The organism is Georhizobium profundi (assembly GCF_003952725.1).
Classification (GTDB): Bacteria; Pseudomonadota; Alphaproteobacteria; order Rhizobiales; family Rhizobiaceae; genus Georhizobium; species Georhizobium profundi.
The window spans coordinates 2640610-3547288 of record NZ_CP032509.1; the positions used below are offsets into that span (position 1 = coordinate 2640610).

890 protein-coding genes, 15 tRNA genes, 7 pseudogenes and 1 riboswitch (2 of these 913 running past the window's edge) are annotated in these 906679 nt (G+C 62.5%); of the genes and pseudogenes, 415 read left to right on the forward strand and 497 right to left on the reverse strand.

Translation table 11 applies throughout. The annotated features are described in order from the left end of the window. Window positions 1-246 carry the start of an acetyltransferase domain-containing protein gene (locus D5400_RS12655; protein ID WP_126010345.1) on the reverse strand. Its footprint begins 738 nt before the window's first position, so 246 of the gene's 984 nt are visible here — the first part of the coding sequence; the start codon lies at window positions 244-246; the stop codon falls past the left edge of the window. A 113-nt stretch (window positions 247-359) separates the two neighbouring features. On the opposite strand from D5400_RS12655, the gene D5400_RS12660 reads away from it, so the two are divergent. Next, window positions 360-1196 (forward strand): aldo/keto reductase, encoded by an 837-nt coding sequence (locus D5400_RS12660; protein ID WP_126010346.1) that lies wholly within the window; start codon window positions 360-362, stop codon window positions 1194-1196. Here the strand turns inward: D5400_RS12660 and D5400_RS12665 are convergent. Continuing rightward, the gene (locus D5400_RS12665; RefSeq protein ID WP_126010347.1) at window positions 1157-1876 is read right to left on the reverse strand and encodes a DUF599 domain-containing protein; all 720 of its coding nucleotides are present in this window, start codon (window positions 1874-1876) and stop codon (window positions 1157-1159) included. The genes D5400_RS12660 and D5400_RS12665 overlap by 40 nt on opposite strands. A 624-nt stretch (window positions 1877-2500) precedes the next feature. On the opposite strand from D5400_RS12665, the gene D5400_RS12670 reads away from it, so the two are divergent. The 4 genes from D5400_RS12670 to D5400_RS12685 all read left to right on the forward strand — a co-directional run bounded on the left by D5400_RS12670 (window position 2501) and on the right by D5400_RS12685 (window position 5935). Next, window positions 2501-3901, forward strand: a complete 1401-nt coding sequence (locus D5400_RS12670) for an L-serine ammonia-lyase (RefSeq protein ID WP_126013211.1) — start codon at window positions 2501-2503, stop codon at window positions 3899-3901. 74 nt (window positions 3902-3975) lie between these two features. After that, complete coding sequence (locus tag D5400_RS12675) at window positions 3976-4413, forward strand: DUF1489 family protein (RefSeq protein ID WP_126010348.1); 438 nt, start codon at window positions 3976-3978, stop codon at window positions 4411-4413. A gap of 78 nt (window positions 4414-4491) precedes the next feature. Further along, window positions 4492-5238, forward strand: a complete 747-nt coding sequence (locus D5400_RS12680) for a VWA domain-containing protein (protein ID WP_164527883.1) — start codon at window positions 4492-4494, stop codon at window positions 5236-5238. Window position 5239: 1 nt separating this feature from the next. Further along, the gene (locus D5400_RS12685) at window positions 5240-5935 is read left to right on the forward strand and encodes a DnaJ domain-containing protein (RefSeq protein ID WP_126010349.1); all 696 of its coding nucleotides are present in this window, start codon (window positions 5240-5242) and stop codon (window positions 5933-5935) included. Window positions 5936-6029: 94 nt separating this feature from the next. Here the strand turns inward: D5400_RS12685 and D5400_RS12690 are convergent, their stop codons facing one another. Further along, a complete protein-coding gene (locus D5400_RS12690; RefSeq protein WP_245451288.1) occupies window positions 6030-7496 on the reverse strand; it encodes a D-alanyl-D-alanine carboxypeptidase in 1467 nt (488 codons plus the stop codon). 295 nt (window positions 7497-7791) lie between these two features. On the opposite strand from D5400_RS12690, the gene D5400_RS12695 reads away from it, so the two are divergent. The 5 genes from D5400_RS12695 (at window position 7792) to D5400_RS21175 (ending at window position 12534) form a co-directional block, all read left to right on the forward strand. Then, the gene (locus D5400_RS12695) at window positions 7792-8121 is read left to right on the forward strand and encodes a phasin family protein (protein WP_126010350.1); all 330 of its coding nucleotides are present in this window, start codon (window positions 7792-7794) and stop codon (window positions 8119-8121) included. 256 nt (window positions 8122-8377) lie between these two features. Then, window positions 8378-8731 carry an ATP-dependent Clp protease adapter ClpS gene (gene clpS, locus D5400_RS12700; RefSeq protein WP_126010351.1) on the forward strand — a complete coding sequence of 118 codons (354 nt, stop codon included), beginning with the start codon at window positions 8378-8380 and terminating at the stop codon, window positions 8729-8731. Window positions 8732-8743: 12 nt separating this feature from the next. After that, complete coding sequence (clpA, locus tag D5400_RS12705; protein WP_126010352.1) at window positions 8744-11278, forward strand: ATP-dependent Clp protease ATP-binding subunit ClpA; 2535 nt, start codon at window positions 8744-8746, stop codon at window positions 11276-11278. Between the two features lie 258 nt (window positions 11279-11536). After that, window positions 11537-12187: an AzlC family ABC transporter permease gene (locus D5400_RS12710; RefSeq protein WP_126010353.1), complete on the forward strand. Its 651-nt coding sequence runs from the start codon at window positions 11537-11539 to the stop codon at window positions 12185-12187. Beyond that, the gene (locus D5400_RS21175; RefSeq protein WP_164527884.1) at window positions 12184-12534 is read left to right on the forward strand and encodes an AzlD domain-containing protein; all 351 of its coding nucleotides are present in this window, start codon (window positions 12184-12186) and stop codon (window positions 12532-12534) included. Before D5400_RS12710 ends, D5400_RS21175 begins: the two co-directional genes overlap by 4 nt. Window positions 12535-12556: 22 nt before the next feature. On the opposite strand, the pseudogene D5400_RS21180 reads toward D5400_RS21175, so the two are convergent. Both D5400_RS21180 and D5400_RS12720 read right to left on the reverse strand, forming a co-directional pair. After that, window positions 12557-13027, reverse strand: a pseudogene (locus D5400_RS21180) (CinA family protein); the annotation flags it as partial. After that, window positions 13008-14222, reverse strand: a complete 1215-nt coding sequence (locus D5400_RS12720; protein WP_126013217.1) for a bifunctional 2-C-methyl-D-erythritol 4-phosphate cytidylyltransferase/2-C-methyl-D-erythritol 2,4-cyclodiphosphate synthase — start codon at window positions 14220-14222, stop codon at window positions 13008-13010. The pseudogene D5400_RS21180 and the gene D5400_RS12720, both read right to left, overlap by 20 nt. A 180-nt stretch (window positions 14223-14402) precedes the next feature. On the opposite strand from D5400_RS12720, the gene dusB reads away from it, so the two are divergent. From dusB to D5400_RS12785, 13 genes are all read left to right on the forward strand, one after another. Next, window positions 14403-15428 carry a tRNA dihydrouridine synthase DusB gene (gene dusB, locus D5400_RS12725; RefSeq protein WP_126010354.1) on the forward strand — a complete coding sequence of 342 codons (1026 nt, stop codon included), beginning with the start codon at window positions 14403-14405 and terminating at the stop codon, window positions 15426-15428. A 14-nt stretch (window positions 15429-15442) separates the two neighbouring features. Further along, window positions 15443-16600, forward strand: a complete 1158-nt coding sequence (locus D5400_RS12730; RefSeq protein ID WP_126010355.1) for a two-component system sensor histidine kinase NtrB — start codon at window positions 15443-15445, stop codon at window positions 16598-16600. Then, the gene (ntrC, locus tag D5400_RS12735; protein WP_126010356.1) at window positions 16597-18048 is read left to right on the forward strand and encodes a nitrogen regulation protein NR(I); all 1452 of its coding nucleotides are present in this window, start codon (window positions 16597-16599) and stop codon (window positions 18046-18048) included. The genes D5400_RS12730 and ntrC overlap by 4 nt, the downstream gene beginning before the upstream one ends. Before the next feature lie 96 nt (window positions 18049-18144). Then, window positions 18145-20430, forward strand: coding sequence for a sensor histidine kinase NtrY-like (locus D5400_RS12740; RefSeq protein WP_126010357.1), 2286 nt, complete (start codon window positions 18145-18147; stop codon window positions 20428-20430). Then, complete coding sequence (gene ntrX / locus D5400_RS12745) at window positions 20420-21784, forward strand: nitrogen assimilation response regulator NtrX (protein ID WP_126010358.1); 1365 nt, start codon at window positions 20420-20422, stop codon at window positions 21782-21784. Before D5400_RS12740 ends, ntrX begins: the two co-directional genes overlap by 11 nt. 128 nt (window positions 21785-21912) lie before the next feature. After that, window positions 21913-22248: a hypothetical protein gene (locus tag D5400_RS12750; protein ID WP_126010359.1), complete on the forward strand. Its 336-nt coding sequence runs from the start codon at window positions 21913-21915 to the stop codon at window positions 22246-22248. A 151-nt stretch (window positions 22249-22399) separates the two neighbouring features. Further along, window positions 22400-22514: riboswitch (guanidine-I (ykkC/yxkD leader) on the forward strand. A 98-nt stretch (window positions 22515-22612) separates the two neighbouring features. Then, window positions 22613-23686 (forward strand): putative urea ABC transporter substrate-binding protein, encoded by a 1074-nt coding sequence (locus D5400_RS12755; RefSeq protein ID WP_205665583.1) that lies wholly within the window; start codon window positions 22613-22615, stop codon window positions 23684-23686. 12 nt (window positions 23687-23698) lie between these two features. Continuing rightward, a complete protein-coding gene (locus D5400_RS12760) occupies window positions 23699-24763 on the forward strand; it encodes an isopenicillin N synthase family dioxygenase (protein WP_126010361.1) in 1065 nt (354 codons plus the stop codon). Continuing rightward, window positions 24756-25448 carry a hypothetical protein gene (locus D5400_RS12765; protein ID WP_126010362.1) on the forward strand — a complete coding sequence of 231 codons (693 nt, stop codon included), beginning with the start codon at window positions 24756-24758 and terminating at the stop codon, window positions 25446-25448. The genes D5400_RS12760 and D5400_RS12765 overlap by 8 nt, the downstream gene beginning before the upstream one ends. Further along, the gene (locus D5400_RS12770) at window positions 25439-26260 is read left to right on the forward strand and encodes an ABC transporter permease (protein WP_126010363.1); all 822 of its coding nucleotides are present in this window, start codon (window positions 25439-25441) and stop codon (window positions 26258-26260) included. Before D5400_RS12765 ends, D5400_RS12770 begins: the two co-directional genes overlap by 10 nt. Then, window positions 26257-27066 (forward strand): ABC transporter ATP-binding protein, encoded by an 810-nt coding sequence (locus tag D5400_RS12775; protein WP_126010364.1) that lies wholly within the window; start codon window positions 26257-26259, stop codon window positions 27064-27066. The genes D5400_RS12770 and D5400_RS12775 overlap by 4 nt, the downstream gene beginning before the upstream one ends. A gap of 37 nt (window positions 27067-27103) precedes the next feature. Then, a complete protein-coding gene (locus D5400_RS12780; RefSeq protein ID WP_205665584.1) occupies window positions 27104-28303 on the forward strand; it encodes an agmatinase family protein in 1200 nt (399 codons plus the stop codon). Between the two features lie 13 nt (window positions 28304-28316). After that, window positions 28317-28847 carry a hypothetical protein gene (locus D5400_RS12785; protein ID WP_126010365.1) on the forward strand — a complete coding sequence of 177 codons (531 nt, stop codon included), beginning with the start codon at window positions 28317-28319 and terminating at the stop codon, window positions 28845-28847. Window position 28848: 1 nt separating this feature from the next. Here D5400_RS12785 and D5400_RS12790 read toward each other — a convergent pair whose 3' ends face one another. The 4 genes from D5400_RS12790 to D5400_RS12805 all read right to left on the reverse strand — a co-directional run bounded on the left by D5400_RS12790 (window position 28849) and on the right by D5400_RS12805 (window position 31229). Next, window positions 28849-30129, reverse strand: coding sequence for an RNA polymerase sigma factor (locus D5400_RS12790; protein WP_126010366.1), 1281 nt, complete (start codon window positions 30127-30129; stop codon window positions 28849-28851). Continuing rightward, a complete protein-coding gene (locus D5400_RS12795) occupies window positions 30129-30494 on the reverse strand; it encodes a YciI family protein (protein WP_126010367.1) in 366 nt (121 codons plus the stop codon). Before D5400_RS12795 ends, D5400_RS12790 begins: the two co-directional genes overlap by 1 nt. A 47-nt stretch (window positions 30495-30541) precedes the next feature. Continuing rightward, a complete protein-coding gene (locus D5400_RS12800) occupies window positions 30542-31006 on the reverse strand; it encodes a hypothetical protein (RefSeq protein WP_126010368.1) in 465 nt (154 codons plus the stop codon). Window positions 31007-31139: 133 nt separating this feature from the next. Beyond that, window positions 31140-31229 (reverse strand) — tRNA-Ser (locus D5400_RS12805). A 173-nt stretch (window positions 31230-31402) separates the two neighbouring features. On the opposite strand from D5400_RS12805, the gene D5400_RS12810 reads away from it, so the two are divergent. The 10 genes from D5400_RS12810 (at window position 31403) to mazG (ending at window position 41190) form a co-directional block, all read left to right on the forward strand. Then, window positions 31403-31897, forward strand: coding sequence for a hypothetical protein (locus D5400_RS12810; protein ID WP_245451289.1), 495 nt, complete (start codon window positions 31403-31405; stop codon window positions 31895-31897). 173 nt (window positions 31898-32070) lie between these two features. After that, window positions 32071-33276, forward strand: a complete 1206-nt coding sequence (locus D5400_RS21720) for a septal ring lytic transglycosylase RlpA family protein (protein ID WP_280987450.1) — start codon at window positions 32071-32073, stop codon at window positions 33274-33276. A gap of 120 nt (window positions 33277-33396) precedes the next feature. Beyond that, on the forward strand, window positions 33397-34563 hold the full coding sequence (locus D5400_RS12820) for a D-alanyl-D-alanine carboxypeptidase family protein (RefSeq protein WP_126010370.1): 1167 nt from the start codon (window positions 33397-33399) through the stop codon (window positions 34561-34563). A 123-nt stretch (window positions 34564-34686) separates the two neighbouring features. Beyond that, window positions 34687-35361, forward strand: a complete 675-nt coding sequence (gene tmk / locus D5400_RS12825) for a dTMP kinase (RefSeq protein WP_126010371.1) — start codon at window positions 34687-34689, stop codon at window positions 35359-35361. Next, window positions 35358-36404 carry a DNA polymerase III subunit delta' gene (locus tag D5400_RS12830; RefSeq protein WP_126010372.1) on the forward strand — a complete coding sequence of 349 codons (1047 nt, stop codon included), beginning with the start codon at window positions 35358-35360 and terminating at the stop codon, window positions 36402-36404. Before tmk ends, D5400_RS12830 begins: the two co-directional genes overlap by 4 nt. A 56-nt stretch (window positions 36405-36460) precedes the next feature. Next, complete coding sequence (metG, locus tag D5400_RS12835; RefSeq protein WP_126013227.1) at window positions 36461-38011, forward strand: methionine--tRNA ligase; 1551 nt, start codon at window positions 36461-36463, stop codon at window positions 38009-38011. 36 nt (window positions 38012-38047) lie between these two features. After that, window positions 38048-38842, forward strand: coding sequence for a TatD family hydrolase (locus tag D5400_RS12840; RefSeq protein WP_126010373.1), 795 nt, complete (start codon window positions 38048-38050; stop codon window positions 38840-38842). Between the two features lie 8 nt (window positions 38843-38850). Further along, window positions 38851-39681 (forward strand): MBL fold metallo-hydrolase, encoded by an 831-nt coding sequence (locus tag D5400_RS12845; RefSeq protein WP_245451290.1) that lies wholly within the window; start codon window positions 38851-38853, stop codon window positions 39679-39681. Further along, entirely contained in the window at window positions 39678-40190 is a 513-nt protein-coding gene (locus D5400_RS12850; RefSeq protein WP_245451291.1) for a YbaK/EbsC family protein, read from the forward strand. Before D5400_RS12845 ends, D5400_RS12850 begins: the two co-directional genes overlap by 4 nt. Before the next feature lie 172 nt (window positions 40191-40362). Further along, window positions 40363-41190 (forward strand): nucleoside triphosphate pyrophosphohydrolase, encoded by an 828-nt coding sequence (mazG, locus tag D5400_RS12855; protein WP_126010375.1) that lies wholly within the window; start codon window positions 40363-40365, stop codon window positions 41188-41190. 41 nt (window positions 41191-41231) lie between these two features. Here mazG and hflX read toward each other — a convergent pair whose 3' ends face one another. The 7 genes from hflX to D5400_RS12890 all read right to left on the reverse strand — a co-directional run bounded on the left by hflX (window position 41232) and on the right by D5400_RS12890 (window position 47933). Continuing rightward, window positions 41232-42605, reverse strand: coding sequence for a GTPase HflX (gene hflX, locus D5400_RS12860; RefSeq protein ID WP_425364926.1), 1374 nt, complete (start codon window positions 42603-42605; stop codon window positions 41232-41234). A 13-nt stretch (window positions 42606-42618) separates the two neighbouring features. Continuing rightward, the gene (gene hfq, locus D5400_RS12865; RefSeq protein WP_126010377.1) at window positions 42619-42870 is read right to left on the reverse strand and encodes an RNA chaperone Hfq; all 252 of its coding nucleotides are present in this window, start codon (window positions 42868-42870) and stop codon (window positions 42619-42621) included. Window positions 42871-42987: 117 nt separating this feature from the next. Next, complete coding sequence (locus D5400_RS12870; RefSeq protein ID WP_126010378.1) at window positions 42988-43851, reverse strand: D-amino-acid transaminase; 864 nt, start codon at window positions 43849-43851, stop codon at window positions 42988-42990. 34 nt (window positions 43852-43885) lie between these two features. Continuing rightward, on the reverse strand, window positions 43886-45370 hold the full coding sequence (locus tag D5400_RS12875; protein WP_126010379.1) for a potassium transporter TrkG: 1485 nt from the start codon (window positions 45368-45370) through the stop codon (window positions 43886-43888). A 6-nt stretch (window positions 45371-45376) separates the two neighbouring features. After that, window positions 45377-46753, reverse strand: a complete 1377-nt coding sequence (trkA, locus tag D5400_RS12880; RefSeq protein ID WP_126010380.1) for a Trk system potassium transporter TrkA — start codon at window positions 46751-46753, stop codon at window positions 45377-45379. A gap of 126 nt (window positions 46754-46879) precedes the next feature. After that, window positions 46880-47644: an outer membrane protein gene (locus tag D5400_RS12885; protein WP_164527886.1), complete on the reverse strand. Its 765-nt coding sequence runs from the start codon at window positions 47642-47644 to the stop codon at window positions 46880-46882. Between the two features lie 213 nt (window positions 47645-47857). Further along, window positions 47858-47933 (reverse strand) — tRNA-Thr (locus D5400_RS12890). 153 nt (window positions 47934-48086) lie between these two features. Between D5400_RS12890 and D5400_RS12895 the strand changes: the two genes are divergently transcribed. Beyond that, entirely contained in the window at window positions 48087-48860 is a 774-nt protein-coding gene (locus D5400_RS12895) for an NAD kinase (protein ID WP_126010382.1), read from the forward strand. Between the two features lie 57 nt (window positions 48861-48917). Here the strand turns inward: D5400_RS12895 and D5400_RS12900 are convergent, their stop codons facing one another. Continuing rightward, the gene (locus D5400_RS12900; protein WP_126010383.1) at window positions 48918-49427 is read right to left on the reverse strand and encodes a single-stranded DNA-binding protein; all 510 of its coding nucleotides are present in this window, start codon (window positions 49425-49427) and stop codon (window positions 48918-48920) included. Window positions 49428-49784: 357 nt separating this feature from the next. On the opposite strand from D5400_RS12900, the gene uvrA reads away from it, so the two are divergent. The 6 genes from uvrA to D5400_RS12930 all read left to right on the forward strand — a co-directional run bounded on the left by uvrA (window position 49785) and on the right by D5400_RS12930 (window position 56823). Beyond that, window positions 49785-52706 carry an excinuclease ABC subunit UvrA gene (uvrA, locus tag D5400_RS12905; protein ID WP_126010384.1) on the forward strand — a complete coding sequence of 974 codons (2922 nt, stop codon included), beginning with the start codon at window positions 49785-49787 and terminating at the stop codon, window positions 52704-52706. A 42-nt stretch (window positions 52707-52748) separates the two neighbouring features. After that, window positions 52749-53375, forward strand: a complete 627-nt coding sequence (locus D5400_RS12910) for a glutathione S-transferase family protein (protein ID WP_126010385.1) — start codon at window positions 52749-52751, stop codon at window positions 53373-53375. A 9-nt stretch (window positions 53376-53384) separates the two neighbouring features. Next, window positions 53385-54197 carry a DUF72 domain-containing protein gene (locus D5400_RS12915; protein WP_126010386.1) on the forward strand — a complete coding sequence of 271 codons (813 nt, stop codon included), beginning with the start codon at window positions 53385-53387 and terminating at the stop codon, window positions 54195-54197. A 295-nt stretch (window positions 54198-54492) separates the two neighbouring features. After that, the gene (locus D5400_RS12920) at window positions 54493-54831 is read left to right on the forward strand and encodes a P-II family nitrogen regulator (protein ID WP_126010387.1); all 339 of its coding nucleotides are present in this window, start codon (window positions 54493-54495) and stop codon (window positions 54829-54831) included. A gap of 69 nt (window positions 54832-54900) precedes the next feature. After that, the gene (gene glnA / locus D5400_RS12925; protein ID WP_404861909.1) at window positions 54901-56307 is read left to right on the forward strand and encodes a type I glutamate--ammonia ligase; all 1407 of its coding nucleotides are present in this window, start codon (window positions 54901-54903) and stop codon (window positions 56305-56307) included. 270 nt (window positions 56308-56577) lie between these two features. Further along, a complete protein-coding gene (locus D5400_RS12930) occupies window positions 56578-56823 on the forward strand; it encodes a hypothetical protein (protein WP_126010388.1) in 246 nt (81 codons plus the stop codon). Between the two features lie 24 nt (window positions 56824-56847). On the opposite strand, the gene recQ is transcribed toward D5400_RS12930, so the two are convergent. From recQ to D5400_RS12945, 3 genes are all read right to left on the reverse strand, one after another. Next, window positions 56848-58635 carry a DNA helicase RecQ gene (recQ, locus tag D5400_RS12935; RefSeq protein ID WP_164527887.1) on the reverse strand — a complete coding sequence of 596 codons (1788 nt, stop codon included), beginning with the start codon at window positions 58633-58635 and terminating at the stop codon, window positions 56848-56850. Window positions 58636-58734: 99 nt separating this feature from the next. Further along, window positions 58735-60684: a DUF2207 domain-containing protein gene (locus D5400_RS12940; RefSeq protein ID WP_245451292.1), complete on the reverse strand. Its 1950-nt coding sequence runs from the start codon at window positions 60682-60684 to the stop codon at window positions 58735-58737. Between the two features lie 24 nt (window positions 60685-60708). Next, a complete protein-coding gene (locus D5400_RS12945; RefSeq protein ID WP_126013242.1) occupies window positions 60709-61269 on the reverse strand; it encodes a LemA family protein in 561 nt (186 codons plus the stop codon). Window positions 61270-61421: 152 nt separating this feature from the next. On the opposite strand from D5400_RS12945, the gene D5400_RS12950 reads away from it, so the two are divergent. Continuing rightward, window positions 61422-61658 carry an Lrp/AsnC ligand binding domain-containing protein gene (locus tag D5400_RS12950; protein ID WP_126010389.1) on the forward strand — a complete coding sequence of 79 codons (237 nt, stop codon included), beginning with the start codon at window positions 61422-61424 and terminating at the stop codon, window positions 61656-61658. A 30-nt stretch (window positions 61659-61688) separates the two neighbouring features. On the opposite strand, the gene D5400_RS12955 is transcribed toward D5400_RS12950, so the two are convergent. Continuing rightward, window positions 61689-64097 (reverse strand): mechanosensitive ion channel domain-containing protein, encoded by a 2409-nt coding sequence (locus D5400_RS12955; protein ID WP_126010390.1) that lies wholly within the window; start codon window positions 64095-64097, stop codon window positions 61689-61691. Window positions 64098-64229: 132 nt separating this feature from the next. Beyond that, window positions 64230-65156, reverse strand: a complete 927-nt coding sequence (locus tag D5400_RS12960) for a LysR family transcriptional regulator (RefSeq protein WP_126010391.1) — start codon at window positions 65154-65156, stop codon at window positions 64230-64232. Between the two features lie 119 nt (window positions 65157-65275). Between D5400_RS12960 and D5400_RS12965 the strand changes: the two genes are divergently transcribed. Next, entirely contained in the window at window positions 65276-66775 is a 1500-nt protein-coding gene (locus D5400_RS12965) for a CoA-acylating methylmalonate-semialdehyde dehydrogenase (protein ID WP_126010392.1), read from the forward strand. 48 nt (window positions 66776-66823) lie between these two features. On the opposite strand, the gene purU is transcribed toward D5400_RS12965, so the two are convergent. Then, window positions 66824-67675 carry a formyltetrahydrofolate deformylase gene (purU, locus tag D5400_RS12970; protein ID WP_126010393.1) on the reverse strand — a complete coding sequence of 284 codons (852 nt, stop codon included), beginning with the start codon at window positions 67673-67675 and terminating at the stop codon, window positions 66824-66826. 257 nt (window positions 67676-67932) lie between these two features. Here purU and D5400_RS21185 point away from each other — a divergent pair, with 257 nt between their 5' ends. After that, window positions 67933-68106: a hypothetical protein gene (locus D5400_RS21185; RefSeq protein WP_164527888.1), complete on the forward strand. Its 174-nt coding sequence runs from the start codon at window positions 67933-67935 to the stop codon at window positions 68104-68106. 39 nt (window positions 68107-68145) lie between these two features. Here D5400_RS21185 and mmsB read toward each other — a convergent pair whose 3' ends face one another. The 8 genes from mmsB to cysG form a co-directional block, all read right to left on the reverse strand. Further along, window positions 68146-69015: a 3-hydroxyisobutyrate dehydrogenase gene (gene mmsB, locus D5400_RS12975; RefSeq protein ID WP_126010394.1), complete on the reverse strand. Its 870-nt coding sequence runs from the start codon at window positions 69013-69015 to the stop codon at window positions 68146-68148. A gap of 26 nt (window positions 69016-69041) precedes the next feature. Beyond that, on the reverse strand, window positions 69042-70085 hold the full coding sequence (locus tag D5400_RS12980; RefSeq protein WP_126010395.1) for an enoyl-CoA hydratase/isomerase family protein: 1044 nt from the start codon (window positions 70083-70085) through the stop codon (window positions 69042-69044). Continuing rightward, complete coding sequence (locus D5400_RS12985; protein ID WP_126010396.1) at window positions 70082-71230, reverse strand: acyl-CoA dehydrogenase family protein; 1149 nt, start codon at window positions 71228-71230, stop codon at window positions 70082-70084. Before D5400_RS12985 ends, D5400_RS12980 begins: the two co-directional genes overlap by 4 nt. Window positions 71231-71323: 93 nt before the next feature. Further along, entirely contained in the window at window positions 71324-71656 is a 333-nt protein-coding gene (locus tag D5400_RS12990; RefSeq protein WP_126010397.1) for a 2Fe-2S iron-sulfur cluster-binding protein, read from the reverse strand. 29 nt (window positions 71657-71685) lie between these two features. After that, entirely contained in the window at window positions 71686-72222 is a 537-nt protein-coding gene (locus tag D5400_RS12995; RefSeq protein ID WP_126010398.1) for a DUF934 domain-containing protein, read from the reverse strand. A gap of 9 nt (window positions 72223-72231) precedes the next feature. Further along, window positions 72232-73902 carry a nitrite/sulfite reductase gene (locus D5400_RS13000; RefSeq protein ID WP_126010399.1) on the reverse strand — a complete coding sequence of 557 codons (1671 nt, stop codon included), beginning with the start codon at window positions 73900-73902 and terminating at the stop codon, window positions 72232-72234. Window positions 73903-73914: 12 nt separating this feature from the next. Continuing rightward, on the reverse strand, window positions 73915-74241 hold the full coding sequence (locus D5400_RS13005) for a DUF2849 domain-containing protein (RefSeq protein WP_126010400.1): 327 nt from the start codon (window positions 74239-74241) through the stop codon (window positions 73915-73917). A gap of 22 nt (window positions 74242-74263) precedes the next feature. Further along, window positions 74264-75694, reverse strand: a complete 1431-nt coding sequence (gene cysG, locus D5400_RS13010) for a siroheme synthase CysG (protein WP_425364927.1) — start codon at window positions 75692-75694, stop codon at window positions 74264-74266. Between the two features lie 26 nt (window positions 75695-75720). Here cysG and D5400_RS21570 point away from each other — a divergent pair, with 26 nt between their 5' ends. Further along, window positions 75721-76401, forward strand: a complete 681-nt coding sequence (locus tag D5400_RS21570; protein WP_245451293.1) for a DUF4864 domain-containing protein — start codon at window positions 75721-75723, stop codon at window positions 76399-76401. Window positions 76402-76408: 7 nt separating this feature from the next. Here the strand turns inward: D5400_RS21570 and tgt are convergent, their stop codons facing one another. From tgt to coaD, 6 genes are read right to left on the reverse strand one after another with little or no spacing between them, the layout of a single operon-like run. Beyond that, entirely contained in the window at window positions 76409-77539 is a 1131-nt protein-coding gene (gene tgt / locus D5400_RS13020; protein ID WP_126010403.1) for a tRNA guanosine(34) transglycosylase Tgt, read from the reverse strand. Continuing rightward, window positions 77532-78632, reverse strand: a complete 1101-nt coding sequence (queA, locus tag D5400_RS13025; RefSeq protein ID WP_126010404.1) for a tRNA preQ1(34) S-adenosylmethionine ribosyltransferase-isomerase QueA — start codon at window positions 78630-78632, stop codon at window positions 77532-77534. The genes tgt and queA overlap by 8 nt, the downstream gene beginning before the upstream one ends. A 3-nt stretch (window positions 78633-78635) precedes the next feature. Further along, the gene (locus D5400_RS13030; protein WP_126010405.1) at window positions 78636-79031 is read right to left on the reverse strand and encodes a hypothetical protein; all 396 of its coding nucleotides are present in this window, start codon (window positions 79029-79031) and stop codon (window positions 78636-78638) included. Then, window positions 79028-79537, reverse strand: coding sequence for a peptidylprolyl isomerase (locus tag D5400_RS13035; RefSeq protein ID WP_126010406.1), 510 nt, complete (start codon window positions 79535-79537; stop codon window positions 79028-79030). Before D5400_RS13035 ends, D5400_RS13030 begins: the two co-directional genes overlap by 4 nt. Before the next feature lie 32 nt (window positions 79538-79569). Then, window positions 79570-80130 (reverse strand): peptidylprolyl isomerase, encoded by a 561-nt coding sequence (locus D5400_RS13040; protein WP_126010407.1) that lies wholly within the window; start codon window positions 80128-80130, stop codon window positions 79570-79572. A 19-nt stretch (window positions 80131-80149) separates the two neighbouring features. Further along, window positions 80150-80656 carry a pantetheine-phosphate adenylyltransferase gene (gene coaD, locus D5400_RS13045; protein WP_126010408.1) on the reverse strand — a complete coding sequence of 169 codons (507 nt, stop codon included), beginning with the start codon at window positions 80654-80656 and terminating at the stop codon, window positions 80150-80152. A 351-nt stretch (window positions 80657-81007) separates the two neighbouring features. Here coaD and D5400_RS21725 point away from each other — a divergent pair, with 351 nt between their 5' ends. Beyond that, a complete protein-coding gene (locus tag D5400_RS21725) occupies window positions 81008-81142 on the forward strand; it encodes a hypothetical protein (protein ID WP_280987464.1) in 135 nt (44 codons plus the stop codon). Window positions 81143-81279: 137 nt separating this feature from the next. Here the strand turns inward: D5400_RS21725 and gyrA are convergent, their stop codons facing one another. From gyrA to rpsB, 14 genes are all read right to left on the reverse strand, one after another. Next, the gene (gyrA, locus tag D5400_RS13050) at window positions 81280-84111 is read right to left on the reverse strand and encodes a DNA gyrase subunit A (protein ID WP_126010409.1); all 2832 of its coding nucleotides are present in this window, start codon (window positions 84109-84111) and stop codon (window positions 81280-81282) included. A 122-nt stretch (window positions 84112-84233) separates the two neighbouring features. Continuing rightward, the gene (lpxB, locus tag D5400_RS13055) at window positions 84234-85433 is read right to left on the reverse strand and encodes a lipid-A-disaccharide synthase (RefSeq protein ID WP_126013245.1); all 1200 of its coding nucleotides are present in this window, start codon (window positions 85431-85433) and stop codon (window positions 84234-84236) included. Window positions 85434-85447: 14 nt separating this feature from the next. Continuing rightward, complete coding sequence (locus tag D5400_RS13060) at window positions 85448-86314, reverse strand: LpxI family protein (protein WP_126010410.1); 867 nt, start codon at window positions 86312-86314, stop codon at window positions 85448-85450. Between the two features lie 7 nt (window positions 86315-86321). Further along, window positions 86322-87131, reverse strand: coding sequence for an acyl-ACP--UDP-N-acetylglucosamine O-acyltransferase (gene lpxA / locus D5400_RS13065; RefSeq protein WP_126010411.1), 810 nt, complete (start codon window positions 87129-87131; stop codon window positions 86322-86324). Beyond that, window positions 87128-87595, reverse strand: coding sequence for a 3-hydroxyacyl-ACP dehydratase FabZ (fabZ, locus tag D5400_RS13070; RefSeq protein WP_245451555.1), 468 nt, complete (start codon window positions 87593-87595; stop codon window positions 87128-87130). The genes lpxA and fabZ overlap by 4 nt, the downstream gene beginning before the upstream one ends. A 1-nt stretch (window position 87596) precedes the next feature. Continuing rightward, on the reverse strand, window positions 87597-88664 hold the full coding sequence (lpxD, locus tag D5400_RS13075; protein WP_126010413.1) for a UDP-3-O-(3-hydroxymyristoyl)glucosamine N-acyltransferase: 1068 nt from the start codon (window positions 88662-88664) through the stop codon (window positions 87597-87599). A 71-nt stretch (window positions 88665-88735) separates the two neighbouring features. Then, on the reverse strand, window positions 88736-91078 hold the full coding sequence (bamA, locus tag D5400_RS13080) for an outer membrane protein assembly factor BamA (RefSeq protein ID WP_126010414.1): 2343 nt from the start codon (window positions 91076-91078) through the stop codon (window positions 88736-88738). 212 nt (window positions 91079-91290) lie between these two features. Then, window positions 91291-92424 carry an RIP metalloprotease RseP gene (gene rseP / locus D5400_RS13085; protein WP_126010415.1) on the reverse strand — a complete coding sequence of 378 codons (1134 nt, stop codon included), beginning with the start codon at window positions 92422-92424 and terminating at the stop codon, window positions 91291-91293. A 74-nt stretch (window positions 92425-92498) separates the two neighbouring features. Beyond that, window positions 92499-93338 (reverse strand): phosphatidate cytidylyltransferase, encoded by an 840-nt coding sequence (locus D5400_RS13090; RefSeq protein ID WP_126013248.1) that lies wholly within the window; start codon window positions 93336-93338, stop codon window positions 92499-92501. Next, window positions 93338-94033, reverse strand: coding sequence for an isoprenyl transferase (locus tag D5400_RS13095; protein WP_126013251.1), 696 nt, complete (start codon window positions 94031-94033; stop codon window positions 93338-93340). The genes D5400_RS13090 and D5400_RS13095 overlap by 1 nt, the downstream gene beginning before the upstream one ends. A 95-nt stretch (window positions 94034-94128) precedes the next feature. Next, on the reverse strand, window positions 94129-94689 hold the full coding sequence (gene frr, locus D5400_RS13100; protein ID WP_126010416.1) for a ribosome recycling factor: 561 nt from the start codon (window positions 94687-94689) through the stop codon (window positions 94129-94131). Window positions 94690-94749: 60 nt separating this feature from the next. Beyond that, the gene (gene pyrH, locus D5400_RS13105; RefSeq protein WP_126010417.1) at window positions 94750-95475 is read right to left on the reverse strand and encodes a UMP kinase; all 726 of its coding nucleotides are present in this window, start codon (window positions 95473-95475) and stop codon (window positions 94750-94752) included. A gap of 109 nt (window positions 95476-95584) precedes the next feature. Then, window positions 95585-96508, reverse strand: coding sequence for a translation elongation factor Ts (tsf, locus tag D5400_RS13110; RefSeq protein WP_126010418.1), 924 nt, complete (start codon window positions 96506-96508; stop codon window positions 95585-95587). A 233-nt stretch (window positions 96509-96741) separates the two neighbouring features. Continuing rightward, window positions 96742-97530, reverse strand: a complete 789-nt coding sequence (gene rpsB, locus D5400_RS13115) for a 30S ribosomal protein S2 (RefSeq protein WP_126010419.1) — start codon at window positions 97528-97530, stop codon at window positions 96742-96744. Between the two features lie 318 nt (window positions 97531-97848). Between rpsB and D5400_RS13120 the strand changes: the two genes are divergently transcribed. The 6 genes from D5400_RS13120 (at window position 97849) to D5400_RS13145 (ending at window position 103056) form a co-directional block, all read left to right on the forward strand. Continuing rightward, window positions 97849-99342: a sensor histidine kinase gene (locus D5400_RS13120; protein WP_126010420.1), complete on the forward strand. Its 1494-nt coding sequence runs from the start codon at window positions 97849-97851 to the stop codon at window positions 99340-99342. After that, the gene (locus tag D5400_RS13125) at window positions 99339-99785 is read left to right on the forward strand and encodes a response regulator (protein WP_126010421.1); all 447 of its coding nucleotides are present in this window, start codon (window positions 99339-99341) and stop codon (window positions 99783-99785) included. The genes D5400_RS13120 and D5400_RS13125 overlap by 4 nt, the downstream gene beginning before the upstream one ends. A 2-nt stretch (window positions 99786-99787) precedes the next feature. Further along, window positions 99788-100816 carry a sensor histidine kinase gene (locus D5400_RS13130; RefSeq protein WP_126013253.1) on the forward strand — a complete coding sequence of 343 codons (1029 nt, stop codon included), beginning with the start codon at window positions 99788-99790 and terminating at the stop codon, window positions 100814-100816. Window positions 100817-100989: 173 nt separating this feature from the next. Further along, window positions 100990-101385 (forward strand): hypothetical protein, encoded by a 396-nt coding sequence (locus D5400_RS13135; RefSeq protein WP_126010422.1) that lies wholly within the window; start codon window positions 100990-100992, stop codon window positions 101383-101385. 73 nt (window positions 101386-101458) lie between these two features. Then, window positions 101459-102298, forward strand: a complete 840-nt coding sequence (locus D5400_RS13140; RefSeq protein WP_126010423.1) for a cytochrome b/b6 domain-containing protein — start codon at window positions 101459-101461, stop codon at window positions 102296-102298. Next, window positions 102295-103056 carry a molybdopterin-dependent oxidoreductase gene (locus D5400_RS13145; RefSeq protein ID WP_126010424.1) on the forward strand — a complete coding sequence of 254 codons (762 nt, stop codon included), beginning with the start codon at window positions 102295-102297 and terminating at the stop codon, window positions 103054-103056. Before D5400_RS13140 ends, D5400_RS13145 begins: the two co-directional genes overlap by 4 nt. Before the next feature lie 3 nt (window positions 103057-103059). Here the strand turns inward: D5400_RS13145 and D5400_RS13150 are convergent, their stop codons facing one another. Continuing rightward, the gene (locus D5400_RS13150; protein ID WP_126013256.1) at window positions 103060-103887 is read right to left on the reverse strand and encodes a cell envelope integrity EipB family protein; all 828 of its coding nucleotides are present in this window, start codon (window positions 103885-103887) and stop codon (window positions 103060-103062) included. A 136-nt stretch (window positions 103888-104023) separates the two neighbouring features. On the opposite strand from D5400_RS13150, the gene D5400_RS13155 reads away from it, so the two are divergent. The 5 genes from D5400_RS13155 to D5400_RS13175 all read left to right on the forward strand — a co-directional run bounded on the left by D5400_RS13155 (window position 104024) and on the right by D5400_RS13175 (window position 107446). Next, window positions 104024-104491, forward strand: coding sequence for a RidA family protein (locus D5400_RS13155; protein WP_126010425.1), 468 nt, complete (start codon window positions 104024-104026; stop codon window positions 104489-104491). A 30-nt stretch (window positions 104492-104521) separates the two neighbouring features. Beyond that, the gene (locus tag D5400_RS13160) at window positions 104522-105253 is read left to right on the forward strand and encodes a glycerophosphodiester phosphodiesterase (RefSeq protein ID WP_126010426.1); all 732 of its coding nucleotides are present in this window, start codon (window positions 104522-104524) and stop codon (window positions 105251-105253) included. A 63-nt stretch (window positions 105254-105316) separates the two neighbouring features. Further along, window positions 105317-106525, forward strand: coding sequence for a GNAT family N-acetyltransferase (locus D5400_RS13165; RefSeq protein WP_425364880.1), 1209 nt, complete (start codon window positions 105317-105319; stop codon window positions 106523-106525). A gap of 68 nt (window positions 106526-106593) precedes the next feature. Continuing rightward, window positions 106594-106923, forward strand: a complete 330-nt coding sequence (locus D5400_RS13170; protein WP_126010427.1) for an SMR family transporter — start codon at window positions 106594-106596, stop codon at window positions 106921-106923. 94 nt (window positions 106924-107017) lie between these two features. Further along, the gene (locus D5400_RS13175) at window positions 107018-107446 is read left to right on the forward strand and encodes an HIT family protein (RefSeq protein ID WP_126010428.1); all 429 of its coding nucleotides are present in this window, start codon (window positions 107018-107020) and stop codon (window positions 107444-107446) included. 12 nt (window positions 107447-107458) lie between these two features. Here D5400_RS13175 and D5400_RS13180 read toward each other — a convergent pair whose 3' ends face one another. From D5400_RS13180 to pdhA, 8 genes are all read right to left on the reverse strand, one after another. Beyond that, window positions 107459-107926 carry a type II toxin-antitoxin system RatA family toxin gene (locus tag D5400_RS13180; RefSeq protein ID WP_126010429.1) on the reverse strand — a complete coding sequence of 156 codons (468 nt, stop codon included), beginning with the start codon at window positions 107924-107926 and terminating at the stop codon, window positions 107459-107461. Window positions 107927-108036: 110 nt separating this feature from the next. Next, entirely contained in the window at window positions 108037-109005 is a 969-nt protein-coding gene (lipA, locus tag D5400_RS13185) for a lipoyl synthase (RefSeq protein WP_126010430.1), read from the reverse strand. 123 nt (window positions 109006-109128) lie between these two features. Then, window positions 109129-109383, reverse strand: a complete 255-nt coding sequence (locus tag D5400_RS13190; RefSeq protein WP_126010431.1) for a GlsB/YeaQ/YmgE family stress response membrane protein — start codon at window positions 109381-109383, stop codon at window positions 109129-109131. 105 nt (window positions 109384-109488) lie between these two features. Beyond that, window positions 109489-110934 carry a dihydrolipoyl dehydrogenase gene (gene lpdA, locus D5400_RS13195; protein WP_126010432.1) on the reverse strand — a complete coding sequence of 482 codons (1446 nt, stop codon included), beginning with the start codon at window positions 110932-110934 and terminating at the stop codon, window positions 109489-109491. 33 nt (window positions 110935-110967) lie between these two features. Further along, window positions 110968-111606, reverse strand: a complete 639-nt coding sequence (locus tag D5400_RS13200) for an SGNH/GDSL hydrolase family protein (RefSeq protein WP_126010433.1) — start codon at window positions 111604-111606, stop codon at window positions 110968-110970. Window positions 111607-112327: 721 nt separating this feature from the next. Next, window positions 112328-113701, reverse strand: coding sequence for a pyruvate dehydrogenase complex dihydrolipoamide acetyltransferase (locus D5400_RS13205; protein ID WP_126010434.1), 1374 nt, complete (start codon window positions 113699-113701; stop codon window positions 112328-112330). Between the two features lie 13 nt (window positions 113702-113714). Continuing rightward, window positions 113715-115124 (reverse strand): pyruvate dehydrogenase complex E1 component subunit beta, encoded by a 1410-nt coding sequence (locus tag D5400_RS13210; protein WP_126010435.1) that lies wholly within the window; start codon window positions 115122-115124, stop codon window positions 113715-113717. 15 nt (window positions 115125-115139) lie between these two features. Further along, complete coding sequence (pdhA, locus tag D5400_RS13215; RefSeq protein ID WP_425364928.1) at window positions 115140-116060, reverse strand: pyruvate dehydrogenase (acetyl-transferring) E1 component subunit alpha; 921 nt, start codon at window positions 116058-116060, stop codon at window positions 115140-115142. Window positions 116061-116594: 534 nt separating this feature from the next. Here pdhA and D5400_RS13220 point away from each other — a divergent pair. Continuing rightward, window positions 116595-116816, forward strand: coding sequence for a hypothetical protein (locus D5400_RS13220; RefSeq protein WP_126010437.1), 222 nt, complete (start codon window positions 116595-116597; stop codon window positions 116814-116816). Here D5400_RS13220 and D5400_RS13225 read toward each other — a convergent pair. The 4 genes from D5400_RS13225 to D5400_RS13240 form a co-directional block, all read right to left on the reverse strand. Further along, window positions 116795-117187, reverse strand: coding sequence for a DUF1850 domain-containing protein (locus D5400_RS13225; protein WP_164527889.1), 393 nt, complete (start codon window positions 117185-117187; stop codon window positions 116795-116797). The two genes, D5400_RS13220 and D5400_RS13225, sit on opposite strands and share 22 nt — an antisense overlap. Continuing rightward, the gene (locus tag D5400_RS13230) at window positions 117184-119316 is read right to left on the reverse strand and encodes a TRAP transporter permease (RefSeq protein ID WP_126010439.1); all 2133 of its coding nucleotides are present in this window, start codon (window positions 119314-119316) and stop codon (window positions 117184-117186) included. Before D5400_RS13230 ends, D5400_RS13225 begins: the two co-directional genes overlap by 4 nt. A gap of 136 nt (window positions 119317-119452) precedes the next feature. Further along, window positions 119453-120397 carry a TAXI family TRAP transporter solute-binding subunit gene (locus D5400_RS13235; protein WP_425364929.1) on the reverse strand — a complete coding sequence of 315 codons (945 nt, stop codon included), beginning with the start codon at window positions 120395-120397 and terminating at the stop codon, window positions 119453-119455. Window positions 120398-120742: 345 nt separating this feature from the next. Continuing rightward, window positions 120743-121951, reverse strand: coding sequence for a hypothetical protein (locus tag D5400_RS13240; RefSeq protein WP_126010441.1), 1209 nt, complete (start codon window positions 121949-121951; stop codon window positions 120743-120745). Between D5400_RS13240 and D5400_RS13245 the strand changes: the two genes are divergently transcribed. Genes D5400_RS13245 through D5400_RS13255 form a run of 3 tightly spaced genes read left to right on the forward strand, consistent with a single transcriptional unit; the run spans window position 121950 to window position 124253 of the window. Further along, window positions 121950-122243 carry a PepSY domain-containing protein gene (locus tag D5400_RS13245; protein ID WP_126010442.1) on the forward strand — a complete coding sequence of 98 codons (294 nt, stop codon included), beginning with the start codon at window positions 121950-121952 and terminating at the stop codon, window positions 122241-122243. The genes D5400_RS13240 and D5400_RS13245 overlap by 2 nt on opposite strands. Continuing rightward, window positions 122240-122908, forward strand: coding sequence for a response regulator (locus D5400_RS13250; protein WP_126010443.1), 669 nt, complete (start codon window positions 122240-122242; stop codon window positions 122906-122908). The genes D5400_RS13245 and D5400_RS13250 overlap by 4 nt, the downstream gene beginning before the upstream one ends. A 16-nt stretch (window positions 122909-122924) precedes the next feature. Continuing rightward, the gene (locus D5400_RS13255) at window positions 122925-124253 is read left to right on the forward strand and encodes a sensor histidine kinase (protein WP_164527890.1); all 1329 of its coding nucleotides are present in this window, start codon (window positions 122925-122927) and stop codon (window positions 124251-124253) included. A gap of 4 nt (window positions 124254-124257) precedes the next feature. Here D5400_RS13255 and D5400_RS13260 read toward each other — a convergent pair whose 3' ends face one another. Further along, the gene (locus D5400_RS13260; RefSeq protein WP_126010445.1) at window positions 124258-124686 is read right to left on the reverse strand and encodes a CBS domain-containing protein; all 429 of its coding nucleotides are present in this window, start codon (window positions 124684-124686) and stop codon (window positions 124258-124260) included. A 115-nt stretch (window positions 124687-124801) separates the two neighbouring features. After that, the gene (locus D5400_RS13265; protein ID WP_126010446.1) at window positions 124802-125548 is read right to left on the reverse strand and encodes a rhomboid family intramembrane serine protease; all 747 of its coding nucleotides are present in this window, start codon (window positions 125546-125548) and stop codon (window positions 124802-124804) included. A 251-nt stretch (window positions 125549-125799) separates the two neighbouring features. Between D5400_RS13265 and D5400_RS13270 the strand changes: the two genes are divergently transcribed. Further along, window positions 125800-126411: a PilZ domain-containing protein gene (locus D5400_RS13270; RefSeq protein ID WP_245451295.1), complete on the forward strand. Its 612-nt coding sequence runs from the start codon at window positions 125800-125802 to the stop codon at window positions 126409-126411. 290 nt (window positions 126412-126701) lie between these two features. Further along, window positions 126702-127313: a transglutaminase-like cysteine peptidase gene (locus D5400_RS13275; protein ID WP_126010447.1), complete on the forward strand. Its 612-nt coding sequence runs from the start codon at window positions 126702-126704 to the stop codon at window positions 127311-127313. A gap of 85 nt (window positions 127314-127398) precedes the next feature. Here the strand turns inward: D5400_RS13275 and D5400_RS13280 are convergent, their stop codons facing one another. Beyond that, window positions 127399-127926, reverse strand: coding sequence for a gamma carbonic anhydrase family protein (locus D5400_RS13280; RefSeq protein ID WP_126010448.1), 528 nt, complete (start codon window positions 127924-127926; stop codon window positions 127399-127401). A gap of 127 nt (window positions 127927-128053) precedes the next feature. Here D5400_RS13280 and D5400_RS13285 point away from each other — a divergent pair, with 127 nt between their 5' ends. Next, complete coding sequence (locus D5400_RS13285; RefSeq protein WP_126010449.1) at window positions 128054-128794, forward strand: hypothetical protein; 741 nt, start codon at window positions 128054-128056, stop codon at window positions 128792-128794. Window positions 128795-128850: 56 nt separating this feature from the next. Here the strand turns inward: D5400_RS13285 and D5400_RS13290 are convergent, their stop codons facing one another. The 4 genes from D5400_RS13290 to D5400_RS13305 form a co-directional block, all read right to left on the reverse strand. Then, the gene (locus D5400_RS13290; RefSeq protein WP_126010450.1) at window positions 128851-129054 is read right to left on the reverse strand and encodes a DUF3126 family protein; all 204 of its coding nucleotides are present in this window, start codon (window positions 129052-129054) and stop codon (window positions 128851-128853) included. 186 nt (window positions 129055-129240) lie between these two features. Continuing rightward, window positions 129241-130062, reverse strand: a complete 822-nt coding sequence (gene cysE, locus D5400_RS13295; protein ID WP_126010451.1) for a serine O-acetyltransferase — start codon at window positions 130060-130062, stop codon at window positions 129241-129243. A gap of 169 nt (window positions 130063-130231) precedes the next feature. After that, entirely contained in the window at window positions 130232-131113 is an 882-nt protein-coding gene (locus tag D5400_RS13300; RefSeq protein ID WP_126010452.1) for an alpha/beta fold hydrolase, read from the reverse strand. Then, window positions 131110-131892, reverse strand: a complete 783-nt coding sequence (locus D5400_RS13305; RefSeq protein ID WP_126010453.1) for an alpha/beta fold hydrolase — start codon at window positions 131890-131892, stop codon at window positions 131110-131112. Before D5400_RS13305 ends, D5400_RS13300 begins: the two co-directional genes overlap by 4 nt. A gap of 159 nt (window positions 131893-132051) precedes the next feature. Here D5400_RS13305 and D5400_RS13310 point away from each other — a divergent pair, with 159 nt between their 5' ends. Both D5400_RS13310 and D5400_RS13315 read left to right on the forward strand, forming a co-directional pair. Continuing rightward, a complete protein-coding gene (locus D5400_RS13310) occupies window positions 132052-132297 on the forward strand; it encodes a zinc-finger domain-containing protein (protein WP_126010454.1) in 246 nt (81 codons plus the stop codon). Window positions 132298-132312: 15 nt separating this feature from the next. Continuing rightward, window positions 132313-133479, forward strand: a complete 1167-nt coding sequence (locus D5400_RS13315; protein WP_126010455.1) for an FAD-dependent monooxygenase — start codon at window positions 132313-132315, stop codon at window positions 133477-133479. A gap of 64 nt (window positions 133480-133543) precedes the next feature. Here D5400_RS13315 and D5400_RS13320 read toward each other — a convergent pair whose 3' ends face one another. The 4 genes from D5400_RS13320 to D5400_RS13335 all read right to left on the reverse strand — a co-directional run bounded on the left by D5400_RS13320 (window position 133544) and on the right by D5400_RS13335 (window position 137966). After that, window positions 133544-134332, reverse strand: coding sequence for an amino acid ABC transporter ATP-binding protein (locus D5400_RS13320; RefSeq protein WP_126010456.1), 789 nt, complete (start codon window positions 134330-134332; stop codon window positions 133544-133546). 18 nt (window positions 134333-134350) lie between these two features. Continuing rightward, window positions 134351-135502 carry an amino acid ABC transporter permease gene (locus D5400_RS13325; RefSeq protein ID WP_126010457.1) on the reverse strand — a complete coding sequence of 384 codons (1152 nt, stop codon included), beginning with the start codon at window positions 135500-135502 and terminating at the stop codon, window positions 134351-134353. Between the two features lie 19 nt (window positions 135503-135521). Further along, complete coding sequence (locus tag D5400_RS13330; RefSeq protein ID WP_126010458.1) at window positions 135522-136721, reverse strand: amino acid ABC transporter permease; 1200 nt, start codon at window positions 136719-136721, stop codon at window positions 135522-135524. Window positions 136722-136946: 225 nt separating this feature from the next. Further along, entirely contained in the window at window positions 136947-137966 is a 1020-nt protein-coding gene (locus tag D5400_RS13335; RefSeq protein WP_126010459.1) for an amino acid ABC transporter substrate-binding protein, read from the reverse strand. Between the two features lie 347 nt (window positions 137967-138313). Here D5400_RS13335 and D5400_RS13340 point away from each other — a divergent pair, with 347 nt between their 5' ends. Then, entirely contained in the window at window positions 138314-139447 is a 1134-nt protein-coding gene (locus D5400_RS13340; protein ID WP_245451557.1) for a cystathionine beta-lyase, read from the forward strand. A gap of 274 nt (window positions 139448-139721) precedes the next feature. Continuing rightward, window positions 139722-140300 (forward strand): transglycosylase SLT domain-containing protein, encoded by a 579-nt coding sequence (locus D5400_RS13345; RefSeq protein ID WP_126010461.1) that lies wholly within the window; start codon window positions 139722-139724, stop codon window positions 140298-140300. A 77-nt stretch (window positions 140301-140377) separates the two neighbouring features. Here the strand turns inward: D5400_RS13345 and D5400_RS13350 are convergent, their stop codons facing one another. The 8 genes from D5400_RS13350 to tpiA form a co-directional block, all read right to left on the reverse strand. Beyond that, the gene (locus D5400_RS13350) at window positions 140378-140686 is read right to left on the reverse strand and encodes an FtsB family cell division protein (RefSeq protein WP_126010462.1); all 309 of its coding nucleotides are present in this window, start codon (window positions 140684-140686) and stop codon (window positions 140378-140380) included. A gap of 107 nt (window positions 140687-140793) precedes the next feature. After that, the gene (eno, locus tag D5400_RS13355; protein ID WP_126010463.1) at window positions 140794-142068 is read right to left on the reverse strand and encodes a phosphopyruvate hydratase; all 1275 of its coding nucleotides are present in this window, start codon (window positions 142066-142068) and stop codon (window positions 140794-140796) included. Between the two features lie 126 nt (window positions 142069-142194). Continuing rightward, window positions 142195-142731, reverse strand: coding sequence for a DUF992 domain-containing protein (locus tag D5400_RS13360; RefSeq protein ID WP_126010464.1), 537 nt, complete (start codon window positions 142729-142731; stop codon window positions 142195-142197). 210 nt (window positions 142732-142941) lie between these two features. Beyond that, entirely contained in the window at window positions 142942-143781 is an 840-nt protein-coding gene (gene kdsA / locus D5400_RS13365) for a 3-deoxy-8-phosphooctulonate synthase (RefSeq protein WP_126010465.1), read from the reverse strand. Window positions 143782-143784: 3 nt separating this feature from the next. Beyond that, on the reverse strand, window positions 143785-144678 hold the full coding sequence (locus D5400_RS13370) for a VOC family protein (protein ID WP_126010466.1): 894 nt from the start codon (window positions 144676-144678) through the stop codon (window positions 143785-143787). Between the two features lie 74 nt (window positions 144679-144752). Next, window positions 144753-146381, reverse strand: coding sequence for a CTP synthase (locus D5400_RS13375; RefSeq protein WP_126010467.1), 1629 nt, complete (start codon window positions 146379-146381; stop codon window positions 144753-144755). Between the two features lie 155 nt (window positions 146382-146536). Then, window positions 146537-147109: a preprotein translocase subunit SecG gene (secG, locus tag D5400_RS13380; RefSeq protein WP_126010468.1), complete on the reverse strand. Its 573-nt coding sequence runs from the start codon at window positions 147107-147109 to the stop codon at window positions 146537-146539. A 117-nt stretch (window positions 147110-147226) separates the two neighbouring features. Then, window positions 147227-147991 (reverse strand): triose-phosphate isomerase, encoded by a 765-nt coding sequence (gene tpiA / locus D5400_RS13385; RefSeq protein WP_126010469.1) that lies wholly within the window; start codon window positions 147989-147991, stop codon window positions 147227-147229. Between the two features lie 181 nt (window positions 147992-148172). Here tpiA and D5400_RS13390 point away from each other — a divergent pair, with 181 nt between their 5' ends. The 6 genes from D5400_RS13390 (at window position 148173) to lexA (ending at window position 154485) form a co-directional block, all read left to right on the forward strand. Continuing rightward, a complete protein-coding gene (locus D5400_RS13390) occupies window positions 148173-150044 on the forward strand; it encodes a peptidylprolyl isomerase (RefSeq protein WP_245451296.1) in 1872 nt (623 codons plus the stop codon). A gap of 24 nt (window positions 150045-150068) precedes the next feature. After that, complete coding sequence (gene trpD, locus D5400_RS13395; RefSeq protein WP_126010471.1) at window positions 150069-151094, forward strand: anthranilate phosphoribosyltransferase; 1026 nt, start codon at window positions 150069-150071, stop codon at window positions 151092-151094. A 34-nt stretch (window positions 151095-151128) separates the two neighbouring features. Further along, a complete protein-coding gene (gene trpC / locus D5400_RS13400) occupies window positions 151129-151938 on the forward strand; it encodes an indole-3-glycerol phosphate synthase TrpC (protein ID WP_126010472.1) in 810 nt (269 codons plus the stop codon). After that, window positions 151935-152438: a cyclic pyranopterin monophosphate synthase MoaC gene (moaC, locus tag D5400_RS13405; protein ID WP_126010473.1), complete on the forward strand. Its 504-nt coding sequence runs from the start codon at window positions 151935-151937 to the stop codon at window positions 152436-152438. Before trpC ends, moaC begins: the two co-directional genes overlap by 4 nt. A 2-nt stretch (window positions 152439-152440) precedes the next feature. Then, on the forward strand, window positions 152441-153658 hold the full coding sequence (locus tag D5400_RS13410) for a molybdopterin molybdotransferase MoeA (protein WP_126010474.1): 1218 nt from the start codon (window positions 152441-152443) through the stop codon (window positions 153656-153658). Window positions 153659-153753: 95 nt separating this feature from the next. Beyond that, the gene (gene lexA, locus D5400_RS13415; RefSeq protein WP_126010475.1) at window positions 153754-154485 is read left to right on the forward strand and encodes a transcriptional repressor LexA; all 732 of its coding nucleotides are present in this window, start codon (window positions 153754-153756) and stop codon (window positions 154483-154485) included. On the opposite strand, the gene D5400_RS13420 is transcribed toward lexA, so the two are convergent. Further along, window positions 154479-156866 (reverse strand): ComEC/Rec2 family competence protein, encoded by a 2388-nt coding sequence (locus D5400_RS13420; protein WP_164527891.1) that lies wholly within the window; start codon window positions 156864-156866, stop codon window positions 154479-154481. The genes lexA and D5400_RS13420 overlap by 7 nt on opposite strands. A 308-nt stretch (window positions 156867-157174) precedes the next feature. Between D5400_RS13420 and gltX the strand changes: the two genes are divergently transcribed. The 3 genes from gltX to D5400_RS13435 all read left to right on the forward strand — a co-directional run bounded on the left by gltX (window position 157175) and on the right by D5400_RS13435 (window position 160790). Next, a complete protein-coding gene (gene gltX, locus D5400_RS13425; RefSeq protein ID WP_126010477.1) occupies window positions 157175-158593 on the forward strand; it encodes a glutamate--tRNA ligase in 1419 nt (472 codons plus the stop codon). Between the two features lie 193 nt (window positions 158594-158786). Then, on the forward strand, window positions 158787-160076 hold the full coding sequence (gene gltA, locus D5400_RS13430) for a citrate synthase (protein ID WP_126010478.1): 1290 nt from the start codon (window positions 158787-158789) through the stop codon (window positions 160074-160076). 78 nt (window positions 160077-160154) lie between these two features. Further along, complete coding sequence (locus D5400_RS13435; RefSeq protein ID WP_126010479.1) at window positions 160155-160790, forward strand: MarC family protein; 636 nt, start codon at window positions 160155-160157, stop codon at window positions 160788-160790. A gap of 92 nt (window positions 160791-160882) precedes the next feature. Here D5400_RS13435 and D5400_RS13440 read toward each other — a convergent pair whose 3' ends face one another. Beyond that, window positions 160883-161380 carry a DUF4168 domain-containing protein gene (locus D5400_RS13440; protein WP_126010480.1) on the reverse strand — a complete coding sequence of 166 codons (498 nt, stop codon included), beginning with the start codon at window positions 161378-161380 and terminating at the stop codon, window positions 160883-160885. Window positions 161381-161534: 154 nt separating this feature from the next. On the opposite strand from D5400_RS13440, the gene D5400_RS13445 reads away from it, so the two are divergent. Beyond that, complete coding sequence (locus D5400_RS13445) at window positions 161535-162140, forward strand: hypothetical protein (protein WP_126010481.1); 606 nt, start codon at window positions 161535-161537, stop codon at window positions 162138-162140. A gap of 21 nt (window positions 162141-162161) precedes the next feature. Here D5400_RS13445 and prfB read toward each other — a convergent pair. The 3 genes from prfB to D5400_RS13460 form a co-directional block, all read right to left on the reverse strand. Further along, window positions 162162-163290 (reverse strand): peptide chain release factor 2 gene (gene prfB / locus D5400_RS13450; protein WP_126010482.1). Its coding sequence is split into 2 segments (ribosomal slippage): window positions 162162-163220 and window positions 163222-163290, totalling 1128 coding nucleotides; the frame shifts between segments, so codons are not numbered across the junction. A 121-nt stretch (window positions 163291-163411) separates the two neighbouring features. Beyond that, complete coding sequence (locus D5400_RS13455) at window positions 163412-165871, reverse strand: penicillin-binding protein 1A (protein WP_126010483.1); 2460 nt, start codon at window positions 165869-165871, stop codon at window positions 163412-163414. A 186-nt stretch (window positions 165872-166057) separates the two neighbouring features. Next, window positions 166058-167296, reverse strand: a complete 1239-nt coding sequence (locus D5400_RS13460) for an N-acetylmuramoyl-L-alanine amidase (protein WP_126010484.1) — start codon at window positions 167294-167296, stop codon at window positions 166058-166060. 755 nt (window positions 167297-168051) lie between these two features. Here D5400_RS13460 and D5400_RS13465 point away from each other — a divergent pair. Further along, window positions 168052-171225 carry an Rne/Rng family ribonuclease gene (locus D5400_RS13465; RefSeq protein ID WP_126010485.1) on the forward strand — a complete coding sequence of 1058 codons (3174 nt, stop codon included), beginning with the start codon at window positions 168052-168054 and terminating at the stop codon, window positions 171223-171225. Between the two features lie 73 nt (window positions 171226-171298). Here the strand turns inward: D5400_RS13465 and D5400_RS13470 are convergent, their stop codons facing one another. Further along, window positions 171299-172450, reverse strand: coding sequence for a pyridoxal phosphate-dependent aminotransferase (locus D5400_RS13470; protein WP_164527892.1), 1152 nt, complete (start codon window positions 172448-172450; stop codon window positions 171299-171301). Window positions 172451-172608: 158 nt separating this feature from the next. Here D5400_RS13470 and D5400_RS13475 point away from each other — a divergent pair, with 158 nt between their 5' ends. The 7 genes from D5400_RS13475 to D5400_RS21730 all read left to right on the forward strand — a co-directional run bounded on the left by D5400_RS13475 (window position 172609) and on the right by D5400_RS21730 (window position 180299). Beyond that, window positions 172609-173976 carry a M48 family metalloprotease gene (locus D5400_RS13475; RefSeq protein WP_126010486.1) on the forward strand — a complete coding sequence of 456 codons (1368 nt, stop codon included), beginning with the start codon at window positions 172609-172611 and terminating at the stop codon, window positions 173974-173976. A 43-nt stretch (window positions 173977-174019) separates the two neighbouring features. Further along, window positions 174020-174787, forward strand: coding sequence for a DsbA family protein (locus D5400_RS13480; RefSeq protein WP_126010487.1), 768 nt, complete (start codon window positions 174020-174022; stop codon window positions 174785-174787). Window positions 174788-174992: 205 nt separating this feature from the next. Then, entirely contained in the window at window positions 174993-175442 is a 450-nt protein-coding gene (gene aroQ, locus D5400_RS13485; protein WP_126010488.1) for a type II 3-dehydroquinate dehydratase, read from the forward strand. A 28-nt stretch (window positions 175443-175470) separates the two neighbouring features. Next, on the forward strand, window positions 175471-175944 hold the full coding sequence (accB, locus tag D5400_RS13490) for an acetyl-CoA carboxylase biotin carboxyl carrier protein (protein ID WP_126013268.1): 474 nt from the start codon (window positions 175471-175473) through the stop codon (window positions 175942-175944). Window positions 175945-175954: 10 nt separating this feature from the next. Beyond that, window positions 175955-177298, forward strand: coding sequence for an acetyl-CoA carboxylase biotin carboxylase subunit (gene accC / locus D5400_RS13495; protein WP_126010489.1), 1344 nt, complete (start codon window positions 175955-175957; stop codon window positions 177296-177298). A gap of 83 nt (window positions 177299-177381) precedes the next feature. Beyond that, window positions 177382-177996 carry a leucyl/phenylalanyl-tRNA--protein transferase gene (gene aat, locus D5400_RS13500; protein WP_126010490.1) on the forward strand — a complete coding sequence of 205 codons (615 nt, stop codon included), beginning with the start codon at window positions 177382-177384 and terminating at the stop codon, window positions 177994-177996. A 149-nt stretch (window positions 177997-178145) separates the two neighbouring features. Beyond that, on the forward strand, window positions 178146-180299 hold the full coding sequence (locus tag D5400_RS21730) for an OmpA family protein (protein ID WP_164527893.1): 2154 nt from the start codon (window positions 178146-178148) through the stop codon (window positions 180297-180299). A gap of 83 nt (window positions 180300-180382) precedes the next feature. On the opposite strand, the gene D5400_RS13510 is transcribed toward D5400_RS21730, so the two are convergent. From D5400_RS13510 to D5400_RS13520, 3 genes are all read right to left on the reverse strand, one after another. Then, window positions 180383-180817 carry a DUF2155 domain-containing protein gene (locus tag D5400_RS13510; protein WP_126010491.1) on the reverse strand — a complete coding sequence of 145 codons (435 nt, stop codon included), beginning with the start codon at window positions 180815-180817 and terminating at the stop codon, window positions 180383-180385. Window positions 180818-180931: 114 nt separating this feature from the next. Beyond that, window positions 180932-181330 (reverse strand): NADH:ubiquinone oxidoreductase subunit NDUFA12, encoded by a 399-nt coding sequence (locus tag D5400_RS13515; RefSeq protein WP_126010492.1) that lies wholly within the window; start codon window positions 181328-181330, stop codon window positions 180932-180934. A 142-nt stretch (window positions 181331-181472) separates the two neighbouring features. Beyond that, window positions 181473-181862, reverse strand: coding sequence for a hypothetical protein (locus tag D5400_RS13520; RefSeq protein ID WP_126010493.1), 390 nt, complete (start codon window positions 181860-181862; stop codon window positions 181473-181475). A 171-nt stretch (window positions 181863-182033) separates the two neighbouring features. Here D5400_RS13520 and D5400_RS13525 point away from each other — a divergent pair, with 171 nt between their 5' ends. Genes D5400_RS13525 through radC form a run of 4 tightly spaced genes read left to right on the forward strand, consistent with a single transcriptional unit; the run spans window position 182034 to window position 186267 of the window. Next, window positions 182034-183887, forward strand: coding sequence for a PHA/PHB synthase family protein (locus D5400_RS13525; RefSeq protein WP_126010494.1), 1854 nt, complete (start codon window positions 182034-182036; stop codon window positions 183885-183887). 7 nt (window positions 183888-183894) lie between these two features. Beyond that, the gene (sfsA, locus tag D5400_RS13530) at window positions 183895-184644 is read left to right on the forward strand and encodes a DNA/RNA nuclease SfsA (RefSeq protein ID WP_126010495.1); all 750 of its coding nucleotides are present in this window, start codon (window positions 183895-183897) and stop codon (window positions 184642-184644) included. Further along, the gene (gene map, locus D5400_RS13535) at window positions 184645-185472 is read left to right on the forward strand and encodes a type I methionyl aminopeptidase (RefSeq protein WP_126010496.1); all 828 of its coding nucleotides are present in this window, start codon (window positions 184645-184647) and stop codon (window positions 185470-185472) included. 24 nt (window positions 185473-185496) lie between these two features. Next, window positions 185497-186267 carry a RadC family protein gene (gene radC, locus D5400_RS13540; protein WP_126010497.1) on the forward strand — a complete coding sequence of 257 codons (771 nt, stop codon included), beginning with the start codon at window positions 185497-185499 and terminating at the stop codon, window positions 186265-186267. A gap of 16 nt (window positions 186268-186283) precedes the next feature. On the opposite strand, the gene D5400_RS13545 is transcribed toward radC, so the two are convergent. From D5400_RS13545 to D5400_RS13555, 3 genes are all read right to left on the reverse strand, one after another. Continuing rightward, complete coding sequence (locus D5400_RS13545) at window positions 186284-187828, reverse strand: cryptochrome/photolyase family protein (protein WP_126010498.1); 1545 nt, start codon at window positions 187826-187828, stop codon at window positions 186284-186286. Window positions 187829-187946: 118 nt separating this feature from the next. Then, complete coding sequence (gene tig, locus D5400_RS13550) at window positions 187947-189431, reverse strand: trigger factor (protein WP_126010499.1); 1485 nt, start codon at window positions 189429-189431, stop codon at window positions 187947-187949. A 98-nt stretch (window positions 189432-189529) separates the two neighbouring features. Then, window positions 189530-189614: transfer RNA gene (locus tag D5400_RS13555), tRNA-Leu, on the reverse strand. A gap of 800 nt (window positions 189615-190414) precedes the next feature. Between D5400_RS13555 and D5400_RS13560 the strand changes: the two genes are divergently transcribed. The 4 genes from D5400_RS13560 (at window position 190415) to trmFO (ending at window position 192687) form a co-directional block, all read left to right on the forward strand. Continuing rightward, window positions 190415-190555 (forward strand): DUF1127 domain-containing protein, encoded by a 141-nt coding sequence (locus tag D5400_RS13560; protein ID WP_126010500.1) that lies wholly within the window; start codon window positions 190415-190417, stop codon window positions 190553-190555. 179 nt (window positions 190556-190734) lie between these two features. Further along, entirely contained in the window at window positions 190735-190878 is a 144-nt protein-coding gene (locus tag D5400_RS13565; RefSeq protein WP_126010501.1) for a DUF1127 domain-containing protein, read from the forward strand. Window positions 190879-191065: 187 nt separating this feature from the next. Next, the gene (locus D5400_RS13570; RefSeq protein ID WP_126010502.1) at window positions 191066-191206 is read left to right on the forward strand and encodes a YjiS-like domain-containing protein; all 141 of its coding nucleotides are present in this window, start codon (window positions 191066-191068) and stop codon (window positions 191204-191206) included. A gap of 44 nt (window positions 191207-191250) precedes the next feature. Then, the gene (gene trmFO / locus D5400_RS13575) at window positions 191251-192687 is read left to right on the forward strand and encodes a methylenetetrahydrofolate--tRNA-(uracil(54)-C(5))-methyltransferase (FADH(2)-oxidizing) TrmFO (RefSeq protein WP_126010503.1); all 1437 of its coding nucleotides are present in this window, start codon (window positions 191251-191253) and stop codon (window positions 192685-192687) included. 21 nt (window positions 192688-192708) lie between these two features. Here trmFO and D5400_RS13580 read toward each other — a convergent pair whose 3' ends face one another. From D5400_RS13580 to yajC, 7 genes are all read right to left on the reverse strand, one after another. Then, window positions 192709-194484 carry a DUF4153 domain-containing protein gene (locus D5400_RS13580; RefSeq protein WP_126010504.1) on the reverse strand — a complete coding sequence of 592 codons (1776 nt, stop codon included), beginning with the start codon at window positions 194482-194484 and terminating at the stop codon, window positions 192709-192711. After that, window positions 194481-195425 carry a sterol desaturase family protein gene (locus tag D5400_RS13585; RefSeq protein ID WP_126010505.1) on the reverse strand — a complete coding sequence of 315 codons (945 nt, stop codon included), beginning with the start codon at window positions 195423-195425 and terminating at the stop codon, window positions 194481-194483. The genes D5400_RS13580 and D5400_RS13585 overlap by 4 nt, the downstream gene beginning before the upstream one ends. Next, window positions 195412-195873, reverse strand: coding sequence for a hypothetical protein (locus D5400_RS13590; protein WP_126010506.1), 462 nt, complete (start codon window positions 195871-195873; stop codon window positions 195412-195414). Before D5400_RS13590 ends, D5400_RS13585 begins: the two co-directional genes overlap by 14 nt. 120 nt (window positions 195874-195993) lie before the next feature. Then, window positions 195994-196860, reverse strand: coding sequence for a phytoene/squalene synthase family protein (locus tag D5400_RS13595; protein ID WP_126010507.1), 867 nt, complete (start codon window positions 196858-196860; stop codon window positions 195994-195996). Window positions 196861-196866: 6 nt separating this feature from the next. Then, window positions 196867-197253: an Mth938-like domain-containing protein gene (locus tag D5400_RS13600; RefSeq protein WP_126010508.1), complete on the reverse strand. Its 387-nt coding sequence runs from the start codon at window positions 197251-197253 to the stop codon at window positions 196867-196869. A 4-nt stretch (window positions 197254-197257) separates the two neighbouring features. Then, window positions 197258-199825: a protein translocase subunit SecDF gene (gene secDF, locus D5400_RS13605; protein WP_126010509.1), complete on the reverse strand. Its 2568-nt coding sequence runs from the start codon at window positions 199823-199825 to the stop codon at window positions 197258-197260. A gap of 100 nt (window positions 199826-199925) precedes the next feature. Next, entirely contained in the window at window positions 199926-200249 is a 324-nt protein-coding gene (gene yajC, locus D5400_RS13610) for a preprotein translocase subunit YajC (RefSeq protein ID WP_126010510.1), read from the reverse strand. Window positions 200250-200431: 182 nt separating this feature from the next. Between yajC and D5400_RS13615 the strand changes: the two genes are divergently transcribed. Then, entirely contained in the window at window positions 200432-201319 is an 888-nt protein-coding gene (locus D5400_RS13615) for an ATP-binding protein (protein ID WP_126010511.1), read from the forward strand. A 60-nt stretch (window positions 201320-201379) separates the two neighbouring features. On the opposite strand, the gene D5400_RS13620 is transcribed toward D5400_RS13615, so the two are convergent. The 13 genes from D5400_RS13620 to D5400_RS13680 all read right to left on the reverse strand — a co-directional run bounded on the left by D5400_RS13620 (window position 201380) and on the right by D5400_RS13680 (window position 217573). Then, window positions 201380-202885: a LysM peptidoglycan-binding domain-containing M23 family metallopeptidase gene (locus D5400_RS13620; protein WP_126010512.1), complete on the reverse strand. Its 1506-nt coding sequence runs from the start codon at window positions 202883-202885 to the stop codon at window positions 201380-201382. Window positions 202886-203026: 141 nt separating this feature from the next. Next, window positions 203027-203689 (reverse strand): protein-L-isoaspartate(D-aspartate) O-methyltransferase, encoded by a 663-nt coding sequence (locus D5400_RS13625; RefSeq protein ID WP_245451297.1) that lies wholly within the window; start codon window positions 203687-203689, stop codon window positions 203027-203029. A gap of 9 nt (window positions 203690-203698) precedes the next feature. Then, window positions 203699-204469 (reverse strand): 5'/3'-nucleotidase SurE, encoded by a 771-nt coding sequence (gene surE / locus D5400_RS13630; RefSeq protein ID WP_126010513.1) that lies wholly within the window; start codon window positions 204467-204469, stop codon window positions 203699-203701. Between the two features lie 30 nt (window positions 204470-204499). Beyond that, window positions 204500-205783 carry a serine--tRNA ligase gene (serS, locus tag D5400_RS13635; protein WP_126010514.1) on the reverse strand — a complete coding sequence of 428 codons (1284 nt, stop codon included), beginning with the start codon at window positions 205781-205783 and terminating at the stop codon, window positions 204500-204502. Window positions 205784-205904: 121 nt separating this feature from the next. Next, window positions 205905-206729, reverse strand: coding sequence for a twin-arginine translocase subunit TatC (gene tatC, locus D5400_RS13640; protein WP_126010515.1), 825 nt, complete (start codon window positions 206727-206729; stop codon window positions 205905-205907). Continuing rightward, the gene (gene tatB / locus D5400_RS13645) at window positions 206726-207526 is read right to left on the reverse strand and encodes a Sec-independent protein translocase protein TatB (RefSeq protein ID WP_126010516.1); all 801 of its coding nucleotides are present in this window, start codon (window positions 207524-207526) and stop codon (window positions 206726-206728) included. Before tatB ends, tatC begins: the two co-directional genes overlap by 4 nt. A gap of 47 nt (window positions 207527-207573) precedes the next feature. Next, window positions 207574-207786: a twin-arginine translocase TatA/TatE family subunit gene (locus D5400_RS13650; protein ID WP_126010517.1), complete on the reverse strand. Its 213-nt coding sequence runs from the start codon at window positions 207784-207786 to the stop codon at window positions 207574-207576. Between the two features lie 168 nt (window positions 207787-207954). Next, on the reverse strand, window positions 207955-208662 hold the full coding sequence (gene scpB / locus D5400_RS13655) for an SMC-Scp complex subunit ScpB (protein WP_126010518.1): 708 nt from the start codon (window positions 208660-208662) through the stop codon (window positions 207955-207957). Then, the gene (locus tag D5400_RS13660; RefSeq protein ID WP_126010519.1) at window positions 208655-209491 is read right to left on the reverse strand and encodes a segregation and condensation protein A; all 837 of its coding nucleotides are present in this window, start codon (window positions 209489-209491) and stop codon (window positions 208655-208657) included. Before D5400_RS13660 ends, scpB begins: the two co-directional genes overlap by 8 nt. Before the next feature lie 13 nt (window positions 209492-209504). Continuing rightward, window positions 209505-210524 carry a beta-N-acetylhexosaminidase gene (nagZ, locus tag D5400_RS13665; RefSeq protein WP_126010520.1) on the reverse strand — a complete coding sequence of 340 codons (1020 nt, stop codon included), beginning with the start codon at window positions 210522-210524 and terminating at the stop codon, window positions 209505-209507. 102 nt (window positions 210525-210626) lie between these two features. After that, entirely contained in the window at window positions 210627-214460 is a 3834-nt protein-coding gene (locus D5400_RS13670; RefSeq protein ID WP_126010521.1) for an SPOR domain-containing protein, read from the reverse strand. Between the two features lie 65 nt (window positions 214461-214525). Next, entirely contained in the window at window positions 214526-216280 is a 1755-nt protein-coding gene (gene argS, locus D5400_RS13675) for an arginine--tRNA ligase (RefSeq protein ID WP_126010522.1), read from the reverse strand. Between the two features lie 84 nt (window positions 216281-216364). Further along, window positions 216365-217573: a deoxyguanosinetriphosphate triphosphohydrolase gene (locus D5400_RS13680; RefSeq protein WP_126013277.1), complete on the reverse strand. Its 1209-nt coding sequence runs from the start codon at window positions 217571-217573 to the stop codon at window positions 216365-216367. A gap of 142 nt (window positions 217574-217715) precedes the next feature. Here D5400_RS13680 and erpA point away from each other — a divergent pair, with 142 nt between their 5' ends. The 3 genes from erpA (at window position 217716) to D5400_RS13695 (ending at window position 219462) form a co-directional block, all read left to right on the forward strand. After that, window positions 217716-218057, forward strand: coding sequence for an iron-sulfur cluster insertion protein ErpA (erpA, locus tag D5400_RS13685; protein WP_126010523.1), 342 nt, complete (start codon window positions 217716-217718; stop codon window positions 218055-218057). 264 nt (window positions 218058-218321) lie between these two features. Beyond that, window positions 218322-219104 carry an exodeoxyribonuclease III gene (gene xth, locus D5400_RS13690; protein WP_126010524.1) on the forward strand — a complete coding sequence of 261 codons (783 nt, stop codon included), beginning with the start codon at window positions 218322-218324 and terminating at the stop codon, window positions 219102-219104. Between the two features lie 76 nt (window positions 219105-219180). Then, a complete protein-coding gene (locus D5400_RS13695) occupies window positions 219181-219462 on the forward strand; it encodes a hypothetical protein (protein ID WP_126010525.1) in 282 nt (93 codons plus the stop codon). 18 nt (window positions 219463-219480) lie between these two features. On the opposite strand, the gene D5400_RS13700 is transcribed toward D5400_RS13695, so the two are convergent. From D5400_RS13700 to D5400_RS13735, 8 genes are all read right to left on the reverse strand, one after another. Further along, window positions 219481-220275: a tetratricopeptide repeat protein gene (locus tag D5400_RS13700; RefSeq protein WP_126010526.1), complete on the reverse strand. Its 795-nt coding sequence runs from the start codon at window positions 220273-220275 to the stop codon at window positions 219481-219483. Window positions 220276-220279: 4 nt separating this feature from the next. Beyond that, entirely contained in the window at window positions 220280-222004 is a 1725-nt protein-coding gene (gene ilvD, locus D5400_RS13705; protein ID WP_126010527.1) for a dihydroxy-acid dehydratase, read from the reverse strand. 266 nt (window positions 222005-222270) lie between these two features. Then, window positions 222271-223515 (reverse strand): OmpP1/FadL family transporter, encoded by a 1245-nt coding sequence (locus D5400_RS13710; protein WP_126010528.1) that lies wholly within the window; start codon window positions 223513-223515, stop codon window positions 222271-222273. 453 nt (window positions 223516-223968) lie between these two features. Then, window positions 223969-226875 (reverse strand): valine--tRNA ligase, encoded by a 2907-nt coding sequence (locus D5400_RS13715; protein WP_126010529.1) that lies wholly within the window; start codon window positions 226873-226875, stop codon window positions 223969-223971. Window positions 226876-227027: 152 nt separating this feature from the next. After that, window positions 227028-227804, reverse strand: a complete 777-nt coding sequence (locus D5400_RS13720; RefSeq protein WP_126010530.1) for a PopZ family protein — start codon at window positions 227802-227804, stop codon at window positions 227028-227030. A 155-nt stretch (window positions 227805-227959) separates the two neighbouring features. Continuing rightward, complete coding sequence (locus D5400_RS13725) at window positions 227960-229306, reverse strand: TolC family outer membrane protein (protein WP_126010531.1); 1347 nt, start codon at window positions 229304-229306, stop codon at window positions 227960-227962. Between the two features lie 157 nt (window positions 229307-229463). Continuing rightward, on the reverse strand, window positions 229464-230138 hold the full coding sequence (locus tag D5400_RS13730; protein ID WP_425364881.1) for a protein-L-isoaspartate O-methyltransferase family protein: 675 nt from the start codon (window positions 230136-230138) through the stop codon (window positions 229464-229466). A 163-nt stretch (window positions 230139-230301) separates the two neighbouring features. Further along, window positions 230302-230375 (reverse strand) — tRNA-Cys (locus D5400_RS13735). Window positions 230376-230795: 420 nt separating this feature from the next. Here D5400_RS13735 and minC point away from each other — a divergent pair. The 4 genes from minC to D5400_RS21190 all read left to right on the forward strand — a co-directional run bounded on the left by minC (window position 230796) and on the right by D5400_RS21190 (window position 232907). Beyond that, window positions 230796-231539, forward strand: a complete 744-nt coding sequence (gene minC, locus D5400_RS13740; RefSeq protein WP_126010532.1) for a septum site-determining protein MinC — start codon at window positions 230796-230798, stop codon at window positions 231537-231539. A 29-nt stretch (window positions 231540-231568) separates the two neighbouring features. Further along, the gene (gene minD / locus D5400_RS13745) at window positions 231569-232384 is read left to right on the forward strand and encodes a septum site-determining protein MinD (RefSeq protein WP_126010533.1); all 816 of its coding nucleotides are present in this window, start codon (window positions 231569-231571) and stop codon (window positions 232382-232384) included. Next, window positions 232381-232647, forward strand: coding sequence for a cell division topological specificity factor MinE (minE, locus tag D5400_RS13750; RefSeq protein ID WP_126010534.1), 267 nt, complete (start codon window positions 232381-232383; stop codon window positions 232645-232647). The genes minD and minE overlap by 4 nt, the downstream gene beginning before the upstream one ends. Window positions 232648-232730: 83 nt before the next feature. After that, on the forward strand, window positions 232731-232907 hold the full coding sequence (locus D5400_RS21190; RefSeq protein ID WP_164527894.1) for a hypothetical protein: 177 nt from the start codon (window positions 232731-232733) through the stop codon (window positions 232905-232907). A 57-nt stretch (window positions 232908-232964) separates the two neighbouring features. Here D5400_RS21190 and D5400_RS13755 read toward each other — a convergent pair whose 3' ends face one another. Both D5400_RS13755 and D5400_RS13760 read right to left on the reverse strand, forming a co-directional pair. Further along, the gene (locus tag D5400_RS13755) at window positions 232965-233885 is read right to left on the reverse strand and encodes an alpha/beta hydrolase (RefSeq protein WP_126010535.1); all 921 of its coding nucleotides are present in this window, start codon (window positions 233883-233885) and stop codon (window positions 232965-232967) included. Between the two features lie 130 nt (window positions 233886-234015). After that, entirely contained in the window at window positions 234016-234318 is a 303-nt protein-coding gene (locus D5400_RS13760; protein WP_126010536.1) for a hypothetical protein, read from the reverse strand. Between the two features lie 193 nt (window positions 234319-234511). Here D5400_RS13760 and D5400_RS13765 point away from each other — a divergent pair. The 6 genes from D5400_RS13765 (at window position 234512) to D5400_RS13790 (ending at window position 241308) form a co-directional block, all read left to right on the forward strand. Then, window positions 234512-234586, forward strand: a tRNA-Asn gene (locus D5400_RS13765). 175 nt (window positions 234587-234761) lie between these two features. After that, entirely contained in the window at window positions 234762-236252 is a 1491-nt protein-coding gene (locus D5400_RS13770) for a cryptochrome/photolyase family protein (RefSeq protein ID WP_126010537.1), read from the forward strand. Further along, on the forward strand, window positions 236249-237619 hold the full coding sequence (locus tag D5400_RS13775; RefSeq protein ID WP_126010538.1) for an NAD(P)/FAD-dependent oxidoreductase: 1371 nt from the start codon (window positions 236249-236251) through the stop codon (window positions 237617-237619). Before D5400_RS13770 ends, D5400_RS13775 begins: the two co-directional genes overlap by 4 nt. A 9-nt stretch (window positions 237620-237628) precedes the next feature. Further along, window positions 237629-238474, forward strand: coding sequence for a DUF1365 domain-containing protein (locus D5400_RS13780; protein ID WP_126010539.1), 846 nt, complete (start codon window positions 237629-237631; stop codon window positions 238472-238474). A gap of 147 nt (window positions 238475-238621) precedes the next feature. Continuing rightward, complete coding sequence (locus tag D5400_RS13785; RefSeq protein WP_245451560.1) at window positions 238622-239875, forward strand: SAM-dependent methyltransferase; 1254 nt, start codon at window positions 238622-238624, stop codon at window positions 239873-239875. Window positions 239876-239928: 53 nt separating this feature from the next. Next, window positions 239929-241308, forward strand: coding sequence for an MFS transporter (locus D5400_RS13790; RefSeq protein WP_126010541.1), 1380 nt, complete (start codon window positions 239929-239931; stop codon window positions 241306-241308). A gap of 9 nt (window positions 241309-241317) precedes the next feature. On the opposite strand, the gene D5400_RS13795 is transcribed toward D5400_RS13790, so the two are convergent. After that, on the reverse strand, window positions 241318-242130 hold the full coding sequence (locus D5400_RS13795) for an SDR family NAD(P)-dependent oxidoreductase (RefSeq protein WP_126010542.1): 813 nt from the start codon (window positions 242128-242130) through the stop codon (window positions 241318-241320). Window positions 242131-242229: 99 nt separating this feature from the next. Continuing rightward, a complete protein-coding gene (locus D5400_RS13800; RefSeq protein WP_126010543.1) occupies window positions 242230-242898 on the reverse strand; it encodes a ChrR family anti-sigma-E factor in 669 nt (222 codons plus the stop codon). Between the two features lie 268 nt (window positions 242899-243166). On the opposite strand from D5400_RS13800, the gene D5400_RS13805 reads away from it, so the two are divergent. From D5400_RS13805 to D5400_RS13820, 4 genes are read left to right on the forward strand one after another with little or no spacing between them, the layout of a single operon-like run. Continuing rightward, window positions 243167-244210 carry a cysteine synthase A gene (locus D5400_RS13805; RefSeq protein ID WP_126010544.1) on the forward strand — a complete coding sequence of 348 codons (1044 nt, stop codon included), beginning with the start codon at window positions 243167-243169 and terminating at the stop codon, window positions 244208-244210. After that, window positions 244207-244944, forward strand: a complete 738-nt coding sequence (locus D5400_RS13810) for an alanyl-tRNA editing protein (RefSeq protein WP_126010545.1) — start codon at window positions 244207-244209, stop codon at window positions 244942-244944. The genes D5400_RS13805 and D5400_RS13810 overlap by 4 nt, the downstream gene beginning before the upstream one ends. 31 nt (window positions 244945-244975) lie before the next feature. Then, on the forward strand, window positions 244976-245857 hold the full coding sequence (gene sseA, locus D5400_RS13815) for a 3-mercaptopyruvate sulfurtransferase (protein WP_126010546.1): 882 nt from the start codon (window positions 244976-244978) through the stop codon (window positions 245855-245857). A 58-nt stretch (window positions 245858-245915) separates the two neighbouring features. Then, entirely contained in the window at window positions 245916-246428 is a 513-nt protein-coding gene (locus D5400_RS13820) for a GNAT family N-acetyltransferase (protein WP_126013283.1), read from the forward strand. 45 nt (window positions 246429-246473) lie between these two features. On the opposite strand, the gene ald is transcribed toward D5400_RS13820, so the two are convergent. Further along, entirely contained in the window at window positions 246474-247592 is a 1119-nt protein-coding gene (ald, locus tag D5400_RS13825; protein ID WP_126010547.1) for an alanine dehydrogenase, read from the reverse strand. A 157-nt stretch (window positions 247593-247749) separates the two neighbouring features. Between ald and D5400_RS13830 the strand changes: the two genes are divergently transcribed. Together D5400_RS13830 and D5400_RS13835 are read left to right on the forward strand one after the other, a co-directional pair. After that, the gene (locus tag D5400_RS13830; RefSeq protein WP_126010548.1) at window positions 247750-248223 is read left to right on the forward strand and encodes an Lrp/AsnC family transcriptional regulator; all 474 of its coding nucleotides are present in this window, start codon (window positions 247750-247752) and stop codon (window positions 248221-248223) included. A gap of 109 nt (window positions 248224-248332) precedes the next feature. Next, the gene (locus D5400_RS13835) at window positions 248333-249982 is read left to right on the forward strand and encodes an MFS transporter (protein WP_126010549.1); all 1650 of its coding nucleotides are present in this window, start codon (window positions 248333-248335) and stop codon (window positions 249980-249982) included. A 25-nt stretch (window positions 249983-250007) separates the two neighbouring features. Here the strand turns inward: D5400_RS13835 and D5400_RS13840 are convergent, their stop codons facing one another. After that, a complete protein-coding gene (locus tag D5400_RS13840) occupies window positions 250008-250316 on the reverse strand; it encodes an HlyU family transcriptional regulator (protein ID WP_126010550.1) in 309 nt (102 codons plus the stop codon). 183 nt (window positions 250317-250499) lie between these two features. On the opposite strand from D5400_RS13840, the gene D5400_RS13845 reads away from it, so the two are divergent. Continuing rightward, on the forward strand, window positions 250500-252479 hold the full coding sequence (locus D5400_RS13845) for a bifunctional 2',3'-cyclic-nucleotide 2'-phosphodiesterase/3'-nucleotidase (protein WP_126013286.1): 1980 nt from the start codon (window positions 250500-250502) through the stop codon (window positions 252477-252479). 44 nt (window positions 252480-252523) lie between these two features. On the opposite strand, the gene mfd is transcribed toward D5400_RS13845, so the two are convergent. Together mfd and D5400_RS13855 are read right to left on the reverse strand one after the other, a co-directional pair. Next, a complete protein-coding gene (gene mfd, locus D5400_RS13850) occupies window positions 252524-256039 on the reverse strand; it encodes a transcription-repair coupling factor (RefSeq protein ID WP_126010551.1) in 3516 nt (1171 codons plus the stop codon). 2 nt (window positions 256040-256041) lie between these two features. Next, window positions 256042-256341, reverse strand: a complete 300-nt coding sequence (locus tag D5400_RS13855) for an FAD assembly factor SdhE (RefSeq protein WP_126010552.1) — start codon at window positions 256339-256341, stop codon at window positions 256042-256044. 96 nt (window positions 256342-256437) lie between these two features. On the opposite strand from D5400_RS13855, the gene recG reads away from it, so the two are divergent. Then, window positions 256438-258543, forward strand: a complete 2106-nt coding sequence (gene recG / locus D5400_RS13860) for an ATP-dependent DNA helicase RecG (RefSeq protein ID WP_126010553.1) — start codon at window positions 256438-256440, stop codon at window positions 258541-258543. Here recG and D5400_RS13865 read toward each other — a convergent pair whose 3' ends face one another. The 3 genes from D5400_RS13865 to D5400_RS13875 all read right to left on the reverse strand — a co-directional run bounded on the left by D5400_RS13865 (window position 258544) and on the right by D5400_RS13875 (window position 261512). Continuing rightward, complete coding sequence (locus tag D5400_RS13865; protein WP_126010554.1) at window positions 258544-259245, reverse strand: DUF502 domain-containing protein; 702 nt, start codon at window positions 259243-259245, stop codon at window positions 258544-258546. It lies immediately after the preceding gene. Between the two features lie 97 nt (window positions 259246-259342). Further along, window positions 259343-260104: a cytochrome c biogenesis CcdA family protein gene (locus tag D5400_RS13870; RefSeq protein WP_126010555.1), complete on the reverse strand. Its 762-nt coding sequence runs from the start codon at window positions 260102-260104 to the stop codon at window positions 259343-259345. A gap of 568 nt (window positions 260105-260672) precedes the next feature. After that, window positions 260673-261512 carry a DNA adenine methylase gene (locus D5400_RS13875; RefSeq protein ID WP_126010556.1) on the reverse strand — a complete coding sequence of 280 codons (840 nt, stop codon included), beginning with the start codon at window positions 261510-261512 and terminating at the stop codon, window positions 260673-260675. A gap of 344 nt (window positions 261513-261856) precedes the next feature. Here D5400_RS13875 and D5400_RS21195 point away from each other — a divergent pair, with 344 nt between their 5' ends. From D5400_RS21195 to D5400_RS13890, 4 genes are all read left to right on the forward strand, one after another. Further along, window positions 261857-262030 (forward strand): hypothetical protein, encoded by a 174-nt coding sequence (locus D5400_RS21195; protein WP_164527895.1) that lies wholly within the window; start codon window positions 261857-261859, stop codon window positions 262028-262030. A 125-nt stretch (window positions 262031-262155) separates the two neighbouring features. Next, window positions 262156-262359, forward strand: a complete 204-nt coding sequence (locus tag D5400_RS13880) for a hypothetical protein (protein WP_126010557.1) — start codon at window positions 262156-262158, stop codon at window positions 262357-262359. Beyond that, window positions 262352-262603: a hypothetical protein gene (locus D5400_RS13885; protein ID WP_126010558.1), complete on the forward strand. Its 252-nt coding sequence runs from the start codon at window positions 262352-262354 to the stop codon at window positions 262601-262603. The genes D5400_RS13880 and D5400_RS13885 overlap by 8 nt, the downstream gene beginning before the upstream one ends. 111 nt (window positions 262604-262714) lie before the next feature. After that, window positions 262715-263374: an SOS response-associated peptidase gene (locus D5400_RS13890; RefSeq protein WP_126013289.1), complete on the forward strand. Its 660-nt coding sequence runs from the start codon at window positions 262715-262717 to the stop codon at window positions 263372-263374. Window positions 263375-263597: 223 nt separating this feature from the next. On the opposite strand, the gene D5400_RS13895 is transcribed toward D5400_RS13890, so the two are convergent. Then, window positions 263598-263858, reverse strand: coding sequence for a hypothetical protein (locus tag D5400_RS13895; RefSeq protein WP_126010559.1), 261 nt, complete (start codon window positions 263856-263858; stop codon window positions 263598-263600). 575 nt (window positions 263859-264433) lie between these two features. Here D5400_RS13895 and D5400_RS13900 point away from each other — a divergent pair. After that, the gene (locus D5400_RS13900; RefSeq protein ID WP_245451298.1) at window positions 264434-264820 is read left to right on the forward strand and encodes a thermonuclease family protein; all 387 of its coding nucleotides are present in this window, start codon (window positions 264434-264436) and stop codon (window positions 264818-264820) included. A gap of 361 nt (window positions 264821-265181) precedes the next feature. On the opposite strand, the gene D5400_RS13905 is transcribed toward D5400_RS13900, so the two are convergent. The 3 genes from D5400_RS13905 to D5400_RS13915 are packed head-to-tail and all read right to left on the reverse strand — an operon-like array spanning window position 265182 to window position 267108. After that, window positions 265182-265487, reverse strand: a complete 306-nt coding sequence (locus tag D5400_RS13905; RefSeq protein WP_126010560.1) for a hypothetical protein — start codon at window positions 265485-265487, stop codon at window positions 265182-265184. After that, window positions 265472-265942 (reverse strand): hypothetical protein, encoded by a 471-nt coding sequence (locus tag D5400_RS13910; protein ID WP_126010561.1) that lies wholly within the window; start codon window positions 265940-265942, stop codon window positions 265472-265474. Before D5400_RS13910 ends, D5400_RS13905 begins: the two co-directional genes overlap by 16 nt. Further along, complete coding sequence (locus D5400_RS13915) at window positions 265942-267108, reverse strand: N-acetylmuramidase domain-containing protein (protein ID WP_126010562.1); 1167 nt, start codon at window positions 267106-267108, stop codon at window positions 265942-265944. The genes D5400_RS13910 and D5400_RS13915 overlap by 1 nt, the downstream gene beginning before the upstream one ends. A 99-nt stretch (window positions 267109-267207) precedes the next feature. Between D5400_RS13915 and D5400_RS13920 the strand changes: the two genes are divergently transcribed. Then, window positions 267208-267651: a hypothetical protein gene (locus D5400_RS13920; RefSeq protein ID WP_126010563.1), complete on the forward strand. Its 444-nt coding sequence runs from the start codon at window positions 267208-267210 to the stop codon at window positions 267649-267651. Window positions 267652-267677: 26 nt separating this feature from the next. Beyond that, on the forward strand, window positions 267678-268019 hold the full coding sequence (locus tag D5400_RS13925; protein ID WP_126010564.1) for a hypothetical protein: 342 nt from the start codon (window positions 267678-267680) through the stop codon (window positions 268017-268019). Here D5400_RS13925 and D5400_RS13930 read toward each other — a convergent pair. The 23 genes from D5400_RS13930 to D5400_RS14040 form a co-directional block, all read right to left on the reverse strand. Further along, entirely contained in the window at window positions 268010-268243 is a 234-nt protein-coding gene (locus D5400_RS13930) for a hypothetical protein (RefSeq protein WP_126010565.1), read from the reverse strand. The genes D5400_RS13925 and D5400_RS13930 overlap by 10 nt on opposite strands. 30 nt (window positions 268244-268273) lie before the next feature. After that, window positions 268274-268516 carry a hypothetical protein gene (locus tag D5400_RS13935; protein WP_126010566.1) on the reverse strand — a complete coding sequence of 81 codons (243 nt, stop codon included), beginning with the start codon at window positions 268514-268516 and terminating at the stop codon, window positions 268274-268276. Window positions 268517-268564: 48 nt separating this feature from the next. After that, the gene (locus tag D5400_RS21370) at window positions 268565-273334 is read right to left on the reverse strand and encodes a phage tail protein (RefSeq protein WP_205665464.1); all 4770 of its coding nucleotides are present in this window, start codon (window positions 273332-273334) and stop codon (window positions 268565-268567) included. Window positions 273335-273355: 21 nt separating this feature from the next. Continuing rightward, on the reverse strand, window positions 273356-273790 hold the full coding sequence (locus tag D5400_RS13945) for a GNAT family N-acetyltransferase (protein ID WP_126010567.1): 435 nt from the start codon (window positions 273788-273790) through the stop codon (window positions 273356-273358). Beyond that, a complete protein-coding gene (locus D5400_RS13950; protein WP_126010568.1) occupies window positions 273790-274455 on the reverse strand; it encodes a hypothetical protein in 666 nt (221 codons plus the stop codon). Before D5400_RS13950 ends, D5400_RS13945 begins: the two co-directional genes overlap by 1 nt. After that, window positions 274455-275093 carry a hypothetical protein gene (locus D5400_RS13955; protein WP_205665465.1) on the reverse strand — a complete coding sequence of 213 codons (639 nt, stop codon included), beginning with the start codon at window positions 275091-275093 and terminating at the stop codon, window positions 274455-274457. The genes D5400_RS13950 and D5400_RS13955 overlap by 1 nt, the downstream gene beginning before the upstream one ends. Window positions 275094-275095: 2 nt before the next feature. Beyond that, window positions 275096-276976 (reverse strand): tail tape measure protein, encoded by a 1881-nt coding sequence (locus D5400_RS13960; RefSeq protein WP_126010569.1) that lies wholly within the window; start codon window positions 276974-276976, stop codon window positions 275096-275098. A gap of 12 nt (window positions 276977-276988) precedes the next feature. Further along, window positions 276989-277198: a phage tail assembly chaperone gene (locus D5400_RS13965; RefSeq protein WP_126010570.1), complete on the reverse strand. Its 210-nt coding sequence runs from the start codon at window positions 277196-277198 to the stop codon at window positions 276989-276991. Window positions 277199-277227: 29 nt separating this feature from the next. Then, entirely contained in the window at window positions 277228-277656 is a 429-nt protein-coding gene (locus tag D5400_RS13970) for a hypothetical protein (RefSeq protein WP_126010571.1), read from the reverse strand. Further along, the gene (locus tag D5400_RS13975) at window positions 277656-278072 is read right to left on the reverse strand and encodes a phage tail tube protein (protein ID WP_126010572.1); all 417 of its coding nucleotides are present in this window, start codon (window positions 278070-278072) and stop codon (window positions 277656-277658) included. The genes D5400_RS13970 and D5400_RS13975 overlap by 1 nt, the downstream gene beginning before the upstream one ends. A 60-nt stretch (window positions 278073-278132) precedes the next feature. After that, window positions 278133-278594, reverse strand: a complete 462-nt coding sequence (locus tag D5400_RS13980; RefSeq protein WP_245451299.1) for a hypothetical protein — start codon at window positions 278592-278594, stop codon at window positions 278133-278135. Continuing rightward, a complete protein-coding gene (locus tag D5400_RS13985) occupies window positions 278594-278917 on the reverse strand; it encodes a hypothetical protein (protein ID WP_126010574.1) in 324 nt (107 codons plus the stop codon). Before D5400_RS13985 ends, D5400_RS13980 begins: the two co-directional genes overlap by 1 nt. 14 nt (window positions 278918-278931) lie before the next feature. Then, complete coding sequence (locus tag D5400_RS13990; protein WP_245451300.1) at window positions 278932-279264, reverse strand: head-tail joining protein; 333 nt, start codon at window positions 279262-279264, stop codon at window positions 278932-278934. Beyond that, a complete protein-coding gene (locus tag D5400_RS13995) occupies window positions 279261-279629 on the reverse strand; it encodes a hypothetical protein (protein WP_126010575.1) in 369 nt (122 codons plus the stop codon). Before D5400_RS13995 ends, D5400_RS13990 begins: the two co-directional genes overlap by 4 nt. Before the next feature lie 101 nt (window positions 279630-279730). Beyond that, window positions 279731-280762, reverse strand: a complete 1032-nt coding sequence (locus D5400_RS14000; protein ID WP_126010576.1) for a major capsid protein — start codon at window positions 280760-280762, stop codon at window positions 279731-279733. 53 nt (window positions 280763-280815) lie between these two features. Then, entirely contained in the window at window positions 280816-281172 is a 357-nt protein-coding gene (locus tag D5400_RS14005) for a head decoration protein (RefSeq protein ID WP_126010577.1), read from the reverse strand. 4 nt (window positions 281173-281176) lie between these two features. Then, a complete protein-coding gene (locus D5400_RS14010; RefSeq protein ID WP_126010578.1) occupies window positions 281177-281743 on the reverse strand; it encodes a hypothetical protein in 567 nt (188 codons plus the stop codon). Window positions 281744-281799: 56 nt separating this feature from the next. Next, complete coding sequence (locus D5400_RS14015; protein WP_126010579.1) at window positions 281800-282696, reverse strand: S49 family peptidase; 897 nt, start codon at window positions 282694-282696, stop codon at window positions 281800-281802. After that, the gene (locus D5400_RS14020) at window positions 282693-284399 is read right to left on the reverse strand and encodes a phage portal protein (protein ID WP_126010580.1); all 1707 of its coding nucleotides are present in this window, start codon (window positions 284397-284399) and stop codon (window positions 282693-282695) included. Before D5400_RS14020 ends, D5400_RS14015 begins: the two co-directional genes overlap by 4 nt. Further along, window positions 284399-284644, reverse strand: coding sequence for a gpW family head-tail joining protein (gene gpW / locus D5400_RS14025; protein WP_126010581.1), 246 nt, complete (start codon window positions 284642-284644; stop codon window positions 284399-284401). Before gpW ends, D5400_RS14020 begins: the two co-directional genes overlap by 1 nt. Window positions 284645-284646: 2 nt before the next feature. Next, entirely contained in the window at window positions 284647-286686 is a 2040-nt protein-coding gene (locus tag D5400_RS14030) for a phage terminase large subunit family protein (protein WP_126010582.1), read from the reverse strand. Next, window positions 286683-287372, reverse strand: coding sequence for a hypothetical protein (locus D5400_RS14035; protein ID WP_126010583.1), 690 nt, complete (start codon window positions 287370-287372; stop codon window positions 286683-286685). Before D5400_RS14035 ends, D5400_RS14030 begins: the two co-directional genes overlap by 4 nt. Window positions 287373-287569: 197 nt before the next feature. Further along, the gene (locus D5400_RS14040; RefSeq protein ID WP_126013300.1) at window positions 287570-288319 is read right to left on the reverse strand and encodes a hypothetical protein; all 750 of its coding nucleotides are present in this window, start codon (window positions 288317-288319) and stop codon (window positions 287570-287572) included. A gap of 111 nt (window positions 288320-288430) precedes the next feature. On the opposite strand from D5400_RS14040, the gene D5400_RS14045 reads away from it, so the two are divergent. After that, window positions 288431-289234 (forward strand): DUF7946 domain-containing protein, encoded by an 804-nt coding sequence (locus D5400_RS14045; RefSeq protein ID WP_126010584.1) that lies wholly within the window; start codon window positions 288431-288433, stop codon window positions 289232-289234. A 192-nt stretch (window positions 289235-289426) separates the two neighbouring features. Here the strand turns inward: D5400_RS14045 and nusG (D5400_RS14050) are convergent, their stop codons facing one another. From nusG (D5400_RS14050) to D5400_RS14060, 3 genes are read right to left on the reverse strand one after another with little or no spacing between them, the layout of a single operon-like run. Continuing rightward, entirely contained in the window at window positions 289427-290083 is a 657-nt protein-coding gene (gene nusG / locus D5400_RS14050; protein ID WP_164527896.1) for a transcription termination/antitermination protein NusG, read from the reverse strand. Continuing rightward, entirely contained in the window at window positions 290064-291404 is a 1341-nt protein-coding gene (locus D5400_RS14055) for a helix-turn-helix domain-containing protein (protein ID WP_126010586.1), read from the reverse strand. Before D5400_RS14055 ends, nusG (D5400_RS14050) begins: the two co-directional genes overlap by 20 nt. Beyond that, window positions 291401-292321 (reverse strand): hypothetical protein, encoded by a 921-nt coding sequence (locus D5400_RS14060; RefSeq protein ID WP_126010587.1) that lies wholly within the window; start codon window positions 292319-292321, stop codon window positions 291401-291403. Before D5400_RS14060 ends, D5400_RS14055 begins: the two co-directional genes overlap by 4 nt. Before the next feature lie 110 nt (window positions 292322-292431). Between D5400_RS14060 and D5400_RS14065 the strand changes: the two genes are divergently transcribed. After that, entirely contained in the window at window positions 292432-293235 is an 804-nt protein-coding gene (locus D5400_RS14065) for an HNH endonuclease (RefSeq protein ID WP_126010588.1), read from the forward strand. Window positions 293236-293279: 44 nt separating this feature from the next. Here D5400_RS14065 and D5400_RS14070 read toward each other — a convergent pair whose 3' ends face one another. The 10 genes and pseudogenes from D5400_RS14070 to D5400_RS21870 form a co-directional block, all read right to left on the reverse strand. Then, window positions 293280-293609: a hypothetical protein gene (locus D5400_RS14070; protein ID WP_126010589.1), complete on the reverse strand. Its 330-nt coding sequence runs from the start codon at window positions 293607-293609 to the stop codon at window positions 293280-293282. Continuing rightward, window positions 293602-294768: an MT-A70 family methyltransferase gene (locus tag D5400_RS14075; RefSeq protein WP_126010590.1), complete on the reverse strand. Its 1167-nt coding sequence runs from the start codon at window positions 294766-294768 to the stop codon at window positions 293602-293604. The genes D5400_RS14070 and D5400_RS14075 overlap by 8 nt, the downstream gene beginning before the upstream one ends. Next, on the reverse strand, window positions 294768-295043 hold the full coding sequence (locus D5400_RS21580) for a DUF2312 domain-containing protein (RefSeq protein ID WP_245451561.1): 276 nt from the start codon (window positions 295041-295043) through the stop codon (window positions 294768-294770). Before D5400_RS21580 ends, D5400_RS14075 begins: the two co-directional genes overlap by 1 nt. Before the next feature lie 194 nt (window positions 295044-295237). Beyond that, window positions 295238-295900, reverse strand: a complete 663-nt coding sequence (locus D5400_RS14085) for a hypothetical protein (protein ID WP_126010591.1) — start codon at window positions 295898-295900, stop codon at window positions 295238-295240. Continuing rightward, window positions 295900-296232 carry a helix-turn-helix domain-containing protein gene (locus D5400_RS14090; protein ID WP_126010592.1) on the reverse strand — a complete coding sequence of 111 codons (333 nt, stop codon included), beginning with the start codon at window positions 296230-296232 and terminating at the stop codon, window positions 295900-295902. Before D5400_RS14090 ends, D5400_RS14085 begins: the two co-directional genes overlap by 1 nt. Window positions 296233-296234: 2 nt before the next feature. After that, the gene (locus D5400_RS14095) at window positions 296235-296735 is read right to left on the reverse strand and encodes a GcrA family cell cycle regulator (protein ID WP_164527898.1); all 501 of its coding nucleotides are present in this window, start codon (window positions 296733-296735) and stop codon (window positions 296235-296237) included. Further along, window positions 296728-296961, reverse strand: coding sequence for a hypothetical protein (locus D5400_RS21200; RefSeq protein WP_164527899.1), 234 nt, complete (start codon window positions 296959-296961; stop codon window positions 296728-296730). Before D5400_RS21200 ends, D5400_RS14095 begins: the two co-directional genes overlap by 8 nt. Then, a complete protein-coding gene (locus D5400_RS14100) occupies window positions 296958-297461 on the reverse strand; it encodes a hypothetical protein (protein WP_126010594.1) in 504 nt (167 codons plus the stop codon). The genes D5400_RS21200 and D5400_RS14100 overlap by 4 nt, the downstream gene beginning before the upstream one ends. A 151-nt stretch (window positions 297462-297612) precedes the next feature. Then, a tRNA-Met gene (locus D5400_RS14105) sits at window positions 297613-297688 on the reverse strand. A gap of 32 nt (window positions 297689-297720) precedes the next feature. Further along, window positions 297721-297903: pseudogene (locus D5400_RS21870) on the reverse strand (hypothetical protein); the annotation flags it as partial. Window positions 297904-298048: 145 nt separating this feature from the next. On the opposite strand from D5400_RS21870, the gene D5400_RS14110 reads away from it, so the two are divergent. The 3 genes from D5400_RS14110 (at window position 298049) to D5400_RS14120 (ending at window position 299415) form a co-directional block, all read left to right on the forward strand. After that, window positions 298049-298654 carry a S24 family peptidase gene (locus tag D5400_RS14110; RefSeq protein WP_425364930.1) on the forward strand — a complete coding sequence of 202 codons (606 nt, stop codon included), beginning with the start codon at window positions 298049-298051 and terminating at the stop codon, window positions 298652-298654. A gap of 288 nt (window positions 298655-298942) precedes the next feature. Then, on the forward strand, window positions 298943-299134 hold the full coding sequence (locus D5400_RS14115; protein ID WP_126010596.1) for a hypothetical protein: 192 nt from the start codon (window positions 298943-298945) through the stop codon (window positions 299132-299134). Then, on the forward strand, window positions 299131-299415 hold the full coding sequence (locus D5400_RS14120) for a hypothetical protein (RefSeq protein ID WP_126010597.1): 285 nt from the start codon (window positions 299131-299133) through the stop codon (window positions 299413-299415). The genes D5400_RS14115 and D5400_RS14120 overlap by 4 nt, the downstream gene beginning before the upstream one ends. On the opposite strand, the gene D5400_RS14125 is transcribed toward D5400_RS14120, so the two are convergent. Beyond that, entirely contained in the window at window positions 299412-299975 is a 564-nt protein-coding gene (locus D5400_RS14125) for a hypothetical protein (protein WP_126010598.1), read from the reverse strand. The two genes, D5400_RS14120 and D5400_RS14125, sit on opposite strands and share 4 nt — an antisense overlap. A gap of 341 nt (window positions 299976-300316) precedes the next feature. Here D5400_RS14125 and D5400_RS14130 point away from each other — a divergent pair, with 341 nt between their 5' ends. The 6 genes from D5400_RS14130 to D5400_RS14155 all read left to right on the forward strand — a co-directional run bounded on the left by D5400_RS14130 (window position 300317) and on the right by D5400_RS14155 (window position 305279). Next, entirely contained in the window at window positions 300317-300895 is a 579-nt protein-coding gene (locus tag D5400_RS14130) for a hypothetical protein (RefSeq protein ID WP_126010599.1), read from the forward strand. Further along, the gene (locus D5400_RS14135) at window positions 300892-301179 is read left to right on the forward strand and encodes a hypothetical protein (protein ID WP_126010600.1); all 288 of its coding nucleotides are present in this window, start codon (window positions 300892-300894) and stop codon (window positions 301177-301179) included. The genes D5400_RS14130 and D5400_RS14135 overlap by 4 nt, the downstream gene beginning before the upstream one ends. A gap of 9 nt (window positions 301180-301188) precedes the next feature. Continuing rightward, window positions 301189-301458 carry a hypothetical protein gene (locus D5400_RS14140; RefSeq protein WP_126010601.1) on the forward strand — a complete coding sequence of 90 codons (270 nt, stop codon included), beginning with the start codon at window positions 301189-301191 and terminating at the stop codon, window positions 301456-301458. After that, window positions 301451-302557 carry a hypothetical protein gene (locus D5400_RS14145; RefSeq protein ID WP_126010602.1) on the forward strand — a complete coding sequence of 369 codons (1107 nt, stop codon included), beginning with the start codon at window positions 301451-301453 and terminating at the stop codon, window positions 302555-302557. The genes D5400_RS14140 and D5400_RS14145 overlap by 8 nt, the downstream gene beginning before the upstream one ends. A 141-nt stretch (window positions 302558-302698) precedes the next feature. Further along, window positions 302699-303859 (forward strand): hypothetical protein, encoded by a 1161-nt coding sequence (locus D5400_RS14150; RefSeq protein ID WP_126010603.1) that lies wholly within the window; start codon window positions 302699-302701, stop codon window positions 303857-303859. A 46-nt stretch (window positions 303860-303905) separates the two neighbouring features. After that, window positions 303906-305279, forward strand: a complete 1374-nt coding sequence (locus D5400_RS14155) for a hypothetical protein (protein ID WP_126010604.1) — start codon at window positions 303906-303908, stop codon at window positions 305277-305279. A 40-nt stretch (window positions 305280-305319) separates the two neighbouring features. Here the strand turns inward: D5400_RS14155 and D5400_RS14160 are convergent, their stop codons facing one another. The 6 genes from D5400_RS14160 to D5400_RS14185 form a co-directional block, all read right to left on the reverse strand. Further along, a complete protein-coding gene (locus tag D5400_RS14160) occupies window positions 305320-307050 on the reverse strand; it encodes a DUF2326 domain-containing protein (RefSeq protein WP_126010605.1) in 1731 nt (576 codons plus the stop codon). Beyond that, window positions 307051-307293, reverse strand: coding sequence for an ABC-three component system middle component 6 (locus tag D5400_RS14165; protein ID WP_126010606.1), 243 nt, complete (start codon window positions 307291-307293; stop codon window positions 307051-307053). Next, complete coding sequence (locus D5400_RS14170) at window positions 307290-308213, reverse strand: ABC-three component system protein (protein ID WP_126010607.1); 924 nt, start codon at window positions 308211-308213, stop codon at window positions 307290-307292. Before D5400_RS14170 ends, D5400_RS14165 begins: the two co-directional genes overlap by 4 nt. Before the next feature lie 190 nt (window positions 308214-308403). Further along, window positions 308404-308480, reverse strand: a tRNA-Arg gene (locus D5400_RS14175). Between the two features lie 21 nt (window positions 308481-308501). Then, window positions 308502-308807 (reverse strand): ETC complex I subunit, encoded by a 306-nt coding sequence (locus D5400_RS14180; protein ID WP_126010608.1) that lies wholly within the window; start codon window positions 308805-308807, stop codon window positions 308502-308504. A 47-nt stretch (window positions 308808-308854) separates the two neighbouring features. Then, window positions 308855-308931 (reverse strand) — tRNA-Pro (locus D5400_RS14185). A gap of 185 nt (window positions 308932-309116) precedes the next feature. Here D5400_RS14185 and D5400_RS14190 point away from each other — a divergent pair. Next, a complete protein-coding gene (locus D5400_RS14190; protein WP_164527900.1) occupies window positions 309117-309884 on the forward strand; it encodes an EAL domain-containing protein in 768 nt (255 codons plus the stop codon). Between the two features lie 56 nt (window positions 309885-309940). Here D5400_RS14190 and D5400_RS14195 read toward each other — a convergent pair whose 3' ends face one another. Next, the gene (locus tag D5400_RS14195; protein WP_126010610.1) at window positions 309941-310447 is read right to left on the reverse strand and encodes a DUF192 domain-containing protein; all 507 of its coding nucleotides are present in this window, start codon (window positions 310445-310447) and stop codon (window positions 309941-309943) included. A gap of 15 nt (window positions 310448-310462) precedes the next feature. Beyond that, window positions 310463-311041: a cold-shock protein gene (locus tag D5400_RS14200; protein WP_126010611.1), complete on the reverse strand. Its 579-nt coding sequence runs from the start codon at window positions 311039-311041 to the stop codon at window positions 310463-310465. Between the two features lie 187 nt (window positions 311042-311228). On the opposite strand from D5400_RS14200, the gene gloA reads away from it, so the two are divergent. From gloA to D5400_RS14215, 3 genes are all read left to right on the forward strand, one after another. Beyond that, window positions 311229-311669, forward strand: coding sequence for a lactoylglutathione lyase (gene gloA / locus D5400_RS14205; protein ID WP_126010612.1), 441 nt, complete (start codon window positions 311229-311231; stop codon window positions 311667-311669). A 190-nt stretch (window positions 311670-311859) separates the two neighbouring features. Continuing rightward, the gene (locus D5400_RS14210) at window positions 311860-313101 is read left to right on the forward strand and encodes a D-Ala-D-Ala carboxypeptidase family metallohydrolase (RefSeq protein WP_126010613.1); all 1242 of its coding nucleotides are present in this window, start codon (window positions 311860-311862) and stop codon (window positions 313099-313101) included. A gap of 151 nt (window positions 313102-313252) precedes the next feature. Next, a tRNA-Glu gene (locus D5400_RS14215) sits at window positions 313253-313327 on the forward strand. Between the two features lie 95 nt (window positions 313328-313422). Here D5400_RS14215 and recJ read toward each other — a convergent pair. The 9 genes from recJ to gatC form a co-directional block, all read right to left on the reverse strand. Beyond that, the gene (gene recJ, locus D5400_RS14220) at window positions 313423-315225 is read right to left on the reverse strand and encodes a single-stranded-DNA-specific exonuclease RecJ (protein ID WP_126010614.1); all 1803 of its coding nucleotides are present in this window, start codon (window positions 315223-315225) and stop codon (window positions 313423-313425) included. Between the two features lie 73 nt (window positions 315226-315298). Continuing rightward, entirely contained in the window at window positions 315299-316624 is a 1326-nt protein-coding gene (locus D5400_RS14225; protein ID WP_126010615.1) for a homoserine dehydrogenase, read from the reverse strand. 58 nt (window positions 316625-316682) lie between these two features. Then, window positions 316683-317903, reverse strand: coding sequence for an LL-diaminopimelate aminotransferase (locus D5400_RS14230; protein WP_126010616.1), 1221 nt, complete (start codon window positions 317901-317903; stop codon window positions 316683-316685). 119 nt (window positions 317904-318022) lie between these two features. Further along, window positions 318023-318514, reverse strand: coding sequence for a GNAT family N-acetyltransferase (locus D5400_RS14235; RefSeq protein WP_126010617.1), 492 nt, complete (start codon window positions 318512-318514; stop codon window positions 318023-318025). 4 nt (window positions 318515-318518) lie between these two features. Then, the gene (gene gatB / locus D5400_RS14240; protein ID WP_126010618.1) at window positions 318519-320021 is read right to left on the reverse strand and encodes an Asp-tRNA(Asn)/Glu-tRNA(Gln) amidotransferase subunit GatB; all 1503 of its coding nucleotides are present in this window, start codon (window positions 320019-320021) and stop codon (window positions 318519-318521) included. Window positions 320022-320135: 114 nt separating this feature from the next. Continuing rightward, window positions 320136-320675: a GNAT family N-acetyltransferase gene (locus tag D5400_RS14245; protein ID WP_245451302.1), complete on the reverse strand. Its 540-nt coding sequence runs from the start codon at window positions 320673-320675 to the stop codon at window positions 320136-320138. After that, window positions 320669-322150 (reverse strand): Asp-tRNA(Asn)/Glu-tRNA(Gln) amidotransferase subunit GatA, encoded by a 1482-nt coding sequence (gatA, locus tag D5400_RS14250; RefSeq protein WP_126010620.1) that lies wholly within the window; start codon window positions 322148-322150, stop codon window positions 320669-320671. The genes D5400_RS14245 and gatA overlap by 7 nt, the downstream gene beginning before the upstream one ends. Then, window positions 322150-322566 carry a GNAT family N-acetyltransferase gene (locus tag D5400_RS14255; RefSeq protein ID WP_425364931.1) on the reverse strand — a complete coding sequence of 139 codons (417 nt, stop codon included), beginning with the start codon at window positions 322564-322566 and terminating at the stop codon, window positions 322150-322152. Before D5400_RS14255 ends, gatA begins: the two co-directional genes overlap by 1 nt. A 54-nt stretch (window positions 322567-322620) precedes the next feature. After that, window positions 322621-322908, reverse strand: coding sequence for an Asp-tRNA(Asn)/Glu-tRNA(Gln) amidotransferase subunit GatC (gene gatC, locus D5400_RS14260; RefSeq protein ID WP_126010622.1), 288 nt, complete (start codon window positions 322906-322908; stop codon window positions 322621-322623). Window positions 322909-323071: 163 nt separating this feature from the next. Between gatC and D5400_RS14265 the strand changes: the two genes are divergently transcribed. After that, window positions 323072-325033 carry a putative bifunctional diguanylate cyclase/phosphodiesterase gene (locus D5400_RS14265; protein WP_245451303.1) on the forward strand — a complete coding sequence of 654 codons (1962 nt, stop codon included), beginning with the start codon at window positions 323072-323074 and terminating at the stop codon, window positions 325031-325033. A 29-nt stretch (window positions 325034-325062) separates the two neighbouring features. Here the strand turns inward: D5400_RS14265 and D5400_RS14270 are convergent, their stop codons facing one another. After that, a complete protein-coding gene (locus tag D5400_RS14270) occupies window positions 325063-325770 on the reverse strand; it encodes a metal-dependent hydrolase (RefSeq protein ID WP_126010623.1) in 708 nt (235 codons plus the stop codon). Window positions 325771-325901: 131 nt separating this feature from the next. Here D5400_RS14270 and ruvX point away from each other — a divergent pair, with 131 nt between their 5' ends. Then, window positions 325902-326330 (forward strand): Holliday junction resolvase RuvX, encoded by a 429-nt coding sequence (ruvX, locus tag D5400_RS14275; protein ID WP_404864539.1) that lies wholly within the window; start codon window positions 325902-325904, stop codon window positions 326328-326330. Here ruvX and D5400_RS14280 read toward each other — a convergent pair. Both D5400_RS14280 and D5400_RS14285 read right to left on the reverse strand, forming a co-directional pair. Next, on the reverse strand, window positions 326297-326620 hold the full coding sequence (locus D5400_RS14280; protein ID WP_126010625.1) for a DUF6105 family protein: 324 nt from the start codon (window positions 326618-326620) through the stop codon (window positions 326297-326299). The two genes, ruvX and D5400_RS14280, sit on opposite strands and share 34 nt — an antisense overlap. Continuing rightward, window positions 326617-327114: a hypothetical protein gene (locus D5400_RS14285; RefSeq protein ID WP_126010626.1), complete on the reverse strand. Its 498-nt coding sequence runs from the start codon at window positions 327112-327114 to the stop codon at window positions 326617-326619. The genes D5400_RS14280 and D5400_RS14285 overlap by 4 nt, the downstream gene beginning before the upstream one ends. Before the next feature lie 237 nt (window positions 327115-327351). Here D5400_RS14285 and D5400_RS14290 point away from each other — a divergent pair, with 237 nt between their 5' ends. Continuing rightward, window positions 327352-328284: an AEC family transporter gene (locus D5400_RS14290; RefSeq protein ID WP_126010627.1), complete on the forward strand. Its 933-nt coding sequence runs from the start codon at window positions 327352-327354 to the stop codon at window positions 328282-328284. Here the strand turns inward: D5400_RS14290 and D5400_RS14295 are convergent. Then, the gene (locus D5400_RS14295; RefSeq protein ID WP_126010628.1) at window positions 328269-329915 is read right to left on the reverse strand and encodes an acyl-CoA dehydrogenase family protein; all 1647 of its coding nucleotides are present in this window, start codon (window positions 329913-329915) and stop codon (window positions 328269-328271) included. The genes D5400_RS14290 and D5400_RS14295 overlap by 16 nt on opposite strands. A 151-nt stretch (window positions 329916-330066) precedes the next feature. Between D5400_RS14295 and D5400_RS14300 the strand changes: the two genes are divergently transcribed. Genes D5400_RS14300 through dprA form a run of 4 tightly spaced genes read left to right on the forward strand, consistent with a single transcriptional unit; the run spans window position 330067 to window position 334068 of the window. Next, the gene (locus D5400_RS14300; RefSeq protein ID WP_126010629.1) at window positions 330067-330999 is read left to right on the forward strand and encodes an aspartate carbamoyltransferase catalytic subunit; all 933 of its coding nucleotides are present in this window, start codon (window positions 330067-330069) and stop codon (window positions 330997-330999) included. Continuing rightward, entirely contained in the window at window positions 330996-332285 is a 1290-nt protein-coding gene (locus D5400_RS14305) for a dihydroorotase (protein WP_126010630.1), read from the forward strand. The genes D5400_RS14300 and D5400_RS14305 overlap by 4 nt, the downstream gene beginning before the upstream one ends. A gap of 14 nt (window positions 332286-332299) precedes the next feature. Next, window positions 332300-332914, forward strand: a complete 615-nt coding sequence (gene plsY / locus D5400_RS14310) for a glycerol-3-phosphate 1-O-acyltransferase PlsY (protein ID WP_126010631.1) — start codon at window positions 332300-332302, stop codon at window positions 332912-332914. Further along, complete coding sequence (gene dprA, locus D5400_RS14315; protein WP_126010632.1) at window positions 332914-334068, forward strand: DNA-processing protein DprA; 1155 nt, start codon at window positions 332914-332916, stop codon at window positions 334066-334068. The genes plsY and dprA overlap by 1 nt, the downstream gene beginning before the upstream one ends. On the opposite strand, the gene D5400_RS14320 is transcribed toward dprA, so the two are convergent. Then, complete coding sequence (locus D5400_RS14320; protein ID WP_404862128.1) at window positions 334018-334281, reverse strand: hypothetical protein; 264 nt, start codon at window positions 334279-334281, stop codon at window positions 334018-334020. The two genes, dprA and D5400_RS14320, sit on opposite strands and share 51 nt — an antisense overlap. A gap of 232 nt (window positions 334282-334513) precedes the next feature. Here D5400_RS14320 and topA point away from each other — a divergent pair, with 232 nt between their 5' ends. The 6 genes from topA (at window position 334514) to rpmG (ending at window position 342289) form a co-directional block, all read left to right on the forward strand. Continuing rightward, window positions 334514-337189: a type I DNA topoisomerase gene (topA, locus tag D5400_RS14325; RefSeq protein ID WP_126010633.1), complete on the forward strand. Its 2676-nt coding sequence runs from the start codon at window positions 334514-334516 to the stop codon at window positions 337187-337189. Further along, the gene (gene rnr / locus D5400_RS14330) at window positions 337174-339489 is read left to right on the forward strand and encodes a ribonuclease R (protein WP_245451562.1); all 2316 of its coding nucleotides are present in this window, start codon (window positions 337174-337176) and stop codon (window positions 339487-339489) included. Before topA ends, rnr begins: the two co-directional genes overlap by 16 nt. Before the next feature lie 98 nt (window positions 339490-339587). Then, window positions 339588-340037 (forward strand): DUF983 domain-containing protein, encoded by a 450-nt coding sequence (locus D5400_RS14335; RefSeq protein ID WP_126010635.1) that lies wholly within the window; start codon window positions 339588-339590, stop codon window positions 340035-340037. 6 nt (window positions 340038-340043) lie between these two features. Further along, window positions 340044-340787 carry an NUDIX hydrolase gene (locus D5400_RS14340; RefSeq protein ID WP_245451304.1) on the forward strand — a complete coding sequence of 248 codons (744 nt, stop codon included), beginning with the start codon at window positions 340044-340046 and terminating at the stop codon, window positions 340785-340787. Window positions 340788-340807: 20 nt separating this feature from the next. Beyond that, window positions 340808-341974 (forward strand): MFS transporter, encoded by a 1167-nt coding sequence (locus tag D5400_RS14345; protein WP_126010636.1) that lies wholly within the window; start codon window positions 340808-340810, stop codon window positions 341972-341974. A 147-nt stretch (window positions 341975-342121) separates the two neighbouring features. Then, window positions 342122-342289 (forward strand): 50S ribosomal protein L33, encoded by a 168-nt coding sequence (gene rpmG / locus D5400_RS14350; RefSeq protein ID WP_126010637.1) that lies wholly within the window; start codon window positions 342122-342124, stop codon window positions 342287-342289. 543 nt (window positions 342290-342832) lie between these two features. Here rpmG and D5400_RS14355 read toward each other — a convergent pair. Both D5400_RS14355 and D5400_RS14360 read right to left on the reverse strand, forming a co-directional pair. Continuing rightward, window positions 342833-344200: a PleD family two-component system response regulator gene (locus D5400_RS14355; RefSeq protein WP_126010638.1), complete on the reverse strand. Its 1368-nt coding sequence runs from the start codon at window positions 344198-344200 to the stop codon at window positions 342833-342835. Beyond that, window positions 344197-344568: a response regulator gene (locus D5400_RS14360; protein ID WP_126010639.1), complete on the reverse strand. Its 372-nt coding sequence runs from the start codon at window positions 344566-344568 to the stop codon at window positions 344197-344199. The genes D5400_RS14355 and D5400_RS14360 overlap by 4 nt, the downstream gene beginning before the upstream one ends. 108 nt (window positions 344569-344676) lie before the next feature. Between D5400_RS14360 and D5400_RS14365 the strand changes: the two genes are divergently transcribed. The 4 genes from D5400_RS14365 (at window position 344677) to D5400_RS14380 (ending at window position 348384) form a co-directional block, all read left to right on the forward strand. Further along, on the forward strand, window positions 344677-344988 hold the full coding sequence (locus D5400_RS14365) for a DUF3572 domain-containing protein (protein ID WP_126010640.1): 312 nt from the start codon (window positions 344677-344679) through the stop codon (window positions 344986-344988). A gap of 3 nt (window positions 344989-344991) precedes the next feature. Further along, window positions 344992-345648 (forward strand): hypothetical protein, encoded by a 657-nt coding sequence (locus D5400_RS14370; protein ID WP_126010641.1) that lies wholly within the window; start codon window positions 344992-344994, stop codon window positions 345646-345648. A gap of 97 nt (window positions 345649-345745) precedes the next feature. Further along, on the forward strand, window positions 345746-347047 hold the full coding sequence (locus D5400_RS14375) for a DNA polymerase IV (RefSeq protein ID WP_483466337.1): 1302 nt from the start codon (window positions 345746-345748) through the stop codon (window positions 347045-347047). 98 nt (window positions 347048-347145) lie between these two features. Then, window positions 347146-348384 carry a L,D-transpeptidase family protein gene (locus D5400_RS14380; RefSeq protein WP_126010642.1) on the forward strand — a complete coding sequence of 413 codons (1239 nt, stop codon included), beginning with the start codon at window positions 347146-347148 and terminating at the stop codon, window positions 348382-348384. A gap of 21 nt (window positions 348385-348405) precedes the next feature. On the opposite strand, the gene D5400_RS14385 is transcribed toward D5400_RS14380, so the two are convergent. From D5400_RS14385 to D5400_RS14505, 25 genes are all read right to left on the reverse strand, one after another. Then, the gene (locus D5400_RS14385) at window positions 348406-348912 is read right to left on the reverse strand and encodes a hypothetical protein (protein WP_126010643.1); all 507 of its coding nucleotides are present in this window, start codon (window positions 348910-348912) and stop codon (window positions 348406-348408) included. 183 nt (window positions 348913-349095) lie between these two features. Next, window positions 349096-349788, reverse strand: coding sequence for an ABC transporter ATP-binding protein (locus tag D5400_RS14390; protein ID WP_126010644.1), 693 nt, complete (start codon window positions 349786-349788; stop codon window positions 349096-349098). A 26-nt stretch (window positions 349789-349814) separates the two neighbouring features. Further along, window positions 349815-351134 carry a lipoprotein-releasing ABC transporter permease subunit gene (locus D5400_RS14395; protein ID WP_126010645.1) on the reverse strand — a complete coding sequence of 440 codons (1320 nt, stop codon included), beginning with the start codon at window positions 351132-351134 and terminating at the stop codon, window positions 349815-349817. A gap of 30 nt (window positions 351135-351164) precedes the next feature. After that, entirely contained in the window at window positions 351165-352496 is a 1332-nt protein-coding gene (gene proS, locus D5400_RS14400; RefSeq protein ID WP_126010646.1) for a proline--tRNA ligase, read from the reverse strand. Window positions 352497-352913: 417 nt separating this feature from the next. Next, window positions 352914-353183, reverse strand: coding sequence for a DUF1467 family protein (locus D5400_RS14405; RefSeq protein WP_126010647.1), 270 nt, complete (start codon window positions 353181-353183; stop codon window positions 352914-352916). Window positions 353184-353210: 27 nt separating this feature from the next. Continuing rightward, on the reverse strand, window positions 353211-353621 hold the full coding sequence (gene mce, locus D5400_RS14410) for a methylmalonyl-CoA epimerase (protein ID WP_126010648.1): 411 nt from the start codon (window positions 353619-353621) through the stop codon (window positions 353211-353213). A gap of 13 nt (window positions 353622-353634) precedes the next feature. Then, window positions 353635-355302 (reverse strand): ribonuclease J, encoded by a 1668-nt coding sequence (locus D5400_RS14415; RefSeq protein WP_126010649.1) that lies wholly within the window; start codon window positions 355300-355302, stop codon window positions 353635-353637. Window positions 355303-355370: 68 nt separating this feature from the next. Continuing rightward, the gene (locus D5400_RS14420) at window positions 355371-356204 is read right to left on the reverse strand and encodes a biotin--[acetyl-CoA-carboxylase] ligase (protein ID WP_126010650.1); all 834 of its coding nucleotides are present in this window, start codon (window positions 356202-356204) and stop codon (window positions 355371-355373) included. An 8-nt stretch (window positions 356205-356212) separates the two neighbouring features. Then, on the reverse strand, window positions 356213-357655 hold the full coding sequence (nuoN, locus tag D5400_RS14425; protein WP_126010651.1) for an NADH-quinone oxidoreductase subunit NuoN: 1443 nt from the start codon (window positions 357653-357655) through the stop codon (window positions 356213-356215). Between the two features lie 16 nt (window positions 357656-357671). Beyond that, window positions 357672-359177: an NADH-quinone oxidoreductase subunit M gene (locus D5400_RS14430; RefSeq protein ID WP_126010652.1), complete on the reverse strand. Its 1506-nt coding sequence runs from the start codon at window positions 359175-359177 to the stop codon at window positions 357672-357674. After that, complete coding sequence (gene nuoL / locus D5400_RS14435) at window positions 359177-361165, reverse strand: NADH-quinone oxidoreductase subunit L (protein ID WP_126010653.1); 1989 nt, start codon at window positions 361163-361165, stop codon at window positions 359177-359179. Before nuoL ends, D5400_RS14430 begins: the two co-directional genes overlap by 1 nt. Window positions 361166-361173: 8 nt before the next feature. After that, complete coding sequence (nuoK, locus tag D5400_RS14440; protein ID WP_126010654.1) at window positions 361174-361482, reverse strand: NADH-quinone oxidoreductase subunit NuoK; 309 nt, start codon at window positions 361480-361482, stop codon at window positions 361174-361176. A gap of 48 nt (window positions 361483-361530) precedes the next feature. Further along, window positions 361531-362145, reverse strand: coding sequence for an NADH-quinone oxidoreductase subunit J (locus D5400_RS14445; protein WP_126010655.1), 615 nt, complete (start codon window positions 362143-362145; stop codon window positions 361531-361533). A 137-nt stretch (window positions 362146-362282) separates the two neighbouring features. Then, a complete protein-coding gene (nuoI, locus tag D5400_RS14450) occupies window positions 362283-362771 on the reverse strand; it encodes an NADH-quinone oxidoreductase subunit NuoI (protein ID WP_126010656.1) in 489 nt (162 codons plus the stop codon). Window positions 362772-362795: 24 nt separating this feature from the next. Further along, the gene (gene nuoH / locus D5400_RS14455; protein ID WP_126013319.1) at window positions 362796-363842 is read right to left on the reverse strand and encodes an NADH-quinone oxidoreductase subunit NuoH; all 1047 of its coding nucleotides are present in this window, start codon (window positions 363840-363842) and stop codon (window positions 362796-362798) included. An 18-nt stretch (window positions 363843-363860) separates the two neighbouring features. Beyond that, entirely contained in the window at window positions 363861-365939 is a 2079-nt protein-coding gene (gene nuoG, locus D5400_RS14460; RefSeq protein WP_126010657.1) for an NADH-quinone oxidoreductase subunit NuoG, read from the reverse strand. Window positions 365940-366028: 89 nt separating this feature from the next. Continuing rightward, window positions 366029-366907 carry an NADH-quinone oxidoreductase subunit E gene (locus D5400_RS21375; RefSeq protein WP_205665467.1) on the reverse strand — a complete coding sequence of 293 codons (879 nt, stop codon included), beginning with the start codon at window positions 366905-366907 and terminating at the stop codon, window positions 366029-366031. Between the two features lie 78 nt (window positions 366908-366985). Beyond that, window positions 366986-368293 (reverse strand): NADH-quinone oxidoreductase subunit NuoF, encoded by a 1308-nt coding sequence (nuoF, locus tag D5400_RS14470; protein WP_126010658.1) that lies wholly within the window; start codon window positions 368291-368293, stop codon window positions 366986-366988. Window positions 368294-368307: 14 nt separating this feature from the next. After that, window positions 368308-369528: an NADH-quinone oxidoreductase subunit E gene (locus D5400_RS14475; RefSeq protein ID WP_126010659.1), complete on the reverse strand. Its 1221-nt coding sequence runs from the start codon at window positions 369526-369528 to the stop codon at window positions 368308-368310. Between the two features lie 15 nt (window positions 369529-369543). Further along, a complete protein-coding gene (locus D5400_RS14480) occupies window positions 369544-369813 on the reverse strand; it encodes a hypothetical protein (protein ID WP_126010660.1) in 270 nt (89 codons plus the stop codon). Next, on the reverse strand, window positions 369813-371003 hold the full coding sequence (locus tag D5400_RS14485) for an NADH-quinone oxidoreductase subunit D (protein ID WP_126010661.1): 1191 nt from the start codon (window positions 371001-371003) through the stop codon (window positions 369813-369815). Before D5400_RS14485 ends, D5400_RS14480 begins: the two co-directional genes overlap by 1 nt. Before the next feature lie 3 nt (window positions 371004-371006). Continuing rightward, complete coding sequence (locus D5400_RS14490) at window positions 371007-371618, reverse strand: NADH-quinone oxidoreductase subunit C (RefSeq protein WP_164528006.1); 612 nt, start codon at window positions 371616-371618, stop codon at window positions 371007-371009. A gap of 65 nt (window positions 371619-371683) precedes the next feature. Further along, window positions 371684-372238 (reverse strand): NuoB/complex I 20 kDa subunit family protein, encoded by a 555-nt coding sequence (locus D5400_RS14495; protein WP_164528007.1) that lies wholly within the window; start codon window positions 372236-372238, stop codon window positions 371684-371686. A gap of 38 nt (window positions 372239-372276) precedes the next feature. Further along, window positions 372277-372642, reverse strand: a complete 366-nt coding sequence (locus D5400_RS14500) for an NADH-quinone oxidoreductase subunit A (RefSeq protein WP_126010663.1) — start codon at window positions 372640-372642, stop codon at window positions 372277-372279. A gap of 342 nt (window positions 372643-372984) precedes the next feature. Continuing rightward, window positions 372985-373061 (reverse strand) — tRNA-Asp (locus D5400_RS14505). A gap of 242 nt (window positions 373062-373303) precedes the next feature. Here D5400_RS14505 and D5400_RS14510 point away from each other — a divergent pair. Further along, window positions 373304-373379 (forward strand) — tRNA-Val (locus D5400_RS14510). Between the two features lie 82 nt (window positions 373380-373461). Here the strand turns inward: D5400_RS14510 and D5400_RS21205 are convergent. The 6 genes from D5400_RS21205 to D5400_RS14535 form a co-directional block, all read right to left on the reverse strand. Then, window positions 373462-373635 carry a hypothetical protein gene (locus tag D5400_RS21205; RefSeq protein WP_164527901.1) on the reverse strand — a complete coding sequence of 58 codons (174 nt, stop codon included), beginning with the start codon at window positions 373633-373635 and terminating at the stop codon, window positions 373462-373464. Window positions 373636-373921: 286 nt separating this feature from the next. Further along, window positions 373922-375277, reverse strand: a complete 1356-nt coding sequence (locus D5400_RS14515) for an NAD(P)H-dependent oxidoreductase (RefSeq protein ID WP_126010664.1) — start codon at window positions 375275-375277, stop codon at window positions 373922-373924. A 27-nt stretch (window positions 375278-375304) separates the two neighbouring features. After that, complete coding sequence (gene glcF, locus D5400_RS14520; RefSeq protein ID WP_126010665.1) at window positions 375305-376630, reverse strand: glycolate oxidase subunit GlcF; 1326 nt, start codon at window positions 376628-376630, stop codon at window positions 375305-375307. Between the two features lie 11 nt (window positions 376631-376641). Beyond that, window positions 376642-377040, reverse strand: a complete 399-nt coding sequence (locus D5400_RS14525) for a magnetosome magnetite crystal formation protein family (RefSeq protein ID WP_205665468.1) — start codon at window positions 377038-377040, stop codon at window positions 376642-376644. Between the two features lie 27 nt (window positions 377041-377067). Beyond that, complete coding sequence (glcE, locus tag D5400_RS14530; RefSeq protein WP_126010666.1) at window positions 377068-378303, reverse strand: glycolate oxidase subunit GlcE; 1236 nt, start codon at window positions 378301-378303, stop codon at window positions 377068-377070. 23 nt (window positions 378304-378326) lie between these two features. After that, the gene (locus tag D5400_RS14535; protein ID WP_126010667.1) at window positions 378327-379817 is read right to left on the reverse strand and encodes an FAD-linked oxidase C-terminal domain-containing protein; all 1491 of its coding nucleotides are present in this window, start codon (window positions 379815-379817) and stop codon (window positions 378327-378329) included. Between the two features lie 194 nt (window positions 379818-380011). Between D5400_RS14535 and D5400_RS14540 the strand changes: the two are divergent. Then, window positions 380012-380902 (forward strand): annotated as a pseudogene (locus D5400_RS14540) (LysR family transcriptional regulator); the annotation flags it as partial. A 159-nt stretch (window positions 380903-381061) separates the two neighbouring features. Here D5400_RS14540 and D5400_RS14545 read toward each other — a convergent pair. Further along, window positions 381062-382381: a DUF3422 family protein gene (locus tag D5400_RS14545; RefSeq protein WP_126010669.1), complete on the reverse strand. Its 1320-nt coding sequence runs from the start codon at window positions 382379-382381 to the stop codon at window positions 381062-381064. 169 nt (window positions 382382-382550) lie between these two features. Between D5400_RS14545 and D5400_RS14550 the strand changes: the two genes are divergently transcribed. The 9 genes from D5400_RS14550 (at window position 382551) to D5400_RS14590 (ending at window position 390835) form a co-directional block, all read left to right on the forward strand. Continuing rightward, entirely contained in the window at window positions 382551-383375 is an 825-nt protein-coding gene (locus tag D5400_RS14550) for an FCD domain-containing protein (RefSeq protein ID WP_126010670.1), read from the forward strand. Then, window positions 383372-384151, forward strand: coding sequence for a (Fe-S)-binding protein (locus D5400_RS14555; protein WP_425364882.1), 780 nt, complete (start codon window positions 383372-383374; stop codon window positions 384149-384151). The genes D5400_RS14550 and D5400_RS14555 overlap by 4 nt, the downstream gene beginning before the upstream one ends. A 2-nt stretch (window positions 384152-384153) precedes the next feature. Beyond that, window positions 384154-385584, forward strand: a complete 1431-nt coding sequence (locus tag D5400_RS14560) for a LutB/LldF family L-lactate oxidation iron-sulfur protein (protein WP_126010671.1) — start codon at window positions 384154-384156, stop codon at window positions 385582-385584. Beyond that, window positions 385577-386269 carry a LutC/YkgG family protein gene (locus tag D5400_RS14565; RefSeq protein ID WP_126010672.1) on the forward strand — a complete coding sequence of 231 codons (693 nt, stop codon included), beginning with the start codon at window positions 385577-385579 and terminating at the stop codon, window positions 386267-386269. Before D5400_RS14560 ends, D5400_RS14565 begins: the two co-directional genes overlap by 8 nt. Before the next feature lie 2 nt (window positions 386270-386271). Beyond that, window positions 386272-387027, forward strand: coding sequence for a metallophosphoesterase family protein (locus tag D5400_RS14570; protein ID WP_126010673.1), 756 nt, complete (start codon window positions 386272-386274; stop codon window positions 387025-387027). Window position 387028: 1 nt separating this feature from the next. Next, complete coding sequence (locus D5400_RS14575; protein ID WP_126010674.1) at window positions 387029-387655, forward strand: hypothetical protein; 627 nt, start codon at window positions 387029-387031, stop codon at window positions 387653-387655. 31 nt (window positions 387656-387686) lie between these two features. After that, a complete protein-coding gene (locus tag D5400_RS14580; protein ID WP_126010675.1) occupies window positions 387687-388424 on the forward strand; it encodes a 16S rRNA (uracil(1498)-N(3))-methyltransferase in 738 nt (245 codons plus the stop codon). Between the two features lie 155 nt (window positions 388425-388579). After that, complete coding sequence (locus D5400_RS14585) at window positions 388580-389953, forward strand: glutamate--cysteine ligase (protein WP_126010676.1); 1374 nt, start codon at window positions 388580-388582, stop codon at window positions 389951-389953. Between the two features lie 75 nt (window positions 389954-390028). Then, complete coding sequence (locus tag D5400_RS14590; RefSeq protein WP_126010677.1) at window positions 390029-390835, forward strand: DUF937 domain-containing protein; 807 nt, start codon at window positions 390029-390031, stop codon at window positions 390833-390835. A gap of 114 nt (window positions 390836-390949) precedes the next feature. Here D5400_RS14590 and D5400_RS21210 read toward each other — a convergent pair whose 3' ends face one another. Then, entirely contained in the window at window positions 390950-391237 is a 288-nt protein-coding gene (locus D5400_RS21210; RefSeq protein WP_164527902.1) for a YjiS-like domain-containing protein, read from the reverse strand. Between the two features lie 275 nt (window positions 391238-391512). On the opposite strand from D5400_RS21210, the gene D5400_RS14600 reads away from it, so the two are divergent. Then, window positions 391513-392463, forward strand: coding sequence for a LysR substrate-binding domain-containing protein (locus tag D5400_RS14600; RefSeq protein ID WP_126010679.1), 951 nt, complete (start codon window positions 391513-391515; stop codon window positions 392461-392463). Between the two features lie 45 nt (window positions 392464-392508). After that, window positions 392509-394107: an exodeoxyribonuclease VII large subunit gene (gene xseA / locus D5400_RS14605; protein WP_126010680.1), complete on the forward strand. Its 1599-nt coding sequence runs from the start codon at window positions 392509-392511 to the stop codon at window positions 394105-394107. Window positions 394108-394134: 27 nt separating this feature from the next. Here xseA and D5400_RS14610 read toward each other — a convergent pair whose 3' ends face one another. Then, complete coding sequence (locus D5400_RS14610; protein ID WP_126010681.1) at window positions 394135-395151, reverse strand: DUF808 domain-containing protein; 1017 nt, start codon at window positions 395149-395151, stop codon at window positions 394135-394137. A gap of 183 nt (window positions 395152-395334) precedes the next feature. Between D5400_RS14610 and dgcN the strand changes: the two genes are divergently transcribed. The 9 genes from dgcN (at window position 395335) to D5400_RS14655 (ending at window position 405889) form a co-directional block, all read left to right on the forward strand. After that, a complete protein-coding gene (gene dgcN, locus D5400_RS14615) occupies window positions 395335-396330 on the forward strand; it encodes an N-acetyltransferase DgcN (RefSeq protein ID WP_126013331.1) in 996 nt (331 codons plus the stop codon). 3 nt (window positions 396331-396333) lie between these two features. After that, window positions 396334-397317 carry an N-acetyl-D-Glu racemase DgcA gene (gene dgcA, locus D5400_RS14620; protein WP_205665469.1) on the forward strand — a complete coding sequence of 328 codons (984 nt, stop codon included), beginning with the start codon at window positions 396334-396336 and terminating at the stop codon, window positions 397315-397317. Window positions 397318-397597: 280 nt separating this feature from the next. Further along, window positions 397598-399193, forward strand: a complete 1596-nt coding sequence (locus D5400_RS14625; RefSeq protein WP_126010682.1) for an ABC transporter substrate-binding protein — start codon at window positions 397598-397600, stop codon at window positions 399191-399193. Between the two features lie 56 nt (window positions 399194-399249). Beyond that, window positions 399250-400254: an ABC transporter permease subunit gene (locus tag D5400_RS14630; RefSeq protein ID WP_126010683.1), complete on the forward strand. Its 1005-nt coding sequence runs from the start codon at window positions 399250-399252 to the stop codon at window positions 400252-400254. Between the two features lie 9 nt (window positions 400255-400263). Then, complete coding sequence (locus tag D5400_RS14635; RefSeq protein ID WP_126010684.1) at window positions 400264-401202, forward strand: ABC transporter permease subunit; 939 nt, start codon at window positions 400264-400266, stop codon at window positions 401200-401202. After that, window positions 401202-402224, forward strand: coding sequence for an ABC transporter ATP-binding protein (locus D5400_RS14640; protein ID WP_126010685.1), 1023 nt, complete (start codon window positions 401202-401204; stop codon window positions 402222-402224). Before D5400_RS14635 ends, D5400_RS14640 begins: the two co-directional genes overlap by 1 nt. Next, window positions 402221-403195 (forward strand): peptide ABC transporter ATP-binding protein, encoded by a 975-nt coding sequence (locus tag D5400_RS14645; protein WP_126010686.1) that lies wholly within the window; start codon window positions 402221-402223, stop codon window positions 403193-403195. The genes D5400_RS14640 and D5400_RS14645 overlap by 4 nt, the downstream gene beginning before the upstream one ends. 32 nt (window positions 403196-403227) lie before the next feature. Then, window positions 403228-404262 carry a class 1 fructose-bisphosphatase gene (locus tag D5400_RS14650; RefSeq protein ID WP_126010687.1) on the forward strand — a complete coding sequence of 345 codons (1035 nt, stop codon included), beginning with the start codon at window positions 403228-403230 and terminating at the stop codon, window positions 404260-404262. Beyond that, window positions 404255-405889 (forward strand): M20/M25/M40 family metallo-hydrolase, encoded by a 1635-nt coding sequence (locus D5400_RS14655; protein ID WP_164527903.1) that lies wholly within the window; start codon window positions 404255-404257, stop codon window positions 405887-405889. Before D5400_RS14650 ends, D5400_RS14655 begins: the two co-directional genes overlap by 8 nt. 88 nt (window positions 405890-405977) lie before the next feature. Here the strand turns inward: D5400_RS14655 and hupB are convergent, their stop codons facing one another. From hupB to D5400_RS14680, 5 genes are all read right to left on the reverse strand, one after another. After that, window positions 405978-406250: a DNA-binding protein HupB gene (gene hupB / locus D5400_RS14660; RefSeq protein WP_126010689.1), complete on the reverse strand. Its 273-nt coding sequence runs from the start codon at window positions 406248-406250 to the stop codon at window positions 405978-405980. A 215-nt stretch (window positions 406251-406465) separates the two neighbouring features. Further along, window positions 406466-408883 (reverse strand): endopeptidase La, encoded by a 2418-nt coding sequence (lon, locus tag D5400_RS14665; RefSeq protein WP_126010690.1) that lies wholly within the window; start codon window positions 408881-408883, stop codon window positions 406466-406468. Between the two features lie 318 nt (window positions 408884-409201). Beyond that, on the reverse strand, window positions 409202-410479 hold the full coding sequence (gene clpX, locus D5400_RS14670; RefSeq protein WP_126010691.1) for an ATP-dependent Clp protease ATP-binding subunit ClpX: 1278 nt from the start codon (window positions 410477-410479) through the stop codon (window positions 409202-409204). 341 nt (window positions 410480-410820) lie between these two features. Next, entirely contained in the window at window positions 410821-411453 is a 633-nt protein-coding gene (locus tag D5400_RS14675; RefSeq protein WP_126010692.1) for an ATP-dependent Clp protease proteolytic subunit, read from the reverse strand. A 138-nt stretch (window positions 411454-411591) separates the two neighbouring features. Further along, entirely contained in the window at window positions 411592-412692 is a 1101-nt protein-coding gene (locus D5400_RS14680) for an NAD(P)/FAD-dependent oxidoreductase (RefSeq protein WP_126010693.1), read from the reverse strand. A gap of 105 nt (window positions 412693-412797) precedes the next feature. Between D5400_RS14680 and D5400_RS14685 the strand changes: the two genes are divergently transcribed. After that, complete coding sequence (locus tag D5400_RS14685; RefSeq protein WP_245451305.1) at window positions 412798-414042, forward strand: cytochrome P450; 1245 nt, start codon at window positions 412798-412800, stop codon at window positions 414040-414042. A gap of 9 nt (window positions 414043-414051) precedes the next feature. Here the strand turns inward: D5400_RS14685 and D5400_RS14690 are convergent, their stop codons facing one another. The 8 genes and pseudogenes from D5400_RS14690 to D5400_RS14720 all read right to left on the reverse strand — a co-directional run bounded on the left by D5400_RS14690 (window position 414052) and on the right by D5400_RS14720 (window position 420341). Next, window positions 414052-414396 carry a cupin domain-containing protein gene (locus tag D5400_RS14690; protein ID WP_126013337.1) on the reverse strand — a complete coding sequence of 115 codons (345 nt, stop codon included), beginning with the start codon at window positions 414394-414396 and terminating at the stop codon, window positions 414052-414054. Continuing rightward, complete coding sequence (locus D5400_RS14695) at window positions 414396-415679, reverse strand: O-acetylhomoserine aminocarboxypropyltransferase (protein ID WP_126010695.1); 1284 nt, start codon at window positions 415677-415679, stop codon at window positions 414396-414398. Before D5400_RS14695 ends, D5400_RS14690 begins: the two co-directional genes overlap by 1 nt. Window positions 415680-415745: 66 nt before the next feature. Continuing rightward, window positions 415746-416318 carry a CoA-binding protein gene (locus tag D5400_RS21380; RefSeq protein WP_126013340.1) on the reverse strand — a complete coding sequence of 191 codons (573 nt, stop codon included), beginning with the start codon at window positions 416316-416318 and terminating at the stop codon, window positions 415746-415748. Window positions 416319-416399: 81 nt separating this feature from the next. After that, window positions 416400-416717 (reverse strand): annotated as a pseudogene (locus D5400_RS21385) (VOC family protein); the annotation flags it as partial. A 153-nt stretch (window positions 416718-416870) separates the two neighbouring features. Then, complete coding sequence (locus D5400_RS14705; protein WP_126010696.1) at window positions 416871-417599, reverse strand: GntR family transcriptional regulator; 729 nt, start codon at window positions 417597-417599, stop codon at window positions 416871-416873. Window positions 417600-417634: 35 nt separating this feature from the next. Continuing rightward, the gene (locus D5400_RS14710) at window positions 417635-418510 is read right to left on the reverse strand and encodes an ABC transporter permease (RefSeq protein ID WP_126010697.1); all 876 of its coding nucleotides are present in this window, start codon (window positions 418508-418510) and stop codon (window positions 417635-417637) included. Next, window positions 418507-419322 carry an ABC transporter ATP-binding protein gene (locus tag D5400_RS14715; protein ID WP_126010698.1) on the reverse strand — a complete coding sequence of 272 codons (816 nt, stop codon included), beginning with the start codon at window positions 419320-419322 and terminating at the stop codon, window positions 418507-418509. The genes D5400_RS14710 and D5400_RS14715 overlap by 4 nt, the downstream gene beginning before the upstream one ends. Beyond that, window positions 419319-420341: an ABC transporter substrate-binding protein gene (locus tag D5400_RS14720; RefSeq protein WP_126010699.1), complete on the reverse strand. Its 1023-nt coding sequence runs from the start codon at window positions 420339-420341 to the stop codon at window positions 419319-419321. Before D5400_RS14720 ends, D5400_RS14715 begins: the two co-directional genes overlap by 4 nt. 182 nt (window positions 420342-420523) lie before the next feature. On the opposite strand from D5400_RS14720, the gene D5400_RS14725 reads away from it, so the two are divergent. Both D5400_RS14725 and D5400_RS14730 read left to right on the forward strand, forming a co-directional pair. Then, entirely contained in the window at window positions 420524-421219 is a 696-nt protein-coding gene (locus tag D5400_RS14725) for a fumarylacetoacetate hydrolase family protein (protein WP_126010700.1), read from the forward strand. Beyond that, entirely contained in the window at window positions 421216-421863 is a 648-nt protein-coding gene (locus D5400_RS14730) for a 4-carboxy-4-hydroxy-2-oxoadipate aldolase/oxaloacetate decarboxylase (protein WP_205665470.1), read from the forward strand. The genes D5400_RS14725 and D5400_RS14730 overlap by 4 nt, the downstream gene beginning before the upstream one ends. Before the next feature lie 12 nt (window positions 421864-421875). Here D5400_RS14730 and D5400_RS14735 read toward each other — a convergent pair whose 3' ends face one another. Further along, window positions 421876-422700, reverse strand: coding sequence for an enoyl-CoA hydratase (locus D5400_RS14735; RefSeq protein WP_126010701.1), 825 nt, complete (start codon window positions 422698-422700; stop codon window positions 421876-421878). A 108-nt stretch (window positions 422701-422808) separates the two neighbouring features. Here D5400_RS14735 and D5400_RS14740 point away from each other — a divergent pair, with 108 nt between their 5' ends. From D5400_RS14740 to argC, 5 genes are all read left to right on the forward strand, one after another. Next, on the forward strand, window positions 422809-423258 hold the full coding sequence (locus tag D5400_RS14740; RefSeq protein WP_126010702.1) for a PaaI family thioesterase: 450 nt from the start codon (window positions 422809-422811) through the stop codon (window positions 423256-423258). 208 nt (window positions 423259-423466) lie between these two features. Then, window positions 423467-423931 (forward strand): 50S ribosomal protein L13, encoded by a 465-nt coding sequence (rplM, locus tag D5400_RS14745; protein WP_126010703.1) that lies wholly within the window; start codon window positions 423467-423469, stop codon window positions 423929-423931. 2 nt (window positions 423932-423933) lie between these two features. After that, a complete protein-coding gene (rpsI, locus tag D5400_RS14750; protein ID WP_126010704.1) occupies window positions 423934-424422 on the forward strand; it encodes a 30S ribosomal protein S9 in 489 nt (162 codons plus the stop codon). A gap of 178 nt (window positions 424423-424600) precedes the next feature. Then, a complete protein-coding gene (gene speB, locus D5400_RS14755; protein ID WP_126010705.1) occupies window positions 424601-425557 on the forward strand; it encodes an agmatinase in 957 nt (318 codons plus the stop codon). 78 nt (window positions 425558-425635) lie between these two features. Next, the gene (argC, locus tag D5400_RS14760) at window positions 425636-426577 is read left to right on the forward strand and encodes an N-acetyl-gamma-glutamyl-phosphate reductase (RefSeq protein WP_126010706.1); all 942 of its coding nucleotides are present in this window, start codon (window positions 425636-425638) and stop codon (window positions 426575-426577) included. Between the two features lie 30 nt (window positions 426578-426607). Here argC and D5400_RS14765 read toward each other — a convergent pair whose 3' ends face one another. Next, on the reverse strand, window positions 426608-427729 hold the full coding sequence (locus D5400_RS14765; RefSeq protein WP_126010707.1) for a COX15/CtaA family protein: 1122 nt from the start codon (window positions 427727-427729) through the stop codon (window positions 426608-426610). A 136-nt stretch (window positions 427730-427865) separates the two neighbouring features. On the opposite strand from D5400_RS14765, the gene D5400_RS14770 reads away from it, so the two are divergent. Both D5400_RS14770 and D5400_RS14775 read left to right on the forward strand, forming a co-directional pair. Then, the gene (locus D5400_RS14770; protein ID WP_126010708.1) at window positions 427866-428093 is read left to right on the forward strand and encodes a DUF2842 domain-containing protein; all 228 of its coding nucleotides are present in this window, start codon (window positions 427866-427868) and stop codon (window positions 428091-428093) included. Window positions 428094-428220: 127 nt separating this feature from the next. Then, complete coding sequence (locus D5400_RS14775; protein ID WP_126010709.1) at window positions 428221-429441, forward strand: GNAT family N-acetyltransferase; 1221 nt, start codon at window positions 428221-428223, stop codon at window positions 429439-429441. Between the two features lie 28 nt (window positions 429442-429469). Here the strand turns inward: D5400_RS14775 and D5400_RS14780 are convergent, their stop codons facing one another. After that, the gene (locus D5400_RS14780) at window positions 429470-431671 is read right to left on the reverse strand and encodes a GumC family protein (RefSeq protein WP_126010710.1); all 2202 of its coding nucleotides are present in this window, start codon (window positions 431669-431671) and stop codon (window positions 429470-429472) included. A gap of 231 nt (window positions 431672-431902) precedes the next feature. On the opposite strand from D5400_RS14780, the gene D5400_RS14785 reads away from it, so the two are divergent. The 4 genes from D5400_RS14785 (at window position 431903) to D5400_RS14800 (ending at window position 436558) form a co-directional block, all read left to right on the forward strand. Next, on the forward strand, window positions 431903-432475 hold the full coding sequence (locus D5400_RS14785) for a polysaccharide biosynthesis/export family protein (protein WP_126010711.1): 573 nt from the start codon (window positions 431903-431905) through the stop codon (window positions 432473-432475). Window positions 432476-432480: 5 nt separating this feature from the next. Further along, window positions 432481-433662, forward strand: coding sequence for a glycosyltransferase family 4 protein (locus tag D5400_RS14790; protein WP_126010712.1), 1182 nt, complete (start codon window positions 432481-432483; stop codon window positions 433660-433662). 47 nt (window positions 433663-433709) lie between these two features. Next, entirely contained in the window at window positions 433710-435269 is a 1560-nt protein-coding gene (locus D5400_RS14795; protein WP_126010713.1) for an undecaprenyl-phosphate glucose phosphotransferase, read from the forward strand. A gap of 80 nt (window positions 435270-435349) precedes the next feature. Beyond that, window positions 435350-436558 carry an O-antigen ligase family protein gene (locus D5400_RS14800; RefSeq protein ID WP_126013346.1) on the forward strand — a complete coding sequence of 403 codons (1209 nt, stop codon included), beginning with the start codon at window positions 435350-435352 and terminating at the stop codon, window positions 436556-436558. On the opposite strand, the gene D5400_RS14805 is transcribed toward D5400_RS14800, so the two are convergent. Both D5400_RS14805 and D5400_RS14810 read right to left on the reverse strand, forming a co-directional pair. Continuing rightward, complete coding sequence (locus D5400_RS14805; protein ID WP_245451563.1) at window positions 436500-437528, reverse strand: AbrB family transcriptional regulator; 1029 nt, start codon at window positions 437526-437528, stop codon at window positions 436500-436502. The genes D5400_RS14800 and D5400_RS14805 overlap by 59 nt on opposite strands. Before the next feature lie 16 nt (window positions 437529-437544). Further along, a complete protein-coding gene (locus tag D5400_RS14810; RefSeq protein WP_126010715.1) occupies window positions 437545-438588 on the reverse strand; it encodes an aldo/keto reductase in 1044 nt (347 codons plus the stop codon). 200 nt (window positions 438589-438788) lie between these two features. Here D5400_RS14810 and hmuQ point away from each other — a divergent pair, with 200 nt between their 5' ends. Continuing rightward, window positions 438789-439103: a heme-degrading protein HmuQ gene (gene hmuQ / locus D5400_RS14815; RefSeq protein ID WP_126010716.1), complete on the forward strand. Its 315-nt coding sequence runs from the start codon at window positions 438789-438791 to the stop codon at window positions 439101-439103. A gap of 17 nt (window positions 439104-439120) precedes the next feature. On the opposite strand, the gene D5400_RS14820 is transcribed toward hmuQ, so the two are convergent. The 7 genes from D5400_RS14820 to D5400_RS14850 form a co-directional block, all read right to left on the reverse strand. After that, window positions 439121-439197 (reverse strand) — tRNA-Pro (locus D5400_RS14820). A 114-nt stretch (window positions 439198-439311) separates the two neighbouring features. Further along, window positions 439312-439833: a MerR family transcriptional regulator gene (locus D5400_RS14825; RefSeq protein ID WP_126010717.1), complete on the reverse strand. Its 522-nt coding sequence runs from the start codon at window positions 439831-439833 to the stop codon at window positions 439312-439314. Between the two features lie 131 nt (window positions 439834-439964). Beyond that, window positions 439965-440300, reverse strand: a complete 336-nt coding sequence (locus D5400_RS14830) for an integration host factor subunit alpha (RefSeq protein ID WP_126010718.1) — start codon at window positions 440298-440300, stop codon at window positions 439965-439967. A gap of 117 nt (window positions 440301-440417) precedes the next feature. After that, window positions 440418-441389, reverse strand: coding sequence for a beta-ketoacyl-ACP synthase III (locus D5400_RS14835; protein WP_126010719.1), 972 nt, complete (start codon window positions 441387-441389; stop codon window positions 440418-440420). 34 nt (window positions 441390-441423) lie between these two features. Continuing rightward, entirely contained in the window at window positions 441424-442476 is a 1053-nt protein-coding gene (plsX, locus tag D5400_RS14840) for a phosphate acyltransferase PlsX (protein WP_126010720.1), read from the reverse strand. A gap of 156 nt (window positions 442477-442632) precedes the next feature. Further along, on the reverse strand, window positions 442633-443187 hold the full coding sequence (locus D5400_RS14845) for a YceD family protein (protein WP_126010721.1): 555 nt from the start codon (window positions 443185-443187) through the stop codon (window positions 442633-442635). After that, window positions 443184-443750, reverse strand: a complete 567-nt coding sequence (locus D5400_RS14850) for a ubiquinol-cytochrome C chaperone family protein (protein ID WP_126010722.1) — start codon at window positions 443748-443750, stop codon at window positions 443184-443186. Before D5400_RS14850 ends, D5400_RS14845 begins: the two co-directional genes overlap by 4 nt. Before the next feature lie 178 nt (window positions 443751-443928). Between D5400_RS14850 and D5400_RS14855 the strand changes: the two genes are divergently transcribed. Then, a complete protein-coding gene (locus D5400_RS14855) occupies window positions 443929-444444 on the forward strand; it encodes an outer membrane protein assembly factor BamE (protein WP_404862194.1) in 516 nt (171 codons plus the stop codon). Between the two features lie 75 nt (window positions 444445-444519). Here the strand turns inward: D5400_RS14855 and D5400_RS14860 are convergent, their stop codons facing one another. From D5400_RS14860 to D5400_RS14900, 9 genes are all read right to left on the reverse strand, one after another. Next, entirely contained in the window at window positions 444520-446658 is a 2139-nt protein-coding gene (locus D5400_RS14860; RefSeq protein WP_126010724.1) for a sodium-translocating pyrophosphatase, read from the reverse strand. Window positions 446659-446869: 211 nt separating this feature from the next. Next, the gene (locus D5400_RS14865) at window positions 446870-448120 is read right to left on the reverse strand and encodes an MFS transporter (protein WP_425364883.1); all 1251 of its coding nucleotides are present in this window, start codon (window positions 448118-448120) and stop codon (window positions 446870-446872) included. Next, window positions 448117-448668, reverse strand: coding sequence for a transcription antitermination factor NusB (gene nusB, locus D5400_RS14870; RefSeq protein WP_126010725.1), 552 nt, complete (start codon window positions 448666-448668; stop codon window positions 448117-448119). The genes D5400_RS14865 and nusB overlap by 4 nt, the downstream gene beginning before the upstream one ends. After that, window positions 448665-449123, reverse strand: coding sequence for a 6,7-dimethyl-8-ribityllumazine synthase (locus D5400_RS14875; protein WP_126010726.1), 459 nt, complete (start codon window positions 449121-449123; stop codon window positions 448665-448667). The genes nusB and D5400_RS14875 overlap by 4 nt, the downstream gene beginning before the upstream one ends. Window positions 449124-449236: 113 nt before the next feature. After that, window positions 449237-449842: a riboflavin synthase gene (locus D5400_RS14880; RefSeq protein WP_126010727.1), complete on the reverse strand. Its 606-nt coding sequence runs from the start codon at window positions 449840-449842 to the stop codon at window positions 449237-449239. Next, a complete protein-coding gene (gene ribD, locus D5400_RS14885; RefSeq protein ID WP_126010728.1) occupies window positions 449842-450966 on the reverse strand; it encodes a bifunctional diaminohydroxyphosphoribosylaminopyrimidine deaminase/5-amino-6-(5-phosphoribosylamino)uracil reductase RibD in 1125 nt (374 codons plus the stop codon). Before ribD ends, D5400_RS14880 begins: the two co-directional genes overlap by 1 nt. Next, window positions 450959-451441, reverse strand: a complete 483-nt coding sequence (gene nrdR, locus D5400_RS14890; RefSeq protein ID WP_126010729.1) for a transcriptional regulator NrdR — start codon at window positions 451439-451441, stop codon at window positions 450959-450961. The genes ribD and nrdR overlap by 8 nt, the downstream gene beginning before the upstream one ends. Window positions 451442-451449: 8 nt before the next feature. After that, window positions 451450-452769 (reverse strand): serine hydroxymethyltransferase, encoded by a 1320-nt coding sequence (gene glyA / locus D5400_RS14895; protein WP_126010730.1) that lies wholly within the window; start codon window positions 452767-452769, stop codon window positions 451450-451452. A gap of 109 nt (window positions 452770-452878) precedes the next feature. Next, on the reverse strand, window positions 452879-453766 hold the full coding sequence (locus D5400_RS14900) for a helix-turn-helix domain-containing protein (protein WP_126010731.1): 888 nt from the start codon (window positions 453764-453766) through the stop codon (window positions 452879-452881). A gap of 126 nt (window positions 453767-453892) precedes the next feature. On the opposite strand from D5400_RS14900, the gene D5400_RS14905 reads away from it, so the two are divergent. Continuing rightward, a complete protein-coding gene (locus tag D5400_RS14905; RefSeq protein WP_126010732.1) occupies window positions 453893-454864 on the forward strand; it encodes a phytanoyl-CoA dioxygenase family protein in 972 nt (323 codons plus the stop codon). A gap of 509 nt (window positions 454865-455373) precedes the next feature. On the opposite strand, the gene D5400_RS14910 is transcribed toward D5400_RS14905, so the two are convergent. The 3 genes from D5400_RS14910 to D5400_RS14920 all read right to left on the reverse strand — a co-directional run bounded on the left by D5400_RS14910 (window position 455374) and on the right by D5400_RS14920 (window position 458182). After that, window positions 455374-456645 carry a L,D-transpeptidase family protein gene (locus tag D5400_RS14910; protein ID WP_126010733.1) on the reverse strand — a complete coding sequence of 424 codons (1272 nt, stop codon included), beginning with the start codon at window positions 456643-456645 and terminating at the stop codon, window positions 455374-455376. Between the two features lie 386 nt (window positions 456646-457031). After that, window positions 457032-457538, reverse strand: a complete 507-nt coding sequence (gene ldtR, locus D5400_RS14915) for a transcriptional regulator LdtR (RefSeq protein WP_126010734.1) — start codon at window positions 457536-457538, stop codon at window positions 457032-457034. Between the two features lie 134 nt (window positions 457539-457672). Next, on the reverse strand, window positions 457673-458182 hold the full coding sequence (locus D5400_RS14920; protein WP_342635443.1) for a DUF6163 family protein: 510 nt from the start codon (window positions 458180-458182) through the stop codon (window positions 457673-457675). Between the two features lie 90 nt (window positions 458183-458272). On the opposite strand from D5400_RS14920, the gene hemB reads away from it, so the two are divergent. The 3 genes from hemB (at window position 458273) to D5400_RS14935 (ending at window position 460827) form a co-directional block, all read left to right on the forward strand. Further along, the gene (hemB, locus tag D5400_RS14925) at window positions 458273-459319 is read left to right on the forward strand and encodes a porphobilinogen synthase (RefSeq protein ID WP_126010735.1); all 1047 of its coding nucleotides are present in this window, start codon (window positions 458273-458275) and stop codon (window positions 459317-459319) included. An 88-nt stretch (window positions 459320-459407) separates the two neighbouring features. Then, complete coding sequence (locus D5400_RS14930) at window positions 459408-459893, forward strand: RDD family protein (RefSeq protein ID WP_126010736.1); 486 nt, start codon at window positions 459408-459410, stop codon at window positions 459891-459893. Between the two features lie 178 nt (window positions 459894-460071). Next, window positions 460072-460827, forward strand: a complete 756-nt coding sequence (locus D5400_RS14935; RefSeq protein WP_126010737.1) for an arginyltransferase — start codon at window positions 460072-460074, stop codon at window positions 460825-460827. A gap of 27 nt (window positions 460828-460854) precedes the next feature. Here the strand turns inward: D5400_RS14935 and D5400_RS14940 are convergent, their stop codons facing one another. Together D5400_RS14940 and parC are read right to left on the reverse strand one after the other, a co-directional pair. Further along, window positions 460855-461214, reverse strand: coding sequence for an MliC family protein (locus D5400_RS14940; RefSeq protein ID WP_126010738.1), 360 nt, complete (start codon window positions 461212-461214; stop codon window positions 460855-460857). Window positions 461215-461242: 28 nt separating this feature from the next. Beyond that, entirely contained in the window at window positions 461243-463492 is a 2250-nt protein-coding gene (gene parC, locus D5400_RS14945) for a DNA topoisomerase IV subunit A (RefSeq protein WP_126010739.1), read from the reverse strand. Window positions 463493-463671: 179 nt separating this feature from the next. On the opposite strand from parC, the gene D5400_RS14950 reads away from it, so the two are divergent. Beyond that, on the forward strand, window positions 463672-464853 hold the full coding sequence (locus D5400_RS14950) for a hypothetical protein (RefSeq protein WP_126010740.1): 1182 nt from the start codon (window positions 463672-463674) through the stop codon (window positions 464851-464853). Here D5400_RS14950 and D5400_RS14955 read toward each other — a convergent pair. Both D5400_RS14955 and aspS read right to left on the reverse strand, forming a co-directional pair. Beyond that, window positions 464807-465478: a pyroglutamyl-peptidase I gene (locus D5400_RS14955; RefSeq protein WP_126010741.1), complete on the reverse strand. Its 672-nt coding sequence runs from the start codon at window positions 465476-465478 to the stop codon at window positions 464807-464809. The genes D5400_RS14950 and D5400_RS14955 overlap by 47 nt on opposite strands. Before the next feature lie 5 nt (window positions 465479-465483). After that, window positions 465484-467274: an aspartate--tRNA ligase gene (gene aspS / locus D5400_RS14960; protein ID WP_126010742.1), complete on the reverse strand. Its 1791-nt coding sequence runs from the start codon at window positions 467272-467274 to the stop codon at window positions 465484-465486. A gap of 195 nt (window positions 467275-467469) precedes the next feature. Here aspS and rnd point away from each other — a divergent pair, with 195 nt between their 5' ends. Continuing rightward, entirely contained in the window at window positions 467470-468624 is a 1155-nt protein-coding gene (gene rnd, locus D5400_RS14965) for a ribonuclease D (RefSeq protein ID WP_425364884.1), read from the forward strand. Between the two features lie 12 nt (window positions 468625-468636). Beyond that, a complete protein-coding gene (locus D5400_RS14970) occupies window positions 468637-468876 on the forward strand; it encodes an amino acid transporter (protein WP_126010743.1) in 240 nt (79 codons plus the stop codon). Window positions 468877-468999: 123 nt separating this feature from the next. On the opposite strand, the gene ppx is transcribed toward D5400_RS14970, so the two are convergent. The 5 genes from ppx to D5400_RS14995 form a co-directional block, all read right to left on the reverse strand. After that, the gene (gene ppx, locus D5400_RS14975; protein ID WP_126010744.1) at window positions 469000-470520 is read right to left on the reverse strand and encodes an exopolyphosphatase; all 1521 of its coding nucleotides are present in this window, start codon (window positions 470518-470520) and stop codon (window positions 469000-469002) included. Window positions 470521-470528: 8 nt separating this feature from the next. Beyond that, window positions 470529-472676 (reverse strand): RNA degradosome polyphosphate kinase, encoded by a 2148-nt coding sequence (locus D5400_RS14980; protein WP_342635472.1) that lies wholly within the window; start codon window positions 472674-472676, stop codon window positions 470529-470531. A gap of 178 nt (window positions 472677-472854) precedes the next feature. Then, the gene (gene hdaA / locus D5400_RS14985) at window positions 472855-473562 is read right to left on the reverse strand and encodes a DnaA regulatory inactivator HdaA (protein WP_126010746.1); all 708 of its coding nucleotides are present in this window, start codon (window positions 473560-473562) and stop codon (window positions 472855-472857) included. 3 nt (window positions 473563-473565) lie between these two features. After that, window positions 473566-474699, reverse strand: a complete 1134-nt coding sequence (locus tag D5400_RS14990; RefSeq protein ID WP_126010747.1) for an AI-2E family transporter — start codon at window positions 474697-474699, stop codon at window positions 473566-473568. Window positions 474700-474808: 109 nt separating this feature from the next. After that, a complete protein-coding gene (locus D5400_RS14995; RefSeq protein WP_126010748.1) occupies window positions 474809-475342 on the reverse strand; it encodes a CDP-alcohol phosphatidyltransferase family protein in 534 nt (177 codons plus the stop codon). 197 nt (window positions 475343-475539) lie between these two features. On the opposite strand from D5400_RS14995, the gene purM reads away from it, so the two are divergent. Next, window positions 475540-476616, forward strand: a complete 1077-nt coding sequence (gene purM, locus D5400_RS15000) for a phosphoribosylformylglycinamidine cyclo-ligase (RefSeq protein WP_126013358.1) — start codon at window positions 475540-475542, stop codon at window positions 476614-476616. Beyond that, window positions 476613-477293: a phosphoribosylglycinamide formyltransferase gene (gene purN, locus D5400_RS15005; RefSeq protein ID WP_126010749.1), complete on the forward strand. Its 681-nt coding sequence runs from the start codon at window positions 476613-476615 to the stop codon at window positions 477291-477293. Before purM ends, purN begins: the two co-directional genes overlap by 4 nt. Window positions 477294-477305: 12 nt before the next feature. Here the strand turns inward: purN and D5400_RS15010 are convergent, their stop codons facing one another. Further along, window positions 477306-479438 carry a molybdopterin-containing oxidoreductase family protein gene (locus D5400_RS15010; RefSeq protein WP_126010750.1) on the reverse strand — a complete coding sequence of 711 codons (2133 nt, stop codon included), beginning with the start codon at window positions 479436-479438 and terminating at the stop codon, window positions 477306-477308. Window positions 479439-479519: 81 nt separating this feature from the next. Between D5400_RS15010 and D5400_RS15015 the strand changes: the two genes are divergently transcribed. The 4 genes from D5400_RS15015 to D5400_RS15030 all read left to right on the forward strand — a co-directional run bounded on the left by D5400_RS15015 (window position 479520) and on the right by D5400_RS15030 (window position 482197). Continuing rightward, window positions 479520-480386 (forward strand): 23S rRNA (adenine(2030)-N(6))-methyltransferase RlmJ, encoded by an 867-nt coding sequence (locus D5400_RS15015; protein WP_126010751.1) that lies wholly within the window; start codon window positions 479520-479522, stop codon window positions 480384-480386. A 97-nt stretch (window positions 480387-480483) separates the two neighbouring features. Next, on the forward strand, window positions 480484-480921 hold the full coding sequence (locus D5400_RS15020; RefSeq protein ID WP_126010752.1) for a hypothetical protein: 438 nt from the start codon (window positions 480484-480486) through the stop codon (window positions 480919-480921). A 71-nt stretch (window positions 480922-480992) separates the two neighbouring features. Then, complete coding sequence (locus D5400_RS15025) at window positions 480993-481571, forward strand: ribonuclease T2 family protein (protein WP_342635444.1); 579 nt, start codon at window positions 480993-480995, stop codon at window positions 481569-481571. 80 nt (window positions 481572-481651) lie between these two features. After that, on the forward strand, window positions 481652-482197 hold the full coding sequence (locus tag D5400_RS15030; protein ID WP_245451567.1) for a glutathione S-transferase family protein: 546 nt from the start codon (window positions 481652-481654) through the stop codon (window positions 482195-482197). Window positions 482198-482302: 105 nt separating this feature from the next. Here D5400_RS15030 and D5400_RS15035 read toward each other — a convergent pair whose 3' ends face one another. Then, complete coding sequence (locus D5400_RS15035) at window positions 482303-482893, reverse strand: outer membrane protein (protein WP_126010755.1); 591 nt, start codon at window positions 482891-482893, stop codon at window positions 482303-482305. Window positions 482894-483281: 388 nt separating this feature from the next. Here D5400_RS15035 and D5400_RS15040 point away from each other — a divergent pair. Continuing rightward, window positions 483282-484085: pseudogene (locus tag D5400_RS15040) on the forward strand (SDR family oxidoreductase). Window positions 484086-484229: 144 nt separating this feature from the next. Beyond that, complete coding sequence (uvrC, locus tag D5400_RS15045) at window positions 484230-486263, forward strand: excinuclease ABC subunit UvrC (protein ID WP_126013361.1); 2034 nt, start codon at window positions 484230-484232, stop codon at window positions 486261-486263. Window positions 486264-486283: 20 nt separating this feature from the next. On the opposite strand, the gene D5400_RS21220 is transcribed toward uvrC, so the two are convergent. Then, window positions 486284-486454: a hypothetical protein gene (locus D5400_RS21220; protein ID WP_164527906.1), complete on the reverse strand. Its 171-nt coding sequence runs from the start codon at window positions 486452-486454 to the stop codon at window positions 486284-486286. A gap of 31 nt (window positions 486455-486485) precedes the next feature. On the opposite strand from D5400_RS21220, the gene D5400_RS15050 reads away from it, so the two are divergent. From D5400_RS15050 to D5400_RS15070, 5 genes are all read left to right on the forward strand, one after another. Continuing rightward, entirely contained in the window at window positions 486486-486794 is a 309-nt protein-coding gene (locus tag D5400_RS15050) for a hypothetical protein (RefSeq protein ID WP_126010756.1), read from the forward strand. 246 nt (window positions 486795-487040) lie between these two features. Next, window positions 487041-487625: a CDP-diacylglycerol--glycerol-3-phosphate 3-phosphatidyltransferase gene (gene pgsA / locus D5400_RS15055; protein WP_126013364.1), complete on the forward strand. Its 585-nt coding sequence runs from the start codon at window positions 487041-487043 to the stop codon at window positions 487623-487625. Then, window positions 487622-487879, forward strand: a complete 258-nt coding sequence (gene moaD, locus D5400_RS15060; RefSeq protein WP_126010757.1) for a molybdopterin converting factor subunit 1 — start codon at window positions 487622-487624, stop codon at window positions 487877-487879. The genes pgsA and moaD overlap by 4 nt, the downstream gene beginning before the upstream one ends. 6 nt (window positions 487880-487885) lie before the next feature. After that, complete coding sequence (locus D5400_RS15065) at window positions 487886-488365, forward strand: molybdenum cofactor biosynthesis protein MoaE (protein WP_126010758.1); 480 nt, start codon at window positions 487886-487888, stop codon at window positions 488363-488365. A gap of 129 nt (window positions 488366-488494) precedes the next feature. Further along, window positions 488495-489235 (forward strand): phosphoadenylyl-sulfate reductase, encoded by a 741-nt coding sequence (locus D5400_RS15070; protein ID WP_126010759.1) that lies wholly within the window; start codon window positions 488495-488497, stop codon window positions 489233-489235. A 101-nt stretch (window positions 489236-489336) separates the two neighbouring features. On the opposite strand, the gene ndk is transcribed toward D5400_RS15070, so the two are convergent. Next, window positions 489337-489759 carry a nucleoside-diphosphate kinase gene (gene ndk, locus D5400_RS15075; protein ID WP_126010760.1) on the reverse strand — a complete coding sequence of 141 codons (423 nt, stop codon included), beginning with the start codon at window positions 489757-489759 and terminating at the stop codon, window positions 489337-489339. A 108-nt stretch (window positions 489760-489867) separates the two neighbouring features. Further along, window positions 489868-490557 carry a glutathione S-transferase family protein gene (locus tag D5400_RS15080; RefSeq protein WP_126010761.1) on the reverse strand — a complete coding sequence of 230 codons (690 nt, stop codon included), beginning with the start codon at window positions 490555-490557 and terminating at the stop codon, window positions 489868-489870. Between the two features lie 174 nt (window positions 490558-490731). Between D5400_RS15080 and D5400_RS15085 the strand changes: the two genes are divergently transcribed. Then, entirely contained in the window at window positions 490732-492609 is a 1878-nt protein-coding gene (locus tag D5400_RS15085; RefSeq protein ID WP_126013367.1) for an ABC-F family ATP-binding cassette domain-containing protein, read from the forward strand. Window positions 492610-492675: 66 nt separating this feature from the next. Here the strand turns inward: D5400_RS15085 and D5400_RS15090 are convergent, their stop codons facing one another. From D5400_RS15090 to D5400_RS15105, 4 genes are all read right to left on the reverse strand, one after another. After that, window positions 492676-492897 carry a hypothetical protein gene (locus tag D5400_RS15090; RefSeq protein WP_126010762.1) on the reverse strand — a complete coding sequence of 74 codons (222 nt, stop codon included), beginning with the start codon at window positions 492895-492897 and terminating at the stop codon, window positions 492676-492678. Between the two features lie 103 nt (window positions 492898-493000). Continuing rightward, on the reverse strand, window positions 493001-493990 hold the full coding sequence (gene corA, locus D5400_RS15095; RefSeq protein ID WP_126010763.1) for a magnesium/cobalt transporter CorA: 990 nt from the start codon (window positions 493988-493990) through the stop codon (window positions 493001-493003). 31 nt (window positions 493991-494021) lie between these two features. Continuing rightward, window positions 494022-494474, reverse strand: a complete 453-nt coding sequence (locus tag D5400_RS15100) for a DNA polymerase III subunit chi (RefSeq protein ID WP_126010764.1) — start codon at window positions 494472-494474, stop codon at window positions 494022-494024. A gap of 7 nt (window positions 494475-494481) precedes the next feature. After that, window positions 494482-495972 carry a leucyl aminopeptidase gene (locus D5400_RS15105; protein ID WP_126010765.1) on the reverse strand — a complete coding sequence of 497 codons (1491 nt, stop codon included), beginning with the start codon at window positions 495970-495972 and terminating at the stop codon, window positions 494482-494484. Window positions 495973-496315: 343 nt separating this feature from the next. On the opposite strand from D5400_RS15105, the gene lptF reads away from it, so the two are divergent. The 6 genes from lptF to rsmA all read left to right on the forward strand — a co-directional run bounded on the left by lptF (window position 496316) and on the right by rsmA (window position 503903). Continuing rightward, on the forward strand, window positions 496316-497512 hold the full coding sequence (gene lptF / locus D5400_RS15110) for an LPS export ABC transporter permease LptF (RefSeq protein ID WP_126010766.1): 1197 nt from the start codon (window positions 496316-496318) through the stop codon (window positions 497510-497512). A gap of 1 nt (window position 497513) precedes the next feature. After that, window positions 497514-498599, forward strand: coding sequence for an LPS export ABC transporter permease LptG (gene lptG / locus D5400_RS15115; RefSeq protein WP_126010767.1), 1086 nt, complete (start codon window positions 497514-497516; stop codon window positions 498597-498599). Window positions 498600-498622: 23 nt separating this feature from the next. Next, window positions 498623-500956 (forward strand): LPS-assembly protein LptD, encoded by a 2334-nt coding sequence (locus tag D5400_RS15120; protein WP_425364932.1) that lies wholly within the window; start codon window positions 498623-498625, stop codon window positions 500954-500956. Between the two features lie 130 nt (window positions 500957-501086). Further along, window positions 501087-502046 (forward strand): SurA N-terminal domain-containing protein, encoded by a 960-nt coding sequence (locus D5400_RS15125; protein ID WP_126010769.1) that lies wholly within the window; start codon window positions 501087-501089, stop codon window positions 502044-502046. 46 nt (window positions 502047-502092) lie between these two features. Continuing rightward, complete coding sequence (gene pdxA / locus D5400_RS15130; RefSeq protein ID WP_126013370.1) at window positions 502093-503073, forward strand: 4-hydroxythreonine-4-phosphate dehydrogenase PdxA; 981 nt, start codon at window positions 502093-502095, stop codon at window positions 503071-503073. After that, window positions 503070-503903, forward strand: coding sequence for a 16S rRNA (adenine(1518)-N(6)/adenine(1519)-N(6))-dimethyltransferase RsmA (gene rsmA / locus D5400_RS15135; protein WP_126010770.1), 834 nt, complete (start codon window positions 503070-503072; stop codon window positions 503901-503903). The genes pdxA and rsmA overlap by 4 nt, the downstream gene beginning before the upstream one ends. Window positions 503904-503985: 82 nt before the next feature. Here the strand turns inward: rsmA and gmk are convergent, their stop codons facing one another. From gmk to fabD, 7 genes are all read right to left on the reverse strand, one after another. Further along, on the reverse strand, window positions 503986-504645 hold the full coding sequence (gene gmk / locus D5400_RS15140; RefSeq protein ID WP_126010771.1) for a guanylate kinase: 660 nt from the start codon (window positions 504643-504645) through the stop codon (window positions 503986-503988). A gap of 13 nt (window positions 504646-504658) precedes the next feature. After that, a complete protein-coding gene (locus tag D5400_RS15145) occupies window positions 504659-505543 on the reverse strand; it encodes a YicC/YloC family endoribonuclease (protein ID WP_126010772.1) in 885 nt (294 codons plus the stop codon). A gap of 58 nt (window positions 505544-505601) precedes the next feature. After that, entirely contained in the window at window positions 505602-506834 is a 1233-nt protein-coding gene (mltG, locus tag D5400_RS15150; protein ID WP_126010773.1) for an endolytic transglycosylase MltG, read from the reverse strand. Between the two features lie 182 nt (window positions 506835-507016). Continuing rightward, complete coding sequence (fabF, locus tag D5400_RS15155; protein WP_126010774.1) at window positions 507017-508279, reverse strand: beta-ketoacyl-ACP synthase II; 1263 nt, start codon at window positions 508277-508279, stop codon at window positions 507017-507019. Window positions 508280-508394: 115 nt separating this feature from the next. Continuing rightward, window positions 508395-508631, reverse strand: coding sequence for an acyl carrier protein (locus tag D5400_RS15160; RefSeq protein WP_126010775.1), 237 nt, complete (start codon window positions 508629-508631; stop codon window positions 508395-508397). A gap of 272 nt (window positions 508632-508903) precedes the next feature. Further along, complete coding sequence (fabG, locus tag D5400_RS15165) at window positions 508904-509641, reverse strand: 3-oxoacyl-[acyl-carrier-protein] reductase (RefSeq protein WP_126010776.1); 738 nt, start codon at window positions 509639-509641, stop codon at window positions 508904-508906. A 44-nt stretch (window positions 509642-509685) separates the two neighbouring features. Then, a complete protein-coding gene (fabD, locus tag D5400_RS15170) occupies window positions 509686-510675 on the reverse strand; it encodes an ACP S-malonyltransferase (RefSeq protein WP_126010777.1) in 990 nt (329 codons plus the stop codon). A 373-nt stretch (window positions 510676-511048) separates the two neighbouring features. Here fabD and rpsF point away from each other — a divergent pair, with 373 nt between their 5' ends. From rpsF to D5400_RS15225, 11 genes are all read left to right on the forward strand, one after another. Beyond that, window positions 511049-511507 carry a 30S ribosomal protein S6 gene (gene rpsF / locus D5400_RS15175; protein ID WP_126013373.1) on the forward strand — a complete coding sequence of 153 codons (459 nt, stop codon included), beginning with the start codon at window positions 511049-511051 and terminating at the stop codon, window positions 511505-511507. 12 nt (window positions 511508-511519) lie between these two features. After that, window positions 511520-511768, forward strand: a complete 249-nt coding sequence (gene rpsR, locus D5400_RS15180; protein ID WP_007196805.1) for a 30S ribosomal protein S18 — start codon at window positions 511520-511522, stop codon at window positions 511766-511768. 156 nt (window positions 511769-511924) lie between these two features. Continuing rightward, entirely contained in the window at window positions 511925-512905 is a 981-nt protein-coding gene (locus tag D5400_RS15185; protein WP_126010778.1) for a DUF2232 domain-containing protein, read from the forward strand. Window positions 512906-512934: 29 nt separating this feature from the next. Then, a complete protein-coding gene (gene rplI / locus D5400_RS15190) occupies window positions 512935-513558 on the forward strand; it encodes a 50S ribosomal protein L9 (RefSeq protein ID WP_126010779.1) in 624 nt (207 codons plus the stop codon). A 132-nt stretch (window positions 513559-513690) separates the two neighbouring features. Beyond that, on the forward strand, window positions 513691-514935 hold the full coding sequence (locus tag D5400_RS15195; RefSeq protein WP_126010780.1) for a cyclopropane fatty acid synthase: 1245 nt from the start codon (window positions 513691-513693) through the stop codon (window positions 514933-514935). A 208-nt stretch (window positions 514936-515143) separates the two neighbouring features. Beyond that, window positions 515144-516676, forward strand: a complete 1533-nt coding sequence (locus tag D5400_RS15200; RefSeq protein WP_126010781.1) for a replicative DNA helicase — start codon at window positions 515144-515146, stop codon at window positions 516674-516676. After that, window positions 516673-517809, forward strand: a complete 1137-nt coding sequence (gene alr / locus D5400_RS15205) for an alanine racemase (protein ID WP_245451309.1) — start codon at window positions 516673-516675, stop codon at window positions 517807-517809. Before D5400_RS15200 ends, alr begins: the two co-directional genes overlap by 4 nt. A 130-nt stretch (window positions 517810-517939) precedes the next feature. After that, entirely contained in the window at window positions 517940-519118 is a 1179-nt protein-coding gene (locus tag D5400_RS15210; RefSeq protein WP_126010782.1) for a GNAT family N-acetyltransferase, read from the forward strand. Next, entirely contained in the window at window positions 519118-520077 is a 960-nt protein-coding gene (locus tag D5400_RS15215; protein WP_126010783.1) for a cupin-like domain-containing protein, read from the forward strand. The genes D5400_RS15210 and D5400_RS15215 overlap by 1 nt, the downstream gene beginning before the upstream one ends. Before the next feature lie 90 nt (window positions 520078-520167). Next, window positions 520168-520434, forward strand: coding sequence for a type II toxin-antitoxin system ParD family antitoxin (locus D5400_RS15220; RefSeq protein ID WP_126010784.1), 267 nt, complete (start codon window positions 520168-520170; stop codon window positions 520432-520434). Beyond that, the gene (locus D5400_RS15225; protein WP_126010785.1) at window positions 520431-520748 is read left to right on the forward strand and encodes a type II toxin-antitoxin system RelE/ParE family toxin; all 318 of its coding nucleotides are present in this window, start codon (window positions 520431-520433) and stop codon (window positions 520746-520748) included. The genes D5400_RS15220 and D5400_RS15225 overlap by 4 nt, the downstream gene beginning before the upstream one ends. On the opposite strand, the gene D5400_RS15230 is transcribed toward D5400_RS15225, so the two are convergent. Then, window positions 520745-521332: a dioxygenase family protein gene (locus D5400_RS15230; protein WP_245451310.1), complete on the reverse strand. Its 588-nt coding sequence runs from the start codon at window positions 521330-521332 to the stop codon at window positions 520745-520747. The two genes, D5400_RS15225 and D5400_RS15230, sit on opposite strands and share 4 nt — an antisense overlap. 106 nt (window positions 521333-521438) lie before the next feature. Here D5400_RS15230 and radA point away from each other — a divergent pair, with 106 nt between their 5' ends. From radA to D5400_RS15250, 4 genes are all read left to right on the forward strand, one after another. Continuing rightward, a complete protein-coding gene (radA, locus tag D5400_RS15235) occupies window positions 521439-522848 on the forward strand; it encodes a DNA repair protein RadA (protein WP_126010786.1) in 1410 nt (469 codons plus the stop codon). Window positions 522849-522924: 76 nt separating this feature from the next. Beyond that, window positions 522925-523497, forward strand: a complete 573-nt coding sequence (locus tag D5400_RS15240) for a CvpA family protein (protein WP_126010787.1) — start codon at window positions 522925-522927, stop codon at window positions 523495-523497. Window positions 523498-523597: 100 nt separating this feature from the next. Next, window positions 523598-525073 (forward strand): amidophosphoribosyltransferase, encoded by a 1476-nt coding sequence (gene purF / locus D5400_RS15245; protein ID WP_126010788.1) that lies wholly within the window; start codon window positions 523598-523600, stop codon window positions 525071-525073. A 9-nt stretch (window positions 525074-525082) separates the two neighbouring features. Continuing rightward, window positions 525083-525820, forward strand: coding sequence for an SDR family NAD(P)-dependent oxidoreductase (locus tag D5400_RS15250; RefSeq protein WP_126010789.1), 738 nt, complete (start codon window positions 525083-525085; stop codon window positions 525818-525820). A gap of 6 nt (window positions 525821-525826) precedes the next feature. On the opposite strand, the gene pssA is transcribed toward D5400_RS15250, so the two are convergent. From pssA to D5400_RS15275, 5 genes are all read right to left on the reverse strand, one after another. Further along, a complete protein-coding gene (gene pssA, locus D5400_RS15255; RefSeq protein WP_126010790.1) occupies window positions 525827-526711 on the reverse strand; it encodes a CDP-diacylglycerol--serine O-phosphatidyltransferase in 885 nt (294 codons plus the stop codon). A gap of 43 nt (window positions 526712-526754) precedes the next feature. After that, window positions 526755-527453: a phosphatidylserine decarboxylase gene (locus D5400_RS15260; RefSeq protein ID WP_126010791.1), complete on the reverse strand. Its 699-nt coding sequence runs from the start codon at window positions 527451-527453 to the stop codon at window positions 526755-526757. Window positions 527454-527583: 130 nt separating this feature from the next. Continuing rightward, window positions 527584-529479 carry an ABCB family ABC transporter ATP-binding protein/permease gene (locus D5400_RS15265; RefSeq protein WP_126010792.1) on the reverse strand — a complete coding sequence of 632 codons (1896 nt, stop codon included), beginning with the start codon at window positions 529477-529479 and terminating at the stop codon, window positions 527584-527586. 3 nt (window positions 529480-529482) lie between these two features. After that, window positions 529483-529800: an ArsR/SmtB family transcription factor gene (locus tag D5400_RS15270; protein ID WP_126010793.1), complete on the reverse strand. Its 318-nt coding sequence runs from the start codon at window positions 529798-529800 to the stop codon at window positions 529483-529485. Between the two features lie 159 nt (window positions 529801-529959). Beyond that, window positions 529960-531870, reverse strand: coding sequence for a LysM peptidoglycan-binding domain-containing protein (locus D5400_RS15275; RefSeq protein WP_126010794.1), 1911 nt, complete (start codon window positions 531868-531870; stop codon window positions 529960-529962). Between the two features lie 168 nt (window positions 531871-532038). Between D5400_RS15275 and D5400_RS15280 the strand changes: the two genes are divergently transcribed. The 3 genes from D5400_RS15280 to D5400_RS15290 all read left to right on the forward strand — a co-directional run bounded on the left by D5400_RS15280 (window position 532039) and on the right by D5400_RS15290 (window position 535615). After that, a complete protein-coding gene (locus D5400_RS15280; protein WP_126010795.1) occupies window positions 532039-532659 on the forward strand; it encodes an LOG family protein in 621 nt (206 codons plus the stop codon). 96 nt (window positions 532660-532755) lie between these two features. Continuing rightward, the gene (locus D5400_RS15285; protein ID WP_126010796.1) at window positions 532756-534303 is read left to right on the forward strand and encodes a carbon-nitrogen hydrolase family protein; all 1548 of its coding nucleotides are present in this window, start codon (window positions 532756-532758) and stop codon (window positions 534301-534303) included. Window positions 534304-534373: 70 nt separating this feature from the next. Next, entirely contained in the window at window positions 534374-535615 is a 1242-nt protein-coding gene (locus tag D5400_RS15290; RefSeq protein ID WP_126010797.1) for a glycerophosphodiester phosphodiesterase family protein, read from the forward strand. A 15-nt stretch (window positions 535616-535630) separates the two neighbouring features. Here the strand turns inward: D5400_RS15290 and rarD are convergent, their stop codons facing one another. The 5 genes from rarD to cysS all read right to left on the reverse strand — a co-directional run bounded on the left by rarD (window position 535631) and on the right by cysS (window position 541200). Next, window positions 535631-536578: an EamA family transporter RarD gene (rarD, locus tag D5400_RS15295; protein WP_126010798.1), complete on the reverse strand. Its 948-nt coding sequence runs from the start codon at window positions 536576-536578 to the stop codon at window positions 535631-535633. 12 nt (window positions 536579-536590) lie between these two features. Beyond that, the gene (gene cimA, locus D5400_RS15300; protein ID WP_126010799.1) at window positions 536591-538207 is read right to left on the reverse strand and encodes a citramalate synthase; all 1617 of its coding nucleotides are present in this window, start codon (window positions 538205-538207) and stop codon (window positions 536591-536593) included. Between the two features lie 133 nt (window positions 538208-538340). Beyond that, complete coding sequence (gene pip, locus D5400_RS15310; RefSeq protein WP_126010801.1) at window positions 538341-539300, reverse strand: prolyl aminopeptidase; 960 nt, start codon at window positions 539298-539300, stop codon at window positions 538341-538343. After that, the gene (locus D5400_RS15315; RefSeq protein ID WP_126010802.1) at window positions 539297-539791 is read right to left on the reverse strand and encodes a GFA family protein; all 495 of its coding nucleotides are present in this window, start codon (window positions 539789-539791) and stop codon (window positions 539297-539299) included. The genes pip and D5400_RS15315 overlap by 4 nt, the downstream gene beginning before the upstream one ends. Continuing rightward, the gene (gene cysS, locus D5400_RS15320) at window positions 539788-541200 is read right to left on the reverse strand and encodes a cysteine--tRNA ligase (protein ID WP_126010803.1); all 1413 of its coding nucleotides are present in this window, start codon (window positions 541198-541200) and stop codon (window positions 539788-539790) included. The genes D5400_RS15315 and cysS overlap by 4 nt, the downstream gene beginning before the upstream one ends. A 439-nt stretch (window positions 541201-541639) precedes the next feature. Here cysS and D5400_RS15325 point away from each other — a divergent pair, with 439 nt between their 5' ends. Next, complete coding sequence (locus D5400_RS15325; protein ID WP_126010804.1) at window positions 541640-541825, forward strand: hypothetical protein; 186 nt, start codon at window positions 541640-541642, stop codon at window positions 541823-541825. A 27-nt stretch (window positions 541826-541852) separates the two neighbouring features. On the opposite strand, the gene D5400_RS15330 is transcribed toward D5400_RS15325, so the two are convergent. The 3 genes from D5400_RS15330 to D5400_RS15340 are packed head-to-tail and all read right to left on the reverse strand — an operon-like array spanning window position 541853 to window position 543991. After that, a complete protein-coding gene (locus tag D5400_RS15330) occupies window positions 541853-542467 on the reverse strand; it encodes a LysE/ArgO family amino acid transporter (RefSeq protein WP_126010805.1) in 615 nt (204 codons plus the stop codon). Between the two features lie 11 nt (window positions 542468-542478). Next, window positions 542479-543255: an SOS response-associated peptidase gene (locus D5400_RS15335; RefSeq protein WP_126010806.1), complete on the reverse strand. Its 777-nt coding sequence runs from the start codon at window positions 543253-543255 to the stop codon at window positions 542479-542481. A 52-nt stretch (window positions 543256-543307) separates the two neighbouring features. Then, window positions 543308-543991 carry a DUF2799 domain-containing protein gene (locus tag D5400_RS15340; protein WP_126010807.1) on the reverse strand — a complete coding sequence of 228 codons (684 nt, stop codon included), beginning with the start codon at window positions 543989-543991 and terminating at the stop codon, window positions 543308-543310. 64 nt (window positions 543992-544055) lie between these two features. Between D5400_RS15340 and D5400_RS15345 the strand changes: the two genes are divergently transcribed. The 7 genes from D5400_RS15345 to D5400_RS15375 all read left to right on the forward strand — a co-directional run bounded on the left by D5400_RS15345 (window position 544056) and on the right by D5400_RS15375 (window position 548504). Then, on the forward strand, window positions 544056-544514 hold the full coding sequence (locus D5400_RS15345) for an NUDIX hydrolase (RefSeq protein WP_126010808.1): 459 nt from the start codon (window positions 544056-544058) through the stop codon (window positions 544512-544514). A 46-nt stretch (window positions 544515-544560) separates the two neighbouring features. Then, window positions 544561-545064 carry a TIGR02301 family protein gene (locus D5400_RS15350; protein WP_425364885.1) on the forward strand — a complete coding sequence of 168 codons (504 nt, stop codon included), beginning with the start codon at window positions 544561-544563 and terminating at the stop codon, window positions 545062-545064. Window positions 545065-545154: 90 nt separating this feature from the next. Beyond that, on the forward strand, window positions 545155-545424 hold the full coding sequence (locus D5400_RS15355; protein ID WP_126010810.1) for a hypothetical protein: 270 nt from the start codon (window positions 545155-545157) through the stop codon (window positions 545422-545424). 102 nt (window positions 545425-545526) lie between these two features. Further along, entirely contained in the window at window positions 545527-546378 is an 852-nt protein-coding gene (gene ygfZ, locus D5400_RS15360) for a CAF17-like 4Fe-4S cluster assembly/insertion protein YgfZ (RefSeq protein ID WP_126010811.1), read from the forward strand. Between the two features lie 41 nt (window positions 546379-546419). Next, window positions 546420-546998, forward strand: coding sequence for a YfbR-like 5'-deoxynucleotidase (locus D5400_RS15365; protein ID WP_126013382.1), 579 nt, complete (start codon window positions 546420-546422; stop codon window positions 546996-546998). A gap of 1 nt (window position 546999) precedes the next feature. Then, window positions 547000-547533 carry a tyrosine phosphatase family protein gene (locus D5400_RS15370; protein ID WP_126010812.1) on the forward strand — a complete coding sequence of 178 codons (534 nt, stop codon included), beginning with the start codon at window positions 547000-547002 and terminating at the stop codon, window positions 547531-547533. Continuing rightward, window positions 547530-548504: an NUDIX hydrolase gene (locus D5400_RS15375; protein WP_126010813.1), complete on the forward strand. Its 975-nt coding sequence runs from the start codon at window positions 547530-547532 to the stop codon at window positions 548502-548504. Before D5400_RS15370 ends, D5400_RS15375 begins: the two co-directional genes overlap by 4 nt. Before the next feature lie 19 nt (window positions 548505-548523). On the opposite strand, the gene D5400_RS15380 is transcribed toward D5400_RS15375, so the two are convergent. Together D5400_RS15380 and D5400_RS15385 are read right to left on the reverse strand one after the other, a co-directional pair. Next, complete coding sequence (locus tag D5400_RS15380) at window positions 548524-549246, reverse strand: anti-sigma factor (RefSeq protein ID WP_126010814.1); 723 nt, start codon at window positions 549244-549246, stop codon at window positions 548524-548526. Beyond that, window positions 549243-549785, reverse strand: coding sequence for a sigma-70 family RNA polymerase sigma factor (locus D5400_RS15385; protein WP_245451312.1), 543 nt, complete (start codon window positions 549783-549785; stop codon window positions 549243-549245). Before D5400_RS15385 ends, D5400_RS15380 begins: the two co-directional genes overlap by 4 nt. 238 nt (window positions 549786-550023) lie before the next feature. Between D5400_RS15385 and D5400_RS15390 the strand changes: the two genes are divergently transcribed. After that, window positions 550024-550815 (forward strand): DUF4394 domain-containing protein, encoded by a 792-nt coding sequence (locus D5400_RS15390; RefSeq protein WP_126010815.1) that lies wholly within the window; start codon window positions 550024-550026, stop codon window positions 550813-550815. Between the two features lie 107 nt (window positions 550816-550922). Here D5400_RS15390 and nadC read toward each other — a convergent pair whose 3' ends face one another. Beyond that, window positions 550923-551801, reverse strand: a complete 879-nt coding sequence (gene nadC, locus D5400_RS15395) for a carboxylating nicotinate-nucleotide diphosphorylase (RefSeq protein WP_126010816.1) — start codon at window positions 551799-551801, stop codon at window positions 550923-550925. A gap of 12 nt (window positions 551802-551813) precedes the next feature. Further along, on the reverse strand, window positions 551814-553364 hold the full coding sequence (locus D5400_RS15400; RefSeq protein WP_126010817.1) for an L-aspartate oxidase: 1551 nt from the start codon (window positions 553362-553364) through the stop codon (window positions 551814-551816). 56 nt (window positions 553365-553420) lie between these two features. Between D5400_RS15400 and D5400_RS15405 the strand changes: the two genes are divergently transcribed. After that, window positions 553421-554011, forward strand: coding sequence for a LysM peptidoglycan-binding domain-containing protein (locus D5400_RS15405; RefSeq protein ID WP_126010818.1), 591 nt, complete (start codon window positions 553421-553423; stop codon window positions 554009-554011). 67 nt (window positions 554012-554078) lie between these two features. Here D5400_RS15405 and nadA read toward each other — a convergent pair whose 3' ends face one another. Next, window positions 554079-555152, reverse strand: coding sequence for a quinolinate synthase NadA (nadA, locus tag D5400_RS15410; RefSeq protein ID WP_126010819.1), 1074 nt, complete (start codon window positions 555150-555152; stop codon window positions 554079-554081). Window positions 555153-555436: 284 nt separating this feature from the next. Here nadA and D5400_RS15415 point away from each other — a divergent pair, with 284 nt between their 5' ends. Further along, entirely contained in the window at window positions 555437-556678 is a 1242-nt protein-coding gene (locus D5400_RS15415) for an MFS transporter (protein ID WP_126010820.1), read from the forward strand. A 6-nt stretch (window positions 556679-556684) separates the two neighbouring features. Here the strand turns inward: D5400_RS15415 and D5400_RS15420 are convergent, their stop codons facing one another. From D5400_RS15420 to rpoZ, 10 genes are all read right to left on the reverse strand, one after another. Further along, entirely contained in the window at window positions 556685-557914 is a 1230-nt protein-coding gene (locus tag D5400_RS15420) for a PqqD family peptide modification chaperone (protein ID WP_126010821.1), read from the reverse strand. Between the two features lie 83 nt (window positions 557915-557997). After that, window positions 557998-558372 (reverse strand): hypothetical protein, encoded by a 375-nt coding sequence (locus D5400_RS15425; protein WP_126010822.1) that lies wholly within the window; start codon window positions 558370-558372, stop codon window positions 557998-558000. A 189-nt stretch (window positions 558373-558561) separates the two neighbouring features. After that, complete coding sequence (recO, locus tag D5400_RS15430; protein ID WP_126010823.1) at window positions 558562-559308, reverse strand: DNA repair protein RecO; 747 nt, start codon at window positions 559306-559308, stop codon at window positions 558562-558564. Between the two features lie 67 nt (window positions 559309-559375). Then, complete coding sequence (gene era / locus D5400_RS15435) at window positions 559376-560317, reverse strand: GTPase Era (protein ID WP_126010824.1); 942 nt, start codon at window positions 560315-560317, stop codon at window positions 559376-559378. Window positions 560318-560330: 13 nt separating this feature from the next. Next, window positions 560331-561047, reverse strand: coding sequence for a ribonuclease III (gene rnc / locus D5400_RS15440; RefSeq protein WP_126010825.1), 717 nt, complete (start codon window positions 561045-561047; stop codon window positions 560331-560333). A gap of 16 nt (window positions 561048-561063) precedes the next feature. Beyond that, complete coding sequence (lepB, locus tag D5400_RS15445; protein ID WP_126010826.1) at window positions 561064-561819, reverse strand: signal peptidase I; 756 nt, start codon at window positions 561817-561819, stop codon at window positions 561064-561066. 200 nt (window positions 561820-562019) lie between these two features. Next, on the reverse strand, window positions 562020-562424 hold the full coding sequence (gene acpS / locus D5400_RS15450; RefSeq protein WP_126010827.1) for a holo-ACP synthase: 405 nt from the start codon (window positions 562422-562424) through the stop codon (window positions 562020-562022). After that, on the reverse strand, window positions 562421-563011 hold the full coding sequence (locus D5400_RS15455; protein WP_126010828.1) for a DUF2062 domain-containing protein: 591 nt from the start codon (window positions 563009-563011) through the stop codon (window positions 562421-562423). The genes acpS and D5400_RS15455 overlap by 4 nt, the downstream gene beginning before the upstream one ends. Before the next feature lie 96 nt (window positions 563012-563107). Next, window positions 563108-565357, reverse strand: coding sequence for a RelA/SpoT family protein (locus D5400_RS15460; RefSeq protein WP_126010829.1), 2250 nt, complete (start codon window positions 565355-565357; stop codon window positions 563108-563110). A 113-nt stretch (window positions 565358-565470) separates the two neighbouring features. Continuing rightward, window positions 565471-565887 (reverse strand): DNA-directed RNA polymerase subunit omega, encoded by a 417-nt coding sequence (rpoZ, locus tag D5400_RS15465; protein WP_126010830.1) that lies wholly within the window; start codon window positions 565885-565887, stop codon window positions 565471-565473. A gap of 185 nt (window positions 565888-566072) precedes the next feature. On the opposite strand from rpoZ, the gene D5400_RS15470 reads away from it, so the two are divergent. The 4 genes from D5400_RS15470 (at window position 566073) to D5400_RS15485 (ending at window position 569365) form a co-directional block, all read left to right on the forward strand. Next, window positions 566073-566654 (forward strand): LabA-like NYN domain-containing protein, encoded by a 582-nt coding sequence (locus D5400_RS15470; protein WP_126013388.1) that lies wholly within the window; start codon window positions 566073-566075, stop codon window positions 566652-566654. Further along, window positions 566651-567319: a uracil-DNA glycosylase gene (locus D5400_RS15475; RefSeq protein WP_126010831.1), complete on the forward strand. Its 669-nt coding sequence runs from the start codon at window positions 566651-566653 to the stop codon at window positions 567317-567319. The genes D5400_RS15470 and D5400_RS15475 overlap by 4 nt, the downstream gene beginning before the upstream one ends. A 211-nt stretch (window positions 567320-567530) precedes the next feature. Beyond that, the gene (locus D5400_RS21585) at window positions 567531-568355 is read left to right on the forward strand and encodes a hypothetical protein (protein WP_126010832.1); all 825 of its coding nucleotides are present in this window, start codon (window positions 567531-567533) and stop codon (window positions 568353-568355) included. A gap of 119 nt (window positions 568356-568474) precedes the next feature. Further along, window positions 568475-569365: a GNAT family N-acetyltransferase gene (locus tag D5400_RS15485; protein WP_164527910.1), complete on the forward strand. Its 891-nt coding sequence runs from the start codon at window positions 568475-568477 to the stop codon at window positions 569363-569365. An 8-nt stretch (window positions 569366-569373) separates the two neighbouring features. On the opposite strand, the gene smpB is transcribed toward D5400_RS15485, so the two are convergent. Together smpB and dapA are read right to left on the reverse strand one after the other, a co-directional pair. After that, window positions 569374-569847 (reverse strand): SsrA-binding protein SmpB, encoded by a 474-nt coding sequence (gene smpB, locus D5400_RS15490; protein ID WP_126010834.1) that lies wholly within the window; start codon window positions 569845-569847, stop codon window positions 569374-569376. Window positions 569848-569859: 12 nt separating this feature from the next. Then, on the reverse strand, window positions 569860-570741 hold the full coding sequence (gene dapA, locus D5400_RS15495) for a 4-hydroxy-tetrahydrodipicolinate synthase (protein ID WP_126010835.1): 882 nt from the start codon (window positions 570739-570741) through the stop codon (window positions 569860-569862). 328 nt (window positions 570742-571069) lie between these two features. Between dapA and D5400_RS15500 the strand changes: the two genes are divergently transcribed. Together D5400_RS15500 and D5400_RS15505 are read left to right on the forward strand one after the other, a co-directional pair. Then, a complete protein-coding gene (locus tag D5400_RS15500; RefSeq protein WP_425364886.1) occupies window positions 571070-573169 on the forward strand; it encodes a lytic transglycosylase domain-containing protein in 2100 nt (699 codons plus the stop codon). Then, a complete protein-coding gene (locus tag D5400_RS15505) occupies window positions 573166-574098 on the forward strand; it encodes an alpha/beta fold hydrolase (RefSeq protein ID WP_425364887.1) in 933 nt (310 codons plus the stop codon). The genes D5400_RS15500 and D5400_RS15505 overlap by 4 nt, the downstream gene beginning before the upstream one ends. A 211-nt stretch (window positions 574099-574309) precedes the next feature. Here the strand turns inward: D5400_RS15505 and D5400_RS15510 are convergent, their stop codons facing one another. The 4 genes from D5400_RS15510 to D5400_RS15525 all read right to left on the reverse strand — a co-directional run bounded on the left by D5400_RS15510 (window position 574310) and on the right by D5400_RS15525 (window position 580245). After that, window positions 574310-575362, reverse strand: coding sequence for a porin (locus D5400_RS15510; RefSeq protein ID WP_126010836.1), 1053 nt, complete (start codon window positions 575360-575362; stop codon window positions 574310-574312). Window positions 575363-575720: 358 nt separating this feature from the next. Next, window positions 575721-577547 (reverse strand): glutamine--fructose-6-phosphate transaminase (isomerizing), encoded by a 1827-nt coding sequence (glmS, locus tag D5400_RS15515; protein WP_126010837.1) that lies wholly within the window; start codon window positions 577545-577547, stop codon window positions 575721-575723. Window positions 577548-577598: 51 nt separating this feature from the next. After that, a complete protein-coding gene (gene glmU / locus D5400_RS15520) occupies window positions 577599-578957 on the reverse strand; it encodes a bifunctional UDP-N-acetylglucosamine diphosphorylase/glucosamine-1-phosphate N-acetyltransferase GlmU (RefSeq protein ID WP_126010838.1) in 1359 nt (452 codons plus the stop codon). A 127-nt stretch (window positions 578958-579084) separates the two neighbouring features. Beyond that, window positions 579085-580245, reverse strand: a complete 1161-nt coding sequence (locus D5400_RS15525; RefSeq protein ID WP_126010839.1) for a DegT/DnrJ/EryC1/StrS family aminotransferase — start codon at window positions 580243-580245, stop codon at window positions 579085-579087. A 311-nt stretch (window positions 580246-580556) separates the two neighbouring features. Here D5400_RS15525 and D5400_RS15530 point away from each other — a divergent pair, with 311 nt between their 5' ends. Further along, complete coding sequence (locus D5400_RS15530; RefSeq protein WP_126010840.1) at window positions 580557-582080, forward strand: helicase HerA domain-containing protein; 1524 nt, start codon at window positions 580557-580559, stop codon at window positions 582078-582080. A 109-nt stretch (window positions 582081-582189) separates the two neighbouring features. Here the strand turns inward: D5400_RS15530 and D5400_RS15535 are convergent, their stop codons facing one another. Continuing rightward, window positions 582190-582543 carry a PRC-barrel domain-containing protein gene (locus D5400_RS15535; protein ID WP_126013397.1) on the reverse strand — a complete coding sequence of 118 codons (354 nt, stop codon included), beginning with the start codon at window positions 582541-582543 and terminating at the stop codon, window positions 582190-582192. Between the two features lie 193 nt (window positions 582544-582736). Here D5400_RS15535 and D5400_RS15540 point away from each other — a divergent pair, with 193 nt between their 5' ends. From D5400_RS15540 to D5400_RS15595, 12 genes are all read left to right on the forward strand, one after another. After that, the gene (locus D5400_RS15540) at window positions 582737-583168 is read left to right on the forward strand and encodes a hypothetical protein (protein WP_126010841.1); all 432 of its coding nucleotides are present in this window, start codon (window positions 582737-582739) and stop codon (window positions 583166-583168) included. 16 nt (window positions 583169-583184) lie between these two features. Then, window positions 583185-583895 (forward strand): MotA/TolQ/ExbB proton channel family protein, encoded by a 711-nt coding sequence (locus D5400_RS15545; RefSeq protein WP_126010842.1) that lies wholly within the window; start codon window positions 583185-583187, stop codon window positions 583893-583895. After that, window positions 583895-584278 (forward strand): biopolymer transporter ExbD, encoded by a 384-nt coding sequence (locus tag D5400_RS15550; RefSeq protein WP_126010843.1) that lies wholly within the window; start codon window positions 583895-583897, stop codon window positions 584276-584278. Before D5400_RS15545 ends, D5400_RS15550 begins: the two co-directional genes overlap by 1 nt. A 22-nt stretch (window positions 584279-584300) precedes the next feature. Next, the gene (locus D5400_RS15555; RefSeq protein ID WP_126010844.1) at window positions 584301-584696 is read left to right on the forward strand and encodes an ExbD/TolR family protein; all 396 of its coding nucleotides are present in this window, start codon (window positions 584301-584303) and stop codon (window positions 584694-584696) included. After that, complete coding sequence (locus D5400_RS15560) at window positions 584693-585901, forward strand: energy transducer TonB family protein (protein WP_245451313.1); 1209 nt, start codon at window positions 584693-584695, stop codon at window positions 585899-585901. The genes D5400_RS15555 and D5400_RS15560 overlap by 4 nt, the downstream gene beginning before the upstream one ends. A gap of 71 nt (window positions 585902-585972) precedes the next feature. Then, on the forward strand, window positions 585973-587820 hold the full coding sequence (locus D5400_RS15565; RefSeq protein ID WP_126010845.1) for an ABC transporter ATP-binding protein: 1848 nt from the start codon (window positions 585973-585975) through the stop codon (window positions 587818-587820). A gap of 115 nt (window positions 587821-587935) precedes the next feature. Then, window positions 587936-589780 carry an ATP-binding protein gene (locus D5400_RS15570; protein ID WP_425364888.1) on the forward strand — a complete coding sequence of 615 codons (1845 nt, stop codon included), beginning with the start codon at window positions 587936-587938 and terminating at the stop codon, window positions 589778-589780. Next, complete coding sequence (locus D5400_RS15575) at window positions 589777-591114, forward strand: sigma-54-dependent transcriptional regulator (RefSeq protein ID WP_126010846.1); 1338 nt, start codon at window positions 589777-589779, stop codon at window positions 591112-591114. Before D5400_RS15570 ends, D5400_RS15575 begins: the two co-directional genes overlap by 4 nt. A 188-nt stretch (window positions 591115-591302) precedes the next feature. Continuing rightward, complete coding sequence (locus D5400_RS15580; RefSeq protein WP_126010847.1) at window positions 591303-592286, forward strand: tripartite tricarboxylate transporter substrate-binding protein; 984 nt, start codon at window positions 591303-591305, stop codon at window positions 592284-592286. 102 nt (window positions 592287-592388) lie between these two features. Then, window positions 592389-592889, forward strand: coding sequence for a tripartite tricarboxylate transporter TctB family protein (locus D5400_RS15585; protein WP_245451314.1), 501 nt, complete (start codon window positions 592389-592391; stop codon window positions 592887-592889). 10 nt (window positions 592890-592899) lie between these two features. Then, on the forward strand, window positions 592900-594405 hold the full coding sequence (locus D5400_RS15590) for a tripartite tricarboxylate transporter permease (RefSeq protein WP_126010848.1): 1506 nt from the start codon (window positions 592900-592902) through the stop codon (window positions 594403-594405). Between the two features lie 57 nt (window positions 594406-594462). Then, window positions 594463-595578, forward strand: coding sequence for a DUF475 domain-containing protein (locus D5400_RS15595; protein WP_245451315.1), 1116 nt, complete (start codon window positions 594463-594465; stop codon window positions 595576-595578). Window positions 595579-595618: 40 nt separating this feature from the next. Here D5400_RS15595 and D5400_RS15600 read toward each other — a convergent pair whose 3' ends face one another. Further along, window positions 595619-597034 (reverse strand): aminotransferase class I/II-fold pyridoxal phosphate-dependent enzyme, encoded by a 1416-nt coding sequence (locus D5400_RS15600; protein WP_126010849.1) that lies wholly within the window; start codon window positions 597032-597034, stop codon window positions 595619-595621. Between the two features lie 2 nt (window positions 597035-597036). Further along, complete coding sequence (locus D5400_RS15605; protein WP_126010850.1) at window positions 597037-604530, reverse strand: type I polyketide synthase; 7494 nt, start codon at window positions 604528-604530, stop codon at window positions 597037-597039. Between the two features lie 578 nt (window positions 604531-605108). Between D5400_RS15605 and rfbA the strand changes: the two genes are divergently transcribed. The 12 genes from rfbA (at window position 605109) to D5400_RS15665 (ending at window position 618265) form a co-directional block, all read left to right on the forward strand. Then, entirely contained in the window at window positions 605109-605987 is an 879-nt protein-coding gene (rfbA, locus tag D5400_RS15610) for a glucose-1-phosphate thymidylyltransferase RfbA (RefSeq protein WP_126013411.1), read from the forward strand. Beyond that, entirely contained in the window at window positions 605984-606535 is a 552-nt protein-coding gene (gene rfbC / locus D5400_RS15615; RefSeq protein ID WP_126010851.1) for a dTDP-4-dehydrorhamnose 3,5-epimerase, read from the forward strand. The genes rfbA and rfbC overlap by 4 nt, the downstream gene beginning before the upstream one ends. 60 nt (window positions 606536-606595) lie before the next feature. Beyond that, a complete protein-coding gene (gene rfbB / locus D5400_RS15620; protein ID WP_126010852.1) occupies window positions 606596-607648 on the forward strand; it encodes a dTDP-glucose 4,6-dehydratase in 1053 nt (350 codons plus the stop codon). Then, window positions 607645-608547, forward strand: coding sequence for a dTDP-4-dehydrorhamnose reductase (gene rfbD / locus D5400_RS15625; RefSeq protein ID WP_126010853.1), 903 nt, complete (start codon window positions 607645-607647; stop codon window positions 608545-608547). The genes rfbB and rfbD overlap by 4 nt, the downstream gene beginning before the upstream one ends. 59 nt (window positions 608548-608606) lie before the next feature. Beyond that, complete coding sequence (locus D5400_RS15630) at window positions 608607-609506, forward strand: sulfotransferase family protein (RefSeq protein WP_126010854.1); 900 nt, start codon at window positions 608607-608609, stop codon at window positions 609504-609506. Between the two features lie 190 nt (window positions 609507-609696). Beyond that, complete coding sequence (locus D5400_RS15635) at window positions 609697-610521, forward strand: class I SAM-dependent methyltransferase (protein WP_245451316.1); 825 nt, start codon at window positions 609697-609699, stop codon at window positions 610519-610521. Between the two features lie 25 nt (window positions 610522-610546). Continuing rightward, window positions 610547-611602 (forward strand): hypothetical protein, encoded by a 1056-nt coding sequence (locus D5400_RS15640; RefSeq protein WP_126010855.1) that lies wholly within the window; start codon window positions 610547-610549, stop codon window positions 611600-611602. A gap of 33 nt (window positions 611603-611635) precedes the next feature. Beyond that, the gene (locus tag D5400_RS15645) at window positions 611636-612913 is read left to right on the forward strand and encodes a KpsE/RkpR family capsule polysaccharide export protein (protein WP_126010856.1); all 1278 of its coding nucleotides are present in this window, start codon (window positions 611636-611638) and stop codon (window positions 612911-612913) included. Window positions 612914-612923: 10 nt separating this feature from the next. After that, a complete protein-coding gene (locus tag D5400_RS15650; protein ID WP_126010857.1) occupies window positions 612924-613586 on the forward strand; it encodes an ABC transporter ATP-binding protein in 663 nt (220 codons plus the stop codon). Between the two features lie 16 nt (window positions 613587-613602). Next, entirely contained in the window at window positions 613603-614871 is a 1269-nt protein-coding gene (locus tag D5400_RS15655) for a KpsE/RkpR family capsule polysaccharide export protein (protein WP_126010858.1), read from the forward strand. After that, window positions 614864-615991: a glycosyltransferase family protein gene (locus tag D5400_RS15660; RefSeq protein ID WP_126010859.1), complete on the forward strand. Its 1128-nt coding sequence runs from the start codon at window positions 614864-614866 to the stop codon at window positions 615989-615991. The genes D5400_RS15655 and D5400_RS15660 overlap by 8 nt, the downstream gene beginning before the upstream one ends. Before the next feature lie 93 nt (window positions 615992-616084). Next, the gene (locus tag D5400_RS15665; RefSeq protein ID WP_245451317.1) at window positions 616085-618265 is read left to right on the forward strand and encodes a glycosyltransferase family 2 protein; all 2181 of its coding nucleotides are present in this window, start codon (window positions 616085-616087) and stop codon (window positions 618263-618265) included. A gap of 2 nt (window positions 618266-618267) precedes the next feature. On the opposite strand, the gene D5400_RS15670 is transcribed toward D5400_RS15665, so the two are convergent. The 3 genes from D5400_RS15670 to D5400_RS15680 form a co-directional block, all read right to left on the reverse strand. Further along, entirely contained in the window at window positions 618268-619008 is a 741-nt protein-coding gene (locus tag D5400_RS15670; protein ID WP_126010860.1) for a DUF6030 family protein, read from the reverse strand. Window positions 619009-619093: 85 nt separating this feature from the next. Then, on the reverse strand, window positions 619094-619882 hold the full coding sequence (locus D5400_RS15675; RefSeq protein WP_126010861.1) for an SDR family oxidoreductase: 789 nt from the start codon (window positions 619880-619882) through the stop codon (window positions 619094-619096). Between the two features lie 80 nt (window positions 619883-619962). After that, window positions 619963-621222 (reverse strand): capsule biosynthesis protein, encoded by a 1260-nt coding sequence (locus tag D5400_RS15680; protein WP_126010862.1) that lies wholly within the window; start codon window positions 621220-621222, stop codon window positions 619963-619965. Window positions 621223-621429: 207 nt separating this feature from the next. Here D5400_RS15680 and D5400_RS15685 point away from each other — a divergent pair, with 207 nt between their 5' ends. The 3 genes from D5400_RS15685 (at window position 621430) to D5400_RS15695 (ending at window position 624183) form a co-directional block, all read left to right on the forward strand. Next, window positions 621430-622542, forward strand: a complete 1113-nt coding sequence (locus D5400_RS15685) for a capsular biosynthesis protein (RefSeq protein WP_164527911.1) — start codon at window positions 621430-621432, stop codon at window positions 622540-622542. Between the two features lie 262 nt (window positions 622543-622804). Beyond that, window positions 622805-624004, forward strand: coding sequence for a polysaccharide biosynthesis/export family protein (locus D5400_RS15690; protein ID WP_404862324.1), 1200 nt, complete (start codon window positions 622805-622807; stop codon window positions 624002-624004). Window positions 624005-624093: 89 nt separating this feature from the next. After that, window positions 624094-624183: transfer RNA gene (locus D5400_RS15695), tRNA-Ser, on the forward strand. 334 nt (window positions 624184-624517) lie between these two features. On the opposite strand, the gene D5400_RS15700 is transcribed toward D5400_RS15695, so the two are convergent. The 6 genes from D5400_RS15700 to D5400_RS15720 all read right to left on the reverse strand — a co-directional run bounded on the left by D5400_RS15700 (window position 624518) and on the right by D5400_RS15720 (window position 632842). After that, a complete protein-coding gene (locus D5400_RS15700; RefSeq protein ID WP_126010864.1) occupies window positions 624518-627658 on the reverse strand; it encodes a BPTD_3080 family restriction endonuclease in 3141 nt (1046 codons plus the stop codon). Further along, window positions 627658-630348: a site-specific DNA-methyltransferase gene (locus tag D5400_RS15705; RefSeq protein ID WP_126013423.1), complete on the reverse strand. Its 2691-nt coding sequence runs from the start codon at window positions 630346-630348 to the stop codon at window positions 627658-627660. The genes D5400_RS15700 and D5400_RS15705 overlap by 1 nt, the downstream gene beginning before the upstream one ends. Window positions 630349-630682: 334 nt before the next feature. Next, window positions 630683-631069: a hypothetical protein gene (locus D5400_RS15710; protein WP_126010865.1), complete on the reverse strand. Its 387-nt coding sequence runs from the start codon at window positions 631067-631069 to the stop codon at window positions 630683-630685. Continuing rightward, entirely contained in the window at window positions 631066-631596 is a 531-nt protein-coding gene (locus tag D5400_RS21795) for a recombinase zinc ribbon domain-containing protein (RefSeq protein ID WP_342635445.1), read from the reverse strand. Before D5400_RS21795 ends, D5400_RS15710 begins: the two co-directional genes overlap by 4 nt. Further along, window positions 631515-632390, reverse strand: coding sequence for a recombinase family protein (locus D5400_RS15715; protein WP_342635446.1), 876 nt, complete (start codon window positions 632388-632390; stop codon window positions 631515-631517). The genes D5400_RS21795 and D5400_RS15715 overlap by 82 nt, the downstream gene beginning before the upstream one ends. Further along, complete coding sequence (locus tag D5400_RS15720; protein ID WP_126010866.1) at window positions 632387-632842, reverse strand: DUF2924 domain-containing protein; 456 nt, start codon at window positions 632840-632842, stop codon at window positions 632387-632389. The genes D5400_RS15715 and D5400_RS15720 overlap by 4 nt, the downstream gene beginning before the upstream one ends. Before the next feature lie 634 nt (window positions 632843-633476). Here D5400_RS15720 and D5400_RS15730 point away from each other — a divergent pair. From D5400_RS15730 to D5400_RS15810, 17 genes are all read left to right on the forward strand, one after another. Beyond that, a complete protein-coding gene (locus D5400_RS15730) occupies window positions 633477-635429 on the forward strand; it encodes a hypothetical protein (protein ID WP_126010867.1) in 1953 nt (650 codons plus the stop codon). 84 nt (window positions 635430-635513) lie between these two features. Beyond that, entirely contained in the window at window positions 635514-635759 is a 246-nt protein-coding gene (locus D5400_RS15735) for a hypothetical protein (RefSeq protein ID WP_126010868.1), read from the forward strand. A gap of 99 nt (window positions 635760-635858) precedes the next feature. Next, on the forward strand, window positions 635859-636581 hold the full coding sequence (locus D5400_RS15740) for an RNA polymerase sigma factor (protein WP_126010869.1): 723 nt from the start codon (window positions 635859-635861) through the stop codon (window positions 636579-636581). An 84-nt stretch (window positions 636582-636665) separates the two neighbouring features. Beyond that, a complete protein-coding gene (locus D5400_RS15745) occupies window positions 636666-636860 on the forward strand; it encodes a hypothetical protein (RefSeq protein ID WP_126010870.1) in 195 nt (64 codons plus the stop codon). Then, a complete protein-coding gene (locus D5400_RS15750; protein WP_126010871.1) occupies window positions 636860-637195 on the forward strand; it encodes a hypothetical protein in 336 nt (111 codons plus the stop codon). The genes D5400_RS15745 and D5400_RS15750 overlap by 1 nt, the downstream gene beginning before the upstream one ends. Next, window positions 637195-638070: an ATP-binding protein gene (locus tag D5400_RS15755; RefSeq protein ID WP_126010872.1), complete on the forward strand. Its 876-nt coding sequence runs from the start codon at window positions 637195-637197 to the stop codon at window positions 638068-638070. The genes D5400_RS15750 and D5400_RS15755 overlap by 1 nt, the downstream gene beginning before the upstream one ends. A gap of 101 nt (window positions 638071-638171) precedes the next feature. Beyond that, on the forward strand, window positions 638172-638795 hold the full coding sequence (locus D5400_RS15760; protein ID WP_126010873.1) for a hypothetical protein: 624 nt from the start codon (window positions 638172-638174) through the stop codon (window positions 638793-638795). Window positions 638796-638809: 14 nt separating this feature from the next. Next, the gene (locus tag D5400_RS15765) at window positions 638810-640498 is read left to right on the forward strand and encodes a DEAD/DEAH box helicase (protein WP_126010874.1); all 1689 of its coding nucleotides are present in this window, start codon (window positions 638810-638812) and stop codon (window positions 640496-640498) included. Between the two features lie 3 nt (window positions 640499-640501). Further along, window positions 640502-640912 carry a DUF6511 domain-containing protein gene (locus tag D5400_RS21390; RefSeq protein WP_205665472.1) on the forward strand — a complete coding sequence of 137 codons (411 nt, stop codon included), beginning with the start codon at window positions 640502-640504 and terminating at the stop codon, window positions 640910-640912. Next, window positions 640912-641679 (forward strand): PD-(D/E)XK nuclease family protein, encoded by a 768-nt coding sequence (locus tag D5400_RS15775; RefSeq protein ID WP_126010875.1) that lies wholly within the window; start codon window positions 640912-640914, stop codon window positions 641677-641679. Before D5400_RS21390 ends, D5400_RS15775 begins: the two co-directional genes overlap by 1 nt. Then, a complete protein-coding gene (locus tag D5400_RS15780; protein ID WP_205665473.1) occupies window positions 641676-643997 on the forward strand; it encodes an AAA family ATPase in 2322 nt (773 codons plus the stop codon). Before D5400_RS15775 ends, D5400_RS15780 begins: the two co-directional genes overlap by 4 nt. A gap of 340 nt (window positions 643998-644337) precedes the next feature. Next, the gene (locus tag D5400_RS15785; RefSeq protein ID WP_245451319.1) at window positions 644338-644877 is read left to right on the forward strand and encodes a hypothetical protein; all 540 of its coding nucleotides are present in this window, start codon (window positions 644338-644340) and stop codon (window positions 644875-644877) included. After that, window positions 644874-645074 (forward strand): hypothetical protein, encoded by a 201-nt coding sequence (locus tag D5400_RS15790; RefSeq protein WP_126010877.1) that lies wholly within the window; start codon window positions 644874-644876, stop codon window positions 645072-645074. Before D5400_RS15785 ends, D5400_RS15790 begins: the two co-directional genes overlap by 4 nt. Next, entirely contained in the window at window positions 645067-645447 is a 381-nt protein-coding gene (locus D5400_RS15795; protein ID WP_126010878.1) for a DUF6362 family protein, read from the forward strand. The genes D5400_RS15790 and D5400_RS15795 overlap by 8 nt, the downstream gene beginning before the upstream one ends. 416 nt (window positions 645448-645863) lie before the next feature. Further along, entirely contained in the window at window positions 645864-647240 is a 1377-nt protein-coding gene (locus D5400_RS15800; RefSeq protein WP_126010879.1) for a site-specific DNA-methyltransferase, read from the forward strand. 14 nt (window positions 647241-647254) lie between these two features. Beyond that, window positions 647255-647473, forward strand: a complete 219-nt coding sequence (locus tag D5400_RS15805) for a DUF7220 family protein (RefSeq protein WP_245451320.1) — start codon at window positions 647255-647257, stop codon at window positions 647471-647473. Window positions 647474-647586: 113 nt separating this feature from the next. Next, window positions 647587-648357, forward strand: coding sequence for a hypothetical protein (locus D5400_RS15810; protein WP_245451321.1), 771 nt, complete (start codon window positions 647587-647589; stop codon window positions 648355-648357). 60 nt (window positions 648358-648417) lie between these two features. On the opposite strand, the gene D5400_RS15815 is transcribed toward D5400_RS15810, so the two are convergent. Both D5400_RS15815 and D5400_RS21590 read right to left on the reverse strand, forming a co-directional pair. Continuing rightward, window positions 648418-649005, reverse strand: coding sequence for a DUF3489 domain-containing protein (locus tag D5400_RS15815; protein ID WP_126010881.1), 588 nt, complete (start codon window positions 649003-649005; stop codon window positions 648418-648420). A gap of 95 nt (window positions 649006-649100) precedes the next feature. Continuing rightward, a complete protein-coding gene (locus tag D5400_RS21590) occupies window positions 649101-649409 on the reverse strand; it encodes a hypothetical protein (protein WP_126010882.1) in 309 nt (102 codons plus the stop codon). Between the two features lie 120 nt (window positions 649410-649529). Between D5400_RS21590 and D5400_RS15825 the strand changes: the two genes are divergently transcribed. The 9 genes from D5400_RS15825 (at window position 649530) to D5400_RS15860 (ending at window position 657221) form a co-directional block, all read left to right on the forward strand. Further along, the gene (locus tag D5400_RS15825; protein WP_245451322.1) at window positions 649530-649973 is read left to right on the forward strand and encodes a hypothetical protein; all 444 of its coding nucleotides are present in this window, start codon (window positions 649530-649532) and stop codon (window positions 649971-649973) included. Further along, window positions 649940-650116 carry a hypothetical protein gene (locus D5400_RS21595; protein WP_245451323.1) on the forward strand — a complete coding sequence of 59 codons (177 nt, stop codon included), beginning with the start codon at window positions 649940-649942 and terminating at the stop codon, window positions 650114-650116. The genes D5400_RS15825 and D5400_RS21595 overlap by 34 nt, the downstream gene beginning before the upstream one ends. Next, on the forward strand, window positions 650064-652070 hold the full coding sequence (locus D5400_RS15830) for a phage terminase large subunit family protein (RefSeq protein ID WP_205665474.1): 2007 nt from the start codon (window positions 650064-650066) through the stop codon (window positions 652068-652070). The genes D5400_RS21595 and D5400_RS15830 overlap by 53 nt, the downstream gene beginning before the upstream one ends. Before the next feature lie 2 nt (window positions 652071-652072). Beyond that, window positions 652073-652282 (forward strand): phage head-tail joining protein, encoded by a 210-nt coding sequence (locus D5400_RS15835; protein ID WP_126010883.1) that lies wholly within the window; start codon window positions 652073-652075, stop codon window positions 652280-652282. Next, window positions 652282-653811, forward strand: a complete 1530-nt coding sequence (locus D5400_RS15840) for a phage portal protein (protein ID WP_126010884.1) — start codon at window positions 652282-652284, stop codon at window positions 653809-653811. The genes D5400_RS15835 and D5400_RS15840 overlap by 1 nt, the downstream gene beginning before the upstream one ends. A gap of 5 nt (window positions 653812-653816) precedes the next feature. Further along, window positions 653817-655871, forward strand: a complete 2055-nt coding sequence (locus D5400_RS15845; protein WP_126010885.1) for a prohead protease/major capsid protein fusion protein — start codon at window positions 653817-653819, stop codon at window positions 655869-655871. Window positions 655872-655948: 77 nt separating this feature from the next. Then, entirely contained in the window at window positions 655949-656284 is a 336-nt protein-coding gene (locus tag D5400_RS15850) for a DUF2190 family protein (RefSeq protein ID WP_126010886.1), read from the forward strand. Further along, a complete protein-coding gene (locus D5400_RS15855; RefSeq protein ID WP_126010887.1) occupies window positions 656284-656595 on the forward strand; it encodes a head-tail joining protein in 312 nt (103 codons plus the stop codon). The genes D5400_RS15850 and D5400_RS15855 overlap by 1 nt, the downstream gene beginning before the upstream one ends. Next, entirely contained in the window at window positions 656592-657221 is a 630-nt protein-coding gene (locus D5400_RS15860) for a DUF6441 family protein (protein ID WP_126010888.1), read from the forward strand. Before D5400_RS15855 ends, D5400_RS15860 begins: the two co-directional genes overlap by 4 nt. Here the strand turns inward: D5400_RS15860 and D5400_RS15865 are convergent. Further along, a complete protein-coding gene (locus D5400_RS15865; RefSeq protein ID WP_126010889.1) occupies window positions 657218-657820 on the reverse strand; it encodes a hypothetical protein in 603 nt (200 codons plus the stop codon). The genes D5400_RS15860 and D5400_RS15865 overlap by 4 nt on opposite strands. A gap of 47 nt (window positions 657821-657867) precedes the next feature. Here D5400_RS15865 and D5400_RS15870 point away from each other — a divergent pair, with 47 nt between their 5' ends. The 13 genes from D5400_RS15870 (at window position 657868) to D5400_RS15925 (ending at window position 671020) form a co-directional block, all read left to right on the forward strand. Further along, window positions 657868-658287 carry an acyl-CoA transferase gene (locus tag D5400_RS15870; RefSeq protein ID WP_126010890.1) on the forward strand — a complete coding sequence of 140 codons (420 nt, stop codon included), beginning with the start codon at window positions 657868-657870 and terminating at the stop codon, window positions 658285-658287. A 24-nt stretch (window positions 658288-658311) separates the two neighbouring features. Further along, the gene (locus D5400_RS15875; protein ID WP_126010891.1) at window positions 658312-659253 is read left to right on the forward strand and encodes a phage tail tube protein; all 942 of its coding nucleotides are present in this window, start codon (window positions 658312-658314) and stop codon (window positions 659251-659253) included. Between the two features lie 2 nt (window positions 659254-659255). After that, the gene (locus D5400_RS15880) at window positions 659256-659693 is read left to right on the forward strand and encodes a hypothetical protein (RefSeq protein ID WP_126010892.1); all 438 of its coding nucleotides are present in this window, start codon (window positions 659256-659258) and stop codon (window positions 659691-659693) included. 98 nt (window positions 659694-659791) lie between these two features. Continuing rightward, window positions 659792-659932 carry a DUF7697 family protein gene (locus D5400_RS21425; protein ID WP_023851451.1) on the forward strand — a complete coding sequence of 47 codons (141 nt, stop codon included), beginning with the start codon at window positions 659792-659794 and terminating at the stop codon, window positions 659930-659932. Continuing rightward, a complete protein-coding gene (locus D5400_RS15885; RefSeq protein ID WP_126010893.1) occupies window positions 659913-662330 on the forward strand; it encodes a phage tail tape measure C-terminal domain-containing protein in 2418 nt (805 codons plus the stop codon). The genes D5400_RS21425 and D5400_RS15885 overlap by 20 nt, the downstream gene beginning before the upstream one ends. Window positions 662331-662391: 61 nt before the next feature. Beyond that, a complete protein-coding gene (locus D5400_RS15890; protein WP_126010894.1) occupies window positions 662392-663018 on the forward strand; it encodes a DUF2460 domain-containing protein in 627 nt (208 codons plus the stop codon). After that, on the forward strand, window positions 663015-663899 hold the full coding sequence (locus D5400_RS15895; protein ID WP_126010895.1) for a DUF2163 domain-containing protein: 885 nt from the start codon (window positions 663015-663017) through the stop codon (window positions 663897-663899). The genes D5400_RS15890 and D5400_RS15895 overlap by 4 nt, the downstream gene beginning before the upstream one ends. Continuing rightward, window positions 663896-664330 carry an NlpC/P60 family protein gene (locus D5400_RS15900; RefSeq protein WP_126010896.1) on the forward strand — a complete coding sequence of 145 codons (435 nt, stop codon included), beginning with the start codon at window positions 663896-663898 and terminating at the stop codon, window positions 664328-664330. The genes D5400_RS15895 and D5400_RS15900 overlap by 4 nt, the downstream gene beginning before the upstream one ends. A 10-nt stretch (window positions 664331-664340) precedes the next feature. After that, window positions 664341-668306 carry a baseplate multidomain protein megatron gene (locus D5400_RS15905; RefSeq protein WP_126010897.1) on the forward strand — a complete coding sequence of 1322 codons (3966 nt, stop codon included), beginning with the start codon at window positions 664341-664343 and terminating at the stop codon, window positions 668304-668306. A gap of 10 nt (window positions 668307-668316) precedes the next feature. Then, entirely contained in the window at window positions 668317-669393 is a 1077-nt protein-coding gene (locus D5400_RS15910; RefSeq protein WP_126010898.1) for a DUF2793 domain-containing protein, read from the forward strand. A gap of 20 nt (window positions 669394-669413) precedes the next feature. Continuing rightward, window positions 669414-669701: a DUF6127 family protein gene (locus D5400_RS15915; RefSeq protein ID WP_062563562.1), complete on the forward strand. Its 288-nt coding sequence runs from the start codon at window positions 669414-669416 to the stop codon at window positions 669699-669701. 85 nt (window positions 669702-669786) lie between these two features. After that, window positions 669787-670521, forward strand: coding sequence for a glycoside hydrolase family 108 protein (locus D5400_RS15920; RefSeq protein WP_126010899.1), 735 nt, complete (start codon window positions 669787-669789; stop codon window positions 670519-670521). Continuing rightward, on the forward strand, window positions 670514-671020 hold the full coding sequence (locus D5400_RS15925) for a 3TM-type holin (protein WP_126010900.1): 507 nt from the start codon (window positions 670514-670516) through the stop codon (window positions 671018-671020). Before D5400_RS15920 ends, D5400_RS15925 begins: the two co-directional genes overlap by 8 nt. 68 nt (window positions 671021-671088) lie before the next feature. On the opposite strand, the gene D5400_RS15930 is transcribed toward D5400_RS15925, so the two are convergent. From D5400_RS15930 to D5400_RS15975, 10 genes are all read right to left on the reverse strand, one after another. After that, window positions 671089-672804 (reverse strand): SulP family inorganic anion transporter, encoded by a 1716-nt coding sequence (locus D5400_RS15930; RefSeq protein ID WP_126010901.1) that lies wholly within the window; start codon window positions 672802-672804, stop codon window positions 671089-671091. A gap of 18 nt (window positions 672805-672822) precedes the next feature. After that, window positions 672823-673254 (reverse strand): YeeE/YedE family protein, encoded by a 432-nt coding sequence (locus tag D5400_RS15935; RefSeq protein WP_126010902.1) that lies wholly within the window; start codon window positions 673252-673254, stop codon window positions 672823-672825. Window positions 673255-673258: 4 nt separating this feature from the next. Further along, the gene (locus tag D5400_RS15940) at window positions 673259-673687 is read right to left on the reverse strand and encodes a YeeE/YedE family protein (RefSeq protein ID WP_126010903.1); all 429 of its coding nucleotides are present in this window, start codon (window positions 673685-673687) and stop codon (window positions 673259-673261) included. Beyond that, on the reverse strand, window positions 673684-674028 hold the full coding sequence (locus D5400_RS15945) for an ArsR/SmtB family transcription factor (protein ID WP_126010904.1): 345 nt from the start codon (window positions 674026-674028) through the stop codon (window positions 673684-673686). Before D5400_RS15945 ends, D5400_RS15940 begins: the two co-directional genes overlap by 4 nt. Beyond that, window positions 674025-674915 carry an MBL fold metallo-hydrolase gene (locus D5400_RS15950; protein WP_126010905.1) on the reverse strand — a complete coding sequence of 297 codons (891 nt, stop codon included), beginning with the start codon at window positions 674913-674915 and terminating at the stop codon, window positions 674025-674027. The genes D5400_RS15945 and D5400_RS15950 overlap by 4 nt, the downstream gene beginning before the upstream one ends. 31 nt (window positions 674916-674946) lie before the next feature. Then, window positions 674947-675369 (reverse strand): protein tyrosine phosphatase family protein, encoded by a 423-nt coding sequence (locus tag D5400_RS15955; protein ID WP_126010906.1) that lies wholly within the window; start codon window positions 675367-675369, stop codon window positions 674947-674949. A 106-nt stretch (window positions 675370-675475) separates the two neighbouring features. After that, window positions 675476-676078, reverse strand: coding sequence for a DsbA family protein (locus tag D5400_RS15960; RefSeq protein WP_126010907.1), 603 nt, complete (start codon window positions 676076-676078; stop codon window positions 675476-675478). Beyond that, entirely contained in the window at window positions 676075-677418 is a 1344-nt protein-coding gene (locus tag D5400_RS15965) for an ATP-binding protein (protein WP_126010908.1), read from the reverse strand. The genes D5400_RS15960 and D5400_RS15965 overlap by 4 nt, the downstream gene beginning before the upstream one ends. Then, on the reverse strand, window positions 677415-678080 hold the full coding sequence (locus D5400_RS15970; protein WP_126010909.1) for a response regulator: 666 nt from the start codon (window positions 678078-678080) through the stop codon (window positions 677415-677417). The genes D5400_RS15965 and D5400_RS15970 overlap by 4 nt, the downstream gene beginning before the upstream one ends. 47 nt (window positions 678081-678127) lie before the next feature. Then, window positions 678128-678889 carry a L,D-transpeptidase gene (locus D5400_RS15975; protein ID WP_126010910.1) on the reverse strand — a complete coding sequence of 254 codons (762 nt, stop codon included), beginning with the start codon at window positions 678887-678889 and terminating at the stop codon, window positions 678128-678130. A 125-nt stretch (window positions 678890-679014) separates the two neighbouring features. Here D5400_RS15975 and dsbD point away from each other — a divergent pair, with 125 nt between their 5' ends. The 14 genes from dsbD to D5400_RS16045 all read left to right on the forward strand — a co-directional run bounded on the left by dsbD (window position 679015) and on the right by D5400_RS16045 (window position 691897). Then, window positions 679015-680835, forward strand: a complete 1821-nt coding sequence (gene dsbD / locus D5400_RS15980; protein ID WP_126010911.1) for a protein-disulfide reductase DsbD — start codon at window positions 679015-679017, stop codon at window positions 680833-680835. A 1-nt stretch (window position 680836) separates the two neighbouring features. Continuing rightward, window positions 680837-681655, forward strand: coding sequence for a TlpA family protein disulfide reductase (locus tag D5400_RS15985; RefSeq protein ID WP_126010912.1), 819 nt, complete (start codon window positions 680837-680839; stop codon window positions 681653-681655). Beyond that, window positions 681656-682261 (forward strand): DsbA family protein, encoded by a 606-nt coding sequence (locus tag D5400_RS15990; protein ID WP_126010913.1) that lies wholly within the window; start codon window positions 681656-681658, stop codon window positions 682259-682261. It begins immediately after the preceding gene. A 96-nt stretch (window positions 682262-682357) separates the two neighbouring features. Continuing rightward, window positions 682358-682744 (forward strand): DUF302 domain-containing protein, encoded by a 387-nt coding sequence (locus D5400_RS15995; protein ID WP_126010914.1) that lies wholly within the window; start codon window positions 682358-682360, stop codon window positions 682742-682744. A gap of 136 nt (window positions 682745-682880) precedes the next feature. Further along, window positions 682881-683369, forward strand: a complete 489-nt coding sequence (locus D5400_RS16000) for a DUF2892 domain-containing protein (RefSeq protein WP_126010915.1) — start codon at window positions 682881-682883, stop codon at window positions 683367-683369. Further along, entirely contained in the window at window positions 683341-683856 is a 516-nt protein-coding gene (locus tag D5400_RS16005; RefSeq protein ID WP_126010916.1) for a DUF2243 domain-containing protein, read from the forward strand. The genes D5400_RS16000 and D5400_RS16005 overlap by 29 nt, the downstream gene beginning before the upstream one ends. A gap of 473 nt (window positions 683857-684329) precedes the next feature. Beyond that, window positions 684330-685673 (forward strand): LLM class flavin-dependent oxidoreductase, encoded by a 1344-nt coding sequence (locus tag D5400_RS16010; RefSeq protein WP_126010917.1) that lies wholly within the window; start codon window positions 684330-684332, stop codon window positions 685671-685673. A gap of 43 nt (window positions 685674-685716) precedes the next feature. After that, complete coding sequence (locus D5400_RS16015; protein ID WP_126010918.1) at window positions 685717-686565, forward strand: ABC transporter permease; 849 nt, start codon at window positions 685717-685719, stop codon at window positions 686563-686565. Beyond that, window positions 686541-687263, forward strand: a complete 723-nt coding sequence (locus tag D5400_RS16020; protein ID WP_126010919.1) for an ABC transporter ATP-binding protein — start codon at window positions 686541-686543, stop codon at window positions 687261-687263. The genes D5400_RS16015 and D5400_RS16020 overlap by 25 nt, the downstream gene beginning before the upstream one ends. Window positions 687264-687307: 44 nt before the next feature. Further along, the gene (locus D5400_RS16025) at window positions 687308-688351 is read left to right on the forward strand and encodes an ABC transporter substrate-binding protein (RefSeq protein WP_126010920.1); all 1044 of its coding nucleotides are present in this window, start codon (window positions 687308-687310) and stop codon (window positions 688349-688351) included. 290 nt (window positions 688352-688641) lie between these two features. Further along, window positions 688642-689679: a methionine ABC transporter ATP-binding protein gene (locus tag D5400_RS16030; RefSeq protein ID WP_126013438.1), complete on the forward strand. Its 1038-nt coding sequence runs from the start codon at window positions 688642-688644 to the stop codon at window positions 689677-689679. Beyond that, a complete protein-coding gene (locus D5400_RS16035; protein WP_126010921.1) occupies window positions 689669-690346 on the forward strand; it encodes a methionine ABC transporter permease in 678 nt (225 codons plus the stop codon). The genes D5400_RS16030 and D5400_RS16035 overlap by 11 nt, the downstream gene beginning before the upstream one ends. 40 nt (window positions 690347-690386) lie before the next feature. Continuing rightward, window positions 690387-691172, forward strand: a complete 786-nt coding sequence (locus D5400_RS16040) for a MetQ/NlpA family ABC transporter substrate-binding protein (RefSeq protein WP_126010922.1) — start codon at window positions 690387-690389, stop codon at window positions 691170-691172. 149 nt (window positions 691173-691321) lie between these two features. Next, a complete protein-coding gene (locus D5400_RS16045) occupies window positions 691322-691897 on the forward strand; it encodes an NADPH-dependent FMN reductase (protein ID WP_126010923.1) in 576 nt (191 codons plus the stop codon). A 6-nt stretch (window positions 691898-691903) separates the two neighbouring features. Here D5400_RS16045 and D5400_RS16050 read toward each other — a convergent pair whose 3' ends face one another. Further along, entirely contained in the window at window positions 691904-692491 is a 588-nt protein-coding gene (locus D5400_RS16050) for an RBBP9/YdeN family alpha/beta hydrolase (RefSeq protein WP_126010924.1), read from the reverse strand. 279 nt (window positions 692492-692770) lie between these two features. Between D5400_RS16050 and D5400_RS16055 the strand changes: the two genes are divergently transcribed. The 7 genes from D5400_RS16055 (at window position 692771) to D5400_RS16085 (ending at window position 699467) form a co-directional block, all read left to right on the forward strand. Further along, window positions 692771-694135: an LLM class flavin-dependent oxidoreductase gene (locus tag D5400_RS16055; protein WP_126010925.1), complete on the forward strand. Its 1365-nt coding sequence runs from the start codon at window positions 692771-692773 to the stop codon at window positions 694133-694135. 33 nt (window positions 694136-694168) lie between these two features. After that, window positions 694169-695188 carry an ABC transporter substrate-binding protein gene (locus D5400_RS16060; RefSeq protein WP_126010926.1) on the forward strand — a complete coding sequence of 340 codons (1020 nt, stop codon included), beginning with the start codon at window positions 694169-694171 and terminating at the stop codon, window positions 695186-695188. Between the two features lies 1 nt (window position 695189). Next, a complete protein-coding gene (locus D5400_RS16065) occupies window positions 695190-696017 on the forward strand; it encodes an ABC transporter ATP-binding protein (RefSeq protein WP_126010927.1) in 828 nt (275 codons plus the stop codon). Then, the gene (locus D5400_RS16070) at window positions 696010-696837 is read left to right on the forward strand and encodes an ABC transporter permease (RefSeq protein ID WP_126010928.1); all 828 of its coding nucleotides are present in this window, start codon (window positions 696010-696012) and stop codon (window positions 696835-696837) included. Before D5400_RS16065 ends, D5400_RS16070 begins: the two co-directional genes overlap by 8 nt. After that, a complete protein-coding gene (locus D5400_RS16075) occupies window positions 696834-697466 on the forward strand; it encodes an NAD(P)H-dependent oxidoreductase (protein WP_126010929.1) in 633 nt (210 codons plus the stop codon). The genes D5400_RS16070 and D5400_RS16075 overlap by 4 nt, the downstream gene beginning before the upstream one ends. Before the next feature lie 161 nt (window positions 697467-697627). Next, window positions 697628-698074 carry an RrF2 family transcriptional regulator gene (locus tag D5400_RS16080; RefSeq protein ID WP_126010930.1) on the forward strand — a complete coding sequence of 149 codons (447 nt, stop codon included), beginning with the start codon at window positions 697628-697630 and terminating at the stop codon, window positions 698072-698074. Window positions 698075-698084: 10 nt separating this feature from the next. Next, window positions 698085-699467, forward strand: a complete 1383-nt coding sequence (locus D5400_RS16085) for an FAD/NAD(P)-binding protein (protein WP_164527912.1) — start codon at window positions 698085-698087, stop codon at window positions 699465-699467. A gap of 50 nt (window positions 699468-699517) precedes the next feature. Here the strand turns inward: D5400_RS16085 and D5400_RS16090 are convergent, their stop codons facing one another. Next, complete coding sequence (locus tag D5400_RS16090; protein WP_126010932.1) at window positions 699518-700630, reverse strand: acyltransferase family protein; 1113 nt, start codon at window positions 700628-700630, stop codon at window positions 699518-699520. A gap of 150 nt (window positions 700631-700780) precedes the next feature. On the opposite strand from D5400_RS16090, the gene D5400_RS16095 reads away from it, so the two are divergent. Next, on the forward strand, window positions 700781-701515 hold the full coding sequence (locus D5400_RS16095; protein WP_245451324.1) for a metallophosphoesterase family protein: 735 nt from the start codon (window positions 700781-700783) through the stop codon (window positions 701513-701515). Window positions 701516-701534: 19 nt separating this feature from the next. Here D5400_RS16095 and D5400_RS16100 read toward each other — a convergent pair whose 3' ends face one another. The 8 genes from D5400_RS16100 to D5400_RS16135 form a co-directional block, all read right to left on the reverse strand. After that, the gene (locus D5400_RS16100) at window positions 701535-703847 is read right to left on the reverse strand and encodes a Wzz/FepE/Etk N-terminal domain-containing protein (RefSeq protein ID WP_126010933.1); all 2313 of its coding nucleotides are present in this window, start codon (window positions 703845-703847) and stop codon (window positions 701535-701537) included. Between the two features lie 87 nt (window positions 703848-703934). Next, a complete protein-coding gene (locus D5400_RS16105; protein ID WP_126010934.1) occupies window positions 703935-704840 on the reverse strand; it encodes a UTP--glucose-1-phosphate uridylyltransferase in 906 nt (301 codons plus the stop codon). Between the two features lie 58 nt (window positions 704841-704898). Next, window positions 704899-705849 (reverse strand): glycosyltransferase family 2 protein, encoded by a 951-nt coding sequence (locus tag D5400_RS16110; protein ID WP_126010935.1) that lies wholly within the window; start codon window positions 705847-705849, stop codon window positions 704899-704901. Further along, window positions 705839-706756, reverse strand: coding sequence for a glycosyltransferase family 2 protein (locus D5400_RS16115; RefSeq protein WP_126010936.1), 918 nt, complete (start codon window positions 706754-706756; stop codon window positions 705839-705841). The genes D5400_RS16110 and D5400_RS16115 overlap by 11 nt, the downstream gene beginning before the upstream one ends. Continuing rightward, window positions 706753-707781 (reverse strand): glycosyltransferase family 2 protein, encoded by a 1029-nt coding sequence (locus tag D5400_RS16120; protein WP_126010937.1) that lies wholly within the window; start codon window positions 707779-707781, stop codon window positions 706753-706755. Before D5400_RS16120 ends, D5400_RS16115 begins: the two co-directional genes overlap by 4 nt. Further along, window positions 707778-708935 (reverse strand): glycosyltransferase, encoded by a 1158-nt coding sequence (locus D5400_RS16125; RefSeq protein ID WP_126010938.1) that lies wholly within the window; start codon window positions 708933-708935, stop codon window positions 707778-707780. Before D5400_RS16125 ends, D5400_RS16120 begins: the two co-directional genes overlap by 4 nt. An 8-nt stretch (window positions 708936-708943) precedes the next feature. Beyond that, complete coding sequence (exoK, locus tag D5400_RS16130; RefSeq protein WP_126010939.1) at window positions 708944-709744, reverse strand: endo-1,3-1,4-beta-glycanase ExoK; 801 nt, start codon at window positions 709742-709744, stop codon at window positions 708944-708946. A gap of 166 nt (window positions 709745-709910) precedes the next feature. Then, a complete protein-coding gene (locus D5400_RS16135) occupies window positions 709911-711377 on the reverse strand; it encodes a lipopolysaccharide biosynthesis protein (protein WP_126010940.1) in 1467 nt (488 codons plus the stop codon). 107 nt (window positions 711378-711484) lie between these two features. On the opposite strand from D5400_RS16135, the gene D5400_RS16140 reads away from it, so the two are divergent. Both D5400_RS16140 and D5400_RS16145 read left to right on the forward strand, forming a co-directional pair. After that, on the forward strand, window positions 711485-712459 hold the full coding sequence (locus D5400_RS16140; protein ID WP_126010941.1) for a glycosyltransferase family 2 protein: 975 nt from the start codon (window positions 711485-711487) through the stop codon (window positions 712457-712459). Then, window positions 712456-713409 (forward strand): polysaccharide pyruvyl transferase family protein, encoded by a 954-nt coding sequence (locus tag D5400_RS16145; RefSeq protein WP_126010942.1) that lies wholly within the window; start codon window positions 712456-712458, stop codon window positions 713407-713409. The genes D5400_RS16140 and D5400_RS16145 overlap by 4 nt, the downstream gene beginning before the upstream one ends. Before the next feature lie 18 nt (window positions 713410-713427). Here the strand turns inward: D5400_RS16145 and D5400_RS16150 are convergent, their stop codons facing one another. Beyond that, window positions 713428-714450, reverse strand: a complete 1023-nt coding sequence (locus D5400_RS16150; RefSeq protein WP_126010943.1) for a glycosyltransferase family 2 protein — start codon at window positions 714448-714450, stop codon at window positions 713428-713430. A gap of 107 nt (window positions 714451-714557) precedes the next feature. Next, complete coding sequence (locus D5400_RS21735) at window positions 714558-714857, reverse strand: exopolysaccharide production repressor protein (RefSeq protein ID WP_126010944.1); 300 nt, start codon at window positions 714855-714857, stop codon at window positions 714558-714560. A gap of 540 nt (window positions 714858-715397) precedes the next feature. Here D5400_RS21735 and D5400_RS16160 point away from each other — a divergent pair. From D5400_RS16160 to D5400_RS16175, 4 genes are all read left to right on the forward strand, one after another. Then, window positions 715398-716078: a sugar transferase gene (locus D5400_RS16160; protein WP_126010945.1), complete on the forward strand. Its 681-nt coding sequence runs from the start codon at window positions 715398-715400 to the stop codon at window positions 716076-716078. Window positions 716079-716122: 44 nt separating this feature from the next. Further along, window positions 716123-717376: a polysaccharide biosynthesis/export family protein gene (locus tag D5400_RS16165; protein ID WP_245451325.1), complete on the forward strand. Its 1254-nt coding sequence runs from the start codon at window positions 716123-716125 to the stop codon at window positions 717374-717376. Window positions 717377-717388: 12 nt separating this feature from the next. Further along, the gene (locus D5400_RS16170; RefSeq protein WP_126010946.1) at window positions 717389-718678 is read left to right on the forward strand and encodes an O-antigen ligase family protein; all 1290 of its coding nucleotides are present in this window, start codon (window positions 717389-717391) and stop codon (window positions 718676-718678) included. A gap of 82 nt (window positions 718679-718760) precedes the next feature. After that, on the forward strand, window positions 718761-719105 hold the full coding sequence (locus D5400_RS16175) for a hypothetical protein (protein ID WP_126010947.1): 345 nt from the start codon (window positions 718761-718763) through the stop codon (window positions 719103-719105). Here the strand turns inward: D5400_RS16175 and D5400_RS16180 are convergent. After that, entirely contained in the window at window positions 719081-719764 is a 684-nt protein-coding gene (locus D5400_RS16180; protein WP_126010948.1) for a hypothetical protein, read from the reverse strand. The genes D5400_RS16175 and D5400_RS16180 overlap by 25 nt on opposite strands. Before the next feature lie 162 nt (window positions 719765-719926). Between D5400_RS16180 and D5400_RS16185 the strand changes: the two genes are divergently transcribed. After that, complete coding sequence (locus tag D5400_RS16185; protein WP_126010949.1) at window positions 719927-720214, forward strand: hypothetical protein; 288 nt, start codon at window positions 719927-719929, stop codon at window positions 720212-720214. A gap of 88 nt (window positions 720215-720302) precedes the next feature. Here the strand turns inward: D5400_RS16185 and D5400_RS16190 are convergent, their stop codons facing one another. The 3 genes from D5400_RS16190 to D5400_RS16200 form a co-directional block, all read right to left on the reverse strand. Then, the gene (locus D5400_RS16190; protein ID WP_126010950.1) at window positions 720303-720620 is read right to left on the reverse strand and encodes a hypothetical protein; all 318 of its coding nucleotides are present in this window, start codon (window positions 720618-720620) and stop codon (window positions 720303-720305) included. Between the two features lie 186 nt (window positions 720621-720806). Further along, the gene (locus D5400_RS16195) at window positions 720807-721589 is read right to left on the reverse strand and encodes an SDR family oxidoreductase (RefSeq protein ID WP_126010951.1); all 783 of its coding nucleotides are present in this window, start codon (window positions 721587-721589) and stop codon (window positions 720807-720809) included. Further along, window positions 721586-721915 carry a nuclear transport factor 2 family protein gene (locus D5400_RS16200; RefSeq protein WP_205665475.1) on the reverse strand — a complete coding sequence of 110 codons (330 nt, stop codon included), beginning with the start codon at window positions 721913-721915 and terminating at the stop codon, window positions 721586-721588. The genes D5400_RS16195 and D5400_RS16200 overlap by 4 nt, the downstream gene beginning before the upstream one ends. A 102-nt stretch (window positions 721916-722017) precedes the next feature. Between D5400_RS16200 and D5400_RS16205 the strand changes: the two genes are divergently transcribed. The 7 genes from D5400_RS16205 (at window position 722018) to D5400_RS16235 (ending at window position 732731) form a co-directional block, all read left to right on the forward strand. Beyond that, window positions 722018-722920 carry a LysR family transcriptional regulator gene (locus D5400_RS16205; RefSeq protein ID WP_205665476.1) on the forward strand — a complete coding sequence of 301 codons (903 nt, stop codon included), beginning with the start codon at window positions 722018-722020 and terminating at the stop codon, window positions 722918-722920. Between the two features lie 161 nt (window positions 722921-723081). Then, on the forward strand, window positions 723082-724032 hold the full coding sequence (gene bcsN, locus D5400_RS16210; RefSeq protein WP_126010953.1) for a cellulose biosynthesis protein BcsN: 951 nt from the start codon (window positions 723082-723084) through the stop codon (window positions 724030-724032). A 181-nt stretch (window positions 724033-724213) separates the two neighbouring features. Beyond that, on the forward strand, window positions 724214-726403 hold the full coding sequence (gene bcsA / locus D5400_RS16215; protein WP_126010954.1) for a UDP-forming cellulose synthase catalytic subunit: 2190 nt from the start codon (window positions 724214-724216) through the stop codon (window positions 726401-726403). Then, entirely contained in the window at window positions 726400-728850 is a 2451-nt protein-coding gene (locus tag D5400_RS16220) for a cellulose biosynthesis cyclic di-GMP-binding regulatory protein BcsB (protein WP_126010955.1), read from the forward strand. The genes bcsA and D5400_RS16220 overlap by 4 nt, the downstream gene beginning before the upstream one ends. A 50-nt stretch (window positions 728851-728900) precedes the next feature. Further along, window positions 728901-729890, forward strand: coding sequence for a family 8 glycosyl hydrolase (locus D5400_RS16225; RefSeq protein ID WP_126013450.1), 990 nt, complete (start codon window positions 728901-728903; stop codon window positions 729888-729890). Beyond that, window positions 729887-732121 (forward strand): tetratricopeptide repeat protein, encoded by a 2235-nt coding sequence (locus D5400_RS16230; protein ID WP_126010956.1) that lies wholly within the window; start codon window positions 729887-729889, stop codon window positions 732119-732121. The genes D5400_RS16225 and D5400_RS16230 overlap by 4 nt, the downstream gene beginning before the upstream one ends. A gap of 217 nt (window positions 732122-732338) precedes the next feature. Next, entirely contained in the window at window positions 732339-732731 is a 393-nt protein-coding gene (locus D5400_RS16235; protein ID WP_126010957.1) for a DUF983 domain-containing protein, read from the forward strand. 36 nt (window positions 732732-732767) lie between these two features. On the opposite strand, the gene D5400_RS16240 is transcribed toward D5400_RS16235, so the two are convergent. Then, window positions 732768-733445, reverse strand: a complete 678-nt coding sequence (locus tag D5400_RS16240) for an HAD-IA family hydrolase (RefSeq protein ID WP_126010958.1) — start codon at window positions 733443-733445, stop codon at window positions 732768-732770. A gap of 195 nt (window positions 733446-733640) precedes the next feature. Between D5400_RS16240 and D5400_RS16245 the strand changes: the two genes are divergently transcribed. Further along, window positions 733641-734429: a PRC-barrel domain-containing protein gene (locus D5400_RS16245; RefSeq protein WP_126010959.1), complete on the forward strand. Its 789-nt coding sequence runs from the start codon at window positions 733641-733643 to the stop codon at window positions 734427-734429. 60 nt (window positions 734430-734489) lie between these two features. Here the strand turns inward: D5400_RS16245 and D5400_RS16250 are convergent, their stop codons facing one another. Then, the gene (locus D5400_RS16250; protein WP_126010960.1) at window positions 734490-734741 is read right to left on the reverse strand and encodes a hypothetical protein; all 252 of its coding nucleotides are present in this window, start codon (window positions 734739-734741) and stop codon (window positions 734490-734492) included. A 229-nt stretch (window positions 734742-734970) separates the two neighbouring features. On the opposite strand from D5400_RS16250, the gene D5400_RS16255 reads away from it, so the two are divergent. After that, the gene (locus tag D5400_RS16255; RefSeq protein ID WP_126010961.1) at window positions 734971-736146 is read left to right on the forward strand and encodes a GGDEF domain-containing protein; all 1176 of its coding nucleotides are present in this window, start codon (window positions 734971-734973) and stop codon (window positions 736144-736146) included. A 30-nt stretch (window positions 736147-736176) separates the two neighbouring features. On the opposite strand, the gene fhuB is transcribed toward D5400_RS16255, so the two are convergent. The 5 genes from fhuB to D5400_RS16280 all read right to left on the reverse strand — a co-directional run bounded on the left by fhuB (window position 736177) and on the right by D5400_RS16280 (window position 743103). After that, the gene (gene fhuB / locus D5400_RS16260) at window positions 736177-738165 is read right to left on the reverse strand and encodes a Fe(3+)-hydroxamate ABC transporter permease FhuB (RefSeq protein ID WP_126010962.1); all 1989 of its coding nucleotides are present in this window, start codon (window positions 738163-738165) and stop codon (window positions 736177-736179) included. Continuing rightward, window positions 738155-739042: an iron-siderophore ABC transporter substrate-binding protein gene (locus D5400_RS16265; RefSeq protein ID WP_126010963.1), complete on the reverse strand. Its 888-nt coding sequence runs from the start codon at window positions 739040-739042 to the stop codon at window positions 738155-738157. Before D5400_RS16265 ends, fhuB begins: the two co-directional genes overlap by 11 nt. Continuing rightward, window positions 739039-739863 carry an ABC transporter ATP-binding protein gene (locus D5400_RS16270; RefSeq protein WP_126010964.1) on the reverse strand — a complete coding sequence of 275 codons (825 nt, stop codon included), beginning with the start codon at window positions 739861-739863 and terminating at the stop codon, window positions 739039-739041. Before D5400_RS16270 ends, D5400_RS16265 begins: the two co-directional genes overlap by 4 nt. A gap of 7 nt (window positions 739864-739870) precedes the next feature. After that, window positions 739871-741940, reverse strand: a complete 2070-nt coding sequence (locus tag D5400_RS16275) for a TonB-dependent siderophore receptor (protein ID WP_245451570.1) — start codon at window positions 741938-741940, stop codon at window positions 739871-739873. Window positions 741941-742140: 200 nt separating this feature from the next. Then, window positions 742141-743103: an AEC family transporter gene (locus D5400_RS16280; protein WP_126010966.1), complete on the reverse strand. Its 963-nt coding sequence runs from the start codon at window positions 743101-743103 to the stop codon at window positions 742141-742143. A 221-nt stretch (window positions 743104-743324) separates the two neighbouring features. Between D5400_RS16280 and D5400_RS16285 the strand changes: the two genes are divergently transcribed. Beyond that, window positions 743325-743756, forward strand: a complete 432-nt coding sequence (locus D5400_RS16285) for a YqaA family protein (protein ID WP_126010967.1) — start codon at window positions 743325-743327, stop codon at window positions 743754-743756. A 22-nt stretch (window positions 743757-743778) separates the two neighbouring features. Then, entirely contained in the window at window positions 743779-744891 is a 1113-nt protein-coding gene (locus tag D5400_RS16290; protein ID WP_126010968.1) for a pyridoxal phosphate-dependent aminotransferase, read from the forward strand. A gap of 58 nt (window positions 744892-744949) precedes the next feature. Here the strand turns inward: D5400_RS16290 and D5400_RS16295 are convergent, their stop codons facing one another. Next, window positions 744950-745216, reverse strand: a complete 267-nt coding sequence (locus tag D5400_RS16295) for a sel1 repeat family protein (RefSeq protein ID WP_126010969.1) — start codon at window positions 745214-745216, stop codon at window positions 744950-744952. Window positions 745217-745722: 506 nt separating this feature from the next. Here D5400_RS16295 and D5400_RS16300 point away from each other — a divergent pair. Then, a complete protein-coding gene (locus D5400_RS16300; RefSeq protein ID WP_245451326.1) occupies window positions 745723-746070 on the forward strand; it encodes a DUF2147 domain-containing protein in 348 nt (115 codons plus the stop codon). 200 nt (window positions 746071-746270) lie between these two features. Further along, window positions 746271-746621, forward strand: coding sequence for a DMT family protein (locus tag D5400_RS16305; RefSeq protein WP_126010970.1), 351 nt, complete (start codon window positions 746271-746273; stop codon window positions 746619-746621). A 5-nt stretch (window positions 746622-746626) separates the two neighbouring features. Here D5400_RS16305 and D5400_RS16310 read toward each other — a convergent pair whose 3' ends face one another. Then, window positions 746627-747322 carry a glutathione S-transferase N-terminal domain-containing protein gene (locus D5400_RS16310; protein ID WP_126010971.1) on the reverse strand — a complete coding sequence of 232 codons (696 nt, stop codon included), beginning with the start codon at window positions 747320-747322 and terminating at the stop codon, window positions 746627-746629. Window positions 747323-747500: 178 nt separating this feature from the next. Here D5400_RS16310 and D5400_RS21240 point away from each other — a divergent pair, with 178 nt between their 5' ends. Continuing rightward, window positions 747501-747668: a hypothetical protein gene (locus D5400_RS21240; RefSeq protein ID WP_164527742.1), complete on the forward strand. Its 168-nt coding sequence runs from the start codon at window positions 747501-747503 to the stop codon at window positions 747666-747668. A gap of 13 nt (window positions 747669-747681) precedes the next feature. On the opposite strand, the gene D5400_RS16315 is transcribed toward D5400_RS21240, so the two are convergent. Beyond that, window positions 747682-749685, reverse strand: coding sequence for an AI-2E family transporter (locus D5400_RS16315; protein WP_126010972.1), 2004 nt, complete (start codon window positions 749683-749685; stop codon window positions 747682-747684). A gap of 158 nt (window positions 749686-749843) precedes the next feature. After that, window positions 749844-751811 carry a HAMP domain-containing methyl-accepting chemotaxis protein gene (locus D5400_RS16320; RefSeq protein WP_126010973.1) on the reverse strand — a complete coding sequence of 656 codons (1968 nt, stop codon included), beginning with the start codon at window positions 751809-751811 and terminating at the stop codon, window positions 749844-749846. Between the two features lie 310 nt (window positions 751812-752121). Here D5400_RS16320 and D5400_RS16325 point away from each other — a divergent pair, with 310 nt between their 5' ends. Continuing rightward, window positions 752122-753624, forward strand: coding sequence for an AMP nucleosidase (locus tag D5400_RS16325; protein ID WP_126010974.1), 1503 nt, complete (start codon window positions 752122-752124; stop codon window positions 753622-753624). Here D5400_RS16325 and D5400_RS16330 read toward each other — a convergent pair. From D5400_RS16330 to D5400_RS16345, 4 genes are all read right to left on the reverse strand, one after another. Then, window positions 753593-754546 (reverse strand): diacylglycerol/lipid kinase family protein, encoded by a 954-nt coding sequence (locus D5400_RS16330; RefSeq protein WP_126010975.1) that lies wholly within the window; start codon window positions 754544-754546, stop codon window positions 753593-753595. The two genes, D5400_RS16325 and D5400_RS16330, sit on opposite strands and share 32 nt — an antisense overlap. A gap of 164 nt (window positions 754547-754710) precedes the next feature. Continuing rightward, window positions 754711-755325, reverse strand: a complete 615-nt coding sequence (locus D5400_RS16335; RefSeq protein WP_126010976.1) for a LysE family translocator — start codon at window positions 755323-755325, stop codon at window positions 754711-754713. 76 nt (window positions 755326-755401) lie between these two features. Further along, complete coding sequence (locus tag D5400_RS16340; protein ID WP_126010977.1) at window positions 755402-756274, reverse strand: endonuclease/exonuclease/phosphatase family protein; 873 nt, start codon at window positions 756272-756274, stop codon at window positions 755402-755404. Between the two features lie 12 nt (window positions 756275-756286). Next, on the reverse strand, window positions 756287-757957 hold the full coding sequence (locus D5400_RS16345) for an electron transfer flavoprotein-ubiquinone oxidoreductase (protein WP_126010978.1): 1671 nt from the start codon (window positions 757955-757957) through the stop codon (window positions 756287-756289). Between the two features lie 167 nt (window positions 757958-758124). On the opposite strand from D5400_RS16345, the gene D5400_RS16350 reads away from it, so the two are divergent. Both D5400_RS16350 and D5400_RS16355 read left to right on the forward strand, forming a co-directional pair. Continuing rightward, window positions 758125-759024 (forward strand): uracil-DNA glycosylase, encoded by a 900-nt coding sequence (locus tag D5400_RS16350; RefSeq protein WP_126010979.1) that lies wholly within the window; start codon window positions 758125-758127, stop codon window positions 759022-759024. 170 nt (window positions 759025-759194) lie between these two features. Beyond that, window positions 759195-760466 carry an MFS transporter gene (locus D5400_RS16355; protein ID WP_126010980.1) on the forward strand — a complete coding sequence of 424 codons (1272 nt, stop codon included), beginning with the start codon at window positions 759195-759197 and terminating at the stop codon, window positions 760464-760466. A gap of 18 nt (window positions 760467-760484) precedes the next feature. Here D5400_RS16355 and D5400_RS16360 read toward each other — a convergent pair whose 3' ends face one another. Next, entirely contained in the window at window positions 760485-761687 is a 1203-nt protein-coding gene (locus D5400_RS16360) for a sensor histidine kinase (RefSeq protein WP_126010981.1), read from the reverse strand. Between the two features lie 260 nt (window positions 761688-761947). Between D5400_RS16360 and D5400_RS16365 the strand changes: the two genes are divergently transcribed. Beyond that, on the forward strand, window positions 761948-762457 hold the full coding sequence (locus D5400_RS16365; RefSeq protein ID WP_126010982.1) for a CBS domain-containing protein: 510 nt from the start codon (window positions 761948-761950) through the stop codon (window positions 762455-762457). Window positions 762458-762460: 3 nt separating this feature from the next. On the opposite strand, the gene D5400_RS16370 is transcribed toward D5400_RS16365, so the two are convergent. Both D5400_RS16370 and D5400_RS16375 read right to left on the reverse strand, forming a co-directional pair. After that, on the reverse strand, window positions 762461-763327 hold the full coding sequence (locus D5400_RS16370; protein WP_425364933.1) for a DMT family transporter: 867 nt from the start codon (window positions 763325-763327) through the stop codon (window positions 762461-762463). 286 nt (window positions 763328-763613) lie between these two features. Continuing rightward, window positions 763614-765920, reverse strand: a complete 2307-nt coding sequence (locus D5400_RS16375; RefSeq protein ID WP_126010983.1) for a xanthine dehydrogenase family protein molybdopterin-binding subunit — start codon at window positions 765918-765920, stop codon at window positions 763614-763616. Between the two features lie 254 nt (window positions 765921-766174). Here D5400_RS16375 and pepN point away from each other — a divergent pair, with 254 nt between their 5' ends. After that, entirely contained in the window at window positions 766175-768820 is a 2646-nt protein-coding gene (pepN, locus tag D5400_RS16380) for an aminopeptidase N (protein WP_126010984.1), read from the forward strand. Window positions 768821-768955: 135 nt separating this feature from the next. Continuing rightward, entirely contained in the window at window positions 768956-771337 is a 2382-nt protein-coding gene (locus D5400_RS16385) for a PAS domain-containing sensor histidine kinase (protein WP_126010985.1), read from the forward strand. Window positions 771338-771592: 255 nt separating this feature from the next. Here the strand turns inward: D5400_RS16385 and D5400_RS16390 are convergent, their stop codons facing one another. The 20 genes and pseudogenes from D5400_RS16390 to D5400_RS16485 all read right to left on the reverse strand — a co-directional run bounded on the left by D5400_RS16390 (window position 771593) and on the right by D5400_RS16485 (window position 794130). Beyond that, on the reverse strand, window positions 771593-772228 hold the full coding sequence (locus D5400_RS16390) for an EF-hand domain-containing protein (protein WP_164527914.1): 636 nt from the start codon (window positions 772226-772228) through the stop codon (window positions 771593-771595). Window positions 772229-772427: 199 nt separating this feature from the next. Further along, a complete protein-coding gene (locus D5400_RS16395) occupies window positions 772428-775418 on the reverse strand; it encodes a bifunctional [glutamine synthetase] adenylyltransferase/[glutamine synthetase]-adenylyl-L-tyrosine phosphorylase (RefSeq protein ID WP_425364934.1) in 2991 nt (996 codons plus the stop codon). Between the two features lie 35 nt (window positions 775419-775453). Continuing rightward, window positions 775454-776866, reverse strand: coding sequence for a sensor histidine kinase (locus D5400_RS16400; RefSeq protein WP_126010987.1), 1413 nt, complete (start codon window positions 776864-776866; stop codon window positions 775454-775456). 4 nt (window positions 776867-776870) lie between these two features. After that, window positions 776871-777551 carry a response regulator transcription factor gene (locus tag D5400_RS16405; protein ID WP_205665477.1) on the reverse strand — a complete coding sequence of 227 codons (681 nt, stop codon included), beginning with the start codon at window positions 777549-777551 and terminating at the stop codon, window positions 776871-776873. Between the two features lie 222 nt (window positions 777552-777773). Then, window positions 777774-779309 (reverse strand): Do family serine endopeptidase, encoded by a 1536-nt coding sequence (locus D5400_RS16410; RefSeq protein WP_126010989.1) that lies wholly within the window; start codon window positions 779307-779309, stop codon window positions 777774-777776. A 129-nt stretch (window positions 779310-779438) separates the two neighbouring features. Next, window positions 779439-779918 carry a cytochrome c-type biogenesis protein gene (locus D5400_RS16415; protein WP_126010990.1) on the reverse strand — a complete coding sequence of 160 codons (480 nt, stop codon included), beginning with the start codon at window positions 779916-779918 and terminating at the stop codon, window positions 779439-779441. Beyond that, the gene (locus tag D5400_RS16420) at window positions 779915-781927 is read right to left on the reverse strand and encodes a heme lyase CcmF/NrfE family subunit (protein WP_126010991.1); all 2013 of its coding nucleotides are present in this window, start codon (window positions 781925-781927) and stop codon (window positions 779915-779917) included. Before D5400_RS16420 ends, D5400_RS16415 begins: the two co-directional genes overlap by 4 nt. A gap of 40 nt (window positions 781928-781967) precedes the next feature. Beyond that, entirely contained in the window at window positions 781968-782417 is a 450-nt protein-coding gene (gene ccmE, locus D5400_RS16425; protein WP_126010992.1) for a cytochrome c maturation protein CcmE, read from the reverse strand. Continuing rightward, window positions 782414-783649 (reverse strand): c-type cytochrome biogenesis protein CcmI, encoded by a 1236-nt coding sequence (ccmI, locus tag D5400_RS16430; RefSeq protein WP_126010993.1) that lies wholly within the window; start codon window positions 783647-783649, stop codon window positions 782414-782416. The genes ccmE and ccmI overlap by 4 nt, the downstream gene beginning before the upstream one ends. A gap of 126 nt (window positions 783650-783775) precedes the next feature. Next, the gene (locus D5400_RS16435) at window positions 783776-784132 is read right to left on the reverse strand and encodes an RT0821/Lpp0805 family surface protein (protein WP_245451327.1); all 357 of its coding nucleotides are present in this window, start codon (window positions 784130-784132) and stop codon (window positions 783776-783778) included. 217 nt (window positions 784133-784349) lie between these two features. Next, entirely contained in the window at window positions 784350-785789 is a 1440-nt protein-coding gene (locus D5400_RS16440) for an ATP-binding protein (protein WP_126010995.1), read from the reverse strand. Beyond that, complete coding sequence (locus D5400_RS16445) at window positions 785761-786450, reverse strand: response regulator transcription factor (protein ID WP_126010996.1); 690 nt, start codon at window positions 786448-786450, stop codon at window positions 785761-785763. Before D5400_RS16445 ends, D5400_RS16440 begins: the two co-directional genes overlap by 29 nt. Before the next feature lie 57 nt (window positions 786451-786507). Continuing rightward, complete coding sequence (locus D5400_RS16450; protein WP_126010997.1) at window positions 786508-786765, reverse strand: hypothetical protein; 258 nt, start codon at window positions 786763-786765, stop codon at window positions 786508-786510. Window positions 786766-786891: 126 nt separating this feature from the next. After that, window positions 786892-787098 carry a hypothetical protein gene (locus tag D5400_RS16455; RefSeq protein ID WP_126010998.1) on the reverse strand — a complete coding sequence of 69 codons (207 nt, stop codon included), beginning with the start codon at window positions 787096-787098 and terminating at the stop codon, window positions 786892-786894. 27 nt (window positions 787099-787125) lie between these two features. Next, window positions 787126-790963: pseudogene (locus D5400_RS21875) on the reverse strand (baseplate multidomain protein megatron). Beyond that, the gene (locus D5400_RS16465; protein ID WP_126010999.1) at window positions 790963-791412 is read right to left on the reverse strand and encodes an NlpC/P60 family protein; all 450 of its coding nucleotides are present in this window, start codon (window positions 791410-791412) and stop codon (window positions 790963-790965) included. The pseudogene D5400_RS21875 and the gene D5400_RS16465 overlap by 1 nt, the downstream one beginning before the upstream one ends. After that, a pseudogene (locus D5400_RS21880) lies at window positions 791409-792711 on the reverse strand (terminase large subunit domain-containing protein). The gene D5400_RS16465 and the pseudogene D5400_RS21880 overlap by 4 nt, the downstream one beginning before the upstream one ends. Beyond that, window positions 792698-793090, reverse strand: coding sequence for a hypothetical protein (locus D5400_RS16480; protein ID WP_126011002.1), 393 nt, complete (start codon window positions 793088-793090; stop codon window positions 792698-792700). Before D5400_RS16480 ends, D5400_RS21880 begins: the two are co-directional and overlap by 14 nt. A 229-nt stretch (window positions 793091-793319) precedes the next feature. Beyond that, the gene (locus D5400_RS21245) at window positions 793320-793487 is read right to left on the reverse strand and encodes a hypothetical protein (RefSeq protein WP_164527916.1); all 168 of its coding nucleotides are present in this window, start codon (window positions 793485-793487) and stop codon (window positions 793320-793322) included. 178 nt (window positions 793488-793665) lie between these two features. Beyond that, window positions 793666-794130 carry a YcgN family cysteine cluster protein gene (locus D5400_RS16485; protein WP_126011003.1) on the reverse strand — a complete coding sequence of 155 codons (465 nt, stop codon included), beginning with the start codon at window positions 794128-794130 and terminating at the stop codon, window positions 793666-793668. Between the two features lie 170 nt (window positions 794131-794300). Here D5400_RS16485 and D5400_RS16490 point away from each other — a divergent pair, with 170 nt between their 5' ends. The 3 genes from D5400_RS16490 (at window position 794301) to D5400_RS16500 (ending at window position 797711) form a co-directional block, all read left to right on the forward strand. Further along, complete coding sequence (locus tag D5400_RS16490) at window positions 794301-796457, forward strand: transglycosylase domain-containing protein (protein WP_126011004.1); 2157 nt, start codon at window positions 794301-794303, stop codon at window positions 796455-796457. Window positions 796458-796561: 104 nt separating this feature from the next. After that, on the forward strand, window positions 796562-797158 hold the full coding sequence (locus D5400_RS16495) for a DUF1214 domain-containing protein (protein ID WP_126011005.1): 597 nt from the start codon (window positions 796562-796564) through the stop codon (window positions 797156-797158). Then, window positions 797151-797711 (forward strand): DUF1254 domain-containing protein, encoded by a 561-nt coding sequence (locus D5400_RS16500; protein WP_126011006.1) that lies wholly within the window; start codon window positions 797151-797153, stop codon window positions 797709-797711. Before D5400_RS16495 ends, D5400_RS16500 begins: the two co-directional genes overlap by 8 nt. Window positions 797712-797714: 3 nt before the next feature. Here the strand turns inward: D5400_RS16500 and D5400_RS16505 are convergent, their stop codons facing one another. Beyond that, on the reverse strand, window positions 797715-797897 hold the full coding sequence (locus tag D5400_RS16505; RefSeq protein WP_126011007.1) for a hypothetical protein: 183 nt from the start codon (window positions 797895-797897) through the stop codon (window positions 797715-797717). A gap of 206 nt (window positions 797898-798103) precedes the next feature. Between D5400_RS16505 and D5400_RS16510 the strand changes: the two genes are divergently transcribed. Beyond that, window positions 798104-799132 (forward strand): hypothetical protein, encoded by a 1029-nt coding sequence (locus D5400_RS16510; protein WP_126011008.1) that lies wholly within the window; start codon window positions 798104-798106, stop codon window positions 799130-799132. Here the strand turns inward: D5400_RS16510 and D5400_RS16515 are convergent. The 3 genes from D5400_RS16515 to D5400_RS16525 are packed head-to-tail and all read right to left on the reverse strand — an operon-like array spanning window position 799119 to window position 802143. Beyond that, window positions 799119-799463, reverse strand: coding sequence for a DUF1491 family protein (locus tag D5400_RS16515; RefSeq protein WP_126013462.1), 345 nt, complete (start codon window positions 799461-799463; stop codon window positions 799119-799121). The two genes, D5400_RS16510 and D5400_RS16515, sit on opposite strands and share 14 nt — an antisense overlap. A gap of 9 nt (window positions 799464-799472) precedes the next feature. Then, a complete protein-coding gene (locus D5400_RS16520; RefSeq protein WP_126011009.1) occupies window positions 799473-800549 on the reverse strand; it encodes a peptidoglycan-binding domain-containing protein in 1077 nt (358 codons plus the stop codon). Then, window positions 800509-802143, reverse strand: a complete 1635-nt coding sequence (locus D5400_RS16525; protein ID WP_164527917.1) for a sensor histidine kinase — start codon at window positions 802141-802143, stop codon at window positions 800509-800511. The genes D5400_RS16520 and D5400_RS16525 overlap by 41 nt, the downstream gene beginning before the upstream one ends. A 471-nt stretch (window positions 802144-802614) precedes the next feature. Between D5400_RS16525 and D5400_RS16530 the strand changes: the two genes are divergently transcribed. After that, window positions 802615-803040 carry a DUF5330 domain-containing protein gene (locus D5400_RS16530; RefSeq protein WP_126011011.1) on the forward strand — a complete coding sequence of 142 codons (426 nt, stop codon included), beginning with the start codon at window positions 802615-802617 and terminating at the stop codon, window positions 803038-803040. A gap of 79 nt (window positions 803041-803119) precedes the next feature. After that, window positions 803120-803539, forward strand: a complete 420-nt coding sequence (locus D5400_RS16535; protein ID WP_126011012.1) for a SufE family protein — start codon at window positions 803120-803122, stop codon at window positions 803537-803539. Between the two features lie 6 nt (window positions 803540-803545). On the opposite strand, the gene D5400_RS16540 is transcribed toward D5400_RS16535, so the two are convergent. From D5400_RS16540 to D5400_RS16585, 10 genes are all read right to left on the reverse strand, one after another. Further along, window positions 803546-804310, reverse strand: a complete 765-nt coding sequence (locus tag D5400_RS16540) for a DUF6456 domain-containing protein (RefSeq protein ID WP_126011013.1) — start codon at window positions 804308-804310, stop codon at window positions 803546-803548. Beyond that, entirely contained in the window at window positions 804300-804731 is a 432-nt protein-coding gene (locus D5400_RS21620) for a helix-turn-helix domain-containing protein (protein WP_245451328.1), read from the reverse strand. The genes D5400_RS16540 and D5400_RS21620 overlap by 11 nt, the downstream gene beginning before the upstream one ends. 209 nt (window positions 804732-804940) lie before the next feature. After that, a complete protein-coding gene (locus D5400_RS16550; RefSeq protein ID WP_126011014.1) occupies window positions 804941-805369 on the reverse strand; it encodes a Ros/MucR family transcriptional regulator in 429 nt (142 codons plus the stop codon). 311 nt (window positions 805370-805680) lie between these two features. After that, the gene (gene mnhG / locus D5400_RS16555; protein WP_126011015.1) at window positions 805681-806046 is read right to left on the reverse strand and encodes a monovalent cation/H(+) antiporter subunit G; all 366 of its coding nucleotides are present in this window, start codon (window positions 806044-806046) and stop codon (window positions 805681-805683) included. After that, entirely contained in the window at window positions 806043-806390 is a 348-nt protein-coding gene (locus D5400_RS16560; RefSeq protein ID WP_280987573.1) for a cation:proton antiporter, read from the reverse strand. Before D5400_RS16560 ends, mnhG begins: the two co-directional genes overlap by 4 nt. Further along, window positions 806387-806860 (reverse strand): Na+/H+ antiporter subunit E, encoded by a 474-nt coding sequence (locus tag D5400_RS16565; protein ID WP_126011016.1) that lies wholly within the window; start codon window positions 806858-806860, stop codon window positions 806387-806389. Before D5400_RS16565 ends, D5400_RS16560 begins: the two co-directional genes overlap by 4 nt. Beyond that, a complete protein-coding gene (locus tag D5400_RS16570) occupies window positions 806857-808425 on the reverse strand; it encodes a Na+/H+ antiporter subunit D (protein ID WP_126011017.1) in 1569 nt (522 codons plus the stop codon). Before D5400_RS16570 ends, D5400_RS16565 begins: the two co-directional genes overlap by 4 nt. A gap of 18 nt (window positions 808426-808443) precedes the next feature. Then, the gene (locus tag D5400_RS16575) at window positions 808444-808821 is read right to left on the reverse strand and encodes a Na+/H+ antiporter subunit C (RefSeq protein WP_126011018.1); all 378 of its coding nucleotides are present in this window, start codon (window positions 808819-808821) and stop codon (window positions 808444-808446) included. Next, window positions 808821-809240, reverse strand: coding sequence for a Na(+)/H(+) antiporter subunit B (locus tag D5400_RS16580; RefSeq protein ID WP_126011019.1), 420 nt, complete (start codon window positions 809238-809240; stop codon window positions 808821-808823). Before D5400_RS16580 ends, D5400_RS16575 begins: the two co-directional genes overlap by 1 nt. A 1-nt stretch (window position 809241) precedes the next feature. Further along, window positions 809242-811617, reverse strand: coding sequence for a putative monovalent cation/H+ antiporter subunit A (locus D5400_RS16585; RefSeq protein ID WP_245451329.1), 2376 nt, complete (start codon window positions 811615-811617; stop codon window positions 809242-809244). A 225-nt stretch (window positions 811618-811842) separates the two neighbouring features. Between D5400_RS16585 and msrB the strand changes: the two genes are divergently transcribed. After that, entirely contained in the window at window positions 811843-812256 is a 414-nt protein-coding gene (gene msrB / locus D5400_RS16590; protein ID WP_126011020.1) for a peptide-methionine (R)-S-oxide reductase MsrB, read from the forward strand. A gap of 16 nt (window positions 812257-812272) precedes the next feature. Here msrB and D5400_RS21250 read toward each other — a convergent pair whose 3' ends face one another. Beyond that, window positions 812273-812440, reverse strand: a complete 168-nt coding sequence (locus D5400_RS21250) for a hypothetical protein (protein WP_164527918.1) — start codon at window positions 812438-812440, stop codon at window positions 812273-812275. A 163-nt stretch (window positions 812441-812603) separates the two neighbouring features. On the opposite strand from D5400_RS21250, the gene D5400_RS16595 reads away from it, so the two are divergent. Continuing rightward, window positions 812604-814700: a S9 family peptidase gene (locus D5400_RS16595; protein WP_126011021.1), complete on the forward strand. Its 2097-nt coding sequence runs from the start codon at window positions 812604-812606 to the stop codon at window positions 814698-814700. 101 nt (window positions 814701-814801) lie between these two features. Then, complete coding sequence (locus D5400_RS16600) at window positions 814802-815146, forward strand: hypothetical protein (protein WP_126011022.1); 345 nt, start codon at window positions 814802-814804, stop codon at window positions 815144-815146. A 27-nt stretch (window positions 815147-815173) separates the two neighbouring features. On the opposite strand, the gene D5400_RS16605 is transcribed toward D5400_RS16600, so the two are convergent. The 4 genes from D5400_RS16605 to D5400_RS16620 form a co-directional block, all read right to left on the reverse strand. Further along, window positions 815174-816079 carry a cytochrome c gene (locus D5400_RS16605; RefSeq protein WP_126011023.1) on the reverse strand — a complete coding sequence of 302 codons (906 nt, stop codon included), beginning with the start codon at window positions 816077-816079 and terminating at the stop codon, window positions 815174-815176. A gap of 72 nt (window positions 816080-816151) precedes the next feature. Further along, a complete protein-coding gene (locus D5400_RS16610) occupies window positions 816152-816604 on the reverse strand; it encodes a c-type cytochrome (protein ID WP_126011024.1) in 453 nt (150 codons plus the stop codon). A gap of 150 nt (window positions 816605-816754) precedes the next feature. Beyond that, entirely contained in the window at window positions 816755-817357 is a 603-nt protein-coding gene (locus D5400_RS16615; protein ID WP_126011025.1) for a superoxide dismutase, read from the reverse strand. Between the two features lie 125 nt (window positions 817358-817482). Further along, window positions 817483-818358, reverse strand: a complete 876-nt coding sequence (locus D5400_RS16620) for a branched-chain amino acid aminotransferase (RefSeq protein ID WP_126011026.1) — start codon at window positions 818356-818358, stop codon at window positions 817483-817485. Between the two features lie 172 nt (window positions 818359-818530). On the opposite strand from D5400_RS16620, the gene D5400_RS16625 reads away from it, so the two are divergent. Together D5400_RS16625 and D5400_RS16630 are read left to right on the forward strand one after the other, a co-directional pair. Continuing rightward, window positions 818531-819181, forward strand: a complete 651-nt coding sequence (locus tag D5400_RS16625) for a haloacid dehalogenase type II (protein ID WP_126011027.1) — start codon at window positions 818531-818533, stop codon at window positions 819179-819181. 137 nt (window positions 819182-819318) lie between these two features. Continuing rightward, on the forward strand, window positions 819319-820104 hold the full coding sequence (locus D5400_RS16630) for a L,D-transpeptidase (RefSeq protein ID WP_245451330.1): 786 nt from the start codon (window positions 819319-819321) through the stop codon (window positions 820102-820104). 60 nt (window positions 820105-820164) lie between these two features. On the opposite strand, the gene D5400_RS16635 is transcribed toward D5400_RS16630, so the two are convergent. Next, entirely contained in the window at window positions 820165-821751 is a 1587-nt protein-coding gene (locus D5400_RS16635; protein WP_126011029.1) for a helicase HerA-like C-terminal domain-containing protein, read from the reverse strand. Window positions 821752-821915: 164 nt separating this feature from the next. On the opposite strand from D5400_RS16635, the gene D5400_RS16640 reads away from it, so the two are divergent. From D5400_RS16640 to D5400_RS16660, 5 genes are all read left to right on the forward strand, one after another. Then, complete coding sequence (locus D5400_RS16640) at window positions 821916-822266, forward strand: hypothetical protein (RefSeq protein WP_126011030.1); 351 nt, start codon at window positions 821916-821918, stop codon at window positions 822264-822266. A 174-nt stretch (window positions 822267-822440) separates the two neighbouring features. Further along, the gene (locus D5400_RS16645) at window positions 822441-823805 is read left to right on the forward strand and encodes a methylmalonyl-CoA mutase family protein (RefSeq protein WP_126011031.1); all 1365 of its coding nucleotides are present in this window, start codon (window positions 822441-822443) and stop codon (window positions 823803-823805) included. Beyond that, window positions 823802-825949 carry a methylmalonyl-CoA mutase gene (scpA, locus tag D5400_RS16650; RefSeq protein WP_126011032.1) on the forward strand — a complete coding sequence of 716 codons (2148 nt, stop codon included), beginning with the start codon at window positions 823802-823804 and terminating at the stop codon, window positions 825947-825949. The genes D5400_RS16645 and scpA overlap by 4 nt, the downstream gene beginning before the upstream one ends. Window positions 825950-826003: 54 nt before the next feature. Next, window positions 826004-826225 carry an AbrB/MazE/SpoVT family DNA-binding domain-containing protein gene (locus tag D5400_RS16655; RefSeq protein ID WP_126011033.1) on the forward strand — a complete coding sequence of 74 codons (222 nt, stop codon included), beginning with the start codon at window positions 826004-826006 and terminating at the stop codon, window positions 826223-826225. After that, on the forward strand, window positions 826222-826611 hold the full coding sequence (locus D5400_RS16660; RefSeq protein ID WP_126011034.1) for a type II toxin-antitoxin system death-on-curing family toxin: 390 nt from the start codon (window positions 826222-826224) through the stop codon (window positions 826609-826611). The genes D5400_RS16655 and D5400_RS16660 overlap by 4 nt, the downstream gene beginning before the upstream one ends. Window positions 826612-826668: 57 nt before the next feature. Here the strand turns inward: D5400_RS16660 and D5400_RS16665 are convergent, their stop codons facing one another. Beyond that, window positions 826669-827172, reverse strand: coding sequence for a YciE/YciF ferroxidase family protein (locus D5400_RS16665; RefSeq protein WP_126011035.1), 504 nt, complete (start codon window positions 827170-827172; stop codon window positions 826669-826671). A gap of 188 nt (window positions 827173-827360) precedes the next feature. Here D5400_RS16665 and D5400_RS16670 point away from each other — a divergent pair, with 188 nt between their 5' ends. Next, window positions 827361-828734 carry a TIGR03808 family TAT-translocated repetitive protein gene (locus tag D5400_RS16670; protein ID WP_126011036.1) on the forward strand — a complete coding sequence of 458 codons (1374 nt, stop codon included), beginning with the start codon at window positions 827361-827363 and terminating at the stop codon, window positions 828732-828734. 22 nt (window positions 828735-828756) lie between these two features. On the opposite strand, the gene D5400_RS16675 is transcribed toward D5400_RS16670, so the two are convergent. Then, a complete protein-coding gene (locus D5400_RS16675; RefSeq protein WP_126011037.1) occupies window positions 828757-829764 on the reverse strand; it encodes an asparaginase in 1008 nt (335 codons plus the stop codon). Between the two features lie 107 nt (window positions 829765-829871). Here D5400_RS16675 and D5400_RS16680 point away from each other — a divergent pair, with 107 nt between their 5' ends. Continuing rightward, entirely contained in the window at window positions 829872-830606 is a 735-nt protein-coding gene (locus D5400_RS16680) for a DUF3750 domain-containing protein (protein WP_126011038.1), read from the forward strand. Here D5400_RS16680 and D5400_RS16685 read toward each other — a convergent pair. The 6 genes from D5400_RS16685 to D5400_RS16710 all read right to left on the reverse strand — a co-directional run bounded on the left by D5400_RS16685 (window position 830603) and on the right by D5400_RS16710 (window position 836655). Beyond that, complete coding sequence (locus tag D5400_RS16685; protein WP_126011039.1) at window positions 830603-831358, reverse strand: SDR family NAD(P)-dependent oxidoreductase; 756 nt, start codon at window positions 831356-831358, stop codon at window positions 830603-830605. The genes D5400_RS16680 and D5400_RS16685 overlap by 4 nt on opposite strands. Before the next feature lie 121 nt (window positions 831359-831479). Then, window positions 831480-832616, reverse strand: coding sequence for an Mrp/NBP35 family ATP-binding protein (locus D5400_RS16690; RefSeq protein WP_126011040.1), 1137 nt, complete (start codon window positions 832614-832616; stop codon window positions 831480-831482). 89 nt (window positions 832617-832705) lie between these two features. Then, window positions 832706-833515 (reverse strand): ABC transporter permease, encoded by an 810-nt coding sequence (locus D5400_RS16695; RefSeq protein WP_126011041.1) that lies wholly within the window; start codon window positions 833513-833515, stop codon window positions 832706-832708. After that, a complete protein-coding gene (locus tag D5400_RS16700; protein WP_126011042.1) occupies window positions 833512-834393 on the reverse strand; it encodes an ABC transporter permease in 882 nt (293 codons plus the stop codon). The genes D5400_RS16695 and D5400_RS16700 overlap by 4 nt, the downstream gene beginning before the upstream one ends. Then, window positions 834386-835450 carry an ABC transporter ATP-binding protein gene (locus D5400_RS16705; protein ID WP_126011043.1) on the reverse strand — a complete coding sequence of 355 codons (1065 nt, stop codon included), beginning with the start codon at window positions 835448-835450 and terminating at the stop codon, window positions 834386-834388. The genes D5400_RS16700 and D5400_RS16705 overlap by 8 nt, the downstream gene beginning before the upstream one ends. 77 nt (window positions 835451-835527) lie before the next feature. Next, on the reverse strand, window positions 835528-836655 hold the full coding sequence (locus D5400_RS16710; protein ID WP_126011044.1) for an extracellular solute-binding protein: 1128 nt from the start codon (window positions 836653-836655) through the stop codon (window positions 835528-835530). A gap of 270 nt (window positions 836656-836925) precedes the next feature. Here D5400_RS16710 and D5400_RS16715 point away from each other — a divergent pair, with 270 nt between their 5' ends. From D5400_RS16715 to D5400_RS16725, 3 genes are all read left to right on the forward strand, one after another. Beyond that, on the forward strand, window positions 836926-839205 hold the full coding sequence (locus D5400_RS16715) for an MHYT domain-containing protein (protein ID WP_126011045.1): 2280 nt from the start codon (window positions 836926-836928) through the stop codon (window positions 839203-839205). Window positions 839206-839370: 165 nt separating this feature from the next. Next, entirely contained in the window at window positions 839371-839868 is a 498-nt protein-coding gene (locus D5400_RS16720) for a hypothetical protein (RefSeq protein WP_126011046.1), read from the forward strand. 76 nt (window positions 839869-839944) lie between these two features. Then, complete coding sequence (locus tag D5400_RS16725) at window positions 839945-840637, forward strand: hypothetical protein (protein ID WP_126011047.1); 693 nt, start codon at window positions 839945-839947, stop codon at window positions 840635-840637. 342 nt (window positions 840638-840979) lie between these two features. On the opposite strand, the gene D5400_RS16730 is transcribed toward D5400_RS16725, so the two are convergent. Both D5400_RS16730 and D5400_RS16735 read right to left on the reverse strand, forming a co-directional pair. Beyond that, window positions 840980-841056, reverse strand: a tRNA-Pro gene (locus D5400_RS16730). A gap of 192 nt (window positions 841057-841248) precedes the next feature. After that, complete coding sequence (locus D5400_RS16735; RefSeq protein ID WP_126011048.1) at window positions 841249-842088, reverse strand: DNA adenine methylase; 840 nt, start codon at window positions 842086-842088, stop codon at window positions 841249-841251. A gap of 339 nt (window positions 842089-842427) precedes the next feature. Here D5400_RS16735 and D5400_RS16740 point away from each other — a divergent pair, with 339 nt between their 5' ends. After that, window positions 842428-842754 (forward strand): hypothetical protein, encoded by a 327-nt coding sequence (locus tag D5400_RS16740; protein WP_126011049.1) that lies wholly within the window; start codon window positions 842428-842430, stop codon window positions 842752-842754. Window positions 842755-842929: 175 nt separating this feature from the next. Here D5400_RS16740 and D5400_RS16745 read toward each other — a convergent pair whose 3' ends face one another. Beyond that, window positions 842930-843232, reverse strand: coding sequence for a hypothetical protein (locus D5400_RS16745; RefSeq protein ID WP_126011050.1), 303 nt, complete (start codon window positions 843230-843232; stop codon window positions 842930-842932). Between D5400_RS16745 and D5400_RS16750 the strand changes: the two genes are divergently transcribed. The 4 genes from D5400_RS16750 to D5400_RS16765 all read left to right on the forward strand — a co-directional run bounded on the left by D5400_RS16750 (window position 843231) and on the right by D5400_RS16765 (window position 844729). Then, complete coding sequence (locus D5400_RS16750) at window positions 843231-843470, forward strand: hypothetical protein (RefSeq protein WP_126011051.1); 240 nt, start codon at window positions 843231-843233, stop codon at window positions 843468-843470. The genes D5400_RS16745 and D5400_RS16750 overlap by 2 nt on opposite strands. Before the next feature lie 48 nt (window positions 843471-843518). Then, window positions 843519-843737: a hypothetical protein gene (locus D5400_RS16755; RefSeq protein WP_126011052.1), complete on the forward strand. Its 219-nt coding sequence runs from the start codon at window positions 843519-843521 to the stop codon at window positions 843735-843737. Between the two features lie 47 nt (window positions 843738-843784). Continuing rightward, window positions 843785-844135, forward strand: a complete 351-nt coding sequence (locus tag D5400_RS16760) for a hypothetical protein (RefSeq protein ID WP_126011053.1) — start codon at window positions 843785-843787, stop codon at window positions 844133-844135. Window positions 844136-844477: 342 nt separating this feature from the next. Then, entirely contained in the window at window positions 844478-844729 is a 252-nt protein-coding gene (locus D5400_RS16765; protein WP_126011054.1) for a DUF6894 family protein, read from the forward strand. Between the two features lie 6 nt (window positions 844730-844735). Here the strand turns inward: D5400_RS16765 and D5400_RS21255 are convergent, their stop codons facing one another. Continuing rightward, a complete protein-coding gene (locus D5400_RS21255; RefSeq protein ID WP_164527919.1) occupies window positions 844736-845128 on the reverse strand; it encodes a hypothetical protein in 393 nt (130 codons plus the stop codon). Window positions 845129-845164: 36 nt separating this feature from the next. On the opposite strand from D5400_RS21255, the gene D5400_RS21260 reads away from it, so the two are divergent. After that, window positions 845165-845554, forward strand: coding sequence for a Crp/Fnr family transcriptional regulator (locus tag D5400_RS21260; protein WP_164527920.1), 390 nt, complete (start codon window positions 845165-845167; stop codon window positions 845552-845554). 101 nt (window positions 845555-845655) lie between these two features. On the opposite strand, the gene D5400_RS16775 is transcribed toward D5400_RS21260, so the two are convergent. From D5400_RS16775 to D5400_RS21885, 41 genes are all read right to left on the reverse strand, one after another. Beyond that, the gene (locus D5400_RS16775; protein WP_126011056.1) at window positions 845656-845961 is read right to left on the reverse strand and encodes a hypothetical protein; all 306 of its coding nucleotides are present in this window, start codon (window positions 845959-845961) and stop codon (window positions 845656-845658) included. Next, window positions 845946-846416 carry a hypothetical protein gene (locus tag D5400_RS16780; RefSeq protein ID WP_126011057.1) on the reverse strand — a complete coding sequence of 157 codons (471 nt, stop codon included), beginning with the start codon at window positions 846414-846416 and terminating at the stop codon, window positions 845946-845948. The genes D5400_RS16775 and D5400_RS16780 overlap by 16 nt, the downstream gene beginning before the upstream one ends. Beyond that, the gene (locus tag D5400_RS16785) at window positions 846416-847369 is read right to left on the reverse strand and encodes a lysozyme (RefSeq protein WP_126011058.1); all 954 of its coding nucleotides are present in this window, start codon (window positions 847367-847369) and stop codon (window positions 846416-846418) included. Before D5400_RS16785 ends, D5400_RS16780 begins: the two co-directional genes overlap by 1 nt. A 39-nt stretch (window positions 847370-847408) precedes the next feature. Then, on the reverse strand, window positions 847409-847747 hold the full coding sequence (locus D5400_RS16790) for a hypothetical protein (RefSeq protein WP_126011059.1): 339 nt from the start codon (window positions 847745-847747) through the stop codon (window positions 847409-847411). Next, the gene (locus D5400_RS21405) at window positions 847734-848201 is read right to left on the reverse strand and encodes a hypothetical protein (protein WP_205665478.1); all 468 of its coding nucleotides are present in this window, start codon (window positions 848199-848201) and stop codon (window positions 847734-847736) included. Before D5400_RS21405 ends, D5400_RS16790 begins: the two co-directional genes overlap by 14 nt. After that, the gene (locus tag D5400_RS16800; RefSeq protein ID WP_126011060.1) at window positions 848201-849292 is read right to left on the reverse strand and encodes a hypothetical protein; all 1092 of its coding nucleotides are present in this window, start codon (window positions 849290-849292) and stop codon (window positions 848201-848203) included. Before D5400_RS16800 ends, D5400_RS21405 begins: the two co-directional genes overlap by 1 nt. A 10-nt stretch (window positions 849293-849302) precedes the next feature. Then, window positions 849303-849584 carry a hypothetical protein gene (locus D5400_RS16805; RefSeq protein ID WP_126011061.1) on the reverse strand — a complete coding sequence of 94 codons (282 nt, stop codon included), beginning with the start codon at window positions 849582-849584 and terminating at the stop codon, window positions 849303-849305. A 28-nt stretch (window positions 849585-849612) separates the two neighbouring features. Then, the gene (locus D5400_RS16810) at window positions 849613-854118 is read right to left on the reverse strand and encodes a hypothetical protein (RefSeq protein ID WP_126011062.1); all 4506 of its coding nucleotides are present in this window, start codon (window positions 854116-854118) and stop codon (window positions 849613-849615) included. Between the two features lie 17 nt (window positions 854119-854135). Continuing rightward, complete coding sequence (locus D5400_RS16815) at window positions 854136-854534, reverse strand: DUF6950 family protein (protein WP_245451331.1); 399 nt, start codon at window positions 854532-854534, stop codon at window positions 854136-854138. Further along, window positions 854527-855117 (reverse strand): DUF2163 domain-containing protein, encoded by a 591-nt coding sequence (locus D5400_RS16820; RefSeq protein WP_126011064.1) that lies wholly within the window; start codon window positions 855115-855117, stop codon window positions 854527-854529. Before D5400_RS16820 ends, D5400_RS16815 begins: the two co-directional genes overlap by 8 nt. Beyond that, the gene (locus tag D5400_RS16825; RefSeq protein ID WP_126011065.1) at window positions 855114-855764 is read right to left on the reverse strand and encodes a hypothetical protein; all 651 of its coding nucleotides are present in this window, start codon (window positions 855762-855764) and stop codon (window positions 855114-855116) included. The genes D5400_RS16820 and D5400_RS16825 overlap by 4 nt, the downstream gene beginning before the upstream one ends. Next, the gene (locus D5400_RS16830) at window positions 855764-858121 is read right to left on the reverse strand and encodes a tape measure protein (protein ID WP_126011066.1); all 2358 of its coding nucleotides are present in this window, start codon (window positions 858119-858121) and stop codon (window positions 855764-855766) included. The genes D5400_RS16825 and D5400_RS16830 overlap by 1 nt, the downstream gene beginning before the upstream one ends. Window positions 858122-858466: 345 nt before the next feature. Beyond that, window positions 858467-858589 carry a hypothetical protein gene (locus D5400_RS21740; protein ID WP_280987579.1) on the reverse strand — a complete coding sequence of 41 codons (123 nt, stop codon included), beginning with the start codon at window positions 858587-858589 and terminating at the stop codon, window positions 858467-858469. Between the two features lie 62 nt (window positions 858590-858651). Then, window positions 858652-859035: a gene transfer agent family protein gene (locus tag D5400_RS16835; protein WP_126011067.1), complete on the reverse strand. Its 384-nt coding sequence runs from the start codon at window positions 859033-859035 to the stop codon at window positions 858652-858654. Further along, window positions 859032-859484 carry a phage tail tube protein gene (locus D5400_RS16840; protein ID WP_126011068.1) on the reverse strand — a complete coding sequence of 151 codons (453 nt, stop codon included), beginning with the start codon at window positions 859482-859484 and terminating at the stop codon, window positions 859032-859034. Before D5400_RS16840 ends, D5400_RS16835 begins: the two co-directional genes overlap by 4 nt. A 20-nt stretch (window positions 859485-859504) precedes the next feature. Beyond that, window positions 859505-859909 carry a DUF3168 domain-containing protein gene (locus tag D5400_RS16845; protein WP_126011069.1) on the reverse strand — a complete coding sequence of 135 codons (405 nt, stop codon included), beginning with the start codon at window positions 859907-859909 and terminating at the stop codon, window positions 859505-859507. Continuing rightward, a complete protein-coding gene (locus tag D5400_RS16850) occupies window positions 859906-860370 on the reverse strand; it encodes an HK97-gp10 family putative phage morphogenesis protein (protein ID WP_245451286.1) in 465 nt (154 codons plus the stop codon). The genes D5400_RS16845 and D5400_RS16850 overlap by 4 nt, the downstream gene beginning before the upstream one ends. Next, complete coding sequence (locus D5400_RS16855) at window positions 860331-860681, reverse strand: head-tail adaptor protein (protein ID WP_164527921.1); 351 nt, start codon at window positions 860679-860681, stop codon at window positions 860331-860333. Before D5400_RS16855 ends, D5400_RS16850 begins: the two co-directional genes overlap by 40 nt. Next, the gene (locus D5400_RS16860; RefSeq protein ID WP_126011071.1) at window positions 860668-860856 is read right to left on the reverse strand and encodes a hypothetical protein; all 189 of its coding nucleotides are present in this window, start codon (window positions 860854-860856) and stop codon (window positions 860668-860670) included. The genes D5400_RS16855 and D5400_RS16860 overlap by 14 nt, the downstream gene beginning before the upstream one ends. After that, entirely contained in the window at window positions 860856-861467 is a 612-nt protein-coding gene (locus D5400_RS16865; protein ID WP_126011072.1) for a head-tail connector protein, read from the reverse strand. The genes D5400_RS16860 and D5400_RS16865 overlap by 1 nt, the downstream gene beginning before the upstream one ends. Window positions 861468-861470: 3 nt before the next feature. Further along, window positions 861471-861665 (reverse strand): hypothetical protein, encoded by a 195-nt coding sequence (locus D5400_RS16870; protein ID WP_126011073.1) that lies wholly within the window; start codon window positions 861663-861665, stop codon window positions 861471-861473. Window positions 861666-861729: 64 nt separating this feature from the next. Further along, a complete protein-coding gene (locus D5400_RS16875) occupies window positions 861730-863049 on the reverse strand; it encodes a phage major capsid protein (RefSeq protein ID WP_126011074.1) in 1320 nt (439 codons plus the stop codon). Window positions 863050-863080: 31 nt separating this feature from the next. After that, window positions 863081-863749, reverse strand: a complete 669-nt coding sequence (locus D5400_RS16880; RefSeq protein ID WP_126011075.1) for an HK97 family phage prohead protease — start codon at window positions 863747-863749, stop codon at window positions 863081-863083. Next, a complete protein-coding gene (locus D5400_RS16885; protein WP_126011076.1) occupies window positions 863721-865004 on the reverse strand; it encodes a phage portal protein in 1284 nt (427 codons plus the stop codon). The genes D5400_RS16880 and D5400_RS16885 overlap by 29 nt, the downstream gene beginning before the upstream one ends. Beyond that, window positions 865001-866701, reverse strand: a complete 1701-nt coding sequence (locus D5400_RS16890; RefSeq protein WP_126011077.1) for a terminase large subunit — start codon at window positions 866699-866701, stop codon at window positions 865001-865003. Before D5400_RS16890 ends, D5400_RS16885 begins: the two co-directional genes overlap by 4 nt. Further along, on the reverse strand, window positions 866701-867162 hold the full coding sequence (locus tag D5400_RS16895) for a helix-turn-helix domain-containing protein (protein ID WP_126011078.1): 462 nt from the start codon (window positions 867160-867162) through the stop codon (window positions 866701-866703). The genes D5400_RS16890 and D5400_RS16895 overlap by 1 nt, the downstream gene beginning before the upstream one ends. 85 nt (window positions 867163-867247) lie before the next feature. Further along, on the reverse strand, window positions 867248-867499 hold the full coding sequence (locus D5400_RS16900; RefSeq protein WP_126011079.1) for a hypothetical protein: 252 nt from the start codon (window positions 867497-867499) through the stop codon (window positions 867248-867250). Between the two features lie 30 nt (window positions 867500-867529). Further along, window positions 867530-867724: a hypothetical protein gene (locus D5400_RS16905; protein ID WP_126011080.1), complete on the reverse strand. Its 195-nt coding sequence runs from the start codon at window positions 867722-867724 to the stop codon at window positions 867530-867532. Further along, complete coding sequence (locus tag D5400_RS16910) at window positions 867721-868083, reverse strand: HNH endonuclease (RefSeq protein WP_126011081.1); 363 nt, start codon at window positions 868081-868083, stop codon at window positions 867721-867723. Before D5400_RS16910 ends, D5400_RS16905 begins: the two co-directional genes overlap by 4 nt. A 176-nt stretch (window positions 868084-868259) precedes the next feature. Continuing rightward, on the reverse strand, window positions 868260-868940 hold the full coding sequence (gene nusG / locus D5400_RS16915) for a transcription termination/antitermination protein NusG (RefSeq protein ID WP_164527922.1): 681 nt from the start codon (window positions 868938-868940) through the stop codon (window positions 868260-868262). Beyond that, window positions 868906-870225, reverse strand: a complete 1320-nt coding sequence (locus D5400_RS21265) for a hypothetical protein (protein WP_164527923.1) — start codon at window positions 870223-870225, stop codon at window positions 868906-868908. Before D5400_RS21265 ends, nusG (D5400_RS16915) begins: the two co-directional genes overlap by 35 nt. After that, window positions 870222-871118 carry a DNA adenine methylase gene (locus D5400_RS16925; protein ID WP_245451332.1) on the reverse strand — a complete coding sequence of 299 codons (897 nt, stop codon included), beginning with the start codon at window positions 871116-871118 and terminating at the stop codon, window positions 870222-870224. Before D5400_RS16925 ends, D5400_RS21265 begins: the two co-directional genes overlap by 4 nt. Next, complete coding sequence (locus D5400_RS16930) at window positions 871115-873037, reverse strand: DNA cytosine methyltransferase (protein WP_126011084.1); 1923 nt, start codon at window positions 873035-873037, stop codon at window positions 871115-871117. The genes D5400_RS16925 and D5400_RS16930 overlap by 4 nt, the downstream gene beginning before the upstream one ends. Beyond that, window positions 873025-873351 (reverse strand): hypothetical protein, encoded by a 327-nt coding sequence (locus tag D5400_RS16935; RefSeq protein ID WP_126010309.1) that lies wholly within the window; start codon window positions 873349-873351, stop codon window positions 873025-873027. The genes D5400_RS16930 and D5400_RS16935 overlap by 13 nt, the downstream gene beginning before the upstream one ends. Beyond that, complete coding sequence (locus D5400_RS16940) at window positions 873344-874510, reverse strand: MT-A70 family methyltransferase (protein WP_126011085.1); 1167 nt, start codon at window positions 874508-874510, stop codon at window positions 873344-873346. The genes D5400_RS16935 and D5400_RS16940 overlap by 8 nt, the downstream gene beginning before the upstream one ends. Beyond that, a complete protein-coding gene (locus D5400_RS21625; protein ID WP_126013477.1) occupies window positions 874510-874782 on the reverse strand; it encodes a DUF2312 domain-containing protein in 273 nt (90 codons plus the stop codon). Before D5400_RS21625 ends, D5400_RS16940 begins: the two co-directional genes overlap by 1 nt. Before the next feature lie 197 nt (window positions 874783-874979). Then, window positions 874980-875312, reverse strand: coding sequence for a helix-turn-helix domain-containing protein (locus tag D5400_RS16950; RefSeq protein ID WP_126011086.1), 333 nt, complete (start codon window positions 875310-875312; stop codon window positions 874980-874982). 2 nt (window positions 875313-875314) lie between these two features. Further along, window positions 875315-875815 (reverse strand): GcrA family cell cycle regulator, encoded by a 501-nt coding sequence (locus tag D5400_RS16955; RefSeq protein ID WP_126011087.1) that lies wholly within the window; start codon window positions 875813-875815, stop codon window positions 875315-875317. Further along, a complete protein-coding gene (locus D5400_RS16960; RefSeq protein WP_126011088.1) occupies window positions 875808-876041 on the reverse strand; it encodes a hypothetical protein in 234 nt (77 codons plus the stop codon). Before D5400_RS16960 ends, D5400_RS16955 begins: the two co-directional genes overlap by 8 nt. Next, window positions 876038-876541: a hypothetical protein gene (locus tag D5400_RS16965; protein WP_126011089.1), complete on the reverse strand. Its 504-nt coding sequence runs from the start codon at window positions 876539-876541 to the stop codon at window positions 876038-876040. Before D5400_RS16965 ends, D5400_RS16960 begins: the two co-directional genes overlap by 4 nt. A gap of 107 nt (window positions 876542-876648) precedes the next feature. Further along, the gene (locus D5400_RS21885; RefSeq protein WP_126011090.1) at window positions 876649-876981 is read right to left on the reverse strand and encodes a helix-turn-helix domain-containing protein; all 333 of its coding nucleotides are present in this window, start codon (window positions 876979-876981) and stop codon (window positions 876649-876651) included. Between D5400_RS21885 and D5400_RS16975 the strand changes: the two genes are divergently transcribed. The 10 genes from D5400_RS16975 to D5400_RS17020 all read left to right on the forward strand — a co-directional run bounded on the left by D5400_RS16975 (window position 876905) and on the right by D5400_RS17020 (window position 882477). Further along, window positions 876905-877672 carry an XRE family transcriptional regulator gene (locus D5400_RS16975; protein ID WP_245451333.1) on the forward strand — a complete coding sequence of 256 codons (768 nt, stop codon included), beginning with the start codon at window positions 876905-876907 and terminating at the stop codon, window positions 877670-877672. The genes D5400_RS21885 and D5400_RS16975 overlap by 77 nt on opposite strands. Before the next feature lie 152 nt (window positions 877673-877824). Next, window positions 877825-878091 carry a hypothetical protein gene (locus D5400_RS16980; RefSeq protein WP_126011092.1) on the forward strand — a complete coding sequence of 89 codons (267 nt, stop codon included), beginning with the start codon at window positions 877825-877827 and terminating at the stop codon, window positions 878089-878091. Continuing rightward, window positions 878088-878372: a hypothetical protein gene (locus D5400_RS16985; protein WP_126011093.1), complete on the forward strand. Its 285-nt coding sequence runs from the start codon at window positions 878088-878090 to the stop codon at window positions 878370-878372. The genes D5400_RS16980 and D5400_RS16985 overlap by 4 nt, the downstream gene beginning before the upstream one ends. Continuing rightward, a complete protein-coding gene (locus D5400_RS16990) occupies window positions 878372-878995 on the forward strand; it encodes a hypothetical protein (RefSeq protein ID WP_126011094.1) in 624 nt (207 codons plus the stop codon). Before D5400_RS16985 ends, D5400_RS16990 begins: the two co-directional genes overlap by 1 nt. Next, window positions 878992-879399 (forward strand): hypothetical protein, encoded by a 408-nt coding sequence (locus D5400_RS16995; RefSeq protein WP_126011095.1) that lies wholly within the window; start codon window positions 878992-878994, stop codon window positions 879397-879399. The genes D5400_RS16990 and D5400_RS16995 overlap by 4 nt, the downstream gene beginning before the upstream one ends. Then, window positions 879392-880435 carry a phage Gp37/Gp68 family protein gene (locus D5400_RS17000; protein ID WP_126011096.1) on the forward strand — a complete coding sequence of 348 codons (1044 nt, stop codon included), beginning with the start codon at window positions 879392-879394 and terminating at the stop codon, window positions 880433-880435. Before D5400_RS16995 ends, D5400_RS17000 begins: the two co-directional genes overlap by 8 nt. After that, entirely contained in the window at window positions 880432-880719 is a 288-nt protein-coding gene (locus D5400_RS17005; RefSeq protein WP_126011097.1) for a hypothetical protein, read from the forward strand. Before D5400_RS17000 ends, D5400_RS17005 begins: the two co-directional genes overlap by 4 nt. A 10-nt stretch (window positions 880720-880729) precedes the next feature. Continuing rightward, on the forward strand, window positions 880730-881059 hold the full coding sequence (locus D5400_RS17010; RefSeq protein ID WP_126011098.1) for an HNH endonuclease signature motif containing protein: 330 nt from the start codon (window positions 880730-880732) through the stop codon (window positions 881057-881059). Window positions 881060-881119: 60 nt separating this feature from the next. Continuing rightward, complete coding sequence (locus D5400_RS17015; RefSeq protein WP_126011099.1) at window positions 881120-881419, forward strand: helix-turn-helix domain-containing protein; 300 nt, start codon at window positions 881120-881122, stop codon at window positions 881417-881419. 29 nt (window positions 881420-881448) lie between these two features. Next, complete coding sequence (locus tag D5400_RS17020; RefSeq protein WP_126011100.1) at window positions 881449-882477, forward strand: tyrosine-type recombinase/integrase; 1029 nt, start codon at window positions 881449-881451, stop codon at window positions 882475-882477. A 142-nt stretch (window positions 882478-882619) separates the two neighbouring features. Here D5400_RS17020 and D5400_RS17025 read toward each other — a convergent pair whose 3' ends face one another. From D5400_RS17025 to D5400_RS17050, 6 genes are all read right to left on the reverse strand, one after another. Further along, entirely contained in the window at window positions 882620-883078 is a 459-nt protein-coding gene (locus tag D5400_RS17025) for a MaoC family dehydratase (protein ID WP_126011101.1), read from the reverse strand. A 77-nt stretch (window positions 883079-883155) separates the two neighbouring features. Then, window positions 883156-883230, reverse strand: a tRNA-Gln gene (locus tag D5400_RS17030). 137 nt (window positions 883231-883367) lie between these two features. Beyond that, complete coding sequence (locus tag D5400_RS17035; RefSeq protein ID WP_126011102.1) at window positions 883368-883988, reverse strand: L,D-transpeptidase; 621 nt, start codon at window positions 883986-883988, stop codon at window positions 883368-883370. Window positions 883989-884116: 128 nt separating this feature from the next. Next, the gene (gene cysN / locus D5400_RS17040; RefSeq protein WP_126011103.1) at window positions 884117-886057 is read right to left on the reverse strand and encodes a sulfate adenylyltransferase subunit CysN; all 1941 of its coding nucleotides are present in this window, start codon (window positions 886055-886057) and stop codon (window positions 884117-884119) included. Further along, the gene (gene cysD / locus D5400_RS17045) at window positions 886057-886962 is read right to left on the reverse strand and encodes a sulfate adenylyltransferase subunit CysD (protein WP_126011104.1); all 906 of its coding nucleotides are present in this window, start codon (window positions 886960-886962) and stop codon (window positions 886057-886059) included. Before cysD ends, cysN begins: the two co-directional genes overlap by 1 nt. A gap of 216 nt (window positions 886963-887178) precedes the next feature. Further along, window positions 887179-887775 carry a biotin transporter BioY gene (locus D5400_RS17050; protein WP_126011105.1) on the reverse strand — a complete coding sequence of 199 codons (597 nt, stop codon included), beginning with the start codon at window positions 887773-887775 and terminating at the stop codon, window positions 887179-887181. A gap of 119 nt (window positions 887776-887894) precedes the next feature. Here D5400_RS17050 and D5400_RS17055 point away from each other — a divergent pair, with 119 nt between their 5' ends. After that, the gene (locus D5400_RS17055) at window positions 887895-888797 is read left to right on the forward strand and encodes an MBL fold metallo-hydrolase (RefSeq protein WP_126011106.1); all 903 of its coding nucleotides are present in this window, start codon (window positions 887895-887897) and stop codon (window positions 888795-888797) included. A gap of 159 nt (window positions 888798-888956) precedes the next feature. Here the strand turns inward: D5400_RS17055 and D5400_RS17060 are convergent, their stop codons facing one another. Together D5400_RS17060 and D5400_RS17065 are read right to left on the reverse strand one after the other, a co-directional pair. After that, a complete protein-coding gene (locus D5400_RS17060) occupies window positions 888957-889346 on the reverse strand; it encodes a GFA family protein (RefSeq protein WP_126011107.1) in 390 nt (129 codons plus the stop codon). A 62-nt stretch (window positions 889347-889408) separates the two neighbouring features. Further along, window positions 889409-890281, reverse strand: a complete 873-nt coding sequence (locus D5400_RS17065) for a DUF1499 domain-containing protein (protein ID WP_126011108.1) — start codon at window positions 890279-890281, stop codon at window positions 889409-889411. A gap of 229 nt (window positions 890282-890510) precedes the next feature. On the opposite strand from D5400_RS17065, the gene D5400_RS17070 reads away from it, so the two are divergent. Then, the gene (locus tag D5400_RS17070) at window positions 890511-890903 is read left to right on the forward strand and encodes a hypothetical protein (RefSeq protein WP_126011109.1); all 393 of its coding nucleotides are present in this window, start codon (window positions 890511-890513) and stop codon (window positions 890901-890903) included. Window positions 890904-891100: 197 nt separating this feature from the next. After that, a complete protein-coding gene (locus D5400_RS17075) occupies window positions 891101-891913 on the forward strand; it encodes a hypothetical protein (RefSeq protein ID WP_126011110.1) in 813 nt (270 codons plus the stop codon). A 70-nt stretch (window positions 891914-891983) separates the two neighbouring features. On the opposite strand, the gene ppdK is transcribed toward D5400_RS17075, so the two are convergent. The 5 genes from ppdK to D5400_RS17100 all read right to left on the reverse strand — a co-directional run bounded on the left by ppdK (window position 891984) and on the right by D5400_RS17100 (window position 900092). Next, the gene (gene ppdK, locus D5400_RS17080) at window positions 891984-894656 is read right to left on the reverse strand and encodes a pyruvate, phosphate dikinase (protein ID WP_126011111.1); all 2673 of its coding nucleotides are present in this window, start codon (window positions 894654-894656) and stop codon (window positions 891984-891986) included. Between the two features lie 125 nt (window positions 894657-894781). After that, entirely contained in the window at window positions 894782-895093 is a 312-nt protein-coding gene (locus tag D5400_RS17085; protein ID WP_126011112.1) for a PilZ domain-containing protein, read from the reverse strand. An 87-nt stretch (window positions 895094-895180) separates the two neighbouring features. Continuing rightward, window positions 895181-898642, reverse strand: a complete 3462-nt coding sequence (gene smc, locus D5400_RS17090) for a chromosome segregation protein SMC (protein ID WP_126011113.1) — start codon at window positions 898640-898642, stop codon at window positions 895181-895183. A gap of 90 nt (window positions 898643-898732) precedes the next feature. Next, complete coding sequence (locus D5400_RS17095) at window positions 898733-899476, reverse strand: DsbA family protein (protein ID WP_245451334.1); 744 nt, start codon at window positions 899474-899476, stop codon at window positions 898733-898735. Window positions 899477-899594: 118 nt separating this feature from the next. Further along, window positions 899595-900092 (reverse strand): DUF721 domain-containing protein, encoded by a 498-nt coding sequence (locus D5400_RS17100; protein ID WP_126011114.1) that lies wholly within the window; start codon window positions 900090-900092, stop codon window positions 899595-899597. 114 nt (window positions 900093-900206) lie between these two features. On the opposite strand from D5400_RS17100, the gene mutY reads away from it, so the two are divergent. Continuing rightward, on the forward strand, window positions 900207-901295 hold the full coding sequence (gene mutY, locus D5400_RS17105; RefSeq protein ID WP_126011115.1) for an A/G-specific adenine glycosylase: 1089 nt from the start codon (window positions 900207-900209) through the stop codon (window positions 901293-901295). 24 nt (window positions 901296-901319) lie between these two features. After that, window positions 901320-901934 carry an HAD family hydrolase gene (locus tag D5400_RS17110; RefSeq protein ID WP_126011116.1) on the forward strand — a complete coding sequence of 205 codons (615 nt, stop codon included), beginning with the start codon at window positions 901320-901322 and terminating at the stop codon, window positions 901932-901934. A gap of 73 nt (window positions 901935-902007) precedes the next feature. Here D5400_RS17110 and D5400_RS17115 read toward each other — a convergent pair whose 3' ends face one another. Continuing rightward, a complete protein-coding gene (locus tag D5400_RS17115; RefSeq protein WP_126011117.1) occupies window positions 902008-903156 on the reverse strand; it encodes a site-specific DNA-methyltransferase in 1149 nt (382 codons plus the stop codon). A 196-nt stretch (window positions 903157-903352) separates the two neighbouring features. Between D5400_RS17115 and D5400_RS17120 the strand changes: the two genes are divergently transcribed. After that, a complete protein-coding gene (locus tag D5400_RS17120; protein ID WP_126011118.1) occupies window positions 903353-904042 on the forward strand; it encodes an HAD family hydrolase in 690 nt (229 codons plus the stop codon). A gap of 24 nt (window positions 904043-904066) precedes the next feature. Here the strand turns inward: D5400_RS17120 and D5400_RS17125 are convergent, their stop codons facing one another. Beyond that, window positions 904067-904621 carry a hypothetical protein gene (locus tag D5400_RS17125; RefSeq protein WP_425364935.1) on the reverse strand — a complete coding sequence of 185 codons (555 nt, stop codon included), beginning with the start codon at window positions 904619-904621 and terminating at the stop codon, window positions 904067-904069. A 205-nt stretch (window positions 904622-904826) separates the two neighbouring features. Here D5400_RS17125 and thrC point away from each other — a divergent pair, with 205 nt between their 5' ends. Next, window positions 904827-906242, forward strand: a complete 1416-nt coding sequence (gene thrC, locus D5400_RS17130; protein WP_126011120.1) for a threonine synthase — start codon at window positions 904827-904829, stop codon at window positions 906240-906242. Between the two features lie 6 nt (window positions 906243-906248). After that, window positions 906249-906679: the 5' end (the start) of a M16 family metallopeptidase gene (locus D5400_RS17135; RefSeq protein ID WP_126011121.1), read on the forward strand. 877 nt of this gene lie beyond the right edge of the window; the window shows 431 of its 1308 coding nt (coding positions 1-431); the start codon lies at window positions 906249-906251; the stop codon falls past the right edge of the window.

Below are 906679 nucleotides of genomic sequence, written 5' to 3' on the forward strand. Positions count from 1 at the left end.
GATCGTCGGGTAGTGGCCGAGCACAAGGCTGAAGCCCGCCAGGATCAGGAAGGTGCTGGCGATGCCGCGAGCAAATATCTTCCAGCCGCCTTCGGACGTCAGCCCGAGCGGGACATAACGAAAGAACTCGAGGTCCCAGGTGAAATGATAGATGGCCATGGCCACGAGCGCCAATCCACGCGCCACATCCAGGCGCATCAGACGCGTCGAGGGGCTTCGATGGGGCATACCGGCCTGATCTACCATCTTGTCTCCCCGCGGCGGACGCTTACGTCGAATCGACGACGGCACTCGATCCGATCTAGATCGTTTCACACTCAGATGCGAATGAAACCGAACACAGCAAAGGAGTACCCTTGATGAAGACCGTATCCGCCCATGGCGCAAACATTCCCGTGTTGGGGCTCGGCACCTGGACCTTGAAGGGCGATGATTGCGTCGAGATGGTGCGTGCTGCGCTCGATGCAGGTTACCGCCATATCGACACCGCCATCATGTACGACAACGAGGAAGCAGTCGGAGAGGGCATCCGTGCAGGCGGTGTGGCAAGGGACGACATCTTCCTGACCAGCAAGGTCTGGTACACCGATATCGGCGCCGGCGCGCTCGAGCGTGCTGCAGAGGCGAGCCTGAAGCGGCTTGGCGTGGATCATCTCGACCTGCTCCTCATCCACTGGCCGAACCCGCAGATTCCGCTCGCCGACTCGATCGCTGCCCTCAATCGGGTCAAGAAGCAGGGGCTGACGCGCCACATCGGTGTATCGAATTTCACCACGCGGTTGCTCGACGAGGCCTGGGCGCTGACGGACGAGCCGCTCGTCTGTAACCAGGTCGAATACCATCCGATGCTCGACCAATCGAAGGTGCATGCGGCCTGCAGAGCGCGTGGCATGGCCATGACATCGTATTGCCCGCTCGGGCGTGGCGGCGACGTGTTCGAAGCAGCCCCCGTGGCGGCGGCCGCGGAGGCGCATGGCAAATCGCCGGCGCAAATCGTGCTGCGTTGGCACGTTCAGCAGGATGGCGTGGTGGCGATACCGCGCACGTCCAAGCCGGGTCGGCTGCCTCAGAATTCGGATATCTTCGACTTCGAGCTCAGCGATGCCGAGATGGCGGCGATCTCGGGGCTGCGATCCGCCAACCACCGGATCTGCGACTACGATTTCTCGCCTGACTGGGATTCCGTCGCAGCCTGATTGTCGGCCAGAACCTGGCGCGCCGCCGAGAAGAACTGGCGGTGCACCAGGACCGCCAGGACGAGCAGCGTGCTCGCCATGAAGACTACCGGTCCGATGAACCAGCCGAGATAGCCGATCGACAGGAAGATAGAGCGCAGGCCGGCATTGAAATGCCGGCCTGCCAGCACATTCATCATGATGGCGCTTTCGACCAGCTTCTCCGAGCGCTCCGGTGCGCGTTCGAGTTCATCCCGCATCGGCAAGGCGCCGTAGAGAATCGACGAGTAATTGAAGAGACGGTAGGACCAGCCGAACTTGAAGAAGGCGTGGCCGAAAATGGTGATGAGGCCGACGACCTTCAGTTCGAACGCCGCTCTGCCACCGGGAATCGCAACAGGCAGGTCCGCATAGACGCGCAGCACCTGATCGGTTGCGCCGAGCAGGGCAAAGCAGCCACCGATCGCGATTATTGCCGTTGAGGCAAAAAAGGCCGTGCCGTTTTGCAAGCCAGCGATGATCTGCGTGTCGATCATCCGCAAATCCCGCTTCAGACTGTTGCGAATCCACAGCGCCCGGTTGCGGTTCATCAATCGCGTCAAACTCTGCCGGCCAAAGCGTCGCGCGCCGTCCGTCAGCCATGCAAACAGCGCCCAGGACAGGAGAAACAGGACGATGGCGGCGCCATCCAGGTAGGTCATCAGCAGGCATTCCATGGAGTTGGAGAGGTCGAGGCACCATGCCTTGAGCTCGACACATGACGCAACCAAATGCGGCAGCCCGCGTTGGAGCTGGCAACCAAATCTTCACGCATGCGGTGAAAATGGGGCCAAGTTTAACGGTCTATTTAACCGTTTGTTAACCAAGCGACCCCTTGAATGGCAGCGTGGGGTGCGAATTGTTCACAGGTGCCATGCGAAATTGTGCCCAGAAGTGGCCATATTTCGCAGTTGCGAAGTCTGAAAGGGTTCTGTAGATGACGGCCTTCAGGAGCGAGACAAGAACAACAACCGTTCCCTACGATATCGGGGCATCAAGTGGAGTCATGATGGAAGAGACCGCTCAAAAGTCCTGCTGGGCCTTCACGGCCCGTGCAGTGGTCGGTTTTGCCGGAATTCTGGTGTTGGCCTATCTGTTCGGCGGCATCTAAGAGCCACCAGGAAAGACCAAGATTTCTAAAAGCGCGGGTGATCCCGCGCTTTTTTGCGTTAAAGGGCCGCCGATTGTGCCGGATGCCGCGAACCCGCGACTGCGATGCCGCTCCTGGATGTTGCGCCCGATTTCGATGAAGTTAGGGTGCTTGTCTCATGAAGGACCGCGCGCCCATGTTTCTCTCCGTCTTCGACGTCTTCAAGATCGGCGTCGGCCCATCGAGCTCCCACACAATGGGACCGATGTCGGCAGCGGTGCGCTTTCTCCACGAAATCTTGCATGGCGATTGGCCGCGGCCCAGTTCGGCGCAGGTCGCGCGCATAAGAGTAAGCCTGCACGGATCGCTGGCCTTCACGGGTATCGGACACGGCACAGGGCGGGCGGTCATACTTGGTCTGACCGGTGAAACACCGGATCAGGTCGATCCGGACCGCATGGACGCCATCATCGACGGTGTCGAACGGAAAATGAGAATCGAGCCGGCCGGGCATCCAACCTATGCGTTCGATCCCGCGCAGGACCTGATCTTCGATCGCAAGCAGCCCTTGGCGGGTCATGCGAACGGGATGGCGTTCCTGGCGCTCGACCGCGACGACCGGGTGCTGCTGCGGCGCGTTTATTATTCGATCGGCGGCGGTTTCGTGCTTTCGGAAGAGGAACTTGCGGCGAAGGATCGCGCGAGGCCTTCTACGTCGAATCGACCGGTACCGTTTCCATTCGCGACGGCGAACGAGATGCTGGAGATGGCGTCCCGCTCGGGCCTCAGCATCGCGGAGATGAAGCGGGCCAACGAAGAGATATTCGTCGATGCAGCCGAGCTCGATCGAGGCCTGGATCGCATCTGGATGGCCATGGATGGCTGTATCGAGCGCGGGCTCGGTCAGGACGGCATCATGCCGGGTGGACTGAAGGTGAAGCGCCGAGCGCGGGCAATTCACCAGAAGCTCGAGGACGACTGGCAACGCAACACGGTCAACCCGCTGCTCGCCAATGACTGGCTGTCCGTTTTCGCCATGGCCGTCAACGAGGAGAACGCGTCGGGCGGCCGCGTCGTCGCGGCACCGACCAACGGCGCTGCCGGGGTCATTCCTGCGACCATTCGCTACTATCTCAAGTTCCACAACGACGCGGACCCTCGCTCCATTCGCGATTACCTGCTAACGGCAGCGGCGATCGGCGGGCTGATCAAGCACAACGCTTCCATCTCCGGGGCCGAAGTGGGCTGTCAGGGCGAAGTCGGTTCGGCGGCCGCGATGGCCGCGGCGGGCCTTGCAGCACTCATGGGCGGAACGCCAGCACAGGTGGAAAACGCCGCCGAGATCGCGCTGGAACATCATCTCGGCATGACGTGCGACCCGGTCGGCGGGCTGGTGCAGGTGCCCTGCATCGAACGCAATGCGCTCGGCGCCGTGAAGGCCGTGACCGCCGCATCGCTCGCGATGAAGGGGGACGGCACGCATTTCGTCTCGCTCGACGCGTGTGTGGAAACCATGCGCCAGACCGGTCTCGACATGAACGAGCGCTACAAGGAAACCAGCACCGGCGGTCTCGCGGTCAATGTCGTGGAGTGCTGATCGCGGTACGCCTGCCGGCTGTGGAAAAACCGGTGGGCCTTCCATCGGCCATGCTTTTTAACTAACCGGGGGCAATGGCTCTCCATCTTCTGAAACTGTGCGTCGGTGCGGAAAGCATCGAGGATCTGGCAGCCCATATCGAGTGGCGCTTCTCCACCATGCGTGCTCAGGGGCTCGAGCCCGAGCAGTTTCACACCACGCGCATGCTGCCCAAGCGGATGGACGAACTGCTGGATGGCGGGTCGCTTTACTGGGTGATCAAGGGCAACGTGCAGGTGCGCCAGCGCCTGAAGGACATCCGGCCCTTCATCGACGGCGAAGGCATTTCGCGCTGCAATCTCGTGCTGCATCCCGAGCTGATCGCCACCAACTGGCAACCGCGCCGACCATTTCAGGGCTGGCGATATCTCGTTTCTGCCGATGCGCCTGCCGACTTGGGATCCACCGGCGCGGAGATCGCCGATATGCCGATGGAAATGCGGCAGGAACTCGCTTCGCTCGGTCTTCTCTAAGCGCTGCGCGCCTACGGCGCTCTTGCGTTTGCGGCCCGAGACGCCAGATTCGGTTCATGAGAAGGAAATGCGACCATCATGACCGATAAGGATAAGGATCGCACGGCGAACCGGCCGCTGGCACGCCAAGGCAGCGACGACGTGGCCGTTTCGGCCAAAAGCGCCATCAGCGGCTTCCTGGCCGCGGCACGCGCCATCAAGCCGCAGGCGGGTGGCGGACGCCTCGTCTTTGCCCTCGACGCTACCATGAGCCGGCAACCGACTTGGGATGCGGCCTGTCAGCTTCAGGGCGAGATGTTCGGCGCTGTGGGAGCCGCGGGCAATCTGGCGGTGCAGCTAGTTTATTTCCGCGGCTATGACGAATGCCGCGCCTCGCGCTGGGTATCGGATACGCGCAGCCTCCGCGACCTGATGACGAAGATCGACTGCCGGGGCGGCCAGACGCAGATTGGCAAGGTGCTCAGCCACATCCGCGACGAGACAGTCAAGAAGCCCATCAGCGCCGCCGTCTATATTGGCGACGCGATGGAAGAGGATATCGACGCGCTGTGCCACAAGGCCGGCGAACTGGGGCTGCGCAAGGTGCCGCTGTTCCTGTTTCAGGAAGGACGCAACAGCGTAGCCGAGACGGCCTTCAAGGAAATGGCGCGATTGTCTGGTGGCGCACATATCCGCTTCGACGAAAACGCTGCCGGCGAACTGGCCGAATTGCTGAAAGCCGTGGCGACCTATGCATCCGGCGGACTGAAGGCGCTCAAGGCATCGAAGAGCCGAGGTTCGCAGCTTCTGTTGTCGCAGCTGCCCGGCGGGCGGCAGGGCACGTAGGATGGCGGTGCTTTTCTATATCGTCCTGGCGCTGCTGGTTCTGTCGGCGCTCGGCTTCGCCTTCACGAAAGCGAACCCCAGGCATCTCGCTTTCGGACTGAAATACGCGGGTCCCAGCCTTCTGGCGCTCTTCGGTCTCGTTCTGACCCTGGTTGGTCGGGCAGGGGTCGGGATGACGCTGATCGGCTTGTCGGCAGCCATGTTCGGCAGGCTCGGCCGGTCGACAACGGTGCAGTCGGAGCCGGGGCGCTATTCGACCGTGCGCAGCGCAGCGCTGGAGATGGAGCTCGATCTCGATACCGGAGACATGAACGGCCTGGTGCTTGCCGGCCCGTTCGAAGGCGCCGATCTCGCTTCGCTCGACGAAACCGAATTGCTCACCCTGCACGAGGCTCTGCTCAGCGACGAGGAAAGCCGGCAGCTGCTAGAGGCGTATCTTGACCGCCGCATACCCCGCTGGCGAGGCGACGCTGAGGCGGACGCGGACGACGGGCTGGGAGCTGCGCCAGGCACGGGCGCCATGACAGAGAAGGAGGCCTACGAGGTCCTTGGTCTTCGTCCGGGTGCGAGTGAAGCCGAAATCCGCCAAGCGCATCGCAGCCTCATGAAGCGGGTTCATCCGGACACGGGCGGCTCGGTCTTTCTTGCTGCGCGCATCAATGAAGCCAAGGATATTCTCTTGCGTCGTCATCGCTGATCCCCATCAACTCAATACAAACAGGGGTGGATCTCGAAAACTCGACCGCGCGGCCTGAAACACATGCGTCCGCGCGGCTTGATTGTTGGCAGCCTTACTGCTGCGTGGCCCAGCAACCGTAGCCGGAGCGCTTCAGGCTCTCGCAGGCGGCCCAGGCATCGTTCTTGCCGGCAAAGCCACCGAAGCGGGCGCGATGCAGGGTGGAGCCGCCATCCTGGAAGGCAACGGTGAACGGCGTCGCCGAAGAGATCTGCCCACCCGCCTTGCGCTGCGCATTCTGAAGATAGGCCATCGCTTCGGACGCATCGGGCATGGCTGCGACTTGGACGACCCAGCCGCTCGGCATGGCGGCAGAGGCTGTTGCGACTTCTGCAGCAGTGCTCGCGGTCGTGACGGCGTCGATTTCGGAGGAGCCCATTTCCTGGCCGACGATGGGGGCAGGCGGGGTGGGCACAGATGCCTGTTGTTCACGAAGAACCTGAGCCAGCGCCTCGCGACCGACCACCGGACGCTCGTTCGGCACGGGGAAGGCTGCGGCGATGGCGGCCTGGGCCGAAGCCGGAGCAGGTGCCGCATAGGCCGTTGCCACGCGCATGTCGATCGGGTCGCGGAAGACCGGTACCGGGCCGCGCTCGGGCAAAGCCCATGCACTCGCCGCGAGAACGGGCGATGCGCCGGAGCGGGCGATCAGGTTGCCACCGCCGCCGCGTGTTGCCTGCGGCAGATATTCGGCGATCAGCTTGCGCATCTGTGCGTCGCGGCTTGCGCCGGTGCGTCCACCCAAGACGACGGCGACGACAAGGCGGTCATTGTCGTTGACGGAAGAGACGAGGTTGAAGCCCGAAGCGTTGATGAAGCCGGTCTTGATGCCGTCGACGCCGCGCACATTGCCAAGAAGACGGTTGTGGTTGCCGAAGGTGGCGCCGCCGAACTGGAACGAGCGGGTCGAGAAATAGTGGTAGTGGTGCGGGAAATGTTCCCGCAGCGCGATGCCGAGACGGGCCATGTCGCGGGCCGTCGTCACCTGCTGCGAGTTCGGCAGGCCGTGGGCATTGCGGAAAGTCGTCTTGGACATGCCGAGTTGGCGGGCCTTCTGGGTCATCAGTTCGGCAAAACGCGATTCCGAGCCGCCAAGGAATTCGCCGAGCGCCGTCGCCGCGTCGTTGGCAGAGCGGGTGACAAGGGCGCGCATCGCCTGCTCGACGGTAATCGTTGTGCCGGAACGGATGCCGATCTTGGATGGCGGCTCGGCAGCAGCCTTTCGGGAAACGGGGATGCGGCTCTCCTTGGTGACGCGGCCAGCATCGATCGCCTCGAAGGCGAGATACATGGTCATCATCTTGGTGAGCGACGCCGGATAGCGCGGCGCGTCGGCATTGGCCGCATAGAGCGTCTTGCCCGTGCGCGCATCGATGACGATGCCCGCATATTTGGGATTGGCGGCAGCCGGTGAAGCGGCTGCAACAATCAGGACGATCATTGCGGTGAAGAGGAGTCTCGTGGCGATAGCGAGGATTTCGCCCGTTTTACGGCCGGCGATGCCTTCTGCGATATAGATCACGGGCTAACTCTTGATACGCGACGCAGTATTGAATTGCTTCCGGCAGCCGAGCCCCCACAACAGCCACCGTTACCAAGACCATAATGGCGGCATCGTTACCAACTGGTTTATGATGGACAAAGTCTGAATCCCCCGGTTCGCATTTGACCCAAAGCGGGCAAATCCGACCATTTGGAGACGGCCATGCTGCAATGCACCAGAAAACTTGACCTCGTGCTGCAGTGCACTTATGAATGCGGCCATGCAAGATGCGTGAGATCATACCTGCGCGACCAACCCAGAAGGTGAGTGCGACATGTTGAATTTCGATGATGCCAACAAGGCCGGTAAAGACACCATGGACACGATGCTGAAGAGCTATTCGACCATGGCGACAGGCATGCAGACAATCGCTTCGGAAGCTGCCGACTACTCCAAGAAGTCTTTTGAGCACAGCGCTGCGATGGTCGAGAAGCTGTCGGCTGCCAAGTCGATGGAAAAGGTCTTCGAAATCCAGACCGACTACGCCAAATCGTCTTACGAAGCCTTCGTCCAACAGGCAACGAAGATGGGTGAAATCTATGCCGATCTCGCCAAGGACGTTTACAAGCCGTTTGAACGCTCCATGGGCAAGGCTGCCAACTAAGCGCCAAAGGCTGAAAAACCCACGCTGCCCTGTCCGACGGGCGATGGGAGACGGCAAGCACCCGGCCAGACCGCTGATCGCAGCGGCCCGGCCGGGTTTTTTTGTGCCCGACATCCTGAGCCCATCGCAGCGAATGTGATGAAACGGCAGTGCGGGGGGCTTAAAATGCAGTGGCGAAGACTTAGATTACGCTTAGGATGATCGAGGGCGACGCACGGCGGGTGCGTCGATCCGATGAATGAGGTGACTTCTCAAGATGCACGCTTGGCCTGTTCGCTCGCAAGGCGGAAACGACAAGAACGGCGATGGACCCGGGCGCGGGACTTCGGTGATCACGCGCACCAAACCCAAGGTCAAAAAACCGAGCCTCTACCGGGTCCTCCTGATCAACGACGACTACACGCCCATGGAGTTCGTCATCCACGTGCTCGAGCGGTTCTTTCAAAAGGACCGTGAAGCCGCCACGATCATCATGCTGCATGTTCACAATCATGGTGTCGGCGAATGCGGTGTGTTCACCTACGAGGTGGCCGAGACCAAGGTGACGCAGGTTATGGATTTCGCACGTCAGAACCAGCACCCGCTGCAATGCGTGATGGAAAAGAAATAAGGAACCGATAGCGTGCCGACATTTTCTTCCAGCCTTGAAAAGGCACTGCACCAGGCACTTACACTGGCAAACGAGCGCCACCACGAATATGCGACGCTCGAACATCTGTTGCTGGCCCTGATCGACGACGCCGATGCGGCCGCCGTCATGGGTGCCTGCAACGTCAATCTTGACCAACTGCGCTCGATCGTGACGCAATATGTCGACAACGAGCTGCAGAACCTCGTCACCGGATATGACGAGGATTCCAAACCGACATCCGGCTTCCAGCGCGTCATCCAGCGCGCGGTCATTCACGTGCAATCGTCCGGTCGCGAGGAAGTGACCGGCGCCAACGTGCTGGTCGCGATCTTTGCCGAGCGCGAAAGCCACGCCGCCTATTTCCTGCAGGAGCAGGAGATGACGCGCTACGATGCGGTGAACTTCATCTCGCATGGCATCGCCAAGCGTCCCGGCGCTTCCGAGGCACGTCCGGTCTCCGGAGCGGACGAGCAGGAGGAAGGCGGTCCGAATGCCGGTTCCGACCAGGATGAGAACGGCAAGAAGAAGGCGCAGGACGCGCTCACAGCTTACTGCGTCAACCTGAACGAGAAGGCCAAGAAGGGCCGAGTCGATCCGCTGATCGGCAGGCAGGACGAGGTCAACCGCACGATCCAGGTGCTTTGCCGCCGGTCCAAGAACAACCCGCTTTACGTGGGTGATCCGGGCGTCGGCAAGACCGCCATCGCCGAGGGGCTTGCCAAGCGCATCGTCGAGAAGGAAGTGCCGGAAGTGCTTCTGGACGCGACCATCTTCTCGCTCGACATGGGCACGCTGCTTGCGGGCACGCGGTACCGTGGCGATTTCGAAGAGCGCCTGAAGCAGGTCGTCAAGGAGCTCGAGGACACGCCGGGAGCTGTCCTCTTCATCGACGAGATCCATACGGTGATCGGCGCCGGCGCGACCTCCGGCGGCGCGATGGATGCTTCAAACCTTCTGAAGCCGGCCCTGTCTTCCGGCCTGATCCGGTGCATCGGCTCGACGACCTACAAGGAATATCGTCAGTTCTTCGAGAAGGACCGTGCCTTGGTACGGCGCTTCCAGAAGATCGACGTGAAGGAGCCCTCCGTCGAAGACGCGGTGAAGATCCTCAAGGGCCTAAAGCCCTATTACGAGGACTATCACAAGATCAAATTCACCGATCAGGCGATCAAATCGGCAGTTGAGCTGTCGGCGCGCTACATCAATGACCGCAAGCTGCCGGACAAGGCGATCGACGTGATCGACGAGACCGGTGCGTCGCAGATGCTGCTGCCGGCAAACAAGCGTCGGAAAACCGTGACGGAGAAGGAGATCGAGGCCACCATCGCAACGATGGCCCGGATTCCTCCGAAGAATGTGTCCCAGAACGACGAGCAGGTGCTGGCCAATCTCGAAAAGGAACTGCGCACGGTCGTTTACGGCCAGGATACTGCAATCGACGCGCTGTCATCGGCCATCAAGCTGGCACGTGCGGGCCTGCGTGAACCGGACAAGCCGATCGGCAGCTATTTGTTCTCCGGCCCGACGGGCGTCGGCAAGACGGAAGTGGCCAAGCAGCTGGCAAAGTCGCTCGGCGTCGAGCTTCTGCGCTTCGACATGTCGGAATACATGGAGCGGCACACGGTTTCGCGTCTGCTCGGTGCACCTCCCGGCTATGTCGGCTTCGACCAGGGTGGTCTGCTGACCGACGGCATCGACCAGCATCCGCACTGCGTGCTGCTGCTCGACGAGATCGAGAAGGCCCATCCGGATCTGTTCAACATCCTGTTGCAGGTCATGGATCACGGCAAGCTCACCGATCACAACGGAAAGCAGATCGACTTCCGCAACGTCATCTTGATCATGACGACCAATGCGGGCGCTTCGGACATGCAAAAGGCTGCGATCGGCTTCGGTTCCGCCAAGCGGACCGGCGAGGACACGGAGGCGATCAACCGGCTCTTCACGCCGGAGTTCCGCAACCGTCTCGACGCGATCATTCCGTTCGGCTCGCTGCCGACGCCGGTGATCCACCAGGTGGTGCAGAAGTTCGTCATGCAGCTCGAGGCCCAGCTGGCCGAACGTGGCGTGACCTTCGACCTGTCCAAGGATGCAATCGCCTGGCTCGCCGAGAAGGGCTACGACGAGAACATGGGTGCCCGTCCGCTCGGCCGCGTCATCCAGGAGCACATCAAGAAGGAACTCGCCAACGAGGTTCTCTTCGGCAAGCTCAAGAAGGGTGGCACGGTCAAGGTGACCGTCGAGACGAAGGAAGGCGGCAAGACCGGCCTCAAGCTCGATGCAATCCCCGACGAGGTGCCGGTCAAGCCAGAGCGCAAGCCGGCGGCGAAAAAGGCTGCGAAGCCGAAGCCTGCCGCAGCCAAGACGCGGGCACCAAAGCGCTCTGCCGAACGGCCGGACGACGGGCCCATGCCAGACGGCGATCCAGCAGCCGACACGGGTTCCGGCGTTGCGGTCGCCGAGCGCTCCGATCAGGCAAGCCGCAAGTCAGGCAGCTCCGTGCCGAAGGTTCCGCGCCGCAAGTAGACGGCAAGTAGCCTCAGATCATCAAAGGCCCGGCTGGTCTCCAGCCGGGCCTTTCTCGTCCGGCCAGCGAGATCAAACGCTAAGGCAGCCTGATCTTTTCATTTCTTCGTGCGGACGGCTGTGCTATCGCCGGCTTCGATGCTGCAGAACGATCCTTCACAAGACCCCGCAGAGCCTATCCCAGGTCCCGATGACACCCATTTGCGGTGGTTGCTGCGTGGGATCGGGGCTGCATTTTCCATCCCGGCATTGATCCTGATGTCGAGTTTCATCGGCTTTGCCGCTCTCGCGGTCGAGTCGGGGCTGTCGATGGCCCATGCAGTTTTCATGACGGCCGTCGTCTGGGCGCTGCCCGCCAAGGTCGTGCTCGTCGGCGCGATCGCGGCTGGCAATGGCATTGCTGCCGCGACGTTCGCCGTGGCGCTCTCGTCGATTCGGCTGGGTCCGATGGTTGTTGCGCTGGTGCCTGAGATCCGAGGGCCGCGCACGCGAAGGTGGGTGCTCTACATGCTCGCGCATTTTGTCGCGGTCACGTCCTGGGTGCTCGCCATGCAGGAAGTGCGCTCGATCCCGCGCGATTTCCGCACCGCCTGGTATGGCGGCCTCGGCGCGTCGCTCATTCTTCTAAACATGATGGTGGTGGCTGCCGTCTACATGGTGGCGGACGTGCTGCCGCCGAGCGTCTCTGCCGCCCTGTTCTTTCTGACGCCGCTCTATTTCCTTACCTCGCTCTGGGGATCGGCGCGCGAGCGGGCTGGGCATGTCGCCATGGTGCTTGGCCTTTTGCTCGGCCCGTTGATGGCGATGGTGACGCCCGATTTCGCGCTTCTCGCCACCGGCTTGTTGGGCGGCTTTGCGGCCTATGGGTTTCACCGTTACAGCCGTCGGAAGAAGGGCGTAAACCCATGAGCTTCGTCGCGATCGATGCCTGGTGGTGGCCTTATCTCTTCATTCTCGTGGCGGGCTGGCTAGCAACGGATAGCTGGCGTTTTCTCGGCGTCTATCTCGGGGGCCAACTCTCCGATGACGCCGACATCCTTGTTCTCGTCCGGTGCATTGCGACCGCGCTGGTGGCGGCCGTGATCGCCAACCTCGTCGTCTCTCCGTCCGGTGCACTTGCAGATGTTCCGGCGGTCTTGCGTGTCGGGGCTGCGGCAGCTGGTTTCGTCGCGTACCTGCTTTCCGGCCACCGGATCCTCGTGGGAATCCTTGTGGGTGAGGCGCTTCTGCTGCTCGGGATACTTCTCGCAGCCTGATCGGTCAGTGAATTTCGAGCGTCAGAGCCCGCAGCGCCGCTTCCAGCGTCGCCTGCCGTACGGCCCCTCGGCCAACATCGCCGAAGCGCTGCTCGGCGACCTGCGTCTTCCCGTCGAGTTCGGCGACCCCGATGTAAACGAGCCCCACCGGCTTCTCTGGTGTCCCTCCCGCAGGTCCGGCGATCCCGGTCACTGCAACGGCGAAGTCCGCGTTGGAATTGGCGAGCGCGCCGAAGGCCATTTCCCGGGCAGTTTCAGCCGAGACAGCCCCGTATGTCGACAAGGTCTCTGCTTTGACGCCCAGCATCTTCATCTTGGCGTCGTTCGAATAGGTCACGAAGCCACGGTCGAAAATATCGGATGAGCCGGGCACTTCGGTGATGGCGCCTGCGATCAGTCCACCGGTGCAGGATTCGGCGGTTGCGATCATCACCTTGGCGTTGCGTGCCTTTTCGACGAGCGAAGCGGCGAGTTCAACGATTGTCGCGTCCATCTCTCAAACCTCCGTAAATGACCGTCGCCGTGGCGATGGCCGCAATGCCTTCACCGCGGCCGATGAAGCCAAGCATCTCGTTGGTCGTCGCCTTCACCGAACAACGCTCCATCGCGATTGCGAGATCCTTTGCCATGGCGGCGCGCATCGCTTCCCGATGCGGCCCGATCCTCGGCGCCTCGCAGATGAGAGAAACATCGGCATTGGTGATTGTTCCCCCGCGGCTGCGCACGATTTCGGCCGCGTACTGCAGGAAGATGCTCGAGCGTGCGCCTTTCCACTGCGGGTCCGATGGCGGGAAATGGTCGCCGATGTCTCCTGCGCCGCACGTGGCCAGAAGCGCATCGGTCAATGCGTGATAGCCGACATCGGCATCGGAATGGCCGCTGAGGCGTTGGTCGTGGGCGATGAAAACGCCGCAGAGCGTGACGCCATCACCGGGTTCGAGCCGGTGCACATCGTAACCGTTGCCGGTGCGGACGTCGGGATAAGCGGCCTTGGCGCTGAGCTTCTGGTCGGCCATGGCAATATCCTCACGTACGGTCAGTTTGATGTTCTGCGTGGAGCCTTCGACGACTCCTACAGGAATGTCGGCCCATTCGGCGATGGATGCGTCGTCGGTGAAACCGTCGTCGGCGGAAATCGCCGCGCGCCGATGCGCGTCCAGGATCGCTGAATAGGCGAAGCCTTGAGGGGTCTGCGCCGCATAGAGCCCGTCGCGCGGGACAGTCTTGAGCACGCGCTGGCTGAGCGTCGTCGACTTCAACGTGTCGGCAACGGCGATCCCCGGCAGGATCGCGTCGCCGACCTCCTTCAGCCCGGCAAGCACCCGGTCAATGACAGGTCGCTCGATGAAGGGCCGTGCGCCGTCATGGATCATAACATGGCTTGGGCGGCGGTCCGACAGCGATTCGAGCCCGCGGCGCACCGACATCTGCCGCGTCCTGTCGCCGAAGACGATCTTGATGTCGGCGCCGCCAAGATGCGGCTGAACGGTTTGCGTGAACACATCTTCGTCATCCGGATGGATGACCACGACGATGTCGTCGATCTTTTCATGAACAATGAATGGCAAAAGGGCATGGGCGAGCACTGGGGCGTTGCCGATCTGCCGATACTGTTTCGGCCCCTCGGACGGGTCGCCGGCCCGTTCCCCTCGGCCGGCCGCCACGATCACGGCTGCCACGCGATCCATTTCAGTCGTCAACTCAGTCACCTCTGCGTGCGATGCACACGAGCCGTGTGCGACATACGAATGGTCTATCGCGAGCCTATGTGAAATGCCATCGATCAGCCAAGAAGGCTTCCCATGCCCCTTGGCAGCGGCCGGAAACCTGTCTAAAAATAAGGCAACTACAAAGGATGCCCTTTGCGCATGCAGCCTCAACTGAACTCCCATCTTTTTGATCCCTGGATGATCGGCTCCGTCGCGGTGCGCAACCGCGTCGTGCTGGCGCCGATGTCGGGCGTGACCGACCTGCCGTTTCGGCGGCTGGCGCATCGCTTCGGTGCGGGGCTCGTCGTCACCGAGATGATCGCAAGCCGTGAACTCGTCGGCGACAGCGGCGACTCCCGCCGGCGCATGGCGCAGGAAGATGGCGTCGTGCATGTCGTTCAGCTTGCCGGCCGCGATGCCTCCTGGATGGCAGAGGCCGCCAGGATAGCGGAAGGCGAGGGCGCGGATGTCATCGACATTAACATGGGCTGCCCTGCCAAGAAGGTCATTGGCGGCTACTCCGGTTCGGCGCTGATGCGCGATCCAGATCATGCGCTGTCGCTCGTCGACGCCACGATCACGGCCGTGTCCGTGCCGGTGACCGTCAAGATGCGCCTCGGTTGGGACGAGAACTCCATCAACGCGCCGGAGATCGCAGCGCGGGCAGAAGATGCCGGGGCGGCGATGATCACGGTTCACGGACGCACCCGCGAACAATTCTATGAAGGACGTGCCGACTGGAATGCGATCCGGGCCGTGCGGGATGCCATCTCGGTACCGCTGGTTGCCAATGGCGATGTGGCGACGGAGGCCGACTGCCACGCGATCAGGGTCGCTTCAGGCGCCGATGCCGTGATGGTGGGGCGTGCCGCGCAGGGCCAGCCATGGTTGCCGGGGGCGCTTGCGGGACGCGGGCTTGGCCCATCCAGCGCCGCGGAGATCGTCGATGTGGTCATCGAGCATTATGAGGCGATGCTCGCTCACTACGGCACCGAGCTTGGGCTGCGCTGCGCGCGCAAGCATCTCGGCTGGTATCTCGGCCTGCATTGTACCGATGTTCCTGCGGAGATGCGGGCCATCGTCATGGGCAGTCGTGATCCGAAAGCCGTCATCGCGGCCCTGTCGCAGCTGTTTCTGAATTGCGAAAATTTGGCAAAGCCATCGGCTTACGGCGAGGCCGCCTGATGAGGAGCGCAAAGATGAGCGCAAGCTCGGCTGGTCCCACCGATCTTCCTACTGACATCGGCGTGACGGCCCATGTTTTGAACACCATCCAGCACCCGGTCATCATGGTGAACGGCGCAGGCAACATTTCCTACGCCAACTGGGCCGCAGAGAACTTTTTTGGTGTGAGCGCCGATCTTTTGCGTCGCCACACGATCGACCAGTATACTCCGTTCGGCAGTCCGCTTCTTGCGCTTATCGACCATGTGCGTGAGCGTCGCGGACCCATCAACGAATACCGTGTGGATCTGAGTTCGCCCAAGCTCGGCGGGGAGAAGCTCGTCGATCTCTACGTCGCGCCGGTTTCGGGTGAAGCTGATGACGAAGATTCGGTCGTCATCGTGCTGCAGGTTCGCACCATGGCAGACAAGATCGACCGACAGCTGACGCACCGGGCCGCGGCACGCTCCGTCACCGGGCTTGCCTCGATGCTTGCGCATGAGATCAAGAATCCGCTGTCGGGCATTCGCGGGGCAGCGCAGCTTCTGGAAAGCTCGGTCAATGACGAAGACCGCGCGCTCACTAGGCTCATCCGCGACGAGACGGACCGGATCGTCTCGCTCGTCGATCGGATGGAAGTGTTCTCCGACGAGCGCCCGGTCGATCGCCAGCCGGTCAACATTCACTCCGTGCTCGATCACGTGAAGGCTGTCGCCATGGCCGGCTTTGCCCGCGACATCCGCATCAGCGAGCAATACGACCCGTCGCTTCCCTTCGTTTTTGCCAATCGCGATCAGCTGATCCAGGTCTTCCTCAATCTGGTGAAGAACGCGAGCGAAGCGATCGGCGATGCGGCCGATGGCGAAATCATGCTCACCACTGCCTACCGTCCGGGGATCCGTCTGTCTGTTCCCGGTTCCAGGGAAAAGGTGTCGCTGCCGCTGGAATTTTGCGTCATCGACAATGGGCCGGGGGTACCCGACGATCTGCTGCCGCATCTCTTCGACCCGTTCATCACTACAAAAACCAACGGCTCGGGGCTCGGCCTTGCACTGGTCGCAAAGATCGTGGGCGCCCATGGCGGGATCGTCGAGTGCGACAGCCAAAACAAGAAGACCGTGTTCCGCATATTGATGCCGGTGTCGAAGGGCACCGCACTCTGGCCGGACGACAACGCCGAGGCCAAGGCATGAAATCAGCGACAATTCTGGTAGCCGACGACGACGCCGCGATCCGCACGGTGCTCAATCAGGCTCTGACGCGGGCGGGATATGATGTTCGCATCACGTCGAACGCGTCGACACTCTGGCGGTGGATTTCAGCAGGCGAGGGCGATCTCGTCATCACGGACGTCGTGATGCCCGATGAAAACGCCTTCGACCTTCTACCGCGGATCAAGAAGGCACGGCCGGAGTTGCCGGTGCTCGTGATGAGCGCGCAGAATACCTTCATGACGGCGATCAAGGCTTCCGAGAAGGGCGCCTACGATTATCTGCCGAAGCCGTTCGATCTGACCGAGATGATCGGCATCATCGGGCGGGCGCTATCCGAACCCAAAAAGCGCGTCGATCGTGCCGATGCCGACCAGAATGATGGGATCCCGCTGGTCGGTCGCTCCGCTGCCATGCAGGAAATCTACCGCGTATTGGCGCGGTTGATGCAGACCGACCTGACGCTGATGATCACGGGCGAATCCGGAACTGGCAAGGAACTGGTCGCCCGCGCGCTGCACGATTACGGCAAGCGTCGCAATGGCCCCTTCGTGGCCATCAACATGGCGGCGATCCCGCGCGATCTCATCGAATCGGAACTGTTCGGCCACGAGAAGGGCGCGTTCACCGGGGCGCAGAACCGCTCGACGGGCCGCTTCGAGCAGGCCGAGGGCGGCACTCTGTTCCTCGATGAAATCGGCGACATGCCGATGGAGGCGCAAACGCGGCTTCTGCGCGTGCTGCAGCAGGGCGAGTACACGACTGTCGGTGGCCGGACGCCGATCAAGACCGACGTGCGCATCGTTGCCGCCACCAACAAGGATTTAAAGACGTCGATCAACCAGGGTCTCTTCAGAGAAGACCTTTATTATCGCTTGAACGTCGTGCCGCTGCGCCTGCCGGCACTGCGAGACCGGGCCGAGGACGTGCCCGATCTGGTGCGCCACTTCGTCAAGCTCTGCCAGAAGGAGGGGCTGGACGCCAAACGCTTCGACGGCGATGCGCTCGAGCTCATGAAATCCTATCCTTGGCCGGGCAATGTGCGCGAACTGGAGAACGTGGTTCGGCGCCTGACGGCGCTCTATCCACAAGAAGTGATCACGCGCGAGATCATCGACAACGAGTTGCGCACCGATGCGCCGGCGAGTGCGATCAGCACTGAGGGGTTGTCCGGCCCGGTCACGATCGCCCAGGCCGTCGAAGAGAACATGCGCACTTATTTCGCCCAATATGGCGAAGATCTGCCGCCGCCGGGCCTCTATCATCGCGTGCTGCACGAGATGGAATTTCCGCTCATCCTCGCTGCGCTCACCGCCACGCGTGGTAACCAGATTCGCGCTGCAGAGCTTCTCGGCCTCAACCGGAACACGCTGCGCAAGAAGATCCGCGAGCTCGGTGTCAGCGTCTATCGCAGCCAGCGGAGCGCTTGACCGGCCGTCCGGATAGTTGCATTTTCGCCACAAAGCGTTGCTCTAAGGCAACGGCGGCCGAGTCGCCGCGGGGGAACATCCAACCATCTGGCGGACATGGCGATCAGCACTTTTTCAGTCGATAGCCAAAGTCACGGCGCTCCTCCACCGGGGGCGCTCGAGCAGGGCGAAGGCCGCCGCATTTTGGCAAATCCGGGTCTCATCGTCGTCGTCACTGCGCTGATCAGCGCCGTCGGCTCGTTCGTGATCTTGATGGGCCTGACACCGATTGCGCCACGCAATGAAGTCGTGATGACGGCCGTCATCGTCAACCTCGTCTTCGTCCTCGCGCTTCTCGGATTGATCGCCTACGAGATCCGACGCGTTTTCCAGGCGCGTCGTCGCGGAAAGGCGGCCGCGCGTCTTCATGTGCGCATTATCGGGCTCTTCTCGATCGTCGCCATCGTGCCGGCCATCCTGGTGGCGATCGTCGCATCGATCACGCTCGATATCGGGCTCGACCGCTGGTTCTCGATGCGCACGCAATCGATCGTCAGCTCCTCGCTGGATGTTGCCGAAGCCTATGTGATGGAGAACGCGCGCTACCTGCAGGGCCAGACCGTTTCGATGGCGAACGATCTGGACAATGCACGACAGCTCTATTCCCTGGACCGGACGGGCTTTCAGGTGCTGCTCACCCGGCAGGCGACGGGGCGCGGCTTGCTGGGTGCGTTTCTCGTTCGAAACGACGGCACCGTCATCTTGCGCGCGGACATCGAAACGGAGCGACCGCTGCCGGCCATTCCACCGGATGCGCTGCGCTCGGCGAGCGAGGGCCGTCCGACGCTCATTCCTCCGGGTGTCACCAATCTCGTCGGTGCGATCATGCGCCTGCAGGACATTCCGGACACGTTTCTCTACGCGATCCGTGCCGTCGATCCCGATGTCATCCAGTCCATGCGGCTGATGGAAGACAACATCGCCGAATACCAGGCGCTGGAGGCCAATCGCGGGCCGCTGCAGCTTGCCTTCGGCATTCTCTATATCGGCTTCGCCCTGATCGTGCTTCTCGCCGCGATCTGGACTGCAATCGCCGTTGCCGACCGTATCGTGCGGCCGATCCGGCAGCTGATCGGCGCGGCCGACCAGGTGGCGGCGGGCGATCTTTCCGTTCAGGTGCCAGTGCGTGGATCGGACGGCGACGTCGCGCATCTGTCGGACACGTTCAACAACATGATCGTGCAGATCGGCACGCAGCGCGACCAGATCCTGTCCGCGAAGGACGAAATGGACGAACGCCGCCGCTTTACCGAAGCGGTGCTGTCCGGTGTCTCGGCAGGGGTGATGGGCATCGACCGGGACGGTCGGGTGGCGATCTCCAATTCGTCCGCTGAAATCATGATGAATACGCCGCCCGGTGCCCTCGTCGGACGGCGGCTGGCGGACATAGCGCCGGAGATCGACGCCGTGCTGTCACAGGCCGTGCAGCGCAGGCGCCAGGAAGCGCGCGAGCAGGTAACGGTCATCCGCAGCGGCACGGAACGCACCTTGAACGTCCAGGTGACCCGCGAGGAATCACTCAGCGACGAGAACTCCTATGTGGTGACGCTGGACGACATCACAGATCTCGTCATTGCGCAGCGTTCCACCGCTTGGGCCGACGTTGCGCGCCGAATCGCGCACGAGATCAAGAACCCGCTGACGCCGATCCAGCTTTCGGCCGAACGTATTCGGCGGCGCTACGGAAAGCAGATCAACCAGGACGACCGCACCGTGTTCGACCAGTGCACGGACACGATCGTGCGGCAGGTGGAAGATATCGGCCGCATGGTCGACGAGTTCTCGGCATTCGCCCGCATGCCCAAGCCGACCAAGGAGCCGGCGGACCTCAAGAACATCCTCCGTGATGCGATTTTCCTGCGTGAGGTCAGCCGGAACGACATTTCCTTCAAGCTCGTTGCCGACAGCGGGCCGATCCAGGGGCTTTTCGATGCGCGGATGCTTGGCCAGGCATTTTCCAACCTGATCAAGAATGCCAGCGAAGCGATTGATGCCGTGCCCGCCGATGCCGAGCGCGATGGCCGGCGCATCGAGGTGCGCGCGCGCACCGAGGACGACCAGATCGTCGTCGATGTGATCGACAATGGTCGCGGACTGCCGATGGAAAACAGGAACCGCATCCTGGAGCCCTACATCACCATGCGTGAGAAGGGCACCGGTCTTGGTCTCGCGATCGTCAAGAAGATCGTCGAGGACCATGACGGCTCCCTCGAACTGCACGACGCGCCGCCGGACTTCGATTCCGGCCGTGGCGCGATGGTTCGGGTGCGCCTTTCGACGGGTGCGAAAGAAACCGATAGGGACAGCACAATGCTTGAGGAGGCCAATCACCATGGCGTCTGACATTCTCGTCGTGGACGACGAGCAGGACATCCGCGAACTGGTCGCAGGTATCCTCTCCGACGAAGGACATGAAACACGCACCGCTTTCGATAGCGACAGCGCAATCCAGGCGATTTCCGACCGCGTGCCGCGGCTCGTATTCCTAGACATCTGGCTGCAAGGATCGAAATTGGACGGTCTGGCTCTGCTGGACGAGATCAAGACGCGCTATCCGGACCTTCCGGTGGTGATGATCTCGGGTCACGGCAACATCGAGACTGCCGTTTCGGCGATCAAGCGCGGTGCCTATGATTTCATCGAAAAGCCGTTCAAGAGCGACCGCCTGATCCTCATCGCCGAACGTGCGCTGGAGACATCGAAGCTCAAGCGCGAAGTCAGCGAACTGAAGCGCCGGAGCGGCGATCCGGTCGAGCTGATCGGGACGTCGATCGCCATCTCGCAGTTGAAGAATACGATCGACAAGGTGTCGCCCACCAACAGCCGCGTGATGATCCTCGGTCCGTCGGGGTCGGGAAAGGAACTGGTCGCGCGTCTTATCCATCGCAATTCCAGCCGGGCGAATGGCCCGTTCGTTGCGATGAACGCCGCAGCGATCACGCCGGAGCGCATGGAAATGGCTCTGTTCGGCACCGAAAACAACAATGGCTATGAGCGCAAGGTCGGTGCGCTGGAGGAGGCCCATGGCGGCATCCTCTATCTCGACGAAGTGGCGGACATGCCGCGCGAGACGCAGAACAAGATCCTGCGCGTGCTCGTCGACCAGCAGTTCGAGCGGGTCGGCGGCTCCAAGCGGGTGAAGGTGGATGTGCGCATCATCTCATCCACCGCATTCAATCTCGAGCAGATGATTGCGGAAGGGCTTTTTCGACAGGATCTATTCCATCGACTGGCGGTCGTGCCGATCAAGGTGCCGTCGCTGGCCGAACGGCGCGAGGACATTCCGTTTCTGGTCGACATCTTCATGCGTCAGATTGCGGAGCAGGCCGGCATCCGGCCGCGACCGATCGCCGATGACGCCATGGCGGTTCTGCAGGCGCATGACTGGCCGGGCAATATCCGGCAGTTGCGCAACAACATCGAGCGGCTGATGATCCTTGCGCGCAACGACGGCACGGACAAACCGATCACGGCTGACATGCTGCCCGGCGAGATCGGCGACATGCTGCCGAAGACGGCCAGCCGCGGCGACAGCCACATCATGACGCTGCCGCTGCGCGAAGCCCGCGAGATGTTCGAACGCGACTACCTGATCGCGCAGATCAACCGGTTCGGTGGCAACATCTCGCGGACATCGGAGTTCGTCGGCATGGAGCGCTCGGCGTTGCACAGAAAGCTGAAATCGCTGGGCGTTTAGTGGACTGCCACAGACCGGGCTTCATCCTTCCTTAACTCTGGCGATTGAAAATTCCCGTCGAAAGGATCGCATCCGCGCTGTCAGACCTTTGAGAATCTGGCCTTATTGAACGCACGAGGAGTCGAGCGATGGCTGGCATGATGACGCCGATTGTTCAAACCAGCACGGTCTGGTCGGCCAGCGCGGCTCCGGCGCAGACTAAGGGTCCCTCGGTCACGTACGCGATCACTCCAACAGTGGCAGCATCGCGCTCGCCGGTGACGCTTCAGGCTGCGGGCTCGATCGGATCTGCGCTCCTCACACAGCAGGGTGGCGCAGCCGGCGCGGGTAGCATCGAAGGTGATGGGGCGCTCGGGATCCGGACCTATTACGAGCAGATGGCCGACCGGTTCGATCCGGCCGAGGAGCCGGTCATCTTCGGGTTGCGCGACGACGTCGCGACAATCACATCCTTCTGGGTCTGAATTCTGAAGGTCGCCAAAGGCTTCTGAGAACCGCTTATTTAAGGGGCAGGGTGCCGATCGGTTGCGCACTGTGGCGCCAGATGCTGCCGTCATCTGCGTAGATGCGGGCCTTTGAAGCCTGGCACGAAGTTTGCTTCGACAGGGTCAGTGTGGTGACGGCATCTAGGGTTCCGTCCGATCCCGCCAATGCGGGGTAGGAGCTGGTCCGAGAGGTGCAAGCCGGGGTTCTTTGCCCGGTGACACGGCGGGACAAAATCCCGGGAGGCACCACGCAGGTTTGTCGCGCGCAAACCTCTCCCGGATGCGCGTGGGAAATCTCCATCAACAGGATCGGCCGGCCGAGCGCCTTCCGACGACAGCCTGACTGGAGACGATTGACATGAAGTCGCTTGCCATTGCCGCCCTGATCTCGTCCACGCTCATCGCGCCTCTGCCGGTCTTTGCGCAGGAGAAGACGGAGTTCAACGTCTGCTGGTCGATTTATGCCGGCTGGATGCCATGGGGTTACCTCGCCGACAGCGGGATCATGGACAAATGGGCGGAGAAATACGGCATTTCCGTCGAGATCACGCAGATCAACGACTATGTCGAATCCATCAACCAATACACGGCCGGCCAGTATGACGGCTGCACCATGACCAATATGGATGCGCTGTCGATCCCGGCAGCAGGCGGCGTCGATACGACCGCGTTGATCATCGGGGATTATTCGAACGGCAATGACGGCCTCGTGCTGAAGGATGGCGGGGACCTGGCCTCCATCGCCGGGCAGAGCGTCAACCTCGTCGAGCTTTCCGTTTCCCACTACTTCCTGGCGCGCGCTCTTGAGAGCGTCGGCTTGTCCGAGCGCGACATTACCGTGGTCAACACGTCCGATGCGGACATGGTCTCCATCTACGGCACGCCCGATGTCACCGCGGTGGCGACCTGGAACCCGATGCTTTCGGAGATCCTGGCCTCCGGTGAAGGTGAACTGGTTTACGACTCCGCTGAGATTCCCGGCGAAATCCTGGACTTGATGGTGGTGAACACCGAGGTGCTTGCCGCCAATCCCGACTTCGGCAAGGCGCTCGTCGGCGCGTGGTTCGAAGTGCTTGCGCTGATGCAATCGGACACGCCGGAGGGAACTGCGGCACTCGAGGCGATGGCGGCTGCTGCCGGCACGGATCTCGAAGGCTACCAGGAGCAGCTCGCCGCCACCGAACTGTTCTACACGCCGGCCGATCTCATCGCATTTGCGAATGACGAGGATTTGGCGGAGACGACGCAGTTCGTAACGGAGTTCCTGTTCGAGAAGGGCATCCTGGGGCAGGGTGCACCGAGCGCGGAATTCGTCGGCGTCTCGTTTCCCGGCGGCGCCACCTATGGCGACCAGGCCAATCTCAAGCTGAGGTTCGACACAAGCGTCGTTCAGATGGCCGCAGACGGCGCACTCTGAGGGGCCGGCGGCATGGCCAGCGCATCCACGGCTTTCACCAGTCTGCCACTGATCGACGTAAGCGGGCTTTACAGCGACAAATCGAGCGACCGCATCGCGGTCGCCGACAGGCTCGGCAAGGCAGCACGCGAGGTCGGGTTCTTCTACGTCACCGGACATCGCGTCGATGGCGAGATGCGAGCGCGACTGCTGGATCAGACCAAACGCTTCTTCGCTCAACCGGTCGAGCGGAAGATGGACGTCTATATCGGCAATTCGACGAACCATCGCGGCTATGTGCCGGAGGGCGAGGAGGTGCTGGTCGGCGGCAAGCGCGACAAGAAGGAAGCGCTCGATCTCGGCCGGGATCTTCCGGCCGACCATGCAGACGTCGTCGCCGGCACGCCAATGATCGGGCCGAACCAGTGGCCGGAACTCGATGGGTTCCGCGAGGACATCACCGCCTATTACGATGCGGTTTTCGAGCTGGGTCGAAGGTTGCTCACCGGATTTGCGTTGGCACTCGGCAAGGAGGAAGGCTTCTTCCAGCGCTTCGTCACCCGTCCGCCAAGCCAGCTGCGCTTGCTGCACTATCCCTTCGATGCGACGGCGGAGGACGTTCAGGGCTTCGGCGCGCACACCGATTACGAGTGCTTTACGCTTCTTCTGCCGACGGCGCCTGGCCTTGAGGTGATGAACGGCGAGGGGGCCTGGGTCGACGTGCCGCTCGTGCCGGATGCGTTCGTCGTCAATATTGGCGACATGATGGAGGTCTGGACGAACGGGCAGTTCGTGGCGACCTCGCACCGGGTGCGCAAAGTCCAGGAGGAACGCTATTCCTTCCCGCTGTTCTTCGCCTGCGACTACGACACGGTCGTCGCGCCGCTCGATGAGTTGATTGCGCCCGGCGACGCACCGCGTTTCGAGCCGATCCGTGCGGGCGAGCACCTTTTTGCCCAGACCGTGCAAAGCTTCACCTATCTGCGTGAGCGGCTTGCCCGAGGCGAGATTGTGCTGCCCAAAAATGCAAAGGCGCTGTCGTCGTTCGGACAGGCGGCACGTCACGATGCGCCGACGGGCAAGGCCGGCCATGGGTGAAATGATCGAGCATCACCTGCCGCCGGTACCGCAGGCTTATCGGGGCCTCTGGGAAAGGACGCTGATCGAACGCGATGGCGTGGCTGGAGCCGGCAATGAGCAGGACGAGCGCGTCTTTTGGCTGCAGACGGAGAACTGGCATGCGGACCTGCGCATTCCCCTCGATCGTCCCGCATTCGCAGGCGTAGAAGCGCTCGATGGGTGCAGTGACGCACAGCTCGGCTTTATCACCAGGCAGGAAGGCTTCTGCGGGCTGACGAAAGTCGAGGGGAGCGTTTGTACGTGGCTCCGCATCCACGATCTGCGGCCCGGCACGGCACTCGATGTCGGTCGCATGTCCTTTGCAGAGCCAAACTTCATCATCGAGACCGGCATTTCCAGCGATTATCTTGAACACTGGCGGAAGGTCCCCGGATCGGACGGCGCCTGTGGCGTGACGAGCGCGGCTGGCGAACTGATGCTTCAGGCCGGGCGGTTCTCGATGCGCATTCGACCGCGACCTCCTGCGCCGGCTCATGCCGACAGCTACGCACCGGTCGAGACGCTTGATCGGGCGCATCTGTTGTGGAGGGCGTCGCTGGAAATCACCCTTCTCGAGGAGACCCGCGCGGTTCTGTCCACGCATCCATGGTTGGAACAGGAAGCAGGCTCGTCGGTCATCGCCCAGGTGGCCCGATGCGCCTGATGAACCGCAAGCCCTCGCGCACCACGGCGCTGTTTCTCGGCCTCTTGCCGTTCGCGTTGTTGGCGATCGTCTACGTTCTCGCCAGTTCGGCACGGCTTGCCGACAATCCGGCCGACAAGCTTCTGCCGTCGCTGTCGACCATGGCCGAAACCTTTCGCATCATGGCATTCGAGGAGGACGTTCGCTCCGGTGACCGGCTCCTTTGGCTCGATACGGCGGCGAGCCTGTGGCGCCTGGGGCTGGGTCTTGCCATCTCGGCGACGCTCAGCCTCTTCATCGGCATCTTCATCGGGTTCCTGCCCTATGGACGCGCTTTTCTGGCGCCATTCATCTCGGCGTTCTCGCTGATCCCGCCCATCACCGTGCTGCCGATCCTCTTCATCGTGCTCGTGCTTGGGGAGGCGTCGAAGATCGGGCTGATCGTGGTCGGCACCGCACCTTTGATGATCCGATCGCTTGCGCAGACGGTGCTGTCGATCCCGCGCGAGGAGATGGTGAAGGCGCAGACGCTCGGCGCATCTTCCTGGCAGATCGCATTGCGCGTCGTGCTTCCGCAGATCTGGCCGGCGCTGATCACGGCGATCCGCATGGGCCTGATCCCAGCGTGGATATTTCTGATCTCCGCCGAAGCGATCGCGTCTACCGAAGGCCTTGGGTACCGGATCTTTCTCGTTCGGCGCTATCTCGCGATGGACGTGATCGTGCCTTATGTCGCCTGGATCACGCTGATTGCCTATCTCACCGACCGGCTGCTGGCGCTTTTGTCCCGACGGGCTTTCCGCTGGGCGCATTTGCAGGGGGATGCGCTATGAGCGGAGCAGGCAAAGCCTTCGTCGAAGCCCGCGGCATCCATGTCAGCTATGACGGCAACCCGATCCTCGAACGTGTGCACATGTCGGTAGAGCGCGGTGCCTTCGTCACAATCCTCGGCGCTTCTGGATGCGGGAAATCGACCTTTCTGCGGCTTCTGCTCGGGCAGGAGACGCCGCAGAAGGGCGAGATCCTGGTGGATGGCAAGCAGATTGCCGCGGAACCTGATCCAGACCGTGGGGTAGTCTTTCAGAAATACTCGGTCTTTCCGCATTTGACGGTGTGGCAGAACCTGCTTCTGCCCGCTGAAATCGGCGGCTCGCCGTTTCTCGCGCGGCTCTTCGGCGCGGCGCGGCGACACGCGGAGGAGGCGGCCGAGGAAATGCTGGTCGAGATCGGGCTCAGCCATGCGCGCAACCGCTATCCGGCGCAGCTTTCAGGCGGCATGCAGCAGCGCCTGGCAATCGGCCAGGCACTCTTGAAGAAGCCGCGAATCCTTCTGCTCGACGAACCCTTCGGCGCGCTCGATCCGGGCATCCGCGCTGATATGCATGTGCTCATCACCGAGTTGTGGCGGTCCTGCGGGATGACGGTCTTCATGGTCACGCACGACATCCAGGAAGCCTTCAAGCTCGGAACGCGCATCCTCGTCTTCGACAAGGTGCGCCATGACCCGCACGCGCCGGAACGGTTCGGAGCGACCATCACCTACGATCTGCCGCTTGATCACAAGGCGAAGGCGGCTGCGGCCTTGCCGCCAGATCTATTGAAAACTCAGTCGCATCAGGGAGTTGACGTTCATGCGTAATCCATTCTTTGCAGAGCCGGGCCGGGCGGGCCGCACCATGGGTGCCGGCCGAATGGCACGGCCTGCGCCGAGCCGCTCGCATCATCCCGATTTCGACAAGCTGAACCTGCGTGGGTGGAAGGCGGCGGAAAAGGAAGCGCTGCTGCCTTCGGCTGCCTGGAACAAGGAGCGCCAATGGGCGCTGCGGATGGGGCTCACGGGCTCCGACAGCCTGACAGACAAGAACATCCCGACATTTGCGCGCGGCGAGCTGCCCCATTATGCCGGCATCAACACGTTCCTCAAAGCGCCTTACATCGAAGACGTCACCAAGGTGGGCGCCTACGATGCGGCCGTGATCGGCATTCCCTTCGATGGCGGCACGACCTACCGGCCCGGAACGCGCTTCGGCCCGCAGGGCGTGCGCAAGATTTCGGCGCTCTATACGCCCTACAATTACGAAATGGGCGTCGACCTTCGCGAGCAGATGACGCTCTGCGATGTCGGCGACGTCTTCACCATCCCCGCCAACATCGAAAAGACCTTCGACCAGATCACGCGTGCCGTCAGCCACGTGTTCTCCTCCGGTGCCTTGCCGATCATGATCGGTGGCGACCATTCGATCGGCTTTCCATGCGTGCGCGGCATTGCCGAATGCACCTCGAAGCGCATCGGGATCGTGCATTTTGACCGGCACATCGACATTCAGGAACGCGACCTCGACGAGCGCATGCACACGACGCCCTGGTTCCACGCGACCAACCTTGCCAATGTACCCGCGGTCAATCTCGTTCAGGTCGGCATCGGCGGCTGGCAGGTGCCGCGCGAAGGCGTCGAGATCGCCAGGGAGCGCAACACCAACATCTTCACCATGCGCGACATCGAGGAACTCGGTCTCGCCGAGACGGCGACGCGCGCTCTGGAGCTTGCGTGGAAAGATGCCGACGCAGTCTACATCTCCTTCGACATCGACAGCGTCGATTGCGGCTTCGTGCCCGGCACGGGCTGGCCGGAGCCGGGTGGCTTCCTGCCGCGCGAGGCACTGGAACTCGTTGGACGTGTGGCGGCGGAGGGGATCTGCGGGCTGGAGGTCGTGGAAGTCTCACCGCCTTACGACACGTCCGACATCACGGCCCTGCTTGCGACCCGCGTGATCGTCGATGTGCTCGGAACGCTCGTCTCGCACGGCAAGATCGGCTCGCACCGCGGCATCATCGACAAGCCGGTGACGATCCCGGCCGGCCCCGACGTCGAGTGAAGGATCAGCGACCATGCACGGCTCCCGACCGCATCATCTGCACGGCCATCACCATCACCACCATCATGGCCTCGACGATCACGGCCATGGCACCCATGGTACCCATGACCACCGCGGCCATCACCATGAGGCGACAGGCCCGGCTCTCGGCCACAACCACAGCCATGCCGACCATCTGCATTCGCACCCGCACGGGTCGTCGCGCGTGCGCCAGGACCTGCAGGAGCTCGCCGCGAGTTTCGTCGAGAGCTTCCGGGCTGCCGGCGACAAAACCAGCTATCTGAGGCTGGCCGGAATTCCTTTCCAGATGCCGGACAGCGGCGGCAAGGCCATGCATCTGGTGGACACCCGCATCGAAACCAATTGGCAGATCGGCACCGCGACGCCCGGCTTCGGCACCAGCGAACTCGCCTATCTGCCGTTCCCTGGAAAGATGGTGACCGAGCGCGAGGTGATGATGTTCACCTATGTCTCGATGAAGGAGCGCCGCGACGTCGATCTCTGCACGCTTCTGGCGGACCGATTCCGGGATCAGGAGCACTAGGTCAGATCGCGGTGTCGGTGCGGTGGTTGGCGTCCAGTGAGCCGGCCGCCCCGGCAAGACGCTCGTGCCGTTCGATGAGATGGGCGCGCACGGCTTCGTCCTCGGTGAGCGCGATTGCTTCCTGGATCGAAGCGACGGCGTCGTCCCGCAAACCGGCCAGGGCAGAAACATGGCTGCGGGCGACCCACCAGGGTTGGTGGGCGCGCACACGCGCTAAGGGCAGGGTGTCGAGTTCGGCGAGTGCTGCCGTCGGATCGCCCGCTTCGGCAATAACGACAGCACGCCCGATCCGTGCCGCGATGCTGTCGGCCCGATCGATCAGCAGATCATAGATCGTCCGCAGCGCAGCCAGATTGAGCGCACCGGTGATCGGACGCTGGATATGCACCGATTGAATTGCTGCCTCGCATTGGAACCGCCCGAACGTCCCGGCGCGGGCTGCCGTCATCAACAACCCTTCCGCTTCGATGATGAGATTGCGATCCCAAAGGCGCGGATCCTGCTGGTCCAGTGGAACGAAGCGGCCTTTGCCGTCTCGCCGTGCGGTTTGCCGGGCCGCGCAATAGAGCATCAAAGCCAACAGCCCCTTCGGCTCCGGTTGATCAGGCATCAGCTGGACAATGAGACGCGCAAGCCAGATCGCTTCCCCGGTCAAAGCATCCGGCGTGTCGAGGCCATCGAGCCTGTCCCAGCCTTGGCCGAAGGCTGCATAGATCGCGTCGAGCACGGCGCCGAGGCGTTCGGGCATGTCCCCGGCCTCAGGCAACGCATAGCGCAGGCCCGCATCCCGGATGCGCGCTTTTGCACGGACAAGTCGTTGCGACATGGCAGTCGGTTCGACGAGAAATGCGCGGGCGATGCGGCCAGCATCGATGCCGAGCACCACCTGCAGGATCAAAGGGGTACGCACAGCGATGTCGATCGCCGGATGCGCACAGAGGAACATCAGGGACAGCCGCTCGTCGAATTGATCTCCATGCGGCGCCAATTCATCGAGACGCCGCTGAATTTCGGGCTCGGCCGCCCTTTGGATACCGTGGGCCCGGGCGCGGTTTTTCAGCCGGTTGCGCGCGGCGGTGATCAGCCATGCTTCGGGATTGTTCGGCACGCCATCGACTGGCCAGCGCTGGAGCGCCGCCACGAGCGCTTCGGACAGCGCATCTTCGGCGGCCGCAATATCCTTGTCTCGGCGGGTCAGGATCGCGATCAGCTTGCCATAACTCGATCGGGCGACCCGCTCGGCCGCCCGATCCACGCCTTCGATAGTAGACGGGGTGGTCATTATTGCGATGAAGGCATCGGCGGCAGCACCGGACGCACTTCGACAGATGCCGTCCTGGCCGACGGCGCCTTAGCCGCCCAGTCGATCGCGGTGTCGAGATCCGGCACATCAACGATGAAATAGCCGCCCAACTGCTCCTTGGTGTCGGCGAAGGGCCCGTCTTCGACTGTGCGGTTGCCATCGCGCACCCGGACGGTGGTCGAAGTGTGCGGCGCCTGAAGGCCATCGCCTTTGACGACGATGCCGGACTGCGCCATGGCCTCGATGAAAGCGTTCCAGCCGCCCCAGTAGTCGGCAGATTGAGCGGGGTCCGCACGGCGCGCGAAATCATCGTGGGTTTCGCGCAGGATGAGCATGAACTGCATGGCTTAGCTCCTTCTGAAACAGCGTAGCATGAAATGGAGATTGGGGATCAGGACCGAACAGCCGCGTGGCGACTGACGGCGAAAAGCAGGGCGGCAATTACCACGACGGCGCTCAGGATGATGATTTGTGGCGCCCCCATGGCTGCAAAGACGCCGTGGACGGCATCGCCAATCCAGAGGGCGACATAGGCCATGAGGGAGATCGAAAGGAACCAGGAAGCAAGCCGGTGGCGCAGCAGCAGGAGGACACTTCCGACAAGCCCACCAAGGACGCCGATGCCGAAGGCCAGCGTCATCCAGCCCGGATAGCCTGTCATGACAGAAGCTTGTTCTGGCGTCAGACCGGATGCGACGAGGCTTTCGGTGGTGGCGGTCACTGCTGCCTGGAACTGGACGGCGCCGAACAGGTTCCAAGCTACGCCGCCCACAGCAATAACTGTCGTCCAGATCGGCAACCGGTGACTTTGCGGAGCGGCAAAGGTGGCCGCGCCATTCGGATGTATATCACGCATGGATCACTCCCTTTTCGCGGAGCCTCCGGGATGGACGCTCTCGACGGGATGACACGCGACAATGCGAGATTTCGACAGCGGCCCGGAAAAAATTCGGCCCAAGCCAGATGTGGTGAGAGCGATTGCTGAGAAGTGGCGGAGGGGGTGGGATTCGAACCCACGGTACGGTCTCCCGCACGCCGGTTTTCAAGACCGGTGCCTTAAACCGCTCGGCCACCCCTCCGAGGGATGCGATGGTTGCATCTGCGTCGCTAGCGAACGTGGAACGATCGCCTGCGCAGTCCGAGCATCGGCGCTTCTAGCGCGGGGCCAATGGCTGCGTCAATGGCAGCTGTGCTGCGCTTGAAGCCGGTTTGTGATCCCTAAAATCGCCTTTATGTCAAAAGGCAAGAAAAAGTGACCCGTCTGGCCTGCAACGATGTCGCTCACACTGAACCGTTTGCCTTGAGACTGCGTTTTGAAGATCAGACAGCTCAACCTGATCCGGAGACGATGATGAACACGTTGAACAAGCTGGCCGCCTTTGCGGCCCTATCGAGCGTCGTGCTCATGAGCGGCGCTTCGGCCCAGGAAGCGGTCGAAGGCAGTGGTCTCGAGGCATTAATTTCCGGCAAGCGGGTCTACCTGTCGACGCCGTACGGAGGCGAATTTCCGTTGATTTACAATGCGGATGGCACTGTGACCGGTGATGGTACGGAGCTTGGTCTCGCCCGCTTCTTTGCCCCGCGCGAGACCGGAAAATGGTGGGTGGAGGGCGCAAATCTCTGCCAGCAATTCCCGACATGGTATCGCGGTGAGGTCTCCTGCTTCACCATTGAGAAGACGGGTGACACGACCATCACCTGGGTTCGCGATGACGGACAAAGCGGCAGCGCCCGCATAGAGGGCTGATCACATCACAGTGGATTTCCCAAAGGGCGCGGTCGCGAATGTGGCCGCGCCCTTCTCATTTCTGCCATGATTGGCCAGGATTTAGGCGATCGAAAACGTGGGGACGTTGTGTTGTCTGGCTGTGGCTGTATCTTACGGCGCGCGGCGGCAGAGATTGCGGGACGAGAGGCGGCTTGACCTATTCAAAAAGACCAGCTGGTGCGGGGGCGCATCGGGACAGCAACGGCAGCGCGCAAGCAGCACCGTTTCGTTCGTTGGGCGCGAGCCGCGTCGTCACCCTCTGCTTCCTCGGCCTTTCCACGGCGGCGTGTACCACGACGGGTGACACCACAGCCACAACACAGCCGGTCGTCCAGCAGGCCGAAATCGACACGGCGCCGCCATTCACCGAAGCTGAGTATGGTGTGCCCGCCAGCACGCGGGTGACCACGGCGCTCGCTGTTCCCAAAGGCGGCGGTCGGGAGTTGATCGGCAAGCCCTACCAGATCGCCGGTAAGTGGTACACGCCGGCCGAAGATCCCGATTACAATCGCTCCGGCCTGGCATCCTGGTACGGCCCGAATTTCCATGGTCGCCGCACGGCGAATGGCGAGATCTACGATCAGTACCACCTGTCGGCTGCACATCCGACGTTTCCTCTGCCGAGCTACGCACGCGTAACGAACGAGGAAAACGGCCATTCCGTCATGGTTCGTGTCAACGATCGTGGCCCCTTCACCCGCGGCCGGATCATCGACGTCTCCAGCAAGGCTGCCGATCTTCTTGGTTTCAAGAATGACGGCGTCGCCAACGTCAATGTCGAGTATGTCGGGCCTGCGGAGCTCGATGGACACGACATGCCATTCCTGATGGCCTCCTATCGCCGTCCAGGCGAGAGTGGCCCGACTATCGCTCCGGAAGGCCAGATCGCTTCTGGCGTCATGCTGGCGATGAACAGCGGCGCTGCGAGCGGCGTGCCCGGCGTCATGAGCGATGCCCAGATGGCGCAGCAGCAGCTGCTTCAGCCCGCGTCGGCACCTGCCGCATCTGACGCCACGACTGCAGCGCCTGTCGCGCAGCAGGCCGAAGAGACAGTCGTTGCCGTTGCGGCTCCCGCGCCGGCGCAAGCTCTCGAAGCAACGGCTGTGCCTGCCGCGGCAGCCGTCGGCAGCGAAGCGATTGCCGTCGTCCTGTCCTTGCCGGAGATCGGACCGGTTCTGCCCGAGCGTCCTTCCTTCGAAACTGCGAAGACGGAGCGCGTCTCGGTATCGGCCTATGCGGAGAATCGCCTGCAGGCTGCTTCCGGTGCCTTCGAGACGGTTCTGGTGGACGATGACGCAGTGCTTTCCGTGGAAACGATCATCGGCGCCTGGAAAAACCGGGTGACCAGCGGCCGCTGAGGCTCGCTGGTCCAGTTGTTACCCACAAATCGGAAACGTATCCCGAGGATTCATTGATCGGGGTCGTTGCGCTTGCTACGCTCTTCCTCGGTAGGGATGCCTTTGGACTGGGGTGGCGGCATGGTTCGTTCGACCAATGATTTCGCACGTTTGATCGGTTTCAGCGTCATCTTGCTGGTGGCATGCATGGGCTTTGCGCATGCGCAGCTTTTCGAAACGCGCGCAAAGCAGGCCTATCTGGTCGAGGCGGAAACGGGCACGGTTCTCTACGCCAAAAACGAAAACGAAGCCGTTCCACCCGCATCCCTCGCCAAGCTCATGACCATGGAACTGGTCTTCAGCGCCATCAAGTCGGGCCGGCTCACGATGAACGACGAGTTCGTCGTCTCCGAAAACGCTTGGCGAACGGGTGGGGCCATTTCCGGGACATCGACGATGTTCGCGGAACTTGGCTCCTCCATTCGGCTGGAAGACCTCATCCAGGGCGTGATCGTCCAATCCGGCAACGATGCCTGCATCGTGATTGCCGAAGGCATGGCGGGTTCGGAGCCAAACTTTGCGGGGCTGATGACCGAGCGCGCCCGGCAATTGGGGATGGAAACGTCGGTCTTCGGCAATTCGACCGGTCTGCCCCATCCCGATGCACGCGTGACGATGCGCGAGCTTGTCATTTTGGCGCGCCACATTCAGGCGGCTTATCCGGAATATTATCGCTTCTATTCGCAGCCCGATTTCACTTGGAACAACATTCGCCAGTCGAACCGCAACCCGCTGCTCAACGCCAATATCGGCGTCGACGGGTTGAAGACCGGGTATACGGAAGAATCGGGTTACGCCATCGTCTCCTCGATCGACCGCGATGGCCGGCGGCTGTTTCTCGCAATGAGCGGCATGGCGACCGAGCGCGAGCGGGCTGAAGAAGCGCGCAAGATCCTTGAATGGGGCATGCGCGCCTTCGAGCGCCGCCCGGTCTTTGCAGCCGACGAAGTCGTCGGCTGGGCGAGTGTCTATGGCGGAGAAGGCGGCTCCGTGCCGCTGAAGGCCAAAGGGCCGATCGACATTTTCGTGCCGGCGGCCAATGCTGACCGGCTCTCTGCGCGGATCGTCTATGACTGGCCGCTTCAAGCGCCGCTGGAAGAGGGCGCGCAAGTCGGTCACCTCCGCGTCTGGATCGGCGAGACACTGAGCCAGGAAACGCCGCTCTATGCGGCCGCTGCGGTCGGCAAGGGGCCCATTCACCGGCAGGCTCTCGACGCGCTGCAGGAATTGCTGCTCGGCTGGATGTAGCGGCATCAACGCGACGAGGCGTGTTTAAAGGCGGTTCACCGACGTGTGGAATTCCTTTAAGACACCCGGCATCGGCTCGGTCTTCCGGGTTTGCCACATGAACTTCTGCAGGTAACGCCCATCTTGTCCGAACGCCGCGGCATATTCATCACGTTCGAAGGCGGCGAGGGCACCGGCAAGTCGACACAAGTCCGAGCTTTGAAGGAGACGTTGACTGAGCGCGGCTATGACGTGCTCGCGACGCGCGAACCGGGCGGGTCTCCCGGGGCAGAAGCCGTTCGGCATGTGCTCCTGTCCGGCGCCGCCGAGGAATTCGGCATACGCATGGAGGCGACACTCTTCGCCGCGGCCCGCAGCGACCATGTTGAAGAGATCATCCGGCCGGCTGTCACAAATGGGATGATCGTCCTTTGCGATCGCTTCATGGATTCGACGCGGGTCTACCAGGGCGTGACAGGCAATCTCGAGCCGCAATTCGTCAAGGCGCTCGAGCGGATCGCGGTCAACGGCATGATCCCTGACCTCACCATCGTCATAGACGTTCCCGCAGCGACCGGCCTCGAACGTGCGGCGCTGAGAGCAGGGAGCGAGGCCGCACCGGACCGCTTTGAGAAGGAGACGGTCGCGACGCATGAGATGCGACGTCAGGCTTTCCTCGATATCGCGCGCGCCGAACCGGACCGCTGCAAGATCGTCGATGGAACGCGGCCACTTGCCGAGGTGACGGCAGACATCCTCGCGCTGGTCGATCTGCGATTGGATCAGATGGACCGCTTCCTGGGGAGTGCCCGATCTTGAGTTCAGACGCTGACGGGCTTGATGGCGGGATCAGCCCGCGTGAAAATACCCATCTCGTCGGGCATCATGATGCAGCGGCGTTTCTTGCAAAGGCCTATCGCAGCGGCCGCATCCATCATGCGGTGCTGATCGAAGGTCCCGAGGGGATCGGCAAGGCAACGCTTGCCTTTCACTTCGCGCAGCATGTGCTCACCTATCCCGATGCGGCGAAAGCTCCCGAGCGGCTTGCCGTGCCGGATCCCGCATCTGCAGTCTTTCGCCAGGTGGCGGCGGGCGCCTCACACGATCTGATGCATCTCACACGTCCGGTGGACGAAAAGACTGGGCGTGTGAAAAGCGCGATCACGGTCGACGAGGTTCGTCGGGCAGGGCGCTTTCTTCAGCAGACATCCGGAACCGGCGGCTGGCGCATCGTGATCGTCGATCCGGCCGACGACCTGCACCGGTCGGCGGCGAACGCCATCCTCAAGATGCTGGAGGAGCCACCGGCACGGGCGATGTTCCTCGTGGTGTCTCATGCGCCCGGCAGGCTCCTGCCCACCATCCGGTCGCGATGCCTGACGCTGCGCCTGACACAGCTTCCTCCAGACGACGTCGTGGCAGGACTGCGTCGGCTACCTGTCGGCGCCGGTCTCGACCCTGGGAAGCTCGAAAAGGTCGCCCAGCGGTCCGAAGGCAGTCTGCGCCGCGCGATCATGATGCTGAACTATGGAGGGCTGGATCTGATCGACGCCCTCGAAAAGCTTCTGCAAGCGGGCAAAGATGCATCACGTCGCGAGATGCATGTGCTGGCAGCCACGCTGGCCGCAAAGGAGCGCGAGGAGGCCTACGGTTTCTTTTGCGACTATGCGCTCGTACGCCTCGGCGACATGGCGCACGACTCCGGCGTTCAGGGTATGACCGCTCGTGCCGCGCGGCAGGCAGAGGCGGCAGAGAGAGCGGCGCGCGATTTGCAGACGGCGCAGGCCTACAATCTCGACCGCAAGCAAACGATGCTTTCACTGCTGGGCGTGCTGATCGAGGCCGCTCAGCCATGGCCATGACGGGCCTTTTGCCCTAAGACGCCACAAACGCAATGGAACCGCTCGATCCCGACGCCATGAACAAGAACAATCGCTTCTACATCACGACTGCCATTTCCTATCCGAATGCGAAGCCGCATATCGGCCATGCCTACGAGCTGATCGCAACCGATGCGCTGGCGCGCTTTCAGCGCCATGACGGAAAGGACGTGCTGTTCCTTACCGGTACGGACGAGCATGGCCAGAAGATGCTGCAGACCGCGCGCAAGCTCGACATGGAGGTGCAGGAGCTTGCAGACCGAAACTCGTCCGAATTCAAGAGGATGGGTGAACTTCTCAATGCGTCGAATGATGACTTCATCCGCACGAGCGAAGAGCGTCACCACGCCGCCTGCAGAGACATCTGGAAACGGATGGAGGCGGCTGGCCACCTCTACAAGGACGTGTATTCCGGATGGTACTCGGTGCGCGACGAAGCCTACTACCAGGAAAGCGAAACCGAGTTGCGCGCCGACGGCCAGCGCTACGGACCGCAGGGGACGATCGTCGAGTGGGTCGAGGAGGAGAGCTACTTCTTCAAGCTTTCAGCCTTCGCCGAACCGTTGCTGCAGCACTATGAGCAGAACCCAGACTTCATTGGCCCGGCCGAGCGTCGCAACGAGGTGATCTCCTTCGTGAAGGGCGGGCTCAAGGACCTGTCCATGTCGCGCACGACGTTCGACTGGGGCATCAAGGTCCCCGGCGACGAGCGGCACGTCATGTATGTGTGGGTGGACGCCCTCACAAACTACATCACTGCAACCGGCTATCCCGATGAAAACAGTGAGAGAGCGGGCTTCTGGCCGGCCGACCTCCACATCATCGGCAAGGATATCATCCGCTTCCACGCCGTCTACTGGCCGGCATTCCTGATGTCGGCAGGCCTGCCTTTGCCGAAGCGCGTCTATGCGCACGGCTTCGTCTTCAATCGCGGGGAGAAGATGTCGAAATCGGTAGGCAACGTCGTCGATCCGGTCGATCTCGTCACGCATTTCGGGTTGGATCAGGTCCGATATTTCCTGCTGCGCGAGGTGCCGTTCGGGCAGGACGGCAATTATAGCGAAGAGGCGATCGCGACGCGCACCAATGCCGATCTCGCCAACGATCTCGGCAATCTGGCCCAGCGGTCGCTGTCGATGATCGCCAAGAACTGCGAGGGCAGGGTGCCGGTATGCGGCGAACTCTCGGCCAACGACCGCGAGATCCTTTCGGCTGCCGATGGGCTTCTGGAGCCGGTGCGCGAGGACATGAACACCCAGGCCATCCACAAGGCGCTCGGCCGCGTATTCACGGTCGTTTCAGATGCCAACCGCTATTTTGCAGGTGAAGAACCCTGGGCACTGCGCAAGACCGATCCGGCACGCATGGAAACGGTGCTGTATGTGACGATCGAAGTCATCCGGCAGGTGGCGATCCTCTGCCAGCCGTTCATGCCGCAATCGGCCGCGAAGCTTCTGGATCTCCTGGCGGTGGGCGAAGATTCGCGGGATTTCGCGCAGCTCGGCGATGCCGGACGTCTGGTGAGCGGCACGGCCTTGCCAGCGCCATCGGGTGTCTTCCCGCGTTACGTCGCGCCCGAAGGCGTCTGAGCGCCGGATCGTTCGAAATCAGCATGAGGCGTGGGAATGCTCATCGATAGCCATTGCCATCTCGACTTTCCCGATTTCGCCGAGGAGCGCGACGCGATCGTGGAGCGTGCACGGGCGGCCGGCGTCGGTCGGCTCGTCACGATCTCGACGCGTGTGCGGCGCTTCGACGGCATCCTCGCGCTGGCGGAAGCCTATGACACCGTGTTTTGTTCTGTCGGCACCCACCCGCACAATGCGGCCGAAGAACAGGATGTCACGACCAAAGAACTGATCGAACTGTCGCGGCATCCCAAGGTCGTCGCGATCGGCGAAGCCGGCCTCGACTATTTCTACGACAAGGCGCCACGGGGCCTTCAGGCCCAAGGCTTTCGCCGACACATCGCCGCGTCGCGCGACACCGGGCTGCCGCTCGTGATCCATTCCCGCGATGCCGACGACGACATGATCGCGATCCTCGAGGAAGAAAGCGGGAAGGGCGCCTTCCCGTTCATCCTGCATTGCTTCTCGTCCGGCGCGCGCCTGGCGGAAGTCGGCGTGGCGCTTGGCGGCTACGTGTCGTTCTCGGGCATTCTCACCTTCAAGAAGTCGGACGCGCTGCGTGCAATCGCTGAAACCGTGCCGCTCGACCGGTTGCTCGTCGAAACGGACGCACCTTATCTTGCGCCTCAACCTTATCGTGGAAAACGCAATGAGCCGGCCTATGTCGTCGAGACAGCGCGCGTGCTCGCAGAGGTGAAGGGCATCAGCGCCGAAGCCCTGGCCAAACAGACGACGGATAACGTGTTGAAAGTGTTTTCCCGCATGCCCGCCATTGCCGCTAACAGCGAATGACAGACCGCATGGTGCGCAGGCGGTTCACCATTCTCGGATGCGGCTCTTCGCCAGGAACGCCGCGCATCGATGGCGACTGGGGCGCATGCGATCCCAGCGAGCAGAAGAACCGGCGCACACGTGCGTCATTCCTGATCGAACAGATCGCAGAGGATGGCGGCCGCACGACCGTGGTCATCGATACCGGTCCAGATTTCCGGGCGCAGATGATCGCAGCGGAGGTGCGATCGCTTGACGCCGTCGTCTACACGCACCCGCATGCCGATCACATCCATGGCATCGACGACCTGCGCATCTTCGCGCTGTCGGCACGGCGCCGCATGCCGATCCATGCCGACGCGTTTACCCTCCAGCGCATTCAGGAAGGCTTTGCCTACTGCATAGAGACGCCGGAAGGCAGCGATTATCCGCCGATCGTCATGCCTGTTCTGATCGAGAATGATGACCGTCCGATCGTCATTTCAGGCGCCGGTGGGGAGATCGAGTTCCAGCCGTTGAGGCAGGTCCACGGGTCGATACAGTCCCTGGGGTTTCGGATCGGTGATATCGCATATTGCTGTGATATCAGTGACTTTCCGGATGACACCGTTGCGAAACTTCAAGGCCTTGATGTTCTGATCATCGATGCACTTCAGTACCGCGAGCACCCGAGCCATCTGTCGCTGGGCCAAGCGATGTCCTGGATCGAGCGGCTAAAGCCTCGTCAGACCTATCTGACCCACATGCATATTCCGATGGACTACGCGACGGTGGACAGAGAGACGCCGGACAATGTGACACCGGCTTTCGATCTGCTGCGATTTGAACGGGACATCATTTTGGAGGATCGGACCAAGTGAGCAGCGAAGCTTTCTCGACCAAGATGGCAAGCATCGACCGGGTTGCGGCAGACGCTGCCAATCTGGGGCTGGAAATCGAAATCCGCACGCTCGACGCTTCGACCCGCACGGCGGAAGAAGCCGCTTCGGCATGCGGCTGTGACGTCGCTCAGATCGTCAAATCGCTCGTCTTCGAAGACAGCGGCACCTGCAAGATCGTCCTGCTGCTCGTGTCCGGTCGTCACAATGTGGATCTCGATTTCCTACGTCACCATCACGGCCTCGACCTGCGTCGCTGCGATCCGCGCCGGGTGCGTGACGAGACGGGATTTGCGATCGGAGGCGTCGCGCCGATAGGTCATCTGGCGAAGCCGACCATCTGGATGGATCGCGTGCTGGATGGCTTCGAGATTGTCTATGCGGCGGCAGGCAGGCCGGACAGCGTCTTTGCCGTCGATCCGGCCAAGCTACGGCAGGCCATCGGTGCAGAAGTTCTCGACGTGAATCAGGAAAGCGCCGTATCACGTTGATCGGGAAATCTAATTTTACCGCAATCTCCTTGAGCATGCCACATCGCATAGTTCCATAATATATCTTATGCGATTTTGATCTGTCGGTCGTTGGCATCGTGCGCCTGTGGAAATTTGCGACCGGTGAAGATCGTGCCGTGCTCCGGCAGAGATGCTGCGCTAAACATATCTCATGCAGCCCTCACGTGACATCGCCACCCTTCTCGACATCATGGCCAGGCTTCGGGATCCGGAGACGGGCTGTCCCTGGGACATCAAGCAGTCCTTCGAGACGATCAAGCCCTATACGATCGAGGAAGCTTACGAGGTCGCCGATGCCATCGAGCGTGGCGATCGTGACGATCTCTGTGACGAACTGGGCGATCTTCTTCTGCAGGTGGTCTTCCACGCCCGAATGGCCGAGGAAGAGCAATCCTTCGATTTCGGCGAAGTCGTGCGCGCCATCACGGCGAAGATGATCCGACGCCATCCTCATATCTTCGCAGATCGTGAGGCTTCCGACGCTGCGGCCGTCAAGGTAAACTGGGATGAAATCAAGGCTGCCGAACAGGCTGCGAAGGCGCAAAATCGGGCAGCCCGAGGACTGCCGGCGACGGACCGGGAAGGGCTGCTGGATGGTGTGCCCCGCGCCCTGCCCGCATTGACCGAAGGCCTGAAGCTCCAGCAGAAAGCCTCGAAGGTCGGATTCGACTGGGCCGATCCTGCACCTGTGCTCGACAAGATCGAGGAAGAAATCGCCGAGCTGCGTGAGGCACTTGCCGGCGGACGCGTTGAAGCCGTGAAGGACGAAATCGGCGACCTGATCTTTGCGATGGCCAATCTCGCACGCCAGCTCGATGTGGATCCCGAGCAGGCATTGCGTAACACCAATGGGAAGTTCCGGCGCCGTTTCGGCCATATCGAACGGACGCTCAGGGCCGATGGCGTTCCGCTTGAAGACGCCGGGCTGGAACGCATGGAAGCGCTTTGGCAGCAGGCAAAACAGATCGAGCGCAGCTGACGGCGAATGCGCTCGCCGCTCAGCTGATGCCGATCAGGACGTCATTCTTCCGAATGGTTGCCGAGGCGAATCTCGAAATCGCGAAAATCGTGTTCGGTGATCTCGACGTCGAGTGAGACCGTGCCGTCGTCGTTATCCACGCGATTGCGGATGTTTGCGTGCTCGTAGAGCCAAGAAAGCGTCGCCTGATCGTCGGTTCCGATGACCACCTGGCGTTCGACTGTCTGGCCCGACAACGCCTCTTCCACCTTCGACAGCAGGCGATCGACGCCCTCGCCCGTGATGGCGGACACGACCACCGTATCGGCCATGGTGGCGGCTTTCTCGGTGATGGCCGTTGCCGCTTCGGGTGCGAGCCGGTCGATCTTGTTCCAGACCTCGATGATCGGTGCGCGAGAGATCGCGTCTTCGCCACCGAGGCCGAGCTGTTCGAGGATAGCGCGCACGTCTTCTGCCTGGGCGCCCGTATCCGGGTCGGCGATGTCGCGCACGTGAAGAACGAGATCGGCTTCCAGCACCTCTTCCAGCGTCGCACGGAAGGCGGCCACGAGATGCGTCGGCAGGTTGGAGATGAAGCCCACCGTATCGGACAGGATCACCGCCCTGCCCTTGGGCAGCTTCATGCGCCGAAGCGTCGGGTCCAGCGTCGCGAACAACATGTCCTGCGCCATCACCGAGGCGCCCGTGATGCTGTTGAAGAGCGTCGATTTGCCGGCATTGGTATAGCCGACAAGCGCAACGATCGGATGCGGCACCTTCTTGCGCTTGGCACGGTGCAGCTGGCGGGTGCGGCGCACTTGCTCCAGCTCGCGCTCGAGCTTGATGATCTTGTCCTGAAGGATGCGGCGATCGGCTTCGATCTGCGTCTCGCCAGGACCGCCGATGAAGCTCGTCGATCCACGCTGGCGCTCAAGGTGGGTCCAGCTGCGAACCAAACGGCCCTTCTGATAATTCAGATGTGCGAGCTCGACCTGCAGCACGCCTTCCCGCGTCGAAGCGCGGCTGCCGAAGATTTCAAGAATGAGGCCTGTGCGATCGATGACCTTCGCATGCCATTCGCGCTCGAGATTGCGCTGCTGGACGGGTGTCAGCGGGTGATCGACGATGACAAGGCCAGCATCGAGGCTGTCGAGCATGCCGCCGATCTCTTCGACCTTGCCGCTGCCGAGCAGCGTCGCCGGCTGCGGCTTGGCAACCGACACCACGGCGGAATGCACGATCTCGAGATCGATCGCGCGGGCAAGACCCACGGCTTCTTCGAGACGCGCCTCGTCAGAGCGTTCGACCGAGCCGGACTTATCGCCCCGCGTGTCACGTTTCAGGATTGGTACGAGCACGAAGGCGCGCTTATCGTCACGAAGCTTCCGCTTCGGCGTATCGTCGGCCTTCTCGTCTTTATCACGCTGTCTGATGATCAATCAGCCTTGGTCACGATCCACTGCCGGCACTGTCGTCGCTCTCGAACATCTGAAGCGGCTGGCCCGGCATGATCGTTGAAATCGCATGTTTGTAAACGAGCTGCGAATGCCCGTCTCGGCGCAAGAGTACGCAGAAATTATCGAATGACGTCACGACACCGGTTAGCTTGACCCCATTGATCAAAAAGATCGTCAGGGAAATCTTCTGCTTGCGGACGGTGTTGAGAAACAGGTCCTGCAAATTTTGAGAACGTTCCGCCATGGCGTCGCATCTTTCTTTTTTGCCGACCTCGACCGGGCCGGATAATCGTCACACTGTAACCCTTTGAAAATATGCTAAAAAAGAGAAGTGTGAAGGTCCCCTATTCCCTTGGTGGTATCAGGTTGGTGTCTTTTCTGCAACGTCAAAAAAGGCGTCCCGCATTTCAGCAGACATGGTGCCGGGGTGGCCATTGGCAATGGTGGTGCCATCCAGCGACACGATCGGTATAACGACGGAGGTTGCAGCCGTCAGGAACATTTCGCGCGCACGCTTGGCTTCCTCGACAGTAAAGGCGCGCTCTTCCACCTTTAGGCCGAGCTTTGCTGCCACATCCATGACTGTGGCCCGGGTGATGCCGCGCAAGATCCCATGGTCGGCCGGCCGGGTCATGAGCACACCGTCTTCGCTGACAATCCAGACATTGGTGGCCGCACCTTCCTTGATGGTACCGTCGACATCCACGAATATCGCCTCCTGCGCGCCCTCGGCTTTGGCTTTCTGACGGGCCAGCACGTTGGGCAGGAGGCCGACAGTCTTGATGTCGACGCGGTCCCAACGGTTCTCGGGCACCGTGATGACGCTGATCCCCTTCTCGACCTTGGCGCGCACGACGCGCGGATCAGTCTTTTTCGCCGTCACCACGAGCGACGGCATGGTGGCAGCGTTTGGAAACACATGGTCGCGACGGGCGACGCCGCGGGTAACCTGCAGGTAGACGAGCCCGTTGCGCACGCGGTTGCGACGCACCACTTCACGCAGCACCATCTTGAACGCGTCCCGGCTCAGCGGCCAGCCCATCTGCAACTCGCTCAGAGAGCGCGCTAGGCGATCGAGATGACGCGTCATGTCGACGATAAAGCCTTGGCGAACCTCGCAGACCTCATAGACGCCGTCGGCAAACTGGTAGCCGCGATCTTCCACATGCACGGCCGCCGCGCCATGGGGCAGATAGCGTCCATTCACATAGGCAATGCGCGACATGATCGACGTCCTTTTTCCAGTCGTTGCAGATGGTTCAGCGCTGCAGCCAGTATTTGATGTTGATTACGGCGAAGACGATGAGCACTTCAAGCCTGCCGATCGTCATGAGCACGATTGCCGGAAGAAGCGCCGTCGTCGGCAGCGCCTCGAAGGCGGGCCACGCTTCGGCGATTGCCTGTGACCCTTGCGCCTCGATCGGGATGAGTGATTCATAGGCCGGGCTCGCGCCGGCGAAAAAGGTCACCGCCATGGCCAGCCCACCTTCGAAATTCGCCGCCGTTGCGGTGATCAGGACGGTTCCGGTGGCAACGCATAGCAGCGCCAGCACGAAATAGGACCAGACGGCGCGAATGGCGTCATCATCGATCTGGTCGCGGCCGAATTTCGATGGCGCGACCGCGCTCGGATAGATCAGGCGGTTGAGTTCAGCCTTGGCAAAGATCCACATGGTCGCGAGGCGATAGACCTTGATGCCGCCTGAAGTGGAATAGACGCTCGCACCCACGAACACGACGCACAAAACGAGGAAGGAAGGCAAAAGCCCGAAAACGCCGGGTCGCGTTTCGGCGCCGCTGGTGGCGATGAGCGATGATGCGGTGAAAAAGCCTTCCACGAGTGCTGTCAGAACCCCCACCGCCGAGAAGGAGCCGGACGCTTCGGAGATGCGCGCCGCGTAGATGATGCCAAGCCCAAGGATCGCAAGGATCACGATCCGTGCCTCCCGATTTTCAGCCAGCACCCGCCTTGGATTGCGCAGGATATTGCGCCGCCAGAAGACGCTGAGCGTGCCGAAACAGAGGCCGATCGCAAGAACGAAGATCGCCCCGAGACCGATATGCTCGTCGAGCGTGCCTTCGAAGGGAAGAAATCCCCCAGTTGAAATGCTCATCATGGCGAGCATAACGGCGTTGGCAGGATCGACTCGCGCAATGATGAGCAGCAGCGCGATGGCAATCGTCAACGCGCCGTACTGCCAAAAAATCGAGGAATACGCGCCGATGGCGCCCCAATGTCCATCGGCTTTGCCACCGGTTCCGCGCCGCCTCCCGCTCGCCTTCAGCCCGCCGAAGCCTGCGGGAGCGAGGACGTGGATGATGGAGACGAGAATCAGAAAGCCGCCGTACCATTCCAAGGCCGAGCGCCAGAAAAGCAGCGCGGTCGGTACGGTTTGCCGCTGCAGCACGGTCGCCCCGGCGGTTGTGAGCGCCGACACACCTTCGAACCACGCCTGCATGGGACCGAGGCCGACCAATGCCATCAGGCAAAGTGCGGCCGTGATGGGGGTGACGAGCCAGACCAGGACCAACGAAACGAAATTCAACTCGCGCTCGAGCGGTCCGATGCGCTGCGACAGCGAGGCGAGCACCATGGTGCAGATGCAGGCACCGAACGCGGTGACGAGCGCCATGTCCTCCGCCAGCGCGAAATCGCCACCGGCAAGCGCAATCAACACTGCAGGGACGAGAAGTGCGAGAACGCCACCGGAGGCAAGGGTAAGGAGATAGATCGCGCCGAGCATCGGCGGTCAGAAGAATTCGAGGCTGACGCGGAACATCTGTTCGACATGGCGGACATCGCGTGAGCGCGCGAACATCACGACCCGGTCCTTCGACTTGATCTTGGTCGAGCCGGTCGGCTGCACCACCTGCTTATCGCGGTAGATGGCACCGATGCGCACGCCGTCCGGCAGATCGAGATCCCGCAATGGCTTGCCGACGAGTGGCGACGTGTCCATCGCTTCCGCCTCGATCACCTCGGCCTGGCCCTTCTCCACGCTGTAGACAGCGCGGATGCGACCGCGGCGCACATGCTGCAGGATGCGCGAAATGGTGACGGCGCGGGGATTGATGTAGGCGTCGATCCCCATCGGCTTGGTGAATTCCTGGAACGATGGCTCGTTGATCAATGCAAGGCTTGCCTTGCAGCCCAGACGCTTGGCCATGACGCTGGTGAGAATGTTCACCTGGTCGTCGTTGGTCAGCGATACGATCAGATCGGCATCGTGGATATCGGCTTCCGTCAGAATCGACTGGTCGAGCGAAGAGCCGTTCAGCACCACCGCGCGGCGCAGCTGATCCGCGATGGCAATGGCGCGGCTGCGATCGTGTTCGATGATCTTGACCTTGATGTTCGGCTGCCGTTCCTCGATCGCCTTGGCGACGAAATAGCCGACATTGCCGCCGCCGGCGATGACGATTCGGATGGCCTCTGGCTCTTCATGCCCGAAAAGGCCGAGCGTGCGGCGGACGTGATCCTTGTCGCAGATCACATAGGCCAGATCCCCAGTGCTGAGCTGATCGGTCGAATGGGGCACCATCAACTCGCCATCGCGCACGACGCCGACGACCGTCGCTGTCAGGTCCGGGAAGAGTTCCGAAAGCTGCTCCAGCGGCGTATTGACGACCGGGCAGTCTTCCAGGCACTCGATTGCGACGAGCACGATCGCGTCATTGGCGAAGCGGACGGCATCGGTCGCGCCTGGCAAAGCGATGCGGCGCAGCACCATCTTGCCGACTTCAACCTCAGGCGAGATGATGACGTCGATCGGCATGTGCTCGCGCGAGAAAAGATCGAGATAATGCGGGGCCAGATAATTCTGTGCGCGGATACGGGCAATCTTGGTCGGGACGTTGAAGAGAGAATGCGCCACCTGGCAGGCGACCATGTTCACTTCATCCGAAAGCGTGACGGCGATAATCATGTCCGCCTCCTCCGCCCCGGCCTGCGCCAGCACTTCGGGATGGGCGCCATGGCCGACATAGCCGCGCACGTCGAGCGTGTCGCGTATCGCGTTGATGAGCGTGGCTGAGGTATCGATGACGGAAACGTCGTTTTGTTCCTGGGCCAGCTTTTCGGCGATGCCGAAGCCGACGCGCCCCGCCCCACAAATAATGATCCGCATGCCCTGCCCGTTCGGTCGCGAGGATTCGCTTCAATGCGCCGCACCATAATGCGCCGCGTCGGGCAGAGCTATAGGTGTGTTCGGCGAGTTGGAGGGCGGGCCGAAAGAACCACCCTCCTGCTCAGTTTAGAAGCGGAAGGAGACCTTCGCCTGAACGGTGTGGAAGTCGAACGAACGATCCGTTCCAAATCCAGTCGTGCCGGCGCCGAACGGGCCGCCTACGAGGTTGGCATTGAAATCGTTGTCGCCGAGATCGGTGTAGAGGTACTCGAGACCGACCGAGATGTTCGACGTGACCATGGCTTCCACGCCTGCACCGACGGTGTAGCCGAAGTCGTCGTCCTGACCGCCGGACGTCGTGGTCGTGGCACCCGAACCTGGCTGCTCGTAGGAGAAGTCGACCTGGCCATAGGCGAGACCGGCCGTTCCGTAGACGAGGAAGCTGCTGCCGATCGCATAGCCGATTCGGCCGCGCAGCGTCGCGAGGTAGTCGAGTTCACGGGTGACCGTGTAGCGCGCAGGCGTGACGGAGAAGCCGTTCTGCGTGTCCGAAACGTCCGTGGCCGAAATATCGATAATGCCGCCGAAGACGAAGTTGCCGGACTGGATGTCGTAACCGGCATGGACGCCGCCGATCAGGCCGGAATCGAAATCGCCCGAGAAGCCGGGTGCGAAAGCGCCCTGCAGTGCCGGCGTAAAGGGTGACAGGCCGAATGTGCCCGTTTCGCCGAAAACGCCGCCGAGCTGGCCGCCGACATATAAGCCCGACCAATCGGCAGCAGCCATCATTGGGGCCGCCGCAGGCGTCGGCTCGTTGTACATTACCGCGTCGGCTGCCATAGCCGGTGCGGCCGCGGCCAAGATGGACGCGGTCAAGATCAGTCTCTTCATGTTCCGATTCTCCAGAAACGTATGAGGCTGTCCGGCCACGAACACTATTGGTCGCGTGCGATGCATCCGCAAGCTGAGATTGCGGCGCGATGTCGGTGGTGCGTGTAGTGATGCCAGAATGTCACTTTTTGGAGCTTGCAGCCGTAGATTACGGCGCTCGAAATGACAAAATGTCAGGAAAATTGGTGGCCAGGCCGATCTTTGCGCCTGAACTGGTGCCCCCGGAGAGACTCGAACTCCCGACCCTCTGATTACAAATCAGATGCTCTACCAACTGAGCTACAAGGGCACGGGCGGGTGATTAGCATAATTGCCGGCGCTGTAAAACGAGAAATGCACAGGGCGGCGTCGCGGTAAAAATTAGCGCGGCGACCGGCCGCTTCGCGCTTGCCCGATCCGCCATCCCTCGCCAATGTGCCGCAGCAATGGGAGATGAGACTGGATGGCGCGTGCTACGGAAAAATTGAGTTTCATTTCGAGCAACGCTCCGGACGCGCAAGCGGCGCGACTCGAACTGGAAGCGCTTTACGGTGCGCATGCCCCAGAAGATGCCGACGTCATCATTGCACTCGGTGGCGACGGCTTCATGCTGCAAACGCTGCATCGCATGATGAATTCCAACAAAGTGCTTTACGGCATGAACCGGGGCTCGATCGGCTTCCTGATGAACGAGTACGCCACCGATGGACTGCGCGAGCGCATCGAGCGGGCGGTGGAAAGCGAGATCAATCCGCTGGAAATGGTCGCGACCGACGAGGATGGCGCTGAAACGCACGCCTTTGCGATCAATGAAGTGTCGGTTCTTCGCCAGTCGTATCAGGCCGCCAAGCTGCGCGTCAGCGTCGATGGCAAGGTCAGGCTCGAAGAGCTCGTCTGTGACGGGCTGATGGTGGCGACGCCTGCGGGCTCGACGGCCTATAATCTTTCTGCCCACGGCCCGATCCTGCCGCTCGTCGCGCCATTGCTCGCACTGACGCCGGTCAGCGCATTCCGCCCGCGGCGGTGGAGAGGTGCGCTGCTCTCCAACAAGGCGGAGGTGACGATCGAGGTGCTGGAGCGCGAAAAACGGCCGGTCAACGCAGTCGCCGACAACACGGAGGTCAAATCTATTCGGCTCGTCCGCATCGTTCAGTCAAAACAGACGACCGCGCGCCTCTTGTCGGATCCCGATCATTCCTGGGATGACCGCATCCTGGCCGAGCAGTTTCTTTATTGATGCGATCTGCGATACGGGTTTCCCCGCCTCGCTTTCATAGCTCTTGGTCCGCGCCAATCAGAACGGGATTTCGTCGTCCATGTCGCGGGAGAAATCGTCGTTGCGCGATGCCGGCGACTGTCGGTTGTAGTCGTTGCCGCCACCGCCCCCGCCCGAATAATCGGAGCCGCCGCGACCACCGCCGCCGCCACCCTGCCCCATGCCACCGCCCTCGCCGCGTCCGTCGAGCATGGTCAGTGTCGAGTTGAACCCCTGCAGAACGATCTCGGTGGAGTATTTGTCCTGGCCGCTCTGATCCTGCCATTTGCGGGTCTGGAGCTGGCCCTCGATATACACCTTGGCGCCCTTCTTCAGGTAGCTTTCCGCAACCTTGCACAGGCCCTCATTGAAAATGACGACGCGGTGCCACTCGGTCTTCTCCTTGCGTTCGCCGGAGTTACGATCGCGCCAGGTTTCCGAAGTCGCAACGGACAGATTGGCAATCGGGCGGCCGTCCTGTGTGCGACGGATTTCCGGGTCGGCACCCAGATTTCCGACGAGAATGACCTTGTTGACGCTTCCTGCCATGGTGATTGCCTTCTTGTAGTCGCCGGTTGAATGATCTCCGGCCAAACAGCCTTTAAGCCGCTGCCGCGCGATCATTGTTGAAAGGCGGCATCTTATCGGAACTCGCAGGAACCTGCGCCCCATACGCCGCATTTCCACAGGGCAGTTGGGCGTTTGCAAGGCAGGCTATGTTTTGTTCTTTTTTTGTTCTAAAAGCCTCTTGCTTGCTTGTCAACCGAGTCGGTCGGCGGTGGGCAAGTTGCCCTCGACATTGTCTTGCGAGAACCTACATGATTTGACGGCAACTGCGCTGTTCGACGAGGGTGGATGCGCAGCCTCGAACCTCCCCATCTTACCGACGTGTCATCTGGCGATCTCATGAGCGAACTCAAGACCATTTCCATTCGCGGTGCACGTGAGCACAATCTCAAGGGGATCGATCTCGATCTGCCGCGCAACAGCCTGATCGTCATGACCGGGCTTTCCGGATCGGGCAAATCATCGCTCGCCTTCGATACGATTTATGCGGAGGGCCAGAGGCGCTATGTCGAAAGCCTCTCGGCCTATGCGCGCCAGTTCCTGGAAATGATGCAGAAGCCGGATGTCGACCAGATCGACGGCCTAAGCCCGGCGATCTCCATCGAGCAGAAGACCACGTCGAAGAACCCGCGCTCGACGGTCGGTACCGTCACCGAAATCTACGATTATATGCGGCTTCTGTTTGCCCGCGTCGGCGTGCCCTATTCGCCGGCCACGGGCTTGCCGATCGAGAGCCAGACGGTCAGCCAGATGGTCGACCGGGTTATGGCGCTCGAGGAAGGGACGCGGCTTTACGTGCTTGCGCCGATCGTGCGCGGACGCAAGGGCGAGTACCGCAAGGAACTTGCTGAGTTGCTGAAGAAGGGATTTCAGCGCGTCAAGATCGACGGCGAATTCTATGAGATTGCCGAAGCGCCGACCCTCGACAAGAAATACAAGCACGACATTGATATCGTGGTGGACCGCATCGTCGTTCGTGATGACATCGGCGCGCGGCTTGCCGACAGCCTTGAGACTTGCCTTCGACTGGCAGACGGCCTGGCGGTTGCCGAGTTTGCTGACAAGCCATTGCCGGCGGGCGAAACGGCGGAAGGCGGCGGCGCGAACAAGTCCAAGAACGAGACCCATGAGCGAATCCTCTTTTCGGAGAAGTTCGCCTGCCCCGTCTCGGGTTTCACGATTTCGGAGGTCGAGCCGCGGCTCTTTTCGTTCAACAACCCATCAGGCGCATGCCCCACCTGCGACGGCCTGGGCACCCAGCAGAAGATCGATCCAGCACTAATCGTTCCGGAGACGGCGCGCACGCTGCGTGACGGCGCCATTGCGCCATGGGCGAAATCCTCGTCGCCCTATTATCGCCAGACGCTCGAGGCGCTCGGCAAGCATTTCGGCTTCAAGATTTCGGATAAATGGACCGACCTGTCGGCAGATGCGCAGAACGCAATCCTGCACGGTACGGAGGACAAGATCGTCTTCAACTATGACGACGGCCTGCGCTCCTACAAAACGGCGAAGACCTTCGAAGGCATCGTGCCGAATCTGGAGAGGCGCTGGAAAGAAACCGACAGCGCCTGGGCCCGCGAGGAGATCGAGCGCTACATGTCGGCGGCCCCCTGCCCGGCTTGCAACGGCTATCGCCTGAAGCCCGAGGCGCTCGCCGTCAAAATCGATGGACGCCACATCGGCGAAGTCTCGCAGATGTCGATCCGGCAGGGGGGTACCTGGTTCCAGGATCTGCCGACCGCGATGAACGACAAGCAGAACGAGATCGCCGTTCGCATCCTGAAGGAAATCCGCGACCGGTTGAACTTCCTGAACGATGTCGGGCTCGACTACCTGACGCTGTCGCGCAACTCGGGCAGCTTGTCCGGTGGCGAAAGCCAGCGCATTCGCCTTGCCTCACAGATCGGTTCGGGCCTGACAGGCGTGCTCTACGTCCTCGACGAGCCCTCGATTGGCCTACACCAGCGCGACAACGCCCGGCTTCTGGACACGCTGAAGCACCTGCGCGACATCGGCAACACGGTGATCGTCGTCGAGCACGACGAGGATGCGATCCTGACGGCGGATCACGTCGTGGATATCGGACCGGCGGCGGGGATCCATGGCGGCGAAGTCATCGCCGAGGGAACGCCAGCCGACATCATGGCCAATCCGAAGTCGCTGACGGGGAAATATCTGTCGGGTGCCCTCTCCGTCGCGGTGCCGGCGCAGCGCCGCAAGCCGGTGAAGCGGAAGGAACTGAAAGTCGTGGGAGCCCGCGGCAACAATTTGAAGAACGTGACAGCGTCGATTCCGCTCGGTTTGTTTACGGCGGTCACCGGCGTCTCGGGCGGCGGGAAATCCACCTTCCTCATCGAAACGCTCTACAAGGCGGCGTCACGCCGCATCATGGGCGCTCGCGAAAATCCTGCCGATCACGATCGGATCGACGGGCTGGAATTCATCGACAAGGTCATCGATATCGACCAGTCGCCGATTGGCCGGACACCGCGCTCGAACCCCGCCACCTATACCGGCGCCTTCACCCCCATCCGCGACTGGTTCGCGGGCTTGCCGGAGTCCAAGGCGCGCGGTTATCAGCCCGGGCGGTTCTCCTTCAACGTGAAGGGTGGCCGCTGCGAAGCCTGCCAGGGCGACGGCGTCATCAAGATCGAGATGCATTTCCTGCCGGATGTCTACGTCACCTGCGACGTCTGTCACGGCAAGCGCTACAATCGCGAAACGCTGGACGTCACCTTCAAGGGCAAGTCGATCGCCGACGTGCTCGACACGACCGTCGAGGAAGGCGTCGAATTCTTCGCAGCCGTGCCAGCGGTGCGCGACAAACTGATCACGCTCAACCGCGTCGGTCTCGGTTACGTCAAGATTGGTCAGCAGGCGACGACGCTTTCGGGTGGCGAGGCGCAGCGCGTCAAACTGGCCAAGGAACTCGCCAAGCGTTCGACCGGACGCACGCTTTACATTCTCGACGAGCCGACGACCGGCTTGCATTTCCACGACGTCGCGAAACTGCTCGAGGTGCTGCACGAACTGGTCGATCAGGGCAATTCGGTCGTGGTGATCGAGCACAATCTCGAGGTCATCAAGACAGCCGACTGGCTGATCGATGTTGGCCCGGAGGGCGGCGATGGCGGTGGCGAGATCGTCGCAAGCGGAACGCCGGAGGATGTGGTCAAGGTCGAGCGGTCGCACACGGGGCGGTTCCTGAAGGAACTTCTGGAGCGACGCCCACAGGCAAAATCTCAAGCGGCGGAGTAGGCATTCGGCTAACGTGGCCTCATCGTATCACTGGAGGCGGACATGATCCTGATCGGTCAGTATGATTCTCCCTTCGTGCGTCGCGTCGGTATTGCGCTGACGCTCTACGATCTGCCCTTCGAGCACTGGCCGTGGTCGACGTTTGGCGATGCGGATCGGCTCATCGCCTACAATCCGCTGCTGCGTGTCCCAGCGCTCGTCACCGATGACGGGGATACCCTGCTCGACAGTCACAGCATCATCGACCATGTGGATGGCCTCGCTTCTCCCGAGGCGCGACTGTTACCGGTGAATGAGCCTGAGCGTCGTCGCGCGATGAAGTCCGTGTCGCTCGCCACGGGCATCTCCGACAAGGCGGTCAGCCTCTTCTATGAAAATGTGCTGCATGATCACCCCTCCGCCCAGTGGATCGAGCGCTGCAAACGGCAGATTGTGGCAGCGCTGTCTGCGCTGGAATTGGAGGGATCCCACCGCACCACGGCGTTCTGGAACGGCGAGCGGATCGGTCATGCGGATATCGCCATCGGCGCCATGCTCGACCATTTGATCGCCTCCCATCCCGATCTTGTTGATCTGGACGACTATCCTGCACTGCAGCGCCACGGCGAGACGCTGCGGGCCATGCCGGTTTTCCAGTCGATCTACCAACCATTCATCCCACCGGCTTGAGGAGCGCCCATGGCAGACGCTGGAACCATTCGATGCGGCATCGGCGGATGGACCTTTGCGCCTTGGGAGGGCACGTTTTACCCGGACAAGCTGCCGAAGAAGCAGCAGTTGCATTTCGCGTCACGGCAATTGCGGACGATCGAGATCAACGGCACCTACTATCGGGGGCAGACGCCCGAGACGTTTGCCAAATGGGCAGCCGATACGCCTGAGGGGTTTGTCTTCTCGGTCAAGGGCAACCGCTTTGTCACAAACAAGAAGGTGCTCGCCGAAGCCGGCGAGTCGATGCGAAAGTTCTTCGACACGGGCGTCGTCGAACTGGGCGACCGGCTTGGACCGATCGTGTGGCAGTTTGCGCCGACCAAGAAGTTCGAGCCCGACGATTTCGAGGCCTTTCTGCAGTTGCTGCCGAAGAAGGATGGCAGCATGGCATTTCGGCATGTGCTGGAGGTGCGTCATGCAAGTTTCATCGATCCAGCGTTCGTCGCGCTCGCACGCAAGCACGCGGTCGCCATCTGCTACGCACACCATCACGACTATCCCGAAATCGCCGACGTGACGGCTGACTTCATCTATGCCCGCCTGCAACGCGGCAGCGACGACGTCGAGACCGCCTACCCTGGCGATGAGCTGGATGCCTGGGCGAAGCGGGCGGCGATCTGGTCGAAAGGTGGCCAGCCATCAGACCTGCCGCTGGCGGATCCAAGCGCTGCGCCAGAAAAGCAGGCCCGCGATGTCTTTCTCTACATCATTCATGAGGGGAAAATTCGGGCACCTCAGGGTGCGATGGCGCTTGCTGAGCGAACTGGGGCCGCCCAGTAGGCGCTATCGATCTAACTCTGATGAAATAATGCTCTGTCTGCCTACTATTTAGGCGACATCTGCCGCTATCACGCCAATGATTGCGTGTGAGAATTTTCGTCGAAATGATGGGATTTTCACGAGATACCCGTCCTCGATGCGACGTTTCGTCTGATCTTGCAGCATAATCGAGGTGTGCCCTTGCGTATTCGATGAAATACGGCTCGAATTCGCGCGATGTGGCACGGACCGTGCATACGTCTGGGAGCGGGCGCGATACCACGCGTTCCGGGAAAAGCGGAGAGCAGGTTTTCTCATGAAAAAGATCGAGGCGATCATCAAACCCTTCAAGCTCGACGAAGTGAAAGAAGCGCTTCAGGAAGTCGGCTTGCAGGGCATTACGGTCACCGAGGCAAAGGGCTTCGGACGCCAGAAGGGTCACACCGAACTCTACCGCGGCGCCGAATATGTGGTCGACTTCCTGCCGAAGGTAAAGGTGGAGATCGTCTTGTCGGACGAGACGGCGGATGCCGCCATCGAAGCCATCCGCAACGCGGCTCAGACCGGACGTATCGGAGACGGCAAGATCTTCGTGTCGAATGTGGAAGAGGTGATCCGCATCCGCACCGGTGAGACCGGCGTCGACGCCATCTGAGTTGCCCGGCGCGCCGGCTTTCCGGCGCTCCATCGTTTATTTTAATATCTCAAACAGGGAAATTTGCTGATGAGTGCCAAGGACATCCTGAAACAGATCAAGGACAACGACGTTAAGTTCGTCGACCTGCGCTTTACCGACCCCAAGGGCAAGATGCAGCACGTCACGATGGATGCGTCGATGGTCGACGACGACATGTTCGCCGACGGCGTGATGTTCGACGGCTCTTCGATCGCTGGCTGGAAAGCCATCAACGAGTCCGACATGGTGCTGATGCCGGACACCGAAACGGCCCACGTCGATCCGTTCTTTGCCCAGTCCACGATGGTCGTGATCTGCGACATTCTCGATCCGGTCACGGGCGAGCCCTACAACCGCGACCCGCGCGGCACGGCCAAAAAGGCTGAAGCCTACATGAAGGCATCCGGCATCGGCGATACCTGCTTCGTCGGCCCGGAAGCAGAGTTCTTCGTCTTCGACGACGTCAAGTACAAGGCCGACCCGTACAACACGGGCTTCAAGCTCGATTCGACCGAACTGCCGTCGAACGACGATTCCGATTACGACACGGGCAACCTCGGTCACCGTCCGCGCGTCAAGGGCGGCTATTTCCCGGTTCCCCCGATCGACAGCTGCCAGGACATGCGTTCTGAAATGCTGACGGTCATGGCCGAAATGGGCGTGAAGGTCGAGAAGCACCACCACGAAGTGGCTGCTGCCCAGCACGAGCTCGGCATCATGTTCGACACGCTGACCCGCAACGCCGACAAGATGCAGATCTACAAGTACGTGATCCATCAGGTCGCAAACGCCTACGGCAAGACGGCTACCTTCATGCCGAAGCCGATCTATGGCGACAACGGCTCGGGCATGCACGTGCACCAGTCGATCTGGAAAGACGGCAAGCCAACGTTTGCTGGTGATGAGTATGCCGGCCTTTCGGAAAACTGCCTCTACTACATCGGCGGTATCATCCGTCACGCCAAGGCACTGAACGCCTTCACCAACCCGTCGACCAACTCCTACAAGCGTCTGGTTCCGGGCTATGAAGCCCCGGTTCTGCTCGCCTACTCGGCCCGTAACCGTTCGGCATCGTGCCGCATTCCGTTCGGCTCCTCGCCGAAGTCGAAGCGCGTCGAAGTCCGCTTCCCGGATCCGACGGCGAACCCGTACCTCGCCTTCGCAGCCATGCTGATGGCAGGCCTCGACGGCATCAAGAACAAGATCCACCCGGGCAAGGCCATGGACAAGGACCTTTACGACCTGCCGCCGAAGGAACTGAAGAAGATCCCGACCGTCTGCGGCAGCCTGCGTGAAGCGCTCCAGAGCCTCGACCGCGACCGTAAGTTCCTGACGGCCGGCGGCGTGTTCGACGACGACCAGATCGATGCCTTCATCGACCTGAAGATGGCTGAAGTGATGCGTTTCGAAATGACGCCGCACCCAGTCGAATTCGACATGTACTACTCGGTCTAAGCCCATTCCGTCCGGGCGATCCGGACGATCGGCGACCTTCGAACCCCCGCGGCATGCCGCGGGGGTTTTTCGTTGTGGGCTGAATCCTGGGCAACTGAAAAAGTCGTTTGCGGTCTAGCGTCGCGAATGCGGATGGATATGATGGCGCCGCACGGACCAGAGGCCGATTCAACCGCAACACCGAGTGGTGGGCGCTGATCACCTGCCTCCGGTTTGCAAGGCGTAGTGCCCTGGAAACCTGTAGCGTAACGGACGGAACGGACGAGCCGAATGGATCACTTCGAGCAGCTTGGCTTCGCCATCATGGTGATCTTCGGTGCGATCGTCATCTGCGGTCTGATGGCGTTCGGAATCGCTTCGCAGGATAAGCCCGCCTTCATGTACGCCCTCGGCTCCGCCGTCGTCGTGTGGGGATCGTCCTTCGCGGTGGTGTTCGATCGTCCCCGCATCTTCGGCTCGCTTCTCTTCTGCTCGATCGTGCTGATCGCGCTCTCGATCGTGGCGATCGTCACCTGATCGAGCGGTCCTCTGCGGAGCGGCTCAGGCCTCGCGCATGACTTTCAGGAATGCTTCCCCATAGTCACCGAGCTTTTTCGGCCCGACGCCATTGACCATGGCGAGTTCATCCATGGTGCGCGGGCGAAGCTGGGCCATGTCGATCAGTGTGGCATCCGGGAAGACCACATAGGCAGGTACGGACCGCTCGCGTGCGAATTCCAGCCGCAGTGCCTTGAGACGCGCAAACAATGGTTCGGCGTCCGGATCGATCGTGACGGTCTTGCGAGGAGCGGGACGGGTCGACTGAGCCTGCTCGACGATCTCGCGAAGCTCGAAGCGAGCCTTGCCAACCAGGGTCTGGTCAGCCAGCGGTGTGAGCTCCAGGGCTCCGTAACGCTGGATATTGATGGACAGATAGCGGTTCGCCACGGCCTGGCGCACGAAGGCCTGCCAGTAGGCCTTGGAACGCGTTGCGCCGCTGCCGAAGAGCGCCAAATCGTGGTGTTGGCGTTCCTCGATCTTAGCCGTGCGCCCGCCACGCAACACGTCGATGAGGTGTGACGCGCCGAAACTCTGGCCTGTGGCGGCAATGACACCGAAAAGCTTCATGGCTTCGCCGGTGCCGTCGATCACCTCCGGCGGATCGGTGCAGTTGTCGCAGTTGCCGCAAGGCTGGCCTTCCTCGTCGAAATAGGCGAGCAGCGCGACGCGACGGCAGCCGGCGGTTTCGGCATAGGCAAGCAGCGCATCGAGCCGCTTGTGCTCGCGCAGAATGTGGTCGCGGTCCTCGCCATCATTCTCGATGAACTGACGCCGCATGCGCACATCGTCCAGGCCGAAGAAGAGCTGCGTATCTGCGGGCAGACCGTCACGGCCTGCGCGGCCGATCTCCTGGTAGTATGCCTCCATGCTGCTTGGAAGGTTCATGTGGCAGACGAAGCGGATATCCGGCTTGTCGATGCCCATGCCGAAAGCGATGGTCGCCACCATGATGGCGGATTCGCGCATGAAGCGCCCTTGTCGCTCCCGGCGCACCTCCGGCGGATGGCCGGCGTGGTAGGCAATCGCGTTGAAACCTTTCTCCACCAGATAGGCCGCGACATCGTCGGTCGACTGCCGGGAGAGGCAATAGACAACACCGGACTGGTCGGCCCGCTCTTCGAGAAACGCGACGAGCTGGCTCTTCCAGTCGCGCTTGGGTTCAACCGCAAGGAAAAGGTTGGGCCGATCGAACCCCTGGAGTGCGATCTCGCCGTTTCCACCGAACAGCTTCTCGGCGATGTCTCCCTGCGTGGCACTGTCCGCCGTCGCCGTGAACGCCGCGATCCGAGCCTTCGGAAAGCGTGTCTTCAGCTCCGAGAGACGCTCGTATTCCGGGCGGAAGTTCGCTCCCCATTTGGAGATGCAGTGCGCTTCATCGATGACGAACAGTCCCGGGTCGAGCCGTCCGATCGCGTCCAGCATCCGGTCGGTCATCAGCCGTTCCGGCGACAGATAGAGAAGCTTCGCACGGCCTGAGGAAACGTCGCGCCAGGCATCGACATTCACCTGGCGGTCATGGCCGGAGTGGATCGCCGCAACGGCAACGCCGTTCGCGCGCAGCGCCGCGGTCTGATCGTCCATCAGGGCGACCAGTGGCGAGATCACGATCGTCAGACGTGGGCTCATCAGTGCCGGCACCTGAAAGCAGATCGACTTGCCCGCCCCCGTCGGCATCACGGCCAGCACGTTGCGACCGGCCATGATCCGGTCGATGACGTCGCGCTGGCCGGGCCTGAAATCTCGATAGCCGAAGACTTCACGCAGCACGGAGTTCGGGCTGTCGTACACTCTGGAACCTCTGGATTGATCCGGCGGGCAAATCACGCGAGCGGAGACAAACCCGCCAAGCCGGTCAAGTCAACGCAGAGGTCAGCCATCCACAAGCTTCTACCAGCCGCCCCCGCCACCACCGCCGCCACCGCCGCCCGAAAAGCCGCCGCCACCGGAAAATCCCGAGGACGATGACTTGGCCGGCGGTATTGCTGCGGAAAGGCTGCGCGAAATGTCATGCCCGACATCGCCGATGGAATCGGCGAATGAGCCGGGGGAGAAATCCCGCCCGGAGAACCAGTAAGGCACTGCCTGGCTCGCGGCGGCTGCACCGGCAGCCGTTGCCAGCCAGCGCTCGAACGCCTGACTCCAGGGCTTCTCCACGCCGAGCGCCACCGCATAGGGCAAGAGCGTCTCAAAATGGCGCGGCGACATGGTGGGCGCACCCTGCATGTTCATGCGCTCGGCTTCGGCCAGGGTAAGATATTGCTTCAGACCCGCGATGCCATCCTGCATGCGCGCGCCGATGGCGGTGGGAGCGCCCATCAGGAAAAAGAACACGCCATTCAGGAGAAAGATCGCGACAATTGCCCCAACGAGAAAACCGTTGAACTCGGTGAAGAAGAGCGCCCCGACAAGCCCGCTTCCGATCGTCAGCGCCGTCGATGCTATGAAGCCGAGGACGATGATGGACAGGATGCGCTGTGCGAGACTGCGCGACGAACGGAAAGCCTTGCCCATGCGCACCATGACGCTGGCAAGGATGATGCCGGGAATGGACGCCATGACGAGCGCAACAATGGCTTCCTGATTCATCCCACCGAACAGGAGGATGGTGAGCAGGCCGAGCACGGTCAGCGCGATGCCGCCCGCGGCATGGGGCCAGTTGTGGCGATAAAACTTGCCGCGGTGTTCGCTTTCGATGGCGCTGACAAACTTGCGCGAAAGGCTTTGAACGGCGGGTCCATTGGCGCGGTTCATGGGGAGAAAACTTCCCGGCTCGCCCAGGCCGACCAGAACCGCTCTTTCCCCGACCGGGAGCCTGCCATCGTCGCGCTGCTCGGTGCGCGTGACGATGAGATCTCCGTCGAGATCACGCAGCGTGACGAAGCCCTTGACGGCGAGGTTGAGGATGGCAGCGGCAATGGCGGTGAAGCCGCCACCCGACAGGCCGCGATTGGCAATGTAGTTGACCATCGCCGGCGACGCGTTCTCGGGCGGATCCCAGCGCGGCACCACGACGCCGGCTGGCGGATCGCGGCCAACGCGGTTCCATGCCCACAGATAGTAGGCGCCGATCAGAATGAGAAAGATGACTGCGAGGATGCTACCCGCATTGTCACGCCAGAACCAGGCGCGCTCCTGAGCGCTCCTTGGTGCTGCTATGGCTCCCTTGGAGATCTTGACCGCAATTGTCAGTCCCTCTTGCGGCTGCAGAACCTCTGTGGTGGCGAAGACCGCCCGGTTGTCAGCCAGCTGTTGCGACGTTGCCGCGCTGCCCGTCTCACCATAGCGGCCGGTAAAGACCGCAAGGTCTTCAATTGTGGCGCCGCTCGGCAAACTGACCTCGGCGGATGCCGACAGGATCGGAAACAGCCAGCCATTGCCAGTGACGTTCCAATAGACCTCGTCATGCGTGTCGAAATAGCGGATCTGGCGGTCGGTCTCGTACCGGATTTCATAGGTGTGGATGCCGGGAGGCACCATGCTATCGGCGTCGCCGATATAAACGCGGGCGATGCCGCTGCTTTCTTCCACCCGGAATGGCTCGTCGGCGCCGTCGCGCGTGACGCTTGAAACATCGAAGCCGACGTCCCGGAGACGGCCGGAAGCATCTTCCATACGCAGGGGAAAATCCCGGTAGATGCCCCGGCGGATCAGATCGCCTTCCGCGCGGACCCGAATGGTTTCGACGACGGACAGAACGCCATCCGCCGCCACGTCGATTTCAGCAACGAAGGCGATGATCTCCTCGCGCGCACTGGCGGCAAGCGGCATCAAGGCCAGCGTGAACGCTACGCAGAAAGCGGCAACCAGCCGATGCAGATGGAAGGGCTTCGCGATCATGCTGTCGACGGCTCGCTGGCTATTTCAGGAAAAGGCGACTTTCGGAACGATCCGATCGGCCGGATCGTCGATCTCGAAATATTCGGCCTTTTCAAAGCCGAACATGTTCGCCACGATGTTGGACGGCACGCTTTCGACCTTGATGTTCAAGTCCCGCGCAGCACCATTGTAATAGCGCCGGGACATCTGGATCTCGCCTTCGAGTGTTTCGAGCGAGGTCTGCAACTGGCTGAAATTCGTGCTGGCCTTCAGGTCCGGATAGGATTCGGCAACGGCGATCAGGCGACCGAGTGCCTGGCTCAGCAATCCTTCGGCAGCCGCCCTGCCCTTGACGTCGTCGGCGGGCACCGCCTGGGCGCGCGCACGCATTTCAGTGACTTCGCGCAGCGTGTTGGCTTCGTGATCGGTGTAGCCACGGACCGTTTCGACCAGGTTCGGAATGAGATCGGCCCGGCGCTTAAGCTGCACGTCGATGCCGCTCCATGCCTCCTGAACGAGTTGTCTTGCCCGCACCAACCCGTTATAGACGGCGATGCCGTAGAGGATCAGCGCGACGACAATCACGCCGATGACGATGCCAGTCATGCCCATTTCAGCCTTTCCCGTTTCGAATGCCGGACCCTAGCCGCTTCGTGCGGACTTGTCATGATGGACCGAGCTGTTGGCAAACGGCGCTTCAAATGCCGTCGCAAACCGGCTAGGCCTCATCGCGTGGACTGATCGAGCGGAGACCTGTCATGCGCTGTTTTTTCGTTGAATTCCAATGCCAGCTCGGCAAGGCCTATCAGGTGGCGGCGGAAATCGCCGCGCGCGAAATCGCGTCCGAGATCTATTCCGTCAGCGGCCAGTACGATCTTCTCGTCAAATTCTATGTCGAGGACGCAGTCGACATCGGCCACTTCGTGGCTGAGAACCTGCACACGATCGAGGGGGTGCAGCGCACCCACACGGTGCTGACCTTCAAGGCTTTCTAGCCGCAACGCCGATTGCCTGCATTCGCACCGTCAAGTTTCCTCGTCATCATCAGGGACGTCGTCGCGGATAACCCGACGGCGTCGACGTTTCGCGGGCGCGGAGGTGGTTGACGCAGGCAATGCCGCCTCGCTCCCCGGATCGACGATGCGCTCTTCTGCCGGCTGCGCCGCCGCGGCGAGCACTTCCTGCCCTGTCGAGGCTGCTGCATCGACCTGAATGTGCGCCGCCGGCGCCTTGCCGTGTTTGTCGACGCCGAAGAAGAGTGTCTGATGGGGGAACGGGATTTCGATGTCGTGTTCGTCGAAGACGCGCTTGACGGCTGCATTGTAGGCGCGGCCGACACCCCACTGCGTGCCGGGCTTCGTCTTGATGCGGGCACGCACCGTAACGGCGCTGTCGCCCAGCAGCGTCACGCCGAACCATTCCAGATCACCGATGATGTTGGCGGCGATGGCAGGATCTTGCTTGATGAGCGCAAACGCCTCTTCCATCGCCCGGTGTGCATCCTCGACATCCTCGCGGTAGGCGATGCCGATATTGGCAACATGATAGCCGTAGTCACGAACGAAGTTGGTGACCATGTCGACCGAGGAGAACGGGATGATATGGTACCCGGCCTCCAGGTCGCGCAGGCTGACAGAGCGGATCGTCAAGCGTTCCACGGTGCCCGTAGTGCCGCCGACCGTGATGACGTCGCCGACGTTGATGGCGTTCTCAAGCTGGATGAAGACGCCGGTGATGATGTCCTGCACCAGCTTTTGCGCGCCGAAACCGATGGCGAGGCCCAGAACACCGGCCGACGCGATCAACGGCGCGATATTGATGCCGATCTCCGAGAGCGCGAACATCACGCCGATCACAAGAATTGCGATTGTCGCTGCGTTGCGCAGCAGGCTGAGCAGCGTCTGCTCGCGTGACGTCGCCGGCCGACCGAAGTCGGGGTTGAGGCGATAATCGACCCAGGAGTTCAACGCGAGCCAAGCAGCAAACGCGAAGATCAGGATGAAGAACACGGAAATGATCGCGGCCGTGGTGCGCACGCCCACCTGGCTTTGCATCCATCCCTGCAGATCGAAGAAATTGATCGTGTCGAGGACGAACAGCAGGACCGCAAGGAAAATCAGGCCGCGGATCACCGTCAGCAGCTTCGGAACAAAGGCGTTGAGGCGGCGCTCGAGGAGCGGCAGGCGCTGATTGAGGCGCTCCGGCAGACTGATGCCGCGCGCGATCGCCCGTGCAATCCAGTTGGAGACCATGAAGCCGATGATGACGGCAATCAGGATCTGACCGCTGGCGGCAAGAATGCTCAGCAACACCCCGGCTGGACTTGCCAGCACGATGACGAACAGGAACGCTAGATAGAGCAGCACCGGCCAGTGCCAGCGATGCGCCAGGAAACGCACGTGTCGGCTACGCGGCTGATCCTCTGGCGTATCAAGCAGCCAGCGGGACACGCGCAGACGGTTCGACAGGGTCATGCCGATGGCGATGAGCACCGCGATCAGCGCCACCAGCGCGGAAATCGCCTGGCCGGCCGCCAGGGAGACACTCTGGTTGAAGATCGGCAAGAGCAACAGCTGTCCGTAGCCGAGGATCGAGATGATCCATGTGAATCCGCGGTTCATACGCTTTGCGGCATCGTCGGAAACCGGCAGCAGCCGCAATTGCGGTGCGGATGGGGACAGCACGATGCGCAGGATCACTTTCGCGAGTTCGACGATCAGGAACGCGTTGAGATAGAGCGTCTGACGAAGACCGATCGTGCCCATTTCCCCGAAGAAGGTGAGCGCGATGATGTAGCCTGCCGCCCAGGCGACGATGACGACAAACGCATCCAGCAAGGCCGACACGACGATGAACACGATCCGCTGCAACAACGTCGCAGAGGTCGATTTCATCCCCATGGATCGATAGTAGCCCTTAGCGAAGCTGCGCAGCGCGACGAAGAGCGCGTAGGTTGCGATGATCACCAGAGCGAGGTCGCGCAGCGCCTGCCACAAAACGTCGATCTGATCGGGATCGAGCGCGGAGAACATGCGCGGTGCCGCGGACAATTGATTGGCAAAGGCCGCGGCAGAGCCGGCAGCGCTTTCTGCAAAGAACCGCGTTGTCTCCGCGATTCGCCGCCCGAGCGACGTTTCCGATGTGCCGAACAGGGCTTCGTCGATCGTTTCGACCGGACCGGGTTCGATTTCTCCGGCGACCGCTTCCAGTTCTTCCAGAAGTCGATTTCGGCTCTCGTCGTTGCGCAGCGCTTCGATCAGAAGCAGGAGTTCGGGAGACGCACCCTGCGTCGTTTCCTCAGTCGCGGGCTCGGCATCCTGCGCGGCAACGGGCAACAGACCCGCCGCGCCGAATGTCACGACGAGAAGAAGAACAGAAAGGCAGGTTTTCAGAAATCGGAAGGATTGGAAGACAGTGGTTCTAGGCTCAAACATCGAGACGTCGCTCTTATTCTTGTTGTCCGGCGCTCACCACGGATCACCCCACGCGCAATCCTTGGTTCGACGGTTCATCTGCGCTGCCCGAAGCGCTCCACGGGTCAGGTTCTACCAGACGAGGCCATGACATCAACCCGTCGCGGACAGCACATCGCCGTTCGCCATGTCCGGATCAGGCAGGAAGCCATCTCTGGCGGCTGCCACCTCCTCCATGACGAAATCGCTGACGGCCTTGACGCGCGCCACGCCGCGCGCGTTCTCATGGTAGACGATCCAGTAGGCTCGCTTGAAGATGTGCCCGCGCAAGACGTGAACAAAATCGGGATCATGCCTGGCGGTGAAATCATGCAGGATGCCGATGCCGGCGCCCGAGCGCACCGCTTCCGCCTGACCGACGGCGCTCGATATCTCGAAAGTCGCCCGCACGTCGCGCGGCAGCTCTTCGGCAAAGTTCAGCACACGCGAAAAGACCAGGTCCTCAACATATCCGATCAGCCGATGCTGTCTCAGCTCCTCGATCGCTTGGGGTATGCCGTGCTCGGCGACGTATCCGCGGGAGGCGTAGAAGCCGAGGGAATAATCGACGAGCTTGCGCGCGACGACCCTGCCCTGGTCGGGTCGCTCGACGGTGATCGCGATATCGGCTTCACGGCGGGACAAGGAGAACACGCGGGGCACTGGCACGAGTTGCAGATGCAGTCCCGGATAGCGCGTCAACAGCCGACCGAGGCGCGGCGCCAGGAATGAAATGCCGAAGCCATCCGGCGCTCCGATGCGGACGGTTCCAGACAAGGCTGCATCCTGGCCCAAGAAGCCCGCCTGGGCGGTGAGCATGGCGGCCTCCATGCGTTCCGCGGCTTCGACGAAGGCTTCGCCCTCGCCCGTGAGTTCACAGCCATTGGTTCGGCGCAGGACCAACCGTGCTCCCAGCGCCTTCTCAAGCGCCGTCAACCGGCGGCTGACGGTGGCGTGATTGATTCCGAGCGTGCGGGCGGCCGACAAGATCTGGCCGCGGCGCGCGACCGCCAGGAATATACGCACGTCGTCCCAGTTCACGGGAAGCCTCCTTCGAATATTGCACAACCGATCCGGTTTCAGCGCTGTTGTTATGCCGAATTTATAGTGCACTAATGCGCGCAGAATTCACCAGTGCAATGGCGATAGTGGAGGAACACATGCGGGAAATCGGTCATTTCATCGGCGGCGAGCACGTCGGCGCATCCGCCGGCCGCAGCGGTCAGGTCTTCAACCCGGCAACGGGCGAAGTCGATGCGACTGTGGCGCTCGCCTCAAAAGAGGATCTCGCAAGCGCGGTCGAGAACGCCAAGAAGGCGCAGCCGGCCTGGGCTGCGACAAACCCACAACGGCGCGCCCGCGTTCTGATGAAGTTCGTCGACCTGCTCCACCGCGACATGGACAAGCTTGCTGAAATGCTGTCGCGCGAGCATGGCAAGACGATCCCGGATGCCAAGGGCGATATCATCCGCGGGCTGGAAGTGGCTGAATTCTGCATCGGCGCGCCGCATCTTCTGAAGGGCGAGTACACCGAAGGCGCCGGTCCGGGCATTGATCTCTATTCGATGCGCCAGCCGCTCGGCGTTGTGGCCGGCATCACACCGTTCAATTTTCCCGCAATGATTCCGATGTGGAAGTTCTGCCCGGCCATCGCAGCAGGCAACGCTTTCATTCTCAAGCCCTCCGAGCGCGATCCGTCTGTTCCGATGATGCTTGCCGAACTCATGCTGGAAGCCGGTCTCCCCGCCGGCATCCTCAACGTCGTCAATGGCGACAAGGAAGCTGTCGACGCGATTCTCGATCATCCGGACATCATGGCGATCGGCTTCGTCGGCTCCACGCCAATCGCCGAATACATCTATGGCCGCGGCTGCTCCAACGGCAAACGCGTCCAGTGCTTCGGCGGCGCCAAGAACCACATGATCATCATGCCCGATGCCGATCTCGACCAGGCGGCAAACGCCCTTATCGGGGCGGGATACGGTGCGGCGGGCGAGCGCTGCATGGCCGTCTCGGTGGCCGTTCCCGTCGGCCAGGAAACGGCGGATCGTCTGATCGAGAAGCTCACGCCGATGGTCGAAGCGCTGAAGATCGGTCCCTACACCGGTGGCGACGATGTCGATTTCGGGCCGCTCGTGACCAAGGAAGCGCGCGAACGCGTGCTCGGCCTCGTCAATTCGGGCGTGGACGCGGGTGCAAAGCTCGTCGTCGATGGCCGCGACTTCAAGCTTCAAGGCTATGAGAACGGCAATTTCATCGGCGGCTGCCTGTTCGACCATGTCACGACGGACATGGACATTTATCGCCAGGAAATCTTCGGTCCCGTGCTCTCGGTCGTCCGCGCCAAGAACTACGAGGACGCGATCCGTCTGCCCATGGAGCATGAATATGGCAACGGCGTTGCGATCTTCACCCGCGACGGCGATGCGGCGCGCGATTTCGTCAGCCGCATCAATGTGGGCATGGTGGGTGTCAACGTTCCGATCCCCGTGCCGCTCGCCTACCACACCTTCGGTGGCTGGAAACGTTCGGGCTTCGGCGATCTCAACCAGCACGGACCGGACGCGTTCCGCTTCTATACGCGCACCAAGACGGTGACGCAGCGCTGGCCCTCAGGCATCAAGGATGGCGCTGAATTCGTCATCCCGACGATGGGCTGACAGACCTCAAGAAGAACGCCGGGCAGCTCGTCCGGCGTTCTTCTCACTTCAACCGAAGACGACCGTCTTGTGCCCGTTCAGCATGACACGGTTTTCCAGATGCATCTTGACCGCGCGGGCGAGCACGCGGCTTTCGATATCCCGCCCTGTCGCCACGAAATCATCGGCGCTCATCGCATGGGTGACGCGCTCGGTTTCCTGCTCGATGATCGGGCCCTCATCCAGATCCGGTGTCACATAATGCGCCGTCGCGCCGATCAGCTTCACGCCGCGCTCATGCGCCTGGTGATAGGGCTTGGCACCCTTGAAGGACGGCAGGAAAGAGTGGTGAATGTTGATGACCTTGCCGAACAGCCGCTTTGAGAGATTGTCCGACAGCACCTGCATGTAGCGGGCAAGCACGACGAGGTCGGCGCCCGATTCCTTCACCAGCGCAATCAGCTTCTCTTCCTGCTCGGTCTTGTTCTCTTTGTTCACCGGCCAGTGGTGATAGGGGATATTTTCGAGCTCCGCGGTGCGACGTGAGGTTTCGTGGTTCGACACGACGGCTACCACTTCCGCATCCAGCCAACCGACGCGGATCTGGTAGAGCAGATGCAAAAGCGCATGGTCGAATTTCGAGACCATCACGATCATCTTCGGTCGGCGCGCCTGGTCGCTGATCGTGGTTTTCATATCGAAGCGATCGACAGCCGGCTTCAGAGCGCGCTCGATCTCGTCCTTCGTCATGGCATCCGGCGCATGGAAGGCAATGCGCATGAAGAACCTGCCGGTCACACGATCCCAAAACTGAGCGCTTTCCGCGATGTTCGAGCCGCTCGCCGCGAGTTCCGTCGTCACGGCCGCCACGATGCCGGGGCGATCGGTGCAGGAAAGGGTCAGGACGTAAGGATGAGTCATCGCAATCTCGTTTGTTGTCGGGCTCTTTGCCAAGAAAAAGTGCTTGTTCATGGCCTTTAGCCGAGCACAAGCCCGCTGCACTGCTTCACATGGACACGCCATGTCTGATTCACGACATCGCGCGCCTTCTCCTCCGGTTGTCTAGCTCAAGAATCCACAGGTTCAACTGACCTGTGGATGATGAGAATCTCGACACAGTTCGGACTCGATTGATTCCTACCCCCGTGACCACTCGAAATGGATGAGGATGATCAGGAATGCGCAGCAAGCCGATTGGCCACAAACCACGCGTTACGGATGACAAGACCCTGCAGGCCATTGTCCAGCGCCTGAGACAGGACGGGTGCGAACCCGACGAAATTCACCGGCTCGTCGTGCGTGAGGCCGTCGTCGACCTGGACGCCCTGAATGCGGTGCTGCGCGCGGCCTGATTGCCGCAAAGCCAATACATCCAACTTCAATCTCGCCGATCAACGGCGGGATTGGCCCGCCAACGCTTCGATCATCGCTGAAAAATCCCGGCCCTTGCCGCCTTCGGCAACGAAGGCCTCATACAGCTCCGTTGCCCGTTCGCCCATGGGCGTTGCCGCATCGACGCCCTCTGCCGCCGCCTGGGACAATTTCAGATCCTTCAGCATGAGTTCTGCCGCGAAGCCGGGTCGGTACTCATTATCGGCAGGACTTTGCGGGCCTATGCCCGGTGCCGGGCAATAGGTGTTCATCGACCAGCAGGAGCCGGACGAGGTGGACACCACGTCAAACACGCTTTGGCGCGACAGGCCAAGCTTGTCTGCCAACACAAAGGCTTCGCATACGCCGATCATCGAGATGCCGAGGATCATGTTGTTGCAGATCTTCGCGGCCTGGCCGGCCCCGGCTGCACCACAATGCACCGCCTTCTTGCCCATGATCTCGAAGAGCGGCTGTGCCACGGCAAACGCTTCGTCCGTTCCGCCTGCCATGAAAGTGAGCGTGCCCGCCGCGGCACCGCCCACACCGCCTGAGACGGGCGCGTCGACGCTGAGGAGCCCGGCAGCCTCGGCGGCGGCGTGAGCTGCCCGCGCGCTCTCCACATCCACCGTCGAGCAGTCGATGAGACACGCCCCCTTGCGGGCAGCCGGAACGATTTCACCGTAGACGGACTGAAGGATGCTGCCGCTCGGCAGCATCGTGATCACCACGTCCTGGTCACGCGCAGCCTCCGCAGCGCTTGCAGCTGATCGCACGCCATCGATCTGAACGCCGGCCACGTCGAAGCCGGTGACTTCGTGGCCAGCCTTGACCAGATTGGTGGCCATCGGCGCACCCATGTTACCAAGTCCTATAAAACCGACGCGCATGATCGACCCTCCCTCATCTTCTGCAGTCAAATTACCAGTTCTTCGTTGCCGAGCGGCGCCAACATCGCGGCAGCGTCGCCGGCCGCTTCCTCAAGGCTCGCATGGCGCCATTGCGGATTGCGATCCTTGTCGATCAGTTGGGCGCGCACGCCTTCGAGAAAGTCTCCCTGATCCATGCAGCGCCACACGAACCGGTATTCCTGGCGCAGAGCATCACCGACGTCCGCAAAGCCGGCTGCTGCTGCAATGATCAGGGTCGTGCACTGGACCGAAAGCGGGCTCGCTCTTCTGATCGCTTTCGCAGCGTCCTGCTGCCAGTTGCCGTCCGCCGATGCTGCGTCCAGGCGCTGCAGATGCACGACTGGATCGGTGCCCTCGAATGCTTCGTCGACCTCATGCGCAATGGAGCGCAGATTGCCGGCATACGGGTCGGCGCGATAATCGCTGATCGCGGATGCGTCCCCGCTCTCACAGAATGCAGCCACCATGTCGCTCAAACGCTCGTGCGGGACCAGATGATCGGCAAAGCCCGTGTAGATCGCGCCATCGGCCTTCAGTCGCATGCCGGTGAGCCCGAGATAGAGGCCCATCCGTCCAGGCGCATGGCCGAGAATGAACGAGCCGCCAACATCCGGCACGAGCCCGATGCCGCATTCGGGCATGGCGAGCATCGTGCGTTCGGTCACGATCCGATGCGAGCCATGGGCGCCGATACCGACGCCACCGCCGAGCGTGATGCCGTCCATCAACGCGACATATGGCTTTGAATAGTGGGCGATCAGCGCATTGAGGCGGTATTCGTCGCTCCAGAAGCGTCGCCCATGCTCGAAGTCCCCTGCCATGCCGGATCGATACAGATCCTGGATGTCGCCACCGGCGCAGAAGGCCTTCTCACCGGCAGCATCGACGATGACCAGCGCCACATCCGGGTCGTCCCGCCAGATCAGCAGCGCATGTTCGATGGCGAGCGCCATGGCATGGGTCAGCGCATTGAGAGCATGCGGGCGATTGAGCGTGATGCGCCCTGCCCGCCCCTGCTTGCGGATGATGACTTCAGGCGCTTCGCTCAATGTCCGCGTTCCTTCAAAAGCGCACGAGCGGTGATGAGGCGCATGATTTCGTTGGTGCCCTCCAGGATCTGGTGGACCCGGAGATCGCGGACGATCTTCTCGATTCCATAGTCGGCTAAATAGCCATAGCCGCCGTGCAGCTGCAGCGCCTGGTTGGCGACCTCGAATGCCGTGTCCGTCACGAATCGCTTGGCCATGGCGCAGAATTTGGTTGCGTCCGGCGCACCCTGATCCAGTTTCCAGGCAGCCTGGCGCAAAAAGATTCGCGCGGCCTGCAACTCAGTTTCCATATCCGCCAGGCGGAACTGCAACCCCTGGAATTGATCCAGCGTCTGGCCGAAAGCCTTGCGTTCGCCGGTATAGGACAGCGCCTTGTCGAGCGCCGTCTGGGCCGCTCCCAAGGCACAGGCTGCGATGTTCAGCCGCCCGCCGTCCAGACCGGCCATCGCATATTTGAAGCCCTCGCCTTCTTTGCCCAGAAGATGATTAGCCGGCACATCACAATCGTCGAATCGCACTTCGCTCGTCGGCTGCGCACGCCATCCCATCTTCTTTTCCAGAGCGCCGAAGGAAAGCCCAGGCGTTCCATCCTCCACAATAACAGCGGAGATGCCCGAAGGTCCCGTTTGGCCGGTGCGTGCCATGACGATGTAGAGATCGGAATAGGAGCCGCCCGAGATGAAAGACTTGGTGCCGTTCAGGCGCAATGTGTCGCCCATGCGCTCGGCGCGCGTGGCGAGTGCGGCGGCATCGGAGCCGGAATTCGGTTCGGTCAGGCAGTATGACGCGATCACGTCCATGCGGGCGAGCGGCGCCAGCCAACGATCCTGCGTCGCCTCGTCGCCGAATCGATCGATCATCCAGGCGCACATGTTGTGGATGGACAAAAAGGCGGCGACGGACGGACAGGCCATCGACAGCGCCTCGAAGATCAACGCTGCGTCGAGCCGCGTAAGGCCGGAGCCACCGTTTTCTTCACGGACATAAATGCCAGCAAGCCCAAGGGCGGCAGCATCCTTCAGCACATCCTTGGGGATGGTGCCCGCCTCTTCCCAGGCGGAGGCATGGGGCGCGATCCGCTCGGAGCCGAAATCGCGCGCCATTTCGAATATCGCGAGCTGTTCCTCGCTTAGCGCAAAATCCATCGCCTGACCCTCCCGATCGTTGCCGGAAGGTTGCACTATCGCGATGGAATGACAATTGCCAGCAATGGCTAGGCGCGACCGCCGCGCACTGAATCAGGCCGCCGCCCTTTCCTTCTCGGTGCCGGGGGCGAGCGTAACCTCGAGCCCGTCGAGGTCTTCGCTCATGATGATTTGACAGGACAGGCGCGAGTTGTTTTCAACCATGAAGGCGGCGTCGAGCATGTCGACTTCCTCGTCTTCCTGCGGGTGGAGACGATCGAGCCATTCATCGGCGACATAGACGTGGCAGGTCGCGCAAGCGCAGGCGCCGCCGCATTCGGCGTTGATGTTCAAGCCCCAGTCGCGGATGATTTCCATCACCCGGAAGCCTTCGAGAGCCTCGAGACGGTGCTGGACGCCGTCCTGATCGGTGACATTGATGTGCATCGGATCGCCTTTACGGAACGGAACGGGAATCAGGCGGAGCGACGCCGCCAGCTATAGCCTTGTCCGGCCTGCGCATCCTTCGCAGTCGGTTGATAGTGGAGAGATATACCGCCGGGACGGCCTTCCTCAAGACGCTTCAGCGTCGTTGCGCTCTTGACCGAGAAGCTGTCGAAGCCAACCCGACGCATGAGCGGTATCTGATCGATGAGCACGTCACCCACGGCGCGGATTTCGCCGCCATAGCCCAACTGCTCGCGCAGCATCGCAGCATGCGAGAAGCCGCGGCCATCGGAGAACTTTGGAAAATCGATCGCGACCAGAGCGATCTGGCCGAGCATGTCGGCGATCGTCTCCGGCTCGTCATCGGGCGAAATCAACACGCCAATGCGGCGCGTGTTGCGCCCGGGTTCCAAGCCAACGCCGTGTCGCTGCTCGTCGGACAGCGCAACGAATGCTTCCAGAGGAACGATCACGTCGCCCTCCGGCAATTCGTCCTGAAACTCGACGATCTGCCAGGGATCGTTGGCGACGAAGCCCTGCTCCGTCCAGACTTTTACTTCAGTCATCAACTGTCCTCACGCCGCCTTGGCCGGCTCGCCATAGAGCGCTGTCTTGAAGGGCTGAGCGCCGACGCGGCGGTAAGCCTGGATGAAGGTCTCCTCCGGCGAGGTGCGCAGGCCGAGATAGGTGTCGACAACCGTCTCGATCGCATCGGTGATCTTTTCTGGCTCAAAGCCGCGACCGACGATCTCACCGATCGACGTCTCGTTGTCTGCCGAGCCGCCAAGCGTGATCTGGTAGAGCTCAGCGCCCTTTTTCTCGACGCCGAGAATACCGATGTGGCCCACATGGTGGTGGCCGCAGGCGTTGATGCAGCCCGAAATCTTGATCTTCAGCTCGCCGATCTCCAGCTGCCGCTCGGCACTGCCGAATCGGTTGGAGATTTCCTGGGCGACAGGGATCGAGCGGGCGTTCGCCAGCGCGCAATAGTCGAGGCCCGGGCACGCAATGATGTCGGTGATCAGGTTGTTGTTGGCGGTCGCAAGCTCCGCACCGGCCAGCTGGTCGTAGACGGCCTTCAGATCGGCGAGCGCAACGTGAGGCAGAACGAGGTTCTGCTCGTGCGTCACGCGGATCTCATCCTGGCTGTAGGCTTCGGCGATATCGGCGATCAGGTCCATCTGCACGTCGGACGCATCGCCAGGAATGCCACCGATCGGCTTCAGCGAAATGGTCACGACGCCGTAATCCGGGTTCTTGTGCGCCGTCACGTTCTGCTGCACCCAGGCGGCAAATTGTGCGTCACGCTTCTTCTCGGCTGCCAGCAGAGCCCACCCTTCGGAACGCTCCGGCAGATCGGGTATGGCAAAATAGCTTGTGATCGCCGCGATATCGGCATCCGGCAAGGCAAGCTCGCCAGCGCGCAACTTCTCCCACTCCGCTTCGATCTGCGCCGTCAGTTCCTCGGTCCCGGTCTCGTGGACGAGGATCTTGATGCGCGCCTTGTACTTGTTGTCGCGGCGACCGAAGAGGTTGTAAACGCGCAGGATCGCCGTCGTGTAGGACAGCAATTCGCTCTCCGGCAGGAATTCGCGGATCAGCTTCGCAACCATGGGCGTACGGCCCTGACCGCCGCCGATATAGACCGCAAAACCGAGCTCGCCTGCATCGTTCTTCTTCAGGTGCAGGCCGATATCGTGTGTCTGGATCGCAGCGCGATCGCGCTCGGCGCCCGTGACCGCGATCTTGAACTTGCGCGGCAGGAACGAAAATTCCGGATGGACCGACGACCACTGCCGTAGAATCTCTGCGTAGGGCCGCGGATCGGCGACCTCGTCGGCGGCGACGCCGGCGAAGTGATCGGCCGTGACATTGCGGATGCAGTTGCCCGAGGTCTGGATGGCGTGCATCTCAACTTCGGCCAGCTCTTCCAGAATCTTGGGCGTGTCGACCAATTTCGGCCAGTTGTACTGGATGTTCTGGCGCGTGGTGAAATGGCCGTAACCACGGTCGTACACGCGCGCGATATGGGCGAGCCTGCGCATCTGCGTCGACGAGAGGGTTCCGTAAGGAACCGCCACGCGCAGCATGTAGGCATGCAGTTGCAGATAGACGCCGTTCATCAGCCGCAGCGGCTTGAATTGATCCTCGGTGATCTCGCCGGAGACGCGACGGTCGACCTGGTCGCGATACTGCTCGACCCGCTCGCGCACGAAGGCGTGGTCGAATTCATCGTAACGATACATGCGAAGCGTCCTTCAGGCTGCGATTGCAGCGGCATCATCTGCAAGCGTTTCGGCCTGCTTGCCAAGATCGAGGCGTACGGTCGGGCCTGTCGCGCGAATGCGCTCACGCAAGCGAAGCGGATAAAGGTGTCCGTCACGCTCCTCGACATCAACCAGCGTCACATCGACGACCTGGATGTCGAATGCCGCCACTTTCTCGGCATCCTGAAGGCCCGTCAGCGCTGCCTCGTGGCGCGCGACGAAAGCCTCGTCGATCGTTTCCTGCCAGGAACCATCGGCACCGAGCCAGACGGCGATGCCGTCGCTGAGCCGATTGGCGGTGAGAACCTTGAGAGCCATGCGTGAACTCCTTTTCTTATCTTTAAGCCGCTTCGCTGGCCGCCATGAGCGGCTCCAGCAGCGTTGAATTTGCAAAATTGGCGCCGGCAACAGCGTCGCCGATGATGACCATGACAGGACCGGTCAGATCGCTGCGATCCTGGATCGCCGGGAGATCGGCCAGGACGCCGTGGAAGAGCCGCCGATCCGAGCGGCTGGCATTCTCGATCACGGCGACCGTCGTATCGGGCGACATGCCGGCTGCGACCAGGCGGCGCGCCACGTCGGCGGCCACGGTCCGGCCCATATAGACGGCAATCGTCGCACCCGAGCATGCCAGGCTCGCCCAGTCGGGCAGCGTCTCACCCTGAAGATCATGGCCGGTCGTGAAAACCATTGAGGATGCGACGCCACGCAGCGTCAGCGGAAGTTCAAAGTCTGCCGCTGCAGCGAATGCGGATGTGATGCCCGGAACGATTTCATAACCGATCCCGGCATCACGCAATGCGGCCATTTCCTCAGCAGCGCGCCCGTAGACCAGCGGATCGCCGGATTTCAGCCGAACCACGCGCTTGCCGGTGGAAGCGAGTTCGACCAGAAGCGCATTGATCTCGTTCTGCGACTTGGAATGGCAGCCCTTGCGCTTGCCCACGGAAAACCTGTCGGCATCGCGACGGCCCATGTCGACGATCGCCTGAGGCACAAGCGCGTCGTAAACAATGGCGTCGGCTTCCATCATCACCCGCTGCGCGCGCAGGGTCAGAAGATCGACCGCGCCCGGACCTGCGCCAACCAGCCAGACATGGCCTTCGACATCCTCGCGCTGGCGCAGCATGCGTGTCGCCTCGCGTCGGGCTTGGGAAAGATCACCACGAGAGACGTGGTCGGCGACGCCGCCTTCGAAGAAACGGCGCCAGAAAATGCGGCGGGCGACACCACGAGGCATCAGCCGGTCGACCGCGATACGGTAGCTCGCTGCAAGACGTGCCAGAGACCCCAAAGACGGTGACAGCATCTGATCGATGCGCGAGCGGATCATCTGGCCGAGAACCGGTCCGGCCCCTTCGGTGCCGATCGCCACAGCCACCGGCGCGCGATTGACCAAAGCCGGCGTATAGAAATCACATTCGTCCGGCTGGTCCACGGCGTTTGCCGGGATGCGCAACGCGCGCGCTTCCGCGACGATCCGCCGATCCTCGGCAGCATCCCCTGTCGCAGCAAAGACGAGAACCGCGCTCTCGATCGCGTCGCGCGAAAAGCCGGCGGGGATGTGGGAGATTCCGTTTTCGCGGATGAAACGCGCGAAATCATCTGCCGGAGCGTCTGCGTATACGCGGATGTCGGCGCGCGTGTTCAGAAGCAGGCGCGTCTTGGCGAAAGCTTCGGCGCCGTTACCGAAGATCGCAACAACGCGGTCCTCGACCTTGAAAAAGGCCGGAAAGACGCTGAGCTGTTGTTCGCGGTCGGCCACGATGCACTCCTGTTGATCTAGTGTGCATTGTGCCGGAGAGCCGCGCTGCAAAGAAGAAACAGGAATGCGTTCGCAAAAGTCTTGCCGGATGCGCTTTTCATCTCCGTCGGGAAAAGCGAACGATTTCTTCCCGAACCGCACACGCCGCAAAACCACCGGGAAATCAAAGAGGTTTCGGAGAGCCGCTGCACGTTGGCCATACGGTGCGCTCGAATATGTCTGCCGGGCACTTCCCCCGCGCTGAGACTCGCCTATCCTTCCATCATCAGCCCATGCTGGAGGTCACCATGCGCATCAAGACTGCATTTATTGGCCTGCTGCTTGCCGCCTTGCCTTTCGCTCCTCTTCCGGCTTTGGCGGACGATGTCGAGGAGGCTCAAGCGGTCATCGAAAGCCAGATTACGGCATTCCTCAACGACGACGCCGATGCCGCCTATTTCCACGCTGCGCCCGAGATCCAGACGATGTTTGTCGACAAGGATCGCTTCTTCCAGATGGTCCAGAGCAGCTATGCGCCGGTTTATCGACCCAACAATTTCGCCTTTGGCCGCTCACGTCCGCTCGCAGGCGATCGCATCGCGCAGGAGGTGCTGATTGCCGGGCCCGACGGGGATGACTGGACGGCGCTTTACATCCTCAAGAAGCAGGAGGATGGCGTCTTCAAAATCAACGGCGTGCAGATGGTGAAGTCCGCCGCGCCGCAGACCTGACGCTTGATCAGCGGGGCGCGATATCTCCGCGCGCCCATTCGTCCTGCGTCTCGGCCATGAAGTCCGCGAAACGGCCCTCGGCGATCGCCTGGCGAATTCCGCGCATCAGGTCCTGGTAATAAGCAAGGTTGTTCCAGGTGAGCAGCATGCCGCCCAGTGCTTCGTTGGCGCGCACGAGATGGTGCAGATAGGCCCGCGAGTAGTCTCGGCTCGCCGGGCATGCCGACTCCTCGTCCAGCGGCCGCGTGTCTTCCGCATGGCGGGCGTTGCGCAGATTGATCCGGCCCCTTCTAGTGAACGCCAAGCCATGACGGCCGGCGCGCGTCGGCATCACGCAGTCGAACATGTCGATGCCGCGGGCAACCGACTTTATGATGTCGTCGGGCGTGCCGACGCCCATGAGATAACGCGGCTTCTCGCTGGGCAACACGGGGCACGTCGTTTCCAGCATGGCCAGCATCACGTCTTGCGGTTCACCCACAGCTAGACCGCCGACGGCATAACCCTTGAGGTCGAGCGCCTTCAGCGCCTCCGCCGATTTGACGCGCAGATCGGGCTGGTCGCCGCCCTGCACGATGCCGAACATCGCCTTGCCGGGTTGGTCGCCGAATGCCGTCTTGCAGCGCTCCGCCCAACGCACGGACATGTCCATGGCGCGCTCGACCTCGGAACGCTTGGCAGGAAGAGCCACACATTCGTCGAGCTGCATCTGGATATCCGATCCGAGCAGACCCTGGATCTCGATCGATCGCTCCGGGCTCATGTGGTGGCGGCTGCCATCCACATGCGATTGGAACGTGACACCCTGTTCATCCAGCTTGCGCAGGCCGGAGAGCGACATCACCTGGAACCCGCCCGAATCCGTCAGGATCGGGTGCGGCCATCGGATCAGGTCGTGCAGGCCGCCGAGCCGCGCGACGCGCTCGGCCCCCGGCCGCAGCATCAAATGGTAGGTGTTGCCAAGAATAATGTCTGCGCCGAGATCGCGCACCTGGTCGAGATACATCGCCTTGACGGTGCCGGCGGTGCCGACAGGCATGAAGGCCGGCGTGCGGACGGTGCCGCGCGGCATCGATATCGCGCCGGTGCGCGCCGCCCCGTCGGTCGCGGCGATATCGAAGCGGAAGACGTCACTCATGGTCGGCTTTCTTGAGCAGCGAGGAATCGCCGTAGGAATAGAAGCGGTATTCGTTGGCGATTGCGTGCGCGTAGGCCGCCCGCATCGTTTCCAGCCCGGCAAAGGCGGAAACCAGCATGAAGAGCGTCGAACGCGGCAGGTGGAAATTCGTCATCAGCATGTCGACGGCGCGGAAGCGATAGCCGGGCGTGATGAAGATGTCGGTCGCACCCGACCATGGCTCGATCTTCCCGTCTTCGCTGGCCGCGCTTTCCAGAAGCCGCAGCGAGGTCGTGCCCACCGAGACGATTCGCCCGCCGCGGGCGCGCACCGCGTTCAGCGCATCGGCGGTCGCCGCAGACACATGGCCGATCTCGGCATGCATGCGATGATCTTCCGTCGTGTCGGCCTTTACGGGAAGGAAGGTCCCTGCCCCGACATGTAGGGTCACAAAGTGGCGTTCGACCCCCCGCTCTTCCAGAGCGCTCAGTAATTCGTCGGTAAAGTGCAGACCAGCGGTCGGCGCGGCGACGGCTCCGTCTTCGCGGGCATAGATCGTCTGATAATCGGCGCGATCCTGCGCGTCTTCCGGTCGCTTGGAGGCGATATAGGGCGGCAACGGCACGTGTCCGACGGACATGATCGCTTCATCAAGCGCCGGACCGTCGAGATCGAAAGCGAGCAGGACTTCGCCGCCCTCGCCCTTCTCAATCACCGTCGCATCGAGGCGGCCGACCAGGCAGGTATCGGTGGAGCCACCGAATTCGATGCGGTCGCCGTGCTTCACGCGCTTTCCGGGCTTCACGAATGCCCACCAGCGGTCTGAAGCCGCGCGCATGTGCAGGGTCGCCGAAACGCCGACGGTGACATCAGCGCCATCCGGACCCGGACGGCGGCGCAGACCCTCGAATTGCGCGGGGATGACCTTGGTGTCGTTGAAGACGAGCGCATCGCCCGGCTCGAGCAACGCTGGAAGATCGCTGACGATATGGTCGCTCAGCGGTGTCTGAGCATTCGGATCGACGCCCAGAAGCCTGGCGCTGTCGCGCGGTACGGCCGGGCGAAGGGCGATCCGCTCATCGGGCAGATCGAAATCGAAGAGATCGACGCGCATGGATCAAGGTCCGACGCAGGTCACAGCGTAGGCACCCGTACCGACAAGCTGGAACGTCCCGGCTGTCACGAAATCGCGTGCCTCTCCAGTCTCTTCGAGGCGCAATCGCGCCGTCACGGCCTCGATATTCGAGTCGGTGAAATCCACCATCAGCCGCCCGTCAGCGCGGAAGGCCTGACCGACGGCAAAGGCGTCCGCCCCTTCATCGCCGATCGAAATCATCCGGTCGTCGACGGCAATGGAGCCGCCGACCACCTTGAGGACCGGCAAGGTGCCGATCGAAAGCTCCAGCGCCACGCGGTCGTCCTGATCGACGCAGGTGATCGTGCCGGTCGCGTGGGCGGCCGGCGCCATCGCCGAGAATGCGAGGACCAGAAGAGCGAAGCGCGGAAGCATCATGCGTCTGCGGCAACCCGCAGCGAAACGATCTGGTCGGGGTCGCGAACGGGTTCGCCCTTCTTGATCAGGTCGATGACATCCATACCTTCCAGCACCTGACCCCAGACGGAATACTGCTTGTTGAGCCAAGGAGCGTCGGCCAGGCAGATGAAGAACTGCGAGTTGGCCGAATTCGGGCTCTGCGAGCGGGCCATCGAGCAGGTGCCGCGCACATGGCTGACGTTGGAGAATTCCGCCTTCAGGTCCGGCTTGTCGGAACCACCCATGCCGGCACGGCCCGGGTTGAAGTCCTTGCCGCCGCTCTTTCCGAATTTCACGTCGCCGGTCTGTGCCATGAAGCCATCGATGACGCGGTGGAAGACGACGCCGTCATAGGCGGTTTCGCGCGCGAGTTCCTTGATGCGCTTGACATGCTCGGGCGCGAGGTCCGGCATGAGTTCGATGACGACCCTGCCCTTGGTCGTTTCCATCACGAGTGCGTTTTCCGGATCCTTGATCTCGGCCATGGGTCTCTCCTGTTTTTGATTTATAGCGTTGATTATTCGACGCGCACGCTGATCATGCGGTCCGGGCTGTCGACGGAGCCGTTGGCCGCCTGATCGCCCTTCTTGATCGCGTCCACATATTCCATACCTTCCGTCACGCGGCCGACGACCGTGTACTGGCCGTTCAGGAACGACCCCTCGTCGAACATGATGAAGAACTGGGAATTTGCGGAATTCGGATCCTGCGAGCGCGCCATGCCGACAACCCCACGCTCGAAAGGCACATCGGAAAATTCAGCGGGAAGGTCCGGCAGGTCGGAGCCGCCGGTGCCGGCACGAGGTGCCATGTATCCATCGGTCAGGTCACCGAACTCCACATCGCCGGTCTGGGCCATGAAGCCGTCGATCACACGGTGAAACGCAACATTGTCGTACTCGCCGGCGGCGGCGAGCTCTCGAATGCGCTGGGTATGCTGGGGCGCCACATCGTCGAGCAGGTCAACGCGCACGACGCCATCCTTCAGTTCGATGACGAGGTCGCCACCCGCCTCTTGTGCCATGGCCGAGAGGCCTCCCAACATGAGTGCGGTTGTCGCGGCCAGCACGAATTTCATCAGGCAATCTCCAATCGGGTCAATCTTGATCTTTAGCCGGGAAACGCGCCGCCAAAGCCGATCGGACCGAACCCGGAACGAAGGCACTGACATCGCCACCCATCGAAGCGATCTGGCGCACCAATGTGGCCGTAATCGGCCGGGAAGAAGCGCCGGCCGGCAGAAACACAGTCTGGATATCGGGCGCCATCTGGCGATTCATACCTGCCATCTGCATCTCGTAATCGAGGTCAGTCCCGTCGCGCAGACCGCGGATCAGGATCGATGCGCCGTTATCGCGCGCAGCATCCACAACGAGATTTCCAAAATCGACGACCGTGACACGGGACAGAGCGTCCGGCAGGACTTCCTTCAGGGAAGCGCGAATGAGATCGGCGCGTTCTTCGAAACTGAAGAGCGGCTGCTTGCCCGGGTGGATACCGATTCCGACGACCAGCTTTTCGCCGAGTGCCAAAGCCTGCAGCAGCACATCGAGATGGCCGTTGGTCATTGGGTCGAAGGACCCGGGATAGAAGGCAGTGGTCATTGCTGGTTCCCTGGCATGGGCTGCCTTGTGTCACGCCATCGGCCATCGCGCAAGCAACGGAGCCATGACCGTCAGCAGTCGATGAACGCGAAATGAATGGCCTGTTCAAGTCCGGCTCAGCGATACACTGATTAAAATCCAAGTATCGAATGAAACCTTTTTCGGACGCCTGCGTTCATTGGGCATAACGGAGACTGGAACAATGCCTCTTCTGATCCTCGCTATCGTCATGTTCATCGCTATGACAGTTGCCACTGCGGTGGCGCTCAGCAGCGAAAACCGGCAGTCCAAGTCAGTGCGTAACCCGGTTCGTCACCAATACTATTGAGCTCAAGCTTAAAAGAGCACGCCATGCTGACGACCCTGACCATCTTTGCCGCTTTTATTGCGTGCGTATTGATTACAGATGTGGCGGCCATGCTGTCGCAGATGAGACGAGAAGCAAAACAAGCAAGAGCAAGAGCGCGGACCACGCGCCGTTTTTAGACTTTGCCCTAGGGCGAAACGACTGACTGACCTCCAGTCCGAAGTTTGGGTTTCCCTGCCCCAACCAGGACACATCAAAAACCGGTCGCGTTCCCTCCGCGACCGGTTTTTTGTATTCCGATGACGGATACAGCAGCTTATTCTTCGCTGCTGCCCGTCTCTCCGCGGTCGCCGCTCTCGTCGTCGCCTTCGCTCTCGCGCGCAATTTCCTCCAGCGCTTCCGCCTCTGCCGCTTCCTCGAGCACCTCGTCGACGGCATCCGGCTCCGGTTCGCTGATGCGCTCGACCGATACCACACGTTCGTCCTTCGAGGTGGAGAAGATCGTGACGCCCTTGGTCGCACGGCTGGCAATACGAATCCCACCGACCGGCACACGGATCAACTGGCCGCCATTGGAGACGAGCATGATCTGGTCGCCGCGCTCGACCGGGAAGAAGGCCACAAGTTCACCGATCTCGCCGATTTTGGCGATGTCGGTTGCCCGGATGCCCTTGCCGCCACGTCCGGAGATGCGGAAATCATAGGACGATGACAGTTTGCCATAGCCCTTGGCGCTGACGGTCAGAACGAACTGTTCGCGGGCCTTCAACTCCTCGAACCGTTCATTGTTGAGATCGACGGCTTCGACGACGTCTTCTCCCACCAGCGTGACTTCTTCCTCGTCACCGTTCGCCGAGCGCCGTTCCGCCGTTGCCCGCTTCAGGAAGGCAGCGCGCTCGGCCGGGTCGGCATCCACATGCGACAGGATCGCCATGGAGATCACGTGATCGCTGTCAGCCAGCGAGATGCCGCGAACGCCGATCGAATTGCGGCCTGCGAAGACACGCACATCCGTCGTCGGGAAGCGGATCGACTGCCCGAGCGCGGTCGTTAAAACGACGTCGTCGTGCTCGGTGCAGGTCTCGACGTTCAGGATCTGATCGCTCTCGTCGTCGAACTTCATGGCGATCTTGCCATTGCGGTTCACCTGGACGAAATCCGAAAGCTTGTTGCGACGCACCGTTCCCCGCGTAGTGGAGAACATGACGTCGAGATTGGCCCAGCTTTCCTCATCCTCGGGCAGCGGCATGATCGCGGTGATGCGGTCGCCGTGCTCTATGGGCAGAAGGTTGATCAGCGCCTTGCCGCGAGACTGGGGCGTGCCGATCGGCAGGCGCCAGACCTTTTCCTTGTAGACGATGCCCCGCGAGGAGAAGAACAGCACCGGCGTGTGCGTGTTGGCGACGAACAGGCGCGTGACGAAATCCTCATCGCGCGTCGCCATGCCTGAACGACCCTTGCCGCCACGGCGCTGCGCCCGATAGGTGGCAAGCGGCACGCGCTTGATGTAGCCGGAGTGCGAGACGGTAACGACCATGTCCTCGCGGGCGATGAGGTCCTCATCGTCCATGTCGGGGCCGCCATCGCCGAGCTCGGTCCGCCGCGGCGTGCCGAATTCGTCTTTGACGTCGCGCAATTCCTGCTTGATGATCTCACGAATGCGGACGCGCGAAGAAAGGATATCGAGGTAATCCTTGATCTCCTCGCCGATCTTGTTGAGCTCGTCGTCGATTTCCTCGCGACCGAGCGCAGTGAGGCGCTGCAGACGCAGCTCGAGGATGGCGCGCGCCTGTTCCTCGGAAAGATTGTAGGTGCCGTCCTCGTTGATGCGATGGCGCGGATCGTCGATGAGCCGGATGAGCGGCGCAACGTCCTTTGACGGCCAGCGGCGCTCCATCAACTGCTCGCGTGCAGCCTGCGGGTCCGGCGCATTGCGGATCAGGTGGATGACTTCATCGATGTTGGCGACGGCGATCGCCATGCCGACAAGCACGTGGGCGCGGTCGCGCGCCTTGCGCAGCAGAAACTTGGTGCGCCGGGAGATGACGGTCTCGCGGAAGGCGATGAACGCCCTCAGCATGTCCATCAGGTTCATCAGCTCCGGCTTGCCGCCGTTGAGCGCCACCATGTTGCAGCCGAACGAGGTCTGCAGGGGCGTGTAGCGATAAAGCTGGTTGAGGATCACGTCGGCATTGGCGTCGCGCTTGAGCTCGACGACGACGCGGTAACCCTGCCGGTCCGACTCGTCGCGAAGGTCCGAGATGCCCTCGATGCGCTTGTCGCGCACCAGCTCGGCCATCTTCTCGATCATCGTCGCCTTGTTCACCTGATAGGGAACTTCGGTGATGATGATGGCTTCGCGGTCGCCTCGGATCTGCTCGAAATGCACTTTGCCGCGCATGACGACCGAGCCACGGCCGGTTTCGAACGCGCTGCGGATGCCGGAGCGTCCAAGGATGATGCCGCCCGTGGGGAAATCGGGACCGGGAATGAATTCCATGAGCTGGATCAGGTCGAGCGACGGATCGTCGATCAGCGCGATGCAGCCATCGACCAGTTCACCGAGATTGTGCGGCGGAATGTTCGTCGCCATGCCGACGGCGATGCCGCCCGCGCCGTTGGCGAGCAGGTTCGGAAACCGTGCCGGCAGCACCTTCGGCTCGGAGCCGGAGCTGTCGTAGGTTTCCTGAAAATCGATCGTATCCTTGTCGATGTCTTCAAGAAGCTCATGCGCAAGCTTGGCCAGCCGCGCTTCGGTGTAGCGCATGGCCGCCGGCGGATCGCCGTCGATCGAGCCGAAATTGCCCTGCCCGTCGATGAGCATCGCGCGCAGCGACCAGGGCTGCGCCATGCGCACCATGGCGTCGTAGATCGCGCTGTCGCCGTGCGGGTGATACTTACCCATGACGTCGCCGACGATGCGCGACGACTTCACGTATTTCCTGTTCCAGTGATAACCGCTCTCGTGCATCGCATAGAGGATGCGCCGATGCACCGGCTTCAGGCCGTCGCGCACGTCGGGCAGCGCACGCGACACGATCACGCTCATGGCGTAATCGAGATAGGAGCGCTGCATCTCATCGACGATCGAAACCGGCTCTATGCCAGATGGGCCCTGCGGCCCGCCGGGGGGAACTATCTCAGTCAAAATGGATCACGTTCTCTAAGGTCAGATTCGGCTTGCCGTTTATAGCGAAACGGTGCGGTCAAAGCCAATTTCGAGGGCTCTCGAACGGTGCTTTTCCCGGCCTTTATGTAGGAATTGCGCATTCAATGCGCAATTGCGGGCAGATCGCCGTTCACGTTTGGACGATCGATGAAACGGAGCACGATTTCGGCGGCGTGCTCGCCCGGTGTCCGGGTCACCGACATGGCCTTGCGAACGGTATCGAAGCCTTCCAGCATGGCCTTGCGCTCGATCGTGTGATCCATCAGACGCAAGGTCTCGCGTGCCAGCCGGTTGCCACGGGCCTGATCGTTGAAGAACTCGCGTATGACGGGATAATCGGCGATCAGGTTCGGCAGCGCGGCGCTCCAGCCGGTGATCTTCGAGATCAGCAATTTCGCCAGAGGGTCGAGCTTATAGGCCGAGACGCAAGGAACGCCGGCCAGTGCCAGTTCCAAAAGCACGGTGCCGGAGGCGGCAAGCGCGGCGTCGGATTGCGCGAAAGCGCCCCATTTCGCGCCCTCACCCACGACAACCTCAACCTTGACTGGCCAGGTCGCGACCTGCTCGGCAACAAATGCTTGGTGGCGCGCAATCGTCGGAAGGACGAACCGCACGCCCGGACGCAAAGCCGAGAGCTCGGCTGCGGCCTCGGCGAAGACGGGTAGCAGGCGTGTGAGTTCCGATTTGCGCGAACCGGGAAGCAGCATGCAGAGACCGGTCAGCTGCTGTTTGCGCCGGCGGTCCAGCTGCTCGGCCCGCGCGGACAGCAGTCCCATGTCGAACACCAATCGGTGGCCGACATAGGTGGTTGGTGGGCCACCAAGAGCCGCGACAACTTGGGGCTCGAAAGGAAAAACCGACAGCACGTGGTCGACATAGCCGCGCATCGCAGGCGCGCGCTCCGGCTTCCACGCCCAGACGGTCGGGCACACATAGTCGATGACCGGCAGATCGGGAAGCCGCGCCTTCACGCGACGGGCGACGCGGTGCGTGAAATCCGGGCTATCGATGATGATCAGGACGTCGGGCTTGGCCTCGACGATCGCATCGGCTGCCTGACGGATGCGCCACAAGAGCTTGGGGAGCTTCGCGACGACGGCGCTCACCCCGACGATGGAGAGCTCCGAGTAGTCGAAGAGCGAGACCAGACCCTCGCCCTGCATTTCCTCGCCGCCAATGCCGACGAGGTCGATCGAACGGTCGCCCGCCTGCATCTTCATGGCGGCGATCAAATCCGCCCCCAAGCGATCGCCAGATGGTTCGCCGGCGATAATCGCGACTTTGACGCGGCGCGATGTCATGGCCCGGTCGATCATCAATCCTCCCGCGTCACGCCGGCGATGAATATGCCTGCTTCATTGGCAGCCGAGATTGCGGCTTCGCGTTCCAGCAGCAAGGATCGTCCGGCTTCGACGGCAACGCCGGCAAGGCCAGCCTCGATCAGACCCCTCACCGTGCCGGCACCGATCGTCGGCAGGTCTGCGCGTTCATCTTGACCGGGCTTGCAGAATTTGACCAGTACGCCTTTGCGCGAGGTGGAAAGCCGGCCGCGGCGGCGCAGATCGGCGACACGTGCGAGCATTTCGTCGGTGCCCTCGACGCCCTCTAGCGCAATGACCCGGCCGCCGATTGCAACAGCAGCCTGACCGACATCGAGCAGGCCGAGGGCCAAAGCGGCTTCTCTGCCGGCGACGATGTCACGTTTGCTGGCGGCATCAGGCTCGATCGAGGTCAGAGTACCAAGAGTTGCGACCAGATCGGGTGCCACTTCATGGGCGCCGATGACACGGGCACCAGCACCTTCGATCAAGGCGATGACCATGCGCAGGACCTGGTCGTCTCCGCCGCGCAACAATGTTCGGACGACACCCGGCATGCGTGCGAGCGTCTTCCAGGTCGGACGGATCTCGCGCCATTCTGGGCGCCGCTTGACGCTTCCCGACAGGATCAGGCGGTCGATGCCGTTGACCCTGACGATACGCTCCACGGCGGCAAAATCGCCTGTGCCGATGCGTTCGTGCTGAAAGCTGGTCCAGTCACCATCGGCCTCTGCGCTCAAGGCAATGATGAAGGGATCTTCGCCTGCGGATCGGATGGCACGGGCGACATGGGTCGGCAGATTGCCGGCACCGGCCAGGATCGCGACGCGGCCCCTGCCCGGTTCTCGGCTGAACGCAGCCATGGGAGGCTTACCGATGAGCCCGGGCCGGCGACGACAGCGCGCGTTCGCTCTCGGCCTCGATGAAATCGATGATTTGCCCGACGGTCTCGTTGCTCGAATAGAGCGCACGTGCTTCCGCTGCGTTCTGGCGCACGGAGCCCGGACCCTGGAAGATGTGACGGAAAGCGCGACGCACTTCGTGGATGCTGGCCTTGTCCATACCGGCGCGCTGCATACCGATGATATTGAGGCCGCCGAGCACGCCCGGATTGCCGTTGAGCATGCCGTAGGGGATGACGTCGAAATTGACGGCCGACAGACCGCCGATGAAGGCGCGATGGCCGATACGGGCAAACTGGTGGACGGCAGCGCCGCCGCCGATGATGACCCGGTCGCCGACCGTCACGTGACCGGCCAACATGACGTTGTTGGAGAGAACGACGTTATCGCCGACATGGCAGTCATGGGCGACGTGGCTATAAGCGAGGAACAGGCAGTTCTTGCCGACCGAAGTCAGCCCACCGGCGTTCGGCATGCCCGGATGCATGGTGACGCCTTCGCGCATCGTGCAGCCTTCGCCGATTTCGAGACGCGTCTGCTCGCCCTTATAGGCCAGGTTTTGCGGTTCGAACCCCAGCATGGCGCCGGGAAATACGCGGCAGCCTTTGCCGAGAACAGTGAAGCCGGTAATCGCGACATGACTAAGGATCTGGCAATCATCGCCCAGCACGACATTCGGGCCGATATGGCAGAAAGGGCCAATCGAAACATTCTCGCCAATGACTGCACCTTCCTCGATGACCGAGGAAGGGTGAACCCGCGCTGAGGCAGAGGTCATTCGTTCTCGCTTTCCTGCTGCGCAAGCATGGCACCGATATCGGCTTCGGCCACCTTGATGCCGCCGACGAGCGCTTCGCAGTGGAACTTCCAGACATTGCCGCGCTGTTTGATCTTGGCGACGTGATACTCCACCCGGTCGCCAGGAACAACCGGCTTGCGGAAGCGGGCATTGTCGATGGTCATGAAGTAGACGAGCGTCGAGCTTTTCGCCTGATGGCGTGCGCAAATCGCGCCGGCAGTCTGCGCCATGCCTTCGACGATGAGAACGCCAGGCATGATGGGATTTTCAGGAAAATGCCCGGTGAAATGAGGCTCGTTGGCCGTCACGTTCTTGATGCCGATCGCCCGTTCATCCCGCACGATGCCGATGATCCGGTCGATCAGCAGAAATGGATAGCGATGGGGCAGCAGACGCATGATGGCCCGCACATCCAGCTCATCCATGGTCTCGGTGCCGGTCATGTCATTCATCCGGCTCAACTCCTACGTTCTTCGAGCTTCTGTTAAATGCGCGGGCGCGGATTTCGGCCATGTCGCGCAGAAAGGCACGCATGGGTCGAGCCGGAATGCCGCCCCAGCGGGCCGCGCCGGGCACATCGGCGGCAACGGCGCTCATACCGGCAATCTGCGCGCCTGCGCCGATCTGAAGGTGTCCCGCGATGGTGGTGCCGCCGCCGATCATGACCTGATCGCCGATCGTCACGCTGCCGGCGATCGCAACCTGACCTACGATCACGCAGTGGCGACCAACGCGGACATTGTGACCAACTTGGACGAGATTATCGATCTTCGTGCCCTCGCCGATCACCGTGTCGTCCATGGCGCCGCGGTCGACGGCCGTGTTCGCGCCGATCTCGACGCGATCCTGGATGATGACGCGGCCGAGCTGCGGGATCTTGAGCATGCCGGCAGGCGACGGCGCATAGCCGAAACCGTCCTGCCCGATCCGTGCGCCCGGATGGATGATCACATCATTGCCGATGAGCGAGCATTGCACGGTGCTGTTGGGGCCGATGGAGCAGTTGCGACCGATCTTGCAGCCGGGTCCAATCACGGCAGCAGCGCCGATGATGGTGCCGGCGCCAATCTCAGCCCCATCGCCGACGACGGCGCTGACATCCACGACCACGCCTGGCTCAAGCTGTGCACCCGGATGCACAAAGGCTTTAGGCGAAATGCCGCTTTCGTTCGTCAGCGTCAGCGGACGCATGGATGAGGGGTAAAGCAGCGCTGCAGCGCGCGCAAAGGCTGACTGGGGTGCCGGCGCAAGCAGCGCGGCGACGTTATCCGGAACGGAGGGCGCCATGTCCTTGTGGCAGACGATGGCTCCGGCCTTCAGCCCGACCAGCATCTCGGCATGACGCCGCGACGTGATGAACGTTAGGTCCTGGACGGCCGCGCGAGAAAGAGGTGCGACCGACGTGATCAGACGGTCCGAGAGACGCGGATCGTGCAATTCTGCGCCGATCTCCGCCGCGAGCTGCCCAAGCGGGATGCCGGTGTGCGGCGGGAAGAAAATTGGACGATCCATCGGCAGCTTACAGAATGAATGAGCCGGGCATCATGCCCGGCTTAGGATTGCGTGCTCGCGTCGAGAAGCGGTTAGAACCGCGACGATGCGCCGAAGCGGAATTCCTGAACATCGTCGAACTCTTCCTTGGCGACCGGCACCGCGTAGTCGAGCCGCAGCGGACCGAAGGGAGAAGCCCAGATGAGCGATGCACCAACCGAGGCGCGCCAGGTCTGGTCGAAGCCGACGCCACCGACGGTGACGGACGGATCAAGATCAGTCCCATAGAGCGTTCCGGCATCGGCAAAGGCTGCGACACGAAGACCGAAGTCACGCGGGACGACCGGCATTGGCATGGATGCTTCAGCGGACGCGTTGAAGTAGGTCGTGCCGCCCAGCGCATCACGATCGCCATCGGCCAGAAGCTCAGACCGCGGACCGAAGCCACGCGCATCGAAACCACGAATGGTCTCGCCGCCCTGCAGGAACTGGTCGAACACGCGCGCATTGTCGCCAAGCGAAACCATGTGGCCCGCACCAACTGCGACCGAGCCGATGATGTCCTGAGACTCAGACAGCAGCTGGAAGTAGTTTGCCCGACCCGTGAACTTGATGAACTCCGCATCACCACCGAGGCCAGCGACTTCCATGCCGGCTTCGGCGAAGATGCCGTCACGTGGCAGCTGGCGGTCATCCAGCGTGTTGAAGGTCAGTGTCGGCGAGATCGACGACTTGATCCACGGGCTGCTGGCAATGCCCTGCTGATAGGCCAGCGACAAAGACGAATCCGTTCCCGTGTAACGGGTCTCGGAGAAGTTGTAGGCAAGGCCAGCCGTCAGATTGTTGGTGATGGGTGCTGCGACGCGCAACGTCACACCGGTCTGCTCGTAGCTGTAGTTGTCCGGACGGTCGTCTTCGACGCGGAACACGTCGAAGCCTGCGGCAAGACGATAGCCGAGGAAATAGGGCTCGGTGAAGCTGACGCGGTAGCTGCGCGAATTCTCGCCACCACCGGCGGCAACGCGGATGAACTGGCCACGACCGAGGAAGTTGCGCTCCGTTACAGAGGCTTCGATCGATGCACCGCCATCGCTGCCCGTCGAGTAACCGGCACCGATCGAGAACTCGCCGGTCGGCTGATCCTGAACGTCGACGATGATGATGATGCGGTCGGGCTGCGAACCGGGCGCCGTCGAAATTTCGACCGAGCCGAAATAGCCGAGACGCTGGAGGCGCTCACGTGCACGGCGAACCATGGCCTGGTTGAAGGCATCGCCTTCCGACAGGTCGAATTCGCGGCGGATGACGTAGTCGCGCGTCCGGGTGTTGCCGCGGATCTCGATGCGCTCGACATAAGCGCGCGGACCCTGGTCGATCAGGTAGCTGACCGAGATCGTGCGGTTTGCGAAATCGCGATCGCCGCGCGGCGTGACCTGAGCGAACGGGAAGCCGGAATCGGCAACGCGCTCGGAAATCGCAACGATCGTGTCTTCGACGTCTTCCGCGCTGTAGGTCGCGCCGGAACGGCTTTGAACGAGTGCCTGAAGCTCTTCGGTGTTCACGTCGGCAACGGAGCTTTCGACATTGACTGCGCCGAAGTTGTAACGCTCGCCTTCCTGGACGGTGATCGTGACCGTGTATTCGTTCGTGGCGGGATCGAGCTCAGCGAAGGACGATACGACCTGGAAGTCCGCGTAGCCACGGTTGTAATAAAAGCGGCGCAGCAGTTCCTCGTCCGCGCGCAGCTTGTCTTCGGCGTAGACATCGCGGCGCGTCAAGAACGACAGGAAGTTCGAGCGCTTCGTCGTGATCACTTCGCGCAGGCGGCCATCGTTGAACGCCTGGTTGCCGACGAAATTGACCGTCGAGATTCGCGTACGATCACCTTCGTTGACTTCGAATGCGAGGTTGATGCGGCCATCGGCAAGCGTGACGGTGTTGGTCGTCACCGTGGCATCATTTCGGCCGATCGCAGCGTAAGCATCGCGGATCGCCTGAATGTCGGCCTGAACGAGCGGCTCGCTGTAGGGTCCGAGCGGCTTGGTCTGGACGATGCCCTCAAGCTGGCGGTCGCGGATGCGGCTGTTGCCGTTGAAGACCACCTGATTGAGGATCTGGTTTTCGGAAACCGTAACGACGAGCGCCCCACCCTGCTGGGCAATGCGGATGTCGGAGAACAGGCCGGTGGCGAACAGGCGACGGACGGATTCGTCGATATCGGCGTTCGTGAAGTCCTGACCTGGGCGAATGGTGATGTTGCCGCGAACGGTCTCGGCATCGATGCGGCTGTTGCCCTGCACCTGGATGCTGTTGACGACTGCCGCCTGTGCGGCGGTCGTTGCACTCAGGAAAGCAATACCCGCTCCGCTGGATGCAATTCCCGTGGCTAGGGCGACGGCAGACACCGCACCCATGAACTTCGAACCGGCTCTCATTATGAACTCTAACCTTTTTGCCCGAACCACCACACCAGACGGATGCCCCGATTCCGAATAGTCCGTCGTTTTTTACCCGCTTTTGCCCTACAAGCAAGGCTGGCGGTTAATTTCTGTTTACTTCATTTCAAGGCGTGGCCCAAAGGCCACTCCAGCCTTCAAACGTCGTAAACAATCCCTTTATTTTCGGGTGGATAGCAGCGTTTCAGCGACTAACCCAACAGCATGTTGACATCGTTCCAGGTCGCAAAGACCATCAGTGCCAGCACCATCCCCAAACCGATCCTGAATGCCATCTCCTGCGCATTCTCGCCAAGAGGTCGCCCACGGATCGCCTCAATCGCATAGAAGACCAGATGGCCGCCGTCCAGCATCGGTACCGGCATAAGGTTCAACAGTCCAATGGAAACCGACAGCACCGCGGCGAGCTGGATCACCGCAAGGATGCCAAGCGTCGCCATCTGGCCGGAAACCTGAGCCACCCGGATCGGCCCGCCGAGCTGATCAGCCTTCTCCTGGCCAATGATAATGTTGCGGATGTAGCCGAAAGTGCGGGTGACGATATAGCTCGTCTCGGCAACCGCCTGCCCCGTCGCTTCCAACGGCCCCATCTCGACTGTTCGGAAATTGCCGGTGTCCTGGTTGGTGACGACGCCGATCAGGCCGACTTCCAGGCGATTGCCGAAATTGTCCTCGATCTGCTCGCGGGCTGGAACCAGCGTGAAGTCACGCTCGACGCCATCGCGCTGCATGGTGACAGTGATCGGAACCTCGGGGCGGCTCGATACGTAACGGCGCACATCATCGAAGGTCTCGATCGGGTTGCCGTCGATGGCGACGAAGATGTCGCCAGGAGCGATGCCAGCGGTTTCTGCCGCACTGCCCGGTTGCACTTCGGCGACGACTGGATCGGAGACCGGTCGACCATACAGCGTGAAGACAGTGGCGAAGATCGCGATCGCCAGGATGAAGTTGGCGATCGGTCCTGCTGCGACGGTCAAAGCGCGGCGCCATAGAGCTGCGCCCTGGAAAGAGCTCCGGCGATCGGCCTCGCTCATGGCCGCGTAGCCGTCATTGTCGGGCACGCTCGCGGCGTTTTCATCGCCGAAGAACTTTACATAGCCGCCGAGCGGGATGGCGGAGAGCTTCCAGCGGGTGCCGTGCTTGTCATTGAACCCGAAGATTTCAGGTCCAAAGCCAACCGAAAATGCCATCACGCGAATGCCGCACCACCGTCCGACGAGGTAGTGGCCCATTTCATGGACAAAGACGACGATCGTCAAAACCACGAGGAATGGCAGAATGTAGCCGGTCAGAAAGGCGAAGGTCGATGCCAGCGCATCCATCGGACGTGTCCCTGCTCAAGAGCGGCGCACCTTGAGATGCGCCTGAAATTCATGTGAGTGACGACTGCTGGGTCCTATCCGCCCAACAGCGCCCAGGCAATCGGTGAACCGCTGGACGAGCTGGGAATCCCGCCCGCGATCACCAGCGCTATGAGAAAGGCTGCAAAAGCGGCAAATACGAGACCGTCGACCCTGTCCATGACGCCGCCGTGGCCCGGAATGAGCCTGCCGGAATCCTTGACCGCGTAACGCCGCTTCATCCAGGATTCGAACAGATCGCCCACCTGGCTGGCGACCGACAGGACCGCGCAGAGGATCGGGATCCAGATCCCTCCCCTGTCCAGTGTCAAAAGCGCAACCGCCGTGCCTGCGGCGATCCCGCCGAACATGCCGAAAATCGCGCCGGACCAGGTTTTGCCGGGCGAAATTTTCGGGGCGAGCTTGCGTCCGCCCAAAGCCCGGCCACAGAAATAAGCGAGAATGTCGGTCGCCCAGACGACGGCGAAGACGAACGCCATTCCGATGAGACCCAGTGTTGTGTCATCGCGTAACGCCGCAAGGGCCAAGCCGGAAAAGCCGGCATAGAGAACGCCGAGGCCCATCCACGGGCCACGGCCACTTGTCCGGGCGGCGAGAGCAACCGCGCCCGCACCGATCAGGATTGCGCCGGTGGAATAGGCAAAGGCATTGCCGACAATGAACCACATGATGGCGCCCATGCTCGCCCAGCCGACGAGAAAGGCTGGGCGGGACCGGCGTTCGGCCTGCACCATCGTGGTCCACTCATAGTAGATCAGCGCGGCGAGGATGGCGCAGAAGATGCGGAACGGAAGGCCGCCGAACCAGGCCAGAAGCAGGACTGCGATGCCGAGGATGACTGCGGAAACGACCCGCTGCTTCAATTCCAGCTGCATCACGAACCGAGCGCGACATCGCGTTCGGGAACGGCCCCGAAGCGGCGCTCCCGCGAAGCGTATTCATCCAGCGCGCGGTGAAAGGCCGATTTGTCGAAGTCCGGCCAGAGCACCGGCACGAAGACGAATTCCGTGTAGGCCGCCTGCCACAGAAGAAAATTCGACAAACGCTGCTCGCCGCTCGTGCGGATGATGACGTCCGGATCAGGAATTCCCGCCGTATCCAGAAACGCCGACAGCGTGTGCTCGTTGACGTTGGCCGGCGACAACTCGCCTCGCCCGACCGCTTCGGCCAGACGCTTGGCGGCACGCACGATCTCGTCCCGCCCGCCATAGTTGAACGCGATCACAAGGTGCATCGCGCTGTTGTTGCGGGTGAGCTCTTCCGCTTCGACCAGGAGGCCCAGGATCTCGCGATCCAGCCGCGCCCGACCTCCGATCACACGGATGCGAATGTTCTCCTTGTGGAGTTCCGCCAGGTCGCGCCGGATGAAGAGCTTCAGCAGCCCCATGAGATCGGTGATCTCTTCTTCCGGGCGGTTCCAGTTCTCCGACGAGAATGCAAACAGCGTGAGATAGCGGACACCCGCCTCGCCTGCTGCCTGCACCGTTTCGCGCACGGCTTCGACACCCTTGCGGTGTCCCATGGTCCGTGGAAGGCCGCGCCGCTTGGCCCACCGGCCATTGCCGTCCATGATGATCGCGACGTGATGCGGCGTGGTCAAAGGCAAAACTCCGCTAAGGCTTCGCACCGAGAACGACTTGGTCGGCCGGTCATGCAGGCGCCAATCTAGACCTGCATGATTTCCTTTTCCTTATCGACGAGCAAGCGGTCGATCTCGGCAATGGTCTCATCGGTCATCTTTTGAACCCGATCGGACTGCTGGCGGCTGTCGTCCTGGCTGATGACGCCCGCCTTTTCGTTCTTCTTCAACTCGTCCATGCCGTCGCGACGCACGTGGCGCGCAGCGACTCGCGCGGTCTCTGCATAGTTATGTGCCACTTTGACCAGCTCGCGGCGGCGCTCCTCGTTGAGGTCCGGCAGCGGAATACGCAGCGTCTGGCCGTCGACGATCGGGTTGAGGCCGAGATTGGCTTCACGGATGCCGCGATCGACAGCGCCAACCATCTGCTTGTCCCAAACCTGAACGGACAGCATGCGCGCTTCCGCGACGCCGACATTCGCGACCTGGTTGAGCGGCATGCGCGAGCCATAGGCCTCGACCATCACCGGATCCAGCACGTTTGCCGACGCGCGGCCCGTGCGCAGACCGTTAACGTCGTTCTTGAATGCCGTGACGGCACCTTCCATGCGCCGCTTCAGCTCGGAAAAGTTTGTTCCATCAGCCATGATTCATGCTCCCATGCGTGAGTGAGCGGCGGCGCGACAACGCTCGCCAGCCACCTCATTCTATCTGTCGGTGACAACCGTACCGCGGCCGCCGCCTGTTACGATGGCGGCCAGGCCGCCTTTTTCGTGGATTGAGAATACGATGATCGGGATCGCGTTTTCGCGCGCGAGCGAAACGGCGGCGACATCCATGACCGCCAGGCCCTTGTCGAGCACTTCGGCGTGGGTCAGGCTGTCGAAGCGGGTCGCCGTCGGGTCCTTCTTCGGATCGGCGGAATAGATCCCGTCGACCTGTGTGCCCTTGAGGATCGCTTCGGCGCCCATTTCGGCAGCGCGGAGCGCAGCGGCGGAATCGGTCGTGAAGAACGGGTTGCCCGTCCCACCGGCGAAGATCACGACCCGGCCCTTGTCGAGGTGATGCAGGGCTGCGCGCTGCGAGAAGCTCTGGCAGATCTCCGGCATGGCAATGGCCGAGAGAACCTCGGTGTCGATGCCGAGCTTGCGCAGCGAAGTTGCCAGCGCCAGGGCGTTGATGACCGTTGCGAGCATGCCCATGTGGTCGCCCGTCACGCGATCGCCGCCCTTGGAGGCAACGGCCACGCCGCGGAAGATGTTGCCGCCTCCGACAACCACGCCGACCTCGACGCCCATGGCGCGCACTTCGGCGATGTCACTGGCGATGCGGTCGGCCACTTCGACGTCGATCCCGAAGCCCTGACTGCCCATCAACGCCTCACCCGAGGCCTTCAGCAGGATGCGCTTGTAGCGCGGGGCATCGGTTTTCATGCGTTCACTCGTCTTTTTCTGAAGCTGGACAAGCCGCATACACGAAGGGCACCACGTTGTCACGCAGTGCCCTTGCGGTGTTCACGGCCGTGGACAATCGATCGGGCAATCAGCCCTTGGCGACCGCCGCGACTTCGGCTGCGAAGTCGGTTTCTTCGCGCTCGATGCCCTCACCGAGAGCAAAGCGGACGAAGCCCGTGACCTTGATCGGTGCGCCGACTTCAGCTTCGGCTGCCTTCACGGCGTCGCCGACCGTGTGGTCGGGGTTCATGACGAAGGCCTGCGACAGCAGAGCAACTTCTTCGTAGAACTTGCGCATGCGGCCTTCCACCATCTTCTCGATGATGTTCTCCGGCTTGCCGGACTCGCGCGCCTGCTCGATGAAGATCTGACGCTCGCGCTCGGCGACAGTCGCATCCACGTCCTGCGAGGTCAGAGCGAGCGGGTTGGTCGCTGCCACATGCATGGCAACCTGGCGACCGATGGCGTTGAGCTTGTCCTTGTCACCCGTCGATTCCAGGGCAACGAGCACGCCGAGCTTGCCGAGATCGGTGGCAACGGCGTTGTGCATGTACGTTGCGACGACGCCGTCCGACACGGTCAGAAGAGCGGTGCGGCGCAGCGCCATGTTCTCGCCGATCGTCGCGACTGCATCCTTGATGGTGTCGCCGACGGGCTTGGACGTTGCCGGGTAGGTTGCTGCCGAAACGGCCTCGACGGAACCGTCCGTGGTGAGCGCGACCTTGGCGACACCTGCGACGAGATCCTGGAACTTGTCGTTGCGCGCAACGAAGTCGGTTTCCGAGTTCAGCTCGACGACGACAGCCTTCGTGCCTTCGCTGGCTACGCCGACCAGGCCTTCGGCAGCCGTGCGGCTGGCCTTCTTGTCAGCCTTGGCGATGCCCTTGGCGCGCAGCCAGTCGATCGCTGCTTCCATGTCGCCATTGGTTTCGGCCAGCGCCTTCTTGCAGTCCATCATGCCTGCGCCGGACTTTTCGCGCAGTTCTTTCACCATCTGAGCGGTAATGTTCATTCTAGCCTCTTGTCGTCTGTCATGGTCCGGCCGGCTTGGGCGGGACCTGGTTGGGGCGTGGAGACCGCGCCCTGTCGAATTCTTCGGCACGTTAGAGCGTTTCCAGGTGAAGTGGATACCGGTTCACCGCCTGGAAAACGCGACAAAATAAGCCGACATCGTCTTCATAAGCATGACGGCCGGCGAAGCGATTGTTCGCGGCGCCGGCCGTCTGAATGCAGGACGATCGGAGCTTAGGCGGTGGCGCCTTCGCCCTCGACACTGCCGGCGTCGTCAAGCGCAGGCTCGACAGGCGTCTCGGCGGATGCGCCGACATCGACGCCCGAAGCGCCCTGCTGGCGTGCAATGCCATCGAGAGCGGCACGCGAGATCAGTTCGCAATAGAGCGAGATCGCACGGGCGGCATCGTCATTGCCCGGGATCGGGTAGTCGACGCGGTCGGGATCGCAGTTCGAATCGACGACGGCGACAACCGGGATGCCGAGGCGCTTGGCTTCGTCGATCGCGATCGCTTCCTTGTTGGTGTCGATGATGAAGATCAGGTCCGGTGTGCCGCCCATGTCGCGGATACCGCCAAGCGCACGCTCAAGCTTCTCGCGCTCGCGATCGAGGTTGAGACGCTCTTTCTTGGTCAGACCCTGGGCGTCGCCGGCGAGCAGCTCGTCGAGCTTACGCAGGCGCTGGATCGAGTTGGAGATCGTCTTCCAGTTCGTCAGCATGCCGCCGAGCCAGCGGGCGTTGACGTAATACTGAGCCGAACGCTTTGCGGCATCGGCGATGATCTCGGACGCCTGGCGCTTGGTGCCGACGAAGAGCACGCGGCCGCCACCGGCGACGGTGTCAGACACGACCTTCAGCGCCTGATGCAGGAGCGGAACGGTCTGAGCGAGATCGATGATGTGGACGTTGTTGCGGTCACCGAAGATGAAAGGCTTCATCTTGGGGTTCCAACGGTGGGTCTGGTGACCAAAGTGAACGCCAGCTTCAAGCAATTGGCGCATGGAAAAATCGGGCAGTGACATGCCTTGTGTATCCTTTCCGGTTGAACCTCCGCGCAGCAACAGCCTTTCGGCCACCGGCGGAACGGACCGGATTTCTCCCGGCCAATCCCAAACCGCGCGTGTGGAATGGTCGCTGCCATATAGAACTCGTCGAAGAATGGCAACCCACTGCCCTCCGCAAGCCTGTCATGGGCTCCTCCAGCCACAGCTCGAGCCGTACCTCGGCGCGCCTGATGCCGAATATGCACGGTGTCGGGAAGAGTTTCCGTCATTTGACAACTCGCTTGCACAAGGCCTGCTTTTCGGTCATCAAACATCGTTTCCACAAGATCGCGCCCCATGCCCATTTCAAGTTCGACCCTCGTCCGTACGACGGCAGCTCTTATGCTGGCCGGACTTGCCGCGTTGCTCGTCATCGTCGGCATGAGCCTTTGGCTCGGCAATCGAAGCCAGGACCATTTCAATGAGGTTCTGGCCGCTCGCGATCTGCGTGCAGCGACACTCGATTTCCGCACGACACTGCAGGATGCGGAGACCGGTCAGCGCGGCTATCTGCTGACCCAGGACGACAGCTATCTGGCCCCTTACAACGAAGCTCGGCAAGAGCTGGAATCGCACCGGCAGCGATTGACGACCCTTCTTCAGTCTCGCCCAAACGGCGACGCGATCTCGGCAGCAATCAACGATGCGGCCGCCGTCAAACTGGATGAACTTGAGGAGACGGTCCGCCTCGCCCGCACCGGCGACCGTGAGACAGCCCTGGAACTCGTCCAGTCCGATACCGGCCAGACGGCGATGAGCGAACTGCGGGAGCTGTTCACCGGCATCGTTGAGGACGCAGACCGGCGTCTTGCTGAAAGCGTCGAGCAACAGCGGGGCAGCGCGTCCGCTCTCTATTGGGTCAGCCTGATCGGCGCGCTCGTCATCATAGCCGTCGTCGGCGGTAGCGCATGGGCCGTCATCAGCTACACCCGGGAAATCACGGAGGCGCGAAGGCTTCTGTCGTCGACGAACATCACGCTTGAAGAGCGCGTTTCCGAGCGCACCGCGGAACTTGCGCGGGCGAACGAAGAGGTTCAGCGCTTCGCCTATATCGTGACGCACGACCTCAGAGCCCCGCTCGTCAACATCATGGGGTTCACGAGCGAGCTCGAAGCCAGCATCAAGCCGATCCGGGACTACATGGAGCGCGGCGAGGTTGCCGGTGACGACCAGCTCGCCAACGAAGCGCATCTCGCAGCGACGGAGGATTTGCCGGAAGCCGTCGGGTTCATCCGCTCATCGACGCGGAAGATGGATGGTCTGATCAACGCTATCCTCAAGATTTCCCGCGACGGGCGCCGACCGATCAGGGCAGAATCGATTGCGCTGACGGCCATGCTCCAGGCCAGCGCCGACGCCATCCAGCATCAGGTCGGCGAACTCGACGGCGTCATCGAAGTTGCCGACGATTTGCCGACGATCTTGTCAGACCGCATGTCGCTCGATCAGATATTCGGCAATCTGCTCGACAATGCGGTAAAGTACGCAGACGCGAGCCGGCCGTTGCGCATAAAGATCTCGGGCGAGAAGCTGATCGGAAACCGTATCGCGATCGATGTCGCAGACAATGGCCGGGGGATCGCGGCCGACGATCACGAACGCGTCTTCGAACTGTTCCGGCGGTCCGGAGAGCAAAGCAAACCGGGTGAAGGCATCGGCCTCGCCCATGTGAGGACCCTCGTCCGAAATCTCGGCGGCGACATCACCGTCACGTCCGAGCTCGGCAAGGGATCGACATTCAGGGTCGTTCTGGCCCGCGATATGCGTAGATTTATCGGGAGCATGCAATGAGCAGTGAAGCGAAGCCCGTCACGATCGTGATGATCGAAGACGACGAAGGCCATGCCAGACTCATCGAGAAGAACATCCGGCGCGCCGGCGTCAGCAACGAGATCATTCCATTCACCGACGGCACGAGCGCGCTTGCCCACCTCTTTGGATCCGATGGCTCTGGCGACGTCAGCGCAAGCCGCCATCTCCTCATTCTGCTCGATCTCAATCTGCCGGACATGAGCGGCGTCTCGATCCTCGAGAAGGTCAAGGCAAACCCGAACACCAAGCGCGCACCGGTCGTGGTGTTGACGACGACCGACGACGAGCGCGAGATTCAGCGCTGCTACGATCTCGGTGCCAACGTCTACATTACCAAACCCGTGAACTATGAAGGCTTCGCCAATGCGATCCGCCAGCTTGGGTTGTTCTTCTCGGTGATGCAGATCCCCGAAAGTGCCTGATGATGGCTTCCCGGCCGACGCGCGTTCTCTACATCGATGACGATCCCGGACTGGCGCGTCTGATCCAGAAGAATCTGGAGCGGCGAGGCTATGAGGTGGAGCGTGCCGACAAGGCCAGTGCCGGCCTGGAGCGGATCCGTGCCGGCGGCATCGATGTCATCGGTCTCGACCACTATCTCGATAGTGGAACGGGTCTGGACGTGCTCGCCGAACTCGCCAGCATCGAACACGCGCCGCCGGTCGTCTACGTCACGGGCTCGGCGGAAACTGCTATCGCCGTCGCGGCGCTGAAGGCAGGCGCTTTCGACTACGTCACCAAAAGCGTGTCGGAAGACTTCCCCGAGCTCCTTGCAAGCGCGATCGATCAGGCGGTCGAGCGCGCACGGCTGATGCGCGCCAAGGAGCGCGTCGAAGCTGAACTGCGCGAGGCCAAGGAGCGCGCGGAGCTGCTGCTCAGCGAAGTGAACCACCGCGTGGCGAACAGTCTCGCAATCGTCGGGGCGCTGATCCGCATGCAGGCCAACAGCCTGAGCGAGCCCGCCGCCAAGAATGCGTTGATCGAGACCCAGGCCCGCATCTCCGCCATCGCCGGCGTGCACAAGCGCCTCTACACATCCGACGACGTGCGCTTCGTCGATATCGGCGAGTATCTGACGACACTCGTCAAGGAACTGGACATGTCGCTCGCCTCGAGCGCCCGGCTCAGGATCCGTATGGATGCAGTGCGGGTGCCGACCGACATGGCGATCTCCATCGGCATCATGACTGCAGAGCTCGTGACCAACGCGCTGAAATATGCCTATGCCGAGGGCGTGAAGGGCGAAGTGCGCGTGTTCCTCGACGCCATCCCGGATGGCGCCGTGCTCGTCGTAGAAGACGACGGCGTGGGCTGGGACGGGACCAGCCAGAGCACCAAGGGCACAGGGCTCGGCACGCGCCTGGTCAATTCCATGGCCGCCAATCTCGGTGCGACGCTGACTTACGAGCTGCAGCATCCCGGCACCCGCGCCAAGGTGACTTTGGGGATTTAGCCCCGTCTACCTCAACTTTGCCAGAAACGATCACGCTGATCTCACGCAGAGACCTCATTGGCGTGAGTTGTGCGCGACAAAAACGCGCGCAGTGTTGTTTCGACAGTGATCGGCAACTCGTGTGGATTGGCCCTCACCGCCCGCTGAGGCGGCAACCCCTGGGAGCCACCACCATGAAGACGATCCTGACAACGACTGCCCTCACCCTCATGCTTGCCATGCCGGCCTTCGCACAGAGCGGTTCGGATCTCACCTGCGCCGATTTCCTTGCGCTCGACGAGGCGGGACAGATGGCTGCCGTCGAGGCGCTTCACAGCGACGACATGATGGCCGACGACATGGCTTCTGATGACATGGCCGCTGACGATATGGCTGCCGACGACATGGCCGCAGATGACATGGCTGCTGACGACATGGCTGCCGATGACATGGCTGCCGATGACATGGCGTCCGATGACATGGCGTCCGACGATATGGCCGCTGATGACATGGCTGCAGACGCAACCGTTGCCAGTGTCACGACCGCCTGCGCCGACGCACCCGACAGCATGATTTCGGACACGATGTAAGCATCGCCGCATGCATTGGAGCCGGGTGACCCGCGACAGGCGTCACCCGGCGCAACCCGCCCGGAGCGCCGCCATGTCTGCAAACGAGTTTTCACCGCCGATCGCAGATGGGCCGATCGTCGTTCGCCGTCACCGACTTTCGACGCGGCTGTGGCATTGGACGAATGTGGTCGTCTTTCTTGTCATGCTGATGAGCGGATTGATGATCTTCAACGCTCATCCCCGCCTCTACTGGGGCGATTACGGTGCGAATCCCGACCCCGCATGGCTGCAGATCGGCGCGGAGCAGGAGCGCGGCTATCTGCGCGTCGGCACCCTTCAGGTCGACACGACGGGCGTTCTGGGTCGCTGGCAGAATGCCGAAGGCGCCTGGCAGAACCGGGCCTTCCCGCATTGGGTCACGATCCCGTCCAGCTACAATCTCGCGCTTTCACGGCGCTGGCATCTGACCTTCGGCTGGCTTTTCGCAGGCGGTCTTGCGCTTTACGCGCTGATCAGTCTCGTGAACGGCCATTTGCGGCGCGATCTGCTGCCCAAGCGTGCCGAACTGGCGCCCTCGCATCTTCTTGGTGACATCGCAGCCCATGCACGGCTCAAGTTTCCGACGGGCGAGGCCGCGCGCCACTACAACGTGCTGCAGAAGCTCGCCTATCTGTCTGTACTGGCCGTGCTCTTGCCCGTTCTCGTGCTCACAGGCCTGACGATGTCGCCAACAATGGTTGCCGCGTGGCCCTGGCTGATCGATCTTTTCGGCGGCCGACAATCCGCACGCTCCATCCATTTCATTGCCGCATTCGCCATGGTGGCGTTCATCTTCGTCCATCTCGCCATGGTCGTGCTGGCAGGGCCTATCAACGAGGTCCGCTCCATGATCACCGGTCGCTATCGCCTGCCCCAGGAGAAAACACGATGACCACTCTTCTTTCCAGGCGCCGGCTTATCACGGGTGCTGCGCTCACCGGCTCTGCAATGGCGTTGTCAGGCTGCGATGCACTCGGCCAAAGCCCGGCGTTCCGCCAGTTTCTCTCGGGCGGCGAATGGCTGAGCTACCGCATTCAGAGGTTCATCGTCGGTGACGCCCTGGCGCGTGAGTATCCGCCCGAGGCGCTGTCGCCGACATTCCGCATGAACGGCAATACGCGGCCGGAAAGCGCGGAATGGGAGCGCTACGCAGCTTCGGGTTTTTCAGACTATCGCCTCCGCATCGATGGGCTCGTGGCGCGGCCGCAATCCATTTCGCTCACCGAGCTTCGCGCCCTGCCCGCCCGCACCCAGATCACCCGACATGACTGCGTGGAAGGCTGGAGCGCGATCGGCAAATGGACGGGCGCGCAGCTTGGTCCGTTGCTCGAGCGTGCGGGGCTCGCGCCCAACGCCCGCTACATCGTCTTCCACTGTGCGGATGACTTTCGCGGGACGCCCTATTACGAGAGCATCGACCTCGTCGAAGCCTTTCATCCGCAGACGATCCTTGCCTACGACATGAATGACGGCGACTTACCCATGGGCCACGGTGCGCCGCTGCGTCTGCGGGTGGAACGTCAACTCGGTTACAAGCACGCGAAGTTCGTCATGCGCATCGAAGCCGTGGAGAGCCTCGAACGGATCGGCCAGGGTCGTGGCGGTTTCTGGGAAGATGCCGGCGCTTACGAGTGGTATGCGGGCATCTGACGACTAGGGTTGTTCGGCGCATTCCTTGGCGTCGAACACTTCCAGGCCGGCGAGCGTACCGCGCAGCGCGAAGTCGCCGTAGTCCATTTCCAGGTCGCGGGTCAGTCCGTTCTCGTAAAGCTTGAACGAGATCTGATACTCCGGCACTTCATCACCGCTTTCCGCTTCGTTGAAATAGGCGATCGTTACTGGCCAGGCGGTGTCGTTGGCGAAGGGGCCAGCCTGCTTCGCTTCGGCATCCTGGGCGCTCGGCTCCCGTGGTTCGCCGATGACCGTCGTCGTCAACATGATCTTGTCGCCATCGTCCGACCCATCATAGATGTGCGACTGGTAGAAGCGCTCGCCGGCTTTCGCTTTTGCGATCAGCTCGATCATGTGATCGGTCGGAAACAGCGCACGATCGAGCGCCAGCGATATCTGCTGGGGAGCTTCCATCTCGACATCGATGGCATCATCCGTGCGGCGGGCCGAACCTCGCGTCTCGCTGTCGAGCGTATCGTCCACGAAGGAGCGATTGACGAATTCGAAGGTGCCGGCGCGCAGATCCTCGTAGGTCGTCGTCTGCTGGTCGGTGACCCGGGAAAATTCATCGGTGTCGATTCGCGTCACGAATCGAAAGTTCACGGTGAAGCCATCGCAGGCCGAACCGTTCATTTCGTAGACCATGCGGCCATAGACGCCTGAAATGCCGGATCTCTCTTCCGAGTTGGCCAGTTCCAGATCATAGACGGCGCGATGCGGAACGAGCGCTGCGGCACCTGCCGGCTGCGCAATGCTGAGCGCAGTGGTCGAAAGCAGCCCCGCCAGTGCCGCAGCTGATCCAAATGCCATACGACCGGCAAATCCCAACATTCATTTCTCCTAGCAAAACCTGACACATGTTACAGGATGCCTCGGGGCAAAAGCGAGGCGCTTGACGCCGTGCCCCCATAAGACATCTTAGGCGCAGAAAAACGGGTGTATCTTCATGGCCAACACGATTGCCGAACGACTTACAGAACGCGGGATCGATCTTCCGCAGGCGGCTGCTCCAGCTGCCAATTATGTTGCTTGGGTGATCGCTGGAGACATGCTGTACATTTCCGGCCAGCTGCCCCTGGAGAACGGGCATCTCGCCTATACGGGCCATCTCGGCCACGATCACAAGGTGCTGGCGGGCCAGGCGGCAGCCGAGCTTTGCGCCATCAACGTTCTGGCACAGGCAAATTCGGCGCTTGGTGGTGATCTGGAGCGGATCGTGCAGCTGGTTCGGATCACGGGCTATGTCGCGTCGATGCCGGACTTCGTCGAGCAGCACCTCGTCGTCAACGGCGCGTCCGATCTTTTTGCGGCAATCCTCGGAGACAAGGGCAAGCATGCGCGTGCCGCGGTCGGCACGGCCTCGCTGCCGCTCAATGCGGCCGTCGAGGTTGACGCCATCTTCCAGATCGCCTGATTTCTCTCAACGACGAGCCGCAGAACACCTATGCAGACGCTTGCCTGGCTGACTGAACATCCCATCGCCCATCGCGGCTATCACGACCTCAACCGCACCATCTGGGAAAATACGCTTGCCGCATTCGAGCGGGCGGTGGAGGCCGGCTTCGCCATCGAGTGCGACCTCCATCTTGCAGCAGACGGCGTTCCGGTCGTTTTTCATGACGATACGCTGGAGCGGCTTTGCAGCCTGCCCGGGCGGACCCGCGACAGGCTTTCGACGGAGCTGGCGCTCTTGACCGTGGGTGGCACCAGGGAGCGGATCCCGACGTTCAAGCAGCTGCTTGCGCTGGTCGCCGGGCGTGTTCCGCTCGTCGTGGAGCTGAAAGGCTGCGAAGGTGACGACGACGATTTCGCCGGCGCGGTTCTCGAAGACCTCGAAGGCTACGAAGGACCAATTGCCCTGATGTCGTTCGACCACTGGCTCCTCCGCGATCTGAAGGCACTCGAATGCCCCTACCCGCTCGGCCTGACGGCTGAAGGTCAGCGAACCGAAGACCTGCAGCGGCACGAAGATGCGATGCGGCTCGGGCTCGATTTCGTATCCTATTGCGCGTTCCATCTGCCGAACCCGTTCATCGATGGCGTGCGGGAAAGCGGTAAGCCGGTCATCACGTGGACGGTCCGCGACGAGGAGGCGCTTCATCACAGCATGCGCCATGCGGATCAGATCACCTTCGAGGGCTTCGATCCGCGCAGCGTGGCTTCATCCGCAAGCTAGGCGGGCCTTAAAATCGCCAGGCGGCGCACTACCTTTCTCGCACATGCGAATATGGGGAACGCGATGACTGCCGGAGAAGCTGCTGAAGATCGCGGCCAGATCGAGTTCACGATTGAAGTCGCGTCGTCGATGGCTGATGTTGAGCGATCCGACTGGGACAAGCTGGCTGGAACGACGCGGGCGAGCGCAACAGCGGACATCCCCTACAATCCGTTTCTATCTTACGACTTTCTGTCCGCGCTCGAACAATCCGGCTCGGTCGCCGCCAAGACAGGTTGGCTGCCGCGCCATCTGTTGCTGAAGGAGCCGGACGGCACACTTTGCGGCGCCGTGCCGGCTTACCTCAAGAGCCACAGCCAGGGCGAATATGTCTTCGATCACGGCTGGGCGGATGCATTCGAGCGAGCCGGCGGCGAATATTATCCCAAGCTGCAGGCATCGATCCCCTTCACGCCGGCGACAGGTCCTCGTCTTCTGGCGCCTGCTGATACACGTCGGCCCGTCGTGCAGACTGCGCTGGCGCAAGGCCTCATTGCGCTAACGGACCGGCTCGGCATCTCGTCGGCGCACATCACCTTCATCCCAGAGGGCGAGATGCCCACCTTCGAAGAGACCGGCTTTCTTCATCGGACCGACCAGCAGTTTCATTTCCACAACGAATCCTATGCCAGCTACGACGATTTCCTCGCCACGCTGGCGTCACGCAAACGCAAAGCGCTCAAACGCGAACGGCAGCAGGCGGTGGAAAACGGTATTTCCATCGAGCGCCTGACGGGCGCATCGATCACCGAAGAGCACTGGGACGCGTTCTACGCATTCTATATCGATACCGGCGCGCGCAAATGGGGCCGGCCCTATCTCAACCGTGCCTTCTTCAGTCTGATCGGCCAGACGATGGCAGACGACATCCTGCTAGTCATGGCCAAGCGGGAAGGACGCTACATCGCCGGTGCGATCAACTTCATCGGCGGCGACTGCGTCTTCGGCAGGCACTGGGGTTGCATCGAAGATCATGCCTTTCTGCATTTCGAGGTTTGCTACCATCAGGCCATCGATTTCGCGATCGAGCGTGGCCTGCCCCGCGTCGAGGCCGGCGCTCAAGGCGAACACAAGCTCGCGCGCGGCTATCTGCCGGTCACGACCCACTCCGCCCATTACATTGCTCATCCGGGGCTGAAGCGCGCGGTTGCTGACTATCTCGAGCGGGAACGCCGCGAAGTCGACCAGATCGGCGCAATCCTCACCGAACACGGGCCGTTCAAGAAGGCATGACGCTCGCTTTCGCCCGCCCGACGGGCTAGATGGGAGACCCGTCGCCCCACGCGCCCGAAAGCAGCCCCATGGTTTACGTCTACCTCGTCGTCGCCGTCATCTTCGAGGTGATCGCCACGTCTGCGCTCAAACTGTCGGAAGGCTTCACCCGGCTGTGGCCTTCGCTCGTGACCATCGGCGGTTACAGCATCGCGTTCTTCTTCCTGTCGCTGACGCTGAAGACGATGCCCGTCGGGATCGTCTATGCGCTCTGGTCAGGCACAGGCATCGTGCTCATCGCAGCGATCGGCTATTTCGCGTTCGGGCAGCGGCTCGATCTTCCGGCCGTCATCGGCCTCGCGCTGATCATCGCCGGCGTTCTGATCGTCAATCTCTTTTCGCGGACGGTCGGGCACTGAGGTCAAGATTGGCATTTCCGGGCGCTGCAAAGGCTAAGACTTGACGGGCCGGTCGACAATTCCGCACATGGACGCAACTTATGGAGACCTGACAATGACCACGCCTGCGGCTTATGACGACGCCAACATTTTCGCCAAGATCCTGCGCGGCGAACTGCCGGCCCATCGCGTCTACGAGGACGAGCACACGCTCGCCTTCATGGACATCATGCCGCGCGGTGACGGCCACTGCCTCGTCCTGCCCAAGGCTCCGTCACGCAACATACTGGATGTCGAGCCCGACGATCTCGCGCATGTGATGGTCACCGTTCAGAAGCTGGCCCGCGCCGTGAAGGCGGCCTTCAATGCGGATGGCGTGACCATTCAGCAGTTCAACGAGAGCGCGGGCGGCCAGGTGGTTTTCCATCTGCATGTTCACGTGATCCCACGCTTCGACGGCCTTGCACTGAAGCCGCACACGGGCACCATGGAAGATCCGGACGTCCTGAAAGCCAATGCGGAGAAAATCCGCGCAGCGCTCTGATCTCTCGAAAGATCAGCCCGTCTGCTTGCGCCGGCCGTAGATCTCGTCGGCCCGGCGCTCGAATGCTTCTGCAAATGTGCGGAAGGCGCGATCGAACATCGTTCCCATCAGCATGCCCAGCATGCGGTTGCGGAACTGGTAGTCGATGAAGAAGTGCACGGCGCAGCTGTCCTTGCCCTTGTCCTCAAACGTCCAGCGGTTGTCGAGATATCGGAACGGGCCGTCGATATACTTTACATCGATGCGATTTTCGGCCGGGCGCAAGACGACCTGGCTCGCAAACGTCTCGCGTATGGCCTTGTAGCCAACCGCCATGTCGGCAACGAGAAGCTCTTTCCCGTCCTCGCCCTCCTTGCGCGAGCGCACCGTGAGGCTTTCGCAAAGCGGCAGGAATTCGGGATAGCGCTCCACATCGGCAACGAGTGCAAACATGTCGCTTGCGGAGTGGTTCACGTGGCGGGTTGTTTCGAACTGAGGCATGAATCACGGCGGTTGGCGGCAGTGCCGCTTCAGGAAAGACGATTTTCCCATAGATAAGAGCTGATCGCGCCATGTCGACCTGGAAAGGCCGACATGGCGCGACAACGCGTTCAGGAGGCCAGCGCGAGCTTCTTTTCGCGCGCTGCGCGGAGCCGGTCAAAATCGTCGCCCGCATGATGCGAGGAACGGGTCAGCGGGCTGGCCGACACCATCAGGAAGCCCTTTGAATAGGCGACGGTCTCATAGGACTTGAACTCGTCCGGCGTCACGAAGCTAACGACGCGGTGATGCTTCCGGCTCGGCTGCAGATACTGGCCAATGGTGATGAAATCGACATCGGCGGTGCGCAGATCGTCCATCAGCTGCAGCACTTCGTTCCGTTCTTCGCCGAGACCCACCATGATGCCGGACTTGGTGAAGATCGTTGGATCGAGTTCCTTGACCCGTTGCAGCAGGCGGATGGAATGGAAATAGCGGGCACCGGGTCTAACCGTCAGATAGTTCGATGCAACGGTCTCCAGATTGTGGTTGAAGACATCCGGCCTCGCCGCGACCACGGCTTCAAGGGCACCCGGCTTGCGCAGGAAATCCGGGGTTAGAATCTCGATCGTCGTCCCGGGCGCGTGGCGCCGGATCGCATGAATCACCTCGACGAAATGCTGGGCGCCGCCATCGGCAAGATCGTCGCGGTCGACCGACGTGATCACCACGTGGTTCAGGCCCATCTTCGCAACAGCGAGACCGACATTTTCCGGCTCATGGGGATCGAGCGCATTGGGCATCCCGGTCGCGACGTTGCAGAACGCGCAGGCACGGGTGCAGATCTCGCCCATGATCATGAAAGTGGCGTGCTTCTTTTCCCAGCACTCGCCGATATTGGGGCAGCTGGCCTCTTCGCAAACCGTGACGAGGTTGTGCGACTTCACCAGTTCGCGCGTGTCGCGATAGCCTTGGGATGTGGGCGCCTTGACGCGGATCCATTCCGGCTTGCGGGCGATTTCCGTATCCGGCCGATGCGCCTTTTCCGGGTGTCGCAAACGCTGCTTTGCTTCGGCGATGGTGTCCAGCACTGTAACCATGAATGCTCCAGAACGCGGTTTGGCGCGCGATGAATTAGATGGAGCGGTTATAGTCGGTAGACGAGAAAAAAGTAAGGCCGCCATCTGCATGGCGGCCTTGTCTCAAAGCATTGCTTGGATCGATTATCGCCTGATGGCGCGACCGAGAGCGATCAGGATGCAAGCGCCGATGAAGCCAACGATCAAGTAGATCAGAACGCCGGTGCCGGTGTAGATGCCGAGTACGCTCAGCAGGAAGTTCAGCAGCGCGGCACCGATGATGCCGAGAATGATATTCATGAAGACGCCGTGATTGCTCTTCATGAACTTTTCCGCGAGCCAACCCGCGATGCCGCCGACGATAATTGCGCCCAGCAGTCCCATGCCGTTCAGATCCATGACCCCATCTCCTTTTCCATCAATTAGAAGTCGGGCTTAAAACGTTACAAAGGCCCTCGCGGTTCCCGGTGTCTTCGAATTTGCTGATGGACCGGCAGACGTGGATCAGGCGTTTAAAACACGGCCATAGGCGTCGAGCACGCTTTCCTTCATCATTTCCGACAGCGTCGGATGCGGGAAGATCGTGTGCATGAGATCCTCTTCGGTGGTCTCAAGGTTCATGGCGACCACAAAACCCTGGATGAGCTCCGTCACTTCTGCACCGACCATATGGGCACCGAGAAGTTCGCCGGTCTTCTTGTCGAAGATCGTCTTGATCAGCCCGTTGTCTTCACCGAGCGCGATCGCCTTGCCGTTTGCGGCAAATTGGAAGCGTCCGACACGGACATCGCGACCGGCTTCCTTTGCCTTGGCTTCCGTCAGGCCGACCGACGCAACCTGCGGGTGGCAATAGGTGCAGCCCGGGATCTTGTTCTTGTCCATGGCATGCACGCCTGGGACGCCCGCGATCTTCTCGATGCAGATCACGCCTTCATGCTCGGCCTTGTGGGCGAGCATCGGCGGCCCTGCAACGTCTCCGATCGCATATAGCCCGGCGACATTGGTCTTGCCGTAGCCGTCGGTGACCACGCAGCCGCGGTCGGTCTTCACGCCAAGCTTTTCGAGCCCGAGATTTTCGATGTTGCCCTGAACACCAACGGCCGAGATCAGACGGTCGGCGGTGATCGTCTGGGTTTTGCCATCCTTGGTCTCGATATGGGCCGTGACCGAGTTGGCTGCCTTGTCAACCTTGCTGACCTTCGCCTCTGTGATGATCTTCATGCCGCGCTTTTCGAGCGCCTTGCGGGCGATGGCCGAAATCTCCGCATCCTCGACCGGCATGATATTCGGCATCAATTCGACGACAGTGACGTCGACGCCCATCGACCGGTAGAATGATGCGAATTCGATGCCGATGGCGCCAGAGCCCATGACCAACAACGATTTCGGCATCTCCTGCGGCACCATGGCTTCGAAATAGGTCCAGATCAGCTTGCCGTCAGGCTCGATGCCGGGCAGCGTGCGGGGCCGTGCGCCGGTCGCCAGGATGATGTGCTTGGCGGTGTAGGTCCCCTCATCCTTCGTGCCCTTGGGCACCGGCGGCTGAGGCTCGACTGGCTTCTTCTTCATCGCCGAGACCTTGATCTCGCCGGGCTTTGTCAGTTCGGCTTCGCCCCAGATGACGTCGATCTTGTTCTTCTTCATCAGGAAGCCGACGCCGCCATTGAGACGCAGCGAGACGCCACGGGAGCGCTTGACCACATCCTCCACCTTGGCGGTCATCTTGCCTTCCAGCGTCAGGCCGTAATCCTTGGCATGGTTGGCGTGATCGAGGATTTCGGCCGAGCGCAGAAGCGCCTTGGTCGGGATGCAGCCCCAGTTCAGGCAGATGCCGCCCAGATGCTCGCGCTCGACGATCGCCGTCTTGAAGCCCAGCTGGGCAGCGCGGATCGCGGTGACGTAGCCGCCGGGGCCCGAACCGATGATGATGACGTCGTAGCTTTCGGCCATGTCCCTATCCTTTTCACTTCACCTGGAAACGCTCTAGATCCCGAGCATGACCCGAACGATCGGCGCTATGCCCTTGCCTATGGCGCGTGTGTTGTCTGCATCGAGATGCACGCCGTCGATCGGGGTCGTCACGGCGACCGACGATGCATCGAAAAAGCCGCAGCCCATTTCGTCTGCGAGATCGGCGTAGAAAGACCCAAGCATCTCGGACTGTTCAATCGCGCCGCTGTACATCGCCGAGAAGATCGGATCGGCGGTCTCGCAAATGATCGGCGGCGCGACGATCAGGACTTCCGGCGCATCGTAGAGTGGGCGCCAGGTGTGATGCTTCACCTGCTCCACCAGGCGCTCCATGCCGAGCATCGCATCGATGGCGCGGCCGGCGACCTTCGCTTTCAGATCGTTGGTGCCGAGCATGATGATGACGAGATCGATCGGTTCATGGCTCGAAAGAAGCGTCGGCAGGATCTTGGTCCCGGCCCGTTCGGCAAGAGCCGTCGGATCGTCATAGGCCGTCGTGCGGCCGCCAAGACCTTCGGCGATGACGTCGACCTCACCACCGAGATGCGCCTTCAACGAGGACGGCCAGCGATCGGCATAGCTGTGCCGACCGCCCGTGGCGGCATCGGTGCCCCAGGTGAGGGAATCGCCGAAGCAGAGGATGGTTTTCATTGAGGCTGAGCCCAGAATTTCAAGCCTTCTGGAGACGTGATATACATTGCGTTGTCGCCAGCACAAAGGACGATGCTTGAACTTATAAAATACATCGTGCAGCTTTCCGTCGAGCCACCATTAACTGTCATAAACGAATTATCTGACGTCCGTGAATTCACCGCGCCACTGGCGCGGCCAGCAAAAAACACGACAGAGACGGCAGCCAGCAAACTAACTACAATTCCAAAATAAATATTATGCTCGGCTGTCCTTTTTAAAAGAACTAACGCAATGAACGTCACTAGACCAACGTATACTATTATCAGCTGTGATGGGAACGTGTATACCAATATCATCAAAGGCAAAACTGGCAATAGAATTCCAAAATATCCTACCTTATTAATGGCATGGGATATAATTCTTTCCAAGATGCTCAACGATCCGTTTATTGGATCTGAGCGAAAGTCGCGAATTACATGCTCCGGTGTCCTATCCAACACTCGGTCGGCATACGCGGAAACGACACCACATACTATGCCAAACAAAAATCCTCCAAAAAAAATGGAGCTTATAATTAGATCCTTCGCACCTAGCAGTAGAATGTACCGATAATCTGTAGCCGAAAAATAACCTGCATAATAAATAGTTGATACGAGAAGCCCTGAGGTAGATGCGAGCCCCAAGTACTTCGCTGGATCTGCGCTCAGTCTGTCCCAGACTTCTCGTATCATTGATACCCCTAGACCAGCATTCCCATCGGGTTTTCGATGTAGCGCTTGAAGGCGCCGATCAGTTCGGCTCCGAGCGCGCCGTCGACGCAGCGATGGTCGGTCGAGAGCGTGACGGTCATGACCTCCGCAATCGCCAGCTCGCCATTCTTCACGACCGGCCGCTTCTCACCAGCGCCAACCGCAAGGATGGTGGCGTGCGGCGGGTTGATGACGGCGGAGAAGTTCTTGACGCCCATCATGCCCATGTTGGAGACCGCGGACGTTCCGCCCTGATACTCCTCGGGCTTCAGCTTGCGGTCGCGGGCGCGCTTGCCGAGATCCTTCATCTCGTTCGAAATCGCAGACAGCGACTTCTCCTCGGCCTTGCGGATGATCGGCGTGATCAAGCCGCCCGGGATCGACACGGCAACGCCGACATCGGCGTGCTTGTGCTTGACCATCGCGCTTTCGGTCCAGGACACATTCGCGTCCGGCACGTCCCTCAGGGCCAAGGCGAGTGCCTTAATCACCAGATCGTTGACCGAAAGCTTGTAGGCGGGCTTGTCGTCGCGCACGGGAGCGGCGTCGTTCAACTGCTTGCGCAGCGCCAGAAGCGCGTCAAGCTCGCAATCGACCGATACATAGAAGTGCGGAACGGTCTGCTTGGACTCGACCAGCCGCTTGGCGATGGTCTTGCGCATGCCGTCATGCGGGACGAGCTCGTAGGAGCCTTCGGCGAAGTTCTTGAGAACCTGTTCGTCGCTGGCGCCTTTCGCCATCGGAGCCGGTGCTGCGGCCGATATAGACGGGGCCTGCGTCGCGCTTGCCGCTGCCTTCGGCGCGCCACCTTTGGCGGCTGCCTCGATATCGGCCTTCACGATGCGGCCTTTCGGACCGGAGCCCGAGACAGCGGTGAGGTCGAGGCCGCTTTCCTTGGCGAGGCGACGGGCGAGCGGCGAGGCGAAAATGCGTTCGCCGTCTTTCTTCGGTGCCGGAGTAGCCGCGACGGGCGCCTGGTCGGCCACCGGCTTTGCCGCTTCTGCTGGCTTCTCCGCCTTTTCCTCGGATTTCGGTTGTTCCGGCTTTTGCTCGGGCTGTGCCGATTTCGCCTCGGTTTTCACCTCAGAACCGTCGCCCTTGGCGGCCGCAGCGGCGTCTTCGCCCTCTTCGGCCAGAATGGCGATGACGGCGTTGACCTTCACGCCTTCGGTGCCGGCCGGCACAACGAGCTTTGCGACCGTGCCTTCGTCGACGGCTTCGACTTCCATCGTCGCCTTGTCGGTCTCGATCTCAGCGATGACGTCACCGGAGGAGACCTTGTCTCCCTCCTTGACCAGCCATTTTGCGAGATTGCCCTCTTCCATCGTGGGAGAGAGCGCGGGCATCGTGATGTTGATCGGCATCTCTTGCCCTCCCTCAGGCTTTGTAAGTCACGGCTTTCACAGCATCGACGACTTCCTGGACGTTCGGCAGAGCGAGCTTTTCCAGGTTGGCGGCGTAAGGCATCGGCACGTCCTTGCCTGCTATCGTGATGATCGGCGCGTCCAGATAATCGAACGCCTGCTGCATCACGCGCGTGGCGATCTCGGTGCCGACGGACGATTGCGGGAAACCTTCTTCCACGGTGACCAAACGACCCGTCTTCTTCACCGATTCGATGACGGTCGGCAGATCCATCGGGCGGATGGTGCGCAGGTCGATCAACTCGACATCGATGCCCAGTCCGGCCAGTTCGTCCATGGCCTTGACCGCATAGGTCATGCCGATGCCGAAAGAGACGATCGTGACGTCCGTACCCTTTTTGTGGATGCGGGCCTTGCCGATCGGCAGGACGAAATCGTCCATCTTCGGGACGTCGAAGCTCTGGCCGTAGAGGATTTCGTTTTCGAGGAAGATGATCGGGTTGGGATCGCGAATAGCAGCCTTGAGCAGGCCCTTGGCGTCGGCTGCCGTATAAGGCATGACAACCTTGAGGCCCGGGATGTGGCCGTACCATGCGGCATAGCACTGCGAGTGCTGTGCACCGACGCGAGCTGCGGCGCCATTCGGTCCACGGAAGACGATCGGCGCACCCATCTGGCCACCGGCCATGTAAAGGGTCTTGGCAGCCGAATTGACGATGTGGTCGATCGCCTGCATGGCGAAGTTGAACGTCATGAATTCGACGATCGGCTTCAGTCCAGACATGGCGGCACCGACGCCTACGCCGGCAAAGCCGTGCTCGGTGATCGGCGTATCGACCACGCGCTTGGCGCCAAACTCGTCCAGCAGCCCCTGTGTGATCTTGTAGGCGCCCTGATATTCGGCGACTTCTTCACCCATGATGAAGACGTCCTTGTCGCGGCGCATCTCCTCGGCCATGGCGTCGCGGAGCGCTTCTCGCACCGTCGTCGATACCATTTCGGTGCCTTCCGGAATATCCGGATCGGACTGCGCTTCGACCTTGGGCTGCGCCGGGACCTTGCCGCTTTCCTTGGCGCCTTCGGCCTCGCCTTTCGACTCCGTCTTGGGAGCTTCCGCTTCGGCAGGCGCTTCGGCTTCTGCCTTCTTGTCACCACCGGACGCAGCGGCCGATGCGTCTTCGCCCTCTTCGGCAAGGATCGCGATGACGGCATTCACCTTGACGTTCTCGGTGCCCTCCGGAACCACGATCTTGGCGATCGTACCTTCATCGACGGCTTCGACTTCCATCGTCGCCTTATCGGTCTCGATCTCGGCGATGACGTCACCGGCGGTGACCGTATCGCCTTCCTTTTTCAACCATTTCGACAGCGTGCCCTCTTCCATCGTCGGGGACAGCGCCGGCATCAGAATTTCAACAGACATGGGCGGCTCCCAACCTTAGATGAGGATGTCGGTGTAAAGCTCGGACGGATCCGGCTCTGGATTTGACTGCGCGAAATCGGCGCTATCGGCCACGATGTCGCGGATCTTCTTATCCATCGCCTTCAGTTCGTCTTCGCTCGCCCATGCATTGTCGAGGATCCGCTTGCGCACCTGCTCGATCGGGTCCTGCTCGGAGCGCATTTTCTGCACTTCGTCCTTGGTGCGGTATTTCGCAGGGTCCGACATGGAGTGGCCGCGGTACCGGTAGGTCAGCATTTCCAGAATGATCGGGCCCTTGCCCGAACGGCAGTGCTCGGCGGCGAGGTCGCCGGCGGCCTTGACCGCGCGCACGTCCATGCCGTCCACCTGAATGCCTGGGATGTTGAACGATGCGCCGCGCTGCGAGAAATCGGTCTGGGCCGAAGCACGCGACACCGATGTGCCCATGGCGTAGCGGTTGTTTTCGACGATGTAGACGACGGGCAGTTTCCAGAGCGCCGCCATGTTGAAGCTCTCGTAGACTTGGCCCTGGTTGGCCGCGCCATCACCGAAATAGGTTAGCGAGATGTTGTCGTTGCCGCGGTAGCTGTTGGCAAAGGCAAGCCCGGTGCCGAGCGAGACCTGGCCACCGACGATGCCGTGACCGCCGTAGAAGCCCTTCTCCTTGGAGAACATGTGCATGGAGCCGCCCTTGCCGCGGGAATAGCCATCCCTGCGGCCGGTCAGTTCGGCCATGACGCCGCGCGGGCTCATGCCGGTGGCGAGCATGTGGCCATGGTCACGGTAGCCCGTGATGACCTGATCGCCCTCTTTCAGCGCCATCTGCATGCCGATGACGACAGCTTCCTGACCGATGTAGAGGTGGCAGAAACCGCCGATGAAGCCCATGCCGTAGAGCTGGCCGGCCTTCTCTTCGAAACGCCGGATCAGCAGCATGTCGTTGTAGGCCTGCAGTTCACGCTCCTTGGTGAACTCCTCCGGCGCCGGAGGCGCGATGATCTGTCCGACAGGTGACGACTTCTTCGTCTGCTGGCGAACGGATGCGGATGTGCGGGCAGATGACGTACGGCGTGCAGCCGTTGACGCGGGCTTGCGCGTGGCCATGCATTTCCTCCCTGAGACGCATTTCGTTACACCGAACCTATGCCAAAGCGAAACGACCAGCAACAGCGCAAATGCATAGCTTCAATGCAGCGGAAGTGACTGAAAAGACGAAGATTTTTGTACGTTAACCTGTTTCGTGTTAATTGCTGCATTGCGGTCATTGCGGCGCACAAGGGAATGATGCGACGCACTATGCGGGGAGCATTCCAGGCCGTTACCCGGGCTTGCCGGTGGCCGAAAATGGTACAGACGAAAAGCACTCGTTAGCCGTCTCGCGAGGGCGTTGGGGAAGCCGGCTTTATAAGCGCTGGAGTTCTGCCATTTTAGCGAGTTCGGGGGCATAACCTCATGCCTTTGGAGATCGACATGACGTCGGACAGCTTCGATAAGATGGTGCGCTTTCTGGTTGATGATCAGGCAGTGAGCAACGACGATATTCGAGCCGCGATCGATGAGCTCGACGAGGACCTTCTCACCGCACGCTATCGCAGTGCGCCGGTGCCGTTCGAGCGGTTTCGCTTGAGGAAGGTTCTACGCGCCGTGGCGCTCGAACGCGGGGTCGGCTGTCAGTCCTCAAACAGCGGCTGACCAGGTCCATTGCAGGCCTTCATTTCCAGGATTGTGCCGGAGACAGGCAGAAGCGTGCCCATCGCGCGGCAACGGTGCATGGCGCATATCTGCCAGTCGCTGCCTTGCCCTGCATCCGAGAAGATCACGGACGGCCGGGGTGAAAGGTCGGGCTCGTAGACCCATGCCCTATCGATCAACTGCGCACCGGCTGGAATTTCCATTCCGGCACCAGTGCCCTGAACATGCGCGCGCTCGATGACCAACAGACCATCGGCGATGCGCCACTCCTCGCGCCATTCGGTCTTTTCCACCGAGTGCGTCCAGACGAGGGAAAACGCTTCAAGCGCGAGCGCGACGGTTTTGCCCGCCGCGCTCAGGCAGAGGCTCATTCGCCGGCGACCGTGGCCTGCTCGCGGCTCCTGCGGCCGCGCCACCATTGCAGAGCCAGGAACAGGGCAGCAAGCGCGAAGCCCACTTCATCGGTGATCGGCATAGCCAGAACGAGTGAGAAGGCAGCGGCTGTCGCCAGCAGCCGTTCCCACCAGGCAAGCGGTGCAAACATGAAGCCGATCGCGGCAGCCCCCCAGAGCGAAATCGAGATCACGGTCTTGAAGACGATGTAGGCGACGGCCGGCCAGAAGCCGATCGCATCGGCGAGCGGGCCGCCGTCCTGCATCATGAGCGCTGGGGTATAGACCGCCATGAAGGGGATGACGAAGCCCGCGAGCGCGATCTTTACCGCCTGCATGCCGATCTTCATGCCTGACTCCTTTGCGATCGGAGCTGCGGCGAAGGCGGCGAGTGCGACCGGCGGCGTCAGATCGGCAAGGATGCCGAAATAGAACACGAACATGTGGCTGACGAGCAGCGGTACGCCGAGCTCTAGCAGCGCCGGGCCGGCGATCGACGACGTGATGATGTAGTTCGGGATCGTCGGGATGCCCATGCCGAGGATGAGACAGGTGATCATCGTCAAAACGAGCGACAGAAAGAGGTTCGTTTCACCGATGCGGACGATGAAGGAAGCGAATGTCGAGGCCGAACCGGTCAGGGTGAGGATGCCGATGATGACGCCGACCATGGCGCAGGCGATCGCGACCGGAAGGGCATTCTTGGCACCGTCCGCCAGGGCGTCGCGGCAATCGGCGAGCGTCTGCCGACCGCCCTTGACGAAGGCATTGACGGCGATAAGCACCGCGATCGTGGTGATGATGACGTTGACGCCATACTGAAAGAACGCGGCGCAGAGCAGTCCGAGCAGGATCCAGAACAGAAAGCGGATCGCCTGGCCGGGCAGCCCGCGCGCGATGGCGCCGCCGAGGATGAGGACAGCCGTAAGGGCAAGACCCATCGTGCCGGCAAAGAGCGGCGTGTAGCCCGTGAACAGCAGATAGACGAGCGCCGCCAGAGGAATGATCAGGTACCAACCTGCCCGCAGCGCACCGATAGCGCTCGGCAGCTGGTCGCGGCGCATGCCGACCAGACCGCGTTTGCCGGCTTCCAGATGCACCATCCAGAAGGCCGAGAAGAAATAGAGGACCGCCGGGATGATCGCGGCGATCACCACTTCGCGGTAGGGAATGTTCAGCGTTTCGGCCATGATGAAGGCGACCGCACCCATGACCGGGGGCATGATCTGCCCGCCCATGGACGACACGGCCTCGACGCCGCCGGCGAAGGCCGGCTTGTAGCCAAAGCGTTTCATCAACGGGATGGTGAACTGGCCGGTGGTGACGACGTTCGCGACACCGGAACCCGAAATCGTGCCCATGAAGCCCGACGAGACGACGGCCACTTTCGCCGGTCCGCCGCGCGTGTGGCCAACCATGCCGAGCGAAACATCGGTGAAAAGTTTGATCATCCCTGCCCGCTCGAGGAATGAGCCGAAGAGGATGAACAGGAAGATGTAGGTTGCCGAGACGTAGACCGGCGTGCCGTAGATGCCTTCGGTGCCGAAGCCGAGATGGCCGATGATTTGGTCGAAGCCGTAGCCGCGATGGGCCAGCACCCCGGGGAAATATTCGCCGAACATGCCGTAAATCAGAAAGATGCCGGCAATGATCGGCAACGCGATCCCCATCAGGCGGCGCGTCGCTTCGAAGACGAGCGCAATCATGACCGAGCCGACCACGAGGTCCTGCGTGATGAGCCAGCCGCCCTCGCGCAGAATGAGATCCTCGTAGAAGACGTAGTGATAGACGCCGGTCAGAAAGCCCACGATGCCGGCACTCCACAGCGCGATGCGCAGCGGTAGTGGGCCACCCTTGAGGCTGGCAATGAGGGAGAAGCCGAGAAGCAGCACGAAGCCGACATGCAGCGCGCGAACCGTCTGGCTGGGCAGCGAATGGTAAGCGGCAAACCACAGTTGGAAGACCGAGAATGCAATGGCGATCAGGAAGACAATGCGCCCCTCCAGCCCCTGTCCGAACCCTCCAGGCAGGCCGTGTTCGGCCTCCGATGCTTCAGCCGGTGCCTGCAGTTCGGCCTGCAAAGGCAAATCGCGATCGGTGGATGTCATGGTCTTTCACTCGCTGAGCAACTTGCAGGCGGCAAATGTGGCGCCGCGCGCCGTTTGATTCTGTGGGGCGATACGCAATCAGCGCCCCGGGAAGCCCGGGACGCTGGATGTCAGTCATCGCTATTTGGCCGACATGTCAGTCGATAAGGCCCTGCTCGCGATAGTAGCGCTCGGCGCCCGGATGGAGCGGTACGGGGTTTTCATCGACGGCATTCTGAATGTCGATCTCCGCGGCTGCCGAATGCGCAGACGCCATCCGATCGAGGTTTTCGTAGAGCAGCTTGGTCATCTGGTAGACGGTCTCCTCGTCCACATCTTCGTGGGTCACGAGGTAATTGATGACCGATGCGGTCTCCACGTCCTCATCCTGGCCCTCATAGGTGCCGGCAGGAATGATCGCAGGCGCGTAAGGCGCGCCGATCGATTCCACCAGTTCCGAAGGGATTTCGACGATGGTCGTCGGGTTGGTCGTAGAAAGATCCTGGATCGATGCGACACCGAGACCAGCAGACTGCAGGGTCGCATCCAGCTGACGGTTCTTCATCAGTTCGACGGATTCGGCGAAAGGCAGATACTGGACCTGACCGAGATCCTCGTAGGTCATGTCGGCGGCGCCAAGAATGGCGCGGGTGTTCAACTCCGTGCCTGAAGCCGGTGCGCCGACCGACAGGGTACGGCCTTCCAGATCGGCGAGCGTCGTGATGCCGGAATCAGCCGTCGCGACGAGCTGGAGATAGTTCGGGTAGATCGCTGCAACACGGCGCAGCTTCTGCAGAGGTGCACGGAAGCCGGCCTCCTCGTTGCCTTCCCAGCCCATGACGAGGGAATCGCCGAGCGAGAAACCGATCTCGCCTCTGCCCTGTTCAAGGAGATTGAGGTTCTCGACCGATGCCTTGGTGGCCTGGACCTGGGTCCGAACGCCTTCGATGTTGTCGCCGTAGATCTCGGACATCGCAACGCCCAGGGGATAATAGACCCCCGACGTGCCGCCGGTCAGCACGTTGATGAACTGCTGCGCGCTTGCGGCGCCCGGAAATGCACCGATTGCCAGGACCATCCCGCCAAGGACAGCCTTCTTCATCAGTTTCGACATCGTTTTATCTCCTCCACATGACGGGTCTCTCGCCCGCGTTTTTCTGCTGCAAACACAGGCGACGCGCCGCCGCCCGATTCCTCCATATGCCGCCGCTCTCAAGCGCGCTCCCCGCGCCGAACCGACTGCCAGCGACCGCTTGGGCCGTGATTGATCGCGCTCTCTTGAACGGGCAAGCGCCACCCGACGGCGCGAAAGCTACACGGCACCTCCCCATCAGGCAAGTTGCACAGCGCCCAGCGGGGACGTTTCCCGGGTTGCGTCCCAAACGAAAGAAGCCGGCGGTCCATCACGAACCGCCGGCTTCGATCTTCGATCTTCCGGATGCCACGTTCAGCGCCGAAGCTGTTCCTTGTAGATTTCGCCGTTCAGATCCACGTGCAGCATGACCGTTTCACCCTCCGGGTTCACGGCGCTCACCTCGAAATGGCGCGGCTTGCGCTCAACGTCGCCGCCCCATGCATAGCCGCCGGCCTCGACAGCCGTCCGCAGAGTGCTTTCATCGACGCTTGGTTGTGGAGCGCGCACCTGATCATCGTCGATCTCGACTTTGAGAATGCGTCCGTCGGCGGCGATCTCCATTTCGATCTCGCGTCCTTCGGCATCATAACCATCCACTTCGGCATGGTTGCGCTTCACGTCATACTCCCGAAGGTCGACGATGCCGCGCTCGGCAACTGCGGCGCGGATGGCCTCCGGCAAGAACGTCGTCAGGTCCACGGTTGGCGCCGCCCTGTCGCTTTCGACATCGATCTTCTTGATCTGCCCGTCGAAGAAAACATCGATGTCGACCTCCCGGCCGTCCGCGTCGCGGGTCTCGAATTCATAGTGGCGGCCTTTGCGCTCGTCGAGACGGACGTCTGTCAGACCCGCGGCCTCGAGCATGGAAACAATCTGCTGAACATCTTCCTGGCCTGCAGGCGCGCCGTCTGACGCAGGACGACGCTCAGCATTGCCCCATGGCGGCGGACCATCGGCGCTGCGTACCTCGATCTCGCTACCGTCTTCGCGCACGATTCGGAACGCGTCGAAACCATCGCCATCCGGTTCGCCAAAGACAGTAAGCCGTTCGCCGGCACGAATGTCGTATTCCTGACCGCGCTCCGGCCCCATCTCGACGAGGACCCGTCCCGTGCCGTCATCGAGCACGAAACGATTGCCGAACACGTCGCTGACCTCGCCTTGGATGTTCATGCCAGCGGAGTTGCCGAGCTGATCGATCGACACCGTCTGCGCGAACGCGACAGTGCCAGCGAACGGGAGGGACGCGGCTGCGACGAGCATTGGAAGAATGGGGTTCGGCATGCGTTTCATGGTCAGTTCCTTTGCTGATGCCGCAAACGGTTTGAAAGACTGCGTTTCGACTTGCCCTTCTTTTAGGTCATCTGGCCTGAACGAGACCGCAACCGCATGGTTCAACTTCCATTCAAGATGCAGCGCTATACATGCGGTCATGATGACCGATGTTATTCCTTCTTCTCCAAAAGGGCTCAAGCGACCTGTCTTGCTCGCACTTGTCGTTGCCTCAGGTATCGCGATCATGGGCACCACGTCCGTAGCGGCAAACCCGATCGCGCCGACGATCCTCGCCCAGTCTCAAGGCGCGACCATATCCATCGCTGAAGCTATGGAGCGCGCCCAGGAGCGGTTCGAGGGAACGGTCATCGAAGCCGTGCTCGATACCGGAAGGCCGCATGAGCGCACCGATATCGTCTATGCCTTGCGCATGCTGACGCCACGCGGCGACATTCTGCGGATCCGTGTCGACGGACGCGACGGTGCCATATTGGAGGCCGACGGCCGCGGTTTGGTGGATGCGAGGCGACGCCCATGAGAGCGCTTGTGGTGGAAGACGATGAGCGCATCGCTGCCCAGCTCGCCGAGGCGCTGACCGCAGCCGGCTTTGCGGTCGATACGTCGCATGATGGCGAAGCGGCCGAATTCCTCGGTATGACCGAAACCTATGATGTGGTCGTGCTGGATCTCGGACTGCCCAAGATGGATGGCATCTCGGTCCTGACGAGCTGGCGGCGGGGCAAGCGGTTGATGCCGGTTCTAATCCTGACGGCGCGCGACGACTGGTCGGAGAAGGTGCGCGGTTTTCGCGCCGGTGCCGACGACTACATCGTCAAACCCTTCCGCATGGAAGAGGTCGTCGTGCGCTGCCGCAGCCTTGTGCGGCGCGCGGCCGGCCATGCCACGAGCGAACTGACCTGCGGTCCGCTGGTGCTCGACACGCAGCTCGCCATCATCACGCTCGATGGCCTGCCGCTGAAGCTCACCGCATTTGAGACGCGGATGCTGTCTTACCTGATCCACCACGCTGAACGCCCGATCACACGCACCGAACTGAGCGAACATCTCTATGAGCGCGATACGGATCGCGACTTCAATTCGATCGAAGTGATCATCGGTCGGCTGCGGCGCAAGATCGGTCGCAACATGATCGAGACGATCCGCGGCCAGGGATATCGCCTCTCCGCACCTACGAACGCCTGATATGGCGCGACGGTCGTTGAAACTTCGTCTTGTTGGCCTGGCGCTGGTCTGGACGACTGTCGCGATCCTGATCGCGGGGCTTTTCATTTCGGCACTTCTGCGCCAGTTCGTCGAACGCAATGCGGACGCGCAGTTGCAGGCGACGATGATCGCCGTCATGTCCGGCACCGAGTTCGACGAGCAGGGCAATGTGGTCATCGCCAATTCCGTCGTCGATCCGCGCTTCGATCGACCGCTTTCCGGCTGGTACTGGCAGGTCAATGACGAAAACGGTGTCCTGTCGCGCTCCCGTTCTCTCTGGGATGTCGAGCTCGGCGTCGCGGTCGCCGAACCGGATGGCACGATCACGACCCGCACGGAACCAGGGCCCAACGGGGCGATCATCCGCAAACAGGAACGCGATTTCACGGCGCCCGGTGGCACGCGCCGGCTGAGGGTCGTGGTCGCCATGCCTGCCGACCTGATCGAGGACGAAGTGGCGACCATCGTTCAGCCGCTCGTCCTGTCGCTTGCTTTGCTTGCCGCCGGAATCGCGATCGCGATCGGGCTCCAGGTGCACTTCGGATTGCAGCCGCTCGCCAAGCTCGGGCGCGACCTTGCGGCCGTGCGGCGTGGCGACAAGGAACGTTTGCCCGATCAGCCCTATGTCGAGATCGCGCCGGTCGCGTCCGAGATCAACGCGCTGCTCGCTCACAACAAGACGGTGATCGACCGCGCGCGCACCCATGTGGGCAATCTCGCCCATGGCCTGAAGACACCGCTGTCGGTCTTGAGCAACCGGCTCCAGACGGCAAGCAATGCCGACGGTGCACTCCTGCGCGATGCGACGGAGCAGATGAACCGGCTTATCGGCCACCATCTTCGCCGTGCGCGTTCGGCGGCGTCGCATGGCGTGCTCGGTGCGCGGGTCTCGGTCAGCGAAGCGATCTCCGATCTTTTTCCGGTATTTCGCGGCATCCACGCCGATCGTCATCTTACCCTGCAGGTGGACATCGACGGCCAACCGACCTTTGCCGGCGAGCGACAGGATCTCGACGAGATGCTCGGAAACCTGATCGACAATGCCTGCAAGTGGGCATCGAAATCGGTTTTGGTGACGGCCAGACCGATAGATGGCGGTCGCATCACCATATCGATCCGGGATGACGGTCCGGGGCTTGCGGAAGATGCTCTTCAAGCTGCGACGTCGCGTGGCGTGCGCTTCGACGAAAGCAAGCCCGGCAGCGGCCTCGGCCTTTCGATCGTTGACGATCTGGCACGTCTTTATGGCGGCACGCTCACGCTTGAACGCGCCGCCGGAACCGGCCTTCTGGCCACGCTGGAGCTTCCGGCCAGCGAGGCGTGAGCTATCAGCTGGCGATATAGGCCTTCATGTCTTCCGCCTCACGCTCGACATCCTGAATGCGCCGGCGCACCACGTCGCCGATGGATATGATGCCGGCCAGCCTGCCGTCGACTGCGACCGGCAGATGGCGGAAGCGGCCATTGGTCATGATCTCCATCACATCGTTGATGGAACTGTCTTCGCGGCATTGGACGACTTTGCGCGTCATGACGCTTGCAACGTCCTGATCCATGACGTCTCTGCCACGTTCGGCGATGGCGCGCACGATATCGCGTTCGGACAGAATGCCGAGAATGTGACGATCCGGATCGACGACGACGACCGCGCCGATCTTCTGCTGCGTCAGCACGCGCGCGGCTTCCATGAGGGTCGTTTCGCGACCGACCGTGGTCACGTTGCGTCCCTTTTCATCCAATATGATTCTGACTGTCATCACTTCCTCCAAATGCCGCGGCTCGACGCAATTTCCCCACCCGTCCGAGCACCCTCGCGGCGCATCGTGCGGCGGCGGCGGAAGTTTTTCAAGCAGGACCTTGGGGTGCCGACGGTCAGGCCCAGGATCGACGATCGAAGAAGGCGAAGCCGAGGAAGCCGAACAGGAATCCGCCGATATGCGCCTCCCAAGCGATCTGGGTCGTGCCGGTCGGGTCCGACCCGAAGCCGAAGGCGGCCAAGGCGTTGATGCCGAACCAGAGCCCCACATAGACGAGGACAGTCCGGTTGCTCAGCGATTCCACCACCGACAGTCGCGGCAGGAAGTGCGCCTTTTCACGCCTGAAGCGGCCGCTCTGCGGAAAGGCAAATCGTGCGGCCGCACCCATGAGGCCGGAAACGACGCCGGACGCGCCGATGACGGGCACGTCGTCTCCCCAATGAAGGGCGAGATGCAGCGCGACGGCAGCCACAGCCGACGCGACCCAGAACAGGACGAAGCGCGTCGTGCCTATCCGGCGCGCCACGATCGCTCCGAACGCCACCAGCCAGAGAGAGTTCACGATGATATGGGCAAAGCTGCCATGGAGAAGCGAATAGGTGACGGGTGACCACAGCCATGCGGGCGACTGATCCGTCAAAGGAACGGCATAACGCAGCGGAATGAACGCCGTTTCCAGCAGCAGACCCAGATCCTGAATGCGGCCCAGAAGTCCGACGCGGATCAGATGAATTGCCCAAAGCAGGCCGAGTGCCACCACCACGACACGGGGCAGATTGAAGACCGGTTCGGAACGCCGCTCAGGCTCGGGCGCTGCGCCAAACGGTTCTCCGGGCGCCACACTGCCATTGTCGTTGGTCATGGATGAACTACTCCTGCGCCGCGTCCGGCCAGAGCCGCTTTTGCGGCATCGGCGTCGGATCAGAGGTGGGACGGTGGAGGCTCAAAGTCAATCGAATGAGGCCACGGCACCTCGCACGCACAGCGTGCACAAAGCCCGCGTCGGACGCGCAATGCGCCATTTTTACACGACGACGACTGGCGAATATTACCGGTTGTTAACAGATATGGCCTAACCTTGGGGACAAGATCCTGCTTATGCCAAGGGGCACCATGTCATTCGTCCTCGAAAAGGCGCCAAGCGCCCCGACTGCATCCGGCGATCGACGCTTCCAAAGCGTGACCGTCAACCTGCCCGGTCGCCTCATGTGCGCGGATTTTTCCGAGTTCGATTGCGTTGCGGCGGAAATGTCGCCAGGTGATGTGGTGTTTCAATGCACCGCGCGTCCGAAAACCAACGAGCGGATCGTGGCCTACCTCGATCACATCGGCCGTATCGAAGGCCGCGTCGTAGAGGCGGATGGGCGCGGATTTTCCATCACGCTCAACGCGACGCAGCGCAAGCGGGAGAAGCTGGCGGCGCAGCTGACATGGCTTGCCAACAAGCACGAGCTAGCCCTGCCGGAAGATCGTCGCCATGAGCGCTACACGCCGCGCAGCGCGCGTTCCGAAATCCTTCTGGAAGACGGCCGGCGCTATGCATGCCGCGTGATCGATTTGTCGCTTTCCGGCGCCGCAATCGAGATCGACGTGCGCCCTGCCCTCGGCACGCCGCTGACACTTGGTACGATGCGCGGCCGCGTGGTGCGCCACTTCCAGGAAGGCGTCGCCATGGAGTTCGTGCGCGTTCAACCGCCCGAAGCATTGCGAAATTATCTCGGATAATTTTCCAGCCGCTGGCTCAAAAGAAGCCGATTTTCGGCCAAAACAGTCGCTGTACCAAATCAAGACAAGGCCGCCTCGCTCGACGCCAGGCGGCCTTTTTCGTTCTGCAAACGCGAGAACTCCGGGATTTCGATGGTTAAGAAAGTTATTCGCCAATCGATAAAATGCGGTATAGTATAGTTTCGAATTTCTTGCCGCGTAACATCGCATTTGTACTTAACTCTACTATGCTATTTTGCGTGATCTAAAATTGTTCGTGGCAATGTCTTCCCAACACGGGGAAGCAACCAATGAACAAAATGCAAAAAGCAATCTTCGCGGCAATCGCTCTGACGGGCGCCATTCTGGGACAGAACAGTGCCGGCGCCGCCTCGCTCAACATGGTCACCACCGGCGCCACGAGCCAGCCGATCGGCCATCACGAATTCTGCCTGCGCCTGCCGCACGAATGCCAGGCGACTTCTGGCGTCACCGGCGCACCGGCGCAGCTGACCCGCCAGGCCTGGGCCGACATGCTGCATGTCAACGCGACAGTGAACCGGACAATCATTCCGCTGACGGACCAGGAGATCTACGGCGTCGAGGAGTACTGGGACTTCCCGACCAGCGTTGGCGACTGCGAGGACTACGCCCTGCTCAAGCGCCGCATGCTGATCGAGCGCGGCTTTTCCGCCGAACACCTGCTAATCACCGTCGTCCTGCAGCCGGACGGTTCAGGTCATGCCGTGCTGACGGTCACCACCGACCATGGCGACTTCATTCTCGACAATATGCGTGAGCGCGTCATGCTCTGGTCCGACACGGAATACACCTATCTCAAGCGCCAGGCGGGCAACCATGCCGGCCGCTGGAACAAGATCGACGACAACCGCAATCCGATGGCTGTCGGCGCCGTGCGCTAATTTAAATCCCTAAGATCCGTCCCGCTTCCCCGTGGACGGGTCTCTCTGGCCGGCGCTCCAACAAGGAGTGCCGGCTTTTTTCTTTTCAGTCGATGCGCACGAGACCGGCAGCAAAGCGCTTGGCATTGTCGATATAGTGGGCAGCCGAAAGCCGAAGCATCGTGGTCGCGGTGTCATCCAGTTCGCGCACGACCTTCCCCGGCGAGCCTAGCACCATGGAATTGTCCGGGATGATCTTGCGTTCCGTCACGAGTGCCCCGGCGCCGATGAGGCAGTTCTTGCCGATTACCGCGCCGTTCAGGACCGTGGCGCCCATGCCGATCAGGCTGTTGTCGCCGATGGTGCAGCCATGCAGCATCGCCTTATGGCCGATGGTGCAACCTTCCCCGATGCTCAGGGGAAAGCCCATGTCGGTGTGGAGGACGCAATTTTCCTGAATGTTGGAGCCCCGGCCGACGCGAATGAACTCGTTGTCGCCGCGCAGAACAGCGTTGAACCATATGCCGACATCCTCACAGATCTCCACGGCGCCGATGACTTCCGCTGAAGCCGCGATCCAATGAAAGCCACCGGGCAGTTCTGGTTCTCTGTCGTCCAGTCGATAAAGCGCCAATCCATCATCCTCCCAAATCAGCTCTTCACGTTAAGAACGGGTTAACCCTGTTGGCGCAAGCCTTGAAGCAGCTTCGCATCTCTCTTCGTCGATTCGTTGCGGCGATCAGATGCGCCAGAGAGGCATCATGGCATACGATCAGACCAGACATGAAGGCGAACGCTTCGAGCCGATCATCACCTCGCGCCTCGTGACACGGTTGATGCTCGGCGTCGCCGCTTTTGCGGCGCTGTCGGCCGCGGCGGCTATCGGCGGGCGGTGGGTGGGCGAACGCATCGCCATGGCCGGCCACTCCACATCGACCGAGCTGTTTCGCTCAACGATCGGCGAAGACGTCTTCGATCTGCCGGCCAACGTCATCCGTTTCGAAAACCAGCGCCACGCAGGACCCAAAGCGAGCCTTGATCTCTACTTCCGCTGGCCGGACATGCAGGGCTATTCAGCAGATACGCGCGATGACTTTAACGCCGTTGACGGAACCAGCGCGGTCATCTTCGTGTCGCTCACACCGCAGATCATGTCCAAGGACATGTCCGGCCGCTATGCGCCGATCTACAGCCACCTCGTCGAAGGAGCAGCGGAACCCGGCCCGTCGGGACTTTCCGTCCACAAGCTGACGCATGTGACGGGCTATGCCGGGGAGCTCTTGTACGTGGAGAGTGGGGCGACTGGGGACCCCTATGTCGTTCGGTGCCTGGACGACACCGATGCGTCCAGCTTCGGTCTTACCACGACGGCTTGCCAGCGCGATATCCTGATCGGCGGCGACACGTCGGTGCTCTACCGATTCCCAGCGACACTCCTGCCGGAATGGCATTCGGTGGAGGTGGCAGTGCGCCAATATCTGGATGTCGCACTGCAGGATTGAGATCGCATCAGCCGCGCGTTCGGTCCTCAGACCGGCCGGCACGGCTCACTTCTTGATCACAGATCGACGTCGAGGATCGCCATCGAGAAATTGAAGGAAAGATCGCCGTCTTCGTCGTCGCGGAAAACGACGCCCAGGAACTCGTCACCGATATAGACCTCGGCGGAGTCGTCTTTTCGTGGACGCGCCTTGACCTGCATGCGGTCGTTGAAGGTGCGCTTGAAATAGGCCTCTAGCTTGCGGATTTCGTCGGGCTTCAATGGAGGCTCCGTGGCTTGCGGTCGGTGCAATATCGTCGCCCGCAAATAAGCGCGGCGCAATACGGACCGGAGTTTACAGATGATGGAACCGGCTGCAAATCACGTCATTGCAGTGCCGGTCGTGAACCGGAGCGCTTGTCGCATGCTGCAAGCCGGGCTGTAAACCCGGATGGCCGAAAAGCATTCTTAGATGGAGCCGAGCAGCTGGTCCATCGCGCGCGACGGCTCGTCGCATCCAGCACTTCCAATGACGCGGGCCGGAACGCCGGCGACGGTCGAGTTTGCCGGAACCGGCTTCAACACCACCGAGCCGGCGGCGATGCGCGAGCAATGGCCGATGACGATGTTGCCGAGGATTTTCGCGCCGGCGCCGATGAGCACGCCGTTTTCGATCTTCGGGTGGCGATCGCCGCCCTGCTTACCGGTACCGCCAAGCGTCACGCCCTGCAGGATAGAGACGTTGTCGCCGACGCGAGCCGTAGCGCCAACGACGAGACCGGTCGCATGATCCAAGAAGATGCCCTTGCCGAACGGAGCAGCCGGATTGATGTCAGTCTGGAAGACAGCGGACGAGCGGCTTTGCAGATAAAGCGCAAAATCACGGCGTCCTTTGGTCCAGAGCCAATGAGCCAGCCGGTGCGTCTGGATCGCATGGAAGCCTTTGAAGTAAAGAACGGGTTCGATGAACCGGTCGCAGGCGGGATCGCGATCATACACGGCCTGGATGTCGACCCGCAGCCAGGATTCCCACTCCCGCCAATCGTCGCGCATTTCGAGAAATGCCTGCCGGATCACGCTCGCTGGCACGTCCGCATGGTCGAGGCGCTCGGAAATCCGATGGATCACCGCCTCCTCGAGGCTGCGGGCATTGAGGATGGTGCTGTAGAGAAAGCCCGAAAGAACGGGCTCATTGACGGAGGCCTCTTCGGCTTCCTGGCGGATCGCGTTCCAGATCGGGTCCATGACCTTGAGGTTGTCGGTCAGTTTCGCATCGCTGCGCGCAGCCATGGACGGCTCCTCTCGCAAAGTGGCTCCAGCCGCAAACATAGTGGACTGAACGCCTGACTTAAATGGGGTGTTGGTACTATGCAGATTCAAGATGAAATTTTCGCGTTCGCTGAAAGCTGCGCACGCAGTTCGGAGATGTCGCTTATCGCATAGCCCGCTTGGATGCAGGTTACGACGCAACCGCCGTTTCTTCCAGCAAAAAGCCGATCACCGCGTCGGTGAACGCATCGTTTCTGTCGCCGGCAACCATGTGTCCCGCTCCCAGAACGTCGACATAGCGCGCATGCGGCACGGCCGTCAGAAACTCCGCGACCGCGTCCTCCGTGACCAGCTCCGATTGTCGGCCGCGAACGAGCAGCGTCGGCACCTTGAGCTTCGCAACGATCAAATCCAGTTCGGCCTCGACCGATGCGCGCTCGAAATTCACCGGGCGCGGACCAGCCATGAAGGCCGGGTCCCAGTGCCAGCGATATCGTCCGTCGTCGCTGCGTCGCAGGTTCTTTGCGAGCCCGGACATGGAGGCCGGTTTGCGTCGCGCGGGCAGATAAGCGCTGATGGCGGCGGCTGCCTCCTCGAGCGTCGCAAACCCTTCGCCCATGCGCTCGCCCATGAAGCCGTGGATGCGTCGAATTCCGTCGGGATCCATGCGCGGGGTCACGTCGACGAGGACGAGGCCACCGAGCAGATCATGATCCGCCCTGCCCTCCGCCAGCAGCGAAGCAAGCCCGCCAAGCGATGCCCCGACCACGATCGGACGCCGACCAGACTGTCGTTCCATGTCCCGGCAGACGGCCGCAAGGTCGGCGGCGAAATCATAGAAGGCGTAAGCCTTGGAGCCGACCCAGGCGCTGTCGCCATGGCCGCGCTGGTCCATCGCGATAGCGGTGAAGCCGGCGTTGGCCAATGCACGCGCCGTGCCGCGCCAGGCGTGCCGCGTCTGTCCGCCGCCATGAACGAGGAGGACGGGCGGATGAGCAGATTTGGCACTGGGCTCGTAAAGGTCGGCGACGATGCGATTGCCTTCGACGCCTTCAAACGCGATCGTCTTCAAACCGAGCCTTCTTCCGCGAGGAATTTCAGAACGGCGGCTTTGAACACCTTGTCGCCCACCGCGAGCATATGGTCGCGGTTCGGAATATCGACGCCGCGTGCATTGGGAAGCATGGCGACAAGCTCCTCCGGCGAGCCTGCGATATCGTCCTTGGTGCCGACGCCGACGAGCACCGGCATCGTCAGGCGTGACAGCTGCTCGGGCTTTAGTTCCTCGCGCGACGTGATGCAGGCGGCCAGGGCCTTTCGATCGCTTTTCGTCTGTTCGGCAAACGCCCTGAACATGCGCCCGCGCGCGTGTGTCACGTCGTCGATGCTGTCGGCCAGGAGCGCGTCGGCAATCGGCGTCCAGTCGCCAACGCCCTTGACCAACCCCGCCGCAAGGCCGCCGAGAACGAGCCGTTTCACCCGCTCCGGCGCGTGGTGCGCAAAAAACGCGGAATTGCGCGCACCCATGGAATAGCCGAACACATGCGCTTTTTCGATCTCCAGGTGATCGAGCAGAGCCAGCCCATCACCCGCCATGATCGAGGCCGTATAGGCGCTTGGATCATGCGGCTTGTCGCTTTCCCCATGCCCGCGATTGTCCAGCGCAATGGCGCGATAGCCGGCCTCGGTCAGCGTCTTCACCCATCCCGGATAGACCCAATTGACATGGGCAGTCGATGCGAAACCATGAATGAGGAGAATGGGCGCACCCTCGCGCGGCCCTTCGTCCAGATAGGCTAAGGTGAGATCGCCAGATCGAAAGCGATGCATCTGCTTCTTGTCGAGATTCATGCGGGTCCTCTTTGTTGCGCGGCACACTAGAGGTAGACCCGGCCGACCGGAAGACCTTGCGAGACGACAGCCGCGGCTTTCGCGTGAGAAACGGCTACACTTTCGCCGCCGCCCTTTGTATGGTCCGGCGCGCGCAAGAACCGACAAACGGAGTAGAACATGGCTGGCCACGGCATTCCCCACTTTCAGAACGACGATGGACATGCCGTCGTGGAAATCGGGGTGAAGGAATTCATGTGCGTGGGCGCAACGCCGCCTTTCGACCATCCGCACGAGTTCCTGGACATGGGCGACGACAACGAAAAGGTCTGCCCGTACTGCTCGACGCTCTACCGCTACAACCCGGCTCTCGGCGCCACCGAAACACAGCCTGCGGGCTGCAGCTACGACCGCCAGGCCGCCTGAGGCGGCCGCGGCTTCGTGACCCAGCGCCATGCAGCCATTGTCGGAGCCGGCATTGCCGGGCTGACCTCAGCGCTGGCGCTCGCCCGCAAAGGCTTTACCGTCTCCATCTACGAGCAGGCTGTCGAACTGGCTGAAGTTGGCGCCGGTCTTCAGCTCTCGCCGAACGCGACCAGGCTTTTGGACCGGCTCGGCCTTGTCGAAAAGCTCACTGACAAATGGCACGAGCCACCTTCGATCGACCTCGTCTCCGGCCTGTCCGGCCGCCATGTGGCGCAAGTACCGGCCGGCGCGAAGGCGCGTAAACGGTGGGGTGCGCCCTATGCGGTCATTCACCGGGCGGACCTGCAATCGGTTCTGCATCAGGCTGTTCTGGATCACCCCTCGATCGAGTTGCAGCTGGGTGTGCGGATCGAGGGTGCCGGTGTCGAGGCGGTACGTCGTGACATCGAGGCGCGAAGCGGGCGCTTGCCCGATCTGGTGGTCGGCGCCGACGGTGTCTGGTCCAGAATGCGCGCAAGTGCTGGTGGTCCAGCAAAGGCCCCGTTCACCGGGCAGATCGCCTGGCGCATGACCCTGCCGCGCGAGTCGATCGGCTCTCTCTTCGATCCGGACAGGCTCAGCGCCTTCATCGCTCCGCAGACGCATCTCGTCGCCTACCCGCTGAAGTCGCGCGGCACGGTCAATCTCGTGGCCATCACCCACGGCGCGGCGATGGAAGCGAATTGGTCCGGCAACGACGCTGCGCGTCACGAGTTGAGCCAGGCTTTCAGCCGCTGGTCCTCACGGCTGACCGGGCTCTTCGATCGTGCCGAAATGAACGGCCGCTGGCCGATCCATGGATTGTCTGGCCAATACTGGGGCGCCGGGCGCCTGGTGCTGATCGGCGATGCCGCACATGCGATGCCACCATATGCCGCGCAAGGGGCAGCAATGGCGATCGAGGATGCCTATGCCCTGGCCTCCCATGTGGCGGGCGATGATCTCGATGCGGGGATCGCTGCTTTCATCGCCGCCCGGCGTCCACGCATCGACAAGGTTGCCCGACGCGCCGCCTTCAATCGCTTCGCCTACCATGCGCGAGGCCCGATCAGGCTCGGGCGAGATATCGTGCTGGCCCTGCGCAAGCCCGACGATCTGGCGGGCGATTTCGACTGGCTCTACGGCGACCGCTCCATCGAGTGACGGCAGCGATTTTCGGCTCGGTAAGCGGCGCGCATCGTCGAAGGACAATGCGCGCCAACTTTCACTAGTGCAGGATCTGGCTCAGGAAGAGCTTGGTGCGTTCGTGCTGCGGATTGTCGAAGAACTCCGCCGGCGCGTTCTGCTCGACGATCTGTCCCTGGTCCATGAAGATCACGCGGTTGGCGACCTGGCGGGCGAAGCCCATTTCGTGCGTGACGCAGATCATGGTCATGCCTTCTTCGGCAAGGCTCACCATCGTGTCGAGCACTTCCTTGATCATCTCCGGATCGAGCGCGGAAGTGGGCTCATCGAACAGCATGATGCGCGGGTTCATGCAGAGTGACCGTGCGATGGCAACGCGCTGCTGCTGGCCGCCCGACAACTGGCCCGGATATTTGTTTGCCTGCTCGGGGATCTTGACGCGCTCGAGATAGTGCATCGCGATCTCCTCGGCCTTCTTCTTCGGCATCTTGCGAACCCAGATCGGCGCGAGCGTGCAGTTTTCTAGTATCGTCAGGTGCGGGAAGAGATTGAAGTGCTGGAACACCATGCCGACTTCGCGGCGAACTTCGTCGATCTTCTTCAAATCGTTCGTGAGTTCGATGCCGTCGACGACGATCTTGCCCTTCTGGTGCTCTTCCAGACGGTTGATGCAGCGGATCATCGTAGACTTGCCCGATCCTGAAGGACCGGCGACGACGATCCGCTCGCCACGCATGACGCGCAAATTGATATCGCGCAGGACATGGAAATCGCCGTACCACTTGTTCATGCCGACGATATCGATGGCGACATCGGTGTCGGAGACTTTCAACTTGCTCGCGTCGAATTCCTGGGTAGCTGGTTCAGCCATGATGAATGCCCTTCGAGGTTACCGGTGGCTCGTGTCGAGACGGCGCTCCATGTAGAGCGAATATTTCGACATGCCGAAACAGAAAACGAAATAGACCAGTGCGGCAAAGGCGAAGCCTGTGATCGCGGTTTGCGGTGCTGCCCAATTGGGATCGGCGAAATTCAACTGCACGATGCCGAGCAGATCGAAGATACCGATGATCAGAACGAGGCTTGTATCCTTGAACAGGCCGATGAACGTGTTGACGATGCCTGGAATGACCATGGTCAACGCCTGCGGCAGAATGATGAGGCGCATCTTCTGCCAATAGGACAGGCCCATTGCATCGGCCGCCTCATACTGACCCTTGGGAATTGCCTGAAGTCCGCCGCGAATGACTTCGGCCATATAGGCGGATGCGAAGAAGGCTACGCCCACCAGGGCACGCAACAGCTTATCGAATGTCACGCCATCCGGCAGGAACAGCGGTAGCATCACCGACGACATGAACAGGATGGTGATGAGCGGCACGCCGCGCCAGAACTCGATGAAGACGATCGACGCATATTTGACGAATGGCAGATGCGACCGGCGCCCAAGAGCGAGCAACACGCCGAGCGGCAGCGACACGACGATGCCGACGATGGCAACGACGAGCGTCACCAGGAGGCCGCCCCAGAGATCGGTGCGAACCGGCCGCAGACCGAACTGGCCGGTGAGCAGGATGAACGCGATGATCGGAAAGACGACCAGCAGGAAGATCGCATTGAACTTCTTGTACGGAACGGACGGAATGGCCAACGGAACGAGCGAGACAATCAAGAGGATCGCCGTCAGGTCCACGCGCCAGCGCTCGTCGATCGGGTAGCGGCCATACATGAATTGCGCGAATTTGGCATCGACGAAGGCCCAGCAGGCGCCCCGTCCTTCGCCAAGGCAAGCCTCACGGTTCGAGCCATCCCAGACCGCGCTGAAGAAAGCCCAGTTGAGGAGCGGCGGCAGGATCCAGGCCAGGAACAGGGCCATCAGGATCGTCAGGATGGTGTCCTTCGGAGTCGCGAAGAGATTGACCTTGAGCCAGTGGCCAAGCCCGCCTTCGCGTACCGGAGGTGCCTCGCTCTTCAGAAAATCGTTGCGAACAAAAGCCAGCCTCGTGGTGGCGACATCGGTTTCTGCGTGGGTGTCAGACATGATTTTTCCCGCTCGCCAATCAGCGTTCGACCAGCGCGACGCGCGAGTTGAACCAGTTCATGAAGGCCGATGTCAGCAACGACAGCGTCAGGTAGACGATCATGGTGATCGAAATCACTTCCACCGCCTGCCCCGTCTGGTTCGCGACCGTACCCGAGAAGACCGAGACGAGGTCGGGATAGCCGACGGCAATGGCCAGCGACGAATTCTTCGTCAGGTTGAGATACTGGCTGGTCAGCGGTGGGATGATGACGCGCAGCGCCTGCGGAATGATGACGAGCCGCATCGTGGTGTTGGGACGCAGGCCCAGCGAAAACGCCGCCTCGGTCTGGCCCTTGGACACGGCGAGAATACCAGCACGCACGATTTCGGCGATAAATGCCGCCGTATAGAGCGAGAGACCAAGAAGAAGTGCCATGAATTCCGGACGGATCGTGGTGCCGCCGCTGAAGTTGAAGCCCGACAGCTCGGGATATTCTGCCGTGAAAGGAACACCCAAGACGAAGAGCACGACGAGCGGCACACCGATGATCAGGCCCAGCGCAACGCGGATCGTCGGGAAAATCTGGCCGGTGGCCATCTGGCGCTTCTTGGCCCAGCGCGCGATCACGACTGCGACCGCAATGCCGATGGCGATCGAGGCGTAGAAGATTGAGGCGCCAGCCTCCGCGAGATAGTGCGGCATGATCAAGCCGCGATTGTTCAGGAAGACCGAGCTGTTGAACATCTCGATCGAGCCACGCGGCGCCGGCAGCGCCGACAGGACAGCCTTGTACCAGAACAACAGTTGCAACAGCAGCGGTATGTTGCGCAGCGTCTCGACATAGACTTCAGCGACCTTGCGGACGAGGAAGTTCTTGGAAAGCCGCGCAATGCCAACGATGAAACCGAGGATGGTGGCGAAGAAAATGCCGATCGCGGCGACGAAGATCGTATTCGTCAAGCCGACGAAGAAAGCCTGTCGATAGGTGGAATTTGCCGTGTAGGGAATCAGCGACTGGCCGATATCGAAACCCGCACGATTGTTGAGAAATCCGAATCCCGTGGCGATGCCAGCCCGCGCCAGGTTGTTGGCTGCGTTGGTGACACCAGAATAGACCAGATAAATAATGAACAGCGCCAAAAGCACCTGAAAGACGACCCCGCGAATGACAGGATCGTAGAACAGAGATGCGCGTGCAGGCTGCGATGCGCTGGAATCAATCGTCGCAATTGTCATTGTGTCTCGCTTCCCGCTGCTTGCCGGAGGCAACAGGTTTGTCCGAAGACCGACTCTTCAGCGTTTCGACCTTGCTCGACGCAATCGTCGCCAGGTTGATCCACCAATACAAACACAGGACGTGAAGCAGGCTGCACTCTCATCGTACAGACCCACAACCCTATCCTGATGCCAAAAGCGGTTCCGCGGCTTTGATACCGCGGAACCGCTGAGCTGGTTCCGGTCTTAGCGGATCGGCATGCCGTACTGCAGGCCGCCATCCGTGTAGAGCGCGTTCAGACCACGCTCGATCTGGAGCGGGGAGTCCGCACCGACGTTGCGCTCGAAGACTTCGCCGTAATTGCCGACGTGGCGGACAATCTTGACGAGCCAATCGTTCTCGAGGCCCATGTCGGCGCCGAACGTGCCGTCACCACCAAGCGCGCGACGAACGTCTGGGTTTTCCGAAGCAAGCATTTCCTCGAGATTTTCGGAGGAGATGCCGAGCTCTTCAGCGTAGACCAGGCCGTAATAGACCCACTTGGCAATACCGAACCACTGGTCGTCACCGCGACGAACGGCAGGTCCGAGCGGCTCTTTCGAGATCAGCTCTGGCAGAACGACGTGGTCATCCGGATTGTCGAGCGTCAGACGGATCGCATAGAGGCCCGAGCTGTCGGTCGTGTAGACATCGCAACGGCCTGCATTGTAGGCGGCGTTGACCTCTTCCAGGCCTTCGAAGACAACCGGATTGTATTCCATGTTGTTGGCGCTGAAGTAGTCGGTCAGGTTGAGCTCGGTCGTGGTACCGGACTGAACGCAGACAGATGCGCCCGACAGCTGCAGGGCGGAATCGACGTTGAGTTCGGCAGGAACCATGAAGCCCTGACCATCGTAGAAGGTCACGCCGACGAAGTTCAGGCCGAGAGCCGTGTCGCGGCTCATGGTCCAGGTCGTGTTGCGCGAAAGCACGTCGATTTCGCCCGACTGCAGCGCCGTGAAGCGCTCGACGGCGGACAGCGGCGAGAAGCGGACAGCTGCCGGGTCATCGAAAATCGCAGCGGCCATTGCGCGGCAGAAGTCGACGTCGAGGCCGGTCCATTCACCAGCGTCGTCGGTGTTGGAAAAACCAGCCAGACCCGTGGAAACGCCGCACTGGATGTAGCCCTTGGCTTTCACGGCCTCCAGCGTCTGCGCCGAAGCTGCATGCGCGCCCAAGGTCAGGGCGGCTGCGCCAGCCACGGCCGACAGAATGATCTTTGTCATCGTTATACCTTTTGATTGTTGCCCTCTGCACTCCCCAACCCCGACTGCCGACCATTCGAAGCGCTTTGATCGCTAACCCCAGCCACAGATCGAATTTGGGAATGCCATCACATTCCGAAACAGCGGAGGGGTCAAGACCTGTTGTGCAGAAATAGGAGGCAGTGATTTTCTTTAGGCGCCTGTTTTAGGAGCAACTCGCGCGAATGTGTGCAAATGCCAGTTCGCCATTGGTTTTCCGCCACGGCCTGAATAGTGTGGCGCCCGATTTGGGCTGGCAAACCGGCGACAGGGATAAAGACGTGACAACCAACGACAAAAGCCACGGCATCAACACCCGGCTCGCGCATATGGGCAACGACCCAAGAGACTTCTTCGGTTTCGTCAATCCACCGGTTGTTCGCGCGTCCACCGTGCTGTTCCCAAACGCGGATCGCATGGAGCGCCGCGACCAGCAATATACCTACGGAACCAAGGGCACGCCGACCACGGACGCGTTGGCAGCTGCTATCGATGAGCTTGAAGGGTCGGCGGGTACCATTCTTGTGCCGTCCGGCCTCGCCGCGGTCAGCATTCCACTGCTCGGATTCCTTTCGGCGGGCGACCACGTTCTGATCGTCGATTCCGTCTATTTCCCGACCCGGCATTTCGCCGACACGATGCTCAGGCGGCTCGGCGTCGAGGTGGAGTATTACGATCCGGCGCTCGGCGCAGATATCGCGACCGTCATGAAGTCGAACACCAAAGTGGTGCTGACGGAATCGCCCGGTTCGAACACCTTCGAAATGCAGGACATTCCGGCGATCGCCAAAGCGGCGCATGCGGCTGGCGCCATCGTAATGATGGACAACACATGGGCAACGCCCCTCTTCTTCCGTCCGCTGGATTTCGGCGTCGACATCTCGATCCATGCGGCGACCAAATATCCGAGCGGACATTCCGACGTGCTGCTCGGTACAGTTTCCGCCAATGAGCGCTGCTTCCCGCAACTGAAGGACACGCTGTTCGCCATGGGCGTCTGCGCCGCTCCGGACGATTGCTACACCATCCTGCGCGGCTTGCGCACGATGGGCGTGCGCCTCGAGCGTCACCAGAAAACCGCCCTTGCCCTCGCGGAAGGCCTGGAGGGCAAGGCCGGCGTCGCGCGTGTGCTCCACCCGGCGCTTCCGAGTTTTCCCGGACATGATCTCTGGAAGCGCGATTTCTGTGGGGCCAGCGGGCTCTTCTCAATTGTGCTCGATTGCCCCGACGCACATCAGCACAAAGCAAAGGCGCATGCATTTCTCGATGCGCTTCGGATCTTCGGCCTCGGCTATTCCTGGGGTGGCTATGAAAGCCTTGCCGTCATCGCCAATCTGTCCGACCGCACCGTGGCGAAGGCGCCTAAGGAGGGGCCTGTCATCCGTCTGCAGATCGGCCTAGAGGACACCGCAGATTTGATGGCTGACATCGAGCGGGGCTTGGCGGCAGCGGCTAGCGCATGATTCTGTGCGAAATTCACCGCAAATAAGCCCTCTGTTCAGCGGAACTGCATGCGCCCTTCCTGCATTAAGCGGCGACAACCAGAGCGCTGAAGGAGCGGGCCTATGAAAAAACTGATCTACGCATTCATCTTCAAGAAGGCGCTCGAGTATTTTCGGCGCAAGCGCGCGCGGCCGGGTCCCCGGTCGTAGCGTGAATCGTCTTCAACAGGCATCGTTAACGGGATCCTTACAATTTTAAGCAATGACTCGTGCTTGATTGCATGAGGTTATTGTTATGCGTGCCATGCTACTCATCGCCATGCTGGTTCTTGCCGGCTGCGCGAGCCCTCCAACGCAGACGAACAATGTTTGTGCGGTATTCGACCAGCGCGACGGTTTGGTCGGAAACTGGTATCGGCAGGCCAAGGCCGCCGAGCGGCAATATGGTGTCCCCGTCCCTATCCTGATGGCCACCATCAACACAGAATCAAGCTTCAGAGCCCGTGCTCGCCCGCCGCGCAAATGGCATCTCGGTATTATTCCAGGAAAACGCGCCTCCACCGCCTATGGCTATTCGCAGGCGCTTGACGGCACGTGGGCGGAATATCAGGCCAAGACCGGCCGCTGGTCGGCACGGCGGACGAATTTCGGCGACGCCGTGACGTTCGTTGCCTGGTACCACCATCAGAGCCACCAGCGGAACGGCATCGCGCTCAACGACATGCGTAACCTCTATCTCGCCTATTATTCCGGCCATGGCGGCTACTCCCGCGGCTCATGGCGCAACAGTTCGATCGCTTTGCGCGGTGCGGACCGTGCAGCGGAAATGGCACAGACCTACGCCAACCAGATGCGCGCCTGCGGTCGCGCGTGACGCCATCCCAAATAACCGGCACAAAAAAGGGCGCTCATGGAGCGCCCTTTTCTTTCATGCGGATGAGCCTCTGACGATCAGCGGTAGATGACGATTTCGTCCGGGCGCGCGACGTTCAGGAGATCCCGCGCGCGCTCGTCGAGCATGTCGCGCTCGAGCGTCGTGTTGTCGAGGAGTGCGACGCGCTTTTCCAGCGCCTCGCGTTCGGCAACGATCTCGGTCAACTGCGCCCGCAACTCCATGGCGCGGTGCTCCAGATGCATCTTGGCATTGAGGCCATAAGCACCATGAACCGCATGGAAGCCGAAATAGGCAAAGAACGAGACCGCAACGGCTGGAATGATCAGCCGTGAAAGCTTCGAATTTCTCTTCTGTCGTGTCGACATGAACGCGCTACCCATAGCCCCGCAGGGCAACTGACGACGTTCATAGTCTTGGCACGATCATGCTTAAGAGACGGTTAGCACCGCCCTTAAGCATGTGCTTCAGAGGCTCAGCCGCGCAGGATATCGCGGCCCGCATAAATCGCCTGCGCGCCCAGCTCTTCCTCGATGCGGATCAGCTGGTTGTATTTCGCAAGCCGGTCGGAACGGGCAAGCGAGCCCGTCTTGATCTGTCCGCAGTTTGTGGCAACGGCCAAGTCGGCGATGGTCGAATCTTCCGTTTCGCCTGACCGGTGGGACATGACGGCCGTGTAGTTGGCACGATGCGCCATCGACACGGCGTTGAGGGTTTCCGTCAGCGTACCGATCTGGTTGACCTTGACGAGGATGGAGTTTGCGACGCCCATCTTGATGCCGTCGCGCAAGCGCGCCGAATTGGTGACGAAGAGATCGTCGCCGACGAGCTGACACTTGCTGCCGACCTTGTCGGTCAGGGCCTTCCAGCCGTCCCAGTCGTCTTCCGCCATGCCGTCCTCGATCGAGGCGATCGGGTATTTGCCGACGAGTTCCGCGAGATAATCGGCCATCGCCTCGGGCTCGAGTGTCCGGCCTTCGCCTTCCAGCACGTATTTTCCGTCCTTGAAGAACTCGGTCGAGGCGCAATCGAGCGCGAGGTACATGTCCTCGCCTGGGCGATAACCGGCCTTCTCAATCGACTTCATGATGAAATCGAGGGCAGCCGGGGCGCTTTCGATGTTCGGGGCAAAGCCACCCTCGTCACCGACATTGGTGTTGTGGCCGTTCGCGGACAGCTCTTTCTTCAGCGTGTGGAAGACTTCGGCGCCCATGCGCACCGCGTCGCGCAGCGATTCGGCGCCGACGGGCATGATCATGAATTCCTGGAAGTCGATCGGGTTGTCGGCGTGTTCGCCGCCATTGATGATGTTCATCATCGGCACCGGCAGCACATGGGCATGAACGCCGCCGACATAGCGGTAGAGCGGCAGCGTGTTGGCTTCTGCCGCGGCCTTGGCGACGGCGAGCGAGACACCGAGAATCGCGTTGGCGCCGAGGCGCGACTTGTTCGGCGTGCCGTCGAGCTCGATCATCAGTTCGTCGATGTGAATCTGGTTTTCGGCTTCAAGACCGGACAACGCGTCGAAGACCTCGCCATTGACCGATTCGACCGCCTGCTCCACGCCCTTGCCGAGGTAGCGCTCACCGCCGTCACGCAATTCGACGGCCTCATGGGCACCTGTGGAAGCGCCGGAGGGAACCGCCGCCCGGCCCATCGAACCATCTTCGAGGATCACATCCACCTCGACGGTGGGATTGCCCCGGCTGTCGAGAATTTCACGTCCGATGATGTCGACGATGGCGGTCATTGCGGCGTCCTTTCAGAGGGAAGACCAAAGGAGGGTGTCCGCGCGCCGTCTTAATGGATGGGTTGAAAAAGGCAATGGAGACGGGCCTTCGCGAACAGTGCTCGCGAAGGCCTATCAGTGATCTGGTCAGTTGACCGGGTTGAGCGTCATCGACGTGCCAGCAGCGGCGACGTTGAGGCCGAGCTGGCCGGTAACGCTGACGGTCTGCAGCTGGACGGAACCGGAGGTCCCGCCGACGAGCACGTTGGTGCCGACGCCTGCGCCGACCGTGGCCTCGGCCGTGAGACCCTTATAGAGCCCACCGAGCGAACCCTGGTGATAGCCGGCAGTCGGGGCCACGACGGCCCAGATCATGCGCTGGTTGGTCGTGAAGCCGAGATCTACGCCGAGCTTGCGGATCGTTCCTGTATAGGCATCCGTCGGGGCTGCACCGGCAGCCGGGCGGAATACGCAATCGACCGACTTGGCCGAACCGAGCACGTAGCCCACACCGCTGCCGATGCCGCAATCGAGGTAGCCGACGCGGACGCCATCACGCGGGCCGGCATCCTGATAAACGACCGGAGCTGGCTGATAGACCGGGGCGATGTCGGCCGCATGAGCGATCGAGCCGCCTGCGAGCGCGACTGATCCCAGCACTGCGCTGGCGATTATTTTTTTCATTGACGTCTCCTTTATGGGAAGCGCCGGCCAAGGGAATGGGAAGTTCCCGGCCGGCACCTGACCACGAAACGCACAATTAACGATTATGATCCCGGCAATATTTTGATCGTCTAAAGTGATTTCGCTTATCTGCGACGCTCAATCCGTTCAGGTTTTTGATTGGTGGCGTTTCCGAACGGTGAACCGGTATCCACTTCACCTGGAAACGCTCTAATGCTGTGCCCGTTTGGCCACGGCATCGAAGGCCATCAAGGTTTCAAGAAGGCGCCGCATGTCCTTGATCGGCACCATGTTCGGGCCGTCAGACGGAGCGTTGTCCGGGTCCTCATGCGTCTCGATGAAGACGCCGGCGACGCCGACTGCGACGGCGGCGCGTGCCAGCGTTTCCACGAATTCGCGCTGGCCACCCGATGAGCCACCCTGCCCGCCCGGCTGCTGCACCGAATGCGTTGCGTCAAAGACGACCGGCGCGCCGAGCGAGGCCATGATGGGCAATGAACGCATATCGGAAACAAGCGTGTTGTAGCCGAAGGAAGCGCCGCGCTCGGTCAATAGGACGTTCGGATTGCCGCTCTCCGTCACCTTGGCGAGCACATTCTTCATGTCCCAGGGCGCGAGGAACTGGCCCTTCTTGATGTTGACGACACGGCCGGTGTTGGCAGCCGCGATTAGCAGGTCCGTCTGGCGGCACAGGAAGGCCGGGATCTGCAGGATATCGACCACTTCGCCGACGACGGCGCACTGCTCTTCGGTGTGAACGTCGGTCAAAACGGGAAGATCGAATTCACGCTTGATGTCGGCAAACACTTCGAGGCTCTTTTCCAGCCCGATGCCGCGCTTGCCGCTGAGCGACGTGCGGTTGGCCTTGTCGAAGGATGACTTATAGACGAGGCCGATGCCCAGTTCCGTGCAGAGCGTCTTCAGCTGCCCAGCCAGTTCGAAGGCATGGTCGCGGCTTTCCATCTGGCATGGGCCTGCGATAAGGCTGAGCGGGCCAGCATTGTCGAACGCGACCTTGCCGGCGTTCACGATGTTCGCGGGACTTGCCATGGCTTACGCCTCCTCGAAGATGAAGATCGCACCCTGCCCGGCCGCGCGGTCGACGATCAGCCGGTTGCCGGATGTGCGGGTTGCGATGCCGGACCGGGCGACATGCGCCTGGCATGCGGAGAGATCCGCAACGGTGAAAATGATCGCGGTGAGGTGGATGCCGCGCTCGCGGCCTTCGACTTTTGCGCCGAAATAGGCTTCGAGCCCCGCCGGCGTCAGAATGGTAAGCCGTGCATTGGCGGCATCGGCGGAAATTCCAAAGGAATGCGCATCGACGTCGCGCGTGCCGGCGATTTCCTGCAGCAGATACTGAAAATCGGAGGGATTTTCCTCGACCGCGATAATCTCGCGTATGCCGACCACGCCGTTGGCATGGGTCTCCAGCGCCGTGCGGTCCACAGCTGGCACGTTGATGCGCTGGCAGGTGAAGAAATAGGCATCCGGCGCACGCGGATCGGCCGCGAAGGCAAGCTTGAACGCCGCCTCGCCTTCCTCACCGGCCGGTGTCTTGAACTTGCGCGAGAAGCTGAGCATCCGCCCGGCAGACAGCCCGGCTTCGGCAAACGCGGCATCGTCGCGATCGGCGTCTTCGCTGCCCATCACGATGGCGGAGAAGCCGTCCTGTCCGCGGCGGAACCTGTAGGCCTGGTCGCGGCCGACAAAGACGTTGCCGACGCGCGCCTCACGCTCGGCGATCTCGCGGTCGGCGACGCCCAGAGGCTCGAGGAATGTGCCGCCCTTGAAAAAGACGCAGGCGTTTTCGGTGCCGAAAGGGTGCTCACCACGCGGCGCGACCGTGAAGCCAAGCGCCTCGTAGCGGCTGCGCGCCGTTGCGAGATCGGAAACGGGAAGGACCAGATGGTCGAGCGGACGGGTGGTTTGCGAAGATGCGATCATGGCCGGGCTTCTAGCGCCCGGACCCGATCGTGGCAACGGTCAAGACAGCGCGTCCCGCCGTCGCCCACACGCGTCTAGAACAGCCGGCTCTGCTCGACGGCCGCTTCGATGAAGCTGGCGAAAAGCGGATGCGGTTCCAGCGGGCGGCTCTTCAGCTCCGGATGGTACTGCACGCCGATGAACCACGGATGATCCGCATATTCGATCGTTTCCGGCAGAACACCGTCCGGAGACATGCCGGAGAATGTCAGGCCGCAATTTTCGAGCTGGTCCTTGTAGTCGACATTGACCTCGTAACGGTGACGGTGACGCTCCGAAATTTCGTTCGCGCCGTAAATTTCGGCAATCTTCGTGCCGGGCTTCAGATGCGCGACGTAGGCGCCGAGACGCATCGTGCCGCCGAGATCGCCGGCCGCAGAGCGTTTCTCCAGCATGTTGCCCTTCAGCCATTCGGTCATCAGGCCGATGACCGGCTCTTTTGCAGGTCCGAATTCGGTCGAGGATGCCTTGTCTATACCGGCCAGCGACCGGGCTGCTTCGAGGACAGCCATCTGCATGCCGAAGCAGATGCCGAAATAGGGCACCTTGCGCTCGCGGGCGAAGCGCGCCGCGAAGATCTTGCCTTCCGAACCGCGCTCGCCGAAACCGCCGGGCACGAGGATGCCGTGTACTTTCTCAAGCCAGGGCGACGGGTCTTCCTTCTCGAAGATCTCCGATTCGATCCATTCGAGATTGACCTTGACGCGGTTGGCGATGCCGCCGTGATAAAGCGCTTCGATCAGCGACTTATAGGCATCCTTCAGGCCGGTGTATTTGCCGACCACCGCGATCGTCACTTCGCCTTCCGGCGTGCGGATGCGGTGGGCGACGTCTTCCCAGCGCTCCAGGCGCGGCTTCGGAGCCGGCTCGATTCCGAAGGCCGCCAGCACTTCGCTGTCGAGGCCTTCCTTGTGGTAAGCCATCGGCACGTCGTAGATCGAGGCAACGTCGAGTGCCTGGATGACGGCGGATGGCCGGACATTGCAAAAGAGCGACAGCTTGCGGCGCTCATCGACCGGAATATCACGGTCGGCGCGCACGAGAAGGATGTCCGGCGCGATGCCGAGCGCCTGCAGTTCCTTGACCGAATGCTGCGTCGGCTTTGTTTTGAGTTCGCCGGCGGCCGCGATGAACGGCATCAAGGTCAGGTGGACATAGATGGCATTGCTGCGCGGCAGGTCATTACCGAGCTGACGGATCGCCTCGACGAAGGGCATCGCCTCGATATCGCCGACGGTGCCGCCGATTTCGCAGAGCACGAAATCATAGTCTTCGTTGCCTTCCAGCACGAAATTCTTGATCTCGTTTGTGACGTGAGGAATGACCTGGACGGTTGCGCCCAGATAGTCGCCGCGCCGTTCCTTATCGATGATGTTCTTGTAGATGCGCCCGGTCGTGATGTTGTCCGACTGCATGGCGGAGCGGCCCGTGAAGCGCTCGTAGTGCCCAAGATCGAGATCAGTCTCGGCGCCATCGTCCGTCACGAACACTTCGCCGTGCTGCGTCGGGCTCATCGTGCCCGGATCGACGTTGAGATAGGGATCGAGCTTCTTCAGCCGCACGCGGTAACCGCGTGCCTGGAGGAGTGCACCGAGAGCTGCGGATGCGATGCCCTTGCCGAGGGAGGAGACCACGCCGCCTGTGATGAAAACATATCGCGCCATGGGCTTACCTCGTTAGTCTCTCACCTGCGATTCCACCAGCCGAAAGTGCAGACCGGGAACCAATTTCTGTGGACTGCTGCCTGCGTCGGGCACCATTCCGCACAAAAAAATGCGGCGCCAGACCGGGCGCCGCATCCTGCATATCGTGGCCGTTCTTACTGGCCGGTCGGGACCGAATTTGGTGCCGGTGCGTCTCCTGCGGCTGGCGCAGCGTCGGTGTTTGACGGCGCAGCCGGGGCGTCTTCGCCTGTTGTGGGCGCGTCGTCGATCGCGGCAGGTGCGTCAACATCCGGTGCATCGGACGACGGTGCGTCGTCAACCGGCGCATCCGCCGCGGGCACGTCGGTCTGCGGTGCGGGCTCGCTCGACGGCAAGGACGGGATATCGCTCTCGCCATCCGGCGCGGTTTCAGTTTCAGGAGCCGGGCCGCCCAATTGGTCCAGGATGCCGGCGCCGGCGCCTTCCGTCTGGCCTTCGATTCGATCGAGAATGCTCGAGGGTCCCTGCTCGTAGCGGGCAAGGATGCCGAGCGTCAGCGACGTGACGAAGAAAGCCAAAGCAAGGATGCCGGTGATCCGCGTCAGCGCATTGCCCGAAGACCGCGACGCCATCATGTTGCCGCCACCGCCGCCAATCCCCAGGCCGCCCCCTTCGGAACGTTGGACAAGCACGACCGCGACGAGCGCGAGCACGATCATGAGATGGATGACGATCAAGACGGTCTGCATATTGGGGGTCCTGCCAAAAGGCGGCAATGGTCGGAAAATCAGCGGCCCCTCTACACGAGAGCTGCTGCATTTCCAACCCCGAAGCCATCATTTCGAGCGCATGGGAATGATGCGCGGTCAGATATCGTTGTACGCGGCACAGATGGCGAGGAAATCATCGGCTTTCAAGCTCGCGCCGCCGACCAGCGCGCCATCGACATTGTGAACGGCCATCAGTTCACGCGCATTCGATGGCTTGACCGAGCCGCCATAGAGAATGCGCATCGCGGCGCCCTCGTCGTCGAAGCGGCCGACGAGCGTCTCACGAATGAAAGCGTGCGCCTCGGCCACATCATCGGCCGTCGGCGTCAGGCCGGTTCCGATGGCCCAGACGGGCTCATAGGCGATGATCGTCATCTCCGCCTCGGCCCCATCCGGCACCGAACCGACCAGTTGACGGCCAAGCACGGCCAGCGTCTCGCCCGACTTCCGCTCCGCTTCCGTCTCACCGATGCAGATGATGGCCACCAGGCCGGCGTCCCAAGCGGCTTCTGCCTTGCGCGCCACCGTTGCATCGTCCTCGCCGTGGTCCGCACGGCGTTCCGAATGGCCGACGATCACATGCGTCGCCAGGCAATCGGCAATCATTTCGGCGGAGATGTCGCCGGTGTGCGCACCGGCAGCATTCCAGTGGCAATCCTGTGCGCCGATGGCAAGTTCGCTGTCTTCGGCAAGCGCAGTGGCCACGTAGACGAGCGTCGCCGGCGGGCAGATGAGGGTATCGATCATCTCCAGCGAAGGGGTAACCACGCCGTCGATGATCGCCTTCAGCTCGCCGAGATTGTCGCGAAGGCCGTTCATCTTCCAATTGCCGGCCACGAGTGGCCTGATGCCGGGTGTCATTGTGCGCGTCCACCTTCTTCAACTTTATTCGGTGGCCGTAGCTACCAGACTGGCCTCGAAAATCAAACGAAGGCATGGGCAGAAGCGCCCACGATCCGGCATTTACGTGCCGCATCAACGCGGTTAGAACAGCGCGCATCCGCGTGAAAGCAAGAGGACGAACGGGTAAGACATGCTGACAATGCTGCGAAGGGGCGCCCAGACCTGGGTCGCCAAAGGCCTGTTCTTCCTGCTCGTCGCGTCCTTCGCGGTCTGGGGCGTCAGCGGATCGATGTTCTCGGGCGGTGGCGACACCGTCGTTTCGGTCGGCGAAACCGAAGTGTCGGCGCTTGAATTCCGGCTTGCCTATGATCGCCAGCTCTCCCTGCTCTCGCAGCAGTTCGGCACCCGCATCACGACGGAACAGGCACGCGCCTTCGGCATCGAGAATCAGGTCTATTCGCAGCTGGTCGCCGGCGCCGCGCTCGACGAGCAGGCGCGCAACATGCAGCTCGGGCTGTCGGAGGACCGACTGGCTGGTCTCATCGCGGCGGATCCGGCCTTTCAGGGCATCAATGGTCAGTTCAGCCGCCAGAACTTTGCCGCCGTGCTGCGCAATGTCGGCATGAGCGAGGACGACTATATCCGCAATCGACAGCAGGTCGCCGTCCGCACGCAGGTCGTTGAAGCCCTGGCGGACGGTTTCGAACTGCCCGATACATTGCTCGACGCCTTCGGCCGCCATCGCGCCGAGACTCGTACCGTCGATTACCTGATCGTCGACGAGAGCATGATCGATCCGATCGGTGAACCGTCGGATGAAGAGCTTGCCGCCTATTTCGAAGACAATGGCAGCCGGTTTACCGCGCCGGAATATCGCAGCATTGCCTATGTGACGCTGACGGCGAGCGACATCGCCGACCCGGACGGCATCGATGCCGAAGTGGTCCGTGCCGAGTTCGACAACAATGCCGACCGCTACACGAGCGTTGAGCGGCGCACGCTGGATCAGCTCGTCTTCCCGAACCGCGAGGCAGCGGAAGCCGCAGCCGTGGCGCTGGCAGAAGGGACTTCATTCGATGACGTGGTCGCCGAAGCCGGCCGCACTGCTGCCGATGTGCGCATCGGCACGTTCGCGCGGAACCAGATGACGAACGCGGCGCTGGCGGAAGCGGCATTCGCCGTGGACGAAGCGGGTGGTGTTACCGACGTCGTGGACGGTCCCTTTGGCCCGGTCATTATGCGCGTTGCCGCGATCGAGGGTGGCGAGGAGACGGCATTCGAAGACGTCGAAGCGCAGATCCGCGAGGATCTCGCCATGGCGGAAGCGGCGCAGACGCTGTTCGATGTCTTCAACGCCTATGAAGACGCCCGCGCCGGCGGCCTGTCGGTGCAGGATGCCGCGCGCGAGCAACAGCTGACACCGGTTGTGATCGAAGCGGTCGACCGCTCGGGTCGCACACCCGAAGGCGACGTGCTGAGCGACCTGCCACAGTCGCGCGATCTTTTGGCCCAGGCCTTCGACACCGACATCGGTATCGAGACACAGCCGATCAATCTCGGCTCCGACGGCTATCTCTTCTTCGAGGTCCTGGACATCGAAGAGGCACGCGACCGCACGCTGGACGAAGTGCGTGACGACGTGGTCGCCGACTGGCAAGCGGATCAACGCGCCGCAGCGCTCGCTGCACGCGCCGAAGAGCTTCGCGCTTCTGCAGCCGACGGCACGCCTCTTGCCGAGATCGCAACGGAACTTGGGGCGACTGTGCGCACCGAATACAATCTGCAGCGCGACAGCGAGAACGCCACCTTCGGGCCAGAGGCCATCGCGGCAGCCTTTGCGGGCCCCGGTGGGCACGTGGCAACCGCGCCGGCCGCGAATGGCGCCGGCGAGATCGTCATGCGCGTCAACGAAGTGGCGATCTCCGCATCGAACGCGATCTCCGATCAGGAGCGCGCCGCCATCGCCCGCAGCGGCGGCGATGACCTGCTCGATCAGCTCGTGACCCGCCTGCAGGCGGAATATCCGGTGCGGATCAACCAGCAGCTCGGCACGCAGGCGCTCGGTTTCTAAAGACGGGACATCGGGGGTGCCGTAATGGCAGACATGAAGAGCTACCTCGCCAAGGCCGCGTCCGGTGTCCCGCTGTCGCGTGAGGACGCAAAGGCCGCGTTCGACATCATGATGTCGGGCGATGCCACGCCGAGCCAGATCGGTGGTTTCCTGATGGCACTCAGAGTGCGCGGCGAAACGGTGGACGAGATCGTCGGCGCCGTGACGACCATGCGCAGCAAGATGGTGACCGTCGAGGCGCCGGCCGATGCGATCGATATCGTCGGCACCGGGGGTGACGGCACCGGCACCTACAATGTCTCCACCTGCGCGGCCTTCATCGTCGCGGGATGCGGAGTGCCGGTCGCCAAGCACGGCAACCGCGCGCTCTCGTCGAAATCCGGCGCTGCGGACGCGCTGATGGCGCTCGGCGTAGCGATCGATCTCAAGTCGCCGGCCATTGCTGCCTGTATCGATGAAGCCGGCATCGGCTTCATGTTCGCCCCTGCCCACCATTCAGCGATGCGTCACGTGGGCCCGACGCGCGTGGAGCTTGGAACCCGCACGATCTTCAATCTGCTCGGCCCGCTCTCCAATCCCGCTGGCGCCAAGCGTCAGTTGCTCGGCGTCTTCGCCCCGGAATGGCTGGAGCCGCTTGCCGAGGTGCTGAAGGATCTCGGCTCGGAGCGAGTCTGGGTCGTCCATGGCGCCGGTCTCGACGAGATGACGACGACTGGACGAACGGATATCGTTGCGCTGGAGGACGGTTCGATCCGGCGTTTCTCGATCGAGCCCGAGGAGCTCGGCCTGAAGCGCGTAGCCATCGACGAGTTGAAAGGTGCTGACGGCGCCCACAATGCAAAAGCCTTGCAGGCGGTGCTTCGCGGCTCGAAAGATGCCTATCGCGAGATCGCGCTTCTGAATGCCGGCGCCTCGCTGGTGGTGGCCGGCCGCGCCGAGACGGTGGCAGAAGGACTGGAGCTTGCGGCGAGATCGATCGACGACGGTGCGGCACTTGCAGTGCTGGAGCGCCTCGTGGCGGTTTCACAGCGGCACGCGGCCGCGGCATGATGATGAACTGGCAAGACATGAAGGAATCGGGGCGTTGAGCGATATTCTGACCCGCATCGAAGCCTATAAGCGCGAGGAGATCGCCGCCGCCAAGGCCGCTCGGCCGCTCGCTGAGGTGAAGGCAGCGGCTTCGGACGCAGACGCGCCGCGCGGATTCCGGGCCGCGCTCGAGGCGAAACGTGCCCGTGGGCACTTCGCTCTGATCGCCGAGATCAAGAAGGCCAGCCCGTCCAAGGGGCTCATTCGTGCCGATTTCGACCCGCCGGCACTGGCGCGCGCCTATGAGGCAGGCGGCGCCGCTTGCCTCTCGATCCTGACAGACACGCCCTCATTCATGGGTGCACCGGAATTTCTCGTCGCTGCGCGTTCCGCAACGGCGCTGCCAGTCATCCGCAAGGACTTTCTGTTCGATCCGTACCAGGTGTACGAAGCCCGCGCGATGGGCGCCGATGCCATCCTCGTCATCATGGCCTGCCTCGATGATGCGATGGCGCTGGAGCTTCACGATACGGCGGTCGATCTCGGGATGGACGTGCTGGTCGAAGCGCATGACGAGGCGGAAATGGAGCGCGCGCTTTCGCTGAGTTCCCCGCTCATCGGCGTCAACAATCGGAATCTGCGCACCTTCGAGGTGTCGCTGGATAACAGCGAGCGGCTTGCACCCATGGCAGCTGGCCGCCACCTTGTCGGCGAAAGCGGCATCTTTACCCATGAGGATTGCCTGCGGCTCGAGCGCGCCGGCATCGGCACGTTCCTTGTCGGCGAAAGCCTGATGCGCATCGACGATGTCACCAGCGCGACAGAGACGCTGCTCACGGGCAAGCATCAGGCAGCAGCGCAATGAGCGACGAAGCGCGACTCACGCATCTCGACGAACAGGGTCGCGCCACGATGGTGGATGTCGGCGGCAAGGTAGAGACCGAGCGCGTCGCGATCGCCGAAGGCTTTGTGAAGATGGCTCCGGAAACGCTCGCGCTCATCCAGTCCGGCGGCGCAGCGAAAGGCGACGTGGTCGCCACGGCGCGCATCGCCGGCATTATGGCGGCAAAGCGGACGTCCGACCTCATTCCGCTTTGCCATCCGCTGATGCTGACCAAGGTTGCGGTCACCATCGAGGCGGTCGACACCCTACCCGGCCTGCGCGTCGAGGCCATGGCGCGCCTCAAGGGTCAAACGGGGGTCGAGATGGAAGCGCTGACGGCGGTCTCAATCGCCTGCCTCACCCTCTACGACATGGCAAAAGCCGTCGACAAGGCGATGGAAATAACCAGCGTCCGGCTGCTCTCCAAGACCGGTGGCAAATCTGGCGACTGGAACCATCCGGGCAGCGACGGGGCCCGCTGATCATGGCGCTGCTTCCCGTCGACGATGCGCTCCAACTGATCCTCGCCGATGCCCGTCCGATTGCCGATATCGAACACGTCCCGCTCCATGAAGCATGGGGCCGGATCGTTGCCGAGCCGCTGATCGCCATGCGCGACCAGCCTCCGTTTGCTGCCTCGGCCATGGATGGGTACGCCGTGGTCGCGGCGGATACGGCAGAGCCAGGTGCGACGCTGAGGGTCGTCGGCGAATCGGCTGCCGGGCACGGGTTCACGGGCGCCATTGGACGCGGCGAGACCGTCCGTATCTTCACCGGCGCGCCGGTTCCGCAAGGGGCCGACGCGATTCTCATTCAGGAAAACGCGCGGCCGCTTGAAACGACCATGATCGGGGTTGTCGAGCCGGTGCAGGCCGGGCGGTTCGTGCGGCGTGCAGGTCTCGACTTCCATCGTGGCGAGACGGTGATCGCCAAGGGCGCGATGCTCGATGCCGGCCGGCTGACGCTGGCAGCAGCCATGAACCTCCCCGCCCTGCCCATGCATCGGCGCCCGCGCGTCGCCATTCTGGCGACCGGCGACGAGCTCGTGCCGCCGGGTGCCGATCCACGCGACGATCAAATCATCGCGTCGAACAGTTTTGGCGTCGCCGCCATCGTCAAGGAAGCCGGCGGAGAACCGATCGACCTCGGCATTGCCGCCGATACGCTTGCTGCCCTGAACCGATCGATCGACGCCGCTCAGGCGGCAGGCGCCGATATCTTGGTGACACTTGGTGGCGCCTCGGTTGGTGATCACGACCTGGTTCGCAAAGTGCTGGAATCGCGCGGTCTCGAGCTTGCCTTCTGGAAGATCGCCATGCGGCCGGGCAAGCCGCTGATGAGCGGCCGCATCGGCCCGATGCATGTTCTCGGGCTTCCGGGCAACCCTGTCTCAAGCCTTGTCTGCTCGCACGTCTTCCTGACGCCTCTGATCGCAAAGCTCGTCGGCCGCACCCATCATGTGCAGGCGGTCGACGCGATCCTCGACGTAGACCTGGCCGAAAACGACTTGCGCCAGGATTATCTGCGCGCGGCGATGCACCGGCGGCCCGACGGAACGCTCGTCGCCACGCCTGCCACCCGACAGGACTCGTCCATGATGCGCGTGTTTGCCGAGGCCGATGGCCTCGTCGTCCGACCGCCATTCGCGCCAGAAGCCAAAGCGGGCGACGCGGTGCGGGCAATCCTATTGAGGCATATTTAGCCTCGCTTCCTGATGGACTTGCGGAACACAAAAGGAACAGATAAAGTGTGTTCCACATTTGTTTCCATCCGATCAAGCGGGGGCCTAAGCAGCCGATGTTGACGCGTAAGCAGCAGGAACTGCTTCTTTTCATCCATGAGCGCCTGAAGGAAAGCGGCGTGCCGCCATCCTTCGACGAGATGAAAGAAGCCCTCGATCTCGCGTCCAAGTCGGGGATCCATCGCCTTATCATCGCGCTGGAGGAACGCGGCTTCATTCGCCGCCTGCCGAACCGTGCGCGTGCGCTGGAAGTCATCAAGCTGCCGGATAGCTACAACGCGGCAGTGCCTCAGCGTCGCGGCTTTTCGCCGAGTGTCATCGAAGGATCGCTAGGCAAGACGCCGAAGCCCGAGATTGCAGCCGAGCGCCGCCAGAGCGAGATGCCGCGCGACAACGACAATCGCGCCATCAGCGTGCCCGTCATGGGTCGCATCGCGGCGGGCGTGCCGATCTCTGCCATCCAGAACAACACTCATTCGATTGCCGTGCCACCGGATATGCTGGGCGGCGGCGAGCATTACGCGCTCGAGGTCAAGGGCGACTCGATGATCGAAGCCGGCATCTTCGACGGCGACACGGTCATCATCAAGAATTCGTCGACGGCCAATCCCGGCGACATCGTCGTGGCTCTGGTCGACGACGAGGAAGCGACATTGAAGCGTTTCCGTCGCAAAGGTGCGTCGGTGGCGCTCGAGGCCGCCAACCCGGCCTATGAAACGCGGATTTTCGGACCGGATCGCGTCAAGATCCAGGGCAAGCTCGTCGGGCTCATCCGGCGCTATCACTGATCGATGCTGTCGGCAGCTCTTCTGTCTTCGCTCATGTGTGTGTTGACGGAAGAGGCATCCCCGCCAGGCTCGGTAAAACTGCCAGTTCTCCAGTCATAATAACGGTGCCGCGTCCAGGCGCGCATTCGGCCGGCAGACTGCTCGAAGCGGAACGTCGGCTGCGGGTCGAATTGTGCACCCGACCCCGTGCCCGCCGCTCGCGCCTCGTTCGCCGCGAAGCCTTCTCCCGTCGACGCCGCGTAGACGGCGATCGCGCCGGTTTCACGCAGTGTACGGGCGGTGAAGAGCTTCGCGCCGGAGCGGCATTGGCGCATCGACAGCGGTATCGGAATGATGGCGATATCGGTCATGTCGCATGCGGGACCGACATAGGCCGGCTCCTCCAGCCACGCGACGATGGTTCCGTTCCCGAGACGGGCGATGCAGAACGCGCCGCGGCGGCATCGGAACACGCCTTCCATTTGCCCGTCTTCCAATTCGAGGACAGCCCGGCGCATCGTCCCATAGGCGATGGCGGGGTCTATCTCGGCATCTGGCAGAACCGGCTCGGTCGTCGTTTCCTCTGCCGGAAGCTCAGTCTGCTCATCTAAGACGACGGCTGGCGGAATGTGGGTCGCAAGCCGGGTTGCCGTTGCCCATTGATCGAAGATGAAGCTGCTCGGACGCGCTCGGTTGGTTGCCAGGCCGTCCTCGCGCAGGATCGCGGCCAGCCGAGCGTCCTCGGCAATCAGCAGCAAGGGTGGATCGGCGCGCAGGTCGGCCGCCATAATGAGGGCAGCGGCCAGCACGGGTATCAAAGCGGTGCTCCGCAGCCATGTTCGTGTGAAGACCAGGATGAGCAGCGCCAGCGACAGAAGCGCCGTAACGGCTCCGGGGATCTTCCCCGTGGCGAAACCATCGCCATAGGCGGCAACATGATGGCCGATGGCGATGACGGCCTCCAGGCCAAGTCCCATGATCATCAGGAAAATCGCGTCGAGACCGAGTGGCATCGTCAGCAGCGCAAGAGTACCGAATGGCATGACGATGACCGAGATGACCGGCATCGCGACCACATTGGCGATCATTCCGTAGCTCGACATGCGGTGGAAATGATGCGCCGAGAAGATCCCCGTCGCCGCGCCGGCAATCAGCGACGTCACGGCCAGACCGAGGATCAGCAGCGTCCAGCGCCAGACGAAGCTGGGTTTCGAGGTCGTGAAATCAGGCGTCTTGTTCCTGTTGCGCGCGGCCCAGCCGCCATAGGCGGCAATGAGTGCGGCAGTTGCCGCAAAAGACATCTGGAAGCCGGGCGATGTCACCGCCGACGGTGTGATCAGGAGGATGAGAAATGCGGCGATCGCGACATTGCGCATGGTCAGCGCAGCCCGGTCGAGCAATATCGCGACCAGCATGACGACGACCATGATCCAGGCGCGCTGTGCGGATATGACGGCTCCGGAAATCAGCAGGTAGAAGGTGGAGGTGCCAATGGCGCCGAGCGCTGCGAATTTCTTCACCGGCCAGGTCTGGGCGACGCCCGGCACGAGTGCGAAGCCGAGCCGCAACCCGGTGAACATCAGGGCTGCGGCCAGCGACATGTGCAGGCCGGAAATGGACAGGATGTGGGCAAGCCCGGTGATGCGGAAGGCTTCGTTGGTCTCCTCGGAGATCGCCCGACGGTCGGATACGGTCATTGCGGCTGCAACGGCGCCCGCGTCTCCCGGGATCACCTCCTTGATCCGAAACGCGATCGTTTCGCGGAGTTCGGTCGTCCATCGGGCGATCCGGTCGGCGTAGCCTTCTTCGACCTGATCACCGGGCATGATCCCGGGCGGGCCGTAGAAAAAGCCGAAAGCACCGATGCCGGCGAAATAGGAGTTGAAGGCAAAATCGAACGTGCCGGGCATCGCGGGACCGGACGGTGGCGCAAGTCGCGCCAGGCCGATGATCGACGCACCGATTTCGATATCGGGATGGTCGCTGCGCGCCAAAAGTCGCACCCGTTCGGGCGGCCGGCGTAGCGTGGGGTCATGCGTGGACTTGACTTCGACCAGGTAACGCCAGCGACCCTCTTCATCGATTTCCCGCGACAGCACCCGGCCGGAGATCGTGGTGACCACGGGACTATCCAGAACGGTGATGGAGCGGCGATCCGCCTCCGCTGCTGCGGAGGCCAACCCCGCCAGGATCATGCACAGCGCGGCGAGCACGTTCCTCAGTCGGCTGGCCGTGAGTGCCGCGGCCAATCCCACAGCGATGGTGAGCCCAAGCGTTGCAACAAACGGCGGATCGCTTGGCAGAATGCGCCAGAGCGCGGCACCTGTCGCGAAGAAGGCGGAGGCCCAGAGAAACAGCGCGCCGTGGCCTCGCTCCTCATCAAGTGCCTGCCTGACACTCAAATGCGACCAGCGTCGGCGCCACGATCGAGACGCGGTCGGGATCAGGCGAGGATCTTTGTTCGGATCATGATCGGCATGAGGATCGGCGGGGTCGAACGTAAACGCAGTCCGCTCGCAAGCGGAGCCATTCACTGGCTCGCGTTCAGCATCGGCATGCGCCATCCTGGTCGGGCCCCCTCGCCCGGCCCCAGGATACACCGCAAGCCTTGCGCTGTCGCCCTCGTGTGTTAGATCACCGCCAACAGGACGATGCGGCCTTCAAGGGGCCCGATCGTCACTCAATTAGCATCACTCACAGGTTCAAGATCATGTCCGAAGGGATTGTCACCCGCTTCGCGCCTTCGCCCACTGGATACCTCCACATCGGCGGTGCGCGCACGGCGCTGTTCAACTGGCTCTATGCCCAGAACCGGGGCGGCAAGATGCTGCTGCGCATCGAGGACACCGATCGCGCACGCTCGACCGATGCTGCCGTCGACGCCATTCTGGATGGGCTGAGCTGGCTGGGGCTCTCCTGGGACGGCGAGCCGATCTCGCAATTCGAACGGGCCGAGCGCCACCGTGAGATTGCCGAGGAACTGGTGAAGCGTGGAGAGGCCTATTATTGCTATGCCTCGGCTGAGGAACTGGATGCCATGCGCGAGGCGCAGCGGGCTGCAGGCAAGCCGCCCCGCTACGACGGGCGCTGGCGCGACCGCGATGCCTCCGAAGCACCGAAAGGCGTGAAGCCGGCCATCCGCATCAAGGCACCGCGCGACGGCGAAACGCTTGTTCGCGACAAGGTTCAAGGCGATGTGCGCTTCCCGAATGCCGATCTGGACGATTTCATCATCCTGCGCTCCGACGGCAATCCGACCTATATGCTTGCCGTCGTCGTCGACGACCACGACATGGGCGTGACCGACATCATCCGCGGCGACGACCACCTGACGAATGCCGCGCGCCAGTCGATCATTTATAAGGCGATGGACTGGGACATTCCCTCCATGGCCCATATTCCGCTGATCCACGGCGCCGATGGCGCGAAGCTCTCCAAGCGCCACGGCGCTCTCGGTGCCGAAGCCTACCGCGCGATGGGTTTCCTGCCCGAAGCGCTCACCAACTATCTCGTGCGCCTCGGCTGGAGCCATGGCGATGACGAGATCATGTCGACCGAGCAGATGATCGAATGGTTCGACGTCTCCGATATCAACAAGGGTGCGGCCCGCTTCGACATCAAGAAGCTGGAAGCCTTGAACGGGCACTATATCCGCCAGGCCGATGACGCGCGGCTCGTCGACAGCCTTATCGCCATCCTTCCCGAGATGGAAGGCGGCGCCTATTTCATTGACCGCATGACGGACGAGCGCCGCGCTCAACTGCTAGCGGCGATGCCGGGGCTAAAGGAGCGCGCAAAGACTCTCGTCGAGCTCGCCGATGGCGCGCGCTTCCTGTTCGACGAGCGCCCGCTGCAGAACGACGAGAAGGCGGCGACGATTCTCGCCGAAGGTCGCCCGGTTCTCGAGGGTCTTCTTCCTGAGCTGCAGGCGCTTCAGTCCTGGGAAATCGAGTCGCTGGATCCGATCGTCCGCGCCTATGCGGAGCGCGAAGGACTCAAGCTCGGCAAGGTCGCCCAGCCTCTTCGCGCTGCACTCACGGGGCGGGCCGTTTCGCCCGGCGTGTTCGATGTTCTGAAGGTTTTGGGCCGCGAAGAGTCACTCGGTCGAATTGCCGATCAGCTCGGCTAACCGATTGAAACGTCTTGCTTGATCGACAAGAGCATTGTCATCGCCGGTGCTGGCCTAAGCACAGATTGCGGCGCTGCACAATTCGATTGTCGACAACTTGGCAGGTGCAGCGAAATCATATAGCAATTCGCCAGCCATGGGCGCCTTTCTGACGAATGCGCTCATGTTTCGGAGAGATTGGGAAGGGTTCGACATGACTGAAAGCGCCAAACTGACCGTGGATGGCAAGGAAGTGGATTTTCCGGTCCGCAAGGGGACGATCGGCCCTGAAGTCTACGATATCGCCGCGCTCTACAAGCACACCGGCGCCTTTACCTACGATCCGGGCTTCACCTCGACCGCCTCTTGCGAATCCAAGATCACCTATATCGACGGCGACGAAGGTGTCCTGCTGCACCGCGGTTACCCGATCGAGCAGCTTGCCGAGCATGGCGACTTCCTCGAAGTCTGCTACCTGCTTCTCTACGGGGAACTGCCGACGAAGGCGCAAAAGGAAGACTTCGATTATCGCGTGACCCATCACACGATGATCCATGAGCAGATGTCGCGCTTCTTCACCGGCTTCCGCCGCGACGCGCATCCCATGGCCATCATGTGCGGCGTCGTTGGTGCTCTGTCCGCCTTCTACCACGACTCCACCGACATCACCGATCCGCACCAGCGCATGGTCGCGAGCCTCCGCATGATCGCGAAGATGCCGACGATCGCTGCGATGGCGTTCAAGTATCACGTCGGCCAGCCCTTCGTGTATCCGAAGAACGACCTCGACTACACGTCGAACTTCCTGCGCATGTGCTTTGCCGTTCCCTGCGAGGAATATGTGGTCAATCCAGTGCTGTCGCGCGCCATGGACCGCATCTTCATCCTGCATGCCGATCACGAGCAGAACGCATCGACCTCCACGGTTCGCCTCGCCGGCTCGTCGGGTGCAAATCCATTCGCCTGCATCGCGGCTGGCATTGCCTGCCTCTGGGGCCCCGCACATGGCGGCGCGAACGAAGCTGCGCTCAACATGCTCGGCGAAATCGGCTCGGTCGATCGCATTCCGGAATTCATCGCCCGCGCCAAGGACAAGAACGATCCGTTCCGTTTGATGGGCTTTGGCCACCGCGTCTACAAGAACTATGACCCGCGTGCCAAGATCATGCAGAAGACGACGCATGAGGTTCTCGGCGAGCTTGGCATCAAGGACGATCCGCTGCTCGACGTTGCCATGGAGCTGGAGCGCATCGCGCTCACCGACGACTATTTTGTCGAGAAGAAGCTCTATCCGAACATCGACTTCTATTCGGGCATCACCCTGAAGGCGCTCGGCTTCCCCACCACCATGTTCACGGTGCTGTTCGCACTGGCGCGCACCGTCGGCTGGATCGCCCAGTGGAACGAGATGATCGAGGATCCGTCCCAGCGCATCGGTCGTCCGCGTCAGCTCTATACGGGCGAGCCGCAGCGCGAGTACGTGCCGGTTTCCAAGCGCAACTAAGTCGTCCAAGATACTGCCATTGGCGGCGGGAGCGCATCCAGCGCTTCCGCCGTCTTCTTTTTTCCTGAGAGCCACGCGATGAACTACGATCTTCTCCTCAATGCGCTGGCGACCATCATCGTCCTCATCGATCCGCCAGGGCTCGCGCCGATCTTTCTTGGCCTGACCAACGGCATGAACAGGGCGCAGCGCTTTCAGGTTGCTCTGCGTGGCTGCATCATCGCTGCGGTCCTCCTCAGCCTGTTCGCCGTCACCGGTTCCGCCATTCTCTCGCTGCTCGGCATCACGCTTGGGGCATTCCGGATCGCTGGCGGGCTGCTTCTTTTCTGGATCGCGTTCGAGATGATTTTCGAGAAGCGGCAGGAGCGGCACGAGACAACCGCGGAACGCGCCATCACGCAGGACCATATCTCCAACATCGCCGTCTTTCCGCTGGCGATTCCACTCGTCGCGGGACCAGGAGCAATTTCAGCGATCATACTGCTTTCAGGCTCTTTCCAGGGACCGATCGAGCGCGCAGAACTCGTGGGCGTGATCCTCTTCTGCATTTTGATCCTATTCGGAACGCTGGTCGTCGCCGAAAGGCTGGATCGCTTTCTGGGCGCCACGGGCCGCATGATCCTGACACGGCTGCTGGGCGTCATTCTCGCAGCGCTGGCGGTGCAGTTTGTGATCGACGGGGTGGGCTCGATCGACATCCCGCTTCGATCATAAAAAACGGCCGCCGGACGTGTCCGGCAGCCGCTCGACGACCCGAGTGGGAGAAGTCCTCGGACCGAAACCCGACCTGTTTGAGGCCGGCCTTGTTATTGCGCCGGTGCCGGGGCGCCGCCCGATGCTTCGCCGATATACTGGGTAAGCTTTTCTGCCAATGCCGGATCAGCCTGCGCTGCCTGCATGATGGACGTGTATTCCTGCACCGTGACGTCTGACTCCTCGACGATGCTCACCATCTGCTGGCTGGCTTCCGCCTGGATCTGCTCCTGCTCCTCGGGCGTCGTCGCCTCCTGCAGACGCGGGGTGTATTCGCGATTGACCTCGTCAACCTGCAGGAACGCCGTGGCGAAGGAACGAAGCGTGTCGTCGGAATATTGCTCCGCCATGGGCTGCTCGGCCTGAGGCTGCGCTGGGGCCGCTTCTTGTGCGACGGCTAGGCCCGTGGCCGGCAATGCTAAGCTCACGGCCGCGAGCGCCATGATCGAATATTTTTTGATCATCATAAGGTCGTTCCCTTTCATCTCGTCGCGTATCAGCAACTTGATAGAATTGTGCCGCACGCACAAAGCGCGAAGCGACAGCGACACTGAACAATCTATTGATCGGAGGGTGGCTTAACCACCCGTTGGCTTCCACAAATAGTGCCCAGAACGTCACGTTCAGCCAAATCGAGAAACAATTATTGCCCAGACCTCAGCGAAGATGCGACCCCGATTTAACAGTATTTTGGAAATACGTTTGATGGCTGCTGACGACGTGCGACTTGAGAACTGTCATCATTGCAGCATATCTTCCGGAAACTGGATGCTTCAGGAGATGCCAGCAGTGATGTTGAAACGACCAATCCATGCTCTGGCACTGGCAGTTGCTCTTGCAGTTGCCGCACCCACCGCTGCGTATGCGCAGGAACCCTCGGATCTGGCGGAAGGTCTTTCACCTCGCCTCCTGTTCGTGGTCAGCGGTGGATTCTGGCAGACAATTGAAGCAGCAGGGGAAACGACTGAAGGAGAGGCCGAAGACCCGGCAGACGCCGAACCGGATCAGCGCGGCTATTATCGGGCTTTGGCAATCCGCAGTGAAGACAACAGCTCGCGCCTCTATCTCCAGCGTGTTGCATTGACCGAAAACGGTCCCGAGCTTCTGGAAACCACCGAAATCACTGAAGTCACCGAGCGCTCGGGCTACATCACCGACATCCGACCGGAAAATTCGGCAGGCGTCTCTGCATCGCAGGGATTTGCCGCCTTCATCTATATCAAGGACGCGCCGGATGCGCCGGAGCCGGATATGCTCGAACTTTTCGTCGACGAGTTTGGCGAGTTGACGCTGAACGGCGCCAGCAACTGACGCCGTTCAAGTAGAATATATTCAGTCGACGTCTTCGATCGTCTCGTCGCCGCCATGGACCCGGTGCGCGAGCGCGGCTTCCATGAAAGCGTCGACGGAGCCGTCTAGCACTTCCTGCGGGTTGGTGCTCTCCACGCCGGTCCGCAGATCCTTGACCAGCTGATAGGGCTGCAGCACGTAAGAACGGATCTGGTGGCCCCAGCCGATCTCCGTCTTCGTCGCTTCGGTGGCGCTTGCCGCTTCTTCCCGACGCTTTAATTCAGCTTCGTAAAGACGAGCGCGCAGCATGTTCCATGCTTTTTCACGGTTCTTGTGCTGCGAGCGCTCCTGCTGGCACTGTACCACGATGCCACTCGGTATATGGGTGATACGCACAGCCGAGTCGGTCGTGTTGACGTGCTGGCCGCCGGCGCCCGACGAGCGATAGGTGTCGATGCGACAGTCGCTTTCGTTGATCTCGATCTGGATCGTATCGTCGATGACGGGATAGACCCAGACGCTCGAAAACGACGTGTGACGGCGTGCCTGGCTGTCGAACGGCGATATGCGGACGAGGCGATGCACGCCAGACTCGGTCTTCAGCCAGCCATAGGCATTGTGGCCCTTGATCAGCAGCGTCGCGGACTTGATGCCCGCTTCTTCGCCGTCATGCACTTCCATGACCTCGACCTTGAACTTCCGTCGCTCGGCCCAGCGCGTGTACATGCGCAAAAGCATGTTCGCCCAGTCCTGGCTCTCCGTGCCGCCGGCGCCGGAGTGAATTTCAAGATAGCTATCGTTGCTGTCGGCCTCGCCGGCGAGAAGCGCTTCGATCTGGCGTCGATCGAGTTCGGCACGCATCTCCTTCAGGAGTTGCTCGGCCTCGCGCACGACGCCATCGTCGCCCTCTTCCTCACCGAGTTCGATGAGGCCGAGATTGTCTTCCAGCGACGTTTCGAGTGCCCGGATGCCGGTGATGGAATCTTCGAGAGACTGACGCTCGCGCATCAGCTTCTGGGCTTCCATCGGGTCGTTCCAGAGGGCCGCGTCTTCGGATTTGTGATTGAGGTAGTCTAGGCGTTTGACGGATTGATCCCAGTCAAAGATGCCTCCTCAGCAGGGCCAACCCCTGCTTGATGTCGTCGACGACGGATGCGGTTTCGGAGCGCATTGGCGTGCTTCTTCCTGCGTGTCGATTGGGATTTGTCGTTTCGTGGCCGGAACCTAGTCACGAGGCTCCGGCCTGTAAAGGTCTTCAGGTCAACAGTCTGACCCGGACTGCGTGTCACGGATCAGTAGAGGCCGCCGGCACCGGAGGTGACGGCACGATTGGCCTGTGGCGAGGACTGGATGATTTCCTCGCTCGACTGATAGCTGTCCAGATTGCCGATGACGAAGAAGTCCTGAGCAGGGCCAGTGCCCGGCTTGAAGGCTTCCATGATCACGTCGCCGCCCTGCCCGTTCGATGCCATGCCAGTGCGGCGATCGATGGCAATGAGGTTCAAGCCTTCGGGGATACGGAAGTCAGCCGGTGGGACGCCTTCGAGCACGTCGTTCATGAAAGCGTTGAAGATGGGAGCAGCAAGCCCACCCCCTGTCGACCCACGGCCCATCGGACGCGGATTGTCGAAGCCCATGTAGACGCCGGTCACGAGGTCGGGCGTGTAGCCTACGAACCACGCATCGCGCTCTTCGTTGGTCGTGCCTGTCTTGCCGGCGGTCGGACGGCCGAGATTGACGGCGCTCGCCGCTGTTCCGCGGGTCACGACGCCTTCCAGCATCGAGGTCATCTGATAGGCCGTCATCGGGTCGAGCACCTGCTGGCGGTTATCGGCGATCACCGGCTCTTCCTGGCCCTGCCATTCGTTGGCAGCGCAGGTTTCACAAACGCGCTCCTCGTGACGGAACACGGTCCGACCGTAGCGATCCTGCACGCGGTCGATCAGCGAAGGCTCGATGGCCTTGCCGCCATTCGCGATGACCGAATAGGCGCTGACGAGCCTCAGAACCGTGGTTTCGCCGGCGCCAAGCGACATCGGCAGATAGGGCATGAGGTTGTCATAGATGCCGAAGCGCTCCGAATACTCGGCAACAAGGTCCATGCCCATATCCTGGGCAAGACGCACGGTCATCAGATTGCGAGAGCGCTCGATCCCGAGGCGGAGTGTCGACGGTCCGGCCGCATCGCCACCGTAGTTCTTCGGACGCCAGACTTCGTTGCCGGACACCACTTCGATCGGCGCATCCATCACCACCGACGCCGGCGTGTAGCCATTGTCGAGCGCTGCAGCGTATACGAACGGCTTGAAGGCCGAGCCGGGCTGGCGCATCGCCTGCGTGGCGCGGTTGAACTCCGACTGGGCGTAGGAAAAGCCACCGGCGAGAGCCAGCACGCGGCCGGTATGCGGGTCCATCGCGACGAGCGCGCCCTGCACTTCCGGCGGCTGACGCAGACGCCAGCCAGCATTCTCGCCACCCATCTCCTCGACGAACACCACGTCGCCGGGATTGAGGACGCCTGCCGGGCTGCGCGCGGTGGACGACTGTCCGTCGATGTTCATGCGGTAGGCCCACTCCATGCCAGCAGCTGGCAGCGTGATCGTCTCGCGATCCTCACCGACTTCGCCGGAGCCCGTGGGGCGCGGCTTGAGACCGATCGTGGCACCCGCGTCATTCGCTTCGAGCACGACGCCGAGCTTCCATTCCGGAACATCGCTCAGCTCGTTGATTTCCGCCATGGCGACGCCCCAGTCGGCCGAGATATCGACCGTATCGACCGGGCCGCGGAAGCCGCGGCTTTCGTCATAGGCAATCAGGCCGTCGTGCAGCGCCTGGCGGGCGGCAATGTGCATCTGCGGGTTGAGCGTCGTGCGGACCGAAAGACCACCTTCGTAAAGGGCATTCTGACCATAGCGTGAGATGATCTGGCGACGGACTTCCTCGGCGAAGTAATCGGACGCAAAGAGCGTAGAGTTGCCGGTAGACGGCTCGACGCCCAGTGGAGATGCCTTCGCCTCGCGCGCCTCCTCCACGCTGATATAGCCGTTCTCGAGCATCCGATCGACGACCCAATCGCGGCGCTCGATGGCGCGCTCGGTCTGGCGGAAGGGATGATAGTTGGAGGGCGCCTTCGGAAGTGCCGCGAGGTAGGCAGCTTCGGCGATGGTCAGCTCATTCACGGATTTGTCGAAATAGGACAGCGCGGCACCGGCGATGCCGTAGGCGCCGTAGCCGAAGAAGATCTCGTTCAGATAGAGTTCGAGGATGCGGTCCTTCGAATAGGCCTGCTCGATGCGAAACGAGAGAATCGCTTCCTTCACCTTGCGGTCGATCGTCTGATCGGCGCTCAGGAGGAAGTTCTTGGCGACCTGCTGCGTGATCGTGGATGCACCCACCGGGCGCCGACCGGAACCGAGGTTCTGCACGTTGACCACGATGGCGCGGGCAAGACCGATGGGGTCGATGCCGGGATGCGAGTAGAAATTCTTGTCTTCTGCGGACAAAAACGCTGCCTTTACCCGATCCGGAATGGCCTGAATCGGCAGGAAGAGCCGACGTTCACGCGCATATTCTGCCATGAGCTCGCCCGAAGCGGCATGAAACCGCGTCGTCACGGGCGGCTCGTAGTTCGCCAGAACTTCGTAGTCCGGAAGGTCCTCGGTCACGTTGACGACGTACCAGGCGACGGCGGCTGCGGCGATAAGGGCGAAGATGGTGCCGATCCCGAAGAAATAGCCAATCAGTCTGATCATATCGCGTCTGCCGAGCCTGTTCGTTTCTCATTCGACTGCTGCCATTCGAACGGCGCATGTCGTTGTCCCGACCTACCCCGCGGAATGTGCGCAAAATAGGGCTCATGGCCCCTCAGACGTCGCTATCGAACCGAATGGATGGAACGTGTTTCCAGTTGGCCACAGCATATCGCGGCCTAGTCTCATTCACAAATCTTTTGCGGCCGCGAACACCTGCGCTCGAAAGGATTTGATCGCATCTGCCAGAAGGCCCGCTGTTTTGGCGCGCCACTCCTCGTCGATCAGCAGTTTCTCGTCCTCTGCATTGGACAGATAGCCAAGTTCGACCAACAGCGATGGCACATCAGGGGCTCTCAGGACGGAGAAACCCGCGAATCGATGGGGATTGTTGATCAACCGGATTTCCCCGCGCATCCTGTCGAGGACCGATCGGGCAAGACCGACCGAGAAGACCTGGGTTTCGCGCCGGGTCAGATCGAGCAGGATATCCACCACGTCTTCATCTTCGCTGCCGGTCGCGACACCGGCGAGTTCGTCCACGCGGTTTTCGCGACGGGCGAGATCGGCCGCCATGGCGTCGGAGGCGCGGTCAGACAGGGTGTAGACTGTCGCGCCGCGGATTTCGGGCAGCCTGATCGAATCGGCGTGGATCGACATCATCAGGTCCGCACTGTGCTGGCGCGCGATGCGCACACGTTCACCAAGCGCGATGAAGCGGTCGTCGTCACGGGTCAGCACCACCCGAATGTCATCGCTCGTCTCCAGAGCGGCCGCGACCGCCTTGGCAAATGCAAGCGTGACGTCCTTTTCGTCCGTACCGGCTCGGCCCTTCGCACCGGCATCGATGCCGCCATGTCCGGGATCGAGAACGATAGTGAACGGGCGCGCCTCACCGGCGCCCTCGCCGACTGTCACACCCTGCATGCCTGACTGTGCTCCGGTTGGGCCACCTGCCTGGCGCCATTGCTGGCCGCGCACATTCGACGCGAATGCCTCATCGCTGGTAGCGACGGCGTCGAACACGAAACGATGGCCGCGGCCATCCTCGCGCGGTTCGACCATCGCGTTCTCCAGCTCCACGGGGCCGATGGCCGTGAACACCATGCGCGACCGGCCAGGCCCCATGGCGCCATAGCGAATCATTTCGAAGAGGCCGCGCGGCGGCAGAGCATCCTCGTCGAACGCGAAGACCGTCTCAGGCAGATCGATGATCACCCGCTTCGGATCGTTCAGGTAATGCACCTCGAACTGAGGCTCGGTCTCGAAATCCACGACGACGCGGGTGCGCAACTCGTCGCCGGCGATACGCGCGCCGAAAGCCAGATGACGGCTCCCTGCGGCGCGCTCTTGAGCAGCGGCTGGCAGCGACAGGATGGTCAGACACGCCAAAATCGCGGCCATCACACGCAAGAAAGACCGGGTCATTCGGGTCCTGTCCATCTCGGTCTGCCTCCTCAGGTCATGGCGTAGACGATGCCGTGTCGCGGATGTCAGTGGCTTCAATGGGGCTAGCAGGATGCGAGCCTGGACCACAAGTCCGGAACGTCTGCCCAGATGCGCTGCGACACTGCGCCGACATGGTTAATGAAGGGTTGACGGCCCGTTTCTGCCGCTCTGCTCCCACCGCCGAACCTTTGCTGTTCGGGGTAGCCGACGCTTCAACCCGTCCTGCCGCCCATTTTTATTTCCTTGCCTAATCAACTTTGAATTCATAAAAGCAAAGAGAGGAATTGGGACGATGACGGGATAGTGACCGGCGTGACAGCGGCTGACACTGTGGCGAAAACGCAGTAGCGCCGACCCGGGTACATCCGACGTCCTTCCGCCCCGATTTCCCTCACCATGAATCGCGTTCGCCCGGCTGCGCCGGGTCTCGTTAATGGCCATCGGCCACCCCATCGCCCGTGCATCGGGCATTTTCATCGGCCTCGACGAGGCCTTTCAGGAAACAATTATTCTCGTGGTTTCTTTATGACATTCGGGTTCGGAACGGTGGAGCGGACAGGCAGGCGGTCATTGACCGGCGCTTTGGCCGACACCCAATCTTCCGCCCCGCGTCATCGATCGAGAATATCGACATCCGGCACCCTGCAATCTGTCGCCCCGCCTCTTCGTCGGACCTTGTGTCCTGACGGTGCGGCGGGCGCGCGGCTGCGCGGCTGCCGAGGAGCAGAAGTTCAATGGCAGACAAAATGCTTATCGACGCGTCTCACAAGGAAGAGACGCGCGTCGTTGTCGTTCGCGGCAGCCGCATAGAAGAATTCGATTTTGAATCGCAGCATAAGAAGCAGCTGCGGGGCAATATCTACCTCGCGAAGGTCACCCGCGTAGAGCCGTCACTCCAGGCCGCCTTCGTCGACTACGGCGGCAACCGCCACGGCTTCCTCGCCTTCTCCGAAATTCATCCCGACTACTACCAGATCCCGCTCGCCGACCGGCAGGCCCTGCTTGCTGCCGAGGCCGAAGCCGAAGCCGAGCGTGCTCGGCATGAGAACGAAGCCGACGAGGCAGCCGACCGCGCAGCAGCATCGGCGACGGCCGACGACGCGAGCGAAGACATCGGCGACAGCGACGGCGACGACGATGCCGCACCGGCGCGCAAGTCGAAGCGTGGACGCCGCCGCGGTCGCAAGGCGGATGCCGAGACAGACGCCGTGGAAGACGCGGTCGAGGATCTGGATGGCGGCTCGTCTGCCATTTCCGGTGATGACGACAGCGATGACGGCGAGAGCGACGGTCGCTCGATGGCTGCGATCGTTGAAACCGAATCGGTTTCCGAGGCTGTCGAAAACGACGACGACGGTGAGCGCGACCCGGGCGAGGTGGATTTCGAAGCCGCAAAGTTCGTCGAGGGCAAGGCTGCCGACAGCAACCTCGATCTCCGCAACGCCGTCACCGAGAGCGACGACGACGAGGATGAAGAGGACGACCAGGCAGGCAGCGACGACGAAAGCGAAGGCGATGGCAATGGCGAGCGGGACGGCAAGCGCCGCCGCGGACGCCGCAACCAGGCCCGACGCGGCGGCGACGATCAAGAAGAAGAAGCCGGCGGCCGTGTCGAATCGGTCGGTGCGGAAGATGCGCTCGAAGAGCTGCCGGATCGCTCCGTGCGCAAGCCGCGCAAGCAGTACCGCATCCAGGAAGTCATCAAGCGCCGTCAGATCCTTCTCGTTCAGGTGGTCAAGGAAGAGCGCGGCAACAAGGGCGCCGCTCTCACGACCTATCTGTCGCTGGCCGGCCGCTATTCGGTCCTGATGCCGAACACGGCGCGCGGTGGCGGCATTTCGCGCAAGATCACCAATGCGCAGGACCGCAAGCGCCTGAAGGAAGTGGCCCGCGGCCTCGAAGTGCCTCAGGGCATGGGCGTCATTCTGCGCACAGCTGGTGCCAACCGCACCAAGGCCGAAGTGAAGCGCGATTTCGAATACCTGATGCGTCTGTGGGAGAACGTGCGCAATCTGACGCTTGCTTCCACGGCCCCCTGCCTCGTCTACGAGGAAGGTAGCTTGATCAAGCGTTCGATCCGCGATCTCTACAACAAGGACATCAGCGAGATCATCGTCTCGGGCGAGGACGGCTATCGTGAAGCGAAAGACTTCATGAAGATGCTGATGCCGAGCCACGCAAAGGTGGTTCAGCCCTACCGCGAAGTGCACCCGATTTTCTCGCGCTCCGGCATCGAAGCGCAGCTCGATCGCATGCTGCAGCCGCAGGTGACGCTGAAGTCTGGCGGCTACATCATCATCAACCAGACCGAAGCGCTGGTTGCGATCGACGTGAACTCGGGCCGCTCCACACGCGAGCATTCCATCGAGGACACTGCACTCCAGACGAACCTGGAAGCAGCCGATGAAGTGGCCCGCCAACTCCGACTGCGCGACCTCGCCGGCCTGATCGTCGTCGACTTCATCGACATGGAAGAGAAGCGCAACAACCGGTCGGTGGAAAAGCGCCTCAAGGATGCGCTCAAGAACGATCGCGCACGCATCCAGGTCGGCCGCATTTCGCATTTCGGCCTTCTGGAAATGTCGCGCCAGCGCATCCGCGCCTCGGTTCTGGAATCGACCACGCAGGTCTGCGATCATTGCGGCGGCACGGGCCATGTTCGCTCGCAGTCGTCGGTCGCGCTCCATGTCATCCGCTCCATCGAGGAGTTCCTGCTGAAGAGCACGACGCACGACCTGATCGTGCGCACCATGCCAGCGACGGCGATCTACGTGCTCAACCAGAAGCGCCAGAGCATTGTGGAGATGGAACGCCGCTTCGGCGTTTCGATCACCATCGATGCGGATGCTTCCATCGGTTCGGCACATCTCGCCATCGATCGCGGCGCCCCCGTCGAGAACCCGGTGCGCATCGAAACGATCATGCCTCTGGCCAATTACGACGATGACGACGATGGCGTCGCCGGTCCTGTCTGGGACGAGGAAGAGGAAGACGCAGACGTTGTCGAAGCGCCTGTCGAGGCACGCGCGGAGACGCGCAGCGAGACACGAGTGGAGAACGGCGAAAACGGAGACCGGAAGAAGCGTCGTCGCAGGCGCCGTCGTGGCGGCCGTGACCGCGACGACGAAAACGGTGCCGTCGCAGCCGAAACCGGTTCGACCGAAACCGACGAAGACGACGACGATGCAGCGGATAACGTGGAATCGGGTTCCGAAGTCCAGGCGACGGACGATGACGGACGGCCGCGCAAGCGCCGCCGCCGCGGCAAGCGTGGCGGTCGTCGCAACCGTCAGGGCGAGGATGGCCAGGAGCTAAATGCTTCCGAAGGCGATGCGTCCGGCGAAGAGACATCGGCTGGGCACGAAGTCGGCGACAACGAGCCGGCGCAGGCCGATCAGGACGCAGCAGACGCCGTCGAGGGTGCAGTGGTGGAAACGGTGGAGCTTACTGCTGCGAAGGCTGACGCGGAGCCTGCACCTGTCGTTTCCGAAGAGGCCGTAGCGGCGCCGGCAGAAGACGAGGCAGCGGCGTCAGAAGAGAAGCCGAAGCGGCGCCGGGCCACGCGCAAAAAGGCCGATGCCGTCGAGGCCGACGCTGACGCGGAGCCGGCCAAGCCTGCGCGTAAGCCGCGTGCGAAGAAAGCTGCCAAGGCCGAGCCGGCCGAGGATGTGAGCGCTGTCGCTGCTGAGCCGGAAACGCAGGAAGCTGCACCGGCCGTCGCCGAGGAGGTCGCTGCGGAGGCCGTCCAGGAGAGCGCGCCCGTCGTCGCCGAACCGGAAGCGGAAGCACCCGTCGAGCCAACGAAGCCTGCCGAGCCGCAACTTGTGTCCAATGGACAGAAGGCCGAGCCGGAAGGGGAAGCCAAGCCCAAAAAGGGCGGCTGGTGGCAGCGCCGCGGTTTCTTTTGACCGCGCGGGCACCCACCCCTTCTGAATAATCAAAGACCCGCCTCTTCATCGAGGCGGGTCTTTTCGTTTCTGCTCAGACCCAGGCCGCGATACGGTCCAGTGCCTCGACAATGTCTTCCGTCGCGCCCGCATAGGACAGTCGAACGGTGCGGTGACCGTTGACCGGATCGAAATCGATCCCAGGAGTGATCGCCACGTCGATCTCGCGCAGCATCTTCCAGGCGAAATCCATCGTGTCGTTGGTCATGCGCGAGACGTCGGCATACGCGTAGAAGGCGCCATCCATGGGCGATGCGATCTGAAAGCCGAGGCCCGGGAGACGATCCGCCAAAATCTGACGGTTCGTGCGATAATGCTCGCGCACCCCGTCAAGCTCCGCCTTCCCACGAAATGCAGCCGTGGCGGCGATCTGCGACAGTTCGGGTGCCGAGATATAGAGGCTCTGCGTGACCCGCTCGACCGCGCGCACCAGATGCTGCGGCAGAACCATCCAGCCGATGCGCCAGCCCGTCATGCAGTAGTACTTCGAGAAGGAGTTGATCACGATCGCCTCATCGCTGAACGCAATCGCGGTGGTCTCCTCTCCCGAGAATGTGAGGCCGTGATAGATCTCGTCGGAGATGAACGCCGTTCCGGTTCGGGCGCAATGGTCGGCGAGCGCCGACAACGCGGCGCGCCCCGTCACGGTGCCGGTCGGATTGGCCGGACTTGCGAGCAAGACGCCCTTGATCGGGCCGAATTCCGCTTCCGCGGCCTTCAGGGCGTCGGGTGTCAGTGTGTGGCCCGTCTCCTCACCGACGGCAATCTCCACCGGCTGCAGGCCAAGCGCTGCGAGAATGTTGCGGTATGCAGGATATCCGGGGCGCGTGATCGCGACCCGGTCCCCGGCATCGAAGAGCGTGAGAAACGCAACATTGAACGCCGCAGACGAGCCGGTCATCACTGCGATTCGCTCCGGCGCGATGGTCGTTCCGTAATATTCCGCATAGTGCTGGGCAATCGCCTGGCGCAGTGATTGCGTTCCAAGAGCGTCGGTATAGCCGAGCCGGCCGGTCTCGAGTGCCTGTCGTGCCGCTTCGAGCGCGACGGCCGGTGCCGGATGGGATGGTTGGCCGACGGCAAGCGAAACGACACTGCGGCCGGCAGCGCGGCGGCGGTTGGCTTCGGCCAACACATCCATTGCGTGAAATGGTTCTACGGCGCTGCGCGTGGAAACTTCGAACACGATTACCTCATCATCGGGGGTCTGGCGTTACGGCCTCACAAATGCCGGATTGGTGCGGCGATCACAATGGCGCGATGGCCGGCAAGCGCCAAATGCCGCGGGTTCAATTCTGCTCAGGAACCCGCTAGGCTTTGGCGTTCGGTGGGATAGGAGACGTCATGCACAAGCTCGTGCGCAAGGCACTGACCTTCGCGGCTACGGCCGCCATCGCCTGTTCGTCCATTCTGACAAATGTGCCAACGGCGAGCGCGCAATCGATTGCCATCGTTCGCGACGCCGAGATCGAAGCATTGCTGAAGGATTATGCCCGCCCGATCTTCGGTGCGGCGGGACTTACGCAGCGCAACATCGAGATCGTTCTGGTCAACAACCGCTCCTTCAACGCTTTCGTCGATGGACGCCGCATCTTCATCAACACGGGCGCGCTGTTGCTGGCCGAATCGCCGGGCGAAATTATCGGCGTTCTTGCTCACGAGGCCGGCCATATCGCAGGCGGTCACCAGGCACGGCTTCGGGAGCAGATTGCACGCTCCCAGATTTTCGGCGTGGTCGGCAGTCTGCTCGGCGTCGGCGCTGTCGCTGCCGGATCACTCTCGGGCAATGACGGCACGGCCTCTGCCGGCATGGGCGTTGCGGCAGCATCGGGCGGCATCGCGCAGCGCAGCCTGCTCAGTTATCGCCGCACCGAGGAGATCAACGCCGACCAGTCGGCGATCACCTATCTCAATGCGACTGGCCAGTCGGCGGCCGGCATGCTCGCGACCTTCAACCGCTTCTCGCAGGGCTTGGCGCTCGCAGGCGTGCAGGTCGATCCCTACCAGCAGAGCCACCCTCTTCCGCGCGAGCGCATCGCGCTTCTCGAAGACCTCGCCCGTTCCAGCCCCTATTTCAACAGCCCGGTCGATGCCTCGCTGCAGCGGCGCCACGACCTCATGCGTGGAAAGATCGCTGCCAATGTCGGCGGCCATCCGGCTCTCCAGCGCGCCTTCAACGGAAATACGGCCAATGTCGGCTATCGCTACGGCGACGCGATCGCGACGCGGTTGTCGGGCAATGTCGGCTTGGCGTTGCAGAAGATCGACGCTCTTCTCGCGGAGCAGCCGAACAATCCGTATTTCCATGAGGCCAAGGGCGAGATCCTGCTCAGCGGCAACCAGGCTGAAGCAGCCGCCAGTTCATTCCAGCGCGCGGCTCAGCTCGACCCGAACAATTCCGGCCTGATCCGTGCGCAGCGCGGTTTCGCACTGATGCGGACCGGCCAGCCGGCGCTCATCGAGCAGGCGATCAGCGATCTGCGTGAGGCGATCGGCGCCGACCCCACCAATCTCAGCGCTTATCGCCAGCTTTCGCAGGCCTATGGCCAGCGCGGCGATGTTGCCAATGCCGAACTGACCATGGCAGAGGGCTATTTCCGCGCCGGCAACGTGCAGGAAGCGCGCATTTTCGCAGCCCGGGCGCAGCAGAAGCTGCAGCCGGGCACTCCGGCATGGACACGTGCCAATGACATCGTCACCGTCGGCCAATAAGCTCGGCGAAACCGTGACACTGCCGAGAAAGAACAGGATCCAGATGAACAGCCTGCTCCGCACCCTGCGTCGCCATAGCGGCGCTATTTTCCTCGGTGCCGCTCTCACCGTCGCAAGCCCTGCCCTGGCGCTTGACGATGCGGAGAAGGAAGAGATGGGCGCGTTCATTCGCGAATATCTGATCGCCAACCCGGAGATCATGATCGAAGTGCAGCAGGCGCTGGAAACGCGTCAGCAGGCCAGCCTACAGGAGCGCGCCGGCGCGGCGATCGCAGCTTCGGCGTCAGCGCTGTTCGAAGCGCCGGGCGATGTCGCACTCGGCAATCCCGACGGCGACGTCACCATCGTCGAGTTCTTCGATTACAATTGCGGGTACTGCAAGCGCGCACATGCGGACATGAAGGCGATCATCGCGAGCGACGACAATGTGCGCGTGATCCTGAAGGAGTTCCCGATCCTCGGTCCGGACTCCATAGGCGCGCACCGCATCAGCATGGCATTTCGCGCGGTGTCGCCCGAGCAATACGGGGAGTTCCAGGATGCGCTGATGACCGGCGAGCGCGCCGACGAAGCGTCGGCCATTGCTGTTGCGGCTGAGTTGGGTGTCGAGGAAGCGGCTCTTCGCGAGAAGCTGGCCGATCCCCAGATCGATGCCCAGATCCGGCAATCCTATGAGCTTGCCGATGCGCTCGGCATCTCGGGAACGCCCTCCTATGTCATCGGCGACGAGGCGGTTTACGGTGCGATGGGAGCCGATTTCCTGATCCAGAAGATCGAGAACGTGCGCAGCTGCGACAGCGCGACCTGCTGAAGCGCACCACGAGCGCCGATTGACTATCCGAAACCGTGCAAATGGTGGCTTTGTCTGTGTCAAAAGCCTTCCGTTGCGTCACTTGGACCGTTATACCACCCGCACAAATTTGATTGCGCGCCGATGGACGACCCCACCGACGATGACAGAAGTCTCGCCGGATGCGTGACACACATCGGCCTGCCCATCGTGAGTGAAGCTGAACGTGCCAGGTACCCTGTTCGTCCTCAACGGCCCCAATCTCAATGCGCTCGGTAAGCGCGAGCCTGGCATTTATGGCGCCGTAACGCTGGCCGATATCGAGACGACCTGCCGGCAGCAGGCCGACGAGCTTGGCTGTGTGCTCGAGTTCCGACAGACGAACCATGAAGGCGTGCTGGTCGACTGGCTGCATGAGGCCGGTGAAAAGGCTGAAGGCGTCGTCATCAATCCCGGAGCCTACGGCCACACGTCGATCGCGCTCCACGACGCGATCCGTGCGATCGGCATTCCCGTCGTCGAACTGCATCTTTCCAACATCCACGCCCGCGAGGCCTTCCGCCACCGCACGATGATTGCGCCTGTCGTCAAAGGCGTCATCTGTGGCTTCGGGCCCGCAGGCTACCCGCTTGCGCTTCAGGCGCTCGTGGGCATCGTGAACCAGCAAAAGAACTGACAAGATCATGAAGAAGGGCGACAAGCCGATGGCAGACAAGAAGCCGGGCATCGATCAGGGGCTCATCCGCGATCTCGCGAACATCCTGACCGAAACGAATCTGACCGAAATCGAGGTCGAGCAGGACGATCTTCGGATCCGCGTTTCGCGCAGTCCCGCTCCCCAGTATGTTCAGGCACCGGCTGCCCAGCATGCTGCCGCACCGGCGCCTGTCGCTGCCGCGGCGCCTGCCGAGCCTGCTGCACCGGCCAAGCCCGAACACAACCCGAAGGACATCGTGTCTTCGCCGATGGTCGGCACCGCCTATTTGGCGCCCTCGCCCGGCGCGCGCCCCTTCGCCGAAGTCGGCCAGACGGTGAAAGAAGGCCAGACGATCCTGATCATCGAGGCGATGAAGACGATGAACCAGATCCCGGCGCCTAAGTCCGGCACCGTGACGGCGATTCTGATCGAAGATGGCCAGCCCGTCGAGTTCGGCGAGCCGCTCGTGACGATCCAGTAGGCCGCCCGCGATGTTTTCAAAGGTCCTCATAGCCAATCGCGGCGAAATCGCCCTTCGCGTGCTGCGCGCCTGCAAGGAACTCGGCATTCAAACGGTTGCCGTGCATTCGACGGCCGACCAGAACGCGATGCATGTGCGTCTTGCCGACGAAAGCGTCTGCATCGGCCCGCCGCCATCGCGCGACAGCTACCTGAACATCCATCAGATCGTCGCCGCCTGCGAAATCACCGGTGCGGATGCCGTCCATCCAGGCTACGGCTTCCTGTCCGAGAACGCGAAATTTGCGGAGATCCTGGAGGCGCACGGCCTCACCTTCATCGGCCCGACCTCCGAACACATCCGGATCATGGGTGACAAGATCACCGCGAAGAAGACGGCCGAAGCGCTCGGCATTCCGGTCGTGCCTGGCTCTGAAGGCGAAGTGCAGGATGATGCCGAAGCCGCCCGCATCGCCGAAGAGATCGGCTACCCGGTCTTGATCAAGGCGACGGCAGGTGGCGGCGGCCGAGGCATGAAGGTCGCGCGCACGCCCGCCGATCTCTCCGAGGCGCTGTCGACGGCACGCTCGGAGGCCGGCTCTGCGTTTGGCAACGATTCCGTCTATCTGGAAAAGTACCTCGGCAAGCCGCGGCACATCGAGATCCAGGTTCTGGGCGATGGCCAGGGCAACGCGATCCATCTCGGCGAACGTGACTGCTCGTTGCAGCGTCGTCACCAGAAGGTTTGGGAAGAGGCCAATTCGCCGGCTCTCAATGAAGAACAGCGTGCCCGCATCGGCCAGATCTGCGCCGAGGCGATGTCGAAGCTGAAATATCGCGGCGCCGGCACGATCGAGTTTCTTTACGAGAATGGCGAGTTCTATTTCATCGAGATGAACACGCGCCTGCAGGTGGAGCATCCGGTCACGGAAGCGATCACCGGCATCGATCTGGTGCATGAACAGATCCGCGTCGCCTCGGGCGGTGGTCTCTCGGTGCGTCAGGAAGACGTTCGCTTCCACGGCCATGCCATCGAGTGCCGCATCAACGCTGAAGATCCACGCACTTTCGTGCCGTCGCCGGGTACCGTGACCCATTATCACACGCCCGGCGGCCTCGGCGTGCGTGTCGATTCAGCTGTCTACCAGGGCTACGCGATCCCGCCCTATTACGACAGCCTCATCGGAAAGCTGATCGTGCATGGGCGCACGCGCGTTGAGTGCATGATGCGTCTGCGCCGCGCGCTCGACGAGTTCGTGGTCGATGGAATCAAGACGACGATCCCCCTCTTCCGGGAACTGCTCAACAATCCCGACATCGCGAATGGGGACTATGATATCCATTGGCTGGAAAAGTTTCTGAAAGAGCCTGAGTGAACTGAGGCTCTTCTCAGGTCCTGAGCAAACAGCGCCGTGCGGCTTTTTGAGACGCACGGCATTCTCTGGAGAGCAAGACGGCGATGGCGCGCGGACGGGACAGTCGGCTGGAACTGACGCCGGAGCTGCTTCTGAAGGCCTATAGCTGCGGCCTGTTTCCCATGGCCGAATCCGCAGATGACCCGACAATCTTCTGGGTCGAGCCGGAGGTGCGCGGCATCATACCGCTCGACGACTTCCATCTGCCCCGGCGCCTGGCCCGCACCCTGCGGGCTGCCCCCTTTGACATCCGCGTGAATACCGCTTTCCCGGCGGTCATCGCCGGGTGCGCCGAACCTGCGCCCGGCCGTAAATCCACCTGGATCAACGCAACGATCCGCGCGCTGTACAACGATCTCCATAGGCTCGGCCATGCGCATTCCGTCGAGGCCTGGCGGGGCGATGAGCTCGTGGGTGGGCTCTATGGTGTATCGCTCGGCGCCGCGTTCTTCGGCGAGAGCATGTTCTCGACCGCGACCGATGCGTCGAAAATCTGCCTGGTGCATCTTGTCGACCGACTCAAGCGGCGCGGGTTTCAGCTGCTCGACACGCAGTTCACAACCGACCATCTGAAGCGCTTCGGCGCTGTCGACGTACCTCGTTCGACCTATGACGGGCTTCTTGCCGACGCGCTCTCCTACCCAAATATATCCTTCTGAAACTATTGCGTTATCAGCATTTGATGAACAACGCTTTCATGGGCGGTTCAGCTTGGTGCTTTCATTGTGTTCCGACCGATCCTTGTTGGAACCAGGGACCTGTTCACACGTTTTTGACCGCAGGGACGGACAACAAAAAGGAACACGATATGTCAGTCATTCGAAAGAGGCTGCTGGCGACAGCGGCTCTTCCCCTATTGGCGGCCAGCATTGCCGCTGGCGGCGCCATTGCCGCGCCGAAGCAGGCTGCCAACGCGGCTGGCACCTCGATGCTGCTCGCTCAGGCAGAGTGCCCTCCCGGTACGGTGCCCATGGATGGCGCTTGTGTCGGCGGCGAGGCTCCTGCCCCGCAAGCTGAACCACCGGTAGAGGAAGCGCCGCAAGAGCAGCCGCCGGTTCAGGAAGCACCACCGGAAATTCCCGCCGAGCCTGCTCCCGAGCCCGAGCCCGCGCCAGCCCCGGAACCCGCTCCAGAGCCGGCTCCTCAACCTGAGCCCGCCCCGGAACCTGCTCCGGCGCCAGAACCCGCTCCAGAGCCAGCACCCGTGCCGGAAGAAGCGCCGGTGATGGAAGAGCCAGCCGTCGAAGAAGCACCCGCGCCCGAGGCAGCTCCCGTCGAAGAAGCTCCGGCTGTTGAAGAAGCTCCCGTAGAGGAAGCTCCTGTCGAGGAAGTGCCGGCAGAAGAAGCTCCGGTCGAGGAAGAACCGGCGGTTGAAGAAGCCCCTGCCGTAGAAGAGACTCCGGCCGAAGAAGCGCCTGCGGCTGAAGAAGCTCCTGTCGAGACGATGCAGGAAGAAGCTCCGGCCGTTGAAGAAGCACCCGCTGCCGAAGAAGCACCGGTAGAAGGCGAAGCCCCTGCTGCCGAAGATGTGCCGGTTCCGCAAGAAGCCCCGGTCGATGCAGCGCCGCAGACCGAAGCACCGGTCGATGCAGCCCCTGAAGCGCCTACTGTCGAACAGCCGCCTGTTGATGGCGCGCCTGTCGAAGATCCCGCTGCTGCTCCGGCACAACCGCTGCCTGGCGACGTTCCTGCCGGCGCGGAAGCTCCCGTCGACGGCACGCTCGATGCGACCGGCGGCGAACAAGGCGCGGTCGAACAGCCCGCTCCGGAAATGCTGCAGGTCGAAGACGGTGCACCGATCCTCGACAGCGCCAAGGAAGAGCCGCTCCCGGCCGAGGCAACGGTCGATCCGAATGCGGATCCGAACGCTGCCGGTGCGGATGCTGCCGTTCAGGCCCAACCTGTTCCAGCTCAGGATCCCGAGGAAGTCGAGCGTCTTCGTCAGCGCATCGAAGCTCTCGAAGCGCAGCGCAGCCAGCGCCCGACGTCGGACGCCGAAGCTCAGGCCATCGCACGGGAGTTTGCACCGCAGATCGAAGTTCAGTCGGTCATTGCCGAGCAAGGCCAGCGTATCGACGTGGTTCCGACCTATGAGCGGCCGAACAACATCACGATCATCAACCAAACGGAAAATCGTTACGTCTACGAGGTGAACAACCGCTACATCGTCGAGAACAACGACCGCGAGCGTATCGCCATCAATTCTCAGGATGTGTATTACGAAGAACTACCGCGTGGCCGTGTTCGTGAAGTCGTTCTCCGCGAAAACGGTTCGCAGATCATCACGATCCGCAACCGTTACGGCGACATCGTCCAGCGTTCGCGCGTCCGGCCGAACGGCCAGGAAGTCGTTCTGTTCTATGCTCCTGAGTACGACCAGGAAGAACAGTACGTCTACGTCGATCCGGGCACATACCTGCCGCCGCTGCAGCTCACCATTCCGGTCGATGAGTACATCTACGACTCGACCCGGGCGGATGACTACACCGACTACGTCACGTTCTTCGAGCAGCCGCCGATCGAACCCGTGACCGAGATCTATTCGGTCGAGGAAGTGAAGCGCTCGGCTCGCGTTCGTGACATCATGCCCCGCGTCGACCTCGACAACATCACGTTCGACTTCGGCAGCGCATCGATCAGCGAGAGCCAGGTTCCCGCTCTCGAAGAAATCGCGAATGCGATGATCGACATGCTGGAGACCAACGAGAGCGAGATCTTCTTGCTCGAAGGTCACACCGATGCTGTCGGCAGCGATCAGGCAAACCTTCTGCTTTCAGACCAGCGCGCCGAATCGATCGCTGTTGCCCTGACCAATGTCTTTGGGATCCCGCCGGAAAACCTGCAGACGCAGGGCTATGGCGAGCGCTTCCTGAAGGTGAACACGCAAGAGCCTGAGCAGCTGAACCGTCGCGTGACGGTCCGCCGCATCACGCCTCTGGTTCAGAGCGCCCAGGCTCAGTAAATGGGCCTCTAAAAAGCAATGACGCAAAGGGCCGCCGGATTTGCATCCGGCGGCCCTTTTTGATTCGATGTCCTGAAGGCCGATCAGCTTTCCTGTGGTGCAGGCACGTCCGATTCCATTTTGCAGGTGTCCAGCCAGACGTCGTAGACGGCATGCTCGACGGCGTTCAACGCCGGTGAATCGGCAAACATCCAACCGGTGAAAATACGTCTGATCTTGCGGTCGAGGGTGATCTCGTCGACCTCGACGAAGGTCGTCGTCTTCGGCGCTTCGGTTTCATCGCGGGTATAACAGACGCGCGGCGTCACCTGCAGCGCACCGAACTGGACCGTCTCGTTGATGTAGACGTCGAAGGTAGTGATCCGCCCGGTGATCTTGTCGATGCCCGAGAACACGGCGACGCGATTCTCGATGCGCGCAGCCTGAGCTTCAGGAATCGCGAACTGCGCAAGACCTGCGACGCCGAGCAAAGCGGTCGCGCCGCAAACGATAAGATGTTTCCTGATCGAAGATATCATGCTCGCCTGCCTTGAAGCCGCTTTCAGCTCAGCTCTGCGCCTGACGAGCGGCGAGCCGATTCATCGGTGACCTAACTGCGCATTGTGGCCAAAAGGTTTCGGCTGGTCGATCGCTCAGGACTTCGGCGTCCAGGCGTCGTAATCGCCGGTGACGCGCGGACGCTCCGTGCCGGTCAGGATCGACCCCTTCGGACGGTAAGCGGCCGACGAGCCGGTCAGGTTCGGCTTGTGCGGCTTTTGCCATGCCCGCGGCTGATAGTTTTCGTCGTTCGGCGCGATGTCGGTCCGGTGGTGCATCCAGCCATGCCACGCGGCAGGAATGCGCGATGCATCCGCAAGCCCATTATACATGACCCAGCGCCGCGTCCGGCCCTCGGAATCGGTGCCGCCCTGATAGTAGACATTGCCGAACTCATCCGTTCCCACCTCGGCGCCGTGTCGCCACGTGTGGAAGCGCGTGTTGAGCGTTGCGCCGTTCCACCAGGTGAAGAACTGCAGCAAAAATTTCTTCATGAGAAACCTCGATAAACGCCGAGCGCCCGGCTAATTTCAACAGGCGCGTTATGGCGTCAACGCGTTGCGAAGTCCATAGGCGGCGCCAATCCGATACCCATCCCGTGCCCGTTGCCGCGCGAAATCCCAACGGGCCGGCGGATCAGTTCTCGATCCTCGCCAGCTGCTCCGGGCCATGGTTTCGCGCCAGCGCCTGCAGTTCGGCTACGCGCGCGCGATAGCGATTGGCGGCGCTGCGGTCGTTGCGCTGCGAAGCGAGTGCCGCGGCCAGTTCTGCACGCTGCATCTCGCGCTGCAGCTCGGTCATCTGGACCGTGCTTCGCGCGGGCGGAGTGGCAAAGGTCGGAAACACGCCGCTACGCCGCGCACCGGCGTCAACGAAGGGCGCAGGCGTGCGGGGCTCCGGACGGTTCAGCGTGTCATTGATGGCCGCAAAGCTCGGGTTGTAGTTCGGCGCACTCGGGTCGCTCGATGTGCACGCTGCAAGCCCCGCACAGAGGACCAGAGGGATCCACCGCAAATGTTTCGTCATACGTCCATCCTGCCGCCACACTCCGCCGCATGCTGACCGCACCGGTCGCATGACGGGCCGACACATCGAATCCCATCGTCTTATTTCTCTTACAATGAAGCGCTTCGGTATAGTAGGCTTTGGGAACAAGCCGTTAAGGCGACGCGCAATCCAAGCGCAGCATGAGGGAGGATGGCCATGACAAAGGCGTCTGGCAGCGACAAGCCGTCGACCGGCGACGCGAACGCAATAGAGCCTTATATCGTCAAGGATCCCGAGGCGTTCGCGCGCAACCTCGCGCGCATGCTCGAAGAACTGGGTCGTGCTGCCGCAGCCTGGGTCGCGCCGCGGGAGAGCGGCGAGAAAACCGACACCATTTCAGAGCCTTATGCCGACATGGTGAAAACCTTTGCGAAGGTTTCCGAGTATTGGCTTTCCGATCCCTCGCGCGCGATCGAAGCGCAGACGCATCTTCTCACGTCCTATTTCTCGATCTGGAATGCGTCGATCCAGCGCCTCTCGGGCGCAGACGCGCCACCGGCCACGCCGGCTGCACATGTCGGCGACAAACGCTTTGCCGACAAGGATTGGAACGACAACGCCTTCTTCGATTTCCTGCGCGGTGCCTATTGGGTGACATCTGACTGGGCCGAGAAGCTGATCGTCGATGCCGAAGGTCTTGACCCGCACCTCAAGCACAAGGCGCAGTTCTACACGCGCCAGATCATCGATGCGCTTTCGCCGAGCAATTTCCTTCTGACCAATCCGGAGCTCTACCGCGAGACCGTGGCAGAGAACGGGGAGAACCTCGTGCGCGGCATGCGGATGCTGGCCGAGGACATCGCCGCCGGCAAGGGCGACCTGAAGCTCCGCCAATCGGATGCGTCGAAGTTTAAGGTTGGCGAAAACCTGGCAACGACGCCCGGCAAGGTGATCGCGCAAAGCGATGTCTGCCAAGTCATCCAATACGAGCCGACGACGGAGAAGGTGCTGAAGCGCCCTCTTCTCATCTGCCCGCCGTGGATCAACAAGTTCTACATCCTCGACCTCAACCCGCAGAAGTCCTTCATCGCCTGGGCGGTGGCGCAGGGTCACACGGTCTTCGTGATTTCCTGGGTGAACCCGGACGAACGCCATCGCGACATGGACTGGGAGTCCTATGCGCGCGACGGCATCGGATTTGCGATCGACGCTGCCGAGCAGGCGACGGGCGAAACCGGCGTCAACGCCATCGGCTACTGTGTCGGCGGCACGCTTCTGGCGGCCACACTGGCACTCCATGCCAAGGAAAAGGACACGCGGATCAAATCGGTGACCTTCCTGACGACGCAGGTCGATTTCACCCATGCGGGCGACCTCAAGGTGTTCGTCGACGAAGACCAGATCGAGGCGATCGAAGCCGGCATGGAGAAATCCGGTTTCCTCGAGGGCTCCAAGATGTCGACTGCCTTCAACATGCTCCGCTCTTCGGATTTGATCTGGCCTTACGTCGTCAACAACTACCTGAAGGGCAAGGATCCGATGCCCTTCGACCTGCTCTACTGGAATTCCGATTCGACGCGAATGCCCTGCGCCAACCATTCGTTCTACTTGCGCAACTGCTATCTCGAGAACAAGCTTTCCATGGGGAAGATGGAGCTAGCAGGGCATCGTCTGTCGCTGAAGGACGTTCGGATACCGGTCTACAATTTGGCGACGAAGGAAGACCACATTGCGCCAGCGAAATCCGTCTTCATCGGCAGCCAGTTCTTCGGCGGCGACGTCCACTACGTGCTGTCGGGCTCCGGCCACATTGCCGGCGTGGTCAATCCGCCCGACAAGAAGAAGTACCAGTTCTGGACCGGTGGACCGCCGGTCGGCGCCTTCGAGGATTGGGTTCAAACTGCGGAGGAGCATCCGGGATCGTGGTGGCCGCACTGGCAACAATGGCTCACGGCGCTCGACGGTATGGACGCCACCGTGGACGCCAAGTCGCGCAAACCCGGGGGCAGGAAGCTTAAGCCTATCGAGGATGCACCGGGCTCCTACGTTCGCGCCAGAGCCTGACGTCTCGATGAAGTTCAAGACGCCCCTCGTGCCGGCGACGCTGGTCAGCCGATACAAGCGCTTTCTGTTCGACGCCGTCCTCGATGACGGCACGAAAATCACGGGCTCCTGCCCCAATACGGGGTCGATGTGGGGCCTCACGACGCCGGGCTCGCGGATCTGGCTTTCCGAGCACAACAGCCCCACCCGCAAATATCGTCACTGCCTGGAACTGGTCGAAGCCGACGGCACCATCGTCGGCATCAATACGGGCCTGCCCAACCGGCTTGCAGAAGAAGCGATCGGTGCAGGGCTGATCTCGAACCTTGGCGACTACGCCCTGCTGAAGCGCGAACAGAAATACGGCCAAGCCTCGCGCATCGACATTCTGCTCGAGGACCCGCAGCTCGGCCGGGCCTATGTCGAAGTCAAGAACGTGCACATGACGCGCGTGAACGGACTGTTTGAGTTTCCCGACAGCGTGACCGCTCGCGGCGCCAAGCATCTGGACGAGCTTGGCGACATGGTCGAAGCGGGGCACCGTGCGGTCATGCTGTTTCTCGTCCAGCGCAGCGATGGATTCCGATTGAAGCTTTGTCGCGATCTCGATCCCAATTATGCTGCGGCTTTCGACCGCGCCGTGGGGCGCGGGGTTGAAGCTTTTGCCGTTCGATGCGACATCACTTCAGAAGAAATTCGTCCTGTGGATCTCATCGTGATCGACGAGCCCGGGATGATGGTCCGCGAGGACCGGCTCCTGAAAACCGGACATCCATAGATGGTCAGCTACATCGCCGCAGAATTGGCGCCACAAAAAAACAACGGACAGATCCGCCTCTACGGAGAAGATGGCTTCGAAGGGATGCGCAAGGCCTGCCAGCTGACCGCACAGTGCCTGGACGCACTGGCGCCGATGGTCGTGCCCGGTGTCACCACCGATGCGATCGACAAGTTCGTCTTCGAATTCGGCCGCGATCACGGCGCCCTGCCCGCCACAATGAATTATCGCGGCTATACCAAATCGTCCTGCACCTCGATCAATCACGTCGTCTGTCACGGCATTCCGAACGACAAGCCGCTGCGCGACGGTGACATCGTCAATATCGACGTGACGCTCGTCGTCGATGGATGGCATGGCGATTCAAGCCGCATGTACCCGGTCGGCCAGATCAAGCGGGCCGCCGAGCGACTGCTCGAAGTCACGCACGAATCGATGATGCGCGGCATCGCGGCGGTGAAGCCCGGCGCACGCACCGGGGCGATCGGCGAAGCGATCCAGACCTACGCAGAGGCCGAGCGCTGCTCGGTCGTTCGCGATTTCTGCGGCCACGGGCTCGGTCGTCTTTTTCACGATGCGCCCAACATTCTGCACTATGGCCGCGCGAATGAAGGCCCGGAAATGCGGCCCGGCATGATCTTCACGATCGAACCGATGATCAATCTGGGCAAGCCGCATGTGAAGGTGCTGGCCGATGGCTGGACAGCAGTAACGCGCGACCGCTCGCTTTCAGCCCAATACGAACACACGGTCGGTGTAACCGAGACAGGCTGCGAGATCTTCACGCTCTCGCCTGGCGGTCTCGACCGCCCCGGCCTGCCTGGCTGACGCGGCACGGCGGGGACGTTCGTCATGGCATCGATCACAGAGCCGGACGATGAGCAGCACGCCGACGAACGCGCCTTTTTCGCGGTAGGCCCGGTCCAGCCGCCCCGTGCCACGAAGGCGTCGCCGGCGCACTACCATGGGCACCGAGACCGGCTGCGCGACCGCTTTCGAGACAATGGTGTCCAGGGGCTTGCAGATTACGAGCTTCTGGAGCTTCTGCTCTTTCGAATACTGCCCAGACGCGACACAAAACCAATCGCAAAGGCGCTTATCGCGCGGTTCGGGTCCTTGTCGGAGGTCCTCGGCGCACCGCCGCATCTGCTCAGCGAGATCGACGGTATCGGCGAGGCGGCGGCGCTCGATCTGAAAGTGGTGGCGGCGGTCGGTCAGCGCATGTTGAAAGGCGAGATCGCGGCGCGCCAGGTGCTGGCTTCCTGGCAGCAGGTCATCGACTATTGCCATGCCGCCATGGCGTTCGAGACGCGGGAGCAGTTTCGAATCCTGTTCCTCGACAAGAAGAACGTCCTGATAGCAGACGAAGTGCAGCAGACCGGCACGGTCGATCACACGCCTGTCTATCCCCGCGAAGTGATGCGCCGGGCGCTGGAGCTTTCGGCCAGTGCGTTGATCCTCGTCCACAATCATCCATCGGGCGATCCGACACCATCGCGGGCCGATATCGACATGACGCACACCATCGTGGAGACCGGAAAGCCGCTCGGCATCGTCGTACATGACCACATCATCATCGGTCGACAGGGCCATGCGAGCCTGCGGGGCCTGCAGCTGATGTAAGAGGCCGGCTTCCCTTTCAGCTCAGCTGATCGAGGAAGCGCCGGCTGTCGCGCCTGATGGCATCGATCTTGTCCTCGCCCATTTGGTCGAGACTTTTCATGATCACGCCCATGCGGTGATTCTTCTGGAACGCGGCACGGTTGCGCAGCAGGAAATCCCAATAGAGATAGTTGAAGGGACAGGCCTTCTCGCCGTTCTTCTTCTTCACATCGTAGCGGCAGTTGCCGCAATAGTCCGACATCCGGTCGATATAGGCGCCGGAGGCAGCATAGGGCTTGGAGGCAAAGAAGCCGCCATCGGCATAGAGGATCATGCCGACGACGTTCGGCATCTCCACCCATTCATAGGCGTCGTGGTAGACGAGCAGGTACCATTCCTGCACTTCCTTCGGGTCGAGGCCCGCGAGCAGGCAGAAATTGCCGATGACCATCAGGCGCTGAATGTGATGGGCATAGGCATTGGCCTTGGTCTCGCCGATCGACTGCTTCAGGCAGTTCATCTCGGTTTTCGCCGTCCAGAAGAAGTCGGGCAGCTTCTTGTCAGCCGACAAGGCGTTTGAGCCGGCATAGTCCGGCATCTTCAGCCAGTAGATCCCGCGGATGAATTCGCGCCATCCGATGACTTGGCGGATGAAGCCTTCCGCCGCGTTGATCGGCACAGCCCCGTCGCGCCAGGCTTCTTCCACGCGGTCGCAGCATTCACGTGGTGAAAGCAACCCGCAATTGATGAGACCTGACAGGTTCGAATGAAAGAGCAACGGCTCGCCCTGGCGCATGGCGTCCTGATAGGTGCCGAAATTCGGCAATGCTGTTTCGATGAACCAGTCGAGATAGTGAAGCGCCTGCCGGCGCGTGACGGGATAGTCGAACGGCTCGAGATCACCAAAATTGTCTTCGAACTGCTCCGCGACGAGCGCCAGAACTTTCCTCGTCTCGTCATCGACTGCGTAGGTCGGCCGCTTCGGCGCCTTCAGATCGGCTGGCAGCTTCTCCCGGTTGTCGTGGTCGAAGTTCCACTTCCCACCTTCCGGTGCGTCGCCGTCCATCAGATAGCCGGTCAAGCGGCGCATCTCGCGGTAAAAATACTCCATCCGCAGCGATTTCGGGTTCTCGCCCGCCCATTCCTTGAACCGCTTGTGAGAGCAGAAGAAGCGCGCGTCGGGAAGCACCGTTAAAGGCAAGCCTACCCCATCGCGCCACTCTTTCTGCATCATCAGCACGCGGTGCTCCGCGGCCTCGGTCATCACGACCGCTTCAGGTGCATGCTCGTCGATCGCGCGCTTCAGCGCATCCTCTAGCGACGCGACGCCCTCGTCGAATCGCATGTAGTGGACGGTGAAGCCGGCGCCCTCCAGATCGCGTGCGAAATGGCGCATGGCGGAGAATAGAAAGGCGATCTTCTTCTTGTGATGGCGCACATAGCTTGCCTCGGCGCCCACTTCCGCAATCAAGATGACGTCGCGATCCTTGTCGGCTCCGTCCAGCGCAGACAGGTCGCGGCTCAGTTGATCGCCAAGGACAAATCTGAGCGTTCCGCCCGTGCGGTCTTTCGTTTGCGCCACTGTGGTCTCAGCCCTTCATCCGTTCGATGTCCGGCACATAGCGCGCTGCAAGCATTGAAAAAGGCCGCCCGCGTTTTGCGGACGGCCTCTTGTCGAACTTAGAGATCCGAAGAGAGGATCAGGCCTCTTCGGCGTCGTCCTTTTTGGCTGCCTTCTTCTTGGCGGGCTTCTTCTCGCCCTCGTCGGCGGCAGCCGTCTCGTCCTTCTTGGCAGCCTTCTTCTTGGCCGGCTTCTTTTCGGAAGCTTCGGCCTTGCTGCCCTTCTCGTCCTCTTCTTCAGCCATCAGCTCTTCCTTGCTGACGGTCTTATCGGTGACGTCGGCTTCGGAAAGCAGGTGATCTATGACCTTTTCCTCGAAAATCGGCGCGCGCAGCGATGCGGCTGCACCCGGGGTCTTCTGGAAGTATTCCATGATCTGGCGTTCCTGGCCGGGGAACTGGCGAACCTGCTCATAGAGGGCCCGCTGCATTTCCTCGTCGGCAACCTTCACGCCGGCCTTTTCGCCGATCTCGGAAAGAACCAGACCAAGGCGTACGCGGCGTTCGGCAAGCTTGCGATACTCTTCGCGTGCTGCTTCCTCAGTCGTATCCTCGTCTTCGAAGCTCTTGCCGGATTGTTCGAGATCACGGGTGATCTGCGTCCAGATGTTGTTGAACTCGGCATCGACCAGCGTCTCGGGTGTGTCGAACTGGTAGAGTTCGTCGAGCTGGTCGAGGATCTGACGCTTCACCTTCTGGCGGGTCATCTGGCCGTACTGGCTCTCGATCTGACCGCGAACGACTTCGCGCAGCTTCTCGGCCGATTCGAGGCCCAGCTTCTTGGCCAGTTCGTCATCGATCGTCAGTTCGGCGGCAGCGGCGACGTCCTTGACCTTGATGTCGAAGGTGGCTTCCTTGCCGGCGAGGTTTGCGGCCGGGTAATCATCCGGGAACGATACGGTGATCGTCTTCTCGTCGCCGGCCTTCACGCCGATCAGCTGCTCTTCGAAGCCGGGAATGAAGCGCTTAGAGCCGATGACCAGTTCGGCATCGTCGTCCTTGCCGCCATCGAAGGGCTCGCCGTCGATCTTGCCGAGATAGTCGATCGTCACGCGATCGCCGTCGGCAGCCTTGCCCTTCTTGGTCTCGTAGGTCTTGGCGTTCTCGGCGATGCGGAGCACTTGCTCCTCGACTTCCTCATCCGGAATGTCGACGACTTCGCGCGTGACCGTGAGCTTGGAATCGCCCTTGAGTTCGATCGCCGGGATGACTTCGTAGGCCAGCGAGAACTCGAAGTCCTTCTTGGCATCGAGGATCTCGTTGGCTTCCGCCTCGTCCTCGGTCATCTTGATTTCAGGCTGCGTGGCGGAGCGCTCGCCGCGCTCGGTCAGAATCGCGCCCGGCTTGTCGCGGATGATCTCGTTGACGAGATCGGCCATGAACGACTTGCCGTACATCTTCTTGAGATGCGACATCGGCACCTTGCCGGGGCGGAAGCCGTTCAGACGGACCTTGTTCTTGGCATCGGCCAGGCGCTCATTGAGCTTCTGCTCCATCTCCTGCGCGGGCACGACGACTTTGATCTCGCGCTTCAGGCCTTCGGCCAGGGTCTCGGTTACCTGCATCGTTCACCTTCTTGATAGTTCTTGGCAGCGCTCTCGCGACGTCGTCGAGGAGCGCTGAACCGGAATTCAAATTGCCGGAAGCGGCGTTCAATTCTGTCTGGTGCGGGTGGAGGGACTTGAACCCCCACGGCTTTCGCCACCAGAACCTAAATCTGGCGTGTCTACCAATTCCACCACACCCGCTCTGCTCGCCAGATCAACACTCAAGGCATAGCGGGCCAGCCTTGAACGCGCGTCTCTATATCACCCGTTCTGGAGGGTTCAAAGGAAAAATGGGGTATTTGGCGCCGCCATTCCGCTCTTTTAGCATCGACGCAAGATCGAATGGAACCTTCGCCCAACGAGCGCGTTCATGCACCGTGTTCGCCTCGGCGAGCGAGCGGCCCGCTCTTGAAACGCTGGGATCGCCTCCTCACATTGCGGACGCAAGGCCGGCCAAAAGCTGACGTGTGATAGAGTTGCGTAAGGTGCATGGCTTCCATGCAGATATTGCACTGCACAAATCGGATCGGCCGCCTTATGTTGAAGTCATCGAACGGCGCAATTGAGCGCCTCGGTCGAGGGTCGCCCGTAAGGCGGCAAAGAATTCGGAGCGGCAAACTCCTCCTCCCATTGCCTCTCCGATATGATGGATGGTTCTCCTCCTCCCAACCATTCATCGCCACAAATGACGCCCGCTGGATCCTCCTCCCCCAGCGGGCGTTATTTTTTCCGACTCTCTCATATAAATCATCTGATGTGCTTCGCCTCGCTTTCGCCAGTTGGCGGCGGCGGGCAATGTCGTGCGTCATCCGGTGCTCCATCGGCCTGGGCGCGGATGCACGTGCAAATGAATCAAATCTTAACGATCTGATCCGGTCTGCAGCCAGCGCATAGCCATGATGCTTATTTCGCACTGCACAAATTGGCCTATCGCACCTATCTTCAGTCCAACGAGATCGGGCCGCTCAAGAGCATGCCTGGGAAATACGAAGGACATGAAGATGAACGTAGCACGCACTTTCAACAACTGGCGCAAGTACCGTCAGACCCGCAACGAACTGGCCCGTATGTCGGATCGCGAACTCAGCGACATCGGTGTAAACCGCGCTGACATCGCGCGCATCGCTCGCCAGGCGATCTAATCAAGAAATTCGGCCGGACACACTCCTCCTCCCAGTGTCAGGCCGAGCGATCGGCGGCCCTCCTCCTCCCAGCTGCCGATCAAACAAAGTGCGCCCGCCGGATCTCCTCCCCCGGCGGGCGCTCTTGTTTTGAGCGACGTGATCCAAATTGCGGTCCCGGACCGAACAGAGCGAGCATCATGAGCCTTACGGAGTCCTTTCGACGCTGGCGCCAATACCGCATCGCCTGCACCGATCTGCAGCAGATGACGAGCCGTGAGCTCGAAGATCTCGGCCTCACCCGCCGCGATATTCCGATCGTGGCGCGGACCGCCGTCAAGTAGCGCTCAAGCGGCTGGCAAATGCCTCAAAAATCGGCATTCGAATGCAGCCGCTTCGGATCGATCTCAGCGGTGTTCGGCCCGCATGGCTGGCCTTGGACATTGGCGCTACTAGAGATCGCCGATCGGCAGTAGAAGCAGCACCAAGAGACGGCCCATTCGCCGCCACATCCCAGTCAGGTTCAGTTCCATGCTTACGCTCAACAATGCCCGGTCGTGGCTCAGCCGCCGCCGCACCATGAACACGCTTCGCGGCCTTTCCAACGAGACGCTCGAAGACATCGGTCTGACGCGTTTCGACGTTGCTCGCAGCGCACGCCAGGCGCGCTAAAACGCCCCGTTGGCCTTGCCGCGCCGGAATGATATGACGCGCGCATGACAGATACAGCAGGTCACACACAGCCCGTTCACGTGATCGGCGGGGGACTCGCCGGCTCGGAAGCCGCCTGGCAAATAGCGCAGGCAGGCATTCCCGTCGTCCTCCACGAGATGCGGCCGATCCGCGGAACCGATGCCCACCTCACCGACGGTCTCGCCGAGCTCGTCTGCTCGAACTCGTTTCGATCGGACGATGCGGAGACGAACGCCGTCGGCGTCCTGCATGCCGAAATGCGGCTTGCCGGTTCGCTCATCATGGCATGCGGCGACCGCAATCAGGTGCCCGCGGGCGGCGCGCTCGCCGTCGACCGCGTCGGCTTTTCCGACGCCGTCACGAAGGCACTCAAAGAACATCCCCTCGTCACCATCGAGCGCGAGGAAGTGACCGGCCTGCCGCCCGCCGAGTGGGGACGGACGATCATCGCCACGGGCCCGCTGACGGCGCCCTCGCTTGCCGAATCGATCGGAGCCGTGACAGGCGCGGATGCGCTCGCCTTCTTCGATGCGATCGCGCCCATCGTCCACGCCGATTCGATCGACATGGACATCTGCTGGTATCAGTCACGCTACGACAAGGTCGGCCCCGGCGGCACGGGCAAGGACTATATCAACTGCCCGATGACGGAAGCGGAATACAACGCCTTCGTCGACGCATTGCTTGCCGGCGACAAGACGAGCTTCAAGGATTGGGAAGGCACGCCCTATTTCGATGGCTGCCTGCCGATCGAAGTGATGGCCGAGCGCGGCCGCGAAACGCTTCGCCATGGGCCGATGAAGCCGATGGGCCTGACCAACGCGCACAAGCCGACCGAAAAGGCTTATGCTGTCGTCCAGCTGCGCCAGGACAATGCTCTCGGTACGCTCTTCAACATGGTCGGCTTCCAGACAAAGCTGAAATATGGCGCACAGACCGAGATCTTCCGGATGATACCCGGGCTGCAGAATGCCGAATTCGCCCGTCTCGGTGGCCTGCATCGCAACACCTATCTCAACTCGCCGGTGTTGCTCGACGCGACGCTGCGCCTGAAGGCGCGTTCGGACATCCGCTTCGCCGGACAGATCACGGGCTGCGAAGGCTATGTCGAATCGGCCGCAATCGGTCTCCTGGCCGGCCGCTTCGCTGCAGCGGAGGCCAAGGGCCTTGCGCCCGCCGTGCCGCCTGCGACGTCCGCGTTCGGCTCGCTGCTGGGTCACATTACGGGTGGCCATATCGTTTCCGACGATGAGCCGGGCAAGCGGTCGTTCCAGCCGATGAACGTCAATTTCGGTCTGTTCCCGCCACTCGACCCGGGAGCGATCGTGCGGCCGGAGGGCGTGAAGCGCTTTCGCGGCAAGGACAAGACGATCGCCAAAAAGCGCGCCATGGCGCATCGCGCGCTCGCCGATTGTGCCGCCTGGCTTGGCGACAGCGATTTTCGTCAAGCCGCCGAGTAGCTGCGGAACCTGGCCCTTCGCTCAGCGCTGGGCAGGGCCGTCGCTGCTCCAGTCAGACAGCCTGAACAAGAGAACGCCGCCGATGGTTACGAGCGACGGCTCGTCGAACCGATCGAAGGTGACGTAGTTCGGCTGAATGCTGATCTGGCGCGCTTGGCTCGACAGCTTGATCTCGGCTGCTTCGGACGGGGTCCCGTCTTCCATCTCCAACAGGGTGTCGACCGGGACGTCGAAGACGACCGTTTCGCCTCCGATGCTGAGCGTCAGGGAGTTGTCCCGCAGGCTGATCGACAGCGGCTGCGACAGCCCCGGCACGGACCAGTTGCGCGCGGTCGTTCCGCGGTATGCAGAGAAATCGACGATCAGGATGTCGTAGTCATCCGTGGCGATGACACCCGATGTCTGGAACGATCGGCTGAACTGGCCTGCTTCGCCCGTGGTTCGGAGTGTCGGGTCAAGGCCATAGGCGACCGCGATACGGCGTGAAAGGCCCGTGCCCGCCTCGGCAGAACTCGGCAGAGCCTCGGGCTCGACCGCGCCGAGCCCGCCTGCGACTTCGAGATAACCGAGAATGTCGAGTGCTTCGGCGTTCTCTTCCGGCGTGAAGGGCGGATCGGCGACCATCGCACGAAACCGCTCGCTCTGGCTTTCGATCGAGATGCTGACCGCACCCTGGGGCCCGAAGGACGTGACGAGAAGCGCCAGAACGGGAAGTGCCGCGATGACCCGGATGTCGCCGCGCAGGCTCGGACGCAGTTGAGCGAGAAGGGTGGCCGCCGTCACCACTCCGAAAAGCACCAGCAGATAACGATCCGGCGTTACGCCATAGACCGAGATGCGCTGCCAGGTTGCCAGCAGCAGAAGGAGCAGCGGCACGGGCAGCATGACGGGCCACCAGCGCAGGAGCAGTCGCGTCGGCGGCCGGGCGCTGGAGAGGAACGGGTGGATGACCATCAGCGCTGCAAACAGACAGACGCCGAAGGTGAGCACGAGCCAGCCTACCTGGCCTGCCGGCCAGTCACCCGACAGGATGATGGTCGCGGCATAGATGTGCAGGAGCACGGCGTAGATGATCAGCAGTGGTGCGGCCACGTAATCGCCGAGCACCTGCATGCCGCGCCGAACGGGAATTGGAGCGTCTTCCGGTGTGTCGAAATCAGTCGCCGCGGGCAATTGGCCAAGCGCAAACAAGGGCGCTGCAAAGCAGCCGACTGTCGCCCAGACATGGCCATAGACCTGCTCCGGGACCGCGATGCCGAAGAGGTAGGTAAGGCTCGCGAGGATTGCGGAGAAGCCGCCGGCAAAGAGGAGCAGGGCGAGAAGCCCCAGCAAGCCGGCGAACAGGAAACGCACCACGAACAGCCAGAAGCTTTCGCTGCTCCCGCGCTGCAGGAATGGGCCGACAAGGACCAGCCCCGCGAGTGCGACGACGAATGTCTGCTCGTACAGACGAACGGCTTCTTTCCACTCGATCAGACAGAAGGCGAGAAGCGCGGCCGAGCCGGTGAGCAGCAGTTCGGGTAGTCGCCCCAATCGCCGCGACTGTAGCGAGAGACAGACAGCCAGCGCCGCTATGGTAGCGACCGTCAGCGGATAGGCGAAACCGCGGTCGCCCCAGAACAGCGGCCACCATTCGCCAACACGGCCATTCGCCTCGATGGTGATGAGCACCAGAAGCAGCGCCACGACTGGAAAACGCCGCAGCGCTTTGAGCGTGCCATCGAACATCTCGCCGATCACGCTGCCCCAGCCCTTGCGCGGGCCGGTCGAAGACTGGTTCTGTTCGACTGATGTCACGGAGCTACGCCCTGCCCCGGCAGGCCCGGCGTTCCGATGTGATCAGGGTTTCGGCGCAAATACTCTTCCTTCAGTTCGAGCGACCCCTGACGCGAGCAGTCGTGGCTCCAGCCTGGCGGCGCGAACAGGTATCCGAGCCTCTGGCGCAAGGTCAGCCCGGGGCGTGCGGCATCCTTGAACATGTCGATCCATTCGTGAAATGCGAGCCGGATCGGATTGAAGGTGCCGACATTGCGGACGATCCCATAGCGCGGCTGGTCGCTATCCAGTTCCGGCACAAACGTGCCGAACATGCGATCCCAGATAATCAGGCAACCGGCATAGTTGGCGTCCAGGTACCGCGGATTGGTCGCGTGGTGCACGCGATGATGAGATGGCGTGTTGAAGATCCATTCGATCGGCCGCCACATCTTCCCGATCGTCTCGGTGTGGATCCAGAACTGATAGACGAGGTTCAGCCCGCCGACGAACAGGATGACGAGCGGATGGAAGCCGATCAGCACCAGCGGCAGCCGCAGGATGAACATGCCCGTGAAGGTGCCGGTCCAACTCTGGCGAAGCGCGGTAGAGAGATTGTAGTGCTGCGAGGAATGGTGGATCACGTGCTCCGCCCAGACCCAGCGGGAACGATGGGCGATGCGGTGATACGAGTAGTAGCGCAGATCATCGAGCACGAAGCAGAGCGCGATGGCCCACCAGGACGTGCCGAAATCGAAGATGCGATAGTCCCACGCCCAGATCAGAACGCCGAAAGACACGAAACCGAGCAGCAGACCGGAGACGACATTGCCGGTGCCGAGCAGCAGGCTCGCCAGCGTATCGCGCGTTTCGAAGGCACCGCGCCGCTTGAACCGACGGATCAGCACGATTTCGATGAGCATCGCGCCGATGAACAGCGGGATGGCGAGTTGCGTGACATCCGGAAAATCAGGCATCGCCATTCTCTCCGCGGGACGGCCGCTCTTCATCCCTGGCAGCAATCAGGGCTCCGATGAGCCATAGCGACACTTCGGCGGCGTCTTCCGCCGTTGCGAACACGAAAACGCCGCCCTTGAAGGTGGTTTCCTTGAAATCGATCGCGAGCGAGCGCGCTTCCGGCCCTGCCGACACATGCACGGCGCCTCCCTGCAGCAGGCGTGCAATCGTGTGACGTCCGTGTGCCTGAACGAAGCCCGTCTGCTGGTCGGCAAGGCGCAGGAACGCAGCGCGTCGATCCGCGGTCAGCACGACGTCGCGGATAGGAAGAGCCGGGTACGCCTTGCCGAATTCGACGATCGCGGCGCCGGCATCATCCAGCAATGCCTGTGCGGAGCCGCCTGAGCGATGAACCGTCAGGACCACGAGCACGATACCGCCTATCACAATGGCAACGAGCAGACCGAGACTCACTGCAACCGCCTCCCAAGAGCGTGAATACGCACCAGCCTTGCAACCAGCTCCCCCTGCCGGTCAAGCTGTCAATGAACGGCCCGATGATCAAGCACGTTCGTTGCGGCCGCTTTGTCGTGGTTAGAAACGACTTGTGGCGGCAGCCCGGAGCAACCTGAGCTGTCGCCGCCACTGGGGTGGCTGTATGCTCGAAAGGTCCTCGATCGTCTTGCCGGATCGCGCCGCACGATCAAGGATCGGAGCCACGAGCGCAATCGGCAGGAAGGCGGCGAACAGGTCCCTGTCCATCCGTTTCGCGGCGCTGCGTGCCCGCTCGAGATGATCGCGTCCATAGGCGACGAGGGCTGCAATCACCGATCCTTCGTGGTGCCGCTCACCCAGAAACGATTCGGCATCGGTGCCGCATGCCGAGAGAATATCGCCCGGCACCAGCAGCTGGCCGCGTGCATGGTGGATGGGCAGCAGGAGCAGCGTGCCGGCGACCACCTGTGCAACGCCTGCATGGCCTGCTGCTTCCGCAGCACTCGTTGCCCGCTCTCCACCCAAAATCACCGCCACGAGTTGGATGACCGTCGCTGCCGTCTCACCGGCATAGGCTTCGAAGCCTGCGCGGTCCGGCATGGGATCATCGTAAAGATCGAAGAGGCGGGCTTCGATGAAACGATCGAAGGCACCGCGTGGCAGGCGGTGTCGGTCGATCGTAGCCAGCAGCGCCTCGGCACCCGGGTGGCCTGCTGCGGCGCTCGTACCCGAACCGGTGATCACATCGCGCCACCACTGCAGACGCACTTCGCCGGCCAATGGCTCACGTACGAGGTCGCGAACGCGCGCGATCTCCGCGTTGAACAGGTAGAGCGAAGCGAGCGCACCGCGGACCGAAGCCGGTGAAAGCAGGCAGGCGAGATAGCGATCCCGATCGAGCTCGCGCAGCTCAGCGAGGCAGTATGCTTCGTGTTGCGTCAGCGTGCCGTCGGCCTCGCGATCCATGGGGGATCAAACGACGATCAAGGCAGCGGCGACAGCGCGCGATTCGGCCAGCATGACATTGTAGGTCCGCACGGCCGCACCTGTGCTCATGGGGTCGGACGTCATGCCGGCTGCCCGAAACGCGGCCTTCAGCTCCTTGGGGAGAGGTCGGATTTCGCGGCCCGTGCCGACCAGCAACACCTCGATGTCGCCGGCTTCCGCCAGCACCCGCTCGAAGAGCTCGACATCCAGTGCCGCGCCCTCCTCCGCCGACCAGCCGTGAATGCCCGACGGCAGGCACAGCAGCGATCCGCGATGCGACATGTCGGCAAACCGGAAGCCCCCGTCCCCATATGCGTCGATGGGCGCGCGTCCCGGAAAGTGCGCTTCGCGAATGACGATGCCTTTCGCCATGGGCTCAGGCCGTTCCAGGACGCTGATCGATCGCACCCTCGGTCGTGCTGCCACGCTCATTGCCATCGTCGAGCGACAGCGCGCCCGGACGAAGGTTGAAAAGCACGAGCATCGGACCGGCGATGAAGATCGACGAGTAAGTACCGACGACGATACCGATGATCATTGCCAGCGTGAACGAGGCAATGACTTCACCGCCGAACAGGTAGAGCGCCGTCAAGGCCAGCAGCGTCGTGATGCCGGTGAGCACAGTTCGCGAAAGCGTCTGGTTCATCGACAGATCCAGAAGCTCGATCAACGGCATCTTCTTGTAGCGCCGCAGATTCTCACGCACGCGGTCGTAGACGACCACGGTATCGTTGATCGAATAGCCAACGATCGTGAGGATGGCCGCGATACTCGTCAGATTGAATTCGATGCCGAAGAGCACGAAGAACCCGATCATCAGGATCACGTCATGCAGGGTCGAGGCGATGGCGCCCAGGCCAAAGTGCCATTCAAACCGCAGCCAGATATAGACGAGCATCGCCGCCATCGCGGCAAGAACGCCGATCGTGCCGGCCAGTGCCAGTTCCGACGAAACCGTTGGCCCGACCACTTCAACACGCCGGATCTCGTAGTCGGATGCCAGTTCCTGCTGTGCGGCAGTGACGTTGGCCTGCGTCGTCACGTCGTCCTCGGCAGAGCCGATGCGGACGAGCAGATCGCTTTCGGAACCGAATTCCTGAACCTGGACCTCGCCGATCTGCAGGCTGCCGAGCCTGTTGCGGACATCGGCGACATCGGCGACACCCGACTGGGCGCGCACTTCGATGCTCGACCCGCCAAGAAAGTCGATGCCGTAGTTCAGGCCCATGGCGAAGAACATGGCGATCGCGGCGATCGACGAGACGATCGAGAAGCCGAAAGCAGCCTTGCGCCAGCGCATGAAGCCGATCTTCGTATCCGGCGGCACCAGCGTGACCATGCCCTTCGGCATTTCCTTCGGCTTAGCACGACGCAGCCAGAACGCGATCAGCCAGCGGGTGAGCGTGAAGGCGGTGAAGACGGTGGTCACGATGCCGATCGCAAGCGTGATGGCGAAGCCGCGAACCGGGCCGGAGCCGAGATAGAACAGGATCACGGCGGCGATCAGCGTGGTCATATTGGCGTCGAGAACCGTAGCCATGGCGCGGGAAAAGCCCGCATCGAGCGACTGAACAAGGCTGCGTCCCTGTCTGCGCTCTTCCTTGACGCGCTCATAGATGATGACGTTGGAATCGACCGCCATGCCCATGGTGAGGATGATGCCGGCGATGCCCGGCAAGGTGAGCGTCGCACCGAGGAATGTCAGGATCGCGATGATGAGTGCGACGTTGGCGACAAGCGCGATGTTGGCGATGATGCCGAGCTGGCCGTAGGCAACGATCATGAACACCACGACCAGCAGTCCGCCGATGATCGAGGCGAACTGACCAGCCGCGATGGAATCGGCACCGAGACCCGGACCGACTGCGCGTTCTTCAACGACGGTCAGATCCGCCGGCAACGCACCGGCGCGCAGGAGGATGGCGAGGTCATTGGCCGTCTGCGGTGTGAAGCTGCCGGAAATCTGGCCAGAACCACCGAGGATAGGTTCGTTGATGACAGGTGCGGAGATGACCTGGTTGTCGAGCACGATCGCGAAAGGACGGCCGACATTCTGCTGCGTCGCCGCGCCGAATGCCTGCGCGCCGCGCGAATCGAAGCGGAACGTCACGATCGGCTCATTGGTGCGCTGATCGAAACCGGCCTGTGAGTCGGTCAGGCTTTCGCCCGAAACGAGCTCGCGGATCTCGACGAGATAAGGCTGATCGCCTTCGACGGACTGGAGCACTTCCGATGTGGCCGGCGGCCGCCCGTTGATCGCTTCCTGCACGGGGATGGACGTATCGACCATGCGGAACGACAGTCGAGCGGTCTGACCGATCAGATCCTTGACGCGCTGCGGATCGGCCTCGCCCGGAACCTGCACGAGCACTCGGTTGGAGCCCTGGCGCTGGATGGTCGGCTCAGTCGTGCCGAGTTCGTCGATACGGCGGCGAACCACTTCGACCGACTGCGCGACTGCCGACGACATGCGGTAGTCGATCCCGGAATCAGTGAGCCCGATGTTGAGGACGCCCGTTTCCGGCTCGTTGATCGCGACTTCGCTCACCGTTCCGCCGCCAAACAGGCCGGAATTGACCGGCGCCGTCAGCGGCTGCAGAGCCGTGCGTGCTGCAGCCAGTTGCTCGGCATCACGGATGCGAACGCGGACCGACGTGTCGGAGCGCACGAGACCGGTATAGCCGATGCCGGCTTCGCGCAGATACTGCCTGACGTCGCTCTCGACGGTGCGCAGACGCTCTTCGACGATGTCGTCGCGATCGATCTCGAGAAGGAGATGGACGCCACCCTGCAGATCGAGGCCCAGTGTCATCTGCCGCTTGGGCAGCCAATCGGGGAGACCCGCCAGCCGTTCCTGCGAGACCAGGTTCGGTGCCGCGACGACGACGCCGGCGAGAACCACGAGCCAGATCAGGATGGTTTTCCAGCGGGCGAAATACAGCATGGCGAGGTGCTTCCAATTGGATTGCGGACCGATGGCTCCATCGGTCCGCGGTCTATGCGCCCCCTCTAGGAGCGCAGGATGGTCTTTCTACGGCGAAGGGCTATTCCTTGACCGGCTCGCCCTTGACGCGGACGTCGGCAATCAGCGCGCGGGCAATCCGCACCTTGGTGCCCTCGGCAATTTCCGCTTCCAGTTCAGTGTCGTCGATCACCTTGGTAACACGCGCCAGGATGCCACCGCCCGTCACGATCTGGTCGCCACGACGAATGCCCTTCAGCATTTCCTCGCGCTTCTTCATCTGCTGGCGCTGAGGCCGGATGATGAGGAAGTACATGATGACGAAGATCAGGATGAACGGCAGGATCGACATGACGATCTCGGCGCCGCCGCCCGCGGACTGCGCATAGGCCGGAGTGACGAACATGAATAGGCTCCTTCGGAAAACTCGTTGCGGCGGCTTTTTGCCCCCCTTGGCGTGCGCGGAATATAGCCACGACGCCTTGGAATGCAACCGAACTGGGCGCGTCATCCAAGCCGTCGTCTTTCGCCCGGTGGCATGACATGCTAACCGCGCCCTCAACGTTGGTGGAGGCTGGGTAGAGGCGGATGACGAAGGCAGTGTTGAGCGAGTTGATCGAGGAGGTGCGCCTGCTGCGCCTGGCCGTCGAGCGAGGCGGTCGTCAGTGGCCAAAACCGGACCTCGCCGCGGCGCAGTGCTTCCTCTTCGAAGGTGAGACTGGAACGCTGAAGCCTGTGCCTCAGCCGAACCGTATCGACCTCAGCCTCATCAAAGGCGTCGATCGCGTCCGCGACATCTTCGTTGAAAACACGCAACGGTTTGCCGATGGCCTCCCGGCCAACAACGTGCTGCTCTGGGGCGCGCGCGGCATGGGCAAATCTTCCCTGATCAAGGCGACGCATGCGACGCTGACGGCAAGCGCCGATCCAGCACGGCCGCCGCTGAAGCTCGTGGAAATTCACCGCGAAGACATCGCTCTTCTACCGCGTCTGATGGCTGTTCTGCGCCTGGAGACCGCCTACCGGGTCCTCCTATTTTGCGACGATCTGTCCTTCGATCACGACGATACGGACTACAAATCGCTCAAGGCCGCGCTCGATGGCGGGATCGAGGGGCGTCCGGAGAACGTGTTGTTTTACGCGACGTCCAACCGCCGCCACCTGCTGCCGCGCGACATGATGGAGAACGAGCGCTCGACGGCGATTAATCCCTCCGAGGCAGTTGAGGAAAAAGTCTCTCTGTCGGACAGGTTCGGGCTCTGGCTCGGCTTTCACAAATGCAGCCAGGACGACTACCTTGCCATGGTGACGTCCTATGCCAGCCATTACGGCCTCGATGCCGATGCGGACACGCTCAGGCGAGAATCGCTTGAATGGGCGACGACGCGGGGCGATCGGTCCGGCCGCGTCGCCTGGCAGTACATTCAGGATCTCGCCGGCCGAAGCGGTAAGGCGCTCACAGCCCGGCGCGCCTGACGGCGCAAACGAAAGCGGCGCCACATGGGCGCCGCGATTTTTGAAACTTGTGATCGACTGTCAGTCGAGGAAGCGGGTCGGGTCCACCGGCGTGGCGTTTTCGCGCACCTCGAAATGGACTTTCGGCTGTGTTGCCGTGCCCGTCATGCCCGATGCCGCGATGACCTGACCGCGCGTGACATTGTCGCCTCGATTGACTTTCAGCTCGCTTGCATGGCCGTAGACCGTTACCAAGCCGTTGTCGTGACGCACCAGAACGGTGTTGCCGTATTCCTTGAGGCCGGAGCCTGCATAAATGACGACGCCGTTCTCGGCTGCCTTGATCTCGGAGCCTTCCGGCACCGAAATGTCGATGCCGTCATTGCGCACGCTGCCATCCTGAGCACCGAACGCCGTTACGACCTGACCGCGTACCGGCCAGCGAAGCTTGCCGATGCCCGTTGCTTCCGGAGCGATCGCGGCGACATCGTTGCCGACGGCGTCGTCGATGCGTGCAGCTGGCTCGCTGGCTGCCGGGGGCGTGTAGCTCTGCTGCGGCGCCGCAGGCTGCTGCGGCTGGGCGGCGGGTGCGGCGGCAGCAGTGGTGACGGCGGCAGTCTGCTGCGGGTCGACCCGCGGCTGCTGAGCGGGGGCCTGTGCGACAGCCGTCGTTGCCGGCTGCGGAGCGGCTGCACCACCCAAATTCAGCGTCTGGCCAAGACGGATGTTGTCGCCCGAAATGTTGTTCGCCTGGCGAAGAGCCGCAACGGAAACACCGGTCTCACGCGAAATGCGGCTCAGCGTATCGCCTGCCTTGACGGTGTAGGTCGAACCACCCGCCGAAGGAGCCGAGGCAGCAGGCGCTGTCAGCTGCGCGGCCTGCTCGTTGAGCGACCGTTCGGCAAGACGCGGGTCCACTGCCGACGAAGCGGCTGCCATCTGCTGTCCTGCGGGAGCCGCAAGCTGGGCAGGCGCCGGCTGGGCAGGTGCTGCCGAAGCGACGGTGCCGCCGCGGCTATAGCCCGGTATGACGATCTGCTGACCGCTTCTGATCTGGGATGCGTCGCTGATGCCGTTTGCCTGCATGATCTGCTCGACGGGCACGCTGTAGCGCTGCGAGATGCTGAAGAGTGTTTCATTCGGCTGCACGGTGACGCGCGGCGCACCTTCGGTCGACCAGCCACGGGGCCGGTTGGCGCTCGCCGTTGCCGGAGGAATGACCGGCGCCGTGGCCACCGGGGTCGTTGCCGTCGTCATCGTGTCCGGCGTCATGGGGGCGGCCGACGTCGGCGCCAACTGCGAACGCTGCACGCCACCGGTCGGAGCGAGCGCATACTGGCCGGAAGAATAGCTTTGATCGCCGGGGTAAGGCTGGGAAGCCGCTGCCTGCTGAGGCGCCGCCATGCCCTGCCCCATGCCACCCTGGCCAACGTTTTCCTGCGGGGTCGGCACCGTGGCGGTGGTGAAATTGTCGAGACCGCCGAGCCTCAGGGATTCAGAACTGCAGCCGGCGAGAAGAACGGCCAGCAGTGCCGCGCCGATGACGCCGGCGGATTTGGCGGATTTAGATGGACCAGTCTTTCGCATGTAGAGCCCCAAGACGACGCAGATACGCATGACCGTCATTAAGCCCTGTTAATGTTACCCGCCGGTTAATGCGCCACGCATTGTCCCGCACAAGATGCGAATAACCCGCAGAAAAGCCGATCGATTTCGTGATTTCCGCTATTAGATGCGCGCTGCGACGCCGGGGACCAGCGGCAGATAGGGCAGCTCAGGCCCATCGGTGCGTTCGAAGCGGTTGCCGATGCGCGTCAATCGCGACAGGACGACCCTGCCGTTCTCCTTGATGATGCCCGTCAGCATCTGCCCTTCCGGTGCAAGATGATCGACGAAGCTTCGCGGCATCTGCTCGAAGGCGCCCGCGACGAAGATGCGATCGAATGTCCCCTCGCCGGCGACACCCTGCCGGCCATCGGCGAGCTTGAGCGCGACATTGCGCAGGCCGAAATGCTCCAGCCGCTGCTGCGCAATGGCATGCAGCGTACGGTAGCGCTCGACGCTGACCACTCGGTCGACGATGCGCGCCATGACGGCTGCGGCGAAACCGGAGCCGGTGCCGACTTCCAGCACCCGCTGCCCCGCCTTCAGATCGAGCTGGTAAAGAAGACGCGCCATCAGGTCCGCGCCTTCCATGAAGGTGCCGCACTCGATCGGAATCATCCGCGACGAGTACGCCAGATCCGCATGGATCGGGGGCACGAATTGCGAGCGGGGCGTCTCTTCCAAGGCGGCAAGCAGGGTCGCGTCCGCGATGCCTTCCCGCCGCAAACGCAGGAGCAGGCTCGCAAAGCCTTCGATCTCTCCAAGAGGATTTCGGCTGTCAATCAAGGACGACGATCACTCTGCTGCGTCTTGCAGCACCTCTGCCAGGTGCGCCTGAAATTTATAATCGGTCATATCCAGTTTAAGCGGCGTTACCGAGATGCGGTTCTCGGTCATCGCCTCGACATCGGTGCCGGGTGCAATGTCTTCGGCAGCATCGCGTGAGAACCGCAGCCAGTAATAGGGAAAGCCGCGGCCGTCCGCGCGCTTTTCCATCGACAGGCCATGCAGGCGGCGCGCCTGGGACGCGACTTTGACGCCGGCGACATCTTCCGGGCCGCAAGGCGGGAAGTTGACGTTGAGGAAGGTGTCGCGCGGGATGTCCAGGCCGATGAGACGCTTCAACAGCGCCGGTGCGTGACGACCGACCGTCTCCCAGTCGATGCGGCGTTCCCGATGGGACAGAAACGCCTGGCTGAGTGCGATCGACCTGATGCCGAGCAGCGTGCCTTCGATCGCACCGGCAACGGTGCCGGAATAGGACACGTCTTCGGCGATGTTCTGGCCAGCATTGACGCCGGACAGAACGAGATCAGGCGGATTGTCCATCACTTCGCGCACGCCCATGATGACGCAATCGGTTGGCGTGCCGCGCAGCGCGAAACGCCGGTCGCCCTCTTTGCGCAAGCGCAAGGGCTCCGACAGGGTCAGCGAATGAGCAAGACCGCTCTGATCGGTTTCCGGCGCGACGACCCACACGTCATCGGATAGCGTTGCCGCGATGCGCTCCAGCACCTTCAGGCCTTCGGCATGGATGCCGTCGTCATTGGTCAGAAGAATGCGCAAGCGCCTCGCTCCCTCGTTTGTCCGTCCGTCTTAGCGAACTGCCTCGATCCGCGTCTTGCTACCCATGTAAGGAACCAAAGCCTCGGGGACGGTGACGGACCCATCCGCGTTCAAATAGTTCTCCAACACGGCGATGAGTGCGCGCCCGACCGCTATGCCCGACCCGTTCAGCGTGTGCACGAAGCGCATCGTCTTCTCGCCGGCAACGCGGTAACGAGCGTTCATCCGCCGCGCCTGAAAGTCGCCGCAGACGGAGCAGGATGAAATTTCGCGATAGGCGTTCTGGCCAGGCAGCCAGACTTCGATGTCGTAGGTCTTGCGGGCGCTGAAGCCCATGTCGCCGGTGCAGAGCGTCACGACGCGGTAATGCAGGCCGAGGCGTTTCAGGACCTCCTCAGCACAGGCTGTCATCCGCTCATGCTCCGCCACCGAACTCTCCGCATCGGTGATGGAGACGAGCTCGCATTTCATGAACTGATGCTGACGCAGCATTCCGCGCGTGTCGCGGCCGGCAGAACCCGCTTCGGAGCGGAAGCTCGGCGTCAGTGCCGTGAAGCGCAGCGGCAAATTGGCCATGTCCACGATCTCATCGCGCACCAAGTTCGTCAGAGGCACTTCGGCGGTCGGGATCAGATAGCGGCCGTCGCCTGTCTTGAAGAGATCTTCTTCGAACTTCGGCAGCTGACCTGTGCCGAACAGGGCCGGGTCACGCACCAGCAAGGGCGGCGAGACTTCCTGATAGCCATGTTTGGTCGTGTGCAGGTCCAGCATGAACTGACCAAGCGCGCGTTCCAGCCGGGCGAGATCGCCCTTAAGGACCGTGAAACGTGCGCCGGAGATCTTTGAAGCACCCTCGAAATCCATGCCGCCGAGCGCTTCGCCGATCTCGAAGTGCTCCTTGGCCGGATGGGTCCAGGTTGACTTGTTACCATGGGTGCGGATTTCGACGTTGTCGCCTTCGTCGGCGCCCTCGGGCACGTCGTCTGCCGGGATGTTCGGCAGCACGCTGAGCGCTGCCGACAGGTCCTCGTCATTGCGACGCGCAGCCTCTTCGCTGTCCTGCATCGCCTGCCTAAGGCCAGCAACCTCGGCCTTCAGGGCTTCGGCGCGTTCTTTGTCACCGGCCGCCATGGCAGTGCCGATCTCTTTCGAGGCGGCGTTGCGGCGCGACTGCATGTCCTGAAGCCGGCCAATCTCCGCGCGGCGCGCCTCATCCAGTGCGATCAGGCGCTCGGCGATGGGCTCGGCACCACGCTTCTTCAGCGCCTGGTCCATGAGGCCGGGATTGTCACGGATCCATTTGATGTCGAGCATGGCACGTCCAGAAGTCTTCGAGCTGCGTGGAATTGGGTTCAATGACCGTGTGCGCGCTCTACGCGATTTGAGAGGCAAGCGGAAGCCCCGCCCCTCGCGACACGCACTCCCGCTCGGACGATCAGTCCTTGACCGGCACCGTTGCTTGCTCTGCGGCCTCGGCTTTCGCCTCATCTTCCTTGCGCTGGCGTTCGATGCGACGACCGATCCAGATGGAGATCTCGTAAAGAAGGATCGTGGGCAGCGCGAGACCGATCTGGCTGACCGGATCCGGCGGGGTCAGGATGGCGGCGGCCACGAAGGCGATCACGATCGCGAATTTGCGTTTGTCGATCAACGACTGAACGGTGATCAAGCCGGACTTGACCATCAGCGTCGTGACGACCGGCAGCTGGAACACCAGGCCGAACGCGAAGATCAAGGTCATGACCAGACCGAGATATTCCGAGACGCGCGGGAGCAACTGGATCGCGACCTCGCCGCCTGCGCCGGTCTGCTCCATGGCCAGGAAGAACCACATGACCATGGGAGTGAAGAAGAAATAAACGAGCGCGCCACCGAGCAGGAACAGGATCGGTGAAGCCACAAGGAACGGCAGAAATGCCTGCTTCTCGTTCTTGTAGAGGCCTGGAGCCACGAATTTGTAGATCTGCGCCGCGATCACCGGAAAGGCGAGCACCAGGCCGCCGAACATGCCGATCTTGATCTGCGTGAAGAAGAATTCCTGCGGCGCCGTGTAGATCAGCTCGACCTCGCGGCCGTCCAGCCCGGCCCAGATGACGGCCCACTGGAATGGATAGACGAGGATGTTGAACAGCGGCTGAGCAAAGAAAAAGCAGACGAGGAAGGCGAGGAAGAAGGCGCCGACAGCCCACATCAGCCTCGAACGAAGCTCGATGAGATGCTCGATCAGTGGCTGGGGCTTGTCCTCAATGTCCGCGCTCACGCTTCACCTGTCTTTTTTGCTGCCTGACGGGCTCTTGGCGCGGCAGCAGGCTTATCGGCAGACGCCTGGTTCGGCTTCGGATTGACGGCACCGGCCGACGACGCCGGCTTCGCTCTTGGGGTTTTTGTTGCAGCTGGCTTGCGCACACTGCTCGGCGGCGCACCAACCGTTGTCGCACTCACGGCTTCAGGCTTGGCGATACCTGCCGTGCTTTTCGGCGCGGCGCTGGCGGACGCAGCCGGCTTGGCGGATGTGGTCGACTTGGCTGGAGCAACTTGCTTGGCGGCCGCTACTGGCTTGGCAACTGCGTCCGGCTTTGCAACAGCGGCTGCAGATGAGGCCGAAGTGGATGAAGTCGACGCTGCAGCGCCGGAGGCCGCGGAAGACGACGACGCAGCTACAACGGCTGGCGGCGTAGATGCAGGCGCGGGATTTGCGGCGTCCGAACCAGGTGCCGGAGCCGACGGGTCCTTCTGCGCGACGGTCGGCTTGTCGCGCATCGCTTTGTTGATGTCGGAGCGAAGGTCGTCACCCGCCTGCTTCAGCGGGTTCAGCGCATCGCGCAATTCGCGGGCGGGATTGAGACTACGAGCGTCGTTGACAGTCTTTCGAACGTCATCGAGCTCCGCTTCCTTCAGAGCCTCGTCGAATTGGCTGCGGAATTCGCCGGCCATGGATCTGAGCTTCGTCATCGTCCGCCCGAATGTCCGCAACACGCGCGGCAAGTCCTTCGGGCCGACGACGAGGATCAGCACGATCGCGATGACGAGGATTTCTCCCCAACCTAAGTCCAACATGGAAGTGAACGCTCCTCGCGCTGAGCTCTAAAGACGGTCGGACCGACTTAGCTCACCCGATCCTTGCGCTCTTCAGCCTGGTGCTCGACCGTCTTGGAGCTGTCCGGCGTTGCCGCAGTCTCGTCGTCGCTCATGCCCCGCTTGAAACTCTTGATGCCTTTTGCGACGTCGCCCATCAGCTCGGGGATCTTGCCACGGCCGAAAAGAAGCAGAACGACGACCAGAACGATCAGCCAGTGCCAGATGCTAAAGCTACCCATCACATTCTCCCATGCGGCACGCCCGCTTCCCTCATGTGGGATACGAGGCAGCCCCTTTCAAATTCAATCCTGCCAGTGGTTAGCCCAATCATTGCGCACGTGCAATCGATTGGGCATCAGTCTTCAAGCTGATAAACGGCTGGCCGCTCGATCTATTCCGCGGTGAATTCAATTCTCTTCGCCGCGTGGCGCAAGCAGGCCGAGCTCTTCGAGGTCCATCTGTGTGATCGGATCTTCGTCCTCGGCGAGTTCCTCGCCCTCACCCGGCATGGGGAAGCTGAAATTGGCCGGAACGCGCCCGGAAAGGAGACCGGCGCCCTTCAATTCTTCCACTCCCGGCAGATCCCCGAGCTCGGCCAGGCCGAAATGGTCGAGGAAGCCGTTCGTGGTTCCATAGGTCACAGGGCGGCCCGGCGACCGGCGCCGGCCGCGCATGCGGACCCAGCCGGATTCCAGCAACACGTCCAGCGTGCCTTTCGACGTCGCCACACCTCGGATTTCTTCGATTTCGGCCCTTGTTACCGGCTGGTGATAGGCGATGATGGCGAGCACTTCGAGACCTGCCCGCGACAATTTGCGTATCTCGGTCTTCTCGTCCCGGATCAGGAAGGCAAGATCGGCGGCAGTGCGAAACGCCCAGGCATCGCCGACCCTGACCAGGTTCACGCCGCGGTCGGCATAGTGGTGCATGAGCCGATCCATGACGACGCGCACGTTGATGCCCTGTGGCAGCTTGCGGACGATCAGCGCTTCGTCGACCGGTTCGGCCGAAGCAAAAATCAGCGCTTCCGCGATGCGCGCAGCTTCATCGATTTCGGCGTCGAGCCCGGACGACGTGCCGTTCTGACCAGGCTTCAGAGGAACGATATCAGCCATTGGGTTGTGCACCCGCCTTGGGGCCCCGGCGCAGGTAGATAGGGGCGAAGGGCTCGGCCTGGCGGATGTCCAGGTGCCCTTCCCGCACCAGTTCCAGCGATGCCGCGAAAGCGCTGGCCATGGCACTGGCGCGCTCCTCGGGCCGCGACAGGTAGCGCACGAGGAACTGGTCGAGCGCCGTCCACTCCTCAATCGTGCCAACCATGCGGGTGAGGATCGCGCGGGCATCGGCAAGCGACCACACCGCCCGCGAGGCGATCGTCACCGTTGTGACGGCGAGCCGCTGGCGCTGAGAGGCATAGGCGATCAGGAGATCATAGAGCGAGGCCTGAAACTTCGAGCCGCGCTCGGCCTCGATCTCCTCCGGCGCCCCACGCGCGAAGACGTCGCGGCCAAGCCGGTTGCGGTTGACGAGGCGGGCTGCAGCCTCGCGCATGGCTTCGAGCCGCTTCAGTCGGAAGGCCAGCTGAGCTGTCAGTTCCTCGCCGCTTGGCCCATCGTCCTTGGCGGGCTTTGGCAAAAGCAGGCGCGATTTCAAGAAGGCAAGCCAGGCCGCCATGACGAGGTAATCGGCCGCGAGTTCGAGCCGAACCTTTCGCGCCTGGTCGATGAAATCCAGATATTGCTCGGCAAGCGCAAGGATCGAGATCCGTGACAGATCGACACGCTGGTGCCGCGCGAGATGCAGCAGCAGATCGAGCGGGCCTTCGAAACCATCCACGTCGATATGCAGAGCTTCTTCGGGTCGGCGCTCGGGCGCATCCCAGGGCGTCGACTCCGCCGGGCTGACGGTTGTCTGGCTTGCGCTTTCGACAGGCTTCGGCAGCATCTGAACAGCCCTCTCAAGCCACGGCTTGGGTCAGTCCTTCGAATTCGTCGCGAATGGCGCGCTCGTCCGCATCGTCCCTGTATGACAAGCCTTCAAGCGCGGCTTTGGCACGTTCGAGCGGACGGCCTTCAAGGAGGGGCGTCTCAGCCGCAACGGCGGCCATCTCGTCCATGTCGCCATTGCAGTGCAGGGCCACATCGCAACCGGCAGCAAAGATCGCCCGTGTCCGGTCAGCAAAAGAGCCGGCCAGCGCCTTCATGGACACATCGTCCGACATCAATAACCCGTCGAAGCCCATCTGGCCGCGGATGATGTCGGCGATGACCTTTTTGGACGTCGTCGCCGGATGATCAGGATCGATCGCCCGGTAGACGACATGCGCGGTCATCGCCATCGGCGCCCTGTTCAGTGCGGCGAACGGCTTGAAATCCGTTGCTTCCAGTTCTTCGAGGGATTCATCCACCACCGGCAGTTCGAGGTGCGAATCTCCCCGTGACCGGCCATGGCCGGGGATGTGCTTGATGACCGGCAGAACGCCACCCGCGAGAAGACCCTGCATTGCCGCCTCGCCCATCTCCGCGACCGTGACCGGATCGGTGCCATAGGCACGATCACCAATCACGTCGTGGCTGCCGGGAACGGGAATGTCGAGAACCGGAAGGCAATCGGCATTGATCCCGAAACGGTTGAGGTCGAAGGCGTGGATGCGTGACAGTAGCCAGGCAGCGCGGAGGCCGCTCTGGCGGTCCTGGCGATAGATGTCGCCCAGGCGGGCGCCCGGTGGATAGTTGGGCGCGAATGGCTGCCGCAAACGCTGAACCCGTCCGCCTTCCTGATCGATGAAAATCGGCAGGGGCCGGTCGCCTGCGAACGACCTAAGGTCGGCAGTCAACGCACGAAGCTGGTCGGCATCAACGATGTTTCGGGAGAAAAGAATGAAGCCCCAGGGGCGCTCTGCTTCGAAGAAGCTGCGCTCTTCCGGAAGAATTTCAGGACCTTTGAGGCCCAAGATCATCGCTTTTGATTCGGTCATTTCGCCATGATAGCGACCGAGGCAGAGACCGGGTAGCACGCCACCCGGCCATCAACATCTTTAGACGCTCCGCCCCCAAAGCCTCGTGGTCAGAACTTCGCCTCAGCGGGCGACGAAGCAGCTGCCACCAGCCGCCTGGTACCGCTCGCACAGTGCCACAGCCTCTTCGCGTGAACCGCCTGCGACGCGAACACGGTAGAACGTTCCGCGATCAGGGATTTCGGCGGCCTGGATCTGAACCTGCCGTCCGCCGATGATCGAGCCATAGCGCGAGGCCAGGCTGTTATAGGTCGACTGTGCCGATTCCTGCGTCGGCTGCGAGGCGATCTGCACGACATAGCCGCCTGGATTGTCGAGCGCGCCGGACTGCGTGACGGCAGCCGTTTGCACAGGCTGCTCGGCAGGTGCCGCCGGCTGCGGCGCTTGCACGGCAGCTGGCGATGTCTGGCCGACGATCGTCACCGGCTGGTCGGCCGGCCGGTCGCCAGGCGTCGGCTGAGCCGGATTGCTGAAGGTCGTCGTCTGAACCGTTCTCACGGGCGCCACCGATTCCGCAGAAGCCGGCGGCACTTCTGCCTGGAGCCGCTCGCTGGCTACAGCGGGCGCGGAAGCAGCGTCGGGGCGAGGTTGCGGCAGCGGGACACCCGGCGCTGGTGACGCCGCAGCAGCCTGATCAGCCGGCACCTGAGCCGTTCCATCGGTAAGACCTGCGCCCGCGTCGGCGGCTGCAATCAGCTGCGTAGCGTCCAGAGCCGCCTGGTCACTGATCGAGGCAATTCCCGCAGCCTCGTCGCCAGGGAGTTGCGCATCCTCACCAACGACCGGCACATCGGCTGCCGCCGAAAGATCGACCGGCGCGGCGGGAACGAGCGTTCCATCGGCACGGACAACGGATGTGCGAACCATGCGGGGTGCGACACCCAGCGGATCTTCATCGCTGACGGCGCCGCGCATGGCGAGATTGCCTTCGCTGAGGCCCGCCACATCCTCATCCATCACGTCCATGTCGTCTTCGGGCGCTCCGCCGGAGAACGGGCGACCCTCGAGCGGCAGGACATTGGGATCAACCGTGCGCTGAACCACGTCGACGGGTTCTTCGGCACGGGAAATCAGATTGATGTCGTCGCCATTGGCGCTGCTGCCATCGACCTGCCCATAAACGGCCTGATCCTGGTTCGGAACGGTGCGGCCGCCCGGATCTTCGGGAGCGACTTTGATCGGCTCTTCGCTCGCCGCGATGATGCGAGGCTCGCCGCTGCCGCCGCCGGAGCTGCCCATGAAGGCGTAGGCGGCAAGACCTGCAGCCGCGATAATGGCGAGCGCCGCAGCACCCGTTTTCCACGCAGGACGCCGAGCAGCGGCTCCTGGAGCAACCGCGCTTTGGGCGATCTCGCCGCGCTCCAGATCGGCGAACGAAATATCGTCGACATCCCGTTCGTTGTCATGGTCGGGAGCAGAACTGGATGGGCGAGTGGCCTGGCCGAAATCGAAATCGGTGAAATCGATCTGGTCAGGCAGCGGCCGCGCAGCTTCGGGTCTTGCGGCTGCCAGCGGAATGACGACAGCCGACGCGGCATTGTTTTGTGCTGTCGACGGTTCGGCAGTGTCGCTCGGTTCGTTGCGTGCCAAAATGTCAGCGAATTCCGCTTCCAGACCCGACAGATCGAAATCGTCGCTCGTGTCTGCGCGGGGAACCTCTTCGTCTTCCGGCAGGTCGGGCACTTCGATTTCACGAACAGGCTCGATCACGTCACTTGTGTCGGCAACATCATGAAATTCGAAAGGCAGCACCGCCGGCGCGGCCGGTTCCTGTCGGACGGGTTTTGACCGCGAGGCAATGGCCGCTTCGAACGACAATGCTTCCTGACGTGCCGGCTCGGTGCGGGCCGGCTCGATGCGGGTGGGCTCGGGACGGGCTGGCTCGCTCCGCTGCGATTCCACGCGGGAATCATCGTTCCGCACAGGTTCGGCGCGGGCTGGCGCAGGGTCGCTCGCCCGCCGACCTAGAAGCGATGCCAAGGTCGGCGCAGCGGCGACCGCTGCTGCCGCGGCGGCAATCGGTGCAGGCTGGATGATCGGTTCAGACGGCTGATCCTGCCAGGTAGTGTCCTCGGCAACCGGTGCCTCGGTCAATGGCTCGGGTGCAGCAGCGTGTTCCGCCGGCACGGGATCGGCTGGCCCGACATCCTGCAGTTCGAATTCGAAATCCGAGAAATCGAAATTGATGTCCTGTCCGTCGCTGACCGACGACGGATCCGCAGATGACACCGGCTCGATATCCACGAATGCGTGGTCCGCAGCGCTCTCACCCGGCGCCGGCTCATCGAGTTCCAGATCTGTGATCGTGAGTTCTTCTATAAATGGATCCGGTTGCGGAGCTTCAGGTGCTTCGGGCGTGAAGGACAGCGCCTCGAAAGCCGGTTCGTACACCGGCTCCTCCCGGGACAGGTCCTCGGGTTCGTCGAACTCGAAATTCTCAAGTGCCGAGAAATCGAGCTCGATTTCTGGCTCTGGCTCTGGCTGAGGCTCCGGCGCGAAAGCTACGGCAGGCTCGTCGGAGCTTTCGTGATAAGCATCTTCGGCGCCAACAACTGGCTCGAAGGCCTCCGCTTCCAGGGCAACGGGCTCAACATAGGGCCCAGTGCTTTTCTCTTCGGCCTGGAGCGGAAGAGCTTCAAATGCCTCGGCAAGGTCCTCTTCGATGGGATGCGACAGGTCTTCCGAGTACTCAACCGTCGAGGCCCGAGGTTCAATCTCGGCCTCAGGGACCGTTACTTCAGCGGCCGGCGCGGCCTTTGGCGAGCCGTAGTCGGCAAATGCGGCCTCAAGCTCGTCTGCGATGTCCCAATGACCGTCGTCGATAAGGGGAGCGGGAACCGCGGCGACCGCGATCGGCTCCGCCGCTACAGGCTCGAACGGGGCTTCTTCGGCCACGATCCCGGCATCCTGATACTCAGGCTCAACAGGCGCAGTTTCAACTTGCTCGGCCGCCATCACCGCAGGAGCGGCTGCGACGGCCTGCGCTTCGTTACCGGGAAGCGCGTATTGCACCATCTCGCGCCAAACGGCATCTTCATCCGAAGTGTCGAGAGCTGAAAAATCAGTCAGAGCACTGGTGTCGGCCGGTTGAGCGTAGGCGGCCAGCGCCGGTAGCGGGCTTGACGCCGTGGCCGGCTCCCAAGCCTCGACGGCCGGCTCATCGAACGAAGCCGTTTCGAGGTCCTCGTCGAACGAACGCAGGATTTCGTCGCTGAGTTGCGCCTCCTCAGTGGCATCGAACTCCTCGACCCCACCAAACTCCGCCTCAACGGTTGCTTCTTCCACAAGCTCGATTGGCGCGGACGGGCCCGCCTCGAGTTCTGCCTCTGCCGCGACAGCATCATCGGTCTCGCCGGCAGGCGCGCTTTCGCCAAAGGCTTCCAGGCGCTGATCGATAGCAAGTTCAGCGTTGGCGGCAGACTGAGGATCGACTTCCGGTACGAAAGGTTCGGCCATCAGCAATTCATCAGCAAGCTCGGTCTGGTCCGGCAATGCTTCGTCGGCGGCCGAGGCCATGACTGGCTCTTCGACGAGGACCGGCGGAGTATTTTCAGTAGCAGGCGGCGCATCCGATTCGACCGGCGCCGGGCGCGCTTTGAGGAAGGCTGGAATTTCCTCTTCGCTCAGCTCGACAGGCTCGTGGCTTTCTGAATGCTGATCCTCGACCGTCTCCGGCGTGATCTCAGGTGCGTCTTCGAGGCCGATCGAGCGCATGAGTTCGGCTTCGAGGTCGAATGCGGATGCATCGGCGTCCTCGGCCGAAGTCGAGTGCTGTTCGACCACTTGCTCCTCGGGCTGGTCGAAGCCCGCAATACGTGCGAGCTCCGCGAGAGGATCGCCATCCGACAGGAACGGCGCGTCTCTACCCGTGTAACGCGTCCTTTGATTGTCAGCCATAACCACTCACTCGCCCGCAAAACCAGTTTCGGATGCCAGACTATTGTGGGGAAATGGTGGCTTTGCTACCGCATTTCTTCTGGTGCTTCAGTGCCGGTCAAGGTCAGTCCGGAACGAAGGACTGCGGCGACTGCGCGCACCAGACCCAGTCTGGCGAAGCTTAATTCTCGATTTTTATCGTTAACAAAGCGTAATTCAGGGAAATCCTTCCCCTTGTTCCAGTGGCCGTGAAATTCGCTGGCCAGATCGTAGAGGTAGAATGCGATCTTGTGCGGCTCCTGTGCGATGGCGGCGCTTTCCACCATACGCGGATATTCGGCGAGTTTGCCGATCAGCTGCAATTCGCTTGGGTCGGTCAACAGGTCGAGATTTTCGGCGAATGCGGCATCGTCGAGTGCTGCATCGGGAAAGGCCTCCGCCGCCTGCCGCATCACGCTGGCGCAGCGCGCATGGGCATACTGCACATAGAAAACCGGGTTATCCTTCGACTGCTCGGTGACCTTGGCGAAATCGAAATCGAGCGGCTCGCTGCTCTTGCGATAGATCATCATGAAACGCACGGCGTCGCGGCCGACCTCGTCGACCACCTCACGCAGCGTCACGAAATCGCCGGAGCGCTTCGACATGCGGACGGGCTCGCCGTTGCGGTAGAGCTTGACGAGCTGGCACAAAAGCACGGTCAGTTTGGACTTGCCTTCCGAAACCGCGCGCGCAACGGCTTCAAGCCGCTTCACATAACCGCCATGGTCGGCCCCGAGCACATAGATCATCTCGTCGAAATGGCGCTCGAACTTGTCGCGGAAATAAGCGACGTCGGCGGCGAAATACGTGAAGGTTCCGTCGGATTTGACCAGCGGCCGATCGATGTCATCGCCGACAGCGGTCGAGCGGAACAAGGTCTGCTCGCGATCTTCCCAGTCTTCCGGCAGCTGGCCCTTTGGCGGCGGCAGCGTGCCTTTGTAGACGTGGCCCTTGAACGTCAGATCGTTGATCGCCGACAGAATCGCGCCGCCACTCCCGGCATGAAGCGAGCGCTCGGAATAGAAAACGTCGTGCACGACATTGAGCTGGGCGAGATCGGCGCGGATCATCACCATCATGGCATCGATCGCGCGATCTGAGACGAGCGGCAGCCATTCCTCTTCCGGCATATGCTTCAGATCATCGCCGAATTCGGCCTTCAGCGCCTCGCCTACCGGCACGAGATAGTCGCCCGGATAGAGGCCGGACGGGATCTCGCCGATCGTTTCGCCGAGCGCTTCGAGGTAACGGAGATAGGCGGAACGGGCGAGCACCTGGATCTGCGCGCCGGCATCGTTGATGTAATATTCCTTGGTGACTTCGTAGCCAGCAAAGCCAAGCAGGTTGGCGAGCGTGTCGCCGACGACGGCGCCGCGGCAGTGGCCAACATGCATCGGGCCCGTCGGGTTGGCCGAAACATATTCGACGTTGACGGCCTTGCCGGCGCCGAGCTCGGAGCGGCCGAAATCGGTGCCCTGCTTCAGGACATAGGCAAGAAGCTTCTGCCAATAGGCCGGCGACAGCTTCATGTTGATGAAGCCAGGCCCCGCGATCGAGACGGCAGCGATGTCGGGGTCGGCTTCCAGAACCGGTACGATGCGTTCGGCAAGCGCTCGCGGGTTCATGCCCAGCGGCTTGGCGAGAACCAGCGCCGCATTCGTCGCAACGTCGCCATGCGAGGTGTCGCGTGGCGGCTCCACGGCAATGCGATCGAGCGGCAGACCTTCGGCAGCTGCAATGTCTTCAAGGGTTTGAAGCCCACTCTTGATGCGGCCTTCGAAGTCTTTGAACAGATTCATCGTTTCAGTCCGAAATACGGGTCGTTCACGGCGTTGAAGAGCGCGCACGCGGTCACGACGGGGAAGCGGGAAGTCGGGCCTGCGCTAACGCAATTCAGGCGTATGGTCAAACAATCGCCGGTGCATCGACAGCGCGTAGGTGTCCGTCATCCCGGCCAGATAGTCGGCAACGTGGCGCGCCTTGTCGTCGCCCGATGCCCCGACGACGCCGTCCTGCCAGAAATGACCTTTCATCAGGCTCGGATCGTCCATCAAGGCGTCGAACAAATCATGCAGCACCTTCGCCGCCGCCTTGCGGACCCGCATGACGTCCGGATGGCGATAGAGATTGGCGAACAGGAAGCGTTTCAAAGCCTTGTCTGTCGCGGCCATTTCATCAGAGAAGACGGCAAATGCCTGGCCCGCGGCGCGGACATCGGCGGACGATTGCGGATTGACTTCCGCAATGCGGGCTTGGGCGACGGTGATGACATCCTCGACCATGGAAGTGATCTGCCGGCGCATGATCTCATGGGCGATACGGTCGGCCTCGAGCTTCGGGTGCTGCGCCCGCATCGATGCAAGCATGTCGGCCAGAAAAGGCACCTCCTCCAGCATCTCCAGTGTCAGCAGGCCGGCGCGCAGGCCGTCATCGATGTCGTGGGTGTTGTAGGCGATGTCATCGGCGATCGCCGCCACCTGTGCTTCCAGGCATGCGAAACTGTCGAGTTCCAGATTGAGGCGGGCGTCGAAATCGAGGATCGGCTTCGGCACCGGTTTCCCGTTTGCATGCGGGCCAATCAAAGGGCCGTTGTGCTTGACCAGGCCGTCGAGCGTCTCCCAGGTGAGGTTCAGGCCATCGAAATTTGCGTAGCGGCGCTCCAGCGCGGTGACGATGCGCAACGACTGCGCGTTATGGTCGAAGCCGCCGCAGTGATCCAGCACCTCGTCGAGCACATCCTCGCCCGTGTGGCCAAAGGGCGTATGGCCGAAATCATGCACGAGTGCGACGGCCTCTGCGAGATCCTCGTCCAGCCGCAACGCCCGGGCGAGACCGCGAGCGATCTGGGCCACTTCCATCGTGTGTGTGAGGCGCGTGCGGTAGTGGTCGCCTTCAAGCGCCACGAAAACCTGCGTCTTGTGTGCAAGCCGCCTGAAGGCGGTGGAATGGATGATGCGGTCGCGGTCCCGCTGGAAATCGGAGCGGGTGCGGCTTTGCTCTTCGGGAACCAGCCGGCCGCGCGTGCCCGCCGGGTCTGCCGCATACGGTGCCCGCTCGCAAAATCCGTAGCCTAAAAGGCTCTTGTCCAGCATCTCCGCCCATCCCTTGAAGCCGCATTCACGTTTGAAGCACGAGACGCGCGCCATTGACGCCCCCTCGCCCGCTTCATACCTATAGATATATAGTTACAGGAATTTCTGCTGCCTCTCGCGCTGCCCTGTCGACGGAGTGATCATGACCATCCAAGATATCCAGAAAGTGACATTGTCGGAGGCTGCCGCCCGGCGTGTCGCGGAAATCGTTGCGGCCGAGCCGTCCAAGACGGCTCTGCGCGTCTCGGTGGAAGGTGGCGGCTGCTCGGGCTTTTCCTACAAGTTCGATCTGGTGGACGACCAGCAGGACGACGACCTGGTTCTTGGCGGCGAGAGCGGCAAAGTGCTGATCGATTCCATGTCACTCGTCTACATGGCCGGCTCGGAGATCGATTTTGTCGATGATCTGATGGGCCAGAGCTTCCAGATCCGCAATCCGAACGCGATCGCGTCCTGTGGCTGCGGCACCAGCTTCTCGATCTGAACGGCTGAGGCACCGGTTTCAGCCGCCGGCGCTTGTCGGCTATTCGCCTGGGCTGCTCGCGCGGCGCTTCGTCCTCGGCGCAATGATCTCAGCGGGATTGCTCGTGATCATCGGCACGGAACTGCGCCATGCCTTGACGGACGAGCCACATGATCTATCCCTGCTCGCATTCGGCGTCAGCCTCGTTCTCCTTCCCGTGGTGACAGCCGCCATTTCTTCGATCGTCGCCTCGCGGCGCCTTTCCACCCGAGCGAGATCATCGGCATGAAAATCGTCACCTGGAACATCAATGGAATCAAGGCGCGGCTCGACAATCTTCTCACCTGGCTGAAGGAGACGGATGCGGACGTGATCTGCCTTCAGGAGATCAAATCCGTCGACGAGAACTTTCCGAGACTGGAGATCGAGACGCTCGGCTTCCATGTGGAGACACACGGCCAGAAGGGCTTCAACGGTGTGGCCATCCTGTCGCGCACTTCACCCGATGAGGTGCTTCGCGGACTTCCGGGTGACGACGAGGACGACCACGCGCGTTTCATGGAAGCGGTCTTTTCCACCGCCTCCGGCGTCGTGCGGGTCGCTTGCATCTATTTGCCCAACGGAAATCCGATCGACACGCCGAAATTTCCTTACAAGCTCGCCTGGATGAAACGGCTTCACATCTGGCTGGAGGGGCGGCTCGCGCTCGAGGAGCCAATCGTGATCGCCGGCGACTACAACGTCATTCCGGAGCCCTACGACTGCTACAATGCGGATGCATGGCTCGGCGATGCTCTTTTCCAGCCTGAGACGCGCAACGCCTACCGCATGCTCGAAAACCTCGGCATGACCGACGCAATTCGCGCGGTCAGCGATGCGCCGGGCCTCTACACCTTCTGGGACTACCAGGCAGGCGCATGGCAAAAGAACAACGGCATCCGCATCGACCATCTGCTGCTGTCGCCGGAAGCGGCGTCAAAGCTCGTATCCGCCGACATCGACCGGCAGGTGCGTAGCTGGGAAAAGCCATCGGACCACGTGCCCGCAGCGGCCGTTCTGGCGTTCTGAACACCTGTAGCTCGGCGACATTGCTTGTCGGGCAAACCCGGCGCATCCTGTGGATGGGAGCGCGGGAGGTGTCGCAATGCAAACGCTGGGACGAGTTCTTCTACTATCGGCACTGATGGCAACCGGATCAGCCGCGCAGGAGCCATCACGGGAATGGCCCAGCCAAAGCGCCATGGGCGAGGTCCAGGACCGCGGCGACGACCCTGCGATGGGCCGTGGCGGGCGATGCCGGCATCAGGGTGAGCGTGTGGCTCAGGGCGGCACGATTTGCCTGGAGGTCAATGGAGAGCGCTACAACGCGCTGTGCGGCATGGAGCTCAACAACACGTCGTGGCTGCGCCAGCCCGGCTCGTGCTGATCGGGAGCAACTGAGCGGCTACTGCCTTGCGATGAGATCCTGAGCCAGTGCGATCGCAGTGCGACGGTCGTTTTCGTCTGCGATCGAAAACGCCTGCTCCTGCAACGTGCGGATCCAGATCTTTTCGGCGTCGCCTGCCCGTTCCAAGCCGCTCGTCATGTAAGCCAGGCCACGGACGACCTGCCCTTCGGTGAAGAGCTGATGGCCCAAAAGCGCTGTAGCGCCCGCGTGCCCCGTCTGAGCCGCTCGGTTCAGCCATTTCTTCGCCTGGTGGACATCGTCGTCGCCGCCCAAGCCGTCCATCATCAGCCGAGCGAGCTCGAACTGCGCGTCGGCGAGGCCGAATGCCGAAGCAGCGTGGAAATAGAGCTGGCGGGCCTGCACCATATCGACGGCCACCGGGCTGCCCGGAATGCCGCGCTTGTAGTAGCCGGCAAGGGACATGAGGGCGTTGACGAAGTAGCCGAGATCTTCCGACCCCGGCTCGACGCCCTGCCTTGCGATCTCGTTATAGATCTTGAAGGCTTCGTAGTCGTTTTCTTCCACGCCATCGCCATAGGCGTACATGTTGGCGAGCGCCCAACGGGCACCGGGATGGCCCTTTTCGGCCGCATAGCGATACGCTTCGACGGCGTCGTCCTTGTCGCCGTTCTTGTAGGCGGAAAAGCCGAAGCGGAAGAGATCGAACGGACCGGATTCGCGCGTCACGCCGGCATCGGGGTCGAAAGCGCGCGACGGGGTCGCCGCGATGCAGACCGTCGCCACGCTCGCGACAAAACCCATCAACCGACAAAGGCGCGACCGACGCAGCATGGTGTCAAATATCCGCATAGCAGTGTTTTTCTTTTGCGCCGCCGGGATGGGTCACAGCGCCATAGCGCGCCGATCCGACCGTCTGCGCGTATTTCCAGAGCACGCCCGAGGCGTAGTCCGTTTCCCGAGGGCTCCAATCCGCAGCGCGGGCCTTCAGTTCTTCGTCCGTCAGCTGGACGTTCAGCGTGCCGGCGACCGCATCGATCTCGATGATGTCGCCATCGCGCAGCAGGCCGATCGGACCACCTTCGGCCGCTTCAGGTCCGACATGGCCGATGCAGAAACCGCGGGTCGCACCCGAGAAACGGCCATCGGTGATAAGCGCGACCTTGTCACCCATGCCCTGACCATAGATCGCCGCGGTCGTTGCCAGCATCTCGCGCATGCCGGGGCCGCCTTTCGGGCCCTCGTAGCGAATGACGATCACGTCGCCTTCGTTATAGGCGCGCTGGCCGACGGCCTCGAAGCAGGCCTCCTCGCTGTCGAAGCAGCGTGCGGGTCCGGAGAATTTCTGGTTCGTCATGCCGGCAACCTTCACGATCGCGCCTTCCGGCGCGAGGTTGCCCCGTAGCCCCACGACACCGCCCGTTGCCGTAATGGGCTTGTCGGCTGGGCGAACGACATCCTGCTGCTCATTCCAGCGGACATAATCCATGTTTTCGGCGATAGTGCGGCCTGTCACGGTCATGCAATCGCCATGAAGATAGCCGTGCTCGAGCATGGTCTTCATCAAGAGCGGGATACCGCCGGCCTCGAACATGTCCTTGGCCACATAGCGCCCGCCGGGCTTCAGATCGGCGATATAAGGCGTCTTACGGAAGATCTCGGCGACGTCGAAGAGATCGAACTCGATGCCGCATTCATGCGCAATGGCTGGCAGATGCAGTGCGGCGTTGGTGGACCCGCCAGTTGCGGCAACCACGGCTGCAGCATTCTCCAGCGCCTTCTTCGTCACGATGTCGCGCGGACGGATGTTGCGGGCGATGAGTTCCATCACCTTCTCGCCCGAGGCGTAGCAGAAGCGGTCGCGGATTTCGTATGGCGCCGGTGCGCCGCAGCTATAGGGCAGCGCCAGACCGATCGCCTCGGCGACGGTGGCCATCGTGTTGGCCGTGAACTGCGCGCCGCAGGAACCGGCTGAGGGACAGGCGACCTGTTCGATCTCGAGCAGGTCTTCGTCGGACATGGCACCGACTGAGTGCTGGCCCACGGCCTCGAAGACGTCCTGAACGGTGATCTGGCGGCCGCGGAACGAGCCAGGGAGGATCGATCCGCCATAAATGAAGATCGAGGGCACGTTGAGACGGACCATCGCCATCATCATACCGGGCAGCGACTTGTCGCAACCGGCAAGACCGACGATGGCATCGTAACAATGGCCGCGCATGGTCAGCTCGACGCTGTCGGCGATGACGTCGCGGGAAACCAGCGACGCCTTCATGCCCTGGTGGCCCATGGCGATGCCATCGGTGACGGTGATGGTGCAGAATTCTCGCGGGGTACCCCGGGCGGCGGCAACGCCCTTCTTCACAACTTGCGCCTGGCGCATCAGCGAGATGTTGCACGGCGCTGCCTCGTTCCAGCAGCTGGCGACGCCCACGAGCGGCTGGTTGATCTCTTCAGCCGAGAGACCCATGGCGTAAAGATATGACCGGTGCGGAGCCCGCGCCGGACCTACCGTCGTATGACGGCTCGGAAGTTTCGATTTGTCGAACGACTTGACGTCCATGAATGACCCGACCCCGGCACTCTCTCTCGCTCGAACTCCGCGATCATTGCGGTCCCCCTTCGAGCCCCCTCCAACTGCCGCCGGTTTGTGGCGGCACAGGGGCAGATTATGCCCGAGGAATGGTTAGCAAACTTGTCTGCCCACGACTGTGACCAAAGCGCCACATTGCAACAAAGTGAGAGTAGCGGCGCGCAATAGACTTAGAGCAAAGCACAAAAAAACCCGGCGCATGCGCCGGGTTTCGCAGTCAACACTTGAAGGTCGTATCAGAACCGGATGCGGGCGCCGGCCTGGATCGCACCAACGAAATCATTGCCGAAATCGTAGGCGACATCGTCGTCGATGGACGATCCGGAGGTCAGCACGCCCAGCGCGCCGCCGAAGCGCAGTTCCACCATCTCGCTTGGCGTGTAGGACAGGCCGCCGGACACCGTCCAAGTGTCCGTCTGGGTGCCGAGCGTCGTTGCCGTGCCACGATCCCAGGTGAGCGACGCAGCACCGCTGATCGTCTCGGAGAACTTGTGACCTATGCCGGCCGACACCGTCCAGCCATCCTGGTAGAGCAGCTCAAGCGAGGTCGCCTGCGTCGGGCCACCCGCGGTGCAGGGGACAGCGCTGAAAGCGGTGGGGCAGAACGGCAGCGTCTGAAGAACGCTCCAGTCGACCCACTTCACACTACCGAAGGCGAGCCAGCCTGGCGCGATGCCCGATTGTACCTTGAGCTCGACGCTCTGAGGCATGGTGGCCGTGCCGAACACGTCCGTTACGCGACCGAGAAATGGGTTTGCCGGATTGATGGCACCGGGGACCTGACGCAGATCGAGCGTGCCGGTGACGTCGCCGAGATCGACTTCGGAGTTGTAGACGAGGCTCGCGCGAAGGGCGATCTCAGGCATCTCATAGGCGGCGCCGACGCGATAGCCCCAGCCATTGCCTTCGAGATCCAGACGACCGACGCCGCTGCCGGCACCAGGTGCGAGCAGAGGAACCGGAGCGACGAGACGCTCCTTGAAGCCTTCGACTTCCTGGTAGTAGCCACCGCCGATGATGCGGAACTGGCCGGGACCGACCGCGAAGCGATAGGAACAGGTAAAGTCGGCGCTGTGGCTGTCGATCTTGGTCTCGATGTTCGAGTTCGCGCCAACCCAGTCAGCACCCGGGTTCGAGTGGGCACCCCATGGCTGGGAGTACTGCACGAGGCAGTCTGCCGCTTCGGCGAAACCGGCCTTGAAGCCGACGCGCGGGACGGCATAGCTTTCGGTGTCACGAACGCCGCTGCTCCGACCGCCACCGATGCCGTTCGAGCCAACGCCGTTGGCCGGATTGATGTCGCGGACGTTTTCGAGATCGCGCTTCGGCATGACGTAGGTCACGCTGGCGTCGGCTGCGTAGTCGCTCGGATCGAACAGGAGATCGATGTTGTAGCCGCCGCGTTCCAGGCCGCCGGCGAAAGCCTGGCTGGCTGACAATGCGACGCCAAGAGCCGTCGAAATAAGTAGTGCACGCTTCATGGTAACCCCTCCCCGATCAGTCTAGTCAAACGAGCGTGCTGGAATGGGTACTTGTTCGCGGCGGAATGGCAATATGTACGATTTGGGCGATTTCTTCTAAGCGCACACACGCGGTTCAAAAGCGCTCGCTTTTCGCGCTCCATTGGGTGATCGCGACGGGATTTCAACCGGATTGAGGCACGAACGGCCCGATTTGAGACAAATTTCGGCCTTGCACCGCGATTTGTTGCTGTTGCGCAACATTCCGCCGCAAAGCAATCCATCCGTCGTTCCTGACGTGATCTGCCCTTACGTAAGGTCCTGCAAGAAGCGGATGCCGCCGGTTCCCGGCAACGGTCCCGAGTGATTCACATTGAATGAACCAGGCCATCCAGGCCAATGGGCAGAGCGGTGCAGTGATCACGCTCTGCGACGTGGAGGCGCGGTTCCTTGCGGTCCGCGCCTTCCGAATCCTCAGTCGGCCGCTGCGATCCGCTCGCGGGCCGCGACCAGCCCGGCACGCTGGGCTTCGAGTTCGGCAAGCTTCTCGCGCTCGGCTTCGACCACTTCGGGCTTGGCATTGGCAACGAACTTCTCGTTCGACAGCTTGCCGCCGATCTTGGCGAGATCCGCATCGACCTTGCCGATCGCCTTGTCGAGGCGGGCCTTTTCAGCCTCCACGTCGATCAACTGGCCGAGCGGCAGGCAATAGGTCGCTTCACCCACGACAATCTGGGCGGCACCGCGAGGTGGGGCCTCTGCGTGATCGATCGACGTGGCACGCGCCAGACGGCCGATGGCGTCGCGCTGACGTTCCAGCCGCGAAACGGTGTCGGCGGAGGCACCGACTACGACGAGCGGCGCCGTTGCCGAAGGCGGAACGTTCATCTCGGAACGAGCCGATCGGATGCCGGTGACGAGATCGACCAGCCAGTTGAGTTCGCCGGCTGCCGCTTCGTCGGCGAAGTCCGGATTCGGCCATTCGGCGTGGCACAAAAGCGTTGCACGGCCCTCGCCCGTGGCCGTTACCCGCCACAGCTCTTCCGTCATGAACGGCATGAACGGGTGCAGCAGGCGGTAGATGGAATCGAGCACGAAGCCGGCACAGGCGCGCGCCTCGGCCTGTTCGTCCGCGCTGCCGGCCATGAAGACAGGCTTCAGAAGCTCCAGATACCAATCGCAAACCTGGTTCCAGACGAACCGGTAGGCGCTCGCGGCGGCTTCGTTGAAGCGGTATTCTTCCATCGCGCGCGTCATCTCACGCGCGGTCCGGGTGAGTTCGGTCAGGATCCAGCGATTGACCGGAAGCTTTGCCGATTCCGGATCAAAATCCCCGCCATGAATGGCGCCGTTCATTTCGGCAAAGCGGGTGGCATTCCAGAGCTTGGTGCCGAAGTTCCGGTAGCCGGCGATACGGGCCGGATCGAGTTTCACATCGCGGCCCTGAGCCGCCATGATCGCCAGCGTGAAGCGCAGCGCGTCGGCGCCATATTCGTCGATGAGTTCGAGCGGATCGATGACGTTGCCCTTCGACTTCGACATCTTCGCGCCGTTCTTGTCGCGAACGAGCGCATGGACATAGACCGTGTGGAACGGCTCTTCGTCCATGAAATGCAGACCCATCATCATCATGCGGGCGACCCAGAAGAAGATGATGTCGAACCCGGTGACGAGGACGTCGGTCTGGTAATAGGTGTCGAGTTCCTTCGTCTTGTCGGGCCAGCCGAGCGTGGAGAACGGCCACAGCGCGGAGGAGAACCACGTGTCGAGCACGTCCTCGTCGCGAGTCAAGATCTCGCCGGGCTTGTAGGTTTCAAGCTTCTCCTCGATCCAGGCCTTCCACGGGCCTTCATGCGAAATGTAGTGCTGGATGGCGGCGTGGAGCGCCTCTTCTTCCGTCTTTTCGACGAAAACGGTGCCATCAGGCCCATACCAGGCCGGGATCTGGTGACCCCACCACAGCTGGCGCGAGATGCACCAGGGCTGGATGTTTTCCATCCATTCGAAATAGGTCTTTTCCCAGTTCTTCGGAACGAACTTGGTGCGGCCTTCGCGGACAGAGGCAATGGCGGGCTTTGCCAATGTCGCGGCATCGGCAAACCACTGGTCGGTGAGCATCGGCTCGATGACGACGCCGGAGCGATCGCCGAAGGGCTGCATGATCATCTTGGTCTCGACCAAGGGCACGGTGTTGCCCTCGACATCGGTCGTCATGACCGCAAGGCCTTCCGCTTTGATCGCCTGAACGATCTTTTCACGCGCAGCGTAGCGATCGAGACCTCGGTATTCGTCGGGAACGAGATTGATCTCGTCGATGGCCGCTTCGTCAGGCAGTTCGCCCGAACGGACGATTGCAGCAGCCTGAGCGGCGCAGGTCGCGTAGTCCTCGCCGTCGGTGCGCAGCGAAGCCGTCAGGTCCATGAGGCGGTAGAGCGGGATGTCGTTGCGCTTGGCGACAGCGTAGTCGTTGAAGTCGTGCGCACCGGTGATCTTGACTGCACCGGAACCGAAATCCTTGTCGGGATACTCGTCGGTGATGATCGGGATCAGGCGGCGGTGCTCTTTGGGCCCGACGGGAATTTCGCAAAGCTTTCCGACGATCGGCGCGTAACGTTCATCCGATGGATGAACAGCGACGGCACCGTCGCCGAGCATCGTTTCCGGGCGCGTTGTCGCGATTGCGATATAATCGCGGGTCTCGCTGAGCACGACGTTTCCGTCGGCATCGCGCTCGACATATTCGTAGGTTTCTCCGCCGGCCAGCGGATACTTGAAGTGCCACATGTGGCCTTCGACTTCGCGATTCTCGACTTCTAGATCCGAAATCGCAGTTTCGAATTTCGGGTCCCAATTGACCAGCCGCTTGCCGCGATAGATCAGGCCTTCCTTGTAGAGCGTGACGAACACTTCCAGGACTGCCTTGGACAGGCCCTCGTCCATGGTGAACCGTTCGCGCGAGAAATCCGCCGATGCGCCGAGGCGCTTCAGCTGGTTCATGATCATCCCGCCGGACTCGTCCTTCCACTGCCAGACGCGGTCGACGAACGCGTCGCGGCCCATGGCGCGGCGGTTCGGCTCCTGGCGCTCGGCCAGCTGGCGCTCGACGACCATCTGCGTGGCGATGCCCGCATGGTCCATGCCCGGCTGCCACAGCACGTTTTTCCCGCGCATGCGCTCGAAACGGATCAGCGCATCCTGAAGCGTGTTGTTGAGCGCATGGCCCATATGGAGCGAGCCGGTGACGTTCGGCGGCGGGATGACGATGGTGTAGGGATCCGCCCCTTCCTTGGCACCGGCACCGGCGCGGAAGGCATCGGCCTCTTCCCAACGCTTGGAAATTTCAGGCTCGATCGCCCGTGCATCATAGGTTTTTTCAAGCATCAACGCGGCTTTCGGGGAGAACTGGTGGTGCGGTGTAAACCGGATGGCCAACGCCGAGTCAACCAAATGCGCAACCGAGCGAGGCTCTACAGGCCTGCCCGCTTGCAGATGCAGTTTGCGATGTCAGTTGGCGTTCGAGGCGGCGTCGGGAGTTAGCGCCGACCACCCCTCGCGACGCGCTCGATCTCTTCGCGCACGAGGCGCTCCACGAGCGTCGGCAGATTATCGTCGAGCCAGTCCTTGAGCATCGGACGCAGCATGTCCTCCGCGATGTCGTCGAAAGACCGCATCTGGCCGCGCACGACCGCTTCGTTCAGATCTTCGAAGGCCGCTGCGACCTTGGCGCCGGCAGCGCTCGAGATGAGCTCGCCGCCCTTCTGCTCCGTGGATGTGCGCGTGTCGTGCGCCTTTTCTGCAGCATGCTCGTGCAGGTGAAGAACGGAGGCAGACTGCTCGATCGCGTCGAGGTCCGGCCAGTCGCTTCCATCGGCCGGCTCTTCGAAATCATCCTCATCGGCCAAGCGGTTCCAGTGGTCGTTCGAGACATCGTCCTCGGCGACGTCCAGCTCTTCGCTGTCGAAGCGCTCGAGGCCATCCGCCGTCATGGCCCTTGCGACCTCTTCCTCCACGGCAGGCGCTGCGGCGGCCGGTGTCGGTTGCGCATCCGGCGCCGACCGAAGACGCGCGGCAACATCGGCAAGCGAAATGGTTCGGGCCGCCGCAGCCGATTGTGCAGCCTGGGGCTGGGAGTGATTGTCGGCTTGGATGTTCTGAGGCTGCGCCGCAGCAGGCACCTCGCGCACGGCAGCGAGTTGGGGCCGGCTATCGCCGCGGTCCGGCGACGCCGCATCGTTGGTCTCGATGATCCGGCGGATGGAGGCCAGAATTTCCTCCATGGAAGGCTCTCGCGCCGCGCTCGTCTGTACCATCGTTGCCCTCTTACCGCCGCCTGCCGGGCCTGATGGGCCCGATTCGTTCGGTTTGATCATAAGCGATTGATGCGACGAAAAGAATCCCCGGTGACCGTGGGCCACCGGGGATGCACAACTTTGTCTGAGAAGAAACTTCGAGACTGAAGCGTGGACTAGCGTCCGTCGATGGTCCGCAGGCCGTACCACTTGTCTTGGACAGCCTCGTAATGCACTTCCGGACGATATTCGGCTACCTGGAGGCCAAGGCGACCGACAAGCAGCCGGCCGGTGGTGGACAGCACCGAATAGCTGGCCACGATGGCATCGCGCTCGGCCTGAGCCAGTGTTTCGCGCGCAGTAAGCACGTCCTGCTGCGCATTTAGCACGTCGAGCGTGGTGCGCTGTCCAACATCGCGTTCTTCGATGACGCCCGAGAGAGCGAGGTCGGAGGCGTTCAGCTGGGCGCGGTTCGCGGCGATCGCCGCGCGGGAGGCCTCGAGCTGGGTCCAGGACGTGACGATCGCCTGACGAAGCTGGTTGCGGGCAACATCGACATTGATGCGCGCCTGGCCGAGCAGTTCCTTGCTCTGGCGCACCTGGGCCGACGTCAAGCCGCCCTGGTAGATCGGCACCGAGAGCGTTGCGCCGATCGTCGCCTGCGTATCGCCGCTCTGAAGATCCTGGCCGACCGATCCGCTTAGATTGACGCCAGGGAGGAGCGCGCCTTCGGCCTGCTTGACCGAGAAGTCGGCAGCGTTCATCTGAAATTGAGCGGACTTGACCAGCGGGTGTTCGGCAAGACCGGATGTAACCGCCGTATCGAGCGAGGGCGGCAGCAGGCCGCCAGAGGCAGGAGCGGGCGTCATGGAGGCAGGCGGTGCCGCGCCGACGATCTGCACGTAGACGGCTTCGGACGAGCTCACCTGCGCCCGCGCAGCCACCAGGCCGGCTTCCGCTGCAGCGAGCGAGGCCTGCGCCTGACTGACATCGGTGCGGGTGCCTTCACCCACATCGAAACGCGCCTGGGCAGCATTCAGCTGCTCGTTGAGGAATTCGAGGTTCTGGCGACGGATTTGAACGATCTGGCGGTCACGCACGACGTTCATGAATGCCTGCGCCGCCGACAGCAGGATATCCTGCTCGGTGCTGCGAAGCCCTTCCTGGCCCGCGAACACATCCGACTGCGCGCCGAGAACGGCATTGCGCGTCTGGAAACCGTCAAAAAGGGTCTGCGAAACGGACAGTCCGAGTGCCGCATCGGTGCCATCGCCAAAACTGGACGAGGTCTCGGTGGCCGACACATCGAGTTGCGCGGCGATGCGGGGGCGATATCCCGACCGGGCAATCGCGACGCCCTCGTCGGTCGCCCTGAGGCCGGCACGGGCCGCGTTCAGATCAGGATTGTTCTCGTAGGCCTTGGCCATGGCGCCGAGGATCGTTTCGGCCATGGAGATCGTAGGGGAGAAGGCCATGATAGACGCAAGCGCGAATGTCGAAAGCCATTTGCGGTAACGCGCCATGACGAACTCCTTAGTCAAAATACATCGCGATCACGATGATGAATCGTGTCCGTTCGACGCTTATCGCGCCGCCGTCTATTAGAGACAAGTACACAGGCAAGCTTACGCCAAGTATGCGGCGGCGCGTTGCCGGATCGCAACAGCGCCATTCAACCGATCAAAACACGAATTCAGGCGCCTTGGAGAAACCGGGCAGCGGCTTCACGGCCGAGTTGAAGACGGTCCGCTGCGCCGTAAATTCGCCTTCGCGTATATAGAGTTTGGCGCGCGCGGCGTTGCCCGTTCCCTCGACCACGACGAGCCGACCACCATCGCGCAACTGAGTCAAAATCGCCTGAGGAAAAACCTCCACGGCGCCGGAAAAGATGATGGCGTCGTAAGGCGCTTCGTCCTGATAACCGGCTGCTAGGTCACCCTGCACGACCGCAACATTGTCGAAGCCAAGCTCGGCGAGCTTCGCGCTGGCTTCCTCGGCAAGTTCAGGATCCGATTCCAGTGCGACGACCGAACCGGCAAGACGCGATAGGATCGCAGCGCCGTAGCCGGTCGCACATCCGATCTCCAGGACGACGTCGTTCGGCGTGATTTCCGCAAGCTGAACGAGACGGGCGTGCTGGCCGGCCTCCATCATGAAGCGATCGGGCGCACCGTCCTTGCCTTCCTTTACGAGCAGATCGTCATCGATATAGGCAAGCTGCACGAACTTGGCCGGCACGAAAGCCTCGCGCGGCACCTCCGAGAAGGCCGCAAGCACCGCATGTTGCGTGACATCCATGGTGCGGATTTGGCAGTCGACCATCTTGGCACGAGCCTGAGCGTAATCGATCGTCATCGGACTGGAAAACTCCTGCATATCCCCGTCGGCACCGCTGCAAGCGCTGCCCGTCGCTTCGATAAACCGTCGCTGCGCGAATGGCAAAGACAAAGAACCGCCCTCGCCTGTACACGCACAAGCGCTGCATTCGGCAGGACTGCTCTTGCTGGGATCGAAAGATTGGAGGCCTCGCCCGGAATCGAACCGGGATACAAGGATTTGCAGTCCTCTGCGTAACCACTCCGCCACGAGGCCTCGTATCGGCAAGCGCTGCCGACGGCTGAGGGCATTAGAATGAATTCCCCCACAGTTCAAGCAGGGCGTACGGCAATGGTGCGTTTTTTGGCTGCCACCGCGAATTCCATCGCAGGCGCACACGCTGCGTCCGTCATGGTGCCGAGAAGAAACGGGGGATCCACTGGCCGCAAGCACCAACGGACACGTCTTTGCCCAGCTTTGCAGGTCGACTGGGGCTTCAGTGAGTCGCGATTCGTCGTCTCGCGAGCCCCTGCCGTGAAGGACAGTCTCGGCATCGCTTCGCCGGACGACCAGGTCCGAGCGCCGTGCCGATTTGGAACAGGCCACCAGCCTCGCTCCAGCTTCGCACAGGCAAGCTCGGTTAACGGTTGGTTAACCAACGCACGCCTATCGATTGGCAATGGATTTTTAACGTAGATGACCAAAGTGCTAACCGACACCCGTCCCATCAGGCTCAAAGGCCGTTCCTTTCTGGCGCTCGTCCTGTCGCCGGAACTGCCTTTGGACGGCTGGCTTGCCCGCCTGGACGACCTTGCGCACCGCTCGGCGGGTTTCTTTCTCGGTCGCCCGGTTGTGCTGGATGTCGAGGATCTCGACGTCGACAAGCACGAACTGAAATCGCTGATCGACGCGCTTTCCGAGCGCAATGTACGGGTCATGGGCATCGAGGGCGCGCGTCCGTCTCAACTGACGAGCGGCATGCCACCGGCAATGCGCGGCGGACGCCCTGCTCCCGATTTCGACGAGCCGGAAGCCGATACCGCGGCGCCGGAAAAATCCGCGGCGAGCAGCAAGCCGCAGCCGGTCAGCGCGCCGCAAGTCATGCGTGCCATGCCGTCGATCATCATTCACGAGCCGGTGCGCTCGGGCCAGTCGGTGATCTTCCCGGAAGGCGACGTGACCATCATCGGATCGGTCGCCTCCGGCGCGGAAGTCGTCGCGGGTGGTTCGATCCACGTCTACGGAACACTGCGCGGCCGTGCGCTTGCCGGTTCGATCGGCAATGCATCGGCGCGCATCTTCTGCCGCAAGCTCGAAGCCGAGCTTCTGGCAATCGACGGTTTGTACAAGACAGCGGAAGACATGCAGCCTGGATTGCGTGGCGAGGCCGTTCAGCTCTGGCTGGAAGGCGACGCGATCATGGCAGAAAAACTCATTTGAGCCGGGGGCGGCCAGGACAGGAGAGAGATATGGCTAAAGTTATCGTGGTGACATCGGGCAAAGGCGGGGTCGGCAAGACGACTTCGACCGCCGCGCTCGGCGCAGCACTTGCGCAAAGGAATGAGAAGACCGTCGTCGTCGATTTCGACGTCGGCCTGCGCAACCTCGATCTGGTGATGGGCGCCGAGCGACGCGTCGTCTATGACCTGATCAACGTGATCCAGGGCGATGCGAAGCTGTCGCAGGCACTCATCCGCGACAAGCGCCTGGATACCCTTCACCTGCTGCCTGCCTCGCAGACGCGCGACAAGGACAATCTCACGTCCGAGGGCGTGGAGAAGGTCATGGCCGAGCTTCGTCAGCAGTTCGACTGGATCATCTGCGACAGCCCCGCAGGCATCGAACGTGGCGCGACGCTCGCCATGCGTCATGCCGACATCGCCGTCGTCGTCACCAATCCGGAAGTGTCGTCGGTGCGCGATTCGGATCGCATCATCGGCCTTCTCGACGCCAAGACGGCGAAAGCCGAACGCGGCGAGCGGGTCGAGAAACATCTGCTTCTCACGCGTTACGATGCGGTTCGCGCCGAGCGTGGCGACATGCTGAAGGTCGACGATGTTCTGGAGATTCTCTCTATCCCGCTTCTCGGCATCATTCCCGAAAGCATGGATGTGCTTCGTGCCTCCAACATCGGTTCGCCGGTGACGCTTGCCGAAGGCCGTGGTGCTGCCGCTATTGCCTATCACGATGCGGCTCGTCGTCTTGCCGGCGAACAGGTGGCGATGACCATCCCGGGCGAAAAGCGCGGGCTGTTCGAGAAGATTTTCGGAAGGAGGGCCGCATGAGCCTCTTCAGCTTCTTCAATCGACAAACGACCTCGGCGCCGAAAGCGCGCGAGCGTCTGCAGGTCCTCCTGGCCCATGAGCGCACCACGGTCGGCCATTCCGATCTGGTGGCGGTCCTTCGCGAGGAAATCCTGGCGGTGATCGCGAAGCACGTACAGGTCGATCGCGACAAGGTTCTCGTGAAGATGGACCGGGGCGACTCGGTCTCGACGCTCGAGGTGGACATCGAAATACCGCTGTCGGCTGGCGTTCGCGCTGCCTGACGACCTGGCCGGTGCAAATGCCGGCATCGAAAGCTCCGGTGGCTGATCTCGGCCGCCGGCTCCAGACGATAAGGAGACCCAACATGACACGAGTGGCCCTTCTCGAACGTTTGAAAGAGCTTCAGCGGCTGCCGAAGTTTCAAAACCGTGACATCCGTACGATCAGCGCCTGCCTGACCATGGATGCACTCATCGAACATGTGCGCGTATGCGAAGAAGTGGCCGGCGTGCATGAGCGAGTGGTCAGCCAGGCCGGCTGACCATCGCGATCGTCGATCTGACGTTTCGAGCCAGCGAATGCCTTCAAGCAGCGCTGGTCAGTCGTCCATGGTCGGCAGAATCTGGTCGGCGATGTCGCTCGCTTGATCACCGAGCGCCGACAACGAGGCGAGGATGCCGCTCCCGTCAAACTGCTCCATGAAAGCAGCGATCGCCTGCCGTCCGCCCAGCCGGATGATGTTCACGTGGTTTGCAGTCGGCACGATGACAGCCGTCGCAAACTGATCGTTTGCAGATGCCAGCATGGTCGCAAACCTAGCCGGCGTCACCGGATCCTGTTCACCGGCAACGATCAGAACCGGAACCTTGAGTTCCGCAAGCCGCGCAACATTGTCGAACTTGGTGCGCACCACCCAATTCGGCACGCGGGCAACCTGCTGGCGAACAGCTTCCGGAAAACTGGTCATCGGCGCTTCCAGGATCAGCGCGCGGGGCTCGATCTGCACCGCCGCGTTGGTAGCGATCCCCGAACCCATCGAGTAGCCGTAGAGCACGAAGCCGTCCCGGGCGAGGCCCGCCTGCTCCGCCTGATCGAGCATCGCGGCAGCATCGCGATACATGTTGCCCTCGCGCGGCCGGCCCGGATTGCCGCCATACCCCCTGTATCCCGCGAGAATCAGGCCGTAGCCTTCCTCCGCGAGCTCATAGAGATGCCGCGGCTTTCGAACCAGGTCGCCTTCCCGGCCGGCGAAGTAGACGATGGTGGGTTTGCCCGGGACGGCAGGCAGATACCAGGCGCGGATCGTCAGGCCGTCATGGGTCTCGTAATCGAGCGGCTGGACGGCAAGCCGGCTGTCGAGTTCCAGCAAGTTGAAGAGCGTCCGCTGGCGAAAAAGGATGTGCTCGGGAATGGTCGTGGCGACGCCGAACGTCGCGGCCAACAGCGTGGAAGCCAATACAAGCCCGATTGCCATCTTGCGCATCATCCCCGTGCCGGAGCGGTCGGTCGAAACAGTCATTGGGAAGTGCGCGTGCCCTTGCTGGAGGCGTCATCTTTCGATTCGTTCACCCCACATCAAGCAGCGCGATTTGGCTGGAACGTGGCAATGGCGTTCATCACCAACGACGCTTTGGCGCACGCCAACACGCTCAATGCTCGGGATGGTCCTGACCAGCTGGCGCCTTGGGCTTCCGGCCCCAGCGCCGGCCGTAGTAGACCGAGCCCGACCGGCGCCAGCGGCGCACGAAGGCAAAATCCTGCGACAGGACCAACAGGCCGAGCGGCAGCATCCAGATGCCGAGAATCGGCAGGAAGCTAAAGATCCCTCCGAAAATCAGGGCAATACCGAGCGCTATGCGTGCACCACGCGATTGCGGCAGGCTGATCCGGCGCCCGAGGATGTGGATCGTGCGAGTCACGGGATCGAACCGGAAACGGCTTTCGGATGCCATTTTGCTTTCAGGATTGGTTTCGGACACGGCTGGCAACGCCACCTCGCAACGGTCGCCCCCAGGCGCCTCGGTGTTGAGAAGTGGGCACTCTGCGATGAATGTGCAAGACGGAGCACTTTTTTCTGGAAACGGCTTTGCAAGTGGGAAAGGCATTTGTTATAGGCTCGCCAACTCGACGAAAAGACGAGTTTTTTCCCCGGTAGCTCAGTGGTAGAGCACTCGACTGTTAATCGATCGGTCGCTGGTTCGAATCCGGCCCGGGGAGCCAATCACGTCAAAGGCCGCTTGCCATCCGTTTCACGGGGCAGCGGCCTTTTTCATGTGCAGCCCTCCTTGCTTTGTCTCTGAAACCTTTGATCCATTCCGTTCGTATCGACGTAACGACACCAACACGGGGATGGTCCGATCTCCCCTTCTGACGTTTCAGACAGAAAAGCGTTTTCATGGCACCTAAAGCGCGGGAGAAGGATGGTGGCGCGACGGATGGAGCGCATGCCGGCGGACCTGTTGTGGTGTGGTTCCGCAACGATCTGCGCGTCAAAGACAATCTCGCTCTCTCCAAGGCCGTGGACAGTGATGCGCCGGTCATTGCACTCTTCATTCTGGACGAAACGGCTCGAGCGCCGCGCAAGCTCGGTGGCGCCCGCCGCTGGTGGCTGCATCACTCGCTGGTCGCGCTGGAGGCATCTCTCGCCGCGCTGAACATCCCCTTGATCCTGAAAAGCGGCGAGTCGGAAAAGCTCGTGCGCGCCGTCGTCGACGAATCGAAAGCAGACAGCGTCTTCTGGAACCGCCGCTACGACCCTCCGGGCATTGCGATCGACACGGAACTCAAGGCTGCCCTGAAGGATGACGGCATCCACGTGGAGAGCTTCGACGGGCAGCTCCTGCACGAACCGTCCAAAACGACGACGGGCAGCGGTGGTCATTACAAGGTCTACACGCCGTTCTGGCGCGCGCTGGATGCCGGAACGCCGCCGCGCGATCCGATCGGCGCACCGCGCAAGGTCACAAATAACGCCAAGGATCTTTCGTCAGACAAGCTCGACGATTGGAAGCTGTTGCCGACCAAGCCCGACTGGTCGGGGGGAATCGCGGACAGCTGGACGCCGGGTGAAGCCGGCGCATGGAAATGCCTGGACGATTTTATCGCAGGTCCCTTCGATGCCTACGCCGAGGGGCGCGACCTGCCCGACCGTGCCGGAACGTCACGCATGTCGCCGCACCTCGCCTTCGGCGAAATCACACCCTATCAGATCTGGGCCGAGACGAGCCGCCGCCCGAAGGAAGTGGCAAGCGAGGATCGCACCACCTATCGCAAGGAAATCGTCTGGCGCGAGTTTTCCTACCACCTGCTCTTTCACAAGCCGGATCTTGCCGAAGCGAACTACAATGCCGCCTTCGACGCGATGCCGTGGCGGCAGGACAAGGATGCGCTTCGCGCCTGGCAGCGCGGGATGACGGGTTATCCGATCGTGGATGCAGGAATGCGTCAGCTTTGGCAGACCGGCTGGATGCACAATCGGGTCCGGATGATCGTGGCATCGTTCCTGACCAAGCATCTCCTGATCGACTGGCGCATTGGCGAGGACTGGTTCTGGGATACGCTCGTCGATGCCGACCCGGCTTCGAACGCGGCGCAATGGCAGTGGGTCGCCGGATCCGGCGCCGACGCTTCCCCTTATTTTCGCATCTTCAACCCAATGCTCCAGGGCTCGAAATTCGATCAAAAGGGCGACTATGTGCGCCGCTTCGTGCCGGAACTGGCCAAGCTGTCAGACAAGTACATCCAGACGCCCTGGGAAGCGCCGACCGAGGTATTGAGCCGCGCGGGTATCACGCTTGGCAAGGATTACCCGCGCCCGATCGTGGACCATCAGAAAGCGCGCCAGCGCGCTCTCGACGCCTACAAGAAACTCAAGGAAGCAGCATGACCGTTCACTTGCCTCATCCGGAACGCGGCGCCGTCCCGATCGACCGTGAGAACGGCCAGCGCCGCCGGATCGCCGTGATCGGGTCCGGCATCTCCGGATCGTCCGCTGCCTGGGCATTACACGCCGACAACGACGTTACGCTTTACGAAAAGGAATCGCGTCTCGGCGGACATACGGCCACTGTCGACGTCGACTATGATGGCAAGGCCATCGCCGTCGATACGGGGTTCATTGTCTATAACGAGGTGAACTATCCGAACCTCAAGGCGCTTTTCGAGCATCTCGGCGTCGAGACCCATAAGAGCAATATGAGCTTTTCGCTGTCGCTCGACCACGGCAAGCTGGAATGGAGCGGTGACAGCTTTCGCACGCTCTTTGCTCAGAAGCGGAATTTCTTTCGCCCGACCTTCCTCGTGATGCTGCGGGAAATCCTGCGCTTCAACAAGATGTGCCTGCGCGATCGCGCCGACGGCCATCTGCGCAACATTTCGATCGGCGATTATCTCAACTGGCGCCGCTTCTCGCCGGGCTTCACCAACAACTACCTGGTGCCTATGGCGGCCGCGATCTGGTCGACGCCGGCCAAGCAGATGATGGAATTCCCGGCGGAGCATTTCGTCAATTTCTTCGACAATCATCGTCTCGTATACAGCCAGCAGCTGCCGTGGCGGACCGTCACGGGTGGATCGCGCACTTATCTCGAGCGCCTGCTCGCTCCACTGAGGGACAAGACGCGCGTGGGCTGCGGTGCCGTCAGTGTCCGGCGCTCCGGTGGCAAGGTCTTCGTTCGCGATTCTGCGGGCCATGAAGACGTTTTCGATGCCATCGTGATCGCGGCGCACTCCGACCAGGCGCTCGCGTTGCTTCAAGATGCGAGCGAAGCAGAGAGACAGGTGCTCAAGGGTATTCCCTATCGGCCAAACCGCGTCGTTCTGCATCGCGATCCGGCTCTTATGCCGAAGCGCCGCAAGGTCTGGGCATCCTGGAATTATCTGCGCTCGTCGGTCGATGGCGGCGAAGGCGACGTGGCCGTCACCTACTGGATGAACCGCCTTCAAGGCATCGATTCCGCCTGCCCGCTCTTCGTGACGCTCAATCCCGATCGCGAACCGGATCCGACAAAGGTCTTCGGCGAGTTCTCCTATGACCACCCACAGTTCGGCGCGGACGCGGTCAAGATCCAGAAGCAGTTGGCTGGGCTTCAGGGGCAGTCCAACACGTGGTTTGCCGGTGCCTGGACGGGCTACGGCTTCCACGAGGACGGCCTGTCTTCGGGGCTTGCGGCGGCCGAAGCGCTGGGCGCGACAATTCCCTGGCGGTCATGGGGAACGGATCCCTCTGTCGACTTTGTCGAAGCTGCGGAATAGGCTTTCGCCATGACCGTGCACGCACCCAATTTCGAGACGAGCCAAGCCTCAGCCGCCATCGCCTTTCCGGCGCCGGCTGCGGCTATCAGTCTCTATGTGGGCGACGTGATGCATCAACGCATGCGCCCGAAGCCGCATCGCTTCACCTACCGCGTCTTCAACATCCTGATCGATCTCGACCGGCTGAACGACGCCGATCGGCAAAGCAAGCTGTTCGGCGTGAACCGTGCCGCCATCACATCCTTTCATGAAAGCGATCACATCGACGGCCCGCATGACAGCGCGCGCAGCTATGTCGATCATCTACTGAGCCAGGCCGGCTTGACCGAGAAGGCCGACCGCGTTCTGCTTGCCTGCTATCCGCGCGTTTTCGGGCGCGTGTTCAATCCGCTCGCTGTCTACTACGCCTACGACCGGTACGATGTATTGAAGGCGCTGATTTATGAAGTGCGCAATACGTTCGGCGAGCGTCACAGCTATGTCTGCGTGTGCAAACCGGGAGACGTGAGCCCCGCCGGTATCCGTCAGGAGCGGAACAAGCGATTTTTCGTATCGCCTTTCATCGACATGGAGATGCGCTACCATTTCCGCATGCTTCCGCCGGCTGAGGCCATGCGGTGGCGCATTCTGGAAACGGACAGCGAAGGTCCTTTTCTCTCCGCAACCTTCGACGGTGAGCGCACCGAATTCACATCGAGAGCGATTCTCGAGTGCCTGCTGCGGGTGCCGTTCCAGACATTGAAGATCGTGGCCGGCATCCATTTCGAGGCGCTTCGGCTCTGGCTGAAAGGCGCCCGCTATCGGTCGCGCGGGCCGGCTCCGGTCGCCGTAAGCTTCGATGATGACGCCGCTTGAACGCAAGGACAGATTGGCTTTTCATCGGCGCATGCTTGTAAGACCGGCTGCCAGCGCCGTGACGATCAAGACTCGAACCCGTTGGGGCAATTTTAAGCCGGTCATGCTTCAAAGAGCCGGCTATCACTGGGACGGACGTGCATGAGTATGGATGCGACATTCTCCAACGATCACTTCGCAGCCGCCGAGCGGCTGACGGCCGACAATGTCGCGGCCTTCATGCGAGGGCTGCCGGCGCGTGCGCAGGTGACGCTGAAGGCGCTGGTCAACATGAACTACGGCGCGCTGAATGTCCGCATGCCCGATGCACGGACCTTTCGTGTGGAGGGCGCAAAGCCCGGACCGGAAGCGACCGTCGTCCTGCACAACTGGAACCTTCCGCAGCGCGCCTTCATGCGCGGCACGATCGGCGTTGGCGAATCCTACATGGACCATGATTGGGACAGCCCCGACGTTACGGCGTTCCTCGAGCTCTTCCTCGTCAACATGGATCTTGGCGAGAAATACGCGACCGGCGGACGCGGCATCCTCCAACTCTTCGACAAGCTGCGCCATTGGCTGAACATCAACACGCGCAGCCAGTCCAAGCGCAACATTGCCGCCCACTACGATCTAGGAAACGCCTTCTACAAGGAATGGCTCGACACGACGATGACCTACTCGTCGGCGCTCTACCAAACCGGCGCGAACGACCTGCAGTCTGCGCAGACCGCCAAATATCGGGCGCTCGCAGAGGCGACGGGCATCGGGCCGAACGACCATGTGCTGGAAATCGGTTGCGGCTGGGGCGGGTTTGCCGAGTTTGCCGCAAGTGAGATCGGGTGCAAGGTCACGGGCCTGACGATCAGCCGCGAGCAACTGGCCTATGCCGAAGAACGCATCCAGAAGGCCGGTCTCTCCGACCGCGCCACGTTCAAATTTCAGGATTACCGCGACGAAACCGGCGTTTACGACCGGATCATCTCCATCGAGATGCTTGAAGCCGTTGGTGAGAAGTTCTGGGCGACCTATTTCGGCAAGCTGCGCGACTGCCTGCGTGAAGGCGGTCGGGCCGGCATCCAGGCAATCACCATCGCGAGCGCGGTATTCCCCATGTATCGCAGCCAGCCGGATTTCATCCAGCGCTACGTCTTCCCAGGCGGCATGCTGCCGACCAACGATCATTTGCGGACATATGGGGACGAGGCAGGTCTCACCATCGTCGGCAACCGGGCCTTTGCAGCCGATTACGCCCGCACGCTGGCCGAATGGCGCGAGCGATTCTGGGCGCGCTGGGAAACGATCCGGCCGCTCGGGTTCGACGAGCGGTTCAAGCGTCTCTGGGAATTCTATCTGTTCTACTGCGAGGCTGGGTTCCGGGCGGAAAATATCAATGTCCGCCAAGTGGTCTATGCACGGTGATCAGCACGTAGAAGCGGCATGAGCCTTCGATCCTCTGCCCCTTCGACGCGCGCATGACTAAGCGCAGCCAGCCTGAACCCTCCAGCGCAGCGCGCACGGCTTCCTATGGCGACCAGGTGCCTGCGCGCATTCTGGCGGCCTATGCGCTGCCGGCGCTTCCCCTCGCGGCCATGACGTTGCCGCTCTATATCCTGCTGCCGACGTTCTACACCGAGACGCTGGGGCTCTCGCTGGCGGGCGTCGGCTTCGCCCTCCTCGTCATGCGGCTGTTCGATGCGGTCAACGATCCGCTGGTCGGGTTCGTGGCGGATCGGTTTCGGCCGCGTTTCGGCCGGCGGCGCACGCTTTTTGCGGCCAGCCTGCCGCTGACGGCACTGTCGGGCTTCATGCTTTTCTGGCCGCCGGTCGACGCCACCACGGGTTACCTGCTTGGCTGGGGCATGATGCTCTCGCTCGGCTACACCGCATCCGTCATTCCCCTGACAGCCTGGGGTGCCGAACTGTCAAGCGGATATCGCGGCAGGTCACGTCTTGCCGGGTGGCGCGAGGGGTTCATTCTGATCGGCACGCTGATTGCGATCGCGGTGCCGTTCACGATCGGCTTCGACACTGCCGAAGGTGTCCATGGGCTCGCGCTTCTCGCCATCGGCATCGCGGTTGCGCTGCCGGTCTTTGGCTTGATCGCCGTTGTCATCGTTCCGGAGCCGAAAGAACATACGAAGCAGCGTGTCGATTTCCGAAAAGGGCTCGGCCATCTGCGCAACAACAAACCCTTTCTGCGCTTGATCTTCGCCTATCTGATCAACGGGCTGGCGAACGGGATTCCGGCAACGCTCTTCCTCTATTTCGTCTCGGAACGGCTTGGTCTGCCCGAGGCACGCGGCCCGTTGCTGTTTCTGTATTTTCTCTCCGGCGTCATCGGGGTGCCGATCGCGCTCAAGATCGCCGACACAATCGGTAAGCACCGGGCCTGGTGCTGGGCGATGCTGATCAATTGCGCGATCTTCGCCGTAGCGCCGATGCTACCGGAAGGGGCACTCTACGGCTTTGGCGCGATGTGCATCGCAACGGGGATTTTTCTCGGCTTTGACCTCACGATTCCCGCGTCTATCCAGGCCGACGTCGTCGATGTCGATACGGCAAGCTCGGGCGAGCAGCGGTCTGGTATCTACTTCGCGGCCTGGAGCCTCGCCACCAAGCTGTCACTGGCGCTTGCCGGCGGGACGATCTTTCCGGCGCTGGCGTTCTTCGGCTTTGATCCGCAGGCGAGCGGCAACAACACCGACACATCTCTGCTCGCGCTTGCCGTCATTTACGCCTGGGTGCCGATCGCACTGAAGCTGATCGCCGTACTTCTGATGTGGAACTTCCCGCTGGACGAGGCCGAGCATGCCAAGCTGCGAGCCTCAATCGATGGCGAAACAAGCAGCTAGGGCGCGTGCTCAGTCGCTTCCGCGGCTTTCCAACGGGCGCTTCGACCATCCCGTCATGCGGTTGATCGCGGCGAAATAGACCGGATACGGAAAGAGCCCGAGAAACTTGAGGGCGTAGGTAAATCGCTTGGGGAACGTGATCTCGAACCCGGGGCGCTTCAGCCCTTCGATGATCCGGTCCACCGCATCGTCCACCTTCATCAGCGCCGGCATCGCAAATTCGTTCTTTTCCGTTGCCGGCGTGTCGACGAATCCAGGGTGAACGACCTGGATGCGGATGTTCATCTTGTCGAGATCGAATTTCAGGCTTTCCGCCATGTTGGTCAGCGCGGCCTTTGTGGCGCCGTAGGCAGCGCTCGTCGGCAGACCACCATATCCCGTGACCGAGGAGACGATGGCGATGTGGCCCCTGCCCGCGCGCTGCATCGCATTCACAGTGGGCACCAGCCCATTTACGACGCCGTTCAGATTGACCGCGAACGTCTTGTGGAAGTCCTCGACCTTCAGTTCGTTGCCATGAACCGGAATGTAGACGCCCGCATTGAAGATCGCGAGTGCGAGCTTGCCGTGCTGGCTGATGATCGAATCGACGATCCGGGCCATGTCGGCTTCATCGGTGACATCACCCGGCATCGGGTGGATGCGCCCCTTCGCGCTGGACGCCTTTGCGGCCAGTTCGTTAAGCTTGTCCTCGCCGCGGGCGGTCGCGACGACCGTGTATCCAGCCTGCGCGAGCTTCAGCGTCAGCGCAGCACCAATCCCGGAGCTTGCGCCCGTGACCCAGACGGCTCCATGGGATGGTTCGGCGAAATAATGGCGCATTGCTTGGCTCCTGCTTGCGTTTCAGAAATGAAAACGCGCCAGCCCGAAATTGGCCGGCGCGGTTTTCGTTCCGCTCGAAACTGGTACGCAGGAAGCCCGTCAGCCGATCAGGTCGCCGATCAATTGACGGAAAGAACCCGTGAGGCGCAGCGGCGCATCCGTGACGGCAAAGCCGATGCAGGGGCCATGGCTCTCGGCAACGGGGCGATGGTCGATATCATCGTCGGCAACGGAGATGTCGCCAGGGCCATAGCGGCCCATGCCATCGGAGAAGGCGCCCTTCAACACGAGAGAGATCTCGCAGCCGTGATGCGTGTGGGCAGGAACGGCACGGCCGGGGCGCAGCCAGAACATGCTGACATGGCAGCCATCGATCTCGCCCATGTCGTATTCCTTGAAGCCCGGCATCTTGGTACGCCACGGCACGTCGGCGATGTCGAAGCCGACGAAATCCCGCAGCGCCAAAGGCATGCCCTCGCTCGGCGCTGTCCGCGGCATATCCGTTGCGAAGTCCATCGGCGTCAGACGAATACTATCCGGCTTCGACTGAAAAATTCGATCCAGAAGGTCGTCGCGCGCAGCAATCGGTGCCGGCGCAAGGCTTTCGAGCGTGTCGCCCGCCATTGCCTCTAGATCGGAGACGAAGGTGCGCGCACCCTCGCGGAGTTCGAGATGCGACTGCACCAGCACCTGTGCAGGCAGCGGAAGCGTGCCTGCAACATAACGCGCCATTAGCGAGTCGATCGTATCAATATGCTCACGAACCATTCGTCGCCCTATTCTGACGCGGCACTTCCACCCAAGCACCGCTTCCAGGATTCTTCAACACCACCACTATCGAGAATACGGTCAATTTGGCAACTCGGATCAGTGGTCAAAATAGTCGGGCATTCACGCCTCCGCATGCGTGCGCCAGACGCATGTTGCATTCCGCCCAGGAGCTTAAAAGGCGAACGGCATTTCTTGCCAAAGAAGGCTTGAGAACGCACAACCTCGTTCTTACTCTACGAAAAACAATCCCAAAAGGCGGATTTTCATGTCCTTTCTTCCTTCCGTTCTCGACGCCATCGGCAATACGCCGCTGATCAAGCTGAAACGAGCCTCGGAGGAGACCGGCTGCACCATTCTCGGCAAGGCGGAGTTTCTCAACCCAGGTCAATCGGTGAAGGACCGGGCTGCGCTCTTCATCATCCGCGAGGCGGAGCGGCAAGGCCTCCTGCGCAAAGGCGGCGTGATCGTCGAAGGCACGGCGGGCAACACGGGAATCGGGCTGGCACTCGTTGCCCGCGCGCTCGGCTACCGTGCCGTGATCGTCATTCCCGAGACGCAAAGCCAGGAAAAGAAGGACGCGATTCGCCTCCTTGGCGCCGAGCTCGTCGAAGTTCCGGCCGTGCCCTACAAGAACCCGAACAATTACGTGAAGGTCTCGGGCCGTCTCGCCGAGCAGTTGGCGAAGACCGAGCCAAACGGTGCGATCTGGGCAAACCAGTTCGACAACACCGCGAACCGGGATGCGCATATCGCAACGACAGCGCCCGAAATCTGGGAGCAGACCGACGGAAAGGTCGACGGCTTCATCTGCGCCGTCGGATCGGGCGGGACGCTTGCCGGCGTTTCCATGGGGCTGAAGGACAAGAACCCGGATATCAAGATCGGTCTCGCCGATCCGGAGGGTGCCGCGCTCTTCTCATATTACACCAGCGGCGAGTTCGCCTCGCCCGGCACCTCGATCACGGAGGGCATCGGCCAGGGCCGTATCACGGCCAATCTCGAGGGCTTCACGCCGGATTTCGCCTATCGTGTTCCCGATGCCGAAGCCCTGCCGCTCGTCTTCGATCTCGTGCAGGAAGAAGGCCTCTGCCTCGGCGGCTCCAGCGGCATAAACATTGCCGGTGCGATGCGCATGGCGCGCGACATGGGCCCCGGCAAGACGATCGTGACGATCCTCTGCGATTACGGCAACCGCTACCAGTCCAAGCTCTTCAATCCGGAGTTCCTGCGTTCCAAGGATCTCCCCGTGCCTGGCTGGATCGAGAACCCTGCCAAGTTCGACGTGCCATTCGAGGATGTGCAGGCGTGAGCGAGGCGACGCGTCCGCTCTTCATCGAAGACGCCTATCTCTCGACTGCCGAGGCGACCGTCCTGTCCGTCAATGCGGCCGGCGGAATCGTGCTCGACCAGACCTGTTTTTATGCCACGTCAGGCGGCCAGCCGGGTGATGTAGGACAGTTCGAGCGCGCCGACGGCTCGCTCATTCCGATCGCTGCGACCATAAAGGGCGGGGCGCCGGGCCAGATCATACACCTGCCGCAGGACGGGGCGGCCCAGCCGGAGCTCGGCGAGAAGCTGGTGCTTCATGTCGACTGGGCGCGGCGATACCGGCTGATGCGCATGCATACGGCCTGCCACCTGCTCTCCGTCGTCTGCCCCTACCCGATTACCGGTGCCTCGGTTTCAGAAGACGACAGCCGGGTCGATTTCGACATGAGCGAGACGATCGATCGTGCCGAGGTGACCGCGCGGCTGATGGAACTTGTCGAGGCCAATCACCCGATCTTCACCCAGTGGATCGACGAGGCGGAGCTCGACGCCAATCCGGGCATCGTCAAATCCAAGAACGTCCGGCCACCCCGTGGTACCGGGCGCATCCGTCTCGTATGCATCGGCGAAGGTTCGAGCGTGGACAGCCAGCCCTGCGGCGGCACTCATGTGTCCGAAACGCAGGAGGTTGGCGCGATCCACATCGCCAAGATCGAGAAAAAGGGCAAGGAAAACCGGCGTTTCCGCATTCGCTTCGGACCCGCGCCGGACTAGTATTGCCAAGCCTACCAGGGAGGATGACGCCATGACCAAAAGCCCATTCATCATCGACGGCGAAACGCTTCAGGCGCGGCTCGGTGAAGCCCACCTGCAGATCGTCGATGCGTCCTGGTACCTGCCTGCACAGAACCGCGATCAGCGTGCGGACTATGCGAGCGGCCATATCCCGGGCGCGGTGTTCTTCGATCAGGACGCCATCGTCGATCCGAATTCTTCGCTGCCGCACGCCCTGCCCTCGCCTGAGATCTTCGCCGAGAAAGTCGGCGCCCTAGGCATCTCCGAGAACGACACGATCGTTGTTTACGACGGTCCGGGGCTTTTTTCCGCTCCCCGCGTCTGGTGGATGTTCCGCACCATGGGCGCAGGTTCGGTGCTTCTGCTCGATGGCGGACTCGACCGCTGGAAAGCCGAAGGCCGCCCCGTGACGGCCGAGACGTCCGCGCCTGAGCCAGCTGTCTTCACCCCTGCCTTCGATGCGAGCCGGGTTGCCACGATCGACGATGTGCGCGGCGTGATCGACGATGGCTCCGCCCAGATCGCAGATGCGCGCCCCCATGGTCGCTTCACCGGCGAAGAGCCCGAGCCTCGCGCCGGCATGCGCTCGGGCCATATGCCGGGTGCGTTCAACGTTCCGGCAGCCTCGCTCGGCGCGAACGGAAGTCTCAAGGATCTCGAAGCACTCGCCGAGACGCTGAAGCATGCCGGCGTCGATCCTTCCAAACCCGTCGTTACCACCTGCGGCTCGGGCGTCACGGCAGCGACGATTACGCTCGCGCTCCACTCGCTCGGCTATACGGACAACAGGCTCTATGACGGTTCGTGGTCGGAATGGGGTTCGCGCGACGATACGCCGGTGAAGCAAGGTGCCGGCATCATCGACGATGCCGCGTCGTCGCTGAAGGAGTGACGGCTTGGCCAAAGGCAAAACGCCCGCACCGCTGACGACGACTGTCACCTATCTGGAAATGGTGAAACCGCCATCGGGTCATCACCCGCTGCCGGTGAATGTGCAGGCAGCGCTGATGCGTGCCCGAGACATACCGCTGCACTTCTACCGCTACCTGCAGTATCGGATCGGGCGCGACTACCACTGGGTCTACCGGCTGCGCATGGATGACGAAACGCTGTCAGGCGTCGTGCACGATCCGGCCACCACGATCGACGTGCTCTACCTGGATGGCGCACCTGCAGGGTTCTTCGAGCTGAAGCGGGAGAGCGACGAGGTCGTCGATCTCGCCTATTTCGGGCTGATGAAGCACGCGCATGGTCGCGGGATCGGGCGCTGGTTCCTGCGCCAAGCAATCGATTCGGCCTGGGCTCTGGGACCGGAGCGCGTGACGGTGAATACCTGCACGCTCGACCACAAGGCGGCTTTGCCGCTTTATCAGAAAATGGGCTTCAACCCGATCGGTCAGACGGAAACCTTCATCCATCCGATGACCGACGCAGACCACCTGCGGCTTGCCCGGCTCGATTGACAAAACAGCGCCCGGCCAGAGGCCGAGCGCCTACCCTCCAGGCGATCAAGCGACCTTGAGGACCGCCTGCGGTTCCACGGCTTCGTAGCCAAGCGCTTCGGCAACGGCGCGGTTGGTGATGCGGCCGGCATGGACGTTGAGGCCGGCGCGCAGATGCTTGTCTTCGGCAATCGCCTTCAGGCCACGATCGGCAAGCTTCAGGCCGTGCTGCAGAGTCGCGTTGTTCAGCGCGTGGGCCGATGTGATCGGCACGGCACCCGGCATGTTGGCAACGCAGTAATGCACGATGCCATCGACCTCGTAGGTTGGCTCGGAATGCGTCGTCGCGTGGCTGGTCTCGAAGCATCCGCCCTGGTCGATCGCGACATCGACGATGACGGCACCGCGTTTCATGCCTGAAAGCATCTCGCGGGTGACGAGCTTCGGTGCCGCAGCGCCCGGGATCAGAACAGCGCCGATGACCAGATCGGCGGTGAAGACTTCGTCTTCCAGCGCCTCGATCGTGGAGAAGCGCGTGCGGACGCGGCCATTGAAGATATCGTCGAGCTGACGAAGGCGCGGCAACGACCGATCGAGAATCGTCACCTCCGCGCCGAGGCCTGCCGCCATTTTTGCAGCATTGAGACCAACCACGCCGCCACCGATGATCGCGACACGCGCAGGCAGCACGCCCGGAACGCCACCGAGCAGGATGCCGCGGCCGCCATTGGCTTTCTGCAGCGCGGTTGCGCCGGCCTGGATGGCGAGGCGTCCGGCAACTTCCGACATCGGAGCGAGAAGCGGCAGGCCGCCATGGTCGTCGGTCACGGTCTCGTAGGCGACGGCCGTTACGCCGGATTCGACGAGACCCTTGGTCTGCTCGGGATCCGGAGCGAGGTGCAGATAGGTGTACAGCAGCTGGCCTTCGCGCAGCTGAGCCCATTCAGATGGCTGCGGCTCCTTGACCTTCACCACCATGTCGGCGCGCTGGAAGATTTCCGCAGCGGTCGCGACGATCTTGGCGCCGGCCGCCTGGTAGGCACCGTCATCGGCACCAATGCCGGTGCCCGCGCCGGTTTCGACGATCACTTCGTGGCCATGGGCAACATATTCGCGCACGGCGCCCGGCGTCAGGCCGACGCGGTATTCGTGGTTCTTGATTTCCTTCGGGCAGCCTACGCGCATTGCGATCCTCCATGGCGGCCCGCGACGGGAGGGCGGGCGACGAGACCAGATTTCAACATTGGATGCCTGCAATGTCCTTGCGAAGATGAATTCACAGATCACGGAATTTCGAATATTCTTGCGCGTCATGCGAGGTTATTCGGGGATTTCGCCGCCTATGGAGTTCGATGCTATCGATCGTGCGATGCTGAAGCGGTTGCAGGAAGAAGGGCGAATCTCGAACGCCAATCTCGCGGAAGCTGTGGGGCTCTCGCCTTCTGCCTGCTCCCGCCGCCTCGATCTGCTTGAAAAGTCCGGCGTCATCCGGGGGTATCACGCGCGACTGTCCGACAAGGCGCTGGGCTACGGCATGACGGCTATCGTTCACATCTCGCTGTCGGGCCAATTTGCGCGCACGCTCTCCGAATTCGAGAAGGCCGTGAAGCTCTGCCCCAACGTCTTGTCCTGCTACCTGATGTCAGGCGAGTACGATTACGTGCTGCGGGTCGCCGTCAAGGATCTCCAGGATTACGAGCGGCTGCATCGGGACTGGTTGTCGGCCCTGCCCCATGTGGTGCGCATCAACTCCTCGTTTGCGCTGCGCGACGTGATCGACAGGCCGAATATAGGCATCGACGCGGAACATTTCTGACCGCCGGTCTTTGAGGCAACAGGGGTTCCGGAAGCGGAGACAGAGGTTTAGTCTCGCTCTTACCCGCATCGTTCAAACTGCCTGCAAGCCGCCTCACCGAAAGCCGATCATGAAGGAAGACGTTTCCAAGCCTGCGACGTTTGCCGCGCTCGCACCGCTGAGGCATCCGACATTCCGCGCAATCTGGCTCGGCGCCATGGCATCGAATTTCGGCATGCTGATCCAGACGGTGGGCGCCGCCTGGTTGATGACGCAGCTGGCGGCTTCGGCTGACATGGTGGCGCTTGTCCAGGCATCGAACGCGCTGCCCATCGCCTTTCTCGCGCTGATCTCGGGGGCGATCGCCGACAGCTACGATCGGCGCAAGGTCATGCTGCTTGCCCAATGCTTCATGCTGGTCGTCGCGACCGTGCTTGCGATCGCCGCATGGTACGACGCGTTGACGCCATGGACACTGCTCGGCCTGACCTTCCTGATCGGTTCGGGCATGGCGCTCAACAATCCGTCCTGGCAAGCTTCCGTCGGTGACATGGTGGGCCGGGACAATCTTCCACAAGCCGTCACGTTGAACTCCATGGGCTTCAACCTGTCACGCAGCGTCGGCCCAGCTATCGGGGGCGCCATCGTCGCTGCGGCCGGTGCCGCCGCGGCCTTCGCCATCAACGCCGCGAGCTATCTCGGACTGATCTTCGTGCTCGTGCGCTGGAAACCATCGCTTCCGGCGAGCACGCTGCCGCGCGAGAGCCTCGGCAGTGCGATCATGACGGGTCTCCGCTATCTCGTCATGTCGCCGAAGATCGAGATCGTCATGCTGCGCAGCGCCATGTTCGGCATTTCGGCAAGTGCCGTGATGGCGCTGATGCCGCTGATCGCGCGCGACATCCTGGCAGGCGGCCCACAGCTCTTCGGCCTGCTGCTTGGCGCGTTCGGGCTTGGTGCGGTGGCCGTGGCGCTTTCCAATTCGGCGCTGCGGGCACGATTTGCCGGTGAAACGCTGATCCGCACCGGCTTCCTCGGCTTCGCCGCCTGCGCCTTCATCGCTTCGTTCAGCCGCTCCGCACCGCTGACCATGGTCGCGATGACGCTTGGCGGCGCCTGCTGGGTACTGACGCTGTCGCTCTTCAACACGACCGTGCAGCTGTCGACGCCGCGCTGGGTCGTCGGGCGGCTGCTGTCGCTCTACCAGATGGCGACCTTCACGGGCATGGCGCTCGGGTCTTGGATCTGGGGCCTGGTAACGGAAAGCTATGGCGCTTCGAACGCGCTTCTTGCGGCATCGGTCCTCATGGTGGCAGGCGCTGCGATCGGCCTCGTCCTGCCGCTGCCGGCCCCGCCGCGGCTGAAACTCGATCCGCTGAACCGCTGGAAAGAGCCGCATCTCGCGCTTGACATCAAGCCGCAGAGCGGCCCGATCGTCATCATGGTCGAGTATCGGATCGGCAATGACGACATGCCGGAGTTCCTGAAGGCCATGGCGGAACGCCGGCGCCTCAGGTTCCGGAATGGCGCGCGCCACTGGACCTTGATGCGCGATCTGGAAGATCCCGAGCTCTGGCAAGAGACCTACCACCTGCCGACATGGACGGAATATCAGCGCTACCACCAGCGCACGACGGAAGCCGATGCCGTGATTGCGGAAGCCATCCGCGCCATGCACAAGGGACCGGGCAAGCCGGTCATCCACCGGATGATCGAGCGCTCAACGGACTGGAGCGCCAACCAGCACGTCACGCCCAAGGACATGCTGGATATTCACTGAAGCCGTGTCCGAGACCGACGGGCGATCAGACCGGGCCGGTATCGCTCGGATCGGAAAAGAGCCGCGGGTTCTGCTCGATGATCTGGCGACCCTTGCGCTGCGAGACCTCGACGGCTTCTTCTTCCGTCATGCAGAGATCGGCGCGGATGAACTGACGCTCGACACGCTGGCCGTCCACGGTCTTCGCGATGACGCCGGCGACCCGCCACTGGCCGCCTTCGCTCATCGGCTGGGCGATGATTTCGCAACCCTGATGCTCGATGGGAGCGGCTGCCATGGGCTTGGGCGCGGCCTTCTCGCCGCCAAGGCCGAACAGCTTGGAAAAAAATGACATTGCCGGTCTCCCATGGTCAGGTTCTCAGGCTTTCTAGCACGCGCATGTCGCTTGGCCAGCCATTTCAGGCCACCATTCATGCCGATCCGCCCAGCCGTCATCAATGCGTCACAGGCAGATGCTCGATTGCGCGGCGCTGGGGATCAGGCCACATCGACATCGAGAGGAACCGTACCCGTGATCATGCATAAAAGGCCGCTTGCCCTGACCCGACGCCATCTGCTCGCCGGCTCCGCCGCTCTCTCTACCCTCATCCTGCTGCACCCGTTCTCGGCACGGGCGCAGGCGAACCAGGCGCATCTCCGGATCATGGGCACGAGCGACCTGCATGTGCATGTCTACCCCTACGATTATTACGCCGACCGCGAGAACGACACGATGGGGCTCGCCCGTACGGCGGCGATCGTCAATTCGATCCGCGCGGAGGCGACGAACGCGATCCTCGTCGACAATGGCGATTTCCTGCAGGGCAATCCGATGGGCGACTACATCGCCTATGAGCGCGGGCTGAATGACGGCGACGTGCATCCTGTCATCAAGGCGATGAACGCGCTCGGCTTCGACGCTTCCACGCTCGGGAACCACGAATTCAACTACGGCCTCGACTTTCTCTTCAAGGCGCTCGATGGCGCGGAATTCCCCTTCGTCGGTGCCAATGTCACACGCGGCGCACTCGCTGGAAATCCGGTGCAGGACGAGCTTTATATCGAGCCTTACGTCATTCTGAACCGAGAGCTGACCGACGGCGCGGGGGAAACACACCCCATCCGCATCGGCATCATCGGTTTCGTGCCGCCGCAGATCATGACCTGGGACGCCGCCCACCTTGCGGGCAATGCGGCGGCGCGCGACATGGTGGAGGCCGCCCGCGCGTTCGTGCCGCAAATGCGCGAGGAAGGCTGTGACATCGTCATCGCGCTCGCCCATTCGGGCATCGGCGAAGAAGCCCATAGCGACGGCATGGAGAATGCGGCCATTCCGCTTGCCGCCATCAATGGCATCGATGCGATCGTCACCGGCCATCTGCATCGCGTCTTTCCAGGCGAAGAATTCGAAGGTGTGGCCGGCGTCGACAATGCCGAAGGCACAATTGCCGGCAAACCCGGCGTGATGCCTGGCTTCTGGGGCTCCCATCTGGGGCTGATCGACCTGTTGCTGGAGCGTGACGGCAACAGCTGGCGGGTCGTTACGCACACATCCGAGGCGCGGCCGATCTTCGAGCGTGTGGACTCAACCGTCACGCCACTGGTGGAGAGCGACGCCGAGGTGCTCGCTTCCGTCGAAGCGGAGCACGAGGCGACCATCGCCTATGTCCGCACGCCCGTGGGTCGCACGGCGGCCCGGCTTCATTCCTATTTCGCGCTCGTCGCCGATGATCCATCGGTGCAGATCGTCAGCCAGGCACAGACCTGGTACATCGCCGACATCCTCTCGCGCGATCCGGATTACGCCGATCTTCCGGTTCTCTCCGCAGCCGCACCGTTCAAGGCCGGTGGGCGTGGCGGGCCAGACTACTATACCGACGTGCCGGTCGGCGAGATCGCGATCAGGAACGTCGCCGACCTCTATCTCTATCCGAATACGATCCATGCGGTCGCCATCACCGGCGCCGACCTCAAGGAGTGGCTGGAGCGCTCGGCCGGGATCTTCAACCAGATCGAGCCGGGCGCGACCGATGCCGCGCTGATCAATCCGGATTTCCCATCCTACAATTTTGACGTGATTGACGGCGTCACCTATGAAATCGACCTGTCGCAGCCATCGCGCTACGATTCCGAAGGCGTGCTCGTCGATGAAGGCGCCAGCCGGATCAAGAACCTCGCCTTCGAGGGCGCACCGGTCGATCCGGCCCAACGCTTTGCGGTCGCCACCAACAACTACCGCGCCGGCGGCGGGGGCAGCTTTCCGGGCATCACCTCCGACAAGATCATCTTCGTCGGACCGGACACCAACCGCGACATCATCGTCCGCTACATCATCGAACAGGGCGAGATCGATCCTGCTGCCGACGGCAACTGGCGCTTCAGCCCACTGCCCGATACGACCGTCGTCTTCGACACGGGCCCAGCAGCCGCTGACGTAATCGCCGATGTGGAAGGCGTGGCGATCGAGGAAGCCGGGGCCGGCGAAAACGGCTTCGCCCGCTACCGGATCACATTGTAGTCTAGAGACTTGCTCTCCCCCTCTGCAGGGGAGAGCAAACCTGATCAAGCCGCCTTCACGATCTCCGCGAGCTTGTTCATGATCACGGCAGCGCCGCCGAGGCGTTTTTCCGGGGTCGGCAGTTCGCGAATGAAGACGACGCTGTGGTCCGGGCGGATCTTCGCCTGGTTGCCGAGCCGCGCGATGTGCTGGACGAGGCCGGCGGGGTTCGGGAACTGCTTGTCCCGGAACTGCACGACGACGCCCTTCGGCCCCGCATCCAGCTTTTCGACATTCGCCGTGCGACAGAGCGCCTTGATGTACACGATCTTCAGGAGGTGCTGCACTTCCGTCGGCATCGGCCCGAAGCGGTCGATGAGTTCGGCACCAAAATCGTCGATCTCGGAAAGATCGGTGATTTCGCCCAGGCGCCGGTAGAGGCCGAGACGCAGATGCAGGTCCGGCACATAGTCTTCCGGGATCATGACCGGGGTGCCGACGAAGATCTGCGGCGACCAGCCGGTGTCGCGCACCTCGTCCTCGCCCTTCAGTTCGGCCACGGCCTCTTCCAGCATCTGCTGGTAGAGTTCGAAGCCGACCTCCTTGATGTGGCCCGACTGTTCTTCGCCGAGCAGATTGCCTGCGCCGCGCAGATCAAGGTCGTGGCTGGCCAGCTGGAAGCCGGCACCGAGTTCGTCGAGCGACTGCAACACCTTGAGCCGGCGCTCGGCCATCGGCGCGATCATCCGGTTCGCCGGAAGCGTAAAGAGCGCAAAGGCACGGACCTTTGAGCGGCCGACGCGACCGCGCAGCTGGTAGAGCTGGGCAAGGCCGAACATGTCGGCGCGGTGAACGATCAGGGTATTGGCCCGCGGTACGTCGAGGCCCGATTCGACGATCGTCGTCGACAAGAGCACGTCGTACTGGCCGTCATAGAAGGCGTTCATGATGTCGTCGAGCTGGCCTGGCGGCATCTGGCCGTGCGCGGTCGCGACCTTCAGCTCCGGCACTTCCGACTGCAGGAACGCTGACACATCCTCCAGATCGGCGATGCGCGGGCAGACATAGAAACTCTGGCCGCCACGATAGTGCTCGCGCAGCAGCGTTTCACGGATCGTTAGCGCGTCGAAGGGCGAGATGAAGGTGCGTACCGCGAGGCGGTCGACCGGCGGCGTCGTGATCAGCGACAGTTCGCGCACACCGGTCATGGCCAGTTGCAGCGTGCGCGGAATGGGCGTTGCCGACAAGGTCAGCACGTGAATGTCCGACTTCAGTTCCTTCAGCCGCTCCTTGTGCTTGACGCCGAAATGCTGCTCCTCGTCGATGATCAGCAGGCCGAGATTGGCGAATTTGATCGACGAGCCAAGCAGTGCGTGCGTGCCGATGACGATGTCGCACTTGCCGCTGGCGATCTCGCCCTTGGTGAGCGCGAGTTCCTTCGCTCCGACGAGGCGGGACGCCTGGGCGACCCGGATCGGCAGGCCACGGAAGCGCTCGGCAAAGGTCTTGTAGTGCTGGCGTGCAAGCAGCGTTGTCGGCACGACCAGCGCTACCTGGACGCCGTTCATCGCCGCAACGAAAGCGGCGCGAAGGGCAACTTCCGTCTTGCCGAAGCCGACATCGCCGCAGACGAGACGATCCATCGGCTGGCCTTCGCCAAGATCGCCACGTACGGCCTCGATGGCGTTCATCTGGTCTTCCGTCTCGTCGTACGGGAAACGGGCCGCGAACTCGTCGTAGAGGCCTTCCGGCGTCGTGAGGACCGGGGCCGAGCGCATTCGGCGCTCGGCCGCGATGCGGATCAAGCCACCCGCCATGTCGAGCAGGCGCTTCTTCAGCTTGGCCTTGCGCGCCTGCCAGGCAACGCCACCGAGCTTGTCGAGCGTGACCTCGGTGCCCTCGGAACCATAGCGCGACAGAAGCTCGATGTTCTCGACCGGCAGATAGAGCTTGGCGTCGCCGGCATAGTGCAGCTCGAGGCAGTCGTGGGGCGCGCCCATCGCCTCGATGATCTTCAAGCCGACGAAGCGGCCGATGCCATGCTCGGCATGGACGACGATCGCCCCTTCCTCCAGCCCGGCCACTTCGGAGATATAGTCCGAGCCGCGCTTCTTGCGCCGCGCGCGGCGAACGAGCCGGTCGCCCAGAATGTCCTGCTCGCCGATGACGACGAGATCGCCCGTCTCGAAGCCCTGCTCCAGCGGCAGGATCGCAGCCGCAGCCTCGCCCTTGGCGAGCTTCAGAATATCGTCGAGCTTCTCGATTCGCTTGATGCGGGCAAGGCCGTGTTCGCTCAGCACCTGCAATAGACGATCGAGCGACCCTTCGGACCAGCCGGTCACGAGCACGCGCTTGCCGTCGGCGCGCTTGTTGGCGATGTGGCGCGAGGCGGTGGCGAAGAGGTTCTCGCGCTCGTCGTCGGCGCTGCCGGCCTGGCGGGCTTCCTCAACCCTGCGCGCCCAGCGCGGGCCGGGCTTGGCCTGAAGCGTCACGACACGCCGATCGGATGTTTCAGGTTCGTCAAAAGGCGTCATGCGAATGCCGTGCAGCGCATCGATGCGCGCCATGACTTCCGATGCGTCGAGATAAAGGCTATCAGGGGCCACGGGCTTATAGGGCGTGCCCTGCCCCTTGCCCGACTGCTCGCCGGCGTGGCGCCGTGCCTCGTAATGGTCCTTGATCTGGGCCGAGCGTTCGGCTGCTGCCTCTGCCACGAGATGGTCGGTGATGAAGGAAAAGCCCTTCAGATAATCGAAGGCCGTATCGAGCTTGTCGTAGAAGAGCGGGAGCCAATGCTCCATGCCCGCATAGCGGCGGCCTTCGCTGATCGCCTGGTATAGCGCATCGTCGCGAGTGGCCGCGCCGAAGAGCGCCAGGTAATTCGTGCGGAAGCGGCTGATCGTTTCCGGCGTCAGCGTCACCTCGCTCATCGGGTTCAGGTCGAGCGTCTTTGCTTGCCCGGTCGTGCGCTGCGTCGCCGGGTCGAAGCTTCGCACGCTTTCGAGCGTATTGCCGAAGAAATCGAGGCGAAGCGGCTCCTGTGCACCCGGGACATAGACGTCGAGAATGCCACCACGCACGGCAAATTCGCCGACTTCGCGAACGGTCGAAACACGCTCGAAGCCATTTGCGGCAAGCCGGGTGATGATGGCATCCATGCCGACCTGGCTGCCGGCCTTCGCCGTGAAACCAAGCCCGTCGATGACGGAGACCGGCGGTGCCTTCAACAGCATCGCATTGACGGACACGAGCGCGATCGCGGGATGTGGCTTGGCCTGGTAGCCGATGAGGGATGTCAGCGCGGAAATGCGGCGCGCGGCAGCTTCGGTGCTCGGCGAAACGCGGTCGTAAGGCAGGCAGTCCCAGGCCGACAATTGCAGCACCGGAATTTCCGGCACGACAAAGGCAAGCGCCTGCGCGATATCGCCCATGCGCTGCCCGTCTGAAACCACATAGGCGACCGCCTGCCCTGCCCGCGCCATCTCGGCGATGACGAGCGGTTCTGCGCCAGCCGGCACATGGGCCAGCGTGACGGGCGTGCGGTTCTTCGTCAGCAGATCGAGCGACAGGCCTTCGATCATCGTCAGGTCCTGTTCGTGCCGAATATCTCGGGGTCGAATGCGCGGATGCGGGTGAAGAGCGGCGTGTCGTAATTGGCCGGGATCGGGGTCTCCCCCGTCACCCATTTAACCAGTTCGCGGTCGTCGAGCGCCAGAATACCCTCGAATTCCGCAATCTCGGCCTCGCTCATGGTCGCGATTTCGCGATCGCAGAACGATCCGAGCATCAGGTCCATCTCGCGAATGCCGCGGTGCCAGGCGCGAAAGAGAATTCGCCTGCGGCGCGGATCGAGGTCGGCGCTCGTCACTGTCGTACCGGTCATATGAGAAAGCTTCCTGTTGATCGCGCCTCTATAGCCAAGCCTGCATCTCTTGTCAGCCTTGCTCGCGCGCCTGCGGAGGGGCATCAGTATGCGGCCATGCGTCCCAGCGAACTCGACCCCTTCTTTGTTCCCGTTGCGAGCCGACCCGGTATCGGGCCGAAGCTCGCAGACCTGATTGCGCGCCTGACCGGCCGTGACGGGGCGGAGGAGACGCGCGTCGTCGATCTCATGTTTCTCGCGCCGCACTCGATCATCGACCGCAGCCAGCAGCCGGGCATCGCGTCTGCGCCCGAAGGACTGATCGTGACGCTCAAGGTGACGATCGACCGTCACCAGCCCGGCCCGCGCGGCAAACCCAACGTGCCGTATCGCGTCTTTGCCTCCGACGAGACGGGCGAGATCGCGCTGACCTTCTTTCGCGCGAAAACCGACTGGCTGAAACATGCGCTGCCGATCGGCGAGACCGTGCTCGTCTCGGGCAAGGTCGACTGGTTCAACGGGCGGCCTTCCATGGTTCACCCGGATCACATGGTGCGCGAGGCGGATGCGGCCTCGATGCCGTTCGTCGAGCCGGTCTATCCATTGACGGCCGGGCTTTCGCCGAAGGTGCTGCGCCGTGCGATCGACGGGGCGCTCGAGACGCTTCCGGTGATCAACGAATGGATCGATCCCGGCATCGTCACGCGGCACGGCTTTCCGGATTTCCACGAAGCGCTACGGGACCTGCATACGCCCCAGTCCGCCGCCGATCTTGAGCCGCGCAACAGTTTCCGCAGCCGGCTCGCCTATGACGAATTGCTGGCGGGACAGCTGTCGCTTGCCATGGTGCGGCAGCGCATCCGCAAGCTTTCGGGCCGTCCCGTCATCGGCACGGGCAGGCTCAGCGGAAAGGTCAGCGCGAACTTACCGTTCAAACTGACCGGCGGACAACTCAAAGCCGTGGACGTCATCCTCGCCGACATGCGTGCCGACGAGCGCATGCTGCGGCTGCTGCAGGGCGACGTGGGCTCCGGCAAGACGGTCGTCGCGCTGATGGCGATGCTCGCGGCGGTCGAAGCCGGCGGCCAGGCGGTGCTCATGGCTCCGACGGAAATCCTCGCCCGGCAGCATCTGGCGACCATCGAGAAACTGACGGCCGGGCTCGAGATCGGCGTCGACATCCTCACGGGCCGCGCCGGCAGCCGCGAGCGGGCCGCCGTGCTTGGGCGGATCGAAAGCGGTGACGCGCAGATCGTCGTCGGTACCCATGCGCTTTTCCAGGACACGGTAACGTTCAAGGATCTGATGCTGGCAGTCGTCGACGAACAACATCGCTTCGGCGTTCACCAAAGGTTGCGGCTGACAGCCAAGGGCACCGCACCGCACATGCTGGTCATGACCGCAACGCCGATCCCGCGCACGCTCGTGCTGGCCGCCTTCGGCGATATGGACGTGTCGCGCCTTACCGAGAAGCCAGCCGGCCGCAAGCCGATCCAAACCGTCACCGTGCCGGACGAGCGGATCGGCGAGATGGTCGATCGGCTGAGCGCGGCGGTGGCGGAAGGCAAGAAGGCCTACTGGATCTGCCCGCTGGTCGAGGAATCGGAGGTGTCCGACCTCATGTCGGCCGACGAGCGGCACAAGCTCCTGGCCTCCGTCCTCGGGCCCAAGGTCGGGCTCGTGCACGGCCGCATGAGCGGGCCGGAGAAGGACGCCGCGATGATGGCGTTCAAGAACGGCGAGACGCGGCTCCTTGTGGCGACCACCGTCATCGAAGTCGGCGTCGACGTGCCGGACGCGACCATTATCGTGATCGAACATGCCGAACGCTTCGGGCTTGCCCAGTTGCACCAGCTGCGCGGGCGGGTCGGCCGGGGCGACGAGGCATCGTCATGCATCCTCCTCTATAAATCGCCGCTCTCCGAGACCGGCCGGGCGCGCCTCGGCGTGATGCGCGACACCGAGGACGGGTTCGTCATTGCCGAGGAAGATCTGAAGCTGCGCGGTGAAGGCGAGCTTCTCGGCACGCGTCAATCGGGCACGCCGGGCTTCCGTTTCGCGAGCCTGGAGACACATGGGGATCTGCTCGAAACGGCCCGCAACGATGCGCGATATATCCTGGAGACCGATCCCGAGCTTGCAAGCCCGCGGGGACAGGCGTTGCGTGCCCTGCTCTATCTTTTCCGCCGTGACGAGGCGATCCGGCTTCTGCGCGCCGGATGATCAAGCAGCCGGGCGTGGCTCGTCCTTGCGGTGGGCCTCAGCCAACGCCTTCAGCTTCGGCTGATAATCCGGCGCGACGAGGCCTGCGGAGATGATCATCTTGGCCGCTTCCTCCACCGTCATATCCAGAATGATGACGTCCTTTCGCTCGACGAAGAGCAGGTAGCCGGAGGTCGGGTTCGGCGTCGTCGGCAAGAACACCGACACGGTGTCCTCGCCGCGCTCTTCCAGCCTATGACCGATCTCGCCCTTTGTGTCGGTCGCCAGGAACACGATCGACCAGAGGCCGGTACGCGGATACTCGATCAGGCCCGCCTGCTTGAAGGAATTCGACTGTTCGGCCAGCACGGTCTGGAAGATCTGCTTCAGGCCCTTGTAGATGCTGCGCACGATCGGCATGCGATCGAGCAGGCTTTCGCCGACATCGATCAGCGTGCGCCCGATGATGTTGGCGGTGAGGAAGCCGACGATCGTGATAAAGATCAGCGCCGCGACGAGCCCGAAGCCCGGAACCGAAAACGGCAGGTACGTGTCGGGGTTATAGACCCGCGGCACATAGGGCTTCACCCAGCCATCGACCCACATGATGAACGACCATGTGAGATAGGCGGTGATGGCAAGCGGCGCACAGATGATCAGGCCCGTCAGGAAGTAGTTCCTGATGCGCATGGTTGGCGGCAGGCGTTTCGGTTTTTCGGCCATGGTCGAAGCTGTCCGTCTAGCGACGCGAACTATGGCCTATGCGTGCGCCATGCGGCAAGCATGTGACAGAGCGCACGCAATGCACACGATTTCACCGTCAGCCGATCGTGCCGAGAACCGGGAATGTCTCCAGCAGCCAAAACGCAAAGCGCGCCATGCCGCCGGTCAGGAACATGATGCCGGTGAAGACCAGCAGCGCGCCCATGATCTTCTCCACGGCGCCGAGGTGACGCCGAAAGCGCGTGAGGAACCGCATGAAATGGCCGGAGAACGCGGCGGCGATCCAAAACGGAATGGCGAGCCCCAGAGAATAGGCCGAAAGCAAAAGCGCGCCATCGCCCACGGTCTGGCGCGAGGCCGCAACACCAAGGATCGCCCCGAGAACCGGCCCGATACAGGGCGTCCAGCCGAACGCGAAGGCGAGACCCATCACATAGGCGCCGGTCAGCGTCGCCGGTTTGCCTGCACCCTGGAAACGCATTTCCCGGTTGAGAATGCCTATCCGGAAAGCGCCGAGGAAATGCAGGCCCATGGCGATGATGACGATGCCGCCGACCTGCGACAGCAGCATGATGTTGGAGCGAAGGAGCGCCCCGATCTGCGACGCACCGGCGCCGAGCGCCACAAAGACGGTCGCGAAACCAAGCGTGAAGATGACCGCAGCCGGCAACACCGCCCGCCGCGTGCGCATCGCCACCACGGCTCCGCCGACGCCTGCCGGCTCCGCGCGGAAATCTTCGACACTCACGCCGGCCATGTAACAGAGATATGGCGGCACGAGCGGAAGCACGCAGGGCGACAGAAACGAGATCGCGCCCGCCAGGATGGCCGTGAAGATGGAGATATCGGCTATGGTCACGCTATTTTCGGGTCCGCCGGCTCTTCGAATGCCCTGCCTTACCGGATTGCGGCCGTGAAAGGCCAGTCACCTTTTCGCGCACAGCGACGATGTGTCCGATCATGGCATTGTTCAGACGCGGTTTGCCTACGCCAGCGCAACCTTCTCTTCTTGCGCAAATATCGATTGTACAACGCGCACAAGAGGCGCAGCATATCCTCGATCTCCGCAGACAATTGAGATCGAGCATGAGCTCGGCTGGTATCGCAACGCCTTTGAATGGCGTGTGACAGACCTGCACGTCGGCGGACCTTCATGAGCCGCACGATGCCAGCCTAGTCTCTGAAAGAGTCGCTCGTCGTTCTTGCCGACCGAGGCGCGAGTGTAAGAACAGCCTTTGGGATGTCGTCGATCTGACGGATATGAGCAGAACGCCCAATGGCGACCCCTGCAGGATTCGAACCTGCGACCATCGGCTTAGAAGGCGCATAGGAAAGTTGCCGGAACAAAGACAATTCCGACTTTCCCTGTGCGCCCGCAGCGTGAACATTCCGTGAAACTTGGAACGGATTTAGGGCCCAAGCTGCAGTCATCCGCTGGGCAAGTTCGCCGGTCGCGGATCCCGCCCGTCCCAGATGACAACTTCGCCGACCCGGCGCCCCTCACCACCGGCGATGGTGTAAGTCAGCTCCACGTTCGTCATTGCGAAGCGAGCGAAGATGCTTCGGACGTCAGGGCAATCATTCAGCGTGAGAATGAAGCGCCCCTTCAGGACATCAAGCCGGTCCGCGAGCCGCTCGAAGTCGGATCGAGTGAATACGTCGTCGCCGTAGTCCCGCTCGCACCCAAAGTAAGGCGGATCGAGAAAGAACAGGGTGTCCGGTCGATCATAGCGATTGAGAAAGTCACTCCAGTCCAGGTTCTCGATCACCACGCCGGAGAGACGCTCATGGACGTCTTCTAACAGCGGTCCCAGGCGGGTCATGTTGAACCGGGATCCACCCGTCGTGGCCACGCCGAATGACCGGCCGACCACTTTTCCGCCGAAGGCCAGCCGCTGAAGGTAGAGGAACCGCCCTGCTCGCTCCAGGTCCGTGAGCGTCTCCGGCCGGCATTTCAGGAGGCGATCGAATTCGCGACGCGACGAGATCTGGAAGCGCAAAGTCTCCATAAACTGCGGATAGTGCCGCTGAAGGATCCGGAAGAACGTGGCGACGTCGCCGGACACGTCATTGATCACTTCGGCCTTGGGGATCAGGCGCCGGCGGAAGAAGACGCCGCCCATGCCGACGAAGGGCTCGGCATAAAGCGTGTGCGGGATCTGTTCGATGATAGCGGCGAGCCGCTGCGCGAGCTGCCTCTTTCCTCCGATATAGCCGGCCACGGGAGCGACCGGCCGCACCTCTTCAAAAGAGAAGAGAGATTCCATGTTTCTTAACCTTGTAGACGCCACGGTCCCGATGCGCCCCTCGGGGCGTCGGGCGCGGCAACGAAGCCTTGCTGGTTGCTGGACGGGCTGATTGCAGTCTGACCGTCGCGTGCAGCGTTAGCGCGCTGCAGCCGCCCGTCAGCTTCCTGGCGGGACGGCAATTCCTGTTCAAGTTTGGCTCAACGATCAGGCCGGAGCTGATCGGACATCGTGCGGCTGCCAGTCGGCGCGCCTCCGTCCTTTTGGTGTGCTCTGCTCGCCTTCCGGAACCGATCCATCTGGTTTTGTGGATCGAGACGCGGCATCATCGACTTATGACGCCGCCAAAGCTCAAGACCGTGAAGATGAAATACGACCCAGCTGCGCGCCAAGGAGACGGCGCGGACGAGATCACCTTTGCTGATCTGGAATATGTCGGGACCAACGACAATGGCGGGATGTCGCGTGGCAGAGCCAGCCTCATCGCGATCGTCCTGCTCGTCGCCACCTTCACCGGCTTCCACTGGCTGCTCGCCTGATCGATTTGCTTACAGCTCGCGCAGCCGATTGACTCCAGTCGCGAGCGAGAACATTATAGGAACAAATCCCTACTGATAAACATCGATCCGCCGGCTATGCCAGCGGAAGCGGCGGAGCTGTGCCTATGCGAAATGAAAAGATCGGACCGCCTGATCAGGTCGAGGCCATCCTGCTGGCCTATGGCCACGACGCCCGCGCTGCCATCTGCGATCTCGTTGCCGATCTCAACGCACTCTACAGAAGACTGGCTAAGGCCGATGCTTGCATGTCATTCGGCTTCGCGCGCGGATGGCGCGCGATCGAATGGCAGGCGCCTGACGATGAGTAGCTCTCGTGGCGCCCCGTCCAAGACAATGGTGAAAAAGACCTATCCGCACCGCGTCAGGATCGAGGCGGAGGTTCTTCGTTGCAGCGCAAGCCTGGGCGAAACCGATTTTGCCACGCTCTATCGCTTCAAAGCCGCGGTGTTCATTGATGGCGTCGAGTATCTCGATTTCAGGTTCGGTGACCGCGAGGAGGCGCTCCGCTTTGCCGAGAGAACGATTGGCACCTACCTGGAACCCGATCAATGATGCGAACGCGTGAGGCGGTTAGACCTGACCGCCGGCGCGGCGTTCTGAGGTCCCGAGCTGTTCGAGGCTTCCATATCGACGGTGAGCTGGCATCGTGGCATCCTCGCCTCTATGTGCAATCTTTATTCCCTCACCAAGGGCCAGGCGGCAATCATCGAGCTTGCCCGGGCCATGCGCGACCACACAGGCAACCTCCCGCCCCTGCCCGGCATCTTCCCGGACTATCCGGCGCCGATCGTCCGCAATGGAGCCGATGAAGTGCGAGAGCTCGTCATGGCGCGATGGGGCATGCCGTCGCCGCAGTTCGTGCTGAAGGGCAAGAAGGTCGACAGCGGCGTCACGAATATACGCAACGTGAAGAGCCCCCACTGGCGCCGCTGGCTCGGCCCTGCAAACCGTTGCCTTGTGCCGTTCACCAGCTTCTCCGAATACGACACGATCGATGGTAAGAAAGTGCCTGTCTGGTTTGCGGCCGACGAGAGCCGACCGCTCATGATGTTCGCAGGAATCTGGACGAATTGGACGAGCACGAGGAAGGTCAAGGAGGGCGAGATCAACTCTGATCTGTATGGCTTCCTCACCTGCGAGCCGAACGCCGTCGTTGGCGCCGTGCATCCGAAAGCCATGCCGGTCATTCTCACGACTGCAGAAGAAGCGGATGTCTGGTTGCGCGCGGAGTGGTCAGAGGCGGTCGCACTCCAACGCCCCCTGCCCGACGATGCTCTAAAGATCGTGGCTCGCGGTGAGCGCAAAGATGGCTTGGACGGCTGACAACCCGTTAAAATCAGGAGTTTTCCAGCAACGCTCTGTCAGCACCTGTGTGAGACATACGGTTCTCAATACACAGGAAGTGCATGCAAGTGTTGAACCGCCGACGGCGACACAGATCTAGGCTAAGTGCGGAGGAGCGCCTTTACAGTTTCACCGATCTGATACTGCTGATTGCTGCAGTCATGCTGCTTGGAAGCTGCTGTTGTTCGGTGTTCGGCTTCTTCTAGCCCTCTGCACCGGCCGACACGGCTTGTCGCAGGCGGCTGAGATCCTCAAGCGCGCGGAACCTTACGGTTTCGACGTCGCCCGAACGTTCTATCGTTGCCCGTTCGAATTCCTGGAATGACCTCCCGAACTCGGCAGCGCTTTGCGCGGCTGTCGGATGCTTCAAGAGATCGAAGATCAACCGGTGAACTCTTACCCCGCGCTCAGCATCAGGATTTTCCACCGTCATCAGGTAGTCGGAAACATCATTGAAATTCATTGTCGCAGTGCGCCACCGGTCTACGCGTCCCCCGGTGCGCAGTGCAGACGATTTTCAATGTAAATGCAAGTTAAGCTCCAGCTTTCCTCGATGTTTCCTGAATCGTTGGCGCCTCTGTCGAGGCATGTGACCTGGCTTCCTCCTCAGCCATCGCCACTACGTAAGCCAGATAGTCCAGCCCTTCTCGCTTTGCCATCAACTTAAGTTCGGCCAACATAGAAGCCATGTACTCTCGCGTCACATTGGACGTCTGCATGGGTTGCTCCATCTCGAAAACATCCGAGATTTGCGAATATTTTGCTTGCTTGCAAGCCTGTCTTGCACATCGGCCGATGCAATCTGTTGAAACGCACTTTAGCTCTGTAGATTACCCCTACTTTTTAATTGCTTTGACTAGTAGTGCGACATGAGACCCGCGTTGAGCGCGGGTTGGAGTTAGCGCTGCCGGACTGCCTGTCATATCGTCCGACCATCTTTCGGCTGATTCGAGGCTTGCTCTCACATCATTCGCAATGCCTCAATCCAGCCGGCAATTCACACGGCCGACTGCGGTTGGAGAGAGTGCAGAAAGCAACATGATTGAAGCGCTGATGATCACCATGCTGATGACCTTGCCCGACTGCACCGGGCCGAACCGGGCCGAGCGCGGGCTGACTTGTCTTGTCGACGGCGACACCGGATGGGAAAGTGGTCGCAATTGGAGGTACGAGGGAATTGATGCACCGGAGATTAGCCGGCCGGAATGCGAGCGGGAGAAGGTGCTGGGCCACATGGCCACCGATCGGCTGCGGGAGTTGATGGCCGGCGGCTACGAGATCGAGTGGCTGGATCGATCCGGGCGCTATGGGCGCGAGCTTGCCACGATCCGCTTGGCTGACGGGCGAGATGCTGGCGAAGTACTGATCGCTGATGGCCTTGCGCAACGCTGGCCCAATGAGGGCAATATCTGGTGCGGCCGGTAGAAATGAGAAATCCTAAGCCGCCAATGAAGGCGACTTGGGACGTTCGAAAGTGAAAGCAGAATGTTTTTTACGCGTATCGGGATACTCGTCGCTCACGCCCTCTTCTGGCTGAGTTCACTGAGATTGGCTGCAGCGGTAGCGATCGCCTTCTTTTCTCCTGACCTGGAGACAGGCCGAGCGTTCGCTGAACGGTACCTCGCTACAGCCTCCACCGGCGAAGCAATTGACCAGACGTTGATGTATATTGCGATAGCTATCGCTTTGGGTGCGCTGTGCGAATTGAGTAAACGATCGCGCGTCTGATGCCTTGGGCTTGAATATTCCAATGGATCTGTAGGCGCTCAGTCGACCGGCTCCATGATCAATCCAGCCGATCGTTCACATGATCGACCTTCTCGATCAGACGATCGAGCTGTCGCTCCATCCGGCGGGATCGTGCCGCCGCATCCTTCAGAAGCTCCAGCTCAGGCTCTCCGAGATGCACCTTCGTTGAGACCAGAAGCGGATGGTCTGGTAGATCCCGAACGTCATAAGCAGGAGGTGGTGGCGCGTGCCCACGCTTGGTGATCACCAGTCCGATCAGCGTAAGAAGCGGCACGACTAGCGCACTGCCCAACGCTGTGACCGCGGCCGGATTGTTCAGCAGTTCGATCAGCCAGCGCGGCATCCCTCGTTCCTTTTTCGTGCGATGTCGATCGTGGAGCGAATGATCGCCATGGCCTCGAAGATGGTCCAAAGCAGGTAGCCGCTTGCGATGATGGTGAGGCCGAGCTGCCAGAAGAAAAAGCAGTGCAGGCCCTGATAGGCGAACGCGAGCACGCCGGTGGACCAGCGAAGCCGAGGCGATCGCTTCCAGCGGCCGTTGATGACGGTGCCGGCGATGCGCGCGACCCCGATGCCGAGCGTTAGCAGTCCCCAGGCAAGCGCGTGATCAACGAAGGGAAAGGTCCGGTAATAGCCGACCGCCATACCGCCTAGGAAAAGGATCGAAAACGCGCGCGACACGATCTGCAGGCCGAGTACAATCTCGACCAGACGCCAGCCATCGCCATAGAGATACTCGATCCAGAGCCCCTCGATCGACGCTCGGATCGAATGATGCCTCACCTTCTGGCCGTCCATCAGCCCGGCTCCGCGTTTTTCGGCGCTCTGTAGCTGCCGACAGCGCCGGCAACGGCCCCGATCGCTGCCGTAACGGCTGCGATAAACTCTGGCGTCGTGAACGCCGGCGGCAGCACATCGGCGGCGACGACGGCTGTCCAAAGTGCGCCAGCGATCGCTGCCCACTTTGCGGCGCCAACTGCCTTGGCAGACTGCTCGACAGGCGACGCAGGTCGAGGCACCTGGATTGCTGGCTTTGCAGTTTCGCTTCCACTGAGAATAGCAGGCGTCGGCATCGGCATGGCAGCCTCCTCTTTAACGATTATGGGTTCGGGTGAGAGCGTCGCGTCGATCGCGGCGAAGGTCTGCGGACCGGCATAGCCGTCGACGACGATGCTCGCGGCGCGCTGGAAGGACCGGAGAGCGGCATCGGTGACCGGCCCGAAGATGCCATCGACCGCGCCGGCATAATGCCCGAGGAGCTGCAGGCGCATCTGAATCGCGCGCACCGGTGCGCCGCGCATACCCGGCGATACCATCTTGACGCCGATCGGCGGCAGCGTGTCGACGGCCGGCGCCCAGGGCGTGTCCGCGATCTTCGCCCATTTGGCATAAGCCGCAGCCATCCGGCCGTGGTAATTATGCTTGGCATAGCCGGGCCCGTTATAACCCCGAGCCAGATCCTCCCAGCGATGATTGCGCAGGTGATCATCGAGATTAGCCCCGATCAGGAAGTCCACGATGGCTTCGAGGTGATGCTCCTCGTCTTCCATGAAAGCCCAGACCATGTCCTGCGGGCTTTCGTAGCCAACCATGGCGAAGTTTTCGCCGAGGATCTGGCCAAGACCCCAGGACGCGGCCTTGAGCGCCGCGGTCTCATCAATCGCCATGGCCTCGACCAGCCGCGGGTAGCTGTCGCTCGGATAAAGCTTCTCACCCCACCGGGCATAGGCGAGGCCAGCCTTAACCGCCTTTGAGCGCCTCGCCGGCGTCAGGTTGCGATGGAAAACATGCGGCTCGAATAGCATCTTCGGCCTGCCCTGCCGGTCGAAGCCGGAGCCGGCCGCCTCCACATCCATGAAGGCGTGCAGCTCGTCTTCGCCCACGCCGATGCGATGACCGATGCGCGGCAGGTCGATGTCATCCAGACGTCGAGCCGCGCCCCGGAACGAATTCCAGTCGCTCATGATGATCTCCAGAGATAGGGGATGGCCCAGCGGTGACGCGCCTGGGTTGCGCGGAATTCAGCCGGTGCTACTCTTGCGCCGGGCTTCGGGGGAATTCGGATGAATGAGAACTTCGAGATTCGCGCAATCTTGACTGAGTTGGCCGATCGACTTGATCGAGCCGCGCGAGGTGATGGTCGACTTCAAACACACGTCAGCGCCGAGGATCGATCCGCACGCCACATAGCTTTCGAATGTCGACGTGCTGCTGGTCGAATGGGCAATGAGCCACTGATAAAGGAATGGGTAGCTTTCCTACTCGGAGCATCCCGCACCTTAGCTGATGACCAGTTGAAGATTGACTTGGTCGGGTTCCAGGAGCGCCTGGCAGTCCACTGTGGCCCCTTCTCCGAAATCGATCTGGCAGCGAACCAGGATCTGTCCATCGAGACGGTGGCGCATGCGCGCTATCTGGGGGGCGAAATTGAAAATGATTTCGAGCATTTGGATGGCAAAGTTCGGTGGGCACCGACAGCTTCGCAGAGATCTGGGGAAAGACGATGAATGCGAACACCGAGATCCGCTCGATCTTGAACGAGATCGCCGATCAGCTGCATCCGGTAATGCCGGGCGATGATGCCATTGAGGCGCATCGGCGCATTCAGGAACGAACTCCCCATCGAATGGCCATCGAATGCCGCCGTGCCGCTGCCCTGCCAGGCGACCGGCCACCAAAAGAATGGGTGGCGTTCTTGATCATGGCGTCTCGCACGTTGAACGACGTCCGGTTCAATCTGCATCTGGCCGAGTATCAGGAGCGCCTCGAAGGCTTCTATGGCCCCTTCGATCCCCAGGACATGAAGCCCGATACCAACAACTTCGACCGAGGCCGGGCAGAGTTGCTGCGCCAAGTGCAAGCTCCTCAGGGCTGATCGGGCTCGGTTTCAGCGGCCGGATCCGCCGTCACCGGCGCCGGCTGCGTCACGGTCGCGGAGGTCGGGATCGCCCAGAGCGTCTGCCCGTCATTGAACGAAATGACATCGCCGTCGGCCATCTCGAAGTGTCGGCCCGAGCCATCCGCCCTTGCCTTCACGACGTTCGCCAGCTCGACTTCGCTGCCGTCCGTCATCTTCACGCGATAAGTCTTCGTTTCCATGGTCTCGTCTCCAGTTGCGGACGCGTGGCGTCAGTGGGTGGTGGTTTCGGCCGGCGCTTCATTGCCTTGGTCGACGGCGCCGATGGCCTGCTGCGTGCGGTGCAGCTGCATCGCGGTCTCGATCAGCTTGACGTCGAGATCGTCGACGCGGCGCTTGTAGTGGTTGATCAGCGCATAGGTGGTGGCCAGCTCCTGATCCTTGGCAGCGATCACGCGCTGCAGTTCGTCGACGACGGCCGTGTCGGCAGCCGGCCGCTTTGCCTTGTCAGACATCGGAGGTCCTTTGTGTTTCGAGGGTGAATGGTTGGCGAGCGGCAAGGCTCATTTCTTCCAGAGCAGCAGCTTGCCCACGAGGCTCCAGCTTGCCGTCGCTGTGCCGCCCATGTTGGAGTTGAGGATTTGAAGGACGTACTGACCCGATGATCCAGGGCTCTCCCCTGTGTCCATCGCAAAATCGCGGACTATCGAGACGTTGGCGCTGTTCGGTCCCTGGTTCTGACCTTGCAGCGAATAAAGCTGGCTCACCCAAATCTCTTGCCCTGTGTCGACACGAAAAATTCGAGCCTGGATATTCGCGCGGCTGCTTGTTGCGCCGTTTGTCGAGAGTGTGAAGGACCCATCAACCTGGACGAAGCCACCGACGAGCTTCGGCGTGTTCAATGTCGCGACAGTTGTATAGTTGCGGCTCAGACCCGAGTAAGAACCCGCATTCGATATCGCAGCCGGCTCGGTCATCGACTTGAAGCCGATATTGCTCTCACCGACGATCAGCGAGCCGATGTTCGCGTTTGAGATATCGACATTGCCGAGAACGGCGCTGATGGCCGCCAGGCTTCCGACGCTAATCTTGGCCGCCGTGACCGACCCCGCAAGGATCTTGTCGGCCGTCACGGCATTGGCAGCGATCTTGTCGGCAGTGACGGCATTCGCCCCAATGCTCGCCGCCAGGATCGCCCCGGCAGCTACCTTGGCGGCGATGACTGAGCTCGCCGCCAGTTCATTGGCCGAGACGGCGCCAGCCGCGATCGTCGTCGTTGTCACGGCATTGGTGGCGATCTTGCCGGCAATGATCGATGCTGCGAGGATCTTGTCGGCCGTGACCGCATTGGTGACGATGCCGTTGCTGTCGACCATCGTGCCGCCGCCGGGCGTGTAAGGCGTCAGCTCGGTGACACCGGCCGGTACTTCCGAGATCATCGGCTTGTGAAGGAACATGAAGCTGTTCGTCGACGACAGCGTCCCCCATTTGCGCAGCAGCGGACGCACCGACACGGCGTTCGCCGGCGCAACGGCACGAACCCCATAGCGAGGCCAGGCATCAGGCGCGTTGCTGTCGGACGAACCTTCAGGCAGCAATCCAGTATTCGGTGCGCTCAAGGAGTTTCCCGCAGCGTCGTACCATTGCAGATAGAACTGCGCGTTGCAGCGATGAAGCGAGACGTAAGCGGATAGCTCGTAGGTTGCTCCAGGCTTTACCGGGAACCGTTGATTGGCCGACCCCGACGTACCGTTGCCATCGTTCGGCCGGTTCGTCGTGATGTCGGCATACCCGTCTGTCGCGGTGCCGTTCTGGAAGACCTGAAGCGTGCCGGTCGGGCGGCCCCAGTCTGCGGCGGGTGACCTTTTGGACAAACTGCTTTGAGCACCGACGCTGCTCGCGGCATTGAGCAGCCAGTGGTCCGCACCCTGCGAGAAGTCGGTGTTGTAATAGAAGTTCCCACCGAACCCGACCGCCATCTTGGCTGCGGTGATGGCACTGGCAGCAATCTCGGTTGCCGTTACCGCTCCAGCGGCGATCGTGGCCGTCGTCACAGCGTTCGCGGCGATCTTGCCCGCGACGATCGCATTGGCGGCAATCTTGTCGGCGGTGACCGCATTGGCGGCGATCTTCGAGGCGACGACGGCGTTGGCCGCAAGCTTGTCCGCGATGATCGCACCGTCGACGATCAGGTTGCCTTCCTTGCGGCGGAAGGCGCCGATGTAGACGATGTTGGTCTGAGCCGTCGTGTCCTGTCGGAGGAAGTAGACTGCGAAAGCCGCATAAGCTGCCGTGGCAGGCGGCGTGAGCGTCGATTCGTAGCGTGTGACGCCGGCCGGCACCGACCCGCTGAATGTCGTCGAGTAGCCTGCCCCGACTTGAGCACCATAGGCGTCATACCAGTTGAACCGGATCCACGCCGTCGAGGTGCCAGCAGCCGCGCGCCACAGGTCGCAAATCTGCTGGTACTCCTTGCCGCTCTCGACAGGAAAGCGCTTGGAGATGAAGGCCGCATAGCCCGTTCCGCCGGCCGGATTGAAACGAGCGACCCACGGGTTCTTGAAGTTCGAGACGTTTGAATTCTGAGTGAAGTTGATCTCGGCGCTGAACGACCAGGACGACGTGTTTTCCAGCGAACTGTCGGGAACGAGGTTTTCCGTGTCCGACACGACGATTTCGCGGGTCGAAACGCTGTCGGCCGCGATTTTGCCCGCCACGACAGCATTGGCAGCGATCTCATTCGCGGTCACCGCACCCGCCGCGATCGACGCAGTCGTCACGGCGTTGGCTGCGATCTTGCCCGCAATGACCGAGCCGACGGCGAGCTCGTTGGCTGTGACCGCTGCAGCCGCGATCTTCGCGGTCGTGACGGCGTTGTTCGCGAGAGCGCCATTCGTCACAGCGTTGACGGCGAGCTTCGCAGCCGTGACAGCGTCGGCGGCGAGCTTCAGCTCGGTGACGGCATTGTTCTGCAGACGGCTGGCATCGATGGCCGATGCCGCGATCTTCGCCTGGGTGACCGCGCTGTTGGCGATCTGGGCGCTGACCAGTTCGCCGCTGATGTCGACGGCTTCAACTTCCTTCGTCCATGCGCCGTCGGTAAAGCGGTAGAGCTGCCCATCAAGCGTCCCGACGCGGCCTTCACTGTTGCCGGTCGCGGGCAGGCTTCCGGAGAAATTCTCGACCGGGCGGAGCCCCGACGCGAACTTCGTCAGCGTGATCGCGGCGTCCTGGATCTTCGCAGCGGTCACCGCACCGTTCAGGATCTTGTTCACGCTGATCGCGTTGTCTGCGACTTTCTGCTGCGTGATGGCGAGATCCGCGATCTTCGACGCCACCACCGCATTCGAGGCGATCAGCTCCTGGATCACGGCCGCCACCTGGATCTTCGCCGAGGAAACGGCGCGATCGGCAAGCTTCAGCTCGGTGATCGTAGCATCGAGAATGTCGCTGCCGGTGAAGGCGATGTTGAGCGTGCGAACGGGCAGCCAGCCCGACCAGGCCGTGTCGCGATCCGATCGCGGCACGTAGCGCCCACGGACGAGATAATCCTCGTTCGGCAGCAACCCTTGTGAGATGACGATCGCGCCGGCTTCCGGTTCGTCGGTCCGGCCGCGATAGATGACCTCCAGCGTCTCAGTGAGCGCGACTTCGAAGGCGACGGCATCGACGTCGGGCTGGTCGCCGTCCCATGAGAGGCGGATCGCCGGCCGCCGGCCCGTGCCGCTCGCGTCCTCGATCTGCCAAGCCTGCGCGAACCAGTCGACGATGACTTGCGGCATCGGGCGGACCGGCCCGAGAGAGCCCGAGACCGGCGGCTTGAACTCGACACCGCTGTTCCAGTCATAGTCGGCCGGATCGACTTCCGTCAGATCGACCATGACGTCGAGGTTAGCGCGATCGACAACACCGTCGACCCGGAAGAGCTTGGCCACATAGCCGTTGCGCGCGCTTGTCCAGGCGACGATATCGCCCGGCTCGAGCGGCCAGAACTGCGGTGGCAGCACAAAGGTGTGCCGGCGGGCGCGCTGCGCTTCCTCCAGCGCCGACTTCATCAACCGCTGTACCTGCTCGGCATAGGGCACGAAATCGAGCGAGACATCGGCCATCAGGCGGCGATTGCCAGCCAGCGCCTCCAGGTCCACGCGATAGAGCGGCGGCGCGACTTTCGTGTTCCAGCCATCGGCCGGCGATGGATAGCGCGCGGAGACGCCGTTGATCGTGTCGGCGAGGCCAAAGAACGGCGTGAAGCTCTGCTCTTCCGTAGACAGGATGTCATCATCGGTGAACGACATGACCGGCGCGTCGGGCGCGCCGAGGTGCAACTTGTAGACGCCGCCGATCTCCGAGACCTTGCCTTGGCAAGCCGTCAGGAAGGCGTCGATCGCATCACCGAGTGCGACGTTGACCTCGATCTCACCGCCGGACAGATAGGTCGGGACGGTCCCGTCGGCGCTTTCGATGCCTGCGCGGCATTTCTCGATCTGGCCAATCCAGTGAGCGACCGGCAGCTGCGCAGCGGCCATGTTCTGCAAGCCATAGAGCCACTCGCCACCATAGGTGATACCGCTCTGAAGTGCGTAGAGCTGCACCGCCGGCAGAAAATCCCCGTCCCCGCCCCAGGTTGATGAATCGCCCCGGCGATGCGAACCCACGCCGCCGACCGTGCTGTCGCGTGACGGATCATAGAGTTTTGCTCCATGCAGGCCGAAGCGGAAGGACGGAATGCCGGAGAAGAGGTTCTTCGTAACCAGCGAAGTGACGACGACATAGGGGATGCCGCGTCCGATGCGCTTGTCGCTGTAGGGCCGGTTGGCCGAAGAAACGCGCGACACGAGGAACGGATCGGCTGCGGTCTGGGTGCCGTCGTAGAACCGGATCCACAGATTGTCGTGGCCGTCCTTGAAATACTCGGTGACCGGAAAGCCATACTCGGGGTGCGGCGTCTCGCTGATCGTGCAGAGCTCGCCATTCACCCAAAGCTCGACCAGGTCCTGCACCGGATAGTCGGCAAGCTGGATCACCTGCGTCAGGAAGGCGTTGTCGGTCTCACCAAGTCTGCCCCAAGTGTTCGCATACTGGAGCGAGCCAGCCGTTGCCGTGTAGCCAAAGATGATCGAGCGCGGCAGATCACCGCCTGCCTGTAGTTCGGTCGTGACGGAGAACTTCTGCTCTGCAGGCTTGCCCGCGAGTGCCTGGCCAAGCAGGCTCGTGCCGACGCCCACGGCCGTCTTGAGCACGAACGAGCCGATAGTGCCGAGGCCGCCGATAAAGGCCGAGACAGCTTTGAACGCCGTGCCGATCGCCGCAGCGATGCCCGAGAAAATGGCCATGAATTGTCCTGGGTGCCGAGACTAAAGCGTCTTCGAGAAATGCAGTTCGGCCGGCTGGTAGCCGAGCCTCTGATACAGTGCGGTCGGCTTAGGGTCAGACCCCAGCCCTGCAAGCGAAATGATCGCGCACCCCTGCTCCACCGCCCATCGTTCATAGGCGGCGACCATCGATCGCGCCGAGTGGCCGCGATGGGCAGGATCGATCCACCAGCAGAGCTCGCCTGCCATGCGGATGCCAGAGAATGGGTGCTCGACAGCGTGCGCCATCAGAACGCCGACAGGACGATCATCACCCTCGGTTACCAGGCAGAGCCGATCCGGCGCCGCCTGATAGGCCAGGAACTGTCGCTCAGCGTGAGCCGGACTGAAATGGAACGGCAGATCGGCGGCCGCGTGAAACCGCTTCAGCATGGCAACGACCGCCAGCCGATCCTCAATCCTTGCTTCTCGGATCATCAGAAGATGCCGAGGAACTTCTTGCGCTTCGGCGCCGACGGCACGCGTCCCTTGACTGTGCCCCAGAAGATCTCGAACTCACCGGCCGTCGAGGCATCGAGGCAGAACTCGTCTTCAGGATCGCGCAGCTTCTGGCTTTCATGGCTGCGCGTCTCGGTCGAAGCCCGTGTTAGTTCCTGTGTGTGCGAGACACAGCGCAGATCCACGCTGCCTTCCGCGTTTTCGGCGGGCGTGTTGATCTCGACCACATCGACAAAACCGATGAAGCGGCAGAAGGCCGGCGCTACCAGCTGGCGGGTGTCCGGGTTGAACAGCCCGCGATAGATCTCGACCGGTGCCTGCTTGATATCGTAGCCGCGCACCAGATCCTGGACGCGATCAACGACCTGGCTCATGCGGATGGTGACGGCTTGAACCGAGAGAGTGTTGACGGCCGGAATGTCGCTAATCTGGATCAATGTGCCGGAGCCGTACCAGTCCCGGCTTTCCACGAGGCCGGTCAGTGGATGGATGATCTCGGCCGACACGTTGCCGACACCCGACCAGTTGCCATCTGGGACAAGCTCTCCGGTTTGCCGATCACGTGCCACGATCCAGAGAAAATCACGGGCGACCAGCCGGCGCGCCTGCAAAGCGGCTTGAACCTCGGGAGAGACGGACCGCATCAGCGTGCCTCCATCGCGCGGAAGCTGATGGCGCCCCAGCTCGTCGACGGATCGGCCGGCGAAACGATCGACCCTGGCTCGATCGCCATGATGCAGTAAGGCCGAAGCACGGACACCGGGGCGCCGGCAGCGACGCCGGGCCAGAGATGGGGCCGGATCTCCAGCAGCGACGTGTTACCCAGCGCGGTAACGGTCCGCGCCTCTATCACACGGTGGAGATCCTGGTTGCCGATCCGCAGCATATCGCCGACCGAGACTTGGAAACCCTCAGGGAAGCCGGAGAGAGAAACGGCTTTGCGGTTGACGCCGACGCTGCCGATCGTGCCGGCGCCCGAGAATGCCTCCCCCGTTGGCCACGCGCCATTCGGGTGCGCAATCGGATAGGAGCGCGACATGGAATAGCCGCGAAACGTCTGAAGCCCGTCTTCGAGCGCGTCGAGGCGGGCCCGCCAAGCGTCGAGCTCATTGATCGTGAGGGCGCGCGACACTGCCGACAGCCGCCAAAGGGGCCCGCCGAAATCCTTGACGATCGTTCGGCCGCCAGCGGTGCGGCTCTGCTCGCGTCGCCAGAAGAGGTCAAAGTCCGGCGTCCAGCCGGGAAACTCCGCCAGAAGATCCATGGGATAGCTGATCGCCACGATCAGTACCCCTTGATCCGGTCGCGCGGCATCTGCTGCACTTGCCGCGTGATGCGCGCAGGCAGCTCCGATTCCAGCCGGGCCAGTTGCCCCTGGACGCGCGCCAGCCCTTCTCTGTCCGCACCGCGGGCATCGATCGAGATCGACACGGGCGCGCTGATGGACGAACCATCCAGCCCCGAAAGATCATGGTTCGGAATCACCTGTGAGCCGCGCGGCAGGTTGACGAGTTCCTTGCCGCGCTCACCCACCCAGGCCAGGCCACCCGGAGCACTGTCGGTTCCATTGGCAAAGCCCGGCGCACCGATGAAGCTGCCGTAGGTCGTGTTCGCTTTGAAGGCGGGAGCCCCGCCAAAGATTGCCGAGAGAAGACCGCCAACACCTCCACCGCCGCCGTTGCCCTTACCGAGGGCGGCGAACAGGTCTGAATAAGCACCCTTCCCCGTGAGGGCCGATTTCACGATTTCGATGGCGAGCTTCTTGAACGCATCGGCAGCGTCTTCCGTGCCAGCGATCACGTTGCCGAGGGCGTCAACCGCATCGGTCGACAACTGATCCATGCCATCGGCAAAATCCTTGCGTGCCGCCTCGACGGCCTCCAGCGCTTCGGTCTCGCGATAGATCTGTTCGTTGAGGGCAACGACTTGGCGGCGCTCTTCATCGGTCGCCGCCGCGCCTGCCTGACGCGAAGACGCTGCGGCCCGCTTGGCTTCCTCCGTGGCGTGGACAAGCGTGAGTTCTTCCTGCAGATCTGCGATGAGCTTGCGAACTGCATCTCGCTCACGCTCCATCGAGCTGGCATTTCTCGAACTCCCTCCACCGCCCGAATTGCTGACGGGTGCTGCCGGAACGACAGGGTTCTCCAGCTGCGAGCGTTGCCGGGCCAACCCAAGGCGAAGATCCGCTTCAGCGCGTTTGCGCAATTCCTCGGTGATCTGGTCGACTTCCCCGCGGCTTTTCTCGATCTGCAGATCAAGCGGTCGGCCGAGGAAGCCCGGCAGTCTGGTACGCCGTTCCTCCGCTTCGGCAAGATTGCGTTCCGCGAAGTTCAAACGCGAGCGCAGGTTCTCGGTCGTCCTGTCTTCAAAGGCGCGAAACTCGTCGATAAACCTTCCAAGTGCGCTCGCCGCTTCGATAATGGCGACCTTCAATCCCGTGCTGACAGTGGTGGCAAGCGCCCCAAACTTCCGATCGAGTTCGTCAGCCCGGTCGATCAGCTCCTCGCTCATCACCAGTCCGAGCCGATGGGCTTCGTCAACCGTCGCGCGGATGCCGTCTTCACCTTGCTCGATCAGCTGAACGAAGCGTTCGCCGCCCGTCCCCCCGAAAATTTCATCGGCAAGCCGGATCTGGGCAGATCGGTCAAGCTGTTCCAAACGACCAATGATCTCGATGAACAACTCATTCGGTCGTTGAAGCTTTGTTCTTAGTTCCTCGGCGTCATAGCCGAGACGCTGGAAGGCTTCCGCGGCCGATCCTTTGCCGGTCGTGATGAATTCATCGGCACGAAGGTTCAGTTCCTTGATGCCGTCCGTCAGGCTGTCGACGCCGATCCGGTTTTGCTCGGCAACATATTTAAGTTCCTGGAAGGAACGCACGTCGACACCTGCACGGCGTGCTTCATCGCCGACGAGCGCGATGCTCAGCGCAACCTGACGAACACCAACCGCGGCGGCTCCAAGCGATGCCGCGCTGAGGGCCACAGGAAGACCAGCCGCACCAGCGATGCCCGCTGCCCCGGTCCGGATCTTGGCTGCAATGTTGGCGAAGGATCGCGCAGCGGCCTGCCCGGTCTTGTCGGAATCGGATCGCACGCGCCGCAGTGCATCGTGGAACCCGCGGGCATTGGCATCAATGTGAGCCGTGATATCGGGACGAGGCATCGCAGGTCGCCTTCAATTTTTCGGATTGCGGATGGAGGGTCGCTTGCCGTGGACGCGAGCGAGAAACGCGATGTCCTGACGCGAGACGATCGGTGCGGGATCGAAGCGACCGGAAGCACCGTCCATGGCGAGAGCATATTCGGTGAACGTGGCCGCCCAGAACGTGGCAGGCGACCAGGCAAAGCCCTTCGGCGAGGTGGCGACGCGAAACATCACGCCCAAGCGATTTGCGATCGAGACGTCGCTCGAGCTCAGGGCTTTTTTGCCTTTGCGTTGCCGCCGCCCCTCTCGTCCATCGCCTTTTCGGCCTGGCGCAACATCATCTCGACGTCTTCGACGAGCGGCACGGAATCGCGCACGCTTCTGCCCTTTTCCAGATGTGCGGTTAGCGCGGCTTCGATGGCAACGCGCCACGCTTCCTGGTCGGCGGACGACAATTGCTGAATCGCGGCAAGCGCCAGTCGGTCGGCTTCGTCCCGATCGGCGTGGATCGTCAGGATACGGATTGCGCAGGCAACCGTGTAAGGCTCGAAACCGAGAAGCCGACGATAGAGCTCATCCATGGAATCGCAGGCGAGCGCCCGGGAGAGTTTGGCCAGCCGCCCGAATTCGACTGCGATGACGATGTCGGTGGTGCCGATCCGAAGCGGCGCCTCGCCTCTCAGGATGTTCGCGTCCATCAGGGCACCAACGCCTCGAAGGCGACGTCACCCGACATGACGAAGCGAAAATCGCCTTGCAGCTCGCCCGTCTTTTCGCCGGAAAGCGTGATCGAGAAGAGCGCGTCCCCTTCGAAGGTTCCGACGCCCGGTGCCGACACCTGGTAGGTCTCGGTGACCTGGTTGACGCTGTCGGCGACGAGCTGTCGCAAGGTCGCGTCGTCGACAAAGGCGCCGTTGCCGGTAAAGCGGATCGTCTGGATCCCATACATGAAAGCGGCATGCAGCGGCCCGCCCGGATTTGTGCAGGACGGTTTCGTGATGTCGATCTCCTCATTGTTGATCTCAAGCGAACGCTGCTCGGTAATGCAGACGAGGACGAAGGCGCCGGCGCCATCGGAACGGGAAATAGTCAGATTTCGGCCGAGAAGCGGCATGGGTGGCTCCTTGTGAGACGGGTGATGGAATGAGGGTGGTCGCTGCACAGTCGACGGCGCCTAAAGCGCAGCGACTTCCGGATCCGCAGCGAGTGTCGTGTAATGTGTGGCGTAGACCAGGCGACCGACGCCGAGCGGCAGGCCAGTTTCGCGATCGACGAAGAATTCCGTTGCCTGGAGGAGAGCTTCGATTGCGATGCCGTCGAGCGCGATGGCCTCGCCCATCGCTTTTTCGACTTCGACGCAGATCCGGTCGAACTCGGACTCCGGATCGAGATCGCGCAGGTGGACGATGATCGACAAAGCGAGGCGGCGATCATATCCGTCAGCCCCGGCAGCATTGGCCATGGGTCGGATCTCGGAGCGCTCGCCAGCATCGGCCCAGGTCAGCGTGATCGCAGGCAGCATCTCCTGCGGGATTGCCCGCACCCGCCCGCGTTCAACCTTGCCGGCGGCGGCGAAGTCCGGGATTGCCGATAGCTTCCCCTTCACAGCACCGAATATCTGTGAGCGACGATGCATCAGCTCCGGCCGATGTCCGACAGAAGTTGATCGGCCGCGCGGCGGGAATAGCCAGCGCCAATGAGCTTGTCGGACAGACCGCGCTCGTTGCCGACCAGACGGCGAGCATCGAGGCGGGCTGCCGTCTTCAACTGCGTCGGAAGCTGTTCCCAGATCCGCGCGCCGACGATCTCGGAGAAGTTATGCCGAGCTTTCTTCTTGGCCGGGCCCTCGCCATCCGACGCAAGAGCCTGGGCCAGCTCGGCTACCGGTGTGCTGGTGCTCGCGGTGGTGCCAGCTGGCAGTGCCGCAACCAAGACCGATTTGCTATCATTGTCACTCATGGTTTGGTCCTTTGTCAGATGTCGCCATCGAGGATGAAGCGCAGCATGGCGCGGCCATCGTCGAGGCGGTTGCCGATGCGATAGGAGGTGCCGGAAATCGTGACGCTGTCGCGGCCGGTGACGGGCGGAACGGCAAGCAGCCGAGCATCGACCGCCAGGGCGTGACGCGTTCCTTCGATCGCCTGCCCGCCTTCGTCGCCCAGATCGATGTCACGACGTTGCCGCAACCTAGCCCTGACCGCTGGCTGGCTGACGCCGTCGATCGTGAACACGGCGTCGACATTGCCGAAGGCGGCCGTGATGGCCGCCCCCATGCCGTCGAACACCGTCGGCCGCGGCGGAATCATTTCGCGGCGGCTTCCAGTTCCTTGACGCGTGCGGCAAGCACGCCGGTATCCGCCTCAGCTTCAGCGAGCTGCCCCTTGAGGGCTTCCGTCTCATCCCTCGCCGTCTTCAGCTCTTCCAATGCTTCGGCCTTCTCAGCCTCGAGCACCGCGATGCGGCGATCGCGCTCGGCGATATCTGCATCGGAGGTTTCGGCTGGGGTACCGATGACGGAGTCGCCGGCATAGAGGCCAAAACTCTCAGTCAGACGGCTGACATCCTCATCGGACAGGCCGTCCTTTCCGCCCACCGGGACAGGTTCGCCCGGCTGGTAGGTTTTCTTGGCGAGTTTCACCTGCACGTTCAGCTTCACTGTTTTTTTCGACATTGTCTGGCTCGTCCTTGCTATGCGCAGCCTCGGCGAGCGGGGGAGACCTCGCACGCCAAGGATTGCACTGGAATGATGGGGAAGCTCTCTGTCGGGGCGCCTTAGCGAACCAGGGCGAAGAGCGACGCGTTGGGTTCAGGCGCGATCGGCAACGGTGCCGACTGGGTCTGGACGATCGTGCGCGAGGGGTTCTTCTCGGTCCACATGTCAGGATAACGCTCGATCGAGACAAGCACCTCGTTGTCGAGGATCGCGCCATAGGCGAAGTGGCCCATGAAGCCGAACGGATCAAGGACGCCGACGCCGTAGCTCGGCCAGAAGTTCTTCTTCACGCCGGCCTCGGTGTAGGGCTGCGAATACTGGACGAAGGTGAGCTGTCCGATCGTGCCAAGCACTGTATGATAGCGCCCCTCAGCACCGGTCGAGACCGGGCCGAGCTGGAAAAGACCGCCATCGGCGCGGCGATTGTCGAGCGCTTCGAGGAATCGCGGGCTGCGCTTCAGGTAGCCGGCCGCACCGGGACCGAGGAGGACTTCGCGGGCCGTGAAGCCATCGGTGTCACCGAGAAGCTGAACCCAAAGCTCGATGTCGTCGAACGGATCGACGTTCTCCTCGCCCCAACGGGCGGCACCCGCCAAAGCGATGCTGAGAGCAGGATCCCGCCCGAAATTCACGGTCTGGGTCGGATAGTCCTCGCCCTGCACGATCACCTGGCCGGTGCGGATGACCTGGGAGCACATGGCCTCTTCGCGGCGCGTGATGCGCAGATCCTGGTCGTCGACCATGACGGCGAGATTGTAGGCATAGCGCTGCGCCGGCGTCATATCGCCGGCAGGCCGTTCGCCGGGCATGCGGATCATGTTCTGGCGAGGGCGAAGCGTGTTCTGAGGCTTGACATAGGCGGGCGTGAAGCTGGTCGCTTTGAAGCCCCGATTGGCGGAATCCTTGCCCGGTACATCCGGATGGACGAAGGGCGCGAGCTCGCGGTCGGGCAGGATGCGGTCGAAGATGATCTCCTCGCTGTCGGAGAGCACGGTCGTGCCGAAAAGCGTATCGCGAAGAAACGCCTCCGGCCGGTCGCGTGGCGGCAGAACCTGGATCAGTTCGGCCGTATTGAGAAGGATATCGGGCATGGGTGGTGTTCCCCTGTAAGAAGGTTGATGCGGCGACGCGGGTGCCGATGCTGCTATTTCAGGACGCGGACGAAGAGCGCCGTTCCGGCAGCCCGGAAGGCGGTCTCGACGGTTGCAGGCGTGTGGCCGGCGCCGAGCGTCAACTTGGTGCTATCGAACGCTCCACCGGCATAAGCGGCTGCGACGACCGGTGCGGCGGTGGCATCGACGTCGAACGCGAGAACCAGTGCAGGATCTTCCGAACCGTCGACCGCCGCCGATGCGGAGAGCACGTAGCTGTCGGTCGCGGTGACGCGGCCGAGGACCGCGCCACGCGGCAGGTCCTGACCCTGGGCGATCGTGATGTTGCGGGTCACGACCTGGACATCGGAAACGAGAAGATCGTTCGGAGCGAAGGTGGCTTCAGCCATTGGATTAGCCCTCCTGGGACTTCCGGCCGTGCATGGCCGAGATGGTGTTGCGAACACCGGCAATCAGAAGCTGCCGGTCGTTGGGTTGGCGCCCGCCATTGCCGGCGCCGATCTTCGGGCTTTTGCCTTGCATGCGATCGCCAAGACGACCTCTCCCGTCCTTGCCTTTCGACTGACCGTCGAGACTGAGCAGCGCGCAGGCCTTTTTTGCTGGCATGCGGTGGTCGGCACTGAAGGCGAGCTTTGCCGCAAGCTTCGGAAAGGTCTCCGCGCCTGGATGCGTCAGGATCGTAGCGATCCGCTTCTGCTCCGCCGCAATGAGCCGGCGATCGCGCGCCGACATCGACTTCTCGTCGGTCTCGTCACCCTCGGCAGAGGGATCGTCCTCATCATCCTCGGCGGATGTCTCCTCCTCATCTTCACCCGAGGTGTCGTCGTCCTCTTCGGCTGCGGGATCTTCGTCCTCGTTGGCCCGAGCCTCCTGCTCGTCATCCTGCATGACGTCGTTGTCTTCCTCTTCGGACAGACGGTTTCGGCCGGTACCGCGCGTTGCGGCCCGGATAGCGCTCATGAGCGACATCCAAGTCTCCTGGGTTTTGGGGAAGTTTCTTTGTGGGTGGTTCAGTCTCAGACGCCGGCGGCGTCCATCTCTGCAATGAACGCGGCGAGCGCGTCTTCCGGCAGCGCTACGGCGTCGACCAGGCCGACAGCAACGGCTTTGGCACCGCGATAGACGGCCGCCTCGGTCGCAAGCGCGTCGTCTCGTGTCAGACGCGATCCCCGATATCGGCCGACAGCGTCTGCGAATTCGACGCGCATGGCCTCCATCTCGGCGATGCTCTCGGCGTATTCCTCCTCGCTCATCGCTTCGAACGGTCCCGGTTTCGCCTTCTTGGCGCCAGCACGCAGGATCGTGACGGTCATTCCTTGCTTGGCAGCCGCGCCGCTCATGTCGACATGCATGGAGATGACGCCGATCGAGCCGGCAAAACCGGTGGACGGAATGATGATCGAGCGGCAGGCTGAAGCGATGAGGTAGGCAGCCGAACAGGCGTGGTCGGTCAGGATGGCGATCGTCGGCTTCTGAAGCGACAGACGATGCAGCTTCTCGGCGCAGGCAAAACAGCCGTCGACCATACCCCCGAAACTGTCGACCTCGACGACTAGCCCCTTGATGCTGTCATCGCTCGCCACTTCCTCCAGCTGCGCCGCGATCCCCTCATAGCTCGTGACGCCGGAGGATTGGCCTATGTGGGTTCCCTTGTTGGCAAGGGATCCTTCGACCTCGATCAGTGCGACCGCGCCGATCCGGTGAGGCGTGGCGGCGCTGGTCCCGTCCGACGCGCGCCAGCGGTTGAGCCGCTGTGGCAGGATGCCCATGTCGCCGACGCCCTGAAGGTCGATGTCGACCGCCCCGCCAAGGATACGGGGTCCGAAGGCGCGCGCGATGACATCGGCCTTGGCGACGTCAAGCATCAGTGGTGTATTGAACATCCGCGCAGCGATTTCCGGCATGGCAATCATCGGGCAGAGTTCCTCCGGATCGTCGGAATGCCATGGGCTTTACGGCGACCGTTGACGTCGTCTTCGATCTCTTCATCCTGATCGACATCGGCATTTTGCGACGTCGGCCGCGGCTGTCCGCCAGCCTCTGGTATCGTCAGACCGAGTTCGCTGTAATAGCGCTCTTCGCGCGCCCGCTGTTCCGCGTCCATTTTCCAGTCGCGCCCTTGTTCGGCCGCTTCCTGCTGACGCGTGGTCAGATGGCTTTCCAGCCGCTGGCTCGCAGCCTGTGCTTCGCGAAGCGGATCGATCCAGCCACGGCCGGGCCCGATCCATTCCGCATGGCACCAGGCAGCCGGGTTTTCTTCGAAGGAGACGGCACCCGACGGAAGCTCAACCAGACCCTTGTCGAAGATCTCCTCGAGGAACGCGCGATAGATCGGCGCCATGAATTGGGAGGCGAAGCCGCCCTTCTTGGCCGTAAGGCCGCGCCAGATTTCGAGAAGTGCCGCGCGCGCGGATGAATAGTTGACCTGCGACCAGTCCATGGTGAGCTGCTCATAGGTCAGGCCGATCGCACTCGCGATCTTGCGCAGCGCTGCATTGACGAAGACTTCGAAGTTCGCGTTCGGATGCTCGGGCCTCGTCAGCGTGGCCTTTTCGCCGGGCTGAAGCGTGTTGATACGCACACCTGGAAGATCGATCGGAGCCGCGCCATAGAACGCCTTCTGCGCGTTGGCGATCTCACCGAACATACCGGCCACCGCCGACTGGCTTCCGTCGCTGCCGAGCGCGTCGAGCAATTCCTCCGGGTCGAAGGGCGTTTCAATAAATGCGGCCATTACGGCATTCAGAAGTGCCGCCTGGCTTTCATAGTCCTCGTAGTCGGTCGACTGTTTGATCGAACGCATCACCGGCGCCCAGTCGGAGACGCCGCGTGTCATGCCCGCCCGCTTCTGCTCGAAGGCATGGATGACGACCGGACGGCCCCACTCGGTCTGGCGTTCGATATAGTCCCACTGCCAGAGATTGGCGCGGCCATGGAAATAGTCGCCCGGGTGAGACCGGCGGAAATGATAGCCGGTCGGCGCTCCGTAAATATCGATCGCGACGCCGTCGCGCAGAAATTCTTCATCGAGCCTGCCCATGGGATTCGAGCAGCGGGCGGGATCGACGATCTGGATCGCGGTCTGGAAATGCGGAGCATTCTCGTGCCAGACAAGGAGCCCAAAGGCCTCGCCTTCAGGGCCGAAGCGGTTCCGTGCTGCAAGACCGAGAAGCCCCGCCATCGACTTGGAGCGCTCGGCGTCGCACCATTTGTCGACGTCTTGGGTGTAATCGCGCCACAGCGCCTCGATCCTGTCGGCACAGTCCTCGGCCTGCTCGTAGCTCATGTTGAGCGACCGATAATTCGGTTTAGCCGAGAGCGTCCAACCCGAGCCGACGATGTTGTCGACGAGGCGCGACGTACCGGCTGCGCCCCAGCCATCGTTGCGGGCAAGATCGTTCAGACGGTCGGCCAGCGCGGGACGGGAATACGAAAGCGCGGACTGTCCGGAATAGGTTCCGGCGTTCCAGTTTGCGAAGGACGGGTGATCGTGTGAGGCACCCTGATAGCTGCCCTGAAGGCCGGAGCGAGCGTTGCGAACGCGAGCTGCGCGGCGAAGATGGGCTGGGACGGGCTCGCCATCGGCGCCGTAAATGACGGGACGGGTGTCAGCCATCAGAAGCGCACCCCTCGCGAACGCGCCCGCGCGGATGCCCGCAGACCGAGCTTTGCCTCCAGGGTCCGCACATAGTGCCGCAACTGACCGACATTGGCCGGGCTGTAGCTGACGCTCTCGCCATCATAGGCGACACTCGCGGTCTGGCCGCCGATCTCGACGCGATGCAGAGCTGCCTGTGCCTCAGCGAGTTGGGAGACGACGACGGCGCGCTCCTCCACCGTGAGAACCTGATTGATCGACATTGTCATCGCTTTCTGTTGCGCTGGGCCGCGCGTTCGGCCCGAGCGAGAGCAGCCGCCACGAGGGCGCCGCTTTTTGCCCTTCCGTCACTCTGCGCCCGGACTGGCGCCCCGACCGGGCTGATCAGATCTTCGAGGTCCGGCTGCACCGGCGGCTCCATGGCAGCGATCCGCTCTGCGATCGCGTCCCACTGATCGTCGGTCCAGTAATTAACGCCGAGCCGGATCGCCGCCGCCTGCGCCTGGTTCATCATATCGAGCGCCTCGTTGCGCCGGCCGGATGGCAGCTTCCAGATGTAGCGGGCATGGCCGCTCCGCGTCTTTTCGGCGATGCGTATCTCGGATGTCGCCTGTTCGAAAAAGTCGTCGCCTAGACCGGCTGCAAACCCGATGAAGCCTGCCTGGGTCGGATCGTCCTTCCGGTAACTGCGATAGAGCCCCATCTTCATCACGGAGGCATTGAAGTTGAAAAAGCGCCGCGCCCACTTGTTCTTTTTAGGAGCGCCCTTGCGGTCGAATTCGCGAACCTGCGACAGCATGGGGGCCGTGTCGCGATTGTCACCACGCACCATGATCACTCGCGTGATCGGATGGCGCCGCACCCATTGCCAGACGTCTTCGGTGTAGGCGTTGCCGTCGATCGCAGTCAGGTCGACGGACCGCGCGATGCCGTTCTCGTCGAGCCATGTCCGCTTCAGGAGCTGATCGAGGGCGGCCCTCACTTCGGGCTCGGAGATGTGACCGCTGTGTTCGCGCCGCTCCGCGAGGTGGCTGCCTGCTCGGCTATCGATCACACCAAAATCGACGATCGCGCTTGTCCGGTTGCGGCCCCAGCCGCGGAGAAGCCATTCGACGCGATCGCCCTGGACGTCAATCCCGAGCGTGAGCACCAGCATATCGGCTGGCACCGTTCCGCGCGGCGTTCCCATCCGTTCGGCTCGGTCCCGCAGATCTTCCCAGGCGACGGCACGATTGTCGACCTCGAAAGGCAGACCGAGCCAGTCGTTCCAGAAAACCTGTTCGGCACCGGCCGACTTCTCCCGGTCGTCGGGCCCTCCGCTTTGCACTTTCACCCAGGCGCGAGCGAGCGCGTCCCAGGATTCGAGCGGCGAATAGGCGACCCAGATGTGGAAAGACCGGTGATATCGCGCCCGTTCCGGATACTTCGCCACCCAGTGCGCGCCGTTGGCCGGGTCCACCATCCAGACTCGATGGCGCTCGTGAATCTCGCAGCCGCAATGGATGCAGACGAAGTGCGCGGTCTCAGGTCGATCGGGATCGAGGTGATCCCGCATGTTTTCCCAGCGAAGTTCCTGTAGCTCCGAGCAATGCGGACAAGGGACGTGATACGCCTCTTCCGATCCCGTGCTGAAATTGCTGCTCACACGACAGCCAGGGGCGATCAACGGCGTCGAGATCTTGAAGACCTTGCGGTTGAAGAATGCCTTGGAGCGGCTGTCGGCTTGGGTCTCCGGATCCCCGGCCTCGTTCATCGCCCACTTGGCCAGATCGTCCTGGACTTGCTTTCGGGGCGAAATCATCGACAGGCCGGCTGGCGAGTTGGCACCGGCGGCCTGGATGGCGCCGCGCCCATCGACGCGTTCTTTATAGAGGATCGAATTGCCGCCATCGCGGCTCGTCTCGCTGAAGAGCGCCCGAATCGCATCGGTTTCGCGCACCAGCGGCATCAGCTTCGTCTTCGACCAGCGCGAGGCGTTCTCTTCAGTCGGGTGGACGTACAGGAAATCGCACGGATCCATGTCGATCGTGCCGAGCGTGAAGATGTTGGCGAGGATCGTGCCACCGACCTGTGCCGACTTGCGCAGTGTTACGATCGAGCATGGGTCGTCCGGTGCTAGCGCCTTCAGGATCTCCGAGAAGAACGGGAAGAGCGCCTCATTGTAGGGTCCGGGAAACGCAGATATGCGCTCTGAAAACACGATGTTGGCTTTTGCCCAGGTCAGATAGTCAACGGGCGGCGGCGGTTGGGTTGCGGCCGCGAGCGCCTCGTAAGCGATCCGGGCGGGATTGAAGAGCGCGGTCATGCAGCGGCTTCATCGTCGGCATCGGTCGATGCGGGATCTGCGACCAGCTCCGGTTCGCTGTCGGCCTGTGCACGAAACCTTGAGGCTGCCTCGACGCGCACGGAGCGAAAAGCTTTCTGCAGAGCGTGATGGACATCGCGTTGCGGCAGCGAGAACTGCTCTGCGAGCTCAGCCGCCATGTCTTGCAGTCCCCGCTCCATGACCTTGAAGGCCTCGCCGACCGCCTTGCCCATCTCGCGGCGCGCTGCTTCGGCCAGCATGTAACGGCCGCGCTCAAGTGCTTCCTGCCGCTCGGCCTGCGCAGTCTTGATGCGCATCTGTTTCAGCCGCTCGGCCGCGATGTCGTCGAGGGGCGGCTCAACGATCAGCGACGGCGACGCGGCGACTGGACGCCGCGCAGGAAGCTCAGCCTGCGCCAATCGCTCACCCGCTGAACTTGCTGGTTCGAAAAGCGTCCCGCGGAATGCTTGACCGTTGCCGCCGAGATGCTGCGACGGTTCAAGCGTCTTCTGAAGTTGTGCCCGCGCTGTCGGCAGATGGATGCGCGCTGCGCGTCCCTCACCCCTGAGAGCCGAGCCGAAGATCTTGCGCTCCGCGATGTACTGCGAGACGCGACCTGGCGAAACGCCGATCGCCGCCGCGAACTCGCCCTTCGTCACTATCTCAGCCGTCTCCAGGGCGGTCATGACTTTAGCGAACCCAACTCTTTAGGATTGGTCTTTAGGCTCTGACTTTAGGCTTTTGATTTCGCCTCAGACTGCTGACACCAAGCCGTCCGAAATCCCCGCGCGGCGAGTTTGGCCAGGAAGGACCCGCCGCTTTGTGCACCGCGGTTTTCGTCTTGTGTCAGTCACTTGGGCCGAGCGGCTGCCTGCCATCAGGCCTACCGCCTTGCTGTCGCCATTGCCCGATCGAAAGCCCGTGCGAAATGCTCGGCAAGGTTTGCCTCGGCATAACGTGCGACCACTTCGTGGAACTGCAGCAGCTTGCGATAAGCCCGAGCCGGCACGAACAGCAGCACTGGGAAGATTTTCTGGTTGCGTGGATCTCGCTGATAGACGCCCGGATAGAGCTGGGAGCCGCGCTTCGGCACAAAGAACCGCGCCTGCTTGTAGTTCCTGTTGCGCTTCAGAGATTGATCGGTGCGAGCCCGGGTCGCACCGGCCCCGCGATAGCCGACCTGAAGATCGGCCATGACCCGGTTGAGAAAACCCTGCGTGACGTTGCCGTAGCGATTCAGCGGCGTCTTTCCCGCAGGCACAGTGACACGGCCTTGAGGCATCATGCCGCGTGAAAGGAGTTGCTTCTCGAAACTCTTCAGCGATCGCATGCCGCCTTCGATTTGTGGGCCCAGAAAAGCCGCAGGAGGCAGCCCGCCCCGCGATCGGCTTCCATAAAGAACAACCGACGCTCGGAGATCTGTCTTCTGTGCCCGCTCATAGACCACACCGCGCTTGGAAAAAGGTGTCGGGCGGTCGAAGACGCGATCCATCTCCTGTTGAACGGCGACCCGCGCACCCTTCACCGTCTCGTTTAGCGCCAGCATCGTTGCGTAAGGCAGTTGCTGCCGTTCGATTGTCCCTATGCGCCTTACCAGCTGGCGCGTGTCGAATTTAACGGATGCTCCCTGCATCATGACAACCCGTGCGAGGACATTGAAGCTGATATCGATACAACTTACGGTGCTATTCATGGATGGTTTACATCCACTGACTAATGTTTCTCCGTCAGTGGGGGGCATGAGATGGGCGAATTCAATTTCACGATTAAATACGACAGTGGCGCGAAGGAGTTTGACGGCTTAGATCATTACTACGGAGCGCAATCCCTATTCGGTATTTCCCAAATCCTTCTGATTGGCTTTCACGCCTTCTTCAACAAAGACATCCTTACCCAAGCCCCTTCAGCCAAAGGTTTCCGCTTGGTGCTAGGAAAATCGAAGACGGGAAGCTGGGAGCAAGCAATCCAGCTAGTGATCACCGACCAAACCGTGATGCAGGTCGCGAACGATCTAGGAAAAAATGCACTTTACGACTTGCTTAAATGGGTGCTCCTGACCGGCGTCGGAGGCCGGTACGCTCTGAAGTACCGAAAATCTATAAAGAGAGCACGGGAGCTTGAGCGAGAAAATGACGACCTACAAGAAAAACTCGACGAGGCGCTAAGGCGGGCACATTCGCCCGTCAAGCATCAAGGCCTCAATGTACACGTCATGTCTGGCAGAACGACTCTTGTCACGTTCAACGAGTCAACGCTCAACTATTTAGAAACTGAATTAATAAGCGACGAAACGCAGATCGTCGACTGCGCTATCAGCCGATTTAACGCGCGTACTGGTACTGGTCGACTTATAAAAAGCCTCGACGCCGTCTCCGTTCCTTTTATGCCGATAGACCGACTTCCCCCTACACAGAATACCGCGTTGGCAGACAATCTGGGGCAAGTTGCGCGTGGTATATTTGCACCTACGAAGCTGCTCGTATCGGAAGTCACTGACAGTGCAGGTTATATTAAGCGCTATCGCCTTCATCGGGTAATTCGCAACTGATGTATGGCGAAAAACATGAGTGATCTAGCCGCAAATTCATGAAGAGACACAAGCCGCCATTGGCGCCAACCGCGTTTGGGTTGGCTGGGCGCACCAGGTGCTCGGCGATGAGGTTTGGCCTCGGTCGGGATCGGTCTAGCCGATGCCCTCAGTCGCTGCACGCAGATCGATGGTCGTCCTGATTGAGATTCGCTAATCGAGTCGCTTGATCAACGCAAGAGGCAGCCATGAAGGACACGCACGTCCGAGCACGTCGATCAGCACCAGTGCCGCATCCTTGTTCGAGCCAGCGCCCAACGCCTCGATACGCCCCTTGAACGAACCGAATGGCCCATCCTTGATGGCCACCGTCACGCCGATCTTGAAGGCCTTCGCATCTATAGGAACGCGGCCATAGTCGAACGCTCCTCCGGCTGCCAAGTCCTTGAAAGCCTCCATCTCTTTCAACCGAATGGGCATCGGCTGCTCACCCGCACCGACGATCCAGATCACGTCTTTGACGCCGCGAAGACCAGCAAAACAGGCAGCGCCAGGCACCACATGCACGAACACGAATCCGGTGATGACAGGTGCATCGACAGACGGCTTTTTCCGACCACGACAGCGCACCATCTTCCGCTTCCGCATAGGAATCCAGCTGTGGATATCCGCCTTGTCGAGCCGCTCCGCCACGTCCTTCTCATGCCCGTTCTGCACCACGAGTGCGTACCAGCGCCGCTCGCCGGGCTGGTGCCGGTTGGCCATCGTGAGGAAGCTGGCCTCGATCGAGCGAAGGTTGGCCGTCTTTTGCATCCTGCGCAGCGCTGCCTCGGCATCGGCGAATCCGGTCTCAAGCCGCTTCATCATCATCGTCCGCATCCCTCGTCTTCACTGCCTTCTCGAATTCCGCCATCGCCGCATCCGGGTCCTCGCCCGCCGGCATCCAGATCCAGTCCGGTCCATCCGGCAGCCATGGCCAGCCCCGCCGCTCATGGAGCGTGCGCCAGGCGTCCCACTCTGCCGAGCCGCTGCGCACCTTTTCGAAGCTGTCCGATAGCGCCAGCGCCGCCGCGCCCACCTGCCATCCGCGCCCCTGCGTTGCTTGAGAGTGCATCCGGTTCACCAGCGGCCAGCCATGCGTTGCGAGGTGCTGAAGCCGGTAGCGCTCGCCCTCGTCTCCGCCTCGCTCGATCATCGTCTGGATGAACAGCGAAGGCTTCGGCAGCGGCCCATGCGGCTTCAGAAGATCGATGAAGCGAAACGCGCCCCATGCCTTGCCAAAGGGTGCCGCCTGATCGCTTGGCGCATGGCCCTTCGCCGCCATCGCCGCCTTCTCCGCGCGCTCCAGGATCTTCGGGTCCAGCCCGTTCCAGAGCTTGTCGCGCAGATAGTTCGCGATCGGAATTGGCTGTTTCTTGCGCCGCTCGACGTCCCGCAGATAGGCGTCCCGCCACCGCTCGGCCTCAAGACGCTCGTCGGCCGTCAGCTTGGCGTATTGCCGCGCCACATGCCCAGGCGACGAGGTGTCCCAGTTCTTCCACGGACCAGCGTCGAAGCCCCGACCGTTGCAGAGCCGCATGACGCGCTTCTCGAAATCGGCCGTTCCCGGTCGATCGCATGTTTTCGGCTCATCGGCCTTCGATCTGTCGGCCTGGACGGTCTCGCCTTCGTCCTGCCCTTCCAGATCGGAATCGATCCCGCGCTCGCGCGCCTCTCTCTCTGAGGGGTCTTTGGAGGGGTAAGGAGGGGTTGGGTGACAATGGGAGTCACCCTTATCTTTCGCCGGTGTCACCCTTAGCGTGTCGCCGGTGTCACCCTTAGGCGCATCGTCGTCATCCGCTAAGGGTGACACCGTGTCACCCTTATTTGCAGGCGTCTGTGCGGAGACCGCATTCCAGCCGTCCGCCTCAATCCGCCGCAGCACGGTCAGGTCCATGGCATATTCGCGAGTAGATTTCGGGCCGCAGCCGCCGGCGCGCACGATCGCCAGCAGGCCGATATCGACCATCGTGGAAAGCTCGCGCTGCACCTGCCTTGTGGAGCATTGCGCCGCGCGCGCGATCGTGGCGACCGCCGGGAATATCCGGCTGCCATCGTCATCGCAGGCGTCAATCAGCTTGAGCAGGATCAGCTTGCGGCACGGCGTGCCCATGTCGCAGCCAAAGCCGAGCCCGAGGAGACGCGCACTCACAGCCCGCACCCGGCTTCACAGATCATGAGCATCCCCTGCCCACGTTCTTCATCAGTCGACAAATCAACCTGATCCAGTGGAACACGATCTCGGTGGAGATACTCGCGCTCGCGCATCCCAGGTGTCTCGCGGATGAGCCGGTCGATTTCGACAGCGTCAGCCCAAGCTTTCGGATCGTTGTCCCGAAGCCATCGCCACTCCGCATTCGTCTTGTAGGGGCAAAAGATGCAGGCGCTCTTGGGAGGGACGGGAAAATCGTGTGCTTGCAGCCAAGCAACACAGTCACGTCGGGACATGCGTTTTTCGAGAAGCGGATAGCGGTTCACTGTCCACGACGTGAATGCAGCGCCCGCACGAACAACCTCGTCGGTCGAGATCCCAATCCACACCTCACAGGAACCGGAGGGTATTCGCTGCCGAGGTCTAAAGCCGAGCAGTTCCCGCTGCTTCTTCTCCAGCGGCTCGATCTTGAACTCTCGGGTGCACTGCCTCTTCCCCTGGCCGCCGCGACCGCTTTTGCCGCCAGAAGTGAAGAAAGGCGCGCTGACAAATCGATCATTATTGATGACCCCGCGACCAGCAGATCGGTTGCGAATTCGGTCTGAGAGGCTGCCACCCCGGCTGACCCGATGTGTGCCCACGCGCCCATTGCTGTAGCGCTTGATCTGTCCATCGAGCCAATCGAGCTGCGCGTAGGTCGCATCGCTTTCGTCGCCGACATCGGCATGAATGATGTGATCAACCCACGGAAGCTCGCCAACGCACATCATCAGGATGAGCGTCGTCGACTGGATGCCGCCGCCGTTCGAAAGTACCCGAAGTTTCACACCATCGACTGGCCCCCAAGACCAGCCGCCGCGGCGGACCCGTGGGAGCTTTGCCGGCTTGGGTGATGAAAGCTCGAAAACAGTCGTCACAACGGCACCCCCTCTCGCCGCTCCGCATGAGGAAGCGACTTGCCGCCACCCGGAGGTTGCAATCTGAGAGAAAGACGGCAATCTCGGCCGGTAACGGGGGAGAGAGCTTTATGGCTTGGGGCTTTGTGCGCGGTCAGAAATACAACCGCCGACAGGATATCCATGCTCGCTTTGGCGGCCAGCAGCAGGGCGGCATCATTACACCCGCCAATCACAACGTCATCTTCATCATGACAGGAAAGCGCGGCGCCGAGTACGGCTACGACGACATCCATTATGATGACGGCCGGATCGACTATTTCGGCGAGGGACAGGTAGGCGAAATGCAGATGGTCCGCGGAAACTTGGCGCTGGCTGAGCACGTCGCAAATGGCAAAGATCTTCTCTGGTTCGAAAAGGCCTATCCCGAGCGCTCGATCACTTACATGGGGCAATACATCTGCGCGGGCTGGCGCCGAGGTCAGTCGAAGGACCGCGACGACGCTAAGCGCTCGGCGATTATCTTTGAATTGCACCCAATCGAAAACGTTGTCGAAGCGGCGGAGACGATAGAGCTGCCAATTGGCAACATGGACGAGCTTCGTCGCCGCGCGTTCGAGGCAGCGAGCCTGTCCGGAGTTCGCGGGCAAAGCATGCGTACAATTTATCAGCGATCCGCCGATGTTCGAGCCTACGTGCTCGCACGCGCAAACGGCGACTGTGAGGGCTGTAGCCAACCCGCCCCATTCATGCGCCGAGACGGCTCGCCGTACTTGGAGCCACACCATCTGAGAAGAGCAAGTGATGGTGGTCCCGACCATCCTCGTTTCGTGATCGCTCTTTGCCCGAATTGCCATACTCGAACGCATCACGGCGAAGACGGCGCGATCTACAATGCGGCGCTTCTGAAGCGTATGCCGCAGATTGAGCCTTAATGGTGCACGAGAGGAAAAGGCGGCCCTCGAAGCTCCTTTGATAATCATTGGCTGCATGAAACCGCGCCCCCTGTCGTCGCGGGCGCCCGGTCCCGCTTGTCCCGCACCGCGGCGAGCGAAAGCCGCGCGCCGAGAAGTGCTCTGTCTGTTGAAAAGCCGAGTTCGCCATATTCGCTGCGCGTCCGGCGAAGCGCGGAGATCTCGACTGCGAGCCAGTCGAGGCCGGGCTGAAACTTCAGGCGCTCCAGCTCCGCGCGGATCTGCAGCTCGCGCTTGAGCAGGATCTCCAGCGGCATCCGAAGCAGCATGTCCGCCCGTGCCCCGTCGCTGGCAGCGTCGCGCAGGCCTTCGATGATCGGCAGAAGGTCATCCATCGGAACCGCCCTCGCCTGCCTCGAAGCCCCAGAACGACCAGCTGCCATTGCGGCGCACGTCGTCCGGCGCGAGCGATGCCTCACGCTGGAAAAGCTCCAGCTTGCGCATGTCGGGATAGAGCCGCTCGATCATCTCCGCGAAGAAGCGCGGCTTGGCCGAGTGCCGGCCCGTCTTTTCCGCATGGACGGAAGCCGCCTGCGTGCCCGGCAGCGGCGCCGGAAAATCGCCGCGCTTGCCGATCAGCAGCAGCTCGTGCCGGTCCCGCACCCACCGCCCCATGCCGATGTCGATCTTGTCCCAGATCATGCAGGTGACGAAGTCGAAGCCCCATGCGCGCAGAACGTCGACCCCGTCATCGGTTCGGTTCGCCGTTACCCAGAGAAAGCACACCGCATCGCGCGTCGCCGGCGAGGTCTTTCCGACGCAGAGCTCCTTGATCGCGTCGAGATCCATGGCCGGGTACATCAGCCCCCGGTCCTGCCCGGTCTCATCCGACCACGCTTCCTGTTCCCAGGCCGGGTCGGCATACAGGATCGGATAAGCCGCGACCGGCATCGTGCCGGCCTGGACGGTTCCGCGCGCGGCGATTTCGTTGATCAGGTCGGTTCGAACCCGCCGCCCATGCTCACGTTGGCGATCGCGAATCGACTTGGCGGTCGCCATCAGCTCGCGGGCGTTGTCCGGCTCGGGCAGGAAAGCCGTGCGGATCGGCTTTCGCGCCGGCTGCACGACGCCGTCGCGCCCCTCGACTTCCTCATGGTGGGGAATTTCCCCACCAGCGACGAGGCTCTTGCGCACCTTCGCCACGGTCTTGTGATCGACGGCCAGCATCTGCGCGATCGCGCGCGACGAGATCGAAGGCGTGTCCCGCAGCTGGTCCGCGATCAGGTCGCGCTTCTGGGCTGCCGTGAGGTGCCGCCGCGAAACGTTCAGCTCGCGCGCCAGCGTCCGCTTCTCTTCCTCCGCAAGCCCCTTGCGCACGAAACGCGGCCAGTCGACGAGGCCGAGGCTCTCGCAGATCGCCACGCGGTTATGCCCGTCGAGGATGTTGCCATCCTCGTCATATTCGACCGGTACGAGCACGCCATGCGCGACGATCGAGGCTTTGAGCGCGGCGCGGTCATCGTCGGAAAGTGGCGGGAGGAGCTGATACTTCATCAGCCGTGCTCCGGCATCATGCCGAGCGCGACGAGATAGGTGTCGAGAATCGCCTCTTGCTCGGCCCGCTCGTCCGGATCGAGCTTGCGCAACGCGATCACCCGCCGAAGCGCCTTGGTGTCGAAACCGCAGCCCTTCGCCTCGGAATAGACAACCTTGATGTCGTCGGCGATCGCCTTCTTTTCTTCCTCGAGCCGTTCGATCCGTTCGACGAACGCCCGCAGCTGGTCGCGCGCAACCCCGTTCGTGTAAGGCGATGGCGCCTCGCGCTGCACAGCCTCCACCGCGTCGACTGCCTCTTTGAGCTGCGACAGCGTCGCCGGCGGCGTCTCGGTGCCGTGCGGCAGCGTTATCGTCACAGTCATCTCGGAATCATCGGCAGCAGCCGCCGCCTTGCCGCGCTTCGCCTTGGCCGGTTTAGAAGCGGACGCTTTCGGATTGCGCGGGCTGAAAGGATCGTAATCGGCCATCACGCACCCCCCTCGTCGGCGATCGGCGTGTCAGCCTCTGCAAACGACCGCTGTCGGAGCTGCCGGCACACGGCCTCTGCGATCTCACGGCCTGTCATGCGCCAGACCATCTCGCAGATCATGGAGTGTCGGGTTGCCCGCGAGCCGACCGAAACCGAATGCCGCCGAGCTTCGTCGCAAAGCTCCTCGCGCCAGAGCAGTCCGAGAAGGGCGCTGGCTCGGGGCTGCAAACGGACATCCTTGAAAGGATCGAAAGCTCTCGACCAGTACTGAGGGATTGGCGTCGGATAGCGCCAGCAGTGCCGCCGCCGTCTGTAGACGCCGAGAAAAGCCGGGTGATTGAGATCGATCTCCGAGGGTGAACCATCGCTCATCCATGGCTCACGGTACTCTGCGAAATGCTTTTCATGTGCCGCGACGAAGACGAAGTGGCAGCACTTGCTGAAGGCGTCCCACTGCTCGTCGAGCCGCTTCAGCGTGTCTTTCTCGGATTTGATCTCGACGCCGATGATCGCTTGGCGAGTGACCGCCGCGACATCGATTCTGTTCGATCCCGTCCCGGCTACGTTGAGCTCGTGGACGATCCGCGCCGTCGGAAACAATTCCCGCAGTCGGCTCACGACAAAGTCGCGCAGTTCGCGTTCCGCTGATGATCCGGCCATCACACCTCGCCCCGCCGGTAATCGCGCCACTTGTCGAGGATGCGCACCACAGTCGCTTCCGTGACGCCCAGCTTCTGGGCGATCTCAGCCGTGTCCCACTCGGCGCGCGCATGCAGCAGCAGGCAGGCACCGACGATCGCGTCGAGATCCGCATCGGTATGAATGGCGCCCTTCTCGCGCGCGCAGACCGCTGCGAACGCCATGTCGAAGAGCAGGCCGCACCAGGCGGAGATCGAGTAGCCGCGCGCCTGCGCTTGGGTGTCCAGCACGGCCTTTGCCCGCGCCGTCACGCTCACCTGCACACCGACCATATTCTGAAAGGGCGCAGCCATCGTTACGCCCCCGCTTGTCCGTCGCGTGCCCGAGCCCGGGCAGCATGGTGAGCGCAGTATGGACGGTTGAGCTTCAGCTCGCCGGCGTCGCGGTCCGCCACTGGCAGGCCGCAGAACCGATGTTCATCGGCAGCCACCTGATGACCGCTCACCGGGAAGTGGCAGGCAAAGCCTCCCAACTGCGCAAGGCTGATGTCCTTCGCCAGCCGTTCGGCATCCAGGCCGGCTGCCGACGCCTTGACGGCAGGCGCCAGATCATCCTTCAGCTTGACGGCCTTCGGACCGCGCGGCGTTTCGGGCGCCTCACGCTTGCCGAGCTGGATACGGGTGCCCGGTCCGCCATGGCCACCGGGCTCGCGCGGCGAAGGCACACCCATGCGGTTGAGCTTGCCGATCACGGCGTTGCGGCTCACTCCAAGGCGTTGCGCGATGAGCCCGCAGCTCATACCCTCGCGGCGCAGATCTCTGGCGGTTTCCGCCATGCTGCTGGTCCAATCAACCATTGCTCGCACAGCCTCCGATGAAGAGGCCGCCGGGCAACCGGTCGGCGACAGGATTGACCGCGCAGAAGCGGCTGGCGAAATCGATCGTGTCGACATGACGATCCAGCGGCGAAAGGGCTGAAGAACCGGCCTCGACATCCAGCCGCGCGGCGTCGTCCAACGGCCGGTCGACAGGCGGACGCCTGTAGAGCCCCGGCCGCCGCTGATTGATCCGGGCCGCGCTCATCGCTCGTCACCCACGACGCGCAGCACTTTGGCGCGAGAAAGCACCGTGCGCAGATCCGCCACGCTGTTTTCCATTGATGCGGCGGCGCGGTCCATTTCGGTCGCTTCCGCCGGCGTCAGCTTGCCGTCGGCGAGAGCACGCGCACCGACCTGCATCAGCTCCCCTGCCCGCGAAATCGTTTCGGCGTGGGCGGAAAGCGCGCAGGAGCTTGCGCCGCCAGCGTCCAGCTCGTCGGGGTCGGCCAGCCGCCGCCCGCCAATGCCCGCGAGCACGGAAGTGATCAGCGGTTGCCCGCATTCAGCTTCAAGCATCAGCAACGCTGGGATGGTCACCAGGTCCGGATCGCCGGCATTGTTCCAGCGGCCGACCTGGCTGCGCGAGACCGATGTCACCTCGGAAGCGCGGTCGATCCCGCCGCAACGCTTGATCAGGTCGCGCTGTGCCGCCTTCAGCCGGTGGAACCAGGCATCGGAGAACGGCGCTTTCGTCAGTTCGCTCATGATGTGCCCTCGTCTAGGCACACGAAATCCCGCGCCGGGATTATCCGGCGTGAAATCCCGTGGTGGGATTGTTCGGCAAATGGTGAATTCAGCTCACGCGAACGCCATCAGGGGCCGCGCAACGAAGGGGGTGCAGATGCAGACGCAAAGCTGGTTGCAGCGGCCGGATTCGAACCGACGATCTTCTGGGTATGAACCAGATGGGATGACCACTTCCCCACGCTGTGGAAACGAAGGAGGCTCATTCGGCAACCTCGCTGGTCGAGTTTTCGATCTCAGCGCAAATTCGATTGTATGTGTCGATGCTGATCGACTTCCCGCGACGAAGGCGAGACAGCAGTTTTCCATCGTTCACCACCTTCTTTCCAAAGGTGGTTTCCGCGACGCCAGTCTCACGACAGTGGCGCTCAATGCTCTCGATTATCGACTGGACGCTGATCATGGCCGCAGAACTTGATGGGCAAAAACCCATTTGTCAATGGGCTATAACCCAAGTGATCAACCGCACATCGTTGGGATATATCCCAAGCATGGAAGCTGAATGGAAAAAACGCGTACGCGCAGCCCTTGATGCCAAGGGGTTGAACATGAAACAGGCGTCGCTGGCTGCCGGTCGGGGCGAAACATTTGTGCGCGATCTACTTCAACGCGATCGGGCGCCGTCGATCGAGAATTTTTTAGCTCTTGCGAAAATTGTGGATCGCCCGGTCTCCTACCTGTTAGGCGAAGAGGGAACGGCATTTGAGCCGGGCCTTCGCCGTGTGGAAGTTGCCGCTCACGTGCAAGCAGGCCATTTTGCCGAGAGCTGGGAATGGGAAGAGACAGATCGCTATGCGGTCATGGTGCCAGATCTTCCTGAATTGCGGAATCTGAGGCTTTACGCCGCCGAGACCCGCGGGCCATCGATGAATCGGCGCTATGCCGAGAAGACAGTTATCGTCTTCAATAGCGTCATCGAAGCTCATGAAGAGCCTATTCCGGGCAAGCGTTATGTCGTTGAGAGAAAGCGACCAGGCGGCGAAGCAGAGCACACCGTGAAGCTGCTCCAGGCTGATGCCGACGGCAATCTGTGGCTGATGCCGGAGTCGGAAGATCCTCGCTTCCAGGCGCCCATCTCGGTGAATGACGGCACGGACACCGAGGACGTCGTCACGATCATCGGTCGCGTCGTCTTTGCTGTCACCCGAGAATAATCCACGCCAGACCATCAAATTACTTGGGGCTGATTCGCCATCGCGCCTTATGGGCGAGGCCGCATTCTTGTAAAATGGGTTTTTGCCCATTGACAAAATGGGAAATTGCCCATTATTGTCCGCCCGTTCCCCTCCCTGCGGAACGGCCGCGCGGCCCCTCGCTCTCCTCCCAAGGTAAGCCGCGCGGTCTCCTCGTTTCAGGAGACTGCGATGATCCGTAATCAGTATCGCCCAGCTGCACAGCCGCAGGGCCGAACTCCTCGCCAGTCGTGCGGCCAAAAGCGCTGCATGGCAGCGATCAAGAAGGGCATCACGCACCGCCTTGCCGATCGCATGAGGCTGCTTGATGCTTCTGGCATCACGGTGACTCGTGAGACGCTGGCTGGTTTTGAAAACTGCTCGGTCGCGCTGATCGCCCGCTTCGAGAACGACGCGAAAGCTATAGCGCGACGCGCTTCCGTGCGGAGTGTCGTGCGATGAAGGCGCGCTTCCCCAGCACAAGCTTTTCTCTAGTCGACGCCTGCCTCGGCGACATCGAGCATCCTGTTCGCCGCCCGGCCAATGACGAGGCGCTTCCGCCCATGGTCGTGCCGACCGAAGAGGGCAAGCAGCTGGCCGCGATGCAGACCAAGAGCATCACCGACGCCGTCCTCGTCACGATCCTTGTCGGCGCCATCTTCGCGATCGGCTTCGCGATGGGCCAGCTCACGCAGCAGACAATCATGGACGCGCGCGCCTACGAGCTGGAGCGCCGCGTCTAATCAGTTTCCCAATCGCGATTTGTGGGGAAGGTCTTATTCTCATGCGCGCAAAAGTTTCGGGAGAAGTGCTCCCAACGCGAGATTTGCAGCCGAGGCTTTGTTGCTCCGAGCAAGGCACCGGTCGCTTGATTATCAGCCACCGCATCGAGCGCTCGCATCACAGGCGGCTCATCGCCGGCGATACGCGTGAGTTTTGCTCGCCAGTTGGCACAATCGGCCTGTTGCGGATCCAACGCACATTCGATGTCGGCCATGAGCTCGAAGTATCGGCGTTGCAGAGTTTCGTGGAGGCGCGCCCTTCCGGAGAAGTCGAACACGAGCTGCAGCGCGCCGATCAGGGCGATGGTGGCACCGAGAAGCAATGCGCCGAAATCGCTCCCCCGCACCACTTCAGCGGCCGTTCCCGTGCCGCCAAGAATGACAAGAAGATTGAAACAGCGGGATACGCCTTCGAGCCAGCGGCGCCGTGCAAGATGATAGTTGGCATTTCGCAGCGCTGTGTGTCGCAACTGGAATGCTTCGTCTGTCATGTCCGGTACAGCATCAACCGCTTGGCTCATCTTCGTCATTTCTTCGTTGGTTTCGGAGGGGGCTGGTTCCCATGGGAGCGCGTCACATCGCTTTTGACGCCGCTATTGCCGACGGACGGTTTGGGCACATTGGCCCCTTTGTCGCCAGAGCCGCGGTTTCCCGGAGTTTTTGCCATTTCGATCGTCTCCTCGTGGTTGCTTCACCTGGGGATGCTAGGCCCGGCTCCGAGCTCCTACTCGGTTCCGGGCCGCCAATCTGCGCATGATTCGGTGGAGTTCCAAAGGTGTTGAGCAACCATCAAGTGCAAAGCACCCGGACTGTGCAGGGGAAAACTTCGGACGCGCGACGGCTACGAGCCATCGAAGCCCGCATGGGCGACGGCTGCGCTCTCACCCTTGTCGTCGAGAAAGACCGCAGCCTGTCCTTGGAAGGCGTGGATCCAACGACCCGCGAGAGTGGCCGCATAGCCGTTCTAGACCAGCACGTCGGCCACGGCCTTGCCGAGTTCCTTGCCCGTGCCCATGATGACATATGGTTTCTCGTCGGACTCGTCAGGCGGGCCGCCGACCGCATCAAGCGGCTCGAGCGAGAGATTGGTTGGTATCGCAACACGCTTGAATTGGCAGGTCAATCATTGACCCCGCCGGCGGACCTTCACGCGCATCGCGATACCAGCCCGAACGCGCACGCGGCACCCGAGCCGCGGCCAGACGACAATCGGCACCGAAACTACGCCGCCGACGCGTCGATGAAGTGCAGCGAAGCCGCCTTCCAGCAATTCCTGTCCGAGCTGATGGAGAAGCCCTGCCCCAACGCCGGAGCAGCCGCCGAGCTTCTGCGCTGGGCGCTCTCCATCACCAGCCGCAAACACCTGAACACTGACGAAGCCGCGGCCGCCCGCTGGCGCGATCTGCGAGCCCGATTCGAAGCATGGAGACGCGCGGCATGAGCATCACCCGCCACGACAAGCGCATGCAGATCACCTGCGATGACTGCCCCGCAGCCTATCCCAACACCTACGCTGAGGAAGACTTCCGCGTGATGGTCGCCGATGCCAAAGCAGCGGGTTGGATCGTCCGGAAAATCCCGGCCGCAGGCGCCGCCGGCCACGATCGCGACACGAGCGACCTCTTCGGCAAGCCGCCGCGCATCGCCGGCGGCGCGAAATCCGAGTCCTACACCCACACCTGCCCTACTTGCGGCAGCGCCGACCGGCGCGGCCAGCTTGTATAGGAGGCCAACATGGGTATCAGGTTTCTGGTCGATCCACGCGATGTGCCGCCGGAAAAGGCAGCGCGCCGACTGGGGCTCGAGCTGGAGCAATTCGAACAGCTCCTGCCCCGATTACTCTCGCGTGGCTTCCCTCCCTCTGACCCTGATACGGGCAACTTTGATCTGGACGCGATCGACGAATGGCGTGCGCGTCGCCATCGCAGGGGCTTGCCACCGGTCGAGGCCCATGCGCAGGATTCTGGCCTTGTGAGAGCCAGGCTGGAGCGAATGGGTGGGTAAGATCAAGATCCCTTACTATTCGGTGAAGAAGGGTCGCGGCTACTGGCAGCCGACGCCTACGATGAAGGCCGCCGGCTTCACCATCATCCGCTGCGGTCCCGACGGGCCGGCTGCCTGGAAAATCGCCCAGGACTGGAACGAGCGCTGGCAGCGCCACCGGCAGGGCCGCGCGCAGGACGCACAGCCGAGGTGGCCAGCAAACTCGATCGGCGATGCCTTCGACCGCTACCGTCGGACCGACGAATGGACAGCGAAGAAGCCACGGACGCGCGAAGAGTGGGAACGGGCATGGGCGAGGATCGAGCCGGTGTTCGGCGATCTATCGCCGACGAGCCCCGAAATCTCGCTTGAGACGCTGTCGCAGTTTCGGCGCCTGATCATGAACAACGTGTCGCTGCGCGAGGCGCATCGCACCATCAAGATCTGGCGTGCTCTCTGGCGGATCTGCGCGGCCTTCAATATCTGCGGCGGCAAGAACGATCCATCGCTCGGCATCCGCAACGTCGCGCCCGCGCCCCGGAAGGCATCGTGGCGCCACTGGGAAGCTGTCTGGCTTGCCAAGCGCGCCTGGCGGTTGGGCTACCACGGCATGGCCGTCGCAATCGCCCTCGCCTGGGACACGCAGTTCTCACCGGTGGATCTTAGACGCCTGACGATGGCAGATTTAAATGGCGCAAAGGCCAGTCGCCACTTCGACCTTGCACGTGCAAAGTCTGGCCGCGACGTGATCGGCACCATGGGCCGGCGCACGCTCGCGTTGCTCGATGCCTATTTGGCGAAATACCCCGCCGAGGTCGGCACCATCCTCCGCAATCGTTCAGGCGCGCCCTATTCTCGCTTCACGATGCCAGATGATTTCGCAGTAGTCCGGGAAACCTGCTTTCCAGGTGATCGTCGGACATTGGCCGACATGCGGCGGTCTGGGGCGATCGAAGCAAACATCGGCGGCGCCGATCCCGCTACCCTTTCGGCCAAGATGGGCAACACGATCTCGACTTCGAACGCGTTGCACAAGACTTATCAACCAGTTGATTTGACAGCAGTGCGGCAGGCGGATGCAGCCAGACGAAAGGGTCGTTCACTCTTGAGGGGGAACTAGTAAATGGCTGCACACCGTGCTTTCGCATTCCCGTGTCCGGAGGAGTATCTCGTGGACAGTGACACCGGTAACATCAGAACTTACCCTGATCCTATTGTAGTCAATGGACAGCCGTTCCCTTAAGGACCTCAAGGACAAGTCTTGCCCAACCACTTTTCCATCATCATCGACAAGTCGGTCCTACAGAGTTTGACTGGACGCGAGTCAAAGTGGCTGTTCCACCACTTCCGCGTAAACATGCCGCCTATTCTGTTCGCCGAGATCCTTGGCGATCTAAATAAAACTGACCGGAAAAAACTAAGTACGGGGACCGGGATCGGCGATGTGCGAATGCTATCGTCGAAGATTGAAGCAGCCTTTATCGATCTAAACGCAGAAGCGCATGGGCTTTTGACCGCTGAACTGCATGGGGCGAGCTTCCCATTGGATGGCCGTCCTGTTCTCGAAAACGCTCAGCGGATTATGGATCCTCGTGGCGGATACGGCATTTACGTCGATCAAACACCGATGCAACATGTAGTTGATCGTTGGAGCGTCGGCGATTTTAAAGGTATGGAAGAGGCCTTTTCGAAAGTTTGGCGTCAGGATTTAAATAATATCCAGCTCGAAAAGGTCATTCACTCGACCAAGCACCTCCGCGTCAAGACCATTATTACCCCTGCTGCTGTTTCGGAACTCGTCAATAACATTCTTTTCAAGCCCAACCAAAATCACGCGAACCTCCTGCTCTGGATGGAACTATTGGGAATTCCCGATACTTGGCGCAAGCAAGTGGTCTCCAAGTGGAAAACACGACGGCGGCCGCCGGCGAGTGAATTTGTCCCCTACACCGCATACATCGCTAAACTCGAGCTGTTCTTCTATCTAGCGGTGGCACATCACGTGGTGTCAACACGCGCTACCAATCGAATTGACATCGACTATTTCAAATACCTTCCGTTCACGCGAATTTTTGCTAGCGGCGATAAAATTCACTCGGAACTCTTCCCCGTCTTCGCGCGTGATAACCAAGTTTTCATATGGAGAGACGATTTGAAGGCAGCTCTGTGTCAGATGGCTGATCACTACGATGGCCTTTCTGAGAAGGAACGGTCTCAAGGCAGCATGACATACGCTGACTATCCTCCGGTTCACATGGATAACGCCATTACCAAAGCCTATGACCAGATTATCCCAAGATGGCGGGAAGGCGCGAACCAGCCCAAGGCGCCACGCGATCCTTTACGTGATAAGCAGATTATGGAGCGCCTTAAGCCAATGTTGGATGCCATCAAGGCTCACGAACGAAAGAGTGCCCGCTGAAGCAGACAGTGGGCTGAGACGGCTTGAGACCGCCTAGGACAAATTGATGGATGAGATCCAATCTGGCGACGTGATCGCTTGTCGGGAGCAGAAAACCGGACAATCTGGTATTCTTCACATCGAAGATGATCGCATCTGGGTCGAATTTATCAGTTTTGAGAAAACTCCCTCGATAGAGGTTGAGGACGTCATCCATCTCCATACGGCGAAGGGTTGGGTCGTTTCGCTTTTTAACAATGTAGACTTCAGCCCTTCGATACCATCTTGGCGTCGAGGTGATGTTGGTTTCGTTTACCGTCAGCGCGTTGTCTCAAATCTCGCGCTCGCCGGTGAAACCGCGTGGATTGACGATAACTTTGCTCGGTCAGTGTTTTTTCGCTTGCAACCTGACTGCGATTTCTTGTGGTCGAAAGACAAGGCCACCTCAATTGCTGAGACAGCAGAAGATTCGTCCCCTGAGCGAACGATATTTGAGATGTCCATTCCAGGAGGCAAATTGAGCCTCACCTTTTCGCTGGATAGGGATCGGATCAGAGGAAAATGGAACCCGGTTGAGCCAGGCTTTTTGATTGAGTTTCACGAAGGATTGGATCCGACAGACTGCTTGAAAAAAGTCTGGTTTCTGGAGAGCCTGTTTTCCTTACTGAGTTGGCGAAATGTTGAAAGCATAGCCATCTCAATGAGACTGATCGGAGCGGAAGAGCGGAGTTACTCGCACCGCGTGCTCTCCGTTGGCATGTTCGATAAGCACCGCCCCCCCGCCTCGAAAGAAATCAGGCATACGCCGATCTCCGCGGATGACCCCGTGGAACGTGACGCCATGCGAGCCGTGATATTGGCCTGGTTTGAAAAAGAGGAGATTTGGAAGGACTGTGCCGGATTGATGCGTCGCGCACAAACGAAGCTTACCAGCGTGTCTGCGGAAAGGGCGCTCGATGCGTGCCGATGGTATGAACTGCTTGAACGCACATCAGGAGCTGAAACTGCCGCGCCAGAAGGAATGAGCGGCGTCATCGAAGCCGCTGTATTAGAAGCCCAGGAACGCGGACTGGACGACTATGTCGCGTGGATAAGATCACGCTTAAGCGGCATCAGGGGTGAACCGAAAAAAGTAAAGTTTCTGCGGCTTATAGCCGACGCGAACGAATGGCTTGAGCGTAAGTTTTTTGACGAAGTGAGCGTCGAGATGTTGGCGGGTGCTTACAAAGCGCGGCATGCGACGGGACACGGCGCGATGCGTCCGATGACCGACAGCGATATCCGGAATTTGTGGGGCGATATACTGGCGATTGAGGCTCTATGCGCGGCTCGCATGATGGCCCACCTTCCTTTCTCAGCGCGAGGGATGGGCCTGCTTGATATGCATCCACTGTTCAAAGCCTTCAGAGAACTACAGCGAGAACGGTCCCAGCAGAGATAAGGTCATCAATGACTCCAATTGCAATGCTGTCATCTCAAAGCTAATCGAAACGCGCGCCGAATAGCCCTCCACCAGGTAAGTCAGAAAGTTCGGTTTCTAGTACAAAATCGCTGAAATCTGCTCCAGATTCTCGTTGAGCCCTATCAAGCTCATCCGAATTTAACAGTGCGATGTATTGGATCTCCGTTTCCGCTGAAATCTGCGCTGCAATCTGCAACGACTTGGCAAATTGCCGACCATCAACAGGCTCGAAAAGGTGGCTATCGTGCAGTAAGAAGCCTGGCCCAATTCCTCGACGCTGTGCCAGCAATGCTATCGTTAAATCGAAGCAAAATATCTCCATACTCATTACGCCCGCGCTCTGGTCGAATGGCGTACTCGGTAAAAAGCGCAGCCCGTCATCTGTAGCGGAGATCGCAAGTGAGCCCGGCTGTTCGTAAAGGCTCTCTGAAATTTGCGAAAAGGTCGTACTCGCCAGTTCGACAATGGCCGATCGCTCGCGTCGGTCCTGACGGAGCGCTCGGATTGCGTCATCGAGATCGGCTTCAGTCTGTTCTATGCTCACTTCGAGTTTTCTTGCATCCTCGAGGCGCCCCTTTAGCTGACGCAGCTCTCCTTCACGATCAGAGAGTTCGTCGCGCAATTGTAACAACTGATCCGCTGGACCACTCGCTCTCAGGGCTTTAGTGATGTCACGGCGACGTTCTTCAACGGCCTCCCTGAGGGGTTCACGCTCGTCGATTCTGCGGCGAGCTGATGAAATCTCAGTTTGAAGATGTGACTTGCGGTTTGCTACGAGCTGCTCGTGAAAGCGTCGGACCTCCGCATATCGACCTCCAACAAGATCTGGAAATATTATCTCCGCCTCCGCAAATAGTCTCGTTAGATCTGGCAGCTCAGATAGCGACTCCGATTCAAGTGATCTTATATTGACGTCGATTGACTCAGCATCAAGAATGTCATCATCAGAAAGGTCGCGAAATCGTTGGTTAAGTATGACCAGCTCTGTTTCCAACTCGCGAAAAGCCGGCAGAACATTGAAAGATTCGATTCGCGTGTTCAGGCGATCCCGTCCCAGTTTTACCGCTGCAATCTGCGCTTCCAGCTGAGCTTCAAGATCAGCCTGTTTCGTCCCAGGCGCGGCGGCCTTGTCAAGATCCGCCAATGCCCTCTGCGCAGTCTTCAGTTTTTTGATCGCGGCCTTGCTATAGTGCAACTGACGCACAAGTTCAGTATCTAAGCCGAACAGTTCTGCCAACGTTGTCTCAGACGATGCGCTAGTTTGAGAGCGAAATGTTCGAATGGGATCTTCCAACCCACCATCGCGCTTGCGGCGCGCGAAAAAGCTAATCAGCTGTCGATACGAGGTCCCTCCGGCGCCTTTCTTGCCCGTCCAGCCAAACCAAGCCTCTCCTAGGTGCTTGCACCAAAGCGAATTGGTGATGCGTGATTGAAGGATTGAGGACCCAGCGATCGCCACCTGCGTTGCATCCGAAGCCCTCCTTGTGACGGCAAGTCGCTCAGGTCCGACGTCAAGTTCCAGTGTAAAATTCCAGTCCTTGACTACGGATGATTTGAGCGCTCCTTCGGTTTGTCCCCCTAGAAGGAAATGAACAATATCTAAGACACTGGATTTACCAGCACCGTTTCTACTCCTTCGCTTTGCAGACGAATCTGAACCTTCGTGCCGCGAAGCCAAAATAATGTTGAGCCCTGGCTTAAACGCTAATGTCTTGAATTGTGCCCTATCCGACGAGAGACGATGTAGCATCTAGCGCACCGCCCGCTTACGCCGAAGCAGCCCGTCGTCGCCTAACTGGACCAGTTGCATAAGATAGAGCAGATCGATGGCCAGAATGAACCAACTGTAAGCAATCGGACTGGACTGTTGTTGCAACCTAAACTCGTCCCAAATTCCCGAGATCGTTCGTGGAACACCCAATCCATCGAATATCCTACCTGCAAGCGTTAGCAGGGCCCGGTCAGGGGTGATGTTTTTTGTGGGGAGGATCATTCTTGGGCTCCCTCGGGAGGTATTTCAAATATCTGACAGGTCACGAAAAAGTGCGTCACTATAGCCAGCGCTGCTGCGTCCCGATCCGACTCGCCAGAGTTACCGCCGGCAAAGCTTAACATTTCCGCAAATATCTTTTCAGGCTCGAGTGCTTCAGCGACACATTCGCCATAACGCGATCTGAATCCCTCCGCCATCCGCTCGGATTCCTCGGGGTCAGCTTGCTCAGCCAAATAGTTTCTAACCTTCGGGACTCCAGCTTGGCCAATGGACAAAAAATGTCGGGTTGAATCCGGAAGCAAATTGAACCGAACCTTTTTTGCCAATGAAGCTGATATCGGTATCGGCTCCATGCGATCGATCGATATCGCTTTCTTCAACGTAGCCAAGGCGCGACCCAGGTTGGCATAAGTGATCTTTGCCATGTCCACTGTACGTGGCGCGCGACCGTACAATGCAGCGCGTTCAGGCGCCGGAAGCGACCTGATCAGGTCAATGATATCAGAGCGGTTAAATGCGCCCGCCGCGACCTTCAACACCTCTGATAAATTTGCAATGCTGCGAACAATCTCGGATGGAACTCGATCGCGGAAGAGGTTAACGACAAATTTCCACTCCCGTAATGTATCTCCCCAGTGCCCACTCGCTCCTTTGAAGTCCTCGTCAATTTTTCTGAGGGCTTCAGCGACTGCTACCTGGCCATAACGGGGTCCGTAACACTGGTAGACTGTTCCCGTTGATCGACGAAATCCATCGCATTTCAGATCGCCTCGCGAACCCATTGGGATAGTCGGCGTAAAATCCTCCTTCCAGGCAGATTTGGCGATCTCTTGGAAGCGCGTTTCAAAGGCGTCGCCTTCCAGATCCTTAAGCTCGCATTCCGCTCTAAGCTTTTGCCACTCCCAATCAAATTCGCTCATGTGGTCATTTTGCCCAGCCAGCCCGCATTTTAACGAAAGAGATCAAAACATACGCGGTACTTATAAAGCGAGGTCCGGTTATCGCCACCCACAACGTTCCAACGCGGAACAGATGCAGCACTAAAGTTGGAACCTCCAGCATCATACAGTTGGAAGTCTGATTTTTGACCCGGCTAACATATTGTATTAATGGCGACCCCTGCAGGATTCGAACCTGCGACCATCGGCTTAGAAGGCCGGTGCTCTATCCAGCTGAGCTAAGGGGCCGTGCGGGCGCTGACGGTGGCGTCAGTGCGTCCAAGGCATCTTTCGGTCATAGCGGAAGTTGTCGGAATAGGCGACCCGGCTACGCTTCGGCTCTTTCGGCTCGATGACGCGATAGGCAATGCCGTTGCGTTCGGCGTAGTCGATCGCGGCCTCGCGGGTGTCGAAGCTCAGATTGATCTGCTGCTTCATGTCGCGCGAGGAGGTATAACCCATCATCGGGTCGATCGAACGAGGGATTTCAGGCTCATAGCGAAGCACCCAATCCTGGGTCTTGGCCTTGCCGGATTGCATTGCCGTCTTTGCGGGGCGGTAGATCCTGGCCGTCATGATGCCTCAGCGTCTCCCCTTACCTGCTCGTCGCCGGAAAGTTTGATTGGTCGGAGCGGCAGGATTCGAACCTGCGACCCTCTGGTCCCAAACCAGATGCGCTACCAGGCTGCGCTACGCTCCGCCGACGCGAGACCCCTACCTTTGCGGCGGATGGCGCGCAAGGAGAAAATCTGCCGATGCTTGGAAATCGCGCCGGTGGCGCCACGGCGCATCTACATTCGACGACGTTACTTCATGCAATTGCAACGAAATTTTAGGGCTCTCCCGCTTATCAATGCGCTCTGGCTGATCGGGAGAGGTGCCTTCATGGGAATCAATTGCACGGGCTGTCGCGACGGAAGCGACCTCGATGTCGCGTTCTCCATGGCGTTTCAGCCGATCATCGACATTTCAACGGGCGACGTGTTTGCGCATGAAGCGCTGGTCCGGGGTCTTTCCGGCGAAGGTGCCGGTCATGTGCTCGGCCAGATCAAGGACCACAACCGCTACGCCTTCGACCAGCAGTGCCGCGTCAAGGCGATCGAGCTCGCGGCCACGCTTTTCGATCGGCAGGCTCCGACGAAGCTGTCGATCAATTTCATGCCGAATGCCGTCTACGAGCCCCGCGCCTGCATTCGCGTGACGCTGGCTACCGCGATGAAGACAGGCTTTCCGCTGGATCGGATCATCTTCGAGTTCACGGAGGACGAGCGGCTCGATACCGCGCATGTGCTGCATATCCTGCGCACCTATCGCGACATGGGCTTCAAGACGGCCATCGATGATTTCGGCGCCGGTCACGCGGGTCTGGCACTTCTCTCCCAGTTCCAGCCCGACATCGTGAAGCTCGACATGGAGCTGATCCGGGATATCGACACCAATCCCGTCAAGCGCACGATCGTTCGCCATACGCTGGCGATGCTGAACGATCTCGGTGTTGTGCCGTTGTGCGAAGGTGTGGAGACGACTGGAGAGCTGAAGGTCCTGCGCGACCTTGGCGTGCGGCTGGTGCAAGGCTATGTGCTTGCACGGCCGACCTTCGAGAGCCTGGCTGCAACTGCGGAACTCGACGGATTGTTCGCGACCGCCGCCTGACGCGAGCCCGCCGTATAAACAGCGGGCACCTGGCGGCACGTCCCTTTCGACAAGCGCTATTGCGCGCCGGCCGCTTCAGCGACGATCGGGTGGGAGACGCGATCGCCTTCAGCCAGCCCCATTTCCTCGGCCTTGCCGGCATTGAGCTCAAGCACGAACAGCACCGGCTCGGGCGAGGCGATGACGGCTTCGGACAGCGGAACCGCATCTGCGTGATGGCCGGCGACCGTGCCATCGCCGCGGATGAAGATCATGTCCAGCGGGATCAGCGTGTTGCGCATCCACATGGTGATCTGGCGTGGCTCCTCGAAGCGGAAGAGCATGCCGTGATCATCGTCCATCTGCTCGCGGAACATGAGGCCCGAAGCACGGTCGCGCCCGTTGAGGGCCAGTTCCACGGAATAATCGAAGCTGCCTTCGGAGGTTTCGATGACCAGACGCTCCTCATGGACCGGCAGCAGCGAGGGTTCACCCTGCTGGTCCTGGGCTTGAAGCGGTGCTGCGATAAAAAGAAAAAGCGCCGATGCGGCGCTCGCAACCAGATGGCGGCGGGTAAAGATCATCTGCACTCCGATCGATCAGTGCGATTGCGGGAACGGACTGTCGTTGTCGGGGTGAATTTCGGCAGCCATAAGGCCCTTGCCGCCCGGACCGAAGCGAACGAGCACGATCTGGCCGGGACGCAGTTCGGCAAGACCGAAGCGACGCAAAGTCTCCATGTGCACGAAAATGTCTTCGGTGCCCTCGCCGCGCGAGACGAACCCGAAGCCCTTGGTCCGGTTGAACCATTTGACGATGGCGCGCTCGAGCCCGCTCGTCGGCGTCACTTGAACCTTGGTACGCGCCGGCGGCAGCTGCGAGGGATGCGGCAGGTTAGACTGATCCATCGAAAGGACGCGGAAGGCCTGGTAGCCCCGATCCCGCTTCTGGATCTCGCATACCACGCGCGTGCCTTCCATGACCGTCTGGTAACCGTCACGGCGCAGACAGGTGACATGTAGAAGAACGTCTTCCATCCCGTTGTCAGGCACGATGAAGCCGAAACCTTTGGCAACATCGAACCATTTGATGGTGCCGGAAATCTCCATCAGGTCGACGGGATCGCCAAGGACCGCGTCGTCGAGCCGAAATTCCTTATGCGAGGAGCTGTCCCCCATCCCCTACCGCCTTTGTCATGCGAGCCAAGTAATCTTGATTCTCGTCTGTCAGAATAGCATCGCAAAGGGCGTTCTGCGCAAGTGTTACTTTTCCATGAATACAGGACCAATGATACGAGGCGGCATTGTGTGCGCCACGCTTGCGCCTACCTACGGGCTGACCGAACCAAAATGAAAGGACACCCCGATGCGTTATCTCCACACGATGGTGCGCGTGCGCGATCTGGACGCCTCACTCGACTTTTACTGCAACAAGCTGGGCCTTGTGGAAATTCGGCGCATGGAAAACGAACAGGGTCGTTTCACCCTGGTCTTCCTGGCGGCTCCCGAGGACAAGGCGCGGGCCGAGAGCGAGCGCGCACCGATGGTAGAGCTCACCTACAACTGGGACCCGGAAGATTATACCGGCGGGCGCAATTTCGGTCATCTCGCCTACGTGGTCGACGACATCTACGCTCTTTGCAGCAAGCTGAAGAACGCGGGCATCACGATCAACCGCCCGCCCCGCGACGGGCACATGGCCTTCGTGCGCTCGCCGGATGGCATTTCGATCGAATTGCTACAGAAAGGCGATGCCTTGCCGCGCCAAGAGCCATGGGCTTCGATGGAGAATACCGGCAGCTGGTAATCGCATCGAACATCGACACAATATCGTTTCCACCGTCTCGCTCTCCCATGTCCAACGCACGGATTTTCATCGGCCGAAAGGTCATGTGATTCGGTTTGGACCCTGAAATCTCAGGGGGCATGGACAATATCGGCCGAGTTGCTTAAAACGCTCGCCATATATTGAGAGCGGGACGAGCGGGGACGGGGTATTGCAGGTCGAAAGACGCAGCCGGACAGCCCATATTCTGAAGCGACTGGCGGGGGCCACCGCCCTTCTCGGATTGCTATCGGCATGTGCAGTCTCCGACGATGGTCAGCTCGGTTTCAACGGCGATCCATCCATCACCACTTCGGCGATCAGCCGACCTTCGAGCAGCGTTGGTGCCTCTGGCGCCAATGCGCCGGTGAGCAACGCGGCTGCGACGGTAGCGGGTGATGGCGCCTCTGTCGATACCGCCACAGTGGATGCCGAGGCCGAAGCAGCCGTAGAGACTGCTGCGACGCAGACCGTTCCGGTTCCAGAAGCCGAGACTGTCGCATCCGAAGCCGTCGCACCACAGCCACAAGCCGAGACCGAGCAGGCCGTCGCTGCCGCGGCGCCGGGAGAGGTTGCGGATCCGACTGCGCGGGCCGCCATCGCCGGTGAGCCGCAGCAGGTGGCCTCGGCCGAGCAGGCTTCGACATCCGCGCCCGTCAACGCTTTGTCGGAAGAGACGGACCGGGGCCCTTCCCCGTTCGCCCGCCTCTTTTCGCGCAATGGTGGCGATGATGCCGAACCGCGCCCGGTCATTCAGCAGTCGAATGATCGCGCACCACAGCCGATCATCGATCTTAGCGCTGCCGAAGACGAGACGGTGGAGCCGGAAGACGAGTTTGCCGAAGAAGCACCACCCGCGCAGATCACCACGGCTTCCATCGAATCGAGCCCGCCGCGCGCGCGTCTGAGTGTCGCCAACACCGATGGACCGGTGCTGCCAGGCGTCCGCGAAGTCGGATCGCTGTACCAACTCCAGCACCGCGACGGCTTCGACTACAATTCCTATTCCGACGACAACGGCACGGTTCGGCTTGCCTCTGCAGCCGGCATCGCCGGACTTGCCGGCGGCCGGTTGCGGACGCAACACGAGCGCGTCGACGTCGCCTGCCTCAAGCCTCAACTGGTTCAGACCCTGAAGCGTATCGAAGCCCATTTCGGCCGGCCTGTTCTCGTCACCTCCGGCTTCCGCGATCGTGCCTATAATCGCAAGGTCGGCGGCGCGATGGAATCGCGGCACATGTATTGCGAAGCGGCCGACATTCAGGTGCCGGGCGTGAGCAAGTGGGACATCGCGGAGTTCGCCCGCAGCCTGCCCGGGCGCGGCGGCGTGGGCACCTACTGCCACACCGATTCTGTGCATGTGGATATCGGCTCGAAGCGCGACTGGAACTGGCGCTGCCGCCGTCGCAGCTGATGCATGCAAGCCCTTGTTTGGGCTTGACAAAACACCGACTCAAAAAACCACATTCTTCTGTCATTTTTTTTCGAAATCGGTCGGTTTGGCGCTTGCGGGAACCAGATCACCTGACTATAAGACGCCCATCGCCTCGCGGCGACCACGGCATGCGCCCTTCGTCTATCGGTTAGGACGCCAGATTTTCATTCTGGAAAGAGGGGTTCGACTCCCCTAGGGCGTGCCACCCCTCTCTTGAATCAGCCACCATCATAGTCACAGCCGGTCGCGTTCGGTCGCTGCGCTGCTTGCTCGCAAGAGAAACCAATCTCATGACCCTGATCAATCAGCGCGAGCGGCGTCCAGCAGTCTCAGTTGGACACGCTGCGTACCCTGCCAATGGTCTGCAGTGAGCGTTCCCGCGAAGTGAAACGACAGCCCCTGCCCGGCGAGCAGTCCCTGCCCCAGTTCGCTGTCGGCAGCGCGAAACGCGATGCCATCGACACGCCTGCCATCGGCTGCGGCGGCACTGATCTTCACATGGCCGTTGCCGACGGTTCGCACATCCACCAGGCGATGGCGCGGCAGGGCGAAAATGGGTTGCGGATGGCCGGCGCCATAGGGGCCGGCCGATTCGAGAAGATCGAAGAGGGCTAGCGTCGCGCCTGTCGCTGAAAGCGCACCATCGATCTGCAACGTGCTGTCGGCCACGAGGCTCGCCACCTTTTTCGCGGCCTGCTCTTCCAGAAAAGCACGAAGCGCGCCGAGCCGCGAGCGCTCGACCGTGAGGCCGGCCGCCATGGCATGACCGCCGCCCTTGACCAGCAGCCCCTGATCCACCGCTGCGCGCACCGCCCGGCCGAGATCGAACCCGGCAATTGATCGCCCGGAGCCCGAGCCCTTGCCCTGGCTGTCAAAAGCGATGGCGAATGCCGGCCTGCGCAACCGATCTTTCAGGCGCGAAGCGATGAGACCGACGATGCCAGGATGCCAGCCCTCGCGCGCCGTAACGAAAACGGCCGGGCCCGAGCCGTTGGCATATTCCGCCAGCGCTTCGGCTTCCGCCTCCTCCAGCATCGCCGTTTCCATCGCCTGGCGTTCGCGGTTCAGCCCGTCGAGCTGGATGGCGATCTGGTCGGCCTGTGCCCGGTCCTCAATGGTCAGCAGTCGGCTGCCAAGGGCGGCATCACCAATGCGCCCGCCGGCATTGATGCGCGGGCCGATCATGAACCCAAAATGATAGGGCGTGATGGGTCCGCCAATCCCGGCAACGCGCACCAGCGCAGCCAGGCCCGGATTGGCCAGCTGGCGGGCAGCGACGAGCCCCTTGGTCACGAAAGCGCGGTTCAGCCCCTTCAGAGGCACCACGTCGCATACGGTGCCGAGCGCCACGAGATCGAGCAGCGACAGGAGGTTCATCGTCTGATGCCCCGGCTGCTGGCGCATGCGCAGGAGCCGGAGGGTGGCGACCAGCGTCAGGAACACGACACCGGCAGCGCAGAGGTGACCCTGGCCCGAAAGATCGTCTTCCCGGTTGGGATTGACCAACGCAGCGCATGGCGGAAGCACACTGCCGACCTGATGGTGGTCGATCACCACCACATCGGTTCCGCGCGCGGCGGCAGCAGCCAGCGACTCATGGCTCGTCGAGCCACAGTCGACGGTCACGATCAGCCGGTTGCCGCGATCGATCAGCTCCTCGATGGCCGCGACATTCGGCCCGTAACCTTCGAAAATGCGGTCCGGGATGTAGATTTCGCTCTGGATACCGAAATGGTCGAGGAACCGCTTCATGAGCGCCGACGAACATGCGCCGTCGACATCATAGTCGCCGAAAATGGCGATGCGTTCACCGATGATGATGGCTGCCGCCAAGCGCTCGGCCGCCCGGTCCATGTCGGTCAGCGTCGACGGGTCGGGCATCAGACGTTTCAGCGTCGGATCGAGAAAGTCGACGGCGTCGCCCATCGTCACACCGCGGCCGACCATCACCCGCGCCACCAGTTCAGAAAGCCCGAGAGACTGGGAAATCGCGAGCGCCTGGTTGAGGCCGGCCTGATCGAGGCGCTGCACCCAGCGCTGGCCCGTCAACGAGCGCTCGACATCGAGAAATGCGCGGCTGACCTCTCCCGATATCGGCGCCATCTCTATTCCGTCTTCCTTTGAACCGGCCTGCTGGGAACGGACGTCTTAGGAACGGTTCGCCGCCTCCATGGGCTCAAGCCGCTTTCGGCCGCTCGATCCGGATGACCTGCGGCGCACCGATCGTGTAGCCATCCGCGACCATGGCCTGAACGGCTGCCCGAACGGACGCTTCGGTGGTCGCATGGGTGACGAGCACGACCGTCTGGCGGCCGCTGCCTGCCGGCGACGTGTGCTTGGCGCGCTGGACGATGGATTCGAGAGAGATGGTGTTCTCAGCCATATGCGTGGCAATCGACGCGAAGACGCCGGCCTTGTCCTGCACAGTGACGCGAATGAAATAGCCACCCTCATGGCTGCGCATCTTGGCGCGTTTGTAGGGAACGAGCTTGGCTGCAGGCTTGCCGAGCGCAGGGCCGTGCTGGATGCCGGGACGGCTCTTGGCGATATCGGCGATGTCACCCATCACCGCCGACGCGGTCGCGTCACCGCCCGCACCTGGGCCCGACATGATCAATTCGCCGAGCACATCGGATTCGATCGCGACCGCGTTCGTCACGCCGTCGACCCGGCCTATGACGCTATCCTTCGGCACCATGGTGGGATGAACGCGCTGCTCGATGCCGGAATCGGTGCGCTGCGCGACGCCAAGGAGCTTGATGCGGTAGCCGAGGTCGTCGGCGGCGCAGATGTCGTCGATCGAGATGTTGGAGATACCTTCGAGATAGATGTCGTCGGCTGCGATCTCGGTGCCGAAGGCAAGGCTCGTCAGGATGGCAAGCTTGTGCGCGGTGTCGTTGCCCTCGATGTCGAAGGTCGGATCCGCTTCCGCATAACCGAGGCGCTGCGCTTCCTTGAGGCACGCCTCGAAGCTCAGGCCTTCGCGCTCCATCGTCGTCAGGATGTAGTTCGCCGTGCCGTTCATGATGCCGTAGAGGCGGCTGACGCGGTTGCCCGTCAGCGACTCGCGCATGGCCTTGATGACCGGGATGCCACCCGCGACGGCCGCTTCGAAATTGAGGAGAACGCCTTTTTCTTCCGCGAGCGCCGCCAGCCGGACGCCATGTTTGGCGAGCAGCGCCTTGTTGGCGGTAACGACATGGATGCCACGCGACAGGGCCGCTTCGACCGCGCTCAAGGCCGGATCGGCCGCGCCGCCGATCAGTTCGACGAAGACGTCAATCTCGCCGGTCTTCGCCAGTTCGATCGGATCGTCGAACCATGTCATCGCGCGCAGGTCGATGCCGCGGTTGCGTTCCCGATCGCGCGCCGACACGGCGACGATCTCGATCGGCCGGCCACAGGCTTCGGCAAGCAGCGCATAGCGCGACACGAGGACGTGGACGAGCGCGGCTCCAACGGTACCGAGACCTGCGATCCCGATTTTCAGCGGTTCAGACATGGAATTTCCATCGTTCGGCTTGGAAGGACCGCGGATAGATGCCCGCGGCCGAAAGGCATCAGCGCCGTGCGTTCAGCGCGATGACGTTGTGCATCGTCTCGTCCGCCGTTGCAAGGAAGCGCTTGATGTTGCGGGCCGCCTGGCGGATGCGGTGCTCGTTCTCGACCAGTGCGATGCGCACATAGTCGTCGCCCTGCTCGCCGAAGCCGACGCCAGGCGCTACGGCGACATCTGCCTTCTCGACCAGAAGTTTCGAAAATTCCAGCGAACCGAGCGGCTTGAACTTTTCTGGGATCGGAGCCCAGGCGAACATGGTGGCGGCCGGCGGCGGCACGTCGAAGCCCGCCTTGCCGAAGCTATCCACCAGCACGTCGCGGCGACGCTTGTAGATGCTGCGCACCTCTTCGATGTCGGAGCCATCGCCGTTGAGCGCAGCGGACGCCGCAACCTGGATTGGCGTGAACGCACCGTAATCGAGATAGGATTTGACCCGAGACAGCGCCGCAATCAGCCGCTCGTTGCCGACGGCAAAGCCCATGCGCCAGCCGGGCATGGAAAAGGTCTTCGACATGGAGGTGAATTCCACCGCCACATCCATTGCACCCGGCACCTGCAGGACCGAAGGCGGCGGCGCATTGTCGTCGAAATAGATCTCCGAATAGGCGAGATCCGACAGGATGATGATGTCGTGCTTCTTCGCCTGCGCGACCGCTTCCTTGTAGAAATCGAGGTCGGCCGTATAGGCGGTCGGGTTCGACGGATAGTTGAGGATCAGCGCAAGCGGCTTTGGGATCGAATGGCGCACGGCGCGCTCGATCGCGACGAAGAACTGGTCGTCGGGCTTGACCGACATGGAGCGGATCACGCCGCCTGCCATCAGGAAGCCGAAGGCGTGGATGGGATAGGTCGGATCTGGGCACAGGATGACATCGCCCGGCGCGGTGATCGCCTGCGCCATGTTGGCGAAGCCTTCCTTGGAGCCGAGCGTCGCGATGACCTGCGTGTCCGGATTCAGCTTCACGCCGAAGCGGCGAGCGTAATAGGCAGCCTGTGCCTTGCGAAGGCCTGGGATACCGCGCGAGGACGAGTAGCGATGGGTGCGCGGATCACGCACGACGTCGCACAGTTTGTCGACCACGGCCTTTGGCGTCGGCAGATCCGGATTTCCCATGCCGAGATCGATGATGTCGGCGCCGGCCGCTCGCGCGCTCGCCTTCAGGCGGTTGACCTGTTCGAAGACGTAGGGCGGAAGGCGGCGGACCTTGTGAAACTCTTCCATCGATTTATCCGGATCAGACTGGGTTTGGCCAAGAATAGTGGAACGCCGTGCATGCGTCCAATCAAGCGCAAAAGCAAGCGGGACATTGTGGCGAGCAAGCGCGCCGCATTGAAGATCGCTCAGGTAAGCGGCTTTTCCATCACCAGTGCCGGGATGCCGGAACCGTCGGCTCCGCAATTTTCGGTGCGCCCGACCTCCACGAACCCGTGGGCGCGGTAAAAAGCGCATGCGGCTTCGTTTTCGGGCTCGACCTCCAGGCGGATGCGCTTCGCCCCGTCGAAGCAGGTTTCGATCTCGGCGAAGAGATCGCGGCCGATACCCTGGCGCTGCAGCGATGGGTGCACGTAAATCTGGTGGAGCAGGACCACATCCTTGTCGGAGCGGGCCGCATAGGCCATCCCGCCGATCCGCTTGCCGTCATCGGCAACCAGAAATTCCGATTGCGGCCGCGACAGGCGCGTCTGGAGCGCTTCCACGGAGTGCCAAGAGCGCGTGATCTCCGCCACCTTCTCCACGCCGTAGAGCGTGTCATAGGTCGCGTGCCACGTCTCGGTAAGCAGAGTTTGAACGGCGGGAAGATCGGCCTTCATCGCCGTTCGCACGAAGAACATGGGTTTAGTCCTCGAGGCCGAGCTTGGCTTTGACCAGCGCATTGACCGCCTGCGGGTTGGCCTTACCACCCGTCGCCTTCATCACCTGCCCCACGAACCAGCCGGCGAGCGAGGGCTTGGCCTTTGCCTTTTCCACCTGATCGGGGTTGGCGGCAATGATCTCATCCACGGCCTTCTCGATCGCGCCGGTATCCGTGACCTGCTTCATGCCGCGTTCTTCGACGATGGAAGCCGGGTCGCCGCCCTCGTTCCAGACGATCTCGAAGAGATCCTTGGCGATCTTGCCGGAGATCACTTCGGCCTTGATGAGGTCGACGATGCCGCCGAGCTGGTCGGGCAAAACCGGAGTCTCTTCAATGGATTGCCCGGCTTTGTTCAGGGCACCCAGGAGATCGTTGATGACCCAGTTGGCGACGAGTTTGCCGTCGCGGCCCTTGGCGGCGCGTTCGAAATAGTCGGCAATCGCCTTGTCGGACACCAGGATGGAGGCGTCATAGACGGAAAGCCCGACCGTCTCGATCAGCCGCGCCTTCTTGTCGTCCGGCAGTTCCGGCAGATGCGCGGCCAGTTCTTCGATGAACGCATCGTCGAATTCGAGCGGCAACAGGTCCGGATCGGGGAAATAGCGATAGTCGTGCGCGTCTTCCTTGGAGCGCATGGAGCGGGTCTCACCCTTGCCTGGATCGAACAGGCGCGTCTCCTGGTCGATCGAGCCACCCTCTTCCAGGATGGCGATCTGGCGGCGCGCTTCGTATTCGATGGACTGGCCGACGAAGCGAATGGAGTTGACGTTCTTGATCTCGCAGCGCGTTCCGAAGTCGCCGCCTGGCTTGCGCACGGACACGTTGACGTCGGCCCGCATGGAGCCTTCGTCCATGTTGCCGTCGCAGGTGCCGAGGTAACGCAGAATGGTGCGCAGCTTGGTGAGATAGGCCTTCGCCTCGTCGGAAGAGCGCAGATCCGGCTTGGAAACGATTTCCATCAGCGCGACGCCCGAGCGGTTCAGGTCCACATAGGACATGGTCGGATGCTGGTCGTGCATCGACTTGCCGGCATCCTGTTCCAGGTGCAGCCGCTCGATGCCGATTTCGATGTCCTCGAACTCGCCCTTCCGGTCTGGGCCGACCGAGATGACGATCTTGCCCTCGCCGACGATCGGGTCTTTGAACTGGGAGATCTGGTAGCCCTGCGGCAGGTCCGGGTAGAAATAGTTCTTGCGGTCAAAGATCGAGCGCTTGTTGATCTGGGCCTTGAGGCCGAGGCCGGTGCGCACCGCCTGCTTCACGCATTCCTCGTTGATGACCGGCAGCATGCCGGGCATCGCGGCATCGACGAGCGAGACGTTGGCGTTCGGCGCCTTGCCGAACTCTGTCGATGCACCGGAAAAGAGCTTCGACTTGCTCGTCACCTGCGCATGCACCTCCATACCGATGACGACTTCCCAATCGCCGGTGGCACCGGGGATGAAGCGCTTCGGATCGGGTGTGCGGGTATCGACGATGGTCATGCGGTGACGCTCTTCAATGGCCTTGAGGGAATGGGTTTTGGCTAGAACATCGGGCTGCCCGGCGCAAGGACTTTGGCGCTGCTGCCGATCCGCTTTCCCTGCGACGCAATACCATCAAGCAGGTCCGTAGATCTCAATTTCGGGCTCATGCACCAGGCGCTTCGACATTCCGACCTTTTCAATGTCGCGGTCGAGCGATGCGGAATAGACCGTCGAAAGCCAGATCACCGTATAGCCATAGCGGCGATAGAACGCGATCGCCTCGTGATTGCGGGCATGGGTTTCGAGCTCGGCAGTCTCGTGTCCCGCCTCGACGATTTCATCTTCCAGACAGGTGAGCAGCTTCGCGCCGTGACCGCGCCGCTGAAATTCGGGATCGATCCAGAGATCTGAAATGGCGTTTGGCCTGGCTGTTTCCACGTCGAGTGGGTCTTCATGGGCGCCCCAGCCGACGGGCATGCCATCCTCCTCGGCAACGCGGATCAGAGACCAGCTGCGACTCGTGAAGGTGAGATAGGAGTCCATCGCGTTGCGGCGAAGGCTCGCGACGTTTGTCTGGCCCGATGCCCAAACCGACAGGCGGTCTTCCCAGGCACGATATCCGATCTCCGCGAGTTTCGCGGCATCACTGCGTTTGGCTGATCGGATTACCACCAACGCTTTGGCGTGAAGCGGCCGGCAGCCTTCTCCACGACGCTGGCTGCGGCAAAGAGCGTCTCTTCGTCGAAGGGCCGGCCGATCAGCTGCAAGCCGAGCGGCAGTCCATCCGTCGAGGTGCCCGCCGGCACGGCGATGCCCGGAAGGCCAGCCATGTTCACCGTGACCGTGAAGATGTCGTTCAAGTACATCTTGACCGGATCGGCTGCCATTTCGGCATCGCCGATCTCGAAGGCTGCAGATGGCGTTGCCGGCGTCAGGATCGCATCGACGCCATCGGCAAAGACGGTCTCGAAATCACGTTTGATCAGCGTGCGGACCTTCTGCGCCTTCAGGTAGTAAGCGTCGTAATAGCCGGCGGAAAGCACATAGGTACCGATCATGATTCGGCGCTGGACCTCCTCGCCAAAGCCTTCGGCGCGGGTCTTCTCGTACATTTCCAAAATGTCGCGGCCTTGCTGGCGCAGGCCGTAGCGCACACCGTCGTAACGCGCGAGGTTGGACGAGGCTTCGGCCGGTGCAACGATGTAGTAGGCAGGCAACGCGTATTTGGTGTGCGGCAGCGAAATCTCGACGATTTCGGCGCCGGCATCCTTCAGCCAGTCAATGCCCTGCTGCCAGAGCGCGTCGATCTCGCCCGGCATGCCGTCGACGCGGTACTCCTTCGGAATGCCGATCTTCAGGCCCTTGACCGAACGGCCGACTGCGGCCTCGTAATCCGGAACAGCGCGATCGACCGAGGTCGTGTCCTTGGCATCGGTCGAGGCCATGGAACGCAACATGATCGCCGCATCGCGCACGTCGCGAGCGATCGGACCGGCCTGATCCAGCGAGGATGCGAAGGCGACGATGCCGAAGCGCGAGCAGCGGCCATAGGTCGGCTTAATGCCGACCGTGCCGGTGAATGCGGCCGGCTGGCGGATGGAGCCGCCCGTGTCGGTGGCGGTCGCGCCGGCGCAGAGTTCGGCGGCAACGGCTGCCGCGGAGCCACCGGAGGAGCCTCCGGGAACGAGGCTCTCGTTGGAGCCTTCGACGCGCCACGGGTTCACGACGGGGCCATAATAGGACGTCTCGTTGGACGAGCCCATGGCGAACTCGTCCATGTTCAGCTTGCCGAGCATGACGGCGCCGTCGTTCCAGAGGTTGGACGTGACGGTCGATTCGTAGCGCGGCTCGAAGCTGTTCAGGATATGGCTGCAGGCCTGCGTGTGGACGCCTTCGGTCGCAAAAAGATCCTTGATGCCAAGCGGGATGCCTTCGAGTGCTCCAGCCTCACCGCTCGCCATGCGCTCGTCCGAGCGCTTGGCCATGGCGCGCGCCTTGCCCGCCGTGACCGTTACATAGGCATTGATCGAGGGGTTGGCGGCTTCGATCGCGCTCAGATAGGCATCCGTCAATTCGACCGAGGAAAGGTCGCGTGCGCGCATCTTTTCGCGAGCTTCGGCGATGGTCAGGCGGGTCAGTTCGGACATCAGGCAAACTTCTTTTCGTAAAATCTGGAATAACCGGAATCAGGATAGTCGAGGACAGCGCCGCACTGGGTGAAACCGCTGCGCTCATAGATGCGCCATGCAACTTCAAAACCCGGTGCCTCCCCTGTCTCGAGAACGAGGCGGGACAGGCCGCGATCCCGAGCACGTTGCTCGACCTGCTGCAAAAGCGCGGAGCCGACGCGCTGGCCGCGCACTTCGGGCTTGGTGAACATGCGCTTCACTTCGCCGAGGCCTTCCCCATGCTCTTTCAGCGACGCCATGCCGACAGCGTTTCCATCTCCATTGCGCGCGACGAACACCGTCACCGAAGGCTCGGCCATCTGCTCGACCGTCAGCTGGAACTGGAACTCGCGCGGCGTCAACGGGATCATGTGAGCGTTCAGCGCGCTGACCATGTCACGCACATCGTCCTGAAGAGGCGTTTCGGCTGCGATAGCCAGATCCACAGCCTACTCCACGACTTTCGGGACGAGGAAGAACCCTTCTTCGGAAGCCGGCGCATTGGCCACGATATCGGCAGCCTTGTCGCCATCGGTCACGACATCGGCGCGCTTCTTCATGTCCATGGCGATCACCGAGGTCATCGGCTCGACGCCGCTCACGTCGACCTCGTCCAGCTGCTCGACGAAGCCGAGGATCACGTTGAGTTCGCCGACCATGCGCTGTGCATCCTCGTCGCTCACCGCGAGGCGGGACAGACGGGCAACGCGCTTTACCGTTGCGATATCGACAGACATGCGGAAACTCCGGGATTTTCAGGCGTGCGGGTGCGTATAGCGTTCGCGCCTGCTGAGAGCAAGGCTGGCAAACTGTGCATTACGATCCCCGTATGTCCAGCAGTCTATACGATATTTCAATGCTTCTCTTCTTTACTGCAGCCGTTGGGGGTGCCTGGTTGTGTTGCAGTTTTTTCGTAAGTCCTTTCTCTTCAATGTCGACGTAGGGAACGAACGGTTTGCCGTCGCGCAATATGCCGCGCTGACGCGGCAAATTCCGATTCTCTACATCCTGCTGATGGTGAATGCTGCGGCACTCGCATGGACCCACCATGGGTCGGCCCCACAATGGCAGACGCTCTACGTGCCGGGCGTCCTGTCGCTGATCTGCATCGTCCGTCTGGCCAAATGGCATCTGCGGCGCAACGACCGCCCGACGCCCGAGCAGGCCGTCCGCAAAATGCGCGGCACCGTCATACTCGCCGGCCTCTTTTCCATCTGCTTCGGCTTCTGGGGTGTCAGCCTGTACCCCTTCGGTGATGCCTACCAGCAGAGCCACATCGCCTTCTTCCTGTCTATTTCAGCCATTTCCTGCGTCTTCTGCCTCATGAACCTGCCGCCGGCCGCACTGGTCACGGCAGGCAGCGTCTTCTTCATCCTGATCGGCAACTTCATGTTCAGCGGCCAGCCCGTGTTCACAGCCATCTCGATCAGTGTCTGCTTCATCTCGCTCGCCTTCATCCACGTCACGCACAGCAATTTCGACAACTTCGTGTCAATCGTGCGCATCTCCGACATTCTCGAACAAAAGCAAAAGGAGACCGTGCAACTCGGTGTCATGAACGCCAAGCACGCGCTTGAGGACCAATTGACCGGCCTCGACAACCGGCGCAGCTTCTTCGAGAAAATCGACCAGGTGATGAAAACGGCGGCAGGCGGCAAGCCTCCGGTGATCGGCCTGATCGACCTCGATGGCTTCAAGCCGGTCAACGATGTGTTCGGCCATGCAGCCGGTGACTCGGTCCTCGTCGAGACAGCCCGACGCTTCCGCAAGATCCTGCAGCCCGGCACCACGATCGCGCGAATTGGGGGCGACGAATTCGGCTTCATCCTGCCTTCTGAACTGGATGCGGACGAGGCGTCGACCATCGCCAACGCCCTCTGCCTCGCGCTGAAGGACCACTACGAAACGCCCGCCGGCATCGCACGGCTTTCCGGCTCATGCGGTATCGTCGTCTCGCAGGAACGTCATGTGACGGCTGCAAGCCTCATCGAACAGGCAGACTTCGCGCTCTATCAGGCCAAGTCCAAGCAGAATGGCGGCGTCGAAATCTTCTCCGAGCAGCACACGCAACTTCTGCATGAACGGACGTCGATCGAGCGCGAACTGCGGATCGGCGATCTCCGGCAGGAATTCTATCTGGCGTTTCAGCCGATCGTCGATCTGAAGACGGGTGAGGTCGTCAGCTTCGAGGCGCTCGGTCGGTGGCACAATGCGACATTGGGCGAAATCTCGCCCGCCGCCTTCGTGCCGATTGCGGAGCGCTGCGGGCTGATCAACGACGTATCGCTGATCCTCCTGCGCAAGGCGATCGACGCACTCGACGAACTTCCACTCGACTGCCGGATTTCGTTTAATCTTTCGGCGCGCGACATCTGCAATCATATCGACGCGCTGAAAATCCTCAGCCTCGTGGAGCGCTCGGGCGTCGCCACGAATCGCCTCGAATTCGAGATCACCGAAACGGCACTCCTGTCGAACTTTGAAACGGCGGAGAGGATGATCTCGCTTTTCCGTGCCGCCGGCATCAAGGTGGCGCTCGACGATTTCGGAACGGGCTATTCGAGCCTCAGCCACGTGCACCGCCTGGCCTTCGACAAGCTGAAGATCGACCGCAGCTTCGTTCAGCAGATGGAAAACGACGTCCGCTGCCGCAACATCGTGAAGTCGGTGGTCGATCTCTCGGCGAATCTCGGGATCGACTGCGTGGCGGAAGGCGTCGAAAGCGGTGCGATTGCGGCGCAGTTGAAAGCCATCGGCTGCAGCTATGGCCAGGGCTACCATTTCGACCGCCCGCTATCCTTCCAGAACGCCTTGAGCCTTGCCCGCAGCGCCGGGCGCCAACGTGTCGCACTGCGGGCATAGATTTTAGAGCCAGAAACAGGCTTCAGAGATCAGAACTGATGCAGCGTGCCGGCAGCGGCCACTTTTGCGCGTTCCGCCTGACTCTCCAACGCATCGACGAACACATCCGCCGTCTGATCGATGATCGGAAACGAGCCGTAATGGCACGGAATGATCGCCTTGAAATCGAAATAGCGGCGGCATGCGAGCGCTGCGACGGCGCCGCCCATGGTGAAGCGGTCGCCGATGGGCACGATGCCGATTTCCGGCCGGTGCAGTTCGTTGATCAGCGCCATGTCGGAGAAGATGTCGGTGTCGCCCATGTGCAGAAGCGTCGGCCCGCCTTCGATGTGGAAGACGCAGCCATTGGCGTTGCCGAGCGCGTGCGACACGCCATCCTCGGTGATGTCGGCGGAGGAATGCAGCGCGTTCACATAGGTCACCGAGAAGCCTTCATGATGGACGGTGCCGCCGGTGTTCGTCGGATCGAGCTTCTCCACGCCGCGATGCTTGCCGAGGAAGCCGCAGAGATCGGCATTCGCGACGACGGTCGCACCGGTTTCCTTGGCGATCACTGCGGTATCGCCGACATGATCGGCATGGCCATGGGTCAGGACGATATGCGTGACGCCCTGGACGGCATCCCTGCGATCGAGACCAGCGAAGCCGGGATTTCCAGTGAGGAACGGATCGATCAGGATCGTTGCCTTGTCGGTTTCGATCCTGAAGGCGGCGTGTCCGAGCCAGGTCAGTTTCATCGATATCTCCTTGCTGATGCCCGAGCGGGGGTTATTGCTCCGCGCCGGAAGATGGCGCAGAGAAGCCCAATTGCAAAACCCGGAAGGCCGAAATCTTGTCAATCGTCGCGCTCGAAGATCTGCCCGGTCACATGCCCAAGGGCACCACGCTCGCCGGCCTCGATCTCGGCACCAAGACGATCGGCGTCGCCATTTCGGATCTGGGGCTGACGCTGGCAAGCCCGCGCGGGGTGATCCGGCGTGCGAAATTTTCGAAGGACGCGGACGCACTGCTCAAGCTTCTGGCGGAGCAGCAGGTTTCGGGCATTGTGATCGGGCTGCCGATCAACATGGATGGCAGCCAGGGCCCCCGCGCGCAGGCTACCCGCGCTTTCGTGCGCAACATGGAGCCTCTGACCGAGCTTCCGTTCGCCTTCTGGGACGAGAGGTTGTCGACAGTGGCGGCCGAACGGGCGCTGATCGGCATGGATGTGTCACGCGCGAGAAGAGCTGAACGCATCGACGCCGCCGCGGCCGCGTTCATTCTTCAGGGAGCGCTCGACAGGCTCTCGTCGCTCTGAAGCGCCGTACTGCGCGTGTGCCGTGCTGCCCACCACGCCCGGATCTCACGGCGCTTTCGGAACGCGACGATGCCCAGCACGATGAACGTGTCGACCACGAGCGCGCGCGCAACAAGCGGCGGTATGGTTTCCGGCTCGATTCCAAGCACATTGCCATAGATTTGGAAGACCAGATCGTGCGTCTCACGCGTCAGCATGAAAAATCCGAAGCTGATATCGTGATAGGAAAGCCCATACCAGGCGATCAGCGATCCCACCGGCGCGGCCCAGAGTATCAGAAACCATTTCATGATCGTGGCCTCGCATCGGGGAAGGTGTGGACGGACGCTGTCGCGGCGGCGATCCGGTTCTTGAGGTAAGCATTGGAAGCGGTCGCATCGTCGTCGGCAGCGGCTGTTTTAACGGTGGTCCCGTCAAGGAACAGCGCTACCGCCCCCGTCATCAGGAGCAGACCGGCTTCGATGAACACGCCTGCATCCACCCTGCCCTCGAGCCAGCTGAAGGCATGTGTTGCCGCTGTCAGCACCAATGCGCCGGTGACGGCAGCAACAAGCGTCTCGCCCGAATCGCGCTTGGTTGCGTCCGCGCCGAACAGCGCAAAGAGCGCCGCCAGGCAAAACAATGCGGCTATGCCGAATTCAGCGAATCCGAAGAGATGATGGACGCTCAACCAAGCAAACATGCCGGGCTCTGTGCCCAAGGGCGACGGGACGGCGCGGCTCAGCCCGGACATGGAAAACTCCACCATCCAGAACATCGATATGCCGATCACGATCGTCCGCATGCGTGGGAAGCCCTTGCCTCATTTGTCGCACCGTTAACAAAGCAAGTAGAAGGCGGTTGCAGAAAGCTTACCGCCAAAAACCCGTTAACGATCTGCTAACCATAAGGGAGCCAACGATTCCGGGCCATCGCGGCATTCAGCTATCGTCATTTATGGTTAACGGCGGTCCCATTGCGGAACGCGTTTGCTCATCCGTTGCATGGGGCCTAATGGACGGGCTTCGAAAGGCTCGCATTCATGATTCCGATCCTGCAAAGCATCATCCCGATCTTTCTGCTCGTGCTGCTCGGGGTCGTGCTGAAGCGCTGGAATGCCATCGACCAGGAATTTTGGTCGGGGCTGGAGCAGTTCGGCTATTTCGTCGCCTTTCCTGCCCTCCTCTCGATGACGCTTTACCAAGCCGATTTCGCAGCGCTCGACATCGGCCGCGTCGCGCTGACCGTCGCCATCACGCTTGGTCTGATGATGGCGCTCGTGCTTGCGCTTTGGCCGATCATGCAGCGGCAGGGCATCACCGCATCGAGCTTCACCACCATCTTCCAGACCGGCATTCGCTGGAACGGCTTCGTCGCGCTTGCCATCGCGAGCAGCCTTCACGGCGCTGAAGGGATTGCGCTCGTCGCGCTCGTGATGGCGCTGATCATCCTGCCGATTAATCTCGTTTGCGTGGCGGTGATGGTGTGGTTCGGCGGCGGGGCGCGCAAGCTCTCGGTGCTGGCGCTGCGCATGGTGCGCAACCCGCTCATCCTGTCCTGCCTCGCCGGCCTCGGCGCCCGCCATCTGCCGTTCGACATTCCCGCTCCGCTGATCACGGCGATCGATCTCATCGGCGCCAGCGCGCTCGGCCTCGGCCTGCTGATGGTGGGTGCTGGGCTGCGGGTCGGCGACGCTCTCAAACCACGCCCCGTCGCAGCGCTGACGTCCGCCATCAAGCTTGTCCTGTTTCCGCTAGTGATGGTCGCGGTGGCGCTCGCCATCGGGATCGAAGGCGCAACGCTCGAGATCTTGGTCCTCTGCGCAGCGGTGCCGACGGCCATGAACGGCTATTTGCTTGCGCGCCAGATGAATGGCGATGCCCCGCTTTATGCGGCGATCACGACCATCCAGACGGCGGCCTCGATCGGGACCATGCCGCTCGCGCTGTTCCTGCTCCGTCAGCTTTCCGGATAGAGGAGATCGACGAGCTGGCGGGCGTCGAAACGGGAATCGAGCATGCCATAGGTGGAGCGCCAGGCGCCGGCCAACCGCGTTTCGATGAAGGCATCGGCGACGCGGCCTGCACCGATTCGGTTGAGTTCCGCTGCCGCAGCTGAAAGGGCCAGTTGCTCGGTCAGCATGCGGGCCGCACCCTGGTCGCTCTCGCAGACCGCCATCGCAGCCTCCAGGACGTCTCGCGTCCGCCTGCCCGCGGCACCGAGATCGGCGGCGATCGTTTCGAGCACCACGTCGAAGAGATCGCGCCCGCGGGCCAGCACCCGCAGCACGTCGAGCGCCATGACGTTGCCCGAACCTTCCCAGATCGCGTTGACCGGGGCCTCGCGGTAGTGGCGGGCGAGCGCCTTTTCCTCGACATAGCCATTGCCTCCGACCGATTCCATCGCCTCGTAGACCAGAGCCGGAGCGATCTTGCAGACCCAGTATTTGACAACCGGCGTCATCAGCCGTGCGTAAGCCGCTTCGCGCGGATCGTTGCGGGCGCGGTCGAAGGCGGTGGCAAGCCGCATGGAGAGCGCTGTCGCGGCTGCCACGTCGAGGGCCATGTCGCCGAGCACACGCGCCATTAACGGCTGGTCGACCAGCTTCTTGCCGAACACCGAGCGGTGCCTGGTGTGGTGCACCGCATCGGCAAGCGAGGATCGCATGATGCCGGCGGAGGCGACCGCGCAATCAAGCCGCGTCATGGTCACCATGTCGAGGATCGTGCGGATACCCTCGCCCGGTTCGCCGAGCAGGAAGCCATAGGTGTCGGAAAACTCGACTTCGCTCGATGCGTTCGACCGATTGCCGAGCTTGTCCTTCAGGCGCTGGAACCGCAGTCCATTGGGTGACCCGTCCTCGAGAATGCGGGGAACCAGGAAACAGCCGATGCCTTCGGGCGTCTGAGCCAGCATCAGGAATGCATCGCTCATCGGCGCGGACATGAACCATTTGTGGCCGGCAAGCCGATAGATCCCCTCGCCCACACGCTCGGCCGACGTCGTGTTGGCGCGCACATCCGTGCCGCCCTGCTTCTCGGTCATCCCCATGCCGAGCGTGATGCCGGTCTTCTGCATCGCTGGCTTGTGCGCGGAATCATATTTGCGGGACAGAATTTTCGGCAGCCAATCGCGTTCGATACGGGGCGACGCCATAATTGCGGCGACCGATGCATTGGTCATCGTGACGGGGCAGAGATGCCCTGTCTCGAGCCCCGCCGTCAGGAAAAACCGGATGGCACGCGCCTTGTGCGCAACGCCCGCTTCCGCCGGCAGATCTTCCCACACCGAGGCATGCAGCCCGCCCGATACCGATTTGCGCAAAAGCGCATGATAGGCGGGATGGAAATCCACCTGGTCGATGCGGTTGCCCTGGTGATCGTGGGTCTTCAGTTCCGGCGGGTTGCGGTTGGCGAGCCTTGCCAGATCCTGCGCCTCCGCACTCATCACGAAACGGCCGACGCCCTCGAAATCGAGGCGAAGCGCGCGATCCATGTCGAGCGTGATTTCGACGAGCAGCGGATCGGCGCGATAGGCATTCATCCCCGAAAAGCGCGGCGGCTGGTTGAAGACGTCGTGGGTCGCTGGCTGGGGACGGGTGCTCATCGCCCTTCCTAACCGGATTCGAGCGCGATTGCAGCGGGATAGAGGGAGAATTTGCGGTGGAGCAGCGCGGCTGCACTGAGGGCCGGCGCTTGTTCGGGCGGCGGGCCACGCCTATAGAGCGACGAGCCGCAAGCCGGAGCCCGTCACGCCCATGTCCTTTCCGCACCGCCACCTTCTCGGCATCAAGGGTCTGAACGAGGCCGACGTCCACTATCTGCTTGATCGATCCGATGCTGCCGTCGCGCTCAGCCGACAGCGCGAAAAGAAGAAGGCGAGCCTGCGCGGGCTGACGCAGATCAACCTCTTCTTCGAAGCATCGACGCGCACACAAGCCTCCTTCGAGTTGGCCGGAAAGCGGCTCGGCGCCGACGTGATGAACATGTCGGTTGGCAATTCATCGGTCAAAAAAGGCGAGACGCTCGTCGATACGGCGATGACGCTGAACGCCATGCGGCCGGATATCCTCATCGTGCGGCATTCGTCGGCCGGTGCCGCGGCGCTTCTTTCGCAGAAGGTCGGCTGCTCCGTCGTCAATGCCGGCGACGGCGCGCATGAGCACCCGACTCAGGCGCTGCTCGATGCGCTGACGATCCGGCGTGCCAAGGGCAAGGTCGGCCGCCTGATCGTCGCCATTTGCGGCGACGTGCTGCACAGCCGCGTGGCGCGCTCCAACATCGTGCTTCTCAATCTCTTGGGCGCGCGCGTCCGCGTCATCGGCCCTTCCACGCTGATGCCTTCGGGCATCAGCGACATGGGCGTCGAGGTCTACACGTCGATGAAGGAAGGCCTGAAGGACGCCGACGTCGTGATGATGCTGCGCCTGCAACGCGAGCGCATGTCGGGCGCTTTCGTGCCATCGGTGCGCGAATATTTCCGCTTCTATGGCCTCGATGCGGAGAAGCTTGCCTATGCCAAGGAGGACGCGCTGGTCATGCACCCGGGCCCGATGAACCGCGGCGTCGAGATCGCCTCGGAGATTGCAGACGGCCCGCAGAGCGTCATCGAGCAGCAGGTGGAAATGGGGGTCGCCGTACGCATGGCCGTCATGGAAACACTTCTCACCGGCGAGGAGGCGCGGCCATGACGATCACTGTTCTCACCGATGCGCAGATCATCGATCCGTCGCGCGGCATCGATGAGATCGGTTCCGTCATCATCAAGGACGGGATCATCGAAGCGGCCGGCGCCGGCGCCCATAATCAGGGCATTCCGGAAGGCGCCGAAATCATCGATTGCCGCGACAAGCTGGTCATTCCCGGGCTCGTCGATACGCGCGTTCACGTCGGCGAACCCGGCAGCGAGCACCGCGAGACCATCGCTTCGGCCAGTCGCGCAGCCGCTGCGGGCGGTGTCACGTCCTTTGTCATGATGCCGGATACGACCCCGGCGATCGACGATGTGGCGCTCGTCGAGTTCGTGCTGAAGACAGCGCGCGATTCGGCGGTCGTTCGGGTTTATCCGGCAGCTGCGCTGACAAAAGGCCTCGCCGGCGAAGAGATGACCGAGATCGGCCTTCTCTCGGCCGCAGGCGCTGTCGTCTTTACCGATGGCCGGCGCACGCTCGCCAACACTGCCGTCATCCGCCGCGCGCTGACCTATGCGCGCGATTTCGGCGCCTTGATCGCCTGCGAGACGCAGGACAAGCATCTTGCGGCCCAGGGCGTGATGAACGCCGGGCTTTTGGCGAGTTGGCTCGGCCTGTCAGGTATCCCGCGCGAAGCGGAAATCATCCCGCTCGAGCGCGATTTGCGCCTCGCTGCGCTGACGCGCGGACGCTACCACGCGACCAGCATCTCGGTTCCTGAATCCAGCGACGCGATTGCGGCTGCAAAAGCGCGCGGCCTCGATGTGAGCGCCGGCATCTCGATCAACCATCTGACGCTGAACGAGAACGACATCGGCGAATACCGCACCTTCTTCAAGCTGTCGCCGCCGCTGCGGACCGAGGAGGATCGTCGTGCGATGGTGGAGGCCGTGCGCGATGGCACCATCGACATCATTTCGTCGGCCCATGACCCGCAGGACGTCGATACCAAGCGCCTGCCCTTCTCCGACGCTGAAAACGGCGCCATCGGTCTCGAAACGCTGTTCGCCGCCGCGTTGCGGCTGCACCATTCTGGCGACGTGCCGCTGCCTCGGCTCATCGACGCGCTTTCGACGAGCCCTGCCAAGCGCTACGGCCTTGACGCGGGCACGCTGAAGGTTGGGGCACGGGCGGATCTTGCGATCGTCGATCTCTATGAGCCCTTCGTCTTTTCGAAAGATCGCATCGTGTCGACCTCCAAGAACACGCCGTTCGAAGATGCACGCTTCCAGGGGCGCGTCTTGCAAACCTTCGTGGCGGGCGCCACAGTCTTCAAAGCGGATTGAGCCGGAGTTGATGCATGCCTGAACCGATCATCACGCAGGTTCCTTTCGACCTGTTCCTGGTTGCGCTGGCGTTCGGCTACCTGCTCGGCTCCATCCCCTTCGGGCTCATTCTGACGCGCATGGCTGGGCTCGGGGACGTGCGTAACATCGGGTCCGGGAACATCGGCGCCACGAACGTTCTGCGCACCGGCAACAAGAAGCTTGCGGCCGCGACACTCATCGGGGACGCGCTCAAAGGCACGCTGGCGGTCGTCGTCGCCGCGCAGTTTTCCGAGATCCTCGCCATCATCGCCGGCTTCGGCGCGTTCATAGGCCACCTTTTCCCCGTCTGGCTGAAGTTTCGCGGAGGCAAGGGCGTTGCAACCTATGTGGGTGTGCTGCTCGGGCTTGCGCCCGCCATGGTGCTGATCTTCGCGGTGATCTGGATCGGAACGGCCTATTTCACGCGCTATTCCTCACTTGCCGCGCTTCTCGCGGCGATCGTCGTTCCGCTCTCCTTCTTCATTCTGGGCGAAATGCGGTTGATGGAGCTTTTCGTCATCATGAGCATCATCACCTTCATCAAGCACCGAGCGAATATCGGCCGGCTGATCAACGGCACCGAAAGCCGGATCGGGGCCCGCGGCTGATGGCGCACGATGGGGGCGCCGGCCGGCCGCGCGGGATTGCGCTTACCGATCGCCAGCGCCTCGCCTGGCTGCGCCTCATCCGCAGCGACAATGTCGGAGCTGCCACCTTCCGCGAACTGATCAACCATTGTGGCTCGGCAGAAGCTGCGCTCGATGCCCTGCCCGACCTTTCGGCACGTGGTGGCGGGCGGTCGCTGCGCGTGGCGAGTGTCGAACAGGCCGAGCGGGAACTCGAACAAGCAACGCGCTTCGGTGCGCGCTTCGTCGGGATCGGGGAGCCGGACTACCCGCCGCTTCTGCGTTCGATCGATGCCGCTCCACCGCTTCTGGCGGTGAAAGGTGACCCATCGCTGACCCAAAAGCCGGCCGTGGCCTTCGTCGGATCGCGCAATGCATCGGCCGCGGGCGCAAAGTTCACCGCCCGCATGGCGCGCGAGGTCGGGGCCGCAGGATATGTCGTCGTATCCGGCCTCGCTCGAGGCATCGATGCGGCAGCCCACCGTGCGACGCTCGAAACGGGCTCCATCGCGGCAATGGCCGGTGGGCTCGACATGCCCTATCCGCCCGAAAATCTCGAGCTCTACCAGCAGATGACGGACGGCGCCGGTCTTGCCGTTTCGGAAATGCCATTTGGCTGGGAGCCCCGCGCCCGCGACTTTCCGCGCCGCAATCGCCTGATCGCCGGCATCGGCTACGGCCTCGTCGTGGTCGAGGCAGCGACCCGCTCGGGCTCGCTCATCTCGGCGCGTCGTGCCGCGGATTTCGGCCGCATCGTCTTCGCGGTTCCAGGATCGCCGCTTGACCCGCGATCGGCCGGCACCAACGCGCTGATCAAGGACGGCGCAACGTTGATTATCGGCAGCACCGACATTCTGGAAGCCCTGGCGCCTCTGGTCGGCAGGCCGGTCGCGCCCCCGCTCTCGGTGCGCGAGCGGGACGAGGATGGACCTGGCTTGCAGGCCGAGCCTGGCGAAACAGATCGCGACAGGATCGTTTCGGCGCTGGGCGCGACGCCCGTCGAAGTGGACGATATCGTGCGCCATACCGAGTTGCCGCCGGCTGTCGTTTACCTGGTCCTGCTCGAGCTTGATCTTGCCGGGCGCCTATCCCGTCATCCGTCCGGACTGGTCAGTCTTCTTACGGATGATGTCTGACGGCTTGACGCCGAGCTGGATGTCGCCCGCCTCAACATACGCCATCTCGATGAGATAGCAGAGCATAAAGCACCGCTGCTGCTCAGCCATGACGCGCAGTTCGCCAAGCATCTGCCGGATAAACGCTATTGTCTCCGGGTCATGCGCATGGTTGCGCCCGCCATTTGTCTGACCATCCATTTTGAGGTCTCCCGCGCGCAGCGCCTCATCCAAGCTCAGGATCAACCATCCCAAGCCAATGTCAGAAACATAGCGGTTCTAGTCATAAGTGCAACACACCGTTATGCGTCTTCAGGTTGTATAACTCCATGCGCAAATGCTGCGTGATCGGAAATGACTTGACCTCAAGCCGCTTGCTGTCCATCTCCGAGCCTGAGATCGCCGCCAAGCGGCACTATCCAGCACTGGTCGCGCGGTGCTCACTCATCAGAATTTGAGCGTGTTCATGAACGTCGTCGTCGTCGAATCGCCTGCCAAGGCAAAGACAATCAACAAATACCTCGGCAAGGACTTCAAGGTCCTGGCCTCGTTCGGCCATGTGCGCGACTTGCCGGCCAAGGACGGCTCGGTGAAGCCGGACGAGGATTTCGAGATGAGCTGGGAGGTGGATACCGCCTCCAACAAGCGACTGAAAGACATCACCGACGCGCTGAAGGGCGCCGACAGCCTCATTCTCGCGACCGACCCGGATCGCGAAGGGGAAGCCATTTCCTGGCACGTGCTCGAAGTGCTGAACAAGAAGAAGGCGCTGAAGGGCAAGTCCGTCCAGCGCGTCGTCTTCAACGCGATCACCAAGAAGGCCGTGCTCGATGCGATGGCCAATCCGCGCGATATCGATGCGCCGCTGGTCGATGCCTATCTGGCGCGGCGCGCGCTCGACTATCTCGTTGGCTTCAATCTGTCTCCGGTTCTGTGGCGCAAACTGCCCGGCGCGCGCTCGGCCGGCCGCGTTCAGTCGGTGGCGCTTCGTCTCGTTTGTGATCGCGAAGCCGAAATCGAGCGCTTCGTCGCCGAAGAATACTGGCAGATCAGCGCCGACCTGAAGACACCGCGCAACGACGTCTTCAATGCGCGGCTCTCGTCCTATGAGGGCAAGCGGATTCAGCGCCAAACCGTGTCGAATGTCGGCGAAGCCGACACGATCAAGGCGATGCTCGAAGGCGCCTCCTTCACGGTCGAAAGCGTCGAGGCAAAGCCCACCAAGCGCAACCCAGCCCCGCCCTTCACGACCTCGACCCTGCAGCAGGCTGCATCGTCCAAGCTCGGCTTCAACGCCAAGCGCACCATGCAGGTCGCGCAGAAGCTCTACGAAGGCATCGACATCGGCGGCGAGACCGTCGGTCTCATCACCTATATGCGAACCGATGGCGTGCAGATGGACATGAGCGCCATCGAGGCTGCACGCGAGGAGATCGCGTCGAATTTCGGCGACCGCTACCGGCCCGAAAAGCCGCGCTTCTATTCGACCAAGGCGAAGAACGCACAGGAAGCCCACGAGGCGATCCGCCCCACCGGCTTCGAGCGCCGCCCCGATGACGTGAAGCGCTATCTCGACCAGGACCAGATCCGCCTTTACGACCTGATCTGGAAGCGGGCGATCGCCAGCCAGATGGCCTCGGCGGAGATCGAGCGGACCACCGTCGAGATCGCCGCCAAGAATGGCGACAAGATCGCGGGCCTGAGAGCCACGGGCTCCGTCATCCGCTTCGACGGCTTCATCGCCGCCTACACTGATCAGAAGGAAGACGGAGAGCAATCGGACGACGGTGACGACGATGGCCGTCTGCCGGAAATCAATGCGCGCGAAACGGTCGCCAAAGAGAAGATCAACGCATCCCAGCATTTCACCGAGCCGCCGCCGCGCTACTCGGAAGCGACGTTGATCAAGCGCATGGAAGAGCTCGGCATCGGCCGGCCCTCGACCTATGCGGCGACGCTTTCCACGCTGCAGGACCGTGAATATGTCGAGATCGACAAGCGCAAGCTGATCCCGCAGGCCAAGGGACGTCTCGTCACAGCGTTTCTGCAGAACTTCTTCGAGCGTTATGTGGAGTACGACTTCACAGCCAATCTCGAAGAGCAGCTCGACAAGATCTCGAACGGCGATCTCGCCTGGAAAGACGTGCTGCGCGCGTTCTGGAAGGACTTCTTCGCGCAGATCGAGAACACCAAGGAATTGCGCGTTTCCGATGTGCTCGACGTATTGAACGAAGAGCTTGCCCCGATCGTCTTCCCCAAGCGCGAAGACGGCGGCAATCCACGCATCTGCCCGACCTGCGGCACCGGCAATCTGTCGCTGAAGCTCGGCAAGTTCGGCGCCTTCGTCGGCTGCTCGAACTATCCGGAATGCAATTTCACCCGCCAGCTTTCCGCCGAGAGCGCCAATGGCGATGAAGCGCAACTGTCCGGCGAGCCGAAGGATCTGGGCCGCGACCCACACACGGGCGAGCCGATCACGCTTCGATCGGGCCGCTTCGGACCTTACGTCCAGCGGGGCGACGGCAAGGAAGCGAAGCGCTCGAGCTTGCCGAAGGGCTGGAAGGTCGAAGACATCGACCATGAAAAGGCGATGGCGCTGATCGGCCTGCCGCGCGACATCGGCAAGCACCCCGAAAGCGGCAAGATGATTTCGGCCGGCCTCGGCCGCTACGGTCCGTTCCTTCTGCACGATGGCGGCTACGCCAATCTCGAGACGGTCGAGGATGTCTTCACCATCGGCCTCAACCGGGCGGTGACGGTGATTGCGGAACGCAAGGCCAAGGGCCCTGCGCGCGGTCGCACAGCCACTGCTGCGTTGAAGGAGCTCGGCGAGCACCCCGATGGCGGCGCGATCACCGTGCGCGACGGGCGTTACGGCCCCTATGTCAACTGGGGCAAGGTCAACGCGACGCTTCCGAAGGACCTCGACCCGCAGGCCGTGACGCTTGAAAAGGCACTGGAGCTGGTGGCCGAGCGCGCCGGCAAGAGCGGCAAGAAGGCTGCGCCGAAGAAGGCGGCAGCCAAGAAGGCAACCCCGGCCAAAAAGCCGGCTGCTGCAAAGAAGGCCGCCCCGAAGAAGAAAGCGGCAGCCGCCAAGACATCGACCGAGAAGACAAGTTCGGCAAAATCGAAGGAGGCGTAGGGGTCCGACCCTTCGCCGGAGGCAAGACCATCGCCCACTCCACCCTGCCCGACCGCGAGACGCTGCTCGCTTTTATCGCGGACAACCCGGATCGCGCCACTAAGCGCGATATCGCGAAGGCCTTTGGGCTCAAGGGTGAGGATCGCGTTGCGCTGAAGGATCTGCTTCGGGATCTGGCCGATGAAGGGCTGGTCCAGAAGGACCGCAAGCAGCTCGTTCGTCCAGACAAGCTGCCGCCCGTCACGCTCATCGACATCACGACACGTGACGCCGAAGGCGGACTGATCGGCCGGCCCGCCGAATGGGACGACGCGCAGAAAGTTGCGCCCGCCGTGTCGATCCGCCTCAACAAAGCGGTCGGCCGTTCAGGCAAGCCCGGCCGCACGCCCGGTGTCGGCGATCGGGTGCTGGCAAAAATCTTCCCGTCAAAGGACAAAACCGGCCCGGCCTACACCGCCCGTGTCATCAAGCTGATCGACAAGCGCAAGGACGCGTCCCTCGGCGTATTCCGTGCCGAGCCTGGTGGTGGCGGACGCATCATGCCGATCGAGCGTCAGCAGAACGAGCTCGTCGTCGAAGCGGCACAGGCCAACAACGCCCAGGACGGCGATCTGGTCGAGATCGCAGTCACGCGGATCGGACGCTTCGGGCTGGCACGGGCAGAGGTTCTTTCCGTCATCGGCTCGGTTTCGAGCGAGAAGGCGATCTCGATGATCGCCATACACGATCACGGCATTCCGCATGTCTTTCCCGACAGCGTCATCGCCGAGGCTGAGGCCGCGAACCCGGCGACCATGGCGCACCGCGAAGACTGGCGTGATCTCGCGCTGGTCACGATCGATCCGCCGGACGCAAAGGACCATGACGACGCGGTCCATGCCGAGCCGGATCCCTCCCCCGACAACAAGGGCGGCCACATCGTCACGGTCGCGATTGCAGACGTCTCGCACTATGTGCGCTCCGGATCGCAGTTGGACCGCGAAGCGCTGAAGCGCGGCAACTCGGTCTACTTTCCGGACCGGGTCGTGCCGATGCTGCCCGAACGCATCTCCAACGACCTCTGCTCGCTGAAAGAAGGCGTCGACCGGCCCGCACTCGCCGTGCGCATGACCTTTTCGAAGGATGGCCAGAAGCTGCGCCACAGTTTCCATCGCATCATGATTAGGAGCCTTGCCAAGCTCTCCTATCAACAGGCCCAGGCGGCCATCGACGGCGCGACGGACGACAAGACGGACACGCTGCTCGAAGGCGTGCTGAAGCCGCTCTGGGAAGCCTACGGCACGATGCGCAAGGGTCGCGACAAGCGACAGCCACTGGAGCTCGATCTGCCGGAGCGCAAGATCGTGCTCGACAAGGATGGCAAGGTCGACAAGGTGATCGTGCCGCCGCGACTCGATGCCCACAAGCTCATCGAAGAATGCATGATCCAGGCGAATGTGGCCGCTGCGGAAACGCTGGAGCGCAAGCGCCAGAGCCTGATCTATCGCATCCACGACGCGCCATCGCTCGCCAAGCAGGAAACGCTGCGCGAGTTCCTGGCGACGCTTGATCTCTCGCTCGCCCGCGGCAGCCTGCGCGCCAACAATTTCAACCACATCCTGGCATCGGCAAGCGGCAAGCCGCATGAGACGATGGTGTCGGAGATGGTCCTGCGGTCACAGAGCCAAGCGATCTACAGCCCTGACAATCTCGGTCATTTCGGCCTGAACCTGATGCGATACGCGCATTTCACCTCGCCGATCCGCCGCTATGCCGACCTTATCGTCCACCGGGCGCTCATCGGCTCCCTCAAGCTGGGAGATGGCGCGATCACGCCGGAAGAGGAAGCGGCGCTGGTTGACATCGCAGCCGACATCTCCACGTCGGAACGCCGGGCGATGGCCGCGGAGCGCGACACGGTCGACCGGCTGATCGCCCATCATCTGGCCAGCCGGGTCGGCGATACGTTTGAGGGCCGCGTCTCCGGCGTCGTCAAATCCGGGCTCTTCGTCTCGCTCCCGCAGTTCGGGGCAGACGGCTTCGTGCCGGTTTCGACGCTCGGCTATGACTATTTCATCTATGACGAGGCGCATCAGTCGATGACGGGTCGCGAGAGTGGTGAAGGCTTCCGGCTCGGCGACGATGTCGAGGTCAAGCTTGTCGAGGCACTCCCGCTCGCGGGTGCGCTCCGTTTCGAGATCGTCAGCGAACCGCGCAAGATGCCTGCGGGTGCGAGATCGTTCCACAAGGCAAAGCACGGCGAAAAGCGGCGTGGCGCGGCGAAAAAGCCCGGCACACGGCCTCCTCGCGGCCGTCGCTGAGGCAAATGCGCGCCGAACGGGCCGAAAGGGGCGACATTGGCACCATTCGCGCCTATATGGTGCGTCAACGCCCGGGTTCATGAAAAGAGACCGTCGAGATGCAGACATTCGGACAATCGCACGCGGCAGACGACCGGCATGATGATGCTCCTCGTGCGCTTGGCGGATCGATCATGCGCGGTCTGAAATGTCAGTGCCCCGCCTGTGGCGAAGGCAAATTGTTTCGCGCTTTCCTCAAGCCCGTCGATCATTGCGCCTCCTGTGGCGAAGCGATGCACCATCATCGGTCCGACGATCTGCCGCCTTATCTCGCGATCTTCATCGTCGGCCACATCGTGGTCGCCGGGTACATGTTCGGGGAACGCGTGGTCGACTGGACATCCTGGCAGGCGCTTGCGTTCTGGATTCCGGTGACACTGATCATGACTGTTGCGAGCATGCAGCCGCTGAAAGGCGGCGTCATCGGACTGCAATGGGCGTTGCGTATGCATGGCTTCGGCGGCGAGGACGATCCGCTGGACGAGGTGCCCGATGAGAGCCGGACCTGACCGAACATGAGCGGCATGGCGCGCGACCAGGCGCCCCGGGCAGGCACACGCTATATCACCTCCGGCGAGCATCCCCTCTTGAAGCCGAAGGATGCCGCTTCGATCATACTCATCGATCGTGCTGGTCCTGAGATCCGATTTCTCGTCGGCAAGCGCGCTCGCGCCCACACCTTCATGCCCAATTTCTACGTGTTTCCCGGTGGTCGTCGCGATCGCGCCGATTCGCGGGTCGGCGTCGCCAGGCCGCTGAAAGAGACCGTGACGGAGCGCCTCATGGCGAGGACCGATCGTGCCATGACCGCCGCTCGGGCGCAGGCGCTGGCGGTTGCCGCCGTTCGCGAGACGTCGGAAGAGGCCGGGCTCATGATTGCCGGCAACGGCAAGGTCGGCCTTCATTCCGACTGGACTGGCTTCTTAGAACGCGGGCTGGCACCGGACCTCTCATTCCTTCGCTACGTCGCACGGGCGATCACGCCACCGCGGCAGAGCCGGCGGTTCGACACGCGGTTCTTCGCCTGTTTCCTCGACGAGATCGGCGCCGACCCGAAGGACGTTGCCGACAGCGAGGAACTGCAGGATCTCACTTGGATCGGGTTTGACGATGTCGATGGGATGCAATTGCCGCGCATTACCCGCACGATCATTGGCGATCTCCAGGATGCGCTGGCCTCGCACCCAGACCTGCCTTTCGATCAACCGGTCCCCTTCTACTACGTGAAGCACGGCACCTTCGTGCGCGACATCATCTGAATTCCATGCGGAGCAACACCATGCGGTCCGAGGTCGGTACGACGATCCGGTGGTCCTCGTTGATCGCTGCGCTTGCGGCCATCGGCGCTGTCGGCGTTGCCATCGGCCTTGGCCTGCCGCTGCTCAGTGTCATCATGGAGCGACGCGGCATCTCCTCCTCGATGATCGGCTTCAATACGGCGTTTGCCGGCCTGGCATCGATCGCGGCCGCTCCGCTTGGACCAAAGCTGGCGCACTGGTTCGGCGTCGCGCGCACCATGATCGTGATGCTCTGCCTCGCTGCGGCAAGCGGCCTTTGCTTCTATATTGCAGAACCCTTCTGGACATGGTTTCCGCTTCGCGTGGTGTTCCACGGTGCCGTCACCATCGTGTTCATCCTGTCGGAATTCTGGATCAACGCCGCGGCACCGCCGGAGCGGCGCGGGCTCGTACTTGGTGTCTATGGCACCGTTCTGGCTCTCGGTTTTGCAACAGGCCCGCTGATCTTCGCCATGATCGGAAGCCAGGGGGTGTTACCCTTTGCGGCCGGCGCCGCCATTGTGCTCGCGGCGGTCATTCCCATCGCGCTGGCGCGCAACGAAGCGCCGCGGATCGAAGAGAAGCCTCGGCGCAGTTTTCTGCGCTACGTCTTTCTGGTGCCGACGGCCACTGCCGCCGTCTTTGTTTTCGGTGCCGTCGAAGCGGGCGGGCTGGCGCTGTTCCCCATCTATGCGGCGCGCACCGGCTTCACCGAATCGGAGGGTGCGCTTCTGCTTACGGCGATCGGCCTCGGCAACGTGCTGCTGCAGATCCCTATCGGCCTTGTCGCCGACCGGGTGAAGAGCCGGCGCATCTTGCTGACGCTGCTGGCTCTGATCGGGCTTGCAGGCTCTGCCGCACTGCCGTTCATCGTGGGAGGCTGGTGGCTGATGGCGGCGGTGCTCTTCGTGTGGGGCGGCGTCGTTTGCGGGCTCTACACGGTCGGCCTGACCCATCTTGGCGCCTCGCTCAAAGGCGCCGATCTTGCAGCCGCCAATGCCGCCTTCATCCTCTGCTACGCGCTCGGTGCTCTTATCGGGCCGCAGACCATCGGAATCGCCATGGACATCTTCGGGACGGATGGATTCGCGATTGCGCTTGGATTCTTCTTCAGCCTCTACGTGCTCCTGACGCTCGGGCGTATGATTTTCGGACCCGCGCGGGGCTGAAACCCTGGGTACAAGGCTCCAACACGACCTTCGGGGCCCAATCGACCTTGACATCCGCGGGACAATCAGTAGGTATCGCCCCAAGTTTCTCGCGCCGTGGAGCCCTTCGGCTGTCCGCGGCGTCGTTTTTGACGAGCAGGAATTCCCATGGCCAAGGCAACCACAATCAAGATCAAGCTGCTTTCGACGGCAGACACCGGCTTCTTCTACGTCACGAAGAAGAACAGCCGTACCATGACCGACAAGATGAACAAGACGAAGTACGACCCGATCGCGCGCAAGCACGTCGAGTTCAAGGAAACGAAGATCAAGTAAGTCTTCGTTCTGCGCGGCACGCCGCGTGGACTTCGTCGGATGAGCATTGGAAACCCTGGACTTTGCGTCCGGGGTTTTGTCGTTTCGAAGATAACTTGGTGACGTGAGTGACTGGACAGCTGGTGGCCGCGCCAACAAAAAGGGGTCGATCAGGCGCTCGACGTGGTACGAGGATGCCACGTTTGATCGAGCGCTCTGATCGACCGACCCCATGACCCAGGAGATGCGGCGGACCTGAACATCACGGGGTTATCTTTTTAGGTGAAGTGTCCCAACGCCTCACCCTTGAAGCTTCGCCCAAAAACCCTAGGAAATCAATCTTGCGTTAAGCACTTTCTAAAGCGCACCGGACCTTGGTTAATTGTGGGGGCTTTCAGCGACTTTCGATACATGCAAAACCGTGTATAGAATTTTTTACAGCTATGAGCACCAAGTCTAGTGACACTGACGTGATGCTCGGACGGCTTCACGATTCACTCTGACGCTTTCGTCACAAGCGACCCGCGGTTTTTTCCGCCTAACTGTGGAATGATGAGAGCAGGTCTAGGCTGCTGCTGCGACCACACGGTTGCGACCGCTGCGCTTGGCCGTGTAGAGCGCTTCGTCCGCGCGCTGAAAGACGCTGCTTGCAGCCGCTTCACCATCCTTGAGCGTCGCGATGCCGAGCGAGGCAGTGACCGAGAGAGGCTCGGCGCGGCCGTTGACCCGAAAGGGCACGGCCTCGATGCTGACGCGTAGGCGCTCGGCGACAGCTGCGGCTAGGGTACCGTCGGTATCCGGCATTACGACAACGAACTCTTCGCCCCCATAACGGCAGGCGAGATCGGCACCGCGCACGGCTTGCTTGATGCGGCGCGACAGTTCCCGCAGCACATCGTCGCCGGCCTGATGCCCGAAGTTGTCGTTGATCGACTTGAAGCGATCGAGATCGATCATGCAGACCGAAAGCGGTCTTTCCCGCTTGCTCGAGCGCTCGACCAGAACAGGCATGTGGGTGTCGAGATAACGTCGGTTGTAGAGGCCCGTCAAAGCATCGGTGACGGCCAGTTCGATCGTGGCGCGCACGCTGCTGCGCAAGTGATCGTTGTAGCGCTTGCGCTTAATCTGGGTGTTGGCACGCGCCAGAAGCTCGTGCGGGTCGATCGGGCGCTGGATGTAATCGTTGACGCCGAGTTCGAGCGCGCGCGTGACGAGAGCCTGCGAACCGGCTTCAGCCATCAGCATCACCGGCAGGAAGCGCGTGCGCTCCACCGAGCGCAGCTGCGAGCAAAGCCGCAACGGATCGTAGTTGGTGAAATTGTCGCTGATGATGGCAAGATCGTAAGGTCGTTCCGCCGCCTCGAACAGCGCCGCCTGCGGATCGGACATGCACACGACCTCGGCAATCGGTGCCAACATACGGGTGACGCGCTCCTGGGCACTAACGCGTTCATCGACGAGCAGGACATGGGCCTTGTCCATGCCGTCGACGCCGTTGATCAGATCCTGCGTGCCAATCAGCTCAGCAGTCTCGGCGCGCATGCGCAGCTCGTCACCAAGCGCCTTGAGGCGCAGCAGGCTGCGCACCCGCGTCATGAGCTGGATGTCGTTGACTGGCTTTGTCAGGAACTCGTCGGCGCCTGCACGCAGCCCCCTCACCCGATCTTCCGATTGATCGAGCGCCGTCACCATCACCACCGGAATATGTGCGGTGCGCGGGTTCGCCTTCAGCCGCTCGCAGACCTCGAAGCCATCCATGCCGGGCATCATGATGTCGAGAAGAATGAGATCGACCTGTGTCGCGGCGCAGACATTGAGTGCGCTCGGTCCGTCGACAGCTGTCAGAACTTCGAAATAGTCGGCGAGCAGCCTGGCTTCGAGAAGCTTGACGTTGGCCGGTACGTCATCAACGACGAGAATGCGCGCGGTCATGCCTCACCCAGATAGGTCTTTATCGTTTCGAGAAAGCGCGGCACGGAGATCGGCTTCGAAATATAGGCCTCACAACCGCCCTGGCGGATGCGCTCCTCGTCTCCCTTCATGGCAAAAGCCGTTACAGCTATGACCGGGATCGAGTGAAGCTCGTCATCGGCCTTCAGCCATTTGGTGACATCGAGACCGGAAACTTCCGGAAGCTGGATGTCCATCAGAATAAGATCGGGGCGGTGGGCGCGGGCGAGATCGACCGCTTCGGTCCCGTTGCGGGTCTGGATGGTCTCGTAGCCGGACGCCTCGATCAAGTCGCGGAACAGCTTCATGTTCAGCTCGTTGTCCTCGACAATCAAAACGGTCTTGGGCATAGATACTCCCATCAGCGGTTCACTTCGGCTTGGACGTCTCGTCGCCGGCGAAAGCCGCTCCCTTCACTGTTCTACCGTATCGGCATCTGGTTGAGGAAAAGCAAACTCTTGGCATCAAATGCAACACAACCCGGAAAAGACGGGACTGAAGCCGAGACGATCGCGATTTCTATACTTGGCTGGCTGGCGAACGAACCGGAGCTTCTCGGCCGCTTTCTGTCGCTGACCGGCATGAGCGTGTCGACCCTGCGCCAGTCGGCCGGTGAGCCTGGCTTTCATCTGGCTCTGATCGACTTCCTGATGGACCACGAGCGGACCTTGATGGACTTCTGCGCGGCGACCGGCGAAAAGCCCGAGCACGTTGCACGCGCCCACCGGGCCCTGTCCGGCCCGCCTGGCCTCGACACCAACAGCTTCTGACCGGTGCCAGCTGTCCTTCCCGAAGATCTTGCCCAGTTCGACTGGGTTGCGCGTTCCAGCCGCCCTCTGATCGTCTGTGATGTCGATGAAGTCGTGCTCGAATTCGTCACGCCCTTCATCGCCTATCTCGATCACAAGGGACTTGAGCTGCGCCCCTCGTCTTTCCGACTGCATGGCAATGTCTACCGGCGAGACGATGGCACGCCTGTATCGGATCGGGACATTTCGGCCAGCATCGAGGCGTTCTTCGTTGAGCAGCATGATTGGCAAACACCGGTGGCCAGCGCCGCCGAAACGCTCGCCGCCTTGAAGCGTCACGCCGACATCGTTTTTCTGACGGCGATGCCGCCGCGCCATTTCGCCGTTCGACGCGCCCTGCTCGACGCACACGACATGTCCTACCCGATGATCGCGACCGAAGACGAAAAAGGCACGGTGCTTCATCTCATCCACGGGGATCGCGACACCAAGGTCGTATTCATCGACGACATCTTCCACAATCTCCACTCCGTGCGCGACCGGCTGCCAAATGCTTTCCTGATCAACCTGATGGCCAACGACACATTCCGCGCTCTGGCGCCGCATCCTGGCGAGAAGGTTGCGATGGCGAAGGACTGGAACGAGACGCGTGATCTGATCCTCGAATTTCTTGAGAATTGACGCTCCGACTCGGTGTCTCAACGTCTTGAGCATCTGAACGCTAGCGCTTATCGTGCGCATGTTCAACTTATGTTCCAGAGGACGCCAATCTCGCGCCATGGGTGACGCCGTCTTGAGCTTCTGCCGGGATTGCCTGTGGCCGGCCGTTTCGCGCGGCCGGTTCTGCCAGGCGTGCGGCAGCCCTCGCATCGTGCGTCATGCCGAGCTCGACCGTCTGTCGATCGCCCATATCGACTGCGACGCTTTTTATGCAGCGGTGGAAAAGCGCGACAATCCGGAACTTGCCGATAAGCCGGTGATCATCGGCGGCGGCAAGCGCGGTGTCGTTTCAACGGCCTGCTACATTGCCCGCATCTCCGGTGTTCGCTCGGCCATGCCTATGTTCAAGGCGCTCGAGGCCTGCCCCGAAGCAATCGTCATCAAGCCGAACATGGAGAAATACGTCGCAGTCGGCCGAGAGGTGCGGCGGATGATGGAAGCGCTGACGCCGCTTGTTCAGCCGATCTCGATCGATGAAGCATTTCTCGACCTCACGGGCACGGAAAAGCTGCACCGGGACAGCCCTGCCCGCACCTTGGCGCGTTTCGCGACGCGCGTGCAGAACGAGATCGGCATCACCGTCTCGGTCGGGCTTTCCTACTGCAAGTTTCTCGCCAAGGTCGCGTCCGATCTCGACAAGCCGCGGGGCTTTGCTGTGATCGGCGAAGCCGAGGCACTCGAGTTTCTGGCCGATAAGCCCGTGACGATGATCTGGGGCGTGGGCAAAGCCTTCGCCGACAAGCTTGCCGCCGACGGCATCCGCTCGATCGGCCAGTTGCAACGCATGGAGGAAGGCGTTCTCATGGCGCGCTACGGCTCCATGGGGCAACGGCTCTACCGGCTCTCACGCGGGCGCGACGAGCGGGTCGTCGAACCCCGCGAGGCTGCCAAGAGCGTTTCGGCGGAAACGACCTTCAACAGCGATCTCGGCCGTCCCGACGATCTCGTGCCGGTTCTGCGCTCGCTGTCGGAAACGGTGGCCCATCGATTGAAGGCATCGGGCATCGCCGGGCAGACCGTGGTGCTGAAGTTGAAGACGGCCGATTTTCGCATTCGCACCCGCAACCGGCGTCTGGACGACCCGACGCGCTATGCCGATCGGATCTTTCGCACCGGACTTTCTCTGCTGGAAAAGGAAATGGACGGAACGAAATTCCGGCTGCTCGGGATCGGCGTTTCTGACCTCACCGACCTTGCCCGCGCGGACATGCCTGATCTCGTCGATCCTCTGGCAGGCCGCCGGGCCGTGGCAGAAAGCGCCATGGACAGCGTACGCGCCAAATTCGGGCGTGCAAGCGTCGAAACGGGCTATACGTTCGGCCGAGGAAATCGCGGGCGCCCGGAACGTGACGACGCCTGATTTTTCCCGATTAACGGATCACTCGGCAATCGCAAGATTCCGGAAATCTATCTCGGGCAGACTGAGGACGATCCCTTGTCTGTATCGAGTATGAAATCATGGATCGACGATCTTTTCTGGGCCTTCTGTCCGTCTCCCTGCTGGCGTCCGGCGGCATGCGCGAAGCGGTCGCTTCAAGCAGCAAGGAACCGCTGACGATCTGCGTGTCGCTCGACGCGCAGCGGCTCGTTGTTTTCTCCGGCCTTGACGAGATTGCCTCCTCGCCGATTTCCAGTGGCAAGTCTGGCCATACGACGCCGACCGGCATCTTCTCGATCCTGGACAAGCGCACGTTCCACCGGTCGAATATCTATTCGAACGCTCCGATGCCCCATATGCAGCGGCTGACCTGGTCCGGCATCGCGCTCCACGCCTCGAATCATGTGCCTGGCTATGCGGCTTCCCACGGCTGCGTGCGCATGCCGAATGACTTCGCCCGCGATCTTTTTGCGATGACGCAGCTGCAGGCCCATGTTGTCGTCACACATGAAAGCATCCGGCCTCGGCCGATCCGACATCGCGCCCTGCCCGACGCGCTTACGCCCTACGACCGGCTGATGGCGGGCAATCTGGAACTTCGGCTGGACACGCATGATCCGCATGCGGAAGGGGTGGAGGTGGCGTCTGCGGATCAGATGACTGCAACGGCGACCGATGCCGGATCGGCCGAACCGCCGCGATCGCCGCTGCGGCTCTTCCTCACGCGCCGCACGCACCGCGAACTTACCCAGGATGCGCAGCAACTGCTCAACACGCTGGGTTTTGATGCCGGTGCCGCCGATGGGTTCGCCGGGCCACGCACCGCCGATGCGCTGCGTCGTTTCCAAGAGGAAGCAGGTCTCACGCCATCCGGCTATCTGGCAAAGGCCGATATTGACGCCTTGTACGAGGCGGCGGGCAAGGGCGACGTGCCTGCCGGGCATCTCTACGCGCGGCGTGATTTCGTGCCGATTTTCGACATGCCGGTGCATTTGAAGTCGCCGGAGCGTCCGCTGGGAGCCCATCTGGTCACGGTGTCTGCCGTCACGGCTGGCAGGGCGACGTGGACCGGACTGTCCTTGTCGGACCGGCCTGCCCCTTCGGTCGCCGGATTGACCGCACTTGAACCCGATGCCTCCCCGACGGCCGCGCAAGTCGACCTAGCGTCGACGCTTGACCGACTGCAGCTCACGCCAGCGATCTCCGATCGACTGTCGCGAGAGCTGACGGTCGGCTCGTCGCTCGCCATCTCGGACAACGGCCTCGGCACGGAAACCGGCAAAGGCACCGACTTCATCGTGCTAACGCGGCGCGGCTGACAGGGACGAGCGCAGCGCCTGTTACTGGCGGCTGAGGCTGATCTCGCTCGTCACGACCTCAGCACCGGTGGTGGGGCTGGTATCGATCGTGCGGATGATCATGGAATCCGGGTCGGGCACTTCGACCTGCATGCGTGCCTCGCTGTCGCCATTCACTTCTTGAGCCCAGGCGACCTGAAGATCGAGCGTGTTGCCGTTGCGGGCGCCCGAAAGCGCCGACTGTCCGCCGCGGGGACCGGTGTATATGCCTTCATAACTGGTGCCACTGGTGTTCGTCAGCTGCGCCGAGACGTTCTGGCGGATGATTGCCATGGCGCGACAGGTGCCATCGAGGCTGAAACTCTGGGCCTCGGCGCTGGACGTAAACTGGCAGTTCACGCCAACCGGGTCGCTGTCGGCGGTGCGCCGCGCCGTGCCCTCGCCGGCCCAAGAGCCCGACAGCCCTTCAATGAATGCCGTGTCTTCGGCCGCTGCCGGAAGGCTCACGCTGATGACGAGGGCGGGCACCAAGGCTAGAACAAGCTTCATGATCGTGTCTCCTGACAGAGTGTCGTTTGTCATTTGACGAGCGTGCCCTGCATCGATCGCCGCATCCCAATTGGCGCAGCAATGCGTGCGGGATAAGACGGCGAAGATCACAAAGGCGTGTTGACGCGCACGGCGCAGCTCCTGGCCACGCCGATTTTCACGAAAGATGAAGCGATTTCTTCTCTAGAAGTCGACGACGAGGCCTTCGCTCAGCGTCACCCGGCGATCCATGAGACCGGCCAGTTCGTGATTGTGCGTGGCAATCAATGCCGCGAGGCCGGACTGACGCACCAGCGCCTCTAAAGCCTCGAAGACATAGCCGGCCGTTTCGGGATCGAGATTGCCGGTGGGCTCGTCGGCGAGCAGAATGAGCGGGGCATTGGCGACGGCACGGGCGATTGCCACACGCTGCTGTTCGCCACCGGAAAGCTCCGACGGCCGGTGGCCGGCGCGATGGCCGATGCGCATGTAATCCAGAAGCTGCGCGGCGCGCTCCGACGCTTCCTTTTCCGGCAGGCCGCCGATCAGCTGCGGCATCATGATGTTCTCAAGTGCCGTGAACTCGGGCAGCAGATGGTGGAACTGGTAGACGAAGCCGATATCGCTGCGCCGGCGATCGGTCCGCTGCTCGTCCGTGAGGTTGGAGCAGGGATCACCGGCCAAAAGAACTTCGCCAGCATCCGGCTTTTCCAGGAGACCCGCCACATGCAGCAGCGTCGACTTGCCTGCGCCCGACGGCGCGACGAGCGCGACGATTTCGCCGCGCTTCAACGAAAAGTCGGCGCCGCGCAGAATGGCGAGCTCGGTGTCGCCCTGGTTGTAGTGCCGTTCGACCTGCTGAAGCTGCAGCACATAGGGTGCGGTATCGAGGACCATGCGGATTTTCTATTCTGTTCGGAGGTCTATTCGTAGCGAAGAGCGTCGACGGGATCGAGGCGTGAAGCACGCCAGGCCGGGAACAGCGTGGCGATGAAGGACAGCAGCAACGCCATCAGGATCACCGACAGCGTCTCGCCCGGATCCATCTCGGCCGGCAACTGCGACAGGAAATAGAGTTCCGGATCGAAGATCGTCGTGCCCGACAGCCAGGAGAAGAACCAGCGGATCGACTCCACGTTGAGGCAGACGATGACGCCGAGCAATACGCCCGCGATCGTCCCGGTGACGCCGATGGCTGCGCCGGTCATGAAGAAGATGCGCATGATCGAGCTCGACGTCGCACCCATGGTGCGCAAGATCGCGATATCGCGGCCCTTGTCCTTCACGAGCATGATCAGGCCGGAAATGATGTTCAGCGCGGCAACGAGCACGATCAGCGTGAGGATCATGAACATGACGTTGCGCTCAACCTCCAGCGCCGAGAAGAACGTCTGGTTGCGCTGGCGCCAATCGGTCACGAAGATCTGACGACCCGCTGCCTCTTCGATGGCCGCGCGGTAGTCCTGAACCAAATCGGGGTTTTGGACGAACAGCTCGATCGATTGAACCAGACCTTCGGCATTGAAGTAGAGCTGCGCTTCCTCAAGCGGCATGAAGATGATCGCCGCATCGAATTCCGACATGCCGATCTCGAACACACCAGAAATCGGGTAGGATTTGACCCGCGGCGTTACGCCAAGCGGGGTAATGTCGCCATCGGGGGCCACCAGCGTGATGTCATCGCCGGCGCCGACACCGAGCGCTTCGGCCATGCGCGATCCGACCAGCACGCCCTGCCCCGCGGCAAATCCGACGAGATCGCCCGACCGGATGTTTTCCGAAACCGTCGTCATGCGCGTCAGGTCGTCTGCGCTGATGCCCTTGACGATCGCGCCGGTACCCGCACCCTGAAAGCCGGAAGCAAGTGTCTGCCCCTCGACCAGAGGAATCGCCATCTCGACGCCTTGAACGCCTTCGAAACGAGCAGCCAGATCCCGATAATCGTCGAGCGGTCTGTCCATCGGCTGAACGATCATGTGACCGTTGATGCCGAGAATACGGTCGATCAGCTCCGTGCGGAAACCGTTCATCACGGCCATGACGATGATGAGCGTGGCAACGCCAAGGACAATGCCGACGAAGGAGAAACCGGCAATCACCGAAATGAACGCTTCCTTGCGGCGCGAGCGCAGATAGCGCCAGGCGACCATGCGCTCGAACGCCGAAAAGGCGCCGGCAGAGCGCGACACAGGCCGCGTCTGCTCCTCGGGTGCATGGTCCGGCACGGCGGTGGCGTCACTCATGTCGGCTATCCCCTGGATCGTCGGTTGCGCTCAGCCTGCAGTCGCAGTCAGTCGGTTGATCGCCGCATCGAGCGGCAGCGTCTCGCGCTCGCCCGTGCTGCGTGTCTTGATTTCCACTTCGCCGGCCGCAATGCCGCGCGGACCGACGATCACCTGCAATGGCACGCCGATCAGGTCAGCCGTTGCGAACTTGCCGCCTGCCCGCTCGTCGGTGTCGTCTAGCAGCACGTCCAGTCCAGCAGCGGTCATTGCGGCATAGACCTGTTCGCACGCCGCGTCACAGGCCTGATCGCCGGCCTTCATGTTGATGATGACCGCATCGAATGGCGCCACGCCGGCCGGCCAGATGATGCCGCCTTCGTCATGGCTCGCCTCAACGATCGCGGGGACGAGGCGTGTCGGGCCGATTCCGTAGGAGCCCATGTGGACCGGGTGATCCTTGCCGTCCGGACCAGTCACGGTGGCCTTCATCGGGGCGGAATATTTGGTACCGAAATAGAAGATGTGGCCGACTTCGATGCCGCGCGCGGAAACCTTTGAGTGCTCCGGAACAGCGGCAAACGCGTCTGCATCGTGCATCTCGGAGGTCGCGGCATAGAGCGACGTCCAGCGATCGACGGTCGACTGGAGACCGGCGACGTCGTCGAAATCGGTGTCGTCACCGGGGATCTCGAAATCCATGAAATCGCGGTGGCAGAACACTTCCGACTCGCCCGTCGACGCCAGGATGATGAATTCGTGGCTGAGATCGCCGCCGATAGGACCGGTATCGGCACGCATCGGGATCGCCTTCAGGCCGAGCCGCGCGAAGGTGCGCAGATAGGCAACGAACATCTTGTTGTAGGAATGAACCGCTGCTGCCTTGTCGATGTCGAAGGAATAGGCATCCTTCATCATGAATTCGCGCGAGCGCATGGTACCAAAGCGCGGGCGGATCTCGTCGCGAAACTTCAGCTGAATATGGTAGAGGTTGAGCGGCAGGCTCTTGTAGGAGCGTACATAGGACCGGAAAATGTCGGTCACCATCTCCTCGTTGGTCGGCCCGTAGAGCATCGCGCGCTTCTGGCGATCCTCGATGCGCAGCATCTCCTTGCCGTAATCGTCGTAGCGGCCGCTTTCCATCCACAAATCCGCCGACTGGATCGTCGGCATCATGATCTCGATGGCGCCGGCGCGGTTCTGCTCTTCACGGACGATCGCGTTCACACGATCAAGCACACGCTTGCCGAGCGGCAGCCAGGAATAGATGCCGGCCGACTGCTGGCGGATCATGCCCGCGCGCAGCATGAGGCGATGCGAAACGATCTCCGCTTCCTTGGGTATCTCTTTCAGGATGGGAAGAAAGTAGCGTGAGAGGCGCATGGCGTGTCCAGGTGTGACCTGATTGGGCTAGCCCCGGAATCAGGCGAATTGGCGATGGAAAGACGCGCGTTCATAGCGGCTTCGCGGATTGAATGGAACCCGGCCCCCTGCCGCGCCGGATCGGTAGCCAATGCAATGACGTTGGCTCACGAAGCGATCACAACCCTGCGACGAAATGTGACAGTTTTTCGAAGATTGATGGTGACATTCAAATCCCCTTACGCTAGCTTGTGCCCACAAACGAGGCAGGGATCGATGAATTTCTGCCCATTCGCGGTCAAGTCTTGGGAGGATCAGGTCGCCGGCGCGCTAAATCGCTGCCACCGAGAAATCGGGTCGATCACGCGGGACTTCAAAAAACAAGGCTTTGGCCTTGTTTTTTTTTGCTTTCCGACCAGAGGCGTCAGGCGCGGACGTCTAGCCGAATTCCGGAACGATGCGTGGGATGCTGTCGACGGATAGACCGTAAACCGACGTGATCACATAGTAGACCGCAAAAATCACACCGGATACCAAAGTGGTGATCAGCGCCTTCTTCCCGAGTTGTGCGGTGAACGGCGCGCTTTCGGTGGTGCCCAGCGTGATGTCGCCCGCTTCTTCCTGCGTGCGGACGCCAAGCGGAAGAACCGCAAAAAGCGTGACCCACCAGATGATGAAATAGACAGCAAATCCGGAAAAGAAGGACATGGCAGGGAAGCCTTGGCTTGGCGGCGCTCAGGCCGCGCTCTGTTCTAGTTCGACAAGCGTCCCGCAGAAATCCTTTGGATGCAGAAACAGGACGGGTTTGCCATGGGCGCCGAGCTTGGGCTTGCCATCACCGAGGACGCGCGCGCCCTCCTTGATCAGATGGTCTCGCGCCTTGAAGATGTCTTCGACCTCATAGCAGATGTGATGCATACCGCCGGACGGGTTCTTCTCGAGAAAAGCCGCAATCGGCGAGGATTCACCCAGCGGCTCAAGCAGTTCGACCTTGGTGTTGCCGAGATCGACGAAGACCACCGTCACTCCGTGGTCCGTCAAGGACTGCGGCTCCGACACGTCGGCACCGAGCGTCTCGCGATAGATCGCGCTTGCCGCGGCGATGTTCGGCACCGCGATCGCGACGTGGTTCAAGCGTCCCAGCACGGTGTCTCCTCCCTTAAATCCGGGTGACGAGAACGGTGGTCACCGGCTTCTTGCCCCAGATGTTGTTGACCTCGGCGCGCACCGACCGGCGCACGGACTCACGTACCGTCGCGAGGTCTTTTCGCCGAGCGCGCGGGATGGAGTCCACCGCGCCAATCGCCGCATCGACCAGAAGGTCGGCGATGGCATCGCCTTCGTCGTCAAAGGCCGGGACGCCCTGGGTGATGATCTCGGGATCGCGATCGAGCTCGTATTTCGCATCGAGAAGAACGTTGACGACGACATGGCCGACGAAGGAGAGCTTGCGGCGCTCGCCGATCGCCATCTCCTCCAGATCGCCAATCAGTCGGCCATCCTTGTAGATCCGGCCGACCGGGGCTTCGTCGATGATCTCGGCGGGCCCGGGTGCGAGACGCAACATCATCCCGTTGCGAAGCCGCGGCACCTGCTTGATGCCCGATGCTTTGGCGAGTTCCGCATGCGCGGAGAGATGGGCTGCCTCGCCATGCACGGGCACGAGGATCTGCGGCTTTACCCATGAATACATCTGCTGCAGTTCCGAGCGGCGCGGGTGGCCCGACACATGCACAAGTTCGGCGCCGTCGGTGATGATCTTGATGCCCTGATCGACCAGACCATTGATGATGTCGAGAATCGCCTTCTCATTGCCCGGAATGGTGCGGGAGGAGAAGACAACCGTGTCGCCGGCCGTCAGCGCCACATGGCGCATCTCATCGCGCGCGATCTTGGCGAGTGCTGCGCGTGGCTCGCCCTGACTGCCGGTCAGGATCACGACGACCTTGTCGCGCGGGATATAGCCGAACTCGTCCTCGGCGATGAAGGGCGGGATGTCGTCCATCAAGCCGATTTCGGTTGCAACATCGGCAACGCGCTTCATGGAAGAGCCGAGCAGCAGGCACTGGCGCCCGGCGTCGCGCGCGGCTTCGGCGATCGAGCGAATGCGGCCGACATTGGAGGCGAATGTGGTGATAGCCACCCTGCCCTCGGCGCGCTCGATGATCGAGCGTAAGCTGTCGCTGACGGCGCGTTCCGACGGCGACACGCCTTCGCGCATGGCATTCGTGGAATCGCAGATCATCGCCAGCACGCCGGCATCGCCCAGTTGCTGGAAGCGATGAGCGTCGGTCTTCGGCAGCAGCGTCGGCTCCTCGTCGATCTTCCAGTCGCCCGTATGGATGACGGTGCCCGCAGGCGTCGTGATCGCCAGCGACACCGGTTCGGGGATTGAGTGGTTGACCGGAATGGCCTCGACCTGGAACGGGCCGACCGTGAACCGGTCTCCCGGCTTGTAGACGGTGATCGGCACGGGATTGCGCTCGCGCTCGTAGGACCGCTTCGCTTCGAGCATGCCGGCCGTGAACGGTGTGGCGTAGACTGCACAGTTCAGCCCAGGCCAGAGATCCGACAGCGCGCCGTAATGATCCTCATGTGCGTGCGTGATGACGATGCCACGCAGATTGGCGCGTTCTTCCTCGATGAACGAGATATCCGGCAGGACGAGGTCGACGCCCGGAAGGTCGGGACCTGGAAAGGTCACGCCGCAATCAACCATCAGCCATTCGCGCGCGCCGGCAGGGCCCCAGCCGTAAAGACCCAGGTTCATGCCGATCTCACCGACACCGCCAAGCGGCAGAAATACAAGTTCGTCCTGTTTCGCCATGTGCCTTCTTCAATGTCCTTGTTCTGGCGCGACCGGCACGCTCGACGCTTCGCAAACTTCAAGCGGGGTCAGATTGCCCGCGCGGATGCGACTGCGCCGAAATGCACGTCACCGGCTGTTATATGGGTCAGGCGACCGTCATCTTCACGAATGACGAAGCGACAATCGCTGTCGATCGTTTCGAATATACCGCGCGCGACCCGTCCGTCGATCCGGACCGCGACCTGCCCACCAAGCCCGCTTGCGCGCTCGAGCCAGCGCGCCCTGATGGCATCCAGTCCCGAAGCGCCGTTCCAGACGGCATGGTTCTCGGCCCAAGCGTCGGTGAGCGCGAGGAAAACGTCGCCCGCATCCGCGCTGCTGCCCAGTGCCCGCAGGGACGTGGCGGGGAATTCGGTGTCGCCCGGATGGGTGACGACGTTGACGCCCCAACCGATCGATGTGGCCTGGCGGCCATTCGGCAGCTTGGTCGATTCCAGAAGAATGCCGGATAGCTTCGCGCCGCCGGCCAGAACGTCGTTCGGCCATTTCAGCTCGAACCGCCGCCGCGCGTCACCGTCGAGGGCCACGGCGAGGTCCGCGTCCGGAATGAGTGCGCTCAGTGCATCGTGCAGCGCCAGACCCGCAACGAAGCCGAGCGTTGCCGTTGCCTTCAGGTCCAGATCATCCACGATCAGAAGCGATGCCGCGAGGTTTCCCCGCTCGGTCTGCCATGGCCGACCCCGGCGCCCTCGCCCGGTTTGCTGATGATCCGACACGAACCAGCACCGGCCGGTATCGTCGGCACGCGCTGCATCGAGAGCCTCGGCATTGGTCGACCCGACGGTCTCAAAGCTTTTGACGCGGTAGCCCGACTGGGCGGCCGTTGGAGCCAGAGCGAAGTGCGCTTGCTTGGCCGCCACGCCCAGGCTCAAAAGAACGACGCGGCGGCTGCCTGCGCAGCAGCACCGATCGGGCCGCCGATGAACAGATAACCCAGCGTGAAGATGCCAGCGATGCCGTACACAAGCTTCAGTTCGCCAGAAGCCGGCACGAAGCTTTCCGTCGCTTCATCGAACCACATGATCTTGATGATCCGGAGGTAATAATAGGCGCCGACGCACGATGCGAGCACGCCAATAACGGCCAGTGCATAGAGCTCGGCTTCGATGGCGGCGACGAAGACGAAATACTTGGCGAAGAAACCTGCGAGCGGCGGAATGCCGGCCAGCGAGAACATGAGGATCGTCAGCATCATCGCCATGAAGGGATGCGTGGAGGCGAGCCCGGCAAGATCGTCGATTTCTTCGACATTGCCCTCTTCCTTCTTCCGCATCGCGAGGATGCAGGCGAAGGTGCCAAGCGTCATCACCATGTAGATCAGCATGTAAAGGGCAACGCCCGATACGCCTGCCTGAGTGCCGGCAGCGAGGCCGACCAGCGCGTAGCCCATGTGGCCAATCGACGAATAGGCCATCAGGCGCTTGATGTTGCGCTGACCTATCGCGGCAAAGGCGCCGAGGATCATCGAGGCGATCGAAACGAAAACGATGATCTGCTGCCAGTCCGGCGTGATCGGCTCGAAGGCTTCGATGACGATGCGGGTCAGCATGGCCATGGCAGCGACCTTCGGAGCGGCGGCAAAGAATGCCGTGACCGCCGTCGGTGCACCTTCATAGACGTCCGGCGTCCACATATGGAACGGCACGGCCGAAATCTTGAAGGCGAGGCCTGCCAGGACGAAGACGAGACCGAAGACGAGGCCGAGCGAGCGCTCGTCGGCCGCAAGCACTGCCGCGATCTCCTGGAAGCCAGTATGGCCGGTAAAGCCGTAGATCAGCGACGCGCCATAGAGCAGCATGCCCGAGGACAGCGCACCGAGGACGAAATATTTGAGGCCGGCTTCCGTCGAACGGACGCTGTCGCGATTGATCGCGGCGACGACGTAGAGAGCGAGCGACTGAAGCTCCAGCGCGAGATAGAGCGCGATCATGCTGTTGGCGGATACCATCAGCATCATGCCGAGCGTGGCGAGAACGATCAGGACCGGAAATTCGAAGCGGTTGATCCGCTCTTCGCGCGCCTGGCCGACGGACATGACCATCGCCGTGATCGAGCCGATCAGGATCAGCACCTTCATGAACTTCGCGAACGGATCCGCGAGGAACGCGCCGCCGAAGGCGCTACCCGAGCCGGTGACCAGGAGGAGCCACAGGCCCGCAATGATCAGGACGCCGACTGCAAGGCCGGTGACCATGCTGGTGGAGCGCTCGCCCGAGAAGACGCCGACCATGAGCAACGCCATGGCGCCGACGGCCAGAATGATTTCCGGCATCGACAGTTGGATGCTTTGCAGCAGCAGTTCAGCGGTCATTTTGGTCCTCGGAGCATCAGTTCGAGAGGGCGACATCGCCCGCGGACTGGATCGCGGCCGTATAGTTGTTCAAGAGATTTTCGACCGAAGCCGCCGTCACATCGAGGATCGGCATGGGATAGACGCCGAAGAAGATGACGAGCGCGACGAGCGGATAAAGGATGACCTTCTCGCGGCGGCTGAGGTCCAGCATCGCCTTCAGGCTCTCCTTCTCCAGCGCACCGAAAATGATGCGGCGATAGAGCCAGAGTGCGTAGGCGGCCGAAAGCACGACGCCGGTCGTGGCCAGGAGAGCGACCCACGTGTTGACGCGGAAGATGCCGATCAGGGTCAGAAACTCGCCGACGAAGCCTGACGTGCCCGGCAGGCCGACATTGGCCATGGTGAAGACCATGAAGACCAGCGCGTATTTCGGCATGTTGTTGACGAGGCCGCCATAGGCCGCGATCTCGCGGGTATGCAGCCGGTCGTAGATCACGCCGACGCAAAGAAAGAGCGCGCCGGATACGAGGCCGTGCGACAGCATCTGGAAGATCGCGCCCTGAAGGCCTTGCGCGTTGGCTGCGAAGATACCCATCGTGACGTAGCCCATATGGGCGACGGACGAGTAGGCGATCAGCTTCTTGATGTCTTCCTGCATCAGCGCCACCAGCGAGGTGTAGATGATGGCGATGACGGAGAGCGCAAAGACGAGCGGTGCGAAGTCGGCGGACGCCAGCGGGAACATGGCGAGCGAGAAGCGGATGAAGCCATAGCCGCCGAGTTTCAGCAGGATGGCCGCCAGAATGACCGAACCCGCGGTCGGCGCTTCGACGTGGGCATCCGGCAGCCAGGTGTGGACCGGCCACATCGGCATCTTCACGGCGAAGGAAGCAAAGAACGCGATCCAAAGCCAGAACTGCATCTCTGCCGAGAAGTCATGGTTTAGCAGCAGCGGAATGTCCGTCGTGCCGGCGTCCCAGTACATCGCCATGATGGCGAGCAGCATCAGCAGCGAGCCGAGCAGCGTGTAAAGGAAGAACTTGAACGAGGCGTAGACGCGCCGCTTGCCGCCCCAGACACCGATGATGATGAACATCGGGATAAGGCCGGCTTCGAAGAAGATGTAGAAAAGGACGATATCGAGCGCGCAGAAGACGCCGATCATGAACGTTTCGAGCACGAGAAACGCGATCATATATTCCTTGACGCGCTTCTCGACCCGCCAGCTGGCGAGAATGCAGATCGGCATCAGGAACGTCGTCAGGATGACGAACAGCATCGAGATGCCGTCGACGCCCATATGATAGGCAATGCCGCTACCCAGCCACTCGACCCGCTCCACCATCTGGAAGTTCGGCTCGGCGCTGTCGAAGTTGATCCAGATGAAGAGCGACAGCACGAAGGTGAAGCTCGTCGCCAGCAGTGCCACATTGCGGATATTGCGCCGGCCGATCTCGGAATCATCCCGGATCATCAGGATCAGCAGAGCACCGACCAGCGGAAGAAATGTGACCGTGGAAAGGATCGGCCAATCGGTCATCAGAAGGCACTCCCGAGCATCATCCAGGTGACGAGCGCAGCGACGCCGATCAGCATGACGAATGCGTAATGATAAAGGTAACCAGACTGGAGGCGGACCACGCGGCCCGTCACGTCCTGAACGCGCGCGGCGACGCCGTTCGGCCCGAAGCCGTCGATGACGCGCCCGTCGCCCTCCTTCCAGAGGAACCGGCCGAGCGCCTTGGACGAGCGCACGAACAGGAAGTCATAGAGTTCGTCGAAGTACCACTTGTTCAAAAGGAACTGGTAGAGCCCGCGATGCTGGGCGGCGAGTTCCTTCGGCGTTTCCGGCGAGCGGATATACATGTACCAGGCGGTCACGAGGCCGATGAGCATGGCCATGAAGGGGCTCAGCTTCACCCAGAACGGAACGTGGTGGAACTCCTCCAGGATCTGGTTGGTCGGCAGCGTGAACAGCGCGCCCTGCCAGAAGCCCTCGTAGTAATCGCCGAAGAATTGCTTGTGGAACAGGATGCCGGCCAGCAGAGCGCCAACCGCGAGGATATAGAGCGGCACCATCATGATCGCGGGCGATTCATGCACATGGTGCATGACGTCGGCCGAAGCACGTGGCTTGCCATGGAAGGTCATGAAGATCAGGCGCCAGGAATAGAAGCTCGTGAAGAGCGCGGCGATGACCAGCATGGTGAAAGCGAAGCCAGCAGCCGCATTCTCCGCGACGAAGGCGCTTTCGATGATCGCATCCTTGGAGAAGAAGCCGGCGGTGCCGAAATAGAGGCCCGGGATGCCGACGCCTGTCAGCGCGACCGTGCCGATGATCATCATCCAGTAGGTGCGCGGGATGTATTTGCGCAGCCCGCCCATGCGGCGCATGTCCTGCTCGTCCGATACGGCATGGATGACCGAGCCGGCGCCGAGGAACAGCAGTGCCTTGAAGAAGGCGTGCGTGAAGAGGTGGAAGATCGCCGCGCCATAGGCGCCGATGCCGAGCGCCACGAACATGTAGCCGAGTTGCGAGCAGGTCGAATAGGCGATGACGCGCTTGATGTCGTTCTGGACCAGACCGACGGTGGCGGCGAAGAAGGCCGTGATCGCGCCAATGATGACGACGACCGTGCGCGCATCGATGCTGAGTTCGAAGACGGGTGACATGCGGGCGACGAGAAAGACGCCTGCGGTGACCATGGTGGCGGCGTGGATGAGCGCCGATACCGGCGTTGGGCCTTCCATGGCGTCCGGCAGCCAGGTGTGCAGCAGGAACTGGGCGGATTTTCCCATGGCGCCCATGAAGAGCAGCAGGCAGGTGACGGTCAGCGCGTCGGCACGGGTCAGGCTGTAGCCGAGGAAGTTCAAGACGACTTCCGTACCCGGGTCTGCACCCTCAACCGGCATGAAGTCGGCCGCACCGGCAAAGATCGTGTCGAAGCTGATCGAGCCGAACAGGACGAAGATGCCGAAGATGCCGAGCGCGAAGCCGAAGTCACCGACACGGTTGACGATGAAGGCCTTCATGGCCGCAGCTGTGGCCGTCGGCTTCTTGTACCAGAAACCAATAAGCAGGTAGGAGGCGAGACCGACGCCTTCCCAACCGAAGAACATCTGCAGCAGATTGTCCGACGTCACCAGCATCAGCATGGCGAAGGTGAAGAGCGACAGATACGCGAAGAAGCGCGGCCGATGCGGATCGTGGTGCATGTAGCCGATCGAGTAGATGTGCACCAAGGCCGAGACGGTGTTGACGACGACCAGCATGACGGCCGTCAGCGTGTCGATGCGGAACGACCAGTCGACGGACATGGAGCCCGACTGGATCCACTGCAGCACTGGAACGCGGATGACGTCAGTGTCGCCATAAGCGACAGAGAAGAAGGCAATCCACGACAGGAACGCGGCAAAGACCAGGAAGCCGGACGTGATGTACTCACAGGCCTTGGCGCCCAGCGAGCGGCCAAATAGCCCGGCGATGATGGCGCCGATCAGCGGCAGGAAGACGATCGCGTGATACATGACGCAGGTCAGCCCTTCATCGTGTTGATGTCTTCAACCGCGATGGAGCCGCGGTTGCGGTAGAACGTGACGAGGATGGCGAGGCCGATGGCTGCTTCCGCCGCCGCGACCGTCAGGATGAACAGCGCAAAGACCTGGCCGACGATGTCGTTCAGGAAGGCGGAGAAGGCGACCAGGTTCAGGTTGACGGCGAGCAGGATCAATTCGACCGACATGAGAATGACGATGACGTTCTTCCTGTTGAGGAAGATGCCGAAGACGCCGATCGTGAAGAGCAGCGCGCCGACCGTCAGATAATGGGAAATCCCGATTTCCATGAGTCCCTAAACCCCTCGTAGCCCTCGTGGAAGGCTATAATAAAGCAATCAGACGCCCTGCCCCGGCTTGACCTTCACCACCTCGATCGAGTTGGCGGGGCCGCGGGCGACCTGGGCTGCGATGTCCTGGCGCTTGACGTTGTCACGCTGGCGCAGCGTCAGAACGATCGCACCGATCATCGCGACCAGAAGGATCAGGCCGGCGATCTGGAAGAAGTAGATGAAGTCCGTGTAGAGCACGTCGCCGAGCGCCTGCGTGTTCTGGCGTTCGGTCAATGGCGGGATCGCCATCGCGCCGGAACCGGCGATCTCGGGGGCGAATGTCGCCCCGCCAAGCACGATGATGAGCTCTGCCGCCAGGATCAGGCCGACCAGCGCGCCAATCGGTGCATATTCCAGCACACCCGAGCGCAACTGCGTGAAGTCGACGTCGAGCATCATGACGACGAAGAGGAAGAGCACCGCGACCGCGCCGACATAGACGACGAGCAGAATCATCGCGAGGAACTCGGCGCCCGTCAGCAGGAACAGACCGGCCGAATTGAAGAAGGTCAGAATCAGGAACAGCACCGAATGAACCGGATTGCGGGCCGAAATCACCATGAACGCCGATGCCACGGCGACGAAGGCGAAGAGATAGAAGAATACGGCCTGAAGACCCATCTGGCGTGCCTTTGTCTTCCCGAATGCCGCGCAGTCCCGAAAATTCGAAAGCGGCGCTCAAGAGTGTCTTTCGCAGGTGCGAGAGGCAGAACCTCGCGCGGTTCTCTTAGATCAGGGCCTTCGCCCCGTCTAGATCATCACCGGTACGGCGAATCCATCTTTATGTTGCGGGCGATTTCGCGCTCCCAGCGATCGCCGTTCTCGAGCAGGCGATCCTTGTCGTAATAGAGCTCTTCACGCGTCTCGGTCGCGAACTCGAAATTGGGCCCTTCGACGATGGCGTCTACCGGGCAGGCTTCCTGGCAGAAGCCGCAATAGATGCACTTCACCATATCGATGTCGTAGCGCACCGTGCGGCGGGTGCCGTCGTTGCGGCGTGGGCCGGCCTCGATGGTGATCGCCTGTGCCGGGCAGATCGCTTCGCAGAGCTTGCAGGCAATGCAGCGTTCCTCGCCGTTCGGATAGCGGCGTAGGGCGTGCTCGCCACGGAAGCGCGGGCTGACGGGGCCTTTTTCGAACGGGTAGTTCACCGTTGCCTTGGGCGCGAAGAAGTAGCGCATCGACAGGAAGAACGCCCCGACGAATTCCTTGAGGAACAGCGATTTAGCGGCTTGAGCAAGAGCCATGGCTTTTCAACCTCTCCCGGCCGATCAGGCGGACCAGCCGGTCAGTTTGAGAACGAATGCGGTGATGACGACCATTGCGAGCGAGATCGGCAGGAAAACCTTCCAGCCAAGACGCATCAGCTGATCGTAGCGGTAACGGGGCACGAAGGCCTTCACCATGGCGAACATGAAGAAGACCATGCACATCTTGAGGACGAACCAGACAACGCCCGGCACCCAATTGATGAGCCAGAAATCGACCGGGGGAAGCCAGCCACCCAGGAACAGGATTGTCGTCAGCGCGCACATGAGGACGATGGCGGCATATTCGCCGAGCATGAACATCATGTACGGCGTAGAGCCATATTCCACCATGAAGCCGGCAACGAGTTCCGATTCGGCTTCAGGCAGGTCGAAAGGCGGCCGATTCGTCTCGGCAAGCGCCGAGATGAAGAAGATGATGAACATCGGGAACAGAGCGAGCCAGTGCCAATCCAGGAAGGAATTTGGCAAACCGACCATCGTACCGAGACCGTCACGCTGCGACAGGACGATGTCCGTCAAGCTGAGCGACCCGACGCAGAGAAGAACGGTGACGATGACGAAGCCGATGGAGACTTCGTAGGAGACCATCTGCGCAGCCGAGCGCAGCGCACCGAGGAACGGGTATTTCGAGTTCGATGCCCAGCCGCCCATGATCACGCCGTACACCTCGAGCGAGGAGATGGCGAAGACATAGAGGATGCCGACATTGATCGAGGCGATCGCCCAGTTCTCGTTGATCGGGATGACGGCCCAGGCGGCAAGCGCCAGCGTCACGGAGACGAGCGGTGCCAGAAGGAAGATGCCCTTGTTGGCGCCGGACGGGATGACCGGCTCCTTGAGGACGAATTTCAGAAGGTCGGCGAAAGACTGCAGCAGCCCCCAGGGACCGACGACGTTCGGGCCGCGGCGCATCTGCACGGCCGCCCAGATCTTGCGGTCGGCGTAGAGCACATAGGCGATGAACACCAAGAGCGCGACCAGAAGCAGGAGCGACTGACCGAGAATAATCAAGGCCGGCCAGGCGTAAGTTGCGAAAAATCCGTCCATCATCGTCCCCCTCGGCGGCTATTCAGCTGCGACTTTGACATCGCCGCGCGCAAGCGCCGAGCATTCGGCCATGACCGCTGAAGCGCGGGCAATCGGGTTGGTCAGGTAGAAATCCGTCACCGGCGAGCGGAACGGGGTCTTGTCGAAATTGCTGCCAGCCTTGCGGCCGCGAATGCCGGACACGTCGCCAACCGCGATCTCGTCGATCGCTGCGAAATGCGGGTGGGCGGCGTAGAGATGCGCGCGCAGCTGCGGCAGCGAATCGAATGGCAGCTTGTGGCCGAGCACGTCCGACAGAGCACGCAGGATTGCCCAGTCTTCCTTGGCGTCGCCAGGCGCGAAACCGGCGCGCGATGCCATCTGCACGCGGCCTTCCGTGTTCACATAGGTGCCGGACTTCTCGGTATAGGCCGAGCCCGGCAATATGACGTCTGCCTGATGGGCGCCATTGTCGCCATGGGTGCCGATATAGACGGTGAAGCCGGCCTTGCGGGCCGCGAAATCCAGTTCGTCCGCACCCAGAAGGAAGAGCACGTCGGTGTCGCCGAGCATCTCCGCGGCATTTTTGCCGCCCTGTCCCGGTACGAAGCCGAGGTCGAGAGCGCCGACGCGGGCTGCGGCCGTGTGGAGCACGCCGAAACCGTTCCAGTCTTCACTGACGACGCCGACCGCATCGGCGAGGGCGAGCACGCTGTCGAGCACCGCTGCGCCATCGGTGCGGGCCAGAGCGCCCTGCCCGACGATGATCATCGGCCGCTCGGCGTCCTGCAGAACCTTGAAGAAGTCACCCGAGCCATCGACGAGGCCAGCCAGCGTATCGGTGCCGGCGCCAAGATAGGTATATTCGTAGCGAAGGTCAGCCTCTTCGCCGATCACGCCAACGGGGAAGTTTTCCATCCGCCAGCGCTTGCGAATGCGCGCATTCAGGACCGAAGCCTCGAAGCGCGGATTGGCGCCGATGATCAGCAGCGCATCGGCATCCTCGATGCCTTCGATCGTCGGATTGAAGATGTAGGAGGCGCGGCCGAGCGACGGATCGAGCGCTGCACCGTCCTGCCGACAGTCGATATTGGTCGAGCCGAGCTTCTCCATGAGAAGCTTCAGCGCGTAGATTTCCTCGACAGCTGCGAGATCGCCGGCAATCGCGCCGATCCGATCTGCCGAGGTGGCGGACACCTGCGCCTTGATGGCTGCAAAGGCTTCGCCCCAGCTTGCCGGCTGCAGACGACCGTCGCGCTTCACATAAGGACGATCGAGGCGCTGCGTACGCAGGCCATCCCAGATAAAGCGGGTCTTGTCGGAGATCCACTCCTCATTGATCGCCTCGTTGATGCGCGGCATGATGCGCATGACTTCGCGGCCGCGCGTATCGACACGGATCGCGGAACCGCAGGCATCCATGACATCAATCGACTCGGTCTTGCCGAGCTCCCACGGACGCGCCTGGAAGGCGTAGGGCTTGGAGGTCAGCGCGCCGACCGGGCAAAGGTCGATCACGTTGCCCTGAAGCTCCGACGTCATCGCATGTTCGAGATAGGTGGTGATCTCGGCATCCTCGCCGCGGCCGACTAGGCCGAGCTCGGAAATGCCGGCGACTTCGGTCGTGAATCGAACGCAGCGCGTGCAGTGAATGCAGCGGTTCATGATCGTCTTGACGAGCGGGCCGATATATTTGTCTTCGACGGCGCGCTTGTTTTCGTAAAACCGCGAATTGTCCATGCCGAAGGCCATGGCCTGGTCTTGCAGGTCGCATTCGCCACCCTGGTCGCAGATCGGGCAATCGAGCGGGTGGTTGATGAGGAGGAACTCCATCACCCCTTCGCGCGCCTTCTTCACCATCGGCGTGGTGGTGAAGACTTCCGGCAATTCGCCGTTCGGGCCGGGACGCATGTCGCGCACGCCCATGGCGCAAGAGGCCGCCGGTTTCGGCGGGCCGCCCTTCACTTCGACCAGGCACATGCGGCAGTTGCCGGCGATCGAAAGTCGCTCATGGAAGCAGAATCGCGGAACCTCGGCGCCGGCTTCCTCACACGCCTGCAACAGCGTGTAGTGATCCGGAACCTCGATCTCTCTTCCGTCGATTTTCAACCTGGCCATTCTCAGTCCTCATGCGGCCGATGCCGCGTGTCTTTGAACCGCATCGGCGGCCGGCCCGGCTTTCGCATCGGACGGGCTGCCAGTGCAACCTATTTCTTGGCAAATCCCGCCGCTTGGCCGATCCAATCATCCCGGCCGATGCGGCCTTTCAACTGAAGATGATCCTCGACCCAGGCGATTTCCTTGTCGCTCCATGCTGCGATCTGGGCGAACGACCAGACGCCGAGCTTGTTCAGCACTTCTTCCACCTTCGGGCCGATCCCGGAAATCGTCTTCAGATCGTCCGGGTTTGCGGGCTTGGCCATGGAGGCCGGTGCGACCATCATCGCCTCCGCAGCCTTCACGGCGTCCGTCTGGACCTTGGCGACGGCTTCGACGGTCGCGTTTGCCGCCTTCTGCATCGATTTGGCCGCAACGGGCTCGGCCGACCGCACAGAAGCGGCCGAAGCCGATTTCACGGCCTTCTCGACAGCAGCCGTGCTCGAGGCAGCGGCGTCTTTCACGGACTGCTCCGCCTTGCGCGCAACTTTGGTCGCAGCTTCAGCGGTCTTCGTTGCCGTCTTGACGCTTTCGGCCACCGTCTCTTCTACAGCCTTCGAGGCCTTTTCAGTATGCTTCACGGCGTCATCGACGACTTTCGCACCAGCATTGGCCATGCCTTCGACATCAGCGGCCTTGAACGCTGTTTTCGCATCGAACGCCACCGGCGCGACGGGAAGACCGAACCGGCGGGATGCTTCCATCGCGCCCTGCATCGAGCCGAAGAAGATGCCCATCATCTGGCTGGCGGCACCCATGCCGATGGCACTTGCCGCAACTGCGGCAGCCGTCGGATGGGCCATCAGTGGCGACATCATGCGCGATGCCGGCATGGCCGACGCCATCTCGCTCATCATCTTCTGCATATCGGCGACCGGTTGCATCATCGTTTCCGGGGTCATGCCAAAGGGAAATGCTGCTTGCGACATAGGAGTGCTCCTTGCAGTCGTCATGAAGTCATCGTTCCCGTCTCGACGTTTCCTCTAGATCAGTCTTTGAACTGCGGCTTATTCGGCCGCTTGCAGTGTCGTGTTCCGGGTCGAATCGGCCCGGTAGGTGTATGCCTCGATGCGCTTTTCCATCTCCGGACGGAAATGGCGGATCAGGCCCTGGATCGGCCATGCCGCAGCATCGCCGAGCGCGCAGATCGTATGGCCTTCGACTTGCTTCGTCACATCGAAGAGCATGTCGATTTCGCGCTTCTGGGCGCGGCCTTCGACCATGCGTTCCATCACGCGCCACATCCAGCCCGTGCCTTCACGGCAGGGCGTGCACTGGCCGCAGCTCTCATGCTTGTAGAAGGCCGAGAGACGCGCGATCGCCTTGATGATGTCGGTCGACTTGTCCATCACGATGACCGCTGCCGTACCGAGACCGGACTTCAGATCGCGCAGCGAATCGAAATCCATCGGACAATCGATGATCTGGTCGGCCGGGACCACGGGTACGGACGAGCCACCGGGGATGACCGCCAGCAGATTTTCCCAGCCACCGCGAATGCCGCCGCAATGCTTGTCGATCAGTTCGCGAAATGGGATCGACATGGCTTCTTCGACGGTGCACGGCGTGTTGACGTGGCCGGATACGCAAAAAAGCTTGGTGCCCGTGTTGTTCGGCCGGCCGATGCCGGCGAACCAAGCACCACCGCGACGCAGGATGGTGGGTGCAACGGCGATCGACTCGACGTTGTTGACGGTCGTCGGGCAGCCGTAGAGGCCAACATTCGCCGGGAATGGCGGCTTCAGGCGCGGCTGGCCCTTCTTGCCTTCGAGGCTTTCGAGAAGCGCCGTCTCTTCACCGCAAATATAGGCGCCGGCGCCGTGGTGGAGGTAGAGATCGAAATCCCATCCGCACTTGTTGCCGGTGCCGAGCAGGCCGGCGTCGTAGCATTCGTCGATCGCGGCCTGCAGGGCTTCGCGTTCGCGCATGTATTCACCGCGCAGATAGATGTAGCCGACATGGGCGCCCATGGCGAAACCGGCAATCACGCAGCCTTCGATCAGCGTATGCGGATCGTTGCGCATGATGTCCCGGTCCTTGCAGGTGCCGGGCTCGGATTCGTCGGCGTTGACGACCAAGTAGTGCGGGCGGCCGTCGCTTTCCTTCGGCATGAAGGACCATTTCAATCCCGTCGGGAAGCCGGCACCGCCGCGTCCACGGAGGCCCGACGCCTTCATCTCGGAAATGACCCAGTCACGGCCATTGGCGATGAGGATATCGGTGCCATCCCAATGGCCGCGATTCATCGCCGCTTTCAGCGACTTGTCCTTGAGGCCGTAGATATTGGTGAAGATGCGATCTTCGTCTTTCAGCATCGTTCAGACCTTCCTTATCGCGGCTTCTTGCCAAAGACGCGGATGTATTCCGCCTCGCCACCCTTGGCGAGCGCCTCGGCCTGGCGGACCCAGTCGTCGCGCTCGATGCGGCCGGAAAATTTCAGGTGATCGTCGACCCAGGCGCGCTCGGCGGCCGTCAGGCTCGCAACGCGCTCATAGGTCCAGATCCCCAGATCGTTCAGCTTCGCTTCGATCCTCGGGCCGATACCAGAGATGAGCTTGAGATCGTCCGGCTGTGCCGGCTTCTCGACAGGCGCCGGCTTGTTGGCTTCATCGACTGGAGCTGACTGCGTCGACGCTGTGGTGGCAGCCGGCGCCTCGGTGCGATCACCGCCGGTGCGGCCGCTTGCTGCCGGGGCTGTGTCGCCTTCGGCCTGCTTCGGATCGGCAGGCTCGCCGCCTGCCTCGTCCTTGGTCTTCGAGGGGCCGCCGGGGCCTTTGGCGTCCTGCGGGCTTGCGACCGTCGGATCAGCTTCGAGCGGCACGCCCTTCTGCGCCGGCCGACCCTTCTCGACGGCTTCTTCGCCACCGGCAGCGCCTTCGGGCGCGGACGGCTTGACGGCGCGCTCGGCCACGTCGCGATCGGCGACACGCTGCATCGCTTCCTCATCGAGCAGGGTTGTCGCCCCACCGAGCGGCGCGGACAGGTGCCGGCCGTTCTGCGGACCCGGCGTCACCGAAGCGCCCTCGCCCGCATCGAACCTGTCGATGATGTCGGCCAGTTGCTCGGGCGTCAGGTCCTCGTAGGCGTCCTTGAAGATCATCACCATCGGTGCGTTAACGCACGCACCCTGGCATTCGACTTCTTCCCAGGAGAGCGTGCCCGTTGCATTGGTGTGGAACGGCTGCGCATGAATCTTCTCGCGGCAGACGCGCATCAGGTCTTCCGAGCCGCGCAGCATGCACGGCGTCGTTCCGCAGACCTGCACATGGGCGCGCGTGCCGACCGGCTTCAGCTGGAACTGGGTGTAGAAGGTCGCCACTTCGAGCGCGCGGATATACGGCATCGACAGCATGTCGGCGATGCCTTCGATCGCGGCCTTGGTGACCCAGCCTTCCTGCTCCTGCGCCCGCATCAGAAGCGGGATGATGGCCGACTGCTGGCGCCCTTCAGGATATTTGCGAATGGTCGCCTGAGCCCAGTCGGCATTTTCCGCATTGAAGGCGAAGGCCGGGGGTTGAACATGGTCTTCAGCAAGACGACGCACGGACATTTCGCAATTGCCTCTCTAGTCGATTTCGCCACAGCGCGAATTCGACAGCGTCACGAATTCGCAGGCATAGGCGGAGCCTTCCTTCTGCAGGAAGACGACGAATCTGTTTCCGGTCGGCGATGACGCCTTGATCTCGTAGCCTTCGGCAACCAGAGCGCCCATGGAGCGGGAACCGGACGATACCGCACCCGAAGGACCGCCGAGCGAGCTCGATGGATTGGCTGTCTGCGCCGCGGCCGGCGACGCCGCCAGACCTAGCACTATGAGCGCGACCAGCCTCCGCATCAGCGATCAACCTCGCCGAACACGATATCGAGCGAGCCGAGGATCGCCGACACGTCGGCCAACTGGTGACCACGGCAGATAAAGTCCATCGCCTGAAGATGCGCATAGCCAGGTGCGCGGATCTTGCAGCGATAGGGGCGGTTCGTGCCGTCGGACACGAGATAGACGCCGAATTCGCCCTTGGGCGCTTCAACGGCGGCGTAGACCTCGCCTTCCGGCACGCGATAGCCCTCGGTGTAGAGCTTGAAGTGGTGAATGAGCGCTTCCATCGACCGCTTCATCTCGCCCCGCTTCGGCGCAACGATCTTGCCGTCACGCGAAGAGACCGGGCCGATCTTGTCCTTGCCGAGCAGGCGCTCGACGCATTGCTTCATGATGCGGGCCGACTGGCGCATCTCTTCCATGCGGATGAGATAGCGATCGTAGCAGTCGCCGTTCTTGCCGATCGGGATGTCGAACTCGAAATCCGAATAGCACTCATAGGGCTGCGAGCGGCGCAGGTCCCAGGCGGCGCCCGAGCCTCTCACCATCACGCCCGAGAAACCCCAGGCCCAGCATTCGTCGAGCGTCACGACGCCGATATCGGCGTTACGCTGCTTGAAGATGCGGTTTTCCGTCAGAAGCTCGTCGATGTCGTCGACCGTCTTGAGGAATGGATCGCACCATTTGCCGATATCCTCGACGAGCTGTTCCGGCAGGTCCTGGTGGACGCCGCCCGGCCGCACATAGGCAGCGTGCATGCGCGAGCCGGACGCCCGCTCGTAGAACACCATCAGCTTTTCGCGCTCTTCGAAGCCCCAGAGCGGCGGCGTCAGCGCACCGACGTCCATGGCCTGCGTGGTCACGTTCAGAAGGTGCGAGAGGATGCGGCCGATCTCGGAATAGAGCACGCGGATCAGCTGGCCGCGGATCGGCACCTCGACGCCTGCGAGACGTTCGACGGCAAGCGCGAAAGCATGCTCCTGGTTCATCGGCGCGACATAGTCGAGGCGGTCGAAATACGGGATCGCCTGCGTGTAGGTCTTGTGCTCGATCAGCTTTTCAGTGCCGCGATGCAGGAGCCCGATATGCGGATCGACGCGCTCGACGATTTCACCGTCAAGCTCCAGCACGAGGCGCAAAACGCCGTGCGCGGCCGGATGCTGCGGGCCGAAATTGATATTGAAGTTGCGGACGTTGTGTTCGGTCATGACCTACTGGCTCTTCTTTTCGTCGCCGGGCAGCACGTAGTCGGTGCCTTCCCATGGCGAGAGGAAGTCGAAGTCGCGATATTCCTGGCGCAGTTCCACCGGATCGTAGACGACGCGCTTGACCTCGTCGTCGTAGCGAACCTCGACGAAGCCCGTCAGCGGAAAATCCTTGCGCAGCGGATGGCCCTCGAAACCGTAGTCGGTGAGGATGCGGCGCAGGTCAGGATGGCCGGTGAACAGGATGCCGTAAAGATCGTAGGCCTCGCGCTCGAACCAGTCTGCACCGGGATAGACGCCGCAAAGCGACGGCACCGGCACGTCCTCGCCCGTCATGAGCTTCAGACGAATGCGCAGGTTCTGGCGCGGGGACAGGAGATGATAGACCACGTCGAAACGCTCGGCCCTGCCCGGCCAGTCGACGCCGCAGATGTCGATGAAATTCACGAACTGGCACTGCGGATCGTCGCGCAGGAACGTCGCCAGCTCGATCAATCCGGATGGCTGCACGTGCAGTGTCAGCTCGCCGAACGCGATTTTCGCATCGGTGACGAGAGCCCCACGCTCTTCACGAATGTAGGCCGCAAGCTCTTTCAGCCCGGCGCTCGTAACAGCAATATCCAACCGTTTTCTCCACAAAGGGAAGCGGCCGCCCAGCCCAGCGCCGGACGCCGCGGCACGCGTCAGCGCTCGATGGTACCCGTGCGCCGGATTTTCTTCTGCAGCAGCATGACGCCGTAAAGCAGGGCTTCGGCGGTCGGCGGGCAACCCGGGACATAGATGTCGACAGGCACGACGCGGTCGCAGCCGCGCACCACCGAGTAGGAATAATGGTAGTAGCCGCCGCCATTGGCACAGGAGCCCATGGAAATCACGTAGCGCGGCTCCGGCATCTGGTCGTAGACCTTGCGGAGCGCCGGCGCCATCTTGTTGGTCAGCGTACCGGCAACGATCATGACGTCGGACTGGCGCGGACTTGCGCGCGGCGCAAAGCCGAAACGCTCGGCGTCATAGCGCGGCATCGACATCTGCATCATCTCGACCGCGCAGCAGGCAAGGCCGAACGTCATCCACATGAGCGAGCCCGTGCGTGCCCACTTGATCAGTTCATCTGTCGAGGTGACGAGAAAACCGCGATCGGCCAGCTCGTTGTTGATCTCACCAAAAAACGCGTCGTCATGGCCGATCGGCTTGCCGGTATTCGGGTCGATGATACCTGATGAAGCAGGAGCTACCATGGTGGCGCCGCCCTGTGCCGCCGGGCGCTGCGGGTACGCTACTGCCATTCGAGCGCTCCCTTCTTCCATTCATAGATAAAGCCGACGGTCAGCACGGCAAGGAAGCTCATCATTGACCAGAAGCCGATCCAGCCGATGTCATTGAAGGACACCGCCCAAGGGAAAAGGAAGGCCACTTCGAGGTCGAAGATAATGAAGAGAATCGCCACGAGATAGAATCGGATATCGAACTTCATGCGGGCGTCGTCGAACGCGTTGAAGCCGCATTCGTAAGCCGACAGCTTTTCCTGGTCCGGCGCGCGATAGGCGACGAGGAATGGCGCCAGGAGCAGCGCACATCCGATGAAAAGCGAAAGCCCCAGGAAGATGGCGATGGGGACGTAGGAACCGAGAAGTTCGTTCATGATGGCTGCCTCTTGCTTCCGAGGCATCCTCAAAGGTCGCGCGAGACGGCCAAGATGCCCAATCGTTCGGAAGCAGGTCATGTTGCAATGCGGTGTCTGACTATCGCACGGGGACACGCGAAGCAAGGGCGAACGCCGCCAATTCAACCCTCGATGTCGTCTTGATGACGGGCGAGTGGCCCGCTCCACGAGACGTCGTCGTCAACCATGCGCAAATGGTACCGCAAAGCGCGCAATCCGGCGTGACGCCCAACCACGAGCAGCGATGAAAAGAAGAGCGAGATGCGTACTCACACGAGGCGTGAGCGCCACTTTCCAACATTCTGAAGTATCAGAGGAAAGTGGCGCGAGTGACGGGGCTCGAACCCGCGACCTCCGGCGTGACAGGCCGGCACTCTAACCAACTGAGCTACACCCGCATCCATGAAGCGAAGCAGTGACCGCGTTTTGTGTGGGCCGCGCTTCGTTCGTGGCGGCTGAATAGGACCTTGCTTCGGGGCTGTCAAGCGCGGGATGGACGAAATACGACAATTGCACGACGCCAATTTTCCGCCAGCCATCTCTCGCCATGGCTCTGCACAATCGGCGCGTTTTTCTCTTGCACTGCCCATCCAAAACGCCTAGATGGACGCCCGTACCGCCGGTCACCGTTACCGGCCGGGGGCGATTAGCTCAGTTGGTAGAGCGCCTCGTTTACACCGAGGATGTCGGCAGTTCGAGCCTGTCATCGCCCACCATTCCCCCCTCTCTTTTTTCTGCATTGCCGGTCATCTGTTGGCCGCTATAACTTCTGCTCGTACGCGTGTGGCCAATTGCCGATCAGCTTTTTCGGCCATTGACGATGTTCTTTATTTGTTCCAATTCTCGGCGATGCCTCGCCCGATCCGAACGCTTGAAGATGCCGCGCGCCACGGCCTTTATATTCAGGCCGAGTGCCTTCCCTGTGACCGGAAGGCGCTGTTTTTCTCGCTGGATCTGACCCAGTTCGTTCATCCGAGTCGGTCGATCCAGAACGTGCCATTTCGGTGCAAGCAATGCGGGTCGCGCCGGCTGAAGACATATGTGGTGGAACGCGACAACGAACGCATTCGCGAAGCGGTCGTCTGGCGGCCGATGCGGATGAAATGGTGAGTCGCTTGGTCTCGCCGTGACTAAAAAGCTCAGGCGGGCCTCCATCTGCGGCCGGGGTTGCCGCAGAACGATATGCCCGACATCCTGCCACGCCCTCGTGGTTCGACAGGCTCACCATGAGGGCTGAGCGGGATTCCGCCGGACAACCTCATGGTCGGTCGAAGGCTGATTCCATTTCGCGGCGAATGCGAACGGCCTGGCTGTCCTCGATCGCCACATCGGCCCATGTAACGACTGCGCCAGCGGCGACGTCGCGGGTGAGTTTCACGCCGTGGGCGAGACCGATCGGAAGCGCGCCGAAAGCAAGCGAGCGCTCGGCCGGCATGAGTTTGCCCCACACCGTATAGCCACCCTCTCCGTCGAGCATTTCGCCGGCCTTCAAGGCGCGCTTGGAGACGGCGGCGACGTCGGCCGAGAAGCTCACCGGCTCGCCGGTCGGCTCGTTGCGCAGCGCGGCGGACGCAACGCTGACGGGAAGCTCCAGTCCAATCAGATGGGATGGTCGGTAGAGCGAGGCGTATCGGCCGGAGCGGTCGGTCGCGACCTGATATTCCTTGAAGCAGCGCCTTGCATAGTTACCGCGGGCGCCCTCGTCCTCGGCCTCGAAGGTCACGTAGACGCCCCAGCGCAGATCACCGAAGACATGGCGGCCATCGCGCTCCTCGCTCGAGATCACCTCGACCATGCCGCTCTTTTCCAAAAGCCCGCCTTGGGCGCGCGGCTTCAGGATATCGGCGAGGTCGTGAACCCCGCAGGGCGGGAACGAAAGGCCGTCTTCAGGCGCAACCAAGCCCGTCGCATTGGCAATCGCTGCCATCTCGATCGCGGATTTTGTGCCGTCGATGAAGGAATTGAACATTTGCGGGTTCATGCCGCCCTTGGCAGCATCTTCCGGCGTGATCCCATAATGGCCCCAGACGGTGTCGGGTGTGGAGCAGCTGTATTCGGGCAGATATTTGGTGCCCTTGCCGGCAGCCACGACCCGGAAGCCGCAGGTGCGGGCCCAGTCCACCATTTCGCAGACGAGCGCCGGCTGGTCGCCATAGGCCATGGCGTAGACAAGCCCGGCACGGCGGAAACGTTCGGCCAGCAGAGGGCCGGCGAGCACGTCCGCCTCGACATTGACCATGACGATGTGGCGGCCATGCTCGGCGGCAAGCAGCGCGTGCCGCACGCCGGCGGCGGGATTGCCGGTCGCATCGACCACCACATCCAGCCCATCGGCCTTAATCAGCGCTTCCGAATCCTCGGTGATCATCGTGCGGCCGGAGGACCGGGCGTCGTCGAAGGATTGAGCCATCGCCGGATCGGCATCCCAACCGGTTGCCTCAAGCGCCTTGCGGGCACGCTCGGCCGACAGGTCCGCAATGCCCATCAGGTGCATGCCGGGGATGGTTCGAACCTGCGACAAAAACATCGAGCCGAATTTTCCAGACCCGATGAGGCCGACGCGAACGGGCCGGCCCTCCTCTGCCCTGCGGCAGAGCTTGGCGTATAGGTTCATGGTTGTCCTCCCCGGGCGTTTTGGATGTTACTCAGCCGCCTCCAGCGTCCGTGTGGCGGCAAGGCCGGCGGGCTTCGGCCCGCCATAGGCCCAGTCCAGAAGCTCTACCGTATGGATGACGGGAATGGCCGTGCCGCTCGCGATCTGGGTGATGCAGCCGATATTGCCGGTCGCCACGACATCCGGTCGCGTATTCTCGATATTGGCGATCTTGCGCGTCTTCAGTCGGGCCGAAATTTCCGGCTGCATGATGTTGTAAGTGCCGGCCGACCCACAGCACAGATGACCTTCGGGCGGGTCCTTCACCATGAAGCCTGCCGCCTTCAGAAGGTCCTTCGGCTGGCGCGTGATCTTCTGGCCGTGCTGCATGGAGCAGGCCGAATGATAAGCCACCGTCAGCGGCTCGGGTGCCGCGACCGCGGGGATCGCGAGCGTCATCAGATATTCGGTGATGTCCTTGGTCCGCTCCGAAACGATTCTCGCCTTTTCAGAATAGGCCGGATCGAGCCGGAGCATGTAGCCGTAATCCTTGATCGTCGTGCCGCAGCCGGATGCGGTAATGATGATCGCGTCGAGCCCCCGCTCGATCTCGCGCGTCCAGACATCGACATTGCGCCTTGCCGATTCGAGCGCCGCTTCCTCGCGCCCCATATGATGCACCAGCGCGCCGCAACAGCCTTCGCCTTCCGGCACCACGACCTCGATGCCGAGGCGCGTAAGAAGCCGGATGGTCGCTTCGTTGATGGACGGCTTCAGGACCGGCTGGGCGCATCCGGTGAGGATCGCCACGCGGCCACGGCGGGTACCGGTGGCGGCCCGCGCACCCGGCTCCGCGGACTTGGACTTGCCGGGCACCGACGAGGGCGCCAGGCGCAGCATGGCGGCAAAGGGCTTCAGCGGCTTCACCGAATCGAAGAGCGGCGCCAGCGGACGGCCGAGCCGCGCCGCGCTCAGCGCCAGCCGGAAGCGCGCGGGATACGGCAACACGGCCGCGAGCACCTGGCGCGTCAGCCTGTTCATCAGCGGCCGCTTGTAGGTCTTCTCGATGTGGACGCGGGCATGATCGACGAGGTGCATATAATTCACGCCCGAGGGGCACGTGGTCATGCAGGCAAGGCACGAGAGACAACGATCGATATGCGTCACAATCTCCCTGTCGGCCGGCCGATCGTTTTCCAGCATGTCCTTGATCAGGTAGATCCGACCCCGCGGGCTATCGAGCTCGTTGCCGAGCGTCACATAGGTCGGGCACGTCGCGGTGCAGAAGCCGCAGTGGACGCATTTGCGCAGGATCTTTTCCGATTCGGCGACGCCGGGATCGGCAAGCTGTGCGGCAGAGAATTTCGTTTCCAAAGCAGCGAATCCTAGAAAAGCCAGCTCTGCGGATTGGGCATCGGCTCCTCGCGCGATGCTTTCTGCAGGCCTGCGATGATGCGAACGATTGCCCAGATCGCGACGAGAATCATCAGCAGGAAGCCGATCGCGACGAGCGCCAGGATCGAGCTGATGATGGTGTAGAGAACGCCGATCCAGAAGGTGCGGATCGCCCATGTGTAATGCGTCTCAGCCCAGGGCTGCGCGGTGCCGCGGCTCATATAGGCCATGATCAGGCCGACGAACGCCGTGACGCCGACAATGGCGCTGACGAGATAGAGGCCGTAGATCAACATGATGTTGTTCTTGCCGGGCTCGAACCATCCGCCGCCATTGGGTGTGCTGCCACCGGGCAGCGGCGTTCTTGGGCCTTCCTCGTGCAAGCTCATCGATGTCTGCCTTTCAATATTTGTCGCTCACGCAGGCTCGGGCGCCTTCAGCGCGGCCATGCGACCCGGATTGAGGATGCCGATCGGATCGAACTCGGCCTTGAGACGTGCAGATAGAGCCGCAAGCGGACCGGGCTGCGGTTGGAACACGTCCACCGAGCGACGCAATTCCGGCGCGGCCCGCACCAGCGTTGCGTGACCTCCGCCGACCGCGCGGATCGCTTGGCGCAGGCCCACCGCATCGGCGCCCGCCTCCATGCGCAGCCAGACAAGGCCACCCTGCCAGTCGTAGAAGGCATCGATCCCGGCCTTGAGCCGCAACGCTGCCACCAGCGCATGGCCTTCCATCGGCGCGACGGAAACGCGCCAGACAGGCCTCATCGTGCCATCGGCAAAGGGCTTCACATCTCGGACTTCCTGCCAGAGCTGGCGTGACTGAGCGTCATCGAGCCTTTCGGTCGGCCCGAATGGCGCCAGCAGCTGTGCGAGCCTTTCGAAACGATAGTCGACTGACGGACCGAAGCCTTCGAGCCGCAGCACAGTGGCCGCACGCGGCAGCTGACCGTCGATGAAGCGCCCCTTTACGCTTTCCGGCAGATGGGCAGCGCTCGCCACCTCGCCGCTCGATCCCATGGCGAGCGACATCGCGGCAGTCGCATCGCTGTCGGTCAGCCCGAACAACACCGAGGTTGCTTCGGTTTGCGCGCGCGGGAGCACCTTCATGGTCACTTCGGTCAGCACGGCAAGGGTTCCCCAGGAACCCGCGAGACCCTTGGAAAGATCGTAACCGGTGACGTTTTTGACGACGCGGCCGCCCGATTTGACGATCTCGCCCCGCCCGGTGACGCAGCGGATGCCGAGCACATGATCGCGCGCCGCTCCCGCCTTCAGCCGGCGTGGCCCGGCGAGATTGGCCGCCAGCATGCCGCCGATCGTGCCCCTGCCCGGCTCTTCGCCGAGAAGCGGCCCATAATCCATAGGTTCGAATTCGAAACGCTGGTTGTTCTCGGCAAGCACTTTCTCGATTTCGACGAGCGGCGTCCCGGCCCAGGCGGCCAGCACCAGTTCGTCGGGTTCGTAAAGCGTCAGTCCATTCAGATCGGCGAGCGACAGCGTCTCCGCCGTCTGCATCGGCCTTCCGATCGCGCGCTTGGACCCGTGGCCAACGATTTCGAGCGGCGTCTTTTCAACGGCAGCCCAGGCGACGGCGTCGCGCACCTGGTCTTCGGTCGTGGGGCGAAGATGAGGATCGCCGCTTGTCATAGTCACCTGTCCGGCTGCCATCATCAAAACCGCGGAATGTCTGGAAACGGCATTGCGCCGGCATGGATATGCATGCGGCCGAGTTCGGCGCAGCGACGCAATTGCGGGAAGACCTTGCCGGGGTTCAGCAGATGCTTCTCGTCGAAGGCGCATTTGACCCTCATCTGCTGATCGAGATCGATCTCGTTGAACATCTCCGGCATCAGCTCCCGCTTCTCGACGCCGACGCCGTGCTCACCGGTCAAGACGCCGCCGACTTTCACGCAAAGCCGCAGGATATCGGCACCGAACGCTTCCGCAGCGGCCAGTTCGCCCGGCTTGTTGGCATCGTAGAGAATCAGCGGATGAAGGTTGCCGTCACCGGCGTGGAAGACATTGGCGACGCGAAGGCCGTGGATCTCCGAAAGCTCCCGCATGCCGGCCAGAACGCGCGGCAGTTCTTTCCGCGGGATCGTGCCATCCATGCAAAGATAATCGGGCGAGATGCGGCCGACCGATGGGAAGGCGGCTTTTCGGCCTGCCCAGAAGGTGGCGCGCTCCTCTTCGCTCTTCGACACGCGGATCGTCGTCGCGCCGTTGCGAAGCGCCAGTGCCTCGACTTCGGCAAGCAGGAAATCGACTTCGGCTTCGGGCCCATCCAGTTCCACGATCAGCAGCGCTTCGACATCCAGCGGATAATCCGCGTGAACGAAGTCTTCGGCGGCGTGGATCGCCGGCCGGTCCATCATCTCCATGCCGCCTGGGATGATGCCGGCAGCGATGATGTCGGCCACGCACTGGCCGGCGGTCTCGGAGGTCGGGAAGCCAATGAGCGCTGCGCGCGCCGTTTCCGGCTTCTGCAGAATGCGCACGGTGACCTCCGTGACCACGCCGAGCAGACCTTCGGAGCCGGTCATCAGGGCCAGCAGGTCATAGCCTTCGGAATCAAGGTGCTTGCCGCCGAGCCGGACTTTGTCACCATTGATCAGAACGACTTCGAGGCCGAGCACATTGTTGGTGGTCAACCCGTATTTCAGGCTGTGAACACCACCGGAATTTTCGGCGATGTTGCCGCCGATGGAACATGCGATCTGCGACGATGGATCCGGCGCATAATAGAAGCCTTCGTCCTGCACCGCATGGGTAATGCCGAGATTGGTGACGCCGGGCTGCACGACGACCGCGCGGTTGGCGTAATCGATGTCCAGAACCCGATTGAAGCGCGACATGACCAGAAGCACGGCGTCGGCAAGCGGCAACGCACCGCCGGACAGCGACGTGCCCGAGCCGCGCGGAACGACGCGAATGCCGTTCTTGTGGCAATAGCGCAGTACGCGGCTCACCTGCTCCACGGTCTCCGGCAGGACGACGACGAGAGGCATCTGTCGGTAGGCCGTCAGCGCATCGGTTTCGAAGGCGCGCATCTCGCTGGTGGCATCGACCACGCCCTCGCCCGGCACGATATCGCGTAGATCCGCAACGATGCTCTTGCGGCGCGCCAGGACGTCCGCATCCGGCTCCGGCATCTTGAGCATGGGTGATCTCCCGTTTAGCTTCCCGCGTGTGGTCTATTTTGTTTACCAGACAATCCAGGGCATCCGCAATCGGCCGCAAGGATGCTTTCGCGCGAATACTGCGAAGGTCGAAATCCAATCCGTGAAGCGATGCGTAACACTCAATTGGCTCCACAAATCCGGGGTCGAGTTGGGGGCGGTCAGCCGAGGATGCGATGAACAATCTGGGCGATCTTGAAATATTTGCGCGCGTCGTCGCAGCCGGCAGCATGTCGTCTGCCGGTCGAGAACTCGGTCTCTCGCCGGCCGTGGTATCGAAACGACTGCGTCGCCTCGAAGATCGCCTGGGCACTCGACTTCTTCAGCGCACCACGCGGCAAATCTCACTGACGGAAGCCGGGCATGGCTTCTACGAGCGCGTTCTGGCCATTCTGGCCGGGATCGAGGAGGCCGAAGCCTTCGTCTCCAGACGTTCGGCACTTGCCCGCGGTACTCTCAAGGTATCCGCGCCCACTTCGTTCGGACGCATGCACATTGCGCCCCACATCAACAGCTTCATGCTGGCCAACCCCGATCTCGCCGTCAATCTGGTCTTGTCGGACGAGTTCGTCGACATTGTCGGCGATGGCTACGACGTGGCGATCCGCATTGCGGAACTGTCGGACTCGAGCCTGGTGGCGCGCAAGCTCGCGCCTGTGCAGCGCATTCTCTGCGCTTCCCCCGATTACATCGAGCGCATGGGCGAGCCGAAAAAGATAGGCGAGCTCGATCGTCACGTCTGCATCCCGTCGCACAACAGCGAGCCCTGGAAGATGGAAGGGCCGGATGGCGCGCTGATCTACCGGCCGCTCGGGCCGCTTGCGACCAATTCGTCCGAAGTCGTGCGCGAGTGCGTCATCGGGGGCGTCGGCATCGCCCTTCGGTCGACATGGGATGTCGGTCACGAATTGGCGAGCGGCCGGCTCGTCCGCGTGCTGCCCGACTATGAAGGATCGCGGAACGTGGCGATCCATGCGGTCTATGCGAGCCGACGATTCCTACCGGCCAAGATCCGCGTCTTCATCGATTTTCTTGCGGCCCTGTTCGGACCGACGCCCTACTGGGACCTGCCGAAACCACAGGTGGCCGACCTTGCGGCGCTGCGGAAGAATGCCGTGAAACAGGCGGAGGCCGCTTCGGCCGCCAAGGCCACGGAACAGGCTGCCGCGGCGCACGCCAAGGATAAGGCCGCGGCCGAGTAGCTTTCGCGGCTTAATTCGAAACGCTCAGATGTCGTAGTCGCCGTCAGAGGCTTTGCCCTTGGCAGCGTCTTCGTCTTCACGGCGATGATGCTGACGAATACCGCGCACAATCAGGAAAATGACCAGCACGACGACCGGCACGGACAAACCGGTCACCAGAGCAGGATCGATCGGCAAGCCAAGATCCGACAGGGCCTTGGCGAGATAGGAAACGAGCCCGACGACGTAATAGGAGATGGCTGCGACCGAGAGCCCTTCGACCGTCTGCTGAAGGCGCAATTGCAGTTTTGCGCGGCGGTTCATGGAATGCAGCAGCGCCGAGTTCTGTTTTTCGAGCTCCACGTCGATCCAGCTTCGAAGGAGCTGCGTGGCACGCGCCAGCTTGCGCGACAAATTGACCTGGCGTTCTTCCACCGACCGGCAGGTGCGCATTGCGGGCGCCACGCGGCGTTCCAGAAATGCGCCCCAGGTGTCGTAGCCGGGCACCGCCTGCTCGTGCAGCGCCTTGATGCGCTCGAGCACGATGCCGTCATAGGCGCGGCTCGCACCGAAACGGTAGAGCCCGGCTGCGGCATTCGCTTCCAGCTCAGCGGCAAGACGCGTGATGTCGGTCAGCATCGCGTCTGCGTCTTCACGCGCGTTCTCCCGCATCTTCTGCGTGATCTCGGTCAACCTGTCTTCGATGCGGCGGATTTCAGGCGACAGAGTCTGGGCCTGCGGCAAGCCCAGCATGGCAAGCGTTCGATAGGTTTCGATCTCGATCAGGCGCTGCGTCAGCGCACCGGCTCGCGCCGGCGACAGACCCTTGTCGAGCACGAGAATGCGGGTCAGCCCATCCTTGTCCTGCCGGAAATCGGTCAGCGCCGCAGCGCGCCCGTCTTCCACCAGCGAATAGCAGAGGCTCGACGGATCGAAGATGCGAATTGCCTGCGCTTCCTCCTCGTCGGTCCATTTGCGGATTTCAAGCCGAACGCCGGAAATGAGGCTGCCCGGGGGATTGAAGCCGTCACCGAAGGGATGGCCGACGAGCTCGCCGTCGAAGCGATCCGGCACCGGCCCTTCCCAGGCATAGGTGGAAAACTCCGTGTGGCGCTCCCACCGCAGCATGCCCTGCCCCCAGGACAAAGTGTGATGCCGGGCATCCTTCTGCGGTGCGGACAGGCCACGGGCTCGGATCAAGTCAGCGAGAACGGCGTGGTCGACGCTCGCCCCGCCATCGGTCATGAAGGCCAGCTGAACGATGACGCGGGGCGTTTCCAGAAGCGGCGATGGGCGCGCGTGGATCTCGCCGAGCGCCTTGGCACGCTGCGGTGCGACGGGAAATCCAAAACTGCCCCTGCTCAACTCAGCACCCTCGAGACCACGAACCCAGGGTGCACTATCGGCGTCGCTGCGCGATTGAGCAAGGGGCCGAACCGAAACACAACTGGCAAAGATTATTGACCACTGGCTGTCTCAGTTGATAGTTTCAGCGGTGACTAGGTGCCGACGGTGGGCGGCGGAGCGACATCCCATGAGTTCCGACATTTTCAAGAGCATCGACCATGCGCGCACGGCGGATGCTGTGGTGCTGCAGATCGAGCGGCTCATCCTGGAAAGCGTCCTGCGCCCTGGGGATCGCCTGCCGGGTGAGCGCGATCTCGCTCAACAGCTCGACGTCTCCCGGCCGATTCTGCGCGAGGCCCTGAAGGAGCTGGAGCTTCGCGGGCTCGTCCATTCACGCCATGGCGGCGGCACCTTCGTTGCAGATATCGTCGGGCAGATCTTTGCGCCGGCGCTCGTGCAGCTCATCGGGCGGCACCGGCGGGCGACCGAGGATTATCTCGAATATCGTCGCGCCATGGAGGGCATGACGGCGGAGCTTGCGGCACGGCGGGCAACCGCTGCGGATCGGGCGCAGCTGTCTGCGCTGGTCGACACGATGCGCGAAGCTCACGGCCGCGCCGACTTCGCCGAGGAAGCCGAACTCGACGTGGAACTGCACGATGCTGTCGGCGAAGCGGCGCACAATATCGTGCTGCTCCATACGCTGCGGTCCTGCTACCGGCTTCTCGCCGACGGCGTCTTCTACAATCGCGCGCTGATCTACGGAGTGCCGGGTGCCCGTGACACTCTTCTCGATCAGCATTGCGCTATCGCCCAAGCGGTGATCGCGGGCGATCCCGACCGCGCCCGCAAGACGGCGCAGGACCATATCGATTTCGTATCCAAAACCATGGAAGAAGCCGAGCGCGTCGACGACTGGGAACAGATCGCCGCCATGCGCCTGAAGCAACGCCGCGCCCCGAAAGCGGCCAAGGCACAAGCCATGATCGCCAACAAGGAGGCCGCCGAGTGAGCCTGAACGTCCCCACCACCACGCCGCGGGTCGGCCTTTTCGTCACCTGCCTCGTGGATCTTTTCCGGCCGAGCGTCGGCTTTGCGACAATCAAGCTTCTGGAATCGGCAGACTGCACGGTGGACGTGCCGCGCGCGCAAACCTGCTGCGGCCAGCCTGCTTATAATTCCGGCGACCGCAAGGATACCGCCGACATTGCGCGCCAAGTGATCGAGACCTTCGAGGGTTTCGACTATGTCGTCGCGCCTTCCGGGTCCTGCGCGGCGATGCTGAAGAAGCACTATCCGGAGCTCTTTGCAGGCGATCCGCACTGGGAGAAACGCGCGGCCGAGTTCGCGGCGAAGGTTCATGAACTCGTCTCGTTTCTAACCGATATTCGCGGCATGACGGATGTGCCGGGGTCCTTCGACGGGACCGTGACCTATCACGATTCCTGCTCGGGACTGCGTGAACTGGGCGTGCGGAGCCAGCCCCGCGCGCTGCTCGGCTCGATCGACGGTCTTGATCTCAAGGAACTGAAGGATGCGGATGTCTGCTGCGGCTTCGGGGGCACCTTCTGTGTGAAGTACCCAGACATCTCCAACGCCATCGTCACCAAGAAGGCAGCCAATATCGAGGCGAGCGATGCCGATCTGCTGCTTGCCGGAGATCTCGGCTGCCTGATGAACATGGCGGGCAAGCTGAAGCGCCAGGGGGCGAAGACAGAAGTGCGGCATGTGGCGGAAGTGCTGGCCGGCATGACCGACGCGCCGCCCATCGCCGGATCGGGACGCTGACCATGCAACTCACCTCGCACGAATTCAAACAGAACTCCGTCAAGGCGCTGGCCGACGTGCAGCTGCAAAAGGCGCTGCGCAATGTGGAGAAGAACTTCATCGAGAAGCGGGCTAAGGCGGCCGAAGCCCTGCCCGAATTCGATGCGCTGCGCGACAATGCCAAGGCGATCAAGGATCACACGCTCGCCCATCTAGACCTCTATCTGGAGGAATACGAAAAGCGGGTGACCGAATCCGGTGGTCATGTGCACTGGGCGGAAAATGCCGAGGATGCGCGCCGGATCATTCTCGAGATCTGCCGCAAGCGCAACGCGAAGACCGTCACCAAGGGCAAGTCGATGATCTCGGAAGAGATCCATCTCAACGACTACCTGAGCGAACACGACATCGAGCCCGTCGAGACCGATCTCGGGGAATACATCATTCAGTTGCGCGGCGAGCATCCGAGCCACATCATCGCGCCGGCGGTTCACCTGAACAAAGATCAGGTCGAAGCCGATTTCCGCCGTGTCCATACCCATTTGGAGCTCGACCGCGACCTGACCGAGCCCGTGACACTGCTCGCCGAAGCACGCGCGGTGCTGCGCCAGCGCTATTTCCAGGCCGATGTCGGCATTACCGGCGCAAATTTTCTCGTTGCGGAAACGGGCTCCTCGGTCATCGTGACCAATGAGGGCAACGGCGACATGACGCAGACGCTCGGACGCTGCCACGTCGTCGTCGCCTCGATCGAGAAGATCGTGCCGACGCTCGAAGACACGAGCCAGATCCTGCGGGTGCTTGCACGCTCGGCGACCGGCCAAGAAATGTCGGTCTACACCACTTTCTCCACCGGCCCGAAGCGCGCAGAAGACCCGGATGGTCCGGAGGAGTACCACGTCGTGCTGCTCGACAACGGCCGCACCGCCATGCTCGGCACCGAATATCAGGAGATGCTGCGCTGCATTCGCTGCGGCGCCTGCATGAACCATTGTCCGGTCTATCACGCGGTCGGCGGCCATGCTTACGGCTCGGTCTATCCGGGACCGATGGGCGCGGTGCTGACCCCATCGCTCAACGGTATCGACAAGGCAGGCCATCTGCCGAATGCCTCCACCTTCTGCGGACGCTGCGAATCCGTCTGTCCGATGCGCATTCCCCTGCCGAAGATGATGCGACACTGGCGGGAAGACGAGTTCGAGCGGCAATTGTCGCCGAAGCCCGCTCGCTTCGGGCTTGGGTTCTGGGCCTTTTTCGCCAAGCGGCCGGCGCTCTATCGTGCTGCCGTGTCGATCGCGATGCCGATCATCGCCAAGCTCGGCGGCGACCGCCACCGGCTGAAGAGCCTGCCGCTTGCTTCAGGCTGGACGACCCATCGGGACCTGCCGGCGCCGGAAGGCAAGACGTTCCAGCAGCAATACGCCGCGCGTGCAAAGGCTGAACACCATGGCTGATCAAGCAACCGCACGCGCCGGCATCCTCAACCGGATCCGCGCCGTCAACGGCCGCACGACGTCGGATGCGGACCGGCAAAAGGCGGTCTCGTATCGTCTCGACAACGCGCCGCTCGGCGTCGTTCCGCAACGCGGGCAACTGCCGAAGGACGCGCGGCAGGCGCTGTTCATCGAAAAGGCAGAGGCCGTGCAGGCGACCGTGGAAAGGGTATCAAGCTACGCCGCCCTGCCCGATTGCGTCGGACGGTACCTGCGCGAACGCAATCTCCCTGCGGCCATTCGCATCGGCAGCGATCCGCGTCTGCGCAGCGCGGATTGGCAGGCTGCCGCATCCTTGAGCGTGGTCGACGGGCCGAGCGACGGCCTGGACATGGCTGGTCTCAGCCACGCGATCGCCGGCGTGGCCGAAACCGGAACCGTCGTGCTCACAGCCGGCGCCGACAATCCAACCACGATCAACTTCCTGCCCGAATATCATCTCGTCGTCATCGCTGGCGCCGATATTGAAGGCGACATGGAAGCGGTTTGGCGGCGGGTGCGTCAGATGTTCGGCAAGGGCAAGATGAGTCGCGTCGTCAATTTCGTGACGGGACCGTCGCGATCGGCCGACATCGAGCAGACGCTGCTTCTCGGTGCTCATGGCCCGCGCGCGCTGCACATCATCGTGGTCGATTCCGGCGGCTGACGATGGGGATCGAGCTCGCAGAAGCCCGTGCGCCCGATGGTCTTCGCATCTACGCCATCGGCGATGTTCACGGCTATGCGGATCTCCTTCGTGCCATGCACCGGCGCATCGACGAGGATCTGCGGTTTCGGCCCGCGAAAGACTGGCGGATCGTCCATGTCGGCGACTATGTCGACCGAGGGCCGGATTCGAAGGGCGTACTCGATTTTCTCATCGGTCGCATGGCACAGGATGCCCGCATCATCGCGCTTCGCGGCAATCACGACCAGGCGATGCTCGACTTTCTCAGCGAGCCCGACCCTGCCAGCATGTTTGCCACCAATGGCGGCGAGGAGACGGCCCGCTCCTACGGTGTCACGCTCGCCACTGATGGCGATGACGTCTTTCTCGCCAGCGCCGATCAGTTCATCAACGCGCTGCCGTCGATGCACCGACGCTTTCTCGAGCAGAGACCCTATTCGGTGTCCTTTGGCGATTTCTTCTTCTGCCACGCGGGTATCAAGCCCATGGTGCCGCTGGAAGCGCAGACACCCGACACACTCATGTGGATCCGCCGCGAGTTTCTCTCTTACGAGGGGCTGCATCCAAAAATCGTCGTCCATGGCCATACGCCGCAGGAGGAAGCTGACCTGCGGCCAAACCGGATCAACATCGATACCGGCGTCTATGTGCGCGAGAAACTGACCGCGCTGATCCTCGAAGGTGACGCAAAGAGCATCTACACCGTGCATCGCGCCAAGGGTGAACCCGGAGGCTGACATGCCGCTCCAGAATCGGGTCGATCCGTTCGGCGCGATCCATGCTCATTCGGCGCGGGGCCTTTTCATGGGCAATCGCGGCGGCCGTATCCACCATCCTGTGACGCGCACGCTGACAAACCGCCGCTTCGCATCCAAGGCCTGGATCATCTGCCTCTGCGCCTTTCGCGGGAGACAGCGGAACGTCATGGGTGACAGCTATACGGAGCTGTTCTTTCTCGACGAAGCGACGGCACTGGCGGCGGGTCACAGACCCTGCTTCGAATGCCAGCGATCGCGCGCTGAAGCATTTGCCCGCTGCTTTGCAATCGGCAACGGTCTGGCGTCGGCGAAGGCTGGCGAGATGGACGCCGTGCTCCACAGCGAGCGGCTTGGAAAGCCTGTGCGTCGCCGCTTGCCCTTGCGCGATCTTTCCTCATTGCCGGACGGCAGCCTCGTCGAAATCGCTGGACACCCGTGCCTGGTTCAGGGTGGCAAGCTTCTGGGGTGGTCGTTCGATGGGTATCGGGACCTGCCAGTTCCAGACGTCGGGGACGGTGCCATTCTGACGCCACCATCCACGCTTCGAGCACTTGAGGCAGGCTACAAGCCCGCGATCCATCCTTCCGGGCTCGCGGACGCCACTTGAGTTCCAAGCGCGCCTCATGCATGGCGTTGGGATGCGCGCCAATTTCAGACTGCAACGCCTCTTCGTCGAAGCTGCCCTCGCCAACCAGCAAACCGTGCCGCTCGACAAGGACCAGACGAATTATCTCTTGAACGTGCTTCGCCTCAGCGAAGGCGCGGAAGTGCTCGTCTTCAACGGGCGTGACGGCGAATGGCTATGCACGCTGACCCAGCCTGCGAAGAAGCGCGTGGAGATCGTGCCCGTCGAGCAGGTGCGCCCCCAGCCTGCACCGCTCGACCTGCACTATCTTTTCGCGCCGCTGAAGCAGGGGCGGCTCGATTACATGGTGCAGAAGGCGGTGGAGATGGGTGCCGGCATTCTACAGCCGGTTTTGACGCAGCATACGCAGGTTCACCGCGTCAATGTGGAGCGTCTGGCGGCCAATGCGCGCGAAGCGGCCGAGCAGTGCGGCATCCTCGCCATTCCGCAGGTTCGCGAACCGCTGAAGCTTGAGCCGCTGCTCACCGGCTGGGACCATGAGCGCCGGATCGTCTTCTGCGATGAAGGAGCCGAGACGCAAAATCCCGTCGCGGCGCTCAGCGCGATCACGGAGACGCAGCTGGCGCTGCTCGTCGGGCCGGAAGGCGGGTTCTCGGAAGATGAGCGCCGCAGGCTGCACGCTCTTCCCTTCGTGACCGCCATTCCGCTGGGGCCACGGATCCTGAGGGCGGACACCGCTGCCGTCGCTGCGCTCGCGGTGCTGCAGGCGACGATCGGCGATTGGCGCTGAGTCCAAATCCGTACGAAAGGCCTATCCCTCTTTCCATCCGTTGACAGCGGGTTCAATGATTTTTGCTTGCGCACCGCGCGCCTTCTGGTTCAAGCAGCGAGCATCCCGCTCGGCAAGATCGGGCCGGCCCAGATAAAACATCCGCAGAGAGCTTCATGGCACGCGACACGACTGACCTGACGCCGATCGCCTCCAAGGCCGAGCTCATCTCCCATCTCGCAGACGGATCGAAGCCGGAAACCGATTTCCGCATCGGCACCGAGCACGAGAAATTCCCCTTCTTCATCGACGGCAACACGCCCGTTCCCTATGAGGGCGAGCGCTCGATCAAGGCGCTGCTCGACGGCATGACCCGGATGCTGGGCTGGGAGCCCATCATCGACGCCGGCAAGATCATCGGGCTCGTCGAGCCGACCGGCCAGGGCGCGATCTCGCTCGAACCTGGCGGCCAGTTCGAACTCTCCGGCGCGCCGCTCGAGACAATCCATCAGACGTGCCGGGAATCGAACGCCCATCTGGCACAGCTGCGCGAGATCGCCGAGCCGCTTGGCATCCGCTTTCTCGGTCTTGGCGGCAGCCCGAAATGGTCGCTGGCCGAGACGCCGCGTATGCCGAAATCGCGCTACGACATCATGACGAACTACATGCCGAAGGTCGGCAAGCAGGGTCTCGACATGATGTACCGGACCTGCACGATCCAGGTGAACCTTGATTTTTCGAGCGAGACCGACATGCGCCGCAAGATGCAGGTCTCGACCAAGCTTCAGCCCATCGCGACGGCGCTCTTCGCCAACTCGCCCTTCACCGAAGGCAAGCCGAACGGCTTCCTTTCCTGGCGGGGCGACATCTGGCGGGATACGGACAATCAGCGTGCGGGGCTCCTGCCCTTCATCTTCGAGCAGGGCTTCAGCTTCGAGCACTATGTCGACTGGGCGCTCGACGTTCCGATGTATTTCGTGACCCGCAACGGCGTCTATCACGACTGCACGCATGTGACGTTCCGGCAGTTCATGGATGGCGCTCTGAAGAACGAGTTGCCGAATGGCCTTCCAACGATGGGCGACTGGGCAAACCACCTCTCCACGCTGTTCCCGGATGTGCGGCTGAAGCGTTTCCTCGAAATGCGCGGTGCCGATGGCGGCCCGTGGCGCAACATCTGCGCCCTGCCCGCTTTCTGGGTCGGCCTGATCTACGATTGCGGAGCGCTCGATGCGGCGGAACAGCTGACGAAGGACTGGACGTTCGAACAGGTTAATGCACTGCGCGACGCAGTACCGGTCCAGGGTCTCGCTGCGGAGATCGACGGACGTTCGCTGCACCAGCTTTCCCGCGACCTGCTCGACATTGCCCGCAAGGGACTTCAATCCCGCGCCCGCCTCAACGACGAAGGCAATGACGAGAGCCATTTCCTTGCGCCGCTGGAAGAGGTCGTCGCGCGTGGCGAGACGGCGGCCGGGCAGATGCTGTCGCTCTACAAGGGACGGTGGAATGGCTCGGTGGAGCCGGTCTTCGACGAATACGCCTACTGACGCCTCGGCCGTTTCGGCGTGAGCGCTTTCGGCCTATAGTTCCTGCCAAGCAGATGTTTGGGAGGACGACCGCCGATGATGCCGATCTACGACATGATGCAGCAGGCCGCCAACGGCCATGCCACCGCAGAGATGGCCCGCCGATTCGGCCTTTCGGAAGCGCAGGTCGCGCAGGCGATGGCGGCGCTCGCGCCCGCGTTCTCGGCGGGACTGAAGCGCAATACCGCCGGATCCGCACCGATGGCATCCTTTCTGTCAGCGCTCGCCGATGGTCACCATCGACGTTATTTCGAGGACGTGCAGGCTGCGTTCACGCCGCAGGGCGTGCAGGAAGGCAACGGCATCCTCGGCCATATTTTCGGGTCCAAGGATCTCAGCCGCCGGGTTGCGGAGCAGGCGGCATCGGCGACGGGCATCGGCCAGGACATCTTCAAGCAGATGCTGCCCGTGCTTGCCTCCATGGTCATGGGCGGGCTCTACACCCAGGCGAACGAGCAGATGGCGCGGGCGCAAAGCCAGATGTCATCCGGCCCCGACGTCTTCGGCGACATGCTGAAACAGATGATCCGCTACCAGGCGGCTGGGCGGGACGACCTGCCGGAACCGACGCCGCAGCCGAAGTCGCCCTTCGACAACCCGGTGTTCGGCAATTTCAACGACATGATGGACACGATGTTCGGCCAGTATCGGACATCGGACACCGAGCCGCCGCCGGAAGCAGACGAACCGCCACCTGAGCAGAAGCCTGGCGACCAGAAGACTACGCTGGACGGTTTGTTCGGCCAGATGTTCGATGCGGGACGCGAGGTACAGACCGGCTACGCCAAGTCCATGGACCAGATCTTCGACCAATATCTGGCTGGCATGAAGCGCCAGACCTGATGGTCAAGCCTAAAACGACGCATGCCCCGCTCGGTGCGGGGCATGCGCTGTGCACGGTTCTCGGGGCAACGAGAGCACCGCACTGGACGGATGGGGCAGGCCGTCCGTCAAACGTCACGCCCGCGAGCGGATGCGCGTGCGCCGCTGCCACGCCGAGCGCGACAGATGCTGCGACGGGTCGTCGTACCAGGGACGCTCGAGCGAATTCAGGAGATCGCCGCGCGTGAGGCCAATATCGGCCAGTTGCTCCTCGGTGAAGTCCTCCAGATACATGACCTGTTTGCGATTTCGCAGCGCGCGGAACACGGCAAGAAGACGGTGTGCCAGCGCTTTCAGAACCACCGAAGTTGTGATCCGTGCGGGGGCGATATCGAGATCGGGGCGGGTTTCGATCGTCTTCATGGCAGTGCTCCTTCGCGCCGGTTTCCAGCCGGCGACCGATGATGGAGAGCAGTTTCCGTTCGGGCAGCGTGTGCTCTCTTGACGTGCCCGGTCCGCTTGCTCGAGGCCGCAGAAATCCGCCCGACGCGGAGCCATTCTTGAAATGGACCCCGTCGGTTGTGGCGGCTTTCCGTGATCACGAGTGTGAACGCTGAGAGTGATCGCAGAATCGCATTGATCGTTCCAGCGAATGTTTCTAATGATAAGCATCAATCTTTATGATGCGGACGACGCCCATGCCGGCCCCCCTCGATATCGATCAGCTCAAGACCTTCGCTGCCATCGTCGATGCAGGTTCCTTCACCCGCGCGGCCGACAGCGTTCACAAGACGCAGTCGGCCGTTTCCATGCAGATGCGCAGGCTGGAGGAGCGGATCGGCAAGCCGCTCTTCGTCAAGGACGGGCGCACCAACCGCCTGACGGAAGACGGCGAGAAGCTGATCATCTATGCGCGCCGCATGCTGCGGCTGAATGAGGAGACGCTTGCCGCGTTCGACGAGAACCGCCTGGAAGGTTTGCTCAGGATCGGCACGCCGGACGATTACGCCGACCGTTTCCTGCCGGAGATCATCGCGCGTTTCGCCAAGTCAAACCCGAATGTCGAACTCTATATCGTGTGTGAATCCTCCAATGATCTCGGAGAGAAGATGGCGCGCGGCGAGCTCGACATCGCGTTGGTGACGCACAATCCGCGCGTCCGCCAATCGGAGGTGGTGCGTACCGAACCGCTTCACTGGGTGTCTTCGGCCAACCACACGGCGCATGAGACGACGCCGCTGCCGCTTGCCGTCGGACGGCGCAATTGCCAGTGGCGCCAGCTTGCCTGCTCGGCACTCGATTCGGTCAATCGCGAGTATCAGATCCTGTTCACCAGCTGGTCCTCGACCGTTGTCGCCTCTGCGGTACTCGCAGGTCTTGCCGTATCGCTTCTGCCCGAAGCGGCACTTCGGCCTGGCATGCGTATCCTCTCGCCGGCGGACGGTTTCCCCCCGCTGGCGCCCGCACAGATCGGCATCATGCGCCGGCCGGGCGTCCCGGCATCGCTGATGAACGCGATCAGCCAGCACATTTCGGCAAGCCTCGACAACATCACGCCGATGCCACTCGCTGCCATGGAGGAGAGCGATCAGGGCTTCGTGCAGATGCGCCCCCGCCAGCGCAACGGACATCTGATGCCCGGCTGGTAGGCCGCATCGCTTGACCCTTTCGAAGCAACCGGGCGCAATGGTGCGATGAGCGACTTTTTCGATATCGATTCTCCGACGGCATCTCAGGCCGTGACGAATCTGACGGAATTCACCGTCAGCGAGATCTCAGGCTCAATCAAACGCACTGTGGAAGATGCGTTCGGCCATGTGCGCGTGCGCGGTGAAATTTCCGGCTATCGCGGGCCGCATTCTTCCGGCCACGCCTATTTCTCGCTGAAGGACGATCGTTCCCGCATCGAGGCCGTGATCTGGCGCACCTCCTTCGCCAAGCTTCGCTTCAAGCCCGAGGAAGGCATGGAAGTGATCGCGACGGGCAAGGTCACGACCTATCCCGGCTCGTCGAAATATCAGATCGTGATCGAGGCGCTGGAGCCCGCCGGGGCCGGCGCGCTGATGGCGCTTCTGGAAGAGCGCCGGCGCAAGCTTGCCGCCGAAGGGCTGTTCGAGGATGCGCGCAAGCGTGCCTTGCCCTTTATGCCGATGACCATCGGCGTCGTGACATCGCCGACGGGTGCCGTCATCCGTGATATTCTGCACCGCATCCGTGACCGCTTCCCCGTGCATGTGCTCGTCTGGCCGGTGCGGGTTCAGGGCGAGACCACCGGCATGGAAGTCTCCAACGCGATCAACGGCTTCAACGCGCTGCCGGCCGGAGGTGCCATCCCGCGGCCCGATGTCCTGATCATTGCCCGCGGCGGCGGCAGTCTTGAAGACCTCTGGGGCTTCAACGACGAGATCGTCGTGCGCGCGGCCGCAAGTTCCAGCATTCCGCTGATTTCAGCCGTCGGCCACGAAACGGATTGGACGCTGATCGATCATGCGGCCGACCGTCGTGCACCGACGCCGACCGGCGCTGCGGAAATGGCCGTGCCGGTCAGGGCAGATCTCGAAGCCGGGCTCGCTCAGCTCTCGGCCAGGCTTTCGGGCTGCATGTCGCGTCACCTCGACCAGCGGCGGCAGGTGCTTCGGCAGACGGCGCGCGCCCTGCCCTCGATCGACACGCTGTTTGCGCTGCCCCGGCGGCATTTCGACGAGGTGTCGGCGAAGCTCGGTCGCGCGCTGGAACTGAACACCTTGAACAAGCGCAGGGCCTTCGAGGCGCGGGCAAACCGGCTGACACCGACGACGCTCGACGCCCGCATCAAGGATCGACGCCAACGGGTTATGGATCTCATCATCCGGGGCGAGCGCATCGTGGAGCGCCGGCTCGATCGGACGCGCTCAGGCCTGACAAGGATCGAAGCCCAGCTCAGCCTCCGCCCCATCGAATTGCGCATCGAACGGTTGTCCGAGACGATGGCTACCCGGCAGGAGCGTGCCGACAGGGCGATGGCGCGGCGGCTCGAGCGCCTGCGCGGCCAGATGGTCGAGCAGTCGCGCGTGCTCGGCTCGCTCAATCCGGACAATGTGCTGAAGCGCGGCTATGCGATCGTGCGCGATGAAACCGGTCAAGCCCTGTCGCTTGCGGAACAGGTTGGATCCGGCCAGCGCCTGTCGCTGAAATTTGCCGATGGGACGGTGGATGCGCTCGCCTTGGACGGCTCTGCGCCGAGGAAGCCGGTCAGAAAAGCGCCTGCATCCGAGGGCGAAGGGGTCAAGCCGAAACAGGGATCGCTGTTCTAGCGGTTCCCGCGACCGGACCCGTTCCCCTCAATGCGCGGCGGGGGCTTCCTTCTTGCCGCGAAACGCATTCGCGATCGGCGTGAGCACGCGCGTGACCACTGGCACCAGCAGCAAGCCAAGAGCGAGACCGAACACGCCGTCCAGCGCTGCAGTGACGATCCAGGTGACCGCGCCTTCAGCCGCCGGCACGAGCGCCCCCGCGCCATGCGCGATGTCGTGGATGACATGGCTGAGCGCGCCGAACCCAAACACTTCGAGCCCGTGAAGCACGATCGAGCCGCCGACCCACAGCATGGCGGCAGTACCGATGGTGGAGATAGCCGTCATCACGCTCGGCATGCCCCTGACGATGCCGCGCCCGACGGAGCGCGTCACCCCGAGCCTGCCGACCTGCGCAAGCTTCAACCCGAAATCGTCGGCCTTCACCAGGAGTGCTACGGCGCCATAGACGAGTACGGTAATGCCGATGGCGACAAGCGCAAGCACCACGCCACGCGAAACGACGCCTTGTGCTTCGATCGCGGCGAGCGCGATCGTCATGATTTCAGCAGACAGGATGAAGTCGGTCTTGATGGCGCCCGCCACGCGCTCTTTCTCGAGATGTGCGGCATCGATCGTCTCAGCGTGTTCCTTCCCCTCTTCATGCGGCGCGAAGAGATGCAGGATTTTTTCGGCGCCCTCGAAGCAGAGATAAGAGCCGCCCAGCATGAGCAGTGGCGTGATCAGCCACGGCGCGAACGTGTCGAGCAGCAGCGCTGCCGGCAGCAGGATGACCAGCTTGTTGAAGATCGATCCGCGCGCGATTTGCCAGACGATGGGCAGTTCACGGGCGGCCGGAAGGTCCTGGACGTATTTTGGCGTAACCGCCGCGTCATCCACGACGACGCCGAGCGACTTCGCTCCGGCCTTTGCCGTATCATCGATCACGGCGCCGGCGACCTTGACGCCGACGCGCGATGCCTGCGCGGTGATGTCATCCAATTGCGCCGCCGCAAGCTTGGTCAGCGCTGCGACGTCATCGAGAAGTGCCAGCAAACCGCTCATTTGCGTCTCACGGATGGTGAAATTGAAGGTCAGAAACAGGTGAAATCTAACCTATAAGTCCGGCGACGCCAGAGCGTTCCTGACAACGACATTTTGTATGCCGCGAGCTTCCCCTCTTTCGCCGCGTTGGGGGCATCGATAGGCTTGGGGCAAATGAATAGTGGAGCCGACTGCGAAATGACGATGATTGCGACGCCTTATCTGCTTTTTCTCGGTGATGCCGCCGATCCTCTTGCGGCGAAGGTTGCCCAGGGCATCCGCGACTGGCGGCCGGATTATGCGATCGGACAATTTCGGCTGCCCGGCTGCAAGGCGGACATGCGCCTGCCCGACATGACGATCGAGCAAGCTGTGGCGGCTGGCGTGAAGACGCTGGTCGTCGGCGTCGCCAACCGCGGCGGCGTGATCTCGAAGGACTGGATCGCGGTTCTGGTCCAGGCGCTCGAAGCCGGCCTCGACGTCGCTTCCGGGCTCCACAATCTTTTGACGGACGAACCGGAACTCGTGCGCGCTGCCGAAGCGAACGGGCGCTCGCTGCACGACGTGCGTGTGCCGAGCGTCGACTATCCGATCGCGAATGGCGAACGCAGGCAGGGCAAGCGGTGCCTCGCTGTGGGCACCGATTGTTCGGTCGGCAAGATGTACACCGCGCTCGCTATGGAGCGTGAAATGACGGCGCGAGGCCAGAAGGCGACGTTCCGTGCCACCGGCCAGACCGGCATCCTCATCACCGGTGACGGCGTTCCGCTCGATGCTGTCGTCGCCGATTTCATGGCGGGCAGCGTCGAATGGCTGACGCCCGACAATGATCCGGACCATTGGGATCTGATCGAAGGTCAGGGCAGCCTCTTCCACGCGTCCTATTCGGGCGTGACGCTGGCGCTGATCCACGGCGGCCAGCCGGACGCGCTCGTGCTCTGCCACGAACCGACGCGCACCCATATGCGCGGCCTGCCCTCCTACACGCTGCCATCGCTGGAGGATCTGCGCGACACTGCGTTGAAGATGGCCCGCATCGTCAATCCCGGCTGCGTCGTTACGGGCATATCGATCAATACGGCTGCGCTCGGCGAAGACGAAGCCCGCCGGCTTCTGGATGACATCGAAGCGCGGATGGGCCTTCCCACCGTCGATCCCTATCGTCACGGCGCAGCCCGGCTCGTCGAAGCGCTGGTCTGAGCGATGATCAAGCTCGACGTTACCGAAAATGTCTTCGCGCTGAAGGACGTCTTCACCATTTCCCGTGGCTCGCGCACCCATGCGCGCGTCGTCACCGTGAAGCTCACCGATGGCGATCTGATGGGCTGGGGCGAGTGCGTCCCTTATGCTCGCTATGGCGAGACCGTCGAAGGCGTGATTGCGGAAATTCGGCACCTTGCCGATGCGATCGCCTCAGGAGGCATCGACCGGCAAAGCCTTCAGGAGCGCCTGCCCGCAGGCGCTGCCCGCAACGCGCTCGATTGCGCGTTCTGGGATCTCGAAGCCAAGCGCGCCGGACGGCCGGTTCACGAATTGGCGGGGCTGCCGGCGCCGACGGCGCTTCAGACCGCCTACACCCTGTCGCTGGCCGAGCCTGAAAAGATGCGTCGGAAGGCGGAGGAGAATGCTGCTCGGCCCCTGCTCAAGCTGAAGCTCGGCGGCGAGAACGACATCGCGCGGCTCGAAGCGGTGCGCGCCGGCGCGCCTCAAGCGGCGATCATCGTCGACGCGAACGAAGGTTGGACGGCGGAGCTCTATTCGGAAATCGCGCCCTACCTCCTGAAGCTGGGCGTGGCGATGGTCGAACAGCCCCTGCCTGCCGGGCAGGACGCCATGCTCGGCGAAATCGAGCGCCCCCTGCCCGTCTGTGCCGACGAAAGCTGCCACGACCGCGCCTCGCTCGCCGAGCTTGAAGGGCGATACGACATGGTGAACATCAAGCTCGACAAGACGGGCGGCCTGACCGAGGCGCTCGGCCTGCGCGAGGATGCGCGTGCGCAAGGCTTCTCGCTGATGGTCGGGTGCATGGTGGGTTCATCCCTTGCAATGGCCCCCGCTCTTCTCGTGGCGCAAGGGGCCGAGCTTGTCGATCTCGACGGGCCTCTTCTGCTTGCCAAAGACCGCGCACATGCCATGCATTACGAAGGCTCAATGGTCTGGGCGGCGCCGCCTGCTCTCTGGGGATAAAATTGCGCCGGAGAGCCTGTCCACAGCACGATCATGCTGCGATGCAGCAATATTGAGCGAAATGATCTTGCGGCATCAAGTCAGCGCAATTTTGTTGCGCTGGCTTCACAGTTTGATCATCCAGTCAAAAAAAGCGAGAGGCTCACGTTGCAATTCGGTTCGGATTGACGTTTGCTCCTCAGCAGAACCCAACCTGATGGCCGTTTTCTCCACCAATTCGGATCGGTTCAGGCGTTCAAAAGAAAACTTCCTTCAAAACCAGTTCCAGGGGAACGCTATTATGAGTCACCTCAAGACGCTTTTGGCTACGACGATGCTCGTGGCCTGCTTCGGAGCGGCTGCGCAGGCCAAGACGCTCGTTTATTGCTCGGAAGGCTCGCCGGAAGGCTTCGACCCCGCGCTCTACACGTCCGGCACGACCTTCGACGCTTCCGCGCACCCGATCTACAACCGCCTCTTGGAGTTCAAGAAGGGCACGACCGAGACCGAGCCCGGCCTTGCCGAAAGCTATGAAGTCTCCGAAGACGGCTTGGAATACACCTTCAAGCTTCGTGAAGGCGTCAAGTTTCATTCCAGCGACAGCTTCACGCCCACCCGCGACCTGAATGCCGACGACGTGATCTTCTCGTTCGATCGCCAGGGCGATTCGGAAAATTCCTACAACGCCTATGTTTCGGGCGCTTCGTGGGAATATTACAACTCCATGTCGATGCCTGACCTCGTTGCTTCGATCGAAAAGGTCGACGATCTGACGGTCAAGTTCACGCTGACGGCACCGAACGCACCGTTCCTCGCAAACCTCGCCATGCCGTTCGCTTCGATCATGTCGAAGGAATATGCCGACCAGTTGGAAGCAGCCGGCACGCCCGAGCAGCTGAACCAGGCGCCGATCGGCACCGGTCCGTTCCAGTTCGTCGCTTATCAGGCCGATGCCGCCATCCGTTACTCGTCCTTCGACGATTACTGGGCCGGCGTAGAGCCGATCGACGATCTGGTCTTCGCGATCACGACGGACGCTTCGGTTCGCCAGCAGCGTCTGGCCGCGGGCGAGTGCCACATCATGGCCTTCCCGAACCCGGCAGACCTCGAGAGCCTGCAGCAGAACCCCGACCTGACCGTCATGGAACAGGAAGGCCTGAACGTCGGCTACTTCGCCTACAACACGACGCAGGAGCCCTTCGATCGTCCTGAAGTGCGCCGCGCGCTGAACATGGCGATCAACAAGCAGGCGATCATCGACGCCGTCTACCAGGGCGCCGGCACCGTCGCCAAGGCACCGATCCCGCCGACAATGTGGTCCTACAACGACAACCTCGTCGACGACGAATACGATCCGGAAGCTGCCCGCGCTGCTCTCGAAGAGGCCGGCGTCACCGATCTTTCCATGAAGATCTGGGCAATGCCCGTGTCGCGTCCGTACAACCCGAACGCACGCCGCATGGCCGAACTGATGCAGGCCGACTTCGATGCGATCGGCGTCGACGTCGAGATCGTGTCCTACGAGTGGGGCGAGTATCTGGAGCGTTCTTCGGCTGAAGACCGCGATGGTGCCGTGCTGCTCGGCTGGACTGGCGACAACGGCGATCCGGACAACTTCCTGGCCGTTCTGCTCGGCTGCGATGCTGTCGGCGGTGCAAACCGTGCTCAGTGGTGCAACGAAGAATTCGATGCGCTCGTCCAGGAAGCCAAGACGCTTCCGACCCAGGAAGAGCGTGCCGAGCTCTACACGCAGGCTCAGGAAATCTTCAAGCAGGAAGCTCCCTGGGCAACGATCGCTCACTCGGTCGTCTACGTTCCGATGCGCAGCGAAGTCACCGGCTTCGTTCAGAGCCCGCTCGGCGACATGACGTTCGACGGCGTCGACATCGCCGAATAAAGTCTGTTCAAAGACAGGGAGCCGGGGGCGGTGATGAGCCGCTCCCGGTTTTTGCCATGTTACGGTTCTTTCTCTCACGACTGGCGTTGATCATCCCGACCTTCATCGGGGTTTCGATCATCTCGTTTGCGTTCATCCGCCTGCTCCCCGGCGACCCGATCATGCTGCTTGCCGGCGAGCGGGGCATGAGCGCGGAACGCTACGCGCAGCTGAGCGCTGAAATGGGCTTCGATCGGCCGCTGGTCGCTCAGTATTTCGACTATCTCATGGGCATCCTGCAGGGCGATCTCGGCACCTCGATCGTGACGCGCCGGCCGGTGCTCGACGAATTCTTCACGCTGTTTCCGGCCACGATCGAGCTTGCGTTCTGCGCCATCGTTCTGGCAACGGCGCTCGGTATCCCGCTTGGCGTGCTTGCAGCGGTCAAGCGCGGCACCTGGATCGACCAGACCGTCATGGGCACGGCTCTCGTCGGCTATTCCATGCCGATCTTCTGGTGGGGCCTGCTGCTCATCATCTTTTTCTCCGGCACGCTTGGCTGGACGCCCGTTTCGGGGCGTATCTCGCTTCTCTATTTCTTCCCGCCTGTCACCGGGTTCATGCTGATCGACAGCCTGCTTTCAGGCCAGGATGGCGCGTTCATGTCGGCGCTGAGCCACCTGATCCTGCCGACGATCGTGCTCGCCACCATTCCGCTTGCCGTGATTGCGCGCCAGACGCGCTCCGCCATGCTGGAGGTTCTCGGCGAGGATTACGTCCGCACGGCACGCTCCAAGGGCCTATCGCCCCGGCGCGTCATCGGCCTGCACGCTTTGCGCAACGCGATGATCCCCGTCGTCACAACGATCGGCCTCCAGGTGGGTGTGCTGCTCGCCGGCGCGATTCTGACGGAAACGATCTTCTCCTGGCCCGGCATCGGAAAATGGATGGTCGATTCGGTCTTCCGGCGCGACTACGCCGTCGTCCAGGGCGGTCTCCTGCTGATCGCCATCATCATCATGTTCGTCAATCTTCTCGTCGACATGCTCTACGGGCTGATCAACCCGCGTATCCGGCACTAGGAAGCGGCCATGTCCCATATCGAAGCTGAAAAATCCGCCATCGACGATCGCACCGAGGCGGGGCGCCCCGCGAGCGGCGCGAAACCGCGGTCCGGTCTTTCGGAGTTCTGGTACTATTTCAGCCAGAACAAGGGTGCCGTCATCGGTCTAGTGATCTTCCTGATCATCGTCCTGGTCGCGATCTTCGCGCCGATGCTGGCGCCGCACAGCCCCACGGTCCAGAACCGCGACGCGCTGCTGATCCCGCCCATGTGGGAGGAAGGTGGCCGCAGCGCCTTCATCCTCGGCACGGATCCCGTTGGTCGCGACGTGCTCTCGCGTCTCATGTATGGCGCGCGCTTCTCGCTCTTCATCGGGGTGGTCGTCGTCGTGCTGTCCGTTTCGAGCGGTGTGCTGCTCGGTCTGATCGCGGGCTTTTTCCGCGGCTGGATCGACACGGTGATCATGCGCGTCATGGACGTTATCCTCGCCTTCCCATCGCTTCTTCTCGCACTGGTGCTCGTCGCCATTCTCGGCCCGGGCCTAACTAATGCGATGATCGCAATCGCGCTCGTGCTGCAGCCGCATTTCGTGCGTCTGACGCGTGCTTCGGTCCTGGCCGAAAGCGAGCGGGAATATGTGACGTCCGCCCGCGTCGTCGGTGCCAGCCGCCTGCGCCTGATGTTCGTGACCATCCTGCCGAACTGCCTTGCGCCGCTGATCGTGCAGGCGACGCTCTCCTTCTCCAACGCCATCCTCGATGCCGCAGCACTCGGCTTTCTCGGCATGGGTGCCCAGCCGCCGACACCGGAATGGGGCACGATGCTGGCGGAAGCCCGCGAGTTCATCCTGCGCGCCTGGTGGGTCGTCACCTTCCCGGGTCTTGCCATCCTGATCACGGTGCTCGCCATCAATCTCATGGGCGACGGCCTGCGCGATGCGCTCGACCCCAAGCTGAAGAGGTCCTGATGCCGCTTCTCGAACTTGAAAACCTGACCGTCACCTTCGACACGTCCTCTGGTCCCTTCAAGGCAGTGGATGGAGTAAGCCTCACCGTCGACGCCGGCGAAATCCTCTCGATCGTCGGCGAGTCTGGCTCAGGCAAATCCGTCTCGATGCTGGCGCTGATGGGGCTCCTGCCCTGGACGGCGAAGATCGAAGCGGATGTGATGCGCTTCGAAGGCAACGATCTCATCGGCATGTCGGCGCGTGAGCGGCGCAGGATCATCGGCAAGGATATCGCCATGATCTTCCAGGAGCCGATGTCGAGCCTCAATCCGTGCTTCACCGTCGGCTTCCAGATCGGCGAAATGCTGCGCAAGCATCTCGGGCTCGGCCGCAAAGAGCGGCGGCAGCGCTCGATCGAGCTTCTGGAACTGGTCGGCATCCCCGCGCCGGCGGAACGTCTCTCGGCTTTCCCGCACCAGCTTTCGGGCGGTATGAGCCAGCGCGTGATGATCGCCATGGCGCTGTCCTGCAATCCGAAGCTTCTGATTGCCGACGAGCCGACGACGGCGCTCGACGTGACCATTCAGGCTCAGATTCTCGATCTTCTCGTGCGGCTTCAGAAAGAGACCGACATGGGCCTGATCCTGATCACGCATGACATGGGCGTGGTCGCCGAAACCGCCGAGCGCGTGCAGGTTCAGTATGCTGGCCAAAAGGTGGAGGAGCAGCCGGTCAAGGAACTCTTCCGCGATCCGCATCATCCCTACACCGCCGCGCTTCTGGCCGCCCTTCCCGAGCGGGCGCGCGGCAACAAGCGCTTGCCATCCATCCCGGGGGTCGTGCCTGGCCCGAACGACCGGCCGCCGGCTTGCCTGTTCGAGCCGCGCTGCAGCTTTGCGACCGATCTTTGCCGCCGCACCGTGAAGCGCCAGCCGGCATCACTCGGGCTCGCGCTGTGCAATTACCCGCTCGTCGATGGCGTACCGCAAGGCCATCCGGCGCCTGCAGCAGCCTTGGCAGAACGGCAGGAGGAACTGATTTGAGTGAGATTGTCCTTCAGGGAACCGACCTTCACCGCCACTACGAGGTCAAGCGCGGCGCCTTCAGTTCACCGGCGACGGTCAAGGCGCTGAACGGCGTTTCATTCAGTCTCGAGGCAGGCAAGACGCTCGCCGTCGTCGGCGAATCCGGCTGCGGGAAATCGACGCTTGCCCGCCTCGTCACGATGATCGAGACGCCGACCGAGGGCGAGCTCAAGATCGACGGCATTCCCGTCACCGGGCCAACTGCAGAATTGCGCCGCAAGGTGCAAATCATCTTTCAGAACCCTTACGGCTCGCTCAATCCGCGCCAGAAGATCGGAGCGATTCTCGAGGAGCCGCTGAAAATCAACACCAGCGACGATTCAGCGACACGCCGCCGCAAGGCACATGAAATGCTGGCGCGCGTAGGATTGCGCGCCGAGCATTACGAGCGCTATCCGCACATGTTCTCCGGTGGTCAGCGCCAGCGCATCGCCATTGCGCGCGCGCTGATGCTCAACCCGAAGATCCTGGTTCTGGACGAACCGGTGTCTGCGCTCGACGTCTCCATCCAGGCGCAGGTGCTGAACATCCTGATGGATCTGCAGGACGAGCTTGGCCTCGCTTACCTTTTCATCAGCCACGATCTGTCGGTCGTGCGCCACATCGCCGACGACATTCTGGTGATGTATCTCGGCAAGCCCGTGGAATTCGGCACTGCGGAGCGCGTGTTCTCCGATCCGCAACATCCTTATACGGCGGCCCTGCTCTCGGCGACGCCGATGGCCGATCCCGAGCGGCAGAAGGAGCGCATTCCGCTGACGGGCGAATTGCCCTCCCCGCTCAATCCGCCGCCCGGCTGCCCGTTCAATCCGCGCTGCTGGCGCGCCGAAGACAAATGCCGGCGCGAGATGCCGCCACTGATGCCGGTTGAAGGCCGGGATGCCGCTTGCTTCTTCCCGCTGTCGATGGAAAAAAGCGTCGCAGCCTAGAACGTCGCCAGTTTTCAGCGGAGGACCGAGCCATGAAGCGCAAGACACTGACGCAGTTTCTCATCGAGCAGCAGCGGAAGGAAGAAGCGCTTCCGGCGCAGCTGCGCCTCCTGATCGAGATCGTCGCGCGCGCCTGCAAGGCAATCAGCCACACGATCAACAAGGGTGCGCTTGGCGGCAATCTCGGGTCACTCGACAGCGAAAACGTTCAGGGCGAGGTGCAGAAGAAGCTCGACGTGCTCGCCAACGAGTTCCTGATCGATGCGAATGAATGGGGCGGTCATCTCGCTGCCATGGCGTCCGAAGAGATGGACACGATCCATCGCATTCCGAACCGCTACCCCAAGGGTGAATATCTGCTGGTCTATGATCCGATCGATGGCTCCAGCAACATCGACGTCGATCTGTCGGTCGGCACCATCTTCTCCGTGCTCGAGGCACCGGCCGACGCATCGGGCCGCGAAATCCGCGAAGAGGACTTCCTGCAGCCGGGCACGCGCCAGGTTGCTGCCGGGTATGCGATCTACGGGCCGCAGACCCTTCTGATCCTGACCGTCGGCACCGGCGTCTACGAGTTCACGCTCGACCGCGAGATGGGCTCCTGGGTCTTGTCCGACGAGCGGCTGCGGGTACCGGAGACCAGCGCCGAATTTGCCATCAACATGTCGAACCAGCGGCACTGGGATGCGCCCATGCAGCGCTATGTGGACGAGTGCCTTGCCGGCAAGACCGGCCCGCGCGGCAAGGACTTCAACATGCGCTGGACGGCCTCGATGGTCGCCGACATCCACCGCATCCTCAAGCGCGGCGGCATCTTCATGTATCCTTGGGACAAGCGGAAACCGGACGTGCCGGGCAAGCTGCGCCTGATGTACGAGGCGAACCCGATGGGCTTCCTGATGGAGCAGGCAGGCGGTGTGGCAACCACTGGCTACGCGCGCATCCTCGACGTGCAGCCCGAAAAACTTCACCAGCGCGTCAGCGTGATCATGGGGTCGCGCGAAGAAGTCGAGACGGTCGCCGCCTATCACCGCGAAGCGAGCGAGAGCACGCGCGACCGTGCGTGAGCGCGAGCGGCTGACGGAGCGCGCCCGCGCGCTCTCCCACACGCTCGTCGGGTGGCCGAGTGTCACCGGCACACCTGACGAAGCGGCCTTTGCCAGCCGGTTGCACGGGCTCATCGCCGAGCACCCGTACTTCAAAGCCAATCCCGCCGATCTTAAGCTCGCCCCGATCGAGGGCGATCCCAATGGCCGGGCCAATGTGCTGGCGCTCGTGCGGGGTTCAGGAAGTCGGACCATCATCCTGGCTGGCCATTTCGATGTCGTGCCTGTCGATGATTACGGCGACCTGTCGGAACTTGCCGGATCGCCGGATGAGCTGCGGCAAGGCCTGATCGCGCGGCTCGAAGCCACTGGCGGCTACCCCCAGGCGCTCACCGATCTCCAGAGCGGCGAATTCGTGCCCGGTCGCGGTATGCTCGACATGAAATCCGGCGTGGCGGCAGGGCTTGCCGTGCTGGAGCAGTTTGCAGAAACCGACGATCGCACCGGCAATCTGCTGTTGATCGCGACGCCGGACGAGGAGGAAAACTCTGCCGGCATGCGCGCGGTCTCGGCCATGCTGCCCGAGTTTCTGAAATCACGTGGACTTGAGCCCATCGTCGCTCTCAATCTCGATGCGACGTGCGATGCCGAGACGGGTCAAAACGGCCGGGTCGCAACCTTCGGCACGATCGGCAAGGTGCTTTTGAGCGCGTTCGTCGCCGGCAAGGATGCCCACGCCTGCTACCCGTTCGACGGCATCAACGCGGCCTATCTTGCGGCGGAGCTCGCGATCGAATTCGAATGCGCGCCGGCGCTGGGCGAGATGACGGGCGACGAGGTCGCCGCGCCGCCAACGGCGCTGTCGCTCAAGGATGCAAAGAGCGTCTACAACGTCACGACGCCGGGACGTGCCTGGCTCTACTGGAACGTGCTGATGCACCGCCGGCGCCCGGAAGACATCATCGCCATGGCGCGCGATATGACTGGGGCTGCTGTTTCCCGTGCTGCCCGTCGCATGAAGGAGCGCGCGGCTTCGTTTAAGCTTTCCGCAAGCCCGCTCTGGGACAATGTCTCGATCCTGACCTTTGCCGAACTGCGCGAACGTGCCCGAGCCGACAGTCCCGATTTCGACAACCAGTTTGATCAGGCAGCGGCAGAACTGGAGCATTCGGGCTTCGACCTGCCCGAGCGGTCACGCCGGCTGACGGAACTGACGCTGGATGCAGCACAGCTTCCGGGCGCCGCCGTTGTGATCGGGATCGCATCGACACCCTACCCTGCCATCGCATGGCCATCGGACGAAGCTGCCGCGCAAACACGCAATATAACCGAGGCTGCGATGGCGAGGATCGCAGTGCAGGAAGAGCTGTCGGTAGAACCCCGCGAGTTCTTCCCCGCCATTTCGGACATCAGCTTCCTTGCGCGCAACGCCTCGGCAAGCCTTGAAGGTATCCGGGAGCAAATGCCGCTCTGGGGGTCTTCGATCCGCTTCGCCGAAGATGCGGGGTATCCGCCGGTCCCTACAGTGAACATCGGCCCATGGGGTCGCGACTATCACCATTTCCTGGAGCGGACCCACGGCGACTACACGTTTCGCGTTCTGCCAGATCTTCTGGCAACCGTGATCGACGATGTCCTGAGGGCTTGAACCCTCAGCGCAAGCTTCCAGTTCAGTTCCAACAAAAAAGCCCGGGCGAAAACCCGGGCTTTTTGAATTTCCGTCCTTGAGGACCGTCTTAGTTGACGGAGTCCTTGAGGCCCTTACCGGCAGAGAACTTGGGAACGTTGCGTGCCGGGATGTCCACTTCAGCGCCAGTCGAGGGGTTACGGCCCTTCGAAGCTTCGCGGCGCGAGACCGAAAAATTTCCAAAACCAATGAGGCGCACGTCGCCACCCGACTTCAATTCGCCGGTGATGACTTCGAAGACGGCCTCAACAGCGGAGCCCGCCTCGGTCTTTGCCATGCCGGTCTTCTCGGCGACGGCAGCGACGAGTTCATTCTTGTTCATGTTTCCACCCCTTTCCAATTGGTACGAAACGTTTCACTGAAACTGGCTCGGCATCCTAGTCCAGACGCCTGGCAATCGAATGCCAATCGCACGGAAAAGCCCGGTTTTCCAGCGTTTTCAGCATATCAGTACGAAAAAACCGGGCGCTTGGCCCGGTTTTCCACTTGCTTGTCGCAGCGTGAACATGATGCCCGCTGCATGTGGCCCTTTAGACGTCAGTGCGCGATGGTTGCACCGTGATCGTCGGCAAGATCCGGAGCAACGACAGTGCTTGCCGATGCCGCATCCCATTCGATCGGTTCCGGTACCCGCGTCAGCGCATGTTCCAGCACCTCGCCAAGGCGCGAGACCGGAACGATTTCCAGGCCGTTCTTCACGTTGTCCGGGATTTCCGGAAGATCCTTCGCGTTTTCCTCGGGGATCAGCACCTTCTTGATGCCGCCGCGAAGCGCCGCGAGAAGCTTCTCCTTCAATCCACCGATCGGCAGGACACGACCACGCAGAGTGATCTCACCCGTCATGGCGACATCCTTGCGAACCGGTATGCCGGTCATGACCGACACGATCGCCGTTACCATGGCCACACCGGCCGACGGACCATCCTTTGGCGTCGCGCCTTCCGGCACGTGCACGTGGATGTCCCGCTTGTCGAAGAGCGGCGGCTCGATGCCGAAATCGACGGCACGCGAGCGGACATAGGATGCCGCTGCGGAAATCGATTCCTTCATTACGTCCTTCAGATTGCCGGTCACCGTCATCTTGCCCTTGCCGGGCATCATGACGCCTTCGATCGTCAGCAATTCGCCGCCGACCTCGGTCCAGGCCAGACCCGTGACGACGCCGACCTGATCTTCGCCGTCGATCTCGCCGTGGCGATAGCGCGGCACGCCGAGGAATTCCGAAACGTTTTCCGGCGTCACCTCGATCGTCTTCAGGTCCTTGTCCTTCAGGATCCGCGTCACGGCCTTTCGGGCAAGCTTCATCAGCTCGCGTTCCAGACTGCGGACACCTGCTTCACGGGTGTAGGTGCGGATGACTTCCATCAGCGCCGCGTCCGACACGGAGAACTCGCTCGGCTGAAGGGCATGATCGCGAATCGCCTTCGGCAGAAGGTGACGCTTGGCAATCTCCAGCTTCTCGTCTTCGGTGTAGCCGGCGATACGGATGATCTCCATGCGGTCCATCAGGGGCGCAGGGATGTTCAGCGTGTTCGCCGTCGTGATGAACATCACGTTCGAGAGGTCGTATTCGACCTCAAGATAGTGGTCCATGAAGGTCGAGTTCTGTTCCGGATCGAGCACTTCCAGGAGCGCCGATGACGGATCGCCGCGGAAGTCCATGCCCATCTTGTCGATTTCGTCGAGCAGGAAGAGCGGATTGGCCTTCTTCGCCTTCTTCATCGACTGGATGACCTTGCCAGGCATCGAGCCGATATAGGTGCGACGGTGGCCGCGGATTTCAGCTTCGTCCCGCACGCCGCCAAGCGCCATACGGATGTATTCGCGGCCGGTCGCCTTGGCGATCGACTGGGCGAGCGAGGTCTTGCCGACGCCGGGAGGGCCGACGAGGCAGAGGATCGGGCCCTTTATCTTGTTGGACCGCGCCTGGACGGCGAGATACTCGACGATGCGTTCCTTGACCTTGTCCAGACCGTAGTGATCGGTCTCGAGGATCATCTCGGCATTGTTGAGGTCGGTCTTGATCTTGGATCGCTTGCCCCACGGCAGGCCGAGCAGCCAGTCGAGGTAGTTGCGCACGACGGTGGCTTCCGCCGACATCGGGCTCATCTGCTTCAGCTTCTTGAGCTCGGCATCGGCCTTCTCGCGCGCTTCCTTCGACAGCTTGGTCTTCTGGATGCGCTCGACCAGTTCGGCCATCTCGTCGCGCTCGTCGTCGCCGTCGCCAAGTTCCTTCTGGATCGCCTTCATCTGCTCGTTGAGATAATACTCGCGCTGGGTCTTCTCCATCTGGCGCTTGACGCGCGAGCGGATGCGCTTCTCAACCTGCAGAACAGAGATCTCGCCTTCCATGAAGCCGAGCGCCATTTCCAGACGCTTCTTCACCGAAAGCGTGGACAGCATGTCCTGCTTTTCGCTGATCTTGATGGACAGGTGCGAGCCGACCGTATCGGCGAGCTTGGAATAATCGTCGATCTGGCTGGCCGCGCTGACGACCTCCGGCGAGATTTTCTTGTTGAGCTTCACATAGCTTTCGAATTCGGTGACGACCGAACGCGCCAGTGCCTCGAGTTCGACTGGATCTTCGGTCGGCTCGTCGAGCGGCTTGGCAGTCGCTTCATAATAATCGGTCTGGTCCGAATAGCCGGTGATCTCGGCGCGCGCGCGTCCTTCGACCAGCACCTTCACGGTGCCGTCCGGCAGTTTCAAAAGTTGCAGGACGTTTGCAACCGTTCCGATCTTGTAGATTGCGGACGGTTCCGGATCGTCGTCGCCGGCGTTGGTCTGGGTTGCAAGCAGGATCTGCTTGTCGCCACCCATGACCTCTTCCAGTGCGCGGATGGATTTTTCACGGCCCACGAAGAGCGGCACGATCATGTGTGGGAACACAACGATGTCGCGCAGCGGGAGGACGGGATAGGCATCCGCGGCTGCTGTCATGGTCTTGTCGGTCATCAATCTTCCTTTCTGGCCCGCGGGGCGTGCCTAGCGGCACTAGCGGGAGCCGCCGATCGGCGGAAAACGGGGGTTTGGAGCCCTCGATCGTTGAAAGTTAAGTGGCGTTATCCCGTACGCGTTTCAAGTGGCCGCCACGGCCACGAGTCACATCATCATCCTTCGGAAAGCGGCTGTCATGCAATTGTCAAAACGTCGCGAATTTCTCAGCATCAACAGCTCTTCGAAAGGGACGGAGGCCGAAGTTCCAGAAACACGAAAGCCCGCCTGTGGGGCGGGCTTTCGGCCGAGACTTTCAGAGCCGATCGGGGGTCGGGATCACGCTGTCGCGTTGCCCTTTTCCTCTTCGCGCTCGGAGTAGATGTAAAGCGGGCGCGCGGCACCATCGACCACATCGTCGGAGATGACGACCTCGCGCACGCCTTCCAGCGCCGGCAGTTCGAACATCGTGTCGAGCAGGATCTTCTCCATGATCGAGCGGAGGCCGCGAGCGCCGGTCTTGCGGGTGATGGCCCGCTTGGCGATGGCACGAAGTGCATCCTCGTGGAAGGTCAGGTCGACATCTTCCATCTCGAACAGGCGTTGATACTGCTTCACCAGCGCGTTCTTGGGCTCCGACAGGATCTGGATGAGAGCATCCTCGTCGAGATCTTCGAGCGTTGCGATGACCGGCAGACGGCCGATGAATTCCGGGATGAGACCGAACTTCACCAGATCTTCCGGCTCCAGGTCGCGCAATACTTCGCCGACACGGCGATCTTCAGCAGCCTTGACCGTCGCACCGAAGCCGATCGACGTCTTCTCGCCACGCGCCGAGATGACCTTGTCGAGGCCGGCGAATGCGCCGCCGCAGATGAAGAGGATGTTCGTCGTGTCCACCTGCAGGAATTCCTGCTGGGGGTGCTTGCGACCGCCCTGCGGAGGAACGGATGCGACCGTGCCTTCCATGATCTTCAGAAGCGCCTGCTGGACGCCCTCGCCCGACACGTCGCGGGTGATCGAGGGATTGTCCGACTTGCGCGAGATCTTGTCGACTTCGTCGATATAGACGATGCCGCGCTGCGCCCGCTCGACATTGTAGTCGGCCGACTGCAGCAGCTTCAAGATGATATTCTCGACGTCTTCGCCCACATAGCCGGCTTCGGTCAGCGTGGTCGCGTCGGCCATGGTGAACGGCACGTCGATGATGCGCGCGAGCGTCTGGGCAAGATAGGTCTTGCCGCAACCCGTCGGGCCCACCAGCAGAATGTTCGACTTGGAGAGTTCCACGTCGGAATTCTTCGCTGCGTGCGCCAGGCGCTTGTAGTGGTTGTGCACGGCGACCGAGAGGATGCGCTTGGCCTGCTGCTGGCCGATCACATACTCGTCGAGAACCTTGATGATGTCCTGTGGCGTGGGCACGCCGTCGCGCGACTTAACCATCGAGGATTTATTTTCCTCGCGGATGATGTCCATGCAGAGTTCGACGCATTCATCGCAGATGAAAACGGTCGGACCTGCGATGAGCTTGCGCACCTCGTGCTGGCTCTTGCCGCAGAAAGAGCAATAAAGCGTATTCTTGGAGTCGCCGCTATTGCCGCCGCTGACCTTGCTCATATCCATTCCCTTCCAGCACTTTCGACAAGGGTGCCGAAACCTGTTCAATCTGCGTTCGGGCATGCCGCCCGGGTGCCCTTCGTCGGCGACCCTGGATGGTGGGGGTCGCCTGTATCCGGCACCAACTGATGTCCTAAAGCGACATCTATAGCCTGCGGGTTGACAAAATCAGATTTGCCGACCCTCGGCAACAATCCAGCACGGTTACGAACAGGCTAGCCGCTACGACTTTGTTGCCCGGTGAGACCGGATCGTCACACTTGCCGCGTTGGAACGGCTGCTTCGCCCCGCATGGCGCAGCAGCCGCCCGATCGGGTCGCCTGCTCAATCGGTCCAAGCCGTCACTTCGCGGCTTCTTGCTCCATGGCCTCGCGCGACGCGATGACCTTGTCGACGATGCCGAAATCGCGGGCTTCTTCAGACGTCATGAAGTGATCGCGGTCCAGCGTACGCTCAATCGTGTCATAATCTTGTCCGGTGTGCTGGACGTAGACCTCGTTGAGGCGGCGCTTCATCTTGATGATGTCCTGGGCGTGGCGCTCGATGTCCGATGCCTGGCCCTGGAAGCCACCCGAAGGCTGGTGCACCATGATGCGGGCATTCGGCGTTGCAAAGCGCATGTCCTTGTGGCCGGCGCACAGAAGAAGCGAGCCCATCGATGCCGCCTGGCCGACGCAGAGCGTCGAAACCGCCGGCTTGATGAACTGCATGGTGTCGTAAATCGCCATGCCGGCCGTGACGACGCCGCCCGGCGAATTGATGTAGAGCGCGATTTCCTTCTTCGGGTTTTCAGCCTCGAGGAAAAGCAACTGTGCGCAGACGAGCGTCGCCATCTGGTCCTCGACCGGACCGGTGATGAAGATGATCCGCTCTTTCAGAAGGCGCGAGAAGATGTCGTAGGAACGTTCGCCGCGGTTCGTCTGCTCGACGACCATCGGCACCAGCGCCATTGCGGTATCAACCGTTCTTGTCATGCAATCAGTCCTTGAAAAAACTTGCGGCTCCAAACCGGCCACGAGAATCACGTAATCCTGCCATTCCTTACATAGAGTGTGGATATGCCTGTCTTCAAGACGAGACCCATGGATTGAAAGGGGCTCGACGTCTTAACCTTAAGGATCGGCCCTGAGCCAGGATTGCAGAGCCGCAAAATCCCGGTCGTCGACAAAGCGCGCGACTCGACGCCCCACCGCAGCGCCGAATTTATAGCCATGCCCCGAACAGGCGGAGACGGCGACGCATCGCCCGAATTCGGCGGCGTAAAATCGCTGATCCTCGGTGAAGGTGTAGGCGCAGGTTACGGTCTCCCGCACCCGGTACTCGTCCAAGCGCAGGAATGGGGGCGCAAAGAGGTCGCGGATCGTCTCCCCCTCGCCTTCAGCCGGCTCGCGTTGCGCATCGGCATCGTCGTGCGGTCTCTTGTGCAGCCCCGAGCCGAACTTAAGACCACCGTCGCCCGATGGCGGGATGATGTAGCCATCCGTCTTGCCGCCGACGTCGAGGATGACGGGCGCCATAGCCCAAGCCTCGGCAAATTCGGCCGGTGGATCGAGATAGACGACAGCGGTGCGATAGGTCTTCAGGTCGACGCCCAGATGCGGAAAGAGCTTCAGGATCCATGCGCCGGCCGTGACGATCACGTGGTCGGCCTCGAAACGGCGGCCATCCTCCAGCAGCACCGCCCCCGCCTCGGCATCGACGGCAATAACTTTGGCGTTTTCTTCCAGCTTGGCCCCGGCAGCGCGCAGCCAGGTGGCGAGCCCCGACGCAATGCGCCGGCAGTGCAGCGCACCGCCCTCAGGCGAGGTGAATGCGAAGCGGATCGCCTGCGCATCAAGAAACGGATAGCGGCGCGCGGTCTCGGCGGCATCCAGCTCCTCGAACGGGTAGCCGCCATCCCCCAGGCCGTCGCGCATCTCTTCTGCCTCGTCGCCGGGCTCGCGCGAAATGCACATGAAGCCTCGGGCATCCAGATGGCTGTCGCCGAGATCTGCCCATAGCTCGTCCCAGGCCTCATAGGCCTCAGTGATCGCGCGCCCATAGCCGGACGCCTTGCCATAGGCCCGGCGGATGATGCGGTGGTGGTCACCGGACGCGGCCAGCGGATTGGGGATTGGCCCCTGTTCGATGAGCGTCACCCGATGACCGGCCTTGACGAGGGACCAGGCCGTCGAGAGGCCCGCGATGCCGGCACCGACGATGATGATATTCATTTCATGCCTCACTTCTCAGGCTCGCTGCACGGGCGGGCTTCACAAAGCGAAGCCTCGTGCTTATCGCTTGCCGGACTACGGCAAAACCCGCTGAAAGGATATGGTTTGGGCGCACATGCACCTCTTCTGGCGCTCGATGGGCGGCACCTGTCGCTCGATCCGCGCGATCCGGCGTTCTTCACCAATCCCTATCCGGTCTATGCCGCGCTGTATGCGCAGGCGCCCGCATTCTTCTGGGAAGACTACGGCTTCTGGTGCTTCGCCGGATTCGATGATGTGAACGCACTGCTGCGGGATCGGCGGTTCGGCCGCCAGATTTTGCATGTGGCAACGCGCGACGAACTTGGCCTGCCGGAGCCGGCCTCCCATCTGGGCGATTTCGACGCGGTCGAAGCGCATTCGCTGCTGGAACTGGAGCCACCGGTCCACACCAGGCTGCGCACGCTGGTCAACCGGGCCTTTGTTTCGCGCCATGTCGACCGTCTGCGACCGGAGATCGCCGCGCTCTGCCATCAGCTGATCGACGGGTTCGAGGGCAATGGCGAAGCCGAGCTTCTGTCGGCCTATGCCGAAATCATTCCCGCCACTGTGATCGCCCGCATGCTCGGGGTTCCGGACGACCGGGTGCCCGACCTGCTCGACTGGTCGCACCGCATGGTGCGCATGTACATGTTCGGCCGCGACCGCGCCGCCGAAGACGATGCGAATGCGGCCGCTCGGGGCTTTGCCACTTATCTGCGCGCCCTGGTGACGGAGCGGCGCAACGATCCACGCGATGATCTGATCAGCCACATGATCGCCGCCGAACAGGATGGCGGCCGATTGAGCGAGGACGAACTGATTTCGACCGCGATCCTGCTGCTCAACGCCGGGCACGAAGCGACCGTGCACCAGACCGGCAATGCGGTGAAGACGATCCTGGAGGCAGGCAGCGATTCGGCGGTTCTCTTTGCCGACGAGCGATCCACGGCCGCGACCGTCGAGGAAGCCCTGCGTTTCGATGCGCCGCTCCACATGTTCACGCGTTACGCGTTGCAGGATGTGGTGCTCGAGGACGGCATTGCGCTGAAGAAGGGCGACAGGATCGGGCTGATGCTGGGTGCGGCCAACCGCGACCCGCGACGCTTCGAAAACGCCGACCTGTTCGACACCGCTCGCAGCGACGGCGCGAACGTCTCCTTCGGCGCCGGCATCCATTTCTGCATCGGAGCGCCACTCGCGCGGCTGGAAATGCAGGTTTCACTGCCGATTCTCTTTGAACGGCTGCCGGGTCTTTCGCTCGCAGAGCCGCCGCGCTACCGCGACAGCTATCACTTCCACGGGCTGGAGCGCCTCGCCTGCCGCTGGTGACAGACGCCGTCAGATGGAGATGACGTAATCCTTGCGGGTCGTTTCCACGACTTCCCAGGTGCCGCGAAAACCGGGGCGGATGATGCCGGCGTCGCCCGGACCGTATCGGACCGGCTCACCACCCTCCTCCGTCACGATCGAGAGGCCGGAGATGACGCGGAAGTACTCCCACTCCTCGTAGGAGATGACCCATTTGCCCGGCGTCGCTTCCCAGACGCCGGCATAGAGGCCCCTGCCATTGTCCTCGATGTTCCAGGTGGTGAAGCGCGGGTCACCGGAAATGATGCGCTCCGGCGGAGGCGCGCCGGCCTCCGCTTCGGCGTTAGCGATTTCGACCCGCAGCGCCATGACCATCATGCCTTGTCCAGCGCCTGGGAAAGATCGCCGATGATGTCGGCGACATCCTCGATGCCGATCGACAGGCGCACGACGTCGGGACCAGCGCCGGCGGCGATCTGCTGCTCTTCGGTCAGCTGGCGGTGTGTCGTGGAAGCCGGATGGATGACGAGCGAGCGCGTGTCGCCGATATTGGCAAGGTGCGAGAACATCTCCAGCGCCTCGACGAAGCGGATGCCGGCCTCGTAGCCATCTTTCAAGCCGAAGGTGAAAACGGCGCCCGCACCCTTCGGCGCGTATTTCTTCTGAAGCGCATTGTTCGGATCGTCCGGCAGGCCGGCATAGTTCACCCACGACACCTTATCGTGCGCCTTCAGCCAGCGGGCGACTTCGAGCGCATTGTCGCAATGGCGCTGCATGCGCAGCGGCAGCGTCTCGACGCCCATGAGCAGCAGGAACGCGTTCATCGGCGAAATCGCCGGGCCGAAATCGCGCAGGCCGAGTACGCGCGCGGCGATGGCAAAGGCGAAATTGCCGAAGGTTTCGTGCAGCACGATGCCGTTATATTCCGGCCGTGGCTCCGACAGCATCGGGTATTTGCCCGATGCGGACCAGTCGAAGGTGCCCCCGTCGACGATGATGCCGCCCATGGAATTGCCGTGGCCGCCGATGAATTTCGTCAGCGAATGGACGACGATGTCGGCGCCATGCTCCAGCGGACGGATCAGGTAGGGCGAGGCCATCGTGTTGTCGACGATGAGCGGCAGGCCATGCCTGTGGGCGAGATCGGCGATCGCCTGAATGTCGGTGAAGGTTCCGCCCGGATTGGCGAGACTTTCGATGAAGATCGCCTTGGTGCGCTCATCGATCTGGCTCTCGAATGAGGAGAGATCAGCCGGATCGGCCCAGCGTACCTGCCAGTCGAAATTCTTGAAGGCGTGGCCGAACTGGTTGATCGAGCCGCCGTAAAGTCTTCTGGCCGCAAGGAAATTGTCGCCGGGACGCATGATGTTGTGGAAGACCAGCAACTGCGCACCGTGGCCGGACGCCGTCGCCAGGGCCGCCGTGCCGCCTTCGAGCGCTGCGATGCGCTCCTCGAGCACCGCCTGCGTCGGGTTCATGATGCGGGTATAGATGTTGCCGAAGGCCTGGAGGCCGAAGAGCGATGCTGCGTGATCGGCATCGTTGAAGACGAAGCTCGTGGTCTGGTAGATCGGCGTCGCCCGCGCCCCGGTCGTCGGATCTGGCTGCGCGCCCGCATGGATCGCAAGCGTGGCAAATCCCGGTTCGTTCTTCGACATGAGCTTTCTCCTCCACTGTGTCTCGGCTTGAAAGGCCAAGCGCCCCCAAGCCGGTAGCGTCAAATCCTAATCATCCGAATCATCGTTTTGAGCAACGATCCCGAAACTCTGGTAGCCCGAGCGCATCATCGGCTTGCGCGATGAAATCCGGCGGCTGTTGACGCCGCTCCAGCCGATCTCGCCGGACAACCGTGCATATTCGATCTTCGGGCACCGGTTCATCACCACCTTGATCCCAGCCTTCTCAAGCCGCTCGGCCGATGCATCATCGCGCACCGTCAACTGCATCCAGACCACCTTCGGCAGCACCGGCATGGCCAAGATCTCGTCCGTCACGCCCGGAACCGCATCCGATGCCCGGAAAATATCGACCATATCCACGGGCTGCGGAAGGTCGGCGAGCGTTGCGGAAGCCGGGCGTCCGAGAATTTCCTTCCCCGCCTGGCCTGGATTGACGGGAAAAACGGTATACCCCTTGTCGATCATGTATTTGGCGACGAAGTAGCTCGGCCGAACAGCGTTGGCCGAGGCGCCGACGATGGCGATCGATTTGACCGACCGCAGCGCATCGGCAATGTAGGCGTCGTCATAGCGGTCGTGGTCGACGAGCGGCAGCTTCAGATTTCCGGCATCGTCCATTGCGAAAAACGGATTGTGGGCGACCTCCCAGAGATGGCCCTCGGTATCTGCGAAGTAGCCCGAATAACCGCCCCAAAAGACCTTTTCGGGCTGTTTAACCAGCCTGCCACCGCACTCGATCGCCCGCGCGACGATTGCATCCACCTCTTCGGTGGAGCGGGCATTGTAGGCGAGCGTGATCCCTGAAAAGCCGTCACCCGTCGCGGAGACCCCGGCATCCTGCGCGAGCTCTTCGCGCGAGAAGAGCGACAGGACGATGTTTCCCAACTGGATGAAGGTGACACTCGGCTGCGACGGTGCCGCGCGGCGCCAGCCGAGTGCTTCGTAGAACGCGGTGGCGCGCTTCAGATCCTGCACGCCGAGCGTGATGAGCGAGATACGCGGTTCCGGTAAAATCATTCTGATGTCCTCCGCCCCTCACCCCGACGCCGACCAACTGATCGCGCATCAACGGCGCCGGCTCCGCGAGGTCTATCGAAACTGGCGGGCAAGGTCGAGGTTCACACAGACAATCGAAGGTGGGTTCAGTCGTCTGCACCCGGAAAGGTGGGTTCAGTCGTCTGCACCCGGAAAGAACGACTGTTCTTCAAGCAGCTTCAGGGTCAGCTGATACTGCGACACCAGCCTTTCCGTGGCCGTCGCGGCGTCGCCATCCAGCGTCGCTTCCATGATCAGCCTGTGTTCCTCGTTCGAATCCCGCCGAGGATAGGTGGTCGTCATAGAGATGTAGCGGTAGCGCTCCACCTGATCCATCAGCTCGCCGCAGAACTTCAGAAGCCAGGACGACCCGCAGTTGGAAATCAAGGCTTCGTGGAAGACGCGGTGCCGTGCTTCCCACTCGTGGTTCTCGGCCTGTCCATCTTCTCGAGGAGCCTTGAAGGGTGTGCGCGACAGGCGGTGGAAGGCGACCACGATGCGCTCTTCCCACGCGTCCGTGCGGTTGGCGATCGACTCCTCCAGCGCGCGCGACTCAAGCCAACAGCGCGTCGTCACCAGTTCGCGGAAGTGGCTGAGGGAGAGCGGCGGCACGAAGAAGCCCCGCTGCTCTTCGCGATCGACGAGGCGTTCGCTGGAGAGCCGGTTCAGGGCTTCGCGCACCGGGTTGGCGCCGACCTGATAGTGCTCGGCCAAAGCCTCGATCAGCAGCTTTTGCTTCGGCTTCAGGCGGCCTTGAAGAATGTCACGGCGCAATTCCCGATAGACGAGGGTCGCGGCCGTGGTCTTTTCCCGCCGCGCCTCGCCAGCGGACGATTTCGAATCGAATGCCTCGATGATTGTCATGGATTCCGATGCCGATGGCGCTCATTGCGCCATCCCTATTTGTTGATGCCCGAGACGGTGGAGCTATGCCAAAACACCAAACGGCGCTCAAGCCAGACCACGGACCAGAATAGCGTGAAGCCGAGCAGGCTGAGATAGAGGATCAGCGAAAAGACGCGCGGCGTATTGAGCTGCGATGCAGCGACCCGGATCAATTCGCCGAAGCCGTTTCCGCCTCCCAAAAACTCCGCGGTGATCGCGCCGGCCATGACGCCTACCGCGGCGATCTTCAGACCCGTGAAGATATGCGGCAGGCCCGTCGGCAGCTTCATCTTGAACAAGGTCTGCCAGCGGGTCGCGCCCATGGTGCGAAAGAGCATACGGGCATTGTCATCGGCCGCGTGCAGGCCGGCCGCGACGGCCACGACGATCGGAAACGTCGCGATGAAGGCCGCGAGCGCTACCTTGGAGGCTATGCCGAAGCCGAGCCATGCCAGGAACAGCGGCGCGAAAGCGACCTTCGGCATCGTGTCGATCGCGACGAGATAAGGCAGCACAGCCCGTTCGCCGAAGGAGGTTTCGCCAACGAGAATGCCGAGCGAGAAGCCGAAAATCAGCGCGTAGACAAAGCCCATCAGCACCGCCTTCGTCGTCATCCAGAAGGCTTGCAGCATGTAGCCGCCGCTGGCGAGGTTCTTGCCGACGAACACGATGTCCTTCGCCGTCTCCCACGGCGTCGGCAGAATGATGCGCGAGACGATGCCGAAGGAGGTGAGCCCCTGCCAGACGGCGATGAACACGACCAGGATGCCGATCATCGCGATCGGGCGCGGAATGCGGTCGATGAAGGCGACCTCTTCCTCCCAGACAGTTTCCGGGAAGACCGTCTCGCCGTCGGCGTGAATGGGAATATCCGTCGATACCGAGCTCATACGAAGGCTCCCTTGTCCAGACGGCTGCGGATGCGGTTCACATATTGACCGAAGGCTGGATCGACGAGCATTTCCACGGTGCGCGGCCGCGGCAGGTCGATCTCGATCGTCTCGACGAACTGACCCGGCCGCGACGACATGACGTAGACGATATCCGACAGGAAGACGGCTTCCGGGATGGAGTGCGTGACCAGAAAAGCGGTGGCGTTGCGCTCCAGGCAGATGCGCTGAAGCTCGATGTTCATGAAATCGCGGGCAAGTTCATCGAGCGCGCTGAAAGGCTCGTCGAGCAACAGCACGCTCGGCTTGGTGACGAGCATGCGGCAGATGGCAGCGCGCTGCGCCATGCCACCCGACAATTGCGTTGGATAGACATCCTCGAAGCCCTTCAGGCCTACTGTGTTGAGCAATTCCTCGGCCGCTCCACGCGCTGCCTTGGCGGCCGCGCGGCCATCGCGCACTTCGATCGGCAGCAGGATGTTTTCCACCGTCGTGCGCCAGGGAAAGAGCGTCGCCTGCTGGAACATCATGCCGATGTCGCGGCGTGCGCCGGTGACGGGCTTGCCCTCGAGCACGACGCTGCCCCTGGTCGGCGAGACGAGACCCGCCATGATCTTCAGAAGCGTGGATTTTCCGCATCCCGACGGACCGATTACGGAAGAGAACGTGCCCTCCCGCAAAGTCAGGTCGATCGTATCGAGTGCCTTGATATGCCCGTGGGCATAGTGCTTGGAAACGCCGCGCAACTGATAGACAGGCCGACCCCTGGGGTCGGCCTGCACTGCCGCGGCTTTTTGTGCCGCTGATGTCATTGCGCGTTCCACGCTTCGACGAAGTCGTTGTTGTAGGCTTCCTCGAGGTTTTCCAGCGGTTCAGCAAGACCGCCAGTGTCGAGCTGGCTCTGGTGCCAGGCTTCCCAGTGCTCCGGCGGCTGGTAGCCGTAGCCATTGCTGTCGTCGACCGGCTGGATGCGCTCCATCACCGCATCGAGAAGCGCGTTGGCAAACTCGGTGTCCTCGCCTTCCTGCGGGTTGCCTGCCGTCGTGTGCTCGAGCACCTTTTCGCGGTTGGCGGGATCGAGGCCGAAACGTGTGGCCTTGACTAGCGCACGGCCGAAGCCTTCGACTGCTTCCGGGTTCTCTTCGATGAACTGGCCCGTGACCGCCCAGCCATTGCCGAAGAAGGACAAATATTCCTCAGGCGTGATTTCACGCAGCGGAATACCGCGGGACTCGATGATCGCCGCATCGCTGACGGCGGCAGCATACGCATCGACTTCCTCGCCGAGGAACGCAGCGGCTGCCGTGCCGCCGTCACCAACGGTGAGGAACGTATAATTTTCGCCTTCCGTAAGGCCGGCATCCTGAAGAATGCCTCGTGTGAACGCCACTTCGGCGCCGTCGGCCGTGCCCACACCAACGGTTGCGCCGTCGAGATCAGCCGGTCCCTGCGCTTCGGATTCTTCCGGCACCATGAGGCCGAAGATGGATTTCGGATACTGGTTGTAGATGAAGACGACGTCTTCACCGCGTGCACGAGCCGATAGCAGCGGGCCGGGTCCCGGGTTGCCGATCTGCGCCTGGCCGGATGCCATCACCTGGAGAACAGCCGCAGACCCATTCAAAGCTTCGACCGTGAGCTCCAGCCCTTCCTCGGCGAAATAGCCCTCGCCCATCGCCACGAAGAGCGGGAAGTTGTTGATCGCCGACGGGTTCGGCACCGCCACCGTCAGCTGCATCATGTCCTGGGCATTCGCCGCCGTTACGCCGAGCGGAGCAGCAACGAGCAGTGACGCTGCGAACGCGATCCGCCAATTCCGATATCCATGCATAGCCATCCTCCCTTGGATGTTGAATTCGGCCCGAACTCCCAATCGGACCTGTGGCGCCGCCACGCTTCAAACCATACTTTTCATTTTTTTGTTGTCAAATATCTATTTTTTTGCGTTAAACCGTCTTTCATCGATTTCACGATCGGCGTCTGTCGCGCCGGCACCCTGAGGAGGAGAACATCATGGGTCATGAAGGCTTTGTCATCGAGCGGCCGAAAGCGGCATCCCTGCCGGTGGTCGGCAAGGACGAGCGCTTCCCGGTACGCCGGATCTACTGCGTCGGTCGCAACTATGTGGCGCATGTAGAAGAAATGGGCGGCAGCGCGGATCGCGACCCGCCGATCTTCTTCCAGAAGCCGACGGATTCCATCGTGCAGTCCGGCTCCACCATCGCTTACGCTACGATGACGAAGGACTTCCATTACGAGTTGGAACTTGTGATGGCGCTGAAATCGGGCGGCTACAACATTCCCGAGGACCAGGCGCTCGACCATGTCTACGGCTACGGCGTCGGCATCGACATGACGCGTCGCGACATCCAGGGCGGCGGTCGCCCCTGGGAAATTGCCAAGTCGTTCGACGAGTCCTGCCCGTGCGGGCCGATCACGCCGGTCGAGAAGTCCGGGCACATCGAGAAGGGCAACATCAAGCTCACCGTCAATGGCGAAACCCGCCAGGATTCGGATGTGAGCCTGCTCATCTGGTCGCTGCCCGAGATCATCTCGAAGCTGTCGGAGTTCTACGAGCTGAAGGCGGGCGACATCATCCTCACCGGCACACCGCACGGCGTCGGACCGGTCAAGACGGGCGATGAACTCGTCGGCACGATCGACGGGCTCGAGCCGTTGACCGTCAAGATCGGCGACCCGGTCAAGTGAACGACAGGGCGGACGAAGGACCGGCAACGGTGGATCCGGGGCAGCTTGCTGCCCTGGCATCCTTTTCGTCCGCCACTCTGCATGAAGCCATGGGCAGGATCGGCGCCCTGCCCGCCGCGATCAAACCGATCGATCGGGACATTCGGCTCTGCGGGCCGGCGTTCCCGGTCTTTTGCCCCGCTGGCGACAATCTGATGATCCACAAGGCCATCGAAGCCGCGGCTCCCGGCGAAATTCTCGTCGTCGACCACGAAGCATCAATGAGCGACGGACCGTTCGGCGATGTTCTCGCCGAAGCCTGTCAGGCGCGCGGGATCGCCGGCCTCGTCATCGATGGCTGCGTCCGTGACGCGACAACACTGCGGGCCATGGGATTCCCGGTCTTTGCCCGGGGCTTGTGCATCGAAGGCACCGACAAGCTCCGGACATCGCCGCTCGGCGCACCGATCACGCTTGGGAAGACCACCGTCCATCGCGGCGACCTCGTCATCGGCGACGAAGACGGCGTCGTCATCGTTCCCCATGCGAGGATTGAAGAGGCCATCGAAGCAGCCCATGAACGCGAGCAGAAAGAGGACGCCTTGCGTGCCGCTTTGCGGGCCGGGCAGACAACGATGGATCTGCTCGGTCTCAGGGACCGGTAGAGCGACTCTGGCCTATTCTCCCTTCCATTCCGGCTTGCGCTTGTCGATGAAGGCGGAAATGCCCTCTTCCGCGTCGCGCGCCATCATGTTCTCGACCATCACGCGCGCCGTGTAATCATAGGCGTCTTCAAGGCTCATTTCCGCCTGGCGATAGAACGCCTCCTTGCCGATCTTCACCGTCAGCGGCGATTTCGACGCGATGACGGCTGCGTATTTGTCGACCACCTGGCGCAGATATTCCTTCGGCACGATCCGGTTGACGATGCCGAATTCCTTGGCGGTGGAGGCATCGATCGTCTCGCCGGTCAGCAGCATTTCCATGGCCTGCTTGCGGTGCGTGGCGCGCGACAGCGCGACCATCGGCGTCGAGCAGAAAAGGCCGATATTGACGCCTGGCGTCGCGAAGCCGGAGGTGTCGGTGCAGATCGCGAGGTCGCAAGAGGCGACGAGCTGACAGCCGGCCGCCGTAGCGATCCCGTCGATTTCGGCGATCACGGGCTTCGGCAGCGCCACGATCGTCTGCATCAGTTTCGCACAGAGCCGCATGGTCTTGTCGAAGAATGCGCGGCCACGGTCGTCTTCGGAGCGATGCCGCTGCAATTCCTTCAGGTCGTGGCCGGCGGAAAACACCTTTGCGAGCGAGGCAATGATGATGACGCGCGTCTCCGCGTCGTCACGCGCCTCTTCCAGGTTGCGCAGAAGCGCTTCCATAAGCGCAACGGACAGGGCATTCGCCGGCGGATTGTTGAGCGACAGCCGCAGGATGCCGTCGTACTTCTGGGCGACGACCAACGCGTCCGTGTCCTGCTTCTGCTTCATCGAAACGATGTCGGCCATGCTCTGCCGGCTCCTTTGCTTTCATTCCCTGCTTCAGGCGATTTCTGGCACGACTTGACGGGGCCGGACCAGCGCTTTCAACTGCGCGCTTAAGATCGAGACCAAAGGATTGCCGTGAAGCCGGTCATGACCATCGACGCGCTGGAGGCCTTTCTGGCGCAGGAATTTCCGCAGATCAACGAGGGCGGACCGTTCTATGCGGTAACCGAGATAGAACCGGGTGCCGCCGTGTTGCGGCTGATGCCCGATCGTCGCCATCTGCGGCCGGGAGGCACCGTGTCCGGTCCGACGCTGTTCGCGCTTGCCGATCTCGGCGCTTATGTCGTCATTCTTGCCCATATCGGGCCGGTCGCGCTCGCCGTCACCACCAATCTTACCATCAATTTCCTGCGCAGGCCGGCCGACGGCGTGCCGCTCTATTCACGCTGCCGGTTGCTCAAGCTCGGCAAGCGGCTGGCGGTCGTCGACGTGATCATCGTGGACAAAGAAGGGACCATCGTGGCGCAGGCATCGGCCACCTATTCGATCCCACCGCAGACAGAAACTGCGGTAAAATAATACCACATACTTAAGACACTGTTATTGCTGGACTAATTTTACGACGCCTGTGTTCACTGCGATTGCGCGTGTCGGGCCGTTGGGTTATACACCGCTCGCAGCCACGCATGGATCCATGCGGGCAGCACTTGGCCATGCCAAGACAAGCAACAAGAAGCGCCCTTGCCGTGCACGCATGGTTCGGGACCCGAACGAAAGAGTGATATCCATGAAAACCTTCTCGCAGAAGCCTGCAGAGGTGGAGAAGAAGTGGGTGCTGATCGACGCCGAAGGACTCGTTGTCGGCCGTCTCGCCACCCTCGTCGCCACCCGCCTGCGCGGCAAGCACAAGCCTTCCTACACCCCGCATGTCGACGATGGTGACAACGTCATCATCATCAACGCTGAAAAGGCCGTGCTGACGGGCAAGAAGTACACCGACAAGAAGTACTACTGGCACACCGGCTATCCCGGCGGCATCAAGGAGCGCACCGCGCGCCAGATTTTCGAAGGCCGCTTCCCGGAGCGCATCCTCGAAAAGGCCATCGAGCGCATGATCCCGCGCGGCCCGCTCGGCCGTCGCCAGATGAAGAACCTGCGCGTCTATGCCGGTTCGAACCATCCGCATGAAGCCCAGCAGCCCGAGACGATCGACATCGGCGTGCTGAACACCAAGAACAAGAGGACTGCCTGATCATGGCTGAACTGAATTCCCTCCAGGACCTCGGCCAGGCAACCGGCGTGACCGCCGGCTCCGCCCAGGCTTCTCAGCCGGCGCATGTCCGCAAGGTCGATGCACAGGGCCGTTCCTACGCAACCGGAAAGCGTAAAGACGCTGTCGCGCGCGTTTGGGTCAAGCCAGGCTCCGGCAAGATCACCATCAACGGCCGCGAGTTCGAAAAGTACTTCGCACGTCCGGTTCTGCAGATGGTTCTGCAGCAGCCGATCGTCGCTGCCGCACGCGCCGGCCAGTTCGACATCGTCGCAACGGTCGCCGGTGGCGGTCTTTCCGGCCAGGCCGGCGCCGTTCGTCACGGCATCTCCAAGGCTCTGACCTATTACGAGCCGGAACTGCGCGGCGTCCTCAAGAAGGGCGGCTTCCTGACGCGCGACAGCCGCGTCGTCGAGCGTAAGAAGTACGGCAAGGCGAAAGCCCGCCGTTCGTTCCAGTTCTCCAAGCGCTAAGCTTCGGACGGCTGCCAGATCAAAAGGCGGGGCTTCGGCTCCGCCTTTTTTCGTTGCGATGCAGCATCGGCCTTCCCAACCGGCTTCTCTCGTCCCATCTTATGGCTGCCTTACCAATTTTCGATATCGCAGCGCTGGTTCCAGGCTGCTGCCATCCATCCGAAAAGGATCAGAGCCCATGCCATCGAAGTCGATCGATCACGCCTTCAATGCCAGCGAATTGACCGGGGCCGCGTCCGACCCGACCTATGCCGGCGCCCTCTCCTTCATGCGCAGGCCCTACCGCAAGGACGTCGCCGGCGCCGATGCGGTGGTCTGGGGCATCCCGTTCGATGCTGCCGTTTCCAATCGGCCGGGTGCGCGGTTCGGTCCGCAGGCGATCCGCCGCGCCTCCGCGATCTTCGACAACGACCCGCAGTATCCATTCGACCGAGACCTGTTCGCCGAGTTTTCGGTCGTCGACTACGGCGATTGCCTGCTCGACTACGGCAATCACCAGGAAACGCCGGATCGGATCGAAGCTGAAGCCGGCCGTATCCTCGAAACCGGCGCGTTTCTCTTCACGCTCGGCGGCGACCACTATATCACCTGGCCTCTCTTGAAGGCGCATGTGGCCCGTCACGGGCCTCTCTCCCTGGTCCAGTTCGATGCGCATCAGGACACCTGGGACGATGACGGAAAGCGCATCGACCACGGATCTTTCGTAGCGAGAGCGGTGCGCGAGGGCCTCGTCGATCCGGACACGTCGATCCAGATCGGCATCCGCACACATGCGCCCGAAGATTTCGGCATTCAGATCATCTACGGACACGAGCTGGAGGAGATGCGCACGGGCGACGTCGCCTCTCGGATCCTCGCGCGCGTCGGCAACCGCCCAGCCTACCTCACATTCGACATCGACTGCCTCGATCCGGCTTACGCTCCCGGCACTGGAACGCCCGTTGCAGGCGGCCCGTCGACGGCAAAGATGCTTTCGATCCTCCGGCAGTTGCGGCGCCTCGATATCCGCGGCGGTGACGTCGTCGAAGTGTCCCCACCCTACGATCACGCGGATGTCACCGCCATTGCCGGTGCCAGTGTCGCCATGTATACGCTCGGCCTCATGGCTGAACGGCGCGCGATCGAGCGTTCATAGTTCGATTCAACGCGCTCACAGGGTGAATCCGGTCTTGCGTTCAAGCGGCTGGATTTGCTCGCAAACGGGATGACGGACATGGCGAAGATCTTCATCGACGGCGAGCATGGCACGACTGGTCTGCAGATCCGGTCCCGCCTGGCGGAGCGCACCGATATCGAGATCATCTCCATTCCCGAGGAAGAGCGCCGCAACACCGCACTGCGCGAGGAGTTCCTGCGAGAAGCCGATATCGCGATACTCTGCCTGCCCGACGACGGTGCGAAGGAGGCGGTGTCGATGCTCGGCGTTTCGTCCACGACGCGCATCATCGACACGAGCACCGCCCACCGGGTCGATCCGGACTGGGTCTATGGCTTCGCCGAATCCGACCCCGAACGCCCCGAACAGATCGCGTCCGCGCGGTTCGTGTCCAATCCTGGCTGCTACTCGACCGGCGCCATCGGCATCCTGAAGCCGCTGGTCGACGCGGCGCTGCTGCCTGCCGATTACCCTGTCAGCATCAACGCCGTTTCCGGCTATACGGGCGGTGGCAAGCAGTTGATCGCCCAGATGGAGGACGAGAGCCGTCCAGACTATCTCGGCGCCCCGCACTTCCTCTACGGGCTGACGCTGGCGCACAAGCATGTGCCCGAGATGAAGATCCGCAGCGGCCTGCAGCGTACGCCTCTCTTTTCGCCATCCGTCGGGCGGTTTGCGCAGGGCATGGCCGTGCAGGTGCCACTGCATCTCGCCGATCTCGATGGTTCACCTTCGCTGCGCAGCGTGCATGAGGCCCTGGCCGAGCATTATCGCGGGCAGAATATTGTTGCGGTCGTCGATCTCGACGAGAGCATGGCGATCCAGCGCCTCGATCCGACGTCGCTCAACGGCAAGGACACGATGAATATCTACGTGTTCGGGTCGGAAGGCGGCGAGCACGTCAATGTGGTGGCCGTTCTGGACAATCTCGGCAAAGGCGCTTCCGGCGCCGCAGTTCAGAACATGGACTTGATGCTCGGAATCACGCCTGTCGACTGACAGGCGCTAGCACCTCATTTGGATGATCGATCAACCGGCGGCGGCGAGCCGCCCCGTGGGCGCGTAGGATCCATAAAAGGCGCGCCAGTGGGCCACTGCGAAGCCGAGGACGACGACGGCGAAGGCCTGGTGCAGGAGCGCCCAATTGAGCGGCACGACCATGACCAGGGTGATGATGCCGATCAGCGCCTGCATGGTGACGAGGAAGAACAGCACCATGGCACGATTGGCATGGGTGCTGCCTGCACCATGGCGCAGCGCTACGACCATGTGGGCCAGCGCGGCGAACCATAGGGCGTAGGCCGTCATCCGGTGGACAAACTGCACCGTCTTGACGTTTTCAAAGAGGTTCAGCCAAGCCGGATCCATCACGAACAAACCGGCGGGAATGAAGGCGCCGTCGATGAGCGGCCAGGTGTTGAACGCGAATCCGGCGTTCAACCCGGCGACGAGCGCGCCCAGATAGATCTGGAAAAGGACGAAGAGAGCAAGACCGCCGGCGGCCAGATGGGAGCGCTCGGTCGGTGGGGCGTCGGTTGAGTGCGGCGCGAGGCCCCGCGACACCCACATGATGCTGGCGAAGATGATGCAGGCGAGCGTCAGGTGGACTGCGAGACGGTACTGGCTGACATCGACGCGCTCCGTCAGGCCGGACGCGACCATCCACCAACCGACGAAGCCTTGGAGGCCGCCGAGGAAGAAAAGACCGACGAGCGGCAGCCGCAGTCGCGGCTCGATCCGTCCGGTGGCCCAGAAGAAGACGAGAGGCACGGCGAAAAGCACGCCGACGGCGCGGGCGAGGAAACGGTGGGCCCATTCCCACCAGAAGATGACCTTGAACTCGTCGAGGCTCATCCCCCGGTTCACTTCCTGGTACTGCGGGATCTGACGGTAGAGGTCGAATTCCTCCTGCCATTCTTCCGCACTCAGCGGTGGGATGACGCCGTGGATCGGCTTCCATTCGGTGATGGAGAGCCCAGAATCGGTCAGCCGCGTCGCGCCGCCGACAACCACGAGCGCGAAAATCGCGAGCATGACAATGCCAAGCCAGAGCCGAAGCATCCGGCGGTTTGTCTCCAGTTCGCCGCGTCGGGCCTGGGCGGCGATTTCGGATGGGCTGGAAGCGGGTGAGACGGCATCGAGTACGGTCATTGCACTGTCCTTGCAGATTGCCATGGCATTTGCCCCACCCTGCCCTCCAATTCAAGGCGAAGAGCTTTGCGGCATGGCGTCGCGCCGCTTTGCCTGAAGCGTCCGACCGGCTATGTGGAAGATCAAGGAGACCACCATGCCCGTCCGCCTCAAGAAATTCATCGGCGCCTTCGCCATCGTCGCACTGGTCATCATCTATGCGCTTGTCGCCACGACCATCGCGACCTATCGCCTGGCGGAGTCACCCTGGTGGGTGCATCTTCTCTATTTCCTCTTCACCGGCGTTCTTTGGGTCGTGCCGGCCATGCTGCTCATCAGCTGGATGGAACGCCCTCCAAAAGAAAAATCCGACCTTTTGGATTAACGGCGGCGAAAGCATAGGAGGACTTAGTCGGGTGTTCGAGAGGTTCTGAACGCTTCGACTGTTGTCCAGACAACGCTTTGTTCAGGACGATCCCCCATCCTGGCGCGCATCGTGACGAGGTCGTTTGATGACGAGGATCGTACCCATGGAAGTTGCCCGCAAGCCAACCGGCGAACCGACGGACGCACCGCTGATCGCGGGAGTGACGTCGCATGTTCCGGCTCAAGGTGATGCCCAGACGGTCAAACGCGTGGAAATCTTCGCCAGCATCGAAGCGGCCGAACGGCAGTGGCGTTCGCTCGAGACGCAGTTCTTCACCTCCGTCCATCTAAGCTACGACTGGTGCCGCAACTGGCTGGAAGCAACGGGTACCGAACCGGTCGTCGTGCTCCTTCATTTCACCGGCGGCGGGCGGATCATGCTGCCGCTCGAAATCATCCGCCAGGGCGGCGCGAAGGTCGGCCGCTATATCGGCACATCCTACAGCAATTTGAATTTCGGCCTTTTTTCACCCGACAACATGCAGTTTTCGCCGCCGCTTCTTTCGGCTGCGCTCTCGGAGGCCGGGCTCAAGCTCGATCTGCTGGCGCTCTATCGCACGCCGGAGCGCTGGCGCGGGGTAGCCAACCCCTTGATGCCGCTCGACCGGGTCCTCAGCAACAACCAAGCGTTCCAGATGACGCTCGACGGCGGCTTCGACAAGGCGCTCTCGCGCATCAATGGCAAGAAGCGGCGCAAGAAGCACCGGCTCGGTGAGCGTACGCTGGAGGAACTGGGCGGCTACGAGATCGTGCATGGCGACGATCCCGAAACGGCGCTTCGCTTACTTGAAGCGTTTTTCGTCCAGAAGGCTGCCCGCTTCGACAAGCAAGGCAAGCTTGACGTCTTCGCCAAGCCGGGCGTGCAGGATTTCTTCCGCCGCCTGGTCGTCACGAAGACCGAAGAGAACGTACCCTTGTTGCGGCTCTCGGCCGTGCAACTCACCGATGGACGCTACGGCGCGATTTCAGGCGTGACGCGCAAGAACGGGCATCTCATCTGCCAGTTCGGCTCGATCGACGAAGAAATGGCGGGCGAGCTCAGCATCGGTGAGTTCCTGTTCTACCGGCTGATCGAAGATGCCTGCGCCAACGGCCAGATGATGTTCGATTTCGGCATCGGCGACGAGGCCTACAAGCGGTCCTGGTGCGATCAGATCACGACGCAATACGATTGCTACCTGCCGCTGACGATGAAGGGCCGTGCCGTTGGCGCGACGCTGCGTGCCATCGCCTCGACCAAGCAGGCGATCAAGGCCAATCCGCGGCTCGACAAGATCGCCCGGGCCATCCAGCGCCGGATATCCTGAACGAACAGACTGAAGGCATTCGGTGCCTTCAGGCCGCGTTGCTGCGGGTCGACTGGGGGCCGTCCTCGTCGACCAGCATGATCAGCGCGTCGTCATATCCTGCTTCGACCAGCGCTTCGAATTCCTCAGCGATGATCGGGGCGTCCGGGTCCACCACCGACATCACGACAGTGATCGGCCGGTCTGCGAGCATCTTTTGGACAGCCGTGATCTCTGTGCTGCCGCACTCGACGATGATCGTGTCGTAGGCATCCGACAGGGCTTCGATGATCATGGCGATCCGGGATGCGCCGCGCATGGCGGTCTCCGGATCGGCCGTTCCAAGCGGGATGATATCGGCAGATGAGGCGTAGTCGGCGTGGATCGACTCGGCGATCGAGACCGATCCGCAGAGAAGGTCGGTAATGCCAGGAAGGCCCGCCCCTGCCATGGTTGCTCCCGGCAGGCCGGCGCCGGTCATGTCGATCGTCAGGACGCGATGGCCGCGATCGGAGACGGCGCGCGCCAGAAGAACGGCGCCGAGCGTCGCAGCATCGCCTTCCGGGGAAATGCCGGCGACGACCTGGACGCGCTTGGAGATCAGGGCGGCCGCAACGCCATCGACCGAAAAGTCCTCTTCGTCCTCGGCCACCGGGAGGGCGCCAGCCTTGGCGATCGTCGGTGCCGGCTGTGTCAGCGGCTCCGCCGGATGTGCAGGCGCTGCGACCGGTACAGCTTGAGTGGATGCCGTCAGGGGCTGGTGGGCAAGGCTCGCTGTCGCCGTCCCCGTCGTCGCGATGCGGCTGGGTTCCAGCGGTGTCGTTTCCTCACGCATCTCATCCACGACAACCCGTTCGCGAAGCGCCCGGCCGGAGAAGAGCTCGATCAGCAGGATGATGATCATGTGGATGAGTGCCGTAGCCAGCATCGCGACGATGACGGCCGGGATCACCTTCGGGAAATAGGGCTCGCTCGCTACGCCAGCACGGGAGATGATGCGGGCATCGGCCGGCAGCGCGTTTGCATCGCCGCGCGACACCGTCTCACGGAAACGGGCGAGATAGGTTTCCAAGAGATCGCGCTCGGCACGCGCTTCGCGCTCGAGTGCGCGCAGTTCGACTTCGTCGGTGCCGGCCTGCGCCGAGCTCTGCTTCAGCACGTCGAGCTGCTCTGCCAGTTCCGCTTCGCGCAGCCGGGCAACGGCGGCATTGGCCTCAAGATTAGCGAGCGCCTTGCGCACTTCCTCGTTCAGCTGCGTGCCGATGCCCGAAAGCTGCGAACGCAGGCTGCGGATGCGCGGGTGGTTGTCGAGAAGCGTGATCGAGAGGTCCGAAATCTGGCCTTCGATCTCCGACTGCCGCTCGCGCAGGCGCTGCAGCTGTGGCGAGTCGACGACGCTGCTGACGGCATCGGCCGACTGGCCTGATTCGAGTGCAGAGCGAACATTGGCGGCACGCGCCTCGGCATCGGCGCGCTGCGCGCGGACCTGTGAGAGCTCGGTCGTCAGGTCCGACAGTTGCCGCGTCACGAGCGTGTTGTTCTCGGTCACGAGCAGGAGACCATTGTCTGCCCTGAAGGCTGCGACCTTGGCTTCCGCATCGCGTACGCGGCCACGGAGTTCCGCGATTTCCGGCTCGAGCCAGGCGGCAGCATCGGCATTGGAATCAAGCTTGGCGCCGCTCTGCACCTGCAGATAAGCGCCTGCGAGACCGTTGGCGACAGCCGCTGCCAGTTCGGGGTCCTGCGAAGAGAACTCGATCGCGATCACGCGCGAATTCTGCACCTGGTAAACCTGCAGATTTTCCCGAACCGCTTCAAGCACGCGCTGCTGCGCACTGGCATCGATCGGATCGCTGCCGATGCCGAGCAGCACGAGGAGGTCGCCGATCATCGACGGCTGGCCTGCCGGATCGAATTCCGCGCGACTGCCGAGGTCGAGCTCGGTGATCACCTCGCGCAAAAGGTCGGAGGATCGGATAACTTCGACCTGGCTCGCGATGGCCTGCTCGTCGAGCACGAGATCCCGCGTCTGACCACCCTCACCCGTCCGCGACAGGGCCGAACCGCGCTCTTCGATGAGGATGCGGGCTTCGCTGCGATAGAGCGGCGCCATGGAACTGGTGGTGAAATAGGTCAGCGCGCCAACGATGAGCACACTTGCCGCAATGGCGAACTTGCGCGCCCAGAGCGCGGCGGCCAGACCGGCCAAATCGATATCGACATCCCCGCGTGACGATAGATTGCCGGACATTCTGGGCTCCTTCAGGATCTCCGCGAATACTGGGCGCAGCGGCGCACGCGCGGAATGCTTCAAGAGCGACCGTAAATAATCATGGTAACTCAACCGTTAATTTCGTCGACGATCCGCGTGAATGCTTGGATACATCTTCTTTCAGCGCCTCTTTACCGGCCATTAACCCTAACAGTTCGATAAGAGGAGGAGCCTTGATCGGCCGCGTCGAACGCGCACGGACGGATACTCATGATCGCCATCTCTCGCCCCCGGGCGCTGCTTCTCACTCTTGCCGCTTCGCTGCTGCTTGGCGGATGCTCCGGTTACCGACCGGCACCCGAGGGATTCAGCGCGGCAACCATCCAGCCTTACCAGTTGGATGCGGGTGACCGGCTGCGCATCACCGTTTTCGAACAGGCGAGCCTGACAGGCACCTATTCCATCGACCAAGCCGGCTACGTCGCGTTTCCGCTGATCGGCTCGGTACCGGCGCGCGGTCGCTCGGTGCAGGAACTGGAAGGCGCCATCGCCGCAAAGCTGCGCGAAGGGTACCTGCGCGATCCGGACGTCACGGTCGAAGTCGACCAGTACCGCGCCTTCTTTATCATGGGTGAAGTGGGTGCCGCCGGCCAGTATTCCTACGTGCCCGGCATGACCGTTCAGAACGCAATCGCGATTGCCGGCGGCTTCACCTCGCGCGCCAACCAGAACGATGCCGACGTTACCCGCAAGATCAACGGCGAGGTCATCACCGGCCGCGTACCGATTTCCGATCCCATCGTTGCCGGTGACACGATCTACGTCCGCGAGCGGCTGTTCTGAGCCAGATGTCCAATCAAGGACCGCTGCGCATCATTCACTGCTTTCGATCGCCCGTCGGCGGGATTTTCCGCCATGTGCGCGATCTGGCGGAACGCCATAGCCAACAGGGACATGCCGTCGGCATCGTCTGCGACAGTTCAACAGGCGGCGCTTACGAAGACGCGCTGTTCGAAAGCATTCGTCCGCATCTGGCGCTGGGTCTGACCCGGCTGCCGATGCAGCGGTCCATCAGCCCCAGCGATCTCAGCGCCGGGATAAAGAGCTACAGAGAAATCAAGGCATTGCGGCCGGATGTGTTGCATGGGCATGGCGCCAAAGGTGGCGCCTATGCCCGGCTCGCCGGCACGTTCCTACGGGCATCTGGGTATTGCGTAGCCCGTTTCTATTCCCCGCATGGCGGAAGCCTGCATTACGACCCCGGCTCGACCAAGGGCCGCGTGTTCTTCGCGATCGAGCGCTTCCTGGAACGCATGACGGATCGGCTCGTCTTCGTCTGCGACTACGAGGGCAACGTCTACGCGCGAAAGATCGGACCGCCGCGCACCGCTTCCCAAACGGTCTATAACGGCCTGCGCCCCGCCGAGTTCGAGCCCGTTGGGTTGAGCGCGCCCGCGGTCGACTTCCTCTATATCGGCATGATGCGGGACCTGAAGGGCCCGGACGTCTTCATCGACGCGTTTGTCGAGGCGGAGCGGCTGTCGGGGCGATCGCTTTCGGCCTTGATGGTTGGCGATGGCGACGACAAGCCGCGCTATCAATCGACACTCCAAACACTCGGTTTGGCAGACCGAGTCACCATGCGCCCCGCCATGCCGGCGCGCGAGGCGTTCGCGATGGCGCGGACGGTGGTCGTGCCGTCACGAGCGGAAGCAATGCCCTATATCGTGCTGGAAGCGGTCGCTGGTGGAAAGCCCGTCATCGCCACCCGCGTCGGCGGTATTCCCGAAATCCTGGGCACAGACAGCGCCGCCTTGGTCGGGCCAGGCAGCGCCCCCTCGCTTGCAGCGGCAATGTCGGGGGCCATTCTGGACCCTTCGAGCCTCAACGCGGCCATGCCCGACTCGGCGCAGTTCGCGCAGCGCTTCTCGGTGGCAACCATGGCCGACGGCGTCATGTCGGCCTATGGCGCAGCGCTTGCCGAGGCGAAGGCGCGGGGCCTCAAACGCTTCCCATCAAGCCTTTCTTAGCTCCTTCCTGATAGGCGTTGTGGATCGATGAAGAGGTCCGTGCGCTCATGAAGAACGAGAAACGTGCCCCGCTGTTCGACCCGCAGGCGCTTCGCGAGCAGCTCGCCAGCAGCGAAACCGGGCCGACAGCAGCGCCTGGGGCAAGCGTATCTGAGGAAACTCGACGGCTGGCCGACCAGATCGCTTCGCAGCTGCGCGAAGAAAGCTATTCGCCGCGCATGATCGTCGGGCTCCTGCGCCTGTTCGAATTCGCCGGGCTCTTTCTGGGCGCCATGGGCATCTATCTGATCTACGTGCTGCCGCAGGAAGCCTTCGCGATCAGCTACCCGACATCCATCCTCATCGGCTCCCTGCTTGCCGTTTTCCTCATCCAGGCGGCCGACGCCTATCAGGTTCCGGCGCTTAGAACGCCGATGCGAACGCTCAAGCGCGCTTTGATCGCTTGGTGCGCAACGATCGCTATCATGGCGGTGGCCGCTTTCTTCCTCAAGATCGGCGAGGAATTCTCGCGCCTCTGGATCGCAGCCTGGTTCCTCTTCGGCTGCGCGTTCCTTTTCGTCAGCCGCCAGTTTACCGCCTTCGCCATCAAGCGCTGGGCACGCGACGGCACGATGGAACGGCGCGCCGTCATCGTCGGCGGCGGAGAGACCGCCAAGACCCTCATTCGCCAGATCGAGCAGCAGCCGAACAACGATATCCGCATTTGCGGCCTCTTCGACGATCGTGACGAGGCTCGGTCGCCGAGCATGGTCGCCGGCTATCCAAAGCTCGGCAACACGACCGATCTCGTGGATTTCGCTCGCCGCGCGCGCATCGACATGCTGATCATTGCGCTGCCGATCACGGCGGAGGCGCGCGTTCTGCAACTGTTGAAGCGGCTGTGGGTGCTGCCGCTCGATATCCGACTGGCGGCCCACACCAACAAGCTCCGCTTCCGGCCGCGTTCCTATTCCTATGTCGGCGACGTGCCGATGCTGGATATCTTCGATCGACCGATCCGCGATTGGGATTCGGTTGCCAAGCGCATCTTCGACATCTGCTTTTCGTTGGGTGCGATCATGGTGCTCTGGCCGGTGATGCTTGGAGCCGCGATCGCCGTCAAAACGACCTCGAAGGGTCCGATCATCTTCAAGCAGAAGCGCCACGGCTTCAACAACGAGGAGGTCGAGGTTTTCAAATTCCGGTCGATGTACACGGAGATGAGCGACCCGACGGCCTTGCTCGCCGTCACGAAACACGACCCGCGCGTGACGCCAGTCGGCCGCTTTATTCGCCGCACGTCGATCGACGAACTGCCGCAGCTCTTCAACGTGCTCAAAGGCAACCTGTCGCTCGTCGGCCCCCGCCCCCACGCCGTGATGGCGCAGACGCGCGACCGACTCTTCGTCGAGGTGGTCGATGGCTACTTCGCCCGTCATCGCGTAAAGCCAGGCGTGACGGGCTGGGCGCAGATCAATGGCTGGCGCGGCGAGATCGACAGCGACGAGAAGATCAAGCAGCGGACGGCCTACGATCTCTACTACATCGAGAACTGGTCGCTCTTCCTCGACCTCAAGATTCTGTTTCTAACGCCGCTGCGTCTGCTCAATACGGAGAACGCCTATTGAGCCTCGTCGGCCACGCCCACGAGACGTTCCGGCCGGCTTCGGCGCCGGTCTCTCATTCGTTCCGCCTGGTCGGCGCGGCGATGGTGGCGTTCGGCGTGTTCCTCTCCGGCTTCGTCATCAACGAACCGGCGCCCTACGAACTCTTCATGGTCGGCCTGATCGGGCTCTGGGCCGTCTTCGGCATATCCCTGTCGCGCGCGATTATGCCGCTGATCGGGCTGCTGATCCTGTTCAATGTCGGCGGGCTGATTGCGCTGACCCAGATGGCCAATCTGGACGGCGGGCCGCTTTACATGGCGGTGTCGCTTTTCTTGGCGCTGACCTCGATCTTCTTTGCCGTCATCATCGAGGCCGACCACCGTCGACTGAACCTGATTTTTCTCGCCTATGTGTTTGGCGCGTTGGCAACCGCCATGCTCGGCATTCTCGGCTACTTCGGCGCGATTCCCGGCGGCGAGATGTTCACGCTCTACGATCGCGCGCGCGGCGCCTTTCAGGACCCGAACGTCTTCGGCCCGTATCTCGTGCTACCGGCGCTCTATCTCATTCATAGCCTGCTGACCGGCAAGATCACGGCCGCACCATTGAAACTCGGTGCCCTCCTCATTTTGACCTTTGCGATCTTTCTGTCCTTCTCGCGCGCCGCCTGGGGGCTCTACGCCGTCAGCATCGTGATCATGGTCTTTGCCATGCTGATCAGCTCGCAGAGCGGCAAGTTCCGCCTGCGGATCTTTACGCTGGCGCTCTGCGCGATCCTGGCGATGATCGGCGCGCTCGCTGTGGCGCTGCAGTTTGATGCGGTGTCGGATCTCTTCACGGTGCGCGCCCAGCTCGTACAGGACTACGACGGCGCGCGCTTTGGCCGTTTCGAACGTCACAAGATCGGCTTCATCTTGGCCATGGAGAAGCCGCTCGGCGTCGGTGCCGTTGTCTTCGGCACGATCTACGGCGAAGACACACACAACATCTGGCTGAAGGCGCTGATGGACTACGGCTGGCTCGGCTTCGTCACCTATCTCGGCCTGATGATTTGGACGCTGACGCTCGGCTTCCGTTACCTGCTGCGCGACCGGCCGTGGCAGCCCTTTTTGCTGACGACCTACATCGTCTTCTTCGGGCACACCCTCATTGGCACCGTGATCGACACGGATCACTGGCGCCATTTCTATCTGCTGCTTGGTATTCTCTGGGGATGCTTTGCGCTGGAAGCGCGGTATCAGCGCGAACGCGTCAGGTCTGCGGCTTCTTCTGGCGCCCGAGCAGCAGCGGCACCAGCGCGGTCAAGATAAAGAGCCGCATGACGTGATGGGCGGCCACGAAGGCCGGATCCACGTCGAGCAGAACCGCCATCGCCACCATCGCCTCCACCCCACCCGGCACGAAGGCGATCAGCACCTGTGTCATCGGCAGGCCGAGCGAGATCGCGATGATGGCCGCAAAAGCTCCGGCGAGCGCCGTCGCCAGCACGGTGATGGCGAAACCTGCCGCGACCGAACTCTTCAGCATCTGTGGTGTCACGCCCGAGAAGCGCGATCCGATCATGGCCCCCATCACCAGGAAGGCCGGCATCTGAAGCCAATTCGGCATGACGCCGGACACGATGCCGGTGAGATGGGTGAAGGTCGAAATCACCATGCCGCCGATAAGAAGCGCCGCCGGAACCTGCAGTTTCTTGAACAGCATGCCTGCAGCCAACGACGCGACGAAAATCAGTGCAATCGCGAGCGGCTCCATCGTCGCCAGCGCGGTGCTGGGAAGACTAGTGCTGCCGCCCATTGCGGTGATCGCGACCGGGATGATGAGCGTGATCGCCAGAACACGGATAGACTGCACGATGCTGACCTTGCGGATATCGGCATCGAGGTCGGACGACAGCGACAGGACATAGGACAAATGGCCGGGCGCCGCCGAAAGCAGCGCCGTGTTCCGGTCATAGCCATGGGCTCGCATCAGGTAGCGGCTCGTCGCGATCATGATGACGACGAGGCTGAGCGCGAGCACGATGAAGCTTGCCGGCCATTGGCGCGCCGTGTCGATGACTTCGGGCGTTACGCCCGTGCCGATGCTCATGCCGATCATGATCAGCGCGAAGTTGACGAGCGGCATAGGCAAGGTCAACCGGGCCCCGGCGACGCCCGCGAGCGACACGGCTGCAGCCGGGCCGGTCAAGAACGGCGCCGGAAAGCCGATGAGCGTGGCGATGACTGCCCCGACAGCAGCGATCGCGAGGATGATCGCCGTGTCGCTGATCTGCCGCATGGTCACCGGGCGTGACTCACATCGGGACCGGGTAGCGGCGGTAGATGGCCTGGATGTCGTCCAGCACGTCGTCCCCGAGCGTTACGTCGACGGAGGCGATGTTAGTGCGCAACTGTGTCATCGTCGTCGCGCCGATGATCACGGACGTCATGAAGGGCCGGGTCAGACAGAAGGCGAGCGCCATCTGGGATGGATCGAGTCCGTGCTTGCGCGCAACCGCGAGATATTCCTCGACGACGGCAAACGAGATTTCGCCAATGCGGCCACCGAGATCCGGCGTTGCCGCGCGGCGTGTGCCGGCTGGCGTCACGTCACCCTGGTATTTGCCTGTGAGAAGGCCCGCGGCGAGCGGCGAATAGGCAAGCAGGCCGACATTTTCGTGATGGGCAAGCTCGCCAAGATCGAGATCGAAGATGCGCTGCATCAGGCTGTATTCGTTCTGGATCGACTGCACGCGCGGCAGGCCGCCCGCTTCTGCAATCTTCAGATACTGCGCCGTGCCCCATGCGCTTTCGTTCGACAGCCCGACATGGCGCACTTTGCCGGCCTTCACCACCTCGTCCAGCGCATGCAGTGCTTCGGTGATGTCATCCTGCGCCTGCTGCCTGTCCTGCTTCGAGGGATCGAAGCTCCAGGACTGACGGAAGTGATAGGAGCCACGGTTTGGCCAATGGAGCTGATAGAGATCGATGTAATCCGTCTGCAGGCGCTTCAGGCTCTCGTCCACGGCCTCCAGAATGCCGGCGCGATCGACCTTGCGACCACCGCGCAAATAGTCCCTGCCCGGCCCGGTAATCTTCGAGGCGATCACCACATCCGAGCGGCGGCCGGAGCGCGCGAGCCAGCTGCCGATGAAGCGCTCGGTGTCGCCCATCGTCTCCTTCGACATTGGGTTCGTTGGGTACATCTCCGCGGTGTCGATGAAATTGACGCCCTGCTCCACCGCGTAATCGAGCTGCTCGTGTGCCTCGGCCTCGCTGTTTTGCGTGCCCCAGGTCATCGAGCCGAGACAGATGGCACTGACGTCAATATCCGTGCGACCGAGCTTGCGGTAGATCATCGCGCATCCTCATGCTTGTCGTGAAAAGCCATGCGGCGGCCGCCACCGGCAGTTCTCTTCTTGACCAGCCGCCACCGCTTTTTCAACCCCTTGGGTGGCGGAGGCACTCATTCCTTGCGCCGGTTGCCGCGTGAGCGCGGTTGATCCAGCGGCCCGGCAGCGCCATGTTCCATGCCGTGCCAATTGGAACAGGAGATCGCATGTTCATTGCCATGAACCGCTTCAAGGTGAAGTCCGGGTCGGAAACGGCGTTCGAGGATATCTGGAAGAATCGCAGTTCGTCGCTCGCAGACGTGCCGGGCTTCAAGGAGTTCCATCTTCTACGCGGGCCGGTCCATGAGGATGAGGGCTACACGCTTTTCGCCTCGCACACGGTCTGGGCGTCGGAAGCGGCGTTCAAGGACTGGACAAAATCCGAAGCGTTCCGTCAGGCACATCGCAATGCCGGCGACACGAAAGCCGAGTATCTCGGCCCACCGCAATTTGAGGGTTTTACAATCGTCGAGGGGGCATGAAACTTTTGGGGGAGAAATGGTCGGAGCGGCGGGATTCGAACCCACGACCCCTTGACCCCCAGTCAAGTGCGCTACCGGGCTGCGCTACGCTCCGACCTGCCTTCATGAAGGCTCGGACTGTCTAGTCGTTCACCGCGATCAAGGCAAGCCCGCCCCCGCGCAATTCCAAGCGCAATTTCATGGGGCGGCGCGCCGCTGGGCCAATGGGTTACCGAACCTGGTCCAGAAGGCGTTTGCATTCCAAGAGATCGTACAGCGCCTCCTGCAGCAGCGCCTTGTTTTCCTTCGACAGCGCAGCGCTGTCGATCGCGGCAGCCTTGTCGCCCTCGCCGCCGAAGCCGAAGAATCGGCGACCTGTCGGCACTTTGGGGCGGCCGATGACCTGATCCGGTTCGGCGGCCTCGATGCTCGGCGCATTGGTTGCCGCTTCGGCAGTCAACGCTTCCATCGACGCGACATCGCCATTGCCGACAGCGATTACGAATTTCGGGCCGTTCTGCTTCAGAAGCTTCTGCACACCCTTGATGGTGTAGCCCTGATCGTAGAGCAGATGGCGGATGCCCTTGAGAAGCTCGATATCGTCGGGCCGGTAATAGCGCCGCCCGCCGCCACGCTTCATCGGCTTGATCTGGGTGAACCGGGTTTCCCAGAACCGCAGGACGTGCTGGGGCAGATCAAGGTCGTCTGCGACCTCGCTGATCGTGCGAAACGCGTCTGGACTTTTTTCCATGCCAACCTCCGTCGCAACGAGGGGCACCACATCGAGGGGGCCTAATGGCATGCATTTCAATCGCTTGCCGGACTTATTTCAAGCCCCGGGCGCATGTGGTGCACAGAATTCGGTGGAGCGACCTTGGCCGGTCAGGCGGTGGAAGCGATCTTCTGTCCGGTCTGGCGGACGCGGTGGGTCTTCAACACGCGCTGCTTCAGTACGTTCGAAGCCTTGAAGGTCATGACGCGGCGCGGCGAGATCGGCACTTCCTCGCCCGTCTTGGGATTTCGACCGACGCGCTCGTTCTTGTCACGAACCTGGAACGTCGCGAAGGACGACAGCTTGACAGTCTCCCCCCGCACGATGGCGTTGCAGACTTCTTCGATGACCATCTCGACCAAGGCGGCAGATTCGGTTCTGGAAAGGCCCACCTTGCGGAATACGGACTCGGCCAGGTCAGCTCTGGTAATCGTTTTTCCGCTCATAATCCCGTTCCGAAATGTCGAAAACGAATGTCAAAACACGTTCCAATGAATTGAGATTATTGGCCTTTGAGCGACGCGTCAAGGAAGCACGCCTGATGCTTTCGGAGCGGGCGCCGATCACCAGCGAACGAGGACGGCACCCCAGGTGAAGCCGCCGCCCATGGCCTCGAGCAGGACGAGATCGCCCTTCTTGATGCGGCCATCGGCTGCAGCCGTCGCCAGCGCCAGCGGGATGGAGGCGGCAGACGTGTTGCCGTGACGATCGACGGTGATGACGACCTTTTCCGGCGCGATGCCGAGTTTCCTGGCCGACGCGTCGATGATCCGCACATTGGCCTGATGGGGAACGAACCAGTCGAGATCGTCCGAGGACAGGCCGGTGGATTCGTAGGAAGCCTCGATGACATCGGTGATCATGCCGACTGCATGCTTGAAGACCTCGCGGCCCTCCATACGCAGATGGCCGACGGTGCCGGTGGTGGACGGTCCACCGTCGACATAGAGCTTTTCCTTGTGGGAGCCGTCGGAGCGCAGGTGGGTCGTCAGAATGCCGCGATCGGCAACCGTGCCCTCGCCTTCCGCGGCCTCGACCACCAGCGCGCCGGCGCCATCCCCGAAGAGCACGCAAGTTGTGCGATCGTTCCAGTCCAGCAGGCGCGAGAAGGTTTCAGCGCCGATAACGAGAGCGCGGCGGGCCATCCCGCCTTTGATGTAGAGATCGGCTGTCGTGAGCGCATAGACGAAGCCCGTGCAGACGGCCTGAACGTCGAAGGCTGCGCCATGCGTCATGCCAAGGCGTGCCTGGATGTTGACGGCCGTCGCAGGGAACGTGTTGTCCGGTGTCGAGGTGGCCAGGATGATCAGGTCGATGTCGTCGGGTGTCAGCCCCGCATTGTCGAGCGCAGCCCGTGCGGCCGCTTCACCGAGCGATGCCGTCGTTTCGCCCTCGCCTGCGATGTGACGCTGGCGGATGCCGGTGCGCTGGACGATCCACTCGTCGCTGGTCTCGACCACATTTTCGAAATCACGGTTCTGCATGATGCGCTTGGGCAATGCACAACCAACGCCCCGGACGACTGTTCTGATCATCAAATTTCCCGTTCCGGCAGAGATGGACGCCGCGTCAAATCGCGGCTTCGGCCCGTGCCAGCGCCGGCGCCCGGCGCGCGTGATAGAGGTTCAAATCCGCTTCGATCTTCTTGCGCAGATCGTTGCGCGCCATGTCGAGCCCGACTTCGACGGCAGCCGCGAAGCCTTCCACGTCGGTGCCGCCATGGCTTTTGATCACGATGCCGTTGAGGCCGAGAAACACACCGCCATTGCCGCGGCGCGGATCCATCTTCTCCTTCAGCCGCTGAAAAGCATCGCGCGCAAACATGTAGCCGATCTTGGCTCGCCATGTGCGCGACATGGCAGATTTCAGGTAGGACGCGATCTGGCGCGCCGTGCCTTCAGCGGTTTTCAGCGCGATGTTGCCGGCAAAGCCTTCGGTCACCACGACATCGACGATGCCCTTGCCGAGATCGTCGCCTTCCACGAAGCCGTGATAGTCGAGATCGAGGAACTTGGCCTCGCGCAGGAGCCGGCCTGCTTCCTTCACCTCTTCCTGGCCTTTGATTTCCTCGACACCGATGTTGAGGAGGCCAACAGTCGGCCGCTTCACGCCGAAGAGCGCGCGGGCCATGGCCGCACCCATGACGGAGAAATCGATCAGCTGCTGGGCATCTGCGCCGACTGTCGCTCCGACGTCGAGCACGATGCTCTCGCCTTTGAGCGTCGGCCAGATCGCGGCAATGGCCGGACGTTCGATGTTGGCCATGGTACGCAGGCAGAATTTGGACATCGCCATCAAAGCGCCGGTGTTGCCGGCCGAGACGCAGACATCGGCCTCTCCGCTTTTTACCGCCTCGATCGCCTTCCACATGGAGGAACGCCAGCGGCCCTTGCGGAGCGCCTGGCTCGGCTTGTCGTCCATTCGAACTGCGATCTCACAAGCTTCGAACCGGCTCGCCGCCTGCAATTTCGGAAAGCGTTCCAGAACCGGAAGGCACTGCGATTCGATCCCGTAGATGATGAACCGCACGTCTGGATAGCGCTCGAGAGCCTTTGCAGCGCCCGGAATGACCACCGCAGGGCCTTCGTCGCCGCCCATCGCATCGAGGGAAACTGTAATCACGCTATCTCGTCCAATCTGCTTTCGGGGGCCGAACGGCTCCTGAGCGGGGCCGAAAATACTGTTTTTGCGCCGTCACACAACTCGACAGAGGCGAAAAAGAAGCGGTGTCACCAGAATGAGCGGCCGTGGCTTGCTTTGCCGCGGCGCTTTCCATTCTCACTGGCTGTCGCCCTTCCAGCCCTTCAACACCGCGAATGGCGACGGTCTGGCGTCAGCCTCTGTGCCATCGCTTTCGATATGTGTGACGAACCCGACCCCTGGCTTCCGGGGATATTGGTCGATCGACATCGCGGCATATTCCGCGGCGACTGCGCCGGCATCGATCGTATCGCCGGCGAACACCTCCGGCAGATCGGGGGCATCGGCATCGATGATCAGCTCGCCGTTGACGGCTTCATTGCGGGCGAGCTTGGACCCTTCCGGCACGAAGAGCACTTCGATCTCTTCCTCGATAGTCTGCTCGATCGGCTCGAGCGTCACCACGCAGGCCTGCTCCAGCACGGCATGCACCGTGCCGAACAGGCGGATGCCGTCGCGCTTCCAGCGCACCACGGAAAAGTCTGCGGAGAATGCGTTGACGGAGAGAACGCCCCATGTCTTGGCCAGGGCAGCACGTTCCCGCTCATCCGCATCCATGTGGACGGTGATCGGGTTGGCCGAAACATGGCCGACCTTGACGGCGAACGAAAATGGCTGAACGGGGTCTCTCATACGGCCTCCCTCACTTCCGGCACGACGAAGGACAGGCGCCCATCCATGATCGAGCCATCAGGCTGACCGGCGAGATGCGCCTCCAGCGCAAACAGATGATCGGCCAGTGCGTGCATGCCCCGTCCCTCGGCGCTATCGCGGGAAAATGCGAGCGTCGGGTGGACATTGCGCGACAATGCTTCCGACAGGGCAACCCGGTCGCCCGCGTTGAGCGCCACACTGTAGGATTCGACGCGGCCGTAGAACATCTTGGCAAATTTCTTCATGCGCTTCGGCACGCCGGTATCGCCGATGCCGATCTCACGGATCGAATGGTCGATGTCCTGGAAGAACGTGTCGACCATCTCCTGGGTAAAGGCGCGGAGTGGCCCGTCGGCCTGGCCGGCACGACGCAGGAACAGCACCATATGCATCGCCACCATCTCGAAACGGCCCATGACCGTGTCAGGCACGCCGAAGCGTTCATAGAAAAGCGGCTGACGTGCCGCTTCGGTCAGATGCACATAGGTATCGTCGACGACGCGCTGGTTGGTCTTTCTGCGGCCGAATAGTGAAAAAATCATCAAATCGCCCAGGTCTCGGTTTCTCAAGGAGCCGTGCCCGCCTCGGGCATGTTGCAACTCAACGGCGGCTGGTTTACCGAAGCGAGCCTGAAAAGCAAATGGGCTGCGGTGGCCAACACTGCGCCGTACACTGTCGCCGGCAATTCTTGCAGTGACAGGATCATGAAGGGAGATGTCGTTGACGCGACGGTATTTCAAGTATGGCGGTACGATCCTGCGTGCCGGTGTGGCTGTTGTCGCACTGTCCGGCGCCATGGTCGTCTCGGGTTGCTCGACATCGGAAGTTCTGAAGCAAGGCTACGTGCTCGACGAGGACACGCTGGCCCTGGTGCCGGTCGGCTCCAGCCGCGAACAGGTTCTGCTTTCGCTCGGCACGCCGTCCACGACCGCGACTTTCGACAATGACGAGGTCTTCTATTACATCTCGCAGACGCGCAGCCGTCCCGTCGCCTTCATGAAGCCGCGTCTCGTCGATCAGCGCGTGCTCGCCGTTTACTTCTCATCCGAAGGAATGGTTCGTCAGATCGCCAATTACACATTGCAGGATGGTCGCGTGTTCGACCTGATCTCGCGCACGACGCCGACCGGCGGGCGCGACCTCACCTTCCTCGGCCAGTTGCTTGCCGGTCCCGGCGAAGGCGGCGGCGCGGTTCCGAACCCGTTCGGCCAGACGAGCGACGGCAACCCCTACTGACGCCGCGCTGAAGTTCACAAATCAAAAAGGCTCCGAGGGCGACCCCGGAGCCTTTTTCTTTGCCTGTGATGAGGATCAGTGGGCGAGGACTGCCAGAAGCAGCAGCGCCACGATGTTGGTGATCTTGATCGCCGGGTTGACGGCTGGTCCGGCCGTGTCCTTGTAGGGATCGCCAACCGTGTCGCCGGTCACCGATGCCTTGTGAGCGTCCGATCCCTTGACGTGCTTGACGCCGTCCTTGTCGATGAACCCATCCTCGAAGGACTTCTTGGCATTGTCCCATGCGCCACCGCCGGACGTCATGGAGATGGCAACGAACAGGCCGTTGACGATGACGCCGAGCAGAGACGCGCCAAGCGCCGCAAATGCCGAGGCCTTCGATCCGGAGATCAAGAGCACGCCGAAATAGACGACGAGCGGGGCCAGCACCGGCAGCAGGGACGGGATGATCATTTCCCGGATGGCGGCCTTGGTCAGAAGGTCGACCGCGCGGGCATAGTTCGGCTTGGACGTGCCGGCCATGATGCCCGGATCCTCGCGGAACTGGCGCCGCACCTCTTCCACGATGGAACCCGCTGCACGGCCAACGGCCGTCATCGCGATACCGCCGAAGAGGTAGGGGATGAGACCGCCGAAGATCAGGCCGGCGACCACGTAGGGGTTCGAGAGCGAGAACGAGATGTCGCCCATGTCGGCGAAGTACGGATACTGGTCCGAATTCGCAGCGAAGAACTCCAAGTCGTTGGAATAGGCAGCGAAAAGCACGAGCGCGCCGAGGCCGGCCGATCCGATCGCATAACCCTTGGTGACGGCCTTCGTCGTGTTGCCCACGGCGTCGAGCGCATCGGTGGAGCGGCGTACTTCCGGCGGAAGTCCCGCCATTTCGGCAATCCCGCCGGCATTGTCGGTCACCGGACCGAACGCATCGAGCGCGACGATCATGCCCGCAATGCCGAGCATGGCCGTGACGGCGATACCGGTACCGAGCAGGCCGGCGAGCTGGAAGGTGGAAATGATGCCCGCCACGATGACGATCGCCGGCAGTGCGGTCGATTCCAGCGATACGGCAAGGCCCTGGATGACGTTGGTGCCGTGGCCGGTAACGGATGCCTGGGCGATCGAATTGACCGGCCGCTTGTTGGTGCCGGTATAATATTCGGTGATCCAGACGATGAGGCCCGTCACGGCAAGACCGAGGATGCCGCACAGGAACAGGTTGGTTCCAGTGATGTCCATGCCATCGACCTGGCCGATCGAGCCCCAGCCAATGGTCAGTGACGTGGCGGCGCCAAGTCCGATGATCGACAGGAGCCCGGTCACGAGCAGGCCCTTGTAGAGCGCGCCCATGATGGAGCCGTTGGAGCCGAGACGCACGAAGAACGTGCCGATGATGGAGGTGACGATGCAGGCCGCGCCGATCGCCAGCGGATAGAGCATCACGCTTGCCAGAATGTCGGTGCCGGCGAAGAAAATCGCCCCAAGCACCATCGTCGCGACAATGGTGACCGCGTAGGTTTCGAACAGGTCAGCCGCCATGCCAGCGCAGTCGCCGACATTGTCGCCGACGTTGTCGGCAATCGTTGCCGGATTGCGCGGATCGTCCTCCGGGATCCCCGCTTCCACCTTGCCGACGAGGTCGCCGCCGACATCCGCACCCTTGGTGAAGATCCCGCCGCCGAGACGGGCGAAGATCGAAATTAGCGATGCGCCGAAGCCAAGCGCAACGAGTGCGTCGATGACGACGCGATCGCCTGGGGCATAGCCCATCATGCCCGTCAGAATTGCGAAATAGACGGAGACACCGAGCAGCGCCAGACCGGCCACGAGCATGCCGGTGATCGCGCCCGACTTGAATGCGATGTCGAGACCGGCCGAAAGGCTGTGTGCAGCGGCCTGGGCCGTGCGGACGTTCGCACGCACCGACACATGCATGCCGATGAAGCCTGCAGCGCCGGAAAGCACGGCGCCGATGAGGAAGCCCACGGCTGCGGTTGCCCCGAGAAGCCACCAGGTCAAAGCGAAGACGACGACGCCGACGATGGCGATGGTCGTATATTGTCTGGAGAGATAGGCCTGTGCGCCCTCGCGGATGGCACCGGCAATTTCCTGCATGCGCGCATTGCCCTGGTCGGCTGCGAGAACCGATTGCGTCGCCCAGATGGCGTAGGCAATCGCAAGCAGGCCGCAAGCAATGACGGCGATCAAAATGCTCATTCCTCTTAATCCTCCTGGTGGTCTTTTCGGCGCCTCGAGTCCCCGACGCCGCCTTCCTCCCGAATCGCCCAAGCCACTCGGGCTCTGCGACGCTCGGTCGCAGTGGGCGGGATGATTGCCCTACGGTCAAGCCCGGTCAAGTGCATTGAACATAAGGAGAAAGTTATAAGATGCAGCCGCTCGAGGCGGTTTGGCCGCCGCGGCTGGCGCTTCAGGCGGAGGCGTGCTTTTGCCTGTCGCTCACGACCTGGAGCCCGAGCACGAGGAGGCAGAAGCTCGCGATCGGCACCAGGACTAGCGAGACGCCTTCCCAGCCCCAATGGTTCAGCGCACCGCCGGAGGCGAGCGACGCCACGGCCACCAGCGAGAACAGGACGCCGTCGTGGAAGCCCTGCACCTTGTTCTTCTCCGATTGCCGGTACGTTGCGGTGACCATGGCGGTCGAGCCGATGAAGCCGAAGTTCCAGCCGATCCCGAGCAGAACCAGCGCCAGCCAGAAATTCCAAAGCTCGATGCCGATGAAGGCAATGAAGGCGCAGACCAGCAAGAGTGCGAGGCCGATGCCGACAATGGTCGCTTCTCCGAACCGGCGGATCAGATGACCGGTAAAGAAGCTCGGCGCGAACATCGCCATCACGTGCCACTGTATGCCGAGCGTGGCGAGATCGGCCGAGAAGCCGCAGGCGACCATGGCAAGCGGCGCGCCTGTCATCATGAAGGTCATCAGCGCGTAGGTGCCTACCCCGCACACCATGGCGGTGACGAAGCTGCGCTGGGTGACGATGTAGCGCAAGGGACGCGGGCGATCGGCAGCCGTCTGCGTCGCCGGGTCGACGACGACATCCTTGCTTTCGCGCAGCAATGACAGGATCAGCGCTCCAAGAAGGCCGAGCCCGATCATCGCTACGAAGATGCCGGCGAAGGGGACTGTCGGGAACATCTCCCGGCTGAAGATCACCGTTTGGGGACCGATGACGGCAGCGAAGACCCCACCGGCAAGCACCCAGGAGATCGCCTGCGCCTTGAACTGCGGAGGCGCATTGTCGGCCGCAGCAAAGCGGTATTGCTGAACGAAGGCGCCGCCGCAGCCGATGATCGCCAGAGCGAATGCGAAGAACCAGAAGGAGCCGATCCAAAGGGCGAGCGCTGCGAGCGCGCCGCCGGCTGCGGTGAACGCGGCACCGACCATGAAACCCAGCCGACGCCCCGTCACCCGCATGATGGCCGCCGCGCCGAAGGCACCGAGCGCCAATCCGACCGTGAAGCCTGTCACCGGCGCGGTCGCGAGCGATTTGTCGCTGCCGAGAAGATAGTAGCCCGCAAGGCCGCCCATGGAGATCGTCATCGGGGCGGCAGCGCCCACGACCGCCTGCGCGGCCGCAAGAACGATGGCGTTGAGCCGCGCGCTTGTTGCTGTCGAAGAACCCTGCCCGCTCATGTGATCACGGGCAGATGCGCTCATTTCACCGACGGAGCCTTGTCGGAACTGGCCGCCCCGCCTTGGGCAGGTGACCGGTCGCCGCGCAACTGGCGGGCGAGCCTGTCGAGCACCGCGTTCACGATCTTCGGCTCTTCGCCGACATAGAACGCCTGGGCGATATCGACGTATTCGGTGACTATCACGGCGACCGGCACGTCCTTGCGGGTCGACAGTTCGAGCGTTCCTGCACGCAGGATCGCGCGGAGCGTCGAATCGAGACGCGACAGCGGCCAATCCATCGTCAGCGCCGACGCGATCAGCGGATCGAGGTTGCGCTGATCGGAAACGACGCCGGACACGATGGAGCGGAACCATGCCGCATCCGCCTGCCGGTAGGTGTCGCCGTCGATCTCACGGCCCAGGCGATGATTTTCGTATTCGGCAATCACTTCCAGCACGCCGGTGCCGGCAATGTCCATCTGGTAGAGCGCCTGCACGGCAGCGAGGCGTGCGGCGCCGCGCTGGTTTGCGGGTCTCACCTCGCCGGCTGGGCGGCCTGAAGTCTGTTCCTGTCGGTCCTTGTCGCTCACGCTGCGTTCAGCCTGTTCTTGACGGCGATCATGGTCAGCGCCGCGCGCGCTGCGAAACCACCTTTGTCCTTATCGTCCTTGCGTGCCCGTACCCATGCCTGCTCGTCGTTCTCGACGGTCAGGATGCCGTTGCCAATCGCGATCGCCTCGTCGACGGCAAGATCGGTCAGCGCACGGCTCGATTCATTGGCCACGATCTCGAAATGATAGGTCTCGCCGCGGATGACGGTGCCGAGTGCGACGAAGCCGTCATAATCGGTGCCGCCTTCATCGGCCGCGTCGAGCGCCATGGAGATGACGGCCGGAATCTCCAGCGCACCGGGTACGGTGATGAGGTCGTAGGTAGCGCCAGCTTCGTCCAGAGCCGCCTTGGCGCCCTCGAGCAGAGCATCGGCGAGATCGTCATAGAAACGCGCCTCGACGATCAACAGATGAAGCTTCTCGGATTGCGCCATGAAACGGGTATCCTTGCGCCGGAACGCGGCGATGCGTGGGTCATATGGGGGTGGAGCGCGTCAAACCATGTGCCGTCCGCTTTGGCAAGCCTAATCGCCCGCCAAGCGGCATCTCATGCGGCGAACTCCGCCAGCCGTGCGGCGTAGCGCGCCATCTGGTCGATTTCGAGATTGACGCGGTCGCCCGCCTTGCGCTCGCCCCAGGTTGTCACTTCGAGCGAATGGCGGATGAGAAGCACGTCGAAGCGTGCACCATCAACGCCGTTGACGGTGAGCGACGTGCCATCAAGCGCAACGGAGCCCTTACGCGCGATGAACCGGGCCAGTTCGGCAGGTGCTTCCAGCGTAAAGCGGGTCGCCTCGCCTTCGCTCTTCACGGAGACAATGGTCGCCGTGCCGTCGATGTGGCCGGAAACGAGGTGTCCGCCCAGTTCATCGCCGATCTTGAGAGAGCGTTCCAGGTTGACGCGCGCGCCGACCGTCCAGTCGCCGATCGTGGTCAGCCGCAGCGCTTCTTCCCAAGCTTCCACTTCAAACCAGCGCTCGTCGCTTGGCGCCGAAAGCGCAGTCACGGTGAGGCACGGGCCGGAGCAGGCAATCGAGGCGCCGATATCGATGCCGGCAGGATCATAGGACGTGGCGATGCGCAGCTTCAGCCCGTGATCGAGCTTTTCCGTGGCCAGCACCCGGCCGATATCCGTGACGATCCCGGTGAACATCAGCGCTCTCTTTTCCATTCTTCGAACCGATCGCTGCCATAAAGCATCGTCCGGCCCGGTGAAAAGCCTTCGAGCACGGTGGCGGACGTGAACGGAGCGTCAATGCCGTCATCACCGACCGTCACGGTGCTGGTGAAAAGCGCGATCCGATCGACAAGATCGTCGCGGATGAACGACGCTGCAACCGAAGCGCCGCCTTCGACGAGCAGGGTGTAGATGCCGCGTGCGCCGAGATCGTCCAGAAGTTCCGGCAAGGCGATGCGGCCATTGTGGCGGGCGCAAGCGACGATCTCGACGCCGGCGCTTTCCAGCGCGCGGCGAGCCTTGTCGTCCTCGCTGGTCGTGGCGACCCAGAGCGGCACGTCGCGCGCGGTTTTCACAAGCTGGCTGTCGCGCGGCAGGCGCAGATGATCGTCAAGGACGATGCGGATCGGCGACCGGCGCTCCAGCCCGGGCAAGCGGCATGTCAGCGCCGGATCATCCTCGAGTACGGTGTTGATCCCGACAAGAATCGCATCGCTTTCGGCGCGCATCAGATGGGACTGCGCGCGCGACACGTCTCCGGAGATCGCGACCTGCCCTGCCCCGGCCCGGCCGATCTTGCCGTCTGCCGAAACTGCCGCTTTCAGAGTCACATGCGGCCGGCTGCTCGTGCGCTGCATGAGATAGCCGGCCAGCGCGTGCTCGGAGGCCTTCGCCAACACACCGGGCACGGTTTCGATGCCGGCGGCGCACAGGATCTCGAAGCCCTTGCCGGATACGCGGTGGTCCGGATCCATCGTCGCGGCCACCAAGCGCCTGATGCCGGACCGGGCCAGCGCCTCGGCGCAAGGTGGTGTTCGGCCGTGATGGGCGCAGGGTTCCAGCGTGACATAAGCGGTCGCGCCACGGGCGCGTTCGCCGGCTTCTGCCAACGCCTCGGCTTCGGCGTGGGGCCTGCCGCCAAGCGCGGTCACCCCGCGCCCGACGATGACCGGGCCGTGACCGGTGTCGGCAACGATCAGGGTCGCGACGGAGGGATTGGAGCCGGTCAGGCCTGAGTGGCGCAGCGACAGCCGGATCGCGGCTGCCATGAAGCGGCGATCGTCGGCCGTCACCGCGGCGCCTTCAGCGCGGTCAGTCATTCGCAGCGGTGGTGTCCGCATTGATGCGGGCGGTCAGTTCGTTGATAACGTTCTCAAAGTCTTCGGGGCCTGAAAAGTCGCGATAGACCGAGGCATAGCGGACAAAGCCGACGTCATCGAGCGCCTTCAGCGCCTCGATGACGAGAAGCCCGATCTGCTCGGACTGGATGTCCTGTTCGCCGGAGCTTTCCAAACGCCTGACGATGGCCGAGACGGCGCGCTCGATCCGGTCACGCTCCACCGGCCGCTTGCGCAGCGCGATCTCGAAGGAGCGCATCAGCTTGTCGCGGTCGAAGGGCACGCGCCGGCCGGTCTTCTTGATGACCGTCAGTTCACGCAGCTGTACCCGCTCGAAGGTCGTGAAGCGGCCCCCGCAATCCGGGCACACGCGACGGCGGCGGATGGCTGCACCATCCTCCGCCGGACGCGAATCCTTGACCTGACTGTCTTCCGACGAGCAGTAGGGGCAGCGCATCAGGCCGGTCAGCCGAGATGCGGATAGATCGGGAAGCGATCCGTGAGCGCGATCACCTTGGCCTTCACGGCTTCCTCGACCTTGGCATTGCCCTCTTCCGAGTTGGCTGCCTTCAGTCCGTCGAGCACTTCGACGATCAGGCGGCCGATTTCGCGGAACTCATCCTTGCCGAAACCGCGGGTGGTGCCGGCTGGCGTGCCGAGGCGAACGCCGGACGTGACCATCGGCTTTTCCGGATCGTCCGGTACACCGTTCTTGTTGCAGGTGATGTAGGCGCGGCCGAGCGCAGCTTCGGAAGCCTTGCCCGTGAGGTTCTTCGGACGCAGGTCGACAAGCATCAGGTGCGTATCGGTGCCGCCGGACACGATCTGCAGGCCACCTTCGACCAGCGTTTCGGCGAGAACATTGGCGTTTTCTACGACCTGCGCCGTATAGTTGCGGAATTCAGGCGTCAGCGCCTCGCCGAATGCCACTGCCTTGCCGGCGATGACATGCATCAGCGGGCCGCCCTGGAGACCGGGGAAAACAGCCGAATTGATCTTCTTGGCGATCGCCTCGTCATTGGTGAGGACGATGCCACCGCGCGGACCGCGCAGCGTCTTGTGGGTCGTGGATGTCGCCACATGGGCATGCGGGAACGGGCTTGGATGCTGGCCACCGGCAACGAGACCGGCGAAATGCGCCATGTCGACCCAGAGATAGGCACCCACTTCGTCGGCGATCTTGCGGAAACGGGCGAAATCGATCTGGCGCGAATAGGCCGAACCGCCAGCCACGATGATCGCCGGCTTGTGTTCGCGGGCCAGTTCCTCGACCTGATCGTAGTCGAGCAGGCCGGTGGACGAGACCACACCGTACTGAACGGCATTGAACCACTTGCCGGAAAGGTTGGGCTTGGCGCCATGGGTCAAGTGACCGCCGGCATCGAGGCTCATGCCGAGAATGGTGTCGCCGGGCTTCGACAGGGCGAGAAGCACCGCCTGGTTCGCCTGGCTGCCGGAATTCGGCTGCACGTTGGCGAAGCCGCAACCGAAGAGTTTGGTCACACGCTCGATAGCAAGCTCTTCGGCGATATCGACGAACTGGCAGCCGCCATAATAGCGCTTTCCCGGATAGCCTTCGGCATATTTGTTCGTCATCACCGAGCCCTGGGCTTCCAGGACGGCGCGCGAGACGATGTTCTCGGATGCGATCAGTTCGATTTCGTGACGCTGGCGCTCCAGCTCCTTGCCGATCGCGCCGAAAATCTCGGCATCGGCTTCAGCAAGCGAGCGATTGAAGAAAGCGTCGGCGAAACGCTTGGCGGAAGCCTGGGATGCAGTGGACATGGGCCCTGAAGTCCTTTCGCTCTTGACGTGGCGCCCTCTTAAACCCGGCAGGCAGCGAGAGCAATATGAACCACCTGAACTGCGGCACTTTCGCAGTGGCTGCGGCCGATCAGGCAGCCAGATGCGGGTGCTGCCCGCGACGATAGGCGGAGCGGAACTCCCGCGGAGTCATTTCACGGCGCGCTTTGAAGATGCGATTGAACAGCGCGAGGTTGCGATAGCCGACCTCGTCGGCGATCACATGAATTGGCCGATCGGTGTCGATCAGCAGCGAACACGCGTGCCCAATGCGCAGCTGCGTCAGATATTCCAGCGGCGTCAGGCGCGTCTGGCGCCGGAACATGCGGTGAAGCGCCGATTCGCTGAGGCAGGCGATCTCGGCAAGTTCGGCAATGGCGATCGGCTCGCGATGGTTGGCATGAAGATGCTCCAGCACCTTGTCGATGCGCGGACGATCGGCTTCGGAGGTGGTGGCGAGCGCGCGGCCGGGACTTGCCAACAGGCTGCGGTGCTCGTCGCGTGTCAACCGCGCAAAGACCGAGAGCAGGCGCACGAGCCGCTCGTCGGCCGGCAGATCCACCAGCGCTTCGAGATCCGGCCTGACCGCGGCAGCAATCTCCGGTGAAAAGCAGACCGCACGGTCAGCTTCGCTCAGCAGATGGCGCAACGACGCCATTTCAGTGAAGAGGGCCGTCAGCGAGCCTGCCCAAGTCTCGGTGAACTGGATGACGAGTGCGCGATGGGGCCCGGCGTCGTTGATCTTATCGCTCGATGCCCAGCTATGCGCCAGTCCCGGTCCGAGCAGAACGAGATCACCATCGTCATAGGCGCCGATGTGATCGCCGACATAGCGGTGACCGCGACTGTTCAGCGTCAGGGTCAGCTCGTATTCGGGATGATGATGCCATTCGAAAGGGATACCGTCCGGCAGGACGCGATCGAGAAAGGCCCAGGATGCGCCATCGGACTGGCGGATCTTTTCCAGAAACGGCCTCATAAACGCGCCCTCCTCTCACGCGACGCCAGTATCCTACCAGAATCTGCCAGAACACGACAACATGCGTTTGATGGAGCGCGTAATCTCTCGTCATCATTGTCATGTTGACCCGATGGGAGGGAGACCATGTACCAAGCAGCCCTGAAGCAGCCGGTCGTCGAGGAAGAAGACGGCCACGGCGACCACCCCCAGGCCATGGGTGTCACCACCCAGCTCAAGGACATCGAAAAAACCTTGCCGCTGCGCGTCCTGTCCGAGGACGACTGGAAGCATTGGACGACGCGTGGCTACGTCATCGTGCGCGGCGCCGTTCCCAAGGAACAGTGCGATGCCGTCATCGATATGCTGTGGGACTTTCAGGAGATGGATCGTCACGACCCGTCGACCTGGTACAAGCCGCAGCTGCGCGAATACAAGATGAAGGAACTGAACAACGCGGGCATGGTGGAAGTCTATAACCACCAGACGCTCTGGGATAACCGCCAGACCCAGCGCGTCTACGATGCCTTCGTCGACATCTGGGACCGCGAAAACCTCTGGGTCGCCATCGACCGCGCCAACCTCAATCCCCCGAACAAGGCAGCGCGTGCCGCCCAGCAGGAAAACGGCTTCATCCATTTCGATGTCGACACGTCGGTGCGGCCGTTCCCGATCAGCGTGCAGGGCGTGCTTTCGCTTGCCAAGCAGGACAAGGAAACGGGTGGCTTCCAGTGCGTTCCCGACCTCTTTGCCGAGCTTGAAGAGTGGTGCGATCGCCAGCCGGAGGACCGCAATCCTTTTAAGCCCGACACCACCGGCTACGATATCGTCAATATCGACATGGAACCGGGCGACCTGTTGATCTTCAACTCGCTGCTGGCTCACGGCGTGCGGCCGAACCGCTCGGAGAATCGCGTTCGGATGGCGCAGTACATCTCCATGTTCCCCGGCGATTTCGACAACACCCGCGTGCGCGACGAGCGGATCCGGCTTTGGCAGGAGCGCGAAGCACCGAATGGCAATCCCTTCCCCGGCGACCCGCGCGAGTTGGAGAAGCAGAACCCTGTCGCCGAGCTCAATCCGCTCGGCCGCAAGCTGCTCGGCCTCGATCGCTGGTAAGTCTCAAACGGCTTGAATCTTTGAGGGGCGTCCGCTGATGCGGGCGCCCTTTTCGTTTCGGCGGCGCTCGCCTTCAGTAACACTTCATTATCCATGAGCGGCGTGATCTTGGGGGATGGCGCCGCACGGCCGTTGAGATGAGGAACGGTCTCCCGATGATGCTTGTTGGGTGTGTGGACAGCAGATCGGTAGGAGATTCTTGAATGACAAAACGTGCATCCGACTTCGCGGAACGTGCTTCCTCAAATCCACACTGCTTGGCGCGCTCGCGTTGACGATCGCGATGGGCATTGGGCTCGTCGTGGAGTCCTTCACGCCATCAGCGCAAGCACTCGACCGATACGAATCATTGGTCACCTGCACCCTCGTTTTGAAGGATGGGCGCTTCGCCGCAGCCAAGCCCTGTGCTGCCCAATCAGATGAAGGCTCGTAGTCTCGGTGTTACACGCGCATAAAACAAAATGGCCGCCTTTCGGCGGCCATCAGAAGTCGACGGTTGATCAGGAAGATCAGCCTTCCTGCATCGCCAATTCCGGCGCGCCATCGCGTTTGTAGATATCGTCGCGGAACTGAACCACGCGGTCGGACGTCGCCCAGGCCGTGATGTAGGTGAAGTAAACAGGCACCGGATTGTTGACTGCGATCGGGTTGACCTGACGGGTCGCAATCACCTGTTCCATCCGCTGGCGGTTCCAGCCCGGCGTGTCGCGCAGGATCCAGAGCGACAGGTCGCGCACATTCTGCACGCGCACACAACCCGACGAATCGAAGCGAACCTCATTGAAGAACAGGTTCTGCTGCGGCGTATCGTGCATATAAACGGCATGCTCGTTGTGGAAGTTGATCTTGGTCGAGGCCATGGCGTTGATCGCGCCGGGGTCCTGCCGGAACATCAAATTCGGTGCCTGTGCGGCGTTCCAGTCGACGGAGGATGGCGGCACTTCATTGCCCTGCCCGTCGAACAGACGGATGCTGTTTTCCGTCAGATAGTTCGGGTTCTGCCGCATCAGCGGCATGATGTCCTTCTCGATGATCGAGCGCGGCGCGGTCCAGGTCGGGTTGAGAATGACCTCGTGGATTTGCGACGTGAGGATCGGCGTCTGGCGATCGATCTTGCCGACGACGGCCGTGTGACGCGAAGCAACCTGATTGCCTTCGACAGCCTCGATGGCCGCTGCAGGAATATTAACGGCAACGTGGCGCGGGCCGAGATCACCGGCCATCGTCTGCAAGCGCACGACGTTGGTCTCGAGCTGGCCGAGACGGATGTCGGCCGGCACGTTGAGCGCCTTGAATGTCAGCTCGCCCATGACACCATCCGGCGGCAGGCCGTGGCGAGCCTGGAAGCGCTTGACTGCTCCATCCACGTAGGAATCGAAAGCCAGAGACATGCCGGCATCCATCGGCAGATCCCCGGAAATCATCAGGCGCTGGCGAAGCGACTGGACGGCCGGATCGGTTGCGCCGAGTTGCAGGCGGGTTTCCGGCACGAAGGGCCAGCCGCCGTTGCGCACGATGTTCTGATAATCGATCAGCGCGAAATTCGTGTTGTTGACCGTTTCCGGGCTCAGCACCGGAACATTCGAGGTCACCTGCTCAACGCCGCGCGTGCCACGGGCATCGAACTGGTCGTCCCAGTTGCCGCGCCGGGGTGCGTTCAAAATGTTATCGAGAACCGTCTGGGCGCTTGCAGCGCCGGCGAACGCCGTGGCTCCAACCATTGCTGCACTCGAGAGAAAAGCCCGTCGGGACAGTCGCTCAGATCCGTTTTTCATCGCCATTCAACCACACCATCACATTCGGGACGTTCTTGACGCAAGAGCCCTAAGGCTAGCACCCGTATAGTTAATGAAACGAAACCCTTAGAACGCCGCCAGCTTGCGGTTGCAATCACAAATTCGCGAGCGTCGGCACTCTGGGATTTCGGCGAGCTCAGCGGCAGATTGGACCGCCCCGTTTGCCCTCTTCCATGGCGAGAGTTGTCATCGCAATATGGCCAATTCATGGTTCAGGGGTGGCCGGGAACGGGCTGTAACGAGGCCTGGCGGGATACGATCTGAGCCGTTGCAGGACTGCAACTTGAACGACCTGCGGCCTCCGGTCGCGACAGCAGGGAAGCTGCAGCGATCGGAGGCCGGGACCGGAGGTGGTCGAAAGTCAGGTTGCCTTAGAGGCGGTAGAGGATTTGGTCGTTCCAGAACCGGTCAAGGCGCTGCATCAGCTTGTTCATCTTCTCGAAATCGTCGGTGCCGATGCCGCCGACCTGTTCGATCGAGCCGATGTGACGGTCATAGAGTGCGCCGACGACCTTGGCGATCTCGTTGCCCTTTTCGGTCAGGCTGACCCGGACCGAGCGGCGGTCGATGCGCGAGCGCTGGTGGTTGATGAAGCCGAGATCGACCAGCTTCTTGAGGTTGTAGGAGACGTTGGAGCCGAGATAGTAGCCGCGCGAGCGAAGCTCGCCTGCGGTCAGTTCAGAATTGCCGATGTTGAAGAGGAGCAGCGCCTGGACGGCGTTGATGTCGCTCTGTCCCTTGCGGTCGAACTCATCCTTGATGACGTCGAGCAGACGGCGGTGAAGGCGTTCCACCAGCTGGAGCGATTCCAGATAAAGATTGCGAAGAGCACCTTCGCGGTTCTGCGTTTCGTTGGACTGCAGCTTTGCCTGTGCCATTGTTTTCGAGCCTCTCCGTAATCCCTGTTGGCGGCTGTTGTTTTCTTCCGCCTTGAGAGAGACCCTATCGAATACCCATAAAATTGGACTTAAAGGCTAGCATTAACAGCGCCTTACCGAAGCGCCTCCGTGTGTCAGAGTGAATCAACCCTTACCGGTCGGCGCGAACGGAGCTTCTCGACATAAAGAACGCCGCGCAAAGCTGCATAGATCGCAATGACGAGGATGTGCAGCGCGGCGACGACAAGGTTCTGGCCGAAGAGCGATGGGAAGCCGAGATGCATAGCGATCTCGGTAGCCGCGGCGCAGAACCAGATGACCGGCCCCCATGAGACCGGCATCCAGAGTCCGACGGCTGCCACCGGAAAGAGAACCGCAAGCGCAGTGGCAGCGACCCGCCAATGGATGGGCATCAGATCAAACCGCCAAAGTTCGCCGCCATAAAGTCCGGACAACAGCGCCCAGTAATGCAACGCCGACACCAGCGCGCCGATCGCGACCAGCCGCTGGAAGATGTTGAACAGTCGGAACGTCAGCGTTTCCCTCGGTCGCGCATCGCTCTCAAGCAGCATCGTCTGATTTCCGTCATTCATCGTCGCCCGTGTGTGCCACGCGACTTCGAGACGCTCAAGGCGCAATGCCATGCGGGTAGTGGCGCGATTGCGGCTGTGCTATGCCCGGCCAGCCGCAGCGTCCGCTGCCAGAAGCTCAAGAAACGCATCCAGGAGCCGGCCATGAACAGGCACGTCACCTCCCCCGGCACAGGTCACCCGGCCGGCACCAACATGGTCGACGAGATCACCGGCCATCGGCGCATGCGCCGCAACCGCAAGGCCGACTGGACCCGCCGCCTTGTGCAGGAGAACCGGCTGACGGTGGACGATCTGATCTGGCCGATCTTCCTGATCTCCGGCGAAAACCGTCGCGAAAGCATCGACGCGATGCCGGGCGTGGAACGCCTGACGGTCGACATGGCCGTAGAAGAAGCCAAGCGCGCCGCCGATCTCGGCATTCCGGCGCTCGCCACTTTTCCGAACATTTCCATGGATCGTCGCGACGAGACGGGTTCGCACAGCCTTGCGAGCGACAATCTGATCAACGAGGCGACGCGGGCCATCAAGAAGGCCGTGCCGCATATCGGGATCATCACCGACGTGGCGCTCGATCCCTTCACCAGCCACGGCCATGACGGCATCCTGAAGGATGGCCAGATCCTCAACGACGACACCGTTTCACAAATCGCACAGGCGGCCGTCATCCAGGCCGATGCCGGTTCCGACATCATCGCGCCATCCGACATGATGGATGGACGCATCGGCGCGATCCGCCGGGCGCTCGATGAAGCCGGGCACCAGAATGTCGGCATCATGTCCTATGCGACGAAATTCGCGTCGGCCTATTACGGACCCTACCGCGAGGCGATCGGAACCGGCGGATTGCTGAAGGGCGACAAGCGCACCTACTATATCGATCCTGCCAACAGTGACGAGGCGGTGCGCGAAGCGGCGCTTGACGTCGAGGAAGGCGCCGACATGCTGATGGTGAAGCCGGGGCAACCCTATCTCGACATCATCGCGCGGCTGAAGGATACGTTCGCCATGCCGACCTTCGCCTACCAGGTGTCGGGCGAATATTCGATGATCCGGGCGGCCGCCGCCAATGGCTGGATCGACGGCGAAAAGGTGATGCTGGAAAGCCTGCTCGCCTTCAAGCGCGCTGGCTGCGACGGCATCCTCACCTATTTCGCACCGGAGGTCGCGACGCTCTTGGCGCGGCGATGACGTGATTTCGCACCTCGTTGAATAAGGCCACCGCCCTCCCCACATCAGTGCGGCCCGATCAGGGGCAAGAACGAGGACGGATTGGACGATGACGACGCAGGCCCATATTGACGAAGCCGTACCGCTGCAGACAGGCGCACTGGACGACTGGCGTTCCTACGAAGGGGTGCGCACGCGGCGCATGCTGGCTTTCTGCATCGATTACACGATCGTGCTTCTGCTCAGCATTCCAGTCGCGGTCATCGTGTTCTTCATCGGCCTTCTGACACTCGGCCTGGGCTGGGCGCTCTATGGCGTGCTCTTCGCCCTCGTCGCCCTGCCCTATGTGGGTTTCACCATGGGCGGGCCGAACCAGGCGACGCCCGGGATGCGGCTCATGGGCATCATGGTCGCACGCACCGACGGGCGTCCGGTCGATACGATGCTGGCCATGGTGCATGCCGTGGTCTTCTGGGCCGGCAACGTCATCCTCACGCCGCTCATCCTGCTGGCAAGCCTCTTTCTCGACCGCAAGCGACTGGTTCACGACATGTTGCTCGGCACCGTCGTGCTGCGCACCAGCGCGCTTCGCTGAGCTTCTACCGACACGAAAAGACGAGCCCGCTGACGGGCTCGTCGTTGCTGTGCGCACTGCACCCCTTTTCTTCCCGCGTGCAGCCAACGCGGTCGGTCTTCAACGATCCAGTTGACGTTTCCGCAGCTTGCGCCATGGTATGGGGGATCAAGAGGGCAAGAATCTTCGATCGAGCGCGATGACCAGCCATCCCGTCCAATCTCCGCAGTTTTTCCTGACGGCCCCCTCGCCCTGCCCTTATCTCGAAGGCCAGTTCGAGCGGAAGGTCTTCACGCATCTCGTCGGTGAGAAAGCAAGCGATCTCAACGATCTGCTGACGCAGGGCGGCTTCAGGCGCTCGCAGAACATAGCTTATCGCCCCGCCTGCGAGACGTGCCGCGCCTGCATTTCCGTCCGCATTCTCGTCGATGAGTTCCAGCCGTCGCGCTCCATGCGCCGTGTGCTTCAACGCAACTCCGACCTCATCGCGATCGAATACCCGGCGGAACCATCGAGCGAGCAATATTCGCTTTTTCGCGGTTACCTCGACGCCCGGCACCGCAAGGGCGGCATGTCGGACATGACCGTGCTCGATTATGCGATGATGGTCGAAGATAGCCATGTCGAGACGAAGATCATCGAATACCGGATCTCCGACCCCGACAGCCGCATCACCGGCAAGTCGACGGGGCCGCTCATCGCCGTGGCGCTGTCAGACGTCATGGGCGATGGCATGTCGATGGTCTATTCCTTCTACGATCCCGAGCACCGCGATCGCTCGCTCGGCAGCTTCATGATCCTCGACCACATCGCGCGCACGCGCCAGCGCGGCCAGCCGCATGTCTATCTCGGCTACTGGGTCGCCGGCTCTCGGAAGATGGATTACAAGACGAAGTTCCTGCCCCAGGAACATCTCGGCGCGCGTGGCTGGGAACGGTTTTGCAGCAAGCCCTGATCTGAGGCGGGCTTTGGCAGGCCGCTCCTAGTCCTTGCCGACGCAGTCCTGATGCCGGATCTCTTCAGCACCATCGTCGCCGCGGTAAAGACTTCCCTCATTGCCCTTGGACCACCAGACGAAGCGTTCGCCTTCGCCGGCCGTCGCATAGCGCACGCCGGAGCCGCTGATGATGGTCTCCATCACATGCATTGCGCCATCGGCGCGCACGACTGCAAGCGATAGCCCGCTCGCCATGTTGAGATAGGCGATGTCGATCTCAGCGCCGTCGGCGCAGACATAGGTGGCGACGACGCCTTCATAGGCAGGCGCCTGGTCTTGGGCGAACGCCGACGTCACGAATGCCAGTACAGTGACGCCGAGGGCTGTGGATGCGAAGCGGACCATGTTTGAACTCGCCCCCTCTCTCGGAGCCTCAGCCCGTGAATTTGCCGCTGCGCGGGAAACCCTTCGGCGCGATGCGGCCGGCCTGGGCTCGGTCGCCCAGCCATTCGGTCAGCTCTTCCCGGTTGCGCGTGAAGGACCGGCCGGCCGAATCGGCCCAGCTCAAACCGTCGGCCATGGCAAAGCACTTGAGATCGGCGATGCCGCCATCCTTGTAGCGCTGGAGCCGCACGCCCTTGCCGCGGCTCATCTCGGGGATCTGAACCAGCGGGAAGACCAAGAGCTTGCGGTTTTCGCCGATCACGGCAACGCTGTCGCCAGAGACGGGAACGACCATGCGCGTCTCGTCCGGCAGCTTGACGTTCATCACCTGCTTGCCCTTGCGGGTGTTCGCGACCAGTTCGCTTTCGGCGACGACGAAGCCGTTTCCTTCGCCGGAGACGATGATCATCTTGGCGGTCGCGTCATAGACGAAGGCCGTGACGATATCTTGATCGTTGTCCATCTCGACCATGATGCGCAGCGGTTCGCCGTGCCCGCGTCCGCCCGGCAACTTGTCTGCGCCGAGCGTGAACGCCTTGCCGCCGGTGGTCACCAGAATGATCTTGTCGGTCGTCTGGGCCGGGAACGCGGTCTTCAGCTTGTCGCCATCCTTGAAGGCGAGGCTCGAGAGATCGGACATGTGGCCTTTGAGCGCGCGGATCCATCCCTTTTCGGAGATGACGACCGTGATCGGCTCCTTCTCGATCATCGCCTGCTGAATTGCTTCCAGATCCGTCTCGGGCGCATCGGCGAACTGGGTGCGACGGCGGCCGAGTTTCGTATCCTTGCCGAAGGTCTTCTTGACCTCCTTCACCTGCCAGGACACCGCCTGCCACTGCTTGACGTCGGACGATAGCAGTCCTTCGATCTTAGCCTTTTCTTCCGTGAGTTCATCGAACTCACGCCGGATTTCCATCTCTTCCAGGCGCCGCAAGTGTCGCAGGCGCATGTTGAGGATGGATTCGGCCTGAAGCTCGGTCAGCGTGAAGGTCGCGATCAGCACCTCTTTCGGTTCGTCCTCCTCGCGGATGATGCGGATCACCTCGTCGAGGTTCAGATAGGCGATCAAAAGGCCGCCGAGGATTTCCAGCCGGCGCTCGATGGCCGCAAGGCGATGGCGCGAGCGCCGCTGCAGCACGTCCTTTCGGTGCTCCAGCCACTCCCACAGCACCTCGTTCAGCGCCATGACCTTCGGCACGCGACCCATGCTCAGAACGTTCATGTTGAGCGGGATGCGGCTTTCCAGGTCGGTGACGCGGAAGAGCGATTCCATCAGAAGCTGCGGATCGACCGTGCGGCTCTTGGGGATGAGGACCAGACGCACGTCTTCGGCGGATTCGTCGCGCACGTCGTCGAGCAGCGGCAATTTGCGGGCGTTCAAAAGCTCGGCGATCTTTTCGATCAGCCGTGCCTTCTGCACCATGTACGGAATTTCCGTGACGACGATCTGATAGCCGCCACGGCCGGTATCCTCGGTCTCCCAGCGCGCCCGCACGCGGAAGCCGCCGCGGCCGGTGCGGTAGGATTCCAGAATGGAACCCCGGCTTTCCACCATGACGCCACCGGTCGGCAGGTCGGGTCCCGGAATGAACTCCATCAGATCCTCGACCGACGCATCGGGATGCTCGATCAGATGGAGCGCGGCGTCGCAGAGTTCGGCGGCATTGTGCGGGGGGATCGAGGTCGCCATGCCCACGGCGATGCCGGTGGAGCCATTGGCGAGCAGGTTCGGAAACGCGCCGGGCAGAACGGTCGGCTCGCTGTTTTCCTCGTCATAGGTGGTGCGAAAGTCGACGGCGTCCTCGTCGATGCCTTCGAGGATGAGTTCGGCGGCGGCCGTCATCTTCGATTCGGTGTAGCGCATGGCGGCTGCGTTATCGCCGTCGATATTGCCGAAATTGCCCTGGCCGTTGACCAACGGATAGCGAACGGCGAAATCCTGCGCCAGACGCACCAGAGCATCGTAGATCGACTGGTCGCCATGGGGGTGGAAGTTACCCATGACCTCGCCGACGATCTTCGCGCATTTGCGGAAGGATCCGGCCGAACGCAGACCCATCTCGCTCATGGCATAGATGATGCGACGGTGAACCGGCTTCAGCCCGTCGCGCACGTCGGGCAGCGCGCGATGCATGATTGTCGAGAGCGCATAGGCAAGGTAGCGCTCTTCGAGCGCCTTCTTCAGATCGATCGGTTCGATCTCGTCCGGTGATCGCGGCGGTCCAAGGTCCTTACCCATCCGTCGGGCTTATCGCCTGGGGTGTCGAGCGTAAAGAGGCGGAGCCTTCGCCGGGCTTGCGTCACGGGACTTGTCCACACGCATGTCTTCTGGACCGGCTGCCTTCATCAGGACAATAATCCGGCCATGATGGACAGGACACGAATCTCCCGCATGATTGCTGCAAAAGAGACCTACGCATGGCTTCGAAAATGCCCGTGACTACGCTTGCCTTCATGGTCGCCTGTGGATGCGTGGTTCTGTCGGACGGAGCGCTTGCCCAGGATGGCGTGGCCGATGCGCTTCTCGACCGCATGCTCAACTCGGTCGCGATCGAGGATGGCACGTTCAGCTACGAACGCGTCGATCTCGACGGCGAGCGACTGACCTTTTCCGACGTGCTGGTAACGCCCGAAGGCGGCCAGCCGGTGCCGATAGACACGGTCATCTTCGACGGCGTGTCGCGCAGTGCGGCCGGCGATTTCAATGTCGCGCAGATCCTCATACCGACGCTTCAAGTCAGCCAGACCGGCGGTCGGGTGACGGTCGAGGACATCATGGTAAGCGGTGTCGACCTGTTTGCCGATGCCGGTCGGCGGGCCTCCTACGACCAGGCGATGACCGGACCGGTCAATCTCGTCATGGATGGTGTCACCGTCTTTTCAGCGGTCTCGACCTCGCTCGAAGTCACACCATCCGCCAGCGGCGCGATAGAGACTTCGGTGGAAGCAAGCGGGATCGAGATACCCGCCGAGATGGCTGGCCATCCGTCCGCGGTGTCCGCGATGAAGGCCATGGGCTACGATACGCTGACAGGCTCCATGCATCTGACGAGCAACTGGAACGAAACGACGGGCGCACTCGCCGTTCCCGATCTCAGCCTGATGCTGGACGAGATGGGGATCCTGACCTTCAGCTTCGAGATGGAAGCGCTCGACACTGCGCCCTGGGCGATGATGCGCGGGGGCGAGACCATGAGAAGCGAAGCCCAGGCACGCGCAGCGCTGGCAGATGCGATGGGGTCGGCGGTGCTCTCCAACGGCTCCATCCGCTTTCTGGATACGGGCCTGACGGGCCGTATCCTCGCTTACACCGGAAGCACCCAGGGCCTGAACGCGGCAGAGATGACCAGCGTCTCGCGCATGATGCTGCCGCTTGCAGTGGCGCGTCTCGGCCACCCGCGCCTGCAGGCCGAAATCCTCGAGGTCGCAAATGCCTTCCTGATCGAGCCGGACACGTTCGAGATCAAGGTAGCGCCGGCCCAGCCGGTGCCCGTGATGCAGATCGCGGCGGCTGCAATGATGTTTCCCCAGGCCCTGCCCGACCTGCTCAATCTCAGCGTTTCGAATTTCGATCTGAGCGACCCGCTCCCGTCCAGGTAGCCACGCAACGGGCGATGATGAGCCGTGCGCCGCGTTCGAGATCCGCAGCACTTATCGGCAGCTCGCCTTCTAGCGCATCCTCCGGCAGAGGCGGCACGTGGACGAAACCGGTCATGCCGGCTTGCAGCCCCTCGCAGGTGCCTGAACGGGCGAGCGCGAACGCCATGTTGCAGAGATAGCCACCGGCATCGTCCGACCATTCGACCGGCAGGCCCTCGGCCTGAAGATCGTCGGCGATGGCATTGAGAGGCAGTGTGGACGTCCAGCTTTCCGGCCCATCGCAGATCCGCTCGCTCACCGGAAGATGGCCCTGATTGTCGGGCCGCGCATGCTTAAGGCTGTTGCGGGCAAGCCCCTCCAGCCGAAAACCGATCGCGCGCCGGGCGAGGCCGAACTGAATGACGATGTCTGGACGAAATGCGCGGCCGATCGCGGAGAGGCGGTCGGCAAGACCTGCATATTCCACCGGCAGGATTTCCGCTTGGAAGGCTTCCAGGCCTTCGGTCGGCGGATCGAGGCTCAGGAGACGTGCCAGCGCCTCGGTCGGATTGACCGGGGCGCCGGGAAAGACGGAAAAGCCCGTGACGAGCACGCGGGGCAACGGTGTTGCGCCCTCGCCCGCCATCGGGATCAGTCGTCCTTCTTCTTCGGGATCACGCGCAGTCCGAGATCGACGAGCTGCTTGTTCTCGGCGGGCGCCGGAGCGCCCATCAGAAGGTCCTGCGCCTGCTGGTTCATTGGGAACAGCGCGATTTCGCGCAGGTTGCGCGCACCGCAGACGAGCATAACGATACGGTCGACGCCGGCTGCCATGCCGCCATGCGGCGGAGCGCCGTACTGGAACGCGCGGTAGAGACCGCCGAAGCGCTCCTCGACATCGCTCTTCGACAGGCCGACCATCTCGAATGCCTTGACCATCAGGTCGGGCTTGTGGTTGCGCAGGCCCCCCGAAACGATCTCGAAGCCGTTGCAGACCAGGTCATATTGATAGGCCTTGATGCCGAGCGGGTCGGAGCCTTCCAGCGCCTCCATGCCACCCTGCGGCATCGAGAACGGATTGTGCGCGAAGTCGATCTTCTTCTCGTCCTCGTTCCATTCGTAGAAGGGGAAGTCGACGATCCAGCAAAGCTCGAAGCGCTCGCGGTCGATGAGGTTCAATTCCTCGCCGGCGCGGTCACGAGCAGCACCAGCGAACTTGTAGAACTTCTTCGGATCGCCGGCCGCGAAGAAACACGCATCGCCGGGCTCCAGGCCGAGCTGCTGGCGAATGGCTTCAGTGCGCTCCTCGCCGATATTCTTGGCAATCGGGCCGGCACCTTCGATCTTGCTGCCTTCCTCACGCCAGAAGATGTAGCCGAGGCCCGGCTGGCCTTCGCCCTGCGCCCAGGAATTCATGCGGTCACAGAACGCGCGCGAGCCGCCGGTCTTGGCGGGGATCGCCCAGACTTCGGCCTTGTCGCTGCCGGCGAGGATGTTGGCGAACACCTTGAAGCCAGAGCCGCGGAAATGCTCGGACACATCCTGCATCTCGATCGGGTTGCGCAGGTCCGGCTTGTCCGAACCATAGGTGCGGATGGACTCGTCATAGGGAATGCGCCGGAAGCTCGGCGTGACCGGCTTGCCCTCGGCGAATTCCTCGAAGATGCCGCGCAGGACCGGCTCCATCGTGCCGAGGATCTCGTCCTGTTCGACGAAGCTCATTTCGAGGTCGAGCTGGTAGAATTCGCCGTAGAAGCGATCGGCGCGCGGATCTTCATCGCGGAAGCACGGCGCGATCTGGAAGTAGCGATCGAAGCCCGACACCATCAGAAGCTGCTTGTAGATCTGCGGCGCCTGCGGCAGCGCGTAGAACTCGCCCTGGTGCAGGCGGGACGGCACGAGGAAGTCGCGCGCGCCTTCCGGCGACGATGCGGTCAGGATCGGCGTCTGGAATTCGGTAAAGCCGATCTCGTTCATGCGACGACGCATCGCGGCAATAACCCGGGTGCGGGTCATGATGTTCTTGTGCAGCGTCTCGCGGCGCAGATCGAGGAAGCGGTACTTCAGGCGCACGTCTTCCGGATAATCGGGTTCGCCGAAGACAGGCAGCGGCAGTTCCTTGGACGCGGACAGCACTTCGATTTCAGTGGCGTAAATCTCGATCTCGCCCGTCGGCATCTTGGCGTTGACGGTTTCCTGGGTGCGCGCCTTGACCCTGCCGTCGATGCGGATGACCCATTCGCCACGGACCTTCTCGGCATCCTTGAACGCTGGGGAATCAGGATCGGCGACGACCTGCGTGATGCCGTAATGGTCGCGCAAATCGAGGAAGAGCACGCCGCCATGGTCACGCACACGGTGGACCCAGCCCGAGAGGCGGACGGTTTCGTCCACATTGGCCTTGCGGAGGGCGGCGCAGGTATGGCTGCGATAACGGTGCATCAATTGATCCCGGAATTCTTGCTTGGACATGGTTCGGGAGCGCTGGCGCGGCCTTGTCCGAATGGCAGCCGCCGCCCCTGAAATTCGCGCCGGACAAGCGCATGGCAAGGCCGGTTTGTCAAGGATTGGCGCGGGCAAGCACTTGGGCTGCGGCGAGCCGTTTGCAATAGCCCACCCCTCTTATATAGAGCATTCATGGACATCATTACATCGACCGACGCCCTTGCGGCCGCCTGCGACAGGCTCTCCACTTCCGAGTTCGTGACGATCGACACGGAGTTTCTTCGCGAAACGACGTTCTGGCCGCAGCTTTGCCTCATCCAGATGGCATCGCCGGACCTCGCCGTCATTGTCGACCCGTTGGCGAGCGGTATCGACCTCAGCCCGTTCTTCAAACTGATGGCCGATACGAAGATCACCAAGGTCTTTCACGCTGCACGTCAGGATATCGAGATCATTTTCCACCTGGGCGATCTCATTCCCCACCCGATCTTCGATACGCAGATCGCGGCGATGGTGTGCGGGTTCGGCGATTCGATCTCCTACGACCAGCTGGTGGCGCGCATCACCGGTGGGCGCATCGACAAGACGTCGCGCTTCACCGACTGGAGCCGCAGACCGCTATCGGACACGCAACTCGAATATGCGCTGGCCGACGTCACTCATCTGCGGGACGTCTATCTGCATCTGAAAGCCGAGTTGGAGCGCGAAGGCCGCACACACTGGCTCAAGGAAGAGATGGACGTTCTGGAATCGCGCGAGACCTACGATCTACATCCCGACGACGCCTGGAAGCGGCTGCGGATGCGGGTGAAGAAGCCTCGCGAACTCGCAATCCTACAGACCGTTGCTGCATGGCGCGAGCGCGAGGCGCGTGCCCGCGACGTTCCGCGCGGCCGGGTGCTCAAGGACGACGCCATATACGAGATTGCGCAGCAGGCGCCGAAGGATACCGAAGCCTTGTCGCGACTGCGCACCATCCAGCGCGGCTGGGAACGCTCTCAGGCTGGTCAGGCGGTGATCACGGCCGTCAACGAGGCACTGGCGATCCCAAAGGATGACATGCCCCGCCTGGAGCGTTCGCGCGCCGCGCCCGAGGGTGCCGGTGCGGCAACCGAACTCCTGAAGGTGCTCCTGAAGCTCATCACGGAACGCGAAGGCGTCGCACCGAAGATCATCGCGAATGCCGACGATCTGGAACAGATCGCGACCAATGGCGAGGATGCAGACGTGCCGGCACTCCATGGCTGGCGGCGCGAGATGTTCGGCGACAAGGCTCTGGACCTGATCAACGGTCGCCTGGCGCTGCGTTTCAAAGAAAAGCGCGTGGACACACTCGACATCGGCTAAAGGCGCAGCGGCGTGAGCGATCTCGCGACCACCGTTCACAATGAGCGCACGAAGCTGACGGCGACGTGGCTGAATGGCGTTGCGATCGCCTTGATGGCCGTCGGAGGCTTTGCCCCGACCATCTCCTACCTCGCCGCAACGGTGTCGACGCCCTCGCCGGAGTGGCTGACGACCACCAGCGCAGCTTGTTTTGGGTTCAGCGTTGCCCTACATTTTATGGCACGGAAGGTGCTCGGAAGGTTGAGATCGTGACCGGTCTGGAACTTTATATCGCATTCGGTGTGCCGGCGATGTTTCTCGCTTGTGGCGTCATCGTCTATTTCTTGACGGCGCTCAGCGACCGCAAGACGAACTGATCAACTCCGCTTTTCTTTCTCAGTGACAGAACCGGAAGCTCAGATCGCGGCCGGTGAGTTTGGCGAGCTGTTGCAGCCGGCCTTCCAGCCGCTCTCCTTCGAAGTGTGCCATATCGGCCGGGACCACGAAGACGAGTGCGTTTTCCCCCTCCCCCTTTTCGACCGATAGACGCCGGACCGCGCCCGGCATCGATGCGGAAAAGAGGTAAAGCACGCGCAGCAGGCCGCCGAGCAGTTTGGCGCATTCCAGCAGCCGGGGAGTCGCGATTGCGGCCAGCGGGCTCGTTGCGCCGTCGTCGTTCAGACCCTCGAAGCGGTAATAGTTGGCGAGCGCGATATAGGCCCGGCCGGCATGGGTGATGCCGGTGAAGGAGCCGTGGGCGATGATGTTGAGCGCCTGCAGGCCGCGGTAATCGGGATGGGCGCGCCAGGATATGTCGGCCATGAGGCAGGCCGCCTGCCGGTAGCGGCTTTCTTCCGGCGTTTCTTCCACGCCGAATACGGAGAAGATCTCGCCCGTCCAATCGGCAAGCTCGCGGGCATGTTCGGGCGAACGCGCGCGAAGCACGGCGAGTTCATGGGCAGCGGTGAGCAGCGGATCCCGGGCCCTCTCCTCTTCGCTCAGCAGGGAAAAGAGATAGCCTTCTCGCACGCCCAGAGCCGAGAAGCAGACCGTCTTCGGCTTCATCCGCTCGATCGTTTCCTTGAGCGTCACGGCGCCGTAGGGCAGTAGCGCGCGGCGGCTCTTGGAGACCACCCGCATCGCATCATCCTTGGCAAGCTTGCCGGAAACGATGGCGTCCAGGAATGCCATCGCGGTGTCATACGGGATCTCGTAATTCTGCATCATGTGCAGAGGGTAACCGGTGGCTTCCATGTGGAGACGAGCAATGTTTCGCCACGTGCCGCCAACGCAATAGAAGGTGCGGTCGCGGCCGGCGGTCAACATGTCCGCCCGCGCGATCTGCTGCTTTGCGATCGTGGCCGCCTCATCGAGATTGCTGTGCGCGGTATCGGCGAGCCGCAGCCCGCCAAGCGGGAGCGTCATGCCACGGCTGATCTCGTTGCCGACGATGTCGACGAGCTCCAGCGAACCGCCGCCAAGATCGCCGGCGATGCCGTCCGGCGCATGGAAGCCGGATATGATGCCGTATGCAGAGAAAAGCGCTTCTTCCTCGCCCGTCAGGATGCGGATCGAGGTTCCGAGCGTCGCCTCGGCGCGCTTGACGAATTCCGGTCCGTTTTCAGCCTCACGTGCAGCGGCAGTCGCCAGCACATGCATACGGGTCGCGCGCGCTTGATCCGACAGGGCACGAAAGCGGCGCAAAGCGAGGATCGCTCGCTCCACACCGGTCTCTTCCATCCGGCCGGTTTCAGCCAAGCCTCGACCCAACCCGCAGAGAACCTTCTCGTTGAAGAGGACGGTCGGTGAGCGGCTAAGACCTTCGTAAACAACCAGACGCACAGAGTTCGACCCGATGTCGATGACCGATATCGGGTGAATGCCGGGCAAACGGCCACGCGCTTCGGATTCAACCATGCAATATTTTAGCTTCTGCTTTTCTTGCCGGAAATCCAACCGGCTATCAGCTTCGGGGCGCTGGAGTTCAGGGCTTCTCCTCGGCCGGACAGGCTGGGGTTCGTCATGAAATAGACCTGCGCATTGAACGGCTCTTCGCCGGGACGCGCCTCCTGTCGGCTGGACGTCCCATCCTCCAATATCTTGTAGCTCTGCTGGTTATCAATAAGGTTGCCGAGCATAATTTGTGACAGAACCTGTTCATGCACGGTCTTGTTCGTCAACGGCACGAGCGTCTCGACGCGCCGATCCAGATTGCGCGGCATCATGTCTGCCGATCCGATATAGACGAGTGCGCGTTCCGACGGCAGGCCATCGCCATTGCCGAAACAGAAGATGCGGCTGTGCTCCAGGAAGCGTCCGATGATTGATTTCACCCGGATGCGTTCGGACAAGCCAGGCACGCCCGGGCGCAGGCAGCAGATGCCGCGGATCACCAGATCGACTTCAACGCCAGTCTGGCTCGCCCGGTAAAGCGCGTCGATGATCTCCGGATCGACGAGCGCGTTCATCTTCATCCAGATGGCAGCCGGTCTTCCAGCACTTGCGTGAGCGATCTCGCCTTCGATGTGGCTCAAAATGCGCTGGCGCAGCGTCAGCGGCGAAACCGCGAGCTTCATGTCACCCTCCGGCTCACCATAGCCGGTGATGAAATTGAAGACATTCGCAACGTCCTTGGCGATCGCCGGATTGCAGGTGAAGAAGGAAAGATCCGTATAGATCTTGGCCGTGACCGGGTGATAGTTGCCCGTACCGAGATGGCAGTAGCTGACCAACCCCTTCTCCTCACGGCGCACGACCAGCGACATCTTGGCATGCGTCTTCAGCTCGATGAAGCCGAAGACCACCTGAACGCCGGCGCGCTCCAGATCTCGGGCCCAGCGAATATTCGCCTCCTCGTCGAAACGTGCTTTCAGTTCAACAAGCGCCGTCACCGACTTTCCGGCATCGGCAGCGTCGATCAAGGCGCGCACGATCGGACTGTCGTTCGACGTCCGGTAGAGCGTTTGCTTAATTGCAAGAACGTTCGGGTCACGAGCGGCCTGGAACAGGAACTGGGCGACGACGTCGAACGATTCGTAAGGGTGGTGGATGACCAGATCCTTCTCGCGGATCGCTGCCAGGCAGTCGCCGGCATGGTCGCGCACGCGTTCTGGGAAGCGGGCATTGTACGGTTCGAAACGCAGATCGTCGCGCGGCGCCTTCACGATCTCCGAAATGGTGTTCAGCGCAAGAAAGCCCGGCAGGAGCGCGACCCGGTTTTCCGGAACGTTCAGTTCGTCGATGACAAACTGGCGCAGGGATCGCGGCATGTCGCTGTCGAACTCGATGCGGATGACCGAGCCACGGCGACGCCGCTTCAGCGCGCTTTCGAAAAGCCGAACAAGATCTTCGGCCTCTTCCTCCACTTCGATATCGCTGTCGCGGATGATGCGGAACGTGCCGGAGCCTTTCACCTCGTAGCCGGGGAAGAGCCGGCCGATGAAGAGGCCGATGACATCTTCCATGGTGATGTAACGGATGCGCGTGCCCTGATCCGGCAAGCGGATGAATCGGTCGAGCGCCGTTGGAATACGCAAGAGCGCCGTCATGGGATCGCGGCCGGTCTTGCTTACCAACTGCAAACCGATCGAGAAGCCAAGATTTGGAATGAACGGGAAAGGATGCGCCGGATCGATCGACAGCGGCGTCAGAACCGGGAAGATTGAACGGAGGAACTCGTCTTCGAGCCAAGGCCTGTCATCGGGCTCCAGCCGATCCGGGCGAACGATGTGGATGTCTTCCTTCGCCAGATAATTTTGCAGATCGGCGAGCGAAGCCTGCTGCTCCATCTGCAGCTTGCCGACTTCCGCCAGGATCATGTCGAGCTGCTCGGGCGGCGTCAGGCCATCGGGCGAACGGTTGCCGATCCCTTCGCGAACCTGGCCCTCCAGACCGGCCACGCGCACCATGAAGAACTCGTCCAGGTTGGCAGCGGAGATCGAAAGAAAGCGCACACGCTCCAGAAGCGGATGAGCAAGATTTTTGGTTTCCAGCAGGACGCGGCGATTGAACTGGAGCCAGGAGAACTCGCGATTGACGAACCGGCTGGGGCTTTCAAACAGCTCGGGATCCAGGCTGGTCGCGGGCGCCTCATCCCGCTCGCGCTTCGGAGCCTCAACAGCCAGTGGCTCTGCTATTGCAGCGTGGTCCTGTTCGTCGGTCATGCACATCAACTTTCTTCGGTTCCGGCCTCTCCGGAGCACCTAACCAAATCTAGCGAAGAATGCATGACAGTGCCATTCGGCCAATTGATCAGCTGGCGCGATCGTCCTGATATCTCACCAACACCTCGCTCGCGAGGCTCGTCGTCAGGCGTACGCGGCGCGACAAGGCGACCCGGTCCATCTCGGCGACGAGCCAAGAAGCGGCATCGAAGGAGCGCTCCATGCGCGCCACCAGATAATCGACCACCTTGGGATCGATCGCGATCTGTCGGTCGGCGAACAGTTTGACGATCACCTGGGCGAGAAGTCCATCGTCGGGCCCGCCGATCTCGACGACCGTTGCCGCCTTCAGCCGCGATTTGAGATCGGGCAGCGAGACCGGCCAGGCGGCAGGCCAGAGCCGGCTCGTCATCATCAGGAAGCTTCCAGCAGATCGCACCTCGTTGATGAGGTGGAAGAGTGCCGTCTCGTCGATCGCCTTCCGGTCGACATCTTCGAGGATGACCGGGTGCGTGCGGGCGGCCTCCAAGGCTCGTGACGTGCTGTCGGCCAGATCGAGCACGGACGCATCGGCCCGCTCGCGCCAGATCTCTGCCAGATGGGTTTTGCCCGCGCCTGCAGGCCCGCAAAGGATGACGACGGGCGACGGCCAGTCTGGCCAACGGTCGATCAGCGCGATGGCGGCGCTGAGCGGGTCGGACACGATCAGATCCTCGCGCCCGCGCGCTGCGGCATGGCCGAGTTCGAGCGGCAGTTGCTCGGCGCGTCCGGTCTGAAGACTAGTGCGTCTGGCCATTGCCTACTCCGGCTTGCGCCTCTGGCCCGGCTCGATGAGCGTCGGCTTCTCAACGGTCAGCGACGGCGCGAACATATCGCTTTGAAGATACCGCTTCAGGGCAAAGCGCACCAGAACACCCACTGCGGCCGCGGCCGGCACAGCGATCATCATGCCGAGAAACCCGAACAGCGACGCGAACGCGAACAGCGCAAACATCAGCCAGACGGGATGAAGACCGACGGACGAACCGACGAGCTTCGGCTGGAGAATGTTGCCTTCGAGAAACTGCCCGGCAAAGAAGATGCCCGCCACCGTCAGCACCCAGAAATAGTCCGGCCAGAACTGCACGATCGCGACACCGATCGACAGCACGAGGCCGATCAGCGAGCCGACATAGGGGATGAAGCTGATGAGACCGGCAAACATGCCGATGAGCAGCCCGAAGTTCAGTCCCACCATGCTGAGCCCGATCGCATAGAAGAGACCGAGGATGATGCAGACGGTGCCCTGCCCGCGCACGAAGCCCGCGATCGCCAGATCCATGTCGCGCGCGATCTCGCGCACGTCCTCGACATGGTCGCGCGGCACCCAGCTGTCGACCTTGTCCACCATGCGATCCCAGTCGAGCAACATGTAGAAGGCGACCACCGGCGTGACGACCAGAAGCGCCAGCACGTTGATCAGCGCCATGGACGAGGTCCAGATCTGCGCAACCAGCGTGCCCACCAATCCCGCGCCCTGCGAAAGCAGGCCAGCGAAGCTTTCCCTCAGATTGGCGATCTGATCCTCGACCCAAGGGGGAAACAGATCCTGGTCGGCGGTGGTGATCAGCGTCTGCAACTGCGTGATGTATTCCGGCAGTCTCTGGCCGAACTCCACGGCCTGGCCGACGAGCACCGGGATGACGATGATCAGCATCAGGACAAAAACGAGCAGGAAGGACAGAAGAATGACGACCGTCGCCATCAGCCGGCTCAGACCCAATCTCTGCAGCCGATCGGCGACAGGATCAAGAAAATAGGCGAGCGCCATGCCTGCGACGAACGGCAAAAGCACGTTGCGGAACAAAAAAATGAAGCCGATGAACACGGCGAGAGCGATGAGCCAGAAGACGATCTGGCGGCGCAGGGAAGACTGGTTGAAAACGAACGTCATGGCAGTCTCCGCGGCAACCACACTGCCCCGTCAGACCGGGACGCTGGACCTTCAACTTTGAAATGGGCGCTTTTTCGAGGCGTCCAGAAGCCTCGTCCAGCGGCGCGCATCAGTCGTCGGACATGTGGCGCAGCCAGTCAATGAGATAGGCCGCAGCGGACAGGACGGTCAAGGCGGATGTCAGGATCAGCAGCGTGTGGCCGACGCCGCTGAGGTTCAGATCAAAGGCCAGTTCTCCGAGTACGACCAGAGCCAGGCCGATCTGGAACGCCGTCGTCGCTTTTGAGACGAGGATTGGCTTCACGGTGACCGGCTGCGCCATCAGCGACGACAGAAGCACGGCCGCCACGATCAGGATGTCGCGCGAGGCCACCAATATCAGAAACCAGAGCGGCAACACCGCAAGCCAGGTCAGCATTACAAAGACCGACACGAGGAGCAGCTTGTCGGCGATCGGATCGAGATAGGTTCCGAGTTCGGAGCGTTGGTTGAAATGACGCGCGATGAAGCCATCCACCGCATCCGAAATTCCGGCCGCCAGGAACAGACCGAACGCCAGTTGCAGCTCGCCGAGGATCATCGCGTAGACCAGGGCCGGCACACAGAGCAGCCGTGCGACGGTGATGAGGTTGGGGATGGTCATGCGGCCTTGGCTTCCAAACAGATGGCTTGCGTTCAGCTCGGTAGCACAGTTCATGGCCTCCAAGCCTCTTTCAAGCGCATTGTTCAATCTCTTCTGCGGATTACAGGGCCGTCGCCACCGCTTAAACTTGCCTTTGCGGGGTCCACATGGCATTGCCTCGCGCCATCGCGGACAGCTTTCTTGATCAGGAGACGCTCATGGCCGAGGCCGGGAAACAGGACGGGCTCACCTATGCAGATGCGGGCGTCGACATCGATGCCGGAAACGCGATGGTCGAGAAGATCAAGCCGATGGTCCGCTCCACGCGCCGACCAGGTGCGGACGGGGAGATCGGCGGGTTCGGCGGGCTGTTCGACCTGAAGGCAGCCGGTTTCACCGACCCCGTGCTGGTGGCTGCAAATGACGGCGTCGGCACCAAGCTGAAGGTTGCGATCGAGACAGGCAAGCATGAGACGGTCGGGATCGACCTCGTCGCCATGTGCGTCAACGACCTCGTAGTTCAGGGCGCGGAGCCACTCTTCTTCCTCGACTATTTCGCGACCGGCAAGCTCGACCCAGATCAGGGTGCGGCAATCGTCAGCGGCATCGCAGAAGGCTGCCGGCAGGCAGGTTGCGCGCTCATCGGCGGGGAAACGGCTGAGATGCCTGGCATGTATGCCAAGGGCGACTATGATCTCGCAGGGTTTGCCGTCGGTGCAGCGGAGCGCGGCACGCTGCTGCCGCATGGCGACATGGCGGAAGGCGACATCGTGCTTGGTCTCGCCTCCTCCGGGCTGCACTCCAACGGCTATTCGCTGGTGCGGCGCATCGTGGAGCGCTCGGGGCTCTCCTATTCGGCGCCCGTTCCCTTCGGCGAAGGAATCACGCTTGCCGACGCGGTGATGACGCCGACGCGCATCTACGTGAAATCGCTCCTGAAGACGATCCGCGAGACCGGCGCGATCAAGGGCCTTGCCCACATCACCGGCGGTGGATTTCCCGAAAACATTCCGCGGGTGCTGCCGAAGACGCTTGCCGCCGAGATCGATCTCGGTCAGATGCCGGTCACCGAGCTCTTTGCCTGGCTTGCCAAGGAAGGCGGCGTCGCGCCCGAGGAGATGCTGCGCACCTTCAATTGCGGGATCGGCATGATCGTGGTCGTTGCCGAAGACAAAGCCGCACAGGTCATCCAGTCCCTGACGGAAGCAGACGAGATCGTCGTGCCGCTCGGGCGCCTTCGTGCACGCAGCAGCGATGGTGCAGGCGTCATCTATAAGGGCAAGCTCGGTCTATGAGCGAGCCGCGCAAGCGCGTCGTCGCCTTCATTTCGGGCGGCGGCTCCAACATGCTGGCCTTGGCAAAGGCGTGTGAAGCCCCGGACTTCCCAGCCGAGATCGCCGCCGTCATCTCCGACAAGCCCGATGCTGGCGGTCTCGCCAGGGCCGAGGCTTTGGGCATCCCGACGCATGTGTTTGCGCGAAAGAGCTACGGATCGAAGGCCGAGCATGAGGCTGCGATCCTTGCAGCGCTTGCGGAAATTAGGCCGGACCTGCTCTGCCTTGCGGGCTACATGCGGCTGCTTTCGGCAGACTTCATCCGGCCGCATGATGGGCGCATCCTCAACATCCATCCTTCCCTGCTGCCGCTGTTTCCCGGTCTCCATACCCATCAACGTGCGATTGATGCCGGCGTGCGTGTGCATGGCTGCACCGTCCATTTTGTCAATGAAGGCATGGATGAAGGTGCGATCATCGCGCAAGCGGTGGTGCCCGTTGACCCGCAGGACGATGCCGTGACGCTTGCCGGGCGCGTACTCACGGCCGAACACCGCCTCTATGCACATGCCCTTCGGCTGGTGGCGACAGGTGCCGTCAGGCTTGACGATGCCGGCCGGGTTCTGACGGCCGGTGCGCAGCGCAGCGACGATCCGGCCATGCTGATCTCGCCAGCGATGGAACCCGCCACAAGTTAGGCGGGTCCGACCTCAGGCCTTTTCCATCCAGACGTGATTGTCGTGGAAGGCGGCGCCGCCGTAAGGCGCAACGGGATCGGCGCCCGTCAGCACATTGATGCCCTCGCCGTCGAGATGCGCCTTGTTCGGCCAGATGCCTTCCGCCACGAGCACGCCGCGCTTCAGGCCGGCATCGATGCGCGCGTGAAGGCGGATCGCACCGCGCTCGTTACCGAGACGGACGATATCGCCCTCTTCGATTTCCAGATCGGCCGCGTCGTCTGGATGGACGAGAACCGAGGGGCGGCCCTCGCGGGTTTTCGATCCCTTCGTCTCGGCAAAGGTCGAGTTCAGGAAGTTGCGCGCTGGCGATGTGGCGAGGCGGAACGGGTGCGCGTCATCCGCAATTTCGATCAGGTCGACATGGTCTGGAAATTCCGGCAGGCGTTCATGCGGCCCGAGCGAACCGACGGTCGCCGGCGGCCGGTTCGGCGCAGCCGTGCCCGTCCAGTCCGGCTTGAACCGGAACTTGCGGTCCGGCCAGTGGAAGCCATCGAGATAATGCGAGGTGGCGAAGTCCGGTTGGCAGTCGATCCACTTCTCGTCCCGGAGAGCGTCGAAGCCGATCTTTCCGCCTTTTTTCAGCATGTTGTCGATAAGCGTTCGCGCATCGAGTCCGGTTTGCACCTCGTCGGCAACGCCCAGCCGCTCGGCGAGTCCATAGACCACTTCGAGATTGGTGCGTGGCCCTTCCGGGGCATCGACGAGCTTCGGCCCGAGCAAAATGTGCTGCTGGCCCCCGCCGCGATAGATGTCGTCATGTTCAAGGAACATCGTTGCGGGAAGCACGATATCGGCCATTTCCGCCGTCTCGGTCATGAAATGCTCATGCACGGCAACGAAGAGATCGTCGCGCGCAAACCCGGCTTTGACGAGACGCTGTTCGGGCGCGACGTTCACCGGGTTGGTGTTCTGCACGATCATGGCCGTGACCGGCGGGCCGTTGCGCAATGCCTCGGCATCGCCCGTCAGGACGCGGCCGATCTGCGACTGGTCGAGCGCCCGCACCCCATGGTCCTTAAAATCGAGGCCCATGATCTCGGTCTTGTCGAGGCCGAAGATGTCGCTGTTGGAATGGAAGGCACCGCCCCCCTCATATTGCCAGGCGCCGGTGACGGCGGCGATCGACAGGGCCGCGTGCATGTTGACCGCACCGTTTCGCGAACGGGTGAAACCGTAGCCCAACCGGAAGAAGGTCCGCTTGGTCGTGCCGACGAGCCGCGCAAACGATTCGATTTCGGCAACGGAGAGCCCAGTGATCGCTGCAGCCCATTCCGGCGTGCGGGTGGCGAGGTGCCGCTCGAGCCCGGCCGGGTCGTCGGTGTGGCGCTCCAGATAGGCGCGATCGGCAAGGCCCTCGCGGAACAGCACGTGCATCACGGCGCAAGCGAGTGCGCCATCCGTACCGGGCTTCAGGATCAGCTTGACGTCCGCCTGCTTCATCGTCGGATTGTCGTAGACGTCGACGACAACGATCTTGGCACCGCGCTCCTTGCGGGCGCGCACCGCGTGGGTCATCACGTTGACCTGCGTGGAGACCACGTTGGTTCCCCAGATCACGACGCAGTCCGACACGGCCATCTCGCGCGGGTCGGGGCCCACGAGCCGGCCGGTTCCCATGACCCAGCCGGTCCAGGCCATGTTGGTGCAGATCGAATCGAACTGGCCGGAGTAATTGCGCGCGTGGCGCAGCCGGTTGATGGAATCGCGCTGAACCAGGCCCATCGTTCCGGCGTAAAAATACGGCCAGACCGCCTCGGCACCGTAGCGGCTTTCGGCTTCGAGGAACTTCTCGGCAACGATGTCGAGCGCATCGTCGAAACCGATCTCCTGCCAGCGGCCCTCGCCCTTCGCGCCAATCCGCCGAAGCGGCTTCAACAGGCGGTCTGGGTGATGGATGCGCTCGGCGTAGCGCGCGACCTTGGCGCAGATGACGCCGGCCGTGTAGGAGTTCGCTGGATCGCCGCGCACGCGCCCGATGGTGCCGTTGTCGAGAAGCTCGACTTCGAGCGCGCAGGTGGACGGGCAGTCGTGAGGACAGGCGGAATGGCCGATGCGGATCGCAGACTTGACCCGGCCGGCGGTGATGGGGCTCGCTTCGTTCATGCCTTCTCTATAATGCGATGCGGGGAACGGGACCAAACAATTCCCGTGACGCATGCATCTCGATCGCTTTAGAACGCGCCCATGAATTACCGTCACATCTACCACGCCGGCAATTTCGCCGATGTCCTCAAGCACATCGTGCTTGCGCGGCTGGTCGCGTATCTGAAGGGCAAGGACAAGGCTTTTCGCGTCATCGATACCCATGCGGGCATCGGGCTCTATGATCTCACTTCCGACGAAGCGCAGCGAACCGGCGAGTGGATCGGCGGCATCGGCCGCCTTCTCGATGCGGATGTGCCTGCCGAGATCGCCCCGCTGATCGCGCCCTATCTCGACCAGGTGCGTGCTTTGAACCCGAAAAGCGGCGTCACGCACTATCCCGGCTCGCCGAAAATCGCACGCATGCTCTTTCGACCGCAGGACAGGCTGTCGGCGATCGAGTTGCACCCCTTGGATGCCGAGACCTTGCGATCGGTCTTTGCCGGCGATTTCCAGACGCGCGTCATTGCGCTCGATGGCTGGTTGGCACTGGGCGCCCATGTGCCGCCCAAGGAAAAGCGCGGCCTCGTGCTGATCGATCCGCCCTTCGAACAGGATGGCGAATTCGAGCGCATGACCGATGGTCTTGCCCGCGCCCTCCGGCGGTGGCGCGGCGGCACCTATTGCCTGTGGTATCCGCTGAAGGAGGATGCGGCCGTCGAAGCGTTTCACCGCCGGATCGAAGCGCTCGGCATGGAAGACGTGCTGTGCGCGGAACTCTGGGTGCGCGATCCACGAACCGAAAAGGGCCTCAACGGCTCCGGCCTCGTCATCGTCAACCCGCCTTTCACGCTCGAAGGCGAACTGGATGCGCTGCTGCCGTGGTTGACGAATGTTCTGGCCGAAGGTGACGGGGCCGGTTTCCGCTTAAAACGGCTTCAGCCGGTGACGGCAAGCCCGCAACAGTGACGCGAAAACGGCTCTTCGACCGCGCTTTCGCCTTGACGCGTGGCATGGCCGCAACCATTCTTCGCCAAAATTGCAAATCGTTCAGGAGTTTGCCTCGATGAAGTCTGTCGCCACATGCGCTCTTGCGCTTCTCACCGTTGCGACGGCGTCCATCCCGGCCAGCGCCGCCGACTATCTGATGGGACCTGCCGCGGTCGCCGCGCCGGTCACGATCTGCAACGAGCACAAGGTGCTGACGCGCGTCGTCGAGCGCTTCGATTATGCCGATGCCAATCTCTTGAAGCGCGGTCTCTCGATCAACGATTTCTCCAACATCACCTATACGCGCTATGAGCCGCGTACTGAGCGCAACCTGATCGAGCGCCATTATTGCCGTGCAACGGCCAATCTCAACGACAACACGACCCGGACGACCTGGTATCTCATCGAGACCGACATGGGCTTTGCTGGCGCGATCGGCGACAACGTCGAATCCTGCGTTGCCGGCCTCGACCCGCTCTATGTCTATGGAGCGACCTGCGCGTCTCTGCGGTGAGGCCCGCCTCTTCGCTCCGACACGCCCTCCACGCTGCACTCTTTGCCGCAGTACTGCCGCTCGCACCGGCAGTGGCTCAGGATCGTGCGGGCGACTTCGACTTCTACGTCCTGTCTCTCTCCTGGTCCCCGACATTCTGCGCGCTCGACGGTCGCGACAATCGTCAGCAATGCGGATCGAATGCCGATTTCGGCTTCATCGTGCACGGCCTCTGGCCGCAATATGAGCAAGGCTTTCCCGAATTCTGCGAAACCCGCCATGACGACCGCGTTCCACGCGAACTCGGACAAGACTATTTCGACATCATGCCGAGCATGGGCCTAATCGGCCATCAATGGCGCAAGCATGGCTCCTGCACGGGACTATCTCCCGAGGAATATCTGGAGCTTACCCGCGACGCGTATGAGCGGATCCAGATTCCAGACGAGCTCGATGGGCGCGGCCCGATCAGCCTCTCGCCTGCGGAAGTCGAGACAGCCTTTCTCGATGCCAATCCCGGACTGTCCGAGGATGGTATCGCGGCGACCTGTTCAGCCGGCGCGCTGGACGAAGTCCGCATCTGCCTTACCAAAGATCTCGATTTTCGCGCGTGCCGCGAGGTCGATGCCCGCGGCTGCCGCCAGCGCCTCATCGAAGTGCCGGCAAGGTAGCCTTTCCATATCCAGAAGAAGGACGTTTGCCCTTGCGTATCCTCGTTTCACCCGCCTCGCCCTATTCGGCCAAAGTGCGCATGGCCGCGACCTATGCGGGCTTGTCCTTCGAAAGCGTGCTGACCGACACGAATGCGGAACCGGCCGAACTCGTCGCCAACAACCCGCTCGGCAAGATCCCCCTGCTCCTGACCGACGACGGCAATGCCGTGTTCGACAGCCGCGCGATCATGCAGTTCATCGACCGTGAGACCGGGCGCAAGCTCTATCCGCGCAATCCGGCAAAGCGCACCGAGGTGGACGTGCTGGAAGCGCTTTGCGACGGTACCTGCGATTGCCTGCTCGCCATGGTCTATGAGCGTCGCTTCCGCCCCGAGGAAAAGGTGCACCAGGAGTGGATCGACAAGCAGTGGAAGAAGGTGGAGCGGGCGCTCGATCATCTCGAAGCGAACCTGCCGCGCACGACCAAGTCGCTGAATGGCGGCCATTTCGCGCTCGCAGCTCTGCTTGGCTACCTGTCACTGCGTTTCGAAGGAAAGTGGGAGCGCGGCCGGCCGAAGCTGAAGAACTGGCCCAAGAAGTTCGAGACGTTCTTTGCCGACTATGCGCGGCTGAAGCCGCAGTAACGGCGACTTCTTCCTCGGCAATCCCCTCGACGGCAAAAGAAAAAGCCGGGGCGCGCAAGGCACCCCGGCTTTCTAACCGCCCGAAAGCAGTTTCAATCGATCGGCTTAGAACTTGAAGCCTACACCAGCGCGGACGCTGTGCTCGTCGTAAGCCGACGAGAACGAGTTGCCGTTGATGTTGTAGTCGTCGCTGCCGTAGTCGGTGTAACGGTACTCGAGACGAGCCGTGATGTTGTCGGTGACCATGCCTTCGACGCCACCACCAACGGTGTAGCCGACTGCCGTGGAGGAGTCGCTGCCGTCGAACTGGTTGTACTCGATGTCAGCTACAGCCACACCGCCCGTTGCGTAGATGAGGAACGGGTTGAAGGCCACACCGGCACGTGCACGGACCGAACCGAACAGACCGACTTCGCCTTCGCGAACACCAGGCACGCCGCCGGTGACGGTCGCTACGCCCGTGCCGCTGACGTCGGAGTAGCCGAGATCGGCTTCAGCACCGACGACGAAGTTGTCGAACTGGTAGTTGTAACCAGCGTATGCGCCGCCGGAGATGCCGTCGGAATCGTCGCCGACGATGTCTTCGTGGTCACCCCAGTTGTAGCCCAGGAACACACCGGCGTAAGGACCGGTCCAGAGCTGCACAGGTGCAGCTTGAACTGGCGCTGCTGCCGGCGGCGGGGACGGCGGAGCCATGATGGCGTCGGCTGCAAAGGCGCCAGCCGTAAGCGGAGAAGAACCATTGCCGTGGCCAGACCAGCCAATTTAAGTGCACGCATTTTACTTCTCCTAATACAATTTCCGATCGCATGGCGAACGGGTGGACGTTTATCGTTCTTGCCCCGCCCTAGCAGGGCCTGAATGACCCTCGAATGCGGCGGCGTCTAAAGCCGGAATGTGGAGATTCAGTGGCCAGCCTCCAATCACCTTGCGGTGCTGCAATTATGCAACAGGAGCCGTCGTCTCGAATTCCACACTCATGCGACCGCCGATAAAAAGCCTGCGCGGCCCTTTGTTCCTGGCCCCGATTTTCTATATCCGCACTGTTGCAACATAATCACACAATTTGCCGGAACCCCTTGGAATTCAGGGCTCCGCGCGGGGTCGCCGAGAACTTCATGACAGTCATCCCCCCAAGGCCGTGCTGGTCACAGGCGCTGCACGACGAATAGGCCGCGCTATCGCCAGAGATCTGGCAGAACGCCGGCTTCGGCCGTAGCGATACACGCCAACAGCAACGTAGAGGATGCTGAAGCACTCGCTGCCACATTAAGGCAGAATGGGGCAGTGGGCTGCCGCACTCACGGCCAACTTGGAAGTACCGTTTGAGGCGGGTGAACTCCTTCACAAAGCGCAAGCTGCCATCGGGCCGATCGGCGTCGTCGTCAATAATGCCTCGGTTTTCTTGTCCGATGAGGCGGAGCGTTTCGACGAGACCCTCTTCGACCGCCACTTCGCCGTGCATGTCAAAGCGCCTTTGGCGATCTCGGCAGCTTTCGCCGGCAAGCGCCGGGAACAATGGCGGTCTCATCGTCAACATCATCGACCAGCGGGTGTGGGCGCTCACGCCGCGATTCTTTTCCTACACGCTGTCCAAATCGGCGCTGTGGACCGCCACGCAGACCATGGCACAGGCTTTTGCGCCGCGCGGGATTCGCGTCAACGCCATCGGTCCCGGCCCGACGCTTGCCAATGAGCGGCAGGACACGGCGGACTTTGCCGCCAGACGAAGAGCGTTCCCTTGGGATACGGCCCGGATCTGCCTGATTTCGGTCGCACAATCCGCTATCTGTTCGACACGCCGTCCATTACGGGCCAGATGATCGCGCTCGACGGTGGCCAGCATCTCGCATGGGAAACGCCGGACGTCGTGAACGCCAGGGAATAACAGACAGAGTGCCATTGTGACCGAGGAGCCAGCCAAGAAGTCCGCGCCGCGCAACCTGTTCAAACGCAGGGCTGCGCGTGGGTTGTCGCCGCGCATGCCGCGGAAGACATCGGGATCGACGTGGATGCGCTCGATTTTTCGACGATCGCGGATGCGGATATCTCGCCTGATTCCCTTCCCGACGAGGACAGCGACACGGAGACGGATGAGGTCGAAGCGGTTGCGCAGGAAAGTGGCCCCGCGATCGACTGGGAGGCGTTGACCAAGCCGGAGCCGGGGCTGCAGGGGCCTGATGTCATCCAGGCATTCGTCAAGCGGCTGCCGAACGGGCCTGGCGTGTACCGGATGTTCAACGCCAAGGGCGACGTTCTCTATGTCGGCAAGGCGCGCAGCCTGAAGAAGCGTGTCGCGAACTATGCCCAGGGCCGCGTCCATTCCAACCGCATCGCCCGCATGGTGCGCGAAACCGCGCATATGGAATTCGTCACCACCCGAACCGAAACAGAAGCGCTTCTGCTGGAAGCGAATCTGATCAAGCGCTTGCGGCCGCGTTTCAATGTGTTGCTGCGGGACGACAAGTCGTTTCCCTATATTCTGGTGACCGGGGATCACCCGGCACCGGCCATCTTCAAGCACCGCGGCGCGCGTGCGCGCAAAGGCGAGTATTTCGGGCCGTTCGCATCGGCGGGCGCGGTCGGCCGTACGATCAACGCACTGCAGCGCGCATTCCTGCTCAGAACCTGCACGGATTCGGTTTATGAAGGCCGGACACGGCCGTGCCTGCTCTACCAGATCAAGCGATGCTCGGGCCCTTGCACCGGCGAGATCAGCCTGCCGGACTACGCCGAGCTCGTGCAGGAAGCGGAGGATTTTCTTTCCGGCAAGAGCCAGAAGGTGAAGTCGCACATCTCGCAGGCCATGCAGCAGGCATCGGAAGATCTCGACTTCGAGCGCGCGGCCGTGTTCCGCGACCGTCTGTCGGCGCTCAGCCATGTGCAGAGCCACCAGGGCATCAACCCCCGCTCCGTCGACGAGGCGGATGTCTTCGCCATCCATCTCGCAGGCGGGCTGGCCTGCATCCAGGTGTTCTTCTTTCGCACCGGCCAGAACTGGGGCAACCGGGCTTATTTTCCGAAGGCCGACCCGCAGCTTTCCGCCGGCGAGATCCTCGGGGCGTTCATGTCCCAGTTCTACGACGACAAGCCGATCCCGAAGCAGATCCTGCTGTCCGAAGAAGTCGAGGAGCAATCGCTGATCGCGGAAGCATTGTCGCTCAAGGGCGAGCGCAAGATCGCGATCTCGGTGCCGCAGCGTGGGGAGAAGAAGGAGCTCGTGGACCACGCGCTCAGCAACGCCCGAGAAGCCCACGGCCGGCAGATTGCGGAAACGGCCTCGCAAGCCCGGTTGCTGCAGGGCATTCAGGAAACATTCGGACTTGAGCGCAAGCCGCGCCGGGTCGAGGTCTACGACAACTCCCACATCATGGGCACCAACGCCGTAGGCGCGATGATCGTCGCCGGCCCCGAGGGTTTTGCGAAGAACCACTACCGCAAGTTCAACATCCGCTCGACCGACATCACGCCGGGCGACGACTTTGGCATGATGCGAGAGGTGATGGAGCGGCGCTTCTCACGGTTGATCAAGGAGCATCCGCTGGAAAGCGCCACGGACCAGTCGTCGGGTGACGACGACACTGATGCGCCGCTACCCGCGTGGCCTGATCTCATCCTCATCGATGGTGGCCAGGGACAGATGACGGCCGTGCGGGAAATTCTGGACTCGCTCGGCATCAGGGACAAGGTGACGGCGATCGGCGTTGCCAAGGGGATGGATCGTGAGGCCGGGCGCGAGCGATTCTTCATGGAGGGCAAGCAGCCCTTCACCCTGCCGCCGCGTGACCCGGTGCTTTATTTTCTGCAGCGACTGCGCGACGAGGCGCATCGCTTCGCCATCGGCTCGCACCGCCAGCGGCGCAAGAAGGAGATGGTGAAGAACCCGCTGGACGAGATCGGCGGCATCGGCCCGGCGCGCAAGCGCGCGCTGCTTCATCATTTCGGGACGGCCAAGGCTGTTTCGCGCGCGGCGCTGACGGATCTGCGCGCAGTCGACGGGATCTCCGAAGCGATGGCGATCTCGATCTACAACCACTTTCACCCGGATGCTTCCGGCGCCCGGTAGCGCCGGAAGCTTTTTCAGCATCAGAACTCGGCGTAGCGGCGCGCGATCTCGCTCTGCTTGGCAACCAGTGCCTGGAAACCGTCGTCTTTCGCTCCGGCATCAACGTCGCCTGCCTGGCCGAGGCCGCCGATCATGCTGTCAAGCCGCATGGCTTCAAGCACGGCAAGAGCTGCAGCACGGGGATCCCGCACGGTTTGTTCGGTAGGTAGCGGCTCAAGCCTGGTGAGGCTGCGTTCTACGACCGTGCTCGATGCGCCGGACGCACCCTGCCCACTGCCCCTTGATGACGCGGCGGAGGTGCTCTCCAGCGGCCTTCCAGCCGGCGCCGATGACGAGGTGGCCGCCGCTCTCGTCGAAGATGTGGACGACGGCGTCGTGGATGCACCGGCAGTCGTCGAGGATGCAGCCGGCGCCGAGCCTCCGCTGCTCACCGTCGAGGGGGCGGAGGAGCCAGAAGTCTGCGTCGATGCGTTGGCGGACTGTGAAGGTGGGGACGATTGCTGCGACGATGAAGCCTGTGGCTGCCTGTAGCCGATAAGAGCTCCGATCATTACTATTCTCCATGTCAGATCGATCGGGCGGGTGTTTAGCGAGTTCTTCTTTAGAAACCGGCGAAACAATCGTTTGAAATGCGGCCAGTCCGGTTACCTATGATTCATCAGTCCGTTGCGCAGCTCTGCGATGGTTGGACGGACGCGGCCCGGTTCGGACAAAATGGAGGTTGACGCCATGGCTATCGACCGTTCATCTGGCACCACTTTGAAATTGAAGGTGACCATGGCCTCGCCGGTCTACAACATCCCAAATCTTCTGACCTACGGTCGCATCCTGGCGGTGCCGCTGATCGTCTTGTGCTTCTTCGTCGAAGGCCGGCTGCACGGGTCGGATTTCGCCCGCTGGTCGGCGCTCGTGATCTTCGTGATTGCGTCGCTCACGGACTGGCTCGATGGCTATCTCGCGCGCCTTTGGGATCAGTCATCCAATATTGGCCGCATGCTGGATCCCATTGCCGACAAGCTGCTCGTAGCGTCCGTATTGTTGCTGATGGCAGCGGACGGCACGATCGCCGGATGGACGATCTGGGCCGCGATCACCATTCTTTGCCGCGAAATTCTCGTGTCTGGCCTTCGCGAATATCTGGCAGCCCTGAAGGTGTCCGTGCCCGTCACGCGCATCGCCAAGTGGAAGACGACAATCCAGATGGTCGCGCTTGCCTTCCTTCTCGCCGGCCCTGCGGGCGACAAGATCCTGCCTTACACCACCGAACTTGGTATCGCGCTGCTGTGGGCAGCGGCGCTGATCACGATCTACACCGGCTACGATTATTTCCGGGCCGGGTTGAAGCATGTGGTGACCGAATGAAGCGCAAGCTCATCTATTTCGCTTGGGTGCGCGAGCGCATCGGCAAGTCCGAAGAAGAGCGCGAACTGCCCGAAAGTGTCGTCAGCGTCAGCGATCTTCTCGCCTATCTGCAGACGCAGGGCGACGAGTACGAGGCAGCGCTGCAGCACGCCCATGTGATCCGAGTGGCGCTCGACCAGGAGCATGCCGACCATCGCGAGCCGATCGGCAATGCGCGTGAAATCGCGCTGTTCCCGCCGATGACCGGCGGATGAAGAGCCATGGCCGTTACACCGACCATCCGCGTTCAGGCTGACGATTTCGACGTCGCTGCAGAGATCGAAGCAGTGGCATCGGGGCGCACCGATATCGGCGCGGTGGTGACGTTCACGGGCCTTTGCCGCGATGAGAACGGCCGGCTCTCGGCGCTAGAGCTCGAACATTATCCCGGCATGGCCGAGGCGGAAATCCGCCGCATCGCCGACGAAGCCATCGCCCGGTTCGGATTGAGCGGTCTCACCGCCATCCACCGCTGTGGCAAGATCGCTCCCGGCGGCAACATCGTGCTCGTGGTCACCGCCTCGTCGCACCGGCAGGCGGCATTCGATGGTGCAAATTTCCTGATGGATTACCTGAAGACCTCGGCGCCCTTCTGGAAGAAGGAGCACGCCGCAAGCGGCCAAGCCGGCGAATGGGTGGCTGCGCGCGACGCCGACGATGAGGCACGGCTTCGCTGGCAAAAGGTCGGCGGCGAAAGCTGACCCGTCAGCCTGCCTTCAGGCGTAGGCTTTTTCTCAAAGAGCGCTGCTCGAAGGATGGGTTGCCTCGTCTTCGCGCCGTCGATCGCCGATAAAGAGCGAAAATCGGCGCGAAGAAGCACTGGAGTGAACATGCGACGCGACGAAGCGAATGTCCTGATCGGCGACATCTCCTGCCTGTTCGGCACCCTGCCGCTGGAAGACCGGCTGGCGTGGCTGCAAAGCGCCGGCCACTCGATCGTCTTCACGACCAGCCTCGGTATCGAGGATCAGGTGGTGACCGATGCGCTCGTGAGCGCCCTGCCCTCGGCGCGGATCGTCACGCTCGACACACTGCGCCTTTTCGACGAGACGGTGGATCTGATCGAGGAGACCGAGGCGCGTTACGGCATTTCGATCGAGCGTTTCCTTCCGGAACCGAGCGCGGTCGACCAGTTCGTGGCGACCTACGGGATGAACGGGTTCTACGAAAGCGTCGAAGCACGCCACGCCTGTTGCGGCATCCGTAAGGTGGAACCGCTCGGTCGGGCGCTGGCGGGTGCCGATATCTGGATCACCGGACTGAGGCGTGGCCAGTCGGCGGCGCGCGGCAGCGTGCCCTTTGCCGAATGGGATGCTGATCGGGAACTGTTGAAGATCAATCCGCTCGCCGACATGTCGCTCGAAGATATCCGGCTTCGTGTTGCGGAACGCAGCATTCCGGTCAATCCGCTCCACCTGCGCGGCTATCCGTCGATCGGCTGTGCGCCCTGCACCCGCGCCATCAAGCCCGGCGAAGACGAGCGCGCCGGCCGCTGGTGGTGGGAACGCGACGAGCAGCGCGAATGCGGCCTGCATGTCGCCGGTGCCGCCTCGGCCCTGCCAGCCGCCTGACCCAGCGATCCGGCATCCGACATCAAAAAACCCCGGGACCTGGGCCCCGGGGTTTTCTGTAACTACGACAGCGGCTTGGCGCCTGCTGCCGAGAAATCGATTCAGCCGACGATTTCGGTGCCGGAGAACCAGTAAGCGATTTCTTCCGCTGCGGTCTCGGGAGCGTCGGAGCCGTGCACCGAGTTCTCGCCGATTGAGAGCGCGTGCACCTTGCGGATGGTGCCTTCTGCAGCATCCTTCGGGTTGGTTGCGCCCATGACTTCGCGGTTCTTGGCGATGGCGTTCTCGCCTTCCAGCACCTGAACGATCGTCGGGCCCGACGACATGAATTCGGTCAGTTCGCCGAAGAACGGACGATCCTTGTGGACCGCGTAGAAGCCTTCGGCTTCGCGCAGGCTCATCCATACGCGCTTGGAAGCGACGACGCGCAGGCCGGCGTCTTCCAGCATCTTGGTGATGGCGCCGGTGAGGTTGCGCTTCGTTGCGTCGGGCTTGATCATCGAAAAGGTGCGTTCGATCGCCATGAGGTTTTCCCTGTTCTTTTGCTTGACGGAATGTTGGGAGAATTTGGCGGCCTCCATAGCCGCCAAGTGTTGCGAACACAAGACACGACGACGAGACGGCGGCTGGGCTCAGGCGGCGGCCGGCACCGCGCGACCGATCCCGCCGTGTAGATCGAGGCAGGTCTCGAACCAGTCCAGCACCGGATCATCATGGCCGAGCAGCGGCTCGCGCATGATGATCCTGGCCCACTGGAAAGCGCCGAACAGGATGTAGTCGGAGAAAAGCGGACTTGCGCCACCGATGAAGGGCTGGTGGCGCAGCATGGCGCGCACGGGCTCCAGCCTCGCATTCAGTTTGCCGAGTTCCGACAGCCCGCGCTCGCGCGTTTCCTCCAGCGGCATGCCGAAGCGGGCTTCGCGGCTGTTGCGAAAGAACGCCTGGTCATCGGGCGCCAGCGCGTCATGCACGTCCATGATCGCCGCCTTGCCGATGATCGCGTGAATCTGCGTCTGGCACCAAGCTTCGACGAACCGGGCCATCGCTTCGCCGCCCGGTCCGCCGAACAGCGAAGGGCCATCGGGTCGCGTTCTTTCCAGATGCAGCGCGATGGCGAAGGAATCGGACACGGTCGCATCTCCGTCGCGGATGACCGGCACGATGCCGCTGCCATCTTCGATCTTCGGAATTTCGGTGAAGGGAACGTACCGGCTTTCCCACGCGAGCCCCTTATGGGCGAGCGCCATCACGACTTTCCAGCAATGCGGGCTGAAGGGGCGTGCGGAGTCACTGCCAACGAGTTCGTAGAGTTGAATGGTCATGCAGCGATCTCCCTCTGCGCTGGCCCACAGATGGGCAACATCAGTGCCTATGCCATGGTGCTGTCACCGCATCCATAACATGCGATGCGCCGCATGCCCCCTCTTCCTGCCGAACGCCGGGCCTTCGCTGGAACGCTCCTTGCCAAGAACGCCTCCATCAGCCAAGAAGCCGCCATGCTTCAGATCAGCGACCTCTCGCTCCGCATCGCCGGGCGCCTTCTTATCGACCATGCCTCGGTCACACTGCCTTCGGGCACGAAGGCGGGCCTCGTCGGGCGCAACGGAACCGGCAAGTCCACCCTTTTCCGGGCGATCACCGGCGACCTAGCCTCTGAAAGCGGCTTCGTGCATGTGCCGAAAGGCGCACGCATCGGCGGCGTTGCGCAGGAAGCACCCGCGACCGAGGACGCTCTGCTCGACATCGTGCTTTCGGCCGACAAGGAGCGCGCCGCGCTGATGGTAGAAGCCGAGACGGCGACGGATCCCAACCGCATTGCCGACATCCAGACGCGTCTCGTCGATATCGACGCGCATTCGGCCGAAGCGCGGGCCGCTAGCATTCTCTCTGGTCTCGGTTTCGACGAGGCTGCGCAGAAGCGACCCGCATCGAGCTTTTCCGGAGGCTGGCGCATGCGCGTTGCGCTCGCTTCCGTGCTGTTCGCCGAGCCCGACCTGCTGCTCCTCGACGAGCCGACGAACTATCTCGACCTCGAAGGCACGTTGTGGCTCGAGGAGTATGTGCGGCGCTACCCGCACACGGTCATCATCATCAGCCACGACCGCGACCTCCTGAACAAGGCCGTCAATTCGATCGTGCATCTGGAGCACAAGAAGCTCACCTTCTATCGCGGCGGCTACGACCAGTTCGCCCGCCAGAAAGCGGAAGCGGAGGAACTTCAAACCAAAGCGCGCACGAAGCAGATGGCCAAGCGCAAGCACATGGAATCCTTCGTCGAGCGCTTCCGTGCCAAGGCGTCCAAGGCGCGCCAGGCACAATCGCGCCTCAAGGCGCTGGAGCGCATGGGCGAGATCGCGGCCGTATCGCAGGAACATGTCGCCGGTTTCACCTTCCCGGCGCCGGAAAAGGTGGTGGCATCGCCCATCATCGCGATCGAGAGCGGTTCGGTTGGATATACTCCCGGGCAGCCGATCCTGCGGCACCTCAATCTGCGCATCGATGCCGACGACCGTATCGCGCTGCTCGGCTCGAACGGCAACGGCAAATCCACCTTCGCAAAGCTGATTTCCAGCCGACTTGACCTCGCCGATGGTCAAATGACCGTCGCGCCGGGGCTGAAGATCGGTTTCTTTGCTCAGCACCAGCTGGATGACCTCATCCCGGGCGATTCCGCGGTCGCGCATATCCGCCGCCTGATGCCGGACGCGCCGGAAGCCAAGGTGCGTGCGCGCGTCGCACAGATGGGGCTCGTGACCGAGAAGATGGATACGCCGGCCAAGGATCTATCAGGCGGCGAGAAGGCGCGGCTCCTGATGGGGCTTGCGACCTTCGAGGGGCCCAACCTGCTTATCCTCGACGAACCGACGAACCACCTCGACATCGACAGCCGCCAGGCGCTTGTCGAGGCGCTCAACGATTTCGACGGCGCCGTGCTTCTGATCGCACACGATCGCCATCTCATCGAAGCGACGGTCGAACGGCTGTGGATCGTCGGCGGCGGCTCGGTCAAGGCCTATGACGGCGATCTGGAAGACTACCGCAACCTGATCGTCGGCGGCTCGCCCAAGAATTCCGACAAGCGTCGTCTTGCCGAAGAGGCCGCTGCCGAAGCGCAGCGCTCGAAGTCCGACCAGCGTAAGGCTGCTGCCGATCGCCGCAAGGAAATGGCGCCACTGAAGAAGAAGATTGGTGAACTGGAAGCGGCGACCGCCAAGCTGCAGAAGCGGATACTGGCCATCGACACCGAACTTGCCGATCCGGCAGTCTATGACAACAAGGCCAGGATCGTCGCGCTTGGCAAGGAACGGACCGACTGCGAAAGACGGCTTGTCGACGCCGAAGAGCAGTGGCTGACGCTGTCAGCGGAATATTAAGAAGCGGTCGCCATCGACTGACGACGACCGCTTCCGGCCCGCTCGCATTCTTATCGAATTTGGACTTCAGACCGGCTGGTCGAAATGCACGTTCAGGCCGCGGCCGACGGCGAATTTCGCCACGCGCGTCCTGATTTCCTGATCGGTCATGGCTAGGTTCGGCTGCCACCGGCGAACGGTCGCCACGCCCTCCGATAGGGACAGAGGCCAACCACCGGCATGATTTCCTGCGCAGTAGTCCGCAATCAATTCCATCACAGGATCCGGCTCAAGCTTCACAGCAATCATGGCGCATCTCCTCGGGGAAAGATGCATAGTGCCCGTGCTGACACCGGCCGCGCAAATCACGTTCTGCATATGTGAAAAGACATACATAACAGAGCGTAAAAGCTCAGAGCCAGCCCCGCCGCTTGAAGAAGAGATAGGGTACGACAGCCGAAAACACCATCAGCCCCAAGGCATAGGGGTAGCCATAGGCCCAGTTCAATTCGGGCATGAACTCGAAGTTCATCCCATAGACAGAGGCGACCAGCGTCGGCGGCAGGAATATCACGGCTGCGACCGAGAATATCTTGATGATGGCATTCTGCTCGATCGAGATCAGACCCAGCGTCGCGTCGAGCAGGAAGACGATCTTTTGCGACAGATAGGATGCGTGGTCCGACAGGGACACTGCGTCGCGAGAAAGCGTCTTGATCGCAGCCTTGGTGTCGCGATCGCAGTGACGCTGGTTGGCGACATTGGCAAAGAAGGAAAACAGCCGGTCATGCGTCGCAAGGCTGTCGCGCAGCATCGAAAGCAGATCGCCCTGCCGGCCGATGGCCTTCAGGATGGACTGGAAGTCCCTGCCCTTGGTGGGGCCGGTCGAGGCGTTGGCGAAAATGTCCTTCGAGATCGCATCGATGTCCTTGCCCACGACCTCGAGAATATCGGCGATCCGATCGATCACGGCATCGAGAAGGCCCGCCAGAACGGCGATGGCATCGCGTCCGTCCATCGGCAGTTTCTGAACTCGTAACGCGAAGCTCAAGAATGCGCGCGGCTCGTGATGGCGCACGGTCACGAGAAGCCGTGGCGCGAGGATGAAGGTGACGGGCAGAGTGACCGGATTTTGCGTATCGGTCGCGGAGGGCAACATCGCCGTCATGTAGGCGGCGTTGCCATCGCTATAGAGCCGGCTCGACGTCTCGATTTCATCCATCTCAGCGCGGGTCGGAATATCGATCCCGGTCGCGTCGCGCAGGATCATGTCTTCGGCAAGCGTCGGAGACTGGCAATCGATCCAGACGGCCGCCTCGAAAGTTTCCCTGGAGATGTCTGCGCCGGCTTCGTGCGGCGTGGCTTCGAGCTTGCCTTCGACGAGCCGATACGTGGTGATCATGTCGACTTCCAACCCATCCTGGCGCCGTCGCTCAGGCTTTCTTCTGCCAGCGGCCACCTGGGCCCTGTTGCCAATAGGTCAGGGCATGGCCCTCGGACTTCAGGCGTCGCCACTGATCGCGAGCCGTCGCCAACTGACGATCATCGTGTCCGTCGAACATGAAGACCACACGTTCATAACCCGACAAGTCCGGCGGCGACGCGCCATCGACCATGAAACGGACGGTGGCGTCATTCACAGCCTCCGCCTGCCCTGCCGTCAGCACGATCGGCTGCCTGTCCGCATGCACTTCGGTATCGAGCCCATGCGGCAGGAAGCTGTCGTCGCTGTAGGTCCACAAGACGGTGTCCAGCGCATCGCGACGGGCATCGTCCAAAGCCTGCACCACCACCCTCCAACCCCGCTCGAGGCTCTTTTCCAGCAGCGGGGGCAAAGCCTGCTCGAGGCGGGATTCCGTCAGGTGGTAGAACAGGATTTCAGTCATCGCCCAATCAGTTTTCGTAGTGGGCGCGCACCAGTTCGTTGAGCAGGCGGACGCCGTAGCCTGACCCCCAGGACCGGTTGATCTCCGTCTGCGGCGAACTCATCGCCGTGCCTGCGATGTCGAGATGCGCCCAGGGCGTCTTGCCGACGAAACGCTGCAGGAACTGCGCGGCCGTGATGGAGCCCGCATAGCGACCGCCGGTGTTCTTCATGTCGGCAAAGCGCGAGTCGATCATCTTGTCGTAGTCCTTGCCGAGCGGCATGCGCCAGACCTTCTCGCGCGTCGTTTCGCCGGCTTCCGAGAGGCGTTCCGCCAGAACGTCGTCATTGGAGAACAGGCCGGCGTGATGATTGCCGAGCGCGACCAGGATTGCGCCCGTCAGCGTCGCGAGGTTGATCATGAAGCCCGGCTTGAAGCGATCGTTGCAGTACCAGAGCATGTCGCACAGGATGAGCCGGCCTTCGGCATCGGTGTTGATCACCTCGATCGTCTGGCCGGACATGGATGTTACGATATCGCCGGGGCGTTGGGCGTTGGCATCCGGCATGTTCTCGACAAGCCCGATCATGCCGACCACGTTCGCCTTGGCCTTGCGCGATGCCAGGGCATGCATCAGGCCGGTGACGGCCGCAGCGCCGCCCATGTCGCCCTTCATGTCTTCCATACCGGCTGCGGGTTTGATCGAGATGCCGCCCGTGTCGAACACGACACCCTTGCCGATGAAGGCGATTGGTGCGGCGTTCTTCTCGCCGCCGTTCCAGCGCATGATGACAATGCGCGGCGGGCGCGACGATCCCTGGCTGACGCCGAGGAAAGCACCCATCCCGAGCTTCTTCATCTCTTTCTCGGTGAGGATTTCGATGTCGACGCCGAGTGCTTCCAGCTCCGATGCGCGCTTAGCGAATTCGACGGGTCCGAGCACGTTTGCCGGTTCGTTGACGAGATCGCGTGCAAGAAGCACGCCCTCGCCCGTGCCGGAGAACTCGGCATAGGCCTTCTTGGCGGCGGACGCATCCGGCGTCACGATCGTGACCGACACATCGCCTTCTTCCGACTTGCCGTTGTCGTCGTCCTTTTTCTTCGTCTTGTAACCGTCGAAGCTGTAATTGCGCAGCATCATGCCCAATGCGAAATTGGCGGCGGCAGACGCACCGGTCTCCACGCCATCCACATCGAGATAGACGGTGACGTTGCGGATCGATTTCAGGCGCCCGACAAGCGCACCGCCAAGATCGGTCCAGTCGTTGTGCGTCGGGGTTTCGCCCGTTCCGAGCACCATGATGCGGTTTGTCGTGGCACCCGCAGGCGCCAGCACGTCCACCGCGCTCAGCGACTTACCGTTGAACTCGGCGATCTCGGCAGCCTTGGCCACGACGCCGCCCGGATCTACCGCAGCGAGAGATGCCGGAAGCCGATCCTTCGCTGGAGCGAGAAAAACCGCGACACCCTCGTTGGACTTGGCGGATTTGGCGAAGGCGATGCTGAGTTTACTGGTCATGGCGCGACGGTATTCCCTTCAATGAGACTGTGAAGCGAGGTGTCGGATTTTTCAGGCTCGAAGGCAAGGGCGCAGCACCTGCAACTGCGCGCTGAGACCTCCCCGACGGAATGGACGAAACGCTGTTCAACGAAACGTGAAAAGCAATGCCGCCCAAGATGCATGCGTGCCACGGATCGAGGAATACACTTCGTTTACCGTGTTTCTTCGCCAAGTTTTAGCCATTCGGCGCGACTATCGGCAGCGCTTGGCGGGGCAAGATGCAGAGTTACAGGCTGACGGATGCTCATGCCTCCCGATCGGCCGGCTTGCATCACGACCAGAGTGATGAAAAACAGGCCCGATGAAGCTGATCGAGTGGTACATCTTCCGGCGGATCGCCACCACGTTCCTCGGAACTCTAACAGCGATCACCGCCATCGTCTGGATCGTCCAGGGCCTGAACAGGCTGAACGTCGCGACCGATAGCGGCTCCACGATCGTCAGCTTCCTCTATGTCGCGACGCTGCTGATTCCCTCGGTCATTCCGCTCATCATGCCTTTCGCGCTGCTGCTCGCGACGGTCCAGATCTTCAAGGCTATGAATGCCGATTCGGAAATGGCGGTCATCAAGGCGTCCGGCGGGCCCAAGCGCCTGATTGTGATGCCGGTCCTCATCCTTGGCCTGCTTGCAGGCGCGGTATCCTTCATTCTCGAAAACGGCGTCACACCCTACTCGCGCCAAGAGTTCCGCACCTTCATCGAGGAAGTGCGCGCGAATCTTCTGACGTCGCTCTTGCAGGAAGGCACGTTCCAGACGATCGACAACGGGCTGACGGTGCATATCGCCGAACGCGTGCGCAACGGCGGCTTCGGGGGCCTGTTCATCGCCGATCGGCGCGATCCGGACCAGGAACTCACCTATTTCGCCCGCGAGGCGGCGATCGCCGAAGACACTGAGGGGCGACAATTGCTGCTGATGCGCGATGGCGAACTGCACCAGCGCGATACGGACAGCGACGCCGTCTCCATCGTGCGCTTCGCGTCCTACGCATTCGACCTGTCTGCCTTCGCGCCGGCCGCGGGCGCCTATATCGTCTTTCCGAAGGACCAGACGACGCCGTATCTCTTCAATCCCGACCCGGAAAACCCGCGTTTCCAGGAAAATCCGCGCGAGTTCTCCGCCGAGCTGCATAAGCGCATGACGAACTGGACGCTTCCCGTGATCATGGGCCTCATCGGTGTGCTCGTGGCCGGCGAAGCGCGCACGTCGCGCGAAGTGAACGGCACGATGACCGCCACCGCGCTCACCCTCGGCGTCACCTATTTCCTGGCGTCCTATCTGCTCGAAGACATCGCCGCTCAATCGGCATTCGGCATCGCGCTGCTTTACATTCTGCCGCTGACCGTGGGCGGGCTGTTGCTCTTCCTGCTTGCCAAGGACATCAGACCTGCATTGCCGCGACCGGTTGCGCGCCTGGTCGAGCTGGTCAGCGACCGATTCGTTGCCATCAGTCGGCGTGCGACCGCCGCCTCCGTGAAGAGCGGAGCGCAGAACTGACATGGGACGCACACTCAATCTCTATTTCTACGTTCGATACCTCGTCACGCTGACGGCGATCATGTTCGGCATCTTCTCGCTGATCCTGATCATCGACCTCACGGTGCTGCTGGAGCGCGTGCCGGATATCGAAGGCATCTCCGTTTTCGACGTCGCGCTTCTGTCGATCTATCGCGCACCGGGCTTTGCCGAGCAGGCACTGCCCTTCGCGGCACTGTTCGCCGCAATCACCGTGCTGGTTCAGCTGAACCGGCGTTATGAACTGGTGATCGCCCGTTCGGTCGGCGTTTCGGTCTGGCAATTCATGCTGCCAATCTGTGCGGCGGCGCTGACAGCAGGCGTGTTCGCCGTCGCCGTCTTTAATCCGCTGGCGTCGGCCGGCTTCACGCAGGCACAGTTTCTCGAAAGCGTGATCTTCAACCGCAATCAGGCGCCTTCCTCCGACAACATCGTTCCCTGGCTGCGCCAGAAGAGCGGTGATCAGGAGATGATCATCGGTGCCCGAGGCGCGATTGATGGCGGGCTGGTGATGTTCGGTGTCACCATGGTGTTCTTCGACCAGGAAGGCGCCGTCGATTCGCGCATCGAAGCAGAAAGTGCCGCGCTCGAAGATGGCTATTGGGCTGTGGATGGCGCACGGCGTTTCCGGGCGGGGGCGGAGCCGGAAGAGATCGGCATGATCGACGTCCCCACGAGCCTGCGGCCTGCCTATGTGCAGGAGCGGCTGACAGACCCTGAATCGGTCTCGATCTGGGCGTTGCCGCAAAAGATCGAGGTGGCCCGTTCGCTCGGCTTTTCGGCCGCGCAGTTTTCCACACAATTTCAGATACTTCTGGCAAGACCCTTTCTGATCGCCGCAATGGCTGTGATCGCCGCGACAGTCTCGCTGACTTTCGCTCGCTTCGGGCAGGCACGCAGCGTCATTTTGGGTGGTATCGTTGCAGGCTTCGTGCTTTATGTCGTCTCTGTTTTGGTCAGGACCTTCGGGGAGTCAGGGGCAATTCCAGCGTTTGTTGCAGCATGGCTGCCGGTCTTCGTGGCGCTTGCCCTCGGAGTAACCGTGCTCCTGCACAAGGAGGACGGTTAGTGGTGCGCGTCGCGTTCGGCAGAATTGATGTGTCAGTGCGTTTCGGCTTGAAGGCCGGCGCGGCTGCGTTGCTGCTTGGCGTTTCCTCGCTGACACTGACCCATGTGCTGCATGCCCAGGAACAGTCGGTGCTCGCCAGCGCCGATCCGGATGCCCGGTTTCTCCTCAGCTCCGACGAACTGCTCTACAACCTCGATTCCGAGCGCGTGATTGCGCAGGGCGCGGTGCAGATCGATTATGACGGCTACCAGATGGTGGCAGACCGCGTGGAATACGACCAGCGGACGGGCCGCCTGATGGCGGTCGGCGGCATCGAACTGGTGGAGCCGGGCGGCAACCGCATCTATGCCGATGAGCTCGACCTGACGGACGATTTTGCCGATGGCTTCGTCAACGCGCTGCGCATCGAGACGCCGGACAACACCCGCCTCGTTGCCGAAAGTGCGGAGCGCACTGGCGGCACGCAGACGACGCTGAACAACGGCACCTACACGGCCTGCAACATATGCGAAGAAGATCCGAGCAAGGCACCGCTCTGGCAGATCAAGGCCCGGCGCGTCATCCAGAACGGCGAAAACCAGACGATTCGGCTGGAGCAGGCGAGCTTCGAGCTGTTCGGTCGCCCGATCGCCTACCTGCCCTATCTGGTCGTTCCGGATTATCAGAACCGCCGCGTCTCCGGCTTCCTGTCACCGTCGGTTTCGTTTTCGAGTACGCTCGATCTCGGCGTGACGGTGCCCTACTACTTCGCCCTGACACCGCATATGGATGCGACCGTTGCCGTGACCGGCTACAGTGCGCAGGGGTTCCTCACCGAAGCCGAGTTTCGCCGCCGGTTCGCAACAGGCGACGTCACGGTCCGTGCGGCCGGCATCTACCAGCTGAGCCCGGAAGATTTCGACGCGCGCACGGTCGACCGTCTGGAGGATGCACGCGGCCTCTTCAACACGACCGGCCGGTTCAACATCAACGAAAGCTGGTCCTATGGCTGGGACCTGACGGTGCAATCCGACAGCAATTTCGGCCAGACCTACGGCATCGACTATTTCAACAATGAGCGCGAAACGTCGGAGGTCTATCTGACCGGCCTTCGCGACCGGAATTACTTCGATTTGCGCGGCATGTATTTCGACGTGCAGTCGCCGCGCCTGACCGACATCGAAGATGCGCAACAGCCCTTCGTGCACCCGTCGCTCGACTACAATTACACGGCTGGCGACCCTGTCTTCGGCGGTGAGCTGACGGCAGACGTGAACCTGGCGAGCCTGACCCGCACCCGAGCGGATTTCGAGAATTTTCCGGGGACTGGCCGTGACCGCATCCGGGGCATCGACGGCACGACGTCGCGGCTGACGGGTGAGACCGAGTGGAAGCGCAGCGTCGTGACCGGTTCCGGCCTCGTGATCACACCGATTCTCGCGCTTCGCGGCGATCTTCACTCCAGCGAGCTCGACGAGACGAGCGCGATTTCCGCCTTCACTCCGGCGGTCAACGATTTCGACGCGCGTTCGATGGCGACGGCCGGCGTGGAAGCGCGCTATCCGGTGCTGCTGACCTCACCCGGTTCCGGCTCATCCCACATCATCGAGCCGATCGGTCAGCTCTTCGTGCGTCCGAACGAACAGATGGCAGGCAGGCTTCCCAACGAAGACGCCCAGAGCTTCGTGTTCGACGCAACCACGCTTTTCGAACGCGACAAGTTCTCAGGCTATGACCGGATCGAAGGCGGCACGCGCGCCAATCTCGGCCTGCGCTATACGGGCAGCTTCGCAAATGGCTATTCGCTAAACGCGGTCGTCGGCCAGTCCTACCATCTCGGCGGCGTCAACTCCTTCGCAAGCGACGACTTCGTCAATGCAGGGGCCAATTCCGGCCTGGAAACGGATGTCTCCGACTTTGTCGGCGAAGTGGCGCTGATGACGCCAGCCGATCTCGGCTTCCGCGCGGGATCCCGTTTCAGCAAGGAGACGATGGACATCAACCGGTTCGATGCCGGCGCCACCTACGCCAACGAGACGGTGTCGCTCGAAGGTGGCGTGACGTACCAGCGCGAACAGCCCGAATACAATTTCGACGTCGACCGTTATGAAGTGCGCGGCAGCGGCGCGCTGCGCTTTGCCGAAAACTGGAGCGTTTTCGGTGCGGCCTCCTACGATGCGCGCGAGGGCGTCCTCACCACTTCGGCGATCGGCTTCGGCTATGACGACGAGTGCTTCACGTTCCGCATCGCCTATATCGAAGAACGCGATGAGCGCGAGCTTTCCGGTTCGGATTGGAGCGTCGGTGCGCAATTGACCTTCCGGACGCTCGGCGACATCAGTTCGGGCGGCGCTTTGGATCGGTTTGGCGCATTCTGAGTGCGTTAAAGCCTTGAAATCGCCCCATCGGTCGACCAAGACACCGCCTGCGCCTTCCATCTCGGACCGCGCGGCGTCATAGTACAAAGATCGAATGCAGCGACATTTCATGATTTCTGGAGCACGACCCATGATCGACAGGCACAAGCGGTTTGCGCGCACGTCCTTGGCGGCGGCTGCCCTGGCGCTTCTGACTGCAACCGCGACGGTTCTTCCGCATGCCCCTGCAGTGGCAGCGAGTTCGATCGCGGTCGTCGTGAACAACCAGGCGATCACCACGGGCGACGTCGAGCGCCGGGTCGGACTTCTCAGGCTGCAGCGTGAGACGGGCAATCTGAACGAGAAAGCCCGAGAACAGCTCGTAAACGAAGCCATCCAGATGCAGGAAGCAGCGAGGATCGGCGGTGTGGTGAGCGACGACCAGGTCACGCAGTCGGTCAATAGCTTTGCCAGCGGCAACAATCTGAGCATCGAGCAATTGACGCAGGTGCTGAACCAGGCCGGCGTCGGCATGGATCATTTCCGCGGCTTCGTGCGCGCGCAGATGACCTGGCCGCGCGTCGTCAATGCACGCTACGCCGGACAGGGCGGCAGTGGTGGCCGGATGAGCCAGCAGGATCTCGTGGCGCGCATGCTGGAGCGCGGCGACAACAAGCCGACCACCACCGAATACATCCTTCAGCAGGTGATCTTCGTCGTGCCTGCCGCGCAGCGCAGCGCGATCTTGAGCCAGCGCCAGCGCGAGGCCGAGCAGGCACGCGCACGCTTCCCCGGTTGCGCCGCCAGCACGCAATTCGCAGCTTCGCTGCGTGACGTTTCCATTCGCGAACTCGGCCGGTTCATGCAGCCGGAGCTGCCGGCAGACTGGAAATCGCAGATCGAAAGCACCTCCGAAGGCGGCACCACGGCGGTGCGGTCGACGGAGCGCGGCGTCGAATTCATCGCTGTGTGCCAGGCTCGCCAGGTATCGGACGACCGTGCAGCCGAAATGGTCTTCCGCGCCGAAGACCAGGAAAACCAGGCCAGCCAGGAAAATTCGCAGCGGTTCCTTGAGGAGCTGAAGGCGAAAGCTGCCGTCAGCTATCGCTAGAAGACGATCCCTTGTGAGCAATTCCACGCATCCCATCGTCCTGACGATGGGCGATCCTTCAGGCATCGGACCGGACATCACGCTGGACGCTTATCTGAAGCGGCGCGAACTCGCGCTGCCGAAATTTGCTGTCCTCGCCGATCCTCAGGTCCTGCGCGATCGGGCGACCCTGCTTGGCCTGGATGTTCCGATCAAGGAGATCGGCAACGAGGACGTCGCCAGCGTTTTCGACGAAGCTCTCCCAGTCATCCCGCTCCGCAATGCAGCACCCGCTTCTCCGGGCCAACCCAGCGCACTGGCTGCTGCCGCGATCGTGGAAGCGATCGACCGCGCGGCCTGCATGACGTTTTGTGGCGTCGCGCGCGCCATGGTGACCAACCCGATCGCCAAGTCGGTGCTCTACGGCGAAGGCTTTGCCTTTCCCGGGCACACGGAATTTCTGGCGGCGCGCGCTTCGGACATGAGCGGCCGACTGATCACACCGGTGATGATGCTCGCCGGACCGAAGCTCAAAGCGGTCCCCGTCACCATCCACATCGCACTCAGCGAAGTCCCGAAGGCTTTGACGCGGGCGTTGATCGTCGAGACCGTGAAGATCACCGCCGACGACATGAAGACGCGCTTCGGACTGACCGAGCCGCGCATTGCGATCTCGGGCTTGAACCCGCATGCGGGCGAGAGCGGAACAATGGGTCGCGAGGAAATCGAGATCATCGGCCCGGCTATTGTCGATCTGCAAGTGCTTGGCATCGATGCAGTGGGCCCCCTGCCCGCCGACACCATGTTCCACGATGCCGCGCGCGCGCGTTATGACGTCGCCGTGTGCATGTATCATGATCAGGCGCTGATCCCCGCCAAGGCGCTCGGCTTCGACGATACCGTCAATGTCACGCTTGGCCTGCCCTTCGTGCGTACCTCGCCCGACCACGGCACGGCGTTCGATATTGCTGGCAAGGGTGTCGCCCGTGCCGATAGCTTGATTGCGGCGATCCGTATGGCGGATGACATGTCGTCGAGGCACGCGTGAGCTCGCTCGATGGCCTGCCGCCGCTTCGCGACGTCATCGCCCGCCACGAGCTTGCGGCAAAGAAGGCGCTCGGCCAGAACTTCCTGCTCGACCTGAACCTGACCCAGAAGGTCGCGCGCGCTTCCGGTCCGCTCGAAGGCGTGACGGTGATCGAGATCGGCCCTGGCCCCGGCGGCCTGACACGCGCGCTCCTGGCGCTTGGCGCTTCAAAGGTCGTTGCGATCGAACGCGATCCGCGCTGTCTGCCGGCGCTTGCCGAAATCGCAGATCACTATCCCGGTAAGCTGGAGGTAATTGAGGGCGACGCGCTCGCCTTCGATTATTATTCGGTTCAGGCGACTGACACGGGGCCGCTGCGCATCGTGGCGAACCTGCCCTACAATGTCGGCACGCAATTGCTCGTCAACTGGCTGACCGGACCCATTTGGCCGCCCTTCTACGAATCGCTGACGCTGATGTTCCAGCGGGAAGTGGCGCTCCGGATCGTCGCGGAACCGGATGGTGATGCCTATGGACGCCTTGGTGTGCTGGCTGGCTGGCGCACGGATGCGCGCATCGCCTTCGACATCCCGCCGCAGGCCTTCACGCCGCCGCCAAAGGTCACCTCATCGGTCGTTCATCTCGTGCCGCGCCCTCACCCGATCCCATGCGACGGCGACGCGTTGGCACGCGTTACCCAGGCAGCCTTCGGCCAGCGTCGCAAGATGCTGCGTCAGAGCCTGAAGCCGCTTGGTGGAGAAGCGCTGCTCGCCAAGGCCGAGATCGAACCCACACGCCGCGCTGAGACGCTGAGTGTCGAGGAATTCTGCCGGCTCGCCCGATTGCTCTGACACGAAAAACGGCGTCTAGAGCAGTTTTTGATTTGTCGCGTTTGCGGACGGTGAACCGGTGTCCACTGCACCTGGAAACGCTCTACTGGGCGTCCTGGCCCAGCAGCTCCTGCACGAAATCGAAGAGGCCCGGGCGCCGGTCGCGGCGCAGGCGTTCCGCCTTCACGATCGCCTGCACGGCCGGGAAGGCGCGGTCCAGATCGTCGTTGATGACGACGTAGTCATATTCGCGCCAATGCCCGATTTCGTCGCGCGCATTGGTCAGGCGCGTCGCAATCACATCCTCGGCATCCTCTGCCCGGCGATGCAGCCGGGAACGGAGTTCTGCCATGGTGGGCGGCAGGATGAAGACCGACACGACGTCGGCGCGCATGTTTTCCTGCAATTGCTGCGCGCCCTGCCAGTCGATGTCGAACAGCATGTCGCGGCCTTCGGCCATTGCCTCTTCGACGGGCTCGCGCGGCGTGCCGTAGAAATTGCCATGCACCTGCGCCCACTCGAGCAGCGCGCCGGAATCACGCAGCCGTTCGAATTCGCGCTGGGAGATGAAGTGGTAGTGTACACCCTCGATCTCGTTGCCGCGCCGCTTTCGAGTCGTCACGCTGACGGAGATGGAGAGCCCAGGATCCGTTTCGAGCAGGTTGCGCGCGATCGTCGATTTGCCGGCGCCAGAAGGCGACGAGAGCACAAGCATAAGCCCTCGTCTCGTGATCGCCGCCGATGGTAGCTGATACTCCGCCATGCCCTGCCCCGTTCTATTCAATATTTTGAACCTGCTCGCGCAGCTGGTCGATCACCACTTTCAATTCCATGCCATTGGCTGTCACAGAAACGGCATTGGACTTGGAGCAGATCGTATTCGCTTCGCGGTTAAATTCTTGCGCAAGAAAATCAAGTCGGCGGCCGATCGGCCCGCCCTTCGACAACAGCTCGCGGCCGGCAGCCACATGCGCCTGCAGGCGGTCGAGCTCTTCGCGCAGATCGGCCTTGGCAGCGAGCAGCACTGCTTCCATGTGCAGGCGCTCCGGATCGAGGCTGCCGGCTGATGTCAGCTGCGCGACCTGGGCTTCCAGCCTTTGGCGAATGTTGGTGGGACTGCGAGAGGGATCGGCATCAATCCCGTTGGCAAGCGTTTCGATCGTCGTGAGATGACCTTCCAGAACGCTGCGGAGAGCTGCGCCTTCGGACGCCCGTGCCTCGACAAGATCGGCAACGCCGCGATCGAGCGCGTCCAGCGCGGCACGCGCGAAGGCAGCCTGATCTTCCTCGCTGTCCTCGGGTTCCTTGAGATCCACCACGCCCTTGATCGCAAGAAGCCCGTCAATCGAGGGCGGTGTCGCATCGATCTTCGTCTTGAGCACTTCGGCGAAGCTCAGAACGATCGCCAACGCTTCCGCGTTGACGACCGGCACCGCTGCGGCCCGGTCGCCGCTGACATTCAGGCTCACCTGGATGTTGCCGCGATTGAAGCGCGCCGCCAGCCGCGCGCGAACCTCGGTCTCCAGGCGATCAAAGCCCGGCGGCAGACGAAGCCGCAGATCCAGGCCCTTGCCATTGACCGAGCGCATTTCCCAGACAAAGCGCAGGCGACCCGAAACGGCCTCGCTACGCGCGAAGCCGGTCATCGATTGAAGTGACATCGCCTGGAGCCCCGTTCGTCATGATCTGGGAGAGTAGCGGACGGCCTGATCCTAGCCGTCACTCGATGATTTCGCCTTCGTAGTCGCCCTGGCCGTCATCCATCGGCGCAATCTCGTCGGCCGGGTCCTCCGGGTTGGCGGCTGCAGCAGCCTCCTGCTCAGCCCGGATGCGGCGCCAGCGGGCAACATTCTGATTGTGCTCGTCGAGCGTACGCGCGAAAGCGTGTCCGCCTGTGCCATCGGCGACGAAGTAGAGATCTTCGGTGGTCGACGGATTTGCCACAGCCTCAAGAGACGCGCGGCCCGGATTGGCGATCGGCCCAGGCGGCAGACCGTTGATCGTGTAGGTGTTGTAGGGTGTCGGCGTGTCGATATCGGACCGGTAGATCGGCCGGTCGGCCGGACGGCCCTCGCCACCGAAAATGCCGTAGAGGATCGTCGGATCCGACTGCAGGCGCATGCCTTCGCGCAGGCGGTTGATGAAGACGCCGGCAACGCGCGACCGTTCGTCGGCCCGGCCGGTTTCCTTCTCCACGATCGATGCCAGCGTGACGAACTCTTCCTTGGTCTCGATCGGAAGATCCGGATCGCGCCGCTCCCAGATCTGGTCGACCAACGCGGTCTGAGCAGCCGTCATCTGATCGATGATGCTCTGGCGGGTGGTACCGCGACGGAAATTGTATGTGTCCGGCATCAGCGAACCTTCCGCCGGCAACGCTTCCGGCAGATCGCCTTCGAGCATCTCATGAGCGGCAAGGCGCTGGAATACCTGGTAGACGGTCAGGCCTTCCGGGACGGCGACAGCATACTGGATGCCTTCGCCCGAGCGCAGCAGTTCCATGATCTCGCGCATGGAGGCATTGGCTTCGATTTCGTATTCGCCGTGCTTCAGCGTATCGTTGCCGATCGTGGCCTCTGTCCCGTAGCGGAAGACTCGCGCGTCGGAGATGATGTTGCGGCGCTCCAGCCCGTTGGCGATTTCGATGATACCGGCGCCTTCGCGCACCTCGAACGTGGTCGCCTGGGCGAGTGGGCCAGGCGATTCGAACTCGACCTTGCCGAAATAGAGAACGGCGCCGGCGCCGAGCACCATGACGACGATGAGCGACAGCACGAAGTTCATGAAGATGACAGGCTGGCTGCGGGCGCGGCGTGAGCGTTTCGGCGGCGGAGGCGCGGCCTTTTCCGGCTTCAATGCCTCGTTGGCCGATTTGGGGATGATCGGCCCCTTCTCGCCCGGCGTCGTGTCTTGGCTTGTCATGACGTCGTGGTCCTGGTCGCTTGTGTTCATGCCCGGTCGCTGATCTCCCTTTTGGAGGAGAAAGGCAGCGACACCAGCAGAAGCTTCGATCTCAAAGAATGGCGATGGCTTCCCATGGCCCTGGAGGTGCCACTTCTAGCCGATTCCACGCCTGCTCTAAACGAAAGCATTGTGTCAAAAGCGGGATATCGACAGGGAACCGCGGTGCCGGATCAGGCCTGATAGCGGCGCATCACCAGCGATGCATTCGTTCCGCCGAAGCCGAACGAATTGGAGAGCGCGACATCCACCTGCTTGGCCTTGGCCTTGTGCGGCACGAGATCGATCGCGCTTTCGCGGCTCGGATTGTCGAGATTGAGCGTCGGCGGCACCATGTTGTCGCGGATGGCGAGCACACAGAAGATGGCTTCCACCGCGCCGGCTGCACCCAACAGATGGCCGATCGCCGACTTGGTCGACGACATGGCGACCTTGCCGGCCGCATCGCCGAGCAGGCGCTCGACAGCGCCGAGCTCGATCGTGTCGGCCATGGTGGAGGTGCCGTGGGCGTTGATGTAGTCGATATCGGATGCATCGAGACCGGCGCGCTTCAACGCAGCCATCATGCAGCGATAAGCACCGTCGCCGTTCTCGGCGGGAGCCGTGATGTGATAGGCATCGCCCGAAAGGCCGTAGCCGACCACTTCGGCGAGGATATTGGCGCCGCGCGCCTTGGCGTGCTCCAGCTCTTCCAGCACCACGATGCCGGCGCCCTCGCCCATGACGAAACCGTCGCGGTCCTTGTCATAGGGGCGCGATGCGCGTTCAGGCTCATCGTTGAACTGCGTGGACAGCGCCTTGCAGGCGGCAAAGCCAGCAATCGAGATGCGGCTGACGGGCGATTCCGCGCCGCCTGCCACCATGACATCCGCATCGCCGAGCGCGATGAGGCGCGCCGCGTCGCCGATGGCGTGGGCGCCGGTCGAACAAGCAGTGACGACGGAGTGATTCGGACCGCGCAGCTTGTGGCGGATCGAGACCTGGCCGGAGGCGAGGTTGATCAGGCGGCCGGGAATGAAGAATGGGGAAATACGGCGGGGACCGCGATCGCGCAGCGTGTAGCCGGCCTCCACGATGCCTTCGATGCCACCGATTCCCGAGCCGATCAAAACGCCGGTAGCGATCTGGTCTTCATCGGATTCGGGATGCCAGTCGGCATCGTTCAGCGCCTGTTCGGCTGCCGCGACGGCGTAGATGATGAAAGGGTCGACCTTGCGCTGTTCCTTGGGGTCCATCCAGTCATCAGGATTGAACGTCCCGTTCGAACCGTCGCCCAGCGGAATGCGGCAGGCGATCTTTGCTGCGAGGTCATCGACCTCAAATTCCTCGATGCGACGAGCGGCACTCTTGCCGTCCAGAATACGCTTCCAGGTGGTCTCGGTATCCGCGCCGTGGGGCGACACCATACCGGTTCCAGTGACAACCACGCGTCTCATCGCCTGTCGATCCGTCATGTCCAGCGTTTATCGTTGGGCACGACGGCAAGAACGCGCCGCCGTGATGTCCGGATCCGCCGCGACATGCGCGCGGCGGTCTCCGCGAGAGCCAGGATCAGGCCTGCTGCTTCTCGATGTACTTGATGGCGTCGCCAACCGTCAGGATCGTGTCGGCAGCATCGTCCGGGATTTCGACGCTGAATTCTTCTTCGAACGCCATGACGAGTTCGACGGTGTCGAGGCTGTCTGCGCCAAGATCGTCGATGAAGCTGGCACCTTCGGTGACCTTATCGGCTTCAACACCAAGATGCTCGACAACAATCTTCTTCACGCGATCTGCGATATCACTCATGTCGGTTTCCTCGACCTTCTTTATGTTCGGTGCTGCCTCGTTAAAGCCAGCAACAGTGCTAATCAAGTTGTACTTGGCAATGAATTGCCACGGATGCGCCTGGTGAACCACATTCGATCGGCATGAACGGCTACCGCCGTTCACTTCGGGCCGCGCTGGCCAAGGTGCCTTTCGCGTCCCCAGTTGGATGCGGCCCTTAACACGCTTTCCATCCACTCGGAAGACCCATAGCGCCTGTGGAAGGCGTTGGTTCCGGTGGATGCAAGGCTTTTTCAGATCATGGCCATGCCGCCATTGACGTGGATCGTCTGCCCGGTGACGTAGGCTGCCTCGCTCGATGCGAGATAGGCCACGGCAGACGCCACTTCGGCGCCGGTGCCCATGCGACGCGATGGGATCGCCGACAAGATGGCGTCCTTCTGCTTGTCGTTGAGCTTGTCGGTCATCGCCGATTCGATGAAGCCGGGCGCCACGCAGTTTACCGTCACGTTGCGCGTCGCGATTTCCTGGGCCAGCGACTTGGAGAAGCCGATCATGCCGGCCTTCGAGGCGCAGTAATTCGCCTGCCCCGGATTGCCGGTCACACCAACCACGGAGGTAATGTTGATGATGCGGCCATAGCGGCGACGCATCATCGGGTGCGTCAGTTCACGCGTCAGGCGGAAAACGGAGGTCAGGTTCACCTCGAGTACGCTGTCCCAGTCGGCGTCCGACATGCGCACGAACAGGCCATCCTTGGTGATGCCTGCATTGTTGACGAGGATGTCGACGCCTTCGAGATCCTTTTCCGCCTTTTCGCCAAGCGCCTTCACGGCGTCACGGTCAGATAGATTGGCCGGGAAGATCATCGTGCGTTCGCCAAGCTCGTTCGCGAGCGTCTCAAGCTTCTCCTGGCGGGTGCCATGCAGGCCGACGGTCGCGCCCTGCGCATGGAGAATGCGGGCGATCGCCTCACCGATCCCACCGGACGCGCCGGTCACAAGAGCTTTTCTTCCCGTAAGGTCGAACATCTTCAGGTCCTTCGATTCTCAAATGGTCAAATTGGGAGGCCGCGTCAGTCGAGCGGCTCAAGCGGCGGCGCCGAGCTCGGTGCCGTCGGCAAAGCTGGTGGATCGGCCAGGAACGCGTCGATCTCTGCCGGCGTGCCGAGGGTGCGCGTCTCCACGCTCTTGTCGATCCGGCGCGCGAGACCCGACAGCACCTTACCGGCGCCGATCTCGTAAAGCGTCGTGACATTGTTCTTGGCGAACCATTGAACCGTTTCGCGCCAGCGCACCTGTCCGGTGACCTGCTCGACCAGGAGATCGGCGATGATGGTCGGGTCGCTCACGGGCGCTGCGCGCACATTCGCGATCAACGGCACCACGGGTTCCTTCATCTCGACCTTTGACAGCGCTTCACGCATCCGCTCGGCGGCCGGCTCCATCAGCGCCGAATGGAAAGGTGCGGAGACCGGCAGAGGCAACGCGCGCTTCGCACCGCGATCGGTCGCAAACTTCATCGCAGTCCGCACGGCCGCGGCCGCGCCCGAGATGACGATCTGGCCGCCGCCGTTGTCGTTGGCGATCTGGCAGACGCCATCGACGGCCGCGTCACGGCAGGCATTTTCCACGTCGTCATGCTCGAGACCGATGATGGCGGCCATGGCGCCCTCGCCGACCGGCACGGCGGCCTGCATGGCATCGCCGCGGATACGCAGAAGCCGCGCCGTGTCGCTCAGCGAAAACGTGCCGGCAGCGCAAAGAGCCGAATATTCGCCAAGCGAATGGCCTGCCACATAGGCAATGCGGTCGTGGATCGAGAACCCGCTCTTATCCAGAACGCGGATGACGGCCATGGACACCGCCATCAGAGCCGGCTGGGCATTGGATGTGAGGGTCAGTTCATCTTCCGGGCCATTGAACATCAGAGCAGAAAGTTTCTGTCCGAGAGCCTGATCGACTTCCTCGAAGACGGCGCGTGCTTCGGGATAGGCATCGGCCAGTTCCTTGCCCATGCCGACGACCTGGCTGCCCTGGCCGGGAAATGTGAAGGCTGTGCTCATGGCGCTTCCATCCTTGTATTTTTTTGTCGCCGTGCAGGCTTTTCGGGGCCTTAGTCATCCTCCAGGCGCCCCAGTGTCAAGCGCGCGATCCTTTGAAACGGCGATTTTGCACGGCCTTGCGCTTGCTTTGGCGCTGGAAATCCGTATAAGCGCGACGTTCCACATGCCCGGTCATTTGGCTGGTGGCTGAACGGAGGGACAGGCCACGCCCTGAAAAGCGAGGACTGTCTGGAAGGTAAAACACTTCCCGCCTCCCGTGTCTCCGCTCTCGACCGTTCTGACGCCTTTCCCGGATCGCCTGCCGATCCAGATAAAGTCGTTGAGGCTTAGCCGCCGATACCGGGCCATGACAATGAAGAAAGGCGAGCCAATCATGGCGCTCTACGAACATGTATTTCTGGCCCGACAGGATGTGTCGGCCCAGCAGGTCGAAGGTCTCGTTGAACAGTACAAGGGGATCATCGAGGAACACGGCGGCAAAGTCGGCCGTGTTGAAAACTGGGGCCTGAAATCCCTCACCTACCGCATCAACAAGAATCGCAAGGCGCACTACGCGCTGATGGACATCGAAGCTCCGGCAGCGGCCATCAACGAGATGGAACGCCAGATGCGCATCAACGAAGACATCCTTCGTTACATGACCGTTCGCGTCGAAGCGCATGAAGACGGCCCGTCGGCCATGATGCAGAAGCGCGACCGCGACGATCGTCCGCGCCGCGATGGCGACCGTGACCGCGGCCCGCGCCGTGATGGCGACCGTGGCCCGCGCCGCGACGATGACCGCCCGCGCCGTGACGACCGCGACGACCGTCCGCGTCGCGACGACCGATAAGGAGACATAACAATGGTCGATATCAATCAGATCCCGACGCGCCGCCCGTTCCATCGCCGCCGCAAGACCTGCCCGTTCTCGGGCGCCAATGCGCCGAAGATCGACTACAAGGACGTTCGCCTGCTGCAGCGCTACATTTCCGAGCGCGGCAAGATCGTTCCTTCGCGCATCACCGCCGTTTCGCAGAAGAAGCAGCGTGAGCTCGCCAAGGCAATCAAGCGCGCACGCTTCCTGGGCCTTCTGCCCTACGTCCTCAAGTAGGACCTGACATCTGACCGGACGGCGCTTGTCGCCGTCCGGTCGCTTCGCCGCGATGGGCGCGGTGAACACAAGTCTAGAAAACCCGAGTTGGGAACCAGCGCCTGCACGTCCGGCGATCTTCCCTAACTGCTCCATGAAGCAGGACAGCGAGACCTGATGAACTTCACATCATCATCCCTGATGATCGGCGTCCTCGCCGGTGCCGCCGCCGCCCTGCTGTCGATCAGCGCGGGCGAGCCTACGGCGCTGTCCATCGTGCTTTTCGCTGCCGCCACGCTTCCCATCCTGATCGCAAGCCTCGGCTGGACGAACACTGCAGGATTCGTCGCCGCCGCCATCGCCGGCGGCATCGTATCCGTCATGCTGTCGCCGTCTGCCGGCCTCGTCTTCACCGCAACGACGCTCGCGCCTGCCGCCTGGATCGGGCATCTGGCCAATCTGTCCCGCCCGGCCGAGGAAATCGGCGGCCCGAAGAATGCGCTCGCCTGGTATCCTCTCTCCGACATTCTGCTGCAGCTTTGCCTGCTCGTCATCGCGGGTCTCGTCGTGGTCGGCTATTCGATGGGCTACGGGCCGGCGATGATCGGCGAGATCGTCAATCAGTTCCTCGACATCATGGCCCAGCAGAGCCCGGACTTTCAGCCGGACGCTGCCGAGCGCCAGGCCTACGCATCGTTCTTCTTGACCGCGCTGCCGATCGTTCAGGGTGCGCTTTGGGTCATGATCCTTTTCGGATCATTCTACCTCGCCCATGCGATCGTGCGCATGTCCGGCCGCCAGCGCCGCCCCAAGGATGACGTGCCGGCAAGTCTGCGCATGTCCCGCACGAGCCTCTACCTCTTCGCCGTCGGGCTCATAATGAGCTTTTTCGGCGGCGGGATCGCGCTGATCGGCGCGGTCATCGCCGGAGCGTTCGCCGCCGGCTTCACGCTTGCCGGCTTTGCCGTGATGCATCATCGCACGCGCGGCAAAACCTTCCGGCCCTTCGTGCTCTGGGGCGCCTATCTCGCGGTCGTGCTCTTCACGCTGCCGCTCGTCTTCTTCCTGCTTACCGGCATGATCGAAACCGCGCGCGCGGTTCCAGTCAGCCGGACCGGACCGCCGAGCGGCCCGGACAATGCCAATGACAACGACTGAACACACATTCTGATAGAAGGAACTTCAAAATGGACGTCATTCTGCTCGAACGCATCGGCCGCCTCGGCCAGATGGGCGACACCGTCAAGGTCAAGGACGGTTATGCTCGAAACTTCCTCCTGCCTCAGGGCAAGGCGCTGCGCGCCAATGAAGCCAACAAGAAGCGCTTCGAAGCCGAGCGTTCCACGCTCGTCGCGCGCAACGAAGAGCGTAAGTCCGAAGCCCAAAAGATCGCCGACCAGTTGAGCGGCAAAACGTTCATCGTCGTGCGCTCGGCTGGCGAGACCGGCCAGCTCTACGGGTCGGTCGCCGCCCGCGACATCTCCGCTCTCCTCAACGAGGAAGGCTTCTCGGTCGGACGCAACCAGGTCGACCTCAACCTGCCGATCAAGACCATTGGCCTGCACAAGGTCACGCTCGTTCTTCACGGCGAAGTCGATGCCGAAATCGAGCTGAACGTTGCCCGTTCGGCCGAAGAAGCTGAGCGCCAGGCAGCCGGCGAAACCCTCACCTCGGCAGATGCCATCTACGGCGTTGACGACTCGCTGCCGGCAGACGGCTTCTTCGATCCGGACGCAGAATTCGACGATGAAGACGACAATCGTCGCGCACCGGAAGAAGCCGAAGGCGACGAAGACGAAGCCAAGGACTGATTTTCGGTCTCCGCTTCAGCTTCTAGGCTCAATGACAGACGGCGCCGCATGCATTGCGGCGCCGTTTTTTATTGATTAAAAGGCGACAATCTACGATCATTCTCTCCACAACGGTGCGTTGAGGAGGGACGGATGAACCCCTTGATCAACTCTCTTGCCGGCCGGATCGTCTCCCGGGGACATCTGGCTGTGACCGACCATGCCGGACAGGTTCGCCATTACGGCGACGGCTCTGGCAATCCTGTCCATCTGCGCTTCAACACCGCCCGTGCGGAACGGGCCGTCGCGCTCGACCCGGCGCTGAAGCTCGGTGAATGCTACATGCAGGGCGAGATTGACATGGTCGAGGGCGATGTCTTCGCGCTGCTCGAATTGCTTTTCACAAACTCCGGACCCTACGCCACGGCGACGGCACCTTGGATGCGGGCACTGAACCGGGTTCGGCTGGCCCTGAGCCAACGCAGCCTGCGCATCGGCATCGGTCGTGCTCGGCGCAATGTGCAGCACCACTACGATCTATCGGGCAAGCTCTACGACCTGTTTCTCGACGAGGACCGGCAGTACTCCTGCGCCTATTATCGCGAGCCCGAAATGAGCCTGGAGGCGGCGCAGCGTGCCAAGAAGGAGCATATTGCGGCCAAGCTGCTTCTCGATCGGCCAGGCCTCTCGGTTCTGGATATCGGATCAGGATGGGGCGGGCTCGGCCTTTACATCTCGCGCAGCTTCGATGCCGATGTCACCGGTATCACGCTTTCGGACGAGCAACTGGCCTACGCCAACCGGCGGATCCTGCCACGCGAGGAGCATCGCGTTCGGTTTCTCCTCAAGGACTTCCGAAAGCTCGATGATCGCTTCGATCGCATCGTCTCAGTTGGCATGTTCGAGCATGTGGGCAAGGCCGCCTTCGACACCTATTTCGCTCAGAGCGCCAAACTGCTGAAGAGAGACGGCGTGATGGTGCTCCACGCGATCGGTCGCCTGGATGTTCCTTCCTGGACCAATCCATTCATCACCAAATACATTTTCCCCGGCGGCTACATCCCCTCGCTTTCGGAAGTCATCCCGCCGATCGAACGCTCCGGCCTCAAGATCATGGATGTCGAGATTCTCCGCCTGCACTACGCGGATACGCTGCGGGACTGGCGCGAGCGCTTCATGTCACGCCGCGACGAGGCAAAGGCGCTCTACGACGAGGCGTTCTGCCGGATGTGGGAATTCTATCTCGCGGCATCCGAATCGGCTTTCCGCTGGCAGAACCTCATGGTTTTCCAGATCCAGCTCGCCCATGACATCGGGGCGGTGCCGCTGACACGCGACTACATCGCCGACGCGGAACGCCAGCTCACAGCGCACATCCAGCCGAGACGCACGGGGTGAAAACAGCCGAATCGTGCTAGGTTTCCCACGGTCAAATGTTTCCCGCTTGCGGCTAACAGATTGACGTGGGCGGGCTGTGGACGAGTGTGGAAATGACTCACAGTTCCAGGCTGGGCACGGATTGCTGGAACATGCCCCTCGCCCCGGTGGCCCCTTAGGTCTAGTCAGTCCGTGCGGGAATTAAGGACAGGGATCGTCGGGAAAAATCATGAATGAAGCCGTGCGCAAGCTCGCAGAGGTCGGAGCAGCCAACCAGCATTATCGCGAAGCGCCGAGCAACATCGAAGCCGAGCAGGCTCTGCTGGGCGCGATTCTTGTCAACAACGACGCCTTCTATCGCGTTTCGGACTTCCTGAAGCCCGTCCACCTGCACGAGCCCCTGCACCGCAAGATCTACGAGGTCGCGGGCGACATCATCCGCATGGGCAAGACGGCAAACCCCGTCACCATCAAGACCTTCCTGCCGTCTGATGAGAAGATCGGCGACATGACGATGGCGCAGTATCTGGCGCGCCTCGCCGCGGAAGCCGTCACGATCATCAATGCCGAGGATTATGGCCGCGCGATCTACGATCTGGCGCTGCGCCGCGCGCTGATCACGATCGGCGAGGACATGGTCAACATCGCCTATGATGCGCCGGTCGACATGCCGCCGCAGGGCCAGATCGAAGACGCCGAACGCCGTCTGTTCGAACTGGCTGAAACCGGCCGCTACGATGGTGGTTTCCAGTCTTTCAACGACGCTGTCGCGGCCGCGATCGACATGGCGGGTGCTGCCTACCAGCGCGATGGCGGGCTTTCCGGCATTTCTACCGGCATCCAGACGCTCGACCAGAAGATGGGTGGCCTGCAGCATTCGGACTTGATCATTCTTGCCGGACGTCCGGGCATGGGCAAGACGTCGCTTGCCACCAACATCGCCTTCAATATCGCACAGGCCTACCAGCCGGGCGAAGTGATGCCGGACGGATCGCAGAAGACAGCCAATGGCGGTGTCGTCGGCTTCTATTCGCTCGAAATGTCCGGCGAGCAGCTCGCCACGCGTATCATTTCGGAGCAGACGGAGATCTCGTCCTCCAAGATCCGCCGCGGTTCGATCACCGAAGCCGACTTCGAAAAGCTCGTCGCCTGCTCGCAGATGATGCAGAAGATCCCGCTCTATATCGACCAGACCGGCGGTATCTCCATCGCCCAGATGTCGGCGCGTGCGCGGCGCCTGAAGCGTCAGCGCGGTCTCGATGTGCTTGTCGTCGACTACGTGCAGCTGATGACCGGCTCCAAGAAAGCGGGCGAAAACCGCGTTCAGGAAATCACCGAGATCACGACGGGCCTCAAAGCCCTGGCCAAGGAGCTGCAGGTTCCGATCATCGCGCTGTCGCAGCTCTCCCGTCAGGTGGAAAACCGCGAAGACAAGCGCCCGCAGCTTTCCGACCTTCGTGAATCCGGTTCGATCGAGCAGGACGCCGACGTGGTGATCTTCGTTTATCGCGACGAGTACTACGTGCAGAACTCCGAGCCGCGCCGCTCGCCCGACCAGATCGCAAGCGACTACAAGGACGAAGCCTATCTCGCCTGGGAAGAGAAGATGAACCGCGCCCGCGGTATGGCCGACGTGATCATCGCCAAGCAGCGTCACGGCCCCACGGGCACGGTGACGCTGGCATTCCAGGCGGAATTCACGCGCTTCTCCGACCTCGCCGACACATCCTATCTGCAGTATTCGCACGATAGCCACGAGTGACGGCTCAAGACGACACGCTGCCACCGGCGCTCACGCTCGACATCGATCTGGCCGCGCTGGCGGCCAACTGGCGCGCCATGGCGGCACGTTCGCGGCCGGCGCGTGCAAGCGCGGTCGTCAAGGCGAACGGCTACGGCCTTGGCATCGAACCGGTTGTCCGGACGCTGAGCGAGGCCGGCTGTCGCGATTTTTTCACGGCGACGATCGACGAGGCCATCACGGCACGGCGCCTTGCACCGCATGCCCACATCCTCGTGCTGAACGGAATTTATCCCGGCACAGAGCAGTGTTTCCGCAAACATCGCCTCACGCCGATCCTGTGCTCGATGGAGCAGGTCCAGTTGTGGGATGAGGCATGCACGCGCGATGGTCGGCTCCCCTATGCGCTGCATGTGGACACGGGCATGAACCGGCTCGGCGTGACGATGCCGGAAGCCCTCGCCGCTGCCGAACGGGAAGACACCGACCGGCCGGCGTTGATCATGAGCCACCTTGCCTGTGCGGACGATCCGGATCGTCCGGAAAACGCGCGACAACTGGAATCCTTTCAGGCGGTTAGACGTGCCTTCCAAAGCATCGAATCAAGTCTCAGCAATTCTGCCGGAATTATCCTGGGCGGCGCCTATCTCTGCGACCTCACCCGCCCTGGGATCGCCCTTTATGGCGGCGAGGCCGTGAACCGGGCTGAAAACCCGATGCAGGTTGTCGCGACGGCCAAGGCGCGCATTCTGCAGATTCGACGCGCTCCGGCCGGAAGCACGGTCAGCTACGGCGCGACCGTTCGGCTGCCCCGCGACACAAAGATTGCGGTCTGCGCCGTCGGTTACGCGGACGGCTATCTGCGCAGCCTTTCCGGCTCCGGCATTCCGTTGCGCGACACCGATGCTCCGGCGCCCGTCGCATCGCTGCACGGCCAAGCGATTCCCGTTCTGGGACGGGTGACCATGGATCTGACGATGTTCGACGTCACGGATGTCGTGGGACAGAAAGTTCGGTGCGGCGACTTCGTGGAGCTCTTCGGGAAGTCCCACCGGCTCGACGATCTGGCACGTTCCGCCGGGACCATCGGATACGAAATCCTGACGTCGCTTGGGTCTCGTTACGCCCGACACTATCAATCTTCATCACTATAATTTACGTACAATTTTAGTCAGATTGCCGTATTTACCATTTATTGTCTTTCCGTTTGTTGGATTGACGATGCCGATCTATTTCCATGCATGCATTCGATGAGCGGATGCTTGAGTTGGGAAGCTGGCATTCATGCATTCCGTAGTCGACTTCGAAGCAATCGCCGACCTGAAGGTCGATGGCAGAAGCCGCGCGCATGGAATGACCATGCGACCGGCGGAGGTCGACCCTGAAGCCTGGCATTCGCTGGCCGATACGGCACTGGAAGCCAATGGCTTCCTCTCGCCCGGCCATTTTCTGTCCTTGACGCTCAACACACGACAGGCACGCCTGAGCCGGATGCTGGTCTCGCGCGGGCCTCTGGGCATTAATGGATTGCTGCCCCTCACCCACGCCTGGCATGTGCTCCGCCTGCCGGTCCCGGCGCTGGTGCTTGCACAACCCTATCTTCCGCTCGGCACGCCGCTGCTCGGAACAAGTGATCCCGTGCGCGCAGCCGGAAACCTCATCGATGCCGCCAACGAAACGGGTGCGGCTCTGATCGGTCTTGGCGCCATGACGCAGGATGGCCTTGTCGCGCAGGCTTTCACCGCCGCGCTCTCCGAACGCGGATTGAAGCCGTTCATCCGGAATGCTCATGAGCGTGCCGGACTATCCGCCGAAGGTGACGCAGAAACCTATCTGCGCGGCGGCATGGGATCTAAGAAGCTGAAGGAACTGCGCCGTCTGCGGCATCGCCTGGAAGACATGGGGCCCGTTGAATTCCGCGTTGCCCGTTCATCCGCCGCAGTCCAGGCTGCGATCGCCCGGTTCCTGGCTCTGGAAGCCAGCGGCTGGAAAGGACGGCGCGGAACGGCATTCGCCAACGACGCGAATGACGCTGCCTATATCAGCGGTGCAAGTCGGGCACTGGCCAGCCGCAGCCAGATCGAAATCTGCGAATTGTTGGTCAATGATGCCGTCATCGCTTCGGGCCTCGTGCTGCGCAGCGGTCGCTCCGCATTCTTCTTCAAGACCGCCTATGACGAAACGTTCGAACGTTACTCGCCAGGCGTTCAACTGACCGTCGACCTGACGCGGCACCTCTTCGACGACCCGGCCATCGATCGTGCAGACTCAGTGGCCATCGCCGATCATCCGATGATCGACCATGTCTGGCGCGAGCGGATTGCCGTGTGCGACTTCTTTATCCCGACCCGCAAGGGACCGGCCGTCAATCTCTGCATCGCTGCCTTCGATGCGCGCTACCGAGCCCGCGCGCTCGCCAAATCCCTCATCACCACCACGCGGACCAGAAGGAAACCAAACTGATGTCTTCCCTTCTTCACGTTCAGAATCAGGAATTCCAGAGCCATTTCCCGCTGCGGCCCTTCCGCATTTCGCACGATCTCGCCGGCGATCCGCGCCTGACGCTTCCCGCCATTCTGGAACTCGTCGGCAAGCTCCCGGGTGACCGGATCGAGTACAATTCCGGCAAGGTCGGCATCTCGCAGGATCCCTCGACCACCCCGCTGGTCGACCTGACACCTGACGAAGTCATCGCCCGCATCGAGACGGCCGGGGCCTGGATGGTGCTGAAGCGGATCGAAGTCGAGCCTGCCTACCGGGACCTGCTCGAAGACGCGTTGACGTCGGTCGCCAAGGCCCGCGGCCACAAAAGCGTTTCCGATGCCGGCTTCTCCGACATCCAGGGCTTTCTCTTCGCTTCCTCGCCCAATTCGACGACGCCGTTTCACTTGGACGGCGAAGACAATTTCTTCGTGCAGATTCATGGAGACAAGCAGTTCAACGTCTATGACAACGAAGACCGCGCCATCCTGTCGGAAGATCTGATCGAACATTCGCTGACGCGTCACCGCAACATGACCTTCGATCCCGCCTTCGAAAACCGCGGCATGCACAATTCGCTCAAGCCTGGCGAAGGCCTCTTCGTGCCCTATCTCTGGCCGCACTATGTGCAGACCAAGGAGAGCTATTCGATCTCGCTGGCGATCACCTGGAAAAGCCGCGCTGTGAAGCGCCGCAACAGCCTCTACCTCGCCAACTCCCTGCTGCGCCGACGTGGTTTCCCGCAGGCGGCGCCGGGTATGCATCGCGTTTGGGACGAGACGAAGATCCTCGCCGTTCAAATGGGCGCGCTCGCCGTCGAGCCGCTCCGCAAATCCGAACGGTTGCGCAAGTCGATCCGCGCCCTCGTGCTCGGCAAGCGCGCGAATTATTATTACCGCAACGGTAAGGCGGCTGGGACTGCGAAGGCGGAAGCCTCCTGAGATATCGTCCGCCGGCGTCTCGCTGGTGGAGCGAGTAGCAACTATTCCTCCCCTGTGCTAGGCTTAACCACTTCACAGGGGAGTTCACGCATGTCGACCCACAAGCGCTCCATCGTCATCGGCGAGTATTTCGATGGCTTCATCGAATCCCAGATCGCATCCGGGCGGTTCAACAACGCAAGCGAAGTCGTGCGCGCGGCGCTCCGCTTGCTGGAGACAGAGGAAGCGAAGCTTGCGGAGCTGAGGGCTCTGATAGCCGAAGGGGACGCGGATATCGCGGCTGGTCGGTATTTCATTTATGAAAGTGCGGATGATCTTGTTCGTGATATCCGCGAAAGCGCCAAGGCGCCCTTGTGAGACGACCCCGACGCTTTAGTCTTGCGCAGACGGCGCGTGGGGACTTATCGGATAATCACGCGTTCATATCGAGCAGCGATCTCGGGGCAGCCGACAAGTTTCTCCGCTCAATCGCAACGAAGATCGAATGGCTGGCGCAGACCCGGTTTCCGGGTGTACCTCGTGACAACTTCAGCGCTGGTTTGAAGGCCCTGCCGTTCGGCAATTACGGAATATACTTTCGCATCACACAAGATGATGAAGTCATCATAGTACGGATTGTCCATAGCGCCCGCGACATCGGCCCCGACGACTTCACCGCGTCCGATACCTAGGCAAGTACGAAGTCGAATCTGCCGAGCAAGCCGTCGCTTGCTTCGCTCATCTCTATCAGCAGTCTTGGATCATAGATGCCATCGCGGTCATTGTCGGGCTCGCCGGGGAAATAGAGCTGCGTTGTCAGGTCCACGCCGGCGCCAGACGCGATCTTCACGTGATAATGTCGCGTGCGGCCGGGATAGCGGCCGGGCATGATGGTGTCGAAGATGAAGCGGCCATTGGCGTCGGTCACCTGATAGCCGCGAAAGGCATAGCCCGAGTTGTCGTAGCTGCCCGCATCATCGGCATGCCAGAGATCGACGATCATGTTCGCGCGTGGACGGCATGCCGGGTCGACGACGAAGCCGAAGACGGTGACCGGCGTCCCTGCCCCGTCGCTACGAAAATCTCGCTTTTCGGGCGTCTGCGGCGTGTAGAACGGGCCTTCGGTTTGTGCTTGCGTTATCCTATCCTCGGGGCCGCAGGCCGGCGTCAGCGGTAGCTGTGCTCCCTGCGCCGACGCAGGACCGACAAGCGCCAACGACATCGGCGCGGCAGCCCAGGCGTTCAAAAACGCGCGACGAGAAAATGCTGTGACCAAGGCGGGCCTCCTGCGCTTCAAAGGGTCGCGCGGGGTTCGCGCTTTCCCCTGTCCATGCTAGTGCATCGGGCCGTTCCGCGCATCAGCCGAAAGTGTCGACGTCCGCATGGCCAAAGCCCGCACGCAATTCGTCTGCCAGAACTGTGGCACCGTGCACGCGCGCTGGGTCGGCAAATGCGAAGGCTGCGGCGAGTGGAACACGATCGTCGAGGACGACCCGACCGCGGGCATCGGCGGCGGGCCGGGCCGCACGCCCAAGAAAGGCCGACCAGTCGCGCTGACGGCGCTCTCCGGCGAAATCGAGGAAGCACCGCGCATCCCAACCGGCATTGCCGAGCTCGACCGCGCCACGGGCGGCGGGTTCGTACGCGGATCGGCCCTTTTGATCGGCGGTGATCCCGGCATCGGCAAATCCACCCTGCTCATGCAGGCGGCGGCCGCCCTGTCGCGGCTGGGCAGCCGTGTCATCTACGTGTCCGGCGAAGAAGCGGTTGCGCAGGTTCGCCTGCGCGCACAGCGCCTGCATGCGGCCGACACGAACGTGCTGCTGGCCGCGGAAACGAATGTCGAGGACATTCTCGCGACGCTGTCTGAAGGCAAGCGGCCTGACCTCGTCATCATCGATTCCATTCAGACGCTGTGGAGCGATCTCGCCGAAAGCGCACCTGGCACGGTGACGCAGGTGCGAGTCGGTGTCCAAGCCATGATCCGCTTTGCCAAGCAGACCGGCGCGACCGTGGTGCTCGTCGGCCACGTGACCAAGGACGGCCAGATCGCCGGTCCGCGCGTGGTCGAGCACATGGTCGATGCCGTGCTTTATTTCGAAGGCGATCGCGGCCATCACTATCGTATCCTGCGCACGGTGAAGAACCGCTTCGGGCCGACCGACGAAATCGGCGTGTTCGAAATGTCCGACAAGGGCCTGCGCGAGGTTTCCAATCCGTCCGAGCTCTTCCTTGGGGAGCGGAACGCCAAGGCGCCGGGCGCTGCCGTCTTCGCCGGTATGGAGGGCACGCGGCCCATCCTCGTCGAGATCCAGGCGCTTGTCGCGCCCTCGCCGCTCGGCACGCCGCGGCGCGCCGTCGTCGGCTGGGATTCGGCGCGATTGTCCATGATCCTCGCGGTTCTAGAAGCCCATTGCGGCGTTCGGCTGGCCCAGCATGACGTCTATCTGAACGTCGCCGGCGGCTACCGGGTCAGCGAGCCGGCGGCCGATATGGCGGTCGCCGCGGCGCTCGTTTCCTCACTTGCCGGCCTTGCTCTCCCGGCCGATTGCGTCTATTTCGGCGAGATCAGCCTGTCGGGAGCCGTGAGGCCTGTGGCGCATACGGCGCAACGCCTCAAGGAGGCCGAAAAACTGGGATTCCAACGGGCGGTACTGCCCAGCGCATCGGCCGAAATACCCGCCTCTCGCCAGGCCGGATTGACCGAGATCGAGGCGCTTGCGGATCTGGTGGTCAAAATTGCCGGCTCGAAGAAGCGGCCAAACGACGATAGCGGAGACGCAACGCTCTGAGCGTATCTCTCAAGGGACCAAATAGCGGCGATCGTCACGAGGCCCGTGGCGCGCTTCCTGGAGTTTAAGACCGACAATGCCCATCACAATCCTGGACGGTATCCTGATCGGGATCACGCTCTTCTCGGCGGTGCTTGCCATGGTACGCGGCTTCTCGCGCGAAGTTCTGTCCGTCGCATCCTGGATCGCGGCTGCGTTCGCAGCCTTCTACTTCTACCCGCTGCTTCTGCCCTACGCGGCCGACTACACGACGAGCAACACGGTTGCGACGATCGGTTCGGCTGCGATCATCTTCCTGATCGCGCTCATCATCGTCTCCTTCATCACCATGCGGATCGCCGATTTCATCATCGACAGCCGCATCGGCGCGCTCGATCGCACGCTCGGCTTCGTCTTCGGCGCCGCGCGCGGTGTGCTCCTGGTCGTCGTCGGCATGCTGTTCCTCAACTGGCTGATCGACGAGCCGCGCCAGCCGCCATGGGTCACGGAGGCGAAATCCAAGCCGCTTCTCGACCAGTTGGGCGAGCGTCTCGTCAACATCCTGCCGGAAGATGCCGATGCGACGATCCTCGACCGTCTGCGCGGCGGCGAAACGGAAGTTGACGCTACGGGTGCTGCACCACCTGCACCCGACACTGGCGCGAACTGACAAAGTGCTTATCTGAAGCAGGCAGCGATGCCTGCATGACGGCTGATTTTGGCATCCCCGCCGATCGTCGGCCGATCGGCCAGGAGCAAAGGTCCGAACCATGACGCTTCAAACGAGTGAGACCACAAACACGCTCGAAGACGAAGGCGATGCCTTCCGTGACGAGTGCGGGGTTTTCGGGATTTACGGCAGGCAGGATGCTGCAGCCGTCGTCACGCTCGGGCTTCATGCCTTGCAGCATCGCGGCCAGGAAGCGGCCGGCATCGTCTCCTACGACGGCAAGCAGTTTTTCGTGGAACGGCACATCGGCCTGATCGGCGATACGTTCACCAAGCAATCGGTTATCGACCGGCTGCAGGGAAGCCGCGCGATCGGCCATACGCGCTATTCCACGACCGGTGGGGAGGGCCTGCGCAACGTGCAGCCCTTCTTCGCGGAGTTCGCCGGCGGCGGGTTCGCCGTTGCCCATAACGGCAACATCACCAATGCGATGACGCTGCAAAAGCAGCTTCAGAAGCGGGGCGCGATCTTCTCGTCGACCTCCGACACCGAGACGATCCTGCATCTGATCGCCGTCTCGAGCGGCACGCAACTGGTCGACAAATTCATCGACGCGATCACGCAGCTCGAAGGCGCGTTCTCGCTGGTGGGCCTTTCGGAAAAGAAGATGATCGGCGCGCGCGATCCGCTCGGCATCCGCCCGCTGGTTCTGGGCGATCTCGACGGCGCCTATATCCTCGCTTCCGAGACCTGTGCGCTCGACATCATCGGCGCGCGCTTTGTGCGTGACATCAAGCCGGGCGAAATGGTGATCGTCACCGACAAGGGTGTCGAGAGCCGGTTCCCGTTCGAGAAGACGAAGCCGCGCTTCTGCATCTTCGAATATGTCTATTTCGCACGGCCCGATTCCATCATCGAAGGCCGCAACGTCTATGAAGCGCGCAAGAAGATCGGCACCGAGCTGGCCGTCGAGAGCCCGGTCGAGGCCGATCTCGTCGTGCCGGTGCCGGATTCGGGCGTGCCCGCGGCGATCGGCTTCGCGCAAGGGTCTGGCATTCCGTTCGAGCTCGGCATCATCCGCAATCACTATGTTGGGCGCACCTTCATTCAGCCGACAGCGGCCATCCGGCATATGGGCGTAAAGCTCAAGCACAATGCCAACAAGCGCATGCTGGAAGGCAAGCGCGTGGTGCTGGTCGACGATTCGATCGTGCGCGGCACCACCTCGCAGAAGATCGTGCAGATGGTGCGCGAAGCGGGCGCGCGCGAGGTGCATATGCGCATCGCCTCGCCGCCGACCATGTCGTCCTGTTTCTACGGTGTCGATACGCCGGAAAAGGCAAAGCTCCTCGCCTCACGCATGTCGATCGAGGAGATGGCCGATTTCATTCGCGTCGATAGCCTGGCCTTCCTCTCGATCGACGGGCTCTACCGGGCCGTCAACGAACCATCGCGCAACAACGAGCAGCCGCAGTTCTGCGATGCCTGCTTCACCGGCGATTACCCGACGCAGCTCACCGACCACGAGGGCGTCGATAATGTGCGCACGCTCTCGCTTCTTGCAAACAACGGATAAGTGACCCTCATGCTCGACCTTAAGGGGCGCATCGCGCTCGTCACCGGCGCGTCGCGCGGTATCGGCTATTTCACCGCGCTCGAGCTGGCGAAATCCGGCGCGCATGTGATTGCCGTTGCCCGTACAGTCGGTGGCCTGGAAGAGCTCGACGACGAGATCAAGGCTGTCGGGGGCACTGCGACGCTGGTGCCGCTCGACCTTGCGGACATGAAGGCCATCGATGCGCTCGGCGGCTCGATCCACGAGCGCTGGGGCAAGCTTGACGTTCTCGTTGCCAATGCCGGCATGCTCGGCACGATCGCGCCGCTCGGGCACACCAAGGCGAAGGACTTCGAGAAGGTGATGACCATCAACGTCAACGCTACGTGGCGGTTGATGCGCACTGTCGAGCCGCTGATCAAGGCGTCGGACGCCGGGCGCGGCATCTTCCTGTCATCGGGCGTTGCCCATTCGTGCAAGCCCTTTTGGGGCGCCTATGCCGCTTCCAAGGCTGCGATCGAGGCGATGGCGCGGGTCTGGGCGAACGAGCTGGTCAATTTCGGTGTGCGGATCAACAATGTGAACCCTGGCGCCACCCGCACCGCCATGCGGGCGCAGGCGGTTCCGGGTGAGAACCCGTCGACCTTGCCCGATCCACGCGACGTCGCCGCCAAGATCGTCAAGCTCGCCGATCCGGCACTGACGGAAAACGGCATGCTTTTCGACGTGCGGCAGGACCGCTTCCTCGCCTATCGCGATCCGGAATAGTCCGGATCACAAGCGACCCTGTTCTTCCGCAGATACGGTCGGCGCGACCTTCGGACGGCCATAGGTGCGCCGCCAGGCGCGGTAGCCCATCGGCAGCGTCGCCAGATAGATCAGGGCCGTGACCGCCAGCGTCGCCCAGATATAGCTCATCAAGAGCGCAACATAGATCGCGATGGCGATCAGCACCGGTAGAACCAGATCGCGACGGATGCGGCCGACGGCCTTGCCGGAATAGACCGGCAGACGGCTGACCAGAAGAAACGCGACGAGGATCGTGTAGAGGATCGCGGCGCCGGCAAATACCGGTCCCGGTTCGAATCCGAGATGGCCGAGATAGACCGGCAGCAGCACGAGCATGGCGCCAAAGGGTGCAGGCACGCCGACGAAGTAGTTCGACTGCCATTTCGCCTTCGGGCGCTCGTCCATGACGTTGAAACGAGCCAGCCGCAGCGCCGCGGCGAGCACATAGATGAGGGCCGCGATCCAGCCGAGCGACTCCGCCTGGTTCAAGAGATAGGCGTAGAGGACCAGTGCCGGGGCGACGCCGAAATTGACGATGTCGGCCAGCGAATCCATCTGCGCGCCAAAGCGTGACGATGACTTCATCAGCCGCGCGACGCGGCCATCGACGCCATCCAGAAACGCAGCGACGAGCACCATGATGACCGCCAACTCGACCCGGCCTTCGAAAGCGAGCCGGATGCCGGTCAAACCGGCGCAGATCGCAAGCACCGTGATGATCGTCGGGATCATCATGCGGAAGGAGATCTCGCGCAGGCGCGGCCCCATCGCATTGTCAGTATCGCCCTCGTCGTGGTCAGGATCGAACGAGCTGAACGGCTGATCGAGAAAATCGTCGGTTTCGGCGTCGTCGCGGGGTCGCTCTGTCATCCGTCGTCCTCGATGTTGCTCAAGCTTTCATTGATGGCGCAGATCAATCGCGGCGGGTGACCACAGGGCCCTTGGGCGAATTGAATTCCGCGATCACCGTTTCCCCTGCAATCGCCGTCTGCCCTACAGCCACGCGCGGGCGCGCGCCTTCCGGCAGGAAGACATCGAGCCGCGAGCCGAAACGGATCAGGCCGAATCGCCCGCCTGTCTCCAGGCGATCGCCTTCCTCGACGAAGCAAAGGATGCGGCGGGCAACCAGGCCCGCGATCTGCACAACGCCGATCTCGCCCCGGCTTGTAGTGATCACCATGCCGTTGCGCTCGTTCTCCGTGCTCGCCTTGTCCAGTTCGGCGTTCAGAAACGATCCTTTGGAATAGACGATCCGGTCGATCGAACCGGCGAGCGGCGCGCGGTTCACGTGGCAGTCGAAAACGTTCATGAACACGGAGATCCGCAGCATCGGTGCGGCGCCAAGGTCAAGTTCCGCCGGCGGGACGACGCGGGTGACCGCCGAAACCCTGCCATCGGCCGGGCTGATCACCAAATCCTCGTCGATCGGCGTCACGCGCTCCGGATCGCGGAAGAAATAGACGCACCAGACCGTCAGGATCAGCCCGATCCAGAACAGCCAATCGGCGACGAAGCCAAGCAGGATCGCTGCCAACAGAAATACCGCGATGAAGGGATAGCCCTCCCGCCGCACGGGGACGAGCACGTTTTTGATGCTGTGCCAGACGTCCATGTCTTCTCACTCCGCTATCGATTGCTTCGAGGCGCCGGCCCCGATTGCGATGGGACGGCTCTAGCGCGTCAGCATCTCAGCGGCAACGGTCGGGCGGCAATTGGGGTTCCTCCTATGCGCCTCGAAGGGGTCAGGCAGGGCCGCGCTCGGGGGTTCTGCGACGAACGACCACGCCCAACTCGTCTTCCTCCTGCACCTTCTTGAGCTTCTCTTCCGCCTCAATCGCCTCGCGCTGGCGGTCCCACATGGCGGTGTAGAGTCCGCCCTCGGCAATCAGGCGCGCATGCGGGCCGCGTTCGGCGATCTTCCCATCCTGCAGCACGATGATCTCATCGGCGCCGATGACGGTGGACAGCCGGTGGGCGATCACGAGCGTGGTGCGGCCCTTGGAGACGAAATCGAGGGACGTCTGGATTTCCTGCTCGGTGGCGGTATCGAGCGCCGATGTCGCCTCGTCCAGGATTAGAATCGGAGGGGCCTTCAGGATCGTGCGCGCGATGGCGACACGCTGCTTTTCGCCGCCGGAAAGCTTGAGACCGCGTTCGCCGACCATCGTTTTATACCCTTCGGGAAGGGACGAGATGAAGCGCCCGACCTGCGCCAGATCGGCCGCTTGGCGAACCTCGGCTTCACTCGCATCCACGCGGCCGTAGCGGATATTGTATTCCAGCGTGTCGTTGAAGAGCACCGTATCCTGCGGCACCATGCCGATGACGGCGCGCAGGGACTTCTGCGTGACATCGCGCACATCCTGGCCGTCTATTGTCACGCTGCCCTGCTGCACATCATAGAACCGATAGAGCAGCCGCGAGATGGTCGACTTGCCTGCGCCCGACGGCCCGACGATCGCGACGGTGTGTCCGGCCGGTACCTCGAAGGAGATGCCTTTCAGGATGGGCCGCGCCGGGTCGTAGGCAAAATGGACATTATCGAAACGGATCGCGCCGGTGCTCACCATAAGAGCAGCGGCGCCCGGCCTGTCCGTGATTTCGGGATCGACCTCCAAGAGATCAAACATCTGCTCGATGTCGGTCAGGCCCTGCCGGATTTCGCGATAGACGAAGCCGATGAAGTTCAGCGGCACCGAAAGCTGCATCAGCATCGCGTTGACGAAGACGAAATCGCCGATCGTCTGCTCGCCGCGCTGCACCGCCATGGCGGACAGCACCATCATCAGTGTCATTCCGATACCGAAAATGACACCCTGCCCCATATTGAGCCAGCCGAGCGAGGTCCAGACCTGGGTTGCCGACTTCTCGTAGCGCTCCATCGACTGATCGAAGCGCTTGGCTTCCATCGTCTCGTTGCCGAAATATTTGACCGTCTCGAAATTGAGGAGCGAGTCAATCGCCTTGGTATTTGCTTCGGTATCGGAATTGTTCATCGCGCGGCGAATACCGATGCGCCAATCGGAGGCGCGGATCGTGAACCAGCTGTAGAAGAACACCGTCAGCGCGGTGATCGCGAAATAGGAAAACCCGAAGGCAAAGGCGAAGATCGCCGCGACCATCGCGAATTCCAGAAGCGTCGGCACCGTGTTCAGGATCGTGAAGCGCACGATCGTCTCGATGCCCTTGGTGCCACGCTCGATGATGCGCGACAGGCCCCCGGTGCGCCGCTCCAGGTGGAAGCGCAGCGACAATTGGTGCATGTGCACGAAGGTCTGGTAGGCGAGACGCCGCACCGCATATTGCCCGACGCTGGCGAAAAGCGCGTCCCGCAGCTGGTTCAGGCCCCACTGAACGATGCGCGCAACGTTATAGGCGATGACCAGCATGACGCCGCCGAGCAGAAGCTGCGGCACGAAATCCGGCATCGCCAACTCGCCATTCAGCGAATCCGTCGCCCATTTGAAGAAATAGGGCACGACGATCAGCACGATCTTCGACAGGACGAGGAACAGCGTCGCCCAGACGACACGGCGCTTCAGGTCCGGGCGAGCGGACGGCCACATATAGGGCCAGAGGTTGCGCAACGTTTGCAGCGGATTGCCGGAATCCGCCGACACAGTCTTCGAAGCCATCAATCTTTACCTTCCGCCGGCACCGACCAGCTCATCGCATCGCGCCGCCGTCGGCACGCTGCAGCAACTTTCAAGCAATCCGCCAAGGTCCTTGGCCAATTGCGACACCGCCTCCTCGTCGAGACTGTAACGCGAGGCCTGGCGGTCTGGCCGGTAGTGGACGAGCCCCGCCTGCACGAGCGTGCGCAGATGCTGGGACACCGTCGATTGGGCGAGACCAATTTCCAAGACCACATCCTTGCAGCAACACGCGTCACGGCGAGCCAGCAGGCGCAAGATCTTCAGCCGAGCGGGATGGGCCAACGCCTGCAGGCGCTCGGCCATCACGGCATCGCGTTTCGCGGCGTCCGAGGATGAGGGGTAGCAGCTATGCATCGTTCATCGGCGATATACGATGAACTGTTCCATGTCTAGACCGCGGGCAAGCCTATCGACGTCCCCCGGACAGTCGGAAGACGCTTCATTCCGGCATGCTGGCCAGCTTCAGTCTGCCCGAAGCCGATCGCGATGAAGCTGTTCGGCGTTCTCCAGCGCTTCGTCGGGAACACTGAAGATTTGTCCGGGCAGGATGCGGTCCGGATTGGCGATCTGCTGCTGGTTGGCAAGATAGATCGTCGTGTACCGCACGCCTTGGCCGTAGACCCGACGAGAGATCTGCCACAACGTATCGCCGCGACGAATGATGACCGAAGCGGGAGATGGCGTCAGCGCCTCCTGCGTCACCGTCACGGGCTCGTCTGCCGGTTGGGCAGCGGCCGTCTCGGTTTCAGCCGGTACCGGCGCTTCGCTCGATGCGGTATCGGCTTCACCCGCCGGGCTGAAGGCTGGTGACGTGTCGCCAGATATAGCTGGATCCTCGCTCGAGGGTGCCTCGACCGCTGCCTGGGGCGCGGACGTGCCGGGCGCCGACGCAGCGGGTCCGGTCGCGGCAACACGATCGGTCCGTCCAGGCGCCGTCGTCTCACCGCCGGTCGCAGCCTCATCGGGCGCGGCTGCCGCCAGCCGGTCTTCGGAGGTTTCGACGGCAGGCGGCGACGGATCGGTGACGACCGCGATGTCATCGTTGACCGAGGGGGCCTCCGCTGCGGCAATTGCTGCGGCCATGCCGCCTTCCGGCCGATCGAACGGGACGAGCGCGCGGGCAACTACCGTTCCCGAAGGATCGACGAGATCGGCGCGAATAGTGTGCTCGCCAACGCTCAACGCCATCCGGCCTTCGACGAGGAAGCGGCCCTCGCTGTTTGCCCTGTCGTCTCCAATCAACTGATCATCGGCATAGACACGCACTTCGGTGCCGCGCGGTGACGAACCGGCCACGAAAAGCCGCTCGTCTTCGACTTCGACGGCATCGATGCGCACCTGTGCGGTCGTGGCCGCGGGCGCTTGCGCTGCTTCCTGCTCCGGCTCGGGGGCAAGTGCCGCCACATCCGCCTGCGCATCGGACGCAGCGGGAGCAGATTCAGCGCTATCGGCCGGCACCTCCGCCGCGGAAGCTGCATCCTCTTCCTGCTGCGCCATTTCGCCCGCGGCATCGGCTGTCGGTGTCGCCGTTTCCTGACTTTCCGCAGCATTCGTCTCTGCGGCCGGAGCCAGGGAAACATCGTTCGACGCCTGCGGCATCGCCTCGCCGCCTGAGTTGGGCGCGTTGACGATACGGCTGGCCTCACCGGGCCGCGTGACCATGGCGAGCAGCTCGCTTCCGCCATCGCGAGGAATGCTTATCGTCGCGACCTCTTCGGAAAACACCTCTGGCTGGTCGTCGCCGGTCACGCGCAGCGTCAACTGGTAATCGCCCGGTTCCAGTGGCTCGTCGAACACCGCCGCGAAGTCGCCGCTCGGGCCGACATCGGCGGAAGCGACGACATCCTCGCCATTCATGACGTCCACGCGCGTCCCCGGCTCGGCGCGGCCGGCGATCACCGTCGAGCCGTCCGGCTCGACGCGCAGCAGGTCGAAGCCCGGCTCCGAAGGGTCGGTGCTCACATCGGCTGCCGTTTCCGATGCCTCATCCGAAGCCTGAGCATCAGCTTCGACGGCAGGCTCTGCTGGAGTTGGTGCTTGCGTCATCTCATCGATGGCTGCTGGGGTGCCGGCGGCCTCATCGGTCGGCGGAGTTTGCTGGTCGGCGACGGCTGGCGCTTGCGATGCAGCGTCCTCATCCGCAGCTGTGCGATCCTGCCGACCCTCGGCCGTCTGATCACCGCCGCTCGGCTCGGATGCGGTCACGGCGGGTGCCGTTTCAGGCAGCCCAGCCGCTTCTTCGACTGCCGTTTCTTCTACTACCGCTTGTTCTGTCGCCGGCTCCAAGAAGCGCGGAGCCACGAAGAGCACGCCGAAAGCGATGACCCCCAGCAGTCCACACAGCGCCAGAAGCCCGCCATTCCCCTGATTCATCAAATTTCTCCAAACGGGGCCCGAACCCGTTCAATTTTAATACACGCTAGCGATTTTGGAGACACGTAACAAGTATCGTGCCAATTGCTTCAAATGCGCTTCGAATTCAACTGATGGTCCGGCCCGACGGTGCTTGACGCACGCAGCTTTGGAAGGCTTCCTCCCAGCATGACCCAATCGATGAAAGAGATTCGCGCCGTCTGCGTTTACTGCGGTTCCCAGCCCGGTCGTAACGGCGTCTACACCGAAACCGGACGCGCACTTGGCCGTTCGATCGCCGCCCACGGACTTCGCCTCGTCTATGGTGGTGGAACACGCGGCGTCATGGGCGCGGTCGCCGATGGCGTCATCAATGGCGGCGGCGCGGTGACGGGCATCATCCCCGAATTCCTCATGGAGAAAGAGGCCACCAAACAGGCGCTCGGCCAGCTGGACGAACTGATCGTCACCGAGGACATGCACAAGCGCAAGCACACCATGTTCGAACGCGCCGACGCATTCGTCACCCTGCCCGGCGGGATCGGGACGCTCGAAGAAATCATCGAGATCATGACCTGGGCCCAACTCGGCCGGCACAAGAAACCCATGGTGCTCGCCAACATCGATGGTTTCTGGGACCCGCTGATCGCGCTGATGGACCACATGGCGGCCGAGGGCTTCCTGCATACGGCGCATCTCGTGCAGCCCCTCGTCATCGACCGGGTCGACGACATCGTCCCCGCCATCATCGCAGCCGGCAGCCAGCCCAACGGCAAATCGGGCGAAGCCGACATCATCGACCGGATGTAGGCCCGGTTCTGCATCAAAAGCTTTCCGTCTCGGCACGCGTGACTATGTTGTGGGTTGCCGCACCATCGTCCTCCCGCTGAGAGTTTCCGTCGATCCATGCCCACATTGTCTGAAAAGCCCCGTCTTGAAGTTCGCAACGCCGTTGCCGGCGACGTCAAGGCGATCATCGCACTGACCTCGCGCGTCTATCCGGAAGAAACGCCGTATCAGCCGGGCATCATTCGCGGGCAGATCAATGCGTTTCCGGAAGGTCAGTTCGTGGCCGTCTTCGATGGCGAGATCGTGGGTTATGCTGCCACGCTGCAGCTGGCGGAGCGGCAGATCTTTCGCCAGCACACCTGGGACGACATCACCGGCGGCGGCTATGCCAGCCGGCACAATGGCAAGGGCGACTGGCTTTATGGCGTGGAGATCTGCGTGGATCCCGGCCGGCGGCGGGCCAAGATCGGAAAGCGGCTTTACGAGGTCCGCCAGCGGCTATGCGAACAGCTCGATCTCAAGGGCATCGCGTTCGGCGGCCGGCTCGCCGGCTACAAGCGCGCGAAGAAGGCCTACCCGAAGCCGGACGATTATCTCGAAGCGGTCAAGGCGCGCGACGTCGATGATCCGGTAATCTCGTTCCAGATGCGGCTCGGCTTCGAACCTGTCCGTGTCCTGCGCCGCTATCATCCGGAAGACAAGCCGGCGGGCGGCCACGCGGCGTTGATGGTCTGGAATAACCCCTATTTCGATCCGGCAGCGGCGACACAGCCGCTTTCGCATCGCGGCCGCGACACGGTGCGCGTCACGACGGTCCAGATCGCGGCGCGCAAGGTCACGACCCATGACGAGTTCTTCGAACATGTGCGCTATTTCGTCGAGGTCGCGGCCGATTACGGCTCGGATTTCGTCGTCTTCCCGGAGCTCTTCACGCTGATCCTTCTCTCCAGCGAGCCAGAGCGGCCGCCATCGGAGGCGATCAAGCGGCTCAGCGCCTACACGCCGGAATTCATTGAGCGCATGCAGGCGATGGCGCTCGGCTGCAACATCAACATCATCGGCGGATCGCATCCAACGATTGCCGAGGACGGCGATATCCAGAACGTGTCCTATGTGTTCCTGCGCGACGGCACGATCCATGCGCAGGAGAAGCTTCATCCCACGCCGGACGAGCGGGAATATTGGGGCATCGTCGGCGGTGACGTGACCGACGTGATCGACACCGACTGCGGCCCGATCGGCGTGATGATCTGCTACGATTCCGAATTCCCGGAAGTCGCGCGGCGCCTCGCCGACCAGGGTGCGCGCATCCTGTTCGTGCCCTACTGCACCGATACGCGGCACGGCCATTTGCGCGTGCGCTATTGTGCGGCCGCGCGTGCGATCGAAAATCAGTGCTACGTCGTGACGTCAGGCATCACGGGCAATCTCTCCAATGTCGACAATCTCGACATCAACTACGCACAGTCGGCGATCCTGACGCCTTGCGACATGCCGTTCGCCCGCGATGGCATCGCGGCGGAAGCGAGCGTCAATGTCGAGATGGTGACCGTCGCCGACCTCAATATCGGCACCATCCAGTGGGCGCGCGCCCAAGGAGCAGTGCGCAATCTGCGCGATCGGCGCTTCGATCTCTATCGGGTCAGGTGGAGCGACGGCGGCTGATCAAGACCGTCACATGACTGTCAGCGGAACCTGATTTGGTCCCACGCTTAATGCAGCGTGGACCTTGCCGATGTCGATTCGAACTCTTCTTCTGACCGTTGTCTGGCAGGTGCCGATCGCTTTTGCGGCCACCGCCGGATTTGCCCAGGGGCAGGTTCCGGCCGATCTTGGTCCACGCCCCTTCTATCTCGTCGACGATCTGGAAGACGGTGAGCTCAAAGCGGCGCTTCAGGCTTGCGAGGCGGGTCCGTTCTACCGCAGCGAATTTTCAATTGGGCACCGCGGCGCTCCGCTGCAGTTCCCGGAGCACACGCGCGAATCCTATGTCGCCGCTGCTCGCATGGGCGCCGGCATCCTTGAATGCGACGTCGCCTTCACCAAGGATCGCGAACTCGTGTGCCGGCACAGCCAGTGCGATCTTCACACCACGACGGACATTCTGGCTACCGATCTTGCCGGCAAATGCAGCGTTCCGTTCACGCCGGCGGATCCGCAGACCGGCCGCGAAGCCTCGGCGCAGTGCTGCACGTCCGATCTGACGCTGGCCGAGTTCCAGACGCTTCGCGGCAAGATGGACAGTTCCGATCCAGATGCCACCAGCGTCGACGCCTATCTGGGCGGCACGGCAGCGTGGCGGACGGATTTCTACGCGCAGAACGGCACGCTGATGACGCATGCCGAATCCATCGCGCTTTTTGCCGAGCTCGGTGTGAAGATGACGCCGGAACTCAAATCGCCGGAGGTGGCGATGCCCTATGAGGGCAGCTACACGCAGGAGGACTACGCCGCGCAGATGCTCGCGGAATATCGGGCGGCCGGTATCGATCCCGTGAACGTCTACCCTCAGTCCTTCGATCTGAACGATGTCTGGTACTGGATCGAAACCCAACCGGAGTTTGCCGATCGGGTCGTCTATCTCGATGGCCGCGACAGCGAGGATAGCTTCGACCCGAAGGATCTTGCGACGCTCGATCCGTCGATGGAAGAGCTTGCCGAGCGCGGTTTGAAGATCATCGCGCCGCCGATCTGGATGCTGGTGACGACCGACGAGAATGGCACCATCGTGCCGTCGGCCTATGCGACCGCAGCCAAGAACGCGGGCCTCGAGATCATCGCCTGGTCGCTGGAACGCTCCGGCCCGCTCGCCGGCGGTGGCGGCTATTACTTCCAGTCGGTCTCGGATGCCATCGAACGCGATGGCGACGTTCTGACGGTGCTCGATGTGCTCGCCAAAGACGTCGGCGTGATTGGCGTGTTTTCCGACTGGCCGGCCACGACGTCCTTCTACGCCAACTGCATGGGGCTCGACTGAGCACCCTTCCGGTGCTCAAGCCGCTTTCGGCCGCCTCAAGAGCGTCGATGTATAGATTGCCAGCGCAATCCAAATCAGGGCGAACGCTACGATCTGGGGCCCGGCGAACGGCTCTCCGAAGAAGAAAACAGCGATCAGCAGCACCAGCGTCGGCACGCTGTACTGCATCAGCCCGATGGTGGCGAGGCGGAGACCCTTGGCGCCGAAGGCAAAGAGCACGAGCGGGATCGCCGTGACGGGGCCGGCGGCAACCAGCATCCAGGTATCGAAGTTGCTGCCTGCGAGGAAATGGTTGTCCCCTTGCGCAATAAACCAGCCGATCAGGACGAGAGCGATTGGCGTAAGAATAATCACTTCCAGCAGAAAGCCCTGGCTCGGGCCAATCGGCAGCGTCTTGCGCAGATAGCCGTAGGTCGCGAAGGAGAACGCCAGCACCAGCGAAATCCAGGGCAGCTTTCCGGCGAACACCGTGAGAATGATGACGGCGAGACCGGCGAGCGCGATCGCCACCCACTGCAGCCGGCTCGGCTTTTCACCGAGCAGGAAGACGCCCATCAGCACGCTGATCAGCGGATTGATGTAATAGCCGAGCGAGGCTTCAAGCGCCTGGTTCGAGGCGATCGCATAGACATAGACGCCCCAGTTGATCGAGATGATCGTGGCGGTCACCGCTGCCATGGCGACGACCTTCGGCGATTTCAATGCCGTCATCAGGTCGGCGGTGCGGCCAAGCCAGATGAGGATTACGGCGCCTGCCGGCACTGCCCAGAGAATGCGGTGGGCGACGATCTCGACCGGGTTGATGTGGTCGAGCGCCTTCATGAAGAACGGCAGGACGAGACCCCACAAGAGATAGGCGGCGCCGGCCGTGACGAAACCCTGCGCGGTGTCTCCGGTTGCGACCGGCGTGTTTGCGCCGGCTGCTGCCGGGCCCGGCGCGCCGCAATCTTCAGAGCGTTTCATGGTTCGTACTGCCTACTCGGCGGCGACGCTGCCGGCCTGTTCGCGATTCTTGAGAAGCTTGTAGATGACACTGTCCATCAGCGCCTGGAAGGAGGCATCGATGATGTTGTCGGATACGCCCACGGTCCACCAACGATCCGTCGTCGCGTCACTGGATTCGATCAGAACGCGGGTGATGGCCTCGGTGCCGCCATTGAGGATGCGGACCTTGTAGTCCACCAGTTCCAGATCGGCGATGTCGGCCTGGAACTTGCCGAGATCCTTCCTGAGGGCGATGTCGAGCGCGTTGACCGGGCCCTGCCCCTCGGCCACCGACAGGATCTCCTCGCCATCGACGATCACCCGTACCACGGCTTCCGACACGGTCTTTAGATTGCCGAGCGCATCGAAACGGCGCTCCACCATCACCCGGAAGCTCTGCACCTCGAAGAAATCCGGTACGCGGCCCAATGTGCGGCGCGCCAGAAGCTCAAAGCTCGCATCGGCTGCCTCATAAGCATAGCCGGATGCTTCCCGTTCCTTGACCAGCGAGATCAGCCTGTCGAGCTTCGGATCGTCCTTGGCGACCTCGATGCCGCGCCGCTTCAGCGCGTTCAGGAAGTTGGACTTGCCGCCCTGGTCGGACACCATGACGCGGCGCTGGTTGCCGACGCTTTCCGGGTCGACATGCTCGTAAGTCTTCGGGTCCTTCAACAGGGCCGATGCGTGGATGCCGGCTTTGGTCGCGAAGGCCGACTGGCCCACATAGGGCGCCTGGTGCTCCGGGTTGCGGTTCAAAAGCTCATCGAAGGTCCGCGATAGCCGCGTCAGATCGGTCAGCTTGTCGCCGTCGATGCCGAGTTCGAAGCGCTCGGCATAATGCGGCTTGAGCATCAGCGTCGGGATCAGCGTCACGAGATTGGCATTGCCGCAGCGCTCGCCGATGCCGTTCAGCGTGCCCTGGATCTGTCGCACGCCCGCTTCGACCGCCGCCAGCGAATTGGCAACCGCCTGGCCCGTATCGTTGTGGGCATGGATGCCGAGATTGCGGCCCGGGATGCCCGCCTCGATCAATTCGCCGACGATGCGCGTGACCTCGCCGGGCAGCGTGCCACCATTGGTGTCGCAGAGCACCACCCAGCGCGCGCCCGCCTCATAGGCGGTCTTGGCGCATGCCGTGGCGTAGGCCGGATTGGCCTTGTAGCCATCGAAGAAGTGCTCGCAATCGACCAACGCTTCCTTGCCGGCGGCAATGGTCGCCTCGACCGAAGCCTTGATGCAGTCGAGGTTTTCGTCGTTGGAGATGCCGAGCGCGACGTCGACATGGTAGTCCCAGCTCTTCGCCACGAAGCACACCGCGTCACCGGCCGCGTGGATGAGCGCCGCAAGGCCCGGATCATTGGACGCCGAGACCCCTGCCCGCTTCGTCATGCCGAAGGCGACGAAGGCCGCCTTCTTCGTGCGCTTTTTCTCGAAAAAAGCCGTGTCGGTCGGGTTTGCGCCGGGGTAGCCGCCCTCGACGTAGTCCAGACCGAACGCATCGAGCATCGACGCGATCAGCGTCTTGTCCTCGACCGAAAAATCGATGCCGGGCGTCTGCTGCCCGTCCCGCAGGGTCGTGTCGAAAAGGTAGAGGCGTTCGCGTGTCATCGCCGGCGCTCCAGCAAGCGGGCCGACGCCCGATATGCGTTTGCACGTCCTCGTGCGCTTCGCTTCTGCGGGCGTGCGGCCGTCTGCTGCCCGTCCCGCAGGGTCGTGTCGAAAAGGTAGAGGCGTTCGCGTGTCATGATGCGCACTCTGCAAATTTGTCCGTCGCGCGGATCAGCTGGTCGAGGATTCCCGGCTCGGTGAAGGCGTGGCCTGCACCCTCGACGATGTGGAACTCGGCTTCCGGCCAGGCCTTGTGCAGCGCCCACGCGAAACGCAGCGGGCATGGCATATCATAGCGGCCGTGAACGATGACACCCGGAATATGCCGGATCTTGTGCGCATCGCGAATGAGCTGACCATCCTCGAGCCAACCGGCATGCACGAAGAAATGGTTTTCGATCCGCGCGAAGGCGAGCGCGAATTCATCCTGACCGAAGACTGTGCTGGTTTCGGGCTCCGGCAGAAGCGTGATCGTCTCGCCTTCCCAGACGCTCCAGGCCTTGGCGGCGGCAAGGCGCGTTTCGGCATCCTCGCTCGTCAGGCGCTTGCGGTAGGCGGCGAGCATGTCGCCGCGTTCCGCTTCCGGGATGGGGGCCACGAAGCGCTCCCATTTGTCGGGAAACATCTCCGAGACGCCGAAGCGGTAGTACCAGTCCATTTCGGCCTTGGTCAGCGTGTAGATGCCGCGCAGCACCAGTTCCGACACGCGCTCCGGGTGCGTCTCGGCATAGGCGAGCGCCAGCGTCGATCCCCACGACCCGCCGAAGACGAGCCATGTGTCGGCGCCAACCATTTCGCGCAGCCGCTCGATATCGGCCACCAGTTGCCAGGTCGTGTTGGCCTCGAGCTCCGCAAAGGGCGTCGAGCGGCCGCAGCCGCGCTGGTCGAACAGCAGCACGTCGTAGCGCGTCGGATCGAACACGCGGCGCTGCTTCGGCGAGATGCCGCCACCCGGTCCGCCATGCAGGAAGACGGCAGGCTTTGCGCCTTTCGTGCCGACGCGCTCATAATGGATCACATGGCCATCGCCCACATCGAGCGTACCGGTCTCGTAAGGTTCGATCTCGGGGTAGAACCCACGCAGCGCGCTCATCGGTCATCGCCTTCCAGAGGCCAGCGATCGGTATCGTGATCCGGATGCTGATAGGATTGGATCGATGTCGGGAAAGGGTTCTCGACCTCATCGTCGGCGGTGGTGCGCACGGGAAGTGCCGCGAGCGCGTCCACATAGGGCAGCTTTCCTTCCACGCCGAAAACGATGACCGGCGCGATCGCGCTCGGATCGTCGAAGGCTGCGATGGAGAGCGCCATGCCGTCCGGCGCCTCATAGGTCAGCGGCGTGCCGCAATCGGCGCAAAAACCACGCGCCACATGGTTGGAGGAACGGTAGCGCGCAGGCTCGCCGCGGGTCCACGCCAGGCGCTCCGCTTCCACCGAAACCAGCGGCGCAAAGAAGTTGCCATAGGCCTTCTGGCACATGCGGCAATGGCAGATCGACGCCTTGCCGAGTGCCCCCCGCACATGAAACCGCACCGCCCCACACTGACACCCGCCGGAAAACTCCGGCGTTGAGGAAAGGGTCATCGCTTGACCTCCCATGTGGTCACGCGTTCGCCGGTGGCGGGATCCTTGCCGTCTTTCAGCTGGATGCCTTGGGCAAGGAGCTCGTCGCGGATGCGGTCGGCTTCGGGCCAGTTTTTGTTCGCGATGTGCTGGAGGCGGTCTTTGACGAACTGAGCGACGTCGATTTCTGCCTTTAAGGGCGAGAGATCTATGCCGATTAATGCGGCTGCCGCGAAAAGTGCCGACGCTGAAAGCCCAGGCGCGTTCAACAGCTTCAGATAGTGAGAGAGATCCAGATCGTCGGCCAATGCCTCGACGAACGATTTCTGAAGATCGCCATGCATTTCGCCGTCAACGCGGCGACGCCATTTCACAAGAAGCGCTTCCGCCTCCTCCAGCCTCCTCACGCTGAAATCGATCGGCTCGCGGTAATGCGTCATCAGCATGGCGAGGCGCAGCACCTCGCCGGGCCACTTTCGTCCGCCGAACTTTTCCGTTTCCAGCAGTTCGTTGATCGTGACGAAATTGCCCTCGCTCTTCGACATCTTGCGGCCCTCCACCTGGAGGAAGCCGTTGTGCATCCAGATGTTGGCCATCCTATCCGTGCCGTGGGCGCAGCAGGACTGGGCGATTTCGTTCTCGTGGTGAGGGAAGATGAGGTCCAAACCGCCGCCGTGGATGTCGAAGGTCTGGCCGAGATAGGCGGCAGACATGGCGGAGCATTCGATGTGCCAGCCGGGACGGCCGCGGATGGCGAGGCTGCGGGAATCGGACATGTGGAAATGGGCGTCCCAGCCGGGCTCGTCGGCAGACGATTCCTTCCACAGCACGAAGTCGCCGGGGTTTCTCTTGTGTCGTTCGACGGCGACACGCGCGCCGGCCTGCTGGTCTTCCAGCTTGCGGTTGGAGAGCTTGCCGTAGTCCGGCATCGACGACACGTCGAACAGAATTTCACCTGCCGCGTCATAGGCATGGCCGCGGCTGATGAGGGATTGAATCAGGCTCACCATGTCGGTCTTGTGGTCCGGCCGCGGCAGCACAAAGTCGGTCGCACGCGGCTGGACCGTCGGCGCCAGGCAACCAAGCGCCTGCGCGTCGGCCTGGAACTGCGTCTCTGTCTTTTCAGTGACGGCGCGGATCGCTTCGTTCAGCGGCAGATTCGGGTAATCGCGCAGCGCCCGCGCGTTGATCTTGTCGTCCACGTCCGTGATGTTACGCACATAGGTGACGTGATCCTCGCCATAGACATGGCGCAACAGCCGGAAGAGCACGTCGAAGACGATGACGGGGCGTGCATTGCCGATATGGGCGTAGTCGTAGACCGTCGGCCCGCAGACATACATGCGCACGTTTTCGGGATCGATGGGGGCGAAAACCTCCTTCGTCCGCGTGAGGGTGTTGTAGAGCTTGAGTTCAGGCCTCTCGCCCATGGATGACAATCTCCCGTGCCTGCTGGCCGGGGCGTTTGTCGTCATCGAGGACTTGTCGGGACAAAACGGGCCGGGCCAGCGGTGTCGCTAGCGAATAATGATCCGGCAAATGCAGTTGGCGAAGGCGCCATGACGCTGTTGCATGGGAAAAGCTTATCGCGCCTTGCCATCAAGCGGTCAAGTCCCGCGCAGCTCACCAGAAAATGCAACCGCCTCACCCGTTCGGGGGATGGACGACCGGTCCGGCACGGCATTCAGTCGTGCCGATCATCGTTCCGGTCCGCCAGGTGCCCCAATCACCGGGCCGGTCACTGGGCCCGGTCGCGTGTTGCAAAAGCGCACCGGGCCCTTTCTTTTTCTGGTTACCCCATTTCCCGCAAAAAGCCGTGATTGAATAGGATCAGGCAGAGGTAAGCAGAGGCCTACGGAGGAAAATTTGATGGACGGCAAGACCAAGCGCCAAGCGGACAACGGCAACGAGAAGCAGGAGCGCGAGATTGTGGCGCTGGAAAAGCGCTATGGCACGATCGGCAGCGGCGCGGTTCGCGCAGCGGCTCCACTGACGGCCAAGCTTGGCCACAAGCAGGATCGGTTTCGGCCAAAATCGGTCCGCGACCACGATTGATCCTGTCGCGCGACCGACCGGGACCGGTCAGAGACGCGCGATCAGTCCGGCTGCGATCAGCCACATGACGCAGCCGATGATGACATCGAGTACCCGCCAGGCTGCGGGTCTCGCAAAGAATGGCGCCAGAAGCCGCGCGCCATAGCCGAGCCCGAAGAACCACACGAAGGATGCGGTCATGGCGCCGGCGCCGAAGGCGAGCCGCGCTCCATCCTCATAGCGCGCGGAAAGCGAGCCGATGAGGAGCACCGTGTCCAGATAGACGTGCGGGTTAAGGAAGGTGAAGGCGAGGCATGTCGCAAGCGCCTGCATCAAGCTCGCTCCGCCCTCGGCGCTCAAGCGCATGGCCTCCGGCCGCAGGGCGCGCCGGAACGCGAGAAACCCGTAGGTGATCAGAAAAAGCGCGCCACCGATGGTGACAGCGAAGATCAGGCTCGGCGCATTACTGATCAGCGTGCCCAGACCTGCAACGCCCGCCGCGATCAGCAGCGCGTCCGATAGAGCGCAGACCAGGCAGAGGATGAAGACGTGCTGGCGCGAGAGGCCCTGGCGCAGGATGAACGCGTTTTGCGCGCCAATGGCGACGATGAGGCTGCCGCCAAGCAGGAAGCCGGACAGCGCCGGCAGAAGAATGGGGTTCATGGGAAGACCAGTCAGAAGAGGCTGAGTTGCGCGCCGGGCGGCTTTTCCGCCGCCGGCTCGTCCGCTGCAGGTGCCGGCGTTTCGGCGAGCGGGTCGATCCTCTCCTGTAGCGCGGCGTTGTCGTTGGCAACGGCGTTGACCGCCTCGGACACGGGGATCGCTTCGAAGAAATCGTCGGATACGGGCCGCAGCAGATCCGCCACGTCGCGCGGCTCCTGGGTCCGACAATCAAGCCAGCGCGCGAAGTCGCCCGGCTCGATCACCACCGGCATCCGGTCGTGGATGGAGGACAGCGCGGAATTGGCAGCGGTGGTCAGGATCGCGGCGGTATCGATCTCGCCGCCCGCTGCATCCGCATAGGTTTCCATCAGGCCTGCAAAGGCAATCACGCCGCCGCCGCGAGGGCGGATCCAAAAGGGCTGCGAGCGCGCCTTGCGGCCTTCGCCGCGCCGCCATTCGTAAAAGCCCGATGCAGGCACGAGTACGCGGCGATGGCGCATGGCGGCCTTGAACGCCGCCTTTTCCGCCGCCTTTTCCGAGCGCGCATTGATCAGCAGCGGAAAGGCCTTGGTGTCCTTCACCCAGCGCGGCAGAAGCCCCCAGCGCACCAGAAGCGCCTGCCGGTCCGGCCGGTTGGAGGCTTCATTGGCCGGCTCCGTCGCCTGCACGATCACGATCGGTTGTGTCGGCGCAATATTGTAGCGGGGCGGAAAGTCCTCCAGCTCCATGAGGCTGAAGAATTCCCGAACCTCTTCCGGCATCGCTGAAAGTGCAAAACGACCACACATGCCAGAAGCGATGCCACCGGGGCATCACCCGGTCAAGCGGCCTTTTCTGCGGTCAGTACGCGACGGGACGCGGTGAATAGGCCGGGATCAGGGGCGGCTGGATGACGGGCATCGCACTCGGCGCGCCGCCATAGACCGGTTGGCCGACATAGCCCGCAGCGCCCGGGAAGCCACCACGATAACCGCCGAAGCGATAGTCGTCGTAGCGCTCGCGCGCGCGGCTCAGCCGGCGTTCCGCTTCGGGGATCTGTGCCTGCAGCGTCACGAGCCGCGTCTGGATCACCGCACGTTCTTCGGTCGTTGCCGCACTGACGATGCTTTGCGTCGCCGCATTCAGATCGTTCGTCAGGCGGTCGCGTTCTGTCTGGGCATCATAGACGGCCCGGCCGACCTGATAGGCATTGGAGAAGCCGGCAGACAGATCGGCCGGGCAATTGTTCTCGCCCGACTGGCCGTTGCGGCCACGGTTCAGCGCGTTGTCCGGCGTGCAATATTGGCGAATGCCCTGCTCCCAGCCCGATTGCCAGGCAACCGTGTCGATCGGCAGCCCATGTTTCGAGCAGGCCTCCTGATGTCGGCCAATATAGGTCGTTGCCCTGCCCTGCGCGCCGTCCTGCTGGCCCAGCGTCTGCCAGCTCACGGTTTGACATTCAGCCTCGTTCAATGTCTGGCAGGATGCCAGTGCCAGTCCAAGGCCAGCCAGCATTGCCAGCGTTGCAGCCGTCTTCAGAATCATGAATGCCCCCAAGCATTTTCTAATGGAAGCTTACGCCGAATACCGAGAGCTTTGAAAAGGCAAAATGTCGTCTGATCTTGAGTTTCAACAGCCACGTGCAGCCGTCTCGACGATCCTCGTCAATGGTGCTCGCGTGCTTCTGGTCAAGCGCGCCAATCCGCCCGCGCAGGACCTCTACGCATTTCCCGGCGGGCGCGTCGACGACGGGGAGGCCCTGGAAGATGCGGCGCTTCGAGAATTGCGCGAGGAGACCGGGCTGATCGGCAAGGCGCCTCTGGCATTCAAGAGTTATGACCTGAAGGAAGTCGACACGGATGGGCGTGTCACGAGCTGGTTCAGCCTCACGGTCTTCAAGGCGACTCTCGATCCAGCGGGCCCGTCGCGGCCGATCGCGAGCGACGACGCGCTGGAGGCGGGCTGGTTCGGGGCGCAGGACGTGGAAGAATTGCCGATGCCACCGAGCGTGCGCGAATGTCTCGTGGAACTTGGACTGATCCGCCTTAGCCTCGACACGGAAAGCTGATAGCCCTCAACCCATGACGCTGACAGGGACAGGAAAGACGATTCGCTTGCCGCACTCTTCGCTCGTTGCCCTCCTGCTCGCAGTCTTGATTTTATTGCCTGTGATCGATCCCAGCGCTGCGCAGGAGCCAGCTGCTCCGGAAGCGACGGAAAGCACGGACGAAGCGACGACCACCCCTCAACCAACGGCGCCACCGCCGCCCGAAGTGCCCTATGACGACCGGCTGATCAGGCTTTCGGAGATCGTCGGGTCAGTGCACTACCTGCAGGCGCTGTGCCGGACGGAGCCCGCGAGCGACGCCGACGACAATCAAGAGGCTGCCTCGTCGAGCGACGAGTCCGACTGGCGCGCCCTCATGGAACAGCTGATCGCCGCGGAGGCTCCGGAAGCAGCCAGAAGCGCGCGGCTGACGGCAGCGTTCAATCGCGGCTACCGCAGTTTTGCTTCGGTCTACACCCGCTGCACGCCATCGGCGGAAGCAGCACGGGCCAGATACCGTAGCGAAGGCGCAACACTAGCGTCTGAAATCATCGCAAGGTTCGGAAATTAGGGCCTTGTTAACCTCTTTTGGCAGCGAGGCGTCCCGTTTTGGGAAGCGGCGTGCTAGAGCTTAACGAAACGGAAATATGGATTCTCGCCCATGGCCATCGCCACCGAACATCGCCTGAACGAGATTGACGAGATGATCGTGCATGAAAAGATGCAGGTCGCGCTCGAACACCAGAACGATGCTTGGGCTGATGGCGTGGCCGACGGCATCGAGCCTGAAATCCTCGTTGATGCGGCTTTGGCGACCGCAATGCGCGAGACCGTCCGCCTCTACGGCGAAGAAGGTGCCGACGAACTTCTTGCAGACCTCAAAGAGCGACTGCTGGCGGGCGAGTTTTCGCCGGATCGCGCGCTCCAGTAGAACTCGGCCTTCTTCGACCACCACTCTGTCACCCTTGCAGGGCCGCTGACCGAACGCTACCTGTGCCGAGCGCCAAGAGATTTTGACGGGAGCTCCGCCCTCATGCCGATCGTCACCCTGGAAGATCGCGCCGTTCTTCGCTTTACCGGACCGGATGCCCAGCGGCTTCTTCAGGACGTCCTGACGCCTGATCTCGATGGGCTCGCCGCCGGCGATGCCGTGGCGGGCGCACTCTTGACGCCGCAAGGCAAGATCATGTTCGATTTCGTGATTGCTCGCGACGCGGATACCGGCTTCCTGATCGATATCGATGCCGCTTACGCCGACGATTTCGCGCGCCGCATGACACTTTACCGGCTGCGCGCCAAGCTCGAGATGGCGCGAGCGGACGACCTGCATGTCGCGGCGATCTGGCAGGAAGAGCGGCCGGCAGGTGCACTGCGCGATACACGCTTTCGGGGCACAGAGACGGTCTATCGCCTCTACGCGCCACGGCACGAGCGGGCGACGGGGCCGGCGGAAGATTACGTGAAGCTTCGCATCGCCAATTCCGTCGCGGAGCTTGGTGCCGACTTTCCACCTTCCGATGCCTTCCCGCACGACGTGTTGATGGACCGCAATGGCGGGGTCTCGTTCAAGAAGGGCTGCTTTGTCGGCCAGGAGGTCGTCTCGCGCATGCAGCACCGGGCGACCGCGCGTCGGCGACTGGTGCAGGTTTTCGGGTCGCAGGATCTGCCGGCGGGCGATATCGACATCACCGTCGACGACCGTTCGATCGGTACGCTTGGCAGCCGTTCCGGCAGCGAGGGGCTTGCGATCGTGCGCATCGACAAGACCGGGGCTGCGATTGCCGCCGGTAAGGCGATTCTCGCAGGCGACCAGCCGGTGGACATCCGCCTGGCAGACTGGACCGGCCTCAGCTTTCCGACGGACCTGCAGGCGAGCGAGGCATAACGCCCGTGAACGCACGCCGCGACGGCCGGGCCTGGCAACGCATGCTCTCCGGCCGCCGGCTGGATCTGATCGACCCCTCTCCGCTCGATATTGAGATCTCCGACATCGCCCATGGACTGGCGCGCGTGGCGCGCTGGAACGGTCAGACGATCGGGCGGCATGCGTTTTCGGTCGCGCAGCACGCGGTGCTGGTCGAGGAGATCGCCACACGCATCAACCTCACGCTCGATCCGGCCACGCGGATGCTGGTGCTTCTCCACGATGCACCAGAATATGTGATCGGCGACATGATCTCGCCCTTCAAGGCGGTTCTTGGCGGCCATTACAAGGAGATAGAAGCCCGTCTTCAGAGCGCGATTCACCTCAGATTCTCTTTGCCCTCGGTGCCGTCCGCGGCGACCAAGGCCATGATCAAGCGGGCCGATACCATTGCGGCCTATTTCGAGGCGACGCGGCTTGCCGGCTTCAGCGAAAGCGAGGCGCGTCTCTATTTCGGCACGCCGCGCGGTGTTTCGCCAGATATGCTGTCGATCGAGCCGCTGGCGACGGAAGACGCGCAGACGCTCTTTCTCGAACGGTTCGCGGTGGCTGAAGCCGCGCGTCGGGCGGAGGCCGGTTGAGATGCCGTTTCTGGTGGTCTGTCCGCTGAACAGGGTTGCCGAAACGGCCGTTCGCCACCGTGCCGGCGCACTGGTCAGCCTTCTCGCGGAGCATCAGGCGCTGCACCGCCCCGGCTTGATTGCGGCGGACAATCATCTGCAGCTCGGGCTGAACGACATTGCCGTTGCCATCGATGGACTGGTTCTTGCGCAGGAAAGCCATGTGCGCCAGCTCGTCGATTTCGTGCGTGTCTGGGATCAAACGCAGCCTCTTCTCATCCATTGCTGGATGGGCGTGTCGCGTTCACCCGCCGCCGCGCTGATTGCGGCGCTAGCACTCGACCCGGATCTCGATGACGCGGAACTGGCGCAGGCGCTGCGCCGGGCGGCACCGTTCGCGACACCGAACCCGCGGCTGATCGAGATCGGCGATGCACTTCTTGGCCGCAACGGCGCGTTGATCCGGGCCGTGAAGTCGATCGGCCGTGGCGCCGACACGGCGCAAGGCATTCCCTTCGTCTTTCCGCTTCAACTTGAAGACAGTGCGCCGGCATGAGGGGCGACGATGCCGGGCTGACGGCGATCGAGATCGGATTGACGGCGGCCATCATCACCGTCGCCGGATCCGAACCGCGCGTTCTCACCGTCTCCGACCAGGCGGCCCTCGCCTCCCTGCCGCTTGGCCCCTTCGATCCGCGCCAGCACCGGACGCTGGAAATGGGCCTTCGCGCCTATGTGAGCGCGCAGACCGGCCTGTCGCTCGGCTATGTCGAGCAGCTCTACACGTTCGGCGATCGCGGCCGGCACAAGCAGGAGGCAGATACCGGTCCGCACATCGTCTCCGTTGGCTATCTGGCACTGACTCGTTCCACCGAGGATGACCCGGCCGATGACGGCGAAGGCTGGCACGGCATCTATCGCTTCCTGCCCTGGGAGGACTGGCGCCAGGGCCGACCGAAGATACTGGACGCGCTGATCCTGCCGCGGCTGATTGCCTGGGCGGGTGCTCCGCAGGCCGAGAGCCGATCGGCGCGCCTGCCGGGCAAGCACTCCCGCCTGCGCCTCGCCTTCGGCCTCGATGATTTTCCTTGGGACGAGGAGCGCGTGCTGGAGCGCTACGAGTTGCTCTATGAAGCCGGCCTTCTCGAAGAAGCGGTGACGGACGGGCGGGTCGCGTCGACAGGTCTCGATCAGCCACTCGGCGTCCAGATGCGGTTCGACCACCGCCGCGTGCTGGCGACGGCCGCGTCGCGGCTGCGCAGCAAGATCAAGTATCGGCCCGTCGTGTTCGAACTGATGCCGGAGCGATTCACGCTGACGGAGCTGCAGGCAACGGTGGAAGCCATTGCCGGGCGGCATCTGCACAAGCAGAATTTCCGCCGGCTGGTTGAAGGCGCGGAACTGGTGGAACCGACAGGTGAAACCAGTGCCCGCACCGGAGGCCGGCCAGCCGCGCTCTACCGTTTCCGGCGCAAGATCCTCGACGAGCGGCCAGCGCCCGGCCTCAAGCTCGGCGGCCGGGGCTGATCATGCATTTGGAAACGCTTTATAGCGGCCGCTTGGCAAAGCCTTTGCCGACGATCGGTCCGGTTGGCCGTCCCGTCGGCGAGCCGCCCTCCTGCTCGATCGTGATCTCGTAGAGCTGATCCGGCTGCGGCAGCGGCAATGACGGACCGTTATCCAGCAAAGTCGTTTCCGACTGGTCGATAAGGCCCAGCGACACAGGGCCGAGATCTTCGTTCGGCAATGTCCAGACCTGCATCGTACGGTCTGCCGGAACGGCGATTTCGGCAAGCGGCGTGACCCGGCTTGTGCGATCGCCGTAATCCTCGACGATTGCAAGCGGTTCGCCCGCATCGTCGATCAGCACCGCGACCACCTGCGCCTGCGGCTGCTGCGATGGTGTCACGAGAAGCGCCGCGGCAAGGATGCCGGCCGCCGCCATGCCTGAGAGTGCAGCAATGCGCCAGCGTCGCACCGCATTGTCGTTTGCGGCCCGTGCCGGGGCGGCCGTGATGGTCGGCGCGCTCGACCCGGTTGTCGGCAGCGCGCTCTCGATGCGCTGCCACAGGCCTGGTGTGACCGCGACGGGTTGAGCGGCAAGATCAAGTTCGTGGAAGCGGTCGCGCGCCCTCGCAATGGCGGCGCGCAAATCTGGATCGCGCTCGATCTCATCCTCGACCGCGGCTTCTTCGCGCGCATCGAGCAGACCGAGCACATAGTCTTCGGCCCGGTCGACTGCGCTGGGGCTGAGAGGCGTGCTGGTCATTCCATGCACCCCCGCAGCGTGGTGAGGCCACGGCGCACCCACGCCTTGGCGGTTCCAAGCGGGACCCCGAGCCGGCCGGCGATCTCTCCATGGGTGTATCCTGAGATATACGCCATCAGGATGCTACGGCGTTTCTGCTCATCCAGTGCCTCAAGACATTGGCGCAGGCGGCTTTCCTGGTCGAGCCGCGAGAGCACGTCGTCGGCCGCATGAACGGTCGCCGTTTCGCGCAGTGCGTCCAGATCGGTTTCTTCCGCCAGTTCCTCCCGGCCGCCGTCACGCAGGACATTGAGCGCGCGATTGCGCACCACCGCATAGATCCAACCCCGAGCGGAGCCGCGATCGGGCGAATACTGGTGCGCCTTGCGCCAGATCTGGATGAAGGCCTCCTGCACGATCTCCTCGGCAAGATCACGTCGACGGACGATGCGCTGCGCGATGGCCACAAGCCGCCCTGCTTCGGTGTCGAACAGGCTCTTCAGAGCCTGGCGATCTCCGCGCGCACAGCCTGCCAAGGCGTCGGCATGGTTCAATGTCACGATGCTACCTGCACGGTCTCTTCCCAATCCGACCCCACTCGCGCTGTCCGGCGCAACCATCAAGTGCCACATCGAAATGCCTCTCGTAAAGCAGTGTGCCCTCCCGATACCCGTGGGTGCGACAAACGGATGCAAAAAATAATTCGTCTCAGGGTGCATCCAAACGGTCCGACCCCGTGTCTTGACCATGAACGGGGCTTCCCCGCCTCTTCGCAACCAACAACGGGAGTTTACGATCATGCAGGGTTTCAAGACAGCACTTGCAGCTTCGACAGTCCTTCTTCTGACCGGCGCAACCGGCTTCGCAGCCCCTGTGCTCGGCCTCACCGGCGACAAGACGCTCGTCCTCTTCGATAGCGAAACGCTGGAAGTCTCCGAGACGATGGACGTCACCGGCGTCGATTCGCTGGTCGGCATCGACTACCGCCCCGCCAACAGCACGATCGTCGGCGTCACGCCTGAGAGCGTTGTCGTGACGATCGATCTGGAAACCGGCGAAGCAACCGAGCTTTCCACGATGAACACGCCACTCGAAATCGGTGATGCACCGGTCGTCGTCGACTTCAACCCGATGGCCGACCGTCTGCGTTACATGACCGGCACCACCAATTACCGCGTCAACATCGACACGGGTGAAGTGACGGTCGACGGCGAACTGGCCTTCGAAGACAGCGACATGCATGCCGGCGAAGCGCCGAACATCGTGGCTGCTGCCTACATCAACTCGTTCGGCTCGCCCGAAGCGACCGCGATGTACGACATCGACGCCACGATTGGTGCGCTGATCCAGCAGACATCGCCGAATGACGGCACGCTCGCAGCCATCGGCAAGCTCGGCATCGAAAGCGCAGGCGACACCTTCGCCTTCGACGTCCAGACCACCGAAGACGGCACGAACACCGCCTGGCTCGCCACCGGTGGCACGCTCTACACGGTCGATCTCGAAACCGGTGCCGCCACTGAAGCCGGTGCGATCACCGGCGTCGATGGCGATCTGCGTGACCTGACAGTTCTGCCGGAAGGCATGTAATACCCGAAGTCTCCCCGTGGACGGGTCAACTTGCCGCCGGCTTTTTCGCCGGCGGCTTTTTCATGGCGTTGGCGGCTTCATCGCCGGCGACTTTTTTGCTTTTTGACTCAAGCGCCGAGCTGGATATCGAGTCCGATGTCGAGCGGAGCCGTGGCCATCGTGATCTTCGATGTCGAGATGAGGTCGACGCCCGTTGCGGCGATTGCGGCGATCGTCTCGATGCTGATGCCGCCTGAAGCTTCGAGACGGGTGGGCGGACGCATCTCGTTCTTCAGCCGCACAGCTTTTTCAAGCGTTTGCGGGCCCATGTTGTCGAGCAGAATCACATCCGCACCGGCCGTCAGCGCTTCGGCGAGCTGATCGAGTGTGTCCACCTCGATCTCGATGCAAACCAGGTGCCCGACATAGGCCCGGGCGCGTTCGATTGCAGCCGTCAGACCGCCGGCGACGGCGATGTGGTTGTCCTTGATGAGAACGGCGTCATCCAGCCCGAAGCGATGGTTGGCACCGCCACCGCAACGCACCGCATATTTCTGGAAGGCCCTAAGACCCGGAACAGTCTTGCGTGTACAACAGACCCGCGCGCCTGAGCCTTGGATCGCATTCACGTAATGCGATGTCGCCGTCGCGATGCCCGAGAGGTGCATCAGATAGTTGAGAGCCGTGCGTTCGGCAGACAGGATGGCGCGCGCCTTGCCTGATACGCGGGCAATTGCCGTGCCCGGCTCGACCCGATCACCATCATGGGCGAGCTGCTCGAACGAGATGTCCAGGTCCATCAGCCGAAATGCAGCCTTGGCCATGGGCAGGCCGCAGATCACGCCGCCATCCCGTGCATTGAAGGTCGCAGTCGCCTCCCTGTCAGGCGCGATGGTCGCCGCGGCCGTCAGGTCGCCGGCGCGGCCGAGGTCTTCCTGTAGAGCGGCGCGAACCGCATCCTCGATCAGGAGACCGGGCAATTCGGGCCAGTAGGGTCTGTCGGTCATGGCTCTCGTCCTTCAGATGATATCCGCGATCATTGTTTCGGCATCGGCTAACTTCAGCGCGCTTCGCCGTTCGAACGCCTGCTCCTCGGCCGGCCAATCGCTCCGGAAGTGTCCACCGCGACTTTCCTCGCGCAACAGCGCGCCGAGCGTGACCAGACGTGCGACCGCCAGGCTGTTCTCGATGCTGTCACCGCCGCGCATCGTAGCCATGGCTCTCAGCGCACCCGTCAGGCCGGCGGACTCGCGCAGCACGCCGACATTGCGGTTCATGATGTCGCGGAGATCGGCCATGATCCGCCGATCGGCTTCGTGGTCGTCCGCCGACGCACCCTCTTCCACGATCGGTTCGGCCGGCGCGCCCCCGGCATTGCCGGACGCGATCGACAGGGCGATCCGCGCTGCGAAGACCACCGCTTCCAGAAGCGAGTTTGAGGCCAGCCGGTTGGCCCCATGCACACCGGTACAGGCGGCTTCTCCGGCCGCGTAGAGACCTGTCAGAGACGTGCGACCATCCGCATCGGTCCAGATGCCGCCCATGTGATAGTGGGCGGCGGGCGCGACCGGAATGGGCGCCGTCACCGGATCGATGCCGGCCTCCATGCAGTGCCGATAGACCGTCGGGAACATCTGAGGAAAATGATCGCCGATGGCCTGCCGGCAATCGAGAAAGGCGCCCCTGCCCGCCTGGATCTCGGCGAAGATGCCGCGGGCGACGATATCGCGCGGGGCGAGTTCCGCATCCGGGTGGATCGCCTGCATGAACCGGTCGCCGGCACGGTTGATCAACGTCGCGCCATCGCCGCGCAGGGCTTCGGTCGCAAGCGGCGCAGGATCGCGGCTAACATCGAGCGCGGTCGGGTGAAACTGCACGAATTCCGCATCGGCAATCACCGCGCCGGCGCGCGCCGCCATGCCGGTGCCGGTTCCCGAGGCCTCCGAAGGATTGGTCGTGAGCCGATAGAGGTGGCCGATGCCACCGGTGCAGATGGCAACGGCACGCGCAGGAAATCTCAGCCGCGCACCCTGCCCGCGATCGGCATGGGCGACGACCCCGCAGACGGCACCATCTTCCACGAGAAGCCGCTCGGCCTGAAGGTTTTCGATCACGGTGATCGACGGCGTGCGCCTCACTGCAGCGATCAACGCCTCCATGATCGCACGGCCCGCCATGTCGCCACCGACGCGCACGATCCTGCGCTGGGAATGGGCCGCCTCGCGGGAAAGCGCCAGCCGCCCTTCCAGATCGCGGTCGAATGGCACGCCATAGGCGAGCAGGTCGTGCACGCGCTCCGGGCCCTCCCGCACCATCAGACGCGCCATGTCGACATCGACGATCCCGGCACCGGCGGCAATCGTATCAGCCAGATGCTCCTCGGCACTGTCCTCGTCGCTGACGGCAGCGGCGATGCCGCCTTGCGCCCAGGCGGACGATGCTCCCTCACCGATCGGTGCTGATGCCAGCACCGTCACGGGACGCGGGCTCAGCTTCAGAGCGCAAAAGAGCCCGGCGAGGCCGCCGCCGATGATGACGATGCCGCCCTTTTCCACTCGGTTGGTACTCATGCGGTGACACCGGGCACAGCAAGTGTATCGCCAAGCCGTGATTGGACGATGGGCAGGTGAGCACCTATCTTCATGGGATGAGCATTCTGAACAAACCGATGATGCGGCCGGTCAACAGGAGAATCGGCGGGGCCTTCGTCGCCGCCGCGATGGTTTTCAGCGCCGCGCCTCTTCCAGGCTTCGGCACCGATGCACTCGCCCAATGCACTGCGCGAACCCAGACGGGGGTCGGCACCAACGCGGTTGCGCTTGCGCAGCGCTGCGGCACGACGGTCGGCGATCTGCGCCGCGCCAATCCGGGGCGCGATCTCAATCAACCGGGCCTGCTTCGCATCCCCGGCGGTCGCACGAGTGCCGTTCCCGATTCTCTGAACAACGAGATCGCGCCGCGCCAAGGCCTCAACGCCACGCGCCAGGCGCCCGTCGTGCAGCCGTCGCCGACGTTCCGTCAGCCGGGCGAAGCGCCGATGCGCCGCAGCAGTCCCGATGCTGGCGGCAATGGCAGCTACGCGATCCGGCGCGGCGATACGTTGAGCGGCATCGCCGCATCGGCCGGCGTTCCCTTGAACGCCCTGATGCGGGCCAATCCCGGCATTCAGCCGAACCGGCTGTCCGTCGGCCAAGCGATCGTCATCCCGGCGAGCTAGGCTTCCCGCGAGCCGGGTCGATCGATGCAGCGGCAGCATCGGCACTATCCGTGTCATCGGATTGATATCAGCTGACGAGATCGATCATGCGCTCGACGGCAAGGCGTGCGCGAGCGGCTATGACAGGATCCACGGTCACTTCCTCGCGCATGTCGACGAGGCAATCGAGGATCTTCGGCAGCGTGATGCGCTTCATGTGCGGGCACAGATTGCACGGCTTGACGAATTCGACCCCCGGCACCTCGGCCTCGACATTGGATGCCATCGAGCATTCGGTCACAAGCAGTACGCGGCCGGGCAGATTGGTCTTGACGTAATCGATCATGCCCGAGGTCGAACCGGCGAAGTCGGCAACGGCGATGACGTCTGGATGGCATTCAGGGTGCGCGATGATCTGGATCGACGGATCGGCCTCGCGATAGGCGATCAGTTCTTCCGCCGAGAAGCGCTCATGCACCTCGCAGCGACCTTTCCACGTGATGATCTTCTTCTTGGTCTGCTTGGCGACGTTCATCGCCAGATATTCGTCGGGAATGCAGAGAACCGTATCGGACTCCAGGCTCTCGACGACCGCGAGGACGTTCGAGGAGGTGCAGCAGATGTCGGTCTCGGCCTTCACGTCGGCAGAGGTGTTCACGTAGGTGACGACCGGCACGCCAGGGTACCGCTCCTTCAGCAGGCGCACATCGGCGCCCGTGATGGACTCCGACAGCGAGCACCCTGCACGCATGTCCGGGATCAGCACCGTCTTTTCCGGATTGAGCAGCTTCGACGTCTCGGCCATGAAATGCACGCCGCACTGGACGATGATCTCGGCATCCACCTTCGCCGCCTCGCGCGCCAATTGCAGGCTGTCACCGACGATATCGGCCACGCAGTGGAAGATCTCCGGCGTCTGGTAGTTGTGGGCCAGGATGACTGCGCCGCGTTCGGCCTTCAGGCGATTGATGGCGTAGACATAGGGCGCGTGGATCGGCCACTCGATGGCCGGGATGTGGTGGTTCACCCGGTCGTACAGATGCTCCGTCGCTCTCGCGACTTCCGGCGTGAAGGCGAGCGACGGGCGCTCGGCGACGCCGAACCGCTCGGCTGCAGTCGTCGGAAATCCGTCCGTCTTGATGGCGAGTGCTGCGGGTGACATGGGCACATCCTCCGGTCCCCGGCCGCATAATGCTCAATTTGAGCATAAGGGCGACAAAAAGAAAATCGGCAGCGCCGACAAGAAGCGATTTAGGCGCTCGCCGATCCGAATGCAAGCCGGTGACGCTCCTCGAGCCATTGCGAAATCATCAATTCGCTTGAAGGTGGCATGTGAAAAAGTCGCTTCCAGCGGCCCTGGCACTGGCCTAAAAGTGTCGAGCGCAATGGCGCATGTCCAAACCCGTCACCGCCCGATAGAGCCGTGCGAACCGAGCGGAGCCTTCGATGAGCGACCAAGCCAAGAGCGCGGTGCACAAGCCAGCCGCATTCCCTTGGCTGATCATCGCCTCCGGCTGCCTGATCGCCATGATCGGCTTCGGTCCCCGCTCCGTCATGGGCTTTTTCCAGTTGCCCATGCTGCAGGACACCGGCTGGGATCGAACCACCTTCGGTCTTGCCATGGCGCTGCAGAACCTCTTTTGGGGATTGGGCCAGCCCTTCTTCGGCGCGATCGCCGATAAATACGGCACGTGGCGCGTGCTGCTCCTTTCCGCGATTCTCTACGCTCTCGGGCTCGTCACCATGGCGACGGCCGATGCGCCGGTCTGGCTGCATATCGGCGGCGGCGTGCTCGTCGGCCTTGCGGTAGCGGCCGGCTCGTTCGGCGTCATCCTCGCCGCGTTCGCCCGCAATGTGGAACCGCAACAGCGTTCCTTCGCGTTCGGACTCGGCACTGCGGCCGGTTCGGCCGGCATGTTCGTCTTCGCCCCGATCAGCCAGGGCCTGATCGATTCGCTCGGATGGTCCGACGCGCTGGTGGTGCTGGCGATCATCATGCTCGCCATTCCCGTGCTTGCCGTGCCGCTACGCGGAAACTCCTCGTCGGGCTCGCAAAAGCAGACTGATGTCGACCAGTCGATCGCCGCCGCTCTGCGCGAGGCGTTCGGGCACCAGAGCTATCTGCTCTTGACCGCCGGTTTTTTTGTCTGCGGTTTCCAGGTCGCGTTCATTACCGCGCATTTCCCAGCCTATATCGGGGATATCGGCGTCGATGCGTCCTACGCCGTAACGGCCATCGCCCTCATCGGCTTTTTCAACATCATCGGCTCGATCGCCTCCGGCATCATCGGCCAGCGCTATTCCAAGCCGATCTTCCTGGCGCTGATCTACATCGGCCGGTCGATCGCGGTCACCGCGTTCCTGTTGCTGCCCCAGACGGGCTTTTCAGTGATTGTCTTCTCGATCGTGATGGGGCTGTTGTGGCTTTCCACCGTGCCCCCGACGAATTCGCTGGTCGCGATCATGTTCGGCACGCGCTATCTCGGCATGCTCGGCGGCATCGTATTCTTTTCGCACCAGATCGGCTCGTTCCTCGGCGTCTGGCTGGGCGGTTATCTCTATGACCGCTTCGGCACCTACGATCCGGTTTGGTGGCTCGGCGTCGCGCTCGGCCTTTTCGCAGCCGTGGTCCATCTGCCGATTGCCGAAAAGCCTGTGGCACGGCCGGTGCTCGCGCCGGCCGAATAGGCGTCGTCACGCACTGACGGCAAGCGGCGGCTCTAGCACGGCAAGACCGGATTTCAGAAACCTGTCGACGGCTGCGGCGAGATCTGCGCGCAGTTGCGCCTCTGGCGTATCAGGGAACGCTTCCTGGAAGATATCGACGATCGTCTCGACATCGAGCGGTTTGGCAATGAGGTTCCAGAGCGCCAAGCCGACCTGGTTGAGGTGGTGGATGTCGTTGCTGTCGAGGTCGACGAGGAAGGCCGCTTGGCCCACGACCCGTGCCACCACATGGGGCGCGCGTGCGATCAGCGCCTGACCCGGCTTCGGCGCAAAAGCGAAATCATCATCGTCTGCGTCTTCATCCGGCTCCGCCGCGCGCGCGATCTGCAAAGCGCGTTGCTCTTGTTCTGGCCAGGAGGCGAAATTTGCCTGGAGGCAGGTGACCGCGTCGTCCACACGGCTGTAGACCAGACGATAGATGCCGATCGTGCCGACAAGCGCGAGATAGCGGTCGAGGGTCCAGGTGCCGAGACCGTTTTTCGTGTCCTGCAGCAGCACACGCAACAGGGCCTCGTCGGGTTCGATTGCTTCGATAGATGGCGTGATGTCGCCTTCGCGGCGGTCGAGCAGCACGAGTGCGCCGAGTTTCGACCGGTCGCCATGGGCAACCGCGAGCTGCGCATCGGCCGCCGGGAGATAGGTGTAGTAGCCGTCGTTCAGCAGGGCATTGGCGGCGACGTGGATCTTCAGTGTGTCAGGCGCGCTTTCCGGCAGCGGCAGGCGCAGGCGCGGAAGGCAGCCCGATGCGATCGCCTCGAGACGCACGAGGTCTATGGGCAGAAGATCGTCGGCGAAAACGCGATGCCCATGAGAGGCGAGAGCCCCTACGAGGGTCGATTTTCCCGCGCGGTTCGTGGCCGGGAAAACCACCAGCCTGTCCGCGAACTCGACGGCTCCGGCATGCAGGTTGCCGAGGCTGTCGTCGCCATCCACGAAGTCGGCCATCAGTTCGACGATCAGCGAACAAATGGCGCTTGTGGGTGACGGTTCGATCCGCGGCGTATCCATATAGCGATGGTTGAGAAGAACCGCGTCGGGAGTGCCGGAAACAGTCATCAACGGCTCGCGCGACGAAAGCTCATCGCACGCGACTTCCGGCCACCCAACCAGCACGCGCTTCACATCGTCGGCGACGAATTCAAGAGGCGAAGCGAACTCGATCGGTCCCGGCAGACCCTTCAGACAGAGTGAGCGCACCGCGACCTCCAAAACTGCATGTACATTAGCATAAGCGAAAAAGCGTCGCCCGAACAGGCGACGCCTCCTTCATTCTGGAAAACTTACCAGCGCATATCGTCGCGCATGCCGCGGAAGAAGCCACCGAGATTCTGCGGACCACGACGGCCCGACCCGCTGCGGCCACCCCAGTTGCCACGGCCGCCAGAGCCACGCGATCCGCGGGAACCGCCACGTCCACCAGAACCGCCACGTCCACCCGAACCGCCGCGGCCACCAGAGCCACCGCCCGAACCACCGCCCGAGCCACCGCCTGAACCGCCAGAGGCGCGTGCTTCACGGATGCTCAGAAGTGTTGGTGCGACGTAAGCGGCAGCAGCGGTGAGGCCGAGCATTGCGAGCATTTTCCGGCGGCCGACATTGGGCTGATCGTCTTCGACCGCTGCAGCAACCTTGCCATTCGTGTTTTGATCCGACATTGTCATCTCCTATCGTTTTTCGCAGTGTTGCCCGGTGTCGTTGGGGTCGCCCTGAGAAGCCTGTCCCCCGCGTCGCCGCGGCATACTGGGAAAACGGAAGATCAGGCCGGCTATTCCCGGCCAGCGCAAAAAAGCGCCGATTTTCTCATAAGCCCTTGTTCTCGTTTCAAATTTATTTCGACGCTCGGTTCAGTCCGACGGGTTTGCCGCGCGCGCTGCCTTCAATGCGGCCTGGATGAACCCCTCGCGCGCCTCGGGCGGCTTCAGCCTGCGCGGCCCGTAAATGTCGCGATCGAGGAAATACCCCGTCATTCGAAATGCTTCGGCGAGCGTGACCTCATCGGCTGCCGCAGCGCCCTGCCGTGCGAGAAAATCCGGGTAGGAAAACAGGCGGTCCGCCCAGCCCTGCCCGACCGTGCGCGACACGGCGCGGCCGGTCTTCGGCGATACGAATGCGAGGTCGGCAGTCGTTCCGGTGACCGCGCAAGCCGAGAGATCGAGGCCAAAGCCCAGCTCGTCCAGCATGGCCAGCTCGAACCGGGCAAAGAGCTCGCCCGCTTCGTGCGGCGCATGCAGGCTGTCGAGAATGATGTCGAGCGCGTTGTAAAGCCGCAGATGCGGGTCACGCTCGGGAAGTAGGCGCAACAGCGCAGCCATCGCCTGGACGCCGTATACGGATGTCGCCGATTCCATCAGCCGCGCCGCCCTCAGCGACACGGGCTCTACCTGAAACTGGCCGAGATGCTCGTCGAGGCGCGCGCGCCAGGTCACTTCGACGCGGTTGCCTGGCTGCAGCACGGGCTGCATGCGCCTGGACCGACCGCCGCGCACCATGCCGAGATGACGGCCACGCGTCTGCGTCATCACCTCGGCAATGACACTCGTCTCACCGTGCCGGCGCACGCCCAGAACGATGGCCTGATCCTGCCACTCCATGGCGTGAGCGGTTCCTCACTCGGAAAGATGCCGGGCAACACCGGCGATGGTAGAAGAGGTCGGGAGGTCAGCTTGGGAATTCAAGACCGATCTCGCGGTAGCGCTCGGGATCGTCGCCCCAGTTCTCGCGCACCTTCACGAACAGAAACAAATGCACCTTCTGATCGAGGATGCCGCCGATTTCCTTGCGGGCGGACTGGCCGATCGACTTGACCGTCTCGCCGCCCTTCCCGAGCACGATCTTCTTCTGGCTGTCGCGCTCGACATAAATGACCTGCTCGATGCGCACGCTGCCATCGGGTTTCTCTTCCCAGCCTTCCGTCTCCACGTGGGAGGAATAGGGAAGCTCCTGGTGCAGCCTCAGGTACAGCTTCTCGCGGGTTATCTCGGCTGCCAGCTGGCGCATTGGGAGATCGGAAATCTGGTCCTCCGGATAATACCAGGGCCCCTCGGGCAGCGCGTCTGCCAGAAACTTCAGCACGTCCTTGCAGCCGGAACCGCCAAGCGCGGAAATCATGAAGGTCTCGTCGAACTGCACCACCGCGTTGGCGGCAGCCGCCAGCTCCAGCAGCTTTTCGCGCTTCACCTGATCGATCTTGTTCAGGATCAGGATCTTGCGATGATGAATATCCTTCATGCCCTCGAGGATAGTGGCCGCATCGCCTACAATGCCTCTCTCGGCATCGATCATGAACAGGACGATGTCGGCATCCTTGGCATTGCCCCATGCGGTCGTGACCATGGCACGGTCGAGCCGGCGCCGTGGCTTGAAGATGCCCGGCGTGTCCACGAACACAATTTGAGTGACGCCCTCGATGACGATGCCGCGCACGATGGCGCGCGTCGTCTGGACCTTGTGGCTGACGATCGACACCTTGGCGCCGACCAGTTGATTCAGCAAAGTCGACTTGCCAGCATTGGGCGCACCGATGAGCGCCACGAAGCCGGAACGCGTCGCTGCCGGGGGCGTCCCGCTTTCGGCAACCCGCTCGTCGATCTCTTCGCTCATGGATAGTTCTTCCTTATGATTTTTGTGGCCAGACGCCTTCGCGTTCCAGCATGCGCGTGGCCGCTTCCTGTTCAGCCGTGCGTTTCGATCTGCTTACACCCGTTTCGGGCTCAAGTCCCTCAATCTCGACACGGACCGTGAATTGCGGATCGTGATCCGGCCCCGATCGATCCAAAATGCGGTAGAGCGGGGTCGAGCCCGAGCGCGCGTGGGACCATTCCTGCAGTTCCGTCTTCGCGTCGCGACGCGCGGCGTTCTCGCGCCGTGCACGCTCGCCCCACAGCCTCTCGATGAAGGCGCGCGCCGGCTCAAGTCCGCCATCGAGATAGATCGCCGCAATCAGGGACTCGATGACGTCGGCGCGCACGCTTGCCATGCGCTTGCCCTTCACCGACTTGATGTCGCTGCCGGTACGGATGAACTCGTGCAGTTCCAGATCGTCGGCGACGGCTGCGCAGGTCTGCGCGCTCACCAGCTGATTGAGACGCACGGAAAGCTCGCCCTCCGCCGCCGAGCGGAAAGCCGTGAACAGCATCTCGGCCACGCAAAGCCCGAGCACGCGGTCGCCCAGAAATTCCAGCCGCTCGTAATTGGCGGGCTTGCCCGATTTTCCGGCCAACGAGCTGGAATGGGTCAATGCCCGCTCCAGCCGTTCGGGCTCGGCGAACCTGTAGCCGATCCGGTCTTCGAGACGTTCGATCTCGCCTTTGGACAGCGCCTTCGATTTCATGGCGCGGGCCTGAGGATCATTGCTGCGCGGACTGGAAGAGGCGGTCGAACCTCAGATCGCTCGGCCAGTTCCAGAGCTCCAGAGGCGACGTGCCGGCATCCATGGAGAAGAAGATGATGTTGGCGCGGCCGACGAAATTCTCGAACGGCACGAAGCCGACTTCGAAGCGGCTGTCGGCGGAGTTGTCGCGATTGTCGCCCATCATGAAGTAATGGCCGGGAGGCACGAGGAACTCGCGCGTGTTGTCTCCGGGCGAATTCGGCGTGAGATCGAGCGTGTTGTAGGAGACGCCGTTTGGCAGTGTCTCGCGATAAAGCGGCACTTCCTCGCCGCGGTCATAGCGCCCTTCCGGCCGATAGGTGCCCACCTGCTCGCGTTCGACAGCCTCGTCATTGATGAAGAGGACGCCGTTGCGCATCTGAACCGTGTCACCCGGCAGGCCGATCACGCGCTTGATGTAGTCGAGATCGGGATTGGGCGGATAGCGGAACACCGCGACATCGCCACGCTCGGGCTCGGCACCCCAGATGCGGCCTTCGAAGAGGTCCGGGGACAGCGGGAGCGAGTATTTCGAGTAGCCATAGGCGTATTTGGAAACGAAAAGATAATCGCCGACGAGCAACGTCGGCATCATGGAACCGGACGGAATCGAAAAGGGCTGAAACAGCAGCGTGCGGATGACGAGCGCCAGAGCCAGCGCTTGGAGGATGACCTTGATGTTCTCGCCAAGGGCGCCGGATTTTTGTTTCTTGCCAGTGTCGGACACGCTCATCGGTTCCCCTGGACCGCACCTCCAGCAACGTGGAACCGGTCAATATCTTTCAATTCCCGACAAGTGCCCGCATAAAGCTCAAGGCTTGTCGCGCACAGGCGGCGTGGCGGCTGCTCAAGTGCCTCCGGGCGACTTCTTTAACCTCTTCGCTTGAGACCGGCAACAAAGCGATGCAGGCTTCGCGGCAGCATGTCGCGGGCCTAACTGCCGGAAGGGCGGGCTTCGATGACCACGAAGGCCTGTGCGAGAGGGTAGTCGTCGGTGATGGTCAGGTGAACGACGGGTTCGTGACCTTCCGGCAGAAGATCGGCAAGACGTTTGGCAGCGCCGCCCAGCAATTCCATCGTCGGCTTGCCGCCCGGCAAGTTCACCACGCCCATTTCCCGCCAGTTCACGCCCATAGAAAGCCCGGTACCGAGTGCCTTCGAGCAAGCCTCCTTGGCGGCAAAGCGCTTCGCGTAGGAAGCTGCACGCTCCTTCCGGCGCTCGGAACGGACCTGCTCCACCTCGGTGAAGCAACGCTGGACGAACCTGTCGCCGAAACGTTCGAGTGTCTTTTCGATCCGACGGATGTCGATCAGGTCGCTGCCGATGCCAACGATCACAGAGGCGCTCCTGCCGTCGAACGCGCACTCGCCCGCGCCTCAGCCTTTTCGGCGAGCACGCGCTTGCGACGCTTCTGAAAGGCGCGAACGCTGTAGAAGGTCAGCCCATAGAAAAAGAGGCCCGATACGAACGCCGGTGGGATGCTTCCGATCAGCATGGGTTTGAGGATCGGCTGCCAGAGATGGGCCCAATCGATACGGCTCAAGAGATCACCGAGATTGATCGAGACATGCTCGACCTCCTGCTTGCCGCGATCGAGGATGATGTGACCGAGCTTGAATGTGGACGCCCAGATGAAGGGAAAGGTCAGCGGATTGCCGAACGCCGTGCCGATGCCAGCGGCGATCATGTTGCCGGCGAAAACATAGGCGAGCGCGAAGGACAGCACGAAGTGGAAGCCGATCAGCGGTGTCCAGGAGGCGATGACGCCTGCTGCGACACCGGCTGCAATGGCGTGCGGCGTCGCGTTCAGCCGAAGCACGCGCTTGCCGAGATAGCGCATGGAGCGGGCGAAGGACTTCTGCGGCCATACGAACAGGCGCAACCGTTCCAAAAGGCTGAGCTTCTTGCGTCTACGAAAGAGCATGTGGCGTCTTGAAGTCCCTATGCATGGCTTCTTGCACCAATGCCATGCCGCTGTCCGACCTCGCGGCAGCTGCTTCCTGAAAGGAAGCGCGCACCGCTACTCATACACGCGCGCAGCAGTCGAAACGCACGCGGTTTCCTTAAGCTGCATCAAAAGCTGATTCAACTGCTTGAGATCCCAGACCTCGATATCCATGAGAAGCTCGGTGATGTCGGACGCGACCCTGACGGTGGACAATGTCCGAATGTTGGCATCGCGGCCGGCGATTACCTCGGCCATCTCCGCCAGCGAGCCTGGCTCGTTCAGTGCATTGACGAGAATGCGGACCGGAAACCGGACTTTTCGCACCTCGTCGATGTCCCAGCGGATATCGATCCAGCGCTCCGGCTGGTCGTCGAACCGGGTCAGCATGGGCGACTGGATTGGGAAGATCGTGATTTCTTTGTCGTCGTTCATGATGCCGACGATTCGATCGCCCGGGACGGCCCCGGCCGGTGCGAACACCACGCGGGCATTCTGGTCGACGCCGCGGATCGGGAGCGGCTCGTTGGTCCCCTCGCCTTCCCCACCCGATGCCGACGGGCCGTTGGCCGAGGCACCGTTGAGGCGGCGCGCACCGGGGACACGGAAGATGACGCCTGCGGCGCTGCGCAGGTTGAACCAGCCTTCATCCGCTGCCGCCTTGGTGATGGCGGTACGATCTTCGATGTGTTCCGGATAAATGGCCTTCAGGACGTCCTGCGACGACAATTCTCCACGACCGACGGCGGCAATCGCGTCCTCGACATCCTTGTGGCCGACGCGGTGGACCACAGGTTTGAAGAGTTCGCGGGTGAACTGCTTGTTGGCCCGAGCGAAATTGCGCTCGATGATACGGAAGCCGAGGCCGGCATATTGCTTGCGCACGGCAGCACGGGTCGCCCGGCGGATGGCCGCGCGGGCCTTGCCCGTGACCACGATCTCTTCCCAGGCCGGCGGTGGCACCTGAACGCCGGACCGGATGATCTCGACTTCGTCGCCGTTGTTCAGGCGGGTGACGAGCGGCATGATACGCCCGTTGATCTTGCAGCCGACGCAGGTATCGCCGACATCGGTGTGGACGGCATAGGCGAAATCGATCGGCGTCGCACCGCGCGGCAGCGCGATCAGGCGTCCCTTTGGCGTGAAGCAGAAGACCTGGTCCTGGAAAAGCTCGAGCTTGGTGTGTTCGAGGAATTCTTCCGGATTGTCGCCTTCGGACAGCTGCTCGATCGTGTGGCGGAGCCAGGAATAGGCGCGGCTGTCGCGTGTCAGAAGATCGCCACCGCCCTTCAGATTGTCCTTGTAGAGTGCGTGCGCCGCAACGCCGTATTCGGCGATCTCATGCATGCGGTAGGTGCGAATCTGCAGTTCGATGCGCTGGCGCGATGGCCCGACGATCGTCGTGTGAATGGAGCGATAGTCGTTCTGCTTCGGCGTAGAAATATAGTCCTTGAACCGGCCAGGCACGACCGACCAGCGGGTATGGACGACGCCGAGCGCCTGGTAACAGGAGGCAATGTCGTCGACCAGGATGCGGAAGCCATAGATGTCCGACAGCTGCTCGAAAGAGAGCGACTTCGACTGCATCTTTCGGAATACCGAATAGGGCTTCTTCTGCCGGCCGGTGACCGTTGCCTTCAACTGGTTGTTCGTGAACAGCGCCGTGAAGTCCTGCTCGATGGTGCGGATCAGGTCGCGGTTCTTCGCAGAAAGCTCCGACAAGCGCTTGGTGACGGTGTCGTGGGCTTCCGGATTGATGTGGCGGAACGCCAGCTCCTCCAGCTCGTCGCGCATGTCCTGCATACCCATGCGGCCGGCAAGCGGCGCATAGATATCCATCGTCTCCTCGGCGATGCGCGCGCGCTTTTCAGGCGGCACATGGTCGAGGGTGCGCATGTTGTGGAGGCGGTCGGCCAGCTTGACGAGAAGAACGCGGACGTCGTCGGAAATGGCCAGCAGCAGCTTGCGCAGGTTTTCGGCCTGCTTGGCGCGCTTGGAGACGAGATCGAGTTTCTTGATCTTCGTCAGGCCTTCGACCAGCGCGCCGATATCCTCGCCGAACAGGCCGTCGATTTCGTCGCGCGTGGCAGTCGTATCCTCGATCGTATCGTGGAGCAGCGCCACGGCGATGGTCGATTCGTCGAGACGCATATCGGTGAGGATCGCGGCGACTTCGAGAGGATGGGAGATGTAGGGATCGCCGCTTGCCCGCTTCTGCTTGCCATGCTTCTGCATCGCGTAAACATAAGCCTTGTTGAGCAAGGCCTCGTTGACGTCAGGCTTGTAGCGTTGCACGCGCTCGACGAGCTCGTACTGGCGCATCATCTTGGGTGCGTGCTCCGGTTAAACGATAGACGCCGGCGTAAAGAGAGATTTCCCCTCTTCCACCGGCGCCAATCCATCATGAAGAAATGGGGACGGCAAACCGTCCGCGCAAATCAATAGTCGTCGTTTTTCTCCGGCGGCACAAGGCCTTCGATGCCGGCGAGCAGTTCTTCTTCCGACATCTGGTCGAAGTTGATCTTGTCTTCCTCGTCTTCGGCGGAAGCGGCATCGACGGTCTCGCCAAGGCCGGCCTCGGGCGCGACGGTCGACTGTGCGGAATGATCGGGTTCCGGCTCGTCGACTTCGACATGCTTCTGCAGCGAGTGGATGAGATCTTCCTTCAGGTCGCCGGGCGACAGGGTCTCGTCAGCAATTTCACGGAGCGCAACGACGGGATTCTTGTCGTTGTCACGATCGATCGTGATGGGAGCGCCTTGCGAGATCAGCCGAGCGCGATGGCTGGCGAGAAGAACGAGTTCGAAGCGATTGTCGACCTTGTCGATGCAATCCTCGACTGTGACACGGGCCATTGCCTGTCCTTTGCGAACATGAAATTTGCGGGATCGGGGTTTCCTTACCTTCTGGGCTGTATTAATTCAAGGGAGTTATGGCTCCTGGCGTAGCGCCGGGGTCGGTCGCGTCGTTTTCAATGCCGATCTCGTTTATTTTGCCGCTGCGCTGATCATTCGTTCATTCGTTTCGAAAGCGCATGCCCATGTTCGACCCCCGCGAGAAGATCGCCCTCTTCATCGACGGCGCCAATCTCTACGCAGCGTCACGCAGTCTCGGCTTCGACATCGATTACAAGAAGCTTCTCGTTGCGTTCCAGAAGCGCGGCTACCTCTTGCGCGCCTATTATTACACTGCGCTCGTGGAAGATCAGGAATATTCGTCGATCCGTCCCTTGATCGACTGGCTCGACTACAATGGCTACAAGGTGGTGACCAAGCCGGCCAAGGAATTCACCGACGCGTCCGGGCGCCGCAAGATCAAGGGCAACATGGATATCGAACTTGCCATCGATGCCATGGAGCAGGCCGATACGGTCGATCATTTCGTCATCTTCTCGGGCGACGGCGACTTCACGTCGCTGGTCGATGCGCTCCAGCGGCGCGGCCGCAAGGTGTCGGTCGTTTCCACGCTCGCAAGCCAGCCGCCGATGATCGCCGACGATCTGCGCCGCCATGCCGATCATTTCATCGACCTCGTCTCGCTGAAAGCCGAGATAGGCCGTGCGCCATCGGAGCGGCCTGTCCGTCCGGTCGAACCCGTCCATGACGCGGACGACGACAATTGAGTGCTGCCGAAGGCGGCCTCGCCTTTCCGATCGACCCGCCGCGCGACTGCCCGCGTTGCCCTCGCCTGCGCTCCTTTATTCTTGAGCAGAGAACAGTTCATTCCGACTGGTTCAACGCGCCGGTGCCGACATTCTATCCGCCGGAGGGACCATCCGCCGTCGAGCTTCTGATCGTTGGCCTTGCACCGGGGCTTCGAGGGGCCAACAGGACCGGGCGCCCCTTCACCGGCGACTATGCCGGCGATCTTCTCTATGCGACGCTGAATGAATTCGGCTTCTCGACCGGAGAATTCCAGGCGCGGCCCGATGATGGGCTCACTCTGGTGCGGACCGCGATCACCAACTCCGTCCGCTGCGTTCCGCCGGAAAACAAGCCGGTGGGCGCGGAGATCGCCACGTGCCGACCGTTCCTCGCCGCAAGCCTCGCCGACATGCCGGCGCTACGCGTGATCGTGACGCTCGGCAAAATAGCCCACGATTCGACTGTGCGGACCCTCGGCGCACGTGTTGCCGATCATCCGTTCGGCCACGGTGCTTGCAGCCAAATCGGCCAGGTCGACCTGCTCGCGAGCTATCACTGCTCGAGATACAACACCAACACAGGGCGTTTAACGGAGGCGATGTTCAAGGACGTCTTTCGTTCCGCCCATGATCGCTTGCGGTAGCAAGACAGGGCGATTTCAACGATCATTGTCGGCTGCACCGTTTGCCCCTGAAATTCCAGGGGCGATTTTCGTTATGAGACGGAATCTGGCGGCAGGATTAAGAGGCGATTAATCAGCACAAGCTGTGCGTGCATGCATTCTGCAACTAATGCGCGCCGCATCGCGTCCCCTTAGCAGCGTGAATGTCCACGCGGCAAGCGGAGGTATTCTGATGATCAAACCATCACGAACTGCATTCTTCGTTCCCGCCATGACGGCGGTCCTTCTGGCTTCTTCCGGTCCTCTCTCAGCACAGGGCCTCGGCGTCGGGGTCGGCGCTTCCATCGGCGGTGACAATGGTATTGGCGCTGGTGTCGGCGCTTCCATCGGTGGCGAAAACGGCATTGGAGCCGGCGTCGGTGCATCGGTGGGCGGCGACAACGGTGTGGACGCCGGTGCTGGCGCATCCGTTGGCGGCGGTGACGGGATCGGCGCAGGTGCCGGAGCTTCCGTTGGCGGAAGTGACGGGATCGGCGCAGGTGCCGGCGCCTCGATCGGCGGCGGCGACGGTATCGGCGCAGGCGCCGGTGCCTCGATCGGCGGCGGCGACGGTATTGGCGCAGGCGCCGATGCCTCGATCGGTGGCGGCAACGGCGTCGACGCTGGCGTGGGCGCCTCGATTGGCGGCGGCGGCGGGATCAATGCCGGCGGCGGCGTTTCCATTGGCGGCAATGACGGCATCGACGCCGGCGTGGATGTCGGCATCGGTGGGCCGGGTGCGCCCGGAACTCCTGGAACGCCAGGTACACCCGGCACACCCGGCACCCCTGGCACGCCAGGTACGCCAGGCACCCCTGGAACACCCGGTACGCCGGGCAGCCCTGGCGTTCCGGGCACGCCGGAAATGCAGGGCATGATCGACCGCTGGAACAACATGTCCGCGAGCGACCGGCAGAAGGTGCTCCTGACCTGCCGGCAAGTGCTTTCGCCGCGGGAAGCATATTCCCCGGACCTGGACGCGCTGTGCAACCTGGTGCAGCAGGCTGGCCTGCAGTGATCGCACGACAAGTGCCTGGGTGTCGCGGATCGAGCCGCGGCACCCCCAGATTTCGCAAGCTACGGCACAGCAAATGGTGTAACGATATGCTTGTTACATTCCCTCGAGATTTTCCCGTCATGGAAACTGCGCTCGTGGAGATAGGTCCGCGGGACCATGGGCTGCACGACAGCTACGTCGCGTTCATCACGCAGGTTTCCGGCGAACAACAATTCAGGCCCTGGGCTGATCGCGGCGGGTGGGGCGACGACTACACGGCCTTCGCGCTCATGGAAAACGACGAGATCATCGCCACCGTCGGGCGCATGTCGATGCGCTTTGTGGTCGATGGCGCGATTTCGGCAGGTTACCAGCTCGGTGCCATCGCAACCCGGCCGGATCGGCGCAACCAAGGTCATATGCGCCGGCTCATGGAGCATATTTTGGCGCTCCCGCCGCTCGACAACCGCACGACGCTGATCTTCGCCGTTTCCGACACCGCCGCTATCTACCCGAGATTCGGTTTCGAGAGGATCACCGAGTGGCAGTTCCAGCTGCCGGTATCGGCCTTTCCCTCGCTTGTCTCAGCAGTCGATCTCGACATAGGCTCGGCCGATGACCGGGCGCTGCTCAGAAGCGCATGCCGCGAGGCGATCGAACTCAGCGAAGACTTCAGCGCGGTCGACTACTACCCGATCCTGCTTTGGCATCTCAGCCACCGCGCGCTCACGGCAAAACGTCTGATCGACGCCGAAGCCATCGTGATCGTGCAGCAGACAGGAGCAAACCTGCACATTTGCGACATCGTCACGCCCCGCAAAATCACCATCATGGACCACATTCCGATGCTGGCGAGCGGGCCGATCAAAACGGTGAGCTTCGGCTTCAACCCGCAGGGCTGGCTGACCATCGAGGATTCAGAAAAGCTTGAACGGTCGGAGACGGACGAAGCAGCCGGAATACTGTTTTCGCTCGGCCGACCATCGCCCAAGGGCAGGATCGGCCGGCTCCCGGAACTGGCCCGGATCTAGATTACGGCTTAGCCGTGGTCGCGCAGCAGCCTGGATTTCTGGCGCTGCCAGTCGCGCTGCTTCTGGGTTTCTCGCTTGTCGTGCAGCTTCTTGCCGCGGGCGAGCGCCAGTTCCAGCTTCGCGCGGCCCTGCTCATTGAAATAGACCTTCAGCGGCACGAGCGTCATGCCTTCCCGGTTCACCGAGGCGAACAGGCGATCGACTTCCTTCTTGTGCAGTAGCAGTTTTCGACGCCGCCTGGTCTCATGGTTGAAGCGGTTGGCCTGCAGATATTCCGGCAGGTAGGAGTTGATGAGCCACAGCTCACCGCCCTCCTCCGTGGCGTAGGATTCAGCGATGTTCGCCTTGCCTTCGCGCAGCGACTTCACCTCAGTGCCCGTCAGCACGAGCCCCGCTTCGAACGTATCGACGATTTCGTAGTTGAAACGCGCCTTGCGATTCTCCGCAACGATCTTGCGCGCCGGCGTACCCGGCTTAGCCATGTTCAGTCCCGATCAGTTTGTAAGCCCGGCGTGACGCAGAGCTTCATCCAGACGCTCCGCCGTCGAGGCCTCGACCGGCACGAGCGGCTTGCGCTGGATATTCTTCATGCGGCCGAGCTTCGACAACGCATATTTGGCACCCGCCGGGTTCGGTTCAATGAACAGAGCCCGATGGAGCGGCATCAGCCGATCCTGCAACCCAAGCGCCTTGCGGAAATCGCCCTGAAGCATTGCCGACTGGAAATCCGCGCATAGGCGCGGCGCGACATTGGCCGTTACCGAAATGCAGCCGACGCCACCATGGGCATTGAAGCCGAGCGCCGTCGCATCTTCACCGGACAGCTGGATGAATTCCGATCCGCAGGCGGCGCGCTGCTCGGAGACACGATCGACCTTCGCCGTCGCATCCTTGACGCCGGCGATATGCGGAAACTCCGCGTGGAGCCGCGCCATCGTCTCCGGCAGCATGTCGATGATCGAGCGGCCCGGAATGTTGTAGATGAAGATCGGCAGCGTCACGGCACGCGCGATGGCGGCATAATGTTCGTAAAGACCGCGCTGGTTGGGCTTGTTGTAATAGGGCGTGACGACGAGGATGCCATCGGCCCCTGCCTGTTCGGCGTGCCTGGCGAAATCGACGGCCTCGTGGGTGGAGTTGGACCCTGCCCCCGCCATGACCGGCACGCGCCCGGCCGCCACTTCGATGCAAAGCTCGATGACCCGCTTGTGCTCCTCATGCGAGAGCGTCGGAGACTCACCCGTGGTGCCGACCGGGACGAGGCCTGTCGAGCCCTCCTCGATCTGCCATTCGACATGGGCGCGAAAAGCCTTCTCATCGATGGCCCCATCGTCGTCGAACGGCGTCACAAGCGCTGGAATGGATCCCTTGAACATTACGGCTCCCGGAGGCGGGCCGAAAGCATCCCATGCTTTGGCCATATTGTGCTATGCATTCTCACGAAGCGGTTGGTGCCGCCGGATCGAAGCGGCGCACCATAGTCGCCTGCGGAATGCGCCGCAAGCACGGCAAAGCCCGATTTCAGCTCCGAGGCGCCCTGTTCTCAAGGGTTTTCGGTACAATTTAAGCGTGAGACCTAACCATTGATTAACCGTTGCTTCACCGATGCCATGGCACGATCATCCAAACCCGGAAAAATGTGGTCCTGTGTGGCCACATGACGGGCAATCAGTTCCGAGTTCATCGTTAGAGACGCACCTGATCATGCCGAACAAGACGCCTATTCTCCTGGTCGCAACGCTCGTGGCTCTTTCCTCGACGGCAGCGCAAGCGCAGTTCGTGCCCCCGAGCACGGTTCCAATGCCCGTGTTCCGGCCGGATACGACAACCGTCGCCACCGGGTATCAGGCAGTTCCGGCTCCTTCGGCAGGCGATATCACCGGTGCGATCCTGCGGCCGACAAGCCCGGCAGAAACATCCGGCACTGCGAGCGCAGCCTTGAAGCGCGGCCTCGACGCGATCGGCCGCGACGTGACGGTTTCCCGCTCGGTGCGCGACAGCATGCCCGCAGGCAGCCTCGACCGGCAGATCCTCACCTGGGCCATCGCGCTTTCCGGCGCCAAGGGCGTTCCCTCGCGCGAGATCGCGGCAGCCGCCAGCCAGCTTCAGGGCTGGCCGGGCCTCGACGCGCTGCGCGGCCATTCCGAGCGCGCCCTTCACGAAGAGAACCCGCATCCGGACCAGGTCATCGCCGCCTTTGCCAACAGCGATCCTACGACGCCGGAGGGCGTGATCGTGCTTGCCCGCGCGCTGAAGCAGAAGGGTGATCTTGGCCGCGCCAAAGCGCTCGTATCGCGGGCGTGGCAGAACGACACGATGAACACCAACCAGGAAAACCTCTTCCTGCGGGAGTTCGACAGCATTCTCACCGTCGCCGACCACAAGCGCCGCATGGACATGCTGCTTTATCGCGACCGCGTTTCCCAGGCCGAGCGCTTCGCGTCGAAGGGCGAAGCGAACTCGCTCTTCCGCGCACGGGCTGCCATCGCCCAACGTGCACCGAACGCAGGCGCATTGCTCAACGCGGTCGACAGATCCTGGCACCGCGATCCGAGCTATCTGCATGCGCGCATCCGCTATCTGCGCCAGCAGGACAAATATACGGAAGCCGCCGAACTGCTGCTAAGCGCTCCGCGCGACAAGGCTGCAATCATCGAACCCGATGCGTGGTGGAACGAGCAGCGCATCGTCGCGCGCGGCGTCATGGATGCGGGCAATCCAAGCCTCGCCTACCGCATCGTCAGCAACCATCTTGCCGAAGGCGCGGTCGACCGCGTCGATGCGGAGTTCCATGCGGGCTGGTACGCGCTGCGGGCGCTGAACAACCCGTCTGCTGCCCACACGCACTTCCAGCGCATCCGCGAGATCTCCAACCGTCCGCTATCCACGTCGCGTGCCTATTACTGGCTTGGTCGCACGGCTGAGGCAGGCGGACCCGGCAACGCGCGCGAATATTACGCCGCGGCCGCACAACACCAGACGACGTTTTATGGCCAGCTTGCCGCCGCAAAGATCGGCCGCAACGCGCTGAGCGTCGCGTACCCCTCTCCCACCCAGGCCGAACGTGACCGCTTCGCCAGCCGGCAGGCAGCGACTGCCATTCGCCGTTTGCAGAATGCGGGCCATGAGAGCCGTGCGAACCTTCTCTACCGAGCCCTTGCCGACCAGATCGACAGCCCCGGCGAACTGGCACTGCTCGCTCATATGGCCGAATCGCGTGGCGACCACACGACCGCGCTGCGCGTCGGCAAGGCCGCGTTCTATCGCGGCGTCGATGTGGCCGCACTCGCCTTCCCGATTGGCGTGATTCCGCCGAGCGCGAACATTTCGAGCTCAGGCAAGGCGCTCGCCTATTCGATCGCGCGCCAGGAGAGCGAGTTCAACAAGGCCGCCGTCTCGCCCGCGGATGCCCGCGGATTGCTCCAGCTTCTGCCCGGAACGGCAAAAGGCGTGGCGGCCCGCCATGGCCTGTCCTACGCACCGGCGCGTCTCACCGAAGACGCCGGCTACAACGCAACGCTCGGCGCCCACTATCTCGGCGAACAGATCGCCGACTTCGGCGGCTCCTACATCCTCACCTTCATCGGCTACAATGCCGGTCCGAGCCGCGTGCCCCAGTGGATCGCGCGTTACGGCGATCCGCGTGGCAAGTCGATCGAAGAGGTCGTGGACTGGATCGAGCGCATCCCCTTCCCGGAAACGCGCAACTACGTGCAGCGTGTCATGGAGAACTACCAAGTCTACAAGACGCGGCTCGGTGCACAAACTGACATCGTCCATGATCTGCGCTTCGGGCGCACGTGAGCCAAACGATCAAAGGCAACGCAACCTCGGCTGCCGTCCCAGACGGCTTCAAGTCCGTCGCGATCAGCGCGGCGGATGGGTTGCGCCTGCACGCGCGCGATTACAGTGGGCCAGCCGGCAGCGGACACTTGCCGATCGTCTGCCTTCCGGGTCTCACCCGTAACGCCCGCGATTTCCATCAATCTGCGACGTTGTTCAGCAATGGCTCGATGGCGCCTGCGATCGAGCCTCGCCGCGTCATCTGCCTCGACTATCGCGGGCGTGGCGAGTCGGATCGCGATAGGAATGCCGACAATTATTCGCTCACAGTCGAGACAGACGACGTTCAGGCCGCTCTGGCCGCACTCGACGTCCCACGGGCCATCTTCTTCGGCACGTCACGCGGTGCGCTGATCATCCACCTGCTGGCCGCAACACGGCCCACGATGATTGCGGCTGCCATTCTCAATGATGCCGGGCCTGTGATCGAAGGCGCGGGGCTTGCGCAAATCCGCGGCTACCTGACCCGCCTTCCCCAACCGAAAGATTGGGAGCAGGCGGTCGATATCCTGAAGCAAGCGCACGGAAAGGCTTTTCCGGCGCTTGGACCAGGCGACTGGCGGGAGATGGCCGAAGCCATCTATGTCGAACGCAAAGGCAAGATCGTTTCCGACTTCGATCAGGCGATCGTCAAGCAGCTCAATGCGATCGACTTCAACACGCAGCTTCCGACGCTGTGGCCGCAATTCGATGCGCTGGCGCACGTGCCGGTCATGACGATCCGCGGCGAGAACTCTCAGCTTTTGTCGCAGACGACCGTGACGGAGATGGAGAAGCGGCACCCGGGGATGGAAACCCTGGTCGTCGCCGGGCAAGGCCATGCCCCGCTGCCCCATAGCGCGGCCATTCCCGCCGCAATTGCACAATTCCTGGCGCGCGCCTCGCTTTAAGCCCGCGTGGCGCCTTACAAGCTTTTGCGCTTTTGGGACTTGTCTTCCGATTCAGCTGAACCAAAGCGTGAGCGTCACGATCAGTGCCGCGATGACCAGTGCTGGCCAGAACCACTTTCTCAACGATGCTATCCCCCCACCTGTCTAAGATCAACAAACGAAAAGGCCCGGCATTGCTGCCGGGCCTTTCCATCAAACCGGTAGGAACCGATTAGAACGTGCGCTGGAAGCGGATCGTGCCGCCGATTTCGTCGGCATCGCCTACGACAGCGAAGTCGTCAGCGTAGTAAACTTCGGTCGTGACGTCGAAGCCGCGAGCAACGTTGAATACGAGGTTACCAACAGCACCGAAGGTTTCCTGCTCATCGTAGGAAAGCTGCGTGTTGAAGGTGATGCGCTCGGTGACCGGAGCGGACAGACCGCCCCAAACAGCCCAGTCGCCGTTCCAGTTGGCGAAGCGGTTGCCAGCTTCGTTCGTGGAGTAGCCACCCATTACGAAGGCCGAGAAGCCGCCGAACGAACCGTCGAGGCGAGCCTTGATTGCGCCTTCGTCTTCGTTCTCGTCGTAGCCGCCGACAACCGACAGAGCGAATGCGCCAGCTTCGTACTTAGCACCAGCAACGACGTCCGGGATGTAGCCCAGGCCCGTGGAGATGTCGTCTTCGATCGAGACCATTGCCGAGAAGCCGTTGCCGGCGTCATAGGTGTAGCTGATCAGCTGAGCGTCGAACGGGCCGAAACCAACGATACCATCGTTGATGACCGAGCCAGCGTAATCCGTCCACTGCGTGAACATGGATTCGCTCTTGCCCATGGTCAGACCACCGAGCGAGATCGTTGCGAACGGAAGGCGTGCAACAGCCGTTGCGCCGAGGTTGCCATCGAAAGCAGCAGCGTTGTTACGGTACGTGCTGTTGTCGATCTGGAACTGCATTTCCGTGTAGGTCGTCAGCGGGCCCCACTCGGTGTCCGTTGCCGAACGGAGGTAGAGGTAAGCGCGCGAGCGCTTTGCCCAGCCTTCTTCGTCCGTGACAGCGTTCGTCAGGCCGTTGTCGCCGAAGCCGTAGTCGAGGCGAATACGACCGCCGACCGAAAGGCAGGTCTCGGTGCCGGGGATGTAGAAGTAACCAGTGCCGAAAGCGTCGCAGACGCGGACGTATTCCAGGGGCTCAGGCTCAGCAGCGATGATCGCGTCAGCAGCCTGGGCGCCAGAAACTGCGAAAAGAGCCGCAGCGGAGCCGAGAAGAAGGCTCTTAATGTTCATTTTCTGACCTCCAGTCAAAAGTTTCAAACGGGTCTGGGTATTTTGCTGAAGGACAGCTTTCCCTGCCCCATCCCCAACAAGAGAAGTTGGACTTGCTGTCCGCGCTTCCGAGATTGAAAATACGCGGCGGCGCATTTGAAGCAATCGGCATTTCCGCTTTTGGGCATGAATGTGGCCCCTATGGAATGGCCTTGTTGCACAAAAGCCACGATTTCGCCGCGGGCCCACCGACCCCTTAAAAGATGATTAATGAAAAAAGGGAAATTGGAACGGTCTGCAACCGCGTGAGGGGCCGACAAGGGCCCTGAAAGGCCGAGAATCGCGGGGCGCTGCGCCCCACGATTCGTGTGCTGGTCGATTATTCCACGGTGACCGACTTGGCGAGATTGCGTGGCTGGTCGACATCCGTGCCCATGAATACGGCGGTGTGATAGGCGAGCAGCTGGATCGGTGCGGAGTAGACGATCGGGGCTGCGATCTCCGGAACCTTCGGCACGACGAGCGTCGCCATCGTTTCCATGTCGGCCGCGGCCGCTCCTTCGGCGTCGGTGATCAGAATGATACGCCCGCCGCGTGCCGCGACCTCCTGCATGTTGGAAACGGTCTTTGCAAACACGGCATCATAAGGCGCGATGACGATGACGGGCATCTTCTCGTCGATCAGCGCGATCGGTCCGTGCTTCAGCTCACCGGCCGCATAACCCTCGGCATGAATATAGGAGATTTCCTTGAGCTTCAGGGCTCCTTCCATGGCGAGCGGAAAGGAGGTGCCGCGGCCGAGATAGAGCACATGCTTATAATGGGACAGTTCCTGCGCCAGCTTCTCGATCTGGGGCTGAATTTCGTTCAACGCTTTGGTCATGAGCCCGGGAATCTCGACCAAAGCCTGACAGAGCTCGGCTTCGCGCGCGTCATCAATCGTGCCGCGTTGCCGGCCGGCGATGATGGAGAGCGAGGCGAGAACGGTAAGCTGCGCCGTGAACGCCTTGGTTGATGCGACGCCGACCTCGATGCCCGCAAGCGTCGGAAAGATTGCATTGGCTTCGCGGGCGATTGTGGATTCTTGCACATTGACCACGGCGCCGATCGGCAGCCCATTGTCCTTGCAGTAGCGCAGTGAGGCGAGCGTGTCGGCGGTTTCGCCGGACTGGGAAATGAACATCGCCGCGTCGCGCGGGCCGAGCGGCATTTCGCGGTACCGGAATTCCGACGCAATATCGATTTCCACCGGCAGGCGGGCATAACGCTCGAACCAGTATTTGCCGACAACGCCGGCATAGAACGCGGTGCCGCAGGCCGACATGGTAAGGCGATCAATGGCCGAAAAGTCGATCGAGCCATCGATCGGCTTGCTCTTCAGCTCGGCAAAATCGATGTAGCGGCTCATCGTCCGGCTGATCGCTTCCGGCTGCTCGTAGATTTCCTTTTCCATGAAATGGCGGTGATTGCCGCGATCGACCGCGCTCGCCATGACCTGCGACCGGGTTTCCAAGCGCGTGACCGCGGCGCCGCTGCCGTCGTAGATGGTGGCGGTATCAGCGGTCACGACCGCCCAGTCGCCATCTTCCAGATAGGTGATGCGGTCGGTGAAAGGCGCCAGCGCGACGGAATCGGAGCCCAGGAACATCTCGCCATTGCCGTGACCGATGGCGAGCGGTGGTCCATGGCGGGCCGCCAACAGCATGCCGCCCTCGCCTTCGACCATCACGGCAATCGCATAGGCGCCCTCGAAGCGCTTCACCGCCTCGCGCATGGCCGCCACGGGATCGGCGCCTTCTGCGATCAGCGTCGAAATAAGCGCGGCGACCGTTTCGGTGTCGGTCTCGGAGTGAAAGGTGATGCCCTTGGCGCGCAACTCGCTGCGAAGCGCTGCGAAATTCTCGATGATGCCATTGTGCACGACGGCGACGCCGCCCACGAAATGCGGATGCGCGTTATTTTCGGTCGGCGCGCCATGGGTCGCCCAGCGCGTATGGCCGATGCCGATCGTGCCGCCAAGCGGATTGCTGGCCAGCACCTTTTCCAGATTGACGAGCTTGCCTTCGGCACGGCGGCGATCGAGCTTGCCATCTTCGAGCGTCGCGACCCCGGCGGAATCATAGCCGCGATATTCAAGCCGCTTCAGCGCATCGACCATGCGCGGTGCCACGCTCTCGGTGCCGATGATTCCAATGATTCCGCACATGATAGCTGTCCCCGCTGTCTCAATCTTCAAAGGTGCGACCGGAGCCGCGCGTCACTTGCCGGCGGATCGTCCCGCCTTCACTGCTTCGTTGCGGGCACGGATATCGGCTGCCCGGCCCGGCTTTTCGGTCTGGCGTGCGCGCCCTAGAGCCAGCGCATCGGCCGATACGTCTTCGGTGATGACGCTGCCCGATGCGATATAGGCACCGTCTCCGATCGCGACCGGAGCAACCAGCGACGTATTGGAACCAACGAAGACACCGGCGCCGATCGACGTCAGGTTCTTGTTGATGCCGTCGTAATTGCAGGTGATCGTACCGGCGCCGATGTTGGATTTCGCCCCGATCTCGGCATCGCCGATATAAGTCAGGTGGTTGATCTTGGCGCCCTTGCCGATCTTGGCCTTCTTGACTTCGCAGAAATTGCCGACCTTGGCCTTTTCGGAAAGGTCCGCGCCCGGCCGCAGCCGCGCGAAAGGACCTATTTCGCAATCGGCGGCAACCGTTGCGCCTTCCAGGTGGGAGAATGCGCGGATCACGCTGCCCGCCCCGATCGTTACACCGGGACCGAAGACCACGTTCGGCTCCAGGAATGCATCGGGCTCGATCGCGGTATCATAGGCGAGGAATACCGTTTCAGGCGCCTGCATCGTCACGCCTGACAGCATCAGCTCGCGGCGTCGGCGGCGCTGCCAGGCAGCTTCAAGCTCGGCCAGTTCGACACGGGTGTTGGCACCCATGAGGTCTTCGGCGGGTGCCTCGACAACATTCACGCGCGCGCCATCGGCAACGGCGATCGCAACGATGTCGGTCAGATAATATTCGCGCTTGGCATTGTCGTTGCCGATCCGGTCAAGCCATCCGAGTATCCGGTGGCCCGAGATCGCCATGACGCCGCCATTGCAGAGCGTGATCTTTCGCTCTTCGGGGCTTGCGTCCTTGTGCTCGCGGATGGCGGACAATGTCTCGCCTTCGACGATCAGCCGCCCATAGCCGGTAGGATCCGCGGCATGGAAGCCGACGACCGCGATATCGGCGCCTGATGCCAACGCACTTCGGGCACGTTCGATCGTCTCGGTGGAAAGCAGCGGCGTATCGCCGAAGAGCACCAGCACATCATCGAAGCCAAGCGCGATCGTATCGCGGGCGGCAAGAACAGCATGGCCCGTTCCGAGCCGCTCCGTCTGAAGATGTGTCGCCACGTCATGGGTGCTCAGTGCCGCCGAGACCGCTTCGGCGCCCCGGCCGACCACCACCGCGAGGCGATCGACGCCGGCCTGCCGCGCGGCTTCCGCGACATGGCCAACCATTGGAAGACCGGCCACCTTATGGAGCACCTTCGGCAGGTCGGAGCGCATCCGCGTGCCTTCGCCCGCTGCCAGAACCACCGCCAAGCATGATCTGCCGCTCATAGTCGATCCTTGTCCCTGAAAGCCCCTCGAAAAAGCCGATCGACTGCCTGCCTAGCTTGCCGGGCTTGCCAAAAAGCAAACACCGGCATCTGTCGGCCTCTCTCGACGCAGCATGACCAATTCCCGATTAACGGGCGGCTGCACTCTTTACAATTGTGGGAACTACGGTTCGCACCGCATCGATGATGCGATCCTGCGTCGCCTCGTCGAGATAGGCGTGCATGGGAAGGCTGAAGACCTCGGCTGCAAGCCTGTCGCAGACCGGCAGCGCACCACCCGCCTTGGGGTAATGCTGGTACGCAGTCTGCACGTGCATCGGCTTCGGATAATAGATTGCCGTGGGAATGCCTTTCGCCTTGAGCGCGTCAAGAATGCTGGAGCGATCCCGACCGGGCGCCCTGATCGTGTACTGCGCCCAGGTGGACCGCGTGTCTTCCATGACGATAGGCGTGACGACGACGTCTGAAAGTCCATCGCTGTAGCGCTTCGCGACCCTGTCTCGCGCCTCGATTTCGCTGGGGAACAGCGCGAGTTTCTCGATCAGGATGGCGGCCTGGATCGAATCCAGCCGGCCATTCATGCCGATGCGGACATTGTCATAGCGCTCGCTGCCATAGCCGTGGTTGACCAGCGACCGGATGATCTTGGCCAGTTCGTCGTCGCCGACGAAGATGGCGCCGCCATCGCCATAGCCGCCGAGCGGCTTGGCGGGAAAGAAACTGGTCGTAGCGATATGGCCGATCGAACCGGTGACGCGGCCCTTGTAGGTCGCGCCAAACCCTTGAGCGGTGTCGCACATGATCCAGAGGGCGTTTTCCTCGGCAATCGGCTCGATCCGATCGTAGTCGGCAGCTTGGCCGAACAGGTCGACCGGGATGATGCCGACGGGGCGATGGCCGGCAGCCTTGGCGTCCAGGATCGCCTGGCTCAGGCTTTCCGGATCCATGTTGTAGGTGTCTTCGAGGATATCGACGAAATAAGGGGTCGCGCCGAGCCAGGCGACGACTTCGCCGGTGGCGGCGAAGGTGAAGCTTGGGCAGAAGATCGCGTCGCCGGGACGCACGTCTTTCGCCATCAGACCGAGTGCCAAAGCATCGGTGCCGTTGGAGCAGGCAATGGCATGGGTCGCGCCGCAGAATTCGGCTAGTTGCTTTTCCAATTCGGCGACTTCGGGGCCCATGATGTACTGGCCGTGATCGAGGACACGCGCAATTGCAGCGTCGATCTTCGGACGAATCACGGCCTGCTGGGCTGCAAGATCGATGAATGGAATGGGTTGTTCCGACATGACTGGCCTTTCATGCAATTGGGGCGACCGGCATCGCAATACCGGATACGCGCTCATGCTGTCCAATCGCGGACAGGCGATAATGTGCGGGGAACCCGGCGCGGTACGCAGCCGATCGGGTCGATGACTGCCACAGAATCACCTGTGCAACAACCCGCCCCCGCCTGCGCGCCATGCACGAGAGATTGGGTCAGTTCATGGCGCGTGATCATCAACCATCGCCAAACATCTGTGGGTTTTGCGCCACGAGGGGCGAACGACCGGACTTCGAGATGCTAGGTAGACGGCTTGGCTGACATCCGGGAGACCAAATGCGCGTCGACATCGACATGGGAGAGACAGGCGAGAACAAGCCGGCCTTGCTCGATCTCGAAGAGTTGCTCGCGACGCGTCTTCTCGTTCAGGGCAATTCCGGCTCCGGCAAGTCGCACCTTCTGCGGCGGCTCCTGGAGCAGAGTGCGCCCTGGGTGCAGCAGTGCATCATCGATCCTGAAGGTGACTTCGTCACGCTGGCCGACCGGTTCGGTCATGTGGTCGTGGATGCGGCCCGCTCGGAGCAGGAATTGCTGCGCATCGCCGCGCGCATCCGTCAGCACCGTGTTTCCTGCGTCCTCAATCTCGAAGGTCTCGAGGCGGACCAGCAGATGCGGTCGGCCGCAACGTTTCTGAACGGCCTGTTCGATGCCGAGCGCGATTACTGGTACCCGGTTCTCGTGGTGGTCGACGAGGCCCAGTTGTTTGCACCGGCGGCAGCGGGCGACGTGGCCGAAGATGCGCGACGCGCTTCGCTCGGCGCCATGACCAATCTCATGTGCCGTGGCCGAAAGCGTGGGCTTGCCGGTGTGATCGCGACGCAGCGGCTCGCCAAGCTTGCCAAGAACGTCGCCGCCGAAGCATCCAACTTCCTGATGGGCCGCACCTTTCTCGACATCGACATGGCACGCGCTGCCGACCTGCTCGGCATGGACAGGCGCCAGGCGGAAATGTTCAGAGACCTGAAGCGCGGAAAATTCGTGGCGCTTGGCCCGGCGCTTTCACGTCGTCCGCTGCCGATCGCGATCGGACGGGTCGAGACCGAGGCCCGCTCGACCAGCCCGAAATTGACGCCCCTGCCCGACGCGCCAGCACCGGAGGAAGCGCGCGATTTGATCTTTACGCCGGGTCCAGCCGAGCCGGTCGTGATGACGCGCCGAACCGCACCGCCGCCGCGACCCACGACTGATATCCTGGCCGAACTCGCCAAGGCCGCTCCGGCCGGCGCGCAGGAGGAGGACGAGGAGGAGCTGAGCGAAGCCGAGACGGAAACGGCGGCTTTCGAGCGCGACCGGATGATCGACGGGCTGCTGACGGCCATCGTCGCCGATCCCGACGCCGCTTTCCGGAGCGACGGCGAGCTGTACCAGGATTTTCTCGTGCGGGCCCGTATCGCAAGGCTTCCCGGGCCGGCAGTCACTCTCGCTGTCTTCCGGCGGCGCTTTGCACTCGCCCGCGTCGGCATCGATGCGGAAATGGCGGCGAGCGACGACTGGAGGCAGGTCATCAATCTCGCGGAATCCCTGCCGGACGATGTTCAGGCGGTTTTCATTCTGGTCGCCAAGGCAGCGCTCACGGGTGCCGCCTGCCCGTCGGATGCGACACTGGCACGGGCCTACGGCACCCATTCCACGCGCCGAGCGCGCCGGCTGCTGGACTATTTCGAAGAGCGCGGGCTGACGGTGGTGCGGACGGATTTCGCCGGCAAGCGAATCGTTGCTTTCCCCGATCTCGGTTGCGAAACCGGTCCCGGCGCGGCCGATGGCCCGGAAGCGAACCTGGTTTCACTATCCGCAGCCTAAGCTCTTACTCCAACCAACATGGCGGGTAGAAACGAAAAGGGCGGGCCGATGTGGCCCGCCAAGGTGGTTTCCTCTCTGATGTCGCCTCAGAGCCGGCTATGTTCGAAGATCAGATGTATGGCGGAACGCCGTAATAGTCGTTGATCCGGCGGGTGCTTTCGGTATCGCCCCAGTCGAACTCGCGTTCACGCGCGTAGCGCGGTGCGCCTTCGAGCTGATCTTTGGAAAGATCGACCACATAGCTTCCCTGGCGCTCATCATAGGTGAGCTTTTCCCATGGCAGCGGGTGATATTCCTCACCGATCCCGAGGAAGCCACCGAACGACATGATGGCATACTTCACTTTGCCGTCGCGCTTCCCGATGACGAGATCGTTGACGCTGCCCAGGTGCTCGCCCGCACTATTACGGACTTCGGTGCCCTCAACGCGTGTCGCGCGGATATTCTCAGAAGAGACGTTCATCGTTCTGCACTCCCTTTTTCGATGCAGGGGAAACGCGACGGCGAATCCGAGGTTCCTCAATTCGGCTTCACGCAACATTTACCACCGCCTTCTCGCGTGAACTCACGTTAAAGGTGAGTTTTTTGGTAGACTATTAGGTCGAGGTGCTGATAAGCGGTCGGAAACTTCCGGATCCACCCAACTCGAGATCTTCATGAACCGCGCAGCGCCTTTCCTTCTCTCCGTCCTTTGCGCCATTCTCGCCGTGCCCGCGCAAGCGCAGACGGCTCCGGAGCCGCAGGGCTTATCTATGGAATTGAACGCCACTGCCGAGACGGAGAACGGCTGCATGATGACGTTCGTCGTCGAAAGCGGGCTCGGTAACGATATCTCCAAGGCTTCGTACCAGATGGTGTTCTTCAACGGTGAAGGCCTGGTCGAGCGCATGACGGTGCTCGACTTTCAGGATGTTCCCGCAGGCCGCACGCGCGTTCGTCAGTTCAACATCGGTGGAACGGCCTGTTCTTCGCTGTCCCGCGTGCTCGTGAACGATGTGGCGACCTGCGAGAGCGCCGACCTCGGCGAAGACGCCTGCATCGTCTCACTCGCGGCCTCGAGCCGATCCGACATCGAATTGTCCAACTGACGCCGGAGGGCACAGCGTGATCAACCAGATCATCGACATCATCGCCAATTTTCTCGAGCTCGGCGGCTGGGTCGTCGGCGTCCTGCTCGTCCTTTCGGTGTTCGCGCTCGCGCTGATCCTGATGAAGTTGGTGCAGTTCGCCCGCGAGCGCGTCGGGGCACACGGACGGGCCCGAAAGGCGATCGAGCTGTGGAGCCAGAGAGACTATCGCGGCGCGGAAGCAGCGGTGGCAAACGACCGTTCGCTCGTCTCCGAAACCATGGTCACCGCCATGCGGCTATCCGTGCGGCGCTCGGTATCCAAAGCGGCGGTCGAGGAAGAAGTCAGCCGGATCGCCGTCGACCGTCTGCACAAGCTGCAGCGGGGCTTTCGTGCGATGGATGCCATTGCGCAGATTGCGCCGCTTCTCGGCCTTTTCGGCACGGTTCTCGGCATGATCGAGGCTTTCCAGAGCCTGCAAGGCGCCGGCAATGCCGTCGATCCGTCCATTCTCGCCGGCGGCATCTGGGTCGCGCTTCTGACAACGGCTGTCGGCCTCGCGGTCGCGATGCCGGTGTCGCTGCTTCTCACCTGGTTTGAGTCCCGGGTCGAAAACGAGCGCGTCGCCGTGGAGACGCTCACCGGCGCGTTCCTGTCGTCCCGCGCGCTTGGACTGCGCGATGGGCATGAGAGTGAACCGCATCGCGATTTTGCCGCCACCGTCGATGCGCGGAGCGCTGCCTACTGATGCGCGTCCAGGCCTCCGTCCGAAGAGCGAGACGGCTGTCGCTCACGTCGCTGATCGACGTGATCTTCCTGCTGCTGTTGTTCTTCATGCTGTCCTCGACCTTCACCCGGTTCGCCGAGGTGGAGCTGGCAGGCGCACAGGCGACGACCGGCTCATCCGGCACGCCGGACGTGCTGGTGCGGTTGGCGGATGACGGGTGGAGCGTCAATGGCCTCGCCCATGCCGATATTGCGAGCGTCGCCGCAGAGGTCGCGCGGCTTGAAGAAAGCGGCGCGGAATCGGCCGTGCTTCTGGTGCGCGGCGAGGCGCAGTCGCAGGAATTGATCAGCGCCATCGAGGCGATCCGCGGCGCAAGCGCCATCCCCTTGAGCGTCGCGCAATGACGATGGCGATCGGAACAAAGCGATGAAACTGCCCGCCCCCAAAAAGAAGACAGCGCCCGAGAACACCATCACGCTCATCAACGTGGTGTTTCTCATGCTGATCTTCTTTCTGGTCGCCGGATCGCTCACGCCGCCGATCGACCAGGAAGTTTCGATGATCAGCACGAGCGAGGCGGAGCGGACGGCACCTGCCGACACGCTCGCGATCCGCGCCGATGGCTCGCTCTGGTATCGCGGCCAACCGGTAACGCTTGAAACCTGGGCTGCCGAATACACCGGCGGCGAAAATGCTGCGGATAGGCCGAAGCTGCTCGTCGATCGAGCACTGCCCGCATCTGATCTGATCGAGATCGCCAGCGGCTTGCGAGCGCTCGGCGTCGAGACAGTGACGGTCATGACGGAGCGCGCCGCGCCATGAGCCGCACCCAGCCCCTTATCGACCTGATGGCGTATGATGCCGAGCCTCCCGCCGGCGGCAGCGACTTCGAGCCTATCGATTTTGTCCCTTCCAGCGAAAGGGCGACATTGATCGAGGGGCTTGCCGATGCCCATGGATCGCTGCCTTCGACATCGACCGCCGAGCCGGATGCCATCGACCCAGCGGACATTCCACTCATTGCACGAGGACGCCAGAGCGCCGGCCTGACGCTTCAGACGATTGCCCTTCTCGCTTCCGTCGCCATCCATCTGGGGGCAACGGCTGCCTTCATGAACCGGACGCCGGATATTCAGATCGCTGGGGGTGGCCCCATTTCGGTTTCGATGATCGGCAGTGCGTTCGAAGACGCGGAACTGATGGGCGAAGTTACCCCCGAGCCGGTAGAGACCGCCCCCGTCGAGCCCGTGGAGACGGCCGAACAGGCCATCACGCCGCAGCAAACACCTGTGGAAACGCCAGAGTCCGAGGCAGAGACTTTGCGGGCAACGCCGGTCGAGGAGATCGCTCCTTCGGCTGATGGCATCGTCGTTGCCGAAGAGCCGGCGCCGACCGAGCCCGAGCCATTCGAAATGGTGGAGCAGGAAACGGTGCCCGTGGAGCCAGAGCCGCTGGAAGCCGAAAGCGCGCCGGAAGAGGCGCCGATTGCGAGTGCCGAGACGATCGAGCCGCTGCCGGACCCCATTGCAAACGCGCCGATCCCGACGCCCCGTCCCGCCTATACGCCCCCGCCACCGCCGCGCCAGGTCGCGGAGCCGGCTCGCCCGGCGCCACAAGCGCAAGGCAATCAGGGGCAGCAACAGGCACAGCAGCGCCAGGGCACCAGCGATGGCCAGGCGCGATCGGGCGCGGCCACGCAAGGGTCACAGGCCAGTGCCCAGGCGCAAGCCGCCGGCAATGCTGCAGTCTCCAACTATCCGGGCCAGGTGGTGACAAGGCTCAGGCGCGCGCTACGCTACCCGGCAGCTGCGCGGCGGGACCGCCTGACCGGCGAGGTGCATGTGAGTTTCACCATCGCGGCAGGCGGCGGTGTCAGCGGCATTTCCGTCGTGCGCAGTTCGGGCTCGCCAGTGCTCGATCAGGCAGCCATCGAAACCGTGCAGCGGGCCGCGCCCTTCCCGCAGATTCCTCAGGCGGCAGGCCGCTCCTCATGGCCTTTCTCGGTGCCGCTGGCATTCACGCGCTGAGCCGCCTATAGCTCGACGCTCCATTTTCCCGCATGCCCCATCCGACATAATTCTGGCGAAGATCCCTGACCATGGCCGACCGTCCGCCTCGCATCCACCTCGACAATGCCGATCTGACGCGCGGCCATCCGCTTGTGGTGCTCTTTCGCCTGATCCGCGACGAACGCCGCCGCGTGGTCATGGCGACCGCCTCCTCGATCATCAACAAGATCTTCGACGTGATGCCAGAGATCCTCATCGGCATCGCGCTCGACGTCGTGGTGCGTGGCGAGGCGTCCTTCGTGGCGCAACTCGGCTTGAGCGACCCGACCGACCAGCTGATCGCGCTCGGCATCGCCACGTTCCTCATCTGGTTCGGCGAGTCGCTGTTCGAATATATCTACCAGGTTCTCTGGCGCGGGCTGGCGCAGGACGTGCAGCACCGCCTGCGCATCCTTTGCTACAACCACGCACAGTATCTGCCGACCCGCTTCTTCGAGGAGCAGCGCTCCGGCAACCTCGTCACCATCCTCAACGACGACATCAACCAGCTGGAGCGGTTTCTCGACGGTGGCGCCAACACGCTGATCCAGACCTTTGCCGCCGTGATCCTCGTCGGCACGGTCTTCTTCATCGTCTCACCGCTCATCGCGGTCGTCGCCTTCCTGCCGGTCCCGGCGATCATTTTCGGTGCGTTCTGGTTCCAGAAGCGCGCCCAGACGCGGTACGACACGGTGCGCGCGCGTGCCGGCCAGCTCGGCGCGAAGCTGACGACGAACCTGCAGGGTCTCGCCACAATCCGCGCCTTCGGCGCCGAAGAGCGCGAAACTGAGGCGCTGTCGCAAGAAAGCGTCGGCTATTTGACCGCCAACCGGGCCGCCATCCGCATTTCGTCGGCCTTCATACCGATCATCCGCATGGCGATCTTGTCTGGCTTCCTGGCGACGTTTCTTATCGGCGGCTGGATGACGCTCAACGGCACGATGGAAGTCGGGGCTTACGGACTTCTCGTCTTTCTCACGCAGCGATTGCTGTGGCCGATGACCGGCCTTGCGGAAGTCATCGATCTCTACGAGCGCGCGATGGCGTCGACGCGACGCATTCTCAGCCTGCTCAACGAGCCGATCGCCAAGGACGAGGGCACCCATGACGTTGCCGTCGACGGCCGCTTCGCCCTGAAGAACGTCGCGTTCCGCTATGAGACGAGCAATGGCGGCGTCAACGGGATTGACCTCGACATTCCAGCAGGCCACACGGTTGCGCTCGTCGGTCCGACCGGCGGCGGGAAGTCCACACTGATCAAGCTGATCGGTCGGTTCCTTGATCCTCAGTCGGGCTCGATCGCGCTCGACGACGTCACGCTCGATCGCTGGACGATCAAGGCGCTTCGGCGCTCGATGGCCTGGGTGCCGCAGGAAGTGACGCTGTTCGCCGGCTCGGTGGCAGACAACATCGCCTATGGACGCCCTGACGCAAGCCGTGACGAGGTGATTGCGGCGGCCCGGCTTGCGGAGGCAGACAGCTTCATCAGCGCCCTGCCCGATGGCTACGACACCTCCATCGGCGAATACGGCCAGAAGCTTTCCGGCGGCCAGCGTCAGCGTATCGCGCTGGCGCGCGCGCTCCTGCTCGACCCGCGCATTCTTATTCTCGATGAGGCCACCAGCGCCGTCGACAACGAGACGGAAGCCGCGATCCAGCGCTCGCTCGCCAAGATGCGCGGTCAGCGCACCGTCATCCTCGTCGCCCACCGCCTGTCGACCGTCGTCCATGCGGACACGATCCATGTGATGGAACAGGGCCGCCTCACCCAATCCGGCACACATGCCGAGCTGATCCGCCAGCCGGGCCTCTACCGCACGCTGTGGAGCATCCAGACCGGCGAGGCGCCGCGTGAAAGCGCGACCGTCGAGGACATATCGAAGGCCGCGCGGTCCTGACGTTGCGGCCCAAGGGACTGATCTTCCGCGCGGATTTGTTGTGCAGGACTTGCGCTTGGGTATAGTGCCGCTGGGGCCGACACATGACAGCGGCCCGATCAGGATGGGCCGAGCAGTGAAAGTCGTGTCACCGTTGCAGCGCTGGCTGTTGCTTGGGGCGTCGTTTGCCATCCTCGCCACGCTTATCGTAGCGCTTGGCTCACCTCTCGCCCAGCGCGCCTATCTGGACGAAGCCGAGACCCGGGCCCAGACCACCTTGCGGCTCGCGGTTGCGGCGCTTCGCGGTCATCTCAGACGCTATGAGGCGCTGCCGTCGGTCGTGGCTGACTATCCGATCATACAGGCGATGGTGATCGATGCCGACAATCAAGCGCTTAGCGACCGCGGCAACGCGTATCTGAAGCGTATCAACGCGCTGCTGAACTCCTCAGATATCTACGTCATGCTGCCGAACGGCGAGACGATCGCGGCGAGCAATTTCGATGGCGACGTTTCCTTCGTCGGGGAGAATTTCTCCTACCGCCCTTATTTCACCGAGGCTGTCGAGGGCCGGCAGGGTCGATTCTTCGCGCTCGGCACAACCTCGCTCAAACGGGGCTATTACTTCTCTGCCCCAATACGGATCGGGGCCGTGGTGCGCGGCGTCGTCGTCTTCAAGGTCGATGTCGACATGATCGAGGCGACCTGGGCCGGTGGCGACAGTGAGATCATCGTCACCGATCCGGAGGAGATCGTCTTCATGACGAGCCGGCCGGAATGGCTTTATTCCGCGTTGGAGCCACTGACGCCGGATCGCATCGAGCGCACGCAAATTTCGCGGCGCTATGCCGATGCGGATCTTTTCGATCTGCCGATACGCCGCGCACGCTCGGTTGAAGAACACCAGTTGATCGCGATCGGCGGATCACGCGCTTCCCAAGAATTTCTCATGCTCGGTGAGCCGATGGACGAAGCCGGCTGGACCGTGCGGGTTCTTCTCGACACGACATCAGCGCGCACCCAAGCCCTCACGCTCATCGCCGCTGCGCTGATGGTGCTGGGGCTCGCAACACTTGCGGCAGCCTTCATCCTGCAGCGCAGCGCACGGCTTGAAGAGCGCACGAGACTGCAGAGTGCCGCACGCGAACAGCTGGAGCAGAGGGTCGCCGAACGCACCGCCGATCTTGCAGCCGTCAACCGGCAGCTCGAAACGGAAGTCAGCGAGCGCCGGGCGACGGAGCAGCAATTGCGCCAGACGCAGACCGATCTCGTGCAGGCCGGCAAGCTTGCGGCTCTCGGCCAGATGTCGGCAGCCCTTTCGCACGAGTTCAACCAGCCACTTGCCGCGGTCAGGAACTATGCCGACAACGCCGCCGTGCTGATCGAGCGCGGCCGGGTCGTCGAGGCGAGCGACAACATCGCCCGGATTTCCAAGCTCACCGAGCGTATGGCTTCGATCAGCAAGCATCTACGCAATTTCGCGCGCATGCCGAACCGGCAACTGCGCGCCGTTCCGCTCGAGCAGGTGGTCGCCGACACGATGGAAGTCATCGCATGGCGGCTGAAGGCTGCAGACGCGGAGATCCACATCGACCTCGGCCCGGTACCGCCCATCGTCCGCGCCGGTCCGGTCAGGCTGCAGCAGGTGCTGGTCAACATCATCTCCAACGCGGCCGATGCCGTCGAAGGGCTGGACGACCGTCGCATAGATCTGACGGCTCGCAGCTCCGGTTCGCGGGTGCTGATCACTGTCCGCGACCGCGGTCCCGGCGTACCGGAGGGCATTGTCGGGCGCGTGTTCGACCCCTTCTTCTCGACCAAGGGCGTAGGCAAGGGCCTCGGTCTTGGGCTCTCGATTTCCTATAACATCGTCAAGGACTTCGGCGGGAACTTGAGTGTGGAGCGTCATCAGGAAGGCGGCGCGGTCTTCACCATCGCGCTCGATGCCGCCGAGCTCACTTTGAACGAGGCAGCCGAATGAAGGCGCCGCTCGTTCTTTTCATCGACGACGAGGAGGAAGTCCGGCGCTCAGCCGCCCAGTCGCTCGATCTTGCCGGCTTCCAGGTTCGCAGCCTCGGCCATGCGGAGGCGGCGCTGGAACTCGCGACGCAAGGCTTCAACGGCATCGTCATCACCGACATCCGCATGCCTGCCATGGACGGAATGACGCTGATGGGCCGCATCCACGAGATCGATCCGGATATTCCCGTCATCCTCGCGACCGGCCATGGCGACGTGCAACTTGCCGTTCGAGCTATGCGAGAAGGCGCCTATGACTTCATCGAGAAGCCGTTCACGTCCCAGCATCTCGCCGATGTGGCAGCGCGCGCGATCGACCGGCGTCGGCTTGTGCTCGAGAACCGGCTGCTGCGCGCCGTCGCCGGCAAAAGCGATGACGTGGAAGCCCGCATGCCCGGCCGAACCCAGGTGATGATCGATCTGCGCTATCGGCTGCGCGCCGTTGCCGCCACCGATGCCGACGTGCTGATCATCGGCGAGACCGGCAGCGGCAAGGAGGTGGTGGCGCGCGCACTGCATGATTTCTCGTCGCGTGCCGGCAAGCCCTTCATCGCGATCAATTGCGCCGCGCTGCCCGAAGCGCTGATCGAAAGCGAGCTCTTCGGCCACGAGGCCGGTGCGTTTCCAGGTGCCATGCGGGCGCGATACGGCAAGTTCGAGCACGCGCGTGGCGGTACCGTGCTGCTGGACGAGATCGGCTCGATGCCAATCGGCTTGCAGGCAAAACTTCTGCGCGTCATCCAGGACCGGGTGATCAGCCGGCTTGGCTCCAACGAGACACTGCCGCTCGACGTTCGCTTCGTGGCAACCAGCAAAACGGAACTCGACGAGGACGTGGCCGCCGGACGGTTCAGGGCCGACCTGCTCTACCGGCTGAATGTCGTGACGCTGCGGGTGCCATCGCTGCAAGCGCGGCGGGAGGACGTGCCCCTGCTCTTTCTCCAGCTCGTTCGCGAGGCGGCAGCACGGCATCGGCGTGAAGACATCGACGTGCCGCCATCCATCATGAGCGAGGTATCGAACAGGCTCTGGCCCGGCAATGTGCGGGAGTTGCGCAATGCGGCTGAACGCTACGTCATCGGGCTTGGCCTCGCTACGGAAGCCGAGCCAGTTGCCGTTTCCAACCGGCTGTCGGAGCGCGTTTCGGAATTCGAGCGTGGCGTGATCGCCAGCCTGCTCACTGCCCATGGCGGCACCCTCAAACCGGTCTATGAAGAACTCGGGATCTCCCGCAAAACGCTTTACGAAAAGATGCAGCGCTACGGCCTCGATCGACGCGATCACAACCAGAACTGATCCTGATGGGTCGCCGACGACCCATGGCACTGCCCCTATGTTACGATTTCCACCCATTCGGACCGCCCGCCGCTTCCAATCATGCGGGATGCCCCATTGATATGTTGCCACGGGGTTAAGAGCCGCTCTTAATGACCCACGATCTCCACTGGCGGTCTGTCAGTGGCGCTATCGTTTGGGAGGAAATCATGAAAAAACTCACGACCGCTCTTCTGGCGGCGGCTGCAATGACGTCTGTCAGTGCCGGCATCGCTTTCGCGCAGGCTGACTATCCGACCAGCCCGGTCACCATCGTCGTGCCCTTCGCGGCCGGCGGCCCCACCGACACTGTTACCCGTCTGATCGCCGAGCCCATGTCGGCTGAACTCGGTCAGCAGGTCATCGTCCAGAACGTCGCCGGAGCCGGCGGTACGCTGGCCGGCACTCAGGTGGCCAATGCGCCAGCCGATGGCTATCAGATCCTGATGCACCACATCGGCATGTCGACCGCGCCGACGCTCTACCCGGATCTCGCTTACAACCCGCTCGAAGATTTCGAGATGATCGGCCTCGTCACGAACGTCCCGATGACCGTCATCGCCCGCAAGGATTTCGAGCCCAACACGTTCGAAGAGCTCGTCACCTACGTTCAGGAAAATGCCGATAGCGTCACCTACGCCAATGCCGGCATCGGCGCTGCATCGCACCTTTGCGGCCTGCTTTTCATGAGCGCCATCGACACGCAGGTCACGACCGTTCCCTACCAGGGCACGGGTCCTGCCATGACCGATCTTCTCGGCGGCCAGGTCGACTTCATGTGCGACCAGACCACCAACACGACCGGCCAGATCACCAGCGGCGAAGTCAAGGGCTATGCCGTGACGACGCCGGATCGCCTCGATGCACTGCCGGACCTGCCGACAACAGCTGAAGCTGGCCTTGAAGAGTTCCAGGTCGGTGTCTGGCATGGCCTCTACGCTCCGGCCGGTACGCCGCCGGAAGTCATCGAGAAGCTGACTGCCGCTCTTCAGACGGCGCTTCAGGACGAGAACGTCATCACTCGCTTTGCGGAGCTCGGCACCGTGCCGGTCTCGCTGGAAGAGGCAACGCCCGAAGCACACGAAGCTTATCTCGCAGAGCAGATCGACCTTTGGGCTCCGATCATCGAAGCTGCCGGCGAAATGGCGCAGTAATCGGCCTCAAGCGGCTGACACAACTGACCCGGGGTGCGCCAAGCGCGCCCCGGACATCTTCTTGATCGAGGACCGCCGCTTTGCGCGGCTCAGGCTGCGGACATGAACTTTCCGCGCCACAGGGAGCGACGACTCTCCATGGGCAACCAGAAATCCTTCAATGACATCGCGTCCGGCCTGATCTTCATCGGGATCGGCATCGCGTTCGGTTATGCCGCCTCCGGCTACCAGATCGGGACAGCGCTTCGCATGGGACCGGGATATTTCCCGCTCGTGCTCGCCGGCCTCATGTGCATCCTCGGCATCGCCATCGTCGTCAAAGGCATGGCGCGTGACGCGCAGCCTTCCGAATTCGGCATCGTGCCATGGCGCGGGATGGTGCTGCTGCTTGGTGCCATCGCCTTCTTCGGCTTCACCATTCGCGGCCTTGGCCTGGTCCCGAGCCTCTTCGTCGCGCTCCTGATGGCGAGCCTCGCCAGCCGCCGAAACACGCTTTTGAGCGCGCTTGTTCTCGCGACGAGCATCACCGCTCTCTGCGTTGCAATCTTCATCTACGGGCTCAGCGTGCCGATCGCGCTCTTTGGCCCGTGGCTACCACTCTGAGGATCAGCCGATGGAACTTCTCGCCAATCTCGGTATCGGCTTTTCCGCTGCCCTCGACCCGACGAACCTGCTCTACTGTTTCGTCGGCGTGTTGCTCGGTACGCTCGTCGGCGTTCTGCCGGGCATCGGACCCACAGCGACGATCGCCATGCTGTTGCCCATCACCTTTTCGTTCGAGCCGGTCACGGCGCTCATCATGCTCGCCGGCATCTATTATGGTGCTCAGTATGGCGGATCGACCACGGCGATCCTGATCAACCTGCCGGGCGAATCCTCTTCCGCCGTCACCGCGATCGACGGCTACGAGATGGCCAAGCAAGGGCGAGCCGGTCCGGCGCTCGCCACCGCAGCGCTTGGCTCGTTCTTCGCAGGCACGGTGGCCACGCTGATCCTAGCGGTTGCTGCTCCACCCCTCGCCCGCGCGGCGTTGAATTTCGGGGCGCCGGAGTATTTCTCTCTGATCGTGCTCGGGCTTCTCGCCTCGATCGCTCTGGCCCATGGCTCCGTGCTCAAGGCGCTCGCGATGATCGTGCTGGGGCTGCTGCTCGGCATGGTTGGCCAGGACATTTACACCGGCACGCCGCGCTTCACCTTCGGCTTCTTCGAGCTTTATTCGGGCATCAACTTCGTCTCGGTCGCAGTCGGGGTGTTCGGCGTCGCCGAGATCCTGCGCAATCTCGAGCACGAGACCACGCGGGACGTGCTGGTGAAGAAGGTGGAGAACCTCTGGCTGACCAAAGACGATTTCAAGCGCATCATCGCGCCGGTGCTGCGTGGCACCGCGCTCGGATCGGTGCTTGGCATTCTGCCGGGCGGCGGCCACGTCTTGTCGTCCTTTGCCTCCTACTCGCTCGAAAAGCGCGTATCCAAACACCCAGAAACCTTCGGCAAAGGCGCGATCGAGGGTGTGGCGGGCCCGGAATCGGCCAATAATGCCGGCGCGCAGACCTCGTTCATCCCCATGCTGACGCTCGGCATTCCGGCGCATCCGGTCATGGCGCTGATGATCGGCGCGTTCATCATCCAGGGCATCACACCCGGTCCGAACGTGATCAACGACGAGCCGATCCTCTTCTGGGGCATCATCGTGTCGATGTGGGTCGGCAATCTGATGCTGGTTCTGCTGAACCTGCCGCTGATCGGCCTTTGGGTAAAGCTCCTGACAATCCCCTACAAGGTGCTCTTCCCGGCCATCATCGCGTTTGCCTGCATCGGCTGCTACTCGATCAACCTCAACGTCTTCGACGTCTATGCAATCGTCGTCTTCGGCTTCATCGGCTACCTGCTGGTGAAGCTGGGGTGCGAGCCTGCGCCTCTGCTTCTGGGTTTTGTCCTCGGACCGCTTCTGGAGGAGCATCTGCGTCGCGCCATGATCATCTCGCGCGGCGATCCGATGATCTTCGTCGAACGTCCGATTTCTGCCGTCCTTCTCGCCTGCGCGGTTGCCGCCGTCATCGTCGCGGTCCTGCCGTCGGTCCGCAAAAAGCGCGAAGAAGTGTTTGTCGAAGACGATTGACGGTTTTTATCGGCGCGCGCTTGTTTCAGGCGCGCGTCGGCGTATAGGTGCGGCACCATGCCGCCCGGCGGCAACCCCTACCTCCAAGGCTTCCTCATGGAAAAATCCAGTTACAGCTACTTCACCTGGGCATTCATCGTCACCGTCGTGGGTCTCGCACTTGGCGCGTGGGTGGGGTGGAACTTCACCGGGACGATCTCCGGCACGCTCTCCATCTTCTTCATCTGCGTCGTTCTGGCCGTTCTGGAAATCTCGCTGTCCTTCGACAACGCGATCGTCAACGCCAACAAGCTGAAGGAAATGACGCCCGTCTGGCAGCAGCGCTTCCTCACCTGGGGCATCCTGATCGCCGTTTTCGGCATGCGCATCGTCTTCCCGCTGCTGATCGTCGTCATCGCGGCGAATGTCGGCCCGTGGGCAGCCATCCAGCTCGCGATCGCGGAGCCAGAAGAATACTCGCGCATCATGGGCGAGGCCCATCTCTCGATCGCAGCTTTCGGCGGCACCTTCCTGATGATGGTCGCGCTCACCTACTTCTTCGATGAACACAAGGACATTCACTGGGTGCACGCAATCGAGTCGCGCGTATCCAAGTTCGCTGCGATCAAGGGTGTCGAAATCGCGTTCGTGCTGATCCTGATGCTGATCTTCGCATCCTTCCTGGACGAGACGGAGTCGGCCACGTTCATCCTTTCGGCGATCTACGGTCTCGTGACCTTCCTCGCGGTCGACGTTCTCGGCAACGTGCTGGACCAGCAGCAGGCGGCGCTGGAAGGGGCAGCCAAAGGCGGCTTCGGCGCGTTTCTCTATCTCGAAGTTCTCGATGCATCCTTTTCGTTCGATGGCGTGATCGGTGCGTTCGCCCTGACGAACAACCTCTTCATCATCGCCATCGGCCTTGGCATCGGCGCCATGTATGTGCGTTCGATGACCATCATGCTGGTGGAGAAGGGAACACTCGCTCAGTACCGGTATCTCGAGCACGGCGCTTTCTACGCGATCCTGATCCTCTCGGTGATCATGTACGCGCAGTCGCTGACGCACATTCCGGAAGTGATCACCGGCCTTGGCGGTGCGGGCCTGATCGGTCTCTCGCTGTGGTCTTCGATCCGCTACAACCGCAAGCACGGCGTGGAAGACAGCGACGTGACGCCCGCGCCTCACGCGCACTGACGCTTTCGGCGCAGCGCTTTTTGATGAGCAGATCAAAAACCTAGAGAAACTTGGAGAGAGCGGCGAAATCGACGGAGGCGACACCAAAATTGGCCGCTTCCAGTTCGCGCAGGCGTCTTTCGGTCACGGCGATCGAATGATCGAGTTGCTCGAACGTATGGTCGCTGGTGATGAAGAAGCGTAGACGCGCCTGCCCTTCCGGAACGGCAGGGTGAATGATCGGAAGCACGTTCACGCCATCGGCGATCAAATCGTTGGATAGCCGCGCGGCGCGCACGCTGTCGCCCACCATGATCGGCACGACCGAGTAGCCAACGCTGAGCCCCGTATCCAGGCCAGCCCGAGTCGCTGCTTCCACGAAGTATTGTCCGTTGCGCTTGAGCTTTTCGACACGCTCCGGCTCGTCGCACAGTGCTTCCAGGCTTGCGCTTGCTGCCGCCGCAAGCACCGGAGCCAGACCGACGCTGTAGACGAAGCCACCGGCAGACGCCTTCAGCACATCGATGAGAGCGCTCGTCCCGGCCACGTAGCCGCCGCAGGACGACGTCGTCTTGGACAGCGTTCCCATGCGAATGTCTACGTCTTCCGGCGCAATGCCGAAATGCTCCATCGTGCCGAAGCCGCGCTGGCCGAGGACGCCAAGCGAATGCGCTTCGTCGACCATCAGCCAGAAGCCGTAGTCATGCTTCAGCTTTACCAGACCCGGCAGGTCGGCGATGTCGCCGTCCATCGAATAGACGCCTTCGACGATGACCATCGTGCGGCGATATTCGCCGGCGGTCGCCATCAGAAGCTCTTCGAGGTTTTTCAGATCGTTGTGCTTGAAGAACCGCCGCGTGGCGCCCGAGAGGCGGATGCCGGAGACGGCGCTGTTGTGGATCAGCTCGTCATGGATGACGAGATCGTTCGGACCAAGCAGAGCGCTGATCACGGCAACGTTCGTGAGATAGCCGCTGACGAAGGTAACGGCCGCCTCCACGTCGTAAATGCGGGCGATCTGCTGCTCCAGCTGCGTATGGATCGGGCGCTCGCCACCGACCAGACGGCTGGCGGAAGCCGAGATCGCGTAGCGATCGATCGCGGCCTTGGCGGCTTCCATGACCTTCGGATGCCGGTTGAGCCCCAGATAATCATAGGACGCGAAATTGATCAGGTCCTGGCCGTCGATGCGCGTCGTGGCGCCGGCCGAGCCTTCATGCGCCCGGTAGAACGGATTGCCCATGCCGAGCTGCTCGCCTGCCGAGCGCTGGGCCACGACCTGCTTGTACTCCGGAAGATCCTCGAAGGCCGGCGTCGCCCGCAGGCTGCGGCTGACGGCCGCCCGCCTCGTCGATCTGTCGAAGCGGTCGGGTGCAGCCGCACTGCTGCTCTTGCGCATGTAATCGAGCACACTGGAGCGAACGGCACGACCGGTGGAGTTTCCGGTGCCGTTCGCCGACTTGGAGTCTTCACTCATTCCTAGGGCGTCCCTGCCTGACGATTCTCGATGTGCTTCTGGGCCAGCGAACCGACAAGCCCCGCACCTTCCGGTGCCGGCTGCTCCTCGGCATCATCCGCGCCAGCGGCCTTTTGCACCCGATCATAGAGTTTGACCGCGATATCGCCGACCGTCGTCGTGTCCGACACGCCGCTCAGCGGCATCTCGAAACCCGTGCGCTTCTGGAAGCCCAATCCCACCTCGATCGCCATCAGACTATCGAGACCGATTTCCTTCAAGACACGGTTGCGTGAGATGCTGTCGATCGGAATGCGCAGGATGCCCGCGATCTCGCCAGCGATCAGATCGTAAAGGATCTGCTGGGCGTCATCGGAGGACTTGCCGGCGATCATCGCCACGAGATCGATCTCGCCACCATCGGCCGCCAGCGCCGACTGATCGACGGAACGCAGCACCGTTTCGAAAAGCGGCGTTTTCGACAGGGCAAGGTTGTGCGCGGTTGCCCAGTCGATCTGCGAGATCATCACGGCAGCCGCATCGACCGTCCCCGGGTCCTGCGCGACGTAGTTGGCAACGAGTTCCAGGGCTTCGTGCGACGCAAGCGCGCTGTCACCGATGCGCTTGGCGAGCAATTCGCCGACCGCCTCGTTCTTCGACAGGAAGCCCACATCGCCGATCGCGCCGAAGCCGATCGCCAGCGCCGGCAAGCTTTCCGCGCGTCGGGCGCGAGCGAGCCCTTCGAGGAAGCCGTTGGCTGCCACGTAGTTCGCCTGGCCGGGATTGCCGATCAGCGTCGTTGCCGACGAGAAGAGGATGAAATGATCGAGATCGTCGACCCGCGTCAGCCGGTCGAGGTTGGAGGCACCCAGTGCCTTAACCTCGATCACCGGGCGGTTGCGGCTGGGCGTCAGGTTCGAAATCAACGCGTCGTCCAGAACCATGGCGGCATGGACAACCGTTTTCAAAGGTGCGTCGCGACGCAGGCGCTGCAACAGATGATCGACCTGCGCCTCATCGGTGACGTCGCATGCATGGACGCTCGCCGTGACGCCCTTTTCGGCCCAGGCGGCGATGGCCGCTTCCGTTTCCTGATCCGCACGACCGCCACGCGAGCAGAGCGCGATCTTCTTGGCGCCCATGTCGACCAGCCACGAGGCTGCCGCAAGGCCAAAGCCGCCGATGCCGCCGACGACCAGATGGATGCCGCGCGGATCGACCGACATCTTGGCACCGGATGCCCGGCGCACTTCGTCGACGCCCGATGCGGGCGGCGTGATGACGATCTTGCCGATGTGGCCGGAGCCCTGCATGAGGCGGAACGCACCGCGGATCTCATCGAAAGCGAACTGCCGGTAGGGCAGCGCGGTGAAATCGCCGCGTGCGAAGAACACTGAGAGATCTTTGAACAGCCGCCGCGTCAGCTCGGGCTTCGCCACCAGCAGCTGGTCGGCATCGATCCCGAAATAGCTGACATTGCGACGGAAAGGCCGCAGCCCGATCTTGCTGTCGGCATAGTAGTCGCGCTTGCCGAGCTCCAGGAAACGGCCGAACGGCCTCACGAGGCCAATGGAGAGTTCCATCGCGTCGCCGAAGAGCGAGTTGAGGACGACGTCGACGCCTTCACCACCGGTCGCCTCAAGCACTTCGTCGACAAAGTTCAGCGACCGGGAGTCGAATACGGCATCGACGCCCAGCATTTCCAGATATCGGCGCTTTTCGACCGTGCCGGCGGTTGCGAACACGCGCGCGCCCTGCTGTTTGGCGACCTGCAGGGCAGCAAGGCCCACGCCGCCGGCTCCGCCATGGATCAGCACGGTTTCGCCTGGCTGCAGACGGCCAAGCTCGACAAGGCTGTAATAGGCCGTCAGGAACGCCACCGGCAGCGTCGCTCCCGAGACGATGTCGATCTCGGGTGGCAGGGGTGCAACGCCGGCGGCATCGACCACCATCTGCGTCGAGAACGCAGCCGGGCCGATGGCCATCACCGCATCTCCAGGCGCGAAGCCTTCAACTTCAGCCCCTACGGCAGCAATGCGGCCGGAGCACTCCATGCCGATCGTGGCGCCGGCAAAGCCGTCTTCGAGCGCCTCTTCCGGCAAGAGACCCATGCCCCACATGACGTCTCGGAAATTGAGGCCGGTTGCGGCGACGTCGACGACGACTTCACGCGGTCCGGGGATCTTCTCGTGCGCGACCTCTTCCCAAACGATGCTGCCGAGCTGCGAAGCAACCAGCTGACGGATCGTTGCACCAGCGAAAGAGCGGGTGCGGGAGACGTCGGACGTCACCGGGCCCTGTACGGCGCGCAGGCGGCTGAAGGCACCCGTGGTCGCGTCCAGAACAAACTCGCGATCCTGGCCTTTGCCATCAAGCTTCGATGTGATCGACTCTGCCAGCGCGTCGTCGATTTTGGCGCCGTCGGTATCGAAACTGGTCACGTCGATGAAGCTGTATTCGTTCTTCAGAACGCGCAGGAAGGTCCAGATGCCGCTATTGGATGCGGAGAACGCATCCTGGCCAGACTTACCACCGGGCGCACCGCCCGGCATGACGACAGCGAGACGCGGCGCGGGCGTGATCCCCTCGCCGCCCAGCCGTGCAAAAGCTTCGGCCACAGCGCTCAGATAAGTGGTGTGACGAAGAAGCGTCTCGGATCCCGCCTCGGTGATTTCTTTCGAGCAGAGATAGAGAAGCGCTCTGCCCTGTTCGACGGCAGCGGTCACGGCTTGATCAACCAGCGCGATGTCATCGTCCAGCTCGCCCGTCAGCACATGGAGCGAGCCCGAGCCGAAAGACCGCGCTGCCTCTTTTGCTTCTGCGCCCGCCACGATGATCGGGGCGCCTGCATCAGCAGCCGGTACCGAGGCCATGGCGTCTGCGGCATCGGAGACTTGACCCTGAACCGCCAGAACGGGCCCTGAACCAGGCTGCAGCGTTTCGACTTGCGCACTGGGCAGGCCCGCAAGCTTGAACAGCCGCTGCCAGTCTTCGCTTCCACCGTAGCGGCCGACCGGGAACAGCGGGTCCTGGCTGCCGGCGAACCAATCGTCGCTCAGACCGAAGACGAAATCGACCAGCGCGTGCGGTGCGTCGCTCATGAACAGCAGACGCGCGTCTTGGCGCAGCGCGGATTTCAGCCGCTGTCGGTACTCGGCGCTGTTCTCCAGCAGGCCGTACAGCGCGTTCGACGCGCTGACCACGATGTCGAAGCCGGCATCGGACGCGAGCGCCTGCGGCTCGATCACGTCGACGCGCGGCTCCTTCTCGAACTCGATTTCCAGGCGGCGACGGGCGCCATCGCGGCCTTCGGCTACCACCAGGCTGCCACCATGGCGACGAACGAGATCGGCCATGCGGCGGCTAAGCGCGGTGGAAACACTTTCCAGTTCCAGCACGCACAACTGACCGGAGGGACGCGTCGTTGCGGCTTCCAGCGATGCCGCCAGGGCGTCGATCAATGCAGCTGAGCGGAACTGGGCGCCGCCACCATGCATGTCGTAGTGCGACCGGGTGGCTTCTGCGATGAAGCTGCCATTGAGTTCGGCGATGTCGGCGCCGGCAGCGAGGCTGTCCAGCCGGTAGATGGTTTCGCGATAGGCGTCGTTGACCAGAACGGCTTCGACCGCGCGGGCCGGATCGCCTCTGACGACATCGGCCAGGATCTGGTCGAGTGGCGGCAATTCGCAATCGGGCTCGATCACCCAGCCGCGCTCGGAATTGCGGGCGAGATCGGCCTGCTCGAGAATGAACAGGCAATAGGCCAGATGGCTGCGCAGCCCGGCGTTTTCGGGCAGGCTATGCGGCATGACCAGATGGCGCGGATCGGCAAGCCGAACGGCAATATCATGACACGCGCGATAGATCGCAGCCTTCAGCATGATGGTCGTGTCGTTCTCGCCGATCGTGACGGCTGCCGGTGCGAGCGTGCCGACACGATCGTTGGCGAGTGGACCCGCAACGATGGCGGGCAGCGCCTGGTAGTGGAACGAGGTGTCGTAAAGGGTGCGATGCTGGCGCAGATAGGTGCGGCGGAACCGGCAGTCGGATGCATCCGCGATGGCGTTGCCGGCTTTATCGAAGAATGTGAAGGAGGCGCGGATCGAGTGTTCCGATACACGGTCGATGTCGATGCGCGCCCCAGCCAGCTCGGCATCGGGCTTCAGCAGACGGATACGGCCGAAACGGACCGGGATGTAGGGTGCGCCGCCGAGAGCGCCGGTATATTCGCCGAACAGCGCCACGAGACCGTGGAAAGCCGCATCGACGGAAACCGGGTTAAGCCCGTAGCTGACATAGCGATGGGCAGGCTTCGCCGCAGCCACCAGGGTCGCAACGATGACGTTGCCCTCGAAGAGCTCGGCTCGCTTCATGAGCTGGAAGCTCGGACCGTAATCGAGGCCAAAGCGTTTTGCGGTCTTGTAGGCGTCAGCCGCCGTAAAGGTGCGCAGCGGACTGCCTTTTGGCCTTTGCGTTGCCGTCTTGATCGCACCGTCGCGCAGCGCCCGGCCGCGGGCGACCGCATGCAGCGTCCAGTCGTCATCGCTCAGACGTTCGCGCGAGCGTATTTCGATATCACCGGTTTCCGGCGAGATCACGGTGGAAAGCTCGGTCAGCGTCGTCGCCTGCAGTTCCAGCGGCCGCATGATTTCGAGATTGGTGACCTCGACCGTATCGGTCGCATGGTACTGGCGCAGTGCGCTCAGCGCGATCTCGATAAAGCCGCTACCCGGCAGGATAGGCTTGCCGTCGACCACGTGCTCGGCAAGGTCGGGGAAGAGATGCCGGTCGACATGGTTCTTCCAATGGCCGCTCAGCGGATCGACGCGCCAGCCGGCAAGCGTGTAGGGCTCGTCGACATCGCGGCCGTAAAGGGCAACCGCATCGCTTGTCCGGGCAGGTTTGACGATCGCCTTCTCGAACGGCAAGGACGGCAGTCGCACGAATGCGTTGCGCTCGCCAAGACATGCTTTCGCGTCGAAGGCAGCGCCATGGGCGATGGCGCGCGACAGCGAGCGTCCGACCGGATCGCCATTCTGGCCGATCGGCTCCTTGGCGAGCGTCGCGATGGCAACACCGGGGATGCCGCGCGCCTTGACGGCATCGCGCAGATAGGCCGCAAGAACCGGGCGCGGGCCGATCTCGATGAAGACCGTGCAACCCTGCTCGATGGCGGCTTCCACGCCCGACTGGAACAGCACCGGCTCGCGCACATTGCGCCACCAATAGGAGCTGTCGAGCGCCTTGCCATCGAGCTTGGCGCCGGTGACGGTCGAGATGAAATCCACCTCCGTCGGCCGAAGCGAAATCTGCGTCAGATCGGCGAGGAACGCCTCCTGCGCCATGTCGATCATTGGGTGGTGGAAGGGATAATTGATGTCGAGAACCGATGCCGGGATCTTGCGCGCACGCGCAGCGTCGCGGAACGCTTCGATCTCGTCTGCCGGGCCGGTCATGGTGACCGAGTTCTGGGCATTGAAAGCACCGACGCACAGGGCATCCAGGCCTTCGGCCTTAGCAAGATCCATCGCGTCATTCGCCGACAGCATGACGGCCGCCATCTTCCCGAAACCGGCAAGGCGATCCTGATGAAACGAGCGCTTGGCGACGATCGAAACGGCATCGACGAGCTGAATGGCGCCGGAGGCATAGGCAGCCGCAACTTCGCCGACCGAGTGGCCAAGAACTGCGGACGGCTTGACGCCAAGCTTGACCAGCGTATCGGCAAGCGCCGCCTGAACGGCAAACAGCAGGGGCTGTGCAATCTTGGTATCAGCAAGCCTTGCGCCAAGATCTTCGGCGAAGAGCAGGTCTGAGAGAACAACATCGGCATGCAACTGGAAAAGCGCGCTGATTGCCGTGAAGCGTTGCCGGAAATGGATGTTCTGCTTGAAGGCGTCGATCCCCATGCCGGCCCATTGCGAGCCGTTGCCGGAGAACACGAATGCGACCTTGCCCTCGGCCAGCGGCGCATCCGCCACTTCGGCGGCACCAGGCCGATCGTTCAGATATTCGTCGATGGCATGGACGATGGCGTCGGGCTCGCTCGTGTTGACGACGAAACGGCTCTTCAGCATCGTGCGGTTCGCGCCGGCGGCAGCGGCGACGTTCTGCCGCTGCGTCTTGCTGCCCTTGGACAGCATGTCCCGGTAGGAGCTCAGGAGGTTGTCGAGGCTGGATGTCGTCTGTGCAGATGCCACGAAGACGCCCCTGCCCGGTACAGCGTCCGGCCGCGGCTGGTCGTTCGCCGGATCGGAGATGACGATGTGGGCATTGGCGCCACCAAACCCGAAAGAATTGACCCCGGCGTAACGCCGACGTGTGCTTTTCAAAAGCTCGATCGGTTCGGACGCGACGCGGACATTCAACGCATCGAAATCGATATTTTCATTCGGCACTTCGAAATGCAGTGATGCCGGCACGTAGTTGTGCTCGAGCGCGAGCACCGCCTTCATGAGGCCGAGCACACCCGATGCCGGCTCCGTATGGCCGATATTCGACTTGATCGAACCGACGGGAAGCGGAGCACTGCGCTTCTGGCCGATTTCCGTGCCGATGGACCACAGCTCAGCCGGATCGCCGACCTTGGTGCCGGTCCCGTGCCCCTCGACGAAGGCCAGCTGGCCGACATCGACGCCGTTCTCGCCATAGATCGAGCGCAGCAGCGCCGCCTGCGAGTTACGCGACGGCAGAGAGATGCCGTTGGTGCGACCGGCGGAATTCGTAGCGGATGCAACGATCGTCGCGTAGCTGCGGTCACGCTCCTTGATCGCCCGATCGGTGCGACGCAGCACGAAGACCGCTCCACCCTCGGAGCGAACATAACCGATACCGCGGTCGTCATAGGCGCGGCACAGCCCATCGGGCGAGAGCATGCGCGCCTGGGCAAAGCCGACGAAGGGCAAAGGATGGGCAAGAATGCTGACGCCGCCAACGATGGCGGTATCGATCACACCGGCTTCCAGCGACTTCACCGCCTGATCGAGCGCAATCAGAGAGGACGAGCAAGCGGTATCAACGGTGAGGCTCGGCCCGCGCAGGCCGAAGATATGAGAGACGCGGTTAGAGACGACCGAGAGCGTGTTGCCGCTCATGAAATACGGACCGCCGGCGGCCGGATCTTCGGACAGAAGATTGGCGTGGTCGAGGCTGGATGCCCCTACATAGACGCCGATGTTCTCTCCGCGGATCGATGCGTGGTCGATGCTCGCATCTTCCAGAGCGCGCCATGCCAGTTCCAGAACAAGCCGCTGCTGCGGGTCGAGATGCATTGCCTCGCGCTGCGACATGCCGAAGACGTTGGCGTCGAACGCATAGAGGTCGCCGATCACGCCGGCCGCAAAAGTATAGGTCTTTCCAGCAGTTCCGATCTGCGGATGCCAGTAGCGAGCATGATCCCAACGGTCGTGCGGAATCTCCGTCACCGTGCAGCGCCGGTTCTTCAGAAGATCGAACAGCTCTTCCGGGTTGCCCGCTCCAGGAACGACACAAGCGCGGCCAATTATTTCTACTGTCATGTACCCGCACGCAGCATTGTGGAAGATAAGACTCCGTCAATGCCGTGAAGTCCCGGCCAATGCAACCCTTGCAGCCGGCTCCGTCCACCACTGTGGCCGCTTGGCGCAGGAGGCGCCTGGGACAATTGAGAATGTGAGCACAGTTCGAAAATGGCGCGATTGCGGCGAAAGGATGCGACAAAATCCAGCATTCTGGTCATCCGCAGGTATCTCACCAGCCCGGTTGCATTGAGTATGCTCCGCGGAGGCACGCGTGTGGCGGGTAGGAGCCTCATGCCGCTCAACGGCCAGAGCGAACACGTCAGGTACACGTCATGCGTGTAGTGTCATATTTCTTAATTTTTGGCGGTCGTTCCACGGGCTGCGACATCACGCAACATGTGATGCATTCTTATGTATTGATCGGCTTCACTGCGGCCGAGCCGAGGTTTTACAGTCAGCATTGGCTAACGATTCCGGTTGACTTTGCCGTGCCAGGCCGTTTTTTCGCGACATCCGATAGCGGATCGCTTTACTGGAGTGCGTTAGCGCTTCGTAGGACCTTGAACGCCACACATCTCCAAGGATCGGACGGCTTCATGAAAGGCATCATCTTAGCAGGCGGCAGCGGGACGCGGCTGTATCCGGTGACGAGCGCGGTCTCCAAGCAGCTGCTGCCGGTCTATGACAAGCCGATGATCTATTATCCCATCTCGACGCTGATGCATGCGGGGATCCGGGATATCCTGATTATCTCGACACCGGAGGACACGCCGCGATTCGAGCAGATGTTGGGCGATGGCTCTCGCTGGGGGATCAGCTTTTCCTATGCGGTACAGCCTTCGCCCGATGGCCTGGCGCAGGCGTTCCTGATCGGGGCGGAGTTCCTCGATGGCAGCCCTTGTGCGCTGGTGCTCGGCGACAACATCTTCCATGGCGAGGATTTGCGCAGGCTGCTCGACAATGCGGCGTCGCGAGAGGCCGGAGCCAGCGTCTTTGCCTATCACGTTCAGGACCCGGAGCGGTACGGCGTCGTCGAGTTCGACCAGGACGGCAAGGTGCTGAGCCTGGAGGAGAAGCCGAAGCAGCCGAAGTCGAATTACGCTGTCACCGGGCTCTATTTTTACGATTCCACGGTTGTGGAAAAGGCAAAGCAACTGACACCGTCGCATCGCGGCGAGCTGGAGATCACCGATCTGAACCGGCTCTATCTCGACGAGGGCCTGCTCAACGTCGAGATCATGGGACGTGGCTATGCCTGGCTCGACACCGGCACCCATGACAGCCTGCTCGATGCCGGCAACTTCATCGCCACGCTGGAGCATCGCCAGGGCCTGAAGATCGCCTGCCCCGAGGAGATCGCCTACCGCTCCGGCTGGATCGATGCGGATGAACTGAAGGCGCTTGCTGCCCCCTTGGCCAAGAACAATTACGGCCGCTACCTCATCCAGCTCCTCAGCGATCGGGTGCTTGCATGAAGTTCGAGGAACTTGCGCTTTCCGGCGTCTTCCTGATCGAGCCGAAGGTGTTCGGCGACGAACGCGGCTTCTTCATGGAAAGCTTCAACGCGGCCAGGTTCCGCGAGGGCACCGGTGCCGACGTCGCTTTCGTCCAGGACAACCATTCCCGTTCGTCCCGTGGCGTCTTGCGCGGCCTGCACTACCAGCTGCCACCGCATGCGCAGGGCAAGCTCGTGCGCGTCGTCTCGGGCGAGGTCTATGACGTCGCCGTCGATATCCGCCGCTCCTCTCCGACCTTCGGCCAGCATGTGGGCGCGGTGTTGTCGGCCGAGAACAAGCGGCAGCTGTGGATCCCGGCCGGTTTTGCCCATGGTTTCGTCACACTTTCCGACCATGCCGAGTTTCTCTACAAGACGACCGACACCTATGCGCCGGAATGCGAGGGTGCGATTGCCTGGAACGATCCGGAGCTTGGCATCGACTGGCACATCGAAGCGGATGTCATCCAAGTGTCGGAGAAGGATGGCAAGGCTCCGCCTCTGAAGGATGCGAAGCACTTCGACTGATTGACGGCAGGCGGCCCTTCTTCATCGGTTGGGTCGAGAGACGACAGGACAGCTTTTTCCATGACCATTCTCGTCACCGGCGGTGCCGGTTTCATCGGCAGCAATTTCGTCCTCGACTGGCTGAAGACCAGCGACGAGCCCGTCATCAATCTCGACAAGCTCACCTATGCCGGCAACATGGACAATCTGGCGTCGCTCAAGGGCAACCCGGCCCACCGCTTCGTCCAGGCCGATATCTGCGACGCCGATGCGCTGAAGAGTATCTTCGCCTCCGACGATATCCGCGCCGTCGTCCATTTTGCCGCCGAGAGCCATGTGGATCGCTCGATCCATGGCCCGGAAGCCTTTCTCGACACCAACGTCACCGGCACCTTCCGCCTGCTCGAAGCCGCCCGCCATGCCTGGGGACCGAACGCTGCCTCAGACGGCCGCCGCTTCATCCATGTCTCGACCGACGAGGTCTACGGCTCGCTCGACCCCGATGCGCCGGCGTTTTCCGAGACCAACACCTACGAGCCGAACAGCCCCTATTCGGCCTCCAAGGCGGCGGCGGATCATTTTGCCCGCGCCTATCACCACACCTATGGGCTGCCGGTGATCATCACCAACTGCTCCAACAATTACGGCCCCTATCACTTCCCCGAGAAGCTGATCCCGCTCGTCATCCACCGGGCACTCAAGGGCGAGCCCCTGCCCGTCTATGGCGACGGCACGCAGATCCGCGACTGGCTCTATGTCGGCGACCACTGCTCGGCGATCCGCCGGGTGCTCGAAGCCGGTCGGCTCGGCGAGAAATACAATATCGGCGGCTTCAACGAGAAGACCAACATCGAGGTGGTGCGCGCCATCTGCGCGCTTCTCGATGAGCGCCGCCCACGCTCAGACGGCCAGAATTACGCCAGCCAGATCACCCATGTCCGCGACCGGCCAGGCCACGACAAGCGCTACGCCATCGACGCCGCCAAGATCGCCACCGAACTGAACTGGCAGCCCGCCGAGACCTTCGACACCGGCATCGCCCGCACAATCGACTGGTACCTTGCCAACCAAGGCTGGGTCGACCGCATCACATCAGGCGCCTACAAGAATTGGATGGAGAAGCAATACACATGAGTGTGGTGCTGATTGGGGGAAATGGGCAGGTCGGCTACGAACTGAGGCGCGCGCTCGCGCCGTTTGGGCTCTCTGCCGTGCTCGATCGCAGCCGGCTCGATCTCAACGATCCCGATGCGGTGCGACCTGCCATCGAGGCGCTGGACGAACGACCCAAGGTCATTGTCAACGCCACCGCCTATACCGCAGTCGACAAGGCTGAGGACGATCAGGCTTCGGCAGATCGGGTCAATCATCTCAGCGTCGCCACGCTTGCGGAGACAGCCAGAGACCTGGGCGCCTGCCTGGTCCATTATTCGACCGACTACGTTTTCGACGGATCGAAGGACGGTCTTTATGGCGAGGATGATCCGACCGGGCCACTCGGTGTCTATGGCCAAACGAAGCTTGCCGGTGAGCAGGCCATTGTCCGATCGGGAGCTGCTCACCTGATCTTTCGGACATCCTGGGTCTATGCCCGACGGGGCAAGAATTTTGCCGCCACGATGCTGAGGCTGGCCGCCGATCGCGAGGAACTCTCTGTTGTCGCCGATCAGGTTGGTGCTCCAACTTCGGCCGAACTGATTGCCGACGTGACGGCGATCGCGCTCGGTTCGACAAGCCTCGATCCGGATCGGCTGCGCACCATCTCGGGCATCTACCATCTGGTGGCCGCGGGAGAGACGAGCTGGCATGGGTTTGCGCGCCACGTGATCGAACGCGCCAGCGCCAATGGCCGCCCTCTCAAGGCAAGCCCCGACCGGATCAAGCCGATCGCCACGGCAGATTACCCGACCCCGGCCAAGCGTCCTGCCAATTCGCGACTGAACATTGGCAAGATCGAGCGCACCTTCGGCCTGCAGATGCCGCGCTGGACCACCCATGTGGATCGGACGGTGGATCAATGGTGCGAGGCTTGAGGCGTCGCGCCTTTGTCGTTCTCGGCATGCACCGTTCCGGCACGAGCGCGCTCACGCGCGTGCTCGCCCTGCTTGGCGCAGAACTTCCCCGCACGCTGATTGGTGCGGGTGCGGGAAATCCGCTTGGGCATTGGGAGTCGCAGCCGATCTGCGATCTCAACGACCGCATTCTGAAGGCCGCCGGCAGCACGTGGTATGATTGGCGCGCCATAGACGAGAGCTTCTTGTCCTCTTCCGAGCTGACCGCTTTTGAGCCCGAGGCCCGCGCGATCCTTGCCGAGGAATTCGGCGATGCCAGGACCATCGTCCTCAAGGATCCGCGTATCTGCCGCCTCTATCCATTCTGGCGACAAGTGCTCGATTCGCTTGATATCCAGCCGATGCCGATCCTGCCGCTGCGGCATCCCGCCGAAGTTGCCGCTTCTCTCGAAGCGCGCGACGGGATGCATCCGGCGCTTGGGCAGATCATCTGGCTTCGCCATGTATTGGATGCCGAGCGATTTACGCGGCATTCCCCTCGGGTCGTGACAACATTCGACAGTCTGCTGGGTGCTTGGGAAGGCGTTGCGCATCGGATTGCCGAGTGTTTCGAGGTCAGCATGGATGGGTCTGCTACCGCCGACAGCATTGGCTCATTCCTATCCGCTGATCAGCGCCATCACGCTGAGAGCGCGGCGACATCGGTGCTGCCCGAATGGGTCGACGCGAGCTATCAAGGGCTTCTGGCATTGGAGAAGGGCGTCGAGAAAGCAGACATCCTCGGGACGCTCACCGATATCGAAGCCAAGCTCCGCGCTTCAGAAGGTTGCTTCGCACCCATCACCACCGCTGCCATCGCCGTTGGGCTGCAAGCCAGACGCATCGCAGCGAGGTTACAGGAGGCGGAAGCAGAACTCGCGCGGCTTCGCACCGAATCAGGAGGCTTATCCACGAGCCATTCGACCAGCGGTTCACCCTGAAGCAGTTTCGATGTCTCCGCCGAGCGAGCCGCAACACGGAGCGTTGATCCCGCAATGCCTGCTTTTCAGCGTGACATCTTGTGGGACCCGGATATGCGATCCAACATCTTCTGGAGCACGCAGGTCTTTGTGATAAGAGAAGTCGCCCAGCGCACGAACCGACGGCGCCGGTGAAGAATTCGGAGTTACTGTGGTTCACCTGACCAAATCCGGCCTGAAATTTTCACGCCGCACCGACAAGGACGTCGCCTTCGACCAGTACGAAGCGGGAGTTCCGTCCTACCAAAACGCCATTGATCTCCTGCCCGGCTGGACCGGCAGCTTTCCCGATGCGCTGAAACTGAAGGCCGGCAGGCTCGCGCTCTACAACGATCATCGCATCGCGTGGATGATCAAGCAGATGGGCTCGCTCGAGGGCAAGAAAGTACTCGAGATCGGCCCGCTCGAGGGCATGCACACCTACATGATCGATCAGCAGAAGCCGGATCGGGTCGATGCTGTGGAAGCGAACCGGCTCTGCTATCTGCGCTGCCTGATCACCCGCGAAATCCTCGGCATGAACCACGCCCATTTCCATCTTGGGGATGCGATGGCATGGCTGAAGGAAAAGCCGGAACGCTACGATCTCATCGTCGCATCCGGCGTTCTCTACCACATGGCCGAGCCGGTTGAGCTTCTCCGGCTGATGGCGGAAAGAAGCGACGCCGTCTTCATTTGGACGCATTATTTTCCGGATGTCTCTGAAAAGACCGAGCCGTGGCGACAGGCATTTTCGGGCAAGACCGAGACGCGAGAGCTGAACGGGATACCGGTGCGTCTCTATGAGCGTGGCTACTTCAACGCTTCGTCCAACGCGTCGTTCTGTGGGGGCCCGAAGGACCGTCATTATTGGGTCCATCGAGAAGACATCCTCTCGTTGCTGACATCCTTTGGCTACGGCAGCATCGAAATCATGGGTGAGGACCGCAACCACAGCGGTGGCCCCTGCTTTTCGCTTCTGGCAAAGCGCAACTGACGCACCAAGAGCAGGTATCGGCACGTTGCTCTTCAATCTGGAACACGACACCAGAAACGCGATCATCGGCTACCTCGTGCCCGACGGCTTCGCCGACCGGCCGAGGATCATCGTGCGCGACGGGCAAGAGACGCTGTTCGAGATGGAGTGCAACGAAATGCGCGAGGCGGTCCTTCGCGCGGGTCGGCACGAAACGGGCATGATCGGGTTTCGTATCGACGATACGATCCTTCCGGACATCGAGCAGAGGCCGGAATTGACGCTCTGGGACCACAAGTCGGGCGTCCTGATCTATCGCCGCGCTCCTCCTGCAAGCATCGTCCAAAAGAAGCTGGTCCGCGTCGAAACGCAGATGATCCCTTTTCTCGCGATGGACAAAGCGATCAAGCCGCATTTCCAGTATGGCGCGGATGGGGTCGACCGGTTCGGTCTCGAGACGGTGCAGCAGATGTTTCACCTGAACGCCGTTCCGTCGATCTATCTCGCCGGCCGCTTGCAGATAAGGACGTTCACCGAGTTTCTCGATCGCGACTTCCAGGCGATCGCCGTCATCAACGACCCTTACATGGAGATGGCGGAGCGCCTGTTCCTGCTGCAGCGGTTCAAGTCGGTGCCGCAAGGGATTTTCGGGGATCGTGACCGCATGACCTTCGGGCCTGCGGTCGAGCACTTTGCCGAGGTCGACATCTCGTCGTCAGCTTCGCTGAAGGACGCGCTCAAAGTCATGCCAGATCCGGTGTCGCGCATCTTGAACGCGCCGCTGACACGACAGATCGCGCTGTCGAGCGGCGACGAGTCGCTTGGCCCAAATGCCGTGCCGGCGGCGGTCGACATGTTGTCACGTTTCGCGGTGGTCGGATTGCGCGAGGCGCCGGAGACCTATATCGAACCGATTGCCGAACTGATCGGCGTCGAGCCCTCGACCTTGCCGGAGGCGAGCAATTTTTCGCAGATCGCATCCATTGCCGATCGGCTGCGTGACCTGCCGATTGCCGAGAAATTGCTCGAAAAGGACATAATCGTCTACCATTTCGCACGCCAGGCGATCCTTGATAGCTACAAGCGAACCGCGGACCTTTGATCAGGGCTTGAGCGCCCTGCTGGAGAACTGCCCATGGCGGCCACCAAAACCGCGCAGAAGGACAAGTCCGGGACCTTTCAGGTCGACGCGGAGGCGCTCGACGGCCGCAGCCTGCGCACCGGCGATGGCACCATGCCGAGCACGACCAGCGGGACAGCCGTCGGTGTCAAGGAAATCGATGCAGAGACAACCGCAGCAGCGCCGCAAACGGCGAGCGGCGGCGGTTTCTGGCGTCTCAGCACTATCAGCCTGCTCGTGTGCGTCGCCCTGCCCTTCATCCTCGCCTGCTTCTATTATTTTGCGCTCGCCACTGACCAGTATGTGGCCGAGACGCGCTTCGCGGTGCGCTCCCTTGCATCCGGTTCCAGCAGCGATGCCAGCGGCCAGCTTTTGACGACAAGCCCGCTGGCGCAAGATGGGTATGTCGTCACAAGCTTCATCCATTCGACCGAGATCCTCCGTCGCATCGAAGAGCGCGTCGATCTGCGCAGCTACTTTCAGCGCGACGAGATCGATTACTTTTCGCGCCTTGCCGACGACGCCACGCGCGAAGATCTGCTGGATTATTGGTCGAACCAGGTCACGACCTACATCGATGGACCCTCCGGCATCATCACGCTGCGCGTGCGCGCCCATTCGCCCGAAGATGCACGCGAACTCGCCCAGATCATCATCGAGGAGAGCGAAATCCTCGTCAACCAGCTCTCCGAGCGCGCGCGCGCCGATTACATCAGGCGTGCCGAACAGGAGGTCGCGTCCACTGCCGGGCGCTACGAGCAGGCGCTGGCGCAGCTCAACGAATTCCAGAACGACCGCAGCATCCTCAGCGTCGAAGCACAGGCGACGGAGACCGGTCAGCTTCTGACCGGGCTTCTCCAGGAGAAGTTGACCGTCGACAGCCGGCTGTTCGTCCTCGCGCAGAATTCCATCAGCGACGCTCCCCAGGTGAGACAGCTGCAGCGCACGCAGGAAGCGCTCGACACGCAGATCGCCGAACTGCGTGGGCAACTGGCCTCAGGCGACACTGCAGACGGCAACCTGTCGCGCTACCTGCGTGAGTTCGCGGAGTATGAGACGGAGCGTCTGCTGGCCTCAGGCCTTTACGAAGCTGCACGGCGCAATCTCGCGCAGGCTGAGTTGGAAGCCGATCGACAGGCGGTCTACGTTACCGTCTTCGTCGAGCCGAGTGTTCCGGAAGATGCGCGCTACCCCCAGCGCTTCATCATGCCGCTGTTGATCCTGCTCGGTTGTGCGATCGCCTGGGGCATCGTTGCCCTCATCATCGCCTCCGTCGAAGACCATCGGACCTGAGGGCTGACGGATGGAAACGACGGTCGAGCTGCGCAACGTCACCAAGTACTACAAGACCGAAGGTCGCAAGAAGATGATCCTGGACAAGGTCTCGCTTGCGTTCGAGCGAGGCTATTCCTACGCGATCCTTGGCGTCAACGGCGCGGGGAAATCGACGACTTTGCGGCTGATCTCCGGCTCCGAACTGCCGAATTCTGGCAAGATCAAGCGGAATGTCCGGGTGTCCTGGCCGCTTGGTTTCGCCGGCGGTTTCCATCCGATGATGTCGGGGCGCGACAACCTCAAATTCGTCGCACGCGCCTATGGCGCGGATGTCGGCGAAGTGACGGAGTTCGTCGAGGATTTCGCAGAGCTCGGCGACTACATCAAGGCTCCGATCAAGACCTATTCGTCGGGCATGTCGGCCCGCCTCGCCTTCGGTCTTTCAATGGCCATAGAATTCGACTGTTATCTGATCGACGAGATCACGGCGGTCGGCGATGCACGTTTCCAAGCCAAATGCCGAAAGGCGTTTCTGCGGCGCCAGGAGACAGCGGACCTCATTGTCGTGTCGCATTCGATGAGCACCGTCAAATCCTATTGCCAGCGCGGGATCGTGCTGGTCGATGGTCATCCGATCTATTTCGACGATGTCGAGAATGCGATCGAGACGTATTACAGGCTGAACCGATGATGCTGGGCGCAGACCGATGAGCAACAGGCCCGACGAGATCACCGGCGATCGCCAGCCGATGTCGGCGCTCGATCGCAACAAGCAGGCGACGACGGCGCTGGCGGTCGTGGCGCGCAAATTGCGTTTGACGACATCGCAGCGCGGCAAGCTTTATGCTTCGGTCGGCTTGCGCCCGCGCGGCATCGACAAGCTCATGAAGGCGCTGTTCATCGCCGCCTTCGTCATTTTCTTCGCACTGCCGAACATCGCCAGCGGCCTGTATTACGGGCTGCTCGCCTCCGACCAGTACATGTCCGAAACGCGCTTTACGGTGCGGACATCCGAGCCGATGCAGGCGGCGGATCAGTTCGGAGATATGAGCGGCATTCCCTCCGCCAAGATCGTGCAGGACACGCAGATCGTTGCCAACTACATCATCAGCCGCACCATGCTGGAACGGCTGGAGCGCGAGGCCGACTTCATCGGGCGCTACAGTTCCGACCAGGCAGACTGGCTGGCGCGGCTGCCGGAAGGCGAGACGATCGAGGAGCGGCTAGAATATTGGGAATCCATGGTCGATGTCGGCATCAGCCCGTCGAGCGGCATCATCACCGTCCAGGTCCGCGCCTTCAGTGCCGAGGATGCAAGGGCAATCGTGCAGGAGGTCGTCGCAGCCTCGGAAGCGCTGATCAACGACCTCAACGACCGGATCTGGAACGATGCGACGGCATCCGCGCGTGCTCAGGTCGAACGTGCGACGGCAAGCCTCAGCCAAGCGCGGCAGGCCTTTGAAACGGCGCGAAACGAGTCCGGCATCCTGGCTGTGGAAGAAACCTCCACGTCGCTGTCCGCTCTCCTCACACAGCTGATGGGCGAAAAGATCGAGCTCGAAGGCCGCATGAACGCGGTGAGCGACAATGTCTCGCGCGATGCGCCGCAAATGCGGGTGCTTGCGCGCGAAATCGAAGCGAAGGACCAGCAGATCGCGCAATTGCGTTCGCAGATTGCGAGCACCAGCGGGGGCGGGACGACGCTCGCCGACACGTCCACCGTATTCTCGCAGCTGACCTTGGAGCAGACGATTGCGGAGCAGCAGCTGACTGCAAGCATCACAGCCCTGGAGCAGCTGCAATATCTCAGCCAGCAGCAGTTGATGTATCTCGACCCGTTCCTGGCGCCAACGCTGCCGGACGGTGCGGAATATCCGCGCCGCGCTTTCTGGAGCATGATCATCTTCGTCGTGAGCCTGCTAACATTCGGCATCGTGGCCGGCATTCTGTCGATCGTGAGAACCCGCCTTGGCTGATGCCGTCATCGGCTCTCAGCGGTCGCTTTTCGACCGGTGGTCCGATCGTGCCTACCGGGCTGTTCCCCGCCCGCACGCGCTCGCTTCACGGAACCGCCGACCACCGGTGCGCAGCGTTCTCGTGCTTCGAAAAGGCAACAACCCGACTTACAGCTATTATTTCAAAGCTCGCCTCAAGGCCTTAGCGCCGCTTCCCTATCAGTCGCGCTGCATCGACACCGAGAGCCTCGAGGGCATCGATCCCGCCGGGCTCTTCGTCATCATCTGCCGCTATATCAAGCCGGCACAGCTGCGCTGGCTCGAGCAGCATCAGTCCAAGCTCGCCGGTGTCGCACTCTTCATCGATGACGACATTGCCGCCTTGCTGACCGGAACCGAGGCGGTCTGGCATTACCGCCTTTATCTGGCGTCGATGACGCTGCTGCCGCTCCGTCGTCTGAACCGGTTGCTCACGCATGTCTGGGCTTCCACGCCTGCGCTGAAGAAAGCACTCGCAGCCGGTGGTCGCCCGGTATCATTGCTCCCGCCTGCCCCGGATACTGCAGAGCATCTGCCGCTCAGCTCCAAATCATCCAAAGAACCGGTGAGCGTGGCGTTCCACGCAACCGGCGTGCATGGCCGGGAACACCGTTTTCTGGTGCCGATCGCGCAGCGGGTGGTGGCGCGGCACCCGAATGTCCGGTTCGACATTCTCGCTCAGGGCGACGATCGGAAGCTCTGGCTTTCCGCCGGGCTGCCGGAGCACCAGTTGCGGATCGTTCCACTGATGCGCTGGCCGGAGTACCACCGCCATTCGCGCGATACCGGGGCAGACATCTTTGCCGTGCCGCTGATGGACAACCGTGAAAACGCCGCGCGGGCCGATACCAAGCGCATCGACTGCGCCCGCCTCGGGGCGGCAGCGGTCTTTTCCGACAGCCCCGCCTATTCCTCGCGGCGGCATCCGGACGAGATCCATATCGGAAACAACCCCGAGATCTGGGTGGAAACCCTTCTCGATCTCGCCGACAATCCGCAGCGGCGCGAGAAGGCCGCGCAGGCGACGCGCGATGTCGTGGCCGCCATGGCGGATGATCTTCGATTTCCCGACCTCGACCTTTCGCCATCGCCGCCGCGTTGACTATGGGCGGCAAGTCTTCCAGAAAGCAGCCGATTCATGCGCCGTGGAGCGCATGACGCACCGACTTCCCGATCCTTATAAAAACAGGCCGTCATGCTTGAGCCGATCAACGATCTCGCCGAAATCGAGCCGCCCGTGGTCTGGCGCAGTCTTGGCGACGACCCCCGTTTCGTCGTGCGGCTGCCTTTCATCCGCGAGAAGCGCTATCTCGTTTTCCGGCTGTCGGTTGAGGAAGGCACGATGGAGCCGCAGCTCTATGTGAACTTCGGCCTGGGCTTCAAGGAACGCCAGTCCTTCAATCCGCGCAGTTCGCGCCGCCATGCCATTCTGGTCGATGTCGGCGGCATCGGCACTGTCCGTTCGATTCGGCTTGATCCGAACAACCGGCCGGGAGACTTCACCTGCCATGCCGACGCTTTTCGCAGTCGAGCCGAGGCCGAAGCCGTCGCGGAGGCCTGGTGCCAGGGAACGCCTGGTGCGGTTCGCAGCAAGTTCGGGCGGCTGAGCCGGCTGATCTTCTCCGGTCTGCCTTTCGGCTTCGGCAAGACCAACAAGCTCGCCCACCATCTGGAAGAAATCTACCAGCTGGCGGCCATCGAGACGGCGGAGCTGTCGTTCGCACTCTCCGAGAAGCCGTTTCTCAGCCTTGTCGTACCGGTCTATAATGCGCCGGATCGTTACCTGGATGAATTGCTGCGGTCCTTCCGGCGGCAGATGGCCGGCACGGTCGAATTGATCCTCTCCGACGACGCCTCCCCCTCTTCCACGACACAAGCCTGGCTCGACAAGGCGGCTGAGTTCGAAGATGTGATCGTGGTGCGCAATCCGGTCAATCGCGGCATCGCCGAGACGACCAATTCCGGCATCGCGGTTGCCACCGGCGAATGGATCGCGCTGCTCGACCATGACGATGCGATCGCGCCGTCGGCTTTGGCGCTGATCCGCGCCACGATCGAGCGCAATCCGGGCGTTGAATTCCTTTATACCGATGAGGTAGTGACCGACGGGCGCCTCACGCCCACCAGCCTGATGGCGAAACCCGCCTACGACCCGGTGCTGCTTTCCGGCGTCAACTACATTAACCATTTCTCGGTCTATCGCGCCGAACGCCTGCGCGCCATCGGCGGACTGCGCCCCGGTTTCGAGGGCTCCCAGGATTACGATCTGCTGCTGCGGTATCTGGCGGACCTCACCGACGACCAGGTGATCCATTTGCCCTATCCCGCCTATTGGTGGCGTCGGGACGGGCGGACCTATTCGCGACAGAACATGGGGCCTTCGACCGACAGCGCGCGGCGCGCCATGAAGGAAGCCTATGGACGGCGCGGCGACGACGTGGAGATCGTCCCGGCGCTGACCGACACGCTGCACAAGGTCGAGTTTCTGCGCCTGCGCGATGCTCTGCCGAAACTCTCGGTCATCATTCCCAACAAGAATGGACTGCCGCTCATCCAGCGCTGCCTTTCGGACCTGATGGAGAAGACCGACTATCCGGACTTCGAAGTCATCATCATCGACAACGGTACGACCGACCCTGCCGTGCTTTCGCTCTACGACCAGATGACGAAGCGTCACGACAACATTTCCGTCGACATCGAGCCGGCGAAGTTCAACTTCTCTCGCGCGGTCAACCAAGGCATCGCCAAGGCCAGGGGCGAGCATTTCCTGCTTTTGAACAACGACATCTCCGTCATCGATCCGAGCTGGATGAAGGAGATGGTTGCGTGTCTGGCCTATGAAAAAGCCGGAATTGTCGGGGCGAAGCTTCTCTATCCCAACGACAAGATCCAGCACGCCGGCGTGATCGCTGGTTTCGGTGGGCTGGCCGGCCACTGGTATCTCAATCGCTCGGCGAATTTTCCCGGTCCGATGAACAGGCTGCATGTGCGTTCGTCGATGAGCTGCGTCACCGGGGCGGCGATGCTGATTTCGGGCGACTGCCACGCCGAGATCGGCGCGTTCGACGAGGAGAACTTCCCCGTCGCCTATAATGATGTCGATTACTGTCTGCGGGCCTATCGTGCCGGCTGGCGGGTGATCTGGACGCCGTTCGCCTGCCTGCACCACCACGAGTCCGCCACCCGCGGCTCGGAAAAGAGCCCGGAAAACAAGGTGCGCTTCGAGCGCGAGAAAGACAATCTGCGCCGTCTGCACCGCACGACGCATTTCGTCGATCCGGCCTCGAGCCCGCTGCATTCGCGCGATCGCTCAAACCCGGAACTGCAGAAGCTCGACCACCTGCCGCAGGCGCGGCACTGGCTGCCGAAGCACTAAGCCTAGTCTGCCGCGCCCATGCGCTCTTCCAGCGAAGCGGGTTCGGGAGACGCCATGTCCGAGGCCGCTTCCGTAGGCTCGGGCTCGGGCTCGCCGACAAATTCCAGCAGAATGTTCAGCCGGCGCGCATCGCCCATTTCAGGCGTGATGCGCAGCCTGAGTCCGTTTTCGACCCTATCGACGCGCTCCATGTCTTCCAGGGCAGCGATGTGACCCGTCGGCAGTTCCATGCCGTAATTGCGCACTGCGCTCCGCATGGCACTCAGCACGGTATTGCGGGCGCTATCGGACGTCGCGGGATCCAGTTCGTTCAGCTTGATTCGGATCGTCGGCGGATCGAGGCTCCCGCGGCCGCGCACCAGCGTGAACAGAGACGTTGCGGGCCCCTCCTCGGGCACCGGTTCGACATTGGCGAGCACCGGGGAGCACTCCCAAGCGCCGTTGCGCAAAAGTACCGATTGCAGGCCCGGCTCGACCAGCCCGAAGACGGACAAGGCGCCGCACAGAACCTCTGGTCGCGCCGTCACGCGCTCCACGCGCTTCGAGAGAAGCCGCGACGGTCGGTCCGTGGGCTTGCGCAGCGACTTGATGCGACCGCCCTTGTCGATCGGCTCGACTGTCTGTCTCGTTTCTGCCTCTGGCTCCGACGCCTGGGCGAATGTGGGTGACGGCTCGACGACCGCCACGAGGGCAAACGTTGCGACGAGACCGAAACCCGTTTTGCGCGATCGCAGTGGGCGCACTGTCCTCATCCTTGAAACCAATTCAGTCCATCGTCCTCTTCGCGTGCAACCTAGCATGCGAGGGATGGAGGTCACATCAACCAAGCTAACGATCGGCACGCTCGGCCGTTCGATCCAGCCAGTGGTTGATCGCGGGACGGGCAAGGCTGGAAAATCGGCCGAGAAGCGACACGCGCAACCCGGGATAGATGGCGAATTTGCCCCGCTCGAACTCGCGAACGACGCTTGTCGCCAATTGCTCGGCCGTCATGATGCCGCCGGTCTTCGTAATTTTTGCGGTCTCCGGCGGCTTCAGCCGGTTCTCCGCTTCCAGCTGCGGCGTTTCTGTGTCTGGCGGAAAACAGACGGCGACCTTGATGCCATGGCGGCGCGCTTCCGCCCGCAACGATTCCGCAAAGCCAGCAACTGCGAATTTCGATGCGCCATAGGCCGTATAGCCGAACAGACCCACAAAGGCTGCGGCAGACGAGACCAGCAGGATCTCGCCGCTGCGTCTCTGCGTCATGCCCCGATAGACGGCGCGCACGGCATGGACCGTCCCGTGGAAATTGATGTCCATCTGCTGGCGAAAGCTGTCGGCATCCAGCGCCTCGAAATAGCCTGGGACGGCAACGCCGGCCGAGGTGATCAGACGCGCCGTCGGGCCGAACTCCGATTCGGCAGCGGCGATTGCTGCCTCCAGCGCCGCTGCGTCACGCACATCGGCGGAATGGGCGGACAGGGTGCCGCCTGACGCCGCGAGCCTTTCCTTGCAGGCGGCAAGACGTTCGGCATCCCGCGCGATCAGGGATACACGGTCGCCGCGGGCAAGGTGCAGGCGGGCGAAGGCCTCGCCGATGCCGCTCGATCCTCCAGTGATGACGACATGCTGCATCGCTGTTCCTGTTTTAACGCTCAGTTCCCGATTTGTCGCGTTTCCGGACGGTGGATCGTGGCCACTTCACCTGAAAACGCTCAGTGCGCGAGCGGCAGCGGCGGCAGGCCGTATCCGGTTTCGCCGCTCTCCGCCAAGGCATCCATGCGCCGGACGATCTCGGCGATGGCGGCTTCCCTGCCCTCTTCGCCGTAGAATGTGCCGCGCACCTGAATATCCATCAATGCCCGCAGGAAGAGTTCGAGGAAAGGCCCATCCACGGGCTCCGGATCGCGCCAGAAGCTATCGATGCCGCCCTGGTGGGTCAGCCCATCGATGTCGAATACGGCCGAGCCCATTGCGATGGACGGCTTACGGTTCATGATGCAGTGCAGGCCGACGGTCGAATTCACGTAGATGACGCCCTGCGACGAGCGGATGAGATTGCCGAGATCTCCGCCACGGATGAGATCGGTGCGTCCGACGATGCCGTAGCGCTTTTCCAGCCGCTTCAGCCGGCGCGGCCAGTTCTCGAGCCCGTTGTCGAGCGGGTGCATCTTGAAGAGCAACCGCCGGTCCGCCGGCGCGTTTTGGGCAAAAGACGAGACGATCTCTTCGAGAAATTCTTCCAGGTGATCATAGGGTGACGACGCGCGAATCTGGTAATCCTGCTGCAACTGCATCGCAACCATGTTGTAGGGGGCATTGTCGCGCATGAGCCGCGCTTCGACTTCACCCGCGCGACGCTTCGCGCGCAATTCGCCCGCCAGAACGACGAGCCAGGCTAGATAATCGAAGCCCGGCCAATAGTAGCGATCGGACCGATAGAAGGGATAGGCCGGCCGCCCCACTTCCGAGAGCAGCGCGAAGGTGACCTCGCCGAAGGCTTCCTCGGAGAAGGTGTGGTGATAGCGCGGCCGCAGATCCGGCAGGACATGGCGCTCGGCACGCTCGGCGATGCCTTCACGCGTCTTCGGAAAGAGCGAGCGCGCGCCCATCGCCTCGGGCTCGAAGGTCAGCCAGTCCGGACGCAGATAACCGAATTCGACCGCCCAACAGCGCACGCCAAGCGACCGCGAAATTTCCAGCGCTTCGGCATGATAGGGCAAACGGTCGGCGTAATAATAGATGTCGGTGACACCTTTGGTCCGGATGAAATCGGTCAGCCAGGCGCCCCAATTCCCCATGCGTCCGCGGTAGTCGAAGGCACCCTTGCGGCGCCAGAAGACGCGATCGCCGAGCGAAAAATTGATCTTCAGCACGCGGTGGCCGGCCGCATCCAGGCCATCGCCAAGCGCGCTCCAGAAGCGCGATGGGTGGCCCTGGAGAAAAAGGATCGTCAGGCGTTTGGTATCAGACATTGCGCAAGCTGCGGTGGATCGGCGCCCGTCGATTGCACAGGCCGACCGCGCGTGCAATGTTAAATGCCATGTGCGCGCCTGGCGCGTTTACCCATCCCTAAAATGACAGATCGCCTGCCAGTGCGCCGTTTCCTTTTCCTGCAAGGCCCCTCCTCTCCCTTTTTCGCCCGTGTTGCGCGTGAGTTGAGGCGCTCAGGTGCCGAGACGTTGAGGGTCGGCACCTGTCCCGGCGACCGGCTCTTCTGGTTGCAGGGCGCGGGCGACTACATCGCATTTCGAAAGCCACCTGAAGACTGGCCGGAGACCGCGCGTGCGATCATGAAAGACGGGGCGATCACCGATCTCGTCTGCCTCGGCGACGGACGGCCGTTTCACCGGGATGCGATCGGCGTTGCCCGGGATCTCGGCGTTCGCATATCCATCGTCGAACAAGGCTATCTCCGGCCCGGGCTGCTGACGATCGAGCCGAATGGCATGGGCGGAAATTCCGGCATACCGGCTGCGTTCGAGGCTGATCGGCAGTCCCAATTTCCCGTTGCAGAGCCGCGGTCGTTCAAGTCGAGCTTCCTTCTCTATGCGGCCTACGACGTGGCCTTTCATTTCGCCAATCTCGTCGGCGCGCCATTTGCCTACCCGCATTACCGCAACCACGCCCTTCACGGCACGCTGGACGAATGGCGCGGCTGGATCGGCAAGGCGTTGAAGCGTCCGGCACGACGCAAAGCTCGAGACGAGGCCCTGGCCGAGATCGAGCATCATGACGGACGCGTCTTCCTCTTTCCGTTGCAGCTGGAGACCGACTACCAGATCCGCCAGCACGGCTATCGCGACGGGCTTCGGACGGCTCTCGCCGATGTGGTCTCTTCCTTTGCGGCGCACGCGCCGAAAGACGCGCTGCTGGTGGTCAAGGTCCACCCGATCGACAATGGGCTGACGCCCTGGGCCGCGATCATCGAGGATTTGAAAAGGCAGCATGGCTGCGAGCGCGTGGTTTTTCTCGACGGCGGTGATCTCGAGCGGCTGATGCAGCGCTCGGCCGGCATCGTCACCGTGAATTCGACGGTCGGATTGTCGGCGCTTTCCCACGGTCGGCCGGTGAAGGTGTTGGGAAGCGCGATCTACGATCTCGAGGGGCTCACCGACGACCAGGCGCTGGAGCGATTTTGGCAGGCGCCTCTGGCACCGTCGCCGGCGAGGGTGTCGGACTTTCTGACATTCCTGAAGACGACCGTGCTCGTTCCCGGCGCCTTCGAAGGAGAAGGCGCGATCCCCGGCGCATGCGCAGTTGCCGATCGCCTCCTTGCTCCACCGCCTTTCTGAATGGCATTTCAATCGGTGGCCAAGTGGTCTATTGGGACGTGACGGGCCCGCCCCGGCATCTTGGCAGCAAGACATTGTTTACCGATCAGGCTCTATCGTTTCTTCTGGCGGAGTGGCCGCGCTTGCATTCTTGGTGCCAAAAGGACACACCGGCCGCCTCTCCCGAACGCCAATCGCGGCTTTGGTTTACTTTTGGGCACCACGTTCTAATGATGCGGCCGTGCGGGGCTCGAGTACCGAATGCGAGTGAGGACATACCATTTTGATTAGTCGACAGTCTGGGACCGCCCTGCGCGTCAAGCTCATCTGTGCGACCGCAAGCCTCGGCGTTCTGGCCGGTTGCCAGGCGCTGCCGGGCGAAGGCCCAAGCGCGCTCTCCATTGCATCCACGGCCGGTCAATCCGCCGCCGAACAGAACCGCCCCACCGCTACGGTTTTCGATGTCGTCCAGGTGGACGCTTATTCCGCACGTCTGGTCGCAGACTACACGGCACGCATGCTGAACCGTCGCTTCGGTATCGGCAGCGCCGGCAACACGGCCCTCATCGGTGTCGGCGATCAGGTCCAAGTCACGATCTTCGAGGCGGGCGAAAGCGGCCTGTTCTCCACCGCCGAATCGAAGCAGACGTCGCTGCAGCTCATCGTCCAGCCGGACGGCCGGGTGCCGATCCCCTACGTCGGCTCGGTCCAGTTCGCCGGGCGGACGGCCGAACAGGTGCGCCAGGCGATTCTATCCTCGCTGCGTGACAAGGCCGTCGAGCCCGACGTCATCATCACGACGACGTCTACCGATTCGCGCGCCGTCACGGTGGCGGGCGCGGTCAACGCTTCCCAGCAGGTCTCGCTGTCACTCAGCGGCGACCGAATCATGGATGTGATCGCCAAGGCCGGTGGCCCGCGCCAGGAGCCCTACGAGACCTATGTGACGCTGACCCGCGGCCAGAGCACCGGCACCGTGCTCTTGAAGTCGATCATCGAGGATCCGTCCGAAAACATCTTCGTACAGCCGAACGACCAGGTCTTTGTGACGCATGATCCGCGCACGTTCACCATCCTCGGCCAGACGTCGTCCAATTCGCGCATTCCGTTCGGTTCGAACGACCTGAACCTCCTGGAGGCGATTGCGCTTGCAGGCGGCGGCGAGGATTCATCGGTCGACGCGCGCGGCTACTTCGTGTTCCGCTACGAGGAGCCGGAGATCGTGAAGCTTCTCATCGGTGACGCGCGCTTCAAGGCGCTGATGGACAAGGGTTACGCGACCGACAAGAACGGCCGCTTCCCGATCGTCTACCAGTTCGACATGCGCAATCCCGACAGCTTCATCACGGGCCAAACCTTCCCGGTCAAGAATCGCGACGTGATCTACGCATCGCGCCATCCGACCGTGGACATCCAGCGCTTCCTGTCGCTCGTGTCGCAGCCCGTCGGCGTCGCAAGCGGTGTCGTTAGGCTCAGCGAATAAATTGCAGCGCAGGCAACCGCCTGCACGCGAATTTCCTGCCGGGCGCATTGATTAGTCCGGCAGTTTTCTTTAGGACGCACAGGCGTTACGGAGAGGTGGCCGAGTGGTCGAAGGCGCTCCCCTGCTAAGGGAGTATACCGGGAACGGTATCGAGGGTTCGAATCCCTTCCTCTCCGCCACTTGCCCCTGCGAAAGCGTTCTCCCGATCCGCCTGCGGCCGGATTTTTCCGTTGTTTTCGAGGGTTATGCGGGAGAGGCTGAGCACTGGCCTCGGCGCAAGGTGGCCCGGAAGCGGTCTCCCAAGGCCGATATTCTCCGGAGCTGTGAACTGCGCCAGTTTCGGTGAATTTCTGTAAGAGGCTGAAATCGAACGCATACTTCCGTGACCCGCTGAACACTTCGACAGCGGTCGCGTTTCGAGATGCGACTGCGGTCCAACGGATGCGCGAGCCTAGAAGTGGTCGCGCTCGTTCTTCGGCTTCTTCGGCGCCCATCACTCCTGTGGCATTGCCCTTATGTGAGCTGAAACGGCCCTTCGTCCCACTTGCTGCTGGTGAACTCGTTCAACTGAATCCCAAGCCTCCCCGGATCTTCAACCAGAAGGTACCTCCAGACACCGTGCCCGCCGAGGCGATTGACCGCTTCCACCCATCGCTCTGCGGCCTTCGCCTTGGCATCGGCGTCGTCCGTAACTTGTCCCTTGATCTCCACGATGACATTCTCGTCGCGGTCCGTGACGACGATGAAGTCTGGGATGTAGCGAGCAAGCAGGCCACGCTGACGATAGGGAATCGTGAAACCCAACCTGTCGTTCTTTACCCACCGCTTCACACCGCTATGGCTATCCAGCAGGAACGCTGCGCTCTGCTCCCACTTTTTCGTGTCAGCCACCATCGCATTCAAATGGCAGCGGGTGACTGGATAGATCGGCTTCGTAGTGTGGAAGTCGACGTAAATCGTACTTCCCCTGCCTGCCGCTCCCTGGGGGATAATCGCGACCTCACCTTGGTCGGTCGCGGAGCCCATCTTGATGGCCTCTAAAAGAGACCCGATGGCCGCCTGCATATACTCTCCGACAAGCAGTACATCACAGGGGCGGCTGTCCCCTTTGCGGTCCAGTTTCTCTGCAAGAAAGCGCTTGGCTGCAAAGGCGACCTTCGGAAACAGCTGGTGGATAGGCACGGCCTCGGCACCGTTGTCGGCTTGCCATCGATCGCATATTTCCCGTGCCAACCTGAATGCGACTTGCTGGTCTCGGAAGCGGGAGCGCCAATCCTTGAGAGACAGGATCGGTCGCTCACCTGGGCCGAACGCGGCGAGGCTGCCGTCCGGCGTCGTCAATGGGGTCAGCTCGACAACTTGAGGGATCTTCATCGGGTCGAGCGTGACCTTGGCCACCTTGCTCCAATCTATGTGAACCTCAAACTGCCCAGATTGGTGGTAGCCCGATACCACGGGAAAGTTGATTTCGTACTCAGCCTTCTCTGGCACCGAGTAGATGTGGTTAGGGTCCGGCTGAGGCGGCTGTGGGCCAACAGGCTTGACCTTGAAAGGAATAAGCTCGAACGGCACACCGAAAACCTTCGCCGTCTCCTCGGCGAACATCTGTGTTTCTTCATTGAGCGCGTAGCTCTTACGTCGCAGCGCCCTTCCGACGACCTGCTCGCACAGGAGTTGGGAACCGAAAGGACGCAAACCGACGATGTGGGTGACCGTATTTGCGTCCCAACCTTCGGCCAGCATCGCGACTGAGACGATGCATCGAACATCTCGCCCTGGAGGGACGCGCTCGTCGACCCACTTGAGCGAGCCGTCATTGTCGTCGCTCGCGACCTTGTCGTTGTGCTTCCGGACGAGTTCGGACCAGTCCTCGGGAACCTTGCCGCCAGGCCACCCCGACTTGCCTACGGTGTCGAGTATGAAGCGCAGGCGCCGCGTTTCGTCCTTCGACCCGCCTTCCTCGATGTCCTCCATGACTTTCGAGTCGATGCGGACTGTGACTTCCTGCCCAGGCGCATTCCGGAACCAGGCGGGTGACACGCCATAGCTATCATTCCCGTTCGCCAACCAGTCGTGCACCTCCCTTGCCACCGCGGTATCCCGACAAACCACGATAAAGACCGGCGGCACCGGATGTTTCTGTTGCTGTTTCGAATGCTGCTCCCATTCGACGAAACGCTCGTGCCACTCCTGAGCAAGTAGGTTGATCGGTGCCGAGGCGTAATTCATCACGATCTCGGGCGTGATCGTTGTCCCTAGACCATCTTCCTTCGCCTTGGCCTGAACCCAGCGCCAGATATTGAAGTACGCTGCCTCTTCGGCACCCGAGACGTCTCGTGCCGGAAGCTGCGGGATCTTCACCAAGCCGGATTCGATGGCATCGAGCAGCCCGAAGTCTGTCACGACCCACGGGAAAGGCTTCCCGACCTCGTTACCAGATCCTTGGATGTAGAAGGGCGTCGCGGAGAGATCGATGCAAAGATTGATCCCCCGCCGCCGACTGCCTCCAGCCAGCTTGTTGATCCGGTCTAGGCCTTCGATCCAGATGGTGGCCTCCCGGGCGTTCTTCTTCGCGAGATCCTTGTCTTCGTCGAGGCTTTCCTCAGTGGCTGCGTCACCCCGGCGATAGGCATGGTGCGCCTCGTCGTTGAAGATCAACCAGTGCGGGCTCCGGCCCTTGCCACTGCCAAGCTCCCGCCGAATGCGCTTGAACCAGGCCTGGTCAGACTCGAAGTACTTCGTCTCGACGCTCTCGTTGGCCTTGCCCGCGTTCTTCAGCACCTCGACCGGCTCACCGGTCTTCACGACCTTGGCGCTGTCGCCGTTGACCGAGTTGGTCTCTTTCTTCGCTAACCGATGCCAGTTGGCGATCATGACCTCACCACGCCGCAGCTCTTCCATCCGGTGGGGCGGGACCAGCTGGCGGGTTCGGTACAGGCTCAGATCGCCAAGCGCTGGGTCCAGTTCTTGCAGCCGCTCACGGATCGTCACGTTGGGGCAGACGATCAGGACGGTGTCCGAGAAACGGTCGTCGCGGGGTGAGGCGACGCGGTTCAGGATTGACCAAGCGGCCAGCATGCCCATCACAGTCGTCTTGCCGCTGCCGGTCGCCATCTTGCAGGCATAGCGAAGGAAGGCGCGCACGCCGGCAGCCTTGGCCTCAAGTCCCGGCTCATCCTTGGGTATTTCGGGAAGGCCTCGGCGATAGACGTCCTTGGCCTCGACCAGGAAGATGATCGTCTCGACAGCCTCGATCTGGGCGAAGAACAGGCGCTGCATGCGCTGATCGCTGCGCCACAGATCCAGAAGCTCGCGCGTCACAGGGGACGCTCCGTCGTAGGCGACGCCGCCGCTGTGCACGCCCGCCCGCCAGTCCTTCACCCGGCCGCGGATGGCATTGACGATCTCGAGCTCGACTTCCTCACCCGCCTGGCTCTCGAACAGCTCGGCCTGGTCGCGGTTCGCGCGGCCGCGACCGGCATGTTCCGGCACACGGTAGAAGTAACTCGCGCGGCGCCGACCCTCGGCCTTGTAGGGCGGCTTGGCCTTCTCGATCTTCCAGTGGCACTTCGGTTCCACGAAGGGCGAATTGATGATCGGGGACTCGACCTCGGCGACGGTGAGCGGGGCGTCCTGCTGCGCGGCCTCGGGCATCAGACGGCATCCTCTTCGCTGCGGGTTGCCATCAGCTCGTTGCCGCGCTCGTCGATCACCTTGACCGCGATCCGCTTCTTGTCACCCAGCGCGAAGGGTTCGCTGACCGTTCCCGCGAGATGCGACCAGACGCTGTCCTCGAACTGACCCTTCAGCGACTTCTGCAGGTTGTCCCATGCACTGGTCTTTGGAAAGAACACCTGGCTGGCATAGAACGCCATATTGTTGTGATTGGTGTCGAGCATCCAGCACGGCAGGTTCTCGGCGTCGATGTGGTCCGTGTCCATCAGGTGCGGCAGGAAGATGTCGAGGCCGCGCAGCACAACACGATAGAGCAGCGCGCCATCGTCGCGCTTTCCCGCCTTTTCCAGCCGGATATCGGGCAAGCCGGTGATCGAGAAGATTTCGCTGTTCTTCGAGGTCTTCAGCAGATCCGACATCACCACATCTGGTGTGACGGCGATGTAGGCGGTCGGGATCTTCATCTTTTCCAGCAGCTCGCGCGCCTTGGCTTGGATCGCGAAGCCGAACAGGAACAGCTGACCGAAGCCCTGCTGCATCGCCTCCATGGCCGCGTTGAACACGTAGTCCGACCCGATAGCGCCATCCTCAGGGCCGAAGGCAATGGCGATGGTCTTCTCGCTGCCGTTCTTCGCCACGGCCTCGGCATGCAGATATTCGCGATCGGCAAGCGGGCGAACATTGTCGAGTTGCAGCGTCACGTTGCCCGGCACGTTCAGCGACTTGCTCTGCCGCAGCACCTCAATCATGCGGTCAAGGTACGCCCGTGGGCTCGAGGATTGCGGCTGCGCCGAAGCGCCATCGGCATCCTCCTCCATACTCATCGCGGCCTGAATCGTGGCTTCGACGGTGAAGGGGCCGCAAACGCGGGTGATCTTGTCGTTCACCTCGGGGCGATCGACCAGCACCTCCATTTTGGGGTCTTCTTCGTTGGCGATTGACTTGAGCGTGATGCGCGGGACTAGACCTCCGACTTCCTCGCCCTTCTTGTTGCGCTTGCGCTCGTAGACGAAGCTGCCAGCCGGCCCTTTCGATGGCTCTTTCAACTTGTACCAAGGGAACGTGGTCGTGAGCAGACGCTGCCGAGCAAGCGCCACCGGCACACGAGAAGTGTCGATGGTGATCCAGCGGCGGCCCCATTGCTCGGCCACGACTGCGGTGGTCCCCGAACCGCAAGTGATATCCAGCACCAACTCGCCGGGATCGGTGGTCATCTGCATGCAGCGTTCGATCACCTTGAAGCCCGTTTGCACGACGTAGATCTTGTCGTCGGTAAAGTTGCCGGTGATCGTGTCGGTCCAGATGTTGCCGATCTGCTGGAATGGAAAGTCATCGGCGAAGCGGCGATATCGGATGCTGTTCTTCGCGACGTGAATTCGACCGGCTTCTGCCAAACGGTTCATTCCGTCTGGATAACTCGCCTTCCAGTGTGAGTTTCCTCCTGGCAGATAGGTCTTTCCAAGATGCTCGAATGGCTGTGTTTCGGACGCCGCTCCCTGTGACTGAATATTATCGGGATTGTATAGTCGCACGTCCTTCGGCAGTTCTTCCTCTCCGCGAGCTTCAGCGGCAGTGACACCACGATATGTCCCGTCAGGGAACAGCACCCAGCGCGCATTGCCTTTTCCGAGTTCAACCGGCTGCGGCTGAAATACCTTGTTATATTTGACCTTACTCTTGTCCTTCGAATACCAGAGCAGGAAATCACCGAGCGTTGGGAGCGTCGTCGACTCGAAACCCGACGTTGTCTGAAAGCTGATCTGGGAGACAAAGCCGCCCGGAAACACCTCGTCCAGCACTTCGCGAACGTGATGCACGTTGTCGTCCGAAATCTGCACGAAAAGCGAACCTGACTCTGTCAGCAGTTCCCTCGCCAGCATCACGCGGTCACGCAGGTAGGCCAGATAGGAGTGCAGGCCGAGCTCCCACGTGTCCCGATAGGCTTTCACCATCTCGGGCTCGCGGATCATCTCGTCGTCCTTCCCGTGATCCACCCGGTTTTTTCGCACGAAGGGCTGGAAGTTCGAGCCGAACTTCACGCCATAGGGCGGATCGAAGTAGATCATCTGAACCTGACCACCCATACCCTCGTACTCAGTGAGCGAGTTCATCACCTGCAGCGAGTCGCCAAGGATCAGGCGGTTGGTCCACGGGCCCTTGTGTTCGTAGGCGTCCATTCGGTCGGCGATGTCGAGGTCCACGTCCCCGAACAGGTCCAGCGTCTGCCCGCGCGCCTTGTGCGATTTCAGTGTCTCGAGGATCGCCTGCGTCGAATGCCGCTCATGCACGAACAGCGGTAGCGTTGGCACGCTTATCTGCTGCCGCTCGGCCTTGCCCGCCCAGTTCAGGAAGGGCTTGGTCAGGCTGCGCAGCCGCGCCGCGCATTGCGAGAGCGAGGTGAACCGCTCCTCCGTGCCCTGCCAGACCTGTGGCTGGGCGAAAACCGTGATCTCTCCCTTCTCTGCGGCCTCGGCCACCAGTTCGAGCAGCCATTCCGCAAAGGGCCGCTCGCCGTTCTCGTCCCACGCCAGTTCCGGCGCGAGGCTGGAATCGTAGCGGTACGTCTTCGGCGGCTTGCGATGCGAAAACTGCGCCTCGACCCCCACATCCGGACGCAACACCGCCTCGTCGGCATGGGCGTAAGCCGCCGCTCCGTTCCCGGCAGGCACGGGGGCTGGCTTGGACGTCGCTGCCGCGGCGGCCGAGGACGCTTTTCCGTTTGTCAGCGCGACGGAGCCGCCGCGCCCCTTGCCCTTTACAATCAACCCCTCAGCAACAAGTGCCTCCTTGGCCGCGAGATAGTCGCCTTCATCCAGATCCGACAGTTGGTTTCGAAGCACACCAAGGAGAGCCTGGTTGCCGATGGTCGAGCCGTCTTGAGGAACATTTGCAAGGATGAGGTCGCGCAAGGAATTGGACATGGGTACGGCTGAAACCTTCGGCATAAGCGGCTGATCGGGATAGCCTATTGTGCGAGGCTTGTTTTGTCAGCCGCAAAGTCGTCTAACCCTTGAGCATCTCTCGCTGTTCTGCCCATGCCGCTGGAAGCGTTTCCGGCAGTTTGGCGAGCGTCACGTCAACCCCCTGACGCCCCTCGAGGACTGTCTCGACGATGTCCGGTGCAAGCAGGGCCAGCCGCAGCAGCCGTGCGAGATAGGACGGTGCGATCCCTTCGCGCTCGGCCAGCTCGCCGACGGTGGCGAATTCCCCGGACTCAAGCATCTTCTTCCACCGAAACGCGCGAGCCAACGCCTTGATCAGGGTATCGTCGATCTTTCGTCTGACCTGCGCGTTCGCGGGCAAGTGCATCTCCTTGCGCCCGCCGCGCTTCACGAGGCGGAAGGGGATGTGCAACGTCACGGTGTCGGGGGAACGCGTCGCGCTCGTCATGGCGCGCGCTCCGTGGCGCTGGTCGCCATTTCGCGCGCGAGGGTGCCGAGCCCGTCGATGCGAAGCCTGACGTCAAAACCCTGCGTGCCGATGTCAACGCGCTCGACCAGCAGCGCGAGGATTCGCGCCTGCTCGGCCGGGAAGAGTTCGTCCCACAGCGGATCGAGTTGGTGCAGCGCCGCGCGGGCGTCGGCCTCGGAGATGTCGTCGGCGTGGGCTCGGGCCGCCTTCCAAGTCCCGGCTACGATCTCGGGCTGGCGGAACACGGCGCGAAGCTGGTCGATTACGGCGGCCTCGATCTCACCTGCGGGGACGCGTCCGACCGGACAAGCTCCCGCCCCGTGCTTCAGCACCGTCTGGCTGACATAATACCGGTAGAGCCTTTCGCCCTTGCGCGTATGCGTCGGTGAGAACGCGGCGCTATCGGGCCCGAACAGTAGCCCCTTCAGCAGCGCGGGCGTGTCGGCGCGTGTACGGGCGGCGCGCTTCCGGGGCTCTCCTGCAGGATCGCATGTACACGGTCCCACGTCTCGCGGTCGATGATCGCGTCGTGCTCGCCAGGATAGCTGTCGTCCTTGTGCACCGCCTCGCCGATGTAGGCGCGGTTGCCGAGCAACCGGTAGAGGTACTTCTTGTCGATCCGGTTGCCGCGCGGCGTGCGAATGCCGCGCCTTGCGACCTCGCGCGCCAGTTCCGTCCCCGAGCCGATTTCGAGGAAGCGGGCGAAAATCCAGCGGACATGCTCCGCGTGTTCATCGTCAATGACGAGCTTCCGGTTCTCGACCCGGTAGCCGAAGGGCGGCACCCCGCCCATCCACATGCCCTTCTTCCGGCTGGCGGCGACCTTGTCGCGGATGCGTTCCGCCGTCACCTCGCGCTCGAACTGCGCGAAGGACAGCAGGATGTTCAGCGTCAGCCGCCCCATCGACGTGGTGGTGTTGAACGACTGCGTGACCGAGACGAAGGTCACGCCGTTCCGGTCGAACACCTCGACCAGCTTCGCGAAATCCGCCAGCGAGCGGCTGAGGCGGTCGATCTTGTAGACGACGACCACGTCGACCAACCCGTCCTCGATATCCTCCAGCAACCGCTTCAGGCCAGGGCGTTCCAGCGTGCCGCCGGAAATGCCGCCGTCGTCATACTGATCGCGGACCAGCACCCAGCCCTCGGAGCGCTGGCTGGCGATGTAGGCCTCGCAGGCCTCTCGCTGGGCGTGCAGGCTGTTGAATTCCTGTTCCAGCCCTTCCTCGGAGGATTTGCGCGTGTAGACCGCACAGCGCAGCTTGCGGACGACCTTCGATTTTCCGGGCGGCTTCGTCATGGCCGCCCCCTGTGGTTCTTGAGCCCGAAGAACACCCAGCCGTTCCAACGTGTGCCGGTGATCGCGCGCGCGATTGCGGACAGCGACTTGTACGGGCGCCCCTGCCATTCGAAGCCGTCGGCTGTGACGGTGACCACCTGCTCGAAGCCCTGCCATTCGCGCAGCAGCCGCGTACCGGTGATGGGGCGGTCGCGGTCGACGCGGATGCCGCGTTTCCTCTTGTCGCCGCCGTCCAGTTCCTCGCCCAGCCGCTCCAGCCGCCGGATCGTCTCGGGCTTCAACCCGCCATAGGCGAGTTCCTGGATGCGATAGGCGATGCGGCTTTCGAGATAGCGCCGGTTAAACGGCGGCGGCTCGCTGTCGAACAGGTCGCGCCACTGCTTCTTCAGGTCAGGCGTCGACGTGGTCTTGAGCGCGGCCAGGCGCGCGGGAATGGGATCGGGCTTGTTCATGCATTTCTCCGGTGAGTTGGAGTTGCATGACGGCATTGGTCGGGCGGATAGTGTAGGCAACGTTCTCCAGTATCGTCAGATACTTCGCCCTTCTCCCGCATGCGCAACCGAACAAGCCCGAGCGCCAGCAGGCCGCACAGCTCAGTGCGGCGCTCGGCGGGTGTCATGTGGTCGGGAGGGAGCGGGTTCGGGCGTTTCATGTCTCGGTGGCTATGCTCGGTGGTGTCGTTACCGATCAAAAGCCACCCAGCCGCCCGGGACGGGACATCTCAGAAGAACGGAATGCAGAAATTCGAACAGGGAGAGAACATCAGGGCTTGCCGATCACGGATACGTCCATGATTATCGTGGGTTGAATCAATCGAGAGCAGTTGTTCATTGAGGTGAGTTCATGGCGCGGAGGAAGAGCGAATTCGGACCGAACCTCGGGAGTATCCTTCAGGGCGCCCCCGCTGCGCTGGTCCGGCAGTTTCTCGCCAGCTTCAAACGGCCCGACGACACTCTTCTCGCTCCGCCGGAAATCACTGAGGGCACGACCGATGATCAGGGCAAGGCAGCGCTGAGTGCGTACCTGCGTTCGGAGGACAAGGAAATCATCGGGCTACTTGAGGGCATCGCTGGCGCTCTGCTCGACATGGGCCAGGACAAGGGAGCGACCTCACTCGATACGGTTGCGGGGCAACGGCTGCAGAATGTCGACTACGACCAGTATGAGTCCCAGCCTGACTTGCTGTGCAAGAGCATCTGGATGCGCACGGTCTTCCCGATGCACTTTCACGACGCCCAGAGCTTCTATGCCGCGCGGCGCTATCGGGAACGGCGGACGTACTACACATGCTGCGAGGTGGACTTCGACCACGCTTCTGTTGCCGACACAGACGGAATTCCTGACGAGAAGCTCTGTGACGCTGTTCAGGAAGCTCTGGGACTGAAGGGCAAGGTCACCGCGTCCGTCCTCGAATTGCCCGAGACCGCCAACTATCCGCCGTCCTTCATGGTCGCCCTGCGCCATCCCGGGCCCCTGTCGAGTATCGACAATCATCGCGAGGAAGGGGGCTGGACCGTCCATTACTACAGGCCCTCGCATGAGGCTGTCCTGATCTACACACCCCAGCTGAAGAAAATCGAGGTCGCGTCTGCCAGCAGCGACGTTCGCGAAAAGACCTCTAAGGTCTTCGCGGAGGTCGTTCTAGGGCGCCCGCCGTCGGCCAAGCCGTTGACCCGCCGGGAATTCAACCTCGAACGCTTCAGGTCTTCCTTCGATCTGGATTGTCCGGATCTCGAGGACGTCGAGATCACGATGGCGGCGGTAGTCGAGGCCGAGGTCCGCCTCGGCTCGTGGGGCCGAAGACTGAACATCAAGGTGACCATAAAGGACAAGATGGAGGACGTTGTCCGGAAATACGTCTCCAATTCAGCGACCCTGATCCGGAGTTTCGGCTTCACAAAAGTCGCCATCGCAATTGGTTACACCCGTCGATCGGACGGAAAGGAGGGAACCTTCCGGGTCTCGATCTCGGATGGCAGTAGTTCGGACGTGCAGAGCATGCGCGATCCGTTCCTTCGGGACCTCGGGTTCCGACTGCTCGAACACTGGGGTCTTACGCAGAACCTGCGGACACTCACCGATCAGGAACGGGCGCAGTGGTTCGGCTTTCTTCTGTCGCTGTACGACCTGCCCGGCGACACTGTTGCAGGTGCGTTCTTCAACTCCGCGGGCGTCGATCCAGCCCGCCTGGTGAGTGCGAGATTGATTGCCCGCAAAGGGCGGCAGGTGATTGGGCTCGCCGAGGATGACGATGAGGTTGTCGAAGTTGAGCAGCAAACGGGTCCGGAGCCAGGGACGGTTCGACAAACCGGTTCCTTTGGAGAGGCGGATGGATTGCGTCTCGACACCAAGGCGATCGAGTACGGGATCGATCGAGCATGGCTCGCCGAAACCATCCTCAAGGCGATAGCTGGCTCTCTCGGCATCAGGAACATCGAAACCATCAACGAGTTCCTCGTCTCGCTTGGGCCGATGGCACTGGGTGAGCGAAAGGTCCCACTTTACCTGGCGCGCCGCCTTGCCGATCTGAAAGCCCGCGAGAGTGTGGAGACTGCGCTTCGGTCGCGGCATACGGCGGGCCCCGGTCTCGTACTCGCCGTTTCCGATGAGCCGCCGCAATTCCTCGGGCCGAACGTCGTTATCGCGCTGCGAGACCTGCTGCTGAACGACGGAAGCCTCGGCGATCTGGACCGAGAGGAAATGGCCCGGCGCTTCGAGGCAAACCGAACGCTGGCGACCTCTGCGCAAGTCGCTCAGGTTGTGCGACACACGCCTCGCTCTGCGACGCTCATCATCCCTGGTCTCGAGCCGCTCACGCTCGACGGCGTGGGCCAGATCCAACTCTTCGAAAGCCTTGTTGAAGCGGCGACCGATGGCACAGGCCAGCGGCTGACCAAGGTCCTGATGGACGGGATGGGGTCCGACAATCCCAGACAGCTGTTCTCTTCCGGCGCATGGGCGAAGGCGCATCCGACTTACATCCGGCACGGCTCGAGCAATCGCTATTGGCGTCTCGGCGAGGCGACCGACAACGCGTGATCTAGAGTTCATCTAGGGTTTCGGGCGGGACGGTCTAACAAACCGCTGATTATTGGAAGGGCTCCACATCAGAGGAGCACTTCCATGCCGACTCCCTTTCCCTCGCGCCAGGCAGCCCCGACGAGCTGGGCCGGCGCCGCGACGACCAAACCCACCACCTCCAACTCGGAATGGCGCTGCACGCGCTGTGAAAAGCTGCTCGGCCTCTGCCGGGACGGCCGGATGCACCTGCGCTTCGCGCGGGGGCACGAGTATCTCGTGGGCTTCCCGGTGCAGGCCACCTGCCGCGGCTGCGGCTCGCTGAACAACGCGACCGCACCCGCGCGCTGACGCGCGCATTCACCCAACCCCCTGAAATCGCAGAGACGCGCGACGTCCTGACCTGGCCACGAGAAGGCGCCGGACGCCTGGCCGCAAGGCAGGCGTCCGATGTCCTTCGCGTGGCACGAGATCCGTGATCACCTCATGCACTCATCCTCCAACCTTCACTTCCAGCGCAGTTTCGACGCCGTGAGGCGTGCGCAGGCCGCCCTCGCACCGTTCCAGGATCCGGCGGCTTTGCTGGACGGGCTGCACCGCACGCCCGGCGATCCGGCCCGGAAGAACGTGATCCTCTCCGCGCTGGTCGGGGCGGCGCAGGGTGACGGGCCCGCGTCCGACTGTGCCCTGACGCTGCTGTTGCTGGCGCTCTGGCCCGGCCTCGACGCCATCCGTCGCCGGTCGCTCTGGCGCAGGCTCGGCACCGCCGACGAAGTCGCGTCCGACGTACTGGCGCGCACCACCGAGGCTGTCCGCGGTCTCGACCTCGGGCGCGTCAACTGGATTGCGGCCACGGTGCTGCGCAACGTCGAGCGCGACATGATCCGCGTGCGCCAGCGCGACCAGGCACGCGAACATCTCGCCAGCATCGCTGATCCCGACGAGGTGGCGGACAGCGGCGACAGCGGGATCGGCGCAACCGGGTACGCACGGCTGAACGGCGCCGTGAGGAAGCTGCTCGGCGATGACGCCCTGCTGGTGATCCGCGTGGCGATCGAGGGTTTTTCGCAGGCCGAGGTCGCCGTCGATCTGGGCCTTACCGAAGCCGCCGCCCGCAAGCGGTACCAGCGCGCGATGCGCCGGCTGCACGACGCCCTCGAGGAAATCCCCTGAACCGATGTCCCGATCCGGTCCCGCCGGTGGCTTTTCCCATTCGAGCGCCCCGAGCGCCTTCCCTCCAACCGAAAGCAGACACGCATGAACCGCACTGCCGATCTGTCGCTCGAGGATTTCAGGCGTCTTCCGGGGCTCTATCGCCGCTGGGAGCTGACCGAGGTCTGCGAGCCCAACCGCAACTATCAGATCGAGGACGCCGGCACCCACGCCGACGGGACGCCGCTACTGGCGATCTACGTCGCCGAGCCCGCGCCCGACGCCCGCGAGGCCGCCTGATGCGCCTCCTCGATCACCTCATCTCACGGAGAACTGCCATGCCGGACCAGCCGGACGACATCACCCGTCTTCGAAAGGTGAACTACGCCCTCGAAGATCTCCCCGAAACCATCGTCTTCCCCCAGCGCCCCGGCGACGAGCCCCGCGAGCCGCTGCCGGTCGTCGAGGCCACCGTCGACGAGATCGCCTTCGCGATCGTGGAAGCGGAGCGTGAGAGCACGGCCGCCTACCGCCGCGCCGACGCGCTGAAGCGGCTCTACAAGCTCGCCCGCGAGGCGGGGTGCATCGGCGCAGATCGCGCCGCCACGGCGGTGATGAAGAAGGAGGGCCAGTGATGGCCCTTCCCATCATCAGCGCCGACGAACGGCTCGCGCAGCGCAAGGGGATCAAGGGCGTCATCTTCGGCCGATCCGGCATCGGCAAGACCAGCCTGCTCTGGACGCTGAACGCCTCGACTACGCTCTTCCTCGACCTCGAGGCCGGGGATCTGGCGGTCGAGGGGCTGGAGATCGACACGCTCCGGCCCCGCACCTGGAAGGAGTGCCGCGACTTCGCGGTGTTCATCGGCGGGCCAAACCCGGCGCTGCGCGACGAGCAGCCCTACAGCGAGGCGCATTTCGACGAGGTCTGCGGGCGCTACGGCGATCCCACGGTGATCGGGAAATACGAGACCGTCTTCATCGACTCGATCACCGTGGCCGGGCGGCTCTGCTTCCAGTGGTGCCGCGGCCAGCCCGAGGCGTTCTCCGAGAAGACCGGCAAGCCAGATATCCGCGGCGCCTACGGCCTGCACGGCCGCGAAATGATCGGGTGGCTGACCCATCTGCAACACACGCGCGGCAAGCATGTCTGGTTCGTGGGCATCCTTGACGAGAAGCTCGACGACTTCAATCGCAAGGTCTTTCAGCCGCAAATCGACGGCTCGAAGACCGGACTCGAGCTGCCCGGGATCGTCGATCAGGTCATCACCATGGCCGACATCGCCGATGCCAACGGCCAGCCGCAGCGCGCGTTCGTCTGCCAGACGCTGAACCCCTGGGGCTATCCCGCCAAGGACCGCTCCGGTCGCCTCGACAGGGTCGAGGTCCCGCATCTCGGACGGCTGATGGAGAAGATCCAGCGCCCCGCGGCGCCTGCCTCCGAACGCCTGACCTGGCCGCCGGTGACCCCGGCCGATCCCGCGCCCGCGCAGGAGCCCGGACATGGCTGAGCGCATCTCGCCATGCCTGGTGTCCCGATCCGGTCGCCGGGGTGGCTTTCCCCTTCTGACGCCGCTGCGCGTCCCATCCTCCAACTGAAAGGAGCCGCGTAATGTCCGGACCCTGGAACGACTTCAACTCCGCCCAATCCAACACCAACGTCATCCCGAAGGGCACGCTCGCCAAGGTGCGCCTGACGCTCCGCCCCGGCGGCTTCGACGACCCGTCGCAGGGCTGGACCGGCGGGTGGGCGCGCCGCGCCACGACCGGCGCCGTCTATCTCGACGCCGAATACACCGTCCTCGAAGGGCCCTATGCGCGGCGCAAGATCTGGTCGCTGATCGGCCTCTACAGCCCCAAGGGCCCCGACTGGGCCAACATGGGCCGCGGCCTGATCCGAGGCATCCTCAATTCGGCGCGCGGCGTGTCGGACAAGGACAACTCGCCGGAGGCGCAGGCGCGCCGCCGCATCAACGGCTTCGGCGATCTCGACGGCGTCGAGTTCATCGCCCGCATCGACATCGGCACCGACACAAACGGCGAGGACAAGAACGAAATCCGCGCTGCCGTCACGCCCGATCATCGCGACTACGCCGCGCTGATGGGCACGGTCGCACCGCAGTTCGCCACCGCCCCGGCGCAGGGCCACGCCCCCCAGCAGTCCGCCACGGCCACTCAGCCCAGCCAGCCCGCGTCCGCCCCCGGCGCCGCCGGTCGGCCGAGCTGGGCGCAGTAAGGGGGAGACCGGCCATGCGCCTGCGCCCCCGCCAGAAGACCTTCGTCGAGCGCAGCGTTGCTGCGCTCGCTTCCCGCGGCAACACGCTGGGCGTGGCGCCCACCGGTGCGGGCAAGACCATCATGCTCTCGGCGGTCACCGGCGAGATGATCGGCGACGGCGCGAAGGCCTGCGTGCTGGCCCATCGCGACGAGTTGACGGCGCAGAACCGCGCCAAGTTCCAGCGCGTGGTGCCGGGCGTCGCCACTTCGGTGATCGACGCCACGGAGAAATCCTGGGGCGGCAAGGTCGCCTTCGCCATGGTGCCGACGCTGGCGCGGGCTTCGAACCTCGCCGACATGCCGCGCCTCGACCTGCTGGTCGTGGATGAGGCGCACCATGCCGTCGCCGACAGCTACCGCCGCATCATCGACCGCGTGCGCGAGGCCAATCCCGACGCCCGCATCTTCGGGGTCACGGCGACGCCGAACCGGGGCGACAGGAAGGGCCTGCGCGAGGTCTTCGACAATGTCGCCGACCAGGTGCGGCTGGGCGAGTTGATCGCCTCGGGCCATCTCGTGCCGCCCCGCACCTTCGTCATCGACGTGGGCGTGCAGGACGAACTGCGCTCGGTCCGCAAGACCATGTCGGATTTCGACATGGCGGAGGTGGCGGGCATCATGGACCGCGCCCCCGTCACCGACGAGGTGATCCGCCACTGGAAGGAAAAGGCGGGCGACCGGCAGACCGTGGTGTTCTGCTCCACCGTCGCCCATGCCGAACACGTCACCGACGCGTTCAGGGCGGCGGGCGTTTCCGCCGCGCTGATCCACGGCGATCTTGCGGCCGAGACGCGCAAGGCGATCCTCGCCGACTACGCGGCGGGCGGCATCCGCGTCGTGGTCAACGTGGCGGTGCTGACCGAGGGCTGGGACCACCCGCCCACCTCCTGCGTCGTGCTGCTGCGGCCCAGCTCCTACAAGTCCACCATGATCCAGATGGTCGGGCGCGGCCTGCGCACCGTCGATCCCGAGGAACACCCCGGCATCGTGAAGACCGATTGCGTCGTGCTGGATTTCGGGACGTCGAGCCTGATCCACGGCACGCTGGAACAGGATGTCGATCTCGACGGCAAGACCGAAACCGGCGAAGCGCCGACCAAGACCTGTCCTGCCTGCGAGGCGGAGATCCCCCTGGCCGCCACCGAATGCCCGCTCTGCGGTGAGGCGTTCCCCCGCGAGGATCTGGATGCGGGCGAAGGCGGGGCCGCCGCGCCGCTCTCGGGCTTCATGATGACCGAGATCGACCTGCTGAAGCGGTCCAGCTTTGCGTGGGTCGACCTCTACGGCACGGACGACGCGCTGATGGCCACGGGCTTCGAAGCCTGGGGCGGCATCTTCTGGCTGGACGGGGTCTGGTACGCCATCGGCGGGGCCAAAGGCGAACGCCCGCATCTGCTGGGCGTGGGCGAACGCACGGTCTGCCTCGCGCAGGCCGACGACTGGCTGAACACTCACGAGACCGACGAGAGCGCCTTCAAGACCCGCTCGTGGTTGCGCCAGCCGCCGACCGAAAAGCAGCTTCAGTATCTGCCGCCCGAGTGCCGCCATGACTTCGGCCTGACGCGCTATCGCGCCTCGGCGCTGATGACCTTCGGCTTCAACAAGCGCGCCATCCGCCAGCTGATCGACACGGCCGCCCGGCCCGAACGGAGGGCGGCATGACCCATGTCCACTTCCACCCCCATCCCGGCCGAGGACCGGCGGCGGCTCTGGCATCCGCGTGGAACGCTCTGTGCTGTCTGCCGGCAACCCACCCGTGGTTTTGGCTGGTTCGATCCGCACCGGTCGAAGCGGCCCCGGCCCTCGGTCTGGTTCTGCTCGATGCCCTGCCAGTCCTTCTGGACGCGCTTGGCGCGGGAGCGTTTCGCCATGGTTGACCTGACCGAGGAAGAGCGCGCTGCCGTCACCGCCACCATGAAGCGCGTGGCGCTGCTGATGGACGAGATCGGCTGGGCCACACCGCTTGCCGAGCTGACCGAGGCGCAGGTGCGCGCGCTGATCGAGGAAGCCGTCGAGGGCTTCCGCGAGGCCATGTCCGACATCGCCCGGGCGCAGACGCCGGAGGTGCCGTTCTGATGCTGGACTACAACCATCGCCCCAGCTTCGCCGACCGGGTCAACGCCGCCGTCGATCGGGCGCTCACCGCCGATCAGGCGACGCGGCCGCCCCGCGACTACCTCGGCGGCTCGCGTCTCGGCCATGCCTGCGAGCGCGCCCTGCAGTTCGAGTTCACCACGACGCCGAAGGACGAGGGCCAGGACTTCAGCGGCCAGTCGCTGCGCATCTTCGCCATAGGCCATGCGCTCGAGGATCTGGCCGTCGCCTGGCTGCGCGGCGCGGGCTTCGACCTCTATACCCGCAAGGGCAACCGGCCCGATGGCGGCCAGTTCGGGTTCTCGGTCGCGGGCGGGCGCATTCGCGGTCATGTCGACGGCATCATCGCCGCGGGGCCAGAAGGTTTTGGCCTGGCCGTTCCCGCGCTCTGGGAATGCAAGACGATGAACGCCAAGAACTGGCGCGCCTGCGTCAAGGACGGTGTGACCAAATCGAAGCCGGTCTATGCCGCCCAGATCGCGGTCTACCAGGCCTACATGGAAACCAGCGTGCCCGGCATCAGCGCCGCGCCCGCCGTGTTCACCGCGATCAACAAGGACACGGCCGAGATGCACCATGAGCTGGTGCCCTTCGACGCCGATCTCGCGCAGCGCATGTCCGACCGGGGCGTGCGGATCCTGCAGGCGACCGATGCGGGCGAGCTTCTGCCGCGCGTCGCCACCACGCCCGACTTCTTCGAATGTCGCTTCTGCCCCTGGTCCGAGCGCTGCTGGGGGCTGCCGGCATGAGCGACGACGGCATCCTGCATTTCAACCCGTGGATGGACTTCAACGACGGGCCGCCGTCCGAGAACCCTTTCGGCTGCGACCCCGACCCCGCGCAGATCGCCGTCTTCCTCGACACCGTGTTCAGCTGGTGCGAGGGGCTGATCCCGCTCCGCGGCTTCGTCGACAAGGGTCAGGGCCGAGACGGCAAGCCGCACAACATCTGGATCCCAGCTGACGACACGGCGCCGGGAAAACTCGCGACCTTCGCCGCCTGGGCGAACCGCGAGGGCGCCGCCGTCTATGTTATCCCCGGCACGGTCGAGGAACAGGGGCAGGCCCGCGCCGCCGACGTGCTGCAGATGCAGGCCATCGTCGTCGATCTGGACGCGGGCGACATCCCGGCCAAGCTGGACCATGTCACCCGCCACCTCGGCGCGCCCACGCTCATCATCGAAAGCGGCGGGCGTACGCCCGAGGGTGCGGCCAAGCTCCATGTCTGGTGGAAACTGACCGAACCGGCCGAAGGCGACGACCTCGCCACCCTCTGCCGCCTGCGCGGCGAGATCGCCGTGAAGGTCGGCGGCGACACGCATTTCCGCTCGGCACACCAGCCGATCCGGGTGCCCGGCACGGTCTATCACAAGCACGGTCATCAACGCCTCGTGCAGATCCGCGAACATCGCGACGTCGAGGTGGATCTTGCGGATTTCGACGAGAGGGTCGCGGAGATGCCGCCGCTGCCCGGCGTGGGCTTCGCCAGCGACGTTGCTGCGCCGACCGCTAAGCCCGGTATCGACGCGGTGCTCACCACGCCGGTGCGCGAAGGCGCGGTCGATGACTGGTCCCGTTTCCAGGGGGCCAGCGCCGCCATCGGCCATTACGTACGCCTCGTCCACGAGGGCCGCCTCGACCCCTTCGCGGGCTGGGAGGCGATCTGCGGTTACAACGCCGCCATGCTGCGCCCGTCCTGGCCGCTCGATCGGCTGCAGGCCGAGTCCGAACGCCTCTGGGCGCTACATGTGAAGCGCAACGGTCCGCCGCTCCTGCGCGCGGCCCACGCGGGTGTCTCGATCAGCCCGCTGCCGACCTTCAGCCTCGGCGCTCTGCTCGACGACACGAGCCCCATGCCCGAGGACATCATCGGGCCGCGCGTGCTGACGCCGGGCGGGCTCCTGGTGCTTGGCGGCGCGCCCAAGGTCGGCAAGAGCGACTTCCTGATCTCCTGGCTCGTCCACATGGCCGCTGGCGTGCCGTTCCTCGGTTTCACGCCGCCCCGGCCGCTGCGCGTGTTCTATCTGCAGGCCGAGATCCAGTATCACTACCTGCGCGAGCGCATGCAGCAGATCGCGCTGCCCGCCGCCGTGATCGCCGCCGCGCGCGACACCTTCATCGCCACGCCTAAGCTGAAGCTGCTGCTCGACGCGGAGGGCGTCGCCCGCGTGGCCGAGGCGATCCGGGCCGCATTCGCCGCCGCGCCGCCCGACATCATCGTCATCGACCCGATCCGCAACCTCTTCGACGGCGGTCCCGAGGGCGGTGGCGAGAATGACAACACCGCCATGATGTTCTTCCTGAAGGACCGGGTGGAGCTTCTGCGCGAGGAGGTCAATCCGGACGCGGGCGTCATCCTCGCCCACCACACCCGCAAGGCCAGCAAGCATCAGGTCAAGGACGATCCCTTCCTCGCCCTCTCCGGCGCCAGCGCGCTGCGCGGCTTCTACACCTCGGGGCTGCTCATGCACCGGCCAGACGAGGACAGCACCGTCCGCAGGCTGGAGATCGAGCTTCGGAACGGCCCCGCGCTGCCGGGCAAGCTGATCGACAAGGTGAAGGGCGAATGGGTCGAGTTGAACCCGCTGAACGAGCGCCTGGTGCGCAAGGAGGTCGGCGCAAAGCTCGATGCCGAGCGGCTGCGCAAGCACGATGTCATCCTCGGAATGTTGCTGGATGAGGCGGCGAGCGAGCGCCTCTACACCGCGATGCAGTTCGCCGAGACCTTCGAGAACCGGGGCGGTCTCGGCAGCAAGCACACCATCCGCGAGCGCCTCAGCGTGCTGGCGACCAAGGGCTTCGTGAAGTTCCTGCGCGACCCCTTGGGGTTCGGCTTTCCCGTCACCCGGTCCCGGTTCGGCTATCTCTGCGTCGAGGGCATGCAGTTCGGCGCGCCCGTCGAGCATGTCGATCCGGACACCGGCGAGGTCACCGCCGAGGTCCGTCCGGTCCTGCCCAGCCACTTCAAATGCCCCCAATCCGGGCTCTGCCTGCAGGTCGAAAACCCCGCCGTCTGGGTCTACCCGGAGGGGCTGGAGGACGATCTAACTCATATGAGTGAGGCCTGACTCATATGACAGCGCCAACTGTGCACTCAACGAAATCAATGGGTTACGGGCAAATAAGAGTTAGGTCCCTGACTCATGCCCGAAGACTTCATGAAGTCTTATTCCGCAATGATTTCAGCCACTTGTCCTCCCCGGAACAGTTAGGTGTCAAACCCCCATACTACGTATGGGAGGGCCACCCCGCAGGGTTGGCCACTCCTCCCATACGTCCGGGTCAGCCGCGCGCGCCGCCGCGACGGTCTGTTGTGCTTCCCGATCCGACGACGGCGGCCCCGTACCGCCAAGCACCAGACCGCCGTCGTCTTCCACCACCACAGGCCACCGGCAAAGGAGACCCATCATGGCTCAGCCGACTCTGATCCCGAATTGCGACGGCGCAAGGTTTGAATCGCTGCCGCTCGACGCCCCCCGCAACCGCTGCATTCTCGCGCTCGACCTCGGCACCTCGACCGGCTGGGCGATCCGCGGCCACGATGGTCTGATCACCAGTGGGACCGTCTCGCTGCGCCCGGGCCGCTTCGACGGCGGCGGCATGCGCTACCTGCGCTTCACCAACTGGCTGACCGAGATCGACCGGCTGTCCGGTCCGGTCGCCGCGATCTGGTTCGAGGAAGTCCGCCGTCACGCCGGCACCGACGCGAGCCACATCTATGGCGGGCTCATGGCCACGCTGACCGCATGGGCCGAGCTGCGCGGCGTGCCCTACGAGGGCGTCCCGGTCGGCACGATCAAGCGCCATGCCGCGGGCAAGGGCAACGCCGACAAGGCCGCCATGGTCGCCGCCGTCCGCGCCCGCGGCTTCTGCCCCGCTGACGACAACGAGGCCGACGCCATCGCCATCCTGCTCTGGGCGATCGAGACGAAGGGAGGTGTGGCATGAGATGGCACCCCCATGGCTACGGCGGTCGGCGCCGCGATCCCGAGCAGGTCAAGCGCGAGGGCTGGCAGGAACAGGGCGTCCTCGCGGTCTCCGCCGATGACGACCGCCTGACCTGGCCCGAGCGTGAACTGGTGCGCCAGCTGGGCGAGAAGCTCTACGGCCCGCGCCCGTCCGAGAGGGAGGCGCGTCATGGCTGATCGCGAATGGACCGCCGACTGCGTCGCCGATCATTTCGAGGAGGCGTTCCGCACCCTGCGCAAGCTGCCGCCGGTGAAGGCGCAGGGCTACTTCAACACCTGGCCCGACATCGTGCGGACCAGCCGCGAGATCGCGGCGATGGAGCCGCAGTCGATGCGGGTCTGGCCCTCTGCCGCCGCGATCACCCGGCTCGAGCAGACCTTCGACTGGGTGCTCTGGATCGAGGAGACGGAGCGCAAGCTCGTGTGGTCGCGCGCGGCCCGCGTGCCGTGGAAGCAGATCAGCGGCGAGCTGGGGTGCGATCGCACGACCGCGTGGCGGCGCTGGCAACTGGCGCTCACGAAGATCGCTGCGCGTCTGAATGCGCAGTGACTCCAATGTGTTGCAACACTTTTACCTTCGACATCTGCAACAGATCCATGCTATTCCGAAGGCAAGATGGGGAGAGTGCGCTGGAAAGCTCGCTCTCCCCTTTGCGTTGACGGGGGCCTTCTGGACCCCGGTATCCAGCGAGGGTCCGGCCGGGGTCCAGCCCGCGGCAGTTTCCGGTTCCTTCCTGGGCGTTTTCGTATGCTGGCGGGCGAAGCGCGGGACATCGCCAGCGACAGGGCCGGATTTTTGGGAAGCCACCTGGAAGCCGGAGCCACTCGCCCGCCGCGCAAACACCAATGAACGCTGGCCTTACGACCGGACACCGCTGGTTGCCGCTGGACCCCGTGTGGAGTCCGGCCCGGCATCCGGAGTCCGGAAGCCACCGGCATCCACCCGACCGAGGAACCTTGCCCACCATGACGCTGAGCTTCGCCCCGGACGCGATCGAGACGTGGCCGCTGTCGCGCCTCCAGCCCTACGCGAAGAACGCGAAGGCGCATGGCGCGGACCAGGTCGCGAAGATCGCCGCCAGCATGGCCGAGTTCGGCTGGACCGTTCCCTGCCTCGTGGCCGAAGACGGCGAACTGATCGCGGGCCACGGGCGCGTGCTGGCGGCAACCCAGCTGGGACTGACCGAAGCGCCGGTCATCGTGCTCGGGCACCTGACCGAGGCGCAGATGCGGGCGTACCGCATCGCGGACAACAAGCTGACCGAACTGGGCACCTGGGACGAGACGCTGCTGTCGGCGGAACTGAACGACCTTCTGGCTGAGGACTTCGACCTGTCGCTGGTGGGGTTCTCCGACGGCGAACTCGACAAGCTGCTGGCCTACGTCGCGGAAGACGACGGTGAAGAAGGTGGCGCCGGGGGCTCCGCGCCGCCGGTGACCATCCCCGAACCGCCGCGTAACCCGGCCTCGCGGACGGGCGATCTCTGGATCCTCGGTGATCACCGGCTGCTCTGCGGCGACAGCACCAGCGTTGCCGATGTGCGCCGCCTGATGAACGGCGAGCGGGCGATCCTGTTCGCGACCGACCCGCCGTATCTCGTCGACTATGACGGCTCGAACCATCCGACCCGCAACAAGGATTGGTCCGCGTCCTACGGCACGACCTGGGACGACAGTTCTCAGGGCGCGGAGCTCTACGACGGGTTCATCGCTGCGGCCGTGGCCGAGGCGATCACCGAGGACGCCGCCTGGTACTGCTGGCACGCCTCTCGCCGCCAGGCGATGCTGGAAGCATGCTGGGAGAAAGCCGGGGCCTTCGTCCATCAGCAGATCATCTGGGTGAAGGACCGCGGCGTCCTGACCCGGTCCCACTACCTCTGGAAGCACGAGCCGTGTTTCATGGGCTGGCGCCGTCCGAACCGCCCGCCGAAGGTCGCCGAGCAGACACTGGCCTCGACATGGGAGATGCCGTCCTTCGCCAAGGACAAGCGCCCCGACCACCCGACGCCGAAACCGCTGGACGCCTTCGGGATCCCGATGCGCCAGCACGTCGCCCGCGGTGGGCTCTGCTACGAGCCGTTCTCGGGCTCCGGCTCGCAGATCATGGCGGGCGAGGCCAACGGCCGCCGTGTGTTCGCGATGGAAATCAGCCCGGCTTACGTCGATGTCGCCGTCCAACGCTGGCAGGCCGAGACCGGCCGCGACGCGATCCTCGATGGCGATGGTCGGACGTTCGCTGAGGTGAGGACCGAGCGGCTGGGCGACGATGCCGAAGCCTGGGCCGATATGCCGGACCCGGGCGCCGCCCCCGAACCCGCGCGAAAGCGAAAGACTACAGCATGAAGCAATCGCGCCTCATGTCGCTGGTCGAGTCCGTCGCCAACGTCATCATCGGCTACGGCGTCGCCGTGGTCACGCAGATCCTGATCTTTCCGATCTTCGGCTTGCACACAACGCTGGAGCAGAATCTGCAGATGGGCGCGGTCTTCACCGTGGTGAGCATCGCGCGGTCCTTCGCCCTGCGACGGCTGTTCGAGGCGGTCCGGATCGCGTCAAATCAGAGCCGATTCAGCTGACCACATGCAGGGGCTCAGCATTGCCGCGATACTGTTCAGATCCTATGGTTTCCCGAAGTTGGGGATGGGCCTGAATTGCTTCCCGTCCAGGCGTATGGATGGGGATTGAAATATTGAAGGACGCCAGCGAGCAAACAACCAGCGCGGATACGCTTCCGGATGGCCTTGAGGCACTGCGGCGGGAACTCAGCCTGTCGGATGTGATGAGACTGATCGAGCGGACAGCGCGATGGGTCGACCCCAAAACATTCAATTATCTGCCGCTCTGGTATCCTGAGCATGCGCGGCGTGGCTTGTTCTACAAATCCAACTGGTCCGAGCCGCAGATGAACCGCAACCGCCAGACAGGCGTCAGCATCCACAAACCCGAAGGAAACGTGCACGCGAACAAGGCGCTGACGCTGGCTCTCGGCCTGCGGGCCGGAGAACGACCGAACTGGTCGTGCTGCCACATCTGGGGCGTCGATGATGCTCTCTTCCAGGTCAGCAACGCTGTGGTTCAGGATAGGCGCTTCTTCTCCTGCGTCGCGAACATGGTCCTGCTGCCTACGCCGCTGAAGGCGTTCACGGACGTGATGGCCGACGTGAAGATGATGCTTCGCGTCTGTGCGCTCCACCTTTACGGCTGGTCCTGCGATCATGAAGATGTCGCGGGCATCGCTGGTCAGGTTGCCGAATGGGAGAACTGGGACGCGTATCCGAAGAGCTGGCCGAAGCCCGACCGGACCTCGCTCCCGCTCGGCACGGCCAAGTTCTCAACGCGGATTAAGGATGCGGCCGACCGCAGGAAGGCCGCCATTCGCAATGATCTGGCATCGGCTGGCCCACACTATCCTCGGGATGATGTCCGCAAGGTGCTCGACTACTGGAGCATCTCGCTCTGAGACGCGGAAGCCGCCGCCCCATGTGGGACGGCGGCATTCAGACCTGCTTGTTGAGCGGCGTCAGTCGTGCGGCAGGCTGTAGACCCGCCCGCGACCTTCGACCTTCTCGGAGGTGACTTCGAGCCCGAGCTTCTTCTTGAGCGCGCCTGCGAAGGTGCCCCGGACCGTATGTGGCTGCCAGCCTGTGGCTTCGACGATCTCGTCGATGGTCGCACCGCCCTCGGCGCGGAGCATCTCGATCAGCTTCGCTTGCTTAGTGCCCGTGCGCGGCGTGCGCGCCATGGGCGCGGGGTCGGCTTTGGCCGGAGCGTCCTGCGGGGCCTCCGCACTCGGCGCCTCGTTGGCGCCCGTGGGAGCGCTGTGGTCGCCTTCAGGCTCGATGCCGATGGCGGCGAGCCCCGCATCGGTGATGTGCAGGATGATGGCGCGGCCGTCCTCGTCGTTGCGCCAGATGCGGTTCAGCGCCGCGTCGGCCTTGGTTTGGCTGTCGGTCGTCGTATCGGCGATGAGCCCGCGTGAAAGGAGCGCGCCGACCACCTTGGCGGCGGCGCCGCCGCGGAGCGAGCCGGGGAGCGGCAGGACGTTGCGGTCCTCGCGCTGTGCGGCGGCGCTGAGGATGATGGCTTGGGTATCGGAAAGCTTGGTCATTGGGTCGTCTCCGTATTTGGGCCCGCGGAATGCGGCGCCTTCTACGACCCCGAGCCGCGCAGGGCGCGCGGCGGGAGTTCCGGCAGCGCCGGAGATCAGCGGGCGTGCTCGCCCTCGCCGAAAGCGCTGTCGGTGATGCGCTTCAGGAGGCTGGCGTAGTGTTCGAGGGTGCCGACCATGGCCCAGCCCGCCTCGTCGGGGTGGCAGTTGAAATGGTCGTCGCTGAGCGCCTGCAGGCGGGCGAGCATCTCGTCGATCTCGGTCTTCTTGCCGATGAAGGCGGCGAGTGCGTTCGACCGGTTCCTCGAACCGGTGGCGGAACCGGTCTCACCCTTGTTTCGGCGCGCCTTCTCGGCGCGGAGTTCGTGGCGCGGGGTGGTGATCGGGTTCAGGCGGGTGGTCATCGTTGTGGCTCCTTGGTGAGTTGCATCGTCCTCCTGAAAGGACGTTCGCTCCGGTCGCGACGCTTATCAACTCGATAAGCACCTGATCTTGAATGATAATCGGAGCCATCGATGCAGGGCATGAGCGAGCGCCAGTACGCCGCCCATGTCGGGCTGTCGCGCGGCGCGATCCAGAAGGCGAAGACGGCCGAGCGGCTGGTGCTCTATCCGGACGGCAGCATCAACGCGGCGGCCAGCGACGCGAGGCGGGCGGAAACGACCGACCCGTCCAAGACCCGCAAGCCGCCCGCGCCGAAGCTGAAGCCCGTTCCCGAGGCCGCCGTCGCCGCCGTCGGCGACACGCTGCGCGAACAGGGGCTGGCGGTGCCGGCGGTCGGCGGCGGCACGACCTTCCTGCAGGCGAAGACCGCGAACGAGGTGCTGAAGGCGCAGGAGCGGCGCATCCGGCTCCAGAAGCTGAAGGGGGAGTTGATCGAGAGGGCCCGCGCGCTGGCGCTGGTGTTCCGCCTGGCGCGGGAGGAACGGGACGCGTGGGTGAACTGCCCGCGCGCGCGACGGCGCTGATGGCGGCTGAGCTCTCGGCCTCGTGCCGCGACGCGACGGGCCAGCAGATCACCGTGGAGCCAGCCGCGATGCAGAAGGTGCTGGAGAAACATGTACGCGCCCACCTCGACGAACTCGCCGAGGTCCGGCCCGACTTCCGGTGACGATGACGCACCGACGGACTTCGACGGCGCGGGCGAGATCCTGCGCGCCTGGGGCAACGGGCTGCGGCCCGACCCGGACCTGACCGTCTCGGAATGGGCCGACCGGCACCGGATGCTCTCGGGCCGCGCCTCGGCCGAACCGGGGCGGTATCGCACGGTGCGCACGCCCTACATGCGCGAGATCATGGACCGGCTGTCGCCCGGCGATCCCACGCAGCGGATCGTGTTCATGAAGGCCGCGCAGGTCGGCGCGACCGAGGCCGGGAACAACTGGATCGGCTTCGCGATCCACCAGGCGCCGGGACCGATGCTGGCGGTCCAGCCGACGGTGGAGCTGGCCAAACGGAACTCGCGGCAGCGAATCGACCCGCTGATCGAAGAGAGCCCCGACCTGCGGGAGCGGGTGAAGCCCGCACGGTCCCGCGACGCGGGCAACACGATGCTGTCCAAGGAATTCGCAGGCGGCATCCTGATCATGACGGGGGCCAACTCGGCGGTCGGGCTTCGGTCCACCCCGGCGCGCTACATCTTTCTCGACGAGGTCGACGCCTACCCGGCCTCGGCCGACGAGGAAGGCGACCCGGTCACGTTGGCGGAAGCGCGGTCGCTGACCTTCGCCCACCGGCGCAAGGTGCTGCTGGTTTCGACTCCCACCATCCGGGGGCTGTCGCGCATCGAGCGGGAGTACGAGGCGTCCGACCAGCGCCGGTTCTTCGTGCCGTGCCCGCATTGCGGCGCGATGCAATGGTTGAAGTTCGACCGGCTGCGCTGGCAGAAGGGCCGCCCGGAGACGGCGGAATATCACTGCGAGGGCTGCGAGACGCCCATCGCGGAACACCACAAGACGGCCATGCTGGAGAGCGGCGAATGGCGGGCGACCGCCACGGCCGCCAATCCGACGACGGTCGGGTATCACCTCTCGGCGCTTTATTCGCCGATCGGCTGGCTGAGTTGGGAGCGGATCGTGCGATCATGGGAAGCGGCCCAAGGGTCGGACGAGGCGATCAAGGCGTTCCGCAACACGATCCTCGGCGAGACATGGGTCGAGACCGGGGAAGCCCCCGACTGGCAGCGGCTTTACGACCGGCGCGAGCGCTGGACATCCGGCACCGTGCCTGCGGGCGGGCTGTTCCTGACCGCCGGGGCCGATGTGCAGAAGGATCGGATCGAGGTCGATATCTGGGCCTGGGGCCGCAGGCTGGAAAGCTGGCTCGTCGATCATGTCGTGATCGAGGGCGGGCCGGACCGGCACGATGCGTGGTCGGAACTGACCGCGCTACTGGACAAGTCCTGGCCGCACGAACGCGGCGCGCATCTCAGGATCGCGCGGCTGGCGATCGACACGGGATACGAGGCCACAGCGGTCTATTCCTGGTCGCGGGCGCAAGGCTTCGCGCAGGTCTCGCCGGTGAAAGGCGTCGAGGGGTTCAACCGCTCGAGCCCGGTGTCGGGGCCGACCTTCGTCGACGCAACCGGGGGCGGGAAACGCCTCCGGCGCGGGGCGCGGCTCTGGACCGTGGCGGTCTCGACGTTCAAGGCAGAGACCTACCGCTTTTTGCGGCTGGAACGGCCGACTGAAGAAGAGCGCGCCGAGGGCGCGGGCTTTGCGCCCGGCACGATCCATCTGCCGACATGGGTCGAAAGCGAGTGGCTGAAGCAGGTCGTGGCCGAGCAACTGGTGACCGTCCGCACGAAACGCGGCTTCGCGCGGCTGGAATGGCAGAAGCTGGGCGAACGCAACGAGGCGCTGGATTGCCGCGTCTATGCCCGCGCCGCCGCCTGGATCGCGGGCGCGGACCGCTGGACTGAGGAGAAATGGCGCGATCTCGAGGATCAGCTCGGGGCCGCGCCTTACGGTGACACCGATCCGGCCGGGCAAATTCACCGGCGTGGACAAGCCCCGCAGGGCAAGCGCCGCTCCGACTGGCTCGGGCGGCGAGAGGGATGGTTTTGAACATGACCGACTGGACGCAAACCGAGCTCTCGGCGCTGCGCCGGGCCTATGCCAGCGGCACGACCCGGGTCAGCTATGACGGCAAGTCAGTCGACTACGGCTCGGCCGAAGACCTGCTGGCCCGCATCCGGACCATCGAGCGCGCCATTGCGGGCACCACCCGGCCGTTGCCGGTCGCCGGGTTCGCGGGCTTCTCGCGCGGGGATCGCTGATGTCGACAAATTGGTTCGACAGGGCCATTGCCTCCGTTGCACCTCGGGCCGCCGCCAAGCGCGTGCTGGCCCGCCAGGCCTTCGAGACCCTGACGCGCGGCTATGACGGGGCCGCGAAAGGGCGACGGACGGACGGTTGGCGGGCGCCAGGATCCTCCGCCGATACCGAGATCGGGGTGGCCGGGGCGCTCTTGCGCGACCGGATGCGGGATCTGGTGCGCAACAACCCGCATGCGGCGAAAGCCGTCGCGGTGCTGGTCAACAACATCATCGGCGCGGGCATCATGCCCCGGGCCGCCAGCGGCGACGACAAGCTCGACCGGAAGGTCGACGTCCTGTTCGAGCGCTGGACGGCGGAGTGCGACGCCGATGGTCAGCTCGACTTCTACGGCCTGCAGACGCTGATCTGCCGCGAGATGGTCGAAGCTGGCGAGGTGCTGGTGCGCCGCCGCCTCCGGCGCGCGAGCGACGGCCTGCCTGTGCCGCTGCAGTTGCAGGTGCTGGAAGCCGACTTCCTCGACACCACGAAATCCGGCGCCATCGGTGCGGGACGGCTGGTCCAGGGGATCGAGTTCGACCCGGTCGGCAAGCGCCGGGCCTACTGGCTGCACGCCGAGCACCCGGGCGACGCCTACGGCGCCTTGCAGAACGGCCTGCAGAGCCGCCCGGTCCCCGCGACCGAGATCGCCCACGTCTACGAGAAGCAGCGCACGCAGGCGCGCGGCGTTCCCTGGGGCGCGCCGGTGATCCGCAGCTTGCGCGATCTCGACGACTACGAGGTGGCGGAACTGGTCCGCAAGAAGACCGAAGCCTGCGTCACCGCCATCGTCTTTGGCGACGACGAGGCGCAGCAGGGTATCGCGCCGTCCGTGGTCGACGCCGATGGCAACCGGGTGGAGCAGTTCGAGCCGGGGCTGATTGCCTATGCCCGCGGCGGCAAGGACATCCGGTTCAACCAGCCCTCCGCCACCGGCGGCTACGGCGAATACAAGCGGGCCAGCCTGCACACGATCTCGGCCGGGTTCCGGGTGCCATATGAATTGCTGACCGGCGATCTCAGCCAGGTCAACTATTCTTCGATCCGCGCGGGGCTCGTGGAGTTCCGCCGCCAGATCGACGCGGTGCAGTGGCAGCTGTTCATCCCGATGTTCTGCGCGCCGGTCTGGCGATGGTTCACCGAGGCCGCGTGGGCGGCGGGGCAGATCCCGTCTCCGACCGTGCCGGTCGAATGGTCGCCGCCGAAGTTCGAGGCGGTCGATCCGCAGAAGGACGCGATGGCAAACCTGCTGTCGATCCGCTCGGGCACCATGACGCTGGCCGAGGTGATCGCGAAACAGGGCCGCAACCCGGACGCCGTGCTGGCCGAGATCGCCGCGACGAACGCTAAGCTCGACGCCCTCGGCCTCGTGCTCGACAGCGACCCGCGCCGCGTCACCAAGACCGGCAGTGCGCAGAGCAGCGATCCGGCGACCGATCCCGCCGCCGAAGCGGATGAAACCGATCCGGCGCAGGCCGACCAACAGGACTGACCTTCATGGACACGATGATCGAACTGCCGGCCATGCGCCGGTCGGCGGAGCTTGCGCCGAACACGGCCGACACTGACGCCCGCACCGTCGAGGTGGTCTGGTCGGCCGGGGCCCGCGTCCGCCGCGCCACGTTCTTCGGCGAGCCCTATGACGAGGAGCTGAGCCTCGATCCCGCCCATGTCCGGCTCGACCGGCTGAACGCGGGTGCGCCGTTCCTGAAGGTGCACGAGCTCGACACCCTCGACGCGGTGATCGGCTCGGTCGTGCCGGGCTCGGCCCGGATCGAGAACGGTCGCGGCATCGCCTTGGTCCGGATCAGCGAGCGTGCCGATGTCGAGCCGATCTGGCGCGACATCCAGGCGGGGCACATCCGCGCCGTCTCCATCGGCTACCAGGTCCACCGGTTTGATATCTCGAAGCCTGATGGCGCCCGCGAGCTCTGGCGCGCGGTGGACTGGACGCCCTTCGAGGTCTCCGCCGTCGCGGTCGGAGCCGACCCAGCAGCGGGCTTCCGCGCCCAGCACCCCCTTCACGACTGCGTCCTCCACCGCCGGGACGCCCCTTCCACCACGAAAGGACCGATCCCGATGACGGACACGACCCAGACCCCGGCGAGCGACGCCGCAACCCCCGCCAACACCCAGCCGACCGCGCCGGTCGAAACCGAGGACACCCCCATGACCGAGCCGAAACCGGCTGCGCCCGACCCGAAGGTCGCGGCCAGCGAGACGCGCAGCCAGAAGACGCAGGTAACTCCCGCGCCCGATACCGAAGTGGTCGCCACCCGCGCCCGCGAGGCCGAGCGCGACCGCGTCTCCACCATTTACGATCTGGCCGGGCGGCTGAACCTCGAGCGCGGCTTCGCCGAGGATCTGGTCAAGCGCGGCGTCAGCGTGGACGAGTCCCGCCGACTGATCCTCGATCAGGTCGCCGCCAAGTCCGACGAGACCCGGACCTTCGGCCATGTTTCCGTCCCGCTCGGCGGCCGGGACGAGCGCATCACCCGCCGCGACGCGGTGGCGAACGCGCTCCTGCACCGCTACAGCCCCACGCTGTTCCAGCTAGAGGACGCCGCGCGCCAGTATCGCGGCATGACGCTGCTGGAACTCGCCCGCGAAAGCCTCGGCAATGCCGGGGTGAACACGCGCGGCCTGTCGCGCGACGAGGTGGCGACGCGGGCGCTGCACTCGACCTCGGACTTCCCCGAGATCCTCTCTGCGGTCACCAACAAGACCCTGCGGCAAGCCTACGAGGCCTATCCCCGCACGTTCATGCTGTTCTGCCGCCAGGTTCTGGCCACCGACTTCAAGGCGATGCATCGGGTCCAGCTCGGCGAAGCCCCGCAGCTGCTGGAGGTCGGCGAGAGCGGCGAGTTCAAGCGCGGCACGCTGGGCGAGAGCAAGGAGAGCTACAAGGTCAAGACCTATGGCCGGGTGGTCGCGATCACCCGCCAGACGCTGATCAACGACGATCTCGACGCCTTCACCCGGATCCCGGCGATGTACGGCAACTCCATCGCGCAGCTGGAGTCGGACGTGGTCTGGAGCATCATCACCGCCAACCCGGCGATGGCCGACGGCAACGCGCTCTTCCACACCACCCACAAGAACCTCGCGGGCACCGGTACGGCGCTCGATGTGAGCAGCGTGGGCGCGGCGCGCGCCGCGATGGCCAAGCAGACCGGCCTCGACAAGAAGACGGTGCTGAACGTCCGCCCCGCCTTCCTGATCGTGCCCGCCTCGCTGGAACTGAAGGCCGAACAGCTGGTCGCCCAGAACCTCGTGCCCGCCGCGACGTCCAGCGTGGTGCCGCAGTCGATCCGCACGCTCGCGCCGATCAGCGAGCCCCGGCTCGACGCCGCCAGCGAGACCGCCTGGTATCTGGCGGCCAGCCCCAACCAGATCGACACCATCGAATACGCCTATCTCGAGGGTCAGCAGGGCGCCTACATTGAGACGCGCAATGGCTTCGACGTCGACGGCGTCGAGATCAAGTGCCGCCTCGACTTCGGCGCCAAGGCGATCGACTGGCGCGGCCTCTACAAGAACCCGGGCGCGTAAGGCGCACTCCGTCCTGAACCCTTACACAGGGGCGGTCCTGACGGGCCGCCCTTCGTCTTTCCACGAGGATCACCCCCATGAAAAACTTCGTCCAGCCCGGCAACACCATCACCCTGACCGCGCCCTATGCCGTCGCCTCCGGCGATGGCCTGCTCGTCGGCACCATCTTCGGCGTCGCCGCGGGCGCCGCCGCCCTCGGCGAGCCCGTCGAGAGCGCGCTCGTCGGCGTGTTCGATATCAACAAGGTCGGCTCCCAGGCCTGGACCGTCGGCGCCAAGATCTATTGGGACGACGCCAACAAGCGCTGCACGACCGTGGCAACCGACAACACGCTCATCGGCGTGGCGACCGAGGCGGTGGCGAGCGGCGCGGGCGACACCGTTGGCCGGGTACGGCTGAACGCGACGTTCTGATGAGCGCCTTCGCCGCCGCCGTGGGCGCGCTCTTTGCCGATCCGAACATCGGCCGGGACGCGGTCTACATCGCCGACGGTGGCGCGCCTGTGCTTGTGCGGGTCGTTGCCCGGCGCGCGGATGCCGTCTCCGACTTCGGCGATGCGCGGCTCTGGTCCGAGACCACCCGGATCGACCTGCGCGTGGCCGAGGTGGCGAACCCGCGTCCCGGCGACCGCTTGGAAATCGACGGCGATGCCTTCCTCATTCAGGGCGAGCCCGCCCGCGACCGCGAGCGGCTGGTCTGGACCGTGGATCTGAGGCCAGCGTGAAACTGAAGCTCGACATCGATCCCGACATCGTCGCGATGATGGCGGCTGAGGTCGCGGCGGGCGAACGCGCCGTGACGGCCGCCATGCGCGAGGCCGGGACCGGGCTGAAGACCGCATGGCGGTTGCAGATCACCGGCGCGGGGCTCGGGCCCCGGCTCGCCAACTCGATCCGGAGCCAGAACTTCCCGAGGTCGGGCGAGAGCCTGGATGCCGCGGCGCTGGTCTGGTCAAAAGCGCCGGTCATCGTCGGCGCGCATGACACGGGGCCGTTGATCCGCTCGAAGGACGGGTTTTGGCTGGCGATCCCGCTGCCCGCCGCGGGAAAGTCCCTGCGCGGCGGCAGGATCACCCCCGGTGAATGGGAACGGCGACGCGGCCTGCGCCTGCGCTTCGTCTATCGTCGCACCGGACCGAGCCTGCTGGTGGCGGAGGGACGGCTGAACACGAAGGGCCAGGCGGTAGTGTCGCGCTCGAAGACCGGGCGCGGCAAGGTCACCGCACCGATCTTCCTGCTGGTCCCGCAGGTCAAGCTGCCGAAGCGGCTAGACCTCGCACGAGACGCGGACCGGGCATTGGACAGCGTGCCGGGGCTGATCGTGGCGAACTGGGTGGAGGAAAAGCTCTAGCCTCGCCTTTTCATTATGTCCGACGTGTATCCACGCTTGAGCTTCTTCGACTTTGAGAAGTAACCGATCTCTGTGTCAAACAGATCGGAAACTCTAAGAAGGTTTTCCTTCAATGTCCCGTGGCTTATCGCGGTGTCCTTGATTGTGAACATCAAGTGATAAAGGGCTGGCCAAAACACCGCCGCCGTTGTGAATGGAATATCCTCGCGCGGCCCGACCACGGAATAGCACCCTGTTTTGGGGATGATTTCCTTGGCCATGTCCTCATGAACCATCGAGCAGGCGGAGAGGAACAACCGTCGACCGCCAAGGTGTGGAGCTAAGATTTCTGCTAGCTCGTCGTAATCGATCTCGTCTTGGTTTGTCGTACACATCCCCTCAGGTTCAGCATGTGCTGAGATATGCAAATACCGGTACCGTGACTTCCCGAAATCCAAGGCAGCTTGCTCGAACTGCTCTCTGGTCCGGACATACGAGTATTTTGGATTCTTTCCATGGAGCCGTAGGACATGGGAAACGACACTGCCTTCAAATCGTCCATTCCCCTCATCGTCCGGGTCCAAGGACTCGATAATGAAAACATCTGGAACTGTAGCCAATAGTCGCTCCTGTGCAGCTACTGTGAGTATCCTTTGGGAGCTTCTCTATGGCAACCGCTCGCGAAACCATCCTCGCCGCGCTGCACACGCGGCTATCGGCACTGCCATCGACCGCACTGCGCGGTGAGGTGCTGCCCGAACGCGTCCCGGCCGAGGGCCTGCTGATCCTGCGCGACGGCGAGCCGGGTGAGCCCGAGGTGACGCTCTCGCCGCTGGTCTATCACTACCAGCACCGCGCCGAGATCGAGGCTGTCGTTCAGGGCGCCGACCGTGACGCCACCTTCGACACGCTCTGCGCCAGCCTCGGCGCAGCACTCGCCGCCGACCGTACGCTCGGCGGGCTCTGCGACTGGGTCGAGACCGAAGCCCCGCGCCCGGTCGATCTGCCGGTCGAGGGCGCGGCCAGCCTGAAGGCCGCCGTGATCCCGGTGGTGCTGCACTATTCCACGGCCGATCCGCTCGGCTGATCCCGACAACCCGAGGAGAACACCATGGCACGAGCCCAGGGGGCGCGCGCGCTGATGGCGCTTGCGTTCGAGACGACCTATGGAACGCCGCCCGCGAGCGGCTTCACCCGCATGCCCTTCGCCAGCACGTCGCTCGGCGCGGAACAGCCGCTGCTGAACTCGGAGCTGCTCGGCTACGGCCGCGATCCGCTGGCACCGATCAAGGACGCGGTGACGGCGGACGGCGATGTCGTCGTGCCGCTCGACGCCGAGGCGTTTGGCTTCTGGCTGAAGGCCGCGTTCGGTGCGCCCACGACCACGGGTGTGGAAGCGCCGTACAGCCACGAGTTTCAGTCCGGGTCCTGGACGCTGCCCAGCATGTCGATCGAGACCGGCATGCCGGAGGTCCCGCGCTACGCGATGTACTCGGGCTGCGTGCTCGACCAGATCACCTGGCAGATGCAGCGCTCGGGCCTGCTGACCGCGACGGCGCGGCTGGTGGCGCAGGGCGAGACGGTGGGCACGACCACCAGCGCCGGAACGCCCGCCGCGCTGGAGCTCAAGCGCTTCGGCCATTTCAACGGGTCGATCACGCGGAATGGCACCGCCCTCGGCAACGTGGTCTCGGCCGAGATCACCTACGCCAACAACCTCGACCGGATCGAGACCATCCGCTCGGACGGGCGCATCGACGGTGCCGACCCGTCCATCGCTGCGCTGACCGGCCGGATCGAGGTGCGCTTCGCCGACCAGACGCTGGTGACGCAGGCCATCAATGGCGAGGCCTGCGAGATGGAGTTCGCCTACGTCCTGCCCTCGGGTGAGAGCTTCACCTTCACCGTGCACGCCGTCTACCTGCCGCGTCCGCGCATCGAGATTTCCGGGCCGCAGGGCGTCCAGGCGACGTTTGACTGGCAGGCGGCGCGCGACGGCGTCGTCGGCCGGATGTGCACGGCAACCCTGATCAACGACATCGAGGTGTATTGAGGATGCTGACGCTCGACCTGACCAACGCGCCGCGCTGGCATGACCTCGCCCCTGGCGTCCGGGTGCAACTCCGCCCGCTGACCACGGCGCTGATGGTGGCGACGCGCAGCGATCCGGCCGTCGAGGCAGTTCCGGGGGACGCATCGGACGAGGAACGCGCCGTCGACTTCGCCAAGGCGCTTGCCCGCCGCGCGGTGCTTGCCTGGGAGGGCATCGGCGACGCCGAAGGCAACCCCATCGACCCGAGTCCCGAGGCCATCGATGCGCTGCTCGACGTCTGGCCGATCTTCGAGGCCTTCCAGCTGACCTACGTCTCGAAGGGCCTGCTGCTGGAACAGGAAAAAAACGTCTCCGCGCTCTCGCCGAATGGTCCTTCGGCGGGGGCGAGCGCTATTGCGAAGCCTGTGCGCAAGCCTGCCCGGACTGCCCGGCGCGGCTGAACCGTCCGGAAACTCCGGAGGGTTGGCAGGTCTGGGACCTGGTCGGCCGTCTCGGTGGCCAGCTGCGTGTCCTGCCCGGCGCGGTGATCGGGTGGGACATGTCGGCGGCGCTGGCGCTCGGTGACGCTCTCGGCGTGCCGCCGCTCGCCATGGCCGAACTGCTGCCCGTCATCGAAGCGGTGATGGTCGCCAAACTCAACGAACAGATGGATCATTCCCATGGCGGAAAAACGGGTTAGCGTCCGCCTCGCGGCCGTGGGCGGACGGCAGGTGCGTGCCGAACTGGAGGGCGTGGGCGAAGCCGGATCGCGTGGCTTCGGACGGCTGAGCCGGGAGATGGAAGCGGCCAACGCCCGGCTGGCGGCGTTTTCTCGTCGTGTAGCTGTGGCTGCAGCCGCCGCCGTGGCAGCCGCTGCAGCCGCTGGCGTGGCAATGATCCGGTCCGGCCTGCAGACGGTGGATGCGCAGGCCAAGCTGGCGCAGTCGCTCGGCACCACCGTCGCCTCGATCCAGATGCTGGAGCGTGCGGGCGAACTGGCGGGCGTGTCGATGTCCGGGATCGAACAGGCCACCAAGGATCTGACGCGGCGGCTAAGCCAGGCGGCCGCCGGGACCGGTCCCGCCGCCGATGCGCTGGACCGGCTGGGGCTCTCGGCCAACGAGCTGATCGCTCTGCCGCTGGACCAGCGCGTCGGCGCCATCAACGCGGCGATCGAGGCGTTCGTGCCCGCCGCCGAACGCGCGGCGGTCGCGGGCCAGCTCTTCGGCGAGGAAGGCTCCATCGCCATGAGCCGGATCGACACCGCGACGCTGCGCCAGGCGACCGAGGACGTCCTCGCCTTCGGTGTCGTCGTGTCGGAGCAGGACTCCGACCAGATAGAGCGGACGAACGACGCCATCTCCCGACTCGGGCTGATCTGGCGCGGGCTGTCGAACCAGCTGGCCGTCGCCGCAGCGCCCGCGCTGGAAGCCGTCGCGGATGCCATGGCGGCGGTCGCCAGCCGCACCGGACCGCTCGGCATCGCGATCCGCGGTCTCTTCGACAACATCGGTCGCCTGACCACCTATGCCGCGACCTTCGCCGCCTTCCTCGCAGGCCGCTGGGTGGCCGGCATGGCCGCCGCCGCACTCTCGGTCCGTGGCCTCGCCACGGCGCTGGTCGTCCTGCGTGGGGCGCTCATCCGCACCGGGATCGGGGCGCTGATCGTCGGCGCGGGCGAGCTCGTCTACCAGTTCACCCGTCTCGTCTCCGGCGCGGGCGGTTTCGGAGAAGCGATGTCGCTCCTGAAGGACCTCGCGATCGAGATCTGGGAGCGGATCAGGATGGGCGCGGCGGCTGCGGGTGCGGCCGCCACGGCGATGTTCTTCGACCTGAAGGCCGATGCCGCGTCGGGCATGCAGAGCGCCATCGAGAGCGTCGTGGCTTTCGGCAACACCGCGGCGAACACGTTCGAAGGCGCCTACGAGGCGATCAAGGCGATCTGGGGTCTGCTGCCCGCCGCCATCGGCGATCTGGCGTTCCAGGCGGCCAACAGCCTGGTCGACGGCGTCGAGGCGATGCTGAACGGGGTGGTCTCACGCATCAACGGCTTCATCGGCGGCATCAACCAGGGGCTGGAAGCACTCGGCTCCGAGCGCCGCATTTCGCTGGTGCCCGACCTCGACCTCGGCGAGATCGAGAACCGCTTCGAGGGTGCGGCCAGTGCTGCCACGACAGCGGCGCAGGCGGCGTTCGAGCGGGCTTTCGAGGACAACCCGCTCACCGCACCCGATCTCGGTCTGACCGAGGCGGCCGCTCGGGCGCTCGAGTCCGCGAACCTCTATCGCGGGGCCGCGCGCGATCTGGACGAAGGGGCACGTGCGCCCCTCGAAAGCTGGCAGGCCCTGCGCGACGCGGTGCGCGGTACCGACGAGGCGAGCACGGACGCGCTGACCGAGGCCACCGGCGCGGCCGAACGGCTGGAGACGGCGCTCGGCGGTGCCGGACGTGCCGCGACGGGTGCCGGTGCGGCGGCCGGGGCCGCTGCCGCTGCGGCAGAGCCCGCGACCGAGGCCGCCGTCACCGGCTGGCAGGCGGTCACGGCAGCGCTGTCGGATTACGCCAGCAAGGCCCGCGACATCGGTGGCGACATCGGCCAGAGCCTCGTCGGCGCTTTCCAGTCAGCCGAGAACGCGGTGGGCCAGTTCGTGAAGACCGGCAAGCTGAACTTCCGCGACCTCGTCACCTCGCTGCTCGCCGATCTCGCCCAGCTCGCGGCGCGGCGCTTCATCCTCGGGCCGATCGCGAATGCGCTCTCCGGCGTGTTCTCCGGGGCGGGCGGCATTTTCGCCAACGTCCTGCATGCGGGCGGGATGGTCGGATCGGCCGGGCCGTCCCGCATGGTCCCGGCCATGGCCTTCGCCGCCGCCCCGCGAATGCATTCAGGCGGCATGGCGGGGCTACGCCACGATGAGGTGCCCGCGATCCTGCAGCGCGGTGAGCGGGTGCTGTCGCGGCGCGAAGCGCAAAGCTACGGCGCAGGCGGCGGCGTCAACGTCACCATCATGGCCCGCGACGCCGAGAGCTTCCGCCAGTCGCGCACGCAGGTCGCGGCCGACATCGCCCGCGCCGTGTCGCTCGGGCGGAGGGGCATGTGAGTGCGACCCCGCAAGTGGGAACCGGTTGCGGGGGCCAGAGCACGAACGAGGGAGAAACTTGATGGCGTTTCACGAGGTCAGGTTTCCCGACAATATCAGCCGAGGCGCGCGGGGCGGGCCGGAACGGCGCACGCAGATCGTCGAGCTCGCCTCCGGGGACGAGGAGAGGAACGCCAGCTGGGCGAACTCACGCCGTCGCTACGATGTGGCCTACGGCATCCGCCGCGCCGACGATCTGGCGGCGGCGGTCGCGTTTTTCGAGGCACGGAACGGGCGGCTGCACGGTTTCCGCTTCAAGGACTGGGGCGACTACAAGTCCTGCCTGCCTTCGGGCACGCCGTCGCCCACCGACCAGAGCATCGGCACTGGCGACGGCACGACGACCGCCTTCCAGCTGGTCAAGCGCTACACCTCTGGCGCCCAATCCTGGACGCGCGCCATCGCGAAGCCGGTGGCGGGCACCGTGCGCATCGCGCTCGATGGCGTCGAACAGCCCAGCGGCTGGTCCGTCGACACCACGACCGGCGTCGTCAGCTTCAGCACCGCGCCGGGCGCCGGCGTCGCGATTACCGCGGGGTTCGAGTTCGACGTGCCCGTCCGCTTCGACACCGACGTGCTCGACGTGACGCTGGACCTCGAGCGGCTCGGCTCGATCACCTCCATTCCGCTTCTGGAACTGCGCAGATGAAGACCCTTGATCCCGCCCTGCAAGTCCATCTCGACGAAGGCACGACCACGCTTGCCTGGTGCTGGCGGATCACCCGCGCGGATGGCGCGAGTTTCGGCTTTACCGACCACGACCGGACGCTCAGCTTCGATGGGACCGACTTCGAGCCGGAGAGCGGGCTGATCGCCTCCGAGGTCCGTTCGGGCTCGGACCTGTCCGTCGATGCGCAGGATGCCGAGGGCGTTCTGACCTCCGACCGGATCACCGAGACCGACATCCAGGACGGCCGCTGGGACAACGCCGAGGTCGAGGTCTGGCGGGTGAACTGGGCCGACACCGGGCAGCGCGTACTGATGCGGCGCGGGGCCATCGGTCAGATCCGGCGCGGGCGGCTCGCTTTCGTCGCCGAGGTCCGCTCGCTCGCCCATGTGCTGGGCCAGACGGTCGGGCGGACCTTCCAGGCGACCTGCGACGCGGCGCTCGGTGATGGACGCTGCGGTGTCGATCTGGAGGACCCGGCCTTCAAGGGCACGGGCGCCGTCATCGATCTCTTGCGCGACCGGGCCTTCACCGCCTCCGGTCTCTCCGGCTTCGAGGCCGGCTGGTTCACCTTCGGCACGCTGAACTGGACGAGCGGCGCGAACGCGGGGCGTCAGACGGAAGTGCTGGGCCACGACGTCACGGACGGCATCGCCGTGCTGACCCTGCTCGAAGCGCCGGTGCGGTCTATCGCCGAAAGCGACGCCTTCATCATCCGCGCGGGCTGCGACAAGCGCATGGAGACCTGCGGGGCCAAGTTCGCGAACATCGCCAACTTCAGGGGCTTCCCGCACATACCCGGCCAGGACGCCGTGCTGCGCTATGCCACCAAGGATGGCGGCCACGAAGGGTCGGTATTGTGATCTCCGCCGATCCTGAGCGCGTCATCGCCATTGCGCGCTTCTGGCTGGGCACGCCGTATCACGACCAAGCGAGCCTGCGCGGCGTCGGCTGCGACTGCCTCGGCCTCGCGCGGGGCGTCTGGCGCGAGGTCGTCGGCCCCGAGCCGTTCCCGATCCCGCCCTACAGCCGCGACTGGGGCGAGACCGGACCGCGCGAGGTGCTGGTCGAGGGTGCGCGGCGCATGATGATCGAGGTGTCGCCTGCCGACGCCGGTCCCGGCGCGCTGGTGCTCTTCCGCATGAAGCCCCGCGCCATCGCCAAGCATGTCGGGATCCTCACCGAGCCTGGCACTTTTCTGCATGCCTACGAGCGGCTCGGCGTGATCGAGGAGCCGCTCACCAACGCCTGGCGGCGTCGCATCGCCTTCGCTTTCCTGTTCCCGCAACGCTGAGACCCCCGACATGGCCACCCTCGTTCTCGGCGCTGCCGGCGCCGCCATTGGCGGTTCGATCGGCGGCGCGATCCTCGGCGTCAGCGCCGCGACCATCGGCGGCTTCATCGGCTCCACCATCGGCTCGGTCGTGGACAGCTGGATCATCTCGTCGCTGGCGCCCACGCAACGCATCGAGGGCGCGCGGCTCGACACGCTGCGCATCACCTCGGCCACCGAAGGTGCGGTCATCCCGCGGCTCTACGGCCGCATGCGCATGGGCGGCAACATCATCTGGGCGACCGATTTCCGCGAGGAGACGAAGACCACCACGCAGGGCGGCGGCAAGGGCGGCGGAGGCGGCAAGGTCAAGACCACCGAGTATCTGTACTACGCCTCCTTCGCCGTCGCCTTGTGCGAGGGTCCGATCACCGGCATCGGGCGCATCTGGGCCGACGGCAAGCCGATGGAGCTCTCCGGCGTCACCTGGCGCTGGTATCCCGGCAGTGAGACTCAAGGTCCCGATCCGTTCGTCGCCGCGAGGATGGGCGCGGCCAGCACGCCCGCCTATCGCGGCACTGCCTATGTGGTCTTCGAGGAACTTGCGCTCTCGACCTATGGCAACCGCCTGCCGCAGCTGTCGTTCGAGGTGTTCCGGCCGCTCGCCGACCCCGACACGGCCGAGGGGTTGACCCGCGCCGTCACCATGATCCCGGCCTCGGGAGAGTTCACCTACGCGACGCAGGCGATCCGCAAGACCGATGGCGGCGCGACGGTGCCCGAGAACCTGAACGCGCTGGCCGACTCCACCGATATGGTGGAGGCGCTGGACCGGCTGCAGGCGATGGCCCCTGCGGTCGAGAGCGTCAGCCTCGTCGTCGCCTGGTTCGGCGACGATCTGCGCGCGGGATCCTGCAAAGTGCGGCCGGGCGTCGAGGTGTCGGCCAAGTCGACCACGCCCGCCAGCTGGTCGGTGAACGGCGTCAGCCGCGCCGCCGCCTTCCTCGTCAGCCGCGACGATCAGGATCGTCCGGTCTATGGCGGCACGCCATCCGACTTCGCGGTCGTGCAGGCGATCCAGGAGATGAAGACGCGCGGGCTGCGCGTGACATTCTATCCGTTCATCCTGATGGACGTGCCGCCGAGCAATACGCTGCCGAACCCGTACTCCGACAGCGCCGCCGAGACAGGCCAGCCCGCGTTCCCCTGGCGGGGCCGGATCACCTGTTCACCCGCGGCTGGATTCGCGGGATCGGTCGACAAGACCGACACGGCCGCAAGCCAGGTCGCGGCGCTGTTCGGCGCGGCCACGCCTGCGAGCTTCAGCGTCTCGGGTCAGTCGGTTTCGTGGACCGGGCCATCAGGCGACTGGGGCCTGCGCCGCATGGTGCTGCACTACGCCCATCTCTGCGTGGCAGCGGGCGGGGTGGACGCCTTCCTCATCGGGACCGAGATGCCGGGGCTGACGACGATCCGGTCGGGAGCATCCGCCTATCCGGCGGTGCAGGCATATCGCGATCTGCTCGCGGATGTGCGCTCGATCCTCGGGTCGGGGACGAAGATTGGCTATGCGGCGGACTGGAGCGAGTATTTCGGGCACCAGCCGGGCGATGGTTCGGGGGACGTGTTCTTCCATCTCGACCCGCTCTGGGCCGATCCGGAGATCGATTTCGTCGGGATCGACAACTACATGCCGCTCTCCGACTGGCGCGATGGCTTCGAGCACGCGGACGCGGCCGAGGGCTGGCCCGCCATCTACGACCGGGCCTACCTGCAGGGGAACATCGCGGGCGGCGAAGGCTTCGACTGGTTCTATGCCAGCGCGGCGGACCGCTCCGCGCAGGTCCGCACGCCGATCACGGATGGCGGCGCGGGCAAGTCGTGGGTCTTCCGCTACAAGGATCTGCGCGCCTGGTGGTCGAACCCGCACTATGACCGCCCGGGCGGGGTGGAGAGCGGCACGCCGACGGCATGGACGCCGGAGTCCAAGCCGATCTGGTTCGCCGAGCTGGGCTGTCCCGCCATCGATCGGGGCACGAACCAGCCGAACGTCTTCTTCGATCCAAAGTCCTCCGAGAGTTTCACGCCGCATTTCTCGCGGGGCTGGCGGGACGACGCCATCCAACGCGCGTATCTGGAGGCGACGTACCTCTGGTGGGGCGAGGCTGCGAACAACCCGCTGTCCTCGGTCTATGGCGGCCGGATGGTGCATGTGCCTGAATGCGCCGCCTGGACCTGGGACGCGCGGCCCTATCCCTTCTTCCCGGCGCTGACCGATGTCTGGACGGACGGCGCGAACTGGCGGCTCGGCCACTGGCTGACGGGGCGGCTCGGCGCGGTGTCGCTGGCCGCGCTCGTCCGGCACCTCTGCCTGCGCGCCGGGCTGCCCGAGGACCGGATCGATGTCACAGGCCTCTGGGGCGCGGTCGAGGGCTACGCCATCACGGCGCTGGAAAGCCCGCGCGCCTCGATCACCACCCTGTCGCGCCACTTCGGCTTCGACGCGGTGGAGACCGAGGGCGTGATCCGGTTCATCATGCGCGGCCGGGCCTCCGTCGCCACCCTCGCGCCCGACGATCTGGTCGCCGCCCGCGAGGGCGACCTGCTGGAACTGACCCGCGGCCAGGAAACCGAGCTGCCGCATGCCCTGAAATGGCAGGTCGCCCGCGCCGACGAGGATTACGACGCGGCCCTCGTCGAGGCGCGGCGCATCACGGTCGACACGACGCGGATCGCGTCCGAGAGCTTCCCCATGGCGGTGCCGCCCGAAGAGGCCGAGCGACGCTGCCGCCGCGCGCTCATGGAGGCGTGGGTGGGGCGCGAGACGGCGGCGTTCCGATTGCCGCCCTCGCGGCTCGCGCTCGACCCTGCCGACGCGATCCGGCTCGCCCATGATGGGCGTCTGGTCGATCTACGGCTCGTCTCCATCGCCGACGCCGAAGCGCGCGGCATCGAGGCGGTGCGTCAGGACCGGGCGACCTACGATCTGCCGCCCGGCGACCCCCGCGCAGCCTCACTGACGCGGGCTGTCGTGTTCGGCGCGCCAGATGCGGTGCTGATGGACCTGCCGCAGCTGACCGAGGATCAGCCCGCGCATCGGCCGCTGATCGCCGCGCACGCCGTTCCCTGGCCGGGCGAGATGGCGGTGTTCCGCAGCCCCGCTACGGATGGCTTCGAGCTGCTGACCACCTTCGGCAGTCGCACCCGGATCGGGGCGCTGGTCTCGGACCTCTACGCCGGGCCCACATCGCGCTTCGACCTCGGCAATGCGCTGGTGGTCGATCTGCTGACCGGCACGCTGGAAAGCGTCACGGACCTGACCCTCTTTGGCGGCGCCAATGCACTGGCCATCGAGAGCGCGCCCGGCGCCTGGGAAATCGTGCAGGCGGGCGCGGCGGAGCTGCTGGCGCCGGGCCGATACCGCCTGACCCGGCTCCTGCGTGGCCAGCGGGGTACCGAGGGCGCGATGGGCAACCCGGCGCCTGCAGGCACGCGGGTCGTCGTGCTGGACTCTGCGCTGGCGTCCCTGCCGATTGCCGAGGCTGATCTCGGATTGCCGTGGAACTGGCGCATCGGCCCGGCGAGCCGTCCGGTCAGCGACGAGACCTATGTTGCGCAGGCCTTCACGCCCGAAGGCATCGGGCTGCGGCCGTTCTCCATCGCCCATGTCGAGCAGCCTTGGCGCACGCCGCGTACGCCCGGCGATCTCACCATCCGCTGGACGCGCCGGTCCCGCGCGCTGTCCGCCGACAGCTGGGGCGCGGCCGAGGCGGCTCTCGCAGAGGAAACCGAGGCCTACAAGGTCGAGCTCCTCGACGGCGCCACGGTGAAGCGCGTGCTGAGCACGGCCACCACCAGCGCGCTCTACACCGCCGCCCAGCAGACCGCCGACTGGGGCGCGCCGCTCGGCCCCGGCGACACGCTCGACATCCGCATCTACCAGCTCTCCGCCCTCGTCGGGCGGGGCGCGCCGAAAACCGTCACGCTCACGTTCTGAAGGCCATCCCATGTCCGACGCCACGACCAATCTCCTGCTGCCCTACATCCTGGCGGCGCAGGCCCAGAAGCATGTCAGCCATAACGAGGCGCTGCGGATCCTCGACGGGCTCGTCCAGCTTTCCGTTCTGGATCGCGACCTGACCAGCCCGCCCGGCTCTCCGGCCGACGGGGATCGCTACATCGTCGGCTCGGGCGCAACCGGGGACTGGGCGGGCTGGGACCTGAACGTCGCGCTGTGGGCCGACGGAGTATGGGTCCGCCTGCCGCCGCGGGCCGGCTGGCGGTCCTGGATCGAGGATGAAGGCACGCTGCTCGTTTATGACGGCTCTAATTGGGTCAGCACGACGCCAACGGCCCTGCAGAACTTGGAGTTGCTCGGGATCGGCACCACGGCGGATGCGTCGAACCCGTTCTCGGCCAAGCTGAATGCCGCGCTCTGGACGGCCAGGACCGTGGCCGAGGGCGGCACCGGTGATCTGTTCTACACCATGAACAAGGAGGCGGCTGGCGACGATCTCGGGCTGACGCTGCAGACCGGCTTCGTAACCAAGGCGCTGCTTGGGCTCTTCGGCTCGGACAAGTTCCGGCTCGCGGTTTCGGCTGATGGCACGAGTTTCTTTGACGGGCTCATCGTCGATAACGCGAACGGCATTGTCGACCAGCCTCGGCTGCCCCGCTTCAAGGCGTACACGAACTTCGACAACTACGTCGCGGTCGACACCTGGACGAAGATCGGCATCAACAACACGGACTACAATGACCAAGGCGCCTTCGACGCCGGCAACAATCGTTTCGTCGCGTCAGTCGGCGGCACCTACCTCTTCGGCGCGACGCTTCTCTACAAGGTCAATTCCAGCACCACGGCGCGAATGCGCGGGCGGCTGGTACTGAACAGCGCCACCGAAATCAGAGGCTCCTTCGGCGAGGTCAGCGGAGGACACGTTTCGGAGGCGACTGCTCTCTGGCTGCAAACGATGGTGACATTAACCGCAGGCGACACTGTCGAGCTGCAGGGGTATTTCCGGGTCGCGGACGGCTACTTCGCCGCCGACCACACGTCCTTCTGGGGCTGCAAGATCGGCTGAGCGACGGAAGGAGGATCCCGATGACACCACCCCGGTCCGATGGCTTCGTGCGCATGCCCGACGCCGAGTTCGAGGCGATCCTGACCCGGGCAGCGGAGGAAGGCGCGAAGCGCGCGCTGGCCGACGTCGGGCTCGACGGCGACGAGGCCGCGCTCGACATCCGCGATCTGCGCTCCCTGGTGGACTGCATCCGGCTGGTCCGCCGCACCGCCATGCAGACCGCCGTCCGCATGATCACCACCGGCGTCATGCTTGCGCTGCTCGCGGGCATCGCCATCAAGCTGAAGATCTTCGGCGGCGGCCCGTAGACGAGCCTCATCCCCATTCATCAACCCCCAATGACCCGCCCTCGAGGCGGGTTTTTCGTATCCAGCATCAAGAGGAGAACCGGCGATGAGCACGGCCAAGTTCCGGCGCTGCAATGACGTGACGAAGATGTGGGAGGGCGGATGGTCCAACCATCCCGCTGATCCCGGCGGCAAGACGATGTATGGCGTGACCGAAGCCGTGTACCACGCCTGGTTGCGCCAGCGAGGCAAGCCGGTCCGGCCGGTTCGCCAGATCACGCTTGCCGAAGCCGAGCAGATCTACTTCGAGCAGTATTGGGTGCCCAGCGGCGGTCCGACGCTGGCGAGCGGCGTCGATCTCGCCACCTACGATGCCTCGGTGAACTCCGGCGTCTCGCGCGCCCGCAAATGGCTGCTCGCTTCGATCGGCGGGCCGGACCATGAGACGGTAAAGCGCATCTGCGCCACGCGGCTCAGCTTCATGCGGTCGCTGAATATCTGGAATACCTTCGGCCGCGGCTGGGCGCGTCGCGTCGCTGATATCGAAGCCAAGGGCGTGGCCTGGGCACTGACGGCCGCGAACGACAACAGCGATCTGGTCAGGCAGCAACTGGGTGACGAGGCGGACAAGGCGCGCTCCAAGGCGCACAAGCAGACCGGGGCCGCAGCTGGCGCTGGTGGCGGCGGCGCAATCTCCCTCGATCAGGGAGCGCAACTCGGCGACTGGATCCTCGCGGGTATCGCCTTCGTCGCATTCGCGGCGCTCGCCTTCCTTATCATCCGCTCGGTGATCAACAGCCACCGCGCCACCGCCTACGCCCGGGAGGCCGCAAATGCTTAGTTCCCTTGCTCCTGTTCTTGTTAGCCTCGGGGCGCCCATTCTGGGCTCGATCCTGCGCACCAATGTCGGCGGGATCGCTGGAGAAGCTTCCGCACAGGTCGTCGAGGCGCTCGCCCAAACCTTCGGTGCTCAGCCCACACCGGAAGCAGTGAAAGCTGCGATCGAGGCTGATCCCAAAGCCGCCACCAAAGTGCAGGCAATCGAGCGTGAACGAAGCGCCGAGTGGGTTGCCTATCTCACTATGGCGACCTCGCAGCGCGACCACATGTTGGACCGAGAGGATCAGCGTGGCAGCGTCTTCTCCTGGGGATGGCGCCCGGCCATGTCGTGGATGTTGCTGTTCCTCTGGTCGTGGAACGGCGTCATCCTGCCGGTTGTGAACGCCACCGCCGCGGCGTCGATCGTGCCGATCCCATGGGAGCATTTGCTTGGCTTCGCTGGTCTCTGGCTCGCCATTTACGGCGGTGGTCACACGATTAAGTCGGTGTTAGCCCGCTAAGTGCTCAGCCGATCCGGATTTCCGCATCCGCTTGGATATTCGTCGCCGCTTCTATTACGGGATTGCACTCAACGCATCGCGTTCAGATCGACAATCGCATCGTACTGGCTGAGAAAGATACTTCCGGTGAGATCGTCTAGGAAGTGGGAGCGCTTCAGGCGGTCCATGACCGGCCCCTTCACCTCGGAGAGATGCAAGGTGATGCCAGCGTCGTTCAGGCGGTGGTTTATCTCCTCCAGGCTCTCGAGCGCGGAGGCGTCTATGGCGTTCACGGCAGAGCACATGAGGACGACATGCTTCAGCTCCGGCCTGTCGGCGACCAGTTCCGCAACGCGATCCTCAAGGTAGCGGGTATTGGCGAAGTAGAGACTCTCGTCGACCCGCAGCGACAGGATATCCGGCGAGGTGATCACCTGATGTCGATCGACGTTCCGGAAATGCTCCGTCCCAGGCACTTGCCCGACGACTGCCATGTGAGGGCGGGAGGTGCGGTAAAGATGTAAGAGCAGGGACAGGAGCACGCCCATGACGACACCGATCTCGACACCGAGGAACAGCGTCCCGAGGATGGTCGCGGCCATCGCCGAAAAATCGGCCTTCGAATACGCCCACACCCGACGCACGGCGGCGAAATCGACCAGCGACAGCACCGCTACGATGATGGCCGCAGCCAGGGTGGCCTGCGGCAGGTTGGCCAGCAAAGGAGTCAGGAACAGCGTGGCCAGCGCGATGCCGACGGCCGTGTAAATCCCTGCAGCAGGCGTCTCCGCCCCCGCGTCGAAATTGACGACAGACCGTGCGAAGCCGCCCGTCACCGGATAGCCTGCCGATATGCCCGAAGCGATGTTGGCAGCGCCGAGGCCGATCAGTTCCTGGTCGGGGATAATGCGCTGGCGCCGCTTGGCGGCAAGGGTCTGCGCGACGGAGACGGATTCTACGAATCCTATCAGGCTTATCAGGAGCGCCGGAGCAGCAAGCGCCCTGATCATGTCGATGTCGAAGATCGGCAGTGCCGGGACCGGGAGCCCTTGCGGGATTGCGCCGACGAGCGGCACGCCTTCCTCCCCAAGGTTAAGCGCGGCCGCAGCCAGGATCGTGACAGCAACGGCAAGCACCGGACCTGCTTTCGTGGCTATGTCGGAAAGCCGAGGCTTTATCCCGAGAGCCACAAGCACCGACTTCAGCTTAAGTCGAACAAAGTAGAGGAAGGCGAGCACGCCGACCCCGATTACCAGTGTGGGGAAGTTGGTGGATGGAAGGTTCTCTACCAGGCTTGTCACGATCTCGGGCAGGGTATGGCCGCTGGACGGAACGCCGAGCAGGTGCCTCACCTGTCCGGCAGCGATCAGAAGCCCCGAAGCTGTGATAAAGCCGGAGATCACGGGATGGCTTAGGAAATTCGCCACGAACCCGAGCCTGAAAAGGCCCATCGCCACGAGCATAACGCCCGAGATCAACGCGAGCAGCGTCGCGGCGACCAGGTAGGATTCGCTACCCTGCGCCGCGATCTCTCCGATGGCAGTCGCCGTCATCAGGGAGACGACCGCAACCGGTCCCACCGCGAGTGTCCTGCTGGTGCCGAAGATCGCGTAGGCAACGAGCGGCAGGATCGACGCGTATAGTCCCACCTCCGGTGGCAGACCAGCCAGCATCGCATAGGCTAGCGACTGCGGGATCAGCATGATCGTGACGATAACTGCCGCAACGAGGTCGTTGGTGAAGGTGGAGCTTCTATACTGCCGACCCCATTCGAGGATCGGCAAATGGCGTGACAGCCTGGTCATCGTGTAGCCTCTGAGATCTCAGGCTGTGCGGGCCTGCATCCAATTGTCAGCAAGCAGACGCGCCGCCCACATGCCGACGATCATCGCCGGGACGAAGGCGAGGGTTCCGGTCCCGCCAAGCCCGAGCGCGGTGAGCGCGGGACCCGGACAGAAGCCACCGAGGCCCCAGCCGATGCCGAAGATCGCCGGGCCGGCGATCACCCGAGCGTCGATGTCGTTTCTGGTCGGCAGGTGGAAGGTGTTGCCGATTACGGGCCTCTCGCGTGTCAGCACCAGTCGATAGCCGATGAAGGCGACGATTACCGCGCCTCCCATGACGAAGGCGAGCGACGGATCCCAGGTGCCGAACAGGTCGAGGAAGTTGAGCACCTTGGCTGGGTCCGCCATGCCCGAGACAACGAGGCCGATGCCGAAGAGAAGGCCGAGGGCGAGATTGACGAGGAAGGACATCTGATCAGCTTCCGATCATGTGACGGACGAGGAAGACGGTCGCGAAAGCGGTCGCCATGAAGACGCAGGTGGCGACGATGGAGCGGGCAGAAAGCCGCGACAGGCCGCAGACGCCGTGCCCGGAGGTGCAGCCATTGCCCCAGACCGAGCCGAACCCGACGAGGAGCCCTGCGGCAATCATCAGCGGAACGTTTGAGGAGACGGTCTGCTGGACGGCTTCGCCCGTCGCCACGGCAATGGCGACCGGCGCGGCGATGAGGCCGACGACGAAGCCGAACCGTGAAAGGAACGCGCCGTCGCGGTATGGAGGCAACAGCCTGCCGGCGATGCCGGAGATCCCCGCTACGCGCCCTTCCCATAGCATGAGAAGGGTCGCGGAGAGGCCGATCATCATGCCTCCCATCAGGGAGGCGATTGGTGTGAACTCGGTCATTGATCGTTTCCTTGCTGAGCTTTCTCCGGAAGCTCGCAGAACATCCGGTACATCAGGCCGATGAACTCGGTGACCCTCCCGTCCGCGAGCCGGTAAAACATGTTCTTCGATTCCTTGCGGCCGACGATGAGGCCCGCTTCCCGCAGTTCAGCGATTTGCTGGGAGAGCCCGGGCTGCCTGATGCCAAGCGTGTGTTCGAGATCGCGAACGGATCGCTCGCCATCGACGAGCGCGCAGACGATCATCAGCCGCGATGGGTGCGCGAACTTCTTCAGGAAGTCAGCCGCCTCACCGGCACTTGCAACGAGATCGGCGGTCTTGGGGGCCAGGTCGAGCTTCATTGGTCGTCCCATGCGGCGCCCTCAAGCGCGTCGAGCGGGAACGTCAGATAACGCTTTCCGTTCGCCTCCGGCTCTGGCAGCCGCCCTCCGTTCATGTTCACCTGCAGCGCGTGAAGGATCAGCTTCGGCATCGACAAGGTCTTGTCCCGTGCCTCACGCACCTTCACGAACTCTGCTTCCGTCCTGCACGTCGACATGTGCGTGTTCTTTGCCTTCTGCTCGGCCACCGTGGACTCCCAGAGCGGCTTTCGGCCGTCGGGCTGATAGTCGTGGCCAGTGAAGATGCGAGTCTCGTCGGGCAGCGACAGTATCTCCTGAATCGACCTGTAGAGCCGCGACGCGCTGCCGCCGGGAAAGTCGGCCCTTGCGGTTCCCGAATCCGGCATGAAGAGCGTGTCGTGAACGAAGGCGGCGTCGCCGATTACATAAGTGATGGATGCCAGCGTGTGTCCGGGCGAGAACAGGACCCGGGCTGGGATGTTTCCCACCTGGAAGGTCTCGCCTTCGGCAAAAAGCTTGTCCCATTGAGAGCCGTCGGCCGGAAAGTCAGGCCAGTTGTAGATGCCCTTCCACAGCTTCTGCACCTCGATCACCTTCTCGCCGATCGCCGTTGGCGCGCCGGTCTTTTTCTTGAGGTATTGCGCCGCCGAGAAGTGGTCGGCATGCGGATGCGTATCGAGGATCCACTCGACCTCGAATCCCTGCTCGTTCACGTATGCCAATAACGCGTCTGCGTTGCGCGTTGCGGTAGCCCCCGACTTCTCGTCGAAGTCCAGGACCGGATCGACGATCGCGCACTTCCGGGTCTCCGGGTCGGCGACGACATACTGGACGGAGAAGGTACGCTCGTCGAAAAACCCCTTCACGAGTGGCTTGGTCGCGTTCATTGCATAACTCCTGGAAGAATAGGTTTGTCGGCTAGCGGCCGTGTGCATCGAGCCATTTGACGGCGCCGGAGAGATCGAGACCGACGGACTGGCCCAACGGGATCACTTCATCCTTCTCCATGCGTCCGTCCAGCACCTCGCCAATGGCATAGAGAGTGGCGGAGCGCGTCCCGGTCTTGCAGTGTGCCAGCACCGGACCGCCCGCTTCCGAGAGAGCCTTCTGGAACGCCCGAACCTGGCCCTCGCTAACCTGTGCTGCGGTCACGGGTATGTGCGCGTAAGCAAGCTGCTCGCCTTCCGCGACCGAGCGGTTCTCCGCGGCCGTGGGCTGGCCTGGCTCCTCGCCGTCAGGGCGGTTGTTGATGATCGCCGCGAAACCTTGCACTCTGGCTTGGCGAATGTCGTCGGCCGTGAGTTGCGGCCTGACAAAAAGCTTGTCGGAAATCTGTTTCATGCGTCGACTCCTTGTGGCCCGATGGAGGAAGTTCAGACCGGATGACGCCCATGTATGTCGCTTGCGCAAAAATGCAATAGACAATCTGCAAGGATGCAGCGACCAGCTAACCCCGCTTGCGCGCGTGGGCGACCGCCTCACGGATCTGGTCAGGCTCCAACGCGCCACGATGCAGGCTTGTACCGATCACGAACGCAGGCGTCCCAGGCAAGGAAAGAGCTCGCGCCTGGCTCTGATTGCGAAGCAGCAGCGCATCGATCGCTTCCAGATGGACGTCCAGCGCATCTCGAACCTCAGCCACGTCGACGCCCCTGTCGCGCATCGCGTTGTCAATGCGTCCGTGTGACAAGGGCGCGGTCAGCTCCATGACGGCCGCGTGCGCCGCTGCGTAATGGCCAAGCCGGTCGGCTGCCAGCACCATTCGCGATGCATAGCTGACCAGGTCGCCATTGATCGGCCAGTCCTTCATCACAAGCCGGATACCTCCGTCCTCCTCCAGGATCTGCTTTAGGTGCGGGTGAAGGACCTTGCAGTACGGGCAGGCATAGTCGAAGAACTCTGCAATCGTGACGTCGCCTTGCGCATTGCCGAGAACCGGAAGCGCCGGATCGAACAGGACTTCGGATAGTGAGGGCGCCTGTCGCGCCCGAACCGTGACGGGTGACAGGGTCGCGCCGACGGCAAGCAGGACTTCTCTCCGGGAAATCATTTGGCCGTCTGCGCCGGCATTGAGATGGTGGCGGCCAGTCCATGCGGATTGCGGTTTCTTAGCGTGAGGGTGCCGCCCATTCTGACGATCGCCTCCTGCGCGATCGCGAGACCAAGGCCGCTTCCGGTCTGCGACTGTGTGCGGCCGCGGAAGAAGCGTTCGAAAACGCGAGGGAGATCATCGGTGGCTATTCCAAACCCCTCATCCTCGACGACCACTTCCAGGTTGTGCCTGGCGTTTCTCACCCGGACCACAACCTTGCCCTCCGAATGACAAAGAGCGTTCTCGATAAGGTTGCGCAGAGCCAGTTCAAGCAACACAGGATCAAAGCGCGCGACTGCCTTGTCGTCTGCTTCAACGCCTACACGCTCCCCGGCCGCGGGCATATCCGCCAAAATTCGCCGCACAACGTCCGACGGCACCCCCTCCGCCGGATGAGGGGCTCGGTCCGTCCCTTCGACTGCCGCGAGGTCGAGCAGTTGGCGGACAAGTCTCGAAGTTCGGTCCACGCCAGCGGCGATCTGGCGCAGTGCATTTTCATGGACCTCTCCGTTTTGGCTGGCGAGCGCCACTTGAGCCTGCGTCTTCAGTCCCGCAAGCGGCGTCTTCAGCTCATGGGCTGCAAAGGCGGTAAAGATCTTCTCGCGCTCTCGCGCCTCTTCCACCCGTCTGAACAGTCCGTTGAGCGCATGAATGGCAGGAGCGATCTCCTTGGACAGGTTGTCATCGGGGAGCGGGCGCAGGTCACTGGCTGCCCGGGAAGATAAGGAATCCGCCATCTGGTTGAGCGGTGACATGCCCCGGCGAACGCTTATCCAGATGACCCCCGCCAGGAACGGCAGGATCAGCGCCGCTGGAATGGCCAGCCCCTTGACGACATCGCCCACAAGGCGGTCACGCACATGCAGGCTGTCACCGACCATCACCCGAACGCCGAGATCGGGGTTCTCGATCGCATATACGCGCCAGGTCTCGCCATCGACTACGCTCTCAGAGAAGCCGCTGCCGGCGTCCGTGAGGCGATCCTCCGGCGCGTGCTCCGATCGCCCCACCAAAGTTCCATCCAGAGACCATATTTGGCATGAGAGCTGCCGCTCATAGGAGGGGTCTTGAAGCTGGAACTCGGTGGGTCGGCTTTCCCTGTCATCGGCAAGCGCCAGTTCGATCCGTTGCTCGGCGAGCAGCGAGTTGACCATGCGGGCGGCTTCCGTAAGACGCGCATCGAGCACCCGCTCCACCTCAGCTTGTGTGCTGACATAGATCCACATAACGGCGAGCAGCCACACCAGTCCGGTTGACGCGATCAGGATGGTGAGAAGTCTCGTCCGGATCGACCTCACGATCCTTCCTCCGCCAGCCTGTAACCCAGCCCACGAACGGTTTTGATGAAGCCGGCTCCGAGCTTGGAGCGGAGATTGTGAACATGAACCTCGACGGCATTGCTTTCGACCTCTTCCTGCCAGCCGTACAAACTGTCCTCGAGCATTGCCTTTGGAACGGTCGCTCCCGGCCGCTCCATGAGCGCTCGAAGTACGCCGAACTCACGTCGGGTCAAGGAGAGTGGTTTTCCCTCGAAGCTGGCAGTCTGGCGTGCGGGGTCTAGCGCGACCCCGCACCACTCCAGAATGCCTGACGCATGGCCAGCCCCGCGGCGCGCTGCAGCGCGCACCCGGGCGGCCAGTTCGTCGAGATCGAAAGGTTTGCCGACATAATCGTCCGCACCAGCGTCAAGACCTGCAATACGGTCTTGCACCTGGTCACGGGCGGTCAACAGAACCACCGGCGTGGCATTCTTGCGCTGTCTTAGAAAGCTGAGGACATCGAGCCCCGAACCGTCGGGCAACATCAAATCGAGCACGACGGTACCGTAACTCTGGGCCTTCAAGGCGGCATACGCATCTTCGCAGGTCGCAACTGCGTCCACGGTGAAGCCCGCGAGGCCGAGCCCTGCCGATAGGCCGTCAAGCAGCACAGGGTCGTCCTCAACTACCAGGATGCGCATTTATCATCTTCCATGGAGTGGTCCCTCAGCATCAAATAGTATTCATCTCATCCGACAAGCAGATGTTCCATCGTCGGGTCGGGAATGACGACGATCCTGCTGCCGTCGCGGACCTCGTCATGGAGATGAATGACATCCTGGTTGATAAGGCGGATGCATCCTGATGAAACAGCCTTGCCAATGCTGTGTGCCTCCGGCGTGCCATGCAGGCGGTAAAGCGTGTCTTTGCCGTTCTCGTGGATATAGAGCGCCCGGGCGCCGAGCGGATTGTTGAGACCTGGATCCATCCCGCCATTGGCAATACTATAGGGCTCCAGTTCGGGCTGCCGCGCCACCATGGAGTTTGGCGGTGTCCAGCGCGGCCATTTGCGCTTGTAGGCGACGATCGCCCGGCCCGCCCACGCGAAGCCGTCCCTGCCCACGCCGATGCCGTAACGCGTTGCTCGTCCTTGTGGCTTCACGTGGTAGAGATACTTGCCGGGCGTATCGACGATGAGGGTCCCCGGTTTCTCGTCCGTTTGATAACCGACTTCAGTGCGCCAAAACCGTTGGTCGAGCTGGGCGATGTCGACCTCCGGGACTGGAAACTGCTCATGCGGCATCGCGTAGTACATCGGCGGCACGATCGGCTTGGGCGCAGGTGGTGGCGGTTCGGCGACCGCGACAGAGGGCTGCTGAGCCGTCGACACGCACCCCGATAGAGCAAGTGCGCCGATCCCCAAGACGAACGCGCGCCTTGGAAGCTCGCAGCACAGTTTACTTCCTTCTGGATGCTCACTTGCGGGATTGATGTCGGATTCGCGCGCCATGTCAGTGCCTTCTGCTGGTTGAACGGCCGCGACCAACCCTTCGTACCTTAAGGCTGCCTTAAGCTCAGTGCCGCACCCGGCGGCACGACAGGTTCAATGCGCGGGCGGACGAAGGTTTGAACGTAATGAAGAAAACGGTCTTTGCGATCTTTGGCATGCTCGCGGTGCAGGCGGTCTTGCCGGCTGGAGCCGCGTCGCCGGCTAATCCGCTGCCGGTCGATGAGGCATTTGCCATGACGGTTTCGCCGGGTCCGGGCGGATCACTTACGGTGGAATGGGCGATCGCGGACGGCTACTACCTCTATCGCGACCGAATTGCGGCCCGCGCGCAGGACGGCGCGGACATGATCATCGAAACGGTTCCAGGAGTCGCCAAGGACGACCCGAATTTCGGGCGTTCAGAGATCTACTACGACAGGGCGCAGGCGGTGGTTCGCCAACCTGGCGCAGACCCGGTTGAGATCACCTACCAAGGCTGCCAGGAGAGCGGCATCTGCTACGCTCCGGAGACGCGGAAAATTGATCCTGTCAGTCTCGCCATCTCCGGCTCGGCTCCTGCCGAAGGGGTGAGCGTTGCGTGGTCGACGGAGAACGTCCCCCTGTCACCCGACGACAGTGGACCGCAGGAGACGCGCGGCTCGACAGGCTTGATGGTTGCAGCCGATCAGAGCCTCGTCCAATCATTCCTTGATAAGGGCGGCGCGCCCCTCGTACTCGTCATGTTCGCGTTATTCGGGATGCTGCTCGCCTTCACCCCGTGCGTGTTCCCGATGTACCCGATCCTGGCCGGCGCCTTGACGCGCGAGGGCGATCGCCTCACGCCCGGCAGAGGATTCCACCTGTCGGCGACCTATGTCCTTGGCCTCGCCTCAGCCTTTGCGTTGCTCGGCGCGATCGCCGGATGGTCTGGCCAGAATTTCCAGCTGGTCCTGCAGTCGTCCTGGACAAGCGGGGCGATTGCGACGGTCTTCGTGGCGTTGGCGCTGTCCATGTTTGGGCTGTTCGAGCTGCAACTGCCCACCGCATGGACGAGCTGGGTTGCCAGACGGACAGGCCGCTTGGGCGGCTCGACGGGTTCTACCGCCGCTCTCGGCTTCTCGTCGGTGCTGATCGTGGGGCCTTGCGTCACCGCCCCGCTAGCGGGCGCATTGCTCTACATCGCACAGACTGGCGACATCGTCCTCGGGACCGGCGCTCTGTTTGCACTCGGCATGGGCAAGGGATTGCCGCTGATTGCTCTTGGCACGCTGGGCGGTAGTGCGCTGCCGCGTGCCGGCGCCTGGATGGAGAGCATCAAGCGCGTCTTCGGCTTCCTCTTCCTGGCGACTTCCATCTGGATCGCCACGCCCCTGCTGCCACCCGGAGCTGACCTGGCGCTCTGGGCGATGCTGCTTGTCGGCGTTGCGAGCGTCGTGTTTTCGGCCACTCTATCCGGGGGCTTCGCGCTTGCTGTAGGCCGAACGGTGGGCGGTATCGCGTATATCTACGGCACTATCCTGATGATCGGGGCCGCCGCCGGCGGCACGGATCCGCTTAGGCCGCTCGCGGTATTCGCCGGTCGCGAGACGGGCGGCCCCGCTGTGGCGGAACTCGAGTTCACGCCCGTCGCCTCGGCACCTAGCCTGCAGACAAAGATCGCATCCGCGGCCGGTCAGCCAACCCTCGTCTATTTCACCGCCGACTGGTGCGTGACATGCCGCACGATCGAGCGAGGGGTCTTCTCCGATGAGAGCGTGCGACAGGCCCTGTCCGAATTCCAGCTGATCAAGGCCGACGTCACCGTTTTCAACAAAGCCAACGCCGAACTGATGAAACAGCTGCGTGTAGCCGGCCCGCCGACCATGCTGTTCTTCAAGGACTCGCGCGAGGTCTCCGGAACGCGGCTGGTCGGTGATGTGAACATTGAATCCCTCACGCGGTCGGCGGGCCAGCTGCGGGACCTGTGACATGAACGCCGTGACGCTCGGACCGCTGGTTCTTGCGGTTGATCATTATTCCGCGATCCTTGGCATCTTCGCCTTCATCCTGGTCACGGGAATGCTGACGCGCCGGATCGACAGCAGGTTCCATGCATGGTCGTCGTGGGTACTCATCGGTGGCGGTGCGGCGGCGCGAGCAGGGCATGTGCTGCTTCACTGGCGCAACTTCGCGGAAGAACCGCTGCGCATCCTGGCTTTCTGGGACGGGGGCTTCTACTGGCCTGCCGGGCTTGCGGCCGCGCTGCTCAGCATCTTGCTGGCATTGCGAACGGCGCGGCTGCGCCTGTGGGCGCTGCTTCCCCTGGCACTGGCGCTGGTGGTGTGGAACACTGCCTGGCAGCTCGCCAGCGGTACCTCGGCAATTGCACTTCCAGCCTCGAGTTTCGAATCGCTGGCGGGAGAAGAACAGGCGCTAGCCGCGGGCGGCACGCCCAAGGTCATCAATCTGTGGGCTTCCTGGTGTCCGCCCTGCCGGCGCGAGATGCCGATGATGGCCAAGACAGCGGCATCTGCCGAGGGCATCCAGTTCATCTTCGCCAACCAGGGCGAAAGCCGCGAGATGATCGAGCGCTATCTCGCCGAAGAAGGAATAGCGCTGGACACCGTGCTTCTCGATCGGTTCGGCGATCTTGGTCGCCACTACGGCGCGCCGGGCTTGCCGGCGACTCTCTTCATAGACAAGCACGGCGTCCTCAAACACGCGCACCTCGGTGAAATCTCGCGCGAGACTTTGCAGTCTCGGCTTGGGGAGCTGCGATCCGACGTCGATGAAAAAGGAGACAATTGAATGTTGACCAGAAGATACCTGTTGAAGGCAACCGCCGCTGGATTAGCTGCCGCGGCGCTGCCATCGCCTGTCCTTGCCCAGGTTGAACTGACCGTCGAGGAGGTCCTGTTCGATCCGCAAATCCCGGTATTGGGGAATCCTGGCGGCGACGTGACGATCGCTGAGTATTTCGACTATCAGTGCCCGTTCTGCAAGCGCGGCCACCAGGACCTCGTGAACGTCGTGCGAGAGGATGGGAACGTCCGCCTGGTGATGAAGGACTGGCCGATTTTCGGCGCCGCGTCGGTTCATGCCTCCAGCCTCGTGCTCGCCGCCGGCAAGGACTACGAAAAGGCGCTTCATGCTTTGATGGCAACCAAGGGCCGCCTTGGCGAAGAAGATGTCGACGCCGTCTTGGAGAAGGCGGGGCTGGATCCGCAGAGCCTTCTCGCCGCTTTTAGAAAAGATCAGGACCGCATCGACGGCATTCTCGCCCGCAACATGAATCAGGCGAACGCATTCGGGTTCGGCGGCACTCCCGCTTTCCTCGTCAACACACGGATCCACCATGGTGCGATGGACAAGCAAGCGCTGCGCGACGCGATTGCTGCTGCGCGAGAAGGTTGAGTTGGTGGAGCTTCGCTGGGAACATAAGGAAGAACGATCCGTTCTGCCGGAAGCAGGAAGCGGATGCGCGCTCCCGCTCACAACTGGAGGCCTTCAGTGAGCTACACGATTGACCGAAAGATCGACGGAGCACGCTTTGAAGATGTTGTCGAGAGAACACGGCAAGCTCTTGCTGACCAGGGGTTCGGCGTGTTGACCGAAATCGACGCCAAAGCGACCATGAAAAAGAAGCTGGATGTGCAGATGGATTCATACCTGATCCTCGGTGCCTGTAATCCAAGGATGGCGCATCAGGCGATCGGAATGGAACCTCGTGTCGGCGCGATGCTGCCCTGCAATGTCATCGTTCGAGAGGTAAAAGGTGGAGTGGAGGTCAGCGCGATTGATCCCGTGGCTTCTATGATGGCGATCGAAAACAACGATCTGAAAAAGGTTGCTGGGCAGGTACGGGAGCTGCTGGGCAGAGCCGTCCAGAGCATCTGAATGTTCAAGAGCAGCACAATAATCCCTGGCGAGGACACAGTAGCTCAGGATTGTTCTCATCGCGTATTCGAACGGAACTTCGTTGAGGCACGATGGTTGGATTGGTAGAAGTACTCTACTCTTGAGATGATCAATCATGATCCCATCAGCCGCAGAGCGAGTTACGGCTCACACATCCGACGACGTCAACCGTCGTATACAGCGGGAAACTGAGGACAGGATTGACTATTATGCCGGTCATCTCGCCGAGATCGATCACCGCTTGCAGGAACTTGATCGCGAATGGGATATTGAAAGAGCGCTTGAGGCAAACGCCTCGGCGCTCGCTTTTGCCGGAGCGGCCCTCGGGGCCACGGTGGATCGTCGTTGGCTTGCACTGCCCATCTTGGTAACGGCCTTCCTGTTTCAACACGCCGTACAGGGCTGGTGTCCGCCACTTCCGATGTTGCGGCGTATGGGCTTTCGAACCGCGAAGGAGATCAATCAGGAACGCTACGCTTTGAAAGCCCTACGCGGCGATTTCAAACGCGTTGAGGGGGAAGACGACAGAGGGGCGGCGGCGACACGAGCGGTGGGGATAGGAGAGGAAAACGCGGTTGGCAGACATCAGATCAGCAGAGCGTGAGTTCCCGGTTTCGGCCGGGATTCTGTTCGGCTTAGGTCTCGGCGGCTTCTTCGACGGGATTGTCCTTCATCAATTGCTCCAGTGGCACCACATGGTGACGAGTGCGGGCTATCCCGCCAACAGCGTCGAGAATCTTGAACTGAATACGCTGCTGGACGGGGTCTTCCACGCCAGCACCTACGTCTTCGTCGTTCTTGGGCTTGTCATGCTGTGGCGAACAGCCCACCGGACGCATCTGTGGTGGTCGGGAAAGCTCCTGCTCGGGACGATCCTAATGGGTTTCGGCATCTTCAATCTAGTCGAAGGCATCGTCGACCATCATCTGCTCGGGCTGCATCACGTCAACGAGACTGTTCCGCGCGAGCAGTGGATTTACTGGGACATCGGATTTCTGGTCTGGGGGGCGCTAATGCTGGTTGGCGGCTGGATGTTTTACAGATCTGGCAAGAGGGACTCGCCCGAAAGTCGCGCGCGCCCTGCGCGCTGAAGGTTACGGGCGCGCAGCCTAGAGAAGGTTGGATGTCAGACCCACTCCCTCCGCCATGCCTTACAACCGCTCCCCCAATTTTCGTTAACAAGCCGATCTCCTTCCGGCGAGCCGCTTCGCCCGGTCGTGGTCGTGCAGGCACCGTACCGCAGCGAGATACGTGCAGCTCCCCTGATCTTCGTAACGTTGGCGCTCTCAAACGTTCGCGGCAAGACGACCCAGCCGGGTCCTGCGCCTCACTTGGCCGTCACGCCTGGAAAGTTTGCTCCCCCATTGTCACGGTTTGTCGGTAACGAATTGAAGCTGCCGAACCATCCGCAATTCAACGCAAACGCCGCTTTGGCATCTTCTGGAATTAGAATTCCATAAAGTCTATTATTTTAGTAGATTTTTGGTTCGCGCCTGCGACGCCTGCCCTTACGATCTGTCTCATCGTCAATGACACACATGACGCAGATTGAAGGAGCAACCGCATGTCCTCACCCAGCCGGCAGATCCATCTGAATGCCTTTCTCAGGAATGTCGGCCAGCACGAGGCTGCGTGGCGGCTGCCGGAGACCAATGTCGCGGGCGTGACCGACATCGAGCATTACCGGCATCTCGCCCGGACGGCCGAACGCGGCAAGCTCGACGCCATCTTCTTTGCCGATCATCCGGTGCTGAAGGACCGCTCGCAGGATCGGCCGTGGGATTCGCTCGATCCATTCACGCTTGTCACCGCGCTTTCGGGGGTCACGAGCCATATCGGTCTCGTCGCGACGGCATCGACCACCTACAACGACCCCTATGGCATCGCCAGGCGCTTCGGCACGCTCGACCACGTGAGCAAGGGCCGCGCCGGCTGGAATGTGGTGACGACGGCGAATGCGGCGGCGGCGGCCAATTTCGGCTTCGAGGTCCATCCTGATCCGAACCAGCGCTACGAGCGGGCCGCAGAATTCCTCGAAGTCACCTTCGGCCTCTGGGACAGCTGGGACGACGATGCGATCCTCGGCGACAAGGAGGCCGGCGTTTTCGTCAATCCGGACGCGATCCACAGCATCGACCATATGGGGACGAACTTCCGCGTGGCGGGACCGCTTGAAATTCCCCGCTCTCCGCAAGGCCGGCCCGTCATCTTCCAGGCCGGATCGTCCGAGCCCGGCAAGGACCTCGCGGCGCGCTACGCGGAAGCGATCTTTACGGCGCAGCCAATCATCGAAGACGCACAGGCCTTCTATGCGGACGTGAAGGGCCGCGTGAAAGCCTATGGGCGCGATCCCGCCAAAGTGCTCATCCTACCCGGACTGTCCTTCTTCATCGGTGGCACCGAGGAGGAAGCCCATCGCCTGCAGGAGACATTCGAGAACCTCACTCTGCCGACCTATGGACTTGCGCAACTGAAGCGGATCACCGGCGTCGACTACGATGACCACGATCTCGATGCGCCCGTCTCGATCCCGCCGCGCGCTGCTCTGGCCGGCGATCAGAAGAGCCGCCACGATCTGGTGCATCGCCTGACGTCCAGCGAGAACCTGACGCTGCGCCAGCTTTTGCGCCGGCTCAGCGCCGGTCGCGGTCACCGCATCACGGCGGGCACGCCGGAGCAGGTCGCCGGAACGATCGTCGAGTGGTTCGAGAATGGTGCGGCCGACGGCTTCAACCTGATCCCGCCTGCCCTGCCGACTTCGCTCGCCACCTTCGTCGATCAGGTCGTGCCTATTCTGCAAAACAAGGGACTTTTCCGCCGGGAATACGAAGGCACGACGCTGCGCCATCATCTCGGCCTCGAGCGGCCGAGCGTCGGCGAGCGCGGATTCAAGGCGGCGGCCGAATAAGCAGGCGTCTTCCCCCTCGCTCTTCTGACACAGGAAATCCCTCATGACGCTCGTTCACCCCTCGCGCGCGCCCCTGCTGCGCGAAGCACCCGCCCGCTCCAGCGCGCCGCCGACTTCGCCGAAGCTGCTGCCCAAGGCCGGCTTTCCGCTTCAGCCGCTTCTCGGACCCTTGCTCGTTCTGGCACTCTGGTACGTCGCTTCCGGTGCAGGCTGGATCTCGCCTGCCAAGATGCCCGGACCGGAAGCGGTGGTCAGTTCGCTCGCTACGATGATTGCCAACGGCACGCTGGTGACGGACGTTGCCGCCTCCCTGCAGCGCGCGGCCACCGGCCTTGCGATAGGCATCATCGCCGGCTTCTCGCTGGCGGTGGTCGCGGGATTGACCCGCGTCGGCGATTCGCTGATCGACGGCAATGTGCAGGTGAAGCGTTCGATCCCGAACCTCGCGCTCATTCCGCTCTTCATCATCTGGCTCGGCATCGGCGAGACGATGAAGATCACGATCATCGCGCTCGGTACGATGATCCCGATCTACATCAACACACACGCCGCATTGCGCGGCATTGATCGGCGCTTCGTGGAACTTGGGCAGACCGTGTCGCTCTCACGCGGGCGTTTCCTGCGCCACATCGTGTTTCCCGCGTCGCTTCCAGGCTTCTTTACGGGCCTGCGCATGGCGGTGACCCATTCATGGACCGCGCTTGTCGTCGTCGAGACGATCAATGCGACGAGCGGCATCGGCTTCATGATCACCCAGGCACGCATCTACGGACAGACCGACGTCGTCCTGGTCGGCCTCGTTCTCTACGGCGTGCTCGGCTTCAGCTCCGATGCGCTCGTGCGCGCACTCGAACGGAGGACCTTGGCATGGCGCCAGTCGCTCGATCAGTAAGGTGGCAGGACAATGCGGTCGTCCGCATCGCCGGCCTGAGGCGGTCCTTTGACGGACGCGTGGTTCTCGATGGTGTCGACCTCACAATCGAGAAGGGCGAGTTCGTCGCGCTCCTCGGCCGCAGCGGGTCGGGCAAGAGTACCATTCTTCGCGCCGTTGCCGGTTTGGACACGGATGTCGAGGGGACGATCGACGTGCCCGAACGCCGCTCCGTGTTGTTCCAGGACTCGCGCCTCCTGCCCTGGGCACGCGTGATCGACAACGTCACGCTCGGCTCTTACGGACCCGGCACCCTGGAACGGGCGCGCGCGGCGCTGGCAGAAGTCGAACTTGCCGACAAGGCGGGAAGCTGGCCGAAGACGCTGTCCGGCGGTGAGCAACAGCGTGTCGCACTCGCCCGATCGCTCGTCCGCGATCCGGAACTGCTGCTTGCCGACGAACCGTTCAGCGCGCTCGATGCGCTGACCCGCATCCGCATGCAGCGCCTGCTCATCGATCTTTGCAGGCGCCATCAGCCGGCTGTGCTGTTCGTCACCCACGATGTCGACGAGGCGCTGCGCCTGGCGGACCGGGTGGTCATCACCGCCGACGGCCACCTCGTCTACGACCGCCACATTAGCGATGCGCGCAAATCACCGCTCCGAACCGAAGAACTCCGCAAGGAGATCCTCGCGAGGCTCGGCGTCCAGCCAGACTGAAAATGTTTCAACCCAACAGGCCAACCCGAAAGAAAGACAGCACCATGAAACCGAGAACCATCTTGCCCGCCTTCGCCTTCCTCGTCGTTTCGACATTCGGCCTCGGCACAGCTTCAGCAGCGGACGAGCCGCTGGCAATCGAAGTTCCCGAGGGCGTTTCCATCGTGCTCGCCGACGACGCGAACAACGTTGCAAACCTTTTGAAGCTGTCCGGCCAGGACCAGAAGCTTGCGGCGGACGTGAGCTTTGCCAATTTCTCCAGTGGCCCGCTGCGGCTCGAAGCGATCCGCGCGGGCGCCGCGCAGGTCGGTGCCGTCGGCGACGTGCCGCCGATTCTCGCGCATTTCTCCGACGCTGACGTCGTGATCGTGGGTGCCGTCATCACCTCGGGTGAAGGCAACACGCTCGCCACTGCACCCGATTCCGGCATCGAGACGCTGGAGGACCTGGCTGGAAAGCGGGTTGGCATCAATGTCGGAACCGCCCAGCAGGCAACGGTCCTGCGCAACCTTCGCGCCGTCGGCCTTACGCTGGACGATATCGAGCCCATCCATCTCGGACTGTCCGAGTTTGCCGACGCGCTGCGTGCCGGCCAGATCGACGCTGCCGTGTTGAAGCAGCCCGACCGGGCGCGCTATCTCGCATCGGTCGAAGGCACCGGTGCACGCGAGATCGATAACGCACCCGGCGGCAACACCAACCTCAAATATCTCTACGCCAGCAAGAGCGCTCTTGCCGATCCTGCTCAGGCGGCGGCGATCCGCGATCTCGTTGTTCACTGGTACCGTGCCCACCTCTGGAAGAACGACAATCAGGAGCTCTGGATTTCCGAGTATCTCGTCAAGGATCAGCGGCTGAGCCGCGAAGATGCTGAGATTGCGGCGGCCAGCGAAGGCGACGCAACCCGTATTCCGGACTGGGACGAACTGCTGGTCACCCAGCAGGACACGATCGACATCCTGCAATCGGCCGGTGAATTCGCCGGAAAAGAGCTCGATGCCGCAGACGAGTTCGACACGCGGTTCGACGGTCTCACCGAGGCGTCCCCGACAGTCAGCGACGGGAAGTCTGCAGCGCTCGTCCAGTAACGGCGACGTGCAGCAGCGACCCGGGGGACGATGCGGCTGTCTCCCGGGTCTTGACCGCCAGACCCGGCCCATTTTGCTGCACCGCAAACTTATTCCCGTCTGATCCGCTTTTAAGGGACAGCATGCCGCAGATCGCGATATGGACGCCACCGGTTCACTCGACTTAGTGGATGGCAAAAGCCGATAGTCAGCGTCCTCTCAACAGCAAAGCCTCAAGCGTGACATTTCCTTTTTCCCCAACTGCCGCCCATGGCGCACCGATCGAAGGCCTGCCGCAGGCAGCCCGGCCGATGATTTCCATCCAGAAGGTCGAGAAGACCTACCCGGCACGCGCAGGCCACGCGCCCGTCACTGCGCTTTCCGATGTCGACCTCGAAGTCGCTGCCGGCGAGATCGTCGGTGTGATCGGACGCTCCGGCGCCGGCAAATCGACGCTGATCCGCCTGGTGAACGGGCTGGAGCGCGCAACCAAGGGCACCGTTACCGTCGACGGCACCGATCTGACGACATTGCGCGAGAGCGAGCTTCGCCAGGCGCGCCGCTCAATCGGCATGATCTTTCAGCACTTCAATCTGCTCGCCCGCCGCACCGCCTTCGACAATGTCGCGATGCCGCTCGAGATCGCAGGCTTCGGCCGCCGCGACATCGAAGCGCGGGTCAAGCCGCTCCTCGATCTCGTCGGCCTCGCCGACAAGGCCGATCGCTACCCGGCAGAGCTTTCCGGCGGCCAGAAGCAGCGCGTCGGTATCGCACGCGCGCTGGCGACGAACCCGAAAGTCCTGCTGTCGGACGAGGCGACCTCGGCGCTCGATCCCGATACGACCAAGCAGATCCTGGCGCTTTTGAAAAAGGTCAATGCCGAGCTCGGCATCACGATTCTTCTGATCACCCATGAGATGAGCGTGATCAGCGCCATCACCGACCGCGTCGCCGTCATCGACGGTGGCACGATCGTGGAACAGGGTCCCACCTTCGACGTCTTCACCGCTCCACGTCATGCCACCACACAATCCTTCGTATCGAGTGTGACGGGCACGGCACTGCCGGAGGCAATCGCACAGCGCCTGCAGCCGGCTGCCGTGCAGGGCGCCCAGGCGCTGGTGCGGATCGTTTTTCGCGGCACCGGCAGCGAAGCAGCGTTCCTCAGCCGCATTTCGCGGGAAGAGGCAATCGATCTCTCCATCGTCCAGGGTCGCATCGACGAAGTCGCCGGCCAGACCTACGGCCAGCTGATCGTCAGCGTTGCGGGCGGCGACGGCCTTGCCGCACTGGAGCGCGGCGTTGCCAAGGCTGGTCTCACAAGCGAGGTTCTCGGCTATGTCCGCTGATTTTCTTCCTCCGCACATCCTGCGGCTCATCCTCGACGCCTTCCTGCAGACGCTTCAGATGGTGGCCATCTCGGGCCTGATCGCGACCCTTATCGGATTGCCGCTCGGCGTGTTCCTCGCGACCAGCCGCAAGGGTGAGCTGTTTGCCGCGCCGGTGCTCAACAGCACGCTCGGGCTGATCGTCAACGCCACGCGTTCGACACCCTTCATCATCCTCGTCGTCGCCATCGTCCCCTTGACGCGCCTGATTGCAGGCACCTCGATCGGCACGACGGCAGCCATCGTTCCGCTGACGATCGCCGCCGCCCCCTTTATTGCCCGCGTCATCGAAGGCGCGATCCGCGGCGTCGACCAGGGGTTGATCGAAGCCGCGCGCGCCATGGGAGCAACGCCGCTCCAGATCGTGCGTAAGGTGCTGCTGCCGGAAGCCCTGCCCGCGATCACCCACGCCATGACGCTGACGGCCGTCAGCCTGATCGGCTACTCCGCGATGGTCGGTGCTGTCGGTGGCGGGGGGCTCGGCGATCTCGGCATCCGTTTTGGATACCAGCGCTTCATGCCCGACGTCATGCTGGCCGTCGTTCTCGTGCTCATTCTGCTCGTCCAAGGCGTGCAGAGCCTCGGCGATGCGCTGGCGCGTCGCTTCGACAAGCGTTCCATCTCGTGATCCTCCCCTCAACCTGATTGTTCAACGAAGGAAAAAGACCATGAAACTCAAAACCCTTGCCTTGGCGGCAACCGTCGCCGTTATCGGGGCTGTCGCTCCCGCCGCAGCCGAGTCGATCAAGATCGGCGTAACGCCCGGACCGCACGCCCAGATCCTCGAAGCCGTCAAGGAACTCGCTGCGCCAAAAGGCCTCGAAATCGAGATCCTCGAGTTCTCTGACTATGTGGTTCCGAACGAAGCGCTGAATGCCGGCGACCTCGACGCCAACTCCTTCCAGCACAAGCCGTATCTCGACAACCAGATCGCCGATCGCGGCTACGACATCGTCGATGTCGGCTTCACGGTGAACTTCCCGATCGGCATCTATTCCGAAAAGGTCGACAGCTTCGACGAGGTTCCGGACGGCGGGACGGTCGCCATTCCGAACGACCCGACCAATGGCGGCCGCGTGCTTCTGCTGCTGCAGGACAACGGCTATCTCACCCTTGCAGACGATGTCGGCACCACGCCGTCCATCGCCGACATCGTCGAGAACCCAAAGAATCTCAGGATCGTGGAAATCGATGCGGCGCAGCTGCCGCGTTCGCTGCCTGACGTGGACGCCGCCGGGATCAACACCAACTACGCGGAAGAAGCCGGCCTCGACCCGGTCAACGATCCGATCCTGCGCGAAAGCCCGAAGGGTCCTTACGTGAACCTGATCGCCGTGAAGACCGAAGATCAGGATGAGGCCTGGGTCCAGACGCTGGTCGAGACCTATCAGTCGGATAAAATCCGCGATTTTATCGAAGAAACCTTCAACGGTTCGGTTCTCGCCAGCTGGTAAAACCGCCTAACCGCGACTTTGGAAGGCGCGCAGCGATGCGCGCCTTCTTTCGTTTGGAGAGGGCTAGCTGGGGAGACGGCATCTTGACCGTTTGACGACTCCGTTAATGTCTACTAGGTTGATAGACATTAAGCAGGAGGATACCCCATATGGCATACCGACTGATTGGATTTTCTGCGGCGACGGACGGCTCGTCCAAGATCACGGATCTTCTCACCGACTTCAGTGGACGCCTGGTTCAGGATGCCGCTTTCCAGCCTGCAGACATCACCGTCCACACGCTTTCGCACATCGAGAACGACCTCCGCTCGGCACGGTTCCGGTCCGAACTCGAGGGCCAGGCTCGCGGCGCATTGCTCGATTGCGAGGCTGCAGAAGCGCTGGTAATCGCCGCATCCGTCAAGGCCTATCGGGGATATCCCGGCCTTTTGAAACACCTGATCGACATGGCCGATCTCGAGCTCCTGCGGCGCAAGCCGATCGTGGTTCTCGCCATCGGGCCGGTTTCGTCGGCAACCCGTCATGCACGGCTGGAGCTGCGGCTTCTGTTCCGCAGCGTCGGCGCGACGAATGTGCGGTTGATCGGTGCGCCGCACACGCAATTCAAGCAGTTGATGTCGGAAGACCCTGGGTTCTTCCGGGCCTTCAACGAGCTTCAAACAGATCTCGCCGTCAGCGCGTCCGCAGCGAAGCAGACGCAACTGAGACCTGTTCGCGTCGCCTAAGTCGCCTCAGGCGCGCGCTTCGAAGCGATCGGTCCAGACGGCTGTGTGGGACGCTGCGAGACCGCGGCGTTCCAGGCCGGAGGCAAGAGCGTAGCCTTCGGTCCAGCGGCCGTAGCCGCTCGCAATGTTGATGTGGCCGGCATCGCCGAGATCGACGAGGCCGGAGCCCCAGGCCTCCGCGAATGACCGCGCTGCGGCGAAGCTCATATACGGATCGTTCTGGCTTGCCACGACGATGCTGACGAAGGGCAGACGCTCCCGCGGCATCGCCTGGAAATCCAGCCGATCGGGATGAAGCTTCTCGGTACGGTCGATGTCGCAGGGCGCGACGAGAAGCGCGCCGGCAACATGTTCGGCGACGGGCGAATTCGCCAAACCGGCCGTCAACACGCAGCCGAGGCTGTGAGCGACGATGATCGATCCGGGATGGGCGACGATCGCTTCTTCCAGGGTCGCCAGCCAATCGTGCTCGCTCGGCCGGCTCCAGATCGCTTGCTCGACCAGATACGAGTTTGAGATGTCGGACAGCCAATGGCGCTGCCAGTGGCTTTCACCCGAGCCGTTCAGGCCAGGGACGATGAGATAGCTTGCCATCTGGGGTGGCTCCTTCCTCGTTGGCAGTGACCGCGGAGAAAGTCGGCGGGCAGATCTGGGAGGCAATCCACCCGCCGAACCGGCGCGACAGGGAAGCAATTGCTTCGATGGCCGGCATACAAGGTCTCCAGGGCACCAGTGACGCCAACATACGCCGAGCCCACGGCAAACCTAAGAAAGTAAATTCTATAAATTCGATAGATATTAGCCGCGTTTGGCGCGACATCGTCGACAGTCTCGTTCAGGTTTCCAGGAAGGTTAAACCACAGGAGACCGACGATGACGTCGAAGCGCCAGATGAAGCTCGGAGCGTTTCTCTATCCGACCGGCCACCACGTCGCCGCATGGCGCCACCCGCAAGCCAATGCGCGGGCCGGTATTGATATCGAACATTACAAGCTGCTGGCTCAGACGGCCGAGCGCGGACTGTTCGATCTGCTGTTTCTCGCTGACGGCGTCGGCATGCGTGGCGACGATATCGACGTCCTGTCGCGCACTGCCATTCGATATACGGCGCAGTTCGAGCCGCTGACGCTTCTCTCGGCCCTGTCGGCCCTCACTAAGCATGTCGGCCTCGTCGCCACCGCTTCGACGACCTACAACGAGCCCTATCATGTCGCGCGCAAATTTGCTTCGCTGGACTTCCTGAGTGGCGGACGCGCCGGCTGGAACACCGTGACATCTGCCGATGATCACGAGGCTCTGAATTTCGGCTTCGACCAGCAAATCGCGCACCCGAACCGCTACAAGCGCGCGGAAGAGTTCCTCGATGTCGTGCGCGGGCTCTGGGACAGCTGGGAAGACGATGCCTTCGTCCGCGACAAGGAAAGCGGTCTCTATTTCGAGCCGGAGAAGCTGCACATCCTCAATCATCGCGGGCCGCATTTTCAGGTTCGCGGTCCGCTCAACATCCCGCGTCCGCCGCAGGGCTATCCGGTTCTCGTGCAGGCGGGATCCTCCGATGCCGGCAAGTCGCTCGCCGCGCGCACCGCAGAAGTCGTCTTCACCGCTCAGCAGACGGTGGAGGATGCCCGATCCTTCTACACGGACCTGAAGGGACGCCTCGCCGCCTTCGGTCGGCAGCCGAATGCGCTGCTCATCATGCCCGGCGTCTTCCCGGTCGTTGCCGAAACCCGCAGCGAAGCCGAGGATAAGTTCGCGGCACTGCAGGACCTCATCCATCCCGAAGTCTCGATCTCAGCGCTCTCCCGACTCTTCGGGCACGACCTTTCCCAGTTCCCGGCGGATGGTCCGCTGCCCGAGGGGCTGGCCGAAACGGAAGGCCACCGCAGCCGTCAGCAGGTCTTCATCGACAAAGCCAAGCGCGAGAATCTCTCGATCCTTCAACTCGCCAATTCGGTCGCCGGTGCGCGCGGTCACTGGCAGCTCGTCGGGTCGCCTTCGGACATCGCCGACGCCTTGGAGGAACGCTTCACCGGCGGCGGCGCGGACGGCTTCAACGTCATGCCACCCTACTTCCCGGGCGGGCTTACCGACTTCGTCGATCTCGTCATTCCCGAACTGCAGCGCCGCGGTCTCTTCCGTCAGCGCTACGAGGGCCAGACGCTGCGCGAAAATCTCGGCCTTGCACGTCCGGCCCACCCCGCCTCGCAACCATCGACAAACCATCGCCGAACAGCCTGACAGCGTCGGCCCAACCACAAGGAGACCCATTCCATGCGTCGTAGAGAATTCACCCATTCCGTCGCCGCCCTGGCGATCGCCACCACACTCGGCCTCGGCTTCTCGACCGGAGCCGCGCGGGCAGAAGGCCAGATCCGCATTGCCGAACAGTACGGCATCTCATACCTGGCGCTGCACGTCATCCGCGACCAGAAGCTACTCGAAAAGCATGGCGAGGCAGCCGGCATCGAGATTACGCCGGTATGGGCACAGCTGGGCGGTGGCGCCGCTTCAAACGATGCGCTGCTGTCCGGCTCGGTCGACATCGTCAGCGCCGGCATCGGCCCGCTTCTCACGATCTGGGACCGCACGCATGGCAATGCGGACGTCAAGGCGATCGCGTCGCTCGTCCAGGCGCCGTTCTACCTCGTGACCAACAATCGGAACGTGAAGACGCTGGCCGACTTCACCGAGAACGACAAGATCGCGCTGCCGTCGGTCGGCGTTTCCGTTCAGGCGCGCACGTTGCAGATCGCTGCGGCCAAGGAGTTCGGACAGGAGAATTTCGACCGGCTCGACAATCTGACTGTCACCCTGCCCCACCCGGATGCGACACAAGCGCTGATCTCCAATTCCGGCGCGATCACGGCGCACTTCTCGAGCATTCCCTTCCATGACCGCGCGCTCGAAACCGAAGGCGTGCACAAGGTGCTCGACTCCTACGAGGTGCTCGGCGGTCCGGCGACATCGGTCGCCATCTACACGACGACCGCGTTTCGAGAGGACAACCCGCTCACCTACCAGGCGTTCGTGGATGCGCTGGATGAGGCTGCGACATTCATCGAGAACAACAAGGAAGAAGCGGCCGACATCTATCTGCGGGTCAACAACTCCCAGGAAGATCGCGACTTCATCCTCTCCATCCTCAACGATCCGCAGATCTCCTTCGACCCGACGCCGCAGCGCACGGAAGTCTATGCGGATTTCCTGCATGAAGTGGGCGCGCTGACGAACCAGGCCGAGAGCTGGCGCGACTACTTCTTCGACGACCTCCATGCGCGTGAAGGCAGCTGACATGAACGCTCACGTTCAGTTCACCGCCGCGCACCAAAGGCAACCGCAAACGGCACCGGACGTGGTCACCGTTCAGGACGTGACGCTGCGTTACGCAACGGAACGCGGAACGCTGACGGCCGCGGAGGACATCTCCTTCACCATCCGCGAAGGCGAGCGGTTCGTGCTGCTCGGCCCTTCGGGTTGCGGCAAGTCCTCGCTCCTGAAATCGGTGGCAGGATTCCTGCCGCCGGCTTCGGGCTCGATCTCCATCCGCGGCCGCGCCGTCGAGCGTCCCGGCCCGGACCGCATGGTCGTCTTCCAGGAGTTCGACCAGCTGCTGCCCTGGAAGACCGTGATCGACAATGTCGCCTTCCCTTTGCGGGTCGCAAAGAAGCTCGATCGTGCAAAGGCGCGCGAGCGGGCGCGGTCAGCGCTCGACAAGGTCGGCCTGTCGCGCGCCCTCGACGTCTACCCGCACACGCTGTCTGGCGGCATGAAACAACGTGCGGCGATTGCCCGGGCGCTGGCGATGGAATCGGACATACTGCTGATGGACGAGCCTTTCGCGGCACTCGACGCCTTGACCCGCCGCACGCTGCAGGAAGATCTTCTGGCGCTCGTGGAAGAGCTGCGACTGACGCTGCTATTCGTGACGCACTCGATCGAAGAGGCGGTCCTGATCGGCACGGATCTGCATCTCCTGTCTGCGCATCCGGGCCGCACGATCAAGACGGTGCACACCTCCCATCTGACGCTTGCGGATGAAGGCACCGCCGCCTTCGACGATCTCGTCGGCGATGTGCGCCGCACGCTCTTTGCCAAGCCGGAGGGCGGTGACCATGGCTGAGCTGCAGCTTTCCGACAGATCCGCCGCGATATCGCCTGTTGGGCCGTCGCTCTGGCAGAATGTCTGGGTTCGACGCGTCGTGATCCTGTTGCTCATCGGCGCCATCTGGCAGGCGGCTGCGCTCTGGCAGAACAATCCGATCATGCTGCCGAGCCTGACCGACACGTTCTCGGCGCTGATTAACGGTCTAGCTCGCGAGGGGCTGGTGAGTGCGATAGCCGCGTCGCTGACGACGCTGATCAAAGGCTACGTGCTTGCCGTTCTCATCGCGCTTGTCCTCGTCGCACTTGCCACGACGAACGACTTCCTGCGCGAGACGCTGCAAACGCTGACGGCGATGTTCAACCCTTTGCCGGCGATTGCCCTTCTGCCGCTCGCGCTGCTCTGGTTCGGGCTCGGTGAAGCAAGCCTTCTCTTCGTGATCGCGCACTCGGTCGTGTGGCCCTTTGCGCTCGCGGCACTGACGGGCTTTCAGTCGGTGCCGGAAACGCAGCGCATGGTCGGTCGCAATATCGGCCTCACGGGCTTTGCCTATGTCTGGCAGATCCTGATCCCATCCGCCCTGCCATCGCTGATCTCGGGCCTCAAGATCGCCTGGGCCTTCGCGTGGCGCACGCTCATTGCCGCCGAGCTGATCTTCGGCGTGACGGCCACGTCCGGCGGGCTTGGCTGGTACATCTTCCGCAACCGCAACGAACTCTACACCGACAAGGTCTTTGCCGGTCTCGCCGTGGTCATTCTCATCGGCCTGGTCGTCGAACTTGTCATCTTCAAAACGCTGGAACAGCGCACCATCAGACGCTGGGGAATGCAACGATGAATGCAGTGACCAATTCCATTCATTCCAACAACATCGAACCGATCGCAGCGCCGTCCGGGCTTCGCGGTGGCAAGCCGAAGCTCGTCGTCTTCAGTGGCAACACGCGCCGCCCGTCCAAGTCGCGGCTCCTGGCGGGTGCGATCGCCGAGGAGGTGCTTCGCCGCGTCGAGGTCGAGATCAAGACCATCGATCTCAGCGAACTCGGTGACACGAGCCTTGCCGGCTGGGACAGCGGCAAGGTCGGCGAGCCGCTGAAGGCGATCGTGCGCACGATCGAGGAGGCCGATGCGCTGATTGCCGTCACCCCCGTCTACAAAGGCAGCTATACCGGCCTCTTCAAGCACGTCATCGACGGCGTGAAGCCCGAAGCGCTCAACGGCAAACCCGTCATCATCGGCGCAACGGGCGGCGGCTTCCGTCACGCGCTCGTGGTGGAGCATCAGTTGCGTCCGCTGTTCGGCTTCTTCAACGCGCAGGTCGCCGGCGCAGCGGTCTATGCCAGCGATGGCGAACTGGTCGATCCCGATATCACCGATATCGCGCTTGTCAGCCGGATCCGGCTTGCTGCCGAGCAGATCGTGCCCCTTCTGGAGCATCAATTCGCAAAATCAGCAGCTTTTCAGGCTTAACCACGCAGAGAAAGCCGTAAAAATGACGATGATAGACACGGCAGAGCTATTGTTTAGCAATTCTCTAGACTATATATCGCAAAGCAGCCCAGTTTGGGCTGCGCGTACTCACTCCGTTGAGTGCGATGAAAGTCAGCCACGCCTTCGGAAGTCTTCTCGTCATGCTCACCCGCAAGGGAAAATACGGTCTGAAAGCGCTGATCCATCTGGCCAACAATCCGGATCGACAGTTCATCGTGAACGACATCGCCAAGGACAACGCGATCCCGAAGAAGTTTCTGGACACGATCCTGAACGAACTTCGCAACGCCGGCTTCGTGCACAGCCGCAAGGGCAAGGACGGCGGCTATCGTTTGGCACGGCCAGCCGAAGAAATCATGGTTGGCCACGTGGTGCGTGTTCTGGACGGGCCGCTGGCGCCTATCCCCTGCGCCAGCCGGACGCGTTACCAGCCCTGCGACGATTGCGACGTGGAGACCTGTCAGGTGCGCCACATCATGCTGGAAGTGCGCGAGGCGATCGCCGGCGTGCTCGACAAGTCGAGCCTTGCCGCCATGCGCGACATCGATGTGGACGATCCGGCCGAGGCGCTCCGCTACACCGTCTAAGGCTGCCTCGATGAGCGCGGCGGAACTGGCCGTGTCAGCCAGGCTGCAACAGATATCCGTCATCATCATCGGCGGCGGCGCCAGCGGCGTCCTCATGGCAGCACATCTCCTGCGGTCTCAGTCCGCATCCTTCCGCTTGACGCTCGTGGAACGCAGCGAGGCGATCGCCGAGGGCGTCGCCTATTCCACCGACCTCCCCGAGCATGTCCTGAATGTCAGCGTGAAGGGAATGAGCGCGCTTGCCGACGATCGCTCCCATTTCGAGCGCTGGCTCGGCGCCTTCAGCAACAACAAGATCAATCCGGCAAGCTATGTCGCTCGAAGCCTCTACGGGCTGTATCTGGCGGATCTTCTCAGCCATCTCAGAGCGATCGACGACGGCAAGCGGTTTCATACGGTGACGGACGAAGCCCTCGATGTCACCGAAACGCCAACAGGCGTCGAAGTGCATCTCGGCAATGGGACGAGCCTCATCGGCCATATCGCCATTCTTGCGACGGGACATGAAGCGCGTGCGGCACAGACCAGCGCTGGATCCAGCGCGGCCGGCGATGCCCAATTGCCGATCCTGATCGTCGGGACCGGTCTTTCGATGGTCGATACCTTTCTGGCCGCAGCACGGCGCAAGAACCATCCGCCGGTGATCGCGATTTCCCGGCACGGTCTCCTTCCCCATGCCCACACCACTGCGCCGCCGATTGCCATCGATGCAGCGGACATTCCCTTCGGAACGAAGCTCTCTTTCCTGATGCGCTGGCTTCGGGTCCTCATCGCCGAGCTGGCCGACCAGGGCATCGACTGGCGCAGCGTCATCGATGGCATGCGGCCCCATTGCCAGGACATCTGGCGCAGCTGGACGCCGGAGACGAAGCGCCGCTTTCTCCGCCACGCGCGTCCCTGGTGGTCGATCCATCGACACCGGCTGGCACCGCCCATTCATGAACGGCTGACGAAGGCCGTTTCCAATGGGCATCTGGCGGTTCAGGCCGCAACGATCGTCGATGTCGCCGACTCAGACGGTGCGCTCGCCGTGACGCTGCGCGGCCGGAAGACCGGCGAGGAGACGCTTCTCAAGGTTGCCCGGATCGAGGACTGCACCGGGCTTCATTTCGACGTGACGCAAAGCCGGCAGGCGCTGCTGCAAAACCTCGTGTCCCGCGGTGCCGTGCGCGGAGATCCTTTGGCGATCGGCCTCGACGTCACGGAAAGATGTGCCGCGATCGATCTCGATGGGAAGCCGAGCAAACGGCTCTTCGCCATCGGGCCCATCACGCGCGGAACGTTTCTTGAGATCGAGGGCATCCCGAACATCCGCGATCAATGCGCAGCCGTCGCCGCAACGCTTTCGGCGCGTTTCGCGAAGGTCGAGCACTCGACGACCGCAGAGTCTTGAGCAAATGGCGGTCTGAACTGAACCCACGCCTGGCTCGTCCTCTCGCCCCGTCAGTGCGGGAGGACGAGCTTGCCGCCGTTCAGCGCTTTGCCGATCACGGAAGGAAGGCGCATCAGGACCCTCACGCCGATCCATGCGGCGGCGATGGCGATCACCGGCTGTAGAAAGAACGAGACCGAGAACAATGGATCGCCATAGTTTCCGAACACACGCCGCAGTGGGATGCCGGCGAATTCGAACACGATCGCGTGGCTGCAGAAGAGCACGAAGACATAGGGTTCGAAGCGTTTGATCCGCGACCATTTGGACGACCCGGCGATGAGAAGCGTCACTTGCCAGATTGCTGCGGCCATGGTGATCCGCAACAGCGTGTCGAGCCCTGCCAGAACTTGCGGATTGAGGCTGTGCAGCGGGATACCATCAATCCGGATGAAGAAGAAGACAGCCGCCATGGGAGCAAGGCCGAGAGCAAGACACTTCGTCGCGCGGTCGACTTGACCGTCCTGAAACGCGCCAATCCGCAGCCAGAGGCCGATCGCGAAGAACAGCAGGAGTTGCGGCCGCTGCAGCAGCCATGTGTCCTGCCCGAAAAGCATGTAGCCGATCAACACAGCAAAAGCTGCTGTCGGCGCCCGGTAAAGAGCGAAGACGAGGAGTGGCGACAACAGGCAACAGACGAACAAGTCCCGCAAAAACCACAACGGCACGACGAGCGGCCATTCCTGCAAGGCGAGAAAAGCATTAGCGATGCCAAGCGGGCTTGCTTCGGGCAATTTGTCCCAGTTTCCGGAAAGCTGCGCGTAGATGATGATAAGAACGAACATCACCGCGTTCCACGCGATCAACGGAACGATCAATGAGCGCACCTTGCCGGTGACTGTGGAAAGGTGCCCCTTGGCGAGGCTGCCTGCGATAAGGAAACCGGAGACGATGCCGAGGAGCGAAACCGAGCTCAGGCCGATCACTCTCGTCAGCAGGAAATAGACGAGCCCGAAAGCATCCACCGGCAGGGTATAAACGTTTTCCGCGATGCCTGGCTGAACGTGCACGAAAGTGACGAGAATGATGCAGAGCACACGCGCAATCGAAATGCGGAACGACGTCGACCGAGACACCGGCGTCGTATCGGGAAAGGTCATGGCGAATGGCAGGGTTTTGTCCACGGTGAGACGACTCCTATCGGGTCAGCGGCTGATTGGGCTGGCGCTTCAAAGCCAGAGGCGCCAACCCTTCGATCCGATGTCCGCAAAGCGGGTCTCGATCAGATGATGAAATTGGGATTGTCGATATTCGGCCGTGGCAGTTCGAGTGTCATGCCACCGCCTCGGGCGCGCCTGACGCTTGGGGACGACGATCGCCCGATCTATGCGATCGGCGACGTGCATGGCTGTCTCGACGCGCTTCGGCGGCTTGAAGCCAAGATCGTTGCGGATGCTGCTACGATCGAGGGACGCAAGCTGATCGTGATGCTTGGCGACTATGTCGATCGTGGTCCCGAATCGGCCGGTGTGATCGACCATCTGCTCGAAGAGGCGCCTGCGGGGTTCGACCGCATCTGCCTTGCCGGCAATCACGAACAGCTCATGCTCGACGTTCTCGAAGGACGCGCGGGCCTCGATCGCTGGCGCGCACTCGGCAGCGACGCGACCCTCGCCTCTTACGGCATCGACAGCGAGCGACTTCTGCATCTGGGCAGCTCGAGCGCGGAAGTCGGCGCGATGATCGGCGAGACGGTGCCTGCTGCGCATCTGGCATTCCTGCGCGACCTGCCGGTGCTGCTCAGCACCCGCCTTCACATTTTCGTCCATGCGGGCCTCAGGCCAAACATGCCGGTTGCCGAGCAGAGCGATCGATCGCTGATGACGCTGCGCCTTGCGCCGAGTGACGCCACGCAGCTTCCGGATCGCTACATCGTGCATGGCCACACACCCGTCGCGCGTGTTGCCATGCAAAACCGGCGCATCAACGTGGATACCGGCGCCTGCTTCACCGGGCGCCTTTCGGCCCTGCGCATCTGGCGCGGCGGCGGGCGCGTCTTGTCCACATAGCCCCTCACCGGCCCTTCGATCAGCCAGACGCAGCATGACGGCCCGCCGCTCCGTCCAGATAGTAGTCGGCATAGTCGCCCATATATCGCTCTGCGCCACCGAAGGAGCCATATCGCGATAGCTTCGCCATGTCGGTCTTGTTCAAGATCGCGCCGAGTGTCTTGCCGGAGACCTGCGGCTCGTTTTCGAGCGTTGCCCGCAGCAAGGCGCGCGGTGTCGTGCCCCAAGCGGTCACCATGAGAAACGCGTCCGCGAGCGGCGCGAAGGCACGCGCATCGACCACCGGCCCAAGGGGCGGAAGATCGACGATGATGTAGCGATAGCTGCCGCGGGCATCTTCGATCAGCGCGCGCATGGCTTTGCCGGAAATGAGATCGGCCGTATGCGAAAGCCTCTGGCGCGTGGTTGCCGGCAGGATGGCGAGCCCCGACTGGCGGCTGACAAGAAGCGCCTCGCGCCAGTCATGCCCGTTTAAGAGCACGTCGACCAAGGAGCTTTGCGGTTCGATCGCCAGACGCCGGGTCAGCCCCGGATTGCGCATGTCCGCATCAATCAGCAGCGTCGACTGACCCGATGCCGCAAGCATGGCAGCAAAGTTCGTAGCGACGGTCGTCTTGCCCTCGCGCGGAAGTACGGAGGCAAAGGCGATGACGCGGCTTGGTTTTTCCTGCAGCACCACATCGGCGACCAGGCGCGCATTGCGCAGCGTCTCGGCAAAGAGCGACGACGGCGCGTTGACGGCGAGCTTGAGCAGCGCCGGACCGGGATCTTCATCCGCGGCAGCGGCATCGCCTTCGCTTCCATCCTTCGCAACCAGGGGCAGATAGCCCAGGAAGTCGATGCCCAGCGCCCGGCGAACATCATCGCCCGTGCGGAAGAAGCGCTCGCGGAACTCCTGAACCGCGCCGATCCCCGTACCTGAGAACATGCCGAGGACGAGCGCCAGCCCCAGCGTCAATGTCTTGCTCGGAGCCGATGGCCGCGTCGGGTTGGAGGCTTCCGAGATGACGCGCGCCTTGGCGATAGGGAACGTCTGCTGCTGCGAGGCTTCCTCGTAGCGGGCGAGAAAAGTCTGGTAGAGGGTGCCGAGCGCCGATGATTGCTGCTCCAACTCACGCAGTTCGACCAGGGCCTCCCCCGCGACCGAGTTTTCACCCGTGCGCGCACCAACATTGTCCCGAAGCGATTGTTCGCGCGCCTGCGCAACCTCGTATTCGTTGCGGTAGCTCGCCGTAACCTGCTGCAGCTCCTGGTATATCTGCCGGCTGAGATCGGCCGACTGCCGCCGGAGTGTGACGGCCTGCGGATGGTCCTCGCCGAAGCGCTCAGAAATTTCGCTCTCGCGCTCGACCATGTTGAGGTAGCGGCTTTTCAGTTCGTTGAGCGATGCGCTGTTGGCAATGTCGGTGGGGATGACGGCGCTCAGCACCGCCTGCTCCGGACCTTCCTCGATGATCGCCTGAAAACGCTGATACCGCGCTCGCGCATTGGCGGTTTCGGCCTGCGCCAGGATCAGCTGCTCGTTGACTTCGGAGAGCTGCTGATCGGAGACGAGCTCGCCGCTCACAGCCGTGAGGTTGTTCTCGGCCCGGAACCGCTCTGCGCGCAACGATGCGGCGAGCCATTCGGTGCGCAGGTTCTCCAGCCGACTTTGCAGCCAGACAGTGGCCTGCTGGGTCGCATCGAAATTGGCGTTCAACTGATCGGCGAGATACTGGTTGGCATAGGCGCGCGCGATCGCCCCAGCAAGCGCGGCATCCTTGGCGCTGTAGCGCACCTCGATGGCGAAGCTTCGCCCGACACGCTCGGCGACGAGGTTGGCCTGCAGGATTGCAGCCGCCCGGCCGATCTGTGCTGCTTCCGACAGTCCTGCGCCCTTCTCACCGCTCGATGTGAGCGACGAGATGGTCGAGCGGATCTGCGAACGCAGCCAGACCACCGGAGACATCGGTGGATCGAGGAACAGTTCGTTGCGATGGAGGTCCAGCTCTGCAACGACCGAATGGGCGAGACGGGAGGAGCGGAGAATTTCGACTTCGCTCGACATCATCGTGTCGATCTGCATCGGTCCGGCCCCGTTACGCTCTTCCTGCGCATAACGCGTGAGATTTTCATCGAGCAGAATGCGCGTCGCGGCCGTATATGTCGAAGGCGTCATGAGGAGGTAGGCGATGCCGAGCGCCAGGCCGATCGCAGCCGCCACCGCCACGATCCGTGCGCGCCGCCACGCAATGTTGAGCAACCGGTCCAGATCGATGAACTGGTCCTTGTCCTCAGGCTGTTCGGGCGTCACGGCAAGGCGACGGTCCAGTGCGAAATTTCTCTGATGCATCTGTCGAGACGCTTGGCAGCGCCACCTCTTCGGAGGGGTTGGCCCTGCTCGGTCGATGGACCGGACAGGGTGATGGCCGAGAACCGATCAAGCAGACAGCTTGACCGCCCCGCTCGATCGCGCTTGCGCCACGAGATCGGAGATCGGGCCGAGCACGCGGTCGCGGATGTCTGGACGCATCAGCGCGAAGGCGACATTGGCCTCGATGAAGCCCTCCTTCGACCCGGTGTCGAACATGCGCCCGGCGAATGGTGCGGCGTAGAAGCTCTGGTATTCGGACAGGCGCAGCATGGCGTCGGTGAGCTGGATTTCGTCGCCTGCTCCACGCGCCTGCGTTTCCAGAATGCCGAAGATTTCCGGCTGCAGAATGTAGCGACCGTTGATGTAGTGGTTGGAAGGCGCATCCTTCGGTTCGGGCTTTTCCACCATCTCCGTGATGGCGAAACCTTCGCCCACCGGCTCTCCCTTGCCGACGATGCCGTAGCTCTTGGTCTGGGTCGGGTCGCACTGCTCGACGGTGACGACATTGCCGCCCGACTGCTCGTAGAGGTCCATCGCAACAGACAGGCAGCCGCGCTCGCCATAGGACACCATGTCGGGCAGAAGCAGCGCGAAGGGTTCGTTGCCGATGATGTCGCGGGCGCACCAGACAGCGTGGCCAAGCCCGTGCGGTGCCTGCTGGCGGGTGAAGCTCACCGTGCCAGCCTTGGGCTGGATGCCGCGAACGGCTTCAAGCTGCGCCGTCTTGCCGGCGCGCTCGAGCGTTTCGATCAGCTCCGGCTGGATATCGAAATGGTCCTCGATCACGTGCTTGTTGCGCCCGGTCACAAACACGATGTGCTCGATACCCGCAGCGTGCGCCTCATCGACGGCATATTGCACCACCGGCCGATCGACGACGGTGAGCATTTCCTTCGGCATCGCCTTGGTGGCGGGCAGGAACCGGGTTCCGAGCCCGGCGACGGGGATTACGGCTTTTCTGACTTTGGTCATCGGCTGTCCATTTCCGTTTGGTCTTGAGCGCCCCCAGCCCTCCAAAATCTGCAGGTTGTCAGCGGCTCTCCAAAAGCCGCCCTTTTGGTAGGAGGCGCCGTACACGCGCCATGATCGGCATTTTGAGATGCAGTACGGCGCGCGGGTCATGGAGCGCGGTGCGCAGCGCCCGCATCGGTGCCTTGGCCTTGATGTCGTCGACGAGGCGCAGAAAGGATGCAGCCTCCTCAAGGCTGCGCTTGCGCCGCGCCTGGGCTTGCCTCGCCCGGTCGTCCAGGTGGTGGTTTGCCACGAAGACCTCGTCGGCGCGGAGCATGGCTGCCACGTGCCGCTGTTCCAGAACGCGCGAAATCGAGCCATCACGGATGTGGTAGACATAGCCTGGCTGCGGCTCGACGACGCAAAGGGCGCCTGCTGCGAGCGCGGAAGCGATCAGGATGTAATCCTCGCCGATGCGCAGGCTGATGTCGTAGCTAAGCCCGTGTGTCTCAACGAAATCACGGCGCAGCATCGGCTTCATGTAACCCAGCGAATAGCCCCGATCGAACATCCGGTTGCCGGCAATGAAGGCCGCCAGATCAAGCTTGCCGAGTTTGCCAAGCGAGTCCGGCGGGAACATCAGCGTGCCCCTCGGCGCCGCATCACCCGCAATCTCGATATTGTCGACGACGATGTCGGCCTGCTCGCGGTCGGCGCGGGCAACGAGCCGCGCCATGCGCTCGGGGTGCATCGTGTCGTCGGAATCCAGTACGGCGACGTAGCGACCGGTCGCGGCATCGAGACCGGCATTTCTGGCTGCCCCTGGCCCGCCATTCTCGGCAAGCCGGATGAGATGCACCCGCTCATCGTCGATCCGCGACACGCTATCGGGCGTGTCATCGACGGAGGCGTCGTCCACCACGATGACTTCGACCTTTACGCCGTCCTGCTTGAGCGCCGTGCGAACAGCGCGCGCGACCGTGTCTTCTGCGTTATAGGCGGCGATGATGATGCTGACATCAGGCTGCATGGCTTTGCCCGCCTTCGCCGTAGAGCACGATTTCGCGAACGCCGATGAGGCCGCTGACGACCCCGGCATGCATCACTCCGCGCAGGGCCTGCCTGTTTCGCCTGACGGGCGAAAGGACGAACAGGGCTGCTGCAGCCACACAGAACGCGACTTTTGCGCCGGCTATCGCGACCTGCTTGATCTTTAGCAACTGCTGCGATGTTGCGAGAAGCCGGCCATGGGTCTGGCCCGTGCGGAACTTCCGCTTCGCCAGCCAGGACAACCTTGCCCGTTCGGCCGGTACCGGTTCGCTGGCTTGGGCATTAGGCGCGAAGGCAAGCGTTCCGCCGGATTGCCGCATCTGGGTGAAGAATTGCGTGTCCTCGCCGCCTGTGCGCCCGAGTGCGAGATCGAAGCGGCGGCCGGCAAGCGGCGGCGCCGTTCGGCGCATCAGCACGTTGCAGGTATAGCCGGTGCGCAATTCCCCACGCACGAAGACCGGCAGTGTGGAATGGAAATCCCCACGCCGCATCCAACCGGGCGCCCCGTCGGCATACATAGCCTCGACCGGGCCGAGGACCGCATCCGCGCCACTGTTCTGCATCTCCTGCAGGAGCGCTGTCAGCCATTGCGGCGATGCCGTGCAATCGTCGTCGATAAAGGCGATCAAGTCGGCTACCGCAGCATCGAGGCAGGCATTGCGGGCGGTCGAGATATTGGATGCCGGGCAATGCAGGTAGCGGATCGGGAAGGGATGAGCTTCACCGATACGCTTGACCAGCGGCGCAGCGCTCGGCGTTACGTCATTGTCCGCAACGATAATCCTGAGTGTCGTGCCGGCCGGCAAGCTCAATGCCGCGAGCGACGACAGCGTGTCGGCCAGCTGCGGCCGGCGATAGGTACAGACGCAGATGTCGACGCTGGTCATCGTGCCAATCCCTCCGCCGCCGGATGGGTCGAGGCTTTTTGCGAGCGACCGATCCCCGCCAGCTGCAGCCAGAAGCCGATGGACCAGGCCAGATGCATGACCATGGCCGAGAGGGCTGCAAGGGGGCCGAGCGACGTGCGCTCGCGCACGGCGATCAAGATCCCATAGGCGAGGCAGGCACCGATCCAGGCCAATGCGGGCAGGACGGCAAGCGCGTGAATGACGGCGAGAGCCGTGCCGGCAACGGCGGGCAGCACCATCATCGGGATCATCTGGCGCTGCTTCGGCACAGCGCGGTGTTTCAGGAGGTTCTTTGCCCGTCCGCGGCCATAACCGAGATACTGCCTGAAGAGCGGCAAAACGCTGGCGCGTGGATAGTAGGTCATGATCGTCCGGTCGGTCATCCAGATGCGGTAGCCCGCCTGCCGCAGGCGATAGTCGAGTTCGGCGTCCTCGTTGTGGCTGAAGCTTTCGTCATAGCCGCCGACGGCGCGAAAGGCGGAGATCCGCATCAGCGCATGGTGGCCATGGTCGGTCCAGTGACCGGCTACCCCTTCGCGATGCTTGGAACCGCCATTGCCGAGCGGCGAATTCTGAGCGATCGCGGTCGCCTTCTGAAAAGGCCCCTCGCCCTTGGTCATCATCGAGACCGTGACCGCATCGGCACCGGTCGCGACGAAGTCCTCGATGAGGCGGTCGCAATAGTCCTGCGGATAATCGCCATGGGCATCGATGCGGATAACGCAATCGAATGCATCGCCGAACTGGGCGACCGCGAGGTTGACGGCTGCAGCCTGCAGCTTGCGCCGATTGGCGAGCAGCCTTACGCGCGGCTCGGCTGCCGCGAAAGCGCGGACGATCTCGCAGGTGGAATCGTGGCTTCCGCCGTCTGCAACCACGATCGTCAAGTCCAGCCGCTCGGCCGAGGGCATCAACCGCTCAAGGAGAGCGCCGATATGCGCCTCTTCGTTCAGCGTCGGGATCACGACGAAGCATCTTGGCATAGCAAGCATCGTATCGCTCATGCGGCGGCCTCCATAGGCTGGCTTGGTGCAAGCGCTGCGAGCCGCTGTACGAGCGCCCGGCAGTCTTCGACGCCATAGGTCCAGGTCGATGCATCGAGCGCCTGCTGGCGCGCGCTGAGACGCTGGAGCTCTTCCTTTGTTAGATCCGAAAGCCTCGCGACGAGATCATCGGCCGAGCCTTCGTCGAGCACGATGCCGATATTTCGCGCCTGCAGGAAACGCGCAGTCTCCGTGTTGGCGCGCGCGATCGGCACGACGCCATGAGCACCGCTTTCGTAGAGCCGGTTCGGCAGCAGCCATTCGGAGTTCTGGCCTGCCTCGAAGAAGTCGATCGCCCAGCAGAAATCAACCGCCACATAATGGCTCGGCAGGTCTTCCGGCTCGTAAGCACCCTCGAAGCGCAGATGGGGCGCATCACGGACCTGCGCATCGAAATCCGGAATTTCGCGGTAGGCCGGGCGGCCGCGCATGACCACCTCGATCGCGCCGTCCATGCGGCTGGCCACGTCCTTGAGGATGGCGAGCGAACGACTGCAACGCAGCGCTCCGAACCAGCCGATGACCCAGGGGCGCTCGAAACGCGGGCCGAGCTGCGGCACTCCACGCTCTCCTTCAAGCGCCAGCACCTTGTTCTCCACCAGTTCGACGGGTGCGCTCACCTGGCCATAGGGCTCGAAATATTCGCGCAGAAATGCGGGAGAGCTCGTCATCAGCAGCGCGGCATCTGCGGCGAGCCTGCGCTCGACAGTCCGAAGCGTCGAGGAAACGGCGCCGCTGCCGAGCAGCAGACGGTGAATGTCGAGCGATTCATACACAATTGCCGGGGGCGACCGGTAAAGGCCAGCGACGCGATGCGCGAGCGCCAGCATTTCGAGGTTGCGTGCGATGATGATGTCAGGCGCCGCCAAGCCCGCCAGTGCCTGCTTAAGGCCCAGCGCTGCACGGGCCACTGCAGCAATTCTCTGGGCAAATTGACCGTCGCGGGTCATGCCGAGGTCGATCGGCGCACCGGCACCGAGCCTTGCCGGAGCCTGTCGCCCTTCCCGCCTGAACCCCGCAACGCGCACCGTTGCGCCACCGGCCGACAGCATCGTCACGCGCTTGGCGACGGCCGGGTCTGTCACATCATGAACGAGATAAAGAATGGCCGGCATGGCGCACCTCAATCCATCATGCAGACGAGAGATTCGGGATACTGGCACTCTTCGCCGAGCGCGGTGAACGACACGCGGTCGATTTCCGCGACCCGAGGCGCGTCACTGTCTTCGAAAGCGCCCATCCAGGATGTGAGCGTGTCAGAACCCCAGACGCTCATATAGATCTTGGCAGGATGGCTCGGCAGCTTCGCGGGATCGGTTTCCTCGTGCACGAGGTCGCCGTTCACATACCAAGTGATGCGGTCTTCTTCCCAGACAAAGGCATAGTCGTTGAAGTCGCTTGCTGCGCCGCCCTCGACCGGCACGAGCTTCTCGGCGCCGACATTCTGGCCATCGACATATTGATTGACCTGAACGCGCGACGGATCCTTGCCGAGGATCTCGAAGTCGATCTCGTCATGCGGCTGATTGTGGACCGGGCCGATATAGGTGAAGAAGCCCGTGTTGAGGCCGGAGCCTTCCACCGCCTTCATGCGCACTTCGTAGGTGCCGTGATGAAAGCGGGCATGGGTCTGGGCTTCCGCACAGACATGGTCCCGCTCGCCGAGCGTGCGTCGCTCGAACGCCAGCTTCAGACGCCCGTCCGCTACGCTGACCTGATCCCTCGACCACGTGCAGTTCTGGTGAGCACCATTGTTCCAGCCATCGGAAATGTACCAGCGGGCAGGATGAAGACGATCGGCGAAATTCTCGACGAAGGATTGATTGCGTTGGATTTCCTGCGCCTCGGCCGGCACCACGGCGAAGACCAGCAAGGTAGGCAAAATGAGCTTGCAGCCATTGGCTGCCGACAGGGACGAACGCATGTTACACCACTCCAACTTTGGCCCGCCTCGCCCCGGACCGCACCACGACCTCCCTTCGGCAATTCTTATTCGAGTTTGCGGTGCACAATGTGACTTGGCGAGCGAAACGCGTCTGTTGGCGATAACGATTTGTGAGCAGGCGTTATCCGGTCCGGCCGTGACAGGGTCACGCTTTTGCGAGACGAGACCTGCGAATGCTTTGAACGAGGTCTTTGAGGAGCGTCCACTCCAGAGGCACGATCATCACGGCGTAGAGCACGGCGCCGAATAGCCCCGCCACTGCGAGTTGCATGATTGGTCCGCCAATCGCGTCGCCGCTCATTTCCAGCATCACCTTGGTCGCCAAGGCCATGGCGAAGGCGATGATCATGGGGCGGCAGAGGATCAGGAAGCTGCGCCAGAACGGGCGACCGTCGGCCCTGAACACCGCATAGCTGTAGAAGAACAGCGTCAGCCCGTTGGCGATGCAGAGCCAGACCATGGCCGTGACGAGGCCGCCGCTGACCGCGCCATAGGCAACCGCAGCGGTGACGATGCCAGCGCGCGCGACCGCTACCCACCACAGGACGCCGCTGCGGCCGATGCCCTTGAGATAGGGAATGAACGTGCTGCATGGCGCGAGGATGCCTTTGGAAAGCGCAAGCAGGCCGAGCACCGGCCAGGCCCAAGCCCATCGCTCGCCGAAGATCACCAGCATGGCCGGTTCCGCCACGGCCCATAGGCCGAACATCATCGGCGCGAGAATGAGCGAGCAGACCTGCGTCGAAAGGAAAAGGGCGCGCCAGCGCCGCTCGCGGTCTTCGGCCATATGACTGAAGGTCGGGAACAGCACCCCCATCAGGGCCGCGAGCACCACCTGGTTCGGGATGCTGGAGAACCGGTTGGCGGCCGAATAGGCGCCGGCGTCGGCAATGCCGAGGATCCGGGATATGACGATGAGCGGCGATTGGAAGGTGATGAAGTTGAAGACCTCCGATCCCATCAGCCCGGCGCTGAAGCGGCCGAGCGACAGGACGCGGGCGAAAGAGAAAGCCAAGCGCGGCCGGTAGCCGGTGGCCATGAACAATCCGAGAAGACGCAGCGTCGCGGAGATGAAGAGCTGCGCGACGAGCGCCCAGAGCCCGAACCCGACCAGCGCGAGCACGACGGCACCGATCGCACCGGCCGACTCCGAGAGCACGCTCCAGAACGCGTCACGGTCGAACGCCATGCGCCGGGCAAGCAGAGCGTAGGCGACATCGCCACACAGCTGGATGGGGATCAGGAAGGCGAGAACCTGCAGCACCATACCGCCGCCGGGTGCTCCCATCAGCGCCGAAAGCTCCTCGGCAAAAACATAGAGGGCAGCAGCCATCACGATGGCGATGACGAGATTGGTCCAGAAGACCGAATGGATGGTCTCCTCGTCCTCCGTCCGTTCGACGATGAGTGCTGCAGCGAGCCCTGCCCCGCCGACCATCGTCAAAAACAGCACGACGGTCTGGGCCACGGCGACGATACCGAACTCCTCCGGCGACAGCAGCCGGGCCAGGATCGGAACCGTGACAAACTTCAGCCCGAATGTGCTCGTCTTTGACAGGACGCTCCAACCGACATTGTTCGTGACAGTCTTCAACGAGATGGCGGGAGGCATCGAGGGGCTCTTTCGTCTTGTCGGATTTCGCCGGTCAGATATCGGCGGAAAGCCACGTTTCGTTTCCATCTCCCGGTTCAAGCCGCGGAGCCAAGAGGCTGAAAGACATGACGAAATGCAGCGTTGTCATTCCCTATTACCAGCGCGAGCCCGGCATTCTGCGCCGTGCGCTGGCCTCTGTCTTTGCCCAGACGCACGCGAATTTTGACGTCATCGTGGTGGATGACGAATCCCCTTGCCCTATCGAAACGGAGCTTGATGGGATCAATCCGGGGCAGTTGGACCGGCTGATCATCGTCAAACAGCCAAATGGTGGGCCGGGAGCGGCCAGAAATGCCGGATTGGACCGTGTTCCAGCGGATTCCGACTATGTGGCCTTCCTCGATTCCGATGATGAATGGACGCCCGACCATCTGAAAATTGCGCTCTCTGCGCTGTCACTTTTTGATGCCCAGTGTTATTTCGCCGCGATCGGGGGCGGTGACGCCTTCCATTACCATTTCGACATGACGGCGCTCAGCCAACGGACAGAACTGTCCCGGCTCTCGGACGACCCGCCGATCTTCGAAGCGGTAGATCTTCCTGGCGTGATGCTCGAAAACTGGAGCTTCATGCACCTGTCCTGCATGGTGATTGCCGCCCCGCTCTTTCGAACCATCCGGTTCGAGGCAAGCCTCAGGCTGGCCGCGGAGGACGTGCTCTTTTTCTATGAATGCGTGCGCAAGGCCAGCCGGTCGATCCTCAGCGACACGCCCGGTGCGGTGCGTGGCGAAGGGCTCAACATCTTCCACGGTGTCGACAACACCTCGCCGCAGTTCCTGAAGCAACAATTCAACACCTGGGCTGCGCTCGACCGGCTGGAGCGGCAGTTCGACCACGCGCCGAAGGACCTTGCCTCGATTGAAGGCTACAAGCAGACCGCCCGTCGCCAGGCGCTGTGGGGGCAAGCAAAGCTCATCAAGCACCGCCGACCGCCTCAGCTCGGCGAGCTGGCCCGATGGGCCTGGCGCGATCCGAAGCTCATGGCGAGCGCGTTTGGCCTTGCCCTATCAAAATTCAGGAAGCAGGCGGAGCGGCCATGACACCTTTCTATTGGGAATCCGACCACGGCAATTTCGGTGACGATCTCAATCTCTGGCTCTGGGACTTCCTGCTGCCGGGCTTTCGCGATGTGGCACCCGATGTGCTGCTCGTCGGCGTCGGGACGGTTCTGAATGCGGATCTCTTGCAAAGCGGCGGGCGCAAGCTCGTCATCGGATCCGGATTCGGCTACGGCGCGCTGCCTGACATGAGCGACACGTCGCTCTGGGACATCCGCTGCGTGCGTGGCCCGTTGACGGCTGAAAAGGTCGGCTTGCCGGAAGCGCTCGGCATCATCGATCCGGCGGTGATGGTCGCCGACATGCCGGAATTCCAATCGATCAAGCGCAATGGCGGCACGATCTTCGTGCCGCACTGGGAATCGACGATCGGCAGCCTCTGGCCCGAACTCTGCCGTCTGGCGGGGATGGGGTATGTCGATCCCTGCGGGGAAGCGAAATCGGTGATCCGCGCCATCGCGAGCGCGGAACTGGTCGTCGCAGAATCGATGCATGCGGCCATCCTCGCCGACGCATTCCGGGTGCCGTGGGTCGCGGTAACGACCTCGAACAGCATCAACAGTTTCAAATGGACCGATTGGGCTCGCTCGGTCGGCGTGGAATATGCACCGCGGCGGCTGCCGATCTCGTCGCGCGCCGAGGCTATCGCAAAGGGTGCATCCTTCTGGGGTGTGGATTTCGCCAACCGGAAAATGACTGCCACCGCCCCCTCTCCGGACGGAACGACAGTGCTCGAGCGGCACGCTCCTGCCGATCAGGCCGGCAGCTCCGGTTTGCGGCAGTTGACGAAGCAAATCCTTTCGGGTCCGGCGACGCTTGCACTTTGGCGAGCAGCGCGAGCACCCGCGCGGCTCAGCGACGAAGCGCGCCTGAATGAGCGCAAAGCGCGCTTCTCCGCCGTGCTCGACGATATCCGCAGAGATTATTTCTAAGGCGTTGACTAGAAGCGACTATTCTTCGTCGGCGTTCCGCGCGGGAAGCAGATAGCGCGGCAGGATCGCCGGTGTTTTCGCGTTGCTTCGGGAGAGCCGAGCCCGCCTCTTGTCGCGCAGGACATCGGTCATCACGTGCCAAAGGGTGCGCGGACGTCCGAGAAGCTGAGCAACGGAAGCGCTGAGGCCGATCTCCTTCTTCCTGTCGAGGAACGATCGAAGGTCGTGGCGCCTGCGGATCTGCGCCTCGTGCCGGGAAAGCGCTCCTCGTTCCTCGGCAGTCAGCTCGAACTCTGCACCAATGCGCTGATCGGCCTCGTAGAGCATTTTCAGGTCGACCGTGCGGTGGCGACCGCTCAGCGAATTCGCCCGTACGGTCGCGCCATAGCCACAAGTATGGACCACGCGGTATCGGGCGCCGCTCGCTAGCGCACGCAGATAGAGATCATAGTCCTCCCCCAGCCGCATCGTCTCGTCATAGCGCAGCCCGTGGCGGTCGAGAAAAGCACGCTTCATCACCGGCTTGAGAAATCCGATCTCCGCGCGCTCGACGCCGGGCTGCGAAATATTGCCTTCGATGAACTGCAGCGTCGTGAGCGTGTAGGCATCTTCGGCGATGTCGGCCACGTCGAGAGGCGCATCGGCTTGCGCGGCATCGATGAGCAGGATGTTGTCTGCGATGAAATCCCAGTCGGCGGATTGACGAAGAAGCCGCTGAAATCGACCCGGCAGGATAAAATCGTCAGCATCCAGAATGGCGACGAACGCGGCGCTTGACGCTTCGAGCGCCCGATTACGGGCATAGGAAGGGCCGGCATTTTCAGGCAGTGAAATGACCTTCAAGCGACCGCTGCCATCGTCAACTGACGTGGCCACCGCGGCTGTCGCATCGCTCGAGCCGTCGTCGACCACGATCACTTCGCCGACTTCTGGTTCGTCGAGCGCTGAGCGAACAGCCCGGGCGATTGTTGCCGAGGCGTTCATTGCTGCGATGATGACGCAGACCGGGGCCTCCGGCTTGCTGCCCGCGGGAATTGCCATCTCGGGCCTCTCTCGTCATGGAGCGATCCGCCATTGGCGGCGGTGTCCTGCCGTGATTTCCGAAAACTATGGCGAAATGGTGCTGTGCAGCAACCGTGCAGGTGCCGCTAATGCCGGGGGCGGGTCACGGTACCGATGGGGCGAGAGGACGAGCTGTCAGTATTGTCTGCAGCGCTGGGGTGTTGGGTGCGACCTTCACGTTCGGCGCGTTGCGCGGCTTCGTTTTCCTTCCCGCTATCGCGCCAGACCATGAACAAGATTGCCGCAAAATAGCCGACCTGGATCGTCACGGCGCAAATGGCGGTGCTGACGAAGGTTGTCCAGGCGGATTGCGTCAACGCAAAGGTTGCAATCGCAAAAACGACGAGCGTTGCGATCATACCGCGAAAGAAAAGCAGAAAGGACATTACCCGCCTCGCCCAGACATCAAAGATGGTCGCAGCGGCCCGCCAAGCCCTGAACCTACCCACTCACAGAAAGTCGGACTGATCGGCTGCATCCTCCAATGACAAGCCATCCGCTCTGCGAGCCCGACCTTCAACATATCCCACATAGCCGCGCTACCGCAATGTTCCATATGGATCGTTTGGTTGCGCTGCATCATTATCGGCGAGGACATTTAAGCAAAATCAGAAATATTTGGTAAACTGGACACCATCAATTCGCATGTTAAATTCTGTATATCTCGCTGAACTCCGCCTAATCCACGCTCAATGGAATTATATGAAACAATATATCTCTATAATCACGTTCATTAGCCGCGACGATTAATTCTATTTTTGATTTTTATCAACGAGGATATTCGTGCTTTGTATCGCAACGTCACAAAATATGATCGATAAGAGCTCAGCGGTCTGAATAACGGCACACATCTGACTTAACCACCACACTCAGGGGTGTTTATGATGCACCGCAGCAGAAGCGCGGTGTTGAAGTTGGAGAGTGTCATGAAGCCAGTCGCCAGATGGTCCGCTCGCGCGGACCACCTCAGTACTTTGTCGTCTATGCCGCCCGCGATTGGAGGCGCGGGAAAGCGCGGGTTCGACATCGTCTGTGCCTTGTCAGCCATCATTGTTCTTGCGCCGCTGCTCTGCATGCTCGCGCTGCTCGTCAAAGCTTCAGACGGCGGCAGCGTCTTCTACGCGCATAAGAGAATTGGCCGGCATGGGCTGCTATTCGGCTGCCTGAAGTTCCGCACGATGGCCGAAAACGGCGATGAATTGCTTACACAGCATCTTGCTACGTGCCCGGATAGCCGTATCGAGTGGCAGAAGACCCGCAAGCTGAAGGATGATCCGCGCGTCACGCGCGTTGGGCGCGTATTGCGCAAGCTCAGCCTCGACGAACTGCCGCAGCTCTTCAATATTCTGCTCGGCGATATGAGCGTTGTCGGGCCGCGTCCCGTGGTGCAATCCGAACTCGACCTCTACGGCAATGCCGCAGCGCACTATCTACAGTCGCGACCGGGGCTTACCGGCCTCTGGCAGGTTTCGGGCCGCAATGACGTGTCCTACCAGCAGCGCATCGAGTTCGACCGGCATTATGTCGAGAACTGGTCATTTTACACCGACATCAAGATCATCGCGATGACGATACCCGCCGTTTGCGCGTCGCGCGGCAGCTACTGACGCCTCGACGAGACGGGTGCAGCTGAAATCCAAGGACAGAGACGATGCATTTCTTCGCAGGCATGCACAAACGCTTCCTGGGCTATCTGGTCGGTATGCTGGTCGCCTCCGCGGCGCCACTGACCGCAGCAGCTCAGGACTACACGCTAGGCACCATGGACAAGGTCACCGTCCGCGTCGTCGAATGGCAAACGACGGAAGGCGCGGTGCGCGACTGGTCGTCCGTGTCCGGAGACTACACGGTGGGACCATCCGGCCGCATTTCGGTGCCGTTCGTCGGAGACATCGAGGCAGCCGGCAAGACCACCCAGGAACTTGCCGCAACGATCGGTGACGCGCTTCAGCAGACGCTTGGCCTCATGGATCGTCCCGAGGCAGCGGTCGAGCTTGCCGAGTTCCGCCCGATCTTCATGGCCGGCGACGTCGAAACACCCGGTCGCTACCCGTTCGATCCGAATTTGACCGTCCTCAAGGCGGTGAGCATCGCCGGCGGGATCCGCCGATCGACCGACACGGGCATGCGACTGGAACGCGATTTCATCAATGCCAGCGGCCAGCGGGACGTTCTGGCTGTCGAGCGTTCCAGACTGATCGCCAAACGCGCGCGGCTTCTCGCCGAGAGCTCGGGCCGTGACGAGATCGAGTTTCCTGCCGAGCTGAGCTCGAGCGAGGAAGGCCAGCGCTTGATTGAAAGCGAGCGGGCCTTCATGACCTCGCGCGCGCAACGCCTTGCCGTTCAACTGGCCGAGATCGACGATCTGAAGTCTCTGCTCGAGAGCGAGATAGCCGCGCTTGAGCGAAAGATCGAAACCCAGCAGCGCCAGACCGACCTTGCGCGGGACGAGCTTACGGGCATCGGCGATCTCGCGACGCGGGGGCTGGTCGTCAATGAGCGTGTGCTGTCGCTGGAACGTCAGATTGCCGATCTGGAGGGCCGTGTGCTCGATATGGAGACGGCTGCGCTGCGTGCGCGCCAGTCGATCGCCGAGGCGACCCAGGACGCCAATGCCCTGCGCGATGACTACGAGACGGGCATCTCTCAGGATCTGCAACAGACGGAAGCCGAGCTGAACGCGACGGAGTTGAAGATCACGACGCAGGGCAATCTGATCCTCGAAGCATTGGCACGTGCCCCGGAAGCGGCCGCCGGTGCATCTTCCGGTGATCAACTCCAGATCGGCTATGTCATCGTGCGCGACACCAATGGTGAAGTGGCCGAGCTTCCGGCAAACGAGAACACCCCGGTGCTGCCTGGCGATGTCGTGAAGGTCGATATACAGCCCGTGGCAAGCCAGTAGATGGACCGCTAGATGCGCATCGCCAAAGCGCACTTTCTCGATCCAGGCTCGAACGGTCCTTACTGCGTCGCGGCGCTGGCACTATCGATCGTGGTCTTCGCCTATTCGACGATCTTCGGCCAGATAGCGGTGCTCGCCTTCTATGGCGTGTGGCTGCTTCTCGTCGCCGTAGATTATCGCCGCGCGCTCGGCAATCCCTGGAACTACGCGTGGATCCTGGCTTTCTGCATTTTTTGCGGATTTTCTGTCTTCTGGTCGCTCGCGCCAAGCGTCAGCGCCCGCGGGGCGGTGCAATATGCCTCGCACATTTTCTGCGCGATCATCGCGGCACGGGTCTGCTCTGACCGGACTTTGACAATCGGCGTACTCGTTGGCGTGCTGGTCGTGCTGCTCTATTCGTTTGCGTTCGGCGGTTACCACTACGACGCCATCGACGGGACCTACAGCTTCGTTGGCGCCTTCGCTTCCAAGAACCAGTTGGGCTTCTACGCCTCTCTCGGCGTCTTCTTCGCCGGGATCTGCATCTTCGCCATTCCATTCGGCATCATGACGAAAGGATTTGCCGCAGCCATCGGGCTGCTGTCGGCCTATGCACTGGTCGCTTCGCAGTCGGCGACCTCCATCATCGGCGTGGCGCTGACGATGGTCGTGCTCGTCCTGCTGAGGCTGATCTTGACGTTTCGTCCGGCCATGCGGCGCGCCGGTTTCATTGCAGCACTCATCCTCGGTGTGGGGCTGGCGGTCGTCGCCGTGAATGCCGGCGCGATCGACGGCGTGCTCGGTCTTTTCGGCAAGGATGCGACGCTGACGGGCCGAACCTATCTCTGGTCGGAGGGAATGGCTGCGTTTCGCGAGGCGCCGCTTCTCGGCACCGGCTATCAAGCCTATTGGGTCCAGGGATTTGCGGAGGCGGAACGCCTGTGGGCCGAATTCTATATCGGTTCGCGCAGCGGCTTCCACTTCCATAACACCTATATCGAGGCCCTCGTGGAACTGGGCGCAATCGGCTTCGTGCTGCTTGTCGCGACCTTGCTGACCATCGTGGTCGGCCACCTCTTGCGCGTGCTCAATCGCGACCATGACCGCTCGTCCTACATTCTTCTGGGATTGATGGTGCTGATGGTGATCCGCTCCTTCGCCGAGGTCGATAGCCTGTATCCGTATTCGGTCGGCTCCTTCCTGGTGTATTTCGCCGGCAGTCGCTTGGCCCGCAAGGAAAGCCCGCAAAGCGCCAAGGCGGCAGGGTCACGCCTTGATGCACGTTCGCCCGGGCCGGGCATGGAAGCCGCCCGTCTGAGCTAGCCGAAGAGCCGCATGGGTGCGGCGACGCATCACAGGCTTCGGCTGCACTCGAATTTCGAACTGGACCAGAAGGACAACAAGAATGAACGCCTGGAACTTTCGGATCCGGTCCAGAGATCGGGACAAAGAGACCGACAGGCGGCGCCTCGACCGCCTTGCGGAACTATCGACGACCCTGTTCCACGAAGTGCGGCGCGAGAGCGACGGCATTCGTCGGCGATACGAAGCAGCCGTGGGGGACGCCGCCTTCGCGATGGAAGCGCAGGCCGCCGAAAGCGATCAGCGCAAACTGGAAGGTCGTATCGATGATCTGACTGACACGGTTCTGTCTTGCGAAGCGCGCCTGCGGGATCTCGATGTTCAGGCCGAATTCTATCAGGACATTCTGCAGCGGATTGCCACTTACCGATCTTCGAGCGACGTTTGACGAAAGCCGTCTTGCGGCACGCTGCGCAACGCCTTCTGGCTCGTGATCACGAGGTAGGCGGTGAGGAACATGATGCCAAGAAGCTTGAAGCTTTCTTCGATGAACACCTGCCCCGCGAACTCGACCGGCACGACATCGACGACCATCGAACAGCCGAATGCCGCGACGCAGGCGACCAGCAGCAGCCATGGCGTTCTTCCCTGCAGAAGCCAGGCTCGATAGCACGTCGCAGCCAGCAGAATGGCATGGGGACCGAGCACCAGGATTTCCGGGATACCGGTCGCTGCAATCGATTCATGCAGCATTAGAAGATCGTCCAGGCCCATGACCGCGGCAAAGCAGCCTCCGGCCAGGAGCAGACCGCTGAACGCCTTTTCCTGGGTATGTCTTAGGGCAGCGAAGGCCTGAAGCGCGCCAACTGCTCCGGCAATCCACAGGACGATCCCGAGATTTGAGACGAGGCCGAAATAGTTCGGATTGTTAGCGATCGCGTTGGGATCGCGCACCAGCTGATAATGGTCCACGCCCCACCATTGGTCGGCGACCAGCACGAGCGCGCAGATTGCAGCGGCGACGATGACGATGCCTACCCCAACCTTGATATCGTCGGATGCGATCGGCAGTCGCGAAGAGGCAATGCGAACCGCAGGTACAGCCATGGCCGACAATCTCCATCGCAACGCTACACGCCACGTCGAGGACGATCATCATGCAGTTCATGACAGTTTTGTGACGTTCATTGCGACAGTTGCATGATGGATCTGTCGGCTCCTGGAAACGCAGGTGTCGTGGTAGGCCTGCAGCTCTGCTAGCGTGGAACGATGAGCAGCCCAACGCACCAGCATTGCAGCCTCGTCGTTCCGGCGCTTCGCGAGCGTAATGGGCAATTGACCGACGTACTGCTTTCGGGCGGGCGAACTGTCAGCGTTTACAACATAGCCTGGGGCCAGGATCTCGGTGACGATTTCGAACATGTCACGACAAATATCTCACCCGGCATAGGCGGCGCGACCGTCGACATGTTCTTTACCGACGAGATCGAAAAGGTCGTTGCCCCCGAAACCGGCGCGGTGATCTGGCGATCGGACGGCACGCCCACCGTCCGATAGCTGCGCTGATCAGGGCCACTCTGAATGGGACTTGACGGACCCCGCAATGACCTCTGACATGACTGCTGCTAACGGCTGAGAAAAATCCTCAGCCTGCATCGTCCGGGCAGGCTTCGTCGGCAGCTGCGGCAGACGTTTCCTCGCCCTGCTGCTGCGCCGCTACGTCATCGGAGGACATTGCCTGGTCTTCGTTGGCTTCCAGCGGCATCGTCGATCCATCCTTGGCGACGCTTCCCGTTTCCGCATTGGCGTTCGCATCCGCCGCACCTTCCAGAGGCGCGATCGATCCGTCCTTGGATATAGCTCCTGCGGCATTTGCTTCAGTGTCGGCGCATTGTGCGTAGGCCGCTCCACTGGAAACGGCGAGTGCGGCAATCATTGCTGCGACTGTCATGATCTTGGACATCGTACATCTCCTTCTCCGTGAGGAGACGGAACAGGCCCGGATGCGCGATGTTCCGGGGCAGTACCAAAGGGCTGTATGTCTGCTGTCGACGGACGGACCTTCGGCCGTGGAGCTTGTGTCGTCCTAAGAGGCGATCAGCATTCGGCCCGCGTTTAATCGGGCCGAATGCGCCGACAGTCTCGGCCGTCATGCCGTCGGCACGGTACCGCCATCGATGATGAATTCGGCACCGTTGATGCTCGCTGCCCGGTCGGATGCGAGGAAGGCAATCAGGTTGGCGATCTCGTCCGGAGTGGATGGTCGGCCGATCGGGATGCCGCCGAGCGAGGCCATGATCAGCCGCTTGCCTTCTTCCACGCCGCCGCCGTGCTCGGCGCCAAGCCGCTCGGCGAGGCTCACGGAAGCCTCCGTCTCGATCCAGCCGGGTGACACCCGGACGACGCGCACGCCGCGCGGTGCAACCTCTTTCGACAGGCTCTTGCTATAGGTCGAGAGCGCAGCCTTGGCGGCGGCGTAGCCGGTAGTTGCTTCCGGCAATGGCAGTGCCGCCTGGATCGAGGTGACGTGGATGACAACGCCGCTTTTGCGATCGAGCATCCCGGGCAACAACGCGCGATCGAGACGGACGGCCGGCATCAGATTGAGATCCAGTTCCTTCTTCCACTCACCGTCGTCGAGTGCCGCGAACCCGCCAGCCGGTGCGGATGATCCGCCCAGCATGTGGACGACGACGTCGACACCGCCCATCTCGTCAAGCACAGCGGCAGCGAGCGTCGCGCAACCTTCAACGGTCGTCAGGTCCGCTTCGACGAACGCAATGTCGTCATCGAAAGGCTGAGGCTTGGTGCGTGCGCTCGTCATGACGCGGGCACCGAGCGAGCGGAAGAGCGCCACTGTCGCAGCCCCTGCCCCCTTCGTGCCGGAGGTCACGAGCGCGCGCTTACCCGCAAGACTGATGAACGGCGTCATGGCACGATCTCCAGGTTCGCAATCCTGTCGCCATCGAGGACGAAGAAATAGCGCAAATCGACGGGGCTTCCCGGAAAGTCACCGACGAGGCGGCTCGTGACGACCTTCCGGCCAGCACTGTCCGCGATCGCAAAAGGCTCTGTCGTGTAGTTGTATTCGCTCGACGCGTTCGCCTTCCACTCTCGGATCGCATCGCGCCCGACATGCGTTCTTTTCTCATCGCGCACGACGGCGTCTTCCGTGAAGAGCGCGGCCACGTCTTCCGCGCTTCCGGTTCTGTCTGTTTCGAAATATTCGGCGATGACCTTGGGCAGATGCGGACCCATGACTGTTCTCCTTTGATGGCATCGGCTGACATCAAGGTAAGGCTGGACGACTCTCGCGATAACTGGGACAAAGGCGGACGAGGAATTTCGAAAAGCGGGACAATGCGGGACGGTCTGATGGAACTCGAGGCGGTCATCGCGATCGCCAACAAGGGCTCGTTTCGCGCAGCGGCGCTTGATCTCGGTCTGTCGACCACCGCGCTGAGCAACCTCATCGGCAAGCTGGAGAAGCGGCTGGGCGTGCGCCTCTTCAACCGGACCACGCGCAGCGTTTCACTCACGGACGCCGGTCGCCAATTCGTCCAGCAGGTCGGTCCAGCGCTGCGGGAAATCCAGCAGGCCATGGCGGTCGCGCGCTCGCAGCAGGACATTCCGTCCGGCACCTTGCGCATCAATGCGTTCCCGACGGCTGCGCGGGAAATTCTCGCCCCGCTCGTCCTGGCGTTCGTTCGGCGCTACCCTCAGGTTCACGTCGACCTCGTCACGGAGGGGCGGATCGTCGACATTGTCGCCGAAGGGTTCGATCTCGGTTTGCGCAGTGCCGACCTCGTTCCGACCGACATGATCGCGCTTCCGGTGGGGCAGCCTCAAAGCTTTGCCGTCGTTGCGACGCCCGCCTATCTCGAGGCGCGGGGCGCGCCGATGGTCCCTCCGGATCTCTTCACCCATTCCTGCATCCGCATCCGCTTGCCCAACGGCGCGCTCTATCGCTGGCACTTCGAGAAGGAGGGGGATGCAGTTCAGATCGATGTTCAAGGACCCATCACGCTCGATGAGGCGAGCCTTGCCCGCATTGCCGTGCTGGAGGGAACCGGCATCGGCTTTTTCATGGAAGCCGATGTGCGCAATGACATCGCCGCCGGGCGCCTGGTGCGCCTGCTTCAGGACTGGACGCCGCAGCGCGCGCCGCTCTGCCTCTACTATCCGGGGCGCCGCAACCCGTCGGCTGCGTTTCGCGCTTTCATCGACATGGCTCGCGCGACCGCGTCGGTGGGCAAAATCTAATCAATTGCCTCAATAAAAACCCGTTACGCAATGCGATCCAACAGCTGTGCCAGAATGCATCAGTGCCGCCTTGGATGCGTCTCCGAAGCAATCGAGCAATTGCGTTCGCGAATTCTGTCGACCACTGTAGGCTCAATTGATTCGACCCTGAAACGATCGACATGCGGCACGAAAAAGCGAATGGGAAGGCGCGCCTCGTCAGCGCAACTTCTATTGCCTTACTTGGCTTTATTCTCGCCGGGTGCGGAACGCCGACGGATCTGCAGCGTGCCTCCACCAATGAGCGCATCGGCGCCGTCAAAGCGCTGGTCTTGCCGCCGCCCGGTGGCCCTTCGGTCGTCGATGTCGTGGAACGACGCTATTCCAACGCGATCCAACAGGATGTTGCGCTGTCGGCGGCCTCCAACGTTCCCGGTCAGAACCTGCTGCGCGTCCAGCTTTTCGGGCCGATGGGCACGGAGGCAGGGCAGACGTCTCTGTCCAACCTGCCCATCACGGAAACGACGATCCAGCGCGAAATGCGCGCCGCATTTCCTGGCGTGGCGATGCAGCGCTCGCCGCTTTATGCGCAAAACAGCTTCGGGCCGTTTGGCTATGCGGTGGGGCGCAGCGGGCGCGATTTGTGCCTTTACGCCTGGCAGCGGGTGACCGGGCCGACGAGAGCCGCACCCTTCTCGCCGCGCGGAACGATGCAGACGCGGCTGCGCCTGTGTCAGACGGGAGCAAGCGAACAAGCCCTGCTTTCCGTGATGTACGGCTATACCGTGACCGGCGGTTTTCCGGCAGCGGGCTGGAACCCGTTTGGCCCACCGCCGCCGCCCGACCCAAGATTGGGCGTGACAGGCAAGCCCGTGTTTCCGGCAGTTCCACAGCGTATGGAAACGGTTCTCGAGCCGGAGCCCGAGCCCATTCGACGCCCCGTCAGCCGCCGCGCTGTAGCACCCGGCCCGGCGCCCGCGCCTGCACAGGTGCCGGTCACTGCGCCCGTCGTGCGTGGCCCGATCGTGCCGCCGCCGCCGAGCGCTGCGACGGCTGTTCCCATTGTTCCAGCACCTCCGACAGTCGCCCCGGCACCTTCCAACGAGACGTCACCGCGTCAAATACAACCTTAAGTGATTTATTTCTTTATCTATAACACGCATTGATTGCTCTCTCGCTTTAAGATTGGTTAAGCATGACAACGGATTTCGGAAAACCCGCGCAAGCGGCATGGCGTATATCCGCCGAGAATTGTCAGCCAATCTAAGGATTGGGGCGACATGAGATGATCACTATCGTGCCGGGACCCTTCTGATGGCCAAGCCCCTGTTTGCGTTCGTCTGGCTCATCGCGGCCGCCTGCATCGTCTTCATCGTCTCATTACCGATCAACCTGCAGACGCACTTGATTGCCGGCACGATCGTGCTCCTGATCATGATCCTTCTGAAGCTTTTCAAATCGGAAGGCACTTGGCGGCTGGTGGCGCTGGCGTTCGGCACCGCCATCGTGCTGCGCTATGTCTATTGGCGCACGACCAGCACGCTGCCGCCGGTCAACCAGCTGGAAAGCTTCATTCCCGGCTTGCTGCTCTATCTGGCCGAAATGTACAGCGTCTTCATGCTGTTCCTCAGCCTCTTCATCGTTGCGCGGCCCCTGCCCTCGCGCCCATCTCAGCCGGTCGACGAGGACGACCTGCCGAGCGTCGATGTTTTCATCCCGTCCTACAATGAAGACCCGGTGCTTCTGGCGGACACGATCGCGGCTGCAATGGCGCTCGATTATCCGGCCGATCGGCTGACCGTATGGCTGCTTGACGACGGTGGCACGGACCAGAAGCGCAATTCCGACAACGTCATCGAAGGCCAGATTGCAGAAGCGCGGCGCGCCAATCTGCAGAAGCTCTGCGCAGAGCTCGGCGCTCGCTATTTGACCCGCGCCCGCAACGAGCACGCCAAGGCCGGCAACCTCAACAACGGGCTCGACCATTCGACGGGTGATCTCGTCGCGGTGTTCGATGCCGACCACGCACCTGCGAGGTCGTTCCTGCGCGAGACGGTAGGCTACTTCAACGAGGACAAGCGACTGTTCCTCGTCCAGACGCCGCACTTCTTCCTCAATCCCGATCCGCTCGAGCGCAATCTGAAGACGTTCGAAAAGATGCCGTCGGAAAACGAGATGTTCTACGGCGTCATCCAGCGCGGTCTCGATAAATGGAACGCGGCGTTCTTCTGCGGCTCGGCGGCGGTGCTGCGGCGCGAGGCGCTTCAGGAAAGCAACGGCTTCAGCGGCATTTCCATCACCGAGGACTGTGAGACGGCCATCGAGCTGCACTCGCGCGGCTGGAACAGCGTCTATGTCGACAAGCCGCTGATTGCCGGCCTGCAGCCTGCGACCTTCTCGAGCTTCATCGGGCAGCGCTCGCGCTGGGCGCAGGGCATGATGCAGATCCTGCGGTTCCGGTTTCCTCTGCTCAAGCGCGGGCTCTCCTTTCCGCAGCGCCTTTGCTATATGTCGTCCACGCTGTTCTGGCTGTTTCCCTTCCCGCGCACGATCTTTCTCTTCGCGCCGCTGTTCTACCTCTTTCTCGATCTTCAGATCTTCACGGCTTCGGGCGGCGAGTTTCTCGCCTACACGCTCAGCTACATGGCCGTGAACCTGATGATGCAGAACTACCTCTATGGGTCGTTCCGTTGGCCCTGGATCTCCGAGCTCTACGAATACATCCAGACGGTCCACCTTCTGCCGGCAGTGATTTCGGTCGCGCTCAATCCGCGCAAGCCGACGTTCAAGGTGACCGCGAAGGATGAAACGATCACGACGAGCCGCCTGTCGGAGCTGTCGCGGCCATTCTTCGTCATCTTCGGCGTGCTGCTGATCGGCGTCTTCGTGACGGTGTGGCGCATCTATGCGGAGCCCTACAAGGCAGATGTCACGCTGGTCGTGGGTGCCTGGAACCTTCTCAACCTGGTCATGGCAGGAGCGGCGCTGGGTGTCGTTGCCGAACGGCGCGAGCGGGCGGCGACCCGGCGCGTCCAGATCAACCGACGGTGTGAATTCGGCGTGGGCGACATCTGGGTGCCTGCCACGATCGAAGACGTCTCCGTCAACGGCGCCCGCCTCCGCGTCAGTGGCCACAGCGCGCTTGCCGCCGTCGACACCGGCCAAGCCAGCATCCGCTTCACGCCGCATTGGAGCACGGAGCCGGAAATCCTGCCGGTCACGATCCGCAACAAGGACCGTGAAGGCGACGCGGTGGCCATTGGCTGTTCCTTTGTGCGCATGAAGACCGTGCATCACCGCATGGTCGCCGATCTGATCTTCGCCAACGCAAGTCAGTGGACCCATTTCCAGGCCTCGCGCCGGCGCAATCCCGGTGTTCTGCTCGGAACAGCATGGTTTTTGCGCCTTGCGCTTTATCAGACCATCCGCGGCATCACCTATCTGTTCCGCACCGGAGATTCCGCCGTGGGCGCCCCTGCGCAAGCGAAGAGGGCACGCGCATGACGCGCACTGCAATCGCCCTTGCAGCACTGCTCCTCGCCGCCGATGCGCATGCGCAAGGCACGCCGTTCGACATGTCGCCCGAACGACCGATTATCGAGGAAGATGTCGCCCCCGAAGCACCTGCATCGCCGGAAGTCTCGACACCGGAGCGCGAAACGTCGGAGCCGGCAACGCCCCAACCCGTCGAGCCGCCTTCGCTCTCTGATCCAGACGGTCGTTCCGATGCGGATACGGAGCCGTCGGCCTCGCCTGCCCCAGAGCCGTCCGAGCCCGCAACATCCGCCGAAGCAGACACGCTTCGCTATCTCCTGCCGGAGCCGTTGCTGAGGCTGAATGGTGAAGGCAGTCGGCGCAACTGGGCGATTTATTTGACGGAGGAACAGGCAGCTTCAGCTGTGCGGCTGAACGTCGGCTACCGCAACGCCGTGGTCGTCGCGCCGGAAGCGTCGCGCCTGTCCGTTTCCATCAATGGCGTGTCCGTTCTCCACGAAAGCATCCAGGCGCCGGGCAACCCGGGCGAACTCACCGTCGATCTGGCTGCCGGCGTGTTGCAGCCGGGACGCAACGAAATCTCCGTTCAGGCGGTGCAACGGCACCGGACGGATTGCAGCATCGAATCGACTTACGAGCTCTGGACCGAGCTCGACGGAGCACGCACGTTCCTCGCCTTTCCGACATCCGACGCAATCGGCCTCACAGGCGTGGAAGATCTGCGCGCGCTCAGCGGCGACATGAACGGCAGCGCCGATATCGCGATCATCGCACCCGTTCTGGCCCGCAGCGACATCGGCGCCGAACTGCTGCGACTGACCCAGGCGATCGCGCTCTCGTCCAGCTTTCCGGATCCGCAGTTTTCCGTTGCGCCGAACGAGGATGGGCTGATCGACGGCCCGGACCTGCGCGTTTTTGCTGGAACAGCGGAGGATATCGCAGACCTGGCCGAGATCGAGCCCGCGCAGATCAGCGGCCCGACGCTCATGCTTGTCGATGGCGAAGGCAACACCTCGCCCAAATTGATCGTGACCGGCCAGACCCAGCAGGAATGGCTGACAGCCATCACGCAGATTGCGCAGCAGGTGGATCGGCCGGCCGGCGCACCGCGAGAATTTCTGACAACCGAGACGAATTGGACTCCGAATGCGCCGATGATCTACGAAGGGCGCGCCCTTAGCTTTGCAGAACTCGGTATCGGTTCGGAACAGTTCTCGGGACGCCGCTACGCCCGCGCCTTCCAGTTTGCCGTGCCCTCGGACTTCTATGCCGGCTCCTATGGACAGGCGCGGATATTGCTCGACGCCGCCTACACGGGTGCCGTTCTGCCGGGCGGGCTGATCAACGTCTACGTCAACGGCAACATCGCGACATCCGTACCCATGACCGCGCGGCGCGGCGCGGTCCTGCGCCAGTTTCCCATCAAGGTCACGATGGAGCACTTCAAGCCCGGCGTGAACACGGTGCTGTTCGAGGTCGACCTCATCACCCGCGCCGACGAAGTCTGTGCGCCGGGTGCCACCACCGACACCACGCCGCGTTTTGCGATCTTCGACACGTCGCAGTTCGTTCTTCCGGACTTTGCACGCATCGGCCAGATACCCAATCTCGCCGCCGTGGCCGGCACCGGCTACCCGTACAATCTGTCCCAAGACCCTGTGCCGTTGATGATCGGCCGGGGATCCACGGCGAGCCTTTCGGCAGCTGCAAACTTTTTGGCGCGCATGTCGGTCGCGAGCGGGCGCATCGTGCCGACGCAACTGGTCATGTCGGCAGAAATCGCCCGCGACCGGAGCGCGATCTTCTTCGGCACGCCGGCAAGCATTGCTGGCAGTGTTTTGACGCAGGTCGGGATCGACGCGCAAGCCGCCACGAACTGGGCGCCGGCGCGCTCTACCGGCCAGATCGGCAGCCCCGTCGCCGGTGAAAGCGTTCCGGTGACGATGGAGGCCTGGCGCGGTCAGATGCAGGCAGGCTGGATCGCGCGCACCACGGAGTCCTTGCGCAATTGGGCTTCGGAAACCTTCAACATCACCAGCGACATGCTGCGCTTCGCGCCTGAGCAGGACGCCCCCTTCGTGCCTGCCGAAGGGGATACGATGGTCGTTGCGCAAAGCATCAATCCATCGGGGACCGGCACCTGGACGGTCGTGACGGCACCGGATGAAGCGGGCATGCAACAGGGTGCACGCGAACTCGTGCGCAATACAAACTGGAGCCAGCTGGCCGGCCATCTGACCGCCTTCTCCGCTGACGGTCTGCCGGGGCGGGTGCTTGAATCCGGGACAATTTCACTGATCGAGTCGCAGCCGCCATCCTTTGCAAATTATCGCCTTATCGCCGCGAACTGGCTTTCGTCGAACATCCTGTCCTATGCGCTTGCACTGGTTTTCGTGTGCATCGTCGTGGGGGCTGCGACGTCGGGCCTGCTTTCGCGGCTTGGGAGACGCCGTTGAAGCGCCATGCCGTTGCCGCCGCATTTCTCGCACTTACCACCGGGCCAGCGATGAGCGAGAGCGCGCCGCCCATCAGCGACGCCGAGTGGTCGCTCTACAGCAGCCGCTTCGTCACACAGGAAGGCCGCGTGCTCGACGATGCCAATGACGGCATCAGCCACAGCGAAGGACAGGGTTACGGGCTGCTGCTCGCACAGATTGCAGGAGCTCGGGCCGATTTCGAGCGTATCTGGACATTCACGCGCAACGAGCTTTTGCTGCGCGACGACGGATTGGCGGCCTGGAAATGGCAGGCCGACGCGACGCCGAACGTCACCGACATCAACAATGCCACCGATGGCGACATTCTGATCGCCTATGCCCTCGCGAGGGCCGGCGCAGGGTGGGAGGATCCACGCTTCACCGAAGCCGCGACGCGCATGGCGGAGGCGATCGGCATGCATTTGACCTTCGAGCACGAGGGGCAGCTTCTACTTTCGGCCGGGGCCACCGGTTTTTCAGCCGAGGAGCGCGAGGACGGGCCGATCGTCAATCTCTCCTATTGGGTGTTCGAGGCGTTTCCGGTGCTTGCCGATCTGGCGCCTGACACAGATTGGGATGCCATCGGGCAAAGCGGCGTCGCTCTTGCGGCACGTGCGGGCTTCTCCGATCGCCAGATGCCGCCGGACTGGTTGTCACTTGCGGGCGAGCCTCGACCAGCCGACGGATTTCCAGCGGAATTTAGCTATAATGCCGTGCGAATCCCGCTCTACCTGATGCGAGGCGGGATGGGCGACGCGACTTATCTCGACGGATTGCGCGACGGCATGGTGGGTGACGACGGGGAATTGAACTTGATCGACCTGACGACGGGCGACGTAACGGAAACACTGAGCGATGCCGGCTATCGGATCATTCCCGCGATGATCTCCTGCGTCGTCGACGATGTTGCGATCCCATCCGATCTGCGTACCTTTGCGCCGACCGTCTACTATCCCTCCACGCTTCATCTTCTGGCACTCTCGCATCTGCGCGAGAACCATTCGGGATGCCTCGAATGAAGGCGCGCACGGCAGCTCTCGCCTTCACGGTCAGCCTGGCACTGGCCTCATCGGCGCTGGCACAGAACTGGCAGATTCTAGAAGGCGCGCGTCCGGGCGAACCGACCGGTGCGGTCTCGCCGGCGCAACCGTTCGCGGCGCAGGAGCAGCCCGCTCCCACACAGGAGCCTCCGGTTGTCGCACAAGTTCCGGCTCAGGTACCGGCACCGGCATCGGCACCTGCGGCGGATCAGCCGATGCCCGTCATCGACGAGACGGCGCTTCGGTATTTCGCGAGCCAGGGCGATACGCGACGGCTGGAGATCGAGATCGCGCGCCTGCGGGCTCTTTATCCGCAGTGGACCCCGCCGGCCGACCCTCTCGCGGTGCCGGAGAATGTCGACTCCCTGCTCGAAGCGATCTGGATGCTCTATTCGCAAGGGCGGTTTGCCGAGGCACGCGAGGCGATCGCCACGCGCCAGATGAACGACCCCAACTGGGAACCGCCCGTCGACCTTCTCGACCGCTTGACGCTGGCCGAGGCGCGCGAGCGTCTCGTCAACGCGTCCAATCTCGACCAATACGAAACGGTCATCCGCATCGGCTCTTCCAATCCGGGACTTCTGACCTGCAGCGAAGTCGACGTGCTGTGGCGGGTGGCCGAGTCTTTCGCGATGACAGAGCGTCAGGGACGGGCGCGCGACGCCTATCGCTACGTGTTGACCAATTGCGATAACACGGCGGAACGGCTTGCAACAATGCAGAACGCTGCGCAGCTGCTGAGCGCCGAGATGCGGGACGAATTGCTGGCGCTCGAGCGTTTCGACGATGCCGGTGCCGGCGAATTCGCGCCGGTGCGCGACACCATTGCACGCGATGCTCTGGCGGCGGCCGGCGAGGACGATACGATCGTGGTCGATGCGGAAACGCTCGCCCGCGTCGAGCGGCTCGCACGCCAAGGCGACGGGGGGAGCGATGCGCGTCTGCTCGGCTGGTACTATCTCGGCCATGACGATGCGCAAACGGCTGAAGAATGGTTCCGCATGGCCTTCGAGCGCAAGGCGGAAGGGGATGCGGCCGAGGGCCTGGCCCTGGCGCTGATCGCCCTCGACCGCTTCGCCGATGCGGAGGACATCGTATATCCCTACCGCGACGAAAACGAAGAGCGGCGCGGCGTCTATCTCGCCGCCTCTGCCAATCTGCTTGCCATCGAACCCCGCGTCGTGCTCAGCGGCGATGTTCTGACCCGCATCGTCGGCGAAGTTGCCGAAGCACGCAACGCGCCGGCGGCTCAGCAGCTTGGCTGGTATGCGCGCGCCTATGGCCAGCACGAGACGGCCGGGCAATGGTTTTCAAGCGCCCTGCAGTTCGACCCCGAGGACGAGGCTTCCGCCTACGGCCTCGCTCTCACTCGGTTTCAGTTGGCTGATGCAGCTGGGCTCGCGGAACTAAAGCGGCTGTGGGCCGGGCGATCGGAGCGGATCATGCTGGTCGGCACGCCGCAGGCCGAAGCTGCCCCTGCACCGCCCTCTCTCGCACCTGCCGTCTCGCCTTCACCGGCTTCGGCTCCCGCCCCTGCGCCCGCACAGGCCGCTCCCCTTGCCACCACCGAACCCATGACAACGCCGCTCGCCTATACGGCCGAGGAGCCGGTACAGCAGGCTCCGCCGCAGGCTGCACCCGTCATGGCTGCCGCTCCCCGTCCGCGGGCAATCCAGCAGGCTCCTGCGCGCGCGACCGGCGGCTGCACCCAAACGCTCAATCCCGAATCTCTTTCGCCCGCCTCAGCGCTTGCGCGCGGCTGGTGCCTGATGGACATCAACCGCCCGCTCGAAGCTGCGAAGGCTTTCGAAGTCGCGCTGAGGGGCCAAGGCGACACGGCCAGGGATGCTGCCTATGGCCAAAGCCTTGCCTATTTGCGCGCGGGTCTCGTCGACGAAGCGGCCGTTGCGGCGGCGAGCGCGCCGATGACGGCCGAGCGCGCCGGCGAACTTCAAGCCAATATTCTTTCAGAGCGTGCTTCAGGCGCCTTCGAGCAGCGCCGCTACGTCGAGGCGTTGATGGCGCTCGACCAGCGCGCGCAGATCGCGCCGGAGCGCAACGACCTGATGGTTCTGCGCGGCTACGCCTATCTGAACCTCCGGCGCTACGGCGATGCGGAGCGCGTGTTCCAGGCCGTCGCGGGCACCGGAAACCGGGATGGGCTTCGAGGCCTGGCCGCCGTTCGCGAACAGACGGGCCGCCAGCGCTAGGTTCTTTGGATGCCACGGCGCAGCAACTAAGGCAGGCAAACTCTTTTCGTGCCCCGCGAAACAGGAATGCCACCTTAAGGCATTGAGAGCATGATCTGTCGGAACACCACCGCCTGGCGCTGGTTTGCCCCGTAAGACGGCTTCTGGCATCGCGCCGGTGACAGCGATGCGGATGACTTCATCCATTTCAAAAGACCAATGGCCGGAAGGCAATATCATGAACCACCAGGATGACTACCAGTATCCACCACTCGAACCGTGGCGCGTCGGCATCAAAGGCCGTTGCCCGCGCTGTGGTGAGGGTCATCTGTTCAATGGTTTCCTGAAGCTCGCGCCGCGGTGCGAGGTGTGCGGACTTGATTATTCCTTTGCGGATCCAGCCGACGGGCCTGCTTTCTTCGTGATCATCTTCGGCTGCGTGCCCTCGATCCTCTTTGCCGTCTGGGCCGAAGTGTCTTTTCAGCCGCCCTTCTGGTTCCACCTCGTCGTTTCGCTGCCGCTGATCCTTGCGACGTGCATTCCGCCGCTTAGGCCGCTCAAGGGCTGGCTCGTCGCGAGCCAGTTCCACCACAAGGCCGAAGAGGGCAAGCTGGTTCGGCGGAACGACTAGTCGGTCTCCGCCTCCGATACTAACGGTCTGGCACGATCAGCCGGCTGACCGGCCCTTGAGCGCAATGCCTGATGCGCTTCCGGACCCCAGCTGAAACTCGCTGTAGTTCGAAACCTGGACGTGGTGCGTCGACAGAGGATGAGCGTGCGTTGCCGTTATGACGACGACCGCGCAACCAGCCGCCTCCGCGGCGGTGATGCCTGCTGGAGCATCCTCGAACGCCAGACAGCGCACCGCGTCCGCACCGAGGCGCTGCGCTGCCATCAAAAAGCAATCGGGAGCGGGCTTGCCCTTTGCGACATCTTCGGCGGTGATCATCTGTGGCGGCATCGGAAGCCCCGCTGCCGAAATCCTGCGCTCGGCCAGTGCGCGGGGCGCCGATGTCACGACAGCCCAGCGATCAGCCGGCAGGGACGCCAGGAAATGTGCCGCGCCAGCGATCGGCTCTACGCCTTCCGTATCGTCGATTTCGGCGCGCATGATCTTGGCTGCTTCCACCTCGGCGTCGATGCCCGGCAGGTTCAGCCTACGGATGGTGTCGATGGCACGCACCCCATGGATCGTCGGCAGGAAAGCGTCGAGATCGAGACCGTGCCGCAGTGCCCAGGCACCCCACACACGTTCCGAGGCCTTGATCGACGTCAGGATCGTGCCGTCCATATCGAAGAGGACTGCATCAAAGGTTCTGCTGAGGAAATGGTCGTGAAAGTTCATATTTCGGCGTCCTATCGATGTCGCGACGACGATAAGCTGATCAATCGTCGACGCTTAAATACTTGGATATGCGCGGGAACAAAATGGATACAATTGAGTTACAGCTAATGGATGAAGCCAAACGGGATGCTTCATGCCGAATTGCCTGCCCGTAAATAACGGGGTCAGGCCAAACAAGCTCCTGTCGGAACATCGATGACAAAATTGAAAGCACTCGCTGCTGCTGCGATCACACTCGCGCTCGGCAGCGGACCGGTCATGGCCGCATGCAACATTTCAGACACCCAGCTCGAGCAGGCCATTCTCGAAAAGCCTGAACTGCGCGATCCGGAGAACCGCTATCTCGTGCTTGACCTGCGTGCGCTACGCGACGCTGCATATCTGCTCTGGGTGTATGGCATGGAACGAGACTGCGAACGACTTGTCGGCAACATACGCGAACTGATCGCTGCTCCGGCCATGGGCCGCATGGGCAACAACGATGAGGACGCGGCCGATCAGCAGCTGGCCGCAAGTCAACCCGAATGGCACCGGCTGGGCCAAATTCAGGGAACGAGGGGAGCACCAAATGAGGGAGCACTGGTGAGCCTCGCCGATCTCGACCCTGGGCTTCTTGCCAGTGAGATTGTTGGCGCAGAAGTGCGCACGTCGGACGACATGATCGTCGGTGAAGTGCGCAACGTAATCATTGGGACACGCGATCGCTGGGACTATGCCGTGGTCGCTTCTGGCGGCTTCTTCGTGCCGGGCGAGGACAGCCTGGTTGTGCCGCTTCGATATCTCGTGATCGATCAGCAGCGGCGAAGCTTCTTCTTGCGCATCTCGAACGAGCAAGTGCAAGCGGTGCCGCTCATGCCCGATCAAGACTACAAATGGCTGGACGACGAAAGCTGGCGTGCGACCAACGATGCGATCTTCCAAAGCCTCGTTCCGGAAGCTGCTTTGCTCGAAGATGCGACCCCGTTGAAACCTATTCAGCAGTAATCGGCTGCTAGGTCGCTCAGAATGCCGGGCCGCCGATGGCGGCTTAGTCCATCCGTCATCTCACGACGACGCCTCGGACAGTTGAACCTGCGCGGCCTTGGAGACCCGCTCCTGCATCTCGCCGCCGTCGTGGCGGTTGAGCGTCAGGGTGCACTTTTCTAGGGTATTCCAGTCGGGGCCGCGCTCCATGAGCATGTGCAATTCGATCAATTCCTCCAGGTAGTGGGTCGTTTCGATCAGTCCATTGGCCGAATTGTACTCCACCACCGCCTTCCAGCGCTTGTCACCGTGAAGCGTATGCACGTTGCTCATTGGCGGAACTCCATCTGGCTGCCGACATGGTGAAGAGACAGATCGGACCCCTAGGGCCGAACCCACCATGCATGCGCTTATAATTCGGATAACGGCTCTGATCTTCTATCTTTTCGATCGCAACAGCAAGCGCACCTGCATGGCTTTGCCGCGTTAAGATCGCATTGGGGAACAGGCTCTATCATTCGCGCCGGGGCATCGGCGCAGCTGACGGGGCAAGCGGTTGGATATGGACAATTTCACATTCCTGCCGCCGCTGGTGATGCTGATCTTTGCGTGCGCCTATCTGCTCGTGTGGTTCTATGGATCGCGCGTCGCGATCTGGTGGGCGCTCGGCTTCGTCGGGCATGCGGTCGCGTTCGCCGGTGAAGTTGCGTTCCAGCCGCTCGGCGACGAAATGCGCACGCTGCTCGTCGATGCGGTGTTCATCCTCTCTTATCTCGCGCTTTCGCTCGGGCTATCGGCGCATTTCGCGCAGCGGCTTCAGGTCGGCCGTCGGATCCTGCTTTCCCTGGTCGGATTCGGTCTCGTCGTCTATGCAATCTTCGCAGCGGAAAGCCTGCGTTTCGAGCTTCTCGCCGTCGATTTCACATGCGGGCTGCTGTTGCTTCTCCCGATCGCACGCCTTGGTGGCTGGCCCCGGCAGATGGTGGACAGGGTTCTGGTCGTTCTCGCCGTCATGGCGACTCTCGACTTCGTCGGCCGCGCCCTGGTCTTCGCCGCGATCGCTCCAGCCGATTCAAGCTTTGCGACCTACGCAACGTCTTTCTATGCCTATGCGGCACAGGTGAGCGGAACGCTGATCGGGCTCAGTTTCGCGCTGGTCGGGCTTGGCGCGGTCGCGCTGGACGTGCTGGACCGCTATCGCGACGCGGCGGAGACGGACTATCTCACAGGCTTGCTCAACCGGCGCGGCTTCGAAAACATGACGCTCGCCCATATCGACAGGATGAGCGAGGGGGCCGTCATTCTGTGCGACATCGACCGCTTCAAGCGGATCAACGATCTCTATGGCCACGCTGCCGGTGACGGCGTGATCGCCGGTTTCGCGGCACTCCTGAAGCATGCCCTCCCCACGACAGCGCACGCCGCACGGTTCGGCGGCGAGGAATTCGTGATCTTCCTGCCGACGCATTCCAATCTTGAAGCCACGAGCGTGGCCGAAACCATCCGGGAAGCTTTCGGCGAAACCGACTTCTCGATGATCGGCATCAGGGAGCCGATCACGGCAAGCTTCGGTATCGCGAGCATCCGCGCGGTCGATCGCAGCATCCACGCTGCCATCAGCCGGGCCGATGCGCGCATGTATGTCGCCAAGAGCATGGGGCGAAACCGTGTCGTGGCCGACGACACCCCGGCACCTGCGGAAAGCGGTCACGCAGCTTCGGTGTCGGCAGCCGCCTGAGAGCAGCCAGCGTCGCCATCTGTTACGAGCCTATCGCCGGAACAGGAAGACCGCGACGGTCGAGGCACCGATGAAGACCGCGAGAATGCCCGCCGGCAGCTCGGTGGGCGCGAAGATGATGCGGCCGACCCAATCCGAAAATGCCACAAGCGCCGAGCCGATGAGCGCTGCCGCGATCACCTGATGGCGTCCGCGGCGCAGGCCAGCGAGGTTGGCGACATGGGGTGCAAGCAGGCCGACAAAGCTCATCGGCCCGATGACGAGCGCGGCGGCACCCGTCACGATCGCCGAAACAATCAGGATGGTGAAGCGAACGGCGCGGATGGGCAGACCGAGACCGCGCGCCGCCTCGTCGCCGAGCGGCAGGATATCGAGCCAGCGCGAGAAGGGCAGCACGGCGACGAGGCTCGCGATCGAGATCACGGCCACGGCCAGAGCGAGTTCCATCGTCGCGCGATAGGTAGAACCACCCATCCAGGCCAGCACCTGTGACGAGCGCGGATCGCCGAGCGCCAGGAAGAGGAGCACGACGCCGTCGAGAAGAGCGGTCACCGCGATGCCGATCAGCAGCAGGCGTTCGGCCTGGAAGCCGCGTCGGCCTCCCAGCACCATCAGAAGCGCCATGACGGTCAACGCTCCACCGATCGCTCCAAGCAGTTGCAGCCCGACGCCGGCGGTCGACGACAGGAGCAGAGACACGATGAGGCCGACGGCAACGCCGCCGCCGACGCCCAGGATTTCGGGGCTCGCCATCTGGTTGGCGAACAATCGCTGCACCAGCGTTCCGGCAACGCCGATGCCGAGACCGGCAGCCGCCGCGGCGATGACGCGCGGCAGGCGCCACTCCATGGCCCCTGCCCCGACATCGAAGCCGAAGGTGAGCCCTTCCGGACCGCGGCCAACCAGCAAGGCAGCGCCGAGCACCGCTACGAGGACCAGCGCCGCCACCATCAGGGCCTGCATGGGCCGCGCCGATACGGCGGAGGTCACGGAGGCGACGCGGCCGCTGCCCTCAAGCGCGATGGCCGGAAGCCGGCTCAGGAGCCAGATCATGATCGGAGCACCGATCAGCGCCGTCACCGCGCCGGTCGGCAGCAAGGCCGATTGTCCGGGCGTTGCAAGCTGGATGGCCTGATCGATCACGAGCACGAGCAGAGCGCCGGCAATCGGCGCGCCGATCAGCCGCGACGACAGGCGTTCGGCACCGGCAAGGCGCGCCAGATGGGGAGCTGCGAGACTGATGAAGGCAATGACTCCGACGCTTGCCACAACGCTCGCGGAGAGAAACACCGCCACGCCGAGCAGCAGCGGGCGGGCGAATTTCAATGAAACGCCGAGACCACGCGCCGCATCGTCGCCGAAGCCGAGCAGCAGCAAGGCGCGCGACAGAAGCGCAACGATCAGGATGCAGGCGGCGAGCCTTGGCACGAGAAAGCCGACCGAGCTCCAGTCATCCTGCGCCAGCGACCCCGCACCCCAGATGAAGAGCGAGGTGAGATATTCTTGATTGAGCAGCATCAGGAGGCTCGAGACTGCGCCGAGCGCGAAGCTGACCACGAAGCCGGTAAGAATAAGCGTCAGCGGATCGCCGCGGTAGCGCCTTGCGATCAGCGCGATCAGGCCCCAGGCCGAGAATGCACCGGCGACCGCGAAGAATTCCGGATGCACCGATTGAAGCGTTGGCGCGAGTAGAAGCCCAAGCGTCAGCGCCAGATGCGCGCCGGCGCTGACGCCTAACGTTTCAGAGGCTGCGAGGGGATTTTGCAGGACCTGCTGGAAGATGACGCCGGCCAGTCCCAATGCCGCACCGGCCAGGAGTGCCGTCAGCAGACGCGGCCAGTAGGCGTAATTGAGGATCAGGCCATCGGTCAGCGGCAGCGCCTCACCACCAAACAGACCGGATAGGCCAGTCGTGGGCAGCAGACGGTCGAGATTGAGCAGGACAAAGGCTGCGACCAGCACTGTGCCTGCGCCGAGCAGGACGAAGCCGGTCCGCGAGATGGAGGGATCAGAGCGCATTGGCGCGCTCCAGGAAGTCCGCTTCGTTGAGAAGCAGATCGGCGAAGCGGCCTGCCGATGGCAATGCGCCGAACTGCCAGACGGGCGGGATCAGGCGATAATTGCCGGGAGCGAAGGCGGGGAGCTGGCCGAGCAGGCTGCGGCGTTGAGGATCTTCGAGTTTCAGTCGCACCGATTCCGGGATCGGCTCGACGATCAGCATCGCGGTGTCTTCCATGCGGGCCAGATTTTCGATGGAGGCCATTGCGAAGCCCCAGAAATTGCCGGCCTCTGTCCATGCGTTGGAAAGGCCGGCACGTGCCATCACGTCGTCGAACAGGCTGCCCTTGGTGAAAACGCGCACGTGGCGGTCGTCCATGAAGCTCACCATCAGCACGGACTTCGTCGCCCGACCGGCGATGCGCTCCTCAAGCGCTGCAATCCGGCGATCGGTGTCGGCGATCAATTCTGCCGCGGCCTCCTCGCGGCCCGTCATCTCGCCGAGCTCACGGGCGGCCGCCACTGCATGGTCGAACGGCGTCAACTCACTCGTGTAGATATCGAGCGAGCGGGTCGGCGCAATGCGGCTGAGGATAGGATCGATCGCTGCGAGCTGGCTGGTGACTGCGATGACATCCGGCTTTGCGGCTGCCAGGAACTCCAGGCTTGGCGTGACGCGCAGGCCGAGCTCGGCAGTCTCCGGCGGCATGGGTGGGGTCTTCACCCATGCATCGTAGCCGGCCATCTCGGGCAGGCCGCTTGGCGGCGCGCCGATGGCGGCGAGGGTTTCGGCAAGGCCCCAGTCGACTGCGATCACACGTGGCGCGGCCGTCTGGGCAGCTGCCAGCACGATCGGCGAGGCGAGCAGAAGCGCCAGAAGCCACGCGGCTCGTCTCATCGGATGAACCCGATGGGTCGCCCGGTTGTCGGATGCGGCATCGTCGACATGTCGATGTCGTAGACAGCGCTCAGAATTTCCGGTGTGATGATTTCGGCCGGCGTGCCGCTGGCGATGAGCTTGCCGTTCTTCATGGCAAGCACCTCGTCGCAGAAGGTGGCGGCGATGTTGATGTCGTGGAAGGCCATGACGATGCCCAACCGGCGCGCGCGGGCAACGCCGCGCAGAAGCTCGAGCAGGTGCGCCTGATGGGCGATATCGAGCGCGGCTGTCGGTTCGTCGAGCAGCAAGAACCGGCCGGCCTGCGCCACCATCATCGCCACCCAGACGCGCTGGCGCTCGCCGCCCGACAGCGTATCGACGAGCCTGTCGGCAAAATCCGCCACGTCGGCAACGCGCATCGCCTCCTCGATGGCTGCCTGATCTGCCGAGGATTTGCGGCGGAAGGGGCCGTGCCACGGGTAGCGCCCGAGCGCGACAAGATCCTTCACGCACAATTGCTGGCTGGAGGGCAGCTGCTGCGGCATGTGGGCGACGCTGCAGGCGAAAGCGCGCGCGGCCCACTCGCCGAGCGGGCGCCCTGCATAGTGGACCCTGCCCTCGCTCGGCTCATGATGGCGGGCCAGAATGCGCACAAGGGAAGTCTTGCCCGCGCCGTTCGGGCCGATCAGGCCATAGATGCGGTTGGCTTCAAACCGCTTCGTTATGCCGGAGAGAATCCGCGCCGGGCCGATCGTGAGGCCGACATCGTCCAATGTGAAGCTCGCAGCGTCGAGCGCTACGGGCTTCCCTGTCAACGGCGAGGCGGAAAGGGCCGTCATTGGACGATCACCAGCGGTAGCTCAGCGTCAGGCCGACTTCGCGGCCTTCGCCGTAGAAACATGCGGTAGGGCTGCTGCAGCCGGCGACATAGGTTTCATCGAAGAGGTTAGAGACGTTGAGCGCGGCCGCGAACGCATCCTTTTCGTAGCGCAACGCGGCATCGACGAGCACGGTGTCACCGACTTCGAGCGTGTTGGCGGTGTCGGCATAGGAGCGGCCGACATAGCGAACGCCGCCGCCGACGCTCACGCCTTCGAGCGCGCCTTGCGGGACGGTGTAATCCAGCCAGAGAGATGCGAACTGCTCCGGCGCGGCGGTCGGCACATTGCCGATCTCGACCGGATTGCCCTCCTCGATCGTGAGATCGTACCAGGTGTAGGAGCCGACGAACTTCAGATCCGGCGTGATCTGGCCGGCCGCTTCCAGTTCAAAACCTTGCGAATTCACGGCGCCGATCTGGCGATTGAAGTTGATGCCGTCGGACGTCACGACGTTCTCGCGCGTCAGGTCGAAAACGGAAAGGCCGATGTACCCGCCGCCCAGAAAGGCAGGCTGGTACTTCACGCCGGCTTCGTACTGGATCCCCGTTTCCGGATCGAATGCCGCGCCCGAGACGCTGTCGGTGCCGATAACGGGCAGGAACGAGCGCGAAACGCTGACATAGGGCGAGATGCCGTTGTCGAAGCCGTACATCAGCCCCGCACGGCCTGAGAGCGCTTCGGAGGATTGGGAGCTGTCGGCGCCGATATTGTTGTCGATATCGGTGTCGACGAAATCGGACCGGCCGGACAGGACGAGATCCCAGTTTCCGTATTCGATCTGATCCTGCACGTAGAGGCCGAGCTGGCGCTGGACCGTGCTCTGGTCGCTATAGCGCGTCGTCGGTGCGGTGATGCCGGAATAGACCGGGTTGAGAAGATCGAGCGACGGGGCGAAGTCGAAACCGGCCTCGTCATCGAGATCGAAGCGGGCATAGTCCACCCCGAAAAGCAGCGTGTGCGAAAGCGGACCCGTTTCGGCTAGGAATTCCGCCTGGTTGTCGACCGAGAACAGGCCGAGTTGCGGCGTCGTGATGAAGTTGAAGCGCGCCAGATCGGCGTTCGTGGCGGTGGGCGAGCCGGTCGCGTAACCAACGCCATAGACATTGGTGAAGTCGATGTCGAGATGCGCGTAGCGCAGGTTCTGACGCACCGTCACCCGGTCGTTGAAGCGATGCTCGAATTCGTACCCCGCCATGGCCTGGGTCCGCTTGAACGCATCGTATCCGGGCTCCGACGTGAAGGTTTCCGGATCGATCCGGCCGAAGGGCGCGTCGACCTCGGTGCCGACATAGGGCAGGAAGTTCTGGCCATTGGTGCTGAAGGCCTGAACATTGGCGTATAATTCGAGCGTCGTATCCTCGCTCGGCGTCCAGATGAGCGACGGCATGATGGCGAAGCCATCGTCGTCGATGAAATCATATTCGGTGTCGCCGGCATTGCCCGAAGCCACGAAGCGCCAGGCCCAATCGCCGGAGCGCCCAGCAACGCCTTGTGCGTCAATGCCGAAGTTCCCGCGGCCATGCTCGTTGATGCCGGTCGTGATCTCACCGCCGATCTCCCCCGTCGGCCGCTTGGTGACCATGTTAATGAGGCCGCCGGGGTTGGACGAGCCATAAAGGGAGGAGGATGGGCCGCGCAGCACGTCGATACGCTCGAGCAGATAGGGGTTCATCTTCCAAGTGGCGAAACTGTCGCTGGATTTCAGCGCGAGGCCGTCGACGAAATAGCTGCTCACCTGGGAGGTAAAGCCGCGCAGCAGGAACCAGTCGTTACGGGCATCATTCCCGAATGTTTCGGAACGAATGCCCGGTGAATAGCGCGTCGCTTCGGTGACCGTGCGGGCCGCCGTGTCGGAGATGAAGTCGGCGCCCACGACGCTGACGGCCTGCGGCGTTTCGATGATCGGGCGACCGCCCTTGGTGGCGCTGACGCTCGCCTCGGCGGCATAACCTTCGAACGGCCCCTGCCCGTCGTCGAAGACGCCCTGCACTTCGATCGATTCCAGTTCGGTGGGCGTTTGCGCAAGTGCTGACACTGGCAAGCAAACGCCAGTCAAAAGCGCCAATCGAAGCAGTGTTTTGCAGGACGTTGCGGCCATCATGTTCCCCTGGCGATGTGGCCGCCACCGCCAAGGGCATGTGAAACGACGCCCCCCGATGGCCTAGCCAAGGGGCGCGATATTAAAGTTGATGATCCGAGTCAACTTCAAACTTGAGTTTACCGCTCCAGAAAGGATCAGCCGCCGAAGACATGGGCTGCGACGAAAACCCAGAAGAGCGTCGACAAAACCGCCAGCGGCGTCGACATTGTCATGGCCGTCGAGGCGAGGCGCTGGCCGGTGTTGAACTTGTTGGCGATCAGCCAGGAATTGACGCCTGCGGGCATCGAGGCCGAGACGACGGCGACCTGCGCGGTTAGCGGTGGCAAATCCAAGATAAGCGCCATGACAAGGACAACCGTGGGCATCACCATCAGCTTGAGGAAGGTCAGCGCTGCGGCGGGCATCAGGTGTCCGGCAAGTCCGAAATTGCGCAGGCTCATGCCCATGGCGAAAAGCGCCAGGGGGGCTGCGATATCGGCGAGGCTGTTGACGAGACGGCTGCCGAGCGAAGGCAGTTCGAGGCCGATCAGGCGCCCGATCAGCCCGCAGAGAATGCCGACGATCAGCGGGTTTCGGATGAGTTGCAGGCCGAAGCTGCGCACGAAAGCGACGATCCCGATCGAGCCCTTCGACACTCCATCCTTGTGCTGCGCCCATTCGAACAACAACATCGACACAGCCATCAGGATCACCAGATGGATGGAGATGATCAGGCTCAGCAACAAGAGGCCCTCGGGCCCGTAGATGCCGGCGATCAGCGGGAGGCCAAGAAGGACCAGATTGGCAAAGGCGGATGTCACGCCGGCCACGACGCCTGCCCGTGCGTCTCGCCCGAACACCTGACGGATGGTGATGTGCCCAAGCGTCCAGGTGACGGCAATTCCTGAGAAATAGGCGATCCACAGCCCCCAGGGCAGACCGGAGCCGAAGTCGGCTGCGAGCAGCGTTCTGAAGAGAAGCATCGGCAGAGCGACGGAGACGACGAAGGTGCTGAGCCCCTCGCCCGTCTGGGCTTTCAAAAGACCGAGAGCGGCCGCACCATAACCGATGACGATAAGGGCAAAGATGAAAAGGATCGTCTCGACGAAGGGCGGCATGGCAGACTTTGGGAGGTGGGGCAGCGAAGGCGATTGTGCCAGCGATAGGGGGCAAAGCTTGCTTACGCCCGCAATTTGCGCCTGTACACCCTTGCTGCCAGGCAATCACGCGTCTGACCCCGACGAAGATTGCAGCAGCCTCGAAGGCATGGCAAACGCTAACCCGACGCAGCTGCCTTCCTGGACGCCTCTCGGCTCCAGCAATCCCAGGACCATCTCCTTTGACCGAACTTATAGGCCTGTTCTTTTCCGCCATGGTTTCGGCAAGCATCTTGCCCGGAACTTCCGAGGCTGTGCTCATCTATCTCATCAGCACCGGGACGACCGCGATCTGGGTGCTCGTGGTAGTGGCGACGGTCGGCAACGTGGCGGGATCGATCATCAACTGGATCCTCGGTCTCTATGTGGAGCGCTTTGGCGATCGGAAGTGGTTCCCGGTTTCGCCCGACAAGCTCGACAAGGCGCAACGCTGGTTCAGCCGATACGGGGTCTATGCACTCCTGTTTTCATGGGTGCCGCTGTTCGGCGACGCGCTGACGCTTTTTGCCGGCGTGATGAAAACCAAGCTGCTCACATTCATCATTCTCGTGGCGATCGGTAAAGGTGCACGCTACATCGTCATCGCCTACACGACCTCGGCCATTGCGCGCTGAGCCACCGGACAAGGAGCGCTTTATGGGATTTTCGCGGTTCACGTCACTCGTCTCCGGTCTTCCGGCAACGATCCCCTTCGTCGGGCCGGAGACCCAGGAGCGTCAACGCGGACGGCCGTTCGATGCGCGCATCGGCGCTAATGAAAGCGCCTTCGGCCCCTCTCCCAAGGTCGTCGAGGCCATGGCTGAAGCGGGCAAGGAAGCCTGGAAATATTGCGATGCGGAGAACTACCAGTTGAAGACCGCGCTGTCGGCGCATCTCGGCGTTCCCTATGACGCAGTTGCAGTCGGCGAAGGGATCGATGGCCTGCTCGGCCTGATCGTGCGCATGATCGTTGAGCCCGGCACGCCGGTGGTGACGTCGCTCGGCGCCTATCCAACCTTCAACTACCATGTTGCCGGGTTTGGCGGGCGGCTCGTTACCGTGCCCTATCGGGACGATCATGAGGACTGGCAAGCGCTCGCCGAAACCTGCCGCAGGGAAGACGCACCGCTCGTCTATTTCGCCAACCCGGACAACCCGATGGGCAGCTTCGTCGACGCCGGCCAGGTGGCAGCGTTCGTCGATGCCGTTCCGGAGACAACGATGGTGGTGCTGGACGAAGCCTATGGCGAAACCGCGCCAGATGGCACGCTGCCTGCGGCAGATGCCTTTCTCGACCGGCCGAACGTGATCCGCACGCGCACCTTCTCGAAAGCCTATGGGCTGGCAGGAATGCGGGTCGGCTACGCGATCGGAGCGCCGGATACGATCCGCACCTTCGACAAGATCCGCAACCATTTCGGCGTCAACCGCCAGGGGCAGATCGCGGCGCAGGCAGCACTTGCCGACCAGACGCATCTGAAGAGCGTCGTCGATGCCGTGGCCGAAGCGCGTGAACGGATCGCGGAGATCGCTCGCGACAATGGTTTGACGCCACTGCCCTCGGCGACCAACTTCGTCACCATCGACTGCGGCCAGGACGGCGTGTTCGCGAAGAGCGTGCTGACCGCGCTGGTCGAAAGCGGTGTTTTCGTGCGCATGCCCGGCGTCGCACCGCTGAACCGGTGCATCCGTGTGAGCGCGGCGCCAGAGGCCGAGCTCGATGTCTTCGCAGAACGGCTGCCAGCGGCCTTGAAAGCCGCCCGCGGCTGAGGGACATCTCCGGCCGCACCCTTCTTGCGGAGCGTCTTGCCGGTCCCTCAGCGATCGATCAGTGCATCGTCATCCATTCGCGGGCAGCGCGCAGCGCCGCAGCGAGTTCGCTCTTCGACATCGTCGCGGCAACGTCGGCGCGCAGTTCGGCGGCGCGGTCGGAGCCCTTGATGGCGGCGATGTTCAGCCATTTGTGGGCTGCGACCAGATCCTGACCGCATTCGCGGCCGGTCGCATACATCAGGCCCATTTCGCAGAAGACGTCTGCATTGGTCTTGCCGCCCTGGGCGGAAACTTCGTGATCCAGAATGTCAAAGCGAGCCATATCTCATATCCCCGTTCGAATTCGTTTTCTTCGTTGTCCCTGTCGCACTCTTTCCGAGAGCGTCTTTTGCTTTTCTTTTTGTTGCCCGGTGCCGGTTTTCCGGTCTTTCCGGGGTGTCAGCGCCGTCTTGCCGCGGCGTCTCCCTGATGTGATCTACTATGCCCGGAAGGCTTGAAACCGCCGTTAAAAGGCGTGCTTAACTGGAGACAAACAAAGTTCAAATGCTTGGTAAATTTGGGTTTTTGTTAAACATCGCACCCGCTGCGGCGCGGCGCTTTTGAGACAAATTTTAGAGGATGTTTACCGAGCGATTTTCACCGGCTGCTAACCACGAATAACGGCGGTGATTCTTATCGGCACGCGGACTCGCTCTGCCGGACAGGAATTTCCACGGCGAGATGCGCACGCAGAGCGCCAATTCTGTTTACGCTTACGTGCGCGTCATCTATAAGAGGGCACGGTCGCCCGGGAGGCTTCGGCGATCGCTCTTGAGGAGGAGACAATCGATGATGATGCGCGCAGTCATTCTGGCAGGCGTGATGAGTTTTGGCCTTGCGGCTCAGGCGAATGCCGCCGAGCCGATCGAAGGCACGTGGCTGCGTCCGTCCACGGGCACGCTCGTGACCTTCGCGCCGTGCAGCGACGGCTTCTGCGGAACCGTTCAGAACGGCGAGTTCCAGGGCCAGCAGATCGGTGCGATGGCCGGTTCGGGCACCAACTATTCCGGCTCGATCACGGATCTAGCCGAAGACAAGACTTACAGGGGCAAGGCGGCTGTCGACGGCAACAATATGCGCCTCGAAGGCTGTGTACTCGCGGTTCTGTGCCGCGGCGAGACCTGGCAGCGCCAGTAGATCGTACCAAGTTCTGACATTTGCCGCCGTGGCATCCGCTCCGGCGGCTTTTTTGCGTGCGCAGAAAAGCCGAACGAAGCCGGCATGGATGACCCTAAAGGGTGGGCGCTCGATCTCTCTGGTCGGAATTTGAGAGGCAGTATAGAGCGAATGGATCGCCTCGCGATTCGCGCTGCCACCCTTCCTTCCGGGGATCCTCGATGACCTACGCCGCCATCATGCCGATCGTGCTTCTCGCGCTGTCGAACGTCTTCATGACGTTCGCCTGGTACGGACATCTGAAATTCGAGAACAAGGCCCTCTGGATCGTGATCCTGGCCAGTTGGGGGATCGCCTTCTTCGAATACTGTCTTGCCGTGCCGGCAAACCGCATCGGACATCAGGTGTATTCGGCAGCCGAGCTGAAGACGATGCAGGAAGTGATCACGCTCGTGATCTTTGCCTTCTTCTCGGTCTATTTCCTCGGCGAGAAGCTGACCATCAACCACCTCGTCGGCTTTGCGATGATCGCCGGCGGCGCCTTCTTCGTGTTCAAGGCGCCGCTCGGCTAGATCACTCAGCGCGCGCGCTGGCCGAAGAGCACCTTCTTCGCCTCATCGTCATTGGCGATGTTGCGGCGGTGCTCCTCTCCCACCTTGAGGCCACGCTCGACCGCGGGACGGGCCAGCAGCGTTTCGAACCAGCGCTTCAGATGGGGGAAATCGTTCAGATCCTGGCCCTGATTGGCGTGGGGCTTGACCCACCCGACGCAGGCCATGTCGGCGATCGAATACGCGCCCGCTAGAAACTCACGGTCCGCCAGGCGCTTGTTCATGACGCCGTAGAGGCGGTTCACCTCGTTGGTATAGCGATCGATGGCGTAGGGCACCTTCTCCGGCGCGTACTGGCGGAAATGATGGGCTTGGCCAGCCATCGGCCCCAGACCGCCCATCTGCCAGAACAGCCATTGGTCGACCTCGACACGTGCGCGCTCGTCGCTTGGGTAGAACTGCCCCGTCTTGCGGCCCAGATACTGAAGGATGGCGCCCGATTCGAAGACGGAAATGGGCTGCCCACCGGGACCATCCGGGTCCACGATCGCGGGCATACGGTTGTTCGGCGCGATCTTCAGGAACTCGGGCTCGAACTGCTCGCCTTTGCCGATATTGACATATTTGACGTCGTAGGGAAGACCCACCTCCTCAAGGAAAATCGTGACTTTCCAGCCATTTGGTGTCGGCCAGTAATGCAGTTCGATAGGCCTGTCGTTCATCTTGGGAGCCTCCTGTTGCGTTGGCATCAAGGTAGGTTCGGTATTCGGCCATGCAAGCGGCCGAAGCCGATTGTCTGAACGCTGGATGAACGCGAGCCTCAGACCGCGTTCAGAAGCTCTTTCTTATAAAGGCGACACGATCAGCGGATGGGCCGCTGGCTTGAGAGGAGAGACAGTCATGATCGCCAGGTCCAAGCGAGGCATCGCGACTGCTCTGCGCATCTGCCTCCTCACAGCCACCTTCGTCGGGCCAATGGGCGCCTTTGCGATGGCCAATGCCGGTGCTGAAAACAACATCAGCGGCGCCGGCCTGGTGCTCTATGTCAGCCTGCAGCGAGCCGGCTGACGCAAAATCACCGTTAAACGGCAGGCTGCGGTTCCGACAGAAGCCCAACAGATGCGTGATCTTCCTCCGCGCCTTCGACAGCCGCTCTCGCCTCAGCTTCCTTCGACACCTCGGCAAGCGGTTTCAGCGCTGCCACGACTTCCACGATCGTCGTGCAGACTGCGTCGGGACGGATCGCGTCCTCGATCTTCGCCAACTCGTCCCGGCCGCCTGTCGCACCCCAAAATGCGATGATGATTGTCAGCTTGGGGCTCTGGCGCCGTAGGCGACGCACCAGATAGCGGGCGTGTGCGATGGATTCGCTGTTCAGATAACCCACCACGATCGTACCGATATCGTCGAAATCGAAACTGCGAAGCTGGGTCGGCTGGAGCATCTCGTGCGGGACGTCCAGCGCGTGGATCGAGGCGTGTTCCAGCGCATCGCGCAGCATGAAGGCCGCCGCATCGTCGAGATTGCCGCGAGCACCCGCGCAGACGATGCGTCCTGGGTTCAGCTTCAAATCCGGGTCAGCAGCGTGTTTCAAGTCTCTTTCGCTCGCGTCCTCGGCAGCCTCGACATCCTCATGTTCGGACAGGTTCTCGACGAGCTCCACCGCGCTCGTCGCGACCATCTCGCGATGTGCATCATCCAGAACGCCGCGCGAGCGGTCATGCTCGACCAGAACGAGCGCCGGGATGGCAACATCGTCGTAAAATGAGCGGATCGGACGCTCGCGCAGATAAATCTCCGCCTGTTCCGTCGCTTCGTCCGGATCGCCGGCCAGCAAGCGCTGATAGAGCCGCTCGTGTGGGGCGAGGACCGGCTCGTTGCCGAGGAGAATGTCGAGAAATTCGAATTGCTGAACGTGGCGCCCAAGCACGACGAAGCAAACCGTCAGGGGTGTGGAAAGAAGCAGGCCGATGGGCCCCCAGAGCCACGTCCAGAAGATCGCTGCAAGAATGATGGCGACCGGTGAGAGGCCTGTGCGCGACCCGTAAAGCCACGGCTCGATCAGGTTGTTGGATATCAGTTCCAGCGTGATGAGCAATGCCGCGGTATAAAACAGCATCGTCCAGCCCGGATCGACCGCGATCGCCAGTGCCAGCGGGAAGAACGCGGCAATGATCGGACCGACATAAGGAACGAAGCGGAGCACGAGGGCGAGCAAGCCCCACAGGAGCGCGTTCGGCACGCCGATGAACCAGAGACCTGCGGCAACCGGGATGGCGTAGGTGACGTTCACGACCAGTTGCATCAACAGATACTGGCCGACGCGTCGCCCGGCATCCTGCAAGGCGCTGGTGGTCTTATGGATATCGGTCGATCCGGCGAGGCGGATGAACCTATCCCGCAAATCTTCCCGCCGCAGAAGCATGAAGATCACGAACACGATCACGATGCCGCCTGTGGCCAGCGGCTCGATCAGCGGGACGACGAATGTCTGCAGCATCTCCAGCGGCGTAAGAGGCGCTTCCTCGATCCGCACCGGCATCGGGGCCGGTGTGCCGGAAGCCTCTGCATCTGCCGCGTCGACCTCTTCGGCCTGTTGGATCTCCTGCTCGATCGCCTCGAGCATGGCTGCGGCGCGGTCGAAGGAGCCACTCGCCAACTGCGTTTCGCGCAGGTCGCGGATCTTGTTCTGGATGTTGAACTGATAGGAAGGCAGGTTCGACGAAAGCACGCTCACCTGATTGGCGACGACGACGCCGAAGCAGAAGATCGTGAACATCGCCATGATGACGACCGTGACGACCGAGATGGATCTCGGGATTCGCCAGCGCCGCAGCAGCGAAACGATGGGCGAAAGAAGAAAGGTCAGAAGGACGGCCAGGGCGATCGGCACGAATACATCCCGACCGAAATAGAGCGCCGTGACGACTGCGATCGCGGCGATCAGCGACTGCGGGCCGAAGGGGGCGGCCTGGCGAACAGCCGTTCCTGCTGGTGTGACTTTAGGAGTTAAAGCGCCGCCGGCGATGGCTGCGCTTCGCTTGCTGTCCTGCTGCGGCATGAATTCCACCACGCTCGCACCCAATTCGATGCCTCACCGCGAGCGACGGTCAGACAGGACCAGAACGGGGCCTGCCTCGATTGGTTCCTTAGGGCGATCTCATGAAAAGAAAAGGCGGCCATCAGGCCGCCTTCCCCCTTCCCCGATCCCCGCTTTTTAAGCGGGACTCTCGAGCGATGCGATCAGAACTCTTCCCAGTCCGACGCCTTCAGCGCCGCATTGCCTTCACTGCGCGGAGAGAATGCACCGGCAAGCTTGCGGCCAAGCGCGCGGGCCGGCGATTCGGGCCGCTTCGTCGCGCTGTGCTCGGCCGCCGCAACAACGGGCCGCTGCCTTGGCGTCGTCGATCGGCTTTCATGGCCATCCATGCCGCCGATCTTGAACTGCGCGAGCAGTTCGTTGAGCGCCGTCGCCTCACGGGCCAGACTATGGCTTGCCGCCGTCGACTGTTCCACCATGGCTGCGTTCTGCTGGGTGTTCTGGTCGATCTGGTTCACGGCAGTGTTGATTTCGCCGAGACCGAGCGACTGCTCGCGCGAGGCTTCCACGACCGCAACGACGTGGCGGTTGATTTCCTGCACCTCGACCACGATGGCTTCGAGCGCCTTGCCGGTTTCGCTGACGAGAGATGCCCCTTCCTTGACCTGTGCACCGGAGCTGGTGATCAGCGTCTTGATCTCCTTGGCTGCCTGAGCGGAGCGCTGTGCCAACTCCCGGACTTCCTGGGCGACAACCGCAAAGCCCCTACCCGCGTCACCTGCCCGTGCGGCTTCGACACCCGCGTTGAGTGCCAGAAGGTTGGTCTGGAAGGCGATGTCGTCGATAACGCCGATGATGCTTCCGATCTTGTCGGACGAAGCTTCGATCGCGCCCATGGCGCCGACGGCCCTGGCGACGATCTCACCGGAACGCTCAGCACCTTCGCGGGTCTTGGCGACGAGATGGCCAGCCTCTTCCGCGCGACGTGTGGCGTCCTTCACCGTCGTCGTCAGCTGCTCGAGCGCTGCTGCGGTTTCCTCGACGGAGGCCGCCTGCTGTTCGGTGCGCTTGGAGAGATCGTCGGCAGCGGCGCGAATTTCTTCCGACCCTGCATAGATGCCGCTTGCATTGCCGCCGACAGCCCGCAGCGCTTCCTCGAGCTTTGCCACGGCGTCGTTGAAATCCAGACGCAGACGATCGAGCTTGCCGGAGAATTCGGTGTCGATGCGATAGGCAACGTCGCCATCCGCCAGACGGCCGAGCGCTTCGCCGATGGCTGTGATCGCCATTTCGATCTGTGCTGCTTCCCGTGCCTTTTCGGCTTCGCGGGCGATCCGCTCCTTCTCGGTCAGCGAACGGCCGTCCTCTGCCTCCTGCTCCAGACGGATCTTGTCGCGGCCGGCATCGCGGAAGATCGCCACCGATGCCGCCATGTCACCGATCTCGTCCCTGCGGTCGGAGAACGGAATTTCGCTCTGCAGGTCACCTGCAGCGAGCGCGTTCATGGACGCGGTGATGCGGGTGATGGGTTTGGAAATCCGGTTGAGTGCAAGCACGCCCGCCCCGATCGCCAGCAAAATCGACAGGAGGACGGCACCGATTGTGACGATGCGCGCCTGCTCGTAGGCTGCTTCAGCCTCTGCCACGGCGTTCGCGTTCATCTGGTCGTTGAAATCGAGCATGGCGGCGATCCGGCTGTCGATCTCGTTATAGGCGACACGCAGAGAACCCATGAACATGCTCTGGGCGGCGCCTTTCCGGTTCAGGCGCGAACGCTCCAGCATCTCGTTCGCCGAGTCCATGTAGGCGCCCCAAGCCTGTGTGAACTCAGCATGAAGTCCGCGCGAGGTATCCGTCGTCAGATAGGTCAAGTACAGAGCGTTCAGCTCATCCAGCCGCTCCATGCGGCGCACGATCCGATCTTCGACTTCAGCCGTCTCTTCCGGGGTGATGGCCATGGTGTGATTTGCGTGCGCCAATCGAATGTCGGCCGTCGCAGCATCGATCTGGTTGATCAGTTGACCGATCTGGACACGACGCTCACTGAATTCCTGTACCTGCTCCCGCAGTGTCGCCACCGCCGAATAGCCCAGTGCGCCCTGAGCCAGCGCAATCAGCGCCATCAGCGCGAAAAGGGCCGGCAGCAGCTGCTTTATCTTTATCTTCGACATTCTTTGTTCCCATGGACATAGCGTCGGTCCCGCGCGAAAGCGGGCCGTTAAACGGCTGTTTGACGATCGTTGATGAGAGGGACGCGCCGAGAGATCATCTCGTCGCAACGCCATGCCGCCGATGGGAGGCGTCCGGGAGAACTGCATCATGCAATCTGGTGGCGAAGTACCAGTCTCCAAGCCATATCATTGGTGGCAGTCGTCTATGAAGAAGGCATTAATTGCATATCATCAATTCCAGTAGGTGCCCCTTGCGTGGAAAATTAGCGTTGGCGATTTCCCTGTCACGAAGCGATGCCTATAGTAGAGCATGGACAAGAAGACTTTCGACCACACCGACGCCCGCATATTGTCACCTGACGCTTACGAACCGCGATCATTCTCTGATCCGGATGAAGCGCTGGCAGCCATTTCGGAGCTTTATGCCCGCAACACCGCGTTCCTGACCGACGCGTTCAGAGGCCTGAGTGAGGGCGTTCCGCCCGCTACGCGGTATCGCGCCTACTACCCGCAGGTCAGCCTCTACACGACCTCCTACGGCCATGTTGATTCGCGCCTCTCCTATGGGCATGTGACCCAGCCCGGGCATTACACGACCTCGATCACGCGGCCGGAACTGTTCGCACCCTATCTGAAGGACCAGATCGGGCTCCTTTTGAAGAACCATGGCGTACCGATCGTCGTGTCGGAATCGGATACGCCGATCCCGCTGCATTTCGCTTTCGGCGAAGGCGCCTATGTGGAAGCATCCTTCGCGGAAAACTTCGCTGTGCCGCTTCGGGATCTCTTCGATACCCCGGACCTGACGAACACCGATGACGAGATCGCCAATGGCGCCTACGAGCCCGGACCCGGCGAGCCCTCGCCGCTCGCGCCCTTCACGGCGCAGCGCATCGATTACTCGCTGGCGCGGCTGTCGCACTACACCGCGACCAATGCCGACCATTTCCAGAATTTCGTCCTGTTCACGAACTACCAGTTCTACGTGGATGAATTCTGCGCCTTCGCCCGCCGTCTGATGGCGGAAGGCGGCGGTGGCTACGAAGCCTTCGTCGAACCGGGCAATCTGATGACGCCTGCTGGCTCGGACGAGCCAACGGAAGGCGTGGCCGGCGTGCGGCTGCCACAGATGCCGGCCTATCACCTGAAGAAGAAATCCCATGGCGGGATCACCATGGTGAATATCGGTGTCGGGCCATCTAACGCGAAGACCATTACCGATCACATCGCGGTGCTCAGGCCGCATGCGTGGCTGATGCTCGGCCACTGCGCGGGCCTGCGCAACAGCCAGACATTGGGCGACTATGTGCTGGCCCACGCCTATGTGCGCGAAGACCACGTGCTCGACGACGATCTTCCGGTGTGGGTGCCCATTCCGGCGCTTGCCGAAATCCAGGTCGCGCTGCAGGAATCGGTTGCCGAAGTCACAGGGCTGGAAGGGTACGATCTGAAGCGCATCATGCGCACGGGCACGGTTGCCACGATCGACAATCGTAACTGGGAACTGCGCGACCAGCGCGGACCGGTGAAGCGGCTCTCCCAGTCACGCGCGATCGCGCTCGACATGGAATCGGCGACGATCGCGGCAAACGGCTTCCGCTTTCGCGTGCCCTACGGAACGCTGCTTTGTGTCTCGGACAAGCCGCTTCATGGCGAGCTGAAGCTTCCCGGCATGGCAACGGCGTTCTACCGGACGCAGGTGAGCCAGCATCTGGAAATCGGCATCCGCGCGATGGAGAAGCTTGCCGCCATGCCACCCGAGCGTCTGCATTCGCGCAAGCTCAGGAGCTTTTACGAGACTGCTTTCCAGTAGATGCGCCCTTCGCGTCCAAAGCTGTCTGGCTGGGCGCGAGGATCTTCAGCTCGCCCGGGTGGAGCAGGATGGTCACGTCTCGCTCCAGCTCCACCAACTCGCCGTCGATGACAGCACGCGCCTTGGAATAGAGCTTGGGGAAATAGAGGTGCACCTTCATGGCGCCGATCTCGTCGATATTCTCATTGTCGCGGAAGCGACGGCGCAGAATGTCGGCCGCAAGACGCGTCATGCCGGCCGTCGATAGCGGCTTGGCGATGTAAATGCCCAACTGGCCGCCTGTCAGCGTGTCCGCATAAAGCAAGGAATCGTTGCCATAGTGATTGTTGGAGACGGCGATCGCGGACACCTTGCGGGTCTCGGACTTGCCATCGATATCGATGGACACCTTGAAGACCGGCGGATCGAGGATGACGCCCATGGCAGCACGGCTCGTCGCGATGATCTTCTGGAAGCGGGACTTGAACGAGTAGCTGTTGCGCAGCCGGACCATGCGGGCCTGCATGCCGATCGAGAACTGGTGCACGAAGGCGCGGCCGTTGGCGCTCGCAATGTCGGCATCCATAATCTCACCGGCCGCCAGGGATTCAAGTGCCTCTTCCAGATCGAGCGGCACCTTCAAGGTTCGCGCAACAAGGTTCATGGTGCCCGCCGGCACCACGCCAAGCGGCATGCCAGCTTTCCAGGCGATACCGGCCGCCGTGGAAATCGTGCCATCACCACCGCCGGCCAAGAGAACATCGACGTCACCCTTGGCCGCGACTGCCTCGAGCTTCCGTTTGATCTGCTTGCCGGTCACGTTTTCGCACGTGAGCGTATGGCCATGCGCTTCGAAGATGCGTGTGGCGGTCTGGCAGAACGCATCCATATCCATCGTGCGGAACGTTCCGCCGTCGCGGTTGAAGACTGCATGCACATTCATGGTCGAGGATCCAATCAGCGGTCGGGACGCGCCTGCCTCATCCATCTGAAAAACAAAGATGGGAGCCAGCTTTGGCCGGCGGGCGCGCCACCATATTGATGCCGCCGCCTAAACGGTCAAGCGAACGAAAAGTTACAGCCTGTTGCTCGAATTCTGATTGAGAGTCAGCGGGCTGCGACCCACGCTGCAGCGCCGACCATGGCCGTGGCGGAAAAGCGGTTGACGATCCGCATCGAGCGGGCGCGCGTCAGAAGCCGCCGCGCCCGGGCCGCGAGCACGATATAGAACCCGAAGACGATGGCGAGAACGGCAAGCGTGATCGCTGACAGCTCCACATAGCCGAGCATCGTGACCGCTTCCAGGTCGATGAGATTGGGCAGGAGCGCCATGTAGAAAACCATGGTCTTCGGATTGCCGAGCGTCACTGCAAGCCCCGCCGAAAAAAGCACCAGCGGATGCTCACCGCCCTCTGCGGCGCGCACATTCGTAGGCTTTGGCGCGGACGTCCACATTTTGTAGGCCAGATAGACGAGATAGAGCACGCCCGCCCATTTCACCGCCTGGAAGACGAGCGCGAAGTTTTGGGCCAGCAGCGCGAGGCCGCCGATCGCAGCGGAAAGCCACAGCACGTCACCGAAGGCGACCCCGGCGGTAAAAATCACCGCACCGCCCGCGCCGGTGCCCAGCACCCGCGCAACAATCGCGGCGATGCCGGGTCCCGGCGAAGCAGCAGCCACGAAAAGCGCACCGGCAAAAACGGACAGGGCAGCGAGGTCCATGAAAGGCAATCCACGATGACATTAGAGGCGTGGACAATACGCCTTTGGCCGCGCCCGGGAAAGCGCATCGACCGCCTCAGTCCAAGATGAAGTCCTGCACGACGGGATGATGGTCCGAGGGCAATTGGCCATCATAATTGCGCCGGAACACGACACCGCGGCCAACGGGTTCGAAGCGTTCGGAATAAAGAAGATGATCGATCGCCGGAAAAGCGCCGATGCCGGTTCCGAAGTGGAACGTGGGGCCGGTGATCCATGAGAACGCCAGGTCCGCCCGGCGCAGGATTGCGGCTGTGGGCGAATGGCGCAGCGCGTTGAGGTCCCCGATGACGAGCACCGGCTCGCCGCGGGCGATCGCCGGGGCTATCTCCGTGGCGATCTTGGAAGCGGCCTCCTGTCGCCGGGTGCCGCTTTGATGGTCGAAGTGGAAGTTATGGACGTGGATCGGTGGACCACCCTCCAGCGGCTGGAGGAGCGCCCAGCTTGCATAGCGGTTCTGTCGCCCATCGGCGCGGCGGGGAAAAACGGGATCGCCCTGGCCGGGATAGAAATAGAACCCCTCGTCGAGCAGCCTGAACCGATCTTTGCGGTAAAGGATCGGCTGGGTCGACGGTACGGTTTCAGGCGGTCCGATTGCCGCAAACCCATAGGACGGCAAGCGCTCCATCAGGAAATCGAGCTGAAGATTCTCCTCATGCAACGGCCTGCCGTCAAATGTCTCGACTTCCTGCAGTGCGAAGATGTCCGCGTCGATCTCGGCGATGGCGGACACCATGGCCTCGCGCCGATCGAGCCACGCCTCGAAACGCGGACCCGACGGGCGGATATAGAGGGCGTTGAGGCTGGCGACGCGTAAGCGGGCACTGTCCAGCTGGTCGTTCGATGGTAAGGACGTGCAGCCGACGAGGATCGCCATTGCAGCGAGAAGCGCCGACAGGCGGACCAGCATCCGCCCGGCGCCTCACATGTTCTGATACACCGGCCCTTCCCCACCCTGCGGCGGAACCCAGTTGATGTTCTGGTTGGGATCCTTGATGTCGCAGGTCTTGCAGTGCACGCAGTTCTGCGCGTTGATCACATAGGTCGGCTCGCCGCCGCCTTCCGTGTGCCACTCATAGACAGCGGCCGGGCAGTAGCGCGCAGATGGGCCGGCGAAGACGCCCCATTCGGATTTCTTCTGCAGGTCCATGTCCTTCACCTGGAGATGGACCGGCTGATCCTCCTCGTGATTGGTGTTGGACAGATAGACTGAGGAGAGCCGATCGAAGGTGAGGACGCCGTCTGGCTTCGGATAGTCGATCTTCTTGTGCTTGGAGGCCGGCTCGAGCGCTTCCTGGTCTGCCACGCCGTGCTTCTGGGTTCCAAAAGGCGACCAGCCGCGAAACAGCGTCGTCAGCCACATGTCGATGCCGCCGAGCGCAATGCCGGCCATGCCGAAGCGCGACCAGAACGGCTTGACGTTGCGTACCCGGCTCAGGTCGTCGCCGACCGGCGATGTCCGCCAGGCCTGATCGTATCCCTCGACCGCATCATGCGAGCGTCCCGCCTTGATCGCATCCGCCACATGTTCGGCGGCCAGCATCCCGGACAGTACCGCGTTGTGCGAACCCTTGATGCGCGGCACGTTGACGAAGCCGGCCGAGCAGCCGATCAGCGCCCCGCCCGGGAAGACGAGCTTCGGTACCGACTGGAAGCCGCCTTCGGAGATCGCCCGGGCGCCATAGGAAACGCGCTTGGCACCTTCGAACACGTCGGCAATCTTCGGATGCGTCTTGAACCGTTGAAATTCGTCGAAGGGCGACAGGTGCGGGTTCTTGTAGTTCAGGTGGACGACGAAGCCGACGGCGACGAGATTGTCTTCGAGATGGTAGAGGAACGAGCCGCCGCCGGTCTTGTAATCGAGAGGCCAACCGAAGGAATGCTGCACGAGGCCCGAGCGGTGGTTTTCGGGCTTCACCTCCCAGAGTTCCTTCAGGCCGATACCGTATTTCTGCGGCTCGCTGTCCTTGGCAAGCGCATATTTGGCGATCAGCTTCTTGGCGAGCGAGCCGCGCACGCCTTCGCCAACCAGCACGTATTTGCCAAGCAGTTCCATGCCGGGCTGGAAGCTCGGACCCCGCGTGCCATCGCGCTCCACGCCCATATCTCCCGTCACCACGCCGATGACGGCGCCGGCATCGTCATAGATCAGGTCGGCAGCTGCAAAGCCCGGATAGATTTCGACGCCTAACTCTTCCGCTTTCCCGGCAAGCCAGCGGCAGACATTGCCGAGCGACACGATGTAGTTGCCGTGATTGTTCATCAGCGGGGGCATGAGGAAATTTGGAAGGCGCATGCCGCCTGCCGGGCCGAGCACGAGGAATTGATCTTCGGTGACGGGGGTTTTGAAGGGATGATCCGCTTCGCTCCGCCAATCGGGAAGGAGCTGGTCGATGCCGGATGGATCGACGACGGCACCGGACAGGATGTGGGCACCGACCTCGCCACCCTTTTCGAGCACGACGACGTTGATCTCGGGATCGCGCTGCTTCAGCCGGATCGCGGCTGCCAGACCAGCAGGGCCAGCGCCGACGATCACGACGTCGAATTCCATGCTTTCGCGTTCGATTGCAGCCTCAGTCGTGTCGTTCATCCGGTGTTTCCTCATTCGTCTGGAGCAGAGATGCCGGCACGCACCGCCGCTGAAAGCCTACTCTCCATGGCAAAACGTCAACACATTGTCGACCCGTCCCGTTCCCGAGACGGCCGGGAAATCCCTGCGCGTTTGCCAGCGCCGCGGAAGGACGATAATTGAGGGGCATGCATTCCAACGATCTCGCCCAGCTCTCAGATCGCGATCTGGCTGCCCTGCTCGCCTTCTACGCCGATGCCGGTGTCGACTGCATGCTGGAGGATGCCGCGATCGATCGCTTCGCGGAAAGCGCGACCCTACGCTCCGAGCGATCCGGTCCGATCGCCGGGCGTGCCGATGTGTCAGTTCGGCCAGGCGAGCGGGATCCCCGCCCTCTGCCGGCGACGCCGCGCGAGGGTCCCGGCGAAGGTCGCGTCGTACAATCCTCGCAGCAGTCGAACGGTATGCCGGTCGGGATCATTCCCGACGAGGTCGCGCTTGCCGATGCGCGGCAGAAGGCACGGCAAGCCACGACGCTTGCCGAACTGCGCGAGGCCGTGAGCGACTATGCCGGCTGCAGCCTCAAATTCAGCGCCAAGACCACAGTCTTTGCCGATGGCAATCCGCAGGCGCGGGTGATGATCGTCGGCGGCGCACCCGGGCGCGAGGAAGATCTGCAAGGCCTCCCCTTCGTGGGGCGCGAGGGCCAGATGCTCGACCGGATGCTGGGCGCAATCGGGCTTAACCGTGAGACCACCTATCTCACCAATCTGATTTTCTGGCGGCCGCCCGGCAATCGAACGCCGACGCCGCATGAGGTGGCGCTTTGCCGGCCCTTTGCCGAGCGCCATATCGAGCTCGTCGATCCGGAAATCCTCGTTGTCCTCGGCAATGTCGTGACCAAGGGGCTCATGGACATGACCGGCAACATCACCGCGCAGTGTGGCACCTGGACGGACTATCGGCTTGGCGATCGCACCTGGCCGGCACTGCCGATGCTCGACCCACAGGCTCTGCTCGCAAGTCCGGCCCACAAGAAAGTCGCCTGGCGCGACCTTTTGGCGCTCAAGGCCCGGCTCGACGCGTAATTTCAGGCCATTTGGCGCCGGATGACAGCTGACGTGTCGTCATTGAGCCTGCGTCTGCCATGATTTCGTGCAATTCGGGGTTCAGGGCGGGCGCCGCGGTCCGACTGCGTCGCGACCCCTCCTCAAATCCTTGCCCATAACGACAACAACAAAATCGGCGGCGCTTGCCCATGATCACCAATCTTTTGCCAATCGGCAGCCTGCTTTCTTCGGCGTTCCTGATGCTGATGGCCGGCGGTCTTGCCGGATATCTGCTGCCGCTTCGCGCCGTTGCCGAGGGCTGGTCGACGCTGTCGGTTTCACTGATGGCCACGAGCTACGCGATCGGCTTCACGACCGGGTGCGTGCTGACCCCGCGGCTTGTGCTGCGCGTCGGGCATGTGCGCGTCTTCGCCGTGCTCGCGACCCTGATGTCGGTGTCTGTGCTGCTGCATGCGCTGATCGTTCATCCGCTGGCCTGGATCGCCATCCGCGCCGTAGCGGGCTTTTCGATTGCCGGTGGCTACATGGTCATCGAAAGCTGGCTCAACGAGCGTGTGACCAACGAGACGCGCGGCAGCGTGTTCTCGGTCTACATGACCATTTCGATGCTTGGCCTCATGATGGGCCAGTTTGCCGTACCGCTTGGCGATGCGGCCGGACCCACGCTCTTCATCGTCGGCGCGCTGCTCTACAGCCTGGCGGTGATCCCGACCGGGATATCGAGCGCGCAGTCACCGCAGCCGCTGAGCCAGGTGACGCTCGACATCCGCAAGCTCTTCCGCAACTCGCCAGCCTCCGTCGTCGGCGCCGTGCTGGCCGGAGCGATCGCGAGTGCGTGGAGCAATCTGGGGCCCGTCTATTCGCAGCAGAGCGGGCTCTCCACCGCGGAAGGCGCGACGATGCTCGCAGCCGCCATGATTGGCGGAGCGGTGTTCCAGATCCCGCTCGGCCGGTTTTCGGACCGCACCGACCGCCGCTATGTCATGATCTTCGCAGGGCTGGTCGGCCTGGTGCTGTCGCTGGCCGCCGTTCTGGTCGGTGTCGACAGCCGCTGGGCGTTTTTCCTGACGATGTTCCTGCTTGGCTCTGTTCTGTTCCCGATCTACTCGCTGAACGTCGCCCATGCGAACGACCACGCCGAGCCGAACGCGTTCGTGGAGGTCTCGAGCGGCCTTTTGATCATTTACGGCTTCGGCACGATGATCGGACCACTCGTCACGGGTGCCGCCATGGATGCGTTTGGGCCGTGGGCGCTCTTTGCGACGATCGCCACGGCATTCGGGCTCTATTCGGCTTACGCCTTCTATCGCACCACCAAGCGCGCCAAGCCGGCCGATGAGGCGCGTTCCGAATTCCGCGCGATCCCGATCGGCAAGGGGCAGACGCCGCAGACGGTGGAACTGGATCCGCGCGTCGACGCCACCCCCGACGACGTGATCCAGGAGCGGCCAGCGGCTTGAGGCGTGAGCTTGAACCGCCTAGTGCGCGACTGAAGCGCTGCGCGCGAAGCTGACCGTGAAGCGGCAGCCGGGATTGGCGCGGGGCTCGATCTTGAGTTCCGCTTCCAACTGCCGCGCAAAAGAGTTCACGATCTTGAGGCCGAGGCTCTCGCGGGCGGCTTCGAAGTCGAAGTCCGGCGGGAAGCCGTTGCCCTGATCACTCACGCTGACCGTGACTCGCTCGTGATCGGCGTCGACCTTGACGGAGATCGGGCCATGCTGGCCTTCTGGATAGGCGTATTTCATCGCGTTGGTGATCGTTTCATTGACAAACAGCCCCAGCGGGATGGCGCGGTCGGCCGACATTTGGAGCGGCGACGGGCCTTCGCAGGAGATCGGATGTCCGGGACCTGCGCCTTCAAGGTTGCGGCAGAGATCGCGCAGGAACCCGACAAGGTCGACCTCGCCCACCATCTCGCCGCGCCACAAATGATCGTGCACCTGCGCGACGGTCGCGACTCGCGATCCTGCATCGTCCAACGCCTTGCGCACCTCGTCCGACACGCCGCCGCGCGCCTGGATGCGCAGCAGGCTGGACACGACAGCGAGCGAGTTCTTCACCCGGTGGCTCATTTCACGTGTCAAAAGCGACTGGTGCTCCAGCGCCTGCGCCAGAAGCCGGTCCTTATGCTGGCGCTCGATGGCGATGCCGAGCAGTGCCGCAAAACCCGCCAGAAAATGCGCGTCGGAGGTGTCGAACATGCCGGCATCGGGGCTGTCGACCTCCATGACGCCGAAGCGTTCCGGCCCGTCGCCATACTCGATCAGCACATTGATCGCGCGACGGATGTTGTGCCTGCGCAAAAGTTCGGGTGTGCGGAACCGCTCCTCGTGCTCCAGATGGTTCGAGAGGACCGACTGACGCGTATGGTAGGCAAAGCCCGCCGGCGAGGCCAGATCGGCACCAAGTGCCGCATTGCCCACCGAGCCTTCTTCCCAGCCGACGCCGGCGACCATCAGGAGGTCGTTCTGCTCGGGCCGGTAACACAGGATTTTCGCATAGGGCGTGCGCAGGCCAGCGGAGCACAGTTCCGTCGCTCGCTGCAGCACTGCGTCGAGATCACGCGACTGCAAGGCGAAGCTTGCGAATTCGGCGAGCAGCGATTGCTGGGACAGGCGGTAGGTGAGTTCGTCGGTCGTCAACGTTTCGACCGCCAGGGTGCCTTGAAGCGATTCATTCATGGATGATGCGTATCCCCCGCCCCTCTGGCGGCCCCGTCATGTGCCCGGTTGATGGTCGGTCGAGCATTGTTTCGTTCGGCGCATCAGATGGGATCTGCCATTGCGCTTTCCAAGCTTTGGCTCACCTTCCCGCCATTTGCCAAGTGCGCCAGCCCCCACCGTGTTGAAGACGGAGCTCCATAATTTCTGCTGCGACGCTATGCCTCACCGCATGATACGCTACCTCTCGGCATGGGGGCTTTGCATCCGGGAGCATCACGATGCGCATACGCGAACGCAAAGAGTTCATGAACAAGCCGAAACCGCTCGCATTCCCGCCCGATACGCCGGTGAGCGAAGCGGTGAAGCAGATGTCGGAGATGAATTACGGCTCCGTGGTGGTCGTCGATCCGCAAAACAAGCTTCTAGGGATCGTGACGGAGCGCGATCTGATGAAGCGGCTCATCAACCAGGGTCGGGATGCGCAGCAAACGATGCTCGGCGACATCATGACCCGCAACGTCAAGGTCGCCCATGCCGACGACAATGTCGTCGAATGGCTGCAGATCATGTCGAACGAGCGTTTCCGGCGGTTGCCTGTGGTGGACAACGAAGGTCGCGTGACGGCTATCATGACGCAGGGCGATTTCGTGTCCTACACCTGGCCGGACATGATCGACCATGCGCGGGACGTCACCCGGGCAACGATCTCGTCCAACCTGCAATTCGTGCTGATCGCGGCGGGCATCCTGATCTACACGGTGATCCTGATCGCCTTCCTGACGAGCTGACGATCAGCCCTGCGGCGTGACCAGCCTGCGCGCGGCGCGCCGTTCGAGGCCGAGCTGATGCTCGCGCACGATGATGTAGATGCCGGCACCGATGACGATGGCGGTGCCAAGCAGCATCGACCAGGTCGGGACGTCGCCGAACATCAGATAGCCGATTGCAATGCCCAGGATGATGGAGGTGTATTCGAAGGGCGCGATCGTCGAAGCATCGGCATAGCGGTAGCACTGGGTCAGCAGGATCTGACCGACGCCACCGAAGAAGCCGGCAGCCATAAGCAAAGCGAACCGCTCCGCGTCGAGTGCTGCCCAGCCGAATGGCAGCGTCAAAAGCGCAAGCAGCGTTGCCGAGAGCGAGAAATACAGCACGATCGTCGGCGTCCGCTCGGTGGCGACGAGCCGCCGCACGAGGATCATCGCGCAGGCGCCGAGTGCGGCGGAGGCGAGAATGGCCAGCACGCCGAACGCTTCTTCGGACGACCCGACGCCGCTGTTGAACAGCGTGAGGCGCGGCCAGGATATGATCATGACGCCGACGAGACCGACGAGCACCGCGCTCCAGCGGTAGATGCGCACCTGCTCCTTCAGGAAAATCGCCGCGAAAACGACGGTCAGCAGCGGCATCGCGTAACCGAGCGCGATCGTGTCCGGCAGGGGAAGCTTCGTCAGGCCATAAAAGCCGAGGCCCATCGAGCAGACGCCGACAAGGCCACGCAGAAAGTGCGACAGGGGTGCTGTCGTGGCGAAAGCGGTGCGCAGCTGCCGGCGCAGAGCCAGGTAGGTAAGGATCGGCACCATCGCAAAGAGCGACCGATAGAAAACGATCTGACCTGCAGGAATCCCCTCACCCGCCGCCTTGATGCAGGTGGACATGCCGATGAAGACCGTGACGGAAGCAATCTTGAGCAGGATGCCGCGGATCGTCTCCGGGTCGGGAGCGAGAGCAGACACGTCACCCGGCGCGGCTGATGCGGCTTCCGGGGATGACGAATTGGCCTGCCTGGCAGGAGAAGGAGGGGTCACGGCACGACTCAAGGGGTTTGGTAAGCAACCCTGATTAGCCGGGAACGCGGCCGATGTCTGAAAAAACACCGGCCGCAGAGACGAAACCAGCCTCAAGAACCGGAAGACCGTCCCTCGCCCAGGGTTATTTCGGCGCTTAGTGGCCCTTCGCGTCCTGGATCAGTGCCCACATCCGATCCGGCGTTGCGGGCATTTCTACGTGGCGGATGCCGAGCGGGCCATCGAGCGCGTCAACAAGGGCGTTCATGATCGACGGACACGCCCCGATCGTGCCGGCCTCGCCCGCGCCCTTGATGCCGAGCGCGTTGGTCGTAGACGGCACATTGCGCGTCTCGAACTGGATGAACGGCACGTTGTCTGCCCGCGGCACGGCGTAATCCATGAAGGAGGCGGTGATCAGCTGGCCGTCGTCGCTGTAGACCGCCTGCTCGCCGAGCGCCTGGCCGATGCCCTGCACGACGCCGCCATGGACCTGGCCCATGAGAAGAATAGGGTTCACCGTCACGCCGAAATCGTCGACGATCGTATAGGCGACAACATCCACATGGCCGGTCTCGGGATCGATCTCGACTTCGGCGATGTGGGTCCCGTTCGGATAGGTCGCCTCGTCCTGCTTGATGTCGGACATGGCTTTCAGATCTTCCGGATCGGTCGCGCCTTTTGCGAGATCGCCGTAGTTCACCGCGCGGTCCGTGCCGACGATGCGCGCCTGGCCATCGACCAGTTCGATATCCTCTGGCCCGGCTTCCAGTTCCTTGCCGGCGAGCTTGCGGATCTTCTCGGCAAGAATCTCGGAGGCGTTGGAGACCGAGACGCCGCCGAGCGGAATCGACCGCGAACCGCCAGTGCCGCCGCCGCGATCGAGCTCCTTGGTGTCGCCCTGGCGCACGATGATCTTGTCGAAATCGATGCCGATCTTTTCCGCGATGAACTGGCTGTAGGCCGTCGCATGGCCCTGCCCGTTCGTCTGGGTTCCGATGAAGAGCGTGATCGTGCCGTCACCGTTCAGTTCGAGATGGGCCGGTTCGGAGCCGGCAAAAGCGCAGGCCTCGATGTAGGTCGCCATGCCGATGCCGCGCAGCTTGCCGCGAGACGCCGCTTCCGCGCGCCGGGCTTCGAAATCAGCCCAGCCGGCACGGTCCATCGCCTGGGTCATGTGCCCGTCGAATTCGCCCACGTCGTATTGGCGGCCGGTGGGCGTCTTGTAGGGAAACTGCTCGGGCCGGATGAAATTGATACGGCGAAGCTCTTCCGGCTTGCGGCCGGTTTCGCGCGCGCAGGCATCGACCAGGCGCTCGATCAGATAGGCAGCTTCGGGCCGGCCAGCGCCGCGATACGCATCGACCGGCGCGGTGTGGGTCATGACCGCTTTAATGGTGAGATCGAGGTTCTGAATGTCGTAGACGCCAGTCGACATGGTTGAGCCGATCACCGGAATGTTCGGACCGAATGTGTGGCAATAGGCGCCCATATTGGCGATCGTCTCGATCCGGAGGCCCGTGAAGCGGCCATCCGCATCCATGGCCATCGACGCGGTGACAAGATTGTCACGGCCATGCGCATCGGTGAGAAAATGCTCGGTGCGATCGGACGTCCATTTGACGGGATGCTTCAGGAGCCGTGCAGCCTCCATGGCGAGCGGATATTCGCGATAGGCAAACATCTTGGTGCCGAAGCCGCCGCCGACGTCATGGCTGATGACGCGGACCTTATCGAGATCCATCTTGAAGACGTGTTGCGCCAGCGCCCGGCGCATGGAGTGAACGCCCTGGCTGCCGACCACGATGGTGAAGCCTGCCTCATCGTCCCACTCGGCGACGCAGGCACGCGGCTCCAGATAGTTCGACACGAGGCGATTGTTGACGAACTGGATCGTGGTGACATGCGTGGCGGCATCGAAGGCCTTGGCCGTCGCTTCGCGGTTGCCGTTCTCGTGGAGGTAGAGCTGATTGCTGCCGAGTTCCGGCCAGACGAGCGGCGCTCCCTCATCGAGCGCGGTCGCAAGATCGGTCTGGGCGTCTTCGGCATCGTAATCGACCTCGATCAGTTCGGCGGCGTCCTGTGCCTGATCGATGCTGTCGGCAACGATGAAGGCGATCGCGTCGCCTACATAGCTCACCCGGTCCGCAGCCAGCAGCGGAATATCGCGCACCGGGTGCTCCTCGCCGCTCGGCTGCTTGGCCTTGGCCATGCATTTGATCGGGCCGAGATGAGCGATGTCCTTGGCAATGAGGATAAGCTTCACGCCGGGCGCCGCCTTTGCCTCGTCGAGCGACCCGATCTTGAAGGTGCCGGCTGCCTGGGGCGAGCGCAGCACATAGGAATGCAGCGCGCCTTCGCGCTTGACGTCGTCGGTATAGCGGCCCTCGCCCTTGATCAGCGCGTCGTCTTCCTTGCGCAAGGCGGAAGCACCCACTCCGAATTTCGGTGTAGCGATCGTCATGAAATTGTCCTGTATCTCGTCGATGAAGGCGGCTTGGGAGACGGAGCCGAATGACGCGAAAGCGAAACGGGTGCTGAGATCGCACCGGCCGCTTTCTGACCGTCCGATAGTTAAATCCAAGCGCGCGAATGTCGAGCCCGAATAGGTAAAAACATCGTTTGCCCATCGGCGCCAGCATTGCCGCCGCGCTTTCCATGGCAACGCTGTTCCGATAGGACAGCACGATCCCTCACAGTCAGCAAGGCGTGCCATTCATGCGTACCGAGACCGGCCAGGTTTTTCATCTGAGCGATTACCGTCCGACCGATTTTGCCATCGAGACGGTGTCGATGACGTTCCGCCTGGCCGGCGCGGACACGGAAGTGGTGAGCCAGATGACGCTCCGTCGCCGCGATGGCGTTCCGACCGATGCACCGCTGGTGCTCGACGGCGACGCGCTGCAACTGGTTTCGCTTGCCATCGACAACGAAACCGCGGAGGGCCAGAGATATGAGGTCACGCCGGATCGGCTGACAATCCACGATCTGCCGGCGGACGGCACTTTCTCCGTCACGGTCACGACCAAGCTCGACCCGGCCGCCAACACGCAGCTGATGGGTCTCTATCGCTCTAATGGCGTCTATTGCACCCAGTGCGAGGCTGAAGGCTTCCGGAGGATCACCTATTTCCTCGATCGGCCGGATGTTCTCGCCGTCTACACCGTTCGAATCGAGGGCGACCGGAGCGAGACCCCGCTCCTGCTTTCGAATGGCAATCCCGTGGAAGCCGGCGCGCTCGATGGGAACCGGCACTATGCGGTCTGGCACGATCCGCACCCCAAGCCGTCCTACCTCTTTGCGCTGGTCGCCGGTGACCTCGGCGTCGTCGACGATGTCTTCACCACCGCGTCGGGCAGATCGGTCGACCTCAAGATCTATGTGGAGCACGGCAAGGAGGCGCGCGCGGCCTATGCCATGGACGCGCTGAAGCGCTCGATGAAGTGGGACGAAGACGTCTTCGGGCTCGAATACGATCTCGACATCTTCCAGATCGTCGCGGTGTCCGATTTCAACATGGGGGCGATGGAGAACAAGGGTCTCAACGTCTTCAACGACAAATATGTGCTGGCTGACCCCGAGACTGCGACCGATGCCGACTACGCCAATATCGAGGCGATCATCGCGCATGAGTACTTCCACAATTGGACCGGCAACAGAATCACTTGCCGCGACTGGTTCCAGCTCTGCCTCAAGGAAGGGCTGACCGTTTACCGCGACCACGAATTCTCCGCCGACATGCGCTCGCGCCCGGTCAAGCGCATTGCCGAGGTGCGGCTCTTGAAGGCGCACCAGTTTCCGGAGGATGCCGGCCCGCTCGCTCACCCGCCCCGGCCGGTGACCTACAGCGAGATCAACAATTTCTATACGGCGACGGTCTACGAGAAGGGCTCGGAGGTCGTGCGTATGATCGCGACGATCCTCGGCGCCGAGGGCTTCCGCAAGGGCATGGATCTCTATTTCGAGCGTCATGATGGTGAAGCCGCGACGATCGAGGATTTCGTCAAATCCTTCGAGGATGCGACCGGCACCGACCTTGCCCAGTTCGCCATCTGGTACCATCAGGCCGGCACGCCGACCGTCAGCGTGTCCGTCAACTACGACCAGCGTTCAGACAGCCTGACCGTCGATCTGGAACAGTCGGTGGCCGCAACGCCCGGTGAAAGCGCCAAGAAGATCATGCACATCCCCTTGCGCTTTGGGCTGCTGCTCGAAGACGGAAGCGAAGCTGAACCAGCGGAGGTTTCAGGTGCGCGCGTCGATGGCGACGTCATCCATCTGACCGAACGCCGCCAGAGTGTCGTCTTCAAGAGCTTGGGCGGCCGGCCGGTGCTGTCGCTCAACCGCGGATTTTCCGCGCCGATCAATTTGTCCTTCGAACAATCATCGGCCGATCTCGCCCATATCGCGAAGCACGAGAGCGATGCCTTTGCCCGGTGGCAGGCGCTGAACGAATTTGCGATGCGGATACTGCTGGATGCGGCGAAGCTTTCGCGTGACGGTCGGACGGTGGCGGTCGATCCCGATCTCATCGCAGCGCTGATCGCCAGTGCCAGCGACGAGACGCTGGAGCCGGCCTTCCGCGCCCAGGCGCTCAGCCTGCCGAGCGAGGCCGACATTGCGCGCGAACTCGGCAGCAATATCGATCCGGATGCGATCAAGCGCGGCCGCGACGCCGTGCTTGCCGCGGTCGCCCAGGCCCTCAAACCGGTCGCGGAAAAACTGTTCGACGAGATGGCAACGCCCGGGCTCTTCTCGCCGGACGCGATCAGTGCGGGCAAGCGCGCGCTGCGGGCCGTTGCGCTCAGCTATCTGTCGATTGCCGAAGCGGACCCGAAACGCGCTCTCGGGGTTTTCGACGAGGCCGACAACATGACTGACATGGCATCGGCGCTTCAGATTCTGGCGCATCTCTTCCCGGGATCGGCCGAGGCCACACAAGCTCTCGCGGCCTTCGAGGGACGCTTTGGCGGCGACCCGCTGGTGATCGACAAGTGGCTGTCGATCCAGGCCATGGCACCGGGCGCCGATACGCTCGATCATGTGAAGGGGCTGATGGAAACACGCCATTTCGCGCTCTCCAACCCGAACCGCGTGCGGGCGCTCATCGGTGCCTTTGCATCGGGCAACCCCACGGGGTTCAACCGCGAAGACGGCGCGGGATACGGTTTCCTGGCCGATCAGGTGCTTGCGATCGACGCCCGCAACCCGCAGCTCGCCGCCCGCCTTTTGACTTCCATGCGCTCCTGGCGCTCGCTCGAAGCCGGCCGGCGCGAACACGCACGTGCTGCGCTTTCGCGAATTGCCGCGGCCGAGGGGCTCTCCACCGACGTCAGCGACATCGTGAAACGAACGCTGGCATAGGGCGCCTGAAACACGGGGGCCGTGAAGGTTAAAGAAAGATTGCCACCGGCTCTGGACAACACGATTCGCCCATGATTCCTTAGGGCAGATTCGGAGATGGGATAGCCGAATCGCTCCAGAAGGAAGTTGGGAACAATGGCGGAAGCGCAGCCTTTGGGCGCGGCCGATGGCCTTGCCATGTCCACCGACAAGGGTGGTGTGAAAGCGTGGGATGGAAATCTCGCCGGACACGCCAAGCTCTTCGCCCGGCCGACTTACGCGCAGCTGGTCAAGGCTGAGCCCTATCTCAAGCGCTCCATCCCCATCCTCATCGTCGTCTTCCTGCTGGTGGTGGGGGCCGCACGCTTCGTCGACCTGACGGGCCAGCGCGAAGCCGCCATCGATCAGGGCCGCGACGCCGTCGTCATGGCCGTCACCGCTGCGAGCGCCATCCTCTCGGATGCCGATCTTTCGGGCGATACCGCCCGCTGGGATACCGAAGCGCGCCTGAACCGGCTGCTGCCGACGGAACGGCTGAGCGAAGGCCAGATCATGCTCGTGGCCGACACTTCGGCGCGGGTCTTTGCCGCAACGGCCAACGGTTCCTCGCTCATCGGACTTTCCGCCCATGTGCTTGCGCCGGAAAGCTCCGCCATGTGGCGGTTCGGCCAGCGCGCCGGTGTCGGCGAGATCGAGCATGGCGACGTGTCCTATCTCGTCAGCGTATCCCATCTGCCATCGGGCGAAGGCTCGGTGCTGACGCTTGCACCGCTGACGCCGATCATGGAGGACTGGCGCCGTTCCGTGTCGCTGAACGTCACGCTGTTCACGGCCACGTCGGCAGTGCTGCTCGTCATCCTCTACGCCTATTTCAGCCAGGCCACCCGGGCGCGGGAAGCCGACGACATCTACATGGAATCGCATCTGCGCGTGGATACGGCGCTCTCGCGCGGCCGCTGCGGTCTGTGGGACTGGGACATGGCGCGGGGGCGTATGTACTGGTCGAGCTCGATGTACGAAATGCTCGGCATGCCGCCGCGCGACTGCGTGCTGTCGTTCGGCGATGCCATGCGGCTCATGCATCCCGACGACAGCGATCTCTATTCGATTGCCCGATCCATCGCACGCGGCGAGACCAAGCAGGTCGACCAGATTTTCCGCATGCGCCACGCCGACGGGCATTATGTGTGGATGCGCGCCCGTGCGCAGGTGATCGACCGCTCCTCGACCCAGACACATCTCATCGGTATCGCCATGGATGTGACCGAGCAGCACAAGCTCGTGCAGAAGACGGCCGAGGCCGATCAGCGCCTGTTCGAGGCGATCGAAAGCACATCCGAAGCCTTCGTGCTTTGGGACAAGAACGAAGAGCTCGTGCTCTGCAACTCAAACTACCGCACCATGTACGGCCTGCCGGACGAGGTGCTGCGCCCCGGTACGCCGCGCGCCGTGGTCTATGCGGCCTCGACACGGCCGGTTGTGGAGCGCCGCATGGCGGATGGCGGCACGATCCAGCAGTCGCAGACCAGCGAAGTGCAGCTTGCGGACGGGCGTTGGCTGCAGATCAACGAACGCCGCACGCGCGACGGCGGCCTCGTGTCGGTCGGCACGGACATCACGCAGTTGAAGCGCCAGCAGGAGCGGCTGGCCGATTCCGAGAAGCGCCTGATGGCGACCATCGGCGACCTGTCGAACTCGCGCATGAAGCTGCAGCGCCAGACGGTCGAGCTCTCGGAGCTCAACGCCAACTATATGGCCGAGAAGGAACGCGCCCAGGCGGCGAACCAGGCCAAATCTGCCTTCCTCGCCAACATGTCGCACGAGTTGCGCACACCGCTGAATGCCATCATCGGATTCTCGGAAATCCTGCACGCGGGCATGTTCGGGCCGCTTGGCTCGGACAAGTACGTTGAATATGCCCGCGATATCCACGGGTCCGGCACGCATCTGCTCAACGTCATCAACGACATTCTCGACATGTCGAAGATCGAGGCCGGCCAGATGAAGCTGGAACGCGAAGCGATCGATCTCGCACCTCTCGTCGAGGAAGCCATGCGCCTGACCGCCATCCCGGCGGAAAAGAAGCACCTTCACGTCGTGCAGCGCATCGAGCCGGGCCTGGCGTTGCCGGCGGACCGCCGTGCGATGAAGCAGATCCTGCTCAACCTGCTGTCCAACGCCGTCAAGTTCACCGACGAAGGCGGCCGCGTGGCCGTCACCGCCCGCAAGGTGTCCGGCGCGGTCATCCTGTCGATCGCCGACAGCGGCATCGGCATTCCCAAATCGTCGCTCGGCAAGATCGGGCAGCCCTTCGAACAGGTGCAGAACCAGTTCTCGCGCACCAATGGCGGCTCCGGCCTGGGACTTGCCATTTCCAGGTCGCTGACCGAACTGCACGGGGGAACGATGCGCATCAAGTCGATAGAGGGCGTCGGCACAATCGTGTCGATCCGCATCCCGAACCGCGAACAGCGCCGCCTCTCAAACGTGATTGCGTTTGCCAATGAGCAAGGACGGTATGAAGCACGGGTGGCTTGAGCCGGCTGGCCTGGTGATACCGTCGATCGGCTGACATTTGTCGAATGGATGGTGCGGTAGATCCTCGGCGCGAGGCCGAGGATGACAGGTGTTCAGAGCCCCTAGCGCAACCTAAGCGTCGGCATGGTGCGGTCTTTCGGTCATCACGGTCGGGCTTTTCCCGACGATCTGCTGAGCTGAGACTCAGTCGGTCCTGGATGCGTCTCATCCCCGAGCACCGCCCGGGGATAAGGTTTTCCTGCTTCTGCGGCTGGCCTATCGGCCGTAGCGCTCCATCATGCCGTGGTGACCACCTCCAGGACCCTTGCCATGGTGGCCCATGCGGCCGTGCGGGCCGCGCATGCCCTCGCCGCGACTGGGCATTTCGTCTGCGGTCAGCACGCCATCATCGTTGCGGTCCATGAGAGCAAAGCGCTTTTCCTGGTGGCGCTCCAGTTCCTCGATGGTGATCTCGCCGTCGCCATTGATGTCGAAGCGGGCCAGCAAGCGGGCTTCGCGGCGCTCCTGACGGCGCTGGTCGATGGCGCTCGTCAGTTCTTCCATGGAGATCACCCCATCACCATCCGCATCGGCTTCGCTTAACCAGCCGAGACGGCGCTGGCCGAATTCCTCGACGCTGATATCGCCCGAACCGTCCTGATCGAGCCGTTGCAGCATGCGATCCGCACGGCGGCCGGGACCGCGCATGGCCGGGCCGGCATCGGCGTCTTCTTCCGCCATGATGTCTGCATCGTCGCCTTCCAAGGAACCGGCATCATCGTCCATCGGCTCTTCGATCGCGGGCACCGTCTGGTCGTCGGCGTTATCGGATTGCTGGGCGATCGCGAAGCTCGACGTGGCGAGAAGGGCCGCGATCAGTGTCGCCAAAGTGGCCTTGCGTGCGATTGTCATCCTCATACTCCTTCGTGGGCGCAGTCCGCTTCCAAGCGGCTTCGGGCCATTAAGATCGACCGGATCCGGTCCGGCAAAGCCGCGGCGTTCAACCGAAGCTCTGGGAAGGAAGGTGCCATTCGGCCGATGAATGGCGGATGACCATGGCATTACAATTCAGTAATCTTTGCAGAGGCTTGCCGCGCAAAGCTGGAGTCGATCAACCCTTGCTGTGCGCTGCGGTGGCCTGTACGATGTCGGCGTTCAACAGGCCGAGCATGATCGTGCGCACCTGCTTTGCCTGCCGTTTCAGGTCCGCCTCGAGCGTCTTCAGGTCCGGCAATTCGGCAGTTCGGCAGAGCTGGTCGATCAGGCCGGCGGGGGCCTCGGCGGGGTCGAAATCGCCGTCGAGGCAGAGCCGCATCATCTGCGAAAGCTCCGTCTCGAGAGACAAAGCGGCCAGCACCGTCTTCAGATCGTCGGCTTTAAGCTTCCTCGACCCCAAAGCTGCCAGCACATCGGCGGTGGTCGTCGGCCGTTCGGCGCCGTCCGGAAACGCCTCCACGAGCGCGAGATGCTGCGCCATGAACTCGATGTCCACCAGACCTCCGGGAATGAGTTTCAGGTCCCAGTTGCTCTTTGGTGGTTTTTCCTGATCCATCAGCTTGCGCATCTCGAGCACGTCGGACGCAATCTTCGCCCGATCGAGGCGTTCGGCAATGATCTCGGCCACGATCGTGTCGACATCTGCCCTGAGGCTCTCATCACCCGCGACGGTCCGCGCCCGTGTCAGCGCCATGTGCTCCCAGGTCCAGGCTTCTTCGCGCTGATACTTTGCGAACGCGTTGATGCGAGTCGCGACCGGGCCCTTGTTGCCGGAAGGGCGCAGGCGCAGATCTACCTCATAGAGCACGCCCTCGGCTGTCGGCGCCGACAGGGCGGCGATGAGACGCTGCGTCAGCCGGGCGAAATAGCGCGGCGGGTCGATGGGCTTCTTACCGTCCGATTCATCGGCCTCGGCGTCGTGGTCGTAAATCAGGAGCAGGTCGATGTCGGACCCGGCCGTCATTTCGTGGCTGCCGAGCTTGCCCATGCCAAGCAGGGCCACGCGCTGTCCGGGCACCTTGCCGTGCACGGAGGCGACTTCCGCTTCCACTGCCCGCAGCGTCGTCTCGAGAATGAGGTCGGCCAGATCGGTGAGCGCCCGACCGGCGCGAGCGCCGGTGATCGCGCCGGTCAGCAAGCGCACGCCGATGAGGAAGCGCTGTTCGGAAGCGACGATGCGCAGCCGATCGAGGATCTCCTCATAGGCAAAATTGCCGAGCAGAAACGCATCGAGACGTTGCTTGAGATAGTCGCGCGTCGGCAGTTCGGCGAGCAGCGACGGATCGAGCATGCCGTCGAAGACATGCGGCTTGCGCGCGATGATGTCGGCCAGACGCGGCGCCGACGACATGATCGTGACGATGAGCGAAAGCAGCCCCGGGTTCTGGCCGAGCAGCGAGAAAAGCTGGATGCCCGATGGCAGGCCGGAGAGGAAGCTGTCGAAGCGCAGCAATGCCTCGTCGGCGCGCCGCGTGCGGCCAAACGCGGTCAGAAGCTCCGGCGTGAGCTCCGTCAGGCGCTCCCGCGCTTCGGCGGACTGGGTCGCACGGTAGCGGCCATAGTGCCAGGTGCGGATGATCTTCGCGATCTCCGAGGGTTTGTCGAAGCCCAGCCGCTTCAGCGTCGCCATCGTGTCGGGGTCGTCGTCCTCGCCGGTGAAAACGAGGTTCCCGGCCTCGCCGGACAGGTGGCTCTCGTGCTCGAAGAGTTCGGCGTAGTGGTGCTCGACCGTCTTCAAACGGCGCGTGAAGTCGGCGGCGAAAACCTTGGTGTCTTTGTGCCCGGCGAGATAGGCGATGCGCTTCAGCTCCGCTTCGGTCTCCGGCAGAGTGTGGCTCTGCTCGTCGCCGACAATCTGGATGCGGTGCTCGATATCGCGCAGGTACCAGTAGGCTTCGGTCAACGTATCGGCGGTCTCCGCATCGATCCACCGGGCCTGCACCAGCGCCTGGAGCATCTCGTCGGTGCGCCGCCCGCGCAGGGCCGGCATGCGGCCACCGGCGATCAGCTGCTGCGTCTGGACGAAGAACTCGATCTCGCGGATGCCGCCGCGGCCGAGCTTGACGTTGTGCCCCTTGACCGCGATATCGCCGAAACCGCGATGGGCGTGGATCTGGCGCTTGATGGAATGGATGTCGGCGATTGCCGCATAATCGAGATATTTGCGGAAGACGAAGGGCACGAGCTCGCGGCAGAACTGCTGGCCGGCCTCCAGATCGCCCGCAACGGGCCTCGCCTTGATGAAGGCGGCGCGCTCCCAGTTCTGGCCCCTGCCCTCGTAATAATTCAGCGCGGCTTCGACCGGGATCGCGAGCGGCGTCGAGCCCGGATCCGGACGCAGCCGGAGATCGGTGCGGAAGACATATCCGTCGCCGGTGCGCTCCTGCATGATGCGGATCAATCGGCGCGCCATTTTGGAGAAGAGATCGGCCCCATCGCCCGGATCCTTCAGCACACGGGCATCCGGCTCGAAAAACAGAACGATGTCGATATCGGAAGAGTAATTCAGTTCGCGCGCGCCGAGCTTGCCCATGCCCAGCACGATGAGGCCCGAGCCCTGGGAGGGATTGGCGCGATCGGGCAGCGTGATCTTGCCGGCATCATCCAGACCGAGCAGCAGGAAATCGATTGCGGCGGCGAGGCTCGCTTCGGCCACATCGCTCAGCCAGGCGGTCGTTTCCGCGGCAGACGCGACGCCCGCAAGATCGGCCAGCCCGAGCGTCAGCGCCGCCTCGCGCTTCAGCCGCCGCAGCGAGGCCATCAGGGCCTGCTCGGTCACGGGGCCTTCAGCGCCTTCGGAAGGCTTCCACGCTTGGCGTGCCCGTCGGCAAAGCCCGTCAAGATTGCGATCGAGCGGTTCGGTGACTGCACGCGCCAACATCGCCGGATCTGCGAAAGCAGTATCGCGCAGAAAGGGTGACAGGGAGAAGGTCGCCGCGAGGAAATCGGCAAGCGTGCTGTTCTTCGCCAGCGCTTGCCCAAGCTCGGGAGCTTGCGCAGCAAAATCTTTCAGTGCCGAGCGTGCCGACTTTTCATCTGCTTTGGACAACGACCGCAACGGCGAGGACTGCAGCTCGGAGAGGGCGACCGTCGTTTTCAATTTAATTTTTGTCACGTCGCCCTCCCAAGCTCCGGGACTGCTCAGCCGTCGAACCGCATGCGGACGGCGAGTCCCGGCCGTAAATCATCGGCTTCTTCATGCGGGAGGCCGTCCAGCAGTTCAAGCCGGCCACGGTGAAGATGCATCACCGCTTCCACAAGGCTCAGCCCCAGGCCGGTGCCCGGGCGCGAGCGGCTGTCATCGAGCCGGACGAAGCGCTGAACAGCAGCCGCGCGCTTGTCGGCCGGAATACCGTTCCCGTTGTCGGCCACGGTAATCATCGGACCTTCCGACACTCGTTCCAGCCGAACGTCGATCCGCGCCGAAGGCAGGCCGGCCGTATATTTGATCGCGTTGTCGATGAGGTTGGCCAGCGCCTGCCCGACCAGTTCCCGATTGCCTTTGACGGAGATGCCGGGCGCGACCGCGGTCGTCAGGGTGACGCCGGCATCCTCGGCAAGCGGTTCGTAGAGCTCCACCGTGTCGGTGACGATTTCGGAAAGATCGATATCCTGTAGCTCGGCAGCTGCCGATCCCGCCTCAACACGGGCAATCATCAAAAGCGCGTTAAAGGTGCGGATGAGCTGGTCGCTCTCGCCGATCACATCCTCCATGGCGCCGCGGTAATCGTCGACCGTATCGCTTGCGGCAAGCGCCATCTCGGCGCGGTTGCGCAACCGCGTCAGCGGTGTCTTCAAATCGTGGGCGATGTTGTCGGAAACCTGGCGCAGGCCTTCGTTGAGCTTTTCGATCCGGCCGATCATCGCGTTCAGCGATTCCGAAAGCCGGTCGAATTCATCGCCTGAACTGCCCACTGGCAAACGCTGCCCCAGATCACCCGCGATGATCTTGCGGCTTGCTTGGTCCATGCGGTCGATGCGCTGAAGGGCCCGGCGGCCGACGAAAAACCAGATTGCCAGCGCGCCGAAGCCCATGATGGCGAGCGCGATGACGAGCGCACGCCGGACCAGGTTGCGGAAGAGCTCCGGCTCGCCGAGATCGCGACCCACCAGCAGGCGCATGCCATTCGGCAGGAACACGATCTGGGCAAGCGCCGTGTGTTGGCGCGCCGTATCGTCGTTCTCGGTATAGCGATCGTAGCGGAAGGGAAGCGCCGTCCAGCCTTCGCGGTCCAGCGTGCCCGGCTGAAGAGAGGCGACATTGCCAGCGATGATCTCGCCGTTCGGAGCGGTGATCGTGTAGAGCCCGGCGCCCGGCTGGCGGGACCGACGCTCGACGACGCGCACGAGGCGGGTAATGCCGCCGGTCTGGTAGGCCCGCGAAAGGAACCGCATCTCAGCATCGATCGCTTCCTGGGTCTGGGCGCGCAGGAGGTTGCCGGAGATGGCGGTGACGTAGAAGACAAGCGCCACGGCGCAGAGCGCAAAGAGGCCCAGATAAAGTGCCGACAGGCGGACAGCCGTGGTGCCAAAAAGGGCGCGCAGCCGCTTCATCGGCTCAACTATCCGCCTTGATCATGTAGCCGGCACCGCGCACCGTGCGCAGCAAGGGTTGGTCGAAATCCTTCTCGATCTTCGATCGCAGGCGCGAAATGTGGACGTCGATGACGTTGGTCTGCGGATCGAAGTGGTAATCCCAGACATGCTCGAGCAGCATGGTCCGCGTCACCACCTGGCCGGCATTGCGCATGAGATATTCCAGAAGCCGAAACTCACGCGGCTGCAGCGTGATGTCGCGCCCTCCCCGCCGCACTTCGTGGGACAGTCGATCGAGTTCGAGATCGCCGACCCGGTAGCTGGTCTCACTTTCACGCGTGCCAACCTTACGGCGCGCGAGAACCTCGACGCGGGCGTGGAGTTCGGAGAACGCATAGGGCTTGGGGAGATAATCGTCGCCGCCTGCGCGCAGGCCTGTCACGCGATCGTCGACCTGGCCGAGCGCGGACAGGATGAGGACCGGCGTTTCATTGCCGAGCCGACGCAGTTCCGAGACGATCGACAGGCCGTCGCGCTTCGGCAGCATGCGATCGATGACCAGAACGTCATAGGTGTTCTCGCTGGCCATATGAAAGCCGGTGTCGCCATCGGCTGCATGATCGGCCGCGATTCCAGACTCGCGAAACGCCTTGACCAGATAGGTCGAAGCCTCTCGGTCGTCTTCGATCAGCAGGATTTTCATGAATTCTTTCATAGGCACAAATTCGATGCTTGGACAGGGTTGGGAATTGGATCGGTCGCACCCGAATGCAAAACGGCGAGCCGTGGGGGCCGGCTCGCCGTCTCTTTAAGTCTCCGTCCGGGGATCAACGTCGCCTTCAGGCGTCGTGGGCAAGTTTGCGAATCCTCGGGCGAAGACGGCGGACCGGAAACCCACGTCACGGTCCGCCTCGGTTCGCTCCGCTCAGCCTTGATCGATCGGCAGGGCGACGAAGCGGTTCTGCTCATCGCTGCGCAGCTGGAAAAGCGCTGCGCCTCGACCATCTTCAGCGGCGGCCGCAACGGCTGCCGTAATGTCTTCGGCACTCGCGACATCCCGATCCTGTACGCGCACGATCACGTCGCCGACCTGGAAGCCACGCTCCGCGGCCGTGCCGTCTGGATCGAGTTCGGCGATGACCACGCCATTGCCATCGTCCGAGGGGGCAACGGTCATGCCGAATTCGGTCAGTTCGCCACCGCTCGAAGGCGCGGGTACTGCTTCTTCCGTCGCGGATGCCTGCTGCTCATCTGCTGGGAACGTGCCTAGCGTGACGGCAACCGTTTCCGAAGCGCCATTGCGCCAGACCGAAAGCTCGACCTCGGTGCCCGGCTCGATAGAAGCGATGCGGCGGGCAAGATCACCCGGATTTTCAACGGCTTCACCGTTCACGGCCGTCACCACGTCACCCGATTCGATACCGGCGGCAGCTGCAGGCGCATCGGGCTGGGGCGCGGTGACGAGAGCACCGGAAGCTTCGGCCAATCCGAGGGACTCAGCGATATCCTCGCTGACTGGCTGGATTTGCACACCGATCCAACCACGGCTGACGCTGCCGCTCTCGATCAGATCCTGCACGACGTCCTGTGCAAGAGTGGCCGGGATCGCGAACGCGATGCCAACATTGCCGCCGGAAGGAGAGAAGATCGCGGTGTTCACGCCGATGACTTCACCGGAGAGGTTGAACGTCGGACCGCCCGAGTTGCCGCGGTTCACGGCTGCGTCGATCTGCAGGAAGTCGTCGTAGGGTCCTGCACCGATTTCACGACCGCGAGCTGAGATGATGCCGGCAGTGACGGAGCCGCCCAGACCGAACGGGTTGCCGACTGCAACGACCCAATCGCCGACCCGTGCGCCCTGATCGTCACCGAATTCGACATAAGTGAATTCTCGGTCCGCATCGACCTTGAGCACCGCAAGGTCCGTCCGGCTATCAGTGCCGATCAGCTCGGCCGACAATTCGGTGCCATCATCAAGGATAATGCTGTAGCTCGATCCGCCTTCAACGACGTGGTTGTTGGTAACGAGATAGCCGTCATCAGAGATGAAGAAGCCGGATCCCTGAGAAACGGGCATCGGACCGCGGGGACGGTTCGGTCGGTCGGGTCGGCCTGGCTGGCCGAAGTTCGGGCCACCAAATTCGTCAAAGAACCGGCGCATCGGATGGTCTTCAGGCAGATTTTCCAGGCCGGGAGGTCCGAACTGGAAACCGAAGCCCTCGTTTTGCGCGACCTCTTCGGCTTCTCCCTGGACGCGGACGGAAACGACAGCCGGCGAAACGGCCTCAACCACATCCGCGAAGCTTGGCGCGGTTGTCGGAGCCTCGATCCGGACTGGATCGGCCATCGCGCTGATGGTTGCCGGCACGCCGGTGACGAGCATCACACCGGCGACGCCAGCAATGGTGGATGTGGCCAGGATGCTTTTCAGCTTTGTCTGGAAGGACTGGTTCGATTTCATGGACGTCTAACCCTCGTTCTTGCCGATTTCGTGCTGCTTTGGCAGCGTCGACATAGAGATAGGGCACGTCACATTACGGCGCTCTGTCCTCGACATGAAATTTTGGTAATGTTGACCAGCTTGACGACGTCAGCTGCGTTTCGAGCGCTCTTTCAGCAGATCGGCGATTGCCTTCTCCTCGCCCTCTGTCAGCGTCGGACCGGCCTGAAGCGGATCGCGATTGCGCAGGAACGTTGCGATGGCGGCGATGCCAGCGCCCATGACAAGAATGGGTGCGGCCCAGAGCGCAAGCGTCTGGATCGACAGGCGAGGACGCAGGAGCACAAACTCGCCGTAGCGGGAAACCACGTAGTCGTAGACTTGCTCATCGGTGTCACCCGACACCAGCCGTTCCCGCACAAGCACGCGAAGATCCCGCGCCAGTTCCGCATCGGAATCATCGATGGACTGGTTCTGACAGACCATGCAGCGCAGTTCGGCGGAGATGGAGCGTGCCCGCTGCTCCAAAGCTGGATCGTCCAGAATTTCGTTGGGTTGCACCGCGAACGCGGGCGACGCCAGCCCCATGACGACGATCAGGAGGGCAAGAATGCGCGCGCTCCCGATCATTCCGCCGGCTCCATCACAGGACCGGCAGCCTTGCGCTGACGGTGCGGCTTCGGCGCGCCGACGCGCAGGCGACGATCCGACAGCGATATCAATCCGCCGAAAGCCATGATGACCGAGCCGATCCAGATCAACGTGACTTGCGGCTTCCACCAGACGCGCACGACGATGGCGGTTGGCGCCTCGGCGCCCTCCGGCGTGACAAAGTCGCCGAGCGACACGTAAAGCTGGCTGAAGCCTCGGGTGAGGATGCCGGCTTCGGTCGTCGGCGTCTGTCGCGCGGTGTAAACGCGCTTTGCCGAGTCCATGCGAGAGACTTCCGCGCCATTCCGCAGCACCGTGAAATGGCCGACATCCTCGACATAGTTCGGGCCCTGGTTCGGGTCCATGCTATCGAAGCGAAGCGTGTATCCGCCGGCATCGATCGTCTCGCCCGGCGCCATTTCGGCAACCGCCTCGGTTTCGAATGCTGTGACCGCCACGATGCCGATCACCATGACGCCGAGGCCGAAATGCGCCATGGCGCCACCGAAGGCCGATCGCGGAAGGCCAGCGAGCCGACGCATCGCGATACCGGCCGACACTTTGCCGACGCCCGCCCGCAACGCGAGATCGGTTACCGCGCCGAACATGACGAAAAAGCCTATGGCGAGAGCGAGCGCCGCGAGCACCGGCGCCCCAGTCGTGAAATAGACAACGATGAGACCGGCAAGCAGAGCGAGACCGGCCGCAACATAGAGCCTTTGAGCAGCGCCGAGCAGATCGCCGCGCTTCCACGCCAGCAGCGGGCCGAACGGTACCGCCAAGAGCAACGGGATCATCAACGGACCGAATGTCAGATTGAAGAACGGCGGGCCGACGGAAATCTTTTCGCCCGTCACCGTTTCCAGCAGCAACGGATAGAGCGTGCCGATCAGCACCGTCGCGGTGGCCGTCGTCAGGAACAGGTTGTTCAGCACCAGTCCGCCTTCACGCGAGATGGGCTGGAACAGTCCACCGGATTTCAGCGAGGTCGCCCGCAGCGCGAAAAGCCCGAAAGCGCCGCCGATGAAGACCACCAGAATGGCGAGAATGAAGACGCCGCGGCTCGGATCGGATGCAAAGGTATGAACCGACGTGAGCACGCCTGAGCGCACCAGGAACGTGCCGAGCAACGACAGGGAAAAGGTGATGATCGCGAGCAGGATCGTCCAGATCTTCAGGGCCTCGCGTTTTTCCATCACGAGCGCGGAATGCAGAAGCGCGGTGCCGGCGAGCCAGGGCATGAAGGACGCGTTTTCGACCGGATCCCAAAACCACCAGCCGCCCCAGCCAAGCTCGTAATAGGCCCAGTAGGAACCCATGGCGATGCCGCCGGTCAGGAATATCCAGGCCGTCAGCGTCCATGGCCGCACCCAGCGCGCCCAAGCCGCATCGATCCGGCCTTCGATCAGTGCCGCAACGGCGAAGGAGAAGCAGATGGAAAAGCCGACATAGCCAAGATAGAGCAGCGGCGGATGGATCGCGAGCCCGATGTCTTGGAGGATCGGATTGAGATCGCGGCCTTCCATCGGAGTGGGCACGATCCGCGCGAAGGGGTTCGAGGTCTGCAACACGAAGAGCAGGAACGCCGTCGTGATCCAGCCCTGAACGGCGAGCACATTGGCACGCAGGGACTTCGGCAGGTTTCGACCGAAGAAGGCGACCAACGCACTGAAGAAGACGAGGATGAGGATCCACAAGAGCATGGATCCCTCGTGGTTTCCCCAGACGCCGGAGATCTTGTAGATCATCGGCTTCAGGGAATGGGAGTTTTCGTAGACGTTCTGGACCGAGAAATCGGAAACCACATAGGCGTAGGTCAGCGCGCAGAAGGACAACAGCACGAGCAGGAAGGAAACGATGGCAGAGGTATCCCCGATCGCCATCAAGGACTGATCGCCGCGCCGTGCGCCAATGACCGGCAGAACCGACTGCACCAGCGCCGTCGCAAAGGCGATGATCAACGCATAATGTCCGAGTTCGACGATCATGCGCTTACCTCTCCCTTATCCGTGGCCAATCGACAATCGATCAATTGGCCTCCCCCTCACCCTGCCAGACGCCCTGCTCGCGCAGGCTGTCGGCAACTTCGCGCGGCATGTAATTCTCATCGTGCTTGGCAAGCACCGTGTCCGCAACAAAGACCGGACTTCCCGGCTGAAACGCACCCTCGGTAATGACGCCCTGCCCTTCGCGGAAAAGATCCGGGAGGATGCCGTTGTACTCCACCTCGACCTCGCTGCCGCCGTCCTCGATGGCAAACCGGACGAGCGTGCCGGACGAGCGATTGAGCGAGTCGTTGGCGACCAGACCACCCAACCGGATGCGCGTGCCGGGCTCGACGGCGTTGGTCAAAAGGTCGCTCGGCGAATGGAAAAAGACGATCTCGTCACGCAGCGCGACCAGAACGAGGGCGGCGGCAACCGCGACCACGCCCATGCCTCCGGCGATGACCGCCAGGCGTTTCTGCTTGCGCGTCATTGCGCACTCTCCTCTTCCAGCCGGTCAACCCCAACCTGGCGCGCGACGGCAAGCAGTGCCCGGCCATCTTCGCTCTCCTCGGGGAACACGGCAAGCCCCCGGGCCAACGCCTCGCCGGCCTGTTCGGGCTGACCGAGCACGCCATAGGAGCGCACCAACCGGATCCATCCTTCGATATCCTGCGGGTTTTCCTGCAGGCGACGATCAAGATTGCCGACCATCGTTTCGATCATGGCCTGACGCTCGTCGTCGCTCATGTCACGCGCCGCAGCCAGATCGTCCTGCGATGGGCCGGGCTGAAGCGGCGGCTGAACCGACGCGACATCGCCGGAAACGGCACCTGCATCCGCTTCGGCACCCGGCAACAGGCTCAAAGGCGGCAAGCCGGAAGGACTGATGTCGGCAACTTGCCCGCCCAGCGCCGCAATTTTCTCGTTCACCACCGTCATCCAGGGAGCGTCAGGCGGCGATTGTTCTGCAAGCCGGCGGAACGCTTCAAGAGCACGGTCGTCGCGCCCTTCCTGCTCCAGCGCCAAGGCAAGATAGAACGCTGCCTTCGGCTCGTCCGGCTGCAATTCACGCGCGGACTGAAAAGCCACAGCGGCCTCTTCGGTGACGACGCCGCTTGCCAGCGCGACAAGCGCTTCACCGTAGCCGCTTTGGCGGGCCGAGGTGGGGCCCAAGAGGCGGATGGCGTTCAGATAGGCCGTGCGCGCTTCCTGCAGTTGCCCTGCCCGAAGATAGATCGGTGCCAGAACGTCCCAACCGCGCCCGTCATCCGGGTTTTCCTCAAGATGCTGCTCGGCCTGAGCGATCATCGTCGCGATCGGCGAAGCTTGCTCAGGCGCCGTTGCACGCGATGCGAGCGGCTGATCCGGGAGACCAGGAGCGCCGGTCGCGAGATAAACGCTCATTCCCAACAGCGGAACGCCGACGAGAACGCACAGGCGGGCAGCGGTCGTCAGGCGACCTCCGCCGCGGCGGTCTGTTGCAGCATTTTGTGCTTTTTTTGCCCGCAAAAGACGACGGCCGATCTCGGCGCGGGCGTGTGCTGCCTCGTCCGTGCCGATCAGGCCGCCTGCTCGATCACGTTCGACTTCGGCCAACTGGTCGGAATAGACCTCGACATCGTATTCAGCGTCGTTGCCGGCGCGCTTGCCGCGCGCAAGGGGCAGCAACAACGCAGTCGTCACGAGGGCAGTCAAAACGGCGGCGAGTACCCAGAACATCATGTCAATCGAATATCCGACGGGCTCTCATCTTCCAAGAGCAAACACAGGCTTACCACGATCACGGGGCGTTTGGTCGCAAGCCAGAAGCGTCTCTTCAAACTGAAATTTAGCCCGAAAACCGTTCGATCAGGTCAAAGGCGTCCAGGTGCCTTCCGCAGAGCGGCATGCGGTGCCTCTTGCGACGATCGGCTGGCCACTACCACGCAGGGTGTGCGTGTACTGGCGGCAGTTCTGGGAACCGACCTGATAGGCCTGGGCTGCTGCAACTTCGCCGGACAGACCGGAGCGTTCGTTGGTCCAGGCAACCGATTGGCCTACGGGTGCTGCCTCGAGCGCATTGTATTCCGCTTCCAGGGCCTTGCGCAGATCGCGTTCCGAGAGCGTGTTGCCGGCAACCGGGGCGATGATCCCGCCATTCAACGCGGTCAGGAAGGCGTTATCCGCCGTCTGGCCACGCTCACTGCTGAGCGAAGCCGGCAACATGGCGAGTGTCGAGCTGCCGGTTTGCGAAGACGCGCATCCGGCCAAGGCGCCTAGCGCAATGACAACCAAGAACTTCGTTGTGTGCTGCAGGGAGTGAAGCATCGCTAAAAGTATAATTTCCGGCGCAGGAGCCATTGTCGGCACTCAAATTGGGTGCCCGATGCTTATGGCCGCATTGTGGCCGATAAGGCAACAGAACAAATGACGAATTCGCGACCTACGAGCGCAGTCGCAGCCGAGACGCCGCTTCCTTGATGGCAGGCAACGTGACTTCCGCGCGAAGTCCACCGAGCGGGCTCTGCGTCAGCCGGAGAACGCCGTGATATTCCCGCGCGATCTCGTCGACGATGGAAAGCCCCAGCCCCGTGCCGGGCTTGCTTTCGTCGAGCCGGCGACCGCGCTTGACGGCCTCCGCCATCTGGTCTGCCGTCAGTCCGGGCCCGTCATCCTCCACGACCAGCGTCAGCCAGCCATCGCTGGGTCCATCGTCGGGACGGGCCGGAGCGACAGCGCCGACCGCGAGGCTCACCTTGATCCGGCTGCGGGCGAATTTGGCGGCGTTGTCGAGCAGGTTGCCGCCGATCTCCTCGAGATCGTGCTGCTCGAGCGCGATCCATACGCCCTTGGGTTTCACGCTCAACTCGAAAGCCAAATTGGGATTCAGCCGGCGCATAACCCGTATCAGACGCTCGAAAGCTGGCTCTGCCTCGGTTCTCGCGAGAATGGATCCTGATTGCGCGACGATACGCGCCCGATCAAGATAGGTCTGTACCTGCCGCTGCATGGTCTCCGCCTGATTGCGGACGAGGTCGCCATGCTCGGAGGTCATGCCCTTCGATTCGTTGAGCAGCACGGCCAGCGGCGTCTTCAGCGAGTGGGCAAGGTTGCCCACCTGCATGCGAGCGCGTTCCACGACCCTTCGGTTGGTGTCGATCAGGGCGTTCACTTCCCCTGCCAACGGCGCGATTTCGCGAGGGAATTCATCGTTCAGCGATGAGCTCTTGCCGGTCCGGATGCTTTCAAGCGCCCGACGCACGCTGTCCAAAGGCCGCAGCCCGATCAGGATCGCCCCGGCATTTACGAAAAGCGACGCTACACCGAAGATGACAAGGGCAATCGTCAGTTGGTTGGTGAATTCGGCCACGTCGGCCTCGACCGCGTCGCGATTGCCGGTCACGCGAAAGCGCGCGACACGCCCTTCGTCGTTCAGTTCGACTTCGGTCTCCATGACGACGACATCGTTGCCGAACGGATCGACGACGTCATAGGCGCGCTCGTAGAGGGCGTTGAAGGAGATTTCTTCCTGGCTCGGCCGGTCGAGCGACCGTCCCCCGAGCGAGATCGAGGATTTTGGTGGCGAATTCGACCCTTCGATCGGCTCCACGACCCAGTACCAGCCGGTTGCAGGCTGGGAGTAGCGCAGATCACCGAATTCGGGTTCTCCGCGCAACTCGCCCTCGCCGTTAATCCAGACGGAGTTCACGACATTGTAGAGATGCGCGCGCAGCAATTCGCGAAAGCCGCGTTCCGTGCCTTGGCGATAGAGCGTGTTGATGATGAGACCGACGGCGATGAGCGCGATCACCGCCCAAAGCGTCGAAACCGCCAACACGCGTAAGGTGAGAGAACTAACCCTTTTCGGCCGTGCCGCCGCCATTGCCGGGCTCCTGCATGCGGTAGCCAAGACCGCGTACCGTCTCGATGTAGTCTCCGCCGATCTTCTTGCGCAGGCGGCCGACAAACACTTCGATCGTGTTGGAATCGCGGTCGAAATCCTGGTCGTACATGTGCTCGACGAGCTCGGTACGCGACACCACCTCGCCAATATGGTGCATCAGATAGGAGAGAAGCCGATATTCGTGCGACGTGAGCTTGAGCGGCTGGCCGTCGACGCTGGCCTTCGACGCCTTGGTGTCGAGCAGCACGGGTCCGCATCTTAGCTCCGACGAGGCATGGCCGGCTGCCCGACGAATGAGCGCGCGGATGCGCGCCAGCACTTCTTCGAGATGATAGGGCTTCGCCACGTAGTCATCGGCACCCGCGTCGATACCGGCAACCTTGTCGCTCCAGCGATCGCGGGCCGTGAGGATGAGCACGGGCATAAGTCGCCCCCCCGAGCGCCACCGCTCCAAGACGCTGATGCCATCCATTTCCGGCAGACCGATATCCAATACGACTGCATCGTACGGCTCGGTATCTCCAAGGAAATGGCCTTCTTCGCCGTCATAGGCCTGATCGACGACGTAGCCGGCATCGACCAGCGCATCGCTGAGCTGGCGATTGAGATCGCGATCGTCCTCGACAACCAATATCCGCATCAAGATGGCCCGCGCCTTGGAAAGATTATGGTTCAGTGCCTGTTGAAGGCGCTTGCGTCAACCGGCGGGAACGGTCCGCGTCTCGCGACGCGGCCTGTCGTCGCTGCCATTGCCGGGGATCAGCACTGTCACGCTGCAGGTTCCGTTCGGACCTGGCGATACGGACAGCAGGGTGCCACCGGTCTCGGCCACGACGCGCTGTGCCGCGCCGCCGCAGTCCAGTTGCACCATCTGAGTGAGCGGCCGCTCGTGGTCGACCTGGACGGTCGGCATTGCAGTCGCGGCCACGGCCGAAAAAAGAAGTGACGCTAGCATTGCGGTTCCGATTGATGCTGTCCGTTTCATAGGCGCACTTTTACCGGAGGCACACTGAACGGCAAATGAATGCCAGCAATCTTCTTTGAGGGGAAGCCGCCGGCCCCGCCTGCGGCTTCTTCGTCTCTAAAACAGTCGGCTTGTAGCTGCAAACCGACCATAGACCGCGGCCGCCGCACCCAAAGCACCAATGGCCTGGAGCAATGCCTCCGTCAAAATGAGCTGGTCACCCGTTTCGAGCGTCAAGCCGAAGAGGCTTCCGAGAGAGGCTGCAGCGGCGATCAGGCCGCCCCAGATGCTGCGCGACATATACCAGGGCTTGATGGGATCCATGCTTGTTCTCCTGTCAGTTAAAGGAAATCAAAGGGTGATCACGGCGCGCGCCGGAAGCCCGAGAGCCATGCGCGATCCGATCTGGCGCACTGTGATCTCGATGGTCGAAAGCGGCGCGCCGAAGACCGCGCGTTGCTCCGCGTCCGAAAGATGAAACCGGGGCTCGAAGACGTCCACGATGTGCTGGGTCGCAGATCCGTCTATGATCTGAAGGCGGTATCGCTCGCCGTCAGCATCAAGCGATATGTCGCTGCCGAGCCAACTGTCGGAATCGATACGACCGCGCCTGATCCAGCAAATTTCGATGCTTCCCTCCTGATCCCGAAAGGCTTCGAGATGCACCGGCGCAAGCGGCGTCAGCGCTCGAGTTCCGCCTGCAATTGGTGTCGCGAGTCGCTGTACTTCTCCGCCGGTCGCCGAAATTCGCCAGTTGAAGGGGATGCCCACCTCGCTCGGCCGCAACCGGATCGGCGCCAACGCCTCATCCAGCACCACGATGCGTGCGTCGATGTCTGCACCCGCAAGCATCGCGTCTTCCGTGCCGCCCTGCCCCCGCAGCAGGCCGCTCAGTCGCCAGTGACCGATTTCGGTCTCCTCGGCGTGCGTGAACTGAACGACCTCCCAGGCACCGGAATTGCTGCGCACTGCCAACGCGTTGGCGCCGTTCAACACAGCAAGCTCGGCTGCAGATTCCAGGCTCCCGAAGGCCAGCCGGCAAAATAGCGTCCCAGAACGGTCGAACCGGTTCGCGACACCAGGCTGCAGCGCAGCGGTCAGCACGCCCATGCGAGCGGGTCGTTCGATTTCTGCTCTCTCGCGAAAGCCTTCCTGCCCTTCGGACATGGAAAGGAGAGCGCGCTTGAACGGCCTGCTCCAGAGAGCCGCCTTGAACCACCCTGTTTCATCGAAGCCGTCGAGTACAGGGAGATCGATCAGCTCGATCATGGGCAGCCAGGGCGCCAGCCTGTCAGGAAGTGACGGCGGCCTCGTTCCACCGGTACCCGGCAATTTCGGCTGAGCCTCGGCGATGCTGCGCGCTTCGATCCGCCTTGCGCCGCCATCTTCGATGCGGGTCACTGCCCAGCGTGTCGTGACCTGCCCTTCCAGAAGCAGCACGTCACCCGGTTCGATCTCGATCCGAGATGGCGGCAGAGCGAAAGTCGCCCGCTCACCTCCAGCCCAATGGTCGCGCAACCAGGCTTCCGCCTGCGCCCCGGCCGTTTCCTCGGTCATCACAGCAGGCAGCGAGAGCCGCTGCAGACGCGTCTCCGATGTTTCCAGCCTGCGCGACCTGCCGATTGCCGCCGAATAATCGCTGTCCGGATCGATGTGGTCGATGATGCATTGGACGGCGAGCTCGTCGGTCTGCGATCGCACAAACGCAATCGTCGCAGCCTCGTCAGGCTCGACAAGCACATCCGCTGCCAGGGGCGCCACAACGCTGGTGGACCTTGAGCGGACGCGGATGACGCCTGCACTTTCATGGGCATCCGCCTGAGCAAGTTCGAGAAGCGGTTCGATCAGAGCGCGTGCCGTCATCGGCTCGCTCTGGACATAGCCGCTGAGATCGACGTTCAGATCGTCGCACCGGATGGACGAAACGCCGTGGTCGATTCCGATCGCTTCGATGATGTCTGCCATGGCCGCGGTCCCCAGCCGGCCGTTCAGCCAATGGCCTGTGCGCCAGTTCGCCCCATCGGACCAGACAGCGCTGTCAGCCGGAAAAGCGGGATAGGGGCGCGCATCCCAGGTCCACCCGAAGATGTGATCCAGGTCGACCATGCCAGCTGGCACTTCACTGCTCGACCAAGTCGAGATGAGCCTCCATGAAGCGTCGTTGAATGAGATCGGACCGCGCACCGGTCGAGAAATACGGGATTTGCCCTTCCGACGATTTTGGATCCGGAAAGACGTTTGGCTGGTTGGCTCCCTTGTCGACCGCCGGACAGCCAAGCTCGGTGAACCAGATGGGCTTTGCGCCCGGCAGCCAGGCGGTCGGCAGCGCGCGTTCCACACCGCCACGTCGCTCGAAGTGAGGATTGCTCCACCAGCCTTCCAGATCCTTCGTCCGGAAGACCCAGGGCTTGTCGTGCGCACCATCGGTGATGGGCGTGCGACGCCTCTCGGCGCGGTCGCTGGCCGTCGCATAATACCAGTCGAACCCTTCACCGCCCGCTATCTGTGCCCGCATCCCCACCCGATCAGTGGGGTTGGCGAATCCATCGGGATTGCCATCGGTGACATCACCGTCCTGCCAATCGGCAAGTGGCATGTAGTTGTCGATCCCGATCGCATCGATCGCGTCGCTCATCCAAAGCGGATCGAGATTGAAAAACACGTCGCCGCTGCCGTCATCCGGTCGATAGCCGAAATATTCGGTCCAGTCGGCGGCGTAGGTCAGGCGAGTGGCGGGCCCCATGATGGAGCGCACGTCGTCGGCGAGGCGGATGAGCGCTTCGACGAACGGGAATGCTTCGTTCTCGTCCCGCAGACGCGTCAGGCCGCGCATCTCCGAGCCCAGGATGAACCCATCGACGCCGCCGGTCTGCGCCGCAAGATGCGCGTAGTGAAGGATGAACCGTCGATAACCGGAATCGCTGCCGGAATAGGCGATGCCTCCTGCACCGGCCGCAAAGTCCGTCGGCAGTGCGGGTCCGCAAAAGGCCTCCACCTGAGCCCGCACCGCCGCCGTGCGATCGGCGCTGCCCGTGCGACCGGGCGCCGGATAGCTCGTGATGCGACCGCGCCACGGATAGGCCGGCTGCTCGGCTCCGCCTTCGGGATCCGGCAGGCCGTTGCCAGGCGGAACATCCAGCATCACGAACGGATAGAGATAGACTTTCAACCCGCGCGCCTTCAGATCGGCAATGGCTGCACGCACGCTTGCATCGCTCGGCGTGCCGCCATAGGCGGGCGAACCGTCCTTCCTCGAAACGAGCAAGGCTGATTGCCGATCGATACCCGCAACCGACCAGGGCTGGCTCTCGTCCAGCCGCAAAGCCACCTCCACCCTCGGATCGATGCGACAGGCCCCCGCACGCAGGTCGCTGCCGAACCAGGCGCAAACCAGCGCCACGCTTTCAAGATTGGGGCAGAGCGCCTGCAGCTCATCGAGCGATGCGGCCCAGTCGCTCGTCGCATGCAAGGCGTGACGATTGAGAAACCGCCCCTCACCGTCACCCACTCGCTCCGACACCGGTGCCGGTTGATAGCCATGTTCCGTTGCGCCCGGGATCATGGTGATGGCCCGCAGCCCCTGCTCCAACCGACCGATCGGGCGCATCACTTCAAATGTCAGTACCGGGATCCGGTTGCCGAAACGGTCGAGCGGCAGGCGCTCGAACACCACATAGGCGAGGCCACGATAAGCTGGCGCCTCGCCGTCGCGCTGCTTGGCGTCGATCAATGGGTCTGGAAGCTGTTCTTCCGTGCCGTTATGGACCCGCATTTCGATCGCGGTCAGGTCGAGCTCCTGTCCGTCGGCCCAGACGCGCCGCACGCCGGCAATCACGCCCTCGCACAGACCGATCGCGAAATTGCCGAAATAGCTGTAGGTCTCGACCCGCTGACCGCCGCCCTTCGCACCTTGTCGCTCCCGCGTCACGGCCTCCTCGAAGCGCGTCGCCCAGATCAGCGTGCCTGCAATCCGCGCCGTGCCATACAGGCGGTTGATCCCCGCGCCTTCCTCGGCAGACGGAATGCGCCCGCCCTCGAGGCGCGGCCCACGCCGCGTTTCGCCGCCGATCAGCGCCCGGTCGACCGCTGCTCCGGCCAAGGCGCCTGCCGCACGACCGACGATCGCGCCGAATGGACCGAACAGGCTGCCGAATGCAGCACCTGCCGTCTGCAAAAGAATGGTGGCCATCAGTCGGTGATCCCCGGAAAGCAATAGGCTGCGGCGACACGGCGCCGCCACGAAGGCACCAGGGCCGATTGGACGACGCTCGCCTGCTCGTAGGCGTGGATGAAGTGGTCGCGGCCGCTCAAGATGCCGATATGCCTGGCCGGCTGATCAGGCCTCCAGCGCAGTACGATCAGGTCACCCGGCTGCGCGACGGCGAGGCCGAAGGCCGCGCCGCAATGGCGTTCCGCCGCTTCCAGCAGCCTCTCGCCTTGGTTGCCATCTGCCCAGTCCGCAGCGTAGGGACCAGGCGCCTCCGGTTCGCAGCCGTACACGGCGCGCCAGACACCGCGGACAAGGCCGAGACAGTCGCAGCCGATGCCCAGGCTCGATCCCTGATGCCGATAAGGCGTGCCCAACCACCGCCTCGCTTCGTCGAGTATGCGCTGTCGCGTGATAACCGGCGTCGTCATGGCACCACCGGCGCGCCGTCGTGCAGACCATTTTCGCCGGCATAGCCATAGGCGAAGTCGGAACCCGGCAGATGCGGAAATCCTTTGAAATTCAGTACGTTGGCAAATTTCTCTCGGCACGTCTTGAACGTCTTGTCACAGCCCGACGTGAGCTGGAGCGTGTCGCCTTCCTGCGGCGCATCGGCCATCGGCGACCACAGCTCGATCTCCGTGCCATCGTCGTGACGGGTGTGATTGAGCACCGCAACCGACACTCCCGTGTTCACACCGCTCTGCCAGGTGGCAAGGCCGTAGCGAAACCAGCCATCTTCAAAGCTCTCGATCCCGATGACCCGCAGCTTTGCTCCGTTTGCAACAGCAGTGACGGTCCCCATTCCAGTCAGCTCTGGCGCATCGAGGGTTACGCGACATCGGTGATCACCGAGATTGGCATCGCAACGGCGGCCATAGACGCGCCCCCGGACGGCGTCGAGCTGTTGCGCCATGCTGCGCAGCTCGGCACGAAACGCCTGTCCAGCACGCGAAACTTCGCCCAGATCGAAAACCTGCTTCAGCAGATGGCCCTCCGCCGGATCTTCGATCAACTCGCCGCCCAGTTCCTGTCGTCCAAGACGGGTTCCGCCATAGCGACCCTCGATCGCCTCCAGAAATCCCGGTGCGAGATTGGCGCTGTTGTCCTGTGTCGCAATCCTTACGCATGCCGTCGTCGGGTCGGCCATGATCCGCTTCAAAAGCGGCACTGCGCGCGGCGTCGTCGTCACCAATTGCCTTGGCCGTTGACCGAGCCGCAGTCCGAATTGCAGCATGTCGAACGTTTCGTCCGGGTGCCGCCATTTGGCGAGTTCGTCGCACCAGGCCAGCTCGAATTGCGGCCCGCGCAGGCTTTCCGGATCCTCAGACGAGAAAATCTGCGCCACCGCCGCTTGCCCAGACCAGCCTGCGCCGCGAGGCTTCAAACCTTGGCCGATCATCCCGCGCGATCCGCGCAATGCCCGATACGCCGTCGATCATCACCTCTCGCGCATCGCCAAGCGTCTCCCCGACAAGCGCGATCCGCATTTCCGGGCGGGTGGCGCCCGTCCCGTTTGCCTGGCGCCCGGTGCTGGATGCCATGCCCTGCACCCACTCCGATCCCGCGCGGGTCTTTCCAGATCCCCGCCCGCCCATCAAAAGCCAGGTGCGCCAATCCCCGTCCGGCGGATGCTGGGCCGTCCTCCCCTGATACGCCCAGTCCGTATCGATGAATGTCTGCTCGTCCTGCGACAATCCCTTTGCCAGTCTCGCTTCATTCGTCGCCATCAGCGCCGCCCGGCTCCCTCTCCAGTTTGATCCGCTCCTCAAAAAGCGCTTCGATCCGGGCCGAAACGCGCGCCGCGAGCCGCTCTCGATCAATTTTCACATCTGCGTCCCTGCTGAAGACATCGGCCAGGATCAGTTCCAGAAGTTTCTCGTGGGTCTTCGCGAAGCTCACGATAAGATCGAGGATCGACTTGATGTCGCGCAGTGCGTCTGCGTCACTGCGCTCCGCCCGCTCTTTCTCCGATCGCGCTCTGATCACTTCGAACGCGCCGTATTCACTCTCCAGGCGCCGCCACAGCCGATCCAGGAGCTTCAGGCCCCGCCGCTCCGCTGCCGTCTTCGCCATCATCCACCCACCGCGCATAAAAAAGCGCTGCAAAAGCAGCGCTCCGCTTCGATCTATCCGTTTCAAATTCAGGGCGTCCCACCCGCGCTACCCCACCAGCCGCACTTTTCCGACTGTAGATGAATCCTATCAAACCACCGTCACGGTGTCAAGGAATTTTTTCCTATATCGCCAAGCAATCAGCTGAATGCAAAAAGCCACCGCGGCGGTGGCCGGCGGTGGCTTTGGAGTGTCGGTCTGTCGACCGGATCAGCAGTCGCTCTTAGCGCCAGTTGATGCCGTCGAAGGACTTCGGGTCCAGACCGATCGAGTTGAGCGCACGGGCGCTCGGCTTGCGGCCAGCTTCAACTGCGGCGGCGCATTCACGCAGGCCGCTCATGTAGGTAGCGAAGCCGGAAACGCGGTCACGGAAGCTGCGGGGGGTGCTCATCATCTTCTCCAAAAGGTGTAATTCACTGTGCATCAGCAATATGGGTTTATTGCACCGCAATATGAATGGCCGATTGCGTGAAGGAGCCGTGCGTTCAGCGCATGGGTTTCGGTAACCCGTGATTCATCTTCACATGCATCTGCCGCCCGCGGCTGCAGTGAAGGCTGCAAGCCGGTATTCACCGCGCCGTGTCCGGCACTTCGAAAGGCCATTCGACAAGATGGTCCTCGTAGTCTTCCAGTTCCATCCCCTCCTCCGGCACCGTGCGACCACGCACTGATACGCCAGCCTCGTGCACCGTGTCGCGGCTGCCCGAAATCAGATGGTGCCACCAGTAGAGATCTTCGCCATCGCGCACGAGGCGATAGCCGCATGTGGGCGGCAGCCAGCTCAGGCTGCGCACTTCCTTCGGTGTCAGTCCGATGCAGTCCGGTACCTGCGCCTGCCGGTTTTCGTAATCGGAGCAGCGGCACGTCGCGTCATCCAGCAGGCGGCACCGCACGCTCGTCCAGATGATCTCGCCGGTATCCCAGTCTTCCAGCTTGTTGAGGCAGCAGCGCCCGCACCCGTCGCACAGGCTTTCCCACTCGGCCGCATTCATCTGCTCCAGAGTCTTCGTTTGCCAAAAGGGTGTGTCATTCATGCCGCGCAACTTTTCTTTGAGCCCGGCACAATGCCGGATTGCTTGTTCTTTTCCGCAAACTGCGACAAAATTTAAACCTCAAGGGGCGATCATCGGCTGCGGCATTTTCGGCCGCAGGTCTGCCGGCTGCCATGCGCCGGTGGTTCGTGTACAGCGGGGCGTAATCGATCGTGCAGGATCCCTTCAGTCAGGGCAACAGGCCACGCCGGCGTCGCAATCTCTTGTTGCGGCTTGATTCGTGGCTTGATTCCACGCTTTGGGGCGCTGGCTCCGGCCTCGGCGAGACCTGGGAAGAAATCACCATCTTCTTTCGCCGTTTCCGCGTGCGCGGGACCAAGCGGGTCGTCGTGGAAATCATGGGCGAAGGCCTGACGCTCGGCACCGCCGGCTTCGTGCTTCTCCTCGCACTTGCGCTGCCAGCGTTCGATGCGACCTACGGCAACTGGCGCGCGCAAGACGATTTCGCCGTCACGTTCCTCGATCGCTACGGCAATGAAATCGGCCATCGCGGCATCATCCATGAGGATTCCGTTCCGGTCGATGCCCTGCCCGACCATCTGGTCAAGGCCGTTCTTGGCACCGAGGACAGGCGCTTCTTCGAGCATTACGGCATCGATTTCGTCGGCCTCGCCCGTGCGATGGGCGAGAACGCCCGCGCAGGCTCGGTCGTTCAGGGCGGATCGACGCTCACGCAGCAGCTCGCAAAGAACATCTTTCTCAGCAATGAGCGCACGATCGAGCGCAAGATCAAGGAAGCCTTCCTTGCGATCTGGCTGGAGGCCAATCTCTCCAAGAAGGAGATCCTCGGGCTTTATCTCGACCGCGCCTATATGGGCGGCGGCACGTTCGGCATCGCTGCCGCCTCGCAGTTTTATTTCGGCAAGCCCGTTACCGATGTGACGCTGGCCGAATCGGCACTTCTCGCCGGCCTGTTCAAGGCGCCGGCCCGCTATGCCCCCCACAACAACCTGCCCGCCGCACGCGCCCGCGCGAACCAGGTTCTCACCAACATCGTCCAAGGCGGCCTGATGACAGAAGGCCAGGTCATCGGCGCCCGGCGCAACCCCGCGAGCGTCATCGATCGCGGCACCAAGGATGCACCCGACTATTTCCTCGACTGGGCTTTCGAGGAAGTTCAGCGCATAGCCGGCAACTTTCCCGAGCACTCGCTGATCGTGCGCACGACGATCGACCTCGACCTGCAGAAAGCTGCTGAAGACGCGCTGGAGTTCGACCTGCGCCAGAGCGGCGCGAGCTTCGACGTCACCCAGGGAGCTGTCGTGCTGATCGAGAACGGGGGCGCCGTACGCGCCATGGTCGGCGGCCGCGACTATGGCGAAAGCCAGTTCAACAGAGCAACCAAAGCACTCCGTCAGCCGGGCTCGTCCTTCAAGGGCTTCGTCTACGCCACGGCAATGGAAAACGGGTTCACACCCGATTCGGTCATCTCCGACGCTCCGATCACCTGGAACGGCTGGTCGCCCCGCAATTACACACGAGGCTACTCGGGTTCCGTCAATCTGACGACCGCGCTCGCAAAATCGTTGAACACGGTACCCGTGCGTCTTGCCCGCGATCATCTCGGCACGGACCGCATTGCGGAAACGGCGCAGCGCATGGGCGTGCAAACACCCGTCCGCACCGACAAGACCATGCCGCTCGGCACGTCGGAGATCACCGTGATGGACATGGCCACAGGCTATGCGACCTTCCCGGCCGGCGGCATGCAGGCCAATCGGCACGGCATCACGCAAATCCTGAATTATCGCGGCGAAGTCTTGTTCGACCACGGCCGGGATGCCTCGAAGCCCGAACGGGCGATCTCGGAAGAAGCAGCCGTTTCCATGAACACGATGATGGCGCAGATCCCGGAATGGGGTACCGCCCGGCGCGCCAAGCTCGACGGCATCCGCACCGCCGGCAAGACGGGCACGTCGCAGTCCTACCGCGATGCGTGGTTCATCGGCTACACGGGCAACTTCACCGCTGCAGTCTGGTACGGCAACGACAACTTCACCGCGACCAACAACATGACGGGCGGCTCGCTCCCGGCGATGACATTCAAGCGGCTGATGGATTTTGCCCATCACGGCATCGACCTGCGCCCCATCCCCGGCGTCGAGCCTGAAGCACCCGCCGCCGTCGACGCGAAAAGCCCGCAGACCGCCGAAGCAGGCGAAGCGCGTCCTGTGCGTCAGCGCGCCTTGTCGCGAGAAGGCACTCGTATCCTGCGGCAGATGGTCGAAAGTTTCGGCATCGATGAGGCCGAGCGTCCGGAAGGCGAACTGGCCGAACTGCGCGATCGCATCGACGGCGGCGATCTCTGATCGATGCCTGCTTTGATCCTTGAGGTACCACCCATCACCGGGCGTGATCCTGTCGGCGTTGTCGTGCCATCGGACGGCCATGCTCCTTACGCAGGAAAGCGGCCATGATCGGTGCGCTGCGTATTCCCTTTTTCATTGGCCTTGCTCTCGCCATCGCGTTCAGTGGAGGCATTGCCGCCACCAAGATCGCACTCGATGCCGAAGATCCCTTCGATGTCCTGGAGATCGGCCCTTGGGTCGCCAACCCCTTGGCGCAGACCGCGGGCGCCAATCCCTATGACAAGGCAAGACGGGCGCTCGGCGATGGCTCCGGCCTTGGGCAGGCGGAAGGCCTCGTCTTTCGGGCGACGACCGATACCTCCGGCGCGCCACTTCTCGCATCCTGCGCCTATTTGGTTGCGGGCCAGGTTCCTGCAAGCCGCGTCTGGATCATGCGCCTGACTGGGTTGTCCGGTGAGATCAGCCACGCCGAACCGCCATTTTCGCGTGCCCTGCATTCCGCAAGCGTGCTGCGCGCGCCTGACGGTGCGTTCGAAATTCGTCTCGGCGCGGAGGCCCGCTCCGGCAACTGGCTGTTTCTGTCTGGAGACGGTCCTTTCGGCATCGAATTCCTCCTCTTCGACACCCCGGCCGCAGGCAACTTCGGGCTGATCGATCTGGAGATGCCTGAGATCGAGCGTCAGGATTGCGCCGATGCGTAATCTCGTCTTCGCCATTCTCGCGGGTCTCGTCGGCGCGCTCGTGCTGCATATCGTGATCATCCTCACTCTGCCCTTCTTTGCGAGTGACGACGTCTATTCACGCATTTCATCTCTGCCGGCGAATGATCGCTTCCTGCCGGCTTCCGCGGTTAGCGCTGAGGTGACGTCGACGGAGCTTGTCTCTGACACCCCCTATTCCACGACCTATCTCTGCCGCTTCGTTCTTGCCGACGCGCCGATCCATCTTCAGGCCGAAGGCGCGGTGCCCTTCTGGTCGCTCGCGGTGTTCGACCGGCGTTCCAACGAGCTCTTCAGCATGAATGACCGGACCTCCGAGGGGGGCGGCATGAACGTGACGCTCGCCAATCCTCTGCAAATGATCCGGCTGCGCGAGGGCCTGCCGCCGAACCTTGCAGGCAGCGTCCTCGTCGAAACGGATGTCACAGATGGGTATGTGCTGATCCGCACCGTCGTGCCGGATCAAACGATGCAGGCTCAGGCGAACGACTTCCTGTCGTCGGCCACCTGCCGCGAAGAGCCGCTGGCTGACTGAACCTCAGCGCCCGTCGTGCGGACGTTCTGCCTCGTCACGCCGTATCTGCACGACCGGCAGGCCTTTGCCGGACCGGTCGATCCGCACGCCTGTGAACATCAGGATCGTTGCACTTTCCGATGGCTCCGGACGCTTCGCGCTTCGCGGCCGCCGATCAAGGTCTCTTAATGAAATTATCGCTGCCATGCCATTCTCCGTCAGTTGCCCAAACGGATGAACGCTGAACGTTTTCACCCAGGATCTGCGGCCCGCAACGGCTTGCGAATCATCGTCAAAAGGCCCCGCGCCCACAGTCCATTGCGCCATTCAGCCAGCAGATGGTTAACACCTTGCTAAGCCTTTCTGTTTAGTCTCGGTTCATCACTTTCAGTATTGCGTAGGTGCTGGTTCACGTGTCCGATCGTTTTCGTGATCTCGAACTCTCAGGGCGAGCCGGCCGCAAGGATGCGGTGCTCTTGGCGACGGTTGCCAGCTTCGAGGCCATGCCTGATCCCAGCAAGCGCGATCTCAAGCAATTCGCCGACCTGTTCGTCCCACTCTTTGAGGCCGCTTCGGAAGAAGCGAAGCGGACGGCAGCAGCAGCACTATCGCGCGCGCCGATCATGCCCGAGGCCGCCAGCCGTCTCATTCTGGAACAACCGGTCGGTATCGCCGCTCCCTTCATCGTGCACTCCAGCGCAATCGACGAGTCCCTGCTCATCGAAGCGGTGCAAAAGCACGGCGTTGCCCATGCCCGCGCCGCCGCGCGTCGGCGATCGGTGTCACCCCAATTGCTTGCCGCGCTGTCCGCCATTGCCCATCCGGCAGTGAAGCGGACGCTCTCGCTTCGCGGCACATCGGCTGCAGCGGCCGAGCCTGGCTCCCGCACGCCCTCCGCCGTTGAACGGCAGGCTCGCGAAGAAGACATCCGCAACAAGCTTCGGTCGATCGTCATGCGCAACACGCCAGACTACGCAGACCCGCCAACCTTGCCGGCGCGCATTGCACCGGATGTGGAAAGCCGCCTCATCCGTCACGTCGAGGAAGGCGACACGATCTATTTCGCCACGGCGCTCGCCGATGCGCTCGCATCGCGTTTCGATCTTGCCGAGCGCATCATGATGGACGTGTCGGGCGCCCAGCTTGCACAAACGCTCGTGGCATTGGGCCTGCGCTACACGATGATCATCGCAGCGCTTGAGCGCTTCTTCCCGCATCTTGCAGAAGGACAGGACGGCGAACGCCGTTCGCTCCAGCTGCTGCGCTCCTGTTCATTCGTCGAATGCGTCGAGAAGGTCATGGCCTGGCAGCGGGCCGATTGGATTTCGAGGCGCGCCACGCATCAGCCCGTCGTTGCCGACAGCGCTCGCCGCGACGTGCGGGCGGATCAATCGCCCAAGCGCAACGCCGTCCAACGCGGTGTGCCGCTCAGGCGGGCCTGACGCCAAGATAGCGCAGCGGATCGTCCGCCTCGATCTCCACGATCCAGAGATCGCTGTCGAAGTTGCGTTCCTTGGCCAGCAGGGCCTGGACCTTCTCGTGCTCTGCCCGCTCCAACCGCAGCTCGAAAAGCCGGTCACCGGCTGCCTCTCCATCCTCGAAAATCGATTGTGGTGCCGGACCAAACAGGCTTTCCGTACCGTCGCGGTAGCGGCATCGCACGAAGATCGCGCCCGCTTCCGGCGCCCCACTCGCTTCCACAGCGGCAAAGCCACCATCCGCGAACACGCGCCGGATCAGCGCCGATACGAAGATATCGCTCTTGAGACGCATCATGGGGCTTCAGAAAGCCCCGATTTCCTGGAGTTTGTCGAGAACTGCCTGGTCGGGCTCTCCCGTGGTCGGCAGGCGGTAGTCGCCTTGGAACTCGCGGATGGCCTGTCGCGTCTGGTTGCCCAACATACCGTCCACAGCCACATCGGCATAGGCAATGTTGACGAGCCCCTGCTGAATTCTGCGCACCGTCTCGACGTCGATCGAGCCCGATCCACCGGCGGTCGGAATGTCGGCCGGCGGGGTATAATAGTCACCGCTATCGCGGGCAACGAGTGCTGCCGGCGGCGTCAGCGCCGCTGTTTCGTTCGGCGAAACGCTGGCCCGCTGAACAATCGCTGGCTCCGGCCGTGCTTCAGGCCGCGCCTCGGTCCGTGCCTGCGGCTGCGCAACGGGCGGGGCAGCACGCTCGGCTGCTTTCAGGCGCTGCAGCGTGCTTGCGGTCAGGCCAAGCCCTTCCGAGCCCGAAGCCGCTCCGAATGCTGCAAGCGCTGCGCGCGTCTGTGGCCCGGTCAGCCCGTCCACGGCACCCTTATAGTGGCCGAGCCGCGCAAGTTCTGCCTGAATTTCACCCACAAGCGCTCGGTCTGTCGCCGCTTGTGAGGCGGCCGGTCGCACGATGTCGTCAACCGTCGTCTCCGCTTCGGGCGGAATGCTGGCAGTTGCCATGTCCCGGTCTTCCGGCCGCTCGATGACGATGCTCTGCACGCGCCGTGCGGGAACCGGCGTAAGAATGTCCTCGATCGTCTCCACGCCGTCGTCGGATCCAAGGCTGTCGCGCCCTGCCTGTTCGATCTGCCGAGGCTCGACACCGTCGGTCGTCATCAGCGGCGCCGGGGTGGGCGCGATGCCGGTCCGCGTCGACAGGAGCGGCGAAGGATGCCCGCCCGGCTGATACCAGATGGCATTGGCGGTGACGAAGCTGAAGACAACGGCAAAAACCACACCGCCCGCGGCAAGCGACGGATGGCGCGCAATGAGCCGCCCGGCTGCGTCGAAAGTCCGCGACGCAAAACCAGGAGAGCGCCGCGCCTTGCGGCGGGGTTCAGGCTGTTTTCGCGGTCGTTTCGTGGACTTTGCCGGCATTGATTGTCTTCTTCTCCCTCGTGTTCAGTCGCGGTGGAAACTCCACCATGCGCGCGCTGTTGTCTGCCTGTCGCTCGGTGCTGTCCACCCCCTCGGCAGGAAGTTCCACGGTCACGGCCGTGCCCCGGCCGATCACGCTGTCGATCACGACCCGCCCACCATGGAGGCTTGCGAGCCCCTTCACAAGGCACAGGCCGAGCCCCGTTCCCTGGTGGCGTCGGGCATAGCCCTCGTCACCCTGAACGAAAGGTTCGCCGACGCGGCTCAGAATTTCCGGAGGCATGCCGATACCCGTGTCGGACACCGTCAGGCGGATCATCGCGCCGCTGCGGGTCGCATCGACGGTGATGACGCCACCGGGCTCGGTGAACTTGATCGCATTGCCGATCAGGTTGATCAGGATCTGTTGCACGGCTCGCTGGTCGGCGTTCAGGAGGCCCGCGCGGCGCGCACGCGCCGTCAGCGTCAGGCCTTTGTCTTCCGCTTCCAGGCCGAGCATCTTTACGCAGTCGTCGACGGCAGCGGCGACATCGAAATCCTCATGGATCAGCCGATAGCGCCCGTTCTCGATCTTGCTCATGTCGAGCATGGTGTTGACCAGCGACAGGAGGTGCTCGCCCGACCGCTTGATCAGGCCGACATATTCGCGCTGCCGCTCATCGGCGAGCGGCGCGAAATATTCCCGTGCCAGGATCTCGGAGAATCCGATGACGGCGTTGAGGGGCGTGCGCATCTCGTGGCTGACGGCAGCAAGGAAGCGGGTCTTTTCGCCCTCGGCCTGCTCGGCAAGATCCACGAGCCGCGTGCATTCGGCATGCAGTTCGATCTCCTCGTCGACGACCCGCATGTGAGCGATGATGTCACCCACCTCGCCCGTCGCCAGAAGGCGGGGCGAGAGATCGATCGAGACATGGACGAACTGCCGATCCATCGCGGCCCGGTGCAACCGCACCATGAGCCGTTCGCGCGCTCCGCCGAGGCGGATCCGGTCGAGCGCCTGCATGAAGGGCAGTCGATCCGAAACATGAATGCGCTCGATCAGGCCGCGCGGACGGTTGACGTCGATCCATTCCGCGAAATCGCCAAGCTCGTGGCCGCCGGCGCGCAGAAGAGCGCCCTGTTCGTCGAGCAGCGCCACAAAGCCGGACATGTGCGCCGCCAGCGCAAAGTCGTCGACTGGCGCAATCTCGCGTTCACGCGAAGAGCCATCGACGTTCCGGAAGCCGAGCACCAGAACGGGAAGCATCGCGCCGAAAAGCGCGCAGACGACGACACTCAGTTCCGTGCCAGTGGTGTCGACCATAGCGCCAGCGAGCGCAGCACCGGCGACCAGTGCGCCGAGCGTCACTGCGCCGAGACGACGCGAGCCGGTCACGCCCAGCATGGCTGCGGCGCTTAGAAGAATTGCGGATGCGATGATGGCCGCTGGCAGGGCCACAGCAGGTGCGGCCAAAAGTGCGACGAGTGGCAGCAGCAAGAGCGGCGCTGCGAGCGCGCTGGTCAACAGCACGCGCATCATCTTCACCTGCGCATCCATCTCCGGCCCCTCGTTGAGGGCTTCGTTGATGCAGGCGCTGGCGGCACGACCGATCATGGTCGCGACCCTGCTATGCATAGCGTTCCAGAATGTCACCGACGGGTCCGAACTCGTTACAAAAATCTCATCGTCTTGAAGCCGAGGTTGCACCCCCGCCCTTAAGGAATGGATAAGCCGAAAGGCAGTGGTTCGACCGAACGCCGCCTATTCAGCGGAAATGGCTGGTTGAGCCTGGTGCAACCGTCGGTATGGTTAACGCTTGGTCTCGCAATGGCCCCCGAAATTTTGACCCAGCCCTGCGGCTTGTCCTAGTTTCGTGGCATCGAAAGCGAGCCAATCCGGGCATTTGATACAATTGCCCCTGAAGCGTTTCACCAAGTTGGCGCTGCCATCGATCGATAAAATTTGAATCAAATTCTGCGGCTCGGCTCAAACGGGCATTTGAACCTTTGCGTTATGGTTCTTCTCAACAAGCGATACCGGGACGGTTCAGAAACCCGGATCCAACTCTGCGGGAAGGCTTGAACGATGGGGTTTCTGCTGAAAGGTGCATTCTGGTTTTCGGTTGTCTTGCTCAGCCTTCCTCTTCTGGAAAGCAGAGAGACCAGCGAAAACGAGCAGCCGCTGGCGGTCGGGGAAACGATCTTCGCACTCGGCGTGGCGATCGAGGACATCCGCTCCATGTGCGAGCGCCACCCCGATGTCTGCATCACCGGCGGCGAAACTTTGAACGCACTTGGGCTTCGGGCCCGCGACGGGGCGCGCATTGCCTATCAATATCTCGACTCGGCGCTGGGCGATGGCAGCGGCGGCGCAGATCCGCTCGCGACCGGCACCGTCTTTGGTGCAACCGCGGAAGCTGCTCCCGCGGTGGCTGGGTCCACGCCCGAAGGGGCCGCGGTCATGCTGCCCCCGACCGTCAGGCCTTACACCGCGCCGCAGCCGCTCGATTGAAATTGCCCGCCCTTTTTCCCGTGATTTTCGGGTGTCTGTCGCCTATATGCGGCTAGACACTTGAGAGACGGGACCGATCATGACGCCGCTGCAGCAGATCAAGGACGATTTTGCCTTTCTCGACGATTGGGAAGATCGCTATCGCTACGTGATCGAACTCGGCCGTACGCTCGACCCGCTGACCGATGACGAGCGGGTCGACCAGAACAAGGTTCAGGGCTGCGCCAGCCAGGTTTGGCTCGTCTCCCGGCGCGATGGGTCCGAGGGCGATCCGGTGCTGCATTTCCGCGGCGATTCCGATGCCCATATCGTCAAGGGCCTCGTCGCCATCGCTCTCAGTGCTTTCTCCGGCCGCAAAGCTTCCGAAATAGAGGCTTTCGACGCTTCCAACCTTTTCGATGAGCTGGGGCTCGTCGAGCACCTGTCGCAGCAGCGCGCCAACGGTTTGCGCTCGATGGTCGCGCGCATCAAGGGCGAAGCCGAACGCGCCGCCGCCTGAGATCATTCATCGGGTAAAGCCATAGTGGCGGCTCAGCGCCGAAAGGCCGGACCGGAGCATGATCTTTGCCGACCGTGCCGGCCATTGGCGCTCGCGCTCCACCAGTTCCAGCCCCTTTTCGAAGCAGCAGACATCCAGCACGACACCGGAAAGCTCCGGACCGATGGCCTGCACGGCCCTGTCGATGCGTTGGCGGGCCGCCATCGCCGAATCCGATATGTCAGCCGCGCCATTGGCCGAGCGTCCCGAGGAGCTGGCGACGCTTGCTTCCCAGTTCGCGGAGATGCGCGGCTGCATGTGCCCTCGCACGAAGTCGCGCGAAAGCCGCTCGCCGGCTTCGCGCTGTTGCCCGCTCAAGAACGCCTGCCCGTCCCTGCCCTTCATGCGCGCGATCGCAGCCAGCGGCGATTCTGCCATGTTGCGCGCAACGACGGCTTGCTTCCCGTCGATCGTGACCGTATCCATCTCGATCTGCCCAGGCTGGCTTTGAAAGCAGATAACGTCGCCATCGAGTCCGGCGCCGGCCAAGGCCCGTCGCGCAAAGCTCAAGCCGGTGTCACTGGTACGCAATCCATCCTTAGTATCCACGAGCAGCCCTGCCCGCAACGCAGCGGACAGCAGCGATGACGCCACCCGCGACGTCTTGCCATCGGGCGCCGTGAGAACGATCGCCTTCGATGTCTTTTCTTTTGCGACACCGCCCGTACAAAAGCGCACGAGCTTCAAGGTCTGCCGCGCGAGTTTGTCTTGGTCGGAAACACTAGAACCCACGCGCGCGCCCATCTCGCTGGAAGACCGCGGCCGCAACACGCTCGATGGAGGCGATGAAGCGATCGAATGCCGGGTCATCGCGGCGGTCCTCCACGACGTGGCATGCATGGCTCACCGTCGTTCGATCCCTGCCGAACGCGAGGCCCAGATCCGTGAGGGAGTGGCACAGCACCACATGCGAAACATACATCGCGATCTGCCGTCGCTGAACCATCGCGCGGCGCGATGCCGCTCCTTCTCGCCTGTGGCTTCTCTTGGGTACCGGCTCGCCGGCAACCAGCGCGTCCATCTCGTCGACCACCGCCTGGATCGCCCGGCACTGGTCCACGAGATGCACGTTCCCAACTGAGGCAAAGTCCGGCAGCGATCCGCCTGGCCGGATGCGTTCACTTGTGGGTGCGGTCGAAATCTGGGATGGCATGCTCGTTTCCTGCATATAGGATTATATTCTTAATCCAACACGCGGTGCGGGGACAAGTGACTCCACGGAAATGTGAAAGCGAGGCGCGTAATCGCAACGGATGCCGATACGCTTCCTATGAGAAATTGATTGTTGTCCCCGTTTCGAAAACAAAAAAGCCCAGCCGGCGATCCGGCTGGGCTTTTTTCAACAGGCCTGGAAGACTGGGATTACTTTCCGCGGCGCTTGCGCTTCTGGCCGAGGCCCATCTCCTTGGCGAGGCGCGAGCGGGCTTCCGCATAGGCCGGGGCGACCATCGGGTAGTCGGCGGTCAGGTCCCACTTCTCGCGATACTCTTCCGGGCTCAGCGTGTGGTGCGTCATCAGGTGGCGCTTCAGCGATTTGAACTTGAGGCCGCATTCGAGGCAGGTGATCTGGTCATCCTGGACGGAGCGCTTGATCGGCACGGCTGGCTTCGGCTTTTCGACAACAACAGCTTCCTGTCGCACTGTCATGTTGCCTAGGGCATGATGCACATCAGCAATCAGAGCAGACAATTCACCGACGGGCACGACATTGTTGCTGACATAGGCAGCTACGACCTCGGCCGTAAGTTCCACGATCAGTTCTTTATTGTCCATCTCACTCGTCTCTTCCATCGACTGCCCCGAAACCTCTATCCAAAACTCATTCAACACGGCGATTCATCGCTGTTTTTCATATTATAACAGAAAGATAAAGTGGAAAATCGGATATTTTTCGATGCCAATGAATAATCTATCCATTGTCCAAGATTCAAATCGTTACAAAAGACGTGCCGAGCGCGTCTGAGTTGTATTCGTTGACAACACTCTACATCCGCTTAACATCGAAGAATGAGAACGGACACAGAACAGAGACCATCTGGCAGGGTGCATAGCGCCGGCTGCTGAAGGCATGCTCCCATGACGAGCGACTGCCTGTTGGCCGGTTACTCTGACCTGGATCCTGACGCTGTAGCCGAACCCGGCTCGACCGGCATTTCGTTCAGCACGGTCAGCGGCGACAAGGTATACCCAGCAGCATAAGCGGCACGGGCAAGAAGATGCGCCGAGATCGGTGCAGTCAAAAGCAGGAAGATGACGCCGGCGATGGCGCGCATGAAGGTGCCGCCATCCAGCGCATGAAGACCAAGCGCGATCAGCAGAAGGCCCGAGCCCACAGTTCCAGCCTTGGATGCCGCGTGCATACGCGAATACACGTCCGGCAGGCGCACAATGCCGACGGCCGCCAGGAGCGAAAAGATTGCGCCCACGACCACGAGCGCAGCGGTGAGAAGTTCGATCGCGAGGGTCATGACACCTTCTCTTCGACTGCGGTTTGCTCGCGGCTGGCAGTGCCATTCGGCTGGGACGCACCGCGCTCGGCGTTGACGAGGATGAAACGTGCAAACGCGACAGTGGCCAGGAAGCCGACAAGTGCCAGAGCGATCGCGATGTCGACGTAGAGCGTGAAGCCCGTATAGATGCCGATGGCCGCTATCAGCCCTATTGCGACGGCAACCAGCATGTCGAGTGCAACGACCCGGTCAGGCAGCGTCGGTCCCTTGATGACGCGATAAACGCACAGGAGCAGCGCAAGGCTCAAGATCACGAAGGCAAAAGTCAAAGACGCTTCAAGGATGGGGCCAAGCTCTGTCACCGGAAAGCCTCCATGATGCGCCGCTCGAACCCGCCCTTGATGTCGCGCCTGATACCCTCAGGATCGGAGCAGTCGATCGCATGAATGAAGAGCGTCTTCTTGTCGTCCGACACATCGAGCGACAGCGTGCCCGGCGTCAACGTGATCAGGTTGGCAAGCAGCGTGATCTCGCCGTCGCGATCCACATCGAGCGGCAGCGCCAGAATGCCGGGCTTCACGTCCATCTTCGGCGAGGCGACCAGCACGGCCACTTTCCAAGCCGACAGGGCCAGCTCTTTCAGGAACAGAAGGACCAGGGCAAGGATCCGTTTCACCCGCGTCAAATAGCCTGCCGAGCCGACCTGCTCGCGGATGAGCATCAGCGCCAGAAAGCCGAGTACAAAGCCGAAAGCGATGTTCAGCTCGGAGAAAGAGCCCGATACTGCACCCCAGGCAAATGCCAGAAGAATATTGGCCAGAAACAGCTTCAATTGACGGCTCCTTCCGCGGGAAAGACCGATTGGATGTAGGCTGACGGATCGAGCAGACCGGCTGCCGCACTGTCGCTCAATTGCAGCAACGTTTCGGGAAACACGCCAAAGCCGACCGTCAGGGCGACGAGAGCGAGAAGTGGCAACAGCGAAGTCATCTTCATCTGCACCGCTGCCGGTGCGCCCATAGCCTCCGGCGCCGGCTTCCAATAGGCGTGAGCCCAGACGCGGCCAACAGCAATGGTTGTCAGGAAGCCGGTCAGGAGAATGATCGTCGCGAGCCCGGTCGCGCCGTTATCCAGTGATGCACGGACCAGCATGGCCTTCGGCCAGAAACCGCTGAAAGGCGGCAAGCCGGAGACCGAAAAGAACAACACCAGCGACATTGCCGCAAAGAGTACGTTGCTCCGGTAAAGTCCGCCCAGATCATTCATAGAGAAAGACTTGCCGATCCGGGCAGCAATGCCCGACGCCACGTAAAGCGCCGTCATCACGACCATCGAATGCAGTGCGTAGAAGATCGCCGCTGAGACCGCTTCAGCTGTCGCAAGCGCAATCCCTGCGAGCATGATGCCGATCCCGGAGACGACAAGGTAGCCGAGCAGTCGCCGATAGTCCGTTTGGGCCAGCGCCCCGAATGCGCCAAGCAGCATGGTCAGCATCGCGGCCCAGGCGATCACGTCCGCAAAGGCGTCTCGTTGGTCCGGAAACAGCATCAGCAGCGTGCGCGCCAGCGCATAGATGCCGACCTTCGTCAGCAGGCCGGCAAAGAGCGCGGATACGACGACTTTCGGCGTGTGATAGGAGGCGGGAAGCCAGAAGCTCACCGGAAACGCAGCTGCCTTCATGCCGAAGGCGAAGAGATAGAGCGCCGCCAGCGTATAAAGCGGCCGAGCATCGTCTATGGTGCGCGCCTGCATGGCGATATCGGCCATATTGAGCGTGCCGAAGACGCCATAGAGATAGCCGGTCGCGACGAGGAACATGGTCGTCGCAATCAAATTCAGGAAAGCATATTTCGTCGCGCCGTCGATCTGGCGATCTTCAGAGCCAAGCACCTGCAGACCGAAAGAGGCGATCAGCAGAACTTCGAACCAGACATACAGGTTGAAGATGTCGCCGGTGACGAAGGCGCCGATCACGCCGGCCATCATCAGGAACAGGAACGAGAAGAAGCCGTAGCGGCGGCCGGTCGTGTCGACATCCTCGGCAGCGTAGATCGCGCAGGCTACAGCCACGATCGAAGCCGTAACAGCAAGGATCGCTCCCAGTACATCCACCGTGAACGAAATGCCGAAAGGCGGCAGCCACCGCCCCATGGTCATGGTCACTGGACCATTTTCGACCACATGCGCCAGCAGCGCGCCACACAACACGAACAAGCCGATCAGCCCGATGATCGCAGCCTTGGCCTGCAATTCTGCGTTCTTGCGCAGCATCATCAGCAGTGCGCCGGCAATCAGGCAGTACGGCACAGGCGCAATCACCAGCCAGTCGGCCAGCGCCAGCGGCTCCATCACGAATGCGCGGGAATAATCGATTGCTGCCTCGGAAGGTCCGGCCATCTTGATCAGTGGTCCTTGCTAGTAGCCCAGCGGCGGCAATGGGTCGTCCGCGGGCTCGGCCAGACGCATGTCGCGGGAATCGTCAGTGCCCAGCTCCTGGTATGCGCGAAAGCCCAGCACCAGCAGAAAGGCGAAGAACGAGAATGAGATGACGATGGCCGTGAGGATCAGCGCTTGTGGGAGCGGATTGGCGATCGGGATCAGCGGCGCGTCGAGCCCGGCCGGAATGATCGGTGGCACGTCCCGCGTGAGCCTGCCCGACGTGAAGATTAGGAGATTCACGCCATTACCAAGCACTGCAACACCCATAAGGATGCGGATCGTGTGGCGCGACGTCATCAGATAGATGGCGGTGGTGAAAAGCAGTCCGACGAAAATCGCGAGAACCGGCTCCATCAGATCTCGTCCCTTTCTTCCAGCGCAAGAGCGATCGAACCGATCGTACCGACAACCGCGAAATAGACGCCGATGTCGAAGAACAACACGGTCGAAAGCGGAACCTCGACCCCGAAGATCACGGGATAGATCCACAGGCCGGTCATGAACGGCACGCCGACGAAAATCGAGACGACACCCGCGACGGCACCCAGCACCACGCCGAAGGCTGCAATGTTCATCGGGTGAAAATAGATCGCGCGGCGAACGGGTGCCACGCCGGAGGCGATGCCGTAGATCGCGAGAGCCGACGCCGCGATCAACCCGCCGATGAAGCCACCGCCCGGTTCGTTGTGGCCGCGCAGCAGAACGAAGATCGAGAAAACGATCATCAAGGTGGACAGATAAGGTGCGACGGTTCTGAAAATCAGTGTGCGCATGTCACGCCTCGCCATCAGCTGTTCGCGGTGCGATCGGCGCATCCGCCGGCCGCGGCCGCTGACGCGTGCGCACGCGCAACAGCGCCAGGATGGCCAGACCAGCGATCGTCACCACCGCGATTTCCCCCAGCGTATCCGTGCCGCGGAAGTCGACCAGAATGACGTTGACGATGTTGGCGCCGTGGGCGATCGGACGGGAGAATTCGTTGAAGAACTCCGTCAGCCGCATGTCGAGCGTGCCCTGCGTGACCTTGAGCAGATAGAGCGTGAAGGCCAACCCGCCCGCGATCGCGATGGCGCCGCTGACGATCCGTTCGCCCGTCGGCCGGTAGTCGGAGGCATTCAGCCGAAGCCGTGTCATCACCAGTGCGAGGATGACGACCGACAGGGTCTCCACCATGAACTGGGTGAAGGACAGATCCGGTGCGCCGAAGAGCATGAAGATCAACGCGACGGCGAAACCCTGAATCCCGAGCGACACGATGGCCGTCACCCTGTCCTTGGCGACGATCACCGCGAAGAGACCAAGAATGCCGATGCCGATGATCGCGAGTTCGTGGAAACGGATATCGCTCGGCCAGGCCGGCCATTGTGGCAGTTCGTCGAACAACACCATCGGCAGGAGAAGGGCGAGCGCGATGAAGGCAAATGTCACCTTCACGTAGAAGTCCAGCCGCCCGGGCTGAAGAAGTACCGTGACGCGGAACGAGAAGCGGACGAGACCGCGCATGAACTGGTCGAAACCGCGGTCCGGCCCCCACCCGATGGCCGCAAGGACATTTGCGATCGTTCCCCGCAACTGGTCCGCCGCCAGATAGGCGCCGATCCCGACGGCGACGGTGAGGATCGAGAGGAAAAGTGGCATGCCGATCGAGGGGATCAGCGAAATGGAAACCGGGGTCGCCTCCCCTGCGACGGCGGAGGCCATCGGCGTCGATATCCCGGCATGGACGAAGCCTGAAAGGAGCGCGGCCAGAAGACCGGCGGAGGCAAGCACGACGGGGCCGAGCCACAACATCACAGGCCCTTCATGCGCGTGCTTGGGCGTCTGAACCGGCGAACCGAGGAACGGCTTCAAAGCAACGGCAAAGCCGATCACCAGCATCAACGCATTGCCGACGATGGCGACCAGCGTGAAGGTCAGCGCCCATGGGTTCGTCGCCCAAAGTGCGTAATAGATCTCTTCCTTGGCAAGAAATCCGAAGAATGGCGGCAGGCCCGCCATCGAAATCGCCGCTGCGAGCGCGGCTGCAAAGGTAATGGGCATCGCAGCCCGCAAGCCGCCGAGCCTGGTCACGTCGCGCGTGCCCGCTTCATGGTCGATCGTACCGGCCACCATGAACAGGCAGCCCTTGAAGAGCGAGTGCGCCACAAGATAGAGCACGGCCGCCTCGATCGCATGCTCGCTCCCAAGGCCGGTGAGCATCACCAGCAGACCCAACGAAGACACCGTCGTATAGGCGAGCATCAGCTTCAGATCGGTCTGGCGAACGGCAAGAAGCGTGCCGACGATGAGCGTCGTGCCACCGAAGACAGGCAGGATCGTTTCCCATGCCACCGTGTCCCCGAATGCGGGATTGAGCCGCATCAGCAGGTAGACCCCGGCCTTCACCATTGTTGCCGAATGCAGGTAGGCTGAGACGGGCGTCGGCGCCTCCATGGCGTTCGGAAGCCAGAAGTGCAGCGGAAACTGCGCCGATTTCGTGAACGCGCCGCCAAGCACAAGGATAAGCGCTGCCAGATAGTAAGGGCTGTCGCGCATCACGTCGCCGGACGCGAGCAGTTCCGACATCGAGCCGATGCCGGTGACGTTCCAGACGAGAAGCAAGCCGGCCAAAAGCAGAAGCCCGCCCCCGCCGGTCACGATCAGCGCCTGCAGGGCCGCGCGGCGTGAGGCCTCACGGGTGTGATCGAAGCCGATCAGCAGGAACGACGTGATCGACGTCAGCTCCCAATAGACGAATAGCGTGAGAAAGTTGTCTGCGAGGACCAGGCCAAGCATCGCGCCCATGAACAGCAGGATGAAGGACAGGAAGCGCCCAAGCTGCGGGTGCCCTTTCAGGTACCCGCCCGCATAGATGACGATGAGCGTGCCGATGCCGGAGATCAGCAGCGCGAAGGTGAGCGACAGGCCGTCGATGTACCAGGAGAAGTCGACGCCAATGCTCGGTATCCAGGCGAAGCCGCCCGTGATCGTCTCACCTGCGCTGACCGCACCGAGATGCGCCAGCATGTAGATGAAGATCGCGGCAGGTGCGGCCGCCAACACCCAGGCGGCATTCTGCTTCAACTGACGAACGAGAAAAGGTGCGAACAGCGCCGCGATAAACGGCAGCAGCATCATCGCCAGCGTCGTGCCTGCCGCTTCGGCACCCATGGTCTCTCCCGAACCTTCTTATCGCAGGATTGCCGCCGCACGGATTGCGGCGAAAACGTGCCGGCCTACTTAATTTGAGGCGCGTTCCCATGCAAGTGGATCGTCTACGTTATTGACAACAGTCGACAATAATCATCGGCCCATCGACGACATCCATCATTGTCTTGCGGTGTAGAATAACTACCTGTCACCACACGAGCATCGACGCAAGCGAATGGTCATCACATGAGCGACACCAAGACACTGAAAGTCGAAAAGTCCGAAGCGGAATGGCGCGAGCAGCTGACGCCGGAGCAGTTCCATGTCACCCGCAAGCACGGAACCGAGCGAGCATTCACCGGTCCGAATTGGGACCAGAAGGCACCGGGGCTCTATCGTTGCATCTGCTGCGATAAACCGCTGTTTCGGTCGGAGACGAAATTCGAGTCGGGCACCGGCTGGCCGAGCTTTTACGAGCCTGTCGAGCCTGAAGCTGTGAGCGAGCACAAGGATCGGTCATGGTTCATGACCCGAACCGAGATCCGCTGTGCCGATTGCGACGCGCATCTCGGCCACGTTTTTCCGGATGGCCCTCGCCCGACAGGCCTGCGCTACTGCATGAACGGCGTGGCGATGGCCTTTGATCCTGACAACCGATGAAGCGCGACGGCCGGCGTCAGAACCGCTCGGCCTCACGTTCGAGTCGGGTCTGGTCGACGGCGTTTGGCGACAGCTGCTGGATATTGACGATGCCGGAGGCGTTGCGCTCCGGCACTGCGGCGACGGCCAGCACTGCGGACACGAGGCCACCAATCCAGACCGAAACGAAGATCCAACGCATCATCTTTTCCCTCTTCGCCCGGCAACCGCCCCACGAGCATGACACAAATGTGGCAGCAGTTCGCTGAACCGAGGCTGATGATGCCATTCATCAGCCATTCATCAAGGACGGATGTGGCTTATCCGTTCACATACCGACACGAACTATTACACTTGGAGACAGCGCATTGACCGCCTTCAACGATCTTCCAGATGCCCCTCGCGCGGAGCGTCGTCCGACCACGGATACTCGCCATGGCGTCACCCGGACCGACGACTATGCGTGGCTGAGGACGGCGAACTGGCAGGAGATGTTCAAGCGCCCGGAGACGCTGGAGCCGGAGATCCGGCAGCATCTGGAGGCAGAAAACGCCTATCAGCGCGCAGCTTTGGCCGACACGACGGTGCTTCGCGATCAGCTATTCAAGGAGATGAAGGCGCGGATCAAGGAGGATGATTCCTCCGTCCCCTCGCCGGATGGGCCGTTTGCCTACGGCACCGAGTTTGTGACCGGCGGCGAGCAGCCCCGCTATTTTCGTGAAGCCCGCGACGGAAGCGGCCGCGAGATCATTCTGGACGGAGATGCAGAGGCCGCAGGCAGAGATTACTTCCGTCTCGCCGGCTCAAGCCACAGCCCCGACCATTCCCGCACCATCTGGGGTTACGACGACAAGGGCTCGGAGTTCTACACCGTCAAGGTGCGCGATCTCGCTTCGGGGCAGGATCTGGAAGACATCGTCGAGAATACGGGCGGCGGCGGCACCTGGTGCGCCGATGGTTCCGGCTTCTTCTATACGCGGCTCGACGAGAACCATCGTCCATCGAAGATATTCTTCCATCGGCTCGGGACATCGGTCACCGAGGATCGGCTGATCTACGAGGAAACCGACACCGGCTTCTTCATGGGCGTCGGCGGCTCACGCCTCGATGACTTCATCTTCATCGACATCCACGATCACGAAACGTCGGAATTCCGCCTTCTGCCGGCCAGTAATCCGTTTGCCGAGCCAAAGCTCGTCGCGCCGCGCGAAACCGGCATCGAATACGACCTAACCGAAGGCGGCGATGTCTTCTTCATCCTCACAAACGCCGATGGGGCCGAGGATTTCAAGATCGTCGAGGCGCCGGTCGATCAGCCGGAACGCGCAAACTGGCGCGACGTGGTTGCGCACAAGCCGGGCCGACTCATTCTGGCGCACATGGCGTTTTCCCGCTTCCTTGTCTGGCTGGAACGGGAGAACTCCCTGCCGCGCATCATCGTGCGCGACCGTGAGACCAGTGAAGAGCACGCGATCGCCTTCGACGAGGAGGCCTATTCGCTCGGCCTGCAGGGCTCGCTCGAATACGACACCGACGTCATTCGCTTCAGCTATTCGTCGATGACGACGCCATCGCAGCTTTACGATTACGACATGCGCACGCGCGAGCGGACGCTGCTGAAGACACAGGAAGTGCCATCGGGCCACAACCCGGACGACTATGTGACGCGACGCGTCATGGCGCCCGCATCCGACGGGGAAACGGTGCCGGTCAGCCTGATCTATCACAAGAACACGCCGCTCGATGGCAGCGCGCCCTGCCTGCTCTATGGCTATGGTTCCTACGGCATTACCATCCCCGCGTCCTTCAACACAAACTGCCTGTCGCTGGTCGACCGCGGCTTCGTCTACGCGATCGCCCATATCCGGGGCGGCAAGGACAAGGGGTTTGGCTGGTACGACAAGGGCCGCCGCGAGCATAAGCTCAACACCTTCACCGATTTCATCGCCGCGGCTGATCATCTTGTCGCCGAAGGTTTCACCAGCCACTCGAAAATCGTCGCACAGGGGGGATCGGCGGGCGGCATGCTGATGGGCGCCGTCGTCAACATGGCGCCTGAAAAGTTCGGCGGCATCATCGCGGCCGTTCCGTTCGTCGACGTGCTGAACACGATGCTCGACGACACCCTGCCGCTCACCCCGCCGGAATGGCCCGAATGGGGTAACCCGATCGCATCCAAGGATGCCTATGATCTCATCGCCTCCTATGCTCCGTATGAGAACGTGACGGCGACGACCTATCCGCCGATCTTCGCGATTGCCGGCCTGACCGACCCGCGCGTCACTTATTGGGAACCGGCAAAATGGGTCGCCCGCATCCGCGAGACGATGACCGGCGGCGGACCGATCCTCTTCAAGACGAACATGGATGCGGGCCATGCCGGCGCATCCGGTCGCTTCCAGCGCTTGGAAGAGATCGCGCATGAATACGCGTTTGCACTGAAAGTGGTCGGCAAGGCCGCATGAATGAGAGTTCCGCGGTCACATCGCCGTGACGACCCGTTTCCGGTAACATCTGAGTCTCCATATCAACGGGTGGAGTGCCCGATACCAGGAGGATGGATCCGATGACTGATCGCAGCATAAAGGGCACAGCACGCGTGGCGCTGGCCAGCCTTGGCGTCGCGGCCGCAAGTATCCTGGCCTTGCCCGTTCCAGAGGCCGCCGCTCAAGGTCTTTTCGGTGGCCCATCCGGCGCAAATTGCAACGTCCTGCAACAACAGGGTGGCAGTTACTGGCAAGGCTTCGTGCGCGGTGCTCAGGAAAGCGCGTTCACGGGCGACGATGGCATCAACCAGTACACCGATGCCCATTGCTTCCGCACAGAAGCCGAATGCGAGGCTTGGCTTTATGCGGCACAGAGTGCAGCGCACATCGTGTTCAACCGGTGGTGCCGTTCTTACGCGGCTTGAAAGTCTGGCCTGCGGCCATGACTAGTTTCAGTGTTCCGGTATGACCTTGAGGTAAGCGGCAATCGCTTCCCGGTCTGACGCCGGCAGAGTGGCGAGACCGCGCTGCACCGCGACCATCGAGCCGCCGACACTGTCGAAGTCGGGCGTGAAGCCCGATTCGAAGAAGTAGGCGAGGTCGTCAGCGGTCCAGTCGGCTACGCTTCCAGCCGGCGTGACATTGGGGATTGTGCCCTGCCCGCTCGGGTTGGGTGCGCCGGCCAGCCATTGGTCGGTCTCGAGCCCACCCAGAATATCGCGCGGCGTGTGGCATTCGCCGCAATGACCGACAGCCTCCACGAGATACTGGCCACGCCGCAGCACCGTGTCGTTCGGATCGATCGACACATAGGCGCCGTCGGGCATGTAGAGATACTTCCAGATGCCGATGGCGCGATTGACGTTGAACGGAAAGCTCACCTCGTGGGCCGGCGCTTCATTGTCGCTGGCAGGCAGCGACCGGAGATAGCCCCACAGATCATTGACGTCGGCGATATCCATCATGGAATAGGAGGCATAGGGAAAAGCGGGATAGTAGTTGCTGCCATCCGGTGCCACGCCACGCAGCATCGCATTGGCGAAGTCCTCGAAGCTCCAGTCGCCAATCCCCGCCGGTCCGCTGGAGATATTCGGGACATGGAACGTGCCGAAATCGCTTTCGATGGCATGGCCGCCGGTGAGCACAACCGCATCGTCCGCCGCATCGCTTGTCTCGGACGCACCATGACACGAGGCGCAGTTGCCCGCATTGAAGATCAGCTCACCATTGGCGAGATCCGGTTCGCCCAGGCCTTCGAACGCCGTCTCGGGAAGCCTGTCCGGCGCAGCTACCGCCCACAGAGTCCCGCCGAGCGCCGCTGCCAGAATGACCAACGCGATCGCGATGCGTTTCAGCATTTTCTTTCCATTCTTCTGTCCGTCGAGCCAGCACAAAGGCCCGCTCGACGGTGATGGGATCGCTTCGGATGATTAGTTGTCCTGGCGGTAATCTTCGTGACACGCGCCGCATCCGCGCGTGAAGTCCTGGAAGACCGGCTGGAAGGAGGCAAGATCAGCCGGAACCGCGGCGGCAAGTTCAGCCGCCTTGGTGGACATTTCTTGGGAGAGCCGCTCGAAATCCGCCTTGTTTTCCCAGATGGCCGGAAGCGCTTCGGTCTCGTAGCCTGTCTCCGACCCTTCAGGGAAGTAGTCGGCGAAGACCGCCGTGTTTTCCGAAATCGTCTGCAGCGCCGCTGCGACCGCTCCCGGGTCATAATCCGTGCGACCTCGAACCATGTTGCCCATCACGCCTGTCGCATCGCCGACTTCATCCATCAGATCCTGACGAACTTCCTGCGGCACGCCGTCCTGTGACGATGCGGGATGGATCAGTGCCGCCGAGATGGAAAGCAGTGCTGCTGCGATGGCTAGTCTGGACTTCATCGTCGATCTCCTTTGCTTTTGCGGGAACTGGCACGTGCGGCGCGGTCTGCGACACAACCGCATCTTGGTCATCGGCCTGTGACGGCACAACAAAAACCCCGGCCTGTGCGACCGGGGTTTGGATCACATAAACGTGTGCAGGGCGTGACCTCAGCCACGGGCGCCCTGATAAAGCTCGTCGACATACTCCCAGTTCACGAGATTATCGACGAATGCTTCCAGGTATTTCGGCCGCGCGTTGCGGTAGTCGATGTAATAGGAATGCTCCCACACATCGACGCCGAGGATCGGCGTTGCGCCATGAACCAGCGGGCTTTCGCCGTTCGGCGTCTTCATGATTTCCAGCTTGCCGTTTTTCGCGGCAATCCAGGCCCAGCCCGAGCCGAACTGGCCGGTGCCGGCAGCAATGAAGTCTTCACGGAACTTGTCATAGCCGCCGAGGTCGCTGTCGATCGCCTTCTGCAGATCGCCGGGCAGGCTCTTGCCGCCCCCATTCGGCTTCATCCAGTTCCAGAAGTGCTTGTGGTTGTAGTGCTGGCCGGCGTTGTTGAAGAGCGCCTGGTTCTTGCCGTACGAGCCCTTTACAATGTCTTCGAGGCTCTGACCGTCGAGGCCCGAACCTTCAAGAAGCTTGTTGCCCGTCGTCACGTAAGCATTGTGGTGCTTGTCGTGGTGATACTCGAGCGTCTCCTTCGACATGTAGGGCTGCAGCGCGTCATAGGCATACGGCAGGTCCGGAAGTTCGAAAGCCATATCGCTCTCCTTTCGAATATAGAGATTTCTAAAATTCAGTCCCACCGCTACATAGGCGCCGGGGCTCGGACCGGCAACGGTGCCGCTCACCTATTTGTTCCTCGCAAACGGCCTCTTCTGCGCGCTTAGACCGGAAAACCGCGGGCCCAATCGAGATAGAGCGAGCGAAGCTTTGCTGCGATCGGTCCAGCCTGCATTTCGCGATCCTCAACCCGGGTCACGGGCACCACCTTGGAGTGGTTGCCGGTCGAAAAGACCTCGTCCGCATCCAGAAAATCGGCAACGCGAAGGCTCTTTTCGACAACCTCAATCCCCGCGTCGCGCAGCAGCTTGATCGCACGAGCACGCGTGATGCCGCTGAGAAAGGTACCGTTGGGAGCGGGCGTGAAGACGACGCCGTCTTTCGCCATGAAAATGTTGGACGTTCCCGTCTCCGCGACATTGCCCAGCATGTCCAGCACGAGCGCGTTGTCGAAGCCACGCCGCTGCGCATCGAGGATCGCGCGCGCGTTATTCGGATAAAGGCATCCGGCCTTCGCGTTGGTCGGCATCGTTTCGATGGTCGGCCGGCGGAAGGGCGAAACGCCCACCGAAAAGCCGCTCGGCGCAATCATCGGCGATTCGTAGAGGCATAGCGCGAAGCGCGTCGATTCCGCTTGGGCCGGCACACCCATATAGCCGCCATGCTCGGCCCAATACATCGGCCGGATATAGACCGCCGTCTTGCCGTCGAACTTCTTCAGGCCGTCCTTGGCCAGACCCTCTATCGAGCCAGCTTCTTCGGTCGGGATCATGCCGAGTGCACTTGCCGACGCGTTGACGCGCTGGCAGTGCAGATCGAGATCCGGCGCCACACCGTCGAACCAGCGCGCCCCGTCGAACACGGTGGATCCGAGCCACATGGCATGCGACCGCGGACCGATCAGCGGCGGGTTGCCCTCATGCCAGTCCCCGTCGACATAGGTCCAGGTCGTCGATTGCGCTCTCGTGTCTACGGTCATTGTCGGTATCTCCTCGCTTCATCGCCTGCTTAGCGCCGGGCCAACGGGCAGGTCAACGCAACCGCAACCGATGGCGCATTGGATCGGTCTTGCATTTCCTCACCCGAAGCGGCGTGATACCGCGGTCTATAATCGTTTCGCATCTCCAGGAAGCGATTGCAGGAGCTTGTCGATGACCCATGCCGCTTATGTTTTCGATGCCTATGGCACGCTGTTCGACGTCCACGCCGCAGTCCGCCGGCACGCCTCCGAAATCGGACCTCAAGGGCCGGCACTCTCGCAATTGTGGCGCGCCAAACAGCTGGAATATTCCTGGGTCCGAAGCCTGATGGGCGCATACCGCGACTTCTGGCAGCTGACTGAAGAAGCGCTCGATTTCGCCTTGGCCTCGATGCCGGACGTCGATCGCTCGGTGCGGGCTACCCTGCTCGATGCCTATTTCAAGCTCGACTGCTACACTGAAGTTCCCGGTGTGCTCAAAGCACTCAAGGCACGCGGCGCCAAAGTGGCCATCCTTTCCAACGGATCGCCGGCGATGCTCGAATCAGCCGTCCGCAACGCCGCATTGGATGAAATCATCGACGACATCTTCTCCGTCGATGCCCTGCGCGTCTTCAAGACGGCACCGGAGGTCTACGACCTCGTGACCACGAGCTATCGGGCTTATCCGGAAGCGATCTCGTTTCAATCGTCCAATCGCTGGGACATTGCAGGTGCAGCAAAATTCGGATTTCGGCCCGTGTGGATCAATCGCAACCAGATGCCAGACGAATATCCGGATCTCGCACCGTCCCTGATCCTGCCCAGCCTTTCGGGCCTTTGAACCGCTGCAGACTGTGTAAGAACGCAAGGTCGATCACGAGTGTTACATTTGCGCAACATACTGCCCGCACTCCGACACAATGCGGGAACAAATCGGTGCCCACGTCATTTCGATAACGTTTCCTAACAGCGGGACACATGATGAGTATTTCCAACACAGTCCGGGAGCGGCGGGATCACTCCGCACTCGGCCGCCGTGCCTTTCTCGGCGGCGGCGCAGCATCGCTCCTCGCTTTGGCGGGCTGCACCACCGGCATGTCCACGGCACAGTTCAACGCCGAAACCAATCCGCTCTACCGGTCGCCGCTCGATCGTGGCGCCGGCATCCCACCGAGCGTGAGCCCGTTCGCATCCATGTACGCACCGATGCCGCAGGAGCAGTTCCCGCTTCCCGCAATTCCGGTCGAGCGCATGGACCCGGTCTATCTGCGCCAGCTCGTTCAGGATCCGACCGGCGAGCGTCCCGGTACGATCGTGGTCGATACCAACAACCACTTCCTGTACCTGACGCGTGAAGATGGCCAGGCGATGCGCTACGGCGTGGGCTTGGGCCGTGAAGGCTTCGCGTGGCAGGGCCGCGCCGTCGTCCAGTACAAGCGCGCCTGGCCGCGTTGGACTCCGCCGGATGAGATGGTCGCCCGCCAGCCTGAGCTCGAGCCTTACTCCATCGCCAATGGCGGGATGGATCCGGGGCTCGACAACCCGCTCGGTGCGCGCGCGCTCTACATTTTCCAGAACGGCGTCGACACGATCTACCGTATTCACGGCTCGCCGGAATGGTGGACAATCGGCAAGTCGGTGTCTTCCGGCTGCGTGCGCATGCTGAACCAGGATATCATCGATCTGCACGACCGCGTGCCGAACGGAACGCCCATCCTCGTCACGGGCAACCTGCCGCGCATGGTGGCACCGACCGTCGCCTGAGTTCGATCGACTGCGACAAAAAGGCCGGGTGGAGCTCAGCTCCGCCCGGCCTTTTTTGTTTCAAAGCCCGCGCTTCAGGCTGCCGAGAATACCGCGCACCAGAGCGCGGCCAATCTGGTTCGCCGCTGTTCGCGCAACGGTCTTGACTACGGTTTCCGTCACCGTCTGTCGCTGATAGCCGGAGCGCGGCGCGGCGCGTCGCCCCGATGTTTTTCGGCCGCGGGCATCATAGTCATCGGCCTCGCTGTCGCCGAAGCCCGGCAGGGTCCAGCGTCGCGTTTCCTGAACTTCCGTCTCCGCTTCGGCTTCCTTGCGCCGCCGCTCTTCTTCCGCTGCGGCCACCTGAGCCGCGCGCGCCGTCAAAATCTCGTGGGCCGATTCGTTGTCGACGTCGCGGTCGTAAAGCCCCGCAACGGGCGACGTTGCCATGATCGCGCGCCGCTCGACATCGTCGATCGGTCCGAGCCGGGACGATGGCGGACGGATGAGCGTGCGCTCCACCATGGATGGCGCGCCTTTGGCTTCCAGTGTGGAGACGAGCGCTTCGCCGGTGCCGAGCTGCGTGATCGCCTCGAAGCAATCGAATTCGGGGTTCTGCCTGAACGTCTCGGCTGCCACCTTCACGGCCTTCTGCTCGCGCGGCGTATAGGCGCGCAGCGCGTGCTGGATGCGGTTGCCAAGCTGCGCCAGCACCGTCTCAGGCACATCGAGCGGGTTCTGCGTGACGAAATAGACGCCGACACCTTTCGAGCGGATCAGCCGAACGACCTGCTCGACCCGCTCCAGAAGAACCCGCGGCGCTTCGGAAAACAGAAGATGTGCCTCATCGAAGAAGAAGACGAGCTTCGGCTTTTCCGGGTCGCCCACTTCGGGCAGTTCCTCGAACAACTCCGATAGCAGCCAAAGCAGGAATGTCGCGTAAAGCCGCGGGTTCATCATCAGCCGTTCGGCGGCGAGCACATTGACGATGCCGCGACCGTCGACCGTCGTGCGCATCAAATCTTCGATCCGAAGCGCGGGTTCGCCGAAGAATTGCTCGGCCCCCTGCTGTTCCAGAACCAGAAGGCTGCGCTGGATCGCGCCCACCGACTGCGGCGAGATGTTGCCATAGATCGCCGAAAGAGCGCTCGCCTGCTCGCTCATATAGATGAGAAGACTGCGCAAATCCTTCAGATCCAGGATCGGCAAGCCATGCTCGTCGGCGATCTTGAAGGCGATGTTCAACACACCTTCCTGCGCTTCCGAGGCGTCCATCATGCGGGCCAGCAAAAGCGGGCCCATCTCGGTCATGGTCGTGCGGACGCGGTGACCCTTCTCGCCGAAAAGATCCCAGAAGACGGTGGGCGTTGCTTGGTATCCATAGGGATCGAGGCCGATCTTCTGCGCGCGCTCCTCCAGGAAATCCTTGCTTTCCCCCGCCAGGGCAAGACCGGCCAGATCGCCCTTCACATCGGAGCAGAAGACGGGAACGCCCGCTGCGGAAAACGCTTCCGCCAGAATCTGCAGGGTGACGGTCTTGCCCGTACCCGTCGCGCCGGTGATCAGGCCGTGGCGATTGGCATATTTGAGATCGAGATACTCGCCCTTCTTGTTGGCATCGCCGGGATCACGGCTGGTTCCGATATACAGCTTTCCATCCTGCAGCATGTGGCCTCGTCATCCCTTCGAAGAACGCCTGTGATCGTATGTTGCGCAAAGCTGATCCATTTGCAAAAGCTCATTCAGACGGCGTCGCGCGAGAGCTTGCGATTGCGAGGGAACGCCCATATGACGTTGACGTACACGTCATCCAAGGGAGAAGGAGCCAGAAGATGGACGAACTGATTTCCCGCATCACGGCCAATGTCGGCATCGATGATGCAACTGCCCGCAAGGCCGTCGGCCTCATTCTCGGTTTCCTGCAGCGCGAAGGCGCCGATGGACCGGCAGCCAAGATGGTCGAAGGTATCCCCGGCGGTCCGGAAGCCGTCGCCGAACATGGCGGCGAAGCCACCGGCGGTGGCGTCATGGGTCTCGGCCAGCAGCTGATGTCGGCCGGCCTCGGCATGGGCGAAATCTCCGGCGTCGCCCGCGAGACGGTTGCCTTCGCCAAGCAGCATGTGGGCGAAGAGACGGTCGACCAGGTCGTCGCCTCCATCCCCGGTCTCAGCCAGTTCGTCTGAGCCGAGTGTCACTCTTGAGGCAGGCTCAGCTTCGGACAACGTCCACGTCCTGAGCCTGCCTTTTCTGTTTGGTGGGCTGCTTCGAACGGCCGCCTTGGTCTTCCGTCGCGTTGCACGGCCGTCGTCGGCCCCATATTGTCCGCCTCGCACCGCAAATCGGTGGGAGACGCTTCGATGACGCCTGATCTTTTCGAAACCACTGCCTTCGCCCCCTCCTCTGCCGAGGATTGGCGCGCTCTCGTCATGCGCGCTTTGAAGGGTGCAACCTTCGAGGACGAGCTTGTCAGCCGCACCGATGACGGCATTGCATTCGGGCCGATCGCAGATCGCGTTCCCGGCGCTTCTTTAAGAACCCGTTCGCATCCGGCGCAGCCCTGGACGATCTCCCAGAGGCTCGACGACCCCGACCTGCCGCGGGCCGAACTGCAGATCGAAGCGGACATAGGCGGTGGCGCCACTGGATTGTCGATATCCCTGACCGGCGCTGCCTCTGCCTATGGTTTCGGCGTCGATATCGATCATCTTCCCAAGCATCTGGCGACGATCCGTGGCGTGCAGGAAATTCGTTTCGATGCACCGGCCAAGGATCTGGGCACGCTTCTGGACGCGATCGAGAAGCGGCCCGAAGACGACGTCGCCCATGTCGATCTTGGCATTTCTCCGCTCGCTGAGCATGCACACGATCTGATTGCACGGGCGTTCGATCTGGATCTCGATGGAACGGTCATGCGCGCCGACGGCTCAATCGCCCACAATGCGGGAGCGAGCGAGGCCCAGGAGCTAGGGTTTTCGCTGGCTGCAGCCGTCGAGGCACTGCGCATGGCGGAGCAGATCGGAATCGACGCTGACTCGGCGCTTGCCGCCACCGAATTTGTGCTTTCTGCCGACCAGAACCAGTTCCTGTCGATCGCCAAGTTCCGGGCGCTTCGCATCCTCCACGCGCGTTTGATGGAGTTGCTTGGCATCAAGGAACTCTTCGGCGCGCATCTCCATGCCGAGACCTCCTACCGCATGCTTGCTCAGCGCGACCCGGAAACCAACATTCTGCGCAACACGATCGCAGTCTTCGCCGCGGGCATCGGCGGCGCGGATTCGGTTTCCGTTCTTCCCCACACGCTCGCGCTCGGCCTCCCCGATCGCTTCGCCCGCCGCATCGCGCGCAACACCCAGGCTGTCCTGATCGATGAGGGCCACCTTGCCCATGTTCTCGATCCCGGCGCTGGCTCCGGCGGCATCGAGCATCTCACCACAGAGCTTGCCGAATTGGGCTGGCAGGTCTTCCAGCAGATCGAGGGCGAAGGTGGCCTCACGCAGAGCATCCAGCATGGGCTTTTCACCGCACGCATCGCGGAGAAGCGACGTGCGCGTCATGAAGCAATAGCCGCCGGGCAACGCACGATCATCGGCACGACACGCTTTCAACCGACGCGTGATCGGCCGATGACGGTATCGATGGAGCGCGATCCTTCCACTATGGAACGCGGTGCCCTGTCACCGGTTCGGCTCGACGAGATGCGCGAGGCGGGAGAAGCCGCATGAGCAAGCTTCCCGATTTCACCACGATCGGCTGGCAGTCGCCCGCCATCGAGATTCCTACCGCTAAAAGCGGCGAATGGCAGACGCCGGAAGGGATCGCAGTGCGGCAGAGCTATGGTGCGGCCGATATCGATGGCCTGCCCTATCTCGACAGCCATCCCGGCATTGCCCCCTTCATCCGCGGTCCCTATCCGACAATGTATGTCCAGAAGCCCTGGACGATCCGCCAATATGCCGGGTTCTCGACCGCCGAAGAATCAAACGCCTTCTACCGCCGCAACCTCGCTGCCGGCCAAAAAGGCCTGTCGATCGCCTTCGATCTCGCGACACACCGCGGCTATGACAGCGACCATCCGCGCGTCGCCGGCGATGTCGGCATGGCCGGAGTCGCGATCGATTCCATCCTCGACATGCAGCAGCTCTTCGACGGCATCCCGCTCGACGAGATGACCGTATCGATGACCATGAACGGCGCGGTGCTGCCGATCATGGCGCTCTATATCGTTGCGGGCGAGGAACAGGGCGTGCCGCCCGAGAAGCTCGCCGGCACCATTCAGAACGACATCCTGAAGGAGTTCATGGTCCGCAACACCTACATTTACCCGCCCCAACCTTCGATGCGGATCGTCTCGGACATCTTCGCCTACACCGCGGAAAAGATGCCGAAATTCAATTCGATCTCGATCTCCGGCTACCACATGCAGGAAGCCGGGGCGACGGCCGATCTCGAGCTCGCCTACACGATCGCCGACGGCATCGAATACGCGCGTGCCGGTGTCGCGAGCGGCCAGGACATCGATGCTTTTGCGCCCCGCCTCTCCTTCTTCTGGGCGATCGGCATGAATTTCTTCATGGAAGTCGCGAAACTGCGCGCTGCCCGGCTCATCTGGGCGACGTTGATGAAGAAGAACTTCGATCCGAAGGATCCTCGATCGCTGGCGTTGCGCACCCACTGCCAGACTTCCGGCTGGTCGCTGACGGCCCAGGATCCCATGAACAACGTGATGCGCACCATGCTGGAGGCCATGGCGGCGACGCAAGGCCACACACAATCGCTCCATACCAATTCATTCGACGAGGCGCTGGCGCTGCCGACCGATCATTCCGCCCGCATCGCCCGCAACACCCAGCTCATTCTCCAGGCGGAATCCGGCACCACGAAACTGATCGATCCCTGGGGCGGCTCCTTCTATGTCGAGCGGCTCACGCACGACCTTGCCGCCCGCGCGCTCGCCCATATCGAAGAGGTCGAAAGCCTCGGCGGCATGGCCAAGGCGATCGAACAGGGAATCCCGAAGCTCAGGATCGAGGAAGCCGCTGCCCGCACCCAGGCCCGGATCGACAGCGGCCAGCAGACGGTTGTCGGCGTCAATGCCTACCGGACGTCCGAGGAAATCGAAGTCGATGTTTTGAAGGTCGACAATGCCGAAGTGCGCGCCCGCCAACTGTCCAAGCTGCAGCAATTGAAGGGCACGCGTGACGTCGCCGCCGTTGAAACCGCGCTCGACCGGCTCACCGGTGCGGCGCGCTCTGGCGATGGCAATTTGCTTGCATTCTCCGTGGAAGCGGCGCGCGCTCGGGCGACGGTGGGCGAGATCTCCCTCGCGCTCGAAAAAGCATTCGGCCGCCACGTGGCCGAGGTTCGCACCATCTCGGGTGTCTACCGAAAGGAAATCGGCGGCGAGAACCCGGCCTTCGAGGAAGCTATGCGGGCAGTCGAGGCGTTTCAACGCGAAACGGGCGTGAAGCCGCGGATCCTGGTCGCGAAAATGGGACAAGACGGGCATGATCGTGGCCAGAAGGTCATCGCCACGGCTTTTGCCGATCTTGGCTTCGATGTCATCGTCGGTGCGATGTTCCAGACGCCGGAAGAAGTCGCCGACCTCGCGCTTGCGGAAGGCGCGCACATCGTCGGCGCCTCCTCGCTCGCCGCTGGTCACCTCACTCTGGTTCCTGAGCTTAAGGCCGCCTTGGACAAACGTGGCGGCGACGGCGTGCTGATCGCGGTTGGAGGCGTCATCCCGCCAGACGATTTCGAGGCGCTGCGTCGCGCGGGCGCCGACGCGATTTTCCCGCCAGGCACGGTGATCGCCGAAGCTGCGATCGAATTGATCGCAGCGATCCGAAGCAGGCCGCAAGCGGCTTGATCTTGACCGACAGCCCCCTAAGTTATAACTTCAGTTATTACATTGGAGGTCGCCATGAACGTTCAGGTCCGTCGCATCGGGAATTCCGAAGGCATCATCCTGCCGAAAGAGGTGCTTGAGCGCCATGGCTTGAAGTCTGGCGACACGCTCGAATTGCGTGAAGAGAACGGCAACATCTTCTTGAAGCCTGCCGAAGATGACTTTGCCGAGAAGATGAAGCTCGCCCATCAGTTCATGGACCGATACAAGGTCGCTCTCAAAAAGCTTGCTGAATGAGTTGGGACTTCCTGTCGCGGCAACTTGTCGAGGCCATGCATCGCGAGCAGTTGAGGCGCCATGGCGGTGCGGAGGGCCTACGCGATCCGGGTGCCCTTGAATCCGCGCTGGCTCGGGCCGAAAACAAAGCGGCTTACGGATGCAAAGACATCTGCGAACTCGCCGCAGCCTATCTTTTCGGGCTCGCTAAAAATCATGCTTTCGTTGATGGCAACAAACGTATCGCCATCGTTGCTGCGGGCGTCTTCCTGATGAGCAACGGCTTCATGCTGGAAACGGATGATGCGAAGCTCTACGCCTTCGTTCTCGGCGTCGCAGCTGGAGAAATCGACGAGGACGGCGCGACGCGGTTTTTCCGCGATCACGTCGTCCCCATTGCCGAATAGGATCGAGAACACGCCACCCTCAAGTGGAATGGCGCGCCGCGATCACCTTGTCAGACCTCAGGCGGCCTTCTCCATAGCCGCCGGATTGGCGACCTTGTCGGCCAGCGTCGTCAGGTCCTCGTCTGTCTTGCCTTCCTGCTGCAGCGTCTCGTCGAGCAGCTTGGCGGCATCCTTCATGCCGAGCGTTTCGGCCCAGCGCTTCAGCGTGCCGTAACGCGCGATCTCGTAGTGCTCGACAGCCTGCGCCGCCGAAATCAGACCCGCATCGATGGCTACGGTGCCCTTGAATTCGTCCATGATCTCTTCGCCTTCGGCGATGATCCCTTCGATCGCGTCGCAGGTCTTGCCCTGCGGGCGCTTGCCAAGAAGCTCGAATACCTGCTGCAGGCGTTCGATCTGGCCTTCGGTTTCTTCGCGATGCTTTTCGAATGCTGCCTTCAGCTCTTCCGACTGGGCCGCACGCTTCATTTTCGGCAGCGCTTTCAGGATTTTGCGCTCGGCGTAATAGATGTCCTTGAGCGTATCGTGGAAGAGATCCTGCAGAGTCTTTTCTTTGGCCATAGGGGGCGATCCTTCTAAAGGTTGCGTCGCCGATTATCGGCGGCAGGCCCATCCAAGCTTCAATTGCGTCCGATGTTCCTCCCGCCCAGAAAATCTCTCTGTGCCTGCCGCGCACCCCTGTCCCATAACGACACAAAAACAACTGGCACGCCGCTTGCTGAGCTGAGAGCAGCAAGAAAGGCGTAACCATGATGAGACGGCGAGCGGCGATCCGGGCGGTGTTGGCCTCGGCAGCCGCGTGCACGATTTCCGTATCGGTGCCGGCGCGCGCCGGCCAGCTTTTCGCGCAGGTCGATCTTCGGGGGGCGATCGACGCGCAGTCTGGCGGCCTGCGTGCCGGCACCGATGTGGATCAGGGCGCGCTGCTGAACAGGCTGCTCGCCGAAGCCGCGCCCGAGGGAAAACCGGTCTTCCTGCCGCCCGGCGTCTACCGCGTCTCAAACATCACTTTGCCCGCCGGCGCTCGCCTGATGGGTGTGCCCGGCGCGTCGCGCCTCGTCTACACGGGCGAAGGCTCGTTTCTTAACGCCGAGAACGCCGAAACGGTGTCGCTGAAGGGCATCGTCGTCGATGGCGCCAACCGCTGGCTCGACACCTGGGCAACCGGCAGCCTCGTGGCGCGCAACGTCATGCGGCTCGATCTCGACGAATGCGAATTCATCGGAAGTCAGCGTCACGCAGTGGCGCTGGAAGGTTGTGGCGGCGGCATAAGACGCACACGCATCTCCGGTGCGGCAGGCGTCGGCATCTACGCCGTGCAGTCCACCGGCCTCACCGTCACCGACAACCACGTCTTCGATTGCGCCAATGGCGGCATCCTCGTCCACCGCTGGGAGGATGGCGCGGACAATTCGATCGTCACCGGCAATCGCATCGAGCGCATCGGCGCCGCGGATGGCGGAACGGGCCAGAACGGCAACGGCATCAACGTCTTCCGCGCGGCGAATGTCATGATCGCCAACAACCACGTGTCCGACTGCGCATTCTCGGCGATCCGCTCCAACTCCGGCTCGAACGTGCAGATCGTCGGCAATCAGTGCCTGCGGTCAGGTGAAACGGCGCTCTACACGGAATTCTCCTTCGAAGGTGCCGTCATCGCTTCGAACCTCATCGACGGTGGGGCAAACGGCATCTCGGTCGCCAACTTCAACGAAGGCGGCCGGCTTGCAACCGTCGCCAACAACATCGTGCGCAACATCGTGGCGCCCGATCCTTACGAACCGATCGGCCCCGGCTTCGGCTGGGGGATCGCCATCGAAGCCGACACGGCAGTGACCGGCAATTCGATCGAGAATGTCTCGAAATGGGGCATTCTCATGGGCTGGGGGCCCTTCCTCCGCAACGTATCCGTGACCGGCAACATTGTGCGTGCTGTACCGGTCGGCGTTGCGGTCACAGTCGTAGAAGAAGCGCAGCAGGCGCTCATTTCCGGCAACGTGATCGAAGGTACTCCGGAGGGCGCGGTCGTCGGCTTCCGCTGGGGGGAGCCGGCGACCGCCGACCTCACCTCGGGGGAAGAGACGCCTGCGCACCTGACGGTGGAACGCAATCGCGTCGTCTAAAGCGCATGGAGAGCGACTGGCTTCACTGCGTCAAAGCGTCTGTCACTCTGATCTGCCCAACCTCGGTGCCGTTCCAGTTGCGCAAGGTCTTGTTCGCCAGAGCATCGAGCGCTGCGTAGGCTGGATCGTCGGAACCCATCAGACGCGCCAGCAGACCCGCAATCATCGCTTCGGAAGCACGCGTGCCGCCATCGTCGCACTTCAGCGCGATGCCAAGCCCCTTTTCGGGCAGCACTGCGCAGAACACGCCTTCCGCGCCGGTCTTGGCGAAGATCCGGCCGGGCGCCGCCTGCATCAGGTGCATGCAGGCACGCTTGGAACCCGACATGTAGAACGGCTCGGCCATGCAGGCGTCGAACAGCCGGCGCGCCGCCTTGGCGCGCTCTGCCTCGAGCCCCCTGCCCGTGACCATTCTCGAAAACCCGTCCGCCAGCCGGTCCAGCGGCACGGCATAGGTCGGAATGGCACAGCCATCCGTGCCACACCTGTCCATTTCGAGCGCCGTTCCCGTCAGCGCTTCCATCACACCGCGGATCTCGCGCTGAATGGGGTGATCGTAGGTCACGTAGCCTTCGGTCGGAATTCCGGCGTGCACCGAAGTCGCCACGAAGCCCGCATGCTTGCCGGAGCAGTTGTTGTGCAGGACCGTCGGCGCCTTGCCGCTTTTTGCCAGATCGATCAGCACATGTTGATCGAACGGCCAGTGGCAGCCGCATTCGAGCACATCGGCATCGCGGCCAGCGCGGTTGAGCATGCTCGCCGCCAGCGCCACATGTTCCGCCTCGCCGGAATGGGACGCACAGGCGAGCGACAGCTCGGCGTTGCCAAACCCGAAAGCATCAGCCGCACCGCTCTCGATCAACGGCAGTGCCTGCATCGTCTTGACGGCGGATCGCGGAAACACCGGGCGCTCGACATCGCCGATCCCCAGCACCATCTTCCCTTCTGCGTCGACGACGGCAACAGCGCCCCGGTGACGACTCTCGACCAGCGCGCCGCGCGTCACTTCGACCAGAACGGGATTGGACATGAATTCGCCTCAAGCTCTTGTTGGATGGGCGAACTGATAGGGGTTGGCTCGAAGCGATGCAACATGGACCTGGAGATCGGCGAACCGGGAGCCGCGCGCGTTCCGTGATGGCCATCATCATTGCCGTTTTCGCCATTTTCATCGCACCGGCGCTCGCGTCAGCCGCTTGGTGGGCGAGCGTCGACCGGCCGTCCTCCTGGCGCCAGGCAGACTGGTCGGCAAGCGGCATGCTGCCGGACGCATCCTCCACGTCCGAAGCTGCAATCTACATCATGGCGGCACGCACCGGCGGCATGAAGGGCGCTTTCGCCACCCACAGCTGGATCGTCACCAAGCGCGCGGGCGAGCGCTATCACCGCTACGACAAGGTGGGCTGGGGTCGCCCGGTGCGCATCGACGGCTATCCTGCCGATGCGCGCTGGTACTCCAACCTGCCGGAGATCGTCGGCAGCGTGCATGGCGCCGAGGCGGAACGGCTGATCCCGAAGGTGGAAGCAGCCATCGCTGCCTATCCGCATCAGGGCGCGAACGGCGATCGCGGGTACCGCATCTATCCCGGTCCCAACTCCAATTCCTTCGTCGCCCATGTCCTGCGTGACGTGCCTGAACTCGGCCTCGTGCTCCCACCGAACGCGGTGGGTCGGGATTACCTCTCAGGCGGGCGCTTCTTTGCCGTCTCGGATGACGGGCTCGATGTACACGCGACACTCTTTGGCTTAGCTGGGTTTTCCGCCGGCTGGCACAGCGGCTTCGAAGTCCATCTGATGGGCCTTGTCGCCGGTATCGACATCAAACGCATCGGCATCAAGGTGCCGGCCTTCGGCCTCGTGTCGGTCTATTAACGCCCCACGGGTCGCATCAACCCTGCAACCGAGAAACCCCCATCGACTGCCAGGACTTGGCCGTTGATGTAGCTCGCTTGGTCTGACAGCAGGAACAGGATGGCGGCCGCCACTTCTTCCGGCAGACCGTATCGGTGCTGCGGCACCCGTTCCGACCACCGTGCCCGGTCTTCTGCCGAGTGGGTGTCGATCGTCGTTTCCGTGTTGATGGGCCCCGGCGCGACGCAGTTGACCCGGATGCCGCTTGCCGCCAGCTCCACTGCCATAGCCTGGCTCATGCTGATCAGCCCTGCCTTCGAAGCGCCATAGGCGGCGCGGCCGGCATTGGCTCTCATGCCGGACACAGCGCTCACATTCACGATGGAGAGCGTGTCCCCCATGCGATCGAGCGCCGCGGCGGAGGTGATGAACGCGCCGACAAGATTGACGTCGAGGATCTGGCGGAAAAGCTCTGCGCTCGTTGCTTCGAATGGTGCCACGCGAAGAATATTGGCGGCGTTGACCAGTCCCGTGATCGGCCCGAACTCTTCGGCGGCAGCTTCGAACGCCTCCGCGATTTCTTCCTCGTCGGTCACGTCCGCTCTCGTGCAGAACACGTCTTCGCCTTCGAGGCTCTCTTCGGCTGCGGAAATGGCGGATCCGCCGGCATCGATGATCGTGACGGCGTAGCCGTCGTCGACAAGCGCATGCACGGTGGCGAGGCCGATGCCCGATGCCCCACCGGTAACGACCACGTGGCGCTCACTGGCCATCGCTTGCCACCCCGCATTCTTCGTCGACCGCGCCGCTCATGCCGATGCCTCCCCAAAGGTGGAACGGCACTATGGCACGATCCCTGCTGCAAATGCACGAACAGGGATCAAGCGATCCGTATTATTCGAAGACGATCGCTGGGCCGCCCCTGGCGCTTTCCTTGCGCGCCAGATGATTGTTCCAGACCTTTTCGGCAATCTCGCCGTAGATCTTGGCGTGGGGACCATCGGGGGCCGTCACCGTGACCGGTGTTCCCGCGTCCGACATCTCGCGAATGTCGATGTGAAGCGGCACGGCGCCGAGGAAGGGGATGCCGATCTTCTCGGCTTCCTTCTGCGCGCCACCATGGCCGAAAATATCGTGCGTCGAGCCGCAATCGGGGCAGACAAAATAGCTCATGTTCTCGACGAGACCGAGCAGCGGCACGTCCACCTTTTTGAACATGTTCCAGCCCTTGCGAGCGTCGATCAGCGAAAGATCCTGCGGCGTCGAGACGATGACCGCACCGGCCAGCGGCACCTGCTGCGCCATGGTCAACTGCGCATCGCCGGTGCCGGGCGGCATGTCGACGATCAGGACGTCTAGCTCACCCCAGGCAACCTCGCGCAGCATCTGCGTCAGCGCCGAAATCACCATCGGGCCGCGCCAAATCATCGGCGTTTCTTCGTCCACGAGGAAACCGATCGACATGACCTTGAGCCCATAGGCTTCCATCGGCACGAGCGTGCGGCCGTTCACCGTCTTGGGGCGGCCGCCGATATGCAGCAGGCGCGGCATCGAAGGGCCGTAAATGTCCGCATCGAGAACGCCCACCTTCAGGCCGAGGCCCTTGAGGCCAAGCGCGAGATTGACCGCGGTCGTCGACTTGCCGACGCCGCCTTTGCCGGAGGCGACCGCAATGATCGCGCCGATGCCTTCCACCTCGGATTTCACACGGGGAGCAGGCTCGCGACGGGGCTCGCCGGAGCCGGCCGGCGCGCTCGGAGCCGGCGCGGTGGCGCTCGCCTTCTTTTCCGCGGTCAGCGCGACCATGGCGGAAGACACGCCGGGGATCGTCTTCACGGCATCTTCAGCTGCCGCGCGGAGTGGCTCCAGCTCCTTGGCACGGGCGGCCGGCACGCTGATCGAGAAGAAGACCTTGCCGTCGGCGATGAAGACGTCGGAGACGAGACCGAGTTCTACGATGTTGCCCTGTCCGTCGGGGCCCGGCACCTGCTTCAATCGATCGAGGACGTCTTCTTTGCTCGGCGCTGCCATGGCTTCGGCCTTCCCATTTCGTTTGGGCCAGAGCTAATGACTTCCGTCCGCCGATCCAAGTGCCAAAGCCTTCTCTTTTGGTGGAAAGCTCAGGCCAAATTCGCCTTGCGGCGCGCTTCGCGCCGACGCAGCCCCTCGTAGGCGATCGCGCCGAGGATCGATGCTGTGATCATTATGAGCGCCAGGGCATTGACTGCAGGCGTCAGACCCGTGCGCACCTTGGTGGCGATATAGACCGTCAACGGGGTATCGAAGCCGCGCACGAACAGCGTCGTGTTGTAGTTTTCGATCGACTGCAGAATGGCGAGAAACGCGGCGGCGATCAGTGCCGGCTTCAGGAACGGCAGAAGCACGCGGCGGAACACCATGAACTTCGATGCCCCGAGGCCAAGGGCTGCCTCCTCCTGGGTGCGATCGAACCGCTGCAGGCGGGCTGCGATCATCAGCATCACGTAGCAGATGATGTAGCTCGACTGGGCAACGACGATCAGGAACACGCCGCCACCGACGCCGAGCTGCCGCCACAGGACGAGCGTCGCGATGCCGATCACGACGCCGGGCGTCAGAAGCGGCGAGACCATCACCGCATAGAGCGGGCCGCGGGCTTTCTGGTGCAGGCTGGTCAGCACGAGCGCTGCTGCCGTGCCGATCGGCAGCGATACGAGAACGACGAAGAAGGCGATGACGACCGAGGTCCACAGCGACTGCCACATCGCGGCATCCGCCCACAATTCGTTGAACCATTGCAGGGTCGTGCCCTGCCACGGCGTGACGGTCGGGAACCGGCTCTCGTTGAACGTCGCCGCACCCATGATGCCGAGCGGTAGGAACAGATAGGCGAAGAACGCCACGAAATAGAGCGCGAAAAGCGCGTTGCGGATCGCATCGCTCGCCCTCATTTCGCGACATCCGTCAGATTGACCCGCGCAAGCTTCAACGTCACCAGAACGACGACGAGACACAGCACGAGCAGCACCAGCGCATAGGCCGCGCCGCGGTTCCAGTTCCCGCCTTCGAAGAACCAGTTGTAGATGATCTGCGTGAACCAGCGGCTGCCGGGCGCGCCAAGCAGCGCCGGGGCGACGTAAGAGCCGGCCGCCAGCATGAAGGTGAAGACGCAACCCGTCGCGATGCCTGCCTTCGCATGCGGGATGACCACCCGCGCGTGAATGCGCCACGTCGAAGCGCCCAGATCCTTGGCCGCCTCGACCTGAGATTTCTCAAGGCTTTCGATGGCGTTGTAGATCGGGAACAGCATGAAGAGGATGTAGGCGTAGACCATGCCAGCAAGCACGCCGGCATCGCCGAACCAGCGGACCGGTGCGTCGATGATCCCGATCGCCAGAAGTGCTTCGTTGAGCGGTCCGCGAAACGCGAGCAGGATGTACCACGCGAGCGTTCGCAGCACCTCGTTGATCCAGAAGGGGATCGTCAGCGCAAGCAGCACCAGCGCCGTCTGGTTCGGTGTCGCGTTCTGCGCGAGCCAATAGGCGATGGGGTAGCAGACGACGAAGGTGATGAACGCAACGAGCGCGCTCGCCCAGATCGTCTTGAAGAAGATCGCGCGGTGCACGTCTTCGCCGGCAAGGTACAGAATGTTGCTCAGCGAGTAGACGTCCTGATCGCCGCCGATGGCCGAAGGTGGGAGGTTCGGCCGCAGCGCGTAGTCGATCATGGTGATGTTCGGCGCCAGCACCATGCCGGCCAGCCAGACGAGCACCAGCGCGGTGAAAACCGTGCCGAGTCCGCCCCCGAACCGCTTGAACACATCACCCATCGGCGAGCACCACGGCGTGGTCGGGCGAAAACCCGAAGCTTGCCGTCTCGCCGGGCTTCGGCGCATTGGCAAAATCCAGGCTGCCGACGGAGGCGACGAGTGGCGCATTGTCGGGCAGTCGCGCGTGGATCAGCGCGAATGCTCCTTCGAAATCGAAACGATCAACCGTCGCCGTGACCGCATTGTCGACCGAAGCCGCTTTCAGCGCTTCCGGTCGCACATAGAGACTGGCCTGGCTGCCGACGGAAAGCGCCGGCCCTGCCCTGCCCCGCATCGTGCCATGAGCCGTTTCGATGGTCGCCGTCTTGCCGTCGATCGCGCGGACCGTGCCGGGATAGGCGTTGGTCTCTCCGACGAAGCGCGCCACGAACGGCGTCGCCGGGTTGTCGTAGAGATCGCGGGGCGCACCCACCTGCTGCAGCACGCCAGCGCTCATCACCGCCACCCGATCGGACATGGCGAGCGCCTCCGACTGGTCGTGGGTAATATAGATGAAGGTCACGCCCGTGCGCTTTTGCAGCGACCGAAGCTCGGCGCGCATGTGCTGGCGCAGTTTCAGATCGAGCGCGGAAAGCGGTTCATCGAGCAGCAGAACCTGCGGCTCGACCGCGAGCGCGCGGGCAATCGCGACACGCTGACGCTGGCCGCCTGAAAGCTCACCCGGCATCCGGTCGCCATAGCCTTCGAGCGCAATCAGCTTGAGCAGCTCGTCCGCCTTCCGGCGACGTTCAGCCTTCGCGACGCCACGAGCCTCCAGCCCGAAGGCGATGTTTTCCCAAACTGGCATCAACGGGAACAGTGCCAGGGACTGGAAGATCATCGCGGTCGGGCGTTGATCGGGGCCGAGCCCCGCCATGTCGTTGCCGCCGATGAGGATCTTGCCTTCGGTCGGCTGGAGGAAGCCTGCGACCATGCGCAGGATCGTCGTCTTGCCGCAGCCCGAGGGGCCGAGAATAGAGAAGAATTCGCCACCTTCCACCGTGAAGCTCACATCGCCGACGGCGCGGGTTTTGCCGAATGTCATGCCGACACCCTGCAGTTCGACCGAATGGGACATGAAGCCTCGAAAGTTGCGGAATTCCAGAGATGAAGAGTGAGGGGCCGGCGGTCGACCGACCCCTTAGGATCGTCAGATCAGGCCGACAGGAAGCGGTCCTGATATTCGTTGCGCTTTTCGACGAACCAGGTTTCCTGGATCGGCCACCACCACAGCTTCTCCAGTGCATCGCCCGGATAGGCGTTGGCGAAGAAGGCCTTGGCGTCGTCCGACGTCAGTTCGGCAGCACCGACAGCGGTCGAGTTGATCGACGTTGCGTTGGTGTACATCGCGCCTGCTTCCGGCGTCAGGAACCAGTTGATGAAGGCATAAGCCTGATCGAGGTTATCGGCACCCGACGGGATCGAAACGCCTTCCATCCAAGTCAGCGCGCCTTCCTTCGGAGCGAGGAACCCGACATTCAGACCTTCCTTGGCAAGTGCCGCGGCCGTGGAATCCCACGTCTGGCCGACGGCGCAGCCGTTGACGCGGAATGCGCCCTGGGCTTCGTTTTCGTTGGTCCAGAACTGGGCAATGTTGGCCTTGCGGGCAATCGCTTCTGCCAGGATCACGTCATAGATCGCGACCATGTTCTCTTCGGAAACGAAGGCTTCGCGCATCGGCATCGGCAGGCGGCCTTCGGCCTCGAGCCACAAACCGAGACCGACAAGACCGGAATGGCCGCGCACGGTGGCAAGCCCTTCGGCTTCCGGCTTCCAGATGTCGCCGTAGGATGCCGTACCGTATTCGAGCGGCATCTGGTCACGATCGAACGCGATGCCTTCCGTGCCCCAATCGGTCGGAACCTGGTAGCGCTCGCCGTCGATGACGGCACCGAGGTTCTCGGAGCTTGACCAGGCGCTCGGCAGGCAGCGATCGACTTCGATCTTGGAGATATCCAGCGGCTGCACGAGACCGAATTCCACATAGTTCGGGACGCGGTCGACGGTCGGCCAGATGATGTCGAAACCAGCACCGTCATTGGCGCGCAGCTGGTTCAGCAGTTCGTCATTGGTGCCATAAGGCGTGTAGTTGGCCTGGATGCCCGTGGCTTCCGTAAAGGCGGAAAGCATCTCGTCGTTCAGATAGCCAGCCCAGGCGAAGATATTGACGGAGCCGGAAGACCCTTGCGCATAGCTTCGGCGCGAAACGAAAGGCGAAGCGAGCGACAGGCCGGCGACCGATGCCGCACCGGTCAGGATGGTGCGGCGCTTGATGAAGTTCATGGACGTCTCCCCTTTTTGATCGTCGCGGGCAGGACTGACCGCGCGTTGCCGATATTCTTGATCCGTTACATTCAGATGACAAGCCCCGTGACCTGTGACGGATCGATGAGACAGTGCTAAAGAACACACAGTCGAAAGAAAAGCCGATCCAAGCCTGCTCAGATTGACCCATGTTATTGCACGAGCGGCCCTGTGCTCGTGAATTGACTTCTTAAGCTGTCGCTTTAGGTGCTAAAGCGCGGACAAGCCGCCCGTTGGAAAATACAAAGAATGCATGGCCATCACGATCCCGCCCTCGTCGCGCTCTCGATCCTGATCGCCATTGCGGCCTCCTACACGGCGCTGGATCTGGCCGGACGGCTGAGGGCCGCCTCCGACAAACGGGCATCGATAGCCTGGCTTGGCACGGCAGCGCTCGCCATGGGCGGCGGGATCTGGTCCATGCACTTCGTCGCCATGCTGGCTCTTTCCCTGCCAGGCGTCACCATCACCTACGACGCGGCGCTCACGCTCTTCTCGCTCGTGCTGGCAATCGGCGTCACCGGTCTCGGCTTCGCCGTGGCGCGCGATGCGGATGGTGGCCTTCGGCCGCTGCTCATTGCCGGTCTTCTGATGGGTGCTGGTATCCTGGCGATGCATTACACCGGCATGGCCGCCATGCGCATGCCCATGGAGATGCATTACAGCCCTTTCTGGGTCGGCGTATCGGTCGTGATCGCTATCGGAGCGTCGACTGCGGCGCTCTGGCTGGCGCTGGTCGAGACCCGGCCCGTTTTGCGTTTCGGTGCTGCGCTGGCCATGGGAGTTGCCGTTTCAGGCATGCACTATGCCGGCATGCATGCGGCACATTTCGTCCCGTCGCTTGAGGCAAGGCAGGCCATCACCGGCGTCGGCCTCAACCACGCCAATCTCGCCGTTGGGGTTGCCGTCATCACCTTTGGCATTCTGGCGCTGGCGCTCGCTGCAGCCGTCGTTGACCGGCGGCTGGCTCAAATGGCGGCGATGGAAGCACACCGTCTTCGCCGCAGCGAAGAGCAGTTCCGCGCGCTCTACCGCCATACGCCGCTGCCGCTGCATTCGCTCTCCGGCAAGGGCACCATTTTAGAGGCCAGCGATTCTTGGCTTCAGCTTCTTTGTCGAAACCGGGAAGACGTGCACGGCGAACGCCTCGCCTTCTTCATGGAGCCTGAGTCCGCGCAGAAGTTTCTCGATCACGATTGGCCGCTTCTCCTGCAAGGCCAGGCCATGGACGATGTGGAATACCGTTTCCACACGAAAGACGGCGTGCCGATCGACGTTCTCATGTCCTCGCGTCTCGAATGCGATGGCGAGACCCTGTCGATCTCCGGCGGCCTGATCGACGTGACGGCGCGCAAGCGTGCCGAAGAAGCCTTGCGCCAGACGCAGAAAATGGAAGCGATCGGCAAGCTCTCCGGCGGCATCGCGCATGATTTCAACAATCTGCTGGCGGTGGTTCTCGGCAATCTCGAACTGCTCCAGCGCCGCTACGCGCACGACGATCGCGCTACCGTCTTGATCGAGAATGCCATGCAGGGTGCGCGCCGCGGCTCGGTGCTGACCCAGCATATGCTATCCTTCGCCCGCCAGCAGATGCTGCAGGCCGAGCCGGTCTCCGTGCCGCACCTTTTCCAATCCATCCAGGACACTCTGCAGCGCTCGCTCGGTCCTCAAATCCAGCTCGATACGGATTTCGACCCGCAAGGTGTAACTGCTCATGTCGATGCGCATCAGCTCGAGATCAGCATCATCAATCTCGCCGTCAACGCCAAGGACGCCATGCCGGAGGGCGGCACGATCCGGGTCTGCGCCAAGCGCGGCAACCTGCAGAGCGGCGACGTCGACGGCCTGAAGCCAGGCGCTTACGTTCGCGTCGACATCGCGGATGACGGTATCGGCATGGACCCGCAGACGCTTGCACGGGCGCGCGATCCGTTCTTCACCACAAAGGGCCTCGAACGCGGCAGCGGCCTCGGTCTTTCCATGGTGCACGGCTTCGCAGAACAATCCGGCGGCGCGTTGGTGCTTGAAAGCGAATTTGGCTCCGGCACGCGCGCGAGGCTCTGGCTACCCGCTGCCGATGTGGAGGTTGGCGCCGCTCTCTCGGCGCTGCCGATGCAGCAGGCGAGCGCCGGGCCACTCAAGATTTTGGCCGTCGACGACGATTTCCTCGTTTTGATGAACACGGTCGATCTTCTGCAGGAACTCGGCCACGACGTGATCGAAGCCTCTTCCGGCACCATGGCGCTGGACATGCTAGAGAAGGATGCCGGCATCGAGTTGCTCGTGACCGACCATGCGATGCCTGGCATGACCGGCACCGAACTTGCGCGCGCGATCCGCCAGCGCCGCCCCGAACTTCCGATCCTCGTCGTCACCGGCTATGCCGAAATTCCAGAAAACGAGCAGCTCAAACTGCCGATGCTCGGCAAGCCGTTCACGCACGACCAGCTGAAAGACGCTGTGGCAAGCGCGCTCACGAGCGCACCAAAGCCCGGTTCCGGGGCACAGGCGCTGTCCTCCATCCACTGAGCGGAGGTTGCACATCATGCAGCGGAATCGGTGCCCGTTGCACTGGGACACCGCATGCCGAACCTGACGCAGAAGACAATTGCTCAGCGCCGGCAGCAGGTATGCGCGTTGAGACAGGCCGAAAGACTATGTGTCTGGCCAAAACACCCCGATTTGATTTAGCCAATGAGCATATGGGATCGCTTGCCTGCGGAGGCTCCACTGATCTTTCAGCTCGTCACGCTCAAACGTCTGCTCGTTGCTCTATTGGTCGCAACGGCATCCACCACCGGCAGTGTGCAGTTGGTACACGCCAGCCCATCTTCCAACCACTTCTATGTCCGCGACGACCCGGGCGGACATGTCGCTCTCTACGCCATAAAGGTCAATCAACTGATCCGCTCGAACCGCCAGGTTCGATTTGTCGGTCGATGTGAATCAGCGTGCACTCTTTACCTTTCCGTTCCCGAATCACGCGCCTGCATCGTGGAGAATGCGGTGTTCGGCTTCCATCTTCCGTATGGAGGCGACCGGAAAGCCAACGAGGCAGCAGCTCACATGATGCTCAGCGCCTATCCCGATTGGGTGCGCGCCTGGATAGCAGATCAGGGCGGGCTGACCCAGCGTATCAAGTCGATGGGATACGACTACGCCCGGCAATTCTTGCCGGATTGCCAGGCGTAGCAACCCAGCGTCCGACGGGCATCACCGCCGCCGAACCAAAGTTCGTTCAGTCGCCATAGCTCCCGTCGTCGCCATCATGGCCATCGCCATCGCCATGGGCACCGTCATGGCCATTGCCATGGTCATCGCCGTGACCGCCTTGGTGTTCGCCATCGTGGCCATGTCCATCACCGTCGTGATGATCCCCGTGAGCTCCACCATCGTGTTCGCCACCATGGCCTCCGTCGTGGCCGCCGTGATGATCGCCATCGTCGCCACCCTCGTGGCCGCCATGGTGGTCGCCGTCATGGCCACCATGGTGACCGCCATCATGCCCGCCGTGATGACCGCCATCGTCATCGCCGTGATGACCGCCGCCGTCATCGGGATTACCGCCGTCATCGCCACCATCGTCTGGGCCACCGTCGTTCGGGCCACCGTCGTTCGGGCCACCACCACTGGGGCCGGCCTGGTTATCATCGGAGCTCGAATTTTCCCCGCCATTCGCGCTCTGCGCCCGTGCGGTCGACGCGACGACGTTGCATGGCGTGCGCGCTCTTCCATACTGGCGCAGAAAGTCCTCGAGCATCTGCGGGGAGCCGCTGTCGAGGGCGTCCTGGCAAGCCTGATCTGCTGCTCGCCGCCACTCCGTGGTCGTGAACAGCTGGCTGTGAGCCGAGATGCTGCTGCCCGTCAGAACAACGCCGGCAAGCGCCGCAGCTCGTGCGAATTTCAGTCTGAAGTTGGCCATTTGCTTGGTCCTCGTAATCCAAAAGCGTGGTCTGCTTGATCGAACCGAATGCAGGGATGATCGTCACTCGCCGAACCGATATTCGCGACGACGGACGCTTTCCGCTGCATGGAGAATCATAGTTTCAGACTGACGCGGGCAGGAGCACACAAGGTCTCGCTGCGTGCGACCACTTAGGAATCAATAGAATGGCGACCTTCGAAGCTGGAAAATTGGCGACCTAGGTCGCTAGGCTGCCACGGGAATGTCGCGATTGAACTATGTGTTAAAAGGCGTCGGCACCGCGATTAATAGGACGAAGACGGTGCGGAAGACGATCCGTAATCGGACCGCAGCTGTTTGCGAGTGAAGGAAAGAGGACCCGGGAAGCCCTGAAAACGATGGTCGGAGTGGCAGGATTTGAACCTGCGACCCCCTCGTCCCGAACGAGGTGCGCTACCAGGCTGCGCTACACTCCGACATGGCCCGAAGGCCCGGTTTCCCTACATATTCGCTCGTGGCGACGCAAGAGCGAAATCCGCGCAGCGCAGAAAAAACGGAACAATCGAACCTAAGTCGACAACGTGGGCGCAGAGAGTCCCACAAGAGTCCCACCGATTGGCTCGCTTTGTTCCGCCTCTCCCCGCAGAGAGTGTTGCGTCGCAACGGACCTAAGCCAGCGGCAGATTGGCCGGCCGCGGATCGCGGCCGTCCCAGATGACAACCTCGCCGACCCGGCGCCCCTCACCGCCTGCAATCGTATAGGTCAGCTCGACGTTCGTCATCGAGAAGCGAGCAAAGATCTTCCGGACGTCAGGGCAATCATTCAGCGTCAGCATGAAGCGCCCCCTCAGGTCGGCAAGCCGATCTGCGAGCCTCTCGAAGTCGGATCGAGCGAAGACCTTGTCGCCGTAGTCCCGCTCGCACCCAAAGTAAGGCGGATCGAGAAAGAACAGGGTGTCTTGTCGATCGTAGCGATCGAGAAAGACGCTCCAGTCCAGGTTCTCGATCACGACGCCGGAGAGACGCTCGTGAACGTCTTCCAGTAGCGGCCCCAAGCGATTGAGATTGAACCGAGCCCCACCTGTTGTGTCCACGCCGAAAGATCGGCCGACCACTTTCCCGCCGAAGGCCAGCCGCTGAAGATAGAGAAAGCGTCCTGCTCGCTCCAGGTCCGTGAGCGTCTCCGGCCGGCATTTGAGCAAGCGGTCGAATTCCCGGCGCGACGCGATTTGAAACCGCAACGTCTCCATGAACTGCGGATAGTGCCGCTGCAGGATCCGGAAGAAGGTAGCGACGTCGCCTGAGACGTCATTGATCACTTCGGCCTTGGGGATCAGGCGCCGGCGGAAGAAGACACCGCCCATGCCGATGAAGGGCTCGGCGTAGAGCGTGTGCGGTATCTGTTCGATGATGGCGGCGAGCCGCTGCGCTAGCTGCCTCTTACCTCCGATATAGCCGGCCACAGGGGCGACCGGCCGCACCTCTTCAAAAGAGAAGAGTGATTCCATGTTTCTTAACCTCGAAGACGCCACGGTCCCAATGCGCCCCTCGGGGCGTCGGGCGCGGCAACGAAGCCATGCTGGTTGCTGGACGGGCTGATTGCAGTCGGACCGTCGCGTGCAGCGTTCGCGCGCTGCAGCCGCCCGTCAGCGATGCTGGCGGGGGTCTCCTAGCCAAGATATCGGATCGCCTGAGCGCGCATTCCTTGACTGTGGATAAGGTGTGGAGGATCGCTACGGCGAGCGTTTGGTCGCCGTAACGATTTACTGTCGCAGCTTCACGGACTAACCCTGAGGCCTAAGCAGACATCAATCACGAAACAACAGCCAATCGCAGGGAAAAAGTCGATGCAAGCATGGCTGATAGCCCTGTTCTCGATGGCCGTGAGCGGTCTCTGCTTTTTGGCATATGAACACCCAAACGCCTTCCTCGCTGCCTACCCGTACTTTCAGGGCGCTGTTTTCGTTGGATACGTTGCTTGGCAGGCGTTTCAGTTTGGCTTTTTGGCCGCAGCGCGTGCTGTGCAGAGGAAAATGAGCTCAGCTATGCCTGACCTGGAAGAACTTTCGGGCAGTCCGCTGGTCCTTAATCCGTTTCTGCCAGCCCTATGTTTTGCAGGCTGCATGATCTTTCTGCAGCTCCTGATGGACTTGCCTAAGCTCCTTGAGATCTAGGTGAAGCAGGCATCCGGCTATGATTGGGGTGCGGTCGAGAAGCACCGACGCCTGGGATCTTCCTTTGATTTTATGATGCTTTCCGGTGCTTCAAGCCTGAAGCGTGGCCCGTTGTGGGTCACAAGCTGGGGCGCAAAGTGCGGTCTGAAATCGAACCGATATCGGCGCCTCCTCGCTATCCTCGATAACCCATTGTCCCGTTGGGCGTCACCTGGATCACGATCTTTTTGCCGCCGCATGCCGAGCACTTCAGCTTCGGACCGAGCTTAGGGAGAAGATAGCTATGCTCTCGGCCGAGCCTGTCGGCCAACTTTTGCAGATCAGGCTCCGCGCGATGCTGGCAAGCCAGATCATTGCAGTAGACCGTCAGGCACATATGCTTGTCGATCAGCCAGCCTATCGTTCCCGGTGTTGCGGCTTTGGGTCTATCGCTCATTGGCGCGAACATAAGACCGAAGACGGAAAGAGGAAGCCCCATGCTCGAAGCCCTGATGATCACCATGTTGATGACCCTGCCCGACTGCACCAGGCCGAACCGTGCCGAGCGCGGGCTAACCTGCCTCGTCGACGGTGACACCGGATTGGAGGGCGGCCGCAACTGGAGATACGAGGGGATCGACACGCCGGAGATCAGCCGGCCGGACTTCGACGAGAACGACGTTCAGGCGATCCACGATGATGTCTGGGCAAGTGTGTTGACCCGACCGGACGCTTGACCCCTCGGCGGTTGTGCGTTCTGTTGCATAGGCAACTGGGATACCGCTATGAACGATCATGTGACCGACCTCAACAAAGTCCGTGCGGCGCTGGTTTTGGAGCGGCGGCGCTTGGCGTCGGAGTACGACGCAGCGCTCGATCCCTCAGATTCCAAGGTCATCGCACGGCTTGTGCGAGTTCAGGAAATACTTCGTGTTGTAGATGAGGCGATCGCCGAAGAGTACGGCATCAAGACGGATAGCAGCTACACGCTTGAAAACGTGTAGGAGCTTAGACAGCCGGACGCTACGCCGCCTCAACTAAAGGGATGATCGTGCCAAAAATCACCAGAGATCTGGACGGAGTGTTCGAAGCGCTCGCCATTCTGGATGCTCGTCTGAGCCGAGCTGAAGCCACAGCAACCGCGCTGCAGGTTTTCTTTCTCCGGCTTGGAAGTTCGGACGACAATTTCCCGATTACGAGAGAGGTCTGGGAGCGCTCGGCAGCAGAGGTCAGCGATGTGCTTCAAGCCTTGATTGCCGAAAAGGGCGACGTCGAGGACGACGCGGCTGTAGCGATATGGAAGAATGCCGCGGAGATCGCGGAGGCTTTCGGCAAGCGAAATCCTCGCACCCCTTTTGAGCCTGTCGTCATCCAAGGCGGACGAGAAGATCATCCGAGTTGAGCAGCCAGACGCATGACTAGGCAGGCGCAGGATATCTCGGCCGGGCAGAAGCTATGGGCGATGCAGCACCGCAATGTTCCGAAAGGCTAATTGCATCCTCGCTATTGCGGCCGTCGTGGGCGTGCCGCTGATCATCGCGCAACTGCTGGGCTGGCTGTGAATTGGCGATCACCGATTCTGAGCGCTTGCCCGGCCGCTGACCCTCTCGCTATTCGCTGCTGCTCGTCTCAATGCATGGGCCGCTTGATCGGCTAACAGCACCATTCTCTGATCCGGCAAAATCCAAGATCAAACGAAACATTCGTTGGCCCTCCTTGTTCATGTTCAGGAAGGACGAAACATATGAGCATTCCCATGCCACGGTATTTCTTTGACGTCATTGACGCGGCAGGCGTCCATCGCGATCGGGAAGGACAGTTGTTCCCCACCGCACAAGCTGCTGACGATGAAGCACTTATCGCCCTGTTGGATATCGCCCGCGAGGACATGCTAAAGCGCCGAACGGGCAGCTTGCGCATTGATGTTCGCAATACTCAAAACAACTCGATCACGCGGAAATTTTTGGACGTTCATCAAGATGTGATCGAAGGCTAAAAAACGTCACGGGAGCTTTCTCCCTCTCTCCGCATTAATTAGCATGTCTGAAAGGAGGGAGTTGTGAGTAAGGCAAAACCGATCGATATTCTCATCGCTTCGCTGGAACAGATCGAACCTCTCGATCAACAGGATCGAGATCTCCTTGCCGGGTTGGACCTCCGGTTTAGGCGATTTTCTGCCAACAACGAAATTGTCCGGTCCCGCACCAGCCCTGGCGAAAGTTGCTTCATAGTCGCGGGCTTCGCTGCGCGGGCGCAGTATCTGGCGGATGGCGGCAGACAGCTCGACCAGATACATGTCATAGGCGATTTCGTAGATCTGCACTCGCTTCATCTTCGACAGATGGATCATAGCGTCATAGCCATCGGGCCATGTGACGTTGCCTTTATTCGCCATGATGAACTGGTCTCCACAATGGCGCATAGTCCGAGATTGACCTGGCTGCTGTGGCAGCTCACCGTTCTCGATGGTGCAGTTGCTAGAACCTGGATGACCTGCCTCGGCCGACGACGCGCCGAAGCTGCTCTAGCCCACCTCATTTGCGAACTGCTTACGCGGCTTCGGCGGTTGGGGGCAGCGCCCAGTAACCGCTTTCATATTCCTGCGACACAAACAGATCTTGCCGATATGCTCGGAGTGTCGACAGTTCACGTCAATCGCAGTCTTGCTGAATTGCGGGCGCGCCGCCTGCTCACATGGTCCCGCCATGAAGTTCATGTTCTAGACTTTGAGAGGCTCGCCCTTATAGCCGACTTCGACAACTCCTATCTGGAGCCCGGTAATCCTATGCCCAAGTATTTTCAGCAGTTTGTCACCTCATAAGCTCTACCTTGATAGCAACTGTCCATGACGCGATTTGCTTGATGCTAGATACTTTCGATGTCTGCTTTTGCATCGATAGACACAGGTTTCAGCTCTTTCCGTCAATCCAGCCGATCGTTCACATGGTCGACCTTCTCGATAAGCCGATCGAGCTGCCGTTCGATCCGGCGGGATCGTGCGGCCGTGTCCTTCAGAAGCTCGAGCTCAGGCTCTCCGAGATGCACCTTCGTCGAGACCAGCAGTGGATGATCCGGCAGATCCCGAACGTCATAGGCGGGAGGTGGTGGCGCGTGCCCACGCTTGGTGATCACCAGTCCGATCAGCGTTAGAAGCGGCACGACGAGCGAAGTACCCAGGGCCGTGACGGCTGCAGGGTTGTTCAGCAGTTCGATCAGCCAGCGCGGCATCCTTCGTTCCTTTTTCGTGCGATGTCGATCGTGGAGCGAATGATCGCCATGGCCTCGAAGATGGTCCAAAGCAGGTAGCCGCTTGCGATGATGGTGAGGCCGAGCTGCCAGAAGAAAAAGCAGTGTAGACCCTGGTAGGCGAACGCGAGCACTCCAGTGCACCAGCGCAGCCGAGGCGAGCGCTTCCAGCGACCGTTGATCACCGTCCCGGCAATCCGCGCCAGGCCGATGCCGAGCGTCAGAAGACCCCAGGCTAGCGCGTGATCGACGAAGGGAAAGGTCTGGTAGTACCCGACTGCCATCCCGCCCAGGAACAGGATCGAAAACGCGCGCGACACGATCTGGAGGCCGAGCACGATCTCGACCAGACGCCAGCCGTCGCCATAGAGATATTCGATCCAGAGCCCCTCGATCGAGGCACGGATCGAATGGTGCCTCACCTTCTGGCCATCCATCAGCCCGGCTCCGCGTTTTTCGGAGCGCGGTAGCTACCGACAGCGCCGGCGACAGCTCCGATCGCTGCCGTGACGGCTGCGATAAACTCCGGCGTCGTGAAGGCCGGTGGCAGCACATCGGCTGCAACGACGGCCGTCCAGAGCGCGCCGGCGATCGCTGCCCACTTCGCGGCGCCGACAGCCTTCGCGGATTGTGCGACAGGCGACGGTGCTTGGCGCGAGATCTGCGGGTCGAGTATCGGGCCACCATCGTGGCCAATGGGTGCAGGCATGGGCGCCTCCTCATCAGGTCGTGGTTTGGGAACGGGAACGGCACTCGCGTCCGGCTCGTCATCACTGGGCGTGAGCGTCGGCGCCGCCGGCACTGCGTCGGGATCCGGCTGCTGGTCGAGAACCACATCGACGGTTCCGGCGAAAGCGAGCCGCAATTCGTCCTCGACATTGATGCGCTTGCCGCTGCCCCAGTCGGGCGTCATCCGCGACGTGACGCGGGTGTATTCCAGCATAGTGCCGTTGTTCGTCCATTTGCCATCGAAGAACAGGTCACGCTCCTTCGCACGGCGCGCGGCGAGGCTCTTCGGAGTGATCCAGTTCATGAATGCCGTCCGCGCCCGCTCGATGTCGCCGCGCAGCCAGTAACGCACCCAGGTCGCGGTCCTGATGGCGCCGGTGTTCCAGTGAAACGACACAGCCGCGGCGAACTGTGCCTGTGTCAGAGGCCGGTCCTTGAAAACCTCCCTCACCTGCTCGGCATAGTTTGTCAGAGCCCACGCATAGATGTTCATGCAGTGCTGAAGGGTCTGCGGCTTGCCGATGTAGCGTTCGACCCGATGGCCGGTCGCGTTGGTCATGCCGACGCACCAGGTCAACACACCCTCGCTGTCCTTGTAGGCTTGGCGCACGAGTGCCTCATGCGCAGCGACTTCCATCGCCACGGCGTAATCAACGCGCATAGCATTCTCCAGATTGTCGAGAGGGGTGGATGGTGGAGGCTAAGCCGCTTCCGGCCACACCATCGCTGGCAGTTCGGCCATAAGTTCCGCAACCTCCGGCACGGGGCGGGCACCGGCCGTCACCTTGTCCAGCTCCGCATAGGCATGCGCCCAGATTTCATCGCGCCAGGCGACGAACGCCTGCGCTTCGGCCGCCCAGGCTTCGTTCGTGCTGGCGACGTAGCTCGCGAGGGAATTGCCGCTGTCATAGCGCCGCGACTGTGCCGTCTGGTCGACATGCGACTGGATGGCGAGGCGGAACGTGTCGGTAAGCTCGGCAGCCGCCTTGGCGGCCTTCTGCTCGGCCGTCACGATGATCGAAGCATCAGGCGTCCACATTGGCGTTCTCCTCGGTTTCGATCTGCGGCGCGGACTCGGGTTCGGGCGGAGGATCGGGCACGAACGTCTCGACCACCTCCGGATCCTGCCGCCAGCGCCTGGTCGTGACGATCATCAGCTTGCCGCCTTCGGCCGGCTGCTCGCTCACCTCGACGATCGTGTTCGAGGGGATGTCGATCGGGCCGGGCTCAATGACGGTCAGCGGTTCCGGAAAGGCCTGCCAAGGCTCCGGCGCCTCCCCATGAGGCAGGATCACCGTCAGGCAGACCTCGCCATCGATCCGATCGACCGGGCCGATGATCCAGTCGCAGGGAGTGGCGCCGGCGGGGATCGTGTCGCCCTCGCCAAGCGGGTCGAAGTTGAACAGCTCGCCATTGATGCGGAGCCGGTCACCCGACGTGATTTCGAGGGTCAGCGCGTCCGAGCGCAGCTGCGGTGAAAATGAGATGCGCATCAATATGTCCCGAATGCATAGAGGTCGACGATGACGTTCGATGAGGACGACGTCGGTGAGTAGACGCGGCCGACGGCGCCGGTCGAACTGGCGGGCCGGACGTTCATCCATCGCGGCGCACTGGAACGCACGCCGCCGCCCGTTGCCGGAGGCGACGAGAATGCTGCTGGGAATGTCCAGGGCACTTCAGCCGACGAGAAGATGCTGCCTTGCGCCGTAGTCGTATTGGCAAAGTCGACGACCACCTGCCAGCAGATCTGGAAGCCATCGGGGAAACGGATGAACGACCCATTGGCATTGGTGCCGAAGATGCAGTTGAGGCGCTTCCAGGCCGACCAAGTTGAGGCCACGCGGGAGCGGTACCAGATCGTATTGTTCGTATCGTTCGTGCCGGAGTCGCAGATCAGGATCTGCATCTCGCCACCGGTGGTGACGCGTCGGGCATGGAGCACGAGCCCGAAGGTGACCCCGGCCGGACCGCCCGAGCTGCCGACGCCGTAAGCATAGATGCCAGGCGGGATCGAGTTGTCGACGACGTCGAGATTGCCGATAGCCGGCGCCTCTCGACCGAGACCGAAAGCGCCGGTGCGCATCAGGCGATTGGCCGTGGCATCCGTGACGGACGACTGCACAGCGAGAAGGCCCAGCGTGGTCAGAGCAGCCGCAGCATCGACATCATCGACGAGTGATCGCCCGAAAGACGTGAACACAGCGAGAGCCGATGTGCCCGAGCCGGTAAAATATGCCAGCCGATCGGCCGCTGAAGCGAGACCGGCGATCGAGGCGACGTTGCCATTCTTCAGCTGAGACAGCACGTCGCGCGCGGCAGTCGCCACACGGACCGAATCCGAGGCTCGGATGATCTTGTAGCTGTCGGTTGCCCGGTTGGCGCCAGGCCATGCATCCGCCAGTGTCAGAGACGTGTTCGAGTTGACGGATTGGATCGGCACCATGAGGCCAGCGGCGAGGAAGAAATCGCCAGCGAGAATGCCTTCCGTCAGCCAGTTCGTCCCGCTTTGCCCTGTCACGGCCGTCGAGCTGGCGTTCACCGAGGCTGTGCCGTTAGCGTACCAGGTTTGGTCGAAGGTCATCGCCCTGCCCTCAATTCAGCTTTTCGGCCGCGCCGGCGGGCGTCTTGGGCTTCGGCTTGCGCGTGGCGGCAGTGGGCGCCGGATCGTTTGGCTTCTTGCCGATCTGAGCCTGAAGATCCGCAATCTGCGCCTGCTGCTGCCGGAGAAGCTCGTGCGCTGTGCGCAGCTGATCGGCTTGACGAAGGGCCGTGTTCTCCGCCGCATCCATCCGGCCCTTGTAGTAGGCCGCGACCGGATCGATGAAGATTTGATGCGCAGCCGGAGCGGCCGCACCCTGTTCGGGTTCGGACATGCATGTCTCCTAAAGGTCTGAAATGTGGCTATTTCTTCCAGAGAAGAAATTTGCCAGCGATGTTCCAGGTGACGGTCGACGACCCACCTTTGTTCACGTTGGCTATCTGCAGGACGTATTGGCCAGCGCTGCCGGGGCTCTCGCTATTGTCCATCGCGAAATCACGGACGATCGAGATCGGAAAGCTGTTCGGTCCCTGGTTCTGACCCACAAGCTGGTAAAACGGAGTGACCCAGACCTCTTGCTGCGTATCGACGCGGAAGATGCGCGCTTGAAACGTGGCACGGCTTGACTGCGCACCATTCGTCGACAGCGTGATCTGACCGTCTACCTGAAGGAACGATCCGACGATCTTCGGGGTGTCCAATACGGCAACGGTCACGTAGTTCTGGGCAGCGCCTGAGTAGCTGCCAGAGCTCGCAATGCTGTTGTTGCTGGTGATCGTCTTGAAGCCGATGTTGGACTCTCCGACGGTCAGGTTCTGGATGAACGCCTCTTCCGACACGAGCTGCTGGATGAAGCCAGCCCGGGCGCGGATCTCGTCGAGGTAGGCCACGCCATCTTCGAAGACGAACGGGCGACGGTTGTTGGCGCCGTCGGTGACCACGAATTGATTGGCGATCACGACGAACCGGTTCGGGAAGATCGGATCAGGCGGCACATCGACAAAGAAGCCCGCCTGTCGAAAGACATCTCCCGAGTTGATCCGAGCGAGCAACGCGTACCGCGCAGCGTAGCCCGCAGGCCCAGCCTGGACTTCGAATTTCGTCCTGATTTCAGCGCTGCTTCCGCCCATCGACGCCGTCAGAGACTGGATCGACTGGCCATAGGCGACCAGCGTGTCATCGTGGGCGACGACGACGGCCGAGAGGGAGTTGAAGGCCGACACATCGGCTTTGTCCGCCACGGACGCCGAGACCGCAGTGACGGCGTCCGACAGCACGTTGATGTCGGCGCCCTGTTGCGTGACGACGGTGGAAAGGCCGGAAAGCGCCGAAGCATCGGCCTTGCCCGTCAGGCTGTTGTTGAGCGCGACGATGGCGCTCTGTTGGCTCGTGTTGACGTTCTCCGTCGCGGTTATCCGGCTGTCCAGGCTGTTCGTGACCGTCTGCGTCGCGAGGCCCGGGATCTGGTTCTGCACCGTCGTCAGTGCGCCGGCGACGCTGTTCAGCTGATTGCCTTGCGCCGTGATCTGGGCTTGCTGGCTGGTGACGACGGACGCATCGGCCTTCTGGCCAAGCGTCACGATGACGCCATCGACCCGCCTCGCCTGCAGATCGACTCGCCCGTCGACGGCCCGGGCATAGGTGTCGAGCGTGCTGTAGGCATTCGAGACCGCCTGCAGCGCGTTCTGACTGTCCTGCCTGTTTGCGAAATCCTGCTCGGCAACTAGGAGGGCGACGTTGTCCAGCGCAGAGCGCAGCGAGCGGATCGCCCGAGCCTGGCTGACGAACCCGCCGCCGCCGAGTGCCTCGACTTCCGCCGCCAATTCGTCCAGCACCGAGGAATCGGCCTTGCCAGGAATGGCGGCATTGAGGATGTCCACTTGGCTGGCCAGGACCGTCACCAGCTCGTCGATCGCCTCGACTGAAGTGACGGCGTCGCTGAGGATCGTTGCCTGCCCTGCGACATACCCATTCAGATCGTTCAGCTGCACCGAAAGAACGGCGATGTCCTGCGCGAGTGCGGAGTCGGCCGTCGTTCGCGCGATCTGCTCGGCAAGCAACGCCGCCTGCGATGCACCTGGAGACGGCCGACCGATCGCAACCCAGTCGATCAGGAAGTAGTTGCTGGCATCGGCGGCCGTCGAGAGATCGAGCCTGATCTGGTCGATCGTGCCGGTCCATTCGGGATTGATGATCGCAACGGCGAAGTTGCTGGCGTCGAAGGTCGGCTCAGGAAAGCTGACCCGCTGTTCGGTCGACCAGGTCATCACGCCGGCGGCGCGCCACCAGGCGAAGCCCTTCCACGTCGGAGAGCCGACCTTGCGGAGGCCAATTCGCAGCTGCCGATATTGCGTGCCGAGCGCGCCGATGCCGCGCGGCGACGTCACGTATGGATCGCTGGCAGCATCCGCCGGGCGCAGGAAGCCGCCTTGCCAAACCGGAATGCCGTTGCCATCCCACCCCTCGACAGTGCTGTCGAAGTTCCAAATCGTCTGCCAGTCGAACTGCTGATTGGTGCCGACCGAGATAAGGCTGATCTCTTGCGCCAACGCATCGACGGCCGTGATGCGCGCGGTCTGCTCGCTCGAGATGGCGGCACCCAGCGCAGCGCTGGATACTTCCAGAACCTGGACGCGAGTGGCAATGCCGCCGTCGCCGCTGATTGCGACCGTGATCGCCTCAGTGTAGCGAGCCGTGATCGCGTCGCTCTCGACCTTGATAGCCCGGCGCAGCTGTTCCTGCGCTTCGTAATTGGCGAAGTCCTGCTCTGCGACCAGCAGCGCGATGTTGGCCTGGTCGTTCGAGATCCGGCGGAATCGCTCGGCAAGGCTTGCAGCACCGGCAATGCGCTCGCCTGCCTCGGCTTGAATAGCCTCCTGCCGAGCGGTTGCCTCCTCCACGATCGCCGCGGCATTCTCCTGGACGATATCGACCAGCGGGATCAGCGGGCTCTCAGGATTGCCGATCCAGTCGAGCAGTTCTTCGACGCTCTGATTGACCTGGTCGATCAGGCCGGGTGGGTAGACCTGGAAAGGGCCGGTCTCATCGGCCGTTGTCTGCCAGGGCGTCCAAGTCTTCAGCCGATCAGGAACCGTCCGGATCGTCGCGCGCGCCGTGTGCCGCGAGAACGGCACCACTTCGCTCGTGATGTAGTACTCGCCTGCTTCCGGATTGTCGCAGCGATCGCGGTAGACCGTCGCGCCGGCAGGGTCACTGCCGATTACGTACTCGAACCGAACTTCGGTGATCGACGGATCTTCGGGCGGCGTCCAGCGGCAAAGCAGGGCCGGGATTTCGTACCCGTCCGGCCCCGTGATGCTGCCGACATCGACACTGAAATTCGCGACGGTCGAAATGAGCGAAGGATTGACCGGCGACACCGACGGCACCACGACCGGGCCAGGCTCGATACCGGCATCCGAATAGACCGAGGCGCTCGTCTCAGCGAGATCCAGCGTGAAGCGAAACTGCGTGTCGCAGTTCCAGCCGACGATCAGCCAATCCAGTCCTTCCGCCTCGACCCACAGTCCTTCCTGCACCTTGAGGCCGACGCGGCGCGATACGGGCACTGTGTACTTGCCGCCGAGGCGCTGTTGCCGGTACCGAATCGCGAGCAGACGCTGCGCGATGTCCGGCTCGGTCACCTGCAGGAAATCGTTGCCAGTCTGGCGCGTCCGTCCATCTTTGGCGATGTCGGCATTCACATAGACCGGCGTGAGGCTGGCAGGGTTCCACTGATCCTCGATCGAGGTGAACTGGCCGGAGATGTGATTGTAGAGCTCAAAAGCCGACTTACGGCGCTTGATCTGCTTGGCCCGACCCATGTCGATGTCATCGGCCGTGATCTCCAGCACCGGGATCTGAGGTGCGCCGGCGATGACACCGGAGAGACCGCGACGGTTGAGGCCATAGCCAGCCATGGCGTCGTCGAATTCTTTGAGCACCTCGGTGTGATCGTCGTCGGCCGTCACGATGAGCGACGCCTGATAGGTCGGCTTGCCGTCGATCGTCGTGTCGCAGACGTTCATCGACGCGAAATAAGAAGCAAGATCGAGCTGCCCGAGGCTCTTGCCCTCGCCGATGATCGTCCGATTGGAGATCCTGCCACGCACGCCGAGCTGATAGTTCAGTCGGTGGACGGCCGGGTTCTGCGTGTGGACCCACGTCGACGGATCATCGAGGCGCTGCTCACCCTCACCGCCGGCGACCGTGCTGTCATGGCGGGGATCATATTCGCGCAGACCGCGCAGCACGAACTCGATCTCAGGCCTGCCGTTGCCGAACTTCTCGTCATAGAAGCGCTCAACGATGACATAGGTGAGCCCCGCGCAGACAGACGTGGACTTCCACGGATTGCCCAAATTAGCGGTGAAGCTGACAAGCCGCTGATCGGCGAGCTGCCCCGGCCGGCCGTCATAAAAGCGGAAGGAGATGATGTTCTCGAAGCCGACGACGCCGTAGAACTTGGCCTCGTTGCCGATCGGCGGGATTTCATAGAGCGCGTGCTTCTGGCCGTAGAAATACACATAAGGCTCAAGCCCGTCGCACCATCCATTCGCCAGGACGAACACATCCGTATTTGACTTATCGCCCGGTCCCCACTTGGCGTAGTAGATCCGATGGCCTTTGACCTTGCCTTTGCCGTAGACGGTCGACGCCGGCACGTTGCTGCCAAGCTCGACCTCGCCCTGGACGGCACTGTAGTTGCGCGACTTGCGGCGGTTCAGATAGCCGTTGACGAGCGTCTTCGCGCCGAAGGCCAAGGCTCCGCCGATGGTGGCGGATGCGATCGCAAAGGCCGACGTGCCCGCAGCCAAGCCGAGGACGCTGGTGGCGATGACGCCACCAATCGCAGAAAAGATTGCCATTCAGATGTCCGCTTGGATCAGCCGGCCCGGTAGGCGGCGATGCAGGTCGAGACCGGGAAGTCCCGGCGGCCGCGTTCGGTCTTCACGATAAAGGCCTGGCCGGCGCAGACGGCGAGATGCTCGCCATCCTCCGCCAGCACGATAGCGATGTCGCCGACGCGCGCTTCGGCCGGCGCGCAGCGCTGGAAGTGCGTGTCGACGAGGGTCACCAGGCTCGAATGCCCCAGGCGCCTGAGCAGCCGCCCTGCCCCCGTCTTCGTCCGGTAGCGGCCGCGATAAATCTTTGCGATCTCGGTTCCGCCGAGGGCATCGGCCACGGCCAGTGCCGTGATGAAGCAATCGGCCGTCCCGTAGGCGTAGGGCTCCGCCAGGAGCGGCCGCACCGTCTTGCTGACGATCTCGAACCGGCTAGCCACCCTGCTGCCCCCAGCGCTCCGGCCAGCGCGTGCTGGTGGCGACATATTCGAGCGACGTATCGTTCGGATCGTTGTCGAACTGCTGTTCGGCTGGACTGCGCTTCACGCTCGTCTGCCCGCGTGCCGAACGCCCGGGTGGCTCCAGCTCGATCGAGACCGTCAGGCTGCGCGCGCCGTCGGCCCCGGCAGCCCCCTGTTCGTAGCTGACCTCGTTGATCTCATAGATCGAGGACGCGAGAAGGCCGAGCACCTCGCCGCTTTCGATGTCGACGGCCAGATGCGAGATGATCACAGGTGCGTTCGTGTAGTCGTAGCTTTCCAGCGCCGCAATCGCGTCGTCCGCATTCTCTGTCGGAACGCCGGAGAAAACGATGGTGCGCGCTGTAACCGCGACGCCCAGCTCGCCCGACAGCTCGCCCATCTCCAGCCACTTGTTGGGCTGGTAGGTCATGCCGTTGAAGAGAAGCGGACGGGCGCCGCGATGATAGCCAACCGACTTGCCGGGCAGATCGAACCGGATCAGATCGAAGCGGCCGAGCTGGCCGCCCTCAAGCGCATCTTCGATAGCGGGATCGAGGCTCATCCTGGAAATGCCTCCTGCACCGAGAAGGAGACACCTCGATCGCCACGGCGCCGGGCGGCTTGATAGCTCCCAGGATCGATTTGGCCGAGGAACGCGGGCTTCTCAAAGTTGATGAGAGCAGCGGTCGAAAAATTCTGGAGATCCAGCGCGAACCGGATCTGCACGGTCATCAGACCGCCAGCACTTGCCTTCGCGTCAGCTGCCACGCGGTGCAGCGACAGAACCGTTGGCGATTGGCGCACCTCCAGGTAATCGCCTGCCCTCAGCTGCCAATTGGCCGGCAAACCGGTGATTGTCAGGGTACGGCTATTGACGATCGCGCTCAGCGTCGCCGTACCGTTGAAAGCGCCACCTCCTGCACGGACGCCGGAAAGAGCGCCTTTCAGATAATCAAGCGGCCGAGGCCTCGTCATATCGAAACAGCGCGCGAATGCGCCGTCTTCGATCGCCATGAAGAAGGCGTCCAGCTCGCCGATATGCGCGAGCCGCGTGGTCGGCGAGACATAGTCCGCGACCCAGTACGGCGTTGCGAAAACGTCGCGCTCGGTAAAACGCCCCTCCATGCGGGCAACGTTCTGCGGGCGCACCGGATCGAAGCGCGGCGATGTGAGGCCGACGCCGCAGGGCACATCGATGATCGTCGCCATCAGCCGAAATCCCCGCCGGCCTGGTAAAGCTTCTTGCGCGCCCCGTCATACTGTCGAATGCGCACATCGGCCGCTTCGCCGCCGGCCTGCCGCGCGATCGCACCGAGCGTGCCGTCATCCGTGACGAAGACTTCGACATTCACCTGCGCCGGTGAGGGCCGCTCGCTCTTGGCGGAGCCTGCCAACGCGCGCAGATCCGGCATCTGTGGAACAGAGGGCAGGATCCTGCCGCTCTGATCGGGCACGAACAGTTCTTCGCGCTTCTCGCCGACGATGTAGGGTCGACCCTTCTGAACAGGGCCGCCGGCGGCACGGCGCGGGATCGCGCCGATGAACTGGCCATAGGTCGTCGTCGATTGAAACGTCCGTCCCCCGCCGCCAAAGCCGCCGAGAATACTGGAGAGCAGCCCGCCGCCCGAACCTCCACCCGTACCGAAGAGCGCTTCGAGGCCCGAATCCAGAAGTTTGGAGGCAATCTTGTCGAGAGCATTGGCCAGCGCTTCCGTGGCCGTCACGCCGCGCTGCATGTCGGAAATGAACCCGCCAAGCACATCCTTGCCGAGCTGGTTCATTTCCTCCGCACGACGACGCGCCTCATCCTGGCTTTCGGCCAGCCGGTTCGCTTCGGCTGACGCCGCGGCATAGCTTGCGGCAAGCCCTTCGATCGTCCCGGCCAGCACCGGCGTGATCTGGAGGTTTTCACGCTTCGCCGCGGCCAGCAGCTCTTGCTTCGCCCGGGCATATTCCAGCGTGAAGCCATAATCGTCGATCAGCGGATTGAGGGCGCGCATCGCCTTGGTTTCCGACAAGATGGCGTCTCGGCGCTCACGGATCTGTTCAATCTCGCGCTGGAAGGCGTTGGTTTCGCGCTTGCTCGATCCGCTGTAGGTGCTTGTTGAGCCCCCCGTACCGTTGCCGAAGCCGCCAGACGTAGGAGTGACGCCGCGTTCGTCGATCTCGGCAAGTTGAAGCTCAAGCGCCTGCACTGCGACGTCCAATGCTTTCGCCTGCTCCAATGCGGATTCGGAAGCGTATTCCAGCGGGGTAAACTTCAACCCCGTTGCCGTAGCAAACGCGGCAGCTCTGGCCTTAGCAGCGGCGTATTGCGCATCAGCTTCCGTGAGAGCCGCCTTGGCCGCCTCCAACTGCATTGCGATCTGATCGCGCAGCGCTGCGCTGAAGCCCTCGCTGGAGGATCGCGCCGCGGACAATGCCGCATCATTGTCGTCAATCGCAGCCTTGAAGCTGGCAGCGGCATTCTCGGCCGTGCCGAAATTGTCGCCGAGTAGAAGAACAGCAGCGGCGGCCGCACCGGCAATCAACCCGATCGGACCGAGGGCAGCGCGGAAAGTAAGCGTTGCTGCCGTCCCGGCCCGAATAGCGGTCATGAAGGCGCCCAGTGCAACGACGGCGTTTCCCAGGCCCGCGACGACACCGACCAGCGCCCGTCCGGTGAGCGCGCCGATCAGGATGCCGGCAAATGTGACGACAGTGTCCGCAACACCCTCGAAATTGTCGGCGAGCATCTGCAAGGCTTCGACAAGCCGGGCGGAGGCCCCCGCGCTCTCGTCGGCATTGCCGATATAGGCGAGGAACTCGTTGTTCACCTCGGTAATGGCGTCGCGGATCGTGGCGTTCGTCTGCTTGAACTGACCTTCGATCTGACCCTGCGCGTTGATGATCGCCCGGAAGACCCGTGACGAAACCAGTTCGCCCTCCGCCCCGAGATCCTTGAGCTGCGCAATGGTGACGCCGAACTCGGTCGCGATCGCCTGAGCGAGGATCGGCGCATTCTCACGCAACGAGCGCAGCTCGTCGCCCTGCAGCACACCTGATCCCAGAGCTTGGCCAAGTTGCAGAATGCCGGCAGCCTGCTCGCTCGCCGAGGCGCCACCGGCTTTGAAAGCCTTGGCGACGATATTGGTCGCAGCGGCGATCTCCTGCTCGCTCTTGGCGACGCCGGAGGCCGAGCGGATCAGCCGCGCGTAGAGATCGACATAGGATGAAAGCTCCGCGCGGGCATCGTTCGCATCGTCCTTCAGCTGGTTGAGCGAGCGTGTTTGTACGCCGGCAGCCGTTGCTGCAGCACGGATCTTGTTCCCGGCCTCGGTCCACTCATCGGCATAGGCGGCGATCTGTTGCGTCCCAAGCGCCGCCCCGATCCCGGCAAGCGGCGCGATGAACGATTGAGCTGTCCGCACGGCGATGCCGTTGAGATTGCTGTTGAGCTTCCGGGCTCGCCGCTCGATCGCGTTAAATTCTCGGTTGGTCACGCCCTGCGCCCGAGCCATTGCCCGCTCATAGGACTTGATGTCGGCCGAAAGCTGCACGACAAGTCGTTCAAGGTCTGTTGCCATGCAATGGGCCAATCGAAATGGAGAAGATCGGTGCGAGAGATATCTCAGCGGTTCAATGCCATCGGCTGGATTGGCATTATTTGCCTTTTGGCGGGGCCGGTACTGTCCGGATATGCATATGCTGGCATCTTGGCCTTAGCAGTCAGGACGGCAGCAAATCCCTATACTGCCCTGTACGCTTCAACTGGAAACAGTTGGATCCTGATGATGGCAGGCTTGGCGATGTCTCTGCTCGCTTTCCCACTCATCGTTGTCGGCAGGACATATGAGATCAGGACTCCGATGTCGATCGAGCAAGGTTCGAACGCGCGAACAGAGCCCGTGCTCGATAGACGAATTTAACCCTCATTGATCATCCTGCACCCATTCCCAGAGTTCATCCTTCTCGCGATCGCTAAGAGCCTTGTCCGCTTGGCCGTTCGCTTTGATGAACCCGTCTAGCGCCGCCATGTACTCGAAAACCGACATGACGTTCACATCCTGCGGCGAGAAGCCCATGACCTGCCCATTGCCGTAGATGGCGGAAAATCTCAGCTTGCCTCTGGGGAGAGAGTCGAGGAGCTGTCCTTCAGATTTCCCGCCCCAATCTCCCCCGGCGTTTCGTCCGTCGACCCCATCAGGGCCGCACCGAGCACACCCTGGGCAAAGGCGAGGTTTTCCATGGGCGGACGATCCTGCACCCAAGCCTTGACGAGCTTTGTCGCGTCGGCGGGCGCCTTGCCGCCGCCGATGAGGCCGAGGCGAAGCGTTTCGGAGATATCCTGCATCCGCCAGGTGCCGTCCTGCAGGCGGCCAAGCACGAAATACGGCCCTGCGTCGCAGGCTTCCTGAAGCCGTACCAGCTCACCCCAACCGAGGCGGAAGGTGTAATCACCATCCGCCCAGGTGAGCTCGACAGTCGCGCTGCGGCTCATGGCGCCGCCGGCGTGACGGTGCGAACCATCTCGCCATCGCTCGACATTTCGACCTGATTGGTGACACGGCCCTGCGCGGTTGGGTGCCCCGTCGTCAGCGTCGCCACCTGCATGAAGCCCGTCCAGGTGATGGTCTTGGCCGGAAACTCGATCTCGACCTTGACCGGAACCGAGTCGGTGCTTTCCCAAGCGTCGAGCCATGTCTCAACTGATTCCGAGGCGAGGACGCCTTCACCTGAAATCGTCATGCCGAGGCTGGTTGCATCGCGTCCGAGCCACGGCACCTTGTCGGGATCTTCGCAGTCCGGCAGCTGCACGTCCTCCAGACCTTTTGTCATGGTCAGAGACTTGGAAAGAAAGCCGCATGGCGCGGCATAGACGATGGGTGCGCTGCCGGCGCCGAGGAGCACGCGAAAGCGTCCCCCCTTCGTCGTGGTGGGTTGAGACATTGCCTGGATCTCCGTTGTGCTCAGGGTTGTTCCGCGAACGCGGTGAACGTAATCGCCGCATGCGATGTGAGGCCGTTGCGGTCACGCATCACGCGCGTCTGACGATGCTCGAACGTGACAAGTGCGTTCTCGACAAGAGAAAGGTCGGAAGCTAGGAGCGCGCTCCGGACGGCATCAGCCACGCGCCGCACTTCTGGAAAGCCGACCGCGTCCGACCAGGCGTCGACTTGGAACATGATTTCGAAGCCGGTAATGCAGTCGACATCGTCCGAAAGCGCGTCGCTCGGCCCCATGCTGACATAGGGATAGGAGGCACCCGCCGGCACATTGTCGAAGACGCGGTCCCCGACGAGACTGGTGACTGCAGGATCGGCCATGAGGCGCGCGACGATCGCACCCTGCAATTCCAGAACCGGGTCCGTCATGCTTTCGCTGCCTCTTTGCCAGCCTTGTTGACCGCGCGCCGGGTCCGGCTGCGAACACGCCGGCGCAGAGCGCGATAGGCTGGATAGAAATAGGGTTGGGCCGCAGCCTTCTCCGTGCCGAACTCAACCCATCGGGCATAAAACGCCTCGCTGTTGCCGGCATATATCGTGATCGTGAGATCGGCGCCGAGGCTGTCAGCCGCAACGCGTCCAAGCGTCATGCTGCCCTTAGGCGCGCGGCCCCAAGTCCAGCCGATCGAATCGCGCAGCTCTCCGGTGTCGCCGACTGGAACAAGCGATTTTGCAAGCGCCACGATCTCGGCAGCACTCACTTCCAGCGCCGCGCGGATCTCGCGCTTGGCATTCGCCGACATGGCCCTTAGCTTCCGTTCCAGCCGCGCCCGGTTGAGGATCTTGACCGTCATGCCGGCGAGCCGCTCTCGACCGTCAGATAGACCCATTGGCGATCCGTCACAGCGTCCACGACGTCAATCGCGTAGACGACGCCCGTCCGCACGTCCCGCATCCGCCAGTCTGACCCGATATGTCGCGTGTTTTCGGATGAACGCACATAGACGCCGAGCACATGCCGCCCTTCGAGCCGCGCCGCCATAACGGCCTCGGAACCGCCACGATGGCTAAAAGCGGCCCGGCAGGAAAACTCCTCCTGGAAGGCAGCTTGCTTGTTGCCGAAGCCGTCATGGACCTGCGCCCGTTTATCGAACGCCACCCGATGCTTCAGATCCCCGGCGCTGATGCTATTGCTCGGCATCGCCTGCATCCAAGGCCGAGGAAGCACCGGGCAAAACCTCTTCCCCGCGACCGAGCGCGATCGCCTGGTCGGCGCATTCTCGCCGCACAATGTACTCACGCCTGCCCTCGTAAGCGATCGTGACACTCGGCTGGGGCTTGTAGTCGAAGTCCTTGGTAAACTTCACGCGCGCCATCAGAGTGAAATCCTTCTGAATGGTGATGTCAGGGCACTCACTGCGAAAGGCAGCTCTTCGAACGACACCTGGCCAACAGCTTCAGCATGTTGGTACCAGTGTGCGACCATCATCATGATCGCGTGCTTCAGTGCAGCCGGAACGTTGCTGGCGACGCCATAGCCTGCGACGAACTCGATCGACACCGGCCTGCGCTCGTAGAGGTTTGAGGGGCGAGAGAATTTGCTCTTGAACCACACGAGCGCAGATCCGCCGCCTTGCAGCTCGAGTGCATAATTGTCAGCGGCCACCGTCGATATCGTGCCGTCCGGCAGCCGATATCGAACCGAGGCGATGCTCAAGACCGGAGCCAGTGGCAAGCGCATGCATTGAGTGAATGCTGCAAAGTCTGCCCGCCAAGTCTGCTCCACGAGACAACGGCCGAGAACGCCTGACCAGCCATCGAGGTGGCTGACCGCCGCATCGATGTAACTCTGGATCAGAGCATCGTCTTCATGCTGAAGAGCGTTTCCAGCGTCATCCCGTTCGACAACGCGCAGATGAGCCTTCACCTCGTCGAGCGTGACGGGTGCTTCGGTTGGCGCGCTGATGCGAACGGGATCGAACGGCATGGCTCAAACGCTCTTGTTGGTGACAGCAGGCGCCTTCTTGTTGGACGGCGGGCTCGCTCTCTTGATCGCGCTGTCGCCAGCTGTGGCCTTGCGGACCGCCCCAAGTTTCTTCAGGCGATCGAAGTCTGCCTGAGCGAACTCGCGCTCCGTGCCTTCCGGCATGCCGTCCAGCGGCTTTGTCAGGATTGCCTTGATCATTGTCTGTCTCCTTCGGTTCATGAGAAGGGCGAGCAGCCGCCCGCCCTTCGTGATGAGCCGAAGATCAGGGCGTCGGCGGCGCCGGCGGCGTCAGATCGCCGTAGACCAGGGCCTCAGGCCGGTAGATCGCGAGCGCCAGGCGCTCTTCCGCACGGATTGTCACCTTGTTCTTCACGAAATTGTCCTGGTCTTCCGTGGAGACCTCGACCGTCGCGTCCTGCCGGTCGAAGATCTGAGCAGCCAGATCGAAGGCGCCTGCCAGGAACTTGTCCTGAGCCATGGCCTGGGTTGCAATGACGGGAAGACCCCAAAGCGTCGGATTGAGAGTTCCCTGAGGATTTCCAATCAGGTAGCGCCCGTGCTCATCTTTCATCATTTCGATGAAGGCCCAATCGATGGGATTGAGTACAACCCCGTTTGGCGGATATTCGGCCAGCGCTACCTGGAGCATTCCGAGACGAACGGTATCGATCTTCTGGTCTGCTACTAGCGCGCCTGGAGCAGCGAAGGTGGTGGCTTCCGTGACCAGGCCCGAAAGGTTCTGTCCCACGCCACTGCCGTTGAGGATTTGCACCTCTTCGATATAGGCGAGGCCGTATCGCAGCCGGTTGTCGATCATGGATCGCAGGCCGGGCGCATCTGCCAGAATCTGCACCGAAGCGCGCATCCAGTGAGCGATCGTTCGCACTGGTGCCGTCGCTTCTTCGTACTGGATTTCGGATTGGGGCTTCTGTGCACCTTCGGCAACCGGAGCCGCGTTGTTCGTGAAGCCTTTTTCCTTGTCGTACTCGACGGAATTCGAGGTCGTGTTCCCCGGTGCAATCAGCGCGCGAATGGTCATACGCCGACGTGGCAGATCGACTGGAGCAACCCGATCCGGCTGAACCAACGTTCCAACCGAGCCTGCGGCATCCGTGGTGAGCGACGAGATGTCCTTCACCTCGACAATGTGCCGGCCACGCGGACGCGTCTGGCCTGCAAATGTCTTGAATCCATCGTCCTCGACGAAGCGCTGACCCGCCGTCTGAGCACTGTCAGATGGATTTCCACGACGGGCCATCTTCTGCTCGAGCTCATCCAGCCGGGCTTTAGCTTCGTTCATGCCGAGCAATGCCTGATCGGCAAGTTCCTTGGCAGTGCCTGCCAGAGGCACACCCTTTTCGGCTTCAGCAAGCGCCTTTTCGGCGATTTCCTTGACCTTGTCGTGCTTCGTCTCGAAGTCCTTCCTGACCTCGGCCGCAAGCTCGGCCGCGGACTTCCCGCCACCGCCGGAACGATCCGGTGCGTCGAAAACAATGCGCGGCCCGAAAGGCATCATTGCCATCGTCGCCGCAACGAACGCGATCGAGCCGCCGTAAACGGCAGCCATTCTATGTCCCGCCATGGGAATCTCCTGATGTTCGATTGAGTGGGCTTTAGCCCGCTAGGGCTCGCAGGAATGCGACGCCATCATCAGCCGTGTCGGCAGGATCCCCCTGCCCTTTGAGGTGGAGGCGCACGGCACGCTCCGCCTGAGAATTCGACAAGCCCAATCCCTTGAGCCAGGTCTCAAATTCTCGCTCTGTCAGCCGGTCCCCGGCCTTCAATTTTTCGAAAAGGTCATGCGCCGCCTTGGCGGCCTTGACGCTCTGCACGATGGCATTCTCGTTGGCGCCGACGGAAACGATGCTGACCTCGACCAGATCAAGCTTTTCGAGTGTCCAGACACCGGTATCGGTGTCGACGCTGTATTCTTTGATTCGGTAGCCGATCGACAATCCGTCGATATCACCGGCCTTCAACAGCGCATGAGCCTCCCGGCCGCGCTGCACGTCCATGTTGAGCTTGCCGTTCATCAGAAGACCATGATCGTCTTCCTTGGCGTTCAGCCACTTGCCGATCGGCTCATCGGAATTGTGCTGCCAGAAGAGCTTCGGCATCGTGCCCTTCGCCTGGTGCACCGCCAGACTTTCGGCATAGGCACCCACGGCGATGACGTCGCCATAAGCATCGGGCTCGCCCCCGAAGGTGCTGCCATAGCCCTCAAATTCGCCGCTATCCTTGAGCGATTTGATCTCAAGAACGGGTGCTGTCTTCTTGTCCATCACGGTCTCCATTGACGGCGTCGGCAAGCGGGATGTCCTGCATTTGCACGGTGATCACGTCACCGCCTTCGATCGGCGGGAGATTTTCCAGAGCACGGCACTCATTGCGGCTGCGCAGACCCATCCGGATGGCCTTTTCGTAGGCCTCATATCGGCTTGCCGTATCACCGCGCAGCAGGCCTTCGAGATTGAACTCGATGGTGATCCCCTGCGCGCGGCGCTCGGCAAGCGGCACCAGCTGCTTGAGGAGGGATTGCTCCAGTCGCTTCAGGCGCTTGCGCAGGGTGAATTTCTGGAAACCGAGGATGTCGACCTCCTTGCCGGTTCCCCAATTGGATGCCTTGTCGCCGAACCCCACCATCGCGGGCGGAACGCCGAAAAGTCGGCAGACCTGTTCACCGCTGAATTTGCGGCTTTCGAGCATCTGCGCGTCATGGGGATTGATCGACAGCTGCTCCCACTTGAGCCCATTATCGAGCAGCATCGGCCTGCCCTGACGGATCGAGCCCATGTATTTTTGCTGAAGCAGCGTCTCCAGTTCCTCGCGCTGCTCTTTGGACAGGCGGACATTTTCATTGGTGCTCAGAATACCGCTCGGATTGACGCCGTTCTGAAACATCGAACCGGCAGCATTCTCGGCGGCCAATGCGTCATCGAATACCGTGCGGCACACCGACAGCGTCGACGCACCAGAAACGGCGTCACCAAGAGGGCCTCGAATGTGCAAGATCTCGTCGCCGGTCTTGACGATGCGGCGCCCGTTCTCGATCCAGGCATATTCGAGGGCTCCGTCGCTCCGACGTTGAACCTTGACGATGTCCGGGCGGATCGGATGCAAAGCATTGAGAATGCCGCCTGTCCGACGCTCCATCACGGCATATGCGTTGCCGTAGAGCTCGATGCTAGCGGCCATGACCTCCCAGAAATCGACGGCTGTCTGATCGAAATTTGGGCTGTCATGCAGCACGAAGTAGAGAGGATGATCCCTCGCTACAGTCCGGATGCCCTTGGCATCGGTCCGATAGACCATCAGCGGCAACGATGCGATGGTCCCGGCGATCAGCTGCACACATGCCCAGGTCGCCGATAGTCCGATGGCGGCATTGGCAGCGGAGAGACGCTGATCGCGATACTCCGCGACGGTAATCTGATTGGTCACGAAATTGTCGGCGTTTTCCGACGACGCCTGCCCGCCGCGCCACGGCTCGACATCCTTCTTTCCACCGAGACCGAGCATTCTAGAGAGCCAATTCATGCGTAGCTCGCAATCCAATCGTCGGCGTTGAAGGAACTGGCTTCAGGATTGAGAAACATGAGGATCGCGGCATTGAAGGTCGCCATCAGCGGATCGATCTTTGAGGCGCCGGCAGCCTGTTTGGTGACGATGTAGTTCGATCCGCGCAGCTCAGACTTCGCGTTTCCGACCGCCCACTTCATCAAATCCTGTCCGCAATGCTGCATGGTCTTGTCTTTCAGCTTGCGGGGTAGCGTTGTTATGGCTGACTGGAGCTTCCAGCCCTGCCCGACCGACATCACCAGATCGCCAGCCATCCCGCGTTCGTCGAGCGCATCGAGGAGGCTTGCGATGCCGTATGCGTCGAGACCTATCCCGGCTTTCTCAGGAAGCTTACCGGCGGCGTGCAGCCGCTCGCAGATATCGGCGATCTCAGTGACGTCTTGGTCGATTGCGTCGCAACGGATCAGATCGCCCTGCGCAATGAAGTCCTCGAGGCGACTGACGATTTCCTTGCGCCGTTCGAACACGTCCTTGTGGGCCCAAGCCCGCGCCCAATGCAACCAGGTGCGCGTGATCTTGTGGCGGCCTATGACAGCAATCGCCATCAGATCGTCCAGGCCACCGCCATCGATGCCAACGACGCAGACGTCACAATCCTCGATCAGGCGATCCAGAGTCAGGCCCTTGCGGTGCGCGGCCTGCCAGTAAGTGACGCCGGCCCATCGATCGCGGTTGGTGGCGATACCAACCTCGATGTTGAGATGCTGCGATCCCCAGATCGACATCTTGTCGTCGCCGGCTTCCTTGGCCTCGCGATATTTTGGCGAGAGCCGTTCGACCGTGATCGACTTTCCGAGGTTTGGCAGCACCAGGTGCCAGTTCGTCGGATCCGCCCACGGCTGGTTTTCGTCCGCCTGCATCTCGGCCGGAAACTCGTAGAGCATCGGCAGAGTCTCGGCGTCCTCGAACTCGCCGTCGCGAATGGAGCGAGCGAGCTTCAGTTCATCCTTGAACACGCCGCAGGGTGGTTCGTCCGACTGCGTCGTGATGATGATCACGAAGCCCTCGGCGTTGGCGATGATACCGCCCTCGATCTGGGTCATCACCTTGGCCGCGTAGCTGATCTTTCCCAGCTCGTGCAGCTCGTCGACCAGAACGCCGACTGGCTTGGCGCCAGTCATCACCTTGTTGTCGAAGGACCGAATGCGAAGCTTCGCGCCGTTCGTGCGGTCCTCGATCGTCTTGATGTGCTCCCGAAGATGGAACCGCTTTCTTAGCCAGGGATCGGCCTTCACCATTCCCTCGGCCTGTTCGTAAGCCCGTTCAGCGGTTGCCTGTGTCGGACCGACGAGCAGGAATTCAGCGTTCGGCCGGCGATTGCGCAGCATCGCGGTCATCATGATCGCCGCGCCGTTCGTCGTCTTCGAGTTCTTCTTCGGCACCAGCTGGAAGAACTTACGCGCCTTCCTGTCGATGACGACTGTCCGGTCGTCGTTCATCTCGACCAGACCGAAGATGGCGGCTACGAAGTCGCGCGCCCACTCGCCCGCGACATCGCGCAACAACGGCTTGCCCGGAACGTCCGGCAGGCGAAGCTTGTTGAACGCCTCGACCGCGAGCCGAGCCTCGTCCTGGTCGAGCGGCATGTTGTCCGGCAGCGGTGACCGGCCCGCCTTTAGCTTCTCGAACCAGTCCGGGCAAGAAAAGTCCGCCATCAGTGCGCCCTATGTTGCGGCGGGATAACGCTCTCCCAATCGTTCGGAGGGCTTTCCGCTTCGAGGCGATCCTGTTCCTTTTTGCCTCGGCGCTCGGTCTCGCGATTGACGCGCTCGTCGTAGATCGGCTCGATCGACGCGTCGTGGCGACGAAAGAATTCCTTCATCGCCGCCGTGTTACCGGCTTTCGCCTGCTCCCAGAGCGTCAGCAGGCCGATCGCCTCCACGCGGTCGCGAGCGATGTCCCGCACCTTGAGCTCGCGAAAATAATGCTTCCTCAAAGTCGGAAGGCTGATGCCGAGCGCACCTGCGATCCGCGGATCAGTCCAACCTTGAGCCAGCAACAGTATGATTTTACTTCGGTTTTTCTCAGTTGGGATGTGTGGCGGTCGACCTTTTTTGCCGAACCCCTCAGGAATGGGGTCGCCAAGCAGGTCAAATGCCGGCTCAAAATTTCCCATGACGAAAAAAACCTGTGCGTGAGGGGGACGCGGGTCTAGCCGCAGAGGGGCTCCAGACTTTCGACCCGCCCCCCCCCCTTGAGGGTCAGTCGGTCGGCGTCGGTCCCACCTCGACCATGACGGGCGGGTGCGCGACCCCGAGCACGCGGAGGTGCACCGATGCGCCTGCGTTGAGCCGCTCAAGCTCGTCGGGCGTCGGTTGCCATGCCGTCACCATGGATGGCGTGCCTTCGCCATTGACCGTGCAGGCAATAAGCTCGTCGCGAAGTGGGAGGCCGAGGTAGCCTTGGCACTTGCCGATTATTCGGGTTGCGCCTTCGATCATGCCGATCTGCATGTCAGCCTTTCCGCCGCTCTTCGGCCTGCTTTAGCCGACTGGGCATTCTTCGGCGATCCGCTGCATCAGTGCAGTGCAGCTCTCGCCATAGGTGGGTTCGCGACCGTCGGCCTCATCAGCAAGGAACTGATTGACGGACTGGAACTCTGCTTCGAACCGACCGGGCTCTTCGATGTAGCGGCGCATCCATTCATTGAAGCACTTCACCATCTGCGCATTATTCATCGTCGAGCCCTTTCCTCGGCCTGCTTCTCGCTGTCGTGGTAAGCTTTGCTCACGGCATGCAGATTGTTCTCATCCCAGAACAACCGCTCGTCGCCGCGATGTGGGCGCTTGTGGTCGACCACCGGGCTGTTAGGCGCCGGGTGCTTGCCGACCAGCAGCGCGCCTGTCTTCTGGCAGGTGTAGAGATCGCGTTGCAGGATCTTCAGCCGCAGCTTCTGCCAGCGTGCCGTCTTGTACCAGGCGCGCCATCCGATCGTCGCATCACGCTCACGGTGCCGAGCCTGCTCATCGCCGACGGCTCGACCGATACGTGGAGGCAAAGCCGCTACGCGCGGCTTCACTGCTTTCAATCTGCCCATGATGTTCTGATCGCTCGCAGCCACAAGCCGCCCTTGGCACCAATCGCGTGTGGATTGGCTGGGTCCGCCCGGCGTACCTGCCCCGAGACTCTCGTCTCGTTCGGCGCTTGGTCGACTTTGTCGCCAGCGCCTCAAGGGCTCGCTCAGGATCAGCGGATCGTCCTGGAACAGAGTCGCTAGACGAGTCGCTTGATCTGGTCAATCGACAGATCGACGGCGCATTGACGGCCAAACAGGTTCACCATTGCTCTCACGTGCCGGTTCGGAGCATAGCCATCGACGACCGCGTTGAGATATTCGAACGGTCCGCTGGCAATCGTGACGCTGCATCCGACCGGGAAGTCATTCGCGATCAGCGCCTTTGCGCGATCCCGTGCGCCCTTCTTTCCATCGAAGACGCCGGCATCGACCATCTTCATGAGATCGCTCATCTTTCGGCGATCGACGGGCATCGGGCCGTGCTCGCTGCCGAGAATGCTTTGGACGCCCTGGATACCCAGCAGGAAGAGCCAGGCATACGCGTTGCCGACCAGTTCGACAAAAACGAAGCCCTCAAAGATGGGCCGCTCCACGATGCGAGAGCCACCGTGTCGACGGTGCTTTGCGTTCACCATCTCGATCGGCACCCAGCGCGTAAGGCCGAGCTTATCCACAGCTTCAGCTACACGCTCTTCAGTCCGCCGCTTCACCCGCAGCACGTACCAACGCGCCACCGGTCCACCCTCACGCGGAAACGACTCGCGCTCCAGCCCTTCCCGCAATGCCTTGTCCAAGGCCCGATCGCGCTGCCAGCGCTGGAATGCGCGGTCAGCGGCTTCCGGATCATTCAGCTGCTGCTCGATTTTCGCCATCATCATCGTCCGCATCCTTTGCCTTCACTGCCTTCTCGAATTCCACCATCGCCGCGTCCGGGTCCTCGCCCGCCGGCATCCAGATCCAGTCCGGCCCATCCGGAACCCACGGCCTGCCCCACCGCTCATGCAGCGCGCGCCATGCTTCCCACAGCGGCGATCCCCGCTTCACCTGGCGGAACCCTTCGCCGAGCGGCAGGATCTCGACAGGCACCTGAAAGCCCCGCCGATCCGCTGCATGCGCATGCATCGCATTCACCTTCGGCCAGCCGTGTCGCGCCTGGTGCTGCAGTCGTTCCCGTTCTGCCTGCGGTCCGCCGGCATCGATCAGCTTCTGGATGAAGTGCGTCGGCGCAGGCATCGGCCCCGGCGGCTGGATCAGCTCGACGAGGCGCATCACGCCCCAGCCCTTGCCGAACGGCGGCTCTGCGCTGTGCGTCGCGACTGGCTTGGCATCGCGCGGCGGCAGCTTCTCCCAGCGCTTTTCGCGCAGGTATCGTGAAAATGCGCAGATGTGCTTTCGCGGCCCAGCCTTGGTCGCAGCGATGTAATCTTCGATGCGGTCGGCCGCCTCGGACCGATCCGCAGAACTAAGCCCGAGCCACGCCGTCCGCGCCTCCGGCTCGCTGTCATCGACATAGGTGGGCCAACGCGGAAATGTCCGCTTGAACGCCCGTTCGATTACCCTCGCATCCTCGGCCGGCGCCGAACCAACCGTCCCTTGCCCTTCCAGATCCGAATTGATCACGCGCTCGCGCGCATCTCTCTCTCTTCGTTCTGCTTGGGTCGTTAAAGTGGGGTCGTTCTTATAGGGTGCCGATCTAGGATCGGCAGGGGGTGCCGATGCAGGGTCGGCAGGGGGTGCCGATATATCGGCAGGGGTCTGCCTGAAATCGACCGTCTCACGAGACTGAATTCCTAGGTTTTCGCCCGTTTCATCTACCGCGTCATTGGGCAGATCGTCGGGCTCGCCATCATCCCATGCAGCCATCTCTTCGGCCACCACAGCGCGGTCGTAGATCACGCGGTACCAGTAAGACGTGTCACGGCCATCGCGGCTCACACCTGCCCGCTTCTCCACCGCGCCGATGGTCACCAGACGGTCGAGCGAGAGCTGCACCGTGGACCGCGCGCAGTTCAGCTGCCCGGCCATCTTCACCTGACTGCGTACGCACCAGCCTTGCCGATCCGTGTAACGGCCGAGCAGGCACAGCACCTGCAGGTCGCGGCCCTTGAGCCGAGGATCTGTGACGATCCAGCCGGGAATGATCGAGAAGCGCGCCTGGCTCATTCCGCAGCCTCCCTTCCGTCGTCGAGGACACCGAAGAGCGGCATGCCCAGCCCACCGGCCTGTGCGTCCAGCGCGGCCGCGCAGGCCGGGTTGATCCAGAGCACTTCGGTCCGTTCCTTGGCGCCGTCGGCCAGCGCGCGCATCTCCACGCGCCGCCAATGTCCGAGCGCCCTGTCATAGTCTTCCGAGGGGTAGCCGGAGAGCACGACATAGCCCCGCAGTCCGTCCAGGAACGTCAGCAGGGTGTCGTGGTCGTCGTCGGTCAGCTCGTGCCGATATCCGTGCGTTGCGCCGCGCCCACCCGCGAGCGACGATCGCGTGGCGATCATGTACGGCGGGTCGACGTAGTGCAGGGTATCGGCACCATCCAGCCGCGTCATCACTTCCCGCGCGTCGCGCTGCTCGATCAGCACGCCCTGCAATCGCTCGCAGAAGAAGGGCACCGCGTCGGCGTAATTGCTCCACGCCTGCGCTGCAAATGCGCGGTTGTCGCTCATCTTCGCGCGAAAGCCGGTTCGGCAGGATCTCGATACACTGTCGGAGCCATGCCCCATGAAGCTGCGCACGATCGTCTTGTGCGCCGCGTCGATCGGGTCGGCCGCCGGCTCATAGGTCGCGTCGAACTCAGCTCGAGCAAAAGGCGTCAGTGCCAGCCGTGCGCGTAGATCCGCAGCTGCCAAGCGATCGCGCAGCACCTGGAAGACGTTGACCACGTCTCCGTCCAGGTCGTTGTAGCACTCCGCCCAGAGCCGAGGCTTCCGCATCAGCACACTCGCCGCGCCGCCGAAGGGCTCGACATAGACCCGGTGCGGCGGAAAGTGGCCGATGATCCAAGGCGCGAGGCGCCACTTGCCGCCGTGCCAGCGCAGAATAGGGCGAGAGAGCGCACTCACAGCGCCACCCCGCTCTTCTCCGCCGCCAGGTGGCCGCAGTTCGCCGCAACCAGCACGGCCGCCACGGGAGGCGGCACGCTATTGCCACAGCAGGAGCCCTGCACGGTCGCCGAGATCGCTGATCCATCCAGACGCCTGTCGATGATGTAGCTGTCGGGAAAGCCCTGCGCTCGGAACCGCTCGCGTGGCGTCAGCATGCGCATGCCGATATCGGCTATGGCATAGGTCTGCCCGTCGATGTCGAGAGTCACGAGGCCGAAGCGATCCTTGACGGTGTCGGTGTGCATCGGCGCATCGACAGCCGCGCCGTCGCCGGTGCCGTAGTATTTCGTCAGGAAGCCGGAAATCACCGCAGCATGATTGCCGCCGGCCGTCGCGGTCGGTGCGGGCTGTTCGACACTCTGATGGCGACGGGCACTGCCCCGCATGTTGAGAAGATGCGCCGCGACGACGGCCTGCTGCGCGCCGGCCTGGGTGATGGTCGCAATCGGCTCGTCGGCCGGGCGGCCCGGGTTCACGCCGCCGATACGCCGGCTGTCATTGTTGTGCTGCGCGAGAAAAGCGGCAACCACCGCCGCCTTGCCGCCGCCGCCGGCCGTGATCGTGCCGACAGGCTCACTGGCCTCGGAGCCGATTGAGGCGCCGAACTGGCGCGACAGATGCACCGCCGCGAGCACCCCTTCGTTCCCGCCGGGCACCACCGTCGCCGCAGGTTCCTCGACCGAGCGCACGCGTGGCGCCTGCCCTTCCCGCTCTTGGTAGCGCGGCACCAGGTACGGCGCGACGAGGCCGATCGGCGCCGCTCCGCCGGGCCGCTTCACATAGCTGTTGGCGGTCACGGTCGGCAGCGGCTCGTCGAGAAGCGCGCCGGTCGAGCCGGTCTGAAACTTCGTCAGGTGGGCCGCAACGATCGCGTTCTGATCTTTCGGGCTAGCCGTGATCGTGTGCAGCGGCGCATCGGCCGCGCGGTTCGATCCGCCATGCTGCCCAGCCGTGACGACGGGGACCACGAGCCCCCAAGCGTCACGGGCAGCGGCAACCGTGTGTGCCGGCTCGTCGATGCTCTGCCCCCGGAAATGGTCGCCACCATGGTTCGCCACCACGATGAAAGGCCGCTTTGCCTCCAGCACGTAGCGCATCACGCCGCGCGCGATTCGGCGCATCGTGTTATCCGCCAGCGGCCGCACGGCCCGCACCCCGTGCTTCGACATGATCTCGTCGGCCGTGTCGAAGATCGAAGGGCATGGCAGCGACCAGTCGATGATCTCCGCCGCCGTGCGCCATGGCTTCAGCTTGCCGGCCTTGATCAGCTTCGCGTCATCCGGTTTCTTCGGATCGCCATGAGTGCGCTTTGGCCAGACGATCGGCCGCCCGTCCCGCCTTGCGATCAGGAAGAACCGCTTGCGGATCGTCGGTGCACCATAGTCACAGGCGCGCAGCTCGCGCCACTGCACCTTGTATCCGGCTTTCTTCAGCCGCTTCATCCATTGCTCGAAGATCAGGCCGCGCAGTTCGGGAATCGGCTTGCCGTCATTGCAGAGCGGCCCCCACGTGCGGAACTCCTCGACATTCTCCAGGATGATGACGTCTGGCTTCGCCTCTTCCGCCCAGCGCACGACGATCCACGCCAAATCGCGGATGTTGCGATCCATCGGCTTGCCGCCCTTGGCCTTTGAGAAGTGCTTGCAGTCCGGCGAGGCCCAGAAGAGCCCCACATGTCGGCCCTTCGTCACTTCCAGCGGCGAGACGTCCCAGATGTTGCTGTCGAGATGCAGCGTGTCCGGATGGTTCACCGCATGCATGGAAAGCGCGTCGGCCGAGTGGTTGATCGCCACATCCGGCGAGCGCCCGAGCGCCATCTCGATACCCGTCGAGGCACCGCCGCCGCCGGCGAAACTGTCGATGATCATTGGCTGCATGAAACTGCGCCCCCTGTCGTCGCGGGTCGGTCCCGCTTGTCCCGCACCGAGGCGAGCGAGAGCCGCGCGCCGAGAAGTGCCCTATCCGTTGAAAAGCCGAGCTCGCCGTATTCGCTGCGCGTACGCCGAAGCGCGGAGATCTCGATTGCGAGCCAGTCGAGCCCGGGCTGGAACTTCAGCCGCGTGAGCTCCTCGCGGATCTGCAGCTCGCGCTTAAGCAGGATCTCCAGCGGCATCCGCAGCAGCATGTCCGCGCGTGCCCCATCGTCGGTAGCGTCGCGCAGGCCTTCGATGATCGGCAGAAGGTCATCCATCTGAAGCGCCCTCGCCGGCCTCGAAGCCCCAGAACGACCAGCTGCCATTGCGGCGCACGTCGTCCGGCGCGAGTGATGCCTCACGCTGGAAAAGCTCCAGCTTGCGCATGTCGGGATAGAGCCGCTCGATCATCTCCGCGAAGAAGCACGGCTTGGCCGAGTGCCCGCCCTTCTTTTCCGCATGGACGGAAGCCGCCTGCGTGCCTGGCAGCGGCGCCGGGAAATCGCCACGCTTGCCGATCAGCAGCAGCTCGTGCCGGTCCCGCACCCATCGCCCCATCCCGATGTCGATTTTGTCCCAGATCAGGCAGGTGACGAAGTCGAAGCCCCATGCGCGCAGAACGTCGACCCCGTCATCGGTTCGGTTCGCCGTTACCCAGAGAAAGCACACCGCATCGCGCGTCGCCGGCGAGGTCTTTCCGGCGCAGAGCTTCTTGATCGCGTCGAGATCCATGGCCGGGTACATCAGCCCCCGGTCCTGCCCGGTCTCATCCGACCAGGCTTCTTGTGCCCAAGGCGGGTCCGCATAGAGAATCGGATAGGCGGCGACCGGCATCGTGCCGGCCTCCACGGTTCCACGCGCCGCGATTTCGTTGATGAGATCGGTACGAACCCGCCGCCCGTGCTCACGCTGGCGATCGCGGATCGACTTGGCGGTCGCCATCAGCTCGCGCGCGTTGTCCGGTTCCGGCAGGAAGGCCGTGCGGATCGGCTTGCGCGCCGGCTGCACGACGCCGTCCCGCCCCTCGACTTCCTCATGGTGGGGAATTTCCCCACCAGCGACGAGGCTCTTGCGCACCTTCGCAACGGTCTTGTGATCGACCGCCAGCATCTGCGCGATCGCGCGCGACGATATCGAAGGCGTGTCCCGCAGCTGGTCGGCGATCAGATCGCGCTTCTGGGCTGCCGTCAGGTGCCGCCGCGAAACGTTTAGCTCGCGCGCCAGCGTCCGCTTCTCCTCTTCCGCCAATCCCTTGCGCACGAAGCGGGGCCAATCGACGAGGCCGAGGCTCTCGCAGATCGCGACGCGATTGTGCCCGTCGAGGATGTTGCCATCCTCGTCATATTCCACCGGCACGAGGACGCCGTGGGCGACGATCGAGGCTTCGAGCGCGGCGCGGTCATCGTCGGAAAGTGGCGGGAGGAGCTGATATTTCATCAGCCGTGCTCCGGCATCATGCCGAGCGCGACGAGATAGGTGTCGAGGATCGCCTCTTGCTCCGCCCGCTCGTCTGGATCGAGCTTGCGCAACGCGATCACCCGCCGAAGCGCCTTGGTGTCGAAGCCGCAACCCTTCGCCTCGGAATAGACGCCCTTGATGTCGTCGGCGATCGCCTTCTTTTCTTCCTCGAGCCGCTCGATCCGCTCGACGAACGCGCGCAGCTGGTCTCGCGCAACACCGTTCGTGTAGGGCGAAGGCGCTTCCGGCATACCACCCTTCACGGTATCGACGGCCTCCTTGAGCTGCGACAGCGTTGCCGGCGGCGTCTCGGTGCCGTCCGGAAGCGTCATTGTCACGGTCATTTCGGAATCATCGGCAGCAGCCGCCGCCTTGCCGCGCTTTGCCTTGGCGGGCTTCGAGGCTGCTGCTTTCGGAGTGCGCGGGCTGAAGGGATCGTAACCTGCCATCACACCTCGCCCCGCCGGTATTCGCGCCAGGTGTCGAGGATGCGCACGATGGTCGCTTCCGGCACGCCGAGCTTCTGGGCAATCTCCGCCGTGTCCCACTCCGCGCGCGCATGGAGCAGCAGGCAGGCGCCGACGATTGCGTCGAGATCCGCATCGGTATGAATGGCGCCCTTCTCGCGCGCGCAGACCGCCGCAAACGCCATGTCGAAGAGCAGGCCGCACCAGGCGGAGGTCGAATAGTTCCGCGCCTGTGCCTGGGCATCAAGCACAGCCTTTGCCCGCGCCGTCACGCTCACCTGTACGCCGACCATCTTCTGAAAGGGCGCCGCCATCGTCAGAACCCCGCCTGCCCGTCGCGCGCACGGGCCCGAGCAGCATGGTGAGTGCAGTAGCGACGGTTGAGCTTCAGTTCGCCGGCGTCGGGGTCCGCGACCGGCAGGCCGCAGAATCGATGCTCATCGGCAGCCACCTGATGACCGCTCACAGGGAAATGACACGCGAGGCCACCAAGCCGCTCAAGCGTGATGTCTTCCGCCAGTCGGTCCGCATCCAGGACGGCCGCCGATGCTTTGACGGAGGGCGCCAGACCATCCTTCAGCTGCACCGCCTTCGGACCGCGCGGCGTTTCGGGCGCCTCACGCTTGCCGAGCTGGATGCGGGTGCCCGGTCCACCATGGCCACCGGGCTCGCGCGGTGAAGGCACACCCATGCGGTTGAGCTTGCCGATCACTGCATTGCGGCTCACCCCAAGGCGTTGCGCAATGACCCCGCAGCTCATCCCTTCGCCGCGCAGCTTTTCGGCGGTTTCCGCCATGCTGCTGGTCCAATCAACCATTGCTCGCCCAGCCTCCGATGAAGAGACCGCCCGGCAGCCGATCAGCAACGGGATTCACTGCGCAGAAGCGGCTGGCGAAATCGAACGTGTCGACATGCCGATTCAGCGGCGAATGCTCCGAGGAACCAGCCTCGACATCCAGCCGGACGGCATCGTCCAACGGAATGTGGACAGACGGACGCCTGTAGAGCCCCGGTCGTCTCCGGTTGATCCGCGCGGCGCTCATCGGTCGTCACCCACGACGCGCAGCACCTTGGCGCGAGAAAGCACCGTGCGCAGATCCGCCACGCTCTTCTCCATCGACGAGGCGGCGCGGTCCATTTCGGTCGCTTCGGCCGGCGTCAGCTTGCCGTCGGCCAAAGCCCGGGCGCCGACCTGCATCAGCTCCCCTGCCCGCGAAATCGTTTCGGCGTGGGCGGTCAGCGCGCATGAGCTTGCGCCGCCAGAGTCCAGCTCGTCGGGGTCGGCCAGCCGCCGCCCGCCGATACCGGCGAGCACGGACGTGATCAGCGGTTGCCCGCATTCGGCTTCCAGCATCAGCAGCGCGGGAATGGTCACTAGGTCCGGATCGCCGGCATTGTTCCAGCGGCCGACCTGGCTGCGAGATACCGACGTCACCTCGGCAGCGCGATCGATCCCGCCGCAGCGCTTGATCAGATCGCGTTGTGCCGCCTTCAGCCGGTGAAACCAGGCATCGGAAAACGGCGCTTTCGTCAGTTCGCTCATGATGTGCCCTCGTCTAGGCACACGAAATCCCGCGCCGGGATTATCCGGCGTGAAATCCCGTGGTGGGATTGTTCGGCAAATGGTGAATTCAGATCACGCGAACGCCATCAGGGGCCGCGCAACGAAGGGGGTGCAGATGCAGACGCAAAGCTGGTTGCAGCGGCCGGATCAGACGAAGGGTGCGAAGCATCATCGGGCCGTCGATCGCGAAGCCCGCGCAGGAGAATCAAAGCCGGCCCTTTGCTGGGCGGCTCACGCTCCCACTTGGAAACGGTCGCGCGATCGACATCGCAATGGTCCGCCAGCTGTTGCTGCGTCCATCCCAATGTTCCTCGAAGCTTTCGGACGTCAATAATGTCGCACATGGCGAAGACCGTGCATAACGCACGTTTTAAAGTCAAGTCGAATTGCACGCCTGATCCGTGCTTTTTGCACAACATGACCTATGATGACAGACCCGAACCGGCGATCCGCCTGCAACAAGCCCGTGAGAAGCGTGGTTTTAAGTCAGCCCGAGACGCCGCCAATTATTTCGGCTGGAACTACGAAACCTACGTTCAGCATGAGAACGGCACGCGCGGCATCACCCGTATGGCTGAGCGATATGCGACCGCGCTTCACGTCAGCCGGGCCTGGCTATTGACGGGAGAAGGCCTGCAGGAAAACGAAACGGAAGTGCCTTTGATGGGCTACATCGGGGCCGGGGCCGAGATTCTGCCGGAGTTTGAACAGGTCCCCGAAGACGGACTTGAGCAGATTTGGGTACCCTTCCCGCTACCCGCTGAGATGATCGCCTTCGGCGTTCGTGGGGATTCGATGCTCCCCGTCTACAAAGATGGCGCCGTCATCATTTGCTACAAAGAACGCAAGCGCCCAATCGAGGCGTTCTACGGCGAAGACGCTGCTGTTCGAACCGAGGATGGAAGACGCTTTCTCAAGACCATCATGCGAGGAAACGACAGCCACGTTCATCTGTTCTCCTGGAATGCCGCCCCCATCGAGAACGTGCGCCTTGAGTGGGTTGGCGAGATCTTCGCAGTGCTTCCGCCAAAGGCGCTGAAAAAGGTGGACCAGCAAGGCGGCCTGCAGGGGTCTTTGTCCCTGCCGAGGGCCGTGCGCAAAAGCGGCTAAAACCGCAAAGCGTGCGTTTCGCACTTTTTTGATTGACAGATTGCCGTGCATAACGCACGTTTCTGTCGTTCCTCATCGGGAACGGCCGCGCGGCGCTGCACCCCTCCCATGCCCCCAACTGCCGCGCGGTCTCCTCTTTTCAGGAGACTGCGATGATCCGCAATCAGTACCGCCCAGCAGCACAGCCGCAGGGCCGAACTCCCCGCCAGTCCTGCGCACCCAGCTGCCTGACGCACATGCGCGAACGCCTCATCGACCGCCTGGCCGATGATATGCGCGTCTTCGCTGGCTCCGGTGTGAGCGTCACCGTTGAGCTGCTCGCCGGCCGCTCCGGAGCTTCGCCAGCGCTCATTGCCCACTTGGCACCCGTTGCCGCCAAGCGCGCCCGCCGCGCGTCCGTGCGGAGTGTCGTGCGATGAAGGCGCGCTTCCCCAGCACAAGCTTTTCACTGGTAGACGCCTGCCTCGGCGACATCGAGCATCCGGTTCGCCGCCCGGCCAACGACGAGACGCTTCCGCCCATGGTCGTTCCGACCGAAGAGGGCAAGCAGCTGGCCGCGATGCAGACCAAGAGCATCACCGATGCTGTCCTCGTCACGATCCTCGCCGGCGCCATCTTCGCGATCGGCTTTGCGATGGGCCAGCTCACGCAACAGACGATCATGGACGCGCGCGCCTACGAGATGGAGCGCCGCGTCTGATGCAGCCGTCCGAAGACGCCAAGCGATTGAGAGCGATCGAAGCCCGCATGGGCGACGGCTGCACTCTCACGCTTGTCGTCGAGAAGGACCGCAGCCTCGCCTTGGAAGGCGTGGAGCCGGCGACCCGCGAAAGCGGACGCATCGCGGTTTTGGACCGTCACGTCGGCCACGGCCTTGCCGAATTCCTAGCCCGTGCTCATGATGACATCTGGTTTCTCGTCGGCCTCGTCAGGCGGGCCGCCGACCGCATCAAGCGGCTCGAGCGGGAGATTGGCTGGTATCGCAACACGCTTGAATTGGCAGGCCAACCATCGGCCCCGCCGGCGGACCTTCACGCGCATCGCGATACCAGCCAGATCTCGCACGCGGCTCCCGAGGCCCGGCCAGACGACAGCCGGCACCGAAACTACGCTGCCGAGGCCTCCATGAAGTGCGACGAGGCCGCCTTCCAGAAATTCCTGTCCGAGCTGATGGAGAAGCCCTGCCCCAACGCCGGAGCAGCCGCCGAGTTGCTGCGCTGGGCGCTCGCCATCACCAGCCGCAAACACCTCAACACCGACGAAGCCGCAGCCGCCCGATGGCGTCATCTGCGAGCCCGGTTCGAAGCATGGAGAGCACTATGAGCTATGAAGCATGGGGCGAGCCAGACGACAGCCCGTTCGAAGCCGCGATTGAGGCCGGTTGGATAGACCCCACCGATCAGACCAAGGCGCTGATCGACGTGATGAACGAACGTGATCGGCAGGTGAATGAAGAAGGCTGGTCGAGCGAGCATGATGACTTTCATGTCGATGAAAGTCTCGCGCAGGCCGCTGCTTGTTACGCCCTGCCCGATCCCGAATTGGTGACACCAGGATGGCCAGCAGGCGCACGCACCCGGCCTCGACTATGGCCGAAAAACTGGGCTGCGACCTGGTGGAAGCCACAAGATCGCCGGCGCAATCTTGTGCGCGCCGCCGCATTGCTCTTGGCCGAGATCGAGCGGATCGATCGCGCGGATCTCATGGGTGGCCCGAACCATGGCTGACAAAACCGCTATCGAATGGACCGACGCCACCTGGAACCCGATCACAGGCTGTTCCGTCGTCTCGCCCGGCTGCACCAATTGCTACGCCATGCGCCTCGCCGGCACCCGCCTGCGCAACCATCCCTCGCGCGCCGGCCTTACGATCGACAGCAAGGCCGGGCCGGTCTGGAACGGCGAGGTGCGCTTCAACGAGCGCGCCTTGCTTCAGCCGCTGAGCTGGAAGCAGCCGCGCATGATCTTCGTCTGCGCCCATGGCGATCTCTTCCACGAAAGCGTGCCCGACGCATGGATCGACCAGGTATTCGCTGTCATGGCGCTTGCCCCGCAGCACACCTTCCAAGTGCTGACGAAGCGCTCCGATCGGATGCGGAGCTACGTCAACGGACCTGACTGGAAGATCCCGATTCTTGGCCGCTTGCCATTAGAGCGCATCCACCTGGAAGCGGCTGCGCACATGGAAGGCGATGGCGGCGTGATGGACGCGCTGAAGGATCGCGGCAACGTCTACAGCCTTTATCTCGACGCGCCGTGGCCGCTCCCCAATGTCTGGCTCGGTGTCAGCGTCGAGGATCAGAAGCGCGCCGATGAACGCATCCCGGATCTGCTCGCAACGCCGGGCGCGATCCGTTGGATCTCCGCCGAGCCGCTGCTCGGGCGGATCGACTTTTGTCTGACCAGCGGGGCGATGCCGATCGCGGACCATCCTTGGAAGAACGGGCCGATCCTGCAGGGCATTGATTGGATCGTCGCCGGCGGCGAAAGCGGCCCTTCGGCCAGGCCGATGCATCCAGCATGGGCGCTATCTCTGCGCGACCAATGTGCGGCGGCCGACGTGCCGTTCCTGTTCAAGCAATGGGGTGAATTCCGCCCCTGCACCAAGATCGAATTGAGCCATGCCTGTGGAGCCACGAAGGTCGAAACGATCGGCGCCAGTGCTGCCTTCCTGTTGAAGGTCGGCAAGAAGCGCGCCGGCCGCGAACTGGACGGCGTCATCCACGACGCCTTTCCGGAACCTCGCGAGGTGCCTGCCCTATGAGCATCACCCGCCACGATCAGCGCATGCAGATCACCTGCGATGCCTGCCCCGCCGCCTACCCCAACACCTACGCCGAGGAAGACTTCCGCGTGATGATCGCCGATGCCAAGGCGGCCGGATGGATCGTCCGGAAGATCCCGGCCGCAGCCGCAGCCGGCCGCGATCGCGACACCAGCGACCTTTTCGGCAAACCGCCACGCATTGCCGGCGGAGCCAAGGCCGAGCCCTACACCCACACCTGCCCCGAATGTGCCAGCGCCGATCGGCGCGGCTCGCTTGTCTAGGAGGTTCGCGATGTGTCGCCGCGATGACATCCGAGCCAAGGTGCTCGCCAGTGTGGTGGTCGATGAGGCGACCGGATGTTGGATCTGGACTGGCCCGACCTCAGGCGAGAGCGGCCGAGGTGCTGGTTATCCGCGAATGACCCTCTCGGGACAAACCGTGGCGGTCCACCGCGTGATGTTCACGAACGAGCACGGCTATGTCCCCGGAAAGAAGCAGATCGATCACAAGTGCCGAAATCGGCTTTGCGTGAATCCGGACCCCGATCATCTCGAAATGGTGACACATAAGCGAAACCAGATGCGTCGCGCCTCGGCGCGCCGATTGGAGGCCGCGAAATGAATTGCGCTGCGCCGCCGAGCCATTCGGGATTTCCGCTCCTGCGAGAGGAGTTCTTCAGCCATGCGTGAGCTGCTGACGCCTGAGGAGGCAGCATTTCGCCTCAGGGTATCGACCAAGCATCTGCGCCAGATCACGCGCACTGGCGCGCTGCGCTACGTGAATATAGGCTGCGGCGATAAGCGCCCCACCCGGCGTTACACGGCCGAGGATCTGGAGGCCTTCCTGGAAGGGAGAACAGAGACGTGTCAGTCTACCGCCGCCCCGGCCAGGAAGAGTTCACGTACGACTTCGTGCGGAAAGGTCGTCGATTTTCTGGACCGACAGGCGCGACCGAAGAGAGGCACGCGCGTCGAGTCCTGAAAGATAAGATCAAGCTTGCCGAGGCCGAGATGGCCCGCGAGGCCGAATTCCTCTCTGCCGGACCGATGAAGGTAGACATCGCCTTCTCCCGCTACTGGAACGAAGTCGGCCAGCATTCGGCCACGGCCGCAGATCTCTTCGATTATCTGGGATGGCTTCAAAAGCAGATCGGCCCAGCCAAGCGGCTGGACGAAATCACCAGCAACGTTGTCGCTGATCTGATCGCCCGCAGGCGTGGCGTCGCAATCGTCGACAAGGAAGGCAACTTCAAGCGCTGGCCGGCCAATGCGACCGTCAACCGCGCCGTCATCGATCCGCTGCGAGCTGTTCTCTTCCGGGCGCGCGACGTCTGGGATGTGCCCGTCCGTGGAATCAACTGGAAGAAGCTTACGTTGTCCCGTCCGCAGGAACGGGTGCGTGAGGCACGGCCGGACGAAGAGGCAGCGATCGACGCGGCCATGCGCGACGATTATGCGCCGGCGGTCCGCTTTGCTCTGATGACAGGATGCCGTCGCGCCGAGATCGTCGGCCTGATCTGGCCGAGGGTCGATTTCTTCAGCCGGCAGTTCACGGTGATCGGCAAAGGCCGTCGCGGCCAACAGAAGGCGCGCGTCATTCCCATGACCGACGAGTGCCATGACCTTCTATGGAGCCTGAAGGATCACCATCCCGAAGCCGTCTTCACCTATGTCGCGGTCAAGACCAGGCGACAGGAGGGCATGGTGCGGGAGCGCGGCAGGCGCTATCCGATCACGATTGAAGGCTTCAAGTCGGCCTGGCGTCGCTACCGGCCGGACACGGTGGAAGACTTCCGCTTCCACGACACGCGCCACACGGCCGCAACCCGGCTGTTGCGGCAGACCGGCAATCTGCGCATGCCGCAGCTGCTGCTCGGCCACTACGACGTGTCGACGACGGCGAAATATGCCCACGTCACCAACGAGGATCTCCGCACCGGCATGCAAGCGACGGCCGATGCAGTCAGTCCCACGAAAAATCCCACCGCAGAGGGTGGGATGAAGTCTAAGAAGCTGAAAAATAAAGCCGATCTGGCTTAGGGACATTGCGTCCCGAACGAGGTGCGCTACCAGGCTGCGCTACACTCCGACATGGCCCGAAGGCCCGGTTTCACTAGCGATTTGGTCTAGTCGATGCAAGCCGGAAAATCATCATCGGTGGAATTTCCAAGTCCCCGCCCGCTCATTCCATCGGTTTGCGCAGCATCAGTGCCGAGCGTTTGCACGTGGCGATCGATTCATCTTTCTGATTGAACCCTTCATGCAGGAAGATGACGATCCCGCATTCCGGCCGGGAGCGGCTTTCGCGCATCTCGTGCACCGTCGAACGCACATGGACCGTGTCGCCGTGGAAGAGTGGACGCGGAAAACGCACCTCGTCCCAGCCTAGATTGGCAACTGTGGTGCCGAGCGTCGTGTCGCCCACCGAAATGCCAACGATCAGTCCCAGCGTGAAGGCGCTGTTGACGATCCGCTGGCCGAATTCCGTCTGCGTCTGGCAGTAGTGCTCGTCGAGATGCAGCGCCGCCGGATTGTGGGTCATCGCCGAAAACAGGACATTGTCCATCTCGGTTACCGTGCGCCGGATCGCATGGTCGAACGTCAGGCCGACGCTGAATTGTTCGTAGTAAAGACCCGCCATCACGCTCTCCATCGTCCAATCAAGGCAACAGCCTTAAGCCGTCTGCGCGAAACCGGAAAGTATGGCACGAAGGTATATGGCTGGGGCGCCTGGATTCGAACCAGGGAATGGCGGTACCAAAAACCGCTGCCTTACCGCTTGGCTACGCCCCAATGGCGGCTTGCCCGTCGGGCAATGCGACCGTGGCCGGTTTACCTTGATCCCGGCAGGAATCAAGAGCGGATCACAAATTTCACAGGATCGATCGTTGGCCGAACGATGCCTCGATAATCTCGCAGGAAGCGACTGTTCAGGCCTGGATCACCACGACTCGGCTGCCGGTCGGGACGCGGTCGTAAAGATCGATCACGTCGTGATTTAGCATGCGCACGCAGCCGCTCGACATGGCCTGCCCGATCGAGCGCGGCTGGTTGGTGCCGTGGATGCGGAACATGGTGTCGCGGCCGTTGCGGTAGAGATAGAGTGCGCGGGCGCCAAGCGGGTTGGTCGGCCCACCGGGGACGCCGGATGCGAATTGCAGATTGCGTGGATCACGCCGAATCATGTTCGCCGTCGGGGTCCAATTCGGCCATTCGGCCTTGCGTCCGACGGTGGCGTTTCCGCGCAGTGCCAGTCCTTCGCGGCCGACGCCGATGCCGTAGCGCAGCGCCCTGCCCCCGCCGAGCACGTAATAGAGCCGACGCTCAGGCGTGTTCACCACAACGGTGCCGGCTTCATAATCGCCATCGAACGCGACTTCTTGGCGGCGGAGTTCGGGATCGATCTCCTGCAGCGGCACGGCGTCCAACGGGAAACGCTCCTCCGGCAGCGCCGCATAGTTCAGCCGGGCCGTCTGATATTCCGACGACGCCGTGCAGGCGCCCAAGAAGAGTGGCATCCCGAAAAGAATGCCTCTGCGTGTGATCGACATGACGCCCCCGAAAAACCTGGTCCCCGTAATCGTTAACTGAATACGGGGTCGTGGTTAACGCTTGGTTTCGATGGAAGCAGTCACTTATCGTTGCCGCTTCCATCACGCCGGTCCACCCGCCGGGTTTATTAAAGCAGGCCCTTTGCCTTCAAGGCGGCTTCGATCTCGGCTGCCAGTTCTTCCGGCGTGCGGCCCTTGACGCGCAGATGCACATCGGCCGAATCCGGGGCCTCGTAGGGCTCGTCCACGCCGGTAAAATGCTTCAGTTCACCTTCGAGTGCGAGCTTGTAGAACCCCTTCGGATCGCGCTGCATGCAATCCTGCAAATCGGCATCGACAAAGATTTCGAGGAACGCGTTGTCCCCGGCGATGTCGCGGGCGATCTGGCGCTCTTCGCGCAGCGGCGAGATGAAGGAGGCCATCACGACCAGGCCGGCATCCGCCATCAGCTTCGCCACATGGGCGATGCGCTGAACCTCCTCGCGACGGCTGGCGGCGTCGAAGCCAAGCCCACGATTGAGACCCTGGCGCGTATTGGCGCCATCCAGCACGTAAGTGTGGAGGCCAAGGCCGTGCAGGCGTCGCTCGAGCGTGTTGGCGATCGTGCTCTTGCCCGCTCCCGAAAGTCCGGTGAACCAGAGGATCGCCGGCTTCTGGTGCTTGATGGCGGCGCGGTCCTTCTGCGTCACGTCGAAGAGGCGGTGCTGGCCAGCAGAGCCACTTGCCTGCGCCGTGATCATGCCGGCCGCAACCGTCTGGTTGGAAATGCGGTCGATCAGGATGAAGGCGCCGGTTGCCCGGTTGGCGCGATAGGGATCGAAGGCGATCGGCCGCTGGGCAGCAATCGTCACGGTCCCTACGTCGTTCAAGGCGAGCGTGTCGGCCTTCACCTCTTCGAGCTTCGAGATGTCGATGCGGTTCTGCAGCACGGCCACGGCGGCGGCTGTCTGGTCGGTCTCGGTGCGCAGAATGTACTGGCGACCAGCAACAAGCGCCCGCTCGGCAAACCAGACGAGGCGCGCATCGAACCGGTCTGCAATCACCGGCGCCGCCTGCGGATCGACCAGCATGTCGCCGCGTGAGCAGTCGACTTCGTCTGCCAGCACGAAGGTCACGCTCTGCCCATCGCGCGCCTGGTCAAGATCGAGATCGGTGCCGTCAGGCGCCATGGTGACGATGCGCTTGATACGGGTCGTCACGCCCGATTTCGCCACGGCGACGGTGTCCCCGACCGCAACGCGGCCGGACGCGACCTGGCCCTGGAAGCCACGGAAATTCAGATGCGGCCGGCTGACGAACTGCACCGGAAAACGGAACGGCTTGCCAGCGAGATCGTCGTCGACATTCACCGTCTCGAGGTGCCCGAGCAGCGACGGACCGTCGTACCAGGGCATGTTCTCCGATGGCTGGGTGACGTTGTCGCCATAGCGCGCCGACAGCGGGATCGCGGTAATCGAGCGGAAGCCGAGCGATGCGGCGAAAATCTCGTAATCGCGCCGGATCGCCTCGAAGCGCTCCTGCGAGAAGTCGACCAGGTCGATCTTGTTCACGGCCAGCACGATGTGGCGAATGCCGAGCAGCGACGCGATGAAGGAATGGCGCCGCGTCTGGGTGAGGATCCCCTGGCGCGCATCGATCAGCACGATGGCGAGATCAGCCGTGGAAGCGCCGGTCGCCATGTTGCGGGTATATTGCTCGTGACCGGGCGTGTCGGCGACGATGAATTTGCGCTTGTCGGTCGCAAAGAACCGATAGGCCACGTCGATCGTGATGCCCTGTTCGCGCTCGGCCTCCAGGCCGTCGACGAGCAGCGCGAAGTCGATGTCTTCGCCCGTGGTGCCGTGCTTCCTCGAATCGCGCTCGAGCGCGGCGAGCTGGTCTTCAAAGATCAGCTTGGTGTCGTAGAGCAGACGCCCGATCAGCGTCGACTTTCCGTCATCCACCGAGCCGCAGGTGAGGAAGCGCAGGAAGGACTTGCTTTCCTGCTTGGCAAGGTAATCGGCAACGGTTGCGGCGGCATCGCCGGTCGCATCGTTCGTCGTTGCCTCTGAAATCGCTGTGGCGCGCATCAGAAATATCCCTCGCGCTTCTTCTTTTCCATGGAGCCCGATTCGTCGCGGTCGATCAGGCGACCCTGCCGCTCGGAGGTGCGCGCAATCAGCATTTCACGCACGATGCCTGGCAGGTCGTCGGCTTCCGACTCGATCGCACCGGTCAGCGGATAGCAGCCGAGTGTGCGGAACCGCACCATCTTCTCTTCGATCTTCTCGCCAGGCTGCAGCTTCATGCGATCGTCGTCGACCATGATCAGCATGCCGTCGCGCTCGACGACCGGGCGCTTCTTGGCAAAATAAAGCGGCACGATCGGGATCTCTTCGGCGAGAATGTACTGCCAGATATCGAGTTCGGTCCAGTTGGAGAGCGGGAAGACGCGGATCGATTCGCCCTGGCCGACGCGCGTGTTGTAGATCTTCCACATCTCCGGCCGCTGGCCCTTCGGGTCCCAGGCGTGGCTGGAATTGCGGAAGGAGAAGATACGCTCCTTCGCCCGGCTCTTTTCTTCGTCGCGGCGCGCACCGCCAAAGGCGGCGTCATAGCGCCCGGCGTCGAGCGCCTGGCGAAGCGCGACGGTCTTCATGATGTGGGTGTGCGTGTTGGAGCCGTGATCGAACGGGTTGATGCCCTGCTCCACGCCATCCTGGTTGATGTGCACATCGAGATCGAAGCCGCGCTCGCGCGCCATGCGGTCGCGAAACTCGATCATTTCCCGGAACTTCCAGGTCGTGTCGACGTGCAGGAAGGGGAACGGCGGCTTGGCGGGGTAGAACGCCTTCATCGCCAGGTGCAGCATGACGGAGGAGTCCTTGCCCACCGAATAAAGCATGACCGGGCGCTGAAAGGTCGCCGCGACCTCGCGGAAGATATGGATCGACTCCGCTTCGAGCCGTTCGAGATGGGAAAGAGGTTTGTTCATAAGGCCTGACCGGTCGAAATGCAGAAGGACCGGGGCCCGTTTTTCACCGGCCCCGGCTCCTCCAATTGGCTGCACGCTATCGAAAGCCGCAGCGTGATCCGAGAGATTTTATTGCGAGTTTGCCGATGGGCTCGGAAAGTTATTCTTGCAGCCTGTCACGAAAAAGGAGGCCACGCACCGCGCGGCCTCCCCCAAATCTGTGTCGTTTGGCCTGGATCAGCGGCTGAACTTGGCGATCAGGCCCCAGATTGCCGGCACGATCGAAGCTGCGAGCGCAGCCTTGATCAGGTCCGGCACGATGAACGGAACGACGCCGAACTGCCAGGACTGCTCGGCACCGATCAGCAGTGCCAGCCAGGCAAAGCCCATGGCGAGCATGACGACATCGGCCACAACGATCGCACCGAAGAACTTGAAGGGGTTGCGGTCCCAGCCGCGATCCGCTGCCCAGCCAACGATTGCCGCCATGACGACGAAACCGGCGAGGTAGCCGCCGGTCGTGCCGAGCATGTAGGCGATGCCGATGCCCTTCTCTGGCGTGCTCTGGAAGACGGGCAGGCCCATGGCGCCCTGGGCGAGATAGAGAACGAGCGTCGCCACCGCGAGGCGCATGCCGAAGGCTGCCGCAATCAGGAAGATGGCAAGCGTCTGCAGCGACAGGTCGACCGGTCCGAACACGACCTTGGCCTTGGCGGAAACCGTCAGGAGCAACGTGCCGGCGACAGCCAGCATGATCTGCGCAACGGTGCGGCCGGTGCCGGACTGCGGCAACGCGGTTGAAACGAGAGAACGGGAGGTCAGTGCGGTTGCCATGAATGGTTCCTCATGCAAATGGGCTTGAGCGTCGATCGCCGAATACCGTGACTCCTCCTATATTGTGAAGGGCGAGGAGCGGCAACCATCCTCCCCGAAGGCTCCCCGAAAGAACGCTGATGGCCCTCACCTTCGATACCAAGTTCGAGCCCGCCCATGGGACGCCCGTGCCGGTGGCCGATGGTGTGGTCAGGATCACCGCGCCGAATTCGGGGCCCCTCACCTTTCACGGCACGAACAGCTATATCGTCGGCAAGGAGACGCTGTGCGTCATCGATCCTGGTCCTGAGATCGAATCGCATTATCAGGCGCTCCTTGCGGCCATCGCTGGCCGACCGGTCAGCCACATTGCCGTCAGCCACACGCACCGGGATCACTCACCGCTGTCGCGGCGCCTTGCGCAAGAAACGGGCGCAACGATCGTTGCCGAGGGCCCGCACCGGGCAGCCCGGCCCCTTTATCTCGGCGAGGTCAATCCGCTCGAAGAGGCGTCGGACATGGAGTTCATACCGGATCTCTCGCTCGAAGACGGTGCGGTCATCGATGGCGACGGCTGGCGCCTGACGACGATCCACACGCCGGGCCACACGGCCAATCATGCCGCTTTCGCGTTGGAAGATGGCGTGGTGTTTTCGGCCGACCACGTGATGGCGTGGGCAACGACCATCGTCGCCCCGCCCGACGGGGCAATGTCCGATTTCATGGCCTCTCTCGATCGCATGCTTGAGCGCGACGACCGTCTCTATCTGCCGGGGCATGGCGGCCCGGTATTCAAGCCGCGCGCGTTCCTGCGGGGGCTCAAGACCCATCGGCGGATGCGCGAAACGGCGATCCTCGAGCGGGTCCGTCAAGGCGACCGCACGGTCGCCGATATCGTGGCGGTGATTTACCGAGACACAGACAAGCGTCTTCACGGTGCAGCCGCTCTCTCCGTGCTTGCCCATTTGGAAGACCTCGTGGCGCGCGGCGCCGTCACCACCGACGGCCCCCCGGCCATCGATGCGATCTATCTGCCGGCCTGATGCGTTACCGTGTACCGCGCGGCATAAAGAAACCCTGATGCGCATCGCCGGCATGCAGATCGTGATGATCGAGACCGGAGATGACCCCGGACATGCAGTTTCGAGAGCGATATTCGATCACGCGAGCTGGGCTACGGAAACCCCCGAAATACTCAGATCCTACTCTTCGCGACCCGTTCCATCACGATCGCCTTCATATCGTTTGGCAAGCTGAAACGGCGGCAGCCACGACTCACGACGGATGGTCCAGAGTTCGTAGGTCGGGATCAGTTGGTCGGTATCGTCGAGAACTCCGAGGCTCACTTCAATCTCGTCCGCGCTGCGAGCGAAAACGGACGACCCGCAGCGAGGACAGAAGAACCGCCCAGCATAGCTTTGTGTTTCGCCCTCGATAGACACTGCATCTTGAGGGAAAATTGCAGATGCATGGAACAGAGCGCCATGATGCTTGCGGCAGTCGCGGCAGTGACAAAGACCAATTCGGTAGGGTTCTCCCGAAGCCACGATCCGGACATTGCCGCACAAGCACCCACCTGTGAACCGATTCATGCATGCGTCCCCTGATGAAATCGGATCACCGACATTCCTTTACATCGCCCAGCGACGCGATGCTAATCGACCGCGACGCCCAGCAGTTCGGCATCCAACGCCGTCAGGAAGCGCTCGATCGTGCGTGCGTTCAACCCCAGATCATGCCCGGCGTAGCGCGTGGAGGACCGCATGTCGACGCGCGTCGTTTCCGCTTCCTCGATCAACCGGATGACGACGTCGGACTTGATCGCGAGCACCGGCGTGGAGGCCTCGCCCTGGATCACCACCCGCGAAGGACGGAGCAAGGGCGCGGCAGAAACGGGGTCGCGCGGCGCGGGCATGGGCAGCGGCGGGTTCAGGATTTCGGGCGGCGGCGCACTGCCAACGGCGCTCTCCTCGATCTCTTCTTCGTCGAGAGGTTCGAGCAATTCGGGGGTAACGACCGGATTGAAGCCGTCTGTCTCGACGATCGCGATACCTCGCTGGTCGAGCACGGTCGCAACAGCCGTCGACACACGGTCGATCGCGCCTTCATAGCGGCGACCGGTCAGCTCCGGATAGGCGGCGGCCCGTACCGCCAGGGTCGGCTCCTGCCGAGGCGGCACCATCCGGGACAGCCAGCTTCGCACGAACACCGGCTCGCGCAGAAACTGTGGCTCGTCGACGCTGTCGGTCGAAATGTCGTGCAGATAGGGCTTTTCGATGAACTGGGCCGCTCCGATCGCCGATGGGATGACCACCGCCAGCGCCAGCATGATGCCCCAGAAGGACGATCTGCCCCCCTTGGCGCCGACGGACCATAACCGCCATAAGCCGATAAGCCCGAGCAGCAACGCGACCGCGGCGAACACCAGGGACAAGCCGGCAATGGCGACGAAATTGTCGGTCTGCAGCATGCCGAAGCGCTGGCCCGTCGCGGCGAAACCGAAGAGCAGAATCGCGAACACGCCCATGCGGCCAGCCCACGCCCCGCTTCGCGACCGTGGCCGTTCATATCGCACCGCCGTCCGGATCAACTGCTTCTCCTTGCCTGCCCCTGTCTGCTCTTATCCGACTCCCGCCCATCGTGTCAGCCACATGCAAGCTCTTGCTGCCACAGTTAAGCCAAGCTTTGCAGAAATGTTTGAAGGCGTAGGCGAAAGCTTGCGGGGCGGGCTGGTTTGTTTAGGTACGGAGAGACCTATGGGGACCGTTATCCCGTCGGCTGCGGCCGGCGTTGCCGCTAGTTCAGCACCCTTGTTGCCGCGACCGCCGCGCGACTACGCCCTCGATCTTCTCGAACTTGAAATGGCGCTCGACAGTGCACAGCCAGGTGCTAACGGGTTCGCCGACAGTGTCCGCGAAGTCACGCGGGCGCTTGGCGGCACCTACCTGTTCGATCTGCCGGCTTCCGGTATTCTGGACGGCAAGCAGCGTATCGCGGCCCTCAGCATGCCGATCGGAGCGGGCGGCACGATCGTCTTCGTCGTTCTCAGCGAAGACGGCTCGTCGGTCAGCGTCGACATGGTCACGGAGGAAACGGCAGATCTTGCCCGCTTCGCCGAAGCTTTCTTGACGCTTCACCAGCATTTTTAAGCCCGACACACACTTTTACACGGCAATAGCGGTCTCCAAGCGGTCGCAACGGCATATTTCCGTTCATTTTGCGGGGCGCTGGTGCTATGTGCCGCATCACTGACTCCCCGACGCCTCCACAGCGCCGCTGAGCCCATCTCTGTGGCTTGCCGAACACCGACCGGCCGGCCCGCTCTGCTCTATTCGGGTGCGCTCCATTGAACGTTACGTCCATCACTGCCGATCCCACGATCCTCACGCTGAAATGGGGCGATCGATACGGGGCCGACTATGTCAACACGCTCTACCGGGCCGCTGAGAGCCAGATGGGCGGGCGAAAATTCCGCTTCCTGTGTTTCACGGACCAGACCGGCGGACTTTTGAACACGATCGAAACGCGCCCAATCCCCGACATGCCAATCGACCGATCGGTCTGGACGCACGGCATGTTTCCCAAGCTTTTGATGTTCATTCCCGACATCCTGGCCAAGGGAACGCCGGTCCTCTTCCTCGATCTCGATGTCATGATCACCGGCAATCTCGCGCGCATGTTCGATCGCATCACCTCTGTCGGTGGGCTTCACGTCATCCGCGAATGGAATCCGACGATCTGGCGTGCGCTGCCCGTCAACTGGCGGCCGAACCGGGGCTCGAATTCATCTGTGGTAGGCTTTCGCGTGGGCGAGCAGACGCATCTCTGGTCGATGTTCAAGCAGGATCCGGACGGCGTGATGAGACAATATCACAACGACCAGATCTTCATCGATGCGCATGCCAAGGGTCGGCACTATTGGCCGAACTCCTGGTGCGGCAGCTTCAAGCGGCATTGTGCCTGGCACTGGCCGCTGAACTATGTCTTCACCACCCCTGCCCGCCCGCGAAACTTCAGCGTGCTGACTTTCCACGGGCGCCCGGACTACCACTCGCTGCTTCTCGAAGACGGTGCAAAGCGGTGGGGCACGGAATGGCGCTTCGGCACCAAGCCTGTATCCTGGGTGAAGGACTATTGCGACCGCTTCCGGTCGCTCTGATACGCACTGCCGTTCCAAGATGTCGCCGGGGCACCTAGTGCGACACCCCGGCTGGATCGAAGCGTGGCGACTATTCGGCCTGTGCGCCGCGGATCGAGGCTTGCGCTGCTGCAAGCCGTGCGATCGGAACGCGGAACGGTGAACACGACACATAGTCGAGCCCCGTTTCCTCGCAGAACGTGATCGACGACGGATCGCCGCCATGTTCGCCGCAGATGCCGAGCTTGATGTCCGGCCGACGGTCCCGTCCCGCTTTCGAGGCGATTTCAACGAGCGCGCCAACACCGTCGATGTCGATGGACACGAACGGGTCCTGCTCGATGATGCCCTTCTGCTGATAGGTCTGCAGGAAGGTGGCGGCATCGTCGCGCGAAATGCCGAAGGTCGTTTGCGTCAGATCATTAGTGCCGAAGGAGAAGAACTCCGCGGTCTCGGCAATCGAGCCGGCGCGGATCGCTGCGCGCGGCAACTCGATCATGGTGCCGACCAGATAGTCGAAGCGGGCACCGGTTTCCGCCATCACCTCTTCGGCGACGGCATCGATGCGCGCCTTCACGAAGTCCAGTTCGCTCTTCAGGCCGACGAGCGGCACCATGACTTCCGGCACGACCATCTCGCCCGCCTTGCCGGCAGCTTCGACGGCCGCCTCGAAGATCGCACGCGCCTGCATCTCGGCAATCTCGGGATAGGAGATTGCCAGGCGGCAGCCGCGATGGCCGAGCATCGGGTTGAATTCGTGCAGCGCCTCGACGCGTTCACGCAACAGGTCCTCGGCAACGCCCATCGCCTCGCAGACTTCCGCGATTTCTTCGTCCGTCTTCGGCAGAAACTCGTGCAGCGGAGGATCGAGAAGCCGGATCGTCACCGGCAGGCCCGCCATGATGTCGAACAGCTCGACGAAATCGGAACGCTGCATCGGCAAGAGCTTGGCGAGCGCCTCGCGGCGACCTGCTTCGTTGTCGGCGAGGATCATCTCGCGCATCGCGACGATCCGCTTGCCTTCGAAGAACATGTGCTCGGTGCGGCAAAGCCCGATGCCTTCGGCACCGAATGAACGCGCGGCTTTCGCGTCTGCAGGCGTTTCGGCGTTGGTGCGCACTTTCATGCGCCGCGCCGCATCCGCCCATTCCATCAGCTTACCGAAATCGCCGGAAAGTTCCGGCTGCAGCATCGTTACCTTGCCGCGGATGACCTGGCCGGTCGAACCGTCGAGCGTGATGACGTCGCCCTTTTTCAGCAAGCCTGATGGCGTCTGGATCGTTTCGGCCTTCATGTCTACGCGGATGCCGCCTGCACCCGATACGCAAGGCGTTCCCATGCCGCGGGCAACGACGGCCGCGTGGCTCGTCATGCCGCCGCGTGTCGTCAGAATGCCTTCCGAGGCATGCATGCCGTGGATATCCTCGGGGCTCGTCTCGATGCGCACGAGGATCACCGGACGGCCTTCCTTGGCTTTGGCGACGGCATCTTCGGAGGTGAACACGATCTCGCCCGTCGCCGCACCCGGCGATGCCGGCAGGCCTTTGGCGATCACATCGCGGGTCGAGCCCGGATCGATCGTCGGGTGCAGCAACTGGTCGAGCGACGCCGGATCGACGCGGCAGACCGCCTCGTTCGGCGTAATCACGCCTTCCGCCGCCATATCGACGGCGATTTTCAGCGCAGCTTTCGCGGTGCGCTTACCGGATCGGGTCTGCAGCATCCAGAGCTTGCCGCTCTCGACGGTGAACTCGACATCCTGCATGTCGCGGTAATGCGCTTCCAGCCGATCGCAGATCGAGGTGAACTCGCGGAACGTGTCGGGCATCAGCTTCTCGAGCGATGGCTTGTCGGAGCCCGATTCGATGCGCGCCTGCTCGGTTAGGTCTTGCGGCGTGCGAATGCCGGCCACGACGTCCTCGCCCTGCGCATTGACGAGGAACTCGCCGTAAAGTCGCTTCTCGCCGGTCGATGGATTGCGCGTGAATGCGACGCCCGTGGCCGAAGTGTTGCCGAGATTGCCGAACACCATCGCCTGCACGTTGACGGCCGTGCCCCAGGCTGCAGGGATGTTGTGGAGCTGGCGGTAGGTGATCGCGCGGGCGTTCATCCAGCTCGAGAATACCGCGCCGATCGCGCCCCAAAGCTGGTCGGATGGTTCCTGCGGGAACGGTGCGCCCGTTTCCTGCTCGACCAGTGCCTTGAAGCGGGTGATCACGCCCTGCCAGTCGGCGGCGGTCATATCCGTGTCCAGCTCGTAGCCAAGCGTTGCCTTGGCGTCTTCAAGGATTTCCTCGAAGTGCTCGTGATCCACGTCGAGAACGACGCTCGAATACATCTGGATGAAGCGGCGATAGCTGTCATAGGCGAAGCGCTCGTCACCGGCATCCTTGGCGAGAGCGATGACCGTCTCGTCGTTGAGGCCAAGATTGAGGACGGTGTCCATCATGCCCGGCATGGATGCGCGCGCGCCGGATCGCACGGAGAGCAGGAGCGGTTTTTCCTGGCCACCGAACTCACGGCCGACCGAGCGGCCGACGGATGCCAGAGCGGCATCGACATCGGCCTCAAGTGTTTCCGGATAGGCTTTGCCGTGGTCGTAGAACCACTTGCAGACCTCGGTCGTGATGGTGAAACCGGGGGGCACGGGAAGGCCAAGACCGCACATCTCGGCGAGATTGGCGCCCTTGCCTCCCAAGAGATTGCGGTCGGACGCGCTGCCCTCAGCCTTGCCGTCGCCGAAACCATAGACCCACTTTGCCATCCAGCTTCTCCCGTTGGACGTCGAACCGTCTGCAGTGCGCTTATAGAATATCGGCGCCGGAATAAACGGTGTCTTTGGTGGTGTGCACCATCGTCTGAAGAGAAGACCTGGATGACACTGGCCGCTCAGGCGCGGGCAAGCGCCCTTGACCGGAAGAACGACTCGACCTTGGCGGTCGTGTTGGTCGACCGCTTGAAGATCACGCCGATGCGCTGCGGCGATCGCCAGACGATGCGGCCCTGCAGCCAGCCAAGCTCCGGCGCGTGAATATCGATCTCATCGCCCTTGTTGAGCGAAGCATAGGCGCTTATCCGAATGGATATTCCCGTGCGCGACAGATCGAAGGCACGGCCGCGATGAGCGCGCTCGCCATGCCTGATTTGGACATCAAAATCGCATCGCCGTCGCGGCTCGCGCCGCTGGTCTGGAAGCATCATGCTCTCCGACAACCACCGCTGACCAGGGTGTATCGTGCCGGAGCAGGTGTTGCGCTTCAGGAAATGCGAAGGCTCAAATTGAAGCGATCAGCTCGCTTCGCGGATTTGCTCGGCTGTTTCGAGGTCTACGGACACGAGCTGGGACACGCCCTGCTCGGCCATGGTTACGCCGAACAGCCTGTTCATGCGCGCCATGGTGATCGGATTGTGGGTGATGAGGATGAAGCGGGTCTCGGTCGATGCCGCCATCTCGTCCATCAGATTGCAGAAGCGCTCCACATTGTGGTCGTCAAGCGGTGCATCGACCTCGTCGAGCACGCAGATCGGCGCCGGGTTGGTCAGGAACACCGCAAAGATCAGCGCCATTGCCGTCAGCGCTTGCTCGCCGCCGGACAGCAGGGTCATGGTCTGCGGTTTCTTGCCGGGCGGCCGGGCGAGAATTTCGAGCCCAGCCTCCAGCGGATCGTCAGATTCGACGAGCTGGAGCTCCGCCGTCCCACCGCCGAAGAGATGGGTGAACAAGCGGCGAAACTGCTGGTCCACCACCTCGAATGCGGCCAGCAAACGCTCGCGGCCTTCGCGGTTGAGGCTCTGGATGGCGCCCCGCAGCTTGCGGATCGCCTCGATCACGTCCTCTCGCTCGCCGACGATCTGATCCAGCCGCTCAGAAAGTTCCTGGCTTTCCGCCTCCGCCCGAAGATTGACGGCGCCGAGCCTTTCGCGATCCACCTTCAGCTGCTCCAGCCTTCGGTCGGTCACCAGCGCGTCGGGCAATGGCTGGTCATGACCAAGCCCGGTATGCCGGATGGCCTCGTGCGGATGGCAGCCGAGCGCATCGCGGATGCGCGCCTCGATCTCCTCGCGTCGTTCCCGCGCGGCGTGCAGGCGCTCTTCCGCTCGCCCGCGCTCCTCGCGCGAGGAAGCCAGCGCGGAAAGCGCATCATTGGCAGCCTGATCGAGCTTCTTCTGCCTTGCGTCGGCCTCGTTCAACCGGTCGCGCGCCTCGCGCCGCAGCCTCTCGGCTTCCTTTAATTGCCCAAGAAGTGCCACCCGCTTTTCTTCCAGATCGTCGGGTGATGCATCAAGCGTCGCGGCCTCGGCGCTTGCTTCTTCCTGCCGCTTCTTGAGCTCCGCGATATGGGCTTCGGCGCCCGCCGCGCGTTCCATCCACGCCTTGCGGTCGCCGTCGATCGCCTCGATGCGGCGTCCGCGGGCTTCTTTTTCCCGCAACCCCGCATCGTGCCGCGACCGCGCCTCGGCCGCGGCCGTACGGCCTTGTGCCAGCACGAGCGTTGCGGCGGACAAGCGTTGATCGAGGGCCGACAGATCCGGCGCCTCGGCAAGCTGCGCCCTGGCTGCCGCCAGCGCTTCGCTCAGTTCGGCGAGCGTGGCGGATGTCTGCGCATGGGTTTCATCGAGCACCGCCTTGCGGCTCGCGAACTGGCCGGCGGCACGCTCGGCGTCCTGCGATGCGTCGCGGGCACGATCGACCTGCCGTGCCATCTCGTCGCGCTTGCCGCGCAGGAGTTTCATCGCTTCCGTGGCCAGCTGGACAGCAGTCTTGGCGGCATCGAACGCAGCCTCCGCCTTCTTGACCTCCTCGGAGGCGGCAACCGCCTCGGCATCAAGCTCGGCCAGCCGATTTTTTTGCTCGAGCCTGAGTGCCGCGGCCGTCGGCGCGTCCGCGCCGGCCACAAAACCATCCCACCGCCACAGAGCGCCGTTGCGGGTCACGATCCGCTGCCCGGGCTTCAACAGTGCCTGAATACGCGGCCCGTCCGAGGCTTCGACGAGCCCCACCTGCCGCAGCCGTCGCGCCAGCGCCTGAGGTGCATCGACATGGTTTGCGAGTGACCGAACGCCTTCCGGCAGATCTCCGTCAGCCTCCCCCTCGCCCGTGAAACGCCAATGGGCGGGCGCGCGCTCGTCGAGCGGCTGGTCGAGATCGTCACCAAGCGCCGCTCCAAGGGCTTTCTCGAAGCCCCGGTCCACCCGCATGCTTTCCACGGCGGCTGGGAAGGCGCCACTACCCGCTCCGCCTGCCAGCATCTTGCGGATCGTGCGCGCCTCGGTCTCAACGGCATTCAGCGCCGCGCGGGCCTTGTCGAGAGGGCCGCGCATCTGTGGCTCGCGCTCGCGCGCCTGCTCCAGTACGGTTTCCGCGTCGACCAGTTGCAGCCGCAGGGTCTCCGCCTCTGCCAGCACAGCCTCCAGCGCCTGCCGTTTCGCTTCCGGATCGGGCAAGCCTGCGATCTTCCCGTTGATCTCGTCGCGTTCCTTCTCGATGGAACGCAGTTGCCCGGCCGTACGGGTTTCCCGATCGGTCAGGTCGCGCAGACTGCGCTCCTGCTGGTTGCGCGCCGCCGCAGCTTCCGCCCGCTCGGCCGTGATCGCGGCGACGACCGATTCAGCTTCAGTCAAAGCGGTCGCAGTCCGTTCGACCGCAGCTCTCGCCTGTGTTTCGAGATCGACGGATGCGGCCAGCAACGATTTCAGTTCGGCCTGCTCGGCATCGAGCTTTGCGATTGCACCCTTGTTGTCGGTGATGAGCGCTTCTTCACGGGCGATGTCGCGAACGAGTTGTGCCAACCGCTGCTGCAGCTCTTCGCGACGCCGCGTGATGCGATCGACTTCGGCGTCGAGCTGCGTCCTTGCAATTTCGAGCCGCTGCAGCGCAGCGCCTGCCTTTCCAGCCGCGTCGCGCAGTTCTGGGATCCGGTGCGCGCCGATCGCCTGCGCCTTCACGGCTTCCATCTGCGCCTGCGCCCGCTCGGCCACCGTGCTCGTCGCCTGCGCAAGAATGGACTGGGCTTCGCCCTCGGCCTTCTTGTCGCCTATCCAGCGGATATGCAGCAGCGTCGCCTCGGCGGCGCGGATGTCGGCGGACAGTTGCTTGAACCGGTTTGCCTGCCGCGCCTGTCGTTTCAGGCTGTCAATCTGGCTGCGCAATTCACCGGTCACGTCGTCCAGACGTTCGAGGTTCGTCTCGGCGGCTCGCAGGCGCAGCTCAGCCTCGTGGCGGCGCGAATGCAGGCCGGAAATGCCGGCTGCCTCTTCCAGAAGCTGGCGGCGGGCCTGCGGTTTGGCCTGGATCAACTCGCCGATGCGGCCCTGCCCCACCATGGAAGGCGAGCGCGCCCCGGTCGAGGCGTCGGCGAAAAGCAGTTGCACGTCCTTGGCGCGCGCTTCCTTGCCGTTGATCCGGTAGACGGACCCCGCCTCCCGCTCGATGCGCCGCGTGACCTGAATTTCGTCGTGATCGTTGAAACCGGCCGGTGCCGTGCGGTCCGAATTGTCGAGGTGGAGGCCAACTTCAGCCGTGTTGCGTGCCGGGCGATTGCCGGATCCCGAGAAGATCACGTCGTCCATGCCGGACGCGCGCATATTCTTGTAGGAGTTTTCGCCCATCACCCAGCGGATCGCTTCCACCAGATTGGACTTTCCGCAGCCATTCGGGCCGACGACACCCGTCAACCCGCGCTCGATGATGAATTCGGAAGGCTCCACGAAGGATTTGAAGCCGATCAGGCGAAGCTTGGTGAACTTCATCCGTCACGGTCCCGCAAGACGAGCGCTGCCATCAAATAAAAAGGCGGACGCGCGAGCGCATCCGCCTTTTCCGGGAATGAAATTGTGCGGTCAGAGATTGGCGTCGATGATTGCGGACATCTGCTCAATCGACATGTTCCCGGCATAGCGCTCGCCGTTGATGATGAAGGTCGGCGTAGACTGAACTTGGAATTCCTCTGCGGCTTTCTGCCTGACGGCATTCACATCATCCAGAAGTTCCTGGTTCGTCAAGCAAGCCTCGAAGGACTCTTGTGTAAAACCGGCCATCCGCGAAATCTGAAGCAGGGCGCCGCGCGCATCCTGTGCAGCAGCCCAGCTCGACTGTTGTTCGAAAAGCATGTCGACCATCGGGAAATACTGTCCCTCTGGCGCGCAGCGAGCAAGCATCGCACCGGCGGCAGCGCGCGGATCGAAGGGGAAGTCGCGCACGATGAAGCGCACTTGGCCGCCGTCGATATACTTCGTCTTCAGCGCATCGAAGGTCTCGTTATGGAACGACGCGCAGTGCGGGCAGGTCAAAGACATGTATTCGACGATGGTTACCGGCGCATCGGCCTCGCCCAGAAACATCTCGGGCAGCGGGCCTTCCTCGAGCACGGCTTCCATATCGACGCTGCCCTGCGATGCAGGCGCTTCGACGGCAGCGGCCGAACCGGTGTCGGCCTGTGCGAGCTCGATCGGCGCTTCGTTCGTCGCCGTCTGCGAGTTGGCTTCATCGGCGCAGGCCGCGACGGCGAGCGCCATCAGGCTCACGGCGGCGAGGCGCGCGATTGTCTGGCGCTTGGCGGTTGGCGTCGCGATGCGGTTCGTCATGAGGCAATCAACCCTTTTTCACATGTCTGCGGTGGTACCGACCGATATAGTGACAATTGTGGCGGAACAAGAGAGCCTCAATCGCCGCGCTTCAACAAGGCGTGAGCCTATCGCCACCTCAGCCGTGCTTCTTCTGGGTCATCACAGCCCTGCCAAGCTTTTCCAGAGCAGCCTTCAGTCGATCGTCTTCGATGTCGCCCAGCATTTTCGACAAATGCTGGGCCTTGTCCTGCGGCAGCGGCGGGGCCCGTCGCTTCGGCCGGTTCAACGGTGTTACCGGCTTTTGGACGATCTTGATGCGCTGCACCGCCGGAAAGCCGAAGAAGCCGTTGATCCTGTCGATGAACTCACCCAGTTGATGGCTGAGAAACAAGGCGCGTGCGCCTTCGCAGGCGACAACCAGCGTGCCGGGCTCGAAGCCGCCATCCGCCTGTCCTTCGCTTGCGCGGCGCTGCCAGACGATCTTTTCTGGCTTCGTGCAGTCCGCAAATTCCGGCCCGGCAATATCTTCCCAGGAGCCGAGCAGCATCGTGTTGATGCCCGCCCGCTTGGCAAGGATCGGATCGACGAGACCATTGGCGATCTCGGCGATCTGGAAGAGCGTTTTGCGTCGCATCGCGGCTTGTCGTTCCCGTGGAAAGCGGCTGAAGGCCGTGGTATCGAGCCGGTGATGAAGCTTCAATCCCCCCACCCTTACAGGATCGGCACCGCTGCCGAAAGGCTGGCCTGAATGGCCCGGTCCGCTGCGCAATCCGCTCCGTCCGAGAGCATCGCCGATGCCCTTCTCGCCTGGTACGACAGGCACCACCGCGAGCTGCCATGGCGGGTCACACCCGACCGGCAGCAGGCGGGCGAGCGCGCCGATCCCTACCGGGTGTGGCTCTCTGAAATCATGCTGCAGCAGACAACCGTGCAGGCCGTCGGACCATTCTATGCGAAGTTTCTGGCGCTATGGCCAACGGTCGCCGATCTCGCCGCGGCCGATGAAGAAGACGTGCTGAAGGCCTGGGCAGGGCTCGGCTACTACTCGCGCGCCCGCAATCTGAAGCGCGCGGCTGAAGCGGTCGTGCACGATCATGGCGGCGCGTTTCCACCGGACGCTGCAGGGCTCCGCTCGCTGCCGGGCATCGGCGACTATACGGCCGGCGCCGTGGCTGCAATCGCCTTCAACCGCGCCGAGCCCGTCGTCGACGGCAATGTGGAGCGGGTCTTCACCCGGCTCTTCGCCATCGAAACGCCCCTGCCCGCCGCCAAGCCCGAAATTCGGAGGCTGGTGGCGACGGAGGTTCCCGACGACCGTCCAGGAGACTTTGCCCAGGCGACCATGGATCTCGGTGCGACAATCTGCACGCCGCGACGGCCATCCTGCATCCTTTGCCCGCTGCGCGACCGCTGTATGGCGCTTCGCGATGGTGATCCGGAGCGATTTCCATTGAAGGCGGCCAAGAAGGAAAAGCCGGTCCGGCGTGCTGCTGCCTTCGTCGCGGTCGATCCCGCCGGCGCTATACTGCTGCGCAAGCGCCCCGGCACGGGTCTGCTGGCCGGCATGAGCGAGGTGCCGACCTCCGAATTCACCGCGCGTCTCGATGGGGATACGTCGGTCGATGCCGCGCCGTTCCCGGCTGCCTGGACTCTTGCCGGCACGATTAAGCACGTCTTCACCCATTTCGAATTGCGGCTCGACGTCTACCGGGCCGAGCTCTCCGAAAGGCCTGCGACCAACATCGGCTGGTGGTCGACCCGTGACGACATTTCAGGCGAAGCTTTGCCGACTGTCATGAAGAAGGCGCTTGCCTGCGCTATCCCCGACATCTTCTGACCCTCTCACTATTCGGACTTGTTCATGACCAATGCCATCCGCCACATCGTGTTCGACATCGGCAAGGTGCTGATCCATTATGATCCCGACCTGCCCTACAAGCGCCTGATCCCCGATGAGGCGGAGCGGCAGCGCTTCTTTGCCGAAATCTGCACGCATGAATGGAACCTCGAGCAGGATCGCGGCCGCACGTGGGAGGAAGCCGAGACGCTTCTGATCGCCACGCACCCGGACCACGCCGAACACATCCGCGCCTTTCGGCAGCACTGGCACGAGATGGTGCCGCACGCCTATGAGGGTAGCGTCGACATCATGCTGGGCCTGATCGATGCCGGGCATGACGTGACGATGCTGACGAATTTTGCCGCCGATACCTTCGCTGAGGCCAGAAAGCGCTTCGATTTCCTCAACAGGCCGCGCGGGGTCACGGTTTCGGGCGAGATCAAAGTCATCAAACCGGATCGGGCGATCTACGACATCCACGCCGAGACTTTCGGCCTCGATCCGGCGGCATCGCTCTTCATCGACGACACGCTGGCCAATGTTCAAGGCGCGATCGACGCCGGCTGGCAGGCCGTGCACTTCCAGAACGCCAAAACGCTCAAGGCGGACCTTGAGCGTTTCGGCCTCTCGACGTGACTGGAGGTACTCACACCGTCGAGGGGTTCTTGGGGGCGGCGTCTATCTCGACGCTGCCTATGAAGTCTTTCGATCAGCCGGCGATCGCCATCTGATCGCGCACGATGCGGCGCAGCGCATCGATCGGGTCGAGGCGTCCTTCACGGCGCACGTGCCAGAAGGTCCAGCCATTGCAGGCCTCGAAACCCTGGACCTTCGCGCCGATCCGGTGGATCGAGCCCGCTTCGCCGCCGCTCGTCACTGTTCCGTCGGCGCGCACGATGGCGCTGAACTTGCCGCGCTGGTCCGTCAGCACCGTGCCCGGCAGGATCAATCCGGATTCCACCAGTGCGCTGAACGCCACGCGCGGCTCGGCGCGCTTGCTGGAAACGATCGTCAATTCGGCTTTTCCGAGCGGTTCGACGGCTGCAATGCGCCGCTCGGCAACGTCGATATAGGACTGTTCGCGTTCGATTCCGACATAATTGCGACCCAGCCGCTTGGCGACGGCACCGGTCGTCCCAGACCCGAAGAAGGGATCAAGCACGAGATCTCCCGGGCGGGATGACGCCATCATGATGCGGGCGAGCAGTGCTTCCGGCTTCTGGGTCGGGTGTGCCTTGCGACCGTCCTCATCCTTGATCCGCTCGCCGCCCGAGCAGATGGGAAACAGCCAGTCCGAGCGCATCTGCACATCGTCATTGGCCGCCTTCATCGCATCGTAGTTGAACGTGTAGCTCTTCGCTTCTGGATCGCGGCTCGCCCAGATCAGAGTCTCGTGGGCATTCTGGAAACGGCGCCCGCGGAAATTCGGCATTGGATTGGTCTTGCGCCAGACGACGTCGTTCAGAATCCAGAAATTCAAGTCCTGCAGCGTCGCGCCGACACGGAAGATGTTGTGATAGGAGCCGATGACCCAGATCGAGCCGGTCGGCTTCAGCACCCGGCGGCAGGCGAGCAACCAGGCGCGGGTAAATGCATCATAGGCCTCGAAGGACGCGAACTGGTCCCAGTGATCATCCACCGCGTCGACCTTCGACTGGTCCGGGCGATGCAAGTCACCGCCAAGCTGCAGGTTGTAGGGCGGATCGGCGAAGATCAGATCGACGGACTGCGACGGCAGCTTCTCGAGCGCAGCGACACAGTCGCCTTTCAGAATCGTGTTGATCGGAAAACCCGTCGTGCTCGACGGCTTGGCACTTGTCGCCCTGGCGCGGGCGGCGGAGGCAGTCACGGAGGCCATGGGATACCCGGTTACGCATTACTCGGAACAACTTGTCCTCATGGTTGACGAATATGGTTACGAAAGCCTGAAGCCCGATCGATTTATGCGCCGATCGATCACGAGTCATGCGGGCGCTGAGGGTGTTCGAAGGCCACGGCGCATGATATGCGGGCCGCAAATTCCAAAGATTGTCGAGTGAGAAAGCCTGCGCGCCATGGACGGACTGGACCTCATCATATTCGATTGCGACGGCGTGCTCGTCGATTCCGAGATCATCGCAGCGGAAGTCGAGGCGCGTATCCTGACCGAGGCAGGCTATCCTGTCGAGGCTGGCGAAATGGCCGAGCGCTTCGCGGGCCTGACCTGGAAAGACATTCTGCTGACGGTCGAGCGCGAAGCGTCGATACCGCTTCAGGCGACACTGCTTGAAAAGTCCGAAAAGCTTCTCGACGAAAAGCTGGCCAAGAGCGTGAAAGCGATCGAGGGCGTGGCAACGGCACTGCGCCAGCTCGATGCGCCCCGGTGCATCTGCTCGAACTCTTCGACGAAGCGGCTCGAGATCATGCTGAAGCGCACGCAGCTTTGGGACAGTTTTGCGCCGAACATCTATTCGGCCAAGTCACTCGGCGAAAACCGCACCAAGCCGAAGCCCGACATTTTCCTGCACGGCGCCGAGCAGATGAAGGCGGACCCTGCCCGCGTCATCGTGATCGAGGACTCCGTCCACGGCGTTACGGCGGCGCAAGCCGCCGGCATGCGGGTCATCGGCTTTACCGGCGCCTCGCACGCCTATCCGGCGCTTGCCGGGCGGCTGATGGACGCCGGTGCCCAGACGGTCGTGTCTCGGATGGCGGATTTGCCGGCAACCGTGAAGGCACTTGCCGGCTGGTCGGAACTCATCTGAGTCCCGACGGTCGGCTCGTTGCGCTTACGGCGTGTCGTACGGGCCTTCGTCAAATCCCACGAAAACGCGGACGCCACGCGCATTGGCGGCGGGAATACGGACATTGGTGTCCGAGAACAAAAACTGCCCGCTACCCTGGTCGACCGTGGCCGAGAAATTGGTGAGCTGGGAATAGAGAACCTCTTCACCGCGCACCGCTGCCACGCGGATCGGCATCTGGACCGTGCCGGGCGCACCCGCCGGACCAACGACGATACGGCCGGCAGCGGTAACGTTCATGACGATCTCGCTGCCGCTCAGCGTGCACTGCCGTGTCGTTTCGGCAAGCGAGACCTGGTAGCGCACCTGCGCCGGGTCGCTCTGGTCGTTGCCGGCATAGGTGCGATAGAACGCAGTGCCGTCGCGCAGACCGACGGTGGGGCAAGTGCCCTGAACCACCGGCGTCGTTGCCGCAGCCGTATCCGGCCCGCCGCGCACTGCCGTGGCCAACGGACCGCTTCCCCCACCCGAGGGCGAACATGCCGCAAGCACGACCAGCGACATCAGCGCAGCACCACGACGAAGATTGAGAACTGACACAGACAAGAGCCTCCGTTCTGACCGGTTGGTGGACGATATACACGAGGCGCGCTCCGCATCAAACGGCTTGCTAACCATATCCCAGCCCATCCGCGCCGCTTGGCGACGGTAGCCATCGGCCTTTCCTTGAACCATGGCGATGGTCTATAGGTCGCCGCGACCGTCTACGGCGGCCACTTCCTTCGCAGACATGGGAATCTTTTTCGTGGACTATGTTTCGACGCGGGGCAACGCTCCGGCTCTTGGCTTCAGCGATGCACTGCTTGCCGGCCTTGCCGGCGATGGCGGCCTCTACGTACCGCGCGAATGGCCGCAATTCTCCGTAGCCGACATCAAGGCCATGCGTGGCAAGACCTATCAGGACATCGCCTTCACCGTGATGCATCCGTTGGTCGGCAATGACATTTCATCCGAAGACCTGCGTCGGATGATCGACGAGGCCTATGCGACGTTCCGCCACGAAGCGATCGTGCCGCTCGTTCAGACCGGTGCGGACCGGTTCTTGATGGAGCTTTTCCACGGCCCGACGCTGGCGTTCAAGGACGTGGCGATGCAGTTGATCGCGCGCCTCATGGATCATGTGTTGATCGAGCGCGACCAGCGCGCCACGATCGTCGGCGCAACGTCGGGCGATACAGGTGCGGCGGCTGTCGAGGCCTTTGCCGGCCGCGACCGCACCGACATGTTCATCCTGTTTCCTATGGGCCGCGTCTCACCGGTGCAGCAGCGCCAGATGACGACGACCACGGCGGCCAATGTCCGCACACTGGCAATCGAGGGCAATTTCGACGACTGCCAGGACCTCGTGAAAGCGATGTTCGCCGACGCGCCGTTCCGCGACCGGGTCAGGCTGTCGGGCATCAATTCGATTAACTGGGCACGGATCATGGCCCAGATCGTCTATTACTTTTCCTCGGCCGTATCGCTTGGCGCACCCGATCGTGCTGTCTCCTTCACGGTCCCGACCGGCAATTTCGGTGATATCTTCGCCGGTTACGCAGCCAAGCGCATGGGTCTTCCTGTCGAGAGGCTAGTGGTCGCAACCAACGAGAACGACATTCTCGCCCGCGCCTTCCAGACCGGCCGCTACGAGATGCAGTCGGTCGTCGCCACCACCTCGCCGTCCATGGACATCCAGATCTCGTCCAATTTCGAACGGCTTCTGTTCGAAACACTGGGCCGGGATGCGGAGCGGGTCCGGCAGGCAATGGCGCGGCTGAAACAGTCTCGCGCCTTCGACATCGAAGCTGATGCGCTCGCGGAAATTCGCGCGGGCTTCGGCGCCGGACGCGCCTCCATGGACGAGGTCGCGGCCGCGATCGGCTCCGTGTTCAAGACAACCGGCATGGTGATCGATCCGCACACTGCGACCGGCATGCATGTCGCAGCGCGCGAATCGGTGGCGCAGGCACCGATGGTCACGCTTGCCACCGCACACCCGGCCAAATTCCCAGACGCCGTAAAATCTGCGTGTGGTATTGACCCGGCCTTGCCGGCGTGGCTCTCTGATCTCATGGACAGGGAGGAGCGCTTCGATACGCTGCCGGGCGACCTTTCCGCGGTCGAGGCCTATATCCTCGCCAACGCCCGTGCCGCCGATGGCCGGGCGCAGAAAGACTGAGAGTTCATGAGCGTACAATGTACCCGGCTTGCAAGCGGCCTGACAGTCGTGACCGAGATGATGCCTCATCTGGAGAGCGTCGCGCTCGGCGTCTGGATCAAGGCCGGTTCTCGCAACGAGACTGAAAATCAGCACGGCATCGCCCATCTGCTCGAACACATGGCCTTCAAAGGCACGGCGCGTCGCACCGCCCGCCAGATCGCCGAGCAGATCGAAAATGTCGGCGGCGAAGTCAACGCCTCGACCTCCGTCGAGACGACCGCCTATTACGCGCGTATCCTGAAGAACGACGTGCCGCTGGCCGTCGATATTCTCGCCGACATCCTCACCGAATCGAGCTTCGAGGAAGAAGAACTCGAGCGCGAACAGCACGTGATCCTTCAGGAAATCGGCGCTGCCAACGATACGCCAGACGATGTCGTGTTCGACCGGTTCTC

What these genes read in the sequence shown, in the direction of transcription:
- D5400_RS16325 (WP_126010974.1), top strand. Translation starts at nt 752,122, where the DNA reads ATGGACAAGAAGACTTTCGACCACACCGACGCCCGCATATTGTCACCT.
- purU (WP_126010393.1), bottom strand. Translation starts at nt 67,675, where the DNA reads ATGACTCATCCTTACGTCCTGACCCTTTCCTGCACCGATCGCCCCGGC.
- D5400_RS16455 (WP_126010998.1), bottom strand. Translation starts at nt 787,098, where the DNA reads ATGGATCCCATCAAGCCCTGGTATATGTCGCGCAGCATCTGGGGCGGC.
- D5400_RS12665 (WP_126010347.1), bottom strand. Translation starts at nt 1,876, where the DNA reads ATGACCTACCTGGATGGCGCCGCCATCGTCCTGTTTCTCCTGTCCTGG.
- lexA (WP_126010475.1), top strand. Translation starts at nt 153,754, where the DNA reads ATGTTGACGCGTAAGCAGCAGGAACTGCTTCTTTTCATCCATGAGCGC.
- D5400_RS16035 (WP_126010921.1), top strand. Translation starts at nt 689,669, where the DNA reads ATGTCCGCTGATTTTCTTCCTCCGCACATCCTGCGGCTCATCCTCGAC.
- D5400_RS13700 (WP_126010526.1), bottom strand. Translation starts at nt 220,275, where the DNA reads ATGCTGCGTCGGTCGCGCCTTTGTCGGTTGATGGGTTTTGTCGCGAGC.
- D5400_RS13140 (WP_126010423.1), top strand. Translation starts at nt 101,459, where the DNA reads ATGTCTGCAAACGAGTTTTCACCGCCGATCGCAGATGGGCCGATCGTC.
- D5400_RS15530 (WP_126010840.1), top strand. Translation starts at nt 580,557, where the DNA reads ATGCGCGTCGACATCGACATGGGAGAGACAGGCGAGAACAAGCCGGCC.
- D5400_RS21390 (WP_205665472.1), top strand. Translation starts at nt 640,502, where the DNA reads ATGTCCACTTCCACCCCCATCCCGGCCGAGGACCGGCGGCGGCTCTGG.
- D5400_RS15815 (WP_126010881.1), bottom strand. Translation starts at nt 649,005, where the DNA reads ATGACCAAGCTTTCCGATACCCAAGCCATCATCCTCAGCGCCGCCGCA.
- D5400_RS16710 (WP_126011044.1), bottom strand. Translation starts at nt 836,655, where the DNA reads ATGAACTTCATCAAGCGCCGCACCATCCTGACCGGTGCGGCATCGGTC.
- D5400_RS16080 (WP_126010930.1), top strand. Translation starts at nt 697,628, where the DNA reads ATGCTCACCCGCAAGGGAAAATACGGTCTGAAAGCGCTGATCCATCTG.
- D5400_RS13910 (WP_126010561.1), bottom strand. Translation starts at nt 265,942, where the DNA reads ATGGACGGCCAGAAGGTGAGGCATCATTCGATCCGAGCGTCGATCGAG.
- D5400_RS21620 (WP_245451328.1), bottom strand. Translation starts at nt 804,731, where the DNA reads ATGCCATCCCAGATTTCGACCGCACCCACAAGTGAACGCATCCGGCCA.
- ldtR (WP_126010734.1), bottom strand. Translation starts at nt 457,538, where the DNA reads ATGGCACAGGCAAAGCTGCAGTCCAACGAAACGCAGAACCGCGAAGGT.
- D5400_RS14345 (WP_126010636.1), top strand. Translation starts at nt 340,808, where the DNA reads ATGCGGTCCGAGGTCGGTACGACGATCCGGTGGTCCTCGTTGATCGCT.
- D5400_RS13800 (WP_126010543.1), bottom strand. Translation starts at nt 242,898, where the DNA reads ATGGTTCGTGAGCATATTGATACGATCGACTCGCTAATGGCGCGTTAT.
- D5400_RS13220 (WP_126010437.1), top strand. Translation starts at nt 116,595, where the DNA reads ATGACGTCGGACAGCTTCGATAAGATGGTGCGCTTTCTGGTTGATGAT.
- D5400_RS13980 (WP_245451299.1), bottom strand. Translation starts at nt 278,594, where the DNA reads ATGCATCGTCGCTCACAGATATTCGGTGCTGTGAAGGGGAAGCTATCG.
- D5400_RS13830 (WP_126010548.1), top strand. Translation starts at nt 247,750, where the DNA reads ATGGAGTTCGATGCTATCGATCGTGCGATGCTGAAGCGGTTGCAGGAA.
- D5400_RS21585 (WP_126010832.1), top strand. Translation starts at nt 567,531, where the DNA reads ATGATCAAACCATCACGAACTGCATTCTTCGTTCCCGCCATGACGGCG.
- D5400_RS16485 (WP_126011003.1), bottom strand. Translation starts at nt 794,130, where the DNA reads ATGAATGACACACCCTTTTGGCAAACGAAGACTCTGGAGCAGATGAAT.
- D5400_RS13620 (WP_126010512.1), bottom strand. Translation starts at nt 202,885, where the DNA reads ATGCGAAAGACTGGTCCATCTAAATCCGCCAAATCCGCCGGCGTCATC.
- D5400_RS15280 (WP_126010795.1), top strand. Translation starts at nt 532,039, where the DNA reads ATGACCCAATCGATGAAAGAGATTCGCGCCGTCTGCGTTTACTGCGGT.
- fabF (WP_126010774.1), bottom strand. Translation starts at nt 508,279, where the DNA reads ATGAGACGCGTGGTTGTCACTGGAACCGGTATGGTGTCGCCCCACGGC.
- accC (WP_126010489.1), top strand. Translation starts at nt 175,955, where the DNA reads ATGTTTTCAAAGGTCCTCATAGCCAATCGCGGCGAAATCGCCCTTCGC.
- pyrH (WP_126010417.1), bottom strand. Translation starts at nt 95,475, where the DNA reads ATGAAAACCGATGCCCCGCGCTACAAGCGCATCCTGCTGAAGGCCTCG.
- plsY (WP_126010631.1), top strand. Translation starts at nt 332,300, where the DNA reads ATGCCTGAACCGATCATCACGCAGGTTCCTTTCGACCTGTTCCTGGTT.
- D5400_RS16550 (WP_126011014.1), bottom strand. Translation starts at nt 805,369, where the DNA reads ATGGAAGAGACGAGTGAGATGGACAATAAAGAACTGATCGTGGAACTT.
- D5400_RS13360 (WP_126010464.1), bottom strand. Translation starts at nt 142,731, where the DNA reads ATGAAAAAAATAATCGCCAGCGCAGTGCTGGGATCAGTCGCGCTCGCA.
- tpiA (WP_126010469.1), bottom strand. Translation starts at nt 147,991, where the DNA reads ATGACACCCGGCATCAGGCCACTCGTGGCCGGCAATTGGAAGATGAAC.
- minC (WP_126010532.1), top strand. Translation starts at nt 230,796, where the DNA reads ATGACCAAAGTGCTAACCGACACCCGTCCCATCAGGCTCAAAGGCCGT.
- D5400_RS12885 (WP_164527886.1), bottom strand. Translation starts at nt 47,644, where the DNA reads ATGAAGAGACTGATCTTGACCGCGTCCATCTTGGCCGCGGCCGCACCG.
- D5400_RS16535 (WP_126011012.1), top strand. Translation starts at nt 803,120, where the DNA reads ATGACGCCGCTGCAGCAGATCAAGGACGATTTTGCCTTTCTCGACGAT.
- purN (WP_126010749.1), top strand. Translation starts at nt 476,613, where the DNA reads ATGAGCGAGCCGCGCAAGCGCGTCGTCGCCTTCATTTCGGGCGGCGGC.
- moaD (WP_126010757.1), top strand. Translation starts at nt 487,622, where the DNA reads ATGAAGCGCAAGCTCATCTATTTCGCTTGGGTGCGCGAGCGCATCGGC.
- D5400_RS15315 (WP_126010802.1), bottom strand. Translation starts at nt 539,791, where the DNA reads ATGACCCTTTCCTCAACGCCGGAGTTTTCCGGCGGGTGTCAGTGTGGG.
- D5400_RS14200 (WP_126010611.1), bottom strand. Translation starts at nt 311,041, where the DNA reads ATGGGGGACAGCTCCTCGCATAAGGAATTTCGGCTCGACGACGCGGTC.
- D5400_RS14360 (WP_126010639.1), bottom strand. Translation starts at nt 344,568, where the DNA reads ATGCCCAAGACCGTTTTGATTGTCGAGGACAACGAGCTGAACATGAAG.
- D5400_RS13465 (WP_126010485.1), top strand. Translation starts at nt 168,052, where the DNA reads ATGGCAGACAAAATGCTTATCGACGCGTCTCACAAGGAAGAGACGCGC.
- D5400_RS14515 (WP_126010664.1), bottom strand. Translation starts at nt 375,277, where the DNA reads ATGAACCTATACGCCAAGCTCTGCCGCAGGGCAGAGGAGGGCCGGCCC.
- D5400_RS16065 (WP_126010927.1), top strand. Translation starts at nt 695,190, where the DNA reads ATGAACGCTCACGTTCAGTTCACCGCCGCGCACCAAAGGCAACCGCAA.
- D5400_RS21380 (WP_126013340.1), bottom strand. Translation starts at nt 416,318, where the DNA reads ATGGACGATGCCGGAAATCTGAAGCTGCCGCTCGTCGACCACGACCGC.
- D5400_RS15905 (WP_126010897.1), top strand. Translation starts at nt 664,341, where the DNA reads ATGGCCACCCTCGTTCTCGGCGCTGCCGGCGCCGCCATTGGCGGTTCG.
- D5400_RS16095 (WP_245451324.1), top strand. Translation starts at nt 700,781, where the DNA reads ATGCCACCGCCTCGGGCGCGCCTGACGCTTGGGGACGACGATCGCCCG.
- D5400_RS15500 (WP_425364886.1), top strand. Translation starts at nt 571,070, where the DNA reads ATGCCGAACAAGACGCCTATTCTCCTGGTCGCAACGCTCGTGGCTCTT.
- D5400_RS13970 (WP_126010571.1), bottom strand. Translation starts at nt 277,656, where the DNA reads ATGGACGCGAACATCCTGAGAGGCGAGGCGCCGCTTCGGATCGGCACC.
- purM (WP_126013358.1), top strand. Translation starts at nt 475,540, where the DNA reads ATGGCCGAGGCCGGGAAACAGGACGGGCTCACCTATGCAGATGCGGGC.
- rpsI (WP_126010704.1), top strand. Translation starts at nt 423,934, where the DNA reads ATGGCTGAACTGAATTCCCTCCAGGACCTCGGCCAGGCAACCGGCGTG.
- D5400_RS13375 (WP_126010467.1), bottom strand. Translation starts at nt 146,381, where the DNA reads ATGGCGCGATATGTTTTCATCACAGGCGGCGTGGTCTCCTCCCTCGGC.
- D5400_RS13165 (WP_425364880.1), top strand. Translation starts at nt 105,317, where the DNA reads ATGACTGCCGGAGAAGCTGCTGAAGATCGCGGCCAGATCGAGTTCACG.
- D5400_RS16450 (WP_126010997.1), bottom strand. Translation starts at nt 786,765, where the DNA reads ATGCTAGCGTCACTTCTTTTTTCGGCCGTGGCCGCGACTGCAATGCCG.
- D5400_RS13035 (WP_126010406.1), bottom strand. Translation starts at nt 79,537, where the DNA reads ATGGCCGAGATCAAGGATCCGGAAAACGCACTCGTGATGGAAACGACC.
- pgsA (WP_126013364.1), top strand. Translation starts at nt 487,041, where the DNA reads ATGGCCTCGCCGGTCTACAACATCCCAAATCTTCTGACCTACGGTCGC.
- D5400_RS15915 (WP_062563562.1), top strand. Translation starts at nt 669,414, where the DNA reads ATGACACCACCCCGGTCCGATGGCTTCGTGCGCATGCCCGACGCCGAG.
- D5400_RS13935 (WP_126010566.1), bottom strand. Translation starts at nt 268,516, where the DNA reads ATGTCTGACAAGGCAAAGCGGCCGGCTGCCGACACGGCCGTCGTCGAC.
- D5400_RS15745 (WP_126010870.1), top strand. Translation starts at nt 636,666, where the DNA reads ATGAACCGCACTGCCGATCTGTCGCTCGAGGATTTCAGGCGTCTTCCG.
- hemB (WP_126010735.1), top strand. Translation starts at nt 458,273, where the DNA reads ATGAACAGGCACGTCACCTCCCCCGGCACAGGTCACCCGGCCGGCACC.
- D5400_RS16140 (WP_126010941.1), top strand. Translation starts at nt 711,485, where the DNA reads ATGACGAAATGCAGCGTTGTCATTCCCTATTACCAGCGCGAGCCCGGC.
- D5400_RS13570 (WP_126010502.1), top strand. Translation starts at nt 191,066, where the DNA reads ATGCTTACGCTCAACAATGCCCGGTCGTGGCTCAGCCGCCGCCGCACC.
- D5400_RS13130 (WP_126013253.1), top strand. Translation starts at nt 99,788, where the DNA reads ATGGCTTCCCGGCCGACGCGCGTTCTCTACATCGATGACGATCCCGGA.
- D5400_RS14695 (WP_126010695.1), bottom strand. Translation starts at nt 415,679, where the DNA reads ATGTCGAAGAACGAACCGGGATTTGCCACGCTTGCGATCCATGCGGGC.
- D5400_RS12740 (WP_126010357.1), top strand. Translation starts at nt 18,145, where the DNA reads ATGGCGATCAGCACTTTTTCAGTCGATAGCCAAAGTCACGGCGCTCCT.
- D5400_RS16415 (WP_126010990.1), bottom strand. Translation starts at nt 779,918, where the DNA reads ATGATCGGGAGCGCGCGCATTCTTGCCCTCCTGATCGTCGTCATGGGG.
- D5400_RS14845 (WP_126010721.1), bottom strand. Translation starts at nt 443,187, where the DNA reads ATGAGAGACCCCGTTCAGCCATTTTCGTTCGCCGTCAAGGTCGGCCAT.
- D5400_RS12955 (WP_126010390.1), bottom strand. Translation starts at nt 64,097, where the DNA reads ATGTTTGAGCCTAGAACCACTGTCTTCCAATCCTTCCGATTTCTGAAA.
- ribD (WP_126010728.1), bottom strand. Translation starts at nt 450,966, where the DNA reads ATGACTGACCGCGCTGAAGGCGCCGCGGTGACGGCCGACGATCGCCGC.
- D5400_RS16670 (WP_126011036.1), top strand. Translation starts at nt 827,361, where the DNA reads ATGATGAGACGGCGAGCGGCGATCCGGGCGGTGTTGGCCTCGGCAGCC.
- D5400_RS16000 (WP_126010915.1), top strand. Translation starts at nt 682,881, where the DNA reads ATGATCCCATCAGCCGCAGAGCGAGTTACGGCTCACACATCCGACGAC.
- D5400_RS14825 (WP_126010717.1), bottom strand. Translation starts at nt 439,833, where the DNA reads ATGGAAAAAAGTCCAGACGCGTTTCGCACGATCAGCGAGGTCGCAGAC.
- D5400_RS15775 (WP_126010875.1), top strand. Translation starts at nt 640,912, where the DNA reads ATGCTGGACTACAACCATCGCCCCAGCTTCGCCGACCGGGTCAACGCC.
- D5400_RS14625 (WP_126010682.1), top strand. Translation starts at nt 397,598, where the DNA reads ATGAGTCACCTCAAGACGCTTTTGGCTACGACGATGCTCGTGGCCTGC.
- D5400_RS14770 (WP_126010708.1), top strand. Translation starts at nt 427,866, where the DNA reads ATGCCCGTCCGCCTCAAGAAATTCATCGGCGCCTTCGCCATCGTCGCA.
- D5400_RS15780 (WP_205665473.1), top strand. Translation starts at nt 641,676, where the DNA reads ATGAGCGACGACGGCATCCTGCATTTCAACCCGTGGATGGACTTCAAC.
- D5400_RS17060 (WP_126011107.1), bottom strand. Translation starts at nt 889,346, where the DNA reads ATGAATCGGTTCACAGGTGGGTGCTTGTGCGGCAATGTCCGGATCGTG.
- rpoZ (WP_126010830.1), bottom strand. Translation starts at nt 565,887, where the DNA reads ATGGCCCGTGTCACAGTCGAGGATTGCATCGACAAGGTCGACAATCGC.
- dusB (WP_126010354.1), top strand. Translation starts at nt 14,403, where the DNA reads ATGCAGCCTCAACTGAACTCCCATCTTTTTGATCCCTGGATGATCGGC.
- gatC (WP_126010622.1), bottom strand. Translation starts at nt 322,908, where the DNA reads ATGTCTGTCGATATCGCAACGGTAAAGCGCGTTGCCCGTCTGTCCCGC.
- D5400_RS21255 (WP_164527919.1), bottom strand. Translation starts at nt 845,128, where the DNA reads ATGGCGAATAAAGGCAACGTCACATGGCCCGATGGCTATGACGCTATG.
- frr (WP_126010416.1), bottom strand. Translation starts at nt 94,689, where the DNA reads ATGGCTGATGGAACAAACTTTTCCGAGCTGAAGCGGCGCATGGAAGGT.
- nagZ (WP_126010520.1), bottom strand. Translation starts at nt 210,524, where the DNA reads ATGACCGAATCAAAAGCGATGATCTTGGGCCTCAAAGGTCCTGAAATT.
- D5400_RS14775 (WP_126010709.1), top strand. Translation starts at nt 428,221, where the DNA reads ATGACGAGGATCGTACCCATGGAAGTTGCCCGCAAGCCAACCGGCGAA.
- rarD (WP_126010798.1), bottom strand. Translation starts at nt 536,578, where the DNA reads ATGAAACGCTCTGAAGATTGCGGCGCGCCGGGCCCGGCAGCAGCCGGC.
- trkA (WP_126010380.1), bottom strand. Translation starts at nt 46,753, where the DNA reads ATGCGGATCATTATTTGTGGGGCGGGGCGCGTCGGCTTCGGCATCGCC.
- D5400_RS14955 (WP_126010741.1), bottom strand. Translation starts at nt 465,478, where the DNA reads ATGGCGGGCGAGGGCGCAACACCGTTGCCCCGCGTGCTCGTCACGGGC.
- D5400_RS14575 (WP_126010674.1), top strand. Translation starts at nt 387,029, where the DNA reads ATGCCGCTCCAGAATCGGGTCGATCCGTTCGGCGCGATCCATGCTCAT.
- pepN (WP_126010984.1), top strand. Translation starts at nt 766,175, where the DNA reads ATGCGTACCGAGACCGGCCAGGTTTTTCATCTGAGCGATTACCGTCCG.
- rfbA (WP_126013411.1), top strand. Translation starts at nt 605,109, where the DNA reads ATGAAAGGCATCATCTTAGCAGGCGGCAGCGGGACGCGGCTGTATCCG.
- hupB (WP_126010689.1), bottom strand. Translation starts at nt 406,250, where the DNA reads ATGAACAAGAATGAACTCGTCGCTGCCGTCGCCGAGAAGACCGGCATG.
- D5400_RS14550 (WP_126010670.1), top strand. Translation starts at nt 382,551, where the DNA reads ATGAGTTCCGACATTTTCAAGAGCATCGACCATGCGCGCACGGCGGAT.
- D5400_RS13340 (WP_245451557.1), top strand. Translation starts at nt 138,314, where the DNA reads ATGGGCAACGACCCAAGAGACTTCTTCGGTTTCGTCAATCCACCGGTT.
- D5400_RS15930 (WP_126010901.1), bottom strand. Translation starts at nt 672,804, where the DNA reads ATGACCAGGCTGTCACGCCATTTGCCGATCCTCGAATGGGGTCGGCAG.
- D5400_RS14130 (WP_126010599.1), top strand. Translation starts at nt 300,317, where the DNA reads ATGGGCGACGGCTGCGCTCTCACCCTTGTCGTCGAGAAAGACCGCAGC.
- D5400_RS17110 (WP_126011116.1), top strand. Translation starts at nt 901,320, where the DNA reads ATGACCAATGCCATCCGCCACATCGTGTTCGACATCGGCAAGGTGCTG.
- gloA (WP_126010612.1), top strand. Translation starts at nt 311,229, where the DNA reads ATGCGTTATCTCCACACGATGGTGCGCGTGCGCGATCTGGACGCCTCA.
- D5400_RS13125 (WP_126010421.1), top strand. Translation starts at nt 99,339, where the DNA reads ATGAGCAGTGAAGCGAAGCCCGTCACGATCGTGATGATCGAAGACGAC.
- rpmG (WP_126010637.1), top strand. Translation starts at nt 342,122, where the DNA reads ATGGCCAAGGCAACCACAATCAAGATCAAGCTGCTTTCGACGGCAGAC.
- sfsA (WP_126010495.1), top strand. Translation starts at nt 183,895, where the DNA reads ATGAAGTTCAAGACGCCCCTCGTGCCGGCGACGCTGGTCAGCCGATAC.
- pdhA (WP_425364928.1), bottom strand. Translation starts at nt 116,060, where the DNA reads ATGCTGCTGATCCGGCGTTTCGAAGAGAAGGCCGGCCAGCTCTACGGC.
- D5400_RS16375 (WP_126010983.1), bottom strand. Translation starts at nt 765,920, where the DNA reads ATGACGATCGCTACACCGAAATTCGGAGTGGGTGCTTCCGCCTTGCGC.
- D5400_RS14005 (WP_126010577.1), bottom strand. Translation starts at nt 281,172, where the DNA reads ATGGCTGAAGCCACCTTCGCTCCGAACGATCTTCTCGTTTCCGATGTC.
- D5400_RS21740 (WP_280987579.1), bottom strand. Translation starts at nt 858,589, where the DNA reads ATGTCGGTTTTCGAGTACATGGCGGCGCTAGACGGGTTCATCAAAGCG.
- D5400_RS15680 (WP_126010862.1), bottom strand. Translation starts at nt 621,222, where the DNA reads ATGTCTGATACCAAACGCCTGACGATCCTTTTTCTCCAGGGCCACCCA.
- rnc (WP_126010825.1), bottom strand. Translation starts at nt 561,047, where the DNA reads ATGAAATCGAAGGCGCTGTCCAAAGGCGAGATCGAACGTCTCGAAGAC.
- D5400_RS14720 (WP_126010699.1), bottom strand. Translation starts at nt 420,341, where the DNA reads ATGCATGGATATCGGAATTGGCGGATCGCGTTCGCAGCGTCACTGCTC.
- D5400_RS16785 (WP_126011058.1), bottom strand. Translation starts at nt 847,369, where the DNA reads ATGCGCGTTGATTACGCCGTGGCGATGGAAGTCGCTGCGCATGAGGCA.
- xth (WP_126010524.1), top strand. Translation starts at nt 218,322, where the DNA reads ATGAAAATCGTCACCTGGAACATCAATGGAATCAAGGCGCGGCTCGAC.
- D5400_RS16750 (WP_126011051.1), top strand. Translation starts at nt 843,231, where the DNA reads ATGCTCGAAGCCCTGATGATCACCATGTTGATGACCCTGCCCGACTGC.
- moaC (WP_126010473.1), top strand. Translation starts at nt 151,935, where the DNA reads ATGAGCGACGAAGCGCGACTCACGCATCTCGACGAACAGGGTCGCGCC.
- D5400_RS15215 (WP_126010783.1), top strand. Translation starts at nt 519,118, where the DNA reads ATGTCTTCCCTTCTTCACGTTCAGAATCAGGAATTCCAGAGCCATTTC.
- D5400_RS15585 (WP_245451314.1), top strand. Translation starts at nt 592,389, where the DNA reads ATGAACTTTCCGCGCCACAGGGAGCGACGACTCTCCATGGGCAACCAG.
- D5400_RS14190 (WP_164527900.1), top strand. Translation starts at nt 309,117, where the DNA reads ATGGGAATCAATTGCACGGGCTGTCGCGACGGAAGCGACCTCGATGTC.
- secDF (WP_126010509.1), bottom strand. Translation starts at nt 199,825, where the DNA reads ATGCTGTATTTCGCCCGCTGGAAAACCATCCTGATCTGGCTCGTGGTT.
- D5400_RS14020 (WP_126010580.1), bottom strand. Translation starts at nt 284,399, where the DNA reads ATGGCTGACACCCGTCCCGTCATTTACGGCGCCGATGGCGAGCCCGTC.
- D5400_RS21195 (WP_164527895.1), top strand. Translation starts at nt 261,857, where the DNA reads ATGAAATACGACCCAGCTGCGCGCCAAGGAGACGGCGCGGACGAGATC.
- D5400_RS15720 (WP_126010866.1), bottom strand. Translation starts at nt 632,842, where the DNA reads ATGAACAAGCCCGATCCCATTCCCGCGCGCCTGGCCGCGCTCAAGACC.
- D5400_RS13670 (WP_126010521.1), bottom strand. Translation starts at nt 214,460, where the DNA reads ATGGCTGACAATCAAAGGACGCGTTACACGGGTAGAGACGCGCCGTTC.
- D5400_RS12945 (WP_126013242.1), bottom strand. Translation starts at nt 61,269, where the DNA reads ATGACTGGCATCGTCATCGGCGTGATTGTCGTCGCGCTGATCCTCTAC.
- nuoL (WP_126010653.1), bottom strand. Translation starts at nt 361,165, where the DNA reads ATGTATCACGCGATCGTCTTCCTGCCGCTGATCGGCGCCATCATCGCC.
- D5400_RS15650 (WP_126010857.1), top strand. Translation starts at nt 612,924, where the DNA reads ATGGAAACGACGGTCGAGCTGCGCAACGTCACCAAGTACTACAAGACC.
- D5400_RS16290 (WP_126010968.1), top strand. Translation starts at nt 743,779, where the DNA reads ATGGGATTTTCGCGGTTCACGTCACTCGTCTCCGGTCTTCCGGCAACG.
- D5400_RS14015 (WP_126010579.1), bottom strand. Translation starts at nt 282,696, where the DNA reads ATGATTGCCATGCCGGAAATCGCTGCGCGGATGTTCAATACACCACTG.
- D5400_RS13275 (WP_126010447.1), top strand. Translation starts at nt 126,702, where the DNA reads ATGAACAAAATGCAAAAAGCAATCTTCGCGGCAATCGCTCTGACGGGC.
- D5400_RS14170 (WP_126010607.1), bottom strand. Translation starts at nt 308,213, where the DNA reads ATGAGCGAATTTGATTGGGAGTGGCAAAAGCTTAGAGCGGAATGCGAG.
- D5400_RS16810 (WP_126011062.1), bottom strand. Translation starts at nt 854,118, where the DNA reads ATGGCAATCTTTTCTGCGATTGGTGGCGTCATCGCCACCAGCGTCCTC.
- D5400_RS13915 (WP_126010562.1), bottom strand. Translation starts at nt 267,108, where the DNA reads ATGAGCGACTGGAATTCGTTCCGGGGCGCGGCTCGACGTCTGGATGAC.
- D5400_RS13930 (WP_126010565.1), bottom strand. Translation starts at nt 268,243, where the DNA reads ATGGAAACGAAGACTTATCGCGTGAAGATGACGGACGGCAGCGAAGTC.
- D5400_RS15065 (WP_126010758.1), top strand. Translation starts at nt 487,886, where the DNA reads ATGGCCGTTACACCGACCATCCGCGTTCAGGCTGACGATTTCGACGTC.
- D5400_RS14805 (WP_245451563.1), bottom strand. Translation starts at nt 437,528, where the DNA reads ATGCGGCAGATCAGCGACACGGCGATCATCCTCGCGATCGCTGCTGTC.
- D5400_RS14180 (WP_126010608.1), bottom strand. Translation starts at nt 308,807, where the DNA reads ATGACGGCCAGGATCTACCGCCCCGCAAAGACGGCAATGCAATCCGGC.
- D5400_RS16145 (WP_126010942.1), top strand. Translation starts at nt 712,456, where the DNA reads ATGACACCTTTCTATTGGGAATCCGACCACGGCAATTTCGGTGACGAT.
- D5400_RS14495 (WP_164528007.1), bottom strand. Translation starts at nt 372,238, where the DNA reads ATGGTAGCTCCTGCTTCATCAGGTATCATCGACCCGAATACCGGCAAG.
- D5400_RS12780 (WP_205665584.1), top strand. Translation starts at nt 27,104, where the DNA reads ATGGGTGCCGGCCGAATGGCACGGCCTGCGCCGAGCCGCTCGCATCAT.
- D5400_RS16600 (WP_126011022.1), top strand. Translation starts at nt 814,802, where the DNA reads ATGACTGATCGCAGCATAAAGGGCACAGCACGCGTGGCGCTGGCCAGC.
- D5400_RS15800 (WP_126010879.1), top strand. Translation starts at nt 645,864, where the DNA reads ATGACGCTGAGCTTCGCCCCGGACGCGATCGAGACGTGGCCGCTGTCG.
- queA (WP_126010404.1), bottom strand. Translation starts at nt 78,632, where the DNA reads ATGCGCGTCGATCTCTTCGATTTCGATCTGCCCGATGAGCGGATCGCC.
- D5400_RS16755 (WP_126011052.1), top strand. Translation starts at nt 843,519, where the DNA reads ATGAACGATCATGTGACCGACCTCAACAAAGTCCGTGCGGCGCTGGTT.
- D5400_RS16585 (WP_245451329.1), bottom strand. Translation starts at nt 811,617, where the DNA reads ATGGGTGCCGAAGCGGCAGGCACGACGCTGGCGATGATGCTGCTGCCG.
- D5400_RS13435 (WP_126010479.1), top strand. Translation starts at nt 160,155, where the DNA reads ATGAACTACGATCTTCTCCTCAATGCGCTGGCGACCATCATCGTCCTC.
- D5400_RS16495 (WP_126011005.1), top strand. Translation starts at nt 796,562, where the DNA reads ATGATCGGTGCGCTGCGTATTCCCTTTTTCATTGGCCTTGCTCTCGCC.
- D5400_RS13865 (WP_126010554.1), bottom strand. Translation starts at nt 259,245, where the DNA reads ATGGCCGAAAAACCGAAACGCCTGCCGCCAACCATGCGCATCAGGAAC.
- D5400_RS16780 (WP_126011057.1), bottom strand. Translation starts at nt 846,416, where the DNA reads ATGGATGGCCAGAAGGTGAGGCACCATTCGATCCGTGCCTCGATCGAG.
- D5400_RS21175 (WP_164527884.1), top strand. Translation starts at nt 12,184, where the DNA reads ATGAGCTTCGTCGCGATCGATGCCTGGTGGTGGCCTTATCTCTTCATT.
- D5400_RS13945 (WP_126010567.1), bottom strand. Translation starts at nt 273,790, where the DNA reads ATGATCCGAGAAGCAAGGATTGAGGATCGGCTGGCGGTCGTTGCCATG.
- D5400_RS13920 (WP_126010563.1), top strand. Translation starts at nt 267,208, where the DNA reads ATGAATGAGAACTTCGAGATTCGCGCAATCTTGACTGAGTTGGCCGAT.
- era (WP_126010824.1), bottom strand. Translation starts at nt 560,317, where the DNA reads ATGAGCGAAGAGATCGACGAGCGGGTTGCCGAAAGCGGGACGCCCCCG.
- D5400_RS14830 (WP_126010718.1), bottom strand. Translation starts at nt 440,300, where the DNA reads ATGAGCGGAAAAACGATTACCAGAGCTGACCTGGCCGAGTCCGTATTC.
- D5400_RS13175 (WP_126010428.1), top strand. Translation starts at nt 107,018, where the DNA reads ATGACCACGCCTGCGGCTTATGACGACGCCAACATTTTCGCCAAGATC.
- D5400_RS16680 (WP_126011038.1), top strand. Translation starts at nt 829,872, where the DNA reads ATGGCCATCATCATTGCCGTTTTCGCCATTTTCATCGCACCGGCGCTC.
- D5400_RS16875 (WP_126011074.1), bottom strand. Translation starts at nt 863,049, where the DNA reads ATGGCGGGACATAGAATGGCTGCCGTTTACGGCGGCTCGATCGCGTTC.
- D5400_RS14090 (WP_126010592.1), bottom strand. Translation starts at nt 296,232, where the DNA reads ATGGCTGCGCCCTTTCAGAATATGGTCGGTGTGCAGGTGAGCGTGACG.
- tgt (WP_126010403.1), bottom strand. Translation starts at nt 77,539, where the DNA reads ATGAGTGACGTCTTCCGCTTCGATATCGCCGCGACCGACGGGGCGGCG.
- mfd (WP_126010551.1), bottom strand. Translation starts at nt 256,039, where the DNA reads ATGATCGAAGGCCTGTCGCTCGATCTGCTGACGAAGAACCGCACGCCC.
- D5400_RS16310 (WP_126010971.1), bottom strand. Translation starts at nt 747,322, where the DNA reads ATGAACGACAGGCCTATCGAACTGCATTACTGGCCGACACCAAATGGC.
- D5400_RS13615 (WP_126010511.1), top strand. Translation starts at nt 200,432, where the DNA reads ATGACGAAGGCAGTGTTGAGCGAGTTGATCGAGGAGGTGCGCCTGCTG.
- nuoG (WP_126010657.1), bottom strand. Translation starts at nt 365,939, where the DNA reads ATGGCCAGGTTGAAAATCGACGGAAGAGAGATCGAGGTTCCGGATCAC.
- D5400_RS16230 (WP_126010956.1), top strand. Translation starts at nt 729,887, where the DNA reads ATGAAGGCGCGCACGGCAGCTCTCGCCTTCACGGTCAGCCTGGCACTG.
- D5400_RS13680 (WP_126013277.1), bottom strand. Translation starts at nt 217,573, where the DNA reads ATGCTGGACAAGAGCCTTTTAGGCTACGGATTTTGCGAGCGGGCACCG.
- D5400_RS15125 (WP_126010769.1), top strand. Translation starts at nt 501,087, where the DNA reads ATGATCGACAGGCACAAGCGGTTTGCGCGCACGTCCTTGGCGGCGGCT.
- accB (WP_126013268.1), top strand. Translation starts at nt 175,471, where the DNA reads ATGGCAGACAAGAAGCCGGGCATCGATCAGGGGCTCATCCGCGATCTC.
- D5400_RS16500 (WP_126011006.1), top strand. Translation starts at nt 797,151, where the DNA reads ATGCGTAATCTCGTCTTCGCCATTCTCGCGGGTCTCGTCGGCGCGCTC.
- D5400_RS16790 (WP_126011059.1), bottom strand. Translation starts at nt 847,747, where the DNA reads ATGTGGACGCCTGATGCTTCGATCATCGTGACGGCCGAGCAGAAGGCC.
- D5400_RS16245 (WP_126010959.1), top strand. Translation starts at nt 733,641, where the DNA reads ATGACAAAATTGAAAGCACTCGCTGCTGCTGCGATCACACTCGCGCTC.
- D5400_RS21210 (WP_164527902.1), bottom strand. Translation starts at nt 391,237, where the DNA reads ATGAAGACGATCGAAACCCGCCCCGATCTCGATATCGCCCCCGCACGG.
- D5400_RS14155 (WP_126010604.1), top strand. Translation starts at nt 303,906, where the DNA reads ATGGATGAGATCCAATCTGGCGACGTGATCGCTTGTCGGGAGCAGAAA.
- D5400_RS16070 (WP_126010928.1), top strand. Translation starts at nt 696,010, where the DNA reads ATGGCTGAGCTGCAGCTTTCCGACAGATCCGCCGCGATATCGCCTGTT.
- D5400_RS16345 (WP_126010978.1), bottom strand. Translation starts at nt 757,957, where the DNA reads ATGAACGACACGACTGAGGCTGCAATCGAACGCGAAAGCATGGAATTC.
- D5400_RS16060 (WP_126010926.1), top strand. Translation starts at nt 694,169, where the DNA reads ATGCGTCGTAGAGAATTCACCCATTCCGTCGCCGCCCTGGCGATCGCC.
- D5400_RS15085 (WP_126013367.1), top strand. Translation starts at nt 490,732, where the DNA reads ATGCTTCAGATCAGCGACCTCTCGCTCCGCATCGCCGGGCGCCTTCTT.
- D5400_RS16120 (WP_126010937.1), bottom strand. Translation starts at nt 707,781, where the DNA reads ATGAGCGATACGATGCTTGCTATGCCAAGATGCTTCGTCGTGATCCCG.
- D5400_RS15700 (WP_126010864.1), bottom strand. Translation starts at nt 627,658, where the DNA reads ATGCCCGAGGCCGCGCAGCAGGACGCCCCGCTCACCGTCGCCGAGGTC.
- parC (WP_126010739.1), bottom strand. Translation starts at nt 463,492, where the DNA reads ATGGGTAAGGACCTTGGACCGCCGCGATCACCGGACGAGATCGAACCG.
- D5400_RS14800 (WP_126013346.1), top strand. Translation starts at nt 435,350, where the DNA reads ATGGTGGCGTTCGGCGTGTTCCTCTCCGGCTTCGTCATCAACGAACCG.
- D5400_RS14810 (WP_126010715.1), bottom strand. Translation starts at nt 438,588, where the DNA reads ATGATCTACCGCAAGCTCGGTCGCACGGATATTGACGTCAGTGCCATC.
- pip (WP_126010801.1), bottom strand. Translation starts at nt 539,300, where the DNA reads ATGAGCGCGCTGCGTGGGTTCTACCCCGAGATCGAACCTTACGAGACC.
- D5400_RS13210 (WP_126010435.1), bottom strand. Translation starts at nt 115,124, where the DNA reads ATGTCTGTTGAAATTCTGATGCCGGCGCTGTCCCCGACGATGGAAGAG.
- nuoH (WP_126013319.1), bottom strand. Translation starts at nt 363,842, where the DNA reads ATGGACGGATTTTTCGCAACTTACGCCTGGCCGGCCTTGATTATTCTC.
- D5400_RS16960 (WP_126011088.1), bottom strand. Translation starts at nt 876,041, where the DNA reads ATGAGCGCCGCGCGGATCAACCGGAGACGACCGGGGCTCTACAGGCGT.
- D5400_RS16745 (WP_126011050.1), bottom strand. Translation starts at nt 843,232, where the DNA reads ATGGGGCTTCCTCTTTCCGTCTTCGGTCTTATGTTCGCGCCAATGAGC.
- glcE (WP_126010666.1), bottom strand. Translation starts at nt 378,303, where the DNA reads ATGACAAGCGGCGATCCTCATCTTCGCCCCACGACCGAAGACCAGGTG.
- D5400_RS14030 (WP_126010582.1), bottom strand. Translation starts at nt 286,686, where the DNA reads ATGACCGCGCTCTTCAATCCCGCCCGGATCGCTTACGAGGCGCTCGCG.
- D5400_RS12990 (WP_126010397.1), bottom strand. Translation starts at nt 71,656, where the DNA reads ATGCACATCAATGTCACCGATCAGGACGGCGTCCAGCACCGTCTCGAG.
- D5400_RS14865 (WP_425364883.1), bottom strand. Translation starts at nt 448,120, where the DNA reads ATGAGCGCATCTGCCCGTGATCACATGAGCGGGCAGGGTTCTTCGACA.
- D5400_RS15535 (WP_126013397.1), bottom strand. Translation starts at nt 582,543, where the DNA reads ATGAACGTCTCTTCTGAGAATATCCGCGCGACACGCGTTGAGGGCACC.
- mutY (WP_126011115.1), top strand. Translation starts at nt 900,207, where the DNA reads ATGGCCCGGTCCGCTGCGCAATCCGCTCCGTCCGAGAGCATCGCCGAT.
- D5400_RS16465 (WP_126010999.1), bottom strand. Translation starts at nt 791,412, where the DNA reads ATGACGACGCCGGTTATCACGCGACAGCGCATACTCGACGAAGCGAGG.
- lpxD (WP_126010413.1), bottom strand. Translation starts at nt 88,664, where the DNA reads ATGGATCGTCCAATTTTCTTCCCGCCGCACACCGGCATCCCGCTTGGG.
- D5400_RS16625 (WP_126011027.1), top strand. Translation starts at nt 818,531, where the DNA reads ATGACCCATGCCGCTTATGTTTTCGATGCCTATGGCACGCTGTTCGAC.
- D5400_RS15195 (WP_126010780.1), top strand. Translation starts at nt 513,691, where the DNA reads ATGAACCCCTTGATCAACTCTCTTGCCGGCCGGATCGTCTCCCGGGGA.
- D5400_RS12765 (WP_126010362.1), top strand. Translation starts at nt 24,756, where the DNA reads ATGGGTGAAATGATCGAGCATCACCTGCCGCCGGTACCGCAGGCTTAT.
- D5400_RS16720 (WP_126011046.1), top strand. Translation starts at nt 839,371, where the DNA reads ATGAGCATATGGGATCGCTTGCCTGCGGAGGCTCCACTGATCTTTCAG.
- D5400_RS13155 (WP_126010425.1), top strand. Translation starts at nt 104,024, where the DNA reads ATGGCCAACACGATTGCCGAACGACTTACAGAACGCGGGATCGATCTT.
- D5400_RS16360 (WP_126010981.1), bottom strand. Translation starts at nt 761,687, where the DNA reads ATGAATGAATCGCTTCAAGGCACCCTGGCGGTCGAAACGTTGACGACC.
- coaD (WP_126010408.1), bottom strand. Translation starts at nt 80,656, where the DNA reads ATGACCACTGCCTTCTATCCCGGGTCCTTCGACCCAATGACCAACGGC.
- D5400_RS16270 (WP_126010964.1), bottom strand. Translation starts at nt 739,863, where the DNA reads ATGACGGCCCTTTCCGCCTCGCCGTTGACAGGGAAGCCCGTAGCGCTC.
- D5400_RS15920 (WP_126010899.1), top strand. Translation starts at nt 669,787, where the DNA reads ATGAGCACGGCCAAGTTCCGGCGCTGCAATGACGTGACGAAGATGTGG.
- D5400_RS14110 (WP_425364930.1), top strand. Translation starts at nt 298,049, where the DNA reads ATGAAACAGGCGTCGCTGGCTGCCGGTCGGGGCGAAACATTTGTGCGC.
- D5400_RS16765 (WP_126011054.1), top strand. Translation starts at nt 844,478, where the DNA reads ATGAGCATTCCCATGCCACGGTATTTCTTTGACGTCATTGACGCGGCA.
- D5400_RS16075 (WP_126010929.1), top strand. Translation starts at nt 696,834, where the DNA reads ATGAATGCAGTGACCAATTCCATTCATTCCAACAACATCGAACCGATC.
- D5400_RS13785 (WP_245451560.1), top strand. Translation starts at nt 238,622, where the DNA reads ATGGATGCGACATTCTCCAACGATCACTTCGCAGCCGCCGAGCGGCTG.
- D5400_RS15290 (WP_126010797.1), top strand. Translation starts at nt 534,374, where the DNA reads ATGTCGATTCGAACTCTTCTTCTGACCGTTGTCTGGCAGGTGCCGATC.
- D5400_RS16855 (WP_164527921.1), bottom strand. Translation starts at nt 860,681, where the DNA reads ATGCCGAGCAATAGCATCAGCGCCGGGGATCTGAAGCATCGGGTGGCG.
- rfbD (WP_126010853.1), top strand. Translation starts at nt 607,645, where the DNA reads ATGAGTGTGGTGCTGATTGGGGGAAATGGGCAGGTCGGCTACGAACTG.
- D5400_RS14765 (WP_126010707.1), bottom strand. Translation starts at nt 427,729, where the DNA reads ATGACCGTACTCGATGCCGTCTCACCCGCTTCCAGCCCATCCGAAATC.
- D5400_RS16435 (WP_245451327.1), bottom strand. Translation starts at nt 784,132, where the DNA reads ATGTTGCCGGCTTCGCTCAGCAGTGAGCGTGGCCAGACGGCGGATAAC.
- smc (WP_126011113.1), bottom strand. Translation starts at nt 898,642, where the DNA reads ATGAAGTTCACCAAGCTTCGCCTGATCGGCTTCAAATCCTTCGTGGAG.
- D5400_RS16055 (WP_126010925.1), top strand. Translation starts at nt 692,771, where the DNA reads ATGACGTCGAAGCGCCAGATGAAGCTCGGAGCGTTTCTCTATCCGACC.
- nusG (WP_164527896.1), bottom strand. Translation starts at nt 290,083, where the DNA reads ATGATGATGAAGCGGCTTGAGACCGGATTCGCCGATGCCGAGGCAGCG.
- minD (WP_126010533.1), top strand. Translation starts at nt 231,569, where the DNA reads ATGGCTAAAGTTATCGTGGTGACATCGGGCAAAGGCGGGGTCGGCAAG.
- D5400_RS16255 (WP_126010961.1), top strand. Translation starts at nt 734,971, where the DNA reads ATGGACAATTTCACATTCCTGCCGCCGCTGGTGATGCTGATCTTTGCG.
- D5400_RS14900 (WP_126010731.1), bottom strand. Translation starts at nt 453,766, where the DNA reads ATGAGGCCGTTTCTGGAAAAGATCCGCCAGTCCGATGGCGCATCCTGG.
- D5400_RS15955 (WP_126010906.1), bottom strand. Translation starts at nt 675,369, where the DNA reads ATGAAACAGATTTCCGACAAGCTTTTTGTCAGGCCGCAACTCACGGCC.
- D5400_RS17115 (WP_126011117.1), bottom strand. Translation starts at nt 903,156, where the DNA reads ATGGCCTCCGTGACTGCCTCCGCCGCCCGCGCCAGGGCGACAAGTGCC.
- dsbD (WP_126010911.1), top strand. Translation starts at nt 679,015, where the DNA reads ATGAAGAAAACGGTCTTTGCGATCTTTGGCATGCTCGCGGTGCAGGCG.
- D5400_RS16570 (WP_126011017.1), bottom strand. Translation starts at nt 808,425, where the DNA reads ATGGCCGGACCTTCCGAGGCAGCAATCGATTATTCCCGCGCATTCGTG.
- D5400_RS13790 (WP_126010541.1), top strand. Translation starts at nt 239,929, where the DNA reads ATGACTAAGCGCAGCCAGCCTGAACCCTCCAGCGCAGCGCGCACGGCT.
- D5400_RS16635 (WP_126011029.1), bottom strand. Translation starts at nt 821,751, where the DNA reads ATGCTGCAGGATGGAAAGCTGTATATCGGAACCAGCCGTGATCCCGGC.
- yajC (WP_126010510.1), bottom strand. Translation starts at nt 200,249, where the DNA reads ATGTTCGTCACTCCGGCCTATGCGCAGTCCGCGGGCGGCGGCGCCGAG.
- D5400_RS12995 (WP_126010398.1), bottom strand. Translation starts at nt 72,222, where the DNA reads ATGACTGAAGTAAAAGTCTGGACGGAGCAGGGCTTCGTCGCCAACGAT.
- dapA (WP_126010835.1), bottom strand. Translation starts at nt 570,741, where the DNA reads ATGTTCAAGGGATCCATTCCAGCGCTTGTGACGCCGTTCGACGACGAT.
- D5400_RS14355 (WP_126010638.1), bottom strand. Translation starts at nt 344,200, where the DNA reads ATGACCGCGCGCATTCTCGTCGTTGATGACGTACCGGCCAACGTCAAG.
- ndk (WP_126010760.1), bottom strand. Translation starts at nt 489,759, where the DNA reads ATGGCGATCGAACGCACCTTTTCGATGATCAAGCCCGACGCAACGAAG.
- D5400_RS13200 (WP_126010433.1), bottom strand. Translation starts at nt 111,606, where the DNA reads ATGAAAACCATCCTCTGCTTCGGCGATTCCCTCACCTGGGGCACCGAT.
- D5400_RS12685 (WP_126010349.1), top strand. Translation starts at nt 5,240, where the DNA reads ATGGCGGTGCTTTTCTATATCGTCCTGGCGCTGCTGGTTCTGTCGGCG.
- D5400_RS13250 (WP_126010443.1), top strand. Translation starts at nt 122,240, where the DNA reads ATGAGAGCGCTTGTGGTGGAAGACGATGAGCGCATCGCTGCCCAGCTC.
- D5400_RS21265 (WP_164527923.1), bottom strand. Translation starts at nt 870,225, where the DNA reads ATGAGCCAGGCGCGCTTCTCGATCATTCCCGGCTGGATCGTCACAGAT.
- smpB (WP_126010834.1), bottom strand. Translation starts at nt 569,847, where the DNA reads ATGGCTAAGCCGGGTACGCCGGCGCGCAAGATCGTTGCGGAGAATCGC.
- D5400_RS17010 (WP_126011098.1), top strand. Translation starts at nt 880,730, where the DNA reads ATGTGTCGCCGCGATGACATCCGAGCCAAGGTGCTCGCCAGTGTGGTG.
- D5400_RS13000 (WP_126010399.1), bottom strand. Translation starts at nt 73,902, where the DNA reads ATGTATCGTTACGATGAATTCGACCACGCCTTCGTGCGCGAGCGGGTC.
- D5400_RS16995 (WP_126011095.1), top strand. Translation starts at nt 878,992, where the DNA reads ATGAGCTATGAAGCATGGGGCGAGCCAGACGACAGCCCGTTCGAAGCC.
- D5400_RS16250 (WP_126010960.1), bottom strand. Translation starts at nt 734,741, where the DNA reads ATGAGCAACGTGCATACGCTTCACGGTGACAAGCGCTGGAAGGCGGTG.
- D5400_RS13985 (WP_126010574.1), bottom strand. Translation starts at nt 278,917, where the DNA reads ATGAGTGACAATGATAGCAAATCGGTCTTGGTTGCGGCACTGCCAGCT.
- D5400_RS12920 (WP_126010387.1), top strand. Translation starts at nt 54,493, where the DNA reads ATGAAAAAGATCGAGGCGATCATCAAACCCTTCAAGCTCGACGAAGTG.
- D5400_RS16135 (WP_126010940.1), bottom strand. Translation starts at nt 711,377, where the DNA reads ATGCCTCCCGCCATCTCGTTGAAGACTGTCACGAACAATGTCGGTTGG.
- ccmI (WP_126010993.1), bottom strand. Translation starts at nt 783,649, where the DNA reads ATGATGTTCTGGGTACTCGCCGCCGTTTTGACTGCCCTCGTGACGACT.
- D5400_RS21425 (WP_023851451.1), top strand. Translation starts at nt 659,792, where the DNA reads ATGTCGGCGGCGCTGGCGCTCGGTGACGCTCTCGGCGTGCCGCCGCTC.
- lpxA (WP_126010411.1), bottom strand. Translation starts at nt 87,131, where the DNA reads ATGACCTCTGCCTCAGCGCGGGTTCACCCTTCCTCGGTCATCGAGGAA.
- D5400_RS15755 (WP_126010872.1), top strand. Translation starts at nt 637,195, where the DNA reads ATGGCCCTTCCCATCATCAGCGCCGACGAACGGCTCGCGCAGCGCAAG.
- D5400_RS12750 (WP_126010359.1), top strand. Translation starts at nt 21,913, where the DNA reads ATGGCTGGCATGATGACGCCGATTGTTCAAACCAGCACGGTCTGGTCG.
- D5400_RS12840 (WP_126010373.1), top strand. Translation starts at nt 38,048, where the DNA reads ATGCTCATCGATAGCCATTGCCATCTCGACTTTCCCGATTTCGCCGAG.
- D5400_RS13475 (WP_126010486.1), top strand. Translation starts at nt 172,609, where the DNA reads ATGCACAAGCTCGTGCGCAAGGCACTGACCTTCGCGGCTACGGCCGCC.
- D5400_RS14335 (WP_126010635.1), top strand. Translation starts at nt 339,588, where the DNA reads ATGCAGACATTCGGACAATCGCACGCGGCAGACGACCGGCATGATGAT.
- xseA (WP_126010680.1), top strand. Translation starts at nt 392,509, where the DNA reads ATGAGCGACTTTTTCGATATCGATTCTCCGACGGCATCTCAGGCCGTG.
- D5400_RS14715 (WP_126010698.1), bottom strand. Translation starts at nt 419,322, where the DNA reads ATGACATCAGCGGCACAAAAAGCCGCGGCAGTGCAGGCCGACCCCAGG.
- D5400_RS21375 (WP_205665467.1), bottom strand. Translation starts at nt 366,907, where the DNA reads ATGTCGCAAGCAGCATTTCCCTTTGGCATGACCCCGGAAACGATGATG.
- D5400_RS15830 (WP_205665474.1), top strand. Translation starts at nt 650,064, where the DNA reads ATGTACGCGCCCACCTCGACGAACTCGCCGAGGTCCGGCCCGACTTCC.
- D5400_RS15510 (WP_126010836.1), bottom strand. Translation starts at nt 575,362, where the DNA reads ATGAACATTAAGAGCCTTCTTCTCGGCTCCGCTGCGGCTCTTTTCGCA.
- D5400_RS15370 (WP_126010812.1), top strand. Translation starts at nt 547,000, where the DNA reads ATGCCGTTTCTGGTGGTCTGTCCGCTGAACAGGGTTGCCGAAACGGCC.
- D5400_RS13895 (WP_126010559.1), bottom strand. Translation starts at nt 263,858, where the DNA reads ATGAATTTCAATGATGTTTCCGACTACCTGATGACGGTGGAAAATCCT.
- D5400_RS16830 (WP_126011066.1), bottom strand. Translation starts at nt 858,121, where the DNA reads ATGGCAACAGACCTTGAACGACTTGTCGTGCAGCTTTCGGCCGACATC.
- D5400_RS12775 (WP_126010364.1), top strand. Translation starts at nt 26,257, where the DNA reads ATGAGCGGAGCAGGCAAAGCCTTCGTCGAAGCCCGCGGCATCCATGTC.
- D5400_RS15840 (WP_126010884.1), top strand. Translation starts at nt 652,282, where the DNA reads ATGTCGACAAATTGGTTCGACAGGGCCATTGCCTCCGTTGCACCTCGG.
- D5400_RS15890 (WP_126010894.1), top strand. Translation starts at nt 662,392, where the DNA reads ATGGCGTTTCACGAGGTCAGGTTTCCCGACAATATCAGCCGAGGCGCG.
- aspS (WP_126010742.1), bottom strand. Translation starts at nt 467,274, where the DNA reads ATGCACCGTTATCGCAGCCATACCTGCGCCGCCCTCCGCAAGGCCAAT.
- D5400_RS12910 (WP_126010385.1), top strand. Translation starts at nt 52,749, where the DNA reads ATGATCCTGATCGGTCAGTATGATTCTCCCTTCGTGCGTCGCGTCGGT.
- D5400_RS15740 (WP_126010869.1), top strand. Translation starts at nt 635,859, where the DNA reads ATGTCCTTCGCGTGGCACGAGATCCGTGATCACCTCATGCACTCATCC.
- D5400_RS13975 (WP_126010572.1), bottom strand. Translation starts at nt 278,072, where the DNA reads ATGCCGCTTCTCGGCCGAAATCTGACTATTTCCCGTTCCGATGGCGCC.
- D5400_RS21730 (WP_164527893.1), top strand. Translation starts at nt 178,146, where the DNA reads ATGTCAGTCATTCGAAAGAGGCTGCTGGCGACAGCGGCTCTTCCCCTA.
- D5400_RS13230 (WP_126010439.1), bottom strand. Translation starts at nt 119,316, where the DNA reads ATGACATCCACCGATCGCGATTTGCCTTTGCAGGCCGAACTGCAGGCA.
- lpdA (WP_126010432.1), bottom strand. Translation starts at nt 110,934, where the DNA reads ATGGCCGAAAGCTACGACGTCATCATCATCGGTTCGGGCCCCGGCGGC.
- D5400_RS15415 (WP_126010820.1), top strand. Translation starts at nt 555,437, where the DNA reads ATGAGCGACCAAGCCAAGAGCGCGGTGCACAAGCCAGCCGCATTCCCT.
- ccmE (WP_126010992.1), bottom strand. Translation starts at nt 782,417, where the DNA reads ATGACGCGCAAGCAGAAACGCCTGGCGGTCATCGCCGGAGGCATGGGC.
- D5400_RS16890 (WP_126011077.1), bottom strand. Translation starts at nt 866,701, where the DNA reads ATGGCGGACTTTTCTTGCCCGGACTGGTTCGAGAAGCTAAAGGCGGGC.
- hmuQ (WP_126010716.1), top strand. Translation starts at nt 438,789, where the DNA reads ATGTTCATTGCCATGAACCGCTTCAAGGTGAAGTCCGGGTCGGAAACG.
- glnA (WP_404861909.1), top strand. Translation starts at nt 54,901, where the DNA reads ATGAGTGCCAAGGACATCCTGAAACAGATCAAGGACAACGACGTTAAG.
- D5400_RS17065 (WP_126011108.1), bottom strand. Translation starts at nt 890,281, where the DNA reads ATGGGCGTGTTCGCGATTCTGCTCTTCGGTTTCGCCGCGACGGGCCAG.
- D5400_RS13885 (WP_126010558.1), top strand. Translation starts at nt 262,352, where the DNA reads ATGAGTAGCTCTCGTGGCGCCCCGTCCAAGACAATGGTGAAAAAGACC.
- D5400_RS13710 (WP_126010528.1), bottom strand. Translation starts at nt 223,515, where the DNA reads ATGAAGCGTGCACTACTTATTTCGACGGCTCTTGGCGTCGCATTGTCA.
- argC (WP_126010706.1), top strand. Translation starts at nt 425,636, where the DNA reads ATGGCGAAGATCTTCATCGACGGCGAGCATGGCACGACTGGTCTGCAG.
- recG (WP_126010553.1), top strand. Translation starts at nt 256,438, where the DNA reads ATGCGTCCCAGCGAACTCGACCCCTTCTTTGTTCCCGTTGCGAGCCGA.
- D5400_RS13730 (WP_425364881.1), bottom strand. Translation starts at nt 230,138, where the DNA reads ATGACGATCGATTACGCTCAGGCTCGTGCCAAGATGGTCGACTGCCAA.
- D5400_RS15380 (WP_126010814.1), bottom strand. Translation starts at nt 549,246, where the DNA reads ATGACCAGCACGCCTCTCAGCCCCAGCGCAGTCGACCGGGCCGAAGAC.
- D5400_RS16340 (WP_126010977.1), bottom strand. Translation starts at nt 756,274, where the DNA reads ATGCTGGTCCGCCTGTCGGCGCTTCTCGCTGCAATGGCGATCCTCGTC.
- D5400_RS16350 (WP_126010979.1), top strand. Translation starts at nt 758,125, where the DNA reads ATGCATTCCAACGATCTCGCCCAGCTCTCAGATCGCGATCTGGCTGCC.
- D5400_RS12760 (WP_126010361.1), top strand. Translation starts at nt 23,699, where the DNA reads ATGGCCAGCGCATCCACGGCTTTCACCAGTCTGCCACTGATCGACGTA.
- D5400_RS16905 (WP_126011080.1), bottom strand. Translation starts at nt 867,724, where the DNA reads ATGAATAATGCGCAGATGGTGAAGTGCTTCAATGAATGGATGCGCCGC.
- speB (WP_126010705.1), top strand. Translation starts at nt 424,601, where the DNA reads ATGCCATCGAAGTCGATCGATCACGCCTTCAATGCCAGCGAATTGACC.
- D5400_RS16715 (WP_126011045.1), top strand. Translation starts at nt 836,926, where the DNA reads ATGCATGGCCATCACGATCCCGCCCTCGTCGCGCTCTCGATCCTGATC.
- ntrC (WP_126010356.1), top strand. Translation starts at nt 16,597, where the DNA reads ATGAAATCAGCGACAATTCTGGTAGCCGACGACGACGCCGCGATCCGC.
- D5400_RS13515 (WP_126010492.1), bottom strand. Translation starts at nt 181,330, where the DNA reads ATGAAGAAATTTTTGCTGCAGTTCTTCACCTGGTGGAACGGCGCAACG.
- D5400_RS13320 (WP_126010456.1), bottom strand. Translation starts at nt 134,332, where the DNA reads ATGGCTGAACCAGCTACCCAGGAATTCGACGCGAGCAAGTTGAAAGTC.
- rnd (WP_425364884.1), top strand. Translation starts at nt 467,470, where the DNA reads ATGGACATCATTACATCGACCGACGCCCTTGCGGCCGCCTGCGACAGG.
- D5400_RS12875 (WP_126010379.1), bottom strand. Translation starts at nt 45,370, where the DNA reads ATGCTCGGCGCGATCTATCTCCTTACCCTTGCCTCCGGTGGCGTTCTC.
- D5400_RS14010 (WP_126010578.1), bottom strand. Translation starts at nt 281,743, where the DNA reads ATGAGCGCTATCCGGGCCGCAACGCGCGGTACCGGCCGAAACCGTCTG.
- D5400_RS21405 (WP_205665478.1), bottom strand. Translation starts at nt 848,201, where the DNA reads ATGCGCATCTCATTTTCACCGCAGCTGCGCTCGGACGCGCTGACCCTC.
- D5400_RS12985 (WP_126010396.1), bottom strand. Translation starts at nt 71,230, where the DNA reads ATGGATTTTGCGCTAAGCGAGGAACAGCTCGCGATATTCGAAATGGCG.
- scpA (WP_126011032.1), top strand. Translation starts at nt 823,802, where the DNA reads ATGAGCAAGCTTCCCGATTTCACCACGATCGGCTGGCAGTCGCCCGCC.
- D5400_RS16320 (WP_126010973.1), bottom strand. Translation starts at nt 751,811, where the DNA reads ATGTCGAAGATAAAGATAAAGCAGCTGCTGCCGGCCCTTTTCGCGCTG.
- D5400_RS14795 (WP_126010713.1), top strand. Translation starts at nt 433,710, where the DNA reads ATGAAGAACGAGAAACGTGCCCCGCTGTTCGACCCGCAGGCGCTTCGC.
- hdaA (WP_126010746.1), bottom strand. Translation starts at nt 473,562, where the DNA reads ATGGCCAGACGCACTAGTCTTCAGACCGGACGCGCCGAGCAACTGCCG.
- D5400_RS14430 (WP_126010652.1), bottom strand. Translation starts at nt 359,177, where the DNA reads ATGACCGATTGGCCGATCCTTTCCACGGTCACATTTCTTCCGCTGGTC.
- D5400_RS16865 (WP_126011072.1), bottom strand. Translation starts at nt 861,467, where the DNA reads ATGCCGTTCGATCCCGTTCGCATCAGCGCGCCAACCGAAGCACCCGTC.
- D5400_RS15375 (WP_126010813.1), top strand. Translation starts at nt 547,530, where the DNA reads ATGAGGGGCGACGATGCCGGGCTGACGGCGATCGAGATCGGATTGACG.
- D5400_RS14140 (WP_126010601.1), top strand. Translation starts at nt 301,189, where the DNA reads ATGGGTATCAGGTTTCTGGTCGATCCACGCGATGTGCCGCCGGAAAAG.
- fabD (WP_126010777.1), bottom strand. Translation starts at nt 510,675, where the DNA reads ATGAGCACAGCCTTCACATTTCCCGGCCAGGGCAGCCAGGTCGTCGGC.
- D5400_RS21370 (WP_205665464.1), bottom strand. Translation starts at nt 273,334, where the DNA reads ATGGCCATTTTCTCGGGCATCGCTGCGGCGATCGGCACGGCGTTCAAA.
- D5400_RS16840 (WP_126011068.1), bottom strand. Translation starts at nt 859,484, where the DNA reads ATGTCTCAACCCACCACGACGAAGGGGGGACGCTTTCGCGTGCTCCTC.
- D5400_RS16405 (WP_205665477.1), bottom strand. Translation starts at nt 777,551, where the DNA reads ATGAAAATCCTGCTGATCGAAGACGACCGAGAGGCTTCGACCTATCTG.
- D5400_RS13845 (WP_126013286.1), top strand. Translation starts at nt 250,500, where the DNA reads ATGCATAAAAGGCCGCTTGCCCTGACCCGACGCCATCTGCTCGCCGGC.
- proS (WP_126010646.1), bottom strand. Translation starts at nt 352,496, where the DNA reads ATGCGCCTCTCACGCTACTTTCTTCCCATCCTGAAAGAGATACCCAAG.
- D5400_RS16820 (WP_126011064.1), bottom strand. Translation starts at nt 855,117, where the DNA reads ATGAGCCTCGATCCCGCTATCGAAGATGCGCTTGAGGGCGGCCAGCTC.
- fabG (WP_126010776.1), bottom strand. Translation starts at nt 509,641, where the DNA reads ATGTTCGACCTTACGGGAAGAAAAGCTCTTGTGACCGGCGCGTCCGGT.
- gatB (WP_126010618.1), bottom strand. Translation starts at nt 320,021, where the DNA reads ATGACCATCGTCGATACCCGCACACCCGATCCGAAGCGCTTCATCCCC.
- D5400_RS13270 (WP_245451295.1), top strand. Translation starts at nt 125,800, where the DNA reads ATGTCATTCGTCCTCGAAAAGGCGCCAAGCGCCCCGACTGCATCCGGC.
- D5400_RS16610 (WP_126011024.1), bottom strand. Translation starts at nt 816,604, where the DNA reads ATGAAGTCCAGACTAGCCATCGCAGCAGCACTGCTTTCCATCTCGGCG.
- radA (WP_126010786.1), top strand. Translation starts at nt 521,439, where the DNA reads ATGGCCAAAGCCCGCACGCAATTCGTCTGCCAGAACTGTGGCACCGTG.
- D5400_RS14875 (WP_126010726.1), bottom strand. Translation starts at nt 449,123, where the DNA reads ATGGCGCAATCCGAGAAGCTTCATCTGTTGATCGTCGAGGCGCGTTTC.
- D5400_RS17015 (WP_126011099.1), top strand. Translation starts at nt 881,120, where the DNA reads ATGCGTGAGCTGCTGACGCCTGAGGAGGCAGCATTTCGCCTCAGGGTA.
- D5400_RS16085 (WP_164527912.1), top strand. Translation starts at nt 698,085, where the DNA reads ATGAGCGCGGCGGAACTGGCCGTGTCAGCCAGGCTGCAACAGATATCC.
- D5400_RS15575 (WP_126010846.1), top strand. Translation starts at nt 589,777, where the DNA reads ATGAAGGCGCCGCTCGTTCTTTTCATCGACGACGAGGAGGAAGTCCGG.
- D5400_RS15910 (WP_126010898.1), top strand. Translation starts at nt 668,317, where the DNA reads ATGTCCGACGCCACGACCAATCTCCTGCTGCCCTACATCCTGGCGGCG.
- lptF (WP_126010766.1), top strand. Translation starts at nt 496,316, where the DNA reads ATGAAGCTGATCGAGTGGTACATCTTCCGGCGGATCGCCACCACGTTC.
- D5400_RS13855 (WP_126010552.1), bottom strand. Translation starts at nt 256,341, where the DNA reads ATGACCGGTACGACAGTGACGAGCGCCGACCTCGATCCGCGCCGCAGG.
- D5400_RS15325 (WP_126010804.1), top strand. Translation starts at nt 541,640, where the DNA reads ATGGACGGCAAGACCAAGCGCCAAGCGGACAACGGCAACGAGAAGCAG.
- D5400_RS15730 (WP_126010867.1), top strand. Translation starts at nt 633,477, where the DNA reads ATGGGCCAGGACAAGGGAGCGACCTCACTCGATACGGTTGCGGGGCAA.
- D5400_RS14270 (WP_126010623.1), bottom strand. Translation starts at nt 325,770, where the DNA reads ATGAAACTGACCTGGCTCGGACACGCCGCCTTCAGGATCGAAACCGAC.
- D5400_RS14640 (WP_126010685.1), top strand. Translation starts at nt 401,202, where the DNA reads ATGCCGCTTCTCGAACTTGAAAACCTGACCGTCACCTTCGACACGTCC.
- D5400_RS12660 (WP_126010346.1), top strand. Translation starts at nt 360, where the DNA reads ATGAAGACCGTATCCGCCCATGGCGCAAACATTCCCGTGTTGGGGCTC.
- mnhG (WP_126011015.1), bottom strand. Translation starts at nt 806,046, where the DNA reads ATGACCCTCGCGATCGAACTTCTCACCGCTGCGCTCGTGGTCGTGGGC.
- D5400_RS16880 (WP_126011075.1), bottom strand. Translation starts at nt 863,749, where the DNA reads ATGGACAAGAAGACAGCACCCGTTCTTGAGATCAAATCGCTCAAGGAT.
- D5400_RS16225 (WP_126013450.1), top strand. Translation starts at nt 728,901, where the DNA reads ATGAGCGAGAGCGCGCCGCCCATCAGCGACGCCGAGTGGTCGCTCTAC.
- recJ (WP_126010614.1), bottom strand. Translation starts at nt 315,225, where the DNA reads ATGGCGCCGATATCGGGAGAGGTCAGCCGCGCATTTCTCGATGTCGAG.
- D5400_RS12915 (WP_126010386.1), top strand. Translation starts at nt 53,385, where the DNA reads ATGGCAGACGCTGGAACCATTCGATGCGGCATCGGCGGATGGACCTTT.
- D5400_RS15940 (WP_126010903.1), bottom strand. Translation starts at nt 673,687, where the DNA reads ATGACCGAGTTCACACCAATCGCCTCCCTGATGGGAGGCATGATGATC.
- D5400_RS15970 (WP_126010909.1), bottom strand. Translation starts at nt 678,080, where the DNA reads ATGCGCATCCTGGTAGTTGAGGACGACCCTGTGCTGCTTGACGGCCTA.
- D5400_RS14375 (WP_483466337.1), top strand. Translation starts at nt 345,746, where the DNA reads ATGGGTGACGCCGTCTTGAGCTTCTGCCGGGATTGCCTGTGGCCGGCC.
- D5400_RS13390 (WP_245451296.1), top strand. Translation starts at nt 148,173, where the DNA reads ATGCTGCGAAGGGGCGCCCAGACCTGGGTCGCCAAAGGCCTGTTCTTC.
- D5400_RS14590 (WP_126010677.1), top strand. Translation starts at nt 390,029, where the DNA reads ATGATGCCGATCTACGACATGATGCAGCAGGCCGCCAACGGCCATGCC.
- D5400_RS16695 (WP_126011041.1), bottom strand. Translation starts at nt 833,515, where the DNA reads ATGAGGGCGAGCGATGCGATCCGCAACGCGCTTTTCGCGCTCTATTTC.
- D5400_RS13695 (WP_126010525.1), top strand. Translation starts at nt 219,181, where the DNA reads ATGCAAACGCTGGGACGAGTTCTTCTACTATCGGCACTGATGGCAACC.
- D5400_RS12675 (WP_126010348.1), top strand. Translation starts at nt 3,976, where the DNA reads ATGGCTCTCCATCTTCTGAAACTGTGCGTCGGTGCGGAAAGCATCGAG.
- D5400_RS12680 (WP_164527883.1), top strand. Translation starts at nt 4,492, where the DNA reads ATGACCGATAAGGATAAGGATCGCACGGCGAACCGGCCGCTGGCACGC.
- D5400_RS15105 (WP_126010765.1), bottom strand. Translation starts at nt 495,972, where the DNA reads ATGACCAGTAAACTCAGCATCGCCTTCGCCAAATCCGCCAAGTCCAAC.
- D5400_RS13205 (WP_126010434.1), bottom strand. Translation starts at nt 113,701, where the DNA reads ATGCCGATCAACATCACGATGCCCGCGCTCTCTCCCACGATGGAAGAG.
- D5400_RS16020 (WP_126010919.1), top strand. Translation starts at nt 686,541, where the DNA reads ATGGCGCCAGTCGCTCGATCAGTAAGGTGGCAGGACAATGCGGTCGTC.
- D5400_RS14255 (WP_425364931.1), bottom strand. Translation starts at nt 322,566, where the DNA reads ATGGTCAGCGCGCTGAACGCTCACATGATCCCGTTGACGCCGCGCGAG.
- D5400_RS13760 (WP_126010536.1), bottom strand. Translation starts at nt 234,318, where the DNA reads ATGGCATCCGAAAGCCGTTTCCGGTTCGATCCCGTGACTCGCACGATC.
- D5400_RS16015 (WP_126010918.1), top strand. Translation starts at nt 685,717, where the DNA reads ATGACGCTCGTTCACCCCTCGCGCGCGCCCCTGCTGCGCGAAGCACCC.
- D5400_RS13755 (WP_126010535.1), bottom strand. Translation starts at nt 233,885, where the DNA reads ATGACTGTTTCGACCGACCGCTCCGGCACGGGGATGATGCGCAAGATG.
- D5400_RS13480 (WP_126010487.1), top strand. Translation starts at nt 174,020, where the DNA reads ATGAACAGCCTGCTCCGCACCCTGCGTCGCCATAGCGGCGCTATTTTC.
- D5400_RS13060 (WP_126010410.1), bottom strand. Translation starts at nt 86,314, where the DNA reads ATGGCTGCGTTCAGCCGAGAACCGGGCAGGGGCCGCGTCGCGATCCTG.
- D5400_RS16700 (WP_126011042.1), bottom strand. Translation starts at nt 834,393, where the DNA reads ATGGGTGATGTGTTCAAGCGGTTCGGGGGCGGACTCGGCACGGTTTTC.
- cysD (WP_126011104.1), bottom strand. Translation starts at nt 886,962, where the DNA reads ATGAACAAACCTCTTTCCCATCTCGAACGGCTCGAAGCGGAGTCGATC.
- D5400_RS12895 (WP_126010382.1), top strand. Translation starts at nt 48,087, where the DNA reads ATGGCGCGTGCTACGGAAAAATTGAGTTTCATTTCGAGCAACGCTCCG.
- D5400_RS13510 (WP_126010491.1), bottom strand. Translation starts at nt 180,817, where the DNA reads ATGATATCTTCGATCAGGAAACATCTTATCGTTTGCGGCGCGACCGCT.
- D5400_RS21245 (WP_164527916.1), bottom strand. Translation starts at nt 793,487, where the DNA reads ATGAGCACCCCCCGCAGCTTCCGTGACCGCGTTTCCGGCTTCGCTACC.
- D5400_RS15540 (WP_126010841.1), top strand. Translation starts at nt 582,737, where the DNA reads ATGAACCGCGCAGCGCCTTTCCTTCTCTCCGTCCTTTGCGCCATTCTC.
- D5400_RS13905 (WP_126010560.1), bottom strand. Translation starts at nt 265,487, where the DNA reads ATGCCGCGCTGGCTGATCGAACTGCTGAACAATCCGGCCGCGGTCACA.
- D5400_RS14405 (WP_126010647.1), bottom strand. Translation starts at nt 353,183, where the DNA reads ATGTCCTTCTTTTCCGGATTTGCTGTCTATTTCATCATCTGGTGGGTC.
- D5400_RS16845 (WP_126011069.1), bottom strand. Translation starts at nt 859,909, where the DNA reads ATGACGGACCCGGTTCTGGAATTGCAGGGTGCGATCGTCGCGCGCCTC.
- D5400_RS15100 (WP_126010764.1), bottom strand. Translation starts at nt 494,474, where the DNA reads ATGACTGAAATCCTGTTCTACCACCTGACGGAATCCCGCCTCGAGCAG.
- D5400_RS13520 (WP_126010493.1), bottom strand. Translation starts at nt 181,862, where the DNA reads ATGACGAAACATTTGCGGTGGATCCCTCTGGTCCTCTGTGCGGGGCTT.
- D5400_RS13005 (WP_126010400.1), bottom strand. Translation starts at nt 74,241, where the DNA reads ATGGCTCTCAAGGTTCTCACCGCCAATCGGCTCAGCGACGGCATCGCC.
- D5400_RS15485 (WP_164527910.1), top strand. Translation starts at nt 568,475, where the DNA reads ATGGAAACTGCGCTCGTGGAGATAGGTCCGCGGGACCATGGGCTGCAC.
- D5400_RS15550 (WP_126010843.1), top strand. Translation starts at nt 583,895, where the DNA reads ATGCGCGTCCAGGCCTCCGTCCGAAGAGCGAGACGGCTGTCGCTCACG.
- D5400_RS13600 (WP_126010508.1), bottom strand. Translation starts at nt 197,253, where the DNA reads ATGGCGAAAGGCATCGTCATTCGCGAAGCGCACTTTCCGGGACGCGCG.
- D5400_RS15765 (WP_126010874.1), top strand. Translation starts at nt 638,810, where the DNA reads ATGCGCCTGCGCCCCCGCCAGAAGACCTTCGTCGAGCGCAGCGTTGCT.
- D5400_RS15010 (WP_126010750.1), bottom strand. Translation starts at nt 479,438, where the DNA reads ATGAACGAAGCGAGCCCCATCACCGCCGGCCGGGTCAAGTCTGCGATC.
- D5400_RS14095 (WP_164527898.1), bottom strand. Translation starts at nt 296,735, where the DNA reads ATGGTTGATTGGACCAGCAGCATGGCGGAAACCGCCAGAGATCTGCGC.
- D5400_RS15200 (WP_126010781.1), top strand. Translation starts at nt 515,144, where the DNA reads ATGAATGAAGCCGTGCGCAAGCTCGCAGAGGTCGGAGCAGCCAACCAG.
- bcsA (WP_126010954.1), top strand. Translation starts at nt 724,214, where the DNA reads ATGGCCAAGCCCCTGTTTGCGTTCGTCTGGCTCATCGCGGCCGCCTGC.
- D5400_RS13145 (WP_126010424.1), top strand. Translation starts at nt 102,295, where the DNA reads ATGACCACTCTTCTTTCCAGGCGCCGGCTTATCACGGGTGCTGCGCTC.
- D5400_RS12900 (WP_126010383.1), bottom strand. Translation starts at nt 49,427, where the DNA reads ATGGCAGGAAGCGTCAACAAGGTCATTCTCGTCGGAAATCTGGGTGCC.
- D5400_RS16940 (WP_126011085.1), bottom strand. Translation starts at nt 874,510, where the DNA reads ATGAAATATCAGCTCCTCCCGCCACTTTCCGACGATGACCGCGCCGCG.
- D5400_RS17070 (WP_126011109.1), top strand. Translation starts at nt 890,511, where the DNA reads ATGGGGACCGTTATCCCGTCGGCTGCGGCCGGCGTTGCCGCTAGTTCA.
- D5400_RS16900 (WP_126011079.1), bottom strand. Translation starts at nt 867,499, where the DNA reads ATGCAGATCGGCATGATCGAAGGCGCAACCCGAATAATCGGCAAGTGC.
- D5400_RS14160 (WP_126010605.1), bottom strand. Translation starts at nt 307,050, where the DNA reads ATGCTACATCGTCTCTCGTCGGATAGGGCACAATTCAAGACATTAGCG.
- D5400_RS14480 (WP_126010660.1), bottom strand. Translation starts at nt 369,813, where the DNA reads ATGCGGAGGCTGGTCGCGCTCATAGTGCTAGGTCTGGCGGCGTCGCCG.
- ruvX (WP_404864539.1), top strand. Translation starts at nt 325,902, where the DNA reads ATGCCCAAGGGCACCACGCTCGCCGGCCTCGATCTCGGCACCAAGACG.
- D5400_RS14990 (WP_126010747.1), bottom strand. Translation starts at nt 474,699, where the DNA reads ATGACGTTCGTTTTCAACCAGTCTTCCCTGCGCCGCCAGATCGTCTTC.
- D5400_RS15825 (WP_245451322.1), top strand. Translation starts at nt 649,530, where the DNA reads ATGAGCGAGCGCCAGTACGCCGCCCATGTCGGGCTGTCGCGCGGCGCG.
- D5400_RS16575 (WP_126011018.1), bottom strand. Translation starts at nt 808,821, where the DNA reads ATGGAGCCGGTTCTCGCGATTTTCGTCGGACTGCTTTTCACCACCGCC.
- D5400_RS13660 (WP_126010519.1), bottom strand. Translation starts at nt 209,491, where the DNA reads ATGCTGCCGAAGCCTGTCGAAAGCGCAAGCCAGACAACCGTCAGCCCG.
- ppdK (WP_126011111.1), bottom strand. Translation starts at nt 894,656, where the DNA reads ATGGCAAAGTGGGTCTATGGTTTCGGCGACGGCAAGGCTGAGGGCAGC.
- ygfZ (WP_126010811.1), top strand. Translation starts at nt 545,527, where the DNA reads ATGCCGATCGTCACCCTGGAAGATCGCGCCGTTCTTCGCTTTACCGGA.
- D5400_RS13310 (WP_126010454.1), top strand. Translation starts at nt 132,052, where the DNA reads ATGGCTGGCCACGGCATTCCCCACTTTCAGAACGACGATGGACATGCC.
- trpD (WP_126010471.1), top strand. Translation starts at nt 150,069, where the DNA reads ATGGCAGACATGAAGAGCTACCTCGCCAAGGCCGCGTCCGGTGTCCCG.
- D5400_RS14225 (WP_126010615.1), bottom strand. Translation starts at nt 316,624, where the DNA reads ATGTCTGAACCGCTGAAAATCGGGATCGCAGGTCTCGGTACCGTTGGA.
- D5400_RS16040 (WP_126010922.1), top strand. Translation starts at nt 690,387, where the DNA reads ATGAAACTCAAAACCCTTGCCTTGGCGGCAACCGTCGCCGTTATCGGG.
- D5400_RS16740 (WP_126011049.1), top strand. Translation starts at nt 842,428, where the DNA reads ATGCAAGCATGGCTGATAGCCCTGTTCTCGATGGCCGTGAGCGGTCTC.
- nuoK (WP_126010654.1), bottom strand. Translation starts at nt 361,482, where the DNA reads ATGGAAATCGGGATTTCCCATTATCTGACGGTCGGCGCGCTGCTCTTC.
- cysE (WP_126010451.1), bottom strand. Translation starts at nt 130,062, where the DNA reads ATGGCTGCGCGCAGCGATGCGAAACTGACCGACAACCTCAAGGTCATG.
- D5400_RS15525 (WP_126010839.1), bottom strand. Translation starts at nt 580,245, where the DNA reads ATGTCGGAACAACCCATTCCATTCATCGATCTTGCAGCCCAGCAGGCC.
- D5400_RS16885 (WP_126011076.1), bottom strand. Translation starts at nt 865,004, where the DNA reads ATGAATTGGCTCTCTAGAATGCTCGGTCTCGGTGGAAAGAAGGATGTC.
- mltG (WP_126010773.1), bottom strand. Translation starts at nt 506,834, where the DNA reads ATGAACACAAGCGACCAGGACCACGACGTCATGACAAGCCAAGACACG.
- D5400_RS13245 (WP_126010442.1), top strand. Translation starts at nt 121,950, where the DNA reads ATGGGCACCACGTCCGTAGCGGCAAACCCGATCGCGCCGACGATCCTC.
- D5400_RS14065 (WP_126010588.1), top strand. Translation starts at nt 292,432, where the DNA reads ATGGCTTGGGGCTTTGTGCGCGGTCAGAAATACAACCGCCGACAGGAT.
- D5400_RS21725 (WP_280987464.1), top strand. Translation starts at nt 81,008, where the DNA reads ATGCTGACGACCCTGACCATCTTTGCCGCTTTTATTGCGTGCGTATTG.
- D5400_RS14920 (WP_342635443.1), bottom strand. Translation starts at nt 458,182, where the DNA reads ATGGCATTGCGCCTTGAGCGTCTCGAAGTCGCGTGGCACACACGGGCG.
- D5400_RS17005 (WP_126011097.1), top strand. Translation starts at nt 880,432, where the DNA reads ATGAGCATCACCCGCCACGATCAGCGCATGCAGATCACCTGCGATGCC.
- D5400_RS13875 (WP_126010556.1), bottom strand. Translation starts at nt 261,512, where the DNA reads ATGGAATCTCTCTTCTCTTTTGAAGAGGTGCGGCCGGTCGCTCCCGTG.
- D5400_RS16265 (WP_126010963.1), bottom strand. Translation starts at nt 739,042, where the DNA reads ATGAGACGAGCCGCGTGGCTTCTGGCGCTTCTGCTCGCCTCGCCGATC.
- D5400_RS14165 (WP_126010606.1), bottom strand. Translation starts at nt 307,293, where the DNA reads ATGATCCTCCCCACAAAAAACATCACCCCTGACCGGGCCCTGCTAACG.
- D5400_RS13840 (WP_126010550.1), bottom strand. Translation starts at nt 250,316, where the DNA reads ATGTCATTTTTTTCCAAGCTGTTCGGCCTTGGCGGCGAGAAGGCCGCG.
- D5400_RS14195 (WP_126010610.1), bottom strand. Translation starts at nt 310,447, where the DNA reads ATGATCTTTACCCGCCGCCATCTGGTTGCGAGCGCCGCATCGGCGCTT.
- D5400_RS15330 (WP_126010805.1), bottom strand. Translation starts at nt 542,467, where the DNA reads ATGAACCCCATTCTTCTGCCGGCGCTGTCCGGCTTCCTGCTTGGCGGC.
- D5400_RS14690 (WP_126013337.1), bottom strand. Translation starts at nt 414,396, where the DNA reads ATGGTCATGGCGCTGCGGGTCGAAATCGCTAACGCCGAAGCGGAGGCC.
- D5400_RS13835 (WP_126010549.1), top strand. Translation starts at nt 248,333, where the DNA reads ATGAAGGAAGACGTTTCCAAGCCTGCGACGTTTGCCGCGCTCGCACCG.
- D5400_RS16930 (WP_126011084.1), bottom strand. Translation starts at nt 873,037, where the DNA reads ATGCAGCCAATGATCATCGACAGTTTCGCCGGCGGCGGCGGTGCCTCG.
- D5400_RS15090 (WP_126010762.1), bottom strand. Translation starts at nt 492,897, where the DNA reads ATGATTGCTGTGAAGCTTGAGCCGGATCCTGTGATGGAATTGATTGCG.
- msrB (WP_126011020.1), top strand. Translation starts at nt 811,843, where the DNA reads ATGAGCGACACCAAGACACTGAAAGTCGAAAAGTCCGAAGCGGAATGG.
- D5400_RS13345 (WP_126010461.1), top strand. Translation starts at nt 139,722, where the DNA reads ATGCGTGCCATGCTACTCATCGCCATGCTGGTTCTTGCCGGCTGCGCG.
- D5400_RS15845 (WP_126010885.1), top strand. Translation starts at nt 653,817, where the DNA reads ATGGACACGATGATCGAACTGCCGGCCATGCGCCGGTCGGCGGAGCTT.
- D5400_RS16530 (WP_126011011.1), top strand. Translation starts at nt 802,615, where the DNA reads ATGGGGTTTCTGCTGAAAGGTGCATTCTGGTTTTCGGTTGTCTTGCTC.
- D5400_RS16220 (WP_126010955.1), top strand. Translation starts at nt 726,400, where the DNA reads ATGACGCGCACTGCAATCGCCCTTGCAGCACTGCTCCTCGCCGCCGAT.
- D5400_RS15030 (WP_245451567.1), top strand. Translation starts at nt 481,652, where the DNA reads ATGGCCGCGACCTATGCGGGCTTGTCCTTCGAAAGCGTGCTGACCGAC.
- D5400_RS13190 (WP_126010431.1), bottom strand. Translation starts at nt 109,383, where the DNA reads ATGGATCTGAACGGCATGGGACTGCTGGGCGCAATTATCGTCGGCGGC.
- D5400_RS13725 (WP_126010531.1), bottom strand. Translation starts at nt 229,306, where the DNA reads ATGGCGCGTTACCGCAAATGGCTTTCGACATTCGCGCTTGCGTCTATC.
- D5400_RS16400 (WP_126010987.1), bottom strand. Translation starts at nt 776,866, where the DNA reads ATGAAGCGGCTGCGCGCCCTTTTTGGCACCACGGCTGTCCGCCTGTCG.
- D5400_RS13410 (WP_126010474.1), top strand. Translation starts at nt 152,441, where the DNA reads ATGGCGCTGCTTCCCGTCGACGATGCGCTCCAACTGATCCTCGCCGAT.
- D5400_RS15710 (WP_126010865.1), bottom strand. Translation starts at nt 631,069, where the DNA reads ATGACGAGCGCGACGCGTTCCCCCGACACCGTGACGTTGCACATCCCC.
- nrdR (WP_126010729.1), bottom strand. Translation starts at nt 451,441, where the DNA reads ATGCGCTGCCCCTACTGCTCGTCGGAAGACAGTCAGGTCAAGGATTCG.
- D5400_RS21885 (WP_126011090.1), bottom strand. Translation starts at nt 876,981, where the DNA reads ATGTTGTGCAAAAAGCACGGATCAGGCGTGCAATTCGACTTGACTTTA.
- D5400_RS15275 (WP_126010794.1), bottom strand. Translation starts at nt 531,870, where the DNA reads ATGAATCAGGGGAATGGCGGGCTTCTGGCGCTGTGTGGACTGCTGGGG.
- D5400_RS17025 (WP_126011101.1), bottom strand. Translation starts at nt 883,078, where the DNA reads ATGGCGGGTCTTTACTACGAACAATTCAGCGTCGGCCTGACGTTCGAC.
- lptG (WP_126010767.1), top strand. Translation starts at nt 497,514, where the DNA reads ATGGGACGCACACTCAATCTCTATTTCTACGTTCGATACCTCGTCACG.
- D5400_RS16910 (WP_126011081.1), bottom strand. Translation starts at nt 868,083, where the DNA reads ATGGGCAGATTGAAAGCAGTGAAGCCGCGCGTAGCGGCTTTGCCTCCA.
- rpsR (WP_007196805.1), top strand. Translation starts at nt 511,520, where the DNA reads ATGGTCGATATCAATCAGATCCCGACGCGCCGCCCGTTCCATCGCCGC.
- bcsN (WP_126010953.1), top strand. Translation starts at nt 723,082, where the DNA reads ATGCGGCACGAAAAAGCGAATGGGAAGGCGCGCCTCGTCAGCGCAACT.
- D5400_RS16195 (WP_126010951.1), bottom strand. Translation starts at nt 721,589, where the DNA reads ATGACGCCGTTCATCAGTCTTGCGGGTAAGCGCGCGCTCGTGACCTCC.
- D5400_RS16515 (WP_126013462.1), bottom strand. Translation starts at nt 799,463, where the DNA reads ATGCGTCTCAAGAGCGATATCTTCGTATCGGCGCTGATCCGGCGCGTG.
- D5400_RS15645 (WP_126010856.1), top strand. Translation starts at nt 611,636, where the DNA reads ATGGCGGCCACCAAAACCGCGCAGAAGGACAAGTCCGGGACCTTTCAG.
- D5400_RS16870 (WP_126011073.1), bottom strand. Translation starts at nt 861,665, where the DNA reads ATGATCAAGGCAATCCTGACAAAGCCGCTGGACGGCATGCCGGAAGGC.
- D5400_RS13770 (WP_126010537.1), top strand. Translation starts at nt 234,762, where the DNA reads ATGGCACCTAAAGCGCGGGAGAAGGATGGTGGCGCGACGGATGGAGCG.
- D5400_RS13135 (WP_126010422.1), top strand. Translation starts at nt 100,990, where the DNA reads ATGAAGACGATCCTGACAACGACTGCCCTCACCCTCATGCTTGCCATG.
- D5400_RS16445 (WP_126010996.1), bottom strand. Translation starts at nt 786,450, where the DNA reads ATGCGGATATTGGTTGTCGAGGACGATCGCGATCTCAATCGCCAGCTC.
- D5400_RS15345 (WP_126010808.1), top strand. Translation starts at nt 544,056, where the DNA reads ATGTCGTCTGATCTTGAGTTTCAACAGCCACGTGCAGCCGTCTCGACG.
- D5400_RS14735 (WP_126010701.1), bottom strand. Translation starts at nt 422,700, where the DNA reads ATGGCCGACATCGTTTCGATGAAGCAGAAGCAGGACACGGACGCGTTG.
- rpsF (WP_126013373.1), top strand. Translation starts at nt 511,049, where the DNA reads ATGGCGCTCTACGAACATGTATTTCTGGCCCGACAGGATGTGTCGGCC.
- metG (WP_126013227.1), top strand. Translation starts at nt 36,461, where the DNA reads ATGAACAAGAACAATCGCTTCTACATCACGACTGCCATTTCCTATCCG.
- D5400_RS13370 (WP_126010466.1), bottom strand. Translation starts at nt 144,678, where the DNA reads ATGATCGCATCTTCGCAAACCACCCGTCCGCTCGACCATCTGGTCCTT.
- D5400_RS13780 (WP_126010539.1), top strand. Translation starts at nt 237,629, where the DNA reads ATGACCGTGCACGCACCCAATTTCGAGACGAGCCAAGCCTCAGCCGCC.
- D5400_RS16990 (WP_126011094.1), top strand. Translation starts at nt 878,372, where the DNA reads ATGCAGCCGTCCGAAGACGCCAAGCGATTGAGAGCGATCGAAGCCCGC.
- map (WP_126010496.1), top strand. Translation starts at nt 184,645, where the DNA reads ATGGTCAGCTACATCGCCGCAGAATTGGCGCCACAAAAAAACAACGGA.
- clpS (WP_126010351.1), top strand. Translation starts at nt 8,378, where the DNA reads ATGCACGCTTGGCCTGTTCGCTCGCAAGGCGGAAACGACAAGAACGGC.
- nadC (WP_126010816.1), bottom strand. Translation starts at nt 551,801, where the DNA reads ATGACCGACAGACCCTACTGGCCCGAATTGCCCGGTCTCCTGATCGAG.
- D5400_RS15240 (WP_126010787.1), top strand. Translation starts at nt 522,925, where the DNA reads ATGCCCATCACAATCCTGGACGGTATCCTGATCGGGATCACGCTCTTC.
- exoK (WP_126010939.1), bottom strand. Translation starts at nt 709,744, where the DNA reads ATGCGTTCGTCCCTGTCGGCAGCCAATGGCTGCAAGCTCATTTTGCCT.
- topA (WP_126010633.1), top strand. Translation starts at nt 334,514, where the DNA reads ATGAACGTCGTCGTCGTCGAATCGCCTGCCAAGGCAAAGACAATCAAC.
- D5400_RS16370 (WP_425364933.1), bottom strand. Translation starts at nt 763,327, where the DNA reads ATGTCCACCTGCATCAAGGCGGCGGGTGAGGGGATTCCTGCAGGTCAG.
- D5400_RS14305 (WP_126010630.1), top strand. Translation starts at nt 330,996, where the DNA reads ATGACGATCACTGTTCTCACCGATGCGCAGATCATCGATCCGTCGCGC.
- D5400_RS16420 (WP_126010991.1), bottom strand. Translation starts at nt 781,927, where the DNA reads ATGATCGTCGAACTCGGACATTATGCGTTGATCATCGCCTTTGCGACG.
- ald (WP_126010547.1), bottom strand. Translation starts at nt 247,592, where the DNA reads ATGCGCGTAGGCTGCCCGAAGGAAATCAAGAACCACGAATACCGCGTC.
- D5400_RS13595 (WP_126010507.1), bottom strand. Translation starts at nt 196,860, where the DNA reads ATGGATCGCGAGGCCGACGGCACGCTGACGCAACACGAAGCATACTGC.
- D5400_RS14935 (WP_126010737.1), top strand. Translation starts at nt 460,072, where the DNA reads ATGACCAGCCATCCCGTCCAATCTCCGCAGTTTTTCCTGACGGCCCCC.
- D5400_RS16965 (WP_126011089.1), bottom strand. Translation starts at nt 876,541, where the DNA reads ATGAGCGAACTGACGAAAGCGCCGTTTTCCGATGCCTGGTTTCACCGG.
- D5400_RS13325 (WP_126010457.1), bottom strand. Translation starts at nt 135,502, where the DNA reads ATGTCTGACACCCACGCAGAAACCGATGTCGCCACCACGAGGCTGGCT.
- D5400_RS16850 (WP_245451286.1), bottom strand. Translation starts at nt 860,370, where the DNA reads ATGGGTCTATCTGACGGTCGAGAGCGGCTCGCCGGCATGACGGTCAAG.
- D5400_RS21190 (WP_164527894.1), top strand. Translation starts at nt 232,731, where the DNA reads ATGACACGAGTGGCCCTTCTCGAACGTTTGAAAGAGCTTCAGCGGCTG.
- ilvD (WP_126010527.1), bottom strand. Translation starts at nt 222,004, where the DNA reads ATGGACGTCAAGTCGTTCGACAAATCGAAACTTCCGAGCCGTCATACG.
- sseA (WP_126010546.1), top strand. Translation starts at nt 244,976, where the DNA reads ATGACCAAAAGCCCATTCATCATCGACGGCGAAACGCTTCAGGCGCGG.
- D5400_RS16235 (WP_126010957.1), top strand. Translation starts at nt 732,339, where the DNA reads ATGAACCACCAGGATGACTACCAGTATCCACCACTCGAACCGTGGCGC.
- D5400_RS13030 (WP_126010405.1), bottom strand. Translation starts at nt 79,031, where the DNA reads ATGATGCTTCCGCGCTTCGCTCTTCTGGTCCTCGCATTCTCGGCGATG.
- D5400_RS16280 (WP_126010966.1), bottom strand. Translation starts at nt 743,103, where the DNA reads ATGCCGCCCTTCGTCGAGACGATCCTTTTCATCTTTGCCCTTATCGTC.
- trmFO (WP_126010503.1), top strand. Translation starts at nt 191,251, where the DNA reads ATGACAGATACAGCAGGTCACACACAGCCCGTTCACGTGATCGGCGGG.
- D5400_RS14125 (WP_126010598.1), bottom strand. Translation starts at nt 299,975, where the DNA reads ATGAGCCAAGCGGTTGATGCTGTACCGGACATGACAGACGAAGCATTC.
- D5400_RS13525 (WP_126010494.1), top strand. Translation starts at nt 182,034, where the DNA reads ATGGCCATGACAAAGGCGTCTGGCAGCGACAAGCCGTCGACCGGCGAC.
- D5400_RS16725 (WP_126011047.1), top strand. Translation starts at nt 839,945, where the DNA reads ATGGCCATCGCCATCGCCATGGGCACCGTCATGGCCATTGCCATGGTC.
- D5400_RS13805 (WP_126010544.1), top strand. Translation starts at nt 243,167, where the DNA reads ATGTCCTTTCTTCCTTCCGTTCTCGACGCCATCGGCAATACGCCGCTG.
- D5400_RS14850 (WP_126010722.1), bottom strand. Translation starts at nt 443,750, where the DNA reads ATGATTTTTTCACTATTCGGCCGCAGAAAGACCAACCAGCGCGTCGTC.
- D5400_RS15425 (WP_126010822.1), bottom strand. Translation starts at nt 558,372, where the DNA reads ATGTCGGATCAAAACACGAATGGCAAGGTTGCTGCAGCGGTCGAAGAC.
- erpA (WP_126010523.1), top strand. Translation starts at nt 217,716, where the DNA reads ATGACCATCCAAGATATCCAGAAAGTGACATTGTCGGAGGCTGCCGCC.
- tsf (WP_126010418.1), bottom strand. Translation starts at nt 96,508, where the DNA reads ATGAACATTACCGCTCAGATGGTGAAAGAACTGCGCGAAAAGTCCGGC.
- D5400_RS15250 (WP_126010789.1), top strand. Translation starts at nt 525,083, where the DNA reads ATGCTCGACCTTAAGGGGCGCATCGCGCTCGTCACCGGCGCGTCGCGC.
- D5400_RS12795 (WP_126010367.1), bottom strand. Translation starts at nt 30,494, where the DNA reads ATGCAGTTCATGCTCATCCTGCGCGAAACCCACGATGATTTCGCGCGC.
- D5400_RS13455 (WP_126010483.1), bottom strand. Translation starts at nt 165,871, where the DNA reads ATGATCAGACTGATTGGCTATTTCTTCGGGATCGGCACCATCTTCGCC.
- D5400_RS16330 (WP_126010975.1), bottom strand. Translation starts at nt 754,546, where the DNA reads ATGAATGTGCATGCAGTCTTCAACCGCGACGGCGGAACGTTCCGCACG.
- D5400_RS13335 (WP_126010459.1), bottom strand. Translation starts at nt 137,966, where the DNA reads ATGACAAAGATCATTCTGTCGGCCGTGGCTGGCGCAGCCGCCCTGACC.
- D5400_RS13180 (WP_126010429.1), bottom strand. Translation starts at nt 107,926, where the DNA reads ATGCCTCAGTTCGAAACAACCCGCCACGTGAACCACTCCGCAAGCGAC.
- D5400_RS14415 (WP_126010649.1), bottom strand. Translation starts at nt 355,302, where the DNA reads ATGGCGAAACAGGACGAACTTGTATTTCTGCCGCTTGGCGGTGTCGGT.
- D5400_RS21200 (WP_164527899.1), bottom strand. Translation starts at nt 296,961, where the DNA reads ATGAGCGCGGCCCGGATCAATCAGCGGCGGCCGGGGCTCTACAGGCGT.
- D5400_RS16165 (WP_245451325.1), top strand. Translation starts at nt 716,123, where the DNA reads ATGCATTTCTTCGCAGGCATGCACAAACGCTTCCTGGGCTATCTGGTC.
- D5400_RS16305 (WP_126010970.1), top strand. Translation starts at nt 746,271, where the DNA reads ATGACCTACGCCGCCATCATGCCGATCGTGCTTCTCGCGCTGTCGAAC.
- D5400_RS14560 (WP_126010671.1), top strand. Translation starts at nt 384,154, where the DNA reads ATGCAACTCACCTCGCACGAATTCAAACAGAACTCCGTCAAGGCGCTG.
- D5400_RS16675 (WP_126011037.1), bottom strand. Translation starts at nt 829,764, where the DNA reads ATGTCCAATCCCGTTCTGGTCGAAGTGACGCGCGGCGCGCTGGTCGAG.
- lepB (WP_126010826.1), bottom strand. Translation starts at nt 561,819, where the DNA reads ATGAGCGTGTCCGACACTGGCAAGAAACAAAAATCCGGCGCCCTTGGC.
- D5400_RS16025 (WP_126010920.1), top strand. Translation starts at nt 687,308, where the DNA reads ATGAAACCGAGAACCATCTTGCCCGCCTTCGCCTTCCTCGTCGTTTCG.
- D5400_RS13720 (WP_126010530.1), bottom strand. Translation starts at nt 227,804, where the DNA reads ATGGTACAGACGAGCGCGGCGCGAGAGCCTTCCATGGAGGAAATTCTG.
- D5400_RS16240 (WP_126010958.1), bottom strand. Translation starts at nt 733,445, where the DNA reads ATGAACTTTCACGACCATTTCCTCAGCAGAACCTTTGATGCAGTCCTC.
- D5400_RS16615 (WP_126011025.1), bottom strand. Translation starts at nt 817,357, where the DNA reads ATGGCTTTCGAACTTCCGGACCTGCCGTATGCCTATGACGCGCTGCAG.
- D5400_RS15590 (WP_126010848.1), top strand. Translation starts at nt 592,900, where the DNA reads ATGGAACTTCTCGCCAATCTCGGTATCGGCTTTTCCGCTGCCCTCGAC.
- D5400_RS13040 (WP_126010407.1), bottom strand. Translation starts at nt 80,130, where the DNA reads ATGAAATTCGTGCTGGCCGCGACAACCGCACTCATGTTGGGAGGCCTC.
- D5400_RS16175 (WP_126010947.1), top strand. Translation starts at nt 718,761, where the DNA reads ATGAACGCCTGGAACTTTCGGATCCGGTCCAGAGATCGGGACAAAGAG.
- D5400_RS13095 (WP_126013251.1), bottom strand. Translation starts at nt 94,033, where the DNA reads ATGGACGGCAATGGCCGGTGGGCCAAGCGGCGCGGCCTTCCACGGACC.
- D5400_RS14070 (WP_126010589.1), bottom strand. Translation starts at nt 293,609, where the DNA reads ATGGATGACCTTCTGCCGATCATCGAAGGCCTGCGCGACGCTGCCAGC.
- D5400_RS15875 (WP_126010891.1), top strand. Translation starts at nt 658,312, where the DNA reads ATGGCACGAGCCCAGGGGGCGCGCGCGCTGATGGCGCTTGCGTTCGAG.
- D5400_RS14710 (WP_126010697.1), bottom strand. Translation starts at nt 418,510, where the DNA reads ATGAGCTCGGTATCGACGGATATTCCCATTCACGCCGACGGCGAGACG.
- D5400_RS16365 (WP_126010982.1), top strand. Translation starts at nt 761,948, where the DNA reads ATGCGCATACGCGAACGCAAAGAGTTCATGAACAAGCCGAAACCGCTC.
- D5400_RS17085 (WP_126011112.1), bottom strand. Translation starts at nt 895,093, where the DNA reads ATGATGCTTCCAGACCAGCGGCGCGAGCCGCGACGGCGATGCGATTTT.
- D5400_RS16030 (WP_126013438.1), top strand. Translation starts at nt 688,642, where the DNA reads ATGATTTCCATCCAGAAGGTCGAGAAGACCTACCCGGCACGCGCAGGC.
- D5400_RS16690 (WP_126011040.1), bottom strand. Translation starts at nt 832,616, where the DNA reads ATGGCAGCGCCGAGCAAAGAAGACGTCCTCGATCGATTGAAGCAGGTG.
- D5400_RS12800 (WP_126010368.1), bottom strand. Translation starts at nt 31,006, where the DNA reads ATGCGTGATATACATCCGAATGGCGCGGCCACCTTTGCCGCTCCGCAA.
- corA (WP_126010763.1), bottom strand. Translation starts at nt 493,990, where the DNA reads ATGATCACCACGTATCGGCTCGTCGAAGGCAAGCTCGAAGCCACGCCG.
- D5400_RS16735 (WP_126011048.1), bottom strand. Translation starts at nt 842,088, where the DNA reads ATGGAATCACTCTTCTCTTTTGAAGAGGTGCGGCCGGTCGCCCCTGTG.
- D5400_RS13990 (WP_245451300.1), bottom strand. Translation starts at nt 279,264, where the DNA reads ATGATTCCGCCGCGGCCGACGGTGTTCGACGGCATGGGGGCGGCCATC.
- D5400_RS14570 (WP_126010673.1), top strand. Translation starts at nt 386,272, where the DNA reads ATGGGGATCGAGCTCGCAGAAGCCCGTGCGCCCGATGGTCTTCGCATC.
- D5400_RS15975 (WP_126010910.1), bottom strand. Translation starts at nt 678,889, where the DNA reads ATGGCGCGCGAATCCGACATCAATCCCGCAAGTGAGCATCCAGAAGGA.
- D5400_RS15565 (WP_126010845.1), top strand. Translation starts at nt 585,973, where the DNA reads ATGGCCGACCGTCCGCCTCGCATCCACCTCGACAATGCCGATCTGACG.
- D5400_RS14280 (WP_126010625.1), bottom strand. Translation starts at nt 326,620, where the DNA reads ATGAAATGGTTTCTGATACTCTGGGCCGCGCCGGTGGGATCGCTGATC.
- D5400_RS14000 (WP_126010576.1), bottom strand. Translation starts at nt 280,762, where the DNA reads ATGCCCGATATCCTTCTCAATACGGCCGAACTGATCCAGGTTCTGCCG.
- D5400_RS15655 (WP_126010858.1), top strand. Translation starts at nt 613,603, where the DNA reads ATGAGCAACAGGCCCGACGAGATCACCGGCGATCGCCAGCCGATGTCG.
- hfq (WP_126010377.1), bottom strand. Translation starts at nt 42,870, where the DNA reads ATGGCGGAACGTTCTCAAAATTTGCAGGACCTGTTTCTCAACACCGTC.
- rplI (WP_126010779.1), top strand. Translation starts at nt 512,935, where the DNA reads ATGGACGTCATTCTGCTCGAACGCATCGGCCGCCTCGGCCAGATGGGC.
- D5400_RS14100 (WP_126010594.1), bottom strand. Translation starts at nt 297,461, where the DNA reads ATGAGCGAACTGACGAAAGCGCCGTTCTCCGATGCCTGGTTCCACCGG.
- D5400_RS15760 (WP_126010873.1), top strand. Translation starts at nt 638,172, where the DNA reads ATGTCCGGACCCTGGAACGACTTCAACTCCGCCCAATCCAACACCAAC.
- D5400_RS16335 (WP_126010976.1), bottom strand. Translation starts at nt 755,325, where the DNA reads ATGGACCTCGCTGCCCTGTCCGTTTTTGCCGGTGCGCTTTTCGTGGCT.
- D5400_RS14790 (WP_126010712.1), top strand. Translation starts at nt 432,481, where the DNA reads ATGTCCAATCAAGGACCGCTGCGCATCATTCACTGCTTTCGATCGCCC.
- D5400_RS15335 (WP_126010806.1), bottom strand. Translation starts at nt 543,255, where the DNA reads ATGTGTGGTCGTTTTGCACTTTCAGCGATGCCGGAAGAGGTTCGGGAA.
- D5400_RS14075 (WP_126010590.1), bottom strand. Translation starts at nt 294,768, where the DNA reads ATGAAGTATCAGCTCCTCCCGCCACTTTCCGACGATGACCGCGCCGCG.
- cysS (WP_126010803.1), bottom strand. Translation starts at nt 541,200, where the DNA reads ATGGGCGAGAGGCCTGAACTCAAGCTCTACAACACCCTCACGCGGACG.
- D5400_RS15185 (WP_126010778.1), top strand. Translation starts at nt 511,925, where the DNA reads ATGAACTTCACATCATCATCCCTGATGATCGGCGTCCTCGCCGGTGCC.
- nuoF (WP_126010658.1), bottom strand. Translation starts at nt 368,293, where the DNA reads ATGCTGAAAGACGAAGATCGCATCTTCACCAATATCTACGGCCTCAAG.
- D5400_RS21735 (WP_126010944.1), bottom strand. Translation starts at nt 714,857, where the DNA reads ATGTCCTTTCTGCTTTTCTTTCGCGGTATGATCGCAACGCTCGTCGTT.
- D5400_RS15795 (WP_126010878.1), top strand. Translation starts at nt 645,067, where the DNA reads ATGGCTGATCGCGAATGGACCGCCGACTGCGTCGCCGATCATTTCGAG.
- D5400_RS14835 (WP_126010719.1), bottom strand. Translation starts at nt 441,389, where the DNA reads ATGATCAGAACAGTCGTCCGGGGCGTTGGTTGTGCATTGCCCAAGCGC.
- D5400_RS14485 (WP_126010661.1), bottom strand. Translation starts at nt 371,003, where the DNA reads ATGACCGAACACAACGTCCGCAACTTCAATATCAATTTCGGCCCGCAG.
- D5400_RS15270 (WP_126010793.1), bottom strand. Translation starts at nt 529,800, where the DNA reads ATGGCCGAGCGCCTGCAGGCGTTGGCCCATCCCGCTCGGCTGAAGATC.
- D5400_RS13650 (WP_126010517.1), bottom strand. Translation starts at nt 207,786, where the DNA reads ATGGGTAGCTTTAGCATCTGGCACTGGCTGATCGTTCTGGTCGTCGTT.
- D5400_RS12930 (WP_126010388.1), top strand. Translation starts at nt 56,578, where the DNA reads ATGGATCACTTCGAGCAGCTTGGCTTCGCCATCATGGTGATCTTCGGT.
- purF (WP_126010788.1), top strand. Translation starts at nt 523,598, where the DNA reads ATGACGCTTCAAACGAGTGAGACCACAAACACGCTCGAAGACGAAGGC.
- D5400_RS13715 (WP_126010529.1), bottom strand. Translation starts at nt 226,875, where the DNA reads ATGCTTGAAAAAACCTATGATGCACGGGCGATCGAGCCTGAAATTTCC.
- D5400_RS15340 (WP_126010807.1), bottom strand. Translation starts at nt 543,991, where the DNA reads ATGATTCTGAAGACGGCTGCAACGCTGGCAATGCTGGCTGGCCTTGGA.
- D5400_RS15080 (WP_126010761.1), bottom strand. Translation starts at nt 490,557, where the DNA reads ATGACCATTCAACTCTACGAACTCGTTGGCAGTGACTCCGCACGCCCC.
- D5400_RS16705 (WP_126011043.1), bottom strand. Translation starts at nt 835,450, where the DNA reads ATGTCCCATTCGGTCGAACTGCAGGGTGTCGGCATGACATTCGGCAAA.
- D5400_RS13240 (WP_126010441.1), bottom strand. Translation starts at nt 121,951, where the DNA reads ATGATCGCGATACCTGAGGCAACGACAAGTGCGAGCAAGACAGGTCGC.
- D5400_RS15260 (WP_126010791.1), bottom strand. Translation starts at nt 527,453, where the DNA reads ATGGACGTCTGGCACAGCATCAAAAACGTGCTCGTCCCCGTGCGGCGG.
- D5400_RS13565 (WP_126010501.1), top strand. Translation starts at nt 190,735, where the DNA reads ATGAGCCTTACGGAGTCCTTTCGACGCTGGCGCCAATACCGCATCGCC.
- D5400_RS13330 (WP_126010458.1), bottom strand. Translation starts at nt 136,721, where the DNA reads ATGACAATTGCGACGATTGATTCCAGCGCATCGCAGCCTGCACGCGCA.
- D5400_RS15850 (WP_126010886.1), top strand. Translation starts at nt 655,949, where the DNA reads ATGAAAAACTTCGTCCAGCCCGGCAACACCATCACCCTGACCGCGCCC.
- D5400_RS12820 (WP_126010370.1), top strand. Translation starts at nt 33,397, where the DNA reads ATGGTTCGTTCGACCAATGATTTCGCACGTTTGATCGGTTTCAGCGTC.
- D5400_RS14930 (WP_126010736.1), top strand. Translation starts at nt 459,408, where the DNA reads ATGACGACGCAGGCCCATATTGACGAAGCCGTACCGCTGCAGACAGGC.
- D5400_RS15020 (WP_126010752.1), top strand. Translation starts at nt 480,484, where the DNA reads ATGAAGTCTGTCGCCACATGCGCTCTTGCGCTTCTCACCGTTGCGACG.
- D5400_RS15895 (WP_126010895.1), top strand. Translation starts at nt 663,015, where the DNA reads ATGAAGACCCTTGATCCCGCCCTGCAAGTCCATCTCGACGAAGGCACG.
- D5400_RS15560 (WP_245451313.1), top strand. Translation starts at nt 584,693, where the DNA reads ATGAGCCGCACCCAGCCCCTTATCGACCTGATGGCGTATGATGCCGAG.
- D5400_RS16205 (WP_205665476.1), top strand. Translation starts at nt 722,018, where the DNA reads ATGCGGGACGGTCTGATGGAACTCGAGGCGGTCATCGCGATCGCCAAC.
- D5400_RS17050 (WP_126011105.1), bottom strand. Translation starts at nt 887,775, where the DNA reads ATGGCAACCGCACTGACCTCCCGTTCTCTCGTTTCAACCGCGTTGCCG.
- D5400_RS15665 (WP_245451317.1), top strand. Translation starts at nt 616,085, where the DNA reads ATGCTTGAGCCGATCAACGATCTCGCCGAAATCGAGCCGCCCGTGGTC.
- D5400_RS14610 (WP_126010681.1), bottom strand. Translation starts at nt 395,151, where the DNA reads ATGAGCGGTTTGCTGGCACTTCTCGATGACGTCGCAGCGCTGACCAAG.
- D5400_RS16580 (WP_126011019.1), bottom strand. Translation starts at nt 809,240, where the DNA reads ATGCGCACACTGATTTTCAGAACCGTCGCACCTTATCTGTCCACCTTG.
- lon (WP_126010690.1), bottom strand. Translation starts at nt 408,883, where the DNA reads ATGACCGACAAGACCATGACAGCAGCCGCGGATGCCTATCCCGTCCTC.
- D5400_RS14585 (WP_126010676.1), top strand. Translation starts at nt 388,580, where the DNA reads ATGGCACGCGACACGACTGACCTGACGCCGATCGCCTCCAAGGCCGAG.
- D5400_RS15220 (WP_126010784.1), top strand. Translation starts at nt 520,168, where the DNA reads ATGTCGACCCACAAGCGCTCCATCGTCATCGGCGAGTATTTCGATGGC.
- secG (WP_126010468.1), bottom strand. Translation starts at nt 147,109, where the DNA reads ATGCAGACCGTCTTGATCGTCATCCATCTCATGATCGTGCTCGCGCTC.
- D5400_RS13995 (WP_126010575.1), bottom strand. Translation starts at nt 279,629, where the DNA reads ATGTCGAAAAAAACAGTGAAGCTGAACGTGCAGGTGAAACTCGCCAAG.
- D5400_RS14940 (WP_126010738.1), bottom strand. Translation starts at nt 461,214, where the DNA reads ATGGTCCGCTTCGCATCCACAGCCCTCGGCGTCACTGTACTGGCATTC.
- D5400_RS14630 (WP_126010683.1), top strand. Translation starts at nt 399,250, where the DNA reads ATGTTACGGTTCTTTCTCTCACGACTGGCGTTGATCATCCCGACCTTC.
- D5400_RS16100 (WP_126010933.1), bottom strand. Translation starts at nt 703,847, where the DNA reads ATGCATCAGAGAAATTTCGCACTGGACCGTCGCCTTGCCGTGACGCCC.
- glmU (WP_126010838.1), bottom strand. Translation starts at nt 578,957, where the DNA reads ATGAGCGGCAGATCATGCTTGGCGGTGGTTCTGGCAGCGGGCGAAGGC.
- D5400_RS15790 (WP_126010877.1), top strand. Translation starts at nt 644,874, where the DNA reads ATGAGATGGCACCCCCATGGCTACGGCGGTCGGCGCCGCGATCCCGAG.
- D5400_RS17000 (WP_126011096.1), top strand. Translation starts at nt 879,392, where the DNA reads ATGGCTGACAAAACCGCTATCGAATGGACCGACGCCACCTGGAACCCG.
- mmsB (WP_126010394.1), bottom strand. Translation starts at nt 69,015, where the DNA reads ATGCGCGTCGGTTTTATAGGACTTGGTAACATGGGTGCGCCGATGGCC.
- nuoI (WP_126010656.1), bottom strand. Translation starts at nt 362,771, where the DNA reads ATGGCTCTTGCTCAAGCCGCTAAATCGCTGTTCCTCAAGGAATTCGTC.
- rseP (WP_126010415.1), bottom strand. Translation starts at nt 92,424, where the DNA reads ATGGATGCGCTGGCATCGACCTTCGCCTTTCTGACCGGCTACATTCTG.
- D5400_RS15750 (WP_126010871.1), top strand. Translation starts at nt 636,860, where the DNA reads ATGCGCCTCCTCGATCACCTCATCTCACGGAGAACTGCCATGCCGGAC.
- dprA (WP_126010632.1), top strand. Translation starts at nt 332,914, where the DNA reads ATGGCGCACGATGGGGGCGCCGGCCGGCCGCGCGGGATTGCGCTTACC.
- D5400_RS16525 (WP_164527917.1), bottom strand. Translation starts at nt 802,143, where the DNA reads ATGATCGGTCGTGCCGCCAGCGCCTGCATCAACGAAGCCCTCAACGAG.
- D5400_RS16665 (WP_126011035.1), bottom strand. Translation starts at nt 827,172, where the DNA reads ATGGCCAAAGAAAAGACTCTGCAGGATCTCTTCCACGATACGCTCAAG.
- D5400_RS12720 (WP_126013217.1), bottom strand. Translation starts at nt 14,222, where the DNA reads ATGGATCGCGTGGCAGCCGTGATCGTGGCGGCCGGCCGAGGGGAACGG.
- D5400_RS21625 (WP_126013477.1), bottom strand. Translation starts at nt 874,782, where the DNA reads ATGCCGGAAGCGCCTTCGCCCTACACGAACGGTGTTGCGCGAGACCAG.
- D5400_RS14285 (WP_126010626.1), bottom strand. Translation starts at nt 327,114, where the DNA reads ATGCGGACGATCGTGATCGGCATATCGATGTTCTGGATGGTGGAGTTT.
- rfbB (WP_126010852.1), top strand. Translation starts at nt 606,596, where the DNA reads ATGACCATTCTCGTCACCGGCGGTGCCGGTTTCATCGGCAGCAATTTC.
- D5400_RS13170 (WP_126010427.1), top strand. Translation starts at nt 106,594, where the DNA reads ATGGTTTACGTCTACCTCGTCGTCGCCGTCATCTTCGAGGTGATCGCC.
- D5400_RS14035 (WP_126010583.1), bottom strand. Translation starts at nt 287,372, where the DNA reads ATGACCGCCCTGGAGACGGCTGAGATAGTGACGAAGGGCGAGTTCGCG.
- gatA (WP_126010620.1), bottom strand. Translation starts at nt 322,150, where the DNA reads ATGTCCGAACTGACCCGCCTGACCATCGCCGAAGCTCGCGAAAAGATG.
- D5400_RS14085 (WP_126010591.1), bottom strand. Translation starts at nt 295,900, where the DNA reads ATGGCCGGATCATCAGCGGAACGCGAACTGCGCGACTTTGTCGTGAGC.
- D5400_RS15600 (WP_126010849.1), bottom strand. Translation starts at nt 597,034, where the DNA reads ATGAGTGAAGACTCCAAGTCGGCGAACGGCACCGGAAACTCCACCGGT.
- D5400_RS13960 (WP_126010569.1), bottom strand. Translation starts at nt 276,976, where the DNA reads ATGCCTCGTCCCGATATCACGGCTCACATTGATGCCAATGCCCGCGGG.
- D5400_RS16010 (WP_126010917.1), top strand. Translation starts at nt 684,330, where the DNA reads ATGTCCTCACCCAGCCGGCAGATCCATCTGAATGCCTTTCTCAGGAAT.
- nadA (WP_126010819.1), bottom strand. Translation starts at nt 555,152, where the DNA reads ATGTCACCCGCAGCACTCGCCATCAAGACGGACGGATTTCCGACGACT.
- rpsB (WP_126010419.1), bottom strand. Translation starts at nt 97,530, where the DNA reads ATGTCACTGCCCGATTTTTCCATGCGCCAATTGCTTGAAGCTGGCGTT.
- D5400_RS16605 (WP_126011023.1), bottom strand. Translation starts at nt 816,079, where the DNA reads ATGCTGAAACGCATCGCGATCGCGTTGGTCATTCTGGCAGCGGCGCTC.
- recO (WP_126010823.1), bottom strand. Translation starts at nt 559,308, where the DNA reads ATGGAGTGGCAGGATCAGGCCATCGTTCTGGGCGTGCGCCGGCACGGT.
- D5400_RS13890 (WP_126013289.1), top strand. Translation starts at nt 262,715, where the DNA reads ATGTGCAATCTTTATTCCCTCACCAAGGGCCAGGCGGCAATCATCGAG.
- D5400_RS21185 (WP_164527888.1), top strand. Translation starts at nt 67,933, where the DNA reads ATGCGCAGCAAGCCGATTGGCCACAAACCACGCGTTACGGATGACAAG.
- D5400_RS13305 (WP_126010453.1), bottom strand. Translation starts at nt 131,892, where the DNA reads ATGAATCTCGACAAGAAGCAGATGCATCGCTTTCGATCTGGCGATCTC.
- D5400_RS12950 (WP_126010389.1), top strand. Translation starts at nt 61,422, where the DNA reads ATGCGCTGTTTTTTCGTTGAATTCCAATGCCAGCTCGGCAAGGCCTAT.
- D5400_RS14300 (WP_126010629.1), top strand. Translation starts at nt 330,067, where the DNA reads ATGTCCTTTCCGCACCGCCACCTTCTCGGCATCAAGGGTCTGAACGAG.
- lipA (WP_126010430.1), bottom strand. Translation starts at nt 109,005, where the DNA reads ATGGTTACAGTGCTGGACACCATCGCCGAAGCAAAGCAGCGTTTGCGA.
- glmS (WP_126010837.1), bottom strand. Translation starts at nt 577,547, where the DNA reads ATGTGCGGAATCATTGGAATCATCGGCACCGAGAGCGTGGCACCGCGC.
- D5400_RS21205 (WP_164527901.1), bottom strand. Translation starts at nt 373,635, where the DNA reads ATGAACGAACTGGGTCAGATCCAGCGAGAAAAACAGCGCCTTCCGGTC.
- D5400_RS15555 (WP_126010844.1), top strand. Translation starts at nt 584,301, where the DNA reads ATGAAACTGCCCGCCCCCAAAAAGAAGACAGCGCCCGAGAACACCATC.
- D5400_RS16950 (WP_126011086.1), bottom strand. Translation starts at nt 875,312, where the DNA reads ATGGCGGCGCCCTTTCAGAAGATGGTCGGCGTACAGGTGAGCGTGACG.
- D5400_RS13090 (WP_126013248.1), bottom strand. Translation starts at nt 93,338, where the DNA reads ATGCAGCTGGAATTGAAGCAGCGGGTCGTTTCCGCAGTCATCCTCGGC.
- D5400_RS14500 (WP_126010663.1), bottom strand. Translation starts at nt 372,642, where the DNA reads ATGAACGAACTTCTCGGTTCCTACGTCCCCATCGCCATCTTCCTGGGG.
- D5400_RS16800 (WP_126011060.1), bottom strand. Translation starts at nt 849,292, where the DNA reads ATGACCTTCGACCAAACCTGGTACGCTAACGGCACAGCCTCGGTGAAC.
- D5400_RS16620 (WP_126011026.1), bottom strand. Translation starts at nt 818,358, where the DNA reads ATGACCGTAGACACGAGAGCGCAATCGACGACCTGGACCTATGTCGAC.
- D5400_RS14230 (WP_126010616.1), bottom strand. Translation starts at nt 317,903, where the DNA reads ATGGAAGAGTTTCACAAGGTCCGCCGCCTTCCGCCCTACGTCTTCGAA.
- D5400_RS12785 (WP_126010365.1), top strand. Translation starts at nt 28,317, where the DNA reads ATGCACGGCTCCCGACCGCATCATCTGCACGGCCATCACCATCACCAC.
- D5400_RS16975 (WP_245451333.1), top strand. Translation starts at nt 876,905, where the DNA reads ATGGCGAAGACCGTGCATAACGCACGTTTTAAAGTCAAGTCGAATTGC.
- pdxA (WP_126013370.1), top strand. Translation starts at nt 502,093, where the DNA reads ATGGGCGATCCTTCAGGCATCGGACCGGACATCACGCTGGACGCTTAT.
- D5400_RS16150 (WP_126010943.1), bottom strand. Translation starts at nt 714,450, where the DNA reads ATGGCAATTCCCGCGGGCAGCAAGCCGGAGGCCCCGGTCTGCGTCATC.
- D5400_RS15455 (WP_126010828.1), bottom strand. Translation starts at nt 563,011, where the DNA reads ATGCTCTTTCGTAGACGCAAGAAGCTCAGCCTTTTGGAACGGTTGCGC.
- D5400_RS14680 (WP_126010693.1), bottom strand. Translation starts at nt 412,692, where the DNA reads ATGAATATCATCATCGTCGGTGCCGGCATCGCGGGCCTCTCGACGGCC.
- D5400_RS17100 (WP_126011114.1), bottom strand. Translation starts at nt 900,092, where the DNA reads ATGCGACGCAAAACGCTCTTCCAGATCGCCGAGATCGCCAATGGTCTC.
- D5400_RS15675 (WP_126010861.1), bottom strand. Translation starts at nt 619,882, where the DNA reads ATGCAGCATGTCGTCATCACTGGAGGATCGAGCGGCATCGGCGAGGCC.
- D5400_RS12770 (WP_126010363.1), top strand. Translation starts at nt 25,439, where the DNA reads ATGCGCCTGATGAACCGCAAGCCCTCGCGCACCACGGCGCTGTTTCTC.
- D5400_RS16860 (WP_126011071.1), bottom strand. Translation starts at nt 860,856, where the DNA reads ATGGCGCGCGTGAAGTTTACCAAGGACTTCGACTACAAGCCCCAGCCG.
- D5400_RS16805 (WP_126011061.1), bottom strand. Translation starts at nt 849,584, where the DNA reads ATGTCCGAACCCGAACAGGGTGCGGCCGCTCCGGCTGCGCATCAAATC.
- D5400_RS16660 (WP_126011034.1), top strand. Translation starts at nt 826,222, where the DNA reads ATGAGTTGGGACTTCCTGTCGCGGCAACTTGTCGAGGCCATGCATCGC.
- D5400_RS16440 (WP_126010995.1), bottom strand. Translation starts at nt 785,789, where the DNA reads ATGGCGGCGGCACGGCCGAAAAGGGTTAGTTCTCTCACCTTACGCGTG.
- gpW (WP_126010581.1), bottom strand. Translation starts at nt 284,644, where the DNA reads ATGTCGATCAATCAGGTTCTCACGGTGGAGGAGCGCGCCGTCGTCGTC.
- minE (WP_126010534.1), top strand. Translation starts at nt 232,381, where the DNA reads ATGAGCCTCTTCAGCTTCTTCAATCGACAAACGACCTCGGCGCCGAAA.
- D5400_RS14395 (WP_126010645.1), bottom strand. Translation starts at nt 351,134, where the DNA reads ATGAGTGACGCCACCGCCGTGCCGGACCATGCACCCGAGGAGCAGACG.
- D5400_RS16685 (WP_126011039.1), bottom strand. Translation starts at nt 831,358, where the DNA reads ATGGCCAGTGAGCGCCACGTGGTCGTTACCGGTGGGGCATCGGGCATC.
- D5400_RS13460 (WP_126010484.1), bottom strand. Translation starts at nt 167,296, where the DNA reads ATGACCCGGTCTTTCTTGCGTGTGATGGCCGCGATTTTGGCGTGTCTG.
- D5400_RS14390 (WP_126010644.1), bottom strand. Translation starts at nt 349,788, where the DNA reads ATGGTCCTCGATACCGCACCCTATGTGCTGCAGCTTCAGCAGGTCGAA.
- D5400_RS12730 (WP_126010355.1), top strand. Translation starts at nt 15,443, where the DNA reads ATGAGCGCAAGCTCGGCTGGTCCCACCGATCTTCCTACTGACATCGGC.
- mazG (WP_126010375.1), top strand. Translation starts at nt 40,363, where the DNA reads ATGCAGCCCTCACGTGACATCGCCACCCTTCTCGACATCATGGCCAGG.
- D5400_RS16955 (WP_126011087.1), bottom strand. Translation starts at nt 875,815, where the DNA reads ATGGTTGATTGGACCAGCAGCATGGCGGAAACCGCCGAAAAGCTGCGC.
- dgcA (WP_205665469.1), top strand. Translation starts at nt 396,334, where the DNA reads ATGATCAAGCTCGACGTTACCGAAAATGTCTTCGCGCTGAAGGACGTC.
- D5400_RS13235 (WP_425364929.1), bottom strand. Translation starts at nt 120,397, where the DNA reads ATGAAGAAGGCTGTCCTTGGCGGGATGGTCCTGGCAATCGGTGCATTT.
- gmk (WP_126010771.1), bottom strand. Translation starts at nt 504,645, where the DNA reads ATGGCGGAGTATCAGCTACCATCGGCGGCGATCACGAGACGAGGGCTT.
- D5400_RS15885 (WP_126010893.1), top strand. Translation starts at nt 659,913, where the DNA reads ATGGCGGAAAAACGGGTTAGCGTCCGCCTCGCGGCCGTGGGCGGACGG.
- D5400_RS14475 (WP_126010659.1), bottom strand. Translation starts at nt 369,528, where the DNA reads ATGTCCGTGCGTCGTCTTGCTGAAGACCATGTTCAACCCCCGGCCTTC.
- D5400_RS13120 (WP_126010420.1), top strand. Translation starts at nt 97,849, where the DNA reads ATGCCCATTTCAAGTTCGACCCTCGTCCGTACGACGGCAGCTCTTATG.
- D5400_RS12940 (WP_245451292.1), bottom strand. Translation starts at nt 60,684, where the DNA reads ATGATCGCGAAGCCCTTCCATCTGCATCGGCTGGTTGCCGCTTTCTGC.
- D5400_RS15950 (WP_126010905.1), bottom strand. Translation starts at nt 674,915, where the DNA reads ATGAACGCGACCAAGCCACTCGTGAAGGGGTTTTTCGACGAGCGTACC.
- D5400_RS14725 (WP_126010700.1), top strand. Translation starts at nt 420,524, where the DNA reads ATGGGTCATGAAGGCTTTGTCATCGAGCGGCCGAAAGCGGCATCCCTG.
- D5400_RS16645 (WP_126011031.1), top strand. Translation starts at nt 822,441, where the DNA reads ATGACGCCTGATCTTTTCGAAACCACTGCCTTCGCCCCCTCCTCTGCC.
- gltA (WP_126010478.1), top strand. Translation starts at nt 158,787, where the DNA reads ATGACTGAAAGCGCCAAACTGACCGTGGATGGCAAGGAAGTGGATTTT.
- D5400_RS14385 (WP_126010643.1), bottom strand. Translation starts at nt 348,912, where the DNA reads ATGAAGCTTGTTCTAGCCTTGGTGCCCGCCCTCGTCATCAGCGTGAGC.
- D5400_RS14290 (WP_126010627.1), top strand. Translation starts at nt 327,352, where the DNA reads ATGATTCCGATCCTGCAAAGCATCATCCCGATCTTTCTGCTCGTGCTG.
- uvrA (WP_126010384.1), top strand. Translation starts at nt 49,785, where the DNA reads ATGAGCGAACTCAAGACCATTTCCATTCGCGGTGCACGTGAGCACAAT.
- D5400_RS21240 (WP_164527742.1), top strand. Translation starts at nt 747,501, where the DNA reads ATGATCGCCAGGTCCAAGCGAGGCATCGCGACTGCTCTGCGCATCTGC.
- fhuB (WP_126010962.1), bottom strand. Translation starts at nt 738,165, where the DNA reads ATGCGCTCTGATCCCTCCATCTCGCGGACCGGCTTCGTCCTGCTCGGC.
- D5400_RS16505 (WP_126011007.1), bottom strand. Translation starts at nt 797,897, where the DNA reads ATGGCAGCGATAATTTCATTAAGAGACCTTGATCGGCGGCCGCGAAGC.
- D5400_RS16110 (WP_126010935.1), bottom strand. Translation starts at nt 705,849, where the DNA reads ATGCAGCCTGATGTCAGCATCATCATCGCCGCCTATAACGCAGAAGAC.
- D5400_RS17020 (WP_126011100.1), top strand. Translation starts at nt 881,449, where the DNA reads ATGGCCCGCGAGGCCGAATTCCTCTCTGCCGGACCGATGAAGGTAGAC.
- D5400_RS16045 (WP_126010923.1), top strand. Translation starts at nt 691,322, where the DNA reads ATGGCATACCGACTGATTGGATTTTCTGCGGCGACGGACGGCTCGTCC.
- bamA (WP_126010414.1), bottom strand. Translation starts at nt 91,078, where the DNA reads ATGAGAGCCGGTTCGAAGTTCATGGGTGCGGTGTCTGCCGTCGCCCTA.
- D5400_RS13265 (WP_126010446.1), bottom strand. Translation starts at nt 125,548, where the DNA reads ATGACCAACGACAATGGCAGTGTGGCGCCCGGAGAACCGTTTGGCGCA.
- D5400_RS16390 (WP_164527914.1), bottom strand. Translation starts at nt 772,228, where the DNA reads ATGACAATCGCACGCAAGGCCACTTTGGCGACACTGATCGCGGCCCTT.
- D5400_RS15735 (WP_126010868.1), top strand. Translation starts at nt 635,514, where the DNA reads ATGCCGACTCCCTTTCCCTCGCGCCAGGCAGCCCCGACGAGCTGGGCC.
- D5400_RS16300 (WP_245451326.1), top strand. Translation starts at nt 745,723, where the DNA reads ATGATGATGCGCGCAGTCATTCTGGCAGGCGTGATGAGTTTTGGCCTT.
- nusG (WP_164527922.1), bottom strand. Translation starts at nt 868,940, where the DNA reads ATGATGATGGCGAAAATCGAGCAGCAGCTGAATGATCCGGAAGCCGCT.
- D5400_RS16180 (WP_126010948.1), bottom strand. Translation starts at nt 719,764, where the DNA reads ATGGCTGTACCTGCGGTTCGCATTGCCTCTTCGCGACTGCCGATCGCA.
- D5400_RS13150 (WP_126013256.1), bottom strand. Translation starts at nt 103,887, where the DNA reads ATGGCATTTGGATCAGCTGCGGCACTGGCGGGGCTGCTTTCGACCACT.
- D5400_RS13160 (WP_126010426.1), top strand. Translation starts at nt 104,522, where the DNA reads ATGCAGACGCTTGCCTGGCTGACTGAACATCCCATCGCCCATCGCGGC.
- D5400_RS15785 (WP_245451319.1), top strand. Translation starts at nt 644,338, where the DNA reads ATGGCTCAGCCGACTCTGATCCCGAATTGCGACGGCGCAAGGTTTGAA.
- pssA (WP_126010790.1), bottom strand. Translation starts at nt 526,711, where the DNA reads ATGACAGAGCGACCCCGCGACGACGCCGAAACCGACGATTTTCTCGAT.
- D5400_RS16125 (WP_126010938.1), bottom strand. Translation starts at nt 708,935, where the DNA reads ATGCCGGCCATTCTTTATCTCGTTCATGATGTGACAGACCCGGCCGTC.
- D5400_RS14565 (WP_126010672.1), top strand. Translation starts at nt 385,577, where the DNA reads ATGGCTGATCAAGCAACCGCACGCGCCGGCATCCTCAACCGGATCCGC.
- aat (WP_126010490.1), top strand. Translation starts at nt 177,382, where the DNA reads ATGGCGCGCGGACGGGACAGTCGGCTGGAACTGACGCCGGAGCTGCTT.
- D5400_RS17095 (WP_245451334.1), bottom strand. Translation starts at nt 899,476, where the DNA reads ATGACGAACCGCATCGCGACGCCAACCGCCAAGCGCCAGACAATCGCG.
- D5400_RS17035 (WP_126011102.1), bottom strand. Translation starts at nt 883,988, where the DNA reads ATGTCGATCACACGCAGAGGCATTCTTTTCGGGATGCCACTCTTCTTG.
- D5400_RS13795 (WP_126010542.1), bottom strand. Translation starts at nt 242,130, where the DNA reads ATGCGCCATTATTTCGCCGAACCATCCCATGGAGCCGTCTGGGTCACG.
- D5400_RS13585 (WP_126010505.1), bottom strand. Translation starts at nt 195,425, where the DNA reads ATGGCGATGCCTGATTTTCCGGATGTCACGCAACTCGCCATCCCGCTG.
- cimA (WP_126010799.1), bottom strand. Translation starts at nt 538,207, where the DNA reads ATGACACGCGAACGCCTCTACCTTTTCGACACGACCCTGCGGGACGGG.
- D5400_RS21250 (WP_164527918.1), bottom strand. Translation starts at nt 812,440, where the DNA reads ATGATGCGTTGGATCTTCGTTTCGGTCTGGATTGGTGGCCTCGTGTCC.
- D5400_RS17120 (WP_126011118.1), top strand. Translation starts at nt 903,353, where the DNA reads ATGGACGGACTGGACCTCATCATATTCGATTGCGACGGCGTGCTCGTC.
- D5400_RS15835 (WP_126010883.1), top strand. Translation starts at nt 652,073, where the DNA reads ATGACCGACTGGACGCAAACCGAGCTCTCGGCGCTGCGCCGGGCCTAT.
- rfbC (WP_126010851.1), top strand. Translation starts at nt 605,984, where the DNA reads ATGAAGTTCGAGGAACTTGCGCTTTCCGGCGTCTTCCTGATCGAGCCG.
- D5400_RS16355 (WP_126010980.1), top strand. Translation starts at nt 759,195, where the DNA reads ATGATCACCAATCTTTTGCCAATCGGCAGCCTGCTTTCTTCGGCGTTC.
- D5400_RS14580 (WP_126010675.1), top strand. Translation starts at nt 387,687, where the DNA reads ATGCGCGCCAATTTCAGACTGCAACGCCTCTTCGTCGAAGCTGCCCTC.
- D5400_RS14880 (WP_126010727.1), bottom strand. Translation starts at nt 449,842, where the DNA reads ATGTTCACCGGGATCGTCACGGATATCGGCCGGGTGCTGGCCACGGAA.
- serS (WP_126010514.1), bottom strand. Translation starts at nt 205,783, where the DNA reads ATGCTCGACATCAAATGGATCCGTGACAATCCCGGCCTCATGGACCAG.
- D5400_RS13285 (WP_126010449.1), top strand. Translation starts at nt 128,054, where the DNA reads ATGGCATACGATCAGACCAGACATGAAGGCGAACGCTTCGAGCCGATC.
- D5400_RS16935 (WP_126010309.1), bottom strand. Translation starts at nt 873,351, where the DNA reads ATGGATGACCTTCTGCCGATCATCGAAGGCCTGCGCGACGCTACCGAC.
- D5400_RS21590 (WP_126010882.1), bottom strand. Translation starts at nt 649,409, where the DNA reads ATGACCACCCGCCTGAACCCGATCACCACCCCGCGCCACGAACTCCGC.
- rplM (WP_126010703.1), top strand. Translation starts at nt 423,467, where the DNA reads ATGAAAACCTTCTCGCAGAAGCCTGCAGAGGTGGAGAAGAAGTGGGTG.
- D5400_RS13350 (WP_126010462.1), bottom strand. Translation starts at nt 140,686, where the DNA reads ATGTCGACACGACAGAAGAGAAATTCGAAGCTTTCACGGCTGATCATT.
- scpB (WP_126010518.1), bottom strand. Translation starts at nt 208,662, where the DNA reads ATGGCTGATATCGTTCCTCTGAAGCCTGGTCAGAACGGCACGTCGTCC.
- D5400_RS15580 (WP_126010847.1), top strand. Translation starts at nt 591,303, where the DNA reads ATGAAAAAACTCACGACCGCTCTTCTGGCGGCGGCTGCAATGACGTCT.
- D5400_RS13880 (WP_126010557.1), top strand. Translation starts at nt 262,156, where the DNA reads ATGCGAAATGAAAAGATCGGACCGCCTGATCAGGTCGAGGCCATCCTG.
- D5400_RS15880 (WP_126010892.1), top strand. Translation starts at nt 659,256, where the DNA reads ATGCTGACGCTCGACCTGACCAACGCGCCGCGCTGGCATGACCTCGCC.
- D5400_RS16295 (WP_126010969.1), bottom strand. Translation starts at nt 745,216, where the DNA reads ATGGCTCGCTTTGACATTCTGGATCACGAAGTTTCCGCCCAGGGCGGC.
- D5400_RS15285 (WP_126010796.1), top strand. Translation starts at nt 532,756, where the DNA reads ATGCCCACATTGTCTGAAAAGCCCCGTCTTGAAGTTCGCAACGCCGTT.
- D5400_RS15925 (WP_126010900.1), top strand. Translation starts at nt 670,514, where the DNA reads ATGCTTAGTTCCCTTGCTCCTGTTCTTGTTAGCCTCGGGGCGCCCATT.
- D5400_RS13775 (WP_126010538.1), top strand. Translation starts at nt 236,249, where the DNA reads ATGACCGTTCACTTGCCTCATCCGGAACGCGGCGCCGTCCCGATCGAC.
- D5400_RS16835 (WP_126011067.1), bottom strand. Translation starts at nt 859,035, where the DNA reads ATGAGCCGCAGCGCGACTGTCGAGCTCACCTGGGCGGATGGTGATTAC.
- D5400_RS15070 (WP_126010759.1), top strand. Translation starts at nt 488,495, where the DNA reads ATGCGACGCGACGAAGCGAATGTCCTGATCGGCGACATCTCCTGCCTG.
- nuoN (WP_126010651.1), bottom strand. Translation starts at nt 357,655, where the DNA reads ATGACCGCTGAACTGCTGCTGCAAAGCATCCAACTGTCGATGCCGGAA.
- clpX (WP_126010691.1), bottom strand. Translation starts at nt 410,479, where the DNA reads ATGAGCAAGGTCAGCGGCGGCAATAGCGGCGACTCCAAGAATACGCTT.
- eno (WP_126010463.1), bottom strand. Translation starts at nt 142,068, where the DNA reads ATGACCGCCATCGTCGACATCATCGGACGTGAAATTCTCGACAGCCGG.
- D5400_RS13950 (WP_126010568.1), bottom strand. Translation starts at nt 274,455, where the DNA reads ATGCGGTCCGTCTCTCCCGAGGTTCAAGCCGCTTTGCAGGCGCGCCGG.
- cysN (WP_126011103.1), bottom strand. Translation starts at nt 886,057, where the DNA reads ATGCGCGCCACAGCGATTTCAGAGGCAACGACGAACGATGCGACCGGC.
- D5400_RS17055 (WP_126011106.1), top strand. Translation starts at nt 887,895, where the DNA reads ATGGCCCTCACCTTCGATACCAAGTTCGAGCCCGCCCATGGGACGCCC.
- fabZ (WP_245451555.1), bottom strand. Translation starts at nt 87,595, where the DNA reads ATGACCGGCACCGAGACCATGGATGAGCTGGATGTGCGGGCCATCATG.
- argS (WP_126010522.1), bottom strand. Translation starts at nt 216,280, where the DNA reads ATGAATCTGTTCAAAGACTTCGAAGGCCGCATCAAGAGTGGGCTTCAA.
- D5400_RS14120 (WP_126010597.1), top strand. Translation starts at nt 299,131, where the DNA reads ATGAAGGCGCGCTTCCCCAGCACAAGCTTTTCTCTAGTCGACGCCTGC.
- D5400_RS14040 (WP_126013300.1), bottom strand. Translation starts at nt 288,319, where the DNA reads ATGCAGGGAGCATCCGTTAAATTCGACACGCGCCAGCTGGTAAGGCGC.
- D5400_RS14910 (WP_126010733.1), bottom strand. Translation starts at nt 456,645, where the DNA reads ATGGCGATGAAAAACGGATCTGAGCGACTGTCCCGACGGGCTTTTCTC.
- D5400_RS15460 (WP_126010829.1), bottom strand. Translation starts at nt 565,357, where the DNA reads ATGATGCGCCAGTACGAGCTCGTCGAGCGCGTGCAACGCTACAAGCCT.
- D5400_RS14650 (WP_126010687.1), top strand. Translation starts at nt 403,228, where the DNA reads ATGAAGCGCAAGACACTGACGCAGTTTCTCATCGAGCAGCAGCGGAAG.
- D5400_RS14635 (WP_126010684.1), top strand. Translation starts at nt 400,264, where the DNA reads ATGTCCCATATCGAAGCTGAAAAATCCGCCATCGACGATCGCACCGAG.
- lpxB (WP_126013245.1), bottom strand. Translation starts at nt 85,433, where the DNA reads ATGACATCGCGCCGCGTCAAAGTCGCGATTATCGCCGGCGAACCATCT.
- D5400_RS15990 (WP_126010913.1), top strand. Translation starts at nt 681,656, where the DNA reads ATGTTGACCAGAAGATACCTGTTGAAGGCAACCGCCGCTGGATTAGCT.
- D5400_RS16630 (WP_245451330.1), top strand. Translation starts at nt 819,319, where the DNA reads ATGATGAGTATTTCCAACACAGTCCGGGAGCGGCGGGATCACTCCGCA.
- D5400_RS14675 (WP_126010692.1), bottom strand. Translation starts at nt 411,453, where the DNA reads ATGACAAGAACGGTTGATACCGCAATGGCGCTGGTGCCGATGGTCGTC.
- glyA (WP_126010730.1), bottom strand. Translation starts at nt 452,769, where the DNA reads ATGTCCACTGCATCCCAGGCTTCCGCCAAGCGTTTCGCCGACGCTTTC.
- ppx (WP_126010744.1), bottom strand. Translation starts at nt 470,520, where the DNA reads ATGGTTGAATCCGAAGCGCGTGGCCGTTTGCCCGGCATTCACCCGATA.
- D5400_RS15145 (WP_126010772.1), bottom strand. Translation starts at nt 505,543, where the DNA reads ATGTCACTTCAATCGATGACCGGCTTCGCGCGTAGCGAGGCCGTTTCG.
- dgcN (WP_126013331.1), top strand. Translation starts at nt 395,335, where the DNA reads ATGATTGCGACGCCTTATCTGCTTTTTCTCGGTGATGCCGCCGATCCT.
- D5400_RS14860 (WP_126010724.1), bottom strand. Translation starts at nt 446,658, where the DNA reads ATGAGCATTTTGATCGCCGTCATTGCTTGCGGCCTGCTTGCGATTGCC.
- D5400_RS14600 (WP_126010679.1), top strand. Translation starts at nt 391,513, where the DNA reads ATGCCGGCCCCCCTCGATATCGATCAGCTCAAGACCTTCGCTGCCATC.
- D5400_RS15870 (WP_126010890.1), top strand. Translation starts at nt 657,868, where the DNA reads ATGGCAACCGCTCGCGAAACCATCCTCGCCGCGCTGCACACGCGGCTA.
- D5400_RS14380 (WP_126010642.1), top strand. Translation starts at nt 347,146, where the DNA reads ATGGATCGACGATCTTTTCTGGGCCTTCTGTCCGTCTCCCTGCTGGCG.
- D5400_RS13225 (WP_164527889.1), bottom strand. Translation starts at nt 117,187, where the DNA reads ATGAGCCTCTGCCTGAGCGCGGCGGGCAAAACCGTCGCGCTCGCGCTT.
- D5400_RS12695 (WP_126010350.1), top strand. Translation starts at nt 7,792, where the DNA reads ATGTTGAATTTCGATGATGCCAACAAGGCCGGTAAAGACACCATGGAC.
- D5400_RS14295 (WP_126010628.1), bottom strand. Translation starts at nt 329,915, where the DNA reads ATGAGCACCCGTCCCCAGCCAGCGACCCACGACGTCTTCAACCAGCCG.
- tatB (WP_126010516.1), bottom strand. Translation starts at nt 207,526, where the DNA reads ATGTTGGACTTAGGTTGGGGAGAAATCCTCGTCATCGCGATCGTGCTG.
- D5400_RS14445 (WP_126010655.1), bottom strand. Translation starts at nt 362,145, where the DNA reads ATGGGTCTTCAGGCCGTATTCTTCTATCTCTTCGCCTTCGTCGCCGTG.
- D5400_RS16985 (WP_126011093.1), top strand. Translation starts at nt 878,088, where the DNA reads ATGAAGGCGCGCTTCCCCAGCACAAGCTTTTCACTGGTAGACGCCTGC.
- D5400_RS14705 (WP_126010696.1), bottom strand. Translation starts at nt 417,599, where the DNA reads ATGACAATCATCGAGGCATTCGATTCGAAATCGTCCGCTGGCGAGGCG.
- kdsA (WP_126010465.1), bottom strand. Translation starts at nt 143,781, where the DNA reads ATGGCAAGTCCCGCGAACATCGTGAACGCCGGCAAGGTCGCGTTCGAC.
- D5400_RS15595 (WP_245451315.1), top strand. Translation starts at nt 594,463, where the DNA reads ATGCCGCCCGGCGGCAACCCCTACCTCCAAGGCTTCCTCATGGAAAAA.
- D5400_RS16160 (WP_126010945.1), top strand. Translation starts at nt 715,398, where the DNA reads ATGAAGCCAGTCGCCAGATGGTCCGCTCGCGCGGACCACCTCAGTACT.
- D5400_RS15985 (WP_126010912.1), top strand. Translation starts at nt 680,837, where the DNA reads ATGAACGCCGTGACGCTCGGACCGCTGGTTCTTGCGGTTGATCATTAT.
- D5400_RS16190 (WP_126010950.1), bottom strand. Translation starts at nt 720,620, where the DNA reads ATGTCCAAGATCATGACAGTCGCAGCAATGATTGCCGCACTCGCCGTT.
- ntrX (WP_126010358.1), top strand. Translation starts at nt 20,420, where the DNA reads ATGGCGTCTGACATTCTCGTCGTGGACGACGAGCAGGACATCCGCGAA.
- D5400_RS14905 (WP_126010732.1), top strand. Translation starts at nt 453,893, where the DNA reads ATGTACCAAGCAGCCCTGAAGCAGCCGGTCGTCGAGGAAGAAGACGGC.
- D5400_RS16640 (WP_126011030.1), top strand. Translation starts at nt 821,916, where the DNA reads ATGGACGAACTGATTTCCCGCATCACGGCCAATGTCGGCATCGATGAT.
- D5400_RS14785 (WP_126010711.1), top strand. Translation starts at nt 431,903, where the DNA reads ATGATCGCCATCTCTCGCCCCCGGGCGCTGCTTCTCACTCTTGCCGCT.
- D5400_RS14525 (WP_205665468.1), bottom strand. Translation starts at nt 377,040, where the DNA reads ATGAGCTTGCACGAGGAAGGCCCAAGAACGCCGCTGCCCGGTGGCAGC.
- D5400_RS16655 (WP_126011033.1), top strand. Translation starts at nt 826,004, where the DNA reads ATGAACGTTCAGGTCCGTCGCATCGGGAATTCCGAAGGCATCATCCTG.
- D5400_RS14780 (WP_126010710.1), bottom strand. Translation starts at nt 431,671, where the DNA reads ATGTCCGGCAATCTATCGTCACGCGGGGATGTCGATATCGATTTGGCC.
- D5400_RS13900 (WP_245451298.1), top strand. Translation starts at nt 264,434, where the DNA reads ATGATTGAAGCGCTGATGATCACCATGCTGATGACCTTGCCCGACTGC.
- D5400_RS16775 (WP_126011056.1), bottom strand. Translation starts at nt 845,961, where the DNA reads ATGCCGCGCTGGCTGATCGAACTGCTGAACAACCCTGCAGCCGTCACG.
- D5400_RS14995 (WP_126010748.1), bottom strand. Translation starts at nt 475,342, where the DNA reads ATGACCATCCCCAACCTCATCACCGTCGCACGGCTGCTCTGTGTGCCG.
- D5400_RS12670 (WP_126013211.1), top strand. Translation starts at nt 2,501, where the DNA reads ATGTTTCTCTCCGTCTTCGACGTCTTCAAGATCGGCGTCGGCCCATCG.
- D5400_RS13820 (WP_126013283.1), top strand. Translation starts at nt 245,916, where the DNA reads ATGGTGAAACCGCCATCGGGTCATCACCCGCTGCCGGTGAATGTGCAG.
- D5400_RS12965 (WP_126010392.1), top strand. Translation starts at nt 65,276, where the DNA reads ATGCGGGAAATCGGTCATTTCATCGGCGGCGAGCACGTCGGCGCATCC.
- D5400_RS15805 (WP_245451320.1), top strand. Translation starts at nt 647,255, where the DNA reads ATGTCGCTGGTCGAGTCCGTCGCCAACGTCATCATCGGCTACGGCGTC.
- D5400_RS15365 (WP_126013382.1), top strand. Translation starts at nt 546,420, where the DNA reads ATGCTCTCCGGCCGCCGGCTGGATCTGATCGACCCCTCTCCGCTCGAT.
- D5400_RS15960 (WP_126010907.1), bottom strand. Translation starts at nt 676,078, where the DNA reads ATGATTTCCCGGAGAGAAGTCCTGCTTGCCGTCGGCGCGACCCTGTCA.
- D5400_RS15160 (WP_126010775.1), bottom strand. Translation starts at nt 508,631, where the DNA reads ATGAGTGATATCGCAGATCGCGTGAAGAAGATTGTTGTCGAGCATCTT.
- D5400_RS16385 (WP_126010985.1), top strand. Translation starts at nt 768,956, where the DNA reads ATGGCGGAAGCGCAGCCTTTGGGCGCGGCCGATGGCCTTGCCATGTCC.
- D5400_RS15945 (WP_126010904.1), bottom strand. Translation starts at nt 674,028, where the DNA reads ATGAAGCTCGACCTGGCCCCCAAGACCGCCGATCTCGTTGCAAGTGCC.
- D5400_RS15470 (WP_126013388.1), top strand. Translation starts at nt 566,073, where the DNA reads ATGTTCGACCCCCGCGAGAAGATCGCCCTCTTCATCGACGGCGCCAAT.
- D5400_RS16200 (WP_205665475.1), bottom strand. Translation starts at nt 721,915, where the DNA reads ATGGGTCCGCATCTGCCCAAGGTCATCGCCGAATATTTCGAAACAGAC.
- D5400_RS15605 (WP_126010850.1), bottom strand. Translation starts at nt 604,530, where the DNA reads ATGACAGTAGAAATAATTGGCCGCGCTTGTGTCGTTCCTGGAGCGGGC.
- D5400_RS12845 (WP_245451290.1), top strand. Translation starts at nt 38,851, where the DNA reads ATGGTGCGCAGGCGGTTCACCATTCTCGGATGCGGCTCTTCGCCAGGA.
- D5400_RS16170 (WP_126010946.1), top strand. Translation starts at nt 717,389, where the DNA reads ATGCGCATCGCCAAAGCGCACTTTCTCGATCCAGGCTCGAACGGTCCT.
- D5400_RS14535 (WP_126010667.1), bottom strand. Translation starts at nt 379,817, where the DNA reads ATGCTCAAGATGCCGGAGCCGGATGCGGACGTCCTGGCGCGCCGCAAG.
- D5400_RS16520 (WP_126011009.1), bottom strand. Translation starts at nt 800,549, where the DNA reads ATGCCGGCAAAGTCCACGAAACGACCGCGAAAACAGCCTGAACCCCGC.
- D5400_RS16825 (WP_126011065.1), bottom strand. Translation starts at nt 855,764, where the DNA reads ATGGCGACGATCATCGATGTGCCCTGCGGCGTCGGCCTCACATCGCCG.
- D5400_RS16410 (WP_126010989.1), bottom strand. Translation starts at nt 779,309, where the DNA reads ATGAAATCGAACCAGTCCTTCCAGACAAAGCTGAAAAGCATCCTGGCC.
- D5400_RS16895 (WP_126011078.1), bottom strand. Translation starts at nt 867,162, where the DNA reads ATGGGAAATTTTGAGCCGGCATTTGACCTGCTTGGCGACCCCATTCCT.
- D5400_RS13560 (WP_126010500.1), top strand. Translation starts at nt 190,415, where the DNA reads ATGAACGTAGCACGCACTTTCAACAACTGGCGCAAGTACCGTCAGACC.
- D5400_RS14950 (WP_126010740.1), top strand. Translation starts at nt 463,672, where the DNA reads ATGGCTTCGAAAATGCCCGTGACTACGCTTGCCTTCATGGTCGCCTGT.
- tig (WP_126010499.1), bottom strand. Translation starts at nt 189,431, where the DNA reads ATGCAGGTAACCGAGACCCTGGCCGAAGGCCTGAAGCGCGAGATCAAA.
- D5400_RS14235 (WP_126010617.1), bottom strand. Translation starts at nt 318,514, where the DNA reads ATGTTCTTCGTGCGAACGGCGATGAAGGCCGATCTTCCCGCCGTTCAA.
- D5400_RS16185 (WP_126010949.1), top strand. Translation starts at nt 719,927, where the DNA reads ATGAGCAGCCCAACGCACCAGCATTGCAGCCTCGTCGTTCCGGCGCTT.
- D5400_RS12790 (WP_126010366.1), bottom strand. Translation starts at nt 30,129, where the DNA reads ATGACCACCCCGTCTACTATCGAAGGCGTGGATCGGGCGGCCGAGCGG.
- D5400_RS15210 (WP_126010782.1), top strand. Translation starts at nt 517,940, where the DNA reads ATGCATTCCGTAGTCGACTTCGAAGCAATCGCCGACCTGAAGGTCGAT.
- D5400_RS15400 (WP_126010817.1), bottom strand. Translation starts at nt 553,364, where the DNA reads ATGAGTACCAACCGAGTGGAAAAGGGCGGCATCGTCATCATCGGCGGC.
- D5400_RS12870 (WP_126010378.1), bottom strand. Translation starts at nt 43,851, where the DNA reads ATGTCGCGCATTGCCTATGTGAATGGACGCTATCTGCCCCATGGCGCG.
- D5400_RS16980 (WP_126011092.1), top strand. Translation starts at nt 877,825, where the DNA reads ATGATCCGCAATCAGTACCGCCCAGCAGCACAGCCGCAGGGCCGAACT.
- D5400_RS14135 (WP_126010600.1), top strand. Translation starts at nt 300,892, where the DNA reads ATGAGCATCACCCGCCACGACAAGCGCATGCAGATCACCTGCGATGAC.
- D5400_RS12710 (WP_126010353.1), top strand. Translation starts at nt 11,537, where the DNA reads ATGTCGAGTTTCATCGGCTTTGCCGCTCTCGCGGTCGAGTCGGGGCTG.
- D5400_RS14115 (WP_126010596.1), top strand. Translation starts at nt 298,943, where the DNA reads ATGGCAGCGATCAAGAAGGGCATCACGCACCGCCTTGCCGATCGCATG.
- D5400_RS16105 (WP_126010934.1), bottom strand. Translation starts at nt 704,840, where the DNA reads ATGACCAAAGTCAGAAAAGCCGTAATCCCCGTCGCCGGGCTCGGAACC.
- D5400_RS15355 (WP_126010810.1), top strand. Translation starts at nt 545,155, where the DNA reads ATGGCCATCGCCACCGAACATCGCCTGAACGAGATTGACGAGATGATC.
- D5400_RS13445 (WP_126010481.1), top strand. Translation starts at nt 161,535, where the DNA reads ATGGCTGCTGACGACGTGCGACTTGAGAACTGTCATCATTGCAGCATA.
- radC (WP_126010497.1), top strand. Translation starts at nt 185,497, where the DNA reads ATGGCATCGATCACAGAGCCGGACGATGAGCAGCACGCCGACGAACGC.
- D5400_RS15855 (WP_126010887.1), top strand. Translation starts at nt 656,284, where the DNA reads ATGAGCGCCTTCGCCGCCGCCGTGGGCGCGCTCTTTGCCGATCCGAAC.
- D5400_RS14045 (WP_126010584.1), top strand. Translation starts at nt 288,431, where the DNA reads ATGGGCGAATTCAATTTCACGATTAAATACGACAGTGGCGCGAAGGAG.
- D5400_RS15715 (WP_342635446.1), bottom strand. Translation starts at nt 632,390, where the DNA reads ATGACGAAGCCGCCCGGAAAATCGAAGGTCGTCCGCAAGCTGCGCTGT.
- D5400_RS16050 (WP_126010924.1), bottom strand. Translation starts at nt 692,491, where the DNA reads ATGGCAAGCTATCTCATCGTCCCTGGCCTGAACGGCTCGGGTGAAAGC.
- D5400_RS15390 (WP_126010815.1), top strand. Translation starts at nt 550,024, where the DNA reads ATGCAGGGTTTCAAGACAGCACTTGCAGCTTCGACAGTCCTTCTTCTG.
- D5400_RS15015 (WP_126010751.1), top strand. Translation starts at nt 479,520, where the DNA reads ATGAATTACCGTCACATCTACCACGCCGGCAATTTCGCCGATGTCCTC.
- D5400_RS14340 (WP_245451304.1), top strand. Translation starts at nt 340,044, where the DNA reads ATGAGCGGCATGGCGCGCGACCAGGCGCCCCGGGCAGGCACACGCTAT.
- D5400_RS15035 (WP_126010755.1), bottom strand. Translation starts at nt 482,893, where the DNA reads ATGGCTCCGCCGTCCCCGCCGCCGGCAGCAGCGCCAGTTCAAGCTGCA.
- D5400_RS16115 (WP_126010936.1), bottom strand. Translation starts at nt 706,756, where the DNA reads ATGACCAGCGTCGACATCTGCGTCTGTACCTATCGCCGGCCGCAGCTG.
- gltX (WP_126010477.1), top strand. Translation starts at nt 157,175, where the DNA reads ATGTCCGAAGGGATTGTCACCCGCTTCGCGCCTTCGCCCACTGGATAC.
- D5400_RS13260 (WP_126010445.1), bottom strand. Translation starts at nt 124,686, where the DNA reads ATGACAGTCAGAATCATATTGGATGAAAAGGGACGCAACGTGACCACG.
- D5400_RS15935 (WP_126010902.1), bottom strand. Translation starts at nt 673,254, where the DNA reads ATGTCCTTCCTCGTCAATCTCGCCCTCGGCCTTCTCTTCGGCATCGGC.